This is a genomic window from Burkholderia sp. AU33423 (assembly GCF_002223135.1).
In the GTDB taxonomy this organism is placed as follows: Bacteria; Pseudomonadota; Gammaproteobacteria; order Burkholderiales; family Burkholderiaceae; genus Burkholderia; species Burkholderia lata_D.
In genome coordinates this window covers 1,760,491-2,681,196 of sequence record NZ_NKFH01000007.1, presented here as the reverse complement: position 1 = coordinate 2,681,196, position 920,706 = coordinate 1,760,491, and the positions used below count along the sequence as shown (strand labels likewise).

General features: G+C 67.0%; 805 protein-coding genes, 1 tRNA gene and 11 pseudogenes (2 of these 817 cut by a window edge). 469 read left to right on the top strand and 348 right to left on the bottom strand.

What is annotated here, in order from left to right; translation table 11 throughout:
* Positions 1-3,293, top strand: the 3' portion of a protein-coding gene (locus tag CFB50_RS30560; protein WP_089448255.1) for an MG2 domain-containing protein. The gene continues 2,710 nt to the left of window position 1, outside the view; 3,293 of the gene's 6,003 nt are visible here — the last part of the coding sequence; its start codon lies beyond the left edge, outside the window; its stop codon occupies positions 3,291-3,293.
* A gap of 54 nt (positions 3,294-3,347) precedes the next feature.
* Positions 3,348-5,762, top strand: a complete 2,415-nt coding sequence (gene pbpC / locus CFB50_RS30555) for a penicillin-binding protein 1C (RefSeq protein ID WP_089448254.1) — start codon at positions 3,348-3,350, stop codon at positions 5,760-5,762.
* A 34-nt stretch (positions 5,763-5,796) separates the two neighbouring features.
* Here pbpC (CFB50_RS30555) and CFB50_RS30550 read toward each other — a convergent pair whose 3' ends face one another.
* A complete protein-coding gene (locus CFB50_RS30550; RefSeq protein WP_089448253.1) occupies positions 5,797-7,011 on the bottom strand; it encodes an MFS transporter in 1,215 nt (404 codons plus the stop codon).
* A gap of 290 nt (positions 7,012-7,301) precedes the next feature.
* On the opposite strand from CFB50_RS30550, the gene CFB50_RS30545 reads away from it, so the two are divergent.
* Positions 7,302-8,015 (top strand): alpha/beta fold hydrolase, encoded by a 714-nt coding sequence (locus CFB50_RS30545; protein ID WP_089448252.1) that lies wholly within the window; start codon positions 7,302-7,304, stop codon positions 8,013-8,015.
* Positions 8,016-8,452: 437 nt separating this feature from the next.
* On the opposite strand, the gene CFB50_RS39105 is transcribed toward CFB50_RS30545, so the two are convergent.
* The gene (locus CFB50_RS39105; RefSeq protein ID WP_144020716.1) at positions 8,453-8,650 is read right to left on the bottom strand and encodes a hypothetical protein; all 198 of its coding nucleotides are present in this window, start codon (positions 8,648-8,650) and stop codon (positions 8,453-8,455) included.
* A gap of 264 nt (positions 8,651-8,914) precedes the next feature.
* On the opposite strand from CFB50_RS39105, the gene CFB50_RS30540 reads away from it, so the two are divergent.
* Entirely contained in the window at positions 8,915-10,891 is a 1,977-nt protein-coding gene (locus CFB50_RS30540; RefSeq protein ID WP_144020715.1) for a hypothetical protein, read from the top strand.
* 259 nt (positions 10,892-11,150) lie between these two features.
* On the opposite strand, the gene CFB50_RS30535 is transcribed toward CFB50_RS30540, so the two are convergent.
* Entirely contained in the window at positions 11,151-11,489 is a 339-nt protein-coding gene (locus tag CFB50_RS30535) for a helix-turn-helix domain-containing protein (protein WP_011354126.1), read from the bottom strand.
* A gap of 79 nt (positions 11,490-11,568) precedes the next feature.
* Here CFB50_RS30535 and CFB50_RS30530 point away from each other — a divergent pair, with 79 nt between their 5' ends.
* Together CFB50_RS30530 and CFB50_RS30525 are read left to right on the top strand one after the other, a co-directional pair.
* On the top strand, positions 11,569-12,468 hold the full coding sequence (locus CFB50_RS30530; RefSeq protein WP_089448250.1) for a hypothetical protein: 900 nt from the start codon (positions 11,569-11,571) through the stop codon (positions 12,466-12,468).
* 207 nt (positions 12,469-12,675) lie between these two features.
* Entirely contained in the window at positions 12,676-12,906 is a 231-nt protein-coding gene (locus CFB50_RS30525; RefSeq protein ID WP_089441800.1) for a hypothetical protein, read from the top strand.
* Between the two features lie 97 nt (positions 12,907-13,003).
* On the opposite strand, the gene CFB50_RS30520 is transcribed toward CFB50_RS30525, so the two are convergent.
* The 7 genes from CFB50_RS30520 to CFB50_RS30490 all read right to left on the bottom strand — a co-directional run bounded on the left by CFB50_RS30520 (position 13,004) and on the right by CFB50_RS30490 (position 18,638).
* On the bottom strand, positions 13,004-14,011 hold the full coding sequence (locus CFB50_RS30520) for an aldo/keto reductase (protein WP_089448249.1): 1,008 nt from the start codon (positions 14,009-14,011) through the stop codon (positions 13,004-13,006).
* Between the two features lie 51 nt (positions 14,012-14,062).
* Positions 14,063-14,389 (bottom strand): carboxymuconolactone decarboxylase family protein, encoded by a 327-nt coding sequence (locus CFB50_RS30515; protein WP_039369463.1) that lies wholly within the window; start codon positions 14,387-14,389, stop codon positions 14,063-14,065.
* 132 nt (positions 14,390-14,521) lie between these two features.
* Complete coding sequence (locus tag CFB50_RS30510) at positions 14,522-15,415, bottom strand: LysR family transcriptional regulator (RefSeq protein WP_089448248.1); 894 nt, start codon at positions 15,413-15,415, stop codon at positions 14,522-14,524.
* An 82-nt stretch (positions 15,416-15,497) separates the two neighbouring features.
* Positions 15,498-16,376 carry an alpha/beta hydrolase gene (locus CFB50_RS30505; protein ID WP_179254247.1) on the bottom strand — a complete coding sequence of 293 codons (879 nt, stop codon included), beginning with the start codon at positions 16,374-16,376 and terminating at the stop codon, positions 15,498-15,500.
* A gap of 110 nt (positions 16,377-16,486) precedes the next feature.
* Positions 16,487-17,227, bottom strand: coding sequence for an alpha/beta fold hydrolase (locus CFB50_RS30500; RefSeq protein WP_089448246.1), 741 nt, complete (start codon positions 17,225-17,227; stop codon positions 16,487-16,489).
* The gene (locus tag CFB50_RS30495; protein WP_089448245.1) at positions 17,224-18,030 is read right to left on the bottom strand and encodes a DinB family protein; all 807 of its coding nucleotides are present in this window, start codon (positions 18,028-18,030) and stop codon (positions 17,224-17,226) included. The genes CFB50_RS30500 and CFB50_RS30495 overlap by 4 nt, the downstream gene beginning before the upstream one ends.
* A gap of 176 nt (positions 18,031-18,206) precedes the next feature.
* Positions 18,207-18,638 carry a YciI family protein gene (locus CFB50_RS30490; RefSeq protein ID WP_069252395.1) on the bottom strand — a complete coding sequence of 144 codons (432 nt, stop codon included), beginning with the start codon at positions 18,636-18,638 and terminating at the stop codon, positions 18,207-18,209.
* Positions 18,639-18,847: 209 nt separating this feature from the next.
* Here CFB50_RS30490 and CFB50_RS30485 point away from each other — a divergent pair, with 209 nt between their 5' ends.
* Positions 18,848-19,078, top strand: a complete 231-nt coding sequence (locus tag CFB50_RS30485) for a hypothetical protein (RefSeq protein ID WP_046549636.1) — start codon at positions 18,848-18,850, stop codon at positions 19,076-19,078.
* 42 nt (positions 19,079-19,120) lie between these two features.
* Here the strand turns inward: CFB50_RS30485 and CFB50_RS30480 are convergent, their stop codons facing one another.
* From CFB50_RS30480 to CFB50_RS30465, 4 genes are all read right to left on the bottom strand, one after another.
* The gene (locus CFB50_RS30480; protein ID WP_089448244.1) at positions 19,121-19,822 is read right to left on the bottom strand and encodes an MBL fold metallo-hydrolase; all 702 of its coding nucleotides are present in this window, start codon (positions 19,820-19,822) and stop codon (positions 19,121-19,123) included.
* A 208-nt stretch (positions 19,823-20,030) separates the two neighbouring features.
* Positions 20,031-21,452, bottom strand: a complete 1,422-nt coding sequence (locus tag CFB50_RS30475) for an MFS transporter (protein WP_089448243.1) — start codon at positions 21,450-21,452, stop codon at positions 20,031-20,033.
* A gap of 160 nt (positions 21,453-21,612) precedes the next feature.
* Positions 21,613-22,374 carry an ABC transporter permease gene (locus CFB50_RS30470; protein ID WP_083266168.1) on the bottom strand — a complete coding sequence of 254 codons (762 nt, stop codon included), beginning with the start codon at positions 22,372-22,374 and terminating at the stop codon, positions 21,613-21,615.
* 3 nt (positions 22,375-22,377) lie between these two features.
* Positions 22,378-23,322 carry an ABC transporter ATP-binding protein gene (locus CFB50_RS30465; protein WP_069252391.1) on the bottom strand — a complete coding sequence of 315 codons (945 nt, stop codon included), beginning with the start codon at positions 23,320-23,322 and terminating at the stop codon, positions 22,378-22,380.
* Between the two features lie 438 nt (positions 23,323-23,760).
* Between CFB50_RS30465 and CFB50_RS30455 the strand changes: the two genes are divergently transcribed.
* The 10 genes from CFB50_RS30455 (at position 23,761) to CFB50_RS30410 (ending at position 33,854) form a co-directional block, all read left to right on the top strand.
* Entirely contained in the window at positions 23,761-24,057 is a 297-nt protein-coding gene (locus tag CFB50_RS30455) for a cupin domain-containing protein (protein WP_089448242.1), read from the top strand.
* A gap of 617 nt (positions 24,058-24,674) precedes the next feature.
* Positions 24,675-26,279 (top strand): DUF2957 domain-containing protein, encoded by a 1,605-nt coding sequence (locus tag CFB50_RS30450; RefSeq protein ID WP_069252389.1) that lies wholly within the window; start codon positions 24,675-24,677, stop codon positions 26,277-26,279.
* A 71-nt stretch (positions 26,280-26,350) separates the two neighbouring features.
* The gene (locus CFB50_RS30445) at positions 26,351-27,604 is read left to right on the top strand and encodes a DUF2957 domain-containing protein (RefSeq protein WP_089448241.1); all 1,254 of its coding nucleotides are present in this window, start codon (positions 26,351-26,353) and stop codon (positions 27,602-27,604) included.
* Between the two features lie 73 nt (positions 27,605-27,677).
* Positions 27,678-28,502, top strand: a complete 825-nt coding sequence (locus CFB50_RS30440; protein WP_089448240.1) for an OmpW/AlkL family protein — start codon at positions 27,678-27,680, stop codon at positions 28,500-28,502.
* Positions 28,503-28,623: 121 nt separating this feature from the next.
* Positions 28,624-29,127 (top strand): activator protein, encoded by a 504-nt coding sequence (locus tag CFB50_RS30435; RefSeq protein ID WP_069252386.1) that lies wholly within the window; start codon positions 28,624-28,626, stop codon positions 29,125-29,127.
* A gap of 184 nt (positions 29,128-29,311) precedes the next feature.
* Positions 29,312-29,815, top strand: coding sequence for an activator protein (locus CFB50_RS30430; protein WP_089448239.1), 504 nt, complete (start codon positions 29,312-29,314; stop codon positions 29,813-29,815).
* A gap of 235 nt (positions 29,816-30,050) precedes the next feature.
* Positions 30,051-31,142 carry a hypothetical protein gene (locus CFB50_RS30425; RefSeq protein WP_089448238.1) on the top strand — a complete coding sequence of 364 codons (1,092 nt, stop codon included), beginning with the start codon at positions 30,051-30,053 and terminating at the stop codon, positions 31,140-31,142.
* A gap of 480 nt (positions 31,143-31,622) precedes the next feature.
* The gene (locus CFB50_RS30420; RefSeq protein WP_089448237.1) at positions 31,623-32,765 is read left to right on the top strand and encodes an MGDG synthase family glycosyltransferase; all 1,143 of its coding nucleotides are present in this window, start codon (positions 31,623-31,625) and stop codon (positions 32,763-32,765) included.
* Positions 32,762-33,256: a hypothetical protein gene (locus tag CFB50_RS30415; protein ID WP_089448236.1), complete on the top strand. Its 495-nt coding sequence runs from the start codon at positions 32,762-32,764 to the stop codon at positions 33,254-33,256. The genes CFB50_RS30420 and CFB50_RS30415 overlap by 4 nt, the downstream gene beginning before the upstream one ends.
* A 13-nt stretch (positions 33,257-33,269) precedes the next feature.
* Positions 33,270-33,854, top strand: coding sequence for a dual specificity protein phosphatase family protein (locus CFB50_RS30410; RefSeq protein ID WP_089448235.1), 585 nt, complete (start codon positions 33,270-33,272; stop codon positions 33,852-33,854).
* 84 nt (positions 33,855-33,938) lie between these two features.
* On the opposite strand, the gene betA is transcribed toward CFB50_RS30410, so the two are convergent.
* Genes betA through betI form a run of 3 tightly spaced genes read right to left on the bottom strand, consistent with a single transcriptional unit; the run spans position 33,939 to position 37,751 of the window.
* On the bottom strand, positions 33,939-35,639 hold the full coding sequence (gene betA, locus CFB50_RS30405) for a choline dehydrogenase (protein WP_069252380.1): 1,701 nt from the start codon (positions 35,637-35,639) through the stop codon (positions 33,939-33,941).
* Between the two features lie 25 nt (positions 35,640-35,664).
* Positions 35,665-37,134 carry a betaine-aldehyde dehydrogenase gene (gene betB / locus CFB50_RS30400; protein ID WP_089448234.1) on the bottom strand — a complete coding sequence of 490 codons (1,470 nt, stop codon included), beginning with the start codon at positions 37,132-37,134 and terminating at the stop codon, positions 35,665-35,667.
* A 32-nt stretch (positions 37,135-37,166) separates the two neighbouring features.
* A complete protein-coding gene (betI, locus tag CFB50_RS30395; RefSeq protein ID WP_021160333.1) occupies positions 37,167-37,751 on the bottom strand; it encodes a transcriptional regulator BetI in 585 nt (194 codons plus the stop codon).
* 721 nt (positions 37,752-38,472) lie between these two features.
* Between betI and CFB50_RS30385 the strand changes: the two genes are divergently transcribed.
* The 8 genes from CFB50_RS30385 to fdhA all read left to right on the top strand — a co-directional run bounded on the left by CFB50_RS30385 (position 38,473) and on the right by fdhA (position 48,405).
* Positions 38,473-39,375, top strand: coding sequence for an alpha/beta fold hydrolase (locus tag CFB50_RS30385; protein WP_089448232.1), 903 nt, complete (start codon positions 38,473-38,475; stop codon positions 39,373-39,375).
* Positions 39,376-39,442: 67 nt separating this feature from the next.
* A complete protein-coding gene (locus tag CFB50_RS30380; RefSeq protein WP_089448231.1) occupies positions 39,443-40,012 on the top strand; it encodes a methyltransferase family protein in 570 nt (189 codons plus the stop codon).
* A gap of 17 nt (positions 40,013-40,029) precedes the next feature.
* Positions 40,030-41,313: a glycosyltransferase gene (locus CFB50_RS30375; RefSeq protein WP_089448230.1), complete on the top strand. Its 1,284-nt coding sequence runs from the start codon at positions 40,030-40,032 to the stop codon at positions 41,311-41,313.
* Positions 41,310-42,905, top strand: a complete 1,596-nt coding sequence (locus CFB50_RS30370) for a DHA2 family efflux MFS transporter permease subunit (protein ID WP_089448229.1) — start codon at positions 41,310-41,312, stop codon at positions 42,903-42,905. The genes CFB50_RS30375 and CFB50_RS30370 overlap by 4 nt, the downstream gene beginning before the upstream one ends.
* A gap of 10 nt (positions 42,906-42,915) precedes the next feature.
* Positions 42,916-43,854, top strand: coding sequence for a glycosyltransferase family 2 protein (locus tag CFB50_RS30365; RefSeq protein WP_089448228.1), 939 nt, complete (start codon positions 42,916-42,918; stop codon positions 43,852-43,854).
* Positions 43,855-43,862: 8 nt separating this feature from the next.
* On the top strand, positions 43,863-45,707 hold the full coding sequence (locus CFB50_RS30360; RefSeq protein ID WP_089448227.1) for an efflux transporter outer membrane subunit: 1,845 nt from the start codon (positions 43,863-43,865) through the stop codon (positions 45,705-45,707).
* A complete protein-coding gene (locus CFB50_RS30355; protein ID WP_089448226.1) occupies positions 45,707-46,897 on the top strand; it encodes an HlyD family secretion protein in 1,191 nt (396 codons plus the stop codon). The genes CFB50_RS30360 and CFB50_RS30355 overlap by 1 nt, the downstream gene beginning before the upstream one ends.
* A 311-nt stretch (positions 46,898-47,208) precedes the next feature.
* Entirely contained in the window at positions 47,209-48,405 is a 1,197-nt protein-coding gene (gene fdhA, locus CFB50_RS30345; RefSeq protein WP_039369545.1) for a formaldehyde dehydrogenase, glutathione-independent, read from the top strand.
* Between the two features lie 155 nt (positions 48,406-48,560).
* Here the strand turns inward: fdhA and CFB50_RS30340 are convergent, their stop codons facing one another.
* On the bottom strand, positions 48,561-49,583 hold the full coding sequence (locus tag CFB50_RS30340) for a class I fructose-bisphosphate aldolase (RefSeq protein ID WP_089448225.1): 1,023 nt from the start codon (positions 49,581-49,583) through the stop codon (positions 48,561-48,563).
* Positions 49,584-49,962: 379 nt separating this feature from the next.
* On the opposite strand from CFB50_RS30340, the gene CFB50_RS30335 reads away from it, so the two are divergent.
* Positions 49,963-50,877: a LysR substrate-binding domain-containing protein gene (locus tag CFB50_RS30335; RefSeq protein WP_089448224.1), complete on the top strand. Its 915-nt coding sequence runs from the start codon at positions 49,963-49,965 to the stop codon at positions 50,875-50,877.
* Here CFB50_RS30335 and CFB50_RS30330 read toward each other — a convergent pair.
* From CFB50_RS30330 to CFB50_RS30320, 3 genes are all read right to left on the bottom strand, one after another.
* Entirely contained in the window at positions 50,866-51,753 is an 888-nt protein-coding gene (locus tag CFB50_RS30330; RefSeq protein WP_089448458.1) for a DMT family transporter, read from the bottom strand. The genes CFB50_RS30335 and CFB50_RS30330 overlap by 12 nt on opposite strands.
* 180 nt (positions 51,754-51,933) lie before the next feature.
* Positions 51,934-52,704, bottom strand: a complete 771-nt coding sequence (locus CFB50_RS30325; protein ID WP_089448223.1) for a hypothetical protein — start codon at positions 52,702-52,704, stop codon at positions 51,934-51,936.
* 262 nt (positions 52,705-52,966) lie between these two features.
* Positions 52,967-54,388 (bottom strand): aminotransferase-like domain-containing protein, encoded by a 1,422-nt coding sequence (locus tag CFB50_RS30320; RefSeq protein ID WP_069252368.1) that lies wholly within the window; start codon positions 54,386-54,388, stop codon positions 52,967-52,969.
* A gap of 275 nt (positions 54,389-54,663) precedes the next feature.
* On the opposite strand from CFB50_RS30320, the gene CFB50_RS30315 reads away from it, so the two are divergent.
* The gene (locus CFB50_RS30315) at positions 54,664-56,076 is read left to right on the top strand and encodes a discoidin domain-containing protein (RefSeq protein WP_089448222.1); all 1,413 of its coding nucleotides are present in this window, start codon (positions 54,664-54,666) and stop codon (positions 56,074-56,076) included.
* A gap of 53 nt (positions 56,077-56,129) precedes the next feature.
* Here the strand turns inward: CFB50_RS30315 and CFB50_RS30310 are convergent, their stop codons facing one another.
* Positions 56,130-57,245 (bottom strand): GlxA family transcriptional regulator, encoded by a 1,116-nt coding sequence (locus CFB50_RS30310; RefSeq protein ID WP_089448221.1) that lies wholly within the window; start codon positions 57,243-57,245, stop codon positions 56,130-56,132.
* 356 nt (positions 57,246-57,601) lie between these two features.
* Between CFB50_RS30310 and CFB50_RS30300 the strand changes: the two genes are divergently transcribed.
* From CFB50_RS30300 to CFB50_RS30250, 11 genes are all read left to right on the top strand, one after another.
* Positions 57,602-58,876 (top strand): serine hydroxymethyltransferase, encoded by a 1,275-nt coding sequence (locus CFB50_RS30300; protein WP_059600252.1) that lies wholly within the window; start codon positions 57,602-57,604, stop codon positions 58,874-58,876.
* Positions 58,877-58,907: 31 nt separating this feature from the next.
* Positions 58,908-59,879, top strand: a complete 972-nt coding sequence (locus CFB50_RS30295; RefSeq protein ID WP_089448219.1) for a dipeptidase — start codon at positions 58,908-58,910, stop codon at positions 59,877-59,879.
* A 140-nt stretch (positions 59,880-60,019) separates the two neighbouring features.
* A complete protein-coding gene (locus tag CFB50_RS30290; RefSeq protein ID WP_006488993.1) occupies positions 60,020-60,553 on the top strand; it encodes a DUF5943 domain-containing protein in 534 nt (177 codons plus the stop codon).
* Positions 60,554-60,629: 76 nt separating this feature from the next.
* Positions 60,630-62,693, top strand: a complete 2,064-nt coding sequence (locus CFB50_RS30285; RefSeq protein ID WP_021160633.1) for an NADH:flavin oxidoreductase — start codon at positions 60,630-60,632, stop codon at positions 62,691-62,693.
* Between the two features lie 3 nt (positions 62,694-62,696).
* The gene (locus tag CFB50_RS30280; protein WP_089448218.1) at positions 62,697-64,622 is read left to right on the top strand and encodes a (Fe-S)-binding protein; all 1,926 of its coding nucleotides are present in this window, start codon (positions 62,697-62,699) and stop codon (positions 64,620-64,622) included.
* A 4-nt stretch (positions 64,623-64,626) separates the two neighbouring features.
* Positions 64,627-65,796: an electron transfer flavoprotein subunit alpha/FixB family protein gene (locus CFB50_RS30275; protein WP_089448217.1), complete on the top strand. Its 1,170-nt coding sequence runs from the start codon at positions 64,627-64,629 to the stop codon at positions 65,794-65,796.
* On the top strand, positions 65,793-66,578 hold the full coding sequence (locus tag CFB50_RS30270) for an electron transfer flavoprotein subunit beta/FixA family protein (protein WP_069252362.1): 786 nt from the start codon (positions 65,793-65,795) through the stop codon (positions 66,576-66,578). The genes CFB50_RS30275 and CFB50_RS30270 overlap by 4 nt, the downstream gene beginning before the upstream one ends.
* A 52-nt stretch (positions 66,579-66,630) precedes the next feature.
* The gene (locus tag CFB50_RS30265; protein ID WP_069252361.1) at positions 66,631-67,872 is read left to right on the top strand and encodes an aromatic ring-hydroxylating oxygenase subunit alpha; all 1,242 of its coding nucleotides are present in this window, start codon (positions 66,631-66,633) and stop codon (positions 67,870-67,872) included.
* A gap of 29 nt (positions 67,873-67,901) precedes the next feature.
* A complete protein-coding gene (locus CFB50_RS30260) occupies positions 67,902-69,050 on the top strand; it encodes a hybrid-cluster NAD(P)-dependent oxidoreductase (protein WP_089448216.1) in 1,149 nt (382 codons plus the stop codon).
* Positions 69,051-69,184: 134 nt separating this feature from the next.
* Positions 69,185-70,048, top strand: a complete 864-nt coding sequence (locus CFB50_RS30255; protein ID WP_069252359.1) for a glycine betaine ABC transporter substrate-binding protein — start codon at positions 69,185-69,187, stop codon at positions 70,046-70,048.
* Between the two features lie 179 nt (positions 70,049-70,227).
* Positions 70,228-71,883: an APC family permease gene (locus CFB50_RS30250; protein WP_089448215.1), complete on the top strand. Its 1,656-nt coding sequence runs from the start codon at positions 70,228-70,230 to the stop codon at positions 71,881-71,883.
* Between the two features lie 151 nt (positions 71,884-72,034).
* Here the strand turns inward: CFB50_RS30250 and purU are convergent, their stop codons facing one another.
* Positions 72,035-72,919, bottom strand: coding sequence for a formyltetrahydrofolate deformylase (gene purU, locus CFB50_RS30245; RefSeq protein ID WP_069252357.1), 885 nt, complete (start codon positions 72,917-72,919; stop codon positions 72,035-72,037).
* A 169-nt stretch (positions 72,920-73,088) separates the two neighbouring features.
* Positions 73,089-73,994 carry a choline sulfate utilization transcriptional regulator gene (locus tag CFB50_RS30240; protein WP_089448214.1) on the bottom strand — a complete coding sequence of 302 codons (906 nt, stop codon included), beginning with the start codon at positions 73,992-73,994 and terminating at the stop codon, positions 73,089-73,091.
* Between the two features lie 275 nt (positions 73,995-74,269).
* Here CFB50_RS30240 and betC point away from each other — a divergent pair, with 275 nt between their 5' ends.
* The 6 genes and pseudogenes from betC to CFB50_RS30210 all read left to right on the top strand — a co-directional run.
* On the top strand, positions 74,270-75,805 hold the full coding sequence (betC, locus tag CFB50_RS30235) for a choline-sulfatase (protein ID WP_089448213.1): 1,536 nt from the start codon (positions 74,270-74,272) through the stop codon (positions 75,803-75,805).
* Positions 75,806-75,850: 45 nt separating this feature from the next.
* Positions 75,851-76,819: a choline ABC transporter substrate-binding protein gene (choX, locus tag CFB50_RS30230; RefSeq protein ID WP_069252354.1), complete on the top strand. Its 969-nt coding sequence runs from the start codon at positions 75,851-75,853 to the stop codon at positions 76,817-76,819.
* A gap of 260 nt (positions 76,820-77,079) precedes the next feature.
* Complete coding sequence (locus CFB50_RS30225; RefSeq protein WP_069252353.1) at positions 77,080-78,219, top strand: porin; 1,140 nt, start codon at positions 77,080-77,082, stop codon at positions 78,217-78,219.
* 374 nt (positions 78,220-78,593) lie between these two features.
* Positions 78,594-80,004, top strand: a pseudogene (gene cysS / locus CFB50_RS30220) (cysteine--tRNA ligase).
* 227 nt (positions 80,005-80,231) lie between these two features.
* Positions 80,232-81,482: an MFS transporter gene (locus CFB50_RS30215; protein ID WP_089448212.1), complete on the top strand. Its 1,251-nt coding sequence runs from the start codon at positions 80,232-80,234 to the stop codon at positions 81,480-81,482.
* Between the two features lie 100 nt (positions 81,483-81,582).
* Positions 81,583-81,763: pseudogene (locus CFB50_RS30210) on the top strand (PepSY-associated TM helix domain-containing protein); the annotation flags it as partial.
* Positions 81,764-81,770: 7 nt separating this feature from the next.
* Here the strand turns inward: CFB50_RS30210 and CFB50_RS30205 are convergent.
* From CFB50_RS30205 to CFB50_RS30185, 5 genes are all read right to left on the bottom strand, one after another.
* Positions 81,771-82,139 (bottom strand): YbjQ family protein, encoded by a 369-nt coding sequence (locus tag CFB50_RS30205; RefSeq protein ID WP_089448211.1) that lies wholly within the window; start codon positions 82,137-82,139, stop codon positions 81,771-81,773.
* A 126-nt stretch (positions 82,140-82,265) separates the two neighbouring features.
* On the bottom strand, positions 82,266-83,519 hold the full coding sequence (locus tag CFB50_RS30200; protein ID WP_089448210.1) for a M20/M25/M40 family metallo-hydrolase: 1,254 nt from the start codon (positions 83,517-83,519) through the stop codon (positions 82,266-82,268).
* Between the two features lie 79 nt (positions 83,520-83,598).
* A complete protein-coding gene (locus CFB50_RS30195) occupies positions 83,599-85,311 on the bottom strand; it encodes a M36 family metallopeptidase (protein ID WP_089448209.1) in 1,713 nt (570 codons plus the stop codon).
* 490 nt (positions 85,312-85,801) lie between these two features.
* Complete coding sequence (locus CFB50_RS30190) at positions 85,802-86,746, bottom strand: GlxA family transcriptional regulator (protein ID WP_089448208.1); 945 nt, start codon at positions 86,744-86,746, stop codon at positions 85,802-85,804.
* A 127-nt stretch (positions 86,747-86,873) separates the two neighbouring features.
* Positions 86,874-87,836 (bottom strand): helix-turn-helix domain-containing protein, encoded by a 963-nt coding sequence (locus CFB50_RS30185; RefSeq protein ID WP_089448207.1) that lies wholly within the window; start codon positions 87,834-87,836, stop codon positions 86,874-86,876.
* A 244-nt stretch (positions 87,837-88,080) separates the two neighbouring features.
* On the opposite strand from CFB50_RS30185, the gene CFB50_RS30180 reads away from it, so the two are divergent.
* The 7 genes from CFB50_RS30180 (at position 88,081) to CFB50_RS30150 (ending at position 93,592) form a co-directional block, all read left to right on the top strand.
* The gene (locus CFB50_RS30180) at positions 88,081-89,238 is read left to right on the top strand and encodes an amine dehydrogenase large subunit (RefSeq protein WP_069252345.1); all 1,158 of its coding nucleotides are present in this window, start codon (positions 88,081-88,083) and stop codon (positions 89,236-89,238) included.
* Between the two features lie 7 nt (positions 89,239-89,245).
* On the top strand, positions 89,246-89,800 hold the full coding sequence (locus CFB50_RS30175; RefSeq protein ID WP_069252344.1) for a MauE/DoxX family redox-associated membrane protein: 555 nt from the start codon (positions 89,246-89,248) through the stop codon (positions 89,798-89,800).
* The gene (gene mauD, locus CFB50_RS30170; protein ID WP_089448206.1) at positions 89,797-90,429 is read left to right on the top strand and encodes a methylamine dehydrogenase accessory protein MauD; all 633 of its coding nucleotides are present in this window, start codon (positions 89,797-89,799) and stop codon (positions 90,427-90,429) included. The genes CFB50_RS30175 and mauD overlap by 4 nt, the downstream gene beginning before the upstream one ends.
* A gap of 39 nt (positions 90,430-90,468) precedes the next feature.
* A complete protein-coding gene (locus CFB50_RS30165) occupies positions 90,469-91,014 on the top strand; it encodes a methylamine dehydrogenase light chain (RefSeq protein ID WP_089448205.1) in 546 nt (181 codons plus the stop codon).
* The gene (locus CFB50_RS30160) at positions 91,011-91,511 is read left to right on the top strand and encodes a c-type cytochrome (RefSeq protein ID WP_089448204.1); all 501 of its coding nucleotides are present in this window, start codon (positions 91,011-91,013) and stop codon (positions 91,509-91,511) included. The genes CFB50_RS30165 and CFB50_RS30160 overlap by 4 nt, the downstream gene beginning before the upstream one ends.
* Positions 91,512-91,612: 101 nt before the next feature.
* Entirely contained in the window at positions 91,613-92,053 is a 441-nt protein-coding gene (locus CFB50_RS30155) for a c-type cytochrome (RefSeq protein WP_231937922.1), read from the top strand.
* Positions 92,054-92,086: 33 nt separating this feature from the next.
* Entirely contained in the window at positions 92,087-93,592 is a 1,506-nt protein-coding gene (locus tag CFB50_RS30150; protein ID WP_089448203.1) for an aldehyde dehydrogenase family protein, read from the top strand.
* A gap of 72 nt (positions 93,593-93,664) precedes the next feature.
* Here CFB50_RS30150 and CFB50_RS30145 read toward each other — a convergent pair whose 3' ends face one another.
* Entirely contained in the window at positions 93,665-94,114 is a 450-nt protein-coding gene (locus CFB50_RS30145) for a DMT family transporter (RefSeq protein ID WP_069252339.1), read from the bottom strand.
* A gap of 121 nt (positions 94,115-94,235) precedes the next feature.
* Between CFB50_RS30145 and CFB50_RS30140 the strand changes: the two genes are divergently transcribed.
* Positions 94,236-95,114: a LysR family transcriptional regulator gene (locus tag CFB50_RS30140; protein ID WP_089448202.1), complete on the top strand. Its 879-nt coding sequence runs from the start codon at positions 94,236-94,238 to the stop codon at positions 95,112-95,114.
* Positions 95,115-95,164: 50 nt separating this feature from the next.
* Here the strand turns inward: CFB50_RS30140 and CFB50_RS30135 are convergent, their stop codons facing one another.
* Positions 95,165-96,748, bottom strand: coding sequence for an isocitrate lyase (locus CFB50_RS30135; protein ID WP_039356605.1), 1,584 nt, complete (start codon positions 96,746-96,748; stop codon positions 95,165-95,167).
* Between the two features lie 610 nt (positions 96,749-97,358).
* On the opposite strand from CFB50_RS30135, the gene CFB50_RS30130 reads away from it, so the two are divergent.
* From CFB50_RS30130 to CFB50_RS30105, 6 genes are all read left to right on the top strand, one after another.
* Entirely contained in the window at positions 97,359-98,312 is a 954-nt protein-coding gene (locus CFB50_RS30130; protein ID WP_089448201.1) for a choline ABC transporter substrate-binding protein, read from the top strand.
* An 83-nt stretch (positions 98,313-98,395) separates the two neighbouring features.
* Entirely contained in the window at positions 98,396-99,325 is a 930-nt protein-coding gene (locus CFB50_RS30125; RefSeq protein ID WP_089448200.1) for a 3-keto-5-aminohexanoate cleavage protein, read from the top strand.
* 87 nt (positions 99,326-99,412) lie between these two features.
* Positions 99,413-100,378, top strand: a complete 966-nt coding sequence (locus tag CFB50_RS30120; protein WP_089448199.1) for an L-carnitine dehydrogenase — start codon at positions 99,413-99,415, stop codon at positions 100,376-100,378.
* Positions 100,379-100,390: 12 nt separating this feature from the next.
* Positions 100,391-100,879, top strand: coding sequence for a thioesterase family protein (locus tag CFB50_RS30115; protein ID WP_089448198.1), 489 nt, complete (start codon positions 100,391-100,393; stop codon positions 100,877-100,879).
* A gap of 33 nt (positions 100,880-100,912) precedes the next feature.
* Entirely contained in the window at positions 100,913-101,869 is a 957-nt protein-coding gene (locus CFB50_RS30110; protein ID WP_089448197.1) for an alpha/beta hydrolase, read from the top strand.
* Positions 101,870-101,891: 22 nt separating this feature from the next.
* The gene (locus CFB50_RS30105; RefSeq protein WP_089448196.1) at positions 101,892-103,088 is read left to right on the top strand and encodes a TauD/TfdA family dioxygenase; all 1,197 of its coding nucleotides are present in this window, start codon (positions 101,892-101,894) and stop codon (positions 103,086-103,088) included.
* 198 nt (positions 103,089-103,286) lie between these two features.
* On the opposite strand, the gene CFB50_RS30100 is transcribed toward CFB50_RS30105, so the two are convergent.
* The 3 genes from CFB50_RS30100 to CFB50_RS30090 form a co-directional block, all read right to left on the bottom strand.
* A complete protein-coding gene (locus CFB50_RS30100) occupies positions 103,287-103,583 on the bottom strand; it encodes a DUF4148 domain-containing protein (RefSeq protein WP_039366237.1) in 297 nt (98 codons plus the stop codon).
* 214 nt (positions 103,584-103,797) lie between these two features.
* Entirely contained in the window at positions 103,798-104,784 is a 987-nt protein-coding gene (locus CFB50_RS30095) for an oxidoreductase (protein ID WP_089448195.1), read from the bottom strand.
* Positions 104,785-104,951: 167 nt separating this feature from the next.
* Entirely contained in the window at positions 104,952-105,242 is a 291-nt protein-coding gene (locus tag CFB50_RS30090) for a DUF3331 domain-containing protein (RefSeq protein ID WP_039366241.1), read from the bottom strand.
* Positions 105,243-105,903: 661 nt separating this feature from the next.
* On the opposite strand from CFB50_RS30090, the gene CFB50_RS30085 reads away from it, so the two are divergent.
* The 9 genes from CFB50_RS30085 to CFB50_RS30045 all read left to right on the top strand — a co-directional run bounded on the left by CFB50_RS30085 (position 105,904) and on the right by CFB50_RS30045 (position 115,214).
* Positions 105,904-106,668, top strand: a complete 765-nt coding sequence (locus CFB50_RS30085; RefSeq protein ID WP_089448194.1) for an SDR family oxidoreductase — start codon at positions 105,904-105,906, stop codon at positions 106,666-106,668.
* A 41-nt stretch (positions 106,669-106,709) separates the two neighbouring features.
* A complete protein-coding gene (locus tag CFB50_RS30080) occupies positions 106,710-107,552 on the top strand; it encodes an ureidoglycolate lyase (RefSeq protein WP_069252330.1) in 843 nt (280 codons plus the stop codon).
* 23 nt (positions 107,553-107,575) lie between these two features.
* The gene (locus CFB50_RS30075; RefSeq protein WP_089448193.1) at positions 107,576-108,853 is read left to right on the top strand and encodes an L-fuconate dehydratase; all 1,278 of its coding nucleotides are present in this window, start codon (positions 107,576-107,578) and stop codon (positions 108,851-108,853) included.
* 43 nt (positions 108,854-108,896) lie between these two features.
* Positions 108,897-109,673: an SDR family oxidoreductase gene (locus tag CFB50_RS30070; protein ID WP_089448192.1), complete on the top strand. Its 777-nt coding sequence runs from the start codon at positions 108,897-108,899 to the stop codon at positions 109,671-109,673.
* 12 nt (positions 109,674-109,685) lie between these two features.
* A complete protein-coding gene (locus tag CFB50_RS30065) occupies positions 109,686-111,224 on the top strand; it encodes a sugar ABC transporter ATP-binding protein (RefSeq protein WP_089448191.1) in 1,539 nt (512 codons plus the stop codon).
* A gap of 27 nt (positions 111,225-111,251) precedes the next feature.
* Complete coding sequence (locus tag CFB50_RS30060) at positions 111,252-112,289, top strand: ABC transporter permease (protein WP_069252326.1); 1,038 nt, start codon at positions 111,252-111,254, stop codon at positions 112,287-112,289.
* Positions 112,290-112,386: 97 nt separating this feature from the next.
* Entirely contained in the window at positions 112,387-113,328 is a 942-nt protein-coding gene (locus CFB50_RS30055) for an ABC transporter substrate-binding protein (protein ID WP_069252325.1), read from the top strand.
* A gap of 60 nt (positions 113,329-113,388) precedes the next feature.
* A complete protein-coding gene (locus tag CFB50_RS30050) occupies positions 113,389-114,261 on the top strand; it encodes an amidohydrolase family protein (RefSeq protein ID WP_089448190.1) in 873 nt (290 codons plus the stop codon).
* A 188-nt stretch (positions 114,262-114,449) separates the two neighbouring features.
* On the top strand, positions 114,450-115,214 hold the full coding sequence (locus CFB50_RS30045) for a FadR/GntR family transcriptional regulator (RefSeq protein WP_069253028.1): 765 nt from the start codon (positions 114,450-114,452) through the stop codon (positions 115,212-115,214).
* A gap of 30 nt (positions 115,215-115,244) precedes the next feature.
* On the opposite strand, the gene CFB50_RS30040 is transcribed toward CFB50_RS30045, so the two are convergent.
* Positions 115,245-116,486, bottom strand: coding sequence for an NAD(P)/FAD-dependent oxidoreductase (locus CFB50_RS30040; protein ID WP_069252324.1), 1,242 nt, complete (start codon positions 116,484-116,486; stop codon positions 115,245-115,247).
* 218 nt (positions 116,487-116,704) lie between these two features.
* On the opposite strand from CFB50_RS30040, the gene CFB50_RS30035 reads away from it, so the two are divergent.
* The 10 genes from CFB50_RS30035 (at position 116,705) to CFB50_RS39085 (ending at position 129,979) form a co-directional block, all read left to right on the top strand.
* Positions 116,705-117,430, top strand: coding sequence for an SMI1/KNR4 family protein (locus CFB50_RS30035; RefSeq protein ID WP_089448189.1), 726 nt, complete (start codon positions 116,705-116,707; stop codon positions 117,428-117,430).
* Positions 117,431-117,807: 377 nt separating this feature from the next.
* A complete protein-coding gene (locus tag CFB50_RS30030; RefSeq protein WP_089448188.1) occupies positions 117,808-118,515 on the top strand; it encodes a YfiR family protein in 708 nt (235 codons plus the stop codon).
* On the top strand, positions 118,512-119,780 hold the full coding sequence (locus CFB50_RS30025) for a diguanylate cyclase domain-containing protein (protein WP_089448187.1): 1,269 nt from the start codon (positions 118,512-118,514) through the stop codon (positions 119,778-119,780). Before CFB50_RS30030 ends, CFB50_RS30025 begins: the two co-directional genes overlap by 4 nt.
* 85 nt (positions 119,781-119,865) lie before the next feature.
* Complete coding sequence (locus CFB50_RS30020) at positions 119,866-120,375, top strand: OmpA family protein (protein ID WP_089448457.1); 510 nt, start codon at positions 119,866-119,868, stop codon at positions 120,373-120,375.
* Between the two features lie 404 nt (positions 120,376-120,779).
* On the top strand, positions 120,780-122,918 hold the full coding sequence (locus tag CFB50_RS30015; RefSeq protein WP_069252320.1) for a type VI secretion system Vgr family protein: 2,139 nt from the start codon (positions 120,780-120,782) through the stop codon (positions 122,916-122,918).
* Between the two features lie 17 nt (positions 122,919-122,935).
* Positions 122,936-123,394 (top strand): DcrB-related protein, encoded by a 459-nt coding sequence (locus CFB50_RS30010; RefSeq protein ID WP_069252319.1) that lies wholly within the window; start codon positions 122,936-122,938, stop codon positions 123,392-123,394.
* The gene (locus tag CFB50_RS30005; protein WP_256979344.1) at positions 123,391-127,728 is read left to right on the top strand and encodes an RHS repeat-associated core domain-containing protein; all 4,338 of its coding nucleotides are present in this window, start codon (positions 123,391-123,393) and stop codon (positions 127,726-127,728) included. The genes CFB50_RS30010 and CFB50_RS30005 overlap by 4 nt, the downstream gene beginning before the upstream one ends.
* 9 nt (positions 127,729-127,737) lie before the next feature.
* The gene (locus CFB50_RS39090; protein WP_144020713.1) at positions 127,738-128,301 is read left to right on the top strand and encodes a hypothetical protein; all 564 of its coding nucleotides are present in this window, start codon (positions 127,738-127,740) and stop codon (positions 128,299-128,301) included.
* Between the two features lie 594 nt (positions 128,302-128,895).
* Positions 128,896-129,405 carry a hypothetical protein gene (locus CFB50_RS30000; protein ID WP_144020712.1) on the top strand — a complete coding sequence of 170 codons (510 nt, stop codon included), beginning with the start codon at positions 128,896-128,898 and terminating at the stop codon, positions 129,403-129,405.
* Positions 129,406-129,643: 238 nt separating this feature from the next.
* Complete coding sequence (locus CFB50_RS39085) at positions 129,644-129,979, top strand: hypothetical protein (protein WP_144020711.1); 336 nt, start codon at positions 129,644-129,646, stop codon at positions 129,977-129,979.
* A gap of 256 nt (positions 129,980-130,235) precedes the next feature.
* Here the strand turns inward: CFB50_RS39085 and CFB50_RS29995 are convergent, their stop codons facing one another.
* A complete protein-coding gene (locus CFB50_RS29995; protein ID WP_089448185.1) occupies positions 130,236-130,844 on the bottom strand; it encodes a hypothetical protein in 609 nt (202 codons plus the stop codon).
* An 812-nt stretch (positions 130,845-131,656) separates the two neighbouring features.
* On the opposite strand from CFB50_RS29995, the gene CFB50_RS29990 reads away from it, so the two are divergent.
* From CFB50_RS29990 to CFB50_RS29970, 5 genes are all read left to right on the top strand, one after another.
* Positions 131,657-132,772, top strand: a complete 1,116-nt coding sequence (locus CFB50_RS29990; protein ID WP_069252317.1) for a branched-chain amino acid ABC transporter substrate-binding protein — start codon at positions 131,657-131,659, stop codon at positions 132,770-132,772.
* Positions 132,773-132,954: 182 nt separating this feature from the next.
* A complete protein-coding gene (livH, locus tag CFB50_RS29985; RefSeq protein WP_041493199.1) occupies positions 132,955-133,881 on the top strand; it encodes a high-affinity branched-chain amino acid ABC transporter permease LivH in 927 nt (308 codons plus the stop codon).
* 11 nt (positions 133,882-133,892) lie between these two features.
* The gene (locus CFB50_RS29980) at positions 133,893-135,164 is read left to right on the top strand and encodes a high-affinity branched-chain amino acid ABC transporter permease LivM (protein WP_089448184.1); all 1,272 of its coding nucleotides are present in this window, start codon (positions 133,893-133,895) and stop codon (positions 135,162-135,164) included.
* Positions 135,161-135,934 (top strand): high-affinity branched-chain amino acid ABC transporter ATP-binding protein LivG, encoded by a 774-nt coding sequence (gene livG, locus CFB50_RS29975; RefSeq protein ID WP_089448183.1) that lies wholly within the window; start codon positions 135,161-135,163, stop codon positions 135,932-135,934. Before CFB50_RS29980 ends, livG begins: the two co-directional genes overlap by 4 nt.
* The gene (locus tag CFB50_RS29970; protein ID WP_039366289.1) at positions 135,934-136,635 is read left to right on the top strand and encodes an ABC transporter ATP-binding protein; all 702 of its coding nucleotides are present in this window, start codon (positions 135,934-135,936) and stop codon (positions 136,633-136,635) included. The genes livG and CFB50_RS29970 overlap by 1 nt, the downstream gene beginning before the upstream one ends.
* Before the next feature lie 82 nt (positions 136,636-136,717).
* Here the strand turns inward: CFB50_RS29970 and CFB50_RS29965 are convergent, their stop codons facing one another.
* Entirely contained in the window at positions 136,718-137,569 is an 852-nt protein-coding gene (locus CFB50_RS29965) for a LysR substrate-binding domain-containing protein (protein ID WP_069252314.1), read from the bottom strand.
* Between the two features lie 132 nt (positions 137,570-137,701).
* Here CFB50_RS29965 and CFB50_RS29960 point away from each other — a divergent pair, with 132 nt between their 5' ends.
* The 4 genes from CFB50_RS29960 (at position 137,702) to CFB50_RS29945 (ending at position 141,052) form a co-directional block, all read left to right on the top strand.
* Positions 137,702-138,682, top strand: coding sequence for a hypothetical protein (locus CFB50_RS29960; RefSeq protein WP_089448182.1), 981 nt, complete (start codon positions 137,702-137,704; stop codon positions 138,680-138,682).
* Between the two features lie 29 nt (positions 138,683-138,711).
* Positions 138,712-139,698 carry a 2OG-Fe(II) oxygenase family protein gene (locus CFB50_RS29955; protein WP_089448181.1) on the top strand — a complete coding sequence of 329 codons (987 nt, stop codon included), beginning with the start codon at positions 138,712-138,714 and terminating at the stop codon, positions 139,696-139,698.
* Between the two features lie 13 nt (positions 139,699-139,711).
* On the top strand, positions 139,712-140,635 hold the full coding sequence (locus CFB50_RS29950; RefSeq protein WP_089448180.1) for a DMT family transporter: 924 nt from the start codon (positions 139,712-139,714) through the stop codon (positions 140,633-140,635).
* 66 nt (positions 140,636-140,701) lie between these two features.
* Positions 140,702-141,052: a VOC family protein gene (locus tag CFB50_RS29945; RefSeq protein ID WP_089448179.1), complete on the top strand. Its 351-nt coding sequence runs from the start codon at positions 140,702-140,704 to the stop codon at positions 141,050-141,052.
* A gap of 29 nt (positions 141,053-141,081) precedes the next feature.
* Here the strand turns inward: CFB50_RS29945 and CFB50_RS29940 are convergent, their stop codons facing one another.
* The 3 genes from CFB50_RS29940 to CFB50_RS29930 all read right to left on the bottom strand — a co-directional run bounded on the left by CFB50_RS29940 (position 141,082) and on the right by CFB50_RS29930 (position 143,439).
* A complete protein-coding gene (locus CFB50_RS29940; RefSeq protein ID WP_069252309.1) occupies positions 141,082-141,489 on the bottom strand; it encodes a DUF2000 family protein in 408 nt (135 codons plus the stop codon).
* Between the two features lie 44 nt (positions 141,490-141,533).
* Positions 141,534-142,391: an AraC family transcriptional regulator gene (locus CFB50_RS29935; protein ID WP_089448178.1), complete on the bottom strand. Its 858-nt coding sequence runs from the start codon at positions 142,389-142,391 to the stop codon at positions 141,534-141,536.
* A 73-nt stretch (positions 142,392-142,464) separates the two neighbouring features.
* A complete protein-coding gene (locus CFB50_RS29930) occupies positions 142,465-143,439 on the bottom strand; it encodes an AraC family transcriptional regulator (protein ID WP_089448177.1) in 975 nt (324 codons plus the stop codon).
* Between the two features lie 45 nt (positions 143,440-143,484).
* Here CFB50_RS29930 and CFB50_RS29925 point away from each other — a divergent pair, with 45 nt between their 5' ends.
* Both CFB50_RS29925 and CFB50_RS39695 read left to right on the top strand, forming a co-directional pair.
* Positions 143,485-144,234, top strand: coding sequence for an SDR family oxidoreductase (locus tag CFB50_RS29925; RefSeq protein WP_089448176.1), 750 nt, complete (start codon positions 143,485-143,487; stop codon positions 144,232-144,234).
* A 17-nt stretch (positions 144,235-144,251) separates the two neighbouring features.
* A complete protein-coding gene (locus tag CFB50_RS39695) occupies positions 144,252-144,416 on the top strand; it encodes a hypothetical protein (RefSeq protein WP_179254246.1) in 165 nt (54 codons plus the stop codon).
* A gap of 109 nt (positions 144,417-144,525) precedes the next feature.
* Here CFB50_RS39695 and CFB50_RS29915 read toward each other — a convergent pair whose 3' ends face one another.
* Positions 144,526-144,798 carry a hypothetical protein gene (locus CFB50_RS29915; protein WP_089448174.1) on the bottom strand — a complete coding sequence of 91 codons (273 nt, stop codon included), beginning with the start codon at positions 144,796-144,798 and terminating at the stop codon, positions 144,526-144,528.
* 470 nt (positions 144,799-145,268) lie between these two features.
* On the opposite strand from CFB50_RS29915, the gene CFB50_RS29910 reads away from it, so the two are divergent.
* Positions 145,269-146,351 carry a helix-turn-helix transcriptional regulator gene (locus tag CFB50_RS29910; RefSeq protein ID WP_069252304.1) on the top strand — a complete coding sequence of 361 codons (1,083 nt, stop codon included), beginning with the start codon at positions 145,269-145,271 and terminating at the stop codon, positions 146,349-146,351.
* A 35-nt stretch (positions 146,352-146,386) separates the two neighbouring features.
* On the opposite strand, the gene CFB50_RS29905 is transcribed toward CFB50_RS29910, so the two are convergent.
* Positions 146,387-147,688, bottom strand: coding sequence for an aspartate aminotransferase family protein (locus CFB50_RS29905; RefSeq protein ID WP_089448173.1), 1,302 nt, complete (start codon positions 147,686-147,688; stop codon positions 146,387-146,389).
* Between the two features lie 77 nt (positions 147,689-147,765).
* Here CFB50_RS29905 and CFB50_RS29900 point away from each other — a divergent pair, with 77 nt between their 5' ends.
* Positions 147,766-148,650, top strand: coding sequence for a LysR family transcriptional regulator (locus tag CFB50_RS29900; RefSeq protein ID WP_069252302.1), 885 nt, complete (start codon positions 147,766-147,768; stop codon positions 148,648-148,650).
* A gap of 25 nt (positions 148,651-148,675) precedes the next feature.
* On the opposite strand, the gene CFB50_RS29895 is transcribed toward CFB50_RS29900, so the two are convergent.
* From CFB50_RS29895 to CFB50_RS29880, 4 genes are read right to left on the bottom strand one after another with little or no spacing between them, the layout of a single operon-like run.
* Positions 148,676-150,115, bottom strand: a complete 1,440-nt coding sequence (locus tag CFB50_RS29895) for an isochorismate synthase (RefSeq protein ID WP_089448171.1) — start codon at positions 150,113-150,115, stop codon at positions 148,676-148,678.
* Positions 150,112-150,417, bottom strand: coding sequence for an isochorismate lyase (locus CFB50_RS29890; protein WP_089448170.1), 306 nt, complete (start codon positions 150,415-150,417; stop codon positions 150,112-150,114). The genes CFB50_RS29895 and CFB50_RS29890 overlap by 4 nt, the downstream gene beginning before the upstream one ends.
* Positions 150,414-151,187: a thioesterase II family protein gene (locus CFB50_RS29885; protein WP_069252299.1), complete on the bottom strand. Its 774-nt coding sequence runs from the start codon at positions 151,185-151,187 to the stop codon at positions 150,414-150,416. Before CFB50_RS29885 ends, CFB50_RS29890 begins: the two co-directional genes overlap by 4 nt.
* Positions 151,184-152,836 carry a (2,3-dihydroxybenzoyl)adenylate synthase gene (locus CFB50_RS29880; protein ID WP_089448169.1) on the bottom strand — a complete coding sequence of 551 codons (1,653 nt, stop codon included), beginning with the start codon at positions 152,834-152,836 and terminating at the stop codon, positions 151,184-151,186. The genes CFB50_RS29885 and CFB50_RS29880 overlap by 4 nt, the downstream gene beginning before the upstream one ends.
* Before the next feature lie 217 nt (positions 152,837-153,053).
* On the opposite strand from CFB50_RS29880, the gene CFB50_RS29875 reads away from it, so the two are divergent.
* From CFB50_RS29875 to CFB50_RS29830, 10 genes are all read left to right on the top strand, one after another.
* Positions 153,054-153,995: a helix-turn-helix transcriptional regulator gene (locus CFB50_RS29875; protein WP_069252297.1), complete on the top strand. Its 942-nt coding sequence runs from the start codon at positions 153,054-153,056 to the stop codon at positions 153,993-153,995.
* A 123-nt stretch (positions 153,996-154,118) separates the two neighbouring features.
* Entirely contained in the window at positions 154,119-158,516 is a 4,398-nt protein-coding gene (locus CFB50_RS29870) for a non-ribosomal peptide synthetase (RefSeq protein WP_089448168.1), read from the top strand.
* A complete protein-coding gene (locus CFB50_RS29865) occupies positions 158,513-163,987 on the top strand; it encodes a non-ribosomal peptide synthetase (protein WP_089448167.1) in 5,475 nt (1,824 codons plus the stop codon). Before CFB50_RS29870 ends, CFB50_RS29865 begins: the two co-directional genes overlap by 4 nt.
* Positions 163,984-165,036, top strand: coding sequence for a Gfo/Idh/MocA family oxidoreductase (locus tag CFB50_RS29860; RefSeq protein ID WP_089448166.1), 1,053 nt, complete (start codon positions 163,984-163,986; stop codon positions 165,034-165,036). Before CFB50_RS29865 ends, CFB50_RS29860 begins: the two co-directional genes overlap by 4 nt.
* Positions 165,033-166,754, top strand: coding sequence for an ABC transporter ATP-binding protein (locus CFB50_RS29855; RefSeq protein ID WP_089448165.1), 1,722 nt, complete (start codon positions 165,033-165,035; stop codon positions 166,752-166,754). Before CFB50_RS29860 ends, CFB50_RS29855 begins: the two co-directional genes overlap by 4 nt.
* Positions 166,751-168,517, top strand: a complete 1,767-nt coding sequence (locus CFB50_RS29850; RefSeq protein WP_373452978.1) for an ABC transporter ATP-binding protein — start codon at positions 166,751-166,753, stop codon at positions 168,515-168,517. Before CFB50_RS29855 ends, CFB50_RS29850 begins: the two co-directional genes overlap by 4 nt.
* Before the next feature lie 113 nt (positions 168,518-168,630).
* Positions 168,631-170,874 (top strand): TonB-dependent siderophore receptor, encoded by a 2,244-nt coding sequence (locus CFB50_RS29845; protein ID WP_089448164.1) that lies wholly within the window; start codon positions 168,631-168,633, stop codon positions 170,872-170,874.
* Positions 170,874-171,137: a hypothetical protein gene (locus CFB50_RS29840; protein WP_069252291.1), complete on the top strand. Its 264-nt coding sequence runs from the start codon at positions 170,874-170,876 to the stop codon at positions 171,135-171,137. Before CFB50_RS29845 ends, CFB50_RS29840 begins: the two co-directional genes overlap by 1 nt.
* 1 nt (position 171,138) lies before the next feature.
* Positions 171,139-172,650, top strand: a complete 1,512-nt coding sequence (locus tag CFB50_RS29835; protein WP_089448163.1) for a PepSY-associated TM helix domain-containing protein — start codon at positions 171,139-171,141, stop codon at positions 172,648-172,650.
* A 22-nt stretch (positions 172,651-172,672) separates the two neighbouring features.
* Positions 172,673-173,920, top strand: coding sequence for a RhtX/FptX family siderophore transporter (locus CFB50_RS29830; protein WP_069252289.1), 1,248 nt, complete (start codon positions 172,673-172,675; stop codon positions 173,918-173,920).
* Between the two features lie 194 nt (positions 173,921-174,114).
* On the opposite strand, the gene CFB50_RS29825 is transcribed toward CFB50_RS29830, so the two are convergent.
* Positions 174,115-174,199, bottom strand: a tRNA-Leu gene (locus CFB50_RS29825).
* Positions 174,200-174,340: 141 nt separating this feature from the next.
* On the opposite strand from CFB50_RS29825, the gene CFB50_RS29820 reads away from it, so the two are divergent.
* A complete protein-coding gene (locus tag CFB50_RS29820) occupies positions 174,341-175,666 on the top strand; it encodes a leucine-rich repeat-containing protein kinase family protein (protein WP_089448455.1) in 1,326 nt (441 codons plus the stop codon).
* A 15-nt stretch (positions 175,667-175,681) separates the two neighbouring features.
* Here the strand turns inward: CFB50_RS29820 and CFB50_RS29815 are convergent, their stop codons facing one another.
* The 9 genes from CFB50_RS29815 to CFB50_RS29780 all read right to left on the bottom strand — a co-directional run bounded on the left by CFB50_RS29815 (position 175,682) and on the right by CFB50_RS29780 (position 181,126).
* The gene (locus CFB50_RS29815) at positions 175,682-176,311 is read right to left on the bottom strand and encodes a LysE family translocator (protein ID WP_089448162.1); all 630 of its coding nucleotides are present in this window, start codon (positions 176,309-176,311) and stop codon (positions 175,682-175,684) included.
* Between the two features lie 99 nt (positions 176,312-176,410).
* Positions 176,411-176,584 (bottom strand): hypothetical protein, encoded by a 174-nt coding sequence (locus tag CFB50_RS39690; protein ID WP_179254245.1) that lies wholly within the window; start codon positions 176,582-176,584, stop codon positions 176,411-176,413.
* Between the two features lie 31 nt (positions 176,585-176,615).
* On the bottom strand, positions 176,616-177,062 hold the full coding sequence (locus CFB50_RS29810) for a copper chaperone PCu(A)C (RefSeq protein ID WP_089448161.1): 447 nt from the start codon (positions 177,060-177,062) through the stop codon (positions 176,616-176,618).
* Between the two features lie 80 nt (positions 177,063-177,142).
* Positions 177,143-177,508: a copper homeostasis periplasmic binding protein CopC gene (gene copC / locus CFB50_RS29805; RefSeq protein ID WP_069252285.1), complete on the bottom strand. Its 366-nt coding sequence runs from the start codon at positions 177,506-177,508 to the stop codon at positions 177,143-177,145.
* Positions 177,505-177,720, bottom strand: coding sequence for a hypothetical protein (locus CFB50_RS39685; RefSeq protein WP_089448160.1), 216 nt, complete (start codon positions 177,718-177,720; stop codon positions 177,505-177,507). Before CFB50_RS39685 ends, copC begins: the two co-directional genes overlap by 4 nt.
* Positions 177,721-177,810: 90 nt before the next feature.
* Positions 177,811-178,188 (bottom strand): DUF2946 domain-containing protein, encoded by a 378-nt coding sequence (locus tag CFB50_RS29795; RefSeq protein WP_069252284.1) that lies wholly within the window; start codon positions 178,186-178,188, stop codon positions 177,811-177,813.
* Positions 178,189-178,280: 92 nt separating this feature from the next.
* Positions 178,281-178,775, bottom strand: coding sequence for an SRPBCC family protein (locus CFB50_RS29790; protein ID WP_089448159.1), 495 nt, complete (start codon positions 178,773-178,775; stop codon positions 178,281-178,283).
* Positions 178,776-178,833: 58 nt separating this feature from the next.
* Positions 178,834-179,136 (bottom strand): 2Fe-2S iron-sulfur cluster-binding protein, encoded by a 303-nt coding sequence (locus tag CFB50_RS29785; protein WP_046548459.1) that lies wholly within the window; start codon positions 179,134-179,136, stop codon positions 178,834-178,836.
* 88 nt (positions 179,137-179,224) lie between these two features.
* Positions 179,225-181,126 (bottom strand): sigma-54-dependent Fis family transcriptional regulator, encoded by a 1,902-nt coding sequence (locus tag CFB50_RS29780; protein WP_069252281.1) that lies wholly within the window; start codon positions 181,124-181,126, stop codon positions 179,225-179,227.
* A gap of 336 nt (positions 181,127-181,462) precedes the next feature.
* Here CFB50_RS29780 and CFB50_RS40270 point away from each other — a divergent pair, with 336 nt between their 5' ends.
* Entirely contained in the window at positions 181,463-181,738 is a 276-nt protein-coding gene (locus CFB50_RS40270) for a DUF2964 domain-containing protein (protein ID WP_264163869.1), read from the top strand.
* Between the two features lie 241 nt (positions 181,739-181,979).
* Complete coding sequence (locus CFB50_RS29770; protein ID WP_011354308.1) at positions 181,980-182,267, top strand: DUF1488 domain-containing protein; 288 nt, start codon at positions 181,980-181,982, stop codon at positions 182,265-182,267.
* A gap of 249 nt (positions 182,268-182,516) precedes the next feature.
* On the opposite strand, the gene CFB50_RS29765 is transcribed toward CFB50_RS29770, so the two are convergent.
* Positions 182,517-183,818 carry an NCS2 family permease gene (locus CFB50_RS29765; protein ID WP_069252280.1) on the bottom strand — a complete coding sequence of 434 codons (1,302 nt, stop codon included), beginning with the start codon at positions 183,816-183,818 and terminating at the stop codon, positions 182,517-182,519.
* Between the two features lie 140 nt (positions 183,819-183,958).
* On the opposite strand from CFB50_RS29765, the gene CFB50_RS40265 reads away from it, so the two are divergent.
* Together CFB50_RS40265 and CFB50_RS29750 are read left to right on the top strand one after the other, a co-directional pair.
* Complete coding sequence (locus CFB50_RS40265; protein WP_256979342.1) at positions 183,959-184,366, top strand: hypothetical protein; 408 nt, start codon at positions 183,959-183,961, stop codon at positions 184,364-184,366.
* 238 nt (positions 184,367-184,604) lie between these two features.
* Positions 184,605-184,883, top strand: coding sequence for a hypothetical protein (locus CFB50_RS29750; RefSeq protein ID WP_011354312.1), 279 nt, complete (start codon positions 184,605-184,607; stop codon positions 184,881-184,883).
* Between the two features lie 160 nt (positions 184,884-185,043).
* On the opposite strand, the gene CFB50_RS29745 is transcribed toward CFB50_RS29750, so the two are convergent.
* The 6 genes from CFB50_RS29745 to CFB50_RS29720 form a co-directional block, all read right to left on the bottom strand.
* Positions 185,044-185,418 (bottom strand): DUF2917 domain-containing protein, encoded by a 375-nt coding sequence (locus CFB50_RS29745; protein ID WP_069253023.1) that lies wholly within the window; start codon positions 185,416-185,418, stop codon positions 185,044-185,046.
* Positions 185,419-185,744: 326 nt separating this feature from the next.
* Complete coding sequence (locus CFB50_RS29740; protein ID WP_089448158.1) at positions 185,745-186,122, bottom strand: DUF2917 domain-containing protein; 378 nt, start codon at positions 186,120-186,122, stop codon at positions 185,745-185,747.
* A 251-nt stretch (positions 186,123-186,373) separates the two neighbouring features.
* Entirely contained in the window at positions 186,374-186,661 is a 288-nt protein-coding gene (locus CFB50_RS29735; protein ID WP_089448157.1) for a hypothetical protein, read from the bottom strand.
* A gap of 79 nt (positions 186,662-186,740) precedes the next feature.
* Positions 186,741-187,646, bottom strand: a complete 906-nt coding sequence (locus CFB50_RS29730; protein ID WP_069252278.1) for a metal-dependent hydrolase — start codon at positions 187,644-187,646, stop codon at positions 186,741-186,743.
* A gap of 30 nt (positions 187,647-187,676) precedes the next feature.
* Positions 187,677-189,464, bottom strand: a complete 1,788-nt coding sequence (locus tag CFB50_RS29725) for an SDR family oxidoreductase (RefSeq protein WP_089448156.1) — start codon at positions 189,462-189,464, stop codon at positions 187,677-187,679.
* 45 nt (positions 189,465-189,509) lie between these two features.
* The gene (locus CFB50_RS29720) at positions 189,510-190,409 is read right to left on the bottom strand and encodes a M24 family metallopeptidase (RefSeq protein WP_089448155.1); all 900 of its coding nucleotides are present in this window, start codon (positions 190,407-190,409) and stop codon (positions 189,510-189,512) included.
* Positions 190,410-190,916: 507 nt separating this feature from the next.
* Between CFB50_RS29720 and CFB50_RS29715 the strand changes: the two genes are divergently transcribed.
* Positions 190,917-192,194 carry a haloacid dehalogenase-like hydrolase gene (locus CFB50_RS29715; protein WP_089448154.1) on the top strand — a complete coding sequence of 426 codons (1,278 nt, stop codon included), beginning with the start codon at positions 190,917-190,919 and terminating at the stop codon, positions 192,192-192,194.
* A gap of 228 nt (positions 192,195-192,422) precedes the next feature.
* Here the strand turns inward: CFB50_RS29715 and CFB50_RS29710 are convergent, their stop codons facing one another.
* The 4 genes from CFB50_RS29710 to CFB50_RS29695 form a co-directional block, all read right to left on the bottom strand.
* A complete protein-coding gene (locus CFB50_RS29710; RefSeq protein ID WP_089448153.1) occupies positions 192,423-193,364 on the bottom strand; it encodes an Abi family protein in 942 nt (313 codons plus the stop codon).
* A 157-nt stretch (positions 193,365-193,521) separates the two neighbouring features.
* Complete coding sequence (locus tag CFB50_RS29705) at positions 193,522-194,295, bottom strand: slipin family protein (protein WP_069252273.1); 774 nt, start codon at positions 194,293-194,295, stop codon at positions 193,522-193,524.
* Entirely contained in the window at positions 194,292-195,860 is a 1,569-nt protein-coding gene (locus tag CFB50_RS29700; RefSeq protein ID WP_089448152.1) for an NfeD family protein, read from the bottom strand. The genes CFB50_RS29705 and CFB50_RS29700 overlap by 4 nt, the downstream gene beginning before the upstream one ends.
* A 121-nt stretch (positions 195,861-195,981) precedes the next feature.
* Complete coding sequence (locus CFB50_RS29695) at positions 195,982-197,016, bottom strand: AraC family transcriptional regulator (protein ID WP_011354321.1); 1,035 nt, start codon at positions 197,014-197,016, stop codon at positions 195,982-195,984.
* A 137-nt stretch (positions 197,017-197,153) separates the two neighbouring features.
* Here CFB50_RS29695 and CFB50_RS29690 point away from each other — a divergent pair, with 137 nt between their 5' ends.
* The 7 genes from CFB50_RS29690 (at position 197,154) to CFB50_RS29660 (ending at position 206,373) form a co-directional block, all read left to right on the top strand.
* Positions 197,154-198,287 carry an acyl-CoA dehydrogenase family protein gene (locus CFB50_RS29690; protein WP_023477775.1) on the top strand — a complete coding sequence of 378 codons (1,134 nt, stop codon included), beginning with the start codon at positions 197,154-197,156 and terminating at the stop codon, positions 198,285-198,287.
* 228 nt (positions 198,288-198,515) lie between these two features.
* Positions 198,516-200,222, top strand: a complete 1,707-nt coding sequence (locus CFB50_RS29685; RefSeq protein ID WP_089448151.1) for an AMP-binding protein — start codon at positions 198,516-198,518, stop codon at positions 200,220-200,222.
* Positions 200,223-200,332: 110 nt separating this feature from the next.
* The gene (locus tag CFB50_RS29680) at positions 200,333-201,847 is read left to right on the top strand and encodes a CoA-acylating methylmalonate-semialdehyde dehydrogenase (protein WP_089448150.1); all 1,515 of its coding nucleotides are present in this window, start codon (positions 200,333-200,335) and stop codon (positions 201,845-201,847) included.
* Positions 201,848-201,865: 18 nt separating this feature from the next.
* Entirely contained in the window at positions 201,866-202,765 is a 900-nt protein-coding gene (gene mmsB / locus CFB50_RS29675; RefSeq protein WP_069252269.1) for a 3-hydroxyisobutyrate dehydrogenase, read from the top strand.
* Positions 202,765-203,556, top strand: a complete 792-nt coding sequence (locus CFB50_RS29670; protein ID WP_069252268.1) for an enoyl-CoA hydratase — start codon at positions 202,765-202,767, stop codon at positions 203,554-203,556. The genes mmsB and CFB50_RS29670 overlap by 1 nt, the downstream gene beginning before the upstream one ends.
* A complete protein-coding gene (locus CFB50_RS29665) occupies positions 203,553-204,692 on the top strand; it encodes an enoyl-CoA hydratase/isomerase family protein (RefSeq protein WP_089448149.1) in 1,140 nt (379 codons plus the stop codon). Before CFB50_RS29670 ends, CFB50_RS29665 begins: the two co-directional genes overlap by 4 nt.
* A gap of 637 nt (positions 204,693-205,329) precedes the next feature.
* Positions 205,330-206,373, top strand: coding sequence for an AbrB family transcriptional regulator (locus tag CFB50_RS29660; protein WP_069252266.1), 1,044 nt, complete (start codon positions 205,330-205,332; stop codon positions 206,371-206,373).
* A 58-nt stretch (positions 206,374-206,431) separates the two neighbouring features.
* Here the strand turns inward: CFB50_RS29660 and CFB50_RS29655 are convergent, their stop codons facing one another.
* Positions 206,432-207,337, bottom strand: coding sequence for a LysR family transcriptional regulator (locus CFB50_RS29655; RefSeq protein ID WP_069252265.1), 906 nt, complete (start codon positions 207,335-207,337; stop codon positions 206,432-206,434).
* A 171-nt stretch (positions 207,338-207,508) separates the two neighbouring features.
* Here CFB50_RS29655 and CFB50_RS29650 point away from each other — a divergent pair, with 171 nt between their 5' ends.
* Complete coding sequence (locus tag CFB50_RS29650) at positions 207,509-209,047, top strand: MFS transporter (RefSeq protein ID WP_069252264.1); 1,539 nt, start codon at positions 207,509-207,511, stop codon at positions 209,045-209,047.
* A gap of 42 nt (positions 209,048-209,089) precedes the next feature.
* Here the strand turns inward: CFB50_RS29650 and CFB50_RS29645 are convergent, their stop codons facing one another.
* The 8 genes from CFB50_RS29645 to CFB50_RS29610 all read right to left on the bottom strand — a co-directional run bounded on the left by CFB50_RS29645 (position 209,090) and on the right by CFB50_RS29610 (position 217,137).
* Positions 209,090-210,463, bottom strand: coding sequence for an efflux transporter outer membrane subunit (locus CFB50_RS29645; protein WP_089448148.1), 1,374 nt, complete (start codon positions 210,461-210,463; stop codon positions 209,090-209,092).
* Between the two features lie 13 nt (positions 210,464-210,476).
* Positions 210,477-212,549: a MacB family efflux pump subunit gene (locus tag CFB50_RS29640; RefSeq protein ID WP_069252262.1), complete on the bottom strand. Its 2,073-nt coding sequence runs from the start codon at positions 212,547-212,549 to the stop codon at positions 210,477-210,479.
* A 2-nt stretch (positions 212,550-212,551) separates the two neighbouring features.
* Positions 212,552-213,745, bottom strand: coding sequence for an efflux RND transporter periplasmic adaptor subunit (locus tag CFB50_RS29635; protein ID WP_069252261.1), 1,194 nt, complete (start codon positions 213,743-213,745; stop codon positions 212,552-212,554).
* 296 nt (positions 213,746-214,041) lie between these two features.
* Positions 214,042-214,770: a class I SAM-dependent methyltransferase gene (locus CFB50_RS29630; RefSeq protein WP_069252260.1), complete on the bottom strand. Its 729-nt coding sequence runs from the start codon at positions 214,768-214,770 to the stop codon at positions 214,042-214,044.
* Positions 214,771-214,825: 55 nt separating this feature from the next.
* Positions 214,826-215,407, bottom strand: a complete 582-nt coding sequence (locus CFB50_RS29625) for an HD domain-containing protein (RefSeq protein WP_069252259.1) — start codon at positions 215,405-215,407, stop codon at positions 214,826-214,828.
* Positions 215,408-215,503: 96 nt separating this feature from the next.
* Positions 215,504-215,713 (bottom strand): hypothetical protein, encoded by a 210-nt coding sequence (locus CFB50_RS39075; protein ID WP_144020710.1) that lies wholly within the window; start codon positions 215,711-215,713, stop codon positions 215,504-215,506.
* Positions 215,714-215,830: 117 nt separating this feature from the next.
* Positions 215,831-216,397, bottom strand: a complete 567-nt coding sequence (locus CFB50_RS29615) for a helix-turn-helix domain-containing protein (RefSeq protein ID WP_089448147.1) — start codon at positions 216,395-216,397, stop codon at positions 215,831-215,833.
* A gap of 65 nt (positions 216,398-216,462) precedes the next feature.
* A complete protein-coding gene (locus CFB50_RS29610) occupies positions 216,463-217,137 on the bottom strand; it encodes a hypothetical protein (RefSeq protein WP_069252257.1) in 675 nt (224 codons plus the stop codon).
* 339 nt (positions 217,138-217,476) lie between these two features.
* Between CFB50_RS29610 and CFB50_RS29605 the strand changes: the two genes are divergently transcribed.
* The 3 genes from CFB50_RS29605 to CFB50_RS29595 all read left to right on the top strand — a co-directional run bounded on the left by CFB50_RS29605 (position 217,477) and on the right by CFB50_RS29595 (position 220,491).
* Positions 217,477-218,880, top strand: a complete 1,404-nt coding sequence (locus tag CFB50_RS29605) for an HdeD family acid-resistance protein (protein WP_069252256.1) — start codon at positions 217,477-217,479, stop codon at positions 218,878-218,880.
* Positions 218,881-218,976: 96 nt separating this feature from the next.
* A complete protein-coding gene (locus tag CFB50_RS29600; protein WP_069252255.1) occupies positions 218,977-219,555 on the top strand; it encodes a hypothetical protein in 579 nt (192 codons plus the stop codon).
* Between the two features lie 204 nt (positions 219,556-219,759).
* On the top strand, positions 219,760-220,491 hold the full coding sequence (locus CFB50_RS29595) for a ribonuclease T2 (RefSeq protein ID WP_069252254.1): 732 nt from the start codon (positions 219,760-219,762) through the stop codon (positions 220,489-220,491).
* A 52-nt stretch (positions 220,492-220,543) separates the two neighbouring features.
* Here CFB50_RS29595 and CFB50_RS29590 read toward each other — a convergent pair whose 3' ends face one another.
* Positions 220,544-222,004, bottom strand: coding sequence for a fatty acid desaturase family protein (locus tag CFB50_RS29590; protein ID WP_089448146.1), 1,461 nt, complete (start codon positions 222,002-222,004; stop codon positions 220,544-220,546).
* 61 nt (positions 222,005-222,065) lie between these two features.
* Here CFB50_RS29590 and CFB50_RS29585 point away from each other — a divergent pair, with 61 nt between their 5' ends.
* Positions 222,066-222,776, top strand: coding sequence for a hypothetical protein (locus CFB50_RS29585; RefSeq protein WP_089448145.1), 711 nt, complete (start codon positions 222,066-222,068; stop codon positions 222,774-222,776).
* Between the two features lie 9 nt (positions 222,777-222,785).
* Positions 222,786-223,901 carry a hypothetical protein gene (locus CFB50_RS29580; protein ID WP_089448144.1) on the top strand — a complete coding sequence of 372 codons (1,116 nt, stop codon included), beginning with the start codon at positions 222,786-222,788 and terminating at the stop codon, positions 223,899-223,901.
* Here the strand turns inward: CFB50_RS29580 and CFB50_RS29575 are convergent.
* Both CFB50_RS29575 and CFB50_RS29570 read right to left on the bottom strand, forming a co-directional pair.
* Complete coding sequence (locus CFB50_RS29575) at positions 223,889-224,788, bottom strand: hypothetical protein (RefSeq protein WP_089448143.1); 900 nt, start codon at positions 224,786-224,788, stop codon at positions 223,889-223,891. The two genes, CFB50_RS29580 and CFB50_RS29575, sit on opposite strands and share 13 nt — an antisense overlap.
* Positions 224,785-225,672, bottom strand: coding sequence for a metal-dependent hydrolase (locus tag CFB50_RS29570; protein WP_089448142.1), 888 nt, complete (start codon positions 225,670-225,672; stop codon positions 224,785-224,787). The genes CFB50_RS29575 and CFB50_RS29570 overlap by 4 nt, the downstream gene beginning before the upstream one ends.
* 95 nt (positions 225,673-225,767) lie before the next feature.
* On the opposite strand from CFB50_RS29570, the gene CFB50_RS29565 reads away from it, so the two are divergent.
* The 3 genes from CFB50_RS29565 to CFB50_RS29555 are packed head-to-tail and all read left to right on the top strand — an operon-like array spanning position 225,768 to position 229,445.
* Positions 225,768-226,706: a fatty acid desaturase gene (locus tag CFB50_RS29565; protein WP_089448141.1), complete on the top strand. Its 939-nt coding sequence runs from the start codon at positions 225,768-225,770 to the stop codon at positions 226,704-226,706.
* On the top strand, positions 226,706-228,304 hold the full coding sequence (locus tag CFB50_RS29560; protein WP_089448140.1) for a GH3 family domain-containing protein: 1,599 nt from the start codon (positions 226,706-226,708) through the stop codon (positions 228,302-228,304). The genes CFB50_RS29565 and CFB50_RS29560 overlap by 1 nt, the downstream gene beginning before the upstream one ends.
* Before the next feature lie 13 nt (positions 228,305-228,317).
* A complete protein-coding gene (locus CFB50_RS29555; protein WP_256979341.1) occupies positions 228,318-229,445 on the top strand; it encodes an aromatic ring-hydroxylating oxygenase subunit alpha in 1,128 nt (375 codons plus the stop codon).
* A 16-nt stretch (positions 229,446-229,461) separates the two neighbouring features.
* Here the strand turns inward: CFB50_RS29555 and CFB50_RS29550 are convergent, their stop codons facing one another.
* The 3 genes from CFB50_RS29550 to CFB50_RS29545 all read right to left on the bottom strand — a co-directional run bounded on the left by CFB50_RS29550 (position 229,462) and on the right by CFB50_RS29545 (position 231,304).
* Entirely contained in the window at positions 229,462-230,415 is a 954-nt protein-coding gene (locus CFB50_RS29550; protein ID WP_089448138.1) for a fatty acid desaturase family protein, read from the bottom strand.
* 91 nt (positions 230,416-230,506) lie between these two features.
* Positions 230,507-230,629, bottom strand: coding sequence for an aromatic-ring hydroxylase C-terminal domain-containing protein (locus CFB50_RS40550; RefSeq protein WP_373452977.1), 123 nt, complete (start codon positions 230,627-230,629; stop codon positions 230,507-230,509).
* 39 nt (positions 230,630-230,668) lie between these two features.
* A complete protein-coding gene (locus CFB50_RS29545; protein ID WP_089448137.1) occupies positions 230,669-231,304 on the bottom strand; it encodes an isochorismatase family cysteine hydrolase in 636 nt (211 codons plus the stop codon).
* A 208-nt stretch (positions 231,305-231,512) separates the two neighbouring features.
* Between CFB50_RS29545 and CFB50_RS29540 the strand changes: the two genes are divergently transcribed.
* Positions 231,513-231,899 carry a VOC family protein gene (locus tag CFB50_RS29540; RefSeq protein WP_089448136.1) on the top strand — a complete coding sequence of 129 codons (387 nt, stop codon included), beginning with the start codon at positions 231,513-231,515 and terminating at the stop codon, positions 231,897-231,899.
* 335 nt (positions 231,900-232,234) lie between these two features.
* On the opposite strand, the gene CFB50_RS29535 is transcribed toward CFB50_RS29540, so the two are convergent.
* From CFB50_RS29535 to CFB50_RS29525, 3 genes are read right to left on the bottom strand one after another with little or no spacing between them, the layout of a single operon-like run.
* Positions 232,235-232,831 carry an NADPH-dependent F420 reductase gene (locus tag CFB50_RS29535; RefSeq protein ID WP_089448135.1) on the bottom strand — a complete coding sequence of 199 codons (597 nt, stop codon included), beginning with the start codon at positions 232,829-232,831 and terminating at the stop codon, positions 232,235-232,237.
* 27 nt (positions 232,832-232,858) lie between these two features.
* Positions 232,859-233,626 carry an SDR family NAD(P)-dependent oxidoreductase gene (locus CFB50_RS29530; RefSeq protein WP_089448134.1) on the bottom strand — a complete coding sequence of 256 codons (768 nt, stop codon included), beginning with the start codon at positions 233,624-233,626 and terminating at the stop codon, positions 232,859-232,861.
* A 13-nt stretch (positions 233,627-233,639) separates the two neighbouring features.
* Positions 233,640-234,374: an SDR family NAD(P)-dependent oxidoreductase gene (locus tag CFB50_RS29525; protein WP_089448133.1), complete on the bottom strand. Its 735-nt coding sequence runs from the start codon at positions 234,372-234,374 to the stop codon at positions 233,640-233,642.
* A gap of 106 nt (positions 234,375-234,480) precedes the next feature.
* Between CFB50_RS29525 and CFB50_RS29520 the strand changes: the two genes are divergently transcribed.
* Positions 234,481-235,422, top strand: a complete 942-nt coding sequence (locus CFB50_RS29520; protein WP_089448132.1) for a LysR family transcriptional regulator — start codon at positions 234,481-234,483, stop codon at positions 235,420-235,422.
* Between the two features lie 336 nt (positions 235,423-235,758).
* Here the strand turns inward: CFB50_RS29520 and CFB50_RS39065 are convergent, their stop codons facing one another.
* Positions 235,759-236,802, bottom strand: a complete 1,044-nt coding sequence (locus CFB50_RS39065; protein ID WP_144020709.1) for a hypothetical protein — start codon at positions 236,800-236,802, stop codon at positions 235,759-235,761.
* 427 nt (positions 236,803-237,229) lie between these two features.
* Complete coding sequence (locus tag CFB50_RS39060; RefSeq protein WP_144020708.1) at positions 237,230-237,979, bottom strand: PGN_0703 family putative restriction endonuclease; 750 nt, start codon at positions 237,977-237,979, stop codon at positions 237,230-237,232.
* Positions 237,980-239,245: 1,266 nt separating this feature from the next.
* On the opposite strand from CFB50_RS39060, the gene CFB50_RS29510 reads away from it, so the two are divergent.
* The 4 genes from CFB50_RS29510 (at position 239,246) to CFB50_RS39055 (ending at position 241,858) form a co-directional block, all read left to right on the top strand.
* Positions 239,246-240,406, top strand: a complete 1,161-nt coding sequence (locus CFB50_RS29510; RefSeq protein ID WP_069252240.1) for an enterotoxin (HBL) — start codon at positions 239,246-239,248, stop codon at positions 240,404-240,406.
* Between the two features lie 309 nt (positions 240,407-240,715).
* Positions 240,716-241,126: a transposase gene (locus tag CFB50_RS40260; protein ID WP_256978861.1), complete on the top strand. Its 411-nt coding sequence runs from the start codon at positions 240,716-240,718 to the stop codon at positions 241,124-241,126.
* Positions 241,018-241,533 carry an IS5 family transposase gene (locus tag CFB50_RS40255; protein WP_256978984.1) on the top strand — a complete coding sequence of 172 codons (516 nt, stop codon included), beginning with the start codon at positions 241,018-241,020 and terminating at the stop codon, positions 241,531-241,533. Before CFB50_RS40260 ends, CFB50_RS40255 begins: the two co-directional genes overlap by 109 nt.
* Positions 241,478-241,858: a hypothetical protein gene (locus CFB50_RS39055; protein ID WP_144020707.1), complete on the top strand. Its 381-nt coding sequence runs from the start codon at positions 241,478-241,480 to the stop codon at positions 241,856-241,858. The genes CFB50_RS40255 and CFB50_RS39055 overlap by 56 nt, the downstream gene beginning before the upstream one ends.
* A 161-nt stretch (positions 241,859-242,019) precedes the next feature.
* On the opposite strand, the gene CFB50_RS29495 is transcribed toward CFB50_RS39055, so the two are convergent.
* The gene (locus tag CFB50_RS29495; protein WP_089448129.1) at positions 242,020-242,934 is read right to left on the bottom strand and encodes a glutaminase; all 915 of its coding nucleotides are present in this window, start codon (positions 242,932-242,934) and stop codon (positions 242,020-242,022) included.
* Between the two features lie 218 nt (positions 242,935-243,152).
* Between CFB50_RS29495 and CFB50_RS29490 the strand changes: the two genes are divergently transcribed.
* From CFB50_RS29490 to CFB50_RS29480, 3 genes are all read left to right on the top strand, one after another.
* On the top strand, positions 243,153-243,863 hold the full coding sequence (locus CFB50_RS29490; protein WP_039366515.1) for a response regulator: 711 nt from the start codon (positions 243,153-243,155) through the stop codon (positions 243,861-243,863).
* A gap of 64 nt (positions 243,864-243,927) precedes the next feature.
* Positions 243,928-245,058, top strand: coding sequence for an ATP-binding protein (locus CFB50_RS29485; RefSeq protein WP_046548399.1), 1,131 nt, complete (start codon positions 243,928-243,930; stop codon positions 245,056-245,058).
* A gap of 312 nt (positions 245,059-245,370) precedes the next feature.
* Positions 245,371-245,994, top strand: coding sequence for an FMN-dependent NADH-azoreductase (locus CFB50_RS29480; RefSeq protein ID WP_069252200.1), 624 nt, complete (start codon positions 245,371-245,373; stop codon positions 245,992-245,994).
* Positions 245,995-246,052: 58 nt separating this feature from the next.
* On the opposite strand, the gene CFB50_RS29475 is transcribed toward CFB50_RS29480, so the two are convergent.
* Positions 246,053-248,449 (bottom strand): patatin-like phospholipase family protein, encoded by a 2,397-nt coding sequence (locus CFB50_RS29475; RefSeq protein WP_069252199.1) that lies wholly within the window; start codon positions 248,447-248,449, stop codon positions 246,053-246,055.
* 269 nt (positions 248,450-248,718) lie between these two features.
* Here CFB50_RS29475 and CFB50_RS29470 point away from each other — a divergent pair, with 269 nt between their 5' ends.
* The 5 genes from CFB50_RS29470 to CFB50_RS29450 all read left to right on the top strand — a co-directional run bounded on the left by CFB50_RS29470 (position 248,719) and on the right by CFB50_RS29450 (position 262,573).
* On the top strand, positions 248,719-249,759 hold the full coding sequence (locus CFB50_RS29470) for a rod shape-determining protein (protein WP_069252198.1): 1,041 nt from the start codon (positions 248,719-248,721) through the stop codon (positions 249,757-249,759).
* A 227-nt stretch (positions 249,760-249,986) separates the two neighbouring features.
* Positions 249,987-250,646, top strand: coding sequence for a YdcF family protein (locus tag CFB50_RS29465; RefSeq protein ID WP_069252197.1), 660 nt, complete (start codon positions 249,987-249,989; stop codon positions 250,644-250,646).
* 594 nt (positions 250,647-251,240) lie between these two features.
* The gene (locus CFB50_RS29460; protein WP_089448128.1) at positions 251,241-259,847 is read left to right on the top strand and encodes an autotransporter-associated beta strand repeat-containing protein; all 8,607 of its coding nucleotides are present in this window, start codon (positions 251,241-251,243) and stop codon (positions 259,845-259,847) included.
* A 155-nt stretch (positions 259,848-260,002) separates the two neighbouring features.
* A complete protein-coding gene (locus CFB50_RS29455) occupies positions 260,003-262,225 on the top strand; it encodes an amylo-alpha-1,6-glucosidase (RefSeq protein WP_069252196.1) in 2,223 nt (740 codons plus the stop codon).
* Between the two features lie 96 nt (positions 262,226-262,321).
* Positions 262,322-262,573 (top strand): hypothetical protein, encoded by a 252-nt coding sequence (locus tag CFB50_RS29450; protein WP_069252195.1) that lies wholly within the window; start codon positions 262,322-262,324, stop codon positions 262,571-262,573.
* A 502-nt stretch (positions 262,574-263,075) separates the two neighbouring features.
* Here CFB50_RS29450 and penR read toward each other — a convergent pair.
* Positions 263,076-263,966: a beta-lactamase transcriptional regulator PenR gene (penR, locus tag CFB50_RS29445; RefSeq protein WP_069252194.1), complete on the bottom strand. Its 891-nt coding sequence runs from the start codon at positions 263,964-263,966 to the stop codon at positions 263,076-263,078.
* 128 nt (positions 263,967-264,094) lie between these two features.
* Between penR and blaPEN-bcc the strand changes: the two genes are divergently transcribed.
* Entirely contained in the window at positions 264,095-265,045 is a 951-nt protein-coding gene (gene blaPEN-bcc, locus CFB50_RS29440) for a PEN family class A beta-lactamase, Bcc-type (protein ID WP_069252193.1), read from the top strand.
* Positions 265,046-265,524: 479 nt separating this feature from the next.
* On the opposite strand, the gene CFB50_RS29435 is transcribed toward blaPEN-bcc, so the two are convergent.
* From CFB50_RS29435 to CFB50_RS29425, 3 genes are all read right to left on the bottom strand, one after another.
* Entirely contained in the window at positions 265,525-265,725 is a 201-nt protein-coding gene (locus CFB50_RS29435) for a membrane protein (RefSeq protein WP_046548390.1), read from the bottom strand.
* A 571-nt stretch (positions 265,726-266,296) separates the two neighbouring features.
* A complete protein-coding gene (locus tag CFB50_RS29430; RefSeq protein ID WP_069252192.1) occupies positions 266,297-266,665 on the bottom strand; it encodes an antibiotic biosynthesis monooxygenase family protein in 369 nt (122 codons plus the stop codon).
* Positions 266,666-266,700: 35 nt separating this feature from the next.
* The gene (locus CFB50_RS29425) at positions 266,701-267,147 is read right to left on the bottom strand and encodes a MarR family winged helix-turn-helix transcriptional regulator (RefSeq protein WP_069252191.1); all 447 of its coding nucleotides are present in this window, start codon (positions 267,145-267,147) and stop codon (positions 266,701-266,703) included.
* A 176-nt stretch (positions 267,148-267,323) separates the two neighbouring features.
* Here CFB50_RS29425 and CFB50_RS29420 point away from each other — a divergent pair, with 176 nt between their 5' ends.
* Positions 267,324-267,830, top strand: a complete 507-nt coding sequence (locus tag CFB50_RS29420; protein ID WP_144020706.1) for a hypothetical protein — start codon at positions 267,324-267,326, stop codon at positions 267,828-267,830.
* A gap of 144 nt (positions 267,831-267,974) precedes the next feature.
* Here CFB50_RS29420 and CFB50_RS29415 read toward each other — a convergent pair whose 3' ends face one another.
* Entirely contained in the window at positions 267,975-269,351 is a 1,377-nt protein-coding gene (locus tag CFB50_RS29415) for an ATP-binding protein (RefSeq protein WP_069252189.1), read from the bottom strand.
* Positions 269,348-270,010: a response regulator gene (locus tag CFB50_RS29410; RefSeq protein WP_069252188.1), complete on the bottom strand. Its 663-nt coding sequence runs from the start codon at positions 270,008-270,010 to the stop codon at positions 269,348-269,350. The genes CFB50_RS29415 and CFB50_RS29410 overlap by 4 nt, the downstream gene beginning before the upstream one ends.
* Before the next feature lie 231 nt (positions 270,011-270,241).
* Between CFB50_RS29410 and CFB50_RS29405 the strand changes: the two genes are divergently transcribed.
* The 7 genes from CFB50_RS29405 (at position 270,242) to CFB50_RS29375 (ending at position 276,767) form a co-directional block, all read left to right on the top strand.
* Entirely contained in the window at positions 270,242-270,595 is a 354-nt protein-coding gene (locus CFB50_RS29405; RefSeq protein ID WP_069252187.1) for a YgiW/YdeI family stress tolerance OB fold protein, read from the top strand.
* Between the two features lie 55 nt (positions 270,596-270,650).
* Complete coding sequence (locus CFB50_RS29400; protein WP_069252186.1) at positions 270,651-271,511, top strand: MurR/RpiR family transcriptional regulator; 861 nt, start codon at positions 270,651-270,653, stop codon at positions 271,509-271,511.
* A 52-nt stretch (positions 271,512-271,563) separates the two neighbouring features.
* Positions 271,564-271,989, top strand: coding sequence for a GNAT family N-acetyltransferase (locus CFB50_RS29395; RefSeq protein ID WP_069252185.1), 426 nt, complete (start codon positions 271,564-271,566; stop codon positions 271,987-271,989).
* A 193-nt stretch (positions 271,990-272,182) separates the two neighbouring features.
* Positions 272,183-273,850, top strand: coding sequence for an ankyrin repeat domain-containing protein (locus CFB50_RS29390; protein ID WP_069252184.1), 1,668 nt, complete (start codon positions 272,183-272,185; stop codon positions 273,848-273,850).
* 175 nt (positions 273,851-274,025) lie between these two features.
* Positions 274,026-274,886 carry an isocitrate lyase/PEP mutase family protein gene (locus tag CFB50_RS29385; RefSeq protein ID WP_069252183.1) on the top strand — a complete coding sequence of 287 codons (861 nt, stop codon included), beginning with the start codon at positions 274,026-274,028 and terminating at the stop codon, positions 274,884-274,886.
* A gap of 337 nt (positions 274,887-275,223) precedes the next feature.
* Entirely contained in the window at positions 275,224-275,490 is a 267-nt protein-coding gene (locus CFB50_RS29380; RefSeq protein WP_011354382.1) for a YodC family protein, read from the top strand.
* Positions 275,491-275,591: 101 nt separating this feature from the next.
* Complete coding sequence (locus CFB50_RS29375; protein ID WP_069252182.1) at positions 275,592-276,767, top strand: cytochrome P450; 1,176 nt, start codon at positions 275,592-275,594, stop codon at positions 276,765-276,767.
* Positions 276,768-276,782: 15 nt separating this feature from the next.
* Here CFB50_RS29375 and CFB50_RS29370 read toward each other — a convergent pair whose 3' ends face one another.
* Together CFB50_RS29370 and CFB50_RS29365 are read right to left on the bottom strand one after the other, a co-directional pair.
* On the bottom strand, positions 276,783-277,109 hold the full coding sequence (locus tag CFB50_RS29370) for a superinfection immunity protein (RefSeq protein ID WP_011354384.1): 327 nt from the start codon (positions 277,107-277,109) through the stop codon (positions 276,783-276,785).
* Positions 277,110-277,210: 101 nt separating this feature from the next.
* Positions 277,211-277,630, bottom strand: a complete 420-nt coding sequence (locus CFB50_RS29365; protein WP_069252181.1) for a rhodanese-like domain-containing protein — start codon at positions 277,628-277,630, stop codon at positions 277,211-277,213.
* A 110-nt stretch (positions 277,631-277,740) separates the two neighbouring features.
* Between CFB50_RS29365 and ftrA the strand changes: the two genes are divergently transcribed.
* Positions 277,741-278,715, top strand: a complete 975-nt coding sequence (ftrA, locus tag CFB50_RS29360) for a transcriptional regulator FtrA (protein WP_069252180.1) — start codon at positions 277,741-277,743, stop codon at positions 278,713-278,715.
* Between the two features lie 91 nt (positions 278,716-278,806).
* Positions 278,807-281,233, top strand: coding sequence for a DKNYY domain-containing protein (locus CFB50_RS29355; RefSeq protein ID WP_069252179.1), 2,427 nt, complete (start codon positions 278,807-278,809; stop codon positions 281,231-281,233).
* A gap of 201 nt (positions 281,234-281,434) precedes the next feature.
* Here CFB50_RS29355 and CFB50_RS29350 read toward each other — a convergent pair whose 3' ends face one another.
* On the bottom strand, positions 281,435-283,774 hold the full coding sequence (locus CFB50_RS29350; protein WP_089448127.1) for an Orn/Lys/Arg decarboxylase N-terminal domain-containing protein: 2,340 nt from the start codon (positions 283,772-283,774) through the stop codon (positions 281,435-281,437).
* A 3-nt stretch (positions 283,775-283,777) separates the two neighbouring features.
* The gene (adiC, locus tag CFB50_RS29345; RefSeq protein WP_069252177.1) at positions 283,778-285,310 is read right to left on the bottom strand and encodes an arginine/agmatine antiporter; all 1,533 of its coding nucleotides are present in this window, start codon (positions 285,308-285,310) and stop codon (positions 283,778-283,780) included.
* A gap of 431 nt (positions 285,311-285,741) precedes the next feature.
* Here adiC and CFB50_RS29340 point away from each other — a divergent pair, with 431 nt between their 5' ends.
* From CFB50_RS29340 to CFB50_RS29320, 5 genes are all read left to right on the top strand, one after another.
* Positions 285,742-286,812, top strand: coding sequence for an NAD(P)H-dependent flavin oxidoreductase (locus tag CFB50_RS29340; protein WP_069252176.1), 1,071 nt, complete (start codon positions 285,742-285,744; stop codon positions 286,810-286,812).
* An 80-nt stretch (positions 286,813-286,892) separates the two neighbouring features.
* Positions 286,893-288,347, top strand: coding sequence for a M20 family metallopeptidase (locus tag CFB50_RS29335; RefSeq protein WP_046548379.1), 1,455 nt, complete (start codon positions 286,893-286,895; stop codon positions 288,345-288,347).
* Positions 288,348-288,402: 55 nt separating this feature from the next.
* Entirely contained in the window at positions 288,403-289,512 is a 1,110-nt protein-coding gene (locus CFB50_RS29330) for a malate/lactate/ureidoglycolate dehydrogenase (RefSeq protein ID WP_069252175.1), read from the top strand.
* Positions 289,509-290,120, top strand: a complete 612-nt coding sequence (locus CFB50_RS29325; protein ID WP_069253012.1) for a TfoX/Sxy family protein — start codon at positions 289,509-289,511, stop codon at positions 290,118-290,120. The genes CFB50_RS29330 and CFB50_RS29325 overlap by 4 nt, the downstream gene beginning before the upstream one ends.
* A gap of 312 nt (positions 290,121-290,432) precedes the next feature.
* Positions 290,433-291,011 (top strand): NnrU family protein, encoded by a 579-nt coding sequence (locus CFB50_RS29320; protein ID WP_069252174.1) that lies wholly within the window; start codon positions 290,433-290,435, stop codon positions 291,009-291,011.
* A 99-nt stretch (positions 291,012-291,110) separates the two neighbouring features.
* Here the strand turns inward: CFB50_RS29320 and CFB50_RS29315 are convergent, their stop codons facing one another.
* Both CFB50_RS29315 and CFB50_RS29305 read right to left on the bottom strand, forming a co-directional pair.
* The gene (locus tag CFB50_RS29315) at positions 291,111-292,490 is read right to left on the bottom strand and encodes an amino acid permease (protein ID WP_069252173.1); all 1,380 of its coding nucleotides are present in this window, start codon (positions 292,488-292,490) and stop codon (positions 291,111-291,113) included.
* A 298-nt stretch (positions 292,491-292,788) separates the two neighbouring features.
* Positions 292,789-293,526, bottom strand: a complete 738-nt coding sequence (locus CFB50_RS29305; protein ID WP_069252172.1) for a sulfite exporter TauE/SafE family protein — start codon at positions 293,524-293,526, stop codon at positions 292,789-292,791.
* 628 nt (positions 293,527-294,154) lie between these two features.
* Between CFB50_RS29305 and CFB50_RS29300 the strand changes: the two genes are divergently transcribed.
* On the top strand, positions 294,155-295,450 hold the full coding sequence (locus tag CFB50_RS29300) for a right-handed parallel beta-helix repeat-containing protein (protein WP_069252171.1): 1,296 nt from the start codon (positions 294,155-294,157) through the stop codon (positions 295,448-295,450).
* Between the two features lie 47 nt (positions 295,451-295,497).
* On the opposite strand, the gene CFB50_RS29295 is transcribed toward CFB50_RS29300, so the two are convergent.
* Together CFB50_RS29295 and CFB50_RS39835 are read right to left on the bottom strand one after the other, a co-directional pair.
* Positions 295,498-296,076 carry a DUF488 domain-containing protein gene (locus CFB50_RS29295; RefSeq protein ID WP_069253011.1) on the bottom strand — a complete coding sequence of 193 codons (579 nt, stop codon included), beginning with the start codon at positions 296,074-296,076 and terminating at the stop codon, positions 295,498-295,500.
* Positions 296,077-296,091: 15 nt separating this feature from the next.
* Positions 296,092-296,277: pseudogene (locus tag CFB50_RS39835) on the bottom strand (DUF2945 domain-containing protein); the annotation flags it as partial.
* Positions 296,278-296,514: 237 nt separating this feature from the next.
* On the opposite strand from CFB50_RS39835, the gene CFB50_RS29290 reads away from it, so the two are divergent.
* Positions 296,515-296,937: a glycine zipper 2TM domain-containing protein gene (locus CFB50_RS29290; protein WP_069252170.1), complete on the top strand. Its 423-nt coding sequence runs from the start codon at positions 296,515-296,517 to the stop codon at positions 296,935-296,937.
* A gap of 72 nt (positions 296,938-297,009) precedes the next feature.
* Here the strand turns inward: CFB50_RS29290 and CFB50_RS29285 are convergent, their stop codons facing one another.
* Genes CFB50_RS29285 through codB form a run of 3 tightly spaced genes read right to left on the bottom strand, consistent with a single transcriptional unit; the run spans position 297,010 to position 300,321 of the window.
* Complete coding sequence (locus CFB50_RS29285; RefSeq protein ID WP_069253010.1) at positions 297,010-297,687, bottom strand: TetR/AcrR family transcriptional regulator; 678 nt, start codon at positions 297,685-297,687, stop codon at positions 297,010-297,012.
* A gap of 40 nt (positions 297,688-297,727) precedes the next feature.
* On the bottom strand, positions 297,728-298,981 hold the full coding sequence (gene codA, locus CFB50_RS29280; RefSeq protein ID WP_089448126.1) for a cytosine deaminase: 1,254 nt from the start codon (positions 298,979-298,981) through the stop codon (positions 297,728-297,730).
* A gap of 44 nt (positions 298,982-299,025) precedes the next feature.
* Entirely contained in the window at positions 299,026-300,321 is a 1,296-nt protein-coding gene (gene codB / locus CFB50_RS29275) for a cytosine permease (protein ID WP_373452976.1), read from the bottom strand.
* 284 nt (positions 300,322-300,605) lie between these two features.
* On the opposite strand from codB, the gene CFB50_RS29270 reads away from it, so the two are divergent.
* The 3 genes from CFB50_RS29270 to CFB50_RS29260 all read left to right on the top strand — a co-directional run bounded on the left by CFB50_RS29270 (position 300,606) and on the right by CFB50_RS29260 (position 303,969).
* Positions 300,606-301,895 (top strand): NAD(P)/FAD-dependent oxidoreductase, encoded by a 1,290-nt coding sequence (locus CFB50_RS29270; protein ID WP_069252167.1) that lies wholly within the window; start codon positions 300,606-300,608, stop codon positions 301,893-301,895.
* A 17-nt stretch (positions 301,896-301,912) separates the two neighbouring features.
* Entirely contained in the window at positions 301,913-302,470 is a 558-nt protein-coding gene (locus CFB50_RS29265) for a helix-turn-helix domain-containing protein (protein ID WP_069252166.1), read from the top strand.
* Positions 302,471-302,622: 152 nt separating this feature from the next.
* Positions 302,623-303,969 (top strand): glutamine synthetase family protein, encoded by a 1,347-nt coding sequence (locus CFB50_RS29260; RefSeq protein ID WP_069252165.1) that lies wholly within the window; start codon positions 302,623-302,625, stop codon positions 303,967-303,969.
* Between the two features lie 26 nt (positions 303,970-303,995).
* On the opposite strand, the gene CFB50_RS29255 is transcribed toward CFB50_RS29260, so the two are convergent.
* Entirely contained in the window at positions 303,996-305,171 is a 1,176-nt protein-coding gene (locus tag CFB50_RS29255; RefSeq protein ID WP_069252164.1) for an FAD-dependent oxidoreductase, read from the bottom strand.
* 153 nt (positions 305,172-305,324) lie between these two features.
* Between CFB50_RS29255 and CFB50_RS29250 the strand changes: the two genes are divergently transcribed.
* Complete coding sequence (locus tag CFB50_RS29250; protein WP_089448454.1) at positions 305,325-306,245, top strand: LysR family transcriptional regulator; 921 nt, start codon at positions 305,325-305,327, stop codon at positions 306,243-306,245.
* On the opposite strand, the gene CFB50_RS29245 is transcribed toward CFB50_RS29250, so the two are convergent.
* The 7 genes from CFB50_RS29245 to CFB50_RS29215 form a co-directional block, all read right to left on the bottom strand.
* Positions 306,240-306,779, bottom strand: coding sequence for a GNAT family N-acetyltransferase (locus CFB50_RS29245; RefSeq protein ID WP_069252163.1), 540 nt, complete (start codon positions 306,777-306,779; stop codon positions 306,240-306,242). The two genes, CFB50_RS29250 and CFB50_RS29245, sit on opposite strands and share 6 nt — an antisense overlap.
* A 50-nt stretch (positions 306,780-306,829) precedes the next feature.
* On the bottom strand, positions 306,830-307,408 hold the full coding sequence (locus CFB50_RS29240) for a hypothetical protein (RefSeq protein WP_069252162.1): 579 nt from the start codon (positions 307,406-307,408) through the stop codon (positions 306,830-306,832).
* A 93-nt stretch (positions 307,409-307,501) separates the two neighbouring features.
* The gene (locus CFB50_RS29235; protein WP_069252161.1) at positions 307,502-307,891 is read right to left on the bottom strand and encodes a lysozyme inhibitor LprI family protein; all 390 of its coding nucleotides are present in this window, start codon (positions 307,889-307,891) and stop codon (positions 307,502-307,504) included.
* Between the two features lie 54 nt (positions 307,892-307,945).
* On the bottom strand, positions 307,946-308,710 hold the full coding sequence (locus CFB50_RS29230; RefSeq protein ID WP_069252160.1) for an N-acetylmuramoyl-L-alanine amidase family protein: 765 nt from the start codon (positions 308,708-308,710) through the stop codon (positions 307,946-307,948).
* Between the two features lie 150 nt (positions 308,711-308,860).
* Positions 308,861-309,649 carry a lysozyme inhibitor LprI family protein gene (locus tag CFB50_RS29225; protein WP_069252159.1) on the bottom strand — a complete coding sequence of 263 codons (789 nt, stop codon included), beginning with the start codon at positions 309,647-309,649 and terminating at the stop codon, positions 308,861-308,863.
* Positions 309,650-309,770: 121 nt separating this feature from the next.
* Positions 309,771-310,658 carry a DUF4261 domain-containing protein gene (locus CFB50_RS29220; protein ID WP_069252158.1) on the bottom strand — a complete coding sequence of 296 codons (888 nt, stop codon included), beginning with the start codon at positions 310,656-310,658 and terminating at the stop codon, positions 309,771-309,773.
* Between the two features lie 215 nt (positions 310,659-310,873).
* Complete coding sequence (locus CFB50_RS29215; RefSeq protein ID WP_027789550.1) at positions 310,874-311,326, bottom strand: type II toxin-antitoxin system RatA family toxin; 453 nt, start codon at positions 311,324-311,326, stop codon at positions 310,874-310,876.
* A 191-nt stretch (positions 311,327-311,517) separates the two neighbouring features.
* Between CFB50_RS29215 and CFB50_RS29210 the strand changes: the two genes are divergently transcribed.
* Both CFB50_RS29210 and CFB50_RS29205 read left to right on the top strand, forming a co-directional pair.
* Positions 311,518-312,558 (top strand): bifunctional nicotinamide-nucleotide adenylyltransferase/Nudix hydroxylase, encoded by a 1,041-nt coding sequence (locus CFB50_RS29210; protein ID WP_069252157.1) that lies wholly within the window; start codon positions 311,518-311,520, stop codon positions 312,556-312,558.
* A 73-nt stretch (positions 312,559-312,631) separates the two neighbouring features.
* A complete protein-coding gene (locus CFB50_RS29205; protein ID WP_069252156.1) occupies positions 312,632-314,065 on the top strand; it encodes a nicotinate phosphoribosyltransferase in 1,434 nt (477 codons plus the stop codon).
* An 86-nt stretch (positions 314,066-314,151) separates the two neighbouring features.
* On the opposite strand, the gene CFB50_RS29200 is transcribed toward CFB50_RS29205, so the two are convergent.
* The 3 genes from CFB50_RS29200 to CFB50_RS29190 form a co-directional block, all read right to left on the bottom strand.
* Positions 314,152-314,628 carry a hypothetical protein gene (locus tag CFB50_RS29200; RefSeq protein WP_089448125.1) on the bottom strand — a complete coding sequence of 159 codons (477 nt, stop codon included), beginning with the start codon at positions 314,626-314,628 and terminating at the stop codon, positions 314,152-314,154.
* Positions 314,625-315,329: a M35 family metallo-endopeptidase gene (locus CFB50_RS29195; RefSeq protein WP_083266151.1), complete on the bottom strand. Its 705-nt coding sequence runs from the start codon at positions 315,327-315,329 to the stop codon at positions 314,625-314,627. The genes CFB50_RS29200 and CFB50_RS29195 overlap by 4 nt, the downstream gene beginning before the upstream one ends.
* Positions 315,330-315,520: 191 nt before the next feature.
* Positions 315,521-316,999, bottom strand: a complete 1,479-nt coding sequence (locus tag CFB50_RS29190; protein WP_069252154.1) for an aminotransferase-like domain-containing protein — start codon at positions 316,997-316,999, stop codon at positions 315,521-315,523.
* 126 nt (positions 317,000-317,125) lie between these two features.
* Here CFB50_RS29190 and CFB50_RS29185 point away from each other — a divergent pair, with 126 nt between their 5' ends.
* Entirely contained in the window at positions 317,126-318,013 is an 888-nt protein-coding gene (locus CFB50_RS29185) for a DMT family transporter (RefSeq protein WP_069252153.1), read from the top strand.
* 55 nt (positions 318,014-318,068) lie between these two features.
* On the opposite strand, the gene CFB50_RS29180 is transcribed toward CFB50_RS29185, so the two are convergent.
* Complete coding sequence (locus tag CFB50_RS29180) at positions 318,069-318,437, bottom strand: VOC family protein (protein WP_069252152.1); 369 nt, start codon at positions 318,435-318,437, stop codon at positions 318,069-318,071.
* Positions 318,438-318,514: 77 nt separating this feature from the next.
* Here CFB50_RS29180 and CFB50_RS29175 point away from each other — a divergent pair, with 77 nt between their 5' ends.
* A complete protein-coding gene (locus CFB50_RS29175; RefSeq protein ID WP_069253008.1) occupies positions 318,515-319,216 on the top strand; it encodes a helix-turn-helix transcriptional regulator in 702 nt (233 codons plus the stop codon).
* A 49-nt stretch (positions 319,217-319,265) separates the two neighbouring features.
* On the opposite strand, the gene lysA is transcribed toward CFB50_RS29175, so the two are convergent.
* Entirely contained in the window at positions 319,266-320,504 is a 1,239-nt protein-coding gene (gene lysA / locus CFB50_RS29170) for a diaminopimelate decarboxylase (protein ID WP_069252151.1), read from the bottom strand.
* A 109-nt stretch (positions 320,505-320,613) separates the two neighbouring features.
* Between lysA and CFB50_RS29165 the strand changes: the two genes are divergently transcribed.
* Positions 320,614-321,528 carry a LysR family transcriptional regulator gene (locus CFB50_RS29165; protein WP_069252150.1) on the top strand — a complete coding sequence of 305 codons (915 nt, stop codon included), beginning with the start codon at positions 320,614-320,616 and terminating at the stop codon, positions 321,526-321,528.
* Between the two features lie 55 nt (positions 321,529-321,583).
* Positions 321,584-322,183 carry a GNAT family N-acetyltransferase gene (locus CFB50_RS29160; RefSeq protein ID WP_089448124.1) on the top strand — a complete coding sequence of 200 codons (600 nt, stop codon included), beginning with the start codon at positions 321,584-321,586 and terminating at the stop codon, positions 322,181-322,183.
* A gap of 117 nt (positions 322,184-322,300) precedes the next feature.
* Here the strand turns inward: CFB50_RS29160 and CFB50_RS29155 are convergent, their stop codons facing one another.
* The 4 genes from CFB50_RS29155 to CFB50_RS29140 all read right to left on the bottom strand — a co-directional run bounded on the left by CFB50_RS29155 (position 322,301) and on the right by CFB50_RS29140 (position 324,604).
* The gene (locus CFB50_RS29155) at positions 322,301-322,879 is read right to left on the bottom strand and encodes a DUF4142 domain-containing protein (RefSeq protein ID WP_069252148.1); all 579 of its coding nucleotides are present in this window, start codon (positions 322,877-322,879) and stop codon (positions 322,301-322,303) included.
* Positions 322,880-323,281: 402 nt separating this feature from the next.
* Positions 323,282-323,905: an HAD hydrolase-like protein gene (locus CFB50_RS29150; protein WP_069253007.1), complete on the bottom strand. Its 624-nt coding sequence runs from the start codon at positions 323,903-323,905 to the stop codon at positions 323,282-323,284.
* A gap of 172 nt (positions 323,906-324,077) precedes the next feature.
* Complete coding sequence (locus CFB50_RS29145; RefSeq protein ID WP_069252147.1) at positions 324,078-324,347, bottom strand: Txe/YoeB family addiction module toxin; 270 nt, start codon at positions 324,345-324,347, stop codon at positions 324,078-324,080.
* Entirely contained in the window at positions 324,344-324,604 is a 261-nt protein-coding gene (locus tag CFB50_RS29140; RefSeq protein WP_011354452.1) for a type II toxin-antitoxin system Phd/YefM family antitoxin, read from the bottom strand. Before CFB50_RS29140 ends, CFB50_RS29145 begins: the two co-directional genes overlap by 4 nt.
* Positions 324,605-324,827: 223 nt before the next feature.
* Here CFB50_RS29140 and CFB50_RS40250 point away from each other — a divergent pair, with 223 nt between their 5' ends.
* Together CFB50_RS40250 and CFB50_RS40245 are read left to right on the top strand one after the other, a co-directional pair.
* Positions 324,828-325,271, top strand: coding sequence for a GNAT family N-acetyltransferase (locus CFB50_RS40250; RefSeq protein WP_069252146.1), 444 nt, complete (start codon positions 324,828-324,830; stop codon positions 325,269-325,271).
* A 57-nt stretch (positions 325,272-325,328) separates the two neighbouring features.
* A complete protein-coding gene (locus CFB50_RS40245; protein ID WP_006480837.1) occupies positions 325,329-325,547 on the top strand; it encodes a DUF1653 domain-containing protein in 219 nt (72 codons plus the stop codon).
* 51 nt (positions 325,548-325,598) lie between these two features.
* On the opposite strand, the gene CFB50_RS29130 is transcribed toward CFB50_RS40245, so the two are convergent.
* Both CFB50_RS29130 and CFB50_RS29125 read right to left on the bottom strand, forming a co-directional pair.
* Entirely contained in the window at positions 325,599-326,813 is a 1,215-nt protein-coding gene (locus CFB50_RS29130) for a winged helix-turn-helix domain-containing protein (RefSeq protein ID WP_069252145.1), read from the bottom strand.
* 382 nt (positions 326,814-327,195) lie between these two features.
* Positions 327,196-328,584, bottom strand: a complete 1,389-nt coding sequence (locus CFB50_RS29125; protein WP_069252144.1) for an MFS transporter — start codon at positions 328,582-328,584, stop codon at positions 327,196-327,198.
* 324 nt (positions 328,585-328,908) lie between these two features.
* On the opposite strand from CFB50_RS29125, the gene treA reads away from it, so the two are divergent.
* Positions 328,909-330,660 carry an alpha,alpha-trehalase TreA gene (gene treA / locus CFB50_RS29120; protein ID WP_069252143.1) on the top strand — a complete coding sequence of 584 codons (1,752 nt, stop codon included), beginning with the start codon at positions 328,909-328,911 and terminating at the stop codon, positions 330,658-330,660.
* Between the two features lie 100 nt (positions 330,661-330,760).
* Here the strand turns inward: treA and CFB50_RS29115 are convergent, their stop codons facing one another.
* Both CFB50_RS29115 and CFB50_RS29110 read right to left on the bottom strand, forming a co-directional pair.
* Positions 330,761-332,242 carry a carbohydrate porin gene (locus CFB50_RS29115; RefSeq protein ID WP_069252142.1) on the bottom strand — a complete coding sequence of 494 codons (1,482 nt, stop codon included), beginning with the start codon at positions 332,240-332,242 and terminating at the stop codon, positions 330,761-330,763.
* A 119-nt stretch (positions 332,243-332,361) separates the two neighbouring features.
* Positions 332,362-332,631 carry a hypothetical protein gene (locus CFB50_RS29110; RefSeq protein WP_069252141.1) on the bottom strand — a complete coding sequence of 90 codons (270 nt, stop codon included), beginning with the start codon at positions 332,629-332,631 and terminating at the stop codon, positions 332,362-332,364.
* Between the two features lie 1,070 nt (positions 332,632-333,701).
* Here CFB50_RS29110 and CFB50_RS39680 point away from each other — a divergent pair.
* Positions 333,702-333,839, top strand: coding sequence for a hypothetical protein (locus CFB50_RS39680; RefSeq protein ID WP_175022165.1), 138 nt, complete (start codon positions 333,702-333,704; stop codon positions 333,837-333,839).
* Between the two features lie 121 nt (positions 333,840-333,960).
* Entirely contained in the window at positions 333,961-335,604 is a 1,644-nt protein-coding gene (locus CFB50_RS29105) for an Nramp family divalent metal transporter (RefSeq protein ID WP_069252140.1), read from the top strand.
* Positions 335,605-335,722: 118 nt separating this feature from the next.
* Here the strand turns inward: CFB50_RS29105 and CFB50_RS29100 are convergent, their stop codons facing one another.
* The gene (locus CFB50_RS29100) at positions 335,723-336,628 is read right to left on the bottom strand and encodes a helix-turn-helix transcriptional regulator (protein WP_069253006.1); all 906 of its coding nucleotides are present in this window, start codon (positions 336,626-336,628) and stop codon (positions 335,723-335,725) included.
* Positions 336,629-336,911: 283 nt separating this feature from the next.
* On the opposite strand from CFB50_RS29100, the gene CFB50_RS29095 reads away from it, so the two are divergent.
* The 15 genes from CFB50_RS29095 to asnB all read left to right on the top strand — a co-directional run bounded on the left by CFB50_RS29095 (position 336,912) and on the right by asnB (position 353,250).
* A complete protein-coding gene (locus tag CFB50_RS29095; protein ID WP_069252139.1) occupies positions 336,912-337,760 on the top strand; it encodes a helix-turn-helix transcriptional regulator in 849 nt (282 codons plus the stop codon).
* 234 nt (positions 337,761-337,994) lie between these two features.
* Complete coding sequence (gene sctV / locus CFB50_RS29090) at positions 337,995-340,202, top strand: type III secretion system export apparatus subunit SctV (RefSeq protein ID WP_069252138.1); 2,208 nt, start codon at positions 337,995-337,997, stop codon at positions 340,200-340,202.
* Positions 340,199-340,477 (top strand): type III secretion system export apparatus subunit SctS, encoded by a 279-nt coding sequence (gene sctS, locus CFB50_RS29085; protein WP_006480854.1) that lies wholly within the window; start codon positions 340,199-340,201, stop codon positions 340,475-340,477. The genes sctV and sctS overlap by 4 nt, the downstream gene beginning before the upstream one ends.
* A complete protein-coding gene (gene sctC, locus CFB50_RS29080; protein WP_069252137.1) occupies positions 340,477-342,516 on the top strand; it encodes a type III secretion system outer membrane ring subunit SctC in 2,040 nt (679 codons plus the stop codon). The genes sctS and sctC overlap by 1 nt, the downstream gene beginning before the upstream one ends.
* The gene (gene sctD, locus CFB50_RS29075; RefSeq protein WP_069252136.1) at positions 342,497-343,864 is read left to right on the top strand and encodes a type III secretion system inner membrane ring subunit SctD; all 1,368 of its coding nucleotides are present in this window, start codon (positions 342,497-342,499) and stop codon (positions 343,862-343,864) included. The genes sctC and sctD overlap by 20 nt, the downstream gene beginning before the upstream one ends.
* Positions 343,865-344,005: 141 nt before the next feature.
* A complete protein-coding gene (locus CFB50_RS29070) occupies positions 344,006-344,218 on the top strand; it encodes a hypothetical protein (protein ID WP_034180511.1) in 213 nt (70 codons plus the stop codon).
* 148 nt (positions 344,219-344,366) lie between these two features.
* Positions 344,367-344,843: a hypothetical protein gene (locus tag CFB50_RS29065; protein ID WP_089448453.1), complete on the top strand. Its 477-nt coding sequence runs from the start codon at positions 344,367-344,369 to the stop codon at positions 344,841-344,843.
* 50 nt (positions 344,844-344,893) lie between these two features.
* Positions 344,894-345,763 (top strand): type III secretion system inner membrane ring lipoprotein SctJ, encoded by an 870-nt coding sequence (gene sctJ / locus CFB50_RS29060; RefSeq protein ID WP_089448123.1) that lies wholly within the window; start codon positions 344,894-344,896, stop codon positions 345,761-345,763.
* Positions 345,760-346,509, top strand: a complete 750-nt coding sequence (locus CFB50_RS29055; protein WP_089448122.1) for a SctK family type III secretion system sorting platform protein — start codon at positions 345,760-345,762, stop codon at positions 346,507-346,509. The genes sctJ and CFB50_RS29055 overlap by 4 nt, the downstream gene beginning before the upstream one ends.
* On the top strand, positions 346,491-347,120 hold the full coding sequence (gene sctL / locus CFB50_RS29050) for a type III secretion system stator protein SctL (protein WP_089448121.1): 630 nt from the start codon (positions 346,491-346,493) through the stop codon (positions 347,118-347,120). Before CFB50_RS29055 ends, sctL begins: the two co-directional genes overlap by 19 nt.
* Entirely contained in the window at positions 347,117-348,493 is a 1,377-nt protein-coding gene (sctN, locus tag CFB50_RS29045) for a type III secretion system ATPase SctN (RefSeq protein WP_069252132.1), read from the top strand. Before sctL ends, sctN begins: the two co-directional genes overlap by 4 nt.
* Positions 348,486-349,166 (top strand): hypothetical protein, encoded by a 681-nt coding sequence (locus tag CFB50_RS29040; RefSeq protein WP_069252131.1) that lies wholly within the window; start codon positions 348,486-348,488, stop codon positions 349,164-349,166. The genes sctN and CFB50_RS29040 overlap by 8 nt, the downstream gene beginning before the upstream one ends.
* Positions 349,160-349,969, top strand: a complete 810-nt coding sequence (gene sctT / locus CFB50_RS29035) for a type III secretion system export apparatus subunit SctT (RefSeq protein ID WP_069252130.1) — start codon at positions 349,160-349,162, stop codon at positions 349,967-349,969. Before CFB50_RS29040 ends, sctT begins: the two co-directional genes overlap by 7 nt.
* Positions 349,970-349,985: 16 nt before the next feature.
* Positions 349,986-351,017 carry an EscU/YscU/HrcU family type III secretion system export apparatus switch protein gene (locus CFB50_RS29030; protein ID WP_069252129.1) on the top strand — a complete coding sequence of 344 codons (1,032 nt, stop codon included), beginning with the start codon at positions 349,986-349,988 and terminating at the stop codon, positions 351,015-351,017.
* A 265-nt stretch (positions 351,018-351,282) separates the two neighbouring features.
* On the top strand, positions 351,283-353,250 hold the full coding sequence (asnB, locus tag CFB50_RS29025) for an asparagine synthase (glutamine-hydrolyzing) (protein ID WP_069252128.1): 1,968 nt from the start codon (positions 351,283-351,285) through the stop codon (positions 353,248-353,250).
* 39 nt (positions 353,251-353,289) lie between these two features.
* Here asnB and CFB50_RS29020 read toward each other — a convergent pair whose 3' ends face one another.
* From CFB50_RS29020 to CFB50_RS29000, 5 genes are all read right to left on the bottom strand, one after another.
* Positions 353,290-365,154 (bottom strand): LWXIA domain-containing protein, encoded by an 11,865-nt coding sequence (locus CFB50_RS29020; RefSeq protein ID WP_089448120.1) that lies wholly within the window; start codon positions 365,152-365,154, stop codon positions 353,290-353,292.
* A gap of 196 nt (positions 365,155-365,350) precedes the next feature.
* Complete coding sequence (locus tag CFB50_RS29015; RefSeq protein WP_089448119.1) at positions 365,351-366,139, bottom strand: lytic transglycosylase domain-containing protein; 789 nt, start codon at positions 366,137-366,139, stop codon at positions 365,351-365,353.
* Positions 366,136-366,810, bottom strand: coding sequence for a type III secretion system export apparatus subunit SctR (gene sctR, locus CFB50_RS29010; RefSeq protein ID WP_069252125.1), 675 nt, complete (start codon positions 366,808-366,810; stop codon positions 366,136-366,138). The genes CFB50_RS29015 and sctR overlap by 4 nt, the downstream gene beginning before the upstream one ends.
* 3 nt (positions 366,811-366,813) lie before the next feature.
* On the bottom strand, positions 366,814-367,974 hold the full coding sequence (gene sctQ, locus CFB50_RS29005; protein WP_089448118.1) for a type III secretion system cytoplasmic ring protein SctQ: 1,161 nt from the start codon (positions 367,972-367,974) through the stop codon (positions 366,814-366,816).
* Positions 367,975-368,339: 365 nt separating this feature from the next.
* The gene (locus CFB50_RS29000) at positions 368,340-368,738 is read right to left on the bottom strand and encodes a winged helix-turn-helix domain-containing protein (protein WP_089448117.1); all 399 of its coding nucleotides are present in this window, start codon (positions 368,736-368,738) and stop codon (positions 368,340-368,342) included.
* 427 nt (positions 368,739-369,165) lie between these two features.
* On the opposite strand from CFB50_RS29000, the gene CFB50_RS28995 reads away from it, so the two are divergent.
* Positions 369,166-370,368, top strand: coding sequence for a Fic family protein (locus CFB50_RS28995; protein ID WP_089448116.1), 1,203 nt, complete (start codon positions 369,166-369,168; stop codon positions 370,366-370,368).
* Between the two features lie 121 nt (positions 370,369-370,489).
* On the opposite strand, the gene CFB50_RS28990 is transcribed toward CFB50_RS28995, so the two are convergent.
* A complete protein-coding gene (locus CFB50_RS28990) occupies positions 370,490-372,700 on the bottom strand; it encodes a xanthine dehydrogenase family protein molybdopterin-binding subunit (protein ID WP_089448115.1) in 2,211 nt (736 codons plus the stop codon).
* A 2-nt stretch (positions 372,701-372,702) separates the two neighbouring features.
* A complete protein-coding gene (locus tag CFB50_RS28985; protein ID WP_089448114.1) occupies positions 372,703-373,164 on the bottom strand; it encodes a (2Fe-2S)-binding protein in 462 nt (153 codons plus the stop codon).
* 494 nt (positions 373,165-373,658) lie between these two features.
* Between CFB50_RS28985 and CFB50_RS28975 the strand changes: the two genes are divergently transcribed.
* Positions 373,659-374,582 carry an AraC family transcriptional regulator gene (locus tag CFB50_RS28975; RefSeq protein WP_046548314.1) on the top strand — a complete coding sequence of 308 codons (924 nt, stop codon included), beginning with the start codon at positions 373,659-373,661 and terminating at the stop codon, positions 374,580-374,582.
* Between the two features lie 44 nt (positions 374,583-374,626).
* Here the strand turns inward: CFB50_RS28975 and CFB50_RS28970 are convergent, their stop codons facing one another.
* Genes CFB50_RS28970 through CFB50_RS28950 form a run of 5 tightly spaced genes read right to left on the bottom strand, consistent with a single transcriptional unit; the run spans position 374,627 to position 381,203 of the window.
* Positions 374,627-377,278 carry a glycosyltransferase gene (locus CFB50_RS28970; protein ID WP_089448113.1) on the bottom strand — a complete coding sequence of 884 codons (2,652 nt, stop codon included), beginning with the start codon at positions 377,276-377,278 and terminating at the stop codon, positions 374,627-374,629.
* A 26-nt stretch (positions 377,279-377,304) separates the two neighbouring features.
* Entirely contained in the window at positions 377,305-378,708 is a 1,404-nt protein-coding gene (locus tag CFB50_RS28965; protein ID WP_089448112.1) for a UDP-glucose dehydrogenase family protein, read from the bottom strand.
* Positions 378,709-378,743: 35 nt separating this feature from the next.
* Positions 378,744-379,733, bottom strand: coding sequence for a UDP-glucose 4-epimerase GalE (gene galE / locus CFB50_RS28960; protein ID WP_089448111.1), 990 nt, complete (start codon positions 379,731-379,733; stop codon positions 378,744-378,746).
* A complete protein-coding gene (locus tag CFB50_RS28955) occupies positions 379,730-380,737 on the bottom strand; it encodes a UDP-glucuronic acid decarboxylase family protein (protein WP_089448110.1) in 1,008 nt (335 codons plus the stop codon). The genes galE and CFB50_RS28955 overlap by 4 nt, the downstream gene beginning before the upstream one ends.
* A complete protein-coding gene (locus CFB50_RS28950; RefSeq protein WP_256979340.1) occupies positions 380,730-381,203 on the bottom strand; it encodes a hypothetical protein in 474 nt (157 codons plus the stop codon). Before CFB50_RS28950 ends, CFB50_RS28955 begins: the two co-directional genes overlap by 8 nt.
* Positions 381,204-382,828: 1,625 nt before the next feature.
* Between CFB50_RS28950 and CFB50_RS28935 the strand changes: the two genes are divergently transcribed.
* The 7 genes from CFB50_RS28935 to CFB50_RS28905 all read left to right on the top strand — a co-directional run bounded on the left by CFB50_RS28935 (position 382,829) and on the right by CFB50_RS28905 (position 388,961).
* Positions 382,829-383,152 (top strand): hypothetical protein, encoded by a 324-nt coding sequence (locus tag CFB50_RS28935; RefSeq protein WP_089448107.1) that lies wholly within the window; start codon positions 382,829-382,831, stop codon positions 383,150-383,152.
* A gap of 111 nt (positions 383,153-383,263) precedes the next feature.
* The gene (locus CFB50_RS28930; protein ID WP_089448106.1) at positions 383,264-383,854 is read left to right on the top strand and encodes a hypothetical protein; all 591 of its coding nucleotides are present in this window, start codon (positions 383,264-383,266) and stop codon (positions 383,852-383,854) included.
* Positions 383,855-383,927: 73 nt separating this feature from the next.
* On the top strand, positions 383,928-384,209 hold the full coding sequence (locus CFB50_RS28925) for a hypothetical protein (protein WP_089448105.1): 282 nt from the start codon (positions 383,928-383,930) through the stop codon (positions 384,207-384,209).
* A 44-nt stretch (positions 384,210-384,253) separates the two neighbouring features.
* Positions 384,254-386,047, top strand: a complete 1,794-nt coding sequence (locus CFB50_RS28920; protein ID WP_089448104.1) for a chemotaxis protein CheA — start codon at positions 384,254-384,256, stop codon at positions 386,045-386,047.
* A 156-nt stretch (positions 386,048-386,203) separates the two neighbouring features.
* Complete coding sequence (locus CFB50_RS28915) at positions 386,204-386,788, top strand: hypothetical protein (RefSeq protein WP_089448103.1); 585 nt, start codon at positions 386,204-386,206, stop codon at positions 386,786-386,788.
* A gap of 111 nt (positions 386,789-386,899) precedes the next feature.
* On the top strand, positions 386,900-388,321 hold the full coding sequence (locus CFB50_RS28910; protein WP_089448102.1) for a sigma-54 dependent transcriptional regulator: 1,422 nt from the start codon (positions 386,900-386,902) through the stop codon (positions 388,319-388,321).
* A gap of 133 nt (positions 388,322-388,454) precedes the next feature.
* Entirely contained in the window at positions 388,455-388,961 is a 507-nt protein-coding gene (locus CFB50_RS28905; RefSeq protein WP_089448101.1) for a hypothetical protein, read from the top strand.
* 27 nt (positions 388,962-388,988) lie between these two features.
* Here the strand turns inward: CFB50_RS28905 and CFB50_RS28900 are convergent, their stop codons facing one another.
* Positions 388,989-389,483, bottom strand: a complete 495-nt coding sequence (locus CFB50_RS28900; RefSeq protein ID WP_069252109.1) for a hypothetical protein — start codon at positions 389,481-389,483, stop codon at positions 388,989-388,991.
* Positions 389,484-389,870: 387 nt separating this feature from the next.
* On the opposite strand from CFB50_RS28900, the gene CFB50_RS28895 reads away from it, so the two are divergent.
* Positions 389,871-390,548, top strand: coding sequence for a response regulator transcription factor (locus CFB50_RS28895; RefSeq protein ID WP_089448452.1), 678 nt, complete (start codon positions 389,871-389,873; stop codon positions 390,546-390,548).
* A gap of 25 nt (positions 390,549-390,573) precedes the next feature.
* Here CFB50_RS28895 and CFB50_RS28890 read toward each other — a convergent pair whose 3' ends face one another.
* The gene (locus CFB50_RS28890; protein WP_089448100.1) at positions 390,574-392,127 is read right to left on the bottom strand and encodes a methyl-accepting chemotaxis protein; all 1,554 of its coding nucleotides are present in this window, start codon (positions 392,125-392,127) and stop codon (positions 390,574-390,576) included.
* A gap of 250 nt (positions 392,128-392,377) precedes the next feature.
* Here CFB50_RS28890 and panE point away from each other — a divergent pair, with 250 nt between their 5' ends.
* The 8 genes from panE (at position 392,378) to CFB50_RS28850 (ending at position 401,634) form a co-directional block, all read left to right on the top strand.
* Entirely contained in the window at positions 392,378-393,325 is a 948-nt protein-coding gene (panE, locus tag CFB50_RS28885) for a 2-dehydropantoate 2-reductase (RefSeq protein WP_089448099.1), read from the top strand.
* A 233-nt stretch (positions 393,326-393,558) separates the two neighbouring features.
* Complete coding sequence (locus CFB50_RS28880; RefSeq protein WP_089448098.1) at positions 393,559-394,518, top strand: AraC family transcriptional regulator; 960 nt, start codon at positions 393,559-393,561, stop codon at positions 394,516-394,518.
* Positions 394,519-394,639: 121 nt separating this feature from the next.
* Positions 394,640-395,584, top strand: coding sequence for a substrate-binding domain-containing protein (locus CFB50_RS28875; RefSeq protein ID WP_089448097.1), 945 nt, complete (start codon positions 394,640-394,642; stop codon positions 395,582-395,584).
* A gap of 62 nt (positions 395,585-395,646) precedes the next feature.
* The gene (locus CFB50_RS28870) at positions 395,647-397,167 is read left to right on the top strand and encodes a sugar ABC transporter ATP-binding protein (protein WP_089448451.1); all 1,521 of its coding nucleotides are present in this window, start codon (positions 395,647-395,649) and stop codon (positions 397,165-397,167) included.
* Complete coding sequence (locus CFB50_RS28865) at positions 397,154-398,167, top strand: ABC transporter permease (protein WP_089448096.1); 1,014 nt, start codon at positions 397,154-397,156, stop codon at positions 398,165-398,167. Before CFB50_RS28870 ends, CFB50_RS28865 begins: the two co-directional genes overlap by 14 nt.
* Before the next feature lie 46 nt (positions 398,168-398,213).
* A complete protein-coding gene (locus CFB50_RS28860; protein WP_089448095.1) occupies positions 398,214-399,302 on the top strand; it encodes an alcohol dehydrogenase catalytic domain-containing protein in 1,089 nt (362 codons plus the stop codon).
* Positions 399,303-399,331: 29 nt separating this feature from the next.
* Entirely contained in the window at positions 399,332-400,879 is a 1,548-nt protein-coding gene (locus CFB50_RS28855) for an FGGY-family carbohydrate kinase (protein WP_089448094.1), read from the top strand.
* On the top strand, positions 400,876-401,634 hold the full coding sequence (locus CFB50_RS28850) for an SDR family oxidoreductase (RefSeq protein ID WP_089448093.1): 759 nt from the start codon (positions 400,876-400,878) through the stop codon (positions 401,632-401,634). Before CFB50_RS28855 ends, CFB50_RS28850 begins: the two co-directional genes overlap by 4 nt.
* A 68-nt stretch (positions 401,635-401,702) precedes the next feature.
* Here the strand turns inward: CFB50_RS28850 and CFB50_RS39675 are convergent, their stop codons facing one another.
* From CFB50_RS39675 to CFB50_RS28815, 8 genes are all read right to left on the bottom strand, one after another.
* Positions 401,703-401,849, bottom strand: a complete 147-nt coding sequence (locus CFB50_RS39675) for a hypothetical protein (RefSeq protein WP_166896045.1) — start codon at positions 401,847-401,849, stop codon at positions 401,703-401,705.
* Positions 401,850-402,057: 208 nt separating this feature from the next.
* Positions 402,058-402,642, bottom strand: coding sequence for a nucleotidyltransferase family protein (locus tag CFB50_RS28845; protein ID WP_089448092.1), 585 nt, complete (start codon positions 402,640-402,642; stop codon positions 402,058-402,060).
* Positions 402,643-402,745: 103 nt separating this feature from the next.
* Complete coding sequence (locus CFB50_RS28840; protein ID WP_256979339.1) at positions 402,746-403,426, bottom strand: M15 family metallopeptidase; 681 nt, start codon at positions 403,424-403,426, stop codon at positions 402,746-402,748.
* 168 nt (positions 403,427-403,594) lie between these two features.
* Positions 403,595-403,990: a type II toxin-antitoxin system VapC family toxin gene (locus tag CFB50_RS28835; RefSeq protein WP_089448450.1), complete on the bottom strand. Its 396-nt coding sequence runs from the start codon at positions 403,988-403,990 to the stop codon at positions 403,595-403,597.
* Positions 403,987-404,226 carry a type II toxin-antitoxin system Phd/YefM family antitoxin gene (locus CFB50_RS28830; RefSeq protein WP_011659184.1) on the bottom strand — a complete coding sequence of 80 codons (240 nt, stop codon included), beginning with the start codon at positions 404,224-404,226 and terminating at the stop codon, positions 403,987-403,989. Before CFB50_RS28830 ends, CFB50_RS28835 begins: the two co-directional genes overlap by 4 nt.
* 98 nt (positions 404,227-404,324) lie before the next feature.
* Complete coding sequence (locus CFB50_RS28825; protein ID WP_089448090.1) at positions 404,325-405,008, bottom strand: Fe2+-dependent dioxygenase; 684 nt, start codon at positions 405,006-405,008, stop codon at positions 404,325-404,327.
* Complete coding sequence (locus tag CFB50_RS28820; RefSeq protein WP_089448089.1) at positions 405,005-405,784, bottom strand: tetratricopeptide repeat protein; 780 nt, start codon at positions 405,782-405,784, stop codon at positions 405,005-405,007. Before CFB50_RS28820 ends, CFB50_RS28825 begins: the two co-directional genes overlap by 4 nt.
* Before the next feature lie 3 nt (positions 405,785-405,787).
* Complete coding sequence (locus CFB50_RS28815; protein WP_089448088.1) at positions 405,788-408,013, bottom strand: TonB-dependent receptor; 2,226 nt, start codon at positions 408,011-408,013, stop codon at positions 405,788-405,790.
* Between the two features lie 321 nt (positions 408,014-408,334).
* Here CFB50_RS28815 and CFB50_RS28810 point away from each other — a divergent pair, with 321 nt between their 5' ends.
* Positions 408,335-408,574 carry a FitA-like ribbon-helix-helix domain-containing protein gene (locus CFB50_RS28810; RefSeq protein ID WP_089448087.1) on the top strand — a complete coding sequence of 80 codons (240 nt, stop codon included), beginning with the start codon at positions 408,335-408,337 and terminating at the stop codon, positions 408,572-408,574.
* A complete protein-coding gene (locus CFB50_RS28805; protein ID WP_089448086.1) occupies positions 408,571-409,029 on the top strand; it encodes a type II toxin-antitoxin system VapC family toxin in 459 nt (152 codons plus the stop codon). The genes CFB50_RS28810 and CFB50_RS28805 overlap by 4 nt, the downstream gene beginning before the upstream one ends.
* A gap of 73 nt (positions 409,030-409,102) precedes the next feature.
* Here the strand turns inward: CFB50_RS28805 and CFB50_RS28800 are convergent, their stop codons facing one another.
* On the bottom strand, positions 409,103-410,398 hold the full coding sequence (locus tag CFB50_RS28800; protein ID WP_089448085.1) for an aspartate carbamoyltransferase: 1,296 nt from the start codon (positions 410,396-410,398) through the stop codon (positions 409,103-409,105).
* 233 nt (positions 410,399-410,631) lie between these two features.
* Between CFB50_RS28800 and CFB50_RS28795 the strand changes: the two genes are divergently transcribed.
* Positions 410,632-410,766, top strand: coding sequence for an entericidin A/B family lipoprotein (locus tag CFB50_RS28795; protein ID WP_006485835.1), 135 nt, complete (start codon positions 410,632-410,634; stop codon positions 410,764-410,766).
* A gap of 99 nt (positions 410,767-410,865) precedes the next feature.
* Here the strand turns inward: CFB50_RS28795 and CFB50_RS28790 are convergent, their stop codons facing one another.
* The 3 genes from CFB50_RS28790 to CFB50_RS28780 all read right to left on the bottom strand — a co-directional run bounded on the left by CFB50_RS28790 (position 410,866) and on the right by CFB50_RS28780 (position 413,571).
* Positions 410,866-411,414: a permease gene (locus CFB50_RS28790; RefSeq protein ID WP_089448084.1), complete on the bottom strand. Its 549-nt coding sequence runs from the start codon at positions 411,412-411,414 to the stop codon at positions 410,866-410,868.
* Between the two features lie 200 nt (positions 411,415-411,614).
* Positions 411,615-412,583, bottom strand: coding sequence for a DMT family transporter (locus CFB50_RS28785; RefSeq protein WP_089448083.1), 969 nt, complete (start codon positions 412,581-412,583; stop codon positions 411,615-411,617).
* A 193-nt stretch (positions 412,584-412,776) separates the two neighbouring features.
* Positions 412,777-413,571 carry an AraC family transcriptional regulator gene (locus CFB50_RS28780; RefSeq protein ID WP_089448082.1) on the bottom strand — a complete coding sequence of 265 codons (795 nt, stop codon included), beginning with the start codon at positions 413,569-413,571 and terminating at the stop codon, positions 412,777-412,779.
* 170 nt (positions 413,572-413,741) lie between these two features.
* Between CFB50_RS28780 and CFB50_RS28775 the strand changes: the two genes are divergently transcribed.
* Together CFB50_RS28775 and CFB50_RS28770 are read left to right on the top strand one after the other, a co-directional pair.
* The gene (locus tag CFB50_RS28775; protein ID WP_089448081.1) at positions 413,742-414,575 is read left to right on the top strand and encodes a molybdenum cofactor biosynthesis F family protein; all 834 of its coding nucleotides are present in this window, start codon (positions 413,742-413,744) and stop codon (positions 414,573-414,575) included.
* On the top strand, positions 414,572-415,381 hold the full coding sequence (locus CFB50_RS28770) for an SDR family oxidoreductase (RefSeq protein WP_089448080.1): 810 nt from the start codon (positions 414,572-414,574) through the stop codon (positions 415,379-415,381). Before CFB50_RS28775 ends, CFB50_RS28770 begins: the two co-directional genes overlap by 4 nt.
* 103 nt (positions 415,382-415,484) lie before the next feature.
* On the opposite strand, the gene CFB50_RS28765 is transcribed toward CFB50_RS28770, so the two are convergent.
* From CFB50_RS28765 to CFB50_RS40240, 3 genes and pseudogenes are all read right to left on the bottom strand, one after another.
* Positions 415,485-415,967, bottom strand: coding sequence for a cupin domain-containing protein (locus tag CFB50_RS28765; RefSeq protein ID WP_089448079.1), 483 nt, complete (start codon positions 415,965-415,967; stop codon positions 415,485-415,487).
* A gap of 355 nt (positions 415,968-416,322) precedes the next feature.
* Positions 416,323-417,015, bottom strand: a complete 693-nt coding sequence (locus CFB50_RS28760) for a dihydrodipicolinate reductase (protein WP_089448078.1) — start codon at positions 417,013-417,015, stop codon at positions 416,323-416,325.
* A 212-nt stretch (positions 417,016-417,227) separates the two neighbouring features.
* Positions 417,228-417,458 (bottom strand): annotated as a pseudogene (locus tag CFB50_RS40240) (hypothetical protein); the annotation flags it as partial.
* Positions 417,459-418,026: 568 nt separating this feature from the next.
* On the opposite strand from CFB50_RS40240, the gene CFB50_RS28750 reads away from it, so the two are divergent.
* The 7 genes and pseudogenes from CFB50_RS28750 (at position 418,027) to creD (ending at position 430,583) form a co-directional block, all read left to right on the top strand.
* Entirely contained in the window at positions 418,027-419,613 is a 1,587-nt protein-coding gene (locus CFB50_RS28750; RefSeq protein ID WP_179254242.1) for a tetratricopeptide repeat protein, read from the top strand.
* 18 nt (positions 419,614-419,631) lie between these two features.
* Complete coding sequence (locus tag CFB50_RS40645; RefSeq protein ID WP_089448449.1) at positions 419,632-425,367, top strand: YadA-like family protein; 5,736 nt, start codon at positions 419,632-419,634, stop codon at positions 425,365-425,367.
* Positions 425,368-425,646: 279 nt separating this feature from the next.
* Positions 425,647-426,009: pseudogene (locus CFB50_RS28740) on the top strand (sterol desaturase family protein); the annotation flags it as partial.
* Between the two features lie 106 nt (positions 426,010-426,115).
* The gene (locus CFB50_RS28735) at positions 426,116-426,829 is read left to right on the top strand and encodes an SDR family NAD(P)-dependent oxidoreductase (protein ID WP_089448076.1); all 714 of its coding nucleotides are present in this window, start codon (positions 426,116-426,118) and stop codon (positions 426,827-426,829) included.
* A gap of 86 nt (positions 426,830-426,915) precedes the next feature.
* Positions 426,916-427,620 carry a two-component system response regulator CreB gene (gene creB, locus CFB50_RS28730; RefSeq protein ID WP_089448075.1) on the top strand — a complete coding sequence of 235 codons (705 nt, stop codon included), beginning with the start codon at positions 426,916-426,918 and terminating at the stop codon, positions 427,618-427,620.
* 15 nt (positions 427,621-427,635) lie between these two features.
* Complete coding sequence (creC, locus tag CFB50_RS28725; protein WP_089448074.1) at positions 427,636-429,087, top strand: two-component system sensor histidine kinase CreC; 1,452 nt, start codon at positions 427,636-427,638, stop codon at positions 429,085-429,087.
* 104 nt (positions 429,088-429,191) lie between these two features.
* A complete protein-coding gene (gene creD, locus CFB50_RS28720) occupies positions 429,192-430,583 on the top strand; it encodes a cell envelope integrity protein CreD (protein WP_089448073.1) in 1,392 nt (463 codons plus the stop codon).
* A gap of 78 nt (positions 430,584-430,661) precedes the next feature.
* Here creD and CFB50_RS28715 read toward each other — a convergent pair whose 3' ends face one another.
* Entirely contained in the window at positions 430,662-431,084 is a 423-nt protein-coding gene (locus CFB50_RS28715; RefSeq protein WP_069252079.1) for a RidA family protein, read from the bottom strand.
* A gap of 202 nt (positions 431,085-431,286) precedes the next feature.
* On the opposite strand from CFB50_RS28715, the gene CFB50_RS28710 reads away from it, so the two are divergent.
* Both CFB50_RS28710 and CFB50_RS28705 read left to right on the top strand, forming a co-directional pair.
* Complete coding sequence (locus CFB50_RS28710; protein ID WP_089448072.1) at positions 431,287-431,724, top strand: hypothetical protein; 438 nt, start codon at positions 431,287-431,289, stop codon at positions 431,722-431,724.
* Between the two features lie 82 nt (positions 431,725-431,806).
* On the top strand, positions 431,807-432,004 hold the full coding sequence (locus CFB50_RS28705) for an oxidoreductase-like domain-containing protein (RefSeq protein ID WP_069252077.1): 198 nt from the start codon (positions 431,807-431,809) through the stop codon (positions 432,002-432,004).
* A gap of 82 nt (positions 432,005-432,086) precedes the next feature.
* On the opposite strand, the gene CFB50_RS28700 is transcribed toward CFB50_RS28705, so the two are convergent.
* Positions 432,087-433,547, bottom strand: a complete 1,461-nt coding sequence (locus tag CFB50_RS28700; protein ID WP_089448071.1) for an MFS transporter — start codon at positions 433,545-433,547, stop codon at positions 432,087-432,089.
* 169 nt (positions 433,548-433,716) lie between these two features.
* Here CFB50_RS28700 and CFB50_RS28695 point away from each other — a divergent pair, with 169 nt between their 5' ends.
* Both CFB50_RS28695 and CFB50_RS28690 read left to right on the top strand, forming a co-directional pair.
* The gene (locus CFB50_RS28695) at positions 433,717-434,589 is read left to right on the top strand and encodes a LysR family transcriptional regulator (RefSeq protein WP_089448448.1); all 873 of its coding nucleotides are present in this window, start codon (positions 433,717-433,719) and stop codon (positions 434,587-434,589) included.
* Between the two features lie 59 nt (positions 434,590-434,648).
* On the top strand, positions 434,649-434,969 hold the full coding sequence (locus CFB50_RS28690; protein ID WP_089448070.1) for a DUF7660 family protein: 321 nt from the start codon (positions 434,649-434,651) through the stop codon (positions 434,967-434,969).
* 51 nt (positions 434,970-435,020) lie between these two features.
* Here the strand turns inward: CFB50_RS28690 and CFB50_RS28685 are convergent, their stop codons facing one another.
* Entirely contained in the window at positions 435,021-435,923 is a 903-nt protein-coding gene (locus CFB50_RS28685) for a LysR family transcriptional regulator (protein WP_069252073.1), read from the bottom strand.
* Positions 435,924-436,024: 101 nt separating this feature from the next.
* Here CFB50_RS28685 and CFB50_RS28680 point away from each other — a divergent pair, with 101 nt between their 5' ends.
* Together CFB50_RS28680 and CFB50_RS28675 are read left to right on the top strand one after the other, a co-directional pair.
* Positions 436,025-437,008: an NAD-dependent epimerase/dehydratase family protein gene (locus CFB50_RS28680; protein ID WP_089448069.1), complete on the top strand. Its 984-nt coding sequence runs from the start codon at positions 436,025-436,027 to the stop codon at positions 437,006-437,008.
* Positions 437,009-437,139: 131 nt separating this feature from the next.
* The gene (locus CFB50_RS28675) at positions 437,140-438,531 is read left to right on the top strand and encodes an RtcB family protein (RefSeq protein ID WP_089448068.1); all 1,392 of its coding nucleotides are present in this window, start codon (positions 437,140-437,142) and stop codon (positions 438,529-438,531) included.
* A 413-nt stretch (positions 438,532-438,944) separates the two neighbouring features.
* Here the strand turns inward: CFB50_RS28675 and CFB50_RS28670 are convergent, their stop codons facing one another.
* The 5 genes from CFB50_RS28670 to CFB50_RS28650 all read right to left on the bottom strand — a co-directional run bounded on the left by CFB50_RS28670 (position 438,945) and on the right by CFB50_RS28650 (position 443,908).
* The gene (locus tag CFB50_RS28670; protein WP_089448067.1) at positions 438,945-439,646 is read right to left on the bottom strand and encodes a DUF2848 domain-containing protein; all 702 of its coding nucleotides are present in this window, start codon (positions 439,644-439,646) and stop codon (positions 438,945-438,947) included.
* A gap of 49 nt (positions 439,647-439,695) precedes the next feature.
* Positions 439,696-441,015 carry an MFS transporter gene (locus CFB50_RS28665; protein WP_089448066.1) on the bottom strand — a complete coding sequence of 440 codons (1,320 nt, stop codon included), beginning with the start codon at positions 441,013-441,015 and terminating at the stop codon, positions 439,696-439,698.
* 87 nt (positions 441,016-441,102) lie between these two features.
* Positions 441,103-441,792, bottom strand: coding sequence for a DUF4286 family protein (locus tag CFB50_RS28660; protein ID WP_089448065.1), 690 nt, complete (start codon positions 441,790-441,792; stop codon positions 441,103-441,105).
* Positions 441,793-441,893: 101 nt separating this feature from the next.
* Positions 441,894-442,931: a LysR family transcriptional regulator gene (locus CFB50_RS28655; RefSeq protein WP_089448064.1), complete on the bottom strand. Its 1,038-nt coding sequence runs from the start codon at positions 442,929-442,931 to the stop codon at positions 441,894-441,896.
* Between the two features lie 185 nt (positions 442,932-443,116).
* Positions 443,117-443,908 (bottom strand): SDR family NAD(P)-dependent oxidoreductase, encoded by a 792-nt coding sequence (locus CFB50_RS28650; protein ID WP_089448063.1) that lies wholly within the window; start codon positions 443,906-443,908, stop codon positions 443,117-443,119.
* A 398-nt stretch (positions 443,909-444,306) separates the two neighbouring features.
* Here CFB50_RS28650 and ypfJ point away from each other — a divergent pair, with 398 nt between their 5' ends.
* From ypfJ to CFB50_RS28585, 13 genes are all read left to right on the top strand, one after another.
* Positions 444,307-445,188 (top strand): KPN_02809 family neutral zinc metallopeptidase, encoded by an 882-nt coding sequence (gene ypfJ / locus CFB50_RS28645; RefSeq protein WP_089448062.1) that lies wholly within the window; start codon positions 444,307-444,309, stop codon positions 445,186-445,188.
* 161 nt (positions 445,189-445,349) lie between these two features.
* Entirely contained in the window at positions 445,350-446,090 is a 741-nt protein-coding gene (locus CFB50_RS28640) for a helix-turn-helix transcriptional regulator (protein WP_089448061.1), read from the top strand.
* Between the two features lie 50 nt (positions 446,091-446,140).
* On the top strand, positions 446,141-446,812 hold the full coding sequence (locus CFB50_RS28635; RefSeq protein ID WP_089448060.1) for a hypothetical protein: 672 nt from the start codon (positions 446,141-446,143) through the stop codon (positions 446,810-446,812).
* A 162-nt stretch (positions 446,813-446,974) separates the two neighbouring features.
* On the top strand, positions 446,975-447,172 hold the full coding sequence (locus tag CFB50_RS28630; protein ID WP_089448059.1) for a hypothetical protein: 198 nt from the start codon (positions 446,975-446,977) through the stop codon (positions 447,170-447,172).
* 264 nt (positions 447,173-447,436) lie between these two features.
* The gene (locus CFB50_RS28625; RefSeq protein ID WP_089448058.1) at positions 447,437-448,939 is read left to right on the top strand and encodes an aldehyde dehydrogenase family protein; all 1,503 of its coding nucleotides are present in this window, start codon (positions 447,437-447,439) and stop codon (positions 448,937-448,939) included.
* A gap of 72 nt (positions 448,940-449,011) precedes the next feature.
* Entirely contained in the window at positions 449,012-450,352 is a 1,341-nt protein-coding gene (locus tag CFB50_RS28620) for an aspartate aminotransferase family protein (protein ID WP_089448057.1), read from the top strand.
* A 236-nt stretch (positions 450,353-450,588) separates the two neighbouring features.
* The gene (locus CFB50_RS28615; protein ID WP_089448056.1) at positions 450,589-452,091 is read left to right on the top strand and encodes an APC family permease; all 1,503 of its coding nucleotides are present in this window, start codon (positions 450,589-450,591) and stop codon (positions 452,089-452,091) included.
* The gene (locus CFB50_RS28610) at positions 452,088-452,675 is read left to right on the top strand and encodes a DUF3156 family protein (protein ID WP_089448055.1); all 588 of its coding nucleotides are present in this window, start codon (positions 452,088-452,090) and stop codon (positions 452,673-452,675) included. The genes CFB50_RS28615 and CFB50_RS28610 overlap by 4 nt, the downstream gene beginning before the upstream one ends.
* Positions 452,676-452,738: 63 nt before the next feature.
* Positions 452,739-453,677 carry a helix-turn-helix domain-containing protein gene (locus CFB50_RS28605; RefSeq protein WP_089448447.1) on the top strand — a complete coding sequence of 313 codons (939 nt, stop codon included), beginning with the start codon at positions 452,739-452,741 and terminating at the stop codon, positions 453,675-453,677.
* Between the two features lie 167 nt (positions 453,678-453,844).
* Positions 453,845-455,053, top strand: a complete 1,209-nt coding sequence (locus CFB50_RS28600; protein ID WP_089448054.1) for a porin — start codon at positions 453,845-453,847, stop codon at positions 455,051-455,053.
* Positions 455,054-455,268: 215 nt separating this feature from the next.
* Positions 455,269-456,507, top strand: coding sequence for an ABC transporter substrate-binding protein (locus CFB50_RS28595; RefSeq protein WP_039343900.1), 1,239 nt, complete (start codon positions 455,269-455,271; stop codon positions 456,505-456,507).
* Between the two features lie 34 nt (positions 456,508-456,541).
* Positions 456,542-457,411, top strand: coding sequence for a carbohydrate ABC transporter permease (locus tag CFB50_RS28590; RefSeq protein ID WP_043179796.1), 870 nt, complete (start codon positions 456,542-456,544; stop codon positions 457,409-457,411).
* Complete coding sequence (locus CFB50_RS28585; protein ID WP_373452975.1) at positions 457,381-458,268, top strand: carbohydrate ABC transporter permease; 888 nt, start codon at positions 457,381-457,383, stop codon at positions 458,266-458,268. The genes CFB50_RS28590 and CFB50_RS28585 overlap by 31 nt, the downstream gene beginning before the upstream one ends.
* Positions 458,269-458,300: 32 nt before the next feature.
* Here the strand turns inward: CFB50_RS28585 and CFB50_RS28580 are convergent, their stop codons facing one another.
* The gene (locus CFB50_RS28580; protein WP_089448053.1) at positions 458,301-459,323 is read right to left on the bottom strand and encodes a LacI family DNA-binding transcriptional regulator; all 1,023 of its coding nucleotides are present in this window, start codon (positions 459,321-459,323) and stop codon (positions 458,301-458,303) included.
* A 6-nt stretch (positions 459,324-459,329) separates the two neighbouring features.
* Between CFB50_RS28580 and CFB50_RS28575 the strand changes: the two genes are divergently transcribed.
* Entirely contained in the window at positions 459,330-460,250 is a 921-nt protein-coding gene (locus CFB50_RS28575; protein ID WP_179254241.1) for a phosphatidylinositol-specific phospholipase C, read from the top strand.
* Here the strand turns inward: CFB50_RS28575 and CFB50_RS28570 are convergent.
* The gene (locus CFB50_RS28570) at positions 460,247-461,203 is read right to left on the bottom strand and encodes an alpha/beta hydrolase family protein (protein WP_089448051.1); all 957 of its coding nucleotides are present in this window, start codon (positions 461,201-461,203) and stop codon (positions 460,247-460,249) included. The two genes, CFB50_RS28575 and CFB50_RS28570, sit on opposite strands and share 4 nt — an antisense overlap.
* Before the next feature lie 56 nt (positions 461,204-461,259).
* A complete protein-coding gene (locus CFB50_RS28565) occupies positions 461,260-461,871 on the bottom strand; it encodes a LysE family translocator (protein ID WP_089448050.1) in 612 nt (203 codons plus the stop codon).
* A gap of 89 nt (positions 461,872-461,960) precedes the next feature.
* On the opposite strand from CFB50_RS28565, the gene CFB50_RS28560 reads away from it, so the two are divergent.
* Complete coding sequence (locus CFB50_RS28560; protein WP_089448049.1) at positions 461,961-462,488, top strand: GNAT family N-acetyltransferase; 528 nt, start codon at positions 461,961-461,963, stop codon at positions 462,486-462,488.
* 18 nt (positions 462,489-462,506) lie between these two features.
* Here CFB50_RS28560 and CFB50_RS28555 read toward each other — a convergent pair whose 3' ends face one another.
* The 4 genes from CFB50_RS28555 to CFB50_RS28540 all read right to left on the bottom strand — a co-directional run bounded on the left by CFB50_RS28555 (position 462,507) and on the right by CFB50_RS28540 (position 465,062).
* Positions 462,507-463,568: an alkene reductase gene (locus tag CFB50_RS28555; protein WP_089448048.1), complete on the bottom strand. Its 1,062-nt coding sequence runs from the start codon at positions 463,566-463,568 to the stop codon at positions 462,507-462,509.
* 82 nt (positions 463,569-463,650) lie between these two features.
* Positions 463,651-463,959 (bottom strand): ArsR/SmtB family transcription factor, encoded by a 309-nt coding sequence (locus CFB50_RS28550; RefSeq protein ID WP_069252050.1) that lies wholly within the window; start codon positions 463,957-463,959, stop codon positions 463,651-463,653.
* A 186-nt stretch (positions 463,960-464,145) separates the two neighbouring features.
* On the bottom strand, positions 464,146-464,469 hold the full coding sequence (locus tag CFB50_RS28545) for a YdhR family protein (protein ID WP_089448047.1): 324 nt from the start codon (positions 464,467-464,469) through the stop codon (positions 464,146-464,148).
* A complete protein-coding gene (locus tag CFB50_RS28540; protein WP_089448046.1) occupies positions 464,466-465,062 on the bottom strand; it encodes a carboxymuconolactone decarboxylase family protein in 597 nt (198 codons plus the stop codon). Before CFB50_RS28540 ends, CFB50_RS28545 begins: the two co-directional genes overlap by 4 nt.
* Before the next feature lie 182 nt (positions 465,063-465,244).
* Between CFB50_RS28540 and CFB50_RS28535 the strand changes: the two genes are divergently transcribed.
* From CFB50_RS28535 to CFB50_RS39665, 3 genes are all read left to right on the top strand, one after another.
* Positions 465,245-465,556 (top strand): winged helix-turn-helix transcriptional regulator, encoded by a 312-nt coding sequence (locus CFB50_RS28535; RefSeq protein ID WP_231937848.1) that lies wholly within the window; start codon positions 465,245-465,247, stop codon positions 465,554-465,556.
* 83 nt (positions 465,557-465,639) lie between these two features.
* Positions 465,640-466,320, top strand: coding sequence for an HAD family hydrolase (locus CFB50_RS28530; protein ID WP_089448045.1), 681 nt, complete (start codon positions 465,640-465,642; stop codon positions 466,318-466,320).
* A gap of 26 nt (positions 466,321-466,346) precedes the next feature.
* Positions 466,347-466,493 (top strand): hypothetical protein, encoded by a 147-nt coding sequence (locus CFB50_RS39665; protein ID WP_179254240.1) that lies wholly within the window; start codon positions 466,347-466,349, stop codon positions 466,491-466,493.
* 93 nt (positions 466,494-466,586) lie between these two features.
* Here CFB50_RS39665 and CFB50_RS28525 read toward each other — a convergent pair whose 3' ends face one another.
* The gene (locus CFB50_RS28525; RefSeq protein ID WP_256979337.1) at positions 466,587-466,886 is read right to left on the bottom strand and encodes a hypothetical protein; all 300 of its coding nucleotides are present in this window, start codon (positions 466,884-466,886) and stop codon (positions 466,587-466,589) included.
* A gap of 384 nt (positions 466,887-467,270) precedes the next feature.
* Between CFB50_RS28525 and CFB50_RS28520 the strand changes: the two genes are divergently transcribed.
* On the top strand, positions 467,271-468,431 hold the full coding sequence (locus CFB50_RS28520) for an alpha/beta fold hydrolase (RefSeq protein ID WP_089448044.1): 1,161 nt from the start codon (positions 467,271-467,273) through the stop codon (positions 468,429-468,431).
* Between the two features lie 128 nt (positions 468,432-468,559).
* Positions 468,560-469,525 (top strand): annotated as a pseudogene (locus CFB50_RS28515) (D-2-hydroxyacid dehydrogenase family protein); the annotation flags it as partial.
* A gap of 276 nt (positions 469,526-469,801) precedes the next feature.
* Here the strand turns inward: CFB50_RS28515 and CFB50_RS28510 are convergent.
* From CFB50_RS28510 to CFB50_RS28500, 3 genes are all read right to left on the bottom strand, one after another.
* A complete protein-coding gene (locus CFB50_RS28510) occupies positions 469,802-470,941 on the bottom strand; it encodes a patatin-like phospholipase family protein (protein WP_089448042.1) in 1,140 nt (379 codons plus the stop codon).
* A gap of 157 nt (positions 470,942-471,098) precedes the next feature.
* Positions 471,099-471,431, bottom strand: coding sequence for a cupredoxin domain-containing protein (locus CFB50_RS28505; protein ID WP_089448041.1), 333 nt, complete (start codon positions 471,429-471,431; stop codon positions 471,099-471,101).
* 25 nt (positions 471,432-471,456) lie between these two features.
* Complete coding sequence (locus CFB50_RS28500) at positions 471,457-472,401, bottom strand: metallophosphoesterase family protein (protein ID WP_089448040.1); 945 nt, start codon at positions 472,399-472,401, stop codon at positions 471,457-471,459.
* Between the two features lie 255 nt (positions 472,402-472,656).
* Here CFB50_RS28500 and CFB50_RS28495 point away from each other — a divergent pair, with 255 nt between their 5' ends.
* From CFB50_RS28495 to CFB50_RS28485, 3 genes are all read left to right on the top strand, one after another.
* Positions 472,657-474,246, top strand: coding sequence for an inorganic phosphate transporter (locus CFB50_RS28495; protein ID WP_089448039.1), 1,590 nt, complete (start codon positions 472,657-472,659; stop codon positions 474,244-474,246).
* Positions 474,247-474,328: 82 nt separating this feature from the next.
* The gene (locus CFB50_RS28490) at positions 474,329-476,083 is read left to right on the top strand and encodes an ABC transporter permease (RefSeq protein WP_089448038.1); all 1,755 of its coding nucleotides are present in this window, start codon (positions 474,329-474,331) and stop codon (positions 476,081-476,083) included.
* An 11-nt stretch (positions 476,084-476,094) separates the two neighbouring features.
* A complete protein-coding gene (locus tag CFB50_RS28485) occupies positions 476,095-477,441 on the top strand; it encodes an ABC transporter ATP-binding protein (RefSeq protein ID WP_089448037.1) in 1,347 nt (448 codons plus the stop codon).
* 15 nt (positions 477,442-477,456) lie between these two features.
* Here CFB50_RS28485 and CFB50_RS39660 read toward each other — a convergent pair whose 3' ends face one another.
* Complete coding sequence (locus CFB50_RS39660; RefSeq protein WP_179254239.1) at positions 477,457-477,609, bottom strand: hypothetical protein; 153 nt, start codon at positions 477,607-477,609, stop codon at positions 477,457-477,459.
* Positions 477,610-478,191: 582 nt separating this feature from the next.
* On the opposite strand from CFB50_RS39660, the gene CFB50_RS28480 reads away from it, so the two are divergent.
* The 3 genes from CFB50_RS28480 to CFB50_RS39040 all read left to right on the top strand — a co-directional run bounded on the left by CFB50_RS28480 (position 478,192) and on the right by CFB50_RS39040 (position 483,504).
* Complete coding sequence (locus tag CFB50_RS28480; RefSeq protein ID WP_089448036.1) at positions 478,192-480,543, top strand: type VI secretion system Vgr family protein; 2,352 nt, start codon at positions 478,192-478,194, stop codon at positions 480,541-480,543.
* Positions 480,544-480,548: 5 nt separating this feature from the next.
* On the top strand, positions 480,549-482,699 hold the full coding sequence (locus CFB50_RS28475) for a M23 family metallopeptidase (protein WP_089448035.1): 2,151 nt from the start codon (positions 480,549-480,551) through the stop codon (positions 482,697-482,699).
* A 181-nt stretch (positions 482,700-482,880) separates the two neighbouring features.
* Positions 482,881-483,504, top strand: coding sequence for a hypothetical protein (locus tag CFB50_RS39040; protein WP_144020704.1), 624 nt, complete (start codon positions 482,881-482,883; stop codon positions 483,502-483,504).
* A 220-nt stretch (positions 483,505-483,724) separates the two neighbouring features.
* Here CFB50_RS39040 and CFB50_RS39035 read toward each other — a convergent pair whose 3' ends face one another.
* The gene (locus tag CFB50_RS39035) at positions 483,725-483,967 is read right to left on the bottom strand and encodes a hypothetical protein (protein WP_144020703.1); all 243 of its coding nucleotides are present in this window, start codon (positions 483,965-483,967) and stop codon (positions 483,725-483,727) included.
* A gap of 305 nt (positions 483,968-484,272) precedes the next feature.
* Between CFB50_RS39035 and CFB50_RS39030 the strand changes: the two genes are divergently transcribed.
* The 6 genes from CFB50_RS39030 (at position 484,273) to tssJ (ending at position 492,088) form a co-directional block, all read left to right on the top strand.
* On the top strand, positions 484,273-484,521 hold the full coding sequence (locus CFB50_RS39030; protein WP_144020702.1) for a hypothetical protein: 249 nt from the start codon (positions 484,273-484,275) through the stop codon (positions 484,519-484,521).
* 96 nt (positions 484,522-484,617) lie between these two features.
* The gene (locus tag CFB50_RS28470) at positions 484,618-484,878 is read left to right on the top strand and encodes a PAAR domain-containing protein (RefSeq protein ID WP_089448034.1); all 261 of its coding nucleotides are present in this window, start codon (positions 484,618-484,620) and stop codon (positions 484,876-484,878) included.
* Positions 484,878-486,209 (top strand): hypothetical protein, encoded by a 1,332-nt coding sequence (locus CFB50_RS28465; protein ID WP_089448033.1) that lies wholly within the window; start codon positions 484,878-484,880, stop codon positions 486,207-486,209. The genes CFB50_RS28470 and CFB50_RS28465 overlap by 1 nt, the downstream gene beginning before the upstream one ends.
* Positions 486,175-489,714 (top strand): ImcF-related family protein, encoded by a 3,540-nt coding sequence (locus tag CFB50_RS28460; protein ID WP_089448032.1) that lies wholly within the window; start codon positions 486,175-486,177, stop codon positions 489,712-489,714. Before CFB50_RS28465 ends, CFB50_RS28460 begins: the two co-directional genes overlap by 35 nt.
* The gene (gene tssF / locus CFB50_RS28455; RefSeq protein ID WP_089448031.1) at positions 489,711-491,561 is read left to right on the top strand and encodes a type VI secretion system baseplate subunit TssF; all 1,851 of its coding nucleotides are present in this window, start codon (positions 489,711-489,713) and stop codon (positions 491,559-491,561) included. The genes CFB50_RS28460 and tssF (CFB50_RS28455) overlap by 4 nt, the downstream gene beginning before the upstream one ends.
* The gene (tssJ, locus tag CFB50_RS28450; RefSeq protein ID WP_256979336.1) at positions 491,531-492,088 is read left to right on the top strand and encodes a type VI secretion system lipoprotein TssJ; all 558 of its coding nucleotides are present in this window, start codon (positions 491,531-491,533) and stop codon (positions 492,086-492,088) included. Before tssF (CFB50_RS28455) ends, tssJ begins: the two co-directional genes overlap by 31 nt.
* Before the next feature lie 121 nt (positions 492,089-492,209).
* Here the strand turns inward: tssJ and CFB50_RS28445 are convergent, their stop codons facing one another.
* Positions 492,210-493,088: a MurR/RpiR family transcriptional regulator gene (locus CFB50_RS28445; protein ID WP_089448029.1), complete on the bottom strand. Its 879-nt coding sequence runs from the start codon at positions 493,086-493,088 to the stop codon at positions 492,210-492,212.
* Between the two features lie 363 nt (positions 493,089-493,451).
* On the opposite strand from CFB50_RS28445, the gene ggt reads away from it, so the two are divergent.
* Together ggt and CFB50_RS28435 are read left to right on the top strand one after the other, a co-directional pair.
* Positions 493,452-495,203 (top strand): gamma-glutamyltransferase, encoded by a 1,752-nt coding sequence (ggt, locus tag CFB50_RS28440; protein WP_089448028.1) that lies wholly within the window; start codon positions 493,452-493,454, stop codon positions 495,201-495,203.
* 232 nt (positions 495,204-495,435) lie between these two features.
* Positions 495,436-496,764, top strand: a complete 1,329-nt coding sequence (locus tag CFB50_RS28435; protein ID WP_089448027.1) for a dicarboxylate/amino acid:cation symporter — start codon at positions 495,436-495,438, stop codon at positions 496,762-496,764.
* A gap of 29 nt (positions 496,765-496,793) precedes the next feature.
* On the opposite strand, the gene CFB50_RS28430 is transcribed toward CFB50_RS28435, so the two are convergent.
* Together CFB50_RS28430 and CFB50_RS28425 are read right to left on the bottom strand one after the other, a co-directional pair.
* Positions 496,794-497,192, bottom strand: a complete 399-nt coding sequence (locus tag CFB50_RS28430; protein ID WP_089448026.1) for a DUF3331 domain-containing protein — start codon at positions 497,190-497,192, stop codon at positions 496,794-496,796.
* Between the two features lie 44 nt (positions 497,193-497,236).
* Entirely contained in the window at positions 497,237-498,529 is a 1,293-nt protein-coding gene (locus CFB50_RS28425; protein ID WP_089448025.1) for an NAD(P)/FAD-dependent oxidoreductase, read from the bottom strand.
* A gap of 150 nt (positions 498,530-498,679) precedes the next feature.
* Here CFB50_RS28425 and CFB50_RS28420 point away from each other — a divergent pair, with 150 nt between their 5' ends.
* Entirely contained in the window at positions 498,680-499,333 is a 654-nt protein-coding gene (locus CFB50_RS28420; protein WP_089448024.1) for a TetR/AcrR family transcriptional regulator, read from the top strand.
* A gap of 24 nt (positions 499,334-499,357) precedes the next feature.
* Here the strand turns inward: CFB50_RS28420 and CFB50_RS28415 are convergent, their stop codons facing one another.
* Positions 499,358-500,269: a LysR family transcriptional regulator gene (locus CFB50_RS28415; protein WP_089448023.1), complete on the bottom strand. Its 912-nt coding sequence runs from the start codon at positions 500,267-500,269 to the stop codon at positions 499,358-499,360.
* Positions 500,270-500,377: 108 nt separating this feature from the next.
* Here CFB50_RS28415 and CFB50_RS28410 point away from each other — a divergent pair, with 108 nt between their 5' ends.
* Complete coding sequence (locus CFB50_RS28410; protein WP_089448022.1) at positions 500,378-501,139, top strand: SDR family NAD(P)-dependent oxidoreductase; 762 nt, start codon at positions 500,378-500,380, stop codon at positions 501,137-501,139.
* A 58-nt stretch (positions 501,140-501,197) separates the two neighbouring features.
* Here CFB50_RS28410 and soxR read toward each other — a convergent pair whose 3' ends face one another.
* Positions 501,198-501,677 carry a redox-sensitive transcriptional activator SoxR gene (soxR, locus tag CFB50_RS28405; RefSeq protein WP_069252028.1) on the bottom strand — a complete coding sequence of 160 codons (480 nt, stop codon included), beginning with the start codon at positions 501,675-501,677 and terminating at the stop codon, positions 501,198-501,200.
* A gap of 80 nt (positions 501,678-501,757) precedes the next feature.
* On the opposite strand from soxR, the gene CFB50_RS28400 reads away from it, so the two are divergent.
* The 4 genes from CFB50_RS28400 to CFB50_RS28385 all read left to right on the top strand — a co-directional run bounded on the left by CFB50_RS28400 (position 501,758) and on the right by CFB50_RS28385 (position 508,011).
* The gene (locus CFB50_RS28400) at positions 501,758-502,984 is read left to right on the top strand and encodes an efflux RND transporter periplasmic adaptor subunit (RefSeq protein ID WP_089448021.1); all 1,227 of its coding nucleotides are present in this window, start codon (positions 501,758-501,760) and stop codon (positions 502,982-502,984) included.
* Positions 502,985-502,997: 13 nt separating this feature from the next.
* On the top strand, positions 502,998-506,171 hold the full coding sequence (locus CFB50_RS28395) for an efflux RND transporter permease subunit (protein WP_089448020.1): 3,174 nt from the start codon (positions 502,998-503,000) through the stop codon (positions 506,169-506,171).
* The gene (locus CFB50_RS28390) at positions 506,168-507,679 is read left to right on the top strand and encodes an efflux transporter outer membrane subunit (RefSeq protein ID WP_089448019.1); all 1,512 of its coding nucleotides are present in this window, start codon (positions 506,168-506,170) and stop codon (positions 507,677-507,679) included. The genes CFB50_RS28395 and CFB50_RS28390 overlap by 4 nt, the downstream gene beginning before the upstream one ends.
* A gap of 107 nt (positions 507,680-507,786) precedes the next feature.
* Complete coding sequence (locus tag CFB50_RS28385) at positions 507,787-508,011, top strand: hypothetical protein (RefSeq protein ID WP_144020701.1); 225 nt, start codon at positions 507,787-507,789, stop codon at positions 508,009-508,011.
* Here CFB50_RS28385 and aceE read toward each other — a convergent pair.
* Positions 507,990-508,337, bottom strand: a pseudogene (gene aceE / locus CFB50_RS28380) (pyruvate dehydrogenase (acetyl-transferring), homodimeric type); the annotation flags it as partial. The gene CFB50_RS28385 and the pseudogene aceE sit on opposite strands and share 22 nt — an antisense overlap.
* Before the next feature lie 173 nt (positions 508,338-508,510).
* On the opposite strand from aceE, the gene CFB50_RS28375 reads away from it, so the two are divergent.
* Positions 508,511-508,966 carry a MarR family winged helix-turn-helix transcriptional regulator gene (locus tag CFB50_RS28375; RefSeq protein WP_089448017.1) on the top strand — a complete coding sequence of 152 codons (456 nt, stop codon included), beginning with the start codon at positions 508,511-508,513 and terminating at the stop codon, positions 508,964-508,966.
* Between the two features lie 18 nt (positions 508,967-508,984).
* Here the strand turns inward: CFB50_RS28375 and CFB50_RS28370 are convergent, their stop codons facing one another.
* The gene (locus CFB50_RS28370) at positions 508,985-510,082 is read right to left on the bottom strand and encodes a transketolase-like TK C-terminal-containing protein (protein ID WP_089448016.1); all 1,098 of its coding nucleotides are present in this window, start codon (positions 510,080-510,082) and stop codon (positions 508,985-508,987) included.
* Positions 510,083-510,187: 105 nt separating this feature from the next.
* Here CFB50_RS28370 and CFB50_RS28365 point away from each other — a divergent pair, with 105 nt between their 5' ends.
* Together CFB50_RS28365 and CFB50_RS28360 are read left to right on the top strand one after the other, a co-directional pair.
* The gene (locus CFB50_RS28365) at positions 510,188-510,835 is read left to right on the top strand and encodes a glutathione S-transferase family protein (RefSeq protein WP_069252020.1); all 648 of its coding nucleotides are present in this window, start codon (positions 510,188-510,190) and stop codon (positions 510,833-510,835) included.
* Positions 510,836-511,037: 202 nt separating this feature from the next.
* Positions 511,038-512,552, top strand: coding sequence for a purine-cytosine permease family protein (locus CFB50_RS28360; RefSeq protein WP_089448015.1), 1,515 nt, complete (start codon positions 511,038-511,040; stop codon positions 512,550-512,552).
* Positions 512,553-512,734: 182 nt separating this feature from the next.
* Here the strand turns inward: CFB50_RS28360 and CFB50_RS28355 are convergent, their stop codons facing one another.
* From CFB50_RS28355 to CFB50_RS28345, 3 genes are all read right to left on the bottom strand, one after another.
* On the bottom strand, positions 512,735-513,490 hold the full coding sequence (locus CFB50_RS28355) for a glucose 1-dehydrogenase (RefSeq protein ID WP_089448014.1): 756 nt from the start codon (positions 513,488-513,490) through the stop codon (positions 512,735-512,737).
* Positions 513,491-513,530: 40 nt separating this feature from the next.
* Positions 513,531-514,067, bottom strand: a complete 537-nt coding sequence (locus CFB50_RS28350) for a VOC family protein (protein ID WP_089448013.1) — start codon at positions 514,065-514,067, stop codon at positions 513,531-513,533.
* Positions 514,068-514,273: 206 nt separating this feature from the next.
* Complete coding sequence (locus CFB50_RS28345; protein WP_089448012.1) at positions 514,274-515,191, bottom strand: LysR family transcriptional regulator; 918 nt, start codon at positions 515,189-515,191, stop codon at positions 514,274-514,276.
* 334 nt (positions 515,192-515,525) lie between these two features.
* Here CFB50_RS28345 and CFB50_RS28340 point away from each other — a divergent pair, with 334 nt between their 5' ends.
* The 3 genes from CFB50_RS28340 to CFB50_RS28330 all read left to right on the top strand — a co-directional run bounded on the left by CFB50_RS28340 (position 515,526) and on the right by CFB50_RS28330 (position 519,034).
* On the top strand, positions 515,526-516,842 hold the full coding sequence (locus CFB50_RS28340; RefSeq protein ID WP_089448011.1) for an MFS transporter: 1,317 nt from the start codon (positions 515,526-515,528) through the stop codon (positions 516,840-516,842).
* Positions 516,843-516,998: 156 nt separating this feature from the next.
* Positions 516,999-518,249 carry an MFS transporter gene (locus CFB50_RS28335; RefSeq protein WP_089448010.1) on the top strand — a complete coding sequence of 417 codons (1,251 nt, stop codon included), beginning with the start codon at positions 516,999-517,001 and terminating at the stop codon, positions 518,247-518,249.
* Between the two features lie 173 nt (positions 518,250-518,422).
* On the top strand, positions 518,423-519,034 hold the full coding sequence (locus CFB50_RS28330; protein ID WP_089448009.1) for a cysteine hydrolase family protein: 612 nt from the start codon (positions 518,423-518,425) through the stop codon (positions 519,032-519,034).
* A gap of 19 nt (positions 519,035-519,053) precedes the next feature.
* Here the strand turns inward: CFB50_RS28330 and CFB50_RS28325 are convergent, their stop codons facing one another.
* The 4 genes from CFB50_RS28325 to CFB50_RS28315 all read right to left on the bottom strand — a co-directional run bounded on the left by CFB50_RS28325 (position 519,054) and on the right by CFB50_RS28315 (position 522,625).
* Positions 519,054-520,679 carry an amidohydrolase gene (locus tag CFB50_RS28325; protein WP_089448008.1) on the bottom strand — a complete coding sequence of 542 codons (1,626 nt, stop codon included), beginning with the start codon at positions 520,677-520,679 and terminating at the stop codon, positions 519,054-519,056.
* Between the two features lie 111 nt (positions 520,680-520,790).
* The gene (locus CFB50_RS39655) at positions 520,791-520,949 is read right to left on the bottom strand and encodes a hypothetical protein (protein ID WP_166888381.1); all 159 of its coding nucleotides are present in this window, start codon (positions 520,947-520,949) and stop codon (positions 520,791-520,793) included.
* A gap of 149 nt (positions 520,950-521,098) precedes the next feature.
* Positions 521,099-521,914 (bottom strand): helix-turn-helix transcriptional regulator, encoded by an 816-nt coding sequence (locus CFB50_RS28320; protein ID WP_089448007.1) that lies wholly within the window; start codon positions 521,912-521,914, stop codon positions 521,099-521,101.
* A gap of 234 nt (positions 521,915-522,148) precedes the next feature.
* Complete coding sequence (locus tag CFB50_RS28315) at positions 522,149-522,625, bottom strand: nuclear transport factor 2 family protein (RefSeq protein ID WP_089448006.1); 477 nt, start codon at positions 522,623-522,625, stop codon at positions 522,149-522,151.
* A gap of 329 nt (positions 522,626-522,954) precedes the next feature.
* Here CFB50_RS28315 and CFB50_RS28310 point away from each other — a divergent pair, with 329 nt between their 5' ends.
* On the top strand, positions 522,955-523,341 hold the full coding sequence (locus tag CFB50_RS28310; RefSeq protein WP_089448005.1) for a winged helix-turn-helix transcriptional regulator: 387 nt from the start codon (positions 522,955-522,957) through the stop codon (positions 523,339-523,341).
* Positions 523,342-523,831: 490 nt separating this feature from the next.
* Here the strand turns inward: CFB50_RS28310 and CFB50_RS28305 are convergent, their stop codons facing one another.
* Positions 523,832-524,206 carry a YXWGXW repeat-containing protein gene (locus CFB50_RS28305; protein ID WP_089448004.1) on the bottom strand — a complete coding sequence of 125 codons (375 nt, stop codon included), beginning with the start codon at positions 524,204-524,206 and terminating at the stop codon, positions 523,832-523,834.
* Between the two features lie 608 nt (positions 524,207-524,814).
* Between CFB50_RS28305 and CFB50_RS28300 the strand changes: the two genes are divergently transcribed.
* On the top strand, positions 524,815-525,939 hold the full coding sequence (locus tag CFB50_RS28300; protein WP_069252009.1) for a porin: 1,125 nt from the start codon (positions 524,815-524,817) through the stop codon (positions 525,937-525,939).
* Between the two features lie 166 nt (positions 525,940-526,105).
* On the opposite strand, the gene CFB50_RS28295 is transcribed toward CFB50_RS28300, so the two are convergent.
* Positions 526,106-526,504, bottom strand: a complete 399-nt coding sequence (locus tag CFB50_RS28295) for a GreA/GreB family elongation factor (protein WP_059239999.1) — start codon at positions 526,502-526,504, stop codon at positions 526,106-526,108.
* 511 nt (positions 526,505-527,015) lie between these two features.
* On the opposite strand from CFB50_RS28295, the gene CFB50_RS28290 reads away from it, so the two are divergent.
* Positions 527,016-527,345 (top strand): DUF4148 domain-containing protein, encoded by a 330-nt coding sequence (locus CFB50_RS28290; RefSeq protein WP_089448003.1) that lies wholly within the window; start codon positions 527,016-527,018, stop codon positions 527,343-527,345.
* Between the two features lie 154 nt (positions 527,346-527,499).
* Here CFB50_RS28290 and CFB50_RS28285 read toward each other — a convergent pair whose 3' ends face one another.
* A complete protein-coding gene (locus CFB50_RS28285; protein ID WP_069252006.1) occupies positions 527,500-527,961 on the bottom strand; it encodes a CBS domain-containing protein in 462 nt (153 codons plus the stop codon).
* 177 nt (positions 527,962-528,138) lie between these two features.
* Here CFB50_RS28285 and ribA point away from each other — a divergent pair, with 177 nt between their 5' ends.
* On the top strand, positions 528,139-528,789 hold the full coding sequence (ribA, locus tag CFB50_RS28280; protein WP_069260282.1) for a GTP cyclohydrolase II: 651 nt from the start codon (positions 528,139-528,141) through the stop codon (positions 528,787-528,789).
* A gap of 150 nt (positions 528,790-528,939) precedes the next feature.
* Positions 528,940-529,506, top strand: a complete 567-nt coding sequence (locus CFB50_RS28275) for a GNAT family N-acetyltransferase (RefSeq protein ID WP_089448002.1) — start codon at positions 528,940-528,942, stop codon at positions 529,504-529,506.
* A gap of 21 nt (positions 529,507-529,527) precedes the next feature.
* Here the strand turns inward: CFB50_RS28275 and CFB50_RS28270 are convergent, their stop codons facing one another.
* Positions 529,528-529,914: a VOC family protein gene (locus tag CFB50_RS28270; RefSeq protein WP_089448001.1), complete on the bottom strand. Its 387-nt coding sequence runs from the start codon at positions 529,912-529,914 to the stop codon at positions 529,528-529,530.
* 297 nt (positions 529,915-530,211) lie between these two features.
* Here CFB50_RS28270 and CFB50_RS28265 point away from each other — a divergent pair, with 297 nt between their 5' ends.
* Positions 530,212-530,502, top strand: a complete 291-nt coding sequence (locus CFB50_RS28265) for a hypothetical protein (RefSeq protein WP_089448000.1) — start codon at positions 530,212-530,214, stop codon at positions 530,500-530,502.
* Positions 530,503-530,675: 173 nt separating this feature from the next.
* Here CFB50_RS28265 and CFB50_RS28260 read toward each other — a convergent pair whose 3' ends face one another.
* The 3 genes from CFB50_RS28260 to CFB50_RS28250 all read right to left on the bottom strand — a co-directional run bounded on the left by CFB50_RS28260 (position 530,676) and on the right by CFB50_RS28250 (position 532,758).
* Positions 530,676-531,440, bottom strand: coding sequence for a hypothetical protein (locus tag CFB50_RS28260; protein WP_179254238.1), 765 nt, complete (start codon positions 531,438-531,440; stop codon positions 530,676-530,678).
* Between the two features lie 51 nt (positions 531,441-531,491).
* The gene (locus CFB50_RS28255; protein WP_027789397.1) at positions 531,492-532,100 is read right to left on the bottom strand and encodes an acyl-homoserine-lactone synthase; all 609 of its coding nucleotides are present in this window, start codon (positions 532,098-532,100) and stop codon (positions 531,492-531,494) included.
* A 214-nt stretch (positions 532,101-532,314) separates the two neighbouring features.
* Positions 532,315-532,758: a DUF4902 domain-containing protein gene (locus tag CFB50_RS28250; RefSeq protein WP_089447998.1), complete on the bottom strand. Its 444-nt coding sequence runs from the start codon at positions 532,756-532,758 to the stop codon at positions 532,315-532,317.
* Between the two features lie 73 nt (positions 532,759-532,831).
* On the opposite strand from CFB50_RS28250, the gene CFB50_RS28245 reads away from it, so the two are divergent.
* Positions 532,832-533,551, top strand: coding sequence for an autoinducer binding domain-containing protein (locus CFB50_RS28245; RefSeq protein ID WP_069251936.1), 720 nt, complete (start codon positions 532,832-532,834; stop codon positions 533,549-533,551).
* Between the two features lie 46 nt (positions 533,552-533,597).
* Here CFB50_RS28245 and CFB50_RS28240 read toward each other — a convergent pair whose 3' ends face one another.
* From CFB50_RS28240 to CFB50_RS28215, 5 genes are all read right to left on the bottom strand, one after another.
* The gene (locus CFB50_RS28240; protein WP_089447997.1) at positions 533,598-534,305 is read right to left on the bottom strand and encodes an MgtC/SapB family protein; all 708 of its coding nucleotides are present in this window, start codon (positions 534,303-534,305) and stop codon (positions 533,598-533,600) included.
* Between the two features lie 305 nt (positions 534,306-534,610).
* On the bottom strand, positions 534,611-536,155 hold the full coding sequence (locus CFB50_RS28230) for a TolC family protein (protein WP_089447996.1): 1,545 nt from the start codon (positions 536,153-536,155) through the stop codon (positions 534,611-534,613).
* Positions 536,142-538,343 carry an FUSC family protein gene (locus CFB50_RS28225; RefSeq protein ID WP_089447995.1) on the bottom strand — a complete coding sequence of 734 codons (2,202 nt, stop codon included), beginning with the start codon at positions 538,341-538,343 and terminating at the stop codon, positions 536,142-536,144. The genes CFB50_RS28230 and CFB50_RS28225 overlap by 14 nt, the downstream gene beginning before the upstream one ends.
* Positions 538,324-539,373 (bottom strand): multidrug transporter subunit MdtN, encoded by a 1,050-nt coding sequence (gene mdtN / locus CFB50_RS28220; protein WP_089447994.1) that lies wholly within the window; start codon positions 539,371-539,373, stop codon positions 538,324-538,326. The genes CFB50_RS28225 and mdtN overlap by 20 nt, the downstream gene beginning before the upstream one ends.
* Positions 539,370-539,663 carry a hypothetical protein gene (locus CFB50_RS28215; protein WP_011547413.1) on the bottom strand — a complete coding sequence of 98 codons (294 nt, stop codon included), beginning with the start codon at positions 539,661-539,663 and terminating at the stop codon, positions 539,370-539,372. The genes mdtN and CFB50_RS28215 overlap by 4 nt, the downstream gene beginning before the upstream one ends.
* Before the next feature lie 857 nt (positions 539,664-540,520).
* On the opposite strand from CFB50_RS28215, the gene CFB50_RS28210 reads away from it, so the two are divergent.
* Entirely contained in the window at positions 540,521-541,669 is a 1,149-nt protein-coding gene (locus CFB50_RS28210) for a metallophosphoesterase (RefSeq protein ID WP_089447993.1), read from the top strand.
* Between the two features lie 83 nt (positions 541,670-541,752).
* On the opposite strand, the pseudogene CFB50_RS28205 reads toward CFB50_RS28210, so the two are convergent.
* A pseudogene (locus CFB50_RS28205) lies at positions 541,753-541,931 on the bottom strand (malonic semialdehyde reductase); the annotation flags it as partial.
* 98 nt (positions 541,932-542,029) lie between these two features.
* Between CFB50_RS28205 and CFB50_RS28200 the strand changes: the two are divergent.
* The 8 genes from CFB50_RS28200 to CFB50_RS28165 all read left to right on the top strand — a co-directional run bounded on the left by CFB50_RS28200 (position 542,030) and on the right by CFB50_RS28165 (position 564,429).
* Complete coding sequence (locus tag CFB50_RS28200) at positions 542,030-542,635, top strand: alpha-ketoglutarate-dependent dioxygenase AlkB family protein (protein ID WP_089447992.1); 606 nt, start codon at positions 542,030-542,032, stop codon at positions 542,633-542,635.
* 340 nt (positions 542,636-542,975) lie between these two features.
* Entirely contained in the window at positions 542,976-543,182 is a 207-nt protein-coding gene (locus CFB50_RS28195; protein ID WP_069252981.1) for a hypothetical protein, read from the top strand.
* 299 nt (positions 543,183-543,481) lie between these two features.
* Positions 543,482-543,913, top strand: coding sequence for a type II secretion system minor pseudopilin GspI (gene gspI, locus CFB50_RS28190; RefSeq protein WP_179254237.1), 432 nt, complete (start codon positions 543,482-543,484; stop codon positions 543,911-543,913).
* Entirely contained in the window at positions 543,897-544,565 is a 669-nt protein-coding gene (locus CFB50_RS28185) for a PulJ/GspJ family protein (protein ID WP_089447990.1), read from the top strand. The genes gspI and CFB50_RS28185 overlap by 17 nt, the downstream gene beginning before the upstream one ends.
* Positions 544,566-544,742: 177 nt before the next feature.
* Complete coding sequence (locus CFB50_RS28180; RefSeq protein ID WP_089447989.1) at positions 544,743-546,965, top strand: tetratricopeptide repeat protein; 2,223 nt, start codon at positions 544,743-544,745, stop codon at positions 546,963-546,965.
* A gap of 42 nt (positions 546,966-547,007) precedes the next feature.
* The gene (locus CFB50_RS28175) at positions 547,008-549,248 is read left to right on the top strand and encodes a tetratricopeptide repeat protein (protein ID WP_089447988.1); all 2,241 of its coding nucleotides are present in this window, start codon (positions 547,008-547,010) and stop codon (positions 549,246-549,248) included.
* Positions 549,245-551,506, top strand: coding sequence for a tetratricopeptide repeat protein (locus CFB50_RS28170; RefSeq protein ID WP_089447987.1), 2,262 nt, complete (start codon positions 549,245-549,247; stop codon positions 551,504-551,506). Before CFB50_RS28175 ends, CFB50_RS28170 begins: the two co-directional genes overlap by 4 nt.
* A gap of 185 nt (positions 551,507-551,691) precedes the next feature.
* Positions 551,692-564,429: a filamentous haemagglutinin family protein gene (locus CFB50_RS28165; protein ID WP_089447986.1), complete on the top strand. Its 12,738-nt coding sequence runs from the start codon at positions 551,692-551,694 to the stop codon at positions 564,427-564,429.
* A gap of 251 nt (positions 564,430-564,680) precedes the next feature.
* On the opposite strand, the gene CFB50_RS28160 is transcribed toward CFB50_RS28165, so the two are convergent.
* Positions 564,681-565,988, bottom strand: a complete 1,308-nt coding sequence (locus CFB50_RS28160) for a substrate-binding domain-containing protein (RefSeq protein ID WP_089447985.1) — start codon at positions 565,986-565,988, stop codon at positions 564,681-564,683.
* A 139-nt stretch (positions 565,989-566,127) separates the two neighbouring features.
* Positions 566,128-567,423, bottom strand: a complete 1,296-nt coding sequence (locus CFB50_RS28155) for a substrate-binding domain-containing protein (protein ID WP_089447984.1) — start codon at positions 567,421-567,423, stop codon at positions 566,128-566,130.
* Positions 567,424-568,086: 663 nt separating this feature from the next.
* Here CFB50_RS28155 and gspF point away from each other — a divergent pair.
* Positions 568,087-569,304, top strand: a complete 1,218-nt coding sequence (gene gspF / locus CFB50_RS28150; RefSeq protein ID WP_089447983.1) for a type II secretion system inner membrane protein GspF — start codon at positions 568,087-568,089, stop codon at positions 569,302-569,304.
* 8 nt (positions 569,305-569,312) lie between these two features.
* Here the strand turns inward: gspF and CFB50_RS28145 are convergent, their stop codons facing one another.
* On the bottom strand, positions 569,313-569,759 hold the full coding sequence (locus tag CFB50_RS28145; RefSeq protein WP_089447982.1) for a type II secretion system protein N: 447 nt from the start codon (positions 569,757-569,759) through the stop codon (positions 569,313-569,315).
* A gap of 63 nt (positions 569,760-569,822) precedes the next feature.
* Between CFB50_RS28145 and gspG the strand changes: the two genes are divergently transcribed.
* The 6 genes from gspG to CFB50_RS28115 all read left to right on the top strand — a co-directional run bounded on the left by gspG (position 569,823) and on the right by CFB50_RS28115 (position 573,801).
* Positions 569,823-570,290 carry a type II secretion system major pseudopilin GspG gene (gene gspG / locus CFB50_RS28140; RefSeq protein ID WP_089447981.1) on the top strand — a complete coding sequence of 156 codons (468 nt, stop codon included), beginning with the start codon at positions 569,823-569,825 and terminating at the stop codon, positions 570,288-570,290.
* Positions 570,205-570,801 carry a GspH/FimT family pseudopilin gene (locus CFB50_RS28135; RefSeq protein ID WP_373452974.1) on the top strand — a complete coding sequence of 199 codons (597 nt, stop codon included), beginning with the start codon at positions 570,205-570,207 and terminating at the stop codon, positions 570,799-570,801. The genes gspG and CFB50_RS28135 overlap by 86 nt, the downstream gene beginning before the upstream one ends.
* A 182-nt stretch (positions 570,802-570,983) precedes the next feature.
* Positions 570,984-571,730 (top strand): secretin and TonB N-terminal domain-containing protein, encoded by a 747-nt coding sequence (locus tag CFB50_RS28130; RefSeq protein WP_089447979.1) that lies wholly within the window; start codon positions 570,984-570,986, stop codon positions 571,728-571,730.
* 6 nt (positions 571,731-571,736) lie between these two features.
* Positions 571,737-572,285 (top strand): RNA polymerase sigma factor, encoded by a 549-nt coding sequence (locus CFB50_RS28125; protein WP_069251920.1) that lies wholly within the window; start codon positions 571,737-571,739, stop codon positions 572,283-572,285.
* A gap of 11 nt (positions 572,286-572,296) precedes the next feature.
* Positions 572,297-573,292, top strand: coding sequence for a FecR family protein (locus tag CFB50_RS28120; protein WP_069251919.1), 996 nt, complete (start codon positions 572,297-572,299; stop codon positions 573,290-573,292).
* 257 nt (positions 573,293-573,549) lie between these two features.
* The gene (locus CFB50_RS28115) at positions 573,550-573,801 is read left to right on the top strand and encodes a FecR/PupR family sigma factor regulator (RefSeq protein WP_240159113.1); all 252 of its coding nucleotides are present in this window, start codon (positions 573,550-573,552) and stop codon (positions 573,799-573,801) included.
* Positions 573,802-574,073: 272 nt separating this feature from the next.
* Here CFB50_RS28115 and CFB50_RS28110 read toward each other — a convergent pair whose 3' ends face one another.
* Entirely contained in the window at positions 574,074-574,898 is an 825-nt protein-coding gene (locus tag CFB50_RS28110; RefSeq protein ID WP_089447977.1) for a hypothetical protein, read from the bottom strand.
* A gap of 182 nt (positions 574,899-575,080) precedes the next feature.
* Here CFB50_RS28110 and CFB50_RS28105 point away from each other — a divergent pair, with 182 nt between their 5' ends.
* Together CFB50_RS28105 and CFB50_RS28100 are read left to right on the top strand one after the other, a co-directional pair.
* Positions 575,081-576,718 (top strand): transposase, encoded by a 1,638-nt coding sequence (locus tag CFB50_RS28105; protein WP_089447976.1) that lies wholly within the window; start codon positions 575,081-575,083, stop codon positions 576,716-576,718.
* Between the two features lie 267 nt (positions 576,719-576,985).
* Positions 576,986-578,326, top strand: coding sequence for a hypothetical protein (locus CFB50_RS28100; protein WP_144020700.1), 1,341 nt, complete (start codon positions 576,986-576,988; stop codon positions 578,324-578,326).
* A 16-nt stretch (positions 578,327-578,342) separates the two neighbouring features.
* Here the strand turns inward: CFB50_RS28100 and gspK are convergent, their stop codons facing one another.
* Both gspK and CFB50_RS28090 read right to left on the bottom strand, forming a co-directional pair.
* Positions 578,343-579,338, bottom strand: coding sequence for a type II secretion system minor pseudopilin GspK (gene gspK / locus CFB50_RS28095; protein WP_089447974.1), 996 nt, complete (start codon positions 579,336-579,338; stop codon positions 578,343-578,345).
* 36 nt (positions 579,339-579,374) lie between these two features.
* Positions 579,375-579,947 carry a hypothetical protein gene (locus CFB50_RS28090; protein WP_089447973.1) on the bottom strand — a complete coding sequence of 191 codons (573 nt, stop codon included), beginning with the start codon at positions 579,945-579,947 and terminating at the stop codon, positions 579,375-579,377.
* Positions 579,948-580,581: 634 nt separating this feature from the next.
* Here CFB50_RS28090 and CFB50_RS28085 point away from each other — a divergent pair.
* The 17 genes from CFB50_RS28085 (at position 580,582) to CFB50_RS28005 (ending at position 596,903) form a co-directional block, all read left to right on the top strand.
* Complete coding sequence (locus CFB50_RS28085) at positions 580,582-581,754, top strand: TIGR03032 family protein (protein WP_089447972.1); 1,173 nt, start codon at positions 580,582-580,584, stop codon at positions 581,752-581,754.
* The gene (gene cysC / locus CFB50_RS28080; RefSeq protein WP_089447971.1) at positions 581,751-582,401 is read left to right on the top strand and encodes an adenylyl-sulfate kinase; all 651 of its coding nucleotides are present in this window, start codon (positions 581,751-581,753) and stop codon (positions 582,399-582,401) included. The genes CFB50_RS28085 and cysC overlap by 4 nt, the downstream gene beginning before the upstream one ends.
* A 151-nt stretch (positions 582,402-582,552) precedes the next feature.
* Entirely contained in the window at positions 582,553-584,205 is a 1,653-nt protein-coding gene (locus CFB50_RS28075) for a ShlB/FhaC/HecB family hemolysin secretion/activation protein (RefSeq protein WP_069252975.1), read from the top strand.
* A 68-nt stretch (positions 584,206-584,273) separates the two neighbouring features.
* Entirely contained in the window at positions 584,274-586,070 is a 1,797-nt protein-coding gene (locus tag CFB50_RS28070; RefSeq protein WP_089448443.1) for a DUF2341 domain-containing protein, read from the top strand.
* 18 nt (positions 586,071-586,088) lie between these two features.
* Entirely contained in the window at positions 586,089-586,499 is a 411-nt protein-coding gene (locus CFB50_RS28065) for an ExbD/TolR family protein (RefSeq protein WP_089447970.1), read from the top strand.
* Between the two features lie 4 nt (positions 586,500-586,503).
* The gene (locus CFB50_RS28060) at positions 586,504-587,202 is read left to right on the top strand and encodes a TonB family protein (RefSeq protein ID WP_089447969.1); all 699 of its coding nucleotides are present in this window, start codon (positions 586,504-586,506) and stop codon (positions 587,200-587,202) included.
* A gap of 92 nt (positions 587,203-587,294) precedes the next feature.
* Positions 587,295-589,106, top strand: a complete 1,812-nt coding sequence (locus tag CFB50_RS28055) for a putative porin (RefSeq protein ID WP_089447968.1) — start codon at positions 587,295-587,297, stop codon at positions 589,104-589,106.
* A gap of 12 nt (positions 589,107-589,118) precedes the next feature.
* Positions 589,119-589,808 carry a hypothetical protein gene (locus tag CFB50_RS28050; protein WP_089447967.1) on the top strand — a complete coding sequence of 230 codons (690 nt, stop codon included), beginning with the start codon at positions 589,119-589,121 and terminating at the stop codon, positions 589,806-589,808.
* Positions 589,809-589,867: 59 nt separating this feature from the next.
* The gene (locus tag CFB50_RS28045; protein ID WP_089447966.1) at positions 589,868-590,455 is read left to right on the top strand and encodes a YbjN domain-containing protein; all 588 of its coding nucleotides are present in this window, start codon (positions 589,868-589,870) and stop codon (positions 590,453-590,455) included.
* Positions 590,452-590,865 carry a hypothetical protein gene (locus CFB50_RS28040; RefSeq protein ID WP_089447965.1) on the top strand — a complete coding sequence of 138 codons (414 nt, stop codon included), beginning with the start codon at positions 590,452-590,454 and terminating at the stop codon, positions 590,863-590,865. The genes CFB50_RS28045 and CFB50_RS28040 overlap by 4 nt, the downstream gene beginning before the upstream one ends.
* Before the next feature lie 44 nt (positions 590,866-590,909).
* Positions 590,910-591,800 (top strand): peptidylprolyl isomerase, encoded by an 891-nt coding sequence (locus CFB50_RS28035; protein ID WP_089447964.1) that lies wholly within the window; start codon positions 590,910-590,912, stop codon positions 591,798-591,800.
* An 8-nt stretch (positions 591,801-591,808) separates the two neighbouring features.
* On the top strand, positions 591,809-592,639 hold the full coding sequence (locus CFB50_RS28030; protein WP_089447963.1) for a hypothetical protein: 831 nt from the start codon (positions 591,809-591,811) through the stop codon (positions 592,637-592,639).
* Positions 592,640-592,685: 46 nt separating this feature from the next.
* Positions 592,686-593,069 carry a hypothetical protein gene (locus tag CFB50_RS28025; RefSeq protein ID WP_179254236.1) on the top strand — a complete coding sequence of 128 codons (384 nt, stop codon included), beginning with the start codon at positions 592,686-592,688 and terminating at the stop codon, positions 593,067-593,069.
* Positions 593,070-593,145: 76 nt separating this feature from the next.
* Positions 593,146-594,603: a Do family serine endopeptidase gene (locus tag CFB50_RS28020; RefSeq protein WP_089447961.1), complete on the top strand. Its 1,458-nt coding sequence runs from the start codon at positions 593,146-593,148 to the stop codon at positions 594,601-594,603.
* Positions 594,604-594,667: 64 nt separating this feature from the next.
* A complete protein-coding gene (locus CFB50_RS28015; RefSeq protein ID WP_089447960.1) occupies positions 594,668-595,153 on the top strand; it encodes a hypothetical protein in 486 nt (161 codons plus the stop codon).
* Positions 595,154-595,197: 44 nt separating this feature from the next.
* On the top strand, positions 595,198-595,734 hold the full coding sequence (gene tecA, locus CFB50_RS28010) for a type 6 secretion system effector deamidase TecA (protein WP_256979317.1): 537 nt from the start codon (positions 595,198-595,200) through the stop codon (positions 595,732-595,734).
* Positions 595,735-596,009: 275 nt separating this feature from the next.
* Complete coding sequence (locus tag CFB50_RS28005; protein WP_089447958.1) at positions 596,010-596,903, top strand: IclR family transcriptional regulator; 894 nt, start codon at positions 596,010-596,012, stop codon at positions 596,901-596,903.
* Between the two features lie 105 nt (positions 596,904-597,008).
* Here CFB50_RS28005 and CFB50_RS28000 read toward each other — a convergent pair whose 3' ends face one another.
* Positions 597,009-598,088: a porin gene (locus tag CFB50_RS28000; RefSeq protein WP_089447957.1), complete on the bottom strand. Its 1,080-nt coding sequence runs from the start codon at positions 598,086-598,088 to the stop codon at positions 597,009-597,011.
* Between the two features lie 444 nt (positions 598,089-598,532).
* On the opposite strand from CFB50_RS28000, the gene CFB50_RS27995 reads away from it, so the two are divergent.
* From CFB50_RS27995 to CFB50_RS27925, 15 genes are all read left to right on the top strand, one after another.
* Entirely contained in the window at positions 598,533-598,850 is a 318-nt protein-coding gene (locus CFB50_RS27995) for a non-heme iron oxygenase ferredoxin subunit (RefSeq protein ID WP_011354710.1), read from the top strand.
* Between the two features lies 1 nt (position 598,851).
* Entirely contained in the window at positions 598,852-599,163 is a 312-nt protein-coding gene (locus tag CFB50_RS27990; protein ID WP_089447956.1) for a recombinase-like helix-turn-helix domain-containing protein, read from the top strand.
* Between the two features lie 51 nt (positions 599,164-599,214).
* Complete coding sequence (locus tag CFB50_RS27985; protein WP_089447955.1) at positions 599,215-600,291, top strand: aromatic ring-hydroxylating dioxygenase subunit alpha; 1,077 nt, start codon at positions 599,215-599,217, stop codon at positions 600,289-600,291.
* Positions 600,284-601,054 carry an SDR family oxidoreductase gene (locus CFB50_RS27980; RefSeq protein WP_089447954.1) on the top strand — a complete coding sequence of 257 codons (771 nt, stop codon included), beginning with the start codon at positions 600,284-600,286 and terminating at the stop codon, positions 601,052-601,054. The genes CFB50_RS27985 and CFB50_RS27980 overlap by 8 nt, the downstream gene beginning before the upstream one ends.
* A 37-nt stretch (positions 601,055-601,091) precedes the next feature.
* Positions 601,092-601,619 (top strand): cupin domain-containing protein, encoded by a 528-nt coding sequence (locus tag CFB50_RS27975; RefSeq protein WP_039344094.1) that lies wholly within the window; start codon positions 601,092-601,094, stop codon positions 601,617-601,619.
* A gap of 18 nt (positions 601,620-601,637) precedes the next feature.
* A complete protein-coding gene (locus tag CFB50_RS27970; protein WP_089447953.1) occupies positions 601,638-602,534 on the top strand; it encodes an alpha/beta fold hydrolase in 897 nt (298 codons plus the stop codon).
* On the top strand, positions 602,531-603,388 hold the full coding sequence (locus tag CFB50_RS27965; RefSeq protein WP_046548147.1) for an IclR family transcriptional regulator: 858 nt from the start codon (positions 602,531-602,533) through the stop codon (positions 603,386-603,388). Before CFB50_RS27970 ends, CFB50_RS27965 begins: the two co-directional genes overlap by 4 nt.
* Positions 603,385-604,182: an SDR family oxidoreductase gene (locus CFB50_RS27960; protein WP_089447952.1), complete on the top strand. Its 798-nt coding sequence runs from the start codon at positions 603,385-603,387 to the stop codon at positions 604,180-604,182. The genes CFB50_RS27965 and CFB50_RS27960 overlap by 4 nt, the downstream gene beginning before the upstream one ends.
* A complete protein-coding gene (locus CFB50_RS27955) occupies positions 604,175-605,842 on the top strand; it encodes a thiamine pyrophosphate-binding protein (RefSeq protein WP_089447951.1) in 1,668 nt (555 codons plus the stop codon). Before CFB50_RS27960 ends, CFB50_RS27955 begins: the two co-directional genes overlap by 8 nt.
* Entirely contained in the window at positions 605,835-606,662 is an 828-nt protein-coding gene (locus CFB50_RS27950; protein WP_069251893.1) for an aspartate dehydrogenase, read from the top strand. The genes CFB50_RS27955 and CFB50_RS27950 overlap by 8 nt, the downstream gene beginning before the upstream one ends.
* 72 nt (positions 606,663-606,734) lie before the next feature.
* Entirely contained in the window at positions 606,735-608,225 is a 1,491-nt protein-coding gene (locus CFB50_RS27945; RefSeq protein WP_069251892.1) for an aldehyde dehydrogenase, read from the top strand.
* Between the two features lie 18 nt (positions 608,226-608,243).
* Complete coding sequence (locus CFB50_RS27940) at positions 608,244-609,206, top strand: VOC family protein (protein WP_089447950.1); 963 nt, start codon at positions 608,244-608,246, stop codon at positions 609,204-609,206.
* Positions 609,203-610,447, top strand: coding sequence for an NAD(P)/FAD-dependent oxidoreductase (locus CFB50_RS27935; protein WP_089447949.1), 1,245 nt, complete (start codon positions 609,203-609,205; stop codon positions 610,445-610,447). The genes CFB50_RS27940 and CFB50_RS27935 overlap by 4 nt, the downstream gene beginning before the upstream one ends.
* A gap of 30 nt (positions 610,448-610,477) precedes the next feature.
* Positions 610,478-611,878, top strand: a complete 1,401-nt coding sequence (locus tag CFB50_RS27930) for an MFS transporter (protein ID WP_069251889.1) — start codon at positions 610,478-610,480, stop codon at positions 611,876-611,878.
* A gap of 170 nt (positions 611,879-612,048) precedes the next feature.
* Complete coding sequence (locus CFB50_RS27925; protein ID WP_089447948.1) at positions 612,049-612,597, top strand: GNAT family N-acetyltransferase; 549 nt, start codon at positions 612,049-612,051, stop codon at positions 612,595-612,597.
* A 125-nt stretch (positions 612,598-612,722) separates the two neighbouring features.
* Here CFB50_RS27925 and CFB50_RS27920 read toward each other — a convergent pair whose 3' ends face one another.
* The 3 genes from CFB50_RS27920 to CFB50_RS40230 form a co-directional block, all read right to left on the bottom strand.
* Positions 612,723-613,649, bottom strand: coding sequence for an ADP-ribosylglycohydrolase family protein (locus tag CFB50_RS27920; RefSeq protein ID WP_089447947.1), 927 nt, complete (start codon positions 613,647-613,649; stop codon positions 612,723-612,725).
* Positions 613,650-613,818: 169 nt separating this feature from the next.
* Positions 613,819-614,217, bottom strand: coding sequence for a hypothetical protein (locus CFB50_RS40235; protein ID WP_256979316.1), 399 nt, complete (start codon positions 614,215-614,217; stop codon positions 613,819-613,821).
* Positions 614,218-614,250: 33 nt separating this feature from the next.
* Entirely contained in the window at positions 614,251-614,721 is a 471-nt protein-coding gene (locus CFB50_RS40230; RefSeq protein ID WP_256979315.1) for a hypothetical protein, read from the bottom strand.
* 336 nt (positions 614,722-615,057) lie between these two features.
* Here CFB50_RS40230 and CFB50_RS27910 point away from each other — a divergent pair, with 336 nt between their 5' ends.
* Entirely contained in the window at positions 615,058-615,471 is a 414-nt protein-coding gene (locus CFB50_RS27910; RefSeq protein WP_089447946.1) for a PPC domain-containing DNA-binding protein, read from the top strand.
* Between the two features lie 76 nt (positions 615,472-615,547).
* Positions 615,548-616,057, top strand: coding sequence for a DUF4274 domain-containing protein (locus CFB50_RS27905; RefSeq protein WP_089447945.1), 510 nt, complete (start codon positions 615,548-615,550; stop codon positions 616,055-616,057).
* 119 nt (positions 616,058-616,176) lie between these two features.
* Here the strand turns inward: CFB50_RS27905 and acnB are convergent, their stop codons facing one another.
* A complete protein-coding gene (acnB, locus tag CFB50_RS27900) occupies positions 616,177-618,762 on the bottom strand; it encodes a bifunctional aconitate hydratase 2/2-methylisocitrate dehydratase (protein ID WP_089447944.1) in 2,586 nt (861 codons plus the stop codon).
* 93 nt (positions 618,763-618,855) lie between these two features.
* On the opposite strand from acnB, the gene CFB50_RS27895 reads away from it, so the two are divergent.
* Positions 618,856-619,434: a BPL-N domain-containing protein gene (locus CFB50_RS27895; protein WP_306427283.1), complete on the top strand. Its 579-nt coding sequence runs from the start codon at positions 618,856-618,858 to the stop codon at positions 619,432-619,434.
* Between the two features lie 9 nt (positions 619,435-619,443).
* Here CFB50_RS27895 and CFB50_RS27890 read toward each other — a convergent pair whose 3' ends face one another.
* Complete coding sequence (locus tag CFB50_RS27890; RefSeq protein WP_089447943.1) at positions 619,444-619,917, bottom strand: nuclear transport factor 2 family protein; 474 nt, start codon at positions 619,915-619,917, stop codon at positions 619,444-619,446.
* A 223-nt stretch (positions 619,918-620,140) separates the two neighbouring features.
* Here CFB50_RS27890 and CFB50_RS27885 point away from each other — a divergent pair, with 223 nt between their 5' ends.
* Positions 620,141-621,523: a lysozyme inhibitor LprI family protein gene (locus CFB50_RS27885; protein ID WP_089447942.1), complete on the top strand. Its 1,383-nt coding sequence runs from the start codon at positions 620,141-620,143 to the stop codon at positions 621,521-621,523.
* 68 nt (positions 621,524-621,591) lie between these two features.
* Here CFB50_RS27885 and CFB50_RS27880 read toward each other — a convergent pair whose 3' ends face one another.
* Positions 621,592-621,840 (bottom strand): adhesin, encoded by a 249-nt coding sequence (locus tag CFB50_RS27880; RefSeq protein ID WP_089447941.1) that lies wholly within the window; start codon positions 621,838-621,840, stop codon positions 621,592-621,594.
* 618 nt (positions 621,841-622,458) lie between these two features.
* Positions 622,459-622,893 (bottom strand): universal stress protein, encoded by a 435-nt coding sequence (locus CFB50_RS27875; RefSeq protein ID WP_069251883.1) that lies wholly within the window; start codon positions 622,891-622,893, stop codon positions 622,459-622,461.
* A gap of 368 nt (positions 622,894-623,261) precedes the next feature.
* Here CFB50_RS27875 and CFB50_RS27870 point away from each other — a divergent pair, with 368 nt between their 5' ends.
* From CFB50_RS27870 to CFB50_RS27845, 6 genes are all read left to right on the top strand, one after another.
* The gene (locus CFB50_RS27870) at positions 623,262-624,746 is read left to right on the top strand and encodes an amidase (protein ID WP_089447940.1); all 1,485 of its coding nucleotides are present in this window, start codon (positions 623,262-623,264) and stop codon (positions 624,744-624,746) included.
* Positions 624,747-625,313: 567 nt separating this feature from the next.
* Positions 625,314-625,997 carry a hypothetical protein gene (locus CFB50_RS27865; RefSeq protein WP_089447939.1) on the top strand — a complete coding sequence of 228 codons (684 nt, stop codon included), beginning with the start codon at positions 625,314-625,316 and terminating at the stop codon, positions 625,995-625,997.
* A gap of 122 nt (positions 625,998-626,119) precedes the next feature.
* Complete coding sequence (locus tag CFB50_RS27860; RefSeq protein WP_089447938.1) at positions 626,120-626,950, top strand: arylamine N-acetyltransferase family protein; 831 nt, start codon at positions 626,120-626,122, stop codon at positions 626,948-626,950.
* A 90-nt stretch (positions 626,951-627,040) separates the two neighbouring features.
* Complete coding sequence (locus CFB50_RS27855) at positions 627,041-627,217, top strand: ribbon-helix-helix domain-containing protein (protein WP_069251879.1); 177 nt, start codon at positions 627,041-627,043, stop codon at positions 627,215-627,217.
* A gap of 1 nt (position 627,218) precedes the next feature.
* Complete coding sequence (locus CFB50_RS27850; protein WP_089447937.1) at positions 627,219-627,569, top strand: VOC family protein; 351 nt, start codon at positions 627,219-627,221, stop codon at positions 627,567-627,569.
* A 7-nt stretch (positions 627,570-627,576) separates the two neighbouring features.
* Positions 627,577-628,437, top strand: coding sequence for a class I SAM-dependent methyltransferase (locus tag CFB50_RS27845; protein WP_089447936.1), 861 nt, complete (start codon positions 627,577-627,579; stop codon positions 628,435-628,437).
* 31 nt (positions 628,438-628,468) lie between these two features.
* Here the strand turns inward: CFB50_RS27845 and CFB50_RS27840 are convergent, their stop codons facing one another.
* The 5 genes from CFB50_RS27840 to CFB50_RS27820 form a co-directional block, all read right to left on the bottom strand.
* Positions 628,469-633,310 carry an NAD-glutamate dehydrogenase gene (locus CFB50_RS27840; RefSeq protein WP_089447935.1) on the bottom strand — a complete coding sequence of 1,614 codons (4,842 nt, stop codon included), beginning with the start codon at positions 633,308-633,310 and terminating at the stop codon, positions 628,469-628,471.
* Between the two features lie 149 nt (positions 633,311-633,459).
* Positions 633,460-633,681 carry a hypothetical protein gene (locus tag CFB50_RS27835; protein ID WP_089447934.1) on the bottom strand — a complete coding sequence of 74 codons (222 nt, stop codon included), beginning with the start codon at positions 633,679-633,681 and terminating at the stop codon, positions 633,460-633,462.
* Positions 633,682-633,996: 315 nt separating this feature from the next.
* Positions 633,997-634,185, bottom strand: coding sequence for a 4-oxalocrotonate tautomerase (locus CFB50_RS27830; protein WP_039344138.1), 189 nt, complete (start codon positions 634,183-634,185; stop codon positions 633,997-633,999).
* A gap of 51 nt (positions 634,186-634,236) precedes the next feature.
* Positions 634,237-635,013: a class II aldolase/adducin family protein gene (locus tag CFB50_RS27825; protein ID WP_089447933.1), complete on the bottom strand. Its 777-nt coding sequence runs from the start codon at positions 635,011-635,013 to the stop codon at positions 634,237-634,239.
* Positions 634,988-635,881 carry an urea transporter gene (locus tag CFB50_RS27820; protein ID WP_089447932.1) on the bottom strand — a complete coding sequence of 298 codons (894 nt, stop codon included), beginning with the start codon at positions 635,879-635,881 and terminating at the stop codon, positions 634,988-634,990. The genes CFB50_RS27825 and CFB50_RS27820 overlap by 26 nt, the downstream gene beginning before the upstream one ends.
* A gap of 256 nt (positions 635,882-636,137) precedes the next feature.
* On the opposite strand from CFB50_RS27820, the gene CFB50_RS27815 reads away from it, so the two are divergent.
* The gene (locus CFB50_RS27815) at positions 636,138-636,698 is read left to right on the top strand and encodes a putative glycolipid-binding domain-containing protein (RefSeq protein WP_089447931.1); all 561 of its coding nucleotides are present in this window, start codon (positions 636,138-636,140) and stop codon (positions 636,696-636,698) included.
* Here CFB50_RS27815 and CFB50_RS27810 read toward each other — a convergent pair.
* The 5 genes from CFB50_RS27810 to CFB50_RS27790 form a co-directional block, all read right to left on the bottom strand.
* On the bottom strand, positions 636,653-637,570 hold the full coding sequence (locus tag CFB50_RS27810; RefSeq protein ID WP_089447930.1) for an alpha/beta fold hydrolase: 918 nt from the start codon (positions 637,568-637,570) through the stop codon (positions 636,653-636,655). The genes CFB50_RS27815 and CFB50_RS27810 overlap by 46 nt on opposite strands.
* Before the next feature lie 4 nt (positions 637,571-637,574).
* Positions 637,575-638,483: a metal-dependent hydrolase gene (locus CFB50_RS27805; protein ID WP_089447929.1), complete on the bottom strand. Its 909-nt coding sequence runs from the start codon at positions 638,481-638,483 to the stop codon at positions 637,575-637,577.
* Complete coding sequence (locus CFB50_RS27800) at positions 638,480-639,415, bottom strand: SDR family NAD(P)-dependent oxidoreductase (protein WP_089447928.1); 936 nt, start codon at positions 639,413-639,415, stop codon at positions 638,480-638,482. The genes CFB50_RS27805 and CFB50_RS27800 overlap by 4 nt, the downstream gene beginning before the upstream one ends.
* A gap of 21 nt (positions 639,416-639,436) precedes the next feature.
* On the bottom strand, positions 639,437-641,026 hold the full coding sequence (locus CFB50_RS27795; RefSeq protein WP_089447927.1) for a flavin-containing monooxygenase: 1,590 nt from the start codon (positions 641,024-641,026) through the stop codon (positions 639,437-639,439).
* A 246-nt stretch (positions 641,027-641,272) separates the two neighbouring features.
* Positions 641,273-641,944, bottom strand: a complete 672-nt coding sequence (locus CFB50_RS27790) for a lysoplasmalogenase (RefSeq protein ID WP_089448442.1) — start codon at positions 641,942-641,944, stop codon at positions 641,273-641,275.
* Between the two features lie 434 nt (positions 641,945-642,378).
* On the opposite strand from CFB50_RS27790, the gene speB reads away from it, so the two are divergent.
* Entirely contained in the window at positions 642,379-643,347 is a 969-nt protein-coding gene (speB, locus tag CFB50_RS27780; RefSeq protein WP_089447926.1) for an agmatinase, read from the top strand.
* Positions 643,348-643,586: 239 nt separating this feature from the next.
* Here speB and CFB50_RS27775 read toward each other — a convergent pair whose 3' ends face one another.
* Positions 643,587-644,882 (bottom strand): citrate synthase family protein, encoded by a 1,296-nt coding sequence (locus CFB50_RS27775; RefSeq protein WP_089447925.1) that lies wholly within the window; start codon positions 644,880-644,882, stop codon positions 643,587-643,589.
* A gap of 103 nt (positions 644,883-644,985) precedes the next feature.
* Between CFB50_RS27775 and CFB50_RS27770 the strand changes: the two genes are divergently transcribed.
* Positions 644,986-646,419 carry a CoA transferase gene (locus CFB50_RS27770; protein WP_089447924.1) on the top strand — a complete coding sequence of 478 codons (1,434 nt, stop codon included), beginning with the start codon at positions 644,986-644,988 and terminating at the stop codon, positions 646,417-646,419.
* Positions 646,420-646,734: 315 nt separating this feature from the next.
* Here the strand turns inward: CFB50_RS27770 and CFB50_RS27765 are convergent, their stop codons facing one another.
* The 6 genes from CFB50_RS27765 to CFB50_RS27740 all read right to left on the bottom strand — a co-directional run bounded on the left by CFB50_RS27765 (position 646,735) and on the right by CFB50_RS27740 (position 651,332).
* Complete coding sequence (locus tag CFB50_RS27765) at positions 646,735-646,959, bottom strand: hypothetical protein (protein WP_069251863.1); 225 nt, start codon at positions 646,957-646,959, stop codon at positions 646,735-646,737.
* 277 nt (positions 646,960-647,236) lie between these two features.
* Complete coding sequence (locus tag CFB50_RS27760; RefSeq protein WP_006485974.1) at positions 647,237-647,440, bottom strand: cold-shock protein; 204 nt, start codon at positions 647,438-647,440, stop codon at positions 647,237-647,239.
* Between the two features lie 415 nt (positions 647,441-647,855).
* Positions 647,856-648,839 carry a sulfonate ABC transporter substrate-binding protein gene (locus CFB50_RS27755; RefSeq protein ID WP_089447923.1) on the bottom strand — a complete coding sequence of 328 codons (984 nt, stop codon included), beginning with the start codon at positions 648,837-648,839 and terminating at the stop codon, positions 647,856-647,858.
* A gap of 123 nt (positions 648,840-648,962) precedes the next feature.
* Complete coding sequence (locus CFB50_RS27750) at positions 648,963-649,802, bottom strand: MerR family transcriptional regulator (RefSeq protein WP_089447922.1); 840 nt, start codon at positions 649,800-649,802, stop codon at positions 648,963-648,965.
* 9 nt (positions 649,803-649,811) lie between these two features.
* A complete protein-coding gene (locus CFB50_RS27745; RefSeq protein ID WP_089447921.1) occupies positions 649,812-650,372 on the bottom strand; it encodes a GNAT family N-acetyltransferase in 561 nt (186 codons plus the stop codon).
* An 87-nt stretch (positions 650,373-650,459) separates the two neighbouring features.
* A complete protein-coding gene (locus tag CFB50_RS27740; RefSeq protein WP_089448441.1) occupies positions 650,460-651,332 on the bottom strand; it encodes a LysR family transcriptional regulator in 873 nt (290 codons plus the stop codon).
* Between the two features lie 131 nt (positions 651,333-651,463).
* On the opposite strand from CFB50_RS27740, the gene CFB50_RS27735 reads away from it, so the two are divergent.
* Positions 651,464-652,462, top strand: coding sequence for a quinone oxidoreductase family protein (locus CFB50_RS27735; protein WP_089447920.1), 999 nt, complete (start codon positions 651,464-651,466; stop codon positions 652,460-652,462).
* A gap of 58 nt (positions 652,463-652,520) precedes the next feature.
* Here CFB50_RS27735 and CFB50_RS27730 read toward each other — a convergent pair whose 3' ends face one another.
* Positions 652,521-654,035: an MDR family MFS transporter gene (locus CFB50_RS27730; RefSeq protein ID WP_089447919.1), complete on the bottom strand. Its 1,515-nt coding sequence runs from the start codon at positions 654,033-654,035 to the stop codon at positions 652,521-652,523.
* Between the two features lie 229 nt (positions 654,036-654,264).
* Here CFB50_RS27730 and CFB50_RS27725 point away from each other — a divergent pair, with 229 nt between their 5' ends.
* On the top strand, positions 654,265-655,824 hold the full coding sequence (locus CFB50_RS27725) for a methyl-accepting chemotaxis protein (protein ID WP_089447918.1): 1,560 nt from the start codon (positions 654,265-654,267) through the stop codon (positions 655,822-655,824).
* A 56-nt stretch (positions 655,825-655,880) separates the two neighbouring features.
* On the opposite strand, the gene CFB50_RS27720 is transcribed toward CFB50_RS27725, so the two are convergent.
* Entirely contained in the window at positions 655,881-657,548 is a 1,668-nt protein-coding gene (locus CFB50_RS27720) for an ATP-binding domain-containing protein (RefSeq protein ID WP_089447917.1), read from the bottom strand.
* A 127-nt stretch (positions 657,549-657,675) separates the two neighbouring features.
* The gene (locus CFB50_RS27715) at positions 657,676-658,530 is read right to left on the bottom strand and encodes a helix-turn-helix domain-containing protein (RefSeq protein WP_089447916.1); all 855 of its coding nucleotides are present in this window, start codon (positions 658,528-658,530) and stop codon (positions 657,676-657,678) included.
* 224 nt (positions 658,531-658,754) lie between these two features.
* On the opposite strand from CFB50_RS27715, the gene CFB50_RS27710 reads away from it, so the two are divergent.
* The 4 genes from CFB50_RS27710 to CFB50_RS27695 all read left to right on the top strand — a co-directional run bounded on the left by CFB50_RS27710 (position 658,755) and on the right by CFB50_RS27695 (position 662,906).
* Complete coding sequence (locus CFB50_RS27710) at positions 658,755-660,089, top strand: NAD(P)/FAD-dependent oxidoreductase (RefSeq protein WP_089447915.1); 1,335 nt, start codon at positions 658,755-658,757, stop codon at positions 660,087-660,089.
* A gap of 82 nt (positions 660,090-660,171) precedes the next feature.
* Positions 660,172-661,266: a potassium channel family protein gene (locus CFB50_RS27705; RefSeq protein ID WP_069251854.1), complete on the top strand. Its 1,095-nt coding sequence runs from the start codon at positions 660,172-660,174 to the stop codon at positions 661,264-661,266.
* Between the two features lie 133 nt (positions 661,267-661,399).
* Positions 661,400-662,572: a retropepsin-like aspartic protease gene (locus CFB50_RS27700; RefSeq protein ID WP_089447914.1), complete on the top strand. Its 1,173-nt coding sequence runs from the start codon at positions 661,400-661,402 to the stop codon at positions 662,570-662,572.
* Positions 662,573-662,588: 16 nt separating this feature from the next.
* Positions 662,589-662,906, top strand: a complete 318-nt coding sequence (locus CFB50_RS27695; protein WP_256979314.1) for a hypothetical protein — start codon at positions 662,589-662,591, stop codon at positions 662,904-662,906.
* A gap of 184 nt (positions 662,907-663,090) precedes the next feature.
* On the opposite strand, the gene CFB50_RS27690 is transcribed toward CFB50_RS27695, so the two are convergent.
* Positions 663,091-663,717: a TetR/AcrR family transcriptional regulator gene (locus tag CFB50_RS27690; protein ID WP_089447913.1), complete on the bottom strand. Its 627-nt coding sequence runs from the start codon at positions 663,715-663,717 to the stop codon at positions 663,091-663,093.
* Between the two features lie 332 nt (positions 663,718-664,049).
* On the opposite strand from CFB50_RS27690, the gene CFB50_RS27685 reads away from it, so the two are divergent.
* A complete protein-coding gene (locus CFB50_RS27685) occupies positions 664,050-664,385 on the top strand; it encodes an H-NS histone family protein (protein ID WP_256979313.1) in 336 nt (111 codons plus the stop codon).
* 14 nt (positions 664,386-664,399) lie between these two features.
* Here the strand turns inward: CFB50_RS27685 and CFB50_RS27680 are convergent, their stop codons facing one another.
* From CFB50_RS27680 to CFB50_RS27670, 3 genes are all read right to left on the bottom strand, one after another.
* The gene (locus tag CFB50_RS27680; RefSeq protein ID WP_089447911.1) at positions 664,400-664,672 is read right to left on the bottom strand and encodes a cupin domain-containing protein; all 273 of its coding nucleotides are present in this window, start codon (positions 664,670-664,672) and stop codon (positions 664,400-664,402) included.
* 14 nt (positions 664,673-664,686) lie between these two features.
* Positions 664,687-665,445: an SDR family oxidoreductase gene (locus tag CFB50_RS27675; protein WP_089447910.1), complete on the bottom strand. Its 759-nt coding sequence runs from the start codon at positions 665,443-665,445 to the stop codon at positions 664,687-664,689.
* A 141-nt stretch (positions 665,446-665,586) separates the two neighbouring features.
* Positions 665,587-666,531 carry a LysR family transcriptional regulator gene (locus tag CFB50_RS27670; protein WP_089447909.1) on the bottom strand — a complete coding sequence of 315 codons (945 nt, stop codon included), beginning with the start codon at positions 666,529-666,531 and terminating at the stop codon, positions 665,587-665,589.
* A gap of 166 nt (positions 666,532-666,697) precedes the next feature.
* Between CFB50_RS27670 and CFB50_RS27665 the strand changes: the two genes are divergently transcribed.
* Positions 666,698-667,912 carry an FAD-dependent monooxygenase gene (locus CFB50_RS27665; RefSeq protein WP_089447908.1) on the top strand — a complete coding sequence of 405 codons (1,215 nt, stop codon included), beginning with the start codon at positions 666,698-666,700 and terminating at the stop codon, positions 667,910-667,912.
* Positions 667,913-668,052: 140 nt separating this feature from the next.
* On the opposite strand, the gene CFB50_RS27660 is transcribed toward CFB50_RS27665, so the two are convergent.
* Together CFB50_RS27660 and CFB50_RS27655 are read right to left on the bottom strand one after the other, a co-directional pair.
* Positions 668,053-668,988, bottom strand: a complete 936-nt coding sequence (locus CFB50_RS27660) for an alpha/beta hydrolase (RefSeq protein WP_089447907.1) — start codon at positions 668,986-668,988, stop codon at positions 668,053-668,055.
* 61 nt (positions 668,989-669,049) lie between these two features.
* On the bottom strand, positions 669,050-670,147 hold the full coding sequence (locus CFB50_RS27655; protein ID WP_089448440.1) for an OpgC domain-containing protein: 1,098 nt from the start codon (positions 670,145-670,147) through the stop codon (positions 669,050-669,052).
* A 382-nt stretch (positions 670,148-670,529) separates the two neighbouring features.
* On the opposite strand from CFB50_RS27655, the gene CFB50_RS27650 reads away from it, so the two are divergent.
* Complete coding sequence (locus tag CFB50_RS27650; RefSeq protein WP_069251848.1) at positions 670,530-671,684, top strand: porin; 1,155 nt, start codon at positions 670,530-670,532, stop codon at positions 671,682-671,684.
* A 45-nt stretch (positions 671,685-671,729) separates the two neighbouring features.
* On the opposite strand, the gene CFB50_RS27645 is transcribed toward CFB50_RS27650, so the two are convergent.
* Positions 671,730-672,641: a LysR family transcriptional regulator gene (locus CFB50_RS27645; protein WP_069251847.1), complete on the bottom strand. Its 912-nt coding sequence runs from the start codon at positions 672,639-672,641 to the stop codon at positions 671,730-671,732.
* Positions 672,642-672,781: 140 nt separating this feature from the next.
* On the opposite strand from CFB50_RS27645, the gene CFB50_RS27640 reads away from it, so the two are divergent.
* Both CFB50_RS27640 and CFB50_RS27635 read left to right on the top strand, forming a co-directional pair.
* Positions 672,782-673,798, top strand: a complete 1,017-nt coding sequence (locus CFB50_RS27640; protein WP_089447906.1) for an aldo/keto reductase — start codon at positions 672,782-672,784, stop codon at positions 673,796-673,798.
* Between the two features lie 301 nt (positions 673,799-674,099).
* On the top strand, positions 674,100-674,840 hold the full coding sequence (locus CFB50_RS27635) for a sulfite exporter TauE/SafE family protein (protein WP_089447905.1): 741 nt from the start codon (positions 674,100-674,102) through the stop codon (positions 674,838-674,840).
* A 110-nt stretch (positions 674,841-674,950) separates the two neighbouring features.
* Here the strand turns inward: CFB50_RS27635 and CFB50_RS27630 are convergent, their stop codons facing one another.
* From CFB50_RS27630 to CFB50_RS27620, 3 genes are all read right to left on the bottom strand, one after another.
* The gene (locus tag CFB50_RS27630) at positions 674,951-677,125 is read right to left on the bottom strand and encodes a hypothetical protein (protein ID WP_089447904.1); all 2,175 of its coding nucleotides are present in this window, start codon (positions 677,123-677,125) and stop codon (positions 674,951-674,953) included.
* 495 nt (positions 677,126-677,620) lie between these two features.
* A complete protein-coding gene (locus tag CFB50_RS27625; RefSeq protein WP_089447903.1) occupies positions 677,621-678,007 on the bottom strand; it encodes an ester cyclase in 387 nt (128 codons plus the stop codon).
* A 46-nt stretch (positions 678,008-678,053) separates the two neighbouring features.
* A complete protein-coding gene (locus CFB50_RS27620) occupies positions 678,054-678,950 on the bottom strand; it encodes a LysR family transcriptional regulator (RefSeq protein ID WP_089447902.1) in 897 nt (298 codons plus the stop codon).
* 511 nt (positions 678,951-679,461) lie between these two features.
* Between CFB50_RS27620 and CFB50_RS27615 the strand changes: the two genes are divergently transcribed.
* The 3 genes from CFB50_RS27615 (at position 679,462) to CFB50_RS27605 (ending at position 682,411) form a co-directional block, all read left to right on the top strand.
* On the top strand, positions 679,462-680,322 hold the full coding sequence (locus CFB50_RS27615) for a peptidoglycan DD-metalloendopeptidase family protein (protein ID WP_089447901.1): 861 nt from the start codon (positions 679,462-679,464) through the stop codon (positions 680,320-680,322).
* Between the two features lie 210 nt (positions 680,323-680,532).
* Positions 680,533-681,432, top strand: coding sequence for a class A beta-lactamase (gene bla, locus CFB50_RS27610; protein WP_089447900.1), 900 nt, complete (start codon positions 680,533-680,535; stop codon positions 681,430-681,432).
* A 106-nt stretch (positions 681,433-681,538) separates the two neighbouring features.
* Positions 681,539-682,411 (top strand): LysR substrate-binding domain-containing protein, encoded by an 873-nt coding sequence (locus tag CFB50_RS27605; RefSeq protein WP_089447899.1) that lies wholly within the window; start codon positions 681,539-681,541, stop codon positions 682,409-682,411.
* A gap of 34 nt (positions 682,412-682,445) precedes the next feature.
* Here the strand turns inward: CFB50_RS27605 and CFB50_RS27600 are convergent, their stop codons facing one another.
* The 9 genes from CFB50_RS27600 to sapR form a co-directional block, all read right to left on the bottom strand.
* Positions 682,446-682,781 (bottom strand): type 1 fimbrial protein, encoded by a 336-nt coding sequence (locus CFB50_RS27600; RefSeq protein WP_089447898.1) that lies wholly within the window; start codon positions 682,779-682,781, stop codon positions 682,446-682,448.
* 380 nt (positions 682,782-683,161) lie between these two features.
* On the bottom strand, positions 683,162-683,416 hold the full coding sequence (locus CFB50_RS27595; protein ID WP_069251838.1) for a GlsB/YeaQ/YmgE family stress response membrane protein: 255 nt from the start codon (positions 683,414-683,416) through the stop codon (positions 683,162-683,164).
* Positions 683,417-683,544: 128 nt separating this feature from the next.
* Positions 683,545-684,321, bottom strand: coding sequence for an ABC transporter ATP-binding protein (locus tag CFB50_RS27590; protein WP_089447897.1), 777 nt, complete (start codon positions 684,319-684,321; stop codon positions 683,545-683,547).
* Complete coding sequence (locus CFB50_RS27585; protein ID WP_089447896.1) at positions 684,318-685,232, bottom strand: ABC transporter ATP-binding protein; 915 nt, start codon at positions 685,230-685,232, stop codon at positions 684,318-684,320. Before CFB50_RS27585 ends, CFB50_RS27590 begins: the two co-directional genes overlap by 4 nt.
* 1 nt (position 685,233) lies before the next feature.
* Positions 685,234-686,148, bottom strand: coding sequence for a nickel transporter permease (gene nikC / locus CFB50_RS27580; RefSeq protein ID WP_089447895.1), 915 nt, complete (start codon positions 686,146-686,148; stop codon positions 685,234-685,236).
* Between the two features lie 66 nt (positions 686,149-686,214).
* On the bottom strand, positions 686,215-687,285 hold the full coding sequence (locus CFB50_RS27575; RefSeq protein WP_089447894.1) for an ABC transporter permease: 1,071 nt from the start codon (positions 687,283-687,285) through the stop codon (positions 686,215-686,217).
* A gap of 10 nt (positions 687,286-687,295) precedes the next feature.
* The gene (locus CFB50_RS27570; RefSeq protein WP_089447893.1) at positions 687,296-688,897 is read right to left on the bottom strand and encodes an ABC transporter substrate-binding protein; all 1,602 of its coding nucleotides are present in this window, start codon (positions 688,895-688,897) and stop codon (positions 687,296-687,298) included.
* A gap of 71 nt (positions 688,898-688,968) precedes the next feature.
* On the bottom strand, positions 688,969-689,532 hold the full coding sequence (gene ddpX, locus CFB50_RS27565; protein WP_089447892.1) for a D-alanyl-D-alanine dipeptidase: 564 nt from the start codon (positions 689,530-689,532) through the stop codon (positions 688,969-688,971).
* A 24-nt stretch (positions 689,533-689,556) separates the two neighbouring features.
* Positions 689,557-690,438: a sap1 transcriptional regulator SapR gene (gene sapR, locus CFB50_RS27560; protein WP_089447891.1), complete on the bottom strand. Its 882-nt coding sequence runs from the start codon at positions 690,436-690,438 to the stop codon at positions 689,557-689,559.
* Positions 690,439-690,894: 456 nt separating this feature from the next.
* Here sapR and CFB50_RS27555 point away from each other — a divergent pair, with 456 nt between their 5' ends.
* Together CFB50_RS27555 and CFB50_RS27550 are read left to right on the top strand one after the other, a co-directional pair.
* The gene (locus CFB50_RS27555; RefSeq protein ID WP_089447890.1) at positions 690,895-692,151 is read left to right on the top strand and encodes an oxalate decarboxylase family bicupin; all 1,257 of its coding nucleotides are present in this window, start codon (positions 690,895-690,897) and stop codon (positions 692,149-692,151) included.
* 84 nt (positions 692,152-692,235) lie between these two features.
* Positions 692,236-693,543, top strand: a complete 1,308-nt coding sequence (locus tag CFB50_RS27550) for an Nramp family divalent metal transporter (protein ID WP_089447889.1) — start codon at positions 692,236-692,238, stop codon at positions 693,541-693,543.
* Positions 693,544-693,562: 19 nt separating this feature from the next.
* Here the strand turns inward: CFB50_RS27550 and CFB50_RS27545 are convergent, their stop codons facing one another.
* The 6 genes from CFB50_RS27545 to CFB50_RS27510 all read right to left on the bottom strand — a co-directional run bounded on the left by CFB50_RS27545 (position 693,563) and on the right by CFB50_RS27510 (position 699,721).
* A complete protein-coding gene (locus CFB50_RS27545) occupies positions 693,563-693,877 on the bottom strand; it encodes a hypothetical protein (protein ID WP_089447888.1) in 315 nt (104 codons plus the stop codon).
* A 157-nt stretch (positions 693,878-694,034) separates the two neighbouring features.
* Positions 694,035-695,624 (bottom strand): ABC transporter substrate-binding protein, encoded by a 1,590-nt coding sequence (locus CFB50_RS27540; protein WP_089447887.1) that lies wholly within the window; start codon positions 695,622-695,624, stop codon positions 694,035-694,037.
* Between the two features lie 136 nt (positions 695,625-695,760).
* Positions 695,761-696,096: a sugar ABC transporter ATPase gene (locus CFB50_RS27535; protein WP_089447886.1), complete on the bottom strand. Its 336-nt coding sequence runs from the start codon at positions 696,094-696,096 to the stop codon at positions 695,761-695,763.
* 255 nt (positions 696,097-696,351) lie between these two features.
* Positions 696,352-696,681 carry a hypothetical protein gene (locus tag CFB50_RS27525; protein ID WP_089447885.1) on the bottom strand — a complete coding sequence of 110 codons (330 nt, stop codon included), beginning with the start codon at positions 696,679-696,681 and terminating at the stop codon, positions 696,352-696,354.
* 174 nt (positions 696,682-696,855) lie between these two features.
* Positions 696,856-698,415 (bottom strand): DHA2 family efflux MFS transporter permease subunit, encoded by a 1,560-nt coding sequence (locus CFB50_RS27520; RefSeq protein ID WP_089447884.1) that lies wholly within the window; start codon positions 698,413-698,415, stop codon positions 696,856-696,858.
* A 403-nt stretch (positions 698,416-698,818) separates the two neighbouring features.
* Positions 698,819-699,721, bottom strand: a complete 903-nt coding sequence (locus CFB50_RS27510) for a LysR family transcriptional regulator (RefSeq protein ID WP_089427243.1) — start codon at positions 699,719-699,721, stop codon at positions 698,819-698,821.
* A 145-nt stretch (positions 699,722-699,866) separates the two neighbouring features.
* On the opposite strand from CFB50_RS27510, the gene CFB50_RS27505 reads away from it, so the two are divergent.
* Positions 699,867-701,927 (top strand): FUSC family protein, encoded by a 2,061-nt coding sequence (locus CFB50_RS27505; RefSeq protein WP_089447882.1) that lies wholly within the window; start codon positions 699,867-699,869, stop codon positions 701,925-701,927.
* A 232-nt stretch (positions 701,928-702,159) separates the two neighbouring features.
* On the opposite strand, the gene CFB50_RS27500 is transcribed toward CFB50_RS27505, so the two are convergent.
* The gene (locus CFB50_RS27500) at positions 702,160-703,191 is read right to left on the bottom strand and encodes an AraC family transcriptional regulator (RefSeq protein WP_089448439.1); all 1,032 of its coding nucleotides are present in this window, start codon (positions 703,189-703,191) and stop codon (positions 702,160-702,162) included.
* A 179-nt stretch (positions 703,192-703,370) separates the two neighbouring features.
* Here CFB50_RS27500 and fabF point away from each other — a divergent pair, with 179 nt between their 5' ends.
* Entirely contained in the window at positions 703,371-704,639 is a 1,269-nt protein-coding gene (gene fabF, locus CFB50_RS27495) for a beta-ketoacyl-ACP synthase II (RefSeq protein WP_089448438.1), read from the top strand.
* A 199-nt stretch (positions 704,640-704,838) separates the two neighbouring features.
* Here the strand turns inward: fabF and CFB50_RS27490 are convergent, their stop codons facing one another.
* Both CFB50_RS27490 and CFB50_RS27485 read right to left on the bottom strand, forming a co-directional pair.
* Positions 704,839-705,759 (bottom strand): bestrophin family protein, encoded by a 921-nt coding sequence (locus CFB50_RS27490; protein ID WP_089447881.1) that lies wholly within the window; start codon positions 705,757-705,759, stop codon positions 704,839-704,841.
* 12 nt (positions 705,760-705,771) lie between these two features.
* Entirely contained in the window at positions 705,772-708,096 is a 2,325-nt protein-coding gene (locus CFB50_RS27485) for an FdhF/YdeP family oxidoreductase (protein ID WP_089448437.1), read from the bottom strand.
* Between the two features lie 155 nt (positions 708,097-708,251).
* Here CFB50_RS27485 and CFB50_RS27475 point away from each other — a divergent pair, with 155 nt between their 5' ends.
* Positions 708,252-709,673, top strand: a complete 1,422-nt coding sequence (locus tag CFB50_RS27475) for an aminotransferase-like domain-containing protein (RefSeq protein WP_069251814.1) — start codon at positions 708,252-708,254, stop codon at positions 709,671-709,673.
* A gap of 54 nt (positions 709,674-709,727) precedes the next feature.
* On the opposite strand, the gene CFB50_RS27470 is transcribed toward CFB50_RS27475, so the two are convergent.
* Complete coding sequence (locus tag CFB50_RS27470) at positions 709,728-710,978, bottom strand: mechanosensitive ion channel family protein (protein WP_089447880.1); 1,251 nt, start codon at positions 710,976-710,978, stop codon at positions 709,728-709,730.
* A 494-nt stretch (positions 710,979-711,472) separates the two neighbouring features.
* Between CFB50_RS27470 and CFB50_RS27465 the strand changes: the two genes are divergently transcribed.
* On the top strand, positions 711,473-713,191 hold the full coding sequence (locus tag CFB50_RS27465; protein ID WP_089447879.1) for a SulP family inorganic anion transporter: 1,719 nt from the start codon (positions 711,473-711,475) through the stop codon (positions 713,189-713,191).
* Between the two features lie 12 nt (positions 713,192-713,203).
* On the opposite strand, the gene CFB50_RS27460 is transcribed toward CFB50_RS27465, so the two are convergent.
* Positions 713,204-714,079 (bottom strand): LysR substrate-binding domain-containing protein, encoded by an 876-nt coding sequence (locus CFB50_RS27460; protein WP_089447878.1) that lies wholly within the window; start codon positions 714,077-714,079, stop codon positions 713,204-713,206.
* Positions 714,080-714,174: 95 nt separating this feature from the next.
* Here CFB50_RS27460 and CFB50_RS27455 point away from each other — a divergent pair, with 95 nt between their 5' ends.
* Positions 714,175-714,774 carry a LysE family translocator gene (locus CFB50_RS27455; protein WP_083266112.1) on the top strand — a complete coding sequence of 200 codons (600 nt, stop codon included), beginning with the start codon at positions 714,175-714,177 and terminating at the stop codon, positions 714,772-714,774.
* Positions 714,775-714,819: 45 nt separating this feature from the next.
* Here CFB50_RS27455 and CFB50_RS27450 read toward each other — a convergent pair whose 3' ends face one another.
* From CFB50_RS27450 to CFB50_RS27425, 6 genes are all read right to left on the bottom strand, one after another.
* Positions 714,820-716,274: a DHA2 family efflux MFS transporter permease subunit gene (locus CFB50_RS27450; RefSeq protein ID WP_089447877.1), complete on the bottom strand. Its 1,455-nt coding sequence runs from the start codon at positions 716,272-716,274 to the stop codon at positions 714,820-714,822.
* A complete protein-coding gene (locus CFB50_RS27445; protein ID WP_089447876.1) occupies positions 716,271-716,834 on the bottom strand; it encodes an isochorismatase family protein in 564 nt (187 codons plus the stop codon). Before CFB50_RS27445 ends, CFB50_RS27450 begins: the two co-directional genes overlap by 4 nt.
* A 67-nt stretch (positions 716,835-716,901) precedes the next feature.
* Positions 716,902-717,357, bottom strand: coding sequence for a MarR family winged helix-turn-helix transcriptional regulator (locus CFB50_RS27440; RefSeq protein WP_089447875.1), 456 nt, complete (start codon positions 717,355-717,357; stop codon positions 716,902-716,904).
* 73 nt (positions 717,358-717,430) lie between these two features.
* A complete protein-coding gene (locus CFB50_RS27435) occupies positions 717,431-717,664 on the bottom strand; it encodes a DUF7661 family protein (RefSeq protein WP_069251808.1) in 234 nt (77 codons plus the stop codon).
* Positions 717,665-717,708: 44 nt separating this feature from the next.
* Positions 717,709-718,803, bottom strand: coding sequence for a serine hydrolase (locus CFB50_RS27430; protein WP_089447874.1), 1,095 nt, complete (start codon positions 718,801-718,803; stop codon positions 717,709-717,711).
* Between the two features lie 241 nt (positions 718,804-719,044).
* Positions 719,045-719,362, bottom strand: coding sequence for a hypothetical protein (locus CFB50_RS27425; protein WP_089447873.1), 318 nt, complete (start codon positions 719,360-719,362; stop codon positions 719,045-719,047).
* Positions 719,363-719,413: 51 nt separating this feature from the next.
* Between CFB50_RS27425 and CFB50_RS27420 the strand changes: the two genes are divergently transcribed.
* Positions 719,414-720,289: a LysR family transcriptional regulator gene (locus CFB50_RS27420; protein ID WP_089447872.1), complete on the top strand. Its 876-nt coding sequence runs from the start codon at positions 719,414-719,416 to the stop codon at positions 720,287-720,289.
* Between the two features lie 98 nt (positions 720,290-720,387).
* On the top strand, positions 720,388-720,672 hold the full coding sequence (locus CFB50_RS27415; RefSeq protein WP_089447871.1) for a transcriptional regulator: 285 nt from the start codon (positions 720,388-720,390) through the stop codon (positions 720,670-720,672).
* Positions 720,673-720,730: 58 nt separating this feature from the next.
* On the opposite strand, the gene CFB50_RS27410 is transcribed toward CFB50_RS27415, so the two are convergent.
* From CFB50_RS27410 to CFB50_RS27390, 3 genes are all read right to left on the bottom strand, one after another.
* Entirely contained in the window at positions 720,731-721,474 is a 744-nt protein-coding gene (locus tag CFB50_RS27410; protein WP_089447870.1) for a transporter, read from the bottom strand.
* 80 nt (positions 721,475-721,554) lie between these two features.
* Positions 721,555-724,320 carry a magnesium-translocating P-type ATPase gene (gene mgtA / locus CFB50_RS27405; protein ID WP_089447869.1) on the bottom strand — a complete coding sequence of 922 codons (2,766 nt, stop codon included), beginning with the start codon at positions 724,318-724,320 and terminating at the stop codon, positions 721,555-721,557.
* Between the two features lie 713 nt (positions 724,321-725,033).
* Positions 725,034-726,686, bottom strand: coding sequence for a S8 family peptidase (locus tag CFB50_RS27390; RefSeq protein WP_089447866.1), 1,653 nt, complete (start codon positions 726,684-726,686; stop codon positions 725,034-725,036).
* A 417-nt stretch (positions 726,687-727,103) separates the two neighbouring features.
* On the opposite strand from CFB50_RS27390, the gene CFB50_RS27385 reads away from it, so the two are divergent.
* Positions 727,104-728,000 (top strand): glutamate/aspartate ABC transporter substrate-binding protein, encoded by an 897-nt coding sequence (locus CFB50_RS27385; protein WP_089447865.1) that lies wholly within the window; start codon positions 727,104-727,106, stop codon positions 727,998-728,000.
* A gap of 75 nt (positions 728,001-728,075) precedes the next feature.
* Here CFB50_RS27385 and CFB50_RS27380 read toward each other — a convergent pair whose 3' ends face one another.
* Positions 728,076-728,567, bottom strand: coding sequence for a hypothetical protein (locus tag CFB50_RS27380; RefSeq protein ID WP_089447864.1), 492 nt, complete (start codon positions 728,565-728,567; stop codon positions 728,076-728,078).
* 297 nt (positions 728,568-728,864) lie between these two features.
* Between CFB50_RS27380 and CFB50_RS27370 the strand changes: the two genes are divergently transcribed.
* Positions 728,865-730,118: a multidrug effflux MFS transporter gene (locus CFB50_RS27370; protein WP_069252961.1), complete on the top strand. Its 1,254-nt coding sequence runs from the start codon at positions 728,865-728,867 to the stop codon at positions 730,116-730,118.
* A 21-nt stretch (positions 730,119-730,139) separates the two neighbouring features.
* Positions 730,140-730,661, top strand: coding sequence for a GNAT family N-acetyltransferase (locus CFB50_RS27365; RefSeq protein WP_089447863.1), 522 nt, complete (start codon positions 730,140-730,142; stop codon positions 730,659-730,661).
* Positions 730,662-730,700: 39 nt separating this feature from the next.
* On the opposite strand, the gene CFB50_RS27360 is transcribed toward CFB50_RS27365, so the two are convergent.
* Complete coding sequence (locus CFB50_RS27360) at positions 730,701-731,390, bottom strand: hypothetical protein (RefSeq protein WP_089447862.1); 690 nt, start codon at positions 731,388-731,390, stop codon at positions 730,701-730,703.
* Between the two features lie 313 nt (positions 731,391-731,703).
* Between CFB50_RS27360 and CFB50_RS27355 the strand changes: the two genes are divergently transcribed.
* On the top strand, positions 731,704-733,137 hold the full coding sequence (locus tag CFB50_RS27355; protein WP_089447861.1) for a TPM domain-containing protein: 1,434 nt from the start codon (positions 731,704-731,706) through the stop codon (positions 733,135-733,137).
* A gap of 80 nt (positions 733,138-733,217) precedes the next feature.
* Positions 733,218-733,844, top strand: coding sequence for a LemA family protein (locus CFB50_RS27350; RefSeq protein ID WP_089447860.1), 627 nt, complete (start codon positions 733,218-733,220; stop codon positions 733,842-733,844).
* 23 nt (positions 733,845-733,867) lie between these two features.
* Here CFB50_RS27350 and pbpC (CFB50_RS27345) read toward each other — a convergent pair whose 3' ends face one another.
* Together pbpC (CFB50_RS27345) and CFB50_RS27340 are read right to left on the bottom strand one after the other, a co-directional pair.
* Positions 733,868-736,114, bottom strand: coding sequence for a penicillin-binding protein 1C (gene pbpC, locus CFB50_RS27345; RefSeq protein WP_089447859.1), 2,247 nt, complete (start codon positions 736,112-736,114; stop codon positions 733,868-733,870).
* 10 nt (positions 736,115-736,124) lie between these two features.
* Entirely contained in the window at positions 736,125-742,178 is a 6,054-nt protein-coding gene (locus CFB50_RS27340) for an alpha-2-macroglobulin family protein (RefSeq protein ID WP_089447858.1), read from the bottom strand.
* A 304-nt stretch (positions 742,179-742,482) separates the two neighbouring features.
* On the opposite strand from CFB50_RS27340, the gene CFB50_RS27335 reads away from it, so the two are divergent.
* From CFB50_RS27335 to CFB50_RS27290, 12 genes and pseudogenes are all read left to right on the top strand, one after another.
* Complete coding sequence (locus tag CFB50_RS27335; RefSeq protein WP_069251792.1) at positions 742,483-742,989, top strand: sugar dehydrogenase complex small subunit; 507 nt, start codon at positions 742,483-742,485, stop codon at positions 742,987-742,989.
* The gene (locus tag CFB50_RS27330) at positions 742,989-744,608 is read left to right on the top strand and encodes a GMC family oxidoreductase (protein WP_089447857.1); all 1,620 of its coding nucleotides are present in this window, start codon (positions 742,989-742,991) and stop codon (positions 744,606-744,608) included. The genes CFB50_RS27335 and CFB50_RS27330 overlap by 1 nt, the downstream gene beginning before the upstream one ends.
* A 2-nt stretch (positions 744,609-744,610) precedes the next feature.
* On the top strand, positions 744,611-745,888 hold the full coding sequence (locus CFB50_RS27325; protein WP_089447856.1) for a cytochrome c: 1,278 nt from the start codon (positions 744,611-744,613) through the stop codon (positions 745,886-745,888).
* A gap of 185 nt (positions 745,889-746,073) precedes the next feature.
* Positions 746,074-746,493, top strand: coding sequence for a DoxX family protein (locus tag CFB50_RS27320; protein ID WP_046548032.1), 420 nt, complete (start codon positions 746,074-746,076; stop codon positions 746,491-746,493).
* A 64-nt stretch (positions 746,494-746,557) separates the two neighbouring features.
* Positions 746,558-747,664, top strand: coding sequence for a porin (locus tag CFB50_RS27315; protein ID WP_089447855.1), 1,107 nt, complete (start codon positions 746,558-746,560; stop codon positions 747,662-747,664).
* 437 nt (positions 747,665-748,101) lie between these two features.
* A complete protein-coding gene (locus tag CFB50_RS27310) occupies positions 748,102-749,004 on the top strand; it encodes a phage late control D family protein (protein WP_256979305.1) in 903 nt (300 codons plus the stop codon).
* A gap of 31 nt (positions 749,005-749,035) precedes the next feature.
* Positions 749,036-749,446 carry a transposase gene (locus CFB50_RS40225; RefSeq protein ID WP_256978861.1) on the top strand — a complete coding sequence of 137 codons (411 nt, stop codon included), beginning with the start codon at positions 749,036-749,038 and terminating at the stop codon, positions 749,444-749,446.
* Positions 749,338-749,853, top strand: a complete 516-nt coding sequence (locus tag CFB50_RS40220; RefSeq protein WP_256978984.1) for an IS5 family transposase — start codon at positions 749,338-749,340, stop codon at positions 749,851-749,853. The genes CFB50_RS40225 and CFB50_RS40220 overlap by 109 nt, the downstream gene beginning before the upstream one ends.
* Positions 749,854-749,861: 8 nt before the next feature.
* A pseudogene (locus CFB50_RS27300) lies at positions 749,862-751,691 on the top strand (type VI secretion system Vgr family protein); the annotation flags it as partial.
* 62 nt (positions 751,692-751,753) lie between these two features.
* Entirely contained in the window at positions 751,754-754,639 is a 2,886-nt protein-coding gene (locus CFB50_RS27295) for a glycoside hydrolase family protein (RefSeq protein WP_089447854.1), read from the top strand.
* Positions 754,632-755,492 (top strand): lysozyme inhibitor LprI family protein, encoded by an 861-nt coding sequence (locus CFB50_RS39020; RefSeq protein ID WP_124577258.1) that lies wholly within the window; start codon positions 754,632-754,634, stop codon positions 755,490-755,492. The genes CFB50_RS27295 and CFB50_RS39020 overlap by 8 nt, the downstream gene beginning before the upstream one ends.
* Positions 755,493-755,514: 22 nt before the next feature.
* Positions 755,515-755,766, top strand: coding sequence for a PAAR domain-containing protein (locus tag CFB50_RS27290; RefSeq protein ID WP_047849812.1), 252 nt, complete (start codon positions 755,515-755,517; stop codon positions 755,764-755,766).
* A gap of 2 nt (positions 755,767-755,768) precedes the next feature.
* Here the strand turns inward: CFB50_RS27290 and tssF (CFB50_RS27285) are convergent, their stop codons facing one another.
* From tssF (CFB50_RS27285) to CFB50_RS27265, 5 genes are all read right to left on the bottom strand, one after another.
* Positions 755,769-757,562: a type VI secretion system baseplate subunit TssF gene (gene tssF, locus CFB50_RS27285; protein ID WP_089447853.1), complete on the bottom strand. Its 1,794-nt coding sequence runs from the start codon at positions 757,560-757,562 to the stop codon at positions 755,769-755,771.
* A 185-nt stretch (positions 757,563-757,747) separates the two neighbouring features.
* Positions 757,748-758,125, bottom strand: a complete 378-nt coding sequence (locus CFB50_RS39015; protein WP_144020698.1) for a hypothetical protein — start codon at positions 758,123-758,125, stop codon at positions 757,748-757,750.
* Between the two features lie 94 nt (positions 758,126-758,219).
* Entirely contained in the window at positions 758,220-758,762 is a 543-nt protein-coding gene (locus CFB50_RS27275; RefSeq protein ID WP_089447851.1) for a cysteine hydrolase family protein, read from the bottom strand.
* Between the two features lie 229 nt (positions 758,763-758,991).
* Positions 758,992-760,311: an MFS transporter gene (locus CFB50_RS27270; RefSeq protein ID WP_089447850.1), complete on the bottom strand. Its 1,320-nt coding sequence runs from the start codon at positions 760,309-760,311 to the stop codon at positions 758,992-758,994.
* Positions 760,312-760,355: 44 nt separating this feature from the next.
* Positions 760,356-761,540, bottom strand: a complete 1,185-nt coding sequence (locus CFB50_RS27265; protein ID WP_089447849.1) for a M20 aminoacylase family protein — start codon at positions 761,538-761,540, stop codon at positions 760,356-760,358.
* A gap of 182 nt (positions 761,541-761,722) precedes the next feature.
* Here CFB50_RS27265 and CFB50_RS27260 point away from each other — a divergent pair, with 182 nt between their 5' ends.
* The gene (locus CFB50_RS27260) at positions 761,723-762,625 is read left to right on the top strand and encodes a LysR substrate-binding domain-containing protein (RefSeq protein WP_069251781.1); all 903 of its coding nucleotides are present in this window, start codon (positions 761,723-761,725) and stop codon (positions 762,623-762,625) included.
* Between the two features lie 209 nt (positions 762,626-762,834).
* A complete protein-coding gene (gene ppnP / locus CFB50_RS27255; RefSeq protein ID WP_006478890.1) occupies positions 762,835-763,155 on the top strand; it encodes a pyrimidine/purine nucleoside phosphorylase in 321 nt (106 codons plus the stop codon).
* A 90-nt stretch (positions 763,156-763,245) separates the two neighbouring features.
* Here ppnP and CFB50_RS27250 read toward each other — a convergent pair whose 3' ends face one another.
* The 4 genes from CFB50_RS27250 to CFB50_RS27235 all read right to left on the bottom strand — a co-directional run bounded on the left by CFB50_RS27250 (position 763,246) and on the right by CFB50_RS27235 (position 767,566).
* A complete protein-coding gene (locus CFB50_RS27250) occupies positions 763,246-763,581 on the bottom strand; it encodes a hypothetical protein (RefSeq protein WP_021162025.1) in 336 nt (111 codons plus the stop codon).
* A 456-nt stretch (positions 763,582-764,037) separates the two neighbouring features.
* Positions 764,038-765,825 carry a chloride channel protein gene (locus CFB50_RS27245; protein ID WP_089447848.1) on the bottom strand — a complete coding sequence of 596 codons (1,788 nt, stop codon included), beginning with the start codon at positions 765,823-765,825 and terminating at the stop codon, positions 764,038-764,040.
* 20 nt (positions 765,826-765,845) lie between these two features.
* On the bottom strand, positions 765,846-766,259 hold the full coding sequence (locus CFB50_RS27240; protein WP_089447847.1) for a MarR family winged helix-turn-helix transcriptional regulator: 414 nt from the start codon (positions 766,257-766,259) through the stop codon (positions 765,846-765,848).
* A gap of 131 nt (positions 766,260-766,390) precedes the next feature.
* Positions 766,391-767,566: an HPP family protein gene (locus tag CFB50_RS27235; RefSeq protein WP_089447846.1), complete on the bottom strand. Its 1,176-nt coding sequence runs from the start codon at positions 767,564-767,566 to the stop codon at positions 766,391-766,393.
* A 363-nt stretch (positions 767,567-767,929) separates the two neighbouring features.
* Between CFB50_RS27235 and CFB50_RS27230 the strand changes: the two genes are divergently transcribed.
* Positions 767,930-768,898 carry a LysR family transcriptional regulator gene (locus tag CFB50_RS27230; protein WP_069251777.1) on the top strand — a complete coding sequence of 323 codons (969 nt, stop codon included), beginning with the start codon at positions 767,930-767,932 and terminating at the stop codon, positions 768,896-768,898.
* Between the two features lie 49 nt (positions 768,899-768,947).
* Here CFB50_RS27230 and CFB50_RS27225 read toward each other — a convergent pair whose 3' ends face one another.
* Entirely contained in the window at positions 768,948-770,312 is a 1,365-nt protein-coding gene (locus CFB50_RS27225) for an MFS transporter (RefSeq protein ID WP_089447845.1), read from the bottom strand.
* Between the two features lie 73 nt (positions 770,313-770,385).
* Entirely contained in the window at positions 770,386-771,324 is a 939-nt protein-coding gene (locus CFB50_RS27220; protein WP_089447844.1) for a 2-hydroxyacid dehydrogenase, read from the bottom strand.
* On the opposite strand from CFB50_RS27220, the gene CFB50_RS40215 reads away from it, so the two are divergent.
* From CFB50_RS40215 to CFB50_RS27205, 4 genes are all read left to right on the top strand, one after another.
* Positions 771,317-771,445 (top strand): hypothetical protein, encoded by a 129-nt coding sequence (locus CFB50_RS40215; RefSeq protein ID WP_256979300.1) that lies wholly within the window; start codon positions 771,317-771,319, stop codon positions 771,443-771,445. The genes CFB50_RS27220 and CFB50_RS40215 overlap by 8 nt on opposite strands.
* Complete coding sequence (locus tag CFB50_RS27215) at positions 771,438-772,340, top strand: LysR substrate-binding domain-containing protein (RefSeq protein ID WP_069251775.1); 903 nt, start codon at positions 771,438-771,440, stop codon at positions 772,338-772,340. The genes CFB50_RS40215 and CFB50_RS27215 overlap by 8 nt, the downstream gene beginning before the upstream one ends.
* A 672-nt stretch (positions 772,341-773,012) precedes the next feature.
* Positions 773,013-773,786 (top strand): hypothetical protein, encoded by a 774-nt coding sequence (locus CFB50_RS27210; RefSeq protein WP_046548017.1) that lies wholly within the window; start codon positions 773,013-773,015, stop codon positions 773,784-773,786.
* A gap of 20 nt (positions 773,787-773,806) precedes the next feature.
* A complete protein-coding gene (locus CFB50_RS27205) occupies positions 773,807-774,940 on the top strand; it encodes a transporter substrate-binding and LysM peptidoglycan-binding domain-containing protein (protein ID WP_089447843.1) in 1,134 nt (377 codons plus the stop codon).
* A gap of 94 nt (positions 774,941-775,034) precedes the next feature.
* On the opposite strand, the gene CFB50_RS27200 is transcribed toward CFB50_RS27205, so the two are convergent.
* On the bottom strand, positions 775,035-776,123 hold the full coding sequence (locus CFB50_RS27200; protein ID WP_069251773.1) for a calcium:proton antiporter: 1,089 nt from the start codon (positions 776,121-776,123) through the stop codon (positions 775,035-775,037).
* A 549-nt stretch (positions 776,124-776,672) separates the two neighbouring features.
* On the opposite strand from CFB50_RS27200, the gene CFB50_RS27185 reads away from it, so the two are divergent.
* The 5 genes from CFB50_RS27185 (at position 776,673) to CFB50_RS27165 (ending at position 782,399) form a co-directional block, all read left to right on the top strand.
* Positions 776,673-778,229 (top strand): 3-hydroxyacyl-CoA dehydrogenase, encoded by a 1,557-nt coding sequence (locus CFB50_RS27185; protein WP_089447841.1) that lies wholly within the window; start codon positions 776,673-776,675, stop codon positions 778,227-778,229.
* A gap of 59 nt (positions 778,230-778,288) precedes the next feature.
* Complete coding sequence (gene paaK, locus CFB50_RS27180) at positions 778,289-779,611, top strand: phenylacetate--CoA ligase PaaK (RefSeq protein WP_089447840.1); 1,323 nt, start codon at positions 778,289-778,291, stop codon at positions 779,609-779,611.
* Positions 779,612-779,649: 38 nt separating this feature from the next.
* Complete coding sequence (locus tag CFB50_RS27175; protein WP_089447839.1) at positions 779,650-780,450, top strand: enoyl-CoA hydratase-related protein; 801 nt, start codon at positions 779,650-779,652, stop codon at positions 780,448-780,450.
* Positions 780,451-780,588: 138 nt separating this feature from the next.
* Positions 780,589-781,260, top strand: a complete 672-nt coding sequence (locus CFB50_RS27170) for a MarC family protein (RefSeq protein ID WP_069251769.1) — start codon at positions 780,589-780,591, stop codon at positions 781,258-781,260.
* A gap of 158 nt (positions 781,261-781,418) precedes the next feature.
* Complete coding sequence (locus CFB50_RS27165; RefSeq protein ID WP_089427301.1) at positions 781,419-782,399, top strand: aldo/keto reductase; 981 nt, start codon at positions 781,419-781,421, stop codon at positions 782,397-782,399.
* Between the two features lie 20 nt (positions 782,400-782,419).
* Here the strand turns inward: CFB50_RS27165 and CFB50_RS27160 are convergent, their stop codons facing one another.
* The 4 genes from CFB50_RS27160 to CFB50_RS27140 all read right to left on the bottom strand — a co-directional run bounded on the left by CFB50_RS27160 (position 782,420) and on the right by CFB50_RS27140 (position 787,613).
* Positions 782,420-783,286, bottom strand: coding sequence for a CPBP family intramembrane glutamic endopeptidase (locus tag CFB50_RS27160; protein WP_089447838.1), 867 nt, complete (start codon positions 783,284-783,286; stop codon positions 782,420-782,422).
* 74 nt (positions 783,287-783,360) lie between these two features.
* On the bottom strand, positions 783,361-784,017 hold the full coding sequence (locus CFB50_RS27155; RefSeq protein ID WP_089448436.1) for a VC0807 family protein: 657 nt from the start codon (positions 784,015-784,017) through the stop codon (positions 783,361-783,363).
* 151 nt (positions 784,018-784,168) lie between these two features.
* A complete protein-coding gene (locus tag CFB50_RS27150; protein WP_089447837.1) occupies positions 784,169-786,106 on the bottom strand; it encodes a sensor histidine kinase in 1,938 nt (645 codons plus the stop codon).
* A gap of 442 nt (positions 786,107-786,548) precedes the next feature.
* Positions 786,549-787,613 (bottom strand): 2,3-butanediol dehydrogenase, encoded by a 1,065-nt coding sequence (locus tag CFB50_RS27140; RefSeq protein WP_069251765.1) that lies wholly within the window; start codon positions 787,611-787,613, stop codon positions 786,549-786,551.
* A 475-nt stretch (positions 787,614-788,088) separates the two neighbouring features.
* Between CFB50_RS27140 and CFB50_RS27130 the strand changes: the two genes are divergently transcribed.
* Both CFB50_RS27130 and CFB50_RS27125 read left to right on the top strand, forming a co-directional pair.
* On the top strand, positions 788,089-789,300 hold the full coding sequence (locus tag CFB50_RS27130) for an MFS transporter (RefSeq protein ID WP_089447835.1): 1,212 nt from the start codon (positions 788,089-788,091) through the stop codon (positions 789,298-789,300).
* A 38-nt stretch (positions 789,301-789,338) separates the two neighbouring features.
* A complete protein-coding gene (locus tag CFB50_RS27125) occupies positions 789,339-789,818 on the top strand; it encodes a DUF3331 domain-containing protein (protein WP_089447834.1) in 480 nt (159 codons plus the stop codon).
* Positions 789,819-789,842: 24 nt separating this feature from the next.
* Here the strand turns inward: CFB50_RS27125 and CFB50_RS27120 are convergent, their stop codons facing one another.
* Positions 789,843-791,045: a GNAT family N-acetyltransferase gene (locus tag CFB50_RS27120; protein WP_089447833.1), complete on the bottom strand. Its 1,203-nt coding sequence runs from the start codon at positions 791,043-791,045 to the stop codon at positions 789,843-789,845.
* Between the two features lie 202 nt (positions 791,046-791,247).
* Between CFB50_RS27120 and pdxR the strand changes: the two genes are divergently transcribed.
* From pdxR to CFB50_RS27100, 4 genes are all read left to right on the top strand, one after another.
* The gene (pdxR, locus tag CFB50_RS27115) at positions 791,248-792,720 is read left to right on the top strand and encodes a MocR-like pyridoxine biosynthesis transcription factor PdxR (protein ID WP_089447832.1); all 1,473 of its coding nucleotides are present in this window, start codon (positions 791,248-791,250) and stop codon (positions 792,718-792,720) included.
* A 401-nt stretch (positions 792,721-793,121) separates the two neighbouring features.
* Entirely contained in the window at positions 793,122-794,699 is a 1,578-nt protein-coding gene (locus tag CFB50_RS27110) for a trypsin-like peptidase domain-containing protein (RefSeq protein WP_089447831.1), read from the top strand.
* 227 nt (positions 794,700-794,926) lie between these two features.
* Positions 794,927-796,138 carry an MFS transporter gene (locus CFB50_RS27105; RefSeq protein WP_089447830.1) on the top strand — a complete coding sequence of 404 codons (1,212 nt, stop codon included), beginning with the start codon at positions 794,927-794,929 and terminating at the stop codon, positions 796,136-796,138.
* A gap of 148 nt (positions 796,139-796,286) precedes the next feature.
* On the top strand, positions 796,287-796,826 hold the full coding sequence (locus tag CFB50_RS27100) for a DUF4303 domain-containing protein (protein WP_089447829.1): 540 nt from the start codon (positions 796,287-796,289) through the stop codon (positions 796,824-796,826).
* 69 nt (positions 796,827-796,895) lie between these two features.
* Here CFB50_RS27100 and CFB50_RS27095 read toward each other — a convergent pair whose 3' ends face one another.
* The 7 genes from CFB50_RS27095 to cobA all read right to left on the bottom strand — a co-directional run bounded on the left by CFB50_RS27095 (position 796,896) and on the right by cobA (position 802,940).
* A complete protein-coding gene (locus tag CFB50_RS27095) occupies positions 796,896-797,594 on the bottom strand; it encodes a fumarylacetoacetate hydrolase family protein (RefSeq protein WP_089447828.1) in 699 nt (232 codons plus the stop codon).
* Positions 797,595-797,719: 125 nt separating this feature from the next.
* Positions 797,720-798,661, bottom strand: coding sequence for a helix-turn-helix transcriptional regulator (locus tag CFB50_RS27090; protein WP_089448435.1), 942 nt, complete (start codon positions 798,659-798,661; stop codon positions 797,720-797,722).
* A 119-nt stretch (positions 798,662-798,780) separates the two neighbouring features.
* Positions 798,781-799,575, bottom strand: a complete 795-nt coding sequence (locus CFB50_RS27085) for a YkgJ family cysteine cluster protein (protein ID WP_089447827.1) — start codon at positions 799,573-799,575, stop codon at positions 798,781-798,783.
* A 64-nt stretch (positions 799,576-799,639) separates the two neighbouring features.
* The gene (locus CFB50_RS27080; RefSeq protein WP_089447826.1) at positions 799,640-800,236 is read right to left on the bottom strand and encodes a uracil-DNA glycosylase family protein; all 597 of its coding nucleotides are present in this window, start codon (positions 800,234-800,236) and stop codon (positions 799,640-799,642) included.
* Positions 800,237-800,358: 122 nt separating this feature from the next.
* Positions 800,359-801,411, bottom strand: a complete 1,053-nt coding sequence (locus CFB50_RS27075; protein WP_089447825.1) for a CmpA/NrtA family ABC transporter substrate-binding protein — start codon at positions 801,409-801,411, stop codon at positions 800,359-800,361.
* Between the two features lie 5 nt (positions 801,412-801,416).
* The gene (locus tag CFB50_RS27070; RefSeq protein WP_089447824.1) at positions 801,417-802,013 is read right to left on the bottom strand and encodes an ANTAR domain-containing response regulator; all 597 of its coding nucleotides are present in this window, start codon (positions 802,011-802,013) and stop codon (positions 801,417-801,419) included.
* A 156-nt stretch (positions 802,014-802,169) separates the two neighbouring features.
* A complete protein-coding gene (gene cobA / locus CFB50_RS27065; protein ID WP_089448434.1) occupies positions 802,170-802,940 on the bottom strand; it encodes a uroporphyrinogen-III C-methyltransferase in 771 nt (256 codons plus the stop codon).
* Positions 802,941-803,604: 664 nt separating this feature from the next.
* Here cobA and CFB50_RS27055 point away from each other — a divergent pair.
* The 4 genes from CFB50_RS27055 to CFB50_RS27040 are packed head-to-tail and all read left to right on the top strand — an operon-like array spanning position 803,605 to position 812,139.
* Entirely contained in the window at positions 803,605-804,930 is a 1,326-nt protein-coding gene (locus tag CFB50_RS27055; RefSeq protein ID WP_089447823.1) for an MFS transporter, read from the top strand.
* 21 nt (positions 804,931-804,951) lie between these two features.
* Entirely contained in the window at positions 804,952-807,549 is a 2,598-nt protein-coding gene (nirB, locus tag CFB50_RS27050) for a nitrite reductase large subunit NirB (RefSeq protein WP_089447822.1), read from the top strand.
* Between the two features lie 38 nt (positions 807,550-807,587).
* Positions 807,588-807,935, top strand: coding sequence for a nitrite reductase small subunit NirD (nirD, locus tag CFB50_RS27045; protein WP_069251750.1), 348 nt, complete (start codon positions 807,588-807,590; stop codon positions 807,933-807,935).
* A gap of 16 nt (positions 807,936-807,951) precedes the next feature.
* Positions 807,952-812,139, top strand: coding sequence for a bifunctional nitrate reductase/sulfite reductase flavoprotein subunit alpha (locus CFB50_RS27040; RefSeq protein WP_089447821.1), 4,188 nt, complete (start codon positions 807,952-807,954; stop codon positions 812,137-812,139).
* Between the two features lie 43 nt (positions 812,140-812,182).
* On the opposite strand, the gene CFB50_RS27035 is transcribed toward CFB50_RS27040, so the two are convergent.
* Together CFB50_RS27035 and CFB50_RS27030 are read right to left on the bottom strand one after the other, a co-directional pair.
* Entirely contained in the window at positions 812,183-812,959 is a 777-nt protein-coding gene (locus CFB50_RS27035; RefSeq protein ID WP_089447820.1) for an SDR family oxidoreductase, read from the bottom strand.
* Between the two features lie 4 nt (positions 812,960-812,963).
* Positions 812,964-813,401 carry a GlcG/HbpS family heme-binding protein gene (locus CFB50_RS27030; RefSeq protein ID WP_089447819.1) on the bottom strand — a complete coding sequence of 146 codons (438 nt, stop codon included), beginning with the start codon at positions 813,399-813,401 and terminating at the stop codon, positions 812,964-812,966.
* A 95-nt stretch (positions 813,402-813,496) separates the two neighbouring features.
* Between CFB50_RS27030 and CFB50_RS27025 the strand changes: the two genes are divergently transcribed.
* The 4 genes from CFB50_RS27025 (at position 813,497) to CFB50_RS27005 (ending at position 819,224) form a co-directional block, all read left to right on the top strand.
* Positions 813,497-814,411 carry a LysR family transcriptional regulator gene (locus CFB50_RS27025; RefSeq protein ID WP_089448433.1) on the top strand — a complete coding sequence of 305 codons (915 nt, stop codon included), beginning with the start codon at positions 813,497-813,499 and terminating at the stop codon, positions 814,409-814,411.
* A gap of 80 nt (positions 814,412-814,491) precedes the next feature.
* Positions 814,492-814,926 (top strand): hypothetical protein, encoded by a 435-nt coding sequence (locus tag CFB50_RS27020; protein ID WP_089447818.1) that lies wholly within the window; start codon positions 814,492-814,494, stop codon positions 814,924-814,926.
* A 426-nt stretch (positions 814,927-815,352) separates the two neighbouring features.
* The gene (gene mprF, locus CFB50_RS27010) at positions 815,353-817,947 is read left to right on the top strand and encodes a bifunctional lysylphosphatidylglycerol flippase/synthetase MprF (protein WP_089447816.1); all 2,595 of its coding nucleotides are present in this window, start codon (positions 815,353-815,355) and stop codon (positions 817,945-817,947) included.
* Positions 817,944-819,224 carry a virulence factor family protein gene (locus CFB50_RS27005; protein WP_089447815.1) on the top strand — a complete coding sequence of 427 codons (1,281 nt, stop codon included), beginning with the start codon at positions 817,944-817,946 and terminating at the stop codon, positions 819,222-819,224. Before mprF ends, CFB50_RS27005 begins: the two co-directional genes overlap by 4 nt.
* A gap of 78 nt (positions 819,225-819,302) precedes the next feature.
* Here CFB50_RS27005 and CFB50_RS27000 read toward each other — a convergent pair whose 3' ends face one another.
* From CFB50_RS27000 to CFB50_RS40640, 4 genes are all read right to left on the bottom strand, one after another.
* On the bottom strand, positions 819,303-819,713 hold the full coding sequence (locus CFB50_RS27000) for a DUF934 domain-containing protein (RefSeq protein WP_089447814.1): 411 nt from the start codon (positions 819,711-819,713) through the stop codon (positions 819,303-819,305).
* A complete protein-coding gene (locus CFB50_RS26995; RefSeq protein WP_089447813.1) occupies positions 819,710-821,494 on the bottom strand; it encodes a nitrite/sulfite reductase in 1,785 nt (594 codons plus the stop codon). Before CFB50_RS26995 ends, CFB50_RS27000 begins: the two co-directional genes overlap by 4 nt.
* A gap of 396 nt (positions 821,495-821,890) precedes the next feature.
* On the bottom strand, positions 821,891-823,111 hold the full coding sequence (locus tag CFB50_RS26990; protein WP_205190903.1) for a M24 family metallopeptidase: 1,221 nt from the start codon (positions 823,109-823,111) through the stop codon (positions 821,891-821,893).
* A gap of 81 nt (positions 823,112-823,192) precedes the next feature.
* Complete coding sequence (locus CFB50_RS40640; protein ID WP_441299795.1) at positions 823,193-823,771, bottom strand: HalD/BesD family halogenase; 579 nt, start codon at positions 823,769-823,771, stop codon at positions 823,193-823,195.
* 429 nt (positions 823,772-824,200) lie between these two features.
* On the opposite strand from CFB50_RS40640, the pseudogene CFB50_RS40450 reads away from it, so the two are divergent.
* The 3 genes and pseudogenes from CFB50_RS40450 to CFB50_RS26975 all read left to right on the top strand — a co-directional run.
* Positions 824,201-824,368 (top strand): annotated as a pseudogene (locus CFB50_RS40450) (helix-turn-helix domain-containing protein); the annotation flags it as partial.
* 183 nt (positions 824,369-824,551) lie between these two features.
* Positions 824,552-825,118: a LysR substrate-binding domain-containing protein gene (locus CFB50_RS40205; protein WP_240159107.1), complete on the top strand. Its 567-nt coding sequence runs from the start codon at positions 824,552-824,554 to the stop codon at positions 825,116-825,118.
* Between the two features lie 74 nt (positions 825,119-825,192).
* On the top strand, positions 825,193-826,269 hold the full coding sequence (locus tag CFB50_RS26975) for a glycine betaine ABC transporter substrate-binding protein (RefSeq protein WP_256979293.1): 1,077 nt from the start codon (positions 825,193-825,195) through the stop codon (positions 826,267-826,269).
* A gap of 9 nt (positions 826,270-826,278) precedes the next feature.
* On the opposite strand, the pseudogene CFB50_RS39010 reads toward CFB50_RS26975, so the two are convergent.
* From CFB50_RS39010 to uxuA, 5 genes and pseudogenes are all read right to left on the bottom strand, one after another.
* Positions 826,279-826,411, bottom strand: a pseudogene (locus tag CFB50_RS39010) (IS5/IS1182 family transposase); the annotation flags it as partial.
* Positions 826,412-826,538: 127 nt separating this feature from the next.
* Positions 826,539-826,934 (bottom strand): hypothetical protein, encoded by a 396-nt coding sequence (locus tag CFB50_RS26970; RefSeq protein ID WP_089447809.1) that lies wholly within the window; start codon positions 826,932-826,934, stop codon positions 826,539-826,541.
* 121 nt (positions 826,935-827,055) lie between these two features.
* Positions 827,056-828,489 carry an aminotransferase-like domain-containing protein gene (locus CFB50_RS26965; RefSeq protein WP_089447808.1) on the bottom strand — a complete coding sequence of 478 codons (1,434 nt, stop codon included), beginning with the start codon at positions 828,487-828,489 and terminating at the stop codon, positions 827,056-827,058.
* Positions 828,490-828,619: 130 nt separating this feature from the next.
* Positions 828,620-829,930 (bottom strand): MFS transporter, encoded by a 1,311-nt coding sequence (locus CFB50_RS26960; protein ID WP_089447807.1) that lies wholly within the window; start codon positions 829,928-829,930, stop codon positions 828,620-828,622.
* A 71-nt stretch (positions 829,931-830,001) separates the two neighbouring features.
* Positions 830,002-831,066, bottom strand: a complete 1,065-nt coding sequence (gene uxuA, locus CFB50_RS26955; RefSeq protein WP_179254234.1) for a mannonate dehydratase — start codon at positions 831,064-831,066, stop codon at positions 830,002-830,004.
* Positions 831,067-831,336: 270 nt separating this feature from the next.
* Between uxuA and CFB50_RS26950 the strand changes: the two genes are divergently transcribed.
* The 3 genes from CFB50_RS26950 (at position 831,337) to CFB50_RS26940 (ending at position 835,139) form a co-directional block, all read left to right on the top strand.
* The gene (locus tag CFB50_RS26950) at positions 831,337-832,059 is read left to right on the top strand and encodes a FadR/GntR family transcriptional regulator (RefSeq protein ID WP_089448430.1); all 723 of its coding nucleotides are present in this window, start codon (positions 831,337-831,339) and stop codon (positions 832,057-832,059) included.
* Positions 832,060-832,221: 162 nt separating this feature from the next.
* Positions 832,222-833,352, top strand: coding sequence for an extracellular solute-binding protein (locus CFB50_RS26945; RefSeq protein ID WP_089447806.1), 1,131 nt, complete (start codon positions 832,222-832,224; stop codon positions 833,350-833,352).
* On the top strand, positions 833,349-835,139 hold the full coding sequence (locus tag CFB50_RS26940) for a sensor domain-containing diguanylate cyclase (protein ID WP_089447805.1): 1,791 nt from the start codon (positions 833,349-833,351) through the stop codon (positions 835,137-835,139). The genes CFB50_RS26945 and CFB50_RS26940 overlap by 4 nt, the downstream gene beginning before the upstream one ends.
* Positions 835,140-835,242: 103 nt before the next feature.
* Here the strand turns inward: CFB50_RS26940 and CFB50_RS26935 are convergent, their stop codons facing one another.
* The 3 genes from CFB50_RS26935 to CFB50_RS26925 form a co-directional block, all read right to left on the bottom strand.
* A complete protein-coding gene (locus CFB50_RS26935) occupies positions 835,243-835,542 on the bottom strand; it encodes a DUF4148 domain-containing protein (protein ID WP_089447804.1) in 300 nt (99 codons plus the stop codon).
* Between the two features lie 288 nt (positions 835,543-835,830).
* Positions 835,831-836,085, bottom strand: coding sequence for a hypothetical protein (locus CFB50_RS26930; protein ID WP_089447803.1), 255 nt, complete (start codon positions 836,083-836,085; stop codon positions 835,831-835,833).
* Positions 836,086-836,138: 53 nt separating this feature from the next.
* Positions 836,139-837,497, bottom strand: a complete 1,359-nt coding sequence (locus CFB50_RS26925) for a D-serine ammonia-lyase (RefSeq protein ID WP_373452973.1) — start codon at positions 837,495-837,497, stop codon at positions 836,139-836,141.
* A 76-nt stretch (positions 837,498-837,573) separates the two neighbouring features.
* Here CFB50_RS26925 and CFB50_RS26920 point away from each other — a divergent pair, with 76 nt between their 5' ends.
* Entirely contained in the window at positions 837,574-838,524 is a 951-nt protein-coding gene (locus CFB50_RS26920) for a LysR substrate-binding domain-containing protein (RefSeq protein WP_089447801.1), read from the top strand.
* A 121-nt stretch (positions 838,525-838,645) separates the two neighbouring features.
* Here CFB50_RS26920 and CFB50_RS39650 read toward each other — a convergent pair whose 3' ends face one another.
* The gene (locus tag CFB50_RS39650) at positions 838,646-838,783 is read right to left on the bottom strand and encodes a hypothetical protein (RefSeq protein WP_166893899.1); all 138 of its coding nucleotides are present in this window, start codon (positions 838,781-838,783) and stop codon (positions 838,646-838,648) included.
* Between the two features lie 98 nt (positions 838,784-838,881).
* Positions 838,882-839,742, bottom strand: coding sequence for a sulfite exporter TauE/SafE family protein (locus CFB50_RS26915; RefSeq protein WP_089447800.1), 861 nt, complete (start codon positions 839,740-839,742; stop codon positions 838,882-838,884).
* 320 nt (positions 839,743-840,062) lie between these two features.
* Here CFB50_RS26915 and CFB50_RS26905 point away from each other — a divergent pair, with 320 nt between their 5' ends.
* Positions 840,063-840,959 (top strand): LysR family transcriptional regulator, encoded by an 897-nt coding sequence (locus tag CFB50_RS26905; RefSeq protein WP_089448429.1) that lies wholly within the window; start codon positions 840,063-840,065, stop codon positions 840,957-840,959.
* Positions 840,960-841,082: 123 nt separating this feature from the next.
* On the top strand, positions 841,083-841,712 hold the full coding sequence (locus tag CFB50_RS26900; RefSeq protein WP_089448428.1) for a LysE family translocator: 630 nt from the start codon (positions 841,083-841,085) through the stop codon (positions 841,710-841,712).
* Between the two features lie 72 nt (positions 841,713-841,784).
* Here CFB50_RS26900 and yddG read toward each other — a convergent pair whose 3' ends face one another.
* Together yddG and CFB50_RS26890 are read right to left on the bottom strand one after the other, a co-directional pair.
* Positions 841,785-842,729 (bottom strand): aromatic amino acid DMT transporter YddG, encoded by a 945-nt coding sequence (gene yddG, locus CFB50_RS26895; protein ID WP_089447798.1) that lies wholly within the window; start codon positions 842,727-842,729, stop codon positions 841,785-841,787.
* A 214-nt stretch (positions 842,730-842,943) separates the two neighbouring features.
* Positions 842,944-843,231 carry a hypothetical protein gene (locus CFB50_RS26890; protein WP_089447797.1) on the bottom strand — a complete coding sequence of 96 codons (288 nt, stop codon included), beginning with the start codon at positions 843,229-843,231 and terminating at the stop codon, positions 842,944-842,946.
* Between the two features lie 276 nt (positions 843,232-843,507).
* Between CFB50_RS26890 and CFB50_RS26885 the strand changes: the two genes are divergently transcribed.
* Positions 843,508-843,735: an energy transducer TonB gene (locus CFB50_RS26885; RefSeq protein WP_256979289.1), complete on the top strand. Its 228-nt coding sequence runs from the start codon at positions 843,508-843,510 to the stop codon at positions 843,733-843,735.
* A gap of 36 nt (positions 843,736-843,771) precedes the next feature.
* Entirely contained in the window at positions 843,772-844,383 is a 612-nt protein-coding gene (locus tag CFB50_RS26880; RefSeq protein WP_089447795.1) for a C39 family peptidase, read from the top strand.
* A gap of 66 nt (positions 844,384-844,449) precedes the next feature.
* Here the strand turns inward: CFB50_RS26880 and CFB50_RS26875 are convergent, their stop codons facing one another.
* The gene (locus CFB50_RS26875) at positions 844,450-846,135 is read right to left on the bottom strand and encodes a purple acid phosphatase family protein (RefSeq protein WP_089447794.1); all 1,686 of its coding nucleotides are present in this window, start codon (positions 846,133-846,135) and stop codon (positions 844,450-844,452) included.
* 323 nt (positions 846,136-846,458) lie between these two features.
* On the opposite strand from CFB50_RS26875, the gene CFB50_RS26870 reads away from it, so the two are divergent.
* The 4 genes from CFB50_RS26870 (at position 846,459) to CFB50_RS26855 (ending at position 848,680) form a co-directional block, all read left to right on the top strand.
* Positions 846,459-846,758, top strand: a complete 300-nt coding sequence (locus CFB50_RS26870) for a YXWGXW repeat-containing protein (protein WP_089447793.1) — start codon at positions 846,459-846,461, stop codon at positions 846,756-846,758.
* Between the two features lie 241 nt (positions 846,759-846,999).
* Entirely contained in the window at positions 847,000-847,764 is a 765-nt protein-coding gene (locus tag CFB50_RS26865) for an RNA polymerase sigma factor (RefSeq protein WP_089447792.1), read from the top strand.
* The gene (locus CFB50_RS26860; RefSeq protein ID WP_069251724.1) at positions 847,761-848,180 is read left to right on the top strand and encodes a hypothetical protein; all 420 of its coding nucleotides are present in this window, start codon (positions 847,761-847,763) and stop codon (positions 848,178-848,180) included. Before CFB50_RS26865 ends, CFB50_RS26860 begins: the two co-directional genes overlap by 4 nt.
* Positions 848,177-848,680, top strand: coding sequence for a periplasmic heavy metal sensor (locus tag CFB50_RS26855; RefSeq protein WP_089447791.1), 504 nt, complete (start codon positions 848,177-848,179; stop codon positions 848,678-848,680). Before CFB50_RS26860 ends, CFB50_RS26855 begins: the two co-directional genes overlap by 4 nt.
* A 147-nt stretch (positions 848,681-848,827) precedes the next feature.
* Here the strand turns inward: CFB50_RS26855 and CFB50_RS26850 are convergent, their stop codons facing one another.
* The gene (locus CFB50_RS26850; protein ID WP_256979288.1) at positions 848,828-849,829 is read right to left on the bottom strand and encodes an alpha/beta hydrolase; all 1,002 of its coding nucleotides are present in this window, start codon (positions 849,827-849,829) and stop codon (positions 848,828-848,830) included.
* Here CFB50_RS26850 and CFB50_RS39000 point away from each other — a divergent pair.
* A complete protein-coding gene (locus CFB50_RS39000; RefSeq protein WP_144020697.1) occupies positions 849,829-850,137 on the top strand; it encodes a hypothetical protein in 309 nt (102 codons plus the stop codon). The two genes, CFB50_RS26850 and CFB50_RS39000, sit on opposite strands and share 1 nt — an antisense overlap.
* Positions 850,138-850,393: 256 nt before the next feature.
* Here the strand turns inward: CFB50_RS39000 and CFB50_RS26845 are convergent, their stop codons facing one another.
* The gene (locus CFB50_RS26845) at positions 850,394-850,783 is read right to left on the bottom strand and encodes a cupin domain-containing protein (RefSeq protein ID WP_235986475.1); all 390 of its coding nucleotides are present in this window, start codon (positions 850,781-850,783) and stop codon (positions 850,394-850,396) included.
* 644 nt (positions 850,784-851,427) lie between these two features.
* On the opposite strand from CFB50_RS26845, the gene CFB50_RS26840 reads away from it, so the two are divergent.
* The 4 genes from CFB50_RS26840 to CFB50_RS26825 all read left to right on the top strand — a co-directional run bounded on the left by CFB50_RS26840 (position 851,428) and on the right by CFB50_RS26825 (position 854,830).
* On the top strand, positions 851,428-852,822 hold the full coding sequence (locus CFB50_RS26840) for a DUF1800 domain-containing protein (protein ID WP_089447789.1): 1,395 nt from the start codon (positions 851,428-851,430) through the stop codon (positions 852,820-852,822).
* A gap of 2 nt (positions 852,823-852,824) precedes the next feature.
* Positions 852,825-853,982 (top strand): DUF1501 domain-containing protein, encoded by a 1,158-nt coding sequence (locus CFB50_RS26835; RefSeq protein ID WP_089447788.1) that lies wholly within the window; start codon positions 852,825-852,827, stop codon positions 853,980-853,982.
* 62 nt (positions 853,983-854,044) lie between these two features.
* Positions 854,045-854,263, top strand: coding sequence for a YXWGXW repeat-containing protein (locus CFB50_RS26830; RefSeq protein ID WP_089448426.1), 219 nt, complete (start codon positions 854,045-854,047; stop codon positions 854,261-854,263).
* Between the two features lie 168 nt (positions 854,264-854,431).
* Entirely contained in the window at positions 854,432-854,830 is a 399-nt protein-coding gene (locus CFB50_RS26825; protein ID WP_089447787.1) for a lysozyme inhibitor LprI family protein, read from the top strand.
* A 47-nt stretch (positions 854,831-854,877) separates the two neighbouring features.
* Here the strand turns inward: CFB50_RS26825 and CFB50_RS26820 are convergent, their stop codons facing one another.
* Complete coding sequence (locus CFB50_RS26820) at positions 854,878-856,071, bottom strand: tyrosine-type recombinase/integrase (RefSeq protein ID WP_089447786.1); 1,194 nt, start codon at positions 856,069-856,071, stop codon at positions 854,878-854,880.
* 83 nt (positions 856,072-856,154) lie between these two features.
* Between CFB50_RS26820 and CFB50_RS26815 the strand changes: the two genes are divergently transcribed.
* Entirely contained in the window at positions 856,155-856,424 is a 270-nt protein-coding gene (locus CFB50_RS26815; protein WP_089447785.1) for a hypothetical protein, read from the top strand.
* 32 nt (positions 856,425-856,456) lie between these two features.
* Positions 856,457-856,837: a DUF4377 domain-containing protein gene (locus CFB50_RS26810; RefSeq protein WP_089447784.1), complete on the top strand. Its 381-nt coding sequence runs from the start codon at positions 856,457-856,459 to the stop codon at positions 856,835-856,837.
* Positions 856,838-856,846: 9 nt separating this feature from the next.
* On the opposite strand, the gene CFB50_RS26805 is transcribed toward CFB50_RS26810, so the two are convergent.
* Entirely contained in the window at positions 856,847-858,235 is a 1,389-nt protein-coding gene (locus tag CFB50_RS26805) for a DHA2 family efflux MFS transporter permease subunit (RefSeq protein ID WP_089448425.1), read from the bottom strand.
* Positions 858,236-858,395: 160 nt separating this feature from the next.
* Here CFB50_RS26805 and CFB50_RS26800 point away from each other — a divergent pair, with 160 nt between their 5' ends.
* Positions 858,396-859,256, top strand: a complete 861-nt coding sequence (locus CFB50_RS26800; protein WP_089447783.1) for a LysR family transcriptional regulator — start codon at positions 858,396-858,398, stop codon at positions 859,254-859,256.
* Positions 859,257-859,307: 51 nt separating this feature from the next.
* Here CFB50_RS26800 and CFB50_RS26795 read toward each other — a convergent pair whose 3' ends face one another.
* Positions 859,308-859,658 carry a VOC family protein gene (locus CFB50_RS26795; protein ID WP_011355015.1) on the bottom strand — a complete coding sequence of 117 codons (351 nt, stop codon included), beginning with the start codon at positions 859,656-859,658 and terminating at the stop codon, positions 859,308-859,310.
* A 266-nt stretch (positions 859,659-859,924) separates the two neighbouring features.
* Here CFB50_RS26795 and CFB50_RS26790 point away from each other — a divergent pair, with 266 nt between their 5' ends.
* From CFB50_RS26790 to CFB50_RS26755, 7 genes are all read left to right on the top strand, one after another.
* Complete coding sequence (locus tag CFB50_RS26790) at positions 859,925-861,064, top strand: LLM class flavin-dependent oxidoreductase (protein ID WP_069252948.1); 1,140 nt, start codon at positions 859,925-859,927, stop codon at positions 861,062-861,064.
* A 163-nt stretch (positions 861,065-861,227) separates the two neighbouring features.
* Positions 861,228-862,421: an acyl-CoA dehydrogenase family protein gene (locus CFB50_RS26780; protein WP_089447782.1), complete on the top strand. Its 1,194-nt coding sequence runs from the start codon at positions 861,228-861,230 to the stop codon at positions 862,419-862,421.
* Between the two features lie 10 nt (positions 862,422-862,431).
* Positions 862,432-864,189, top strand: a complete 1,758-nt coding sequence (locus CFB50_RS26775) for an FAD-dependent oxidoreductase (RefSeq protein WP_089447781.1) — start codon at positions 862,432-862,434, stop codon at positions 864,187-864,189.
* A complete protein-coding gene (locus CFB50_RS26770) occupies positions 864,189-864,707 on the top strand; it encodes a flavin reductase family protein (protein ID WP_089447780.1) in 519 nt (172 codons plus the stop codon). Before CFB50_RS26775 ends, CFB50_RS26770 begins: the two co-directional genes overlap by 1 nt.
* A 15-nt stretch (positions 864,708-864,722) precedes the next feature.
* Positions 864,723-865,778 carry a ferredoxin--NADP reductase gene (locus CFB50_RS26765; protein ID WP_089447779.1) on the top strand — a complete coding sequence of 352 codons (1,056 nt, stop codon included), beginning with the start codon at positions 864,723-864,725 and terminating at the stop codon, positions 865,776-865,778.
* Positions 865,779-865,817: 39 nt separating this feature from the next.
* Entirely contained in the window at positions 865,818-867,404 is a 1,587-nt protein-coding gene (locus CFB50_RS26760; RefSeq protein ID WP_089447778.1) for a FadD3 family acyl-CoA ligase, read from the top strand.
* Positions 867,405-867,436: 32 nt separating this feature from the next.
* Entirely contained in the window at positions 867,437-868,210 is a 774-nt protein-coding gene (locus CFB50_RS26755) for an SDR family NAD(P)-dependent oxidoreductase (RefSeq protein WP_089447777.1), read from the top strand.
* Positions 868,211-868,286: 76 nt separating this feature from the next.
* Here CFB50_RS26755 and CFB50_RS26750 read toward each other — a convergent pair whose 3' ends face one another.
* Both CFB50_RS26750 and CFB50_RS26745 read right to left on the bottom strand, forming a co-directional pair.
* Positions 868,287-869,642 (bottom strand): acyltransferase family protein, encoded by a 1,356-nt coding sequence (locus CFB50_RS26750; protein WP_089447776.1) that lies wholly within the window; start codon positions 869,640-869,642, stop codon positions 868,287-868,289.
* A gap of 178 nt (positions 869,643-869,820) precedes the next feature.
* Positions 869,821-870,486 carry a class I SAM-dependent methyltransferase gene (locus tag CFB50_RS26745; RefSeq protein ID WP_179254230.1) on the bottom strand — a complete coding sequence of 222 codons (666 nt, stop codon included), beginning with the start codon at positions 870,484-870,486 and terminating at the stop codon, positions 869,821-869,823.
* A gap of 732 nt (positions 870,487-871,218) precedes the next feature.
* Here CFB50_RS26745 and CFB50_RS26740 point away from each other — a divergent pair.
* Positions 871,219-871,902, top strand: a complete 684-nt coding sequence (locus CFB50_RS26740; RefSeq protein WP_089447774.1) for a hypothetical protein — start codon at positions 871,219-871,221, stop codon at positions 871,900-871,902.
* A gap of 12 nt (positions 871,903-871,914) precedes the next feature.
* Here CFB50_RS26740 and CFB50_RS26735 read toward each other — a convergent pair whose 3' ends face one another.
* Complete coding sequence (locus CFB50_RS26735; protein ID WP_089447773.1) at positions 871,915-873,141, bottom strand: acyltransferase family protein; 1,227 nt, start codon at positions 873,139-873,141, stop codon at positions 871,915-871,917.
* 391 nt (positions 873,142-873,532) lie between these two features.
* On the opposite strand from CFB50_RS26735, the gene CFB50_RS26730 reads away from it, so the two are divergent.
* The 22 genes from CFB50_RS26730 to infA all read left to right on the top strand — a co-directional run bounded on the left by CFB50_RS26730 (position 873,533) and on the right by infA (position 895,116).
* The gene (locus CFB50_RS26730; protein ID WP_039351245.1) at positions 873,533-873,769 is read left to right on the top strand and encodes a FitA-like ribbon-helix-helix domain-containing protein; all 237 of its coding nucleotides are present in this window, start codon (positions 873,533-873,535) and stop codon (positions 873,767-873,769) included.
* Positions 873,756-874,172 (top strand): type II toxin-antitoxin system VapC family toxin, encoded by a 417-nt coding sequence (locus CFB50_RS26725; RefSeq protein WP_256979285.1) that lies wholly within the window; start codon positions 873,756-873,758, stop codon positions 874,170-874,172. Before CFB50_RS26730 ends, CFB50_RS26725 begins: the two co-directional genes overlap by 14 nt.
* A 198-nt stretch (positions 874,173-874,370) precedes the next feature.
* Positions 874,371-875,267, top strand: a complete 897-nt coding sequence (locus CFB50_RS26720; RefSeq protein WP_089447771.1) for a VOC family protein — start codon at positions 874,371-874,373, stop codon at positions 875,265-875,267.
* A 9-nt stretch (positions 875,268-875,276) separates the two neighbouring features.
* The gene (locus CFB50_RS26715; RefSeq protein WP_089447770.1) at positions 875,277-876,170 is read left to right on the top strand and encodes a CoA transferase subunit A; all 894 of its coding nucleotides are present in this window, start codon (positions 875,277-875,279) and stop codon (positions 876,168-876,170) included.
* 10 nt (positions 876,171-876,180) lie between these two features.
* Entirely contained in the window at positions 876,181-876,978 is a 798-nt protein-coding gene (locus CFB50_RS26710; protein ID WP_089447769.1) for a CoA-transferase subunit beta, read from the top strand.
* An 8-nt stretch (positions 876,979-876,986) separates the two neighbouring features.
* Positions 876,987-877,913 (top strand): enoyl-CoA hydratase, encoded by a 927-nt coding sequence (locus tag CFB50_RS26705; protein WP_089447768.1) that lies wholly within the window; start codon positions 876,987-876,989, stop codon positions 877,911-877,913.
* A complete protein-coding gene (locus tag CFB50_RS26700; protein WP_089447767.1) occupies positions 877,910-878,998 on the top strand; it encodes an NAD(P)H-dependent flavin oxidoreductase in 1,089 nt (362 codons plus the stop codon). Before CFB50_RS26705 ends, CFB50_RS26700 begins: the two co-directional genes overlap by 4 nt.
* 24 nt (positions 878,999-879,022) lie before the next feature.
* The gene (locus CFB50_RS26695; RefSeq protein WP_089447766.1) at positions 879,023-879,832 is read left to right on the top strand and encodes an enoyl-CoA hydratase family protein; all 810 of its coding nucleotides are present in this window, start codon (positions 879,023-879,025) and stop codon (positions 879,830-879,832) included.
* Positions 879,829-880,998, top strand: coding sequence for an acyl-CoA dehydrogenase family protein (locus tag CFB50_RS26690; protein WP_089447765.1), 1,170 nt, complete (start codon positions 879,829-879,831; stop codon positions 880,996-880,998). The genes CFB50_RS26695 and CFB50_RS26690 overlap by 4 nt, the downstream gene beginning before the upstream one ends.
* Before the next feature lie 35 nt (positions 880,999-881,033).
* Positions 881,034-882,101: an acyl-CoA dehydrogenase family protein gene (locus CFB50_RS26685; protein ID WP_089442358.1), complete on the top strand. Its 1,068-nt coding sequence runs from the start codon at positions 881,034-881,036 to the stop codon at positions 882,099-882,101.
* Complete coding sequence (locus tag CFB50_RS26680) at positions 882,101-883,252, top strand: acetyl-CoA C-acetyltransferase (protein ID WP_089447764.1); 1,152 nt, start codon at positions 882,101-882,103, stop codon at positions 883,250-883,252. The genes CFB50_RS26685 and CFB50_RS26680 overlap by 1 nt, the downstream gene beginning before the upstream one ends.
* Before the next feature lie 33 nt (positions 883,253-883,285).
* Complete coding sequence (locus tag CFB50_RS26675; protein ID WP_089447763.1) at positions 883,286-884,164, top strand: SDR family oxidoreductase; 879 nt, start codon at positions 883,286-883,288, stop codon at positions 884,162-884,164.
* A 3-nt stretch (positions 884,165-884,167) separates the two neighbouring features.
* Positions 884,168-885,406, top strand: coding sequence for an acyl-CoA dehydrogenase family protein (locus CFB50_RS26670; RefSeq protein ID WP_089447762.1), 1,239 nt, complete (start codon positions 884,168-884,170; stop codon positions 885,404-885,406).
* Positions 885,403-886,605, top strand: coding sequence for an acyl-CoA dehydrogenase family protein (locus tag CFB50_RS26665; protein WP_089447761.1), 1,203 nt, complete (start codon positions 885,403-885,405; stop codon positions 886,603-886,605). The genes CFB50_RS26670 and CFB50_RS26665 overlap by 4 nt, the downstream gene beginning before the upstream one ends.
* Positions 886,602-887,402, top strand: a complete 801-nt coding sequence (locus CFB50_RS26660; protein WP_089447760.1) for an SDR family oxidoreductase — start codon at positions 886,602-886,604, stop codon at positions 887,400-887,402. The genes CFB50_RS26665 and CFB50_RS26660 overlap by 4 nt, the downstream gene beginning before the upstream one ends.
* Positions 887,402-887,887 carry a MaoC family dehydratase gene (locus tag CFB50_RS26655; RefSeq protein WP_089448424.1) on the top strand — a complete coding sequence of 162 codons (486 nt, stop codon included), beginning with the start codon at positions 887,402-887,404 and terminating at the stop codon, positions 887,885-887,887. The genes CFB50_RS26660 and CFB50_RS26655 overlap by 1 nt, the downstream gene beginning before the upstream one ends.
* A gap of 11 nt (positions 887,888-887,898) precedes the next feature.
* Positions 887,899-889,104, top strand: coding sequence for an acetyl-CoA C-acyltransferase (locus tag CFB50_RS26650; protein ID WP_089447759.1), 1,206 nt, complete (start codon positions 887,899-887,901; stop codon positions 889,102-889,104).
* Between the two features lie 150 nt (positions 889,105-889,254).
* A complete protein-coding gene (locus CFB50_RS26645) occupies positions 889,255-890,226 on the top strand; it encodes a WD40/YVTN/BNR-like repeat-containing protein (RefSeq protein WP_089447758.1) in 972 nt (323 codons plus the stop codon).
* A 55-nt stretch (positions 890,227-890,281) separates the two neighbouring features.
* On the top strand, positions 890,282-892,744 hold the full coding sequence (locus tag CFB50_RS26640) for an efflux RND transporter permease subunit (protein ID WP_089447757.1): 2,463 nt from the start codon (positions 890,282-890,284) through the stop codon (positions 892,742-892,744).
* 67 nt (positions 892,745-892,811) lie between these two features.
* Positions 892,812-893,891, top strand: a complete 1,080-nt coding sequence (locus CFB50_RS26635) for a Rieske 2Fe-2S domain-containing protein (RefSeq protein WP_089447756.1) — start codon at positions 892,812-892,814, stop codon at positions 893,889-893,891.
* Between the two features lie 288 nt (positions 893,892-894,179).
* On the top strand, positions 894,180-894,383 hold the full coding sequence (locus CFB50_RS26630) for a cold-shock protein (RefSeq protein WP_006483056.1): 204 nt from the start codon (positions 894,180-894,182) through the stop codon (positions 894,381-894,383).
* A 469-nt stretch (positions 894,384-894,852) separates the two neighbouring features.
* Entirely contained in the window at positions 894,853-895,116 is a 264-nt protein-coding gene (gene infA, locus CFB50_RS26620) for a translation initiation factor IF-1 (RefSeq protein WP_006483034.1), read from the top strand.
* A 176-nt stretch (positions 895,117-895,292) separates the two neighbouring features.
* On the opposite strand, the gene CFB50_RS26615 is transcribed toward infA, so the two are convergent.
* Both CFB50_RS26615 and CFB50_RS26610 read right to left on the bottom strand, forming a co-directional pair.
* Positions 895,293-896,090: an alpha/beta fold hydrolase gene (locus CFB50_RS26615; RefSeq protein ID WP_089447755.1), complete on the bottom strand. Its 798-nt coding sequence runs from the start codon at positions 896,088-896,090 to the stop codon at positions 895,293-895,295.
* A 114-nt stretch (positions 896,091-896,204) separates the two neighbouring features.
* A complete protein-coding gene (locus CFB50_RS26610; protein ID WP_089447754.1) occupies positions 896,205-896,984 on the bottom strand; it encodes an SDR family NAD(P)-dependent oxidoreductase in 780 nt (259 codons plus the stop codon).
* Positions 896,985-897,150: 166 nt separating this feature from the next.
* Here CFB50_RS26610 and CFB50_RS26605 point away from each other — a divergent pair, with 166 nt between their 5' ends.
* The 3 genes from CFB50_RS26605 to CFB50_RS26595 all read left to right on the top strand — a co-directional run bounded on the left by CFB50_RS26605 (position 897,151) and on the right by CFB50_RS26595 (position 899,712).
* Positions 897,151-898,050, top strand: coding sequence for an AraC family transcriptional regulator (locus tag CFB50_RS26605; RefSeq protein WP_089447753.1), 900 nt, complete (start codon positions 897,151-897,153; stop codon positions 898,048-898,050).
* Between the two features lie 169 nt (positions 898,051-898,219).
* Complete coding sequence (locus CFB50_RS26600) at positions 898,220-899,467, top strand: alkaline phosphatase family protein (RefSeq protein ID WP_089447752.1); 1,248 nt, start codon at positions 898,220-898,222, stop codon at positions 899,465-899,467.
* Positions 899,464-899,712, top strand: a complete 249-nt coding sequence (locus CFB50_RS26595) for a hypothetical protein (RefSeq protein WP_089447751.1) — start codon at positions 899,464-899,466, stop codon at positions 899,710-899,712. The genes CFB50_RS26600 and CFB50_RS26595 overlap by 4 nt, the downstream gene beginning before the upstream one ends.
* A gap of 43 nt (positions 899,713-899,755) precedes the next feature.
* On the opposite strand, the gene CFB50_RS26590 is transcribed toward CFB50_RS26595, so the two are convergent.
* From CFB50_RS26590 to CFB50_RS26560, 7 genes are all read right to left on the bottom strand, one after another.
* On the bottom strand, positions 899,756-901,144 hold the full coding sequence (locus CFB50_RS26590; protein WP_089447750.1) for an MFS transporter: 1,389 nt from the start codon (positions 901,142-901,144) through the stop codon (positions 899,756-899,758).
* A gap of 189 nt (positions 901,145-901,333) precedes the next feature.
* Complete coding sequence (gene dmpG / locus CFB50_RS26585) at positions 901,334-902,365, bottom strand: 4-hydroxy-2-oxovalerate aldolase (protein ID WP_089447749.1); 1,032 nt, start codon at positions 902,363-902,365, stop codon at positions 901,334-901,336.
* A gap of 16 nt (positions 902,366-902,381) precedes the next feature.
* Positions 902,382-903,281, bottom strand: coding sequence for an acetaldehyde dehydrogenase (acetylating) (locus CFB50_RS26580; protein ID WP_089447748.1), 900 nt, complete (start codon positions 903,279-903,281; stop codon positions 902,382-902,384).
* Positions 903,282-903,294: 13 nt separating this feature from the next.
* Positions 903,295-904,077, bottom strand: a complete 783-nt coding sequence (dmpE, locus tag CFB50_RS26575; RefSeq protein WP_069251680.1) for a 2-oxopent-4-enoate hydratase — start codon at positions 904,075-904,077, stop codon at positions 903,295-903,297.
* A 109-nt stretch (positions 904,078-904,186) separates the two neighbouring features.
* The gene (locus CFB50_RS26570; protein WP_089447747.1) at positions 904,187-905,569 is read right to left on the bottom strand and encodes a DUF1329 domain-containing protein; all 1,383 of its coding nucleotides are present in this window, start codon (positions 905,567-905,569) and stop codon (positions 904,187-904,189) included.
* Positions 905,570-905,609: 40 nt separating this feature from the next.
* Positions 905,610-907,175, bottom strand: a complete 1,566-nt coding sequence (locus tag CFB50_RS26565) for a DUF1302 domain-containing protein (protein WP_089447746.1) — start codon at positions 907,173-907,175, stop codon at positions 905,610-905,612.
* A 157-nt stretch (positions 907,176-907,332) separates the two neighbouring features.
* Positions 907,333-908,112, bottom strand: a complete 780-nt coding sequence (locus CFB50_RS26560) for an SDR family oxidoreductase (RefSeq protein ID WP_089448423.1) — start codon at positions 908,110-908,112, stop codon at positions 907,333-907,335.
* 137 nt (positions 908,113-908,249) lie between these two features.
* Here CFB50_RS26560 and CFB50_RS26555 point away from each other — a divergent pair, with 137 nt between their 5' ends.
* The 9 genes from CFB50_RS26555 to CFB50_RS26510 all read left to right on the top strand — a co-directional run bounded on the left by CFB50_RS26555 (position 908,250) and on the right by CFB50_RS26510 (position 914,765).
* Positions 908,250-909,086, top strand: coding sequence for an alpha/beta fold hydrolase (locus CFB50_RS26555; RefSeq protein ID WP_089447745.1), 837 nt, complete (start codon positions 908,250-908,252; stop codon positions 909,084-909,086).
* Positions 909,087-909,152: 66 nt separating this feature from the next.
* The gene (locus tag CFB50_RS26550; protein ID WP_089447744.1) at positions 909,153-909,941 is read left to right on the top strand and encodes an SDR family NAD(P)-dependent oxidoreductase; all 789 of its coding nucleotides are present in this window, start codon (positions 909,153-909,155) and stop codon (positions 909,939-909,941) included.
* A gap of 38 nt (positions 909,942-909,979) precedes the next feature.
* Entirely contained in the window at positions 909,980-910,729 is a 750-nt protein-coding gene (locus CFB50_RS26545) for an electron transfer flavoprotein subunit beta/FixA family protein (RefSeq protein WP_089447743.1), read from the top strand.
* 16 nt (positions 910,730-910,745) lie between these two features.
* On the top strand, positions 910,746-911,690 hold the full coding sequence (locus CFB50_RS26540; protein ID WP_089447742.1) for an electron transfer flavoprotein subunit alpha/FixB family protein: 945 nt from the start codon (positions 910,746-910,748) through the stop codon (positions 911,688-911,690).
* 3 nt (positions 911,691-911,693) lie between these two features.
* Positions 911,694-912,221 carry an acyltransferase gene (locus tag CFB50_RS26535; RefSeq protein WP_089447741.1) on the top strand — a complete coding sequence of 176 codons (528 nt, stop codon included), beginning with the start codon at positions 911,694-911,696 and terminating at the stop codon, positions 912,219-912,221.
* 95 nt (positions 912,222-912,316) lie between these two features.
* Positions 912,317-912,565, top strand: a complete 249-nt coding sequence (locus CFB50_RS26530; protein ID WP_046547929.1) for a hypothetical protein — start codon at positions 912,317-912,319, stop codon at positions 912,563-912,565.
* A 277-nt stretch (positions 912,566-912,842) separates the two neighbouring features.
* Positions 912,843-913,142, top strand: coding sequence for a hypothetical protein (locus tag CFB50_RS26520; protein WP_089447739.1), 300 nt, complete (start codon positions 912,843-912,845; stop codon positions 913,140-913,142).
* Between the two features lie 190 nt (positions 913,143-913,332).
* On the top strand, positions 913,333-913,977 hold the full coding sequence (locus tag CFB50_RS26515; protein ID WP_089447738.1) for a DUF1326 domain-containing protein: 645 nt from the start codon (positions 913,333-913,335) through the stop codon (positions 913,975-913,977).
* Positions 913,974-914,765: a DUF2182 domain-containing protein gene (locus tag CFB50_RS26510; RefSeq protein ID WP_089447737.1), complete on the top strand. Its 792-nt coding sequence runs from the start codon at positions 913,974-913,976 to the stop codon at positions 914,763-914,765. The genes CFB50_RS26515 and CFB50_RS26510 overlap by 4 nt, the downstream gene beginning before the upstream one ends.
* A gap of 42 nt (positions 914,766-914,807) precedes the next feature.
* Here CFB50_RS26510 and CFB50_RS26505 read toward each other — a convergent pair whose 3' ends face one another.
* On the bottom strand, positions 914,808-915,206 hold the full coding sequence (locus CFB50_RS26505; RefSeq protein ID WP_256979279.1) for a cupin domain-containing protein: 399 nt from the start codon (positions 915,204-915,206) through the stop codon (positions 914,808-914,810).
* 306 nt (positions 915,207-915,512) lie between these two features.
* On the opposite strand from CFB50_RS26505, the gene CFB50_RS26500 reads away from it, so the two are divergent.
* Entirely contained in the window at positions 915,513-916,700 is a 1,188-nt protein-coding gene (locus tag CFB50_RS26500; protein ID WP_089447736.1) for a collagen-like triple helix repeat-containing protein, read from the top strand.
* 122 nt (positions 916,701-916,822) lie between these two features.
* On the opposite strand, the gene CFB50_RS26495 is transcribed toward CFB50_RS26500, so the two are convergent.
* Positions 916,823-917,284, bottom strand: coding sequence for an Lrp/AsnC family transcriptional regulator (locus CFB50_RS26495; protein WP_069251667.1), 462 nt, complete (start codon positions 917,282-917,284; stop codon positions 916,823-916,825).
* Positions 917,285-917,400: 116 nt separating this feature from the next.
* Here CFB50_RS26495 and CFB50_RS26490 point away from each other — a divergent pair, with 116 nt between their 5' ends.
* Entirely contained in the window at positions 917,401-918,033 is a 633-nt protein-coding gene (locus CFB50_RS26490) for a LysE family translocator (RefSeq protein WP_089447735.1), read from the top strand.
* Here the strand turns inward: CFB50_RS26490 and CFB50_RS26485 are convergent.
* The 4 genes from CFB50_RS26485 to CFB50_RS26470 form a co-directional block, all read right to left on the bottom strand.
* Positions 918,030-918,455, bottom strand: coding sequence for a DUF6331 family protein (locus CFB50_RS26485; RefSeq protein WP_089447734.1), 426 nt, complete (start codon positions 918,453-918,455; stop codon positions 918,030-918,032). The two genes, CFB50_RS26490 and CFB50_RS26485, sit on opposite strands and share 4 nt — an antisense overlap.
* Positions 918,456-918,490: 35 nt before the next feature.
* Entirely contained in the window at positions 918,491-919,336 is an 846-nt protein-coding gene (locus CFB50_RS26480) for a GNAT family N-acetyltransferase (protein ID WP_089447733.1), read from the bottom strand.
* Between the two features lie 114 nt (positions 919,337-919,450).
* The gene (locus CFB50_RS26475; RefSeq protein WP_089447732.1) at positions 919,451-920,020 is read right to left on the bottom strand and encodes a YdeI/OmpD-associated family protein; all 570 of its coding nucleotides are present in this window, start codon (positions 920,018-920,020) and stop codon (positions 919,451-919,453) included.
* A 236-nt stretch (positions 920,021-920,256) separates the two neighbouring features.
* Positions 920,257-920,706 carry the 3' end of a TonB-dependent receptor domain-containing protein gene (locus CFB50_RS26470; protein WP_089447731.1) on the bottom strand. Its footprint extends 1,479 nt past the window's final position, so only the last 450 of its 1,929 coding nucleotides appear in the window; the start codon falls outside the window, past its right edge — the gene reads right to left on this strand; its stop codon occupies positions 920,257-920,259.

The window sequence follows — 920,706 nt, the reverse complement described above, 5'->3', positions numbered from 1 at the left end:
ACGGCACGACCGACGACAAGGGCCATGCCGAGTTCGACCTCGATCTCGACAAGTACGCGGACGCGACCTACCAACTCTACTTCCAGGCGAGGGCCTATGAAGCGGAGGGCGGGCGCAACGTCGCCGCGAACGCGCAGGCGCTCGTGTCGAACAATGATTGGCTCGTCGGCTACAAGTCGGTCGACGATCTCGGCTACGTGAAGCGCGGCAGCCCGCGCACGGTGCGGCTCGTCGCGATCGATCCGAACGCGAAGGCGATCGACGTGAAGGACCTGCGTGCGCAGCTCGTCGAGGAACGTTACGTGTCGGTGCTGACCAAGCAGGATTCCGGTGCGTACAAATACGATTCGCGGCTGAAGGAAGTGCCGGTCGACGACAAGCCGCTGGCGATTCCGGCGGCCGGTCTCGACTTCACGCTGCGCACCGACAAGCCGGGCAGCTACGCGCTCGTGATCCGCAACGCGGCCGGCGCCGCGGTGAACCGGATCGAGTATTCGGTCACGGGCGACGCGAACGTCACGCGCTCGCTCGACCGCAACGCGGAGCTGCAGGTGACGCTCGCGAAGCACGACTACAAGCCGGGCGAGCAGGTCGAGATCGCGATCCGCGCGCCCTACGCGGGCAGCGGCCTGATCACGATCGAGCGCGACAAGGTGTATGCGCACGCGTGGTTCCATGCGGACACGACCAGCTCGATCCAGCACATCACGGTGCCGGCCGGCTTCGAAGGCAACGGCTACATCAACGTGCAGTACATCCGCGATCCGTCGTCCGATGAAATTTTCATGAGCCCGCTGAGCTACGGCGTCGTGCCGTTCTCGGTGAACCTCGATGCGCGCCGCAACGCGGTGTCGGTCGATGCGCCGGCGCTCGTGAAGCCTGGCGACACGGTGAATTTCACCGTGCATTCGGCGAAACCCGCGAAAGTCGTGGTGTTCGCGGTCGACGAGGGCATCCTGCAGGTCGCGCGCTACAAGCTCGGCGATCCGCTGAAGTTCTTCTTCCGCAAGCGGATGCTCGAAGTCGGCACGTCGCAGATCCTCGACCTGATCCTGCCGGACTTCGAGAAGCTGATGGCGATGGCCGCGCCGGGCGGTGATGCCGACGATGCAATCGGCCGCCAGCTGAACCCGTTCAAGCGCAAGCGCGACAAGCCGGTCGTCTACTGGTCGGGGATCGTCGACGTGAACGGCGACACGCGCCTGAGCTATACCGTGCCCGACTACTTCAACGGCAAGCTGCGCGTGATGGCCGTGTCGGTGTCGCCGGACCTGGTCGGTACGTTCGAAGGCGCGACGACGGTGCGCGGCGATTTCGTGCTGTCGCCGAATGTGCCGACGACGCTCGCGCCGGGTGACGAGGCCGACGTCAGCGTCGGTGTCGCGAACAACCTGACGGGTGTCGGCAACCAGCCGGTGCCGGTCGCGGTCACGCTGAAGACAGGGCCGCAGTTGCAGGTGATCGGGCCGGCCACGCAGAACGTCGCGCTCGCGCCGCAGCACGAGGGTGTCGCGATGTTCCGCGTGAAGGCGACCGACACGCTCGGCTCGGGTTCGCTGTCGTTCGGGGCGCGCTACGGCGCGAAGGGGGCGCAGCAGCGCGTCGACGTGTCAGTGCGGCCGGCTGCCGCGTTCCGCACGCAGCTCGACATCGCACGCCTCGATCCGGGCAAGAAGGCGAGCGTGCCGAACCTGCGGTCGATGTACGACGCGTATGCGTCGCGCGACGCGAGCATCTCGACCGCGCCGCTCGTGCTGTCCGAAGGGCTGTCGTCGTATCTCGTCAACTTCGAGCACACCTGCAGCGAGCAGATGGTGAGTGCGGCCGTGCCGCGCGTGTTCGCGGCGAAGTGGTTGTCGGTGCGGGCGCTGACGAGCGCGATGCACGCAACCGACGCCGGGTCCGACGCGACGAACGCGGCGGCGATCACGCAGTTCCTCGGCGTGCTGCGCAGCCGGCAGAACGCGCAGGGCGGCTTTGGCCTGTGGAGCGCGACACCCGACGCCGATCCGTTCGTATCCGCGTATGCGATGCACGTGCTGCTCGACGCACGCGAGCGCGGCATCGCGGTGCCGAAGGACATGCTCGACGCGGGTAATCAGTATCTGCAGAAGCTCGCGGCGAACGATTCGCTCGGCTCGCTCGACCTGCTGCGGCAACGCGCGTACGCGGTGTATCTGCTGACGCGCCAGGGCAACGTGACGACCAACAGCCTCGCGGCCGTGCAGAAGCGGCTGCAGGATGCGTATCCGAACGACTGGAAGAACGATCTCGCAGCCGCATGGCTCGCCGCGTCGTACCAGCTGCTGAAGCAGGACAAGGAGGCCGCGGCGCTGATCGCGGGCCCGCAGGCGCTGCTCGAGCGCAAGCGTGCGTCCGACGGCGGCTACGTGACCGGCTACTACCTCGATCCGCTGACGCGCGACGCGAGCGTGCTGTACCTGATCGCTAAGCACTTCCCCGAGCGCGTGCGCAAGCTGTCGCCGCGCGCGATGGACAACCTCGCCGCGCCGCTCGTCGACAATCTCTACAACACGCTGTCGTCGGCGATGACGATCCTCGCGCTCGATGCGTATGCGGCGTCGAGCGCGGGCCAGCTCGACCAGCTCGCGATCGACGAGGTGCGCGCAGGCGCCGCGCCGAAGGACGTGTCGTCGATCCAGGCGAACCTCGTGCGCTCGGGCACGTGGTCGGCCGGTGCGTCGCGTGTCGACTTCGTGAACGGCAGCTCGCTGCCCGCGTGGTGGATCACGAGCCAGTCGGGCTACGACCGCGGCACGTCGACGAAGGCGATCAAGAACGGGCTGGAAATCGTGCGCGACTACACCGGCACGGACGGCAAGCCGCTCGACAAGATCACGGTCGGCCAGGAGATCGACGTGCACCTGAAGATCCGTGCGACGGGCTCGGCGAGCGTCGGCAACATCGCGATCGTCGACTTGCTGCCGGGCGGCTTCGATCCGGTCATCGCGCCGCCGCCCGTCACCGACACGCAGGAGGGCGACAGCAACGGCGACGGTGGCGCGTCGGCACCGGTGGCCGATGCGCCGTGGCGTTCGCCGATCGGCGTGAAGGGTTCCACGTGGCAGCCGCAGTTCGCGGACGTGCGCGAGGATCGCGTGGTGATCTACGGCACCGCGACGACCGACGTGCGCGAGTTCGTCTACCGGATCAAGGCGAGCAACGCGGGCCGCTTCATCGCGCCGCCGGCATACGGCGAGTCGATGTACGACCGCCGCTTGCAGGCCCAGGCGCCCGGCGGGTCGACGTTGACGGTGGAGCGCGTGCGATGACGATGAGGCTGCAACGTCGTGACCGGCCGCGCCGGGTGCGAGGAGTGCCCGCGCGTGGCTGACGACGTTTCGGTGCGCCGGCGCGTGCTGCACGGCGCCGGCCGCTGGTTGCATCGCTGGCAGAACTGGATCGCCGGCGTGCTGCTCGTGGTCGGCGCGCTGGCCGCGTGCCGGCTGTGGCCGCATCCGCCGCTGCGCGACTGGAAGCCGTCGTCGGTCGCGGTGGTCGACGCACAAGGCCGCTTGCTGCGGCTCACGCTCGCGAAGGACGACCGCTACCGGCTGTGGGTGCCGCTGGACCGGATGTCGCCGCAGCTCGTCGAAGCCGTGATGCTGCACGAGGACCGCTGGTTCTGGTGGCATCCCGGCTTCAACCCGTACGGGCTCGCACGCGGCGCGTGGATCACGTACGTGCGCGGCGGCAATCCGCAGGGCGGCTCGACGTTGACGATGCAGCTCGCGCGCTCGCTGTGGCGGCTGAACACGCGCACGCCGGCCGGCAAGCTCGAGCAGGTTGCGCGTGCGGTGCAGCTCGAACTGTTCTATTCGAAACGGCAGATCCTCGAAGCGTATCTGAACGATGCGCCGTACGGCCGCAACGTCGAAGGCGCGGGCACCGCGAGCGTCGTCTATTTCGACCGGATGCCCGACGCGCTGACGCTGCCCGAGGCGCTCGCGCTCGCGGTGATTCCGCAGGACCCGGCGCGGCGCGTGCGTGGCGGGCAGGATGAAATCAACCGCGCGCTGGCCGCGTCGCGCAACCGGCTGTATGCGCGCTGGCTGACGAAGCATCCGGGCGATGCGTCGTTCAAGCCGCTGTTCGCGTTGCCGCTTGCGATGCGGCCGCTATCCGCGCTGCCGTTCGATGCGCCGCATGCGGTCGACCAGGCACTCGCCGCGCGCAGCGCGTGGCGTACGACCGCGAGCGCGGCGGCGAACGACAGCGACGCCGACGCGCGGCTCGTGACGACGCTCGATCTCGACCTGCAGCACACGCTCGAACGGCAGATCGCACGCTATGTCGCGCGCAACGATACGCGCGGCGTGCGCAACGCGGCGGCGATCCTCGTCGATACGCGCGACATGGGCATGAAGGCGCTCGTCGGTTCCGCGAACTTCTTCGACCGCTCAATCGATGGGCAGGTGAACGGCACGCTCGCGCGGCGCTCGCCGGGCTCGACGCTCAAGCCGTTCATCTATGCGCTCGGCTTCGACCAGGGCGTGCTGCATCCGCAGACCGTGCTGCGCGACGTGCCGACCGCGTTCGGCCCGTATGCGCCGGAGAATTTCGACGGCCATTTCCTCGGGCCGATCACCGCGACCGATGCACTGAACCGCAGCCGCAACGTACCGGCCGTGTGGGTCGCGTCGCAGCTCAAGTCGCCCGATCTGTACCGGTTCCTGCAGGAAGCCGGCGTGCGCCGGCTCGCGAGCGCGCAGCACTATGGGCTCGCGCTCGTGCTCGGCGGCGGCGAAGTGACGATGCAGGATCTCGCGGCGCTCTACGCGATGCTCGCGAATCGCGGCGAGTTCCGGCCGCTGCGGCTGCGCACGGACGAACCGGCGCTGCCCGGCCGGCGCCTGCTCAGCGCGGAGGCGAGCTATATGACGATGGACATGCTGCGCCAGCATCTGCGCCCCGACGAGACGAGCGGCGCGCAGCCGTCGAGCGTGCCGGTCTACTGGAAGACCGGCACGTCATGGTCGTTCCGCGATGCGTGGACGGCCGGTGTGTTCGGCCCGTATGTGCTGGTCGTGTGGGTCGGCAACTTCGACAACTCGACCAATACGGCGTTCGTCGGCGTCGACGCGGCCGCGCCGTTGTTCTTCCAGGTCGTCGACGCGCTGAATGCCGAGCGCACGCTCGTCGAGCCGCCGCGTGCAGTGCCGCCGAAGCTGAAGCGCGTGCGGATCTGCCTCGCGAGCGGCGATTTGCCGAACGAGTGGTGCCCGCAGCAGGGCTGGACGTGGTTCATTCCGGGTACGTCGCCGATCCGCGTGAGCACCGTGCACCGGCCGGTCGTGATCGACGATGCGACGGGGAAGGCCGCGTGTCCGCCATACGACGGCAAGCGCACGCATACGGAGATTTTCGAATTCTGGCCGTCGGATCTGCAGCAGGTGTTCACGCAGGCCGGCATACCGCGTCGGCGGCCGCCGCAGAACGCGGACTGCCGCGACGCGGGGCAGGTCGAGGGCGATCCGCCGCGCATCACATCGCCGCTGCGCGGCAGTACGTATGCGATGCGCGTGAAGCGTACGGAGGAGACGCGCATCGCATTCAATGCGACGGCCGATGCGAGTGCGCATGCGCTGTACTGGTTCGTCAACGATGCGTTCGTGGGGCGCAGTGCGCCGGGCGATGCGCTGTTCTGGCAGCCGCGGACGGCGGGCAGTTATACGGTGCGGGTGGTCGACGATCACGGGCGGAGCGATCAGCGGCCGCTGGGGGTGGGGTTGGAGCAGTAGGCGCTGTCTCTGTATCCGTATCGCGCGTTCGCGGTCAGCGCGCCGCGATCTGCGCATTTTCGCGGCGAAGACTCGTGTGAGTGAGCATCAGCAAGTTGACGACGACGACGGCGATCGTCGCGACGATCATCCCGTTCACCCCGACGTGGGACACCAATCCGCCGGCTACATACGGAAACCCGAACAGGCCCGTGAAGTAGGCGATCGTGAAGACCTGCGAGCTCGCCGATGCGGACAGGCCATTTTCGCTGGCGAGATTGACCGCCATGCCGTTCAAGGTGGAGTAGCTGAGTCCGTAGCCGATCGCGAAGACGAACGAGCCGATCGCGTACAGGATTTCGCTACCCGGATTCGACACGAAGAGAACCAGCGCCAGGAGCGTCAGCGCGAACAGCGTGAACGCGAGCTTTCGGACCGGCAACCGGCTGATCGTCTGCGCCAGCGTGAATCGGCAGAAGACGGTAGTCAACGTGAAGGTCACGAAGAAGAGATCGGGTGACAGGTGACGCGACTCCGCATAGATCGCCTGAAAATTCGACAACGCGGAAAAGACGCATGCGGCGAGTCCGATCATGATGATCGGCAGCCGGGTGACATGGCGCAGGATCTCGGCCACCCGCGCCACTGTCAGGCCGGTTGCATCGGCCTGCGGATTGGGTGTGCGTTCCGTCCGTTGTCGGACGATCGAGAATGCGATGGCGGCAATCACGCAGAGACACGCCAGGCCTGCGTAGACGATCGAATACGACCCGAAGCGGTTGGCGACGAAATGGCCGACCGGTGACGCGAGACCCAGCCCGACCATTTGACCGCCCGAGAGCAATGTCAGGTATTTGATCCGCGCGGAGGGCCGGAGGTGATGAATGATCTGAAGCGGCGCGAGTATGTAAAAGGCCGACCATCCCATTCCCAGAAGCAGGCCGCCGATGAACGCGATCCTCAAATCGTGCGCTGCCAGGCTGAACGCGAGCATGGAAAGCGCCATGACGGCAGCGGCCGCCACGATTGTCGACATCAAGCCGATTCGGTGTGCTATCCATCCCGCGACGAGGGAGCTGACGATCATGGTGAGGATGCCGGTCGAGATCACCGCGCCTGCCATTGACGAGTCCAGGCCGCTTTGACGCAGATGCTCGGAGAGGAGGAAGCTGGCTCCGTAGGCGGCGGCAAGTGCGATGCTCGCGAGGAGGAATGGAATGAATGTGGCGGCGGCGAGCGAAGACGGAAGCGGGTCAGCGGATGTATTCATGGCGTTGGCGTCCAGTTTTTATCGCCGCCACGATGCGTTGAGCGGGCCGGATTTCCTTGATCGTCTTTATGCCGGCGTATGGCGTGCAGAAGGCCCATCCGGAATTTATGATCCTGAGCCTGACGGGCATTGTGTTTTAGGTAGAAGCGGGATCAAATGTACAGTGAAGCCGATTTTCTTCTGCACAGTGCAGGTCTTTGCTGATGAGCCTGGACTTGGAAACTTGAAGTCGGCCGAGATTACGTTGGATGGTTTCGAAACGCGATCCACTACCCGTCTGAATCATTCTGATGTTGCTACCACTCATATTTCTACCGGCGATGCCGTGCGACGGCCGCATGTACGCCGATCAGATCGAAGCGCTGAAGGATCTTGCTTCACCGACCGTGAAGATACTCGCGCATGCAACATTCGCCGAGAGTGCCGAGCAGCTCCTGGCATCGACAAGCGGTGCGTTCATTCTTGCCGGCACGGCATACGGCGGGTGTCTCGCAATGGAAGTGCTCGCGCGAGCGCCGGATCGCGTTCGTGGACTCTGGCTGATGAATTGTCAGCCGGGCGCTCATCCGGATCCGGACGCCGTTCGTGCCACCAGCCGGCGAATTCGCGCCGGAGAGCACGAGCGGGTGATTGCGGAGTTCGCCGAGCGGGCGATTCCGGCGCACGACGGCGCGTCACGGGCCGCATTCGTGCAGATGGCCCGCGATGCCGGAGCGGATTTGTTTGCCAGGCAGTCCGACGCCACGCTGACACGCTCGGATCATTGGGCGACGCTTGCGTCGAGCAAGGTTCCTACGTTGCTCATCTGGGGCGCGGCGGACCGTTTCGTACCCGTCGACGTTGGCCGACGTATCGCCGACGTGATGCCACATGCCAGATTCGAAGCGATCGAAGGATGTGGTCATTTCCCGACCCTGGAGCGGCCTTCACGATGCACGGCGATCGCGCGCGAGTGGTTGAGGGAATCGGTGCTCGGTTGGACTGCGTCCACGTCTCCTGCTTGACAGGTTTCGGACAATGGAGAAGCACCGCCTCCACGAAATCCCGGGAGCGCCAGGCCGTTCATTTTTAAGCTTGAGATAAATTGAAAATCATGAGGCACCGGCCGCAATAAAAGTGTCGATTATTTTGAAATTATAAAAATTTAATAAAAGATCCATAAAATAATTAAATCTGAAGGGCCTGTTTTCGATGTCTGTTTCCGGTCCTGATTGTTTGTCGCGTTTTCATATTGTCATTCCGGATCATGCGTCAAGGTTACCCTGGGCGTATCGATCTTGGAAATTGTTGATAACATTGTGGCTCGAGCTCAGCATGGGTCAATGGCTGGATCCGAGGTGCCACGGTAAATTTTCTAATTCAGAATTTAAAATAAACGAAGATTCGTTAATTAAATGCGGCTTGCTCGATTATCATATTGACGCGCAATCGGAATCGCGTGCTAGTATCCGGGCAAAGTCGCATGTGATTTAAAAATTGGCGAGATTGAAAGTCGTTTCGAGACCGACGCCACTTCCAGTTCAATACGCGAAATTTTCAGCGGCATCGCCGAGAAAGTAATGCCGACCCTGCTGTTCCCCGCCATTATGCCGATTCCGTCGGCAGGGTCGGCGATGCGCTGCCCGGTAGCGGCAGGCACGAGCTACTCAGGATGGGGATCAGGTGACACGGGGAGTCAATACGGGGCGTTGCGCGCAAGTACTGCTTCAGTGGGTCCTTGTGAATGGTTTCGCTAGAGCGGCCCGGTTCGCGGCGGCGTGTCTGCGTTGAGCGGCGGAGCGAGTACGCGAACGTCTAAGCGATGAGAAAGATGATGGCGCCGTGCATGGTGGCAAGAAGTGTGATTTGCATTCCTGATTGATCGTTTGGCAATGACTTTCCCTTCATCCAAGGAGAATCGAACATGAACACGTCACGCAACACCGGACTTGGTCGCCCGCTATTGCGGCCAAGCCGCCGTTATCTGGGCGTCGGCATCCTCGCTCTCGTTGAACTGGGGCTTGCCGGCTGCGGTGATGGCGCGAATGGCGAGTCGTCTGCCGCCAGAATCGCCGCCAGTGTCAAAACTGCCGCGTCCGTCCCCCAGAATTTTCTCTATGCCACGTCAAACGAACCCGCTGCTACAGCAGCCGATCAAACGAACGTGGCAGACGGATTCAATGCTTCGGTTAACGAAGCGACCAAGCTCGTCTTTTCCGATGCAAATTACAGCTGGCTAAGCAATTGGGGTAACTGGAGCACCAATCCGGCATGCGGCCAGGCCGCGATGGATACCGCGCTTGCCAATGGCGGAAACGATGGCTACCTGGCTGGCATCTCGAACCGCTGCGCCTATTACTCACGCGATTTCGCGCACTATCTGGTCGGTGCTTACTACATGGGGTATCACTCGCAGAATCTCGACATGGCGCGGCATTTCGCCCAGATCCTGCACCTGAACAATGGACTCAACATGCCGTATTGGGCCTTTGGCACGAACGGTGGGGTCTACGAGCAGAAAGACGAGCAACCCGCCGTGTTCGAAATCGGCCAGAGTCTCATGACGCTCTACAAGCTGACCGGCGATCAGTCGTTCGTTGCCACACCGCTGAAGAACTATATCGACTATATCAATAACCAGTACTGGACCAAGACCTACTCGAACACCAACCTGACTTACCAGAACGCGGACGGATTCCGCCTGTCACGCAACGAAACGGGCGAAACCGCCACCTACAACGAGTTTGCGTACGATCCGACGGAGAGCCAGTTCATCCCGCCGGGCTATGACATTTTCCTGGGTGCCGATTCGGCGGCCACCCAGGTCGCCTACTATTGCCAGCTTGCTCAATCCCCCGACTTCCTGCTCGATCCAAGCACGGCGTCGACGTATGGCAATCGCTGCGCGAGCCTGAAAAGCAACTTCAATTTGCGCTGGCTGAACACCGGGGCGAACCACTTTTACGCAGCGCTCGCTGGCGTGAAAGGCACCGTCTTTACGTCCAGCAATGCGTCGCAGTTGACGTATATCGACGGTTATGTCGAAGAGCCGAACATCTACCCGCTCTACAAGAACGTCATGGCGGGCGAGCAGAGCGCCGTGAACCAGGCCAACTACGTCGATGCCAACGCGGAAGCCAAGTACAAGAAGAACAATAGCAACTACACGCCGGGCATCGAGAGCTTCACGTATCTGCCGACATCCCTCTTCAACGTTTCGGATGGATCGGCCAATCGCTACGACAACGCCTGGAAGTGGCTGCGCCGTCTCGCCAACACGATGTCGGCCGACGCGAAAGGCGCGTCCGACGGCTATGCCAAGGTCTATCCGGAAGTTCCATTCGTGATGATCTCGGATACGATCACGAAGGTCATCGGTCTCGATTTCGACGGCCTGCACAACAGCTTCACGACGCTCCCGAGGTTGCCGTCAAACTTCAACAATAGTCACTACGTGACGGTCCATCACGTGCCGCTGTACAGTAAAAGCGCGAGCGGTTCGTACGCGCTGCCCGTCGACATCACGGTCAAGAAGGTTGCGAACCTTTACCCCACGGACATTACCGCGTATGGGATACAGCTCAATTTCACGAGTACGAAGCCGTGGCAAGTGACCGGTTATTCGGGCGCGATCACGTGGACGCCTCGCTTCTCAGGCGCGAACAACGCCACGTCCTGCGCGATCAACATCACGTATGACGATGGCACGATGGATACCAAGACCTACTCGACCGTCCAATCGAACTTGCCGATCTATACGTGCGCCACGTCGACAGGGGCGCCAGTCACGGTTTCGATCCCCGTAGGGACGTCGGCCAGCAAACACGTGTCGAAGGTCGTTGCCGTCACCTACACCAGTTCGACGCCGCCGCCCGAACTGCTCAACGGCATGCCGGACTGAGGCGAAGCCTGACGGAGTCGGCGATGTCACGCCGGCTCCGTACAGCCCGCCAAACCCGATGTGGTGCCTGGTGAACCGTCGGTCGATACGGTTCGCTCCAGTCCCCCGTTCTGGTATGCGTGCACGTGGCAGGATGTTGCGCTGTCATCTGCGCACGGACGCTGGCTTTTGCACTTCCGGATCGGCGACTGGTGAGTAGTGGCTAGTTGCCGGTCGCCATCGCGGCAGCGCACATGCAACGATCCCCCCCGCGCTTCCATCACCCATCATCCGCCTTCGCCTGCAGCCCCTTCAGCCCCTGGATCACGACCAGCAGCGCGCGCCCGTGCTCATCCGACCCGTCCCACGCGTCGACGATCGCGTCGCGCAGCAGGTCGTTGTACTGGCGGCGCGACGGCCCGGTATCGACACCATAGAAACTGCATAGCTTATTGAATGGCGCGCTGCGGCGTAGCCGGTGCCCGTTCGACAGCCTCAGGCGCGATACGGTCGGCTGACTGACCCCGGAGAGTCGCGCAATTTCGCTGGACGAGCGTGTGTCTGCCATCAGACGGCGCAACAGGTCTTGAACGGGAAAATCTTGGTCCGGGGCTTCCATGCGATGCATTATACCTATACAGTTACGGCTGTTGAATGGGCTTGCTGTCAGCAGCGAGGCTGTATCCCCGAGAAAGTTGATGACACTGAAACACCTCCCACCCACGTTCTGCTGGACCAAGATCGGTACCGAGTCCGGCGAGGAACTGCCGACCGTCGTGCTCCGCAAGGAATGGGAGCGCCGGCTCGGGGGCGGCCGTTTTCTGTGGGGCATCAACCAGCCGCTCGGCAGCAGCGCGCAAGTCGCCGCGCATCGCACGGGCTCGCTGCTCGCGCTGTTTTCGCCGGTCGCGTCGCGCCCGCGCGCAGGCGAGCGGAAAGACATGCTGCTGTGGAATGCATGGATCGACGCAAGCGGGCAGGTGCGCCCGCTGCCGCCGCACACGTTCATCGCCAGCCGCTCGACCTTGCCGTCGGGCCGGCGTCGCGAACAGCACTACGCGCTCGTGTGCGCGTCATCCACCGCGCTGACGGTCGGCACGCAATTGCGCGTGTTTCCCGATCACCTGCGCAGCGTGAGCACCGGCCAGCCGCTTGGCGCCGCACAGGGCGCGGCCGTGGTCGATTGCGTCGGGCGTGCGAAGGAGCAGACGGGCAAGAGCTATCCGCTCGCGCTGTCGGTCGAGCTCGAAGCACCGTATTTCGTGCGGCTCGCACAACCGTGCGTGCTGAAGGCGCGCGATCTCGCGGAAGTGAACAAGGCCACGCGCGCGGGTGATTTCGATCGCTTCGTCGAGCTCGTCGCGCGCTTGCGCGGCCGTTCGCCGACGGACGCCGTGCGCGGCGTCACGCGTGATCTGTTCGATGTGCCGCCGATCGAAACGGCAGCCGCGTATGTTGCGCCCACGCACGCGGCGCGATTGCGCAGCCGGCCGGCGGCCGAGCATCCGCGCGATCTCACCGGCGACCTGTTCGACTTGTCGCCGGGTGAAGCGGCCGCGTTCGCGGGCCTTGCGCATCCCCGTATCGGGCGCGCGTGACGAAACGCGCGCAGCAGATCGCGCAAGAATTTGTTGCAATCTCGCCATAGCGGAGCGGCGAGCGCAGAGAGACAATCGGCACGAAGCGCGCTGCGCGGCGGCCGATGCGTCGATACTCGATGGGTCGTGGTTCACGCCGCCGACATGCGCACCACGCACACTGAGCGTCGGCGTGCTTCACACTGCAACCCTGAGGGAGAAGTGTCGATGTCGACCCACATCTGTTCGCGGGAAGCCCGGGCCGCGCAGCGCTTCGTCGAAGCCACGCGCAACGTCGATCAGGCCTTTCGCGCCGTGCGCGGCGAAAGCGACGACGACGTCTCGTCGGCCGAATACGCACGCGCGATGTCGCGCCTCGATCGCGCGCTCGACGAGCTGGCGCGTGCGCAGGAATTTTTCGATCGCGTAGTCAGCGCCGACACAGCGCACGACAACTGATCGAGCTGCATCAACGTGAAAGCGCGTCGGGCGACGCGCGTTCATCTTCATGCCGGGCATCGCGCCCGGCATGTCATTCAGTCATCCCGTTCCGACTTCAAACTTTGCGTCCTTCGACCGGATAGCCGGGATCGGTATAGCCGTGCGTCGATGCATGCCCGGGCGGCACGAGCGAATCGACGAACCGTTCGTCATCCGGGCCGAGTGCGAGCGTCAGCGCATCGATGTAGCTGTCCCAGTGCGCTTCGGTGCGCGGCCCCGCGATCGTCGAGCTGACGATGCGGTTCTTCAAGACCCAAGCAAGCGCGAACGCAACCGACGTCGTGCCGCGCGCGGCGGCATGCGCGGCCACCTGCTGCGCGATGTGCAACGATTCGGGGCGCCATTCCGTTTGCTGGATGCGACGGTCGCCGCGGCCCGCGCGCGAGTCGGCGGGCGGCTGCGCATCCAACGCGTATTTGCCGGTCAGTACGCCGCGCGCGAGCGGGCTGTACGGCACGACGCCGATCCCGTAGTGCGCGGCGGCCGGCAGTTGTTCGACCTCGGCCGTGCGATCGACGAGGTTGTACAGCGGTTCGCTCGCGACCGGGCGATCGATGCCGAGCTGGTCCGCAAGCCGCACGATCTCGGCGATGCGCCAGCCCTTGAAGTTCGACAGCCCGAAGTAGCGCACCTTGCCTTGCCGGATCAGGTCGGCGATCGCGCGCATGCCTTCGTCGAGCGGTGCATCGGTCAGCGCGCGATGGAAATAGAGGATGTCGATGTAATCGGTGCCGAGCCGCTTCAGGCTCGCATTGACCGATTCGACGATCCATTTGCGCGACTGGCCCTGCCGGTTCGGCCCTGCGTCCGGCCCGGCCGGATAGCCGAACTTCGTCGCGACGACCCAGCTGTCGCGACGCGGCGCAATCGCGCGGCCGACGACTTCTTCCGAGCGGCCGGCGTGATAGACGTCGGCCGTGTCGATGAAATTGATGCCCTGGTCGAACGCCTTGTCGATGATGCGCGCCGATGTCGCTTCGTCCGTCTCGCCGCCGAACATCATTGCACCGAGACACAGCGGCGACACCTTGAGCGCGCTGCGCCCGAGATAGCGGTAATCCATGAAGGCTCCATGCGGGCGCGTGCCCGCCGGTTGAATGTAGGGGCGCGGCGCTTACACGCCGGCTTCGTCGAACACGCGCTGCGCGATCGTCAGCGCCGAGCTTGCGGTCGGCCAGCCCGAGTAGAACGCGAGGTGCGTGATCGCTTCGACCAGTTCGTCGCGCGTGAGGCCGTTGTCGAGCGCTTTCTTCAGGTGGAACGGCAGTTCGTTGACGCGATACAGCGACACGAGGCTCGCGACCGTGACGAGGCTGCGATCGCGCGGCGACAGGCCGGGGCGCTGCCAGACGTCGCCGAACAGCACGTTGTCAGTGTAGTCGGCGAGGGCGGGGGCGATGGCGCCGAACGCTTTGCGTGCGGCGGAAGTCGGTTCGGACATCGAGGGCTCCGGGGATAGTGAGGAACACCGTCGATGGTAGCCACCGATGCGTCTATCGATAATCCCCGCCAATCCGCATGCACTTATCGACCCGATTCATGAATCGCGGCGCAGGTGCGGAGCAAAGCGGGCTCATGCGCGATAGCGCAGCGCCTCGACGATCACCGCGAGCGCGCGCGACGACTGCCGCCGGCTCGCGTAGTACAGGTGATGGCCGGGGAACGTCGGGCACCAGTCGTCGAGCACGCTGTCGAGGCGGCCGGCGGCGAGATGCGGCGCCGCGAGTTCGGCGGGCACGTAGGCGAGCCCGTAGCCCGCGAGCGCCGCGTCGAGTGTTTCGTAGGTGCCGTTGAAGGTGACCTGCCCGTCGACGCGCACCTGCAGCATGTCGTCCCCGCGCGCGAGCTCCCACGCGTACAGCGCGCCGTGCGTCGGCAGGCGCAGGTTGATGCAGTCGTGCGCGACCAGATCCTGCGGCGACGCAGGGCGCGCGCGTTCCGCGAAATACGCGGGCGCGCCGACGATCGCCATTTTCATGTCGGCCGAGATGCGTACGGCGATCATGTCCTTCGCCACCTGGTCGCCGAGCCGCACGCCGACGTCGAAGCGCTCCGCGACGATGTCGGACAGCCCGTAGTCGTTCACGAACTCGACTTTCAGGTCGCGATAGTCGCGCAGGACCGGCGCGAGCTTCGGCCACAGCAGCGTGCGGATCACGAAGTCGGTCGCGTTGATGCGCACGGTGCCCGCCGGTTGGTCGCGCAGTTCCGCGAGCGCAGTCAATTCGGCTTCGATTTCGTCGAAGCGCGGTGCGAGATTGCGCAGCAGACGCTCGCCGGCTTCGGTCGGCGCCACGCTGCGTGTCGTGCGCGTGAGCAGCCGCACGCCGAGGCGCGTTTCGAGCGAGCGGATCGTATGGCTGAGCGCGGATTGCGAGACGCCGAGCTGCGCGGCCGCACGCGTGAAACTGCGCTCGCGCGCGACGGCGATGAAGGCGAGGAGGTCCGCAAAGTTGTCGCGCGGCATGGAAGGTGTCGGGTGGTCGATGCCCGCGCATCGTACCACCGGGTTCGACGGGCCGCGTCGTGACGCGGCGATGCGGCGCGCGTCAGCCCGCGCGCGTCATGCCCGGCGCACGGGGCGCGGGATGGTACGCATAGCCGCCATGCTGGAACGACGTCGCGAAGAACCGCATCTGGTAGCGGATCGCATTCGCCCAGTAATCCCACGTGTGGCCGCCAGGCCGCTCCGCATAGTCGTGCGGCACGCCGAGCGCGACGAGCCGTTCGTGCAGCGTGCGGTTCGAGCCGACGAACGCGTCGTCGCGGCCGCAATCGATCGTCAGGTCGAGATGCGCACGCACGAATGCGCTGGCGCTGGCGACGATCACGTTGCGGTCCCAGAACGACGGATGGCGGCCGGGGTCGCCGAATACATGGTCGATACCCGGCTCGTCCGCGCAGCAGCGCGGATCGACCGCGCCGCTGATGCTGCCGACCGCGCCGAACGTGTCGGGCCGGTCGAGCGCGATGCGCAGCGCGCCGAAGCCGCCCATGCTGAGCCCGGTGATCGCGCGGGCACGTTGCGTGGCGATCGTGCGGAAGTGCAAATCGACGTAGGACACGACTTCGTCGCCGATGAAGGTTTCGTAGCGGCTGCCCGAGTCGAACGGGCTGTCGATGTACCAGCTCTCGTGCCCGCCGTCGGGCATCACGAGGATCACGTGGTAACGGTCGGCCAGCGCGGCGATGTGCGTGTTCGACGTCCAGTCGGTGTGATCGCCGCCCGAGCCGTGCAACAGATAGACGACCGGATAGCGGTCGCCGTCGCGGGTGCCGCGCGCATAGGCGTCGGGCAGCACGACGGTTGCCTTGAGCGTCTCGTTCATCGCGGCGCTGGGAATCACGACGACCCGCGCGTGGAAGGCGAGAGCAGGGCCCGAAATGGCGATCAGCAGAAGTAGCCAGAAGGCGCGTGCCAGGTACATCGATCCTCGCATGTGTCGACCCCATCCGGCACCGGGTGCCGGGAAAACCCTGTTCGGACGACTCTAGCAACCGCGCCTTTCAACCATATTTCGGCGAATCCTACGGGTTGTCAGGCGGGCGGTGCGGACACGATGCGCCCGAGCGCCGCGCGAAACGCATCGGGTTGCTCGGCCGGGATCAGGTGTCCGCAGCGCGCGATCGTGTCGAAGCCGGCGCAGCGCGCGAGCGCCCAGTCGGGCACGTGCCAGCCTGCGCGCGAGCGTTCGCCGGCCATCAGCCAGACGGGGTGACGCGCGAACACTTGCGCGAGTGCCTGCAGATAGCCCGGTTCGCCCGTCGTCGCGACCACCGAGCGGCCCATCGCGCGCAGCGTCGACGCGGGCTGATGCGCGAGCCAGCGGCGGGCGTCGTCGAGCAGGCCCGGCGACGGCGCGTCGATCGCGCCACGTAGCCAGCCTTGCGGATCGGCACGCAGGCCGTCCAGCATCGCGTCGGCTTCGGCAGGCGTCATGCGGCCGACCGACGCCGACCAGAACGCATCGTCGAGCGTGAAGTTGCCTTCGACGTTGACGATCCGCCGCACGCGTCCCGGGTGCGCATGCGCGAACAGCATCGCGATCGCGCCGCCGACCGAGTGGCCGACGACATCGACCGGCTGCGCGCCGAAGTGCGTATCGACGGTGTGGCGAAGGTGCTCGACCTGCGCGGCGAGTGTGATCGCGTCGAACGGTGCCGTGCGATGCGCGCCGTAGCCGAGCAGGTCGGGGGCGAGATGCGGGCCGTTCCACCCGTGCACGTCGAGCGTGCCGATGAAACCGTGGATGAAGACAACGGGCGTGGGCTGGGTCATGGGGCGGGCGTGGAAGGAAGAGGCGGCAACGCGAGTTCGGCGAGCAGTTCGTCGAGTTCGAGCACGTGCGTGCGGTCGTGGTCGAGCAGCTCGCGCACGAGTTCGTCGAGCGACATGCGGCGGATGCCGTCGCGCAAACCGCAGCGTGCGAGCTGCGCGGGCGCCAGCGCGGCCGCGGTGGCGCACAGCGCGGCGCGGCCCGCGCGGAATGCCGTGACGGCAGCGTCGAGCGGCTGCGCGAGATAGTCGCGTTGCGCGGCGAGCGCGGTGCCGTCGACGGATGCAATCACGGGCAGGTCGAGCGTGCGTACGGCGTCGATGCGCTCGGCGAACGCCGCGTCGAGATCGCGCAGGTGGCACGCGTGCTCGACGAGCGAGAAGCCCGTGCCGTCGGGGCGGCGTGTCCACAGCGCGGCCGGCACGTGCGCCGCATACGCGGCGAGCCGGTCGGGCAGGCGGGCCAGCGCGGCGACGACGTCGACGAACGGCAGCACCTGCGGATACGCGCTGAACACCGCGCCATAGCTGAACAGCGTGCCGCCGAGCCGCCCGCGCGCCTGCACGACATCGTGACCGTGACGGCGCATGATTTCCGCGACCATCGCGCCGCAGAACTGGCGGGCCGTGGTGTCGGTTTCGATTTCGGGGAATTTGTGCGCAATCTCGTGCTGGATCGCGCCGATCGCGGCGACGCCCACGCGCGACAGCGCCGCGAATTCGACGTAGCGCTCGGGTTGCGCGATCAGCGCTTCGAGCTGGGCGCCGAGCGGTGTGGCGCGGAAACGGTCGAAACGGGAATGCATGACGGAAGGAACTCGCCGAGTAACGTATCAAAACGATACGTTACTCGGCCGGGCCGCGTCAATCGATTTGCCGAGGAGGGGCGACGGAGCGAGGCGATGCACCTCAGTCATTGTCCGATGGTGGCCCGGCGCCACCGGGCGCCACGCTGCGCTCGATCTGGGCTTCCGCCCGCCGCTCAGGACTTCTGCCGCGCGTCGATCTCCGTCCGCATCCGCGCTTCCTGCTCCTGCAGCTCGGGGGTGAGCGCCGCGCCGAAATCCTCGGGAGAAAAGATTTGCCGGATCTCGATGTCCGATTCGACGGGCATCGGGTTCGGGCAGCGTTTCACCCACTCGACGGCTTCGTCCATCGATTTCACTTCCCACAGCCAGTAGCCGGCGATGAGTTCCTTGGTTTCGGCGAACGGGCCGTCGATGACCGTCCGATCCTTGCCGGAGAAGTGCACGCGCTTGCCGCGCGAACTCGGATGCAGCCCTTCGCCGGCAAGCATCACGCCGGCTTTCACGAGTGCTTCGTTGTACTGGCCCATTGCGGCCAGCAGTTCGGTGTCGGGCATCGCGCCCGATTCGGAAATGGCGGTTGCCTTGACGATGACCATGACGCGCATTGCTGTTTCTCCTTGAACAGGCGTTGACGGTTGCCGCCGGCGGTGCCGACGGCAAAACGATCGGTTACGACAACACGACGCATGAAGATGGCGCGAATCGACATCGTGCGTGAAGAATTTTTGCGTGCGGCCGCGCGGGCGGGCCTGGCTGCGGAACCCGTCGCCAAAACTGGTATGCTGATCCTCACCACGTTCACGCGGAGGACGCCATGGCTGCTAAGGAAGTCTCGAAGAAGAAGTACCTGAAAATCCTGAACAAACGCCTGCGCGCCGAGCCGGCGGCCCCGGCCGGCGCATCGTTTGTCTTTTTCCCGCTGGGTGCGAAGGCGAAGAACGCGACGGGCGTCGTGTCCGGCGACACGCGCAGCAAGCGCGAACTGGCGGTGATGGCCGCGGTGCAGCGCAAGGCGGCCGAAGAGTTCGTCGTCGCCGGCGCCTGACCGGAACCTGTTGCACCGCCGCTGGATTGCCGCCTCCGCCACTTACGCGGCGGCGGCCTCGCAATGCGCGATCGCGCCGGCGAGCACGCGCGGGATGTCGTGCGTGATGGCCGGGCCGTGCATCGGCAGGATGACGTCGAGATCGAGCGCCTGGATCCGGCGCAGCGCACTCGCCAGGTGGGCGAGCGACGGCAGGTAGTCCGAGCGCCGGATCGAGTCGACGATCGCCGGCAGCGGGTCGTCGACGGCTTCGTCGCCGAAGCGCATCAGGATGTCCGACGACAGCAGCGCCTTGTACGCCGGCAGATAGACGACCAGCGCATCCCATTGATGGACATGCTTCGTGAAGATCGGCACGAGCTCGACGCCGGAGATCGTCGTCGGCTCGCCGTCCTTCAGCGGCTGCGCGTGCACACCGAAGATGTCGGCCAGCCCGTGCGTGCAGATCGGATGCGCATACGCGACGAGCGCCGGATTCGCCGCGAGGAAGTCGGGCAGCGCGCCCATTTCGTCGACTTCGAAATGCGGAACGATCACGCTGCTCACCATCGACGGCGTGATGCCGACGGTCGCGAGGCTCTCGGTCAGTTGCGGAAAGTTGGAACGCGTGCCCGTTTCGATGCAGACGACCTCGCCGTTCGGCGACCGGACGAAGAACTGGCTGAAGCCGAGCTTCAGCTTGTCGATATAGGTCGTTGCGCGAAACAGGCCGCTGCGGATTTCTTCGATACGAGCGTTATCCATCGATGCGATCCTTGCGCGGGCAGTGGGGGCCGGACACCACTGTCGCGCGATCGCCGCGGTGTGCCGCCGGGCGTGCGCGCGACTCGGTGCCTCGATTCAGTCTAGCAGCGTCGATCCTGCCGCGAATCCTGGCAGTTGCGCAGCAGCCGGCCGGGCCCGGCACTGAGCACCTGCCCGGTCGTCAAGACCCCCCAGGCCGATCAGGCGCTCAGGAGAGCTTGTCCGCCGCCGCCGCGTACCTGCCACCGCTACCCGCTTCATCGCCCGCCGCGAGCTGTTCCAGCGCGAGGCCCTTCGTCTCGATCCCGAGCGTCCACACGGCAAGCGCGGCCGCGATGAACGACAGCGCGCCGAGCGTGAACACGCCGCCCTGGCCGAACACCGGCAGCACGACGCCGACCACGTAAGGCCCGATCAACGAGCCGACGCGCCCGATCGCCGACGCGAAGCCCGAGCCCGTCGCGCGCGCGCCGGTGCCGTACAGCTCGGGCGTATAGGTGTACAGCGCGGCCCACATCCCGAACAGGAAGTACTGCATCGCGAGGCCGGTGCCGATCAGCAGCGCCATGCTGCCGCCGTACAGCGCGCTCTGGCCGTACGCGTACGCCATCACGCCGCCGCCGATCAGCGACGCGATGCAGGTCGGCTTGCGCCCCCAGCGTTCGACGAGCCACGCGGCGCACAGGAAGCCCGGCACGCCGCCGAGCGAGATCAGCACCGTGTAGAACACCGATTTCGTGACCTCGAAGCCGGCCTGCTGCAGCAGCGCGCCCAGCCACGACGTGAGGCCGTAGAAGCCGAGCAGCGCGAAGAACCACAGCAGCCACACCATCACCGTGCGGCGGCGGTACGCGCCGCTCCAGATCTCGCGTAGCGCGCCGCGCCCGCGGGCGGCGACCGGCTCGGCCAGCCGCGACGGCGGCGGCAGCGTCGTGACGCCGGCCGAGCGCATCACCTTCGCCTCAATCGCGTGCATCACCGTGTCGGCTTCCGCATGTCGGCCCGCATGCTCGAGCCAGCGCGGCGATTCCGGCACGATCCGACGCACGACGAGCACGAACACGGCGGGAATCGCGAGCAGCGCGAACACGGTGCGCCAGCCGAACTGCGGCAGCACGAAGTACGCGACGATACCGGCCGTGATGAAGCCGAGCGGCCAGAAGCCATCCATCAGCGCGATCAGGCGGCCGCGCTTCTCCGTCGGCACGAATTCCGACAGCAAGGTCTGCGCGACCGGGAATTCCATCCCCATCCCGATCCCGAGCAGCACGCGGTAGACGATCAGCGCGTCGACGCTCTGCGCGGTCGAGCACAGATAAGAGGCCGCGCCCCACAGCACCATGCTCCACTGGAACACGGGCCGGCGGCCGAAGCGGTCGGCGAGCAGGCCGGCGACGGCCGCACCGAGCACCATCCCGAAGAAGCTCGCGCTCGCGACGAGGCCGGCGGCCGCGGTCGACAGCCCGAACTCCTTGCGGATCGAGCCGAGCACGAACGTCATCGTGCCGAGGTCGACCGAGTCGAAGAAGAACGCGATCGCGATGATGAAGAAGATCCGCTTGTGATAGCCGGAGAACGGCAGGCGTTCGAGCCGGGCGGCGGCGGAGGCGGGAGCGGTGGCGGCGGGCATGGCGTCCTCTGAAATGAAAAGGGGCCGCGAAGCGCGTGCTTCGCGGCCCCGATGCTTCATCTTCAGTAGACGCGACCACAAAATGCCGCATCAGAGGAAAAGCGCCGCCTGCTTGCCCAAATGCGTCATCGGCGGCGGCGCGGGATGCGGCCGTCTTGCGTCAATTCTTCAGCTTGTAGCCGGTGCGGAACATCCACGCGACGATCGCCAGCAGGATCACGAGGAACAGCGACGTCGCGCCGAGGCTGACGCCCACGTGCACGTCGGCGATCCCGTAGAACGACCAGCGGAAGCCGCTGACCAGATAGACGATCGGGTTGAACAGCGTGACGACGCGCCACGCGGGCGGCAGCATGTCGACCGAGTAGAAGCTGCCGCCGAGGAACGTGAGCGGCGTGATGATCAGCAGCGGCACGAGCTGCAGCTTCTCGAAGCTGTCGGCCCAGATGCCGATCACGAAGCCGAACAGGCTGAACGTGACCGCCGTCAGCACGAGGAACAGCACCATCCAGAACGGATGCAGGATGTGCAGCGGCACGAACAGGCCGGCCGTGGCGAGGATGATCACGCCGAGCAGGATCGACTTCGACGCGGCCGCGCCGACATACGCGATCACGATCTCCCAGTACGACACGGGCGCGGACAGGATCTCGTAGATCGTGCCCGTGAAGCGCGGGAAGTAGATGCCGAACGACGCGTTCGAGATGCTCTGCGACAGCAGCGACAGCATCACGAGGCCCGGCACGATGAACGAGCCATAGCCGATGCCGTTCACGTCGCTGATGCGCGAGCCGATCGCGGAGCCGAACACCACGAAGTACAGCGATGTGGAGATTACCGGCGCGATGATGCTCTGCATCAGCGTGCGGCGCGTGCGGGCCATTTCTGCGCGGTAGATCGCGCGGATTCCATGGAGGTTCATGGGTCAGGCTCCTTGCAAGCCGTTGCGGCGGTTGTCGATCAGGCTGACGAAAATGTCCTCGAGCGAGCTCTGCGTCGTGTGCAGGTCGCGGAAGCCGATGCCGGCCGAGCCGAGCGCGTTGATCAGCTTCGCGATGCTCGCGTCGTCGCGCTGCGAGTCGTACGTGTAGACGAGCGCGGCGCCGTCGGCCGCGCGTTCGAGCCCGAACGGCGCGAGCGCGGGCGGTACGTCGGCGAGCGGGTGCTCGAGCTGCACGGTGAGCTGCTTCTTGCCGAGCTTGCGCATCAACTCGTGCTTCTCCTCGACGAGCACGAGTTCGCCGCCGAGGATGATGCCGATGCGGTCGGCCATTTCCTCGGCTTCCTCGATGTAGTGCGTGGTCAGCAGGATCGTCACGCCGTTATCGCGCAGCGAATCGACGAGCTTCCACATGTCGCGGCGCAGCTCGACGTCGACGCCGGCCGTCGGTTCGTCGAGGAACAGGATGCGCGGCTCGTGCGACAGCGCCTTCGCGATCATCACGCGGCGCTTCATCCCGCCCGACAGCGTCATTAGCTTGTTGTCGCGCTTGTCCCACAGCGACAGCGCCTTCAGCGTCTTCTCGATGTACGCGGGATCGGGCGCCTTGCCGAACAGGCCGCGGCTGAACGACACGGTCGCCCAGACGGTCTCGAACGCGTCGGTGGTCAGTTCCTGCGGCACGAGGCCGATCATTTCGCGGGCCGCGCGGTAATGATCGCGGATGTCGTGGCCGCCGACCGTCACGCGGCCTTCGGTCGGCGTGACGATGCCGCAGATCGAGCCGATCAGCGTCGTCTTGCCGGCGCCGTTCGGCCCGAGCAACGCGAAGATCTCGCCGGGGCGGATGTCGAGGGTCACGTGCTTCAGCGCCTGGAAGCCGGACGCGTAAGTCTTGGAGAGGTCGGAGACGGAAAGGATCGGTTGCATGCTCACGGATGGCACGGCCGGCCGGCGCGACGGCGTGCGCCGTGCGTGCCCGGCGTCGCCGCCGCTGCGAAGCGGCCGGGACCGGGGACGGCATGGCGAACGGGCGTCATGTCGAACGGCGTTGTGGTGCGGGATCGCGGGACCGCGGGACCGCCATATTAGCAATCGGTAGATGGAAATGCATTCTCATGGAAAGGGCGTGCGTTGCCGGTGCCGGATTTGCGTGAATTGACCGCGCATCGCTGCATAACGCGGCGATTTATTTGTGGTGCGTGAACAATGGGTGCCGTTTTCGTCGAACCGGGCTGCGATCGCGTTTCGGCGCGACGGCAGCGCGGCCGGCCGACTGTGCCGCCCGAAGGCCGTCGCGCCGTACCGGGACGGCGTGCGCGGCGCTCGCGATAATGCGTTCCTTTCATCGTTCACGGAGCGGGGCGCATGTCTTTGGTCGATTTCAAATCCGTGGCGGCGGCGCAGCCCGTCGCATGGAAATCCACGATCGTCGGCGAGGTCGGGCCGGCCAGGATCAAGGTGCTGCGCATGGATGCGCAGGCTTACGAAGCGGAAGTGCACGACTACAACGAGGGGCTGCTGGTGCTCGATGGCCGGATGATGCTCGAGGTCGCAGGCGAGACGATCCTCGTGGAGGCCGGGCAGATGTACCTCGCGCTCGCCGGTGTGCCTCATGCGGTGCTGCCGGGCAGCCACGGCACGCTCGCGATCATCGACGTGTAAGGTTGCGCCGCAACATGCAGGCGGGCCGCTCAGGCCCGGCTGGCTTGGCCAGGCGCGGATTGGCGGTCGCCATTCAAACGCGTGTTATACAGCCCGGGTATTTGTCTGAGCAAATAAAAAGAAGGCTGTTTGAAAAACTGTTAAATACCGTGTAAACGCTAGGATTGCGTGGTTCCGGTCGTTTGGAACTCTGCATCCATTTACTTGTGGGTATCGTCCGATCATAGTCTCCACAAACGACGCATCACGATAACGAATCAAGCGTACGGATGGAGACCCATACATGAGACGCCTATCCGCGGGGCCAGTCGGACTGCCGTTTCCCGTTTTTTCGCTGAATGCCGGCGCGATCCCGATCGCGTGCCTGCGTTGTCCTGTCGCCGTGTAGCGGCGAACCATTTCCCGTTTCGATTGTTCTCACGGCGCCGTGCCGCATGACGGCGCCGCGGGAGCGCGCTTGCCTGCCGCCGCGGCGTGTGCCGCATTTGCCTGACCGGCATCGCGGCCGTCTTGCGCGCACCGTCATGCGCCGCGCGTTCGTGCCGCGGCGCGATACCAACCGGCGGGCCATGCAGCCTGTCCGGACGAGACTTGTCGTACCTGAAAAGGAGGGGTTGATGATTTGCATTCCTGAATGGCGGAAGGCGATTCTGTCGTGCGCGGTAGTCGCTTTGCCGTTCGTCGCCGGTTGCGGCGGCGGCGACGATCCGGGGCCGATCAACGTGCCGCAGTGCTCGGGCAGCGCGTGCGGGCCGAGCGGCTCTGAAACGACGCCGCCGGTCGTGACGAAGCTGTGTCCGGACGCGCTCGATTACACGACGACTTATACGGGCGGCGCAGGCAGTGGCGAGTATGTGAAGGTGAAGTTCGATACCACGAAGCTCACCTACCAGATGCAGTTCCTCGACTCGTCCGTGCCGACGTCTGCGGGGCAGATCAACAACACGCGCGCGGGCCTGACGATCAGCGGCGCGTTCCATCATCCGACCAATCTTCCGACCGCCGAGCAGAACCGCTGCGCGTTCGTGCTCGACAGCGGCGCGACGAGCGATGGCGCTTATGCGGTGACGATCAATCGCGCGGATCCGCCGATGCTGTTCGTCGGTAACGGCGTCGTGGGCGGCGGGATTCCGGGCGCGACGATCGCGTTCCAGGGGATCGAAGTCGTGCCGGGTTACTTCCTCGGTACCGTACCGTCGCGCACGTTCGACTTCTATCCGTTCATCGGCTTTACCGCCACGGAAACGGATTTCACGAAGGTGGCCGGCGCATACAACGAAGTCGGCATTCACCTGTCGCCGACCGGCACCGGCTATCAGACCACCACGCCGCAGGGCTGGCAGCCGGATGTCGTGAACTGGAACCAGACGCTCAATGCGGACGGCTCGTGCACGATCACGCAAGGCAGCGACTACTCGTGTCAGACGACCGGCACGCCGTGGACGTTGCGCAAGAACGCGGATGGCACGTCCGACAACGTATTCGTCAGCAATGCGCAGCCGGGGCAGGCGTATCCGTCGGCCGGCCAGGGGCAGCCGATCGTGCTTCTCGTGCCGAGCCAGGCCCATGGCGTGATGATCGTCGGCAAGCTGAACGGCGCACTGGTGCCGGTGGTGATCCGTGTCGGGTACGCGTATGCCCCGCCGGGCAATCCGTTCGGTTCGGTGGCCGATGCGGAAGTCGGCATCTCGATGCTCGCGCCTTCCACACCGGTTGCGGCCAACGTGCTAAAGGGCGGGTTCATCGGAGCGACGAGCGCGTCCGCGTGCGGTGTGGTGACGAACAACGGGCCGTCGAGCAATGCGGCTGCTGCGCGACCGAGTTTCGATCCGACGATCCCGCATCCGGAGCTGCCGGGCGTGTTCAACACCAGTTTCAATTACTTCGCGCCGTCTGCCGGCAACTGTACCGACGGCACCGCCGTATCGACCCTCGCGGCGAACTACACGTCGACGCTCTTCCAGGGTAATACCGCGGCATTCATCGATCCGCAGACGTCGTCGGAGACGGCTCAGTTCGGGCTGGACTATACGCAGGCATCGCCCGGCAAGATCGCGGTCACGGCCAACAGCGACTTCAACGCGAAGGGCGCCAGCGGCAACGTGGCGATCTTCAAGAAGGGCGATACGGGCTGGATCGTGACGGCCGGCAACGTCTACGCGATGGTCGTCAACAACAGCCAGGTCAACCCGTTCTTCACGGTCGGCGCGTTCGTCCAGTAACCCTGCATTGAACACGTAACACCGGCGGCGCATGCGTCGCCGCCGGCGAATCGAATTTCAAGAGGATTCCTATGAATTTGAAGCAATGGATGGCAGCGGCCTCGCTCGCACCCGTGCTGGCAGCATGCGGCGGAGACGGCGACCCGCCGCCCGCACCGGTGGTCCGGCTGTGCCCGCAGACGATCGACTACAACACGGTGTTCATCGGCGGGTCGGGGTCGGGCGAGCTCGTGAAGGTGCAGCTCGACACGACGAAGATGACGTACCGGATGACTTATCTCGCATCGCCGGTGCCGACCACCACGGGCACCGTGCAGCCGACGCGCGACACGGCGCCCGCCAACGTGGTCGACGGCACGCTGGCCGAGGAAACCGGGCTGCCGACGGTGAAACTGAACCAGTGCACGTTCCGGATGCAGAACGCGAGCCTCGACCCGAACCGGCCCGCGCGGCTGTTCCTCGGCGAAGGCGTGCTGGGCGGCGCGATTCCCGGCGCGACGATCCAGTTCGATGGCGTGATCGGCGTCGGCAAGATCCCGAAGACGACGTTCCCGTACTACCCGTTCATCAGCTTCTCGTCGCTGGAAACCGACCTGACGAAGATCGCCGGCAAGTACAACCAGCTCGGCTATCACCAGGTGCCGTCGCAGAGCTTCCAGCCGGTGGCGCTCGACCAGCAGGTGACGATCAACGCGGACGGCAGCTACGTCGAGACCGACAACTTCGGCAAGAAGAACGGCGGGCAGCCGCTTGCATCGAGCGCGACCGTGAACCAGCCGTTCACGCTGCGGCCCGATGCGCCGGCATTCCAGTCGCTCAACTACCTGCCGCAGATTCCGCCGACGCTCGCGGCGGTCGATCCGGCGAAGGCCGGCAAGGGGATCCTGATCGTCGGCAAGCTGCGCAACCAGCTCGTGCCGGTCTTCATCCGCACCGGCGCCGCGAACGCGGACCTCACGCAAGGCCCGCCGAGCGCGGACGACGAATCGGGCATTTCGTTCCTGAGCCCGCAGACGGCGATCGCGCTCGGCTCACAGAACGGCGAGTACACGGGGGTCGACAGCGCGTTCAACTACCGCGCGACCGCGCTCGTCGGCGCGCAGGCCACGCTGCTCGATCCGTTCAATGCGTCGCAGGCCGCGCTCACGCGTGCGCTGAACCTCGACTACACGCAGAAGGTGCCGGGCGTCGTGACGACCGTGCATGCGGACGCGGCGTCGGGGCCGACGACCGGCAAGTTCGTGTTCACCGGCGGCGTATTCGGGTTCCTCGACATGAACGATACGACCAACCCGTACTTCACGGTCGGCGCATTCGTGCAGTGACGCACGCCTGGATGGAGACACGGTGGCGCCGCGCGCAGATGCGCGGCGCCCGGACAGAATGAGGGGAGACTTCATGAAGAAGCTGATTGTCGCGGGTGTCGTCGCAGGCGTGTCGACGCTCGCATCGGCCCAGCAGGCGGGCGACAACGTCGCGACGCTGGGATGGCTGCACATCATGCCGCAGGATTCGACCAACGGGCTGACGACGAATCTCGCGAGCATGCCGATCAACGGGCCGCTGCGCCTGCCCGGGTCGTTCACGTCGCCGGGCACGAGCCTGACGGTCAACAACGCCGATACCGTCGGCCTCACGCTCACGCACTTCTTCACCGACCACATCGCGGTGACGTCGGTGCTCGGCGTGCCGCCCGAGTTCACGCTGACCGGCCACGGCGTGATCAAGCCGCCGGGCCCGGCCGGCGCGCTCGGCAACGTCGACATGGACAAGACGGCGAACCAGCCGGCGGTGAAGAACGCGCGGCAGTGGAGCCCGACGGTCATCCTGCAGTACTACTTCAATTCGCCGACGGCGCGGTTCCGGCCGTTCGTCGGGATCGGCGTGGCCTACAGCTGGTTCAGCAACATTGAGCTGAACGGCAACTTCGCGAAGGACATCAACGAGAACCTCGGCAGCGTGCTCGCGGCCGGCGCCGGCAAGCCGGGGGCGACTTCGGTGGAGGGCAAGGCGTCGTCGTCGTTCACGCCGGTCTACAACGTCGGCGCGAGCTATGCGATCGACAAGCACTGGGGCGTGACGGCGACGCTGACCTACATGCCGCTGAAGACCTACTCGTCGCTCGTGATCAAGGCGGCCGACGGCTCGACGCTCGCCACCACGCGCACGCGGCTGAAGGCTGACCCGCTGATCACGTTCGTCGGGATTTCCTACAAGTTCTGAGCCGTCCGGTGCGCATGACGCGCACCGGCGGCTTCCTGCGACCGGCTGGCCGGACCATTCCGGCCGGAAGGTCGCGTTCCTGGCGGCGTGCCGCCAATTGTGAAGAGAGGGGGCAGTTCAAATGAGCATTCGCAAAATCGTATCGCTTGTTGCTGCAGTGGCTTTCACCGCGGTTTCGGCCGCGCCTGCTTTCGCTGTCACCGTTTCACGTGCCGACGGCCAGCCGATGAACCCGAATGGCGAGCCGTTCTCGGCGTCGGGGATCACGAATCTCAGCAAGGGATCGATCAGCGCATCCTGTACCGCGACCTTCAACGGCACGATCACGTCGACCGGCATCGTCAACATCACGTCGACGCAGTTCACCGGCGGCGGGACGTGCGGCCTCATCGCTGGCAGCGCGAGCAGCGCGTCGCCGTGGACGGGGCAGGCTGACAGCACGACACAGCTGTCGATCAATAACGCGAAGGTGACCGTGACGCTGCTTGGTACTTGCGGGCCGAGCAAGGTCGTGACGGCGTGGAGCGATGCGAACTCGTCGCTGACGTTCAACAAGGCCGTGCTGACGCCGGATTGCACGGTGGGCGGCACGGTCCTGACGTCGCCGAAGTTCCACGTGCAGTAAGCGTCGCAGATCGAAGCAGGATGCCCGCCGCGCGCGAGGGCCGTGTGGTATGTGCGGCGGGTATTCGCGGTTTCGATGGGGCCGTGCCGTCGCGTGTATCGGCGCGGCGGCCGGATTCATTCTGCAGAGCGGTCGCGTTTCTCGTGCAAGGCCGCCATATATCAAGAGAGAGAGGGCCGTACAGATGAAAATTCGTCAGATTGCATCGCTTGTTGCTGCAGTGGTGTTCACCGCGGTTTCGGCTGCGCCCGCATTTGCGGTAACCGTTTCGCGCGTGGACCGCCAGCCGATGAATCCGAACGGTGAGCCGTTTTCGGCGACGGGGCTGACCGCGCTCACCATAAAGCAGATCATCGCGAACTGCTCCGTGACGTTCAACGGAACGATTACGCCGGCGGGTATCGTCAATATCGCGTCGGTGCAGTTCAGCGGAGGCAGCTTGTGTCAGCTGGTCAGCGGCAGCGCGAGCGGCTCTTCGCCATGGACAGGGCAGGTGGACAGCGCGACACAGCTTTCGGTCAACAACGCGCAGGTGGACTTCAAGGTGCTTGGAGCGTGCGGGCCGAGCAAGGTCGTGGCGAAATGGAACGATTCGAATTCGTCAATGACTTTCAGTAATGCTGAATTGACGCCGGATTGCAAGTTTTCCGGAACGCTCATGGCGTTGCCGCAGCTCCACGTGCAGTAAGCGCGTCGCGAATCGACGCGGGTTGCCGTTGCGCACGAGGGCCGTGCGAGATGTATGGCGGACTCCCCATTTCTAGATGCATTCGTGTCGTCGCGCGTATCGGCGCGACGGCCGGCTGGCCGCCCGTGTCGCGATCCGATTCGGGTGGACATGCAGGGCTGGCGTGGCGTGCCGCGCTGTCCGATTCGATTGAAACAACACAATTCCAATTGGCCAGAACTATCCCGGAAGACCCATGCTTACCGATCCAGCAAAGTATGGAGATGCCCGCGGCGCGACGCCTGACCGGCTGCGCACGGCCGCGTGGCTGCAGTACCTGATCCAACGACTCGACGCTTCCGCTTGCGCGGCGGAGGCGGGTGACGCCGGTGACACGACGGCCATCGCGTCGCACGCGATACGCATGCGGGCTGGCGCGAACCTGTCCCGAGAAGCGACGGCGATGCTTCACCGGCTCGCGCCGTGGATCGCGTCGGACGCCGGCGCCTGCGCATGCGACCTGACCGACCCGCTCGGCGCGTGCTCACATGTGCCGTCGATGCAGCAACTCGCCGAAGCCGAACGTAGCTGCCCCGGCTCGCGCGCCGTGTTCGACACCGCGTACGGCGTGATCGATGCATGCGCGTTCGACGATCCCGATGTCGGCTGGGCCGCACTCGGGCGGATTGCCGGCGGTGTCGAATGCAACGGGGGCGATGACGGTGAATGTACCGAACATGAAAAGGGCGCGCCGGACGACACGCCGCCTGCGAAGAACCTGAGAGACAGGCTGGCCGTTGCCGCGGCGGCGAGTGGGGAAACGTCGGCCACGCCTGGCGCCGTCATCGATGCGATCGTGCTGCGCTTGTGCGGGGCGCGCGACGATGCATCGCGCATCGACGAGATGGCTGCGCTCGTGACGTTCTCGGCCGTACTCGCCGCCGGCGACGGGACCTCCGTTGCCGCGTATGGCGGTCAGCACAACCTCGTTGCCCAGGCGATCCGCACGCATCGTGCCGATCTCGCGTCGGTGGACGGGCTGCTCGCGGCGTTATCCGTGTGCAGGCTCGATCGACTCGTCGGCGCGGGCAGTTTCTGGGCCTACTACCTGCTGGCGGGCATCGTGATCGCAGCACCGGACGCCGTGCGGGAAGTCGGTCGCCGCTTTCATGGTGACGAGTTGCAGGCGTGGCTCGATCACGTGCTCGCGTGGCCGGCGGTCAGCCGCTTCGGGCCGAAGGAGGACGCCGCGTTCGAACGCCTGCAAGGCGCGATGAGCCTGACGTCGCGATGGAACCCGATCGTCCGCGGGAAGCGGATGCGGAAGCGGGGTGTTGTAACGCCCTGATACGGGGAGCACGTGGGACAAGGCTGGCTGATGCATCGCCTGTGCCGAAGCGACACGCAAGGATTCCAAACGAATCGCGCACGATCACCCTGGCTCGCGCCGAAGTGCCGGCCTCGTTCGCAAGCGCGAGCGGGTGCCAGGCGGCGCGCTGAGCCTTCGTGCCGTCGGTGCCCACGCTGGCCGCGCGCCACGCCGTCTACGCCATCTATCCTTCCAGACCGCCAGACCGCCAGACCGCCAGACCGCCAGACCGCCAGACCGCCAGACCGCCAGACCGCCTCACGCATCCCCCAATCCAGGCACCCTCGACCGAACGCAGTATGATTCCGCAGACGGTGCCGGCGATCGCTCCGCTATAACGGCCCGCCCGCACCGCCAAAGATCTGCCAAGCTTGTTGTAAGCCGGACGCAAACAGCCGCCGCGTGAGAGCGCCGCCGCGAACCCACGTCCGGACCACCTTCATCGAAACGGTCAGTCAGATGTCAAAGCAAAACAAGAAGATTCTCCTCCTGAGCGTCAGCGCCGGCGCCGGCCATACCCGAGCGGCCGAAGCGATCCGCGCGTTCGCCGACCACCACCCCGCCGGCATCGAAGCCACCCACCTGGACGTGATGGATTTCGTGTCCACCGGCTTCCGCAAGCTGTACACCGATCTCTACATCAAGCTCGTCAGCAGCCAGCCGGCGCTGTGGGGCTACCTGTACCAGAAGACCGACGAAGTCGATCCCGCCGCGGCGTCGCAGAAGATCCGGCGCGCGATCGAGCGGCTCAATTGCCGGACGCTGCTCGCGGAGATCGAGCGGCAGCGCCCGGACGCGATCATCTGCACGCACTTCCTGCCCGCCGAACTGCTGTCGCGCGAGATCCGCAAGGGGCGCGTCGACACGCCGGTGTGGGTGCAGGTCACCGATTTCGACCTGCACAGCATGTGGGTCGTGCCGAACATGCGCGGCTATTTCGCGGCCAACGACGAGATCGCGTGGCGCATGCATGCGCGCGGCATGGCGCCCGACACGGTGCATGTCAGCGGCATCCCGATCATGCCGGCGTTCGGCCAGCCGCTCGACCGCGCGGCCTGCGCGGCCGAGTTCGGCCTTGATCCCGCGCGCCCGACGTTCCTGATGATGTCCGGCGGCGCGGGCCTCGGCGGGCTCGACGTGCTGGCCGCGCGCCTGCTCGAGATGGATGCCGACTTCCAGTTGATCGCACTGGCCGGCAAGAACAAGGCGATGCTGGCGTCGTTGCAGGAACTGGCCGCGCGGCATCCGGGCCGGCTGTTTCCGCAGGGCTTCACGCAGCAGGTCGAACGCCTGATGGCCTGCGCCGACCTCGTGATCACGAAGCCGGGCGGCTTGACGACGTCCGAATGCCTTGCGATGCAACTGCCGATGATCGTCAACTCGCCGATCCCGGGCCAGGAAGAGCGCAATGCGGATTTCCTGCTCGAACAGGGTGTCGCGCTGAAGGCGATCGACGACGATGCGCTGGTCTACCGGATCCGCGCGCTGCTGCAGACGCCGGAGCGTCTTGCCGACATGCGCCGCCGTCTCGCGCCGCTCGGGCGGCCGCTCGCCGGCCGCTTCGTGCTCGATCGCGTGCTGGGCCTGGAGCCCGCCGCATGAGCGTCGCGCGTTTTGTGCCGACACGCCATACGGTGTTCGTCGTCGCGTGGGTCGTGCTGCTCGCGTACTTCTTCGCGAACGTCGAGATCCAGATCGAAGGCAGCGCGGGCTGGGCGGCCAACCTGCCGACGTGGCGCATCGAGCATCACTGGCTGCTCGACATCTTCTGGGGCGGGCGGCCGATGACCGGCTACCACGCATGGGTGTTCCCGTTCGTCGCGCTGTTCTTTCACCTGCCCGCCGTGTTCAACGGACGGTGGTCGTGGCGCGTCGAGGCGCGCATCGTCGCCTGCATCATGGTGTTCTGGCTGACCGAGGATTTCCTGTGGTTCGTGCTGAATCCGGCGTATGGCCTGGCCCGCTTCAATCCGGCGAACGTGCCGTGGCATATCCACTGGCTGGGCGTGGCCCCGACCGACTACTGGACGATGAGCGCCGCCGCGATCGTGCTGTTCATGCTTTCCCGCGAGCGCAAGCGCGCCTTTTATTGATCCCTGACCCGACATGAAAACCGCCGTCATTACCGCGATCGCCGTCACGCTTGCCGGGCTCGTGCAGCCGGCCCACGCGGACCCGGCCTCCGAGGTGTCCGCCCGGCCGATCAAATGGGCGCAGAGTGTGGCCGATGCGCATGTGAACAACCTGCATCGCATCACGCCGACGCTGTACCGCAGCGCCCAGCTGTCGCGCTCGGACGTGCCGGAACTGCAGAAGCTCGGCATCCGCAAGGTCATCAGCTTCCGTTCGTTTCATGCGGACGACACCATCCTGGCCGGTACGCAGATCAGGATGCAGCGCATCCGGATCAACACGTGGGACATCCGCGACGAAGACATGGTTACCGCGCTGAAGGCGCTGCGCACGGCCGACCAGGACGGCCCGGTGCTGATCCACTGCCAGCACGGCGCCGATCGTACCGGCCTCGTGTCGGCGTTGTACCGGATGGTGTATCAGGGCTGGACGCGCGAGCAGGCGCTCGATGAACTGCAGCACGGCGGCTACGGTTTCCATCCGATCTGGCAGAACATCACGAACTACTTGAAAAACGTCGACGTCGAGCGTTTGAAGCGGGAAGTGAACAGCGGCTGACGACCCCATGCAAAACGCCGCCGACAATCACTGTCGGCGGCGTTTTTTCAGTACGCTGATGCGCGGGCAACACGCCCGCCGTCGTCAGACCGTCTCCGGCTGCCGCACCGCCTTTGCGATGTTGCGAGCCATTGCCCCGTTCGCGACAAAGTAAGGCACATCCACACGCGCAAGCGCCTTGCGCCCGCGAATCCTGTCCGCGATCTTCTCGGCGATCATGATCGTCGGCGCATTGAGGTTGCCGGTCGTGATGATCGGCATGATCGACGCATCGACGACGCGCAGCCCTTCGAGCCCGTGCACGCGGCCTTCTTCATCGACCACGGCCATGTCGTCGTAACCCATCTTGCACGAGCACGACGGATGGAACGCGGTTTCCGCACGGGCGCGCACGAACGCGTCGAGTTCCTTGTCGGACTTGCAGTCCGCACCCGGATTCAGCTCGCGGCCGCGATAGCGATCAAGTGCCGGCTGCCGCATGATTTCGCGCGTCGCACGGATCGCGTCGCGGAACTCGCGCCAGTCGAGCGCTTCGGCCATGTAGTTGAACAGGATGCTCGGATGATCGTTCGGATCGCGCGAGCGCAGCTTCACGCGGCCGCGGCTCGGCGAGCGCATCGAGCCGACGTGCGCCTGGAAGCCGTGCATCTCGATCGCGTTCGAGCCGTTGTAGTTGATCGCCACCGGCAGGAAGTGATACTGGATGTTCGGCCACAGGTCGTCGTCGCGCGTGCGGATGAAGCCGCCCGCCTCGAAGTGGTTGCTCGCGCCGAGGCCGGTGCCGTTCAGCATCCATTCGAGGCCGATCTTCGGCTGGTTCCACCACTTGAGCGCCGGGTACAGCGAGACCGGCTCCTTGCACTCGTACTGGATGTACATCTCCAGGTGATCCTGCAGGTTCTGGCCGACGCCGGGCAGGTCGAGCACGACGGGAATGTCGAGTGCCTTCAGCCACGCGCCGGGGCCGACGCCCGAGCGCTGCAGCAGTTGCGGCGACGCGATCGCGCCGCTGCACACGAGCACTTCGCGACGCGCGTGCGCGGTCGCGCGTTCGCTGCCGCGCAGGTACGTGACGCCCGACGCGCGCTTGCCGTCGAACAGGATGCGATCGGCGAGCGCGTGCGTGACGATCTCGAGGTTCGGTCGCACTTTCGCCTGGTCGAGGTAGCCGCGCGCGGTGCTGGCGCGGCGGCCCTTCGGCGTGACGGTGCGGTCCATCGGGCCGAAGCCTTCCTGCTGATAGCCGTTCAGGTCGTCGGTGCGCGGATAGCCGGCCTGCACGCCCGCATCGACCATCGCCTCGAACAGCGGGTTCACGCCCGGCTTGCTGGTCGTGACCGACACGGGGCCGCTGCCGCCGTGATAGTCGTTCGGGCCGACGTCGCGCGTTTCGGCTTTCTTGAAGTACGGCAGGCAGTCGAGATACGTCCAGTTCTCGAGGCCCTTGTGCGTCGACCAGTTGTCGTAGTCGAGCGCGTTGCCGCGGATGTAGCACATGCCGTTGATCAGCGACGAGCCGCCGAGCCCCTTGCCGCGGCCGCATTCCATCCGGCGGTTGTCCATGTGCGGCTCGGGGTCGGTTTCGTATGCCCAGTTGTAGCGGCGGCCCTGCAACGGGTAGGCGAGGGCGGCCGGCATCTGCGTGCGGAAGTCGAAGCGGTAGTCGGGGCCGCCCGCTTCGAGCAGCAGCACCGTCACGTCCGGATCTTCCGTCAGGCGCGTTGCGAGCACGTTGCCCGCGGAACCTGCGCCGCAGATGATGTAGTCGTATTCGCGTGTCGTCATGACGGTCAATCTCCTTTCGTGATCCTTAAAACACCGGGTTGTAGCGGCCGAGCTCGACCTGCACCGACTTGATTCGAGTGTAGTGCTCGAGCGTCGTGATGCCGTTCTCGCGTCCGACACCGGATTGCTTGTATCCGCCAACCGGCATCTCGGCCGGCGATTCGCCCCACGTGTTGATCCAGCAGATACCGGCTTCGAGACGATGGATCGTGCGGTGCGCGCGCGACAGGTTCTCGGTCACGACGCCGGCCGCGAGGCCGTAGTGCGTGTCGTTCGCGCGGGCGATCACTTCGTCTTCCGATTCGAAATCGAGGATGCTCATCACCGGCCCGAAGATTTCCTCGCGGACGATCTTCATGTCGTCGCGGCAATCGCCGAACACGGTCGGCGCGACGTACTGGCCGCTGCCGAAGTGGCCGTCGGTCAGGCGCGTGCCGCCCGCGAGCAGCTTCGCGCCTTCGGCCTTGCCGCTTTCGATGAAGCCGAGCACCTTGTCGAGCTGCGCGGCCGACACGAGCGGACCGAAGTTGGTATCGGCATCGGTCGGCTTGCCGACGCGGATGCGCTTCACGCGTTCGAGCACCTTCTGCGTGAACGCATCCTTGATCGAGCGGTGCACGAACACGCGCGTGCCGTTCGTGCAGACCTGGCCCGAGCTGAAGAAGTTGGCGGTCACCGCGATGTCGGCCGCGCGGTCGAGGTCCGCATCGTCGAACACGATCAGCGGCGATTTGCCGCCGAGCTCCATCGTCACTTCCTTCAGCGACGATGCGCCGGCCAGCGACATCACCTTCTTGCCGGTTTCGACGCCGCCGGTGAACGACACCTTCGCGATGTCCGGGTGGCCCGTCAGCAGCGCGCCGACCGAGCCGTCACCCTGCACGACGTTGAACACGCCGGCCGGCACGCCGGCTTCCGTATAGATTTCCGCAAGCTTCAGCGCGGTGAGCGGCGTGACTTCGCTCGGCTTGAACACCATCGCGTTGCCGGCCGCGAGCGCGGGGGCCGTCTTCCAGCACGCGATCTGGATCGGGTAGTTCCACGCGCCGATGCCCGCGCACACGCCGAGCGGTTCACGGCGCGTGTAGACGAACGATTCGGCGCGCAGCGGCACCTGCAGCCCTTCGATCGCGGTCGCGAGGCCCGCGTAGTACTCGATCACGTCCGCGCCGGTGACGATGTCGACCGCGAGCGTCTCGCCGATCGGCTTGCCCGTGTCGCGCGTTTCCAGCGCCGCGAGTTCGTCGTTGCGCTCGCGCAGCAGGTCGACCGCGCGGCGCAGGATGCGCGAGCGCTGCATCGCGGTCATCGCGGCCCATTCACGCTGGCCTTCCTGTGCGGACGCCACCGCGCGATCGACGTCGGCCGCGCTGGCCTGCTGCACCTGCGCGAGCAGTTCGCCGGTGGCGGGATCGAAGGTGTCGAAAGTCTTGCCGCTCGTGGCGTCGACGTAACCGCCGCCGATGTAGAGGCGCTGCAAACCGAATACGGACATGAGGATCTCCTTGAGGGCGACTGCGTCGCGCGTCAGTCGGACGCGAGCAGCAGGTCGATGTAATCGTGGGCGAGCTTCAATGCAGCCCGGGTGTCGATGGGGCCGCCGGCGAGTGCGCCGCGCAGCCACAGGCCGTCGATCAGCGCGGCGAGGCCGCTCGCGGCTTCGCGCGCTTGCGTGCGCGGCAACGCCTTCGCGAATTCGGCGCACAGGTTCGAGTGGAGGCGCCGCGTGTTGACGTGCTGCAGGCGCTTGAGCATCGGGTCGTGCATGCTCTGCGACCAGAACGCGAGCCACGTCTTCATCACGGGCGCGCTGACCTGCGTGTCGTCGAAGTTCGCGGCGACGATCGCGCGCAGCCGGGAGCGCGGGTCCTTGCGTGCCGCCACGCGGCGGCGCGTGGTGGCCGACCACAGGTCGCGCAGCACGTGCCGCATCGTCGCTTCGAGCAGGCCGTCCTTGTCGCCGAAGTAGTGGCTGACGATGCCCGTCGAGATGTTCGCGCGTTGCGCGACCGAGGCGAGCGTCGTGCCGGGCAGGCCCGCCTCGTCGATCGACCGCAGCGTGGCGTCGATCAACTGTGCGCGGCGAATCTCCCGCATTCCGACTTTCGGCATCGCGACTCCCTTCGCCCGGACGGGCCGTCCATGGAAGTCGAGAGCTTAGCGGTTTTTTATTGATCGTTCAATCAACAAAAAATCGGGGTCTGACGGTGAAGACGGTACCCGGCAGGTGAGCGGGGGCCTCCGATCGCGCGTTGTGCAGGTGCGGAAAAATAATTGAAAGATGATTAAAAAAGCTGGAGTTTGTTTAAAACGCTTTCTGAAGTGAGCGATCAATCCGGTTAATCGTTGCAGGTGCCGAATCGATTACGGAATGAAAGAATATTGAGTAGTGTGACATTCGGTTAAGCGCGGAAGTCGACGCGCGAAACGGCGTCACGATTTATTCATGAAAATCCGTTTGAAATAGGCGAATGAAACGGCATAACTCATTGATTTAAAACGAATATGTATCGATTCGGCGGAGGTCGGCTGCCGCTCCGCAAACGATTGCGATCGCCCTCGAATGCATTCCGCATACCATAAAAAATGCTGGAATAATTTGAATCGGCCGCATTTCCTAACAGAGTAGAGGGTATCGTTGGAATGACTTGAGTCAGTAATATTGTCCGTATTAGTATGGCGCCGCACTATGAGGAATGAATCGATGCCGCCGGTATTGCCGCGGTGCATGGGCCAATCGCGCGATTCGGATCGCGCGTGAAAAACCGGCGCAGTCATTGCGCACCTGCAGCATGCCGCGACGTCGAGACGCCGCATCCACCGGAGAACGACGATGCTGACCGAAAAACACGTGGTCCCGCTGCCCAATGGTCTGAAGGTCTACGTCGAACGGAACGTGTTCGACCCGGCGTTCGACACGGCGATGCTCGTGAACGGCGCCCTCGCGACGACCGCGTCGTTCGGGCAGACCGTCCAGTATCTCGGCGAGCGGATGAACACGATCTGCTTCGACCTGCCGTATGCGGGGCAGTCGCGCCAGCACAACCCGGGCTGCTTCATCCTGACGAAGGACGACGAAGCCGCGATCCTGCAGCACCTGGTCGAGCGCTTCGCGCCGGCGTACCTCGTGTCCGTGTCGTGGGGCGGTGTCGCGTCGCTGTTCGCGCTCGCACGCGGCTGCCCGAGCGTGCGGCGCGCGGCGATCTGCTCGTTCTCGCCGTTCCTGAACGACGCGATGGTCGACTACGTGACGCGTGCCCGCGACCACATCGCGGCCGGCGAGAACCTGAAGGCCGCGCAGCTGCTGAACGACACCGTCGGCCGCTACCTGCCGCGCATCATGAAGCTATACAACTACCGGTATCTCACGCGCCTGCCGCGCGACGAGCAGGATCAGGTCGCGTTCCACGTCGACCAGATCCTGTCGCTGCAGCCGGAGCGCTACCTCAGCGAGTTCTCGAACATCGGCTGCGAGCTGCTGTTCCTGAACGGCGAGCGCGACGAATACACGACGCCCGCCGACGTGCGCCAGCTCGGCGCGCATGTGCCGCGCGCGCGGTTCGCGACGGTGCCGGACGCCGGCCACTTCCTCGACATCGAAGGCCGCGCGCAGCGCGAATATACGCGCTCGGCGTTGCTCGACTTTTTCTGCGGCGGGTCGTCGCTCGCCGCCGGCATCGCGCTCGCCGCCTCGCAGGCGTGCGTGCCTGCTCCGATGCACGCGCTTTCGTCGTGACGCCGTACGCCGTGCGTCCGGACCGCGCGGCGCTCCCGAATTCCCATCCCAACGAGGCAGGCCAGCCGTGAATATCGTTCAGACCATCGCCATCGTCGTTCCGTGGGCCGTATGGCTCGCCTACTGGATCGCCACTTCGCAAGGCGTGAAGACGACCGTGCGCAAGGAAGCGTCGCGCTCGCGCACGTTGCAGTCGATTCCGCTGATCGTCGGCGGCGCACTGATCATCCTGCCCGATCCGTCGTGGCAGGCGCTCGTGCCGGACTGGCAGCGCTTCGGCCTGCAGGCGCAGTGCGGGCTCGGGGTACTGGTGGCCGGCCTGCTGTTCTCGGGGTGGGCGCGGCTGCACCTCGGCACGAACTGGAGCGTGTCGGTCACGCTGAAGGAAGACCATGAGCTCGTCCGCACGGGGCCGTATGGGCTCGTGCGTCACCCGATCTATACGGGCTGCCTGATCGCGCTCGCCGGCGCCGCGCTGATCGGCGGCGAATGGCGCGGCGCGATCGGCGTGCTGCTCGTGTTCGCGTCGCTCGCATACAAGGTGCGCGTCGAGGAAAGCTGGCTGACCGGGTATTTCGGGCCGGCGTACACGCAGTACCGTCGCGAAGTCGCGGCGCTGATTCCCGGCTTCTACTGAACCCCGCGAGGCGCGCGATGGCGAAGATGATCGTGACCGCGATCGGCTCGGCGGGCGACGTGCATCCGCTGCTCGGCGTCGCACGCACGCTCGCGGCGCGTGGTCACGACGTCGTGTTCTGCACGCATGCGCCGTTCGAGGCGGCCGTGCGCCGTTGCGGGTTCGCGTTCGTGCCGATCGGCACCGCGGCCGAATACGAGGTCGCGATGGCGAACCCCGCGCTATGGGATTCGCGCACGTCGTTTCGCACGCTGTGGGAGGTGATCGCGCCGACGCTGCGCCCGCATTACGACGCGCTGCGCGCGCTGACCGACGATGATACGGTGCTCGTCGGCACGCTGTGGGCGTTTTCCGCGCGCTTCATGCAGGAGCTGCACGGCACGCCGTATGTGTCGGTGCAGGTGTCGCCGTCGACGCTGCTGTCCGCGCATGCGCCGCCGACGCACCCGCGCCTGACGATTCCCGCGCGCTGGCCGCTGCCCGTGAAGGCGGCGCTGATGACGCTGATCGAGCGGCAGGTGCTCGATCGGACGTGCGGTCCCGCGCTCAACGCGGTGCGCCGCGCGCTCGGGCTCGCGCCGGCGCGGCGTGTGCTGGGCCGCTGGCTGCATTCGACCGATGGCGTGCTGTGCCTGTTTCCCGGCTGGTTCGCGCCGCCGCAGCCGGACTGGCCGTCGAATCATCTGCAAAGCGGTTTCCCGCTGTTCAACGATATTGCGACGCCTGAAGAAGATGTGGCACTCGATGCGTATCTCGCGGCCGGTGAACCCCCGGTCGTGTTCACGGCCGGTTCGACACGCGTCGATCACGCGGCATACGCGTGCGCGGTGGCGGACGCGCTGCGCGCGACCGGCGCGCGCGGGATCCTGCTGACGCCGCACGATGCGGCGCCAGACAGTGACCGTTTGCTCGTGCGCCGCTTCGTGCCGATGCGCACGCTGCTGCCGCGCTGCCGCGCGCTCGTGCATCACGGCGGGGTCGGCACCGCGGCGCTCGCGTTCGAAGCCGGGATCGCGCAGGTCGTCACGCCGTTTGCGCACGACCAGTTCGACAACGCGCAACGGGTCGCCGTGAGCGGCTGCGGCGTGCGGGTCGACGGCCCGATCGACGGTGCGCGTCTCGGCGCGGCGCTCGCGCGCGTGTTCGGTGAACCTTCGTTCGCGGTGCACGCGGCGCGCACGCGCGCGCTGCTTGCGGCCGAGCGGGACGGCTGCGACGCCGCCGCCGATTTCATCGAACGGTTCGCACCGGCGCACGGACAGGCCGCCGCGCGGCCCGAAGCTGCGGTGGCCGGCGCATGAGCACCGCGTCGCCGCTTCACGACGGGCCGGTCGCGCCGTCCGCGTTCGACGTGCCGGCGCCCGCGCCGGCCGCGCAGCCGGTGCGTGGCATCCGGCTCGCGCTGCTGACGTTCGCGCTGTCGCTCGCGACCTTCATCGAGGTGCTCGACTCGACCGTGACGAACGTCGCGGTGCCGGCGATCTCCGGCAGTCTCGGCGTATCGAACAGCCAGGGCACGTGGGTGATCAGCTCGTATTCGGTCGCGGCCGCGATCGCGGTGCCGCTGACGGGCTGGCTCGCGCGCCGCGTCGGCGAGTTGCGGTTGTTCGTCGGCGCGATCCTGCTGTTCACGCTGACGTCGCTGCTGTGCGGGCTCGCGCGCGACCTGCACGTGCTGGTGATCTGCCGCGCGCTGCAGGGGCTGTTTTCCGGGCCGATGGTGCCGCTGTCGCAGACGATCCTGCTGCGCACGTTCCCGCCGGACAAGCGCACGATCGCGCTCGCGCTGTGGGCGATGACGGTGCTGCTCGCGCCGATCTTCGGGCCGGTGGTTGGCGGCTGGATCGTCGACACCTTCTCGTGGCCGTGGATCTTCCTGATCAATTTGCCGATCGGGCTGTTCTCGTTCGCGGTCTGCACCGCGATGCTTCGCCCCGACGCGCAACGCGGCACGGCCGGCCCGATCGACGTGCCGGGCATCGTGCTGCTCGTGATCGGCGTCGGCTCGCTGCAGGCGATGCTCGATCTCGGCCACGATCGTGGCTGGTTCGACTCGCCGCTGATCGTCACGCTCGCGGTGATCGCAGCGCTCTCGATCGTGTCGCTGCTGATCTGGGAAGCGGGTGAGGCGCATCCCGTAGTCGATCTCGGCCTGTTCCGCGATCGCACGTTCTCGTTCTGCGTACTGATCATCTCGCTCGGGATGATGAGCTTCTCGGTGGTCGGCGTCGTGTTCCCGCTGTGGATGCAGGCCGTGATGGGCTACAACGCATTTCACGCGGGGCTTGCCACGGCGTCGCTCGGCGTGCTCGCGCTGGTGTTCTCGATCCTCGTCGGGCTGCATGCGCATCGCTTCGACGCGCGCGTGCTCGCGACCTTCGGCTTCCTCGTGTTCGCGGCCGTGCTCGCGTGGGATGCGCATTTCACGCTGAAGATGACGTTCGCGCAGATCGCCGCGCCCGGGCTGATCCAGGGGATCGGGCTGCCGTGCTTCTTCATTCCGCTGACCGCCGCGACGCTGTCGCGCATTCCGGACGACCGGCTCGCGGCCGCGTCGAGCCTGTCGAACTTCCTGCGCACGCTGTCCGCCGCGTTCGGCACCGCGATGAGCGTGACGCTGTGGGACAACCGCGCGACCTATCACTACGACGTCGTGTCGCAATCCGTCACGCACGCGTCGGCGAACACGCAGCGCTTCGTGCACACGCTGAACGCGATGGGCGTGGACGGCGTGCGCGAGCTGTCGACGCTGCACCAGGTCGTGATGCAGCAGGCCTACATGATGGCGACCAACGACATGTTCTGGATGGCGAGCATGACGTGTCTCGTCCTCGCGGCAATGATGTGGCTGACGCGGCCGAAGCGTGGCGCGGCGGCGTCGTTCGGGCATTGAGGAGAGGAACATGACGACACTCGGCGCACTCGTGATCCTGTATCACCCGAGCGATGCACAGCTCGACGCACTCGGCGCATGGCGGCATGCGTGCGACGCGCTGCTCGTCGTCGACAACACGCCGCAGCCCGATGCGCGGGCCCGCGAGCTGTGCGCGCGCGAGGGCATCGCGCTGCTGCATCACGGCAATCGCGGCGGGATCGCGGGCGCGTACAACGCGGGGCTCGCGGCGCTGTTTCGCGATCGGATCGACGCCGTCGCGCTGTTCGACCAGGATTCGTCGGTGCCGGCCGCGTATTTCCCCGCGATGCGCGATGTCTGCGCGGGGCTCACGGGGCGCGCGTTCCTGGCCGGCCCACGCATCTTCGACGAGAACGCGCGCAGCTTCCTGCCCGAACTGTCGACCAACGGGATCGGGCTGCGCCGCCTGCGTATCGAGCCGGGCGCGCCGTTGCAGCGCTGCGCGTTCCTGATTTCGTCGGGCTGCGTCGTGTCGCGCGACGCGTTCGATGTGCTCGGCCGCTTCGACGAGACGCTGTTCATCGATCACGTCGATACCGAATACAGCTTCCGCGCGCTGTCGCGCAACGTGCCGCTCTATGTCGTGCCGTCGCTGGTGCTGCCGCACCGGATCGGCGCGAAGCAGCGTCACGCGATCGGCCCTTTTGAAATTACGTCGATGAATCACTCGTGGCAACGGCGCTATTACAGCGCGCGCAATGCAGTGCAGCTCGGGATGCAGTACGGGTTGCGCTTTCCGGTGGCGATCGTGCCGAACCTGTTGACGATGTGGCAGATCGTGCAGATCGCGCTCGTCGAACGCGACAAGCGCGCGAAGCTCGCCGGCATCCTGTTCGGCATCGCGGACGGCCTGTTCGGCCGGCTCGGCCCGCTCGAACGCACGCGGCCGCGTCTGGCCGCGCGTGCGCAACGCGTGCAGCAGGGGTGAGGGGCGCGATGCGGCGTGTGAATAAAGCGGCGAGTGTGGCGCGTGGTGTGAAAGGCGGCTCGATGATCGTCGCCGCGGCCGTGTCGCTGGCGTTGAGCGGGTGCGTGCCGTCGGGCTTCCTGCCGTCGCTGTCGTTGCGCGCGCCGGCCGACGATGCGCTCGCGCACACGGCCGGAGCCGACGTGAACGGCGCGTGGCCCGCGCCCGACTGGGTGAAGCAGTTGCAGGATCCGCAACTCGACGCGCTGGTCGCCGAGGCTTCGCAAAACAACCCCGACCTGCAGGTCGCGCAGGCGCGGCTGCGGATCGCGCAGGCGCAGCTTCAGCAGTTCGATTCGTTGACGGGACTGACGGGCACGGCCGGCGCGACGGTCAGCCGCGCGCGGATGCCGAAGCCGGGCGACGACGTCGCCAACGTGTCGGTCAGCGGCTATCGCGTGCCGGTGGAGATCTTCGGCGATCCGAACACGTCGCCGTCGTCGGTGTTCGTCGGGCTGACCTATCAGCTCGACCTGTGGGGCAAGAACCGCGCCGCGACGAAGAGCCTGATGTCGCTGCGCGAAGCGGCGCGGGTCGAGGCCGAGCAGGTGCGGCTCACGCTGGCGGTCGCGATCGTCACCGTGTACTGCCAGCTCGACCAGGCGTATGCGACGCAGGACCTGCTGCAGCAGAAACTGAAGGTCAGCCAGCGCGTGACGACCGTGCTGCGCGAGCGCACCGCGCGCGGGCTCGACAACGCATACGACGCGAGCGACGCATCGATCAAGCGCAGCAAGCTGCTCGCGCAGATCGCGATGAACGACGAGCAGATCAAGCTCGCGCAGCTGCAGCTCGGCGTGCTGTCCGGCCGGGGCCCGGAGCGCGGGCTCGCGCTGCAGCGGCCGCGGGTCGGCGCATTGGCGGGCGGCGCGCTGCCCGCGCGGCTGCCGGCCGATCTCCTGGGGCGCCGGCCCGACATCGTCGCCGCGCGCTTGCGTGTCGAAGCCGCGTTCGCGAATGCCGACTCGACGCGCGCGCAGTTCTATCCGGACGTGAACCTCGTCGCGCTCGGCGGCGTGTTCGCGTTGACGCCCGCGTCGCTGTTCTCGCGCGATGCGCTCGCCGGTTCCATCGGCCCGGCGATCTCGCTGCCGATCTTCGATCGCGGCCGGCTGAAGGCGAAGCTCGGTGGGGATGTCGCGCAGGCCGACGTCGCGATCGGGCTGTACAACAAGACCGTCGACGACGCGCTCGGGCAGGTCGCGCAGTTCGTCACGTCGCTGCAGACGTCACAGACGCTCGTCGCGCAGCAGCAGGACGCGGTCGCGGCCGCGCAGAAGATCGTGGAGATCGCAACCGACCGGCACCGGCGCGGCGTGCTGATGCAGAAGGACGTGGATGTCGCGGATCTCACGCTGATCGACGAGCGCGCGCAATTGATCGCGTTGCTCGGCCGGCAGCGATCGTTGCGCGTCGGGCTCATCGGCGCGCTGGGCGGCGGGTTCGATGCGGGCGCGACGGTTGCGCAGGCGCCGGCCGCGCATCGGGCGCGTAGCGGGGCGGCCAAGCGAGGCGTTGCGACTGCCGCGCCCGCCGTGGCCGCTGCGACCGCACCGACCGCGAGCCGACCGGTGGCGACGCCGTCGGCCGATGTGCGTGCGGCAAGCGTAGCCGTGCCGCCGATCGTCGCTGCATCGAATGCGGGTTCCGCACGCCGAGATGACACGGCACACACGCCGGCCGTCGCCGCGACACCTCGCAGCACCTCCGTTCCCGCGCACACGGCCGCGGCGAATCCGGCGCCGAGCCTGTCGGTCACGCCACCGATTCCCCTGTTCCAGCACGATCGTCTGATCGTTACGCAAAGCGACTGATGCACCACGACAACCTCCATACCGCCGCGCCGCCGGCCGCACTGAACGACCCGGCACTCGACGTACGCCGCGCGACGCGCCGCAAGCGCTTCATCGCGTTCTTCGCGGTCGTGCTGGTGGCCGCGCTCGCATGGATCGCGTACTGGCTGCTGAGCGATCGCTATTACGAAGACACCGACGATGCATATGTCGCCGGCAGCATCGTCCAGGTCGCCGCGCAGATCCCCGGATCGGTGACCGACGTCGTGGTTGCCGATACGCAGGCCGTGCGCGCCGGCCAGACGCTCGTGAAGCTCGACGACACCGAGGCGTCCGTCGCGTTCGCGCAGGCGAAGGCGCAGCTCGCACAGGCGGTGCGACAGGTCGCGAACGCGAAGATCTCGAACACGATGTACGTCGAGGCCGTGAATGCGCGGCGCGCCGACCTGTCGCTCGCGCAGCGCGCGTTCGCTGCGCGCTCGGGCGCGTCGGTCGAGATCGTCGCGCCCGAGGAACTCGCGCGTGCGCGCGCGGCGGTCGCCGGTGCGCAGGCGAATCTCGCGGCCGCGCAGGCGCAGCTCGATGCGGCACGTGCGCTCGGCACCCGGTTGCCCGTCGACGAAAGCCCGGCCGTCGTGCAGGCGGCCGCGCAGTTCAAGCTCGCGTACCGGAACCTGAAGCGCACGACGATCGTCGCGCCGGTCGACGGCACGATCGGGCAGCGTTCGGTGCAGGTCGGCCAGCAGGTCGGGCCCGGCGTGCCGCTGATGTCGATCGTGCAGCTCAACCAGCTGTGGATCGAGGCGAATTTCAAGGAAGGGCAGATTCGCCACATGCGCATCGGGCAGCCGGTCGAGGTCGTGTCGGATCTGTACGGCTCGCGCGTGACCTATCGCGGCCGCGTGCAGGGCTTCTCGGCGGGCACGGGCAGCGCGTTCTCGATGCTGCCGTCGCAGAACGCGGCCGGCAACTGGATCAAGGTCGTGCAGCGCGTGCCGGTCGTGATCGCGCTCGATGCGCGCGATCTCGCCGCGCATCCGCTGCGCGTCGGGCTGTCGATGCGCGCGACGGTCGACACGCACGATCGCAACGGCCACGCGCTCGACAGCGAGCCGCCGACGCCGGCCGTCAGCACGCGCGTGCACGACGGCGTCGCGAGCGACGCGGAAAGCGCCGCCGCCGCGATCATCCGCGACAATCAGGGCGGGTAACGTTAATCCGAGAGAGGGGCGGCCGGTCGCCACGACCGGTGCGCCGCCCGGCGCGTCTCGGCGCACTTCCGCACCCCCAGCGCCTCCGGCACCCTCACCCTCCAGCGCGTCGCCCCGCACGCCAAACCTTCCCGTCGTTTCCCGCCCGACTTTCGCATTTCCGACATCGATGTCGGCGCCGTTCAAACGCGTGTCGCGTTTGAGACATCGGCGCCCCTGCCTCCGGGACTACTCTCGAACAGCACGTTGCGCGTGCGCCGCATGGCGCCGGCGCGCCGCGGCGCCATCCAACGAGACATGGAGACAATACGATGAGCAGCAATCGAGGTGTCGTCTATCTTGGGCCGGGCCAGGTCGAAGTCCAGAAAATCGATTATCCGAAGATGGTCGATCCGAGCGGCCGCGCGATCGGCCACGGCGTGATCCTGAAAGTGGTGAGCACGAACATCTGCGGTTCCGACCAGCACATGGTGCGCGGCCGCACGACCGCGCCGGTCGGCCTCGTGCTCGGTCACGAGATCACGGGCGAGGTGGTCGAGATCGGCCGCGACGTCGAGACGCTGAAGCTCGGCGATCTCGTGTCGGTGCCGTTCAACGTGGCCTGCGGGCGCTGTGCGATGTGCAAGGACACGCATACGGGCGTGTGCCTGAACGTGAACCCGTCGCGTGCGGGCGGCGCCTACGGCTACGTCGACATGGGCGGCTGGATCGGCGGCCAGGCCGAGTACGTGCTCGTGCCGTATGCCGATTTCAACCTGCTGAAATTCCCCGATCGCGATCAGGCCATGGCGAAGATCCGCGATCTGACCTGCCTGTCCGACATTCTGCCGACCGGTTATCACGGCGCGGTGAGTGCGGGCGTGAAGCCGGGCTCGACGGTCTACATCGCGGGCGCGGGCCCGGTCGGGATGGCGGCGGCTGCCTCGGCGCGCCTGCTCGGCGCGGCCGTGACGATCGTCGGCGACATGAACGCGGAACGCCTCGCACACGCGCGGGCGATGGGCTTCGAGACGGTCGACCTGTCGAAGGACGCATCGCTCGGCGAGCAGATCGAGCAGATCCTCGGCGTGCCCGAGATCGACTGCGCGGTCGACTGCGTCGGCTTCGAGGCGCACGGCCACGGTTCGTCGGGCCATTCGGAGGAAGCGCCTGCGACGGTGCTGAACTCGCTGATGGAAATCACGCGCCCGGCCGGCGCGATCGGCATCCCGGGCCTGTACGTGACGGACGATCCGGGCGCGAAGGACAAGGCCGCGCAGCACGGCAGCCTGAGCATCCGCTTCGGCCTCGGCTGGGCGAAGTCGCACTCGTTCTTCACGGGCCAGACGCCGGTGCTGAAGTACAACCGCAACCTGATGCAGGCGATCCTGTTCGACCGTCTGCCGATCGCGAAGATCGTCAACGTCGAAGTGATCTCGCTCGACCAGGCGCCGGAAGGCTACAAGAAGTTCGACGGCGGCGCGCCGCGCAAATTCGTCATCGACCCGCACGGGTTGCTGGCGGCGTAACGAGACCGACTGCCGCGCGGCAATCGAAAGGGGCCGGGGTGCTTGAGCGCCTCGGCCCTTTGTCGTTCCGCAAGCGCGCGCTCAATGCCCGCGATGGAACCGGGCGGGAAGCTCACGTGTGAACGATCGACCGGGCGACATTCGCCCGGCTCCGTTCATGCGGTGCGCTCCATCTCGGCGTCGTACTGACCGCAGCAGGCCGCACTGTTCAGGCGTGCGCGCAGCAGCAGCGCATCCTGCGCGGCGCGTACGTTGGCGGCCTGTCCCTTCCACGCGGCCAGCGGTGGCTCCTGCAGCGCGCGTCCATAGGAAAAGCTCAGCACCCACGGCCGCCCGTCGACGCGATTCATCGCATCGAGATGCGCCGTCGCTTCCTCGGGCGTCTGTCCGCCGGACAGGAAGAAGATGCCGGGCACTTCGGCCGGCACGGTGCTGCGCAACAGGCGCACCGTCGCCTCTGCAACTTCGGCTGGCGCCGGCTGTTCGGGGTGCGTGCTGCCCGCGACGACCATGCTCGGTTTGAGCAACATGTGCGCCAGCACGACCCGGTGCCGGTGCAGCGCGTTGAACACGGCGTGCAGCACGGCGTCGGTCACTTGTGCGCAGCGGCCGATCGAATGATCGCCGTCCATCAGCACTTCCGGCTCGACGATCGGCACGACGCCGGCCTCCTGGCAGATCGCCGCATAGCGCGCCAGCGCTTCGGCGTTGGCTTCGATCGCCGCAAGGCCCGGCAGCGTGTCGGACACGTTGTACACCGCGCGCCATTTCGCGAACCGCGCGCCTTGCCGCTGGTAGCCGTCGAGGCGCGCCGCAAGCCCGTCGAGCCCTTGCGTGATTTCGTCGCCGGGCGCGAGCGCGAGCGGAATCTTGCCCGCGTCGACCTTGATGCCGGGCACGATCTGCTGGCGAGCGGCGAGTTCGGGCAACGGCGTGCCATCGTCCGCACATTGCCCGAGTGTCTCTTCATACAGGATCACGCCGCTGACGAATTTACCGAGACCCGGTGTCGACAGCAACAGGGTGCGCCATGCGCGGCGGTTCTCTTCGGTCGATTCGACCGAGATCGTCTTGAAGCGCTTTGCGATGGTCGGCCCGCTTTCGTCGGCGGCCAGCAAGCCTTTGCCGTCCTGAACGAGTGCCTGGATCGTCGCCTGGAGTGTGCTCTCGGTGCTCATGGAATTCCTCCGCTGAAACCGCCACGCGGCCGGGTCGACCGCCCGCTGTTCACTTCGTCACGGTCGTCACGCCGCCTTCCGATTTCATTCTTTGTCGCGCACGGGCCAGAACGCAAGGCGCGTGCTCGGGTGGCATCGTCCGTGCCGGGGCGGGTGCGTGATGCGCGGGCGTTCGACGTACGCGACGCATCGCGCGAAACGGGCGGTGCCGGAAACGGGTCGCCCTTTTTTGCTGCGGATGCGCAGCGGAGAGCCGGCCACGCGCACGTTCGGCGCGGCCCGGAACACGGGCGCCCCGCAGTCCCGGGCACCCGCGATTGCTGCGATAATCATCGCCCGTTCCCGACCCCATCGCCGCCGTTCGGCGGCGCATCCACGGATGGCCAAGTCACTTCCCCTCGCAGCGTTGCACACGTTCGTCGAAGTGGCGCGCTGCGGCAGCATGAAACAGGCGGCCGACCAACTCTGCATTTCGCCGGGCGCCGTCAGCCAGCATGTCCGCAATCTCGAGGATCGCCTCGCCGTGCGGCTGTTCGAGCGCACCGGCCGCGAACTCGAGCTGACCGGCACGGGGCGCGCGCTGTTCGACCAGCTTGCCGGCGGTTTCAACGAGATCGAGGCCGCATGGGCGAACGTGCACGGGGCGAACCGGCGCATCGTCCGCCTCGCGGTGACGACCACCGCCTCCTTCGCGAACACGTGGCTCGTGCAGCGCCTCGGCGCATTCAATGCCGCGTACCCCGAAATCGAAATCACCGTCGAAACGCGCGCGCAGCTGGTCGACCTGCGGCGCGACTATGTCGACGTCGCGATCCGGCACGGGTTGGGCCACTATCCCGGTCATGCATCGTTCCGCATCTGGACACCCGAGCTGTGGCCCGTCTGCAGCCCGCAACTGCTCGATCCCGCCCGCCCGATCGCCGCGCCGGCCGACTGCCTGTCGTATCCGCTGCTGCAGGACGCGGATCGCGCCGATTGGGCACTGTGGTTGCGCGCGCAGGGAATCGAGGACCCTCGTGCGCCGCGCGGCGCGAGCTTCAGCGAGGATGCGTTGTTGATCAAGGCGGCGGTCGCCGGGCAGGGCGTGGCGCTGGTGCGCGACATCTATGCGCGGGACGAAGTCGCGGCCGGCCGGCTGGTTCGCGTGCTCGCACGGCCCTGGCCGACCGAGTTGTCCTATTACGTCGTGTGCAGCGAAGCGCGCCAGCACGAGTGGAAGATCGCGGCGTTCCGCGACTGGCTCGCGAGCGAGATCGGCGGCGGCGACGACGGCCCGCGCGATCTACTGGCGTGACCCGCGCGCGGTGGCGATCGTGAACCCCTTGAGCTTGCCGGTCGCGAGCGCGGTGCCGAGCAGGATGATCGCGCACCCGGCGACCGTCTGCACGGTGAGGGTCTCGTGCAGGAAGATCGCGCCCCATACGACGCCGAAGATCGGGATCAGGAACGTGACCGACGCCGCATACTGCGCGCCCGCGTTGCGGATCAGCCCGAAATACAGCAGGTAGGCGACGGCCGTGCAGATCGCGCCGAGCAGCACCACCGCGATCCACGCGGACGTTTGAACGGGCCCGTGCGGCCACATCGGCAGCGCGAGCGGCACGAGCGCGACCGCCGCGAACAACTGGCTGCCGAACGCCGACACGAACGGCCTGACGTTCGCCAGCTTGCGCTTCGAGTAATGCGCGGCGAACCCGTACGACAGCGTCGCGAGCATTGCGGCGGCGATCGCGCGCGATGCGCCGGGCGTGCCGGCGCCGACTGCCGAACCGGCGAGCACGACGACGCCGGCGAAACCCAGCGCGAGGCCGATCGCCTGCGGTTTCGTCAGCGGCGCACGCAGCCATACGTATGCGACGATCGCGGTCCACAACGGCGTCGTCGCATTCAGGATCGAATCGGTGCCGGCCGACACGAACAGCGCCGCGTAGGTCAGCAGGCAGAACGGCAGCGCCGAGTTCGTGATGCCGACGACGAACAGCGGCAACGCATGCGAGCGGAATTCCTGTCGCGCCTGCGCGTGGCGCAGCACCGGCGACAACAGCACGGCCGCGATCGCGACGCGCAGCGCGATCAGCGGGACGACGCCGAATTCCGGTGCGCCCATGCGCATGAAGAGGAAGGACGCGCCCCAGATGGCGGCAAGGGTCACGAGCTGGAATGCATTCATCGACGACTCCGTTCGGTGGATCGGGCGGCCGGCCGGAACGCGATACGCGAGATGCACCGGCGCGGGCGAATGACCCATTGAACGTCACGCGTGAGTCGCGACGCAAACGAGGTTTTGTGAGGGGTGGTTTAGAAAAATGAATCGACGGGCGCGCATGCACGGACCACGCCTGCGCGGCGCTCAGTGGCCGCGATAGAGCTGCGCGATTTGCTGCGTATTGCCGGCGGTGGAGCGTCGCGCACGCGCGGTGTGCGTGCTCACGCGGTGGAAGGTATGCGGGCGATGCGCGGCACCGTGACTGCCTTTCCAGCCCGTCAGGCGAACCGTGGCGGCGGGGTGCGACCGGTCGGGGGCGCGCATGGCCGGCGCCGCTCGCGCGACTGCCGTCCGTCCGGCGGATGCACGGGTGGCATCCGGGCTGGGGCTGCCTGGGCGGGCGGCCGCCACCTGCGTTCCGTCAGTCGAATGAAACGGATAGACGGGTGCGGGCAAGACCGGCAGCACGGGATCGTTCGATGCATACCGGGGGGCATCGCTCGCCATCGCGCGCGAACCATTCGAACCGCGACAGACCGGATCGGCCTTGCATGTCCGGTCGACCACCACGTAGCCGCCGACCAGCAGCACGAGTGTCAGGATGCTCAGGATCGGCGCGGTCGACGCGCGAGGCTGCTGGAACGCCGCGTTGCGAAGCGCGCGCGCGATGCGTGACGACCACGTGTGAAAGGCGTGCGGAGCGTGCGTGGCATGGGCGTCGTCTGATGCGTGGTGGATCGAATCGAACGGCCAGTTCCGCCGGCCGCAGACGGGGCAGTGCTCGAGCGCACGGAAGGCCACGAAGCCGCATTCCCTGCAGCGGAAGCTGGCCGTGCGCCGCGCTTCGGCTCGCGCGTTCAGGATCGCGCGCCAGTCGTCGCGCGCGCGAGTTGTGCGATTGAGGAGGACTCGCATCGCTGGAAACGGTCGGGCGCCGTCAACGAGGCGAACGTTCGCCGGTCGTCATGATCCGTTCCTGCCAGACAGCCGATCGGCCCGTGCCGGGATGCAGTTGTGCGTACATCGTCGACTGTCGTTCGCATGCGGTGTTCATGGGATTCTCCGTGACATCGGGTGCGCGGAACACGTTCGTCCGTGATGGCCTACGTTTCATTTTTGGTCGCTGGCGCGTGAAACGCAAGGTACAGAGTGGCCGCGGTGATTCGTCGGTTCCGCGCTAACCGTCCTGCCGCTGCCGGGCCGCGAGCGTCCCGATGGTCTCCATCGCGTGTTCGACCGCCGGCGTCCACGGCCGGCCGTAATTGAGCCGAAGATAGCGCCGGAATCCGCCGGTTGCCGAAAAGATCGGCCCTGGCGCGATGCTGACGCCGCTATCCATTGCATCGCCGAACAGGTGCAACGCATCCACGCGCGGCGGCAGTTCGATCCACAGGAAATACCCGCCGCGCGGCGCGAACACTTCGGTGCCGGCCGGAAAATACGCACGCACGGCCGCCAGCATCTGTGCCTGGTGTGCGGCGAGATTGCGGCGCAGCTTGCGCAGGAAACGGTCGTACGCACCGTCGCGCAGGTAGCTCGAAATCGCCATCTGTGCAGGCACGTCGGCGGCCGGCGCGCTTGCGCCCTTTGCCTGACGAATTTGCCGCACGTAGCGTCCGGCCGCGACCCAGCCGATCCGGAACCCGGGCGCGAGGCATTTCGAGAACGAGCCGCAATGCAGGACGAGACCGCTGTCGTCATACAGCTTGGCGGGGCGCGTGGGTGCCGTGCCGAAATGCAGCTCGCCGTAGACGTCGTCTTCGATCAGCGGCACATTGCGTGCCGCGAGCAGGTCGATCAGTGCGTGCTTGCGCTCGTCGGTCAGCGTCGCGCCGGTCGGGTTGTGGAACGACGTCATGAACCAGCACGCGCGCACCGGATGCGTGTCGAGCGCTTTCTCGAGCGCGTCGAGATCGAGGCCGGTACGCGGGTCGACCGGAATCTCGACGGCCTTCAGGTGCAGGCGCTGCACGGCCTCCAGGGCCGCATGAAACGCCGGTCGCTCGATCGCGACGATATCGCCGGGGCGCGTCAACGCCTGCAGGCTGAGCGTCAGCGCTTCGAGCGCGCCGGTCGTGATGATGATCTCGTCCATCGGCAACGCCGCGCCCGCATTCAGGTAGCGCAGCGCGATCTGGCGGCGCAGCCCGTCGTGGCCGGGCGGCGCGCCGGCCAGCAGGGCCGTGCGATCCATGTTGCGTGCCGCCGACGCCATCGCGCGCCACAGGCTGCTCATCGGGAACAGCGAATAGCTGGCGAAGGCCGAGCCGAGCGGGACGATGTCCTCGCATCTGAGCGAGTCGAGCAGCCGGAACAACGTATCGCCGTTGCCCGCTGGCGGGGCGGCCGGCTTGCGCGGCGGTTCATGGCCGAACCGCACGCGCCTGTCTTCGAGGTTCGCAACGAAATATCCGGACCGTGCACGCGCGACGATCAGACCCTCGCCTTCGAGCGCGTAGTACGCGCGAAACACTGTGGACGGGCTCACGCCATATGCGCGGCACGCGGCGCGCACGGTGGGAATGCGCGTACCGGGGGCCAGATCTCCACGCCGGATCGACTCGGAAATCGTCCGGGCGAGCTTCGCATAACGCTTCATGCCTGCCTCAAGTCGAGCGGCTTTGTGCCGAAAAAAGAGTAGCACGGCGGGCGCTGCGCAACAGGGTCGTTATCCCGTGATCCGCTCGTTTTTCACGGGCTCTGATCCTGTTTTTCGGCGCGACGCGCTGGCATGCTTTCGCCCCTCGAGCAATCTTTGTTCCCGACATTGACCGATACGGAATTCACGCTGTCCGCCGGCTGATCCGTGCCCCGTGCGCCTGTGCGTGCGAGGTCTAGTCAGCGGTGTCATGACCCTAACCGGAAACCTTCAGCGTGAAATTGAAAACTCTTGTCGCCGGCCTCGTGGCCGGCGTTGCCCTCAACCTCCTCGGCGGCGCTGCGCAGGCCGCCTGCATCAGCAATCCGCCGACGCAATCGAACGCGTCGTTCCCCGCCGCACTGACCGGCAAGCTCGTCTATCACAGCTACGTCAAGTACGGCGACGGCACGAGCCAGCTGTTCCTGTACGACTTCTCGGCCCATACGCTGACGCAACTGAGCAAGAGCGCGTGGGGCATCACCGATCCGATGAACGGCGTGTTCAGCCCCGACGGCAAGTGGCTCGCGTTCATGGGCATCAGCAACGGCGCATGGAACGTGTTCATGCTGCAGCTCGGCGCCGGCACGCCGCCGGTCAACCTGACCAACAGCACGGGCGCCACGCGCAACGAGGACCCGAAATTCAGCACGGACGGCAAGACGCTCGTGTTCAAGCAGAACGGCGACGTCAAGCAGGCAACGCTGTCGTACACGAGCGCGGGCCCGGTGTTCACGTCGGTCGTGAGCCTGACGAACGCACCCTCCGGCGCCGAATACTCGATGCCGTTCCTCGCGCCCGATGCGAGCGCCGTGTACTACGCGACCGGCACGGGCGCGAACATGGGGCTGATGAAGCGCACGCTCGCGACCGGCGTCACCGCCACGTTCGATCACCCGGCCGGGCTGCAGACGTACTACCCGATCGTGCGTGGGGACGGCATGGTGTTCTACGCGCGCTGGAAAGACAGCGGCCAGGCCGACCAGATCTATGCGAAGACCGCGGACCCGGCGTCGACGCCGAACGCGTTGCCGATCAACGATTGCGTGAGCAACAACTCGGATCCGGCGCCGGTGACCGGCACCAACTACGTGTTCTTCTCGTCGACGACGGCGGGCGGCTACCAGCTCTACGTCGGTGACGTGACGACCGGCCAGCGCTGGAGCCTGTCGCAGTTCGGCGTGAATGCCGACACGACGAAGGCCAAGCTCGGGTCCAGCTACTACGGCGGCCCGGCCGCCGCGCAGCCGACGCTGCTGTCGCAGGGTCGCCCGGCTACCGCATCGGCGAGCTACAACGCATCGCTCACGGCCGACAAGGCGTTCGACGGCAACACCACGAGCACGCGCTGGGATTCGCCGGAAGGCGCGGGCGTGGATCCGCAATGGATCTCCGTGGATCTCGGCGCGACGAAGACGATCAGCAGCATCGATCTCTACTGGGATGCGGGCGCGCTCGTGTACCAGATCCAGACGTCGAACGACAACGCGAACTGGACGACGATCTACTCGACGAACAACGGCGTGTCATACGGCCACGTGACGCTGCCGAACCTGAACGGGCATGGCCGCTACGTGCGGATGCTCGGCACGAAGCGCGCGACGCCATGGGGCTATTCGCTCGACGAAATGCAGGTGTGGGGATCGTAAGCGCAAAAAAAGCGACCTTCGAGGTCGCTTTTTTTTGTCAATCGCGGCGAGGATCACGCATGCAGCACATGCGCCGGAAAGGCGGGGCTGGCGCTCGTCGCACTCTGCGCGAGCGGCGCGACCTGCTTGCGGCGCTCGCGGGTCGGCGCGACGCCGAACGCGTCGCGATAGCTCTTGCTGAAATGGCACGCCGACTGGAAGCCGCACGCCATCGTGATGTGCATGATCGACATGTCGGTCTGCAGCAGCAGTTCGCGCGCGCGGCGCAGCCGCAGCGTCAGGTAGTAGTGCGTCGGCGTCATGCCGAGGTGTTCGCGGAACAGGCGCTGCAGCTGCCGCTGCGACATGTTCGCGAGCCGCGCGAGCTCCTCGCGTGACAGCGGCTCCTCGATGTTGTTCTCCATCAGCGAGATCACTTCGAACAGCGACTTGTTCGCGGAGCCGAGGCGCGCGACGAGCGGCATGCGTTGCTGCGCGCTCGTGTCGCGCACGTGTTCGACGATGAACTGCTCGGCGATCTGCGTGACGCGCGCGGTGCCCACGCGCGCGGCGATCAGGTTCAGCATCATGTCGAGCGGCGCGACGCCGCCCGTGCACGTGATGCGGTCGCGGTCGATCACGAACAGTTCCTTCAGGAAGCGCGTGTCCGGAAACTCTTCCTTCAGCGCCGACATGTTTTCCCAATGGATCGCGCACGCGTAGCCCGCGAGCAGCCCCGACTTCGCGAGTGCATAGGTGCCCGTGCACAGGCTGCCGAGCGGGATGCCCGAGCGCGCGAAGCGGCGCAGCGTCGACAGATGGGCGGACGTGGTCGCGCGCTGCACGTCGACGCCGCCGCACACGAACACGATGTCGGGCTGCCCCACGCATTCGGCCGGGCCGGTGTCCACCGTCAGGCCGTTGCTCGCGGTGACCGGGCCGCCGTCCGGGCTGATGACCGACCAGCGGTAGAGCGGCTGGCCGCTCAGGTAGTTCGCCATCCGAAGCACCTCGATCGCATTGGTGAACGCGATCATCGTGAAGTTCGGTAACGGCATGAACGCGAAGTGGGACAGCGACGCTGTGCGGTCGGGCGACATGGGGAGCGTTCCTAGAATCTCTAATAGCTTTACGCCCGGGGGCACGGACGGGCTGCGATATTGTGTGAGCCAGCGCAACAAGCGTGCCATACGGCTAAACCCTAGATCCATACGTTGTCTGGCCGCAAGCGGCATGCTGCACTGCACCGTATTCGTGATGCGTTGCACCCCGACCGGGCGGCAATCGCACCGCCGGCGTGCCTATTCATAGGTGAACTGCCTCGACCATTTCTGTTGGTCATCCGAAAAAGCACGACCGGTCACTTGTATAAAACGGACGCGGATGGCGGAAAAGGCAAAGAACGCGTCTAAATTCATCAATCCGCCGAAAATCCGAACGACAAGAATAGAGCCGTCGGCAGCCTTGAACTGGACGAGCGGGAAACCCAGGCAGGGCGGGCCTTGAGCTTCGGTTTCAGCCCCTTATTCTTCGTCACGGACGCACTATGTCGAACACCCAGCCTTTCTTCTCGCAGCCCCTCGCCGAGCGCGACGCGCCGGTGCGCAGCGCCATCCTGAAGGAACTCGAGCGTCAGCAGTCGCAGGTCGAGCTGATCGCGTCGGAAAACATCGTGTCGCGCGCCGTGCTCGAGGCGCAGGGCTCGGTGCTGACCAACAAGTACGCGGAAGGCTATCCCGGCAAGCGCTATTACGGCGGCTGCGAATTCGCGGATGAAGTCGAGGCGCTGGCAATCGAGCGCGTCAAGCAGATCTTCAATGCCGGCTATGCGAACGTGCAGCCGCACTCGGGCGCGCAGGCGAACGGCTCGGTGATGCTCGCGCTGGCCAAGCCGGGCGACACGGTGCTCGGCATGTCGCTCGACGCGGGTGGCCACCTGACGCACGGCGCGAAGCCGGCGCTGTCGGGCAAGTGGTTCAACGCGGTCCAGTACGGCGTGAACCGCGACACGATGCGCATCGACTACGACCAGGTCGAAGCGCTCGCGCACGAGCACAAGCCGAACCTGATCATCGCCGGCTTCTCGGCCTACCCGCGTGCGCTCGACTTCGCGCGCTTCCGTGCGATCGCCGACAGCGTCGGCGCGAAACTGATGGTCGACATGGCGCACATCGCCGGCGTGATCGCCGCGGGCCGCCACGCGAACCCGGTCGAGCATGCGCACGTCGTCACGTCGACCACCCACAAGACGCTGCGCGGCCCGCGCGGCGGCTTCGTGCTGACCAACGACGAGGAGATCGCGAAGAAGATCAACTCGGCTGTGTTCCCCGGCCTGCAGGGCGGCCCGCTGATGCACGTGATCGCCGGCAAGGCCGTCGCGTTCGGCGAAGTGCTGCACGCGGACTTCAAGACCTACATCGACAACGTGCTCGCGAACGCGCAGGCGCTCGGCGAAGTGCTGAAGGCGGGCGGCGTCGATCTGGTCACGGGCGGCACCGACAACCACCTGCTGCTGGTCGACCTGCGTCCGAAGGGCCTGAAGGGTGCGCCGGTCGAGCAGGCGCTGGAACGCGCGGGCATCACCTGCAACAAGAACGGCATTCCGTTCGACACCGAGAAGCCGACCGTCACGTCGGGCATCCGCCTCGGCACGCCGGCCGGCACGACGCGCGGCTTCGGCGTCGCGGAATTCCGCGAGGTGGGCCGCCTGATCCTGGAAGTGTTCGATGCGCTGCGCGCGAACCCGGAAGGCGACCACGCGACCGAACAGCGCGTGCGCCGCGAGATCTTCGCGTTGTGCGAACGCTTCCCGATCTATTGATCCCACCGACCCGACAATACTGGAGCAACACATGAGCACGCTGCATCAAGACAGCATCATCATCGACGGGCTGAACATCTCGAAGTTCGAGAAGCCGGTGTTCGAAGACATGCGCAAGGGTGGTATCACCGCCGCGAACTGCACGGTGTCGGTGTGGGAGAACTTCACCAAGACCGTCGACAACATCGGCGTGATGAAGAAGAAGATCCGCGACAACAGCGAACTGCTGACGCTGGTGCGCACGACGGAAGACATCTTCCGCGCGAAGAAGGAAGACAAGACCGGCGTGATCCTCGGCTTCCAGAACGCGCATGCGTTCGAGGACAACATCGGCTACATCGAAGCGTTCGCCGACATGGGCGTGCGCGTCGTGCAGCTTTGCTACAACACGCAGAACCTGGTCGGCACCGGTTGCTACGAACGTGACGGCGGCCTGTCGGACTTCGGCCGCGAAGTGATCACCGAGATGAACCGCGTCGGCATCATGGTCGACCTGTCGCACGTGGGCGGCAATACGTCGTCGGAAGCGATCGCGTTCTCGAAGAAGCCGGTGTGCTATTCGCACTGCCTGCCGTCGGGCCTGAAGGAGCATCCGCGCAACAAGAGCGACGAACAGCTGAAGGAGATCGCCGATGCGGGCGGCTTCGTCGGCGTGACGATGTTCGCGCCGTTCCTCAAGCGCGGGATCGAAGCGAACATCGACGACTACATCGAGGCGATCGACTACGTCGTGAACCTGATCGGCGAGGATGCGGTCGGCATCGGCACGGACTTCACGCAGGATTACGCGAAGGAATTCTTCGACATGCTGACGCATGACAAGGGCCGCTATCGCCAGCTGACGAACTTCGGCAAGGTGATCAACCCGGACGGCATCCGCACGATCGGCGAATTCCCGAACCTGACGGCGGCGATGGAACGTCACGGCTGGAGCGAATCGCGCATCCGCAAGATCATGGGCGAGAACTGGGTGCGTGTGTTCAAGGACGTGTGGGGCGCATAAGCGCCGCGAACGCCGAACCGCCGCCAGCGATTCAACATTAAAAGAAATCGGGACGCGCCCGTGCAAGCCGCACGGGCGCGCGGACGATGTCGCGCCTGCGCACTGAGCCGCGCGGCCACTTTCCTCACGGAGTCACCACGATGCAACCGCAACTGCCGATCAACGTCGATCCCGATACCGGCGTCTGGACCACCGACGCGCTGCCGATGCTGTACGTGCCGCGTCACTTCTTCACGAACAACCACGTCGCCGTCGAGGAAGCGCTCGGCGTCGAAGCGTATGCCGAGATCCTGTACAAGGCCGGCTACAAGTCCGCCTACCACTGGTGCGACAAGGAAGCGAAGCTGCACGGCCTGACCGGCATGGCCGTGTTCGAGCACTACCTGAAGCGCCTGTCGCAACGCGGTTGGGGCCTGTTCTCGATCATCGAAGCCGACCCGGCAAGCGCACGCGCGAAGATCGAGCTGCGCCACTCGTCGTTCGTGCTCCAGCAGCCGGGCAAGGAAGGCAAGCTCTGCTACATGTTCGCGGGCTGGTTCGCCGGCGCGATGGACTGGGTCAACGACACGACGCCGGAAGGCAAGGGCGCACCGCGTGCGCAGTCCAAGGAAGTGCAGTGCGCGGCCGAGCATCACGACCACTGCGTCTTCGAAGTGTCGCCGATCGCGCACTGATGCCCTGACGCACGGATTCACTGAAACACAACAACACCCGCAACACGAGACATTCGAACGCCAGAGGTCGCCAGCGATGCGTTATCCCCACCTGTTCAAACCCATGCAGCTGAACCAGCTGACGCTGCGCAACCGGATCGTCAGCACCGCGCATGCGGAGGTGTATGCCGAGCCGGGCGGCCTGCCGGGCGACCGCTATATCCGCTACTACGAAGAAAAAGCGAAGGGCGGCGTGGGCCTCGCGATCTGCGGCGGGTCGAGCCCGGTGTCGATCGACAGCCCGCAGGGCTGGTGGAAATCGGTGAACCTGTCGACCGACAAGATCATCGATCCGCTCACGCGCCTCGCCGACACGATGCACAAGCACGGCGCGAAGATCATGATCCAGGCGACGCACATGGGCCGTCGCTCGTCGTTCCACGGCGAACACTGGCCGCACCTGATGTCGCCGTCGGGCGTGCGCGAACCCGTGCACCGCGGCAACGCGAAGATCATCGAGATCGAGGAAATCCGCCGCATCATCGGTGACTTCGCGGCCGCCGCGAAGCGCGTGAAGGCGGCCGGCATGGACGGCATCGAAATCTCGGCCGCCCACCAGCACCTGATCGACCAGTTCTGGAGCAAGCGTTCGAACCACCGCACCGACGAATGGGGCGGCAGCCTGGAGAACCGCCTGCGCTTCGGCATCGAAGTGCTGACGGCCGTGCGCGAGGCGGTCGGCAAGGATTTCTGCGTCGGGCTGCGCATGTGCGGCGACGAATTCCACGAGGACGGCCTCGATCACGAAGCGCTGAAGGAAATCGCGCAGGCGATGTCGGAGACGGGCCTGATCGACTACCTGAGCGTGGTCGGCTCGGGCGGCGACACGCATAACACGATCGCCAACTGCATGCCGCCGATGGCGCTGCCGCCGGAGCCGTTCGTGCACCTCGCGGCCGGCATCAAGTCGGTCGTGAAGATTCCGGTGATGCACGCGCAGAGCATCCGCGATGCGGGCCAGGCCGAGCGCCTGCTCGCGACCGGCATGATCGACCTGGTCGGCATGACGCGCGCGCAGATCGCCGATCCGCACATGGTGATCAAGATCCGCGACGGCCGCGAAGACGAAATCAAGCAGTGCGTCGGCGCGAACTACTGCATCGACCGCCAGTACAACGGCCTCGACGTTCTGTGCATCCAGAACGCGGCGACGTCGCGCGAAGCGACGATGCCGCACATCATCGAGAAGTCGCGCGGCCCGAAGCGCAAGGTCGTGGTGGTCGGCGCGGGCCCCGCAGGGCTCGAAGCCGCGCGCGTCGCGAAGCTGCGCGGCCACGACGTCGTGCTGTTCGAGAAGAATGCCGAAGTGGGCGGGCAGGTGATGATCGCCGCGAAGGCGCCGCAGCGTGAACAGATGTCGGGGATCATCCGCTGGTTCGACATGGAAACGAAGCGCCTGGGCGTCGATCGCCGCCTGGGCGTGGCCGCCGACGAGAAGATGATCATGGCCGAGAAGCCGGACATCGTCGTGCTCGCGACGGGCGGGTCGAGCTTCACGTGGCAGGTGCCGGGCTGGGGCGTGGCCGAGGGGCTGGCCGTCAGTTCGTGGGACATCCTGACCGGCAAGGTCGAGCCGAAGCAGAACGTGCTGCTGTTCGACGGCGTGAGCACGCATGCGGGCGCCGGCGTGGCCGATTTCATGGCGAGCCGCGGCTCGAAGGTCGAGGTCGTCACGCCGGACGTGAAGGTCGCCGACGATTGCGGCGGCACGACGTTCCCGATCTTCTATCGCCGCCTGTACGCATTCGGCGTGATCCCGACGCCGAACACGATGCTCGATCGCGTCTACGAAGAGGACGGCAAGCTGATCGCCGTGCTGCGCAACGAGTACACGGAAGAACTGGAAGAGCGCGCGGTCGACCAGGTGGTGATCGAGAACGGTTCGTCGCCGAACGACGAGCTGTACTGGAAGCTCAAGCCTGAATCGGTGAACCGCGGCCAGATCGATCCGCACACGCTGTTCGCGGCCGAGCCGCAGCCGTGCCTGTCGGAAGAACTCGGCAACGGCCGTTTCCTGCTGTTCCGTGTCGGCGATTGCATCTCGATGCACAACGTCCACGGTGCGATCTACGACTCGCTGCGTCTCGTGAAGGATTTCTAAACGATGAACCCGTCCTTCCTCATTACCGCCCTGTTGTGGCTGTCGGTGGCGGGGCTCGCGTTCGCGGTCGCGAAGCGCTCGTCCTACTGGCGTCTCGGCCGGGCCACCGCGCCCGGCGCGTTCGGCGTCGCGAACCTGTTCGCGATCCCGAAGCGCTACTTCGTCGACCTGCACCACGTGGTCGCCCGTGATCCGTACATCGCGAAGACGCACGTCGCGACGGCCGGCGGCGCGATCGGCGCGCTCGCGCTGGTGTTCATCAACTACGGGCTCGCGATCTACTCGCCGTGGCTCGACAAGCTGATCTTCCTCGCGGCGCTCGCGATGCTGGTCGGCGCGGTGTTCGTGTGGCGCCGTCGCGCGGCGAAGGATGTGCCGGCCCGCCTGTCGCGCGGCCCGTGGAATACGCTGCCCTGGCTGCTCGGCTCGTTCGCGCTCGGCCTCGTGCTGTTCATGCTGGTGCCGACCGGCGCGATGTCGGGTGCGTTCGCGGTGCTCTGCGCGCTGCTGATCGGTGTCGGTGCCTTCACGATGACGGTCGGCGCCGCGAAGGGCGGCCCGATGAAGCATGCGATTGCAGGTCTCCTGCACCTGGCCTTCCACCCGCGCCAGGAGCGCTTCGCGGCCACCCGCGAATCGTTCACGGGCAACGGCACGGCCACGCCGCCGACCGCGCTGAAGCTGCCGGACATCGAGCATCAGGAGTACGGCGTCGCGAAGCCGGTCGAATTCCGCTGGAACCAGCTGCTGAGCTTCGACGCCTGCGTGCAGTGCGGCAAGTGCGAAGCCGCATGCCCCGCGTTCGCGTCGGGCCAGCCGCTGAACCCGAAGAAGCTGATCCAGGATCTCGTCGTCGGGATGGCGGGCGGCACCGATGCGGCGTACGCGGGCAGCCCGACGCCGGGCCTCGCGGTCGGCCAGCATCGCGGCGAGCCCAACGGCCCGATCGTGTCGGGCCTGATCGAAGAGCAGACGCTGTGGTCGTGCACCACCTGCCGCGCGTGCGTGCAGGAATGCCCGATGCTGATCGAACACGTCGACGCGATCGTCGACATGCGCCGCAACCGCACGCTCGTGCACGGCACGGTGCCGGGCAAGGGCCAGGAGGTGCTCGCGAACCTGCGCGAGACCGGCACGATGGGCGGCTACGACACGGCCGCGCGCTACGACTGGTCGGTCGACCTGAGCGCGCCGGTCGCGCAACCCGGCAAGCCGGTCGACGTGCTGTTCGTCGCGGGTGAAGGTGCGTTCGACATGCGCTACCAGCGCACGCTGCGCGCATTCGTCAAGGTGCTGAACAAGGCAGGCGTCGACTATGCGGTGCTCGGTTCGACCGAGACCGACACGGGCGACGTCGCCCGCCGGCTCGGCGACGAAGCGACGTTCCAGCAGATGGCGAAGCGCCTGATCGGCACGCTCGACACGCTGTCCTACAAGCAGATCGTGACGGCTGACCCGCACGTGATGCACAGCCTGCGCAACGAATACCGTGCGCTCGGGTTGCGCGTGACGGTCAAGCATCACACGACCTTCCTCGCCGAACTGGCCGACAGCGGCAAGATCGCGCCGAAGGCCGTCGAAGCGCTGCAGGACAAGCGCACCACGTATCACGACCCGTGCTACCTCGGCCGCTACAACGGCGAGACGGAAGCGCCGCGCAAGCTGCTGAAGACGATCGGCATCCAGGTCGTCGAGATGGAGCGCAACGGCATGCGCGGCCGCTGCTGCGGCGGTGGCGGCGGTGCGCCGCTGACCGACATCCCCGGCAAGCAGCGCATTCCGGACATCCGCATCGCCGACGCCCGCACGATCGGCGCGGACGTGGTCGCGGTTGCCTGCCCGAACTGCACGGCGATGCTCGAAGGCGTCGTGGGCCCGCGCCCCGACGTGCTCGACGTGGCCGAACTCGTTGCCGCCTCGCTGGAGTGAATCGATGAATACGATCAAACGAATCGATCCGCGCCGGCCGTTCATCATCACGGCCGCCGGCCTGAAGCGCATCACGCTCGGCGAGGAAGGCAGCGCCGATGCGAACGCCGTGCACGGGTTCGCGCACGGTCATGGCGCAGCCGCTGCGAAGCCGCGCCGCGCGGTGCAGGATCCGAAGCACGTGATGCTGGTGGTCGCGCACAGCGAACGCGGCGCGCTCGACGATCATTCGCGGCAGGCAATCGCCGCCGCCGCATTGCTCGCCGATGCGCAGACCGAAGTCGCGCTGCTCGCGTTCGGCGAACTGAAGGACGACGTGGCCGCACTGGGCGTCGACAAGCTGCTGGAACTCGCCGGCTTCGATCGGCGTGCGTTCGATCCTGAAAGCGAATTGCAAGCGCTGCAGGCCTGCGTAGCGGCGCTCGCGCCGAAACACGTGTTCGTGCCCGACAACGCGACGGGCGACGGCGATCTCGGCCGGCGTTACGCGGCGGCCGCCGGCGCGAGCGTCGCGGCGCACGTCGTCGAGATCGACGCGAAGCATGTCGGCGCGTATGCGCAGGCCGGGCGCGCGTTTGCCACCCGTGCGCTGCCCGACGTGATCCTGCTCGCGCAGAACGCGGTCGACGCGAAGCTGCCGTTCGTCGGTGCGGGCGAGCGGCTGGCCGCCGACTTCATCCGCCCGGCGCATGACGCCGCGCAGCCGTACCGCGATCTCGGCCTCGACGAAATCGATGCGGCCCAGGTCGCGCTCGAGGAAGCCGATTTCATCGTGTCGGCCGGCAACGGCGTGTCCGACATCGGCGCGTTCGAGCGGCTGGCCGATGCGTTCGGCGCGGCGATCGGCGCGAGCCGCGTCGCGGTCGACAACGGTCACTTCACGCGCGACAAGCAGGTCGGCGCAACCGGCAAGACGGTCGAGGCGAGCGTGTACATCGCGTTCGGCATCTCGGGCGCGGTGCAGCACCTGCAGGGGATCAAGGACTGCCGCCATGTGATCGCGGTGAACCTCGACGGCAGCGCGCCGATCGCGAAGCGCGCGAACCTGACGGTGGTGGGCGACGCGCAGGGCACGATCGCCGCGCTGATCGAACAGGTGCAGGCCGCGCGCGCCGCGCGTGGCGAATCGCCGGCCGCGGTCGGCACCCGTGAACCGGAAGGAGTCGCTGCATGAACGCCCCCCGCCAGTTGCAACGCATCGCGGTGCTCGTGTCCGTCGGCCGTCATCCGGTCAGCGGCGTCGCGCGCTATAGCCGCAACGACGCGGCCGCGCTCGAAACCGGCCGCCAGCTCGCGGAACGGCATCGCGCGAAGCTCGACGTGATCCATGCGGGCGACCCCGCGAATGCGGCGCTTGCCGAATATCTCGCGCTCGGCGCACGGGAGGTCGAGGTGCTGGCCTGCCGCGATGGCGACGACGCCGTGCATGCGCTCGCCGCGCGCGTCGAGGGCTACGACCTCGTGCTGACCGGCACGCGCGCCGAGGGCGCGTACGACACCGGCATGCTGCCGTATCGCCTCGCCGCGACGCTCGGCTATCCGCTCGTTGGTTCGGCTGTCGACGTGACGGTCGACGGCGGCCGCGTGGCCGTCCGGCAATTTTTGCCGAAAGGGCTGCGGCGGCGCGTCGACGCGGCGCTGCCGGCTGTCGTCGCCGTTCATCCGCTCGCCAATGCCGAGCCGCGCTATGCGTATGCGCGGCTGCGCGCCGGCGCGATCCGGCCGGCGCTTGCAGCGCCCGGCGCGGACGCCGACGCGGCCGCGTGGACGGTCGGTCCGATCGAGCGTAAACCCGTAAAACTGGTCGCCGCCGAGAAGCGCTCCGGGCATGCCCGGATGCTGTCCGCGACGACGACCGAAAGCCGTGGCGGCAACGTCGTAAATGAAGGGAGTTCGGTCGAAAAAGCACAAGTGATCCTCGCGTATTTGCGCGAGCATCAGCTCATCGACTACTGATTTTGATGCCTGTCGGCAAGAACCCAGGGATGCAAGGAATCCGGAGCAAACGATGAAAGTATCGGCAGACATTCGTGCATTGATCGAGCGGCGCAAGGAAGGGCACAGCCTCGAGGCGCCGTTCTACACGAGCGAGGATATCTTCGCGCTCGACATGGAGGCGATTTTCCGCCAGCACTGGATCCAGGTGGCGATCGAACCGGACATTCCCGAGCCGGGCGACTACGTGACCGTGGAACTGGGGAGCGATTCGATCCTGATCGTGCGCGACGACGACATGGCGATCCGCGCGTTCCACAACGTGTGCCGTCACCGCGGCGCGCGCCTGTGCAACGAAGATAAAGGCTCGGTCGGCAACATCGTGTGCCCGTACCACAGCTGGACCTACAACCTGACGGGCCAGCTGATGTTCGCCGAGCACATGGGCGAGAAGTTCGACCGCTGCAAGCACAGCCTGAAGTCGGTGCACGTCGAGAACCTCGCGGGCCTGATCTTCGTCTGCCTCGCCGACGAGCCGCCCGCCGACTTCGCGCAACTGCGCGCCGAGATGGAGCCGTACCTGCTGCCGCACGATCTGCCGAACACGAAGATCGCCGCGCAGATCGACATCATCGAGGAAGGCAACTGGAAGCTCACGATGGAGAACAACCGCGAGTGCTATCACTGCGTCGCGAACCATCCGGAGCTCACCATCTCGCTGTACGAATACGGCTTCGGCTACCAGCGCTCCGATGCCAACGCAGAAGGCATGGACGCGTTCGCCGAAACCTGCGTGCGGCGCGGCAAGGAATGGGCCGAAATGGGCCTGCCGTCCGCCGAAATCGAGAAGCTGCTCGACGTGACGGGCTTCCGCACGCAGCGCCTGCCGCTCGATCGCCATGGCGAATCGCAGACGCTCGATGCGAAGGTCGCGTCGAAGAAGCTGCTCGGCGGCTTCGACAAGGCGGATCTCGGCGGGCTGTCGTTCTGGACGCAGCCGAACTCGTGGCACCACTTCATGAGCGATCACATCGTGACGTTCTCGGTGATCCCGCTGTCGGCCGGCAAGACGCTCGTGCGCACGAAGTGGCTCGTGCACAAGGACGCGAAGGAAGGCATCGATTACGACGTGAAGAACCTCACGGCCGTGTGGAACGCGACCAACGACCAGGATCGCGCGCTCGTCGAATTCTCGCAGCGCGGCGCGACCAGCAGCGCGTACGAGCCGGGCCCGTATTCGCCGTTCACGGAAGGTCTCGTCGAAAAATTCTCGGCCTGGTACATCGGCCGGCTCGCCGAAAAAACCGGCGCGTAGTACCCAGAAGCGGACAAGCGGAGCAAGACATGATGCGAGATGCGGCCAACTTCGAGCCGACGGACAGCCGGGTGACGCGCCCGGCGTTCTGGAATGGCCTTCCCGAGCGCTGGACGAGCGACGTCGAGGAAACGCTGGTGTGCTGCCACGTGCGGCAGGAAACGCACGACGTGAAGAGTTTCTTCTTCCGTTCGCCGCAGGGCCGCTCGTTCTCGTTCGAGCCCGGGCAGTTCCTCACGCTCGAGCTCGACATCGACGGCGAAACGATCAACCGCTGCTACACGATCTCGTCGTCGCCCGCGCGGCCGCACACGGTGTCGATCACGGTGAAGCGCGTGCCGGGCGGCAAGGTGTCGAACTGGCTGCACGACAACCTGCAGCCGGGCGCCGCGGTGCGCGTGCTCGGCCCGGCCGGCGAATTCACGTGCGCACGGCATCCGGCGCGCAAGTACCTGTTCCTGTCGGCCGGCTCGGGCGTCACGCCGCTGATGTCGATGAGCCGCGCGCACCATGATCTCGCCGAGGATCGCGACATCCTGTTCGTGCACAGCGCGCGCACGCCGGACGACATCATCTTCGCGCGCGAGCTCGACCTGATCGCGTCGAACCACACGAACTTCCGCACGTCGTTCGTCGTCGAGCGCGTCGGTGCACGCACCAACTGGCCGGGCGTCACGGGCTTCCTGACGCTGCCGCTGCTGAAGCTGATCGCACCGGATTTCATGGAGCGCGAGATCTTCACGTGCGGCCCCGCGCCGTACATGAAGGCCGTGCGCGACCTGCTCGACGAAGCGGGCTTCGATCGCAAGCAGTATCACGAGGAGAGCTTCTCGTTCGAAACGCTCGCGCAGACCGCGAGCGACGAAGTGCTCGCCGAACTCGTGCCGCCGGTCGAAGGCGGTGACGCCGCGACGAAGCAGTACACGGTCAGCTTCGCCAAGAGCAATCGCGAGATTTCGTGCGGCTCGGAGCAGCACGTGCTGGATGCGGCGCGCCAGTCGGGCGTGCGGCTGCCGGCCTCGTGCACGCAGGGCATGTGCGGCACCTGCAAGGTGAAGCTCGTGTCGGGGCAGGTGGAAATGAAGCACAACGGCGGCATCCGCCAGCGCGAGATCGACCAGGGGATGGTGCTGCTGTGCTGCAGCAAGCCGCTGTCGGATCTCGTGATCGACAAGTAGTCGCAACACGCCATCGGCTGTCCGGGCGCGTCGCGTCCGGACAAGCATCCGTCGGAAAACAACGATACCGCGGATTTGTGGTTGAAGAACCTAGAGAGGCAACGCGCACGGTGCGCATATCAAGGAGATCGACCATGAAGCTGTTCGGAAAACTGTTGTGGACCGGCGCACTGTCGGCAATGGTGGCGCTGAGCGCATCGGCGCTCGCCGATACGAAGCCCACGCTGAAGATCGGTTACGTCGAAGGCTGGGATGACAGCGTGGCGACGTCGAACGTCGCGGCGCGCGTGATCGAGAAGAAGCTCGGCTATGAAGTGAAGCTCGTGCCGGTCGCTGCCGGGATCATGTGGCAGGGCGTCGCGCGCGGCGATCTCGATGCGACGCTGTCCGCGTGGCTGCCGGTCACGCACGGCTCGTACTGGGATGAATACAAGGCCAAGGTCGTCGACCTCGGCGCGAATTTCCCGGATGCAAAGATCGGCCTGATCGTGCCCGCGTACGTGAAGGCGAAGAGCATCGATGATCTCAATGCGGAGAAGGGCAGCTTCGGCGGCCGGATCGTCGGCATCGATGCCGGTGCCGGCGTGATGCGCAAGACCGACGATGCGATCAAGAGCTACGGGCTGAACTACACGCTGATGCCGAGCTCGGGCAGCGCGATGACGGCCGAGCTGTCGCGTTCGGTCAATGCGAACAAGCCGGTCATCGTGACGGGCTGGGCGCCGCACTGGATGTTCGCGAAGTGGAAGCTGCGCTTCCTCGAGGATCCGAAGAAGGTGTTCGGCGGCGCGGAGCACGTCGACAGCGTCGTGAATCCGGGGCTCGAAACGAAGGCGAAGCCGGTGGTCGCGTTCCTGAAGAAATTCCAGTGGAAACCGGGCGAAATCGACAGCGTGATGCTGGCGATCCAGAACGGCTCGAAGCCGGAAGCAGCCGCCGATGCGTGGATCGCCGCGCATACGGATCGCGTGAATGCGTGGACGGAAGGCGCGCAGTAAGCCAGCAGTGAATTGCCTCAATAAATAGATGAAGAGACAGTCCGGGAAAGGTCGGTAGTAATGCGAAATAATCGTACTGCGACACGGCCTTATCCCGGAATTATTTTTTTGATTCTGCAAAAAAGTGCGTAAGTTGTTACACTAGCGCCCTTGTGCGGAGTCATCACAGGAGGAATTGGATGAGTCAGGCAGGACTGCGTGCGAACCGCACCAGTGATGTTGAGGCAACCATCTCACATGATTCGACGGGCCACACACTGCATCGTGGCCTGACCTGGAAAGACGCTTTTTGGGTGACGAGCGGCGTGCCGGCAGGCGTGCTGTTCACGATCGGCGGCGTATGCGCGACGATCGGCCAGCCCGCGTGGGCGATCTGGATCGCCGCGATCACGATGGGGCTGGTTCAAAGCGCGACTTATGCGGAAATATCGGGGCTATTTCCCCATAAATCGGGCGGCGCGTCCGTGTATGGTGCGATCGGCTGGGTCCGTTACAGCAAGCTGATTGCCCCGGTGTCCGTGTGGTGCAACTGGCTCGCGTGGTCGCCGATGCTCGCGCTCGGTTGCGGCCTCGCGGCGAGCTATGCGCTCACGAGTCTCTTCCCCGCCGATGCGGCGGTGCTGCACTGGCAGCTCAAGGTCGCGGATCTCGGGTTCATCAAGCCCGGTCTGTCCCTGCGGATCAATGCGACGTTCATCATCGCGACGATCCTGCTTCTCATTACGTTCAAGCTTCAGCACAGCGGTGCATCGAAGGCTGCGCGTACGCAGCGCATTCTCGGCATCGCGTCGCTCACGCCGCTGTTGATCGTCGGCATCGTGCCGTTCATCACGGGCGACGTGCCGATGTCGAACCTGCTCCCGCTGCTGCCGCTCGGTCACGACGCGCACGGCAATCTCACGGCCGCGACGTTCGGCTCGTGGAACGGGCAGGGCGTCACGATGGCGCTCGGTGCGATGTTCATGGCCGGCTGGGCGTCGTACGGCTTCGAGACGGCCGTCTGCTACACGCGTGAATTCCGTGACCCACGTCGCGATACCGCCAAGGCGATCTTCTGGTCGGGCGCACTGTGTCTCGTCGTGATGACGCTCGTGCCGATGGCGTTCCAGGGCGCACTCGGTACGCAGGCGATGCTCGATCCGGCAATCGGCGACGGCACCGGCGTCGCGGCTGCGATGGCGAAGATCGTCGGCGGTGGCGCATGGGTCGCGAATGCGGTCGTCGTGATGCTGATGCTGTCGATCCTGCTGATCGTGATGACGTCGATGATGGGCTCGTCGCGCACGCTGTACCAGGCATCGGTCGACGGCTGGCTGCCGAAGTACCTGTCGCGCGTGAACGAGCACGGCTCGCCCACGCGCGCGATGTGGACCGATCTCGGCTTCAACCTCGTGTTGCTGATGATGTCGGACTACATGACGGTGCTGTCGATCTCGAACGTCTGCTACATGCTGTTCGTATTCCTGAATCTTCAGTCGGGCTGGATCCACCGGATGGATCGCGGCAACTGGGATCGGCCGTTCCGCTGCCCGACGTGGCTGCTCGTCGGCGGCGCGATCTGCGGGTATGCGAACCTCGTCTATGTCGGCGCCGGTGCGAACCTGCAGGGCGACGGCACGCTGCGCAACGGGCTGATCGCGATGCTGCTGATCGTGCCGGTGTTCCTGTTCCGCCACTACTGGCAGGACCGCGGCCGGTTCCCCGCGCAGATGCAGCGCGACATGGAACTCGAAGTGCCGAAGCGCGCGATGTGGCTGAACCTGATGCCTTACGTTGCGCTGGTTGGCGCGGGGCTGACGATCTGGTTGTCGTATTACTTCGCGTGGGTGAAGTGACGCGGTAGCGAACGCGCGACGGCTCCGGAAACCGCACATGGAGCGTCGCGTGGCGCATCGCGCGCAGCGCGACGACAAAAAAGGCTCGGCCGGGACATACCGGTCGAGCCTTTCTCGTTTCTGCCGCGTTTCGAACGCGACGCCTTTCCGCTTACGGAAACACCACCGTCCGGTCCCCGTTCAGGAACACGCGCCGCTCGATGAACGCCTTCACCGCGCGGGCGAGCGTGAGCGATTCGACATCACGGCCGACCGCGAGCAACTGCTCCGGCCGCAGCGCATGATCGACGCGCTCGACGACCTGCTCGATGATCGGGCCTTCGTCGAGATCGTCGGTGACGAAGTGCGCGGTCGCGCCGATCAGCTTCACGCCGCGCGCATGGGCCTGGTGATACGGCTTCGCGCCCTTGAAACCGGGCAGGAACGAATGATGGATGTTGATCGCGCGGTTCGCGAGCTTCGCGCTGGTTTCCTGCGACAGCACCTGCATGTAGCGCGCGAGGATCACGAGTTCGGCGCCGCTCGATTCGAAGAAGTCGAGCCACTGCGCTTCCTGCTGTGCCTTCGTATCGGCCGTGATCGGGAAGTGGCGGAACGGCAGCCCGTGCTGCACGGCGAGCGGCTCGAAGTCGGGATGGTTCGACACGATGCCGACGATGTCCATCTTCAGCTCGCCCATCCGCCAGCGGAACAGCAGGTCCGCGAGGCAGTGCTCGAGCTTCGACACCATGATCAGCACCTTCGGCCGTGCGTTCACGTCGTGGATGGCCCACTGCATGTCGCCCTGCTGGCCGCCGAGACTGGCCGCGATCGGCGCGAATTCGTGGCGCAGCGCATCGATCTGCAGCGTTTCATCCGTCGGATGAAAGACGCAGCGCACGAAGAAGCGGTTGCTGAGATCGTCGTCGAACACGTTCAGCGCATCGACATAGCAGCGATGGCGATCGAGAAAGCCGACGACGGCGGCGACCTGGCCGGCCGCGCTCGCGCACGACAGTGTCAGGACGAATTGATCGGGGCGGTGCTCGGCGGTCATGAGACTCCTCGGATGGCATGGGCGCACGGCCGTGCGGCGGCGCACGAAGGCGCCGCGCCGCGCGGGTAGCGGGAGGCTCAAGTAAATCAGGACGATTTCGGGGCGGATAGAACCAACGCGCCGTGTGGCTGGTATCGGCGCGCCAGCACGCGGGGGGCGGGGGCGCCCGTCACGCGCTCGCGCACGCGTCGAGCAGCCAGCGCCGGAACACGTGGGTCGCGTCCGGCTCGGGCCGCTGCGGCGGCCGCACCAGGAAGTAGCCGCGCGACGTGACGACCGGCGCGTCGACGAGCTTCACGAGCTGCCCCGACGCGACGAGTTCGTCGACGAGCGGCGACCAGCCCAGCGCGACGCCTTCGCCGAGCAGCGCCGCATGGATCACGAGCGCGTAGCTGTTGAAGGTCACGCCGCGCGCGGCGGCGGCCGTATCGAGGCCGTGCGCGTCGAACCAGCCGGACCACGACAGCCAGCGCTCGGGGCGCGTCGGCTGCACGTGCAGCAGCGGCAGGGCCAGCAGGTGCTCGGCTCGCACGACGTGCGGGTGCGCGTCGCGGAATGCGGGCGAGCAGACGGGCGTGACCGATTCCGGAAAGAGTCGTGCGGCGGTGCAAGACGGCCAGTGGCCGTCGCCGAACAGGATCGCGATGTCGCCATGGTCGCGCTGTGCGTCGTAATCCTGTGACGTGACGACGCGCACGTCGACATCGGGCATCACGCGCTTCAGCCCGGCCAGGCGCGGCATCAGCCAGTAGGTCGCGAAGCCGAAGTCGGTGACGATCGTGAGCGCACCGTGCTCGCGGCGCGCGCGCAGGGTCGCGGTCGCGCCGCGCAGCGTGTCGAGGCTCAGCCGCACGGCTTCGTACAGGCACTCGCCGTCGGCCGTCAGCGTGACGCCGCGCGGGCTGCGCTCGAACAGCGGCACGCCCAGTTCGGCTTCGAGCTGGAACACCTGCTGGCTCACGGCCGGCTGGGTGGAGCCGAGCTCGCGCGCGGCGGCCGTGAAGCTCGCGAGCCGGGCAGCCGATTCGAACGCGCGCAGCGCCTGCATCGACGGTAACGGTTCGGATTTCGACATAAGTCTCTCTAATGGCCCCATAAGGGCCGGACGCCTACCCGCGCGAATTCGGGCGGGTGATAGTGCTTCGGACGGTGCGGTACCTACGCTTCACGGCCCGCTTCAAAGCCTGCTTCAAAGCCGGCTTCACGGGCGCCGCGCAACGCATTCCGCGATTCTAGCCAGCGCGGCCCGCCCGTGCGGCACTTTCTTCGAGCCGTTTCCGTCATGCCGGACGTCTCGCTGCGCGAGCGGCGCGCCGTTCCATTCGAACACCGTTTTCCCCACGACTGCCGATGACGAACCCGACACCCAACATCCTGATCCTGATGGCCGACCAGCTCGCGCCGTTCGCGCTGCCGGCCTACGGTAATCGCGTCGCGCGCACGCCGACGCTGGACCGTCTCGCCGCGCAAGGCGTCGTATTCGACGCCGCGTACTGCGCGAGCCCGCTGTGCGCGCCGTCGCGTTTCTCGCTGCTGACGGGCAAATTGCCGTCGGGGATCGGCGCCTACGATAACGCCGCCGAATTGCCGGCGCAAACGCTGACCTTCGCGCACTACCTGCGCGCGGGCGGCTACCGGACGATGCTGTCCGGCAAGATGCACTTCTGCGGGCCCGACCAGTTGCACGGTTTCGAGGAGCGGCTCACGACCGACATCTACCCGGCCGATTTCGGCTGGGTGCCCGACTGGGACAGCCCGACCGAGCGGCCGAGCTGGTATCACAACATGAGTTCGGTGCTGGAGGCCGGCCCGTGCGTGCGCACGAACCAGCTCGATTTCGACGACGAAGTCACGTTCGCCGCGAAGCAGAAGCTGTACGACGTCGCGCGCGAGCGTGCGGCCGGGCACGATGCGCGGCCGTTCTGCATGGTCGTGTCGCTGACTCATCCGCACGACCCGTATGCGATCACGCGCGACTACTGGGATCTGTACAGCGACGACGAAATCGACATGCCGGCCGTGCACCTCGATGCGGCGGAAAGCGACCCGCATTCGCAGCGGCTGCGCTTCGTCTGCGAGAACGACCGCACGCCGCCCACCGACGCGCAGATCCGTGCCGCGCGCCGCGCCTACTACGGCGCGACGTCCTACGTCGACACGCAGTTCGGTAGCGTGCTGGCCGCACTCGAACAATGCGGATTCGCCGACGACACGATCGTGATCGTCACGTCCGACCATGGCGACATGCTCGGCGAACGCGGGCTCTGGTACAAGATGACGTTCTTCGAAGGCGGTTGCCGCGTGCCGCTGATCGTCCATGCGCCGGGCCGTTTCGACGCCGCGCGCGTGCGCGGGCCGGTGTCGCACGTCGATCTGCTGCCGACGCTCGTCGACCTGGCCGGCGCCGCGCCGGCCGGCGGCTGGCCCGATCCTGTCGATGGCGCGAGCCTCGTGCCGCACCTGCACGGCATGCCCGCCCACGATGTTGCGCTCGGCGAGTACCTGGCGGAAGGCGCGGTCGCGCCGGTCGTGATGATCCGCAGCGGCGATTGGAAGTACGTGCATTGCCCGCTCGATCCCGACCAGTTGTACAACCTGTCGGACGACCCGCGCGAGCTGACGAACCTGGCCGGTACGCCGGAGGCCGCCGACGTGCTCGCCGCGTTCCGCGCGCAAGCCGCGCAGCGCTGGAACCTGCCCGAGCTGGACCGGCAGGTGCGCGCGAGCCAGCGGCGCCGGCGCTTCCATTACGCGGCGACGACGCAGGGCCGCATCCAGGCGTGGGACTGGCAGCCGTTCACCGACGCGAGCCAGCGCTACATGCGCAATCACATCGAACTCGACACGCTCGAGGCGATGGCGCGCTTTCCGCGCGTCGGGCGCTGAGCGTACCGCATCGCGGTCAATGAAAAACGACGGAGGAAGTGAACCATGAAACGGCAACGCAATGCAGCAATCCGAAGGATCGGCGCGGCGCTCGCCGCCGCCGCGTGCGTGGTGGCGATACAGCCTGCGTATGCCGCCGACCCGCAGACGTGCAGCGACGTGAAGATGGCGGCGCCCGGCTGGACCGACATCGATGCGACGAACGCGATGGCGGGCGTCGTGCTGAAGGCGCTCGGCTACCGGCAGGACGTGGCGAACCTGTCGGTGCCGATCACGTACCAGGGGCTCAAGAAAGGGCAGGTCGACGTGTTTCTCGGCAACTGGATGCCCGCGCAGGCGCCGCTCGTGAAGCCGTTCGTCGACGAGAAATCGATCGACGTGCTGCACGCGAACCTGAGCGGCGCGAAATTCACGCTCGCGGTGCCCGATTACGTGGCGGCCGCCGGCGTGCATACGTTCGCCGATCTCGCGCGCTATGCGGATCGCTTCGGCGGCAAGATCTACGGGATCGAGCCCGGCGCGCCCGCGAACCAGAACATCAAGCGGCTGCTGTCCGACCACGTGCTCGGGTCCGCGAACTGGTCGCTCGTCGAATCGAGCGAGACGGGCATGCTCACGCAGGTCGAGCGCGCGGTGCGCGACAAGCGCTGGATCGTGTTTCTCGCGTGGGAGCCGCACCTGATGAACACGAAGTTTCATCTGACCTACCTGTCGGGCGGCGATGCGTACTTCGGCCCGAACTACGGCGGCGCGACGGTCAATACGGTCACGCGCGCCGGGTTCGCCGGCCAGTGCACGAACCTCGCGCGGCTGTTCCGGCAGATGACGTTCTCGGTCGACGTCGAGAACCGGATGATCGCCGACATGCTCGACCACAAGACGTCGCCCGCGCTCGCGGCGCAGCATGCGCTGAAGGCCGAGCCCGCGCTGGTCGCCGGCTGGCTCGACGGCGTGACGACGGCGGCCGGCGCACCGGGCCTGCCGGCCGTGCGCGCGGCCCTCGACGGTCGCTGATTCCCTCCCTCCGGGCGGCCGGTTTTTGCCGTGCCGCCTGTCTACGTGTTTTCCCGATCCGTCGCATCGTGACCATTTAGTGTCGCCTTCAGACGGGTGACCCGAAATATGGGTTTGTATTTTTCGCCAATGGCTGCGTTATTGCGGAAAACGAAATGCCGAAGCCAGCGGGGCGGTCTGAATTGGAATCCACCGGCGTATCGCGGCACGCGCCGGGACGAGATTCTATCCATCGAACGGTTCAGGGAGGGTGGTCGACAATGAAGCAAAAGAAAGTTGCCGTAGCCGCCGCGCTTGCATGCGCGGCCTGTATTCCCGCCATCGGGCATGCGCAAAGCAGCGTGACGCTGTACGGGATTCTCGACGCGGGCATCACGTACGTGAACAACACGGGCGGCTCGCACGTGGTCAAGTTCGACGACGGCGTCGCCTACGGAAACCGCTTCGGCCTCAAGGGCACCGAAGACCTGGGCGGCGGCCTGAAGGCCGTGTTCACGCTCGAGAGCGGCTTCCACCTCGGCAACGGGCAACTCGGCTTCGGCGGTGCGGAATTCGGCCGGCAGGCGTATGTCGGCCTGCAGAACGACTGGGGCACGCTGTCGTTCGGCAACCAGCTCGACATCACGAACGAACTCGTGTCGATCTACAACATCTCCGCGTGGGGCAGCGGCTATGCGATCCACCAGGGCGACTTCGACCGCTTCAACGGCGACCGCCTGCCGAACTCGGTGAAGTTCCTGTCGAACGATCTCAGCGGCTTCAAGTTCGGCGCGATGTACTCGTTCGGCAACGTCGCCGGCAACTTCCATCGCAACAGCGCATGGAGCGCGGGCGCGAGCTTCACGAAGGGCGACTTCTCGATCGGCGCCGCGTACACGCGCCTGAACAACCCGAACGGCATCTATGCGTTCGACCCGTACGCGATGATCGGCACGCACACGTTCCTCGGCCAGCAGACCGTCACCGTCGATCCGGCGACCGGCGCGCGCACCGACCTGTTCGCGAACACCGCGATGGACGTCGACAGCCAGGGCACGTTCGGCATCGGCACCAGCTACACGATCGGCAAGCTGACGCTCGACGCCAACTACTCGTATACGACGATCAAGGGCTTCGGCCAGTCGTCGCACATGCAGGTGTACGAAGGCGGCGGCCTGTACCAGTTCACGCCGGCGCTGAGCTTCATCGCGGGCTACCAGCACACGCGCTTCGAAGGCCACCACTGGAACCAGGGCACGGCCGGCCTGCATTACCTGCTGTCGAAGCGCACGGACATCTACATCTCCGGCGATTACCTGCGCGCGTCGCAAGGCGTCGATGCGGTGGTCGGCTACAGCTTCACGCCGTCGACGACGCAGACGCAGGCCGACGTGCGGATCGGGATGCGGCATTCGTTCTGAGCGGGGTGGTGTGGGGCAGCGACGTCTTCAGCGAAGGGTCTCTCTTTGGCGCGAACCACGGTTCGCGCTTTTTTTTGCCGGGCGTGAGCGGGCATGAAATGCGTCCGGCCCGTGCCGGCCGCCTGGCCACCGCCCGGGGAACCGCAGTCGGATGGTATTGACCATTGCCGTCTATAGGCGCTAGCATCGTCCGCATGCTTGATCTCGCCCTTTCCCCCTCGTCGCTGATCCGTGCATGTTGTCCGGACATGCCAGGGGGAAGTTGCGTCTAGCGAAGTCGCTGAACATTCAAGCAATCGCCTTCCGGCCGCCTGTGATGCAAGACAGGCGGCCTTTTTGTTTTTGGGCCCACACCTTCGGGACGGAGAAACTCGATGCCGCTTGCGCTGTATGACACCTGGTCGCGTACCGTGCGCCCCTTCACGCCGATCCGGGCCGGGCAGGTCGGCATGTATTGCTGCGGCCCGACGGTCTACGACGATGCCCACATCGGCAACCTGAGAACCTACGTGTTCGAGGATCTCCTGCGCCGCGTACTGGAACGCAACGGCTACGCGGTCCGGCACGTCGTCAATATCACCGACGTCGGCCACCTGACATCCGACGCGGACGAAGGCGAAGACAAGATGGAGAAGGGCAGCCGTCGGACCGGCGAATCGGCATGGGCCATTGCCCGGCGCTACACCGAGGCGTTCGTCCGGGACTGGCGCGCTCAACCTGCTCGAGCCGACGGTGTGGTGCCGCGCCACCGATCACATCGCCGAACAGATCGCGTTCATCGAGACGCTCGACCGGGCCGGCTACGTCTATCGGACGGACGACGGCCTCTACTTCGACACCAGTCGGCAGGACGACTACGGTTATCTCGCGCGGCTGGACCGCGCGGGGTTGCAGGCGGGCAAGCGGGTGGCGCTGGGCGGGAAGCGGAGCATCACGGATTTCGCGTTGTGGAAGTTCAGCCCGGCCGACGTCAAGCGGCAAATGGAATGGGACAGCCCGTGGGGGCGCGGCTTTCCGGGCTGGCATATCGAATGCTCGGCGATGTCGGCGAAGTATCTCGGGACGTTGTTCGATATCCATTGCGGCGGCGAGGATCATATCGCCGTGCATCACAGCAACGAGATCGCGCAGACGCGGGCCGCCCACGGCACGCACCTCGCGAACTACTGGATGCACGGGCACTTCCTGACGCTCGACGCCGATACGAAGATGTCGAAGTCGAGTGGCGATTTCGTCCGTCTGCAGACCTTGCAGAGCCGGGGTGTCGATCCGCTCGCGTACCGCTACCTGTGCCTGACGGCCCACTATCGAAGCAAGCTGCATTTCACGTGGGCGTCGCTCGACGCGGCGCACACCGCGCTGAATCGACTTCGGCACCTCCATGCCGGCTGGCCGGACGGCGGGCGCGTCGATGCGGATTTCGCCGCGCGATTCGATGCCGAAGTGAACGAGGACCTGAATCTGCCGAGGGCGCTCGCGGTGCTGTGGGATCTGGTCAGGAGCAACCTGCCGCCTGCCACGCTGAAGGCGACCGTCGACAGCTTCGATGCGGTGCTGGGCCTCGGGTTGAGCGAATGGCGGCCGATTGCGTTCGACGTTCCGGAACATGTTCGCGTGTTGCTCGGTGAGCGTGAGCGCGCGAGGGCGGACAAGGACTGGGCACAAGCCGACCGGATCCGCGAAGTGTTGAGCGCCGAGGGCTGGCGAGTCGAGGACACGCCGGAAGGGCAACGTCTGTTCGGCATGGCGATGGGGTCGAGCGATACAGGCGGCCCGCCGCGGTAAAGCGCGCGGGCCGCCTTCATCGGAAGATCCTGTCGCCGGGCATCCACCCGGCGGCCGCGATCAGCGTGGCCGCCGGAATCGTCGGCACCCGCGCCTGCGGCCCGTTTTCCTCGGTTGGCATATCATCGCGCTTTGGCCGCGTCGGCACCGTTGTCGCGCGCACGCGTCGGCGTGCGCAGTCGTTTCTCGAACGGTACCGGCGCGCAGCGCCGACCGCCGAGACCTCGATGACCGACTCCGTGCCCGACTCCAGTCCTTTATCCCCGTTACCCGCCAACCTGTTTCGTCATGTCCCGTTCCAGCGTTTCTGGGGCACGCGCGTCATGTCTTCCCTGGCTTTCCAGATCCTGTCGGTTGCCATCGGCTGGTACGTCTACGCGCTCACGCACAGCGCATTCGCGCTCGGTCTCGTCGGCCTCGCGCAGTTCGTGCCCATGTTCGCGCTGACGCTCGTCGTCGGGCAGGTGGCCGACCGCTACGATCGCCGGCGCATCGCGACGATCTGCCAGGGCGTCGAGGCGCTGGCTGCCGGCGTGTTCCTGCTCGGTGCCACGCAAGGGTGGCTGACCGCACCGGCCGTGTATGCGCTCGCGGCGATCGTCGGCACCGCCCGCGCGTTCGAATCGCCGTCGGTGTCGTCGCTGTTGCCGGCCGTCGTGCCGCGCGCCGACCTGCCGCGCGCGACCGCGCTGTCGACGTCCGCGAACCAGGCCGCGCAGATCCTCGGGCCCGCGTTCGGCGGGCTGTTGTACGGCGTCGGCGCGCCCGCCGCGTTCGGCACGAGCGTCGTTGCATTCGCGATCGCGGCGGCGCTGAGCGGCACGATTCCGCTGCGCAGTGCGCCGCCCGCCCGCGAGCCGGTCACGCTGCGCTCGGTGTTTTCGGGCATCGCGTTCATCCGGCGCGAGCCGGCGATTCTCGGCGCGCTGTCGCTCGACCTGTTCGCGGTGCTGTTCGGTGGCGCGACCGCGCTGCTGCCGATCTACGCGCGCGACATCCTGCAGGTCGGCCCGTGGGGGCTCGGTGCGCTGCGTGCGGCGCCCGCGGTCGGCGCGCTCGCGGGCACGCTGTGGCTCACGCGGTTCCCGCTGAAGGGGCGGCCGGGCCGCGCGATGTTCGGTGGTGTGATCGCGTTCGGCATCGCGACGATCGTGTTCGGGTTGTCGCGGCACTTCACGCTGTCGCTCGTCGCGCTGGCCGCGCTCGGCGCGTCGGACGTCGTCAGCGTCGTCGTGCGGCTGTCGCTCGTGCAACTGCGTACGCCCGACGACATGCTCGGGCGCGTGAGCGCGGTCAATTCGCTGTTCATCGGGACGTCGAACCAGCTCGGCGAATTCGAGTCGGGCGTGACGGCCGCATGGTGGGGCGCGCCGGCGGCGATCGTCGTGGGCGGCGCCGCGACGATTCTGGTCGCGCTCACGTGGATGCGGTTGTTCCCGCAACTGCGGAACATGACTTCGCTCGAACGAGAGCACTGAAGCAATACCGACGCCGTTTCATGTCCGAGTATTTCAAAAGACATTCAACAAGGCGATCCAGCGGCTCAATGTCGGCGGCGCCGATGCGCAGGGGTGGCAGACGAACCTGCACAAGGGCGTCGGGATGAGTATCGGCCGGGTGCTGCTCGTCGATACGCTCGCGGGTGCGCTGATCCTGCCGTCGCTGACGGGCGTGCCGATGTGGACGGAACTGAACAGTCGCAAGACCGTCGGCAGTGGTGCTCGTGATCGTCGCGATCGTGTGGGCGGCCGGCGCGTAACGGCTGGTCAGGCGCCGGAGTCGCGCGCGACCCGCACGGCCGTGCCGTAGCAGATGACTTCCGTGACGCCCGCCCCGATCTCGGTCGAGTCGTATCGCATCGCGACGATCGCATTCGCGCCGAGCTTGCGCGCGTCGCCGAGCATCTTGTCGAACGCTTGCTGGCGCGCCTTCTCGCACAGCGACGTATAAAGCGTGATGTTGCCGCCGAAGAGGGTTTGCAGCGACGCGCCGAACGAGCCGACGATCGAACGCGAGCGCACGATGATGCCCTGTGCGACCCCGAGCGAGCGGACGGTCGTGTGGCCGGGCAGGTCGAACGCGGTCGTGACGCGTTCGGGTGTGAGATCGTCGAACGAGCGGGAGATATCGGTCATGGCATTGCACCGTGTTGCTGAAGTGAGCGAACGACGATTCTATCCGGAACGGCATACGGGCTCGGCCGGGTTCGAACGGGCGCGCCCGCACCACGCGCCCGTTCCACCGCCCCGGCCGTCGCCGGGTCAACGCTTGACGGTCGCGCTGCCGTTCCCGCCGAGATCGACCGCGTAGGCCAGCGCCAGCTTGCCGAACTTCAGCGCATGATTCGCCTGCCGATCCGAATTCTCCAACGTGTCGTTCACTGTATGGATATACGGACTGTCGTTCTGGTCGGCCTCGAACGGGAACGACGCCGGATAGCCTTGCGCATTCCACGACGCGTGATCCGAGCACGCATACCCGCACTGCGACGTGCCGATCGCGAGTTCCGGCAGGTAGGTCTTCGCCAGATTCGTCAGGTAGGTGTTCTGCGACGCATTCGTGTAGTCGGTGATCAGATAGATATCCTTCGGATCGCCCTTGTAGTTCGTCATGTCGAGCTGCAGCACGCCGACCACGTTCGCATTCTGCGCGCGGAACTGCTTCGCGATCGCTTTCGAGCCGAGCAGCCCGGCTTCCTCGGCTGCGTACCCGACGAACTTGATCGTCCGCTTCGGCTTGTAGTTGTTCGCCAGCAGCACGCGCAGCGCTTCGGTGAGGCTGGCGATGCCCGACGCATCGTCGTCTGCGCCGGGCGAGCGCGTGTTCTCCGTCGTGCGGCCGACCGTCGAATCGAGGTGGCCGCCCAGCACGACGGTGCCCGCGGCCGGATCGCTGCCGCGAATCGTCAGGATCACGGATTTCTGCGGAAAGCCGGTGTGCGCGAACTGTTCGACGGTGATGTCGGCGCGCGCCCCCGCCAGCTGCTTCCACTGCAGTGCGAGCCAGTCCGATGCGGCGACGCCGTGCGACGTCGTGTAGTAGCGGTTCGTGAAGCCGGACAGCGACGTGATCGTGCCGACGATGTTGCTTGCCTGAAGCTGCTGGATCCACGTGCCGATCTGCGGCGCGTTCGATACCTTGTACACGGTGGCGGCGGCCTGTTTCGCGAGCGTCGGTGGCAACGGCTGCAGTGCCTGGCGCGCGTCGTCGAACGAGTCGTGCACGACATAGCCGGGCCCGTGGCCGCGCGCATGGTGGACGGCGAGGGCCAGCTCGCCGAGCCGCGAATCGTCGATTGAGACGACGTGAACGGTTTCGCGGCGCGCAGCGCCGTCGGCCGTCTTGCCGGCGTCGAGGGTCGTACTGTATTGCACGGTGGCGCCGGCGTCGATGCGTTGCAACTGGCGGAACGCCGCGTCGCCGAGTGTGATCCACACCGGCGTCGCATGCGCGGCGGCGGTCAGCAGCATGCCGCCCAGCGCGACGCTCAGGCGGGTCAGTTTCAGAGTAGGCATGTTCGATCTCGTGAGGATGGCGATGTCGAGGAAGAGGGCACTGCGCAGGTCGTGCGAGGCGCCCCCGCCTGCTGCGGAATTACGACTTCTTCGGTACGGTCACGCCGTACGTGCAACTCTGGTTGTACGCATTGCCGATCGCGGTCAGCTGCGCGCTGCTGTAGCCGAGCGCGGACGCAGCCGTCAGCACGGCCTGCGCGGCGGCCTTCTGGTTGGTCGAGCTGTTGGTCATCGACAACCCTTTCAGGAATGCCTTGTCCATTGCCTGCGCACCGATCGCGTCGCGTGCGACGAGGTTGCACGACGCCCAGTACTGGCCGGCCGTATGGATCTCCGCGCCGCGTGCCTGCGCGTAGGTGCGCCCGACGTTCCAGTTGGTCACGCGGCCGCCCCAGAACTCGTTGTGGCCGTCCCAGTTGTAGACCCAGTGGTATTGCGCATCCGACGGGCTCCACTGGTTGAAGTCGCGGCTGTACGCGGCGGCGAGATAGTCGCCGGTGCCTTCCGACAGCCCTTCCTGCTGCGACAGGCCGCCGTTCGTCACCCAGTCGTGGATGCCGTGGCCGAGCTCGTGGATCACGACGTCCGCATCCTCGGCATCGTCGACGCCGCCTTGCCCGAAGGTCAACCGGCCGCTGCTCGACGAATACGACGAATTGTCGTCGCCCGATTCGCCGTGCGGGTCATACTGCACGCCGCCGGTGTACTGGTACGGCAGCGCCTTGATGCCGAGCGTCTGGTTCACGTAACGCAGGAACGTATCGATGTGGTAGTACACGTTCACGGCCTCGAAATACAGGTTGCCGCGCGTGAATTCGAACGTGGGCGTCGACTGCACGGGGCACGCTTTGTCGAGCGGTGCATCGAAATCGACGCACGACGCGTACGGGCCCGTCAGCGAATACCGCCCGCCCGACTGCGCGAGCTCCTTCAACGTCACGCGCACGCGTGCGGCGGTGAGCTGCGACGAATCGGCGTCGCTGCTGTCCTTGTAGCCCGTGCTGCCGTAGCTGCTTTTGGTCGGCGACAGCGGGTCGGGCCGGAACACGAAGCCCGTGCCGTCGGTCGCGTAGAACGCCTTGTCCTCGGCGCGCAGCACGTCGCCGCTGCCCGAGTCGATCAGCAGTTCCCAGTCGCCTTTCGGGCCGTCGTTCGGGCGGCCGCGCACTTTCCACGCGGTATGCGTGCCGGTCTTGTCGACGAACGCGACGAGCTGCGCATCCAGGTTCGTGAAGCCGCTCACACCGAGATACGCGCGGGCGCGGTCGAGCGCCTGCTGCTGGTCGACGGCCTGCGACTTGCGCGACGTCGCGACCACGCCGTTGATCGTGTTGCTCGCGACGTACAGGATGCGGCCGTCCTTCGCGACCGTCACCGCGATATCGCTGCCGTACACGGGCAGGCCGGCTGCCTGCTGCTGCAGGCGCACGACGGTGAAATCGGCATCGTTGCGCTCCGACGTGACGACGAGGCTCGCGAGCGCGGTCGCATCGAGCCCGAGCTGCGCGGCTTGCGACGCGACGAAGTCGCGCGCGGTGGCGGCGGGTGTCGTGGCGGTTTTCTTCGCGCGATACGCGGGGTTGTACAGCGTGACGGCGACGCCGTCCGCGCGGAACTGCCCGGCGGCCGTATCGGCCTTGGCGGCCGGCGGCGCGACGCCGCGCGTCAGGCTTTCGCGCAGGCTCGTTGCTTGCGGGTTCGAGACTTTCGTATCGGCCGCGGTGCCGCCGACGATGCCGAAACCGAGCGCGAGACCCAGGGCGAGCGGCAGTGCTTTGCGTGATGTCTGCATACGTGATCCTCATCTCAACGGTTGGATACGCCCGCGCGTTCGTGGCGCGCAGGCACGACACGGCCCGCGCGCCGGCTCGATGGAGCCGGTGCGGCGAAGCGGTGTTGGGAGCGTCGACTGACTAAGGAACCCTAAATGTCAGGTCGAAAAGAAGCAGGCGGGAGAAGAGCGGGGAGCGCAGGCGAAGCAGCGAACGGCAGGCAGGTGCGGCGACGGCGAAGCGAGCATCGTCATGTCATACCCCTCGGATCGGATCGATATCGGTTGATGGCCCGCGTGGCGCGACGCACGCCGAGCGGCGGCATGCGTGTCGTTAGGCTGCCTATCTAACTTTTTTTGGTATGTTACAGAATATTTTCAACGACATTCCAATTTATTTTCGACGACCGCTTCGGTTCGTCGATCAATCGCCGGCATTGTGCAGCGAGCGGCGGGAAACGCTGCCGGAACGTGCAATACCGCGCTGGATTGTGCTTGAAGCCGGCGACGATCAGCGTGCCGCACGCCGGTCGTTGCGCGGGCTCAGCCCGAATCGCGCGCGATACGTGCGCGAGAAGTGCGACGGCGATTCGAACCCGCACGCGACGCAAACCGATGTGATGCTCATGTCCGTCTGCTGCAGCAGTTCACGCGCGCGATCGAGGCGCAGGTTCAGGTAGAAATGCGTCGGCGTGTCGTTCAGCGTGGCGCTGAACAGCCGTTCGAGCTGGCGGCGCGTGATCGACACCTCCTGCGCGAGCGCATCGGAGCCGAGCGGGGTTTCCATGTGCCGCTGCATCGTGCCGATCACCTGGATCAGCTTGCGGTTGTGCACGCCGTAGCGTGCGGCGATCTCGAGCCGCTGGCTGTCGGAGCGCTGCCGGATCCGGCTGACGACGAACTGCTCGGAGATCGCCGCCGCGAGATCGGCGCCGTGCCGCCGCCCGATCAGGTCGAGCATCATGTCGATCGATGCGGTGCCGCCTGCGCACGTGATGCGCCGGTCGTCGATCTCGAACAGCTCCTGCGTCGCGTTCAGGCCGGGGTAGCGTTCGCGAAACGCGGCCAGTGCTTCCCAGTGCAGCGTGAGCGGCTGCGACGCGTCGAACAGCCCCGCTTCCGCGAGCACGAAGCTGCCCGTGTCGATGCCGCCGAGCGTTGCACCATGACGGTGCTGGCGGCGCAGCCAGTCGCCGATCGCGCGCGTGTAGCACACGAGCGGATCGAAACCCGCGACGACGAACACCGTATCGACCTTGTCGACCTCCGCGCACGCGGCCTCGGCGGCGACCGGAATGCCGTTGCTCGCCGCGACGGGCGCGCCGTCGGCGCTGATCACGTGCCAGCGATAGAGCTCGGTGCGAAAGCGGTTCGCGACGCGCAACGGCTCGACCGCGGACATGAAGCCGAGTGCGGAGAAGCCGGGCAGCAGCAGGAAATGGAAATCCTCGGGCATCGGGGCAGGAGATGGAATCCGGAAGTCGTCGCGCATCGTGCGGGGCGGCGAGCGGACGGGCATGCGCCGTGGCCGGTTCGCGCGCGCCGAACGGTCAGCGGAAGATTATCGCGGGTTTTGCGCGGGCTCAGCGCGTTTTCGCGTCGCGCACGGCCCGGCGCGCGGTGGCCGACGGCAACTCGCCGAACTGCGCCTTGTACGCGTTCGCGAAATGCCCGAGATGAATGAAACCCCAGCGCGCGGCGGCGTCGCTGATCGGCAGGTCGGCCTGCCGCGTATCGAGCAGCATCCGCCGTACTTGCGACAGGCGCAGCGAGCGCACGTAGTTCAACGGGCTGGTCTGCACGACCGACTGGAAGCTGTTCTGCATCGTGCGCCGGCTCACGCGCAATTGCGTGCACAGGCTCAGCACGTCGACCGGTGCTTCGGGATGGCCGATCACGTAGTCATGCACGCGGCGCACGATGTCGGCGCGACAGGCGTGCGTGAGACGGTTCGAAGGCTCGGGAATCCGGTACGTGAGGAGATCGACGAGCACGTTGCCGATCTCGCCGCGCAGTTCGCGTTGCGCGCGTGCGTCACGGTAGGTATCGGGTGCCGACAGCACGCGCTCGAGTTGCGTGGCGACCTGCACGCTCGCGCGCATCAGCACGGCGGTGGGCATGTCGACGACACCGCGCCGCAACGCGGCTTCGTCGACGCGCACGTCGGCCGCATCCTCGACCTGCTGCATCAGCGCGCGATCGGCGACGACACCAATCAGCGACATGTCGTCGGGCGAATGCAGCTCGAACGGCGCACCGCCGCGCGCCATCACCATCGTGCCGCGCTCGATGCGCGCGCCGCCGAATGCGAATGTGCCGGAGCCGGTGAGCGGCATGCCGAACACCGTCTGGTCGTGCGGCAATCTTCCGCGCTGGATGATGCGAACGTTGGCGGTTTCCTGGAACAACTGCATGCCGTCCAGCACCGCATGCTTGACTGCGCTGCGATACGCGCCGGAGCCGATCTGATCGTAGCGCTGGTGCCAGCCGCGCAGCGCCTCGGCATGCCGGTCCGCGTTGTCGAACCTCTCGTGAAACACGAACACAGCGCCTCCGGGTGCGTCGATCAGGACCGCGCAAGATTAAACCGACCGCGCGGTCGGCGCAATAAGGGGGAGCGCTATTCCGCGCGCATTCGTCAGAGGGTCGGAAGCCTCCGGCCGGCGCGGCTTTCAGGCGGTTTTCCAATATCCCGAATCGGCACGCACGCGGTGCCGGTCCGGGTGCTGACCGGATTTATTGTCGAACTACAGTCGCCCCACATCACGTGATTCCCCAACTGGAGGCGACATGAGGACAAGGCGACGAACCGCGGTGCTCGCGGCGACGCTGGCGTTCGCGGCGGCATGGGTCGGCGGCGCGAACGCGACGGAAAAGCCGGAGGAACTGGTCGTGCAGAAGATGCCGCCATGGCATCCGCACGAGGTCTATATCGTCGACATCTCGATGCCGTCGATGACCGACGGACGCATCTACGTGTACGACGCCGATGCGAAGAAGCTGCTCGGCCAGATCGACGGCGGCTTCGGCCCCGGCTTCGCGATTTCGCCCGACCACAGGACGAGCTTCGTCGCGACGACCTACTTCTCGCGCGGCTCGCACGGCACGCGTACCGACGTCGTCGAGATGACCGACAACACGACGCTCGATCACGCGGGCGAGATCGTGATTCCGGCAAAGCATGCGCAGCATGTGCCGTCGCCGTACAACACCGCGTTCAGCGCGGACGGCAAGCGGTTGTACGTCGCGAACATCACGCCGGCCGCTTCGATGACGGTGATCGATGCGGTGTCGAAGCAGGTGCTGTCGGAGATCGACACGGCGGCCTGCGTGCTCGCCTATCCGTCGGGCAATGACCGCTTCACCGCGCTGTGCGAAAGCGGCAAGGCGTTGACCGTCACGCTCGATGCGAACGGCAAGGAAGCGAAGCGCACGATGTCGGATGTGTTCATCGACGTCGACAAGGATCCGGCGTTCGTGAACGCGTCGCGCTACAAGGGCGACTACCTGTTCACGACCTACGGCGGCAACGTGCGCAGCGCGGATTTCAGCGGCGACAAGCCCGCGTTCGGCAAGCCGTGGCCGCTCTTGACGGATGCCGAGCGCGCCGAAGGCTGGCGCCCGGGCGGCATGCAGCAGACGGCCGTGCAGGCCAGGCAGAACCGCTACTACGTGCTGATGCACCAGGGCGGCGACGGCTCGCACAAGGATCCCGGCACGCAGGTGTGGGTGTATGACCTGAAGTCGAAGCAGCGTATCGCGCGCTGGGATCTCGCGCAGCAGAAGGTCGATCCGCTCGTGTCGATCCAGGTCAGCGAGGACGACAAGCCGCTGTTCTACGGGCTGACGGCGACGTCCGACCTCGTCGTGATGGATGCGCGCACCGGCAAGCTGCAGAACGTCGAGAAGCAGATCGGCAATACGTCGTCGCTGCTCGTCAACCCGTGAGGCCGCGATGACGCTCGATCCCGTACTTGCCACCAGCGCGCAGGCCGGCGCCGCCGTCGTCGTGCTGCTCGGCGCGTTCGCGAAGATGCGCCGGCCCGCCGCGTTCAGCCAGGCGCTCGCCGGCTACCGGCTGTTGCCCGACGCGCTGACCGCGCCCGTCGCGTTCGCGATTCCGCTCGCGGAAGCCGTCGGCGCCGCGGCGCTGCTGTTTCCCGATACGCGCACGGCCGGCGCGATCGGCCTGATCGCGTTGCTCGTGGCCTTCGCCGCCGCGATTGCGATCAATCTTCTGCGCGGCCACACCGACATCGACTGCGGCTGTTCCGGCTTCGCGGCGGCGCGTGCGGACGCACCGCGCGGCATCGGCTGGCTGCACGTCGGGCGCGCACTGCTGCTCGCCGCGCTGGCCGCGACCGCGCTCGTCGAGCCGGGCGCACGCGCGGTCGTGTGGTTCGACTACCTGACGCTGTTCTTCTCCGTGCTGCTGATCGTCTGCGCGCTGCTCACCGTCGACGTGCTGCTCGCCAACGACCCGCGCCTTTCCCACCTGAGGAATTCATGATGCAAACCGCTCTCACCGTTTCCACCGCCCTGCTGTGGGCGGCCGTCCTCGCGCTCGGCGCGATCTGCCTCGCGCTCGTGCGCCAGATCGGCATCCTGTACGAACGCATCATGCCGGCCGGCGCATTGATGATCGACAAGGGGCCGGCGGTCGGCGCGATCGCGCCGACGTTCGAACTGACCGACATTCGCGGCGCGCAGGTGAAGGTCGGCGGCTTCGATGCGTCGGGCAAGGCGACGCTGCTGTTCTTCCTGTCGCCGACGTGCCCCGTCTGCAAGAAGTTGCTGCCGCTGCTGCCGTCGCTGCAGGCGAGCGAAGCGACGCCGGTGAACATCGTGCTCGCGAGCGACGGCGATGTCGACGAACACACGCGCTTCGCGCGCAAGCACGACCTCGGGCGCTTCCCGTACGTGGTGTCGCAGGAGCTCGGCCTCGCGTACCAGATCGGCAAGCTGCCGTACGCGGTGCTGCTCGACGAAACCGGCACGGTGCGCGCGAAGGGGCTCGTCAACACGCGCGAGCATCTCGAGAGCCTGTTCGAAGCGAAGGAGCGCGGCGTCGCATCGCTGCAGCAGTTCGTGCACGGCGATCACGGCCACGACCACGACGCACACGCGCAGCACGCATGACGCGCCGCACCTCTTTCAACGTCAAGGGAGAACAACGACATGGGCCTGTTTGATTCATGGTTCGAGCGGTCGGCGCGCGGCGTCGCGCAGCACAGTTCGCGGCGCGGCGCGATGGCGAAGCTCGGCAAGGTGCTGGTGGGATCGGCGATGCTGCCGCTGCTGCCCGTCGACCGCACCGCGTATGCGGCCGATGCGGCATCGGGCGCGTCGGGGGCGTCCGGCAGCGCCGCATCGGCGGCAAGCGACGATCCGATGAGTTGCGACTACTGGAAATACTGCGCGATCGACGGCTGGCTGTGCAGTTGCTGCGGCGGCACGTCGAGCAGTTGCCCGCCGGGCACGACGCCTTCGCCGATCACGTGGATCGGCACGTGCCGCAACCCGCACGACGGTTCGGACTACATCGTGTCGTACAACGACTGCTGCGGCAAGACGTCGTGCGGAAAGTGCTTCTGCAACCGCAACGAGCGCGAGAAGCCGCTGTACAAGCTGTCGTTGAACAACGACATCAACTGGTGCATGGCCAACGGCAATTCGAACTATCACTGTTCGGTTTCGGTTCTGCTGGGAGCGGCAAAACAATGAAAGGGAAACAAGCGGGAAAGTTCGTCATCGCATGCATGACGGCCGTGGCAGGCTTCGTGTTGGCGGGCGCCGCCGGCGCGCAGGAAACCGTGCATTACGCGGCCGGCAAGAGCGTGTTCGACGCGCAGTGCGCGGTGTGCCACCAGGCGGGCGGCAAGGGGCAGCACGGCCTCGCGCCGCCGCTGACCGAGTATCCGGGCAAGTACGCGACGGCCGAGCGGGGGCGTGCGCAACTGGTCGCGACGCTGCTGCACGGGATGTTCGGCGAGATCAAGGTGCGCGACAAGACCTACAACTTCAAGATGCCGTCGTTCGCGAGCGCGAGCGATGACGACATCGCGCACGTGCTCAACTACGTCGTGTTCGATCTCAACACGCAGCATGGTGACGCGAAGCCGTTCACGGCGGCCGATATCCGTGCGGCGCGTGCGAAGGCGATGGACGGCACGGCCGTTCATGCGCAACGCGAAATCGTCATCAAGGGGCTTGGCCTGTGACGCTCGCGTGCGCGCCCCGTTTCGGCGATGCCGCGGCCCGCGCACGGTGTGCGGTGTCATCGCGGCTCGGCAGCGTGTCGCGTCGGCTGTCGTCGTGGCTGATGCTGGCCGGAGTAGTCGCGGGTTCGATCGCGGCACCCGTGCATGCCGAAGGCGCGGCCGACGCGGCGCTCGCGCGGCAGCACTGGGTGCTCAACTGCATGGGCTGCCACACGGCGACGGGCGATGGTATCCCCGGCAAGGTACCGCCGCTTGCCAACTCGCTCGGCTATTTCACGCATCTGCCGGCCGGGCGCGAGTACGTGATGCGCGTGCCCGGCGCGTCGAACTCGGCGCTGTCTGACCAGGACCTCGCCGACGTGCTCAACTGGGTACTCACCACCATGAACCGCGACGCCCTGCCGCGAGACTTCAAGCCTTATACGGCAGCCGAAGTCGCCGCGCACCGCCGTCCCGCCTTATCCGACGTCGCGACCGTGCGCGCCGGCCTCGTTCGCGCGTTGCAGGCGCGCGGGATCGACGGTGTCACGGATCGCTATTGACCGACCCATTCAGGAAATCGAGGAATCAAGAAGATGGAGACGAACGAACATTTCCCGCTGCTCGATGCCACGCGCGCGTTTCTCGCGAAGCCGAAGAAGATGCTGATCGGTGCCGAGTGGCGCGATGCGGCGTCGGGTCGCCAGCTCGACGTCGTGAACCCGGCCGACGGCACCGTGCTCGCACGGGTGCCCGAAGCGAACGAGCACGACGTGCGGCAGGCCATCGCCGCCGCGCGGCGCGCATTCGACGCGGGGCCGTGGCGCACCGCGAAGACCACCGACCGCGAGCGTCTGCTGCTGGCGCTCGCCGACCTGATCGACGCGAACGCGCGCGAGCTGGCCGAAATCGAGTCGCTCGACAACGGCAAGCCCGTGATGGTGGCGCAGGGGCTCGATGTCGCGATGGCCGCGCAGTGCTTCCGCTACATGGCCGGCTGGGCGACGAAGATCGAAGGCAGCGTGATCGACGCGGGCATGCCTTACATGCCGGACAGCGAGATCTTCACCTATACGCGCAAGGAGCCCGTCGGCGTGGTCGGCGCGATCATTCCGTGGAATTTCCCGCTGCTGATGGCCGCGTGGAAGCTTGCGCCCGCACTGGCCACGGGCTGCACCGTGGTGTTGAAGCCCGCGGAAGATACGCCGCTCAGCGCGTTGCGACTCGGCGAGCTGATTCAGGCGGCCGGCTTTCCCGACGGCATCGTCAATATCGTCACCGGCTACGGTCACACGGCCGGCGCCGCGCTGTCGCGCGATCCGCGCATCGACAAGATCGCGTTCACGGGCTCGACGCAGACGGGCAAGACGATCGGCCACGCGGCGCTCGACAACATGACGCGGATGTCGCTCGAACTCGGCGGCAAGTCGCCGGTGATCGTGCTGCCCGACGTCGATCCCGACAAGGCCGCACTGGGCGTGGCGAACGCGATCTTCTTCAACCAGGGGCAGGTGTGCACGGCCGGGTCGCGCGCGTACATCCATGCGAAGGTGTTCGACGACGTGATCGAGCGCGTCGCGAAGATCGCCGCGAGCCTGAAGATCGGCCCAGGGATGGACCCGTCGACGCAGATCGGCCCGCTCGTCTCGGCGAAGCAGCGCCAGCGCGTGTGCGGCTATATCGACTCGGGCTTCGGCGAGGGTGCGCGCGCCGCCGCGGGCGGCCGCGCGATCGACGGCCCCGGCTTCTTCGTCGAACCCACCGTACTGGTCGATACGACGCAGGCGATGCGCGTCGTGCGCGAGGAGATCTTCGGGCCGGTGCTCGTCGCGATGCCGTTCGACGACGTCGAGACGGCCGTGCAGCGCGCCAACGACACACCGTACGGCCTCGGCGCGAGCATCTGGTCGAACGATCTTTCCGCGATCCACAAGCTGATCCCGCGCATCGCGGCCGGCACGGTGTGGGTCAACTGCCACTCGCTGCTCGACAACGCGATGCCGTTCGGCGGGATGAAGCAGTCGGGTTTCGGTCGCGAACTCGGCCGCGCGGTGATCGACCAGTACACGGAAAGCAAGTCGGTGATGATGAACTACGCGTGAGCGTCGCGGCGGGTGCGCGCGTTGCCGACGGTTCGGCAACGCACGCGCACGCGGCAGCGACGCGACACGTCGTCACGCGCGAACCAGCACCACCCCGAGAATGAGGCACGCCGCGCCGGCCAGGCGGATCGGGCTGGCCGCATGCTGCTGGATGCCGAGTACGCCGAAGTGGTCGAACACGAGCGCGCCGGTCATCTGCCCGACGACGATCAGCGCGAGCGTCGTCGCGGCGCCCAGTCGCGGCACCATCAGGATCGCGATGCCGACGAACGCCGCGCCGAAAATTCCGCCGGTCCAGCTGAACCACGACCCGGCACCGGTGATGGTGCCGGTGCCGCTCAAGCGCGGATGCGGGGACAGCAGCGCAACGACGAGCATCGCGGCGAGGCCGACGAGGTAGCTGACCGAGCCGGCCCACCACGGCGAGCCGAGCTGCGCACGGAGGTTGGCGTTGAGCACCTGTTGCAACGCCACGCTGACGCCGGCGGCAACGACCAGCAGATAGGACAGGAGAGTAGTCACGACGAGGCAGGCTCCGGCGAAGTGGCCGTGACGGCGGCTCCGGCACGGCAGGCTTCCATTCTGGAAAGCGCGACGGTATAACGCAAATATCAAATCGGGCGCTCATCCATCTCTTTTCGGCATGCCATCCCTGAGGCAAATCCAGTATTTCCTGACCGTGGCCGATCTCGGCGGCTTCACGCCGGCTGCGAGCGCGCTCCACGTCGCGCAGTCGGCGCTCAGCCGGCAGATCGGTCAACTGGAAGACGAGCTGGGGTTTCCGCTGTTCGACCGGGAGCCGCGGGGTGTGCGGCTCACGCCCGCCGGCGCGCTCTATCGCGATCGCGTGGCGTCGATTCCGGCGACCCTGACCGCCGCGGCCGACGAGGGCGCGCAGTTGTCGCGCGGCGAAGCGGGGGTCTTGCGGCTTCTGCATTCGAGCACCGTCCCCGTCGGCAGCCTGATGCCGGTGCTCGAGCGCTTCATGCGCGCGTGCCCGGGCGCGCGGATCGATCTCGATCGCGCGTCGTCCGAGGATCAGGTGCAGGAGATCGCGAACGGCAATGCCGATATCGGGATCGTTCGTTTGCCGGTGCTGCGCCGCGATCCGCGCGTGCGCTTCGTCGAGCTTGTGGCCGAGCGTCTGTGCACGGCGGTGCCGGCCGATCATCCGCTGGCGAGCCGCAAGCGTATTGCGATCTCGCGGCTGCGGCACGAGCCGTTCGTATCGGCCGTGTATCGGGAGCGGGGCGGGCTCGCGCGCGTCGTGATCGATCTTTGCCTGAAGCGCGGATTCGTGCCGGCGACCGCGCGGATCGTGTCGCCGAAGACGTCGATGCTGAATCTCGTCGCGGCCGGGCAGGGCGTGGCGATCGTGCCGGAGCGGATGGCGAGTCTCGGGATCGACGGGGTCGTCTTCGTGCCGATTTCCGATGACGACGCCAGGTCGGTGTGCGCGCTGGTGTTGCCGGTCGAGCCGACGGTGCTGGCGGACGCGTTCGTGCGGGTGATCGGGGCATAAAAAAACGCCAACCCGTATCGGGTTGGCGTTTCGCCTGGAGATGACCGGTATCAGAACTGGTTCATCGTGTTGTCCTTGCCTGCCGCCTTCAGCGCTGCTTCGCCGCTGAAGTATTCCTTGTGATCGTCACCGATGTCCGAGCCGGACATGTTCTGGTGCTTCACGCAGGCGATACCCTGGCGGATTTCCTTGCGCTGCACGCCGGCCACGTAGCCCAGCATGCCCTGGTCGCCGAAGTATTCCTTGGCCAGGTTGTCGGTCGACAGCGCGGCGGTGTGGTACGTCGGCAGCGTGATCAGGTGATGGAAGATGCCGGCTTCACGCGATGCGTCGGCCTGGAACGTACGGATCTTCTCGTCGGCCAGCTTGGCCAGTTCCGTCTCGTCGTATTCCACGCTCATCAGCTGCGCACGGTCGTAGGCCGACACGTCCTTGCCCTCGGCCTTCATCGCGTCGTACGCCTGCTGACGGAAGTTCAGCGTCCAGTTGAACGACGGGCTGTTGTTGTACACCAGCTTCGCGTTCGGGATGACCTTGCGGATCTCGCTGACCATGCCGCCGATCTGGGCGATGTGCGGTTTTTCCGTTTCGATCCACAGCAGGTCGGCGCCGTTCTGCAGCGACGTGATGCAGTCGAGCACGCAACGCGCTTCGCCCGTGCCGGCGCGGAACTGGAACAGGTTGCTCGGCAGGCGCTTCGGACGCAGCAGCTTGCCGTCGCGCTTGATGACGACGTCACCGTTGCCCAGTTGGTCGGCCGACAGTTCTTCGCAGTCGAGGAACGAGTTGTACTGGTCGCCCAGGTCGCCCGGCGTGTTGGTCACGGCGATCTGCTTGGTCAGGCCGGCGCCCAGCGAGTCGGTACGGGCGACGATGATGCCGTCGTCCACGCCCAGCTCCAGGAACGCGTAGCGGATCGCGCGGATCTTCGCGAGGAAATCCTCGTGCGGCACGGTGACCTTGCCGTCCTGGTGGCCGCACTGCTTCTCGTCGGACACCTGGTTTTCGATCTGGATGCAGCATGCGCCTGCTTCGATGAACTGCTTGGCCAGCAGGTACGTGGCTTCCGCGTTGCCGAAACCGGCGTCGATGTCGGCGATGATCGGCACGACGTGCGTGACGTGGTTGTCGATCTTGTCCTGGATCGCGGCCTTCGCGGTCGCGTCCTTGGCGGCGTCGAGTTCGCGGAACAGGCCGCCCAGTTCACGGGCGTCGGCCTGGCGCAGGAACGTGTACAGCTCGCGGATCAGCGCGCTGACCGAGGTCTTTTCGTGCATCGACTGGTCCGGCAGCGGGCCGAACTCGGAGCGCAGCGCAGCGACCATCCAGCCCGACAGGTACAGGTAGCGGCGTTCGGTGCTGTTGAAGTGCTTCTTGATGGAGATCATCTTCTGCTGGCCGATGAAGCCGTGCCAGCAACCCAGCGACTGCGTGTACTTGGCCGGATCGGCGTCATAGGCGGCCATGTCGGCGCGCATGATCTTCGCGGTGTACTTGGCGATGTCCAGACCCGTCTTGAACTTGTTCTGGGCACGCATGCGGGCGGCGTACTCGGGGCTGATCGCATTCCACGCGCTGCCGTGGTTTTCCTTCAAACCGGCAACTGCCTTGATGTCGTCTTGATACTGGGCCATGTCAATCTCCTGGGAGCAAAGCGCGTTTGAGTAACGGGTTGAGCGTGTCCGCTACGTCTGTCGAAGCGGACTGCATGGGATAAATAGTAACGCCGCCCATCGAGCTTTTGACGATGTCTTATATAAGACATAAGACATTATTTTTTCTTGTTTTTCAATGAGATACGTTGCGATTTTTGCAATGCAAAACAAGTTTTCAAGCGACGAAAAGGCGGGGGCGCAGGAATTCGGCGTAGATTCCGCAATACGAAACGCTCTTTCGGCTGCTGGAGGCCGGGCCAGCTTCACACGTGCCCGTGACACGCGTTCGTCGACGCGGCGCAAGCAGCGCTGAACCGAAGCCGCAGCGGCATGCCGTTTCGTCCGGGTCGAATCGAAAGCGCCGCGCCGCATGTGGACAAGCTGAATCCATCGGAAATGCGCGTGCAAACCCCGTCTATCAAGCCTCTCGGCAAACCTAGTGGTTTCCACTCATAGTCGCAAATAGTCAAGAACAGGTCGCCGCCGGTCTTCTCGCGGCCAATATGGCTCGTTACTTTTACTCCCACGATGCAGGCCGGGCACACCCCGCGCACCGGCTGCCGCGAGTCAAACCGGGAGGAAACGAACCATGAAGTCGACGAAGATCGCCGCGCTTGCCGCGGCCGTGCTGGCGACCGGCGCGTTCACGCACGCGGCGCAGGCCGAAACGGATGCCGCGACTTGCCGCACCGTGCGTTTCGCGGATATCGGCTGGACCGACATCACGTCGACCACGGCGCTCGCGTCGACCGTGTTCGAGGCGCTCGGCTACAAGCCGACCACGACGATCGCGTCGGTGCCGATCTCGTTCGCCGGCCTGAAGAGCAAGCAGCTCGACATATCGCTCGGCTACTGGTGGCCCGTGCAGCAGAAGCAGCTTCAGCCGTTCCTCGACAGCAAGTCGATCAACGTCGTCGAACCGCCGAACCTGTCGGGCGCGAAGGCGACGCTCGCGGTGCCGAGCTACGAATACCAGGCGGGCCTGAAGACCTTCGAGGACATCGCGAAACACCGCGCGGAACTCGACGGCAAGATCTACGGGATCGAGCCGGGCAGCAGCGCGAACGCGACGATCCAGAAGATGATCGACACGAACCAGTATGGGCTCGGCGGCTTCAAGCTCGTCGAATCGAGCGAGGCCGGGATGCTGGTGACCGTCGAGCGCGCGATCCGCGAGAAGAAGTGGGTCGTCTTCCTCGGCTGGGAACCGCATCCGATGAACATCCAGATCAGCATGAACTATCTGTCCGGCGGCGATGCGTCGTTCGGGCCGAACTACGGCGAAGCGCGCGTGTACACGCTCACCGCGCCCGACTTCATTTCACGCTGCCCGAACGCCGGCAAGCTCGTCACGAACCTGCGCTTCTCGACGCAGCTCGAGAACCAGCTGATGCAGTCGGTGATGAACAAGACGAAGCCGGCCGATGCCGCGAAGGCGTACCTGAAGAAGAACCCGCAGGTGCTCGATCCGTGGCTCGCGGGCGTCAAGACGTTCGACGGCAAGGATGGCCTGCCGGCCGTGAAGGCGTATCTCGGCCTGTGATGGATGGCCCGCGCGCCGCACGCGGCGCGCCCTGACGAAACATCCGCATTGCGACACAACCCGATTCAAACGAGGCAACCAGCATGAACCATGAAGTCATCATCACCTGCGCCGTCACCGGCGCGGGCGATACGGTCGGCAAGCATCCGGCGATTCCGGTCACGCCGAAGGAGATCGCGGCCGCCGCGATCGAGGCCGCGAAGGCCGGCGCGACGGTGGCGCACTGCCACGTGCGCGATCCGCAGACGGGGCGCGGCAGCCGCGACCCGAACCTGTACCGCGAAGTGGTCGACCGCATCCGCTCGGCCGACGTCGACGTGATCATCAACCTGACGGCCGGCATGGGCGGCGATCTCGAGATCGGCCCGGGCGAGGACCCGATGCGTTTCGGCAAGGGCACCGACCTGGTCGGCGGCCTCACGCGCCTCGCGCACGTCGAGGAACTGCTGCCCGAGATCTGCACGCTCGACTGCGGCACGCTGAATTTCGGCGATGGCGACTACATCTACGTATCGACGCCCGCGCAATTGCGCGCCGGCGCGAAGCGCATCCAGGAACTCGGCGTGAAGCCGGAACTGGAGATCTTCGACACGGGCCATCTGTGGTTCGCGAAGCAGCTGTTGAAGGAAGGGCTGCTCGACGATCCGCCGCTGTTCCAGCTGTGCCTCGGCATTCCCTGGGGCGCGCCGGCCGATACCGGCACGATGAAGGCGATGGTCGACAACCTGCCGCCGGGCGCGCACTGGGCCGGCTTCGGGATCGGCCGCATGCAGATGCCGATGGTCGCGCAGGCGATGCTGCTCGGCGGCCACGTGCGGGTCGGCCTCGAGGACAACATCTGGCTCGATCGCGGCGTGCATGCGACCAACGGCACGCTCGTCGAGCGCGCGCGAGAGGTCATCGAACGCCTTGGTGGCCGCGTGCTGACGCCGGCCGAAGGCCGCCGCAAGCTCGGCCTGCCGGCCCGCGGCGAGCGTCCGCTCGAACGCCGTGCGATCGCCGAGTTCGCGTGAGTTTTCAGCCGACTGATTGATACGACATGGCGGCGCGCACAGGCGCGGCCGCCCACCGATTTCCCCTGATTTGAAGGATGCGTTGACATGGCTGTGAAGACCGACATCAAGACGTTCGCCGCCATCGGCACCGGCGTGATCGGCAGCGGATGGATTTCCCGCGCGCTCGCGCACGGTCTCGACGTGGTCGTATGGGACCCGGCGCCGGGCGCGGAAGCGCGGCTGCGCGCGAACGTTGCGAATGCGTGGCCCGCGCTCGAACGCGTCGGCCTCGCGCCGGGCGCCGACCCTGCGCGGCTGCGTTTCGTCTCGACGATCGAGGCATGCGTCGCCGACGCGGATTTCATCCAGGAAAGCGCGCCCGAGCGCGAGGCGCTGAAGCTCGAACTGCACGAGCAGATCAGCCGCGCGGCGAAGCCCGACGCGATCATCGCGTCGTCGACGTCGGGGCTGCTGCCGACGGATTTCTACGCACGGGCGACGCATCCGGAGCGCTGCGTGGTCGGCCATCCGTTCAATCCCGTCTACCTGCTGCCGCTCGTCGAGGTGCTCGGCGGCGCGCGCACGTCGCCGGAGGCGGTCGAAGGCGCGATGGCGATCTATCGCAAGCTCGGCATGCGGCCGCTGCACGTTCGCAAGGAAGTGCCGGGCTTCATCGCCGATCGGCTGCTCGAAGCGTTGTGGCGTGAGGCGCTGCACCTCGTCAACGAAGGCGTCGCGACGACCGGCGAGATCGACGACGCGATCCGCTTCGGCGCGGGCATCCGCTGGTCGTTCATGGGCACGTTCCTGACCTACACGCTCGCGGGCGGCGATGCGGGCATGCGACACTTCATGCAGCAGTTCGGCCCCGCGCTCGAATTGCCGTGGACGAAGCTGGTCGCGCCCACGCTGACTGACGCGCTGATCGACAGCGTCGTCGAAGGCACGACCGAACAGCAGGGCACGCGCAGCATCAAGGAACTCGAGCGTTATCGCGACGAGTGCATCACCGAGGTGCTGAAGTCGATCGCCGCGGTGAAGGCGCGGCACGGGATGCGATTCGAAGACTGAGGACGAGAGACGATGACCGGCGATACCCCGCTGACGATTTACCGCGACGTGGTGCGGCCGGAATGGGTCGACTACAACGGCCACCTGCGCGATGCGTTCTACCTGCTGATCTTCAGCTTCGCGACCGATGCGTTGCTCGATCGCATCGGGCTCGACGACGCCGCACGTCGCGAGCGGGGGCGCTCGGTCTACACGCTCGAAGCGCACGTGAACTACCTGCGCGAGATCAAGGAGGGTACGCCGGTGCGCGTCGATGCGCGCGTGCTCGCACACGACGCGAAGCGGCTGCACCTGTATCTCGAGCTGTTCGCTGACGGGCACGACGATGCGGTATCGGCGAGCGAGCAGATGCTGCTGCACGTCGATACGCGCGACGGCGCGAAATCGGCGCCGTTCGACGACGACGTGTCCGCACGCGTAGCCGAGCTGCATGCGTTGCAGCGCGATTGCGCGGCGCCCGCGTATGCGGGCCGCGTGATCGGGCTGCCGCCGCGCCGATAACCTGCGCGAACCTTTGACCTCGGAGCGCACACGATGCTCGAACCGGAAATCGCGACGTTCGTTGCCGCCGTCGACGCGTGGTATCCGGCCGACGCGGCGGTGCGCTCACCCGCCGAGCAGCGTCGCCTCTACGACCGCTTCGCGGCCGAATGGACCCCGGCTGCGCTGCCGGCCGGGATCGTGCAGCAGGACGCCGTCTGGCATGCCGCCGACGGCCGCGCTATCGCGCTGCGGCGCTACACGTCCGCGCACCGGACGCCACGCGGCACGGTGCTGTTCTTTCATGGCGGCGGCTTCGTCGTCGGCTCGCTCGACAGTCATGCGCTGATCACCGCGCAACTGGCGGCCGATACGGGGCTCGACGTGATCGCGGTCGACTACCGGCTCGCGCCTGAGCATCGCGCGCCGGCCGCGCTTGAAGATTGCCTGGAGGTCACGCGTGCCGCGCGTGACGCACGCTGGCCGTTCGGTCCGTGCGTGCATCCGCTGACGCTCGCGGGCGACAGCGCGGGCGGCATGCTCGCGGCGGCCGTGGCCACCGCGCTGCGCGATGCGGGCGAAGGCGGTGTCGACGGCATCGCGCTCGTCTATCCGATGCTCGGGTTCGAACCGCAATCGCCCGCGCGCGAAACGGAAGCGCATGCGCCGATGCTGACGCTCGACGACGTCCATCGCTATCGCGCGCTGTACTGGGACGGCTGCTTGCTCGATGCGCTGGGAGACGGCAACCCGCTGCTGCGCGCGTCGGTACCGCTCGCGGCGGCGCGTTTCGACGGCCTGCCGCCCATGCTCGCGATCGGCGCGGAACACGATCCGCTGCGCGACGACGCGCGCGTGTACGTCGAACGGATTCGCACGGCCGGCGGGGCCGCGCATTACTGGATGGGAGAGGGGCTGGTGCACGGCTGCTGGCGCGCGCTCGGAACGAGCCCGCAGGCGGCGCGGCTGCACCGGACGGTCGGCGGGTTTCTGCTCGCACCACACGCGTAGCGGGCGTTTCCGGGAGGCAACGATGCAGGCAGCGCAACACCGTATCGAGGACTGGCGGACGTTTTCGGCCGACGCGGCCATCGCGGCGGCGACGATTGGCGACGGCGCGGTGGACATCGAATGGAGCGACACGCGACGATCGCCGTTTCATTTCGACTGGCTGCGCGACAACTGCGCGTGTTCCGCATGCGTGCATGCCGTCACGCGTGAACAGGTGTTCGAGATCGCCGATGCGCGCGAGGATCTCTCCGCACTGACGGTGCACGTCGAAGCCGACGGCGCGCTACATGTCGAGTGGAATGACGGACATCGCAGCGCGTGGTCGCCGGGCTGGTTGCGCGCGCATGCATACGACGACGCGTCGCGCGCGGAGCGCCAGGCCGCGCACGGGCGGCACGTATGGGCCGGTGACGATGCGACGGCCATCGGCGTATTCGCGTGGCGCGACGTGATGGAGGACGATGGCGCATTGCTCGCGTGGCTCGCCGCGTTGCAACGCACGGGGCTGACGCTCGTCGAAGGCGTGCCGGCCGAGCGTGGCCGTGTCGACGAGATTGCGCGCCGCATCGGCCTGATCCGCGAGAGCAATTTCGGCGTGCTGTTCGACGTCGAATCGAAGCCGCGCCCGGACAGCAATGCGTATACGTCGCTGAACCTGCCGCCGCATACCGACTTGCCGACCCGCGAGTTGCAGCCGGGCGTGCAGTTCCTGCATTGCCTCGCGAACGACGCGACCGGCGGCGACAGCGTATTCCTCGACGGCTTCGCGCTGGCCGATGCGCTGCGGCGCGAGCATCCGGCCGATTTCGAACAACTCGCTTCGACGCCGTTCGAGTTCTGGAACAAGAGTGCGAACAGCGACTACCGCTGCTCGGCGCCGGTGATCGGGCTCGACGCGCGCGGCAACGTGACGGAGGTGCGCGTCGCGAACTTCCTGCGCGGGCCGCTCGATGCGCCGGCCGGCTCGGTCGCGGCCGTCTATCGCGCGTACCGGCGGTTTCTCGCGCTGGCGCGCGAGCCGCGCTTTCGCGTGCAGCGCCGGCTGCGGGCGGGCGACATGTGGGCGTTCGACAACCGGCGCGTGCTGCATGCGCGCACCGAGTTCGATCCGTCTACCGGCCGCCGGCACCTGCAGGGCTGCTATGTCGATCGCGACGAGTTGCTGTCGCGGTGGCGGGTGCTGTCGCGATCGACGCCTGCCGTGGCCGCGCCGCGCTGACGGGCGCGCGCGGCTTCATCCTGCTCGCACGCATCCCTCGCAGATGAAAAAGCGCCCGGACGCCAGGCGCCCGGGCGAAGCCCCCCGTTGCCGGGCGGCGGAGGTATGCGTTCATAAAAAAGAACGAGCCCCGCAAGGGGGCTCGTCCGGATATTGCTTCATCGCGCGACGCGCGGCGCCCGCCGAGGGCGCATCGGCTTACTGGCCGAAGAAGATCGAGTCGCGAGCGTTCGACGATGCAGCCGGGGCGCCCGAGTGGACGGCCGGAGCCGGTTGTGCGCCGTAGCCGCTGGTGTCGGCACCATGAACACGCGCTTCGGCGCTCTGGATGTCGTTCGGGTAGTACGGGCTCGACACGCCCGGCTTGTAGCCGGCTTGTTCGAGTTGGACCAGTTCGTTGCGCACTTGAGCGCGGGTCACGGTGCTTTGAGCGAATGCGCCGAACGAAGCGGACAGGGCGGCAGCGGCAACGACTGCGGAAACGAGCGATTTCATGATGACCTCCGGTGTTTTAGTGAGTTCGCTCTCGACACCATGTCTTAAGCGATTGATCAAATCTTAGTCATCGGAGGGTTCAGGGTAAACGCTGGTTTTGACGATAGATTGTTTCCTGGGTGGTAACAGTAGTCCGTCGAATCAGTCTTTCAACCGGCTTTCTTTTCGGTTGATGCAACGAGTAGGGCGAATGTTGCGGCGCCCGACGCGCGATTCAGCGCACCTCGGCCGCCGTGTCGAACGGCCGGCCCGGTGTGCGTCCGGCCGGTGCGCCCGAACTGAGGAAACGCACGCCCGTCGCGGCTTCCGAGGCTTCCCACAACAGCGCCGCGGAGGCCACGTCGCGCGCCGCGCGTGGCACGCTCGCGGGTGCCGGCAGCCCGCGCGACTCGAACCAGCCGGACGGCCCGATGTACGCGCCGCCGGCGAGATCGGGCGAGGTTGCCGCATGAATCGCGGGCAGCGCGCCCTGGTCGGCCGGCTGCGCGAGATAACGGTTCGCGGCGCGCATCAGCGCGGCACGGGCGGGCGAGCTGTCCATCGCCGGGCCCGCGAACTGCAGGTTGGTCGCCGCGTAGCCCGGGTGCGCGGCCACGCTGATCCCGGCGAACGCCGCGCGCTCGAAACGGCGCTGCAGCTCGATCGCGAACACGAGATTGGCGAGCTTGCTGTCGCAATAGGCGAGATAACGGTTGTAGCGGTGCTCGGCGCGCAGGTCGTCGACGCGGATCCGGCCGCCGCGGTTGAGGCCGCTCGACATCGTCACGACCCGCGCGCGGCGCGCGGCGCGCAGCGCGGGCAGCAGATGGCCGGTGAGCGCGAAATGGCCGAGGTGGTTGGTGCCGAACTGCATCTCGAAGCCGTCGTGCGTATGACGCAGCGGCAGGAACATCACGCCGGCGTTGTTGCAGAGGATATCGACGCGCCCATGGCGTTCGGCCACCTCGGCCGCGAAGCGTGCGATCGACGCGAGATCGGCGAGGTCGAGCGCATCGACTTCGACGCGGGCATCGGGATGGAGCCGGCGGATCGCGTCGGCCGCCTGCGCGGCGCGGGCCGCGTCGCGGCAGCCCATCACGACCGTCGCGCCTTTCGCGGCCAGCGTTTCCGCCAACTGCCAGCCGAGCCCGCTGTTGGCGCCGGTCACGACCGCGACCTTGCCGCCTTGCGCCGGGACGTGGCGCGCGCTCCATGCATGCATGTCTGCCTCCATCGGCGCGGCCGGGCGGCCGCGGCGCGTAATCATTACATTGAGTGGTGTAACGATAGTGCGCGCGGGCGTGGCAGACAAGCGGGGGAACTAGACCGGCGCTTCTAGGGCCGGCGCATCGTGAGGCGCCGCGTGCCGTGATGCGCGGCCGGCAGGATTTACCTGCCGCCGGCCAGCGCGAGCACTTCGGCGGCGGAGATCATCGCGGCTGCATTCGCGGGTGCCGGGCGTTCGGCCGGGCGGAAGACTTCGTCGCCGCGGTGGATCACCTGGCGCGACAGCGCGCAGGTGCCGGTGCGTTGCGCGAAGCGGCGGCGCCAGCGCTGTTCACCGTAGTGACAGCGGCCGGGCTCGACCCAGCGGACGACGAGCAGCGTATCGGAACGTTCGAGGATTTCGACGTGAACGTCGGCGGGATCGAGCGCAGGCAGGGATTTGGAGGCCTTCATTTGCCGTTTCCTAAAGCTCGTGCGGTTCGGTCATGGCAGTGGATGTCACTACCCGATGGCGAATCCGTAGCGGTTTCCATGAGTGGTGCGCTAAATGTAAGCGTCTGTGACCGGAAAAAACATCCTGTCTGGCTCAAATTACCTTTTGCCGATTTAGAAACAATCCAAGCTTATTTTCTTGGAAACCACAGACAAAAACGCCCCGGACGTGAAGCCCGGGGCGGAAAATCGGCCTGCGCGCCGTGTCTGCTCGCCCAGTCACGGAGCCCATCGCCGGGGGACGGAGGTGCCCGCAGGGATCGAACGCGGGCGGGGTGGCGATGGACCGGATGCGCAGTCCGGTACGTCATGATGGCGCGCGCATCCCGTTGAGACCCTGACGTGAACATGACTTTTTCGTCAGTTTGGCGAGGGGCCGCGCCGGGCGTGCGCGAAAAAACTGACTGGAAGGCCCGCCGGTATTGGATTTGTCCGAATCCCGGGGCGTGCTCCCGAGCGCCGTCGAACGCCAAATCCTTGCTCGACGGCCCGATTTCCCCACCCGGGTAAATACTGAATCCCGATTCCGTGACAAACGCGGAATCACTTCCTATGATTGGCTGGACCTTTAGTCCTTTGTGCCAATCGGCCGACGGATGGCCGGCTTTTCCGGGAGGTGGTCATGAGATTGCAGGGCAAGCGCGCGCTGGTGACGGCGGCCGGGCAGGGCATCGGCCGCGCGACCGCGCTGCGGTTCGCGAGCGAGGGCGCCGACGTGCTGGCGACCGACATCAACGAAGCCGCGCTCGTGCGGATCGAGGCCGACGCCGAGCGCGCGGGCGGCCGGTTGGCCACCCGTCGGCTCGACGTGACCGATGCGCGGGACGTCGCGGCGCTTGGCGCGAGCGAACGCGCGTTCGACGTGCTGTTCAACTGCGCGGGCTTCGTGCACCACGGCTCGATCCTCGACTGCGACGACGAAGCATGGGCGTTCTCGCTGAACCTGAACGTCACGTCGATGTACCGGCTGATCCGCGCGCTGCTGCCCGCGATGCTCGAAGCCGGCGGCGCGTCGATCATCAACATGGCGTCGGCCGCGTCGAGCGTGAAGGGCGTGCCCAACCGCTTCGTGTACGGCACGACCAAGGCGGCCGTGATCGGCCTGACCAAGGCGGTGGCCGCCGATTTCGTCGAGCGGGGCATCCGCTGCAACGCGATCTGCCCGGGCACGATCGAATCGCCGTCGCTGGAACAGCGGATCGCGGACCAGGCGCGCACGCGCCACGTGTCGACCGACGAAGTGCGCCAGGCATTCGTCGCGCGCCAGCCGATCGGACGCATCGGCAGCGCGGAGGAAGTGGCCGCGCTCGCGCTGTACCTCGCGTCCGACGAAGCGTCGTTCACGACCGGCGCGATCCACCTGATCGACGGCGGCTGGTCAAACTGACCGCGCCCTCCCATTCACTTTCCGTATCGGCTCAACACGACATGAAACTGCTCAGATTCGGCGACAAACACCATGAGAAACCCGGCCTGCTCGATGCGCAGGGCCATATCCGCGACCTGTCCGGCGTGATCGACGACATCGCCGGCGACGTGCTGGCGCCGGCGTCGCTCGCGCGGCTGCGCGACATTCCGCCGTCGTCGCTGCCGCTGGTCGAAGGCACGCCGCGGCTCGGCGCGTGCGTGGGCCGCGTCGGCAAGTTCATCTGCATCGGGCTCAACTATTCCGACCACGCGGCCGAATCGGGGATGGAAGTACCGAAGGAGCCCGTCGTGTTCGGCAAGTGGACGAGCGCGATCTCGGGCCCGAACGACGACGTCGAGATTCCGCGCGGCTCGGAAAAAACCGACTGGGAAGTCGAGCTCGGCGTGGTCATTGGCCAGGGCGGCCGCTACATCGCGGAAGCCGACGCGCTGTCGCACGTCGCCGGCTATTGCGTCGTGAACGACGTGTCGGAGCGCGAATTCCAGCTCGAACGCGGCGGCACGTGGGACAAGGGCAAGGGCAACGACACGTTCGGGCCGCTCGGCCCGTGGCTCGTGACGGCCGACGAAGTGCCCGATCCGCACGCGCTGCGGCTGTGGCTCGACGTCGACGGCCATCGCTACCAGAACGGCACGACCGCGACGATGGTGTTCCGCGTGCCGCACCTGATCAGCTACCTGAGCCGCTTCATGAGCCTGCAGCCGGGCGACGTGATCTCGACCGGCACGCCGCCGGGTGTCGGCCTCGGGCAGAAGCCGCCCGTCTATCTGCGCGCCGGACAGGTGATCACGCTCGGCATCGACGGGCTCGGCGAGCAACGCCAGCGCACCGTGCAGGCCTGATTTCCTTTAACGGACGGTTCGTCATGCCTATCATTCGATCGATGCGCGTCCTCGACGTGCGCTTCCCGACCTCGCGCCAGCTCGACGGCTCCGACGCGATGAATCCGGACCCCGATTATTCGGCGGCCTACGTCGTGCTCGAAACCGACCATGACGGGCTCGAAGGTCACGGGCTCACGTTCACCATCGGGCGCGGCAACGAAATCTGCTGCGCGGCGATCGACGCGATGCGTCACCTCGTCGTCGGCCTCGACCTCGACTGGATCCGCGAAGACATGGGCCGCTTCTGGCGGCACGTGACGTCGGACAGCCAGTTGCGCTGGATCGGCCCCGACAAGGGCGCGATCCACCTGGCGACGGGCGCGGTCGTCAACGCGGTGTGGGATCTGTGGGCGAAAGCCGAACGCAAGCCGCTGTGGCGGCTCGTGGCCGACATGAGCCCCGAGGAACTGGTGCGCGCGATCGACTTCCGCTACCTGACCGACTGCCTGACGCCGGACGAAGCGCTCGACCTGCTGCGCCGCCAGGCGCCCGGCAAGGCCGACCGGATCGCGCTGCTCGAGCGCGACGGCTACCCGTGCTACACGACGTCGGCCGGCTGGCTCGGCTACAGCGACGACAAGCTGCGGCGGCTGTGCCGCGAAGCCGTCGAAGCCGGGTTCGAGTACGTGAAGCTGAAGGTCGGCGCGAATCTGGAGAACGACATTCGCCGCGTGACGATCGCACGCGAGGTGATCGGCCCGGACCGCAAGCTGATGATCGACGCGAACCAGGTGTGGGAAGTGGACGAGGCGATCGACTGGGTGCGCGAGCTGGCGTTCGCGCGGCCGTGGTTCATCGAGGAGCCGACCAGCCCCGACGACGTCGAAGGGCATCGCAAGATCCGCAAGGCGATCGCGCCCGTGCAGGTCGCGACCGGCGAGATGTGCCAGAACCGCGTGCTGTTCAAGCAGTTCATCGCGCGCGGTGCGATCGACGTCGTGCAGATCGATGCGTGCCGGCTCGGCGGCGTGAATGAGATTCTCGCGGTGATGCTGATGGCCGCGAAGTACGGGCTGCCCGTGTGCCCGCATGCGGGTGGCGTCGGGTTATGCGAGTACGTGCAGCATCTGTCGATGATCGATTACATCTGCATTGCCGGCACGAAGGAAGGGCGCGTGACCGAGTACGTCGATCACCTGCACGAGCATTTCGTCGAACCGTGCGTCGTGCGCGGCGCGGCGTACATGCCGCCGACGGCACCCGGGTTCTCGATCGAGATGAAGCCCGAATCGCTGGAGCAGTACCGGTTCCGCGGCTGACACGCGTCGAGCGTGCCGACAACATGAACGACGGAGACGCGAAGTGGATCTGAATCTGCAACACAAGGTTGTGATCGTGACCGGCGGCGCGTCGGGCATCGGTGCCGCGATCTCGATGCGGCTGGCCGAAGAAGGCGCGATTCCGGTGGTGTTCGCGCGCCACGCGCCCGACGACGCATTCTGGCGCGCACTCGTGCAGAAGCAGCCGCAGGCCGCGTGCATCTCGGTCGAATTGCAGGACGACGCGCAGTGCCGCGATGCCGTTGCGGAAACGGTCACGCGCTTCGGCCGACTCGACGGCCTGGTCAACAACGCGGGCGTCAACGACAGCATCGGGCTCGATGCGGGACGCGACGCATTCGTCGCGTCGCTCGAACGCAACCTGATCCACTACTACGTGATGGCGCACTACTGCGTGCCGCACCTGAAGGCGTCGCGCGGCGCGATCGTCAATATTTCGTCGAAGACGGCTGTCACCGGGCAGGGCAACACGAGCGGCTATTGCGCATCGAAGGGCGCACAGCTTGCGTTGACGCGCGAATGGGCCGTCGCGTTGCGTGACGACGGCGTGCGCGTGAACGCGGTGATTCCGGCCGAGGTGATGACGCCGCTCTATCAGAACTGGATCGCCGGCTTCGACGACCCGCAAGCGAAGGTCGCGGAAATTGCCGGCAAGGTGCCGCTCGGCAAACGCTTCACGACCGCCGACGAAATCGCCGATACGGCCGTGTTCCTGCTGTCGGCGCGCGCATCGCACACGACGGGCCAGTGGCTGTTCGTCGACGGCGGCTATACGCATCTCGACCGTGCGATCAGCTGAGGGCGGCGATCCATGCAACCGGACTTGAACCCGAACACCGCGCCGCCGTTGATCGCATTGACCGGCATCGGCAAGCGCTTCCCCGGCGTGCAGGCGCTCGACGATTGCCGTTTCGACCTGCGTGCCGGCGAAGTGCATGCGCTGATGGGCGAGAACGGCGCCGGCAAGTCGACGTTGATGAAGATCCTGGCGGGCGTCTACCAGCGCGACGACGGCGAGATCCGGATGGACGGCCGCGCGGTGGAGATCGCCGATCCGCGCGCCGCGCAGGCGCTCGGGATCGGCATCATCCATCAGGAACTGAACCTGATGAACCACCTGAGCGTCGCGCAGAACATCTTCATCGGCCGCGAGCCGCGCGGCCGCTTCGGCGTGTTCGTCGACGAAGCGGCACTCAACCGCGACGCGGCCGCGATCTTCGCGCGGATGCGGCTCGATCTCGACCCGCGTACGCCGGTCGGCCGGCTCACGGTGGCGAAGCAGCAGATGGTCGAGATCGCGAAGGCGCTGTCGTTCGACTCGCGCGTGCTGATCATGGATGAGCCGACCGCCGCGCTCAACAACGCGGAGATCGCCGAGCTGTTCCGCATCATCCGCGATTTGCGCGCGCACGGTGTCGGCATCGTCTACATCTCGCACAAGATGGACGAGCTGCGCCAGATCGCCGATCGCGTGACCGTGATGCGCGACGGCAAGTACGTGGCGACCGTGCCGATGGCCGACACGTCGATGGACACGATCATCGCGATGATGGTCGGCCGCCAGCTCGCGACCGAATTCCGCACGCCGCCCGACACGTCCGCGAACGACGTCGCGCTCGAAGTGCGCGGGCTGTCGCGCGGCCGCGCGATCCGCGATGTCGGCTTCACGCTGCGGCGCGGCGAGATTCTCGGCTTCGCAGGGTTGATGGGCGCAGGCCGCACCGAGGTCGCGCGCGCGGTGTTCGGCGCGGACCCGGTCGATGCGGGCGAGATCCGCGTGAACGGCAGGGTCGTGACGATCCGCACGCCGGCCGATGCGGTGAAGTACGGCATCGGCTACCTGTCCGAGGATCGCAAGCATTTCGGGCTCGCGGTCGGGATGGACGTGCAGAACAACATCGCGCTGTCGAGCATGCGCCGCTTCGTGCGCCGCGGCGTGTTCCTCGACGCGCGTGCGCTGCGCGACACCGCGCAGTCGTATGTGCGGCAGCTCGCGATTCGAACGCCGTCGGTTGCGCAGCCGGCGCGGCTGCTGTCGGGCGGCAACCAGCAGAAGATCGTGATCGCGAAGTGGCTGCTGCGCGACTGCGACATCCTGTTCTTCGACGAACCGACGCGCGGCATCGACGTCGGCGCGAAAAGCGAGATCTACAAGCTGCTCGACGCGCTCGCCGCCGACGGCAAGGCGATCGTGATGATCTCGTCGGAGTTGCCCGAGGTGCTGCGCATGAGCCACCGGATTCTCGTGATGTGCGAAGGACGCGTAACCGGCGAATTGCGCGCGGCCGAGGCCACGCAGGAAAAGATCATGCAGCTCGCGACGCAGCGCGAGTCGACCGTATTGTCCTGAATCAGACGCCGAGACGCTTACCCGATCATGTCCAACGATACGCATCCTGTACCGCCTCTCGCTTCCGGCGACACGCCGGCCGGCGCATCGAGCCTGAAGTCGCGCTTCTTCAATCCGGCCGCGCGGCAGAAGCTGCTCGCGTTCGCGAGCCTCGTGCTGCTGATCGTGTTCTTCAGCTTCGCGTCGCCGAACTTCCTCGAAGTCGATAACCTCGTCGCGATCCTGCAGGCCACCGCGGTGAACGGCGTGCTGGCCGTCGCCTGTACCTACGTGATCATCACGTCGGGCATCGACCTGTCGGTCGGCACGCTGATGACGTTCTGCGCGGTGATGGCCGGCGTCGTGCTGACGAAGTGGGGCATGCCGCTGCCGCTCGGGATCCTGGCCGCGCTGTGCTTCGGCGCGCTGTCGGGCAGCGTGTCGGGCTTCGTGATCGCGAAGATGAAAGTGCCGCCGTTCATCGCGACGCTCGGCATGATGATGCTGCTCAAGGGGCTGTCGCTCGTGATCTCGGGCACGCGGCCGATCTACTTCAACGACACGCCGGGCTTCACGTCGATCGCGCAGGATTCGCTGATCGGCAACCTGATTCCGGCGCTGCCGATTCCGAACGCGGTGCTGATCCTGTTCCTCGTCGCGGTCGGCGCGTCGATCGTGCTGAACCGCACGATCTTCGGCCGCTACACGTTCGCGCTCGGCAGCAACGAGGAAGCGCTGCGGCTGTCGGGCGTCAACGTCGATGCGTGGAAGATCGCGGTCTACACGTTCAGCGGCGCGGTGTGCGGGATCGCCGGGCTGCTGATCGCGTCGCGGCTGAATTCCGCGCAGCCCGCGCTCGGGCAAGGCTACGAGCTCGATGCGATCGCGGCCGTGGTGATCGGCGGCACGTCGCTGTCGGGCGGCGCGGGCAGCATCGTCGGCACCATCATCGGCGCGTTCATCATGAGCGTGCTGACGAACGGCCTGCGCATCATGTCGGTCGCGCAGGAATGGCAGACGGTCGTGACGGGCGTGATCATCATCCTCGCCGTCTACGTCGACATCCTGCGCCGGCGGCGCCGCTGACGGTTGCATTCACGCAGGCATGTGCTTCATCGCCGGTTCCGGCCGGCGTCCCAGTCGTTCCAGTCGGTTGAGTCGATACGAAAAAAGGAGACGCGAAGTGATCAGGAGCAAGGTGTTGAACGCGATCGTCGGGCTGACGTTCGCCGTCGGCGTCACGGCCGGCGCGCAGGCGCAGGAAACCTACATCCCGCTGATCTCGAAGGGCTTCCAGCATCAGTTCTGGCAGGCCGTGAAAGCGGGCGCGATGCAGGCCGCGAAGGACTACAAGGTGAGGGTGACGTTCGACGGGCCGGAGACCGAGGCGATGGTCGACAAGCAGATCGACATGCTGTCGGCAGCGATCGCGAAGAAGCCGGCCGCGCTCGGCTTCGCGGCGCTCGACAGCAAGGCCGCGCTGCCGCTCCTGAAGAAGGCGCAGGCCGAGAAGATCCCGGTGATCGCGTTCGACTCGGGCGTGGACAGCGATATCCCGGTAACGACGGCCGCGACCAACAACAAGGCCGCCGCGTCGCTCGCCGCCGACAAGCTTGCCGCGCTGATCGGCGATGAAGGCGAGGTGGCCGTGGTCGCGCACGACCAGACGAGCCGCACCGGCATCGATCGCCGCGACGGCTTCCTCGAACGGATGAAGTCGGCGCACCCGAAGGTGCAGGTCGTGACCGTGCAGTACGGCGAAGGCGACCAGCTGAAGTCGACCGAGGTGACGAAGTCGATCCTGCAGGCGTATCCGAAGCTCAAGGGGCTGTTCGGCACCAACGAAGGCTCGGCGATCGGCGTGGTCAACGGCGTGCGCGAGATGAAGCGCAAGGTCGTGATCGTCGGATACGATTCCGGCAAGCAGCAGAAGGACGCGATCCGGAGCGGGCTGATGGCCGGCGCGATCACGCAGAACCCGGTCGGGATCGGCTACAAGACGGTCGAGGCGGCCGTAAAGGCGATCAAGGGCGAGAAGCTGCCGAAGGTCATCGATACCGGCTTCTACTGGTACGACAAGACCAATATCGACGATCCGAAGATCACGGCGGTGTTGTACGACTGAACGTTGCGTCGAGCGGCGGCGGCGCGCGCCGCCGCCGCGGCGACCGGACACGAGGGCATCATGGGTGCAGCGCGTATCGATTCCCATCAGCACTTCTGGCGCTATCGCGCCGCCGATTATCCGTGGATCGGCGCCGGGATGGGGGTGCTCGCGCGCGACTACCTGCCCGACGCGCTGTGGCCGCTGATGCATGCGCAGGCGATCGGCGCGTCGATCGCGGTGCAGGCGCGCGCCGGGCGCGACGAGACGGCGTTCCTGCTCGATCTCGCGCGCGACGATGCGCGCATCGCGGCGGTGGTCGGCTGGGAGAATCTCGCCGCGCCGCAGCTCGCGGATCGAATTGCCGAATGGCGCAGCCCGAAGCTGCGCGGGTTCCGTCACCAGGTACAGGACGAAGCCGATGCCGGCGCGTTCGTCGCGGAGCCGGGCTTCAACCGCGGTATCGCGTGGCTGCAGGCGAACGGCTACGTGTACGACGTGCTCGTGTTCGAGCGCCAGTTGCGGGACGTGTGGGCGTTTTGTGCGCGGCACGACGCGCACTGGCTCGTGCTCGATCACGTCGGCAAGCCCGCACTCGCCGACTTCGAGCGCGACGACACGGCGCTCGCGCGCTGGCGTGCCGTGTTGCGCGAGCTGGGCGCGCTGCCGCATGTCGTGTGCAAGCTGTCGGGGCTCGTGACCGAGGCCGACTGGAAGCGCGGGCTGCGCGGGAAGGACGTCCGGCGCATCGAGCAGTGTCTCGACGCGGCACTCGACGCGTTCGGCCCGCAGCGGCTGATGTTCGGGTCGGACTGGCCCGTGTGCCTGCTGGCCGCGTCGTATGACGAAGTTGCGTCGATCATCGAGCGCTGGGCCGAATCGCGGCTGTCGGCGGCCGAGCGCAACGCGCTGTGGGGTGGCACCGCCGCGCGTTGCTACGCGGTGCCGACGTGAACGCGCGGGCGTATGCGTTGGAACGTGGCTTCGTCGGACGAATGGCGATGGGTGCCGCGGTGTGCCGATGGTTGCGGTCGCATCGATGCTTCACCCGATGCCCGGGGCCGAACCTTTAGAATATGCGCAAACGGTTGCGTGCGATGCGCGCGGCCGTCCGGAACGAAACCGATCACCAGTCCCGACGTATGTCCATCCAGCCGATTCAGAACCGCCGTCTCTACCAGCAGATCGCCGACAAGCTCAGTGCGATGATCGAGTCCGGCGATTTTCCGCCGGGCAGCTACCTGCCGCCCGAGCGCGAACTGGCCGAACAGTTCGGTGTGTCGCGCACCTCGGTGCGTGAGGCGCTGATCGCGCTCGAAGTGAGCGGGCTCGTGAGCGTGCGCGTCGGCGATGGCGTGAAGGTGCGCCACCCCGAAACGGCTGCCCCTGAGCCCACGCCTGTCCCTGCGGAAAAGGCCGCGCCGTTCACGATCGTCGAGATCGATCCCGAACTCGGCATTGCACTCGACCTCGATACCGAAATCCCGCCGTTCGCGTTGCTGCAGGCGCGCCGTCTGATCGAGCCTGAAGCGGCGTCGCTGGCCGCGAAGCACGGGTCGGACGAGCAGATCGAAGGGATCCACGAGGCGTTCCTGCGCAACCAGGCAGACAACCTCAGTGGCTCGCTCACGCATCCGGGCGACCGGCTGTTTCACATCCGCATCGCGGAAGCGAGCGACAACGCCGCGTATGCGCTGATGATCAAGCAGCTGCTCGCGCACAAGTACGACCCGATGTTCCAGCGGCTGCAGTCGCTGTACATGCCGAACGACATGCCGCACCGGTCGGAACTCGAACACCGCGCGATCCTCGATGCGATCCGCGCACGCGACCCGGACGCCGCGCGCCGCGCGATGGCCGAGCATCTGGACGAAGTGATCCGCATCTTCGGTCGCGCGCTCGATTGAGCGCGCGTCGAAGCGTGATCGGTTGCCCGTTCAGAAGCGATCCGCGCGATACGGCGCCGGATCGGTGAACGGCGCTTCGCCCGTCATCATTTCGGCCAGCAGGCGGCCGGTGACGGGGCCGAGCGTCAGCCCGTGATGGTTGTGGCCGAACGCGAACCACAGCCCGCGATGCGCGGGCGCGGGCCCGATCACCGGGCGCATGTCGGGCGTGCACGGCCGGAAGCCGAGCCAGGGTTGCGGGTCGAGGCGCTCGCCGAAACCGAACACGGGCCGCGCGACGCGTTCCGCGCGTTCGAGCTGCACGCCGGTGGGCGGCACGCCGCGCCGCGCGATCTCGACGCCGGTCGTCAGCCGCAACCCGCGCTTCATCGGTGCGATCACGTAACCGTATTCGCGATCGACGATCGGCGCCGACGGCACGCCGCGCGCGGACGGCGCGTAGTGCATGTGATAGCCGCGCTTCTCGCGCAGCGGGATCGTGTAGCCGAACTTGCCGAACACCGTGTCGGACCACGGGCCGAGCGCGACGACCACGGCCGGCGCGGCGGCCAGGCCGTCCTGCGTCCGGACCTGCCAGCCCGGCGACAGCGCGTCGAGGCTCGCGGCGTCACCCGTCAGCAGCGTGCCGCCGCCTTGCACGAAGAGTTGCGCGTACGCTTTGACGAGCGCGGACGGGTCGACGACGCTTTTCGGATCGAGCCAGTGCAATGCGCCGCAGAAGCCGGGCGCGAGGCTCGGTTCGTGCGCGCTCAGCGCGGCGGCATCGAGCGGCGTGATGCCGAGCCCGTGGCGGCGCGCAGTGAGTCCGGCTTCGGCCACGCTGCGTTCGAACGCGGCCGGCGTGCGGAACGCTTCCAGCCAGCCGTTCGCGCGGATGAGTTCGCCGGCGCCGGCCCGCGCGATCAGCGCGTCGTGCTCGACGATGCAGCGCTCGATCAGCGGCAGCATGTCGCGCGACGCCGCCGCGTGACGCAGCGGCGCCGATTCCCACCAGAAACGCGCGAGCCAGGGCGCGAATGCGGGCAGCGACGCGCTGTGCCAGTAAAGATCGGTCGAGCGGTTCAGCGCATAGCGCATCAGCGTGAACGGGCTGCGCGGGAACGGATACGGTTCGACCGACGAGCGCTCGATCAGCCCCGCGTTGCCGAAGCTCGTGCCTTCGCCGGGCGCGCCGCGATCGACGAGGGCGACCTTGCGTCCTCGATCCTGCAGGTGAAGTGCCGCGGAGACGCCGACGATGCCTGCGCCGAGAACGATGACGTCGAAATCCATCAGTGGTGAATGACGGTGAGCGGCGCGCGCCCGCGATGAGGCGTATGCGCCCGGGTTGGAGAGCAGTTCGAGCTGCAAGCATACTCGCGGCGGCGTGGGGCACCAAGAGGACGCGCGCGGCCTGCGCACGACAGGTGGCCCGCGCGCGACGATTCGCGATCGTCGTGCCGACGCGGGCAATAGAATGCGCGGGTTCCAGCCTTCGAGGGTGACACGCGATGATCGAGTTGACCGCATCGGTTTATGCGGCGGAGTTGAAGCGCTTCCGGGCGACCGGCAGCGTCTGGCTCGCGGCGGACGAGATGCCGGCCGATGTCGACGTGCCGCCGGCATGGCGCGCGCTGCTCGCCGCGCCGGACGACATGCTGACGGAGACGCTCGTGCGGATGTGGGCCGGCATCATCGATCGGCTGCCGGCCGTCGCGCAGTTCTTCCGCGACAAGCTCGCGCGTCCGGCCGTGTTCCGCAATGACGGCGGCGACGTCGTGCTGCTGTATCCGTACACGGTCGGGCACGACGACCTGAATTTCTTCATCGGCCGCGCGCCGTTGGGCGAGCGGCGGCCGGGTGATGCGTCACCGTGGCCTGCACTGCCCGACGATCTGCGACGGTTCCATCAATCCGTGCATGACGGCTGGACGTTCTTTCCCGCGCATTCGATGGGGCCGTTGCCGCTCGCCGATCACGCCACGCTCGCGGACAAGCTCGACCTGGCGCCCGCAGCGATACGCAAGCTCGGCGTGAACCCGGATCTCGTGTGGGCCGTGTTTCATAACGGCAGCGGTGACTGGCTGTGCGTCGATTCGAGCGAAGGGGCCGGCGGTGGCAACCCGGCCGGGCGGTTATGGTGGCACGAGCGTCCGACCGAGCTTGAGCGCGTGGATTTCTGGGCCGTGATGAACGCGTGGTTCGAGATCTTCGTCGAGGAAGCTGACGAACGGTAGTTGTTCACGGCGTTTTCAAGTCATCGCGAACAGCGTGCCCGAGTGCGTACGTATGGGTGCACGTCATTCCTCGCAGATGTATTCAATGCGATGTGTCGACGACGACGTCCCCCGACAGAACGTATGAAGTTTGGCATCCTCGAGCATCCAATCCGCTGATCAATTTCCCGACGTCGACACCGGATCGACATCGGCAATACGTTCGCGCGCAACTGCCGATTCCGCATACTTTCCCCGTTTCTCGCGGGTGTTTCCCACTGGTTGGCGATGCGAATTTTTACCTAAGATGAAGCCATCATGCGCGTAATTCGGTGCCTGCACGCGCATGGAGGGAGGCGGGAGGCAGCGCCGGAGCGACGCCAGCGGATGTTGCCATCATGGATGCGAAAGTGTGCGCGTCTGCTGTCAGTCTCGCGACTGCAGCGACGCCAGCGGACGTGGCGGCAATCGCCGCGCGAACGGCGCCCGGCCGTCCCGGCCGAACCGCTCCGCTGCACCACGCGCTGGTCGCAATCGTTTGCGTTCTGGGGGCCGCCCAGGCCATGCTTGCCGGAGCTTCCGCCGACGCGCTCGATCCGGCCGACACGGTGCGCATCGTTGCGCCCGCAAGCCCCGCGGATCCCGCCGATCCGGCTGTTGCGACACACGACACGGCCGTGCGTCAGGTCGTGCTGGGCATCATCAGTTTCACCCGCTGGCCGACGACACCCGTGCGCCTGCATCTATGCGTCACGGGCCGGCCCGACTATGCGGGCGGCCTGACCGATACGCTGCAGGCCGGCTCGACGCTGCTCGACGTGCAGCGTGTGCGCTTCGACGATCCCGCGCTCGGCATGGCCTGCGACATCGTCTATCTCGGCAACCTGGGCGCGGATGAACGCGCGCGCGTGAGAGCGGCGTTAGCCGGCCATCCGGTGCTGACGATTGCGGAACACGATCCATCCTGCACCGCGGGCGGCATGTTCTGTCTCAACGTCGACGGCGAACGCGTGTCGTTCGACATCAATCTCGACGCGGTCGCACGCAGCGGCGTGCGCGTGCATCCGAACGTGCTCAGTCTCGCACGGCGGCCGGGGGCACCATGACACGACCCGTCCGGCCCGTTTCGCTGTCGCGCGTGCCGCGCCCGACGCTGCAAAGCGTGCTGCGTCGCGCGCACCTGCGCCTGGCGTTCGTCGCCGTCGCGATGGCCGCCGTGTCGTTGATCGTGGTGGCCGTGATTGCATTGCGTGCGTATGCCGGCAACAACCTGAACCTGCTGGCCCGTTCGCTCGGCTATACGGTGGAGGCCGCGCTCGTGTTCGGCGACCGCGTCGCGGCGGCCGAGGCGATCGGGCTGATCGCCATCGATGAAGATGTCGCGCAGGTGGTGGTCACGGATAGCAAGGACCAGCCGTTCGCGACGTGGCAATTGCCCGCCGGTAGCGGGATCGCGCGGCTCGAACGCGTTGTCGCCGACCTCGCGCTGCCGGGGCCCGTGACCGCGCCGGTGGTACACGACGGCATCGTCGTCGGTCAGGTCGTCGTGCGCGGCCGTGGCCATCAGTTCTTCGGATTCCTGCTTGGCGGCGTGGGCGGCATTCTCAGCTGCCTGGCCGTCAGCGTGATCGGTGCGTACATCAGCTCGAAGCGCCTGCTGCGCAGCATCGTTTCGCCGTTGCGCGCGCTGGCCGGCGTCGCGCACGCGGTGCGGCGCGAACGTGCGTTCGCGCAGCGCGTCGAGCCCACATCGATTGCCGAACTCAACCAGCTCGGCGACGACTTCAATGCATTGCTCGACGAATTCGAAGAGTGGCAGAACACGCTGCGCGACGAGAACGCGTCGCTCGAACACAAGGCGACGCACGATGCGCTTACGGGGTTGCCCAACCGCGTGCAGTTCGAGTCGCGTCTCGCACTTGCCCTCGGCGAAGCCGCGGTGACGGGGCAGCGGGTCGCGATCCTGTATCTCGATTGCGACCGCTTCAAGGAAATCAACGACTGCCTCGGCCACGACGCCGGCGACGCGGTGCTGATCGGCATCGCGTCACGGCTGCGCACGCAGGTGCGCGAGACCGACCTGGTCGCGCGCCTGGGCGGCGACGAATTCGCGGTCATGCTGCCGGCCGTGCGCGAAGCGGGTAGCGTATGTCGTATTGCTGACGAGATCTTGTCCGGTATGGCGCCGTCGATCGAGCTGTCCGACGGCCGCGTGGTGGCCACCATGATGAGTGCCGGCGTTGCGCTGTATCCCGATCACGCGTCGGATGCGAGCGGCTTGCTGCGGGCGGCGGATGCCGCGATGTACCGCGCCAAGCGCGCCCGGCCAGGCTCGTGGCAACTGGCGGAAGGGGTCGCGGGGGCGGCCTGAGGTGCATCGTTTCACGCTGCGGGCGAGGCCGCGGCAGTGGGTGGAGAGCGCGCTCGCGATGCGCGTGCAATCGAAGAGGTCAATGATGAACAACACGTTTCCGGTGGGCATTGGGCGCATGTGCGTCGGCAGCGCGCTGCTTTTGTGCATGCTGCTGGGAGGCTGCAAGACGCCGCCGCTTCATCGTGGATTGACGCAGACGCAGGTCACGGCGCTCAAGTCGGCCGGTTTCCAGGAAACCCAGCAGGGTTTCGAGTTCGGCTCGGCCGGGCCGATCCTGTTCGATTTCGATCGCTACAACCTCAAGCCCGATGTGCGGCGGATCGTCGAAAGGATCGGTCGCACGCTCCACTCGGCGGGGATCAACGGGGTACGGGTCTATGGATATTCGGACCAGGAAGGCCTGGACGAGTATGACCTCGAGTTGTCCAGGCGGCGGGCGGAGGTCGTTGCCCTCGAACTGGTCGACGTGGGGCTCGATGCAAAGCGCATCGCGATCGTCGGGAAAGGGAAGAGCGATCCGGTCGGGGACAACAGGACGCCGGGAGGAAGGGCGCAGAACCGGCGGGCGGCGATCGTGGTGTCGCCGCGGTGACTGGTGCGGTTTCCTGGACGGTGTGAAAGTAATTTGAAAGCTATGGAAGACATCCGATCGAACGCGACGACCGGCAGCGTGTAGCGGCACCGCGGCGTTTGCAAGCGCGCGTTCCGTTCCGAGCGTTCGCACTATTTCATCGTGACCGGGGGCGATGCTTCGCCCCGTACGGATCTGTCACACGTTTCATGCAGATTGTGTCCTGTTCCGCGCGTGCCGGCGCGGCGATTCGGCATGGGCAGCCGCGTCCGGGCGGCCGGCCGCCGGCCTGTTTTCGGACTATCGGGGGCCCGAACGGAAACGTTTGCAGATGTCTTTCACGCGTCCGGATTTTGTCCTACATTATCGGGGCTTCGGGCCGGTCAGCCGGCACCAGGAACCTGAGAACACAAGAAGGAACAAGAATGAGTTTCGCACCGAACGGGGGTATTCCCACTGGAATGGGCGGTAGTGCGCTCGGCTCGTTGAGCGCGCTCGGCGGTCTCGCCGGCCCGGTTGCGTCGAGCGTCGCCGGCAGCCTCGGGCCGCTCGCGGGCCTGGCCGGGCACGTCGACACCGTCCAGCGCGCGATGCAGCTCGCGCAGACCGGCTTCTCGCTGATGGACAAGACGCCCGGCGCGATCGCCGAGGCGATCAACGGTGCCGCCAACCCCGCGCGCCTGACCCAGCTCAACCGCTACGTGACGCTCGATACGCCGCTCGGCCCGGACGTGCTGCTGGTCAGCGCCGCCGTCGTCGACGAGCACGTGAACCGGTTGCCGGAGATTCACCTCGACCTGCTGTCGCATCGCCACGACCTGCGCCCCGAGGATCTCATCGGCCAGCAGGTCAAGATCCGGTTCGACCAGCAGGCGCGCCTGTCGACGCTCGAGCGTGTCGTCGCATCGGGCGCCGCCGACAACGATCGTTACTTCGATGGCTACGTCGCGTCGTTCGACCGCGCCGGCAACCCCGGCAACGTCACGCAATATCACCTGACGGCGGTGCCGTGGTTCTGGTTCCTGACGCGCTCGACCGACTGCCGGATCTTCCAGAACAAGACCGCGCAGGACATCCTCACCGAGATCTTCCAGGAGCACGGCTTCTCCGATTTCGTGTTCGATATCCGGACGAGCCAGAAGCCGCTCGAGTACGTCGTGATGTACCAGGAGAGCTACTACAACTTCTGCGCACGGCTGATGGAGCAGGAGGGGCTGGTCTGGACGCACCGCTACGAGAAGGACAAGCACATCCTGGTGATCGGCGATTCGAACCTGCTGTTCCGCCCGATCGACGGGCTCGCGACGGTGCCGTTCGCGGCCACCGAGGCGAGCGAGGACAGCGGCATCGACCAGTTGCACGAGGGCCGGCGCTTCGGCGTGGGCAAGGTCACGTTCCGCGACTTCAACCACCAGAATCCGTCGTCGCCGCTGATGCTGGTGGAGGCCGGGCCGCAGAACCTCAAGCATGCGCGGCTCGACGCGACCGAGCGGTTCGAACACCAGTCGCTGTACGACCACGGCGACGACGGCAACCGCTACGCGCGTTTCGCGATGGAGGCCGAGGAGGCGCAGGCCCATCGCTATACCGGCGGCGGCTACGCGTGGCGCATGACCACGGCGGGCGCCGTCACCGTGGCGAATCACCCGGTGCTCGAGAACAACCAGGAATACGTGATCCTGCACGTGCGTCACGAGGCGGTGAACGACTACACGCAGCACAGCGCGAAGCTGCCGTATCGCAACAGCTTTGCGCTGCTGCCGAAGAAGATTCCGTACCGCGCGCCGCGCGGCACGCCGAAGCCGGTGATTCACGGCACGCAGTCGGCGATCGTCGTGGGGCCGAAGGGCGAGGAAATCTACACGAACGGCAGCGCCGTGAAGGTGCATTTCCCGTGGGACCGGCGCGGCAAGAAGGACGGCTCCGATTCGATGTGGGTGCGTGTATCGCAACCGTGGGCGGGCGACGGCTGGGGCGCGGCCGCGATTCCGCGGATCAAGCAGGAAGTGCTGGTCGCGTTCAACCAGGGCGACCCGGATAACCCGGTGATCGTCGGTCGCGTGTTCAACGGCGAGCAGGGCAACCCATACCATGGGGCGGCCGGCGAGACGATGGGGATCAAGAGCCAGACGCACAAGGGGCAGGGGTCGAACGAAATCCGCATGACCGACACGAACGGCATGCAGGAGTTCTTCATGCATGCGCAGAAGGACATGAACACCGTCGTCGAGAACAACGAGACGCACAAGGTGCTGGGGCCGATGCGTACCGTGCTGGTGGCAACGGGGAGTGAAGAGAAGCAGATCCCGCAGGGCAACCTGACCGAGACGATCGCCGAGAAGCGCAGCACGACCGCGACCACCGTCGAGGTGATGACGCCGGCCAAGGATGGCGGCGGCGGCACTCAGGTTTACATGGCCGAGCGCGGCATCCTGCTGAAGGTGATGGACAGCTCGATCTCGCTCGCGCCGGAAGGCATCCGCCTCGAGCACAAGGGCTCCGTGATCCTGATGACCGACGACGGCGTGATGATCAACGGCACGCGCATCGATCTCAACAAATAACTCGAACGAAACCAGCCATGCACTACGCAATCCACGAAGGCACCTTCGAACTGCCGGACGCGGCGCTCGACCGCACCGTCAACATCCTGATGATGAACGTCGGCCCCGGTGGCCTCAATCTCGTGATCGCCCGCGGACGGTTGCGCGACGGGGAGAATCTCGACGCGTTCGTCGCGCGCGAATGGGAAGTGGCGTCGCGCGATGCCAGGATGCTGACCGAGAAGGCGCGTCGGCCGGTGACGGTCGGTTCCCGTGCGGGCGTCCAGATCGATTCCACGCTCGAGCGGGACGGCAGGCTCTGGCATCAGGTACAGACGATGTTTCCGTCGGACGACGCCGGCCGCGTGCTGGTGATGACGTTGACCAGCGCGGCGCCGCTGACCGAAGAACAGCAGGCGATCGCCGAACGCATGCTCGCCAGTTTCCAGCCGCGCGCGGCGCGGCCGTCCTTGCTCGGGCCGGGTGACGCGTCGTGAGCGCGGAAAACTTCGCGGCCGCTCGCTTCGAAGATCCGATCCAGCACACGTCGCTCCTGGGTGAGCTTGTCGGCACGGTCGGGTCGGTGGTCGGCGGGGCCATCGTCGGTGCGTTGGTGGCAGAGGCGATGGAGGGGCTGATATTCGCCGGCCTCGCCGCGCTCGAAATCGGTACGGCAGGGTTGGCGACGCCGCTCGTGATTGCGATCGGTGTAGGCGTGGCGGTCGGCTCCGGCGCGCTGATGGAAGCGAGCGGCATGAACGATGCCATCGACGACGGCGCGAAGTCGGTGGCCAATTCGCTCGTGCCGCCTGAGATCAAAGGCAAGATCGCGAGTGGGTCGGGGAACGTCTACGTCAACAACAAGCCGGCGGCGCGGGCGGCGAAACCGGGCGATCTCGATACCGTTGCGTGTACCGATCATCCCGGGCCGCAGATGATTGCCGACGGGTCGGGCAGCGTTTATATCAACAATCAACCGGCCGCGCGGGTCGGTGACAAGACGACATGCGACGGGACGATTGCCGAAGGCTCGGACAACGTTTTCATCGGCGGTGGGACGCAGCGGGTGCGGGATGTGAAGTCGGCTACTCGGCTCGGGTGGCTGGGGGCTGCGCTCGGTATCGCGCTCGCGGTGTGCGGCCGCGGGAAGATGAGCTGGGGCGACTTTCTGAAGAGCAAGGCACCGTGTATCGCGATGAATTTCGCGGCGGGTGCGTTCGGAACCTGGCTGGGTAGTCTGGCGAGACCCTCGGCGGGGCATCCGGTCAACGTCATTACCGGCAGCAAGGTGCTCGATGGCACGGACGATACCGACTTCGTCCTGCCCGGGCCGCTGCCGATCGTCTGGCAGCGTTTCTATAGCAGCCTCGATGATCGCGCCGACAGCCTGTTCGGGACAGGGTGGAGCGTGCCGATCAGCGTCGAGCTGCGACTCGCGCGTGAACATGGCGAGGTGGTGTCGATCACGTACTGGGACGAGCAGGGGCGCGATATCGTGTTCCCGGCCGTGCCGCCGGGTGAGAGCCATTTCAGCGTGCCGGAAGGTATTTACCTGATCTGCACTGAGGGCGGCCACTATGTGGTCGAGACGGTCGACGGTGTGTATCGCGATTTCGGTCGTGCTCGTACCGATGCGGATGGCGAGACGCTCACGCTCTGGCGTCTCGAGGATCGCAACGGTAACTGGATCGAGGTCGAGCGAGAAGCGCACGATGAGGTTGTGCGGCCTGCGCGGTTGCACGATAGCGCCGGTCGCTTGCTGACACTGTCCTACGACAAGTTGCATCCGCAACGTATTGCCGCGATCGAACTGACCCGTGGTGTCGACGGTGAACAACCCGACACGCTGGTGCGGTACGCGTACAGCAACGCCGGCGAGCTGGCGGCCGTTACCGATCGGAGCGGCCATATCGGGCGACGCTTCGCATACGAGCATGGGCTGATGGTCCAGCACACGTTGCGTGGCGGCCTGCAGTGTTTTTATGCGTGGCAGGGTGTCGGCCGCAACGCGCGTGTGGTGCGCCACTGGACCAATGACGGCGAAGCGTACACGTTCGACGCGGATCTCGCGCAGCGGTCGGTGACGATTACCGACCAGATCGGTCGCGTGACGCGCTGGACGTGGAACGAGGATCAGCAGCCGACGAGCCATACGGATGCCGAAGGCCACGTGTGGCAGCTGGAGTGGAACGCGAAGCGGCAGTTGGTCAGCACGACCGATCCGGCCGGGAACACGACGCGCTTTGAATACGACGAGCGCGGACGTCAGACGCAGCGCATCGATGCGCTCGGGCAGGTCGAGCGGACCGAGTGGAACGGGTACTACGACCTGCCCGTAGCGGAAACCGATCCGGCGAATTCGCGCTGGATCTATCGCTACGACGATCGCGGCAACCTGACGATGACGCGCGATCCGGCGGGTTTTGCGACCGAGTATCACCGGGACGAGCGTGGGCTCGTGCATACGATTCGCGATGCGCGGGGTGGGTACAAGTTCCTTGAATGGAATGGCCGTGCACAGTTGACGTCGTATACCGATTGTTCCGGCAAGGTCACGCGGTTTGCGTATGACGCACGTGGTGCGCTTTCGCGCGTGACCGATGCGGCCGGGCAGTCGACCGTGTACGAAACGGATGCGATGGGGCGGGTCACGGGGATCGGGACGGCCGATGGTGCTCGTCAGGCGTTCCGGTATGACTTGGCCGGGCGTCTCGTCGAGGTTGTCGATGCGAATCAGCGCAGCACGCGGTATGAGATCAATCCGCGTGGACTACTGCTTTCTCGTACTGACGCGGCTAATCGTGTCGTGCGATTCGGGTACGACGATGCGTTCCGGCTCGCGAGCTTGACCAACGAAAATCGTGAGTCGTATCGCTTTCAGTATGACCGTCGCGACTTGGTGGCCGCGCAGATCGGGCTCGATGGTCACAAGCGCACATACGAATACGACGTGTGCGGCCAAGGCACGATCGTGCGGGATGGAAAGATCGAGACGCGATACGAGCGCGATGCGATCGGGCGACTGACGGCGAAGCAAGCTACGCATGAGCGATGTGAGTACCTGTACGACAAGGCGAGCCGAATCGCGTCGGCCGAGTTGTACACGTTGGGGGCTCGTGGTTCGTCGCTGAAGAATCGGGTCAGCCTGAAGTACGGGCCGCGCGGTGAGGTGCTCGAGGAATACACGCCGACGGGCTGGTTTGCGCATACCTATGACGAGCTTGGCAACCGCGTCAGCACCACGATCTCGGGCGAGCGCACGATCGACTGGCTGCATTACGGGTCGGGCCATGTGCACCAGATCCGCGTTGACGGTGCCGCAGTCGCCGACATCGAGCGCGATGATCTGCATCGGGAAGTTCTGCGGACGCAAGGCAAGCTGACGAGTCATTTCGGGTATGACGCGGTTGGCCGTCGTGCCCGGCAAGTTGCACAGCGAGGCAGGGCGGCGGACGAGTTGCTGGCAAAGCAATGGCAATACGACGCTGTGGGAGATGTGATCCAGAAGCGGGATCTGCGCTATGGCACGACGAGCTATCGGTATGACCCGACCGGTCGCATTGAACAGGCGGCCGGGCCGGGATTGCCGTCGGAAGTGTTTCGTTGGGATGCGGCAGCCAACCTGGTGTCGAGCGATCACCCGGGAGGTTTCGTAGAGCACAACCGGCTCAAGATGTTCGAGGACAAGCGGTTCGAGTATGACGTCTATGGGCGGCTGGTTCGCAAGTTGAGTGGGCACGGGCCGGCCAAAGAATTGGTACTTGAGTACGACGACTGGAATCAGTTGAAGACCGTCGTGACGAAGGACCGGCTTGGTGTCGGGACGACGCATTTCGAGTACGACGCGTTCGGTCGGCGGATTCGGAAGCTCAATGGGGGCTATGCGAGTACGGACTTCCTGTGGGACGGCATGCGGCTCGTGCAGGAGACGTACCACGATCGTCAGGGCGAGGAAGCGCTGACGTACTTGTATGAGTCCAACAGCTATGTGCCGCTGGCACGGATCGACCAGGGCAAGGCGGCGGCTAACGACGCCAATGCACGGGATGCGGTCTACTATTTCCACAACGATGTGTCGGGGTTGCCGGAGGAACTGACTAACGCCGATGGCGAGCTGGTCTGGCAGGCTCGGTACAAAGTGTGGGGCAACGCCGTACAGGAGGAGTGGATCGCGCGGGCTCCGCAGCAGTCGGTGCCGGAGTGGGGCGAGGTGCAATTGGCTTCTGCAACACCTGCCCACGTGCCGCGGCCGCAAAACTTGCGTTTCCAAGGACAGTACCTGGATCGGGAAACCGGGCTGCACTACAACACGTTCCGGTTCTACGATCCGGATATAGGACGCTTCATCAATCCGGACCCGATCGGCTTGCTGGGGGGGACGAACCTCTATCGGTACGCTGCCAATCCGTTAGCTTGGATCGATCCGTGGGGCTGGGCATGTGGTGAACTTAGCGGGAAGGCACAGGAAGTCCATAATTTGGCCGGTGGTGGGGATGCACGCTCAATTCGAAATTCAACAGTATCTATCGTCGAGGCCAATGTGAATGGCAAGCCGCAGCTGTTTGCAGCGGGAAGCGGAGGCCGACTAAGTCCGGCACAACGACAAGCGCTTATGAAGATGGGGGTGCCTGAAGAAAACATCTTCTACGGCAAAAGATCTATCGATGGTTTTGATAAGCTTGAGAACCATGCAGAGAGAATTATTTTGCGCAATCTTCCCGAAGGGGCTGAGGTTAGTCGCTGGGGTATCTCTTGGGGCGGATTGCAAAGAAATGCGTCGTGTCCTTCGTGCCAGCCCCACGTGGACCAAGCTGGTGGGATTTTTGATTAGGAGATGAGTATGTTCGATATCGAGGCACATAAAAAATATCTCGAATCAATTCTTGCTACAGGGAAGTTCGATAACCTTGCTCGCTTTGGTGTTTGGTGTTGCATTGGGCTTGCGCACGATGACTCAATATTCGAGTTCCTTGCCACGCATGCGGGGGGTACAAGCACGCAGATCAGACAGCGAGTTGGCGACTACTTGGATCAAGTGTGGAATGGAAACGAAAACTCCAATCCGCTAAGTGATCTGGAGCAAGTGGACTGGGATCCTGATGCAGTCGAAATGGAAGACGACGCTGCGGCCCAGGGGGCGACTGATTTGCTGGCGGGGCTATCCTTTTTGGCTCAATGGTGTACTGGGCACAATGTTGAACGATTGGTTGCATGCGCCGAGGTTCTGATAAATCGGATTGACTACTTGGAAAGTTTCGAGTTGATTGGTGGGCATGCGGCGAATCCGGTTGAAAATGAAATGAACGCACAGAAGAACTTTGCCAGGGATCTTGTTGCAGGAATCTTGTCCGATCAGGACAAGAGGAAATATCACGAGTGGCTATTCAATCTCGGAACACCTTGAACCACAAACCTGTGCAACGAGCGTGTAAATAGCGGCGGTGCGGTAGTTGGTGTCGATGTACGGCAGCGTCGTGAACATGCCTAGGGGGAACGTGCTGGTGTTCCGTACCGTGCGGGCGTTGAAGATCAACGGCACGCCGCCGCCGAGTTGTCCGCCGCCGACAAAGGGGCTGTCGCCGGGACTCTATCCAAGCGGCCAAATGACGGAGCAAAAATCGCGTTCGTATCGAACTGCGCTCTATAGTGAGTCTGATTTATTAAAATTGTTTCGAATCGTCGCGCGCTGAGGCCGATTGACGGTCGCGTCGATTCACTTTCCCCATCACTGCACGGATGACTTTGGGGCACAGATGAACTCGTGTGCCTATACCCAACGGCTAACGTGTACACAGTACGCCAAAAACCTTGGTTATAACTTCGATTTGCTTACAGATGAGACGGGACAGCTTCCGATAAATCAGGCGAGATCAGTTGAGCCGGCGATAATTGATGCCAAGCGCGGCGAATTTACGAATATCGACAACAGCATTGATCCGATTCGCCCCTTGTATAACGATGCCGTAGCATGGGGTCGAAACTGGTTGCAGGATAACGGATGGGGGCATCTACTCGAATGAAGCAAGTGAAAATGAAGGAAGTGATTGATCTCCTGGAGGGTGGGAAAAAAGCGACCCCGGAAAAAGGAGATTTATTTGTTATGCATATGAAGGGGGTTGGGTTCATCCCTGGTCTCGTGGTGAAGAATGATTTCAAGTATGGCTCGGAGGAGCTTTGTATAATTTATCTGTACAACGGGATTTCCGCTGAGAAAAATTCCAAATTTATTTTGGATAAAAATAATTTGATTGTGCCGCCCGCCCTTGTTACGGCGATGGACTGGAGGGAAGAGGGAGGTTTTGAGAATATCGGGCACCTGAATGAGTCGGATATGGATGTCTTTCCGAATCACTGCTTTTATGATCGGTTGAGGAGGCGCTATGTTGATAATGGAGGTCAGGTGTGTGAGAAATTCGAGCCGTGTGGGGTCCGTACGATTTCAAATGTCGGCTCAGAGGCTATAGGTATCTATCAGAAATTAAATCCGGACGTTGAGGTTGTCGAATAATTGCGGATCCGACGGAGAAAACTTCTAGCCGACAGGAACATGCCACAAACTCGCGCTGTTGCCGAATCCGGGAGCTGGAACGGCGGAAGCACAATCTGACGAGGCTACATGGTGCTGCGGGAGTATCGCCGGGACTCTATGCAAGTCCTGCAGGGGATGTGATGCACCCGCTGCCGTAGGCACCGGCACCGCGGGGGCAATGTGAGGACAAGGAGACGGGCCACATCTTGGAACCTCCTTGGTTGAAGAGAAGAGGTCACGTGATGTTTTGAAGCGCGTAAATAAAGCGGATCGGTTGCTTATGAGGAAAGAGTATTTCTGTTCCAGAACAGAGTTTCCATGTGGCCTCGGAGAGATTTTCACGGAATTTTTTGATGGTGTCGCGACGCGCCAGATTAGTCGACCTGACAATGGATCTGTCTACGCGTCGTCATCCCGGCACGATTGGAATCCTGATATTGGTTTTTTGCTATTTGACGGGATGAAGGACGAGCTTGAAATCTCACCACATGACGAAATCAAGGAGGAGGATTTCGAGCGCGCCTGGAATGCTGCCGTGGGAAACGTTTCTTAACGACATAGGAAATGTGGGATGCCCGTGAAAATCACGCTCCCTCAGGTCGCGCAAGTCTTATTCGTGTCTGAAGATCGGTGGAATGTGGCTAATCGATGATGCATGTTTTGTGTCGGGCGCGATGTGCAGATCCTGATTGGATGGGCAGGCTGATCATCACGCAACTGTAAGGGCCAACGTCGCACGATGCGGTCGCGCTGTGCGAAGTCGCGCACCGTGCCGAGTAGGGCAGCCACAGCCGACCACCCCCAGCGCCTCACCAACCGATATTGCAAGACGACCGCGACGTCCCCGCACCACCTGTGGCCATGCACTTCGTCCCCGCGCCGTTGTCATAAAACGTCCGCGTTTCCGGTTGCGGCACCGAAGGATCGAACGGATTCGGCGCCCCATGCGGACCGCGCGGCGCATCGTACGGCCGCTGCGGCGCATACGAACCGCCACTCCCAGCAGGCCGCGATCCGTTAGCCCGCAGATATTCATTCCAGTTCAACTCCCGCTGTTCATATCCAGGCACCGCGCGACCAAAACTATCGTTCCCACCCGCACCAAGTGCAACGCGATTCGAGGGCAATACCATATCGAGCTCGTGCTCAGCCGAAGGCGTCGGCACCACGAGCGCATCGCCCGTCACCCGTAACGGCCGCGTATCAGGCGTATCGAACGGACCACCGTACTCCAGGCGACTGTGGCTCATCCGCGCCGCATGCCCGTCATCCCGAGCCGCAGCCCGACGCTCCGACCGAAACACATTGGCACCCACCGACCGATCGGTCAGCGAGTCGCGCCCGGAAGCATCGGCGGTAGAAACAGAAAGCGCACACGCGATCGCGGCGGCGGAAGAGAGGCGGAAAGGGTGATTCATCAGCGTTCCGAAGCAGGTGATATGCGATGAGAAAAAACGGCAGATCACTGGCTGGCGGCTGGGCGACGGACGGCCGTCGAAGCGGCCCTGAAGCGACTGCGAGGCGCTGCGTACGCGACTCACAGGAAGGCTGGCTGGATTGCAGAAGCGAATTCGTATTATTTCATTAAAATAACAACGAGCTTCCAAATGTTTAGTTTTGTTTGTAAACAGTAGGATTGACCGCTTCGACCGACCGCCCCGAGTTGGTGCCCACCAAAGCAATCATCAGTTGATTGATTTTCGACGATCGGACCCTTAGCAGCCCGAAAACGCACCGAATGAAATCCGAGATCGCCGAAAGCCAAGCCCAGCAAGGTAGCAACCCAATCCGATCCACCCCATAGCAACCCAATTGCACCCCAGGCAAACGTTCTCGCCCCTCACTCGGTTGCGCCCCCATCGCCACCACCGCCACCCAAAACCTCCGTGTTTTCCCTCGGTCGACCGGCATTTTTGACAGACGATTTAAAAACGCCCATATAATTTCGACTGCCTTGCCAACGGCTGTCGGACCATCCCTCCGAACAAGCGATTTGGCAAGCGGGGCAGGCGAAACGCTTGCGCAATGCAAGACGCATCACGATGTCTTTCCGAACCAGACGTCCCCTTTCGGGGACTGCAAGAGCCGGGCCCCGCTACGCAACATTCCGCTGGAGTTCCGTCTTCTATGTGTCTCGGGCGTGTCCCATGTCCTCGCCCCGGGTGCTGTTCGATTGCGCAAGTCATGCCGCCTTTGCCCGTATGACTAAACAACATCGAGGAGCTCCCAGATGACGCTGTCCCGTCTTACGTCCATTTCCGCCGCCGTGCTGTTCGCCGCCGGCGCCGCCGCCGCGCACGCGGAAACCGTGAAGATCGCCATCGCTGGTCCGATGAGCGGTTCGGTCGCCCAATACGGCGACATGGTGAAGGCCGGCGCGCTGACCGCGATCGAGCAGGTCAACGCTGCAGGCGGTGCGGGCGGCAACAAGTTTGAAGTCGTGATGATGGACGACGCATGCGAACCGAAGCAGGCCGTCGCGGTCGCCAACAAGATCGTCAGCCAGAAGATCAAGTACGTGATCGGCCACGTGTGCTCGGGTTCGACGATTCCGGCCTCGGACATCTACGAGAACGAAGGCATCGTGATGGTCACGCCGTCGGCCACCGCGCCGCAGCTGACGGAAGGCAAGAAGCGCCACTTCATCTTCCGCACGATCGGCCGTGACGACCAGCAAGGCCCGGCCGCCGCGCACTACATCATCAACAACGTGAAGCCGAAGAAGGTCGCGGTCCTGCACGACAAGCAGTCGTACGGCCAGGGCATCGCGTCGTCGGTGAAGAAGGACCTCGAAGCCGCGAAGATTCCGGTCGTGCTGTTCGAAGGCGTCAATGCCGGCGATTCGGACTACTCGGCGATCGTCACGAAGCTGAAGTCGCAAGGCGTCGACTTCGTCTACTTCGGCGGCTACCACCCGGAAATGGGCCTGCTGATGCGCCAGGCGCGCGAGCAGGGCGTGAAGGCCACGTTCATGGGGCCTGAAGGCGTGGGCAACAAGGACGTGACGGCGATCGCCGGCCCGGCCTCGGAAGGCATGCTCGTCACGCTGCCGGCCGACTTCTCGGCCGATCCGGCCAACGCGGCGCTCGTGAAGGCGTTCGCGGACAAGAAGCGCGACCCGAACGGCCCGTTCCAGATGCCGTCGTACGCTGCGGTGAAGATCATCGCCGACTCGATCGCCGGAGCGAAGACGACCGATCCGACCAAGGTCGCCGCGTACATGCACAAGACGACGTTCGACACGCCGATCGGCAAGGTCGCGTATGACGCACAGGGCGACCTGAAGGCGTTCAAGTTCGTCGTGTACACGTGGCACAAGGACGCGACGAAGACCGCCGCCAAGTAATACGGAGTACCCGCCCGCGCATGCCGCCCTGTCCGCGACCCGGACGGGGCGGGTGCGTATTGTCCGCGCATCTGCCCATTGCGCGGCCATGGGGCGGCCCGAGACGACACCGTGCGTTGCGCGCGGCCACGCCGTGATCCGGCGACGGCATGCGACACAACGCCAACGGGAGCTTCCCGCACATGACTGACTTCTTTCCTCAATTCGCCCAGCAGCTGGTCAACGGCCTGACGCTGGGTGCGATCTATGCGCTGATCGCCATCGGCTATTCGATGGTCTACGGCATCATCGGCATGATCAACTTCGCCCACGGCGAGATCTACATGATCGGCGCCTACGTGGGCCTCGTGACCCTCACTGCAATCGGCATCTCCGCCGGCTATCCGCTGCCGCTCGTGCTCGGCGCCGCGCTGATCGTGTCGGTGATCGTCACCGGCCTGTACGGTTTCGCGGTCGAGCGCGTCGCATATCGGCCGCTGCGCGGCGGCCCGCGCCTCGTGCCGCTGATCTCCGCGATCGGCATGTCGATCTTCCTGCAGAACTACGTGCAGATCGGCCAGGGTGCGCGCGACGTGTCCGTGCCGGTGCTGATCTCCGGCGCGTTTGACATCCATCTCGGTGGCGACTTCGACGTGACCATCCCGTATTCGCGCCTGATGATCGTCTGCGTGACGCTCGTGCTGATGATCGCGCTCACGTTGTTCATCTCGCATTCGCGGATGGGCCGTGCGTGCCGCGCATGCGCCGAAGACATGAAGATGGCGAACCTGCTCGGCATCGACACGAACCGCGTGATTTCGTTCACGTTCGTGCTCGGCGCGATGCTGGCCGCCGTCGGCGGCGTGCTGATCGGGCTGACGATCGGCAAGCTGAACCCGTATATCGGCTTCGTCGCGGGCATCAAGGCGTTTACCGCCGCGGTGCTCGGCGGGATCGGCAGCATCCCGGGCGCGATGCTCGGCGGCGTGCTGCTCGGCCTCGCTGAAACCTTCGCCGCAGGCTACATGCCGGCCGAGTACAAGGACGTCGTCGCGTTCGGCCTGCTCGTGCTGATCTTGCTCTTCCGCCCGACCGGCCTGCTCGGCAAGTCGGACATCGAAAAGGTTTGAGGGAGACGCAGATGAGTCAAGTCATTTCCGTTCGCCGCCCGGCCGCCGACGCTTCGATCGGCCAGGCGCTGAAAAATGCCGTGGCCGCCGCGTTCCTGACGGCGATCCTCACGATTCCGGTGCTCGGGCTGCAACTGAAGCTCGAAGGCTACCAGGTGGTGCTCACGCCGCACTGGCGGCCGGTATGGATCGCGGTCGCGGGCGTGTTCCTGTTCCAGCTGTTCAAGCCGTGGCTCGTGCGCGCGAAATCGTCGGTGAAGCTGCCGGCCATGCCCGCGATGGGCGCGCAGCAGCAGCGCGTAATCGTCTGGGTGCTGCTCGCGGTCGGGCTCGTGTGGCCGTTCTTCGGTTCGCGCGGCGCGGTGGACGTCGCGACGCTCGCGCTGATCTACGTGATCCTCGGCCTCGGGCTGAACATCGTGGTCGGTTTCGCGGGGCTGCTGGATCTCGGCTATGTCGGCTTCTACGCGGTCGGCGGCTATACGTACGCGATGCTGAACCAGTACTTCGGGCTGTCGTTCTGGGAATGCCTGCCGCTCGCCGCGATCGCGGCCGCGACGTTCGGCTTCCTGCTCGGCTTCCCGGTGCTGCGGCTGCGCGGCGACTATCTCGCGATCGTCACGCTCGGCTTCGGCGAAATCATCCGCCTGCTCGCGAACAACCTGACGAGCCTCACGGGTGGCCCGGACGGCATCTCGGGCATTCCGAAACCGACCGTGTTCGGCTACGAGATGGCGCGCAGCGCGAGCGTCGAAGGCGCGAAGACCTTCCACGAACTGATCGGGCTGGAATACAGCGGCGACCACGTGGTGATCTTCCTGTACCTGCTCGCGCTCGTGCTGGTCGGCTTCACGCTGTTCGTGACGAGCCGCCTGATCCGCATGCCGATGGGCCGTGCGTGGGAAGCGCTGCGCGACGACGAGATCGCGTGCCGTTCGCTGGGCCTGAACCCGACGCGCATCAAGCTGTCGGCGTTCACGCTCGGCGCGGCGTTCGCCGGTATCGGCGGCGCGTTCTTCGCGGCGCGCCAGGGCCTCGTGAATCCTGAATCGTTCACCTTCATCGAATCGGCGCTGATCCTCGCGATCGTCGTGCTCGGCGGGATGGGCTCGCAGCTCGGCGTGATTCTCGCGGCGATCCTGCTGACCGTGCTGCCGGAAGTCGCGCGCGGCTTCGCCGAGTACCGGATGCTGATCTTCGGTCTCGTGATGGTGTTGATGATGATGTGGCGTCCGCAGGGCCTGCTGCCCGCGAGCCGTCCTCACGTGGAGCTGCCGCAATGAGCGCGAATACGGAACTGTTGAAGGTCGCCGGGCTGCAGATGCGCTTCGGCGGGTTGCTCGCGGTGGACGGGATCGATTTCGACGTGCGTCGCGATGAGGTGTTCGCGATCATCGGGCCGAACGGCGCGGGCAAGACCACGGTGTTCAACTGCGTCGGCGGCTTCTATAAGCCGACTGGCGGCGACGTCGTGCTGGACGGCCACGCGATCGCAGGGCTGCCGAGCCACAAGATCGCGTTGAAGGGCCTGGTGCGGACGTTCCAGAACATCCGCCTGTTCAAGTCGCTGACCGTCGTCGAGAACCTGCTCGTCGCGCAGCACCGCAAGGTGAAGGCGGGGCTGCTGCCCGGCCTGTTCTCGACGCCCGCGTATCGCCGTGCCGAGAAGGAAGCGCTCGAACGCGCGGCCGTGTGGCTCGACCGGATGGGGCTGACGTCGGTCGCCAACCGGCCGGCGGGCACGCTGTCGTACGGGCACCAGCGGCGTCTGGAGATCGCGCGCTGCATGATCACCGAGCCGCGCCTGCTGATGCTCGACGAGCCGGCGGCCGGCCTCAACCCGCAGGAGAAGATCGAGCTGCAGCACCTGATCGACAAGCTGCGCCGCGAGTTCGGCGTATCGGTGCTGCTGATCGAACACGACATGAGCCTCGTGATGGGCGTGTCCGACCGCATCCTGGTGATGGAGCACGGCCGGCCGATCGTGATCGGCACGCCGGAAGCGGTCCGCAACGACCCGCGCGTGATCAAGGCGTATCTGGGGGAAGAGTGATGCTGAAGCTGGAACAGGTCCATACGCACTACGGCGCGGTCGAGGCGCTCGCGGGCGTGTCGATCGAGGTGAACAAGGGCGAGATCGTCACGCTGATCGGCAGCAACGGCGCCGGCAAGACGACGCTGATGATGACCGTGTGCGGCACGCCGCGCGCGTCGTCGGGCCGCGTGCTGTTCGAGGGCAAGGACATCACCGCGATGTCGACGCACCAGATCATGCGGCAAGGGATGGCGATCTCGCCGGAAGGGCGGCGCGTGTTCCCGAGCCTGACGGTGCTCGAGAACCTGAAGATGGGCGGCTTCTTCGCGAGCCGTCACGAGATCGACGACGGCATCGAGCACGTGTTCAAGCTGTTTCCGCGCCTGAAGGAGCGCGCGACGCAGCGGGCCGGCACGATGTCGGGCGGCGAACAGCAGATGCTGGCGATCGGCCGCGCGCTGATGAGCAAGCCGCGTCTGCTGCTGCTCGACGAACCGACGCTCGGTCTCGCGCCGCTCGTGATCGCGCAGATCTTCGACATCATCCGCACGATCCGCGACGAAGGCGTCACGGTGTTCCTCGTCGAGCAGAACGCGAACAAGGCGCTGGGTGTGGCCGATCGCGGCTACGTGCTCGAAACGGGACGCGTGGTGCTCGCCGATACGGGCGCGAACCTGCTCGCGAACGATCGCATCAAGCAAGCCTACCTCGGCGGTTGATGCCGAAAGCCGCCGGCCTGCAACGGGCCGGCGGCGCTTCCTCTTTTGCTGTCTCATGCAAGGCCGGTTCCCGGCCTTGTCTTCATCCGATCCTGAACGTGCTTTTCAGTACGTCGCGCAGATGCAGCGCGGCGCGATTGCTGTCGTCCGTCAGGATGGTGATCAGGTGCGGCGGGAGATCGGGCAGCACGATCCCGGCGACGTGGCTCGTCAGGTTGCCGGACACGCGATCGTGCTCGATGAGGCCGACCGCGAGGCCGTTCGCGATACACGCTTCGACCGCCGGCGAACTGGCGCTTTCGAGCAGCATCCGGTGCGGGATCTTCGCCTTCTTCAGCGCATTCAGTGCGGTGTCGCGGTACGGGCAGCCCTGCAGTTGCACGGCGATCGGCAGCGGCGCGTCGGGATTGAACTTGAAGGTTCGCGCGGCGACCCACACCGGATGGGTCTTGCTGAGCAGCTCGCCGTGCGGCGTCGCTTTCGGCACCACGGCGATCGTGATGTCCAGCTGGCCGCGCGAGAACAGCGACTGCAGCTCTTCGCTGGAGCGCGCCTCGACCGTCAGTTCGAGCAGCGGCCGGTCGGCGGCGAAGCGCGGCAGGAATTCCGCCATGAAGTGCGCGGCGTACGAATCGGGGATGCCGAGCCGCAGCTTGCCGGTCAGCATCTGCGGCGACAGCGATTCGACGAGCCGGTCGTGGCTCAGCAGAAACTCGGTGGTGTCGCTCAGCAGCTTGTGGCCGTACTGCGTGAGTTCGACGGCCTGGTTGTTTCGCGTGAACAGGCGCTGCGCGACCATTTCCTCGAGCTTCTGAATCTGCGCGGTGACCGACGACGGGCTGCGATTCACGTGAGCGGCCGCATCCTTGAAGCGGCCGAGCTTCGCGACGGCGTGGAAGGTTCGCAGCAGGTCGACGTCCAGGGTGCGCGGCATGATTTGGTTTTTCAGAATCAGTGATTCAGGTAATGTCGATTGACGGAATTATTGGGCATCCCATATTCTCGGTCAACAGGCAGACAACGGCAGGCAGCCGGTCGCGCGTTGCACGTATCCGGGGAACGATTCATGTCGATCAATGATTTCGTTGTAGATGCATTGGTGCGGGACAGGAAGTTGAAGGCCGAGTCGGTATGGACGGTCGAGAATCACGAAAAGTATTCGACGCTCAAGCGCAGCGACGATGACGCGAGGAGGAAGGAAGCCGGGCGCGAGGTGTTTTCGCTGATGCGCAACCTGAACGAGCTGGGCGTGCGGAGCCCCGCGCTGTGCGCGGACCGCGACGGCAACGGTTCGTTGCGCGAAGCGATCGGCCAGTTGAGCGAGCGGCTCGCGACGTTGTCGCGCGGCCGCGATGTGCATTACATCGAGCTCGGGCCGGAGCCGGTCAAGACGACCGAACTCGTGAAGGCCGTCAGCGGCTGCGGCCCGGACCATCTGCGCTATACGGCCGTCGACATCAACGAGTCGTCCGAAGACGCGATGCGGCACGCGATCATGCCGTTCCTGAAAACGCCCGGCTGTTTCAACTACATCGCCGACGATTACCGGAACGTGCAATGGAACCACATCGACGTGGGCCAGGACGTGACGTTCATCACGATGCTCGGTTTCCAGGAAGGCAACGAATTGCCCGTGACGATCGGCCGGCTCATCCGCAATCTCGGCGGCAAGTCGACCTACGTCGTGTCGGAGATGCAGTTGCTGGTCGAGGGGAGAGAGGAGCCCATCTACAACTTCTACCGGAACGAGAACATGGTGCGGTTTTCCGAAGTCGTCAGCCGGCAGCAGGGCTTCGAGCCGCTCGGCGAGCACCATGTGTCGATCGTCCGGCTCAATCTGCTCGGCGACCAGTTCCACGTGGCGGTCACGTTGCAGCCGGTATCGAAAGCCGGGGCCGACGGGCATCTGATCACCAACGTCTGCCTGAAATACACGCCGGAGCAATTCCGTCACGTGCGCCACAGCCACGCCAATTGCCGCGTGATCGACGAACTGCACAGCGGCGACGGCAGCGTCGTGTACCAGATCGCCCAGTTCAAGGGCTGAATGCCGCAACCACGACAGCGAGGCACGCGATGAACAAGGGAAATGCATTGCCGGTGTTTGCGCGAGGGTTCGATCGGGTGAGGCTTGCGCTGCAGACGTCGCTGTCCGGCGGCGCGAATGTCGACGGCTCGCTGGACGCCGCGACGGAACCGATGCGCTGGAGCAGCGCCTGCCTGCGCGACGGCTATGAAGTGCGATACCGGCGCAATCTCGACGCCCTCGGCTATCGCGGCGTGCCGATGCGCGGCACGCGCTCGGACGCGCTCAACGCGGTGTGCCATCTTCGCGGCTTGTTTTCGGACGAAGCGGTTCATGCGTTGCGCGAGATCGGCCGCGCGCTGGAGCGCAGTGCGTCGAGCAGCAACTGGATCATCTCGAAGCGCGTGCGTGCGGTGACGGAGCGCTCGCGGTTCATCGACGACATGATGCACGACCGCGCATTCCTGCTGAGGGTGTCGCGTCTGGCCGGTGTGCCGCTGATTCCGTATCCGATGGTCAATGCGCGGTCGCAGTTCAACTACTACTACCCGACGAGCCAGCGCGACGGCAAGGAACAGCTGGGCATGTGGCACACCGACGGCACCAGCTTCGTGCTGAACATCGTGCTGTCGGATCGATCCGACTACGAGGGCGGAAACTTTCTGTTCTACGAATCGACCGCGGAGACGTTCGACCGCCACGATCGCGAACGCCGGCATGTGAAGACCGCGAACCTGGACAACGCGGGCGACGCGCTGCTCATCTACGGCAGCAAGCTGTTCCATGGCGTCGAACCGGTCGAGGCGGGACGGCGCATGTCGCTGGTGCTGTCGTTTCATTGCCCGACCACGCGGGAGGACGACAACGGGTTCTGGCATCTCGCGTCGGACGACGGCATCCCGCGCACGGTCGTCAACTGGCTGGCGCTGCAGCGCGCGCTCCGGGACGACGCCGAACTGCAGTACCACCGCCTCGGGATCGAACCGATTCGCCCCGGGGATCTGGCGGACCAGCGTCTGTCCCCGGCAACTTTCTGAGAGCCGTCGCGCCATGCAGTTATTCCTGCTCCAGCTCGTTTTCGTGTTGTCGTGGAGTTCCGGCTTCATCGGCGCCAAGCTCGGCGCGGAGACGGCCGGCGCGTTCAACCTGCTGTTCTGGCGGTTCCTGCTCGTCACGCTGTGCCTGGCGATCGTCCTCAACCGGCAGCTCGGGCGCCTGACGTGGGAGAAGCTTCGCTATCACGCGGTGATCGGCTTCCTGTCGCAGTTTCTTTACCTGGCCTGCGTGTATGTGGCGATTCAGCATGGCCTGCCGCCTGGCATCGCCGCAATCGTCGCCGCGATGCAGCCGCTCATCACGGCCGCGATGACGGCAATGGAAGGCAGCGAGCGCAGCGGGGCGCGCCAGTGGGCCGGGCTCGTCGTCGGGTTCGTCGGCGTGGGTATCGTGATCGGCGGGCAATATGCGCTGCCGGCCGGGTCGGTCGGGCTCGTGATGTACCTGCTGCCGCTGGTGTCCGCATTGGGGCTGTCGATCGCGACGATCTATCAGCGGCGCCGCGCGCTGACGGCCGCGCGCAGCAACGAGGACGGCCTGTTCCTGCCGCTGTTCGTGCAGGGCTGCGTGAGCCTCGTGCTGTTCGCGGTGTGCGGGATCGTCACGGGCGACCTGCACGTGCCGACCCAGCCGAACGTGTGGGTCTCCGTCGTGTGGCTGACGGTGTTCTCGACCTTCATCGCCTACCTGTCGCTGTGGGCGCTGCTCAAGCGCATGCCCGCGACGCGCGTGGCGACCCTCGTCTATCTCGAACCGCCCGTGACGCTGATGTGGGCCGCATGGATGTTCGGCGACCGGATCGAGGTGACGACCTATCTCGGCATCGTGGTCGTCGCGATCGGCGTGTGGCTGGCCGGCAAGCGCGTAGAGCGGCCCGCGCGGGCGCGGCGGGCGAACATGGAGGCGGCCGGCCGCTGACGCACTGGTTGCGCGCGCGGTTCCGGTGTAGCGTCGCGGTACTGTCACGACCCGCGCAGGCACCCGATGAAAGTCAAACGGATCGTCGCCAATATCGACACCCGATCAGTCGACGACGCAAAGCGCTTCTACCAACGGATCTTCGGCCTCGACCTGCTGATGGATCACGGCTGGATCGCGACCTACGGCAATGCCGAGCAGATGGACGTGCAGATCAGCTTCGCATCGGAGGGTGGATCGGGCACGCCGACGCCCGATCTGTCGATCGAGGTCGACGACGTCGATGAAGCACTCGCGCGTGTGCTTGCGGCCGGGATTCCGGTCGAGTACGGCCCGGCTGACGAGCCGTGGGGCGTGCGGCGGTTCTATGTGCGCGATCCGTTCGGCAAGCTGGTCAACGTGCTCGCGCATCGCTGAATTGGCCCGCCGGGCGGCTTCGCCGGCGTTTAAGCATGCAACGCCAGCCCCTTCACGGCTTTTTCCACCGCCTTCTTCGGCCCGCGCAGCGCCAGCCCGACGAAGTCGAGATTCTCCGCATCGCCGGCGCGAAACACTTCGCGGTTGGCCGCGTCGTGCCCGGTCGAAAACATCGCATGCACGTAGGGCACGATCGTGAGCTCGCGCGACAGCGCCTGCCGGTGTGCGGCCTGCAGGCCGTTCAGGTCGGCCGCGAACACCAGCATCGGCTGGCCCAGCATGCGGCCGTAGCGGCGTCCCGCCGCATCCTCGTACGGCTCGCCGAGTGCTTCGGGTGCTTCGGCCGCAATGCCGGTCGCGAGAAACGCGACGACATTGAGTTTTTGCCACGCGGCGAGATCGTCGCGCACGATCAGCGCGACCTTGGTATCGAACATGAGTGCTCCTTGTAGAGACGCTCATGATCGGATGCCGCGCACGATCAGTCTGGAACGTTTGTGCACAGTTGCCGGTAGGCGGCCGGCGTGATCCGGTACGCGCGGCGGAACCAGCGGCCCAGGTGGCTCTGGTCGGCGAAGCCGACGTCCGCGGCCGCCTGCGCGGGCGTGCGGCCCGCTGCCAGCAGCCGGCGCGCGGCACGCAGCCGCAAGCGCACCAGATACGCGTGCGGCGACGTGCCGAACGCACGCTGGAACAGCCGCGTCAGCCGGAACCGGTCGATCCCGGCGACGCTGGCCAACTCGTCGAGCCCGATGTTGCCGTCCATGTGTTCATGCAGCAGATCGCGCACGCGTGCGATCGCGGGTGGCACGACGGCGCTTTCCAGCACGAGCGGCCCGCGCAGTTCGCCACCGAGCCGGATCAGCAGGCGGTCGAGCGTCTGGTCGCGCGCGAGCTTGCCTTCGTTGCCGTGGATCGCGAGAAACGCCTGGCGGATCGCGTCGACAAGGCCGCGATCGTCGACGAGCGTATGGCCGAACGACGCCTCGACGCCGCCGAGGCCCGGCAGGTCGAGCCGGCGCGCCGCGCACTCGACCCACGCTTGCGGCAGGTACAGCATCCCGTAGGTGAAGCCGCCGGCTTCGGGCGCATGGCCGTCGTGCAGTGCGCCCGGCTCGATCAGGATCGCACGGCCCGGCACGCTCGTATGCACCGACCGGTGGCAGTGGAATTGCTGTACGCCCTGTTCGGTGAAGCCGACCAGCATGTCGTCGTGATCGTGCGCATCGTAAGCATGGCCGTTGAAATGCGCATGCAGGCTTTCGATGCCGGTTTCCGCATCGCGCCGCGCGACGAGCCAGTGGTCGGGGGCGCCGACGTCCTTTGCCGTTGTCGTCATCGAGTGCCTCGTACATCGTCGTCGCGTGACGGAGCGTGACCGCGGGTCGCGGGAGGGCGGTGGCGGACGCGGGTCATTCGTCGCTCGCTGCGCGTTCGTCGCGCGCATATTGAGCGGGCGGCCGGCCGACGTGCCGCGTGAACGCGACGCTGAAGGTGCTGGCGGAACTGTAGCCGACGCGCCCGGCGATCTCCGCGATGCGGCCTTCGTCGCGACGGAGCAGATTCTTCGCGAGCGCCATGCGCCACGTGAGCAGGTATTCCATCGGCGCGACGCCGACTGCGCGGCTGAAGCGCTCGAAGAAGGTCGAGCGCGACAGCGCCGCTTCCCTGGCGAGTTCGACGACCGTCCACGGGTGCGCGGGGCGTGCGTGCATGCCGCGGATCGCGGCGGCGAGACGGCTGTCGGCGAGCCCGCGCACGAGGCCGGGCGACGCATCCGTGCCGGCTGAGAACCGCAATGCCTCGATCAGCAACACTTCGACGAGGCGCGACAGCACGAGTTCGCGCGCGGGCCGCTGCGCACGCGATTCGTCCCGCACCAGTTGCACGAGCGTGGTCAGGCGCGGCTCGCCGCGCACGTGCACGTATTGCGGCAGCAGCGACACCAGCAGCGCAGCGTCGGGCGAACTGAAGCTGCAATTGCCGGCCATCAGGCGCGTGTCGACCGGGCGGTCCGCGTCGCCGATCCGGTATTCGCCGTTGTCGAGCACGACCGGGGCGGCCGTTTCGACACCCGGCGGCGGCAGTTCGAAGCTGGATATCGAGACGCCGTAGGCGGCCGGAATCAACACGAAATCGCCGGGCAGCAGATCGATCGGCGGATGTCCGTCGATCGCGATCCGGCACCCGCCATCCAGGACCGCGCAGTAGAACGGCTCGCCGGCGACCGTCCGGCTGATGCGCCAGGGGCTTGCGCCGTGAACCAGCTTGGAATACCGCGTGCTCGGCTGCAACAGTGTCACGACCTCGGCCAACGGATCGATCATCGCCGGACTCTCGCAAAAGAAAATCGGATTTTCGATTGTAGCGAATACGGATCCGGCCATCTATCGTACGAACACATGCTCAACACGTCACAGGAGTGAGTTCGCATGAAGACCGTATTGATCACCGGCTGTTCCTCCGGCTTCGGCCTCGAGATTGCCCGTTACTTCCGGGCCCGTGACTGGCAGGTCGTCGCGACGATGCGTACGCCGCGCGAGGACGTGCTGCCGCCGTCGCCGAACCTGCGCGTGCTGGCGCTCGATGTCACGAATCCCGACAGCATCCGCGCGGCGATCGACGCCGCCGGCCCGATCGACGTGCTCGTCAACAATGCGGGTTTCGGCGCGGCCGCACCGGCCGAACTGATGCCGATCGACACCGTGCGCGCGCTGTTCGAAACCAACACGATCGGCACGATCGCGGTGACGGAAGCCGTGCTGCCGCAGTTGCGCCGGCGCGGGGCCGGCGTGGTCGTGAACGTCACGTCGAGCGTCACGCTGAAGGTGCTGCCGCTGCTCGCCGCCTATCGCGCCAGCAAGGCGGCGGTCAATGCGTACACCGAATCGGTGGCGCTCGAACTCGCGCCGTTCGGCGTGCGTGCGCATCTCGTGTTGCCGGGCCGTGCGCCCGACACGCGTTTCGCCGACAACGCGCGCGCGCACATGCACGGCTTCGAGCACGAGGCTTATGCGGAATTTGCCGCGGCGGTCTTTGCGCGCATCGTCGACGAAGCCGCGCCGATCACCCACGCGCAGGACGTCGCCGAAGCCGTGTGGCGCGCGGCGACCGATCCGTCGAGCCCGATGCGCATTCCGGCCGGCGCCGATGCGGTCGCGTGGGCGGCCGAAGCGGGCTGACGCTCGCCGACACGAGCGTGAATCGGCTGGCCGTCGACAGGGTCGAGCAGGCTTGTGTGCGTGCGCAATTCGCGATGCCCGCCGGCCTGCAACAAGCCGGCGGCGCGCTGGCATGCACGTACGTGCATGCATCACGGACGGATACGGTCCGTGCTTTTTTCAACCTGTCGCGCTCGGCATGAAGGAACGCCGCGCGCGCTTCTGCTCGTCATCCATCCGCCGGCCATGCATGGTCGCGCCAGCCACCCCCACCCGATACACGAGCGACCACGCCGAGCCGGATATCTGCCGCTACTGGCCGCCTTCGTACAGCTGGTTGAGACGCTGGAGTTCCCCCGACTTCTGCATCCGCTGGTATTCCTCCTTGACCTGTGCGCGCGTGAGCCCGGTCGGCCCACCTGCCTGCGCCCCGGCGCTGGGCATGCTGCCCATCGACGTCGCGCTGATCGCCGAGTCGGACGGCTTGCTCGACGCTGACGCTGCGCCATCGTCCTGCGCCCGGGCGAGGCCTGACGCACCCACCACACAAACGACGGCCAGTGCCGTCTTGTACATGCTCTTCATCGTGGCACCTCACATGAACAAGCAATGCAACAACCACGACGCGGATGCTGCATCGTCCGCGTATGTCGACGTTCCGTACGCGCAACGTCGATCCTCCCCCGGCCATTCCCCAAAGTGTTCCGGCGACTGACGCATCGGCATGCGCGGCTTCGCGCCATGGTTCTGTCGCACGTGTCGAGTCGTCTTGTGCGCGTTTGACTCGCGCATCGTGAATCGGGTCATTCCGCCGCCATTGCATCGCGCCGGACAAATCCCCCATGCCGAACGCAGGAGTGGTTTCGTCACGCGAATGCAGCCGGAATGGCGGAATGATAGAACCCGCATGCCGGTTTAACGCCCTCTTGAAAGGGGGTATTTGCCGTCGTTGTCATGTGGAATGCCTACACTGCACAGACATCGCGAAACGTATGCAGTCGAGCGTCTCGCCATGACGCGCGAACGAATCTGGTGCATGTTCGAGGAGCGCATTCATGTCTGACAAACACGTCGCGCTTGCGAGTCATATTCGGCGGCTCTGTTCGCTTGCCGTCGAGCCGCGCCTCATCATTCCTCACGTGGTTGAGGCGGCCCGGCACATCGTCGGTGCCGATTGGGGCATGTTCTTCTATGCCGACGAGCACTACGCCGTGTCGGACGTGTACAGCGAAAACGAAGCGGTGTACGCGTTGTTGCCGGCGTATTTCTCGCACATCCACGACACCGAGCGGCAGAAGGTGCCGGGCGTCACGTTTTCCGATGCGATGCGCCGCGGACGCGGTTTCGACAACAGCGCGCACCACGACGATGCACTGCTGTCGAGCGAGATGTACGCGGATCTGTGGCGGCCGGTGTCGATGCGCCACTGTCTCGAGCTGACCGCGACGGACGGCACGCGCGGCTGGGGCAGCCTGCTGCTGTCGCGCGCATCGGGCTGTCGTCCATTCTCGGAAAAGAACCATCGCGACATCGAACCCGTGGCGCGGCATCTGGCCCATGCGCTGTCGCGGCCCGTGCAGCCCACGCTGCACGAATCGGAATGCAGCGAGTCCGCGACCCTGGTGGTCGACGACGACGGCCGGCTCCTGCTGCACAACGCGGACAGCATCCGGATGCTGGCGCTCGCGACCGGCGAGCCGCTCGCGTTCTATCGTCACGAACGCTTGCCGGACTGGCTTGCGCCGCTAGGGTCGAACCTCAAACGGACCTGGCTCGGCTACCCGGCCCCCCCTGCGACGCTCGAGCGTCGCAACCCGGCGGGGCGTTTCCGCTTCAAGGCCTATCGATGTACCGACGCGGTCGCGTCGCAACGCGATGCCGCGATCGTGATCCATATCGAACACTTTCCGCCGCTCAGGCTGATGGTCGAACGACTCGGTTTCGCGTTCGGCCTGACCGAGCGACAACGCGAACTCTGTGAGCAGCTCGTGCTGGGCCGCTCGCACAGCGAGATTGCGCGCGACTTCGCGCTGAGCGACAGCACCGTCGTCGATCATGTTCGCAAGATCTATCGCCGGCTCAACGTCCACAACCACGACGAATTGCGCAGCGTGTTCCGGACCGGGCGGCTCGACTAGGTTTCGAGGCGCGTGCCGTTGCATCGGGTGTTCCGTTACAGTGCGCGCCGGATCGCCTGTTCGAGCAACGACAACCCGAGATCGATTTCCGCTTCGCTGACGGTCAGCGGCGGCGCGATCCGGAATACACCGCCCATGCCCGGCAACTGCACGATGTTCATGCTGAGCCCGAGATTCATGCATTCGCGCGTGATCTTCGCGCCGAGCCCGTCCGCCGGTTCCTTCGTGCGGCGATCCTTGACGATCTCGACGCCGAGCAGCAGCCCGCGCCCACGCACGTCGCCGATGCAGTCGAAGCGCTCCATCAGGTCGAGCAGGCCGCGCCGGAGCCGGTCGCCCATCACGTTCGCCCGCTCGACGAGCCCGTCGCGCTGCACGACGTCCAGCACGCGCAGGCCGACGGCAGCCGGCAGCGGATCCGACACGTGCGTCGTGTAGAACAGGTAGCCGAGTTCGTGCGCGCGTTCCTCGATGGCCGCGGACGTCACCATCGCCGCGAGCGGCAGCCCGGCGCCGAGCGTCTTCGACAGCGTCAGGATGTCGGGCGTCACGCCGTCGCGCTGGCACGCGAACATCGTGCCGGTGCGGCCGACGCCCGTTTGCGCCTCGTCGAGGATCAGCAGCATCCCGCGTTCCTCGCACTTGCGCTTGAGCGCCGCCATATAGCCTGCCGGCAGTTCGATGATCCCGCCCGAGCTGAGGATCGGTTCCGCGATGAACGCCGCGAGGTTGCCGCTCGACTGGCGATCGATCAGGTCGAACGCGTAGTCGAGTTCGGCCAGGTAGTCGTAGGCACCGTTGCGCTCGAAGCGCGGCCGGTACGTGAACGGCGCCGGAATCGCGAACGAGCCGACGGCGGCCGGCCCGACGCCCTTGCGGCCGGCGCTGTACGTGGCCGATGCAGCCGCGCCGGTCATCCCGTGCCACGACTGCGCGAAGCCGACGATCTCGTACTTGCCGGTGACGAGCTTCGCCATCCGGATCGCCGCTTCGTTCGATTCCGCACCGGTGCTGAGCAACAGCGCGCGATCGAGCCCGGCGGGCGTGATGTCGGCGAGGCGCGTCGCAAGGTCGACGACCGGCCGCGACAGCATCCCGCTGAACAGGTGGTCGAGCTTGCCTGCGTACTCGCCGATCACGGACACGATCTCCGGATGGCTGTGGCCGAGCACCGCGCTCATCTGGCCCGACGTGAAATCGAGGATCGCGCGGCCGTCCGCGTCGTACACGAAGCTGCCTTGCGCGCGTTCGATGATCATCGGCTCGAACGTGCCGCCGTAGCGGACCAGGTGCTGCCTGGCGTGGCGCCAGAAGGTCGGGTCGTCGTTCAGGGACATCGGGCGTCTCCAGGGAGGGGGCAGGGGGCGCTTGCAGTCTAGGCGCGCGTCTGGTTTGATGGAAACGAATAGTTCTAATGCAAGGTAGAAAAGGAGCTAATACCTTGGCGCTTTCGCTCGAAATCGACCTGCTGCGCTCGTTCGTCGTGATCGCCGAGGTGCGCGCGCTCAGCCGCGCGGCCGCGCGCGTGGGCCGGACCCAGTCCGCGCTCAGCCAGCAGATGAAGCGGCTCGAGGAGGTCGTCGACCAGCCGCTGTTCCAGCGCACCGGGCGCGGCGTGGTGCTGACCCACCCGGGCGAGCGGCTGCTGGTGCACGCGCAACGCATCCTGCGGCTGCACGACGAGGCGATGGCCGACCTGTGCGGCACGGGGTTGTCGGGGACGATCCGCTTCGGCTGCCCGGACGATTACGCGGAAGTCTGGCTGCCGTCGCTGTTGCGGCAGTTCTCGAGCCAGCATCCGCAGGCGATCGTCGAAGTCGTATGCGGGCCGACGCCGCGGCTCATCGAGCAGCTGGAGAAACGCGCAGTCGATCTGGCGATGATTTCATTGCCGGACGACGGATCGAACGACGCCATCATTCGCCGCGAGCAACTGGTCTGGATCGGCTATCCGGGGCTCGAACCCGCATATTTCGATCCGTTGCCGCTGGCGCTGTCCGATCGCGACACGCTCGATCACATCGCCGCCTGCGAGGCGCTGGATCGCGCGGGCCGCGATTACCGCGTCGCGTATGCGAGCAGCAGTCTCGCGGGGCTGATTGCGCTGGTGCGTTCGGGGCAGGCGTTCGCGGTGATGACGCAGACGGCGGTACCGGCCGACCTGGCGATCGTCACCGGCGATCCGCGCCTGCCGCCGTTACCGGCCGTGGGCATTGCGCTGAAATTCGATCGCAAGCGGCCGTCGCATCTGACGGCGGCGTTCGCCGAGCATATCCGGCTCACGCTGCCGCTATTGTGATGCGCGCGGCCGCCACGCGGACGCATCAGTCGACCGTCGACGAGGCCGATACCTTCGCCGGGCCACGTGCATCGGCATCCGCCGTCGCATCGCGCACGCGGATCGCCGCCTGCATGCCCGACAACTTGAGTTCGGTCTCCTGATATTCGTTGACCGGATCGGAATCGGCGACGATGCCGCAGCCCGCGAACAACCGGCAGGCGCCGCCGTCGACCAGCGCGGAGCGCAGCGCGACGATGAAGTCGCCGTTGCCGTGCGCGTCGATCCAGCCGACGGGCGCCGCATACCAGCCGCGATCGAAGCCTTCATGCGCGCGGATATGGTCGAGCGCTTCGGCGCGCGGATGGCCGGCCACCGCCGGCGTCGGGTGCAGCGCCGCGACGACCTGCAGCAACGTCGCGTCCGCCTTCAGCGTCGCGCGGATCGGCGTGCTCAGGTGCTGCAGCCTCGGCAGCCGGTGCAGCGACGGTTGCTCGGGCACGTCGAGCGCGCGCGACAGCGGCGCGAGCGCCGCGCGGATCGCGTCGACGACGAGCGCGTGTTCGAAGCGTTCCTTCGCGGAATCCATCAGCGCGGCGCCGAGCGCGCGGTCGTCGTCGGGCGTGGCGCCGCGCCGGATCGTCCCGGCCAGCGCATGCGTGCGCACGTCGCCGGCCGCGACACGCGCGAGCCGTTCCGGCGTGGCGCCGACGAAGCAGGCGCCTTCACGGCGGATCGCGAACAGGTGCGCATGCGCGTCGCGCTTGCGCAGCCGGCGCAGCAGCGGCGCGACGGCAACGGGCCGCGCGTACTGGTCGAGCACGTCGCGCGCGAGCACGACCTTTCCGAACGCGCCGCCGTGGATCGCGTCCACCGCGCGCCGTACTTCGTGCTGCCATTCGCTGGCTTGCAGCGCCTGCGTGTGCAGCAAGTGTGGAGCATCGTCGTCCTGGGCGGCGGCGAGTGTGCCGAGCGACTCGATGCGCGCGAGGCACGCATGCGCGAGCGCGGCCGGATCGTCGTGCGCGGCGACGACGTGCTGGCAGACGGCCCAGTGCGCGTCGCCTTCGCGCACGATCAGCAGCTTCGCCACCGTCATGCTCGCGTCGGGAAACGGCGCCCAGTGTGCGCTGCGCGCGCCGTGCGAATCGAACCGGAAGCCGCCGACGAGGCGCGGCGGTTGCGGGCCGGTCGTCACCGCATCGCGAACGAGCGCGCGCCAGCGCGCATCGATCTGCGCGAAGCGCGTGTCGCCGGTGGCGGTCAGTTCGAGCGCGCCGTCCCAGCCGAACAGCGTGACGGACGCATCGCCGGCTTCGTGGAAGAACCACGGCGTGGCGCCGTCGTCCCACGCGGCGATCAGGTCGAAGAAGTCGAGCGGACGCAGCGGCACCGACACCGACGCGAGCGTCGGCGTGCCGGTGTCGGCGGCGCGGCGGGCCGCACGGGCGAACGTGTCGTGCAGCAGCGGGAGGCCGGCGTTCATGCGAGCCCCCGCTGTTGCCGCCAATACTGCGTCTGCTGCGCGATGTACCACGCGATCAGGCCCGAGAACAGCGTCTCGACGTAGTCACCGTCGAGGCCGGCCTGTTCGGCCCAGCGGCGCCGGTCGGGCAGCATCGCGGCCACCCGTTCCGGCGCGGGGATGCTCGCTTCGTCGGGCTTGAAGCGCGATGCAGCCTTCACGTATTGCATGCGCAGGCCGAGCGCCTCGATGATGTCGGCGTCCAGGCGATCGATGGCTTCGCGAATGTCGGGCAGCCCCGTGCAGGCGTCCGGTGTCTTCATGTGTACTCCTTTCCGTAACGAAGGGATTGGTCGATCCGTTCGACCAGATGCGCGATCACCGTCGGGTATTGGTGGCGCAGATAGAAGTGGTCGCCGCTGAACGTCTCGATGCGGATCGGGCGCGACGCGACGTCCTGCCACGCGTGCGCTTCGTCGTTGTCGAGCTCGGAATCGGCAAGCGGCAGCATCACGCCGAGCGGCGTATTGAGCCGCGGCGGCCGGTCGCGGCGATACGTCTCGATCGCGCGGTAGTCGCTGCGGATCATCGGCAGGTAGATCGCGCGCATTTCCGGATCGGCGAGCAGCGCGGCGTGCTCGCCGGACAGCCGCGCGACATCGCCCACGAGCGCATCGTCGGATTGCAGGTGCAGGTCCGACAGGCGCTGGCGATGCGGCGGCGGCAACGCGGACACGGCCAGGTAAAGCGGCGCCGCGCCACGCGCTTCGAGTCGCGCCGCCACCTCGTAGGCAAGCGCCGCGCCGAGGCTGTGCCCGAACAGCACGAGCGGCGCATGGGTATAGCGTTGCAGCGCGTCGGCGGCGGGGCCGGCGAGTGCGTCGATCGACGTCAGGCACGGCTCGCCGAAGCGTTCCTCGCGGCCCGGATACTGCAGCGCGAGCAGGTCGACGTCCCACGGCAGCGCGCGGCTCCAGCCGCGAAAGAAATTCGCGGTGCCGCCGGCGTGCGGAAAGCAGACGAGCTGCGCGCGCGGGCACGGTGACAGTCGCAGTTCGCGGATCCAGCTCGAATCGGTCGGTCGTGCGCTCATGCGGCCGCCGCCTGCAGCTGGCGGCGCAGCAGGTCGCGCAGCGATTTCTTGCTGGTCTTGCCGATGCCGGTTTCGGGAAAGCGCGGCATGAACTCGATGCGATCGGGAATCTTGAACGCCGCGAGCCCGCAGTCGCGCAGGTAGCGTTTCAGCACCAGCCTGGACGGCGCGGGTGCGCGGGCGACGACGAACGCGCACGTGCGCTCGCCGAGCAGCGGGTCGGGCATCGCGACCACGGCCGCGTCATGCACCTGCGGGTGGGCGAGCAACAGGTTCTCGACTTCCTCGGCGCAGACCTTCTCGCCCCCGCGATTGATCTGGTCCTTGTCGCGGCCTTCGACGACGAGGTCGCCGTCCGCGGTGCGCCGCACGCGGTCGCCGCTGCGATAGAAGCCGTCGGCCGTGAACGCGGTCGCGTTGTGCTCGGCGAGCCGGTAGTAGCCGCGTATCGTGTACGGGCCGCGCACCTGCAGTTCGCCGATTTCACCGGGTGCGACCGGTTCGCCGGCATCGTCGACGATGCGTACTTCGTCGGCGTCCGACACGGGGCGGCCCTGCGTGTGCGCAATCCGTTCGGGCGAATCGTCGAGCCGCGTGCAGCAGATGAGCCCTTCCGCCATCCCGAACACCTGTTGCAGCCGGCAGCCGAGCACGGGCGTCACGAGCGCGGCCGCGTGGTCCATCAGTCGTGCGCCGCCGACCTGCAGCACGCGCAGGCTCGACAGGTCGGCCTGCCGTTGCGGCTGTTCGTCGAGCCACAGCAGCGCGAGCGGCGGCACGAGCGCGGTATGGGTGACGCGCTCCTGCGCGATCAGCGCGAAGCTCTGTTCGGGCTCGGGCCGCCCGGTCGTGATGACGCGCCCGCCCGCGAGCAGCGCGCCGATCGTGCCGGGGCAGCACAGCGTGAAGTTGTGCGCCATCGGCAGCGCGGCGAGGTACACGGTATCGGCGTCGAAGCCGCTCGCGGCGCTGCACGCGCGCACGTTGTACAGGTATTCGCGATGACGGCGCGGAATCAGCTTCGGCGTGCCGGTCGTGCCGCCCGACAACTGGAAGCACGCGATGTCGTCGGCGCGTGCCGCGCATTCGCGCAGCGGCGGCGCATCGTACAGCGCGTCGAACGGCGTGAACGCGTGATCGTCGCCGGCCATCACGACGTGCTCGAGCGTCGGGCAATCGGCCTGCAACGCGGCTGCGAGCGGCCGGCAGTCGAATTCGCCGAGTTGCGCCGCGCCCAGATACGCACGCGCGCCGGCGAAGCGGCAGAACGCGCCGATCTCGAAGTGCCGGTGAGCGGGGAGGGCGAGCACCGGCCGCACGCCGAGCTGGAACAGCGCGAAACACGTCTCGATGAAGGGTGCGCCGTTCGGCAGGTGGACGACGACCGCGTCGCCGCGCGTCAGGCCGAGACGCGCGAAGCCGCCCGCCAGCGGGCGGATGCGCGCCAGCAGGTCGCGATAGCTGAGCCGGCTGGCGCCGTCGACGATCGCGAGCGCATCGGGATCGCGCTGCGCTTGCGCGTCGAGCGCCTCGAAGAAAGTCGTGTCTTGCCAATAGCCGGCGTCGCTGTAATGGCGTGCGAAGTCGTCGGGCCAGTCGGGCGCGTCGGCCGGGGAGGCCGGCGCCACGGAGGGAAGGGAGGATTGCATGTGCTGACCTTGGGTTCCGGCAAGTTGTCAGAAAATGTAAATGAGAGGTATTATCATTTGTCACAAGTGCCGCGATAGCGTCGTTTCTTTCGATATCGCGGCAATTTCATTCGATCGGGCGCCTGTCGCGCGGCGCCCGCCCGGCCCGGCCGGACAATCGGCCGGTTGTCGCCGGCGCGCGCCGGGCCGCGCGTGCCGCCTAACCAACGGACCACCGATGAGCTCGACCTCCTTCGCTTCGTCACGACGTCACCCGCCGGTGCTCGTGCCCGGCAATCATCCGGGCGTGGTGCACATCGACGCGGGCATGAAACTCTTGAGCGGCACGCTGTGCTCGGACAGCCGCGACTGGTACGAGGAGCCGCTCGAAAAAGGGCTGAAGCTCGTCCTCGTGCAGAGTGGGCAGCTGCGCTGCCGTGTGCCGGGCCAGCCCGAGCAATGCATCAAGGGGCCGGGCCTGTGCGTGATCGCCAACGACGGCGAATTCACGACGCACCAGATCTACGACCGCGACACGCCGCTGCGCTACACGATCGTGCAGCTCGGTCTCGATGCGCTCGACCGCAACCTGAGCCTGTTGCCGGAGAAGATGCTCGCGCCGACGGGCGGCGATCCGCGCATCGTCAGTTGCCCGGCGTCGAAGGCGCTGCAGGCGCTCGCGGTGCAGATCGCGACCTGCCCGTTCGAGGGCGCGGTGCGCGAGTACTACCTGAAGGCCAAGGCCTTCGAACTGACGGCGTTGAGCGCGCAGCTGCTGGCGACGCAGCGGCAGTTCGCGCCGGCCGACGTGCGCGTCACGTCGTCGGATGTGGAGCGCGTGTACGCGGCGAGCGACATCCTGACGCGCGAGCTTCAGCAGCCGCCCACACTTGATGCGCTCGCGGGCAGGGTGGGGATGAATTCGCGCAAGCTGACGGCCGGTTTCCGCAAGGTGTTCGGCACGAGCGTGTATGCGTACCTGCAGGAATACCGGCTGCGGACCGCGCACGCGATGCTGTGTGCAGAGGACGCGAACGTGTCGACCGTCGCGTACCGCGTCGGCTATAGCCCGGCACATTTTTCGATCGCGTTCCGCAAGCGCTACGGCATTTCGCCGAGCGATATTCGTGCGTCGTCGAACGCGATCGACGACGTCGAGATGGCGCGCGCGGCAATCTAAAACAACTGACCGGCAGCCTAAAGCAATCGACCGGGCTCATGGGCGTGAATGAGATAGATTCTCATTCACGGGTGGCCGCCGCCGCGCGGATCCGCCATCGAACGACCCCTATAAGGCGTGCCCATGAGCCAGACCGCTGTCGATTCCAGCATCGATCATTCCGATCCTTCCCGTTTTTCTCCCATCGCTTTTCGCTCGCAGCTCGTCGCGATGATCGCCGAACTGCTCGACGAGCCCGTCGACGAAATCGCGTCGCTCGACGATGACGAGGACCTGCTGAGCTGCGGCCTCGATTCGATCCGGCTGATGTATCTGCAGACGCGCGTGAACCGCCTCGGCTACGCGCTGACCTTCGATGCGCTCGCGCGTACGCCGACGCTCGGCGCGTGGGCCGAACTGCTCGCGAATGCGCCGCGCGCCGCCCCCGCGGCGCCGGACGTCGAGACGGCCGAGGTCGTCGAGGTCGACGTGCATGCGCCGTTCGACTTGTCCGCGGTGCAGCAGGCGTACTGGCTCGGCCGCGGCGACGGCGAAGTGCTCGGCAATGTGAGCTGTCACGCGTTCCTCGAGTTTCGCAGCCGCGCGATCGACCCCGTTCGCCTCGACGCGGCATGCCGGCTCGTGCGCGAGCGCCATCCGATGCTGCGTGCGCGCTTCATCGGGGGCCGCCAGCAGATCGTCGCGGCGCCGGACGCGCCGGTGTTCGCGCATGCGGACTGGCGTGACAGGACGGCCGCCGAGGCGGAAACCGAATGGGTGTCGCTGCGCGCGCTGCGATCGCACGAATGTCTCGACGTCGAGCACGCGCAGGTCTTCATGATGGGGCTCGTGCAGATGCCCGGTGGTGAAGATCGCGTGTGGCTGAGCGTCGATCTGCTCGCGGCCGACGTGGACAGCGTGCGGCTGCTGATGCAGGAGATCGGCGCCGCGTATGCCGAGCCGTCGGCGTTGCCTGACGCGCCGTCGACGTGGTTCCCGGCCTGGCTCGCGCGTCGCGCGGCCGATACGCACGATGCGCGGGCCGCGGCGCGTGATGCATGGCAGGCGCGGCTCGCCACGCTGCCGGAAGGGCCGGCGCTGCCGCTCGCCCGTGCACCGGAAACGATCCGTGCGCCGCGTTTCAGCCGCATCGCGCATACGCTGAGCACGGCCGAACTCGCGCGCCTGCAGGCGCGGGCCGCGCAGCATGGCGTCACGCTGTCGTCGGTGTTCGGCTCGGCATTCGCCGCGGTGCTCGCGCGCTGGAGCGGCCGTCACGCGTTCCTGCTCAACGTGCCGCTGTTCGACCGGCACGGCGATGCGCCCGATCTTGGCCGCGTGATCGCCGATTTCACGACGCTGCTGCTCGTCGAATGCGACCTGCGCGCCGACGCGAGCGCGGCCGATACGGTGCGCGCGTTCCAGCAGCGACTGCATGGTGCGATCGCTCAAGCCGCGTATCCGGCGCTCGACGTGCTGCGCGATGCGCGCCGGCAGGGCACGCCGCGCGCGGCGCCCGTCGTGTTCTCGTGCAATCTCGGCGATGCGCCGTTCGTGCCCGACGCATTCGCGCGCGTGTTCGGCGATCTGCACGACATGATTTCGCAGACGCCGCAGGTGTGGCTCGACCATCAGCTCTATCGCGTGCCGGACGGCGCGCTGCTCGCGTGGGACAGCGTCGACGGCCTGTTTCCCGACGGGATGATCGATGCGATGTTCGGCGCGTATGTCGCGCTCGTGCAGGCGCTGTGCGAGCGCGACTGGCGGCTGCCGATCGCGGTCGAGCTTCCGTCCGCGCAGCGTCGCGTGCGCGATGCGCTCAACGCGGTGCCCGCGCCCGGGCAGCCGCGCACGCTGCATGCCGACTTCTTCGCATTGGCCGCGCGCGAGCCGGCGGCCGTCGCGTTGCGATGTGGCGAACACGCGGTGACGCGCGGCGAACTGGCCGCACAGGCGCTCGCGATCGCGGGTGGCTTGCGTGCGGCCGGCATCGGTCACGGCGACGCCGTCGAGATCAGCCTGCCGCGCGGGCCCGCACAGGTGGCCGCGGTGTTCGGCGTACTGGCTGCCGGTGCGTGCTATGTGCCGCTCGACATCGCGCAGCCGGCCGCGCGCAAGGCGTTGATCGAACGCGCGGCCGGTGTCAAGGCTGCGATCGGCGACACGACGCTCGCCGATGCAGCGTTGCCGCATGTCGGCGTCGCGGCGCTGATGCGGCACGAACCGCTGGCCGCGCCGCTCGCCGTGGCGCCGCAGGCTACCGCGTACGTGATCTACACGTCCGGTTCGACGGGCGTGCCGAAGGGCGTCGAGATGACGCATGCGGCGGCGCTCAACACGATCGATGCGATCGATGCGCTGCTCGGCCTGAGTGCGCAAGACCGGTTGCTCGCGGTATCGGCGCTCGATTTCGACCTGTCGGTGTATGACCTGTTCGGCGTGCTCGGTGCCGGTGCCGAGCTTGTGCTGCCGACCCAGGACGACGCGCGCGACGCGGCGCGCTGGATCGAACTGATCGCGCAGCATCGCGTGACGCTGTGGAATTCGGCGCCCGCGCTGCTGGAGATGGCGCTGGCGGTGCCGGCCGCGGCCGACGCGTGCCGCAGCGTGCGCGCGGCGCTGCTGTCCGGCGACTGGATCGCACTCGATCTGCCGGCGCGCCTGCGCGAACGATGTGGCGACGCGTGTGCGTTCCATGCGCTCGGCGGCGCGACCGAGGCCGGCATCTGGTCGAACGTGCAGACGGTGCGCGACGTACCGCCGCACTGGCGTTCGATTCCGTATGGCCGGCCGTTGCCGGGGCAGGCGTATCGCGTTGTCGATGCCGACGGCCGCGATGTACCGGACTACGTGCCGGGCGAACTGCTGATCGGTGGCGACAGCCTTGCGCGCGGCTACCGGAACGATCCCGAACTGACCGCGCAGCGCTTCGTGCAGCAAGCGTCGGGCCGCTGGTATCGCACGGGCGACCGGGGCCGCTACTGGCCCGACGGCACGCTCGAATTCCTGGGGCGCGAGGATCGCCAGGTGAAGGTGCGTGGGCACCGGATCGAACTGGGCGAGATCGAGGCCGCGCTGGCCGCGCATCCGCTGATCGACGGTGCGTGTGCGAGCGTGGTCGGCGGCGAAGCCGCGCGCATTGCCGCGGCATTCGTGCCGGCCGATCGCGCATCGGATGCAACGCCGTCATCGCCTGCACTCGCGGAAGCGGACGTTGCCGATACGGCGCACGCGGAAGCGGCCGTCGCGCGCGCGGTCGCCGATCGGCTGCTCGACGGCGATGCGGGCTTGCCGCCGTCGCTGCGCGCCCATTGGCATGCAAAGGATGACGTATCGATTTCCATCGACGGCGCGCTCGATCTGCTCGACTGGTATGCCGCCGATCTCGACGACCTGACCGGAGCGCTGCGCGCGCTCGCTGCGGATCCGGAAGGCGCCGCGCGGCGTGTGCCGCTCGATCCGCGGATCGCGCCGCTGGCGTTCGCGGCGCGTCTGCCGGATGGCGCACGCGCGCTGCGCCAGTTTGGTGATGCGCTGCAAGCCCAGGCCGCTGCACGTACCGAACCGATGCGGGTCGCGGTGCTCGACGCGCGTGCCGGGCAATGGTTCGATGCGGGGCTGGGCGTGCTCGACGATCCGCGCTTCGACGTGACGCTGTTCGACGCGTCGCCGGGTCTGCTGCACAACGCGCAGGCGTACTTCACACGAACGATGCCGACGTTGCAGGCAATGCAGGACGGCCTGTTGCCCGCTCGCCATCTCGGCCGGTTCGATTGCGTGATCAGCTTCGCGGCGGCGCACCTGCGCGACGATCCGCGCGATGCGTTCCGGGTGGCGGCAGCGTTGCTGGCGCAGCATGGCCGCCTGCTGCTCGCCGATGTGCTGCGCGATTCGCCGCTGCGCGAACTCGTCTCGGGCGTAACGGGCGATGCGTCGCTGCCGCGGCCGTTTGCACACGATGCGCTGGCGTCGGCGGCACACGCATGCGGCTTTGCGCTGGAAGATTCCCGAAGCTGGCGCTCGACCGCCTTTGCCTGTATCGACGCGCGCCGTGTCGGCGAACCGGTCGCGCAAGCGGCGCTGGCCGACTGGCTGCGCGACCGGTTACCCGATGCGATGCGTCCCGGTGCGCTGTGGTGCGTCGCGCGCTGGCCGCTCAACGCGAACGGCAAGATCGATCGGCGAGCGGTGGGCGATGCGCTCGCGCGGGCGCTCGGCGACGCACCGGCCGCACACGATGCGTTCGTGCCGGCCGACGACCGGCAGGCGACGCTGCTCGCGTGCTGGGAGCACGCGCTCGGCCGCCCGGCGAATGCGCGTGACGCGACGTTCTTCGCGCTCGGCGGCGACAGCCTGCTCGCGACGCGCCTGCTCGCGCAGCTGCGCGAGCGGCTCGGCGTGCGGATCGGGATGGCGGCGTTCTACCGGCAGCCGACGCTCGCGGGGCTCGCCGCGCAGCTTGACGACGCCGCGCCAGCCGCACCGGCCTCGCCGGCCGAAGGCAACGCGCCGGTTGCAACGATCGAGGAGGGCGTGCTGTGAGCTTCGATGACGTGCTCGATCTTTGCCGCGAACGCCAGATCGAACTGTGGTGCGATGACGGCGGGCAATTGCGCTATCGCGCGCCGGCCGGCGCACTCGATGCGGACCTGGCCGCGCGCATCAAGGCCGAACGCGACGCGTTCGTCCGCTTCCTGCAGGACGGCGCGTGGCGCAGCGATCCGGCGCGCCGGCACGAGCGGTTCGCGTTGACACCGGTGCAGGCCGCGTATGTGCTCGGCCGGCACGAGTCGTTCGAGTTCGGCGGCAATGCGTGCCACCTGTACGTCGAATACGGCGAGCCCGCGAATCTCGACTGCGTGCGCTTCGAGGCGGCGTGGAATGCGTGCGTTGCGCGGCATCCGATGCTGCGCGCGATCGTCGAGGACAACGCATGGCAGCGCGTGCTGCCCGACGTGCCGTGGCAGCCGCTCGCGGTGCACGACTTGCGCGAGGCCGATGCGAACGCATTCGACGCGCATGTAAGCGGCGTACGCGAGCGCCTCGATCATGCGGTGCATGCGCTCGACCGCTGGCCGGTGCTGCAGCCGGAAGTGAGCCTCGGGCCGGATCGCGCGGTGCTGCATTTGTCGGTCGATTTCACGCTGATCGACTACGCGAGCCTGCAATTGCTGCTCGCCGAATGGCGGCGACGCTACGACGATCCGCAATGGCAGCCTGCGCCGCTCGACGCGACGTTTCGCGATTACGTCGTCAATGAAGCCCATGCCGGCACGCGCGCCGATCATGCGCGTGACAAGGCTTGGTGGCTGGCGCGCATCGACGATCTGCCCGCGCGGCCCGATCTGCCGGTGGTGCCCGCGATGCAGTCCGACGCGCGGCCGCGCTTCACGCACCGGCATGCGCGGCTCGATCGCGCGCAATGGGGTGCGCTGAGCAGCTACGCAAGCCGCTTCGGGCTGAGCGCTGCAAGCGTCGCGCTGGCCGCGTTCGCCGAAGTCGTCGGCCGCTGGAGCCAGTCGCCCGCGTTCTGCCTGAACCTGACGGTGCTGAACCGGCCGCCCGTGCATCCGCGCATCGACGCGGTGCTCGGCGATTTCACCGCATTGAGCCTGCTCGCGGTCGACGCGACGCAAGGGCGCGATTTCGTCGAGCGTGCGCGCACGATCGGCGCGCGGATGTTCGACGACCTCGACCATCGCGCGTTTACCGGCGTCGACGTGATGCGCGAACTCGCGCGGCGACGCGGCAAGGATGCGGCGTTGATGCCGGTGGTGTTCACGAGCGGCATCGGCAGTGTGGGCCGCCTGCTCGGTGAGCAAACGACCCGCGCCGAACCCCCTCTCTACATGATCAGCCAGACGCCGCAGGTCTGGCTCGACTGCCAGGTGACCGACCAGTTCGGCGGGCTGGAAATCGGCTGGGACGTGCGCGACGACCTGTTCCCGGACGGGATGCCCGCGGCGATGTTCGACGCGTACGTCGCGCTGCTGGGCCGGCTCGCGGCTGAAGCCGAGTGGTGGTCGCGCGAGGGCGACATCGTGCTGCCGTCCGCCGCGCCCGCCGCCGAGGTCCATCCGGATGCGGATACGCATATCGCGGCCGGCTTCGCCGCGCAGGCGTTGCGTACGCCCGATGCGCCGGTGGTGATCGACGCACAAGGGGCACGCACGTATCGCGACGTCGCGCAGCATGCGGCGGCGTTGCGGTCCGCGCTCGAGCAGGCCGGCGTCGGCGTGGGCGACACCGTCGCGGTGCTGATGCCGAAGTGCGCGCACCAGCTCGCGGCCGTGCTCGCGATCGTCCAGGCGGGCGCCGCATACGTGCCGGTCGACAGCCGCCAGCCGGCGCTGCGGCAACAGGCGATTCTGCGCAATGCGCGGGTGCGTGCGGTCGTCAGCGTGCAGGCGCTCGACTTCGAACATGATGGGTGCACGCGCATCGATATCGACACGTTGCCGATCGATCCGCAATGGCCGCCGCGTGCCGCGCGCGACATCGACGGCGACGCGCTCGCGTACGTGATCTATACGTCGGGTTCCACCGGCGAACCGAAGGGCGTGATGCTGAGCCACGCGGCCGTGTGCAACACGCTCGCCGACATCAGCGCGCGCCACGAAGTCGGCGATGGCGACGTCGTGCTAGGCCTGGCCGAACTCAGCTTCGACCTGTCCGTGTACGACTTCTTCGGCGCGACCGCGCGCGGCGCGTGCATCGTGCTGCCCGATCCGTCGCGCGGCAACGATCCGTCGCACTGGGCGGAGCTGATGGTGCGCCATCGCGTGACGCTGTGGAACTCGGTGCCCGCGCAAGGGCAGATGCTGATCGATTACCTCGAAGGCGAACCGGCGCTCGACGTGCCGGGCCCGCGCCGCGTGCTGTGGTCGGGCGACTGGATTCCGGTGACGCTGCCCGCGCGCTGGTGGCGGCGCTGGCCCGACAGCGCGCTGTTCAGCCTGGGCGGCGCGACCGAGGCGTCGATCTGGTCGATCGAGCATCCGATCCGTGCGGCGGACACGCAGCTTGCCAGCATTCCGTACGGCCGTGCGCTGACCGGGCAGACGATGGAAGTGCTCGACGCACTCGGCCGGCCGTGCCCGCCCGGCGTGCGCGGCGAGATCCATATCGGCGGGGTGGGGCTCGCAACGGGTTACGCGAACGATCCCGTGCGCACGGCCGAACGCTTCATCCGTCATCGCGACGGGCGCAGGCTGTATCGCACCGGTGATCTTGGCCGCGTGCGCGCCGACGGTTCGCTCGAATTCCTCGGGCGGCAGGACGATCAGGTGAAGATCCGCGGCTACCGGATCGAGCTGGCCGAGATCGATGCGGCGTTGACCGCGCATCCGCTCGTCGGCGCGGCCGCGACGATCGTGCTCGGCGAAGGTGCGGAGCGCCGGCTCGCGAGCTTCGCGTCGCTGCACGGCGTGGAATCGGCACCGAACGCACAGGACGACGCGCTGTACGAGATCGCGAAGCACGTGCGTAAAGCGTTCGACGCTGCGCGCTGGCCCGCGCATGCGGACGTGGCACGGTCGGTCGCCCAGCTCGAAGCGGCCTGCGTTGCGTCGCTGGCAGCCTGGATCGTGCCGGCAGGCGAGCTGACCGAGGAGGCCGCGACGGATTTCGCGACGTTGTGCGAGCGGTTGCGCGTGCCGGCGGCGCGACAGCATCTGCTGCGTCACTGGCTCGCGATGCTCGACAAGCACGGCGTGCTGCACGCGGATGCCGAAGCAGGGGGCTGGCGTCTGCGGCCCGATACCCGCCACGTCGATGCTCACGCATGCTGGGATGCGTTTGCGCAGGATGCGTCGCCCGAGCTGTGGCCGGCCGTCCTCGTCGACTACTTCCGCGACAGCGCGGGATGCATCGACGCGCAGGTGGACGGCAGCGTGTCGCCGGCCGGCCTGATGTTCCCGGAAGGCGCATCGCATATCGCCGACGCGATGTACAGCGAAGGCGAACATGCACACGCGCTGCACAACGGGATGGCGCAGGCCGTGCGCACGATCGTCGCGCGCGAGCCGCAGCGTCCGTGGCGCATCCTCGAGATCGGCGCGGGAACGGCCGCGGCGACGCGGTCGATCGTCGACGCCCTTGCGCCGCTGGTCGAAGCGGGCACGCGGATCGACTACCTGTTCAGCGACGTGTCGAGCTATTTCCTCGCAGCGGCGCGCGAGCGCTTCGCCGCGTACCCGTGGATGCGGTTCGTGCGGTTCGACATGAATGCACCGCTGGACGCGCAGGGCATCGCGCCGCATTCGATCGACGTCACGATCAGCTCCGGCGCGCTGAACAACGCGCGCGACACGGTCGCGCTGGTCGCCGGGCTGCGTGCGCTGTCGTCGGCGGATGCGTGGTGGGTGATCCAGGAACTGACGGCCGAGCATCCGGAGATCAGCATCAGCCAGGGGCTGATGATGGAAACGCCGAACGACGCGCGTGCCGAGTCGGCGCGGTTGTTCGTGCCGCGCGCGCAGTGGCTCGAATGGCTGCAGTCGGACGGCGGCGATCGCGCGCTCGGTTGCGTGGCGCCCGGCACGCCGCTCGACGCGCTCGGCTACGACATCCTGCTCGCGCATGTGAAGCGCGGCGCGGCGCGCATTGCGCCGGACGCGCTGCTGGCGTTCGTCGCGGAGCGCGTGCCGGGCTACATGGTGCCGTCGCAACTGCGCGTGCTCGACCGTCTGCCGGTGACCGCGAACGGCAAGATCGACCGCCGTACGTTGGCCGGCATCGCCGACATCCGCGAACCGGAGCCGGCGGTCGCGCGACCGGCCCACACGCAGACCGCCGCCGATCCGCTGCTGGCCCGGTTGATCGGCTTGTGGGAAGCCGTGCTCGATACGCGCAACGTCACGCCGGATCAGGACTTCTTTGCGGCGGGCGGCGATTCGCTGCTGATCGCGCAGCTCGTGTCGCGGCTGCGTGGCGAGGAACCCCTTGCGCAAGCGCATCCGTTCGACCGGCTGCTGCGCTGGGTGCTGGCGCAACCGACACCCGCTGCGTTCGCGCAATGCCTGCGCGATGCGGGTGAGCAGAAGATGGCCGGAACGCCGCCTGCCGCCCCGCGCGCGACTCGCGCGTCGGCGGTCATCCATGCGCCTGCGCCCCGCGTGCGTGCCGACGTACGGCCGATTCCGCTCGCACCGGGCGACGGCGTGCCGCGCGTGATCGTCCACGAAGGGCTCGGCACCGTGCATGCGTATCGTCCGGTCATGCCGGCGCTTGCGCGGCTCGGCCCGGTGCTTGGCTTCGCGGTGCGCGACGCGCAGGACTATCTCGACGTGCCGGCGCGCCACCTGAACGCGACGCTCGGCCGGCGCTATGCGGATGCACTGTGGCGCACCGGCGTGCGCGAGGTCGACGTGCTCGGCTACTGCTCGGGCGGGCTGGTCGCGCTCGAAATGGCGAAGTCGCTGGTGCAGCTCGGCGTCGAAGTGCGCACGCTCGACATCGTGTCGAGCTACCGGATTCCGTACCTGATCGAAGACGAACGGCTCGTGCTGTTCAACTTCGCGGCGACGCTCGGGCTGCCGCTCGACGCACTGGGTTTTCCGGAAACGTACGTGCTGGCCGACGCGCTCGCCGACGCATTGAAGGTCGACCCCGCGCGTCTCGCGCCCGGCAGCCTGCAGGCGCAGCTGGAGATTTTCGGCGATCGCTGCGAGCCGCTCGATGCATTGCGCCGCCGCGTACTGCGCGCGGCCGCCGGATTGTCGATGCAGGACGCGGTCGCGCATCCGCTGCTCGACGAACGCGAACGGCTGTACCGGCTCTTCATGCATTCGGTGCAGGCGAGCCACTGGGCCGGCGACGCGCCGTATGCGGGCGCGCTGCGGCTGTTCGTGCCGGAGCGCTGCAACCCGCTGATTCCGCAGCAGCGCGCGGCGCTCACCGACTACTGGACGGCGCAGGCGCTCGGCGGCATCACGGCCGTCGATATCCCCGGCGATCATTTCGACTGCCTGAATGCCGCGTTCGTCGACACCCGCCTGAAGGAGGCGCAATGAAGGTTCATCCGCTGCCGGTCGTCGTGGCCGGCTCCCGCTTCGGTCAGTTCTATGCGGCGGGCCTCGCGGCGTCCAGCGCCTATCGTGTCGCGGGCATCCTGGGGCAGGGCAGCGCGCGCACCACCGCGCTCGCCGCGCGGGTCGGCGCGCCCGTGTTCGACGCGCCTGAATCGCTGCCCGAGGACGTGCGCGTCGCGTGCGTCGCGGTCGGCGGCGCGGCGCGCGGCGCCGACGGGGCTGCGCTTGCGTGCCGGCTGCTCGAACGCGGGATCGATGTCGTGATCGAGCATCCGCTGCTGCCAGACGAATGGAGTCGCGTGCTGCGCACCGCGTCGCGTCACGGCCGCCGCTGCCTGCTCAACAGCTTCTATCCGAACCTGCCGGTCGTCTCGCGCTTCATCGCCGTCGCGCGACGGCTGCGCGAAACGAGCGCGCCGGTGCATGCGGATGTCGTGTGCTCGGTGCAGGCCAGTTTCGCGGCGCTCGATGTGCTCGCGGCCGCGCTGCAGGGCGTGGGCCCGTGGTCGGTCGAGCTGGTCGGGCCGGCGCTGTCGTCGATGCGCGAATGCGCGATGGTGCTCGCCGAAACGCCGGTGTCGCTGCGCGTGCACAACGAGATGGCGGCGGCCGACGATGGCCGGATGAGCCTGCTGTTCGGCATCACGCTGACGACGGACGCCGGCACGTGGACGCTCGCGTCGCCGCACGGCCCGCTGTGGTGGGCCCCGGCGTTGCGTGAACCCGAGATCGACGAACACGGGCTGTTCCCGATCTTCGGCGATACGGCGGGCAGCGACCTGCCGAGCATCCAGATCTGCGACGACGCGCGCGACACGTGGGGCGCGATTCATGCGCGCAGTTGGCCGCAAGCGGCCGTGCGCGCGGTCGATCGGCTCGTGTCGGGTGAAGGGCTGCACGCGTGCAACCAGCGCACGATCGACGTGACGCGCGTCTGGCAGCAACTGACGATGCAGCTCGGTTTTCCGGAGCAGCCGCCGGGCGACGCGCGCGCGGCCACGCTCGGCATGCTGCTGGAGCGTGCCGCATGAAAGGGCCGCTTCTTTCGATGTTGCGGCCGTTCGCGGTGCCGCTCGTCGCGGCGGTCGTGCTGCAGGCGCTGGCCGGCGTCGCCTCGCTCGTGCCGTGGCTCGCGCTCGGCCGGGTCGCCGACGCGTGGCGCGCGACGGCGCACCTCGACGCGACCGCACGCGGCTGGCTCGTCGCGGCCGTGGTGGCCGGCGTGTGCTGGCTGGGCGGCCAGACGGTCGCGTTGCACCTGACGCACCGGGTCGACGCCGATCTCGCCGATCGCTTGCGCAGGCGCCTCGCCGATCATCTGCAACGCTTGCCGCTCGGCTGGTTCGCCCGTGCGGGCAGCGATCGCGTCGCCCGTCACGTCGACCAGGATGTGCGTGCGCTGCACCAGCTCGTCGCGCACGCACCGGCCGATGTCACGCAACTCATCGTCGTGCCGTGCGCGGCACTCGCGTGCCTGCTTTACCTGAATCCCGCGCTGCTTGCGTTCGCGCTCGTGCCGCTCGTCGCGGGCGCCGCGCTGTTTCGCTGGATGCGTTCGGCGCGGTTCGCGCCGGCCGTCGCGTCACGCAACGCAGCGCTTGAACAGCTGATGGGTGACTACGCCCAGCTCGCGCAGAACCCGGCGCTCGTGCGGCAGTATCCGGGCGCCGGCATCGAGGCGGCCGCGCTGGCGTCCACCGGGCGCTTCGAACAGGCGTTTTCGGCGTGGGTCGGCCGCGTCGGCGGCCCCGGTGCGTGCACGCAGGTGCTGCTCGGCACGCCGTTCCTGCTCGCGTGGGTCGTGTTCGGCGCGATGTGGCTCACGGACGGCCGCTTGCCGGTGGGCGAACTGTGCGCGTTCGCGCTGCTGATCTGGGCGGTGGCCGCGCCGGTGCGCGCGCTCGGCCACGGTGCCGACGCATTGCGCGAGGCGCGCGCGGCCGCGGCACGCCTCGATGCGTTGCTCGCACTGCCGGTCTTGCCTGAACCTGCCGTTGGCGCCGCACAGGTGCCGCGCGATGCGTCGATCGAGCTGCGCGGCGTGCGTGTCGACATCGACGGCACGCCGATCCTGCGCGACATCGACGCGACGATCGCGGCCGGCACGACCACCGCGATCGTGGGGCCGTCGGGCGCGGGCAAGAGCACGCTGCTGATGCTGCTCGCGCGCTTCATGGATCCGGACCACGGCACGGTGCGGCTCGGCGGCGCCGATCTGCGGCGGCTCGCGTCGGATACGCGGCGGGAACAGGTGGCGATGGTGTTCCAGCAAGCCGCCGCACTCGACGTGTCGATGGCCGCGAACATCGCGCTTTACCGGCCCGATGCCGATCGCGACGCGATTCGCGGGGCCGCGCGCGCGGCCTGTCTCGACGAACGCATCGACGCGCTGCCGGGCGGCTACGACTGCGTGTGCGGGCGCGACGTGCGGCTGTCCGGCGGCGAACTGCAGCGGCTGGCGATCGCGCGTGCGTTGTTGTCGCCCGCGCCGCTGCTGCTGCTCGACGAACCGGCCTCGGCGCTCGATCCGCAAACCGGGCGCGCATTGCGCAATGCGCTGCGCGGTGACGCGCGCACGCGCGTGATCGTCAGCCACGATCTCGACGCGATCCGGCATGCGGACCAGATTCTCGTGATGGATCGCGGCCGCATCGTCGAGCGCGGCACGCACGCGGCGCTGCTGGCCACGCGCGGGCTGTATGCGCGGCTCTGGCGCGAACGCGGTGCCGCGGGCGGGGAGGCCGCATGATGATGAAATCGCTCAAACGTTTGCAGTGCCTGCCCGCCGAAACGCGCCGCGCGCTGTGGCGCGGGATCGGCTGGGCGGTGGTCGCCGCGTTGCTCGACGGCGCCTGCGGGTTGCTGCTCGTGCCGTTGATCCGCGCATGGTTTGCCGGCGCGCAGGCGGCGGTGCTGCACTGGACGATCGCGCTCGGCGCGCTGACGCTGTGCCACGCCATCGTGCTGTACGTCGCGCAACGCGGCGGCTATCGCGCGGGCGGCGCGCTCGCGGCCGGTCTCGTCGAACGCCTCGTGCGCCACCTGCCACGCATCGCGTCGTGGCAGGCCGTGCGCGACAGTCATCCGGCCGGCCTGCTGCGCGGGCCGGTGATGCAGGCGATGGGGATTCCCGCGCACCTGCTCGGGCCGCTGATCGGCGCGGTCGTGACCCCGCTCGCGGTCGTCGCGGGGCTCGCGTGGATCGACTGGCGCGTCGCACTGTGCCTCGCGGCCGCGGCCGTGCTGCTGTTCGCGCTGCTCCAACGCGGCGGCACGCGCACGCTCGCGTTCGAGCAATCGCGCGCGTCCGGCGATCGTGACATGGCCGTGCAACTTCAGACCTTCGCCGCGCATCAGGGGCTGTTGCGCTTCGCGGGCCAGGAAGGCGACGCGCGCGCGGCTTTGCAGCACGCGTTCGACGAGCAGCATCGCCGCACGCGTGCGCTGATGCGGCGCTCGCTGCCGATCGAACTCGGCTTCGCGGGCGCGGTGCAGGGCGTGTTCGTCGCGATGCTGGTCGGCGGCGCGTGGGCCGTCTCCGCCGGCCGGCTCGATGCCGCGACGGCCGTGGCGGTGCTCGTGCTGCTCGTGCGCTTCATCGAGCCGCTCGCGCAGCTCACGCAGCTCGACCAGGCGTTGCGCGGCGGCTGGCGCGCGCTCGACACGGTGCTCGCGGTGCTGCATGCGCCGCTTTTCGACAGCCCCGAGCGCGGCACGCCGGTGCACGATGCGAGCGTCGATGCGGTGCGCGTCAGCTACCGGTCGGCCAGCGGCGCGACGCTGCTCGACGGCGTCGACCTGCATTGCCCGGCGGGCGGCTTCGTCGCGATCGTCGGCCCCACGGGGGCCGGCAAGAGCACGCTGCTGGGCCTGCTCGCACGGCTCGACGATCCGGGCGCCGGGCGCGTGCTGCTCGGCCGCTCCGATGTGCGGCACCTGAGCGAGGCGACGCTCGCCGCGACGCGCAACCTCGTGTTCCAGGACAACGGGCTGTTTCGCGGCAGCCTCGCGTGGAACGTGCGGATGGGCCGCCCGGACGCGACCGATGCCGAGCTGCGCGACGCGCTGGACGCGGTCGGCCTGCTGCGCGACGCCGAGCGGTTGCCGGACGGGCTCGAGTCCGACGTGGGGCCGGGCGGCCAGTTGCTGTCGGGCGGGCAGCGCCAGCGGGCGTGCCTCGCGCGCGCGCTGCTGGCGCGTGCGCCGGTGCTGATGTTCGACGAGCCGACCGCGAGCCTCGACGAGCTGAGCGCGCGGCGCGTGCGCGACAGCCTCGTCGCGCTGCGCGGGCAGCGCACGCGCATCGTCGTCACGCATCAGCCGGCACTCGCGGCGGCCGCCGACACGATCGTCGTGCTCGACGCGGGCCGGGTGCGGGCGACCGGCACGCACGCGCAGCTGGTCGAGACCGACGCGTGGTACGCGACGTTCGCCCGCGCCGGACGGCCGTCCGACGCGTCGCCGACGGCCGATCTGGACGCGCAAGCGCGGCCGGCCGAATCCGAACACTGACGTGAACAATGCGATCCGGCATGCCCGGAATCGATAGGAAAAGCCCCTCGATCGAAAAATCGCCCGCCGGTTCTATTTGATAATGAGAATGATTATCAAATACGGGGGCGTGAATGCGGTACGAGGTGCTGGAACCTGGGAGATCAAGGTCGAAGGGCGCGCGCGTCGCCCGTTTGGGGCGAGGGCGCTGGCGTCCGTCGCTGTATCTGGGCCTGCTGATCGCCGCGCATCCGGCGGCGGCGTTCGCCGAGACGGCGCCGGCGTCGGCTTCCGCGTCGGCGGCCGGCGCGGAAGTCCGGAAGGAGGACGCGACCGCCGCGAAGCCCGCCGCGGGCGAGCTGAAGGCGATTTCGGTGACAGCGTCGCGCGGCGTGGCCGACGATCCGTCGGTGGCGACGGTCGGCAAGATGCCGCTGGCGTTGAGGGAGATTCCGCAGTCGGTCAGCGTGACGACGCGCGAGCGGATCGACCAGCAGAACCTGTTCTCGCTCGACGAGGTGATGCAGCAATCGGCCGGCGTGACCGTGCAGCCGTACGTACTGCTCACCACCGCGTATTTCGTGCGCGGCTTCAAGGTCGATTCGTTCGAATTCGACGGCGTGCCGGTGGTGATCGGCGACATGGCGAGCGCGCCGCAGGACATCTCCGTGTACGAACGCGTGGAAATCCTGCGCGGCGCGAACGGCCTGCTGCACGGCTCGGGCAACCCGGCCGCGACGGTCAACCTCGTGCGCAAGCGGCCGCAGTACCAGTTTTCCGCGAACGCGAGCGTGAGCGTCGGCAGCTGGGACCGCTATCGCGCGGAAGCCGACATCGGCGGCCCGCTCAATGCGGCCGGCACCGTGCGCAGCCGGCTCGTCGCCGCGTACGAGGATCGCCATTTCTTCTACGACCACGCCAAGCAGGACACGCGCTCGATCTACGGGATCACGGAAGTCGACGTGACGCGCGACACGCTGCTCACGTTCGGCGCGCAATACCAGACGACGCGTTCGATACCCGACATGTCCGGCGTGCCGATGGCCCGCGACGGCTCGAGCCTCGGCCTGTCGCGCTCGACGTTCCTCGACACCGCGTGGGGCCACTTCGACTGGGACACGACGCGCGCGTTCGCGTCGGTCGAGCAGAAGCTCGGCGCGGGCTGGAAGGCGAAGGTCAGCGGCGAATACCAGAGCGTGCGCTCGGACCTGAAGTACGCGGGCTCGTTCGGCGCGATCAACCCGGCGACCGGCGCGGGCGGTGCGCTGACGGGCGGCGCGTACCAGTTCAGCAGCTACAGCCGCAGCCTCGATGCAAACGTGCAGGGCCCGGTGCATGCGTTCGGGCTCACGCACGACCTGCTGTTCGGCGTGACCTACGCGAACAGCAGCAGCGGGCAGATGTCGGCGCAATTGCAGGGCAACGTGGTCGGCACGCCGGTGAACGTGTACCGCTGGAACCCGAGCAGCGTGCCCGAGCCGGATGTGGGCCCGTACCAGCAGTCGCAGCAGAACGACATTTCGCAGAAGGGCGTGTACGGGCTCGGCCGCATCAAGCTCGCGGAACCCGTCACGCTCGTGCTCGGCGGCCGCCTGAGCTGGTGGAACCAGGACAGCCTCGGCGCGCACTACAACACCGGCCACCAGTTCACGCCGTACGGCGGGCTGATCTGGGATTTCGCGCGCGACTGGTCGTGGTACGCGAGCTACGCGGAAGTGTTCCAGCCGCAAACCAAGTCGATGTGGGGCGGCGGCATCCTGACGCCGGTGAAGGGGCGCACCTACGAGACGGGCGTGAAGGGCGAACTGGCGGGCGGCAAGCTGAACGTGTCGCTCGCGGCGTTCCGCATCGACCTCGACAACAACCCGCAGGTCGATCTCGCGCATCCGTGCGCGGGGCCGAACTGCTACTACGTGAACGGCGGCAGCGTGCGCAGCCAGGGCTTCGAATTCGAGGCGAACGGCCACATCACGCCGTGGTGGAGCGTATGGGCGAGCTACACGTACGACACGATGAGCTACGCGGACAACCTCGCGAACGCGGGCTCGTCGTTCGCGCCGCTGCTGAACCCGCGCCACCTGTTCCGGCTGTGGACGAACTACGACCTGCCGTGGCAGGAGCGGCGCTGGAGCATCGGCGGCGGCGTGCAGGTGCAGAGCAGTTACTCGGCGCAGGCGAACGGCGTCACGCTGAGCCAGGGCGGCTACGCGCTCGCGAGCGTGCGGCTCGGCTACCGCTACGACAAGCACTGGAGCGCGGCGGTCAACGTCAACAACCTGTTCGACCGCAAGTACTACCTGAGCCTGAGCCAGCCCGGCTGGAACAACCGTTACGGAGAACCGCGCAACGTGATGCTGACCGTGCGCGGGCAGTTCTGATGGCGGGCGGCTGGGGGACACGGGCGGCGCTGGCGATCGGCGGCGTGCTGCCGGGCGCGGTCGCGCTGGCGGTCACGCTGGCCCGTCATTACCCGGCCGACGGCCTGAACCGGCTCTACGCGGCCGTGCTGCTGTCGCTTGCGGCGGGCGTTGCCGCGCTGCTGTGGGTGCTCGTCGCGCCCGGGCGGCGGCAGGCCGCGTGGCGTGCCTGCATATGGCTCGCGGTGCTCGTGCCATGCGCGTTGCTGTGGGGAGGGCGCTGACATGGACGCCTCATTGCGTTCGCGCTGGCGTGCGCTGCATCGCGGCGCCGGTGCGCTGTTCGGCGTGGTGCTGTTCGTCGTGCTGTTCAGCGGCACGTGGAGCCTCGCGACCGATTCGATGCAGGGCTGGTGGCGGCCATCGTCGGTCGCCGTCGCCCGGCCGTTGCTGCCGCTGAATGAACTCGTTGCGCGCGCGGCGGCGCTCGGCGTGCCGTTGCGCGAGGCGCGCATCGTGCTGCCGCAACCGGACGATCCGGCGATCCGTTTCTGCGACGCGCGCCAGGCGTGCACGCTGGCGCTCGACCCGGCGACGGGCGAGCGGCTGGCCGACAGCGGACGCGCGGCGGTGCTCGTCACGCTGCACAAGACGCTGTTCGCGGGCTTTCCCGGGCGCATCTTCGTGAGCCTGTGGGGGATCGTGCTGCTCGTGCTCATCGTTGCGGGCGTGGTCGTGCATCACCGGCGCTGGCCCGACGCGGCACGCATCCGGCGCGGCAAAGGATTGCGCGCCGCGCTGTTCGACCTGCACGCGTGGATCGGCCTGTGGGGCTCGCCGTGGCTCGTGCTGTTCGCGTTCACCGGCGCGTTGTCGGGGCTCGGCGCGCTCGGCACGGTGTCGCTCGCGGGCGTCGCGTATCCGGGGCAGCCGCAGCGCGCGTTCGCCGAACTGCTCGGCGGGCCGCCGCCTGCAACAGCCGGCGGCGCGTGGCAACGCGCGCCCGATCTCGATGTGCTGCTGTGGCGCGACGCGGCGCGCATGCCGGATTTCCGGCCCGAAGCGGTCGTGCTGCATGGCTGGGGCGATGCGAACGCACGCGTCGAGATTGCCGGCACGACAGTCGGTCTGCCGAGTACGGCGGTGTTCGAGCGTCACCTGTATCGCGCGGCGGACGGGCACTGGCTCGCGGACGCCACCTCGCGCGGCCGAGGCTTCTGGCTGCGCACGTTCATCGCGGTGCAGCCGCTGCACTTTGCGCAATACGGCTGGGTGGGGGCGATGGGCGGCGTGCTGCGCGTCGTGCATTTCCTGATGGGGCTTGCCGCATGCGCGCTGTGCGCGACGGGGCTGCATCTGTGGATCGAGCGGCGGCGCGCGCAGCAGGATCGTTCCGCGAACGTGCTGGCCGCGGTCGCCGTCGGCATCTGCGGCGGCCTCGTGCTCGCGGGTGGCGTGCTGCTGCTCGCCGGGCGTGCGTTGCCCGATGGCGTGCACGTCGATCACGTGCTCGCGATGCTGTTCTGGGCCGTGTGGGGTGGCGCGGTCGCGCTGGCGGCCTGCGTGGCCGATCGCGCGGCCTGGCTGCGCAGGCTGATGCGTGCGGCCGGCGCCGCGTACGGGCTGGCCGGTGTGACGCACTGCGCGATTGCGCTGCTTGGCGCGGGCGAACCCGTGTACTGGCCGATCGACGTGGCACTCGTCGCATTCGGCGCATTGCTGCTGCGTGCCGCGCGCCGTCCGCGCCGGGATGCGATGCGGACCGCGCGCATGCCGGCCGGCGCCGAACCTTTTTAATTTCATGCAACTGGAGACTTCGATGCGCGATCTGCTCGAACATCGCCGCCTGGTCATCACGATCACGCTGCTTTACCTGTCACAGGGAATCCCGATCGGCATTGCGATGGACGCGATGCCGACCCTGCTGCGCCATGACGGCGCGCCGCTTCACGCACTGGCGTTCCTGCCGCTCGTCGGTTTGCCGTGGGTCGTGAAATTCCTGTGGGCGCCCGTTGTCGACAACCGCTGGTCGCCGCGCATCGGCCGGCGGCGCAGCTGGATGCTGCCGATGCAGACGCTCGTCGTGGTGTGCCTCGGCAGCCTCGCGCAGATCGGCATGACGGTCGCGACGGCCGGGTGGGCGGTCGGCCTGCTGGCCGTCGCGTCGCTGGCGAGCGCGACGCAGGACATCGCGAACGACGGAATGGCCGCCGAGCACTTCAGCGGCGACACGCTCGCGAAGATCAACGCGATCCAGATCGCGGGCGTGATGATCGGCTTCTTCGGCGGCGGCGCCGGCACGTTGACGCTGATCGGCCTGTTCGGGCAGCGTACCGCGTTTCTCGCGCTGGCCGCCGTGCCGCTCGCGAGCCTCGCGTGCGTGCTGTGGGTGCTGCCGCGCGATGCGGACCGTGCACGCGTGCAAGCCGAACACAACGCGAGCCTCGTGCGCTTCGCGAAGCGGCCGCGCTCGTGGTCGCTGCTGTCGTTGGCACTTCTGTCGGCGATGACGGCCGTATCGGGCTTCGGCCTGTCGAAACTGTTTCTCAACGACGCGGGCTGGACGCTCGACGCGATCGGGAAGCTCGGGATGGCCGGTGGCATCGTGACGGTCGTGCTCGGTTGCGGCGGCGGTGCGTGGCTCGTCAGGCGGCTCGGGTTGTGGCCTGCGTTTACGGCCGGCGTGAGCTGTGCGGGCGCGGCCGCGCTGCTGTGGTTCGCGCAGGCGAGCGGATGGCTGCCGGTGTCGTCGTCGTGGGCATGGCTGTGCACGGTGCTCGGTTCGCTGGCGACCGGGATCACGTCGGTGTCGATCATGACGGCCGGCATGCGCTTCGCGGGCGGCAGCGACCAGGCCGGCACCGACGTGACGGCCGTGCAGAGCACGCGCGACCTCGGCGAGCTGATCGCGTCGTCGACGATTTTGTCGCTGACCGCGAAGGTGGGTTATACGGGCGGGTTTCTTGCCGGTGTGGCGCTGGCGGTGCTGGCCGCGTTGATCGCGATGCGGTTGCGGCGGCGGGAGGCGGCGAATTTAGTGAAGGGGGATGATGCGCTGGCGTCGTGAGTGACGTGGCGTACACGTACGCTTCCGGCTGTCCGGACGGCAGTCGGGAGCGCGCGCGAATTCGCAGCAGCGTGGTGCCTGGTTGAAGCCTGATGGGGGAATCGGAAACAGCGGTGCGCGATTGCGCGGGATGATCGTCGATCGTTGCCGGAATGCGTTTGTCGCATGTCGCGCAACGATGAGAGAAGAAATCCTGGTGCCGACGGCGAGACTCGAACTCGCACAGCTTTCGCCACTACCCCCTCAAGATAGCGTGTCTACCAATTTCACCACGTCGGCACTGCAAGGGGCGCAATTCTAACGCGACGGTGCGCGTTTGTGAAGGGGGCGTGACACATTGAGGGGATGCACGCAGGCGATCCCGGTAGAATTCGGGCGATCGACCCGACGATCGTCGCAACCGCCACCCGTTTTCTTCGCGTGACACACACCCTCGAACAACTGCAGGCCGGGCAACTTGCCGGCGCACGGCAACTCAAGCTCGCGTGCGGGTTGACGGAATTCCCGCGCGCGATCTTCGATCTTGCCGACACGCTCGAAGTGCTCGACCTGACCGGCAATGCGCTCTCCGCGCTGCCGGACGACCTGCCGCGGCTGCACCGCCTGCGCATCCTGTTCGCGTCCGGCAACCGCTTCACCGCGTTCCCCGATGTGCTCGGCGCGTGCGGGCAGCTCGACATGATCGGCTTCAAGGCGAACCGGATTCAGACGGTGCCGAGCGGGTCGCTGCCGCGCGCGCTGCGCTGGCTGATCCTCACCGACAACGCAATCGACGAACTGCCGGCCGATATCGGCGATTGCTCGCGGCTGCAGAAGCTGATGCTCGCAGGCAACCGGCTGCGCGCGCTGCCGGCGGAGATGGCCGCATGCCGCGCGCTCGAACTGGTGCGACTGTCCGCGAACCGGCTGGACGCACTGCCCGACTGGTTGCTGCGCCTGCCGCGCCTCGCGTGGCTCGCCACCGCAGGCAACCCGTTCGGCGCCGCGCCCGAAGCCGCTGCGTCGGCCGGGCCCGAGGTCGCGGACGTCGACTGGGCATCGCTGGCATGCGAGCAGAAGCTGGGCGAGGGTGCGTCGGGCGTCATTTACCGCGCGCAGTGGCGTGTCGACGGGCATCCGTCACGGGCGGTCGCGGTCAAGCTGTTCAAGGGCGCGGTGACGAGCGATGGCCTGCCCGATTGCGAAATGGCCGCGTGCCTGCATGCCGGCCGCCACCCGAACATGATTCCGGTGATCGGCAAGGTAAGCGGGCATCCGGAAGGCACGCATGGCCTCGTGATGGAACTGGTCGATCCCGCGCTCACGAATCTCGCCGGGCCGCCGAGCTTCTCGACCTGCACGCGCGACGTGTATGCGGCCGATGCGAGATTCACGCCGGTGGAGGCGGTGCGGATCGCGCATGGCATCGCGTCGGTGGCAGGCCATCTGCACGCACGCGGCATCATGCATGGCGACCTGTATGCGCACAACATCCTGCACGACGGCGCAGGCGGCGCGCTGCTCGGGGATTTCGGCGCGGCGTCGCTCTACGATGCGAACGATCGCACGCGCGCTGCCGGGTTCGAACGGCTCGAGGTGCGGGCGTTCGGCTATCTGCTCGGCGAGTTGCTCGAGCGATGCGAGCCGCGCACGTGGGCCGGCAGGGACGCGCTCGATGCGCTCGCGGTGGCCTGCCTGAACGAAGCAATCGATGCGCGGCCGTCGTTCGGCGAGATCGCGGCCGAGCTGGCCGCACATACGCGCTGACGGGCGCGCGTCAGCTTACGCCTGCCGCGCAGTCAGCAGTCTGATCCCGAGTCCGACGAACAGCAGCCCGCTCGCACGCTTGAGCGCACGCACCGCGCGGCTCATGCCGAAGCCGCGATGAAACCGGCGCACGCCGGCCGAATAGACGCTGTGAACGATCACCACCGTGCACGCGATCGTCGCGTACATCACGACGAATTGCAGCGCGAGCGGGTGGTCGTGCACGATGAACTGCGGCATGAACGCCGACAGGAAGATCATCGTCTTCGGGTTGCTGCCCGAGACGAACAGCGCTTCGCGGAACAGTTTCCCGCGGTCGGGCGCGGCGATTTCCGCTTCCCCGGTCGAAGCGGCGGCCTTGCGGTCGCCGCGCAACTGCCGGACACCCAGGAACATCAGGTACGCGGCACCGACCACCTTCATCGCGACGAACAGCGGCGGCATCGCGGCCAGCACCGCGCCGACGCCGAGCGCGACGAGTACCACGACCACCCCTTGCGCGACGAGGTTGCCCGCGATCGTCGCGGCCGTGCCGTGCGTGCCGTAGCGCACCGTATTGCGGATGACGAGCAGCACGTTCGGCCCCGGCGACAGCGTCGTGGCGAGATAGGCTGCGGCAAACAGCATCCAGGTCTGAATGGACATGCGGCGCTCCGAGAGGCGGTTCCGGCGGTCGGGATGAAGCGATGATGCCACGCCAATAATTGGCGCAGGCTTGCGCCGGAACCGTACCGTCGCGGTGCGTCAGCTTGCGTCGCGCATGTAGTACGCCGGGATCGACGGCGGCGTATCGATCGCGGCGGGCCGCGTCATCCACGCGATCCACCCGGCCCATATGCCGCAGACGATCATCACGGCGACGTTCAGCGGCGTCCGGTAGCGGACGATCAGGTCGGCCAGCGGCAGGCGATGTTTCATGTGCATCTCCTTCGATCGGGGGCGGTGGACTTTACTGGCCGGCGTAGGTCGGCGCCTTGGCGTCGCAGGTCACGGACACCGTCGAGCCGTCCGCGAAATGCAGCCGGAACGGCACCTTCGCGCCGGGCGCGACGGCCTGGCACGGTTGCTCCAGCATCACGTGATAGCTCTTCGGCTTGAAGGTCACCCTGCCGTGCGCGGGCACTTCGACGGCGTCGACATGGACCATCTTCGCAGTGCTGCCGCTCGTTTGGGTTTCATGCAGCATCGCCATCCCGTACGCCGGCGAGTCGAGGCCCGTCAGCGTGACGGGTGCGTCGCCGTCGTTCTTCAGCGTGAAGTAGCCGGATGACGGCACGGTTGCCGGCATCGCGCGAATCCAGCAGTTTTCTGCCTGCACGGCCGGCGCGGCGAACGTGGCGGGGGCTTGCAGCGCCAGCAGGGCGAACAGCAGGCCGGTCGGAATCGAGCGCTTCATGATTGGTTTTCCTGATGGGTAGATGTAGCGGGAAAGGGGGCGACGCGGCCGGTGCGGAACGCCGATGCGCGTCGCCAACATCATTTCAGCGTGAACGCGTAATGGCCTTGTGTGCGATGGCCGTCGCTGGCCACCGCGATCCACGCGACCGTATACGTACCGGCCGTCAGATTGGTCAGCGCGACCTGCATGCGTTTCCGGTTGCCTGCATCGACGGACGATTTCCCGTCGACGACCGATTGCCCTTGGCTGTCGGTGACGGCGATCGAGCTGAAAGCGGGCTCGAGCGCTTCGCTGAAACCGATCGTGACCGCGTGCGGCGCGACCGAAAGCGTGGCGTCGGCGGCGGGTGTCTGCGTCTTCGGGAGCGCGTGGGCCTGGGCGGCCTGGAAGACAACGAAGCCGAGCGCGGCGAGCGCGCCGCGAATGAAAGAGGTGGTATTCATGATCGAGTGTGCGAGTAGCGAATCGGATGGAGCGACACGGATTCGACGGACGGATGCACGAGCACGCTCGCGGCAGCACCGGTGGCGGCCGGCACCAGCGCGAACGTGTGCGGCCGGACGCTCGCCCGCGAGCGAATGTCGGCGCGACAGTACGAACCGGAAGCAGCCAGCCGCACGCACGGCACGACGCCGCGCGCAATACGGTGACACATGATCGTCCTTCGAAACGTGACAGGTCGCGCACGCCGGCGGCGTGCGCGGGCCACGCAATGCTTCATGGCATCACGGGCATTGACGACGAATCAGGACGCGATCGGAGGGGCGCGCGGTTGCGCGGCCGTGAGCGGCAGCGCGCGGCGCAGGCTGTCGAAGCGGGTCGCTTCGCGATGCTGAATGACGTGCACGTTGGCCGCGAACGTCAGTTCGGGCGCGGGCAGTGCAGGTGTGTGGGCAAGCAGGCTGCAATAGCCGCATGCCTGGAGGTGGGCCGTCAGGCTCTTCCGTGACGAATCGGCGGCGCGCTCGCCGGTGGCCGGCGTGGCCGTGCAGTAGCCGGCCAGCAGCGTATCGACGCGCTGCTGCGTCGTCAGTGCCTGCGAGATCGTCGGCGCGAGCGCCGTCATCAGGATGGCGAGCATCCCGATCAGACTGCCGATCTTCCGGAGGCGACGACTCAGCATGCGATGTGCGGCGACGTACAGGCGACGATGGAGCGGATTATGCCACGCACGTCGCTTCGCATGTCGGCCCGGACGTGCGGCGTGGCGGCGCGCTACGCGTGCTTCGCCAGGTATTTCGTGATCAGCATCATCTGCGCGGCCCAGCCGTGGTCGTTCATCTCGCGTGCCTTCGCGCGGCGGGCTTCGATCAACTGATCGAAGCCCGTTTCGGTGACCGTGAGCAGCGTGCCGCCAGCCTGTGCGGCGAGCGCGAACGTGACGACCGTCATCGGCTCGGACGAGTAGTCAAAATTCGGATCGATCGCGAACGGATGCCAGCGAAACGAGAACAGTTGCTTCGGCTCGATGCGATCGACGACGATTTCGAACACAGTGCCTGCATACGGTTCTTGCGCTTTGGCGACGTCGTCGTCGACGCGTGTCGGCGTGATGCGGCCGAACAGCGGCTGGCCGGCCGCGAACGGGCCGTCGAACGTGACGCCGAACCACTGGCCGAATTCGCCGGAATTGCTGACGGCTTCCCACACGCGGTCGGGCGATGCGTCGAGCTGAGCCTGTTTTTCGATGCGATCGGTTTGCTGGGTCATGACGTTCTCCACTCAGGATCAACCTTTGCCGGACGGCACGCGCGAGCGCGCGCCGCGTCTAGTCGAGCATGACCGCGTCGGGCACGTCGAGCACGAGGTCCGACGTCGCGACGGCCACGCACGGCAGCGTATAGCCGTCGGCCTTTTCCTCGCGGCTCAGCCCCGGCCATTCGATCGTGTAGCGTACGCTGCCGCTGACGATCCGGCAAAGGCAGCTTCGGCACGTGCCGTTGCGGCACGAGCGTGGCAGCGACACGTGCGCGAACGCGGCGGCTTCGAGCAGCGTCAGCGAATCGGGCGCATCGAAGGTCGCGCCGAGCGGTTCGATGCGCACGAGGGGAGGGTGTTCCGGATCGGTCATGGCGGAGGCAGGGACGGGCGGCGGTTCGGCGGCAACGCGCCAAGCATACCCGAACGTGCTGGCGGCCGGCGCCGGCCGGCCGCTGGCGTCAATGCCGGCGCAGGTGCCGGTACACGGTATTGCGGGCGAGACCGAGCTCGCGCGCGGCCGCCGACACGTTGCCGCCATGCCGCGCGAGCACGGCATCGATCACCGCGGCCTGATGGCTTTGCAGCGTCGTGCCTTCGCGCGTGCCGGCCGATGCGGCCGGCGTTGCGGCGGGCGCCGCCGGTGCGTCGTCGCAATCGAGCCAGAAATCGTCGGGCAAATGGGCGAGCGTGATTTCCGCTTCGTCTTCGGCGAGCATGCCGGCCGTGCGCAGCACGTTGGTCATCTGGCGCAGGTTGCCGGGCCAGCGGTGGCGCGTGAACGCGTCGAGCACCTCGGCCGCGATGCGGCGCGGCATTGGTTCGCTGCGCGCGAGCCGCGCGAGAATCCGCTCGACGAGCGCGGGCAGGTCGGTGCGGGCGGCAAGCGCCGGCAGCGTGACCGCGAGCCCGTTGATCCGGTAGAACAGGTCTTCGCGGAACGTGCCTTCCGCGATCATCGCGCGCAGGTCGCGGTGGGTCGCGCAGACCACGCGCACGTCGACCGGCACCGCGCGTGCGCCACCGAGCGGCATCACCGCGCGTTCCTGCAGCACACGCATCAGCCGGACCTGCTGCGCGAGCGGCATGTCGCCGATTTCGTCGAGAAACAGCGTGCCGCCGTCGGCCTGCACGATCTTGCCGGGGCTGCCGCGCTTGCGTGCGCCGGTGAATGCGCCGTCTTCGTAACCGAACAGCTCGGCCTCGATCAGCGAATCGGGCAGCGCCGCGCAGTTGACCGCGACGAACGGGCCGTCCGCGCGCGGCGATGCCTGGTGCAGGGCGCGCGCGAGCCATTCCTTGCCGGTGCCGGTCTGGCCGAGGATCAGCAGCGGCAGGTCGCGCCCGCGGATCTTCGCGACGCGTTCGAGCACGGCGGCCATGCGTGCGTCGCCCGTGTCGAGCGTCGCGAACGTGATCGTGTCGGGGTCCGGCGTGCGCACCCGTGCGGCTGGCGCGGGCGGCGTGACGGCGACGGTGGTCTTGTGCGCTTCCGCGAATTCGCAGCGCGCCAGTACGCGTACGCCGGTCGACAGCGTGAGGCGGAACATCGCACCGGGCGCGCGTGCCGCCTGTTGCGCGAGCTGGCCGAAGCGCATGCCGAACAGCGCGTCGCTGGCCTGATGCTGCAGTGCGTCGAACGATGCGCCGAGCTGGAATTGTGCGCTGCGGTTCGCGGCGATCAGCCCGCCGTCGGGGCCGAATGCAACGAGCCCGGCAAACAACGAATCGACGCATTCCTCGTGCGCATGAAAGCGCAGCCGCAACGCTTCCGCGCACTGGTTCGCGAACAGGTGGTTCTCGATCAGTTGCGCGGACATCCGCACGAGCGCGAGCGTATGCGGGCTCGAGCCGCGCGGGTCGCCGCTGACGTCGAGCGTGCCGAGCGTGCGGCCGAACGGGTCGAAGATCGGTGCGCACGAGCAGGTGAGGATGTGATTGGCGCGCAGGAAGTGTTCGGACCCATGCACGGCGACGGCCTGGCCCGATGCGAGCGCGGTGCCGATCGCGTTGGTGCCGCGTGCGCCTTCCGCCCACGACACGCCGGTACACAGCGCGACGCGGTTGGCTTTCTCGATGAAGTCCGCGTCGCCGATGCTGTGCAGGATCACGCCGTCGGCGTCGGTCAGCAGCACGAGGCTTTGCGTGTCGGCGATCTGCGCGTGGAGGTTCTCCATCACCGGGCGCGCGTGCGAGAACAGTGCGTGATTCGTGTCGAGCAGTTCGCGCAGCGCGACGCGCGACAGCGGCGAGAAATCCGGGCGTTCGTGCGCACGCAGGCCGACCGCGGTCGAACGCGCATGCGCCTGCGCGAGCAGGTCGGTGCGACCCGCGGTGGCGGGCAGCACGAAGGGTTGCGGCATGACTTGTCTCCTGTCGACCCGAGTTAGCGCTTTAGCGCTTACTCGGGTCCCATGCTTCGCGGTCGACCCGAGTTAGCGCTTTAGCGCTTACTCGGGTCCCATGCTTCGCGGTCGAGCCCGGTCAGCATTTCAACGCTCACTCAGGCCCCATGCTCCTCGAATTCGGCCGATCCGGCGCACGCCTACGCACTGAAATCCTCGACGGATTTCCGCCTTCGCGTGCGGCGCACCATCGGTGTGCGACCGGCAACCATCCGGGTACGCATCATCATACAAGCGCCGCGTACGAAGCGCGACCGCGAACAAAATCCCCTTGCTTTTAAATGCCCGCCTGCAATGATGGAAATGGAGCACGCACGCGCCGTGTTCCGCATCGCAACATGCATGCGACGCGACATGCATCCGTTCGGGAGACGCATCATGGTTCGGACGGAACTGAGAGTCGTGCTGGCGGCCATCGCCACCTTCATCATGCTGGGCGGCATCGCCGTGGCGATCCACGGGCTGCTGTTCGATCTGACCGATGCGGTGCGATACGGGGCGGCCGCGATCGCGGTGGGCGCCACGACTGCTGCCATCGCGCTCAACGTCTGGCCGAACGACCCTCACTGACGCCGTTTCCGAAACGGTGCCGGATGCCGCGCATGATCAGATGAAATGCGCGTCGGAACGACGCACGCCGGAAAATTTGTCTCCTGCGCGAAACCGTCTAAAGTGGAAATCAACCGGCATGCATTGTCCGCGCCTATCCCCGCGGGCCGTGCCTCCGCCGGCGAGCCCGCGTACACTTCGTCCGGCCGGTAGCGGACGACGGACGCGGTCATTCGTTTTCTACCGGTCGAGGCGGCTCCCAATGCAGATCCATTTCACGAACGAGAAGCCCGAGTATTCGGGGCGCGACCTGATGCTGGCGTTCACGGCGTTGGTCAATGGCGAGCGCGTCCAATGTCAGATCACCGCCGAGGCGCTGGAAGATCACTTCGGCGCGGCGTCGCCGCGCTTCGAGGACATGGTCGGCGCGTTCGACCAGCACCGCGACCGTATCGAGGCGGCTGCACGGCGCCTGCTGTCGGAGACGCGCGCGCAATGCGTGACGCTGCGCAGCGGCTACGTCCGCTTCTACGAGGCCAACTGGCGCTGACGACACGACGCTCGTCTTGCGGCGCACGTCGCTGAACGCTGCGCACGCGAAGACGTTGCGTTGCACGCAATGCCGTTCGGCGGGGCCGGGCGGCATTTTCGTATGCGGGCCGCACCGGATTGCCCGAGCGTCGGTATCGCCGTGCGTGTCGCTTCTTCAGGATCGCAGAAGAATCGTCCGAAAACGGAAACGCCACCCGAAGGTGGCGTTTTTTCATCGTGCATCATGCAGCGCGCCGAAGCGCCGCCGTCATTCGCTGCCGAGATAGAAGAAGCGGAACAGGAACACGGCGGCGATGAGCCACACGATCGGCTTGACCGAGCGGGCCTGGCCCGTCAGCAGCTTGAGGCCGCCGTACGCGATGAAGCCGAATGCCACGCCGTTCGCGATCGAGTACGTGAACGGCATCAGCAGCGCGGTCAGCGCGGCCGGCACGGCTTCCGTTGCATCGTCCCACGGCACCTCGACCATCTCGCGCAGCATCAGGCACGACACGTACAGCAGTGCCGGTGCGGTCGCGTATGCCGGCACGACGCCGGCGAGCGGCGCGATGAACAGGCACGCGAGGAACAGCACCGCGACGGTGATGGCCGTCACACCGGTGCGGCCGCCGGCCTGCACGCCCGATGCGCTTTCGATATACGCGGTGGTCGACGACGTGCCGAGCACCGAGCCCGCGACGATCGCCGTGCTGTCGGCGAGCAGCGCCTTGTTCAGGCGGTTCATCTTGCCTTCGACGAGCAGGCCCGCGCGGTTCGCGACGCCCATCAGCGTGCCCGTCGCGTCGAACAGCTCGACGAGGAAGAACACGAGGATCACGTTGATGATGCCGGTCGACAGCGCGGCGCCGATGTCGAGCTTGAACAGCGTCGCGTCGATCGACGGCGGCGCGGAGAACACGCCGTGGAACTGGTTGTCACCGAAGAAGAACGACAGGACCGTGACGCCGATGATGCCGATCAGGATCGCGCCGCGCACGCGCAGGTGGTCGAGCGTGACGATCGTGAAGAAGCCGACGATCGCGAGGATCGTGTCGTGCTTGTGCAGGTCGCCCAGCGTGACGAGCGTGGCCGGGCTGCCGACGATCACGCCCGACGTCTTCAGCGAAATGATGCCGAGGAACAGGCCGATACCGGCGGTGATCGAGATCCGCAGCGATTTCGGAATTCCGTTGACGATCGCCTCTCGTACGCGGAACAGCGTGACGAGCAGGAACAGGCAGCCGGAAATGAACACCGCGCCGAGCGCGGCTTGCCACGTGAAGCCCATCCCCTTGACGACCGTGTACGCGAAATACGCGTTCAGGCCCATGCCGGGCGCGCATGCGATCGGGTAGTTCGCGTACAGCCCCATGATGAGCGACGCCAGCGCCGCGACGAGGCAGGTCGCGACGAACACGGATTCCTTCGGCATGCCGGCGTCGCCGAGGATCGCGGGGTTGACGAAGATGATGTAGGCCATCGTCAGGAACGTGGTGACGCCCGCGAGTATTTCGGTGCGGAAGTCGGTGCCGGCTTCAGCGAAGCCGAAATACCGCTTGATGGATTCCATGAAGGCGTTTCTCCGGTCGGTTGTCGTGTTGCTTGTTGTGCCGAATTGTTGTAAAGGCAGCGCGGCCGGCGTACTGTAACCAGCCACTATTGCCCGGCTATCGGCGGATTGTAATAGCGCGGATAGCTCGGACGATATAGTTGGAGGGCACGATCGACAGATCGATCGGCTGCCTGCGCGCGAACGGTCTGGCAGCCCGGCCGCGCGACGAAGGCGCGCATTTTACCGGTTCGGGCGGAGCAGGCCGGAAGAAATGGCTGAAACGGGAGCGGGATGCGCGAACCACGCCGGCCGATGCGCGCGCAACGGCATGCAAGACGGCACGCGCGGTGTATCGCGCGTGGCCGGTGCGGGATGACATCCGACTGAAACGGAGCGCCCGCATGCTGCACGAACGCGGTGCAGGCAGCGCGGGTGCGCGAATGCACGTGCGCGGCCGGTACGGATGCCCGGCAGCGGCGTGCGGCGGCCATTCGTCAGTCCAGGCGGGTGCAGAGATCGGGCTATCGTGCGCCGAAGCCGTCCCGTCCGCAACTGTCATTTCGTGATGCCGGGGCGACTGTGGTTTCTGTGTAAAAGATTGCAAGACCCCATCGCATAAACCGGCAAGTCTTTCTAGGATAGATACACCGCGCATGCACACGCCGGCCGGTAATTGCCGACGCGGGGGAGTCGCAGTCCGTGCAGGCCGGGCGGTGAAGTGCGGTCAAGGCCGTTGCGTGTTCGGGCAGGCACGGCCGCTTGCGATTGCCCGATGCGGGTTCGTCCGTAATCACGGAGGTCAGCATGTTGAACTGGATCAGCCGTTGGGCGATGCGACACGCCCCCACGCCGGAAAAAACCGCTGCGTCGATGCTCGTGACGGCGCGCATGGAACTGTTCGCTGCCGAACAGCGCGTCATCGACGCGAAATTACAAGCGGATTACTGGCGCACACGTGTGTCATTCCTGGAAGAGGTGCAGAAGCAGGGCATCGATCCGTGGGTGACCTCGCAGGCAGCGCAACGTCCCGACCTCGAGTCCACTCCACGAAGCACGGGCCCGCGTCTCGCCGCCAGCACCTGATGCACCTGCTGCATCCCGTCGCTGCGCACGGCGCGCGATCGGTCGCGGCACGCACCGGCGTGCCGCGTCATTCGATGCGCACCTGCGGCGCGTTACGCCGCGGGTGCGTCCGTTTTCGGTCGCGGCCGTTCCGCGTCTCGCGTGCCTGACGGCGCGTCGCTCATCCACTCGTTCTCCCTGCCCCGAAGAGCAAACGTTGCACTTGCGCGAGCATGCGCCGGAAGCGCTCGCCGCGACGCACGTATGCCGTCGTGAGCGTGGCTTCGGCCGACCGGTCGGCGTCGGTGCCGAGCCAGATGCGCTCGCCGCGTGCGATGCGCAGCACGTCGCCGGGCCGCACCCAGTAGTCGTCGACGCACGGCGGGCGCGTGACCCACAGCGCCGCGCCATACGCGCGGAGTTCCGCGTCCCGCGGCGCGCGCCACGTCAGCGTCGTACGCGGCGCGACCGGGAAACGGATCACGACAGTCGGTAACGCGATCGTGCCGGCGCAGCGCCGATCGGGACGGTCAAACAGCGGGCTTGCCTGGTCCATCGTCTTCTCCATTCAGTGAGCCGGACGGATGACGCGCACCAGAACAAAAAGGCCTCATCCGTTTCCGGTGAGGCCTTGTGTGACATGCGGTACTGCTCGACTGCTAACGCACACGCGCCTCCCGTGAACCATTCTTTCGAATGTTCATCGAGAAATGAATCGCGGCGGCGATGAGCGTGTACGTAGGCATGCGAACGAGTTTGTCTGCGTGGAACGGCGTTGTCAACGATAATTTTCGGGATAGTCGAGCGCGATGCATCGACGAGCGTGCCCGGCATTTCGTGGTGCCGCTGCGTACCTGCATGGCGTGCGTAGCGGTGCGTTCGTCATGATCGACTTCGACTTCGTTCAAGTAGCAAGCTGCGCATTCGCGCGAGCGCATGCGCGAGCCACGCGCCGCGACTCATCGCGTACGCGGTCGTGATCGATGCTTCGACCGGACGGTCGTCGTCGGTGCTCATCCAGATGCGATCGCCGCGCCGCACGCGCAGCACGTCGCCGGTTCGTATCCAGTAATCGTCGACGCTGCCCAGCCGCGTGACCCACAGCGTCGCGTCGTGCACGCGAATCTCGGCGTCGTTTTGCGCGCACCATGTCAGCGTCTCGCGCGGCGCGACCGTGAATTGCATCACGACCCGCGGCAATGCGATCGCATCGGTGCGGCACCGATCGGGGCAGACAACCAGCCGGCTTGCTTGGTCCATCGTCATCTCCATCCGTTGAGCCGGGCGGGATGACGCGCACCAAAACAAAAAGGCCTCATCCGTTTCCGGCGAGGCCTTGTGACATGCGCAACTGAATCTCGATGCTAACGCACAAGCGCCTCCGGTGACCGCCACGCATGGGCGTTCACTCGGTTTTTATTCGCGATGGCGACTGGCTTGAGCATAGGCATGCGAATGAGTGTGTCGTTGCCGCGCAGCGATGTCAACGGCTATTTCGAGATACGTGGCGTTCACGCGTCGCGTTGCGCGAGCCCGTTCACGAGCAGTTCGGACAGCAGGCCCGTCATCCCTTCCGGGTGCGTGGCCGCACGTGCCTTGAGCTGTTCGACGAGTTCTGCGTTGAGCTTGCAGGCGAACGGCACGAGGCCCTGTTCCTGGTCGAGCTTGCGCTGCGCGCGGCGGTCGAGCTTGGCGGTGTCTTCGGCACCCTTGCCGAAACGCGCGGAGCTGGATTGCTTCAGCGCGTGCGTCAGCTTGAGCGCCTTGTTCTTTTCGAGATCGGTTTTCTTCATGGCCATCGCGGCACCTCCGGGAAATTGAAGCCGCGATTGTACGCATTTCGGCGGGCGCCGCCCGCCGAGCCGGCAGGAAACCCGGTCAGGCGCCCTTCGTCGTACCCCAGTTGCCGCCGTGCGCGGCCGCCTGCGCGGCCGGCGAGCGGGCGAGATAGGCGAGCGCCTGTTCGGTCGAGCCTTCGTGGTGCGGCGTATAGCTCGGCTTGAAATAGCGCAGCGCCGCGCCGATCACCTTCCAGAACGACGGCAGGTGCCCGCGCCGCGAGCCTTGCCACCACGCGAGCACGAACCCCGGGTAGCGGCCGGCGGCCGGGTCGCGCCGGTACATGAACTTCGCGCCCGTCGTGATGTAGTAGAGCAGCAGCAGGATCACGAACGCCATGTGCACGCAGCGCTCCGGATAGGTGCCGCCCAGGTGCCGGTAGATGTCGAACGCGACCGTGCGGTGCTCGACTTCCTCCGCGCCGTGCCAGCGCAGCAGGTCGACCATCGTCGGGTCGGCCTTTCCTTCGTCGAGCCCGTGTGCATTGAGCACCCAGTTGCCGAGATAGCCGAAGAAATGCTCGAGCGACGCGATCACCGCGAGCTGCTGGCGCAGCCAGAAGCGCGTGTGGCCGATCTTCAGCCCGAGCGGCTGTTCGCCGAGCACGCGCGTGAAGAGGCGATTGAGCTTCTGCGTGAACGGTTTCGTGTCGATCCCGTGCCGGTCGTAGTAGTGCTTGAGCACGCCGCCGTGCGAACGCGAATGCACGGCTTCCTGCCGCAGGAAACCTTCGGCCTCGTCGCGCAGGCGCGCATCGGTGATCAGCGGCAACGCCTTGTTGTACACGCGGCAGAACCACAGCTCGCCTTCCGGGAACAGCAGGTTCAGCGTGTTGATGATGTGCGTGCTGCCCGGGTCGTTCGGCACCCAGGTAATCGGCGTGTCGCTGAAGTCGAACTTCACGTGCCGGGCCTTGATCTTATGATAGTCGGCGGTATCGGTCATCTGTGTCTCCCTGTGCGGCGTCGTGCGCCGTCAATGCGATGCCATGCTGACGCGGGCGATCATCCGGCCGAGCCACGGCATGAAGCGGCCGACGAAGCGCATCGCGTGCGCCTCGCCGCCGACCGCGACGACGGGGCGGTTGCGCAGCACGCCGTCGACCATCGCCTGCGCGACGGCTTCGGGTTTCAGGCCGCGCATCTGGTACAGCTTCGTCGCGCGCTTGCGCAGCCGCGCTTCGTCCTGTGCGTTGGCGCCCGCGTATTGCGTCGACGCCATGATTCCGGTCTCCGCGAAGCCGGGGCACACGGCCGTCACGCCGATGCCTTTTTCCGCGAGCTCCGCGCGCATGCATTCGCTGAGCATCAGCACGGCGGCCTTCGTCGTCGCATACGCGGGCAGGTCGCGCGACGGCCCGAACGCGGCGGCCGATGCGGTGTTGACGATGTGCCCGCCGGTGCCGCGCGCGGCCATCTGCTGCGCGAACAGCCGCGAGCCGTGGATCACGCCCCACAGGTTCACGTGCAGGATGCGCTCCCAGTGCCGCGTGCTCGTGTCGAGGATGCCGCCGGCCATGCCGATGCCCGCGTTGTTGATCACGACGTCCGCGCCGCCGAGTTCGCTGCCGACCCACGTCGCCAGTGCTTCCATTTCATCGGCGGACCCGACGTCGACCCGCTTCGCGTGCGCTTGCGCACCGGTCAGCCCGATCAGCAGCGCGGTGCGTTCCGCGCTCGCGAGATCGATGTCGCACGCGACGATCGTCGCGCCTTCGCGGGCGAACGCGAGCGCCGCGCAGCGGCCGATCCCGCTGCCCGCGCCGGTCACCACCGCGACCTTGCCGCTGAAGCGGCCGCTCGTGGCGCGGCGGCGCGCGTTCGCGAGCGCGGGCGGTTCGTTGCCCGATTCGACCGCGTCGATCAGTTGCCCGGCGAGCGCCGCGAAGCGTGTCGGATCGGCGAGCGGCAGCCAGTGGCCGGCCGCGACTTCACGACGGTAGTACTGCGGCACCCAGCGCGACAGGTTCTCGGACAGTGCCGGGCTCACGTATTTGTCGCCGAGCGGCACGATCGTCTGCACCGGCGCATGCGCGTAGCGTTCGCGCGGCGCGAACAGGCAGCGGATGAAGTTCGCGCGATAGAGGCGCACGCCGCGCGCGCCGTCGTCGGCCTGCGTCGGGCGCGGCGCGGCGGGCGTTTTCTCGAGCCGGCGCAGCAGGCGGGGCCACGCGCGGCCGAGCCACAGCCGCCAGCCGAGCTCGGGGATGAACGGCAGGTGGAACAGGTACACGTACCACGACCGCACGAGCTGGCCGCCGAGCTTGCCGAGCGACGCGGGCGTCGGGCGCAGCACGCGTTCGCGCAGCCAGAAGCCGACATGGTCGAGGCACGGCCCCGAGCACGACGTGTACGACGCGATGCGGCCGGCGAGGCGCGGATCGGTGACGAATTCCCAACCCTGGATCGAGCCCCAGTCGTGCGCGACCAGGTGCACGGCGCGGCCGGGGCACAGCGCGTCGATCACCGCGACGAAGTCGTCGGTCAGCTTCGCGAGGTGGTAGTCGGCCGTGCGCTTCGGCACGCCGGACAGGCCCGCGCCGCGCACGTCGTATGCGATCACGTACTGCTTGCGCGCGAGCAGCGGCGCGACGTGCTGCCAGACGCTGCTGTCGTCGGGATAGCCGTGTACGAGCACGACCGGCGAGCGGGCCGGGTCGCCCCAGGTCTTGACCGCGAGCGTCAGGTCGCCGGAGGCGACCGCCGTTTCGCTATGAACTGATTCGAACAGGGCCAGCGGCGCTTCGTCGGAAAGAGGCTGCATCGTGAGTCCGTCGTTCAGGGAGTCGGGAAGAAGGGCGCGTTCGGGTCAGGCGGCGGCCGGCACGGTCGCGACGGCCTGCGTGCGCTCGGCCTGGCGGCGCTGCCAGCGGCGCACGTGCGGCAGGTCTTCGTCGAGCCAGTACGCGTCGTCTTCGGTGATGACGAGCAGCTCTTCGAATTTCGCGCCGACGCCGGCGAAGCCGAGATGCGGCTCGACGGCCCACAGGCCCGGCACCGGCGCATGCTCGGAGCGGCGGTCGATCGACCACAGCGGCGACCAGCCTTGCTGTTTCGCCGCGCGGCCCTGGTCGAGCAACAGGTTGCGCGTCGCGTTCAGCCCGAAGCGCGCGACGAAGCGCGGCTTCGACAGCTTGTGGATCTTCGCGACGCGATGCGCGAGCACCTTGAACGGATAGGCCTTGTGGCGCGGCTCGACGCCCTGGCGGCGGCACAGCGCGTCGACTTCCTGCGCGACCTCGGCCATCGGTCGGCGTGCCTTCACGAGCCGCACGATCATGTCGCGATGATCCATCAGGTCGTCCTGCAGCTGTTCGAGGATCGGGTTGCGGCCGAGGCAGTGCGCGTAGCCGACGTCGGCCACGATGCCGTCGAGCACCGGCGCGACGTCGAGGATCACCGGCATGTCGGTTTCGAGCTGCCGGTTGCTCGGGAAGAACGCGAGATTGAAGCCGCCCATGTGCTTGAGGCCCGAGAAACCCTCGAACGCGGTGCGGTCGCCGAACCACGCGAACGGTTTGTGCAGCCAGTCATGCACGCCGTTGTCCTGCAGCCATTCGGTCAGCAGGCGCGCGGCTTCCTTTTCGGTGATGCCGGGGTAGAGCATCGCGCCGACGGTTTCGACGCAGCGATATGCCAGCTGCTGGACCGCGCGGAATTGCGGCAGCTCGTCGAGGAGGACTTCCGGCAGCGGGTGGTGGTCGGACATGATGCGTCTCCGTTGGGGGGCGCTGATCCGGAATGCGCCCGCCGGCGTCACCGCCGCGGGTTATTCAGTCAGCATTTAATGTGTCATTGAACGATGTAATGATCATAGACGGTTCCGGGACGCGCGCCAGCCCCCCGGAGATGAGGACTTCTCCTAATGAAGGGCCGAAGTGGAGTGGAAACTCTAGATTTCCGGAGAGTGGGCCGGACGGCCCCCTGCGCACCCATCCGGGTCGGGGACACAGGCCGGGATCGTCACGAGCCGTCTGCCGCGCCGGCCCGGATGGCCGCGCGCGCGGCCGCCTTGTGACGGTGCGACATGTCGCGCCGGATCAACTCCCCGTCGTGTCGCGACGTGACACTGTCAAATTGCCGAAATAATTTCGTCACATCATTCGCCCCCGGTTCGGAGCCGTCCCGGCTTCGCCGCGCCGATCGGCGGCCGGTGCGCGGTGAGCCGCGCGGGATAGCGACTGAAACCGATTCGACATTTCCAGGGAGAGAGACCATGCAACGCCGCCAGTTCATGAATACCCTTGCCGCGGCGACCGCCGCGACATCGCTGATGCTCAAGGCCGGCACGGCCGGCGCGAAGAGCGCAGCCGTGCCGGATGCGCTGGACCCGGGCCGCTGGTCGCCGTTCAACGCCGCGCGCCTTCAGGCGGTGCTCGACCAGCATGGCGTCGCGAGCGCGCACTACGACGACAAGCGCCGCCCGTACGCGGTGTTCGACTGGGACAACACGTGCATCATGAACGACTGCGAAGAGGCGTTGCTGATGTACCAGATCAACCATCTGCAGTACAAGCTGACGCCGGCCGAATTCGTCGACGTGATGTGGAAGGACGTGCCGAAGGGCGCCTTCATGAAGGACTACGCGACGGTTGACGGCAAGCCGGTGACGATGGAAGACCTCGCGGCCGACATCGAATCCGACTATCGCTGGCTCTACGCGAACTACCAGGGATTCGGCGGCGACAAGAGCCTCGACGAGATTCGCGAGACCGATCAGTTCAAGGATTTCCGCGCGAAGCTGTACTTCATGTACGACGCGATCTGCGACACGCATCCGCTCGAGATCGGCTACAAGTGGATCATCTATTTCTACAAGAATATGACGACCGCCGAGCTGCAGGCGATGGCGGAAGCGTCGAACAACTACGGCATCGGCGACGCGTTGCGCAAGGTCCGCTACGAAAGCCCGAAGACGCTGCCGGGCAAGGCCGGCGTGGTGGCCGACACGCATTTCCACGGCATTCGCATTCATGAGGAAATCCGCGCGGTGATGCATACGCTGCGCGCGAACGGCATCGATGTGTACGTCAGCACGGCATCGCTCGACGATGTCGTGCGTGTGTTCGCCGGCAATCCGAACTATGGCTACGGCGTGCCGCCCGGGAACGTGATCGGCTTGCGTCTCGACATGCGGGACGGCAAGTACACGAGCACGTATCCGGCCGGCTGGCATTTCAACTGGGGGCCCGGCAAGACGGTGGGCATCCGCAACGTCCTCGCGTCGAAGAAGGGCTACGGCCCGCTGCTGGTGTTCGGCGACAGCGACGGCGACGCGTGGATGCTGCGCGACTTCAAGGACACCGCGGCCGGCGTGATCGTCAACCGGATGAAGAAGGGCGAGATCGGCGCAGACAGCAAACTCGCGGCCGAACAGATCGGCCAGTCGGACGCGCGCTTCCTGCTGCAGGGCCGCGACGAGCACACGGGCCTGATGATCCCGGACGAGAAGTCGATCAAGTACGGCAAGACCGAGCGCAAGCTGCTGGCTTGACGTGCGCTGGGCGCCGGGCCGCCGCGGCCTCGCGTCCGGGAATGGCGGGGAACAGGGAGCAGGCCTGGCAATAAAAAAGGACGCTTGCGCGTCCTTTTGCCGTCTGAAGTATTGCGCATCGTCGAGAGGCGTCCCCAGCATTTTCATCGACGATGCTAGCGAAGTATCGACGGGATGTCAAAAGGCCTCGCGCCGAAAACGGTGCGGCGCGTTGCATCCGCCCTGAACTCACTGCCACGCTGGCGTCGAATGCCAATCGGTCGTGAAGCCGAGATGTGTCGCCGGGTCCACGTGCTCACACCCCGTCAACGTTGCTCGCAAGGCTTCGCGCCATTCGCCGCCATGACCGAGCGGGTCGAGCAGGGCCCTCATCATCGTCGCGCGGGCGTAGAACGTCTCGGGGCGGGTCATTTCCGGGGCATATCGGACAAGACTTCGCCCGGCTGGCTTGGCGGGGGGCGATACCGTCAGCTTCATTCCCCAGAGCCGGGCGTGGTGAGCGCACGCGTTGCGCAAGTCGGTGAGCGATTGCAGCCAACTGGTGAGCACCGTATCCGGGATGTCCGGCCACACGTGGCGCCCGGCGATCTTGCGGTCGCGAGTCGAGAGTGCACTGAAGATACGGGACAACGCGCCCAGGCTCAACCGCTCGCAGACCAGCCAGATCGGAGGCAGGTCGGGACTGGCGTAGGTTCGATAATAGTGAGTCAGTGCCGAGCCTTTCCGCGTTTCGCATTCCCGGGCGATCTGATCCAGAATGCGCGCGTAGTGGCGCAGGTCGGCGAAACGGTCCCGCTCGACATACCAGTGGCTGCCGTAGTCGATTGCGAGGGGATTGCTCAGTGCGGCGCGCAACGCAACCTCGATGCGCTCGACCGCGTCCATCGTGACCGAGCGCAGGCGTCGATCGAATGCGTAGAGTTCAACGACGTCGGAGAAACGGGTTCGAGGCCAGAACCGCTTGGTGGCGGGGTTCTGAAACCGGCGCATGTAGACCAGCAGCCGGAAATGGCCGATCGACCGAAGCATTCGCAAATTCGCGGGGCGATCGTCGATGCGCAGGCCGCGTTGCCATAGTCGATGCAGTGTTTCCTCGGCACTGAGGGCCACCTTGGCATAGGCCCTGGTTGGCGTCGCCGATACCGTCTTCCTTGTCCGAGTCTTGCCCATCGTTGATCCGTACTGCCATGCATGCGGATCTCGTTGTATACGCCATCGGAGCGCGAACTGCCATCTTCCATACCATTTGGCAGATGAGGTTGCGCCGGTCGCTGTCGACGCGTGTCGTCCCTCGCCCTGCGGGTCCCGGCGTATCCGAATGTCTGCCTCACCCCTCCCGCTTCCCCCCCAACCGCTCCAGCAACGCCCCCAGCAGATCGATCGGCAGCGGAAACACGATCGTCGAGTTCTTGTCGGCCGCGATCGTCGTCAGCGTCTGCAGGTAGCGCAACTGCATTGCCTGCGGCTGCAGCGCAAGCCGCTGCGCGGCCTGCAACAGCTTCTCCGACGCCTGCAATTCGCCTTCCGCGTGAATCACCTTCGCGCGCCGCTCGCGCTCGGCCTCGGCCTGCCGCGCGATCGCACGGATCATCGTTTCGTTGAGGTCGACGTGCTTGATCTCGACCGTCGACACCTTGATCCCCCACGCGTCGGTCTGCGCGTCGAGCGTCTTCTGGATATCGGCGTTCAACTGTTCGCGCTCGGCGAGCAGCGCATCGAGGTCGTGCTTGCCCAGCACCGAACGCAGCGTCGTCTGCGAGAGCTGGCTCGTCGCGTCGAAGAAGCGCGCGACCTGGATCACGGCCTTCTCCGGATCGACGACGCGGAAATACACGACGGCATTCACCTTGACCGACACGTTGTCGCGCGTGATCACGTCCTGCGGCGGCACGTCGAACACGACGGTGCGCAGGTCGATCCGCACGACCTGCTGGACGATCGGGATGATCAGCACGAGCCCCGGCCCCTTTACCTTCCAGAACCGGCCGAGCATGAACACGACGCCGCGCTCGTATTCGCGGAAGATGCGGATCGACGATGCTACGAGCACCACGACGAAGACGATCAGGACGCTGCTGAAGCCGAACGTGTAACCCATCATGTTGGTTCTCCCTGGTGTTGTTGTTCCTGCGTCGGCACGTCGTAGAGCGGCGCGACGGTGAGCAGCAAGCCGTGGCGGCCGGTGACACGCACGCGGCAGCCCGCGGCGAGCGGTACGCTGCTCGCGACGCGCCAGCGCTCGCCATGCACGCGCACCCAGCCCGCGGCGGACGGCGCGGCGCCGGCTGCACCGTGCGGCTGGTCGGCCAGCAGGCCGTCGTCGAGCACCTCGCCGATGCTGCCGACCATCGCCTCGGCGCCCGTCACGACCGGGCGGCGGCGCGCGCGCAGGGCGACGCTCGATACGCCCGCGACGAGCAGCCCGCCGCCGAGCGCGAGGCTCGCGATCACGGGCCACGGAATCCCGTAGCCGGGCACGTCGGTGTCGATCAGCATCAGCGCGCCGATCGTGAACGACACGATCCCGCCGAAGCCGAGCACGCCGAAGGTCGGCAGGAACGCCTCGGCGACCAGGCAGCCGAGACCGAGCAGCACGAGGCCGAGGCCCGCATAGCTGATCGGCAGCAACTGCATCGCGAACAGCCCGACCAGCAGGCAGATCGTGCCGACGACGCCCGGCAGCACGAAGCCGGGGTTCGCGAACTCGAAGAACAGGCCGTAGATGCCGATCGTCAGCAGGATCAGCGCGACGTTCGGGTCGGCGATGATCGCCAGGAAGCGGCTGCGCCAGTCGGGCTCGACCACGACGAGCGGCGCATGCGCGGTCGCGAGCCGCACCGTGCCGGCGGTGGTGGTCACGGCGTGGCCGTCGAGCTGGCGAGCGAGGTCGGCGGGATCCTGAGCGATCAGGTCGACCACATGCTGCGCGCGCGCCTCGTTCGCCGACAGGCTCACGGCCTCGCGCACCGCGCGCTCGGCCCACTCGGCATTGCGCCCGCGCAACTGCGCGAGGCCGCGGATATACGCGGAGGCGTCCTGTAGCGCCTTGCGGATCTCGGTCGACTGCGTGTCGTTTGGCAGCGCGGCCTGCGTGGCGACCGCCTCGGACGCCCCTGACGCCCCCGGGGTGCCGGCCGGCGCCTTCGGGGTAGCGGGGTTCCCGCCCGGCGGCGCGGCGCCGCCGATGCCGAACTGCACGGGCGACGCCGCGCCGAGATTGGTGCCGGGCGCCATCGCCGCGAAGTGGCTCGCATAGACGATATAGGTGCCCGCGCTCGCGGCCCGCGCGCCGCCGGGCGCGACGAACGCGGCGACCGGCACCGGCGAGCCGAGGATGGCCTTGATGATCTGCCGCATCGACGTGTCGAGGCCGCCGGGCGTGTCGAGCTGCAGGATCGCGAGCGGCGCGTGCTGGCGGGCCGCGCGGTCGAGCGAGCGCACGATGAAATCGGCGCTGGCCGGGCCGATCGCGCCGTTGATCGGGATCACGACCACCGGGCGGGCGGCGGCGGGCGCTTCGGCAGGCGACGGTGCAGCGAGAGCGGCACACACGACGAGCAGCGCCGCGAACAGCGCAGCGCGTGCGACCCGCGCGGACAGCGGGTGACGAGGGTGGCCGCCGGGCGTGGCAGGCGCCGACGGTGGCCCGTGACGGTGAAAGTGCATCGCGGCGTCCGGGCGGCGCGCGGCCGCGTGCCGTCCGGCTGGCGGAAAGGGCGTGAGCCCGATGCTTAAAGATTAGGCGGTTTCGGCACAAAGCGCGAAGCGACGGCCGTGCCGGCCGGTTTCAGCTCGCGCCGCCGCCCCGCGCGAGCACTTCGTCGCGATAGTCGGCCGGGCTGCGCCCGCTCCATTTGCGGAACGCGCGGTAGAACGCGCTCGGTTCCGCGAAACCGGTGGCAGCCGCGACGTCGGCGATCGTGCGCGCGGGGTCGGCCAGCGCCTCGAACGCGAGATCGCGCCGCAGCGTGTCCTTGATCGACTGGTATGCGTGGCCTTCCTGGTGCAGCTTGCGGCGCAGCGTCGCCTCGGCCACGTGCAGCCGCGCGGCCATCCCGCCCGCGCCCGGCCACGCGGCGGGCGGCATTCCGCGCAGCACCGCGCGCACGCGCTGCGCGAGCGCGTTCGGGTTGCGGTACTTGACGATGAAGCTCGCCGGCGCGTTGCGCAGGAACGTCTTCAGCGTCTTTGCGTTCTGCACGACCGGCAGCGTCGCGAATTCGGGATCGAAATCGACATACGAATCGGGCTCGTTGAAGCGCATGTCGTCACAGAACATCGACGGGTATTCGTGGTCGGCGGGCGGCGTGTCGCAGCGGAAGCTCGCATGCAGCAGCGGGATGCGCCGCCCGATCAGCCAGCAGGTGAGCCCGTAGACGATGATGAAATAGGTCGCGTACGTGAACATCGCGGGCGTCGCGCCGTTGTTGCGGTGCACGAAGCGCAGCCGAACGCGCTGCGGATTCGCGTCGAGCTCCGCATGCAAGTCGTCGAGCACGCAGTGCATGAAATTCACCGCGCGCGCCATCGCGTGCAGGCCGTCGCGCGCGGACAGCGCCGCCTGGCTCATCGCGATGAAGCTGCCGCTGCGCATCGGGTGGCGATCCTGCCCGAAAAACTCGTCGTCGAGCGTGCGCGCGATCGCGTTCCACAGCGCGCCGTATTGTTGCGCGGACACGCGGGCGCGCGGCTGCCCGAGCAGCGCGGGCGCGATGCCGGCCTGCGCGAGCAGCGGCTCGGCCGCGACGCCGCGCCGCGTGGCCAGCGCGACGCTGTAAGCGACGAGGCTGATCGCGACGGTTCCCTTGTCTTCCTGCTTCATCCGTGCCGCCGGTGTGGCAAAAACGCTCAGTGTAAATGAGCGACGCGAGCATCGAACAGTCGCGCCTGCTTGCCTACACTTGTTGCATCGAAACGCAAGGACGGTCGCGCCCGGCGGCCGCGGGAGACAGCAGCACCATGGACGAGCTTTACACCGAAGACCAGCGGATGATCCGCGACGCCGCGCGCGCGTTTGCCACCGAGATGCTGGCGCCGAACGCCGCGCAGTGGGACCACGATGCGCACCTGCCCGACGCGATCGTCGCGCAGCTCGGCGAACTCGGCCTGCTCGGGATGATCGTGCCGCAGGAGCTGGGCGGCTCGTATACGGACTACGTGGCCTACGCGCTGGCGATGGAAGAGGTCGCCGCCGGCGACGCCGCGTGCGCGACGATGATGAGCGTGCACAACTCGGTCGGCTGCGGGCCGATCCTCGGCTTCGGCACGCCCGCGCAGAAGGATCGCTGGCTGGCCGACATGGCGGCCGGCCGCGTGATCGGCGCGTTCTGCCTGACCGAGCCGCATGCCGGCTCCGAGGCGAACAACCTGCGCACGCGTGCGGAACTGCGCGACGGCAAATGGGTGCTGAACGGCGCGAAGCAGTTCGTGACCAACGGCCAGCGCGCGGGCGTCGCGATCGTTTTTGCCATGACCGACCCGGAAGCCGGCAAGCGCGGCATTTCCGCGTTCCTGGTGCCGACCGACACGCCGGGCTTCATCGTCGGCAAACCCGAAAAGAAGATGGGCATCCGCGCGTCGGATACGTGCCCGATCACGTTCGAGAACTGCGCGATTCCGGAAGAGAACCTGCTCGGCAATCGCGGTGAAGGGTTGAAGATCGCGCTGTCGAACCTCGAGGGCGGGCGCATCGGCATCGCCGCGCAGGCGCTCGGCATCGCGCGCGCCGCATTCGACAAGGCGCGCCGCTATGCGGGCGAGCGCGTGCAGTTCGGCAAGCCGATCGCCGAGCACCAGGCGATCCAGCAGAAGCTCGCCGACATGGCCGTGCAGATCAACGCCGCGCGCCTGCTCGTGCATCACGCGGCGAAGCTGCGCACGGCGGGGCTGCCGTGCCTGTCGGAAGCATCGCAGGCGAAGCTGTTCGCATCGGAGATGGCCGAGCGCGTGTGCTCGGACGCGATCCAGATCCACGGCGGCTACGGCTACCTGGTCGATTACGAAGTCGAGCGTCACTATCGCGACGCGCGCATCACGCAGATTTACGAAGGCACCAGCGAAGTGCAGCGGATGGTGATCGCGCGGCAGCTTTGAGCCGCGGCGGTTATCCCGGCGACGACATCACGCAGCGCACGAGGGCAGCGCGGCGAACGCGGCACGCAACGACGTGACCGTGCGCCGCAACAGAGGCAACCGGGCATGGGCTGCAGCGCATGCCCGGTTGACCGTGAGGCATGGAGACTTGCCAAGGCATGGGATCCACGTAAGCGGTAAAGCGCTCACGCGGGTCGACCGCACGAGGCACGGAGACTGGAGGACACGATGACGGTACAGGCATTCCTGGACGCACGCGACTTTCTGCTGCGCCACCGCACCGACTACGACACCGCGTACCGCGAGTTCGAGTGGCCGGTGCTCGACGCATTCAACTGGGCGCTCGACTACTTCGACCCGATGGCGCGCGGCAACGACCAGCCCGCGCTGTGGATCGTCGACGCGGCGACCGGCACGGGCGATCCGTATTCGTTCGCGCAGATGTCCGAGCGCTCGTCGCGGATCGCGAACTGGCTGCGTTCGATCGGCGTCGTGCGCGGCGACCGGATCCTGCTGATGCTGCCGAACCGTGTCGAGCTGTGGGACGCGATGCTCGCCGCGATGAAGCTCGGCGCGATCGTCCTGCCTGCCACCACGCAACTGTCGCCCGACGACGTGCGCGACCGCGTGCAGATCGGCGGCGCGAAATACGCGATCGTCGACGAGAACGAAGCCGCCAAATTCGAACAGCCGGATCTCGGCCTCGCGCAGAAGATCGTCGCCGGCGCGCCGCGCGCGGGCTGGCTCTCGATGAACGAAGGCTATGCGGCGAGCGCGGCATTCAACCCCGACGCCGTCACGCAGTCGAACGAAGCGATGCTGCTGTACTTCACGTCGGGCACGACGTCGAAGCCGAAGCTCGTCGAGCATACGCACCGCACCTATCCGGTCGGCCATCTGTCGACGATGTACTGGGTCGGCCTGCAGCCGGGCGACATCCACTGGAACATCAGCTCGCCGGGCTGGGCGAAGCACGCATGGAGCTGCTTCTTCGCGCCGTGGAACGCGCAGGCGTGCGTGTTCGCTTTCAACTACGCGCGTTTCGAGCCGAAGGTCGTGCTCGATGCGCTCGTCAAATACCAGGTGACGACGCTGTGCGCGCCGCCGACCGTGTGGCGCATGCTCGTGCAGCAGCCGCTCGCGTCGTTCGACGTGAAGCTGCGCGAGATCGTCGGTGCGGGCGAGCCGCTGAATCCCGAGATCATCGAGCGTGTGAAGAAGGCGTGGGGGATCGCGATCCGCGACGGGTACGGCCAGACCGAAACGACCTGCCTGATCGGCAACTCGCCGGGCCAGCCGGTCGTCGCGGGCTCGATGGGCCGGCCGCTGCCCGGCTACCGGATCGAATTACTCGACCCGGACGGCGCGCCCGTGACCGAAGGCGAGGTTGCACTGCCGATCGGGGCGGACGTCGCGCGCCCGGTCGGGCTGATGAAAGGCTATGCAAACAACCCCGACGCGACTGCCTACGCGATGCGCGACGGCCACTACCGCACGTCGGACATCGCGATGCGCCGCGACGACGGTTACTACGTGTACATCGGCCGCGCGGACGACGTGTTCAAGTCGTCCGACTACCGGCTGAGCCCGTTCGAACTCGAAAGCGTGCTGATCGAGCATCCGGCGATCGCCGAGGCGGCCGTCGTGCCGAGCCCCGACCCCGTGCGGCTGTCGGTGCCGAAGACCTTCATCACGCTGCGGCAGGGCTACGAGGAAAGCCCCGAACTCGCGCTGGACATCTTCCGCTTCTCGCGCGAGAAGCTCGCGCCGTACAAGCGCATTCGGCGCCTGCAGTTCGCGGAGCTGCCGAAGACGATTTCGGGGAAGATCCGCCGCGTCGAATTGCGCCGCCGCGAGATCGAGCGCGGTGACGATGCAAGTGAACGGATGCCCGGCGAATACTGGGAAGAGGATTTCGCCGCCGAACTGAAGTGACGTGACCGCGGGCCGCGCGCGCCGCATGTCGCGGCCGCCGCCCGCAGCCGAATTGAACCGGCCGCGCGGCGCTGTCGCGCTTCGCGGCCCTCTGTCAGGAGAAAGGATCGATGAACGCGAATTCGAAAGACGTGCCGACGGTCAAGCTGCTGATCGACGGCGCCTTCGTCGAGTCCGCCACGAACGAGTGGCGCGACATCGTCAACCCGGCGACACAGCAGGTGCTCGCGCGCGTGCCGTTCGCGACCGTCGCGGAAGTCGACGCGGCCGTGCAGGCCGCGCACACCGCCTTCGCGACGTGGAAGAACACGCCGATCGCCGCGCGCATGCGCATCATGCTGAAGTTCCAGGATCTCGTGCGCACGAACCAGCAGCGCATCGCGAAGACGCTGACGGCCGAGCAGGGCAAGACGATTCCCGATGCCGAAGGCGACATCTTCCGCGGCCTCGAAGTGGTCGAGCACGCGTGCTCGATCGGTTCGCTGCAGCTCGGCGAGTTCGCGGAGAACGTCGCGGGCGGGGTGGATACCTACACGCTGCGCCAGCCGCTCGGCGTGTGCGCGGGCATCACGCCGTTCAACTTCCCCGCGATGATTCCGCTGTGGATGTTCCCGATGGCGATCGTCTGCGGCAACACGTTCGTGCTGAAGCCGTCGGAGCAGGACCCGCTGTCGACGATGGAACTCGTCGAGCTCGCGGTCGAGGCCGGCGTACCGAAAGGGGTACTGAACGTCGTGCACGGCGGCAAGGAAGTCGTCGACGCGATCTGCACGCATCCGCTCGTGAAGGCGATCTCGTTCGTCGGTTCGACGGCGGTCGGCACGCACGTGTACAACCTCGGCAGCGCGCACGGCAAGCGCGTGCAGTCGATGATGGGCGCGAAGAATCACGCCGTCGTGCTGCCCGATGCGAACCGCGAGCAGACGATCAACGCGCTCGTCGGTGCGGGCTTCGGCGCGGCCGGCCAGCGCTGCATGGCGACCTCGGTCGCGGTGCTCGTCGGCAACGCGCGCGACTGGCTGCCGGACATCGTCGAGAAGGCGAAGGCGCTGAAGGTCAATGCGGGCGCGGAAGCCGGCACGGACGTCGGGCCAGTCGTGTCGAAGGCCGCGAAGGAACGCATCCTGTCGCTGATCGACGCGGGCGTGAAGGAGGGCGCGAAGCTCGAACTCGACGGCCGCGACGTGAAGGTGAACGGCTACGAGCAGGGCAACTTCGTCGGCCCGACGATCTTCTCGGGCGTGACGACCGACATGTCGATCTACACGGAAGAAATCTTCGGGCCGGTGGTGGTCGTGCTCGAAGCCGACACGCTCGATGAAGCGATCGCGCTCGTCAACCGCAACCCGATGGGCAACGGCGTGGGCCTGTTCACGCAGAGCGGCGCGGCCGCACGCAAGTTCCAGAGCGAGATCGACATCGGCCAGGTCGGCATCAACATCCCGATCCCGGTGCCGGTGCCCTACTTCAGCTTCACCGGCTCGCGCGGCTCGAAGCTCGGCGATCTCGGCCCGTACGGCAAGCAGGTCGTGCAGTTCTACACGCAGACGAAGACGGTCACCGCGCGCTGGTTCGACGACGACGCGACGGCCGGCCCGGTGAACACGACGATCCGGCTGCATTGAGCGGCGGAGGACACGAACATGAAAATCGGATTTATCGGCCTCGGCCACATGGGCGCGCCGATGGCGCTGAACCTGCTGAAAGCAGGCCATGAAGTACATGCGTTCGACCTGAGCGCCGACGCCTTGCGCGCGCTGCAGGACGCTGGTGCACAGGTGGCCGCATCGCCGCGCGATGCGGCATCGGGCGCGACGTTCGTCATCACGATGCTGCCGGCCGCACCGCACGTGCGCTCGGTGCTGTCCGGCGAGAACGGCGTGCTCGCCGGCCTCGGCGCGGGCGCGACCGTGATCGATTCGAGCACGATCGACCCGGCGAGCGCGCAGGCGTTCGGCGCGCTCGTGCGCGAGCACGGCGGTGCGTTCGTCGATGCGCCCGTGTCGGGCGGCACCGGCGGCGCGGCGGCCGGCACGCTGACCTTCATGGTCGGCGGCAGCGACGCGGATTTCGAGCGCGTGAAGCCGGTGCTCGCAGGCATGGGCAAGAACATCGTCCACTGCGGCGCGACGGGGATGGGGCAGGTCGCGAAGGTCTGCAACAACCTCGTGCTCGGCATCTCGATGGCGGCCGTGTCGGAGGCGATGTCGCTCGGCGTCGCGCTCGGCATCGACCCGAAGGTGCTGGCCGGCATCGTCAACACGTCGACGGGCCGCTGCTGGAGTTCGGACACCTACAACCCGTATCCGGGCGTGATCGAGACCGCGCCGTCGTCGCGCGGCTACTCGGGCGGCTTCGGCACTGACCTGATGCTGAAGGATCTCGGCCTCGCGAACGACGCCGCGAAGCAGGCCCGCCAGCCCGTCTATCTGGGCGCGCTCGCGCAGCAGCTGTACCAGACGATGAGCAGCCGTGGCGACGGCCAGCTCGATTTCTCGGCGGTGATCCGCCTGTACCAACCGGCAACGAAGAAGGACGCGTGATGATCGAACTGGACTACGTCGACGACGGCGCGATCGCGTGCGCGACGCTCAAGCGTCCGCCCGCGAACGCCTTTACCGCCGACGGGCTGCGGCAACTGCAGGCAACCGTCGCCGAACTGAATGCGAACCCGCGCGTGCGCGCGCTGGTGATCACCGGCGACGGCCCGAAGTTCTTCAGCGCGGGCGCCGACCTCAACACGTTCGCCGAAGGCGACCGCGCGGTCGCGCGTGCGATGGCGTCGCGTTTCGGCGCGGCGTTCGAGGCGCTGCACGATGCGCGCGTCGTGACGATCGCGGCGATCAACGGCTACGCGATGGGCGGCGGGCTCGAATGCGCGCTCGCGTGCGACCTGCGGATTGCCGAGACGCATGCGCAGATGGCGCTGCCCGAGCCGTCGGTGGGCCTGCTGCCGTGCGGGCTCGGCACGCAGACGCTGCCCTGGCTCGTCGGCGAAGGCTGGGCGAAGAAGATCATCCTGACGGGCGCGCGTGTCGATGCGGCCACCGCGCTGCGGATCGGCCTCGTCGAGGACGTCGTGGCGTCGGGCGCATCGCGCGATGCGGCGCTGGCGCTCGCGCGCAACGTCGCGCGGCAGAGCCCGCACGCGGTTGCGTACAGCAAGGAGCTGATCGGCCTCGCGCGCCGCGGCGTGCCGCGCAGCGCGGCGCTCGCGGTCGAGCGCGAACGCTTCGTCGACCTGTTCGACACGAACGATCCGCGCGAAGGCGTGGCTGCGTTCCTCGGCAAGCGCGCGCCGCAGTGGCACAACGAGGGAGAGCCGCAACGATGAGCACGCCGGTGACGAATCACGACGCGTTCGCGGAGCACGCACCCGAGGTGCTGTTCCGCGTGGTGAACCGCGTGGCGCTGATCACGCTGAACCGGCCGGCGGCGCTCAATGCGCTGTCGTACGCGATGATCGGCGAACTGGCCGCGCTCCTCGAGCGCTGCCGTGACGACGACCAGATCGTCGCGGTCGTGCTGCGCGGCGCCGGCGAGAAGGGTTTCTGCGCGGGCGGCGACGTGCGTGCGCTGTACAGGATGGTCGCGCAGCGTGAAACCTGGCTGCCGTTCTTCGTCGACGAATACCGGCTCGACTACGCGATCCATACGTTCCCGAAGCCGGTGGTCGCGCTGATGGACGGCGTGACGATGGGCGGCGGCATGGGCCTCGCGCAGGGCGCGGCGCTGCGTGTCGCGACCGAGCGCAGCAAGATCGCGATGCCGGAGACGCGCATCGGCCTCGTGCCCGACGTCGGCGCGACGCATTTCCTGTCGCGCATGCCGGCCGAACTCGAGCTGTACGTCGGGCTGACCGGCGCGATGCTGTCGGGCGCCGACGCGCTCACGGCGAAGCTCGCGGATCTGTGCGTGCCGTCCGCATGGCTCGACACGTTCGAGACGCGCATCGAAAGCGTCAAGTGGGAAGGCGATGCGCTGCCGTTGCTGCGCAAGGTGTTCGAGCCGCCGTGCAACGTCGTGCCGCATGCGGCGCTCGACAGCCAGATGCCGTGGATCGTGCGCCACTTCGACAAGCGCTCGACCGTCGAGCGGATCGTCGCGACGCTGACGCAGGATCTCGCACGCGAGGAGCTGTCGCGCGAGCATCGTCAATGGCTGCAGGCGACGCTCGATGCGCTCGCCGGCCATTCGCCGACGATGCTGTGCGTGACGCGCGAGGCGCTGCTGCGCGGCCGCCAGATGACGCTGGCCGAATCGTTCCGGATGGAGCTCGGCATCGTCGCGCGCGCGATCGAGGAAGGCGACTTCTGCGAAGGCGTGCGTGCGCATCTCGTCGACAAGGATCGCAAGCCGCGCTGGGCGCCCGCGTCGCTCGTCGAGTTGCGCGCCGAACGCGTGCGGCATTTCCTTACGTCGCCGTGGAAGCTGTTTGCGCATCCGCTCGCGGCGCTGGGCGCGGATTGAACGGCCGGCGCGGGGCCGGCAACCTGCAAGGCGGCGCATGCTTCGGCATGCGCCGTTTTTCTTTTTTGAGGTCGGCGCGCATCCAGTGCCGTGCATGCGGTAACGCGCGCTACCATCCGCTGCGTGAAATCACAACTGCCCGGAATAGATGAAAATATCAATAATAATTTCCGGATTTTGAGGTGGTGGGGAGGGTTTCTGCTTGTCACGAAATCGATAGAGCCATTAATATCGTCAAGCAAAGTTTGATTGGTAGTTGGATGATTTAAAATCTCCGAGCCGAAAGCTCGCATGAAAACGCCGTTATTCGATAAAAAGCCCGAGGCAAGCATGAGAGGATCTGTTCCGGGTGGGGTTTGCAGACCGGGACGCCGGGCTGATCGGATTCGTGACTGCTGCTCGATTGGCGACATTCGCGCATCGACCGCTTTTTCTGGTGAATTCGTAGTGCACTCGGTGTTTCAACGTGAGTTGACCCGTGTGTCATCGCACCTTGATTGGATTCGTGAATTATGGATGATTGAATCCGGAATAATCGGGTGGTCTGTTTTCGAGTCTGGAATTTCATTTCAACTACTTCTGATTTCATTGCCATGTGGATAGGCCAGAGACAGGCCGACAGCCAGGCCGCTTCCCGATGAAGACACTCGCGTATCTCGCCTGCCTGACCGCGGTCGGGCTCGTGCTGCGGGTTGCAGGCGTCCCGCATGGCCTGCTGCTCGGCGCGATTCTCGCCGCGTCGATCGCGACCAGCCGGTTCGGTTTCGCGCCCAGGCTGCGCTTCGGCCTCGAGTTCGTGCAGATCGTGCTCGGCACGGCCACCGGCCTGCTGTTCCGGTCCTGGGACACGCAGATGGTCGTCTCGATCGTGCCGAGCCTGGGCGTCCTGCTCTTGTGCCTGGCCACGCAGATCGCAGTCGGCAGTCTTTGGTTGTCCCGCGTCTCGCGCTGGAACCGGGCCGATGCTTTGCTGGCTGTCTATCCCGGCGCACTTGCCGCCGTATTCGACCTGCTGGAATCCGAACGCGCGTCGGCCAAGGTGATCGTCGTGCATCTCGTGCGGCTCCTGTCGATCACGATCCTCGTCAGTTGCTTCATTCCGGCGCAGATGGGCGCGCCGCAGCAAGCGGCGGTCGCGGCGTTGCCGGTCGAGACGTGGCTGGCGCTGACCGGGCTGGTGGCGCTGTGCGTGCTGGCCGGGCGGGCGTTGCTCGGGCTCGGCGTGCCGGCGCCGTTCATGATCACGGCCATCGTGCTGACCGGCGTGTTCGTGCGAGCGGGATGGCTGCACGACTTCGAAGTGCCGGCGTGGTGCGTCGATGCGGCGTCGGTCATCCTGGGCGCGCTGATCGGCGCACAGTTCAGGCAGATCACACTCGCGGACGGGCTGCGATACGGCCGAACCGGCCTTGCATGCATCGCGTTGATGCTGATGGTGGCCGGTGCGTTCGCGTGGGGGATGGCGCGGCTGTCCGGCTACGGGGTGCTGCCGCTGTGGCTCTCGTATGCGCCCGGGGCCATCGAGACGATCACGATCGTCGCCTACGGCGGCGGGTTGAACGTCGTGTTCGTCCTGTCTCATCACCTGACGCGGCTGGTTGTGCTGCACTTCGCGCCGGCGGCACTCGCCCGCGCGCGCCGCCGGCGCATGCTGGCGGTCGACGGCGGCGACGCGAAATAGCGCGGACGTGTCGCTCGTACGGGAGCGGCACGAGCCGCGGCACCGTGCGCAGTCCTGCCTATCGTTCGATCATCGGCGGCACCGCCTGCGCGAGCGCGTCGATCACGCAGCGCGTCTTGCGCGGCAGGTAGCGCGTCTTCGGCCAGATCGCGTGGATGTCGCCTTCGCAGACGAAGCAGCGGTCGAGCACGACCGTCATCTCGCCGCGCTTCACGTATTGATCGAGCAGCCAGCTCGGCAGCCACGCGATCCCGAACCCCGATGCACCGGCCGCCGCGATTGCCTGCACGTCGTCGAAACTGAGCTGGTGCGGCATGTCGACCCGCACCGTCGAGCCGTCCAGCGCACGCAAGTCCCACGGTTGAATCACGCCCGAGCGTGAATACGCGATCGTCCGGTGGTCTTTCAGGTCGTCGAGCGTCTTCGGGATCCCGTAGCGGGCGAGATACGACGGCGCCGCGCCGAGGCTGCCGTATTGCGTGCCGAGCCGCCGCACCGCGAGGCTCGTGCTGTCTGCGAGCGTGCCGATTCGCACCGCGAGGTCGATGCCTTCCTCGACGAGATCGACGAAACGGTCGGTGATCGACACGTCGATCCGCAAATGCGGATAGGTGCGCGCGAGATCGAGCACGATGGGCGTCACGCAGTGATGCCCGAACGCGAGCGGCACGCTCAGGCGCAGCTTGCCGCGCGGCTCGTTGCGGCCGCAGTCGAGGTCGGCTTCCGCCGCTTCCAGTTCCGCGAGCGCGCGCACGCAGCGGTCGTAGTACGCCTGGCCGTCGTCGGTCAGGCTCTGGCTGCGCGTCGTGCGTTGCAGCAGCCGCGCGCCGAGCCGTTTCTCGAGTCGCGCGACCGCCTTGCCGACGGCCGAACGCGTCATGTCGAGCCGCTCCGCGGCAAGCGCGAAGCTGCCGGATTCCACTACCTGGACGAAGGTCGTCACGCCGTCGAGTCTGTCGGTCATGGGGGAGATTGAGTCCTGTAGTTCCCCAGTCTGGAGAAATGCATGCGTCAATGGGGATGGGAATTCTCACTATAGTACCGATTCCCGTCCAGCGTGCGTCGCCGGTCGCACGCGGCGAATCCTTCTCACCTGGAGGCGCGCGGCCCGTTGCCGGGCTGCGGCGCAATACGCATGACGCAATCCGACTCCCGCAGGAATGCGGTCGCACTCGCGGCCGTCTGTCTCACGTCGCTGATGTTCGGCCTCGAAATCTCGAGCGTGCCGGTGATCCTGCCGACGCTCGAACACGTGCTGCATGGCGATTTCAACGGCATGCAGTGGATCATGAATGCGTACACGATCGCGTGCACGACCGTGCTGATGGCGGCCGGCACGCTCGCCGACCGGTTCGGCCGCAAGCGCGTGTACGTGATCGGCACCGTGCTGTTCGGCGCGACGTCGCTGCTGTGCGGGCTCGCGCCGAACGTGCCGGTGCTCGTCGCGGGGCGGCTGCTGCAGGGCGCCAGCGGCGGCGCGATGCTGATCTGCCAGATCGCGGTGCTGTCGCACCAGTTCCGCGAGGGCCGCGAGCGCGGCCGCGCGTTCGGGATCTGGGGGATCGTGTTCGGCATCGGGCTCGGGTTCGGGCCGATCGTCGGCGGCGCGATCGTCGCGCTGGCAAGCTGGCCGTGGGTGTTCCTCGTCCATGCGCCGCTCGCGGCCATCGCGCTCGTGCTGATCGGCGGCGCGGTGCAGGAGTCGCGCGATCCGCACGCGGGCAGGCTCGACGTGGCGGGCATCGTCACGCTGTCGCTCGCGGTGCTCGGCCTGGCGTTCTACATCACGCAAAGCGCGGCGCTCGGGCTGACCAGCGCGGCCGGCCTCGGCGTGCTCGGCGCGACCGTGCTGGCGCTGGCCGGCTTCTTCGTCGCGGAACGCGCCAGCGCGCGGCCGATGTTCGACTTCTCGGTGTTCCGGATTCGCGCGTTCACCGGCGCGATCTTCGGTTCGATGGGGATGAACTTCAGCTTCTGGCCGTTCATGATCTACCTGCCGATCTGGTTCCAGGTCGCGCTTGGCTACGACAGCGTGACGGCCGGCCTCGCGTTGCTCGCGTACACGTTGCCGACGCTGGTCGCGCCGCCGTTCGGCGAACGGCTCGCGCTGCGCTACGGGCCGGGCGTCGTGATCCCGGGCGGCCTGTTCACGATCGCCGCGGGGTTCGCGTTGATGCGGATCGGCAGCGCGGCCGACCATGCGAGCTGGATTACGATGCTGCCCGGCTGCGTGATCGCCGGCATCGGGCTCGGGCTCACGAATACCCCCGTGACCAACACGACGACGGGCGCGGTGCCGAGCTCGCGGGCCGGGATGGCGTCGGGCATCGACATGAGCGCGCGGATGATCTCGCTCGCGCTGAACATCGCGGCGATGGGCTTCGTGCTGGTCGCGGGGATCGTCGCGAGCCTGAAGAGCGGTGTCGCGGGCACGATCGGCGACGCGGCGCTGCGCCGGCTTGCGCAGGAGATTGCGTCCGGCCGCACGGACGGGCTGCACGAGATCGCCCCTGCGCTCGCGCAGGCCGACCCGACCGGTGCGGCGCTGCACGCGGCGCTCGTGCACGGGTTCGGCTGGGTGATGGTGTACGGTGCGGCGGGCGTGGCCGTGCTCGCGACGGCGAGCGCGGTGGCGTTCGCGCCGGCGCGACGCGGGGCGCCCGTGTGCGAATGACGCCGCGCAGGGTCGGCGCGGCCGGCGCGGTGCGCGCGCCGGTCAGGACATCCCGCCGCCGAGCGCGCGGTACAGCGTCATCTGGTTGTTGAGCCGGTTCAGGCGCGTCAGTTCGTCGGCGCTTTGCGCATCGCGCAGCCGCTGCTGCTGGTCGAGCCACGGCTGCACGGCGGTCGCGCCGGCCGCGAAGCGCGCGGCGGCCAGCTGTTCGGCGCGCTGCGCCTGGGCCAGCGACAGCGCGCGCTGTTCGGCTTCGCGCTCGAGCTGCACACGCGCCGACAGCGCGTTCTCGACTTCCGCGAGCGCCGTGTAGAGCTTCTGGCGGAACCCGACGACGGCTTCCTCGTACTGCGACTTCGACACCCTGATCTGCAACTGCATCGTGTTCCACTGGATGAACGGCAGTGCCAGGCCGAGCCCAAGCGTGCCGACCGGATTCATCAGCACGCGCTCGAGGCTCGTGCTCGACGTGCCGGCCTGGCCGGTCAGCGTGAAGGTCGGATAGAAGCTCGTGCGCGTTGCGTCGACCTGCGCGAGCGACTCGCGTAGCCGGAATTCCGCCGCACGCAGGTCGGGACGCCGGCCGAGCAGGCTCGCGGGCAGGCCGGCCACGACTTCCGGCGGCGCCGCGACGGGCAGGGCGGCCGGCTCGGCCGCGCGCTGCTGCGGCGGCCGGTCGAACAGGATCGCGAGCGCGTGGCGGTTCTCGGCGCGTTGCTGGATCAGTTGCGTCTGGGCGGCGCGTTGCGCGGCGAGGCTCTCTTCGGCCTGCGCGAGATCGAGCCCCGACACGGCGCCGGCCGTGTGTCGCGATCGGACGACCGCAAGCGTGCGGACCGCATACGCGATGTTCGCTTCGCCGAGCGCGATCTGCCGGTTCAGATAGCCGATCTGCCAGTACAGCGACGCGGTCGTGCCGATCAGCGACAGCCGCGCGGCTTCGAGATCGGCGGCCGTCGCGTCCGCTTCCCAGCGCGCGGCGTCGCGCAGCGCGGCCAGCCGGCCCCACAGGTCGATTTCATAGCTGAGCGAGCCGGTCACGCCGCTCGTCCGGCTCATCCGGTGCGTATCGAGCGTGCGCGACACGGCGCCGTTCGCGCCGAGCGACACGTTCGGCGTCAGGTTCGTATCCGCGAGCCCGGCCTGCAGTTGCGCGCGGTACACGCGGATCGCCGCGATCGCGAGGTCGTTGTTGGCGCGCAGCGCGTCGTCGATCAGCGCGTCGAGCTGCGGATCGCCGAAGCTGCGCCACCAGTCGCGTGTGGTGGCCGGTGCGCCGGCCGCGACCGGCGCCTCCCAGTTCGCGGGCATCGCGACGGTGGGCAGCGGTTCGTGGCGCGCGCCGGCACAGCCGGCGAGTAGCGCGGCCGCGCACGCGACTGCGCCCAGGCGGTGGAGGGGAGAGGAATGCGTCATGACAGATCTTTCTTCAATCGCGCGCGAGCGCATCGATCGGATCGAGCCGCGATGCGTTGCGCGCGGGCATGAAGCCGAAAATCACACCAGTGAGCGTCGAGCAGACGAAAGCCGTCACGATCGCGCCGGCCGAGAACACCATCTTCCACTGCGCGACGAACATCGAGAACAGCGCGCCGAGCCCGAACGACAGCGCGATGCCGATCGTGCCGCCGAGCAGGCAGACGAGCACGGCCTCGACGAGAAACTGCTGCAGGATGTCGGACTGGCGCGCGCCGACCGCCATCCGGATGCCGATTTCGCGCGTGCGCTCGGTGACCGACACCAGCATGATGTTCATCACGCCGATCCCGCCGACGACGAGCGAGATCACCGCGATCAGCGACAGCAGCAACGTAAGCGACTGGCCGGTCTTCTCGACGGTCTTCACCACGCTGTCCATGTTGTACGTGAAGAAGTCCTTGCGGCCGTGGCGCTGCGTCATCAGCTTTTCGAGGCTTTTCTCGGCGGCGGCGCTCGGCTGCCCGTCGCGCACGCGCACGGTGATGCTGTCGAGATAGCGCTGCCCGAACAGGCGCCCGCTCGCGGTCGTGTACGGCACCCACACGTTCAGGCTCTTCACGCTGCCGAACGCGCTCTTCTTGTCGGCCGTCACGCCGATCACGACGCACGGCACGTTGTCGACCAGGATCACTTCGCCGATCGGGTTGCGCGTCGCGCCGAACAGCTTGCGGCGCGTGTTCTGGTCGATCACGGCCACCTGCACCTGGCGGCGCACCGCGTCCTCGTCGAACGCGACACCCAGCGCGAAGCGCATCCCGCGCGCCTGGAAGAAGCGATCGCCGACGCCGCTCACGAGCGCGTTCACGTCGACGTTGCGGTAGCGCAGCAGCAGCGTGCGCGACGTTTCGGGCGTCGCGCTGTCGACGTACGGCTGCTCGGCGAGCGCGGCGACGTCGGCGGGCACGAGCGTCTGGATCGCGTCGGCGCGGCTGTCACCCCAGTCGGTGCCCGGATAGAGGTTGATCGTGTTCGTGCCGATGCTGCCGATCTCGTCGAGCATGTAGCGCTTCGCGCCTTCACCGATCGCGACGATCGACACGACCGACGTGATGCCGATGATGATCCCGAGCATCGTCAACAGCGTGCGCAGCCGGTGCGATACGAGCGCGATCCATGCCATCCGGCACGCTTCGGCGAAGCGGCCGGAGCCGGCCGCGAAGCGTCGCGTGCGAGTGCCGGTGTCGGTGTCGGCATGCGCATCGGTGTCGACGGCGGCGGGCGGCGGTGGCGTGTCGTGGCGATCGTGCGCGTGCGGCGCGCGGGTGGCGGCTTCGCTCGCTTCCGCTGCGTCGACCCCCGCTTCCACGAGCGCTTCCTCGAGCGCTTCTGCGTAGTGACGATTCGGCCGGTCGGCGACGATCTCGCCGTCGCTGATCTCGATGATGCGCTTCGCATGGCGCGCGACGGCCTTGTCGTGCGTGACGATGACGATCGTATGGCCGAGCGCGTTCAGCTCGTGCAGGATGCGGATCACGTCCTGGCCGCTTTTCGTGTCGAGCGCGCCGGTCGGCTCGTCGGCGAGGATCACCTGGCCGCCGTTCATCAGCGCACGCGCGATGCTCACGCGCTGCTGCTGGCCGCCCGACAGTTGTCCGGGGCGATGGTGCGCACGATCCGCGAGCCCGAGGCGCGCGAGCAGTTCGCGTGCGCGCGCGTGCCGCTCGGCGCGCGGCGTGCCGGCATAGATCGCGGGCATCTCGAGGTTCGCGACGGCGTCGACGTGCGGCAGCAGGTGGTAGCGCTGGAACACGAAGCCGAAGTGCTCGCGGCGCAGTTGCGCGAGCTCGTCGCTGTCGAGCATGTGCGTGTCGCGGCCGCCGACCGTGTAGGTACCTTCGCTCGGGTGGTCGAGGCAGCCGAGGATGTTCATCAGCGTCGATTTCCCGGAGCCCGACGCGCCGACGATCGCGACGATCTCGCCCGCGTGGATCGACAGGTTGACGTTGTTCAGGACAACGACATCCTTGTCGCCGGCCGGAAAGCGTCGCGTGACGGCAGCGAGTTTCAGCAGGGGCTGGCTCATCGTCACACCACGTCCGCCAGCGGCGCGTGGTCGTCTCCGGCCGCTTCGCCGATCACGACGCGTTCGCCGTCCTTCAGGCCGGCCAGGACTTCGACGCGCACGTTGTTGTTGATGCCGATGCGCACGTTGCGCGTTTCCGTGCTGCCGTCGGCGCGCAGCACGCGCACCGCGTAGGTGCCGTCCTTGCGTTTTTCGCCGAGCGCGGCCGCCGGAATGCTGAGCGCGTTGCGGGCGTTGCCGAGCACGATGTTGACTTGCGCGGTCATCGAGATGCGCAGCCGATGCTCGGGATTCGGCACTTCGAACAGCGCGTTGTAGAACACGGCCGAATTCGGCTTCGAGCCGCCGCCCGCACCGCCGCCGAGCGGGCTCTGCGCTTCCGCGTAGTTCTGCGGCGCCGGCTCGATCGCGCGCAGCTTGCCGTAGTGACGCTTGTCCGGTTCGCCGAGGATCGTGAAATACGCGGTCTGGCCGGCACGCACGCGAATCACGTCGGCTTCCGACACCTGCGCCTTCACGGTCATCGTGTCGAGATCGGCGAGCTTCAGGATCACCGGCGCCTGCTGCTGGGCGATCACGGTCTGGCCTTCCTGCGTGACGACCGCGACGACTTCGCCGTCGATCGGCGCGACGATGCGCGTGTAGCCGAGGTTCGCCTGCGCGGTCTCGATCTGGATGCGGGCCGAGCGGATCTGCGCGGCGAGCGACGCGAGTGTCGCGCGCTGCACGTCGAGCGCCGCGCGTGCGGCCTCGAACGATTCGCGCGAGGTCGCATCGTCGGGCAGCATCGCCTGCTGGCGCTTGAACGCGAGTTCCGCCTGCGTGAGTTGCGCGGCGGTCGATTGTTGTTGCGCGCGCAGGCTTTCTTCGCTGGCGCGCGCCTGGCGCAGCGCGTTTTCCGAGATCACGGGATCGATCTCGGCGAGCCACTGACCCTTCGTGACCTTGTCGCCGAGCTTGACCTTCAGCGACTTCAACTGCCCCGACACCTGCGCGCCGACGTCGACCTGCCGGAAGGCCTGCAGCGCGCCGGTGGCCAGCACCGCATTCTCGAGATCGCCGCGCGAGACGGGCGCGGACAGGTATTGCGGATGCTTGTCGGGCGCGCACGCCTTCAGCGTGACGCCAGCGGCGATCGCCACGATGGCAAGGGTAGCCAGCACGATGCGCCGGCGGCGATGGGTCTTCTGAGTCATGAGCGTGCGGCGAGGATCAGGCAGTGCCGGCGATGCGTGCGGCCAGGCGGGACGATCCGGTCGGCGTCGCATGTCGGGCAGGTTGCCCGCGACGGCATCCGCGTACGCATCGCGCGGGCGTGCCGAGTCGAATCAGCCGCTCATGGTAAGCGAGGACATCACGCCAAATCGTGTGGAAATTGTGCTGAATTGTGCGAACGCCGCACGGGAACGGAGGTCGTGCGGCGTTATTGTTGCGGACCGTGACCACGGCACGCGAAGGCCCGTGCGGGTATCGCGGCGTGTGCTGACGTGCGTTACCGCTGCGCGGCGACGAGCGCCATCATCGGCCGGTCGCGCTCCTCGTCGAGCGCGGGCAGCGCATCGACCTGCGCCTGCGTCGGTCCCCATTCGTCCAGGTGCGTGAGCGTGAAGCCGCTGCCGATCAGCAGGTTCACGAGCGTGCCGAGCGTGCGGTGCTGCTTGACGACGCCCGGCGCGAGCCAGTCGGTCACGCGTTCGCCTTCGCGCTGGTAGCCGTCGAGCGGCCAGGACCGGTTGCCCTGCGCATCGACGACGAAGCCGGGCCGGCGCGGCGCCGTATAAATGGGATGTTCGATCGAGAACACGAGCCGCCCGCCGGGCACGAGCGCGCGATGAATCGTGCGCAGCAGCGTGTCGAGGTGCGCGATGTAGTGGAAGGCGAGCGAGCTGTATGCGAGATCGAACGCGGCGTTGGGCAACGCGAGCGTTTCGAGATCGGCGCGGCGGTACGTGATCGCCGGGTGCGCGGCGGTCCAGGCCGCGCGTTCGAGCATGCGCTCGGAGACATCGATGCCGAGCACGCTTGCCGCGCCCTGATCGGCCGCCCAGCGGCTGAACCAGCCGTAGCCGCAGCCGAGGTCGAGCACGCTGCGGCCGTGCAGGTCGGGCAGCAGCGCGCGCAGCGCGGGCCATTCGGGTGCGCCGTCGAGGCCGTGAATCGAGCGGTTCAGGCGGCTGTAGCCTTCGAAGAAGGCCGGGTCGTCGTAGATGTTCTGCGTCATGCGTAGCGCCTCGTACGGGTAGGGCGCGCGGTGCCGCGCGCCCGATCCCGCGAGCTTACGCGCGCTGCCCGCCCGCGTCGATCCGGCGTTGCGTGTCGGCGTCGACGATGTCGCGGATCGCGCTGAACAGCGGCGCGGCGTCGGTGTAGCGGCGGCCGTAGCCGAGATTGAACGCGTAGTCGAAATCGGGCGGGTTGCTGCCCTGGTTGTGCTGCAGGATCGTCTCGAGCTTGTCGAGCGCCTTCGCCGCACGTGCTTCCGGCGTAGCCGCCGCCTCGTATTCATCCCACAGCGCGACGATCTCGTCGCGCCGCGCGGGATCGAGCGGTGCGGTCAGCGTTAGCAGGTCGTCGCGTTCTTGCGCGCTTTTGTCGGGGTGCGCGGCTTGTTCGATCGCGGGAATGTCGCCGTGCAGCGCCTCGCCGAGATCGTGGACGACGCACAGCTTCAGCAGCTTCAGCGTGTCGATGCCGGGCAGCGCGTCGGCGAACACGAGCGCCATCAGGCACAGCCGCCAGCTGTGCTCGGCCGTGCTTTCCGCGCGCCCGGACGACGTGTGGCCGCTGCGCAGCACATCCTTCAGGCGTTCGGCTTCGCGCAGGAAAGCGAGCCGCGCGTGGATCGTATCGGGGGTCATGGTCGGCATCCTTGCGATGAGCCGCTTAGCGTAATGCGGGTGCGTGTGCGTCGTCCACGCATGAAATATGCGTGGCGGTGGCGCTGTGCCGCGCCGCTACTTCGCAAAAAGCCCGGCCCAGCAGAACAGCGCGAAGAAACCCGTTTGAACACCGACGATCAGGCTGAACAGCCAGGGGCTGCTGCGGCGCGCCACCCGCCTGCCGCCGGCGTTGGCCACACCCGAGCGAAGCGCAACGAGCACGGCCGCGCCCAGATAGAGAATGAACGCGACGATCACGAGTTCTCGCATGACAAGCGTCGACATGTGGCATCTCCCCTGGGCGTGCTGCCATTCACGTTCGCATCTTTTGCGTTGGATGCCGGGCACGTTGAAGGTCGCCGCACCGTTGCCGGCATGCGGTGCTTCGTCGCGACGCGGCAATCACGCTTCCTGGAGCGTCTCCACGAGCCGGGCGGCCGAGCCGTCCGACAGCGTCATCCGCGTCCACCGGCACATGCTGCCGCGGATCGGCACGACGCGCGACGCATTCGCACCGGTGTCGAATTCGACGCTCGGCGGCCCCGCGTGGTCGTGCCAGCCGAGCGTGTCGAGCGCGGTTTCCATGCGGACGATCTCCGGCGTCGCGTAGCGCCACAGCGACGTGCCGAGCAACATCGACAGCGGCCGCGAGAATTCGGCCGCGCGCGCCGGGGAAGAAGCGAGCAGGCGATGCGTGAGGTCGCACACGAGATGCATGCGGCCCGCGCTGCCCGCGACGAGCCGCGCGAGCGCGTGATCGCCGGCCGAATCGAGGCGTGCCGCGAGCAACCGCTCGGCGGTCGCGCGCTCGTCGGGCGACATCTGCTGGAGGCCGGCTTCCCAGCGCGAGATCGTCGATTGCGCGACGCCGAACAGCTCGGCCGCATGGTTTTGCTTGACGCGATGCAGCGTGCGCCAGCGCTTGAGTTGCGGGCCGAGCGGCGGGGCGTGAAGCGGTGAGGCGGTCATGGTGGTGCTCCGTTCGGGGTGTGCGTCGCGTTCACGCCGCGTTGCGGCAGCGATGGATGGCATCGTCATTCCCTTGGCGCCTGAATCGTGACGAGTTCGACCGGAACCAGTGCTGCGCCGCCGAAGACAAGATCGCCGTCGGCGGCGGCCGTGATCGGCGTGGGTTCGATCGCGAGATTCACGATTGCCACGGCCTCTGTCACCTGCCGGGCATCAATCGTGTAGGGTCGGTCAAGCAGCTGCGCAGTCACCTTGGGCGGTATCTCGAAGCCTTGGGTGGCGTAACGCATTCCGGCGATGTTGCCTTCTAGCGCGGAACCGTCGTGCGCGGCGATGAACCCGTGCGCGGCTGCCGTCACCCGATCGACTGCCGAAGCGCCATCCGGCAGCACGACGCGGTAATGGCCTTTGACATGGCCGCCCACCGCGCGGAATCCGGTGAACGACCAACGCAGTGATGACCGGTAGCCGGCCGACATGGCGGATCGTAGCGTGTCGGGCAGATCGAGGACGAAGTGGACGGGGCGGCCCAGCACGATCAGCTTCGCATGGTCTTTCGTGACCATGAAGCCGGATACCGCTTCATCGTACGGCTGTTCCCGAACCAGCCCCGACTTGAAAAACTGATCCTCGGACGGCGGCTGTTCCGTGTGTACTTGGGGTTCGTGGCAGCCCGGCAGCGCGATGCAGCCCGCGACAAAGGCGGCGTGCCAGCACCGGCGTGCGATCGATATGGTCATTGTCTTGTCCCGTCTTGTGCGGTTCGGTTCTTTTGATGCCCTCGTAGCGGGATTCTCGCGTATCCACTGCGCGTTGTCGAACGGGATATCTGTCACGGCAGCGGTCGATGGCCCTCGTCCGTGCCGTGCCGACAACGTTTTCGTCGCCGCTTTCAACTGTCTCCGCCATATCTTATTATTCGGCCAGTGCGGAGGTATACCGGCCGCCAACGGTCATGTCGAGGCATGACGCGCCGGTATGAATTACCGCCTTTCGGCTGATGCATCGCACGATGCGCGGTCGAAACGACAGGACACGCGTGACCCGCGCGTATCCCGAAAAAATGACGAGAGAGCGCGATGGTACGACTGGTCTTGCTGCTGCTGGGCATCGAATACTTGCGTACCCGCTGGCGCGGGCTGACCGTGCTCGGCTGGGTGTGGGTCGTCGCGGGCGTCGTGATCTTCGTCGATGCACTCGATGGCGCGCTGCACTTCCCGATCCAGATCTTTGCGTGGCTGTTCCTGATCGAGGGGTTCGCGACACTTGCCGTGGCCGGCAGCGGCGTCGGCGGCCAGCGCATCCTGCGCTATGTGAAGGGGATCGCGGTGGTGGTCGCTGCCGGGCTCGTGTTCGCGGGGCATCACCACGGCCATTTCCTGCTGTCGATGATCTTCGGCACGCTGTTCCTCGTCGACGGGCTGCTGCAGTGCACTGCAGCGTGGATGGTGCGCTATCGCCGCTGGAACGTCGCCTTCGCATGGGGTGTCGTCGAGATCCTGCTGGCCATCTTCTTCTATCAGCCGTACCCGACGCACTATGTGGGCACCGTGCCGTACTGCCTCGGCCTGCTGCTGATGTTCGGCGGGATGCACATGCTGAGCCTCGCCGCGCGTGTGCGGCGGCTGACGCGCAATCCGGCGTTCGCGACGTCGCCGGCGCCGGCGCTCGCGCCGGATCTCGACGATGCGCGCGACCGGCCGCATTTCGCGCAATCCGAATGGGACGGTCCGCCGGCCGACGGCGAGCATGCGCTCACCGTGCACGTGTGGACGCCGACCGGCACGTCGAAGGCCGAAGCGCAGCGCTATCCGGTGATCGACCGCTATATCGCGGCGGTGGACGTCAATGGCGTGATCTCGACCGGGCACGCGGCGCTGGAGTCGCCCGAGGGCATCTATATCAGCCTGTATCCGGGCGTCGAAATCGATCGTTCTCCGGACGAATTCACGCGCATCCTGCGCGCGACCCGCGAAAACGACGTGCCGGGCCTGTTCCAGCCCGACTACGCGACCGAGTCGAAGGCGTGGTGCCCGTCGACCGTGCGCGTGCGGATCCGCAACTACGATCCGTCGAAGCTGGATGCCTTCTGGACGTCGTACCGGCAGAACGTGACGTACAACCTCACGCACCGCAACTGCTCGAGCACGGTGTCGAACGCGCTCGAAGCCGCGCTCGACGGTGCGGTGTGGCGGCTGAAGGGCGCGCGTGCCGGGTGGGGCGCGTTCGTGCGGCTGCTGCTCACGCCCGAGCTGTGGGTCGCCGCGCAGATCCGCAAGCGCGCGGTGACGATGGCATGGACGCCCGGGCTCACGCTCGACTATGCGCGCGCGCTCAGCATGCTTGCCGATCCGCGGCCGTTCGCGTGGTGGAAGGTCGCGCGCTCGGCCGTGAAGGCGATCATGACGTCGCGCCGCACGTGGCGCGAGCAGGACAACGCGGCGCTGTCGCCCGGCGGATCGGAAGCCGCGTCGATGAAGTGATCGCGTGCCGCCGGACGCGGGCCCGGCGTCACTGCGGCCGCCGCCGCGCGGCCGCGCGAGGTTGCTCGCCACGAGAACCCCCCTACGCAAACAACAATGAACAAGACGAGAGCCTTCCGCATCCTGATTCCCGCCGCGCTGGCCCTGACGAGCGCCGGCTTCGCGCAGGCGAGCGCGGACGAGGTGCCGCGCATGAGCAACGACGTGTACCGCACGTCGGTGTCGTTCTGCTCGAACGTCGCGGCCGCCGAGAAGATCGAGTGCCAGGGCGACATGATCGCCGCGGGCAGCCGGATCGTCGCGGCGATCGGCGGCCTGCCGCCGGCATCCGCCACGTCGATCGACGAAGGCGCGCGCAGCAAGCTGCCGGCGGCGGAGCGCAAGGGGCTCGCGCCGGTCGAGCCGGGTGCGATCGACAAGGACGACGACCTCGCCGGTCTCGCCGGCATGGTGCGCCTGTGCGACGTGTACGAACCCGAGCCGGCGTCGCGCGCGCGGCATCACGCGGCGCTGAAGCAGCAGGCGCCAGGCGCCGCACCGCGCGTCGAGGCGTTGCTGGCCGATGCGTCGACGGCGGCGCGCCGGCGCGTCAGCATCGGCGCGTGGCAGATCCTCGCGCTCGAAGGCCCCGAATCGATCACACGCGCGTGCACGCAGCTGGGCGCCGGGTCGTGAGGGGCGGCGTGCCGCCAGTATGGCGGCACGTGTCGGCCGTGTGAGGCAGCGCGCGACGCGGCGATGGGTGCCTGCACCCGCGCCGCCGGACTTCATTCGTCCACCTTCACATTCGTGCCATGTTGCGTCGGCAACAATTGCGGACAGACATTCGACAATCTTGCGGCGCATCCCGCGACCGCAAGCCTTTTCCGAGGAAACGCCATGCTCAAGACGCTCGCCCGCGCCGCTGCCGCACTCGCCGTCGCTTCCGTTTCACTGCACGCCACCGCGCAGACCAGCTACGACTACTTGTTGCTCGCCGCGTCGTGGGAGCCCGGCTTCTGCGCGTCGCACGATACGCCCGAATGCACGAACCTCGCCGGCACGTACGCGGCGACGAGCCTGTCGCTGCATGGCCTGTGGCCGAACAACTACGACGGCAACCAGCCGTTCTACTGCGGCGTGCCGCAGAACGACATCGACCTCGACAATGCGCACCAGTGGTGCAGCATGGATGCGTACCCGATCAGCAGCGCGACCCGCAACACGCTGTCGACGTACATGCCGGGCGTCGCGTCCTGCCTCGACAAGCACGAGTGGTTCAAGCACGGCACCTGTTCGAACTCGGCTTCGCCCGATGCGTACTGGAACCAGGCATCCGGCATGATCAGCCGGCTCGGCAACACGTCGTTCAACGCATTCCTGCAGGCGAACGCGGGCAAGACGGTCACGCGTAACCAGCTGCTGTCGGCCTTCGAAGGCGCGTTCGGCAGCAATACGCGCAGCGCGGTATCGCTGAAGTGCACGAAGACGAATGGCGTCAGCTACTTCACCGAGGCATGGATCGCGGTGAAGACCAATGCGACCACGCAGTTCCCGAGCGCCGCATCGCTCGTGACGGACGGCAATACGCAGGGCACGTGCCCGACGTCGGGCGTGTATATCGCGAAGTAACGGGGAAGGGCGAAGGGGCGACGGCGTGCGACATCGTGTGCGCCGTCGCCGGTCACGGCTTCGGCGGGATGCCCGACCACAGCAGCCGGGCCAGTTCCGGTGCGTCGAGTTGCGGCTCGTGTTCGTCGATCGCGTCGGGCAGTGCATGCCACGGCACCGCCGGATTCCGGTGATGCTGCAGATGAAGGTTGATGTGATACGGCCACACGAACACGCGGCCGATCCAGCCCGTGCGCCATGAATACGTCCAGTCGGCCCAGCCGGGCGTCGCGTGCGGGCCGCCGCTGTGCTCGGCCATGCTGCGGATCTTCTGCAGCAGGACCGACAGCGTGAGCAGCGTCACGAACCACAGCGCGGCGACCAGCAGGATCGTCTGCACGGTACAGGCCCACACGAGCAGCGCGACGATGACTCCCCATACCGCCGCGGCTGCCTGGAACGGCCGGCCGAGCCGCGTATTCTGTCCGCCCGCGCGCCGGAATGCCGCCATGTTGCGCACCATGTTCAGCACGAGCAGGTCGCCGAGGAACTGCCGCGCAAGCGGCCATGCGTCGAGCGGCCGGAACCGCCACGGCTGGTCGTGATAGAGGAACTGCCGCTCCGGGTCCTGCGCGGTGCCGAGATGCCGGTGATGCGCGAGATGCAGCGGCCGGTAGAACTCGACGGGCACGAGCGCCGGCACGCCGATCGCCACGTTGATCAGGAAGTCGTTGAAACCGCGGCGGCGCGTCAGGTGATAGTGGGTCGCGTCGTGATACAGGATGAACAGCGCATGCTGCCGCGTCGCGACGACGAGTACGGCAAGCGCATACAGGTACCACGCGCCGAGCGCGGTGGCCACCCGGATCGCCACGACGATGCACGTCCATTCGAGCAGCACGGCCGCCATCGTGCGCAGGTCGACTTTGGCGCGCAGCAGCGCGAGCGTGAGCGCGCCGGCCGCGATGCCGATCGCGCCGCCCCATGCGACGTCGGCGGCACGATGCTGGCCGGTGGTCAGGACCGTCACCATCAGCAGCGCGCTCCACGCGATGAACAGCACGGCCGACCGCCGCCGGAGCGCCCGCAGCACGATGGCGATCGCGACCGGCAGCGCGACGTGCCCGCTCGGCGATGCGGCAAGCGGCGTGTCGATCCGCTGCAGCCACGCGATCCAGCCGTCATGAGCGGGCGGCCATGCGACGGCGGTCGGATGCAGCAGATGGCACACGAGGCAAATGCCGGCCGCGAGCGTGCCGGCGAAGAACGCCGGCAGCAGCCATGCACGGCCACGCCCGAGCCACACGAGCGCGGGCATCACGAACAGGTAGCTGAGGTAAAGCGGCACGGTGCCGGGCAGCAGCGGAACCGCGCGATCGAGTGTGCTCGCCGGAATGATCGTGACCGGCCCGAGCGGCAGGTGCGTGACGAAGGCGTAGAACACGCCCGTCACGACGAGATAGGCGACGAGCAGCGGCCATGGCCGGGCGATCGGCGTGTCGTTCGCATCCTGGCGGGAAACGGCGTTGGACATGGCGGGAGCAGGCGGGTAACGGGCTATCATAGCAAGCTGTTCAGTCTTGCAGGAGTACCCGATGGAGTTGCGTGCCACCGCCGTCGAACGTGCGGCCCTGGGCCCGGACGACATCGACCGGATGTTCTCGCTGTATGCGGCGTCCTATTGCGACACGGTTCGTGCGCAGTTCGACCGCGACCTCGGCGACAAGACGCACTGCATCGTGCTGCGCGACGGCGGCGGCGCGATCCAGGGCTTCTCGACGCTCAAGCAGTACGAGACACGCTGGCGCGACGCGTCGATCCGCGTGATCTTTTCCGGCGATACGATCATCGATCCCGCGCACTGGGGTACGCAGCATCTCGCGTTCGCGTGGATCCGTCACGCGGGCGACGTGTGGCGGCAGGCGCCCGCCGTGCCGCTGTACTGGTTCCTGATCTGCAAGGGGCATCGCACCTATCGCTACCTGCGCGCGTTCGCGCGCGACTACGCGCCGCGTGCCGACAACCTGACCGCCCCGGCCACGCAGGACCTGATGGATTACCTGGCCGCGAGCCGCTACGGGCACGCGTACGACTCCGCCACCGGCCTGCTGTCGTTCGACACGCCGCAGGGCCGGCTTGCGCCCGTGCTCGCGGAGGTCCCGGCCGCGCACCGGCGGCTGGCCGACGTCGACTACTTCCTCGCACGCAATCCCGGCTACGCGCAGGGCGACGAACTCGTGTGCCTGTGCGAGCTGTCGGCGTCGAACCTGCGGCCGCTTGCGCGCCGGCTGTTCGACGGGGTGTGAGCCAAGCGCATGCGGATCCGTCTCGCGCAATCGGCCGACAACGCGCGCATTCTCGATTTCCAGTCCCGTCATGCGATGCAGGGCAGCCTGCCGCTGCGCTTCGATCGTGCGCCTGACTACTTCGCGCTGCATCGCTGCCACGCGCCGCATCATGAGGTCTGGCTCGCGGAAGATGAGCGTGCGTCGTTGAAGGGGCTTGCGAGCCTCGTCGTGCGCGACGGCTATCTCGGCGAGCGCGCGCAGCCAGTCGCCTATCTCGGCGACCTGCGGCTGATGCACGACCGTCGGCTGTCGCGCGAGTGGACCGACTCGGTGCGCGCGCGCTTCGCGACGCTGCGCGCCGACGCCGGCGTGCAGCATGCGTATTGCTGCATGATCCGCGACAACCGGCTCGCGGTGCAGTCGCTGGCACGATCGCGGCGCGAGAACCGGCTGCGTTTCACGCACTGGCACGGCTACGAGAACGTGTCGATCTACGCGCAGCGCGGGCTGTCGTCGGTGCCGCGTTGCGTGCGGGGCGTGCGGATCGTCGATGCGCAGCCGCATCATGCGGACGCACTGCGCGCGTTTCTCGATGCCGAATCGCGCCGCCAGCCGTTCGGCGGCGTGTTCTCCGTGGACGAATTCGCGCGGCGGCTCGACACGTGGCCATCGTTCGGCATCGACGCGTTCCTGCTGGCGCTCGACGCTCACGACAACCTGGTCGGCTGCGTCGCGCCGTGGGATGCGGGCGAGATCAAACGGATCGTGCTCGAACGGCTGCCGTTGCCGCTGCGGGCGGTCCGTGTCGCATTCAATGCAGTCGCACCCGCATTGCGCCGCCCGCGTATCGCGGCGCCCGGCGAGCCGTTGCGCGACGTCTATCTGACGCACCTGCAGGTGCGCGACCGCGATCCGTCCGTGTTCGCGGCACTGCTCGATGCCGCGTGGCTGCGCGTGCGCAATAGCCATGCGCTGATGCAGTTGTGCCTGTACGACGGCGATCCGCTCGGGTCGGCGCTCGCGCGCTACCACGCGGCGCGTACGCCGATGGATCTCTATACGCTGTCGACCGGCGAGCCGGCCGTGTCGATTGACGGCCTGCTGGCCGGCCGCGTGCCGGGCTTCGAGATCTACCTGGTCTGAGCGCGCGTGACGTGCAGCAGGTCGGCGAGCGCGAGCCAGAAGCGGCCGGCGTCGAAGCCGAGACCGCCGAGCACGGGCTGGCCGTGGTCGAGTCGCGGCAGGCAGACCTGCGGGATGCCGGCCATCACCTGGTGTTCGAGATAGAACTGTCCGTCGTGCGCGCAGCCGGGACGATGCCCGTTCAGCCGCCCGTGATGCGAATCGAAGCGCGTGGACGCCTCGACGGACCAGCTCACGCCGTGCACGAGATGCAGATCGCGCGGCAGCGCGGCAAGCATTGCGCCGACGCGCGGATCGCGCCGGCTGCTGATGTCGCGCGTGCCGGCGTCGGCCCAGCGCGTGCGCAGCATGCGGCGTGCGATGCGGTCGGGCCACGGTGCGGCCACGTGCGGCGGCATGCCGTGGCGGAAGATCGTATCGACGATCGCGGACGGCCCGCACGGCGGCTGCATCAGCGCGAGGCCGGCACAACGCGCCGCCAGCGCCGGGTCGACGACGAGCGCGGCGAGCGTGTCGATGCCGCCCTTGCTGTGCGCAAGTGCGACGAATTCGCCGCCGGCCGGCAGGTGCGTGCGCAGGTACGCACCGATATGCGCGCCCTGATCGAACACGCCGCGCGCGGAACGCACGGGCACCGTCAGCACGCGATAGCCGGCCGCGCCGAGCGTTTGCCGCGCGCCGCGATTGCAGCCGGGCAGCCATTCCGAATACAGCCCGGCGACGAGCACCACCGTCGTCGTCAGCGGCAGGCGGGCGGTGCGCCGTGTCCAGCCGTCGATGAACGCGTCGGTCCGGTCGAGGTGCGCCGCGGCACGCGCGAACGGCGTCGCCGGATAGTGGCGGCGCCAGTCGTCGAACCCGTCGGGCGTCCACGGCGCGCGTGTCATGCGTGCGACTCCGGCTCGGGTTCGGGAGTGGCCAGATACGGTTCGAGCGCGGCGCGTGCCGCGCGCAATGCCGCATCGCAGTCGAGGCGGTCGGGATGGAAGCGCGGCGAGAACCAGACCAGCCACATCGGCATCACGCGCGTGAAGATGCCCGGCGCGACGAACAGCCAGCGCAGCAGTTGCAGCCAGCCGCGCAGGTTCCAGGTCTGCCCGTCGACGGAGACGAGGCGGTGCACGAAATAGATCAGGTCGATCACGAAGTAGACGGAGATCCCGAGCATGGCCGCGCAGCGCACGACATAGCGCCGCACCGCGTTCGGCATGGCCGCCGCGAACACGTCGAACGCGACGGTCTTGTGCTCGGTTTCCTCGATCGCATGCCAGCGCCACACGGCCGCCATCGTCGGATCGGCGCCGTCGAGGATCGCCGGGTCGCTCAGCAGGCGGTGCGCGAGGATCGTCGTGTAGTGCTCGAGGCACGCCGTCAGCGCGAGCCGCGTGACGGGCGCCACTTGCCGCGCGGCATTGCGCTGGCGTGTTTCGAGCAGCGCCTCGAGCGCGTCGACCGGCACGTGCTGCGACGCGAGGCGTGCGTTGTAGATCCGGTGCACGCGGATATGCGACGCTTCCTGCCGCACGAACGCGTCGACGTCGGCCGCGAGCGATGCATCGCCGCCAACCTGGTCGCGAAACGGCCGCACGCTTTCGATGAAGAAGCGCTCGCCGAGCGGAAACATCACGGAAAACGCGTCGAAGAAGCGCGTGACATGGCACGTGCCGCGATACCAGAAGCGCGGAATGCGTTCGTCGATCGCGAAGCGCACGTCGCGGGTCGGCATGCGCGACGCGGGGCTGTCGCCTCTCGGGCGGCGAAACGGTCGCATGCTAATTTCGTCCCGCCACGGACGGGGCGCGGGCCGTTACCGGCGGCTGACGCATCTGTTGTATCCTCCCGTGCAAACAACCGCCATTCCGAGCCATGAACCGACCGAGCGCGCAAGCCGCTGCCGCGCAGACCCGACGTTACGATCGGGCGAACCTGCTTGTGCTCGCGCTGCAGAGCGTGGTGTGGGCCGGCACGCTCACCTGGCTGTCGCGTACCGGCGCCGGCGCGATCAAGTGGCTCGTGCTCGTGCCGTTCTGCCTCGTGATGCAGGGCGTGTTCTCGATGATGCACGAAACCTTTCACGGGTTCGGGCATCGCCGGCCGATCGCGAATTATATGATGATGTGGTGGGCGTCCACGATGTTCGGCGCGGCCGCGACGCTCATTCACGTGAACCATCTCGGCCATCACGTGCGCAACCGCACGCGCGCCGAGCGCGCGGATTTCGCGACGGCAGACGAATCGCTGCTGCGCAAGCGCGTTGAATACTACGCGGCGATCCTCGGCGGCATCTGGCTCGGCAGTTTCGTCGGCAGCTTCGTGCTTGCGCTGGTGCCCGGCCGCACGATGCAGCGGCTCGCCGCGCGCGGCGACGACAACACCTACGCGGCCGCCTTCAAGGAATTCAAGGCGGCCGACTTCCGTCGCATCCGCTACGAAACGCTTGCTGCCGTGGGTGCCTGGCTGCTGGCCGGCTGGCTGCTCGACTGGTCGGCGTCGGCGGTGCTGGTTGCGTATGTCGCGTTCGCGTTCTCGTGGTCGTCGCTGCAATGGGTGTACCACATGCGCACGCCGCTCGACGTCGTCGAAGGCACGTACAACATGCGCGCGCCGACGCCGGTGCGCTGGCTGCTGCTGAACTTCAACTACAACCTCACGCATCATCGCCGCCCCGCGCTGCGCTGGCAGGACATGCACGCGGTGTCGGACCTGCGCGAGACGCGGCCGCTGTGGTACGGCTGGCTTACGATTTTCGCGCCGCCGCGCCGGCTGCCTGACGATCTCGCGCAACTCGACAAGACCTATTTCTGATGGACGCGTCCGCCCGCAGCCCGGCCGATGCATGGCGCACGTTCGCGCGCGCCGCGCAGCCGGACGTCGATCGATGGCAGGCCGGCCTTGCAGCGCCGGGTGACATGCAGGCGCGCCGGCTGACGGCGCTGCTCGCCGCGAACCGCGATACGGCATTCGGACGCCGGTTCGGCTTCGACCGGATCGACAGCCCCGCGCAGTTCCGTGAACGCGTGCCCGTGCATGCGGCCGCCGATTTCCTGCCGTGGCTCGATCGCGTGTCGCACGAAGCGGAACCGGTGCTGACCGCCGAGCGCCCGGTGTTCCTCGAACGGACGAGCGGCAGCACCGCGCGCCAGAAGCTGATTCCTTATACGCCCGCGTTCCTGCGCGAGCTGCAGGCTGCGATGATCGTATGGCTGGCCGACATGTATCGTGCCTGTCCAGCGCTCGGCGAAGGGCGCGCGTACTGGTCGATGTCGCCGCCGCTGCAAGCGCCCGGCGTCGCGCCCAACGGGATTCCGGTCGGCTCGGCGAGCGATCTCGACTACCTCGGCGACAGCAGCGCGGCCGCGCTTGCGTCGACGCTGCTCGTGCCGCCGCTGACCGGTAACGCAGCGACGTGGCGGCGCGAGACGCTGCGCGCGCTTGTCGCGGATGATGCGCTCGCATTCATCAGCGTATGGAGCCCGACGTTCCTGACGAGCGTGCTGCGCCCGCTGTTCGATCGCGACGATGCCGACGGCGCGCGCGATCTCGCATGGGTCGAGGCATCGCTGCCGGCCGACCGCCGCGCGGCGCTGCGCGGTGCGATCGCGGCTGGCGATTGCCGGGCGCTGTGGCCGCGCCTGGCCGCCGTGAGCTGCTGGCTGGATGGCCCGAGCAAGCATTACGCCGACGCGTTGCACGTGCGGTTTCCGCAGGCGCAATGGCTGCCGAAGGGGTTGTTCGCGACGGAAGGTGTCGCGAGCATTCCGTTCGGCACGGGCGACGGTTGCCCGCTCGCGATCGGCAGCCACTACCTTGAATTCGTGCGCGACGACGGCAGCGTGTGCGGTGTCGAAGGGTTGCGACCCGGCGACGATGCACAGGTGCTGCTGACCACGGGCGGAGGACTGTATCGCTATGCGCTCGGTGATCGCGTGCGCGTGGTCGGCATGGCCGCGCGCACGCCGCGCATTGCGTTCGTCGGGCGCGCGGCGGCGAGCGTCGATCTCGTCGGCGAGAAGCTCGACGAACAGATTGCGGCCGAAGCGCTGAACCGCGCGCGTGAGCAATACAGCGAAGCCGGTGCGTGCCTCGTGCCCTGCTTGGCGAAAGACGGGCTGCCGCACTACGTGCTGTGCGTCGCCGGCGACATCGGCACCGATGCAGCCGACGCAATGTGCGCGGCCGTCGAAGCCGGACTGGCGCAGGCGTTCCACTACGCGCACGCACGCCGCCTCGGCCAGCTCGGCCCGCTGCGCGCGCGCCGCCTGGGCCGATCGCCGGAACGGCTCGGCGACCTGCTGCAACACGCGGCCGAACGGGCCGGCATCCGCGCGGGCGACGTGAAGCCGTGCGCGCTCGTGACGCGGTTGCCGGTGGCCGCTGCGCTGCTTGCGATGACGAATGACTGACGCGATGAACGACATGATCGAACCACGCGGATGCGGGCGAGACTGCCCGTCGCGCGATGCGGCGGGGGCGAACGAGCATGCGCCGCCGGCCGACGGCCTGCACGAGCAATGGTTCGTCGCGTGCACCGAACGCGAACTCCCGCGCGACAAGCCGCTCGGCGTGCGGATCCTCGATACCGGGATCGTGCTGTTCCGGCAGCGCGACGGCCGGATCGCCGCGCTGATCGACCAGTGCGTGCATCGCGGCACGCGCCTGTCGGCCGGCAAGGTCGACCGCGACACGCTCGTGTGCCCGTACCACGGCTGGCGCTACGACAGCGAAGGGCAGGTCGTCCACGTGCCGAGCATCGACGGCTCGCAGCCGGCCGGCACGCCCGGCCGCTACCCGTTCCGGCAGCGCACGCTGCCCGTGCAACTGCTCGACGGGCTCGTGTGGGTGTACCTCGGCACGGGCGATCCGTCGGCGCGCGCGATCTTCCGGATGCCGTTTTGCGATGTCGCGCCGTGGCAGTCGTACTTCATGGTGAATACGTTCGACGGCGACATCGCGATGCTCGCGCAGAACTTCATGGACGTGCCGCATACGGTATTCGTGCACGACGGGATCTTCCGCAGCAGCCGCGGCGAGGCGATGGAAGCGACGGTCGCGACGACACAGGACAGCGTCGCCGTCACGTATCACGACGGCGACGACAAGATCGGCTTCTGTCTCGACTGGCTCACGAACCCCGATCGCGTGCCGCTCGCGCACGTCGACCGCTTCATCGCGCCGAACGTGACACGCTGCGACTACCTGTGGGGCGAACGTTCCGGTTTCCTGATCGTCAGCCAGATCACGCCGATCGATGCGCGCCGCTCGCGCGTCTATACGTACATCGCCTATCGCTTCCGGCTGCCGCGCTGGATGCTGCGCGCGCTGCGGCCGCTGCTGAACCTGTACACGCACCTCGTGATCCAGCAGGACGTGCGGATCATGCGCGCGCACCGGCAGGGCCTCGACAACGCGCCGGGCTTCCGTCCGCACAACGTGCGCGCCGACATCGTGCACGTCGCGATCGACCGGCTGCTCGATGCGGTGAAACGCGGCGAGCCGCTGCCGGCCGCGCAGTGCGGCGAGAAGGTGATGCGGTTCGAACTGTAGGCGCCGCGCGGCGCGTCTAGTGCGCGGGGCCGGCCTGGCCGGATGCGGGCGGCGCGAACGCGGTGCCGTCCGTCAGGTAGCGGTGCACGGCCGGCAGATGTTCGAGCGCGAGCGCCGGATACGCGTGATGCACCTGGTGATAGCCGATGTTGCGCGGATACAGCACGAGCTTGCCGATCCAGCCGAACGTCATCGTGCGCGTCATTTGCCAGATCGATTCCGGCGCGCGTTCGTCGATCTCGACGTGTTGATGTTCGAGCAGCACACGGTTCGCGTTCATGATGCCGCCGACGATCCACGGCAGTCCGTAATACGTGAAGAACGGCAGATCCCAGTGCACGACGGCCGCGATCGCGAGCAGATAGCCCGCGCAATGCGGCAGGTCGGCGCGCGCGCAGGCGATGACTTCAGGGTGACGGCGCAAATCCTGGTGCGAGCGGTCCTGCATGAAGCCGCGCGCATACCATGGCCGGAACGCGGGCCACGCGAGCGCGAGCGGCGCCATCAGCGCGCGCAGCGGCCACCAGACCGGCAGCAGCGCGCCGCGCAGCATCATCACGCGCTGCACCCAGCCGCCGCGCGCGGCCAGCCGGTGCAGGTACGGATCCTCGGCGGTGCCGACCGCGCGGTGATGGCGCAGGTGGTGATAGCGCATCGCGGCGATCGACGAACCGATCGTCCAGCCGGCGAGCGCTTCGACGAGCGCGAGCGGCAGCGTCATGCGCCGCATCGGGAGGTGGCAGGCGTCGTGCAGGATCACGCCGAATGCCTGCAGCCGGCCCGCGATCAGCAGCACGGCCGCGACATAGACGAACGGATTCGGCACGAAGCGGATCGCGGCCCAGCACAGCAGGATGCCGAGCCAGTCGATGCACGCAAAGCGGACGAGCCGCCATGGCCGCGCACCGGCCGCGAACGGCAGCGTGCGGTTCAGTTCGGCAGGCGTCGGCAGGGTGGATGGCGTGGGCATTCGATGAGGTCGGGCGCACCGTCGATGGTGCGCATGCAGGCGTATCGGTCGGCAATATACACCGGTTTCCTCAGACGTCGAGCGGCCGCATTCAACGCGCGGCGCATGGCTTGCCGAACCAGCGCATGACCGCGTTTGCTGCTTCGTCGACGTTCAATGCATCGTTACCGGCCCACGCGACGACACCATCGGGCCGCACGCGCACGGCGCGCAAGGCCAGCCGGTCTTTCGCATCGCCCGCGCGACCGCTTGTTTACTCGAGCAGCCGCAACGCGTCCGCGAGCGACAGCACCGTCGTGCGCGATTCGAAGGCGGTGGAGAACAGGTGCTCATGGACCACCGGGTCCGGGTCGTAGCAGCAGTCCTTGACCGTGTACAGGCGGAAGTCCGCATCGCTCGCGTGGGCGATCGACGACAGCATCACGCCCGTCGACGCGATGCCGACCATGATCAGTGAATCGACACCTTGCTCGGCCAGCCGCGCCTGCAGATCGGTGCCGAAGAACACGCTGGCGCGGTGCGCGACGATCAGCGGCTCGTCGGGCTGCCGGCCGAGCTCCGGGCACGGGCCGTCGTTGATGAAGCGGCCGAGCTGCTTGATGCCCTGGCCGTTCTTGTTGCGCGGGCTGACTTCCGGATAACCGGGGCTGAACCGGAGGTTCGCGAACCAGACGCCGATGCCACTGGCCCGCGCCGCATCGCAGAGCCGGCGCGTATTGGCGAGCAACCCGGGCGCGACGGACGGAAAGAGGCCGAGGATGTCGGTCTGGTAATGCATGACGAGCAGCGCGGTGCTCGACGGCACGATGGCGGGAATCGGCGCGGATGGGCTGTCGCCGGGGTGCGTGGGGGTGGTCGTTGCGATATCCGGTGCGTGTTGCCGAGTCATGAACGAGAGTCTCCGATAGCCCGCGGGGAATGTCAGCGTCCCCGATTTGTACCGGAAAATCGGGTCGGCCGCCGATGCGATTTTCGTAGGGGCGTTTTACCGTGCTGCGCGGCGGCCATATACTGGCATGCGCTTGGCCGAGTGTCGAAATGCAACGCCCGGCGCGATGCGATCTCAAGCCACGATGTACCTACGAGAGCGACACGCCATGCCAGTTACCGGATTCAGTCACTACAATCTGCGGGCAGATCGGCCGACACTCGAGTCGCTTCGCGATTTCTACGTCGACATCGTTGGCTTGCAGGAAGGGTTTCGCCCGCCGTTCAAGAGCTTCGGGTATTGGCTGTATGCGGGCACGCAGGCCGTGCTGCATCTGTCGGAAGCGCGGCCGGGCGAGTCGCGTCCGCCGAACGTTGCCAATACGTTCGATCACGTTGCGTTTTCCTGCGCGGATCCCCGCGCGATGGCGCTTCATCTGACCGAGGCCAACGTGGCATTCACGCGCGAGCACGTCCCGCTCACGGGGCAGGTGCAGATTTTCTTCCGCGATCCGGCGGGCAATGGCGTCGAGTTGAATTTCGCGCAAGGTGAATGAACGCGACAGGTTGGCGGAATCGACGCTCGATGCCACGAACCGCCTGCGGAGTGCGTTCAATTGACCGGGGGCCATTCGGACACTCGATCGCGAAAGCCACCGGCTCGGAGGATCGCGCTCGTGGTCGTCACGCTGGGCCAACCGCCGATTTCCGCTCATGCGCCGCATCGCAATGAATCCGCGGGCTTTTCGTGGCGTTGCCGTGACGCTGAAATCCGTGCGGTCGCAGCGCGGCCGGCGGTTGCCGGCGGCATCGGAAAGTCGAGTGCCACGCCGATGCCGACCGCCCTGGTTTGGCCACGAGACCCGGGGAAATATCCGGGAACGGCGGGTCGTCAGTCGAACGTGATCAAGTCCTTGAAGATCAGTTGTCCCCACTGATTTCCACGCGCGTGCACAAGCAGCCCGCCAGCCGAAAGCCCGCCCAGTTTGATTGGCGCGAAACCGAGTTTTTCAGCGAGCGTGCCGATCTCCGCTGCTGCGGCGTCGTCGTCGCTCGCCAGGAACACGACTCTCCTGCCACCCTGTACGGCCGGTTCCTGGCCGAGGATGGCGGCAACCAGATGGTTGAAGCCTTTCACCAGCCTGGCTCCGGTGAACGCGTTCGCGACGAAGGTCGAGGACGGGAGGCCGCCCAGTTCCTCGGGCGGGGCCTGCGTGTTCATCGCGTCGATGAGGGTCTTCCCCTTCCAGTCGGGCAGCGCTTTTGCGACCTCCGGGTGCGACTCGAAACGGACAGCCAGAAAGATGATGTCCGCCTTGACGGCTTCCGCCAGGGTTTGGGGAATGATCGTGGGGCCGATCGCGGCCGCATCGGCGGCAAAGCTTTCCGGATCGCGCGTGGTGGCAACGGCCACGTCGATGCCGCTGCGGGCGAACGCCCTCGCAAGTGCGTGGCCGATCTTGCCGAAGCCGATGATTGCGTAACGCATAGGTCTCTCCTTGGGTTCTCTGCGCGGTCAGAGCTTGTAACCGCCGCTCGCTTCAATGGTTTGGCCGGTCACCCAATGGCCTTCATCGGAGGCCAGGAACGCCACGACGGCGGCGATTTCAGAAGGCTCGCCGAAGCGGCCCAACGCGATCTGTGCCTCGGCCGCCTTGACGAGTTCGGGATTCTCCCGAACGGCGGCGTTTGCATCCGTTCGCGTGAAGCCCGGCGCGACGGCGTTTGCGGTGATGCCACGCGGCCCCAGCTCGATGGCGAGCGTATGGGTCAGGGTATTGATGGCTGCTTTCGCCATTGAGTAGACGGGCGCTGCCGTCACGGGCTTCGTGGCGGCGGCGGAAGAAATGTTGATGATGCGGGCACCATCGGCGAGACGATCCAGAGCGGCCTGAATGATGAAGAAGGGCGCACGGGCGTAGACCGCCATCAGGGTGTCCCAACTCTCCGGCGTCGCGTCCTTGAAGCCGACCCAGCCGGAATTGCCGGCGTTGTTGACCAGAATGTCGAGGGCTTGGGTGCCATTCCGCTTGGCGAGTTCGTCGTCGAGTCTCTCGAACAAAGCCGGGACGGCCGCCGGATCAACGAGATCCGCGTGGATCGCGAACGCAGTGCCTCCCGCTTTCTCGATGGCTGCGATCGCCGCGTCCGCGCCGGATTTACTGGCGTTGTAGGTGAGTGCGACTGTCGCACCGTCCTTTGCAAGACGTTCGGCGATGGCGCGGCCAATGCCCCGTGATGCGCCGGTAACGAGCGCTGTTTTGCCCTTTAACGATTGCGTCATTTGATCTTTCTCCTCAGAGTTGTGCCAGGCCACCGTCAACGGCAACCTCGCTGGCGGTCATGAAGCTGCTGTCCGACGACGCAAGAAAGGCGGCCACCGCCCCGATCTCCGCTGGATCGGCCATACGCTGGAGCGGCGTCATCGCCCCATAGGCCTTCTGGCCTTCTTCGCCCAGCGCTTCCTTGGCCAGTTCGGTCGCCGTCGCACCGGGCGACAGCACGTTTACGCGGATGCCGGTGCCCTTCAGGTCCTCCGCCCAGGTCCGGGCGAGGTTGCGCACCGCTGCCTTGCTCGCGCTGTATGCCGTGAATCCCGCAGCTCCTGTGGTGCCGGCGCTCGATCCGGTCAGGATGATCGAACCACCCTGGCCCATCAGCGGCAGCGCCGCCTGGACCGTGAAGATCGAACCCTTCACGTTGGTGTCGAAGATTTCGTCGAAGTGTTCGGCGGTGATCTTGCCGAGCGGAAGCGGGCTTCCTGCCCCGGCGTTGGCGAACACGATGTCGAGGGTTCCGCGCTCCGCCTTCACCGCAGCGTAGAGCCGCTCGAGATCGGCCAGATCGGAAACCGAACCCTGCACCGCGCGGGCATGGGGCCCGAGGTCGGCTACGGCGGCGTCGAGCGCTTCCTGCCGGCGGCCGAAGATGAAGACGAAGGCGCCTTCGTCGATGAAGCGTCTCGCGGCGGCGCGGCCGATTCCGGTAGCGCCGCCGGTGATCACCGCGGTCTTTCCATTCAGTCTGTTCATGCCCTGCATCCTCCGAAACGAAAGCGACGAACATGATTCTGGGCCTCTTGATTCATGAATCCAATTGACTGAATATCTATAGGTGCCATCTACTTTCTAGATAGATATGCTGGACAACGTCACCATCAATCAACTTCGGGCTTTTGTCGCGGTATGCGACCAGGGAAGCTTCTCCGGGGCTGCACGGCAGCTGAGGCGTGCACAGTCGGCGATCAGTCACGCGATCGGCGCGCTCGAGAGTGCCTTCGACGTGGTGCTGTTCGAGCGCAACACGCGCAAGGCGACGCTCACGGCCGCAGGCCGCAGCCTTCTGCCGGATGCGCGGGGGGTGATCTCACGCACCGAGGAAATGAAGATGCGTGCGGTTGCCATTGCCGAAGCCGGGGTGCCACAGGTTTCGATTGCCGTGGATACCTATTTTCCGCGTGCGCACCTGATTGAATGCCTGCGCATCCTGCAGGCGGACTTTCCAACCGTTGCAATCAATCTGCGCATGACGACCATGCAGGGCGGCGAGCGTCTGGTTCTCGACGGCACGTGCGCATTGGCGGTAACGATCATGGACGTGCCCGAGTTGAGCCAGGGCACCATCGAACGGCAGCATTTATGCGAAGCGCAAATGGTGACCGTCTGTGCGCCATCGCATCCGCTGGCCGCACTCGCGGGGCCGATCCCGCGGGAGGAATTTGGCCGGCACATCCAGCTCGTCGTAACGGACAATCAGCCCGATGCGGGAAAGAGCCAGCAAGGGGTCGCCAGCGAACGCCAGTGGTGGGTGAATGATCTCGGCGCGAAGCACGATCTGCTCAGGGGAGGCTTGTGCTGGGGGCACATGCCGCGCCATCTGGTCGAGGAAGACCTCGCGAAGGGGGCGCTGGTCGAACTCCGACGGCGCGCGTGGCACATGCGCTCGCTCACGTTCATGACCTCCCAGCGGCGCGGGTACGCATTGTCCGAATGCGAGACACGGCTGGTCGAACTCCTGGGCAATCGTCATCCCGTCTCGAAGGACGGGAAGGCCAGGGCCCGCGTGACGCGCGGTCGCTGACGGGTGTGCGGGGAGCGTCGTGCGAACCGTGACGTGAGCGCCGGCCGAATCCGCCTTTGGAGAGGCACGCTCGACTGCGCCGCCTCAAAAAATCGACCTTCCCGAATCAGTCGTCAACCACTCCAGCGCCAGTGTGCCGGCACTCCGGCAATATAAACCGACTATGTCGCCCCAGTGCCGATCAAGCGGGCGAGTGTCGCGCGACCTTCGACGACCGGGTTCGGCCACAACCCGTCGTTCAACTCGCAGGGAAACATGCCGTCGGAGCGGCCGCATTCCAACCGGAAGCTGACGGCCGGGCTACGTACAAAATTCGGCCCCAAGTGGCGTACGCTGCTACGGGGCGCGGTACGCAGGCTGAGGATCCATGTCGCTTGAGTCGCCATCGCCTAGCAACGCCCACCGATCAGTGACAGGATCATCATTGTTGAACGCTTCAGGAATGTAACCTTCATCCAGCACCTTCTCGAATCGTTGAAGCCAATCGAGTACCGCTTGGCTTGCCTCGCCCTCACACAATGCGACCGCATCACGAGGTGCTCGAGCAACAATTAGTTCAGCGAGTGCCTGGGGCGTCATGGTCGACGACATCACGATATCCGGGTCACCATGAAGAACCGTTCGTTCGCTGCCGGTTGTGTACCGATAGACATCGTCGTTAGATTTTTCTGGTGGATGAAACGCACACCGCCAGTGCAATCCAGATGGCGCCGAATACGGCAGGATCATCAATCGACCGTAGCCATGTCGAATCAACCAGATGCCAGCACGCAAAATGGTTTGTGCGACGGCCTTGGTATCTACGTGATCACTATTGATTTCTTGAACATATGCCAGGAATTCAGGCAGATAATTGGCGATGTCCTCATGAGAAACATATCGGTCAAATCCTTCAGCACCAACGCGGTTCATCTCGAAAAAAGCTTGAGGCGCAATTAGGACCGTCTCAAACTCGACATATGCCCCGTATTTCGGGTTGTTGAGCCAATGCATTGCTCGTGACTGGTAACGTTCTGGCTGCCCCGGCATAAAGGAGCGGTTTTTGAGTTTATTCTCGATATGCAAGGCAAACGGACCGCTATTCGGGCGCGAGAACACGACCAATACGTCTGTTTCGCTTTGCACGTTTTTGACAACTGGCTCGCCGGTCGCCGGGTCGATAATCACGTGCGGATGAGTACCCCAGGGATTGTCGCTGCGAGACCACTGATACACGCCAGCGTCATTGGCGAATTTAGTTCGAGAGAGAAACCAATTTGTGAATTCCAGGTTCGATTGGAATGCCTGCTCGATGCAACTATCCAGTTGCGCTTCTCTGCTTTTGACCATATATCCCCCGATTTGAGTCCTGTTCGATTCGCGCGCGAAATCGAATGCCATTGTGCGGCGACATCGTTTCTTCGGAATTTTATGTTACAAATTTGGCACGAATGCAAGCTAATTGTGCGACCCTTGGCGCGCCTGCCCACGCACTTGTACCGGGGCTGCACGCGAGTCGTTGATTTCGGCTCTGCGCAGTTGAGATTACATCCCTGACACGGTGGCCCGACGACTGTAACTGCCGTTGGGTCCTCGGTCGCAAGGCCACACTCGGCGCGAGCCCCGACATCTTCAGCAGCGAACCGGCTGATGACCGCGATGCTTCAGGAACAGACAGCGAGGCGGGTTGCCGTCGAACGGCAGAGAGGGGTCGACGGACCCCGTCATCCCGTGTTGCCGATGCGGTGTGACTGCATTGTCGGGCTGCCCTTGGCCGATCGCGCCATTTCAACGGCGGTGGTGATGCGATGCGTTCCGTGGGTTACTGTCATGGTTCGAACGCTTCGATGATTGCTTGTCCATGTGCCGCGATTCGGCTGTCTAGCACAGACCAGGTCCCAAGCCACTCCCTATAGCTCGCGGAATGGAAAGTCACTGCGTCACCTGCCACCGCAGCTGCAAAGCTGGCAATTTCGTCCCGGTGCCGGGCAAGGTTATCCGGAGCGATGGCAAGACCGCCTCGCGCCGCGGGTTCAGCGAAAAGATAAAACAGCGCGGGCGCCCGGTTGCGTCGGCCGCCTTCGGTCACCAAACCGAACGCGTGCTTGACCAGTTGCGCGGCATCGAGGTGAACATACCTCACATCTCCGGAGCGCAATCGGTCTCGCATCCTTTCATACCCCTTCATATTGGCGCCCCACACGGGGCGGTCATAGGCGTCTGAGAGGCTGACCGATTTCACGTCCCGGAAGGGCTCAAAACGCTTGCTCTCGATTCCGATGAGGCACCTGGGCGTCTGTACCACGGCGTCGAGCCAAGGATGGCGCCCGCCGGCCCAAGGAAATCGCGCACAGAATTCGATGTCTACGAGCTCCGGAATTCCTGCGTCCTCGAGGCCTTTCAGTGGCGGCAGTTGGCGAGGTCGCTCAATGAACCAGCCAAAACAATTGACCGCGAGTGCCGCGGAGCTTTCGGGACTCAAAAACTTGCCGGATTCAATCTCTTTGCCTCCGGCTTTCGCGAGGCGGTCAAGCACATGATTGACGGGAATTCCGGATAGAAATGGCAGGTCGTCCACGCATTCCCCCGCATCGGATTGACGAATATGCCAAACGGCGGAGCCAGCAAGGCACTCGCGAGTCGGTTCAGCCAAATGCACTGCTCGACACCCCACACTCGGTTTTCGAGCGGGACGGGCTGGCAACTGCTCTGCCCGAAAGCTGTCAACTTGGCTTGCGGTGCCGAAACCTGCTGCTTCCACGTCGTCGACATGTCGGTAGATGCTACATAGGGAGCGAGTTGACCGCAATGGCCACTACATCTTGGACGCGGTTGTCACAGCGGTGGAGGCACGAATGATGGCGGTGGGTCGGCATCCGTCGTCGACGCCCACGTCCCCAACGTTGGGCACGACCTTCGTCGTCGGACCGGGTTCGGCCATGAAGCGACGTTCAGTTGGCTCCCGTCGAGATGTTCAAGTGTCCCTTTTCATCTTGCGGATTCAACCCGTCGATGCAACACCCTTAAGGCTGCATAGCAGCGAGGAGTGTTGCATCGACGGGTTGAATCCGCAGTCGCAAATTGCAATCTTGGGCGCCTTTGCCGGGTGCTTACTGTATCTCTGAAAACGGAAGCGTTGATGGCCCGGTGCAATCTAAAAGCATCCTCGAAGGCGCAACTTGGGTTGGCTATGAATGGACAGTCGTTGGACGACGGGAAACTACTCCAGAAAGCTGACTTTCATCCTTTGCGCATTCATGGTTTGGGGTGAGTGAAGTCAGGATGAATTGGGCTTGTCGAGCGCGTACTGGGCGACGTCCGGGCTGTTCGTGCTCATCAGACAGACGATGGCGTGGGCGTGCTCAACCGCATGACGGCCCTCGCACGCCCGCGGTCCGTTCTCGTATCGTCTGAGGTCATGAGCTGTGGAGCCTCCTCGTCCTTAAATTCGATTTACGCAACAACGCCACTCTGCATTAAAAATAATGAAATATATGAAAATATTGATGCGCACGCACCAAAATCGAGATTCCCTTTCAAGGCGCCGAAATTGGACGGACGACAAGGTCTATCCAAACACGCAAAGCAGCCTTGATACAACACGTCGGACGTGTGATAAGCTGTAAAGAAGCAATAAAGTTCCGAAGCATTGCATGTAGCACAGATCATATTTATCTGTTTATGCCAGAACTTATCTTGACGATGCCCATAAATTTAATATTATACCGATAGCACCCAAATTTAACTTGGGCCACACGGATAATACCTTGATCTTGACAAAAAAATGTCATTCTTGCGTATATCAATTTAATCTTGTCGGCAATGCTAACAGGAGGAACAAACCGTGGCACTTCACCTCGCATTTTCTAAAAGGGTTCAAACGCTGAGTGATGTACAGGCTGCATACAAGCAGAGCGTCATTTTCGTTAACACCGAGGCAACTGGCGTCTACAGCTCTCAACTGGGAGTTCTGAATACCTTGCCGCCGGATTGGCAGGACTTCGTTACGGCCCACCAGAATGCTCAAGCCGACGCGCTCGATTGGATCAATAATGTGATGGCGCGCCTGCTGACGGTACCTGCCAGCGTGCAGAATTATAACGGCACCATCTCGGCGGCGTTGCAGGATGCAAAACTCCAGGCGCAGGCGCTGATCGCGAACCCGACGAACGCGGGAGCGAAATCCGCCTTGATCTCCGATTTGAACTTGGTGAAGTCCCAGGTTTCGCTCGTGCTTGCTTTCGTCTCAAGCACCCTTTCTTCACTACAGAGCTATCAGAACAAAGTGCCTGACATGGCGCAGCAGCTGCAAACGATCGCCAATAAATCGTCTGCGGACGCCGGCGCAGATCAGAAAAAAATTGACGACCTTAATGCCGCGATCGATCAGTTGAAGAGCGACATCAAGTCGTTGACGGCCGCGATTGTCGCGCTATCCATCGCCGATGGGATCGCGATCACTCTTGGTGTTGTCGCAACTATCGCGGCTTGGCCCGTCGGAGCGCTTGCATGGTTGGTCCTCGGTCCGGCTGTTGCCGTCGCGACCACATTCATCGCGCTCGATGCAGTGAAGATCAAAAACGACAAGGCACTGATCGAGTCGAAGCAAAGCGAGATCACCGGCATCACTCAGGATGTAGCAGTTCTGCAGGGCATGGCCAAGCAATACGGCGATTTCGCTGCGCAGACTGCCGAGGTGCAGTCGAACCTGGAGAATGTACTCGCAGAATGGCAGACCCTCGATAATGAGGTGACCAGCGCGGTTAACGACATCCAGGCCGCCATCGCCGACCAGCAGGCGCCGAATTATCAGGCTGTTGCCAACGACCTGGATCAGGCGATTACCGCATGGACGGCAGCCTATAATCAGGCCGGAAGTCTGATCATCGATATCAACGTGAACAATGCTCAGCTCTCGCCAGGAATGTCGGAACAGGAAGTGCAGACTGCGCTAGCTGCAGGGCGCACCACCGATCTGGTTACCTACTTCAACCAGGCAGCATGAGTAGTTGCGGTGGATGGCCCGGGATAATCTGCTATCCACCGCAATTTTGCAATGCAGCCAATCATACCGACGCCGCGATCCAAAGCGTGGCCGAACCCCGCAGAGCAAAATAATTCCGTCACTTCAGCATTCTTGTGGATCAAGGCTTCCGGCCCGCGAGTTGACGACTTTATTGACGGTCCTACCAAAACAATGTCTTCAACTCGCCTACGTCCGCATTAAGAGGTCAGTTCAAAAACCCCGTGAGGGGGCTGTTTACTTCCTCGGCGAGCTGTTAACCTTGGGCACCAGAACAACGGAAGCCCAAGGATGGAAGCGCCGATCATTGACGACGAACTGTGGATACTGATCGAACCATTGCTGCCGCCCGCGAAGCCTCGTGCGAAGAGCGATCCTGGTCGTCCGCGCGTTTGCGATCGTGCGGCGCTCAACGGCATCCTGTTCGTGTTCAAAACGGGAATCCGCTGGAACCACTTGCCGACTCGGCTGGGCTTCGGCTCGGGCGCAACTTGCTGGCGGCGATTGAACGACTGGCAAAAGGCTGGTGTATGGGACCAACTGCACGAGTTGCTGCTCGACAAGTTGCGTGCGGCCGGCCAGATCGATCTGTCATACGCTGCGGTCGATTCGTCGTCCGTGCGCGCCGTTGGGGCGGGCGAAAAACTGGCCCGAACCCCACGGATCGTGCGCGACCCGGTTCCAAGCACCACATCCTCGTAGACGCCAACGGCGTTCCCGTCGTCGCGATCCTGACCGGCGCGAACGCCAACGACGTCACGCAGTTGCTGCCGCTCGTTGATGCAATTCCGCCGATTCGCGGTGTCCGTGGCCGACCACTTCAGAAGCCCGGCGTCGTCTACGCCGATCGCGGCTACGATTCCACACGACACCGACGTGCGCTGCGTGAGCGCGGCATCAGGCCCGTGATCGCGAAGCGCCGGACCGAACACGGCAGCGGGCTCGGCAAGTATCGTTGGGTGGTCGAGCGTACGCACTCCTGGCTCCATAATTTCCGTCGTCTACGCACGCGCTTCGAGCGACGTGCCGACATTCACGAAGCATTCTTGAAACTTGGCTGCTCGCTCGTCTGCTGGAACGTCTTCAGGCGAGCTGAGCAAGGTTTTTGAACTGGCCTCTAAGAACGAATATTGGTTCTCCACTCCGCTTCCGAAGCGACATTCCCCTGAGATACTGACGCCGCAGTGGGACTTCGTCTCCATGCTTGATGAATTCTGGAATGGAGACTACGACCTCATCGCAATCCGACCGCAAGCAACACGGTATGCGTTGGAGTTCAACCCGCATGGTTACCCATTTGGTGGCATCGGTAGTCTTGTCGCGCTGGTTGAGTGTTTCGGCGATCGAGTCGTCGGCGTTGATGATGGAACGGGATATGAAAAATACGTGCCACGTACGAACATCTGGAAGCCGCGTGCCGGCCGTGTTGTCTGACCTCGCATTGCGGCCGCACCGAATGACTGCTTCGGAGCAAGACCGATGACCGCTCCGGGTCGATTGCCGCCGATGGCCGAATTCCCCATTAAGCGCTTTGGCGCGCGCCGATATGAATCTGCCGCCGTCGCGCCACATGAGGCACGCTTGACTTCGACGCTTCAAAAGATCGAGCGCCCCGAATAGGTCGTCAACCATTCCAAAGCCGTAGTCCCCGCCAGCGAGTTCCCGTTCGCATCGAGCCCCGGCGCCCACACGCACACGGCCATCTCGCCCGGCAGTACCGCGACGATCCCGCCGCCGACACCGCTTTTCGCGGGTAGCCCGACGCGATACACGAAATCCCCCGCCGCATCGTAGGTGCCGCAGGTCAGCATCAGCGCCGACAGCCGCTTCGCGGAACTCGAATCGACGATCCGCTCGCCGGTGACCGGCGCGACGCCGCCGTTCGCGAGGAACAGCGCGGCGGTGGCGAGCTCGACGCAGTTCATCGTGATCGCGCACTGGCGGCAATACGCATCGATCACGATGTCGGGCGGCATCTGCATGTTGCCGAAGCTCGCCATGAAGTGCGCCATCGCGCGGTTGCGCTCCGCGTGCTGCAGCTCCGATTGCGCGACGCGCGAATCGTAGTCGATGTCGTTCGCGCCGATCAGCCGCCGCACGAATTCGACGAGCGCCGTCTCGGCCTTCACGAAGCGGCGGCACAGCACGTCGGTGACGACCAGCGCGCCGGCGTTGATGAACGGATTGCGCGGCTTGCCGCGCTCGCTCTCGAGCTGGACCAGCGAGTTGAACGCGTTGCCGGACGGCTCGCGGCCGACCCGTTCCCACAGTTCGTCGCCCAGCAGCTGGAACGCAAGCGTGCACGCGAACAGCTTCGAGATGCTCTGGATCGAGAAGCGCTCGTACGCGTCGCCCACCGTGCAAACGTTTCCGTCGAGCGTCACGACGGCCATCCCGAACTTGTCGGCAGGCACTTTCGCGAGTTCGGGAATGTAGTCGGCAACCCGGCCCTGGCCAATCCAGGGGGCGAGTTCGGTGTGGATGCGTTCGAGGATCGTCTGGTAATTCATCAAGTCAGGCGGGTAGGTGAGTGGCCGGATTCTGGCGAGCCCGTATGGAACCGTCCCGGCGCCGATTCGTCAAGCACGGACGATATCGCGCCCTTATTTTCAAGACCTCTGAACAGGCAATCGGCCGGCGCAGTATCATGCGGTACGTTTCGGCCAATGGCCGGCGTCCGGCACCGGCCGGCGCCGCCGCGGCTTCCCCGATGACCCGACCGCTGCCCATGTCTTTTCGCATCCTGCTCGTCGAAGACGACACCCGCCTGTCCACGCTGATCGCCGGCTACCTGCGCAAGAACGACTATGAAGTCGACACTGTGCTGCATGGTGACGCCGCGGTGCCGGCGATCCTGTCCATTCGGCCCGATCTCGTCATTCTCGACGTGAACCTGCCGGGCAAGGACGGCTTCGAGATCTGCCGCGAGGCACGCAAGCAGTACGACGGCGTGATCATCATGGTGACGGCGCGCGACGAGCCGTTCGACGAACTGCTCGGCCTCGAGTTCGGCGCGGACGACTACGTGCACAAGCCGGTCGAGCCGCGCATCCTGCTCGCGCGGATCAAGGCCCAGCTGCGCCGCGCGCCCGCGCGCGTGACCGAGAGCACCGCGCCGCAGCCCGAGCGCTACGCGTTCGGCAAGTTCTCGATCGACCGCACCGACCGTTCCGTCGTGCTGCCCGACGGCAGCACGCCCGACCTGACGTCGGCCGAATTCGACCTGTTGTGGGCGCTCGTATGCCATGCGGGCGAAGTCGTCAGCCGCGACGACCTGATGCTGCAGTTGCGCGGCGTCGAATTCGACGGCCTCGACCGCACGATCGACGGGCGCATCTCGAAGCTGCGCCGCAAGCTGCGCGACGACGCGAGCAACCCGCAGCGGATCAAGACGATCCGCAGCAAGGGCTATCAATTCAGCAAGCACGCGTGGGAATGACGCGGCGTTCGCACGACGCCGTCACGTTCCGCGCGGGCCTTCCACCCGCCGGCCGGGAGCCGAGATGATCCGACGAACCCGTTCGCACCCCGATGCACCGCCGTTGCCGACGCTGCGCTACGTCAAATGGCGCTGGCTGCATTTCCGCCGCGCGTGGACCGACACGCGCGCCGACCGCATCCCGAGCTGGTCGCGCCTTTACGTGCGTACCTACCTGCATCTGCTCGGCCTCGTGCTGCTGACCGCGCTCGTGCCGGCGCTCGCGCTGTGCGTCGAATTGTCGCCGCAGGTCGTGTGGCATGCATTCGACTCGCTGCCCGGCGACATCTGGATCGTGCTCGTCTTCGTGTTCGCCGCACCGGCGCTCGCGGCGTACCGGTGGATGCGGCCCGTATGGTCGGATCTCGTGATGGTGCGCGAGCGCGCGATCGACTTCACGGGCGGACGCTTCAACACGCGTGCGCGCGAATCGCACAGCGTGATCATCGGCCCGCTCGCGCGGACGCTGAATGCGCTCGCGATGCGCATGGAACGGCTGATCGCCGCGCAGCGCGATCTGACGAATGGCATCTCGCACGAGCTGCGCACGCCGCTCGCGCGCGTGCGGTTCGCGCTCGAAATGCTGCGTGAACCGGGTTCCGCGGCCGAATACCAGGGCGCGCTCGAGAGCATCGCGCAGGACGTGACCGAGCTCGAAGAGCTGATCGACATGAGCCTCACGTATGCGCGGCTCGAATACAGCTCGCTGCAGTCGAACCTCGAGATGACGGCGCCCGTCGCGTGGTTCGAGCATCAGGTCAGCGATGCGCAGCTGCTGTATCCGGAGCGCGCGATCGAGTCGCGCATCGCGATCGCATCGGACCTGCGCGTGAAGATGGACCGGCGGCTGATGTCGTATGCGATGCGCAACCTGTTGCGCAACGCGAGCAAGTACGCGAAATCGCGGATCGTCGTCGGGATCTCGCTCGTGCACGGCAACATCGGGATCTTCGTCGAGGACGATGGTCCCGGCGTGCCGGAGAGCGAACGCGAGCGAATCTTCGACGCATTCGTGCGCCTCGACCGCCGCACCGGCGGCTATGGCCTCGGCCTGTCGATCACGCGGCAGGTGCTCCATGCGCACAACGGCCGGATCGCGGTCGTCGATCCCGTCGAACTCGGCGGCGCGCGCTTCGAGATCAGCTGGCCGGTCTAGCGATACGCCGCTCGGGCGCCGAGCCTCGTCAGTCACCACACCACGACCGCACACTGCCGCGCGCGCCGGATTCGAGCGCGTCGCCGGCCTGTCCCGCCGCAGCTTCCCCGTATCGATGCTTTCCCGCACCGCGATCGTCGCGTGACGATTCGTTTGCCGCACGTACGCGCTTTGCAGTACGATTGCAATTGCAACTATATGGGCGGGCCGATCCATGACCGCGCAGGCGGGCGGCCCGCGACGCAGCAGTGAAGCCGGGGCCGCCACGATGGCCGCCCCCTTGTTCATGCATGCCTGTCCGGGGCACACATCATGCGGCTTTTGAATATCGTGTCTTCTCCCCGCGGCGCCAGGTCGGCGTCGATCGCGGTCGCCAATGCCTTTGTCGATGCGTACCGGGAAACGGGCGCCACGATCGACGTCGATACGCTGAATGTCTGGGAAGAGGACTTGCCGGACTTCGACAGCGAGGCGATCGGCGCCAAGTACAAGGGCGTCGCCAACGCGCCGATGGATGAGGCGGAGCAGTCGATCTGGCGGCGCATCCAGTCGCTCGTGAAGCGCTTTCAGGAGGCGGACCGGATCGTCGTCGGCGTGCCGATGTGGAATTTCGGCTATCCGTACAAGCTCAAGCAACTGATCGATCTCGTCAGCCAGCGGAACATGCTGTTTACGTTCGACGGCACAGCGTACGCGCCGTTGCTGGAGATTCCACGCGCGCTGGTGATCCATGTTCGCGGGCAAAGCCGGGAAACCGGTGCGGGCGCGGACAATCCCGGGTTCCGGCATCAGGCCGACTACATCGAATTCTGGTTGAGGTTCATCGGCGTGAGCGAGGTCAGGAGCCTGACCGTCGAACACACGTGGAGTGTGCGGGCAAGCGACAGTATCGAGCGGGCGCGAGCCCGCGCGGTCGCGATGGCGGCGGCGTTCTGACCCGGCGGGGGCGGCGCGAGGCAGACGCGGAGGCCGCCGGAGCGGCATCCGCGCACGCTCAATAGGTACGGCCGAGCTGCAGGTAGAAGTTGCGGCGGCCACTGGGCGCGAGCGCGACGCCGATGTACACGGGCCCGAACGCGGTCGACAGGCTCGTGAAGAAGGTATAGCTCTGCTTGAGCGCACCGCCGCCGATCTGCTGGCCGCTCGACCAGACGTTGCCGACTTCCGCGCTGGCGCCCACCGACAGCGCCTTGATCGGCGATGCGTTGAACGTCATCAGCTGGTTCATGTAGGTCACCTGCGCATACGCGAGCTCGTTGCCGTTCAACTGGTCGGCCGCATACGCGGACAGATGCTGGAAGCCGCCGAGCGTGAAATTGAACGCGTTGATCAGGTTCGTGCCGCCGATGCTCTTGCCGCCTTCGATCGTCGCGCTGACGCTGTGCCGGCCGAACTGCTGCGCAACCATCGCCTTGCCGTAGATCTCGGTATAGGGCGCGCTGTTGATGCTGTCGTCGAAGTTCGACGCCGAGCCCCCGTTGCGCGAGACCAGCGAGCGTTCGATACGCAGTTCGGTGAAATAGCCCTTGCGCGGGAACAGCGGATCGTCGAGCTGGTCGATGACGAGCCGCGCGCGCGCGGTCAGCGCCTGCGACGTGAAGCTCGGCCACAGCAGCGACTGGCCGCTGCCGTCGTCGAACGGCAGGTTGTAGGTCGGCGAGCCGTGCCCGGTCACATAACCGAGGCCGATCCGGAAATCGCCGAGGCGCCCGATCGGCAGGCCGAGATCGAGCCCGGCGCGCGCGGTCTGCATCAGGTACTGCGTGATCTTCACGTCGCCGCTGTCGTCGTAGAGGTTCGCATAGCGGCGCTGGTATTCCGCATACGGCGACAGATAGACGCCGTACGCCATCGACAGCGGCTGGCGGAACTCGATGCGCGCCGATTGCAGGTCGCTGCCGATCGTCGTGTCCGCGCGGAATTCGAGCCCTGATTCGGTGAGCCATGGCCGCCGGTAGCCGACGTGCAGGCGGAAGCCGCCTTCGTCGGTCGAACTGCTCGACATGCCGAGCCCGAACAGCAGGAAATTCGGCCCCCAGTATTTCTCGCGCGCATCGATCTCGAGCACGTTTTCGTCGCCGTGGCTCACGATCTGCTGCGTGACGCTCTCGAAGTTGCCGCCCGTCGTGAGCCCGAGCAGATCCTTGCTGACTGTGTCCGGATCGTAGGTGTCGCCGGGTTTCACGTGCAGCGCGTTGCTGACGACCCGCTTCGGCACGCCGCCGGTGGTCTTGATGTCGATGCGCGTGATCCGGATCGGCGGCGGCAGCGGCTGCGCGTGCGCGGACCGGTAGGCCGCGTACTGTTCCGGCGTGAGCGCGAAGCGCTTCAGCTTCGGCAGCGCCGCGGTCGCGGCGGCAGCGCCTGCGGCGATCGCCTGCTTCGCATTCTGGAAATCGGTGAACGCGAGCGAGCCGAGGTCTGGCGTGAGCAGCACGTCCTGCGCGTCGAGCTGCTTGCGCTGCGCGGTCACGTTCTGGCGGATCAGGATGCCGACCATCTGCTGCATCACGTCGGCGGGCGACGCGAGTGCGTCGAGCGGGCGCAGTTGCGAGCCGATGTCGACCGCGATCACGACGTTCGCGCCCATCTGTCGCGCGGTGTCGACGGGCAGGTTGCTGACGAGCCCGCCGTCCACGAGCGCGCGCCCGTTGATCTCGGCCGGCGCGAACAGGCCCGGCATCGCCATGCTCGCGCGGATCGCGAGCGGCAGCGAGCCGTGGTCGAGCACCACCATCTGGCCCGTCTGCAGATCGGTCGCGACCGCGCGGTACGGGATCGGCAGGCGGTCGAACGGCTGGTTGGTCGGCACGGCGGCCGTCCAGTTCGCGAGCAGCGCCTGCAGCCGGTTGCCCTGCACGAGGCCGACCGGCACCTTCACGCCTTTCTTGCCGAAGCCGAGCGTCAGCCCGTTGATGTACAGGCGCTCGTCCTCCCGGCTGGTTTGCGGCAGGTCCGCGCGCTCCGTCACGTCGAACGCGATGTCCGCGAGGTTGACCTCCGACAGCCGCTTCTGCATCTCGCCGGCGGCCATGCCGCTCGCGTACAGGCCGCCGACCACGGCGCCCATGCTGGTGCCCGCGATGCAGTCGATCGGGATGCGGTTTTCCTCGAGCACCTTCAGCACACCGAGGTGCGCGTAGCCGCGCGCGCCGCCGCCGGACAGCACGAGGCCGATCGACGGGCGGCCGGCCGGGCCGCCGTCGGCTTCGCAGGTGTGCCCGGACGCGGCGGGCGTGGCAGCCGGCGCGCTGGCGGCAGCGACCGGGGCCGCGGCGGCGGCGTCGGCGGCCGGCAGCGGTTGCGCGGCGACCGTGCCGCACCAGAAGGCGACGAGCGTCGTGCAAAGCGGGCGCACCCGCGCCCAGCGGAAGAAAACGGTCGCTGTCATGGAGGAAATACCTGGCGTGATCGGGCGTCTGAGGCCTGCCGGGAGCAGGCAAGACCGAGAGATTACCGTGTTTTACAGACGCAATGCGAGAGGCTGTTGCGTCGCCGGACGCGTCATGGTCGGCACTTTTGACAATTGTTTCGCGAAAAAATCATCGGAATTGCCTAAAGTATCGGAACGATTTGCCGCTAAGTTCTTGATAGGGCGGCATGGACGCGCCGCGAAATGCGGCGCGGCTGCCCGGGTCCGCTCGATTACAAAGGTTTGATATGTCGACACCGCTGTTCGGAAAGTTGTTTGCGCAACCCGTTGCGATCGACCCTGGAACGGCGAGTACGCGGATTTATACGCAGGAACGCGGCGTGGTGCTGAACCAGCCGTCGGTCGTCTGCTTCCGCAAGGCCGGTGCCGGTGCGACCGACGCGCGGCCGACGCTCGAGGCCGTCGGCGAGCTCGCGAAGGCGCTGCTCGGCCGCGAACCGGGGCATCTCGAAGCCGTGCGGCCGATGCGGCACGGCGTGATCGCCGACGCGCACGCGGCCGAGCAGATGATCCGCAGTTTCATCGACATGTCGCGCACGCGTTCGCGCTTCGGCCGCCGCGTCGAAGTCACGCTGTGCGTACCGTCCGACGCGACGGCCGTCGAGCGCCGCGCGCTCCGCGAGGCCGCCTTCGCCGCGGGTGTGTCGGAGGTCGAACTGATCGAGGAATCGCTCGCGGCCGGGCTCGGCGCGGGCCTGCCGGTGACCGAGCCGGTCGGCTCGATGGTCGTCGATATCGGCGGCGGGACGACCGAAGTCGCGGTGATCGCGCTCGGCGGCATCGTCTACCGCGAGGCGATTCGCGTGGGCGGCAACCAGTTCGACGCGGCGATCGTCAACCATGTGCGCAACCTGTATGGCGTGCTGCTCGGCGAACAGACGGCCGAACACGTCAAGCAGACGATCGGCTCGGCCACCAGCGCGGTGCCGCGCCGGTCGACGCGCGCGGTCGGGCGGGGTGTCGGCGACGGGCTGCCGCGCTCGATCGAACTGTCCAACCACGACGTGGCGGACGCGCTGGCCGCGCCGCTCAAGCAGGTGATCGGCGCGGTGAAGTCGGTGCTGGAGAATGCGCCGGCCGAACTCGTGACCGACATCGCGAATCGCGGCGTGGTGCTGACGGGCGGCGGCGCGCTGCTCGCGGATTTCGAACGCCTGCTGTACGACGAGACGGGGCTCGTCGCCCGGATCGCCGACGAGCCGGCCACCTGCGCGGTGCGCGGCGCGGGCGAGGCGATGGGGCGGCTCACGATGTGTCAGGCCGACTGATTCGGGGCGTGCCGGCCAGGCGTCGCCGAGCGGCGCGGTCATTTGCATTCATTCGATCTCCCAATTGCGTACCCGCGTCGCCGGGTAGGTGTCTCCAGTCGACTTGCCGGAAGGCCGTCCCGCGTCGGTCCGATGCGTGGACACCCGAACGCGCACCGTGCTAGCGTGACGCGCCCGTCCGGGGCTGGGCAAACCGCTAAGCCCGACGACCTGAGAGACCGAAAACCTTGAAAAACCACACCAAACCGGGCGTGTTTGCCCGCCTGGGCCGCCTGCTGGCCGTCGTCGCCTGCGTCTGGATCGTCGCGGCCGTTGCGCTGGTCGCGTACGGGATGCGGATGCCGAGCGAGCCGGCCGACGTCGCCGTGATCTTCGGCAACGCGCTCGACGAGGCCGGCGCGCCGAAGCCCGTGCTCGCCGCCAGGCTCGACGTGGGCGTGCGCTGCTACCGCACCGGGCAGTGCCCGGCGTTCCTCGTCAGCGGCGCGATCGACGGCCCCGGGTTGAACGAGGCGACCGCGATGCGCGACTATCTCGTGGCGCGTGGCGTGCCCGCCGACCGGATCACGGTCGACGACCAGGGCGACAACACACTCGCGACCGCGCAGCACACGCTCGCGTACCTGCAGGCTCACCGTCTGTCGCGCGTGGTGATCGTCAGCCAGTATTACCACCTCGCGCGGGCGCGCCTCGCGTTCGAGCGCGTCGGCATCGCGCGGGCGGACATCTCCGCCGCCTATCCGCGCCGTTTCCAGTTGCGCGACGTCTACTCGAGCTGGCGCGAAGTGCCGGCGTACGCAGTGTATGCGGTGCGTCTGTGGGTGAACCCCGATGCGCGGCCGGTTTCGTTCCGGCCGATGGTTTATCTGATGAGCCTGTTTTCGTAAAGGGGTGGTGGTGTTCGATCGATGCGCAACGGAAATCGAAAGGATCGGCCAAGTGCCGGATTTGCTTTCTTTCGTCTGATGAATGGCGACGTGGGGGATTTCTCGTGTCGATATTTTCAGGGTGTGCCGATATTGCGTTGCAATAAATCGGCTTGATAATCACGCCGATATCGGTATTTTCACCGATGCGGTGAATCCCGTATTTTTTGAGAAATATCAAACCGGCTGACAGGCGGCATCCGAAATTACCTGTTTGAGGCGTTCCGATAAGTAAAAAATGCGCGCTCACTGCACCCCCGAAATGAAAGGGTAAAAGATCGACTGGAAAAGCCTGTTTTTTTGATATAGCCTTGTCTGACAAAAAGCAGGGCGGTAATCAAATCAACCAGAAAATCGCTGCAGACAAAACAGGGGCCACCGACATGTCATTCGACTAGTTTCACGCCTGCCTGTCAGGGCCAATAAAAGATTCGTCCATGAATTAGCCGACGTCGCATCGCGACAGCCGGGGGGCACGCTTTTGTCCGCAATTTTCTGCGGCCGGCTGTTCGATTTCACGGTAATGCCAATTCCAAAAACATAACGAGGGAAAGCATGAATCTTGCGCGTTCGAAAAAATCCGGCGAACCGTTTCCGAAATTGCTGTTGCCGACGGGTGTTTTCCTGGCGCTGTCCGGCGCCGGTATCGTGCCCGCCTATGCGACCTGTAGCACGGCGGGCACGACGGTGACCTGCTCCGGCGTCGCCAATCCGCTTGCGCCGAGCTATTCGAACAGCGCGAACAATATCCACGCGACCGTCAACCCTGGAGCGAGCGTCGGCGTGCTGCTCGGCGTCGGTGGCACCGCGATGTCGCTCACGGGCAACAATACCCAGCTGACCAACAACGGCACGATCGACCCGTCGGCGCTCGGCTCCGGCCTCGGCGTGCTGTCGAGCGGCACGGTGATCGGCAACGCGGCGGCGAGCGCCGGCACCACCGTCATCAACAACGGCACGATGAACGGCTCGACCGGCGTTGCGATCAGCGGCGTGACGGGCATGGCGCTGTCGGTCCAGAACGGCACGGGCGGCACGTCGACGATCAACAACACCGGCACGATCGGCTCGAACCCGCTGGTCGGCGCGACCCTCACCGGCGCGGATGCGCCCGTGGTCGCCGCATACGGCGGCGCCACGGTCAACATGATGAACAGCGGGACGATCACCGGCCGCGTGTCGCTCGGGTCGAACGGCACGCCCGGGGCGGGCAATACGTTCGTCAACTCGGGCACGATCAACGGCAGCGTGTCGATGGGCGCGAACAGCACGAACGCGTTCACCGCCGTGACGGGCTCGTCGGTCAACACGGCGGGCGGCACCGGGGGCGCACTGAACATCACGGTCGGCCCGATCACGCTCGGTGTCGCGGCGACGGGCACGGTCGACGGCGGCGCGGGCGGTGACAACACGCTCAAGCTGCAACAGGGGGCGGGCGCGAACGGCACGATCGCGGTCAACAACTACATCAACTTCAATCACGTCGATGTCCAGAGCGGCAACTGGACGATCAACGGCGCGTCGACCGCGCAGGACGCGACGCTCGCGGGCGGCGTGGCGATCATCAACAACAACGCGTCGCTCGGCACCGGCACCATCACGGCCACCGGCGGTGCGCTGCAGGCGGGTGCGGTCGGGCTCAACGTCAGCAACAATGTGAGCCTCGGCGCGGGCGGCCTGACGGTGCAAGGTTCGACCGGGCTCACGCTGTCGGGCACGGTATCGGGCGGCGGCGCGCTGACGAAGAACGACAGCGGCACGCTGGCGCTGTCCGGCGCGAACAACTACACGGGCGGCACGAACCTGAACGCGGGCGGTCTCGTGGTCGGCAATAATTCGGCGCTCGGCACCGGTGCACTGAACGTCAACGGCTCGGCCACACTCGACTCGAGTACGAACGCGACGCTCAACAACACCGTCAATCTCGCCACGGGCACGACGCTGACGGTCGGCGGCAGCAACAATCTCGGGCTGGCCGGCAGCATCAACGGCAACGGCGGCCTCGTGAAGAACGGTGCGGCGACCACGACGCTGACGGGCGCGAACACCTACACGGGCGGCACGACGATCAACAGCGGTACGCTCGCGCTGGGCGCGGGCGGCAGCCTCGCGGCGAGCGGTACGGTGAACCTGAGTGGCGCGGGCGCGACGTTCGACCTGAGCGGCGCATCGGGCACGCAGACGGTCGGCGCGCTGGCGGGCGCGGCGGGCACCAACGTGAACCTCGGCGGCAATTCGCTGACGTTGAACGGCAACGGCAATGCGACGTACGCGGGTACGATCGGCGGCTCGGGCGGTGTCACGCTCACGGGTACGGGCACGCAGGCGTTGACCGGCACCAACGTGTACACGGGCGGGACGAACCTGAACGGCGGCAACCTCGTCGTCGGCAGCAATACGGCGCTCGGCCTCGGCGCGGTGAACGTGAACGGCTCGTCGACGCTCGACGCGACCACCAACGTGTCGCTCGCGAACGGTGTCAACATCGCCACCGGCACGACGCTGACACTCGGCGGCAGCACGAATCTCGGCCTGAACGGCACGGTGTCGGGTGGCGGCGGTCTCGTGAAGAACGGCGCGGCGACGGTGACGCTGTCCGGTGCGAACAACTACGCCGGCGGCACGACCCTGAACGCAGGCGGCCTGGTGCTCGGCAACAATGCGGCGCTCGGCACGGGCGCGCTGACCGTCGGCGGCGCGGCGACGCTCGATACGAACACGAACCTGTCGGTCAACAACGCAGTCAACCTCAACACCGGTTCGACGCTGACACTGGGCGGCAGCAATGCCCTCACGCTGAACGGCGGCATCGCCGGCGCGGGCGGTCTCGTGAAGGACGGCGCGGCAACGACGACGTTGACGGCCGCGAACACCTACACGGGCGGCACGACGATCAACGCGGGCACGCTGGCGATCAGCGGGGGCGGCAGCCTCGCGGCGACCGGCGCGATGAACCTGGCCGGCGCGGGTGCGACGCTCGACGTGAGCGCCGCGACCGGTGCACAGTCGATCGGTGCGCTGTCCGGTGTCGCCGGGACGAACGTCGCGCTGGGCGGTAACGCGCTGACGCTGGGCGGAACCGCCAGCGGCACCTTCAGCGGCGCGATCGGCGGCACCGGCAGCCTGACGCTGGCGGGCAGCGGCACGCAGACGCTGAACGGCGCGAGCACCTACTCGGGCGGCACGAACCTGAGCGGCGGCAGCAGCGTGGTGCTCGGCAACAATGCGGCGCTCGGCACGGGGGCGCTCAACGTCGCAGGCACGGCGACGCTCGACACGAACGCGAGCCTGTCGGTCGCCAACGCGGTCAATCTTGGCAACGGTTCGTCGCTGACGCTCGGTGGCAGCAATGCGCTCGCACTGAGTGGCGGCATTTCCGGCGCGGGCGGTCTCGTGAAGAACGGCCCGGCGACCACGACACTCACGGGCGCGAACACCTACACGGGCGGCACGACGATCAACGCGGGCACGCTGGCGGTGGGCGCGGGCGGCAGCCTGGCGGCGACGGGCGCGGTGAACCTGGCAGGCGCGGGCGCGGCGCTCGACCTGGGCGCGGCGACCAGTGCCCAGACGATCGGCGCGCTGTCGGGTGTCGCGGGGACGACCGTCAACATGGGCGGCAACGGGCTGACGCTGGGCGGGACCGCCAGCGGCACCTTCGGCGGCGTGATCGGCGGGACGGGCAGCCTGACGCTGGCCGGTACCGGCACGCAGACGCTGAACGGCGCGAACGTCTATACGGGCGGCACGAACCTGAATAGCGGCGGCCTGGTGCTCGGCAACAACGGAGCGCTCGGCGGCGGCGCGCTGAACGTCGGCGGCGCGGCGACGCTCGACACGAGCGCGAGCCTGTCGGTCAACAACGCGGTCGATCTCGGCACCGGCGCGACGCTGACGCTCGGCGGCAGCAACGCGCTCACGTTGAACGGCGGCATCACCGGCGCGGGTGCCCTCGTGAAGAACGGCGCGGCGACGACGACGCTGACGAGCGCGGCCAACTACACGGGCGGCACGACGATCAACGCGGGCACGCTGGCGCTCGGTGCCGGCGGCAGCCTGGCGGCGACAGGCGCGGTGAACGTGGCCGGCGTGGGCGCGACACTCGACCTGAGCGGCGCGACGGGCGCACAGACGATCGGCGCACTGAGCGGCGTCGCCGGTTCGGCCGTGAGCCTCGGCGCGAACGGCCTGACGGTGAGCGGGACCGCCAGCGGCAATTTCGGCGGCACGATCGGCGGCACCGGCGGCCTGACCGTGGCCGGCACGGGCACGCAAACGCTGTCCGGCACGAACACGTATACGGGCGGCACGACGATCAACGGCGGCAGCACGCTGGCGCTCGGCGCGGGCGGCAGTCTCGCGTCGACCGGCACCGTGAACCTCGCCGGCACGGGCGCGACGTTCGACCTCGGTGGTGCTTCGGGTGCGCAGACGCTCGGCGCGCTGACCGGGGTGGCCGGCACGAACGTGAATCTCGGCGCGAATGCGCTGACGTTGAGCGGCAACGGCAACAACACGTTCGGCGGTGCAATCGGCGGCACCGGTGGCGTGACGTTCGCGGGCACGGGCACGCAAACGCTGACGGGGGCGAACACGTACACGGGCGGCACGACGGTCGGCGCCGGCGGCACGCTGGCGCTCGGGGCGGGCGGCAGCCTGGCTGCAACGGGTGCGGTGAATCTCGCCGGCGCGGGCGCGACGTTCAATCTGAGCGGCGCATCGGGCCCGCAGACGATCGGCGCGTTGAACGGCGCGGCCAATACGAATGTGGATCTGGGCGCGAACGGGCTGACGCTGAGCGGCACCGCCAGCGGTACGTTCGGCGGCGCGATCGGCGGTACGGGCGGCGTGACGTTCGCGGGCACCGGTACGCAGACGCTGACGGGTGCAAATACGTATACAGGCGGCACGACGATCGACGCCGGCAGCACGCTCGCGCTGGGCGCGGGCGGCAGCCTCGCGTCGGGTAGCGCAGTGAACCTGGCCGGCACGGGCGCGACGTTCAACCTGAGCGGCGCATCGGGCCCGCAGATACTCGGCACGCTGAGCGGTATCGACGGCACGAGCGTGAACCTGGGCGCGAATGCGCTGACGCTGAACGGCAGCACCAACGGCACGTTCGGCGGCGTGATCGGCGGTACGGGTGGCGTGACGTTCGCGGGTACCGGCACGCAGACGCTGACGGGCGCGAATACGTATACGGGCGGCACGACCATCAATGGCGGCAGCACGCTGGCGCTCGGTGCGGGTGGCAGTCTCGCGTCGGGCAGCGCGGTGAATCTCGCGGGCGCGGGTGCGACGTTCAACCTGAGCGGCGCATCGGGCTCGCAGACGATCGGCGCGTTGAACGGCGCGGCCAATACGAACGTGGACCTCGGCGCGAACGGGCTGACGTTGAGCGGGACCGCCAGCGGCACGTTCGGTGGTGCGATCGGCGGCACCGGGGGCGTGACGTTCGCGGGCACGGGCACGCAGACGCTGACGGGGGCGAACACGTACACGGGCGGCACGACGATCGACGCCGGCAGCACGTTGGCGCTGGGCGCGGGCGGCAGCCTCGCGTCGGGCAGCGCGGTGAATCTCGCCGGCACGGGCGCGACGTTCAACCTGAGCGGCGCATCGGGCCCGCAGATACTCGGCACGCTGAGCGGCATCGGCGGCACGAACGTGAACCTGGGTGCGAATGCGCTCACGTTGAACGGCAGCACCAACGGCACGTTCGGCGGCGTGATCGGCGGCACCGGTAGCGTGACGTTCGCGGGTACCGGCACGCAGACGCTGACGGGCGCCAATACGTACACGGGCGGCACGACGATCAACGGTGGCAGCACGTTGGCGCTGGGCGCGGGCGGCAGCCTCGCGTCGGGCAGTGCGGTGAATCTGGCCGGCACGGGTGCGACGTTCAACCTGAGCGGCGCATCGGGCTCGCAGACGCTCGGCACGCTGTCCGGCGGCGCAGGCACGAACGTGAATCTCGGCGCGAATGGGCTCACGCTGAACGGCAGCGGCAACAACACGTTCGGCGGCACGATCGGCGGCACCGGTAGCGTGACGTTCGCGGGCGCCGGCACGCAGACGCTGACGGGCGCGAATACCTACACGGGCGGTACGACGATCAACGGCGGCAGCACGTTGGCGTTGAGTGCGGGCGGCAGCCTCGCATCGGGCAGCACGGTGAATCTGGCCGGCTCGGGTGCGACGTTCGACGTGAGCGGCGCGACAGGCGCGCAGACACTCGGCGCGTTGAACGGCGCGGGCGGCACGAACGTGAACCTCGGCGGCAACGCACTGACGTTGAACGGAAGCGGCGGGACGTTCGGCGGCACGATCGGCGGCACGGGCGGCGTGACGTTCGCGGGCGCCGGCACGCAGACGCTGACGGGCGCGAACACCTACACGGGCGGCACGACCATCAACGGCGGCAGCACGCTGGCGCTTGGCGCGGGCGGCAGCCTCGCATCGGGCAGTGCGGTGAATCTGGCCGGCACGGGGGCGACGTTCAACCTGAGCGGCGCATCGGGACCGCAGACGCTCGGCACGCTGTCCGGCGGCACCGGCACGAACGTGAACCTCGGCACGAATGCGCTCACGCTGAACGGCGCCGGCAACAACACGTTCGGCGGCGTGATCGGCGGCACCGGCGGCGTGACGTTCGCGGGTACCGGCACGCAGACGCTGACGGGCGCCAATACGTACACGGGCGGCACGACCATCAACGGCGGCAGCACGCTGGCACTCGGCGCAGGCGGCAGTCTCGCGTCGGGCAGCGCGGTGAATCTCGCCGGCACGGGGGCGACGTTCAACGTGAGCGGCGCGACGGGCGCGCAGACGATCGGTGCGTTGAGCGGCGGCGCCGGCACGAACGTGAACCTCGGCACGAATGCGCTCACGCTGAACGGCACCGGCAACGGCACGTTCGGCGGCGTGATCGGCGGCACGGGCGGCGTGACGTTCGCCGGCACCGGCACGCAGACGCTGACGGGCGCGAACACCTACACGGGCGGCACGACGATCAACGGCGGCAGCACGCTGGCGCTCGGCGCGGGCGGCAGCCTCGCGTCGACCGGCGCGGTGAACCTCGCGGGCGCGGGTGCGACGTTCGATGCGAGCGGCGCGACAGGCGCGCAGACGATCGGCACGTTGAACGGCGCGGCCGGCGCGAGCGTCAATCTCGGCGCCAATGCGCTGACGTTGAACGGGAGCGGCAACGGCACGTTCGGCGGGACGATCGGCGGCACGGGCGGCGTGACGATCGCCGGCACCGGCATCCAGACGCTGACGGGCGCGAACACGTACACGGGCGACACCACGATCGCGGCCGGTGGCGCGCTGCAACTGGGCAACGGCGGCACGTCGGGCAGCATCGCCGGCAATGTCGTCGACAACGGCGCGCTGATCGTCAATCAATCCGGCGACGTGACGATCGCAAGCGTACTGTCCGGTGCGGGTTCGCTCACGCAGGCCGGCAGCGGGCAACTGACGTTGACGGGCACCAGCACGCTGAGCGGCCCGACCACGGTCAGCGCGGGCACGCTTGCCGTCAACGGGTCGCTCGGCCAGTCGACCGTGACCGTGCAGAACGGTGCGACGGTCACGGGCACCGGCACGATCGGCGGCCTCGTGGTGCAGGGTGGCGCGACGGCGGCCGCGTCGCAGCCGGGCGCGGCGCTGAACGTGGGCGGCAACGTCACGTTCCAGCCGGGCTCGACGTTCCAGGTCGCGGCCTCGCCGCAGCAAAGCGGCAGTCTCGCGGCAAGCGGCACGGCGACGCTGAACGGCGGCACCGTGCAGGTGCTCGCGAACCAGAGCGGCTACCAGCCGAGCACGACCTATACGATCCTCTCCGCAGGGTCGGGCGTGCAGGGCACGTTCAGCCAGGTGAATGCGAACTACGCGTTCCTCGCGCCGACGCTCAGCTACGATCCGGATCACGTGTACCTGCGGCTGGTCTCGAACGGTACCGCGTTTCCCGATGTCGCGACGACGCCGAACCAGCGCTCGGTCGCGGCCGCGCTCGGCGGGCTCGGCGCCGGCAATCCGCTGTACGACGCCGTGGTGACGACCGATGCGACGACCGCACGCCGCGCCTACGGGCTGCTCGACGGCGAACTGCAGGCGAGCCTGAAGAGCATGCTGCTGCTCGACAGCCGCTATGTGCGCGACGCGGTGACGGATCGTGTCCGCCAGGGCCTCGCGCCGGGATCGGGCCCGCTCGCGGCGCTGTCGTCGGGTGGCGCGGCCTTGTGCGGTGACAACACGGCCGGCGCGGTCGACCCGACGCTGCCGCCGGAACGCCGGATCGGCTCGCGCGACGGCTGCTACGGCGGCACGCCTTACCAGCCGGTCGTCTGGGGGCAGGCGTTCGGCGGCCGCAGCCGGCTCACCGGCGACGGCAACGCGTCGACGGTCAACCGCAGCATGACGGGCTTCATCGCCGGTGCCGACATGGCGCTCAACGACAAGTGGCGTGCGGGCCTGGCCGCAGGCGTCACGCACAGCTCGCTCGACAACGACCAGAGTTCGTCGGCGTCGGTGAACAGCTACTACCTGTCGCTGTACGGCGGCGCGCAGTACGGCGCGCTCGGCGTGCGCGGCGGCGCGTCGTACACGTGGTACCGCATCAACAGCGACCGTTCGCCGGGCTTCGCGGGCTTCTCCGATCACGATTCGGCCGGCTACGACGCGAATTCGGCGCAGGTATTCGGCGAAGTCGGCTACGCGCTGCCGGTCGGGCCCGTGGCGATCGAACCGTTCGCGGGCCTCGCGTATGTGAACCTGCATACCGACGGCTATACGGAAACCGGTGGCGCGGCCGCGCTGCGCGCCGGCGGCGAGACGACGCACGTCGGCTTCTCGACCCTCGGCGTGCGCGCGGCGTCGCAGCTCGGCTCGATCGCGAGCGGCACGTTCACCGCGCGCGGGACGGTCGGCTGGCGGCATGCGTTCGGCAACGTGACGCCGTCGTCGGCGTTCACGTTCGCGAACGGCGGCACGTCGTTCCAGGTATCGGGCGTGCCGATTGCTCGCGACAGCGCCGTGCTCGAGGCCGGCATCGACGCGAACATCACGAAGCGCCTGACACTCGGCCTCACGTACAGCGGCCAGTATGGCAGCGGCGTGCGCGACAACGCGATACTCGGCAACATCCTGTGGAAGTTCTGAACGACTACTGATGTGCCTGAACGCGACGCCCTGCGGCGACGGCAACGTCGCACGGCGTCGCGGCTTTTTCCTCGCTGCGCACGTTCCCCGTTCTGTCCTATCCTGTGCGAAACACGCGACGCGCCGCGCGTTGCGGACCCGACACAGGAGCATCGATGCCGAATCACGCTGAAGCCACGACGACCCAGGCGCCGCAAGTCGCGCCTGTTGCCCCGATCTCACCGACGGGCCCCGCTTTCATCGCGCCCGAAGCCGATCCGCAGGCACTGGCGCGCAACAACCAGTACGTGCTGAAATCCGGCGACGCGTTCGTGGTCAGCGACGCGCTCGGCGACATCGGCGGTCACGACGACGGCCTGTTCGTCGACGACATGCGCGTGCTGTCGACGTGGCGCCTGACCTTCGGCGGCCGCGCGCCGTCGCTGCTGTCGGGCGCGACGAGCGCCGACAACGCGTCGTTCACCGCCCACCTGACGAACCGTCCGCTGCCGCCGCTCGGGGGCCACGAGACGCCCGAGGGCGTGATCCACATCGAGCGGATGCGCGTGCTCGCGGGCGACGTGCTTTACGAAGCGCTGACGCTGACGAACTACGGCGCGATCGAAGCCGAGGTGCCGCTGTCGCTGTCGTTCGCAGCCGATTTCAAGGACATGTTCGAGGTGCGCGGCACGCAGCGCCCGAAGCGCGGCGCCGTGGCGGCGCCGCGCGTCGACGCGGGCGCGGTGCGGCTGCGCTATGACGGCCTCGACAGCGTCGAGCGCAACGTGACTGTGCATTTCTCGCCGGCGCCCGATGCGCTGTCGGTCGATCGTGCCGATTACACGCTGACGATCGCCGCGCAGGCCTGCGTGTCGATCTACCTGACCGTCGACGCGACGCTCGGCCCGGTGCATGCGGAAGGGCCGGGATGCGGCCGCGTCGCGCTGCGCACCGCGCTCGTCGGCGTGCACCGCGAGATGCGCGCGCGGCGCGAATCGATGGCGCGCGTGAACACCGGCAATCCGCTGTTCGATGCGTGGCTCGACCGCTCGCTCGCGGATCTCGGGCTGCTCACGACGCAGCTCGACACGGGGCCGTACCCGTACGCGGGCATTCCGTGGTTCTCGACGCCGTTCGGCCGCGACGCGGTGATCACGTCGCTGCAGATGCTGTGGCTGCAGCCGTCGCTCGCGCGCGGCGTGCTGCGGTTCCTGGCCGAGCACCAGGCGCGCGAAACTTCCGCATTCCGCGACGCGGAGCCCGGCAAGATCATGCACGAGTTCCGCCGCAGCGAGATGGCCGCGACGGGCGAGGTGCCGTTCGCGCTGTACTACGGCGGGGTCGATACGACGCCGCTGTTCATCGTGCTCGCGGGCGCCTATGTCGAACGCACCGGCGACGATGCGCTGATCGACGAGCTGTGGCCCGCGCTCGAGCGCGCCGCGCAATGGGTGATCGACAAGTGCGACCGCAATCCTTACGGACTGCTCGATTACCAGCGCACGTCGGAGCGCGGCCTCGCGAACCAGGGCTGGAAAGACAGCCACGATTCGGTGTTCCACGCGGACGGCCGTTTCCCGGACGGGCCGATCGCGCTCGTCGAGGTGCAGGCGTATGCGTGCGCGGCGCTCGATGCGATGTCGATGTGCTCGCACCGGCGCGGCCACGCGGCCGATGCCACGCGCTATGCGTTGCGCGCGAAGACGCTGCGCGAGCAGGTCGACGCGCTGTTCTGGATGCCGGAAGGCGATTTCTACGGTATCGCGCTCGATGGTCATGGCGACCTGTGTCGCGTGTTCGCGTCGAACGCGGGCCACCTGCTCGCATTCGGGCTGCCCGACGCCGAGCGCGGCGCGGCGGTCGCCGGCGTGCTCGGCTCGGCGCTGTTCCAGACGGGTTGGGGCATCCGCACGCTCGCGGCCGGCCAGCCGCGCTTCAACCCGATGGCGTATCACAACGGCTCGGTGTGGCCGCACGACAATGCACTGATCGCGCGCGGGCTGGCGCGCTACGGTGACAAGACCGCCGCGGTGAACCTGCTGCGCGCGCTGTTCGAGGCGGCGGTGAGCTTCGAGATGCGCCTGCCTGAACTGTTCTGCGGGTTCCCGCGCCGGCGTGGTGAACCGCCGACCGCGTATCCGGTGGCCTGCCTGCCGCAGGCGTGGGCGGCCGGTGCGCCGTTCATGATGCTGCAGGCCTGCCTCGGCGTGAGCATCGACGCATCGCGCCACGAGGTGCGCGTCGAGCGCCCGACGCTGCCGGAAGGCGTCGACTGGCTGCGGATCGATGCGTTACGCGTCGGTGACGAAACCGTGTCGCTCACGTTCCGCCGTGTCGACGGCCAGGTCGTCGCGTCGGCGGAACAGCCGGGCCGCGTGAAGGTGGTCGCGGTGTTGTAGCGCGGCGCTGCGCGAACGTTGCGCGATGTCGCGCCACGTTCGCGTGCAGCGGCATAGAATCGTGACATGACCCTTGAACGATGGCGGAGGTAGACGATGACGACCGACAACCGGCCCGACGACAACGAACACAAGCTCGAGAATCTGGAAGCGGCGGTCGACCACCTGCACAAGTCGATCGAATCGCAGAGCATCGCGGTCGGCGCGGCGAAGGGCATCCTGTTCAGCCTGATCGAAACGCTCGGTGCGCTGATCGGCGATCCCGACCTGCCCGAGCATGCGCGCTCGGGTTACGAGGCGCTGCGCGACAAGGCGAGCGAATTGCGCGGCGGGCTCGACCGGCATTGATGCCGGGATGGCCCCGGCCCCGGCGCTTGCCGCTCGGGCCGCGCCGGGGCTGCCCGATTCTGTAGACGAAGCACAAAACCCCGTGCGCTCAAGGAGTTAGGTGGCCGGTGCGCAGGATATCCACAAGCTTGCCAACACAATCTGTGGAGAACCGTCCGGCCCCGAGCCAGGGTGCGGCGCGGGCCGTGCGAAAGCGCCGGCGCTGCCACAGGGTTGACCTCGCAAGGTCCGCGTATTGAATCCCCTTTTGTATCAGGATGTTACGCGCCGCATTGGAAGGATATCCACAGGCTTGCCAACAAATTCTGTGGACAACTCGCAATCGATTGCGTCGTGACAGTTGAGGATCGGCCTGCCCGGGGCCGGCTCGCGACGCCCGTGAACAGAGGCTGCCCGATGTCTGCGTCGGCACGCTAATTCGTGCGCGATCAAGGGCTTAGGCCCCGGGTACCCAGGATATCCACATCCTTGCCAACACTTTCTGTGGACAAGCCGGGCCGCGTCATTCGGCCTGCGCCGTCGCGGCCGCCTCGCCCACGATCCAGTCGCGAAAGAGCGTCATTGCCGGCGTGAGCGGTTTCGACTTCAACGAAGTGAGCCAGTAGCCGCCGGCGCGCACGTCGATGTCGAGCGGCCGCACGAGCAGGCCGAGCTGCAGTTCGCGCGCGAACATGCACGCCGGTGCGAGCGCGACGCCCGCGCCCTGCATCGCGGCCTCGACCATCAGCCGCGACGAATCGAACACGGGCCCGTTGACCGCCCACGGCGCAAGCTGCGCGGCATCGAACCAGCCGTGCCATTCGTCGGTGCGGTACGAGCGCAGCAGCGTTTCGTTCGCGAGATCGGCCGGTTGCGCGAGGCGTCGCGCGATGTCCGGCGCGCACAGCGCGGTGAGCGGCGCGTCGAGCAGGCGCTCGTTGCGCGTGGTCGGCCAGTTGCCTTCCCCGAAGCGGATCGCGAAGTCGAGGCCCTCTGCGGCCAGGTCGACGACGTTGTTGTTGGTCCGCATCCGCAGCTCGACGAACGGATGCGTGTCGCCGAACTGCTTCAAGCGCGGCATTAGCCAGCCTAGGGCAAACGTGCCGACGACGCCGAGTGTCAGCACCTCGTGGAAGCGCCCGCCGTCGAACTGCTTGAGCACGGTCTCGATGCGGCTGAACGCGTCGCTGAGCACCGGCAGCAGCGCGCGCCCCTCGTCGGTGAGCCCGAGGCCGCGCGGCAGCCGTGTGAACAGCGTGCAGCCGAGCCGCTCCTCCAGCGAGCGCACCTGCTGGCTGACCGCGGCCTGGGTCACGCTCAGCTCCAGGCCGGCGCGGGTGAAGTTCAGGTGGCGCGCCGACGATTCGAACGCGCGCAGCGCATTGAGCGGAAGATGAGGGCGGAGCTTCGTCATAAGAATTTCTTTTGTCAGCGCTCAATTATCGTTGCTTGTCAGGCAACCGTAAAGTCCTGATAGTGCTGTCTCGCCGGCCGGCCGCGTTCAACACCCTTTCGCTCACATTCCACCACGAGACAACCGACATGACCTACTCATCGAAACGTCGAACCCTGTTGCTGGCTGCTGCGACGGCGCCGCTTGCATTGACCGTCGCCGCGTGCGCGTCGCGGCAGACTGCTGCACCGGACCCGTCGTCGAGCGACGCCGCCGCCGCGGTCGGGGCAGCCACGGCAGCCTCGCGCGATGCCGAGACGTTCGATGCGCTGGCCGAGCTCGAACGCAGCGCGGGCGGCCGCCTCGGCGTGTGCGCGATCGACATCGCGAGCGGCCGGCGCGTGGAGCATCGCCAGAACGAGCGCTTCCCGTTCTGCAGCACGTTCAAGGCGATGCTGAGCGCGGCAGTGCTGGCGCAGAGCGTCGATCGACCGGCGTTGCTGCAAAAGCGCGTGAGATACACCAAGGCCGACCTCGTCAACTATTCGCCGGTGTCGGGCAAGCATGTCGACGACGGCATGACGGTCGCCGCGCTGTGCGAGGCCACGATCCAGTACAGCGACAACTCGGCCGCGAACCTGCTGATGAAGCTGCTCGGCGGCCCGTCGGCGGTGACGGCCTATGCGCGCTCGATCGGCGACGACACGTTCAGGCTCGATCGATGGGAGACCGAACTGAATACCGCGCTGCCGGGCGACCCGCGCGACACGACGACGCCGGCCGCGATGGCCGCGAGCATGCGCGTGCTGATGGTCGGCGAGGCGCTGCCGGCCGCGCAGCGTGCGCAGCTCGTCGCGTGGATGCGCGGCAACAAGGTCGGCGACAAGCGGCTCCGTGCGGGCGTGCCGGCCGGGTGGACGGTCGGCGACAAGACGGGCACCGGCGACTACGGGACGACCAACGACGCGGGTGTCATGTGGTCGCCGTCGGGTGCGCCGGTCGCGCTGGCCGTGTACTACACGCAGGCGCGTGCCGATGCGCGCGCGAAGGACGACGTGATCGCGTCGGTCGCACGCATCGTGGTCCGGGCATTCGGTTGAGGCGGGCGGCACGACGTGCGTGACGCGATCCGCGTGCATGCCGTGCCGCAACCGTGACCCGCGTGATCAAACGTTGTGCGATCAACGACTTAGGTCACGCATGCTCAGGATATCCACATGCTTGCCAACAAAAATTGTGGACAAGCCCGCGCGCGGCCGCATCCGGCGTGGCGCGGGCCGCCGTGCCGCATTTGAGGCGGCACGGACAAAGTCTTATGGATCAAGCGCTTGGCGTTGGTATGCGCAGGCTATCTACACGCTTGCCAACACAATCTGTGGACAAGCCGGTCCGCACGCACGGATGGCGCTCGGTCATGCGGCGAATGGGCGTGCGGGCGGCACTTTCCCGGCCGCGTGCCGCATTTGAAGCGGCGCGGACAAAGTCTTTCGGATCAAGCGCTTGGTCGCGGTATGCGCAGGCTATCCACATGCTTGCCAACAAAATCTGTGGACAAGCCATGCGGCCGCGGTGGCGACAGTCAGGGCTGCCGATCGTCGACGGTGGGCCAGCGCGCGAACGCGAACACCCACAACATGATGAAGTTCAGGACCGGGACGAACATCGTCAGGATCCACCAGCCCGAATGCCCGGTGCGCCGAACGATGCGGACGTACGGATAGATGACGACGGCGACCAGCACGAGTGAGACGACCAGCTGCCACGCGGTGAAGTGTTCCATGGTCTTCCTCGGAGTGAGGTGTCGTGGTGCGGCGCCGGCGGAACGGCCGGCCCGTTGAGCCGTCGCGCGAAGCCGGCGATGCGCGGCCGCTTGCGGCTCGCGTGATCTTGACGCGTGGCGTGCGCGAGCGTCAAGGTGACGGTGAGGCGCTGCTGTCGCGCGGGATCGTGCGCTTGCGCGCAGGCCGGGGCCGTAGGGTGCCGCAACCGTGACGCCGTGCATGAAACGTCGTGCGATCAACGGGTTAGCGCAGGCTTGCGCAGGATATCCACAAGCTTGCCAACAAAATCTGTGGGTAAGTGGCGCCGCGCATGGCGGGCACGTGTGCGCCGACTGCGGCGCGCATCGTCGTGGCGTCGTGATGCGAAGTGCGGCGAAGCGGTGTAGGCGATGGCCGTCACCGGGCCTCGTCTGCATCACGCGTGCCAAAGTCCGTCGGATCAAGGGCTTAGCGTTGCGGTGCGCAGGATATCCACAAGCTTGCCAACATTTTCTGTGGAGAAGTCCGGGTGCGCGAGCGACGCGCGACACGCCCGCCAATGCCACGCGTTGCCCCGATTCCCGCGTGCACTCACGCGGTGCAGATACCGGCCACGCCGACTTTCTGGAACAGGTGCGGGCTCGCGACGGCGGACGACGGATAGGCCGACAGCTTGGCGACGAACTCGGGATGCGTGAAGGCCGCGCGAAATGCTTCGGTCGATTCCCAGATCGCGTAGTTCAGGTAAGTTGGACTGTCGCCGAGCGCGCGATGCAACTGGGTCGAGATGAATCCCGGCTGCCGCTTCATGAATTCGGCGTCGTCCTTCCACGCGGCGAGAAAGTCCGCTTCGTCGGCGGCGGCCAGCGTGAACACGTTGACGAGGACGACCGGCTCAGCGTCGATGGCGATCTGTTGCTGGATCGGAAAGGCCGGATCCATCGGTTTGAAATGAGGCATGCGAACTCCTTTGGGTGAGCGGGGTGATTGAACGTTCACGTCGATGTATCGGCGCCATGCGCACGGGACATCGCCGACAGCACGCGGATCGCCGCATCCAGGTCAGCCGAACTGAAATCGCCGGCGATGTCGCGGACATGCTGTTGCCACTGCCCGACCACGGCCTGATAGGCCGCCTCGCCGCGTGGCGTCAGCGCGTACAAAGGGGAACGCTTGTGTGCCGGATTGGGTAGCGACTCAACCAGCCCTTCGTCGGTCAGCACGTTGATCTGCTTCAGCACCGCCTGCCGCGTGATGCCCATCGCGTCGGCGATCTGCGGGATGTTCGGGGCTTCCGGCGCCAGCGAGATGGCGCCCAGCACCTGCCAGCGCGCACTGGTCAGGCCATGCGGCCCGGCAAAGGTGTTGCCCCATTCGATCAGCAGGCCGTTCAACCGGAATACGGACAGCGCGACGGTGGTCAACTTCGCGGATTTCGTCATGTTCGATACGCAGGATGAATTGACAACTACTTTACGTATTGGACAACTGGTTGTCAATTTGGCGATTGACCGTCACGGAGCGAGGCCGGGTAGGTAAACTGGCGATGCGATCCGGCACCGGTAACATTTGCCGCGCCGGATGGCAGGCCAACAATAAAGAACCTGGAGAGAAATCAGTGAGAACGAGCTGGAAATCGATCGCCGTGCCGTTGATGGCGGCGGTATGCGGCACGAGTGCGCATGCCTGTCAGCCGGCCTACCGTCACACCGAGTATTTCGGCGAGCGCGCCTACCTGAGCGAACAAATTCGCGACAAGGTGCTCGACGACATCCGTGCCAATCACTACACCGTCATCGAGCCGCAAATCGGCTTGCTGTTCTATCCGATCGTCAGAAAGGGCAACGCGATCTACCTCGGCAACCAGCCGATCGCGACGGAGAAGGACTCGTTCTGGTATCTCGGGCACGGCTATTACCAGTTGAACGGCCAGCTCTATTACATGGGCGAGCGAGTCGGTGCGAATCCGAACGGAGGCACCGTCGTCGTTCATGTCGAGGATCGCACGCGCCCCAGGCCGGACGACTATCCGAAGGGGCGACTGTATTGCCGTGTCGAGCATCACGCCAGCATCCTCGAAACCTCGACCGGCCTGCGGATCGAGCGAATCGTTGACGACAACTGAGGCGGGTGCGTAGCTGACCCGGCCGGGCGCATTTGCCGCGCACGACTGGCAAACCCTTTCGGATCAAGGGCTTGGTGTCGTTAATGGAAGGTTGTCCACAAGCTTGCCAACACAATCTGTGGAAAAGCCGTGCGTCGCGCGGCGTCAGGCCGGCAGCGGAAAGCGCACCGTGACGGTCAGCCCGCGTCCGCCGTGCGTCGTGCTGAGCGCGACCGTCGCGCGATGCTGCTCGGCGATCCGCTTGACGATCGACAACCCGAGCCCGCTGCCCGACGACGTGACGGCCTGTGCGCCTTCACCGCGATAGAAGCGTTCCCACACGTCGGTGCGCTCGGCTTCCGGGATCCCGGGGCCGTCGTCGGCGACTTCGAGCACGGGCGTCGTGCCGTCGATCCGCGCGGACACATCGACGCGCGCACCGTCGCCCGCGTAGCGGATCGCGTTGTCGACGAGGTTGTTCAGCAGTACGCGCAACGTGTCCGCGTTGCCCGACGTCATCACCGGTGTCGACACGATCGCGCCGAGATCGATCCGGTGCGCGTCGGCGACGCGCGTGCGATCCGATACCACCGACCGGCACAGCGCGGCGAGATCGACGGGGGCCGACGCGGAGGCGGCCGCCTGCGCATCGGGTTCGAGGCGCGCGAGCGTCAGCAACTGCTCGGCAAGGTGGCCGAGGCGTGTCGTGCCTGCATGGATCTGCGCGAGGATGTGCTCGCGCTCTTCGGCGGTCGCCGCGCGCCGCAGCAACTGCGACTGGATCGACAGCCCCATGATCGGGGTGCGCAACTCGTGCGCGGCATCGGCGATGAAGTGGCGCTGCAGCGTGAACGAGCGGTCGAGGCGTGCGAGCAGGTCGTTGATCGCTTCGGCGAGCGGTCGGACTTCGTTCGGCATCGCGCCGACGTCGACCGGTTCCAGATTGTTCGCATTCCTGCGTTTGAGGCCGGATGCGATCGTGCGCAGCGGCCGCAACCCCGCGCCGATGCCGAACCACAGGCCGATCGCGAGCAGCGGCAGCATCGAGAACACGGGCCACAGCAGGTGTACGGCGATGCCCGCGATCGCTTCCCATCGTGCATGACGTGCCTGCGCGAGCCGGATCGTCGTGCCGCCGCGCTCGGTGACATAGGTGCGCCACGGCTGGCCGCCGACGTCGACGCTCGCGATGCCTTTCTGCTCGGGCGGCGGCAGTTTCGAATCGCGGTCGGTCGAATACACGAGCGTGCCGTTGCGCCAGACCTGCAGCAGCACGGCGTCGGGGTCGCTCGCTTCGAAGCCGTGCTTGCCGTTGGCATGGTTGCTGAACGACAGCTCGCCGTTCGGGCCGACGACGATCTGCTTCGACATGCTGCGCATCTGGTCGTCGAGCAGGTCGTCGAGCTCGCGCAGTGCGCCCCAGTAGGTGCCCGCGCTCGCGACGAGGCCGATCACGCATGCGGCCGGCAGCAGCCACGTCAGCAGGCGCCGCCGCAGCGACGCGTTGCGCCAGCGCGCGATCGCCCGTTGCATGTGCGTCATGCGCCGTCACCGATCCGGTAGCCGACGCCGCGCACCGTGCGGATCGTGTCGTGGCCGAGCTTCTTGCGCAGGTTGTGGATATGCACCTGCACGGCGTTGCTCTCGATTTCCTCGCCCCAGCTGTACAGGCGCTCCTCGAACTGCTCGCGCGAAATCACCGCGCCCGGGTCGCGCATCAGCTCGTGCAGCAGCACGAACTCCTTCGGCGACAGCGGCACTTCGTCGTCGTTGAGCCAGACGAGGTGCTTGACGGGGTCGAGCCGCAGCGGGCCGATCACGAGGGTCGTCTGCGCGCGGCCCGCATGTCGGCGGTTCACGGCGCGGATCCGGGCGAGCAATTCGTCGAGCTCGAACGGCTTGACGAGATAGTCGTCGGCGCCGCTGTCGAGACCCGCGATGCGGTCGGGCACGCCGTCGCGCGCGGTGATGATGATCGCGGGGAGGGTTTCGTCGCGGCGGCGCAGCGCGGCGAGCACCGACAGGCCGTCGCGGTTCGGCAGCCCGAGATCGAGCAGCAGCAGGCCGTAGCCGGTCGCGCGCAGCGCGAGCGACGCGGCGTCGCCGTCCTTCACCCAGTCGACCGCGAAGCCTTCCTGTTTGAGGCCCTGTTCGAGCCCGCTGCCGATCAGCGGATCGTCCTCGACGAGCAATACGCGCATGAATTGGTGTCTCTTCAACGGGGCGCCGTGGCACCCGGGGTTCCCATGATAAGCGCCCCCGTCTTAGGCGGACCTTAAATGCGGGCGGCGCGCGGCGGGCTTTCGTACGTGTCTGGTGCGGCACCGTGTCACTTCGGCACGACCTTCAGGCTTGCTTAATCTTACGGTCCGTAATCTGGGCCGTCGCGTTCAACGGAGCGCGGCATCCCATCGAAGAAGAGGAACGAGATCATGAAACACCTGGCCAGAATCCTGACGGTCGCGCTCGCCACGCTGCCTGCCGCCGTCTACGCGCAATACACGGGGCCCTCCGCGCTGACCACGACCACCGTGAAGGAACTGCTCGCGAACGGCAAGGACGACCAGCACGTGCAGTTGCAGGGCCGCATCGTCAAGCATGTCGGCGGCGAGGATTACGAATTCGCCGATGCGACCGGCACGATCCGCGTCGAGATCGACCACAAGCTGTGGGCGGCCGGCCAGCCCGTCAGCGACAAGAACGAAGTGAAGGTGACCGGCGAATTCGAGCGCAAATGGTCGGGCCGCGTGAAGGTCGACGCCGATCACATCGAAGTGCTGCGCTGACCGGTGCGCGCGGGGCCGGTGATACCATGGACGACCGGTTCCCGTTCCCACCAAGATGGCCGCCAATTTCGACGAACTCGCGTCCCGGATCCGGGCGCAATTTTCCGAGCTGAGCCCGCAATTCCAGGCGGGCGCTGCCTTCCTGCTCGATCACCCCGACGAAGTCGCCACCTCGTCGATGCGCAAGGTCGCCCAGCGCGCGCAGGTGCAGCCCGCATCGCTCGTGCGGCTCGCGCAGCAATTCGGTTTCCCCGGCTGGAACGAGCTGCGCGATCTGTGCGTGGCACGCGTGCGCACGCGCCCCGAGCCGCTCACGCAGCGGGCGCGCTCGCTCGTGCGGCCCGACGCGAGAGCGTCGCTCGCGCACGACCTGCTCGCCGCGCAACAACACAACCTGTCGGCCACCGCCGCGCAGAACGAGCACGCGCTCGCCGATGCCGCGAAACTGATCCGCAAGGCGTCGCACGTGCACGTCGCAGGGTTTCGCTCGTGCTATCCGGTCGCGTTCGGCTTCGTGTACGGCTACCGGCTGTTCCGTCCGACCGTGTCGCTGCTCAATGGCGTCGCCGGTTCGCTCGAGATGGAGCTGCGCACGATCGCGAAGCAGAGCGTGACCATCGTCGTCAGCTTCGCGCCGTATTCGCAGGAAGCGACGCGCGTCGCGCAGGCCGCGAAGGCGCAGGGCAGCCGGATCGTCGCGATCACCGACAGCGCGGTGTCGCCGATCGCACTGCACGCGGATGCGCAACTGATCTTCACGCACGACAGCCCGTCGTTCTTCCCGTCGCTGGTCGCCGCGCATGCGATGGCCGAAGCGCTGGTCGCGCAGTTGCTGGCGCTCGAAGGCGGCGATGCGATCGCCGCGCTCGAGCGCACGGAAGCGGAACTGCACGCGAAGGGCGCTTACGTCGTTTGACGCGGTTCGCGCGGCGCCCCTTCCTCATTCAGGATTCAAGCGGATTCAACCGATGACGTTCACATACGAGGTGACGGACGCGGGCGACGCGAACGTTCGCAAGCAGATCGTCGCGCCGCTCATCCGGTTCAACGAAAGCCGGGCGGGCCCGATCGATGCCCGGCCGCTGGCCGTGGTCGTGACCGATGGCGAGGGTGCGGTGGTCGGTGGCCTGTGGGGCAGCACGGCGTACGGCTGGCTGCATGTCGACCTGCTCGTGGTGCCCGAGGCCGCGCGCGGCCAGGGCGCGGGTACGCGCATCATGGATCTGGCCGAGGCGGAGGCCGTTGCGCGCGGCTGCCACGGCGCATGGCTCGACACGTTCGACTTCCAGGCACGGCCGTTCTACGAGAAACGCGGCTATGTCCGCTTCGGCGAGCTGCCGGATTATCCGGTCGGACATTCGCGCATTTTCCTGACGAAGACGCTCGCGGGCTGAGTGCCGCCGCCGCAGGGCGCGGCGCGGTTGACGACGTCGCCGGCCGTCGCCTAGGATACCGGGCAGCGATGCAGGTCGCTTCCGGGTCCGCGGAAAGGGTTGAACCCACCTGTCGCAGCGAATTCAGCTTTCCCCCTGTCCTTTGTGCTGGCGGTATTGCGGACCTTCGGCCATTCACTGCACGAGGATTCGCATGAAAAAGCTGCCTCCCAAGGCCAATCCCGATCATCTGAAAAAGCAGGCCAAGGCATTGTTGCGCCTGTACCGGCAAGGTGACGCCGATGCCGTCGCGCGCTTTGTCCGGTTTCTTCCTGCCGCCGCGAACGACACGCACGACGAAGCGCTCGCGCTCGGGCTTCGGCTGCATGACGCGCAATCCTGCGTCGCGCGCGAGTACGGCTTTGCGTCATGGGCCGATCTCGGCGCGTTCGTCGAAACGCATGCGCTGGCGGGGCAACAGCGTTCGCAACTGATCCGGCGCTGGCTCGACCTGGCGTACGGCGGCGACGTGACCGGCGGCGACGGCGCGCCCCGGCCGCGCGTCGCCGCGCAATTGCTGCTCGACCATCCGGATCTCGTCGCGGTCGATTCGACCGTCGCGTGCGCGGCTGGCGATCTCGACGCCGTGCAGGCGGCGCTGGCCGCCGATCCGGGCTGGATCGCGCGTGCCGGCGGCGCGCTGAAGCTGCCGCCATTGGTCGCCGTCACGCATTCGCGGCTCGGGCAGCTTCCCGAGTTTGCCGCCAGGCTGCGCGCCTGCGCGCGTCTTCTGCTCGATGCCGGCGCCGATCCGAACCAGCGGCTCGGCAACCGGCTTGCGCCGGCCTCGCTCGCCGAACCCGACGAAGCGGGGCCGCTGTCGGCGCTGTACGGCGCGGCGGGCGTCAATCGCGATCCGGTTCTCACCGCGATGCTGCTCGAAGCCGGCGCCGACCCGAACGACGGCGAATCGCTGTATCACTCGGTGGAGAATCCGGCTTGCACGCGCGTGCTGCTCGAACACGGCGCGCGGGTGGGCGGGACGAATGCGTTGCGGCGCGCGTTCGACATGCGCGACGCGGATGCGCTCGAACTACTGCTCGCGCATGGCGGCGACCCGAACGAGCCGCCCGGCGCGGGGCTCGCGCAGACCTGGGGCGCGCCGTTGTTGCGGGCGATCGGCGTGCGCTGCTCGGCACGCCACGTCGCCGCGCTGCTGGCGGCCGGCGCCGATCCCGGCGCGCAAACGCCGACCGGTGTCAGCGCCTACCGGCTGGCGATGCAGACCGGGCTGTCCGACGTCGCGGCCTTGTTGCGTGCGGCCGGCGCGGAGGAGGCGCTCGACGCGGCGGACGCGTTCGTGGCGGCCTGTGCGCGCGCCGATGCCGACGAGGCGCGGCGCATCCAGGCGCGGCATCCCGAACTGCCCGACGCGCTGCCCGCTGAACGGCTGCGGTTGCTGCCGGACGCCGCCGCGTGGGGTTCGGGCGACGCGGTGAAGGTCATGGTCGAACTGGGCTGGCCGATCGCCGCGCGGGGCGGCGACTGGGACGCGAGCGCGCTGAATCACGCGGTGTTCCGCGGCGACGCGGACTTGCTGGCGTTCCTGCTCGCGCACGGCGCGAACTGGCGCGACCTGCACGGGTTCGGGAGCGACGCGCTCGGCACGTTGTCGTGGGCATCCGTCAACGAACCGGAGCAGATTGGCGCGGCCGACTGGGAGGCTTGCGCGCGGGTGCTGCTCGCGCACGGCGTGCCGCACGCCACGCGGGACCCGTCGAATCCGGACGACGTGCTGATCGACGGCCGCGCGATGCGCTTCTCCGACGCCGTCACCGACGTGTTGCTCGGCATCGACGGCGGGCCGACCGCCTCGATCTGAACGACCGTGGGCCGGCGACGGGCAGGCGGCGGCGCCGGCCCGCTCGTTGCCGGCGGCTGGCGTCCAGTCGGCGTGCCGGGTTTTCCCGGTCGCGCGACGACATTTCGGCGAACGCTGAAACGTCGCGTGCACGACCGGCGTAAGCTCGGTCGTCAACTTCCTTCCGGAGTCCGCGATGACCCGTTCCGACCTGCAAGCCCGCCAAGCCGAAGCCTTCCGCGCACTGCATGCGCGTCCCGGCGCCTTCATCATCCCGAACCCGTGGGATGCCGGCACCGCGCGCCTGCTCGCGATGGCCGGCTTCGAGGCGCTCGCGACCACGAGTGCCGGCTACGCGTTTTCGAAAGGGCAGCCCGACAACGCGATCGACCGCGACGCGATGCTCGATCACATCGCCGAAATCGTCGCCGCGGGCGGCCTGCCGGTCAGCGCGGACCTGGAGAACGGCTTCGGCGACGCGCCCGACACGGTGGCCGAGACGATCCGGCTCGCGGCCGAGGCCGGCGCGGTGGGCGGCTCGATCGAGGACGCGACGGGCCGCGCCGACGCGCCGATCTACGCACGCGAAGCGGCGATCGAGCGTATCGCGGCGGCCGTCGACGCGGCACGCGCGCTGCCGTTCCCGTTCACGCTGACGGCGCGCTGCGAAAACTACCTGCATGGCCGCCACGACCTCGCCGACACGATCGCGCGGCTCGTCGCCTATCGCGACGCGGGCGCCGACGTGCTGTACGCGCCGGGCATCACCGATGCGGACGACATCGCGGCGGTGACGCAGGCGGTCGGCGCGCCCGTGAACGTCGTGATGGGGCTGCAGGGCGGATTGCTGAGCCTCGACGCGCTGGCGGCGCTCGGCGTGAAGCGCGTAAGCGTCGGCGGCGCGCTGGCGCGGGCCGCGCTCGGCGCCTTTCTGCGCGCGGCGAAGGAGATGGCGCAGGACGGCACGTTTACGTTTACGCAAGCTGCCGTGCCCGGGCGCGATATCAACCGCTGGTTTGCGTCACCCGATAATTCGCCGGTTTTGTTCGGGGAATGAGCGCAGATAAATGGTGGGATCGTTTCCAGTTGAAAGCCGATTGACAATAATCAACCGATTTCGCGTCTCAATTAAACGTCGCTGACGACGCAAAATACATCGTCTATTCTCCGCATTCCCGGCCGTTCGACCGGCGCCGGCGTACAAACCACGCCGGACCGGGCGATCGGGCGATCGCCGTGCGCGTCGATGCCGCGCATTGTTGCATTTCCTCGGTCAGTATGTTTTTGAACGCGGGAGTTGCCGGCTGATTATTTGATTGATAATCTGCGGCACGTTCGAAAGAACAGTGGGTGGTCCGCCGGGAATATCGATATATATAAATGCTGAGAGAGCGATGACGAATCGAGAAAATCAACGCGTCAGGTTTCGCGTCGGCGATGTCGTGACGCTGAAGACGGGCGGGCCGCGCATGACCGTCACCTATGCCGGGCCGGTCGTATTCGACGACGGCGACTGGCTGATCTGCCAGTGGTTCGACGAAAACGGCGAATTCCGGCAGGAAATGTTCCCGCACGACACGGTGGTGCCCGAGCCGCGCGCGATTTCGGCCGGGCGCGTCCGCATGCGCATGCAGTCGCATCGCTACCGGTCGGCGGCCTGACGATCGTCTGTCGTCGTAATGTAGTCATACCCGGTACCCGCGCCGCGACATTTCACGTCAGCCCGAAACATGCGGCGATGCGTTGCACGGATACTGTCTGCATGAACCCGACCGATCCCATCGCAGCGGCCACGCACCGCGATCCCTATCCCTACTATGCGGCGCTCGTCGACGGGCCGCCGCTCGCGTTCGACGCCACGCTCGGCCTGTGGGTCGCGAGCCGCGCGGCCGCCGTGACGGCCGTGCTCGGCCATCCGGCCTGCCGGGTTCGCCCGCTGGACGCCCCGGTGCCGCCCGCGTTGCGCGGCACGACGGCCGGCGCGCTGTTCGGCGAGCTGGTGCGCATGAACGATGGCGCGTTGCGGCACGACGTGCCGAAGCAGGCGCTGCGCACGGCGTTCGCGCCGATCGACACGGCGGCGCTGCGCGACCGTGCCGCGCGGATTGCCGCGCGGCGCTTGCCGGAGCCGGGCGATGCCGGCGCGCTGAACGCGTGGTGCATGACGGTGCCCGTTTGCGCGGTTGCCGATCTGCTCGGCTTCGACGAGACGCAGCTCGACGGTATCGCGGCGCAGGTCGTCGATTTCGTCGCCGCGCTGTCGCCCTTGTCGGATGCCGTGGCACTGGCCCGCGCGAGCGACGCTGCGCGAGCGCTGCTCGACCGGATGACGGAGCGCGTCGCACAGACGCATGCGCACGACGGCACGCTCGTTGCCGCCGTGCAGCAGGCGGCCCGCGCGTCGGGCTGGCGGGCGAGCGGTGCGCTGGTCGCGAATCTCGTCGGGCTGCTGTCGCAGACCTGCGAGGCGACCGCCGCGTGGCTCGGCAATACGCTGGTGGCGTGGAACGGGGAAGCGGGGGCGAGCGCTGCGCGCGTCACGCCGGACGATGCCGCGCTCGACGCATTCGCTGCCGAAGTCGGGCGCTTCGATTCACCGGTGCAGAACACGCGCCGCTTCGTCGCATCGCGCACGACGATCGAAGGCGTGACCGTCGAAGCCGGCGATGCGATTCTCGTCGTGCTCGCCGCCGCGAACCGCGACCCGGCCGTGCATCGCGACCCGCAGCGGTTCATGCCCGAGCGCGCGGCCGGGCCGAATTTCGGCTTCGGCACGGGGCCGCACGGTTGCCCGGGCGAACGGATCGCGCGGGCGGTGACGGCGGGGGCGTTCGGGGCGTGGTTGCGTGCGGGCGGTGTACCGCCGCGCGACGGGCTGGTGTGGGACTACCGCGCGTCGACCAACGTCAGGATGCCGAAGTTCGACGCGTCACGCTGAAGGGGAAAGAGGGACTTAACGGCAGCCTTGTTTCTCCGCCCATTGCTCCTGGGCGGCAACGCGGCGCTGCACGCGTTCGACGAGGCCGGTCGAGAAGGTCCGCATGCTGATGCCGCGGCGCTTCGCGAGGATCGTCTGCGCGACATCGGTGCGCGGGTTCGGCTGGCACGCCCAGTACAGCGTCATCAGCCAGCCGATGCCGGTCCATCCGAACAGCGCGTTGAACATCGCGACCGTCAGCTTGTCGTGCCGGCCACGCCGGTCGGCAATGACCGCCGGCAGAAAATAGATCGCGATCGCGGCCACCGAACCGGCCACTTGAATCAGGACTGCGTTCTGCATGTTGCTGCTCCATCCGAACTGCAATGGGACTGATTGTCGCGCTTTTTCCGTTTGCGTGCAGGCCGTGGCCAAGCAATTGATTGTTGCGTTTTTAATGACGATCAGCCGGCTTCGGCGTCCGCCGGCTGCACTTCGTTGCTCAGCGCGAAACCTTCGTCGAGCCAGCCCGTCACGCCGCCGATCATCAGCTTGACCGGCCTGCCGAGGCGCGCGAGCTGGATCGCCGCGCGCGCGGCGCCGTTGCAGTGCGGGCCCGCGCAGTAGACGACGAACAGCGTGCCGGCCGGATAGCCGGCGAGCTTGCTCTCGATGATCTTGCGGCGCGGCAGGTTGCGCGCGCCGGGCACGTGGCCGGCGGCGAACTGGTCGGGGCCGCGCACGTCGAGCAGCACGAAATCGGGCGTGCCCGATGCGAGCGCGTCGTGCACGTCCCAGCAATCGGTCTCGAAGCGCAGCGATGCCTCGAAATGCGCGAGGGCGGCGGGGCTGTCGGCGGCGGGCACGTCGGTGACGTAGGACATGGCAGGTTCTCCTGAAGATTGCGCGGAACGCGGTGGAATGAGGGGCAGTATCGCGGTTCGGCGCGTTTCGCGGCAGTGGCGCGATCGACAAGTTCCGGTAACATCGCGCCATGCACAATCATCTCGTCGTCGCGCTCGCCTACGATCGACTCTGCACGTTCGAATTCGGCTGCGTGGTCGAACTGTTCGCCCTCGAACGCCCCGAGCTCGGGGTCGACTGGTATCGCTTCGCGGTCTGCGCGAGCGAGCCGGGGCCCGTGCGCGCGGCGGGCGGCATCACGGTCGCCGCGCCGTATCGGCTCGCGACGCTCGATCGCGCCGACACCATCGTGATCCCCGGCTGGCGCGATCCGGACGAACTGCCGCCGGAGCCGTTGCTGAAGAAGCTGCGGGCCGCGCATCGCCGTGGCGCACGGCTCTGCTCGATCTGTTCGGGCGTGTTCGTGCTGGCCGCGGCCGGCGTGCTCGACGGCCTCACGGTGACGACCCACTGGCGTTATGCGGAGAAACTGCAGGCGCGCTATCCGGCGCTGCGCGTGAATCCCGATGCGCTGTACGTCGACGAAGGGCAGGTGATCACATCGGCCGGATCGGCGGCGGGGCTCGACATGCTGCTGCATCTCGTGCGCCGCGATCATGGCGGCGCGATCGCGAACCGGGTCGCGCAGCGCCTCGTGCTGCCGCCGCATCGTGACGGCGGGCAGGCGCAGTTCGTGCCGCGCCCGGTCGCGCCGGGCGGCACCGACCGGCTCGCGAAGCTGATCGACTGGTTGCGCGCGCACGCGGCCGAGCCGCACACGCTTGCGTCGCTCGCCGCGCAGGCCGCGATGAGCACGCGCACGCTGCAGCGTCAGTTCGCGGACGCGACGGGGATGTCGCCGCTCGCGTGGCTGATCCGCGAACGCGTGAATGTCGCGAAGGACATGCTCGAAGCGCATCCCGCGCTGTCGCTCGCGCAGGTCGCGGCGCGTGCGGGGTTCGGTTCCGAGGAATCGCTGCGCCGGCATTTCCGGCGCGTCGCGGCGACGAGCCCGGCCGCGTACCGGCGCGGGATGGATCGTGGCGTAAGATCGCAGGACGCTTGAGCGCCGCGCATCCGCGCGGTGGCGGCTTTCGTACCCGGCGGCGCATCGCCTGCCCGGGGCATTCCGGACGAAAGCGGAATAGACCAACAACATGACACTCAGAGAGAACCTCGGATTCGGCTTCACGCGCGATGCCGCGCACGTGTACTGCCATGACGAGCCGTTGCGGGACCGTGCCGGCAACCTCATCGAGGGCATCGTGATCGACGGCTTCCGGCCGTTGTCCCAGTATCTGGCGACGGACGGCGTGCGTGCGTACGCGTGCACGTTCACGTGGTTGCGCTTTACCGTGCTCGACGTCGATGCCGCGACGTTTCGACGGCTGGACGAATCCCATGCCGTCGACGCGAACCATGTCTACTGCCAGAACCGCAAGCTTGCCGGCGCGTCGCCCGCGAGCTTCCGGCTGCTGAACGATGCATGGGGGCACGACGACCGCTACCTGTATCACTACGGCAAGCGCATGCGCGGCGCGGATCCCGCGACGCTGCGGTGGGTCGGCGCGTATCTGGTTGATGCGCAGCGGGTCTGGTATGGCGGACGGGCGCTCGAAGGCGCCGATGCGGCGAGCTTCGTCAGCGCGGCCGATGTCGCGCAGGATCTCGCGACCGACCGAGTGCGGCCTTACCAATACGGGCACGCGATCGATCCTGGCCCGCGCGAGAAGTGGGAACGCGACTGGTCGCCGTTTTTTGCCGCACATCCCGAACTGCAAGGCTACTGGTGGCACACGCTGGTCGGGCAGGCTGCGGCAGACACGCCGGAGAAAGAACTTGGCGGCGGGTACCGGATAGTCGGTGACCAGGTGTACCTGCACGACCTGCCGCTGCTCGAACCGGATGCGGCGACGGTCCGGTGGCTGGGCGATTCGTTCATCGCCGACCGGTCGCGACTCTATTCGTACTCGGATTACCACACCGGCTTTCTCCGCGGCGGCCCGCTGCCGGGCGATCCCGCCCAGTGGCGACATCTGGCCGGGCCGTGGTATCAGGCCGGCGACCATTGCTATCTGAAGCAGTGGCGCGGTCATGCGGAGGCCGCGAAAGTCGACGGCAACACATTCGAAGTCCTGAACGATACCTATGCGAAGGATCGCCATGGCGTGCTGTGCATGCTGGTACGCAAGCGCGGCATCGATCCCGCCCGGGTCGAAGCGATCGGCGACCATCATCTGCGCGACGGCGGCCGCCTGTTCTATTTCGGCAAGGAAGTGAAGGCGCGGTTCGACGGCGCGAGCGCCGAATTCGTCGGGCACGGCTTCCTGCGCGACGGGCAGGGGCGGTTGCTGCACGGCAACCAGCCGTATCGCCGCGGTGTCGATGGCGCGACGCTCACGTTTCTTTCCGAGTATTTCGCGCGTGATCGTGCGCGGGTCTACGTCTATTGCAACGGTAGCGAACTCGTGCCGCTGCCGGGTGTCGATCCGGCCGCCTTTCGTCTCGAACAGCCCGATGTCGGCACGGACGGCAGCCGTCGATATGTCTATCAGGCGTGGCTTGCTGCGTGGCGCGCCCGGCATCTGGCGCCGATGCCCGACTACGTGCCGCCGGATTACGTGGCGCCCGAAGCGGGCGCGCAGGCCGAAGCCGCGCCGGTGCCTGAATCGGTATCGGCGCATGAAGCGTCGCAGTCGCCGCTTGCCGGGGCGGTTGCGGCCCGTCGTGCGTGCGTGCTCGAATGGACGCGCGACGGCACGGGTGACGTGCGCCTGGTCGTCGCCGGCGAAGGATTCTGCGACATCTGGGATCTTGCGCGGCGACGGGTGGTCGCGTCGTTCGAACTGCCGCGTCCGTTCGTGCCGGACGAAGCGGAAGCGACTGCCACGGACGGACTGCGCAACGTGCCGGTGAGCGCATCGGCCGATGCGGCGCTGTCGACGCTGACCGTCGCGTACTGGGACAACACGGCGCTTTACCGGGTCGACGCCGCGAACGGTACCGCGGACGTGTGCTGGTGCGCCGAAAGCCGGTACGACTATCTGGAGCGGGTTCATCTGTCGCCCGACGCGCGCGAAGCGTGGGTGCGCATCCGCAACCGGCTCTACCGTGTGCCGCTCGCCGGCGGCGGCACGCTCGACGTGCTCGATTACGACATGGCCGACGTGCGCTTTCAGGATGCGCCGTTCGCGGTGAGCGCGGGCCGGCGTCGCCGTGCATTCGCCCGGGATGCCGCGCTGACGGTGCGAACGGATGGCGAAGCCGATTGCGAATTGCCGGGCGCGGACAATGGCTTCCCCTGCGCGTTTTCCGACGACGGTGCCCGCGTGCTGGCGCGCGACGCGAAATGCGTGTTGCGTGAGTTCGATGTCGGCAGCGGCAGGCGGCTCGCGTTGCATCGTGGCGGCTGGTGCGAGCGCAGGTGGTTCAAGAGCCAGGCCGGCTGGATCGGCGGTCGCCTCGTGTTTGCCGGCCTGCCGATGGGCGGGCGGGGCGAGGTCGACATCTGGGATGTGCTCGACAACCGGCTGCTGTTTCGCATCGAGGCCGCGGTACGCGTGCCCGAGCCGGACGCGGGCTGACACGGTCGCGGCGCTGCGGCAGGTCGTTCGCGGGAAGCGCGCCGGGCGATTCCGAAACCGGTGCGAGCAACCGACGCGATCGCGCCGTGGTACGACGCATGCATCGGCCAACCCGACGACGACGGCGCAGCGCAGGCGGCCGGTTACCGGCGCAACCGGCCGCCGAACTGAACGGCCGCATGCACCGCGGCCGGCGCATGCTCAGCGCGTGCGGGTATCGTGCGCCTTCTGCTTGATGCAAGCGATGCGATACACGCCATCCTCGACTTCGACACCGTGCGTGTCGTGCGTGAAGCCGGGGAAGCGCAGGTCGTACTGCTCGAGCGCCTTCAGGTAGCCGAGCAGCGGGCCGTCGGCCGGCCCTGCGTTCTCGCCGGGCATCAGCAGCGGAATGCCGGGCGGATAGGGCACGACGCCCGTCGCGACGGTGCGGCCTTCCATCTCCGCGAGCTCCAGCATCTCGATGTCGTTGTGCACCAGATGCTCGAACGCCTCGGCCGGGCTGTAGTCGGGCTTCGGCAGCGTCGAGAAGCCGCGCGACATCATCTCGGTCGTCTTCAGGTCGCTCATCGCGCTGAACATCAGGTCGCACAGATCGCGCAGGCCGAGCTTGCCGTAGCGTTCCGGATAGCGCGCGACGAGTTCGGGCAGCGCCTGTTCGAGCGGCGCGTTCGCATCGTAGTCGCGCTTGAAGTCGAGCAGCGTGTTGACCAGCGTGCCCCACTTGCCCTTCGTCACGCCGAGCGAGAACAGGAACAGGATCGTGAAGTCGGTCGTCTTCTCGACGACGATCCCGTGCCGGTCGAGATACGCGGTGACGACCGACGCCGGAATGCCGACCGGCATCAGCCCGCCGTGCGAGGCGACGCCCGGCGTGACGATCGACACCTTGATCGGATCGAGCATGCAGTAGTCGTCCTCGATATCGCCGAAGCCGTGCCACGTGTCGCCCGGATGCAGCACCCAGCACGTCGGATCGGTGGCGAGCAGCGTCTCGTCCGCTTCGTGGAAGCGCACGCGCCGGCCCGTCTTGCGATCGACGACGCTATCGGGCTGCCAGCCGTTGAAGAACCAGTCGTTGTTCTCCGCGCATTCCGTATGCAGGCGCGCCAGCATCTGGCGGAATGCGACGGCCTCGCGGATCGCGTCGGTGGTCAGCGCCTCGCCGCCGGGGCCGTCCATCATCGCGGCGCTCACGTCGTTCGACGCGATGATCGCGTAGTTCGGCGACGTCGACGCATGCATCATGTACGCCTCGTTGAAGCGGGCGTGCTCGATCGGGTTGCGGCCGTCGCGAACATGAATGAACGATGCCTGCGACAGCGCGGCGAGCAGCTTGTGCGTCGATTGCGTCGCGAACACGGTCGGCTTGCTCGCGTCGTGTTGCGACGGATCGCCGTGCATCGCGTGACGGTCGCGATAGATCGGGTTGAAGCGCGCGTAGCCGTACCATGCCTCGTCGAAATGCAGTCGATCGACGCTCTGGCCGAGCAGTGCCTCGACGCGCGCGACGTTGTAGCAGAGGCCGTCATACGTCGAGTTCGTGATCAGCGCATGCACGGGCGTCGGGTCGATGCCGTCGCGGCCGCGCACGAGCGGGTTCGCGTCGATCGCGAGGCGTACGGCGGCGGCCGTCAGCCGCTCGGGCATGATCGGCCCGATGATCCCGTAGTGGTTGCGCGACGGAATCAGGTAGGTCGGAATCGCGCCCGACATCGTCATCGCGTGCTCGGCCGACTTGTGGCAGTTGCGGTCGCACAGCGCGACCTGGTTGCGCGTGACGCTCGCCATCAGGATCACGCGGTTCGACATCGACGAGCCGTTCGTCACGTGATACGTGCGATGCGCGCCGAACACGCGCGCCGCATAGCGTTCGCTTTCACCGATCGGGCCCGAGTGATCGAGCAGCGAGCCGAGTTCGCCGACCGAGATCGACAGGTCGGAGCGGAACAGCGATTCGCCGAAGAATTCGAAATACGCGCGGCCGACCGGCGATTTCAGGAACGCGGTGCCGCCCGTGTGGCCGGGCGTGTGCCACGAGTATTCGTACACGCGCGAGAACTGCGCAAGCGCGCGGAACATCGGCGGCAGCACGGTTTCGCGGTAGCGCTCGATCGCGGCCACGATGCGGCCGCCGATGAATGCGGTGGTGTCCTCCAGCATCCAGATGAAGTCGTCGGCCTTGCGCATCGCGTCGACCGGAATCGCGGACGCGCTCGCGCGGCTCGCGAGCAGGAACACGGGCACGGTCGCATTGCGTGCGCGCATCGCGTCGAGCACGGCCTGCGCGGGTGCGTGGTCGGCGTCGTTGCCGAGTTCCCAGTTGAGCAGCAGGCACTGGATCGCCGGATCGGCGGCGACCACCGCGCACGCATCGTCGGCGGACGTCGCGATCACGACGTCGACGAGCCGCGTGCGCAGTTCCTCGGCAAGCGCCGTCGCGGCGCGCCCGGTGGCCGTGCGTTCGTCGATGTCGTGCTGCACGAGCAGCGCCTTCATGCCGAGGCGGCGGAAGGCCGGTTGGGTCAAGGAAGTCGTCATGTGTCATTCCCCCGTTTGCTGGGTTGCCTGGACGCTCGCGGCAACGGCCGGCGAGCGCGCGTGAAGGGTGTCGGCCTGGTGACGGCCCACGGAGATCCAGAAGGTGGCGGCGAGCGCGGCGATGGTCACGCCGAGTGCGAGATAGCGCACCCAGCGCGGCGAGCGGCCGCCCGGATGGATATGGGTTTCCTCGATCTCGCGCTGGCGGTTGATCGACAGCTCGTAGAAGACGATCGTCGCGACGACGAAGATCAGCGACCAGCGCGTTTGCTGGCCGTCGGAGCCGACCATCGCCCACAGCGCGTAGACGGCGCCGATCAGGCCGACGATCGTGTAGAACGTGAACTGGTGCGACGGCATCTTGCCGTAGCCGAGCACCTTGATCGCGATGCACGAGTAGATGTACGGCAGCAGCGTCATGATCACGGCGATCGACGCGATCTTGCCGAACTGTTCGCTCGCGCTCGGCGACATCGTCGCGAGCACCTGCACCGACATGATCAGCGCGACGATCGCGAGGCCGGCGGACGGCACGTTCTTCGAGTTCACGCGCGCGAACACGCCGGCGAACAGGCCGTCGTCGGCGGCCGCCTTCGCGGTCTGGCCGACCAGCAGCGTCCAGCCGGCGAGCGAGCCGAGGCAGCCGAGCGCCGCGCATATCGCGACCGCGTTCGCGGCCGACTCGCCGAGCGCGAGGCGCGCGGCATCCGCGAACGGCGCGCTCGATGCGAGCAGCGCCTTGTTCGGGATCATCCCCATGATCACGGTCGAGCTCAGCACGTAGCAGACGGCCGCGAGCACGACGCCGCCGACGGTCGCGATCGGCACGTTACGCGACGGGTTCTCGACGACACCGGCCGATACCGACGCACTCTCGACGCCGATGAACGCCCACAGCGTGAAGTTCAGCGTCGCGCCGATCGCGCTGAAGCTGTTGGTGCCCGACACGTTCCAGCCGGCGAAATACACGTCCTTGCTGAACCAGAACCAGCCGAACACGGCCATCCCGAGGATCGGCACGAGCGCGAAGATCGTCGTGACCGACTGCACGCGGCCGACGACGTTCGGCCCGAGGATGTTCGCGTACGTGAACAGCCAGATCACGAAGATCTGCGCGAGCGCGAACACGAGCGGGTCCTTCAGGACCGGGAAGAAATGCGTGAGGTAGCCGAGGCCGGCAACCGCGAGGCCGACGTTGCCGAGCACGTTCGCGAGCCAGTAGATCAGGTTGGTCTGGTAGCCCATGTACGGGCCGAACGACTTGCGCGCATACGCGTACGGGCCGCCGGCGGCCGGGTCGATCGCGGCGAGCTTCGCGAACACGAGCGCGAGCGACACGGCGCCGACGACGGTGATCAGCCAGCCGAAGATCGCGATGCCGCCGGTGGCGGCGAGGTTCGCGGGCAGCATGAAGACGCCGGAGCCCATCATGTTGCCCGCGACCATCAGCGTGGCGGGAATGACGCCGATTTTCGGCGCGGAAGCCGCGGCCGATGGGGCGGCGGCGCGGGAGGAGGACGAGCTGGCATCGGACATGCGACGCTCCTTGACGAGACGTGTTGCGGTTGAAGTGGCGCGGCGTGGCGCCGGTTGACGATTCCGGCATGAATCGTCGTTTTATTTAACGTTTTCATGTTATCGCCTTGGTGGTTTTTAATAAGGGTAAACGCCGGTATTTAATAACTTGAATATTGATGAATGTCATTGAAACCAGTGAATCGACGTTTGAATTTGGGTGTGGGCGGTCCGTGCAGTAAGGATCTGGGCGTTTTCGTTGGTCTCGGCCATGGATGGTGAGATCACACTGCTGAAGCTGTCGTGGAGAATCGTTTTTCCCGAACCGGTTAAATCAATTCGTGACGTAAATGCCGCCGCAATCGGGGGTTCAGGTTTATCGGTTAATATCGAGCGCATCAAACGCGCGCCGCCGGCGCGCGACCACCGCTTCTTCCCCGACGACGATTCCGATGACGACGCTGCCTTCCCGTTTGCCGCTGGTCCAGGCCCCGATGGTCGGTTCGCTGAGCCCGCTCGCGATCGCGGTGTGCGAAGCCGGCGGGCTCGGCTCGCTCGCGTGCGCGGCGCTCGGCCCGCAGCAACTGCGCGACGAGATCGCGGCGATTCGTGCACGCACGGGCGCGCCGTTCAACGTGAACTTCTTCTGCCATACGCCGCCGGCCCCCGACGCCGAGGTCGATGCACGCTGGCGTGCGGCGCTCGCCGGTTATTACGCGGAAGCCGGGCTCGATCCGGCCGACGTGAAGGGCGGCGCCGGCCGCGCGCCGTTCGACGATGCGATGTGCGCGGTCGTCGAGGAACTGCGCCCGGCCGTCGTCAGCTTCCATTTCGGGTTGCCGGATGATGCGTTGCTCGAGCGCGTGCGGCGTACGGGCGCGTGGGTCGTGTCGTCCGCGACGACCGTCGAGGAAGCGCGCTGGCTCGATGCGCGCGGCGTCGATGCGATCGTCGCGCAGGGCGCGGAGGCCGGCGGCCATCGCGGGATGTTCCTGACCGACGACATCCATGCGCAACCGGGCCTGTTCGCGCTGCTGCCGCAGATCGTCGACGCGGTGCGCGCCCCGGTGATCGCGGCCGGCGCGATCGCCGACGGGCGGGGCATCGCGGCTGCGTTCGCGCTCGGCGCGCGCGCGGTGCAGATCGGCACGGGCTACCTGCTGACGCCGCAGGCCGGCCGCTCGACGCAGCATCGCGCGGCGGTGCGCGCCGCGCGCGACGACGGCACGCGCATGACCAACCTGTACACGGGCCGCCCCGCGCGCGGGCTGCTGACGCGCTTCATGCGCGAGCAGGGGCCGATGAGCGCACTCGCGCCGGCGTTCCCGCTCGCGACGGCCGCGGTCGATCCGCTGCGCGGCGCGTTCGAGCGGCAGGGCCGCGACGACTTCTCGCTGCTGTGGTCGGGCGAGGCCGCGGCGCTCGCGCGTGAAGCGGATGCGGGCGAACTGACGCAACGCCTGTGGCGCGACGCGCTGGCGTGCGCGGCGGGGCTGCGCGACGCGTTCCCGCAGGCGGTCTGAGCGACCGGGAAGGGGGCGCCGGTACGGGAGCATCGGCGTATCATCTGGGTTTTCGTCAGCCCGATCCAGGCACCCCCACCATGACCTCCGTCGACACTACCCCCGTCCTCGACCATGACAAGCTCGTTACCTTCATCGAGCGCAAGTGGAACGATGAAATCCTCCACGCGCTGACCGACTACATCGCGATCCCCGCGAAGAGCCCCGCATTCGACCCCGACTGGGCGAAGCGCGGCTATCTCGAGCGCGTCGTCACCGATGCCGCGCAGTGGGCCGAGCGCCAGCCCGTGAAGGGCCTGAAGCTCGAAATCGTGCGCCTGCCCGGCCGCACGCCGGTGATCTTCTTCGAATCGCCCGCCACGCGTTCCGGCAGCACCGACACGATCCTGCTGTACGGCCACCTCGACAAGCAGCCCGAATTCGACGGCTGGCGCGCGGATCTCGGCCCGTGGACGCCGAAGTACGAGAACGGCAAGCTGTACGGCCGCGGTGGCGCGGACGACGGCTATGCGATCTACGCGAGCCTCGCGGCGCTCGGCGCGCTCGACGAGCAGGGCATCGAGCGGCCGCGCTGCGTCGGCCTGATCGAGACCTGCGAGGAATCGGGCAGCTACGACCTGCTGCCGTACGTCGATGCGCTACGCGACCGGCTCGGCCAGGTGTCGCTCGTCGTGTGCCTCGATTCGGGCGCCGGCAACTACGACCAGATGTGGCTTACCACGTCGCTGCGCGGGCTCGTGTCCGGCGACCTGCAGGTCGAGGTGCTCGAGGAGGGCGTGCACTCGGGCGTGTTCGGCGGCATCGCGCCGTCGAGCTTCCGCGTGATGCGCCAGCTGTTCGAGCGCCTCGAAGATGCGAAGAACGGCAACCTGCTGCCGGGCGTGTTTCATTGCGAGATTCCGGACAGCCGCGTGCGCGAAGCCGAAGCGGCCGCGTCGATTCTCGGCGACGCCGTGTGGAAGGGGCTGCCGTGGGCGTGCGGCGCGGACGGCAAGCCGGTGCTGCCGACTACGACCGATCCGCGCGAGGCGCTGCTGAATTCGACGTGGCGTCCGTCGCTGTCGGTTACCGGCGCGGCCGGCCTGCCGGCGCTCGCCGACGCGGGCAACGTGCTGCGTCCGCGCACCGCGTTCAAGCTGTCGCTGCGCCTGCCGCCGCTCGTCGACGCCGCGCAGGCCGTGCAGCAACTGAAGGAACTGCTCGAACTCGATCCGCCGTATAACGCGAAGGTCACGTTCAAGCCGGACGCGGGCGCCGCGACGGGCTGGAGCGCACCGGATCTCGCGCCGTGGCTCGCGTCGTCGCTCGATGCCGCGTCGCGTCGCCACTTCGGCGCCGATTGCGCGTACATGGGCCTTGGCGGCACGATCCCGCTGATGAACGTGCTGCAGGAAGGGTTCCCGTCCGCGCAGTTCATGGTGTGCGGCGTGCTCGGGCCGAAGTCGAACGCGCACGGCCCGAACGAATTCCTGCACGTGCCGTATGCGAAGAAGCTGACGGCGGCGGTCGCGGACGTGATCGCGACCGCGCGCTGATTGCTTCGCGCTCAGCAGTGACAACTGTCCGACCCAACCTCACGGAGCCTTGCCGATGACCGCACTGCCGACGCCCGATACCGAACCGCTGCGCATGCGCGCCGAACCGCTGCATGCATTCGTCGCGGCACTCTGGGAACGGGCCGGCAGCAGCGCGCGCGAGGCCAGGCTCGTCGCCGATCACCTGGTCGGCGCGAATCTCGCGGGCCACGATTCGCACGGGATCGGCATGATCCCGAACTACGTCGCGTCGTGGCGGGAAGGGCAGCTGCAGTTGAACGGGCACGCGTCGATCGTCCGCGATGGTGGTGCCGTGCTGACGATCGACGGAGGGCGCGGCTTCGGCCAGGTGATCGCGTTCGAGGCGATGGTCGAAGGGATCGACCGCGCCCGACGCATGGGCATCTGCGCGATCGGGCTGCGCGACGTGCATCATCTCGGCCGCATCGGGCACTGGGCCGAGCAGTGCGCGCGTTCGGGGCTCGTGTCGTTCCATTTCGTCAACGTGCCGGGCGACCTGCTGGTCGCGCCGCTGCACGGCACCGATCCGCGCTTCGGCACGAACCCGTTCTGCGCCGCCTATCCGCGTGCGGGCCGGCCGCCGCTGCTGCTCGATTTTGCGACGAGCGCGATCGCGTACGGCAAGACGCGCGTCGCGTACAACCAGGGCAAGCGTGTGCCGGCCGGCTCGCTGATCGATTCTCGCGGCCAGCCGACCGACGATCCGGCCGTGATGCACGAGCAGCCGTTCGGCGCGCTGCTGCCGTTCGGGCTGCACAAGGGGTACGCGCTGGCGGCGATGTGCGAGATTTTCGGCGGCGCGCTCGTCGGCGGGCATACGACCTACGGCGACACGCTGCAGAAGACGAGCGCGATCGTCAACGGGATGCTGTCGGTGCTGATCGATCCGAACGCGTTCGATGCGGCCGACGCGCAACGCGAAGCCGATGCGTTCGTCGCGTGGGCGAAGGCGTCGCCGCAGGCCGGCGATGCGCCGGTGCAGGTGCCGGGCGAGCCGGAGGAAGCGAGCCGTGCGGCGCGCGGTGCCGGCGGCATTCCGGTCGACCGCGCGACGTGGCGGCAGATTCGCGAGAGCGCGGCGGCGGTCGGCTTCGATGAAGCTGAGCTCGACGCGTGGACGCAGCGCTGCACGGCATCCGCATGAGCTGGCAATCGGAAAAGGCGCACGGCGAGGAGATCGCGTATCAGCTCGCGCCGCTCGGCAACGTCACGGTCGTGCGCTTCTTCAGCGGTGCGGCGATGCGGCTCGACGGCGTGATGTTCGGCTTCATGTCGCGCGGGTCGCTGTTCCTGCGTGTGGACGATGTGAACCGTCCGGCGTTCGTCGCGGCGGGGATGGGGCCGTTCTCGTACGAGCGGCCCACGCGCACGGTTTCGCTCGACGGCTATTACGAAACGCCGGCCGATGTGCTCGAGGATGCCGGCGCGCTGTTCGACTGGTGTCGCAGCGCGTATCGCGCGGCGCTGCTGGCGGGGCCGCCGAAGCGCAAGGCGAGGGCGGTGCCGAAAGCGAAGCCGATACAGGAAGCGAAACCGGCGTCGAAGCGAACCGCCAAGCCGGTATCGAAGGTACTGCCGAAAGCGGCGCCGGTTCAAGAAGCGAAGCCCACCTCGAAGCGAACTGCCAAACCGGCATCGAAAGCGTCGCCTAAGCCTGCTTCTGCGCAGGGATCCAAACCCGCATCGAAGCGAACCACCAAGCCGACGTCGACACCTGCGGCGAAATCCCCGGCGAAGCGCAAGCAAACATAGTGCCCGTCGCGCGAAGCGAAAGCCGCGCGATTTTTCCTTTTTTGTCGGCCCGGCCGTCGCCCGGCGATTCACGCGACATGCGCTGGCTGGCGCAAGGGCGGCCGGGGGAGGAGCACAGTCACGAAAGCGTCAAGCGCGTGCCGCACCGCACATCCCCCATGCTTCACAACGGCGGCCCCGGCGTTTATGATCGGCGCGGGTTGCACCCGTGCCTGGCGCGACCCGCGCCGGTCTCGCCGCCGGCGCCGCGAACGGCGCATCGCACGCCGCGCGGGACGCTTCCCCACTCATCATTCCAGACGGAGACAGCCGATGCTCGTCCTGATTCTCGGTTTAGCGATCTTCCTCGGTGTGCACTCGATCCGGATCGTCGCGGACGGCTGGCGGTCAGCGACGATCGAGCGGATCGGCGAGAAGCGCTGGAAGGGCCCCTATGCGATCGCGTCGATCATCGGCTTCGTGCTGATCATCTGGGGGTACGGCATCGCGCGCCAGGGCGCGACGCTGCTGTGGGTGTCGCCCGTCGGCGTGCGCCACCTCACCGGCATGCTGACCGCGATCGCCTTCGTGCTGATCGCCGCCTCCTACGTGCCCGGCAACCGCATCAAGACGCTCGTCGGCCATCCGATGGTGGCCGGCGTGGCGGTGTGGGCCATCGCGCACCTGCTCGCGAACGGCACGCTGCACGCAGTCGTACTGTTCGGCGCCTTCTTCGTGTGGGCGCTGGTCGATTTCGTCGTATGGCGCGCGCGTGACCGCCGCGAAGGCGTGCGCTATCCGGCGGGCAGGCTGTCGGGCGACGTCGTGGCGATCGTGGCCGGGCTCGTCGTGTGGGCCGTCTTCGCGTTCTTCCTGCACGGCTGGCTGATCGGCGTGCGGCCGTTCGGCTGAGCGGCCGAGAGGTTGAGCGACTGAGGTGTTGAGCGACTGAGACGTTGAGCGACTGAGCGGCGGCCGACCGGCGCGCCGCCCGCCCGCCCGGGGCAATGGTCAGCGCGCCTTCGCGCCGGCCGTATCGCCGAGTTGCGCCGGCTTGCGGCGCAGGAAATAGGCCGCGACGATCGCCAGCGCTGTCAATACCGTGAACCAGAACTGGAAGCGCGAATCCGGGTTGAACGCCTGCGAGCCGAGCACGGCCACCAGCGCCAGCAGCGCGATCCAGTTCGACACCGGATAAAACCACGCGCGGAATGCCTGCGGATCGCGTGGTGCGTGCTTTTCCTGCCGGCGCATCGCGAAGTGCGCGACGATGATGAAGATCCACACGATCATCACGAACGCGCCGCTGCTCTTCGCGAGCATCAGGAACAGGTCGCCGCCGCTCACGAAGTGAACGCCGAGGATCGACACGCAGATCGCGAGGCACAGCACGAGCGCGTTCATCGGCACGCCTTTCGCGTTGGTCCGGCCGAACAGCGCGGGCGCGTGGCCGCGCTGGCTGAGCGAGAACAACATGCGTGAGTTCGAGAACAGGAACGAGTTCATTACCGACATGAACGACACGAACAGCACGATCTTCATCGCGACGGCCGCGCCCGTGAAGCCCGCCATGCTGAACAGCGACACGTACGGCGATTTCAGGTTGGCCTTGTCGGTCCACGGCATGCACAGGATCAGGATCGACACCGAGCCGACGTAGAACACCATCACGCGCACGATCACGCTCTTGATCGCACGGATCACGTTCTTGCTCGGATTCTCGGATTCGCCCGCCGCAACGGCCGCGATTTCGCTGCCGCCGAGCGAGAAGATCACGACCATCACGCCGGCGAGCACGGGCGACATGCCGTTCGGCATGAAGCCGCCATGATCGGTCAGGTTCACAAGCCCCGGCGCGGGAATGCGCGGCTGGAAGCCGAGCAGGATCGATGCACCGAGCGCCATGAAGATGATGATCGTCGTCACCTTCGCGAACGACAGCCAGTATTCGGCTTCGCCGAACGAGCGTACCGAGTACGCGTTGCTCGCGATCAGCGTGACGAGCATGAACAGCGCGCCGCCCCACACGGGCAGCCACGGCAGGAAATCGTGGAGGATCGCACCGAGCAGGATCGCCTCGACGGTGATCGTCATCATCGACTTGAACCAGTACAGCCAGCCGACCGCGAAGCCGGCCCATTCGCCGAGATAGCTGCTGGCGTAGGTGGAGAACGACCCGCTGTCGGGGTTGCGGGACGCCATTTCGCCGAGCATGAACATGACCAGCGTGACGATCACGCCGCCGATCAGGTACGACAGGATCGCCGCGGGGCCGGCGGTCGCGATGATGGCGCCGGAGCCGACGAACAGGCCCGCGCCGATCACGCCGCCAAGCGCGATCATCGTGATGTGCCGTTGCTTGAGGCTTTGCCTCAACGAGTTGTCCTGCATCTCCTACCTCTAGTTATTGTTGGCCCGCTGGCCGGGAGCGCATCGGGCAGCGCGGCGGCGAGCGTTCTGCCGCCGCATGGGCGCCGATGTCGAGGGAGCGTGTTTGACGCGATGTGCCGGGCCGCCGGCGGCGAATCGGAATGGCGGCCGCGAAGTGCCGGTCGGTGCCCGCGAGAGGGCGATGACGACGACCTCCCGGATTGTGGGCGGACACCGCCGTCACGGCAAACGAGATATGCGAAAGACGTCTTGCGGTTTGCTCATCAATTGCCGCGACGGCGGCAGGCGTGTGCGCGCGTCAGATCGGCTTGACGAACAACCCGACGGTCAGCGCCGCGCCGATACAGACGATCCCGATCCGCAGCACGCGTTCGTTCACGCGATGCAGCGCCCACGTGCCGAGCAGCCCGCCGACGATCGCGCCGCCGCCGAGCGCGAGTGCCTTGCCCCAGTGCAGGTGCGGCGACGTCAGGAACAGCACGACGGCCGATGCGTTCATCACACCCGCGAGCGCGTTCTTCGTCGACATCGCGTGGCGCGGCGACAGGCCGGCCATCGTCAGCACGGCCATCATCAGGAAGCCGAGCCCGCCGCCGAAGTAGCCGCCGTAGATCGCGATCATGAACTGCGAGAGCGCGGCGGGGACGGTACCGAGGTGGGCCGTGCCTTCGCTCGGCTTGCGGAAAAAACTGCCCCACGCGAACACGATCGTCGCGAACAGCACGAGCCACGGCACGAGGCGCGAGAAGATCGACGACGGGGTTTTCAGCAACAGCAGCCCGCCAAGCGCACCGCCGACCACGCTGATGAAGAACATCGCGCGAAACGACAGCCTGCCGACGCCGCGCACCATCTTGCGGCTCGCCCAGCCGGTCGTGACCTGCGCGGGAAACAGCGCGACCGTCGACGTGATGTTCGCCGCGAGCGGCGACATGCCCGACACGATCAGCGCGGGCAGCGTGACGAACGAGCCGCCGCCGGCCAGGGTGTTCTGCAGTCCGGCCCACAGGCCGGCGAGGATGACGAGAGCGAGCATCGGAGAGGGAGCGGGAGTGGAAGGTGACGGGGCTCACCTGCCGGAAGCGGGCAGGCGCGGCGAACGCACGATGGTAATGCAGGACCGCGGGCGGCGTGAACTGGTGTGATCGCAGTGTCGTCGCGGGCCTTCCTGGCCGGCGCAAGCGACGATGCCGCACCGCCCGCGACCAAGGTCGAGGATGGCCAGGGCGGGCGGACGGGCGGTCTTACGACGTCGCGCGGCCAATGTCGGATTGTCGAACGGCGCGCGCGAAATAGACTGGTAGATGAGCGGCGGGAAAGAGCCGGCAGGGTCGGGGGCAGCCGGCGCCCGGTGCGCTCGGGAACGCAGTTCCTGTTGACGGGTTCGATTCCGGCCACGCGGCGCCGGCGCGCCGGAATCGGGCCGCCTTTTCTCGGGGGATACGCATGCGCGCCGGCGGGCGAACAGGCGACCGGGTGTCGATCGCGGCGACGCGACGGCGCTTCGTTGCCGGTGCTCCGCCGTATCGGCGGAGCACATGAATGTCGCAGTCGGGATGGTTCGGCGCGTGTGCTGCGCGCCGTGCGATCGCCGTTGCTCGAACGTCTCGCGACCGTCAGCCGTTGGCCGGTCGTCGCGGGCGAACGGGCGAGAGAGAACAACCATGAATAAGTCGTTTCGAGGGGTCGGTCCGAGTACGGCCGTCTGTCTGATCTGCACCGCATGTTTCGCCGCATCGCCGGCGGCCGCCTACATGCCGGGCGGCCCGCGGCACGCGTATCCGTCGCGCAGCGCGCAGGGTCTTCCAACCGTGACCGTCCAGCCGACGGCGAACGGCGGCGACCAGGCCGACGCGCTGCAGGCCGCGTTCGATGCATTGCAGCCGGGCCAGCGCCTCATGCTCGCGCCGGGACGCTACGCCGTCGGTCGGTCGCTGACGGTGTCCGGAACGAACGTCGTGATCTCGGGCTATGGCGCGACGCTGGTCGCGACGGATCCGGCCAATCAGACCATCGTGATGAGCGGCAGCGGTTCGACGCTCGTCGGCGTCACGCTGGTCGGCACGGGTACGACGCGGCTGACGACGCCCGCATCGACGAAGGTCGAGGTGACGGGCACCGGCGTCCAGGTGCTCGGCGTGACGATCCAGGGTGGCGCCAGCGCCGGGATCTTCATCTTCGGCGGCAGCAACGTGGCGATCGTGGGCAACACCGTGCAGGCGACGCTGGCCGACGGCATCCACACGACCTACGGCTCGACCAACGTGCTGGTGCGCGGCAACACGGTGAAGGACACCGGCGACGACCTGATCGCCGTCGTCAGCTATCAGGGCGACGGCCGTCTCAACGCCAACGTGCTGATCGACGGGAATACGGTGTCCGGCAACGACTGGGGACGCGGCATCGCCGTGGTCGGCGGGCGGTCCGTGACGATTTCGAACAACACCGTCAGCGGCGTTCAGAAGGCGGCCGGCATCCTGGTCGCGCAGGAGGATGCCTGGAAGACCTACGGCGTGTCGGACGTGGTGATCGAGAACAACGTCGTCGGCGCGATCCAGGACGGCACGAATGCGAACAACGGCCTGCCGCCTACCCAGCAGGGCGCGATCGAACTCGATACCTGGTCTGGGACGGTGTCGTACGTCGTCGTGAAGGGCAACCGCGTATCGGGCTCGGGCTATGCCGGCTTCCGGGCGTTGGGGAACGTCTGCCATTTCGCGGTGGCCGACACGACGCTCGCGTCGATCGCCGGCACGCCGGTGTCGCTGCTGACGAACAACTGCCCGGCCGCCGATATCGTCGCGTACGGCAATTCACTGGGCGGCGTGGCGTTGGCACCGCCGGTCGGTGCGTCCCCGTCCGGGACGATTCCGGCCGGCGGCGCGGTGACGTCGGGGATGCCGGTGGTGCGCACGAGCCTGATGCAGGCGAATGGCGCGCCCGCATCGGCGCGGAACTGACGATGTGCGTGACGCGTCGCCGGCCGTGCAGTCGAACGGGCGCCGCGCTATGCGTCCGGGGGCGCGGTTGCCCCCGGCGCCGTGGTGTCGTCCCCGGCGTCCGGATAGACGATGGTGCCGTCAGGCCGGATCACCGCGCCGGCCGTCAGGTGCGCAGGTTCCACGCGGTGGGGGCCCATGATGTGCAGCACCGTTTCACCGCGCGCGATCAGGTAGTCGGACACGATCCGCCGGTGGCAGCGCCACCACACCGCTTCCGAGCACATGATCGCGCAGCGCTGCGCATGCCCCTGCGCGATCAACCGGTCGAGGCCGTCGCGAAACGCGGGTGACAGTGCGTAATCGGCATAGCGGTGAAAGCTCGGGTTGGTCCAGAAGTCGTTGACGTCGCCGGGCACGTCGCGCGACTTGCCGCGCAGCCCGCCGAGTTCGGCGATGTGTTCGTACGCGATATCGGCGGCGGCCAGCGCGTCCGGCAGCGTCGCTTCGTTGAACTGGGGATTGGAGCGCGAGCGCGTCATCGTGCGGATATCCGCGAGCAGCGCGATATCGACTGCATCGAGCATCCCGACGAACGCGTCGAACGTGCGGTTCGAGTGGCCGATCGTGTAGAACGGGAGCGTCATGCGTCGTCCTTGTTCGCGATGCGCGGCGATGTGGTCGGTGCGGTCGCTCTTGATCTCGTACTGCGGATCGTCGGGCGACGCGCGATGGCGGTGGCCCTTGTAGTCGAAGTCCGCGGTGTGGATCGCGATGATCGTGCCGGTCACGTAACCGGCCTCCGAATTCCACCGGACGTGGTCGCCCAGCCTGAACGGCGTTGTCATGCGGGAGGCCCTCCTTGGACGGTTGCGGTGTGCCTCGATCCGCGCGGCGCGCGTCGTCATGCCGCGGGGGACGGTGTGTTCATTATCGGCCGCGACCGTTCGCGGAAAAAGACACAGTCCGCTTAAACGCGCACTCCGGCCAGGGCAATGCCCGATTTAACGCTTCATTACGATGGGCCTTTCGGAAAGGTGTTAGATTCGCCCATCGATATTTCGCAAGGCGGAGAGGGCAGACAGATGCTGAAGAAACTGGCAGGGATGGCCGTGGTGGCGGGTGCGGCGGCGGTGGCGTCGCTGCCAGCCGTGGCAGGCGACACGAACAACGCACTGGGCGGCGCGCTGGGTGGCGTTGCCGGCGCGGCGGTCGGCAACGCGATTGGCGGCAGCACGGGCACCGTGATCGGCGGGGCAGTGGGTGGTGGCGCGGGCGGTGCGGTGACGTCGAACAAACACGAACGCACGGGCGCGATCGTCGGCGGCGCACTGGGCGGCGGCGCAGGCGCCGCTGCGGGCAACGCGATGGGCGGCACGGCCGGCGGGCTCGTCGGAGCCGCTGTGGGCGGTGGCGCGGGCGCGGCGCTGGGCGGCCACGTGTCGCGCAACAACTCGCGTTCCAACGATCGTCACCACGGCAACAAGAAGCGCCACAAGCACGACTGACCGGTGGTTCCCCGGCGAGTGTCGACGGCGTCGGGGTGCCGTGCATGAAGGGCGACGGAGGCGGTCAAGCGGTCAATCCGTCTTTCCGCCCCCGGTGATCAGCGCGTTGAGCACCAGATCCGAGATCGTGCGGTAAGCCGCGTCGAAATCGTCGTTTCCCAGCGCACGCTTGCCGAGCACCAGCAGCATCTGGGGGGCGAAATCCGCATATGCCTGCGTGGCGGCCCAGATCAGGAAGAACAGGTGCTCGGCATCGACCTGCCTGACCTTGCCTTCCTCGATCCAGCGTTCGAGCACCCGGATGTCGTCGCGCAACACCGGAATCAGCTGTTTGCGAATTTCCTTTCCGTAGGTCTTGGCCCCGCCGATGATCTCCAGCGCAAACACCCGCGATCCATGCGGGCGATTTCTGGAGAATTCGAGTTTGGCCCGGATATAGGCCGACATGGCTTCCGCGGGCTCGCGATCGGGCGCCGCAAACTCCCGCATCCTGCCGAGCCAGTCCCGCAATACGTCGTCCAGCACGCGTTGGTAGAGCGCCAGCTTCGTGGGGAAGTAGTACATCAGGTTCTGCTTCGACAGGCCGGCGGCCGCTGCGATAGTCGCAACGGAACTGCCCTCGAATCCGTCAATGGCAAACGATTCCTCGGCAGCGGCGAGAATGGTCGCCTCGAGCGTGCCGCGCAGCGCTTCACGCCGGCCGTGAGGCCGGCCGGGCGTTCCCGCAGTCGGCTCGGACGGGTGCCTCACGATGCTTCCTCCCGCATGTCGGCCCCGCGGCATCGCCCGCTCAACGCGTGCCTGCTTCAGGATAGGTGATGCGTTCAGGCACGCGCTGCATGATGACCTTCCCGGCACGGAGCGACAAGCGCACCTTGGCCTGTGTGCGAACCACTTCATAGTCGCAATCCGCGTCGAGGATCAGCAGATTGGCCGGCCGCCCGACATCGATACCGTAGCGATCACCCAGGGACATCGCACGGGCGCTGTGCTCCGTCACGAAGTCGAGGCATCGCTGCAGGTCTTCGTAGCCGAGCATGTGGCACACGTGCAGGCCGACGTCGAGGATGCGCAGGATGTTGCCGTTGCCGATCGGATACCACGGATCCTTGATCGAATCCTGTCCGAAGCACACGTTGATACCGGCGCGATCGAGTTCCGCGACACGCGTAATGCCGCGTCGTTTCGGGAAGGTGTCGAAACGCCCCTGCAGGTGGATGCTTTCGGTCGGACACGAAACAAAATGGATTTCCGACCGCTTCAGCAACCGGAAAAGCTTCGAGCAGTACGCGTTGTCGTAGGAACCCATCGCGGTCGTGTGGCTGGCGGTGACGCGCGTGCCCATCCCGCGAACCCGCGCTTCCTCGGCAAGCACTTCCAGGAAGCGCGAGTGCGGATCGTCGGTTTCGTCGCAATGAACGTCGACCAGGCAGTTCTTGCGCTCCGCGAGCTCCATCAGGAACTTGATGGAGCTCACGCCCTGGTCGCGCGTGTTCTCGAAATGCGGAATGCCGCCCACGACGTCGGCCCCCATGTCGATCGCGCGTTCCATCAGCGCACGTCCGTTCTCGAACGACTCGATGCCTTCCTGCGGGAAGGCGACGATCTGCAGATCGATGAGATCACGTGCTTCGTCCCTGACCTCGAGCATCGCCTTCAACGCGGCAAGCGTGTGATCGGTGACGTCCACGTGCGTGCGCACGTGCTGGATGCCGTTGTCGCGCAACATCCCGATCGTGGTGTGGGCGCGGGCTTTCGTATCCTCATGGGTAATGGTGGCCTTGCGCTGGCCCCACCGCTCGATACCTTCGAACAGCGTGCCGCTCATGTTCCACTCGGGTTCGCCCGCGGTCAGCGTCGCATCCAGGTGGATATGCGGCTCGACCAGCGGCGGGATGACGAGATTGCTGCCCGCATCGATGACGTCGTCCCCTTGAGACGTCAGCGGCGACGGCTGGAGGTCGATGCCGCGAATCGTGCCCGCATCGATGTCGATCGTGAAGAGGCCGCTACGGCCGCGCAATCTGGCGTTGATGATTTTCATGAGGATTCCTGTGGTTCGGGGGGGCGGGAGGGTGCGCAGCGGAATCATTCACCCTGAACGGACGGCGCGCGCGTGAACGCGCGGGCAAGCTGCAGCAGCACGATGTAGGCGGCGGCGGACGCCGCGATGCCGACGATCGGCGCGATCCACGGCGAGGTATAGGCGAGTCCGGCACCGATGGCATACGCGGCCAGACCGACCAGGTTGAAGCGCGGAAGGCGGGCGGCGGCAAGCGACGGGTATTGCCCGCGATGGCGGTACCAGTAGTCCGCCATGATCACGCCGCCGACCGGCGGAATGATCGAGCCGAGCAGCACCAGGAACGGAATCAGCAACTCGTACATCCCGCCGACCGCGAGCACGATGCCGGTCGCCGCGCCCACGAGTACGAGCGTGCGGCGCCGTTCGGTGCGCAGCAGATGGCATCCGGCGGCCGCCACGTTGTACATCGTCGGCCCCTGGATGGTCCAGAGATTGAGGCACAGCATCACGACCGCCGCGATCGACAGGCCCTGCAGCATCATCACCTCGACGATGTCGGCTTGCTGATAGACGATCGCGCAGTATGCGCCCGCGATGATCATCAGGCCGTTGCCCGCGAAGAATCCGATCATGCTGGCCCAGACGGCGCTGCGCGCGCTGCGTGCGAGGCGGGTCCAGTTGGTTGCCTGGGTCGCGCCGCTGGCAAAGGTGCCGATGACCATCGTCACGGCGGCCGAGAACGGCATCGGATGAGACGGTGCGATATGCGTGAGGCCGGCCCACCCGCCGATATCGCGGGTGGCGATCCACATCGACGTCATCAGGAGCACGAACATCAACGGCACGGAGACGCGCGACAGCATATCCATGCCGCGATAGCCGATGATGGCCGTGATGGAAAATCCGAAGCCGAAGAGGATCATCAGCGGCGTGGTAACGGAGGCCGGCCAACCCAGCAGCTTGACCAATACGATCGCCACCGTCGCGGTTCCCCATGCGTACCAGCCGAGTTCGGCGAAGCCGAGCAGGAAATCGGACAGCTTGCTGCCGACTTCCCCGAAGCAGAATCGCCCCATCAGTACCGCGTTCAGGCCGCTGCGAGCGGCAATCAGCGCAAGCGACGCCGCATAGGCGGCGAGCAACAGGTTTCCGATGACGGCGATCTGGATCATGCTGACGACGTCGAAGGCGACACCGATCTTGCCGCCGGCAAACATCGTTCCCGTGAAGAACGTGAAACTCAACAACACCATCGTGATGGACAGAAATCCGGTGCGTTTCTCGCGCGGGACTTCGCTCAGCGAGAATTCGCCGTGATCCGATTCGTCCATCGGGCTTGCATCCCGGTTCGTGGGCATCTTGTCTCCCGTCAGCGCTTGGGTTGGGTCTGAATGGGGTTGCGGGGGCCGTGCTTGGATGGGTGACGCGCTGTTTCAGCGCATCATTCTCTCAGTCCAAAATTTTTACAACGGTAAAAATTTCGTCCGAATGGATGGCCGGAACATGCACCGGGCCGGTGTGGTTCACGCGCAAGGCGTTTCGTGTATCGGCCGATCCGGCGTTTTTTTGCTCGCTTGCCTCCGTGAAATTGCCGTGCTAATTTTTCATGAAATTTCTCGGCGTAAATTTCACGGGAGTCCGCATGTTCGTGCAGTCCGACCGTCACGTCGCAAGCTACTACGCCGGCACCTATCCGGCGCCGATCCCGCATCGTCCGGAACTGGACGAACGCATCGACGCCGACGTGCTCGTCGTCGGCGCGGGTTTCAGCGGGCTGCATACGGCGTTGCGCCTGGCGCTGGCCGGCAAGCGGGTCGTCGTGCTCGAAGCGAGCCGCGTCGCGTGGGCCGCGTCGGGCCGCAACGGCGGGCAGGCGCTGCTCGGCTGGTCGTGCGACATGCAGCCGCTCGACGATTCGCTCGGCCGCGACGGCGCGCGCCTGCTGTGGGACAGCATGCGCTGGGCCGCGGCCGAGGTGCGCGAACTGCCCGTTCGGCACGGTTTCGACATCGACTACCGGCCCGGCAGCCTGTGGGCGGCCGTGCGGCCGCGGCGTGTCGCGATGCTGGAGCAGGCGCGTGACGAGGCGGCCGAACGCTGGGGCTACGATCGGCTGCGGGTGATCGGCCGTGACGAGATGCCCGAATGGATCGGCGGCACGCGTTATCTTGCGGCGCTGCACGATCCCGAGGCCGGCCACCTGAATCCGCTGAAACTCGCGCTCGGCCTTGCGCAGACGATCGAGCGCACGGGCGGCCGCATCTTCGAGCAGAGCCGCGTGCTCGACTGCCGCGAGACGGCCGGCGGCCACATCGCCCGCACGGCACGCGGCGAAGTGCGCGCGGACGTGCTCGTGCTGGCCTGCAACGCGTATGTCGACCGGCTCGATCGCGATCTCGCGCGCCGCCTGCTGCCGGTCGGCACGTACCAGGTCGCCACCGCGCCGCTCGCGCCCGACGTCGCCCGTTCGCTGCTGCCGCAGAACAGTTGCGTGATCGACAACCAGTTCGTGCCCGACTATTTCCGCCTGAGCCCCGACAACCGGCTGCTGTTCGGCGGCGGCTGCACGTATCTCGGCGGCATTCCGGCCGATATCGCGGCGGCGACGCGCCCGCACCTCGAACGCGTGTTCCCGCAACTGGCCGGCGTGCCGCTCGATTACGCGTGGGGCGGCCATATCGACATCAGCATGCGCCGCACGCCGGACATCGGCCGCCACGGGCAGCGTTTCTGGCTGCAGGGGTTCTCGGGGCACGGCGTGCTGCCGACGCTCGCCGGTGCGCGCGCGGTGGCCGACGCGGTGCTCGGCGACGAACGCCTGCTCGCGCAGTACCAGCGCATCCGCAATCCGCGCTTCCCCGGCGGCGACCGGCTCGCCGCGCCGCTGGAAGCGATCGGCAAGGCCTGGTACCGTCTGCGCGATACCGTCTGACTGCACCGGAACCCACCATGAATGAACAGGAAGAGATAGAAAGCCTGGCGATCCTGATCCGCGACCTGCGCAAGCATCGCAAGGTCACGCTCAACGATCTCGCGGAACGGATCGGCCGCTCGGTCGGCTTTCTGTCGCAGGTCGAGCGCGGGCTGTCGCGCCCGACAGTGGCGGATCTCACCGCGATCGGCGAGGCGCTCGGCGTGCCGACCACGTATTTCTACAGCCTGAGCAAGCCGCGCAGCGTGCCGTGGGTCACGCGGCCCGACGAGCGGCGCACCGTGTATTACGCGGCCGGCATTACCGACATCCTCGTGTCGCCGAACATGCGCTCGCGCTTCTCGATCCTCGAAAGCCATCTCGCGCCGGGTGCGAGCAGCGGCGAGCGGCCCGTCGACGACAGCGACGAGCAGGGCGGTTTCGTGCTCGAAGGAGAACTGACGGTCTGGATCGATGGCGACGATACGCCCGTCACGCTCGGCCCGAACGACGCATTCCAGCTTCCCGCGCACAAGCGCTTTCGTTATGCCAATTTGACCGATGCGCCGACGCGCGTGATCTGGGTATTCACCTGAGTGGTCGGCGGGGCGCGCGGTGATGCAGGCCACCGCGCCACGCAGCATGTTTGCAGTACTGATTTAAATGCGGAATTCGTTGTCGAGCATGCCGCATGAATCCGGTTCGCCGCATCGCGGCACCGCCATACAAGACATGGAAAGGATGAGACATGGCTGACGTCGTTCCCGCGCTGGTCGCTGAGATCCGTGCATTCCGGCAGGCGCATCCCGAGATCCGTTATGTCGACCTGATCTGCCTCGACCTGCCCGGGCATTTCTACGGCAAGCGCTACCCGATCGATGCGCTCGAGAAGGTGGCGGCCGGCTCGCTGCTGAAGCTGCCGCAGAACTGCATCCTGCTCGGCACGCAGGGCGGGCTCTACAAGATCGGCGACTACTGTTTCAACGACGGCGATCCGGACGCCGTGCGCCGGCTGATCCCCGGCACGCTGAAGCCGGTGACCTGGGAGAAGCAGCCGCTCGGCCAGATGCTGATCACGACGGACGGCACCGATGCGCCGGTCGAGTTCGAGCCGCGCGAGGTGCTCGCGCGCGTGCTGAGGCGGCTCGCGCGGCGCGGCATCCGGCCGGTCGTCGCGTTCGAGCTCGAGTTCTACCTGTTTGCCGCGCAGCTCGAAGAGGGGATGCCGAAGTATCCGCGCGACCGCCTGTCCGATGATCGCGACGATCAGCCGAACATGCATATCGAGCGCCTGTCGCGCTTCTCCGACGTGCTGCACGAGATGGTCGACGTCGCGTGCGTGCAGGGAATCGACGCGACCGTGATCACCGCCGAGCTCGGGCCGGGCCAGTTCGAGATCAACTTCGGGCATTGCGACGACGGGTTGCGCGCGGCCGACTGGTCGGCGATGTTCTGCCGCAGCACGCGCGGCGTCGCGTTGCAGCACGGCTATCGCGCGAGCTTCATGGGCAAGCCGTACCTGCACGCGCCGGGCAGCGGGATGCACGTGCACGTGAGCCTCTACGACGATGCGGGGCGCAACCTGCTCGCGGTGGACGGGCAGCGGCCGCTGCGGCACGCGGTGGCCGGCTGCCTCGCGCTGCTGCCGCATTGCATGCCCGTGTTCGCACCGAATCACAATGCGTTCCGGCGTTACGGTTCGATGGTGAATGCGGCGAGCCGCGCGAGCTGGGGCTTCGAGGATCGCGATGCGTGCATCCGGATTCCCGAGTCGGATGCGCGCAACCTGCGGATCGAACACCGGCTCGCGAGCGCGGACGCGAACCCGTATCTGGTGCTCGCGGCGATTCTCACGGGGATGGAGCACGGGCTCGACGCGAAGCTCGAGCCGATCGCGCCGCTCAACGAGGATCGCGGTAGCGGGATCGACTTTCCGAAGGAGATGCTGTCGGCCGTCGCGTCGATGCAGGATCACGCGGCCGTGCGCGAGGGGCTCGGCCGCGAGTTCGTGATGGTGTATTGCGAGAACAAGCGGCAGGAGGAGCTGGACTTCCGCAATGAGATCGGGGCGCGGGAGTATCGGTGGTTTCTGTGATCGAATGCCGTCGCTTGCGCGTCTTGTCAGTCCCGCGCCGGCATCATCGGCAGGCCCGCTCCCCACGCGTTCGCGAGCGCTTCGATTTCTGCGACCGGATCGACCTGTCGCGCGGCTTCGTGCGTGTCATTGCCGAACAGCCGGCGAGCGAACTCGCGTGCACGTAGCGTGATCGCCGAGGTTTTCCGGGTGCGCCGCAGCGTGAACGCGGCGAGCGCTGCGTCGAGGTCGTTGCTTTGTCCATGCTCGTCGAGGCAACGGGCGAGATGCCATGCGTCCTCGAGCGCCTGGCATGCGCCTTGTCCGGAGGTGGGGAGCGGCGCGTGCGCGGCATCGCCGATCAGCAGCACATTGCCGCGGTGCCACACGTCGACGGGATCGAGATCGTACACGCGGATCTTTGCGATGGTGCCCGGCGGCGTCGCACGCATCACGTCTGCGATGGGCGCGGGCCACCCGTCGAAGAGCCGTTCCAGCAGCGGGCCGGGGTCGTCTGGCGCCCCATCGTCGCTATCGTCGATTTCAGCCTCGGCGCGGGCCGCTGCCCAGTACATGCGATGCCGGTCCAGTGCGACGATGCCGAATCGTTCGCGCTGGCCCCAGTAGTCGAATATCGATACTTCGTCGACCAGCGGTACGGCGCTGTGCGCCACGCCGATCCAGTTGACGAATCCCTGATAGACGGGCGTGGCGTTGCCGACCACGTAGTGTCGCGCGACGGAGTTCATGCGGCCGTCCGCGCCAATCACGAGCTCTGGAGTGATCGCCACGCCGTTGTCGAAGCGAACGACCGCGCGCCCATCGGCGCCGGTGTCGATCGCCGTCGCGCAGTGGCCGAAGCAGACTTCGATGCCGTGTGCAGCGACGTGCCGCGCCAGCACAACCTGCAGGTCCCGCCGCAGGATCGAGCGCGTCGGGTAACCCATGTGGCGGTCGAGTTCGCCGATGTCGACGCGCTTGAACGGGGTGCCGTGCCAGTCCATGCACCGCATCGCGCGCAAGTGGCCACTCACCGCTACGACGTCCGGCAGCAGGCCGAGTTGCTCGAGCACGAAGCCGGCATTCGGCCAGAGCACGACGCCGGCGCCCATTGTCGTCTCGGATGGCCTGCGTTCGTAGAGCCGTATCCGGTGTCCCTGCCGGCCAAGCGCAAGCGCGGTGCTCATGCCGGCCACGCCGGCGCCGAGAATGGCGATATCCATGTTGATGCTCCCGTGGGTTCGTGCGCGTGCCCGAGTCGGCGCGGGTTCGCGCGTCGGCGGCCACGCCTTGACTGGATCCGCATCGTAAATTACGGTCCCGAACGGGATAAGCCGCGAAAAGCGGCGAGCTTTGATACCTGAAACGGGATAATGATGCGCAGCAAGCTGGATCTGAACGCGGTGCGCGTGTTCGTGTCGGTCGTCGACGAAGGCAGCTTTGCCGGCGCCGCGCGCGTGCTGTCGATACCCGGTTCCAACGTGAGCCGCCAAGTGGCGCAACTGGAGTCGAGGCTCGGCGTGCGTCTGCTGGAGCGCAGCACGCGGCACCTGCGCATGACGGAGGCCGGGCGCCTGCTGCACGAGCGCGCGAAGCCGATGCTCGATGCGCTGACGCTTGCCGAATTCGAACTGACCTCGCAGCAAACGGAGCTGCGCGGCGTGCTGAAGCTTTGCGTACCCGGCGAAATCGGGCCGCGTATGCTCGGGCCCATCGTCGCGGAATTCGCGAGCCACCATCCGCGTGTCGAAATCGATTGCGATACGAGTCTCGCAGGCGTCTCGACGTTGCGCGACGATATCGACCTGTCGATCATCGTCAATCGCGGCAAGCTGGACGACAGCGCATTCGTCGTCAGGCCGCTCGTGAGCTTGCCGAGCGTCGTCGTGGCCGCGCCGTCGCTGATCGAGCGCACGGGCATGCCGACCCGGACGGAGCAGCTCAGGCAATTGCCGTGCATCACGACGCTGAGCACGCTGAAAGGGCAGCCGTGGCAGTTCGCCGACGGCGACGGGCGGATTCACAAGATTCCGGTCGCCAGCCGGTATCGCGTCAATAGCGGCGAGATGGCTGGGCTGGCGGCTGTGAACGGGATCGGCTTCGCGATTCTCGTCGAACGCGGATGCGCGGCCGAGCTGGCCGCCGGGCAGCTGGTGCGCGTGTCGCTGGAGATGACGCCTGCACCGCTCGAACTGCTGGCTGCCTATTCGAGCCGCAATTCCGTCAATGCGAAGATCCGCGAGTTGCTGCAGCTGATGCAGGCGCGTTTGGCGTCGTGGGTAGCGATGCCGTCATGAGGACTGCTTCGGCAGCGAGCGCCAGTAGCGCAGTTCCTCGATCGGCGTACCTTCGATCTCGAACGTCTTGATGTCGTCTTCGGCAACGAAACCCTCGCGTTCATAGAATGCCCGTGCACGATGGTTCTTCACCAGCACCCACAGCGACACCCATTCATGGCCCGAGTCATGCAGCGCATGGCATGCATGGTCGACCAGCGCCGCGCCGACGCCTTGCCCGCAATGCGCCGGATGCAGGTAAATCGCTTCGATTTCGCCCCAGGTGCGATCCTTGTCGGTGTCGCGGGTCGGGCCATACGCGATCCAGCCGGTGGGCTCGCCTTCCGCAAGCGCGAGCGCGACACGCGGCCGCCCTGCGTCGAGCGCATGGCGCCACGAAGCGGTGCGCTTTTCGACTGACAGGCCGGCGAGGAACGGGGCCGGCATGATGCCCGGGTAAGTGGCCTGCCACGATGCGACGTGGATGGCGGCGATGGCCGGGGCATCGGCGGGCGTGGCAGGGCGGATGTCGATGTTCATCGTGTTCGGTGTCATGTGTACTCCGCCTGTTCGGTTGCCGTGTGCCGCGCGGTCGCGCGCGGGATTCAATTCGCCGGATCCAGACTGCCTTCTATCGCGAAACGGTAGTTGATATCCAGCTGAGATGCATCGCCCGGCACGTCGGTTTTCTTCAGCACGAATTCGAACGCAGGCTCGAACCAGCCGTTGCGCGGCACTTCACCACCGAGGATCTCGACGTCGTACCAGCCGTTGTCGATTTCAATCACGGGCCTGCCCGGTTCGCGGTAACGCGCGAGCAGCGCATTGACCGTTGTGTCGTTGAAGCGTTCGAGAATTCGCCACGTGTAGAGCATGATCGAACCATGTTCGACGCGCAGCACGTACCCGCCGCGCCGATGCTGCAGGCGGCTTCCTGCTTTGAGCAATTCGGGTGTGTCGCCATCCAGCGTGAAGATGACCGTGTACGGATGGTTTTCGATGCCGGCCAGCGGAACGACGACGCCTTCCAGCACGGCGCGGTCGCCGCTGTCGCTCGTGGTGAACGCCGTCGCGACGTCGTCCGGCAGCCCGTGCCGTTCCTTGAAGCGCTTCAGCAGCAGGAGATCGCCGACGAGAAAGTAGTCGACCAGATTGTTAAGGACTTCGGAGAATTCATGTCGCATCGCTGCTCCTTTCGTGGTGCCGAAGCGCAGGGATCGCAAGCGCATGAAGCGCCGCGTCGCGAAACGTTTCGCGGCGCGGTACGCACGACGCCCTTAGTCGCCGAGCTTCGACGTCACGCAACCCGTGCTCGTGCATTCGCGCTCACGCTCGCGCAGGAACGACAGGCGCGACTGCGTCATGTCGGTCGCGCACTGGAGATCCACGAGGTAGCCGTTGTTGCGCGTCTCGCTGCACTGGGCGTCGCGCTGCTTCAGCCACGCGAGCTGGCCGGCCTTCAGCGTCGCCTGCTGGTCGCTGCTCAGTTGCTTGCGCAGGCGGCCGTACTCGTCGTTGAGGTCACGGTCGGTCTGCGAGAATTGCGTGCTGCTGCAGTACACCTGGTCGAACGCGCTGTGCGGCTTCGCGCAGCCGGCGGCGTGTGCGGTGAACGGAACGACAAGCGCGAGCAGCGCGCAGGATGCGAGCAGATGCTTCATTTTCATGGTGGTGCTCCTGACTGGGTGAAAACCGTTGGGCCCGACGGGCGTGATCGTTGTTTATTGCGGTGTCGTGCACGCGTCGATGCCGCCGGCGATCGCGGTGGACAGCTTCTGGATCGTCTCGCGGCGCGCCAGCCGCGCTTCCTCGTCCGGATTGACGATCACGCCAGCCTCGACGAGCACCGCCGGAATCGGCGCGGTGCGCAGCACGACGAGATCGTCGAAGCGGTGGATGCCGAGCTGCGGGTCGATCAGCGGGCGATTCTCGCCGCGGATCGGCTGCGCGTGATACAGCGACGGCCGCTCGCCGGACGCGACCAGCCGCTCGGCGATCGCCTTCGCGCAACGCAGGCTTTCCGCATAGTGCGGATTGCGTTCCGACACGAACACCGAGAAGCCGCGGAATTCGCGCTGCCGGCCTGCATCGATGAACTGCTGCTGCATCGAGTCGTGATGGATCGACACGAACAGGTTCGCGTCGGGCGCCTGCGTCGAACGCTGGTCGAGCGTGATCTCGCGGCCGTCGGCCGACGTGCGCAGCACGCGGTCGCCATGCGCGGAGAGTTTCTCGGCAACCGCCGCGGACAGGTCGAGGTTGTACAGGTATTCGACGCGGCCGCTCGCACCGGTGGAGCCCGGGTGCGCCGGCGTATGACCGGTGTCGACGACGATGTAGCGCCCGGAGGCGGGTGCGGTGCCGGTGGTGGCCGAGGTGTCGGCCGCATGCAGCGCCAGCGGCGCGCCGAGCAGCGGGGCGCAGGCGAGCACGCGCGCGGCGGCGCGCACGAGCGGGCGAAGGCGTCGGATGGTTCGGTTCGTCATTGTTGTTGTCGAGGAGGGCATACGGCGCGTCGGACGGCGCGGCACCGTCGGCCTGCTCAAGGCAGTCGGAATGTCGGGCGATTATAGCGGGTGGCGGCGGCGCCGGCCCGTCGATTCCTTCCCGGGCGGACGCGCGTCGCGCGATGCCTGTTAGCGCTCGAACCGGAACGACGACACGCTGTGCATCGTCGCGTCGTCGGTGCCGACGATACCCTGCGTATTCGCGACGGCCGCGCGCTTGCCGTTGCTCAGCACGGCCCAGTAGCAGTCGCCGCCGGCCGCGTGGAAGCCGGTTTCCGGATCGCTGATACCGCACGTGATCGTCGCGCGCATGCCGCGCCAGCCGACGCCGGAGAAGCGTTCGACCGCTTGCGGCGTGCCGCGACCGTACGTCGACATCCATTTGCCGTCGTCCTGCCGCTCGAAGCCGGCTTCCTTTTCCGCAACGGGTTCGAGCGCGCCATCGACGATCTCGAACGCGATGAAATAGGTGCTGTTCGTCATGTTGCGGCCGACGATCGCGACGCAGCGGTCGCCGCCGATTTCAGGGCACGGTTTCTTGATCTGGCGGTTCCCGAGGTACTCGAACGAGATGCCGAGCGCCGGATCGCGATAGGTTTTCCAGCCCGCGTGCTTCACTTGTTTCAGCGCTGCCGTACGGTCGCGGTAAGCGGTGGCGATACAGGCTGCATCGGCGCACGCATCGCGTTGCGCGAGCCATGCGCGTTGCGACCGGACGACGGCCTGCTGGTCGGCTGCAATGTCGATCGCGCCGTAGTAGGCGCTTGCCAATGCGCTGTCGGCGGACACGAGCGCCTTGTCGCTGCAGATCAGGCGCTCGGTGCGCGTCTTCGCGCGCGAGCAGTCGATGCTGTCGGCGTGGGCCGACAGCGAGAGGCCGATGGCGGCCAGCGTGAGACCCAGGCGAATACCGAACATGGATCGCTCCTCATCGGGTTGGAATGGCGGCTGTCACGCCGCCGTCACGTGACGCAGCGGCGCACGCGGTTCGTGAAGCCTTGAACCCGTGCGCCGTGCAGCGAGATACGGCGAGGTGAAATCAGCGATTGATTTCGTTCGCCGAGATCAGCTCGGCCACCAGCACCTGCGCGGGCCCTTGCAGGTAATACTCGTGCTCGAGCGGTTCACGCAGCTTCATGAACGTTTCCGCGCCGATCTGCATTGTCTCGCCCGCGTGCATGCTCGCACCGCTTTCCAGCAGGTAGTGCATCACGTTGTTGAAGATGCCCGAGTAGCGTTCGCCTTCGTGATGACCTTGCGCGAGCGCGGCGAAGTCGGGCAGGCCGAACACGTCGGCGCCATAGGTGCGCATCCACACGCCTTCGACGCCTTCGACTTCGTATTTCACGAAGCCGCAGAAGAACAGGTTCAACGGGATATCCCGCAGCACTTCGAGGCTTTCCTCGCCGAGTTCCTTCGCATTGAAGACGCCGGCCGGCAGCGACGTGTGCGCGTGCTCGTTCAGCACCGCGAGGCCGTTCTGTTCGGCGAGCGCGCCGGCCACGGCCGCCAGCGCGACATACTGGTCGAGCGGATTCGCTTCGTGCCCGGCGTAGTAGAGGATCACGTGGCTGCGGCTCGCGCGCACCTGCTGCTTCAGGTCCTGCCCGTAGTGGGCCGGCGCGACACACGCTTCCAGGGCCTCGGACGGATAGGGCGAGTCGAAGCCGACGAGCCGGACGACGTGGCTGCCCCAGCCGGCGAGCCCGAATACCTGCTCCAGTGTCGGCTCGGTCTCGACGCGCGCCTGCTTCATGCTCGGGTGGTACGTGCGCAGCGCGGCCGTCAGCGCGGCGATATCAACCTGCAGCGGGCCGTCGAAGACGACCGTCACGCTCAGCGGATGCTCGACGTCGGGCGCCGCGACCAGCGCAACCGGGTTTTCGGGTTCGTCTTTGCGGCCAAAGAATCGGGAAATCAGGCTCATCGGATTATGTTCGTGTCGAAGCCGTTTCAGGGAGGAGTGCCCCGTTCTCTCGGTCGGGGCGCGCCGTCGGGGTGACGGCCGCCCGTAGTTTCCCCGGGTTCGGCGAATCTGGCAAATGCGCGGTGCATGCCGGGACGGCGCGGCGATCGCGCGTTCGGACGCATTCGGGGGGAGGTGGCGCAGACGAGCCGGGCCGTGCGGCCCGTGGTCGCCGGTCAGTGCGGCAGCGCTTCGGCTTCGGCCCAGCGCTTGAACGAGTCGAGACGCCGGCGCGTCTGCACGAGGTAGAACGCGCCGATCAGCGGTTCGAGCAGCCAGCGCAGCCAGGCCGGCTGGGCGCGGAAGTGGTACGTGAATTTCACCTCGGTCGTGCCGGGCGTGTGCTCGGTGAAGTTCCAGCTGCCGCTGAAGCGTTCGAGCACTTTCGGCCCGTCGACCATTTCGACGGCGGCGACCTGCGGCGGACGGTACGAGATGTAGCGCGACACCATCGTCGCGCCCGACTGGCTGCGGCAGAACGCATCGACGCCGACGTCGGCCGTCATGCCGTCGAGCAGGTAGGCGTCGGTGAGGAAGCTGTCCCACACGAGCCGCCGCGCGTAATCCTGCGACCACGTGAAGAGGCGTCTGCGATCGACGCCGACGGTGCGGCTGACTGAGATCCTCATGATGGCGGGTGCCCTGGCGCTGAGTGGGATGAAATCGAGTGTACCGCGCCAATAACCGGTGTTTCGTCAGACTTCGTCAAGTCGAGGATGGGCTCGAACGCGCTCGATTGACGCACCCCGGGATTTCCCCTAGGATTCGTTTCAACCCTTCGGGAAAGACCCGAAGCGTTTCAATCTCTTGAGGGAGCCTCATGAGTACGCAACAGAACCGGCGCTTCGACGCGCTCGTTTTCATTGGTCGTTTCCAGCCTCCGCATCGTGGTCACCTGAACGTGCTGAAGTCGGCACTGAGCCGGGCCGAGCGCGTGTGCGTGCTGATCGGATCGACCGACAAGCCCCGCACCATCAAAGATCCGTTCTCGTTCGACGAGCGCCGCCAGATGCTGGCTTCGCTGCTCGACGCGTCCGAGCGCGACCGCGTCACCGTCGCGCCGTTGCAGGATTCGACCTACAACGACGGCGACTGGGTGCGCTGGGTGCAGGACGCCGTCGTGTCCGCGCTCGGCGATATCGCGCAGCGCAAGGTCGGGCTGATCGGCCACGAGAAGGACGCCACGTCGTATTACCTGCGGATGTTCCCGCAATGGGAGCTCGTCGACGTCGACGCGACGGAAGACATTTCCGCCACCGAGATTCGCGACCAGTATTTCGCCGAACGCACCAACAGCTTCGTGCAGTGGGCCGTGCCGGAACCCGTGTTCGGCTGGCTCGAACGTTTCCGCACGCAACCGGAATTCGCGCAGCTGAAGTCGGAAGCCGAATTCATCGCCGGGTATCGCAAGGCGTGGGCCGCGGCGCCGTATCCGGTCACGTTCGTGACGGTCGACGCGGTGGTCGTGCACTCGGGCCATATCCTGCTCGTGCGCCGCCGCAGCGAGCCGGGCCGCGGCCTGTGGGCGCTGCCGGGCGGGTTCGTGAACCAGGACGAGCGGCTCGACGCGGCCTGTATCCGCGAGCTGCGCGAGGAAACCGGCCTGAAGCTGCCGGAGCCCGTGCTGCGCGGCTCGATCAAGGATCGCCAGGTGTTCGATCACCCGACGCGCTCGCTGCGCGGCCGCACGATCACGCATGCGTGCCTGTTCAACTTCCCGACCGGCGAGCTGCCGCGCGTGAAGGGCAGCGACGATGCCGACAAGGCGCGCTGGGTGCCGCTCAACGAATTCGCGCAGATGCGCAGCGTGATGTTCGAGGATCACTTCGACATCGCGTATCACTTCCTGGGGAAGCTGTGATCCGCTGATTCCCCGCATTCCGTCCGCCGCGACAGACGCGGCGGCACTTCAACGGCCTAGAGGAGCTCTAGCCATGCAAAACGATCTCGGCGGCTTTGCCGCGGTTCTCGCCAATCCGATCCTCAACACGGATTCGTACAAGGCTTCCCACTTCCTGCAATATCCGCCCGACGCGTCGGCGATGTTCTCGTACGTCGAATCGCGCGGCGGCCGCTACGACCGCACGGTGTTCTTCGGCCTGCAGATGCTGCTGAAGGAATATCTGTGCAAGCCGATCACGCACGCGATGATCGACGAGGCGCGCGATTTCTTCACGGTGCACGGCGAGCCGTTCAACGAGGCAGGCTGGCGCTATATCGTCGAACGCTACGACGGCTACCTGCCGGTGAAGATCCGCGCGGTGCCCGAGGGTTCGGTCGTGCCGGTGCACAACGTGCTGATGACGGTGGAATGTGACGACCCGCAGGTGTTCTGGCTCGCGTCGTATCTCGAGACGATGCTGCTGCGCGTGTGGTATCCGGTGACGGTCGCGACGCGCAGCTGGCACCTGCGGCAGACGATCCGCCGCTTCCTGGAAAAAACCGACGACGATCTCGCGCAACTGCCGTTCAAGCTGCACGACTTCGGCGCGCGCGGCGTGTCGAGCGCGGAGTCGGCCGCGATCGGCGGTGCCGCGCACCTCGTGAACTTCATGGGTTCGGACACGGTACTTGGCGTGCTGGCCGCGAATCGCTTCTATCGGGAGCCGATGGCCGCGTACTCGGTGCCGGCGGCCGAGCACAGCACGATCACGTCGTGGGGCCGCGAACACGAAGCGGATGCGTACCGGAACATGATTCGCCGCTTCGGCCTGCCCGGTGCGATCGTGTCGGTCGTATCGGATTCCTATGATTTGTTCGCGGCGCTCGATCTGTGGGGCGGCGAGCTTCGGCAGGCCGTGCTCGATTCCGGCGCGACGCTGGTCGTGCGGCCCGATTCGGGCGACCCGGTGGCGATCGTGCTGCAGACCGTGCGCGCGCTCGACGCATCGTTCGGCTCGACCGTCAACGGCAAAGGGCGGCGCGTGCTGAATCGCGTGCGCGTGATCCAGGGCGACGGCGTCGACGAGTTGTCGATCGAAGCGATTCTGTCCGCGCTCGACGACGCAGGCTATGCGGCCGGCAACGTCGTGTTCGGCATGGGCGGCGGGCTGCTGCAACAGGTGAACCGCGATACGCAGCGCTTTGCGATGAAGTGCTCGGCGATCCGGCGCGGCGGCGCGTGGCACGACGTCTGCAAGGATCCGGTCACCGATCAGGGCAAGCGCTCGAAGAAGGGGCGGCTCACGCTGCTGCGCAGTTTCCGCACCGGCGAGTACCGGACGACGACGCTACCCGCCGCGTGGGACGACCGGATGCTGGAAGGCGAGTGGGAGGACGCGCTGGAAACGGTGTTCGATACGGGGCGCCTGCTCGTCGATACGTCGTTTGCGGAAGTGCGGGCGAGGGCGCACGCGGGGGAGGTGTGAAGCGGGCGGCGGTGGCGGCGTGAGAGGCTCGGCTCACTCCGTCGCCGACCCGACTTGATCGCGATGTCGTTTGGTTGCGGCCTACCTCAGCGAAGTGCTCTGGATGTTGGCATGATGCGCGGATCGCCGCACAGGTGCCGACATCCATCGTTGCAAAGCGGCACCAGTGTCAATCCGATCTGAAGATAGCCTTCGTAACCGGCGCTGTCTTTCGGATACGGTTTCGAGATGATGTGGGTATCCGACCAGATGTTCTCGTTCCTGACGCCGAGTTGTATCAGATATTCCTTCAGGTTCGCCGCTCGTCGCAACGCAAGCGCATGTGGATCGACTTCCCCGATGTAGGCGCCGGCGGTGACGATGCCTCGAATCTCCGCGCCCGGCCATTGACGCGCGCGAATGACCATTTCCGCGATCTTGACGCGATCCTCGTTAGGGATCGCGTCGGAGTTGAGCGGGAGGCTGTCGAGCATGTCTTCGGAAACGGTACAAGCCGTGGATGACATCGAAAACGAGAGGCAGAACCAGATCGCGATGCTTATCGCGCGTGCAAGAAATGTCACCACAGAATCCTGTCGTCGAAAAATGAAATGTAGCAGGCGAGGCTGTCTGCGTTGTCGATCGCTACATCATGGTGTGTCTGAGCCCAGTACTTCAGACCGGTGCCGAACCCGTAGATTTCGTCGTTTGAGTTGAATGTGTCGACGTAGTGCGTGCATTCATGAATCAGGACTTTCAGCTTGCAGTTGGTAGAAAGCCGAGCATCGGGAAGTGTGCAGAAGTGCGGATAGATCGCGATTATCCGCCGGTGGGAATCGGGTTTGCATACCGCGGCATCCGTGATTCCGTTGTCCGGAAACACGGTGCACGTTATGTTTCTCTGCGTTTGCTCGTCCCACCTGATGACGTTCTCAGGTTTCAGCTCCTGCATGACGCGCAGAAGTTTGGGTAATCCGGAGTTCAGTCTTTGTCGGACTATGTCGTCTGAGCGACCGAACCATGTCTGGACGCGGCGCTGTTCTTCCTGATCCCAAGCCGCGAGGCCGTGAATCCGTTCACGAATCAGGACAATTGCGGCATCGCGCAGCCGTGCAATCAGGTGCCTGAAAACTTTGTTCGACATGTTTTCGCAGATTTGCGACATGTCGAGTTCGATTGCGTGAATGGATCCCGGTGTGGTGTTTGTATAAGTGGTTCCGACGCATATCCATTCGTCGCAGTCTTCTTGGCGCGTGGTGTCGCGTGAATCGATGTTTTCGCTCATTGATTCGATAGTTTTCCGGAAGAGGGAGAAAACTATCGGCTGACGGAGGTAGGTTCGTCTATTGGACGTGTACGATTTGCGAAACGAGGTATCCCGAGCGACATGCTCTATCGGGTTTCGACCAGCTTGAGCGCAGACGATGAAGGCGGATTACCGATCGATTCCGTAATTGACTGCCCAATTGCGGGGTTTCAGTATTCCCGAGCGAGAGCACGGTCGCCCGCATCCGGCTGCATGCCACTGCGTTCTTCAACCCGCACCGCCTCCATCGCCCGCGCCAGCGCATCGAACACCACCGGCCCCTTGCAGCGCGACACGTTGAAACGCAGGTACGACGTCGCGCCGTGCGACGCGCTGAACACGTTGCCGGGCGCAAGCACCACATCGTGGTCCAGCGCATGGCGCGCGACACGCGCGGCGTCGAGCCCGTCGGGCAACTCCGCCCATACGAACAGGCCGCCGCGCGGCTCCGTCCAGATCTGCAGCCCGGCGCGCGTGACGCGCCGGAGCGTTTCGCCCATCGCGTCCGCGAGGCGCGTGCGCAGGCTGTCGACGTGGCGCCGGTACGTGCCGTCGACGAGTAGCCGGTGCACGACGTTCGCGCCGATCTGCGCATGGCCGAACGACGTCGCGAGCTTCAGGTCGACGAGCGCCTCGATCCACTCCGGGCGCGCGGCGACGTAGCCGCAGCGGATCGCGGCCGACAGCGTCTTCGAGAAGCTGCCGATCGACACGACGCGCGACAGCCCGTCGAAGGCCGCGAGGCGCGGCGCGGGCGTGCTTTCAAAATCCGCGAAGATGTCGTCCTCGACGATCAGCAGGCCATGCTCGGCGGCGAGCGTCAGCAGCCGGTGCGCGACGGGCGCCGAGAGTGTCGCGCCGGTCGGGTTGTGCAGCGCGGAGTTGGTGATGTAAAGGCGCGGCCGGTGCTCGGCGAGCACTTGCTCGAAACGCGCGAGATCGGGGCCGTTCGGCGTGTACGGGACGCTGACGATCCGCGCACGGTGCGCGCGCAGCAGCGCCTGGAAGTTGAAGTAGCACGGATCGTCGAGCACGACCGTGTCACCCGGCTCCAGCAGCAGCCGGCAGACGAGATCGAGCGCGTGCGAGCCGCCGTCGGTCAGCATGATCTGCGTGGGTTCGGCCTGGACGCCGTGCTGCGCGAGCCGCCAGGCAAGCTGCTGGCGCATCGCGGGCAGGCCGAGCGGTGTCGCATAGTCGGTCAGCGCGTCGGATTCGTCGCGCGACGCGGCGCGCAGCGCGCGGCGCAGGCTCTCGTCGGGCAGCCACGACGGCGGCAGCCATCCGCAACCGGGCTTCACGGACGTCGGCGCCGCTTCGAGCGACTGGCGCGACAGCCATAGCGGATCGAGCCCGCGATCGAGCTGCGGGCCGAGATCGGCGAGCGCGAGCGGCGGCGCATGCCCCGACACATAGAAACCCGAGCCGCGCCGCGCGACCAGCACGCCTTCGCTCGCGAGCCGCTCGTACGCGTCGACGACGGTCGATTTCGACACGCCCAGCGCATCCGCCATCATCCGGATCGACGGCACGCGCGCGCCGGGCACCAGCGCGCGGCTCGCGATGCGTGCGCGCAATGTATCCATCACGGTTTCCACGCGCGTGCGCGACGGGGCGGGCGGAACGGGAAGCGGGGCGGCCTGGCTCATGGCGAAGAATGAACTGTACGGTCGGTTGTCCAGTACAGTTTGTCCGAATTGTATTGGGCTGTAGCTTACGCGCTTTTCGCGGGCGGCGGATCATCGGTCATCCACTTTCCCCGTTCAGGATTTCCCGTGCAAAAGACGACCGACGGATGGCTCAGCGGCCTGCTGGGCGTGATCATCTTCAGTGGCTCGCTGCCCGCGACGCGTATCGCGGTGCAGGGGCTCGACCCGCTATTCCTCACCTTTGCGCGCGCGACGATCGCCGGCGCGCTCGGCCTGCTGCTGCTCGTCGTGCTGAAGCAGCGGCGCCCGACGCGTGCCGAGGCCGTGTCGCTCGCCATCGTCGCGCTCGGGGTCGTGATCGGCTTTCCGCTGCTGACGGCGCTCGCGCTGAAGCACGTGACGTCCGCGCACGCGATCGTGTTCGTCGGGCTGCTGCCGCTCGCGACCGCACTGTTCGGCGTGTGGCGCGGCGGCGAACGGCCGCGGCTGCCGTTCTGGATCTTCTCGATCATCGGCAGCGGCGCGGTGGCCGCATTTGCGCTGCGCAACGGCGGCCAGGCGTCGGTGGTGGGCGATGCGCTGATGCTGGCCGCGATCGTCGCGTGCGGGCTGGGCTATGCGGAAGGCGCACGCCTGTCGCGTCAGCTCGGCGGCTGGCAGGTGATTTCGTGGGCGCTCGTGCTGTCGCTGCCGCTGATGCTGCCGCTCACGTGGTTCACCTGGCCCGTGTCGTTCGACGGCGTCGATTCTGCCGCGCTGTGGGGCCTCGCGTACGTGTCGCTGTTCAGCATGCTGATCGGCTTCGTGTTCTGGTATCGCGGGCTCGCGCTCGGCGGGATCGCAGGCGTCGGTCAGTTGCAGCTGCTGCAGCCGTTCTTCGGTTTGCTGCTGGCGGCCGGTTTGCTGCACGAGACGGTGCCGCCGTCGATGGTCGCGGTGACGGTCGTCGTGGTCGGCTGCGTGGCGGGCGCGAAGTACTTCTCGAAGATGGCGCCCGTGCGGCGCGCGGGCTGACGTGCGGGGCTGAATGCGGGCGCGCGCGACCTGTCGAAGGTGCGCCCGCTCACGCTCAGTCGTCCGGCGTGCACACGCGCAAGCGGTGACCGTCCGGGTCGAGCGCGACGAACGTGAGCCCGAACACGGCCGTCATGGGCGCCTGCTCGAACGGCACGCCGAGTGCCGTCCACGCTTCGTACAGGCGCCGGACTGCGCGGTCGTCGTCGACCATGAACGCCAGCTCCGAACGGTGGCCGGCACCACCCGACACGAAATCGCGCGCGCTGGTCGACCACAGGCCCAGATGCAGCCCGTTGTCGAACGTGAATGCCGCATAGGTGGGAAACGCGGCGACGGGCGGGCGCCCGAACAGGCGCTCGTAGAACTGCGCGCTGCGCGCCGGGTCCTCGACATACAGAAGAACGAGATTCGGGGAAGTCATGCTGAGCCGTCCTGGGATCGATTAAGATGCGTTCCATTCTATGAACGGATGCTGTCAGAATGTGGCAGCATGGAACGATGACGCGTGCCGAACGATTGCTCTCGCTGCTGCAGGTGCTGCGGCGCCACCGCCGTCCAGTGAGCGGCCGCGTGCTGGCCGGGGAGCTTGGCATCAGCCTCCGTACGGTCTATCGCGATATCGCGTCGCTGCAGGCGCAGGGCGCGGACATCGAAGGCGAGCCCGGGATCGGCTATGTACTGCGGGAGGGGTTCATGCTGCCGCCGCTGATGTTTTCGCAGACGGAACTGGAAGCGCTGATGCTCGGCTTTCGCTGGGTCGGGAAGTTTGCCGATGCGCAGCTCACGGCGGCGGCTGCCGATGCACTCGCGAAGATTTCAGCCGTGCTGCCTGCCGAGCTGCGCCGCGAGATGGAATGCACGACGCTGCTCGTCGGCCCGCGCACGATCGTGGATCGGGAAACCGTCGACATGGGTGTCGTGCGCGCGGCGATTCGTACCGAAAGCAAGCTCGGGATCCGCTACGCGGGCGAGGGCCGGAAACCGAACGACGAACGGATCGTGTGGCCGTTCGCGCTCGGCTATTTCAATGACGTGCGGATCCTGGCGGCGTGGTGCGAAGGCCGGAACGATTTTCGGCATTTCCGGACGGATCGCATCGTCGCGCTCGAACCGCTGGACGTGCGCTATCCGCGCCGGCGCGCGGCGTTGCTGAAGGCGTGGCGCGCTACGGGTGCCGATGTGCGAGTGACGGTGAGGTAGGGGCGGCCGGGGCGCGCAGGCCGCGCACCCCCGTTCCGTCGTGCAAGCGTTACTCGAACGTTTCGAGCGCGAGCAATTCGTCGATCGTCTGCCGGCGGCGGATCAGCCGCGGCGCGCCGCGATCGACGAGCACTTCCGGCGCGAGCGGACGGCTGTTGTAGTTCGATGACATCGACGCGCCGTACGCGCCTGCATCATGCAGGAACAGCAGGTCGCCGATCTGCGGCTGCGCCAGCTTGCGGTGCGTGACCACGCCGCCCGCGTCCTGCGTGAACACGTCGCCCGATTCACACAGCGGCCCGGCGATCGCGAGCTCGACGAGCGGCCGTCCGGCCGGCAGCGCGCCATCGTGCGTGTGGACGGACACCGCATGGTAGCTGCCGTACATCGACGGGCGCATCAGGTCGTTGAAGCCCGCGTCGATCAGCACGAAATCGTGCTTCGGCCGGCGGTTGACGGCCTGCACTTCGGTGACGAGCGTACCGGCTTCGGCGACGAGGAAGCGGCCCGGCTCGATCTCGATGCGCACCGGGTGGCCGAGATGACGCTCGATCCGCTTGCGCGCGGCGTCCCACTGGCTGAAGTAGTGACCGACGTCGACGCGCGGCTCGCCGTCGCGGTACGGGATCGACAGGCCGCCGCCGGCCGAGATCGCGTCGATGTCATGGCCGAGCGACGTGACGAGATCGACCATCGCATCGCACACCTGCGACAGGTGGCCATAGTCGACGCCCGACCCGATATGCATGTGGATGCCGACGAGCTTCAGCCCGTACTGGCGCACGATCTCGATCGCGCGCGGCACGTCGTCGATCCAGATGCCGTGCTTGCTCTGCGGGCCGCCGGTGTTGGTCTTGTTGCTGTGGCCGTGGCCGAAACCTGGGTTGACACGCAGCCACACGCGGTGGCCGGGCGCGTGCTCGCCGATGCGCGCGAGCATGTCGAGCGAGCCGGCGTTCACGGTCACGCCGTGCTTCAGCACGGCCGCGAGCGTCGGGCGGTCGATCAGGTCGGCCGTGAACACGACGCCTTCCGGCTCGCCGGCGGGGCTGAACCCGGCCGCGAGGCTGCGCTCGATCTCGCCGAGCGACACCGCATCGACGCACGCGCCTTCCTCACGCATCAGCTTCAGGATATGGACGTTCGAGTTCGCCTTCTGCGCATAGCGGATCACGTCGAACTGGCGCAGTTGGGCGATGCGGTCGCGGATGACGTCGGCGTCGTACACCCACAGCGGGGTGCCGTATTGCTGCGCGAGCGTCGCGAGCTGGCGGGAATCGAGGGACATGGCAGATGAATCGGGTCGAATGAACGGATAACGGGAATGATGCACCTGATCGGCTATCCAGTAAAATGCCTGATTATCGACATTCGATTCATATCTGATATAGACGATCATGCTCACGCACCGCCATATCGAGGTCTTTCGCGCGCTGATGGTCACCGGCAGCACGACGCGCGCGGCCGAGATGCTCTATACGTCGCAACCGACGATCAGCCGCGAGCTTGCCCGCATGGAGCAGGTCGTGGGCTTCGCGCTGTTCGAGCGCGCACACGGCCGGCTGCGGCCGACGATGGCCGCGCTCACGCTGTTCGACGACGTGCGGCTTGCATATGTGGGGCTTGAACGTGTCGCGGCGACGGCCGCGCGCCTGCGCGAGTTTCGCGACGGTCAGTTGTCGGTGATCGCGTTGCCGGCGTTCTCGCACGCGATCCTGCCCGGTGCGTGCCGGCGTTTCAGCGAGAAGCACGCGGGCGTCAGCGTGTCGGTGGCGACGCAGGAATCGCCGGTGCTCGAAGAGTGGCTGACCGCGCAGCGTTACGACCTCGGGCTGACCGAGCGCGACGTCGCGCCGGCCGGCACCGTGCTCACGCCGCTGCTCGAATTCGACGAAGTGTGCGTGTTGCCCGACGGCCATCCGCTGCTCGCGCAGGATGCGATCGATCTGCCGGATCTCGCGGATCGCCCGTTCGTGAGCCTGTCGCTGAACGATCCGTACCGCATCCTGATCGACGAGGCGTTCGCGCAGCTCGGCGTGGCGCCGCGCTCGGTCGTCGAAACGCCTTCAGCCGTGTCGGTGTGCGCGTTCGTGCGGCAGGGGCTCGGTGCCGCGATCGTCAATCCGCTGACCGCGCTCGATTTCGTCGGGCGCGACCTGCATGTGCGGCCGCTCACGCGGTCGTTTCCGTACCGGGTCAGCGTGATCGTGCCCGAGCACCGGCCGAAGAGCCTGCTCGTCGATGCGTTTGCGGACGCGTTGCGCGGCGAGGCGAAGGCGATCCGCCGCCGGTTGGCCGCGCTCCTCGGCTGACGCGGCCGTATGATGGGCGTTTCGCCGTCATCGCCACCTCTTTCCGGAACCGTTCATGACCGACGCTTCTGCTTCCCTCGAACCACCGATCCTCACTGGCGAACGCGTCGAACTGAGGCCGCTCGACTCGTCCGACCGGCAGGCGCTGCTGGACGCCGCTGCCGACGGCCAGTTGTGGAACCTGAAGGTCACGGTCGTGCCGGGCCCCGAGACGATCGACGCGTATATCGACACCGCATTGCAGGGGCGTTCGGCCGGCACCGTGATGCCGTTTGCGATCGTCGATCGCGCATCGGGCCGCGTGATCGGCAGCACGCGTTTCTGGAAGATCGATCGCAGGAACCGCAAGCTCGAGATCGGCCATACGTGGCTGAGCGAATCGGCGCAGCGCACGCACGCGAATACCGAAGCGAAATGGTTGTTGCTGGGCTATGCGTTCGACGTGCTGCAATGCGTGCGCGTGCAGTTCACGACCGACGAGCTGAACGAGAAATCGCGCGCGGCGATCCTGCGGCTCGGCGCGAAGCAGGAAGGTATCGTGCGGCACGAGCGGATCATGCCGGATGGCCGCAAGCGCAATTCGTTGCGCTTCAGCATCATCGACGACGAATGGCCGGTGGTGCGTGCGCGGCTGCTGGCGAAGCTTGCGACGTAACGTGTCACGCGTGAAGCGTGACGTTTGACGTGCGTCGCGCCGCCGGAAGGGGAGCGGCGACGCGACGACGGGGGAAGCGGCAGTGCGCCGCGCACGACGGCGCGGCGCTGCGGCGCGTTACTGCGCCGATGCGAGGTGGTGGCGTTCCGCGAGCTTTTGCGCGTCGGCGTAGTGCTTCTGCAGGATCGGCAGCGACTGGCGTGCGACTTCCTTCAGCTTCGTGTCGCGGCCCGACGCGATTTCGGCCTGGAATGCCGAGATGGTCTTCTGCTGGCCGGCGAGCGCGACCTGCTCGATATACGCCTTGTCGAACTCGGCGCCGCGCAGGCTCTTGATGCTGCTCAGCACGGCCGTGTCGGGGTCGTTGGCCGGCACGTCGACGCCGCGCGGGCTCGCTGCACGCATCGCCTGGATGATCTTTTCATCGTCGGTCGACACGCGTTGCGCGAACGCCTTGACCTGGCTGTCCGACGTGCGCGAATCGGCGATGCGTGCCGCGTCGTGCTGCGTCGACACGGTCTTCGTGCCGTCGGTGATGAAGGCCTGGTCGGCTTCGTGGATACGCGTCGCGGCGGCGGCCGGTGCGTTCGGTGAGGCCGGTGCCGGTTGTGCGGTTTGCGCGGTCGCCGTCACGGCGACGAGAAGCAGGCCAGCGGCAGACAAAGCAAGGCGCGAGATGTGGGGAAAGCGGTTCATGGGACCTCCTTTCGATCGGGGCTCTGGTTGAAAAACGGATCACGTGATCCGTCGCTGTGCGAGAGACCGGGCGCGCCCGGGCCGGATTCGACTGCCGCTCTGCCGCGGCGCCGGTCGAAGTGTTTCCCGGCCCGACTGATTCTAGGAGAGCGATCCGGTAGCAGGTGCAACCGCGCTGTGGTTTGTGTAACGGTTGGTAAGACGAATCGGTGGGCAACGCCGCCGACAGGTAGTGCGTACCTGTTGCGTGTGCGGCGGCGGCAATTTTTGCGCGCATGAGGCGTGCGAAATGCACGGGGGTGTCATCTGCTTTTCATCGTCGTGCGGCTGCGTCGTGCGATGACGTGCGTATCGGGCGATGGGGCGATGGGGTGAACCGGATGCGCGAAGCGCGCGCACGCGTTACACGCGATCGAGCAAGGCGTCGAGACGCGGCAGCAACGGTGTCGCGCAATGCGCCTGCAACGCGTCCGGCGCGGTGTAGCCCCACGCGACGCCCTGGAATGCGATGCGTGCGCGTCGTGCCGCGTCGGCGTCGCGGATTTCATCGCCGACGTACAGCACTTCGTCGCCATGCACGCCGGCCTCGCGAACGAGTGCGCGCAGGCGACGCGCCTTGCCGAATAGCGGAATGCCGCACGCGAAATGCTCGACACGGCTGCTGGCGTGCGGGCCGAGCCGGTCGCGCACGATCGCCTCGGTATTCGACGTGGCGATCGCGATGCGGATGCCGCGCGCGGCGAGCGCGTCGAACGTTTCGGCGACGCCGGGGAACAGCGCCACTTGCGCGACGCGCGGCTGCATCAGGCGGCGCATGTCGATCGTCACGCGCGGCACTTTCCACATCGGCACGTCGAGCGCGCGAATGATGTCGCGCGCCGACATGCCGCGCAGCGCCGGGCGCAGCTCGGGCGTGGCGTCGCGAAAGCCGTGCATGCGCGACGCTTCCGACAGCGCCGCGAGAAAGCTGTCGAGCGAATCGGCGAGCGTGCCGTCGAAGTCGAATGCGATGAGGCGGTAGGTCATGTGGCGACGTGGCGAGTTCATTGGGCAGGCGACATTCTCACCGAATCGAGGCCCGTCGACCGCGCGGTCGGTTGCGCCTGCGGCGGCGCGAGAGGGTCGAGCAGTTTGTTCGCCTCGTGAAGCGTTGCAAGGCAGATCGGACGTTGCGAGCGCCGTGAGCCACGGGACGATGCTATTCGTAGTGGTAGCGGCAGGACACGATGCTGATCTGCAAGTCGTCGGCCTCGTAGACCAGACGGTTCGTGTCATCGATTCGGCGCGACCAGAAGCCGGAGAGGTTGGCCTTTAGCGGTTCGGGTTTGCCAATGCCTTCGAACGGCGTTCGCTGGGCTTCGCGAATGAGCTGGTTGATGCGCTGCTTGAGCGTCTTGCGATCCTGCCCCTGCCAGTAGACGTAGTCGTCCCACGCGTCGGAAGTAAAGAGCACGCGGCGTACGCTCATTCTTCATCCGCCGCGAGCTTGTGTTCCTTTGCCTTGCCCTTGCGTAGTTGCGCGATCGAACGTTCGAGATGGGCGACGTTGGCTGGCGAGCGCAGCAAGTGAACGGTCTCCATCAGGCTGTCGTAGTAGTCTTGCGACATGATGACGGCGTTCGGCGCATCGCGGCGCGTGATGAGCGTCACGTCCGCATCGTCGACGACCTGGTCGATAACGGTCTTCAAATTGCCACGGGCATCCGAAAAATGAATCGTGCGCATAATTGCCTCACTTGTACATATAACCGTACAAGTCTAGCACAGTCGACAAATGTGTACGGTTTGCTGTACAAGTCGACCAGCCCCGGCCTGGTTACACACCAGAATCGTCCGGAATGAGCATGTGCTCCGTCTAGCCGTGGCGATAAGTCGTGCCGCTTGTAGCCCCTCGCGCCGCGCGGTATCGTCAGCGTCTCGTCTTCCACCACCCCAACCGGAGACCGACGTGCCCGCTGCCACCCCCGCCACGCTGAGATTTTCCACCGACAAGCGCGAACTCGACGTCGACGCAATCTTCGACTTCCTGCATCGCGACGCGTACTGGTCGCAGGGCATTCCGCGCGACGTGGTCGAGCGGGCGATCGAGGGCTCGCTGTGTTTCGGCGCCTACGTGGGCGACCGGCTCGTCGGGTTCGCGCGGCTCGTGACCGATCACGCGACGTTCGCGTACCTGTGCGACGTGTTCGTGCTGCCGGCCGAGCGCGGCAACGGCTACGGCCGCGCGCTGATCGACCATGTGTTTGCACAGGAGATGGTGCAGGGCCTGCGCCGCATCATGCTCGTGACGTCCGATGCGCACGAGCTGTACCGGCCGGTCGGCTTCGAGCCGTGCGCGAATCCCGAACGGATGATGGAGATCCGCCGCCCGGACATCTACGCGAAACGCTGACGCGCGGCGCAGCGCATACAATACGCGCTTTCCGTTTTTGCCGAAGAGAAGCCCATCATGACCGAACAGGAAGCCGAACAGCTCGCGACGCATCGCCATTACAAGGGCGGGCTGTATCGCTACATCGGCGTTGCCCGCCATTCCGAGACCGAGGAATCGGTGGTCGTGTACGAACACCTGTGGCCGCATGCGCGCGGGCTGTGGGTACGGCCGGAAGCGATGTTCAACGGGAACCTCGAAGACGGCACGCCGCGTTTCCGCAAGCTGCGCGACTGATTGACGGCCGGCGGCGCGTGCCGCCGCCGTGCCGGCCGGCTGCGTGGACGTCTACGCGCCGGTCAGCGCCTTCACCAGCTCCGGCGGGGCCTGCTGCCCGACCGTGACCTCCGGCGTGCCGTGCCATGCCGCGAGCTTCTTCACCGCCTTCGCGACATCGGCTGCGAGCCCCGTGCCGACCCGCACGCCGGGCTCGACATGCACGGCCTTCAGTTCGAACGTGCCGAGCGTGCGATGCGCCTTCGCGTCGATGCGCCCGACCAGCCGCCCGCGATGCAGCACCGGCAGGCAGAAATAGCCGTAACGCCGCTTGTGCCCGGGCGTATAGCATTCGATCGTGTAGTCGAACCCGAACAGTGTCGATGCACGCCGCCGGTCCCATACCACCGGATCGAACGGCGACAGCAGCGTCGTGACCGTCGAGCGCAGCGTGTCAGCCTCCGCGGCCGGCAGCAACGCGTCGAGCGAGCGATGCACGTAGGCCGGCTCTTTCCAGTCGTCGATCGCCACCGGGATCAGGTCGCCCGCGTCCGCGAGCCGCTCGAGCTCCGCGCGGTAGGACCGGCGCGGCAGCCGATAGTAGTCGGCTACCCAGTCCGCGCGTACGACGCCGAGCGCCCGGCACGTGTAGTCGAGCAGCGCGGGCAGCACGGCGCTGCGCGGCGGCAGGTCGCGCGTGTCGTCCCAGTCGGGCAGCACGCGCTCGCGCACGTCGTACACGCGCTGGAAATTGCGGCGTTCCGACACCATCAGGTCGCCCGTCGTGAACAGCACTTCCAGGTGCCGCTTCTCGGGCTTGCGATCCCACCAGCCATTGCCTTTCACGCCATCCTCGCGGGCGAAATCGGCCGACCGTACCGGGCCCTCGGCGCGAATCCGCGCGAGCAGCCGCTCGATGTCGGGACGATTCTGCTCATGCCACTCGGCGGCGTACTTCCAGCCCATTCCCGACGGATCGAGCATCTTGTAGCGCATCAGGCCGAACTGCTCGACCGGCAGGAAGCACGCTTCGTGCGACCAGTATTCGAACAGGCGCGCCTCGGCGAGATGTTCGTCGAGCCACTGCGGCGCGAAATCGCCGAGACGGCTGAACAGCACGAGATACGGGCTGCGCGCGACGACGTGAATGGTATCGATCTGCAACTGCGCCATCCGGCGGATCGTGTCGAGCACGTCGGATTTGGTTGCCTTGCGGCGGGGCGGCGTCAGCAGGCCTTGCGCGGCAAGATGCAGCGCGCGGGCGGCGGCGGTCGAGAGCGTAAGCATCGGAAGGGCGGCCGGGAGTGATGGTCGGGAGCCACTTTAGCGCGAAAGCGGCGCGCGCGTGCGACGTGCCGATGCACCGTGTCTGACAATGGTTGACAGATGCGTTGCGCAAGTTTCCCTATAGTGCAGTTCATGGCGCAACGATAAACACGCGCAACGCTTTTGCTTCCGACGCACATATGTCCATGGCACGCAGGAAGCGAATCCGGGATTCTCAACCCCCATCGGGAGACCCGGAGCCCTGAGCGGACATCCATGCGGCTGTGCACCGGCCCCGTGTGGATGTCCGCTGATTTTTTTGTATTTCCGGTTTGCTTCGCGGGCGGTCTTTCCTGTTGCCCGTTCCGCCCCTCTCGTGATGTCCCGCTCGTCTGCCCGATTGTTATTGCCGCTTGCCGCGCGCGACTTCGTCGCCGGCGCCGGGCGGTAGCCGCCGCGTGATCGGAATCGACGCGAACGAGCACAGCCCGACCACGAGAAACGCGGGCCAGAAATCCGACCACATCATCTTCTGATGGCCCTGCAGCCAGTGCGAAATGTGCAGCACGAGGCCGGCGACCGTCACGCCGAGGCCGAGCGACATCTGCTGCACGACGCTGCCGAGGCTCGTCGCGCGGCCCGCGTCGCGCGGCGAGATGTCCGCGTAGATCATCGAGTTCAGGCTCGTGAACTGCAGCGCGGGGAAGATGCCGCCGACGAGCACGATCAGCCAGATCGCCCAGGTCGCCATGCCGGGATGGAACACGCCGTACGCGGCGATCGCGAGCCCCGCGAAGGCCGCGTTGTAGATCAGCACCGTGCGGAAGCCGAAGCGGCGCAGCGTATGGGTGGCCGTCGAGCGGCTCATTGCGCCGCCGAACGCGGACGCGCACGTGATGAGCCCCGAATGGAACGCGCTCATGCCGAGCCCTTCCTGCAGCGCGAGCGGCAGCAGGAACGGCACCGCGCCGAGGCCGATACGGAACAGCGACCCGCCGACGACGCTCGCGTGATACGTCGGGATCTTGAGGAAGCTGAGGTCGAGCACCGGGCGCTCCTTGCGGCGCGCGTACGGTACGTACAGCGCGAGCAGGACGGTGCCGGTCACGCACATGACGAGCGCGTTCGAGCGTGACGTGAGCGAGCCGTCGATCAGCGTGAGGCCCATCAGCAGCAGTGCGGCGCCGCTGGCCGACAGCAGGAAGCCGAACCAGTCGAGCGGCCCTGGATCGGGCTCGCGCGTGTTCGCGATGTGCTTGCTGGCGAGGTAGATCCCGTAGATGCCGATCGGCACGTTGATGAAGAAGATCATCCGCCAATGCAGGTAGGTCGTGATGAAGCCGCCGACGAGCGGCCCGACCGTGGGCCCGAACAGTGCGGGAATCGCAAGGTAGTTCATCGCGCGCACGAGATCCGAGCGCGGCACCGCGCGGAAGATGATGATGCGGCCGACGGGCACCATCATCGCGCCGCCCACGCCCTGGATGAAGCGCGCGAACGTGAGCACGCCGAGGGAATTGGAGGCCGCGCACATCAGCGAGCCGACGACGAAGATGCCGATCGCGGTGCGGAATACGGAGCGTGCGCTGAAGCGGTCGGCCAGCCAGCCGCAGATCGGAATGAACACGCCGAGCCCGACCACGTAGGCCGTGATCGCAATGTTCAACGTGACGGGGCTGTGCCCGAAGTCCCTCGCCATCGCGGGGAGGGCGGTGACGATGATGTTCGCGTCGACGCTTTCCATGAACAACGCACAGGCAACGATGAGCGGTGCTAGAAAGACGGGCGACATGGGCTGGGCGCGCGGTAAAGACGCCATTATGCCCACAATGTGACCGTTGAGTCACGTATGACAACAGTTGTTCCGCATGTTGCAACAGTCGTCCTGGTTGGCGGCGGCGTGGAAAGAACGACTGCGCGATGCGGCCGCACGCGCCCGCGCCGGGGCTGCACCACTCGCCCGAATCGAAACTTGCTTGATGTGCACGTTTCGTGCGAAAGTCGGGCCCACTCGCACCACAAAACGACGCGCATCGATCGAAGGCCATCGAGACGAGCGCGCGCGCGAACGAGACCTCGTGCCGACCCACTCACCATCGAAAGGAGGGGACACGTCATGACGTCACGTCGTGTCGCATCGATCGCATCGCGCATCTCGAGTCGCTTCTCAAGTCGTTCCGCAGCCCGACGCTCACCGCCACCCGCGCCGCCCACGCCGCGTCTTCGCTGGGCCGCCGCACTGGCCGTCGCGTATCTCGCCGTTGCCGGCTGCGCCGCGCAGGCCGACAACGCGAACCAGGCCGCCGCGCAGGCGGCTGCCCAGTCGGCGCCGCCGGCAACCGCTGCAATTGCCACCACCGCGTCGGGCACGCTGCTGCCGCCGCCGAGCCAGCTCTACGGCGACCTGTTCGTCGCGGTGCAGACCGCGCAGATCTACCCCGACCAGAAGACCTTCGTCGACGCGACGCCCAATGGCGATCCGGCGACGATCGTGCAGTTGTATCAGCAACAGAAATCGCAGCCGGGCTTCTCGCTGAAGGCGTTCGTCGCCCAGCATTTCACGCCGCCGCCGGAAGGCGGCGTGACACCGCCGCCGAACCAGACGCTGCGCCAGCACATCGACTGGCTGTGGCCGCAGCTCACGCGCACGAGCACGACCGTGCCGCCGTACAGCTCGCTGATCCCGCTGCCGAAGCCGTATGTCGTGCCCGGCGGCCGCTTCCGCGAAGGCTACTACTGGGATACCTATTTCACGATGCTCGGGTTGCAGGTGTCGGGCCGCGAGGATCTCGTCGACAACATGCTCGACAACTTCGCCCATCTGATCGACACGATCGGGCACATCCCGAACGGCAACCGCACGTACTACGCGAGCCGCTCGCAGCCGCCGTTCTTCGCGTACATGGTCACGCTCGCCGCGCAGGCCGAAGGCGACAAGGTCTACCAGAAATACCTGCCGGAGCTGCGCAAGGAGCATGCGTACTGGATGCAGGGCGAAGCCACGACGCCGCGCGGGCAGGCCACGCGCAATGTGGTCGCGATGCCCGACGGCGCGGTGCTGAACCGCTACTGGGACGCGAGCGATACGCCGCGCGACGAGTCGTATCTCGAGGACGTGACGACCGCGAAGTCGGCGCCGGGGCGTCCGGCGAACGAGGTCTATCGCGACCTGCGCGCGGGCGCCGAAAGCGGCTGGGACTACAGCTCGCGCTGGTTCGGCGACGGCAAGACGCTCGCGACGATCCGCACGACGTCGATCGTGCCGGTCGACCTGAACAGCCTGATGTTCCATCTCGAGACGACGATCGTGAAGGGCTGCGCGGTCACGCGCGACGTTGCGTGTGTGACCGATTTTTCAGCCCGCGCGGCGCGGCGCGCGGCCGCGATCAACCGCTATCTGTGGAACCGCAAAGGCTACTACGGCGACTACGACTGGCAACTGCGCAAGCCGCGCGACGCGGTGACGGCCGCTGCGCTGTATCCGTTGTTCGCGGGCGTGGCGTGGCCCGAGCGCGCGAAGGCGACCGCGCGCGAGGTGCGCAAGACGCTGCTGCAGCCGGGCGGCCTCGCGACGACCACCGAGAACACCGGGCAGCAGTGGGATGCGCCGAACGGATGGGCGCCGCTGCAGTGGATCGCGATCGACGGGCTGCGCCGCTATGGCGAACCGGCGCTTGCGAAGGACATCGGCACGCGCTTCCTGTCCGACGTGAAGCACGTGTATGCGACCGAAGGCAAGCTCGTCGAGAAGTACGTGGTCGAAGGCGCCGGCACGGGCGGCGGCGGGGGCGGTGAATATCCGCTGCAGGACGGTTTCGGCTGGACCAACGGCGTCACGCTGAAACTGCTCGGGCTGTACGGCGAGTGACGCGCGGCGCGGGCCGCGCGCGGCTATGGCAGGAGAACGCACGGGCCGGACTGTCGCGCAAGCGGCCGTCCGGCCCGGGTTTGCTTCAGGCCTGCCTGCGTTAGAACGTGATCGTCGTGCGCACGCCGACCACCGTTTCGTCGCCGATGCGCGCACCGGCCGCGTTCGGGTTCGGGATGCCGCCGCCCGGACGGAAGAAGTGCTGCAGGTCGGCCTGCAGCTGCCACCACGGCGTGACCTGGTACTGGTACGTCGCTTCGACGACCGTTTCCGCGCGGCGTACCGGGTAGCCGGGCGTCGTATAGACGCCGGTGTCGCCGTCGAGGCCGCGCGCATGCGAGCCGACCTTCGCATAGCCGACCGCGATGCCCGCGACGTCGTTGTCGCGTCCCTTGAACGGCGCCTTCAGCGTCACGCCCGCGTTGGCCGCGAAATCGACGATGTTGCGATCGCCCGGCGCGCCCATCACGCGTGCGAACACGCCGACCGAGCGCGGGCTGTCGGCCGACGGCCGCCACACCATCTGGTCCGCGACCGCATAGAACCCGTAGTTGCCGCGATGGGTGGCGGCGATGCCGTTGCTCTCCGGATTCGCCAGCGACAGGCCGTCTGTGCCGTAGCGCGGGTCGTTCGCATGCTGCGACTGATACCAGAAGCCGAGCTTGTACGTGCCCGGCAGGCCGGCCGGTTGCGGCGTCTTCGGATCGGCGGGCGGCGCGTTCAGCGCGTACTGCACTTCGCCGATCACGAATGCGCCGCTGCGCAGGTTGAAGTTGGTGCCGTGCGCGTTCAGCACCTGCGCATCGCCGTCGCTGCGGCCGGCCGGGTTGCCGTCGAATACGCCGACCATCGCGGTCCACGCATCGGACGGCTTCACGCGCAGCCGCACGCCGAGCGACGACAGCGGATACGCGGGGCCGCCGGCCGGCAGGTCGGTCGACGGCAGCACGGGCCAGCCGAACGTGGCGTTCATGAACGTCGCCGCGTTCTGGCTCACCATGAATTCCTGGTCGACGCTCTGCTGGCCGACCTTCACGTCGACCTTGCCGTCGAGCAGCGACTGCTGATACCAGAGCTCCCACAGGCGCGTGGTCGCATTCGCCTCGATGCCGGTCGCGGTCTGCAGCGTCTGCAGATAGCGCTGCGTGAGGTTGGTGCCGTGAATCTGCAGCGCCGACACGTTGAACGTGCCGCCCGGCAGACCGACCGCCTTGCCCGTGTCGACGTTGAACCCGAATTGCGTGAGCCCCTGGTACGCGCCGCCGCGATGCGTGCCGCCCGACGTGTTGTACAGGTACTCGCTGGTTTCCTGCAGGCTCAGCGTGATGCCGTGATCGCCGAGCACGTCGCGCAGGCCGCCCATGTTGCCGAGCAGGTTCGAGCGTTCCCAGAAGCCGGTGGGCGCGGCAGCATCGGCAGCCTGTTGTGCGGGCGCGGCGGCGTCGCTGGCGCCGGCCGCCGGTTCGGCCGCGGCCGGTGACGACGCTTGCGCGAACGCGGGCGTGGCGGCGAGCGACAGCAGCAGCGTGGCGAGCGCATTGACGCGGAGCTTGCGCGGGACGGGTTCCAGGTAGTTCTTCATGTGGGTTCCGTTGTCGGTTTGATTAGTCAAGCTGAAGAAACGAAAACGTGGTGCGGGATGCGTGGCGAGACGGTCGCGCGGCGGCGCCTGGCGCGTGGCGCAGCTGCGCGACGGGGGCGTTACGGCAGCCAGCCGCCGACGCGCCACACCTGCGCGAAGCCGAGGCGCGACGCGGCCGAGCACAGCAGCGCGACGAGCGCGACCGCGGCGGCCATCACGGCGAACAGCAGGCAGTCGAGCGGGCGCGGCGCCGCCGGCACGTGGGCGAGCGCCGTGCCGCGCCAGTTGCCGAGCGCGTGGGCGAGTGGCGAGAGACCGGAGACGAATGAGCGGTCGCATGCGAGATGCACGATGCGCTTGAGTCTGACCGCGAACGATTGAAGAAACATGACGCTGCCTCCGTCCGGTCCGGCTCGGGCCGGACGACGTGATCGAGCGCGGGCGCGTGACGCGGCCTGCGATCGGAGGGTGGAACGTAATGGAGCGTGCAACGGACGAACCGGCGATGGCCGGCCCGGAAGGAAGCGCGCTAACCCGACGAATGCGAGCTAGCGGCGTAAGACATGCGTCTGGCTGCTATCTCGCGATGGCTTGGCCGGCCTGGACCGGCATCGAACTGCAACTAGAGCATGTGTCCACGGAGGGACTCCCTTGATGAATTGCGGCGGATTGTATTCGCGTCGTTTGCTGCAGCGCAAGTAAAAAACGCATAAAAGCGGCGCACGTTGTACGGGCACCTCGGCGGCGCGTTGCGGCGCGGAATGGACAGTGAAGGCGCACGACCGGACGTGCTGCCCCGTTGTTCATACGCATCGTTCCCCCGACCGTCCCACATGCCCTGAAAGGTTGCGCCGCGTGTTTCCAGGGGCAAATCTTTCAGTGCCGCAAGGCGGGAAATTTATTTCGAGAAATGGGGTTGGGAGGGGTTGACTTCACTTTCGGGCGGTCCATAGAATCCGCCATCTTCACTCTTGGGGCCGCCGCCTTGGACGCCTGCAGTAGTCGATCTTCGAACGAAATTTCCGCCTGAGCGACCGACGTCCGCGCCTCATCGAAGCCGCCGTTTGTCTCCCGGGCAAACGGTGCGCGCAGCAGTATTCCGCAGCAACTCCCTACGTGCACCCTGATTCGCGCCGGTTAGCGTGATGCGTTTCCGCATGCGCCCGCCGGTTTCACCGCCGCCAGGCAGGCGGCCGCGTTCGCGCACGCCTTTTCAGGCATCGCGAATGCCGGCCCGCAGGCCCGATGGCGGTCAACCGTGTTCTCCGGAACACCGCACAGGAGCCGCCATGAACGACAGTGACAGTTGTCCCTTATGCCCGTTGCACGCACAGACCCTTTTGAACCCGGGTCGCAGGGACAATCCGGCCGACTAGCCTGACACGTCGTTCAGGCCCCGGACTGGCCCCGCACCCACGACGCGGCCGGCACGCCTGCCGTCGCCGCACGGAGCCAGATCATGAACTTCGGCCTTCTGCTGTCGAACCTCCCGCACGTCACGGAATCGCGCAACCACTACGACGCGATGCTGATGCTCGACGCCCGTCCGCGGGTGTTCTCCCGCCTGTTGAACCAGCTGAAATCGTTGATCCACTGAAAGGCGCACCGAGCGCGTCTCGGCATGCGCACGTGCAACCGCCTGCGGGTAGGCGCCGCGTGCGCATTCCAAGGCCACACGCTCATCGCATCGAATAACCATTAGCCGTACGGAACACATCATGTCCACGCCATCCAACGTTTCTCCACCAATCGCCGCCGAACGCAGCGCCGTGCTCGACGAAGCCCACCTGGGCGACATCCGCGGTGCGCTCGGTACGATCGCGCATCACGACACCGGCTCGCGCGGCACGTGGTGGGCGCGCCTGCGCACGCTGCTCGCGATCATCGGCCCGGGCCTCATCGTGATGGTCGGCGACAACGACGCCGGCGCATTCGGCACCTACACGCAGGCAGGGCAGAACTACGGCACGACGCTGCTGTGGACGCTGCTGCTGCTCGTGCCCGTGCTGTACGTGAACCAGGAAATGGTGCTGCGCCTCGGCGCGGTCACGGGCGTCGGCCACGCACGCCTGATCTTCGAGCGCTTCGGCAAGTTCTGGGGCGCGTTCAGCGTGATCGACCTGTTCCTGCTCAATGCGCTCACCATCGTCACCGAGTTCATCGGCATCACGTTCGTGCTGGATTTCTTCGGGCTGCCGAAGGTGGCCGGCGTGTGCGTGGCCGCCGCGTTGACCATGGCCGCGGTGAGTACCGGCGATTTCAGGCGCTTCGAGCGGTTCGCGATCGGGCTGTGCGTGCTGAGCCTGCTGCTCGTGCCGGTGCTCGTGTCGATCCATCCGCCCGTCGCGCAGATGTCGCGCGATTTCATCGTGCCGAACTGGCCCGCGCACGCGAAGCTGTCGGACGTGATGCTGCTCGTGATCGGAATCGTCGGCACGACCGTCGCGCCGTGGCAGCTGTTCTTCCAGCAGAGCTACGTGATCGACAAGCGCATCACGCCGCGCTTCATGAAGTATGAGAAGGCCGACCTGTGGATCGGCATCGTGTTCGTGCTGATCGGCGCGGTCGCGATGATCGGTTTCAGCGCCGCGCTGTTCAACGGGCATCCGGAAGCCGGCAACTTCACCGATGCGGGCGGCATCATCGCCGGCCTCGAGAAGTATGCGGGCCGCACGAGCGCGACGCTGTTCGCGGTGGCGCTGCTCGACGCGTGCATCATCGGCGCGGCGGCCGTATCGCTGTCGACGGCCTATGCGATCGGCGACGTGTTCAAGATCCGCCACTCGCTGCACCGCGGCGTGTCCGATGCGAAGGGCTTCTATCTCGTGTATTTCGGCATCGTCGCGGCGGCTGCCACGCTCGTGCTGATTCCGGGCAGCCCGCTCGGCCTGCTGACCGAAGCCGTGCAGACGCTCGCGGGCGTGCTGCTGCCGAGCGCGACGGTGTTCCTGCTGGTGCTGTGCAATGACCGCCAGGTGCTCGGCCCGTGGGTCAACTCGACGAAGCTCAACGTGTTCACCGGCGCGGTGATCTGGGTGCTCGTGCTGCTGTCGATCATCCTCACGGCATCGGTGATGTATCCGGATATCAGCGGCGAAGCGATCGTCGACGTGCTGGTCGGCGGCACCGTGCTCGCGATCACGGGCTATATCGCCACGGTATTGATCCGCCGCAACAAGCGCGTGGTCGAGCCGGCCGTCGATCGCTCGTTGCGCGACACGTGGCGCATGCCGCCGCTCGACACGCTCGAGCCGCAGAACATGACGGTCGCGACGCGAATCTGGATGGCCGTGCTGCGCGGCTATCTCGTGATCGCGGTCGGTCTCGTGATCGTCAAGGTGGTGCAGATGATGCTGAAGTAACGCAGGTCGTCTTCCAGGAAGCGGCGCCGGACCCGGCACCGCGCCGCAACCCGCACATGCCGGCCTTCGTGGCCGGCATGTGCGTTTACGCGTCCGCTTGCGGCGCGCCGCGCGGCCGTCAGATCAGCTCGAGCTTCGACGTCAGGTACGTGAGCTGGATCCGGTTCGCGACGCCGAAGCGCTTGCGCAGCTTGCGCAGGTGATAGTCGACGTTGTGCGCGCTGGTGTCGAGGCGCCGGCCGATCTCCTTGTCGGAGGCGCCTTCGGCGATGCCGAGCAGCAGTTCCTGCTCGAACGGCGTGAGCCCGTTCACCGCACGCTCGCGCGACGTCGAGATCAGCTGCGGCGACGCGAACTTGTGCACCGACAGCCCGATCGACAGCGCCTGCTCGATCGTCGCCGGCGTGATCCATTCGCGCGTGCGGCGCGGCGCGGTGAAGCTCATGAACGCGTGCAGCCGCGTGCCGGGCACGGCCATCGAATACATGATGCCGCTGCACATTCCGTCGTCCTGCATCGTCTGCAGGAAGCCGTCGAGCGCGGCCGGCGTCACGTGCGGGCCATCATCGCGCTCGCGGTGTTCGCGGCGCAATTGCTGCAGGTCCCACACGATCGGCATGTTGCAGACGCGCGCGCCGAGCGTGCGCGGATCGATGTCGTGATGGTTGTGCCGCACGTAGTCGCCGCGATAGGTGGCCGGCGTGAAGGCTTCGTGCAGGTACAGGCTTTCGACCCGCTCGCGCGCGAATTCGAGCGCGAAGTACGCGAACGTCGAGAAGCCCGTCAGATGCAGCAGGCTCGTGACGATCCGGTTGCGCTCGGCCGTGCTCTGCGCGTGCGCGAGCGTATCGGCGACGCCGAGCTTCGGCGCGTGCGGCTGCGTGAGCTCGCCGTGCTTGACGTCGTCGCACCAGACGACCTGTACCGGGCGCTCTCGCCGGGCGTCCGGGTGCGCGTCCAGCCCGCGCGACGGACGGGGAAAGGTTGGGGCGACCGCTTCTTCATGCAATGCAATGTCGGACATGAGCCATCCCTCGGAATCGACGCGCATCGCCTGGCGGTGGCCGTATCGTGTACGGCATTCGCGGCGGTGCGATCGAGCATCGTTTTGATAGGCGTCGATCGTCATCCCTGACGAAACGCGGGGGCATTGTACAAAAATGCGTGTATCCGCGTAATATGCCGTAATACTAATGGCGGCGAAAGGTTCATATTCGCACGCATATAACGACGACCAGAAAATCATAAAGAAAAGACCAGATCGTGACGGGGCGCAGTTTCACATATTGGGAAAGGGCGGGCTCCTCATGACACATGCTGACGGCGCACCACGCGTCGAATGGTTCTCACAAGCCGATATAACGGCTGCTGCCGCTTATTCGAGCGAATATCACGCAATCGAACGCGACTTTTTTACCGGCATTCAAATTGCGCCCGGTAAATCCGACTTCGCACCGGTCGATTTCGCGCAATGCCATGCGCGATTGCGGCAAATCGGATTCAGCACGCTCGGTTACGGCGCGTATGAAATGATCGGGCGGCGCATCCTGTGCGCGCACCTGCTGCGCGATCTCGCCCCGGCGACGTTCATGCAGCCGTTCATCGAAGGCATGCTCTACGAAAGCGATCCGCGGTTCGCGCAGGTGCGGCAAAGCGGCTTTCCGGTCGCGTGGCGGCTCGACGAGATCGAAGCGGCCGCGCAGGGCAGCGGCGACCGCAAGGTGCTGGCGCTGGCCGGCCATCTGCGCGCGCATGCGATGAACAGCGGCGTGATCTTCGGCCTGTCGGCGCCGCGCCTCGACCTGCGTGTCGCGGTGAACGTGACGTCGGAGACGCACGGCACCGACTGGATCGACGATCGCGTGATCGGCGGCGCGCTGTCGGTGAGCCTCGCCGTGCATCGCGTCGCGCTGCCGTTCCTCGAGGCGCGCATCGCGCGCATGCGCGGCTTCGCGCTCGGCGACGAGCAGCAGCAGGTGCTCGACCGGCTCGTGCACGGGCTGTCCGACCAGGAGATCGCGAGCGCGCTGCGCACGTCGCTGCACAAGGTCGGCCACCACATCCGCTCGCTCGAAAAGCTCTTCAACGTGCAGAACCGCGCGCAGCTCGCGTACCTCGCCGCACGGCGCCTGCCGTCCGACCTGACGTCCGCCTGACGCGCCCGCCGGCGGCCCGGCGCGCGATGGAAGCGGTTCCGGCGGCGCGTGCCGACATGCGCCGCCGGGTTTCGTAGTCCGATTCGATCGTCGCTGGAAAACGCGCTTTCACGCTACGAGGCGCCTCCCTTTTTCCGTCGTTCCCCGTCGCTACACTCGTCCCATTCAACGGTCCGTGCGACATGGGGCAGGGTTGCCCGTGCCGGCCGGCAATAACGACAGGACGACGGCACGATGGCAGAACCGAAGGCGCTTCCCCGCGACTGGCAGCGGTTGTTTTCCGCTGGCCGCGGCGTGTCCGGACGGCGCCTCGGGGGCGCGTCGCCACGCGCCGACCTGTTCCTCGCGACGTTCATCGTCGCCGTCGTCGCGCTGTTCATCCTGCCGCTGCCGCAGGCCGCGCTCGACGGGATGATCTCGCTGAATCTCGCCGCGAGCGTCGTGTTGCTGACGGTGTCGACCTACGTGCCGTCGGCGGTCAGCTTCTCGTCGTTTCCCGCGCTGCTGCTGTTCACGACGCTGTTCCGGCTCGCGCTGAACATCGCGTCGTGCAAGCTGATCCTGCTGCACGCGAACGCGGGTCACGTGATCGACGCGTTCGGGCGGCTCGTGGTCGGCAACAACGTCGTGGTGGGCGGCGTGGTGTTCCTCGTGATCGCCGTCGTGCAGTTCATCGTGATCGCGAAGGGCTCGGAGCGGGTGGCCGAGGTCGGCGCGCGTTTCTCGCTCGACGCGATGCCGGGCAAGCAGATGAGCATCGACGCTGACCTGCGCGCGGGCATCATCAGCGCCGACGAAGCGCGCGAACGCCGCGAGAAGCTCGAGCAGGAATCGCAGATGCACGGCGCGATGGACGGCGCGATGAAGTTCGTGAAGGGCGACGCGATCGCAGGCCTCGTGATCGCCTTCATCAACATCGTCGCGGGGATCGCGGTCGGCACGCTGATGCACGGGATGGATATCGGCGACGCGCTGCAACGTTACGCGATCCTGACGGTCGGCGACGGGATGGCGTCGCAGATCCCGTCGCTGCTCGTGTCCATCGCGGCCGGCATCGTCACGACGCGCGTCGCGACGCGCGATGCGCGGCAGCGCCAGCTCGGCGAACAGCTCGGCGAGCAACTGGGTGCGCATCCGCGCGCATTGCTGATCGCGGCGTTCGTGCTGAGCGGTTTCCTCGTCGTGCCCGGTTTTCCGAAATGGTCGTTCGCGCTGATCGCGCTCGGCCTCGGCGCGTTCGCGTTCTCGCAGCTCAGGCGCAAGACGGCCGCGCCGAGCTTCAACCTGATTCATGTCGCGGGGCGCGTCGGCGCGGCCGACGACGGCCAGCCCGCGAAGGTGTCGCATGCGGCCGGCGTCACGTCGCTGATCGCGGTGTCGCTGTCCGACGACCTGCGCACGAGCCTGAACCTCGCGCAGCTGCAGGCCGCGCTGTCGAGCGCGAAGGCGCGCGTCGACGCGGACATCGGCACGGTGTTCCCGCGCATCACGCTGAACGACGACGAAGGCGCGGCGGCCGGCACGTACCGGATCTACCTGCAGGACGTGCTCGCCGCGCAAGGCGCGCTGAAGCCGGGCTGGCTGCTGTGGGACGGTGTCGCGCCGCTGCCCGAGCGCGCGGAGCGCCAGCCGGCCGAAGCGTTCGGCCCGTTCGCGACCGCGCTGTGGATCAAGCCCGACGGCGCCGCGCCCGACGGCAAGTGGCTGTCGAGCGAAAGCGCGCTCGCCGCGCACGTCGAGCAGATCGTGCGCCAGCATGCGGACGAGCTGCTCGGCATCCAGGAGACGCAGGCGCTCGTGCACCTGGTGCGCCGCGAGCACCCGGAGCTCGTCGGCGAACTGACGCGGCTCGTGCCGCTGCAGCGCGTGACCGAGGTGTTGCGCCGGCTGCTGGCGGAACAGGTGCCGATCCGCAATTTGCGCGTGATCTTCGAGAGCCTGATCACGTGGGCGCCGAACGAGCCGGACGACGTGATCGCGCTGGTCGAACTCGTGCGTGTCGACCTGCGCCGGATGATCACCGACCGCCATGCGGGCACGACGCGCCAGCTGCGGGTCGTGCTGTTCGAGCAGAACCTGCAGGAGCGGATCGAGCGTGCGGTGATGCGCACGAAGCAGGGCAATTTTCTTGCGCTGTCGAGCGCGGTCAAACAGGACATCGGCGAGCAGGTGCGCGCGATCGTGCAGGCCGCGCAGGCGGCCGGCCCCGGGGGCCACGGCACGGCGCAGGGCGCCGCGCGGCTCGCGGTGATGGTCGCGCTCGGCGCGCGCCGCTACGTGAAGACGATCCTGCAGCCGGTGCTGCCCGACCTCGCGGTGTTGTCGTACCAGGAGGTCGAGGAGGACGTGCAGCTGCACACGATCGGCTGGGTCAAGAACCCGCCGGACGACGGGACGGTCGGCGCGGGCGCCGACGTGCGCGTGCCGGGAGCCGTGCAATGACGAGCTCGACGATCCTCGACCTGACGCGCCAGGCGCTGATGCTCGTGCTGCTGCTGTCGCTGCCGATCGTGCTGATCGCCACCGTGACCGGCCTCGTCGTCGCGATCCTGCAGGCTGTCACGCAGGTGCAGGACGCCAATATCGGCATCGCGGTGCGGCTGATCGCCGTGATGGTCGCCCTCGTGCTGCTGTCGGGCTGGCTCGGCGGCGAAGTGCTGCGCTTCGCGCAGCAGGCGCTGGAACGCATGTTCGTTTCTTCCACAGGAGTCCTTTGATGCGTCGACGCGTCGCCTCGATCCGGTTTCAACCGCGCAGCCTGCAACGGGCCGCGCTTGCCGTGTGCGCGACCGCGCTGCTCGCGGCATCGCTGTGCATGGCGCCCGCGCAGCCCGCGCGCGCCGCGGACCTGCGCTGGCGCAACAAGCCGTTCACGATCGTCGCGAACGGCAAGAAGATCGGCGACTTCATCCGCGAGCTCGCGTCGTCGCAGGGCGTGACGGCGGTGGTCGACCCGAAGGTCGACGGCGTGATCAGCGGCCGGTTCTCCGGTACGCCGCAGCAGACGCTCGATACCATCTGCTCGACCTACGGCCTGACGTGGTACTACGACGGTTCGTTCCTGTACGTCGATCCGGCCGACCAGTCGCAGACGCAGATGATCCCGATTCCGCCGAATGCGTCCGGTGAAATCGGCCGCGCGCTGCAGGCGATGCAGATCCCCGACAAGCGCTACACGCTGGTGATCAACGACCGCGCGAACAGCGTGTACGTGGCCGGCCCGCGCCGCTATGTCGAACTCGTGCGGCAGGCGGTGGGCTCGGTCGGCGATCCGTCGGCGAACGGCGCGCATGCGGATATCCGCGCGTTCCGGCTCAAGTACGGCTGGGCGTCGGATTTCACGATCAACCGCTCGGGCAAGGAAGTGACAGTGCCGGGCGTCGCGACGATCCTGCGTCGGCTGTTCGGCAAGGTGGGCGACACGACCGCGGCGCCGTCGAGCCCGTCACTCGGGCAGGCCGCGCGCCAGGTGAAGCTCGGCTCCGGGCTGACGATCGCGGTGCCGCGGCTCGACTTCCCCGATATCTCCGGCGGCCCGCGCCAGGGCGGCTATGGCGGTGCGGACGGCAGCACGGGCGGCGGGTTCTCGCCGTTCTCGAACAGCGGCGGCGACACGCTGCCGCAGATCGTCGCCGACCCGGCGATCAACGCGGTGATCGTGCGTGACTTGCCGGAGAACATGTATCGCTACCAGTCGCTGATCAACCAGCTCGACGAGCGGCCGCGCATCGTCGAGATCAACGTGACGATCATCGACATCAACGAGGATTCGCTCGATAGCCTCGGGATCGACTGGCGCCTGCACACGACGCACGGCGACGTGCAGATCGGCAATGGCCAGAACCCGCTGAACGGCAACACGCAGTACAACGGCGTCGGCAATCCGCCGCTGACGTTCGGGATCGGCACGTCGGAAACCGGGCAGACGGGCACCTTCATGCCGACCGGCATCGCGCTCACCGCGTCGATCGGCGGGTCGCTGCGCAACTACCTGCTCACGCGCGTGAACGCGCTCGCGCAGAAGGGCCAAGCGCAACTGCGATCGAAGCCGAAGGTGCTCGCGCTCGACAACACCGAGGCGATCCTCGAGAACCTCACGCAGTTCTACGTGCAGGTGCCGGGCTACCAGGATTCGTCGCTGTACAGCGTGACGACCGGCACGAGCATCAAGGTGACGCCGATGATCGTCGACGAGGCGATCCGCAACGCGGCCGCCGTCTCGGGCAATCCGCAGAGCGTGATGATGTCGATCGACATCCAGGACGGCAACATCGTGCCGGGGCAGGCCGTGTCGAACGTGCCGGTGATCCAGCAGCGCAACATCGTCACCAAGACGATGATCGACGAAGGCAAGAGCCTGCTGATCGCGGGTTTCAACGACGACGAGGTGAGGCTGAACAAGAGCGGCGTGCCCTGGTTGTCCGACATTCCGCTGATCGGCAACCTGTTCAAGTACACCGACAAGTCGGGCAACCACATGGAGCGGTTCTACCTGTTGACGCCGCGCGTGGTGACGACCGCGTCGATGTATGCGCCGGACGGCTCGCCCGTGAACCCGGGCGCCGACGGTCCGGCGAACCCGGAAGGGATGTCGATGTACCGCCCGCCGGACAACGACGTCGCGGTGCCGCTGACGCCGAAGCCGCTGCCCGGCACGAAGTTCGGGCCGCCCGCGTTGCCGCCGCCGTCTGATTCGGCGGCGCGGCCGGCGGCCACGACCGCAGGAGTCACCACGCATGTCGACGAGCATCATTGATCCGCACGGCGACGGCGCATTGCCCGGGGGCGCGGCAGGCGCAGGGGCCGGGTCGGCCGCCGCGCCCGCATCGCCGTGGAACCTGTGCTTCCTGAGCGGGCCGATGTACGGCCGCACGATGTCGCTTGCACGCGGTGCGAACTGGGTCGGCACCGCGGCCGACTGCGAGGTGATCCTGCCCGATCGCGAGATCGGCGCGAAACAGGTGTGCCTGCAGGTCGGTGCGCTCGCGGTGACCGTGCAGAACCACGGCGGTGACGCCGGCGCGCCGGTGCTGTTCAACGACGAACCGCTCGGCGCGGGCCGCCGCTCGCTGACGCCGCAGGACGTCGTGACGGTCGGCTCGATCCGGCTCGGCATCGCGCGGCATGCGCAGGCGAACGTCGCGCTGCCGGATGAAGCCGGCGCGCCGGACCCGGCGCGCGAGGCCGCGTGGCTCGGCTGGCTCGCGGGCGGGCTGCGCCGCCTCGGCAGCCGGCGGCTCGTGATCGCGCTGGTCGCGCTGTGGCTCGGCGTGCTGCTCGGCGCGCTCGGCTACGGCTTCGTCACCTGGTCGGGGCGCCTGCCATGGCAGCACGAATCGGTGCTCGCGCGCACGCACCGGCTGCAGCAACTGCTGCGCGCGTACCCGGAGCTGGCCGTCGCGCCGCGCGACGACGGCGTGATCGTGTCGGGCTACGTGAGCGATCCGGCCGCGCGCGAACGCGTCGCGCAGATCGTCGCGGGCGTCGACAACGCGGCGCTCGGCAACATCTACGTGGTCAGCGACCTGGTCGCGACCGCGCAGACCTATTTCAGCGACACGGCACTGACGGTCGCGTATCTCGGCCGGGGCCGGATCGAGGTGACCGGCACGGCCGCGCGCGCGCAGATCGAGCCGCGGATCCGCAACTACATGAAGGACGCGCGTCCCGCGCTCGAAGTGGTCGATCACGTGCGCGATGCCGATCCGGCCGCGCCGCGCACGGCGACGACGCTGGGCGGGATGGCCGGGATTCCGGAGATCACGACCGTGTTCGCCGGAGACGGCGACCAGCGCTACATCGAGACGGCCGACGGCAGCCGCTATTTCGAAGGTGCGCGACTGAAGGAGGGCGCGGCGGTCGTGTCGATCGGCCCGGATGAAGTCGTGTTCGAGCGCAACGGCCAGCGCATCACGATGCCGCTCGGCGGACCGTCGGCGACTGCGCCCGAGCCTGTGCCGGCGCCGCCCGTGGCGCCGCTCGCGAGCGGCGCGGCGGCGGGGATCGCGCAGCCGGTGCCGACGCAGTTGCCGGACCGGTCGGCGGCCGGTGCCGCGGCGGCCGATGCCTCGGCGGCACGCGCATCGAAGGAGGCGGCGCACTAGCGCCGCGACAGGTCATGCGCATCGCGCGGCGCGCGGTGCGCGCAGTACGCGGGGCGTCGCGAGCGTGCGGCGGCTCACGTCGACGGCGGAGCATGGGGCTCCCGTCGCCAGGTGGATGCAGTTCACGTAAAGGAGCGCAACATGGGTACGCAGGCAGCAGGTGGTGCAACCAACACGAACCAGGTCCAGCAGCAGGCGGACGACCTGACCAAGACGCAGCTCGAACTGACGAAGATCAACTTCCAGGTCCAGCAGTCGACCGCGACGTTCGAAACCAGCAACGCCGTGACCGCGCAGGAGGGGACGGCGAACGCCCAGGTCGCGCAACACCTGAGCTCGGCCGGCCGCGCATGACGCCGGCCGCCGGCCGCGCCGCGCGACGTCGCGCGCCGGGTCTGCCCGTGAAGGGCGCCCGGCGGCGGCCGTGCGCGTGCCGGCCGGCCCGTTCCGGGCGGGCCCGACCGATCCGGTCCGGCGTCCGCTTCTCGAGGAGGACATGGACATGTCAGTGACAGGCGTAGGCGCGGCGCCGCCGGGCGCGGCCGCGCTCGCGGGAGCCGCGCAGCAAACGGGCTCGGCGTCCGATCCGGCGCAGGTGCGCCAGTTCGATGCGCTGATGCAGCCGGGCGCATCGCCGGCCGCGCCGCCGTCTTCGTCGGGCGTCGCGATGTCGCGCGCACCGGCGGATGCGGCGCCGGCCGTGCAGATGACGCCCGCGCAGGCGAACCAGTCGTCGCTCGTCGAGCGGTTGCGCACCTACGGCAACGATCTCGACGCGCGGTACGCGAACATCGACAAGCATCGCAGCGAGATGCTGACGTCGATGGCCGACAGCCGCAGCGACCCGATGATGACGATGGTGAAGGCGATGGATTTTCAGTGGACGGCGACCACCACGATTTCGGAATACCAGTTGAGCCTGTCGGTCGCGCAGGCGGCGAACGGCTTCACGCACACGGTGCTGAAGACGCAGGAGTGAAAGCGCGCGTGGGCCGGACCCGGCCTCACGCGCCCTGAAGCGGACAAACGATGACGACGATCGATTCGACGCCGCGCGCGCATGCGTGGCGCAGCCGGGCGGCGCGCGCGCTGCTCGCGGGGCTGCTCGTGCTGCTGGCCGGGTGCCAGAAGGAGTTGTACTCGGGCCTGTCGGAGCGCGATGCGAACCAGATGGTCGCGGTGCTCGGCGACGCGGGCATCAGCGCGTCGAAGGACAACGACGCGCGCGACACGTCGGACCGCAACGCGTGGCTCGTCAGCGTCGCGGACGGCGATATGCAGTCGGCGCTCACGGTGCTCCAGGCGAACGGGCTGCCGAAGCCGAGCTACGCGAGCCTCGGCGAGCTGTTCCAGAAGCAGGGCCTCGTGTCGACGCCGGCCGAGGAACGCGTGCGCTACCTGTACGGCGTGTCGCAGGACCTGTCGCGCACGCTGCAGGACATCGAGGGCGTGGTCGTCGCGCGCGTGCAGGTCGTGATTCCGGAGAACGATCCGCTCGCGGACAAGATCAAGCCGTCGTCCGCGGCCGTGTATATCCGCTACCGGCCCGGTGTCGACCTGCGCGCGATGGCGCCGATGGTCAAGGATCTGGTCGCGCACAGCATCGAGGGGCTGCAGTACGACAACGTGTCGCTGTTCCTGCAGCCGGCCGCCGCGCGCGCGACGCGCGTGGACGGAATCGGCAGCGCGGTGACCGACATCGTGCGGCTGCGCTCGCCGCTCGGCTGGCTCGTGTTCGCGCTGATCCTGCTGACCTGCGCGGTGATCGCGCTGTCGGCGGCGCGGCGCGGGATGTTCGGCGCACGGCTCGCGGGCCTGCTCGGCGCATCGCGCGCGGGGCACGGGGCGACCGGTTCCGGCGGCCTGCGCACGCCGGACGGCGCGCGCGACGGCGCATGAGCGATCCGCACGCGCCGCCGCCGGGCGACGGGCCGGCCGCCTCCGATGCGGCGCCGCTGCCGTGGCTGCAGCCGCTCGGGCCGCCGCCCGTGGCACGCCGCGCCGCGTTTCATGCGCTCGTCTGCGACTTCAACCTGCGGCCCGACCGCTATCTGCACGTGACGCGCGTGCCGGCCGACTGGCCCGCGCGCTACCGTTCGCCGGATGCGTTCGGCGCGGCCGGCCGCAAGCTGCTCGCGCGGCATTTGCTCGACGCGAACGGCGTGGCCGGACGGCACGACTTCGACGTGGCGAACCCGTGCGCGCGGCTCGCGCTGCTGCCGGGCGCGGCGCTCGAGCAGCTGGCCGCGTATGCGGGGCTGCTGCTGCATCGCACGTGGTTGCGCGACGCGCTGGCCGTGCGGCGCATCCGCGCCGAAGTGGCGGCGAAGCTCGGCGCCGACGCACTCGAACTCGCGCTCGAACGCGCGCCGGAATTCGGTGCGCTCGCCGACACGCTGGAGCCGTGGCGCGCCGATCCCGCCGCGTTGCCTGCCGTGATTCGCGCGCGCGGCGGCCGGCTGCTGGCGGATTTCATCGGCGTGGCGGGCGACGCGGTCGCGCGGCGCACGCGCCTGAAATTCCACCGCGCGATCGACGACGAGGCGCCGTACTGGCTGAACCGCGCACAGCGCGACCAGTTCGGCGAACTGATGTTCCTGTTTCTGATTCCCGAGAGGCTTGCGTCATGGGACTGGCTTTTCTGATCACGAGCGACAACCTGCAGCTGCTGTCGGAGCGCAAGGTGCTCAAGGAGCGCGAATACGCGGCGCTGCTCGACGCGTCCGACGTGATCGCGACCGCGCATGAAGAGGCCGCGCGCATCGTCGCCGACGCGCAGCGCGAATTCGACAAGCGCCAGGCGGCCGGCTACGACGAAGGGATGCGCCGCGCGCAGCGCGAGCAGGCCGCGCAGGCGTACACGCAGGCGCTCGCCGCCGCGCGCACGATGGAGACGATGAAGGATGCGATGGCGGACATCGTCGTGAAGGCCGTGCGCGCGATCGTCGGCGAGATGAGCACGCGGACGCTGTACGAGGCCGCGCTCGCGCGGATCGCGCCGCTCGTGCGCGACGAGGCGTTCCTGATCGTGCGTATCGCGCCCGGCCGCAAGGACGAAATGCGCGACGCGCTCGACGGCGCATTCGCCGGACAGTCGAACCGGCAGAAGATCCGCATCGTCGAGGATGCGCAGCTCGAACGCCACGCGTGCACGGTCGAGACGCCGTCCGGGCGCATCGACGCGAGCCTCGACCTGCAGATCGACGCATTGCGCCAGGCAATCCGCCGCGATGCGCTGAAGGGGGCCGCGCGATGAACGCACCGCTCGACGATACGCAGCCGTTCGGCGACGACGACGGCGCGCCGTTCGATCGCGGTCGCCTCGTCGGCGAACTCGACGCGGGCCTCGCGTTCTTCTCGCCGGTGTCGGTGCAGGGCCGCGTCAATCACGCGGTCGGGCAGATCCTGAATGCGACCGGCATCCGCGCGCGGCTCGGCGAAATCTGCGAGCTGCGCACGCCGAACCAGCCGACGCTGCTCGCCGAGGTGGTCGGCTTCTCGCGGCAGACGACGCTGCTCACGCCGCTCGGCGACGTGGCGGGCCTGTCGCCCGAAACGACCGTCGTGCCGTCCGGGCGCGAGCATGTGTTTCCGGTGGGAGAAGGGCTGTTCGGCCGCGTGCTCGACGGGCTCGGCCGGCCGCTCGACGATCGCGGGCCGGTGACGGGCGCCGCGTGGGTGTCGACGCAGCAGGACCCGCCGAATCCGCTCGCGCGCAAGATGATCGACACGCCGTTTCCGACCGGCGTGCGCGTGATCGACGGCCTGATGACGCTCGGCATCGGGCAGCGCGTCGGCATCTTCGCGCCGTCCGGTGTCGGCAAGAGCACGCTGCTCGGCATGATCGCGCGCGGCGCGCAGGCCGACGTGAACGTGATCGCCCTGGTGGGCGAGCGCGGCCGCGAGGTGCGCGAATTCATCGAGCACAGCCTGTCGCCCGAGGTGCGCGCGCGTTCGATCGTCGTCGTGTCGACGTCCGATCGCCCGGCGATGGAGCGCGTGAAATCCGCGCTGGTCGCCACCGCGATCGCCGAACATTTCCGCGATGCGGGCAAGCGCGTGCTGCTGCTGGTCGATTCGCTGACGCGCTTCGCGCGCGCGCAGCGCGAGGTCGGCCTCGCGAGCGGCGAGCCGCCGACGCGGCGCAGCTTCCCGCCCTCGACGTTCGCGGTGCTGCCGCGCCTGCTCGAGCGCGCGGGGCAGGGCGCGCGCGGATCGATCACCGCGCTCTACACGGTGCTCGTCGAAGGCGACGAGGAATCGGACCCGATCGCCGAGGAAGTCCGCTCGATCCTCGACGGCCATATCGTGCTGTCGCGCAAGATCGCGCTCGCGAACCGCTATCCGGCGATCGACGTGCTCGCGAGCCTGTCGCGCGTGATGCCGCTCGTCGCGAGCCGCGCGCACCAGCATGCGGCCGCGCGCGTGCGCGAGCTGATCGCGAAGTACCAGGAGATCGAGCTGCTCGTGCAGATCGGCGAATATCGCGAAGGCAGCGACCGGCTCGGCGATCTCGCGCTGCGCGCGCGTGACGCGATCGGTGCGTTCTGCGCGCAGGCGTCGGACGAGGACGTGCGCTTCGACACGCTGCTCGCGAAGTTGACGAAGCTGGCGAACGATCATGTCTGAAGCCGACGACCGCCTCGTGCTCGCGACGCTCGCGCGCCTGAAGCGCGTGCGCGAGATGCGCAGCCAGATCGCACGCGTCGCGGCCGCGCGCCAGCAGGGCATTGCCGCGCAGAGCCGGCGCGCGCTGGCGGCCGCGCAGGCGCAGCTCGCGCAGCAGGTCGCCGCGAAGGCGGCGATCCAGACGCGCCTCGCCGACGACGTGCGCGAAGCGCGTGCATTGCAGAACGCGGCGGCCGATACGCGCACGTTCGACCGGCATATCGGCACCGCGAACGCGTCGGTGAGCGAGGCCGCGCACGTGCATCGCGGTCACGAAGCGACACTCGCCGACCTGCAGCGCGCCGCGCGCAAGGCGCAGGCCGCCGAGGACAAGCTGGAGAAAGCCGGCGAGAAGGCGCTGCACGCGCGCGCCGCGCGAGTCGAGCGCGATGCCGACGAAGTCGCGGACGGCTATGCGGTGCGACGCTTCGCGACGGCGGGCGCATGGGCGGCCGGCGCGGGCGACGCGACCGGTCATGCGTCCACGCCGCCGGAGGCCGCCGCCGCGTTCGATGCGGCCATGACCGAAGCGGAAACGGGCGCCGACATCGCTGCTGAAACCACCGGTGCAACCGACGCGTCCGCCGCGCCCGACGATCCCGCGCCGCCCGCCGCCGCGGAGCGCCGATGCTAGACCCGGCCTCGGGCTTCAACGACGTCGCGGGCATGCTGCGGCCGCTGCTCTACGTGATGCCGCGCCTGTTGCCGATCATGTTCGTCGTGCCGGTATTCAACGAGCAGATCGTCACGGGGCTCGTGCGCAACGGTGTCGCCGTCGTGATCGCCGCGTTCGTCGCGCCGGCGATCGACGCCGCACAGGTGGCCGCGTTGCCGTTCCTGATGTGGTGCCTGCTCGTCGCGAAGGAGGCGATGGTCGGCATGTTGCTCGCGGGCGCGTTCAGTGCGGTGCTGTTCGCGATCCAGGGCGTCGGCTACCTGATCGATTTCCAGACCGGCAGCGGCAGCGCCGCGTTCTTCGATCCGATGGGCGGGCATGAGGGCGGCCCGACGTCGGGATTCCTGAATTTCGTCGCGATCGCGCTGTTCGTCACCGCGGGCGGGCTGCAGGTGCTCGTGCAGCTGTTCGCGCAGTCGTATGCGTGGTGGCCGATCGGCTCGCTCGGCCCCGATTTCTCGTCGATGCTGCAGACCTTCATCGTGCGCCAGACCGACACGATCTTCGAATGGATGGTGAAGCTCGCCGCGCCGGTGACGATCGTGCTGGTGCTCGTCGAGCTCGGCATCGGCCTGGTCGGGCGCGCGGTGCCGCAGCTCAACATCTTCGTGTTCTCGCAGCCGCTGAAGAGCGCGCTCGCGCTGCTGATGATGGTGCTGTTCCTGCCGGTGGTGTACGCGTCGCTGCATGCGCTGCTGAGCCCCGACAGCGGATTGATGGCGCTGCTGCGCGCGCTGTTCGCCGCGCACGGCGGCGCGTGAGCGCGACGGAGCCGCGATGGCCGAAAAGAACCAGAAGCCGACCGCGAAGCGCCTGCGCGAGGCGCGCGAGAAAGGCGATGTGCCGAAGAGCGCGGAGACGATTTCGTCGGCGTTCTTCGTCGGCGTGTGCGTCGCGCTCGCGGTGGGCATCGGCGCGCTGTTCGCGCGGCTGCAGGCGCTGTTCCGGCTCGTGTTCGATGCGGTCGGCGCGGCCGACCCGTCCACGCGGATCGCGGTGCTGATCGACGGCGCCGCGCGCGACTGGGCGACGCTGTCCGCGCAGATCGTCGCGGCCGGGCTGCTCGCGGGCCTGCTGGCGGGCTTCGTGCAGGTCGGCGGCGTGATGGCGTGGAGCCGCCTCGTGCCGCAGCTGTCGCGGCTCAACCCGGCCGAGGGGATGAAGAACCTGTGGTCGCTGCGCAACCTCGTCAATCTCGCGAAGATGCTGCTGAAGACGGCGCTGCTCGTCGCGACGCTCGGCTGGCTGATCGTCGAGTCGCTCGACCCGTCCGTGCAATCCGGCTTCACGCGGCCGATCTCGATCCTCGCGTTGATCGTGAAGCTGCTGATGCTGCTGTTCGGCTGGGCCGCGCTGATCTACATCGTGATGGCATTGATCGACATCGTGCACCAGCGGCACGAATTCAACCAGAAGATGAAAATGTCGATCGACGAAGTGCGGCGCGAGCACAAGGAGGACGAAGGCGATCCGCACATCGCGGCGAAGCGCCGGCAGCTCGCGCGCGAAGTGCAGTTCGCGTCGCTGTCCGAGCGGATCGGCTATGCGTCGGTGGTCGTTTATTCGTCACGCGTCGCGGTCGCGCTGTATTACGGCGGGATCGGCACGCTGCCGTGGGTGCTCGCGCGCGGCGAGGGCGACGCGGCCGAGCGGATCGTGCGTGCCGCGCGCGACGAACTGCGCCCGACGCTCGCGAACGTCGGCCTCGCGCAGGCGCTGTACGAGACGACGCCCGAGAACGGCACGATCCAGCCGCAACATTTCCGCGAGGTTGCGCAGTTGCTGAAATGGGCGACCGGCGCGGGCTGACGCGTGCGACGGCGGCCGCTTCGGCATGCCACCCCTTTTTCCGTTGCGCGCACGCGCGTGGCCATGCGTTCCCGTTCGATATGACCCCTTGAATGATCATGCCCGCGCGGTGCTTGACGTTATTTTTTTCTGCCTGGTGCGGAAGTTCACCAGTGAATTATTGCTGATTTATTTCTTCGTAATATGGCTCGACCGTCACGCCGGACGGCGGGCCGCGAGGTTGCGCCACGTGTGACGAACATGGTCAACAGGGGCAGACAAATCAATGTGCGGAATCGACGGCTTTCTGAATAGCGTCGCCTTCGATGAGGAGACAGCGCGCGGCACGCTCGCGCGGATGACGGCAAGCCTCGCGCATCGCGGGCCGGACGGGCAGGGGATCTGGGTCGACCCGGAGGCCGGCATCGCGCTCGGCCACCGGCGGCTCGCGATCGTCGACCTGTCGGTGCACGGCCGACAGCCGATGGCATCCGCGTGCGGTCGCTTCGTCATGGTCTTCAACGGCGAAATCTACAACCATCGCGAACTGCGCGCGGAACTCGAGCGTGCAGGACGCGCACCGGCGTGGCGCGGCCACTCCGACAGCGAGGTGCTGATCGCGGCGATCGTCGCGTGGGGTGTCGAGGCGACGCTGCGGCGCGCGACCGGCATGTTCGCGTTCGCGCTGTGGAACCGCGCGTCGCGGGTGCTGACGCTCGCACGCGACCGGATCGGCGAGAAGCCGCTCTATTACGGCCGGATCGGCGACGCGCTCGTGTTCGCGTCCGAGCTCAAGGCGCTGCGCGGCTATCCGGGCTTCGACGGCACGATCGATCGCGACGCGCTGTGCCTGTACCTGCGCCAGTCGAGCGTGCCCGCGCCTTACACGATCTATCGCGGCATCCACAAGCTGCCGCCGGGCACCTTCATCCAGTTCGAACATGCGCGCGACACGCCACGCGTCCGCACGTACTGGACGCTCGAACAGGCCATCGCGGATGGCCGCGCGCAGCCGTTCGAGGGCAGCGCCGACGAAGCGGTCGGCCAGCTCGACACGATCCTGCGCCAGGCGGTTGCACGGCAGATGGAAGCGGACGTGCCGCTCGGCGCCTTCCTGTCGGGCGGCATCGATTCGTCGGCGATCGTCGCGCTGATGCAGGCGCAATCGGCGGCGCCGGTCGACACGTTTACGATCGGCTTCCACGAAGCCGGCTACGACGAAGCCGGTTACGCGAAGGCGGTCGCGCGCCATCTCGGCACGCGCCATACCGAACTCTACGTGACGGCCGACCATGCGCTCGGCGTCGTGCCGAAGCTGCCGTCGATCTACGACGAGCCGTTCTCCGATGCGTCGCAGATTCCGACTTTCCTCGTGTCGGAGCTGACGCGCCGGCACGTGAAGGTGAGCCTGTCCGGCGACGGCGGCGACGAGCTGTTCGGCGGCTATACGCGCTACTTCCTGACGCCGCGCCTGTGGCGCAAGCTGCATCGCGTGCCGGCGGCCGTGCGTGCGCGGATCGCCGCCGCGCTGCATGCGTTGCGGCCCGATCACGCCGACCAGCTCGCGGCCGTCGCGCAGGGTGCGTGGGGCAGCGTGGAGGCGCGCGAATCGGCGACGCGCATCGGCGACCGCCTGCACAAGCTCGGCCACGTGATGACCGCCGAGAGCCGCATCGGGCTGTACCGGCTGCTGATGTCGTCGGTGCATCATCCGGAACGCCTCGCGCTGTCGGGGCACGAACCGCCGACGCCGCTCGACACGGTGTCCGCGTGGCCCGAGCATTTGAGCTTCGCCGAGCAGGCGATGGCGATCGATACGCTCACCTACCTGCCGACCGACATCCTCGCGAAGGTCGATCGCGCGGCGATGGCGGTCAGCCTCGAAACGCGCATGCCGTTCCTCGATCATCACGTCGTCGAATTCGCGTGGCGCGTGCCGGCGGCGGTGCGCTTGCCGGAAGGGCAGTCGAAGGCGCTGCTGCGCCGGCTGCTCGACCGGTACGTGCCGTCCGCGCTGATCGACCGGCCGAAGCAGGGCTTCTGCGCGCCCGTCGACCACTGGCTGCGCGGCGCGCTGCGCGACTGGGCCGAGGCGCTGCTGCGGCCGTCGCGGCTGCGCGAGGAGGGCTTTTTCGACGCGGCGGCGGTCGACCGCCTGTGGCGGCAGCACCAGACCGGCCGGATGAACTGGCAGCACCAGCTGTGGACGGTGCTGATGTTCCAGGCATGGCTGGAGCATCAGCGCGCGGGGTGACGCGGCACGGCGGTCGGCCGATGCGCGGCCGGGCCGCGGTCAGCCGACGATCAGCGGCGTGCCGATCGCGAGGTGGGCCGGATCGGCGGCCACCGCCGGATTGAGCTGCAGGATTTCCCGGAGTGCCGCCGTGTCCTGCTCCGCGCGCGACATCGCCTGCCGATCCGCGGGCGGGACGTGCGCGGCGTCGAGCAGCGAATCGCGATGCTGGTCGGCGATCACCCACAGCGAATCCCCGTCGACGACGAAATAGCGCGGCGGCTGCGTTGACGGGCTGGCCGACGGCGTCGACGCGGGCGGCGTCGGCGTGGCCGACCCGGACGGCCCGGGTGCCGGCTGCGCGCTCGCGGACGGCGTGGCCGACGGCGACGGGGCGGACGACGACGCGCTCGGTGACGGCGACGCGCTGCCGCCCGGCGGCGCGACGTTCGACTTCGGCACCGGCTTGCCCTTGTCGTCGAAGAACGTGTAGATCCAGTTGCCGACGTAGATCGCGATCGGCACGAGCACGATCGCGGTCGGAATCCGGCCGGTGATCGCCTTGGTCGCGTTCGGGAAATGTGTGTCGATGCGCGCGAGCGCGAGCAGTGTCGCGGAGGTTGCGCCCGACAGCGCGAGCGGGACGTTCGAATGGATCGTCGCGTGCGCGCCGATGAACGCGCCCGTATAGCCGGCCGCGACCGACACGACATCCGACGTCGCATCGATCGCGCGCACCAGCCGGCTGCGGCGGTCGAGCGACAGGTTGCGCGTCGCGCCGAGATGGATGGCGGCCGTATAGCCGAGACCGAGCAGCGCGCCGACGCCGCCGAGCACCGGCACGATCGACGGATCCGTGAACAGGTTGTGGATCGCGGTCTCGCCGATCCCGACGTAGCCGGCCAGCGCCGCCGAGCGCCCGAGCTTGCCGAAGAAGCGGCGCGGGTTGCCGTGGTGCATCTGCTGGATCGACGTGCCGCCGAGCACGCCCTGCATCTGCGCGATCATGTCGTTCGCGATCATCTTCGTATAGGTGACCACGTCGTCCGCCGGCACTTTCTGCTTCTCGTGCAGCACGATCAGCTGGTTCACCTTGGCGCGCGCCTCGCTGGCCAGCAGCCTGAGCGACGCGCCGCGCGTGTCGCGGTCCATCTCGTGCGCGGCGAGCTGGCTGTCGAGCCCGCGCACGAAGCGATCGAGCACGCGCCGGAACAGCCGCGGATCGCCATCCTGCAGCGCCCGCACGGAATCCTGGTGCAGGGCCTGCACGAGACGGCCGGTGCGCGCGCCGACGAACATCGCGTTGCTCGTCTGCTTGAACTCGGGCGACGCGAGGCCGAACTGGTGCGCGCCGAAGCCGACCCCGAAGCCCACGCCGACGCCGGCCAGCATCGACAGCACGTTTTCCCGCGTGAACCACGACCGCAGCCGGCCCGCCTGCTGCAGCCGCAGCGCGTTCAGTTCCGCATGCGCGGCCTGCTCGGGCGTCAGCGGCGGTTCGGCTGGCGCGGCGGGGGCCGGCCGGTTCGACTGGCTGCTGACGAGGCGGCTGTCGCTGAGCGGCTTCGCGTCGTCGACCAGCAGCTCGGGCCGTTGCACGACCTCGCGCCAGTCGGGTTGCGACGAGAAGGGGCGCCTGCCGATGGTCCGGCTCTGCTGCGGCTTGTCGAGCTTGCTGCCGACGTCGCGCTGCCAGTCTTCGGTAAAGCGCCGCACCTTCGAGGTCGGCGCGGGCGCGTTGGCCGGGTCCGCTTGCCAGGCCTTCGTTGCGTAGTCGGCGACCGCGTAGCGCGCACGATTCAGCAGCTTCGTCGTGTTGCCTTCGTACAGGCGGCTGACGAGCGAGCCGATCTCGTCGGGCGTCATCCCGCTGTCGCGGCCGATCCGGTCGATCTCGGCGAGCAGCATCTGGTGCTGTTCGACCAGCGTGTCGGGATCGACGCGCTCGAAGACGCGGGTCAGCGCGTCGCCGCCATGGATCCGCTCGAACGCGGCGTGGTTGCGCTTGCCCGCGTGCGGGCCGGCACGCTCGACGAGCATCTTCGCGAGCGCGCTCGTCAGGTCCTGGTTGGCGATGAAGTCGGCGCCGTGCGTCGCGTACGACAGCCCGACGTGCACCCAGTTCAGCGCCGGCCGGTCGAGCAGCGCGTTCACGAGTTCGACGTGACCGGCGCCCGGCACCGGTTCCGGCACGGCATCCCAGCCGTGGAACGTCACCATCACGTGCGGCGCGTTTTCGCGCGGGTGCTGGTTCGCCCACTTCTCGAGCAGCGACGCGAGCCGCACGTAGTCGTGATACTGGTCGTTCGTGCCGGCCTGGTAGCGCTCGTCGGTACGCGACACCAGCGCACGGCCCGACGCGGTTTCGAGCCGCAGCAGGAAGCCGCCTTCGGCCGCGGCGTCGAGCCATGCGTGCAGGTTTTTCTCGGTCAGCTCGTCGAGATGCACGACGTGGCCGTTCTCGCCGGTGATCGTCGCGTCGGTGTAGTCCAGCTTCGCGCGCGTCTGGTCGCCGAGCCGCTTCACGTCGTCGACGAAGTCCTGGTCGTGCTTCTTGCCCTGGGCCGCCGCGAGCGTATGCGGATCGACGACGAGCGTGACGGCCGCGCCCGCCGCGCCGTTGCGGCGGAGCTGGGCCAGGAACGCCTGCGGATCATCGGACAGCCGGTACGCGCGGCTCATCGGCGCGACGCGATATTGCACGTCGCGGCTCGACCTGAAAAACGCACGCATGATCTGCCGGTCGATGGCGGCGGCCGCGCTCAGCTTGCGCTGCATGTCCTTCCAGCGCGGCACCGGTGCATAGCGCGCGCCGCCCGTCGCATAGTCGCGTGCGACGCCGAGCCATTTGCCGAGCCCGGTCCATCCCTTCGCGTCGGCCATCGTCACCGGCGGCGCGGTGTCGCCCGGCGTGTCCTCGAATTCGAGCGGGCCGGCGCGCGTGTTGCCTTCGCGCTCGATGAACGCCTTGAGCCGCGCGATATGCGCGAGCGGGTCGGGCATGCCGCCGTCGCCGTAGCGCCGCTTCCATTCAATCTGCGTCGAGCTGACGAGCGCCGGCTGGTATGGCTTGATTTCGAGCACCGGATGCTCGGGCAGGGGCGCGTTGCGCCTGCGTGCGGCTTCGATCTCGCGGTCGATGCCCCGCTGCGTGGCGTTGCGTTCGCGTACGGCCGCGGCTTTTTCCTGCCTGGCCCATTTGCGCAGCGTATCGACCAGGTTGCGGCTCGACGCGCCCTGCAGCTTCGTGAGCCGGTCGATCTGCCGGTTCAGCGCATCCACGCGCGTGCCGGCCGCATACGTGTCGACGCCGTCCGGCTTGAGCTCGGTGAGCAGCAGATGGACGTCGGCGCCGTAGGGCCCGCGGCCGATCGGCGACGCGTCGAGCGGCACGCCGGCCCCGCTCGTGTCGCGCCAGTCGTCGTACCAGAGCAGGTTGCCGGCGGCGTCGGGCACGAGCACGCCGTCGGGCGCGTCGAGCTGGTGCGCGATCGGCTCGCCGGTGCGGTACACGTAGATCCGGTGCGTGTCGGGGGCCAGCATGCCGTGCTCGGCGAGCGTCAGCAGATGCACGGCGTTCGGGCCGCTGAAGTCGAGCGCGTGGTTCGCGCCGGCGGGCAGCATGTGCGCTTCGACCAGCGCGTCGCGCAGCGTCGGGCGGGACGGGGCGGGGGCGCGGGCGCCGGCCCGCGTGGCCGGGACGGGCTGCGCATGGGGCGCCGCCGATCCCGACGGCAGGGCGCCCGGCGTCGCCTGCCGCTTCAGCAGCGCAGCGGCGCGGGCGCGCGTCAGCAGCGCGACGCGGTGGCTCGCGTCGAGGGTCCACGCGATCGTGGTCTGGCTGACATAGCGCGGGCGCAGGCGCGACGGCAGGCGGTCGGCCTTTTCCTTCGGCGCCTTGACCGGATCGAAGCGGCCGATGCGCGCCATCATGTCGGCGCCGATCTCCGTCGCGATGAACGAGACGCCGCGCTGGCGGGCGCGCGACAGCGGAATCCGGTGGCGCGGGCCGCCCGGACGCATCCGCGCATTCACGCGGCGCTGGAACGCGTCGTCGAGCGTGCGCGGGGTGACGCGGGTGCCGTCGAGCGGCGCTTTGGCCTCGTAGTACCACACCTGGCTGTTCGGGTCGCGCGTCGCATGGCCGAGGATCTCGCCGGTTTTCCGGTCGACCGCGTAGATCGTATCGGCGTTGCGCGCGTTCGCGATCGCCTTGTTGGCGTTCGAATAGTGCTTGACCGAGCCGAGCGCGTCGATCGCGTCCGCGAGCGCGTCGTCGACGCGGCCCGCGTGCGTGAATTCGATCGTGTCGCCGTCGTGCGCCGGCTCGATCTTCGACGGGCCGCCCAGGCTCTTCAATTCGGCGAGCGGCACCTTCGATACGTAGAAATCGAAGTCGAGTCGTGCTGCCGCGGCCTCGTTGCGATTCCGCGCATCGAGCGCGAGCGACAGCGCATCGTCGAGTGTCTTCCGGCCCGCGCGTTTGAGCGACCGGTCGGCATGGGTGATCTTGATCGCGCCGTTCGCATCGACCTGCGCCTCGGCGACGAACTTCGGCGGCGAGCCGGCGCTCGGCGTGCCGGCTCGGGAGATCAGCACGTAGGTACTGCGCCCGGTTTCCCGGACGAGGTTGCGCAGTTCCGGCAGGCTGTTGCCTTCGACGCGCGTCAACGTGCGTAACCCGCGTTCGTCGAGCCAGGCGCGTGCGCGCTTCATTTTTGCGCTTTCGCGTGCGCGCCCGCCGCCGGCGGCGCCCGATGCACCCGATGCGCGGTTACCGGCCCCCGGCGCGGCAAGCTTCGGCAGTCGCGCGTCGCCGGTCAGCGCGCGCGCCTGCTCGGCGTACAGCACGCGATAGGTCGGATTGCCGGGCAGCGACGTGCGCGTGTCGCCGAACTGGTCCGCGAGGGCCTGCAGCGCGGCCGGGTCGCCGCTCTCGTACGCGTGGCGCGCGGCGCGCGCGAGTGCGTCCGGCAGCTGCACGTGGGCCGCGATGTCGCCGCCGCCCGCCGCGAGGATCTCGTCGCGTACGCGGTACGCGTTGACCTGCGCGCGCGCTTCCGCGAGCAGCAGGCTGCGCACGTACGCTTCGGGGCTCGTGTGATCGAGGCCGAGCGCATTGGTCGAGATGTCGACGCTATGCTGCGCCTCGTGCGCGAGCGCGAATACCAGCGTGCCGGCACGCCGCGTGTTGCCGTCGAGGACGATCACGCGCCGTTCGGCGTCGACGGACTGGCCTGCGCCGCGCGCGCCGAGCTTCACTGTCCAGCCGTCCTGCTTCGCGAGCCGCATCTGCGCCATCAGCGTCGGCGAACGCGACGCGAGCGCGTGCGCGCGCATGCGCAGCACGACGCCGCGGAAGGTCGTGACGACGCGCTCGATGACGCCGCGCCGCGGCGCGTAGGCGCCGTGCTCGGTCATCTCCGGGTGCGCGAGACGGATGCGCCCGGTCTGGAGTCCATAATGAATCTTCGCGGCGACGTCGTCGATCCGTTCGAGTACGCTGCCGTCCGGGTCGGCCTCGTGCATGACCTCGCCGGGGTCGTGCAGCATCACCTCGCCGGTGCGGCCGAACAGCACCTGGAAGTCATACAGCAGATGGTGCTGCGCGGTGACGCGGCGAATCTTGCCGAGATCGGCCAGGCCGTCGTGCGACACCACGCTTGGCAGGCCGAGGTCGAATTCGACGTCGACGCTGCTGAGCTGGGCGGACGGCTTCAGCACGACGCCGATGCGATTGGCGACCGTGAACGGCCCGTCGGTCGTGCTGGTCGGCAGCTTGTAGGTCTCCTTGAGTTCGTGCAGCCCGGCCTGTTCGAGGCCGACCGCTTCGTACGCGTTGACGATGCCGCGGGGCGTGCCGTTGCGATAGATTCCGACGGCCTGTCCGGCACCGCCGTCGAACACGGTCTTGTCCGCGCCGGAACCGAGCACCGGGCCGAGGTAATCCGCCGGGTCGACGACGCGCGACGGGTCGCCGGTGACATGCAGGCGATCGCGTGCCGTGTCGACCGACAGCTCGCCGAGCGACGGCTGGCGATAGGCGGCCGGCGTGTAGCGGTTCAGGCCGGACAGGTCGGTCAGCGCGCCGGCTTCGCCGACGGCATCCGGATGCGCCGCGTAGATCGTGCGTTGCCACAGGTTCGCGAGTTGTGCGGCCGCGCCTTCGTTCGCGTGGCGGGCCGACAGGATCGTCGTATATCCCGGGTCGGGCGGCGGCGGGTTGAGCAGCGTGAACGTGTGCGGATCGACCGGCCGCCCGTCGGGGCCGAGCAGCGTGCCGCCACGCAGCGATTCGGCCGGCACGATGGCGATCTGGTTGCGCGGATCGAGCCGGATGGGCTCGTCGCTGCGCAGGAACGACAGCGTGTCGAGCGCGGGCGGGCCGCCCGCGCCGAACGGCGATGCATTGCGCTCCACATGGTCGTTCGTCCACGCGACGCGCTGCGCCTGGATCTCGCGCATCGAACGCGGCGCGTCGCCGGCCGCCTGCGCGTCCTGCGGTGCGGGCATCGTGCGAGCCGCCTGCGCCGCGCCGCGATCGAACGCGTCGCCGTAGAACGCTTCGTAGTGCTGCCCGTGCGCGCCCGACACCGGCAAACGCGCGAATGCGTCGGCCAGCGTCGCGACGGTGCCCGCGTAGTCGTGCGACGGCTGCCACGCATCGGCGACCGCCTGGATCGCGTCGGGCAGCTTGACGTGCGCGGCGATGTCGACGCCGCTCTTCATCTGGATTTCGTAGCGCGCCTCGAACGCATTGAGCTGCGCGCGCGCCTCCGCTTCGAGCGCCTTGCGCGTGAAGCGGCGCCGGCCGCTGTAGTCGAGCCCGAGCGAGCCGTCGATCGCCTCGACCGCATGCTTGGCTTCGTGCGCGAGCGTGTAGGTCATCGATTCGGGGTGCGTGAGCGCGCCGTCGATCGTGACGCGCTTCTTGCCGGCATCGATCCGGCTGCCGCCGCCGCGCTTGCCGACCCGCACGCGCCAGCCGTTGTCGTCGAGCATGCGCAGTTGCTGCGCGAGCGTGCCCGACTGTTGCGCGAGTGCACTGACCTCGTTCGGCAGCGGCGCGCCGCCGAACCGCATCTGCAGCCGGGCGACGAGCCCGGGCTTGTCGCCGGACGGCGCGACCTCGGTCGTTTCCGGGTGCGCGAGCGTCACGTCGCCGCGTTCGACACCGCGCTCGAGGAGTTGCAACTGGTCGTCGACACGGTCGTGCGTGCCGCGGTAGCCGTCGTTGCCGGTTTCGATCCGGCCCGGGTCCGTCATCAGCAGGCGGCCGTCGTGATAGATACCCTGGACGTCGAAGTACAGGCGATTCTCCGCGATGAGCGTCTTGAGCGCCCGCAGCTGGTCGAGCGTCCCGGCCTTCAGCGTCGACGGCAGCACGCCGCGCTCGACATCCTGCGTATGCAGCGCACCGCGCGGCTGGTACAGCACCGCGACGCGATTCGCGTGCGAGAACGGGCCGTCCATCGACACGGTCGGCAGGTCGAAGCGGCCGCGCAGCAGCGCAAGGCCGGCCTGCTCATTGAGCGCCGCGTTGCGCTGCTGGCTGCGCGTGCTGGTCAGGTCCTCGTACAGGCCGAGCACCGCGCCGCGGCCGAGCGCGAAGCCGCCTTTCTCGTTGCCGAACGCGATCAGCGCGCCGAGATGCTCGGCGAGATCGACCGGCTTGCCGGTATCGGCATGGAACACGGTCGTGCCGTCCGCGCGCAGCGGACCGAGATCGACTTCGGGGTGCGGCGCGGGGTCGTAGCGCAGGTAGCCGCTCGTCGCGCGCAACGTGCCGTCGGCCGCGAGCGCGTCGCGCGGCGCGACGAACACCGGCCGGTTCCACACGTTCGCGAGTTCGGGCGCAAGCTTCGCGTCCGCATGCTCGGCGATCAGCACGATCGGTTCCGCCATGTCGGCCGGCGCGCGAAACGCGTAGCGGGCATCGAGCGCGAGTTCGTGCCCGCCGACCGGTACGCCGTCGCGCGTCGCGAACGCGCCGCCCGCGCGGTCGTTGCGCACGACGTACAGCGTGCGGCCGCCGTACTCGTGCTGCTCGACGAGCGGCCGGCGCGACGCCAGCGTTACGTCGGCGTCGCGCGCGACGAAGCCGGGCGACAGCGGCGACGTCTCGAGCGCGTTGAGGATCGTCCACGCGACCCGCTCGCGGAACGTCAGCGGCTTGAGTGCGCCGCCCGCGCCGGACTCGGCCGGATCGGCGACGCGCCGGTAATTGATCGTGCGCGCGTCGCCGCTGCGGCGGTTCGTATTCGACGCGAGCCGGGCCTCGTGGTCGTTCTCGGCGGCGCGTTCACGCACGTCGGCCGACGTGCGGCGCGTTTGCGCGGTTGCTCGCGAGGTCGCGGCCGCCGGCTCGTCGGCGGTGGCCGCCGCGCCGGCCGCGTCGGTCGCGCGTGCGGCGACCGGAGTCGTGCGGCCCGTTTCGTCGGGCGGCTGCGCGTCGCCTTGCGACGGCGCAACCGGCGTCGTGGCAGGGCGGGGCTGTGCGATGTCGTGCGCGTACTTGAGCTCGATGCCGTCGGACAGGCTGAGTCCGCCGTGTTCGTCGGCCGAGATGCGCGCATCCGTCTCGTACCGGTTGAAGCGCGTCAGCGTCAGGCCCTTCACGCGCTCGCCGAGCGTGATCGTGCCGTCCTGGTCGAGAAACGCGGTCGATTCGGTCCTGCCGCGCGCGCCGGTGTTGACGTCGTTGCCGCGGTTGAGCACGCGGATCGGCACGCCGTCGTAGGTGAGGATCTTGTTGCCGACCATCAACGTGCCGTCTTTCGCGACGGTGATCGAGCGGCCGTCGAGCGTCGCCTGCTGGCGGCCGACACGCAGCGTATCGAGGGCCGCGTACTTGTCCTTGCCGACCGTCACGCGTTGGTCGCCGATCGAGACGGCCTGGTTGCCGAGGTCGCGCGCGCCGAAGCTGCCGGTGCGGCGCACGATACCGGTCGACAGTGCCTTGATCCGCTGCGGGCCCGCCGCGAGCCCCGCGTTGAGCAGGAACGACGTCGCATCGCCGGACAGCCGGTCGGTGTGGCCGGTCGCGAGGTCGTAGCCGAACTGGCCGGCCGCGTCGGCCGCGCCGCCGTAGGCGGAGGCTTTCGTCGCGAATTGCGTGCCGCTCTTCACGCGCGACGCGAATTGCTCCGCATCGCCGCCGAAGCGCTGCACGAGCTTTTCGGCCGTGGTGGTGCGGCTCGCGAACGACAGCGCTTCGCCGAACTTGCCGACGCCGAGCGGCACGAGATTCAGGTAGTCCGCGCGGGCGCCCGCATCGAGCGGGTTGATCGTGCGGTCGTGCTCCATCCGGTTGGCGAGGTCGTAGCCCGAGTTCACGACGGCCGCCGTCGCGGACGTATACATCAGCCCCGTGCCGACCGCGTTGAGCGCGATGCCGAGCGGGGCGCCGAACACCGTGGCGTCGAGCAGGCCGCCGCCCACTTCGAGCGCGAGGCCGCCGATCAGCATGCCGAGGTTCACGTCGCCGGCGCCGAGCGTATGCATCACGCTTTCCCACCAGCTGTCGTCGTGCGCGCTGTTGTGACGGTCGATCTGCGCGACGCCGTTCGCGTCGTAGCCGGTAGCGATGTCGAGCGTGCCGTTCGACGACAGCTCGTTGTCGTCGAGGAAATTGCCGATGTCCGAATACTTCGAGCCCTGGTCGTCGACGTAGTGCGTGTCGCCGTTCGCGTTCGTGACCTTGAAGATCGCGCTCGTCATCAGGCCGGCGTCCTTCGACGCGTAGACGATCGGCATCACGTTGACGCGCGTGCCCGCGCCGCCGCCCACCTTCAGCAGCTCGTTGCGTACCTTGTCGATCGACTCGAGTTTCTTGCCGTCGGTGAACTGCGCGGCATGCGGATCGCTGGACGTGCTGTCCGGCGACAGCCCGATCGCGACGCCCACGAGGTTGCGCTGCTGCGTGTCATCGAGCTTCCCGAAGTCGATCGTCGCACCGTGCTGCGTGGCTTCGCCGGCCTTGTCGAGCAGCGATTGCGACAGCTCGCTGCGGTGTGCGCCGAAGAAGTCGGACAGCGCTTTCGCGTAGTCCTTCTGGTCGGATTCCGTCTTCGGGTTGCGCAGCCGCTCGTCGAGATGCGCGTCGAATTCGTTGAACAGCACCTGCTGATGCAGCGTTTCGCCGAGCATCTGGTCCTGCTGGACGTCGCGGTTCGCCTGGTCGAGGGCCGCGCGCGCATCGGTCAGCTGTTGCGCGTACGGATTCACGACGAACGGAACGGGCGCGGTCAGCGGGATGTTCTTCGGCGTGCCGTCGGGTTTCGTCACCGCCAGCACGCTCGGCGTCGGGCCGATGCCGTGATCGCGGTTCCACTGGTCGTACTGGGCCTGCAACCCGTCGACCTTGATCTGCAGATCCGACTGCTTCGCCTGCGCGTCGGCGAGCGCCTGCTTCGTCGCGCGCTCGTTGACGGTCGCCGTCATCCGGTCGTCGGCCTGATGCAGTGCCGACGCGATCGTCTTCAGCCCCTTGATCTCGAGCGGCGTCGGATCGTTCACAAGACACATCGTGCGGTGGTCGTACTGGTCCTGCACGCCGGCGGCGACGTCGTCATAGTGGATCGCGAGCGCGTTGCCGTATGCGGCGACGTAGCCGTCGTGCGCGAGGCTCGCGGCATCCTTGGCCTTCGACAGTTGCGCGGCCGCGTCGTCGACGCCGAGGTCGGCGCGCGGATCCACGAGTTTCACGCCAGGATGGTCGTGGCGCCATTGCGTGGCGCTCTTCTGCGTGGCGTCGTAATTCGCCTGCTGCTCGGTGACCTGGCGATTCGCATACAGCATCTGCAGATAGCCGCCGCTCACGCGCGCGCTCGCCTGGGCGTGGTTCAGCAGGTTACGCTGCGCATCGACCGTCGTGCTCATCACGGTCGGGCCGTACTTGCCGGACACCGTGTTGTACGTGATCTGGACGTCGGCGAGATTCGCCGCGTCGGTCGCGGCGTTCAGGCAGGCGTTCGCATAGTTGGCGTCGTCGGCCGCGCCGGCCAGCGCCTTCTGCGCGTCGTCCGGATTCATCGCCGCCGGCGCGTCGATCATGCGGCCGAGCGGCGCGAGCTGGTCGTTGACGCGCGCGATGCCGGCATCCATCGCGTCCGAATAGTCGCCGTTCGACGCATACGACTGCAATTGCGCGAGGGCGAGGTTCGAGTTCGCGATGTCGGCGTTGTGGCGCGCCTTCGCTTCGGACAGCTTCGCATCCGCGCGCTGCCACGTGTCGTAGGCCTGTTTCTGCTGCGGCGTCCAGGTGTCCTGCGACGCCTTCGTCGGATCGTCGCCGATGCCGGGCACGGCGGCCTTCAGCTTGTCGAGCGCGTCATTCGCGTTCGCCTGCGCGGAGCCGGCCTGCTTCGGGTCGAGCGCGGCGTTGTCGTGATCGGCCTGTTGCGCATACGCGATCATGTAGCCGGCGTCGGTCGTGACGTCGAGCTCCTTCTCCGCCTTGGCGGTGGCCGTGTGCGCCTGGTCGTACGCGGTGCGGGCCTGGTCGATCGTGGCCTGCGACGATTGCGGATCGTTCTGCGCGGCGGTGAGCGCCGTCTGCTTGCCCTGTTCATCCTTCAGCGCGTCGTCGAACTTCGTCTGCGCCCCCTGGATCGCGGTCTGCGCGGCCTTCGTGAGCGGATCGTCGACCGTGATGTCCGGCGCGGTGGGCCGGTATTGCTCGGCGAGGCTCTGGATCAGCGACGTCGCGGACGAGATTTCGGCATTGGTCGGCTTCGACGGATCGCTGTCGGGCGTGACCTGCACGGTGAGCGGCGGGGCCGGCGGCGCGGTGGCCTGCTGTTTCGACGGGTCGCTCGACTGCTGGGCGGCCTGGCTCGCCGCCTTCGCGCGTTCGGCTTCGAGCGTACGCTCGAGGAACGCCATCCAGTTGACGCCCATCCCGACGCCGTCGATGTCCAGCATGAAAGTCTCCTGTCAGGCCGCCGTGGCGTGCGGATGCATGCGACCCGGCGCCCGGCACTTGCCGCCGATTCGAGTGTACGGACCGGGGCGCGCACCGCGCGGCGCCAGTTTCGTAGCAGTGCGATGCGTGCGGCGCGCACGGGGCCTGACGGCTACGAAATGCGCATCAGCGGGGCCGGCGTGTTGCGCCGCACCGTTACTCGTCGAGACACTTCACGCACAGCCGCTTCGCCTGGCTGGCCGCGAGCCCGCGGCACATCATCACGACCGGGCGGGCGTGGCACGACGGCGCGTCGGCGGACGCGGCGGGCGACGGCAGCCGGCGTGCCCGCTCGGGCGGCGTGGTCGCGGCCGCGTCCATGCGCCGCTGGCGCGCGGGCGGCGGCGTGTCGCTGACGACGGGAATCGGCCCGACGCCGCCTTCGCGCGCGTTGCGCTGCGCGCTGGCGACGACGCGGCTCACGTAGCCGCTCGAGAAGCCGGTCGTGAAGTTGCCGCTGTAGTAGCACGACAGCGCCGCGCGCAACGCGGCCTGCGTGGCGCGACCGGTGCCCGACGAGCGCGCGAAGCATTCGGTCAGGATCGCGCCGCCGGCCCGCAGGTTGCGGCACGGTTCGAACATCGTCGCTTCATCGAGCCCGTATTTCGTGAAATTGCGCTCGTTCACCTGCGCAAGGCCGACGCTGTAGCTGAAACCGCGCGCCGCGAGGTCGCGCGCGGTTGCCCGCGCTTCGTCGAGCGATGCGGGCTGGCGCGCCAGATGGCCGCCGACCACGCCGATCGCATACGGATTGAAGCCCGACTCGGTACGCACGAGCGCGGCGAGCGTGTCGGGATCGACGTTCGGCGCGCATGCGCGTGCGAGCGTTGCGAAGCCGGTACCGACGCCTGCGGCCTGCGCGCGGCGCACCGGCAGGCACGAGAGGGCGAGTGCGGCCAGCGCGCACAGGCAGGTGGCGGCGGTTCGCAGGCGGTGCGCGCTCATCCCGCGCCCGCCACCCGGTACGACATCACGAGGCCGTGCACGAGCAGCGACCAGCCGTCGAGCGCGACGAACAGCAGCAGCTTGAACGGCACCGAGATCGTGGTCGGCGAGATCATCTGCATGCCGAGCGCGAGCAGGATGTTCGCGACCAGCAGGTCGACGACGATGAACACGATATAGATCACGAAGCCGATCTGGAACGCCTTCGTCAGCTCGGCGAGCGTGAAGCTCGGCACCAGCACCAGCAGGTCGTCGTCCTTGATGCCGTCCGCGCGGTTCTTCGGCCACACCGAGGTCGCGGTGCGCACGAAGAATTCGCGATCGCGCTGCCGCGTGTGCGACACGAGGAACTCCTTGATCGGCGGCAGCGCGGCATCGGCGAGCGCGCCGACGTCGGCCGTCGACAACTGTCCCGACGCATCGAAGTGGCGCGCCTGCAGCGCGTCGCGGATCGACATCCCGACGGGCGCCATGATGAACAGCGACAGGATCAGCGCGATGCCGTTCAGCACGAGGTTCGGCGGCACCTGCTGGATCCCGAGCGCGGAGCGCAACAGGCCGAGCACGACCACGAGCTTCGTGTAGCTCGTGACCATCAGCGCCGCGAACGGCGCGATGCCGAGCGCGGCGATCACCGCGATCAGCGCGACCGGATTCGGCAGGTTGCCCATCGTTCAGCGCTCGCGCGGCGCGGGCTGGGTCAGCGTGACGACCCGCACGCCGAGCTTCTGGCCGACCGCGATCAGGTGCCCCGTGCCGATCAGCATCCCGTTCGCGACGAGATGGATCACGCTCTGGTTGATCCCTTGCTGCAGCTCGATCACGGCGCCGGGCTGCAGCGCGCTCAGTTCGCCGAGCGGCATCGACGTGGGCGGCAGCTCGAAGCGCAGGTCGACCGCGAGGCCGTCGAGCGGACGCGGCGCGTCGGCAGGCGGCGCGTCGTGCGTCGTCGCGGACGCGATGTCGGTGCGGGTCGGTTCCAAAGGCATCTCCCTGATTCGTTCGACGGTCAGCCGGTTGCCCGACGGCCGTCCGGTAATCTCCCACGCCGGCGCGGCAGGCAGCCGCGCGACGCACAGCAGGTTCTGCTCGTGCGCTTGCCAGCGTTCGATCGCGATGATGTCGCCGGCGACGACGTCGGCCAGCTCGGCCGTCGTCAGCTCGGTCCGGCCGATATCGAACACGAGCGGCACGGGCAGGTTCGCGTAGGCCGCGCGCGCGTCGGCGGGGGCGGCCGGCGCAGCCGCGAAGAACACGGCGAGCGCATCCGGCGTGTCGAACAGCAGCGCGCCATGGCAGCGCCAGGCGGCGTCGGCGCGCCGCAGCTCGAAGCGCAGCGCCGCCGGCGACGCGCGCCAGGCGGGCACGCTGTCGGGCGGCGGCAGCAGTTCCACGCGCTGCCGCGTCGTGGCCTGCAGCACGGTCGCGAGCGGCGCGCACAGATCGGCGAGCAGCGCCGCGCGAATCACGGCCGGCACGGCCGGATCGGCCGCGTCACCCAGCCATGCGGCTTCCGCGACCGGGTCGATCCACAGCGTGCCGGCGGCCGGGCCGACGACGAAGCGGTACGCGTGCGCATCGGCGGCCGGTTCGGCGTCGACGCGCCAGCGCACGTCGTACGCGTGCTCGCCGAGCGTGACCGGAACGGCGCCGGTCGCGCAGTAGGCGTGCGACAGCCCGCGCGCGGCGGCGGCGGACAGGCGCGGCAGGTAGGGCGACGCGTCGAGCGCGACCGCGGCGGTGGCCGGCCCTGCGGCGGGCGGCGCGCAAGCGTCGGGCATCGCCCGGTTCGCGGCATCGCCGGCGTCGGCATTCGTCAGGAACAGCGCAGGCACGGCGGGATCGGGGCGGATTCGGCGTTGGTTCGACGGGTTGTTCTGGGGCCGGTGGCGCTCGGGGACGCGCGGCTGCTGCGTCGATTGTAGGGACCGCCATGGCCGTGTGCCGCGCCGGAATCCGTAGTCGCGCGCATCGCGGCACGCGCGCCGAAGCGGGGCGCTACGAAGCGTGACGAAGCGGGCAGGCCGCGGTCGACGCTCAAAAGCGACCGCCGCCCGGAGGCGGCGGTCGGGTCGCGACTGGCTGGCGGGCCGGGCGGCGTGCAGGCCGCGCCCGACGGGCGGGGCCGCGAGGCGCTGCGGATCGCCGCAGCGCGGTGGGGTTAGCCGGCGCTCCGCGTGCGGGCGGCGCGCGGGAAGCGTCAGGCGTAGTCGGCGGCCATTACGGCCTGCGGCGCCACGCGCAGGATCGGCGCGGCTTCGTGGCGCTCGACGTGCGTCATCGCCGCACCGAACAGCACCAGGCGATAGCCGACCGCGTAGATCGGGATGATCCGCAGGTTCTTGTCGTGATCGAGCTGCAGCTTCGAACGGATACGCGAGATATGGGTGTCGAGCGTGCGCGACGACACGCCGAGTTCACGGCCCCACACGGCTTCCTGGATTGCCTGCCGCGGCACGATCTTGTTCATGTTGTCGAGCAGGAATTCGACGACGTCGAATTCACGCGGCGTGACATCAATGATCTTGTTGTCGATTTCGATCGTGCGGCGCACGAAGTTGATTTTTATGTTGTCGATGTACAGGTATTTGCAATCCATGGTGGCCCTCGCATGTCCTTAAAGGAGTGTTTGCGGGTCCTGTGCTGCAACTTCCGGGCCAGGGAAAGGATCGGCGGGGGTCGACAGGGTGCGGCACCGGCGCAGGCGGCGCGGCAGCCTTGAATTTAAAAGAATTTTTAACGGGAGGCGCGGGGCGGAGAGAAAAGGGGGCGGGACAACCGTGAAGGATTGTTACGTAGCATCGGCGGGCGACGTTACGGGCGTTACGTCCGACGTAACGTGTGGGGCGCGGCGGGGGAGTGGCATGAGGAACACGTCGCGGTGCAGGTACGAGGTCGGCAAATCGAACCCTACATGGAACCCTACATTCAACCCGACACGATAAGGTAAAAAGTTGATATAAATCAGTGACATAAGTGGTTATAATTGCCGACACGGAACCCTACATTGAACCCGACAGGGAAGCATGACCACAGTCGCTACCTTCGAACCGCCATTTCCCGAGGATCGCGTACTCGATCCGCTGCTAGAGCAGGCCGCCGAGCTCGTCGACTCATCACATCGGTTGCTTGCCGTACGTGATACTCCGCTGGCCGCCGCGCTCGTGCCGCAGTTGCGCGCCATGAACTCGTACTACACGAACAAGATCGAAGGGCAGCACACAACGCCCGCCAAGATCGAGGCTGCGCTGCATCGGGATTATTCGACCGATATTGTCGAGCGCAAGAAACAACGCTTCGCGGTCGCGCATATCGCGACGGAAGCGGCGCTCGAGGAGGAATGGCGAACGCTGCCGGTTGCCGCACTCTTTGAGCCGGCGCGAATTTCGGCCATTCACGCTCGCTTCTTCTCCGGTTTGCCAGTCGATGAACGACTGACCAGTGAAGGGAAAGCCATCGTTCCGGGCGAATTTCGCCGCGCGGATGTGACGGTGGGGCGTCATCTGGCACCGGAGCCCGAGATGGTCGAGCCGTTACTTCAGGCCTGGGCGACACGTTATGCCCGCATTCGCGCCAAAGAGTATCAACTGATCGGTATCGCCTGTTCGCATCATCGTTTGATCTGGGTGCACCCGTTCATGGATGGCAACGGCCGGGTGGCGCGTCTGCATTCGCATCTCGGACTACGCGCTGCGGATCTGACCCATGGTCTTTGGTCGCCACTCCGGGGGCTGGCGCGAGAGCACGAACAGTATTACGCCAGGCTGAGCGAGGCCGACCAAACGAGACGCAACGATCTGGACGGCCGGGGCAATCTGTCCCAGGAGGGGCTGGTCAAATTTGCGCGGTTCTTTCTCGAGTGCTGTCAGGACCAGGTTGGTTTCATGGTGCACATGACGGAGTTCGAGGGGGTGACCGGACGATTGCTGGATCTGCTGCGATACCTGGAGGCCAATCCGTGGACCATCAGTTCGGAAAAATCAGTCATCAAACCGGAAGCCGCGGCGCTGGCCATGGAGTTCGTTGCACTACGCCGAACGGTCACGCGAGCGGAATTTGCCCAGATGCTCGGTGTGAGCGATGTATTGGCGCGCCGAATCGTCCGTTCGCTGCTGGATTGTGGACTGCTGACTTCGCCATCACATCGCGGTGAACTGTCCTTTGGATTGCCGCTGAGCGGCCTCCGTTTTCTTTTTCCAAGGCTCTGGCCTGAAGTCGAGCTTGAGTGAGCGTTGCCGTTGGGGCGTGCAATCAGGCCTCGGTTCCAGTCAGCGTTACGTCTTCCGCGAGGTGCTTGAAAACGCCGGCCGCAAGGCGTTTCCACCCCGCGGCCGGCGTTCCGGCCCATCCTCAAGCCTTCGCGCTATCCGCCGAATCGAACGGCAGCACGTAATGCCGCTTGCCCGTTGCCGCGAAGATCGCGTTCGCGACCGCCGGCCCGATCGGCGCGACGCCCGGCTCGCCGACCCCGGTCGGGGCTTCGGCCGACGGCACGATATGCACTTCGACCTTCGGCATTTCGGCCATCCGCAGCACGTGATAGCCGTCGAAGTTGCGCTGCTCGACCTGACCGTCCTTCAGCGTGATCGCGCTGTGCATCGCCGCGCCGAGCCCGAAGCCGATGCCGCCCTCCATCTGCGCGGCGACGATGTCGGGATTGATCGCGATCCCGCAATCGACCGCGCACACCACGCGCTCGACCTTCACCTTGCCGTCCGCGTCGACCGACACCTCGGCGACCTGCGCGACATAGCTCTTGAACGCCTCGGCGACCGCGATCCCGCGCCCACGGCCCTTCGGCAGCGGCTTGGCCGGATCCCAGCCGGCCTTCTGCGCGGCCAGGTCCAGCACCGCGCGCATGCGCGGCTCCTTCGCGAGCAGGTCGCGGCGGAATGCGTACGGATCCTTGCCAGCCGTGTGCGCGGCTTCGTCGATGAACGCCTCGACCGCGTAGGCCGTGTGCGAGCTGCCGACCACGCGCCACCACAGCACGGGCAGGCCGACCTTGGTGGTGGTGAGCTCGACCGACACGTTCGGCACCGCGTACGGCAGGTTCGCCGCGCCCTCGACCGAGGTGGCGTCGACGCCGTTCTTCACCATGAACGCCTCGAACGGCGTGCCGGCGAGGATCGACTGGCCGACGATCCGGTGGCGCCAGCCGACCAGCTTGCCGTCCGCGGTCAGCCCCGCGTCGAGCTTGTGGAAGTACATCGGCCGGTAGAAGCCGCCCTGGATGTCGTCCTCGCGCGTCCACTGCAGCTTGACGGGCTTGCCGTCCGCGCCGAGCGCCTTGGCGATCGACACGGCCTCGACCACGTAGTCCGACCACGCGTTCGCGCGCCGGCCGAAGCTGCCGCCCGCGTACAGCGTGTGGATCTGCACCTGCTCGGGCTTCAGGCCGGCCGTCCGGGCCGCGTTGGCCTGGTCGACCGTCTGGAACTGGTCGCCGGCCCAGATTTCGCAGCTGTTCGCCGTCAGCTTGACGACCGCGTCGAGCGGCTCCATCGGTGCGTGCGCGAGATACGGGAATTCGTACGTCGCGCTGATCTTGCGCGCGGCGCCCGTGATCGCCGCATCGGCATCGCCGTCCTTGCGCGCCGACGTGCCCGGCTTGTCGGCGAGCTGCCGGTATTCGCGCATGATCTCGTCCGAGCCGCGCTTTTCGGCGTTCGTTTCGTCCCATTCGATCTTCAGCGCGTCGCGGCCCTGTTTCGCGGCCCAGAAGCCGGTGCCGACGACCGCGACGCCACCCGGCACCTGCACGACCGACACGACGCCCGGCACGGCCTTGGCCGCCGTCGCGTCGAACGACTTCACCTTCGCGCCGAAGCGGGGCGGGCGCTGCAGCAGCGCGACGCGCATGCCGGGGACGGTCGTGTCGAGCGTGAAATGCGCGGTGCCGTTCGATTTGGCCGACGCGTCGACGCGCGGAATGGGGTGACCGATCAGCTTGAAATCGGCCGGCTGCTTCAGCGTAACCTTGTCCGGCACCGGCAGCTTCGACGCATCGGCGACGAGCGTGCCGTACGTGGCCGTCTTGCCGCTCTTCGCATGCGTGACGACGCCATTGGCGGTCGTCAGTTCGCTCGCGGGCACCTTCCAGCGGGCCGCCGCGGCCGATACCAGCATCGCGCGGGCCTTGCCGCCGGCTTCGCGCAGTTGCTGCCACGAGTTCGCCATGGCCGAGCTGCCGCCCGTCCCCTGCATCGTGCCGAACGCGAGGTTCGCGTAGCGTTTCGCATCGGCGGGCGCGCTTTCGACGCGCACGTGCGACCAGTCGGCGTCGAGCTCCTCGGCGACGATCGTCGCGATGCCCGTATACGCGCCCTGGCCCATTTCGACGTGCTTCGCGATGACGGTGACGGTGCCGTCGGGCGTGATGCGCAGGAATGCATTCGGCGCGAAACCGGCGGCGGGCGCGGTCGCGGCGAGCGCGCGGCGGCCGAAGCCGCTGAAGTCGAAGCCGATCGTCAGGCTGACGGCGACCGCGGCGCCCGCGGCCTTCAGGAACGTGCGGCGCGACGGACGCACCGAACCGGTGTTGTCGAGTTCGATCGTCATGGTCAGGCTCCCAGCGTCGCGGCCGCGTCGTGGATCGCCGCCCGGATGCGGGCGTAGGTCGCACAGCGGCACAGGTTGCCGTTCATCGCGGCGTCGATGTCCGCGTCGGTCGGCTTCGGGTTCTGTTCGAGCAGCGCGGTGGCCGACATGATCTGGCCGGACTGGCAGTAGCCGCACTGCGGCACCTGCAGCTTGACCCAGGCGGCTTGCACGGCATGGGCCGGCTTGCTCTGCAGGCCTTCGATCGTCGTGACGTGCTTGCCCGCGATGCCGGCGAGCGGCAGCACGCACGAGCGGACGGCCTGGCCTTCGAGATGCACGGTGCACGCGCCGCACTGCGCCATGCCGCAGCCGAACTTCGGGCCGGTCAGTCCCGCGTGTTCGCGAATCGCCCAGAGGACGGGCATCGACGGATCGGCGTCGAGCGTGACGTTTTTGCCGTTCAGGACAAAGGAGGTAGGCATTGTGATTGTCTCCGTGGGGAAAACCCGGCATGCGCCCGGTTACAGGGTCTGCTCACGCTCATAGCGGGCTTGCGCTGGCCCCCAGAAGGGCCGAGCGCAAGGAATGCGACGCAGCGAATACTCGACGTATTCGCAAGGAGCATGACGCCGCGATCGGCCCTTCTGGGGGCCAGCCCCACGAATGAATTGATCCAAAACAGGGGAACGTGCGTTGCCGGCCGTATTGCGGCGTCGATCGTCGCTTGTCCCCCAAGGGGACTTCCTTCGGGGCGTTTGGCTCGGCCAAACGGCGCTCCTCACTCCTTGCACTACGGCCGGCAACGCACGTTCGCAAGCCCGCTATGAGCGTGAGCAGGCCCTGAGTGTGCGCGAGCGGCCGGTATTTGCGTCTACCCAATCCTGCAAATTTATTGAACAATCCTGCAAATCCCCGGCAGGCGGCGGGCGGTTTCGCTATGCTCCCGCGACATGAGGAAATTGATCGAGGAAGCGTCATGGACATGACCGATATCGTGGCGTCGCGCGAATCCGGGCAGCGCGAGCTGGCGACGCTGATCAGCCGTTTCGCGCCCGCGGACGGCTCGCATTCAACGGCTGTGCCGGGTTTGATGCTGCACCGGCACACGCGGCCGGTCGATCTCGGCTGCGGTGTGTCGCGGGCCGCGCTCGTGATCGCCGCGCAGGGCTCGAAGCGCGTGATCGTGGCCGGCCAGGCTTACGAGTACGACGCGCAGAATTGCCTGATTACCTCCATCGACTTGCCGATCCTGTCGCGCGTGACGTGCGCGTCGCCGGACGCGCCGTACCTGTGCCTGTCGCTGACGCTCGATCCGCAGCGCATCGTCGAGCTCGCGGCCGAGATGCGGCTGCCCGAACCGGACGCGGGCCCCGAAGGCGAGGGGATCGCGCTCGCCGAGCTGACGCCGCCGCTGCTCGATGCCGCGCTGCGGCTGATGCGGCTGCTCGATACGCCGGCCGACATCGCGGTCGTCGCGCCGCTGATCGAAAAGGAACTGCTGTACCGGCTGATGACGAGCGGGCAGGGCACGCGGCTGCGGCACATGGCGATCGCGGGGAGCCAGACGCACCGGATCGCCCGCGCGATCGAATGGATCCGCGATCACTTCGCCGAGCCGATGCGCGTCGAGTCGCTCGCGCAGGCGGTCAACATGAGCGTGTCGTCGCTGCACCATCATTTCAAGCACGTGACGACGCTGAGCCCGCTGCAGTACCAAAAGCAGTTGCGGCTGCACGAGGCGCGACGGCTGTTGCTGCGGCAGGGCGGCGACGTCGGGTCGGTGGCCGCCGTCGTCGGCTACGAAAGCGCGTCGCAGTTCAGCCGCGAATACAGCCGGCTGTTCGGCGCGCCGCCGATGCGCGACGTCGTGCAGTTGCGCAGGAAGGAACTGCTCGGCTGACGGCGGATCGCTGAAAGCCGGCGCGCCGTCGATCGCCGCGCCTGTCACCTGGCGACCACCGTCGTCTGCAGGAAGGCCGGCGCGATCCGCCAGTCCGGTACGTAATGCGCCGGCCACGCGCCGGGCGTATCGACCGCGTTGAAATACACCACGGCCGTCAGCAGCGGATAGCGCCACAGCGACCGCTGGAATTCGTCGAGTGCCTCGCGCTTGCGCGCATTCGACCCGTCGACGCCGAGCTCCGTGACCATCACCGGCAGCCCGTAGTCGGTCACCCGCTCGTACTTGGTCCGCAGGATGCTCGCGGCGGACGCGTGGCCGCCGGCCGGCCAGGTCGCGCAGCGCGGGCAGTCGAACACGGACAGGCCGATGTCGTCCACATAGCTGCGGCCCGGGAAATAGTCGTCGAGGTTCCGGTTGCCGGCCGGCGACCACACGAAGCGGATCTGGTCGGTCATCGCGCGGCAGGCGGTCACGACCCGCCGGTACGCCTCCACGTAGGCCGACGCATCGCCGATGGCCCACGGATAGCGTCCGGTATCGGCCTCCATCTCGTGGCCCCAACGCACGAACACGGGGTGCTTCAACGCGGCGAGCGCCGAGCAGGTGGCCGCGATCCGCGCGTCATAGCGGCCGTGCGCGATATCGTCGAGCAGCGCGCCTTGCCGCGTGTCGCCGGCCGCCCACGGCTCGACGGTCAGCATCAGCGTGCGGTTGCGCGCCTGCGCGCGCCGGTCGGCATCGTCGATTTCCGCGCGGATGTCGGGCGCGTTCCACGACACGAACACATGGTCGAACGCGAGATTCCGGTCGCCCGCGAGCGTGTTCTCGGGATCGTAGGCGCCGAGGTCGGGCTGCTTCACCGGTTCGCCCGGCACGGGCGCGACCACGGCCGGCAAACCCGAGCGCCACATCATCGCCTGCCAGCCTTTCGGCGCGCGCAGCCCGATGCCCGACAGCAGCATCGCGAGCGCGATCACGAACAGCGCGTTGCGCACGGGCAGGCGGCTGAAGAACATCTGCCTGAACGCCGACCACTCGAGCCCTTGCTCCCGGCCGTGATTCACCGCGACGACGGCCGCGATCACCAGATACAGGATGCTCGTCAGCGTCGAGAACAGATAGAAGCCGGCGGCGTTGCGCGGATTCTCGACCGTGACGACGGGCAGGCTGCAGAACAGCGAGATCAGCAGATACGGGGCGACCACGCGCAGCGGCGCGTCCTGTTCGATCGTGCCGCCTTTCGGCGTGACCTTGAACGGAAATTCCTTGCCGCGCACGCAGTCGAGCACTGCCGACACGCAGCCGAGCACGACCCACGGCCAGCGCGCGAACACGAACGACAGCCCTTCCCACGACAGCAGTTTCGTATTCAGCGGGCGGCACGACTGGGTCGACTGCGTGGCCCAGGTCACGACGCACAGGATCAGCACGGAGAGCGGCAGCGCGTAAGTGAGATACGTGAGGTAGTCGACGTGTGCCCACACGCGGCCGGTGAGCAGCGCGACGACCGGAATCACGACGCCGCCGGCCATCGCGAGCGCGCACAGCGGGTACCACAGCTGGCAGAACAGGAACTGCGCCTTCAGCTTCAGCGGCAGCCCCATGAAATAGTGGCGCGTGTAGCGCAGCATGATGATCATCACGCTCTTGGACCACTGGAATTCCTGCGTGGCCAGGTCGCCGAACGTGCGCGGCCCTTCGCCGTTCGCGATCGCGTTCAGCGCATGCATGCCGCGCCAGCCCTTCGAATTGAAGATCATCGTGGTCGAGTGATCCTCGGCGAGCTCGGGCCCGAGCCCGCCGATCTCGCGCAGCGCGCGGCAGCGTACCGCATAGTGCGAGCCGATGCACAGCGGCGCGAGGCCGCCCGCATAGCCGGCCTGCATCGTGCCGTGCAGCGGCCCCTCGACGTTCACGCGCCCGCGTGCGCTCCAGCTCACGGCCGCATTGCTGTCGCAGATGCTCGGCGCCGACACGTAGCCGACTGCCGGATCGACGAACGGTCGCAGCATCTCCTCGAGATAGGTGCGGGTCGGCACGTGATCGGCATCGAGCTGCGACACGAAATCGTAGTTGTCGTAGCCGACCCTATCGTAGAAGTACGCGAGATTGCCTTCCTTGCATCGGGTCCGGCGCGGCCAGCTTTCGCGGTGGTACGTGGCCACGCCGCGCCGCGTCGACACGAATACGCCGTGCTCGCGGCACCAGTCGAGCGTCTCGGGCGACGGGTCTTCATCGGCGAGCCACGTATCGTGCGGGTAGGTCTGGTCGAGCATCGCGAGCAGCGTCGTGCGGACGATGTCGAACGGCTCGGACGGCGCCTTGGTGACGACCATCGCGACGCGCCAGTCGCGCGGCACCGGCAGCGCGGGGTTCGGCATGACCGCCGAGCGGATGATGAAGATGAAATAGCCGGGAATGAAGGTGGTCCAGAACAGCACGAAGCAGTTGACGCCGAAGCGGAAGGCGTCGACGTAGTGCTCGTCGCGCAACCACCAGCGCCAGAAGATGCCCAGCGTGACGAACCAGCCCAGCGCGAGGATGTGGAAGACGACACGCGTCCCGCTGTCCATCAACGGGACGAGGAGCGGAACGTCCGCGTTCATCGATGCGGTGCGATCCGCTTCGGAGGAGGGGGTGTCGGCGGTATCCGGCGCGGGGCCGCCCGCAAGCGACGCAACCAGCTTCTTCATGGTGTTCTCCCGTCAAGGTCAGACCATCAGTCTTGAAGCAGGCCGCGTGGCGGCCGGGTACCCTCGCTGGCATGCTGTGGGTCCGGTACCGGGTTGGCCGATGTGCGTTCGCCGCACGAGCGGCCCACGCGTTCATAGCGGCGAAAGCCGCTGTCGACGGCGAGCCGCTCGCTGAACAGGTTGCGCATGTCGAGCATCACGGGATCGGCCATGTGATCCGCGAGGTCGGCGAGATCGAGTGCCTCGAACGCTTTCCATTCGGTCATCACGACGACCGCGTCCGCGCTGCGCACCGCGTCGATCGCGGAGCCCTCCATGAATACCTGCGGCAGCAGCCGCGACGCTTCGTGCGGACGCGCCGGGTCGTATGCGCGGATATGCGCGCCCGCGCCGACGAGCAGCTGGATCACGTCGATGCTCGGGCTTTCGCGCACGTCGTCGGTCTGGCCTTTGAACGTGAGGCCGAGCACCGCGATGCGCTTGTCCTTGATCGAGCCGCCGCAGGCTTTCTCGATGCGGCGCAGGATCTGCTCCTTGCGCAGCGCGTTCGATTCGATCGCCGCGCTGACGATGCGCAGCGGCACCGCATGTTCGGAAGCCGTCGCCTTCAGTGCGCGCGTGTCCTTCGGGAAGCACGAGCCGCCCCAGCCGGGGCCGGCCTTCAGGAACGACGCGCCGATGCGGCGGTCGAGGCCCATCCCGTTCGCGACCAGTTCGACGTCGGCGCCGACGGCTTCGCACAGGTCCGAGATCTCGTTGATGTAGCTGATCTTCACCGCGAGGAACGCATTCGCCGCGTACTTCACGAGTTCGGCCGTTTCGATCTCGGTCGCGAGCACGAGATGGCCCGCTGCTTCCAGCGGCGCATAGATGGCCTTCATGATCTCGATCGCACGCGGATGCTCGGCACCGAACACGACGCGGTCCGGGTGCATGAAATCGTCGATCGCCGAGCCTTCGCGCAGGAACTCCGGATTCGATGCGATCGCCGCGTCGATGCCGTCCGGCGCGCAGCGTTCGACGATCTGCTTGACGATCCGGTTGGTGCCGACCGGCACCGTCGACTTCGTGACGACGACCGCGAAACCGGTCAGGTTCGACGCGATCTCGCGCGCGGCCGCCTCGACGTACCGCAGGTCCGCCTGATCGGTGCCCGGCAGCGTCGGCGTGCCGACCGCGATGAATACCGCGTCGCGATCGCGCACGCTCGCCGCGAGGTCGCTGCTGAAGCGCAGCGTGCCGCGTTCGACGTTGCGGGCGACGACGGCGTCGAGGCCCGGTTCGTAGATCGGCATGCAGCCTTCATTCAGTGCGTCGATCTTGCCGCGATTGTTGTCGATGCAGACGACGTCATGCCCGAGATCCGCGAAGCATGCGCCGCTGACCAGCCCGACGTAGCCCGTACCGACGATGGCGATCCGTACCTTCATGGTGATTCCCCTGCGTGGCGTTCAAGGAAACTTGCTTACTTGCCGGATTCGAATTGCAGTGCTTTCTGACACCACGCCGCGGCGTGTTCGACCATCGGTTCGATCGTGGTGAAACGCGGCCGCCAGCCCAGCACGAGCGCGGCTTTCGTGGCGTCGGCGTACAGCTCGGGCGGGTCGCCCGGGCGGCGTGCGGCCGTTACCGTCGGCACGCGGCGGCCCGTCACGGCTGCGACGGTGCGCAGTGCGTCGAGCACCGACGTTCCTTTGCCGGTGCCGAGATTCAGGGCGACGCTGTGGCCGCCGCCGCAGAGATAGGCGGTCGCTTTCAGGTGCGCGTCGGCGAGGTCGCTGACATGCACGTAGTCGCGAATCGCCGAGCCGTCGGGCGTCGGGTAGTCGGTGCCCATCACCTGGAACGCATGGCCGGTGCCGAGCGCCGCGCGAATCGCGAGCGGCAGCGCGTGCGTTTCCGGTTCATGGCATTCGCCGATCTCGCCGTCAGGGTCCGCGCCGGCCGCATTGAAGTAGCGCAGCGCGACCCACTTCAGCCCGTACGCGCGCTCGAAATCGGCGGCCATCCGTTCCATCGCATACTTCGTGAAGCCGTACGGATTGATCGGCTGCTGCGGCGTGCGCTCCGAGATCGGCAGCACGTCCGGAATGCCGTACGTCGCGCACGACGACGACATCACGATCCGGCCGACGCCCGCCGCGTGCATCGCGCTCAGCAGCGTGCAGGTGCCGGTGACGTTGACCGTGTAATAGCGGTCGGGCGCGAGCACCGAATCGCCGACGTACGCGAGCGCGGCGAAATGGATCACGACGTCGGGCCGATGCGCGGCGAACGCCTTCGACAGCGCGTCGCGGTCGAGAATGTCGGCCGCGACGAGCGGCCCCCAGCGAACCGCGTCGCGATGGCCGGTCGACAGGTTGTCGTAGGCGACCGGTTCGTGTCCCGCTGCCGCGAGCGCCTTGCAGGTATGGCTGCCGATGTAGCCCGCTCCGCCTGTCACGAGCACTTTCATGCCGTGGCCCCGGTCAGGCGCAGCACCGGCTCGAGCCACAGTTCACGGCTGAAATAGTCGACGGTCCGGCGCAGGCCTTCGTCGAGATCGATGGCCGGCCGCCAGCCGAGTTCGGCCGAGGCCACCGAGATGTCGGGCTTGCGCTGGTGCGGATCGTCGATCGGCAGCGGCCGGAACACGATCTCCGATTTCGAGCCCGTCATCGCGAGCACTTTCTCCGCGAGCTCGATCATCGTGAATTCGCCGGGGTTGCCGATGTTGACCGGCGTGCCGACGTTGCGCTCGGCGCTCATCAGGCAGAAGAAGCCGTCGATCAGGTCGCTGGCGAAGCAGAACGAGCGCGTCTGCCGGCCGTCGCCGTAGATCTCGAGCGGCGCGCCGTTGAGCGCGCCGACGATGAAGTTCGACACGACGCGGCCGTCGCGCGGCGACATCCGCGGGCCGTAGGTATTGAAGATGCGCGCGACACGCACGTCGATGCCATGCGTGCGGTAGTAGTCGTAGCACAGCGCCTCGGCTGCGCGCTTGCCTTCGTCGTAGCACGCGCGCGGGCCGATCGTGTTCACGTTGCCGCGATAGGTTTCCGTTTGCGGATGCACGTCCGGGTCGCCGTAGATCTCGCTGGTCGACGCCTGGAACACGCGTGCGCCCGTCTTGCGCGCGAGCATGAGGCAGTGGTTCATGCCGAGCACGTTGGTCATCATCGTATGGACGGGATCGATCTGGTAGGTGGGCGGCGATGCCGCGCACGCGAGATTCCAGATCTCGTCCACCTGCAGCTGCGGCAGGCCAAGCGATACGTCGCCCTTCACGAACTCGAAGCGGCCGGACGCCTTCAGGTCGGCGACGTTGAGCTTGCGCCCCGTCAGCAGGCTGTCGATGCACGTGACGGACGCGCCTTCCATGACCAGGCGCTCGCATACGTAGCTGCCGAGAAAGCCGGCGCCGCCCGTCACCAGGACGCGCTGACCGGTGCGCGTCTCGAGCGAGACCCTGTCATTCATGGCTTTCTCCTTCGTCGAGCAGCTCGAGGAACCACACGTCGATTGGCTCGACGGCGGTGCGCACGCGTTCCATCCCGCCGCACGGGTAGCGCTTCGGCAAGCGCCGGTTCGCATGGACTGAAGTCGACGAAGCACCGCGACAGGCGCTCCGGTTTCGCTGACTACCCCGTTGATGCTTGAACGACGCGCACGTCGATCGATCGGTGGTGATCTTCATCGCCTTTTCCCCGATACGCTGATTGACGAGCAGGCCGCCGTTCGTGATCTTGTGCCTCGGCGTGCCGCTCGGTGAGAGCCGGAGATCAGGCAATCGGCGTGCCATGAACGATGCCGTCGCGATGCGCACGGGACCGGCGGCCCGATTGCCGCGCGATATGCGCGCTTCTGTTTCATGCATGTATCGTGGGGACAGAAAAGCGAGCGGGTCAATTGCCGGGTCGATGCAATTCGATACGACGAAACGCACGATAAATCAGGCTTTTGCGGGAATGGCGTCGTCAAACAGGGGTTGAATTTTAATGTTTCATCAATGAGAAATGCATCGATAACCGATTAAAAGCGTTTCCAGAATGCGCCGCGAATTGGGTGATTCAGTGCGCGAAAGGCGGGGCGAAAGAAAGTGAAAAAATGATGTGCGGCGTGACGGGGTGCGAGTTTTCATTTGTTTTAATTATTACGCCGACACGAAAGTTTTCTTTTTTACGGCCCATTTCGGCCCTCGAACGGCGTGTGATCCTGTCGGTATTTTCACGGATGAATCAAATTCGTTTCGATCATCAGGGGAAACGCACGTCGAAGCCTCGCCGGAGGCTGCTGTGTCGGACTCCCGGTGCCTGGTGTCGGGCGAATCGATTCTCGTTTGTGATGGCACGGGAAGGGGGCGCACATGCCGCGACCCCCGGTTTGCAGGCGGAAATGCCCGCGCCGCCTGCCTTGCGCGGCAGCCCGGTTCTCAAGTTTGAAACACTCGTTCATCGGGCCGCCCGGTGCGGGCCTGCGGGCCGGATTCGTCCGTCTAATCCGGCGATTGCGTCGCGACGCTCAATGATCGGAGCGGGTGTCAAGCTGTTATTGCGATACATTCCTGAAACAAAAAATGTCGTTTCCGGCGCTGCGGGCCGTCGTGGTGGGCGTGTGCCGAGCGCAATCTGCGGTGGAATATCGCGTGGCACGCTGCTTGCGATATTGGACGCACCGGCGGGCGGTCGACACGAAGTAACGAATAGGTGGGGCGGCCAACTCGTCAATAAGCAGTCGGGGAAACGGCGATGAAGACCATAAGCAATAGCTTGATCGGCACGTACTTTGCCCATCAGTGGGGTAGTCGGAAAGGCCGGGGAGACGCTCGCGACGCTGTGCCAGCTTCGCGGGTCGTGCTGTCCCGGTTTCTTGCCCGCCGCGCGCTCCGCGTGCTGGCGCGGTTGTCGCGCCGCACGGCAGTCGGGCGACAGCGGTACGCGCTCTCATTCAGTTCACCCGGATGGATCAGGCTGTTCGTGCCGGACAGCGTGATGCCGATTCGTCCTCGGCCATGCAGGGTCGCTTCGATCGCGCCTGGCCCATGCCGGCGCCGGCCGGATTAGATCGAACGCCTGTCGGCCGGATTATCCGGAAGACGCTTCTTCGATTGCTCAGGGAGAAGACACGCCACCTGGCTGTCATGCAGGCCCGTTGTCGCCCGCGTAAAAGGTGTATTTTCAGCGGCGCTGCATTTTGTGGTGGTTAATGTATTTGCGAATTTTCGATTCCGGAAATGGGATGTCGATTGACGGCATGCCGTCCGGCGGGGTATCGAATATCGCAAGCCGGAAAGATGCGCACATCTTTCCGGTCTATCAAGCAATGGTGTTTTCGGTGCGAGACCAATGTTCATAAAAATAATAGAAAACACCTACCAAAAAAATTTGGATAACAAAAAATCTCGAAGCTAAGCTTCGTCTGGCCAAAATCGCAAAAAAACGTGATTGAAATGGCAATAAGTTTTTATTGATTAGATAGTGATCCTTATTTTTTGAGGATTGCTCAAGTCAGGAAGATTGATGGCGTGCGATCTTCCTGATTCACTCCGTCCACGCCGTTTTGGAGTCGACCATGAAGAAGCTTCTGATTGCAGCAGCAGTTCTGGCGGTTTCGGGTGCAGCGTTCGCAGGTAGCGGCACGGTGTCGAGCAGCAGCTCGTCGAGCGGTGGCCAGACGATGGCAGGGGTCGCCGGGTTCGGCCACTTCACCGCAACCGATTCCGGCTCGGCACTCGGCGCAGCCGGCGCAACGGCTGGTGGCGGCAGCAGCGGTTCGGTCTCGTACACGAACCACTATCAATCGTCGTCGGTCGGCGGCTTCGGCTTCGGCGGCGCACAAGCGGGCGGCACCAGCGGCGCGAACGCCGGCTCGATCGGCTGGACGACTCACCACTAAGCCTCGGCGCGCAGCGTTCGTCATTGGCTGGCGGTGCGGATGCCGGGCCTTGCCCCGTGCGGGCAGGCCCGGCTCCGCCACCGTCGAACTTTCTCACAGCAAGGAATTGCTATGAAAGCCAAAGTCTTTTTAGCGACAGCGCTCACCGTCATTTCGTCCGTTGCGTTGGCAGCCGGTTCGTCCACGACCAACCAGACGCAATCCGTTGCGGCTGGTGTTTCAGGGTCGGTGCTGGTCGGTTCCGGCAGCTATACCAGCAATTCGACTTCGACGGCCGGTGCGAATGCAGGCAGTACCGTAACACCCGCCGGTTCCGCCGGCACGGCATCCGCTTTCCACAACTCGACTTCGACAGCCAGCGGTTCGGGCACGAACGGAGGTGCGTTCGCGGCAGGCGGCGGTATCGGTGCCGCCGGATCGTTTGCTGGAAACAGCAAAACGAACGAGAACGCGAATGCGCTTTCGGGAGGGGTGACCGCCACGATCGTACTCGGCGCGAACCACTACACGGCTACCGGCGCGAACGACAACGGCAATGCCAATGCGGGTGCCGTGGGGCTGACGGGCAGTGGCGGGTCGGGCGCGATCGCGGGCTCGAATCACTACAACTCGTCGACCGTGTGGAGTACCGGTCCGGCCGGTTCGCCGTCCGCATCGGGCGGAAGCCAGGGCGACTCGAGCGCAACCGGCAGCAGTCATTAGTCAGGGGTGGGGGGGACCAGTTTCCCTGCGACGCTGGTCTCTTTTCCACATTGTTGTCACGTAAGGAGTTGGCATGAAGCAGAACCTGATTGCCGCCGCTCTGATGCTCGCGTCTCTGACGGCGTATGGCGCTGACCGTATTGCCGACGACGTGCAATCGAATATGCAGACGTCAAACAACCCTGACCAGACAACCAAGCCGTCAGAACAACAAACGCTTTCGTCGGGCAGTGCCATCAGTGGACCGGACACCCAGCAGTGGCAGGGCATGTCGGCCGGCTCGTGGTCCCAGCTGGGCAGCGGCTGGAAGCAGTTCGGGGAAGCAGCGAAAACTGAAGGCATTCAGGGGAATTAGTACGGTTGCCTGGGTGGGAGGTCAAACCTCGTCCGGAGAGTGAAATGAACAGCAACAGGATCAAGGTGGCATGTGCGGCGATGTTCGCGATGACCACGATCGGGGCTCACGCGCAAACCGCGGACTCAAGTTCGAGCTCGCAGTCGTCGAGCGGCTCGACTGCGATCAGCCAGGGCGGCGGTTCGAGCATGAACACGAACACCACGAGTTCGCGCGGCGGCAACGCCACCAGCAGCAGCGGGGTGCGCGGCAGCGGCAATTCGAGCGTGAACGTCAACGTGACGATGCCGTCCGGCACGGCCGGCGGCAACGTGACGCCACAGAGCGTGAACTCGCTGCAGTCGTCCGGCGCGCCCGGCACCAATCCGTACAACACCCAGACGTCGGAAAACGTCAACTACTCCGGCACGCAGACGATCAAGACGAACCCCTCGATCCAGGCGCCGGGCCTCACGACCACGCTGTCCGATACCTGCATGGGATCGGTGAGCGTCGGCGTGTCGTTCCCGGGGTTCGGCGCGACGGGCGGCACGACGCTGGTCGACCAGGCCTGCGTGCGGCGTCTCGATGCGCGTGAATTCCGTGCGATGGGCCTGACCGACGTGGCGCTCGCGCTGCTCTGCCAGAGCGACGCGAACCGGCGTGCGGTGGAAGCGACCGGGCACCTGTGCCCGGGCACGACCGCGCCGCTCGCCCGTTCGAACGTGGCGCCGAGCGTGGAAGCGACGGTCGCCGACGACGTGAAGTATCGCGATCCGATCGTGCGCGACCGCATGGGCTTGCCGCCGCTCGGCGCTGCCGCGCCGGCACCGGCGCAGCCTCGTCCGGTGGCGACGACTTCGGTGCAGGCTGCACCCGTGTCGGTTCCGGTGCCCGTGCCCGTGCCGTCGATGGCGCCGGCCGTTGCAGCGCCTGCAGTTGCAGCCGCACCGGCAGTGGCAGCGCCTGCTGTTGCGGCCGCCGCACCGGCAGTGGCGACGCCTGCTGTTGCTGCCGCCGCCCCGGCCGTTGCAGCACCTGCCGTCGCAGCCGCGGCGCCCGCTGTCGCCGCCGCACCCGCAGCGTCGGTCGTCCCGGCGGCTGCGATTGCTGCCGTGCCGGCTGCCGCCGTGATCGCCGCAGCGGCAGTCGCGGACAAGGCATCGCAAGCGCCTGCCACACCGGTCGCCGACACGAAGGCTCCGGAGCCCGTGCAGCCGGTCGCCGACAAGGCACCGGAACCCGCACCGGTGGTCGCCGACAAGGTGCCCGAACCTGCACCGGCAGTCGCCGACAAGGCACCGGAACCCGCACCGGCGATCGCTGACAAGGCACCGGAACCCGCACCGGCGATCGCCGACAAGGCACCGGAACCCGCACCGGCGATCGCTGACAAGGCACCGGAACCCGCACCGGCGATCGCCGACAAGGCCCCCGAGCCCGTGCAGCCCGTCGCCGACAAGGTGCCGGAGTCGATGCCGGCCGCGACCGACAACGCAGCGCAGGCCGCTGCCGCGCCGGCTGCGGACACGACGCCGGCCGCTGCCGTCGTCGCGGCGCCCGCGGCCGAAGCCGCGATGCCCGCCCCGGCAGCCGATGCGAAGGCCGCCGAGCCGGCGCCGGTCGCCGCGGCAGCGCCCGCACCGGAAGCCGCGCAGCCTGCCGTAGCCGCGGCGCCTGCCGACCTGCCGACTGCCGACGCGAAGGTGCCGGAAGAAGCGGCTGCGCAGCCCGCCGACATGCCGGCGTTGTCCGATCCGGCGCAAGCATTGCCGCCGGCTTCGGTCGACCAGCAGGCCGCCCCGGCTGCACCGGTCGTGCCGGCTCCGGCGGCCATCTCGACGAGCACGTCGTCGTAAGCACGCGGGTCGGTTTCCCGTGTGACCGGAACACCGGCCGCACGGGAGACGTTCGAACCCGATGCCCGGCGGTCGTTTCCTGTTTGACTGGTGTTGGTCCCATCCCCGAGGTCAACACCTCTTTTTGCCTGACGAGGATGCAAGGAGGCCTCAATCATGAGGATCTTTTTGGTCGCTCTATTGTTGTACAGCGCACAAGCCGCGGCGCAGTCGGTATTTCAGAACCCGGCGGTCTTCGTGATCCTGGGCGAGCAGACCGCCGCGAACGCCGTGAGCGTCCAGCAGGCGCTGTCGACGCTCGGTCGCGCCGACAACACGGCATGCGCGCCGATGATGATGATCGGCGATCCGCAGATGATCTACATGATGCCGGAGGAAGGTCACGCCCCGTCGTGGCAATCACCGGTGTACGGCCGTGGCGCGCCGTTCGAAGCGCAGAAGGGGCCGACATCGACCGGCAAGACGGTCGGCGCGATGCAGCATGCCGAGGACATGCAGACGCAGCCATGGAGCGACGGCAGCGCGATCACGCAGAAGATCGCCGGCGAGTCGAACGTGACGGCGGCGGATCGGGTGAGCGGGTGGCAGCGCAACGGGCTCGGCTCGATCGAGACGGCCCCTGCGACGGAGGTGACGGTGAACGGGAAGACCTACCGCGCCTATCGTGACGACCTCAACCGCTCCGCGAAGCCGGTCGTCGAGCCGCAAATCTACACGCAGCGTGTCGTGTTCTGCCGATAACGAAACGTCAATTCGAGGACGGCCCGGCGCCGCGCCGCGGGACCATGATGTCCCGCTCCGCGCGATCCGGCAACGGCCGTTTCGACAAGCCATCCAAGCGATGAGGCCATCGTGAACTATTGCTGCCAGATCAGGGAGTCGGGCCCGCAGGATTTCGAACGCGATGCGGGTACGGCGCCGTTCGTTGCCGTCCGGCGCAACCATGTCGTACCGCCGCGGCCACTCGTCTACCTGTCGCGGCAGCACGATCCCGCGCTCGTCGACTGCCTCGCGTCACGCGGCTGGGACGTGTGGCGCGCGAAAACCGTTGCGGACGCACTGAATCTCGTCAGGGTGAACCGTCCGCATGCGGGCATCGTCGATTTCGGCAGCTTCGCGTCGCCCGACGTCACGTCGTTCGAGACGCTGCTGCGCGATCCGCGCGTCGGCTGGGTCGCGCTCGCCGACCCTGAACGGCTGCGGGATCTCACCATCGCGCGCCTGATTCGCCGCTGCTGCTTCGACTACGTGCGCAATGCGAACGCCTATACGACGATCGGCTATCTGGTCGGCCATGCATACGGGATGCTGAAGCTCGCGGACAGCAGCCCGGACGCCGATGCGGCGCCCCCCGGCGGCACGATGATCGGTTCGTGCGACGCAATGCGCCGGCTGTTCGCGACGATCCGCAAGGTCGCGAACACGGACGCCACCGTCTTCATCGCCGGCGAATCCGGCACCGGCAAGGAACTGACGGCGGCGGCGATCCACCAGCAGTCGTTGCGCGCCGACGCGCCCTTCGTCGCCGTGAACTGCGCGGCCATTCCGCCGACGCTGCTGCAGGCCGAACTGTTCGGCCACGAGCGCGGCGCGTTCACCGGCGCGCACCAGCGCAAGATCGGCCGGATCGAGGCCGCTCACGGCGGCACGCTGTTCCTCGACGAAATCGGCGACATGCCGTTCGAGAGCCAGGCAAGCCTGCTGCGTTTCCTTCAGGAGGGCACGATCGAGCGGCTCGGCGGGCACGCGTCGATTCCGGTGGACGTGCGGATCGTGTCGGCGACCCACGTCGATCTCGAGGCCGCGATGCCGGCGGGGCGGTTCCGTGCCGACCTGTACTACCGCCTGTGCGTGCTGCGCATCGACGAGCCGCCGCTGCGCGTGCGCGGCCGCGACATCATGCTGCTCGCCGATTACGTGCTGCAGCGCTATCGCGGCGACAGTTCGCACCGGATTCGCGGCTTCATGCCGTGCGCGATCGAAGCGATCCACAACTACGCATGGCCCGGCAACGTGCGCGAGCTGATCAACCGGATCCGGTTCGCGGTCGTGATGACGAACGGCCCGATGATCTCGGCGTCGGATCTCGAACTGCACCCGTACACGTCGCGGCGGCCGCCGACGCTCGCGCAAGCGCGCCGGCAGGCCGAGCGGCACGCGATCGAGGAAACGCTGATGCGCCACCGCCACCAGCATGCGGACGTGGCGGCCGAGCTGGGCATCTCGCGTGCGACGCTGTATCGGCTGATGACCGCGCACGGGTTGCACAGCTGACGCGCTGCGGCAAACCGCCGCTCAAGACCGCGCGATGTCGGCCGTTAAGACAGGAAACGGCCCGTCCCGACCGCCGCTGCAGCCATGCTGCGCGCGGCCGGCACGCGGCGCATCACGCTCATCCGAGGTTACCGTGGCAGAGTGCAGTCACTGCGGCAGGACGTTCCTGGTCGGCGGGCGGTCGATCGACGGCCGCCGCTATTGCCGTCCGGCGTGCGCGCAAGCGCATCCGATCGTCGTCGAGGCGGAGCGGGTACCCGACGCGAAAGTCTGGGAGTACGTGCACGACTGGCGTTACGGGCCGTGCCCGATCTGCGGTCGCGACGACCAGCCGGTCGATGTCCATGCGTCGCATCGCGTCGTGTCGCTGCTGTTCGTCACGCGCTGGGCGACGCGACACCATGTGTGCTGCCGGCGTTGCGGCCGCAGGAAGCAGGCGGTCGCGCTGCTGGCTTCGGCCGCGTTCGGCTGGTGGGGGTTGCCGTGGGGCCTCGTGCTGACGCCGATCCAGCTCGTGCGCAACGCGCTCGGGCTGATCGCGCGCGACCCGGCGGTCGCGACGCGGCAGTTCGAACAGCTCGTGCGGCGCAAGCTGGCGGCGCGCCGGCTGCGGCGCGCACGGCAGGGCGCCGGCGCCTGAGCGCGCGGCCCGGCGCGCCGCGCGCGATCAGGCGGCCGGCCGCTCGAAGCCCGATGCGACCCAGCGCTCGGCGCTGGCCTTGTTGAGCTTGAACCCGGCCGACACCTTCGCTTCGGCCAGCAGCTCGCCATACGGATCGAATGCCTTGAGCTGCGCGTACGGCTCGAACTCGTCCGGCACGATGTCGAGCGTCACCGACACATCCTGGTCGTCCTCGCCCTGAACCGTCACTTCCTTGTGCAGCATCGCGCGCCGCTGCTGCTCGTGCCGCATCAGCACCTCGGTCGCGGTCTTCACGAGCGTGCGGAACGCGTTCGCGTCCATCGGCTTCGGGTTCTTCTTGTCGCGGCCCATGGTCCACGGCCCGACGAGCGCGGGCTCGGACTCGCCGTCCTTGATCATCTCGACGGCCCAGCCGTCGTCGTCTTCGTTCTTGATGATGCGGGCCGTCCAGCCGTTGTCGCGCCAGAGGCCGTCTTCGTGGATGGAGGTGTCGTCGGGTTGCAGGTCGGATTCGGTCATGGGGAAAGCGGGGGTACGGGCAGCCGGCAAACGGGCGGCGGCGCGCGGCCGGCATCGGCGCGTCGCTCGCCGCCGGTGGCCCGGCGCGGGATGCAAAGGCGTCGATTTTACCTGCTGGCCGGTCGCTTGGCCCGCATCGGCCGCCACGCTGGCCATTTGGCCGGTGTCCGCGGAGGTTGGCTCCGATGTGTCGGGCGTTCGAACCGGCGCAAATTTCAAACTCGTATTACGTCCCCGACGGTTGATCCCGATGCCGTCCGATATCCCGCCTGAGCACGCCTGCCTAGAATCGATGATCAGGCTAAAAATAGCCTGAACGTTCTTTCAACGCCGAACCGGCCGTGCGCGTTCCGTGTCGCGCGGCCGATGAACCACCTGGAACTGCGCATGAGGAAATTCAATGTTCGCGTCGTTTTCGCGTACGACTGGCCGTTGACGCTGGCCGGCATCGAGCAGGTCGCGGGCAGCGGCTGTGCGATCGAGATCGTCGCGGTGTACCGGAGCGTGGCCGAACTGGTCGCGTCGCTCGGCGGTGTCGACTGCGATGTCGTGCTGGTCGACTATGCGATCCGCGGAGACGAGCAGATGGACGGCCTTGCGCTGTTCAACTGGCTGCGGCGCACGCGTCCGAACGTCGGGATCGTCGCACTGGTCGCGAACGAGAATCCGCTGATCTTCGGGTCGATGCTCGCGATCGGCGGCGTGAGCGTCGTCAGCAAGTTCGACGAGGTCGGCCATATCGTCACGGCCATTCATTCGAGCTACAGCGGCGGGCGCTACCTGTCGCCGCTCGTCAGGCGCGCGGTCGATGCAGCCGACGAGCGCGGCCAAGCGCCCGTGAAGCTGTCGGCGCGCGAGATCGAGGTCATTCGCCTGTACCTGTCGGGGGTGCCGATCAAGACGATCGCGCAGCGTCTGAGCAAGGGCAAGCAGACGGTCAGCGCGCAGAAGATCAGCGCGATGAAGAAGCTCGGCGTGAGCAACGACGTCGAGCTGATCCAGCGGGCGGCGGGGTTGGGGCTCGGCACCGGTCTGACCGAGTCGCGGCCCGGCCGCGCCGCGTGAGCGCACGTGCGCCGGGCGGCCGCCGTCAGGCCGGCAACGCAAACCGCGTCACCGCATCCCGCAGCGCCTCGGCCTGATCGCGCAGCGAATGCGCGGCGGCCGCGGCTTCTTCGACGAGCGCCGCGTTCTGCTGCGTCACCTGGTCCATCTCGCCCACCGCGCGATTGACCTGCTCGATCCCGGCGCTCTGTTCGCGCGACGCATGGCTGATCTCGTCGAGGATCTCGTTCACGCGCCGTACCGACTGCACGATCTCGGCCATCGTCTCGCCTGCGTGCGTGACGAGCGCCGCGCCTTGCTCGACGGTCTCGTTCGACGACACGATCAGCGACTTGATCTCCTTCGCGGCCGTCGCCGAGCGTTGCGCGAGCGAGCGAACCTCGGCCGCGACCACCGCGAAGCCGCGGCCCTGTTCGCCGGCACGCGCCGCTTCGACGGCCGCATTCAGCGCGAGGATATTGGTCTGGAACGCGATCCCGTCGATCACGCCGATGATGTCGCCGATCTTGTGCGAGCGGTCGGTGATCTCGTTCATCGTGCGCACGACGTCGTCGACCACCGCGCTGCCACGCGTCGCGACCTGCGCGGCCTGGTCGGCGAGCGACGCGGCCTGCGCGGCGCTGTCGGCATTCTGCTTCACGTTCGCGGTCATCTGGTCCATGCTCGACGCGGTCTGGACGAGCGCGGCCGCCTGTTCCTCGGTGCGCTGCGACAGGTCCGTGTTGCCGGACGCGATCTCGCTCGCGCCGACGTTGATGTTCTCGGTGCCCATCCGCACGCGCGACACCATGTCGATCAACCCGCTCTGCATCGTGTGCAGCGCATGCAGCAGGCTGCCGCGATCGTCCTGCTTCACGGTGACGCGCGCGGTCAGGTCGCCCTGCGCGATGCGCTGCGCTGCGTCGAGCGCAACTTCCAGTTCGCCGCCGAGGTTCGCACGCACGCTTTTCAGCACCAGCACCATCACGGCGGTCGCGATCCCGCCGAGCACGGCCGTCATCGCGAGCCAGCGGCCGACGCTTTCGAGCACCGCCGAGCGGACGTCGTTCATGTACATGCCGGTCACGAGATACCAGTCCCACGGCGCGAAGCGCTGCACCGCGCTGGTTTTGTCCTGCGGCTTGTCGGCGCCCGGCTTCGGCCACAGATACTCGACGAAGCCCTTGCCGCCTTCCAGGTTGCCGGCTTTCACGATCTCGACGAACAGGTGCTTGCCGTTCGGATCGGTGAAATTCGACACGTCCTTGCCGTTGAGCTCGGACTTGATCGGATGCATCACGATCACCGGCTTCGAGTCATTGATCGAGATGTAGCCGTCGGCGCCGGAGCGCATCGCGGCGATCGCCTCGATCGCCTTCTGCTTCGCTTCGGCTTCCGGCAGCGCGTTCTGCTGCGACAGCTTGTAGAAATGATCGGTCACGCTCGCGGCCTGCGCGACCAGCGACGCGAGCTGTTCGCGGCGGTCCGTGATCATCGAGGCGCGCGTCTGCCATGCGCCGAGCCCGGCGATCACGAGCAGGCCGAGCCAGAGGATGACGATCATCGAGGCGAGTTTCTGATTCAGTGAAAGGTTGCGCATGGTATGTGGTCGGTCAGTCGTGGAAGCGCCCCGGAACGGCGTGACGGGGTAAGTGTCTTGACGGCGCCCGGCGACCGTTACCATAGACGGGTTATCCCTATGAACCGGTACCGTGGACGCATGCCTCTCATGCCGACACGGGTATCTATGCATATGCATAACGGGTGTCGCTATACTCAGGGGCGATGGCGTGCGCGCCGCGAGCCCGGCTCGGCGGCGCGGCGGCGAATAAAACCGAAAGGAGGCAACGATGCGAATTCTGGTAGTAGGGGCCGGCGCGGTCGGCGGGTATTTCGGCGGCCGGCTGGCCGCGGCGGGGCGCGACGTGACGTTCCTGGTGCGCGACGGCCGCGCGGCCGCGCTGGCGCGCGACGGGCTGCTGATCCGCAGCCCGCGCGGCGACCTGACGCTCGCGAACGTGCAGACCGTGCGCGCGGGCGATGCGGGTGCCGGCGTCGCGCCGTTCGACCTCGTGCTGCTGAGCTGCAAGGCGTACAGCCTCGACAATGCGATTCAGTCGTTCGCGCCGTTCGTCGGCCCGCAGACGCTGATCCTGCCGATGCTCAACGGGATGCGTCATCTCGACGTGCTGCGCGACCGGTTCGGCGCTGCGCCGGTGCTCGGCGGGCTGTGCGTGATCGCGGCGACGCTCGATCGCGAGCAGCGCATCGTGCACCTCAACGACACGCACGGGGTCACCTTCGGCGAACTCGCGGGCGGCGAATCGCCGCGCGTGCGCGCGGTGGCCGACGTACTCGGCGGCGCGGGGTTCGATGCGACGCTCAGCGACAACGTGGCCGCGCGGATGTGGGAAAAATGGGTGTTCCTCGCGACGCTCGCCGCGAGCACGTCGCTGTTCCGCGGCTCGGTGGGCGACATTCTTGCCGCGCCGGACGGCCGTCGCCTGCTGGAGACGATGCTCGGCGAATGCAGCGCGATTGCCGAGCACAACGGCCACCGGCCCGATCCGGCCGCCATCGAGCGGATGCAACGGATGGTGCTGACGCCGTCCCCGCTGACCGCGTCGATGCTGCGCGACATCGAGAACCATGCGCGCGTCGAAGCCGATCACGTGATCGGCGACCTGCTCGCGCGCCGCGACCCGCAGGCGGCCGATACCCTGTCGCTGCTGCGGATCGCGTACAACCACCTGAAGGCATACGAAGTGCGGACGGCGCGCGAGCACGCGGCCGCGTAAGCACCGGAGCGGGCGGCCGCCCGGCCGTTCCGCGCTGCACAAATTTGTCGTCCGGCACCCTGTGCGGCCGGAATGCGCAAAAAAGTATCGGAAATCAGGCGTAAAGTTGGTGGAGCCGCGCGCTCGATCGACCTACATTGCTTCCCATGCGACCGGTCGCGTCGCCGTGTGAAAGACGCGGCGCACGCGCGCCACGAACCGGCCAGCGAGACATGGGAATGGAGACGCCAACAATGATGCACCCCGATCTGGAAGTGGTCGACGTGCGACGCGACGAGTCGTTCAAGGTCTGGTCGCACGGCTATCCGTATCGCACGATCCGCTGGCACTTCCATCCCGAATTCGAACTGCACCTGATCGTCGCGACGCGCGGCAAGTATTTCGTCGGCGACCACATCGGCTCGTTCGGCCCCGGCCATCTCGTGCTGCTCGGCCCGAACCTGCCGCACAACTGGGTCAGCGACATGGCCGAAGGCGAAACCGTCGAGCGCCGCAATCTCGTGATCCAGTTCGACCCGGCGTTCGTGCGCCGTTGCATGGACGCGTTTCCCGAATGCCGCGACGCGCAGGCGCTGCTCGACGATGCGCGGCGCGGCGTCGGCTTTGACGCGGCGACCAGCGCCGCGATCGCGCCGCTGTTCGACGAACTGCTGGCCGCGCGCGGCATGCGCCGCATCGCGCTGTTCATGACGATCCTCGAACGGCTTTGCGGGGCGGCCGAACGCACGCTGCTCGCGAGCCCCGCGTACGACCAGGCCGACGTCACGCCCACGCGGCTCAGCCATGCGCTGTCGTACATCGGCAAGAACCTCGCGTCCGAGCTGCGTGAAGCCGATCTCGCGCAACTGACCGGGCAGAGCGTCAGCGCGTTCTCGCGCGCGTTCCACCGCCAGACGGGCATGCCGTTCGTCCAGTACGTGAATCGTCTGCGGATCGAGGCCGCGTGCCAGATGCTGCTCGCCGACGACGCGAACATCACCGATATCTGCTTCCAGGCCGGCTTCAACAACGTGTCGAACTTCAACCGCCAGTTCCGCGCGGTGAAGGGGATGGCGCCGTCCGAATTCCGCGCGCTGCAGCGCCTGAACGCGCGCAGCCGCGAGCTCGCGCTGCATGCGGCGCCCACCGGCAATCCGCTGCCGCCGCGTGTCGTCACGGCCGGCTTCCCCGAGCGCGCACCGCAGCCCGGATGATCGCGGGGCCGCGGGCCGCCTCAACGTTCCACACCGTTTCACCCAGCGCAATCGCGTCGCCCACGTCGCGAGGGGCGCATTCACCCACGAAAAAGCTGCACACAATTCCGGAGACACCGTCATGACGCACGCATCGCCCGCTTCATCCCCCCGTCGCGCCGCCCGCCTGGCGGCCGTTGCCGCGCTCGCCGTCGCGGCCTGGCTGCCCGCCGCCGCTGCGCAGGCCGCACCGCTGCGCATCGGCATGACGTTCCAGGAGCTGAACAACCCGTATTTCGTGACGATGCAGAAGGCATTGAACGACGCGGCCACGTCGATCGGCGCGCAGGTCGTCGTCACCGACGCGCATCACGACGTCAGCAAGCAGGTGAGCGATGTCGAGGACATGCTGCAGAAGAAGATCGACATCCTGCTCGTGAACCCGACCGATTCGACCGGCATCCAGTCGGCGATCACGCAGGCGAAGAAGGCCGGCGCGGTGGTGGTGGCCGTCGATGCGAACGCGAACGGCCCGGTCGATTCGTTCGTCGGTTCGAAGAACTACGACGCGGGCGTGATGTCGTGCGATTACCTCGCGAAGGCGATCGGCGGCAGCGGCGAAGTCGCCATTCTCGACGGCATTCCGGTCGTGCCGATTCTCGAACGCGTGCGCGGCTGCAAGGCCGGGCTCGCGAAATACCCGAACGTGAAGCTGGTCGACACGCAGAACGGCAAGCAGGAGCGCGCGACCGCGCTGTCGGTCACGGAAAACATGATCTCCGCGCATCCGAACCTGAAGGGCATCTTCAGCGTGAACGATGGCGGCGCGATGGGCTCGCTCGCCGCGATCGAGAGCTCGGGCAAGGACATCAAGCTGACGAGCGTCGATGGCGCGCCCGAGGCGATCGCCGCGATCCAGAAGCCGAATTCGAAGTTCATCGAGACGACCGCGCAGTTCCCGGCCGACCAGGTGCGCATCGCGCTCGGCATCGCGATCGCGCGCAAGTGGGGCGCGACGGTGCCGAAGGCGATCCCGGTCGACGTGAAGGTGGTCGATCGCGGCAACGCGAAGGGCTTCAGCTGGTGAACGACGTGCGATGCGACGCGAAGGGCGGCGGCACGGCCGGCGCTCTTCGCACGGAGAAGCCGATGGACACGATACTCAGGCTCAGCCACATCACGAAAAGCTTTCCGGGTGTGAAGGCGCTGTCCGACATTGATCTGGAGATTGCGCGCGGCGAGATTCACGCGCTGCTCGGCGAGAACGGTGCGGGCAAGTCGACGCTGATGAAGATCCTGTGCGGCATTCATCAGCCGGATACCGGCACGATCGAGATCGACGGCACCGCACGCCATTTCGCGGACTATCACGACGCGGTCGCGGCGGGTGTCGGCATCGTGTTCCAGGAATTCAGCCTGATTCCGCACCTCGACGCCGTCGACAACCTGTTCCTCGGCCGCGAGCTGCGCAATCGCTGGGGCGCGCGCGACCGCAAGCGGATGCGTCACGCGGCGGCCGCGATCTTCGCGCGGCTCGGCGTGGCGATCGATCTCGATGCGCCGATCCGTGCGCTGTCGGTCGCGCAGCAACAGTTCGTCGAGATCGGCAAGGCGCTGTCGCTCGACGCGCGCATCCTGATCCTCGACGAACCGACCGCCACGCTCACGCCGGCCGAGGCCGAGCACCTGTTCGCGATCATGCGCGAGCTGAAGCGGCAGGGCGTCGCGATGATCTTCATCTCGCATCACCTCGACGAGATTTTCGCGGTGTGCGACCGCATCACGGTGCTGCGCGACGGCCAGTACGTGGCGACGACCGACGTCGCGCGCACGGACGTCGAACAGCTCGTGCGGATGATGGTCGGCCGCCGGATCGAAAGCAGCTTTCCGCCGAAGCCGGCGCGCGCGGCCGACGCGCCGCGGGTGCTGGAGGTCAACGAACTGCAGATCGAGCGCGGCGGCCCCGTGAACCGCTTCACGCTGCATGCCGGCGAGATCCTCGGCTTCGCCGGGCTGGTCGGCTCGGGCCGCACGGAAACCGCGCTCGCGGTGATCGGCGCGACGCGTGCGCATCGCAAGGACGTGCGCGTGCGTGGCACGGCGGCGAAGCTCGCCGATCCGGCCGACGCGCTGCGCGCGGGCATCGGCATCCTGCCGGAAAGCCGGAAGACGGAAGGGCTCGTCACGTCGTTCTCGATCCGCGACAACATCTCGCTGAACAACCTCGGCAAGTACCGGTCGATGCGCTGGCTGATCGACCGCCGCGGTGAAGCACGTACCACGCACGACGTGATGCGGCGCGTCGGCGTGAAGGCGCCGTCGATCCACACCGAGGTCGCGACGCTGTCCGGCGGCAACCAGCAGAAGGTCGTGATCGCGCGCTGGCTCAACCATCACACGTCGGTGCTGATCTTCGACGAGCCGACGCGCGGCATCGACGTCGGCGCGAAAGCCGAAATCTACGGGCTGATGCGCGAACTCACCGCGCGCGGCTACGCCATCATCATGATCTCGTCCGAGCTGCCGGAAATCGTCGGCATGTGCGATCGCGTCGCCGTGTTCCGGCAGGGCCGCATCGAGGCGACGCTCGATGGCGACGAGATTGATCCCGACACGGTCATGACCTATGCCACGGCCGGCACGCGAGGAGCGACCCATGAACCTGCCTGATTCTTCTTCCACGCCTTCCACGACGCTCGCGGCTACCGCCGGAAACGGCGACGCACCGCCGCCCCGCGCGATGTGGGCGCAGTTGCGGCGCTCGACGCTGTTCTATCCACTCGTCGGCCTGATCGTCGTGTGCATCGCGATGATGATCGCGAGCCCGAGCTTCCTGTCCGCCGCGAACCTCGAAAACGTGCTGCGCCAGGTGTCGATCAACGCGATCATCGCGGTCGGCATGACCTGCGTGATCCTGACCGGCGGGATCGACCTGTCGGTCGGTTCGGTGATGGCGCTGTCGGGCACGCTCGCGGCGGGGCTGATGGTCGCGGGTGTGAACGCGGTTGCGGCGCTCGCGATCGGCATCGCGGTCGGCCTCGGCTTCGGCTTCCTGAATGGCGTGTTCGTCGCGTTCGCGGGGATGCCGCCGATCATCGTCACGCTCGCGACGATGGGTATCGCGCGCGGCCTGGCATTGATCTACACGGGCGGCTATCCGATCGACGGCTTGCCCGACTGGGTCGCGTTCTTCGGCAGCGGCAAGGTGTTCGGCATCCAGGCCCCCGTGCTGATCATGCTGGTGGTCTATGCCGTCGCGTCGCTGCTGCTCGACCGGATGCCGTTCGGCCGCTACGTATACGCGATCGGCGGCAACGAACAGGCGGCGCGGCTCACCGGCGTGCGGGTCGCGCGCGTGAAGCTGATCGTCTACACGCTGGCCGGGCTTACGTCGGCGCTCGCCGCGATCGTGCTGACCGGGCGCCTGATGAGCGGCCAGCCGAACGCGGGCGTGGGCTTCGAGCTCGACGCGATCGCGGCCGTCGTGATGGGCGGCACGTCGATCTCCGGCGGGCGCGGCGCGATCCTCGGCACGCTGGTCGGCGCGCTGCTGCTCGGCGTGCTCAACAACGGGCTGAACATGATCGGCGTGAACCCGTATGTGCAGAACGTGATCAAGGGCGGAATCATCCTGCTCGCGATCTACATCAGCCGCGAACGGTCGCGGTAACGCTTGATTAATCCGGTATCCGAATCATTCAGGAAAGAGACAACTCATGACGACACCCGAAGCCCAGCCGCGCATGACCGCGGTCGTCTGCCACGGCCCCGAGGACTATCGCGTCGAACAGGTCGCGAAGCCGCGCCCCGGCGCGAACGAGCTCGTGATCCGCATCGCCGCATGCGGGATCTGCGCGAGCGACTGCAAGTGCTACACGGGCGCGAAGATGTTCTGGGGTGGCCCGAGCCCGTGGGTGAAGGCGCCCGTGATTCCCGGCCACGAATTCTTCGGCTACGTCGAAGCGCTCGGCGACGGCGCGGCCGAGCATTTCGGCGTGGCGGTGGGCGACCGCGTGATCGCCGAGCAGATCGTGCCGTGTGGCAAGTGCCGCTATTGCAAGTCGGGTCAGTACTGGATGTGCGAAGTGCACAACATCTTCGGCTTCCAGCGCGAGGTGGCCGACGGCGGGATGGCCGAGTACATGCGCATTCCGCCGACCGCGATCGTCCACAAGATTCCGCTCGGCGTGTCGCTGGAGGATGCCGCGATCATCGAGCCGCTGTCGTGCGCGATCCATACGGTGAACCGCGGCGATGTCCAGCTCGACGATGTGGTCGTGATCGCGGGCGCGGGCCCGCTCGGGCTGATGATGACGCAGGTCGCGCACCTGAAGACGCCGAAGAAGCTGGTCGTGATCGACCTGATCGACGAACGGCTCGAACTCGCGCGCGAGTACGGTGCGGACGTGACGATCAACCCGACGCGCGACGACGCACGCGAAATCGTCCGGTCGCTCACCGACGGCTATGGCTGCGACGTCTACATCGAGACGACCGGTGCGCCGGTCGGCGTGAGCCAGGGGCTCGACCTGATCCGCAAGCTCGGCCGCTTCGTCGAATTCAGCGTGTTCGGCGAGGATGCGACCGTCGACTGGTCGATCATCGGCGACCGCAAGGAGCTCGACGTACGCGGCGCGCACCTGGGGCCATACTGCTATCCGATCGCGATCGACCTGCTCGCGCGCGGGCTCGTCACGTCGAAAGGCATCGTCACGCACGATTTCGCGCTCGAGGACTGGGACGACGCGATCCGCGTCGCGAAATCGCCCGAATCGATCAAGGTGCTGCTGAAGCCGGCCCGCTGACGGCCGGCGTGCGCCTCACCGGAGACATCATGGAATACGTCATAGGCGTCGATATCGGCACGCAGAGCACCAAGGCGCTGCTCGTCGACCGGCACGGCGCGATCGTCGCGCGGCGCTCGGCCGGCTACCAGCCCGATACGCCGCGCCCGCTGTGGGCCGAGCAATGGCCACAGGTGTGGTTCGATGCGGTGCTCGCGTGCATCGCGGGCTGCGTGAGCGATGCGCGCGCGCAGGGCGTGCCGGCCGATGCGATTCGCGCGGTGTGCGTGGGTAGCCTGTACGGCGGCTCGGGCATTCCGGTCGACATCGACATGCGGCCGCTCCATCCATGCCTGATCTGGATGGACCGGCGTGCGACCGCGGAAGTCGACTGGGTCAACGCGAACGTGAACGTCGAGCGGCTGCGCGTGATCACGGGCAACGGCGTCGACAGCTACTACGGCTTCACGAAGATGCTGTGGCTGCGCGACCAGCGGCCGGACGTGTGGGCGAACGTGCGCTATTTCCTGCCGCCGAACGCGTACGTGATCTACCTGCTGACCGGCGAGGTCGCGGTCGATCACAGTTCGGCCGGCAATATCGGCGGCGTGTACGACGTCGCGCGCCGCGAGTGGTCCGACGACGCGCTCGACATGCTCGGCATTCCGGCGACGATGATGCCCGAGCGGCTCGTCGAATCGACCGACATCGTCGGCGGGCTGCTGTCGCAATGGACGGAGCAACTGGGGCTGCCGCCCGGCACGCCCGTCGTCGCGGGCGGCGTCGATGCGGCCGTCGCGACCTTCGCGGCCGGCGCGACGCGCGCGGGGCAGCATGTCGCGATGATCGGCACCAGCATGTGCTGGGGTTACGTGAGCCGGCACGTCGATGCGCGTCACGGGCTCGTCAGCATGCCGCACGTGTTCAACGGGCAGCGCGACCTGTACGTGTTCGGCGGCGCGATCACGGCCGGCGCGTCGGTCGCCTGGTTTCGCGACCAGTTCTGTCACGCGGAAATCGATGCGGCGCGCCTGCTGCCGCACGGCGATCCGCACGTGTTGCTCGAGGAGGCGGCCGAAAGCGTGCCGCCCGGCGCGGACGGCGTGCTGTTCCTGCCGTACCTGATGGGCGAACGCAGCCCGGTATGGGACGCGAAGGCAAGCGGCGCGTTCGTCGGGCTGAGTCTCGCGCATACACGCGCGCACCTGTATCGCGCGGTGCTCGAAGGTGTCGCGTTCGCGTTGCGGCACAACATCGAGGCCGGGCGTCGCGGCGCGGTGGCGCTCGACGACCGGCTGATCGTCGTGGGCGGGGCCGCGCATTCGGCGCTGTGGATGCAGATCATCGCGGACGTGACGGGCTTCCCGGTGTGGACGATCGAGCAGGACGTCGAAGCCGCGATGGGGGCCGCCTTGCTCGCGGGCGTCGGGGCAGGGCTCGTGTCGCACGACGATGCGCAAGGCGGATGGGTCACGCTCGTCGAGCGCGCGCGGCCCGATGCCGACCGCGCGAAAGCGTATGCGGCGCGCTTTGCGCTTTACACGGCGCTGTATCCGGCGCTCAAACCGATCATGCACGGGTTGCACACGCCATCATGAAGACACGATTCGATTTCCGCGGTTCGCGGGTGCTCGTCACGGGGGCGTCGAGCGGGATCGGGCGCGCGTGCGCGGTCGCGCTGGCGCAGGCGGGTGCGCAGGTCGTCGCGGCCGGGCGCGACGTGGCCGCGCTCGATGCGCTGGCCGGCGAGACCGCGTGCGAGACGATGCGACTCGATGTCGGTGGCGACGAGCATGCGATCGACGCGGCGCTCGCCGCGCACGATGCGTTCGACGGCCTCGTGAATTGTGCGGGGATTGCATCGCTCGAAGCGGCGCTCGAGGTGAGCGCCGCGCATTTCGATCGCGTGATGGCCGTCAATGCACGCGGCGCGGCGCTCGTGGCTCGGGCCGTCGCACGAAAGATGATCGCGCGCGACGCGCGTGGCGCGGTGCAGGCGCGGGGCAGCATCGTCAACGTATCGAGCCAGGCCGCGCTCGTCGGCTTGCCTGCCCATTTGAGCTATTGCGCGTCGAAGGCGGCGATGGACGCGATCACGCGCGTGCTGTGCATCGAACTCGGGCCGCACGGCATTCGTGTGAACAGTGTGAACCCGACCGTCACGCTCACGCCGATGGCGCAGTTCGCGTGGAGCGAACCGGAAAAGCGTGCGCCGATGCTGGCCGCGATTCCGCTCGGGCGATTCGCGGAGCCGGACGAGGTCGTCGAACCGATCCTGTTCCTGCTCAGCGATGCGGCGTCGATGGTCAGCGGTGTGTCGCTGCCGATCGACGGCGGGTATACGGCGCGCTAGGCAGCGTCATGCGGCGATGGCGCATGCAGGAACCCGCGTGGCGAATGGGTGGCACGGTCGCCGCGCGGCTAGACCGGATCCTTGCTCGGTGGGCCGTCGGGTTGCTGCGGATTGTCGTGATGGTGGCCCGGCGATGGTGGCGATAACGGATCGTCTTCCGGGTCGCGGTTCGGGTCGGCCGGTGGCTCGGGCGTCGGGGTCGTGTGATCGGTCATGGAGAACTCGCACAGTGCGTGACGGCGATGGCGCGGCAGGAGCGCCTCGTCTCCGTTATAGCCAATCGGGCGTGCGTTTGCAGCGGGATTGTGGCGGCGGGCGGTCTGTCATCGGTGCAACCCGGGCACGGGCGGTGTTCGTGCAGGCACCTGCGGCGCGCGGCGCGGGCCAGGCGTTGCATCGCGAGCACGCTGCGCGCGCTCTCGGTCAGCGCAAATCCGCCGGTGTATCGACGTCGCGCACGATGCCGGGATCGTCCACGTCGAGCAGCCTGACCGGCGCGCTGGCGAACAGCGCGCGGGCGCCCGTGTCGCCGTCGAGCGCGGCCAGCGCATCGTAATGGTGCGCGGCGAACCCGACCGGATGGCCGCGCACGCCCCGATGCGCGGGTGCGACGATCGATGCGTCATCGGCGTCGAGCGCGCGCGTGACGGTTTCGTAGGTGGACGCCGCGATCCACGGCATGTCGCCGAGCGCGACGAGCCAGCCGTTCGCGTCGGGCGTCGCACGCACGCCGGCCGCGAGGCTCGCACCCATGCCGCGCGCGGCGTCGGGCGCGTAGACGACGTGGCAGCCGGCTTCGTTCAGCAGCATCGCGAGTTTTTCGGCACCGGGACGCACGACGGCGATCACGTCGGCCGTGGCCGCCGCGAGATGGCGGGCGGCCGCGACCGCAACCGGCGTGCCGTCGGGAAGCAGCGCGAGCAGCTTGCTGTGCTGGCCGCTCGGGTCGAAGCGTTGACCGAGGCCGCCCGCGAGGAGGACGCCGGTGGCGAGTGACGCATAGGACATCGGCGCGGGGGAGAGTGATGCAGGTGCTGCGATTGTGCGGGAGCGGGCAGGGATCGACAAGTGAGGATGTTACCGAGACGGGCGCGTTTCGTCGGAAAGAATGTCAGCACGCGGCTTCGTCGAGCATGTTTTCCTCGACGGGGCCGTAGTTCGCGTGCGATTGATCGTGCATCACGGCCCAATAGCGGTCGCCGAACGACCAATGCCACCATTCCGACGGGTAATTGGTGAAGCCGGCGCTCGTCAGTGCGGCGATCAGCACCTGACGGTTGCGGGCGGCTGCGCGGCTGATGAACGGGTTGTGCGTGTAGCACGCGCCGGATGATTCCTGGTCGGTGGCGTTCATGATGCAGCCCATGTCGAGCTCGATGCCATCCGCCGAGATCAGCGTCAGGTCGACGGCAGCGCCCGTTGGGTGCGCGGCGACTTCCGGCGGCGCGACGTAGTGGCTCGTCAGTGCGATCAGCGCGTCTTCGTCCGGAAGCGGATTCAGCGTGCGACGCAGATGCGCGAGGTGTGCGGAGAAGTAGTCGCGCTGCAGGGCCAGCGGGCGATAGCCTTCCTTGACGTACAGGCGCAGGCCGGCGGGCAGTGCGTGCGCAGCGGCCATCAGCCGTTTGGCCACACCACGGCGCACTTTCAGGAAATGCGGGCTTCTGCTTTCGATGTCGCGGCGGCCGAGATCGACGGCAATGCGCGCATGGAAACCTGCGAGATCGACAAACGCTTCGGGCGACTCCAGTAGGGCGATCGACCGGACAACGGGATCGGAGAGCGAAATCACGATAGTCGACGAAGTGGCGCAATGACGGTTGCGGGCCACGTCCGGCTGGCAGCAGGACGCTCTGTTGCGCAAGGCCGGGCGGTCGTGGTTGATTTGGTCAGACGAATCGCCAATATGCCAGAGTCCGGCGGAGGATGTGTCGCGGGTTGACCCGCGGGCGGGCGACGCTTACCAGAGCGTCTTGACGTGCGCGTAAGCGCGGATTTTTTCGTCGCGCGTGACAAGCGGCGCGCCGAGCCGCCGTGCGGTTGCGACGATCATGCGGTCGGCCGGATCCTTGTGGAACGCGCCGGGCAGGTCGGTGGATTTCGCGGCGATGTCGGCATCGACGGGCACGAAGCGCATGCCGTCGATCTGCGCGACGGTGGCCAGCCACGCGTCGACATCCATCGTCAGCGCGAGGCGGTCGTTGCGCACCAGCATGGCAATCTCCCACGCGGAAATCGCTGATGCGGCGAGCGCGCCTTCACTCCGAGCGCGATCGATCGCGCTTCTCGCTTTCTTGCTGAGTGACGGATCGCCCGCCACCCACCACACCAACGCATGTGTATCCAGCACGATCACCGCGACGCCTCCCAATCATCTTCCGCAATCGGATCGAGAGGATTGTCGTAGCGCATGACCGAGCCGCGCAATATGTCCAACGGCTGAGCCTCGCGTGCGTGATACGGCCGGATTTCGAGTGTCGGCTTGCCGTGATCGGTGACGATCAGGCTTTCGCCCGACGCCTCGACGAGCCGGAAGTATTCGAGTGCGCGGGCCTTGAACTCGGATTTCGAAACGGGAGCGTGCGGCATCATGATATGAGCATAGTCATTTGACGATGGTCATTTTAGTCATGGATTCCGGCGTGACGCAAGCGCAGGGGGGCACGGCTTGGCGGTGCTACCGGTTCCCGCTACGCATCCGCCCACTTCCTCAACAGGTTGTGATAGATCCCCGTCAACGAAATGACCATCGGATCCTTCGCGCCTTTCTCGGCGGACAGCGCCTGAATCTGCGTATCGAGCTGGAACAGCAGCGTGCGGTCGCCGTCGTCGCGCACCATGCTCTGGATCCAGAAGAACGACGCGACGCGCTCGCCGCGCGTCACGGGCGTCACGTGATGCAGGCTCGACGCCGGATACAGCACGAGGTCGCCCGCCGGCAGCTTCGCGCGATGGGTGCCGTACGTATCCTCGACACACAGCTCGCCGCCGTCGTACGCATCGGGTTCTTCGAGAAACAGCGTGGCCGACAGATCGCTGCGCACGCGGAAATCCGTGCCGCGCAGCAGCCGGATCGCGTTGTCGACGTGCGTGCCGAACGTCTCGCCGTCTTCGTAGCGATTGAACAGCGGCGGGAACACCTTGAGCGGCAGCGCCGCCGAGAAGAACAGCGGATGGCGTGCGAGCGCGTCCTGGATCGCGTCGCCCACCGCGCGTGCGGCCGGCGCGCCTTCCGGCAATTGCCGGTTGCGTTTCGCGAGCGCCGACTGCGTGCCGGATGTCGCATTGCCGTCGACCCATTCGGCCGCATCGAGCCGTTCGCGACATTGCGCGACCTGCGCCTTCGTCAATACGCCGGGGATGTGAAGCATCATGATGCGGATTCCATGCAGTGCGGCTGCGGTTGCGGCTGTGGTGGCGTTTGCAATTCCAGCGCCGCCGCACGAAACGCGTCGATCGGCGACGACGCGAGATACGCGCACATCTTCGCGACGAACGCGGGGGTAGCGGTGGCCGGCACGCGCGCGAGCCACGCGAGCGCTTCGTCGATGCGCCCGCGCTCGGCGAGCAGCCGCGCAAGGTTGAACTGGCCGCGGAAGTCGCCGGCCACGGCGGCGCGTCGATAGTGGTCGAACGCGGCGTCGCGGTCGACCGGTACGACCCAGCCATCCTCGTAGAAGCCGCCGATCAGGTTGATCGATTTCGCATGGCCGAGTGCGGCCGCGCGCTGGAACCAGTCGAGCGCATCGGCGCGATTCTCGTCGACGCCGTTGCCGAGCGCGAGCGCCGTCGCGTAGTTGTACATGCCCCAGTCGAGCCCCGCCTGCGCGGCGAGCCGGTACCAGTACACGGCGACCGGCGCGCACGCCGCCGTGCCCCAGCCGAACTCGTAGCAGCGGCCGAGCATGTTCATCGCCATCGCGTGGCCGGCGCGCGCCGCGTGCCGGAACCAGTTGAACGCGGCCGCCGGATCGCGCGCGACGCCATGTCCGTCGAGCAGGTATTGCCCGTAGACGGCTTGCGCATCGACGATGCCGTTGTCGGCCGCCGCCGCGACCCACGCGGCGGCGCGCTCGGGCGGCCCGGCCAGGACGTCGGCGAACTCGCGCGGCGAAACCGACGCGAGCGCCTTCAGCGACACGGCCTCCATCGATCAGTAGCGCGCGTTCAGCGTGACGAACGCCGAGCGGCCCGGTGCGATCGACGCGTAGTGCGCCGGATACGCCTGGTCGAAGTAGGTGCGGTTGAACAGGTTGTTCACGTTCAGCTGCAGGTCGAGCTTCTTGTTGATGCGGTACTGCGCCATCGCATCGAAGCGCCAGTACGACGGCACCGCGTGCTGGTTCGCGGGATCGCCGAACACCTGCGACATGTAGAACGCGCCGCCGCCGACGGTGAACTTCGGCGTCACGTCGTAGTTCGACCACATCGTGAAGCTGTGCTTCGGCGTGTTCGGGAACCGGTTGCCGTTGTTCGCCGTGTCCTTGCCGTTGTCGCGCAGTTCGCTCTTCATGTACGTATAGCCGCCGAACAGCTGCCACTGCTTCGTGATCTGGCCCGCGACGCCGAGTTCGAGACCCTGCACGCGCTTGTTGCCGACCATTGCGTACTGGTTGTTCGGCAGCGTCACGCGCGCGTTGGTCGTATCGATCTGGAACAGCGCGGCGGTCAGCGCGAGCTTGTCGTTCAGTACGTTCCACTTCGTGCCGAGCTCGATGCTGCGGTTCTTTTCCGGGGAAAGCTGATCGGCGTTCGAGCCGACGCCGCCGCGGCCCGGCGTGAGCGACTGCGTTTCGCTGCCTTCGCCGAGCATCATGCCGGCCGGCGTCGACGACGTCGCGTACGACGCATAGATGCTGCCGTTCTGCGCGGGCTTGAACACGAGGCCGGCCTGCCAGTTCACGAGCGTATCGTCACGCGTGGTGGTCTTGCCGCCGTTGGCCTTGGTGTCGGTGAAGCGGGTCGAGTAGTCGTCGATGCGCACGCCGCCGTTGACATGCCAGCGCGGCGTGATCTCGATCGTGTCGAAGCCGTAGATCGACTTCGTCACGGTGCGCGCATGCGTGTAGTCGTTGTTGCGCGTGATCGAGCCGGCCCACGGGTCGTTCGGGTTCGGCGACCACAGGCTCGTGCAGTTGTAGCCCGACGCGGCACCGATGCCGTTCTGGCAGATCTTGCCGTTCGCGGCGGCGACGTTGTACGTGTCGCGCTTGCCCCATTCGCGCGACAGCTCGATACCGGTCGTGAAGCTGTGCTTGAACGGGCCGGTGCGGAATTCGCCGAACAGCTCGGTCTGGTTCGCGAGACTGTTGATCGCGCTGTTGCGGGTGTTCGCGCGCCGCCAGACCTTGCCGTTGACCACGTTGCCCTGGCTGTCGTCGGGCTGCGTCCAGATGTAGTCCTGCGTCGATTCCGTATAGCGCGTGGTGTTGCGGATCGTCAGCGACGACGTGATGTCGTGCTCGATCTTCAGCGTGCTGATGTCCGACGTCGTCTTGCGGAAATCGCGATTGGTCAGGCCGTAGAAGTTGTGGCGGTCGACGGGCGCCGGGCCGTCGGTGGCGACGCCTTTCGGGAGGTTGAAGCCGTAGAAGTACGGGATGCCGCCGTCGGGCATGTCGTCCGTCTGCAGGTGGTAGTAGCTCGCGACGACGCGCGTCGACGTGCCGAGGCCGAACGCGATCGACGGCGCGACGCCCCAGCGCTCGTTGTTCACCGCGTCGCGGCCGGCGACGTCGTTGTTGTGGCTCATCAGGTTCAGGCGGAACGCGGCGTGATCGGCGAACTGCCAGTTGCCGTCGGCCGTGAAGCGGCGATAGCGGTCGGTACCGAGGCCCGCGCTCGCGGCGGCTGTGGTGCCGAGGTGCGGGGCCTTCGTGATCAGGTTGATGCTGCCGCCCGCGCCGCCGCGGCCGCCGTACGCGCCGTCGGAACCCTTGGTGATCTCGATGCGCTCGGTGTTGAAGATCTCGCGCGTCGTCGCGCCGGTGTCGCGCATGCCGTCGACGAACATGCTGCCCTGCGTGTCGTAGCCGCGGATGAACGGACGATCGCCGAGCGGGTTGCCGCCTTCGCCGGCGCCGAACGTGATGCCGGGCACGGTGCGCAGCGCTTCGGTCAGCGTCGACGCGCCGCTGTTCTGGATCAGCTCCTGCGGGATCACGGTGACGGATTTCGGCGTGTCGACGAGCGGCGCGGTGAATTTCGCGGAAGCGGAGAAGTCGGCCTTGCCCTGGACCTCGATCGGCGCGAGATGGCCTTCGGTACCGGCCGGGGCGGGCGGCGGCGTGCCGTCCGCCGCGAATGCCGGGCTTGCGGCGAGCACGCTGCACAGGGTGGTGAATTTGCCGAGCTTCAGCTCGTCGGGACGTGACTTCATGGTGCGCTTCGACCTCGCGGTGTGGCCCCGGGGGCGGTGCGTTGCGGAAATGTGCATGCCGCCGGGAATTATTACGATTTGTTTTCAGGCGGCATTCTATGTAATTTTTTATTGAATGAGAAGCGTTCTTGTTATCACTTGTTAGGAAAGTGTTAACTAATGTGGCGGGTGGTGGTGGGGCGCGCGGGGCGGTATTGATGGCCGAAAGGCCAGCTGTGGCGGCCGTGTCGGGCTGGGTAGAGTGGATCTGTTGCGGATCGCCCGCCATGACATCAAGGTGATAATATGACTGCATTGAAAGCAAATGTGGTGAGGTGCATCATGCCTGTGATTACGGTTCGAAACCTGCCCGATGAAGTGCACCGTGCGCTGCGGATTCGTGCGGCCCAGCATGGGCGCAGCACCGAAGCAGAGGTGCGGGACATCCTCGAGCAGGCCGTTCTGCCGGGTGGTCGGCTCAAGCTGGGGACGCTGCTGGCGGAAATCGGACGGGAGGCGGGCGGCGTCGATTTCGACGCGCAGCGCGACAAGACGCTAACCGACCCGATGAGCTTCGAATGATCCTTGTTGATACGAACGTGATGTCCGAACCGTTGCGGCGCGAGCCGAGCGCGGCCGTGATCGAGTGGCTCGATGCCCAGAACGTCGAAACGCTGTTTCTTGCTGCGATCAGTCTCGCCGAAATGCGCTTCGGCGTGGCGGCATTGCCGGAAGGTCGCAGGCGCGACTGGCTTCACCAAAGCATCGAGCAGCGCGTCGTGCCGCTGTTTCGTGGCCGGATCCTGCCGTTCGACGATGCGGCGAGCAAAGCGTATGCGGACATTCGAGCGCGTGCGCGTGCCTCTGGCAGTGCGATCGCGCCTGCCGATGCTTTTATCGCCGCGACGGCCGAGGCGAACGGGTTGATCATTGCGACGCGCGACGTCGCGCCATTCGAGGCGGTCGGGCTGCGGGTGATCGATCCGTGGGCGTCCCAGGCGCCGATTGCTTGCCTGTCCACCGCGCGAAAAAAATAAAGCGCGCCGGGCTGACCGGCGCGCTTTTCGTCGAGCGTGGGGCGCGTGACTGGTGCGCCCCGGCTGTTCCTTCTCAATCGACCCCGTGAAACACCGCATCCTCCGGCCCGAGGTAGGCCGGCGGGCGCCACGTCGCGTCGCGCATTGAATGCTGGACGAGGTTCTCCACACCGAGCAACACCGCGAAGATCGCCATCCGCACCGGAATGCCATTGTCGGTCTGGCGGAAGATCGCGAGGCGCGGGTCGCGGTTCAGGTCGACCGACAGGTCGTTCGCGCCGGGCCGGCTGTCGCGCGGCAGCGGGTGCATGATCAGCGTGTCCGGTTTGCACACCGAATCGACGAGCGCCTGGTTGATCTGGAAATCCGGCGTGTAGCCTTCGAACGACTCGTCGGTGAAGCGCTCCTTCTGGATCCGCGTCGCATAGACGACGTCCGCGCCGCGCAGCCCGGCTGCGAGATCGGTCGTCTGCTCGATCACATGGCCGTTCGTCGCGATCTGGTCGACGATGTAGGCCGGCATCTCGAGCGTCGGCGGCGACACGAGCGTGAACTTGAGCCCGCGGTACAGCGCGAGCAGCTTGACGAGCGAGTGCACCGTGCGGCCGTACTTGAGGTCGCCCACCAGCGCGATGTGCGCGCCGTCGACGATCTTGCCGAGCCGGGAGAATTCGCGCTGGATCGTATAGAGATCCAGCAGCGCCTGGCTCGGGTGCTCGCCGGGGCCGTCGCCGCCGTTGATCACGGGCAGGTTGGTCGCGCGCGCGAACTCGGCCACCGAGCCTTTCTCCGGATGGCGGATCACGAGCGCGTCGACATAGCCGGCCATCACGCGGCTCGTGTCGTAGATCGATTCGCCCTTCGCCATCGACGAGAACGTGAAGCCCGTCGTGTCACACACGGAACCGCCGAGCCGGCAGAAGGCGGCGCCGAACGACACGCGTGTACGCGTGCTGGCCTCGAAGAACAGGTTGCCGAGCACCGCGCCTTCCAGCACGCGCGAAATCTTGTGGCGGCGCGCGATCGGCTGCATCACGTCGGCCACGCGAAACAGCGCCTCGACCGAATCCCGCGAGAACTGGTCGACCGACAGCAGTTGCGGCTTGCCCTCGAAAAAGAACTGCTTGGCGAGTCCTTGATTATCTACGCTTTGCGTATAGCTGCCACCTTCCGGTATCGAGCGCTCGACGATTTCCGACACGAAGCGTTCGACGATCTCGGGCATCCCGCGCGATTCCTGCGAATCGTCGGGCAAAAGCCACGTATCCAGCGCGCGCCGGCTCACGCCGATGCGGCTGGCGAACGCTTCGCGCGTCATGTTGAGGCGGCGCATGGCGTCGCGGAGGAAGGCTTGCTGGGGAACGGTCATCGGCGGCTCCTGACGAGAAATATACGCGATGCGTATATTAGTTCCTGGCGCGATGAAGTCAAGGAAAATCTGTGCGAACCGGCTGTATGGCCCGCGTGACAGACGGCGGGTTCGTACTGGCGCGCGGCGGCCGTCTCCGTATAATCAGGTCAGGCCCCGTGCCCGGCATCTTGCCGGGCGCCACGCCGCACATGATTCGCCCGTCGGGCTTGTTGATTCCGAGGAGAATGAGAATGACGCGTACGATTGCTGCAATGCTGCTGGTGGTGACCGCCGCGCTCGCCGGTTGCAACACGGTCGCCGGTGTGGGGCAGGACATTTCGAAGGGTGGCCAGGCGATCAGCGATTCGGCTGAAAAGGCCAAGTAAGCCGACCGGTTCCGGAATGCAGAAGGCGCCGGGCCGTCCCGCGATTGCGGGGCGGCCCGGCGCCTTTTTACTTGCGGCCGGCGCTCGATGCCCGTGGCGTCAGGCGTGCTCGACGAACGCGTAACGGCCTTCGACCTTGCGCGGCGTGAACCAGCCGTAGTCGGGGAACAGGCGATTGCGGACGAACCAGACGTAGCCCACCAGCAGGACCGTGATCGCGAGGCTCGGCAGCGCGGTCGACGGATCGCGTCCGAGTTCGGCGATGGTCTTCGGCAACTGCAGCAGCGACAGCAGGATGAACGCGTGGTACGCGCCGACACGATTGGTCGCAAAGCCCCAGATGAACAGCAGCGACAGCGGCACGGTCAGCGCGAGGAATACCAGCGCGAGGCCGTTGCCGGCGCCGGTGGCGAAGAAGTAGTACGTGAGCATGAGGCTGATCGCGAGCTGGGCGATGCCGAGCGCGACCAGGATCCGGATGTGCAGCTTGTTCTTGCGGCAGCGTTCGGGATCGGGGCGCGACGCGATCAGGTGCGCGAGCACGCGATCCTTGAGTCCCTGCCCGGACAGTTCGGCCAATGCGTCGGCCTTCCTCGTTCCCGCGGACAGCAGCACCGCGATTCTTGTTTTGGCTTCCTTCCTGTTCATTGCGTGGCGGATTGTTGTTCGATGGTTGTCAAAGGTCCCGGCCACGCGAATATTGCATCTTGCGGGGTGGGGCGCAACGGTTTTGCGGTGCGCGGACACATTCCTACAGTTGCCGGCTGCATGGCGGGAATGCCGGGAACGACAGCCAGGGCGGCGGGGCGGAGCCGCCGCCGTTTCCGCAACGACGCGATGGGCGCGAGTCAGTCGGTGGCTGTTTGCGCGGCGGGCGGGGGGCGGGACGGTCGATCCGGATTCGCCGGGTGCGTATCGCGAGCTTCGGCTGGCGGTTCGCGTCGCCGCGACGCGCCGACGACCATCCCGGCGACGACCAGCGCGATACCCGCGATACGCGTGCCGCTGAGCGTTTCGCCGAACAGCGCGACTGCGAACAGCACGGCCGAGACCGGCGCGACCGCCGTGAACAGCGCGGCCTCGGTGCCGCTCGTGCGTGCCGAGCCCGCATACCAGCACAGGTAGCCGAGCACGGTCGGCACCAGCGCGTAGTAGGCGATTGCCGAAACCGCGCCGACAGTCCAGCCGGTTGCCACCGCGTGCCATTCGAACGCGGCCGGCACGAGGGCGAGCACGAAGCCGAGGCCGGACATCGCGGTGGACAGCGCCAGCGGCGGCAACGGTGCGGCCAGCCGCCGGTTGAGCAGGATGAATACGGCTTCGCAGGCGACGGCGGCCAGCACCAGCGCATCGCCGGCCAGCGTGCGGAGCGACGGCAGCGCCTGGCCGGGCGCGAACGTGACGAACAGCACGCCGGCCGTTGCGAGCGCGGCGGCCACGCAGTCGCGCGGCGTCTGTCGCTCGCGCAGCACGACAGCCGCGATCAGCGTCGACATCGCGGGCAGCGTGCCGAGCATCACACCCGCATCGAGCGGCGACGACAGCTTCGTGCCGCAGATCAGCAGCACCGTATAACCGACACCGCCCGCCGCCGCCTGGATGACGAGCAGCACGGCGTCGCGTGTGGAGACGCGCGGCCAGCGCATTCGCTGCGCACGCATCAGCGCGAGCAGCAGAGGTGTCGCGATCAGGAAGCGCAGCGCCGTGGCCGCGAACGGCGGCAGGCCGCCGGCCGCGAGACGGCTCGCGATGACGGTGCTGCCGACGCCTGCCATTGCGGCGGCGAGATAGAGATAGCCAATCAGTCGTGTCTTCATGCGCCGCATCGTCGCGTACGGCGGCGGTGCGCGTCTTGAACGAAATTGCAGCGCGCGGGCGTGTCGAATACGGAGCGCGCGATTCGGCATGCCTGTGCGATAGGGGCGGGCGACAGTCACCGCAGTTGTCGATGTGGGCGCGGCCTTCGAGACCGGTGTGTTTGGCGACGGGCTCCTCGGGATGACGGCGGCGTCAAGCGGCCTGCGTGAAGCGCCCCGGTGTGATCCCGAACTGGCGCGCGAACGCACGCGTCAAATGGCTTTGATCCGCAAAGCCGGCTTCGGCCGCGGCATCGGCGATCGGCAAGCCGCTGGCCAGCAGCGCGCGCGCCAGCCGCGCACGCGACTGGATCAGGTACGCGTGCGGTGTGATGCCGAGTTCGCGGGCAAACCCGCGCAGCAACTGGAAGCGGCTGACGCCGCTCAGGTCGGCCAGCTCGGCGAGCGAGACCGGGGCGGCCGGCGCTGCGTCGAGCCGCTCCCGGGCGAGGCGGATCGCCGGTGCGACGCCCGCCGCCGGCAGCGTGCGGTTCGCATGCCGGGCGAGCAGCCCGGCGACGAGCATCACGAGCGCCTCGTCGCGGGCGAGCGGCTGGGATTCCCCCGCGACGATACGTGCATGCAACTGGCCGACGGCGGCCGCGAGCCGCGCGTCGCGCACCGCCGGATGGGCCAGTTCGACGCCGCCGAGGCCTTCTTCCGCCGCCACACCCGCGACCAGCGCGGGCGCGAGGTACAGCATCCGCCAGCGCCGGCCGGTGCCGGCCTCGATCGGCGAGCCGTCGTGCATCTCGCCCGGGTTGACCATGATCGCGTCGCCGGCCAGGGCGTCGACCTGCCCGCGACCGCTCCACGACCGGTGCGCGCCGCTGACGATCACACCGACCCCGAATTCGTCGTGCGCGTGGCGCGGAAATGCACGGTCGGATTCGAGGCTGATGGCCTCGATGCCTTCGTCGGTCCGTCGGTAATGGGTGACGCGGTGCATGTGCGCTCCTCGCGCCGGTTGCGGCGCGGATGTCGTGCACTTTAGCGCGTTCCGGCGGCGCGCGCCCTTCATCCTTTTGGCCGATACCGCGCGATGCGCGCAGCCCCCACCATGTGCACATGAGCAGCGTACATGGCCCGCCGGGCCTGAAGCTGCGCGGGAGACGGCAGGTGGAACGACAGGATCCGGTATTCATTCAGGTTGGCGCGCTCGCGGATGGCTTCGCGCCGGAAGCGAACATCCTCGCATCCGTCGACGCGCTCGCCGGGCGGACGCTTGCGCTCGGCGACACATCGGGTGCGTGGCGCGTCTATACGTTCGAGCCCGGCGCACTGCAGTGGCGTGATGCTGCGACCGATACGGGCGGCCGCGAGCTGTGCCGCGTGACGCGGCTGCGCGACGGGCTGTACTTCGTCGACTACATCGATTCGGCCGCTCGCGCGACGTCGGTCAGTCTCGTGATCGACCTCGACAACGGTGTATGGACGTCGGTCATCGGCACGCTGCCGACCGAAGCCGACACGCGCATTGACGCATTCACGCGGGTTGCGCGCGGGCTGCCGCTGACGGGCGTCGAGGCCGAGTTCCGGCACGGCACGCTCGGCGGCCACACGCAGCCGGGGCCGTTGCACGGGCCCACGCGCGAACTGATCGGCAAGCGGACGATGTATCGCTATAGCCCGACCGAATGCTACGAGCACATCTACCTGAACGAGAATTTCTACGCGTGGCAGTGCCTGCAGGGTGCCGAAGGCGGGCTGGCCGATGTCGACCGCTGCCATTACTTCAGGATTGCAGACGAGCTGTATCTGTTCGTGTGGCGCGAAAAGGTGGTGCCCACGCTCGGCGTCGTGCTGATCGACCTCGCGCAGCGCAAGACCGACGGCAAGATCTTCGGCTACCAGGGCGGCGATTTCGGCACGCTGTCGAACTTCCCGATCGGCGCGTACGCGCAGGTGCTGAACGAAACCGTGCATCCACTTGGCGGCGAGGCGCAACGATGAATGCCGTGCCGGGCAGCGGCCGCCTGCGGGCGGATTTCAGCGGGCGCGTCGTGCTCGTCACGGGCGCCGCGCAGGGAATCGGCGCGGCAATCGCACGCCGATTCGCGGAATCCGACGCGTTCGTCGCGCTTGCCGACCTGAACGCCGAGGCCGCCGCCGCGCAGGCCGATGCGCTCGCGAGCACGGGAGGCGAGGCGCGCGCCTATCGGGTGGATGCCGCCAGCCGCGACGAACTGGGCGCACTGGTCGAGGCGGTCGAGCGCGACGGTGGCCGGCTCGACGTCGTCGTCCACAATGCCGCGTATTTTCCGCTGACGCCGTTCACGCAGATCGACGAGCCGACACTCGACCGGACGCTGTCGGTCAACCTGTCGGCGCTGTTCTGGCTCGCGCAGGCCGCGTTGCCGGCATTCGAGCGCGCGGGGGCGGGGCGGCTGCTCGTCACGTCGTCGGTGACGGGGCCGCGTGTTGTGTATCCGGGGCTCGCGCATTATGCGGCGTCGAAGGCCGGCGTGAACGGCTTCATTCGCGCGGCGGCACTGGAACTCGCGCGCCGCAACGTGACGGTCAACGGCGTCGAGCCGGGCATGATCCGCACGCCGGCGGCCGGCAATCTCGGCGACGCGTCGGTCGCGGCGCAGATCGCGCGCGACATTCCGCTCGCGCGGATGGGCGAGCCGGAAGATATTGCGAACGCGATGCTGTTTCTCGCATCGGCGGATGCCGCGTACATCACGGGGCAGACGATCGTCGTCGACGGCGGTGCGACGTTGCCCGAGAGCGGGGCGGTGCTTGGGGGCGAGTAACGGTCGAGCGGGTAATGACCGGCGGAACAGGGCGGTTCCGGCGGCCCGCTGCGCGTTTGCGCAGCGGGCTTGGCGGGTTCCGCCCGGGGCCTCCGTGCAGGCGTCAGTCCGGCGTCCCGTCATGGTCCCCGAACGGCCTGTCGGGCCAGTCCACCCAGCGGTCCGCGCGGGTCAGCTCGTACGCCTGGTTCATCGGGTAGCGAATGCGGTTGTCGTCGCGCGGACGTTCACCGATCACCATCAGCCTGACTTCGTCCTTCGTGTTGTTGATGAAGGTGTGGCAGATGCCGGTGCCTGCCGGAAACGCGACGGAATCGCCTTCGGCAACGGGGTGAAGCACGCCGTCGATCCAGACGTCGGGCTTGCCCTCGAGCACGTACACAAATTCCTGCTCGGTGCTTTCGGCATGCGGATAGGACGTCCGTCGGCCCGGCAGAAGCCTTACGTGATGAATGCCGATACGCGTGATGCCGAGCTCGGCGGAAAGCGGTGCGTCCAGCGCCATCGGCTCGGTATCGCCGCGATAGCAATGCGCTTCCGGTTCTTCGAGTTCGGTCCAGTGCTTGATGAAATCGGGGCGGGTCATCGGTTGCGCTCCTGTCGGAGGGAGGTCGAGGGTCGCGGTTCAGGCGCCGACGTTGGCGGTGACTCGCGCCCCATCTCGGTGAATGAACCTCGGCCGATAACTTACCAGCGAATGCGGCAGGACGATTGCTCGTCGAATCGCCCGAGCGGCCGTGGCGGCGAAGCCGGCTGGCGTGCTCTCGAATGCCGGCCATGCGGGACGTCAGGCGCCGGTCGGCGCGATTCATGGTAGCCCGATGTCGCGGATCGGGCGATCGACGACGTCGTCGGAAATCAGCGCCGAATCACTTCCGGCGTTGCGCAAATGAATGTCTCCGACGCCATGCGCGCGTGCCGCCCGCCGCGTATCGCCGCGATTACAACCAGCCGTTGCGGATGAACTCGACGATCGAATAGCGGCGGTGCTCGAGATCGTGCTGCCGGACGGCGTCGACGATGCGCGACACGCCGTCTGCGTAAGGCGTCGCACCTACCACGCGCGATTCGAACTGCAGGCTGCACGCGCCGTCGTCGATGCGTATCCGGTGTATCGCGTGGCGGCCGAGCTGATCCTCGGCGACCGCGAATTCGCTGCGCTGCACGTCTGGGTCGCGCACGGAGCGGATGTCTTCCGGCCGCACGCCGAGCGACTGGCCGATCCCGACGGCCGTGCCGGGGACGGACGTCTTGCCGGCCTGGTGCGACTCCGTCAGGCTGATCCGGCAGTCGTGAAACAGGTGGCCGCTGGTTTCCAGCATGCTCATGAACTTGAGCATCAGGATGTTCGTGTTCGGGCACAGCACGACCGGGAAAGCGTGCGAGCCGGTTTCGAGCTCGGAGCCGGTCGACAGTTCGACGAGTGGCGATCCGGTGGCCTCGCAGAACGCGATCACGGCGGGGAGTTCGCGGCCGGAACCGGCATGCACGACGATCGTTCGGGCGTCGCTGCGCTGCGCATCGTCGCGCGCGCTGTCCGACCAGGGGATCACGCGGCAGGTTGCGGGGTCGAGCCGGTGCGCGTCAAGCAGTTCGCTGGCCAGCTTGCCGGTTCCTACGACGAGTACTTGCATGAAGTTGACGGATTGAAGTTCAGGATTCGGGACGGGAAGTGATGCGGGCCGTCAGGGGGCCGGCACGGGCGTGGCGCCGGACCGGCCTCGCGCATTATGCCCGGACGCCCGTCTGTGTGCCCGTCGGGCCTCGCAGGCGGCGGCCCGGTGCGTCAGCTCGCCGACGCCGTCGGCCGCCACGCATTTGCCGCCTTCTGCGTCGCGAGTTGTTTTGCCGTGTGGCTGGTCGTGTTGCCGTTCGAGCCCGTGATCGTGCCGCTCGACGAATACTCGCCGGGGCCGTTGCACGTCACGCTGCCCGACGTCGTTGCGCTGTGGCCGTCGGAGCCCGTCAGCGAACCCGTGTGCGAGCAGGTGCCGCCCGCGCAGCTCGTGTCGCCGCTGTGTTCGACCGAGCGCCCGTTCGGGCCGACCGCGATGCCGCTGTTCGAGAACTGGCCCGGCGGATACATGCATGCAGACCGTTTCGACATCACGTAAAAGGAAGCTTGCAAATGGCGACGGGGCCATGCATGCCCGAAAAGAACGCCTGGCCCCAAGCGATCGTGTGCCCGGCCACGGGTTGCACGATTGAAACAATTCTCGATAAATCACAGCAATGAGAGGCGCGGGAATCGAGCGTTTGCCATCGACGCAACTCCGCATCGTTCGTACGTTTCCTTGCCGCGCGCGGGACTTGGCGAATCGGCATGGCCTCCTGGCGTTTCAGAACTGAAACAACGCTGGGGTCCGAACGGTGCATCACATCGCCTATTGACCGCACAGCCCCTTGGTCATTGAGCTGCCGAGTGCTGGTCTGCTCCTTGCTCACGTGTTTCGCACACATCCAAGCCGCACGGCCGTATCGCCAGTGCAGGCGACGAACAGACAACACGAAAATCGGGGAAATCATGTCCAAGTACGCTACGGGCGCCCTATGGCTGCCTACACGTATCACCGTTCCGTCCATGTCGATTGAGCAGCGCACACGCGCGCGATGAGCGCTCGATAAACGACATGTTCGGGGCGAGCATGAAAAACAGAAAAGTCTTGTATTCGCCACCTGCACGGCCGGCATGCATCGCCGATGGTTTGCCGCTTCCAGCAGGTGCGACAGGGGACGTCGAACCCGGCTTGCGGGTGGCCGTCGGCGCGCTTTCGCAGCGGGCGTTGCAACTTCTGAATGTCGGGCACTTCGAGCAAAGTGCCGCGTGTGCGAGACAGGCCATCTCCATCGATCAGGGCAGCGGCTTCCTGCGTTTGCTCCTGGGCGTGGCATTGACCCAAGGTGGTCGAACACACGAGGCGCTTGAGGTGTTCACTCGGGCTGCCGCGCTCGCGCCGCATGATCCGCAGATTCGCTACAACCTGGCCGTTGCCTTGCACGAATCCGGGCAGCAAGAACGCGCGATGGTTGAGTATCGCGCCTGCCTGGAAAGAGATCCGGATTGTGCCAATGCGTTATGGAATTACGGCGAGCTTCTCCGGCTCCGGGAGCATTTCGACAAGGCGCTCGAATGCTTTGACCGGCTGGCTCACCTCGAGGGCAGATTGCGCGACAAAGCGGCACACCGAATGGCCGTGTGCTGCGCTTATCTGGGACTGGATGAGCGTGCCCGGGCCCTGTTCGAGACGCAAATTGCCGCAGACGACGATCCGGTCACGCATTGGGAATACGCGCATTTTCTGCTTGGCAGGGGGCGGTTCAGGGACGCCTGGCCGCATTATGCGAGGCGTTTCGATGCGGGCAACGAAATCAGCCTCAAGGGCATGAGCTTTCCGTATTCCACATGGAGTGGCCAGTTCGAATCGGGCTCGACATTGATTGTTTCCGGCGAACAGGGAGCCGGTGACGAGATTCTGTTTGCCGCGTTTCTGCCGCTGCTGCTGAAGCGGGCGCGGTCGGCCAACATGCGCGTGGTGGTGGTGTGCCGGCCCGCGCTGGTGCGGCTGTTCCGCGAGAGTTTCCCGTCGGCATCGGTATTGGGGGGAATGGTCACGCAAGAGTCAGATCTTCGCGCATTCGCTCAAGAGTCCTCAAGAATCTGGCGAATCCAGATCGGCGATTTACCTTTGTGGCTGGACAAACCTGAGCCGATCGCTTATCTGAAGCCCGCGCTGGAGGATCAGCGCACGGCGCGGCAGTTGGTCGCGCAGTCTCGCTCGGGCGATGGCTGCCGGCATATCGGCATCGTGTGGTCGGCCAATCCCGTCTCGACCGCGTCGAACCGGCTTGCGCGCAGTGTGCCGTCGGAGCTGCTGAACGCATATCTGAAAAACATTGGCGGTGTGCACTTCTATTCTCTGATGCCCACTGAGCATCGCGCGGTTCTCGCCGGTGTGCCCGATTTGCCTGTTACCGATCTTTCTCATTTTTTGACCGACTTCAGCCGGACTGCAGCGGCAATGCAGTGTCTGGATGAAATCGTGTCGGTGTGTACGTCGAGCGCCAACCTTGCAGGTGCGCTTGGACTGAAGACACATGTGCTTTTGCAAAAGCATGCCGATTGGCGGTGGTTTGGCGACACCGCCTGGTATCCCGATGTCGTGACATACAGGCAAGAAGCGCGCGCGGACTGGGGAACCTGTCTGCAAGCGCTCTCCGCGAACTGGCGCTGATGAGAACTGGGGGCGAACATGAACAAGATCTACAAGTGCATTTTCAGCAAGCGGCTGAATCAGATGATTGCTGTCGCGGAGTGCGTGGCCGGACAGGGGAAGTCAGGCGGGCGAACCCGGGCGGTGCGGCGGGTGCGTGCGGTGGCGGCTGCGGCGTTGGTGGCTGGTGCGTGCATGTCTTTGTCGCAGGTGGGGTGGGCGGACGGCACCTGCCAAAACGCCGGCACCGGCAACAGCAACATTTGTGGAAGTGGTGTGAGCAACAACGCTGGGGCAGGCGGGAGCGACAGCACGTTCTACGGATATCGCAGCGGACAAGGCAGTAGCGGAGTCAGCGCCGGTTACAACACGGCAGTCGGGGCCAATTCGGGGAGCGGTCTCGCGGGGGACTACAACACGGCCATTGGAGCGGGCGCCGGGCAGAACTTAACCGGAAACGGAAACGTGGCGTTGGGCGTGAATGCAGGTGCTGGAGTCAGTGCGTCCAACACCGTCGCGATCGGCTACGGTGCGACCGGCGCTGGGCAAAATTCGGTGGCAATCGGCGGCAGTGTGACGGCCACTGGGTCAAACAGCGTTGCTTTGGGTTACGGTAGCACCGACGGGGGGCAGAGTAACGTGGTGAGCGTGGGCGCTGGCAGCGGTACGCTGGCAACGCGCAAGATCATCAATGTTACGGCCGGGACCGTGACATCGACGTCAACGGATGCGGTTAACGGCTCGCAGCTTTTCAGCTTGTCGACGTCGGCTTCGACCGGCATCAGCACGGCGCAAAGCGGGGTGAACTCGCTGTCGACGGGGTTGAGCACCACCAACAGCAACGTGACGAGCCTGTCGACCTCGAGCTCGACGGGGATCAGCACGGCGCAGAGCGGAGTGAACTCGCTGTCGACGGGGCTGAGCACCACCAACAGCAACGTGACGAGCCTGTCGACTTCGACCTCGACGGGGATCAGTACGGCCCAGAGCGGCGTGAACTCGCTGTCGACGGGGCTGAGCACCACCAACAGCAACGTGACGAGCCTGTCGACTTCGACCTCGACGGGGATCAGTACGGCTCAGAGCGGGGTGAACTCGCTGTCGACGGGGCTGAGCACCACCAACAGCAACGTGACGAGCCTGTCGACTTCGACCTCGACGGGGATCAGTACGGCTCAGAGCGGCGTGAACTCGCTGTCGACGGGCTTGAGTACGACGAACAGCAACGTAACGAGTTTGTCGACTTCGAGCTCGACGGGGATCAGCACGGCGCAGAGCGGAGTGAACTCGCTGTCGACGGGTTTGAGTACGACGAACAGCAACGTGACGAGCCTGTCGACCTCGAGCTCGACGGGGATCAGCACGGCGCAGAGCGGAGTGAACTCGCTGTCGACGGGTTTGAGTACGGCAAATAGCAAAGTGACGAGTTTGTCGACTTCGAGCTCGACGGGGATCAGCACGGCACAAAGCGGTGTGGGCTCGCTGTCGACCGGCCTGAGCTCGACGAACAGCAGCGTGACGAGCCTGTCGACTTCGGCAGCGGCGGAGATCAGCACGGCACAAAGCGGTGTGGGCTCGCTGTCGACCGGCCTGAGCTCGACAAACAGCAACGTGACGAGCCTGTCGACTTCGAGTTCGACGGGGATCAGCACGGCACAAAGTGGCGTGGGCTCGCTGTCGACGGGATTGAGCACGACGAACAGCAGCGTGACGAGCCTGTCGACGTCGACCGCGGCGGGGATCAGCACGGCACAAAGCGGCGTGGGCTCACTTTCGACGGGCTTGAACGCGACAAATAGCAACGTGACAAGCCTGTCGACTTCGACCGCGGCAGGGATCAGCACGGCACAAAGCGGTGTGGGCTCGCTGTCGACGGGATTGAGCACGACAAACAGCAGCGTGACGAGCCTATCGACTTCTGCAGCGGCGGGGATCAGCACGGCACAAAGCGGTGTGGGCTCGCTGTCGACGGGATTGAGCACGACAAACAGCAGCGTGACGAGCCTATCGACTTCGGCAGCGGCAGGAATCAGCACGGCACAAAGCGGTGTGGGCTCACTGTCGACCGGCTTGAACGCGACAAACAGCAGCGTGACGAGCCTGTCCACTTCGGCAGCGGCAGGGATCAGCACGGCACAAAGCGGTGTGGGCTCGCTGTCGACCGGCCTGAGCTCGACGAATAGCAACGTGACAAGCCTGTCGACTTCGGCAGCGGCAGGGATCAGCACGGCACAAAGCGGTGTGGGCTCGCTGTCGACCGGCCTGAGCTCGACGAATAGCAACGTGACAAGCCTGTCGACTTCGGCAGCGACGGAGATCAGCACGGCACAAAGCGGCGTGGGCTCGCTGTCGACGGGCCTGAACGCGACGAACAGCAGCGTGACGAGCCTGTCGACTTCTGCAGCGGCGGGGATCAGCACGGCACAAAGCGGCGTGGGCTCGCTGTCGACCGGCCTGAGCTCGACGAACAGCAGCGTGACGAGCCTGTCGACCTCGACCGCGGCAGGGATTAGCACGGCACAAAGCGGTGTGAGTTCGCTATCGACGGGCCTGAACGCGACGAACAGCAGCGTGACAAGCCTGTCGACTTCGGCAGTGGTGGGGATCAGCACGGCACAGAGCGGTGTGGGCTCGCTGTCGACTGGCTTGAGCACGACCAACAGCAATGTCAGCTCGTTGTCGACGGGCCTGAACACAACGAACAGCAACGTGACGAGCCTATCGACTTCGGCAGCGGCGGGGATCAGCACGGCACAAAGCGGTGTGAGCTCGCTGTCGACGGGCCTGAACGCGACGAACAGCAACGTGACGAGCCTGTCGACCTCGACTGCAGTGGGCATCAGCACGGCGCAAAGCGGCGTGGGCTCGCTGTCGACCGGCTTGACCGCGACGAACAGCAGCGTAACGAGCCTGTCGACTTCGGCAGCGGCGGGGATCAGCACGGCGCAAAGCGGGGTGAGCTCGCTATCGACGGGCCTGAACACGACGAACAGCAGCGTAACGAGCCTGTCGACTTCGGCAGCGGCGGGGATCAGCACGGCACAAAGTGGTGTGGGCTCGCTGTCGACGGGATTGAGCACGACGAACAGCACGCTCGGTGCGCTGTCGACGCAGGAGTCGACCGACGTGGGTTCATTGTCGACCAGCCTGAACACGACGAACAGCAGCGTGACGAGCCTGTCGACTTCGGCAGCGGTTGGTATCAGCACGGCACAAAGTGGTGTGGGCTCGCTATCGACCGGCTTGAGCACGACGAACAGCACCGTCGGTGCGCTGTCAACGCAAGAATCGACCGACGTGGGTTCGTTGTCGACCAGCCTGAACACGACCAACAGCAATGTCAGCTCGCTGTCGACGGGCTTGAATACGACGAACAGCAGCGTGACGAGCCTTTCGACTTCGACCGCGGCAGGGATTAGCACGGCACAAAGCGGTGTGGGCTCGCTGTCGACGGGATTGAGCACGACGAACAATACCGTCAGTGCATTGTCGACGCAGGAGTTGACCGATGTGGGTTCATTGTCGACCAGCTTGAATACGACGAACAGCAACGTGACGAGCCTGTCGACTTCGACTGCGGCAGGGATCAGCACGGCACAAAGCGGTGTGGGCTCACTGTCGACGGGCCTGAGCACGACCAACAGCACGCTCGGTGCGTTGTCGACGCAGGAATCGACCGACGTAGGTTCATTGTCGACCAGCTTGAATACGACCAACAGCAGCGTGACGAGCCTGTCGACTTCGGCAGCGGCAGGGATTAGCACGGCACAAAGCGGTGTGGGCTCACTGTCGACGGGCCTGAGCACGACCAACAGCACGCTCGGTGCGTTGTCGACGCAGGAATCGACCGACGTGGGCTCGTTGTCGACCAGCCTGACCACGACCAACAGCAGCGTGACGAGCCTGTCGACTTCGGCTGCGGTTGGGATCAGCACGGCACAAAGTGGTGTGGGCTCACTGTCGACGGGGCTGAGCACGACGAACAGTACCGTCAGTGCATTGTCGACGCAGGAGTTGACCGATGTGGGTTCATTGTCGACCAGCTTGAATACGACCAACAGCAGCGTGACGAGCCTGTCGACTTCGGCAGCGGCAGGGATCAGCACGGCACAAAGCGGTGTGGGCTCGTTGTCGACCAGCCTGAACACGACCAACAGCAGCGTGACGAGCTTGTCGACCTCGACCGCGGCAGGGATCAGCACGGCAAAAAGCGGTGTGAGCTCACTGTCGACCGGCCTGAACACGACGAACAGCACCGTAGCCAGCCTGTCGACCTCGACTGCAGCGGGCATCAGCACGGCACAAAGCGGTGTGGGCTCACTGTCGACGGGCCTGAACACGACGAACAGCACCGTAGCCAGCCTGTCGACCTCGACTGCAGCAGGCATCAGCACGGCACAAAGCGGCGTGACCTCACTGTCGACCGGCCTGAACACCACGAACAGCACCCTTGGCGCGCTGTCGACCCGGGAAACGACCGACGTGGGCTCACTGTCGACCAGCCTGAATACGACAAACAGCAGCGTCGGCTCGCTGTCGACGAGCCTGACCACGACGAACAGCAATGTCAGTTTGCTCTCCACGGGTTTGAACACGACCAACAGCACGGTCGGCTCGCTGTCGACGAGCTTGAACACGACGAACAGCAGAGTCGGTTCACTGTCGACGGGCCTGATCATGACCAACAGTAGCGTCACCAGCCTGTCGACATCGGCATCAACGGGAATCAGCGCGGCGGCGACCGGCGTGACCTCGCTATCCACGAGCCTGAACACGACAAACAGCAATCTGGCCTCGTTGTCTACGTCGTATTCCGGCTCGATTTCCTCCTGGCTCAACAGCCTGAGCACGGTCAATAACAACCTTTCGACGTTGAGCGTTTCCACATCGACCAGCGTGGTTCAGCTCTTCACAGGCGTTGCGTCTCTTTCGACCGGCCTGAGCACGACAAACGGCAAGGTGACGACGCTGAATACCGCGGTGACATCGCTGTCGACGGGGCTGGCCTCCCTGTCCACGCAGATAAACTCACCGGGGTTCGGCAAAGGGGGATCGCAAGGCACGAGTACGCCTGCTTCCACCGCGCTCTCGACATCGACCTCGACATCGACCTCGACAAGTACCAGCACCAGTACCGCGCAAAGCACCACACCGTCCGCGACGGCTTCTCTGTCCACCAGTTCGGGATCGCTCTCGACCAGTACGAAAGCATCCTCCGCCGCGCAACTTGTTCAGGGTATGACGGCCGCGTCGGCCACGGCAGGCGCCGCAGCCCAGGCCGTCGACAGCTCCGCCACGGCAGCCGGTACCAACGCGCTCGCTGCGGGAAGCAACTCGGTAGCGCTGGGTGCGGGAGCGGCAGCGACAGCGGCGAATTCGGTTGCGCTAGGCGCGAACTCGGTCGCGAGCGAGGCGAACACGGTGTCGGTAGGCTCGGTAGGCAACGAACGCAGGATCACGAACGTTGCTCCCGGGATGAATCCGATGGACGCGGTCAACATGTCGCAACTGGGAGCCGTACAGTCGAACGTCAACCAGGTGGCAAGGATGGCCTATTCCGGCATTGCCGGTGCCGCCGCGCTGACGATGATTCCTGAAGTCGATCCCGGGAAGACGCTCTCGGTCGGCATAGGAACGGCCGGCTACCAGGGCTATCAGGCAATGGCAGTCGGTTTCACGGCCCGAATCACGAACAACCTGAAGGTCAAGGGAGGCGTGGCGATCAACGGAGCGGGCGGCAGTACGTACGGCGCTGGCGCATCCTACCAGTGGTAAGTAGCACATACGCGCTCGGGTGAACCATCATGTGAATCGGAATCCCAGTTCTCACGCACGCCGGCCGGAACGTCCGGGAAAACGGCTTGGGCCAGAACCTGTTCCATCTGGCCCGCTTGATGCGCGGCGTTGCCGTTCGTCGAGGAAGTGTTGCTGCTCAATCGTGGCGATCAGTCGTGCCTGTCCGACGACGTCGAGCCGGAAGGTACAGGCTTTCGACTGATTGCGCCGCGAGAGGCGGTCGACTTGATCGACGTGGCGATCGAAATGGCGGTCGGGCTCGAATACGTGTTCAACACGCCGTCCGCGCACCGCGTGCACCACGCGTCGAACCTCGACTATCTCGATGCGAACGACGGTGGCGTGCTGGTCGAGTTCGACCGGCTGTTCGGCACCTATGTCACCGAGCGTGCCGACGAGCCGTGCCGTTTCGGCCTCGTCACGCCGACCCGCTCGCGCAACCCGTTCGTCGTCGAGCCCGAGCACTGGGCGAGCCTTGCCCGCGACGTCGCAACGTCCCGCGACGTGTGGACCGCGATCCGCTTCGTGCTGCCGCCGCCGGGCTGGCGCCCGGACAACCAGGGCGAAACGACGGAAGAACTGCGCCGTTGCAGCCTCGTCACCGTGCGCACGGATGCGTGAACGGCGCTACCCTGTGGCACATTGCCGCCCGCGCACGCATGCCGCGGCCGGTATGGCTCATGCAACACGCATCATCAAGCAACCCTCGATCCAGGAGAAAACATCGATGGAACACGATCTCAAAGGCAAGGCAGTCGCGATCACCGGCGGATTCGGCCATCTGGGCGTCGCGACGGCCGCGTGGCTCGGCGAGCGCGGCGCACGCGTCGCGCTGATCGGCCGCGGCGCGGCCCCGGCGGCGCAGGCGTTGCCCGGCGTGCCGGCCGACGCGCTGCGCATCGGCGGCATCGATCTCGTCGATCCGCAGGCCGCCGCGCAGGCGCTCGATACCGTGCAGCGCGAATTCGGTCGGGTCGACGCGCTGCTGAACATCGCGGGCGCGTTCGTGTGGCAGACGATCGCCGACGGCGACGCCGCCACGTGGGACCGCATGTACGAGCTGAACGTGAAGACCGCACTGAACGCATCGAAGGCCGCGCTGCCGCACCTGCTGGCGAACCCGGCCGGGCGCATCGTCAACATCGGCGCGGGCGCGGCGTTCAAGGCCGGCACGGGGATGGGCGCGTACGCGGCCGCGAAGGCCGGCGTCGCGCGGCTCACCGAGGCGCTGGCGGCCGAACTGCTCGACCGCGGCGTGACGGTGAACGCGATCCTGCCGAGCATCATCGATACGCCGCCGAACCGCGCGGACATGCCGGACGCGGATTTCACGCGCTGGGTGAAGCCGGAGCAGATCGCGGCGACGATCGGCTTCCTGCTGTCGGCCGATGCGCAGGCGATCACCGGCGCGTCGATTCCGGTGACCGGCCGCGTGGCGTAGCGCGGCGGGGCAGGGGCAGGGGGCTCGCGCTGCGGCCGGCCGTGCGTACAATGTCGCACCGGATTGCGCGAGCCCAGCCTGAGACCATGCATCAGCCCAATATCCTGATCGTCGAAGATGAAATGGCGATCGCGGACACGATCATCTATGCCCTCGGCACCGAAGGCATGCAGACCGTCCACTGCACGCTCGGGCAGGCGGCGCTCGACCACCTGCGCGACACGCGCTTCGACCTCGTGGTGCTCGACGTCGGCCTGCCGGATCTCAGCGGCTTCGAGGTGTGCCGGCGGCTGCGCACGTTCTCCGACGTGCCGGTGATCTTCCTCACCGCGCGGCACGATGAAATCGACCGGATCGTCGGGCTCGAGATCGGCGCCGACGATTACGTGGTCAAGCCGTTTTCGCCGCGCGAGCTGGCGGCGCGGGTGCGCGTGATCCTGCGGCGCTTCTACCGGACGGCCGCGCCCGAAGCGGCACCCGCGCCCATGCCGGCTGCGACCATCGCACCGGGGTTCACACTCGACACCGACGGCGCCCGCGTATCGTGGCTCGGCCACGCACTGGACCTCACGCGCTACGAATTCGGGCTGCTGGCGCTGCTGGTCCGGCATCCGGGGCGCATCTATTCGCGCGAGCAGTTGATGGACCTCGTGTGGCACGAGGCATTCGATTCGGTCGACCGTACGGTCGACACGCACATCAAGACGTTGCGCGCGAAGCTGCGCGCGATCGACCCCGAGCGCGACCCGATCCGCACGCATCGCGGGATGGGTTATTCGCTGCAACCGTAACGACCGGCACCGCCCATGCATATCGGCCTGCGCATCTTCTTCGGCTTTTTCCTGATCGTCGGCCTGGCCGCGCTGATCACGCTGCGCGTGTTCGTGCAGGAGGTGAAGCCGGGCGTGCGCGAGGCGATGGAGGACACGCTCGTCGATACCGCGCAAGTGCTCGCGACGCTGGCCGCCGACGACATGGCGAACGGCCACATCGCCGACGGCGCGTTCGCGCGGCAGCTCTCGAAACTGCACGAAAGCCCGGTCAGCGCGAACGTATGGGGCGTGCAAAAGACCGCGATCGGCTACCGCCTCTACATCACCGACGCGCACGGGATCGTGCGCTACGACTCGTCCGGCCGCGCGGTCGGGCAGGACTATTCGCGCTGGAACGACGTGTACCGGACGCTGCGCGGCGAATACGGCGCGCGCAGCACGCGCAGCGATCCGAACGACGACAGCAGCACCGTGATGCACGTGGCGGCGCCGATCCGGCACGGCAACCAGATCATCGGCGTGCTGACGATCGCGAAGCCGAACCAGACGGTCGCGCCGTTCATCGCGCGCAGCCAGCGCAAGATCATGCTGTACGGCGCGCTGCTGATGGGCGGCGCGATCCTGATCGGTGTGGCCTGCACGTGGTGGCTGGTGGTCGGGCTGCGGCGCCTGCAGCGCTATGCGCGCGCGATCGCGGCAGGCGAGCGTGCCGACATGCCGCTGCAGGGCGCGAGCGAGCTGGCCGAGCTCGGGCGCGCGGTGGAAAGCATGCATCAGCGGCTGGAGGACCGGCAGTACGTCGAGACCTACATCCATACGCTCACGCACGAGATGAAGAGCCCGCTGGCGGCGATCAGCGGCGCGGCCGAACTGCTTCAGGAAGACATGCCGGTGGCGAACCGGCGGCGCTTCACCGAGAACATCCGCCGCCAGGCCGGTCGCCTCGAACAAATGATCCGCAAGCTGCTCGCACTCGCGGAAGTCGAGCAGAAGCAGCGCCTGTCGGTGCGCGAACCGGTCGCGCTGCGGCCGGTGCTCGAACAGCTCGTCGACGATATCGAGCCGCGCGCGCGGCAGCGCGGCGTGAGCCTCGCGATCGACGCGCATGACGCGGCCGATCCGGCGATCGTCGAAGGCGATCCGTTCCTGCTGCGCCAGGCGCTCGGCAACCTGCTCGACAACGCGCTGGATTTCGCGCCGCGGGGCAGCACGATCCGCATCGCGCTCGAACGGCAGCCGGCGGGCAGGGCGCAGGTCGCGGTCGTGCGCGTGGCCGACGACGGCCCCGGCGTGCCCGACTACGCACTGGCGCGCGTGTTCGAGCGCTTCTATTCGCTGCCGCGCCCCGACGGCCAGGATCGCAGCACGGGCCTCGGGCTGTGTTTCGTCCGCGAGGTCGCGATGCTGCACCGCGGCCAGGTCGCGCTCGCGAACCGCGACGAAGGCGGCGCGTGCGCGACGCTCACGCTGCCGTCGGCGGGCTGAACACACTTCACGTTCGCCCCACATTCGCTTCACGCCGGCTTCAATCGCCCTTCACCGGGGCGGCTCATGCTGACCGTACCCTTTTACTCCGGTACTTGTCGGCCATGAATCGAGTCCTGTTGTTCAAATTCGTGATCACCGCGTTTCTCGCGCTGTTGATCCTGATCCCGCTGCACATGGTGCAAAGCATCGTGCAGGAACGCTCCGCGTATCGGATGGACGCGCTGCAGAGCATCTGGTCGAGCTATGCGGGGCCGCAGACGGTGGCGGGCCCCGTGCTCGTCGTGCGCTACACGGAAGTCACGCGCGTGCGCGACGATTCGCCGGCCGGCGGCGCGGCGAAGACGAGCCTGCGCAGCGAAACGAAGCGCCTGCTCGTGTTTCCGAAGACGCTGAACGTCGACGGCACGCTGACGACCAGCGTCCGCTATCGCGGCATCCACAAGGCGCTGGTGTATGAGCTGGCGAGCCGGATGACAGGCACGCTGCCGTTGCCGGACCTGAAGAAGCTGCCGCAGGCGGACGGCCACGTGAGCTTCAAGATCGACGATGTCTATGTGTCGATCGGGATCGGCGACATTCGCGGGCTGACCGCGCAGCCCGACCTGCGCATCGGCGGCACGCGCTTCGATGTCGAGCAGGGCACGCGGCTGGACAGCCTGCGCCAGGGCGTGCACGCGAACGTCGATCTCGCCGCGCTGGCGGACGCGAACGCAGGGGCGGCCGTGCCGTTCAGCATCGACCTGCCGCTGCGCGGTGCGGATTCCGTGGCGTTCGCGCCGGTGGGCGACCAGAACGATTTCTCGCTGAAATCGACATGGCCGCATCCGAGCTTCGACGGCGCGTTCCTGCCGAACAACCGCACGGTCGATGCGCACGGCTTCACCGGCAACTGGCGCGTGACGTCATTCAACACGAAGGCGCGTGAGCAGATCATCTCGGGCAACGGGGAAGGTGCGATCGAAATGGCGTCGGTGTCGGTGATCGAGCCCGTGAACGTCTATCTGCAGGCCGAACGTGCGACGAAGTACGGCGCGCTGTTCGTGATGCTCACGTTCGCGAGTTTCTTCATGTACGAGCTCGTGAAGCGGCTGCGCATTCACCCGATCCAGTACACGCTGGTCGGCCTGTCGCTCGCGCTGTTCTTCCTGTTGCTGCTGAGCCTGTCCGAACACATCAAGTTCGCGTATGCGTATCTCGCGGCGAGCGGCGCATGCATCGGGTTGCTCGCCTTCTACCTGTCGTTCGTGCTGCACAGCGTGAAGCGCGGGGCGGTGTTCGCGGCGCTGCTCGCGGTGCTGTACGCGGCGCTCTACGGGTTGCTGCTGTCGGAAGACAACGCGCTGATGCTCGGTTCGCTGCTGCTGTTCGCGATCCTTGCCGGCATCATGACGCTCACGCGCCGCGTCGACTGGTATTCGCTCGGCGCCGCGTGGCAGCCGCTGGCCGACAAGGCCGGTGCGGGTGCCGCGAAGCCTGGCGCGCAGGTGAAGTAGGCACGCGGGTTGCGGGCAGGCGCGCCGGTCGGGAAGCTCCGGCCGGCGCGTCACACCGCGAATCGCCACATCGCCGCTTCACGCGCGCGATGCAGGCCGCCGAAAACGCGCCAGCGGAATCTCGGCAACAGCGGCGATCTCGATCAGCAGATCGGGATGATAGAGACGCTCGACCTGGACGGTCGTCGTCACGGGATAGGGCTCGGCGAAGTACGTCTTGCGGAGGTCGCCGGCCTGCATGAAGGCATCGATGTCGGTCGCGTAGTGAACGAGCGAGATCACGTCCTGCATCTGTCCGCCAAACGTAGCGAGCACGGCGCGGATGTTGTCGAGCGTCTGGCGCACCTGTGTGCGCATGTCGCCGTGGCCGACCACCTGGCCGTCGCGGTCGAGCGACACTTGCCCCTTCAGATGCACGATCCGGCCATCGCCCTGGATCACGGCCATCGAGAACGCGCCGAACGGCGCCCAGACTTCCGGCGGATTCACTGCTTCAGCCATGACGCAGCTCCAGTGGGGCGATGACGAGGATGCGGCGGAAGGGGCGGCGGCGAGCGTTGCAATGAGACCGGGCCCTGCGCCGGCCGGAAACGCAATACGAGCGAGGCATCGACAGCGTCGCCGGGTTCGCGGACAATCGCGCCATTATGGATCAACGCCCGGCGAAGGGCGACCGACGCCACGGCGGCAACGACGACACCCCATGGACGATATCCGGATCATCAGGGATCTCGCAGAAATCGAGGACACCGCCTATATCGAACTCATGGGCGGGCCGTATGCGCGCAAATGCTGGAACGAGGGATCGCTGTTTTTCAGGGAGGAAGTCTTCGGCCTGCTCGAAGCGGCGATCGCGCGACAGATCCCGGACTACGATCATTACGCGTTCAACGGCATCGCTATGCCGGACTGGCTGCGGATCGTGGACGAGCTGGACGACACGCGCAGAATGCTGGGCGACGCTGCGCAGCGCATGACGGCACTCGAGCGGCTCGACTTCGTGTTCCGCGATTCGCGGCAGGCTTTCGTCGACCGTCTGGACGCGAGCTGCGCCGAGCTTGCGGAGGTGATCGCCGAAATCGATGCATGGACACGCGAGGTCCGGATTCGCCACGATCAGGTGACGATCTTGGGGATATGACGCCGCGTGGCATGGCCCGCGCGGCACGCATATCGGGCGGCATCCGCTTATACTGAACGCGTCTTTTCATTCGATTTTCGCCGTGCCCAACACTGCCTCTCCGGATCCGTCCGTCGACGATCCCCGTCCGACCCCGCCCATCCAGCCCGAACTCGAAGACTGCTGCAACAGCGGTTGCTCGCCGTGCGTATTCGATCTCTATGACGAAGCACTCGCGCGCTATCGCGTCGAGCTGGCCGAATGGGAAGCGCGTCAGGCGCAACGCAAGCATCACGCGTGATACCCGAGGCCGGCGAACGGCTGCGCCTGCATCTGCACCGTTTCCGCGTCAGCCCCTGCCGTCGCTGCGATTCCCGCGGCGCTTACGTGCCTGCATGCAGCCGCCGATGCAGCGGCCCGAGCATGGCCGATAGCGCGATGCACACGAGCAGCACGGCCGTCAGCGCGAACATCGACGTCCTGAATCCCTGCACGTAATCGAGTGCGGCCGGATGCGCGCCGAGCCGGGCGAAGAACACGCCGCCGAGCGTGGCCGCGCCGACGGCCGCGCCGATCTGCAGCATCGCGGTGACCATGCCGGAGGCGACACCCGCGCGTGCCGTGTCGACTTCCGCGAGCACGATCCGCACGACCGACGGCAGCACGAGGCCCTGGCCGATCCCGATTGCTGCAATCCCGACGTAGAAGCCGGGGCCCGGCGCGGCAGCACCGGCCAGCGCGGCGGCTGTCGCGACGCCGGCCGCGAGCATCGCGAAACCGAGCGTGAGCACGCGATAGCCGCCGAACCGGCCCACGAGTCGCGGCATCAGCAGCGGGCTCGACAGGAAACCGAGCCCGAGCGGCAGGATCGCGAGCCCAGACGCGAGCGGCGACCAGTTCAGGCAGCCCTGCAGGTAGATCCCGTAGCTCAGGAAGAACGCGCTCAGCGTGTAGAACAGGAACGCCAGCACGAGCCCGAGCGCGACGACGGGGTTGCGGAACAGGCGCACGTCGAGCAGCGGATCATGGCCGCCCGCGAGACGGCGCGCCTCGACCGCCAGCAGCGCAACGAGCATCGGCAGCGCGCCGACGAGGCACGCGACCATCCACAGCGGCCAGCCCGCCTCGCGCCCGTGCGTGAGCGGGTAGACGAGCATCAGCAGGAACAGCGACAGCAGCGCCATGCCCGGCACGTCGATGCGCTGGCCTTTCGGGGGGCGGCTTTCCGGGATGAAGCGCCAGCTGCCGATCAGCGCCAGGATGCCGATCGGCAGGTTGACGAGGAAGATCGCGCGCCAGCCGAGCCCGAACGGATGCAGGCTGATCAACGCGCCGCCGCCGAGCTGGCCGATCACGGCCGCTAGGCCGAACACGAAACCGTAGAAGCCCATCACGCGCACCTGCTCCTGCGGGCTGAACACGCTGCGGATCGTCGCCAGCACCTGCGGGGCGAGGATCGCGGCGAACAGGCCCTGCAGCACGCGGCCGCCGACCAGCACCGCGCCGCTGCCGGCAAGCCCGCACAGCGTCGACGCGACGACGAAGCCGGCCATCCCGATCATGAACATCCGCTTGCGGCCGTACAGGTCGCCGAGCCGGCCGCCGGTGATCTGCACGACGGCGTTCGCGCACGCGTATGCGGACACGACCAGCTGCAACTCGGCCGGGCGCGCGCCGATGCCGTCGCGGATGGCCGGCAGCGCGAGATTCACAATGAAGTAGTCGAGCGGCGGCAAAATCGCGCCAACCAGCAGGACCACCAGCGCCCAGCCGTGGTGGCTGCGCGGCGTCGCCGCGGCGGCCGTACCGGCCGGCACGCAGGGGGCAAGGGTGTCGTTCGTCATGGAAGCAGGTCCGAAAGAATGAGTGCCCATTCACGCCGGTCGTGACGCCAGTAGCGCGGGTTCGGCCGTGGACGGGCGATTGACCCCCATTCTGGGCGGTGGCAATGAATCGGAAAAGCGGGAATTGGTGGTAGCATCCATCGGGTTACTCGATGGATGGAGAATGGCGATGCGCGGTTTCGACCTGGATCAGTTGCGTACTTTCACGGCGGTCGCGGATGCCGGCAGCCTGACGGCCGCCGCGCCGCTGCTGCACCTGTCGCAGTCGACGGTCAGCGAGCAGGTGCGCAAGCTCGAATCGCGTGCCGGCGTGCCGCTGTTCGTGCGCAGCAAGCTCGGGGTCGAGCCGACCCCGGCCGGCTCGCGGCTGCTGCAGCATGCGCGGCGCATCGTCGCGCTGAACGAGGCCGCGTTCGACGAAGTGCGCGGGCAGGCGATCAAGGGCGAGCTGCGCGTCGCGATCACCGATTACTACCGGACCAATGAAGTCGCGGGCCTGCTCGCGCGGCTGCGGGAGTGCTACCCGCAACTGAGCCTGCACGTCAGTGCGATGAAGAGCGCCGATATCGAGGCCGCGCACGCGCGCGGGCAGGTCGATCTCGGCGTGGTGATGAACCTGTCGAGCGGGCCGTTCCGGCCGGCGTCGGCCGATACGCGCTGGGTGCTGCGGCGCGAGCCGCTGTCGTGGGTCGCATCGCCCGCGCTCGCCGAGCAGTTGCCCGAGCCGCTGCCGCTCGTGCTCCTGCCGGACGACTGCATGATGCATCAGGTCGCGGTGCGCTCGCTCGACGAGCAGCATATGCCGTACCGGCTCGTGCACAGCGCGTCCGGGGTGGCGGGGCTGCAGTCGATGCTGGCGGCGGGGCTCGGGGTGGGCTGCCTGTGCGCGTCGGCGATCGGCGAGGGCATGATGCGGCTCGGCGCGAAATTCCGGCTGCCGCCGCTGCCGGACGCGGTGTTTTCGCTGACGCCGCCGATGCCCGGCGAACGCGAAGCCGTCACGCAGGCGCGCGAGGTGCTGTCGCGGCAATTGCTGATGTAAAACCGGGCCGCACGACCTGCGGCGGCGCGTACCTGAGAGGCGCGCGAAGGAACATAAAAATGAACGACGAACTGCAACGCCAGATGGCCGCGAAGCTGCAGGATGCGCTGGAGCGCGTGGTCGACGAACGCTCGCTGATCCACTTCCTGCGCGTGCTCGGCCACGACTGGAACAAGGAGCGCCAGCTCGAGGCCGACGTGCCGCCGTCGCCGTATTCCCGCGCCGCGCTCGGCTGGGAAAACCACTCGATCGGCGAGTACCTGGACGCGATGGTCGACTGGGCCGAGGCGTCGGAGGAAGGGCTGCGTTTCTACGACGTGCCCGACAATCCGTGGCGGCGCATGGCGGACATCCTGTTCGCCGGGAAAATCTACGAATAGCGCCAGGCGGGCGCTTCGTTCACTTCGTTCGTGACCGTCGCCGCGAACCGTCTATTCGACGATTTCGCCGCTCACATATGCACGCAGCCCGTCGGCCAGCGCATCGAACACCGCGCGGCAGCGCGGGCTCGACCGCAGGTCCTCGTGCATCACGACCCAGGTTTCCAGCGGCACCGCGAGCTTGTCCGGCAGCACGCGCACGAGCCGCGCGTCGCGTTTCGCGAGCCCACTCTGGCAGAAACCGATCCCATAGCCGGCGCGGATCATCGCGAGCTGTGCGAGGTTGCTGTCGGTGCGCAGCGAGAACGCATCGCGCTTCCACAGCGGCATGCTGCGGCCCATCGAGCGGATGAACGGCGTGACCGTATCGAAGCCGATCAGCGCGTGATGCGCGAGTTCGTCGGTCGTCTCGGGTACCCCGTTGTGCGCCAGGTAGTCGTCGCGTGCATACAGCCCGACATCGACCGCGCCGATGCGCCGTGCAACGAGCGCTTCCTGCGTGGGCGGCGCCATCCGGACCGCGATGTCGGCCTCGCGCTTGAGCACGTCCTGGAGGCGGTCGGTCGGCACCAGTTCGATGACGAGCCCCGGATGGTTGCGCCGCAATTGCGCGAGCATCGGCGGCAGCACTTCGACGGCGATCACGTCGCTGGCCGAGATCCGCACGATGCCGCGCACGCCGGCGCCGTGGCTTGCCGCCGCGCGCTCGAACGCGGCCGCCGCGCTGCGCAGCGCCTCCGCATGGCCGCGCAGCGCGAGCGCCGCCTCGGTCGGCAGCAGGCCGGACGGCGAGCGCGTGAACAGCGTCTGGCCGAACGCGGCCTCCAGCGCCGCGACGTGGCGGCCGGCCGTCGGCTGCGTGATGCCGAGGGCGCGCGCCGCGCCGGACAGCGAGCCTTCCGTCAGCACGGCGAGAAAGGTGCGGTAGCGTTCCCAGTTCAGATCGGTGGTCATACATAAATGTATAGCTGATCCATCAGGTTCGGCAATTCCTTGATAGCCGAAGCCGCGCCAGAATGCGTGTCATCACGGACATTCATTCAAGGAGAGCGGCAATGACGACCCACGCAGGCGGGACGCAACGACAGGCACTCGTGCTCGGCGCGAGCGGCGGGATTGGCGGGGAAGTCGCGCGGCAGTTGCGCGATGCGGGCTGGCAGGTACGCGCGCTCAAGCGCGGGCTCGACGCCGAGGTCGTGGAGCGCGACGGCATCGCGTGGATGCGCGGCGACGCGATGGACCGCGACGCGGTCGTCCGGGCCGCGCGCGGCTGCAGCGTGATCGTGCACGCAGTGAATCCGCCGGGCTACAGGAACTGGGCCGGGCAGGTGCTGCCGATGATCGACAACACGATCGCGGCAGCGAAGGCGGAGCGGGCGACCATCGTGCTGCCGGGCACCGTCTACAACTACGGCGCCGATGCGTTCCCGGTGCTGGTCGAAGATGCGCCGCAGCATCCGTCGACGCGCAAGGGCGCGATCCGCGTCGAGCTGGAGCGCCGGCTGCAGGATGCGGCGGGGCAGGGCGTCCGCACGATCATCGTGCGGGCCGGCGATTTCTTCGGGCCGAAGCTCACCGGCAACAGCTGGTTTGCGGCGGGGTTGGTCAAGGCCGGGCAGCCGGTTGCGTCCATCAGCGTGCCGGGGCGGGACGGCATCGGGCACCAATGGTCGTATGTGCCGGACGCCGCGCGCGCGATGGTCGAACTGATCGAGCGGCGCGACACGCTGGAACCGTTCGCGCGCTTTCACCTGGGCGGGCATTGGGATGCGGACGGCATACAGATGGCGGAGGCCGTGCGCCGCGTCGCGCAGCGGCACGGGCTGCGGCCGACGCTGCGCAAGTTCCCGTGGTGGTTCGTGTGGGTCGCGGCGCCGTTCGTCACGACGCTGCGGGAACTGCTCGAGATGCGCTACCTGTGGCGCGAGCCGATCCGGCTCGACAACACGCGGGTGACCGCGGTGCTCGGCCGGGAGCCGGTGACGCCGCTCGACACGGCGGTGGAAGCGACGCTGGCGGGGCTCGGGTGTCTCAAGTGAGCAACGGCGGTCGCGAACGCAAGCGCGTTCTGCTATGATCCGCGCTCCCTTCCTCGACGCTGCTGCAGGAAGGTACCCACGACCGCCGCAAGGCCGGAGGTCGCGTCGTACCTTTTTCATTTCCAGCAGCGATGTCTACTCTTCCTCGCTTAAAGAAGGCCTTGCAACGGCAAGGCATCCATGTCGACTATCACGCCGGCATCTATCACCTGCGCAATGAACTGACGCAGGCGTCCGTCCTGTTGCCCGATTCGCTCCCGCTCGAGGAGAAGGCCGTTCAGCAGTTGCTCGCGTTCGCGGCCGTCCGTTCGCCGGATGGCCATCAGGGCGTGTGCAAGGCGTGCGCGACGCCCGATTTTCATCCGGGCGGGGTCGCGCCGGTCGGCTCGATCGTCGCGACCGACGACGCGTTCGTGATTCCGGCCGCGATCGGCACCGATATCAATTGCGGGATGCGTCTCGTCACCACGGGCCTCAAGCGGTCGGCGCTCGCGCCGTTCGAGACGGCGCTCGTCGAGCGGCTGACGCGCGCGATTCTCGCGGATCGGCGCGACGTGCCGGTCGCCAGTGACGCATTCCGCGCGCTGTTCGATGCCGGCCCGGCGGCATTCGTCGATCGTGTCGCGCCGCAGGGGCTCTGGCAGCACGTCGACCGCGACCGGCTCTTCGACGAACTGTCGTCGTGCATCGGCCTCGACCGGTTCGGCGGCAGCGCGAAATATGCGCCGGATGCACACGTCGGGTCGCGCGAGGTATTCCGCGATCCCTGCCTCGGTACGCCCGGGGCGGGCAATCATTTCGTCGAACTGCAGGTGGTCGATGCCGTGTTCGATCGGCATGCGGCCTACCGTGCGGGACTCGCGAAGGACGATGTCGTCGTGATGATCCACAGCGGTTCGCGCGATGTCGGTTTCTACGTCGGGCGGCGCTGGATGGACCGGGCGCGCGCGGCGTGGCCGGCGGGCGTCAGGCATCCGGAAAGCGGCCTGTACGGCCTGTCCGGCGAACTGGCGCGCGAATACCTCGTCGCGATGGGCACGGCCGCGCGCTATGCGTGGCTCAACCGTGTCGTGCTGGCCGAGATGGTGCGCAAGGAGCTGGCGGAACTCACCGGCGAGACCCGTTCGGCCCTCGTGGTCGACGTGCCGCACAACGTCGTGCTGCGCGAAAACGGGATGAACATTCATCGCAAGGGGGCGACACCCGCCCGCGACGGCGATCTCGCGCTGATTCCCGGATCGATGGGCGATGCGTCGTTTCTCGCGACCGGGCTCGGTCATCCCGACTGGCTGTGGTCATGCAGCCACGGTGCCGGCCGCAGCGTGCGCCGGCAAGCGGTGCGGCGGATGCGCACGGAGCAGGCGCCGGGCACGTGGCGCTGCGTCACGCTGCGCGACGAGCGCCGCATCGAGGAGGCGCCGGAAGCCTACAAGCCGATCGGGCCCGTGATCGATGCGCAGGAGCAGGCCGGCCTCATTCGCAGCGCGGTCCGGCTGAAGCCGTGGATCACGTTCAAGGCGTGACGGGCGGCGGCGTGCTCCTTGGCCGCCGTCGTTGCTCGCGCCAGGGCCGGCGACACGTCGTCCGCCTTCCCGTGCCTCGGGCTATGCCCGGGCACGGGAAGGCGTCATCGCCAACCGAAGTACGCGCGGCACAACAATTTTCCACATACCCGGGCGCGTCCGATGCGCATCATGTCGGCTCAGGTCGATCAGGCGAAAACGGGGGCGCGATGTTGCATTTCGGGTGGAAAGTGTCGGTTGCGGGGGCAATCATGTTCGCATTGAGCGGGTGCACCGACCTGGCCGGGGTTCTGTATTGCAACAACTCGCAGTTCAACTTTCCGGACTATCACTGCTTTCAGCCGTAATAGCAGCGGCTGGCGCGGCGACGGAACGCTGTCGCGCCCGTGTGCCGCGCGATTTCCCGTTACCCGTCATGCGACGACCGGCAACACCTCCACCGCATAGCGGTGCCGAAGGCTGCGCCCGAGCACCGGATCGTGCAGCTCCATCTCGAACGCCTCGCCGTCGCCCATCGCCGCGATCGCGCCATGCACGGCGACCGTGCCGCCATACATCGCGCTGCGCGCGGGCATCGTGCGGCGGTCGTCGAAGCGTTGCCACAGTACGTCGGGTGCAAGCAGGCCGCTGACCGCGCCGTGCTGGTACGTAATCCGCTCACCATCGCGCGAGATCAGCCACGAACGCATTTCGATCGCATCCCAGTGATCCGCTACTTCCGCGTACAGCCACGCATCGCGGCCGAGCGGTTTCGCGCACACCTGCTTCGACACCGCGACGCCGTACGCTTCGACTTCGCGATCCGTGTGGTCGGAGCCGACGGTCACGAGCGTGCCGGCCGGACTGTCGACCAGCACGCATTCGATCTCGCCGCCCGAGCGTGCGCCGAGCACGCCGATCGCGGGCGCCTGCGTCAGTAGCGCGGCCGACACGCGATAGAAGCACGGCGTGGTCGACGGCGGCGCGACGCCGAGCGCCGCGAGTTCGTCGATATGCGCCTGGATCGCAGCCGGATCGCGGCCGGCCCAGCCGGCGATCACGACGCGCTCGATCTCGACGTCGACGGTGGTCGGCGCGCGTTGCCGGGAAATCACGTTGAACGACAGGGTTGGCATGCGGGTATCCGTTTGAAGGGCGAAGGAATGAATCGGCTGGCGGCGACGTTCAATCCGCGAGCGGCTTGTGCGCGGTTTCGCGTGCGACGAGGAGCGCGATCGACGTGACGACGAGCGCGGCGGTGACGTACAGCGACACGGCCGTCGTCGTGCCCGTCTGCCGGAACAGCGCGGCGATCACGAGCGGTGCGAAGCCGCCGCCGACGATGCCGGCGAGCGTGTAGGCGAGCGACGAGCCCGCATAGCGCACGCGGGTCGGGAACTGTTCGGTCACGAACGCGCCCTGCGGGCCATACATCACCGCGTGGATCACGAGGCCGATCGCCACGGCCGCGACGATCGCGCCGGGGCGCGCCGAATCGAGCAGCGTGAAGAACACGAACGCCCACACGATGCCGACGAGCGCGCCGGCGAGATACACGGGCCGGCGGCCGAAGCGGTCCGACAACGCGCCGAAGAACGGCACCGCGAGCGCGTTGCAGGCCGTGCCGATCATCACGGCCGTCAAAGCGACGGGGCGCGACAGGTGCAGCACGGTCGTCACGTAGGTGAGCGTGAACACGACGATCAGCGCATACAGCACGTCCGAGCCGATCCGCGATCCGCCCGCGATCAGCAGGCGCTTCCAGTGGTACTTCAGCACGTCGGCGACGGGTACCTCGGCGGTCGCATGCGATTCGGCGAGCTGCTCGAACTGCGGCGTTTCGTCGACGCCGCGCCGCAGCCAGAAGCCGAACACGACGAGCAGCGCGCTGGCCGCGAACGGCACGCGCCAGCCCCACGACAGGAAATCGCCGGACGTGGTCGACAGCGTCACGAGCGCGATGCAGCCGGTGCCGAGCAGCGTGCCGAACGACGGGCCGATCTGCGTCCACGATGCGGACAGCCCACGCCGCTTCTGGTCGCCGTGCTCGACCGACAGCAGCACCGCGCCGGCCCATTCGCCGCCGAGCGCGACGCCCTGCACGAAGCGCAGCGCGACGAGCAGGATCGGGCTCAGGATGCCGGCCTGCGCATAGGTCGGCAGCGCGCCCATCAACGCGGTCGTCACACCCATCAGCACCAGTGTGAGCATCAGCACCGCGCGGCGGCCGATGCGGTCGCCGAGATTGCCGAACACGAAGCCGCCGAGCGGGCGCGACACGTAGCCGACCGCATAGGTCGAGAACGCGAGGATCGTGCCGGCCAGCGGATCGACCGATGGAAAGAACAGATGGTTGAAGACGAGCGCGGCGAGCGTGTTGTAGATCGTGAAGTCGTACCACTCGAGCGACGTGCCGATCATGCTCGCGGTCGCGAGTCGGCTGTTGCGGACGCGGCGCGGCGCGTGGGCGGCGGGCTGGGCGAGAGTGCTCATGGTGTCGGGCATGTCGTGTCGGTGAACGGGATGAGGCGCCGGGCCGATGCGTGGGTGTGCATCGCGCATGCGGTGCGGCCGGTGTGGGCGATCAGGTGATCAGGACGGCATTGCGGCGGCAGCGGCGGGCTCGGTTTCGACGTCGCCGCGCGTGACATGCAGCGGCGCGGCGGCGCGCCACAGCATCGCGAAGGTGCGCACGTCGTCGTGCCCGGCGAGCGTGGCGGCCACGCGTCGCGTCGCGGCCGCATCGCTGCCTTCGATCAGCACGAGCGCATCGGCAGCCGGGCGGGCGGCCGCATCGGCGCCGATCGGCGCGGAAAGATCAGGCGCGGTGCAAAAAAGTCGCGCGGCGTGGATGCCCGGTTCGTGCAGCACGTCATCGAAGCGCTCGCGCAGGTGCTGCACGTCGATACGATTCGGCGGCAGCACGAACAGCGCGAGATGCGCACCTTCTCCGTCGCCGGCCTCAATCGTTAGTTTTCCGACGCGTCGCTGCGTGCCCGTCATGCGCTCGAAGTTCGCGAGCGACCATGCGGTCTGCTGCGTGAACGCGCGCCGGTACGCATCGCCATGGAACACGTCGAGCGTATCCGTCACGTACAGCGCGAGGTACTGGCGCGGGCCGCGATCGGTCGCACGAAAGCGCCGCGCATGCGTGAAGCCGGGAATCGCGACACGTTCCTGCATGTGCTCGCGGTCGTACCACGCGTTGAAATCGGCTTCGTGCGCGGGGTCGATATCCGTCCAGACGCAAAGCTGGCCGTGCGGAAGGGAAAGGCGGGTCATCGCGGGGTTCCTCGTGACGGGGGTGTGTCAGGAACCGCAGTTTCCCGAAGACGGGCCACGCCCGTCCAACAAGAAAACAAATTCGCGGTGAACAGGTTTTCTTATGAGCGGCGCGGGCGGCGTTTCGCGGGGGGCGTGGCGGGCGGGGCGGATGGCGTCGTGCGTTTCGCTTTTGCCGGTGCTTTCGCTTTGGCTTTTGTCGCGGGACGGGCGGGTGTTTTGTCCACGCTGTCGGGCGCGGCCGTCTTTGCGTGATGCGCGGCGGCCGACATCGCGCGCGCAACTTCGCTGGCCAGTTCTGCGATGCGCGCGGCCACCGGCAGGCCCTGGCTGCGGTATGTCGCGACAAGCGGCAGCGCGGGGAATTCGGGTTCGACGTCGAGCAGTTCGAGCGCGCCTTCGTGGAGTTCGCGCCCGATGATCGCGGGCGGCAGCGCGGCCACGCCGAAGCCATCGGCGACGAGGCGGATCATCGCGGCGACCGACGTGATGCAGTTGATGCTGGCCGGCCGCTCGACGGCCGCGAACAGGCGCTCGATCGTCGCGTGCGGCCCCGAGTGGCGCGAGAAGCTGATGATCGGGAATTCGGCCAGGCGCGCGACGTCGAGCGGCTGGCCGCCGAGCCCGAGGCGCGGGCTGGCCGCCCAGCGCACCGGGAATTCGCACAGCGGCAGGTTCGTGAAATCGGGGCCGGGCACCGGGTCGGTCTGCAGGATCAGGTCGACGCCGTCGGTGCTGAGCAGGCGGATCAGGTGCAACGTCGTGTCGCTGGTGATCTCGACGTCGAGGCGCGGATAGCGCTCGCGCAGTTGCGCCATCAGCGCGGGGAACCAGCTGTGCACGATCGATTCGATCACGCCGATCCGGATCAGGCCCGCGTCGCTCGCCGCATCGATGTCGCGGCGCATTTCGCCGTCGAGCCGCACGATCCGCTCCGCGTACGCGAGCATGCGGCGCCCGGCGGGCGTGAGCGTGGCCGAACGCGTATTTCGGTCGAACAGGCGTACGTCGAACGCTTCCTCGAGCGACGCGATGCGGCTCGATACGGCGGCCTGCGTCGTGTGCAGTTTTTCGGCGGTGAGCCGGAAGTTTTCCAGCTTCGCGAGCCAGACGAAGGTTTCAAGAAACCGGATGTTCATCGACGTTCGAACCGTGAGGCGGTGCCGGGCGGGGCGGCGGGATCGGTCGATGGTAGCGGATTTTCGGGGGGCGGAAGTAAGGGGGGACGCGGCGCGCGTGCGTGGGTAGGCAGTGGAGGACGGGACGACGTGCGCGAAACGCTGCCCGCGACGGGTGCGCCACACGAGCGGCGCACCCGCGCGCATCAGAGCTTGCCGAACGCGAGCGTCGGCACGTCGACGACCATCGCGCCGCCGTCGGCGACGAGCGTCGCGCCGGTCACGAACGACGCGTCCGGCGACGCGAGGAACGCGCACACGGCCGCGATCTCGTCCGGGTCGGCAGCGCGCCGCAGCGGCACGTCGGTGCTGACGCGTGCATACGCGCCGTCGAGCGTGTCACCGTGCGCCGACATCAGCGGTTCCATCTCCGCGTCGGCCATCGGCGTGTGGACCCAGCCGGGGCACACCGCATTCGCCCGCACGCCGTGCGGCCCGTAGTCACGTGCGAGCGACCGGGCGAGCCCGAGCAGTGCGTGCTTGCCGACCGTGTAGCCGCACACGCCGGGCCCGGCCGCGAGCGCGGCGATCGACGCGACCAGCACGATGCTGCCGCGCTGCGCGATCAGGTCGGGCAGGCACGCGCGCGCGCTGACGAACGCGGTATCGAGGTTCGCGTGCATCGCGTCGCTCCACTGCGCGTCGTCGGTTTCGTCCGCGCGGCCGAGCCCGTGGCCGCCCGCGCACGCGACGAGTGCGTCGACGCGGCCGAAGCGTTCGGCGATCTGCGGCAGGAAGCGGGCCCAGTCGGCAGTGCTCGCGGCATCGCCGGCCAGCGCGAGGCCGCCCGTTTCGGCGGCCAGCGCGTCGAGCGGCGCCTGGCGCCGCCCGATCAGCACGACGCGGTCGCCGCGGCGGGCGAAGCGGCGCGCGCATGCGGCGCCGATACCGGTGCCCGCGCCGGTAATCGCGATCGTGCGGGGTGGCGGGTGGGTCATGTCGTGCTCCGGAAAGGTGTCGATTCCGGTCACTTTAGGCGGCGCCGGCGAGCACCGGTATCAGCCGAAAGGATGAACGCGGGCGGCATCCGGGCGGCCGGCGCGGTAGCGGGCCATTTTGCAAAGGCTGACGATGTCCGGCGCCGAATCGCACTATCCTCCACATTTTTGCGATAAGTCACGAAAGCCCGGCAGAATAGCGCGGGCGGGCCGCGCATCGACGCGCGGCGCATCGGCCGGCCGATTCCGTCGTGCGAGCGGAGCGGCAGGCCGGCGATCCCGGCATGAGCGCGCACCCTACGTGCGCGCGGTATCGGCGCGAGGCGCGTGCCACGACAATTTATCGCCCGGTGCGCGCTCGCGTGCCGGACCATCGACAAGAACAGGGAGGGCCGGCTATGAGGCTGGACGACGAAAGGGAAAGCACGAACGTCGAGGATCGCCGCGGCGCCGGCGGGTTCGGCGGCGGGCGCGGCGCGACGATCGGCATCGGCACGATCGTGGTCGCGTTCGCCGCGTCGTATTTCTTCGGGATCGACCCGCGCGTGATACTCGAAGGCGCCTCGGCGCTGCAGGGCCGCCAGCAGCAGGCGCAGCCCGCGCCCGCGCAGCGGCAGGGCGCGGCGGCGAACGAACCGAGCGTTGTGTTCACGCGCAAGGTGCTCGGCAATATCGAGCGCACGTGGACGGGTGTGTTCAATACCCAACTGCACGCGCAGTACCAGCCGCCGACGCTCGTGATGTTCAAGAACTCGACGCCGACCGCATGCGGCACGGGACAGACCGCGATGGGGCCGTTCTACTGCCCGGGCGACCGCAAGGTGTACATCGATCTCGGTTTCTACGACGAATTGCGCAAGCGTTTCGGCGCGGGTGGCGATTTCGCGCAGGCTTACGTGATCGCGCACGAAGTCGGCCACCACGTGCAGAACCTGCTCGGCATCTCCGACAAGGTCGACGCCGCGCGCCGGCGGGCGAGCCAGGCGCACTCGAATGCGCTGTCGGTGCGGATGGAACTGCAGGCAGACTGCTTTGCCGGCGTGTGGGCGAACAACGCGCAGCGCGCGAACCAGCGGCTGATGGAACCCGGCGATTTCGAGCAGGGGCTGAAGGCGGCTGCCGCGATCGGCGACGACCGGCTGCAGCAGCAAGGGCAGGGCTACGTCGTGCCGGAAAGCTTCACGCACGGCACCAGCGACCAGCGCGTGTACTGGCTGCGGCGCGGGATGGAGTCGGGCGAACTGAGCGCCTGCGACACGTTCGCCGCGAACGCACGCTGAAAGCGGCGCGCACCGTCGCGCGAGCGCTTCGTCCCGGCCGGATCCGCGATGCCGACCGCGCCGGGACGATTTGCCGATTTGGGCTCACCGGCGCTTTTCGGCGCCGGTAGGCTGGCTCGAACTTCGATCTTCGTGATGTTCGCCAGCCAGCCGATTCCACCATGCCGACCTCATCCGTTCCCGCCGACCCGGCCGCCGCCGACTGGCCACGCGCGCTGCGCGCGTGCGTGGATGCGTTCGACGCGTTCGCGAGCCCGTCCGCGATCGTGTTCTACCGGCTCGACCAGAGCGGTGAACCGGCCGATTTCGAGCTGTTCGGGATGCCGGAATCGATGCATCGCATCTATGTCGCGCGCTACCGGATGCTCGATCCGCTGCATCCGTCGCGCTGCGCGGCGGGCGAGCGCGCGGTCGTCACGCTTGCGTCCCAATTGCCTGACGAAAGGCGCGACGCGTCCGCGTACTGGACCCGTTTCCTGCGGCGGCACGACGTGGCCGACGTCGTCGAGATCTGGCTGCGCGACGCGGGCCGCACGGTCGGCGCGTTCTCGCTGCTGCGCTTCGGGTCGGGCGACACGCGCGGCGGCGTGGCCGGCAACAGCACGGCCGGGCGGTTCGCGCCCGGCGAGATCGATGCGCTCGCGCGGCTGCAGCCCGTGGCCGAAGCCGCGCTGAGCCCGCTGCTGCGCGCGCGGCGCGGGATCCACCGGATCGGCTGCGAGGAGCGGCTGACCTACCGCGAGGAGCAGATCGCGCGCCTCGTGCGCGACGGCCGCTCGAACAAGGAGATCGCGCGCGATCTCGCGCTCGGCCAGCCGACCGTCAAGACGCACCTGATGCGGATGTATCGCAAGCTCGGGGTGTCGAACCGCACGGAACTGGTCGGGGCGCTGTTCCTGTAATTCATCGGATAATTGCGATCCGGACTTCGAACCTTCGCGATTGCCGATTCATGAAAACCAAAGCGCTGCTGGCCGTGCTGCTTGTCTTGCTGGGTGCCTCCATGGCTTCGACGGCGTTCGCGCAAGAGGACGAACCCGATTCGTGCCGCGTGCTGCAACCGACCCGGATGCTGGCCGACGACGTCGGCGAGGCCGGTGCCGATCTCGGCGACGGGTGGCTCGCACTGGCGTCCAACGGCGATCGCTGGAAGCTTGCGCCGGCACGCATCCGGCTCGAACCGGTGCAACCGGATGGCGCAGTCGTCGACGTCACGCCCGACGTGAAACATGCCGTCGCGCTGTTGCGTTGCAAATCGCTCAGGCGGGGCCCGGTCGACGCGGCGAACCTGGCGTTCCCGAACGGTGGAAGGGTGATCGAGCCAGGCGTCGAACCGCTGCGTTTCGGTTTTCACGGCCGCCGGTACGCGTTGCGCTACACCGCATCCGGTGCGGTGATTGCCGAAGGCGGGGGCAAGCGGTCGGTCCTGCATGATTTCGGCGGCGACATGCCGCCGTTTCGCGTGACGCTGATCTGGGCCGGCGACCTCGATCGCGACGGCCGACTGGACTTCCTGATGGAGTTCAGCAGTGAAATCGGCTCGAATTTTTGCCTGTTCACGTCGGGCAATGCCAAGGAAAACGAACTGGTTGGCCCCGCGGGCTGCCTGGATGTCAGCGGCTGACCGGCAAGACGCCTCTGCCAAGAACCCACCTCGCAAGCTTGATCGGTCGAACCGTGCCGAACCGGTGGCTCGCTGCCGCCGCAATCATCCTGCTCGCGGGTTACCACCGTCGTGCAGTACCATGCGCGATCGTCGTTTCAATAACAACCAGGGGTCGGGAACATGGACGTCACGATCATTGCAATTGCGCTTGTGGTTGCCGCCTTGAGCGTTGCCCTGCCGATTTTCATCGTCCGGACCGTGAGAAGCGGGATATACGATTCGCTGTACTTCCTGATTCCGCTGGCGCTCGGCATCTACTGGCTGGATTACCAGGCGTACGCCTTCCTTGCGTCGATGGGGCACGGCTTCAGAAACTAGCATCGCAATGACCGGGCATGGGCCCGGTACGGCGCGGGCATGCCCGCGCCGGTCGAGTAGGCCGGCCGGTCTGCCCGCGCGATACCGAGCCGGCTTCCGGTCTCGACACTCGACCCGTCACCGCGGGGTTCGAACGCGCCTCCCCCCCAGCGCCCACGCGCTGCCAATTTGCGCTCACCGGGCGCGAACCCTCGTCGATACAGTGGAACGACGCCCGCGTGCCCGTGCGCATGCGGTCCAGCCACGACAATCCTCGAGACGCCCATGAGCACCACGAATTTCGTCGCCGTCAGCGACACCGTGCGCACCTTCGTTGCGCGCGACTTCGGCCTCTTCATCGACGGTGAAATGCAGCCCGCCCACGCGGCCGCGCGGCTCGACGTGTACGACCCCGCGACGGGCGAGCGGCTTGCGACGGTCGCGGACGCCGACGCACACGACGTCGACCGTGCGGTCGCCAGCGCGAAGCATGCATTCGACACCCGTGTGTGGCGCGGCCTGCGCCCGGCCGACCGCGAACGCATCCTGCTGAAACTCGCCGACCTGATCGAAGCCGACGCCGAAACGCTCGCGCAGCTCGAAACGCTGAACCAGGGCAAGTCGATCCACGTGTCGCGCGCGGTCGAAGTCGGCGCGAGCGTCGAATACGTGCGCTACATGGCCGGCTGGGCGACCAAGATCACCGGCCAGACGCTCGACGTGTCGATTCCGTTCCCGCCCGGCGCGCGCTACACGGCCTATACGCGCAAGGAGCCGGTCGGCGTGGTCGCCGCGATCGTGCCGTGGAATTTCCCGTTGATGATCGCGGTATGGAAGCTGATTCCCGCGCTCGCGGCCGGCTGCACGATCGTGCTGAAGCCGTCGCCGGAAACGCCGCTCACCGCGCTGCGCCTGGCCGAGCTCGCACGCGAGGCCGGCGTGCCGCCCGGCGTGTTCAACGTCGTCACCGGCGGCCGCGTGTGCGGCGCCGCGCTCGCGGGCCACCCGTCGATCGCGAAGATCTCGTTCACGGGCTCGACCGCGACCGGCAAGCTGGTCGGCGCGGCAGCCGTGCAGAACATGACGCGCTTCTCGCTGGAGCTCGGCGGCAAGAACCCGATCGTGATGCTCGACGACATCGACGTCGCGCAGGCGCTCGACGGCGTCGCCGCCGGCGCGTTCTTCAACCAGGGGCAGGTGTGCGCGGCCGCATCGCGGATCTATGTGCATCGCAGCAAGTTCGCGCAGCTCGCGGACGGCCTCGCGGGCGTCGCGCAGTCGATGAAGCTCGGCGCGGGCCTCGACATGACCGCGCAGATCAACCCGCTGGTCTCCGCGCACCATCGCGACAAGGTCGTCGAGCACATCGAAGGCGCGCGCCGCGCGGGTCTCACGTTCCTCGCGGGCGGCACGCCGGCTGACGACCTGCCCGGCTACTACGTGAAGCCGGCCGTGATCGCCGATCCGCATCCGGACAGCGCGATCGTGCGCGACGAAGTGTTCGGCCCGGTGATCGTCGTCGTGCCGTTCGATGACGCGGCCGACGCGGTGCGCCTCGCGAACGCGTCGCCGTACGGCCTCGCCGCGAGCCTCTGGAGCAACGACCTGAAGCGCGTGATGAACCTCGTGCCGCAGATCGAGGCCGGCACCGTGTGGGTGAATTGCCATATCCCGCTTGACCCGTCGATGCCGTTCGGCGGCTACAAGCAATCGGGCATCGGCCGCGAATTCGGCCAGTACGCGATCGAAGGCTTCACCGAAACCAAATCCGTCTGCATCGCGCACTGACGCGCGGCGCCAACGACGAAAACCGTGAACCTCGGCGATCGAGGTTCAACCGATCCGACAGTGGAGACTGCAATGAGCTACAACGAAGCGAAATTCTGGCACCCGATGCTGCACCCGAACGAAATGAAGCAGCGCAAGCCGATCCGTATCGTGCGCGGCGACGGCTGCTACGTATTCGACGAACAGGGCCGCAAGCTCGTCGACGGCGTCGCGGGCCTGTGGAACGTGAACGTCGGCCACAACCGCCAGGAAGTGAAGGACGCGATCGTGCGCCAGCTCGACGAGCTCGAATACTTCCAGCTGTTCGACGGCATTTCGCATCCGCGCGCGGAGGAGCTGTCGAAGAAGGTGATCGACATGCTCGAACCGGAAGGGATGCGCCGCGTGCTGTACAGCTCGGGCGGTTCCGATTCGATCGAGACCGCGCTGAAGATCGCGCGCCAGTACTGGAAGGTGCGCGGCCAGGCCGATCGCACGAAGTTCATCTCGCTGAAGCAGGGCTATCATGGCACGCACTTCGGCGGCGCGTCGGTGAACGGCAACACGGTGTTCCGCCGCAACTACGAGCCGAACCTGCCGGGCTGCTTCCACGTCGAGACGCCGTGGCTGTACCGCAACCCGTTCACGCAGGATCCCGAAGAACTCGGCCGGATCTGCGCGGAAATGCTCGAGCGCGAGATCCAGTTCCAGAGCCCCGACACGGTGGCCGCGTTCATCGCGGAGCCGATCCAGGGCGCGGGCGGCGTGATCGTGCCGCCGGCCAACTACTGGCCGCTGGTGCGCGAGGTGTGCGACCGCTACGGCGTCCTGCTGATCGCCGACGAGGTCGTGACGGGCTTCGGCCGCAGCGGCAGTATGTTCGGCAGCCGCGGCTGGGGTGTGCGCCCGGACATCATGTGTCTCGCGAAGGGCATCTCGTCGGGCTACGTGCCGCTCGGCGCGACGGTCGTGAACGCGCGGATCGAGGACGCGTTCGCCGCGAATGCCGATTTCGGCGGCGCGATCATGCACGGCTACACGTATGCGGGCCACCCGGTCGCCTGCGCGGCCGCGATCGCGAGCCTCGACATCGTCGTGAAGGAAGACCTGCCGGCGAACGCGGCGAAGCAGGGCGCGTATCTGCTCGAAGCGTTGAAGCCGTTCGCGGAACGCTTCGCGGCGGTCGGCGAGGTGCGCGGCAAGGGGCTGATGCTCGCGCTCGACCTGGTCGCGAACAAGGACACGCGCGAGCCGATCGACCCGCTCTCAGGCTATGCGAACGCGGTCGCGGAAGTCGCGCGCGAGAACGGCGTGCTGGTGCGTCCGGTCGGCACGAAGATCATCCTGTCGCCGCCGCTCGTGATCCAGCGCGAGCAGCTCGACCGGATCGTCGACGCGCTCGCGGCGGGCTTCGAGGCCGTGCCGTTCGCGTGATGGCGTGACCCCGTGACGGCAAACCGGCGGCGGGCAGTGTGGCCGCCGCCGGTTTGCCAATTTGCGCTATGACCGGATTATTTTGCCTGCGTATTTTTTCGACATCGGATCAAGGTGTGATCGACAAGGGGCCCGGGTATCGAAGCGCTGAAGCGCCGCCCGGGCCGACCGCATAGCCATGGAACCCCGGCCGCCGACGAAGCGGCGGCCGGGGTCGACACAGGAAGGAGACAGGGATGTCGGGATGGTCTGGAGTTACCGGCGCAGCGGGCGACACGCCCGCCGGCACGCCGGCTGAAGCGGGTGGCGGCACGGCGCTGAAGGCGGGTGCGGTCGGCTTTCCGACCGCGCTGGCGAGCGCCGTCGGCCTCATCATGGCAAGCCCGGTGATTCTCACCGCGACGTCGGGCTTCGGGATGGGCGGCTGGGCGTTCGCGGTCGCGATGATCATCGCGTTCGTGATGATGCAGGCGCAGGCGACGACCTTCTCCGAAGCCGCCGCGATGCTGCCGACGGCCGGCTCGGTTTACGATTACCTGTCGTGCGGGCTCGGCCGCTTCTGGGCGATCACCGGCACGATCTCCGCGTATTTCCTCGTGCACGTGTTCGCCGGCACGGCGGAGACGATCCTGAGCGGCATCATGGCGCTCGTCAATTTCGAATCGCTGAATGCCGCGTTCGAGAAGCACAACAGTTCGTGGCTCGTCGGTGTCGGCCTCGTCGTCACGTTCGCGATCACCAACATCATCGGCATCAAGGTGTTCAGCAAGCTCGAGATCGTGCTGACGGCCGGCATGTGGCTGTCGCTGATGATCTTCGGGATCCTCGGGCTCGCGGCCGCGCCGGCCGTGCATCTCGACGGCTGGTTCGGCGGCTCGGAAGTCGGCACGTCGGTGCCGGCCGTGCTGTCGCTGGTCGGGATGGCGATGTTCATGTTCGTCGGCTGCGAGTTCGTCACGCCGCTCGCGCCGGAAATGAAGTCGCCGGGCAAGACGATTCCGCGCGCGATGGCGCTGGGCCTCGTCGGCGTCGCGATCTGCATGTTCCTGTACGGCGCGGCGATCCGCCGCCAGGTCGCGAACGTGCCGGTGAGCCCCGACGGCCTCACGCACCTGCTCGACACGCCGGGCGCGATTCCCGCGTTCGCGCTGCAGGTGCTCGGGCCGTTCGGCCGCATCTGGTTCGGCATCGCGTTCCTGTGCGCAGGCGCCGCGACGATCAACACGCTGATGGCCGGGCTGCCGCGCATCCTGTACGGGATGGCGATCGACGGCGCGCTGCCGCGCTGCTTCGCGTACCTGCATCCGCGCTTCAAGACGCCGGTGCTGGGTATCGTCGCCGCGGCGATCGTGCCGATCTTCCATGCGTGGCTGATCAACGGCAATCTCGACAGCATCCTGCACCTCGTGCTCGCCGCGACCTGCGCGTGGGGCACCGCGTACCTGCTCGTCACCGCGTCGGTCGTGATGCTGCGGATTCGCCGCCCGGACTTGCCGCGCCCGTACCGTTCGCCGCTGTTCCCGCTGCCGCAGATCGTATCGAGCGTCGGCATCATCCTGGCGATCTGGTACATCACGCCGCCGGGCATGAACGCGCGCGACATCTACGTGCCGTTCGGCGCGATGCTCGGGCTCACCGCGCTGTACGCGCTGTTCTGGACGCTCGTCGTGCAGCGCCGGCATCCGTTCAAGCCGGTGCCGGTCGAGGACGTGCTGCGCAACGAGCACGTCGCATCGTGAAGGTCGCGCTCGCCCGCTGGCGCGCGGCGCCCGATGCGCCGCCGCCCGGCCATCGGCCCGGCGCGATCGCCGCGCGCGTGCTGGCCGACCTGCGCGCCGAGCGCGATGCCGATGGCGCCGGCAGCCTGACGGCCCGGCTGCCGAACGGCGTGCGCGTGAGCATCGACGAGCGTGTCGACCGCCAGTTCCTGATGCATACGGTCAGCGTGAAGGTGGCGGTAACCGCAACCGGCCCGGCCGTGCAGGGCAGTGCCCGCGTGCGCCAGACCGGCTGGCTGCGCCGCACGGGAATCGACGCTGCAGCCGTGCCGGGATGCGACCCCGGTTTCGTCGATGCGGTGGCCGCGCTGGTCGCCGAGCCGTCGCTGTCCGATGCGCTGCGGCCGCTGCACCTGACCGACTGCACGATCGACGCGCGCGACGGCCGCTGGACGCTCGCGATCGTGCCGTTCGGCGGCAGCGAGGTCGTGAACCGGATGCCGTCGTTCCGCCGCTACGTCCGCCTGACGGGCGAGCAGGCCGCCGCGCTGTCGGCGGCCTGTCTTGCGTTCGAAACCGCACTACGCAGGATTTTGCACGGGTAAGCTGTGGCGTTGCGCGCCGGGGGAACCCGGCGGCCGCGTTTAGGGGTTTTACCGGAGATGCCGATGCTGTTCCAGTCACGCTCACACGAAGACGTGCACGATCACGGGCTCGCGATCGCGGGCTGGCATCAGGTCTACCGCCAGATGACGCCGGGCCGCTTCAAGGGCACCGTCACGCAGGTGCTGTACGACGATTTCCACTTCTTCCGCGAAACGACCAACCGGCGGGTCGCGCAAACCGGGCTCGCGCCGGGCGGGCGCACGTCGCTCGCGGTGCCGCTGTCCGTGCCGCTCGCGGGCACGTTCCAGGGCCAGCCCGTCGATGGCTATGCGCTGCTCGCGCTGCGCGCCGGCGAGGATTTCGAATTCCACACGCCGGAAGGGATGGGGCTCGTCGGGATCAGCGCGGCGTCCGACATGGTCGACGAGTTGTGCGAAGCCGAATTCGGCGCATCCGGCGCGCGCAAGCTGCGCCACGTGACGCGGCTGTCCGACGAGCAGGGCGTCGCGCTCGGCGTGCGGCTGTCGTCGCTGATCGACGATGCGCAGCGCAACCCGGGCCACCTCGAATATGCGGCTACCCGCAAGATGTTCCGCGACGCGATGCTCGGCATGTTCCTCGATGCGCTCGAGCAGGGCATCGGCGTCGAGCGTCGCGACATCACGCACGCCACCTACAGCGACATCGTGAGCCGTTGCGAGAAGCATCTGCGCGACCGGCCCGAAGAACCCGTCACCGTGCTCGAACTGTGCCGTGCGCTGCGCTGCAGCCGCCGCACGCTGCAAACGAGTTTTCAACGCGTGGCCGACGTCACGCCGGTCGGCTATCTGCGCACGATCCGGCTGAACGCGGTGCGCCGCATGCTGCGCACGACGTCCGTGCAGCAGCTCGGCGTCGGCGAGGCCGCCGCGAGCTGGGGGTTCACCCACCTCGGCTATTTCGCGCGCGAGTATCGCGACCTGTTCGGCGAGCTGCCGTCCCAGACGACGCGTCCCGAATGACGCACGCGCACCGCGACGGCGCCGCCGGGTATCGGCGCGGGCAACACGTGCCACTGTTTGCCGATTTTCGATAGAGGTCCTGAATTTTCGCTGGATAGAGTCCTGTCACCCATATCGATAACTCCATCGATCTGCACTGCGAATCGATGACAACAGAGGGGCGGGACATGAAGATCGGACGACGACTGGCCGCGGCTGCGGCTACGCTGGGTTGCATGCACGCACAGGCGCAGACCTCGGGCAGCGTGACGCTGTACGGCACCGTGGATACCGGCATCATCTATTCGACGAACCAGCAGTTCACGCGCGCCGACGGCAGCACGGGCGGCGGCCATGCGTGGCAGATGGGCGGCGGCAACCTCGTGCCGTCGCGGTTCGGCTTCCAGGGCGCCGAGCCGCTCGGCGGCGGGCTCAATGCGGTGTTTACGCTCGAGCAGCAGTTCCTGTCCGCGAACGGGCAGGCGCTGCAGGGCGGCACGGCCTTCAGCCGGCAGGCGTGGGTCGGGCTGCGCCAGGACGGGATCGGCACGCTCGGCCTCGGCCGCCAGTACGACTCGTACACCGACATGCTCGGCGCGTACGTGTCGAGCAACAACTGGGCGACGCCGTATGGCTCGCATCTCGGCGACGTCGACAACCTGAACGCCGCATTCAACTTCAACAACGCGGTGAAGTTCACCAGCGCCGATTTCAACGGCCTCACGTTCGGCGGCACGTTCAGCTTCGGCGGGCAGGCCGGCGATTTCTCCGCGAAGCGCGGCTATGCGGTGGCCGCGACCTACACGCGCGCGCCGGTCGCGTTCTCGGTCGGCTACCTCGACCTGCACCAGCCGCTCGACGCGGCGCTCGGCGGCGCGAGCGGCTATATCGGCGATTTCGCGTGCAGCAACCCGGGCGCGATGCATTGCCTGCTGCAGGACGCCGGCTCGATGCGCGCGTTCGGCGCGGGCGGGTCGGTCACGTTCGGCGACGCGACGATCGCGCTCACCTATACACATACGCGCCTCGGCGACAGCCGCTATTTCTCGACCACCGCGCAGCCGCGCACGCAGGCGTTCACGTTCGATATCGGCGAGGTGAACGCCACGTACATGTTCACGCCCGCGCTGCAGGGCGGTGTCGCCTACATCTTCAACGCCGCGCATACCGACGGGCGCGGCACGACGCGGTTCCACCAGGTGAACGTCGGCACGAACTACAGCCTGTCGAAGCGCACGGCGCTGTATGCGGTCGCGATCGGCCAGATCGCGAGCGGGAAGGGGCTCGGCACCGACGCGGACGGCAACGCGGTGAACTACGCGCAGATCCCGGTGCTCGCGAACAGCAACTCGAGCCGGCAACTGGCGGTGATGGCCGGGATTCGCGTGAACTTCTGATCTGGCCGGGGAGGTCCGGCCGGGGAGGTCTGGCCGGGGAGGCCCGACGGGCGGGGCGGCCGGGTGTGGCGTCCGCCTCTCCCGCCGCGTGCCATAAATTCTTAACGATCGGCGTGAACAATGGCGTTCGCCACAGGCGGCCGGAAGCATCTCCCGCGTTGCACACGTGTGCAATGCCCGGCCGTCCCGCCACCACGCCGAACGAGAGAGACCTCATGACCTTGCTGAGCCGCCTGCGCGCGCTGTCCGCCGCCCTTGCGCTGTCCTTCGCCGCCACGCACGCCGTTGCCGCGGATCTCGTCATCGCAGGCCGCGACGATATCTACGGCAAGGGGCTGGCCGACGCCGTCGCCGGCTTCAACAAGCTGCACCCGGGCACCGAGATCGAACTGCTCAAGCTGCCGAACGCGAATCTGTACCAGAAGCTCAAGCTGTCGATGCGCGAAGGCACCGGCGCATACGACCTCGTGATGATGGACGACACGTGGGCGCCTGAATTCATCGGCAACGGCTGGCTGAAGCCGCTGCCCGCGTCGCTCGCGGACGCCGATCTCGTGCCGTCTGCCGTCGCGCTCGGCCGCAACGCGGCCGGTGCGCTGTACGCGCTGCCGATCGTCGGCAACGTCGAGATGTTCGCGTACCGCAAGGATCTGCTCGCGAAGTACAAGCTGCAGCCGCCGCGCAACTGGGACGACGTGCTGAAGATCGCGCAGACCGTCGGCGGCGCGGACAAGAGCGTGTCGGGCGTCGTGTTCCGCGGCACGAAGGGCAATCCGGTCGTGACGGGCTTCCTGCCGATCCTGTGGGCCTACGGCGGCGACGTGTTCGACCGTGCCGGCAACGTGACGATCGATTCGCGCGAAGCGCAGGCCGCGCTGAAGACCTTCCTCGCGCTGAAGGCGTCCGCGCCGAAGGATGTCGACGTGTACGGCGCGGCGGAAGTGCGCGATGCGCTGCAGCGCGGCACGGCCGCGCAGTCGATCGAGGTGTGGCCGGCGTGGGTGCCGGCGCTCGACGATCCGAAGCAGTCGCGCGTGGTCGGCCAGATCGCGCTGCAGCCGCCGCCCGGGCAGACCGCCGGCCCGGCGCCGATGCTCGGCATCTGGCAGATGGGCATCCCGAAGGACGCGCCGCACGCGAAGCTCGCGCAGGATTTCCTCGCGTACCTGACCGCGCGCGACACGCAGACGCGCCTCGCCGGCATCGGCATTCCGCCGACCCGCCGCAGCGTGTTCAACGATCCGGCGCTGGTGCGCCAGTACCGCTGGTATCCGGATCAGCTGAAGGCGCTCGAAGCCGGCCGTGCGCGGCCGCGCGTGAACGACTGGCAGCAGGTCGAGAGCATTCTCGGCGACCAGCTTCAGCTCGCGCTGACCGGGCAGGCCGCGCCTGACGCCGCGCTGCGCCAGGCGCAGCAGAAGATCGCGCAGGCGACGGCCGCGGCCGGCAAGTGACGGCTCGCCTCGAACCCTCGCCGGGACACAGCGCATGAAAGCCTTCGGCCGCAGCCTGCCGTTCGTCGCGCTGCTCGGGCCCGCGCTGCTGGTGCTCGCCGCGCTCGCGCTGTATCCGGTCGCGCAGGTGCTGATCGATTCGTTCTGCCAGGTCGACTACTCGGCCGGCCGCCGCGCATTCGCCGGGCTCGCGAACTATCGCGCGGTGCTCGGCGACGACGCGTTCACGGCCGGCTTCGGCAACACGCTGCGCTTCACGATCGTGGCGTCGCTCGCCGAAGTCGCGCTGGGCTTCGGCCTTGCGCTGCTGTTCGTGCGCGCGTTTCCGGGGCGGCGCATCGCGCTGCCGCTCGCGATCCTGCCAATGATGCTGTCCACGCTCGTGTGTTCGGCGATCTGGCGCAACTGGCTCAACTTCGATGGCTTCCTGAACGCGCTGCTCGCGGCGTTCGGCATCGAAGGCGTGCGCTGGCTGTCCGATCCGCATCTCGCGCTGTGGTCGCTCGCGCTCGTCGACGTGTGGCAGTGGACGCCGATGGCGTTCCTGATCGTGCTCGCCGGGCTGCAGTCGATCCCGCAGGAACTGTACGAAGCCGCGCGCACCGACGGCGCGAGCGAGTGGCAGTGCCTGCGCGACATCACGCTGCCGCTCGCGGCGCCGCAGATCGGCCTCGCGCTGCTGCTGCGCTCGATCGACACGTTCAAGCTGTTCGACAAGGTCTATGCGCTGACGGGCGGCGGCCCCGGCAACGCGACGCAGACGCTGTCGACCTATATCTACGACACGGGCTTCCGCTTCTTCAACGTCGGGCCGGCGAGTGCCGCGTCGGTGCTGATGCTGGCGGCGTCCGCGCTGCTGGTCTCGGGGTACGTATGGCAGACGGTTCGCAAGCGGCGCGCATGACGGCGCAACCCGCCCGCATCACGGGCGCACGAACGGGCGCCGCTTTCGGTCGCGCGATGCCGTGGGCACTGCGCATCGTCGCGCTCGCGCTGTTGCTGCTGCCGTGCCTGTGGATGGCCGGCGCGGCGTTCATGCCGACACTCGAACGCCTCGATCATCCGTTGCGGATCTGGCCGGCCGCGCCGACCGTCGAGCATTTCGCGTCGGTCTGGTCCAACGGCATCGGCGCGCCGCTGTTCAATTCGCTGCTGGTCGGTTTCGGCACGACGCTGCTCGCGCTGGCGCTCGCGTTTCCGGCCGCGTACGCGCTCGTGCGGCTGCGGTTTCCGGCGCGGCTCGACCTGCTGTTCCTGGTGCTCGTGCTCGCGTTGAAGCTGATGCCGCCGATCACGATCGCGGTGCCGCTGTTCGCGCTCGCGAAGCGGCTGCACCTGCTCGATTCGACGCTCGGCCTGATGCTCGCGTACCAGATCTACGCGTTGCCGATGGCGATCTGGATGCTGCTCGCGTTCGTGCGCGACGTGCCCATCGAATACGAGGAGGCCGCCTGCATCGACGGCGCGGGGCTCGCACGGCGGCTCGTGCAGATCGTGCTGCCGCTGTGCGCGCCGGGGCTGATCGCGACCGCGATCTTCGTGTTCATCGCCGCGTGGAACGAATTCCTGATCGCGCTGCTGTTCGTGTCGACGCCGAGCCGCTTCACGCTGCCGCTCGCAATTGCCGGCTACGTGACGGAGAACGGCATCGACTGGGGCGACCTGATGAGCGCGGGGCTGATGGCGTCGCTGCCCACGCTGGCCGTGGCCGGCTATGTGCAGCGCTACCTGTTGCGCGGGTTCGCGGGCGGGTTGAAGTGACGCGCGGCGTCGCCGCGCCCGATCTCCCCTGGTTATGCGCAGCTGGCCCGCACCATCTGCGTGACCGGCACGATGCGCGTGCGCGACGGGCCGTCGAACGTCTGCATCCGGTCGGCGAGCAGGTCGACCGCCGCCTGCGCGAGGCCGCGCGTGTCCTGCCGCAGCGTCGTGAGCCGGTACGCATCGTATTCGGCGGCCGGGATGTCGTCGAAGCCGATCACGCGCACGTCGTCCGGTACGCGCAACCCGAATTCGCTGCGCGCGACGTCGATCACGCCGAGCGCGAGCAGGTCGGACGAGCAGAACACGCCGTCGGGCCGCTTGCCGTTCGCGAACAGTTGCCGAGCGGCTTCGACGCCGCTCGCATGGGTGTCAGTCGGCGTGTCGAGCACGTGCGAGAGCGTCGCATCGAATGCGTCGCAGCGCCCGATCGCGTGCTCGAATGCGGTGGCGCGCGACTGCGCGCTGTAGCTCGCGTCGCGCGGCCCGACGAACGCGAGCCGGCGCGCGCCGGCCCGCACGAGCCGCTGCGCTGCGTGGACGGCGCCCGCCGCGTTGTCGCTGACGACGATGTCCGCGCCCGGCAGGTTCGCCTCGCGATTGATCATCACGACCGGGATCCGGTGTTCGAGATACTGCTGCGCGACCGACAGCGGCGGCGACGCGGACGTCATCACGAGGCCCGCGATCCGGTAGCTGAGCAACTGCTCGAGCGATTGCCGGACCTGGCGCGGATCTTCCGCATTGGTCACGAGCGGCGTGAGCGCGCGCTGCCCGAGCGCGGCCATCAGGTCCGACAGCAGCCGTGCACGAAACGGATTCTCGAACCCGGCCGTCACGACGCCGATCATGCTGCTGCGCTGCGTGATCATGTCGCGCGCGATCAGGTTGACCTGGTAGCCGAGCGCGCGCGCGGCGACCATCACGCGCTCTCGCGTCTGCGGGGCGATGCTCGCCGTCGGCGAGAATGCACGCGACACCGCGGAGCGCGACACGCCCGCGCGCGCCGCGACATCCGAGGCCGTGACCCACGGCTTTCTTTCCTTGTCATTCATCGATTCATGATCCCTTCGAGCCACGATACGTGCATGCCGCTCGCCGACTGGATGTCGGCGCTCGACGATGCGCGGCTGCTGCATACGCTGACCCTACCGGGCAGCCATGACACCTGTGCGTATACCGTCGACGATCGGCTCGTGCGCACCCAGCGTGCGCCGCTCGATGCCCAGCTCGCGCATGGCGTGCGGCTGCTCGACGTCCGCTGCCGGCACGTGCGCGATGCATTCGACATCCATCACGGCGGCATCGCGCTCGGCATGACGCTCGACGACGTGCTGCAAACCTGTGCGCGCTTTCTCGAAGCGCATCCGGGCGAATGCATCGTGATGTCGGTGAAGGACGAATGGCCGGCGCACGCGTGCACGCGCAGTTTCGATGCGACGTTCGACGCGCATCGCGCGCGGCATCCGCGGCTGCGCTGGCATGCCGGCGGCACGCTGCCCGCGCTCGGCGACGTGCGCGGCGCGATCGTGCTGCTGCGCCGCTTTCGCAGCAGCCGGCCGCTCGGCATCGACCTGACCGCGTGGCCCGACAATGCGACGTTCACGATCGATCACCCCGATGGCGCATTCGTGATCCAGGACGAATATCGTGTGCCAGTCGCCGCGTCGATCGGCTGGAAGTGGCGTGCGATCGACGCACTGCTGACGGACCTGCCGTCGCCGGACAGCGGCCGCTGGGCGATCAACTTCTGCAGCGGGACGGGAATGGGCGCGAATCCGTCGGTGGTCGCACACGGTGACGGCAGGGTGCGGGGCATTCATGCGCGGCTGACTGAACGACTGCATGAGCAGCCCGGCCCGTATGGCGCGATGCTGCTCGACTTCTGCGATGACGACGACTGGGCGCTGGTGCGCGCGCTGATCGCGTGCAACGACCATGTGCCGGCGCCGGGGGTGTGGCGCAAGACGTTTCGCTGTTAGCGGAGATTCGCGCTGAAGAACGCGAGCGCCTTTGCATCGAGCGTTTCGTGGAAGGCCGCGCGATCGAATCCCTTCGCATCGGTACAGACCTCGGGCGAGACCTGCGCCAGTTGTTCGGGGCACGGCGCGAGAAACGCGAAATGTGCGGAATTCGGTACGACGTGGAATTCCGGCCGTTTCGGCAGCATGTCGGCCAGCGCGGGGACCGTTTCCGGCTCCACGCCGTCGCCGCCTGCTTCGGATCCCCAGAGCTGGATCGGCGCGTGCACGTCCTTCAGCGTATCGGCGCTCGGGAATTCGTTCATCGGGTCGGCGATCACGTAGGCCTTGATCCGCGGGTCGTGCGTCAGCGGCTGGCGCGGCAGGTCGTGGTCGCGGATCTGCTTGCAGATCAGCCAGGTCGGGTCCGGGCAGGCCACGTGCGCGTGGACGAAAGCCGGATTGGCGCCGGCCAGCACGAGGCCCGTGTAGCCGCCGCGCGAAAAACCGAAGAAGCCGATCCGGGCAGCGTCGATATGCCTGGCGTCGGGCCCGTCGGCCAGCATGTAGTCGACCAGGCGCTTGATGTCCTCCGGTCGCTCGACCAGTTCCCGCAGGTCGGCCGCGCGGCTCATGTCGGTATGCGTGTCGCCGGGATGGTTGATCGCCGCGACGACGTAGCCCGCATCCGCGAGCGTTTCGGCGAGGTCGTGATGCCCGAAGTACGTGCCGGCGTGGCCGTGCGAAATCACGACGAGCGGCAGCTTGTCGCCGACGGTCGGGCAGTTGCGTTGCCCTTTCAGCACGAACGGGCCGATCGTGAGCGGCTGCGCGGGGGTTGCGCACGGCGTCCAGATGACGGCGCGCAGCTCGGGGCCGGCTGCGTCGGCCGGGATGGAGACGAACTTGACGCCAGCTGCGTGCGCGACCGTGGCGGACAGGCAGAGCAGGACAACCGAGAGCCAGGTCTTCATGTCGATTCCCGGGGCAGTGGAGGGGGCGCGGCGTGGCGTGTGCCGGACAGATGCGCTCAGCGCGTCGCGATCGCCACCGCCGCACCGGCCATCGCGGTCGCGCTCGTGCGGTTGGCGAACCGCTTCGCGCGTGCCGACGTCAGGAACGCCCGTGCGCGTGACGCAAGCAGCGACCAGAAGCAGTCGGCCAGGATCAGGACCGCGAGCATCGTGCCGACCAGCTCGGCCCACGCGGTCACGCCGACGTGCGCGAGATCGACGATGGTCGGCAGCAACGCGAGATAGAAAACCGCGATCTTCGGGTTGCCGAGCGTGACGAGCATGCCCGCGACGAACATCCGCCACGGCGACTGGCCGCGCGGCAGGTCATCGGCGCCCGTCTCGGTCGGCGCGGTCCACATCTTCCACGCGAGGAACAGCAGGTACGCGACGCCGAGCAGCTTCAGCACGATCAGCCCGGCCGCGAACGTGCGTGCGAACGCGGACAGCCCCGCGACCGCGAGCGTGAGCCACAGCGCTTCGCCGAGCCACATGGCCGCGAGGAACGGCAGCACGTCCCGCACGCCGTTCGTCAGCACGCGCGCGACCAGCGCGGCGACGCTCGGCCCGGGCGTGCCGGCGGTGACGAGCAGGGTGACAGCGAAGACGGCGAGCGCGGACAACGTCATGACGAACCTCGTGGGCGGGGGGCGTTCGAAACGTATGAGGTTTCGATTATAGTGACGGCCGTTCCAGACTGCCTGCCTGAATTGCCGTGATGACTGCATCGATCCTGATCCGTCCCGCCACGCGGGAAGACGCGGCCGCGATGGCCGCCGTGGAAGTTGCCGCCGCGCAGCGGTTCCGCGCAATCGGCATGACCCACATCGCCGAAGCCGGGCCGACCGATGCGGCTGCCGTGCTCGTGCGCATCGACGACGGTCGCGCGTATGTCGCGGTCGATCCGGAGGGCACGTGCGTCGGATTTGCGTTCTACCGGCTGCTCGATGCGCGGCGGCTTTATCTGGAAGAGCTGGATGTCGCGCCGTCGCATGCAGGACAACGGATCGGTGCGCGCCTGATCGAACAGGTGATGGCGCGAGCGGCGCAGGAAGGAATCGCGGAGGTGGTGCTGTCGACGTTCCGCGACGCACCGTGGAATGCGCCGTACTACGCGCGCCTGGGTTTCAGCATCGTCGACGACGCCACGCTCGACGACACGCTGCGTGCGATCCGTGCGCACCACGTCGCGCTCGGGCTCGACGAAACGCAGCGCGTGTTCATGCGGGCGGACGTGCGCCGCTGAACACGCGCTGCCGGGCCGTCAGGCCGCGTCGCTCAGCGCCGGGTAATCGGTATAACCCGTTTCGCCTTCCGCATAGAACGTTTCCGGCACCGGCTTGTTGAGCGGCGCACCGAGTTCGAGGCGGCGCGGTAGGTCGGGGTTCGCGATGAACAGCTTGCCCCATGCGATCGCGTCGGCGCTGCCGCTTGCGAGCGCGGCCTGTGCGGTGTCGAGCGTGAACTGCTCGTTCGCGATCAGCGGGCCGCCGAACGCTTCCTTCAGGCGCGGGCTCAAGTGGTCGCCCGAATACGACTCACGCGTGAAGATGAACGCGATCTTGCGACGGCCGAGTTCGCGCGCGACATAGCCGAACGTTGCCGCCGGATCGGAATCGCCCATCGTGTGCGCGTCGCCGCGCGGGGCGAGGTGCACGCCGACGCGGCCGGCGCCCCACACGTCGATCGCCGCGTCGACCACTTCGAGCAGCAGGCGTGCGCGGTTCTCGATCGGGCCGCCGTACGCATCGGTGCGGTGGTTGGTGCTGTCCTGCAGGAACTGGTCGAGCAGGTAGCCGTTCGCGCCGTGGATCTCGACACCGTCGAAGCCGGCCGCTTTCGCGTTCTCCGCACCCTTGCGGTACGCGGCGACGATGCCCGGGATTTCGTCGAGTTCGAGTGCGCGCGGCGTCACGTACGGGCGCTGCGGACGCACGAGGCTCACGTGGCCGCCCGCGGCGATCGCGCTCGGCGCGACCGGCAGGTCGCCGTTCAGGAACACCGGGTCGGAGATCCGGCCGACGTGCCACAGTTGCAGCACGATGCGCCCACCGGCCGCATGCACGGCCTGCGTCACCTGTTTCCAGCCCTCGACCTGTTCATCGGACCAGATGCCGGGGGTATCCGCGTAGCCGACGCCCTGCGGCGTGACCGACGTTGCCTCGGTAATGATCAGGCCGGCCGTTGCACGCTCGGCGTAGTAGCGGGCCATCAGCGCGTTCGGCACGCGCGTCGCGCCCGCACGGGAGCGGGTGAGCGGCGCCATCACGATGCGGTTCGGCAGGGTCAGGTCGCCGAGGGTGACGGGATCGAACAGGGTGGGCATGGCAAATAACCTCTTCACGAAAGGCGGGAAACCGTCGCGTCATGGGCGACGGCGCTCCGCATGGCCGGTTCGGCCGTGTTGACTAGAGATCGCGGCGCAGGGCGTCGTGAAATGCGTCGATGACGGCCTCGTTGCGTTGAAAGAACGCCCACTGGCCGATCCGTGTCGACGTCACGAGCCCCGCGCGCTGGAGCGTCGCGAGGTGCGCGGAGACGGTCGACTGCGACAGCCCGCAGCGCGCGTCGATCTGGCCCGCGCAGACGCCGTGTTCATACGGCAGCGTCTGGTTCGGGAAGTGCTCGCCCGGCGTTTTCAGCCAGTTGAGGATTTCCCGGCGCACGGGGTTCGAGAGCGCTTTCAGGATCGCGTCGATGTCGAGTTCGGTCGGCATGGAGGGGTGTGGCGTTTCGGTCGGGCAACAAGGTATCGTCGATGGGCGAATCTTATATCGGAATTTGACGATATATTTGAAAGCATTGCTGGCAATGGGGTTGATAGGGAAACGCGATAACGGGGATGGATCGTGGCGAATCTGGGGGGGCGAGTCGGGTCGCACCGCAACGGCGCGATCCGGCCCTCAGTCGGACAGGTCGACGAACGTGTACTGGCCCTGTGTCGCATCGACATGCACGAGCGTATCGAGCACGCGTATCACGGGCGGGTGGCCATACACCCGCTCGACCATCGCCTTGTATTCGTCGCCGTGCCAGCGCGCCGCGGCTTCGCGCGTATGCCACACGTACACGCCGCCGCCTTCGTGTGTTGCCGCGTCGTAGAAGTACCACTTGTGCAGCAGATCCGGGTTTTGCGCCCACTTCGACGCGGTGCTTTCATAGCGTGCCTTCAGCGTGGCGACATCGACGTCGGGTTGCAGCTTGAAGAAGACGATTTCGGTAATCACGGTCGATCCTCGGTTGGCAAATCAGGGGAATGAAATGCACGTGCCGGCGTACGAGACGGAAACCGTGCCGCACGCGCTTCAAGCGGCAGGCGCAGTGCATTCGCGAGATAACTGACCGTCCGATAGAAGCCCGCGAGCATCAGCAGTTCGAGCCGTGCCTCGTCGCTGAAATGCCGGCACAGCGCGTGCCACAGGTCATCGTCGATATCGCAATGCCGATGCAGCGCATCGCACATCCGGATCAGCACCCGGTCATCATCGTTCCAGCATGCATCGTCGGCCGAGCCGAGCGCCAACGACCGGATGTGTTCGCTGGTCAGCTTCGCCGTCCGGGCGAACACGGCGACATGCACGCCCCATTCGTATTCGCACTCGCAAAGCGCAGTGGTGCGGTCGATGACGATCTCGCGTTGCCGGATGTCGAGATGGCCTTTGTCCAGCAGGCCGGCGGCAAAGAATTTTGTGAACAGGCGCGGATCGCGCGCGAGCGTGGTGAAGAGTCGCAACGGTGGACGGCCCTGCATGATCCGGTCGATCGACGCTGCGATGTCGGGTTCGAACGGCGGTGATGCGGATGCAATACGCTGAGTCATGTGAGCCCCGTGCCTGAGACGATGCATGCGTGGAAGCGTAGGCGTCATGCTTTAAAAAGTAAAGCAAACGCGAGGCGCGATTCAAGCGATTGACTCTGCGTGGCGATTGCTTTAAAAAGTACAGCATGACCACACCCAAAATCGGACAGCGCGTTCGCGGATCGAAGACGGGACGACCCATCATGGTCGTGCTGGATCTGCTCGGGCGGCGTACTACGCTGCGCATCCTGTGGGAACTGCGCGGCGAGCCGCTCACATTCCGGGCACTGCAGGAAGCCTGCGAAACGAATGCGCGCCTGCTCAATACGCGGCTGGCCGAGCTCAAGGCTTCGGGCCTCGTCGAGCACGGCGAGGGTGGCTACTGCATGACGGCCGAAGGCCGGCGGCTCGAGGCGGCGCTGCAGCCGTTGCTGGGGTGGGCAAAACAATGGGCGAAGCGCGACCCGGACGGGTTCGACGCGGCCGATCGCGAGCAATCCGGTCAGGAACGCTGATCGATCGACACGCGGGTGCGCATCGCAACGTCATGCCGGTTCGCGCATCGCGCGCCAGCCGATTTTTTGCGGAGAGTCCTTTCATGCCTGTTCGGGCCGTCATCTTCGATTTCGATCTGACGCTGGCGGATTCGTCCGCCGCGATCATCGAATGCACGGAATACGCGTTGCATCAGCTTGGCGCAGCCGGCGCGACACCTGCGCAGATCGGTGCCGTGATCGGGTTGACCCTACCGCAGATGTTCCACGCGTTGACGGGTGAAACCGAACCGGCGCGGGCCGACGCGTTTGCGCGGCATTTCGTGGCGCGTGCCGACGAGATCATGGTGCCCGGCACCCGTATCTATCCCGAGGTGCCGTCGCTGCTTGCCGGGTTGCGTGCGCAAGGACTCGCCGTCGCGATCGTGTCGTCGAAGTTCCGCTACCGGATCGAGGCGATTCTCGAACGTAACGGTTTGCAGTCGCTCGTCGACGTGCTGATCGGCGGGGAGGACGTGCAGCGTCACAAGCCCGATCCCGAAGGGCTCGTGCTGGCGCTGGCGCGACTGGGCTTGTCGGCCCGTTCGGCGATCTACGTGGGCGACCACGCGGTGGATGCGCAGGCGGCCGAGCGTGCCGGCGTGGCGTTCGTCGGCGCGGTGAGCGGGATGACGTCGTTCGATGGATGGGCGCGCGCGGGCAAGCTGGCGGTGGCCGCGCATATCGGTGAACTGGACGCGATCGTGCAACGGATGCGGCGCGGTCCGTCCGAAGCGTCGGGCTGACGCGTCCCAGTCCGTCGATCGTCGGGATGTCGACGATCCTGACGATCCGCTTCCAGGTCAGCGCGATCGACCCACTGGCGGCTGGCGGGTCCGGTGACGGATGCCGGGAATCGGTGTCCGCGAAATGGCGATTTCGCGGGATTCATCCCGGCATCCCGGGTTCGTCAAACTGACGAACCCATGGCGGCTGCATTTCGCTCGGGATTGACGAAATGGTATTTTCAGGAAATCCCGTATTTCGGCGTAAATGCAGATTCGATCGGATATCAGCTGATCGTGCCGATAATGACGAAGCTGAAATTCCGGTCGGTATATTTGCCATTCGCGTCGCCAGTCTGAATCGTGGCGCCACTGCCGGAAAGTGCCGGGAAGATCACGTTGTCCAGCGTGCTCTGCCCGCCGCCGTATCCCCATTGCGACGCGGTAGCCGCCGGCGTCTTGATGAATGCGGTGCTGAACGAGAGCTGATACGTCCCCGTGCTTTCACGTTTCACCGTGAATCCGCCCGAGCCATCCACGACCGTGCCGTTGCCCTGCACACTGCCCCAAAGCGTAACTTGAGCCATGATCGCTTCTCCTTATCTATTGTTGAAACAATATCGATAATTGAAACGGGATGCCGATTCGGCGTCGCATTAATCATCTGGATCGGCGGTTGTATTGTATGTGATGAATTTTTAAATTGTGATCCGGGGTAAATAATTTATTCTGATTTTCATTTTAAATATGCCGAATTTGCAATTTAAAGAGAGCACTGTTGCGTAACGTTGGCATTCGGTCGTTGGCCGGGTGTCCCGACGATCGACGCGCGGTGATGCCGGGGATGGGCGGGCGGCGCGAACGCGGCGCAGAACCGGCGGGCTGACGCGCTTCCCGTAACGGCCGGGCAGCGCGCGACGGATTCTGCGACTATCGCCGTTAAAGTCATATCCGCCACTCGATCCGTTGCCATGTCACTCATTTCCGTTGCCTTTGCAAGCATCCGGCACCCACGCGTGTTGCCGGCCGCCCGAACCCTGGCGTTCGCGATTTCGCTCGCGGCAGCCATCGGCGTCCTGGGCGGCGCGCATCCGGCCGAAGCCGCCACGCCCACGCAGCGCGCACGTCTCGAGGCACCGGTGAAGGCAGTCGCCGACCAGCGCTTGACCGTCGACACGCCGCAGGGCAGCGCGACGTTGCCCGTCTACGCCGACCATCCCGTCGACGAGGCGGCACCCGACGTCACGCGTGTGTTCATCGTGATTCACGGCACGCTGCGCAACGCCGACGCTTATTACGCATCGGGGCTCAAGGTCGTCGAGAAGGCCGGTGCAGCGGGCCAGGGCACGATGGTCGTCGCGCCGCAATTCCTGACACGCGCCGATACGCGAGCGTTCTCGCTGCCCGCGCCGACGCTGGCCTGGACCCAGGAAGGATGGAAGGGCGGCGAACCGGCCCGCCAGCCAGCGCCGATCAGCTCGTTCACCGCGCTCGATGCATTGCTCGCGCATTTCGCCGACCGCAGCCGGTATCCCGCGTTGTCGACGGTCGTCGTGATCGGCCACTCCGCCGGCGCGCAGTTGCTGCAGCGCTATGCGGTGGCCGGGCACGAAGGCGATGCGCTGGAGCGGGCCGGCATCGCGGTGCGCTATGTGGTCGCGAACCCGTCGAGCTACCTGTATTTCGACGACGAACGGCCGGATGGCCAGGCGATCACCGGCGGAACCTGCCCGCGCGCGACGGCGTGGAAATACGGGCTGAAGTCGGCGCCGCCTTATGTCGCGTCGCAGGACGTGCGCGATCTTGAAACACGCTATGTCGCGCGTCATGTCGTGTACCTGCTCGGCCAGGCCGACACGAACCCTTACACCCACTTCATCGACCGCTCATGCGCGGCCATGGCGCAAGGCCCGTACCGGCTCGCACGCGGGCTCGCGTATTTCGACTATCTGAAGAAACGGCATCCTGACGATCTCGCGCAGCAGGTCGTCGAAGTGCCGGGCGTCGGGCATGACGGCCTCGGGATGTTCACGTCCGCTTGCGGGCTGGCCGTGCTGTTCGGGCAGGCGTTGCCGCAATCGTGTCCGGTCGTCGCCGGTACGGCGCGGAACATGCGCGCGGCAGGGCAGTGAGCGTGCGTGCGAGGTCCACGCACGGCAAAAATCGATCGATCAGAAAAATGCAGAAATCGGCAAGATAAATTCATTTCCCTGCGAAGCGCTTGCGGTTCAGGATGACGGCGTTGCCAGGAGCGCTCCCCATGAACATCACGATCCTCGATGACTATTTCGACACGCTGCGCACGCTGCCGTGCTTTCGGAAGCTGGACGGGCACGCGGTCACGATCTGGAACGATCACGTGCAGGACGTCGACGCGCTGGCCGAGCGCCTGCGCGACACGGAAGTGCTGGTGCTGATCCGCGAACGCACGCAGATCCGCGCGCCGCTCATCGCGCGGCTGCCGAAGCTGCGGCTGATCAGCCAGCGCAGTGTCTATCCGCACATCGACATCGATGCGTGTACCGCGCACGGCGTGATCGTGTCGTCGAACCAGCATGCGGGCACGCCTTCTTATGCGGCCGCTGAACTCACGTGGGGCCTCGTGCTCGCCGCGATGCGCCAGATTCCGCAGCAGATGCGCGCGCTGCAGGCCGGTAACTGGCAGATCGGTGTCGGGCGGACGCTGCGCGGGCGCACGCTGGGGATATACGGCTATGGCCGGATCGGTGCGGAGGTCGCCCGGTACGGCGCGGCATTCGGGATGAACGTGCTGGTCTGGGCGCGCGAAGCGTCGCTGCGGCGTGCGCGCGACGACGGGTGGAACACGGCACCGGACAAGCCTACCTTCTTCGAAACCTGCGATGTGCTTTCGCTGCATATGCGACTCGTGCCGGCCACGCGCGGCATCGTGACGGCCGAGGATCTGGGCCGGATGAAACCGGGGGCGCTACTGGTGAACACGAGCCGTGCGGGCCTCGTCGCACCGGGCGCGCTCGAAGCGGCGTTGCAGGCCGGCCGGCCCGGGATGGCGGCGGTGGACGTTTACGAGACGGAGCCGTTGCGCGACCCGCGGCATCCGCTGCTGCGTTTGCCGAATGTCGTATGCACGCCGCACATCGGCTACGTGACGGAGGACGAATACGAGACGCAGTTCGCGGATGTGTTCGACCAGGTCGTGTCGTATGCGGCCGGGCAGCCGATCCACGTGGTCAACCCGGACGTGCTCGAGCGCGAAACGGCGTCGATCGAGCCGCTGATCCTCGACCTGCTCGAATGGATCGGGCCGGCCGGGCGGCCCTATGACGAGGTGATCGATGCGTGGCGCACGTCGTGCCCGCGCCTGCCGGTGTGGGAGGAAGCCTGCGCGCGCGGCTACGTGGTCCGGCACCCCGCGCATGACGGCGTGGCGATGGTTGAGGTGAACGCAGCCGGCCGGGCTCGCCTTCACGCCGGCCGCGTGTGATCGTGCCGGTGCCGTCGGCGCGCGATAGGGCGCCGCGTGTCATGCCGGATCTTCCGTGATCGGCGGCCCGCTGGCGTCGAATACCGTCAGGCCTTCCGTCGGGTCCGTCGGTGTCTCCCACGGACGTGCCGCGATGGCCCGTTGTGCGGCCTCGTAGCCGGCCTGCCGGCGGGCCTCGATGCCGGCCGGCGTGAAATCGATGTCCTTGAACTGATTGTCGTCGGCGAGTCGCGGCGCCGCGAGCTTGATCAGATGCATTGTGGTTTCGCATCCCCACGCGGCGAGCCGGCGCACGGCCGGCGACGCGCGTTCGGCTTCCGGCACGTGCCGGGCCAGCTCGCGGATCACGTGGCGCAGCCGGTGGATCTGCTGCTGGCGCGCGATGTGGCTGTCGGTGCGGCTCGCGTACTGGATGTCCTTCTGCCGCTCCGACACCTGCCAGATGCTCTCGGGCTCGGGGCCGGCCGGGTTCCACATCTGGACGGAGAAGATGATCGAGCTGCGGCGCGGATTATCGTCGAGCACGACCTCGACCGGCGTGTTCGAATACACGCCACCATCCCAGTACGGCTCGCCGTCGATCCTGATCGCCGGGAACGCGGGCGGCAGCGCGCCGGAGCTCATGATGTGCTCGAGCGCCAGTCGCGTATCGCGTGAATCGAAATAGCGCATCGCGCCCGAGCACGCATTGACCGCGCTGACGGTCAGGCGCGGGCGGCCCGCGTTCAGCAGGTCAGGATCGATCAGCGACGCAAGTGTGTCGCGCAGCGGCGCGATCCGGTAATACGACGCGCGATCGACGCCGAGGCGCACCATCGGTCCGAGCCACGAGGCCGGATTGGGCTGGAAGAATCCCGCGATGCCGCCGCCGATGATCATCAGCTCGGCCAGCGTCCGGTTCCAGCCGGGCAGCAGCGGCGCAGTGTCGAAACGGGTCCGCTCGGTCACGCGGCGCCAGAATGCCGACAGCTTCTCGTAACGTTGCGCTGGCGGGTTCCCGGCGATCAGCGCCGCGTTGATCGCGCCGATCGACGTCCCGACCACCCAGTCGGGCCGGATACCGGCTTCGTCCATCGCCTGAAAGACGCCGAGCTGGAAGGCGCCCAGGGCGCCGCCGCCCTGGAGCACGAGCACCACTTGCCCGGGGAGATCCATGCGTGCCGGCTGGCTCGCGGTCATGGCTGGCCTCGCTGCGTGTGATAGTGGGTCGGGTCTGAACGGTTCGATTCAGTTTAGGCGATCGGCGGCGCAGGGCCGCCCGCAGTGCAACGGGCGGCCGCGGTTGATTCGGCGGCAGTCGCTTCCGACCCTCGAGCGCGTGTCGTGATGCGCCGCGTCATTCGACCGTGATGGTCTCCTTCATGTACGGGTGAATCCCGCAGAACACCTTGTAGACGCCCGGCTTGTCGAAACGGAACGCGTACGTCTCGTCCTGGTCGAGCGCCTTCGAATGAAAGATGCCTGCGTCGTTGACGACGGTGTGCGGCTCCGCGTCGAGGTTCTTCCACGTGATCGTCGTGCCGGCCTTGATCGTCGTCGACATCGGCGAAAACATGAAGTTGTGGATCGTCACGAGCGTGCCGTCGGGGCCCTGGGCGAACGCGGTGAGCGGGGCGGTGGCGCACAGGAGCAGCGCCGCGACGAGGCTGGATGGCTTGAGGCGGGTCATGTCGGTCTCCCTTGGGTTCAGTGCGTCAGGCCAGCGTCGCATCGTGCAGCGACGACGCGACCGGATGGCCCGCGAATTCGACGGTCGTCACGCCGAGCATCGACGGCAGCCGGTCGCGCGGCACGGTGAGCGGCACGGGGCCCGGGCCATTGCCGGCCGTCGGTTGCGGGAACGCGGTGGAGCGCGCGGTGTGGAACGTCACGTTGCCCTCGACCTTCGACACGATCTGGTGGATGTGCCCGTTCAATACGGTGACCGAACCGAAGCGGCGCAGCAGCGCCATCGTCTGTGGCGCGTCGCCGGTGCCCCAGCCCCACGGCTCGTAGATGGTCCACATCGGCATGTGCGAGAACACGACGATCGGCGTGCTCGACGAGCGGCCCTTGAGATCCTGCGCGAGCCACGCGAGCTGGTCGTCGCCGAAGCTGCCGAGCCCGTTCGGCTTGAAGTGCATCACGTTGACGAGGCCGATGAAGTGCACGCCCGCGTGATCGAAGCTGTAATAGCCGCGGTTGTCCGACGCCTTGCCGAACCGGCCGAAATATTCGGCGCCCGAACCGTCGGTGACGTCGTGCTCGCCGGGCACCGTATGCAGTTCCGGCACCCGCAGCGCGGAGAGCAGTTGCGACGCGTGGTCGAATTCCTCGGGCTTGGACAGGTGCGTGATGTCGCCGGTATGGATGGCCAGCGCGGGCGTCGCCGGCATGCCGTTGACGAGATCGATCGTCTGCTTCAGCGTGGCCGATACGTCGGGGTTTGCCTCCTTGTTGAAGCCGATGTGCGTGTCGCTGATCTGCACGAACAGCGGGCGGCCCGCGTTGGCCGGGAGCGCGTCGCCGGTCTGCGCGAGCGCGAGGTCGAACGGCGTCAGGATGCCGCCCGACAGCGTAAACAACGTGCCGAGGCCGCCGAAGGCCATGCACTGCAGTGCCTTGCGGCGCGACGGGTTGGTGGGGATCGATGAAGACATGTGAGCCTCGCATTCGTGTGACGAAACCGGACGGCCGGATCGTCCTGGAATAAACCGGCGCCTTCGCGTGCCATACCGGCGCAGCGGCGAATTTATTCCCGCAAGTTACAAGGTCGAACGCCCGTGTTTACGACTTGCGCGGCGATCCGGGATTCCTGTCGGATGACCTGTCAATGTCTTGTAAGTGACACGTCACATTTGCGTCACGACCGATCGATAGCCTGCCACTCCGAGTCACCTCTCCGGAGCCCCTTCATGCCGAATCTCGCGGCAACGGAAACCAGTGGTGCGGTCAGCAACCGCACGCGGATCATCAGCCTCGCGCTGTTCTTTCTGATCATTGCCTGCGGCATCGTCTACGTCGGTATCCATCTGAGCGCCGACCTCAGTCCCGTCAAGGAAAGCTCGGTCCTCCCGTTTCTGCTGCTGATCGTCGCGCTGCTGATCGCGCTCGGCTTCGAGTTCGTGAACGGCTTCCACGACACCGCGAACGCGGTCGCCACCGTCATCTATACGCACTCGCTCGACCCGCACCTCGCCGTCGTGTGGTCGGGCCTCTGGAACCTGTTCGGCGTGCTCGTGTCGAGTGGCGCGGTTGCGTTCGGCATCCTGCAGTTGCTGCCGGTCGAGCTGATCCTGCAGGTGGGCAGTGGCTCGGGCTTCGCGATGGTGTTCTCGCTGTTGATCGCGGCCGTCACGTGGAACCTCGCGACCTGGTATTTCGGATTGCCGTCGTCGAGTTCGCACACGCTCGTCGGTTCGATCATCGGCGTCGGTTTGATGAACCAGATCGTCAGCGGCCCGTCGGGCACGAGCGGCGTCGACTGGAACCAGGCGCTCGGCGTCGGCAAGGCGCTGCTGTTCTCGCCGCTGATCGGCTTCGTGCTGTCCGCGCTCGTGCTGCTGCTGCTGAAGGCGCTCGTGCGCGTGCCGGCGCTGTACCAGGAGCCGAAGGGCAACAAGCCGCCGCCGTTCTGGATCCGCCTGCTGCTGATCCTCACCTGCACGGGCGTGTCGTTCGCGCACGGCTCGAACGACGGGCAGAAGGGCATGGGGCTGATCATGCTGATCCTGATCGGCGTGATGCCGACCGCGTATGCGCTGAACAAGGCCGTGACGCCCGATCAAACGAGCACGTTTGTCGCGGTGGCGCGCCACGCGTCGACGACGCTCGTCAAATACGTAGACCCGGCCGCACAGACGGCCGACCCGCGCGCCGATGTCGAGGCATATGTGCGCACGCACAAACTGACGCCGGCGACGATTGCCGCACTGGGCAAGCTCACCGACACCATTGCCGACCAGGTCGCGCAGGCCGGCGGCATCTCGAGCGTGCCGCAGAACCTCGTCGACAACGTGCGCAACAACATGTACGTCGCGTCCGAGGCGATCCGGTTGATGGAGAAGGCGAAGGCGCCGGCGTTCTCGGTCGAGGACGCGAGCGCGCTCGAAGCGTTCAAGAAGCAGATGGACCGCGCGACGAAATTCATCCCGACCTGGGTGAAGGTCGCGGTCGCGATCGCGCTCGGCCTCGGCACGATGGTCGGCTGGAAGCGGATCGTCGTGACGGTCGGCGAGAAGATCGGCAAGTCGCATCTCACCTACGGGCAAGGCGCATCGGCCGAGGCCGTCGCGATGCTGACGATCGGGATGGCCGACGCCTACGGGCTGCCGGTGTCGACGACGCACGTGCTCGCGTCGGGCGTGGCCGGCACGATGACGGCCAGCGGCGCGGGCCTGCGCTGGGATACGGTGCGCAACCTCGTGCTCGCGTGGGTGCTGACGCTGCCCGCCTCGATCGCGCTGTCCGCCGCCCTGTACTGGGTGCTGCACGGATTGTTCTGACCCGCGCCCGGGGGGCGCGACGTCCGGCCGCGTGTTGCGCGTCCGGTCCCATCGATTTTCAATTCCACACAAGACGCTACCGATGGATATCAGTTTCTTCGATCCGAATCGCACCGCCAACGCGTCCGCGTGGCGCGTGCTGCCCAACCGCTGGGACGTGGTCGCGTTTCCGCTGATCATCGGCATACTCGCGATGGCGATCGTCGGCTTCCACCAGACGATGGCGCCAATCGGCGTGCTGCAGACGCAAAAGATCTCGCTCGATCCGTCGAATTTGCCCGAGTACGCGTTGCGCACCACGCTGCGGATGCTTGCCGCGATGGTCGCATCGCTCGTGTTCACGCTCGTCTATGGCACGCTCGCCGCGAAAAGCCGCCGCGCCGGCATGGTGCTGATCCCGGTCCTCGACATCCTGCAGTCGGTGCCGGTGCTCGGCTACATCTCGTTTACCGTCACGTTCTTCCTCGCGCTGTTTCCGGGCCGCGTGCTCGGTGCGGAGCTGGCCGCGATCTTCGCGATCTTCACGAGCCAGGCGTGGAACATGACGTTCAGCTTCTATCAGTCGCTGCGCACGGTGCCGCGCGACCTGAGCGAAGTGTCGCGTGGCTTTCACCTGACGACGTGGCAGCGCTTCTGGAAGCTCGAAGTGCCGTTCTCGATGCCGGGGCTGATCTGGAACATGATGATGTCGATGTCGGGTGGCTGGTTCTTCGTCGTTGCGTCGGAGGCCATCACCGTCGGCAACCAGACCATCACGCTGCCGGGCATCGGCGCGTATCTGGCTCAGGCGATCTCTGACAAGAATCTCGGCGCGGTGGGCTGGGTGATCGTCGCGATGTCGGTCGTGATCCTCGCCTATGACCAGTTCCTGTTCCGCCCGCTCGTCGCGTGGGCCGACAAGTTCCGGATGGAGAACACCGCGTCGGGCGACGCGCCGCAATCCTGGCTGCTCGACATGATGCGCCGCACGCACCTGATTCATCAGCTGCTCGTGCCGGCCGGCTGGCTGCTGTCGCAGGCCGCGCGGATTCCGCTGCGCTTTCCGTCGCTGACAAGCACGCGTGCGCGCGGCGCAGCGTCGCGCGGCACGTCGCGCATCGGCGACATCGTGTGGGGCGCGTTCGTGATCCTGCTGACGGTGTACGTCGTGTGGCGTGTCGTCACGTTCGTCGCGACCGGCGTGACGATGGGCGAAGTCGGGCACGTGCTCGTGCTTGGTCTCATCACGCTGCTGCGCGTGCTGGTGCTGATCGCGATCGCGTCGGTGGTCTGGGTGCCGCTCGGCGTGCTGATCGGGCTGCGCCCGGCGCTGGCCGAGAAGATCCAGCCGCTCGCGCAGTTCCTCGCCGCGTTCCCGGCGAACCTGCTGTTCCCGGTGTTCGTGATCGTGATCGTCCACTTCCACCTGAACGCCGATATCTGGCTGTCGCCGCTGATCGTGCTCGGCACCCAGTGGTACATCCTGTTCAACGTGATCGCAGGCGCGATGTCCTATCCGAACGACTACAAGGAAGCGACGAAGAACTTCCGCATCCGTGGCTGGCAGTGGTGGCGGCAGGCGATCCTGCCCGGCATCTTCCCGTACTACGTGACGGGTGCCATCACCGCATCGGGCGGCGCGTGGAACGCGAGCATCGTGTCCGAGTTCGTGCAGTGGGGTGACACGAAGGTCGTCGCTCACGGTCTTGGCTCGTATATCGCGCAGACGACCGCCGCCGGCGATTTTCCGAAGATCATCCTGGGCATCGCCGTGATGTCCCTGTTCGTTACCCTGTTCAACCGTCTGCTGTGGCGTCCGATGTACGCCTATGCGGAATCCCGGCTCCGTCTCGATTGAGAGTAAGCGCGATGCAAAATTCGACCGTTATCAACGCCCCCGCCAAGACGTCCCAGCCGCTGCATCCGCCGCGCCTCGGCGACGAAATCCTGCGCGTCGATCACGTCTGTCGCGGCTTCAACAAGTCGCAGGGCGAACTGCTCGTGCTCGACGATGCGAACCTGTCGCTGCGCGAAGGCGAGATCGTCGGGCTGCTCGGCCGTTCCGGGTCGGGCAAGTCGACGCTGCTGCGCATCATCGCCGGGCTGATCGAACCGACCGGCGGCCAGGTGACCTATCTCGGCCAGCCGCTGCGCGGCCCGGCCGAAGGCGTCGCGATGGTGTTCCAGACCTTCGCGCTGTTCCCGTGGCTCACCGTGCTGCAGAACGTGGAAGCCGGCCTCGAGGCGCTCGGCGTCGGCGCACGCGAGCGGCGCGAGCGTGCGCTGGCCGCGATCGACCTGATCGGTCTCGACGGCTTCGAGAACGCGTACCCGCGCGAATTGTCGGGCGGCATGCGCCAGCGCGTGGGTTTTGCGCGCGCGCTCGTCGTCGATCCGACGATCCTGCTGATGGACGAACCGTTCTCCGCGCTCGACGTGCTGACGGCCGAGACGCTGCGTACCGACCTGCTCGATCTGTGGACGCAGGGCCGGATGCCGATCAAGTCGGTGCTGATCGTCACGCACAACATCGAGGAAGCGGTGTTCATGTGCGACCGGATCCTCGTGCTGTCGTCGAACCCGGGCCGCGTGATCGCCGAGATCAAGGTGCCGTTCAAGCATCCGCGTAACCGGCTGGATACCGATTTCCGCAAGCTCGTCGACGACATCTACGCGAAGATGACCGCGCGCCAGACCAACGAGGCGACGAAGAAGGGGCTGGAGCTCGGCAGCTGGATGCCGCGCGTGTCGACCAACCTGATGGCCGGCCTGATCGAAACGCTCGCGATGGCGCCGTATCACGGCCGCGCGGACATGCCGGAAATCGCGCGGACGCTGCATCTGGAAGTCGACGAACTGTTTCCGATCGCCGAAGTGCTGCAGTACCTCGGTTTCGCGGACGTGCGGGAAGGGGACGTGTTCCTTACGCCGCCGGCACGCGTGTTCGCGGAATTCGGCACGCAGGAGCGCAAGCTGATGTTCGCGGATCATTTGCTGAAGCACGTGCCGCTTGCTGCGCGTATTCGGAAGGTGTTGAACGAGCGGCCGGGCCATAGGGCGCCGCGCGTGCGGTTCGAGCAGGAGCTGGAGGATTTCCTGTCCGACGAAGCAGCCGAGGAAACGCTCGATGCGGTGATCGACTGGGGGCGTTACGGGGAGGTGTTCTCGTATAACGACAAGACCGAGGTGTTTAGTCTCGAGGATGTCGAGTCGTGAAGTCTGGAAGTTGATTCATGCGGTGCGACATCCATCCGTCATCGATGTCGCACCCACGTCGGAGCCTGCTGCATAGCCGGCAGGGTTGCCGACGGGCTTGACCGTGACGGTTCCGGCCTGCTGACGGAAGAGCGAGCCGACCAGTTCGGCGACGAATCCGAGCGTCATTCCGGCATGGGTGCAACACCCTGTCATGCCACTCTCTGACCGCACTGCCGGTCTGACGGCCTCGATTAGCCATATCAAAAATGGCAAGTTCGAATCAAAACTATCGCGTGACAATTCTCTACATTGTTCGATTCGATTATTTGCGGGGCTAATCGATCGATGTCGTATGGGGGTATGGATTGCGAGGATGCTTTATTGAATGATTGTCGAGTGCTCATTAAATCGATCTTTTTTGAAAGATTGATTTTTTCTTATAGGGAATGGCACTGGAGGGTGGCTGCCGCGTACCTCTGAGGCGGTGAGGCTTACGGGGCCATTGCTTCACCACGGACTCGGCTCTGTCGGAGCCATGAGCGGGAAGATGTCGAGATGTTCCAGGTCGATAAAAATAAAAATTAATTTAATAAAATGCGACGCTGTTCTTTTGGAATATCGTAAAAGATAACGGCTTATCAGGTCTGGGGCAGTGTGTGTTCATTTCCATGAGCCTATGCTTCACTGGCGAGAGCGTAGTGGCACTGCGTCCCCGAATGCATGAGTGGACGGACGTGCCGGTGTACAACCTCTCGTTCAACAGCAGCCATGCTAACCATTCAGGATGTACTGAAACACCCTGGTTCGGTCGTTACCCAACCATTGCATCTGGAGATCGCGACGCTGGATGCACCGATCTCCGTTGTGTCCTTCGTCCTGACCGAGGAGATGAATACGCGATTCCTCGCGGACATCACCGTGACGTCGAAGGACAAACGGATCGACGGTGCGGCGATCGTCGGTCGGCCGGCGATCTTCACGATCGAGGAACACGCGTCCGTGCCGTCGATGGCGGGGATGATCGCGCCGGTTCAGCATGCGGCGCGTACCGTGCACGGCGTTGTCACGCAATGGACTCGAGTCAAAGTGTCTCGCGACGAGGCGACCTATCAGTTGCACCTGAAGCCCCGCCTCTCGCTGCTTGAAGAGGTGCATGATTCGGCCGTATTTCTGGACAGGTCGTTGCATGAGCTGCTGGCCGACGTGATCGTCGATCGCAGTTTGTTCCAATCCTTCGATGTCGAGTTCGAGCTGGAGGGGCTCGACGGGAAGTTGGAACAAACCGTGATGTACGAGGAGACGGTCGCGAACTTTATCGACCGGCATTGCCGGCGCGCGGGCGTCTATTACTACTTCAAGCAGGCCAGGAAGGAGGACGGCCCGCAACGCGACACATTGGTGCTCAGCAATACGCCGCGCGGCTATATGCGGGCACTCGAGGTGCCGTTGCTGCCGCATTCCGGTCTGGTGAGCTGGCACGAGGCAATTCTGACGCTGGAAGCCACGCGCGTGCTGGTGCCGCAGAAGGTGTGCGAATGGGATCACAACTACCGCATACCCGACGATCCGCTACAGGTCGAGGCGGTCGTGGCCCAGGACGACCGCTCGGTGTATGGGAGCGTGAACCGCAGCATCGACCATTTCCATTCGGTCGAAGAAGGGCAGGCGCTGGCTGACGCGCGGCGTGACGAACTGCTCACGCGGCAGATGCGGCTCTCGGGCACGAGTAACGTCATTGGCATGACGCCCGGCATGGTGGTGAGGATTACCAATGACGTGGTGCCGGAGGCGCCGCACGGGATGGTGATCACGAAACTCGTCACGACCGGCAGCCGCAGCCAGTCGGTGATCAACACCTTCGAAGCGATCCCCGCGCACCAGACCTATCGGCCGGAATATGTTCCTGAAAAGCACTGGCGATGGGTCACCGGCATGCTGATCGGTGTGGTCGAATCCGGCGACGACGAGCCGTACGCGTGGATGGATGAGTACGGCCGCTATCGCGTCAGGCTCTTGTTCACTCGGCACAGCGGAAAGTGTGGCACGAACAGCATTCCGTTGCGCCTGTTACGTACGTCTGCATCATATCGCGGCGGCCTGCACGTCCCTTTGCTTCCACGGTCGGAGGTGCGCATTGTCGCGACTCAAGGAAATTGCGATCGGCTGCTTATCGCTGGGGCCTTGCATGACTATGCCCATAGGGACCTCGTGCATGGCAAGGAGGGCTGGTACAGCCGCGCTGTGTTCCGCTCCCCGCTGCTCGGCAACAAGCTGCGTTTCGAGGATCTGAAAGACCGCGAAGGCATCCGCCTGGCGACGGTGTTCGGGCAGTCGTCGCTCAACATGGGTTGTCTCGTCGACAGTGAAAAGAACAAGCGCGGCGAGGGCTTCGAGCTGACCACGCAGGACTGGGGCACGATGCGTGCGCCGAAGGGGTTGTTCGTCTCGGCAGACGCGGCAGGCGGGTCCGGGAAGCCGCACCTCGATATGCCCGCCGCTGTCGCGCAACTCAAGGCTGCATTGCAGCGTGTAACGGACCTTGCGGTTGCGGCGACGCAGGTCAAGGCCGATCCTGCGGACCGCGCGACGCAGGCGGCGCTGCTAGACGGCCTGAATCAGCTCCGCGACGCGGGGTTGCTTGCGAGTGCCCCCGGCGGCATGGCATTCGTGACACCGAAATCGGTGCAGCACTCGGCGGGCGAGAACGTGATCGTCACCGCAGGTCAGGACCTGGACGTGAGTGTCGTCAGGCGGCTGCGCATGGTGGCGGGTGACCTGATCTCCCTGTGTGCGCACAAGCTCGGTATCAAGATTTTTTCGAAAGGGAAAATCGAGCTGCAGGCACAACGTGCTTCGATGGATCTCTTCTCTGACGAGCAATTACATGTGTCGAGTGCCAGCGCGAATGTGCTCGTGAGCGCCAAGACCGGGGCGATGGTGGCCAGTGGCGGCGCGTCGATGGCCATCGAGAAAGGCAATGTCGTATTCAACTGTCCGGGCGAGTTTCGTATCAGAGCTGCCTCGTTCACGTTCGAAGGGCCACGCAATACGTCCATCAGCTTGCCGCAACTGCCGGTGAGCGACTACCAGCCCAGCGACAAATACAGCCACACACGGTAACGATCATGATCATCAGCCCGCCATTTCTGCCCGAAGCCGGTCTCGTGGCCCCGACCGGGACGAACCCCGATCCGATGATGGACGCGGTAGACAAGTTCGAAGGTGATCACGGCATCTATCCCATCGCCCACGATCGGCGCTGGCATTGTGGCGTGCATCTTCAGTCCGATACGAAAGGAGAGGTGTACGCGATTGCCGACGGGGAAGTCGTTGCCTATCGCGTCTGCCAGCATGCCGTTGATAGCGGCACGAGCCATACCGGATTTGTATTGCTCAAGCATACGACCGAGACGGGTGAAGGTCGTACGCTGACTTTCTATTCGCTTTATATGCATCTGTTGCCGCTGGTGGAATATGTGGAGCACGGTGCGGACAAAGAGGTGGTGCCGGAATTCCTGCGCATACCGACTGGCCGAGTGAGCAAGGGGCAGGTGACGCCGGCGGTCTCGGGGGAGGGCAAGAAGGTCCGGCGCAAGGATGTACTGGGGTGGCGTGGGCAATATGAGGGTATGCCGCATTTGCATTTAGAAATCTTCATGTTGCCGGCGGATTTCGACACTTATTTTGGGAGCACGCAACTGGGTAGGAGCGCGCCGACCCCGCCGAATGGAACGGACTGGTGGGGGCACGCGTATTTCGTCATTCCGGCGGGCGGCAACTTTCGTCGATTGCCTGAGAAGGCCGATGCTCGAAACAAGCTGCACGGGATCGAATTCAAGCCGGGTCAAGAGGGCTCGAACACATTGCCGTTGCTTGTCGAGACCTACTTCAACCTCGGCTCGAAATACACCAGAGTATGGAGCGTTGCGCAAGACGGCAGCCGCACGCTGCTCACGCCGCAACCCGTCGAGGAAAAGGACTACGAATACGACCTGTACAAGCGCGCGACGGCGCTTTATTCGTCATGTCCGAGCGACGGCTACGAGTTGCTGCGTTTCGGTCGCATCCTGTCTCCGTCTCAAACACTGGCGGCAGACGCGCGCGCGACGTGGATGCAGGTCAATTGGGCGGCAGACAAGGTGGGCTACATTGACATTAATGATTCAAGTATCCAAAAATTCTCCGACGCGGACTTCCTGTCATTGATGGGCTGGCAAAAAATAACTGAGGGTAATACGCCGTTCGATAGTGACGGAATGTGTGATGTGGATGCGCTGAGGGAAATATTGAACGATGCCGCTCCGCACAAGGTAGCAGCGGTGACGGTTGAAACGCCGGAAATTCACAAGGAGAGAGTGCTCTGGGCCTATGTAAAGGACAACACCCAGGTACGGCAACAGCTACGCGGGTTCGTCTGCAACGCGCCGAGTGAATGGGACAGTACAAACAACGAGGAGCGCTATGCGAGGCTGCTTGACGAGGGAGGTTTTTATCATGGTAATGACAAGGGCTACAACGATTTCATGAAGTATCTGAAGGAAGTTCAGTTTTGGGACAAAACGGGGCTTCCGGCGGGGCAGAGGTTGTGGTTTTTCCATCCGCTCGAGTTTATTCGGCATTTCCGAAAATCTGCATGGTTCAGTAAAGATGAGTTCGCGTTAATTTACTCAAACAGTCACATGTCTGGTAACGCGAGTGCTATCCGGGAAAAATACAGAAAACCTTTGAATTTATCGCTTAGAAAATATGGATTGACGAGCAGTCTGAAACAATCCCATTTCCTAGGCCAAGGCGCAGTGGAATCAAAATTTCTATGTGGCATGCAGGAGACGAGTATGGTTGGTAAAGTGACTGAGGTTGCGGTTTACGGAGAGCGCATAAATCCAATTTCGGAAAAATCTGAAAAAGATCTTGGGCACTGGTACGGTGAAATTTCCTCTGAAGACGATCCATATTTCAGATTGACCAAATACGGTTCAAAAGGCGGCTTCATAGCATCGTCGTATAGCTGGAGATTTGGGAACTGTGATAGCGAGGATGCTCAAAAATTCCGTGGTCGCGGGTTTAAGCAGCTTACATTCCGAAGCAATTATTCTGACTATTGGTTGTATCGTGGATGGATTGCACAAGCTAATTTTTCCGCCTCGTGGTGGAGTGATCCTCAATATGGGTTGAAAAACCGCGCGTTAATGAAAAAATTCCTGCTCACATTGAAAATCCTCAGATTGTTGCCACTGAGCCGGAAAATTGCTTGGATTCGGGGGCTTGGTATATAACCTGTCTCAGATCGAAGGTTCTGCGCGCTATTGACCGGGATGATTTTCGTCTCGCGAAGACGGCGGCAGAACTCGCGAGAGAGAAGAAAGTGATAATGGATATCACTATGGGAATTAATGGAGGGGACGGCGGGATTGGCGATCGAGTCAAGTATACTCGCATGATCAAGAAGGTTCTTCTTTGAAAGTAAATCAGTTCATATTAATTGGTCTGGTAGCCGCATCAACTCTGGGTTACTGTGGGCCTATTGGTGCCGCGGGTGCTTCCGGGTATTTTATTTTCTCCGGGCGGACGACTGCTGGCGAATTTTATTGCTTAATTGACAAAGAACCCGTTGGCGCGACACTGAGTTCGGATGGTGCGGTAGTTATCATGTCTGGCACCGATTACGTTCCTGTCGATGAGTTAAATCATTGTGCAGCTAATACGCCGATTCATGTGAGACGTGCTGCTCCACATGTGAGCTTCTTGTCAGACGTAAATCTTAAAGCGGGCATTTATGCGTCAATGATACCGGTTGCTGTCTCTCCTATGAGTTTTTTGGCGGTTGTTGGGAGGCTCGGGAGTGATAGGAATTTGGTGAAAATTCCGGGTTTCTATAGGACTACCGTAAGCAAATCTAAGCTGAAAGGGGAGGCATCTTCAAATATGTTTCCTGTTATATCGCTTGATGGGAGATATGTATCATTGGATTGGCGTCAGTGTGAGGTGGGATCAAAAATTAACGTTATTGAAATAAGGAGTGGGAGGTCAGTTGAAATCGATGACAAAAAGTGCGCTGAGTTGTTCAATTGGGAAAGGTAATTTTGTTGGGTGTTGGTGGTTTTTTATGGTTGATGAGTTTTTCGTGAAATTTTTTTAGCGTGCTTGTGTTTTTTATCGATCTCTCTTGGGTTGTGCTCACTTTGTATGCGCGGGAAGCATTTGATGGTGAGATTTGGGTCTACTTGCTGGATTATAAAAAGGCGGCTCAATTCGGATGACTCTGTGTGCGTGGACGTGGATGGACTAAGTGTAACTGCCTTCATATGATTTTATAAAAATCCTGCTGATAATGTTTTTGAGTATAGCGGCTATTTTTGATATAAGGGCCTTTCTGTGGAAGGTGTAAGACAAATCCCTTTGTTGTCTGGTGATGATTTTGTATATGTTGCAGGAGACAATGGCTTTCCATATCTGACGAATACGCTGCTGTACTATTTTCGGTGAAAAACCCCAGTGCTGGCGGTAGTATGGGGTTGGCGCCCATATCATCTGTTGGTCGCATACGGTCATCTCGTAATAGGGTGGTGCCGATTTTTGACTGAAAATCAGAATGGAATGATTTGTTTTAAGAAGGATCTGCCGATCCATGTGACATGAATGGTCGGTCAGTACGTTGGGCGAAAACACGAAGAGTGTATTGGATCTTGGGGGTAAGGTGTGAGGAGGTGTGTTGCGTTCATTTTTCCTTTGATAATTTTCATGTCGGATGCGCGTGCGAAGATGGTTATATCTTGTGACGGGAGGTATTCGGCGCAAATTTTCGGCCGGTCCGATTTGCTAGTTAAGCGGGGTGGTAGGGTGATTGGGGTGGTTAAAATCAATCATCATATTAATGGGGGTGTATTTTCGTTGGATGGGAGAAGTTTGGTTGTTTATGGAATGCCGAATAAGATAGATCTTCGTGATCCTCAGGCTCAACTTGTTTATGTTTATGATTTAAATCCAAATTTGCGTATGATTTTTAGGAGGACGTATGGTGGTGGGGTATATGAGGTGGCAATTGGTTCTGGTAAAAAACAATATTTGTTTCTAGTCGTTTTGGGTTTAGTGTCGTAGATATAAGGAATATAAAAATAAAATCGTATGACCCAATTTCGGAGCCGCGGTTTTCAAGGCAGAAATGTAAGCTTGGCAACTGACTTTGAGGTGGTTATGAAATCCCCCATCCGACAAGGCGACAAACTCGAACACGGCGGCGAAGTCACCGGTGGCTCACCATGGACGACATTCATGGGTATGCCGCTTGCCCGCAAGGGCGATGAGGCGACTTGCAATCTGCATGGCCAGACCGTCATCGACGAAGGTGCCAACAAGTTTCCCGATCGCGACAACAAGCCATTCGCGCTGGACGGCCATCGCTGCGCGTGCGGTTGTCGGTTGATCGCGTCGCTGCCGAACGTCCACTTCGAATAATGCCCGTCGACCTCTCACAGGCGGGGCTCCCGAGCACCTATCCGAGCCGCCCGCGCTTCTGGCCGTGGTGGTTCTGCGTCTGGTTGGCCTGCGCGGTGCTCGGAGCGGCGACCACTCTGCTGATTTGGCCAAAGGGTGAGCGGGCTGGCGGCCCGTGGTTCTGGTTCTGCGTCTTCGGTATCCCGAACGGCTTCTTCGGCTTTCTGTTCGCGATCGAGCGCGTTCGCTATGAGGCCATGTGGTACCAGGCATACCACCGCAACCTCCATCGTGACCGATGGCTGGCGGAGCGCATCCGTGTCGCGCAGCAGCCGCTTCGGGTGCTGGGCGTCGGCTATTGCTTGCCCTTGAACGACCAGACGCTTGCACAGGCGATCGATGCGGGGGTGCGTTTGCCGCGACAGCAGCAGCCCCGTTTGGGCGCGGGTGTCGTTGAGCATTGCCGCTTTGACGACCCGTTGGAACTATCCGACGAAGCCGACGAAGCGGACGTGGCCGACCCGACCGAGGAGAGCGACGCCGTAGCGGATACGCCTCCAAAGCGACCCGTTACCCAGCTCACACTCAGGATCGCCGAAGCGCTCGAACCGCTTGCTGCGAGCCTCCACGTGCTCACGCACTACGAAGCCGCCCACTGGCCAAAAGTGCGCGTACTGGCTGAACCCGGCGAAGAAGCCTTGCGTGAGGACGAGGTGCGCGATGCGCTGCAATTGGTTGGTCTGCCGCCTCTCACTGTGCTGCCCATACCCGCTTCGGACGGATTGCTGTTGGCGGACGCGTGGCTCGACGCCCGCGAGGCATGTCCGCTGCTCGTGATCGCAACGGCATGGCACGAGGAGCGGCCACCGACCGGCAGCACGGAGGGATGCGTCGCGATGCTGCTCGACGCCGGCTTTTACGCTCTACCCGAAGGTGTACACGCGATGGCGACCCTGCATCGCCCCGTCGAGGGCAACGCCGACGAAATCGAATACGGTTTCGCGAATGCCGTGATCTGGGGCAGGGCAGATGTCGCTGCTGTGACGCGTGCCTGGGTCACGCGTGCCGTCAAGCGTTGCAATCAGGGGCTGCGGATCGCAAACCTGGAGGCGCTTGCGAACAGCGAGGCCCAATGTGACCTCGCCTACATCGTGGGCGATTTTGGTAGTGCGAGCGGATGGCTGTCCGTCGTAGCCGCTACCGAATGTGGTGCTGCGGATGCGCCACAACTGATCATCGATGGCGTGCAGTCCGCCGTCATTCATGTGCTTCCCGGTCCACGCGGGAAGGATTCTTCATTGCCTGGACACGCTCAGCATGACCGATCCGAAACTGACCTTGCGATCACTTGACGCAGCACCTGCTGCAGCGTCTGCGCCCTCCGGACGCCTCGCACTCTGGGGCGTGGTTGTCGCCGCGCTGATTGTCGCGGCATGCGCAATTGGCCTCGTATGGAGCCGGGGCGACCTGTTCGATCTCGCACCCGGTGTAGCACGTATGCAAGTAGTGATCGTCATCGTCATCGCGCTGATCGTCTTCGTCGCCATACATCTCTGCCTGTTTTTTATCGGTGCGTACACCATTGCTGGACAGACGTTTCGCAGGGATATCGGCGACGCGACGAAGGCGCAGAAGCCGTTGAAATTCGACGCCCGTCTGCAACGCGTGGCCGAGGAACTACGCGCCTCGCGGGGCAGGCTCTGGCGATACCGATCACCGTGGCTGATGGTGAGCGGCGCTGATACATTGATCGACCAGGTCGCGCCGGGCCTGAAGCGAGCGGGCGCGATACCCGTCGGCAACGCGATTCTCGTGCACGTGGCACCGGACGGCATCGAGGCTGGCGCATGGCGCCGACAAATCCGTAAGCTGCGGCGCCGGCGGCCGGTCGACAGCATTGTGCAGGTTACGCATTCCGACGATCGCGATACCGAACTGCCGCGCGCACTTGCCGCGCTTGTGACCGATATCGGCTGCGCCGCGCCTGTCACGCTCCTGCACGCAGTGCCCACACAGGGCGATCGACCCGAAATGTTCGAGGCGATCGGTGCATTTCCCGGGCTGGCGTACAAGGGGGGGCAGCCGGCGCCGGCATTACGCGATCAGCTTGCGGAGATCGAGCGTGGAACGGCGGATGCAGGCGTTCGCCTGTGTACAGCGCCCATACGCATCACCTGCCTAGCCGAAATCTCACAATACATCGGGAAGCAGCACGAAGATATCGTCGCCGGCTGGCAAACGCTCCTTGGTTCACCCTGGCTGCGCACGCCGCTGGCGGGCGTGATGTTCGCCCCCGTATTTGCGATAACGGCGGCAATGCCGACGCCAGTGCCGGTCACCGTGGACGGGAGCGCGACAGTTCCGAACGTCCCGATCGAGCTCCCGCCGCAACCGGCCGCTCTGCTGCCAGCATGGCACGCAATCGCCAGTCGGAGGCGCATTGGCCGGCGCGTGGGATTCTACTGGCCGAACGCGCTGGCGATGTGCTTGATCGTTGCGGCCATCGCGTGGTGCGCATGGATGTCCGTGTCGTTCATCGCCAACCAGCGGCTCATGCGAGATGCGCGGGCAGCAGCGAGCGCGGCGGTCGATGCGCGGCCGCAGACGGCCGCCGCGTGGCGCGCGCAACTGGCGCTGCAACAGGTGATGGAAACGCTCGAATACCGGCAGCAGCATGGCGTACCGTGGTACCTGAGGGCGGGTTTGTCGCGTAATGACGATATCCTTGACGGTCTCTGGCAACCGTATCGGGTTGCTGCGACGCGCAACCTGCAGACGCCTGTCGTGCAAACGATCGGCAAGCTGTTGCAGGCTGCGGATCAGGCGCGGGCCGACAGCCTTCAATCGCAGGACACGCGGGGCAGTACCTACAACGCGCTCAAGACCTACCTGATGCTCGGCGATCCGTCGCGGGCAGATTCGGCGTTTCTGAAGCGCTTGCTCGTAGCCCTCTGGCCGCGCCCCGTGGAGATGCCGCTGGGTGAGCGTGACGATACCGGCCAACGGCTCGCAGGGTTTTACGCCGATCACCTGAAAGCGCATCCCGAGTGGCGAATTGCGACGGACGATCGCATCGTGACAGCGACTCGCAACATGCTGGTCACGCAGATTGGGCTCGCGTCGGCTGACGACACGGTGTACCAACGCATCCTCGACGACGTCAGAAACAAATACGCCGACGTGTCGCTCGAAACGCTCCTGAATGGCGCCGATGCGCGAGGGATGTTCCTGGCTTCGCAGACCGTGCCCGGGATTTACACGCGCGCGGCGTGGGACGGCATGATTGCTGCGGCGATCGACAAGGCTTCCGGCGAGCGCCAGCTCAGCAGCGATTGGGTGCTGACGGGCAAGCAGCCGCAGCATGCAATCGATATCCCGCTCGCGCACGGTACGATCCAGACCAGGACGGTCGTGGATGAGAAATGCGCAGCCGAGGAACTGAAGCACCGATTGACGGCACGCTATTTTGGTGAGTACACGGCTGCATGGCAGCGCATGCTCAACAGTATGCAGTGGCAACCGACGTCCAATCTTAGTGGCGCGATAGAACAGCTTTCTCGACTGGCGGATGCGCAGACTTCGCCGTTGATCGCATTGATGAAATCCGTGCAGTATCAGGCGCAGGCGGGGCGGCCGTCGCAGGCGCTGGCCGATACGCTGGTGAGAAAGGCACAAAATCTGATCGGGACGGACGAGGATGCGTCGACCGTCGTCTATCCGCTCGACAAGCCGTTTGGACCACTGCTGGTGCTGATGGGCGACACGAACGAGTCACCTGCCGCTGCAAACGGGAAGGGCAGCGCACCAGCCAACATCGCGCTGAACGGCGTGAGCCTGTCGCGTTACCTGACGGCGGTCACGATGATGCGGCTGAAGCTCCAACAGATCGCGAGCAGTCCTGACGCGCAGGCAATGGCGCGCACGCTCGCGCAGGCAGTGTTCCAAGGCAAGTTGTCGGAATTGTCCCAGGCACGCGATGACGCGGCACTCACTGCCGCAAGTCTAGGTACGGCATGGGCAGGGTTCGGCGATGCGATGTTTGCGCAGCCGCTCGAGGCCGCATGGCAGACGATCCTGCAACCGGCCGCAGCTAGTCTGAATGACGCGTGGCGAGCCAGTGTTGCCGCGCCGTTCAACGCGGCGATGAACGGCCGCTATCCATTCTTCGATACGCAGGCCGATGCGTCCTTCGCGGAGCTTGGCCGCTATGTGCGGCCCGATACCGGATTGATTTCGCGTTTCGTCACGACACAGCTGGCTGGCGTGATGAAACTCGAGGGCGACCATTGGGCGCCAAACGAGCTGGCACCGCAGGCATTGCAGTTCGACCCGAAATTCCTGAGCGCCGTCCGGCAATTGTCGACGGTTGGCGCGCAGCTCTACCTGCAGGGCGACGCGGGGGAGAAATTCGAAATGATGGCGCTGCCGACACCGAAAGTGACCCGCTCGGAACTGTCGGTCGACGGCAAGCAGATCGTCTATTTCAATCAGCAGGAGCGCTGGACGCCACTGGCGTGGCCCGGCAACGGCCTGAACGGGCACGCGGGGCTCACATGGCAGACGCTCGACGCTGGTCTGCGACAGGCATTCGATTCGACAGGAGATTGGGCATTCCTACGGCTGCTGAGCAAGGCTGACATCAAGCAGCTCGATAGCACGCGCTATCGGCTCACGTGGAATACCGGGAACGATGAGCCGCTGTCGTACGTATTGCGAACGCAGATCGGTGCAGGGCCGGTCGACCTGCTGAAACTACGTGGATTCCGCATACCTGATCGAATTTTCGTCGTCGGCAAGGCGAGCGCCGCTTCGAAGATGTCGCTCCTGCCACCGCTGCCACCGGATCTCCAACCATGAGTGAAGAAAAAAACGAACCGACGATGCCTGAAGGGGGCGGTTTCGGTGAGGACGACGAGCCGTACCTGCGCTACTTCGATGCGGAGATGCGTTACCTGCGCGAAGCGGGGAGGGAATTTGCGAAATCCCAGCCGCATGTCGCGCGCCGTGTGGGGATGTCGATGCTCGGCGCGCGCCGCGACAGCGTGGAGCAGACTTACGAGGGTTTCGCGTTCCTCACGAGCCGGCTGCGAATGAAGCTCGACGACGCGCTACCGGAAATCACCGATCCGCTGGTTGATCACCTGTGGCCACATGCCGGCCGCACGATTCCGTCGCTGGCAATCCTCGAGTGTATGCCGCGCACCGGCGAGGCGCGGATTCTCGATACATTGCCGCCGGGGTTGCAGGTACGTTCGACACCGGTTGGACGGGGCGGAACGATATGTGTCTATCGAACCACTCAGGCAATACGTCTGCTGGCGCTCAACGTGCGCGAGGCAGGCGTGCGCATGCGCGAGGACGGTCGTACGGTGATCCGACTCGCGTTTGACCTCCTGCACCGCGAGCAGCGGTTGCTGGACGACCTGTCGCGTATCCGTCTATACCTGCATGGGGACCGACCGACTGCATCGGCGCTGTACGGAGCGTTCACGCGCCAAGTCGAGTCGATCGGCGTGCGCATGCCGCGCATACTCGATGGTCAACTGCAACCACGGCCGGCAATGTCTATCGAGGCGGCTGGTTTTGGCACGCAGGCGCGACTATGGCCGATCGATCTCGATGTACGCGACGCCAATCTCGACCGTGAGCAGACGATGCTCGAATATTTCGCGTTCCCCGAGAAGTTTCACTTCGTCGACTTGTGCGGTTTCGACGCGGCCAGTGTGCCACCGGGCGAAACGCGTCTTGAATTCGATATCGTGATCCGGGATCGGATACCTGGTGACGTCACGTTCGGCGCGGACAACATCCGGCTATTCTGCACGCCGGTGATCAATCTGTTCGAACTGGATGCGCAGGCAATCCGACCCAACGTCCACGACCGCGACTATCCCGTGTGCGCCCCGGCGTCAGCGGGCGAGCACGTCGAGCCCTACGACGTACTGTCGGTAGTGGCAAACGATCCACGCACCGCCAGGCAATACACCTATCAGTCGATCAAGGAATTCCGGCACCGGGGCGGGATGGTCCGATACGAGTCGCCGGATCGGTATTACCACTCATCGGTTCGGCAGGGCGTGACGGGCCGGCGCGAGATGGTCGTGACGTTGGGCGGGCATCTCTGGGACGAACCCGGCAGCTTGCCCGATGCGTACGTAACGGTTCGGGTGTTGGCAAACAACGGGCGCTTGCCGCGGATGGCGCTGCGTGAATCGATGATCAACACGCCTGCTTCGAATTTCAATGGTGTCGAACGCGTGCGCAATCTGACGGCCCCGACGATGCCGCTGTATCCCCCGCGCGGCGGGGACTATCACTGGCAGGTGATTTCTCACTTCAATGGTGCCGGCGCGACCGAGCTGAACATGATGGACGCGAACGTGCTGCGTGGCGCACTGTCGTTGTACGACTGGACGCGACAGGACGATAACCGGCGACGTATCGAGGCGATTCATTACGTCTGGCTTGACGAGGAAACGGAACTGGCAGGCGCGCGTGTCGACCGCATCGTGAATGTGAACGTGGGAATCGAGCCGGCGGGTTTCGCCGGGCCGGGCGACGTTGCACTGTTCGGGGACGTACTCAGCCGCTTCGTAGGCCGCTACGCGAGTTTCCATTTTGCGGTGCGGCTCGTTCTGTATGAAGGCGTGGGTGGTCCGATCCGGCGCTATCCATGCTCGATCAAAACGGGAGATTGGTTGTGACACCACGAACATATCGGATGATGCGAAGCGTTCGTTTGGCGAGTGCCGTTGCGCTGACGGTGGCGTCGTTGGCCGGCTGTGGCACGTTGCAATCGGTGAAGGAGACGACTGCCGACGTGACGCGAGCGATTTTCGTCGCGAAGATCAAGCAGATGAATCTCGTGATCGAGAGCCGTTCCGCACTCAACCAGACCGACCAAGGAGAGTCGCTACCGGTTGTGATGCGCGTCTACCAGTTAAAGGATGCGAAGGGTTTCGAGAACGCAGCTTACGTCCAGTTGCTTGATGACGACAAAGCGCTACTGAGCGCCGATCTGCTCGGCAGTCAGGAGGTCACGCTTGCGCCTGGCGCCACCGTGAGGCTGTCTGCGCCATTGGCGGAGGATGCGCGAATCGTTGGCATTGCAGGGTTCTTTCGTGATCACGGCGGTGCCGAGTGGCAACTGACGATTCCGAAGTCGCAGTGGAAAAAGACGGATCCCGTCAGGCTGGTCGTGACGGGCAACCGGATGGAACTGGTGCCCTGAACGAGTTATCGAGAAGATTGTTGGAGTCACTCATTCAATGTTATGGATTGCAGTTGTTGATTCAGGTTGCAAACCCGACGGTGTCGAGCGCTGACGCCGATGCCTGAATGGCGATGAGTCGTCACTCCGGCAAATCCCGCTGGTTGGTGTCCTGTCCGCCACCGCCGGAATTGAGATGCTCGATCTTCTCCATCCGCTGCCTTGCCATCTCCGGCAGCTGGTTCGTCACACCGATCACGAGCGCTTCGGCGAGCGCGAGCGCGGGCACGTTGGTCTGCAGCATCGCGAACGGCTGCCCCCGGATCCGCAGCACGATCTCGGCAAATTCGCCGATCGGTGAGTGCCATTCGTCCGTGATCAGCAGCACGCGTGTGCCAAGTTGGTGAGCGGCCTGCGCGAACCGGATGCTGTCCCGCTGATAACGACGGAAATCGAAAATAACGAGCACGTCACCGGGCCCCATGTCCGCCAACGCGACCGACGCGAGATTCACATTCGGTTCGACATACTGAACATGGGGCCGCGCGTAGGTCAGCGTAAACGAAAACAGCGACGCGAGCGGCGCGGTGTAACGCCCGCCGCCGCAAAAGACACGCACATCCGGATTGGCCAGCAGCGCCACCGCGGCGTCGAACGCCGCCGCATCGAGCCCTTCGATCGTGGTCGCCAGCGACTCGGACAGCCGCTGGAAAATTGCCGAATGACTGTCGCGCATGCCCGCGGGTGAGTGGAACGCATCCATCCGCGCGAGCGGCGAATTCATCGCCGTGTCGATCTCGCCGTACAGCGCCTGCTGGAACGACGAGTAATTCGGAAACCCGATTCGGACGACGAAGCGAAACACGGTCGGATCGCTCACTTCCGCCTGTTTGGCGAAGCTCGCAATCGGCCCGAGCCCGAGGCTCGGGTAGCGGTCCAGCAACGCCTGCGCGACCTTCTGTTCCGACGGCGTGAAGCTATCCATCTGGGATAGCAGCAACGCCCTGATGCTCGTCCCCATCGGGCACTCCAACTCTCGTATCTGAATAACAAACGGCAGACGGGTGTCTGCCGGCGACTCCACGCATGTTAGCCGATCGACGTCAGGCAGGCCGTGCACGCTCCGAAATTAGAGGGACGCATCGCACGGTGGACCGGCTCACTCACCATTGTAATGAAACAAACATTGGCAAATGACCCATTCGATGGATATTCGTTCTTTATTCAGTGATAACCCTAGGTTTTGACGCAAAAAAGTGAGTGCTATGATCGCGGCCTCGCTGGAATGTATTGTTTATTACATGATCGATTGGCGCGTCGGCACACCCCGATGCGGCGTCGCGTTCCGGCATGCCACGGTTTTATTTGTCTGGAGGATCCCGTCATGAGGCGGCTCGTAGTACTCACCCTGTTGTCGGCCATGAGCGTGTGCGCGTTCGCCGCATCGGACCCCGCGGTCGAAGCGAAGAACGGCATGGTCGTGTCGTCGCAGCACTTCGCGTCGCAAATCGGCGTCGACATCCTGAAGGAAGGCGGCAACGCGGTGGACGCCGCAGTGGCGGTCGGCTACGCGCAGGCCGTGACCAATCCGTGCTGCGGCAACATCGGCGGCGGCGGTTTCATGACCGTCCACCTGGCCGACGGCCGCGACCGCTTCATCAATTTCCGCGAAACCGCGCCGGCTGCGGCTTCCGCGAACATGTATCTCGATGCGAAGGGCAACGTCATTCCGGACGACAGCCTGTACGGCTATCGCGCGGTCGGCGTGCCGGGCACGGTCGCGGGCCTCGATCTCGCACAGCGCAAGTACGGCAAGCTGACGCGCAAGCAGGTCATGGCGCCGGCGATCCGGCTCGCGCGCGACGGCTTCGTGCTGACGCGTGGCGATACGGACATCCTCGACACGACGATCGACCGCTTCAAGAAGGACCCGGATGCGGCCCGCATCTTCCTGCGGCCGGACGGCTCGCCGCTGCAGCCGGGCGATCGCCTGGTGCAGAAGGACCTGGCGCGCACGCTTGAACGTATCGCGGAGCAGGGCCCCGACGCGTTCTATCACGGCGAGATCCCGAAGATCGTCGAGGCGGCGGCCAAGAAGGGCGGCGGCCTGATCACGGCGGCCGATTTCGCGTCGTACCGTGCGCAGGACATAGCGCCGCTGACGTGCACGTATCGCGGCTACGAGTTCGTGTCGGCGCCGCCGCCGAGCTCGGGTGGCGTGACGATGTGCGAGACGCTGAACATCCTCGAAGGGTATGACATGCGCAAGCTTGGCTACCATTCGGCCGCGGCGGTGCACTACATGACCGAAGCGATGCGCCATGCATACGAAGATCGCAACACGCTGCTCGGCGACCCGAACTTCATCGACAACCCGGTCGCGAAGCTGACGAGCAAGGAATACGCGGCGCAGATCCGCAAGAGCATCCATTCGGATACGGCGACGCCGTCGGTCGACGTGCAGCCGGGCGTCGGCGTGCACGAGAAGCCGGAGACGACGCATTACTCGATCATCGACAAGGACGGCAACGCGGTGTCGACGACCTATACGGTCAACGGCCGCTTCGGCGCCGTGGTCATCGCGCCGGGCACGGGCTTCTTCCTGAACGACGAGATGGACGACTTCACCGTGAAGGTCGGCGCGCAGAACCTGTTCGGTCTCGTGCAGGGCACGCGCAACTCGATCGCGCCGGGCAAGCGTCCGCTGTCGTCGATGGCGCCGACCATCGTGAAGAAGGACGGCAAGGTGTTCATGGTGGTCGGCTCGCCGGGCGGCTCGCGCATCATCACGATCACGCTGCAGACGGTGCTGAACGTGATCGACTACGGGATGACGCCGCAGGACGCGGTCACCGCGCCGCGCATCCACCACCAGTGGCTGCCCGACGAGGTCTATTACGAAACCTACGGCCTGTCGCCCGACACGCTCGCGATCCTGCGCAACATGGGCTACAAGATGGTCGAGCAGACGCCGTGGGGCGCCGCCGAGCTGATCATGGTCGGCCTGCCAGGCACCGAAGCGGCGAGCCGCCAGAGTTCCGGGAACGATTCGTCCGTGTCGGGCAACGTGCGGGTCGGCTTCATCTACGGCTACAACGACCCGCGCCGTCCGGCCGGCTCGGCAATCGGTTACTGACCTGAACCGACCTGATCGCTTCAGCTGAATCGCTGCCCCGCAACGGCGTTCGCCTCCGCGCGAATGCCGTCGCGACGGCAGCACGTCGGTTCGCGGAGATCCGCGAGCCTGACCGGCGCAGGCACCCGTGCCCGATACACCGGGCACGACCGGCTCGCCACGCGCGCGCCCCGGCACGGCACGGGAGCGCGCCTTTTATCCGTCAACTTCTTCCCGTGCGTCCAATTCCGATATGAACAAACGAATGTCCGCGGCAGGCTGGATCCTGCTCGCGATGGCGGCCGGCATCCTGATCGGCTACATGATCTATACGCAGCTGCCGGACAAACAGTCGGCGGCGGAAATCGCCGGCTACATCTCGCTGGTGTCCGACGTGTTCCTGCGGCTGATCAAGATGGTGATCGGCCCGCTGGTGTTCTCGACGCTGGTCGTCGGCATCGCGCACATGGGCGACGCGTCGTCGGTGGGCCGCGTGTTCGTGAAGGCGCTCGGCTGGTTCTTCACCGCGTCGCTGATCTCGCTGCTGCTCGGCCTGCTGATGGCGAACCTGCTGCGCCCCGGTGAAAATCTCGGGCTGCCGCTGCCGGATATCGGCGCATCCGCGCATCTCGCGACGTCCAAGTTCACGCTGAAGGATTTCGTCGGCCACATGGTGCCGAAGTCGATCGCCGAGGCGATGGCGAACAACGAGATCCTGCAGATCGTCGTGTTCTCGATGTTCTTCGGCGTGGCGCTCGCGTCGCTCGGCGAACGCGGCAAGATCCTCGTCGCGGCGATCGACCAGCTCGCGCACGTGATGCTGAAGATCACCTGCTACGTGATGAAGCTTGCGCCGCTCGCGGTGCTGGCGGCGATGGCGTCGACCGTCGCGATCAACGGCCTGTCGATCCTGCTGAAGTTCGCGGTGTTCATGGGCGACTTCTACCTGAGCCTGTTCCTGCTATGGGGCACGCTGGTCGTGGCCGGCCTGTTGTTCCTCGGCCGCCGTGTGTTCAAGCTGCTGGCGCTGATCAAGGAAGCGTTCATGCTGTCGTTCGCGACCGCGAGTTCGGAAGCCGCGTATCCGAAGATTCTCGATGCGCTCGACCGTTTCGGCGTGCGCCGCAAGATCTCGAGCTTCGTGATGCCGATGGGGTATTCGTTCAACCTCGACGGCTCGATGATGTACTGCACGTTCGCGTCGCTGTTCATCGCGCAGGCCTATGGCATACACCTGTCGCTCGGCACGCAGGTCACGATGCTGCTGATCCTGATGCTGACGTCGAAAGGCATGGCCGGCGTGCCGCGCGCGTCGCTCGTCGTGATCGCCGCGACGCTGCACCAGTTCAACATCCCGGAAGCCGGGCTGCTGCTGATTCTCGGCGTCGATACGTTCCTCGACATGGGCCGTTCGGCCACGAACGCGGTGGGCAACTCGATCGCCAGCGCGGTGGTCGCGAAATGGGAAGGCGAGCTGATGCCGGAAGCAGAAGCCGAAGCGAATGCGGCGCGGCTGGATGCGGAAGCCGAAGCACGCATGAACGAGGCGGTTCGCGATACGGATCGCGTCACCTCTGGCTGAAGCGGAGCCTCGGGTCGAATCCCGGGCTTTCAGGCCGCCTCGGCGGGGCGAGCCGCGTCGATGCACGCGGCCAGCACCATCGCGGCGGCGTTGCCCGGCGTCGAGCCGAGCAATTGCGGCGCGTAGACGCTGTCGCCGATCTCGATCGGCTGCCCCGACAGCGCGCACACGCCGCGCTTGCGCGTGGTGAACAGCCGCCACTTCTGATAACCGTAGTGCCCGGTGCACGCGTCGCGCCATGAAATCATCACGGTGTCGGCCGTGGGCCGCTCGAGCACGCTGATGGACGGCTTGCTCGTTGCGTCCCACGACGGCAGCCGGTCGCGCGTGACGCTGCGTCGCCGCGGCACGCCCCACGAGACGGACGGCATGTCGAAGCTGCTGATCGCGGCGACGGTCATGAGCCAGGGCGCTAAACGGTTGTTCATGTCAGTTTTCCTCGAAACGTTATGCAACACCGCCACGCGCGGTATCACGAGAGCCGGATGCGCGGCTGCACGCAGCCGTTGATCCGTTCGGCGATCCACAGCAGGGTCGCCTTGGAGAAGCCGTGCAGCGCCTGCTGGTGCCGCCGGTAGAGCATCAGGTGGCTGAACTGCGCGAAACGCCCCTGGATGAAGCCGCCGCGAAAGAACCCGAACTGCCCGAGCGTGCCGAACGCGTCGTAGTCGCTGATCGACACGAGCGCGCCGAAATCGTGGAACGCGAACGGCGGAATCGGCGTGCCGTCGAGCCATGCGGGCAGGTGCTTCGCGAGATGCTCGGCCTGCTGCGTCGCGACTTGCGCGGTGGGCGGCAGCGGCCGTTCCTGGCCGTCGGGCAGCAGGCTCGCGCAGTCGCCGATCGCGAACACGTGCTCGTCGCCCGTGGCCTGCAGCGTCGGCCCGACGACGATCTGGTTCGCGCGATTCGTGTCGAGCCCGCCGAGTGCCTGCATGAAATCGGGCGCCTTCACACCGGCCGCCCACACCATCAGGTCCGCTTCCGCAAACGAACCGTCGCCGTAGTGAAAGCCGTTTGCGTCGGCCGACGTGACGCGGGTGGACGTCAGCACATGAAAGCCGATCTGTTCGAGCCGCCGCTGCGCCGATGCGGAAATCCGCGGCGGAAACGCGGCGAGGATGCGCGGGCCGCTCTCGAGCAGCGTGAGCTGCAGCCGCTCGCGCACCGTCGCGTCGCCGTACGCCTGTGCCACTTCCAGCAAGCGGCTCAGCTCCGCCGCGAGTTCCACGCCGGTCGCGCCCGCGCCGACGATCGCGACGCGGAACGGCTCGTCGCGCGCGATGCTGCGAAATACGCGCACCCGCAACGCCTCGTTGAAGGTCTCGGCCTGCTTCTGGCTGTCGATGAAATAGCAGTGCTCGCGCACGCCCGGCACGCCGAAATCGTTGGCCTGGCTGCCGAGCGCGAGGATCAGCACGTCGTATTCGAGTTCGCGCGCCTCGAGCACGAGTTCGCCGTCCTGCGAGCGGATCTCGCCGAGCTGCACGCGGCGGCGCGCGCGATCGAGCCCCGTCAGTTCGCCGGGCTGGTACGAATAGCCATGATCACGCGCATGGGCGAGGAAGATCACCTGCTGCTGCTGCACGTCGCGCGTACCGGCCGCGATCGTGTGCAGCATCGGCTTCCAGATGTGGGTCGGGCTGCGGTCGACGACGGTCACCTGGGCGCGCCCGGACCGGCCGAGGCGTTCGCCCAGGCGGGTGGCGAGCTGCAGTCCGGCGATCCCGCCGCCGACGATGACGATGCGTATAGGGGTTGTCATGAATAAATCATCACGTGATGAATAATGTATGATCCTAGCGCTTCCCGGCTTCGCGTGTCAACGGAGCGGGGCAGGTCACCCGGTGTTCGGCGTCGCTCGAGCGGGGCCGGAACAGGGGTATTCGAATCATTCAAGGAGAGCAGGGAAGACGTGGCTGAAGTCACTGAGCGCGCGCCGGCCAAGCGGCGTATGCGAGGGCGGCCGCTGGCCGGGGCGTCCGTGGGGCCGGACGTGATATTGCGGGCCGCGCGCCGCACGTTTGCGAAGCGCGGCTACGACGCCACGAGCGTGCGCGAAGTCGCGCGCGAGCTGGGCGTCGACGCGGCGCTGATCGCACACCATTTCGGTACCAAGGAAACGTTGTGGCTGGCGGTCGTCGAGCAGATCGCCGAACTGGCCGAGCCGATGTTCGACGCGCTGCGCGCGTTGCGCACGTCGTCGCTGCCGCAACGCGACCGTGTACGGCGCGCGATCGAGCTGTGTGTCGACCACGAGTTCGACGAGCCCGACCTGGGCATGTTCTTCTCGACGGCGGCGACCGAGGTGGGCGGGCGGCTCGACCGGCTGCAGGCGCGGCTCGTGCGTCCGTATTACGACGTGATGTTCCCGCTGCTGTCGGAGGCGGTAGAGGCCGGTGTGATTCGCCCGGTCGAGCCGACGGTGCTGTTCTTCATGATCGCGAGCGCGATCGGCACAACTGTGTCATACAGTCACATGATGCTGGAGTACACGTCGCTGCCCACGCGGCAGGACGCGTTCCGGCAGGCCGTGGTGGACATTGCGTTCAACGTCGTCGGCGGCTGAGCACGGCGCGCGTGACGCGCGCGGTCACGTCGCCAGCACCAGCCCCAGTTCGCGCACCGCGCTTCGTGCGGTCTCGCGCAACGCATCGACGAGCGGCGAGGGCGTCCGGTACGCGATCGCCAGCTCGTACGCGAGCGGGCTGCCCGCATCCTTCAGTTCGCAGAACGTAATGCCTTGCGGCTGCATCGGCACGAACAGGCGCGGCATCAGCGCGACGCCGATGCCGCCCGCGACGAGCCCGGCCGTCGTCTGCATCTGGCGCGGCTGCTGGACGATGCGCGGCGCGAAGCCGGCCTGCGCGCATGCGGTCACGATCAGCGCGTGCATGCCGGGCCCGTGGTGCGCGGCAAACATGACCCACGGTTCGTCCGCCAGTTCGGCAAGCGCGATGCGCCGGCGGCGTGCGAGCCGGTGACCGTCGGGCAGCGCGGCGACCATCCGGTCGCGCAGCAGCGGCTCGACGCGCACGTCGCCCGCATCGGCCACCGGCAGCACGACGAGGCCGACGTCCGTGCGGTCCTGGCGCAGCGCGAGTACCTGCTCGGCGGTTGTGCCTTCCTCGAGCTGGAAATCGACGTCCGGATGGCGTTCCTGGAACGCGCGGAGGATCAGCGGCAGCAGCGCGTTGACCGTGCTGTCGACGAAACGCAACCGTAGCGTGCCGCCGAGGCCGGCGCCCGCGCGGCGGGCCACGGCCACCGCGCGCTCGGCCTGTTCGAGCGCGCGCCGTGCTTCGAGCAGGAACGCGTCGCCGGCCGGCGTGAGCGCCGTGCCGCGGTTGTCGCGCTCGAACAGCACGACGCCCAGCTCGTCCTCGAGCTTGCGGATCGCCGCGCTGAGCGGCGGCTGCGCCATGTGCAGCCGCTCGGCCGCGCGCCGGAAGCTGAGCGTCTCGGCGATCGCGATGAATTGCCTGAACTGGCGTAGATCGATCATGCGATACCTTTCGCGTATCAGTGGATCATCGAATTCGTATTTTACCTATCACACTGTGCTGCCCAGAATGGCCTTGTCATCAACGGTCGACATTCGGGAGGGCAGGTCATGACAGGGATCGAACAGCAGCGAACGGCAATCGTCACGGGCGGGTCGAGCGGGATCGGCTTTGCGATCGCGCGCCGGCTGGTGGAAGACGGGTATCGCGTCGCGATCGTCGGGCGCGACGCGGCACGGCTGGAAGCGGCCGTCGCGCGGCTTGGCGGCGCGGCGATCGGGCAGACCGCCGACCTGAGCGTGAGACGGGAGGCGGGGGCGGCGGTGGCCGCGATCATCGAGCAGTGGTCTTGCATCGATGTGCTGGTCAACAACGCAGGGCTGACCGGCCGCGTCGGCGCGGATACCGAGGCGGGCGAGGCCGAGCGCGTGTGGGACGCCGTGCTCGACGCGAACCTGAAAAGCCTGTTCGTGACGACCATGGCTGTGCTGCCGCACCTGGCCGAGCGCGCCGCGAGGATCGTCAACATCGGTTCGATCGCGGCGCGCGCCGGCAGCCTGCTGCCGGGTGGCCTGGCGTATGCGGCGGCGAAGGCCGGCGTCGAAGGGTTCACCGTCGCGCTCGCGCGCGAACTCGGGCCGCGCGGCGCAACGGTCAATACGGTTGCGCCCGGCTATATCGCCGACACGCGCTTCTTCGGCGAAAGGGGCGTCGTGCCGGCCATTGCCGCGACGATCCGCGAGCAGACGCCGGCCGGCCGCGCCGGGCATCCGGACGATATCGCGGATGCGGTCGCGTGGCTCGCCGGGCCGCGTGCATCGTTCGTCACCGGTGCGACGATCGCGGTGAACGGCGGCTGGCGGGTCGGGTGACGCAATCTACCCAGGTGGCCGGATGCGGTGGCATCGCGCGCCACGCCCGGCCCGCCGGTCATTCGATATCCACGGGAGGCTTGTCGCCGAGCCAGCGCCGCGCGCCGGGCCCGTTGCGGCCCGCGCGGTCCTCCGGGTTCGTCAGCTTGCAGCGCTTCAGCGACAGGCAGCCGCAGCCGATGCATTCGTCGAGGTTGATGTACAGGCGCTGCAACTCCTCGATCCGGCTCGCGACGCGCTGCTTCCAGCCGCGTGACAGCCGCTGCCAGTCCTTGTTGCTCGGCGCTGTGTCCTCGGGAAGGCTGACGAGCTGCTCGGCGATCTCGTCGAGCGAATAGCCGATCTTCTGCGCGAATACGATGAACGCGATCAGCCGCAGCACCGCGCGCGAATAGTGGCGATGGCTCGAGCCGTTGCGGTGCGACTTGATGAGCCCGCGCGTCTCGTAGAACCGTAGTGTCGATGCCGGCACGCCGCTGCGTGCGGCCACTTCGCGGATCGACATCAGCGGCCATTTCGGTGTTTCCTGGATACCCATGTCGCCCCTCCGGGAAAACTTGACTTGAAGTTAACTTCAACTTTTATGCTACGCGGCAGTTTAACCCGTCGCGAGGCATCATGCTCTCCTTTTCCCTACGCAGGACGTCGCCTTTGGGCGCGGCCTGTGCACTGCTGCTGGCGTTGTCGGGCTGTCACGACGGCAAAGGCGCATCGTCGGCCCAATCCCTTCCGGAAGTCGGCGTCGCCACGATCGCGCCGCGCACGATCCGCCTCGCGGACGAATTCAACGGACGCGTCGAAGCGGTCGACGCGGTCGAACTGCGGCCGCGCGTGAGCGGCTACCTGCAGCGCGTCGCCTACAAGGAAGGCGACCTGGTCGCGCAGGGCGCGCTGCTGTTCGAGATCGACCCGCGCCCTTACCGGATCGCGCTCGATCGCGCGAACGCGCAGCTGCAACGGGCCCGTGCGGCCGCGAGCCTCGCGAACGTGCAGCTCAAGCGCGTGCAGACGCTGATCGATGCGCATGCGACGTCGCAGGAAGAACTCGACAACGCGCGCGCCACGGCCGAGCAGGCGCGTGCGGACCTGCAGGCGGCCGACGCGGCCGTCGCCGACGCGAAGCTCAATCTCGGCTTCACCGAAGTGCGCGCGCCGATTGCGGGGCGCGTCGGCCGCGCGGTCGCCACCGTCGGCAACCTCGCGCGCGCGGACGACACACTGCTGACGACGGTCGTGTCGCAGAACCCCGTCTACGTGTATTTCGACTGCGACGAACAGAGCTACCTGCGCTACAACGCGCGGCGCGCCGATCCGAAACATCGCGCGATCGGCGCCGATCCGGTGCGCGTGGGCCTCGCGAACGAGACGGGTTTCCCGCACGCGGGCACCGTCGACTTCCTCGACAACCGGCTCGATCCGCAGACCGGCACGATCCGCGCGCGCGTGCGGCTGCCGAATGCGGACCATACGTTTACGCCGGGCCTGTATGCGCGCGTGCAACTCGTCAGCGGCCGCGACCAGGATGCGCTGCTCGTCGACGACAAGGCCGTGCTCACCGACCAGGATCGCAAGTACGTGTATGTGATCGGGCCCGGCGACAAGGCGCTGCGCCGCGACGTGACGATCGGCCGCGGGGTGGAGGGCGAGCGGATCATCGAGAAGGGGATCCAGGCGGGCGACCGCGTGGTCGTCGACGGCATGCAGCGGATCTACTATCCGGGCGCGCAGGTGAAGCCGAAGACGCTGCCCGCACGCGCCGACGCCGGTGCCGGCAATGGCGCGGGCGACGGGCCGGGCAACGGCACGCAGGCCGTCGCCGATGCCGGCGCGCCGGCCGCGCAGTGACGGGAGACAGCCAATGGATTTCTCCCGATTCTTCATCGACCGGCCGATCTTCGCGGTCGTGCTGTCGATCGTCATCTTCGCGATCGGCCTGATCTCGATCCCGATGCTGCCCGCCGGCGAATACCCGGAAGTCGTGCCGCCGAGCGTCGTCGTGCGCGCGACGTATCCGGGCGCGAACCCGAAGGAAATCGCCGAATCGGTCGCCGAACCGCTGGAAGAGGCGATCAACGGCGTCGAAGGCATCATGTACATGAAGTCGGTTGCCGGGTCGGACGGCAGCCTGCAGGTGGTCGTCACGTTCCTGCAGGGCGTCGATCCCGACACGGCCGCCGTGCGCGTGCAGAACCGCGTGAGCCAGGCGCTGTCGCGCCTGCCCGACGAGGTGCGCCAGTACGGCGTGACCACGCAGAAGCAGTCGCCCACGCCGCTGATGTACGTGAGCCTCTATTCGCCGGACAACAGCCGCGATTCGCTGTACCTGCGCAACTACCTGACGCTGCACGTGAAGGACGAGCTGTCGCGGCTCACGGGCGTCGGCGACGTCGGCCTGTCAGGCTCCGGTGACTATGCGATGCGGCTGTGGCTCGACCCGAACCGGCTCGCGTCGCGCGGGCTGACCGCGAGCGACGTGATTGCCGCCGTGCGCGAGCAGAACGTGCAGGTGTCGGCCGGCCAGCTCGGCGCGGAGCCGTCGCCGAAGAAGAACGACTTCCTGCTGTCGATCAACGTGCGCGGCCGGTTGCGCACGGCGCAGGAGTTCGGCGACATCGTGCTGCGCACCGGCGACGACGGGCAGGTCGTGAAGCTGTCCGACGTCGCGCGCATCGAGCTCGGCGCAGGCGACTACACGCTGCGCTCGTATTTCAACGACAAGCCATCGGCGGTGGTCGGCATCTTCCTGTCGCCGGGCGCGAACGCGCTCGAGGTCGCGAAGGCCGTGTATGCGAAATTCGACGAACTGTCGAAGCGCTTCCCGCCCGGCGTCGCGTACCGGCCCGTGTGGGATCCGACGGTGTTCGTGCGCGAATCGATCCGCGCGGTGCAGCACACGCTGATCGAGGCCGTCGTGCTGGTCGTGCTCGTCGTGATCCTGTTCCTGCAGACGTGGCGCGCGTCGATCATCCCGCTCGTCGCCGTGCCCGTGTCGGTGGTCGGCACGTTCGCGTGGCTCTATCTGCTCGGCTATTCGATCAACACGCTGACGCTGTTCGGGCTCGTGCTCGCGATCGGGATCGTCGTCGACGATGCGATCGTGGTCGTCGAGAACGTCGAGCGCAACATCGCGCAGGGCCTGAGCCCGCGCGACGCCGCGCACCAGGCGATGCGCGAGGTGTCGGGGCCGATCGTCGCGATCGCGCTCGTGCTGTGCGCGGTATTCGTGCCGATGGCGTTCATGTCCGGTGTCACGGGCCAGTTCTACCGGCAGTTCGCGGTGACGATCGCGATCTCGACGGTGATCTCCGCGATCAACTCGCTGACGCTGTCGCCCGCGCTCGCCGCGAAGCTGCTGCGTCCGCACGATGCGCCGAAGGATGCGCTGACGCGCGGGCTCGATCGCGCGTTCGGCTGGCTGTTCCATCCGTTCAACCGCTTCTTCGACCGCAGTTCCGATCGCTATCACGGCTTCGTCGGCCGCACGCTGAAGCGGCGCGGCGTGGTGTTCGCGGTCTATGCGGCGCTGCTCGCGGCCACCGCGCTGCTGCTCAACGCGGTGCCGGGCGGCTTCATCCCCGTGCAGGACAAGCTGTACCTGTTCGCGGGCGCGAAGCTGCCGGAAGGCGCGTCGCTCGCGCGCACCAGCGAGGTGACCGAGCAGATGACGAAGATCGCGCTCGGCACCGACGGTGTCGAAATGATGCCGGCCTTTGCCGGGCTGAATGCGCTGCAGGGCGTGAATACGCCGAACATCACGAACTCGTACGTGATCCTGAAGCCGTTCGACCAGCGCCACCGCAGCGCCGCGCAGATCAATGCGGACCTGAACGCGCGCTTCGCGGCCATCGGCGGCGGCATCACCTATGCGCTGATGCCGCCGCCGATCCAGGGCCTCGGCAACGGCTCGGGCTACTCGCTGTACCTGGAGGACCGCGGCGGGCTCGGCTACGGGGCCTTGCAGAACGCGCTCACCGCGTTCCAGGGCGCGGTCGCGAAGACGCCGGGGATGAGCTACCCCGTCAGTTCGTACCAGGCGAACATCCCGCAGCTCGAGGTGAAGGTCGACCGGTTGAAGGCGAAGGCGCAGGGTGTCGCGCTGACCGACCTGTTCAGCACGCTGCAGGTCTATCTCGGCTCGATGTACGTGAACGACTTCAACCTGTTCGGCCGCGTGTACCGCGTGATGGCGCAGGCGGATGCCGGCCACCGGCAGACGGCCGCCGACATCGCGAACCTGCGCACGCGCAACGCGAAGGGCGAGATGGTGCCGATCGGCTCGATGGTGACGGTGGCGCCCGCATACGGGCCCGACCCGGTCGTTCGCTACAACGGCTATCCGGCCGCGAACCTGATCGGCGATGCCGATCCGAAGGTGATGTCGTCGTCGCAGGCGATCGAGAAACTGCAGCAGATCGCGAAGGACGTGCTGCCGCCGGGCATCACGCTCGAATGGACCGATCTCAGCTACCAGCAGGTCACGCAGAGCAACGCGGCGATCGTCGTGTTCCCGCTCGCGGTGATGCTCGTGTTCCTGGTGCTCGCGTCGCTGTACGAGAGCTGGACGCTGCCGCTCGCGGTGATCCTGATCGTGCCCGTGTGCATCTGCGCCGCGCTGTTCGGCGTGTGGCTGTCGGGCGGCGACAACAACGTGTTCGTGCAGGTCGGTCTCGTCGTGCTGATGGGGCTGGCGTGCAAGAACGCGATCCTGATCGTCGAGTTCGCTCGCGAGCTCGAAATCCAGGGCAAGGGCGTGATCGAAGCCGCGCTCGAAGCGTGCAAGCTGCGGCTGCGCCCGATCGTGATGACGTCGGTCGCGTTCATCGCGGGCTCGGTGCCGCTGCTGATCGGCGGCGGCGCGGGCAGCGAAGTGCGCGCGGCCACCGGCATCACCGTGTTCGCGGGGATGCTGGGCGTCACGCTGTTCGGGCTGTTCCTGACGCCCGTGTTCTATGTGGCGATCCGCAAGCTCGCGGGCGGCACGCCGGCCGTGTGGAGCGAACACCACGGCACCCTCGAAGGAGAAAACCGATGAGCGCCGCTTTTCGTCTTTCCGCGCTCGCGATGTCGGTGACGCTCGCCGCGTGCGCGGTCGGCCCCGATTTCAAGCGACCCGACACGGCTACGGCCGCGCGGTTCGCGCGCGATGCGCGTTCGGCGCCGCCGTCCGGTACGACGCCGGAGACGCCGCCCGACGCGTCGGCCGATGCCGATGCCGCGTTCTGGCGCGGTTTCGGCGATCCGGTGCTGACGCAGTTGATCGACACGGCGCTCGCGGCGAACCAGGATCTGCAGGTCGCCGTGTCGCGCTACGACGCATCGAATGCGCTGCTGTCGCAGGCCACGTTCGATCGTTACCCGACGATCACCGCGAGCGGGCAGATCGGCCATCAGCTGATGAGCAAGGACCAGGCGTTCGGCGCGCCGCGCAGCCAGCGCGATACGCCGATGTCCAGCGTCGGCATCAATGCGGCGTGGGAGCTCGACCTGTTCGGCCGCGTGCGTCGTTCGATCGAGTCGCAGCGTGCGGAAACGGCCGCCAGCGCGGCGGACGTGCGCGCGGTGCGCGTCGCGATCGCCGGCGAGGTGGCAAGCACGTACGTCGATCTGCGCGGCTCGCAGGAGCGGCTGCGGATTGCGCGCGAGAACGCCGACAACCAGAAGCAGACGCTCGCGCTGATCAATGCGCGCGTCGGCGCGGGGCGCGGCTCCGAACTCGATGCGGCGCGGGCGCGCGCGCAGTACGAATCGACGACGTCGCGGATCGCCGTGTACGAAGCGGCGATCGGCGTCGACGAGCACCGGCTCGCGGTGCTGACGGGGCAGACGCCGGACGCGCTGATCGGCCGCTTCGATCTCCCGAAGGCAGCCGTGTCGGCGGGCACACCGGTGCCGCTGCCGGCGCTGACCGCGGACATCGATCCCGGCACGCCGGGCGACCTGCTGCGGCGGCGGCCCGACGTCGCGGCCGCCGAGGCGCGGCTGCACGCGGCGACCGCACGCGTCGGCGTCGCGACGGCCGACCTGTTCCCTCGCTTCACGTTGTCGGGGCTGCTCGGCAGCGCGACGAGCAGCTACGGGTTCTTCCGCGCGGGCAGCGACACGAACCTGATCGCGCTCGGCATCGACTGGTCGTTCCTCGACGTCGGCCGCGTGCGTGCACGGATCGCCGCGAGCGATGCGGAAGCGGCCGGGCAGCTCGCGCAGTACCGGCAGACCGTGCTCGGGGCGCTGGAGGAAACGGAGAACACGCTGCTGCGCGTCGCCCGCACGCGTGACGAGACGGGCCATCTCGTGCAGGCCGCGACCGACAGCGCGCGTGCCGCGCAACTGGCGCAGGCGCGGTTTTCGGCGGGCGCGATCGACTACTACGAAGTGCTCGACGCGCAACGCACGCTGCTGCAGGCGCAGGATGCGGCGGCCGACGGGCAGATGCGCAGCGCGGCGTCGACAGTGGCGCTGTACAAGGCACTGGCGGGCGGCTGGCCGTCGGGAACGGGGCAGGGCCCGCAGCAAGGCCCGCTCGCGCAGGCGGGGCAGTAACGCGGGCGGGACGGTGGCGCGGCAGGCCGGGCCATCCCGCCTGCCGCGCACCGCGTGAATACACGCTGGCCGGATCGACCTTGTCGATGTCGATGCCGTAACGCCGGATGGCTTCGCCTACCTTGGTGCGCGGTATCACGCCGTCGTCGGCGAGCGCCTTCAGCGCCGCGATCACGATGAAGTGCCGATCGACCTCGAAGAACGTGCGCAGCGCGTCGCGCGTGTCCGAGCGGCCGAAGCCGTCGGTGCCGAGCGACACGAAGCGCCGGCCGTCGACGAACGCGCGGATCTGGTCGCCGACGATCTTCTACAGCACCGCGGCCGACTGGTAAGTCGCGATATGCCCGCCGACGTTCGAAAGCCGTCCGGCGCGCAGCACCATCACCATCGCGTTCCAGCGGATCATCGCATTCAGGCGCCGCGCGAGCGCAAGATCGCCCGGATAGGCCGGCTGCCGTTCGCGCGGCACCGTGTTCATGTACGCGGTCGTCACGCGGCCGTGCAGGTCGCCGTGGCGGGCCGCGTCGAGGTCGGACAGCTGGTCGAGCAGGTAGTGCGCGCGCGGGCGGCCTTCGAGCGCGATCACGGATTCGAGCGCATCGAGCCATTCGCGGGTTTCCTCCGGATCGATGTCGGGTAGCGTGAGAGGCGCGGTCATGCAATGTCTCCAGAAGCATAAGGCTGCGCGGGGCGACGGTCGTGGCGCCGCGTCGCGCGACGGAACGCCCGCCGGTCGATGGGCATATAGTTGCAATTGCAATCGTATGAAGGCAATTGTTATCGAGGTAAAATTTAATTGCAACTGCAATTCAACGAGAGGAACGACCTGACATGAGCGCACCCGAACCCGATCTGTGGTTCTCGTTCGTCCGCGCGCACCGGACGATGATTCGCGAGATCGAGCGCCGCCTCGCGGCGGCCGGCCTGCCGGCCTATGCGTGGTACGACGCGTTGTGGGGGCTCGAAAGCGGGCCCGACGGCACGCGCCGCATGCACGAGCTGGCCGACGTGCTCGCGATCGAGCGCTACAACCTCACGCGGCTCGTCGACCGGCTCGAACAGGAGGGGCTCGTCACGCGTGCCCGTTCGGCGGACGACGGCCGCGCCGCCTATGCGAGCATCACCGACAAGGGGCGGACGCTGCGCAAGAAGATGTGGAAGGTGTACCAGTCGACGGTCGCGGAACTCTTCCTCGATCAGTTCGGCGGCAAGGATCAGGCGGCGATAGCCGCCGCGCTCGATCGTGCGACCGCCGCGGCGCGCGAGGCGGGAGCCGACGCGAAGTAGCGGCGATCGGCCCGCGCGTCAGCCGCTCGCACAGCGGCGCATCGCCTGCGCGGCCCAGTCGGCCAGCAGGCGATGCGCGACCGCGGCAATCCAGCGCGCACTCGGCACGCGTGGGCCGGAGCCCGGGCCGGCCAGATCCGCGCCGAGCGCCGCGAAGCGGGCCGGTACGAACGCGCCGATCTGCGCGGCGACGTGCCTCGCATAGCCCGTCACCGCGAGCACTGGCGTGCGGCTGTCGCCGAAGCATCGGCGCACATGCGCGATCTGCGGTTCGTCGTGCGGATGCAGCAGGTTCCACCGGTCGGCTACATGACCGTCGCGGGCGAGCTGCGTGTAGCTCGGGCAGCTCCAGATCATCGAATCGATGCGCCATTCGTCGTGCAGCAGGTCGGCCGCCTCCATCACCTGCACGAGCGTGCTGCCCGCGCCGCACAGCCGGATCTGCGCAGCCGCGCCGGCTGCCGCGCGCCGGCCGGCCCGCACCATGCCGCTGAATGCATCGCGGGCCGCCGTGGCCGATAGCGGATTCGCGTCGGGTACGGGGTCGTCGTGGCTTGCGAGATAACAGAATCCCGGCTGACCGGCGACATAACGTGTGCGCAGCGCATGGCGCAGGATCGCGATCGCCTCATGGCCCGACGCCGGGTCGTATGGCGTGCACGCGGGGTTCGCGGCCAGCCAGTGCGGGACGTCGGGCGTCACGCCTTTCGGCCAGGACGACGCGATCGTTTCCGCATCGTTGACGAAGATCCCGCGATCGAAGGTTTCGACCGACGCCAGCCGCAGCCGGTCGGTCGCGCGCGCATGCAGCAGGTACAGCAGCGGCTTCTCGAACCGCTTGCGCGCATCGAGAAACCGTAGCGGCCATGCACTGATGCGGCGATGTGCGTCCGCGTCCGCAGACGGCTCCCGCGCATCGGCTCGCACGATCCAGACACGTTCCGATGTCGCCGCATCGCGTTCGAGGCAATCGGCGGCCGCGCGCATCGCGCCGAGCGGCGACACCGCACGGCCACGCGGCGCGAGCCGCTGCGTGATCAGCCTGTCGAGGCAGGCCGCCGCGGCGCGGCGGGTGTCGGGTGTCCGCACGGGCGGACCGGATCGCGCAGTCTGCATATCCCTCCTTCGAGTACTGGCATGTCGCCGGGGCTATCGGTTTCGACATAGGATTGCAATTGCAACGATTGTAGTTGCAACGATAACCGGAAGACAAGGACCGACATGATCTCGACGCATCCCCTCACGTTTTATACGGCCAACACGCCGAACGGGCACAAGATCGCCATTTACCTGGAAGAGGCCGGGCTCGCATACGACTGCGTGCACGTGAATCTTTCCGCCGGCGAGCAGCGCAGCGCGGCGTTTCTTGCGATCAACCCGAACGGCAAGATCCCGGCCATCGTCGACCACGACGCCGGGCTGACCGTGTTCGAATCCGGCGCGATCCTGAGCTATCTCGCCGCGAAGACGGGCGTTCTGCATCCCGACACGCTGGCCGAGCGCACGGCCGTCCAGCAATGGCTGCATTTCCAGATCGGCGGGATCGGGCCAATGCTCGGCCAGCTCTGGTGGTTCCTGCATGCATCGAAGACGGTCAATGCGCAAGCGCTTGAGCGCTACCGGAACGAGGCGCGGCGTCTCTATGGGGTCGTGAACGGCCGCTTGGCGGAATCGGCGTATCTCGCGTCGCCGCGCTACTCGATCGCCGACATCGCCGCGTTTCCGTGGCTGCGCGCGGCGCCCGAACTCGATCTCGATCTGGCCGACTATCCGCACGTCGAGCGCTGGCTCGCCGGCATCGAGGCGCGGCAAGCCGTTCAGCGGGGCCTGATCGCATGCCGCGCGCCGGCGGCGGAGGGCGCGCACTGACCTCGCATCGCCCGCGCCGTACGGATGGCGCGGGCGCCGGCCGCTGGCCTGCCGGGAAACATTGTTCTCCTTCGTCGTAAACGTCTCGAATGCGTGATATTTGCGCCGCGCGATCCGGTTTAGAGTGGCCGCGAATCGATGACGATGTGTCGTATCGCCGCAGCACCGGGCGGTACAGACGCACCAGAGGAGTGGGAGACAAATGAGTGAAGGCAGGATTACGCAGGTCGAGTCGTTCGGTTTCGAGCGCATTCCCGATGCATCGCGCTATGCGCGGCCGATCGATCTGTTCAGGTTGCTGTTCGGCGGCTGCAATACGTTTTCAACATCGGTGCTCGGCAGTTTTCCCGTGCTGGTCGGGCTGTCGTTCAAGGCGGGTGTCTGCGCGATCGTGATCGGCGTGCTCGCCGGCACCTGCATCCTCGCGCCGATGAGCCTGTTCGGCCCGCGCAACGGGACGAGCGACCCGGTGTCGTCCGGCGCGCATTTCGGCATCCACGGCCGGATCGTCGGCTCGTTCCTCGCGCTGCTCACGTCGATCGCGTTCTTCTCGCTCGCGGTGTGGAGCTCGGGCGACGCGCTCGTCGGCGGCGCGCACGACATGGTCGGCGTGCCGGTCAACGGCTTCACGCTCGGCGCGGCGTACATGGTGTTCGCGGTGCTCGTGCTGATCGTCTGCATCTACGGCTTCCGCTTCATGCTGTGGGTCAACAAGATCGCCGTGTGGGCCGCGAGCGTGCTGTTCGTCGCGGGCCTGTTCGCGTTCGCCGGCCTGTTCGACGTGAGCTATGCCGGCACGGTGCAGCAGGGCAGCGCGGGCTTCTGGGCCGCGTTCGTCGGCGCGGTGCTGGTGGCGCTGAGCAACCCGGTTTCGTTCGCGTCGACGCTCGGCGACTGGGCGCGCTACATCCCGCAGAGCACACCGAAGCATCGCGTGATGGGCGCCGTGTTCGCCGCGCAGATCGCGACCTTCGTACCGTTCTTCTTCGGCCTCGCGACCGCGACGATCATTGCGACGAAGGCGCCCGCGTTCATCGCGTCGAACGACTACGTCGGCGGGCTGCTCGCGATCTCGCCGCGCTGGTTCCTGCTGCCGATGTGCCTCATCGCGATCATCGGCGGGATGTCGACCGGCACGACCGCGCTGTACGGCACCGGCCTCGACGTGTCGAGCATGTTCCCGCGCCTGCTGAACCGCGTGCGTGCGACGCTGCTGATCGGCACGATCGCGATCGCGTTCATCTTCGTCGGCCGCTTCTGGTTCAACCTCGTCGAAAGCGTCGCGACGTTCTCGACACTGATCGATACGTTCAGCTGCCCGTGGATGGCGATCATGGTGATCGGCTACGTGACGCGGCGCGGCTACTATCTCGCGGACGACCTGCAGGTGTTCAACCGCGGGCTGCGCGGCGGCCACTACTGGTTCACGCATGGGTGGAACGTGCGCGCGATGGGCGCGTGGCTGCCGGCCGCGTTCGTCGGGCTGTCGTTCGTGAACCTGCCGGGGCAGTTTGTCGGGCCGCTCGGCAACCTCGCGGGCGGGCTCGATCTCAGCGTGCCGGTGTCGCTGGTGGTGGGCGGCGTGCTGTATTTCGTGCTGCTGACGTTGTATCCGGAACCGGATGGCGTGTACGGTCCGCACGGGCGACGCTTCGTGCGTGGCGGTGGGCAGGTGGCGCGCGGCAATGGCGTACCGGCGATCCAGCCGAAGGGATAAGAGCGGCGCGTGGTATGTCGCTTCGCAAATGACGATGCCGCCGCGCGGGAGAGCTGCCGGCGGCATCGTCGTTTTCGGGCGGGTGGTTGCCAGAGGGGCGGCTGTATGCTCCACGCAGCGCCTCGAAAGTGCAAACGAAGACGCCCACCAGGTTGGTGGGCGCGCGTCGACCAGGATACGGTTCAGTGGAACGAACTGCCGGCGAGCATCCCGCCGTCGACGATGTATTCCGACCCGGTGCAATACGCGGATTCGTCGGACGCGAGGAACAGCACGAGATTGGCCACCTCATCGGGCTTGCCGATGCGCGCGATCGGCAAGCCGCTGTAGATCGACGACGGATCGAAATCCGCGAACTCGGGCGGACGTGCCATCACCGTATCGATGCCGCCCGGATGCACCGAGTTCACGCGAATGCCGTAGCGGCCGAATTCGAGCGCGGCGGCCTTCGTCATTCCGCGCACCGCGAACTTGCTCGATACGTATGCGCTGCCGCCCGCGACGCCCTCCATCCCGGCCGTCGACGACACGTTGACGATCGAGCCGCCGCCCGCCGCCTTCAGCGCGCCCAGCGCCGACTTCATGCCGAGCCAGCAGCCGACCTGGTTCACGTCGATCACCTTGCGATAGTCGTCGGGCGAGCACGCTTCGATCGGCACGAGCTTCAGGATCGCCGCGTTGTTCACGAGGATGTCGAGGCGGCCGAACTGCGCGAGCGTCGCATCGACGGCAGCCTGCCAGTCGGCTTCGCGGGTCACGTCGAGATGCTGGAAACGTGCGGCGTCGCCGAGTTCGGCCGCGACGCGCTGGCCGGCTTCGTCCAGCACGTCGGCGATCACCACGCGTGCGCCTTCGGCGACGAATCTGCGCGCTTCCGCTTCGCCCTGGCCGCGGGCACCGCCCGTGATCAGCGCCACCTTGCCTTCGAGTCGTTTCATGCTGCTTTCTCCTGTGAGTGAGAGGGGCGCGCGGGGCCAATTACGCGGAGGCGGCCGCCGCGTCGATGATGCGAACCGGATCGGCACCGTCCCATGCACGGGCCTCGGCGATGCCGCGCGCGATCATGTCGCGCATGCCGGCGCCTTCGATCACTTCGACGCGCACGCCGGGATCGTCGGCGTCGTCGAGATAGGCGACACGCGTGGCCGCGTTGCGCGCGTCGAACACGACACGCAGGCCGCGGCCCGTGAGCTGCGCGAGCGCGGCATCGAGATCGTCGACGACCCACGCGACGTGATGCAGCCCGACGAGCGGCTGGCCGTGCGCATCGCGGTACGGCGAGCGCGCCTCGTTCGTCACGTGAATCAGTTCGATCTGCAGATCGGCGCGATACGCGAGGCCGACGTCCATCGTGACCGTCACGGGTTCGCCGAAGTGATGGCCGTCGAGGCGCACGTTGCGGAATACGGTCCACGGGCCGACGTCGTGGCGTTCGCGCCAGCGCGCGATGCTGCGGTCGAGATCCGCGACCACGTAGCCGATCTGGTCGATGGGGCCGAGCATGGGATCGTTCATGGCGTCTCCGTGGCCGGCACACGTGGGCGTGCCGCGCGATGATTGACGGTCATGATCGCAACAAAGCGCCTGCGGCGTGCCGTCCAAACGGATGAGCCCGCGCGTTTCGTCGTGGCGTGGTGGACGGGTGGGTGCGCCAGCGCGCGACGATGCAGGAATGCGAAGCGGATCGGAGAAGGCGCGCTTCCGGCCGGGCGATCAGCGCGTTACCGCGCGTTCGGCCCCTTGACCGTCAGCCGGCACACGGTTGCCAGCGCAAGCAGGTTCGGGTCGCGTTCGCGCCGGTGCAGGAAGCTCAAGCCGATCGTCTGGCGGATCGTCGGCCCGGCGAGCGGCACGAGCGCGATCTTGTGCGCGAACAGGTCGTGCACGCGGCCGGGCAGCAGCGAGCAGCCGACGCCGCCCGACACGAGATTGATCAGCGAGAAGATGTCGCCCACCCGCATCACGACGTTCGGCGTGACGCCGGCCGAACGAAACGCTTCCGTGAAGCCATGATGCGTCGCGAAGCCTTCGCCGAGCGACACGAACGGCGCGTCGCCGCACGAGCACAGATCGATGGCGTCGTGCCGCGCGTACGGCGAGTCGATCGGCGCGGCGAAGAACATCTCGTCCTCGAACAGCGCGATCGATTCGATCTCGGCATCCGGTTCGGGCAGCGCCATCAGCGTCGCGTCGATCGCGCCTTGCCGGAGCTTGTCGAGCAGGTCGGCGTTCGAGCCGAGCACGAGCTCGGCCTGCAGTTCGGGGCGGCGCTCCTTCAACGCGATCACGACTTCGGGCACGGTGCGGATCGTCAACGAGTAGAGCGAACCGATCTTCAACTGGCCGGCGCCGTAGCCGGCCGCCTCGCGCGTCGAGCGGATCCCGTCCGTCATCGTCTTGAGCACTTCGCCGGCGACGTCGGCGAGCACCTGCGCGGCGTCGGTCGGAATCAGGTTCCGCCCCTCGTGGCGAAACAGCGCGCAGTGCATCCCTTCCTCGAGCGTGTGCAGCGCGCGGTGCACGCTGACCGTGCTGACGCCCAGCGCCTCGGCGGCTTTCGCGAGGCTGCCCGCTTCCATGAAGGCGAGCAGCACCTCGAGCTTGCGGAACGTGATCTCTTCGTTGATGCGGTTGCGCATGGTGCGGGCGGCGGGAAGGGCGGCCGACGATTCTGCCGCAGAACCGAGGCTGCAACAATGCGCGGATTTCCGGGGTTTCCGCGTGGCGGCGCCCGGCGGGGCAACATTTAATCTCCGGCTAATCATCTGCCGCGGGTATTAATTGATGCGGGTTTTCGGCGTCCCTATGATCGTTTCACGCCGGTCGTACGGGCAGGCCGTGAGGTTCCGATGGTGCGGGCCCGTGCCTGCGCCCGCGCGTTGCCGCCGGCGATACGAACAGCCGGTTCGCCCATGCGTGTCACGCAACACGGCACGCATGCGGCGCGGCGCCATGAGACTGCAGGAGACTAGCATGCGCGACTCACGTCGGAACTCGCGGCATCGGCAGGTGATTGCCGCTGTCGTCGGCAACACCCTCGAGTGGTACGACTTCATCGTTTACGGTTTCTTCTCCGGCATCATCGCGCGGCTGTTCTTTCCCGCCGAGAGCCAGTACGCGTCGCTGCTGATGTCGCTTGCGACCTTCGGCGTCGGCTTCTTCATGCGCCCGGTGGGCGGCATCCTGCTCGGGCTCTATGCGGACCGCAAGGGCCGCAAGGCCGCGATGCAGCTCATCATCTTCCTGATGACGCTGTCGATCGCGCTGATCACGTTCGCGCCGTCGTACGCCGTGATCGGCCCGGCGGCGCCCATCCTGATCGTCGTCGCGCGGCTGCTGCAGGGGTTCGCGACGGGCGGCGAATACGCGAGCGCGACCGCGTTCCTCGTGGAAAGCGCGCCGGAAAACCGGCGCGGGCTGTACGGATCATGGCAACTGATCGGCCAGTGTCTCGCGGTGTTCTCCGGTGCAGCGATGGGCGCGTGGGCCACGCAGTCGCTGTCGGACGCGGCGCTGCATAGCTGGGGCTGGCGCGTGCCGTTCGCGCTCGGGCTGCTGATCGGGCCGGTCGGCCTGTGGATCCGCCGGCACATGGAGGAGACCGAGGCGTTCGTCGCCGCGAGCAAGTCGACCGTCGAGCCGCCGGCGAGCGTGTCCGGCGTGCTACGCGACAACCTGCGCGGCGTGCTGGTGTCGATGGGGCAGACGATCACCGGTACGGCCGTGTTCTACGTGATGCTCGTCAACATGCCCACGTTCGTGCACAAGACCTTCGGGCTGCCGCTCGACCAGGTGTTCAAGGTGCAGATGGCGGCGGTTGCGCTGCTGACGGTGACGATCCCGTTCGCGGCGCTCGTGTCCGACCGCATCGGCCGGCGGCCCGTGCTGATCGCCGGTTCGCTGGCGCTGCTGACGGTCACGTATCCGCTGTTCACGTGGCTGGCTGCTGCACCGGGCATCGGGCGCCTGCTCGTGATGCAGCTTGTGATCTGCACGATCATCGGCATCTGCTACGGGCCCGCGCCGACCACGCTCGCCGAGCAGTTCGCGACGCGTTCGCGCTCCACGGGCATCGCGCTCGCGTACAACGTCGCGGTGATGGTGTTCGGCGGCTTCGCGCCGTTCATCGTCACGTGGCTGACGCACGCGAGCGGGTCGCCCGTCGCGCCCGCGTGGTACGTGTTGTTCGCGGCGTCGTTCGGGCTGCTCGCGAGCGTGTTCATGCACGACGGCGCGCCACGCGTGCTCGCGCGCCGGCAGTTTCAGGGCCAGCCGTTGAGCGCGAAGTAACGGTCGTGTCCCGGCGCCCGCACCGGCGACCCATCGGCGCGGGCGGCAGGCAGGGTAGCGGTGCTGCCGATGCTTAGCATCGCGGGCGGCGGCCTACCGCGGCCGCCGCCCCATCGTTACGCTTGGGCGATCATCCACTCTGTCCGGAAGGTCGCCATGTCCCGGCTCGACTACACGTTGCTCGGCCCCTGCCTGCTCGCCATCGCGATCGACGCGATGGGCTTCGGGCTCGTCTATCCGATGATGTCCGCGATCTTCAGCGATCCGCACGCGGGCATCCTGCCGGCCGACGCCGGCGCGCATGCGCGCAATTTCTACCTCGGTCTCGGCTACGGGATCTACCCGTTGTGCATGTTCTTCGGCTCGTCGCTGATGGGCGACCTGTCCGATCGCTACGGCCGCCACCGGATCCTGCTGCTGTGCGTGCTCGGCCTCGCGGCCGGCTACGCGATGATGGCGGCCGGCGCGTGGCACGCGAGCGTCGCGCTGCTGCTGGCCGGCCGTGGGCTCACCGGGCTGATGGCGGGCTGCCAGGGCATCGCGCAAGCGGCGATCACCGACCTGAGCACGCCGGAGAACAAGGCGTACAACATGAGCATCATGTCGCTCGCGTTCAGCGCGGGCGTGATCGTCGGCCCCGTGCTTGGCGGCGTGACGTCCGACCGCACGATTTCGCCGCTGTTCGACTACGGCACGCCGTTCGTGCTGGTCGCCGCGCTGTCGCTGGCCTGCGCGTTCTGGACCTGGGCGTCGTATCGTGATTCGGCCGCGCCGCGCGGCGACACGCGCATCGATCCGCTGCTGCCGCTGCGAATCATCGGGGAGGCCGCGCGCCAGCGCAACGTCGCGTTCCTGTCGGTGGTGTTCTTCCTGATGCAGGTCGGCTACGGGCTCTACCTGCAGACCATCATGCTGCTGCTGCAGGCGAGATTCGGCTACACGAGCGCGCGGCTCGGGCTGTTCAGCGGCGTGATCGGGCTCTGCTTCGTGTTCGGCTTGCTGTTCGTCGTGCGGCGGATGCTGCGTGTGTGGCGTGTGGTCGACATCGCGAAGACGGGCCTGCTCGTCGCGGGCGTCGGCCAGGTCCTGTCCGCGCTGTTCCCGCACGAGCCGGTGCTGTGGGCGCTCGCGATGGTCGTCGGCTGCTTCGACATGGTCGCGTACACGACGATGTATACGGCGTTCTCCGACGCGGTCAGCGAGGACCGGCAAGGCTGGGCGCTCGGCGTCGCGGGCTCGGTGATGGCCGTTGCGTGGGTCGTGACGGGCGCGCTCACGAACCTGCTGCCCGTGTTCGGCGAGATCGGCCTGCTGCTGATCGGTGGCGCGGGCTTCCTGCTCAGCTTCGCGATGATGGTCGCGTATGGTCGCACGCAGCCGGGCGCGCGAACAGCCGCGCTGTCGTAGACGGTTTGCACGTTGGCCCGATCCTGTCGGACGTTGTCCCGCGCACCGCTGTCGCGCCTGGCCGCGTGGCCCGACACTGGCGCCTCGCGTCCCGGGCGTATCCGGGCCGCGTCCGGCGGCGCCGGCTGGTCCGGCGCGCCGTTCCTTCGACATGCCAACCGAGAGAGCGACCCATGCAACATCCGACCATCCGTACCCTGGCGGGCGCGACCGCGCCGACATCGATCGCTGCCGCCCGCACCGCGCTGCTGGTGATCGATTTCCAGAATGAATACTTCAGCGGCCGCCTGCCGATTCCGGAGGGGCCGCGCGCGCTGGCCAACGCGCAGCGCGTGATCGCGTTCGCCGACCGCGCGGGCATTCCGGTGTTTCACGTCCAGCACGTCGATGCGGCCGACGGCCCGATCCTCGCCGACGGCAGCGACGGCTTCCGCTTTCACGCGGACTTGCAGCCGGCGGCGCATCACACGGTGGTGAAAAAGACGTCGGTGAGCGTGTTCCCGACGACGGACATCGATGCGCGCCTGAAGGCGGCCGGTGTCGACACGCTGATCGTCACGGGCCTGATGACGCATGCATGCGTCGCTGGCGCGGCACGCGATGCGGTGCCGCTCGGCTACGCGGTGATCGTCGTCGACGACGCATGCGCGACGCGCGACCTCGACCTCGCGGACGGTGGCACGGTATCGCACCGCGACCTCCATCGCGCGACGCTGGCCGCGCTGTCGGACACGTTCGGCGACGTGCTGACGACCGGGCAGGTGCTGGCGCTGGCCGTCGCCTGACGGTCGCCGGATGCGTGCTTCAGTCGGCCCAGCCCGGTGCGGCGTATACGACTTCGCCGCGGAAGCACGTCTCGATCACACGGGTTTGCGCGAACGTCTCGACCGGGTGCGCGAACGGATTGCGGTCGAGGATCGCGAAGCTCGCGTCCTTGCCCGCTTCGAGCGAACCCGTGCAGTCGTCGAAGCGCAGCGCATACGTGGTGTTCACCGTATAGGCCTCGAGCATCGTGAGCAGATCGAGGCGTTCGTGCGGATTCCACGGCGGGCTGTCGGGCTGGTCGATCAGCAGGTGCGTGACGCCCGTCTGGATGATCTGCATCGGGTCCATCGTGCTGACCGACCAGTCGGAGCCGGCTGCGAGCATCGCGCCCGCGTTGCGCAGGCTGCGGAACGGATAGTTGCGCGCGGTGCGTTCCGCGCCGAGCAGGTCGCGATAGAGCTGCTGCTGCTCCTCGCGCGCGGCCGTCCACAGCGTCTGCACGCTGGCGATCGCGCCGAGCCGGTTGAAGCGGCTCATGTCGGCCGGATCGACGAGCTGCAGGTGCGCGAGCTGCGCGCGCCGGTCGCGCATGCCGTTGCGGATCTGGACGTATTCGAGCGCGTCGAGCGTCATGCGCACCGCGCGGTCGGCGAGCGTGTGGAAGTGCAGGTCGAAACCGGCCGTGTCGGCGAGCAGGCAGATCTCGTTCAGCGCGTCCTGGCTCCACAGCGCGAGGCCGCAGTCGTCGGTGCCGGCGTACGGCTCGAGCAGCGCGGCGGTCCTCGATTCGGGCACGCCGTCGACGAAGATCTTCACCGTATGCAGGCGCAGGTTGTCGCATTCGTATTCGCGACGCCATCTGGCGAAGCGCTCGATCTGCTCGCGCGGATCGCGGCGCGGGTTCGCATAGAGGCCCGCGCTCATATACACCTTCAGCGTGCCCGCGCGCTGCGCGTCGGCGTAAGCCTTGAGTTCGGCCTCCTCGACGCGCGCGTCGAACCAGCCGGTGATGCCGTAACCGTGCGCCATCGCGTGCGCTTTCGCGAGGGACTTCGGGTAGCCGGCCGGGCTCAGTTGCGGAATGATCGGGCACACGCGGTAGAACGCGGCTTCGTGCACGACGCCATTCGGCGCGCCGGACGCATCGCGCTCGTACACGCCGCCGGCCGGGTCGGGCGTATCGGCGTGGATGCCGGCCGCTTCGAGCCCTTTCGTGTTGAGGCAGCCGCTGTGCACGTCGAAGCCGACCACGAGCAGCGGCCGGTCGGGCACGATCCGGTCGAGCAGCTCGCGGGTCGGATACGCGCCGAATGCGGCCAGGTTGGCGCCGCCGAGATAGACCCACGGCGCGTTCGGCGTCGCATCGGCGCATGCGCGAATGCGCTGCAGGATCGTGTCGGGATCGTTGATGCCGGACAGATCGAAGTCACCGAGGATCTGGTGGCCTTCGAGCGGGTGCACGTGGCCGTCGATGAGGCCCGGCAGCATCAGCCTGCCGGCCAGGTCGACGATGCGCGTCGCGGGGCCGGCCAGCGGGCGGATGTCGTCGTCGCGGCCGACGGCGACGATCTTGCCGTCCTGGGTGGCGAGCGCCTGCGCGAAGCGGCGCTGCGCATCGCCCGTGTAAAGCAGGCCGTTCAGATAGACGGTATCGGCGTGTTGCATGTGTCTCCTCCGGATGGGGGAAGGTTCGACGGGCGCACGTGTCCGGCGGGCGGGCCGTGTGGCTCGTCCGGTCGCGTGAACCCGGTCGGGTTGGAATGAGAAGCGGGTCGGCTAGGTGCCGGTGCTGCGCGGCAGGCGCGGCGATACGTCGTGGTGAAGGCCGGCCGCCGCCGGAGCGTTACGCCGATCGCGCTGCCAGGTCTGGGTCGGCGAATCGATGGGCGACGCGCGCGCGGCCGTGCAGGCCGGCGTCCATCCGGTATTCGGCATGCCGTGTCTCCGTGATATCCGACGCGTTCCGGTCGTCGGGTGAGTCAGATACTAGGAGCGGGGCGGCCGGCTGTCTGTCATCGTTTTGAGGACAAGACGCGACAAAGAAGGCGGGGGCGAGTGGGCGTGCAGCGATGCAGAGGTGCCATCTATTGACCGCGGTCCGCCGGCGGTTCTTCTTCGGTCACGCACCACGCGAACAGTCCGGCGCGGTTCGCCACGCCGAGCTTCGCGAGCGCGCGCCCGAGATAGGTGCGCACGCTGCTGGGCTTGAGTGCGAGGGTATCGGCGATCTGCGGGACGGGCTGGCCTTGCAGCACCGCGCGGCATACGAGCCGTTCGCGCTGCGACAGCGCCGCGCCGCAGGCCGACAGGCGCTGTTCGAACCGCTGCAGCAGCGCGCCGTCGTCCGAGCGCGGCGTCAGGCGGGCGAGCCGTGCATGCTGGATCAGGAGCGGCAGCACGAAATCGCCGAGCTGCCGCAGCAGCGCCAGTTCGGCCAGCGTATAGGACGGCTGGCCGCGCCGGCGGAACAGCGAGAACGCATAGACATAGTCGCGCTCGCTGCCGAGCAGCGTGCAGTCTTCGCCCAGTTCGCCGAGCGCGAAATGGCGGCCGTATTCGGTTGCCGTATCGATGTCCTCGTTGCACGAGAACACGAGCTGCGAATCGGTGGCGCGCTCGATATGCGGGAGCAGCGTGTCGGTGCGCCAGTCGCCTTGCGTATACAGATCGAGCGCGTGGCGTGTGCCGTCGGGATCGTCGCCGCCCGCGAAGAACAGCACGTCGACACTGTCGACCGACTGCGACGGCGCATCGCGACGGTAGCGCGTCGCGACGCTGTAGTGGGACTGCGGATCGACGGTTTCGCGCAGCCACGCCCAGAGCCGGGCGGGAAACTGCGGACTGCCGAGGCTGGCGACCAGGTCGCCGGCATTGCTGAGGGAAATATGGGCGGGGCTCATCGTTGACACCGTCTTCGCGAACGGCCGCCCGTGTCGGCCGTGCTTCGCGTATGACGGCGCACCGGCGGCGCGTCGGCAGGCGGTGCGGTCATGCGGGACGGAGGCCGGCGCGGCGGCGAAGCTCGATTGTAGGGGACTTCGCCGCCGCCGGGCATGCGCGCTTGCCGGGCGCGCGGCCGATCGTCCTTGGACGGGCGGTGCGCATCGTGGCGCACCACGTGCCGGCTCCACGCGTCAGAACATCGTGTTCGCGTTCGCGGACTTCTCGGGTACCGACTGGATCACGTCCCAGTGCTCGACGATCTTGCCGTCCTTCACGCGGAAGATGTCGACGACCGCTTCGCCGCGGTCGCCCGGACGCTCGGTCGCATGCACGTGCAGGTAGACGAGGTCACCGTCGGTTGCGCTACGCACGATGCGTGCGCGCGATGCCGGGTTCTTCTGGAACGCGCCGACGAAGTACGACACGAACGGCTTCTTGCCGTCCGGTACGTGCGGGTTGTGCTGCTTGTAGTCGTCCGCGACCACGGCGGCGGCTTCGGCGGCTTCGTGCTTGTTGAAGAAGCGGTCGTAGAACGTCAGCACGAGCTGGCGGTTGGCTTCCTCGGCGGCCAGGTCGCGCGGGGCCGGACCGGCGGCCAGCGCGGCCGTCGACGCGGCCAGCAGGACGAGCGCGGCAACGGCGCGAACGGGGGAGCGGAGCGATGACATGTAGCGCGTTCCTTGTCTGACGAAGCGTGGGTGGGTGCGTGATGCGCGACGGCCGGTCGAGCCTGCCGCGGCGATCAGCGGGCGGCGGCGCATGGTTGCGGATGTACGCGCCTTGTCGCCGCGAGGGATTCGCCGCCCGGTCCGAAGCGTCACGATCCGGACTGGGCGAGGCGGCGCGCCGTCGTCATGCTTCGTTGAACTGGCGAATTCGCGCGGCTGTCGGGTCGATCGAATGGTACAGTTGCCGCGAACCCGTCACAAGAAGTCAGCGCGATGTGAACAGGTCACGCCGCGCTGACCATGCGTTGCCCTTGAAAGAGAATCCAGTCATGCCGTTCCCGCCCGCCGATGAACCCGTCGAACTCGATCAGCCGTGCCCGATTCGCGATGTGCTCGACCGCATCGGCGACCAGTGGAGCCTGCTCGTGCTCGAGACGCTGTCCGGCGGGACGATGCGTTTCAACGAACTCGGCCGTACGATCGGCGATGTGTCGAACCAGATGCTGTCGCGCACGCTCAAGCGGCTCGAGCAGGACGGCTTCGTCAGTCGCACGCTGTACGCAGAAGTGCCGCCGCGTGTCGAATATGCGCTGACCGACCTCGGGCGTTCGTTCCTGACGCCGATGCAGGCGATGATCCGGTGGGCCGACGAACATCATCGCGCGATCTGCGTCGCGCGACGCCGGGCACGGGAACTGGAGGGCGGCGGGCGCTGAGCGGGGCGCTTGCGCCGCCTTGTCGCTGGGCGTCGTGCTGCGGATCGGGTGTGATGCGACGACGCGTGGCATGGTTGCCGGTGCATCGCCATTGCATGATTTCGTTATCCGAATGATTTCGGCGGGTCGAGCGAGGGCGCCGATGCGGCGGTGTATTCCATTCGTCTCGTATGCGGCAATGCGCTGGCGGTGCTCCGTTTACAAGGGCAGTACGGGGCGACCGAGACGGCGGTCTTTCTCGGCATGGCGTACGAAGGGTGCGGCACGGTCCGGTCGAGGCGGGATGGTGGCGTGCCGTAGATCGGCGAGCACGTCGATTCGAGGTGGCGTGATCAGAAGCCTCGCCCCCGGTTTGCGCGCCGGCATCGGGGCGGGGTGGGGCAGGATTCGGGGGGCTGCCGGGCATCATGATTGTCGGGGCCGAACGGCACGGATTCGCCCGCGCCGTCCGGCCCCGGGGCCTGCCATCGGCCGGACGCCGGATGGCTGCCTATCGCCACGTACCGTCGACGTACATCCACACTTGCCCCTGGCGACGCCAGTAGCCGGGCACCCACCGACGCCCGGGGCGCCGTGCGACCCAGCGGCCGGGCACCCATATATAGCGGCCCCGCTGCCAGCGCCAGTAGCCGTCCGTCCATATATAGCCGTGCGGCCGAGGCGGCGGCGGTCGGCGGTCGTGCCGGGCGGCCGGCGGTGCGAAGCCCGGGCGGTCCGGATAGGGCGGGCCGCCGGGTACGCGATTCGGGCCGGAGGGCCGGTACACGGGCGGCGCGGGCTGGGCCGAGGCGCCGCGGAGCCAGCCGCCGGTGCTGACGAAGGCAGCGGTCAATCCGATGGCGCGCAACAACGAGCGTCGATTCATGGCGTGTCCTGTTCTGTATTCGAGGCCGCCTTACATTAGCCTGCCAGTCCGTCGGCCGGGTTACGCGAGCAGTTAAGGCTGTTACCGTGTGTCACGGTGGGCGGCCGAACCGTCGGCGAGGGGAAGCGGGCCTTTCTGTAAGGATGGCGGGCGGGCGGATGTGACCCGCTGACAAGCGTCGAGCGCTGTTTACTGGCTGACGGATGCGTTTTAGGTGCCCGGAGCCTGAAATTCGAGATCCGGATGGGTAAAATTTACCTATTTCGGGGTGTCGCGCCGAATCCGTTTGTTGTTTCTATGCAACCGTCAAGACGATGACATGTAAGAATGGTGCGATGAAAGCCTCCAAAAAGACCCCGTCAAGAAGTCAAAAACAAACGTCAAAACAAATACTTATAACTCGGCCCCACTTTCATTATTTCTAGTTCTGGAAAAGCTTATTTCTTTATTTGCGGATCGCTCCCCTAGGGTACACCCCTAAACTCACGGTTCCCAAACGGGCAACTATCCGGGCGCGGCCAGCAGGATCGATGGCGCTCCCGGGCGGTTGCAGACCGTTTATGAACAAGGTCGCGAGACCTGCCTCTTTTTAGAAGGGAGCTCCACGAATGAACAAGACTCTGATCGTTGCAGCAGCTGCAGCATCGTTTGCTACCGTCGCTCACGCACAAAGCAGCGTCACGCTGTACGGCGTGCTGGACGCAGGCATCACCTACACGAGCAACGTCCAGCCGGCACTCGGCCAAGCTGGCAAGTCGCGTTGGGCGATGGGTTCGGGCATTGACCAGAGCCGTTTCGGCCTGCGTGGCTCGGAAGACCTGGGTGGCGGCCTGAAGGCAATCTTCACGTTGGAAAGCGGCTTCAACATCGGTAACGGCAAGTTCGCGAACGGCAACGGCGGCATGTTCAACCGTCAAGCTTTCGTCGGCCTGTCGAGCCAGTACGGCACGGTCACGCTGGGTAAGCAGTATGACGCAACGCAAGACTACCTGGCACCGCTGACGGCAACGGGCTCGTGGGGCGGCACGTACTTCGCGCACCCGCTGAACCTCGACCGTCTGAGCACGAACGGTGATGTCGCTCAGAACAACACGATCAAGTTCACGAGCGCGAACTACGCTGGCCTGCAATTCGGCGGCACGTACTCGTTCTCGAACAACACGAACTTCGGCAACAACCGTGCGTACAGCGCAGGCGTTGCATACCAGTTCCAAGGCCTGAAGCTGGCTGGTGCATACTCGCAAGCGAACCTGGGTGACGGTACGAACGCAAACGGCGCAACGTCGTCGGCGATCGGTGGCATCGCTAGCCAAGGCCGCGTCCGCACGTACGGTGCTGCTGCTGGTTACGCATTCGGCCCGGCACAAGTCGGCGCTGCATGGACGCAAGCTCGCCTCGACAACAACGCAGTCGGCGCTCTGGGCTCGGTCCGCACCGATAACTACGAAGTCAACGCAAAGTACAACCTGACGCCGGCTCTCGGCCTGGGTGCTGCTTACACGTACACGAACGCGAAGATCAACAACGGCAGCACGCACTGGAACCAGTTCGGTCTGCAAGCTGACTACGCACTGTCGAAGCGCACGGACGTCTACGCACAAGCTGTGTACCAGCGTGCAGCGAAGAACGGCGTTGGCGCATCGATCTACAACGGCAACAGCTTCAACGACAACCTGCCGAGCTCGTCGATCAACCAAACCGCAGCAACGGTTGGTCTGCGTCACCGCTTCTAAGCGTGACGGCGGGGTAACCCGCTACGCAGCATCGAAAAAGGCGCCTTCGGGCGCCTTTTTTTCGTCTGCGGAATGCGATGTCGACGATTCGCGTCGTCCGGATGCAAAAAAGCGAGGCCTGTGCCTCGCTTTTTCCGTTGTGCGGCGCGGTGCCGGCGGCAGTGGCTCAGCGCGTGTATTCGCCGTTGGCTTCCGGCTGGAACACGATCGCGGCGACCTTCATCTGCTTTTCGGCGCCGCTCGGTTGCGTCACCTTGACCATCTGGCCGCGCTGGGTGCCCAGCAATGCCATGCCGACGGGCGAGAAGACGTTCAGGCGGCCGAGCTCGAGATTGGCGGCGTCCGGATAAACAATCGTCCAGGTGGCTTGTTCCTGGGTCGCTTCGTCGAGCAGCGTGATCTGCGAGTTCATCGTGACGACGTTCGCCTTGATGGCGTCGGGCTGGACGATGTCGGCGCGCTCGAGAAGCGTATCAAGCATCGTCTGGAAGCGCGGGTTGTGTTCGGCGTGCTTCTCTAGGCGAGCAACGTCGAGTTCGGTCAACTGGTAAAGGCGTTGTTTCATGGCAGTTCTCCAAATGATCGGCAGGGGCAGGCGTGGCGTGCCTATGGGATCGCCCGGAGCCTGTCTGACCTGGCTCCGGGAGGAGACCGAGCCGTCAGATCAGGCGCCGGGCAGGGGCGAGCGGCGCCTGGGCCGTGCGTCGAGCGAGGGGATGCGCCGGATGACCGGCGCGCGCGCGCGCGCCGGCCGGGCCGGACGGCGAAACCGAAAGGGGCGTGAGCGCGTACATGGTGGATGGAAGATCGACTGACGAATATAACCTTACGATTCTACAACACAACTTTCGACATATGCGATTTGGCTGTCGGCATTTTGTCAGCGATTGTTGTGCGGATGAAGCAAGTTACCACGATATCGTTCGAGATGTGCCGGCGATTTTTGTCAAAATCGCAACGCTGTATGTTCAAACTAAGGGTTTCCCCTTGGATGGGCGAGAACTACACTGGATTCAATCGCTTCAGACAGTCCTGCCGAGGCGACGCCAAAAGAGAACATATACCGGAGGTAAATCATGAAGTCGGTCATCTACGCAGCTATCGCCGCATCCGTCCTTGCCACCCCGATCGCGTCGTTTGCACAGTCCGAGCAGGGGCTGACCCGCGACCAGGTCAAGGCCGAGCTCGTGCAACTCGAACAGAACGGCTACAAGCCGCTGGCGAGCGATCCGCAGTATCCGGACAACATCCAGGCCGCGGAACAACGCATTCAACCGAACCAGCCGATGCTCGCGCAAGCCGATACGAGCGGCTACGGTGCCGTGGCGACGGGTGCCGGCCAGGCCGGCCGTCGCACGACGCGCGAAGCACCGAATCCCGTGAACTCGGTCTACTTCGGCAACTGAACGTCCCCGGGTCTGCCCGAGCGCACCGCTTAATCGACGAGACGCGCACCGGTTGTGCGCGTCATTCGCCCGCAGGAGCAGAACCTCCGTCGCCGCATTCCGGCGGCTTTCCGCCCAGACGCTCGCGCGTTTGGGCCTTTTTTGCTGGGGCGGGTCAGGCGGACGTGACCGCGGGCGTGCCGTGGATATAGTGTTCGAGCTGGCTGATCGTGAACTGCTGATCGGCAATCACGCTCTTGACGAGGTCGCCGATCGAGATGAGGCCGACCAGCTTGCCGCCGTCGAGGACGGGCAGGTGGCGCATCCGGTGCTCGGTCATCAGCGCCATGCACTCGTCGGTGGATTGCGACGGTTCGACGTAGCGCACCTTCGCCGTCATGATTTCCTCGACGCGAGTGGCTTTCGACGAGCGGTCCTGCAGGACGACCTTGCGCGCGTAGTCGCGCTCGGTGACGATGCCCGCGATGTCGTCGCCGTCCACGACCAGTAGCGCGCCGATGCCTTTTTCCGCCATCAACTTGATGGCGTCGTAGACGAGATCGCTCTTCGTGACGGTGTAGATGGTGCGGCCCGAATCCGGCTTGGCCTTGAGAAGCTGCGCGACAGTCGTGCTCATTCGCTCTCTCCGTTTGCAGGTCGATGCTGGGCAGGCAGGGTGTGATGCTTGTCACCCGATGAGCCCAGTATAGCCGCGCAGGTGGCGGCAGTCGCGTGACGATTCCAGATTAGCGGTAAACTCCCGTCACGCACTATCCACACAACTCCTACATTCCTGAACGTTTCGATTGAATTCATGATGTCTTCGCGTCCCCAATCGCCCACGCCGGGCAATGGCCAGGCCGACGAGTGCGTGACGCTCGTCGCTACCGCGTCGCTGCCCACGCGCTACGGTACGTTCACGTCGTATGCTTTCCGCGTATCGGGCAGCGATGCCGAACATCTCGCGCTCGTGATGGGCGATGTCGCCGGCGAGCAGTCCGTGCTGACGCGCCTTCATTCCGAATGCCTGACCGGTGATGTATTCGGCTCGTACCGCTGCGACTGCGGTGAGCAGCTCGATCTCGCATTGCGCTACATCGCGGCGGAAGACCGCGGCGTGCTGCTGTATCTGCGCGGCCATGAAGGGCGCGGGATCGGCCTGAGCAACAAGATCCGCGCGTACGCGCTGCAGGAGCAGGGGCGCGACACCGTCGAGGCGAACCTCGACCTCGGCCTGCCAGACGACGCCCGCGAATACGACTCGGCCGCGGCGATTCTCCGGATCCTCGGCGTGACGTCGGTGCGGCTGATGAGCAACAATCCGGCGAAGTTCGATACGCTCGCGAAGCACGGTATTCCCGTCTGCGAACGCGTTGCGCTTGCGGTGCCCGTGCGTGAGGAAAACGAGCGTTATATCCGCACGAAGCAGACGAAGTTTGGGCATTACTTCGAAGAAAACGAGTAATCTCCGCGGGCGCACCTGCGCCCGTTTCTCATCATCCGCTCCCTGGAGCGTCGCCGACAAAGGCGACGATTTCCATTTCCCCTCCATCCGTTCCGCTTTCAGGTTTGTGACGGCACTTGCGTTATGCGGCCTGAACGATCCGTCTTCCCTATGTTCACACCGTCGAAGATCGAAACCGAGCGCCTGACGCTGCGTCGCTGGCGGCCGGCGGATGCGGGCGCGTTGTCGGCGATGCATGAGGATCCCGACGTGACCGCATGGCTCGCGCGCGGCCCGATGTCCGTTGACGAGGCGAGCGACGTCATCGCGCGCTACGACGCGCATTTCGAGGCACACGGTTTCGGCCCATGGGCGGTCGAGCGTCGTTCCGACGCGATGCTGATCGCGGTGTGCGGCCTGTCGAACGAAGTGCGTGCAACGCATCCGATGGCGCCGTGCGTCGAGATCATGTGGCGGCAGGCGCGTCACGCCTGGGGGCACGGCTACGCTGTCGAGGCGGCCGCCGCCGCATTGGCCGACGGGTTCGACCGGATCGGACTCGGCGAGATCTTCGCTTGGACGGCCGACACCAACCTGCGATCACGGCACGTGATGCAGCGGCTCGGCATGCAGCATCAGCCCGCGCGCGATTTCGACCACCCTGCGTTGCCGGAAGGGCACGCGCTGCGTCGGCACGTCGTGTATGCCGCCCGTGCCGCCGCTCTGGCCGGCGCGTAACGGCTCACGCGTGATCGCTCGTCAGCGCCACGTGCCGTTCTGCAACACGATCCGGTAACCGTCGGCATCCTCGAAAGTCTGGCCGGATATTTCCCAGAACGGATTGAACGACGTCACCGGCATGAAGCCATGTTCCGTGGCGCGCGCGCAGGCGGCTTCCCATTCCGGCCGATCGGGCAGGTAGAACACGATCAGGTCTTCGGGCGTCGGTGACGGCGCGATCGGGTGGTCGGGGCAGTGCGTGAATTCGAAGTGATAGTTGAGGCCGTCGCGCCCGAGCATCACGCCGGAAAACCCGTCGTGATCTTCAAAGCGCGCGAGAACGGACAACTCGAGGGCGTCGCGATACATGCGCTCGGTACGGGCGAGGTTGCTGACCGGGCGGGCAATGCGCAGATGGGCGTGCAAGATGGCCTCGGAGGCGAGTGGCGGGCCGGTCAATGATAAGCCGGCCAATCCGGATTGCGTGTGACGAACGGAGCGTGTTTCGGCGCGGGCCCATCGTATCGAACGATATGGGCGCCTTCCGGCCAAACGAATCGAACCGTCAAACCTCGTCTCGTGAAAGAAAAAACATGACGCTCCCGATCAAATGCGCGCACCCCATTGCAGCCGGTGCTTGTCAGGACAACCTTCGACGTCCTGTTTTCGCCTCAGCCTGTCGAGTGATGAGCGTACGCGCCTATCCCGGACGAGAGGGCGCAAATGAGTAAGCCCGATCTCCGTCGGCCGGTTACCGGCCCTTATCGCCAGTCGCGATGGATGGTCGTGCTGGAGGTTGCCTTTGGATGGGTGGCCAAGGGGACGATGATACTGGTCGGATTCTGCATGGTCGCGTTGGCGGCCCTGACGGGCGACGTGAGTGCGCTGGCGGACTTGCCAACGACCAAGAAGGGCTGGTTGTACCTGCTGCTGGTAATGATCGGGGTGGTGGCGCTGATATTTGCGGTGCACCACTTCTGGCCGTGGCCGCCTGATGCGCGCCCGGCAGGCTAGGTGCGGCGGAAGGAGATGTGTCCCCGCAATTCGCGCAGGCAAGAAAAAGCCCGCTACATTGAGCGGGCTGAATCCATGTTTGGAGACATGGAGGAGACAGACGTAAATTTAAGGGAAAACCCGAGGCATGGCAAGCCCTAGTTGTATCGATACAACTTCCTGTTGCATCGCACTCACATGCCGCCTGCCCGGGCGTGCGCCGCAAACGCGCTGAAACGCTCCTGCGCGACCGGTAACGCATACTTGTCGCGCATCTCCGTCTCGATCCATGCACAGGCCTCGCGCGCGCAGTCGGTCAGCGCGTGCCGCGTCGCATGGCCATCGATGTCGTAGACGAAGCGCACGCCGACCTCGTCGTCGGCCACCTGCCGCTCGAGCTGGTTGAGCTGCAGTTGCGGCCCATGCTGTTGCGACAGCGCACGCAGTTCGTCGAAGTGATATTCGAGCCAGTCGGCAAAGAACAGCGCGTCGCTGTGGCACGGCAGCCGGAAGGCCGCGCTGCGCGACGGGCGCGGCCCGGCTTCGCCGGCCGACGCGTGCGGGTCGCCGCAGGTGGCGATGGACGCGTCGACGGGCGCGAGCGGCTGCTGGATCTGGCGGTAGGGCTCGCGATCACGCAACGCGTGCCACAGCAATTCGTCGCCGGCGGCGCCGGACGGCTGCATCGTCAGGTCATGCCGGCCTTCGCCGGCCGGCGCGATGTCGCGGATCACGAGGCGCAGCGAGCAGAGCGGCTCGTCCGCGACCAGCAGCGTCGCCGCGCGCGGCAGCCCGCAGACGAGCGGCGCGGCGCCGGCCGCACGGAACACGAGCCCGCGGCGGTCGAGCCGCACGAGCGGCAGCGGCCGGGGAAACGACGGGTAGGCGACCGCGATGCGGGCGCCGTTGGCGCTCGTCAACCCGGGCATCATCGCGCGAAAGACCTGAGACTGGTCCACGTTGATTCTCCTTCGTTACGAGGCCGCCCGGACAGAAACGCGCGTTCCGGTTCAGGCGGCGATGGCTTGCCGGGCGGCTTGCCCCGGCTCGATTCCTAGTGCGGCAAACGTTTGCGGATCGATGTCGATCCAACATGCGACCACCAGACGGCCGTCCACCTGCTTGGGCGGGCCTGCGCGGTGCGCGTGTATGCCGATCCGGCGGAACAGCCGCTCCATGCTCGCGAACGTCACGCCGATCAACTGCCGCGCGCCAAGCTGCGCCGCGCATTCGACGACGGCCGCGAGCATCGGGCGCACGGCCCATTCGGCATTGCCCGGCCCGCCTTCGTCATCGGTTGCCGCAAACCGGGACAACTCCCAGACGGCGGCCGATTGCGGCAGCGGCATGTCTTCGGCGATCAGGTCGGCGAACAGCGACTTCAGCAGATACGGGCGCGTCGTCGGCAGCAGGCGCGCACATCCGCACATGTCGCCGCCGGCGTTCCGCGCGAACACGTACACGGTATCGTCGCGATCGAACTGATCGCGCTCGAAGCTTTCGTTCGCCGACGGGAGTGCCCAGCCGAGCTGCTCGACGAACACACGGCGCCGATAGCGCCCAAGATCCGCCGCAAGTTCGTGTGGCAACCGCCCTTCCTCGTGAACGAAGGTCCGCATGGTGTCCTCGGATCTGTGCTTTTGTATGCATGCATTACATCGCGCAGCACGAGGGGGCTGTAACTGGTAACTCTTACAGGGTGACGCCGGAAAGATGCCGTTTAGGACGTGGTAACGGTTTCTTGATCAACGGGATTGAAAAGCGTGGCGCTTTTGCTTATAAAGAGCGCCAGCATCACGGAAATTGTCAGAGGAATAGACGCACAGCCAGTTGTCACTGGAGCGTCGGACCGGCATGATAGGCGTCGTTGTGCCCGAGCAGGGCCGACGCGACCGCGGCGGGCCAGTCGATGCACGCGAGCCGTGCGGCGAGCGCGGCGGCCGTGCGGAACATGCCGATGTCGGCGCCGGTGGCGTCGGTGACCATCACGTTGCTGCGGACGTCGCCGCCCGCGATCACGAACGTGCCGGTCGCGCGTTCGAGGTACCAGTCCCAGCCGATCGTCACGTAAGCGACGCCGGCACTGGCCGGGCGATGCCATTCGGTGTAGCCGGCGAGGCGTGCGTCGATGGCGCTGTCGCGCAATTCCTCGAGCAGCGATGCGTCGAGGCCGCTTGCGACATGGTCGAGCGCAAGCACGGCCAGTGCGCCTTCTTGCAGGCGTACGTAGCCGTCCGGGGACGGGCCGGGGACCGAGTGCAGCAAAGGTGAAGTCATGCGCGGAATGTATCAGCCTCGAACGGGTGCTGGCACCTGACAAGTATGACAGCGTGACGTTGTCGGAGAATGAATGGAACTGCGCTGGCAGGATGCCTATCAACAATTCAGCGCCGCGGAAGACGAGCAGCAGCTCTTCCAGCGGATCGCCGCCTATTCCAAACGGCTGGGATTCGAATACTGCTGTTACGGCATTCGCGTCCCGCTGCCTGTTTCGAAGCCGGCGGTCGCGATCTTCAATACCTATCCGGACGGCTGGATGGCGCACTACCAGGCGCAGAACTACATCGAGATCGACTCGACGGTTCGCGACGGCGCGCTCAGCACCAACATGATCGTCTGGCCGGACGTCGACCGGATCGAACCGTGCCCGCTTTGGCAGGACGCACGTGATTTCGGGTTGTCGGTGGGCGTCGCGCAGTCGAGCTGGGCGCCCCGCGGTGCGTTCGGCCTGCTGAGCATCGCCCGCCATGCCGACCCGCTGACGCCGGCCGAGATCAACATGCTGACGTTGCAGACCAACTGGCTCGCGAACCTGTCGCACTCGCTGATGAGCCGCTTCATGGTGCCGAAGCTGGCGCCGGCGGCGGGCGTCACGCTGACCGCGCGCGAGCGCGAGGTGCTGTGCTGGACGGCCGAGGGCAAGACCGCGTGCGAAATCGGCCAGATCCTCAGCATCTCGGAGCGGACGGTCAACTTCCACGTCAACAACATCCTCGAGAAGCTGGGCGCGACGAACAAGGTCCAGGCGGTCGTCAAGGCTATCTCGGCCGGCCTGATCGAGACGCCCTGACAGGGCGTGAAGGCGGCGGCGCGAGATGGTGCTGCCGCCAGGCCGCTCACTCCATCATCGGCTCCGCTTCCTTCGCGGTCCAGCTCACGCTGGAAATGCTCTTCTCCATGCTCATCCGGCTCGCGATCTGCTCGAGCTTCTGCTGATCCTTCGGATGCAGCTTCAGTGTCGCGGTCACCTTCAGCCGGTCCGGCTGGTCGGGCACGTCCTCGCTCGTGAGGCTCTGGAACGACAGCGGCTTCGCATACATCGAGTTCGACAGCAGCGTGCGGATATGCACTTCGTCGGAGGTCAGGCAGATCACGGTGATCTGGTATTCGCGCACGAGATCGGCATTCGATACCGGCGTCGCGTTGATCGCCTGGCTGACGCTGCGCAACAGCGTATTGGTGAGCAGCACGACGCCGGTGCCGGCGAGCGCCGGCACGTAATGACCGGAACCGGACAGCACGCCGACGGCGGCCGAGCACCACAGGGTCGCGGCGGTGTTGATGCCCTGGATCGAGCCCTTGTCGCGCATGATCACCCCGCCGCCGAGGAAGCCGACGCCCGACACGACGTAGGCGGCGATCTGCGTGACGCCCGCGACGCCGTTGCCGGTCAGCACGCCGAGCGTGACGAACAGGCACGCGCCGCTCGCGACGAGCGTGATCGTGCGCAGGCCGGCCGTGCGCTGGCGCATCTGGCGCTCGATGCCGATGGCGACGCCGCAGGCGAACGCGGTGAAAAGACGGAGTGCGAAATCGAAAGTCATGGTTGTCCTGCCGTGCAAGAAGCGCGTGCCGTTTCGCGTCGCGGCGGCGCAAGGCCGAAGGCGACACGAAGATAGCCGTCATCGCGCGGTACTGTATCGCGCGAATGCGTCATTCAGTGTGAAACGGGAGGCGTGCGGCTCGCGGAACGCGAGCCGGGCAGGAGAACTGCGTCGGACAGGCGTTCAGGCGGCAAGCGGCGCACGCAACGGAGTGCTGCAACTGTCCACGATGGTTCCTGAAGGAAGAATGGGCGGCATTCTAGTGGGCGGCGAGCGCATGCGTCAACCGCCTCGCGGCGGCCACGCTACTGCGCCGAGCCGATCGTCCCCGTCGCGAGCGCGAGCGCGGCGGCGGCCGACAGCGCCCCGGCATAGCTGTCGACCTCCGCGTTGCGGGCGGCGAGCAACTGGCTTTGCGCGATCGTCGCATCGGTGACCGAACCGACGCCGTTCCGGTACGCGGTCAGCGCCGCGTCGTAACTCGTCTGCGCGGCATCGACGAGCGCCTTCGCGGCATCGTGCGACGCAAGGCTCGTCTGTACCGCGTTCTGCGCGGCGACGACCTGGCGGACCGCTTCCTCCTTGGACCGCGTGAGGCGCGCGGAGGCGCTTTCCGCGTCGTTGCGTGCCTGCATCAGTACCGCCGAGCGCAGGCCGCCGTCGTACAGCGGAATCGTCACGCCGAGGAACACGCCGCCGCCGTAGCGGCTGCCGTTCAGGTTGACGGTCGGCGCCTGGTCGCCGATCGCGGGCAGCGCGGAGATGGACGTGCCGCCGCTCGCGTACGACGTCGACGCGGACAGGAAGATCTTCGGCATGAACGCGGCTTCCGCGGCCTTGATCTTCGCGCGATTGGCCTTTTCGAGCGCGAACGCACCCTGCAGGTCGGGGCGGCGCGCGATCGCATCCGACACGATCGCGTCGACCGACGAGCCGAGCGCGGGCGGCAGCGGCCGCTTCGGCAGCGCGGCGATCGTCGGCTTCGACAGCGGCGAGATGCCGAGCGCGGAGACGAGGGCAAGGTAGCCGTCGCTCTCCGTGCCATTCGCCTGAACGAGCGCGAGGTTGGCCTGTGCGCGGTTCTGCGTCGCCTGCGCGAGTTCGACGACCGTGCCGACGCCGTGCTTGAGTCGCGCCCGGGAGGCCGCGAGGATCGCGTCCGCGTTCGCGAGGCCCTGCTGGGCACTGAGCGAGCGCGCGCGTGCGGCTTCGTAGCGGTAGTACGCGACGGTCACGTCGTGGATCACCTGCTGGTGGACGGCCGTGAACGCGACATTCGACGCGATCGACGCCTGTTCGGCCGCTTCGACGCGCGCCGCGCGGCCACCGAAATCGAACAGCAGCCATTGCAGCGACAGCGCCGAGATGGTGCCGTGCACGGTGGAGTTGCTCGACGAGTCGCCGAGGAACGACGACGTCGAGCCGTGGTTTGCCTGGTACCCGCCCATGGCCGTCGCGGACAGCTTCGGCAGGTAGGCGGTCTTGGCGAGGCCGACCGCGAGCGCGGCGTTGCGCGCGTCGTTCCATGCGATACGGGTCAGCGGGTTCGCCGATTCGGCGAGATCGATCAGCTCGGGCAGCGTGTACGCGTGCGCGGCATCGAGCGCGGCCGGCGGCGAGACGGACGCGAGCGCCGGCGACGCGGGCAGCGTGTAGTCGTGCGAACCTTGCGCGGACGCGCGCGGCGGGCCCGGCACGATATCGCCTGCGGCCGACGTTTGCGGCTGCCACGGGCGGTCGGACGCCTCCGGCGCCAGATCGATCGACGACGTCGCGCAGCCGGCCAGCGCGACGGCGGTCGCGAGGGCGGCGGCGGCGATCGAGGCGGCCGGCGGTTCAGGTACGCGCATGGGGAACAGGCTCCTTCGGTGTGGCTTGACGGGCGGCATCGGCGATGTGTGCGAGCCGCGTGTCGATCAGGTTCAGCAGCGCGTCGCGTGCGGGATCGGTGGGGGCTGCGCGCGGCGGGGTGGCCGGCGGCGCGGAGGGTTCTCGATGGGGCGCGGTATCGTCGTCGCGCGGTTCGGTCACGCGGGCGAGCTGCGCGCCGATCGCCGCGTCACCGGGCTGGCGCTCGGCGAGCAGGAACAGCGGGCCTTCAAGCGCGCCGAGTTCCGCGAGCGCGCGGCGTCGGGTGGCGAGCCACGACGCGGCCGGCCGCACCCACGACGGTTCGTAGTGGACCAGCCCGAGCTCCTGCGTGATCGCGCCGTGACGGGCGAACGCCTCCGCTGCGAGCGCGCGCCGCTCGGCCGGCTGCGCGACCTGCACGAGGCGCCGCCACTGGTCGATCAGCGCGGCGAGCCCGGCGTCGATCTGCTTGCCGATGCTGACGGGCCAGATGCGCGTGAACACGAGATACACGACGACGTTGCCGAGCAGGATGCCGATCGTGCGATCGCGCGCGATCGTCAGGTCGAAGCCGGGGCCGGCGCCCTGGATCACGCACAGGAAAAACGCGAACGCGATCTGGAAGCCGGCATACGCGATGCGCGGCGAGCCGAATGCGACCCACGCGGCGAGCCACCCGCCGGCGAACACCAGCGCCATCAGATGTCCGACCGACGATAGCGACGGCACGACGAAGACCAGTGCCGCCGTGCCGAGCAGCGCGCCGACGATGCAGCCAAAGATCCGCAGCGTGAGCTTCTCGACCGTCTCGGCCGTCGAGCCGAGCGACACGATGTAGCAGGTGACGACGCAGGTATGGATGCCCGACCAGTCGAGTTGCGAATACAGCAGGTAGCAGAAGATCGCCGCGGCGGTCGTCTTCAGCGCGTAGCGGATGTGGTCGGGATTGGTGCGCGCGTCAGGCAGGAAGAAGCCGCCGCGCGGGGCGGCTGCGGGGGCGTCGGGGGCAGTTGCCGAAGCCGCCGAAGCCGCCGAAGCCGCCGAAGCCGCCGAAGCCGCCGAAGCCGCCGAAGCCGCCGAAGCCGCCGAAGCCGCCGAAGCCGCCGAAGCCGCCGAAGCCGTCGAAGCCGTCGAAGCCGTCGAAGCCGTCGAAGCCGTCGAAGCCGTCGAAGCCGTCGAAGCCGTCGAAGCCGTCGAAGCGACATCGGTCGTCGCGGCCGGTTCCGCGAAATGCGTGATCGCCGCGTGGAGATCCGTCGCAGCAACACGCGCGAGCGGCGGCAGCGTGTCGGTCGGCGGTAGCGCGAGCGTCACGTCGACCGGGTAGCCGCCCTGGTCGAGGATGTCGGCCATCTCGTCGAGCGTCGCGGCGATCGGGGTGGCGTATGCGTCGGGCAGCCGCGCGCCTGGTTCGCGATCGGCCAGCGCGACGCCGACGAGCAGCGCGGTGCTCGATGTCACGGCCTGCCGCAACGCCGCGAAGTCGGCGGCGGACGACGAGCCTTCGAGTTTCGACAGCTTGAGCCACGTGAGCAGCTGCTTGTCGCCTTCGTGCAGGCTGGCATTGAATGCGTCGCGCGCGGCATCGTCACCGCGCAGCCGCTGCGCGGCAAGCCGCAAGCGTTTCGCGAGTTGCGCGTGCGCGAGCTTGCGCGGCGACGGCGCGATCAGCAGGTTGACGACGATCGCGACACCGACCGGGATCGCGATCGTCAGCCAGATGTACAGCAGTGCGCGGGTCGCGGCTTCGCCGAACGGCGCGAGGCCGAGCTGGTCGAGCCCGAAGCCGACGATCATCGCGAGGATCGCGCCGACGGGGCGCAGCTTGCTGGCCGACGTCAGATAGAGGAGGCCGACCGACAGCACGGCCATGCACGCGACCCGCAGGATCGAATAGTCGATGCTGAAGATCGCGATGCCGAGCACGAGCCCGATCACGATCGTGACGATCACCAGCAGCGCGGCCGCGAGCACGACGCTCGTCACGCGGTCGGCCCGGATCATGAAGAACACGACGTACGCGGACAACGCGGCTTCGGGCGTGCCGTAGGCGGCCGTCACGAGCGCGGTCAGCGCGCAGATCAGCGCAACCCGGACGGCAATCGACGTGCGCCCCGGAAACGGCGCGAGCAGTCGCAGGACTTCGCGCGGGCCCGGCGAGCGAACCTCAGCGGCAGGCAGTGCCATGCCGGACCTCGACGATCGCGCTGGCGCCGACGCGCACGAGCTTGCCGTCGGGTTCGTCGAGCTTCACGCGTACGGGAAAGCGCTGCGCGACGTGCACCCAGTTCACCGAGTTCTGCACGATCGGCAGCGTGCGCGGCAGGTTGATGCGGGCGCTGTCGGCAATGCCTGCGCCGACGCCGACGACCTTGCCGGTCAGCGGGCGGCTGCGGTCGATCATCGAATAGACGGTCGCGCAGTCGCCGACCTCGATGCGGCTCAGCGACGTCTCGCGGAAGTTGCCGACGGCGAACCATTCGCTTGCGTCGATCAGCGTGAAGATCGACTGGTTCGGCGCAAGGGTTTCGCCGGCGAGCACGCTCAGGCCCGTGACGAGGCCGTCGTGCGGCGCGCGCACGACGGTGTCTTCGAGCGCATGCTGCGCGCGGGCCAGCGCGGCCTCGCGCGCATGCAGCGTCGCGATCGCGTCGGCCTCGTCGCCGATCGTTTGCGCGGACGCGCGCTGCTGTTCCTGTGCCTGCGCGAGCGACACGGCCGCGTCGCGCTGGCGGACCTTCGCCTGGTCGAACTGCTGCGCGCTGACGTAGCCCTGCGCGGCGAGCGGCGCGAGCCGGCTCACGTCGCGCGTGGCAAGGTCGCTGTTCTGGGTTGCGCGCTTGACCTGCTCGGCGGCCACGGCCGCGTTCGAGCGCTCGCCGATCAGCGAACGGCGGCGGGTGTCGAGCGATGCGCGCGCGAGTTCGAGGTCGGCCTGCGCCTGCGCAACCGTCAGCCGGTACGGCACGGGATCGATGACGTACAGCAGGTCGCCTTTCGCGACGCGCTGGTTTTCATGCACCGCGAGCTGCACGATGCGGCCGCCGACCGGCGACGCGACGTGCACGACGTCCGCGTCGATCGATGCGTCGTCGGTGGACGGGTAGGCCGTTGTGCGGTAGTACGCGTACACGAGTGCCGCGATGCCGAGCGCGACGATCGCCAGTGCGATCACGCGGCCTTTGACGGAGGGGCGGGCGATACCGGCGGCCTTCATGCGAACGGCCCCGTGCCGGTGAGCCACACGATCACCGCGACCACGAGCCCGATCGCGGTGCAGACGGCCAGCTGGTAGGGGACCGTGGCGGCCCAGCCGGTCGCGACGAATACGCGGTGCGCGACGATCGCGCCGACGACGCCGACGATCGCGCTGACGAGCCAAAGCGGGAAATACGCGCCGAACAGGACGTACGACGGAGCGCCGCGCGATGCGCAGCCCGCGAGCGGCAGGGCTGGCGCCAGGACGGCGGCGACGCGCAAGGGCGCGCGCGGCGTTGTTTTTCTCATGGTGTGACGAGCTCGACGGTGGGGGTGGATGCCGGGCGCGGCGCAATGTGGATCGTCGCGACCGGCCGGGCCGCGACGACGATTCCGGGATACGGAGCCGATAATAAATCAGCGCGATGCGGACCGCCAGCCACCCGCCCCGTGCACCGTGGGGGGGTATTACCGGTCGGGGGGGCGTGTCCGCACGTTCGGCACCGCGTTTCTGCAATGATGGTCGGACCGTCGCGATTCTGCCAGCGCAAGCTCACGTAGGGTTGCTAACGGACTGTAAAGGATCGTCAGACGAACGAAGGGCGGCCGATTTGTCCTGTCGACAGCGCGGAATCGGGGCGGAAACGGCCGATTGCCGTTCGAACGCAGAGGAATGTGGGTCGATCCGGCGGATCGGGAGCGATGTTGACGAGAGGGCCGACCGGATTGCGTATGAAGCGCGGCAGCGTGTCGCGATCGGTGACGCAGATCTGCGGCGGGCGTTCGGCCTGAGTTGTCTGCTCGTTTGCTCACCCGCGAGAGCGACGATGCGCAGTGCCGTCGGGCAAGACGCGGACGTTCGCATCGATCATCCGGCCGCCGTTCTCGAAGTGGCTGACCGGGATGGGCAAGCGCGGCGTGCGCGCTGCATGTCGGTAACGACGGGCTTCGGGAAAGCTTGAACGTCGCTCGCATCGGGCAGGCCGACGAAGCCATGGTCGAGCGGTGCGCCGAGCGGCGTCGAAGCCTGGCTGGCGACCGGTCGTCACAGCCGCGATCTGTGTACCATCGTACGTATGGCGCGACGCGCGGCACGGAGCCTCACGGCCTCGTGCGATGGCGGCGCGGAAGCGGTCAGGCGGTATCGCAACGAAGGTGAGTGTTCCATGCGAAGTTTCTTTGTCCGGTTCATTGCAATCGGCGTGCTGTTCCATCTGTACGTCGGGATTCGGATCATTCCCGATGCATTCACGTCGCCGGTCGCGCGCACGATCGCGGCGCTCGTGCTGGCGAGCTTCGTCGTGCTGATCCCGGTCGGCATGTTCTCGCGCCGCTTCGACGAGGGCTGGGCCGCGACGCTGGCCGGCTGGTCCGGCTCGCTCGTGATGGGCTTCTTCTCGTCGCTGCTCCTGCTGACGTTCCTCCGCGAATTCGTGCTGTTCGGCGTGCTCGGATGGCGGCATCTCGGGCACGACGGCGCGTGGCCCGGCGCGGCGACCGACACGGCGATCGGCGTGCTGGCCGGTGCGGTGTTCGTCACCGTGATCGGATTCGTCGGTGCGCGTCGTACGGCGGCGGTCAAGCGCGTGTCCATCCCGGTCGCGGGGCTGCCGGCCGGGCTCGACGGGCTGACGATCGTGCAACTGTCCGACATCCACGTCGGGCCGACGATCAAGCGGCCCTACGTCGAACGGATCGTGCGCGCGGTCAACGCGCTCGATGCCGACCTCGTCGTCGTGACGGGCGACGTGGTCGACGGCTCGGTCAAGCGCCTGCGTGACCACACGGCGCCGCTCGGCCGCATGCAGTCGCGGCATGGCAGCTTCCTGGTGACGGGCAACCACGAGTATTACGCGGGCGCGCATGCGTGGATCGACGAGTTCCGGCGCATCGGGCTGACGGTGCTGCTCAACGAGCACGTGCTCATTGAACATGACGGTGCGCACGCGGTGCTCGCGGGCGTCACCGATTTCACGGCGGGCGGGTTCGATCCCGCCCATCGCAGCGATCCCGTGCAGGCGCTGGCGGGTGCGCCGCGCGACGTCGGCACGAAGATCCTGCTCGCGCACCAGCCGCGCAGCGCGGAAGCGGCGAACCGGGCCGGCTTTACCGTGCAGTTGTCGGGACATACGCACGGCGGCCAGTTTCTGCCATGGCCGCCGTTCGTGCGGCTGCAGCAGCCGGTGATCGGCGGGCTGAGCCGCTTCGGCGATCTGTGGCTCTATACGAGCCGCGGCACCGGATACTGGGGGCCGCCGAACCGCTTCGGCGTGCCGTCCGAGATCACGCTGATCCGGCTGACGCGCGGCGGGTAGCGCGCGTTCCCTCGTCTGGAAAAGGCCGGCGCAAGCCCGACATCAACGGGCGCCGGCGCCGGCCATCGGCCGTCACTCGATGCGGCGATGTCGTCGAAATCGAAGCGCGGGCTGCGCGGGAACAGGCCGGCCGGATCGCCGTCGCTGAGATTCACGAGGACGTTGCTTTTGATCGCGATGCCCGCGAAGAACGCGGCATCGCCTTCGCGCCGTCGAAGCCGGACATCGGGCCCGTGTCGAGGCCGAGTGCGCGTGCGGCTACCTTTCATCCGCGAATGACAGCGCATGGCAGTGTGCGACGCCGTTGGCTAGTATGCAGGCATGCACCGTTCGCCCCGTTCTTCGCCCGTTTCTCCCGCCATGTCGACACCCGATCTCTTCGCTGACACGCCCGCACCCGACGTGGACTGGTACCCGGACTGGCTGGTGCCGTCCGATGCCGATCGCGCGCTGGCCGCGTTGATCGGCGAAGTCGCGTGGCAGCAGGACACGATCCGCACGCCGCGCGGACGCATTCCGTTGCCGCGGCTGACCGCATGGCAGGGCGAGCCGGATGCCGTTTACGTGTATTCGGGGATCCGCAACGTGCCGGCGCCGTGGACGCCGGCCGTGCTCGACCTGAAGCGCGCGGTCGAGGCGACGTGCGGTGCGCGCTTCAACAGCGTGCTGCTCAATCGCTACCGCAACGGGCAGGACAGCCTCGGCTGGCATGCGGACAACGAGCCTGAGCTTGGCGATGCGCCGGTGATCGCATCGGTGAGCCTCGGGGCGATGCGCGTGTTCGACCTTCGGCATCGCAAGACCGGTGTCACGCATGCGTATCGCCTCGGGCATGGCAGCCTGCTCGTGATGCGAGGCCGCACACAGGCTGAATGGCAGCATCGCGTGCCGAAGGCGCCGGGCGTGCAGGGCGAGCGCGTGAACCTGACGTTTCGGCGCGTGATGCCGGCGGGTATGGGCCGGTAACCACGCCCATCACCGACGTGCCTGGCTCGGCGGGCGATTCGCGCCCCGTTTTTGCGATTCATGGGTGATCGACGCAGGCAAGCCGTCGCATGTGCGGCACGTTGCCGCACGAGCGCTGAACCGTGCGCGCTGAAACGGCGCTGAGGCCCGTCCCATATGGGTTTCAGGAAAATTTGATCGACCACCCGGTTTCGATAGATGAGTGAAACCTCTGATGGTGCGTCGCAACAATCCTTGACTAGACTGTCGAATGGCAGAAACGCGTCGCATCCCGGCGCGATCCTTTCGACATGCCCCAAGCGTTGCCGATGCGGTGCGCAAGGGGGCAGGAGCAAAACGCGTGACCGTATTCGACCCTTCCTTCGAACCCTCGCTGCACGTCTTTGAACAAGACGGCGGATGGCAATGGGCGCTGACGGTGAAGCGGGCGACCGGCGTTGGCGTGAAAGTCGTTGCGTTCAGCCGTGAAGGCTTTCGCGGCGAAGCCGAGGCCTACGCCGCCGGCCAGCTTGCCCGCGCCGCGTATGACGCCGCCGTGACGGCCTGACGCCGTCGCGTCGATCCCGCCGCCCGAGGATCGTCTTCATCGCTTGCCGCCCGCCGCCGGGTGGCTTTCCCGATTGTTTTCCGTCGCCTGTCGCGCTTCGCGCGACCGTGCGTGCGGCGCGCTTGCGCGCCCGTTCGCCCATTCGCCCGAGCTCGCCGCGTCAAATGGTCCGTACCATTCGACACGTGTGTGCCATACGCCACGCTTAACGTCCCTGCACGGCGTCCGTCGCGCCGGCGATGCGGCTTCGCGCCGCGACTCGAACGCCGGACGCCGACCCATCGACAAGAATGCAGGTCATGTGCGACGACAGAACCGACTACAACCGCCATGCGCGCGGCGGATCGCGCACGGCACGGGCGCCGGAACGGGGATTCACGCTGATCGAGGTGCTGATCGCGCTGGCGATCGTCGCCGTGGCGCTGGGCGCCGTGATGCGCGCGATCGGCGCGCTCGCGTCGGATACCGACATGGCGCGCATGCGCCTGCTCGCGTTGTGGAGCGCCGACAACGCGCTCGGCGAGATCCGCATTGCATCGACCTGGCCGTCCGTCGGCAGCAACACGTTTGCCTGCCCGCAGGGGCGCTACCGGTTCGTGTGCCGCCAGTCGGTGGCCGCGCTGCCGAGCCCGCTCGTGCGTCGCGTGACGGTGAGCGTGTATTCGTCCGCGTCGAGCCGCACCGTGCTCGCCGAAGTCGTCACGGTGATCCAGAATGAAGCGCGCCACTGACCCGTGCGTGGCGGCGCGCGCCCGTGCCCGCGGCTTCACGCTGATCGAGATGCTGGTCGCGATCGCGCTGCTCGCCGTGATCGCGCTGCTGTCGTGGCGCGGCCTCGATGCGACGATCCGCGGCCGCGACGATATCGCGTCGAATCTGGCGCAAACGCGTCTGCTCGGCCGCTACTTCTCCCAACTGCAGTTCGACCTGACGAACCTCGTCACGCCCGACGAAGTGTTCGGGCCGCCGCTGCGCGTCCGTCCGGGCGAACTCGTGATGGTGCGCCATCTCGGCATCGGTGGCGGGCCGACGCAGATGCAGGTCGTGCGCTACCAGCTCAAGGGGCGCGAGCTCGTGCGCAGCGCGTCGCAGCCGCTCGCGTCGCTGGCCGAGGTCGACGACGCGCTGCATCACATGGATGCGTTCGCGCGCGTGGTGGTCAGCAATGATGCGCGCTCGATGCAGCTTTCCGTGTGGATCCCGCCCGGCGGATGGACGACGAGCCAGGCCGCCATCGAACAGTCCTATGCGCAGTTTCTCGCGCAGCATGGCATCAGCAACTTCACGTCGATCGGCGTGCCGGTGCCGCGCGGCGTGCGCTTCTCGGTCACGATGGGCGCACCGGCGGTCGAATACGTGCGGACGATTCCGATCGGCCAGTGACGGCGGTGTGCGCTGCCCCGGCACGGCGTGTGTTCCGTCCCCCGGACAAAATGGTCCGTAACTTTCGTCATACGTCTGTTATTGCCCGTCCGTTAGTCTCGTGACGAGCATGGCCGCCGCGACCGGTTCCATCGAACCGGATCAGCGGCGGCATCGGCAAACGGGAAGGGGGCGAACGTGACGGTCGAGCACCGGCATGATGCACACGCGGGCGCGTCGGGACTCGACGCGCGCGGACAACGGCAATCGGCGGCGATCCTGAGCCGCGCACAAAACTGGCACAGCGCCGGACGATTCGACGACGCAGCGCGCGAATATCTCGCGGTGCTCGAGAAGGAGCCGGACAATCCCCAGGCATTGCACCTGTACGGCATCCTGCAGTTCCAGCGCGGTGCGGTCGATGACGCCGAAGCGTTGCTGCGCCAGTCGATCGCGATCGCACCCGGCACGCGCGTGCTGTCGGATCTCGGCGCGATCGCCGGCGAGCGCGGCCGCATCGGCGAGGCGCTCGAGCATTTCGCGGCCGCGCTGCGAACCACGCCCGACGACGTGCAGACGCTCGTGCGCCGCGGCAACACGCTGCTCGGGCTGCGCCGCCATGACGACGCGCTGGCGTCGTTCGACCGCGCGCTCGCGGTGTCACCGCTGGTGCTCGATGCGCTGTGCAATCGCGGCAGCGCGCTGCGTGCGTTGCGTCGCTTCGACGAGGCGCTCGATACCTACGATCGCGCGCTGATGGTCGATCCGCGTTCGTTCGAATCGTGGTTCAACCGCGGCCTCGTGCTGCGCGAACTGCAGCGGCCGGCCGATGCGCTGCAGTGCTTCGAGCGCGCCAACGCGATCCGGCCCGGGATGGCCGCGATCATGGCCGAGCGCGGCCGCACGCTGATCGATCTCGATCGGCCGGGCGAGGCGCTCGACGCGTTCAACGAAGCGATCGCCGCCGATCCCGCGCGGATCGACGTGCTGTACAACAGCGCGGTCGCGCTCGAGCGGCTCGGCCGCGCGGACGAAGCGCTTGCCCGCTGCGAGCGCGTGCTGGGTTTCGATCCGGATCATGTCCGCGCCCATGCGAGCCGCGGCAACGCATTGCTGCAGCTCAAGCGCCACGATGACGCGCTGGCTGCCTATGCGCGTGCGCTGGCGCTCGATCCGCACTCGGCGGAGACGTTGTGCAATCGCGGCACCGCGTTGCGCTACCTGAAGCGTTACGAGGAAGCGCTGGCCAGCTACGACGCCGCGCTTGCGCGCGACGCGCGGTTCGCCGAAGCGTGGACCAACCGCAGCAGCGTGCTGCAGGACCTGCATCGCTACGACGAAGCGATGACGTCGCTCGACCGTGCGCTCGCGCTGCGTCCCGATCACGCGACGAACTGGCTCAACCGCGGCAACCTGCATTTCGAAACGGCGCGCACGGACGATGCGCTTGCCGCATACGATCGCGCGATCGCGCTGCAACCCGACTACGCCGAAGCGCATTTCGCACGTGCGTCGTTGTATCTGATCGAAGGCGATTTCGCGCGCGGCTGGCCCGAGTACGAATGGCGGCTGCGCGATGCGCAGCTTGCGCGGCACTACCGGCCGTTCATGCAGCCGGCGTGGCAGGGCGACACGCCGCTCGACGGCCGGACCGTGCTGATTCATGCGGAACAGGGGTTCGGCGACACGTTGCAGTTCTGCCGCTATGTGCCCCTGGTGGCTGAACGTGGCGCGCGGGTCGTGTTCGAGGTGCAGCCGCAGTTGCGCGCGCTGATGGCGTCGCTGTCCGGCGCGGCCCACGTGATCGCGCGCGGCGAACCGTTGCCGGCGTTCGACTGCCAGGCCCCGCTGTTGAGCCTGCCGCACGCGTTTCGCACGGAAGAAGCCACGATTCCGCAATCCGGCGCTTATCTGCATGCCGACCCGCAGCGCACGCGCCAGTGGGAAGCGCTGCTCGGCGAGCGGCGCCGGCCGCGGATCGGGATCGCATGGGCCGGCAATCCGGAGCATCGGAACGATCACAACCGGTCGATCGATTTCTCGCGGCTCGCGCCGCTGTTCGATCTCGATGTCGACTGGATCAGTCTGCAAAAGCCCGTGCGCGAACGCGACGCGGCGCTGCTCTCGGCTGCGCCGGTGCTGCGCGTCGACGACGAACTCGGCGACTTCGCGGACACGGCCGCGCTGATCGGCGCGCTGGATCTCGTGATTGCGGTCGATTCCGCCGTCGCGCATCTGGCGGGTGCGCTGGGCCACGCGGTCTGGGTGCTGCTGCCCGATCCGGCGGAGTGGCGCTGGATGCGCACGCGCGGCGACAGCCCGTGGTATCCGTCCGCGCGGCTGTTCCGGCAGGCGGCGCCGGGGGACTGGACGGGCGCGATCGACGCGGTGCGTGCCGCGATCGCGCCGATGACACGTTAGACACGACACGCGATACCAACAGCGACAAGTGGGGGCCACACGATGACACCGAACGGGGAAGGGACGACACTCGCGAGCGCGCCGGTCGCGCCGGATCGCCGTCCGCCCGATACCGCGCAACTCGAACGGCTGCTCTTGCGCGCGCGCAAGGCGCACCACGAGGGCGCGTTGCAGCATGCGGAACACGCGTATACCGAATTGCTGACACTCGATCCCGAGCATCCGGAGGCGCTGCACCTGCTCGGCGCGGTGCGCTTTCAGCAAGGGCGGCTCGGCGAGGCCGAGCCGCTGATGCGGCGCTCGATCGAGCGCCGGCCGGTGCCGCTCGCGCTCGCGAATTACGCGGCGGTGCTGACCGGGCTCGGGCGGGAGCACGACGCACTCGCGCGTCTCGACGAAGCACTCGCGATCAACCCGGTGCATCAGCGCGTGCTGTTTCAGCGCGCGGGCCTGCTCGGGCAGCTCGCCCGGTACGAAGACGCATGTACGGTCTACGATCGGCTGCTCGAGCTGACGCCCGGTTTTGCCGACGGCTATGTGAAGCGCAGCGACATGCTGCGCGCGCTCGGCCGTCATGACGAAGCGCTTGCCGATTGCGATCGGTCGATCGCGCTGGTCGGGCGTTCGTTCGATGCGATGCGCGGGCGCGGTCTCGCGCTGCGCGAACTCGGCCGTTTCCGCGAGGCAGTCGACAGCTATGGCTACGCGCTCGCGCAGACGCCCGGCAGCGCCGAAGTGCTGTTCCTGCGCGGTGTCGCGTATCTCGATCTGCACGATCCTGAGCGCGCGCTCGCGGATTTCAATGCGGCGATCGCGGCGAGCCCGACTTTCATCGATGCGATCTTCAACAGCTCGATCGCGCTCGAGCAGCTCGATCGGCACGACGAAGCGCTCATGCGCTGCGACCGCGTGCTCGCGATCGATCCGCGCCACGCGCGGGCACTGGCGAACCGCGGCAACGCGGCCAGCCACCTGGAACGCTATCGCGACGCGGCCGACAGTTATGCGCGTGCGCTCGACGTGGAACCGCGCAGCCCCGGCGTGCTGTGCAACTACGCGAGCGCACTGATGCGCATCGAACGCCACGACGATGCGCGCGACATGTGCGACCGTGCGCTCGCGCTCGATGCGGGCTACGTGCCCGCCTGGTTCACGCGCGGCCGGGTGCAGCTCGAGACGCACCGCTACGAGGCCGCGCTCGACGATTTCGCGCGCGTGATCGACGCGACGCCGCACGACAAGCTCGCGCATTTTCATAAAGCCAACGCCCTGCGTGCGCTGCGGCAGCACGACGCCGCGCGGCAGGCCTATGCGGACGCGATCGAGATCGATCCCGACTACGTGCTCGCACACTGCATGCGTGCGTTCCTGTGCCTGTCGATCGGTGATTTCGAAGCGGGGTGGGCGGAGTATGAATGGCGTTGGCGCGATACGCAGCTCGATGCGAGCCGGCGCACGTTCGCCCAGCCGCGCTGGACACACGGGATGCCGCTCGACGGCAAGACGATCCTGCTGTACCCGGAGCAGGGGCTCGGCGACACGCTGCAGTTCTGCCGCTATGTCCCGCTCGTGAAAGCGCTCGGCGCACGCGTCGTGCTCGAAGCGCCGGTCGAGCTGAAGGCGCTGTTCGCGACGCTCGACGGCGTCGATACGCTCGTCGCGCGTGGCGAGCCGCTGCCGCCGTTCGACCTGCATTGCCCGCTGCTGAGCCTGCCGCTCGAATTCCGCACGGACCTGGCGTCGATTCCCGCCGGCGTACCGTATCTCGCTGCCGACCCCGTGCGTGTCGCGCAGTGGCGCGAACGGCTCCGCGCGGCCACGCGGCCGCGGATCGGTCTCGTGTGGTCCGGCAATCCGCTGCACCTGAACGACCGCAACCGCTCGATGACGCTTGCGGATCTGCTGCCGCTGTTCGACGACCGTTACGAGTGGATCAGCCTGCAGAAGGTGGTCCGTGACGAGGATCGCCCGGTGCTGGACGCGAGCGCGATCCGCTTCGTCGGCGACGACCTCGCGGATTTCGCCGATACGGCGGCGCTGACTGCGCTGATGGACGGCATCGTCAGCGTCGATACGTCCGTCGCGCACCTCGCCGGCGCGCTCGGCCGACCGCTTGCGCTGATGATTCCGCATACGCCCGATTTCCGCTGGCTGCTCGAGCGGGACGACAGCCCGTGGTATCCATCCGCGCGGCTGTTCCGCCAGCCCGAGGGCGGGCAGTGGGCACCCGTCGTCGAGCGGATCGCGTCCGGGTTGCCGACGCTCGTCGGCGGCGCGCCATGAGTGCGCGCCGCGAGGGTGCACCGTTGACCGGCGGCGGACCCGGCGCAACGGCCGCGCCATTGCGCGCGGTGCTCGACGATGCGCTGCGCAATGCGCGCGCACGGCTCGAACTGCGCGATTTCGCCGGGGCGGGACGGCTCTACGAAGGCGTGCTGACGATGGCGCCCGACCATGTCGAGGCGCTGCATTTGCTCGGTCTCGTGTATCTGCAGCTGGGCGATCCTGCACGGGCGGAGCCGCTGATCGCGCGGTCGATGGGGTTCGGGCTGAGCCAGCCGTGGAATCTGGCGAACCATGCGGCCGCGCTGACGGGCGTCGGCCGCCATCGCGACGCGCTCGCGCTTGCCGATCGCGCACTCGCAGCCGATCCGGACCATGCGCCGTCGCATGCGGCGCGCGGCGATGCGCTGCTCGCGCTCGGGCAATACGACGCGGCGCTGACGGCCTACGATCGGGCACTCGTGCGGGAGCCGGCCCATGTCGCGGCGTGGCGCAAGCGTGGCGAGACGTTGCGCTGGCTTGAACGACCCGCGGACGCACTGATCAGCGTCGAGCGTGCGTTGCGGCTCGACCCGGGCGATGCGGCCGCGAACATCGAACGCGGGCATGCGTTGCGCGCACTCGGCCATCGCGAGCAGGCGTTGCACAGCTATCAACTCGCGATGGTCGTGCGTGGCAAGACGCCCGAACTCGTCTACGCGTGCGGCGTCGTGATGACCGAACTGGGCCGCCCGGCCGACGCGCTCGCGTGTCTCGACGAAGGGCTCGCACGACAGCCGAAAGACGAGCAGTTGCTGTACGCGAGTTGCGTCGCGCTGGATCTGCTGCACGCCCGCGACGAATTGCTGAAGCGCTGCGACCGGCTGCTCGCGCTGAATCGCGGCAATGTCGCGGCGTGGGTCGGGCGCGGCAATGCGCTGCTCGGGCTCGATCGTCATGCGGAAGCTGCCGAGGCCTACGCGCAAGCGCTGGCGCGCAATCCCGACGATATCGACGCGCGTCGCAACAGCGCGGCTGCGCTGCGTGCGCTCGGCCGGTTCGACGACGCGCTCGCCGATTACGACGCGGCGCTGGCACTGACGGGCCCGCATGCGGAACTGCATTACAACCGCGCGCTCGCGCTGCAGCAGCTCGGCCGCTACGACGACGCGCTCGCGAGCCATGCTGCCGCGGCGGCCGCGCCGGCGGACACCGCGCAGGCATTGTTCACGCGTGCGCTCGCGCGCCAGCATCTCGGCGACGACGACGCGGCGCTGGCCGATTACGCCGACGCACGCCGGCGCGACCCGAACCACGGCGCCGCGCGCCGTTCGGAGGCGTTCTGCCGGCTGTTAATGGGCGATTTCGACACGGGGTGGCGGCAGCACGAGGCGCGCTGGGATGCGGCCGACGTGATGCTGCACCGGCGTCATGCGGACCGGCCGCTGTGGACCGGTGACGAACCGCTCGCCGGGCGCACGCTGCTGCTGCATGCGGAGCAGGGTTACGGCGACACGCTGCAGTTCTGCCGTTACGCGAACCTCGTGCACGATGCCGGCGCGACCGTGATCGTCGAGGCGCCGACCGCGCTCGGTGAATTGCTCGGCACGCTGCGCGGCGTGAGTCGGGTCGTCACGGAGGGCCAACCGCTACCGGCGTTCGACCTGCAGTGCCCGCTGATGAGCCTGCCGTATGCATTCCGTACGACGCTCGATTCGGTGCCGGCCGACGTGCCGTACCTGCGCGCCGATGCGTCGCGGCGAGACGCGTGGGCACAACGTCTCGATGCGATTTCGCCGTCCGGCCGGTTGCGAGTCGGGCTCGTGTGGTCGGGCAACCCGCGCCACGCGAACGACGAAAACCGTTCAATACCGTTTGCCGCGCTCTTGCCGCTCATTTCAGTGCGCGACGCGACGTTCGTGAGCCTGCAACCGCAGATACGCGCACGCGACGCCGACGCGTTTGCCGCGAGCGGCGTGCTGTCGTTCGCGGACACGCTCACGGATTTCGCCGAAACCGCTGCGCTGGTCGACACGCTGGATCTCGTGATCAGCGTCGACACGTCGGTTGCGCACCTGGCCGGCGCGCTCGGGCGACCCGTCTGGATGCTGCTGCCGCGCGTACCGGATTGGCGCTGGTTGCTCGAGCGCGACGATTGTCCGTGGTATCCGTCCGCGCGGCTGTTCCGGCAAGCGCGACCCGGAGACTGGCCGGCCGTGATCGGCCGGGTGGCCGACGCACTTGGCACGGTGCGCCGCCCGCCCGCCGTGGCGGCGTGACCGGCCTTCCATGACAAAAGCTACGGACCTTTTCGCGGCGGCCGGAATGGTCCGTAACAGTCGCCATGTCGCTGCCATCCGCGCTTCGTATGGTCTTCGGATTCCAGCGGCCTGCTTCAGGCGCAACGACATGTACGGTGCCGGACCGGCGCCGCACGCAAATTCCTAGCATCGGGGTGGCAAGAATGGCAGCACGCGCACGTACGGAACGACAACTTCGCGCAACGGCCTCGCGGTCGGTCCTGAAATCGGAGCTGAGCCCGCTTTACCGGGCGGTCGTGCTGATGCTCGCGGCGGGCGTGTCCGCCCACGCGCATGCGGCGGGCATCATGAACCTCGGTCACGTGGCCGCGAGCCCGGCGGGCGGCGGCGCGGGCGGTGTCGGCGGCGTGCCGGGCATGCCGAATCTCGGCGTGTCGCCGCAGCAGGCGCTGCAGGCGAGCCAGCCGTCGATCCGCAACCTCGGCTATGCGGCGCACGCGATCGCCGCGCAGATCGCCGCGCAGCAGAATGCGGCGGCGGCCGCGGCAAAGCTGCCGTCGACCGTGCCGAACGGGCTGGCGCCGGGCGGGCTGCAGGTCGCGGCGGGCGCGTCGGGCGATACGAACAATCCGGTGCTGTGGGTCAACGCGAACGCGCCGACGCAGAACGTCGATTCGAGCGGCCACGTGAACGTCGATGTCAAGCAGACTGGGCAGAATGCGGTGCTGACGTGGGAGACGATGAACGTCGGCCGGCAGACGACGCTGAACTTCGACCAGTCGGGCGGCACGCAGACGAACGGCGCGAACAACTGGGCCGTGCTGAACCGGATCAACGATCCGAGCGGCAGGCCGAGCCAGATTCTGGGGAACATCACCGCGCAAGGGGCGGTGTATGTGATCAACCGGAACGGGGTGCTGTTTGGTGCCGGGTCGCAGGTGAATGTGCATTCGCTGGTGGCGTCGTCGCTCGACGTGCTGAACATGAACAACTACAACCAGACCCTGGTCAACAAGGTCCCGGTTGTGACGGACAACAGCCTCGCACAGGATGCGGCGGGGATCGTCGCGAGCAACAGGCAGTTCCTGAGCTTGCCGGCGGGGACGACGGGCGGGCTCGCGTATCCGGAGTCGGGCAGTTCGGGCGGGGTGAACGGCAACAGCACGGTGCCGAACGAAGTGCTCGGCCTCGGCAACCAGGTCAACCTCACGTCGGCCAGCCAGTACCAACCGTGGGGCGATGTCACCATCGAGCAGGGTGCATCGATCACCACGCACGCGAACGGCAACGTGAGCGACGGCGGCTTCGTGATGATCGCCGCGCCGAACGTGACGAACGCGGGGCACATCAAGGCGACGGACGGGCAGGTCGTGCTGGCGGCCGGCGTCGGGGTGAGCCTGCGGCCCGCTGGCGGCCTGCAGCTCAATCCTCAGGTGCTGCTGCCGGAACTCAGCGGAAAGATCGCGCTGCTCGGCCCGAACGGCCAGACGACCGACATCACGCCGGCGGGCACGCTGACCAATACCGGCATCGTCGAGGCCGCGCGCGGCAACGTGAACCTGCTCGGCAGTCGCGTCGCGCAGAACGGCGTGGTGGGTGTGACGACGAGCGTCAACTCACCCGGCACGATCACGATTTCCACGGTCGACGAATACCAGTCCAACAATCCGACCGGCGCCGGGTATCTCGGGCTGGGGATCGTGACGACGAGCTCGCAAAGCAGCGGCAGCACCACGAGTCGCGCAGGCCTGCTGAGCTTTGGCCCCGATTCGGTGACGACGGTGATGCCGGACGGCAACGGCCAGACGACGCCGTCGACGCCCGGTGCGACCTTCACGCCGGGCAGCATCGGCATGACGGCCGGCTCGGTGTGGTTCCAGGGCGGCTCGCTGATCGAGGCGCCCGGTTCGAAAGTATCTGTCGCAGCGTTGACGCCTTCGGCATCGGGCGCGCAAGCGCCGGCCGGCCAGACCGCCGTGCCAGGCCGGATCTACGTCGACAGCGGTGCGACGATCGACGTGTCGGGTCTCGCGAACGTCGAGGTGCCGATCGGGCAGACGCTCGTGACGGTCGATCGGATCGGCCAGAATGAACTCGCTGATTCGCCGCTACTGCGCAACGGGTTTCTGCTCGGATACAAGAATCTCGTGTTCGACAGCACGCTGACGGGCACGCGCAGCGACGGCGTGCAATGGGTCGGCAGCCCGATCCTGAATCTGTCGGGTTATGTGAACCTGATTCCGCGCACGGTCGACCAGTTGTTGACCAATGGCGGCTCGATCACGCTGTCGGGCAACGAGGTGATGACCGCGACCGATTCGTCGATGAACCTGAACGGCGGCTACGTGCATTACGACGGCGGGATCGTCAACACGACGCGGCTGGTCGACGCCAACGGCGCGCTCGTGCCGATCGGACAGGCAAGCCCGTACGACACCTACGTCGGCATCGCGGGGCAATTCGTCGAATCCCACCCGCGCTGGGGCGTGACGAAGACGTGGTACAACCCGCTGCTGACGATGGGCGGCTATCAGGGCGACTACATCGTCGGCGGGAATGCCGGCACGCTCGATATCTACGGGCTGCAGTCCACGGTGCTGGACGGTGACATCAGTGCGCAGGCGTTCGGCGGCGCGAAGCAGATGCAGGGCAACAGCCTGCCGAGCGGCGGGACGTTCAACCTCGGCGCCGATCCGAAGCTCGACGGCGCCGCGCTGGTGCACCTGACGTCGAACAACAGTGACGTCGCGTCGGGTACCGCGGGCCTGGTCGTGCTGCAGGACAATGCGCCGAAGCTCGCAGACATTGCGCCGGGTTTCTCGATCGATACGCCGCTCGACAAGACGGCGCTTCAGGCGCTCCCGGCGAACGATCCGCGCAACGTGCTGACGACCACCGTGGTGCCGGTCGCGACGCTGAACAACGGTGGCTTCGCGAACCTGAATGTGACCGAGGACAGGTCGGGCGGCAAGGGTGTCGTGGTGCCGCAAGGCACGCAACTGAACTTGCAGCCAGGCGGTTCCATCACCATCAACAGCCCAGTGGCCGGTACCGACGTCAACGTGGCCGGCCGCCTCTCCGTGCCGTCGGGGGTGATTTCGATCACGAGCGGCGGCAACGTGATCGTCGGCCCGCAGGGCGTGATCAATACTGCGGGGCAGTGGGTGAACAACGATGTGCAGGCGGCACCGGGTACGACGCCCGGAAACAGCCAGTTCATCAACGGCGGCAGCATTACGCTCACCGCATTGCTCGGATCGAACGTTATCGGCGGCGGGCTGGTGGGTGACACTTCGGGTTCGGTGCTGCTGCAGCCAGGTAGCGTACTGGACGTATCGAGCGGCGGCGAGATGCTGTCCAACGGCCAACTGCTGATGCAGAACGGCGTGCCTGCCGGACGCGGTGGAAATGTGACGTTGCAGGCGTATTCCGCGACACCATTGAAGGAGTTTGGCGCGTCGGCCGACGCATCGGCTCTGCCTACCGCACAGCCGACGGCCGGCACGATCGCGCTGGGCGGCACGATCCTGAGCGAAGGGTTTTCGGGTGGCGGCACGCTGACGCTGCAGGCGCTCGGATTCCGGATCGGCGGTGCCGAAGCCGCCGCGTTGCCATGGGACGTCTATCTCCCGGAAACCTTCTTTGCACGGCAGGGCTTCGGCAAGTATGTGCTGAATGCGTACTACGACACGACGGTCGCGCCCGGCGCGTCGGTTGCCGTCACGCAATTGAATCGCATTCCGGACATGGTCGCGCTTCAGCAGGCGGCCACGGGGGCGAACCTGGCGGCCGGCGGCCTGACCATGATCGGTCAGCTCGATGCGTATCATCGGCAGGCAACGGATCTCGTCCTGACGGCCGGCAACGATACGTCGTGGCGGCAGAGCCAGCCTGCCATCCCGCCGTCGTATCCGGGCGTCACCGGTGCGGTCACGCTGTCGGAAGGCGCATCGATCCACGCGGATGCCGGTGCGAGCATCGGCCTTGGCTCGCCGGCGCAGGTCACGGTACTCGGCTCGATCGTCGCGCCGGGCGGGTCGATCACGCTGAGCGCGGACGGGAACGGCACGTATGCGCAGGCCGGGCAGTTCAGCACCGGTTTCATGAGCGCGAGCCAGTCGGTCTGGCTCGGCGCGGATGCTTCGCTCGATGTGTCGGGCACGGTATTGGCCAATCCGCTTGCGGCGCCGGTCAAGATCGGCGCGACGGCGGTCGTGCCGAATACGGGCAAGGTGTTGTCCGGCGGTTCGGTCACGATGTCGAGTGACACGGGCTACGTGGTCGCGCAGACTGGCTCGAAAATCGACGTGTCCGGAGCGTCGGCGAACCTGGATCAGCTGCAGCCCAATGGCACGTACGCGGCGCAATCGGTATGGAGCGATGCCGGCTCGATCACGCTATCGGCGGCGAACGGGCTGTTCGCGGATGCGACGCTGGCCGGGCGTCCGGGTGCCGCGCAAGCACGGGGCGGTACGCTGACGATCCTGCCGAGCCAGGCGAACCCGCATAGCAACGGCTCGACCGCGACCGCGCTCGTCGTACGGCAAGACGCTACGTTCGTACCGGCGGGCCTGATGCCCGGGCAGAGTTTCGCGTCGGCAATCGATTCGACCACCGGCTTGCCGATCGGGCAGTCGAGCGGCGTCCTTCAGTTCGCGGCCGACCGGCTCGACGGATCCGGCATCGCGAATCTGGTATTGGGCAGCGGCACACCGCCCAACGGTGCGCAATCGACCCCGATCCTGTTTGCCGGCAACGTCATGCTGTCGTTGCCGGAATCCGTGACGTTGAACACGGGGCGCGTCGCCGCCATCGGCATGGGGCAACTGTCGTCGCTGCTGTCGACGCCCGCGCGCAAGGCCGACGGGACGCTCACGACCGCCGTCGACAGCTTGCTCGCGCAACCGCAGCCTTCATTGGGTACGACGGTCGAGATCGACGCGCCGTACGTTGCGTTGTCGGGGCCGCCCATCCAGTTGCAGTCGCCGCAGTTCAAGCCGGTCGCGGCACTGTCCGATGCGACGCTGAACGTGAATGCATCGTTCATCGATCTGAAGAACCAGGTCCAGCTCAACAATTTCGCTCATGCGAACTTCACGAGCAGCGGCGATATACGCCTGAGCTCGACGAACGCGGGTGGGTCCGCGGCCGGCACCGCGCCGGGGATGCTTTATACGCCGGGCAACCTGACGTTCAACGCGGCGGATCTGTATCCGTCGACCGGTAGCACGTTCGTTGTCGCCGCGGTGGGCCCGACCGATTCGGCAACGGGCAAACCGGCGCCGACGACGGTCACGTTCGCGTCGAACGGCGTGTCGGGCGTGCCGTTGTCGGCGGGCGGCACGCTACTCGTGGACGCGACGAACATCGTGCAGGGCGGCACGGTGCGCGCACCGTCCGGCACGATCGTATTGGGCGTAGGCGATCCGTCGAATGCGGCGACGCAGGCTCAGTTTGCCGGATTGCCGCTTGTCGCGACGGATTCGGCGAAGCTCGTGAACGGCAGCGTGACGTCGGTCTCGAACGGCGGCTTGGTCATTCCGTACGGCACGACGATCGACGGGGTCGAGTGGCAGTTCAATCCGCCTGCCGGCAACACGACGCCCGACCTGACCGCGCCGCCCACGAAATACGTGGGCGTGAACGGCAGCAATGTCGCGCTCGACAAGGGCGCGACGATCGACTTGTCCGGCGGCGGCGACCTGCAGGCCATCGAGTGGGTGCCGGGTACCGGCGGCACGCGCGACGTGCTGTCGCAATACAACGTGAGCTATGCGAGCGGCAAGGGGGGGACGGCCGTGCCGGTCAATGTCGGAGCCGGCAACGTCTATGCGATCGTGCCGGGCAAGCAGTCACCGGTCGCGGCGTATGACCCGACCCTTGCGCAGACGACACAGCCCTCCACCAACGCAAACGGCACGGCAACGACCGCGACGGCGACGATGGGCGTCGGACAGGCGAGCCTGACCGACCCGATCGGCAAGGCCGTGTATCTGTCGGGCGTGCCGGGGTTGGCACCCGGCTACTACACGCTGCTGCCGGGCAAGTACGCGACGTTGCCGGGCGCGTATCGCGTCACGGTGTCGAACACGGCCGGCAATCTCGTGCCGGGCGCGAGCCAGGTGTTGCAGGACGGCACGGTCGTGACGGCCGGCTATTTCGCCGACGCGTTGACGGGCAGCCGAAGCGCGACGCCGACGCTGTTCAACGTGCAGTCGAACAGTGTGTGGCAGCAGTACTCGCAATACGCACTGACGGGCGCGAACGCGTATTTCACGAAGCTCGCCGCGACGAAGGGCAACGTGACGCCGCCGCTGCCCGTGGACGGCGGTCAACTGGTGCTGGCGGCGACGAAGGCGCTGACGCTCGGCGCGACGCTGAATGCGGCCGCCGGCGCGGGCGGCGCGCCGGCCCAGGTCGACATCGCGTCGCAGGACATCCAGGTCACCGGCAACGGCAGCGCGGCGCTGCCCGGCTATCTGCAGATCGGCAGCGACGCGCTCGATTCGCTGAACGCGGGCAGCCTGCTGATCGGCGGCACGCGCGCGGCGACGACGAGCGGCGTCACGATCACGCCGATCGCGAACAGCGTCGTCGTGTCCAACGACGGAAACACGGCGCTGAAAGGCCCCGAGATCCTGCTCGTCACGAAGACCGACGGCAGCGGCACCGATCCGAACGCGGCGAACGGCCTGCGCGTCGATGCCGGTGCGTCGATCGCCGCGCAGGGCGATTACCCGGCAGCCAAGGATCAGCCGATCGCGATCGCCGGCGACGGCGCGTTGCTGCGCGTGTCGAACGGCGCGATGGCGCCGCTGTCGCGCACCGGTGGCACGGGCAAGGGCTTGCTGACGGTCGGCGCGGGCGCGACGCTCGCGGGCGGACAGGCGTTGCTGCTCGATTCGTCCGGCGACCTGAAGGTCGATCCATCCGCCGTGCTGTCGGCCAAGGCGATCACGGCGGACGGTTCCGCGATTACGTTCACCAACGCAGGCGGCGCGTCGGCGGCGAACCTGCCGGGCTTCGTCATCGATCCGGCCGGTCTCGCGCAGTTCGCGAACGCGCAGCAGGTCACGCTGCGCAGCTACGGCGCGATCGGTTTCGTCGGCGACGTGAACGCGACGTTCGGCAACAGCGTCGATCTGAGTGCCGGCACGTTCACGAGCGACGGCGGTCACGTCACGCTGAATGCGCAGCAGGTCGCGTTCACGAACGAGATGGGCGCTGCGCCCGGCACGACGATGGCCGGAAACGGCACGCTGACGGTCAACGCGAAAGAGATCGACTTCGGCACGGGCACGAAGGCGGCCAGCGGCTTCGGCTCGGCGGTGATGAACGCGACGGGCGGCATCGTCGGCCAGGGTACCGGTACGTTCGACTTCGGTGCATTGCCGGTGACGCTCAATGCACCGATCTACCTTGCCGACAAGAGCTCGGCCGCCACCGTGAAGACGACGGGCGCACTGACGCTGAACGGGGCGTCGGGCACCGCATTGAAGCGCGATGCGGTTGGCGGCGCATGGACCTTCATCGGCGGTACAGTGGCCGACAACGGTGCGACGATCAGCGCGCCGGCCGGCAACGTGACGCTCGAGGCGACGACCGGTAACCTGACGATCGGCGGCGGATCGACGGTCAGCGCGGCGGGCGTGTCGAAGCAGTTCTTCGACGTGACGCGCTACGCGCCGGCAGGCTCGATCACGCTGACGGCCGATGCGGGCACCGTCGACGTACAGGCCGGCTCGACGCTCGATTTCTCCGGCGCCAGCGGCGGTGGCGCGGCAGGCAGTCTTTCGCTGTCGGCGCCGCAACAGGTCGTGAACCTGAACGGCGCGATCAAGGGCGGCGCGGCGAGCGGTTATGCGGGCGGCTCGTTTTCGCTCAATACGGGCGGCGCGGCGGATCTCGATGCGCTGTCGAAGACGCTTGCATCGAGCGGCGTGAACCAGGCGATCACGGTTCACACGAAGACGGGCAACCTGACGCTGTCGCCGGGCAACACGCTGACCGCGCATTCCGTGCTGCTGACGGCCGACGGCGGGTCGGGAAGCTCGGCCGATACGGCGAACGGCAACGTGAACGTGCTTGGAACGATTGACGCGTCCGGCAAGGCGGGCGGCGAGATCGACCTGTACGGCCGCAACGGTGTGGACATCGAAGGATCGCTGCTGGCGCGCGGCTCCGACCCGAAGCAGCGCGGCGGCAAGGTCAACATCGGCACGACCGCATTGTTCGACCCGACGATCGTCGACGCGAACGGCAACTCGGTCGCATACAACGCAACCTATGGCTACGAGAACATCCTGCGTGCGAACGCGGGCGCGATCACGCTCGGCGCGAATGCGCTGATCGACGTGTCGGGCGGGACGGCCGGTGGTTTGTCGGGCGGCACGGTGAATTTCCGAGCACCGCTACTGGCCGACAACGGTGTGAAGGTCAACCTGCCGGATACGTTCAACGACGGCAAGGGCATCGTCGGCTCGCGCGCGACGACGCTCGAGGCGTATGCGGTATGGAGCACGACGGACGCGACGACGGGCGCGCAGCACTTCGACGGCGTCATCGACCCGGCGGGATGGTATGACAAGAGCGGGCATCTGCTGGCCGGCACGTTCACGGCACAAGGGACGTCCGGCACGCCGGCGACGTTCTCGTTCGCACCGGACGGTTCGGGCGGCGGTACGTTGACGAATCAGACGACGGGCCTATCGTCGACTGTCACGCAGGTGCAGCTTCAAGGCGGCGATAAAGATATTGGTTTCGGCGGGCTGAACAACATGTACTTCGCGCCCGCGAGCGGCGGCGCGAATGCGGATCACGAGACCTTCTACGGATATCAGAACGGCGATGCGTCGACTGCGGCGCCGGGCACGCTGATGGGGTTTGTACAGCACGGGCTCGATACGCTGGTCGATCCGTTCGTCGGCAAGAACATCGCGAATACGCGGATCGTGCCGGGGATAGAACTCGACAACCCGAGCCCGGCGATCAACGGCGGCGATATTCAGGTGCTGACGAACTGGAACCTCGGCGCGGGTGCATCGCCGACGAGTCTCGCGTTCCGGTTCGACGGGCAGGCGCCGATTGTGACGCTGCGTGCCGAGAACAACGTAAAGGTAAAGGCGAGCTTGTCGGACGGGTTCTTCCAGATCGCGAACCCGCTGGGTGGTGGCGGGACGATTCCGGTGCCGCCGTTGTCGACGTTGGCTGCGGTACAAGGGATCTACAACATGCCGTCGGGGTATTACGCGAGTATTGGCATTGGACTGTCGTATTTCGCGAGCAGTGGCCTGGCTTTTGGTCCGGGGCAAGTGGCCGGCGGTACGCCGGACGAGGTAGCCGAGTACTACGCGCTATATTCGGCGTATGCGAATTACCTGGTCCAGCCTGCGGGGGGGCTTGCGTCTTCGTTGTCGTCATTGGCGTCTAAGACGAATATCGACACTGTCGAGATCATCTACAACTTGCGGGGAACCAACTCGAGCACAATGCAGCCTGGGCAGCCCGTGGCACCGATTGTGCCGACGGCGGCCGAGCAGGCATCGAATCCTGGTTCCTATCTGATCTATCTGAATCAGTACCAGAAGTATCTGTCCGATTCTGTTCAGTATGTTGTCCAGCACGACCAGCAATGGCCGCTAGTGGCGATTCCCGCGGCTCCGGCCGTTCAGCCCGTTTCGGTGATCGCGACCCCGACAATCAGCATTCCTGCCCTGACGGACAATACTCCGTCGCCGACGTCCGTTGCGACCGTTCCAATTCCGCTTGTGTCCGCTTCGCTGACGGGCGGCTCGAGCAGTTCCTTCCGCGTGGTCGCAGGGGCGGATCTGAACAGCACGAATCCGCTGGCGCTTCAGGTGCGGACCGCAGGAGGCGGATCGAACGGCAAGAGCGTGACCTTCGATGGCCATACCACGTTCGTCGACAGCAACGGCCTGGCAATTCTGGCGCCGACGATGATACGCACCGGTACCGGTTCGATCGATATCGCGGCTGGCAATGACATCGCGCTATTCGACAGCAGTACGATCCAGCCGAACAGCCCTGACATAACCGTTCCCGGCGTGATTTACACCGGCGGCGCGCCTGCGGCGGGGGCGCCGGCCGGCACGGGTCTTTCTATCATTCATGGCCAGAACAACAATCCGGATATTCTGGTGACGCCCGCGGTCAATCCGGACTCGGCCGGCGATATCACGATTCATGCGCAGGGCGATATCAAAGGCGCGGAGTATCTGACCGACGTGAATGGGACGGTGACCGGGCGGCAAGGCGCCAACATCAGCCCGTTCTGGTGGCAGTGGATGCAGATCGGTAATCCGACCGGCATGGTCGGCGCGACCAATCCCGTGTCGCAGACCGTTCAGACGTCGATCAACTTCGGCGCATTCGATCAAGGCGTGTTGAGCGCGGGCGGCAACGTGTCCGTGTCGGCTGGCGGGAATATTTCCGACCTGTCGGTGTCGCTACCGACCACGTGGTATTTGACCGGTGCCAATACCGACAACCCCACGATCAATACGGTTGGCGGCGGCAACCTGTCCGTGCGAGCAGGAGGGGACATTCTGAGCGGTGGCTACTTCGTCGCGAAGGGATCAGGAACGATCACGGCAGGCGGGAAGATCGGGTCGGATATTGCGGTGCCTTCGTCAGTTGACGGCCAGCCTGCCGTAACGATGGATACGCTGCTGGCGACACAGGACGGCGCGCTCGACGTAAGCGCGCGACAAGGCGTCAGCATCGGGCGTGTGTTCGATCCGTCGTATGCGCAGAGCAATGCGCTGTTGACGGCGTACCAGCAACAGGCCGACATGAAGGGCTATTCGTCGACGTCCGCCGTCAATATCGTGTCGACGACCGGGGACGTCGCGATCGGCACACTCTCGGCAGTCAGCCTGATTGGCGGCGGAGCGATCAATGCAAATGCGCCGGGGGCGAACGATTTGTCGTCCGTCTTGCCAGCGTCAGTGAGCCTGACCGCGCTTTCCGGCGGCATCACGGTGGCGGCGAGCGGCTTGCTCTATCCGTCGGCGTCTGGCGACCTGAGCCTGATCGCCGATCAGTCCGTCAATCTGTCGAGCATCAACGGATTGATTGTCAGCGGGTTTCCTGCGTTCGGCATGCTCGATGTCGATCCGTCCTCGATGCCGTCACCGGCGAAGCCGAATGTTCTCGTCGCGAACCCGAGGATTGCATCGGCGGCGGCTCATGATCCGGTTGCCTTGCATGGCGACGATACCGTTCCGGCGCGGATTTACAGTCTGAACGGCGATATTGTCGATAGCGTACCGGGAAATACGTCAATCTCTAATTTCGTGGTTCCGGTGGTGATCGACAAACCGGCGTTGATCCGGGCCGGCCGGGATATCGTCAATTTGTCCTTCCTGGGACAAAATCTGCGCAGATCCGACGTAACGCGGATCGTGGCGGGGCGCGACATCTACGATACGCACGCGACGGGCTTGCCCGCGCTGAATATCGGCGGTCCCGGCACGTTCGACATCGAAGCCGGCCGCAATATCGGACCGTTGGCCAATCTGTCGGGCGTAACGAACGCGGCTGGCATAACCACCGGTATCAACGCGATAGGCAACGCAAACAATCCGTATTTGCCCCACGAGAGCGCGAACATCAATGTACTGTTCGGTGTCGGGCCGGGTATCGATACCGCTTCGTTCGTCTCGACGTATGTCGATCCGGCGAAGTCCGTGCCGGGTGTTTTCAGCGCGACGCCCGCGCTCGTTACGTTCATGGAGCAATACGAGGCGGGCCTTTCGGTCGACACGGGGTTGGTCAACGATCAGCCGGCGATCAAGCCGTTGAGCGCGGACGAGGCCTGGTCGAAATTCAAGGCGCTGCCGCAGTATGTTCAGCAGCTCTTTGCCGAGCAGGTGCTGTTCAAGGTGCTTACCAGCGTCGGCGAGGATTACAACAACCCGGCCAGTCCGTACTATCAGAAATATGCGCGCGGCTACGAGGCGCTCAATACGATGTTTCCGGCTTCGCTGGGCTACACGGCCAACAATCTCGGCGGCGGCAGCAACGGTGCAAACAAGCTGGCCGATACGGGCGACCTGGATATTCGCAGCACGACCATCCAGACACAACAGGGCGGCAACGTATCGATCCTTGGCCCGGGCGGGCAGGCGCTGATCGGGAGTACATCCGCACCGCCTCAGATCGTCGACAGTGCGACCGGCAAGACGATTGCCGGGCCCGGAACGATGGGTGTTCTCACGCTCGAGAAGGGGAACATCAACATCTTTACTGATCGCAGCGTCCTTTTGGCCCAGAGCCGGATCTTCACCGAGCAGGGCGGCGACATGACGATCTGGAGCTCGAACGGCGACATCAACGCGGGCAAGGGTGCGAAGTCGTCGGCCGACACACCGGCGCCGCAATACGTATGCGACGCGAACCACTATTGCACGGTCGACGCGCGCGGGCAGGTTACGGGCGCGGGCATTGCAACGTTGCAAAGCGTGCCAGGTGTGCCGATCGGCACGATCAACCTGATCGCACCGCGCGGTACGGTCGATGCGGGCGATGCAGGTATTCGTGCCGGCAACCTGAACGTCGCTGCGTTGCGGGTGGTGAATGCCGACAACATCCAGGTAACCGGCAAGGCGACCGGCATCCCGCTCGTGCAGGCGGTGAATACCGGTGCGTTGACGGCCGCAAGTGCTGCCGCATCGGCTGCCACGCAGGTGGCGCAGGATATCGCGAAGAACAACGCGTCCGGAGGGGCTGTGCGGCGCTGGACGATATCGGTGCAAGTGGAGGGATTCGGCGATGCGAGTGGCGACGGCGGGAAGAAGCACAAGCAGCAGGTCGGCTACGATTCGTCGAACGCGGTGTCGATTCTTGGCTTCGGTCAACCTGGAGCCACGCAACGTGCTACGTTGACATCGGAGGAGCGTAACAGGTTGGGCAAGATCTGATCGAGCGAAGTGTGCGCGACGCGGGCTGCCGGTAGTATCGGCGCTCGCGTTTGTTGTATGGCCGCATGGACCGTTCGATCAAAGATGGAATGAGTGTCCCCCGTAATCCGGATCCGTGCGCTCCGATTGCAATGATGTGGGTCTGGAAGTTACGCGTCGTCTGACGAATAGGTTGATGGCATCAAATAAAGCTGCGCCCCCGGTAACCCTGGGGCGCAGCCAGTTTGGATCTCGGTGGTCAGCGTGTCGACTTAGCGACCAACCACCGTACCTGTGCAGACGCTCGTGTTGCCGATGTCGAGGTTCCACGCACGTGCGTTGCTCAGGAATTCGTTCGAGATGGCCGTCTGGAAGTTCGCCGGTACTGTGTCGAAGCCGTTGCCATGAACGATGGATGCGAAGCTGGCGTTTGTGTAATGAGCGTTCAGGAAATCATGCATGGCTGTTCCGACTGCAGGATCCGCATAACATTGGCTCAGGATGATATAGCTCATGCCGGAAACCGGATAGCCTGAGATCGGATTGCTATTGCTCCGGGGCCAATTTGCTGGGTTAGCAGCGGCGACCCTTAACGCTGGCGGGACAATTGAACCGAGCGCCATGGTCGCGTTCGCATACGTCGGTGCGTAGTAGGCATTGTTTATCCTGTTCGCGAGGCTGGCCACCGGCAGTTGCAGCGCGCTGGCCGACATCACGACCGCGCTCGACGGGGCGAGGAACGTGTTCGTGTAATTCGGAGCCAGGTATGCAACAGCGGCCATACCGGCCGACGCATAGCTCGCCAACTGTCGACGCACGCCACCGTCACCCGAAGCAGCTATGAAGTTCGACGGCACGACGCCGCCCGGGAACGAAGCCGTGAACGTCAGCGAATCGGCGAACGTGACGCCCGTGGCCGTGTTGGTCGTCGTACACACGGCAGCCAGATGGCGCGTCAGCAGTTCGGTCGTGCCGCTGGCGTCCGCGCTATAGACGACTTTGATCGGTTCGTTCAGCACGTAGGGGGAGTTTGTTTCCGGATTGATGATCTGGTTCCAGTTCGTGAGCTTTCCCGAGAAGATGCCGCACAGATCGTCGTCGTTCAGCGCGATGCTGTGCGCTTGACCCGGTGTCGTTTGCGGCGTCATCGTGCTCGTGACGGCCGGACCGTTGACGACCGGCACCGTGATCGGCGTGACGATGTACGGGATCTGGATCAGCGGGCCATTGGTCGCGCCGAGGCCGGCCTTGTACGACGTGAGCTGGGCGGTCGACAGGGCCGCATCGCTGTTCGCGAAGTGGACCGTGCCCGTGACCGTCGAGCCGAAATACGTCGGCCGGTTGTTCAGGAATGCGTTCTGGCCGGCCCCCGAGCCAACCGAGTAATACGTGAACGAGCCTTCGGCGGTGCCGAACAAGCCGATTTCGGTCGCGGGATTGACGATCGTACCGATTGCAGGAGCAATGAGGGACGAGCCGCCGCCTTGCACGTTAGGCGAGGCCATCGCGGCAATACCGCCGAGGCTGGAGAAAACTAGAGCGATCGACTGGCAGAGCCTGCGGTGTTGATGAAGTCGCATGGGATGTTTCCGAAGAGAATGGATGGCACGCCGGACTGACGTCCATGGGGTGCTGGCCGAGGGCACAAATGAAAAACTGCGCCCGCGGATCTCCGGGGGCGCAGCCGTTCCGACGAGGTTAAGCGGATTTTCCGGTCGCTTATCGACCGACCACCGTACCCGTGCAGACGCTCGTATTGCCGATGTCGAGATTCAGGCCGCTCGTGTTGCTCAGGAAGTCAGCCGAAATCGCCGTCTGGAAGTTCGACGGTACGGTGTCAAAGCCGTTGCCATGAACGATCGACGCGAAGCTGGCGTTCGTGTAGTGGCTGTTCAGGAAGTCATGAACGGCGGTCTTGACCGTCGAATCCTTGTAACACTGGCTCAGGATGATCTGGCTCGTGCCGGAGACCGGGTAGCCCGAAACCGGGTTGCCGGCGGCGGGTACCCAGGCTGCCGGGTTGTTCGCCGTGAGCTTGCTCGGGGCCGCAACGGAACCGAGCGCGGTCGTCGCATTCGCATACGTCGGTGCGTAGTACGTGCTGTTCTTCGCGTTCACGAGGCTCGCCACCGGCAGTTGCAGCGCGCCGGCCGGCGTCACGACCGTGCTCGACGGGGCGAGGAACGTGTTCGTGTAATCCGGGCTCAGGTATGCAACGGCGGCACCGGTGGAGGACGACAGCGCATTACGCACGCCGCCGCTGCCCGAAACGCCGGTGAAGTTCGACGGCACGACGCCGCCCGGGAACGAAGCCGTGAACGTCAGCGAATCGACGAACGTCACGCCAGCAGCCGTGTTGGTGGTCGTGCAGACGGCTGCCAGATGGCGCGTCAGCAGTTCGGTCGTGCCGCTGCCGTCCGAGCGGTAGATGACCTTGATCGGCGAGCTGGTCGTCGTGTACGCCGAGCCCGTTTGCGGGTTGATGACCTGGTTCCAGTCGGTCAGCTTGCCCGAGAAGATGCCGCACAGATCGTCGTCGTTCAGCGCGATGCTGTGCGCTTGACCCGGCGTCGTTTGCGGCGTCGTCGTGCTCGTGACGGCCGGGCCGTTGACGACCGGCACCGTGATCGGCGTGACGATGTACGGGATCTGGATCAGCGGGCCGTTGGTCGCGCCGAGGCCAGCCTTGTACGACGTGAGCTGGGCGGTCGACAGGGCCGCATCGCTGTTCGCGAAGTGGACCGTGCCCGTGACCGTCGAGCCGAAATACGTCGGCTGGTTGTTCAGGAACGCGTTCTGACCGGCACCCGAACCTACCGAGAAATACGTGAACGAGCCTTCGGACGTGCCGAACAGGCCGATTTCGGTAGCGGCATTGCCGATCGCGCCGATGGTCGGGGCGACGAGCGACGAGCCGCCGCCTTGCACGTTCGGCGCAGCCATTGCGGCCGTGGCGCCCAGACCGGAAACAACGAGAGCGAGGACTTGACAGATCTTGCGCTTGCTGGATTTCATGAGAAATTTCCTTGAACGAAGATAAACGGGAACCCCTGCTACTGCGGTTGGAATGCTTGTGGACCGCCGGCTAAATGTAGGGGGAAATACGAGTGACGCGTGTGAATTTTTCATAACGAATGGTGCGTAACATTTTTATCGAATAAGCCATTGCGTTATTCGAATTGATAAAGCGCGGATTGGAGCGTTATTCGGTACAGGTCGGAGCTTCCAGATATTGGGATTCGGCCGGACGATGCTCCGACGAACCGCGCGCCAGAGCCCGCATCCGGCATGGTTCGGACCACCACGTCGCACGCGAACCTAAGCGGTGCTATCCCAATTTCACGACGGTTTTGTGGCGGATGTTACGGAACATTCAGTGCATCGACGAATATCCGCTCTTTTGATGAAACCCTTCCATTGGATGTGTTATTCCGTAAATGTAAGGCCGACAAAAGATCCTGTAGTTAATGTGTGATAGACCAATCGGAGAAATAAACATGAAATCGTTTTTGCGTTATAAGAATAACGACTCAATGTAATAAACCCCGCCCAAAAAGGTAGCCCAACATCCGTCACAAATCTGCGCTGGTTCGCTCCGTAGTCTTCCCCGGCGACTCCGTCCGGCACATTGCGCGCCGTCGCCGAAAAAAGTCGCACGCGTGACACGAGGGCACTGACATGTCGGCATTCCGCTACGAAGCGATCGATCCCACCGGCCGCACGCTGAAAGGCGTGCTCGAAGCCGACAGCGCGCGCGCAGGCCGCAGCCATCTGCGCACGCAAGGTCTCACGCCGCTGATCGTCGAGCTGGCCGCGCAACGCCTGCACGGCGAACGTCATCAGCGCCTGTCGCTCGGCCGCAAGCTGTCGCAGCGCGAGCAGGCGATTATCACGCGCCAGCTCGCGAGCCTGCTGGTCGCAGGGCTGCCGCTCGACGAATCGCTGTCGGTGTTGAGCGAGCAAGCCGAGCGCGACTACGTGCGCGAGTTGATGGCGTCGATCCGCGCGGAAGTCGTCGGCGGCCATTCGTTCGCGAACGCGCTGAGCCAGCATCCGCGCGATTTCCCCGAGATCTATCGCGCGCTCGTCGCGGCTGGCGAGCACACCGGCAAGCTCGGCATCGTGTTGTCGCGCCTGGCCGACTACATCGAACAAAGCAACGCACTGAAGCAAAAGATCCTGCTGGCGTTTACGTATCCGGGCATCGTCACGCTGATCGCGTTCGGCATTGTCACGTTCCTGCTGAGCTACGTGGTGCCGCAGGTCGCGAACGTGTTCACCAGCACGAAGCAGCAGCTGCCGACGCTGACGGTCGTGATGCTCGCGCTGTCGGACTTCGTGCGGCACTGGTGGTGGGCGTCGTTCGCGGCGGCGGCCGTGCTCGTCCATGCGATCCGCAAGGTGCTGTCGCGCGATGCGCCGCGGCTCAGGTTCGACATGTGGCTGCTGACGGCACCGCTCGCGGGCAAGCTCGTCCGCGGCTACAACACGGTGCGCTTCGCCAGCACGCTCGGCATTCTCACCGCGGCCGGCGTGCCGATCCTGCGCGCGCTGCAGGCGGCCGGCGAGACGCTGTCGAACCGTGCGATGCGCGCGAACGTCGACGATGCGATCGTCCGCGTGCGCGAGGGCTCGGCACTGTCACGCGCGCTGGCGCATACGAAGACGTTTCCGCCGGTCCTCGTGCACCTGATCCGTTCGGGCGAGGCGACGGGCGACGTGACGACGATGCTCGATCGCGCATCCGAAGGCGAATCGCGCGAGCTGGAGCGCCGCACGATGTTCCTGACGAGCCTGCTCGAACCGTTGCTGATTCTCGCGATGGGCGGGGTGGTGCTCGTGATCGTGCTGGCGGTGATGATGCCGATCATCGAGCTGAACAACATGGTGCAGTAATGCGCGGCTCAGCGCACGTATACGTTGGCCTTCTCCGCGGCGGGCAGCGCGATCTCGCGATGCAGCCCGTTACGGTCGACGACGATCGAGCGCGCACGAACCTCGGCCAGTTTCGCGGCTTCGCCGATCGACGCACCGAGCGACACGACGCGCGAGGCGTCGCCGCCGACGCTGACGATCGCGGCCGCACGGCGCGCATCGAACGCGAGCACGCCGAGCAGCTGGATGGCATCGCGGCCGTCGTCGGGTTTCGCACCGAACAGCCGCGCGCCGGCAGCAACGTCGATCGGCGCGGGCGGCGGTGCAGGTGTCGCGACCGGCGCATCAGCGACGCTCAATACACGCACGGCCCAAAGCGACACGGCAACGAGTGCCGCGGCGGCGGCGAGCGTCGCGGCGAGTGGAACGAGATCGGCGCGCGACGGCGCGATGCGAAGCAGGTCGAACGGTTTCATGGCGACAGGTCGGTGCGATGAACAGAAGATGTTTCCATTCTTTGTTGCGAGGGTGAATGCATGATGACGGGGCCCAATGAAACCCGAACGCGATATGCCGGTCACTCGGGAGGACACGCGCAACGCGGCTTCACGCTGATCGAGATCATGGTGGTGGTCGCGATCCTCGGGATTCTCGCGGCGCTGATCGTGCCGAAGATCATGAGCCGTCCGGACGAGGCACGCCGCATCGCCGCGAAGCAGGACATCGGCACGATGATGCAGTCGCTGAACCTGTATCGCCTCGACAACGGCCGCTATCCGGCGCAGGAGCAGGGACTGACCGCGCTGGTCCAGAAGCCGGCCACCGATCCGGTGCCGAACAACTGGAAGGACGGCGGCTATCTGGAGCGGTTGCCGAAGGATCCGTGGGGCAATCCGTATCAATACCTGAACCCGGGCGCGCATGGCGCGATCGACGTGTTCAGCTACGGCGCGGACGGCAAACCGGGCGGCGAGGGGAACGATGCGGATATCGGCTCGTGGCAGTGACGGCGTGCGCGTCGTGAACCGCCGCATACGACACACGCGCGTCGCGCGTCGTACGTCGGTGGGCTTCACGCTGCTGGAGATGCTCGTCGTGCTCGTGATCGTGGGGCTGCTGGTCGCGGTCGTGACGCTCGCGCCGTCGCGCAATCGCCGCACCGATCTGGCGGAGGAGGCACAGCGCCTGGCGAACCTGCTCGAATCGGCCGGCGACGAAGCGCAGGTGCGGTCGATCCCGATCGCGTGGCAGACGGTCGGCGGAGGCTATCGCTTCGTGCAGCGCACCGAAAGCGGCGGCTGGGCGCCAATGACCGACGACCTGTATCGCACACGCCGCTGGGGCGCCGAAGTGACGGGCGTGTCGGTGCGGTACACCGGCGGAGGCGAAGTGCCGTCGCGCGTCGTGCTCGGCAGTGAAGGCATCGACGTGCCCGTGACGATCACGCTGTGGTCCGGTGACGTGCGGATGGCCGTCGTCGGCACGGGCATCGGCAACTTCGTCGTGCGCCGGCCGTGAGCGACGTTCGGCGCCCGGCATGCCCGCCATGCGGAAACGCGCCGCGATTGAATCGCATCGCTGCACGCTTCACCGGACTGTCATAGTGCCCGCTCACAATCTGATGTTCGTTTGCTGCGGAACCGCTCACGGGGGGGCGCGTTTCGCCGGCAACGTGCAACTCCACTTCCGTCCAGGGATTCATGACTCGTTCACGGGCGCCGACCGGTGTCCTGGCGCTCGTCGCGTGGCTGGCGTTCGTCGTGCCGTGCATGCAGGGCATACACGCGCAGGAGACCGGTTCCATCGTCCGCCAGCCGGGCAGCGCGATGCGCTTCGATCTGCCCGCGCAGCCGCTCGCGAAGAGCTTGCAGGACTTCGCGCGGCTCACCGAGCTGATCGTACTGGCGCCCGCGCCGCTGCTTGACGGGCGCACGAGTGCGCCGGTCCAGGGCGAATTCGCGCCGCGCGACGCGCTCGAGCGGATGCTGGCCGGAACGGGGTTGCGTGCGGAATTCTCGCGCCCGGACGAAGCGATCATCGTCGCGCAGCCGGCCGCCGAGCAGGCGCCCGCGACGGCCGACACGCCGGCGGATGCGGCCTTGCCGATCGACGGGATCGGCGATTCCGGCGATCGGCGCGCGTTCGCGGGCCTGCTGCAGGCGCATCTGATCGATGCGCTCTGCGCGCAGCCGGGGGCCGTGCCGGGCAGCTATCGACTCGTCGCGCAGGTGCGCATCGACAACAGGGGGGCGGTGGTGGCGGTCAACATGGTGGCATCGAGCGGTTCGGCCGCCCGCGACGCGGCGGTGATGCGCGCGCTGCGCGCATTGAAGCTGGACGACGCGCCGCCGGCGGACCTGCCGCAGCCGGTCACGATCCTGCTGCGGCCGGCCGGCAACGGCGTGCATTTCCGCTGTCCGGCGCCGCAGCCGGCCGTCCGGGGCTAGGCCGTCATGTCCGACAGCAACCGCTCCGGGCTCAGGCATCTGCTGGCGACGCGCTACGCGTATCTGGTCAGGCGGCTCGAACGCGTGACCGGGTCGAAGGACGGCGCCGCCGACGCGCTGCACGAAACCTGGCTGCGTCTCGAGAATGCGAACGTCTCCACGCAGGTGACGAACGCGGACGCCTATATACTCGGGATGGCGAACAATGTCGCGATCGACCAGCATCGCCGCGAACGCCGGCATCTGCACGACGACGATGTCGAGACGCTGCTCGAGATGCCCGACGAACTGGCGGATCCCGAGCGCATCGTCACGGCGCGCCGCAAGGTCGAGACACTGAAGGACGTGCTGCGCGGCCTGCCGCCGCGGCGCCGCGCGATCCTGCTGGCCGCCCGCGTGGACGGCCTGCTGAACCGCGAGATCGCCGAGCATTTCGGCATTTCGCTGCGGCTCGTGGAAAGCGAGCTGAGTGCGGCAATGAAGTACTGCCTGCAGCGCATGCAGGAAGACGGCGATCCGTACACGGGCACGCGAGGCGGCCCGCGTAAATTTTGAGCATCAGGACGATGACGAAAGCCCAGGCCGAACCTGCCCACGACGAACTCGACGAAGCGAGTGCGTGGCTGCTGCGTCTGCGCTCGGGAGACGCGAGCCAGGCCGAAGCCGATGCGTTCGAGCGCTGGTGCGCCGATCGTCCGCAAGCCGCCGATCTGCTGCGCGATACCTGGAGCGCGCTGCGCACGGCGGCGACCGAACTCGCCCATGAGGAACGCGCGGCAGCTGCCTGGGCAAACGTGGCCAAGCGCGAGCGCACGATGCGCACCGGACGGCGTGCGTTCATCGGCTTTGCGGTCGCAGCCGGCGCGTCGTGGCTCGCCGTGCGCCCGCCGATGCAGTTGTGGCCGTCGCTCGGCGATATCGCGGCCGATTACCACACGGGCACCGGCGAGCAGCGCAGCGTCGCGCTGTCGTCGCGCGTGACGGTGGAACTGAATACGCAGACGCGTCTGGACGTGCTGGCCGCGAGCAACGCCGCGCACGGCGTCGAAGTCGTCGCCGGCGAGGCGGAGATCGATGCGGCGGCGCCGCCGGCCGGCCGCGCGACGCCGATCCAGCCCGTCACCGTGGTGGCCGGCGGCGGCCGCATGCAGGCGACCGTCGCGCGCTTCAACGTGCGGCGCACCGGCTCGCAGGTCTGCGTGACCTGCCTGTCCGGCACGGTCGCGCTCGAGCATCCGCGCGGTGCACGCACGCTGACGGCCGACGATCAGGTCGTCTACGACGATCGCGGCGTGCAGCCCGTGTCGCGCATCGATCCGGGCGCGGTCAGCGCATGGCGGCGCGGGATGCTGGTGTTCAACGGCGTGCCGCTCGCCGATGTCGTCGACGAGATCAACCGCTACCGGCGCGGCAAGGTCATCCTGCGCAGCGCGTCGCTCGGCGAGAACCGGATGCAGGCGCAGTTCCCGATCACGCGGCTCGACGACGTGATCGACATGGTCGGCCGCCTGTATGGCGCGCACATCACGCGCCTGCCCGGCAACATCGTGCTGCTGAGCTGACCGGCTTCCCTTGCTTTACTTTCCGTTCTTCCTCCCGCCGGCGATGCGTTCGCGGCGCTTGCGGCTGTCCGCGCACTGCGGGTTACGGCCGTCCGATACGACTTGATCAATGAGGGCCGGCAAACGCCGGGCTGTCCGTCATGGCGGCCCGGTGTGACGTCGTCGGACCCGAGGCGTGGGTGGCAAGCGCCCCGGCCGTGCAGCGATGCGCGGTGCGGGGGATGTGTGTCGATGGAGCTTCGGGCGGTGGCGTGATCATGAACGAATCGCAACGGGACAAGGATCCCGGCGACGCGAATACGCGCGCCGATGCGATCCGCGAGGGCGCCGTGCGCTGGTTGCTGTGGTTGCGCACCGGTGACACGACGGAACAGGAACTCGACGCGTTTGCGCGCTGGCGCGCGCAGAGCGACGAGCATGCGCGCACGGTCCGCGAGCTGATCTGGATGTGGGCCGTGCTGGAGACGGTCGGCCGCCAGGAGCCGGGCGGGCCGACGCGTACGCATTGAGGCGGCGGCTTTGCGCGCGCACACCGGAGTGGTGCGCAATCGCGCTCGTGCTCGCGTCGCGGTGCACGCGCTGAAAGAAAGTCTGCGGGTTATGCGGGCCCGCTTCGACCTTGTATATGAGAGAGCGAGGGGGCTGTGCAGAGGGACTGCAGCGCGGAGACCGGGGAACGGGGGCCTGAACGGGCCCCCGGATCACCGTTCACGCAGGGCGGCGGGCGTGTGGCGCTGAGGTGCCGGCCGCGTCACGCAAGCCCGGATTCACGACTCCGGATTCAGGATGGCGCCCCGGGCTGCAGGCCCGCGCGTGCGCCGTTCCAGGCGGCGTCGAGCGGATCGCCGGTATCGCGCAGCGGCTCGCGCAGAAAAGGAAAGCGTTCGACGAACGGTGCGGATTCTTGCAGGGCCACGATATGGTTGACCATCCATTGCAGCAGATCGCCGCCGTGCCGGACCTGTTCCGGCCGCCAGTCCGGCATCGACGAGAAGAGGGCCGAGAAGCCGCTCCAGCGCGACGGACGGTCGTTGTCGCCGGGCCGGAAATAGGTGTTCATCGCGACGTCGTGCGCGTCGGTCAGCGCGCCGACGAACAGCCCGTGCGGCGTCGGCACGCCGATCTGCTGCCAGCCTTCCGCGAGGGCCAGCGAGCGCATCACGCGCGCCGCGACGAACGCGATGCGCGTTTCATGCTCGATTTCCGCCAGCGACATCACGCCGTTGCGCTGCATGCAGCGTGCGACCGCGTGCGGCCGGATCACGTTCGACGCGAAGCTGCGCAGCACGAGGTCGGGCACCGTCAGTTGAAGCTGGAATTCGCGCAGGCCGTGCTCGGCGCTCATCGTCGAGAAGTTGACGAACAACCCTTCGGCATGACCGAGCGCGCCGACGTACGGCTCGAGCCCGAGGCGCGCGAGCTTCGGCGCGATCTGGCGTTCGAGCAGCCGCATCAGGTTGCGGCGGTTGCGTATGCCCGTGAAATCGTCGAGGCCGCGCGTGACGACGTCGCTGATTTCCCAGCGGCGCTCGTCGGCGACGAGCCGCGGGGAGCCGCTCAGGTCGAACCGGGCGCGGCCATGGGCCACGCGGGGATCTACGTACATGCCGGTGCCTCGTGCATCGATTGCGGGCGGACCGCCGCGGCGGCGCGCCGTCGCGCGGGTCCGGTCGCCCACGATGCTGCGGCGTCGCGGGCCACTCGTCAAGTGCGAACGTATCGCGACGCACGCGTGCGCATGCCGTTGCGGCGGCGCGTGCGATCAACCAGACAGTGTGGGGTCATCCGATGATGCGCACGATCGTGGAACGCTTTGTCGAGCAGAGCCCGATGACGATCATGGCGCGGCTCGTGCTGCAATGCGCGCTGCACGACGACTGGATCGGCGCCGCGGCGGACGCCGGCGACGAGCCCGACGGCGAGTCGATCCGCGAGGCGCTGTTTGCCCTCGCCGTCGACGCGATCGCATCGATTGCCGCGTGGCAGCGGACGCCGGATGCCGGCGTGGCCGCTGCGCCGGGGTGGGGTTCCGCCGTGACGGCACTGCACGATTGCATGAGCCGGTGGCGTGCCGGCTGGGGGCGTGCGCTGGCCAGGGACAGTGTCGAACTGCTGCTGCCGGTTGCGTCGGCGCACAACGTCGACGGCGTGCATGCAGTCGACGGGATGCGGCTGCGTGTGCTGGACGGTACCGGCGAGGCCTGCGCACCGCAGGCCGGCGGATGCGACTGCGGGCGCGCATGTGATGACCCCGCGCGCGATGCGGCGGCGGGCGGTGCGCGCGTCCTGCCGGTCTACGATCCGGAACTCGGGATGATCGTCGACCTGCTGCCGTGCGAGCGTGGCCGGACGCACGAGCGTGCCTTCGTCGGCGCGCTGCTTGAAACGGTGCGGCCCGGCGAGCTGTGGATCGTCGACGGGCGCTTCGATACGGACGCGCTCCTTTCCGGCTGGCCGCGCCGCGGCGGCGCGTTCGTGTTGCGTGAATACGGCCGCTCGGCCGCGTGCCGGCCGCTTGGCGACTGGCAGGAGGGCGGCGGGTTCGGCGACGGACGCGTGCGCGAACAATCCGTCGGGATGGTCGGCGAAGGCGGCGTGTCGGGCACGTTTCGGCGCATCGAATGGCACAGCGCGGAGACGCCCGGCGAAATCGTCACGCTGCTGACCGATCTGCCGGCCGAGCGGTTCGACGCACCGCAGGTCGTGGCGCTGTCGTGCCGGCGCTGGCGCGACGCGCTGCCGCTGGCGCTCGAGCCCGTCACGGGCGGCGCGCCGTTTGGCGCGGTGCCCGCCCGCGCGGCGCTGCTGGCGAGCGGGATCGCCGCGTTTGCCTACAACGCGTTCAGCGTGATGACGCGCGTTGTCGGGGCGGCGCTCGCGCTCGACGCGCGTGACGTCGACCGCTTGCCGTCGCTGATCGCCGACGGCGTGACGGCGACCTACGCGGGCATGATGATCGCGCTGCCGCCGGACTGGTGGCAGCGTTACGACCAGCTGCCCGCGACGACGCTCGGCCAGATCGTGCGGATGCTCGCCGTGCACGTCGACCCGCGCAGCGAGCGGCGTCGACGCCGCGACAACCGGCTGTCCGCGAAGTCGCAGGCGTTGCTGCGCGCGGCGACGCTCGAGCGCCTGATGCACGACGACGGCGACGATCCGGCCGCCAACGTGTTCAGCCTGCGCACGATCGCGATGGCGACGCGCGACTTCAGCAGCAATCCGTCGAAGGCGCTGCGGCATGCGGGCGAGGCGCTCGTGATGGTGACCAAGTACAACCGGCCGATCGCGCTGCTCGTGTCGATCGACGACTGGAACCGGCTGCTCGGCGAAGTGCGCGAGACGAGCTTCACGCGGCTGTCGTTCGATGCGGCGGTGACGCCGCAGGGCGTGCGTGCGGTCGGGTTGGGCGAGTTGTCGCGGGTCTAGCGTGCCGGTTTGATGACTCGCGGTTGCGGTCAGTGTCGTGTTTCGAGCGAGGCGCCGGCTTGGATCCCGTTGCGACGACATCGGGATCGGGATAGCAGCCCTACCACGACCATGAGAGAAAGGATGGGGCGCTCGCCCGTCGCGGCTCATTGGCGTGCCGGCTACTCGGAATCGTTTGTCGGATAGACTCATCCGTTACTGCATTTCCCTATGCGCATATCCCGGCGATCTGCCGGGGCGGATGCACTTCTATCTCACGCAGACGACATGACACGAGTGATGCTCTTCTTTCTGGCGATGTGCGCCAGTCTGGGTTTCGGCTCCCGGGTACACGCCTATACCACCTCGACATGCGAGGAGACGTGGTACGTGCCTGCAGCAGGCGAGGCGTTCACCGGGAAAAAGACGTCATGGAAGGAGGTCGAGACCAAGGCTTGCACCAAGCAGGACGTCAAGGTGATCGGCACCCAGCCGCAGACCTGGGATGATTACAACGACGCAGGTTCCGGAGCGCGGCAACGGGGAGCGTTCGCGATCGTGGGCGGGAAGGGATATTTCATTCTCGGCACGGACGTCTATCAAGGCCCGTATTGCGGCGGCGGAGATGTCGCGGGTTTCAGCGCAGCGTGTGCGCTTCCTCGGATAGCCCGCCGGAACGAGGTGCACCACTACCGCAACTACTATCAGGTCACATCCACGCCGAACCTGGATCTCGTCGCGGGGTGCCCCCCGACCTATGCTACCGATGGGCAAGCGATTTTCACCCTGACGAGCGATCACAGTCATGAAGCCGGCCGGGTCGAGGATCTGCCTTTCAAGATCGTCGATGCGGACGTCCGTTCATTCCAGTGCTTCGTACCCGACGGCGCGCAAGGCGATCAATGGGCACGCGATGCAAACCATGTATTTTTTGACGGCAGGCTGGCAAAGGGGATGACTCCGGACGCTCCCGTCAAAGTGTTTGACGGAGCAATCCTGAATGTCAGCGACCTGGCCATGAACGGCGGGAATGCTTTCAGTGTCGACTACGCCGACGGCGTGAAATGGCTGAACAAGATCGACGGAGTGCTCAGGATCCTGTCACCGGCTTTTTATGCGGATCGACGGAATGTCTTTGATCAGGGCTTCAGGAAGATAGAGGGATTGAGTCCCGATGCCTTTTCCGTCGTGACGCCGGCTTGCCCGGTTCCGGGGCAGCCGGACCTTCGATGCGTCGCGCCGAACAGCCGGAGTGACAAAGCGGGATACGGGATTCAGGGCAACCTGCTCGTCATTCCGCGCGGGACATTGGAGCCGGTAAAAAAAGTCGTGATCAAGGGACTGAATCGGAGCAACGCTGCCATTTTTCTTCTTCACGGCTTGTTTGGCCCGGTTTCCGGTGAGTCCGCGTTCATGTTGGTCAACGATCGTTTCTACAGTATGGATGCGCTCGCCAAAGACCGTTTCATGGATGGCATGCCGGTTCACGGTCGCCTGAGAAGTTTGCCGGCGTTCAGCGATTGCGTCTTCAATGGCGACCACGGATCCGGTCTGGGCAGATATATCCAGGATGATGCGGGCGGGATCGACTTGACCGACATGAAGCCCGTCGGCCCGTGTACGCATTGAGGTCAACCCGTAGGCTTCAACTCGTGAGCCGTCGCACCCAGATGACCGACGTCCACGCGAAATTGCCGCTGCCGTAGCGCGCGATCAGCGTGTCGATACGCGTGTTGATCCGCGCCGAATGCACGCGGCAATGCACGAGGAAATAGCCGCTGTTCACGCCGACGGCAGAGCCGACCGGCAGCGTCGGATTGCCGCCCTGCGCCGGCAGCAGGTATTCGGCGATGTCGCCGGTACTGACGAAATAGGCTGTCGCGCGCCGGTCGACGAGCCGCTTGGCCTGGCTCGGCGACAGTCTCGGAATCGCGGCGACGAGCACGGGTTCGGCCGCAGTGTTCGCGTTGACGACGGTCAGGTCGGGCAGGATCGTCACGAAGGGCGCGATTGCTTCGATCACGCGTGCGTCGTAGCCGGGAATGCGCGCGAGATCGTCGACGGACACGAGCTGCAGCGGCCAGCCGTCCGGGCCGTTCGCGTCGCGCAGCGAGCGCAGCATGTAGTCGGCCGTCGATTGCGCGAGCGCGGGATCGAGCGACAGCTGGCCGAGCAGGCGCCGGTACGCCAGCACGCCCTCGCCGCTGGACTGCCACGGCTTGCCGGGCGCGACGCGCGACACGAGGTTCGTCAGGTTGAAGCGCGCCTGCGCGTCCTCGACGCTGCCCGAGATCCACGCGCGCGACAGCTCGGCGTTGACCGCCAGCGCGTCGGACGGCAGCAGGTCCGAGAGCGGTACGTCGGCGACCGGTGCCGACCACGGCTGGCCGACGAACGTGACGTTCGACGTCGCACTTTGCGCGCGCAGCGTCGCGCGCGCCCATTCGACCGCGGCGCGCTCGATCCACATCGTCTGCGTGGCGAGCCGCTGGTTCTCGACGTCGCGCGTCGCGACCTGCTGGCGCCACAGCACGCTGGCGGCAAGCGTGGCCGCCAGCGCGACGACGAGCAGCACCGTCACGATCGCGATGCCGCGTTCGCGCCGTGCGCGCGCGGTCCTGCCTGTCCCGTATCGATGCATCCGCGTGCCTCCGCAGTGTCTGTCGGCGCGGTGCGCTCACACCTCGAACGCCAGCCACGCATGCGCGATGCTCGCATGCGCAGATGACGTGACGCCGAACAGCGCGGCGAGCCCCACGACCCAGCACGCGAGCGTCGCGGGACGCATGCCGTCGTTCGCCAACGGGCCGACCAGGCTGGCGATCGCGTGCGAACGCCACAGCAGCAGCACGAACAGCGCACAGCCGACGGCCATCGCGATGCCGAACATGTGTGCCGCGACCACCGGACGCCGCGTGAACGGCATGCGGTGATGCCGCTGGTTCGTCGCGACGATCGCGACCCCGTTTGCGACGGGCACGATCGCCATCGCGAGCCCCCAGAACAGCGGCTGGTCGCTCGCCGGATTGATCAGCAGCAGCGTGCCGATCATCCAGATCGGCGGCGCGAGCAAGGTGAGGACGGACCACGACAGCAGTTGCCACGCGAGCCACGGCGCGCGCCAGCGCAGCGGCGGAATCAGCGCGGCATGAGCGGCATGAGCGGCGGGCGCAAGCGGCCGGCCCGGCAATCCGGCGGTGCCGGACAATCGCCCGGCGAGCCACCGAACGAGCATCGTGGCAAATGACATGGAGGGTCCTGTCGTTGACGTGTTCTGGTCTCAATAGCTAGGACGAAGCGGGCAGCCGCAAGCCGCAGGATTTCGCGCGTGCCGGCAGTTTGCCGCGCGGCACATCGCGTGTGCGCGGCGCCGCGTAAACGGTCTCGACGATCGCTTGCCGTGTTTCGCGAGCGTTTCGTGAATATCTTCAGCGGAATGTCACAAAAACTTCCCGGTTGAAACCGGAGGATTGTCGGGCTGCGCGCCGGCACGTCGCGCTTTTTGCGCGTCGGCCGGCCAGACGGCGACACGTTTGCCGGCCGTCCGCGCGCAACGGCGGACCGCCGGGCGCCGCACGCCGGCCAGGCGACGACACGTACACGAAACGGGGGCCACGCAAGGTCATGCGCCGCCTCTCGCCAGTCTTGCGCGAGGGGCGGCTGCGCGCGCATTGCAGGCCGCTTGCGTCGATCGTTTGCCCGTGCCGGCGGATCGATCGACGTCACGCAAAAAAACATTGCGGCAATGCGCGCTTCGTTCCGTCTAGGTAGGTGGGAGCTGCGACTTGGTGCGCCGCAAGCGGCACCGATGCGCCGTGCCGGCGCGCGGGAGCACGCGGATACGCGCATTTTTTCTCATCAGGCGGCATGAAGCCAACAGGTGCATGACAGTGGAACAGTTCGAGGAAACCAGGCCCACCGGCGATAGCGGCGCGCCAACGGACGACGCATCGGCACGGCAGGCGGAAGCGCTGTCGCCGGTCATCAACCTGCGCGACACGGGGCGCTTCCTGCACGTGCTCGAGGCGCTCAAGTGCTCGCTGGCCGTGAGCCGCCGTCCGTCCGGCGTCGCCGTGATCGGCGTTGACGACGGCGTTCCCACGCTGTCCGCGTGCCTGTTGCCGCGCTCGATGGGGATGGCCGTGTCGGGCAACCGGCTCGCGGTCGCGACGATGCACGAACTGATGGTGTTCGCGAACGTGTCGACGCTCGCGCCGCGCTATCCGGCTCGCCCGGATCACTACGACGCGATGTTCGTGCCGCGCATGTCCTACTACACCGGCGATCTCGACCTGCACGACATGGCGTTCGACAAGCACGTCCTGCTCGCGGTCAACACACGCTATTCGTGCATCAGCGTGATCGACGGCTATTTCAACTTCACGCCGATCTGGCAGCCGCCGTTCGTGACGGAGACCGCGCCGGACGATCGCTGTCACCTGAACGGCATGGCGTTTGCCGATGGCAAGGTGCGCTTCGTGACCGCACTGGGCATGAGCAACGAGCCGTTCGGCTGGCGGAGCGGGATGGCCAGCAGCGGCATCGTGATGGAGGTGCCGTCCGGCCGGGTCGTCGCATCGGGGCTGTCGATGCCGCATTCGCCGCGCGTGATCGGCGGGCGGCTGCATGTGCTCGAAGGCGGCCGCGGCCACGTGCTGCAGATCGATCCACAGTCCGGTGCGCGGCGTGTGCTCGCGAAGCTGCCGGGCTTTACGCACGGCCTTGCCGAGTACGGCGGCGTGTTGTTCGTCGGGCTGTCGAAGCTGCGCGACAAACGCGGCCCGCAGGGGTTGCCGATCGAAAGCGAATCGGATGTGCTGGTCGCGGGGGTGGCCGCGCTCGACGCGAACACCGGTGACGTGCTCGGCATCCTTCAGTTCTTCAACGGCGTCGACGAGATCTTCGACGTGCAGGTGCTCCCGAACGTGCGGCGTGCCGACATCCTGAGCCCGCATCAATGGGCCGAGACACCGTCGATTGTGACGATGCAGGGCGGCTTCTGGCAGACGCGTCCGCGCGAGGACGACGAACCCGCGAATACGGGGGAGAGGGCGTGATGAAGATCGATCGTTGCGGGTTTCCCGGTGTCGTTTCGTCCTTATCGATAGACGGGGCTCGCGCAGGGTGGGGAGCCTCGCCGCAGCGGGCCGGCGGGGTGCTGTGGCTCACGGGGTTGTCGGGCGCGGGCAAGACGACGCTGGCCGACGCGGTGGCCGCGCGACTGGACGACCGATGCATGCATCCGGTGGTGCTCGATGGCGACCGGTTGCGGACGGGGCTGAATCGGGATCTCGGTTTTACGGTGCAGGATCGCTTCGAGAATGTGCGGCGCATTGCCGAAGTCGCGGCACTGTTGAGCGAATCCGGCGCGCTTGCGATCGTCGCGGTCATTTCACCGCTCGCGGCGATGCGCGACGAAGCGAGAGCGATCGTGGGGCCGGCATTCCGTGAAGTGTATGTGAGCACGGCGCTGGCCTGCTGCGAGGCGCGGGATCCGAAGGGGCTGTACGCGAAGGCGCGGTGTGGTGCGCTGCCGGAATTCACGGGTGTGTCGGCGCCGTACGAACCGCCGGTGGCAGCCGACCTCGAGATCGATACGGGTCGTGCTTCGCTTGCGACGTGCGTCGATACGCTGATGCAGTTCGCCTGTGCACAGTTCGGTGGTGCGGCCGATGCGGGGGCAGCGCGGATGCATCACGGCTAAGGCCGGTTCGGTGAGTGGAAATGGCATTGCGCAGATCATGCTAAGGATGACGAATAAATCGTCATCAAAGTGAAACAGGCATTTGATAGCGGGGCGAACGGCTGGCGCGGTGCGCTTGGCTTCGATCCGGAACAACAAAGGGGAATGGCGCATGCCGCCGAGAGTAGACCGCAAGTCACGCGAACGATGGCGGCTGAACTGCCGATGCCTGGCGGGTGTCGTGCTGGCCGGGGGGCTGGGTTTTGCGCCGGGGATTCATGCGCAGGAAGCCGCGCCCGCCGCGAAAGCGGCGCCGGCCGCCCCGCAGTCGTTCGACGTGAATGCCTTCGTGGTGCGCGGCAACACGACGTTGCCGACGCTCGAGATCGAAAAGGCCGTGTATCCGTTCGAAGGGCCGGGCCGCACGCTCGCCGACGTGAACGCGGCGCGTGACGCATTGCAGAAGGCGTACCAGGATCGCGGCTACCAGTCGGTCGTCGTCGAGCTGCCGCAGCAGCAGGTGAAGAACGGCGTGATCCTGCTGCAGGTGACGGAAGCGAAGGTCGGGCGCTTGCGTGTCGACGGCGCGAAATACAACTCGCCGCAGAACATCCGCGATGCGGTGCCCGCGCTGGCCGAGGGCCAGGTGCCCGATTTCAACCAGGCGCAGCAGCAACTCACCGACCTGAACCGCTCGGCGGACCGGCAGGTGATTCCGATCCTCAAGCCGGGTGCGTTGCCGCAGACGGTCGACGTCGACCTGAAGGTCGACGACCACAGCCCGCTGCACGGCTCGCTCGAACTGAACAACGACAACAGCCCCGGCACCTCGACGCTGCGCACGACCGCGAACCTCAGCTACTCGAATCTGTGGCAGCTCGGCCATGTGATCTCCGGCACCTACGTGCTCGCGCCGCAGCATCCGAACGATGCGCGCGTCTACGCGTTCTCGTATCTCGCGCCGATCAGGGATTCGCGCTGGAGCTTCCTCGCGACGGTCGTGCATTCGGACAGCAACGTCGCGTCGGTCGCGAACACCAACGTGCTCGGCAAGGGCACCACGTACGGCTTCACCGCGATCTATGCGCTGCCGGCAACGGAAACCTACGCGCATTCGGTCAGCGTCGAGATCGACCGCAAGCACTTCGACGAAAACGTGTCGATACCGGGCCAGACGGGCTCGACCGCGCCGCTGACGTACGTGCCGGTGACGCTGTCGTACAACGGCCAGCTGAGCCTGAAGAATTCGCAGACGTCGTTCTCCGCATCGGTGACGACGAACCTCCGCGGCCTGGGTAGCGACTGGGGTGCATGGGACAACAAGCGCTACAACGCGACGCCCGATTTCGTGTACGGCAAGTTCGACGTCAACCACACGCAGCGCTTCGCGAACGACATGCAGGCCAACGCGCACGTGAACGCGCAGATCTCGAACTCGCCGCTCGTGTCGAGCGAGCAGTTCGCCGCGGGCGGGATGAACAGCGTGCGCGGCTACATGCAGGCCGAGGACACGGCCGACAGCGGCGTGATCGCATCGGTCGAACTGCGCAGCCCGTCGCTCGCCAAGTGGCTCGGCGGCGCGGTCGGCAGCCGCGTGAACGAGTGGCGTTTCCACGCGTTCTTCGATGCGGCGCACCTGTGGCTCTTGAGCCCGCTGCCGGAGCAGACGTCGCGCTTCAACCTGATGAGTGTCGGCGTCGGCACACGGGTGCAGATCATGAAGTACGCGAGCGCGGATTTCGAGGCCGGGTGGCCGTTGAAGGCGGGCGTCTATACGCGGCAGTACAGCCCGCGGTTCGATTTCTACGTAAGGCTGGGGTTCTGACGGATTTTTTTTTGATCGTGCCAGGGCGATGCGACGAGCGCGGTGCCCGCACATTCGGGGAGTGGATCGTGAAGCGAGTCTTGATTTTCCTGTTGGCGGTGATGCTCGGCGTGCTGCCCGGCATCGCGAACGCATGGTGGCAGAACGACTGGTCGTACCGGAAGGCGATCACGATCGACGCGAGCGCGAAAGGCGCTAATCTCGCGGAGTCGGCCGGCCGCGTGCCGCTGCTGATCCGCCTGCACTCGGGCAACTTCCAGTTCGACGGGCTGGCCGACAACGGCGCGGACATCCGCTTCGTCGCCGCCGACGACAAGACGCCGCTGAACTACCACGTCGAGCAATACGATCCGGTGCTCGGCGTCGCGCTGATCTGGGTCGACATTCCGAAGATGCCGGCCGGCGCCGCGGAGTCGATCTGGATGTACTACGGCAACAAGAAGGCGCCGGACGGCAGCAAGCCGGCCGAGACGTTGGATGCCGACTACACGCTCGTCTACCACTTCAACGGCGCGGCGGGTGCGCCGCCGAAGGATCTGACCGCGTACGGCAACCACGCGCAGAACGCGTCGTTCAGGACGGTCGAGGATGGCATCGTCGGCAAGGGCGCGCGGTTCGACGGCAGCGGGTCGCTGACGCTGCCGGCCAGTGCGTCGCTGAACGTACCGGCCGGCGGCAGCTTCACGTTCAGCGCGTGGGTGAAGCCGTCGGCGCTCGCGGCGAACACGCTGCTGTACAGCCGTCGCGACGGCGCGAACGCGCTGCTGATCGGTCTGGACAACGGCGTGCCGTTCGCGGAAGTCGCGGGTGGCGCGGCACCGGTGCGCACGCCGGCCGCGTCGCCGGTCGCCGCGAACCAGTGGACATATCTCGCGGTCACGGCCGATGGCAAGAACCTCACCGTCTACGTGAACGGCAAGCAGGCCGCCCAGGTCGCGGCGACGCTGCCCGCGCTGAACGGCGCAGCGACGATCGGTGCGGACGCAACGGGTGCGCCGGCCGGGTTCGCCGCGTATTCGGGCGCGCTCGACGAACTGCGCCTGTCGAAGATCGCGCGCTCGCCGGCGGCAATCGCAGTCGACGCGCTCGCGCAAGGCTCGGAATCGAAGCTCGTCGCGTACGGCGCCGACGAGAAGCAGTCGGGTTTCGGCTTCGGTTACTTCGGCGTGATCGTGCAGTCGGTGACCGTCGACGCGTGGGTCGTGATCACGATCCTGCTCGGCATGGCGCTCGTGTCGTGGGTCGTGATGTGGACGAAGGCGCGCTACGTCGGCGCCGTCGACAAGGCGAACCAGTATTTCGTGCAGCGCTTCCGCGAAGTGGCCGGGCGTCACCTGGTCGGTCTCGCGCATGTCGACGAAGCAAGCGCCGACGGCCGCCGCCTGTACCAGTCGTCGCTGTACCGGCTGTACAAGGCCGGCGTGCATGAAATCCACAGCCGCGTGGATGACAACGGCCGCACGGTGATCACCTCGGAATCGATCGAGGCGATCCGCGCGTCGATGGACGCGACGCTCGTGCGCGAGAACCAGCGGCTGTCGAAGTCGATGGTGCTGCTGACGATCGCGATCTCGGGCGGCCCGTTCCTCGGGCTGCTGGGCACGGTGGTGGGCGTGATGATCACGTTCGCGGCGATCGCGGCGGCCGGCGACGTGAACGTGAACGCGATCGCACCGGGTATCGCGGCCGCGCTGCTCGCCACCGTCACGGGCCTGTTCGTCGCGATCCCCGCGCTGTTTGGCTACAACTACCTGCTGATCCGCAACAAGAACGTGACCGCGAACATGCAGGTGTTCGTCGACGAATTCGTCACGCGCCTCGCCGAAGCCCACCGCGCGCCCGATCACGCGGTGCTGGCCGACTGACGCACGCAGGAGACCACCATGCAGGTTCAGGACGACGACAAGCCGTACGACGACATCAACATCACGCCGATGCTCGACCTCGCGTACGTGCTGCTGATCATCTTCATCATCATGACGACCGCGTCGGTGCAGGGCATCAAGGTCGATCTGCCGAAGGCGAGCTCGTCCGCGAGCCTCGCGAAGCCGAAGACGAAGGCGATCACGGTGGCCGATTCGGGCCAGGTGTTCCTCGACGCGTACCCGGTGACGATGGAAGAGCTCGAGAGCCGGCTGCGCACCGAGAAGGCGACGAGTCCGGATTTTCCGATCGTGCTGAAGGGCGACGCGGGCGTGCAGTACCAGAAGGTGATGGACGTGCTCGACCTGCTGCGCCGCCTCGATCTGTCGCAGGTCGGTCTCGTGACCGGCAAGGCGAAGCAGGGCGGCTGACGCGATGGAAATGACCTACAACGGCGGCCCGCCGGACAAGGGCCCCGGCCGCTACGTGAAGCCCGTCGCGATCGCGCTGGTGCTCGCGGGCGTAGCCGCGCTGATCTGGCGTTTCGCGGGCGACACCGCGGGCGTGAAGCGCGTGAGCGCGCCGCAGGTGACGACGGTGATTCCGTTGCCGCCGCCCCCGCCGCCGCCGAAACAGAAGCCGCCGCCCGAGAAGGTGAAGGAAGAGGTCAAGACGCCGGTCGACCGGCCGACGATCGCGCCGAAGCCGTCGGAGGCGCCGAAGCCGTCGGACAACCAGCCGAAGCAGATGACGATGAATGCCGATGCGCAGGCGGGCACCGACAACTTCGGCATCGGCGCGGGCGACGGCTCGGGCATGCTGGGCAGCGGCGGGGGCGGCAAGTTCGGCAACGCGAGTTATGCGCAATACATGGTGTACGTGCTGCAGCGCGCGATCGAGCAGGACAAGGGCGTGCAGGAGGCCGGCGGCGCGCGGTTCGCGGGCAGCCTGAACCTGTGGATGGATACGTCGGGACGGATCACGAAGGTGACGATCGCGCAGTCCACCGGCGACGCGAAGATCGATGCGGCCGTCGTCGCGGCGGTCGAGGCGCTCGGCCGGGTCGACGAGGTGCCGCCGCCGGCGACCTCGTATCCGGTGCTCGTCAAGCTTCAGGGGCGCAAGCCGGCATGACGATGCGTGCGCGAAACGACGAAAGAATCATGGGGCGGCGCCGTTGTAAGGATGCCGCCGGAAAAGAAACGAAAATTGTTCGGAGTACTTCGATGATTGGGAAGATGAACGGACGGGGTGGGGTCCCCCGCAACGGCGCGCTGCCCGCGCGCCTGTCGTGCGTCGGCGCGGCTGTGCTGACGCTCGGGCTGACCTGCGCGTCCGCCGCGCACGGGCAGTCGCTCGAGGCGCAGGCGGCGTCGGGGAAAGCCGCGCCGACCGAGAGCGTGGTGATCAACCTGATCAACCTGCTCGTGAAGCGCGGCGTGCTCACGCAGCAGAACGCGAACGAGCTGATCAGCGAGGCCCGCACCGAGGCCGTGCAGGCGCGGTCGGCCCGCGCATCGGGCGCGCCGGTCGTGGCGGGCGGCGTGGTCAACCCACCGACGCAGCCGGGCGACGTCGCGGTGCCGTACGTGCCGCAACTCGTGCGCGACCAGATCCGCGACCAGGTGAAGCAGGAAGTGATCGCGCAGGCGAAGGCCGAGAACTGGGCGCAGCCGAACACGTTCCCCGACTGGGTGTCGCGCATCAAGCTCGACGGCGACCTGCGCGTGCGTGACGAGTATCACTTCTACGGCGGCAACAACACGAACGGCGTGACGAATTTCGCGGCGATCAACCAGGGCGGCGGGTTCGACGTCAACCCGAACACCAACAACACGCAGATCCCCACGCAGAACACGCGGGAGAACCGCAACAACCTGCTGCGCTACCGCGCGCGACTCGGCGTGACGGCGACGCTGTCCGACGAGATGATCGCCGGCATCCAGCTCGCGAGCGGCAACGACAACGGGCCCGTGTCGACCACGGCCACCGCGGGCGGCGGCTTCGCGAAGAAGAACATCTGGCTGAACAAGGCGTTCTTCGCGTACCGGCCGACGTCGTGGCTGAACCTGACGGCCGGCCGTTTCGACAATCCGTTCTTCAAGTCGGACCTGGTGTTCTCCGACGACCTGATGATGGACGGGCTCGCCGCGAACCTGCGCCACGCGCTGCCGTGGAATCCTGATGTCACGCTGTTCGGCACGCTCGGCGTGTTCCCGATCCAGTACACGAGCGAGAACTTTCCGTCGAACAGCACCGAGAAGGCCGGCAGCGACACGAAGTGGATGTTCGGCGCGCAGTTCGGCGCGGACTGGAAGATCGACGCGAAGAACCGGCTGCGCGGCGCGGTCGCGTACTACGACTTCCAGAACATGCGCGGCACGCTGTCGTCGCCGTGCGCGCTGTATGCCGGCGCGACGAGCTGCAGCACCGACAACGAGGCGCCGGCATTCATGCAGGGCGGCAACACGCTGATCGCGCTGCGCAACATCGTGCAGAACCCGAACCTCGCGCCGGGCATGACGCCGCAGCCGCAGCTGTTCGGCCTGGCCTACAACTACCGGCTGCTCGACCTGAAGGCGCAGTGGGACACGGTGGTGGCCGATCGCTTCAAGCTGCGTCTCGACGGCGAATTCGTGCGCAACCTCGCGTACAACGACAACAAGGCGTTCGCGGCATCGTCGCTGCCGGTCAACAACTACGATTCGACGTCGGTGAACGCGACGCGCGCCGACTACCGCAGCGGCCCGAACGGCTTCCTCGCGAAGGCGACGTTCGGCGAGCCGGAGCCGCGCGAGAAGGGCCAGTGGAACTTCTCGATCGCGTACAAGTACCTGCAGCCGGACGCCGTGCTCGATGCGTTCAACGATCCCGACTTCCATCTCGGCGGCACCAACGCGCGCGGCTATGTGCTCGGCGCCGCGTATGCGGTCGCACGCGATACGTGGGTGTCGGCCCGTTACCTGAGCTCGAAGGAAGTGTACGGGCCGCCGGTATCGATCGACGTGCTGCAGATCGAGCTCAATGCTCGCTTCTGACCGGAGCCGCGGATGAACACGATCACTCGCACGATGTTGGCGGCCGGCGTGGCCGGCGCGCTGCTGCTCGTGGCTGGCGGCGCGCATGCGCAGAGCATCGAGGACAAGCTGCGCAGCCAGTTGCGCTCGACCGTGCAGGAGCTGCGCCAGTTGCAGGACAACCAGGCGCAGTTGCAAAGCGACAAGGCGGCGGCCGAGAAGCAGCGCGACGACGCGCTCGCGCAACTGAAGGCGATGCAGGGGCAGCTGGCGGCCGCGCGCGGCGACTCGGGCGCCGAGGCGGCCGCGAAGCGTGCGCTCGCACAGGAGCGCGCGGGCCGCGAGCAGGACGCGAAGTCGCTGGCGAAATACAAGTCGTCCTATGAGGACTTGCTCGCCGTATCGCGTGCCCGCGATGCGCAGCATACGCAACTGCAGAAGGATGCCGCCGCGCGTGACACGCAACTGAAAACCTGCCAGGCACACAATGCCGAGCTGTATCGCGTCGGGCACGAGATTCTCGACGCGTACGAGCATGTCGGGCTCGGCACGCTGTTCTCGTCGCGCCAGCCGTTCGCGCAGTCGGCGCGCGTGAAGTACGACGACATCGCGCAACGCTACGGCGATGCGCTGTATGCGGGCAAGTACGACCCGGCCGCGCGGCCGGTTGCGGCAACGCCGGCGCCGGCATCGGCGTCGGCTGCCTCGGCGAATGCGCAGTGAGCGCGCGACCCGCGGCCGGGAATGAACCGATCGATTCGTTGAATACGGGGAAGACAGACATGCAAGACAAGCAACCGAACGCCGGCGACGCACGCGCGGCACACGACGCGCCGATCGAAGCGATCAGCGCCGACCACCTCGCCGACGTGCTGCGCCGCGCGGGCTACCGCGTGACGGCGGCCGAGCAGAACGGCGCGGTGCAGCTGATGAGCGCAAGCCAGGGCGTCGGCTTCGCGGTGCGCTTCGGCAACCCGGCCGCCGCGCTCGCGCCGCAGGGCGCCGATGCACAGCTCGCCGCGCCGCTGTACATCGACTACACGCTGTCGTGCGTGCTGCAGGTGCAGGGCGAATTGCCGGCCGAGCTCGTCGCGGACTGGAACCGGACCAAGCGCTTCGCGCGTCTTGCGAGCCACGGACCGTTTCTGGCGCTGGAGATGGACGTGGTCGTCGCGGGCGGCGTGTCCGAGCGCTACCTGCGCTCGACGATCGAGCTGTGGGATCGCCTGATCCAGGAATTCCTGCTGCACTTGCGCAACCGTCCCGCGATGGCCGAACAGGAAGCGGCGGCACGCGCGGCGGCCGGTGATCAGGCAGGCGCATCGTCGGTCGGCGCGACCACGATCGCGGTCGAGGCCACCGCGAAGTGAGGATCGGCGCCGCATTGCGTGCGCTGCTGCCGGGCCGCGCGCGGCGCGACGCGGACGCGATAGCCGCGGGCGACGCACCCGTCGCGTGGGGCGCGTATGCGCAGCGCATCGCGCTGTGGCTGCAGGCGACGCTCGACGACGGCGACGCAGCGGTGTGCCGCCTGCGCACCGACATCGAGCACTGGGCCGGCGAACGTGCCGATGCCGGCGACGACGGTCCCGTGCTGCCGGTGCGCGCGTGGCTCGACCGGTACGGGCGCGTGACGCGCGTCGACAGCGGTGCGGCCGGACCACCGGCGCTCGACGCCGCGCTGCACGCCGCACTCGTCGGCCGGTCGGTCGGCGCGGCGCCGCCACGCGGGATGGCGCAGCCGCTCGTCCTGCGCATGACGCTGACGGACGCGCGCTGATGCAGCGTCCGCATTTCAACAGCAATCGAGAGGGCAGTCGAACGATGATGACGAAGATGAAGGTGCTGGCGATCGTGGCGGGCAGTCTCGCGCTGGGCGCGCCGTTCGCCGTGCACGCACAGGACGACGTGATCGCGAACGCCGCACAGGCGTCGGTCACGCAGGACGATATCGCGGGGCTGCTGAAGGCGGTGAGCCCGGAAGGACGCGAACGTCTCGCGGCCGATCCCGCGGCGCTCGACCAGGTCGTGCGTTCGACGCTCGCGCAGAAAGCCGTGCTGGCCGAGGCGAAAGCGAAGGGCTGGGACAAGCAGGCGCAGGTGCAGGCTGCCGTCGAACAGGCGCGGCGCGAAATCGTCGTGCGCAGCTATCTGGCGTCGGTGAATGCACCGCCGGCCGACTATCCGTCGGACGCGGAGCTGCAGTCCGCGTATGACAAGAACCGCGCGGCGTTCACCGCGCCGCGCGCGCTGCACGTCGCGCAGATCTATATCGCGGTGCCGCCGAACGCGGATGCCGCGACGCTCGACAAGGCGCGCAAGCAGGCGGCCGATCTCGCGAGCCGCGCGCGCAGTGGCGATTTCGCGGCGCTTGCAAAAGCGAACTCGCAGGACAAGGCGAGTGCCGCGAACGGCGGCGATCTCGGCTTCGTGCCCGATCAATTGATGGTGCCGGCGGTCCGTCAGGCCGCTGACGCGCTGAAGCCGGGCCAGGTCTCCGCGCCGATCCAGACGCCGGCCGGCTTTCACGTCGTGAAGCTGATCCACGTCCGCGCGGCCGCGCCGCGTCCGCTGGCCGACGTGAAGGAGCAGCTGCGCGCGATGCTGCGTGCGCAGCGCACCCAGCAGAATGCGCAGGCGTATCTCGCGAAGCTCGCCGCGAACGCACCGATCAACGAAGACGCGCTGAAGAAAGCGCTCGCCTCCGCCCGGTAGGCGCGCTCATGGCAACCGTCCGTCCGACGCCGCGCGTCGGCGCGCCCGATGCACGCACGCCGGGGCGACGCCGCCCCGCTGCGGCCGCCGACCGCCCGCGCATGCCGAAAGCGAACCCGTGGCCGGGCCGGCCCGGCGAGTGGCCCACGCATTGCCCGCTGTGCTTCGGCGCGCTGGAGCCGTTGCCCGGCGCGGGCGGCTATGCGCGGCACCGGAGCGCACGCTGCTCCGCGCAGTGCGTGCTCACGACGCGCCAGTATCAGCCGGAGGAACTGACGATTCGCGGCTCGCGCGACGTGCAGGTCGCCGCCGGGCATCGCGAGCGCTTCGTGGCGCACTGGGCGCGCCATTACACGCTGATGCGGCGCGCGTGGCCCGCGCTCACGATCGCCCGTTTCATCGCGGTAATTGCCTGTGCCGACGTCGCGGATCTCTGGTCGTACCGGATGTTGCGCGACGACGATCTGGCGGCCGTGCTGCTCGTGCTGGCCGGCTTCCTGCGCGTGCCGGACGCATTGGGCACCGAGGCGCCTGGTACCGATGCGCGCGCGCCGACGGCGCGCTGGGTGCGATTCTGGTTCGACGCGAGCGTGCGCGACGTCGGCGATCTGTGGACGGCGGGCGGCAGCGCGCCGCCGCTGTTTCGCGTCGACTACCGCGAACCGATCGTCACGCCGTATCCGACCGGCGCGCAGGTGCAGGCGTGGCAGCCGGTCGACGGCATGCGCGACGCGTGGGCTCAGCGGGTCGATGCGCAGGAACCGGCCATCGACGAGTCTGACCGCGCGGCGTTCGCGCGTTTCCTGGCGCGCACGTCGGCGCCGGGGACGCACCTGTGACGGCAGCCGTGTGGATGCAATGGAGTCCTTTCCGAAGGAGGCGCGCATGAAGATGCGACGAAGCGGCATCGCGACGATCGTCTGCCTGCTGCTGGCAACCGGTGCGCACGCGCAGGGCGGCCGCGCGGCGGCGAGTGCGGCCGCGCCTGCGCCGGCCAGCCCGGGTTCGGCCACGAAGCCGGTGTGCGTCGATGCAGAAGTCGACGGCAAGCGTGCGCTGTCGTACGACTGTCTCAGTCAGCAACTGAAGCCGAAGGCCGACCCGCAGGCGAGTGCCTCGCAAACGGATTCGGAGCGGCTGTCGAAGCAGCCGTCGAACCGTCTCGGCACGTTCAACCTGTCGACCGAGCGGAACCGTTTCGGCTCGAACTGGGGCCGGTCGACGACGCCGCAGCGGCCCGATGTGCCGGTCGCGGTGCCGCCGAAGTAGTGCAGGCGGCCGAGCGTGGGGAGCAGGTATCGATGAGCCGGCTGCGTTCCGGCGCGAACCGACGAGGAACAGCGAAATGAAAGCGGGCGGGCACACGAACCTGGCAGTGGTACTGCGAGCGATGGCCGGCGGGCTGGCGTTGGCCTGCGCGTGCGGAAGCATATGCGGTTGTTCAACGGCTACGGCTGCCGAGCGGCCCGCGCAACCGGGTGCCGCATCGCCGACGCCTTCGCCCACCCTAACGCCGACCGTCGCGCTGCCGAACTTCGCCGCGCTGGTCCGGCGCGTCGGCCCGGCCGTCGTCAACATCAGCGTCACGCGCGAAGTCACGCAGATGGGCATCCAGTTGCCGCCCGGCATCGCGCCCGATCATCCGCTCGCGCCGTTTCTTGCGCGCCGCGTGATCGGCAACCGCGAGGAAGTGAGCCTCGGTTCCGGCTTCATCGTCAGCGAGGACGGCGTGATCCTGACCAACCGGCACGTGGTCGGCGATGCGGTCGCGATCGACGTGAAGCTGACCGACAAGCGGCAGTTCAAGGGGCGCGTGATCGGCAGCGATCCCGTCTCCGACGTGGCGGTGATCCGCATCGACGCGCACAACCTGCCGGTCGTCGCGACCGGCGACCCGGCGCGCACCGAAGTGGGCGACTGGGTGATGGCGATCGGTTCGCCGTACGGGTTCGCGAACACGGTCACGCAGGGCATCGTCAGCGCGAAATCGCGCTCGTTGCCCGGCGAGCGCGCGATTCCGTTCATCCAGACCGACGTGCCGATCAACCCCGGCAATTCGGGCGGCCCGCTGTTCGACCTGAGTGGCCGCGTGATCGCGATCAACTCGATGATCTTCTCGAAGACGGGCGGCTATCAGGGGCTTGCGTTCGCGATCCCGATCGACATCGCGCTCGACGTGAAGGACCAGTTGCTGCGGACCGGCAAGGTCACGCGCGGCCGGCTCGGCGTGGCCCTCCAGGAAGTGAGCCAGGCGCTCGCGCGTTCGTTCGGCCTCGCCAGCCCCGACGGCGCGCTGATCACCATGGTCGAGCCGGATGGCCCGGCCGCGCAGGCGGGCCTCCAGCCGGGAGACGTCGTGCTCGCGGTCGACGGCAAGCCGGTCGCCGAATCGGCGGACCTGCTCGGCACCGTCGCGGGCATGCGAGCCGGCCGGCAAGCCGACCTGCTCGTGTGGCGCGCGGGACGGGCGATGCACGTGAGCGCGACGGTAGGCGCGTTCGACAGCGGCACGGCGTCGGCGAGCGGCGAGCAAGGGCCCGCGCGGTTCGGGCTCGCGCTGCGCGCGGCGACGGAGCAGGAGCGCCAGCAGCTCGGCGTCAGCCAGGCGCTCGTCGTCGAGCAGGCGAGCGGCCAGGCCGCGCGCGCGGGGTTGCAGCCCGGCGATGTCGTGCTGTCGGTCAACGGCACGCCGGTCGCGAACATCGGTGCGCTGATGACCGAGATCGACGCCGCGCACGGCAACGTCGCACTGCTCGTCCAGCGCGGCGGCACGCGTCTGTATGTGCCGATCGAGATCGGTTGAGGGGCGAAGGGCGAACGGGCGACGCAACGCAGCACGACCGCGCATCGTCGAAACGGGAGGTGGAATGAAGCGAATGCAGCAGTGGGGCGTATCCGTAGGGTGGCGGGCGATCGTCGTCGCATGGGCGCTCGCCGTGGGCGTCGTGCCGGCGGCCGTCGCACAGACGGCCGACGTGCCGCAAACGTGGATCCGCTACGGACAGCTCGCCGGGCAGCAGTTCCAGACGTGGCTCGAAGCCGACGGCGACGCGGCCGATCGTCTGCACCGCTATCTCGAAGCGCGCGTGCTGAACGCGACCGCCGATGCGCCGCCGCCCGCGATCGTCGTGCGCGCGTGGATCGGCGCGAACGGTGCGGTCACGCGCGTCGAATTCGCGTCACTTGGCGACACCGACGCGGACGCGACGCTGCGGCAACTGCTCACGGCCGGCCCGCTGGCGGAGCCGCCGCCGCCCGACATGCTGCAGCCGTTGCGCGTGCGCCTGCGGCTCGCGCCGAATCCCGATGCGGCCGCCGCCGCCGCGCCGGCTTCGGCGGCGCGCATGCCGTGAGGTCCGAGCGCGTGCGCGGACGTGGTTCGATATCGTAATAACATATGACGTTATTGCGTTGGCGGGACGATGACGTCCTGCTTCTTCACCAGGAGCCACCCATGCAACTCTCCCAGCTAGGCGGGCATGTCGCCCAGTCCGGTTTCGCCGAACGGCAGAAGCACGCCCAGGCGCTGATGTTCGGCATGGCCGACATCAACGAGTATGTTTCCGGCGGCGTCTGCTACGACGCCGCGGCTTATGTCCGGTACCTGCTGCGCAGCGATGCGATGATCGCGCCCGGCGCGCTGCTCGACACGATCGGCCAGCACTGGCGAACCCGTTTCAACTTCGAGACCGGCGGTGAATGGGACGGGCGCGCGAGCATTCCGGCGGGAACCGCGGTCGGCTTTTCGCGCGACGGCACGGTCTTTCATGCGGCGATCGCCGTCGGCGGCAGCCGGATCCGGGCGATCAACGGCGGCCGCCTGGGCAGCGGATGGATGTATGCGGTCGACCTGGCGCGCGTGCTCGAGCCGGATGCGGCCGGCGGCTTCACGTACGATCGCGCGAACATCCGGGTTCACCTGTCGCGCCTGTAGGCGGCCCGGCCTTGCCTGCCACGCCGGCGCCATGCGTCGGCCGGGCGCCGCGCGCCGCGCACGCGACTGCCTTCCCGCGATGCCGGCATGGCGTGGCGCTGTCCATCGCTGCTATCCTCTCGACCGTGATTGATTCTCCACGGCGTCGCGATCCGCATGCTGCGGTGCGGCGATGCACGCGGGTGTGAACCCCGTGCGCGCTGAGGTAGCATGACTGAATATCCACGACGATCCGTGACCTGTTACGTGACTGATTTCCTACCGTCCATGTCCACATGGTCAAGACAACGATGAGCGACGCACCTGAAACCACGGCGCCCGGCGACGACGAACCGTCCGGCGGCGCGTCGTCCTATCTGGTGCCGGGGCTCGAACGCGGGCTGCGGATCCTCGCCGAATTTTCCGCGCGCGAGCCGGTGCTCGGCGCGCCCGAGTTGTCGAAGCGCATCGGCATTCCGCGCACGACCACGTTCCGCCTGCTGCAGACGCTCGAAGCGCTCGGCTTCCTCGAGCGCGTGAACGGCGACCGCTATTTCCGGCTCGGCGTCGGCGTGCTGCGGCTCGGCTTCGAATACCTGAATTCGCTCGAGTTGACCGATCTCGGCGCGCCCGTGCTCGAACGGCTGCGCGACGCGACCGGCCTGTCGACGCATCTGCTGATCCGCGACCAGCGCGACGTCGTGTTCGTCGCGAAGGCGCAGAGCAACACGTCGATGTTCGGTTCGGTGAAGGTGCACGTGGGCACGCGCCTGCCCGCGCATGCGACCGTGCATGGCCACGTGCTGATGGGCGACCTGACGCGCGACGCACTGCGCCAGCTGTATCCGGAAAAGCGGCTCGAGCAGTTCACCGAGCGCACGCCGGGCACCGTCGACGAACTTTACGAACGCGTGCGCCATTACGCGCGGCTCGGCTACGCGATGAGCGAGGCGGCGTTCGAGAGCGGCATTTCGGCCGTGACCGCACCCGTACGCGATCATTCGGGCTCGATCGTCGCGGCGATCACCGCGACCGTGCCGCGCTCGGAGATCGGCGAGGCCCGCGAGAAGGAACGGCTCGTCGAAGCCGTGTGCGGCGCGGCGGTCGACCTGTCACAGCGGCTGAACTATCGTCCGCTCGAAAGCGATCCGACATTCGCGCATGCGCGCCACAAGGTCGCGATGTTCTGAGTGTTCCGATGCGCGGCCGGCGGCCGCGCAAATGCCATGCGCGAAAGAAAGAGAGCGGCCCGCGGGCCGCTCTTGTCGTTTCAGGCGACGCACGCCCGACGTCGTTCAGAACGAATGGTGGATCCCGGTGAGCACGATTACCTGGTTCGCGGTGCTCGACACACCTGCCGTGAAGAACGCGGCCTTTGCACCGCCCGAGCCGTGCTCGTACAACACGTTCGCATAGAGCTGCGTGCGCTTCGACAGCGCATAGATGTCGCCGAGCTCGACCTGCGTCCAGCGGCGGCCGGCCAGCGTCGTGGTCGCCGCGCCGCCCGCGATCGTGTTGAACGCGCTGCTGCGGTAGTTCACCCCCGCGTCGTAGCTCTGGAACGTGTCCGAAAAGCCGTTCGACTGCATCTTCGTGCGCGTGTACAGGCCGTGAACGAGGAAGTCGCCGAACTGGTAGGACGCGCCCGCGCCGATGTTCTCGACCTTGCTCGCGGTATAGCCGTTCGCGGTGTTCTGCCCCTGGAACGACGTGATGCCGGTCGTGCTGATCAGGATCGAGCGGTCGTGCTCATTCGAGTACACGGCCGACGCCTTGAACGGCCCGTTCGCATAGTTCAGCGCGACGCCGACCGACTTGCCGGTCGAGAAATTCGTCGTGTTGCCGAGCGCCATCGTCGCCGCGGCCGAGAAGCCCGCGAAGGTCGGTGAGCGGTACTTGACCGAATTGTTGTACGGCACGTTGCCGGTCGCGGCCAGCCCGTCGATGTTACCGGGGTGGAACGCGTACCAGCTCATCGCGAGGTAGGCCGTGCTGAGCGGATCGAGATAGTCGAACGACAGCGGCGTCTGGCGGCCGAGCGTCAGCGTGCCGTAGCGTTCCGAGCCGAGGCCGACGAAGGCCGCGCGGTTCCAGATCGTGTTCGCGGTCGCGAACTGGCCGTTGTTCGTATAGAAGCCGTTTTCGAGCTGGAAGATCGCCGACAGGCCGTCGCCGAGGTCTTCCTTGCCCTTCAGGCCCCACCGGTCGGGCTGCGTATTGCCCTGGATCATCGCCCACTTCGCATGGCCGCCGACGTTGTTCACGTAAGCGACACCCGCATCCATGCTGCCGTACAGCACCACGCTGCTCTGCGCCCACGCGCCCGACGCGGCGCCCAATCCGATCACTGCTGCTGCTACCGCATGCTTGACCATTTGATCTCCTGAATCTCCAACCTGATGAAAACGTGCCGTGGCGGCACGCGCGGGAACGGCCGGCCGTCGCGCGCGTTCGCCATCAAGCGGGCATTCGTATGTTCCATATAGGGAACGATGTGCCTCTGATGGAATGGAGTATAGAGGCGTCCCGACGCGTATCAAAAATAATTTTTTCGGGACGGATGGGTTTCGGGCCGATGTCCGGCGTCGGTGCGCGAAGCCCGTGTAAACCCGATAAACCCCCGTCATATAACAAAAAATTTCATTTGATGAGATAGGCGAGCGTGATCGCCGACCCTGCGGTCAGTGTTTTCCCTAGGGCTTGCACCTTTTTGTTTTACTCGTGGAGAGTCACTCTTATAATCACCATCCATAAACTGCTGTTCCGAATATGGAACAAATCGGAACAAACCGAGAGTCGATCAGAAGGAAGGGTGTGAGATGTCTGAACAATGGGTTTGCGCCGGGCACGCCGGCGCGCTGTCGGAAGACACGCCGATCGAGTTCAAGCGGACCGACGGCGTCGAAATCGGGATCTACCGCGTCGGCGACGACGTGTATGCGCTCGAGAACGTGTGCCCGCATGCGTACGCGCTGCTGACGCAGGGGTTCGTCGACGAAGGCACGGTCGAGTGCCCGCTGCACGAGGCCGTGTTCGACATCAAGACGGGCGAATGCCTGAAGGGGCCGGGCGGACGCGCACTGAAGCAGTACGCGGTGCGGCTCGCCGGCGAGGAAATCCAGATCAAGGTGGAATGACATGAAAGAAGCGACCGTCAACTTCAATCCCTTCCTGAAGCCGTGGGTGGCGCCGCAGCCGAACAACGTCGCGGGCAAGGGGCAGATCGAGATCCCCGGCCAGGTCGAGAACCTGGTCTGGCAGAACCGCAAGGCCGCACCGACCCAGTACGAAAACGACCTCGGCGATGCGCTCGAACGCGTATTCGAAGCCGGCGCGGTCGAGCTGGACGAGGTCGTCGCGGGCCTGAACCGCATCGGCTTCCGCGCGCCGGACGGCACGGTATGGACACCTGAGCGCTTCCGCGCCGAAATGGCCTCGCTCGCGGAATGACCGCCTGAGCGCCGACCGCCGACCGACGACAACCGCATCCGGAGCACACTGATGACGTCCCCCGAACAACACGCAGCACAACACGACCCGGTCCGTGCCTATCTCGACCGCGGCATCAAGAACTACTGGTATCCCGTCGCGCCGAGCTGGCAGGTGTCGAACGCACCGGTCGGCCTCACGCGCCTGTCCGAGCAGATCGTGCTGTGGCGCGATCACGATGGCAAGGTCCACGCGCTCGAGGATCGCTGCCCGCACCGCGGCGCACGCCTGTCGCTCGGCTGGAACCTCGGCGGCAACATCGCCTGCTGGTATCACGGCATCGAAGTCGACGGCGGCGGCACGGTCAACCGCGTGCCGGCCGTATCGAACTGTCCGCTCGAAGGCACGAAGTGCGTGAAGTCGTATCCGGTCGAGGAGAAGGCCGGTGCGATCTTCCTGTGGTTCGGCGACGAAGCGCACGGCGAGCCGACGCCGCTGAACCTGCCCGAGGAACTCGTCGACGACGCATACGGCCACTTCCTGTGCGTGTCGAACTGGAAGTGCAATTACCAGTACGCGATCGACAACGTGATGGACCCGATGCACGGCGCGTACCTGCATGCCACGTCGCACTCGATGGCCGAAGGCGACAAGCAGGCCGACATGCGCGTGCGCAAGACGGAAACGGGCCTGATGTTCGAGAAGATCGGCCAGCGCGACGTGAACTTCGACTGGGTCGAGCTCGGTGAAACGGGCTGCCTGTGGATGCGCCTCGCGATCCCGTACAAGCAGAAGTTCGGCCCGGGCGGCAACTTCGGGATCATCGGCTTCGCGACGCCGGTCGACGGCGACAACTGCCAGGTCTACTTCTGGCGCACGCGCAAGGTCAGCGGCTGGCAGCGCGACGTGTGGCGCTTCATGTACCGCAATCGCCTTGAAGGCCTGCACTGGGACGTGCTCGAGCAGGACCGCTATGTCCTCGAAAGCCTCGCGCCGAATGCGCGCGATCACGAATACCTGTACCAGCACGACGTCGGCATGACGCGCGTGCGCCGGATGCTGCGCACGCGTGCGCAGGAGCATCTTGCCGCGCTCGACGCGTATCGCGCGGCGCAGGCGCAGGCCGCATCGGAGCCGGCAAATGGCTGAGCGCGCTCCGGTCGTGTCGCTCGCGGGGCGCCGCGTGCTCGTCACGGGCGGCGCGCGCGGGCTTGGCGCGGCGTTCGTGAAGGCGCTCGTCGAAGCGGGCGCGCAGGTCGCGTTCGGCGACGTGCTGGCCGATGAAGGCCGCGCGCTTGCCGCGCAACTCTCCGCAGCCGGCCATGTCGCGCATTGCTTCGCGCTCGATCTTGCCGATCCGGCGAGCGTCACCGCGTTCGTCGCACAGGGCGCGGCGGCGCTCGGCGGCATCGATGCGCTGATCAACAACGCGGCGATCACGAATTCGGGCGGCAAGCTGTCGACCGAGCTCGACGTGTCGACCTGGGACGCCGTAATGAACGTGAACGTGCGCGGCGTGTGGCTCGTCAGCAATGCGGCGCTGCCGTACCTCGCTCAGTCGGGCCGCGGCGCGATCGTGAATCTTGCATCGGACACCGCGCTGTGGGGCGCGCCGAAGCTGCTCGCGTACGTCGCGAGCAAGGGCGCGGTGATCGCAATGACGCATGCGCAGGCACGCGAGTTCGGCGCGCACGGCGTGACGGTCAACGCGATCGCGCCGGGGCTGACCGAAGTCGAGGCGACGGCCTACGTGCCGGCCGAGCGCCACGCGTTCTACATGCAGGGCCGCGCGCTGACGCGTGCGCAGGTGCCCGACGACGTGACGGGCCCCGTGCTGTTCCTGCTGTCGGACGGCGCGCGCTTCGTGACGGGTCAACTGCTGCCGGTGAACGGCGGCTTCGTGATGAATTGATTGATTTGAAGTTTTCACTCTGATGAAGGAGAGGACGATGGCGGACGCCGATCTCGAACGCAAGTCGTGGGACCAGCCGGAAGGCGCAAGCTTCAACGACTGGATGGAAGGGCGCGTGGCGCGTTATGCGACGCGTCGCTACGACTGGGACGCACTGAAGTTCCAGGCCGACTACGACCCGAAGTACCGCCGTGCGCAGATGCGCTACGTCGGCACGGGCGGCACGGGCGTCGCGAAGGACGTCAACACGGTGCCGGCCGGCGGCTTCACGTTCTCGACGATGGTCATCCCGGCCGGCAACATCGGCCCGAGCCACATCCACATGGATGTCGAGGAAATCTTCTTCGTGCTGCGCGGCAAGATGAAGGTGATCTGCGAGCGTGACGGCGAGACGTGGGAAGCGATCCTCGGCGAGCGCGACCTGATCTCGGTGCCGCCGGGCGTGTATCGCACGGAAATCAACATTGGCGAGGAAGATGCGCTGATGTGCGTGATGCTCGGTTCGCCGAAGCCGGTCACGCCGACCTATCCGCCCGATTCGCCACTCGCGAAGATCAAGCGCTGAGACGGAGCGGGTAAAGCAATGAGTGTCATCGACAAACGTGAACGCGACCGCACCGCGGCGTTCGCCGCGCTGCTCGGGCAGTTTCCCGAACAGCGTTGCGCGGCCGGCGCGGCGGGCACGATCGGTTATCGCGAAGCCGGTGCGCAGCATGCGGGCCGTGCATTGCCCGTCGTGCTGCTGCACGGCATCGGCTCGGGCGCCGCATCGTGGGTCCGCCAGCTCGACGCGCTCGGCGCATCGCGGCGCGTGCTCGCGTGGGATGCGCCCGGTTACGGCGTGTCGACGCCGGTGCAAGGCGCGTCGCCGGCCGCCGCCGATTACGCGGCATCGCTGAACGCGTGGCTCGAGGCACTCGGCATCGAACGCTGCGTGCTGGTCGGTCATTCGCTCGGCGCGATCATCGCGGGTGGTCTCGCCCGCGTGATGCCGGCGCGGATCGCCGGCCTGCTGCTGGTGTCGCCCGCGGGCGGCTACGGGAGCGCACCGGCTGAAACGCGCGAATCGCGCCGCGACGCGCGGCTCGCGATGCTCGCCGAACTCGGCCCGGCGGGGCTTGCCGAGCAGCGCAGCGGCAACATGCTGTCCGGTTTCGCGAACGAGGATGCGCGGGCGTGGGTGCGCTGGAACATGGCGCGCATCGTGCCGGCCGGCTACGCGCAGGCCACGCATCTGCTTGCGAATGCCGATCTCGCAACGGATCTCGCCGGCTTTCGCGGCCGCACGGCCGTGGCCGTCGGCGCGAACGACGCGATCACGCCGCCCGCGGCATGCGAGCGGATCGCCGCGGCCGCGCACGTCGGGCTGCAGGTGATTCCGCAAGCAGGCCATGCCGGCTACGTGGAAGCACCGGCCGTCTATTCCGCACTGATCGACACGTTCTGCCGTCAGTGCGACCAACAGCGGGGGCTGGCATGAACGAACCGCTACAACAACCCGAACTCGAAAACGGGAAGGCTGAAGCCAGCTACGTGGTCCCCGGCCTCGAACGCGGGTTGCGGATCCTCGCCGAATTCTCACCGCGCGAGCCCGTGCTCGGCGCGCCCGAATTGTCGAAGCGGCTCGGCATTCCGCGCACGACGGTGTTCCGTCTGCTGCAGACGCTCGAATCGCTCGGCTTCCTCGAGCGCGCGGACAAGGATCGCAACTACAAGCTCGGCATCGCCGTGCTGCGGCTCGGCTTCGAATACCTGAGCTCGCTGGAGTTGACCGATCTCGGCCTGCCGGTGATCGAAAGCCTGCGCGACGCGACCGGCTTCACGACGCATATCGTGATCCGCGACGGCCGCGACGTGGTGTTCGTCGCGAAGGCGCAGAGCCAGGCGCCGGTGTTCAGCTCGATCCGCGTGAACGTCGGCACGCGCTTGCCCGCGCATGCGACGACACACGGCCACGTGCTGATGGGCGACCTCTCGCTGAAGGAGCTGCATGCGCTGTATCCGGAAGGCGCGCTGAACCGGATGACGAACGCAACGCCGGAAACGGTCGACGCGCTGTACGAAGTGATCCGCGAGGATGCGCTGCGCGGCTACGGCGTCAGCAATTCGTCGTTCGAGCGCGGCATCTCGGTCGTGACGGCGCCGGTGCGCAACGAGACGCAGAAGATCGTCGCGTGCATCACGGTGACGGTGCCGAGGCCGGAAATCGACGCGGCGCTGATCGCGGACGGCCTGATCGACAAGGTGCAGCGCGCGGCGGCGGAACTGTCGCGGCGGCTCAATTACCGCTCGGATGACGAGCACACGTTTCTCAAGGCTTTAGGACTCCGATGATCCAGATCGATCTGACCGGGCAGGTGGCGGTGGTGACGGGCGGTTCGTCCGGCATCGGCCTCGCGACCGCCGAACGGTTCCTGCAGGCGGGCGCGTCGGTCGCGATTTGCGGCCGCGGCAGCGAGCGCCTCGCGCGCGCCGAAGCGATGCTCGTTGAAAAGTATCCGGGTGCGCAACTGCTCGCCGCGCGCTGCAACGTGCTCGACGAAGCCGACGTGGCTGCGTTCGCGCAAGCCGTATCGACGCGCTTCGGCCGTGCCGACATGCTGGTCAACAACGCCGGCCAGGGCCGCGTGTCGACCTTCGCCGACACGACCGACGACGCGTGGCGCGAAGAACTCGAACTGAAGTATTTCAGCATCATCCGCCCGACGCGAGCGTTCCTGCCGCTGCTGCGCGACGCGCAAGCGCCGACGATCACCTGCGTGAACTCGCTGCTCGCGCTGCAGCCGGAGCCGCACATGGTCGCGACGTCGTCGGCGCGCGCAGGCGTGCTGAGCCTCGTGAAGTCGCTCGCGACCGAACTCGCGCCGCAGCGCATCCGCGTGAACTCGATCCTGATCGGCATCGTCGAGTCGGGCCAGTGGCGCCGGCGTTACGAAATGCAGGCACAGTCCGGCGAAAGCTGGGAGGACTGGACGGGCGCGATCGCCCGCACGAAGAACATTCCGCTGAACCGCTTCGGCAAGCCTGACGAGGCCGCCTGGGCACTCTTTTATCTCGCAACGCATCTGTCGTCGTACACGACGGGCAGCCATATCGACGTTTCTGGAGGCTTTGCACGCCATGTCTAAAAAAACCACGGTTGGCGAGCTGATTGCCGCCTTTCTCGAGCAGTGCGGCGTGAAGACCGCATTCGGTGTCATCTCGATCCACAACATGCCGATCCTCGACGCGATCAACTCGCGCGGCAACATCCGGTATGTCGGTGCACGCGGCGAAGCCGGCGCCTTGAACATGGCCGACGGCCTGGCCCGCGTGTCGGGCGGCCTCGGCGTCGCGTTCACCAGCACGGGCACGGCGGCGGGCAACGCGGCCGGCGCGATGGTCGAGGCGCTGACGGCCGGGACCGCGCTGCTGCACGTCACGGGGCAGATCGAGACGCCGTACCTCGACCAGGATCTCGCGTACATCCACGAAGCGCCGGACCAGCTGTCGATGCTGCATTCGATCTCGAAGGCCGCGTTCCGCGTGCGCACCGTCGAAACCGTGCTGCCGACGATCCGCGAAGCCGTGCGCGTCGCGCAGACGGCGCCGACGGGCCCCGTGTCGGTCGAGATTCCGATCGACATCCAGGCCGCTGAAATCGAATGGCCGGAAGACCTCGCACCGGCACACGTCGCGGTGCGCGAGCACGACACCGCCCGCGTCGCGAAGCTCGCCGACGCACTGGCGGCCAAGCGCCGCCCGCTGCTGTGGCTCGGCGGCGGCGCGCGCCACGCACGCGAGGAAGTCGAACGCCTCGTGAAGCTCGGCTTCGGCGTCGTGACGAGCGTGCAGGGCCGCGGCGTGCTGCCCGAGGATCACCCGGCGACGCTCGGCGCGTTCAACGTGCATGCGTCCGTCGAAGCGTTCTACAAGACCTGCGATGCGCTCGTCGTCGTAGGCTCGCGCCTGCGTGGCAACGAAACGCTGAAGTACAAGCTCGCGCTGCCGCAGCCGCTGTTCCGCATCGACGCCGATGCGCTCGCCGACAACCGCGGCTATCGCAACGAGCTGTTCGTGCATGGCGATTCGAAGCGCGTGCTGGCCGAGCTAGCCGACCAGCTCGAAGGCCGCCTGTCGGTCGATCCGCAGTTCGCGGCCGATCTCGCGGCCGCCCGCGAGCAGGCGGTAGCCGACGTGTCGAAGGGCCTCGGGCCGTACAAGCAGCTCGTCGACACGCTGCAGGGCGCCGTGGGCCGCGACTACAACTGGGTGCGCGACGTGACGATCTCGAACAGCACGTGGGGCAACCGCCTGCTGAAGATCTTCGAGCCGCGCTCGGGCGTGCATGCGCTCGGCGGCGGCATCGGCCAGGGCATCCAAATGGGCATCGGCGCGGCGCTGGCGGATGCGGCGGCGAAGACGGTCTGCCTCGTCGGCGACGGCGGCCTGATGGTCAACGTGGGCGAGCTCGTCACGGCCGTGCAGGAAAACGCGAACGTGATGATCGTGCTGATGAACGACCAGTGCTACGGCGTGATCCGCAACATCCAGGACGCGCACTACGGTGGCCGCCGCTGCTTCGTGCAGCTGCACCAGCCCGATTTCGCGCAATTCTGCGCGAGCTTCGGCCTCACGCACTACCGGATCTCGTCGCTCGACCAGGCAGAAGCGATCGTGCGTGAAGGGATGGCGAAGGCAGGCCCGGTAATGGTCGAGGTCGACATGCTGTCGGTCGGCGCGTTCGCGTCGAACTTCGCAGGCCCGCCGGTCAAGAAGGAAGAGCCGTCGGAGCGCCAATATGCTTAACGGGCAAAAGCGGGCTCACGCACCCGTCGACGTCGCGATGATCGGCTTCGGTGCGATCGGCGCGGCCGTGTACCACGCGGTCGAGCACGACGCGTCGCTGCGCGTCGCGCACGTGATCGTGCCGGAACACCAGCGCGCGGCGGTGCAGGGCGTGCTGGGCGGCGCGGTGGAGGTCGTGTCGTCGGTCGACGCACTGGCCCGCCGCCCGGAGTTCGCGCTCGAATGCGCGGGCCACAGCGCGCTCGTCGATCACGTCGTGCCGTTGCTGAAGGCCGGCACCGATTGTGCGGTCGCGTCGATCGGCGCGCTGTCCGATCTCGCGCTGCTGGATGTGCTCGCACAGGCGGCCGACGAAGGCGACGCGACGGTCACGCTGCTGTCCGGCGCGATCGGCGGGATCGATGCGCTGGCGTCCGCGAAGCAGGGCGGCCTCGACGAAGTGCTGTACGTGGGCCGCAAGCCGCCGCTCGGCTGGCTCGGCACGCCCGCCGAGGCACTCTGCGACCTGCGTGCGATGACCGGGGAAAAGGTGATCTTCGAAGGCAGCGCGCGCGATGCCGCGCGCCTGTATCCGAAGAACGCGAACGTCGCGGCCACCGTCGCGCTCGCGGGCCTCGGCCTCGACGCGACGCATGTGCGCCTGATCGCCGATCCGGCGGTCGAGCGCAACGTGCACCGCATCACCGCGCGCGGCGCATTCGGCGAGATGTCGCTGGAAATGAGCGGCAAGCCGCTGCCCGACAACCCGAAGACGTCCGCGCTGACGGCATACAGCGCGATCCGCGCGCTGCGCAACCGCGCGGCCCGCTGCGTGATCTGACCGGGCCCTTGAAGGTCCGCCCGCGCCACAGCGAGGGCGGACGTGCAGAGACAGATTTGTGGGACTTGTGACATGACTCCTTTCGATACGAGCCTCGTACCCGACGGCAACATCCTGATCGGCGGCGAATGGCGGCGCGGCCGTGGCGCGCCGTACGCGAGCATCTATCCGGCCGACCAGTCGCTGAACATGGAAGTGTCGACCGCGGATGCGGAAGACGCGGCCGAAGCCGTCGTGGCGGCCGACGCCGCATGGCGCCGCGCCGACTGGGCCGGATTGAAGCCGCACCTGCGTGCGCAGGTGCTGTACCGCATCGCCGATCTGATCATGCAGCGCCACGAGGCGCTCGCGAACCTGCAGCGCCGCGACAACGGCAAGCCGATCGGCGAGACGCGCGTGCTGGTGGCGAGCGCCGCGAACACGTTCCGTTATTTCGCGGCGTGCCTCGAGACGCTCGACGAGGAACTGACGCCGTCGCGCGGCGATTACCTGACGATGAGCGTGTACGAGCCGATCGGCGTGATCGCGGCGATCACGCCGTGGAATTCGCCGATCGCGTCCGATGCGCAGAAGCTCGCACCGGCGCTGGCCGGCGGCAACGCGGTGGTGCTGAAGCCGGCCGAAGTCACGCCGCTCGTGTCGCTCGCGCTGGCGCGCATCTGCGAGGAAGCCGGCGTGCCGAAGGGCGTGCTGAGCGTGCTGCCGGGCAAGGGTTCGGTGATCGGCGACGTGCTCGTGCGCCATCCGCTGGTGAAGAAGGTGTCGTTTACGGGCGGCACCGAAGTGGGCCGCGGCATCGCGCGCATCGCGGCCGAGAAGCTGATGCCGGTGTCACTCGAACTCGGCGGCAAGTCGCCGACGATCGTATGCGACGACGCCGATCTCGACCACGCGGTCAACGGCGTGCTGTACGGCATCTTCAGCTCGTCGGGCGAAGCGTGCATCGCCGGCTCGCGGCTGTTCGTGCAGCGTGCGGTGTACGACGAATTCATGAAGCGTTTGGTGGCCGGCGCACGCAAGCTGCGCGTGGGCGACCCGACGCGGCCCGACACGCAGATGGGGCCGCTGATCACCGCGAAGCATCGCGAATCGGTGGAGCGCTACGTGGCGCTCGGTCTCGAGGAAGGTGGCCGCCTGCTGTGCGGCGGCGAACGGCCGTCGGGCGACGGGCGCGAGCACGGCTTCTTCTATCAGCCGACGATTCTCGAAGGCCTGCCGAACAGCGCGCGCATCTGCCAGGAAGAAATCTTCGGGCCCGTGCTCGTCGCAATGCCGTTCGACGACGAAGCGTCGCTGATCGCGCAGGCGAACGACAGCGTGTTCGGCCTGGCGGCCGGCATCTGGACGCGCGACTACAAGCGCGCCTGGCGCCTCGCGCGGGCGCTGGAAACGGGCACCGTCTGGATCAACACGTACAAGCTGTTTTCGATCTCCACGCCGTTCTCGGGCTGGAAGGAGAGCGGGATGGGGCGCGAGAAGGGGCGTCTCGGCATCCGCGAGTACATGCAGCAGAAGAGCCTCTACTGGGGCTTGAACGACGCGCCGCTGCCGTGGGCGAACTGAGCGAAGGGGAATGACGCAATGAGCATTTTGGGAATCGAGCAGATCACGTACGGCGTCGACGACCTCGCGACCTGCCGGCGCTTTTTCGCCGACTGGGGGATGAAGGAAGTCTCGCACGACGACGCGCGCGCACGCTTCGAGACGCTGAACGGCTGCACCGTGCTGGCCGTCAAGGCCGACGATCCGGCGCTGCCGCCTGCGTTCGAGGCGGGCCCGACGCTGCGTGAAGTCACGTGGGGCGTGGCGACGCAGCAGGAACTCGACGCGCTGCGCGCGAAGCTCGCCGGCCAGCCCGGTTACTACGCACACGACGATGCGGTCGGCTGCATCGACCCGAACGGGATGGCGATCCGCATCGAAGTCACGCGCAAGCGCGCACTCGACATCACGGGCTCGCCGTCGAACGTGTGGGGCCAGACGCTGCGCGTCGACCAGCCGAGCCCGATCTATGCGCGCGCGGAGCCGGTCGAGGTCGGGCATGTCGTGTTCTTCACGAACTGCCTCGACGCGCAGGAAAAGTTCTACCACGAGCTACTGGGCTTCGAGACGTCCGACCGTTACCCGGGCCGCGGTGCGTTCATGCGCTGCGCGCCGCACGGCGGCCACCACGACCTGTTCCTGCTCGCACTGCCGAATGGCAAACGCGGCTTGAACCACGTCGCGTTCACCGTGCGTGACATCCACGAGGTGTTCGGCGGTGGCATGCACATCGACCGCTGCGGCTGGGAAACGCAACTCGGCCCGGGCCGTCATCCGGTGTCGTCCGCGTACTTCTGGTACTTCCAGAACCCGGCCGGCGGCCTGATCGAGTACTACGCGGACGAAGACGTGCTGACGCCCGAGTGGCAGCCGCGCGAATTCGAGCCGGGCCCGACCGTGTTCGCCGAATGGGCGGTCGACGGCGGCCTCGACGGCAACACGCGCCGGCAGAAGAACGCGAAGGCGCCGGAAGGCAAGTTCATGACGGAGCGAAAATCATGAGCGAAGAGCACGCACAGGAGCCGGCCGCGCCCGGCACGGTCGTCGTGATCGGCGGCGGCCAGGCCGCCGGCTGGGTGTTGAAGACGCTGCGCGCGGAAGGCTTTGCAGGCCGCCTCGTGATGATCGCGGATGAACCGCATCTGCCGTACGAGCGCCCGCCGTTGTCGAAGGCCGTGCTGGCCGGCGACGCCGACATCGAAACCGTGCGCGTCGTGCGTCCTGACGAATTCGACGCGCTGAACGTGGAAGCATGGCAGCCGGAACGCGCCGCGTCGATCGACCGCGCGCGCCGCGTCGTGACAACCGAAAGCGGCCGCGAGATCGAATACGACCGTCTCGTGATCGCGACCGGTGGCACGTCGCGCCGCTTGCCGGACGCACTCGTGAGGACCCCGAACCTGCATTACCTGCGCACGCTTGACGAAGCGGCCGCGCTTGGCGAGAAGCTGCGTGCGAGCCGGCGCGTGCTCGTGATCGGCGGCGGCTGGATCGGCCTCGAGGTCGCGGCGACCGCGCGCAAGCTCGGCGTCGAGGCGGTGGTCGTCGAAGGCGCGCCGCGGCTGTGCGGCCGCTCGGTGCCGCAGATCGTGTCCGACTTCCTGCTCGACCTGCATCGTTCGAACGGCGTGGACGTCCGCCTGGGTGCGGCGCTTGCTTCGCTCGACGCGCAACCGGACGACGCGTCGAAGGTGCGTGCAACGCTCGCCGACGGCACGACGATCGACGCCGATTTCGCGGTGGCCGGCATCGGCCTCGCACTGAACGCGTCGCTCGCGAGCGATGCGGGGCTGGCGATCGACGACGGCATCGTCGTCGACGAATTCGGCGCGACGAGCGACCCGGCGATCTTCGCGTGCGGCGACGTCGCGAACCATCACAACGGCTGGCTGAAGCGGCGCGTGCGGCTCGAATCATGGGCCAACGCGCAGAACCAGGCGATCGCGGCCGCGAAAGCCGTGCTCGGCGTGCGTGCGCCGTACGCGGAGATTCCGTGGTTCTGGTCCGATCAGTACGACGTGAACCTGCAGATCCTCGGTGATCTGCCGGCCGATGCGCAGCTCGTCGTGCGCGGCGATCTTGCCGCGCGCCGCGCGACGCTGTTTTTCGTGGGCGAAGGACATGTGAGAGGTGTCATCGCCGTCAACAACGCACGTGAGCTGAAACTCGCGCGCAAGTGGATGAACCAGGGCCGGGCAGTGGATACGGAAGCCCTGGCAGACACGAGCAAGACACTGGCCTGACCGGGCGACGAGACACAGGAGACACCCCGCATGAGCACTTTCGACAACGTCGTGGCCGGTCGCGCCACGATGGAAGCTGCCGCCTCCACGCCCGGCGCGATCATCGCGCGGCTCGAGCGGCTTCCCGCCAACGCGATGCAGATCCGCGCGCGCGTGCTGATCGGCACCGCGACGTTCTTCGACGGCTTCGACGTGATCACGATCGCGGCGACGCTGCCGCTGCTGATTCACAAATGGGGGCTGTCGCCGACGCAGATCGGCATGCTGATCGCGTCCGGCGCGATCGGCCAGCTGATCGGCGCCTTCCTGTTTCCCGCGCTGGCGGAGAAGCACGGCCGCGTGAAGGCGATCGCGTGGAGCTCGGCCGTGATCGGCATCACGAGCATCGCGTGCGGCTTCGCGCCGACCTTCGAGATCTTCGTGCTGCTGCGGATCCTGCAGGGCCTGGGCCTGGGCGGCGAGCTGCCGGTTGCCGCGACGTACATCAACGAGATCACGCGTGCGCATGGCCGCGGCCGCTTCGTGCTGCTGTACGAGATCGTGTTCCCGATCGGCCTGCTCGTGTCGATGGCGCTCGGTGCGTGGCTCGTGCCGCGCTTCGGCTGGGAAATCATGTACTTCGTCGGCGGGCTGCCGCTGATCCTGTCGCTCGTGCTCACGCGCCTCGTGCCGGAATCGCCGCGCTGGCTCGCGTCGCGCGGGCGGCTCCCGGAAGCCGGGCGGGCGGTCAGCGTGTTCGAAGCATCGGTGCGCGGCGAGCTGCCGCCGGTCACGCAGGCAGCGGCGTTCGACGAGATGGTGCGCCAGCATCCGAAGCGCAAGATGAGCGACCTGTTCAGCGCCGCGTATCGCAAGCGCACGCTCGCGGTGGCGACGTTGTGGGCGACCTGCGGATTCATCCAGTACGGGCTGTCGACGTGGCTGCCGACGATCTACAAGAACTTCTATCACGCGCCGCTGCAGCTCGCGCTGAACCTCGCGGTGATCGGCTCGGTGATGGGGGTGCTCGGGTCGCTGGCGTCGGCGCTGCTCGTCGACAAGCTCGGCCGCAAGCCGGTGATCGTGTGGTCGTTCGTGCTGTGCGCGCTGTCGCTGGCGTTCGCCGGCTTCTATCACGCGTCGTCGGTGTACGTCGTGTCGATCTTCTGCTCGCTGTCGCTCGGGTTGATGGCGTCGGGGTTCATTACCGCGTACGTCTATACGCCGGAGCAGTATCCGACGAGCATCCGCGCGTCGGGCTGCGGGCTCGGCAGCGCATGGCTGAAGATCGCGTCGTTCGTCGCGCCGATGGTGGTGCCGCACGCGATCATCGGCGGCAACCTCGCGCCGGCGTTCTACCTGATCGGCATCGTGCCGCTGATCGCGGCGGTGACCGTGCACTTCGTCGGGATCGAGACGAAGGGCAAGGTGCTCGAAGCGCTTGAAGCGTAAGCGCTGGCGGCGGTAACGGATGAAGTGAAACGGCCCGGGCGATGCTCGGGCCTTTTTGTCTGGCGGCGATCGGGGTGCCGCGCCGGGGCGGGGCGTGCGAACGCGTGCAATGGCCGACTTGCGGCTCGCGTGTTCTAATTCACGATCCTGTTTTTCGACCGACCGTCGCCATGCCTTTGTTCGAACCCGTCACGCTGGATACGTCCCGCCTCGTCCTGCGGCCGCTTCGCGACGCCGACGCGCCGACTTTCTTCGAGATCTGGTCCGATGCGGAAGCGATGCGCTATTTCTCGTTCTCGCCGATGACGCAGGTCGAGCAGGCTGAGGCGCGCGTCGCGCGCAACGCGCAGACGTCCGCGAGCGGGGAGAGCCTGGCCTGCGTGCTCGAACTGCGGGAAACCGGCGAAGCGCTCGGCGAATGCGTGCTGTTCCATGCGAACGCGCAATGCCGGCGCGCCGAGATCGGCTTCAGCCTGCGGCGCGCGTTCTGGCGCGGCGGATACATGCGCGAAGCGGCGTCGGCCATGATCGATCATGCGTTCGGCACGCTGCGGCTGAACCGGCTCGAGGCCGATATCGATCCGCGCAACACCGCGTCCGCGAGGCTGCTCGAACGGCTGGGCTTCGTGCGGGAAGGACTGCTGCGCGAACGCTGGATCGTCGGCGACGAAGTGTCGGACAGCGCGCTGTACGGGTTGCTGGCGAGCGATCGCCGCTGATGCGGCGACGGCAGCAGCGGATCATTGCGCGGCAGGAACGATCGCGCACGCGTTGATGCAACGACGCGGGGCAATCGGGTTCGGCCCGCCAGGTTCGACCAGGCGGCCGGCCGATGAGGTTGTATTCACAACTTCGCGAGCCAGCCCTCGACCTTGTCTTTTCCGCGCAGCGTTGCAACCCATCGATCGGGCAACGCCTGTTCGCCGTACAGCGCGCCGGCGAGGCCGCCGGCGATGGCCGCGGTCGTATCCGTGTCGTTGCCGAGCGCGATCGCGCGCTTCACGCAGTCCTCATAGCTGCCCGTGGACAGCAGACAATGGATCGCGGACCAGAAACTGTCGACCACATAACCCGATCCTTGCGGCGCGTCGAAGCGGCCGTCGAGCACGATCTTCAGTTCGATTTCGTCGGCCGTGCCTTCGTAGCGCGCGAGCAGTTCGTCCTCTGCCGCGCGCACTGCATCGGGCGCGGGCTGACCATCGACGATCCTCAGCGCCGTCAGGCAATAGAGCGCGCAGCAAAGCTGCGAACGCACGTGGCCATGCGTGACGACGCTCTGCTTGTGCGCGAGCCGGATCGCGTCGTCATACGACGCGGCGACGATCACGACGGGCAAGCAGCGCATCAGCGAGCCGTTGCCGTTGTCGCGCTCGTCGCGGGGCCCGGCTGCTGCGGGCGCGGCGCCGGCCGCGAGCGCATGGAACGCGCGTTGCGTCTGCAGGCCGACGTCGAATACGCGGCCGTCCGGCGTGAATGCGCCGCGATGAAACCAGTCCAGCAGGTTGCCGGCGAACGTATCGAGATTCAGGTCGTGCTCGCGCAGCAGTGCGTCGAGCAGCGCGAGCGCCTGCGCACCGTCATCGCTCCAGGTGCCGGGCGGTACGCCGTCGTGCGCGCGAGCGAAGCCCGGCGGCGGGGTCATGTCGATCGCTGCAGGCGGCGGAATCGAAGCGGCGTCGTGGAATTCGTACGGCACGCCGAGCGCGTCGCCGATCAGCAGGCCAAGCAGGCCGCCGCGCAGGCGGGATCGTCGGTTCGGAGTCGGTGTCATCGAAAGGAGTTCGGGTTGGGATGGCTTGCGTCGCGGAAGACCGTGTACAAGACCTTGAGCTGAGCCCCGTCATTATGCAGTCGCCGCCAATTGGCGTACTTTTCCGACTATCCGCCCTGCGCCTTCGCGCTGTGGCGGCCGCAGTCATCGTTGAAACGCCCCACGATGATTACGTCAACGGCCGCCCGGCCACCACGTCGACAGGCATTTCACGCTCCAGCGCCCTGGCGGCGAGTTCCCCGACCCAGTCTGCATCGGAGGGATCGACGACGCCATATTGGGCCGGCGGAAAAAAAGCAAAGAGGTGAGCCGCCGCAGTCAGGCGTTCGCATTCGGCGTGAGACAGCAGACAGGACGTCACGGTCAACGGCGCGGCCGGTCCACTCCATCTCAATCCGATGCGGATATGGGTGCGTGGCGCAAATGCTATTGCCAATTCTCGCCTCGGGATCAACCATTTCGTCTCCAAGGGGAACGTTGGCGGCCCGTACCAATTGTCAGCCGCAATCAGATCAGCCAGCACCAGCCAATGACCGACGGACGTTCGGGCCAGGATCCACTGTCTCACTCGGGCCTTGCTGGATCTGAGCTTACCGTCGATTCATTCCTCGACGTAGTGGGGCTCCGGATCGTAGTCGTCCGACCACACGATGATGGCTGAACATAGCGTATGGCGCTCCAGTTCGACATGCCCGTTGGACGGCATTTCTCGCCAGTACCGCTGTCGGGTACCGTACGTCGCGACGCACCAGTTCAGGCCGATCCACGCTGCGATGAAGAGCGCCGTGACCCATATGATGGTGACGGCTGTTCCGTCAACCGCACGATCCAAATCAAAGGCCGGATCGACCATTCCTCGGTATGCAAGCAGACCCAGCAAATACGCGGGCAGCGGGATCACAGGCCCGACTACGACCGGCAACGCCAGAATGGCGAGCCAGTTTCGGACATGCACGGTCCCCGCTGACATGGCGCGCGCACGCTCCTCATCGCTCATCGCCGCGACTTCCCGCGCGGCAATGTCGTCGCTCGGGGTGTGGAACCGCTCGTAATCGTTCTCGTATTGGGACATTCGACGGGCGTTTGGTGAACGGGGGGGGCGAGAAAGCGGGGGTTGCCTCGAGAAACTGATTCTTGCATACGTCAGGGTCTGCTTACATGCGGAACGCATGTGCGGTCCGTAGGTAAGCAGACCCTGGCCGATGTGCTGCGGCCGGTGCGAAACCCTGCCGCAGCGGCCCGTGTGCGCGGGCGTGCCGGCTGCGCAGTTCGCGAGCGAGTGGTGGGCCGTGTGACGCGTGCGCCGCGCCGGCAGGCGCGCGGGATTCTCGAGAGTGGATGACTTGCCGGATTCACGGGCGGAACGTACGCTTTGTCGATATCACGGTCCGCCCACAGGTTCTCGACCATGCAAGCTCATCCTCTGCGTCTTTCCCCCGGCGACGATTTGCGCGGCGCGATCGAGCACGCGTTGCGCGGCCACGCATCGCACGCGGCTTTCGTGATCCAGGGCATCGGCAGCCTGAGCGTCGCGAAGTTGCGTTTCGCCGGCGCGGACCAGCCGACCGAACTGCGCGGCGACCTCGAAATCCTGACGCTGGCCGGCTCGGTCTCGCCGGACGGCGCGCATCTGCATATGTCGATCTCGGATGCGGCCGGCCGGGTGACGGGCGGCCACGTCGCGAGCGGTTGCGTGGTGCGCACGACGGCCGAGATTCTGCTCGTGCTGCTGCCCGCGCATCGTTTCTCGCGCGAAGCCGATGCGGGCAGCGGCTTCAACGAACTGGTGATCCGCCGCGAGCCGGGCGGCGAGGGCGCGTGAATGCTGCGAAGCGGCGCTAGAATCGCCGGTCATTCGACGCATTTCCACCATTCACATTTCCGCGAGGCCGCCATCCATGGATGATTCCGAAATCGAACACAAAGTGTGGGAAATCGTGTGCACCTGGCTCGAGGGCGCGACGCCCGAGCAATGGCACCGGTTCGCCGCGCGCTCCAATTACGACGGCAACGGCCGCGCGCTGCGCTGGCTGCTCGACAACCGCAACATCGATCGCGCCACGGCGTTGCTGATCTACTGGAATCTCGGCGCCGCGTGGTTCGTGCAGTACGCGAACGAAAGCGACCTGGGAGACGCGTCGTATCAACTGGACACGTTCCGGCTGGCACGTGAGGTCGAGCGGCGTTATGCCGACGGCTATTACGCCGATCACGGGATCTGGTTCGATCCACACGACTTCGAAGGCGCGGGTCCGAACGACTATCCGGACGTGCCGGTCGTGCGGCCGGTGCCGGCGCTGATGCTGCAGCCGACGAACGGCCGCGAGATTGTCGATCTCGACGAGGAAGGGTACGACGAAGGCTTGCCGTTCGACGTCGTCGATCGGATTTCCGCGCTTTACGACTGACGAGGCCGGCACGGCCACCCGGCGCCGCATAAAAAAATGGCGCCGCGGGCATTCAGCCTGCGACGCCATTGCGTGGTGTGCTGCGACGTCGACCACCCGCCGCAGCCCGCTCCGCGTGCTTACATCTGCACGGTGTCGGCCACTTCCTTGAAGTCTTCGATCTGGTCGAAGTTCATGTACTTGTAGATCTGGTCGCCGTTCGCGTTGAGCACGCCCATGTCGGCCATGTACTCTTCCTTGGTCGGGATCTTGCCCAGACGCGAGCAGATTGCCGCCAGCTCCGCCGAGCCGAGATACACGTTCGTGTTCTTGCCGAGACGGTTCGGGAAGTTACGGGTCGACGTCGACATGACCGTCGCGCCTTCGCGCACCTGTGCCTGGTTACCCATGCACAGCGAGCAGCCCGGCATTTCGGTACGCGCACCGGCCGTGCCGAACACGCCGTAGTGGCCTTCTTCGGTCAGCTGCTTCTGGTCCATCTTGGTCGGCGGCGCGACCCACAGCTTGACCGGGATGTCGCGCTTGCCTTCGAGCAGCTTCGACGCGGCACGGAAGTGACCGATGTTGGTCATGCACGAGCCGATGAACACTTCGTCGATCTTCGCGCCTGCGACGTCCGACAGCGTCTTCACGTCGTCCGGGTCGTTCGGGCATGCGACGATCGGCTCGTGGATGTCGGCGAGGTCGATCTCGATGACGGCCGCGTATTCGGCGTCCGCATCCGGCGCCAGCAGTTGCGGGTCGGCCAGCCACTGTTCCATTGCCTGGATGCGGCGCTGCAGGCTGCGCGGATCCTGGTAGCCCTGCGCGATCATCCACTTCAGCAGCGTGATGTTGCTGTTGAGGTACTCGATGATCGGTTCCTTGTTCAGGCGCACCGAGCAACCGGCTGCCGAACGCTCGGCCGACGCATCCGACAGTTCGAACGCTTGCTCGACCTTCAGGTCGGGCAGGCCTTCGATTTCGAGGATGCGGCCGGAGAAGATGTTCTTCTTGCCTTGCTTGGCGACCGTCAGCATGCCTTGCTTGATCGCGTACAGCGGGATCGCGTTGACGAGGTCACGCAGCGTGACGCCCGGCTGCATCTTGCCCTTGAAGCGGACCAGCACCGATTCCGGCATGTCCAGCGGCATCGTGCCGGTGGCGGCCGCGAACGCGACCAGGCCCGAACCTGCCGGGAAGCTGATGCCGATCGGGAAGCGCGTGTGCGAATCGCCGCCGGTGCCGACGGTGTCGGGCAGCAGCATGCGGTTCAGCCACGAGTGGATCACGCCGTCGCCCGGGCGCAGCGCGATGCCGCCGCGCGTGCTGATGAAGTTCGGCAGCGTCTGGTGCGTCTTCACGTCGACCGGCTTCGGATAAGCGGCGGTGTGGCAGAACGACTGCATCACGAGGTCGGCCGAGAAGCCGAGGCACGCGAGATCCTTCAGTTCGTCGCGGGTCATCGGGCCCGTGGTGTCCTGCGAGCCGACCGAGGTCATCTTCGGTTCGCAGTACGTGCCCGGGCGCACGCCTTGGCCTTCCGGCAGACCGCATGCACGGCCGACCATCTTCTGCGCGAGCGAGAAGCCCTTGCCGCTGTCGGCCGGCTGGTGCGGCAGGCGGAACAGCGTCGACGGCGCGAGGCCCAATGCTTCACGTGCCTTCGCGGTCAGGCCGCGGCCGATGATCAGCGGAATGCGGCCGCCGGCGCGCACTTCGTCGAACAGCACGTCGGACTTGACCTGGAATTCGGCGATGACCTTGCCGTCCTTCAGCGCCTTGCCTTCGTACGGACGCAGTTCGACCACGTCGCCCATTTCCATCTGCGACACGTCGAGCTCGATCGGCAGCGCGCCGGCGTCTTCCATCGTGTTGTAGAAGATCGGGGCGATCTTGCCGCCGAGGCACACGCCGCCGAAGCGCTTGTTCGGCACGAACGGGATGTCTTCGCCGGTGAACCACAGCACCGAGTTGGTGGCCGACTTGCGCGAGGAGCCGGTGCCGACCACGTCGCCCACGTAGGCGACCAGGTGACCCTTTTCCTTCAGCGATTCGATGAACTTGACCGGGCCGCGCTTGCCGTCTTCTTCCGGCGTGATGCCCGGGCGTGCGTTCTTCAGCATCGCCAGTGCGTGCATCGGGATGTCCGGGCGGGTGGTCGCGTCCGGGGCCGGCGACAGGTCGTCGGTGTTGGTTTCGCCCGTCACCTTGAACACGGTGATGGTCAGGCTTTGCGGCACTTCCGGACGGCTCGTGAACCATTCGGCGTCGGCCCAGCTTTGCAGCACGGCCTTCGCGTGCGCGTTGCCCTTGTCGGCGAGTTCCTTGACGTCATGGAACTGGTCGAACATCAGCAGGGTTTTCTTCAGTGCGTCGGCGGCCACGGCAGCGACGGCTTCATCGGACAGCAGCTCGATCAGCGGCTGGATGTTGTAGCCGCCCAGCATCGTGCCGAGCAGTTCGGTCGCGCGTTCGCGCGAGATCAGCGGGCAGGCGGTCTCGCCCTTGGCCACGGCGGCCAGGAAGCCGGCCTTCACGCGGGCGGCTTCGTCGACGCCGGCAGGCACGCGATGGGTGATCAGGTCGAGCAGCGTCTGCTCTTCGCCGGCGGGCGGGTTCGTCAGCAGTTCCACCAGTTCGGCGGTCTGCTGAGCCGTCAGCGGCAGGGGAGGAATACCGAGCGCGGCGCGGGCGGCCACGTGAGCACGAAAGTTTTCAAGCATGGGGAGACCTGCTGATATTGCGTTTGAGGGGAAGGCCTTGCCGGCACTCCGGGGCTGTTCCAGGCACTGCTTTGCAGCGGGATTCTAATCTCAATGCTCTTTAACGTCAAATGTCTTATGTCTTATATAAGAGTTGAAGTTGGCAAGCGGGAAAGCGAAGCGGCGCGGGTGGTTCCGGCTGCCGCCGGGAGACGTAGAGGGCGGTGGGGCATTCGTGGGCCCAGCATCGGGAAAAATTCGATCAGGGCCGTGCGGCATTACGTATCGAACGGCGGGCGCTATCTGGGCATCTGCATGGGCGCCTACCTCGCGGGGGACCCGGGTTTCGGGCTGGTCGCCGGCGAGTTCGACTCCGAGGTCGGCCGGCCGGACTCGACGCTGCACGGGATCGCGGACACGGTGACGCCGGTAGTCTGGCGCGGGAAAAAACGCTGGATCTACTTCCAGGACGGCGCGATGCTCCCGGCCGCCCCCGGCGCGGTCGTGCTGGCGACCTATCCGAACCGCGACATCGCGGCCGCGACCTATCGCTACGGCAAGGGGCGCGTCGGGCTCGTCGGCCCGCATCCCGAAGCCGACGAAAGCTGGTATCGCCAGAACGGCCTCAAGAATCCGGACGGCATTCGGCCGGACATGGCGCACGACCTGATCAACGCGACGATGAAGCCCTGACGGTGAGTGCTATTTCCGCCTGGCGCGATATGCATCGAGGTTCTTCCGTGCCTGCGCGCGGATCGCGCGTTGCACGAAAGGCGTCCAGCCGAGCAGGGCGCCTTTCAGCCCAAGCGCCTGACGCGCCCAGCGCCACAGGTCGAAGCTGTCGCGATGCTCGACGATGCGTCCGTCGCGAAACCGGAACCGCGCGTCGATTCGGTTGACCACCATCCGGCCGGTCGTGGTGAACCGGTAATGGGCGATCCACTCGGCGCGTCCGGCCTGTTGATCTGCGTCGACGTCGCCGAACGTCAATGAAAAGTCCTGCGCCCGCGCGACCAGCATGCGCCACATGTCGCGTGCGAGGTCGCCGCGCAGTTCGCCGAATGCGGGATCGCTGAACACGATGTCATCGGCATAGCAGGCGAGCATCCCGTCGATATCGCGTTGCTGGAACGCCGTATAGAAGCGCTGGATCAACTCGGTGTGTGGGTGGCTCATCGTTGGATGGGTTGTCGTTGGAGATGAAGCGGGGTCTCGACGCGGCGGCCGGATGCCGGGCAAGCCACTGTAGCGGAAATCAAACGGGCTGTCGCCGATGGCAGCAACGGTACGTACTGATTGCTCCCGGCTGTTCCGCGATCCAGTCATTTGATGGACAATCCGGCGCTGGAGGCCGATCGCGCCTCGATCCGAGTGCGCGTTGACTGCCGGGAACCCATTCATGACATTCCGTTTTGAAGCGCCGTTGCGGCGCACGTTGCTGCTCGTGCTGCTTGCTCACGCGCCTCAGGCCTTCGCGGCAGGGCTCGACTGCGCGCTGGCATCCAGCCCGACCGAAAAAGCCGTCTGCACATCGAATGACCTGCATCTGGACGACGGCCGGCTGTCGGCCTTCTACCGGAAACTGTCCGATGCATTGCCGCAGGGGCAGCGTGCTGCGTTGCGCACCGCGCAGCTCGGCTGGCTGAAGACTCGCGATCAATGCGGCAGCGATCACGGTTGCCTCGAGCAGCGCTATCTGACACGGATCGGCGACCTGCAAGCGCAGCTCGCCACGGTGCTTGCCTATCGCCCCGACGCCGCAGACAAGGCCGCGCTCGACGACTTGCGCGTGCTCGTTGACCAGGCGCGCCGCACGGATTCGAGTTCACCGGTCGAGAAAGTGATCGGCCGGTTGCGGATCACGAACGGCGTTACGCGCTTTTCGAGCGACTTCGGCGGCGGGCAGGGACAAGCCTTGCCGGCGGCGCGCCCCGGCGGCGTGACGGCTGACGAGTGGAAGGCGTTGAAGGCGTTGCCGAGTGGAGCGGACGACACCGCGATGGGGGCGTCCTGCGCGCTGATCGATCTCGACGGCGACGGGCAGCGCGACCTGGTCGTCGAATCGGCATCGAACGGAACCGGGCTGTGGTCGTCGGTCGACGTCTTGCGCCGCAAGGGCGGCAAGTTCGAGGTGTCCAGCGATTCGAACGAGGCGCTCGACCGCAGCCTGTACACGACGAACGGCCGCGGCGCGAATCAGGCGGGCGAATGGATCCGCTTGCGCGGGCGCGTCTATGCGTTGTACCGCGACAGTCACTACGGCATGGACGAGTTTTACCTGCTGCGGCCGTTTACCATCATCGGCGAGGTGCCGAAACTGACGGTGCATTATCGCTACCGGCTGTCGGTGCCGGTCGAGCAGCGCAGCGAAGGCACGACCGGTTCGACGGTGCTCGACGGCAAGCTGCATGCGGCGCTCGAAAAGGCGCTGCGCGACGTGAGCGACAGCACCGGGCGCGACGCAGGCGCCGACACGCCACTGTGTCCGATTCCGCCGGCGGTGCAGGGCGACGATCGCAGCGAATACTCGAGCTACGGGCCCGGCCACTACGCGTACGAGATCGTCGGCGACATGGCGGTGCGTGTCGGCGACACGTGCTACATCGGCCGGTTGATCGACTGGTTCGGCGATTACCGGAAGGATGGCCTGGTCGCGCTGTTGTCGATGCGTCTTCCCGGCGACGCGTCGGGCAGCGAGCAGACGTTCAGCGTGAACGGCATCCGGACCGTGACATCCATCGCGACATCGATCGAGAAAATGACCGTCAACAGCGGGAATTGATGCGGGCGTGTGCGGTTCCGGTTCAGCCGTCGTGACCCGAACGCGGCCTGTACGTCACCGGCCGCCCGTCAGCGGCTCGCCAGCGCGACGTCCTGGTTGCCGCGCCCCGTCACCAGGCAGCCCGACATGAAGGCTTCGCTCTGGCTGCTGGCGGCTGCTTCGCCGAAACCGCGGCCGAGCGCATCGACCTTCACCTGCGCGGCACCTTGTTCGCACGCCAGCGGGCTGGTGTCGCGGCCCTGCGCATGCAGGATCGCGCGATCGCCAATGAGATACGCCAGCAGTGCGAAAACAGCGATATGTACGGCTCGTCTCATGGTTCGTCTCCTCGTGGCTCAAGCGTAACGCGGACCCGTTTGACGAAGCACTTGGGGGTTCCCCCGGTAAACGTCTGCTGAAATGCGGGCGCGCCGGGTGATCCGGTCCCGTTTTTCGAGTCTGGCGTGCGGGGGAAAGGCGCGACTTTAGTGCGTCTGGCCGGCCAAATCGGACCGGCGGTGACGCATGCGCGCGACGGATTTCTGCACGACCGGCGCGCGATTCACGGGAGTTTGACGAATGTCAGGGTGCGGACGGGCGCGGGCGGTCGCGCAGCCGTTCAAAGCGATAGCATGAATACATGATTTGACGGAACGCGATCGCGGAGGCATGCATCGGTTCCGGCAAGCAGGTGCGTGTTGAACATCGCTATCGAATTAGTGAGGAATCCAAATGCTTAACGTCTCTTCCGTCCTGATCAGCCTCGCCCCGATGTGGGCCATCCTGCTCGTTGCATCGTCGGCAGCGGCCTATTTCGTGTTCTGGCGCAAGGTCATCGATTAAGCGCTGCGCCGCTGCGCGTGTGAGAGGCAACGCGCACACGTGTCGCGCCGCGCAGTGCCAACCTGGGACCCGCGGCGAACGCGCCCTCGACGCGCTGCCGCGCGTCATCCCCGTCATTGCACGGCCGTCACCGGCACATTCGAAATCCGCACCAGCCGGCTCATCACGCTGCGGCGGAACACCGACATCAGCGCATGAAACGGATCGTGCCGCGGCGCGACGACCACGATCTCGTCGCAACCCGTCTCGGCTGCCACGGACGCGATCGTATCGGCCACCGGGCCCACCTTCATCACGACGCTGTACTTGACGCCGGCTTCCCGCAGGATCCGCTCGGCCATGGCCAGATCGTCGGACGCGAACTTCTCCTCGATCGAACGCAGCCGCGACAGCGGGTAGTAGGCCTCGAGCCGCGTCGATTCGAGCGGCGCCTGGACGTTGATCAGCACGATTTCCGACGCGCACCGTTCGCGATACAGGAAGGTTGCGTGGCGAACCGCCTGAAGCGAGCGGGGAGAGTGGCCGACCGGAACCAGCAGCTTGAGCATGGACGTTGTCCAGAAAACGAGATGATTCCAGCGTAGCGTGCCGCCGGACAGAACGATCTAAAGAGAACGGGCGACCGCGTAAAAATGTCGTCAACACGTGCCGCCTCGTGCCGCGCCTAATAGAAATATAAGAAATTTAAGTTTATGCGCATAAACGATTTCATCGGCCCGTTGTGGTGCGCGCGAAGCGTGGGCCGCCGCCCCGATTCAGTCGGAACCGCAATGAATCGCGGCGGAAAATATCGGAGGTCGCCGATCCGGCGTCGCGTAGAGTAGTGCATCGGCCGCGGCGCGGCCGCTCCCGGCCGGTTCGGGCGCGACCGCCGCCATGCGGCCCGCCATTCCATTCCGATTCCAGGAGACTCCGCATGCCGCACGGCGCCCCGCAGCTTCTCGCTCCCGCTTCCATCCCCGTCGACCCGATCGTGCGCCTGTCGGCGGGCGAGCTCGCGTCGGCGATCCGCAGCAAGGCCGTGTCGTGCGTCGAGACGATGCGCGCGTACCTCGATCACGTCGAGCGCGTGAACGGCGCGGTCAACGCGATCGTCGCGCTGCGCGATCGCGACGCGCTGCTCGCCGAGGCCGCGGAAAAGGATGCTTCGCTGGCGCGCGGCGAGTACCACGGCTGGATGCACGGGATGCCGCAGGCGCCGAAGGATCTGGCGATGACGAAGGGGCTGCGGACGACCTACGGCTCGCCGATCTTCCGCGAGAACGTGCCGCAGGCCGATTCCGTGGGCGTCGCGCGGATGCGCGCGGCCGGCGCGATCTTCATCGGCAAGACCAACACGCCCGAATTCGGGCTCGGCTCGCACACGTTCAACGAGGTCTACGGCGCGACGCGCAATCCGTACGACCTGACCAAGAGTGCGGGCGGCAGCAGCGGCGGCACGGCGGCGGCGCTCGCGTCGCGGATGCTGCCGGTGGCGGACGGCAGCGATTTCGGCGGTTCGCTGCGCAATCCGGCCGCGTTCTGCAATATCTACGGCTTCCGCCCGTCGCAGGGCCGCGTGCCGCGCTGGCCGGGCGTCGACGTGTTCGTGCAGCAGCTCGGCATCGAAGGGCCGATGGGCCGTACGGTCGGCGACGTCGCGCAACTGCTCGCGATCCAGGCCGGCTACGACCGCAACGATCCGCTGTCGCTCGCGGACGATCCGGCCGTGTTCGCGCAGCCGCTCGACGCCGACCTGCGCGGCAAGCGCATCGCATGGGTCGGCGACTGGAACGGTTATCTCGCGACCGAGGCGGGCGTGCTCACGCTGTGCGAACAGGGGCTGGCGACGCTGCGCGAGATCGGCTGCGACGTCGATGCCGCGTTGCCGGCGTTCGCGCCCGACCGGATCTGGCGCCTGTGGCTCGCGCACCGGCACCTGCTGTCCGGCGGCGGGCTGCTTGCGCACTATCGCGACCCGGCGCGGCGCGCGCTGCTGAAGCCCGAGGCGATCTACGAGGTCGAAGGGCTGCTCGCGATGCAGGGCGCGGCCGTGTTCGACGCGAGCGTCGAGCGCACCGCGTGGCATCAGGCCGTGCTGAGCTTCTTCGACCGCTACGACTTCATCGCGGCGCCGACCGCGCAGGTGTTCCCGTTCGACGTCGACCAGCGCTGGCCGAAGGAGATCGCGGGCCGTGCGATGGATACCTACCACCGCTGGATGGAAACGGTCGTGCCGTGGACGCTGGCCGGCTGCCCGGTGATCAGCGTACCGGTCGGCTTCAACGACGCGGGGCTGCCGATGGGAATGCAGCTGATCGGGCGTCCGCGTGCCGATCTCGCCGTGTTGCAGTTGGCGCGCGGCTACGAGCAGGCGGCTGACTGGGTCGGCGGGCGGTTGCCGGCGTGGATGGCTGCGTAGCGCGGCGCTGGTCGATAGCCGGAAGCCGGAAGCCGAAGCCGAAGCGGAAGCCGAAGCCGAAGCCGAAGCCGAAGCCGAAGCCGAAGCCGAAGCCGGTTGCGGATCGCGCGTGACAGATGGAGAGGCGGGCGGCGGAAAGCCGCCCGTTTTGCGTTGATACGCAAGCGTATTGTTCGTCGGTACGTGTCGCGCCGCGTACAGGCGTGTTGTGCGACGGTCTGGCGTCATGTCACCGACGCTGGACGGCCCGTTCCGCGTCGCCGCCGTTCGTTTCGCTGAAGCGTTCGATGTGCAGTGCGACACACGGGGCGGCTGACAGCCCCTTTGGCATCGCCTGCGATAGCCGGCAATCGCCGTCATCGATTGATGCGGCGCGAGAACGAATGTCGGCACACGCCTGGAAATCGCCCGGCAAACGCGGACGAATCGCCTCAAGCACGTACGCCGGTCGCGGAATTGCAAGCGGCCGCGCGGCGTGATTTCGTTTCGATGTGTTTCAGTCGTTGCGGCGGCGCGCGGCGCGCTTCGACAATATCGGGCTCAACAATTCGGGCACGAGGACAACACATGAAGCAGATTCGCACGACGGGCCGGTACCTGGCCTCGGCAGGCATCGCGTTCGGCATCCTGGCAAGCGGTGCCGCGCACGCGCAGCTCGACCTGCAGTCGCTCGGCGCATCGCTGCTCGGCGGCGGGCAGCAGGCGGCGCCCACGCAGGGCGGCGTCGCGCAATTGCTGCAGGCCTATGTCGGCGCGAACCAGCAGGTGCTGACCGGCCAGTCGTCGCTCGCGTCGGCGATGGGGCTGACCGGTGCTGCCGGGCAGGCGCAGCAGGCCGCGAGCCAGCTCGCCGGCGGCAATGCGCTGACGCCGGCCGCGCTGTCGCAGATGGGCGGCGCGCAGCAATCGGTGTCGCAGGCGCTCGGCCAGGCATTCGCGAGCGGCGGGGCGACGCACGGCCCGATCGACAAGCAGGCGTTCAGCAACGGCCTCGCGTCGCTCGGGCAGGGGCTCACGCAGTATTCGCAACTGCAGTCGGGGCTCGGCAATCTCGGTTCGACGAGCGCGGCGTCGCTGTTGCAGTCGGGCCTGAATCCGCAGAACATGCAGGCTGCGTCGTACATCGCGCAAAGCGCGCCGGGCCAGTTGCAGTCGCTCGCGACGACGCTCAGCCAGGCCGTCCAGTTCGCGACGAGCCAGGGCATTTCGGTGCCGTCGGTCGCATCGTCCGCGCTGAAGCTGCTGCCGTAACGTTGCGCGGGGCAGCGCGCGATGCGGTGCCGGCATCGCGCGCGACGACGAAGATGACCCCGCCCAACATGGGGATTTCGCGCGATGCTATCGTGGCGTGTCCCTTTTTTCGGTGCAGGTTCATGACAGACTCGTTTGACCTCTCGCGCTATTTCTCCCGCATCGGCTACGACGGCCCGGTCCAGCCGACGCTCGACGTGCTGCGCCGGCTGCATCTGCTGCACCCGCAGGCGATTCCGTTCGAAAACCTCAATCCGCTGACCGGTGCGCGCGTCGCGCTCGACCTGCCCTCGATCGTCGACAAGGTGCTCGCGCATCGTCGCGGCGGCTACTGCTTCGAACTCAACAAGCTGTTCTACACCGCGCTCACGGCGATCGGCTTTCGCGTGACGCCGATGATCGCGCGCGTGCGCTGGATGCTGCCGCCGGAAGTCGCCACCGCGCATACGCACATGTTGCTGCGCATCGATCTCGACGGCGCGGCCTGGCTCGCGGACATCGGCTTCGGCAGCGCGACGCTCACAGCACCGCTGCGTTTCGTGCCGGACGAGCGGCAGTTGACGCCGCACGGCGCGTTCCGCGTCGTCGCCGCGCCGGTCGACGGTGAATTCGAGATGCAGATCGAGACGCCCGACGGCTGGCAGACCACCTATCGCTTCCAGCCGAAGCGGGTCGAGTGGATCGATTACGACGCCGCGAACTGGTTCACGTCGACGTATCCCGAATCGATCTTCCTGCATAACCTGATCGCCTGCCGCGTGCTGCCGGACGGCCGTGCGGCGCTGCGCAACACCACGCTGACGATCCGCGATGCGGCGGGCGTCGGGCGCACCGTCACGTTCGACGATGCGGCCGCCTGGGGCGCGTGCCTGCGCGACACGATCGGCATCGACACGACGGGATTCGATCTCGACGCGCTGTTCGCGCGGCTGGCGGCGCGCGCCGCGACGTAACCCGGACTCACGATCGATCGCCAACGGCGGCCCGCAACCACGGGCCGCGGCTGCGGTTGACATTTGCTAGATTGCTAGCATACTAGCTCCATGACCGACGAAGAAGTGAAGCAATTCAACGTGTACCTGCCGCTCAGCCTGATCCGGCAGGTCAAGCATCGCGCCATCGAAACGGAGCAATCGCTGTCCGCGCTGGTGGCCGACGCATTGCGCGCGTACCTGGCCGCGCCGCCGCCGGGCGAGGGGCCGTCCACCAAGGAGGAGTGACATGTCATCCGAGCGAATCGAAGCCGTGTACCTGACGACGCACAACTGGGGCAAGTCGGCGAAGTTCTTCCAGGCGCTGGGCTTCACGCTGGAGTTCGAAACCGATCACCACTCGGGCCAGCTGCGCAGCGGCGACGGCCCCTTTCTGTTCATCGCCGAAGTGCCGCCGAGTGAGACGCCGGGCATGCAGGTCGTGCTCAAGGTGGCGGATGAGCAGGCGGTGCAGCCGCAGCCGATCGTCGACGTCGTCACGCCGTTCGAGGACACTCACTGGGGCACGCGCGACATGACCGTGCGCGATCCGGACGGCCGCGTGTGGCGCCTGCAGGCGCCGGGCAAGCAGGGCGCGTGAGGCGGCCATGACCGAACCCCGAGAAAGCGCCCCCGACAGCACGGCCGCGCGCGTCGCGCTGTGGCGCGCGCTGCACGTCGAACTCGACGCACCACCGCACGTGCTCGCCGACGAAGTCGGGCTGCAACTGCTCGCGCCGGAACCCGGCTGGCAGCAGCGCGGCGACATGGATCCGCAGTTCACGCGGCCGTTCCGTGCGTCGATCGTCGCGCGGGCGCGCTTCATCGAGGATCTCGTGGTCGAACAGGCCACGCGCGGCGTGAACCAGTACGTGATCCTCGGCGCGGGCCTCGACAGCTTCGTGCAGCGCCGGCCCGACATGGCGTCGCGCGTGACCGTCTTCGAGGTCGACCCGCCCGCGCCGCAGGCATGGAAGCAGCGCCGCCTGGTCGAGCTGGGTTTCGGCGTGCCCGACTGGCTGCGTTTCCTGCCGGTCGATTTCGAGGCGAAACAGTCGTGGCGTGCTGCGCTGGTCGGCGCGGGCTTCGATGCCGGCAAGCCGGCGGTCGTGGTGTCGACCGGCGTCAGCATGTACCTGACGCACGAAGCGAATGCGGCCGCGTTGCGCGAAGTCGCCTCCCTCGCGCCGGGCTCGACGCTCGCGATGACGTTCCTGCTGCCGCTGGAGAATGCGGATCCGGACGTGCGCCCCGGGCTGGAAATGGCCGCAAAGGGCGCGCGCGCCAGCGGCACGCCGTTCATCAGCTTCTTCATGCCGGCGCAGATCCAGGCGCTCGCGCGTGAAGCCGGCTTTGCAGAGGCCGCGCACGTATCGGCCGCCGAACTGACGCGCCGTTACTTCGCCGATCGTACCGACGGCCTGCGGCCGCCGAACAACGCGGAAGAGTTGCTGGTCGCGACGGTCTGAGCCGTCGCGACCCAAGCGACCACGGCGACCCTCACGCCCGTTCGAGCACGGCCATTTCCCGCACGACCACGAGCAGCACCGCGAGGCTTGCGCCTCCCGATGCGCGCAGGTCCGCGAGCAGGTGCTCGTAGCGCGCGAGCGCGGCTTCGCGGCGCGCGCGCCACGCGCCGACGATCGTCTCCGGCGTGGTCGAATCCGGCGATTCCGCGAGTGCGCTCGTCGCCAGCGTGCGCTTGAGGCGCGCGACTTCCGCGAGCGCGGCCGCGCGCGCCAGCATGTCCCAGTGCGTCGGTGTCGGCAGCGTCGCCGCGCGCTCGCCGATCCAGCTGTAATTGAGCAGGGTGCCGAGCGAGAAGTAGACGCCCGCGACGAGCTCGAGGCTGCGGTTGCTGCTCGCGGCCACTTCGGCGATGTCGAGCAGCGCGGCCGAGATGTCGCCGCTCGCGACGCGCACCGCAAGCGCGCTGTCGACGCCGGCTTCGACCAGCACGCGCTGCCGTTCGGACAGCGCCTCGAGATCGTCGGCCGGCAGTAGCGACGGCAGTTGTGGCGCAAGCCGCTCCGCCGCGTCGCGGCAGCGCGCGATCAGCTCTGTGACGCCACCATCGGCCACCGCACCGGATTGCAGATGCCGCAGGAACCACAGCGCCGCGCGCTCCAGCAGCCGCGCGACGTCGACGAACATGCGCGCCTGCACGTCGTCGGCGACGCGGTTGTCGAGCGCGTCGATGTCGCGCCACACCGCATCGAGGTCGAACACGTCGCGCGCCATGATGCACGCCCGCACGATGTCGCCGGGTTTCGCGTCGGTTTCCTCCATCAGCCGGTGCACGAACGCGCAGCCGACGCGGTTCACGAGCGCGTTGGTCAGGTGCGTCGCGAGGATCTCGCGGCGCAGCGGATGGCGGCGCATCGGTTCGCTGAAGCGCTGCTGCAGCGGCTTCGGGAAGTAGTCGACGAGCATCGCGGCCACCAGCGGATCCTCGGGCACGTCGGATTCGAGCAGCGCGTCGTACAGCCACATCTTGCTGTACGCGAGCAGCACCGCGCGCTCCGGCGACGTGAGGCCGAGCTTCGCGGCCTGCCGTTCGGCGACTTCGTCGTCGGTCGGCAGGAATTCGATCACGCGGTTCAGGCGGCCCGCGCGTTCGAGCCAGCGCATCAGGCGCGCTTCGGCATCGAGCAGCTCGACCGCATAGCGGCCGGCGATCGACAGCGCCTGCGTCTGGTAGTAGTTGTCGCGCAGCACGAGCAGCCCGACTTCGTCGGTCATCTCCGCGAGCAGCGCATTGCGCTGCTTCTCGGTCATCTCGCCGTCGGACACGACGAGCCCGAGCAGGATCTTGATGTTGACTTCGTGATCCGAACAATCGACGCCGGCCGAGTTGTCGATCGCGTCGGTGTTGATGCGGCCGCCGCGCTGCGCGAACTCGATCCGGCCGAACTGCGTGCAGCCGAGGTTGCCGCCTTCGCCGACCACCTTGCAACGCAGGTCCGCGCCGTTCACGCGCACCGCGTCGTTCGCGCGGTCGCCGACCTGCAGGTGGGTCTCGCGCGCGGCCTTCACGTAAGTGCCGATGCCGCCGTTGTACAGCAGGTCGACCGGCGCCTGCAGGATCGCGCGGATCAGCTCGGCCGGCGGCAGCGCATGCGCGTCGATGCCGAGCGCGGCCTGCACGGCCGGCGACAGCGGGATCGTCTTCGCGGTGCGTGGGTAGACGCCGCCGCCCGACGAGATCGACGCCGGATCGTAGTCGGCCCAGCTCGAGCGTTCGAGCGCGAACATGCGCGCACGCTCGGCGAAGCTCGTCGCGGGATCGGGGTTCGGGTCGAGGAACACGTGCCGGTGATCGAACGCGGCGACCAGCCGGATATGCGGCGACAGCAGCATCCCGTTGCCGAACACGTCGCCGGACATGTCGCCGACGCCGACCACCGTGAAATCGGTCGTCTGCGTATCGATGCCCATCTCGCGGAAGTGCCGCTTCACCGATTCCCACGCGCCGCGCGCGGTGATTGCCATCTTCTTGTGGTCGTAGCCGACCGAGCCGCCGGACGCGAACGCGTCGTCGAGCCAGAAGCCGTATTCGTGCGAGATCGCGTTCGCGTAGTCGGAGAAGGTGGCCGTGCCCTTGTCGGCGGCGACGACCAGGTACGGGTCATCCGGATCGTGACGCACGACGTCGGGCGGCGGCACGATCGCGTTGCTCACCAGATTGTCGGTCAGGTCGAGCAGGCCGCGCAGGAAGGTCTGGTAGCACGCGATGCCTTCGCGCATCCACGCTTCGCGATCGCTCGGCGGCGGCGGGTTCTTCACGACGAAGCCGCCTTTCGAGCCGACCGGCACGATCACGACGTTCTTCACCATCTGCGCCTTCATCAGCCCGAGCACTTCGGTGCGGAAATCCTCGCGGCGATCCGACCAGCGCAGGCCGCCGCGCGCGACGCGTCCGCCGCGCAGGTGTACGCCCTCGACACGCGGCGAATACACCCAGATCTCGAACATCGGTTTCGGTTCGGGCAGGCCCGGCACTTTCGCCGGATTGAACTTGAACGACAGGTACGGTTTCGATCCGCCGTTCGCATCGAGCAGGAAGTAGTTCGTGCGCTCGGTCGCGTTGATCACGCCGAGGAACTGGCGCAGGATGCGGTCTTCGTCGAGGTTCGGCACCTGGTCGAGCGCGCCTTCGATCGCTTTCAACAGCCGCTCGGCCTGCACGTCGCGCGTGTCGCCGGTGGCCGGGTCGAAACGCAGCAGGAACAGCTCGACGAGCTGCCGCGCAATCGCCGGGTTGCCGGTCAGCGCGCGCTCGATATACGCGTCGCTGAAGGTCGAGCCGACTTGCCGCAGATACTTCGCATACGCGCGCAGGATCGTCACTTCGCGTGCGCTCAGATGGGCGCGCAGCACGAGGCGGTTGAAGTCGTCGTTCTCGATCCGGCCGCTCCAGATCTGGTCGAACGCGTCCTCGAACAGGCCCTTCACGCGCTCGATGTCGAATTCCGTATCGTCGGCGAGTTCGAGGCCGAAGTCGTGTACCCACGCATGCGCGGCGTCCTGCGTCTGGATCCGGTACGGCCGCTCCTCGTCGACGCGCACGCCGAGATGCTCGAGCATCGGCAGGCTGCGCGACAGGGCGATCGGGTCGCCCGCGCGATAGACCTTGAAGCGGAACGCACGCGCCTCGGCCTCGATCGGCCGGTACAGGTTCATCGCGAGCTGCCCCGAATCCTTCACGCGCTCGATCAGCTCGATGTCGCGCACGGCCGTGCGCGCCGGATAGTCGTCGCGATAGCCGGCCGGGAACGAGTCGGCATAGCGCTGCAGCAGGCGGTTGCCTTGCTCTTCGCCGAATGCGTCGAGCAGCGCGTCGGCGAGGTCGTCCTGCCAGCGGCGCGTGACCTGCACGAGCCGCGTTTCGAGTTCGCGCGTGTCGACGTCGGGCATCGTGCCCGGTTCCGCGTGCACGACGAAATGAATCCGCGCGATCGCCGATTCCGACAGCAGCGGCGTGAACTCGACGTTCACGCCGTTGTACGCATCGATGAGCAGCTTCGCGATGCGCCGGCGCAGGTCGGTGTTGTACTTGTCGCGCGGCACGAACACGAGGCACGACACGAAGCGGTCGAAGCGGTCGCGGCGCACGAACAGGCGCGTGCGCTGGTGTTCCTGCAGCCGCAGGATGCCGAGCGCGATGTCGTAGAGCTGGTCTTCGTCGGCCTGGAACAGCTCGTCGCGCGGATAGGTTTCGAGCACCGTCACGAGCGACTTGCCGAGGTGCCCCTTCGGCAGGAAGCCCGCACGCCGCACGATGTTCGCGCATTTGCGGCGCACGATCGGGATCTCGGCGCTCGACACCATGTAGGCGGTCGACGTGTAGAGCCCGATGAAGCGGCGCTCGCCCGCGACCTTGCCGTCGGGCCCGACGAGCTTCACGCCGACGTAGTCGAGATAGCCGGGCCGGTGCACGGTCGCGCGCGAGTTCGCCTTGGTCAGGAAGATCGGCCAGGAGCCGGTGATGATGTCGGCGGCGGCCTGCGGCAGTGGCGTGACGTCGGGCGCGCCAGACGTGCGCAGCGATTCGCGCAGGATGCCGAAGCCGGTGCCTTCGATGCCGCGCAGCCCGAAGCCCGTGCCGTGCGATACCAGCGCGTAGTCGCGCTGGCCGAGGAACGTGAAGTGATCGGCGACCATCCATTCGAGGAAGGCGCGCGCCTCGATGTCTTCCGCGGTCGATTCGCGCGCCTTCATTTCCTTGATCGTCGCGCGCGCGATCTCGACGATCTTCGGCCAGTCTTCCACCGACGCGCGCACGTCGCCGAGCACGTGCGCGATGTCGTTGCGCAACGTGTTGAGCAGCGCGGCATCGCCGCAGCGATCGACTTCGAAATGGATGAACGACGCGAGCTGCGACTGGCCGTCGCCGGGCGTCGCGCCGCCCGCGTCGACGCGCTCGATGCCGCCGTCGCGACCGCGCCAGATGCGGAACACCGGATGCAGCGCCGAATGCATCGCGAGCCCGAGGCGGTTGACGGCCATCGTCACCGAATCGACGAGGAATGGCATGTCGTCGTTGACGATCTCGATGACCGTGTGATCGGAATGCCAGCCGTGCTGTTCGAGGATCGGGTTGTACACGCGCAGCCGTTCGCTGCCGGGCACGAATTTCTGGGCGGTCTGCCAGTGCGCCATCGCGGCGCCGTAGAGATCGGCGATGCTGCGGCTCTGCAGATCGTCGGCATCGGCGAAATCGTAGTAATGACGCAGGAAGGGTTCGACGATCCGGAACGTGGCATCGGGCAGGCGCCCGCGCGCGAATTCGACGACGTCCGAGAGCAGGTGTGCGACGACTTCCTCGTTCTTCGCTTCCATGGCGGTCTCCTCGTCGGGTGGCCATCGGCTGCTGCGTCTGTCCGGCATTATGCGCCGAATGCGTGACAAAGCGATGTGCGGGCGCACAACGAGAGGCGGGCCGGAGGAGGCCGCGTGCTGCGCTCGTCGCGGGTGCTGCGGCGTGTGGGTCAGGTCAGTTCTGGCGGCTTCAGGTCGGGATGCCGTTTGTAGAGCGGGTTCATGAAATCAAGCAGCATCGTGTTCAACAGAGACGAAACGAATTCGCGATAGGCAACGAATTCGGCATCCGGGCAGGATGCCTTGACTGCCAGTAGAGAGCGATTGAGATCAGCCCCCATTTGTAAGACCATATCGTTGAGGGCGGTTGCGACTTGCTTGTCTGTAATCATGTGCTCACCTTGTTAACATCCTGCCAACGCGTTGCAACTGTTGACGCAATGACGCAATTCCAGAATTTGAAGTTTCAGGATTGGGGCGTCATGCCTGGATTCATTGCTGGCGGTAACACCGGTGAACGGTGATTGGCTGGCTAGCTTGTCGAATGTGACATCGTGATTTTTGTTTTTCTTGATGTCAACGTGAATATATCGGGATAACTAAGTGATTCGAGGGGCCGAGATGAGGATGAAGGCGAACATGCGGCAGAGAAACGAAGGCTGCGCGCTATCGTGGTCCGGCGGCGCGCAGTCTGAATGCGGAGACGCTCAGCGCTCGTCGCTCCACAGCTTGCCGGCGGTCGCCCAGTTCTCCTTCTTCACGTCGGTCAGGATGATGTCGACCGAGCCCGGCTCACAGCCGAGCGTCTCGCACGTGACGCGCGTGATGGCTTCGACGAATGCGCGCTTCTGGTCGACGGTGCGGCCTTCGAAGAGCTGGATATTGAAAGTCGGCATGACAGAGTGCTCCGATGGTTGAGGTGAATGATGCGTGGGGCGCCGGCGGCGTCAGTCGCGATACGTCGGATCGATCCGGTCGAGCCGGCGCAGCAGCGCCGGCCATTCCAGTTCGCCCTCGATCGCGCCGCCGTCGCGCAGCTGTTCCGCGGTTCGGTCGGCGATGGCCGGGTCGGGCAGCACGAGCGGCCCGCCGCCGGCCTGAGCGCGTACCTGGATGTCGCACGCCTTGATCAGCGTATCCATCAGCACATAGGCTTCGGCCACGGTGCGGCCGACCGTCAGCGTACCGTGGTTGCGCAGCAGCATCGCGGATTTCGCGCCGAGGCTCGCGGTCAGCCGCGCGCCTTCGGCCGGCGAGAACGCGAGCGCCTCGTAGTCGTGGTACGCGAGGTCCCCGTGAAACCGCAGCGCGTGCTGCGACGCGGGCAACAGCCCGTCGCGCTGGATCGACACGGCGATGCCGGCCGTATTGTGCAGATGCATCACGCACACGGCGTCGGCGCGCGCGGCGTGCACGGCCGCATGCAGCGCGAAGCCCGTCACGTTGACCGCGTGCTCGCTGTCGCCGATCCGGTTGCCGGCCAGGTCGATCTTCACGAGATTCGACGCGCGGACTTCGTCGAACGTGAGCCCGAACGGGTTGATCAGGAAGTGGCCGGGCTCGCCGGGCACGGTCGCGGACAGGTGCGTGTAGATCAGGTCGTCCCAGCCGTTCAGCGCGACGAGCCGGTACGCGGCGGCGAGGTCGACGCGCATCCGGCGTTCGGCGTCCGAGATCGGGCGGCCGGGTTTCACGGCATCAGGACGGTGTGCGAATGACGACATCGGGTTCTCCGAAAGTGAAGCGGCGCGCGACGATCACCGTGACCCACGACGCGAGCGCGAACGGGGCCGTGAACGCGGGAATGCCGGCGCGCGTCGCGAGCCACTGAATCAGCGCGGCGAGTGCGGCGGCCGTGAGCGCCGCGCGCGGGCCGCGCGGCATCAGCGCAAGCGCGGCGAGCGCGCCGTTGAAGCCGAGCAGGCCGTCGGCGAACGATGCGTCGCTGGCGCCGAGCGCGACCAGCAACACGGTCGACACCAGCGCGCCGCCGAGCGCGAACGCGGCCCCGCGGCGCGACGCGACGGCGAGGCCGACGACGATCAGCGCGCCTGCCCATGCGCCTTGCGCGAAAGTGGTTTGCGCGACGCCTGACAGAAGGGCGTCGGCGGCGGAAGTCAGCGTCAGCGCCGGGCCGGTCGTCGCGCCGCTAGCATGTTGCAGCGCGACAAACGGTAGCCACAGCGCGGTGACGGCGAGGCACGGGCTCGAATACGGACACTGGCGCCAGCGCGCGAGCGGCACGCGCATCGCACGCTGCACGAGCGCCGCGCCGATCGAAACCAGCGGCACCAATGCGACGGCAACGAGTTGATGGGGCGCGAACAGCACGGCGATTAGCGCGGCGAGTGTGCCATTGAAGCCGTGCAGCCCCTGTTCGACGTCGCGGCGCTCCGCGCCCGTCAGCACGGCCGTCATGCTGGCGGCGGCGGAGCCGACCAGTGCCGCGCTAGCGAGCCGCAGGTCGGTCAGCGCCAGCGCGGCGAGCAGCAGCGCACCCGTGAGCGCATTCGCCTGCAGCACGATCTGCCCGATGCCGCGCAGCAGGATACGCAAGTCGATCGACGGCGAAACGGGGCGGGCGGTAGGCATGATGGCGGCGGAACAGGACGAGCCGCGAGCATAGGACACAATCTCATGCACCGGAATAGGGAATTCTGGATAGTCAGGATTTGTGGTCGATGCCCCGAAACGGTGAATCCGGAGGTCGGTTCGTGCCCGAACGCCGCGTCGTCGGCACGTTCGGCGGGGTTGCCCGTTCGGGACTCGAGTCGTCGCGGTGGCCGGCACTTTCGTCGAGCGATTTGTGCGACGATGCCTCGCATCGGGCATACCGGGAGACGGAGAGATGCGCGAAGTGCGTTGGGCGTCGCTCGAAGGCGACGGGGTCGAACATCTGACGTTCGACCGGAGCGACGGCGGGATCGTCGTCGAAAGCGCGGTGGTCGGCCAGCGGTACGGCCGTGCATACGGGCTCGCGTATCGCGTCGAGTGCGACGCGCACTGGCGCGTGACCAATGCGGTGCTCAAGGTGATGGGCGGCGGCACGCTCGAATTGCGCGGCGACGGCGCCGGCCACTGGCACGACGGTTCAGGCCGCGCACTGCCTGAGCTCGACGGTTGCATCGACATCGACATCGCGGCGACGCCGTTCACGAATTCGCTGCCGATCGGCCGCCTCGGGCTCGCGCGGGGCGAGCGGCGGCCGATCGACGTCGCGTACATCTCGACACCGGACCTGAAGGTCACGCCGGTCAAGCAGGCCTACGCGTGCATCGAGCCGGGCCGGCGCTACCGCTACGAAGGCATCTTCCGGAATTTCACCGCGGAGATGGACATCGACGACGACGGGCTCGTCGTCGATTACGAGACGCTGTTCAGACGCCTGCCGGCGCCGGCGGTGCGCTGAACCCGGGCCGCGGCCGGGGCGAGCGCCAGCCGCTCCTGCGCGGACGCGAAGCGGTCGATTCGCGACGCGATCATGTCCGGGTGGCGCAACACGATCCAGTGCGTGCCGTCGATTTCCTCGCGCACGTGGTCGCCGAGCCAGCGGTCGAGGCCGACCGACATGCCGGGCGTAACGTAGCGGTCCCGCACCGGAACGAGGATCTGCACCGGCGCCTGCGCGTACCGTTCACGCGGCTTGCGCGCCCGCGCGAGAAAGTTGGCACGGTACATCTGCATCCCGTTCAGCGCGTTCTTCAGTTGCACCGGATCGCGCTCGGCGCGCACGCGTTCGGTGAGCTGCAGCCAGCGCGGCCACAGCGCGGCCCCGCCGAGCCGCCATACCAGCGACGGCACGAGCGGCAGATGGAAGAACGCGATGTACCACGACTTCAGGCTCTGCCTGAGTCGCATCTTCGCGCGGAACACGTGATCGAGGCATGGGCCCGAGATCGACGTGTAGGACGCGATGCGGCCGCGGAACGTGGGGTCGGTCACGGCCTCCCAGCACTGGATCGAGCCCCAGTCGTGGCCGACCAGGTGGAACGGCCGGCCGCCGCAGGTCGCGTCGGCCACCGCCTTCAGGTCGCCGGCGAGCCGCTCGAGCGTGTAGTCGGCGCGGCGGCGCGGCGCATCGGATGCGCCGGCGCCGCGCACGTCGTACGCGATCACGCGGTAGCGCTTTGCGAGCCGCGCGCGGATCGGTGCCCACACGGCCGCCGAGTCGGGATAGCCATGCACGAGAATCAGCGGCGGCGCGCGCCGCGATCCGCTTACGTAGACGGCGAGTTTCACGTCGCCGGACTGGACGGTCAGCATCTCGTCGGGGCGCGCCATCGCGTCATGCCTGCTGCGGGGCCGCATGCAGCGGCACGCGGCGCGGGGCGGCCTGCGCCGCATAGCGCGCGTTGGTCGCGTCGATGTTCGCGAGGAGCGTGTCGAGTCCCTGGAGGTACTGGTGGTTGTCGTGGTCCCACGGGTGGAAGCCCGGGCGGAAGTAGTCGAGCCATTCGCGCGCGATGCTCGGGAACACGCCGTGCTTCGGGCTGTACAGGTACTTCACGAGGCGCCACATGCCGCCGAACTTGCCGTGCTCGCGACGGTGCGCCCGCATCAGGCGCACGTGGAAGTCGAACACGATGGTCCAGAAGAACACGGTCGTCGTCAGCATCGTGCCCGTGCGCAACAGGTAGCTGCCGAGGCCCGGCTTCATCACGGTGGTCCATACGTCGTACGACACCGCCTTGTGCTCGGTTTCCTCCATCGCGTGCCACATCCACATCTGCTGGTAGCCTTCGACCGAACCGTCGATGCGGTGCTCGTGGCCCGACAGCAACTGGTTCGCGAGGATAGCCGTGTAGTGCTCGAGCGCGATCGTGATCGCGAGCTGCATCGAATGCGGCAGCACCTTCTTGAACCAGCCGAGGATCGTCCACAGGCGCTTGTCGAGCTTGTGTGCGGGCAGGCCGGACGCCTGCAGCAGGTCGTTGTATTCGATGTGCTCGCGCGTATGCATCGCTTCCTGCCCGATGAAGCCGAGCACCTGCTTCTTCAGCTCGGGATCCTCGATCTGGTCGCGATAGTTGCGCACCGAATCCATGAAGAAGCGTTCGCCGGCCGGGAACAGCAGCGACAGCGCGTTCATGAAGTGCGTGACCGGTACGCCCTGCACGTGCCAGTCGCGCGCGCGCTCGGGGGGCAGCGCGAAACGGATGTCGCGCCGCACGGGCATCATGTTCGGGGTCGTCATGACTGTTCACCTCCCTGGTTGCCTGCATTGTTGTAGGTGGCGTGCAGCGGCGCGGGCGCCGGTGTGCCGCGTGCGGCCTGGCGGCAGGCCTTCGCGGCCTCGCGGCGCGTCGCGAGCACGACGAGCGCCTGGTACGCACACGGCAGGACGCGCGCCATCCAGTCCCCGGCCTTTGCATCGCGGCCGATCAGCACCCGGCGCTTGTTCCGGCGAACGCCGGCGAGTATCGTGCGCGCGGCGTCGTCGGCGGTCGTGATGAAGAACTTCTCGAAGGTGTCCCGGCCTTGTTGCTCGCTCGCGACCATGAAGCCGACCATGTTCTTCGAGACGCGGCTGGCCTGCGCGATGTTCGTGCGGATGCCGCCCGGATGCACGCAGGTCGCCGACACGCCGCACTTCATCATGTCGAGTTCCTGGCGCAGCGATTCGGTGAAGCCGCGCACCGCGAATTTGGTCGCGTTGTAGCCGCTCATGCCCGGTTGCGCGAAGATCCCGAAAAGGCTCGACGTGTTGATCACGTGGCCGTCGCCCGATGCCTTCAGGTGCGGCAGGAACGCCTTCGTGCCGTGCACGACGCCCCAGAAGTTGATGTTCACGATCCACTCGAGATCGCTGTATTCCATGCCTTCGATCGTGCTCGACAGCGCGACGCCCGCGTTGTTGAAGATCAGGTTGACCTTGCCGTGTTCCTTCGCGGTGTCGTCGGCCCACGCGAACATTGCTTCGCGGTCGCCGACGTCCAGCACGCGCGTCGACACGCGCACGTTCGGCGCGATCGCGCGGACGATCCGTTCGGTTTCGGCGAGGCCGACGCCGTTCTTGTCGGCGAGCGATACGTGGCAGCCGGCCTGCGCGAGCTGGATCGCGAGCGAGCGGCCCATGCCCGAGCCTGCACCCGTGATCGCGGCGACCTTGTTGGCGAAATCTCTCATGTCGGTTGCTCCTTGTCTGGCTCAGGCCGCTTCGGCGGACGGGGAAGTCGAAGCGGAAGCGGCGGGCGCGGCGGCGGGCCGCGCGGCCGTGTCGTGTTGCGGCGCGCGGTACGCGTGGTAGTCGGCGATCGAGAAGTGCGCGGTCGCCTGGCGGAAGCGCCACGTGAAGCCCGGCCACAGCGTCGTGTTCTTGCCGGTGCGCGGGTCGAGGTACCAGCTCTTGCAGCCGCCCGTCGACCAGATCGCCTTCTTGAGCTTGCCCTGCAGGTCGCTGTTGAACTGCGCCTCGACGAGCGGGCGTACCTCGATCGCATCCGCTCGCTCGCGGTGCATCGCCTGCAGCGCGCCGAGGATGTATTCGATCTGCGACTCGATCATGAACACCATCGAGTTGTGGCCGAGGCCGGTGTTCGGGCCGACGATCATGAAGAAGTTCGGATAGCCGGGCAGCGTCGTGCCGAGATACGCGTGTGCGCCGTCGCGCCATGCATCGACGATGTCGAGGCCGCCGCGGCCGACGATCGCGCCGCGCGGAAATGGATCGGCGACCTGGAAGCCGGTGCCGTAGATCAGGCAGTCGACTTCATGGCGCTTGCCGTCGGTCGTCACGACCGCGTCGGCTTCGATGTGGTCGATGCCGGTCGTGATCACGTCGACGTTCTTGCGCGACAGCGCCGGGTAGTAGTCGTTCGAGATCAGCACGCGCTTGCAGCCGAGCGTGTAGTTCGGCGTGACGGTCTTGCGCAGCTCCGGATCGGGAATCTGCTTGCGGATGTGGCGCAGCGCGAGCTTCTGCACGTTCTTCATCAGCGACGGATGGATCGCGAAGCCGAGCACGCGCGATTCGAGCATCCAGTAGATGCCGCTGCGCACGACTTTCTGCGTGAACGGCAGCGTGCGGAACAGCCATTTCTCGAAACCGGTCAGGTTGCGGTCGGGCTTCGGCATGATCCACGGCGGCGTGCGCTGGAACAGCGCGAGCGCCTTCACGCGCGGCGCGATCTGCGGCACGAACTGAATCGCGCTCGCGCCGGTGCCGATCACCGCGACGCGCTTGCCTTCGAGCGCATAGTCGTGATCCCACTGCTGCGAGTGGAACGCGCGGCCCTTGAAGTGCTCGACGCCGGGAATCGACGGCAGCGCGGCGCGCGACAGCCCGCCCATTCCCGACACCAGCACGCGCGCGGACAGCCGCTTGCCGTTCGCGAACGTGAGGCGCCAGCGTTGCGCGGCCTCGTCGTATTCGGCGCGCTGCAGTTCGTGGTTCAGGCGCAGGTGCGGGCCGACGCCGAAGCGCTGCACGCAGTCTTCCAGATAGGCGCGGATCTCCGGCTGCGGCGCGAACATGCGCGTCCAGCGCGGGTTCGGTGCGAACGAGAACGAATAGACGTGCGATTGCACGTCGCATGCACACCCGGGGTAATGATTGTCGCGCCACGTGCCGCCGACCGACGCGGCCTTCTCGAGGACGACGAAATCGGTCACACCTGTTTGACGCAGGCGGATCGCCATCCCGAGGCCGGCGAAGCCGGTGCCGATGATGGCGATGTCGATGGTTTCGTCCAGGCCGTCGTGGCCGGGCGGACCGAAAGGCAACGTGCGAGCATTCATCCGGGTGTCTCCGATTTGGCTCATTTTCGAATGTTACATTGTTTGATGTAACGATAGTGGGTGAACCCGGAAACCGCAAGAGGCTAGAAGCGGCGCTCTAAGGGCCGGAAGCCAGACGGGAAAAGGCTGAGCGGGGTTTGGAACGCGCCCGTTTCCGCATTGCGGGATACGCGGAAAGGGCCGTCGACAGGAAGAGAGAAGACGCTGGCGAAACCGCCGGTGCGCGGCGGTCTGTTTGAAACGGTATCAGGGACGGATCGATCGACCGGCCGTCTCATGGAAAACCCCGGCCACGATCGTGACCTGCGCGAGCGCGTAGAGGCCCCAGATCAGGTAATCGATGCCCGGAAAGCCGCCGAGGAAGCGGCCGACGCCGATCAGCGTATCGGAGCCGACGAAGATCAGGCTGCCGATGGCCACCAGCGGGCCACGCGTGCGGGCGGCGAGCGCGAAGCTCGCCATCGCGCACAGCATGAGCATGTAGACGGCGACCGGCGCCATCAACTCGCCGAGGTGCGGGAAGAACGCCACGTAGAACGCCGGCGCGGCGATCCACAGCCCGACGAGCGCGACGATGCGCCAGCCGTGCGGCCGTGCGCGCCAGCGCATGAAGATCGCGCAGTAGCACAGGTGCGTGAGCAGGAACGCGCCGAGGCCGAGGACGAACGACAGCGGCCAGTCGGGCAGCGCGAGCAGTACGTCGCCGAGCACGGCCGTCACGAGCGCCGCACACAGCCACGTGCGTTCGCGCGATGCGGCGCAGGTGCTGCCCGCCGCGAGCAGCAGGATGCCCATCGCGGCTTTCGCGGCGGCCTGGCCGGGATAGGGCGCGGCGGCGAGCGACAGTCCATACAGCAGCGCGGCGACGACGGCGAGCGGCCAGAGCCGGCGGTAGGTGGCGGGAAGCGTGGCGATCAAGGCGGGTGTCTCCGGGTTGTTGTTGTCTGCGGTGGACGGCGCGCGGTCGAGGGCGCGGCTGCCGGCCATTATCCGGAAGAAAGGGCGTGCGAAAACCGGCGAATCCTTCTAGGAAGCGACCGGGATCGCCATGCACCAAGGATGGCCCGCCGGCGCAGCAATCCGGCGATGCCGGGCTCCGATGCCTGGGCGCGGCCGCCGGATTTCTCCGCGCGTTGCCCCGGTTGAACCGGGGCAACGACTTCAATTCGGCTTGCTATGATCGCCGCGGTATTGCCGTTGTCGATGTGGTTGTTGGTGTCGTTGTCGTTGTTCCGCCCGGCCGCGCGACTGGATGCGCAGCCGATGCGGGCCCGATGAATCCCAGCCGTGCCCGGCCCGTGCGCTCATGCGAAGCGGGGCGGGCGGGCCTCCCCACGAAAACAGGTCCGACCATGACCGAACTTCTCCACGGCGACGGCGCGATCCGTCGCACGACGCCGTATGGCTCGTCGATCGAAAACACCTATGCGGGCGTGCTGTCGTTCATGCGCCGCAACTATTCGCGCGCGCTCGACGGCGTCGACGTCGCGATCTCCGGCGTGCCGCTCGATCTCGCGACGACCTACCGCTCCGGCGCGCGGCTCGGCCCGGCCGCGATCCGCGCGGCCAGCGTGCAGCTCGCGGAGCTTCATCCGTATCCGTGGGGTTTCAACCCGTTCGACGATCTCGCGGCCGTCGACTACGGCGATTGCTGGTTCGACGCGCACAACCCGCTGTCGATCAAGCCCGCGATCATCGAGCATGCGCGCACGATCCTCGGTTCCGGCGCGAAGATGCTGACGCTCGGCGGCGACCACTACATCACGTATCCGCTGCTGGTCGCGCATGCGGAGCGCTACGGCAAGCCGCTGTCGCTGATCCATTTCGATGCGCACTGCGATACGTGGGCCGACGACGATCCGGACAGCCTCAATCACGGGACGATGTTCTACAAGGCCGTGAAGGAAGGGCTGATCGATCCGGCGACGTCGGTGCAGGTCGGGATTCGCACGTGGAACGACGACTTTCTCGGCATTGAGCGGCTCGATGCGGCGTGGGTGCATGACCATGGCGCGCGCGCGGCGGTCGAGCGGATCGTCGATATCGTGGGCACCCGGCCCGCGTACCTGACGTTCGATATCGATTGCCTCGATCCGGCGTTCGCGCCTGGCACCGGCACGCCGGTCGCGGGCGGGCTGTCGTCCGCACAGGCGCTCGCGATCGTGCGTGCGCTCGGCGCGGTGAACCTGGTCGGCGCGGATGTGGTCGAGGTCGCGCCCGCGTACGACCACGCGGACATCACGGCGATCGCGGCCGCGCATGTCGCGTGTGATCTGCTGTGTCTGTGGCGGCAGAAGAAGGTGGCGGGGGCGCTGAAGTAAGTCGGCATGCCGGGCATGCGCGTGCCGCTGGCGCGGTGCGTGCATCACCCGGGCGATGCGCCGGGTGCCGATTGCATCCGGTGAATCCGGTAGAGCGCCTTCCAGGATTTCCCCAGACCGAGCTTGCGGATCCGTTGGCGATATCGGTGGCAGGTCATCGGATGGCTACTCACGTACGCCGACGAGGCGTCGGCGTAGTCCTGATGATGTGCGCCGACATCATCACATCAAGCAAAAAACTATCTATTCCTGAAGAAAGCCGCAAGCATGTCGTCTTTCGGCGCTGCAGGTTGTGTTGTTTGCTGCTTTCCCGAGCGTCCGCGCGATCGAGCATGATCCGCCCCGGCGCCGGCGCCATCTGGCCACGCCCCCGTATAAACCGCACGCGGCCTGATGAGATCGGATTGCTCGCGCTGCTCCAGCCCATGCGCGATCCAGCCGATCGAGCGGCCAAGCGCGAACAGGCCGAATGCCGCGCCGACGGGAAGCCGCAAATGCCGGCGCAACGCTACCAGCGCGAGATCCAGCGAGGGCTTCTGGCCGACGAGCGCACTCCCGGTATCGATCATCCTTTTCCATTGAGGGTGGCGCGGCAGGATCCGCGACAACAGATACGTCGCGCGCACGTCGCCATCGGGATAGAGCGCATGCCCGAAGCCGGGCAAGCCGTCACCCCGGGCGAGACGCGCGCCCATTTTTTGCTCGACGTCCTTATTACCCAGTTCGTCCCACAGTGCTTCGCCACGCGCGGTGGTGGCGCCGTGCCGCTCGCCCGACAAGCCGGCCAGGCCGCCGACCACGACGGCCCGCAAGCTCGCGTTCGTCGACGCGATGCACCGCCCCGTGAAGCTCGACGCGTTCAGTTCGTGGTCCGCGCACAGCACGAGCGCCATCCTGATCAGTTCGGCGCCCGCCGGCCCGACGCCCCATGCCCGCGCGCATTGCTCGTGGATGGGTGCCGTATCGATCCGGGTGCGCAGCAGGCATGCCGCCAGAATCCGCACGAGATCGCCGCAGCCCTGCGTCTGACGCTCGGCCGACTGATGCCAGATCGCCGTCGGCGCGTCCTCGCTCGCGACGGCGAAGAGCGGCAGCAGCGCTTGCTCGGTGCGTTGACCGGCGTAGTGCCTGAAGAGCGTCCGCAGTACCGACGGCGTAGCGGGGACGTGACGGCCGAACGCGGTCTGCTCGTCGCATCGCCACAGCAGCGCCGCGACTTCCTCGAGACTCGCGCGGGCAGCGAGATCGAGTGCATCCACACCGCGATAGAAAAGCCGGCCGCCATCGATCAACGTGATGCTCGATTCGAGCACGGGCGACCCCCAGTTCAGCGCGGCCTTCGCCACTTCCTTCGGCTTGCGGCCGCGTGCGCGTTGATCCGCGAGCCGGTCGACGTCGGCCGCGAGGTAGCGGCTTTCACGGTGGCTGCCGCCTGGCTCCGCGCGAAGCAGGCCGCGGCTGACGTACGCATAGAGGGTTTGCCGCGAGACACCGAGCCTTGCCGCGGCTTCGGTCGAATTCAGGTAGTTCGACATCGTGCGCAGGGGGAATCGTTCGACAGGTTGATCAGGATAATCAACGTTGACAGCAAATGCGAGCGAGACGATCTTTGCCTCACCTGATTCATGCGAGGCGAACATGGGTGTCGATCAAATGTCGAGGGAACGGGCCGCGGCCGATGACGATCGGGTGTCGCGTCATCTACGGGCGTTCTGGTGCGCGGCGGGTGGGGCTCAGGCTCTTCTCGAGTCGTGCAGCTTCAGCGGGTCGGGCGAACTGGTTTCGGCATTTCGCGTAACCGACATCGCCACGGCGGCGATCGGCGCGGCAGCAACGGCCGTTGCCGAATTGCTGCATGCATCGACCGGGATGTTGCCGGCGGTGCGGGTCGACCGGCGCATGGCGTCGCTGTGGTTCGGCACGTCGCTGCGTCCGCAGGGCTGGACGATGCCGCCTCAATGGGATCCGGTGGCCGGCAACTATCGGGCGCGCGATCGCTGGATCCGGTTGCACACCAACGCGCCGCATCATCGGCTGGCCGCGTTGTCGGTGCTCGGCTGCGCGGCCGATGCGCAGTCGGTCGCGCAAGCGGTGAACCGCTGGGACGCCGGTGCGCTCGAAGATGCGATCGTCGAGCGCGGCGGGTGTGCCGCGGCGATGTACTCGGCGCAGGAGTGGGCCGGGCATCCGCAGGGCAAGGCGGTCGCAGCCGAACCGTTGCTGCATGTTCATGCCGCGACCGATGCCGTCGCACATGACTGGCGGCCTTCGAAAGGCCGGCCGTTGCGCGGCATTCGCGTGCTCGACCTGACGCGCATTCTCGCGGGCCCCGTGGCGACACGGTTTCTGGCGGGCCTGGGTGCCGACGTGCTGCGCATCGATCCGTACGGCTGGGAAGAGCCGGGCACGGTACCCGAAGTCGTCCTCGGCAAGCGGTGTGCGCGGCTGAACCTGAAGGATGCCGCGGATCTCGATACGCTCAAGCAGTTGCTCCGCAGCGCGGATATCGTCGTGCACGGTTACCGGTCGGACGCGCTCGCGCGACTCGGACTCGATGCTGCGCATCGGCGCGAGCTGAATCCTGCGCTCATCGACGTGTCGCTCGACGCTTATGGCTGGAGTGGTGAATGGCGTTGCCGGCGCGGCTTCGACAGCCTCATTCAAATGAGCACGGGAATCGCCGAGGCGGGTATGCGCGTGACGGGCAGTGATGAGCCGGTGAACCTGCCCGTTCAGGCGATCGACCATGCGACCGGCTACCTGATGGCGACGGCCGCCATCCGCGGGCTGACGATGCGAATGAAAGAGGGCGTCGGTACCGAGGTGCGCGCTTCGCTGGCGCGTACGGCGGCCGAGTTGCAGCTGCGGTCGGAGCCGATGAGCGAGGTGGTCGAACTGGTCGCCGACGACGAACGTGATCGTGCGGAACACGTCGAACCGACGTCGTGGGGGCCGGCATCCCGACTCCTTCCACCGGTGCAGATCGACGATGCATCGCTCCGATGGTTTTATCCGGCGCGCGCACTGGGTGCGTACGAACCCGAATGGTTGTCTTCGAACGACGATCTATGAGGCGGTGCGATGAATCGGCAAGTATCGGTGAGTGGCGGCAGGACGGGAATCGACTCGGCCACGGCGATGCATTTCGTTCAGCGCAATGCGCAGGTGGTCATCATCGGACAGCGCGCGAACGTGCTGGAACACGCGGCCGAAGCGATCGGCGGCGTGTTTCCCGATGTGCGCCCGCCGCGCCCTGATTGCCGGCCTGTGCATGCCTGATCGGACGGAGCGCGTTCGGCGGAGAGGGGGGCGGGCTAGTGAAGCAAGTCGGCCGGCGTAGACCGCCGGCGCGTTGCGTGTTGCTCGATCGAGGGTCGGGCGTTGTGTTTAACCGCGCGTGTCGACCCAGTTGCGTGCCCAGCGGGCCGAATGCTGCAACGCCTGCTCCTCGCTCGTGAAGTAGTCGAGCGAATAGAACTGGTAGCGGCCTTCGGTGCGAGGGCTACCGGCGCGTTCAAGCAGCAGGTTGGATGAAAAACTACCGTCGGGCAAACGATGCGCCGAGGGTTGGACGGCATAGCCGTTGTATTGATGAATTTGTTGGTTATGCATTTTAATTTTAATGATGTTCGAGTGCGCGCGTGCCGTGCGGAATGTGCACGGGTATGCCGATTCAAAGCCATTGCGAGCTGAATCTGACGCGGTCGTAAAGCGAAAAAGGGCTTGGCAGCCAGAGGGGGAATGAAGTGCAACGAGGCGTGTGGCGCTTGGCGAGCTGCTGAATGAACAGAGGCAGCTAAGAGCAATCGCGCCAACTTTGGGAGACCAGGCTCCGCGAGGATGTCGCTGCAACCCGGCGCCCGTTACAGGAGGCCGGGTTCTTCAAACTTTACAGCGGCTTGATGTTGGCCGCTTGCAGACCCTTCGGGCCTTGCTTCGTTTCGAAGCTCACTTTCTGATTTTCAGCCAGCGTCTTGAAGCCGTCGGCGCGAATTTCGGAGAAGTGTGCGAAGAGGTCGTCGCCGCCGTTGTCGGGCGTGATGAAGCCAAAGCCTTTGCTGTCGTTGAACCACTTGACGATACCGGTATCCATGAAGATTCCTTGAGAAAAAAATGTGAAGATTTGCTCTGAAAAGAGCGCATGAAGCGTCAAGGAGGGAGTGGACAACGAATACCGCTGAGGAGCGATCAATTGATGAACAGCAATCGGACTTCTTGAACTTCGACCGCAACATTAACCGCTAGGCAGCGGTGGCGTCAATCGTTAACTTGTAACTGTTTCACGACGCGGCCCGTTTTGCGGATGAAGCGATGTGGCCCTGCCTGGCTGCGCACGCTACCCGGCATGACGCGCAGGGGTGTCCACGATAAACGTAAAAGCGGGACTCGCGCGCTGGCGCGGACGCCGACAGTCCGTCCCGCGTTTCCCCAAAATTCGACAAGAACAAAAAAGGCTGACGAGTCGTATGCCCGTCGGCCTTCTCGACGCTATGCGCGCTGCGTTTCCGCTACTCCGCCGCGAGCGCACGCTGCGCGCTTTTGTCGACCCATGTGTTGTCGGCCACGTTCAGCTTCTGCGGAATCAGCTTCGCCGCATAAAACGCATCGGCGACACCTTGCTGGGCCGCGACGATCTTTTCGTCGAGCGGCACTGCGCCAAACGGGACACGCTTGATCCACGTCTCGACGAGCGGTTGCGGCAGGCCGACCTTCGGTGCGATCAACGCGGCCGTGTCGGCCGGATGCGTGTTGACCCACTGGCCCGTCTCGCGCGCCTGCTTCAGGATCGCGCCGACCACGTCCGGATGCTGCTGCGCGAAGTCCCGGGTCGCTTCGTAGAAGTTGTTGGTCGCCGCGAGGCCCGTGTAGTCGGACAGCGTACGCACCTTCAGCGCATTCTGCGCGGCTGCATAATACGGATCCCAAACGACCCATGCATCGACGTTGCCGCTTTCGAATGCGGCGCGCGCGTCTGCCGGTGCAAGGTACACGGGGCGGATTTCGTCGTAGCGCACGCCGGCCTTCTTCAGCGCTTCGAGCAGCAGATAGTTTGCGCTCGAGCCCTTCTGCAGCGCGATCTTCTTGCCGCGCAGGCCGGCGACCGAACGGATCGGCGAATCGGCCTTCACGACCACGGCTTCGTTGTGCGGCGCCGGCGGTTCCGCGCCGACATAGACGAAGTGCACGCCGGCCGCCTGTGCGAACACGGGCGGCGGCGCACCCGTATAGCCGAAGTCGATGCTGTTCGCGTTCAGCGCTTCGAGCAGCTGCGGGCCGGCCGGGAATTCGAACCACTGCACGCCATAGCCGAGCGGCTTGAGCCGCGCTTCGAGCGAACCTTGCGCCTTGATGACCGACAGCAGGCCGGCCTTCTGGTAGCCGATGCGCACGAATTTGTCGGCGCCGCCTTGCGCGAGGGCCGATGCGGCGGACAGCGCGACGAGCGTGGTGACGGCGGCGGTGCGGGCGATCCAGCGGGTGAAACGAATCATCGAACGGACTCCATGCAAAACGTCTTCGGGCGAGCGGCGGTGCCGCTCGGTTGGAAGAATCGTCGCATGGGCGATCGCGCCCGCAAACGAAGCATTGCCGATATCAATATGACGGCGGCGCACCTATGCTTCGTCGCTGCCGTTTTCCGGTGAAGGGGTACCGGACTGCCGCGCGGCCTCGTCGCTGAGCTTCTTGTCGAGGATCGTCGCGACGCGGCCGCCGAGATACGCGCTCGCCGCGGTTTCCAGTGCGCGGTTCGTCTCGCCTTCGACGAACACGGCCGCAAGCGGGCGCAGGCGCCAGATCGCGTCGACCAGTTCGGGCACGTCGGTGGCGGGTGGCAGCGTGCCTGCGTCGTAGCGGTCGAGCCGCTTCACGACGAGGTCGACGAGCAGCCGCGCGATCGCATCGAAATGCGGCCGCGCGAGGCTGATCACGTCGAGCAACTCGCGCGGCGGAATGCCTTCCTTCGTCATCGCGGCCGCCGCTTCGAGCAGCGCGGGGCTCTTGGCGACGAACGACAGGCCGCGCCGTTCGAGCAGGCCGAGTTCGGTCACGCGTGACAGCTGCGTGGTGGCCTGCGGGCCGAACATCTGCGCGAGCGCGGCAAGCGAATAGGTCTTCGGCAGTTCGTGCGACCAGCGCCCGCCGATCGCGTTTTCGAGGCCGAGGATCGAGCGCAGGTCGTGGCCTTCGTCGATTGCCTTGATCAGGTCCTGGATGTTCGACAGCGTGTAGCCGCGCGCGAGCAGGTGGTTGATCAGCTTCAGGCGCGCGACGTGCGTGTCGTCGTAGATGCCGACGCGGCCGCGCTTTTCCGGCGGCGCGAGCAAACCGCGATCCTGGTACGCACGGACGTTGCGCACGGTCGTGTCGGACACGCGCGCGAGTTCATCGACCGTGTACTCGTTGCGGGCGTCCGGCGCTGCCTCGTCGGGTGTGGAATGAGTCTGTTTTGACATGCGGCCATTCTAGCGCGACGTGACGGGCTCGGGCGAGACAGGGAGCGTGTCCGCACCGTCGCCCAGCGGGCGTTGCAGCAGCGCCGTATCGATCCAGCGGCCGTGCTTGAAACCGGCCGCCTTCAGCACGCCGGCCGGCTCGAAGCCGAACGCGCGATGCAGCGACGTCGAGCCGCCGGTGCCGCCGTCGGCGATCACCGCGATCATCTGCCGCCATGGGCCGGCCTCGCAACGTTCGATCAGCGCTGCGAGCAGCGCGCGGCCGATCCCGCGCCCGCGCTGTGCATCGTCGATGTAGATCGAATCCTCGATCGTGAAGCGGTACGCACTGCGCGTGCGGTACGGCGTCGCGTACGCGTAGCCGGCCACGCGGCCGTCGCATTCGGCGACGAGGTATGGCAGCCCGTGGCGCAGCACCGCGTCGCGGCGCGCGCGCAGTTCGGCGACGTCGGGCGGCGTTTCCTCGAACGACGCGACGCTGTGGTGAACGTGATGCGCATAGATCGCGTGGATCGCATCGAGGTCGGTGTCGGTCGCGTCTCGAACGACGCAGGCGGGGGCGGTGGGCATGGCGGCGGGTCCGGCGAATTTCGAATGCAAACCGCTACTATGCCGGCGGCCCGTGCGCATGGCAAAGCCGTGTGCGAAGGCGGTCGCCTACAGCCGTCCGTCCGCCGCGTGAACGGCCTCGGCGATCGCGTCGGCGACACGCTGCACGCGCGGCGACCGGCGCACGTCCGGGTGGACCACGAGCCAGATCTCGCGCTCGATGTCGCAACGCGGCGCGGCTGTCAGTTCGACGAGCGGCGCGCCGGCATGCGCGGCCGGATCGTCGACGAGAAACCGCGGCAGCAGCGCGACGCCGGCGCCGGCCGCGCACGCGCGATGCTGCGCGGCCAGGTCGTTGGTGACGAACGCGAAACGGCGCCCGGCCGCGAAGCGGGCGAGCCACTGGTGCTGCGGCGTTTGCGCGAGCGCGTCGTCGTAGCCGACGAACGGCCAGGTGTCGGGCGGTGCGTCCGCCCATTCCGGCGACGCGCACAGCGCGAAGCGCATCGTGCCGAGCCGGCGCGCGGCGAGACCCGGCTCGGTCGGCCGCGACAGGCGCACCGCGAGATCGGCTTCGCGCGCGTACAGGTTCGCCGCGTGCATCTCGCCCAGCAGGTCGATGCGCAGCGCCGGCCACGCGCGCTGCGCGCGGGCGAGCCGCGGCGCGAGGAAATGGCTGGCGAACACCGGCGACGCCGATACGCGCACCACGCCGTCGAGCGCCGCCGCACCCTGGGCGGCGCGCGCGAACGCGTGCGCGTCGGTTTCGATGCGTGCCGCGTGCTCGGCAAGGTGCAGCCCTTCGTCGGTCGGCGGCCAGCCGCGCGGCAGGCGGTCGAACAGCCGGATGCCGAGTGCGGACTCCAGCGCGTCGATGCGCCGCGCGACCGTCGAATGCTGAACCTGCAGCGCCCGCGCGGCGGCCGACAGGCTGCCGCCGCGCAGCACCGCGAGGAAATAACGGATGTCGTCCCAGCTCATCGGCAGCGCGGACGCGGGAACGGGATCCTGATCGGTCGAATCTTGCACAGTAGATGGGCGCTTGACGGGAATTCCGTTCGATTATGCACGATGGGATGATCGTGTCACTTCATTCGATTACGAGGAACGTCATGACCCAGACTGCCACCGCCATCCGGATCGGGATCGACCGTTACGGTGACGCCGGCGTACTGCGCCGCGTCGATGCGCCCGTCGCGCCGCCCGGCGCCGGCGAAGTGCGGATTCGCCAGACCGCGATCGGCGTGAATTTCGTCGACATCTACTTCAGAACAGGCGCGCATGCATTGCCCGCGCTGCCGGATGCGCTCGGTGTCGAAGCGGCCGGCGTGATCGATGCGGTCGGCCCGGGCGTGACGGATCTCGTCCCCGGCCAGCGCGTCGCGTATGCGGGCATGCCGACCGGCAGCTATGCGAGCCTGCGCACGATGCCGGCCGGGCGCGTGCTGCCGATCCCCGGCGGGTTGAGCGACGAAGCCGCCGCGGCCGGGCTGCTGAAAGGGATCACCGCTTACATGCTGCTGCATCGCGTCCGGCAGGTCGGCGCGGGCGACACGGTGCTCGTGCATGCGGCGGCCGGCGGCGTCGGGCTGCTGGCGACGCAATGGGCGCGGGCGCTCGGCGCGCGGGTGATCGGCACGGTCGGGTCGGCCGCGAAGGCCGCGCTCGCGCGCAAGCATGGCGCCGAGGCGGTCGTCGATTACCGCGAGGAGGATTTTGTCGCGGCGGCACGCGCGTTCGGCGGCGGCGCGGGGGTCGATTATGCGATCGACGGGATTGGCGGCGACGTGCTGACGCGCACGCTCGGCGCGGTCCGTCCGTTCGGGATGGTCGCGAGCATCGGGCAGGTGGCCGCGATCGGTGCGCGGCAGACGTTCGATCTCGACGAGCTGGGGCCGGCGCGGTCGATCGCGCTGGCGCGGCCGAGCGTGCTCGGCTTCATCGCGCGTGACGTTGACGGCTATCGGGAGGCTGCGCGCGCGACGCTCGAGCGGCTGGCGGGCGGGATGCACGTGGAGATCGGCGCGCGGGTGCCGCTCGAACAGGCGGCCGAGGCGCACCGGTTGCTGGAGTCGCGTGCGACGACGGGTGGGGTCGTGCTGGTGCCTTGATGGCGAAGGATGGGGATCGCGATGCGGCCCGACGCTCGTGTCGCGATCCGCGCGACGCTCAGTTGTGCTTGCGCAGCGGCGCATCCTCGACGAACCACGCGAGCACGAATGCGATCGCGATGACCGTCGCCGCCGCCAGATACACGACGTGCAGCGAACCGGCGAACGCATGCAGGTACGCATCGCGCACGGCATCCGGCAACTGGTGGACGGCGGTCGGCCCGAGCGCGGGCGGCAGCTCCGTGCCGGCCGGCAGCGCAGCCATCACCCGCGACTGCAGCCCGTGCGAGAAGAGCGCGCCGAACGCCGCGACACCGAGCGAGCCGCCGATCGAGCGGAACAGCGTCGCGCCCGACGTCGCGACGCCCATGTGCCGGAATTCGACCGTGTTCTGCACGGCGAGCGTGAGCACGGGCATCACCATGCCGAGGCCGATCCCGAGCAGCGCCATGTACGCGTACATCGTGTGCAGCGGCGTATCGAGCGTCAGCGTCGACAGCAGCGCCATCGCGATGCCGCCGGTCAGCGTGCCCAGGATCGGGAACATCCGGTACGAGCCGAGCCGCGAGATCAGCCGACCGCTGACGATCGACGTCACGAGCATCCCGCCCATCATCGGCAGCAACTGCATCCCGGCCTGCGACGGCGTCGAGCCCTTCACGACCTGCAGGTAGAGCGGGATGAACGTGACCGAGCCGAACAGGGCGATCCCGACGACGAAGCCGATCAGGCTGACCAGCACGAAGGTGCGATGGCGGAACAGCGCGAGCGGCATGATCGGCTCGGCCGCGAGCCGCTCTTCGTAAATGAAGCCGCCGATCGCGACGACGCCGAGCACGAGCGTCATCCACAGCTGCGGCGACGTCCACGGCAGCAGCGAGCCGCCTTCGCTGGTGAACAGGATCACGCAGGTGAGGGCGGTGGCGAGGAACGCGGCGCCCATGTAGTCGATCCGGTGCTTCACATGCGCGGTGTGCGGCCGGAACGCGACGCCGATCACCGCAAGCGCGAGAAAGCCGAGCGGCAGGTTGATCGTGAAGATCCAGCGCCACGACAGGTGCTCGACCAGGAAGCCGCCGAGCAGCGGGCCGATGATCGTCGCGAGGCCGTACACGCCGCCGAACATCCCCTGGTAGCGCGCGCGGCGATCGGGCGGCACCAGATCGCCGATCGCGGCCATCGTGACGACCATCAGGCCGCCGCCACCCAGCCCCTGCAGCGCGCGCAGCACGATCAGCTGCGTCATGTCCTGCGCGACGCCGCACAGCGCGGAGCCGGCCAGGAACAGCACGATCGCGGCCTGCAGCACGATCTTGCGGCCGTACAGGTCGCCGAGCTTGCCGTACAGCGGCAGCACGACGGTGGAGGAGAGCAGGTACGCGGTGACGACCCACGACAACTGGTCGAGCCCGCCGAGCTCGCCGACGATCGTCGGCAGCGCGGTCGACACGATCGTCTGGTCGAGTGCGGACAGCAGCATGACGAGCAGCAGCGCGGCGACGATCAGCCCGGTCGGCGCGTCGCGGCGGGCCGTTTCGGCGGCCGGCGGAGTGAGGAGGGTGTCGGTTGTCATCGAGTTATCTGCCATGGCAGGGAATTGTGTCGAATATAGCCATGGATAGTTGACGGGTCAATTTCTGCTCAGCCTCGATGTGTTGCAACCGTAACAGGAGATTGCCGGCCCGGAAAATTGACCGGGATCAGGGGAAAGCGGGGACGGACTCAAGTTTTTTGCAGGCAAACCGTAATCCAGAGTGCTGCGGACCGATTGCCGCGGCACTTTTCACCGCTCACGTCCCGTCATGAACCTGAACGCCCTGTTTTCCCGTTTCTCGATCCGTACGCGGATCTTCTCCACGCTCGGCCTCGTCGCCGTGCTGCTCATCGTGTCGGGGCTGATCGGCCTCGCCGGCATGCAGAGCTCGAACCGCGCGCTCGACGAGGCTTATACGCAGCAACTGGCTGCGAAGACCGCGCTGTCGGCGGCCAGCCTGAACCTGACGATCGTGCGCACGACGCTCGACCGCGCGATGCTGCATCCGGAAGCGCCGGAAGTGCCCGATCTCGTCAAGAAGGCCGAGAGCTATCTCGGGAAGGCCGACGCCGCCTGGCGCGGCTACGCGTCGATGCCGCACGACGGCGACGAAGGCCCGCTCGCGAGCCGCCTCGACGCCGCGCGCCAGGCGCTGATCGGGCAGGCGCTGAAGCCGATGATCGACGCGGTCCGCGACGGCCGTCGCGACGAGGCCGACCGGCTGCTGATGTCGGTTGCGCCGCCGCTGTCGGTCGCGCTCACGCAGGCGACCGATGCGCTCGACGCGTACCAGGTCGCACGCGGCAAGGACGTGTACGACACCGCGCAGACCTATTACGGCTGGATGCGCGCCGGCGCGATCGCCGGTATCGCGTTCGGCCTGGCCGCGTGCCTCGGCTGCGCGATCGGCCTGCATTACGCGATCACCCAGCCGGTGAACCGGCTGCTGTCGCATTTCCGCCGCCTGTCGGACGGCGATCTGACGTCGGAAGTGCACTGGTCGTCGCGTGACGAGATGGCCGAGCTGGTCAAGGGCGTGACCGGCATGCAGCGCAGCCTCGCGGATACGGTTCGCCAGGTCAGCCAGGGTTCCGAAGCGATCTCGACGGCGACGCACCAGATCGCGGCCGGCAATACCGACCTGTCGCAGCGCACCGAGGAACAGGCGTCCGCGCTGCAGGAGACGGCCGCGAGCATGGAACAACTCACCGCGACCGTGAAGCAGAACGCGGACAATGCGATGGAAGCGCAGGCCTGCGCGGATACCGCGAGCGAGATCGCCACGCGCGGTGCGACGGTGGTTGGCGAAGTGATCGGCACGATGAACGAGATCGACCAGAGCTCGCAGAAGGTCGCCGACATCATCGGCACGATCGAGGGCATCGCGTTCCAGACCAACATCCTCGCGCTGAATGCGGCAGTCGAAGCCGCGCGCGCGGGCGAGCAGGGACGCGGCTTCGCGGTGGTCGCGGGCGAGGTACGCACGCTCGCGCAACGCTCGGCGTCGGCGGCGAAGGAAATCCGCACGCTGATCGGCGAATCGGTGGAACGCGTCGCGACCGGCTCGCGGCTCGTCGGCACGGCGGGCGCGACGATGCAGGACATCCAGCAGGCGATCGGCCGCGTGACGGGCATCATGACCGAGATCGCGGCCGCGTCGAACGAGCAGCGCGACGGGATCGAGCAGGTGAACCGCGCGGTATCGCAGATGGACCAGGTGTCGCAGCAGAACGCGGCGCTCGTCGAGCAGGCCGCGGCGGCCGCAGCATCGCTGGAAGAGCAGGCCGACGGGCTGCGCCGCGCGGTCGGCGCGTTCCGCGTCGCCTGACCGGCCGAGGGCGGCGACGGGGCGGGCGCTTGCCTGCCTGCCGTCCGCTCGTTACATCAGACGGCCGCGAGTTGCGCGGCCGCGCGCGACGACGCGACGATCAGCAGCTTCATCGTCGCGCGCGTCGCGCCGACGAACAGCTTGCGCGCGGCACGCGCGTCGAGCGTGTCGAAGTCGACCTCGGTGAGGATCACGCACGGCGCCGACTGGCCCTTGAAGCGGTAGATCGAATCGAGCAGCACGTCGCCTTCGCGATACTCCGGGTTGCCGAACAGGTCGTACTTGCCGGTGAAGCTCTTGAGCCGGTGCGGGCCGAGCTGGTCGAGCGGCGCGAGCACCGAGCCCTCGCGGCCGCGATACGACAGCACCGCGATGTCCTGCTTGCGGAAGCCGAGCGACAGCGCATGCGTGATGGCCCGCTTGGTCGCGTCGATGCAGGCGTCGGCCAGCGCGTCTCCCGACGCGCCTTCTTCCCCGTACGACGACACCGACGGATCCGAACCGTCGAACGGGCTGCCCGAGCGCAGCTCGGCCGCCAGCGGCTCGACCCGGCCGACGATGTCGCGCACGAATTCGAGTAGGTCGCGCGGGCTGCGGTAGTTCGTGAGCGCCTTCAGCGTGACCCAGCCGGGCAGCGCGACGGGCTCGCGCATGTACAGGTTCTGCAGCGGATCCTCAAGCCACCACCATGCGCCATCCGATGCCAGCAAGCGCGCCAGGGCGGCCGCCCACGGCGCATGGAAATCCTGCCCTTCGTCGACGACCAGCACGTCGAAGCGCCAGTGCTCGGGAATCGGCGTTTCCGCGAAGCGCGCCTCGAGCCGCTCGAATTCGCCGGGCACCTGGAAGTCGGGCGTGTAGCCGCCGTCGCGCGCGACCCAGTCGCATAGCTGGTGGTAGTTCGCGATCTTCGCGCCGGGCGGCGCGATGCGTGCGATGTAGTCGGCGAGCGGCCGGTTGAAACACACGTAGAGCACGCGCTTGCCGGCCGCGACCGCATCGCGCATCGCCTGCACGGCGAGCTGCGTCTTGCCCGAGCCGGCCGTGCCGGTGACGCGCAGCCGGAACGGCGCGAATTCGAGCTGGCGCGCCCACGCGGCGAGGCCGCCCGACAGCCGAGTGACGAGCGTGCCGGCCTGCCCGACGAGCGCGCTCGTGTCGGGCGTGAGCGCGAGCTCGTCCGCGAGGAAATGGTGGAGCTTCGGCGCGTTCGGAAAGTGTTCGTCGTCCTCGGGCAGGATCTGCAGGATCACTTGCGCGAGCTGCGCCTTGCGCGACGCATCGACGATGCGGTCGGCCGCGACGCCGGCGATCGACGCGTCGCGGATCGAGTAGTCGGGGCAGTACAGCAGCGCCTCGACGCCGTAGACACCCGCGCCGAGCGCGGCCGTCAGGCGCCGATGCAGCGTTTCCTGCGTGCGCGCGAGCTGGATCGGGACATTGCGTTCCTTCTGCAGATAGACCTTCACGAGCCCCTTCGGCGTTTCGCGCAGGAAGCCGGCCTTCTGCTCGATCAGCAGCACGCGGCCGGCCGGGCTCACGACGACGAACGCGGCCTCGCCGAATACCGAGAACGCCTGGTCGGCGCGGGTCCAGTGCACGCCGTGATACACGGTGTAGCTGTCGGGCAGCGCGTGTTCGAGCGCGGCGAGCGTTTCGCGCTCGCGTTCGGCCGCGCCGGTCGCGGCGAGGCTTTTCCAGTCGTCGGGGATGAGGCGGGCCATGGCGTCGGGCGGCGGATGCCGGCGTGGGCGTGAACGGGTGCGGCTATTGTACTGAGCTATGCACCTGTTCACGACCGCCGTGCCGCGCGGACGCCGGCCGTCCGGAGGAAGAACGGCCCCGGGGACGTTACCCGCGGGCGAGCCGTTTCGCGAGATCGGCGCTGAGGATCGCCATGCGCGCGGGCTTTTCGTAGCAGACGACGTCGAACGCGCGGATCACTTCGCTGATGTCGGCTTCGCTCGCGCGGCCGGTGAGCAGGTCGCCGGTCAGCACGAAGATCGGTGCGCCCGGGTTGTCCGACGTGCGCACCGCCTTGATCGCGGTGGCCGCCGTGCTGTCGTCGAACAGCCACTCGGTCAGGACCGCGTCGAACGCCTGGCCCTGCAGCGCATCGACGAACGGCGCGAGGCCGTCGAATGCGGTGGTCGCGAAACCCTGGCGTTCGAGATAGCGGCACAGCTCGGTCGCGCTGACGCGATCGGGGTCGATCACCGCGACGACGAGCTTGTCGCTCTCCGCGCGGCGTGGATAGATCTCGATCTTGTGCACGTCGTACGCGTTCTGGTACAGCACGCCGGTGTGGCGCAGCACGCGCCACCGGCCGTTTTGTTCATACGCGACGAATTCGGGGCGCGCGCCGGCTTCGAGCGGCGCGCCGATCCAGGCGGTGCACGGAATCTCGGCGACGCCCGCGTAAAGGACGGCTTCCTGCGAATAGGCGCCGACCATGCCGGGGTCGAGCGTTTGTGCGCCGAACAGCTGCGCGGCGGGTTCGCCGTACGCTTCGGCGACTTTCTTGATCTGCGCGAGCGTCCAGGGGCTGCTGCCGCGCAGTTTGCGGTGGCCTTGCGAGAAACTCAGGTCGAGGATGCGGCACAGCTCGGTGGTCTGCTGGCGCTTGCCGATGCCGTTGCGGGTCATCAGCTCGCGCACGCGCTCGGCAACCGCGAGGGAATCCGTGGTGATTGCTTCAGTGGTCATGCTACGGGAACGGATCGTGACGTTCAGAACGACGCCTTGCGGCAGTCTCGACGGACAGTCTTCATGACGTCCAGGGGCGAGCCGACCGGCCACGCGCGGAAAAGATAACTTTACCGCAAAATGGTCGTTATTCAGCGTGGTGGAACGTGCGTTTGTGTGAAAGGTGTGTCACGACGTTACCGCCGCCGCCCACACTCGGATGCATTAACGCCTGACAGGAAATAATGACGACGACCTATCCGCTGCATGATGCCCTGACCCTCGCCGACACCCCATTCCCGTCCGAAGCCGACGTCGTGATCGCCGGCGCCGGCATCATGGGCTGCGCAGCCGCGTATTACCTGGGCCTGCGCGGCCTGAAGGCCGTCGTGCTCGACAAGTCGCGCATCGCCGGACAGCAGTCGACCCGCGCGTGGGGCTTCGTGCGGCAGCAGGGTCGCGAAGCGGCCGAGGTGCCGCTGATGATGGCCGGCATGAAGATCTGGGAAGCGTTAGAGGAAACCCTCGGTTTCGATCTCGAATGGCGGCAGGGCGGCTGTCTTTATATTGCGGACAACGAAACGGACTGGGCGTCGTTCAACGCGTGGCTCGCCGTCGCGCGCGAGCACGGGCTCGACACGCGCACGCTGACGCGCGCGCAGATCGACGAGCGCGTCAGCGGCCTTTCGCCGCAGGCACGCACGCTCGGCGGGCTGTACACCGCGACCGACGGGCAGGCCGAGCCGCGTCGCGTGGCCGCCGCGTTCGCCGCGCGTGCCGCCGAGGCGGGGGCGCGCTTCTTCGAAGGCTGCGGCGTGACCGCGATCGAGACGGCCGGCGGTGCAGTGGTCGGCGTCGTGACCGAGCGCGGCACGATCCGCACGCGGCGCGTGATCTGCGCGGCCGGTGCGACCAGCTTCCGGCTGCTCGATGGCGTCGGCATCCGGCTCCCGCAACAGGCCGTGCGCGGCACCTGCATGCGCACCAACGTGGTGCCGCCGGTGTCGGCGTCGACGGTGTGGGGCCACGGCCTCGGTATCCGGCAGCGCAAGAACGGTGCGATCAATCTCGCCGACGACATGCAGGTCGACGTCGACCTGACGCTCGGCCACCTGCGCGGATTGAGCCTGTTCTGGCCGGAGTTCTGGTCGCAGCGCGACAAATTCCGGCTGCACGTGAACGGGGCCGCGTGGCGCGATGCGCTGGCCCGCATCAACGGGGCGGCCGGGCCGATCGAGCCGCGCGATCCGCAGCCGCAGCCGAATCGCGCGCATGCGCCGCGCGCGCTCGCGAAGCTCAAGGCGATCTTTCCCGCGCTGAAGGACGCGCAGATCGTCGAGGCCTGGGCCGGCCTGATCGACGTGCTGCCCGACGGCATTCCGGTGATCGATGCGCCGGGCGCGCCGTCCGGGCTCGCGATTGCGACGGGGTTCTGCGGGCACGGTTTCGCGATGGGTCCGATCGTCGGGCGGCTGCTGGCCGAATGGATCGACACGGGTGCGCCGTCGCTCGACCTGTCCGCGTTTCGCGCGCAGCGCTTCGTCGACGGCACGATGGTGCGGCCGCGCAGCATGCTGTAGCCGACGCATCGATGCGATGACGTCGGCCGGCCGCGACCGACCCATCGTAGAATCGAGCCCGCATCCTTCAGGAGATTCCCCGTTGGCTTCGCCCTCCGCCCAGCGCCGCTCGTTGCGCTCACGCCTGCGTCGCGCCCGCAACCCGTGGCAGGCGCCGCGTGCGCGCACGCTGTTCACGCGTCCCGCGACGTCGCCGCGGCGCACGCTGCTGTTCCGGATCGGCGCGGTCGTGCTGCTGTGCACGCTCGCGTTCCTCGTGCTGTATCTCGATCGCGACGGGTTGCGCGATTCGACCAAGAGCACGCCGATGACCGTTGCCGATCTCGTGTACTTCACGATGGTCACGGTCGCGACGGTCGGCTATGGCGACATCGTGCCCGTCACTGCGCGGGCGCGCCTGATCGATGCGTTCTTCATCGTGCCGATCCGCATCGTCATCTGGTTCATTTTCCTGGGCACGGCGTATCAGTTCGTGATCCAGCGCGTCATCGAGGAATTCCGCATGAAACGCCTGCAGAAGCAATTGTCCGATCACATCGTCGTCTGCGGCTATGGCCTGTCCGGCTCGATCGCGGTGCGCGAACTGCTCGAGAGCGGCGTCGATCCGGCGACGCTCATCGTGATCGATTCGCAGCAGCAGGCGATCGAAGCCGCGACGTCGCTCGGCGTGGCGGGATTGCTCGGCGATCCCGCGCACGAGGATCTGCTGCAGCAGGCACAGGTGCGTGAAGCGAAGGCCGTGATCATTTCGGTGACGGACGATCCGACCGCGATCCTGCTCACGTTGTCGGTGCGCAGCATCGCGCCCGATACGAAGATCGTCGTGCGGATCCAGGAGAACCTGTATCAGCGGCAACTGCGGCAGGCGGGCGCCGACGTGATCGTGTCGTCGACGAAGATCGGCGCGCTGCTGCTCGCGGATGCCGTGCACAGCCGCTACATCGTGCCGTTCGTGAACGACATGCTGTCGACGCGCGGCCGCGCGACGCTGCTGGAGCGCGAGGCGATGCCGCAGGAGGTCGGCTGCATGACGAACGTCGTGCCGGGCGCGATCGTCGTCGGGCTCGATCGATGCGGGAAGATCTTTTCGTTCTATGAAGATCCGCCGTGCCGGATCGAGAAGGGGGACACGCTGGTCGTGATCCAGTCGGCGCGGATTCCGGATCCGGATGTTTGACGGCGGGGTGTGATGGTTCGTATGGCAACATGGCCGACCGGTTGCCGCTGATGCAATGCGGCGGCGCCGGTCCGGCGCACGCGAGGGATCGGCTCGTGTGAAGCGGGATGCAAAACCAGAATAAAACGGGGCAATGAAAAGAATGATCGAGAGAGAAAGCGGGGCGACTAGGAACCCGCGTGACGCAGATGGGCTGCACGCGTTTTCAAGGGGGCGCATGAGCCGGTCGGTTCGACGCGCCGTCAAGGTGGGCACAGGGTTCGCGGTGCTGGTCGCCATGACCGCCTGCGACCAGGTCGGCATCACGGTGCCCGACGACATCAAGCCTGCTGTCGACACGTACAAGCTGTCCGGCATGTCCGTTTCCGACCTGACGAAGCCCGACATCCGACGGACGCTGGTTCAACTGAGCCGGGAGGCTTGCAATCGGGACGCGATGGGCCGGATGGCCGCGCAGATCGACGCGCTCGGCTACCGTCGCGAGAGTGCGACCGCGCTGATCGGGTTCGTCGATCGATGCGGGCGCGCGGACGGTTTCCTGAGTGCTGCCGCGAACGACCTGATGGCCGTGAGCGATTTCAAGGGCGCCGTGGAGGTTTCCGACCGGCTGATCGCGAACAACGCGTCGGAACCGCAGTATTACTTCGATCGCGGGCGCGCAAACGAAGGCTGGCAGCGCGACGATGCGGCGTTGTCGGACTACATGCAGGCGCTGGCGTTGTCGACGAACCTGGCGACAGTCACCAGCAACCTGTTCATCCGGATCGCCGACCTGCATGCGAAGGCCGGCCGCTACTGCGATTCGGTCAGTGCGATCCGGATGTGGGTGTCGGCCGATCCGGAGCGTGCGGACAACACGCAGGCGAAGGGGATGATCGCGCAGTACGCGTCGCATGCGAGTTGCCCGTCGACGTATGCGGCCGGACAGGAGAGTTTTGCCCGGCAATCGGGCAATACGATTCGCGTGAAGGCGAAGGTCAATGGCGTCGAGGGCGTGTTCATTGTCGACACGGGCGCGAGCTATGTTTCGTTAAGCGAAGCGTTTGCCCGGCGCGCGCAGGTTGCGACCGAGCAAGCCAAGCGGATTCGTCTGCAGACAGCGAATGGTGCCCGTGACGGACTGCTGGCCCAGGCCCACGCGGTCAAGGTCGGTGCGGTCGAAGCGTCTGACGTGCCGGTATCGGTCGATGCGGGCGGCAAGTCGCCATACGGCGACGGCATCGACGGCTTGCTCGGCCAGTCTTTCCTGTCCCGTTTCGAGGTGTCGTTCACGCCGACGCGCTGGTCGATCAGCCAGCGTTCCTGACCGGACCGTGGCGTGAGTGGACCTCCTGCGTGAAGACTGGGCCGGCATCCGGAAGATCGATCTGGAAGGGGCGGTTGGGTGTGCACCCGCCGACATCGCGGCAATCTTTGCGCGCGCGCTGAATCGACCGGTGCGGCCGGTGGCGCTCGAGCCAGCGGAGTGGGCTGCGGTACTCGCGATGAATCCGTTCTCGAGCGTGGCGATCAACGGATTCATCGAACTTAATCACGGGCTAAACAGCGGCCACATCGACTTCGGGAGCGACGATACGGTCGAGCTTCGGCAAGGGCGCGTGCCGTTCGAAGAGGTCGCCGAGGCGATTCTGCGGGCGTGATGCCGCACGTCCGCAGGCGGCGAGCCGCCGTGACATCGCGGCGTTCGTGAGCGGTGCCGCGGCACTGCCCGGATACGGGCGCCATCGCGCATGTCGAACGGCCGCAACGGACCGAACGGCATCATGTGCGATCCGGCTCCATCGCGGAGCTGGTCATTTCCCTGTCGCCCGCGACCTTCCCCGGTCAACGCACGGGTTCGGCCGCGGCCAGCAGGCTGCGCAGGAACACCATGATCATGTGCCCGATCGGCACCTCGGACAGGATCGACTGCTGCAGCGACAGGCCCTGCGAGAGACCCATGAACGCAACGGCCAGGACGGCCGGCGGTTCGGGCGGCACCTTCTTCAGCCGCGCGAAAATCTGTTCGATGCAATAGGCGAGGCCATCGCGATGGGCGTCCAGCAACGCCTGCGACGCGACGGCAAAAGCGGGGTTGCGTCGCCCCTGAAGCTTGAACTCGACGCCCAGCACCGACCACTCGGGCTCGGCATCGACGGTCCGCGACCAGACCTCCAGCGCATTCAATATGTCCTCCCCGGACGCGGACGGATCGCCCAGCGCCCGGGCGATGTCGGCCACTTGCGTCTTTGAACGCTCCCGTATCAGCTCGATGAACAACGCCTCCTTGCTTGCGAAGTTCGAATAGAACGCGCCCTGCGTATAGCCGGCCTCGGCCGCGATATCCCTGAGCGACGTGGCGCCGAACCCGCGGTCGACGAACAGCCGCTTCGCCGCGGCGAGCAAATGGGCGCGGGTCTGCAAGCGGCTTTCTTCGCGGGTCAGCCGCGGGGGACGGGAGGCCATGTTCATGACCGCAAGGATATCAGTTGATATTTGAGATGGATACCATTACGATCGCGTTTCAAATATCACTCGATATTTGAAACGCAGGCCGTGATTGTGTCGCCGAATGTCTGCAACGGGGATCCCCGGGAGGACGTTCGTGTCGACGCGGGGCGCGCCCTGTGTGCCGGTGCGTGGCGGCGTGTCGTTGCTCTCGTGTCGCGTGCTTCGATGCGCCGACGCGAGCCGCTTGCCGATCGAGTGAATGTGGCCGTCACGGGGCGTCGTGACACAGTCAGTTAGTCATGCGAATCATGTCGGTTCGCATGCAGATACGGATTCGGGGCAGGAAGCAGAAGATGAGCGCGAGCAAGACCTATGCGCAGCTCGTAGTCGAGCTGGCCGAACTGGACGAGGAAATCGAGCGCGCACGCGCGCGCGAACGCGTCGATGCGATCGCGGAAGTTCACTCGCTGATGGATACCTACGCGATCAAGCATCGCGACCTGGTCGGCCGCAACGGCAGCCGGGGTTCGTACATCGTGAAAGCGCCGCCGGCGCGCTATCGCGATCCGGCGAGCGGGAAGGAGTGGAGCGGGCGCGGCAATGCGCCGCTGTGGATCAGGGGCAAGGATCGTCGTCAGTTCGTCATCGTCAAGCCGCCGTCCACCGGCAAGAAAACCCGAACCCGTTGACGGACGGCGCCGGGCTACGGCGCCAGCGGCTTCGCCGGTGCCTGACCCGGCGGCGTCAGCACCACCAGTAGCGTCGCGCCTTCAGGCAATGGCGCCACGTACGCATGCCGCCGATGTGACGAGAAGAGCGCGCGCTCACCGGCGCGCAGCCGCCTCGGCTCGCCGTGCGCAAAGTGCAGTTCCAGTTCGCCCGACGGCACATGGCAGAACTCGTCGCCCTCGTGACCGGCGAGCCCGTCGGCTTCATCCACCGTGCGCGCGTCGACCTGCATGCGCAGCGTGATCATCCGGCCGAACTGTCTTATCCCCGGCCGACGAACGGCATGGCCGTCGCCATGATCGTCATGTTCAGGATGTTCGTGTCCAGCGGCAGGTTCGCCATCTGGACGATCGCGTTCGCGACATGCGTGACGTCCATGCGCGCTTCGGGCGCGAGGCTGCCGTCGGCCTGCGGGACGCCTTGCGTCATCCGTTCCGTGAGCGACGTCGCTGCGTTGCCGATGTCGATCTGGCCGCACGCGATGTTGTACCGGCGGCCGTCGAGCGCCAGCGACTTGGTGATCCCGGTCACCGCATGCTTGGTGGCCGTGTACGCGATCGTGTCGGGGCGCGGCGCATGCGCCGAGATCGAGCCGTTGTTGATGATCCGGCCGCCCTGCGGCGTTTGCGCTTTCATCAGGCGCCACGCGGCCCGCGCACACAGGAAGACACCGGTCAGGTTCGTCGCGATGACGCTGTTCCACACGTCGAATTCGTATTCGTCGAGGGAAACCGGAGGCGCGTTGCGGCCGGCATTGTTGAACAGCACGTCGAGCCGGCCGAACTGCTGCGCGATCCGGGCGAACGCGTGGTCGACCGATGCTTCGTCGGTGACGTCCGCAGGAAACACGTGCGCGTCGCCGCCGGCGGTGCGGATCGCGTCCTGCGTGTCGCGCAACGATGCCTCGGTGCGTCCGAGCAGCGCGACGGTGAAACCGGCCTGGGCGAGCGCGACGGCCGCCGCGCGACCGATGCCGGAGCCGGCGCCGGTGACGGCCGCGAATTTCGTGGAGACAGACATGGCTTGATTTCCTGCGGGGTTGAATGACGGGTGAGGCGGTGGATGAACGATGACCTTGCCACTTCGGCAATGTAGTCGAAATGCGCGGTGCATGGATTCAATCGATAGCGTTAAGCACGCTCGATTGCGCGATCACGTCGACTACCTCTTCCGGCCAGGTATGGCCTTCCGCGCTCGCGTGCCTGACTCCGCAAACAGATCGACCACCACGTCGCGCAGCCACTTGTTCCCTTCGTCCTGATTGACCCGCGTATGCCAGAGCATGTGAATCGGCGCGCCCGGCACCGTGACGGGCAACGCGCGCCAGCCCAGCGAAAACGGTGCGGCGAGCTGCTGCGCGAGATGCTCGGGCACCGTCGCGATCAGGTCGGTGCGCTGCAGGATGTAGCCGACGCTCATGAAATGCGGCACCGTGAGCCGCACCTGGCGCGCCACGCGGCGGCGCTTCAGCCATTCGTCCACCTGCCCGTGACCGGTGCCGGCCGATACCACGACCAGATGCTCGGCATTGCGCCACACGTCGACCGTCAGCGGCGCGTCCTCGAGCGGATGCCCGCGCCGGAACAGGCACACATAGCGCTGATCGAACAGCCGGCGCTGATAGAAGCCGCCCTTGAGCTGCGGCAGCAGGCCGATCGCGAGATCGACGCGGCCATCGGCCATTTCGTCGCCGAGGTTGACGCTCGTGTCGCGCACGGTATTGAGCGCGAGGCCCGGCGCCGCTTGCGACAGGTGTTCGAGCAGTGCGGGCAGGAACACGACTTCGCCGATGTCGGTCATGCCGATCGTCAGCGTGCGCGCGGCGCGCTGCGGATCGAAACCGGTCTCGGGGTTGAGCGCGGCGTGCAGCGTCGCGAGCGCGTGCGATACGGGTTCCGCGAGGCGCAGCGCGAACGGCGTCGGCACCACGCCACCGGGCCCGCGCACGAACAGCGGATCGCCGAGCCGGCGGCGCAGCTTCGCGAGTGCATTGCTCACGCCCGGCTGGCTCATGTTCATCTGCTCGGCGACGCTCGATACGCGCCGTTCCTGCATCAGCCGCTGGAAAAGCAGCAGCAGATTGAGGTCGATATCGCTCAGTTCCATGGGTTGGGCCTCGCCGGGTTCATTGCATTCAGTGATGAAGCAGATTCCGGTCATTTTATTGCGGGATGAAAGTCGGCTCCCGAGAATGCCGATACGGCCCGTGCAATCGACATGACCGCAGCGCACGCCGCAGACCCCACATCGGAACATCGGAGACACCTTCATCATGCAGACGAACCTGAAGATTGCGATCGTCGGCGCCGGGATCGGCGGCCTGACGCTCGCGCTTGCCTTGCGCGAGCACGGCATCGACGCGCAGCTCTACGAACAGACGGGGGTGTTGCGCGAAGTCGGCGCGGCCGTCGCGCTGTCGGCCAATGCGACGCGCTTCTACGAACGCATGGGATTGCGGGCGGCCTTCGACGCGGTGTGCGCGGACATCCCGGGGCTCGTCTATCGCGACGGCCGCAGCGGCGCGGTGATCGGCCATCATCGCGGCGACCCCGACTATCGCCGGCAATTCGGCGGCGCGTACTGGGGCGTGCATCGTGCGGATCTTCAGGCGCTGCTGTCCAGGGCGGTCGGCCTCGACGCCATCCATCTCGGCCATCGGCTGACCGATCTCGCGCAGCATCCCGATCGCGTCACGCTGTCGTTCGACAACGGTGTGCGTGTCGACGCCGATCTCGTGATCGGTGCGGACGGCGCGCGCTCGATCACGCGGCGCTGGATGCTCGGCTACGACGATGCGCTGTATTCGGGGTGTTCGGGTTTTCGCGGCGTGGTGCCGGCCGCGCGGCTGAGCCTGCTGCCCGATCCCGAAACGCTGCAGTACTGGATCGGGCCGCATGGGCACCTGCTGCACTATCCGATCGGCGACGACGGCGACCAGAATTTCCTGCTGGTCGAGCGCCATCCGTCACCGTGGCCGTCGCGCGACTGGGTGATGCCGTCGGAAGAGGGCGAGCAACTGCGCGTGTTCAGGGACTGGCATCCGGCGGTGGTGCAGATGATCACCGCCGTGCCGATCAGCCAGCGCTGGGGGCTGTTCCACCGGCCGTCGCTCGGCCGCTGGAGCCGCGGGCGCGTGACGCTGATCGGCGACGCCGCGCATGCGCTGGTGCCGCACCACGGGCAAGGCGCGAATCAGTCGATCGAGGATGCGGTGGTACTGGCCGCGCAACTGGCGCAGGCCGGGCCGGGCAACTGGCGCGAAGCGCAGGAAGCGTACGAGCGGCTGCGTCGCGGCCGCACGCGCAAGGTGCAGTACGCATCGATCTCCGTGGCCGATGTGCTGCACCTGCCCGACGGGCCGGCCGCGCAGGCGCGCAATGCGCGTCTGGCCGAGCGCGACAGCGTGCTGCATCACCTGGACTGGATTCACGATTTCGACGCGCTGGCCGGGGAGCCGAGCGAACGGCAGGGCGGCACGTGGCTTTGACCTCGCAGTCTTGCGCACGCCGTCAGGCGCGACAGATGCCTCGAGGTGGTGTGCGCAGGATATGAGACTGATCGACCGCCTGCGGCCTGCCGGTCAACGGCCAGCCTGACGAAAACGGGCGGGGCCGTGCCCGCCCGCCGTCACTTCACACATTCGAGCGCGTACTTCAACCCTTGCCCGAGCAACCCGCGCCATACGTCCCACGTATGCCCGCCGTCGACGATGCGCAGCTCGGCCGGGTTTTGCGCGCGACGCAGGTGCGTGAACAGCACGCTCGATTCGGCCTGGATGGTCAGGTCGTCGTCGCCGGCCGCGATGAACATCGGGATCCGCCAGCTGCGTGCGAAATAGCCGCGCATCAGTGCCGGGTAGTTGAGCTCGTGCCACACGCGCGGATCGAACTGCCGGTCGCCGAACACGCCGACGTAGCGCGCGGCGGAATTGAGCGGCGGCTCGTTCGCGTAGATCGCGGGGCTCAGCAGCATCGCGCCGCAGAACAGCCCGGGTTCGAGCAGCGAGAAGCGCAGCGCGCCGAAGCCGCCCATCGACACGCCGCCGATCGCGCGGCCCGCGCGCTGGTTCGACACCGCGAAGTGCGCTTCGACCTCGGGCAGCAGGTCGTTGAGGAACGCGCTCTGCATCTTCTCCTTGCGGTCGACGTACCAGTCGGTGCCGCCCTGCGGCATCACGATCACGACCGGCGGGATCTCGCGGCGCTCGATCAGCGTGTCGGCGGTGGCCTGCAGCCGGCCCTGCGTGACCCAGTCGTTCGCGTTGCCGGCATTGCCGTGCAGCAGGTACATCACCGGGTAGCGCGCGCCTTCCGGGTTGTAGCCGGGCGGCAGGTAGACCGTGTACGACCAGTCGCGCTTCAGCGACGCCGACCGGAACGTGCGCAGCACGATGCTGCTGCCCGGATTGAGCGCGGGCTCCTGGGCGGCCGACGGGGTCGTCGCGGTCTGGACGGCCGGCGGCGGCGGCGCGGGCGCTGCCACCGGCGCGGGCGGCGTGGCGCGGGCGGTGGCGATGGAGCCGGCGATCAGGGCGAGGGCGAACGGAAGGGCGAGTCGGCGCATGTCGAATCGTTTCAGGAGAGGCGCCGGCTATCGTAGCAGCGGCGCGTGACGGCGCGGCGCGTCATCGCCGCGAACGGAACGGCAGCCGCGCGACGAGCGGCCCGTAGAGTTTGGCGACGAGATACAGCAGGCCCATCGCAACGACGTCGGCAATCAGGCCGAGCTTCACGTCGAGATAGCCTTCGGTCGCCTGGTAGAGCACCGAATCGACCGCGAGCGAGATGGCGGTGCCCGCGACGAAGCACAGCAGCCCCTGCCGGCCGATCGTGCCGATCCACGGCATCGCGTGCGCAACCTTCTTCATCCAGCCGAGGTGGACCAGCTTGGCCGCGAGCCATGCGATCGCGAGGAAGTTCGCGAGCCGCAGCGCGCCGAGGTTCTGCTTGATCGACGGATCGGTCGGGAACGGCTCGATGCGCAGCCGGTAGTACGCGCCGGCCGCGACGATCGCGAGCGCCGCGGCCGTCAGCAACCAGCCCTGCGGCTTCGGCGCGAGCGTCTGGTAGACGGGCTGGCAGCGCGCGATCACGCCGAGCACGAACAGGAACTGCCATGCGAACGGATTGAAGTCCCACGGCGCGCCTTCGACGGTCGGCAAAAAGCGCGCGACGTGCGGCGCGGCGACCCACAGCGACCCGCTGAATGCGAGCAGCAGCCACGGCTGCGTGCGCGCGAGCGGCAGCGCGAGCGGGACGAGCAGTGCGAAGAACGCATACATCGGCAGCACCGACGCGAGGTACGGCTGGCGGCGGAACAGCAGGATGTCGCGCAGTGCGGCGAGCGGCTTGTGGAGCAGGCCGTCGAGATCGTTGGTCGGCATGTTCGGGCCGTCGATCGCGAACGCGTTCAGCGCGGCCGTGATCAGCAGCATCAGGCCGGCCGTCACGAGGAACGCGCGGTAGATCTCGAACGCGCGCCGGATGAAGCGCTGGCGCGCGGCGGCTTCGTCGTGACGCTCGGCGAGCGAGTTGTACGCGATCGCGGTGGCGAAGCCGCCGAGGAACACGAAGACCTCGGCCGCGTCGCACAGCGCGTACGCGTGCAGCGTCACGCGCGACAGGATGCTGCCGCCGATGTGGTCGACGACGATGACGAGCAGCACGAGGCCGCGGAAGAAATCGAGCTCGGCGTAGCGGCCGGCCCGGGCCGGTGCGGTCATCGGACCGCCTCCCGGCGCGGGCCGCGGGCGCGGCCGGCACGCGCCGCGCATGAATCGGGGGGAAGCATGACTTCGTGAAGAAATGACGAACGGATGCGCATTGTGCCACCGATGCGGTGCGCATCGGGTTTACGCGAATGGTCGCCCGTCGTGCCGCTGCCGTTAAGCCGGGTCAGGCAGTCTGCGCAACGGGGCAGTTGGACGAGCGCAACGGTTTGCGCAGGGTTCAGCTACCCCGATGGACGGACGGTTTGCGACGTGACACCATTTTGACCTCACGCGGCCGCACACCGCGTCGTCCGCCCTGCGGGCCATACATACAACAGACCAAACATTCGCCGGGCGCTTGACCCTGCCCGGCCCCCGGCTCCGGAGATCCGTCATGAAGAAGCACGTCATTTTTACCGCCGCGCTAGCCGCTTTCGCCGCGCCGGTCTTCGCCCAGAACAGCGTGACGCTGTACGGTGTGATCGACGAAGGCTTCAATTACACGAACAACGTGAACGTCAATGGGGTCGGAAAAACGAACTACCAGCTGGCGAGCGGTTATGCGCAGGGCAGCCGCTGGGGCCTGAAGGGCAGCGAGGATCTCGGCGGCGGGCTGAAGGCGATCTTCACGCTGGAAAACGGTTTTGACGTGAACAACGGCCGGCTCGGCCAGGGCGGCCGCATGTTCGGCCGCCAGGCGTTCGTCGGGCTGAGCGCGCCGCGCTTCGGCACGCTGACCTTCGGCCGTCAGTACGACTCGGTCGTCGACTATCTCGCGCCGCTCACCGCCAACGGCAACTGGGGCGGCACGCTGTTCTCGCACCCGTTCGACAACGACAACACGGACAACTCGTTCCGCGTCAACAACACGGTCAAGTATGCGAGCGCCGACTGGAACGGCCTGACGTTCGGCGGCACGTACAGCTTCAGCAACAGCACCGGCTTCTCGAACAACCGTCAGTACAGCCTCGGCGCGCAGTACTCGCTGGCCGGGCTCCAGGTTGCGGCTGCATACCTGCAGGCGAACAACCCGGGCGTCGGCAGCGCGGGCGCGATCTCGGCCGACGATGCGAACTTCGTCGCCGACCGCCTGCGGATCTTCGGCGGCGGCGTCAACTACACGTTCGGCCCGGCGACGGTCGGCTTCGTCTATACGAAGACGGACGTGAAGAACCCGGTGTCGACCGTCTACCTGCCGGCGTCGACGTTCGCCGGCCTCGGGCTGACCGCGACGAAGTTCCAGAACTTCGAGGTCAACGGCAAGTACCAGCTCACGCCCGATTTCTATCTCGGCGCGCAGTACGTGTACACGGATGGCAAATACGATGCCGCGGCCGGGACGTTCAAGCCGAAATACCACACGGTCGGCCTGATGGCCGACTACAGCCTGTCGAAGCGCACCGACGTGTACCTGCAGGGCGCATGGCAGAAGGTGGGCGGCGACAAGACCGGCACGGCGGCCGACGGCGGCTACGTGGTCGGCACGGACGGCCCGTCGGCTTCGTCGAACCAGTTCGCCGTGCGCGCCGCGATCCGCCACAAGTTCTGATCGGGCGGGCGGTGCCGAGGCCGAGCGCCTCGGCGCCGGCTGCCGTCAGTCTGCCCGGGGGTTGCCCCCGAGCGTTTCCGCAAGCCAGTCGACGAAGATCCGCACGCGCGGTGCGAGATGCCGGCCGGTCGGAAACACCACCGACACGGGCAGCGGCTCGGCGTTCCATTCCGGCAGCACCTCGACCAGCGAGCCGTCGGCGAGCAGCGGCCCGAGCCCTTCGCGCGGCGCCTGGATCAGCCCGAGGCCCGCAAGACAGCACGCGAGATACGCCTGCGAGCTGTTGACCGACACGACGCTGCGCATCTTGACCGCGTGCAGCTGGCCCGAATCCATATCCGCATATTCCCAGTCCAGCTCGCGGCCCGTGCGGCTCGAGAAATAGCCGACCGCGACGTGGTCCGGCAGTTCGTCCGGCGAGCGCGGCGTGCCGTGCCGCTCGAGATACGCGGGCGCCGCGCAGTTGATCTGCGCCAGTTCGCCGATGCGCCGCGCGACGAGCGACGTATCGGACATCGCGCCGACCCGCACCGCGCAGTCGATGCCATCGGCGACGAGATCGACGAAGCGGTCGGTCGTGCCGATCACGACGCGCAGGTCGGGGTAGCGCGCGTGGAAACCCGGCAGCGCCGGGATGACCTGGTTCAGCGCGAAGCGCTCGGGCAGGTCGACGCGGATCGCGCCGCGCGGCGTCGTGCCGGCGTCCTCGAACAGCGTCTCCGCATCGTCCAGATCGGCCAGCAACCGCATGCAGCGTTCGTAATAGGTCGCGCCTTCGGCCGTCAGCGCGACGCGCCGCGTCGTGCGCTGCAGCAGGCGGACCTTCAGGTGCTTTTCCAGATACTGGACGGCGTTGCTGACCGTCGGGCGCGGCAGTTGCAACTGCTCGGCCGCTTTCGTGAAGCTGCCGAGATGGGCGACGCGCGCGAAGATGCGCATTGCTTGCAGATGATCCATGCGGGGCGGGTGCGTGGGTGGAGAGGAGCAGGCTCCATTGTTAATCAGCGTCGAATGGATTGGTTGAGTGTTTCGCGTTTATCGCGCGCTGCGATGCGCCCAGAATCCGGCCTGTTCATTCATCACTCGAGGAAACGGATATGGAAACGCGTGAACTGGGCCGTACCGGCCCGCGGGTGTCGGCACTCGCGCTCGGCTGCATGGGGATGTCGGACTTCTACGGGCCGGCCGACCGCGACGAAAGCATCGCGACGCTGCACGCGGCGCTCGACCACGGCATCACGATGCTCGACACCGGCGATTTCTACGGGATGGGCGACAACGAGATGCTGATCCGCGATGCGCTGCGCGGCCGGGCACGCGACCAGGTGCTGATCAGCGTGAAATTCGGCGCGCTGCGCGATCCGGCCGGCGGGTTTGCCGGCTACGACGCGCGGCCGGTGGCGATCCGCAACTTCGTCGCGTACTCGCTGAAACGGCTCGGCACCGACTACATCGACATCTACCGGCCGGCGCGCGTCGATCCGGCGGTGCCGATCGAGGAGACGATCGGCGCGATCGCCGATCTCGTGAAGGCCGGGTATGTGCGCCACATCGGGCTGTCGGAAGCCGGCGTGGACACGATCCGCCGCGCGGCCGCCGTCGCGCCGATCGCCGACCTGCAGATCGAGTATTCGCTGCTGTCGCGCGGTATCGAGGCCGGGATCCTGCCCGCGTGCCGCGAACTCGGGATCGGCGTGACGGCCTACGGGGTGCTGTCGCGCGGGCTGCTGGGCGGGCGCTGGAGCACGGCGCGGGAAGGCGAGCGCGATTTCCGCGCGGCGAGCCCGCGCTTCCAGGGCGAGAACCTCGCGCACAACCTCGCGCTCGTCGACGCGCTGCGTGCGATCGCCGACGAGAAGGGCAGCAATCCAGCGCAGGTCGCGATCGCGTGGGTGCTGTCGCGCGGCGGCGATATCGTGCCGCTGATCGGCGCGCGCAAGCGCACGCAGCTTCAGGACGCGCTGCAGGCGATTGATATGCAACTAACGGTCAATGACATCGCTCGCATCGAAGCGGCGGTTCCCGCCGGGGCGGCTGCCGGTGAGCGTTATCCGGCCGCACAGATGGCGCACCTCGACAGCGAGCAGGGGCGGGGGGCATCTCACGGGGACTGATCGGCGCGGATCGGTGCCTGTTTAGGAGCGGTCGCTGTATTCGGCCCGGATTCGGATGCCGGGGCCAAAGTCGCGTTCGGGTTCGACGACACCGAGGGTGATGCATGGTCCGGCCCTGTCTGCGTTGACGTCGGCGGCGCGTGTTTCGTGTTTCGCGGGCCCGCGGCGCGACAGCACATGGGCGCAGTCGCGCCGCGGCCCCATCCGGCAAGCCCTAGCCAGCCTCAGGCAAAACCAGATGGTGGGCGGCGCGATCGGGGTTCACCATCGGCGCCGTACTCAACCGGACGGAACGCCTTTCATGCACATTCATACGCTGACGATCATCGCGGTGGTCTTCCTGCTGGCCGGCGCGGTCAAGGGCATGATCGGCCTCGGGCTGCCGACGATCGCGATGGGGCTGCTGACGCTCGCGATGCCGCCGTCGGCCGCCGCGAGCCTGCTGCTCGTGCCGTCGTTCATCACCAATGTGTGGCAGTTGTGGCTCGGCCCGTCGTTCGGGCCGCTGCTGCGCCGGCTTTGGCCGCTGCTCGCCGGCCTGACGATCGGCACGCTGACGGGCGGGCTGCCCGCGCTCGCGGCCGGCAGCACCTGGACGCATGCGGCGCTCGGTGTGGTGCTGATCCTCTACGGGCTGTGGGGGCTGGCCGCCGCGCGGCTGCCGGCGCCGGGCCGCCATGAAAAATGGCTGTCGGCCGTGGTCGGCTACCTGACGGGTGTCGTGACGGCTGCGACCGGTGTGTTCGTCGTGCCGGCCGTCCCGTACCTGCAGGCGCTGCGGCTGTCGAAGGACGACCTGATCCAGGCGCTCGGGCTGTCGTTCACCGCATCGACGATCGTGCTCGGCCTGCAGTTGCGCGTGACAGGGGCGTTGGAGACGGTCGATCTCGGCGTGTCGGCGCTCGCGCTCGTGCCGGCGCTGGCGGGCATGGCCGGTGGGCAATATGCGCGGCGCGTGATGAGCGAGAAGGCGTTCAAGCGCTGCTTCTTCGTCGGACTTATCGCGCTCGGCGCGTATATGGCGGCTTCGGGGTGGCTGTAAGCGAGCATCGCTGAACGAGCGTGATGCGCGCCCGCTGTCCGTGACGCGCCCGAAGCCGGTTTCGACATCAGCCGGCTTCGGGCGCGTTCGCCGGACGTGGGTCACATCGCTCAGGCCGGATCGGCGTATTTCAGCGTCCACCCGAACGTGCGGGTCGCGCCCGCGCCGAGTGCAAACGGCTTCGTCGTGCAGGCGAAGTTCGAATGCAACTGGCCGATCGGCGTCGTCGACAGCGGATTCGTCGTGCCGTTCGCCGTATCGAAGGCCGACAGCGCGCAGGTGTCGAACCCGGACGCCGCATAGCCGGTCGCGGCGCTGTTCGCGTAGGTGACCGACACGCCGTCGCCGTTCGCCTGCGTCGACGCGAAATCCGCGAACGACGTGAAGTCGGTCTCGACCGACAGGTTGCCGGTGACCGTGCCCGTGCTCAGCGTATCGCTGCGGGCGACCGAGCCGTGCGCGAACGTCAGCACCGTATGCACCTGCAGGTCGAGATCCGTCGTGTACGCCGCGTTCTTCGACGCGAGCCGGAACTTCGCGGTATCGAACGACACGATCACCTGCCCATTGCCTTGCTGGACGTTCAGGTTCTTGTAGTACGTGACGGGAATGTAGGTCTTCCCGTTGTACGACACCTGCGGCACCAGCAGTGCGTAGCCGAGATCGGTCGTGCCGTAGATCAGCTTGTCGGAGAACGGCACCGGGTAGTACGGCGTGTACGAGTTGTAGTCGGGCGCCTGGCTGAGGTTCAGGTTGATCACGCGCCGGCCGTCGCGCACGGTGACGAGCGCCGCGCTGTACGGATGCGCGGTGTCGCCCGGCTGGTTGTACCAGGTGAGCGTGTAGTGCGGCAGCGCGTCGAGCCACGCGTTGTAGTCCGTATCGGCCATCGGCGCCTTGCCGCCGAAGCCGAGCTTGTTCCACCACGCGTTCACGTACAGGTACTGGTGCAGCAGGCTGAAGTTCTCGCCCATCACGCGCGGCTTGCCGCGATACGCGTCCGTGCCGCGGCCCTTGACCCACATGTTCACCGAAGGTGTGGGCAGCGACGGGTCGTACCAGTACGTGTCGAACCGATGCGCGGCCTGGTAGATGAACGCATACGCAACCTGCTTCTCCTGGTCGGTCAGCACGCCGGCATTGGCCGCGGCCGTCAGCACTTCCATGAACGCCGAATCGCCGTACGGGCCGATCGAGCGGCCGTAGTTGAAGCCCTGGCCGTTCGCGTTCAGCTGCGGCAGGATCAGGTCGACCGACTTGCGCAGATAGCCCTTCAGCTCGGGCGTGAGGTTCGCCTCGTTGCCCATCTCGAACGTGCGCTCGGTCACTTCACCGATCAGCAGCGTGCTGTAGCGGTCGAAGCGCGCCTGGTCGTAGTAGGTCGTGTGCGTGTTCGACGCCTCGTCCGAGAACCCACCCGACGAGTCGTTGCGGATATGGTTCGTGAGCGTGTACAGCAGCGCGTCGCGCGCGCCCATCGTCGCGACCGACGGATCGGTCTTCGATGCAAACGACGGGCTGCTCCAGCCGAGCTTCTGGCGCAGCCCGGCGATTCCGTAGGACACCGCATAGTAGTTCTGCGCGGTGTTGAGCGATGCGATGTCGATCGGCGTGCCGGCCGCGGGGCACGTATCGGTCTTGCCGCTCGCATCGGGGCCGAACATGTCGCAGAAGGTGAGCCGCCGCTGCAGCGTCGCGAGCATTGCGTCGCTGAAGACTTCGTTGAGCATCCCGTGCGCCTTCAGGTTGTTCAGCGCGACGAGGTAGTAGTACTCGCCCCAGGACGTATTCGCATACGTGTAGTTGCTGCCCGACTGCGCCATCATCGCGGTCGTGATCGTCTGGTACGTCGCGAGGTAGCTGGCGTATTGCGGATCGTTCTTCGACTTCATGTCGATCAGGATGTACGACAGGCCGAGCGCGAGCTTGCCCGGCAGGAATTTGTCGCCGGTGTTCGTGTCGAGCACGTGGACCGGCGTGCCGTCGCCGAGATCCATCACGACCTGCGTGAAGTCGGGTGATTTCCGGATCAGGTCGAACAGTGCGCGCATCTGGCCCATCATCGTGACCGGAACGTTCGTGCCGGCCGGCACGCTGGTGTCGGGCGCGCCGTAGACGAGCGCCTGCAGCGAGTTCGACGCGAGCGTCGGTGTCGTGGACGGGGGCGGCGAAGATGACGACGGTGGCGGCGTGTCGGTCACGTCGTTGCCGCCGCAGGCGCTGACGAACAGGACGGAAAGGGCGCTGAGCGCGGCGCCGAGCGCGAATCTGCTGCGCGGATGCATTGTGTCTCCAGTTTTGAATAGTGATGAAGCACGGGCGGGGGTGGCCGTTGCCGCGCTCGATGCCCGTACCCGGCCGCCGTCCTGCAACCCTGATCCCTGAAGACGGACGGCCTGAATTACCCATCGAGCGGGCAAGCGTTCTCCCTGCACGGGCCGTGACCGGCGTCGCGCGAAGACATTGGAAAACGTTTTCCAAATTTAGGCAGCGATCGGCATGATGTCAATGAACTTTCGCGTCGGACAGGGCGGGAAAAACCCGGATGGTGGGAAGGGAGTGTGAAGGGTTGGAGCGAAATGTTGAAGAATTTACCGGGATTTCTTCGTGATGAGATGAAGGGAAGCGCGGGATACCGACGCGGATACGACAAGCAGAATGACTATCCGGCGATGTGTGCTCGGCGGAGTTTGAGAGAAAACGTTATCCATAAGGATCGAGATGAGTTCGACGGACATCGGGGCATGGTGGCGACCGGCAGCCACGCCGTTCCGGCGAGACTAAAGCTGTGCCTCGATCGCGGCCTTGTCGATCACCGACCAGACCTGGCGGATCTTGTCGTCATGAAATTCGTAGAACACGTTCTCGCAGAACGTGACCTTCCGGCCGTCGACGGCGAGCCCCATGAACGTCCCGCTCGGCGAACAGGCGAAGCGCAGCCGGCATGCGATGCGCGGCGGCTCGCACACGAGCAGCCGGATGTCGAAACGGAGGTCGGGAATGTCTCGGAAGTCCTGTTCCAGCATCGCGCGGTAACCGGCGAGGCCGAGCGGCCGGTTGTTGTGAATCACGTTATCGGAGACGTATTCGCCGAGCGCCGGCCAGTCTTGCCGGTTCAGGCAGTCGATGTACGCGCGGTAGCGGGTTGCAAGATCGGTGTCGGTCATGGCCGTGCCTCCGTGTGTCGGCGGGATGAGTGGGATGCGGCACGCGTCACTGCGACGTGGTTTCGCCGGACAGGAACGCGACGAACTCGCGCGTGTACTTCGGCAGCGCATCGAATGACCGAGCGCACAGCTTCAGCCGGCGGTGGCTCCACGCATCGGACAGCTCGACGAGCCGCACGTCCATCGTCTGCATCGCGCGCTCGGCCGCATGTCGCGACACGATGCCGATGCCCACCCCGCTTGCGATCACGCGGCAGATCGCATCGAAGCTCTTCAGTTGCACGCGATAGCGGATCCGCTTGCCGAGCGCGCGCGCCTGGTCGGCGAGATGCACCTGCAGTGCGCTGCCGTCGGTGAGGCCGATGAAGTCGGCATCGGCGATCGAGTCGAACGCGACTTTCTCCTGCGACGCGAGCGGATGCGCGGCCGGCACGACGACGATCAGCCAGTCCTCGCGGAACGGCTTCTGTTCGAGCCCGCCGAGCCCGACCGAATCGGCGACGATGCCGACTTCGGCCGTCTTGTTGCGGATCGCATGCACGATCTCCTGGCTAGAGCGCTCCTCGACGCTGATCGACAGCTTCGGATGATGCGGCAGGTAATCGGCCAGCGCATCGGGCAGGTATTCGCTCAGCGACGCCGTGTTGCACAGCAGCCGGATATGCCCGCGCAGCCCCTGGCCGTATTGCTGCAGTTCGCCGCGCATGTGGTCGATCTGCTGCAGCACGGTGCGCGCGTGGTGTTCGAGCGCGCGGCCCGCGTCGGTGGCCTGCGCGCCCGACTTGGTCCGGTGCAGCAGCGGCACGCCGAGCTCGTCCTCCATGCCGCGGATGCGCTCGCTCGCGGCCTGCAGCGTGATGTGGGTCCGCTCGGCGCCGCTCGTGATCGTGCCGGCCTCGCAGATGTTCAGGAAGAGCCGCAGGTCGGTCAGGTCGAAACGCATGATGGGTGGGGCGATCGTATTGGAATGGCCGATAAGTTAGCAGGGAACCGCGGCCGGGGTCTCAGGCGCAGCTTGAGGCCCGATTCGCCGGTTCCGCATTTTCGGGGCGCGATCGATGGCGGATCATGGCCGCACATCAACCGGGGAGCCTGTCATGCAGATCGATCCGTCGTGGGGCGTGTCGTTCAAGATCGCGTTGCACATGCTGTTCCTGTGCATCGGCATCGCGTGGGCCTGTTCCGAACTCGCCGCGTGGTTGCGCTGAACGTCGCGGCGATCGCCGCCTCGCGCCTATTGAAACAAATTCGTCATAGTGTCCCGAGACGAAAATTCTTCCGCTTTCGTGCAAAAAGACCATCAAGTTTTCCTGAATCGGACCGTATTACCGGTAGCGAATGCCGGCCGGCATCCGGTTCGTGATCGTTTGTCATCATTGTTTGCATCCGGTTACACGTCGGCCGTTCCGTTTTTGAGATGCTTGAAAGATTGTCAAACCGGAGTCGGATCGTCCATGAAAACGCGCGAGATTCACCGCAACGCGGCGTGGCTGCCAGGCTTGGCCGCCGTGCTCGTCATGGCCGGTTGTGCAAGCACGCAGTCCGTTCCGCCGAGCGACACGCTGGCGGGACAGTCGTCGCCGTCGAGCCAGCTCGCCGCTGCGCCGTCGGCCGCCACCCCGCCGCCGGCGCCGATTCTCATCGCGCAGAAGTACGTCGTGAAGCGCGGCGACACGCTGACGGGCATCGCGTCCGCGAACGGCTGCAGCATTGCCGACCTGCGCACCTGGAACAAGCTGGGCGCGAACGGCAGGCTGCGCATGGGGCAAGCGCTGCGCATCGTCAAGCAGCAGCCGTTGCCTGCGCCGGGCGCGGCCGGCACGCAGGGGGCCGCATCGTCGGCGTCGGGCAATGGCGCAGCGGGCAACCCGGCTGCCACGCAGACCACCGCGTCGAGCGCGAGCGACCGTCAGGTCGTCAAGGAAACGAAGCGGCATGCGGGCGGCGTCGCGCTCAAGTGGCCCGCGAGCGGCAAGATCGTCGACGGGTTCCGGCCGGGGCAGAATCGCGGGATCCAGATCGCCGGACGGCCGGGCGACCCGGTCCGTGCCGCGGCCGACGGCCGCGTGATGTACGCGGGCACCGGCCTGAACGACTACGGCAGCCTGATCATCGTCCAGCACAACGCGGATTTCCTGACCGCCTATGCACACAATCGCAAGCTGCTCGTGAAGACGGGCGACATCGTGCGCCAGGGCGACGAGATCGCCGAGATGGGCGACCTCGACAATTCGCGTGTCGCGCTGCTGTTCGAAGTGCGACGCGACGGCAAGCCGGTCAATCCGATGCCGTACCTGCCTTCGTCGCAAGGGTGAAGCAGGGCCGTTTCGCTGGAACGTCGCGGCGGTCGCTGCTACGCTAGGGTCTGTTCATGCGAGTCCCGCGCTTCGCGGGGCCGACGGTCGTCTTTCGGGGATGCGCGGCGAATGCCGTCGCGGGCCGGCTGTCGGCGTGATCGGGTGCGCTGCTTCACTGCATGCCCGAGCTGCTTCGTGCCACCGATTCCGACAGAACTCACGACATTCATGGAACACTCTCCGACACGCCGCACGCTGTTGCTTGCCGCCGTTGCCGCGCCGTTCGTCGCCGCGTGCACGTCCGCGCCGGTCGCCGACCAGGGGCGCGCCCATACCGCCCAGGCTGAATTGGCCGCGCTCGAGAAGGCCTCGAATGGCCGGCTCGGCGTCGCGGCGCTCGATACGTCGAACGGCGTACGCATCGCTCACCATGCGCGCGAGCGCTTCCCGCTGTGCGGCACCTATGCAGTCGTCGCGGCCGCCGCGATGCTCGCACGTGGCTCGCTCGACGCGTCGCTGCTGCCGCGCCGCATCCTGTACCGCCGCTATGAAATCGTGTCGGGCTCGCCGATCACGGAAAGCCACGTCGACACGGGCATGACCATCGAGCAGCTTTGCGTGGCGATGCTGCAGTCGGGCGACAAGGGCGCCGGCAACCTGCTGATGGGCGTGCTCGGCGGCCCGCAGGCCGTCACGTCGTTTGCGCGCGAGAGCGGCGCCACGTCGTTCCGCCTCGATCACTGGGAACCCGAACTGAACAACGCGGCGCCCGACGACGAACGCGACACGTCGACACCGGTCGAGATGGTCGATACGCTGCAGCGGCTGCTGCTCGGCAACACGCTGCAGGAGCCGCAGCGCACGCAACTGACGGAATGGATGGTCGGCGGCGCGCGCGGCGCGACCGGCATCGCGGCGGGTGTACCGCCCGGCTGGCGCATCGCGGACAAGGCCGGCACGGGCGGTTACGGCACGACGACCGACGTCGCGGTGCTGTGGCCGCCGGCGCGTGCGCCGATCGTGATGGCCGTGTCGTTCACGCAGCCGCAGGCCGCCGCGGCGGCCCGCGCGGACGTCGTCGCGTCGGCGGCGCGCATCGTGGCGGGCGCGCTCACCGCGACGGCCTGAGCGTCCCGCGCCTCGCGCAAAGCCGGCGTTTGGCTTATCGTGTCGGACAGCGCGCGCCAGTATTGGCGCGCGGTCCTTCCGCGCCGTTTTTCCGTTTGCCTTCTCCATGCGCCGACTTCCGCCCCTGCACGCGCTGCAGATCTTCTCGACGGTGGCTCGCCACCGCAGTTTCACGCGCGCGGCCGAGCAGCTGTGCATCACGCAGGGTGCGGTAAGCCGGCAGATCCAGACGCTCGAGGCGCATTACGGTTTTCCGCTGTTCAAGCGGCATGCGAAGGGCCTCACGCTGACGGCGGAGGGCGAGCAGTTGCTGCCGGTGGTCAACGAGAGCTTTGCGAGGATCGAAGACATTTCGATGAGGCTCACGCGGCAGCGCACCGATCTTGCGCTGAAGGTGCCGACCTGCGTGATGCGCTGGATGCTGCCGCGCATCATGCGCTTCCAGGGCGAGCATCCTGATCTCCATGTGCAGATCACGACCGCGTGGCAGCACGTCGTCGATTTCTCGACCGAGCCGTTCGATGCGGCGGTCGTCTACGGCACGTCGCCGGGCGCCGGCGTGTTCGCGCTGCCGCTGTTCGACGAACGGCTGACGCCCGTCTGCGCGCCCGAATTGCGGCAGACGTCGCCGCTCGACACGATCGGCGATCTTGCCCGTCATACGCTGCTGCATCCGACCCGCGACCATCGCGACTGGCGCGCGTGGCTCGAACATGCGGGCGAGCGCAGTGTCGATCCCGCGCGCGGGCCGACGTTCGACACGCTCGACCTCGCGACGAATGCGGCGATGCAGGGCTTCGGTGTCGCGATCGGCGACGTGACGCTCGTCGACGACGACGTCAGCGCGCGCCGGCTCGAACGGCCGTTCGACGTCGTGCTCGAGACGGGCGCGCGCTACTTCTTCGTCTATCCGGAGAACCTCGGCAACCAGCAGAAGATCCGCGCGTTCAGCGACTGGATCGCGCGCCATCGCGATTGACCGGCGACGCGCGTGCGTGCGCCGGCGAACGGCTTTACTGGTACGTGACGACGGCGATCATCGGTGCCTGGTTGTTGCCCGGACGGTTCGGTAAAACGATTGCGCGCGAAGCCTGAGTAAAGGTCGTGGTCTTGATGGCCTGCTGGCTCGCGGCGTCGACGAACGCGATCTGGCCGGAGGCCGGGCGCGGGCAGTCGGGGCGCACACCCGCATGCGCTATGTCGGCCGCGTCGAGTGCGAACGAGCAAGGCGGTTCGACGATCATGCCGGTGAAGTGGATGATGCCGGACGCGCCGGCGGCGAAGGACGAGGACATGCCCAGAAGCGAGGCAGCCAGGACGAACGAGGCGGCGAACAGGCGATGCTTCATGACAGGCTCCAGAGAGGAAGCGCGTCGCAGCGGGGCCGCTCGGGTGGCAGTCCGTCAACGCTGCGATGCTAAGTGCGTAAACGGCAAATCCATCTGTTCCCTTGAATGAAAAAATCGCAATTTTTGGATAAAAGCAAATGACGCGGCAATGCTGAATTCAATGTATGCCGTATTTGCGAGATAACAAGTTCGGGTAAAGCCGGTGTAGTACGCTCAACGGAAGTGCGCTTGTCCAACGCGGGTCGTCATAGCAGGTCGTTGCGGGATCAACGAATTGATGCGTGGATGAAGCGATGCACGGGCGAATGGCCATGCGCCAAAAGAAAACGGCCGCTCGTGAATGAGCGGCCGTTTTTACACGGAGCGGCGTGACGGTGCGGTCAGCCTGCGCGCTTGCGCACCGCGCCCACGATCACGAGCAGCACGATCGCGCCGATGATCGATGCGATCCAGCCTGCACCCTGGCCCGGCGCATACCAGCCCGCGGCGCGGCCGACGTAACCTGCGACGAGCGAGCCGATGACGCCGAGCGCGATGGTCATCAGGATGCCCATCTTGTCGTCGCCGGGCTTGAGCGCGCGGGCGAGGAGGCCGACGATGAGCCCGACCACCAGGGTTTCGATGAGTTGCAGCATGAACGCCTCCCTATTGCTGTTGAGTTGTTGACGAAACGAAGTTGACCCGTGCGGCGCACAAGGGTTCCATGCGCGGCAGGGCGGCGCGTGGCGTGCCGAGTATCGCACGCCGGCACGGCGCGCAGATGTCAGGCCGCCGGCGCGCCCGCCACCGGGTCGAGACGGCGATAGCCTTCGGTCGCGTTCAGCAGCGTGCGCGTGTAGTCGCGCGCCACCTGCCCGGCGCGCACGTCCTCGATTCGGAGCTGCTCGACGATCTCGCCATGCTGCATCACAGCGACGCGCTGGCACAGGAAGCCGATCACCGCGAGGTTGTGGCTGACGAGGATCATCGTCAGGTTGCGTTCACGATGCAGGCGGCGCAGCAGGTTCAGGATTTCGGCCTGCACCGACACGTCGAGCGCGGACGTCGGCTCGTCGAGCAGCAGGACGCGCGGCTCGACGATCAGCGCGCGCGCGATCGCGACGCGCTGCCGCTGGCCGCCCGACAACTGGTGCGGATAGCGGAACCGGAACGCGGGGCCGAGGCCGACTTCGGACAGCGCGCGGGCGATGCGCGCATCGGTGTCGCCCATGCCATGGATCGACAGCGGCTCGCGCAGCGTCTGGTCGACCGTGAAGCGCGGATGCAGCGACGCATACGGATCCTGGAACACCATCTGCACGTGACGGCGAAAGGCGCGATCGGGTGTGCCGCCCACCAGCCGGCCGTCGATCGACAGGCTGCCGGACGCGAGCGGCACGAGCCCCGTCAGCGCGCGCAGCAGCGTCGACTTGCCGGAACCCGATTCACCGACGAGCCCGAACACTTCGCCGTCGCGCACCGCGAAGCTCGCGTCGCGCACGGCATCGACGTGACCCGTGCGGGTGGGAAAGCGAATCGAGACGTGGTCGACGTCGATCATCGTGCGGCCTCCTGTCGATCGGCGGGCGTGCCGGCGTGCGGTGCGGGCCCGAGCCACGCCGGATCGCGCCGCAGCACGGGCAGTTCGTCCGGCGGGTTCGCAAGCGGCGGGTTCGCCGCGAGCAGCCCGCGCGTATAGGGATGGGATGCGTCGCGCAGGTCGCGCGCGGCGCAGGTTTCGACCACGCGGCCCGCGTACATCACCGCGACGCGATCGCAGAACGACATCACGAGCGGCAGGTCGTGGCTGATGAACATCAGGCCCGTGTCATGCCGCGCGATCATTGCGTCGAGCACGGCGAGCACCTGCATCGACACGGCGACGTCGAGCGCGGAAGTCGGCTCGTCGGCGATCAGCAGGCGCGGGCCGGTCGACACCATCATCGCGATCATCACGCGCTGGCCCATGCCGCCCGACAGCTCGTGCGGATACGCATCGGCGACGCGTGCGGGGTCGCGGATCTGCACGGCCGCGAGCGCGTCGACGATCCGTTCGCGCAGCGCGCGGCCGCGCAGGCCCGGCTCGTGCAGCCGGAACGCTTCGCCCATCTGCTTCGCGACCGTCATCACCGGGTTCAGCGAATATTTCGGGTCCTGCAGGATCATGCCCATCTGGCTGCCGCACAACCGCCGGCGTTCGCCCGGCGGCATTGCGAGCAGGTCGTAGCCCGCGAAGCGCATCGTGCGTGCCGACCAGCGCGCGGCGTCGGGCAGCAGGCCGAGCAGCGCGCGGCCCGTCAGCGACTTGCCGGAGCCCGATTCGCCGACGATGCCGAGCCGCTCGCCAGGGGCGAGGGTCAACGACAGGTCGCGCACGGCATCGGTGACGGTGCCGTCGTGCCCGCGAAAGCCGATTTTCAGGCCGTCGATTTCACAGAGCGGCGCGGGCGAGGGGGCGGAGTTCAGTGGCATGTCACGCTCCATGACGCGGATCGAAGACGTCGCGCAGCCCGTCGCCGAGCAGGTTGAACGCGAGGCTCACGAGCAGGATCGCCGCGCCGGGCAGCGTGGCGACCCACCACGCGTCGAGCAGCACGTTGCGGCCCGACGCGACCATGAAGCCCCACTCGGGGCTCGGCGGCTGCGCGCCGAGGCCGAGGAAGCCGAGGCCCGCGACGGTCAGGATGATGCCGGCCATGTCGAGCGTCGCGCGCACGATCACCGACGACATGCACATCGGCATGATGTAGCGCAGCAGGATGCGCGGGCCCGACGCGCCCTGCAGCCGCGCGGCGTGGATGTAGTCGGCCTGGGCGATGCGGATCGTCTCCGCGCGCGCGAGCCGCGCATAGGCGGGCCACGCGGTGATCGAGATCGCGACGACCGCGTTGATTACGCCGGGCCCGAGCGCGGCCGCGAACGCGAGCGCAAGGACGATCTTCGGGAACGCGAGCGCGACGTCGGTGACGCGCATCAGCACGCTGTCGACGAAGCCGCCGCAATAGCCGGCCGTCGTGCCGATCAGGAGGCCGATCGGCACGACGATCACGACGACGAGCATCGCGATGCCGAGCGTGAGGCGCGAACCGGCGATCAACCGCGAAAGGATGTCGCGGCCGAGCTGGTCGGTGCCGAGCCAGTGCGACGGCGAGCCAGGCGGCAGCAGCCGGTCGGACAGCACCTGGCGCAGCGGATCGTGCGGCATGATCAGCGGACCGACGATCGCGACGACGATCAGCGCGACGAGAATCGCGAGCCCGAACAGGTTGAGCGGATTCGCGGCGAAACGACGCCAGCGTCGGTACGCGAGGCCGAGCGCGGCCTGCGAGCGCGACGCGGGCGCATCGGAGAGAAGCCACGCGCGCAGCGTGAGGCGCTCGGCGTTCATGAATGGACGACCTTCGGCATGGGCGATGAAAGAAGCGGAGTGGAAGCGGTCATGACGTGGCGGCCCTCAGCGCGCACGCGGATCGAACACGCGGTACAGCGCGTCGGTCAGCAGGTTGACGGTGATGAACATCGCGCCGATCACGAGCGTCGCGCCGAGCACCGCGTTCATGTCGGCGTTCAGCAGCGCGCCGGTCAGGTATGAGCCGAGCCCGGGCCACGCGAACACGATCTCGGTCAGCACCGAGCCTTCGAGCAGGTTGCTGTACGTGAGCGCGATCACGGTGAGCAGCGGCACCATGATGTTGCCGAACGCATGCCGCCAGATCACGCGCCGTTCCGACAAGCCCTTCGCGCGCGCCGTGACGATGTACTCCTGGCTCAGCTGGTCGAGCATGAACGAGCGCGTCATCCGGCTCAGGTACGCGACGGAGTAGTAGCCGAGGATCGCGGCCGGCAGCGCGATATGCGACACCGCGTTGCGGAACACATCCCACTCGCCCGCGAGCGCCGCGTCGATCAGCAGGCTGCCCGTGCGCGCGTCGACCATCCCGTCGTACACGGGATCGAGCCGGCCGGGCCCGCCGACCCAGTGCAGCCGCGCGTAGAAGAGCAGCAGCCCCATCAGCCCGAGCCAGAACACCGGCACGGAATTGCCGATCAGCCCGACGAAGCGCGCGATGTGGTCGATCGGCCGGTTGTGCTTCACGGCGGCCGCGACGCCGAGCGGCACGCCGATCGCGATGCCGACCAGCGTCGCGATCGTCGCGAGTTCGAGCGTGGCCGGGAACACGCGCCTGATGTCGTCGAGCACGGGGTTCGCGGTCAGCAGCGACATGCCGAGATTGCCGTGCAGCACGTCGCGCGCATAGATCAGGAATTGCGTGACGAGCGGCTTGTCGAGCCCGAGCGCGATGCGCTCGGCCGCGTACGCCTCGGCCGACGCGCGATCGCCGAGGATCGCGAGCACGGGATCGATCGGCACCTTGCGGCCGATCACGAACGTCAGCGCGAGCAGCCCCGCGAACGTGACGGCGAGCGTGAGCGCCCAGCGCAGCACGCGCAGGGCCCAGCGCACGGCCGGGCGCCGCGCGGGCAGCGTGCGCAGTGCTTCGAGGGAGGAGGCGGGAGTCGACATGCGGCGAATCTCATTGCTTCTTCAGGTTGCGGTACGACACGAGATCGTTGATCGGCCCGACTTCGAGCCCGCTCACGCCGGGCCGCGTCGCGACCTGCGCGACTTTCTCGAACATGATCACGAACGGCGAGCGCGCGAGCATTTCCTTCTGCATCGCCTGGTACCGTTGCGCGCGTTTCGCGGTGGTCGGTTCGGCGAGCGCGGTGTCGGTTTCCTTCGTCAGTTGCGGGATGTCCCAGCTGTTGCGCCAGGCCAGCATTTTATAGCTCGACTTGTCGGAATTGTCCGGGTTCCATGCAAAACCCTGCGCGTTGCTGTGCGGGTCGATGTAGTCGGCCGACCATTCGCCGATGTAGATGTCGTGCTGGCGCGCACGGTATTTCGCGAGCGTCTGCTTGTTGTCGCCGGGGATCAGCTGCACCTTGATGCCCGCCTGCGCGAAGTTCGCCTGCACGGCCTGCGCGATCTCCGTGTACGGATAGTCGTTGCGCACGTCCATCGTCACGGAAAAGCCGTTCGGCACGCCGGCCTTCGCGAGCAGTGCCTTCGCCTTCGCGACGTCGAGCTTGTACGGATTCGCGTTCAGCGTGCCGAGGAAGCCTTCGGGCAGGAAGGTCTGGTGCACCTTGTAGGTCGTCTTCACCACGTTGCCCTGGATGCCCGCATAGTCGACCAGCCATTTCAGCGCTTCCTGTACCTCCGGTTTCGCGAGCGTCGGGTTCTTCGTGTTCAGGCCGAGATACAGCAACGTCGCCTGCGGCGAGGCCGACACCTTCGCCTTGCCGGATTTCACGACCGACGCCAGATCGTCGGGGCTCAGGTCTCGCGCCGCGTCGACATCGCCGTTTTCCAGCAACAGGCGCTGGCTGGCGGCTTCGGGCACGTGGCGCAGCACGATGCGCTTCATCGCGAGCGGCAACCGGTAGCCGTCGAAGCGTTGCAGCACGACGCTGTCGCCGGCCGTCCATTTCACGAGCTTGTAGCCGCCGGAGCCGGCCTCGTTGGTCTTCAGCCATGCGTTGCCGAAGTCGTTGCCCTGCTGGTGCGACAGCAGCAGCTTCTTGTCGACCACCGATGCGGGCCACGAGCCGAGCACGTTCAGCACGAAGGTTGGTGCGTACTTCTGGTCGGTCGTGACCGATACCGTGAGGTCGTCGAGCTTCTTCACATTGGCGACGACGTTCGCCTTCGTGAGCCCGATGCCGGTGAGCACTGCGGCCGGGCCCTTGTCGAGCAGCACCGCGCGCTGGATCGACCAGGCGACGTCGTCGGCCGTCAGCGGGTTGCCCGAGTGGAACTTGAGGCCGGGGCGCAGCTTGAACGTATAGGTCAGCCCGTCGGTGCTCACCGTCCACGACTGCGCGACGTCGCCGTTGAATTTCGACGGATCGCGCAGATCGACGCGCACGAGCCGGTCGTACGTGTTCGCGACGTATTCCTCCGGCACCAGCTCGTAGATCTCGCCCGGGTCCAGCGTCGTGAATTCGTCGAGCAGCGTGGCCATCACGAACATGTCCTTCGGCGTTTCCGCACGCGCGGCGGAAAGCGGAACGGCGGCGAGAACGGACGCGGCGGCCAGCGCCGCGACGAGCCGGGATGTCAGCAATTTCATGTGCGCTCCATCTGTCGTTGAGATCGTTGAAGTCGTCGAACGTGAACGGTGAAGGGGAATGCGTCGGGCCATCACATCAGGTGCCACGGGCCGCTGTCGGCATTGTCGATCTGCGGCAGCGCGCGCGAGCCCGGTAATTCGTAGTGCCACCACTCGCTGTCGATGTGCACGAAGCCGGCCGCGTGCATCACGCCGAGCAGCAGCAGGCGGTTATGCTGCACGGCTGCCGGCAGCCCCGCATGGAAGTGGCCCGACTCGGCGACCATCTCGTCGAAGCCGGTACCCATGTCGAGCGGCTCGCCCGCCGCGCCGACGAGCGTCAGGTCGAGCGCGGTGCCGCGGCTGTGATTCGAGCCGCGGCCGAGATCGGCGATGAAGTTCGGATCGGGCAGGAAATCCCACAGCACCTGCTGCGCCTGCGGAGGCCGGTACGCGTCGTAGATGCGCAGCGTGAAGCCGGCTTGCGCCGCGATGTTCACCGCGCGGCGCAATGCGGCTTCGGCCGGCTCCAGCAGTAGACAGTGCGCGCGGCGGTAGATCGGCTTGCCGGTCAGGTTGCGGTCGGTCGCGTAGACGAGATCGATGTCGACGCGATGCGTGGCGGACGTGATTTCAACGAGGCGGTGAGCGTTCATCGGCGGTTTGGAGGGCACTCGCATTCAGGATTCGAATTGATCGAACGTGTGCTGCAGTTCGCGGTTGCGCGCGACGCGCCGGTCGATCGCCGGACCGAGGCGGTCGACCACGGCCGTGATCAGCAGGTTGAACAGGCAAGTGAGCGGCGCGAGCGAATCCCAGAACTGGCCGACGTCGGTCTTCACCTGCAGCAGGTCGGCCGGCCAGTCGCGCGCCCACGGGCACGAGAGATCGGTGACCAGCGCGAACGGTTGCCCGCGCTCGGCGGCCGCCTGGCAATAGCGGCGCGCGCTGCGCGAATACGCGCGTGTATCGGTGACGATGCAGTACGGCCGCTCGAATTCGGAGTTCAGCGAATCGACGTACGAGCCCGACTGGCCGTCCGAATAGAACACGCGCGGGCGCAGGTATTCGAGGTAGCTGCTGAACGCGTTGCTGATCCCGCGCGTCGACTGGATGCCGACGATGAACACGGCGTCCGCATGCGCGATCCGGTCGGCCACCTGCGCGAACACCGGGCCTTCGGCGAGCCGGTACACATGGCGGATCGCGTCGAGCTCGCGCTCGAGCGACGACGCGAGCGGACCCTCGCGGCGGTTGCCGTCGGGTTCGGCCGGTTGCGTGCCGGTGGCGCGTCGGTATTCGTCGAGCCGGTCGGTGATCATCCACGGGCGGTCGCCGCCGCCGCGCAGCTCGCGTTTCAGGTCGTCGAGGTTGCGATAGCCGACGCTGCGCAGGAAGCGCCCGACCGAGATGCCGCTGGTGCCGGCCTGCTGCGCGATCTGGTCGGCCGTCTCGAGCCCGAGCCGGTCGAGGTTCGCGAGCATGTAGCTCGCGATGCGCTTGGCCGTCGGCGTCAGCTCGGCATAGCGGGATTCGACGGTACGGGCAAACGCGCAGGTCATCGGCTGTTAGATCGTTGTCGTCTGGTGAGCGAATGTCATCCATCTAACAAAGCCAAAATCATCCGCGCCAGCGGATAAAAACTATGGTGTGAGGATAGGTGATAGGGGCGAAAGGGGACGGTGGCGGGGAGGGCAAATGTCCGTTTCCGCTCCATTCGATCAGTTATCCAAATCGAATGGATGGCATAACAACCGTGTCCGGTCGCATTTCCACCTTCACCTGACACGACCGATTCATCGGCGTCGGCCGCCTGCATCCCGCACCTCATCGCGCCTCAATCATTACAAAATTAAAGCGAATCAGATTAACTCATTAATTCAGGTTAATAATTCATTTAATTTTTGGATGGATGTGTATTTAACTTGCGTCACGGGATGTTCGATTTTCGATAATCCGAAAAACGGCATGTGTTCCGTAATGAAAATTCACTCAATCGCAGGCATGAAGAGGAAATCATGACGAATCTTTCTCGACGCAAGATGCTGGCTGGAACAGCCGGCGCCATTGCCGCGGCGGGTATCGCCGTATCGGCCAAGGCTGCCTCGTTCGGTAATCCGGACCGCCCGCCGGAAGGCGCGGTGAATGCGCGCAACCGCCAGAGCCTGACCGACCCGGGGCCCAAAAACCCGGCAATCGCAAATCAATTCCCGTCCTTTCAGGATCCGCCGGCTACCGATATCAACGGCATGCCGTTATTCTGGGCCTCGTTCAATAATGCCCATAAACGCATTCAAAATGGCGGATGGGCACGCGAAGTCACGCAGGACGATTTTGCGATTTCCGAGACCATTTCCGGCGTCAACATGCGCCTCACACGCGGCGGCATTCGCGAGATGCACTGGCACCAGCAGGCCGAGTGGGCCATCATGCTCGACGGCCGCTGCCGGATCACGGTGCTCGACGAACTCGGCCGGCCATCGGTGCAGGACGTGAAGACCGGCGATCTCTGGTATTTCCCGCCCGGCCTGCCGCATTCGCTGCAGGGCCTCGGCACCGACGGCGCCGAATTCCTGCTCGCGTTCGATAACGGCCGCGCGTCCGAATTCAACACGCTGCTGCTGACCGACTGGGTCGCGCACACGCCGCCCGACGTGCTTGCGCTCAACTTCGGCGTGCCGGCCGACGCGTTCAAGAACATTCCGCTCGACAACCTGTGGATCTTCCAGGGCGACGAACCGGGCCCGCTCGCGGAAGCGCAGCGCGCGTCGGCGTCGTCGGCCGGGGCGCCGCCGCATCCGTTCGTCTTCTCGCTCGGCGACATGAAGCCGGTCAGGAAGACCCGCGGCGGCGAGGTTCGGATCGCGGACAGCACGAACTTCAACGTGTCGACCACGGTCGCGGCGGCGCTCGTCACCGTGCATCCGGGCGGCATGCGCGAGCTGCACTGGCACCCGAACGCGGACGAATGGCAGTACTACCTGCAGGGCGAGGCACGGATGACCGTGTTCGACACGGGGCCGAAGGCGCAGACGGCCGACTTCCGCGCGGGCGACGTCGGCTACGTGAAGAAGAGCCTCGGGCACTACGTGCAGAACACCGGCAGCACCGATCTGGTGTTCCTCGAGATCTTCAAGACCGACCGCTATGCGGAAGTGTCGCTGTCCGACTGGCTCGCACATACGCCGCCGCAGCTCGTCGAAGCGCACCTGAACGTCGCGCCGGACGTGATCGCGCAGTTTCCGCGCAACCGTCCCGACGTCGTGCCGCTGTAACGCCGCCGCCTCGGCCGGCAGGCGGCATGCCGGCCAAGGCGCCCGAATTTCAGGAATCCTTCTTCATTCGAACGGAACCTCACCATGATTCCCGTCACGAGCAAACCCGCCGGCGGCTTCGCGCTGCCGGACTTGTCGACCGCGCACACCGACGGCGCGGCGCGCGCCGCGCTGGAAGGGCGCCGCACCGGCGTCGCCGCGCTGCTGCCGTTCGTCGGCCCCGCCGTGATCGCGTCGATCGGCTACATGGATCCTGGCAACTTCGCGACCAACATCCAGGCCGGCGCCGCGTACGGCTACCGGCTGCTGTGGGTCGTGCTGGCCGCGAACGCGATCGCGATGCTGTTCCAGGCGATGTCCGCGAAGCTGGGCATCGTGACCGGCCGCAATCTCGCGGAGCTGTGCCGCGACCGCTTTCCCGCGCCGGTCGTGTGGGGGATGTGGGTCGCGTCCGAGGTCGCCGCGATGGCGACCGACCTCGCCGAATTCCTCGGCGGCGCGCTCGCATTCGGGCTGTTGTGCCACCTGTCGCTGTTGGCGGGGATGATCGCGACGGCGCTCGCGACCTGCGCGATCCTCGCGCTTGAAAAGCGCGGCTTCCGGCCGCTGGAAGCCGCGATCGCGACGCTGGTCGGCGTGATCGGCGCGTGCTATCTCGGCGAGCTGCTGATCGCGCCGCAAGATTGGTATGCGGCCGCGTTTCACCTGGTCGTCCCGCAGATTCCGGACCACGCGGCGCTGACGATCGCGGTCGGGATCATCGGCGCGACGATCATGCCGCACACGCTGTATCTGCATTCGGGTCTCACGCAGGATCGCAATGCGCCGCGCGACGACGCGGAGCGGCGGCGGCTCGTGCGTTTCTCGAACCGCGAGGTCGTCGTCGCGCTCGGGCTGGCCGGGTTCGTGAATCTCGCGATGGTGATGATGGCGTCGTCGGCGTTTCACGCGAGCGCGCCGGGCATGACCGACATCGGCGACGCGTATCACACGCTGATCCCGGTGCTCGGGCCGGCGGCCGGCGCGCTGTTTCTCGTCGCGCTGCTGACGTCGGGCGTGTCGAGTTCGGTGGTCGGCACGATGGCCGGGCAGGTCGTGATGCAGGGCTTCATCCACCGCCGCATGCCGGTCTGGGTGCGGCGCGCGGTGACGGTCGTGCCCGCGTTCGCGGTGGTCGCGCTCGGCTGCGACGTCACGCGTGCAATGGTCGCGAGCCAGGTCGTGCTGAGTTTCGTGCTGCCGCTGCCGATGATCGCGCTGCTGTTGCTGTCGGCGCGCGCGGACGTGATGGGTGCCTACGCGATGCGGCTGCCGCTGCGGGTCGTCGCGGGGGCGGCGACGGTCGTGATCGTCGGGTTGAATGCGTACCTGGTGTGGGCGGCCTTCAATTGAACGGCAGCGGGCCGGCAGCCTACTGCTGCATGTCCGGCGCCTCGCGAAGCCGCCGGATGTTGTCCCACAGCCATTGGAACATGGTCTGGTACACGCCGGCCGTGGTCATGTCATGCAGCACGATCTTCTTGCGTGCCAGCGGGCCGAAGCGGTTCAGTTCGGCGAGCGTCTGCTCGTACGTATGCGTGGTGTCGATGAACAGCAGGTCGGATGCCAGCGGCTCCATCGCCAGATCGTCGGCGATCCTGAATTCGAAGTCGACCGACAGGTCTCGCGCGGCCTGCTCCAGTTCGTGCCGGATGCGGAAGTGCTCGTCGGAGATGTCGACCGACACGCGAAGCGACTTCGGTGGTGGGCGCCATCGCCAGGACCCGCCGGCCCCCACGGCGCCGGCCATTGTAGATCGCCGGCCGTCGCCCGGCACGGCGCGGGCGCGTCGGTCGCGGCGATTACCCGCGCGCCGGCAGGGCCGGCCGCGCGGGCAGCCCCGATTACTTCGCGAGCGTGCGGTATGACACGAGGTCGTTGATCGGCCCGATTTCCGGCCCGGTCACGCCGGGGCGCGTCGCGACCTGCACGACCTTCTCGAACATGATGATGAACGGCGAGTTCGCGAGCACGGCCTTCTGCAGCGCTTCGTAACGCTGCGCGCGCTTCGCGGGCGACGGCTCGACGAGCGCGGCCTCGGTGTCCTTCGTCAGTTGCGGAATGTCCCAGCTGTTGCGCCACGCGAGCATCTTCGTCGGCGACTGGTCGGAGTTGTCCGGATTCCACGCGAAGCCGCGCGCATTGCTGTTCGGGTCCATGTAGTCGGGCGACCACTCGCCGACGAAGATGTCGTGCTGGCGCGCGCGATACTTGCCGATCGCCTGCTTCGCATCGCCCGGAATCAGCTTCACGCGGATGCCGCCCTGCGCGAAGTTCGCCTGCAGCGCCTGCGCGATCTCGAGGTACGGATAGTCGTTCGGCATGTCCATCGTCACGTCGAAGCCGTTCGGCAAGCCGGCCTTGGCGAGCAGCGCCTTCGCCTTCGCGACGTCCTGCTTGTACGGCCGCGCGTTCGACGCGCCGAGGAAGCCTTCGGGCAGGAAGGTTTCATGCACTTTGTAGGTCGTGCTGACGATGTTGCGCTGGATGCCGTCGTAGTCGACGAGCCATTTCATCGCCTGCTGCACCTCGGGCTTCGCGAGGTTCGGGTTCTTCGTGTTCAGGCTCAGGTACAGCAGCGCGGACACCGGCCACGACGTGACCTTGATCTTGCCGGCCTTCGTCAGCGCGGCGAGGCTGTCGGGGCTCAGGTTGCGCGCGGCGTCGGCGTCGCCGTTCTCCAGCAACAGCCGTTGCGCGGATGCTTCGGGCACGTGACGCAGCACCACGCGCTTCATCGGGTACGGCGTGCGGTATTTCTCGAAGCGCTGCAGCACGATGGTCTCGTTGGGCGTCCACTTGACGAGCTGGTACGGGCCCGAGCCCGCGTCGTTGGTCCGCAGCCACGCGCTCCCGAAATCGTTGCCTTGCTGATGCGACAGCAGCAGCTTCTTGTCGAAGACCGATGCCGGGCACGCGCTCAGCACGTTGAGCACGAAGCTCGGTGCGTACTTGCGGTCGGTTTCGAGCACGACGGTCTGCGGATCGACCACGCGCACCTTCTGCATCACGTTCGCCTTCGTGAGGCCGAGATCGGCGAGCACGCCGGCCGGCCCCTTGTCGAGCAGGATGGTGCGCTGCAGCGACCACGCGACGTCGTCGGCGGTCACCGGGTTGCCGGAGTGGAACGTGAGGCCGGGGCGCAGTTTGAACGTGTAGGTCACGCCGTCGGCGCCGACCGTCCACGATTGCGCGATCTGCCCGTCGAAGCGCGTCGGGTCCTTCAGGTCGACGCGCACCAGGCGTTCGTAGGTGTTCGCGACGTATTCGGATGGCACCAGCTCGTAGATCCCGCTCGGGTCGAGGGTCGTGAATTCGCCGAGCTGCGTGGCGACGACGAAGATGCCGGGCGGCGTGGCTGCCTGCGCCGGCAATGCCGGAACAAGCGCGACGAGCGCGGCGCTGACGAACAGGCGGGACAGCAGGTGCTTCATGCGGGCTCCGTTGAAAGGGAATCGTGGGTGCGATTCTCTCATCGACGGCTGCCCGGATGAAAATATTCGGCGTGCGCGCCGCCGGGGTGGCGCGCAGGAACGAGCCGGGCGGGCGCCCGGCATCGGCAGGTTTAGATCAGATCGCGCAGCGCGCGACCGCGAAGCGCATTGCTTCCTCGGCCGGCTCGTTGCCCGAGCCGCGCACGACCTTGATGACCGAACCGTTGCCCGACGGCGTCAGCGTGACGAAGTACGAGTTCGAGCCGACGGAGATATCGGTCACGCCGTTGTGCTGCGATTGCTCGGTGCCCGACAGGCGGCTGTCGAGGCAGTTGGCGACCGCGTAGGCCGGACGCTGCGACGACACGTAGATCATCGGCGCTGCACCGGAGGCGGAGCCCGAGTCGGACGAGGGAGCGGAACCGCAGGCGGCGAGCAGGGCGGCGGGAAGGAGCAGCAGGAATCGTTTCATGGTGGGTCGTCGTGTGTCTCGTATCGAGGCTGGGGCGCGGGGTAGGCGAAACGCGAAGCTTCGCGACGAAACCGCCCGGAATCGGGCCGTTTTTGACGGACGACGATGCGACAGGCGGCTGACGACGGAGTATACCCGCAGCGTTTGACGGTGTTGGGACGTTGAAACGATTCGATACAACAAGCACCCGCTACCGCATCGCGGCAGCGGGCGTTTCAGGTGATGGCGAATGGGCACTTGCCGGTGTTGTCGATCTTATTGGCCGATCTGGTGGCTGACCGCATTTTCCTGCTGGTTCAGCACGTGCTTTTCGCTCTTCGTGATGTGGCTGTGATCCTGCGCAGCCATGTCCCGCTCTTCCCGGCGGATCTTGCGGTCGTCACGGTGCAGGCGCGCGGCCTGGGCGTGCGACATGTCGCCTTCCTTCACTTCGTGATGGATCCGGCGATTCTGGTTGGCGAGGCGCTGGTTGACCGCTTCGCGGCGCGGATGCGCCTGTTGCCACGGCGTGTCGGCGAACGCGGTGCCGGTCAGTACCGACATCAGGGTCGCGGCAATCGCGAGATGGCGGGTAAGGGCTCGCATGGTGCTTTCTCCTGTCGTTGCGCTCCGGATCGTGGGCGCTTGTCCAAAAAACGCGGAGCGGGCACCGGCTGTTGACGTTTCCGCCTGTATCGATTGCAAGTCTTTATTACGTCGACGCGTTGCGGTGCGGGCCCCGGCGCGTGCAGTACGGGGCCCGACCGTCGCGCATGCGGATCAATGCGCGCCGGCCGCCGCCGCATCGGCATCGCCGCCGCCCGAGCGCACCGGTTTCGTGATCCAGATGAGCGGAATGATCGCGATGAAGATGATCGCCGACACGTAGAAGATGTCGTTCAGCCCCATCACGGCCGACTGCGAATCGACCGACGCGTTGAAGAACGCGAGTGCCGAATCGGAGCTCAGGTGCAGCATCGAACGCGTCGTGTCGACCTGCTGCGTGAAGACCGGATTGGTGACGCTCGCCTGTTCGGTGAGCCGCACGTGATGCAGGATCGTGCGGTCGTTCCATGCGTTGCTGATCAGCGACGTGCCCACCGCGCCGCAGAACGTGCGGCCGAAATTCGACAGGCCGGCGGCGGCCGGGATCTTCTCCGGCGGCAGCCCGGACAGGATGATCGACGTCAGCGGCACGAAGAACATCGCCATCGGGATGCCCTGCAGCAGCGTCGGCAAAATGAGATCCCAGCGCGACACGTCGGTGTAGAAGGTCGTGCGCATCATGAACACGACCGCGAAGCCGACGAACGCGAGCGTTGCGATGTAGCGCGGATCGGTGCGCGGCAGCAGGCGCCCCATGACCGGCGTGAGCAGGATCGCGAACACGCCGAGCGGTGCGGTGGCGAGCCCGGAATCGACCGCGCGGTAGCCGAGATAGCCCTGCATCCACTGCGGCAGCAGCACCAGCGTGCCGAAGAACATCCCGTACGCGACCGAGATCGCGATCGTGCCGCCCGCGAAATTGCGCTGCGTGAACAGCCGCAGGTCGACGATCGGGTTCGCCTCGTGAAGCTCCCATACGAGGAAGAACGCGAAGCCGATCAGCGCGACGATGCCGAGCGCGACCACGACGGGCGAGTTGAACCAGTCGAGATCCTTGCCCTTGTCGAGCATGATCTGCAGCGAGGCGACCCACAGCACGAGCAGCAACAGGCCGATCGTATCGATCGGCATGCGTTTCGTGGCCGATTCGCGGTCGCGGAACACGATCCACGTGACGGCGGCCGCGAAGAAGCCGACCGGGATGTTGATGTAGAAGATCCACGACCAGTTGTAGTCGTAGGTGATCCAGCCGCCGAGCGACGGCCCCGCGATCGGGCCGACGAGCGCCGTCATCGACCACAGCGCCAGCGCGCTCGACGATTTCTGCCGCGGCCACGCGCCGAGCAGCAGCGCCTGCGACAGCGGCGCGAGCGGCCCGGCGACCGCGCCTTGCAGGATCCGTGCGGCGAGCAGCGTCGGCAGGTTCGGCGCGATCCCGCACAGCCACGACGCGAACACGAACAGCAGGATCGACGTGACGAACAGGCGCACCTGGCCGAAGCGCTGCGTGAGCCAGCCGGTCAACGGAATCGACACCGCGTTCGCGGCCGCGAAGATCGTGATCACCCACGTGCCTTCGTCGACCGACACGCCGAGGTCGCCCGAGATCGTCGGAATGGCGACGTTCGCGATCGATGAGTCGAGCACGTTCATGAACATCGCGAGCGATACCGCGATCGTGCCGATCGCGAGGCGGCCGCCCGATAGCGGGGCTGGAGTTGACGGAGAGGACATGGGTTTCCTGCGTAAGGAGCGTGAGGGGCGGACCGGATGCGGCCCGTTGCGGCGGGCACGCGCGGCCGCGCACGCGCGCGCGAAAGCGACGCACGGACGGTGCGGCTGCTGAACGGAAGGAAGCACGGCGCGCGCGACGCGGCCCGGTGGAGGGGGCCGACGCGTGCGACGGGCTGCTCGATCGAATGCACGAAGCCGTGGCGGGCTTCGGGAGGCGGAATGCTGCCGGTCAGGAAGGCGGGACGCGCGTGACGCGCCTGCGGGCAGCGGTCAGGCGGCTGCCGTCGCGTGTGGAATGGTTTTGCATCGCGACAGGCTAACGATGTGGCGAGCCGCCATCAACACGTGCGGGCTCATTAATCGATTTCGCTTGCTGCAATAATCGCCGGGCGAACCGTGCCGATTACGGTGCGGTGCGCCAGTCGTCGAACACTTCCGCGAGGAATTCGACGAACGCGCGCACCTTGCTGTCGAGCGTCGCGCGCCGCGGATACAGCACGTGCAGCTCGACGTCGTCGGTCCGGTGCCAGTCGGGCAGCACGATTTCGAGCTCGTTCCGCTCGAGCCGGCGGGCCGTGTAGTGCGTCGAGACCAGCGCGATGCCGCCGCCGCTCGCGGCCTGGCGCAGCACCGTCACCGATTCGTTGGTGATCAGCACCGGCCGCACCGGCACGTCGGCCACTTCGCCGGCCGCATTGGTGAGCCGCAGCGTCAGGCCGGGCGCGTCGCGGCCGACGAGCAGCAGGTCGTGCTGCGCGAGATCCTGCGGCGTGGCGGGCCGACCGACGCGGTCGAGATACGCGGGGCTCGCGGCGAGCTTCGCCTGCGACCAGCCGAGCGAGCGCGCGATGTAGCTGGAGTCGGTCAGCACGCCCGCCCGCAGCGCCACGTCGAAGCCATGCTCGACCAGATCGAGCGGGTTGTTGTCGTAGATCAGCACGAGCTGGACCAGTGGGTAGCGCCGCCGAAATTCGGCCAGCGCCGGCTCCAGCTCGAACAGGCCGATCGAGTAGGGCACCAGCACGCGCAGCATGCCCTCCGGCGCCGTGCGCAGCGCGCGGGCCTGACGGTCGGCGTCGAGCAGGATGTCCTCGGCGCGCAGGCAGCGCTCGTAGTAGTCGCGTCCGGCCTCGGTGACGGATACGCGGCGCGTGGTGCGGTACAGCAGCTGGACGCCGAGATCGTCCTCGAGCTGCTTGACCTTGCGGCTCACGCGGCTGAGCGGCATGTCGAGGTGCGTGGCGGCGGCGGTGAAGTTGCCGCGCTCGACCACGCGCAGGAATATCCGGATGCTTTCGAAGTCCATACGGGGTGCTTCAGTGTTCGACCTGCGCGCATCTTACCTTTGCTGGCCGGATCCTTTCATGAAGCAGCGATTATCCCGCCCGGTGCAATAACGCATCCCGTCCGCGCCTCTTAGTGGCGGCGGCGCGGGCCCGTATGCTCGCCGCATGAAAATCGCCTTGCCCCCTCTGCCGCCGCTCGCGGCCGTGCGCACCGCGCTGCGCGACGCCCGGCCCACGCTACCGCCCGGCGCCCTCGGCTTCGCATTGCGCAACACGGCCGCGTCGCTCCTCGCGCTCTACATCGCCTTCCGGATGAATCTCGACGACCCGAAATGGGCCGCATCGACGGTATGGATCGTCGCGCAGGGCAGCCGCGGGATGGGTTTGTCGAAGAGCCAGTACCGGATTCTCGGCACCGCGATCGGCGCGGCCGTCGCGCTCGTGATGACCGGGGCCTTTGCGCAGACCCCCGAACTGTTCCTGCCGGCGCTCGCCGCGTGGATCGGCCTGTGCGCGGGCGTCGCGACCTTCCTGCGCAATTTCCGCGCATATGCGGCGGTGCTCGCGGGCTATACGGCGGCGATCATCGCGATGGACGCCGTTTCCGCGCCGCTGCACGCATTCGACATCGCGATCGCGCGCTTCCTGTACGTCGTGGTCGGCATCCTGTGCGGCGCGGCGTTCGAGACGGTGTTCGCACCCGGTTCGCCGCTGCGCGACGTGCGCAAGCGGTTCGCGAGCTATCTGCAGCGCGCGGTCGCCGTCGGCGCGGGCGCGCTGCGTCGCGAGCCGAACGGCGCGGCCGTGCACCGGCTGTTCGCAGACGCGCTCGAACTCGACACGGCGGCCGAATACGCGGCCGCCGGCGCGTCGCCGGTGCGCAGTGCGATCGGCCATCTGCGTACCGCCGTGCTCGGTGTGCTGGCCGCGCAGGCCGCCGGGCAGGCGCTGCACGAGCATGCGGTGCGCAGCGGCGACGCACCGGACCCGCTGGTCGCCGACGCCGCGCGCGTGCTCGACGGCATGGCCGCCGCGCACGAGCCGGGCGCGGAACTCGCGGCGCTGCGCGCGCGGGTGGACGACGCGGTGCGCGCCGAGGCGGCCGAACCGTCCGGCTCGGACACGTCGCGGCTGTTGACGCTCGACCGGCTGGCCGCGGTGCTGGCCGGATTCGAGCGGGCGTTCGCGGGCAAGGCGCTGGTCGACCGGGAGCGTCCGCCGGCGTCGCGCGTGCGCTATGCGTTCCACCGCGACACGGTGCTGGCCTGGCACAACGGCATCCGCGCGTTCATCGCGGTGCTGGCCGCGTCGGCGATCTGGATCGTCAGCGCGTGGCCGTCGGGCGCCGGCTTCGTCACGATCACCGGCGTGGTCTGCGCGCTGTTCTCCACGCGCCCGAACTCGGTGGGCGCAGCCATGGGCTTTCTGAAAGGCACCGCGTGCGCGGCGGTTGCGGGCGCGCTGTGCAATTTTGTGCTGCTGCCGGCGGTGTCGGGTTTCGAGATGCTTGCGTACATCCTCGGCGTGTTCATGATCGGCACCGGCATCGTGATGCGCAACCCGCGCACGGCCGGCATCGGCAGCGGCTTCTCGATCTTCTTCTGGAATTTCACGTCGCCGGACAACACGGCGCGCATCGGCGATGCCGCGTTCCTCAACTCGGCGCTCGCGACGCTGCTTGGAATCGCGTTCGGCGCGCTCGTGTTCGCGCTCTTGTTTCCCGGCGACCCCGGCACGAGCCGGCGGCGCCTGCACGGCGCGGTGCGCCGCGATCTGGCGAGCCTCGCACGCGACCCGCGCGCGTGGCCGGCCAGCGCGTGGCTGAGCCGCACGGCCGATCGCCTCGGCCGCGAACTGGGCTTCGCAGGCAGCCTGCCGCAGAGTCTCATCGAGCGCGACCTGCGCGATCTGCTCGCGGCCTGGACGATCGGCGACAGCCTGCTGGCGCTGGCCGAACTGGCGACGCGCGAGCCAGCGGCGCGCCGGGCAGTCGCGGCCGTGCGCGGGCGGATCGGGCAGGGCGATTTCGTCGGGCTCGAACGGACCTGCGACGTGGCCGCCCGTGCATTGCGGCGGCGCGTGGCCGACCTCGACAGCGACGACGGACGCGCGCTGCTGCGCGGCGTCGTGCTGGTGCGGACGATCGCGGAGGCCGCTGCTGCGCACAGCCGTTTCCTGCGCGGGCGTCTGCATTGGGCCGCGAGCGGTATGGCGTGGCTCAACTGAGCCTGCCGGGCGTCACTTCTGCAGGCCGCGGCTCGAGGGTCGGTTCGGGCCGCGTGCGCTCGATCGGGCGCGTGAATACGTTGAATTTGGCTGGAGCCGCCTGCGTCACATAAGCGAGGTAGAGAAACGCGGCGAGTAGACCCGTAGTGTCTGGCGGTAGTCGATGACGCTACGCGTCGACGTTCGTCCTTGGATTCGCGACAATCATATACACAGGCTTAACGCCTTCTCGTCACTCACCCTGACGCGTGTCCTTGCGATAGTCGGAAGGACTACTGCCGGTCCAGTGCTTGAACGCGCGGCAAAAACCGGTGGCATCGGAAAAGCCAAGATCGAACGCCAGCACTGCCACGCTCGTGTTCGAGTTCGTCAGCCGATCGACCGCGATATCCCGTCGCAGCCCATCTTTCACCTGCTGGAAATGTGTTCCTTCTTCCGCAAATCGGCGATTGAGCGTGCGAACGGAAGTATGCAGCGCCTGCGCAAGGCCCTGAATCGTCAGCGGCTGCGCGATGTTCCGCTCAAGATACTCGCGCGTTTTGGCCACAATGGAGCCATGATGAAATGCGCTGAACGTCCAGTCCCCCGGCGCGCCTTTCAGGAACGCCCATAGCTCGTGTTTCTCGCGTTTGAACAGCTCGGCACAATCCTGGTACGAGAAATAAATGCTCGTCATCCCGGCATCGAAGTGCACCGCTCCGGGGAACAGGAATGCATAGTCTTCGACGTGCCTCGGCCTGGCGAAACTGAACTCGGCCCGGTGCAGGATGATCTCTCTGCCTAGCAGCCATGATGCGATGCCGTGCGCCAGCTTCATCATCAACTCATGCCCAAGCGGAGTGACCGGCGTATCAGGCGCCCTTTCCACCAGAGCCAGTCGCACCAGATCGTTCTTCGTCGAAATCTGCAACCGATAGTCATCCAGCAGCAAATTCCAGAAACGCACGAACCGGTTGAACGCGACCAGCACGGTAGGCGCATCCAGCAGGCTGAGCATCAGATACTTCAACGTGCCGCCCCGGATCGGCCTGGACCAGAGTCCCAGCATCTCGTCGTCGAGCGTCGCCGCGACCGTCTTGTACAGCACGACGTACTGCTGGCGCGTGATTCGCGCATCCGGCTGATTCAGAAGCGACTGCGGGATGGCGGCGCTTGCGAGTAACTGTGTCGCCACGTCTTCTCCGTGACGGGTGCGAACGGTGCGCAGCATCCCGTGCAGGAAGTGGGCCGAAACGGTGAGAGAACTTTGTCGGGACAGGTTCATGATTCGCCTATTATGGCGCATTTTGCATATCGAATGGCACGATGCGCCAGTTCTTCACCCGCCCTATGCCTATACTGGCAGGCAATTTCCGTGATTCTTGAAATTTACGAGCATTGCCAGATGGCGCATTGCGCCAATTTCTGGCGGCGTTTTTACGTCAGTCAAAAGGGGAGCATCGCTTGAATACGAAACGTATCGTCGTGACCGGGATGGGTATCGTTTCGCCGTTGGGATGCGGCGTCGAATCGGTTTGGACCCGTCTCTTGAAGGGGCATTCAGGGCTGGCCGGTTTGCCCGACGACATCACTGAAGGGATTGCATCGAAGGTCGGCGGCGTGGTGCCCATGTTGACGTCAGACTGTCCATGGGGATTCGATCCGGCGCGCGCGGTAGAGCCCAAGGACCAGAAGAAGATGGACCGGTTCAGCCTGTTTGCGCTCGCCGCGGCGCAAGAGGCCCTGACTCAAGCCGGATGGCAACCTGAATCCGAAAACGCACGCGAAAGGACGGCAACCATCGTGGCGTCTGGCGTGGGCGGGTTCGGCGCGATCGTGGACGCCGTCAGAATCACGGATAACCGCGGACCGAGGCGGCTTTCTCCTTTTACCGTTCCCAGTTTCCTTGCCAATATGGCAGCGGGCCATATCTCCATCCGTCACGGCTTTCGTGGCCCCCTGGGCGCACCGGTGACTGCCTGCGCTGCCAGCGCACAGGCCATCGGCGACGCAGCGCGCCTGATTCGGGCCGGCGAAGCCGATATTGCCGTGTGTGGTGGGGCCGAGGCCTGCATCGATCGAGTCAGTCTGGGGTCGTTCGCCGCGGCAAGAACCATGTCCACCGGCTTCAATGAGCATCCCGTGCAGGCATCCCGCCCGTTCGATACCGGACGAGACGGTTTTGTGATGGGAGAGGGCGCCGGCATGCTCGTCATCGAAGACCTGGAGCACGCACTGCAACGAGGCGCCACGCCGATCGCAGAAGTGCTCGGTTATGGAACGAGCGCCGACGCACACCACATGACGTCTCCGCCCGATGACGGCGCCGGCGGACGACGTGCGATGGAACTGGCAATCCGCCAGGCGAATCTTGAACCCGGGATGATCGGGCATTTGAACGCACACGCGACGTCCACGCCCGTAGGGGACATCAGCGAGCTCGCGGCCATCAAGGCGATATTCGGAACAGGTCGAGGCCCCGCCGTATCAGCCACCAAGTCGTCGACAGGACATTTGCTTGGGGCAGCCGGCGGCGTGGAAGCCATTTTCGCCGTGCTCGCGCTGCGCGATCAGCTCGCGCCGCCTACGCTCAATTTGACGCAGCCGGATTCGGCGGCGGAAGGCATCGACATCGTCGGCGGATCGCCCCGCAAGATATCGACGGAATATGCGATCTCCAATGGCTTTGGTTTTGGGGGTGTCAATGCCAGCCTGGTGTTCCGTCGACTTTGATCCTGGGCTCGAGGCGAATGAAGATCCCGAACGCAGGCCTTGGCGTAAGCGTCGGTCGCGGCTTAGGTTTGCACGCTGATTCCTGTCGGATAAGGCGCAGGTACTACTGCATCATCAGCGTGCGCTACGCGGGACTTGGCCGTGGGTCGGCCGGTGCGGAAGCCGTCACGGGCGCCACTGTCGGGTTGAGTCGGCCGGATCAGCTGAGCCGGTAGGCCTTGCCCGGCGTCACTTCCGCCGGCAGCGGCTCGCGGTTCAGTTCGAGCAGCGTGCGCTCGATCTGGCGCGTCATCGCATCGAGGGCAAGATGGTTCGGCCCGTTGCCGAACGGTTCGGCGATCGCATGCGCGATCGCGTCGAGCGCGATCAGCGTATAGGCGACGAACACGCTGACGAACGGCGTCGCCGCGCCGATCGAATCGACGAGCCCGAACGGCAGCAGCACGCAGTATGCGTAGATGGTCCGGTGCAGCAGCACGTCGTATGAAAACGGGATCGGCGTCGACGCAATCCGTTCGCAGCCGCTCACCATCGATACCAGATCGTCGAGACGCGCGTCGAGCATCCACAGCCGCGTGTCGGACAGGTGGCCCGCATCGGCGCGCGCGGCGAACGCTTCGCGCAGTGCGTGCACGATGACGACCGGGCGGAACCGCGCAGCGGCGACACGCGCGTAGGTGGCGCCGTCGAGCAGCCCGCGCAGGTCCGCGGCCGGATCGGTGCCGCGCAGTTGATGCTTGAGCGCATAGACGTACGCGACGACCGTCCGCACGAACGCGCGCCGCGATGCGTCGTCACGGTCGATCGCACCGTAGCAGAGCGCCTGCGACACCAGCGTGCGCGAGGCGGTCAGCACGCCGCCCCACAGTTGCCGGCCCTCGCGGTAGCGTTCGTAGCTCGCGTTGTTGCGAAACCCCGCGAAGATCGCGAGCGTGAGGCCGATCAGCGTGAACGGCGTCGGGTTCAGCGGCACCTTCTCGCCGAGCACGCGGCCGCCACCCCATACCGCGACGAGGCTGATCGCGAGCGTCAGCACGAGCTGCGGCAGGATGGTCGGCAGCACCGAGCCATTCCAGACGAGCAGCATCCGCAGCCAGTGCTCGCGCGGACGAACGATCATCGCCGCGCTCCGTCAGGCGGCGATCGACGCCGGCGCGGCCGCGCGATGCAGCAGCACCGGAATCGACTTCGACGTCGGCGTGTTGCACACGTCGCCGACGCTGTCGAGCGGCACGAGCGGGTTCGTTTCCGGGTAGTACGCGCCGATGCAGCCGCGCGGGATGTCGTACTCGACGAGCAGGAAGCCGTCCGCGCGCCGCTCGATGCCGTCGTGCCACACGGTCTCCATGTCGACCCAGTCGCCGGCCTTCAGGCCGAGCATCGCGAGATCGTCGCGGTTGGCGAACACCACGCGGCGCTGGCCGAACACGCCGCGATAGCGGTCGTCGAGCCCGTAGACGGTCGTGTTGTACTGGTCGTGCGAGCGCGTCGTCATCAGCGTCATCAGCCGTTCGCCGTGCAGCGCGCGGGCACGCTGGATCGGCGTGTCGGCCGGCAGCGCGTGCGCGATGAAGTTCGCCTTGCCGGTCGGCGTGAGCCATTCGCGGTCGCGCGACGCCACGCGCAGGTGGAAGCCGCCCGGCCTTGCGATGCGCGTGTTGTAGTCGTAGAAGCCGTCGAGCGTCGCCTCGATCGCGTCGCGGATCTTCGCGTAGTCGTCCTTGTACGCGAGCCAGTCGATCTTGCCGCTGCCGAATAGCGCATGGCCCATGTGCGCAACGATCGCGGGCTCCGACATCAGGTTCGCCGACGCCGGCTTGTTCATCCCGTACGACACGTGGACCATGCTCATCGAATCCTCGACCGTCACGCCTTGCGCGACGTTGTCCTGCAGGTCGATCTCGGTGCGGCCGAGCGTCGGCAGGATCAGTGCGTCGCGGCCGTGGATCAGGTGGCTGCGGTTCAGCTTCGTCGTGATGTGTACGGAGAGGTCGCAGCGGCGCATGCCTTCCCACGTGCGCGGCGTGTCCGGCGTCGCCATCGCGAAGTTGCCGCCGAGGCCGATCAGCACCTTCACGTGGCCTTCGAGCATCCCTTCGATCGTCTCGACGACGTCGTAGCCGTGGTGGCGCGGCGGTTCGAAATCGAACACGTGGCCGAGCCGGTCGAGGAACGCCTGCGACGGCTTTTCCTCGATGCCGACCGTGCGGTTGCCCTGCACGTTCGAGTGTCCGCGCACCGGGCACAGGCCGGCGCCGGGGCGGCCGATGTTGCCGCGCATCAGCATCAGGTTGGTCAGCATCTGCACGGTCGCGACCGAATGCTTGTGCTGCGTGATGCCCATCCCCCACGTCGCGATCACGCGCTCGCTGCGTGCATAGAGCTGCGCGAGGCTGTCGATCTGTTCGTACGGCACGCCGCTTTCGGCCGTCAGCGCGGACCAGCTTTCGTTGCGCAGGTCGTCGGCGAATGCGTCGAAACCGGCCGTGTGCTCGCCGATGAACGCGGTGTCGAGCACGCGCGGCGCACCGGCGGCGCGCGCGGCGTCGTCGAGTTCGAGCACGCGTTTCGCCATCCCCTTGATCAGCGCGAAATCGCCGCCGATCGTGGGCTGGATGAACGTCGATGCGATTTTGGTGCCCGACATCGTCAGCATTTCGATCGGGCTTTGCGGATCGGCGAAGCGTTCGAGGCCGCGTTCCTTCAGCGGGTTGATCGACACGATCGTCGCGCCGCGCTTCGCGCACTCGCGCAACTCGCCCATCATCCGCGGGTGGTTGGTGGCCGGGTTCTGGCCGAAGATCAGCAGCGTGTCCGCGTGTTCGAAATCGTCGAGCGTGACGGTGCCCTTGCCGACGCCGACCGACGCCGGCAGCCCGCGGCTCGTCGCCTCGTGGCACATGTTCGAGCAGTCGGGGAAGTTGTTCGTGCCGTACAGGCGCACGAGCAGCTGGTACAGGAACGCCGCTTCGTTGCTGGCGCGGCCGGACGTGTAGAACGCGGCCTGGTTCGGGTCGGGCAGCGCCCGCAGATGGCGTGCGATCAACTCGAACGCGTCGTCCCACGCGATCGGCACGTAGCGGTCGGTCTGCGCGTCGTACACCATCGGGTCGGTGAGCCGGCCGTGCTGCTCGAGTTCGAAATCCGACTGTTCGAGCAGCTCGGTGACCGTGTGCGCGGCGAAGAAGTCGGGCGTCACGCGCTTGCTCGTCGCTTCCGCCGCCACGGCCTTCACGCCGTTTTCGCAGAATTCGAACGTCGATGCGTGCTGGCGATCGGGCCACGCGCAACCCGGGCAGTCGAAGCCGTCCGGCTGGTTCTGGCGCAGCAGCGTACGGTAGTTGCCGCCCGCGACCTTTTCCTTGATCAGGTTGATCGTGACGGCTTTCAGCGCGCCCCAGCCGGCGGCCGGGTGGGTGTACGGTTCGATGCGCGCGGTGGCGGATTTCTTTTTCATCATGCAGCGGGTGTCGGGGTCGATGGGTGCAGAGTACGCGCGGCCCCCGTCCGGCTGTGTGTACACCTGTTCACTCCAAAAAAGAGTACAGTTTCGGCCATTCAGGCAGTGCGGATCGCAACTGTATTGTTGAAGGGAAGTTGAAAGGGAGGCGCGTGAAGCGTTACGAACAACTGGCCGACGATCTCCAGGCGCAGATCGAGCGTGGCGTGTACCGGCCCGGCGAGCGGATTCCGTCGGTCCGGCAGGCGAGCCGGCAGCAGCAGCTCAGCGTCACGACCGTGTTGCGTGCGTACCTCGTGCTGGAAAGCCGCGGCCTGATCGAAAGCCGGCCGCAATCGGGCTATTTCGTCCGCGCGCGCGCGTCGGCGCCGGCCGAGGCCGAGCTGCACATGTCGGCGCCGGCTGCCGAGCCGTCGGCCGTGGACGTGAGCCGGCTCGTGCTGTCGACGCTGCGCTCGATCTCGCGCGACGACGCGGTGCCGCTCGGCTCGCCGTATCCCGATGCGTCGCAGTTTCCGGTACAGCGTCTCGCGCGCTATGCGCAGACGATCGGCCGCCGCCGCACGCGCTGGGGCGTGATCGACGATCTGCCGCCCGGCAACCAGGAGCTGATCCGCCAGATCGCGCGGCGCTATGCGGAACGCGGGATCGTGGTCGAACCCGGCGAAATCGTGGTGACGATCGGCGCGACCGAGGCGATCAACCTGTGCCTGCAGGCCGTCGCGAAGCCGGGCGACACGATCGCCGTCGAGTCGCCGACGTTCTACGCGATGCTGCACGCGATCGAGCGGATGGGTATGCGCGCGCTGGAAGTCGCGACGCACCCGGTCGACGGCATCGATCTCGACGCGCTCGAACGGGTCCTCGAACGCGAGCGCATCGCCGCATGCATGGTGATGCCGAACTTCCAGAATCCGCTCGGCTTCCAGATGCCCGACACGCGCAAGCGCGCGCTCGTCGAGTTGCTCGCGAAGCATGGCGTGCCGGCGATCGAGAGCGACGTCTATCACGAGCTGCACTTCGGCGACACGACGCCGAGCGCGCTGAAGTCGTTCGACCGCGACGGGCTCGTGCTGCATTGCGCGTCGTTCACGAAGAGCCTGTCGCCGCGCTACCGGATCGGCTGGGCGATGCCGGGCCGCTACCGCGACCAGGTCGAGAAGCTGAAATTCCTGAACACGCTGGCCACGCCCGCGATCGAGCAGCTCGCGATTGCCGAGTACCTGAAATACGACGGCTACGATTTCCATCTGCGGCGCATGCGCAAGCAGTACGCGCAGCAGGCGAGCCTGATGAGCGCGATGGTGCGGCGCTTCTTCCCGGAAGGCACGCGGCTGTCGCAGCCGCAGGGCGGGTACGTGCTGTGGGTCGAGCTGCCGCGGCAGGTCGATGCGATGAAGCTGTATGCGGTTGCGCTCGCTCAAGGGATCACGGTCGGCCCCGGACACATGTTCTCGGCGAGCACCGATTACCGGCATTTCATCCGGCTCAACTACAGCTATCCGTGGTCGCGGCAGATCGAGGATGCGTTGAAGGTGCTCGGGCGGCTCGCGTCGGAGTGCGCGGCGCGCTGAGTGCAGGGGGCCGCGCGGCAAGCGGCGGCCGACGATCGGCCGCCACCGCATGCATTAACCCGCGTGCGGCGCCTGCAGCCCGGCTTGCGCGGCGCCGACCATCTGCCGCATGTCGAAGCCCGACGGGTGCTGGTACACGCGCAGCCCGAACTCCGGCAGCACCGCGATCAGGTGATCGAACAGGTCGGACTGGATGGCCTCGTAGTCGACCCACGTCGTCGTGTCGGTGAAGCAGTACAGTTCGAGCGGAATGCCTTCGGCCGTGAGCGGCAGTTGCCGCGCCATGCAGGTCATGTCGCGGCGGATGCGCGGATGGCCCTTCAGGTAGTTCGCGACATACGCGCGGAACGTGCCGAGGTTCGTCAGCTGGCGGCGGTTCGCCGGGCAGTCGCCGGCCGCGCCGAGCGTGCCGTTCCATTGCTCGATCGCGTCGACCTTGTCCTCGAGATAGTCCTTCAGCAGCGTCAGGCGTTCGAGCCGTTCGATCTCGTCGCTGGAGAGAAAGCGCACGCTCGTCGCGTCGACGAACAGCGCGCGCTTGATGCGGCGCCCGCCCGCTTCGGTCATGCCGCGCCAGTTCTGGTAGCTCTCGGTGATCAGTTTCCAGGTGGGCACGGTGATGATCGTGTGATCGAAGTTCGCGACCTTGACGGTGTTCAGCGTGATGTCGATCACGGTGCCGTCCGCGCCGGCCGACGGCATCGTGATCCAGTCGCCGATCCGCAGCATGTCGTTCGACGACAGCTGCACGCCCGCGACGAGGCCGAGCAGCGTGTCCTTGAAGATCAGCATCAGCACCGCGGACATCGCGCCGATGCCCGACAGCAGCAGGCCGATCTGCTTGCCGGTCGCGTCGCCGATCACGACGAGCGCGGCCGTGATGAACATCACGAGCTTGACGAGCTGCATCGCGCCTTTCAGCGACAGGTGCGGCTGGCCGCGATGATCGCGCTGGTACGTGCGATGCGTGTGTTCGAGCGCCGACAGCGTCGCGCTGACGGTCATCGTCACGAGGAACACGATCAGCGCGAACAGCACCTTGTCGGCGGCCTGTGCGGCCGTCTCGGGGATGCCGGGCACCGCGCCGAGCCCGAGCTTGATCACGACGAACGGGACGATGCGGTTCAGCCATTTGAATGCGCCGAACTCGAACAGCGCGTCGTCGACGCGCGTGGCGGAAAGCCGGGCGAGCCGCGCGACCACGCGGAACAGCAGGAAGTGGACGACGGCGGTGATCGCGCCGGCGGCGGCGAGCAGGATGAGGGTGCCGACGAGCGGCGCAAACCAGGATTCGTTCAGGGTCATAGGGGCAAACAGGGGCCTTCTCGTGCGTTGAATCGGCGCCGCGGCGCGGCGCGCGCCCGGTGAAGGGCACATGAAAGGGACCGTGATTGTGCCATCGGGTTCCGGGTGAGTTACTGCGAGTGCGTGGTGCGCGTCTCCCGAACCTCCTCACCATTGCGTAGGTTTCCTCTGTAATCGGGTGAGGGCGAGTGGTGAAAACGCATCACCGTGAGCCGCCGCACGCGCATGTTGCCGGGTGCGTTGCGCACTGGCCGGGGATCGGCTGGGGCCCGCTATGGCGGGCCTTCGCGCTTCGATGCGCGCGAACGGCGATCCATGCAATCATGCGGGCGTCGCCCGTGTCGGCGCATGTAACGCTCGCCTTCGCGTGCGGCTCATCGCCGACGGTGAGCGACACGTGCCACCTTCGCGCACTTGCCATGTGACGCCTGCCCGGGGCACGATGCGCGAACGACTTCGCGAACCCCGTCACCCCGTATTCACGCATTCCACGCATGCACGATTCCCACGAAAGCCGCCCGTCAGGCGTGCGGCTGCTGAAAGGCATCCTCCCGATCCGCCGCGGCGGGGCCATCCGCGACGTGTTCGCGGGCATTTCGCTCGCGTCGATGGACATCCCGCAGGTGCTCGGCTATGCGCGCATCGCCGGCATGCCGGCCGTCACGGGCCTCTACACGGTGTTCCTGCCGCTCGTCGCGTTCGCGTGCTTCGGCGCGTCGCGGCATCTGGTGGTGGCCGCCGATTCCGCGACCGCGACGATCTTCGCGAGCCGGCTGTCGTCGATGGCGCCGGCCGGCAGTACCGCGTACGTGGCGCTGGCCGGCATGGTCGCGCTGCTGACCGCCGCGATGCTGCTGCTCGCGCGCATCTTCAAGCTGGGCTTTCTCGCCGATTTCCTGTCGCGCACGGTGCTGGTCGGCTTTCTCGCCGGCGTCGGCGTGCAGGTGTCGATCGCGATGCTCGGCGACATGCTTGGGCTGGCCGTGCCGTACCCGGCGTCGCGCAGCCTGGCGCAGCTCGGCTACGTCGTCACGCATCTCGTCCACACGAACCGGCCGACGTTCACGCTCGCGGCGCTCGTCGTCGTTGCGATTCTCGCGTGCAAGCGGTTCCTGCCGCGCGTGCCGATGCCGATGATCGCGGTCGCCGGCAGCATCGCGGCCAGCTCCGCGTTCGGATTCGCCGCGCACGGCATCGCGGTGCTCGGGCCGGTCGCCGGTGGGTTGCCGCCGCTGCGCTGGCCGTCCGTCACGTGGCAGCAGTGCCTCGATCTCGTGCCGGTCGCAGCGTCCTGCTTCGTGATGATCATTGCGCAGAGTGCGGCCGCCGCACGCGTGTTCGCGCAGCAGTATGACGAGGAGGTCGACACCAACGCCGACATCCTCGGCCTCGCGGCCGCGAACGCGGCGGCGGCGGTGGGCGGCGCGTTCGTCGTCAACGGCAGCCCGACGCAGACGGCGATGGCCGACGGCGCGGGCGTGCGCAGCCAGATCGGGCACCTCGCGTTCGCGGCCGTGGTGGCGGTGGTCCTGCTGTTCTTCAGCACCTATCTGCAGTACCTGCCGCATGCGGTGCTGGCCGGTATCGTGTTCACGATCGCGCTCGGGCTGATCAACGTGCGCAGTCTCGCCGCGATCCGCAAGGAAAGCCCCGGCGAGTTCACGCTCGCGCTGGTGACGGCGCTGGCCGTCGTGACGGTCGGCGTCGAGCACGGCATCCTGCTGGCCGTCGCGCTGTCGCTGATGCGGCACGTGCGCCACAGCTACCAGCCGCACACGATGGTGCTCGAACCGGTCGAAGGCAACGGGCGGTGGCAGCCGGTGCCCGCGCGGCGCGGCGCGACGACGGCGCCGGGGCTGATCGTCTACCGGTTCGGCTCCGACCTGTTCTTCGCGAACGATCACCTGTTCACCGCCGAAGTGACCGAACTCGTCGATGCGGCGCCGGTGCCGACGCGCTGGTTCGTCGTCGACGCGGGCGCGATCACCGACATCGACTATTCGGCCGCGCGGACGCTGATCGACCTCGTCAGAATGCTGCAGGCGCGCGGGATCGGCGTGCTGTTCGGGCGTGTCAATCGCTACCTGCGCGCGGACATGGATCGTCACCAGATCACGGAGGTCATCGGCGCGTCGTGCATCTTCCCGACACTGCACCAGGCACTGGAAGCCGCCGGCACGACGCCGGCGCCGCAGGAACCGGGCATCGTGTAGCGGGAGCCGACGCTAGGCCGCCGCCCGCACGCGCGCGAAGCCATTGCGCAGGTGGCGGGCGAGTTCCGCCGCGGCCGGCGTGCGCTGGCCGCGCGGCAGATGCAGGTTGATCGCGAAGTTCGGCAGCGCGGGCAGGCCGCTGTCGGCCGGCAGGATGTCGAGGTCGGCCGGTACGGTCGACGCGAGCCAGGCGGTCACCGCGAGGTCGGAGCGCACGGTCGCGGCCGTCGCATCGATGCTGCCGTTCTCGAACACCGTGCGCCACGCGCGATCGCAGCCGCGCAGCGCGTCGAGCACCGTCGGGCGGAACGCGCAGGTCTGCGCGACCATCGACACGGGCAGCGGCGTATTCCGGTACGCGGTGCCGCCTTTCGCGCCGACCCAGACCAGGCGGTCGACGGCGATGCACTCGCCGCGTGACGGCCCGACCGGCGCCTCGATCAGCGCGACGTCGAGTTCGCCCTGCGTGAGCCCCCGGCGCAGCTCCGGCGACGCCGCGCACACGAGCGAGAGCGCGACCTGCGGATGCGCCTGCGCATAGCCTTTGAGGATCGGCGCGAGGCAGCTGCCGACGAGATCCTGCGGCGCACCGAGGCGAACTGTGCCCTCGACCGCGCCGGCCGTCATGTCGGTCAGCAGCGCATCGTGCACGGCGAGCAGCCGGCGCGCCTGCCCGAGCAGCCGCTCGCCGTCCGCCGTGAGCAGCAGGTTGCGATGCTCGCGGACGAACAGCGGGCCGGACAGCGTTTCGAGCCGTGCGACCTGCTGGCTGATCGCGCCTTGCGTCAGGTGCAGCGCACGGCTGGCCGCTGTCATGCTGCGATGCTCGGCGACCGTGACGAAGGCGCGCAGCAGCGCGATGTCGAGATTGCGTACCATGCGACGCATTATGAACGCTAATGGTAGGCATAAAAAGCTTTCGCTGTCGTAATGGGAAGATCGCGGGTAAAACGAGGCTTCGACGACGACAACCGGGAGCTTCCGTGCCGTTCCGCGACTACCTGCCGCTGATGCTGTTCGTGATCGTGTCCACCGTGACGCCGGGCGGCGCGACGACGCTCGCGACCGCCTCGGGCGCGCATTTCGGCTATCGGCGTTCGCTGCCGCTGATGGCGGGCATCGCGGCCGGCCTGGCGTCGATGGCCGCCGCTGCCGCCGCCGGGCTCGGCGGCGTGCTGCTTGCGTTGCCCGCGTTGCAGCTCGCGATGAAGGCGGTCGGGTCGGTGTATCTCGTGTGGCTGGCCGTCCGTATCGGGCGTGGTGGCAAGCCGCGGCTCGATGCCGCCGTGCATCGGCCGCAGGGGTTCGTCAGCGGTGTCTGGATGCTCTGGCACAACCCGAAAGGCTGGGCGATGACGCTCGGCGCGGCCGCGTCGTTCGCCGCGCTCGCATCCGGCCCGGCACGGCTCGGCATCTTGCTCGGGCTGGCGTTCGGCGTGGCCGCGATGGCGTCGCTGTCGCTCTGGTGTTTCGCCGGGCTGCTGTTCGCGCGCGTGCTGCGTACGGAGCGGCAGTGGCGCTGGCTGAATGCCGGGCTCGGCGCGCTGCTGGTGGCGTCGATCGTGCCGATGTGGCTGCCATAGCGACGCCGCGCGCGGGGCACGGCGCAGCGTGACGAGCGCTCGCGGTCAGCGCGAACCGGCGCGCGCGGCGCCGGCAGGTTTCCCGCCCGCACCGGCCGACCACAACGGCAGCCGCAGCGTCGTGACGAAGCTCGCGGCGTGCAGCACGCAGAGCAGTCCGAACGCCCACGCATAGGCGTTCCCCGGTGTACCGCCACCCGTCGCCGATTCGACCTGCAGCCGCCATGCGAGGAACAGCGTGCACACCGTCGTGAACGTCGGGCCACCGAGACGCTGCACGATATTGAGCGAGGTCGTCGCCATTGGCAGGTTGCGGCGCTCGACCGACGCATACGCGGCGGAAATCGACGGTGCGCCGATCGCGCTCTGGCCCATGCCGCGCAGAAACAGCGCCGGCACGAGCCAGTACGGATCGTAGCCGGTCAGCGCGAGAAACACGAACGGCAGCGTCGCGAACAGTGCGAGCAACGCGCCTGCGGCGGCCAGCCGGCGCACGCCGAACCGGCTCGTGAGCGCGCCCATCGACGGGTACGTGACCAGCATGCCGAGCCCCATCGGCGCGAGCAGCCAGCCCATTTCTCCGGGTGTGCGGCCGCAGGCCTGGATCAGAAACACCGGAATCAGCATCTGGCCCGCGAACAGTGCGCCGTTCGACAGGAATTGCGTCGACGCGGCCGCGCCGAACACCTTCCGGCGAAACAGCGCCAGGTCGATCAGCGCGCGGTCGCCCTTGCGCGTTTCGACCCGCAGGAACGCCGCGAGCAACAGCGCGGCCGCGACGATCGCCGCGATGCCCGGCGCTTCGTTGATTCGCTCGATCCCGTACAGGAACAGCACGAGCCCCGGCGACAGCAGCGCGAGGCCGACCCAGTCGAGTTCGCGCGGTTGCGTGTCGTCGCGGTCGCCGGGCAGGAACCGCACGGCCAGCACGAGTGCCAACGCGCCGACGGGGAGGTTCACTAGAAAGAGCCAGCGCCACGATGTGTGCTGCAGGATCGCGCCGGCAACGACCGGGCCGAGAATTGGCGCGAGCAATACGGGCACGGCCACGTAGCCGATCACGCGCGCCATCTGCTGGCCGGCGACACGCGCGATCATCATCTGCGCCATCGGCGCGAGCAGCCCGCCGCTCACGCCTTGCAGCACGCGGAAGGCGATCAGCGAGGGCGCGGACCACGCGAGCCCGCACAGCGCCGACGTGAGCGTGAACGCCGAGAAGCACCACAGATACAGCGCCTTCGCGCCGATCCGGTCGACGAGCCAGCCGTTCAGCGGCAGCACCAGCGTGAGCGCGAGCAGGTAGCCGCTCGTCACCCACTGGATCGTCGAGAGGTTCGCGTGCAGGTCGGTCGCGAGGCTCGACAGCGACACGTTGACGATCGTCGCGTCGAGCTGCGACAGCAGCGAGCCCAGCACCGCGACCGCGCTGACCTTCCAGATTGACGGATCGAGCCGGCCGGCCGCATGGTCCCGCGCCGGACGCGTGCGCGGGTCGCTCACGCGCCGCGCCGGTCGAGCAGCGCGACGATGTCCTGCGTCGTGCCCGTCTCGCCGAGGCGCGGGAACAGACGCTCGACGCTGTTCACATGCGCATCCGCGTTGAGGTCGGTCATGGCGTCGACGGCGAGCGTGACGTTGTAGCCGAGTTCGTGCGCCTGCCGTGCGGTCGATTCGACGCCGATGCTCGTCGCGACGCCGGTCAGTACGATCTGCGTGACGCCGGCGGCCTTCAGGTGCGCGTCGAGATCGGTGCCGGTGAAGGCGCCCCAGGTCTTTTTCGTCACGAGGTGGTCGCCCGGCTGCCGGTTCAGTTCGGGGACGAGGTCGGCCCAGTCGGCCGGGAGTTGTGCCGTGCGCGGCGGTTGCTCGGTGCGACCCGGTGCGCCGCCCGCGACGTTGACGAGCACGACCGGCAGGCCGCGGCTGCGGAACGCGTCGAGCAGCGTGCGGGTGTGTGCGATCACCGGTTCGACCGGGTGCGCGGTGGGGAGGGCGACGATGCCTTTCTGCAGGTCGATGACGACGAGTGCCGTGTTCGTGTCGAGACGGGTTGCGCTCATGATGGGACTCCGTGAAAGGGACGAAGGAAGCCGTGCGCGCGAATGCCGTGGGGCGCGCCGGCCGGATTCATTGCTCGCCGATGCGGCGGATCAGCGGGATCGCGGCGGCGAGCGTGGCGATGTCTTCGGGATCGAGCTGCGCGATCGCGGCGCCGAGCCATTGGTGTTTCGCGGCGTTGCGCTTGAGCCGTGCGTCGAGGCCGGCCGCGGTCAGCCGGAACAGGATCTGGCGGCCGTCGGTCGGATGCGGTTCGCGTTCGACGAGACCGTCTTCCTCGAGGCTTGCAAGCGTCGCCTTCATCGACTGCGGTTTCATCGCTTCAGCACGCGCGAGATCGGCGGTCGTCATCGGCCCGTGCCGTTCGAGTCGCGCGAGCGCGCTCGTCTGGGACATGCCGAGCCCTCCGGGTTCGATCTCGGAGCGGAGCCGGCGGATCAACTGGCCGACCGCGAGGGTCAGGTCGGCGGCGACGATATCAGCGGAAACGCCGGGTTTGCGTGGAGGGTTCATGCGGCGGATCATAAAACACGACAGTTAAACTTGCAAGTTTACCTGTCAAATTGATCGCCGGATCGCGGTGCGGCCGGGCGGGGGGTTATGCGCCGGGGAGCGGGACCGGTACGACTTCGCTATATCGCGGGGTCGCGTTCTCGTGCAGCAGGTCGCCGAGGTATTGCGCCAGTTCGTCGGCGGCAAGCGCGGACGGAATGTGCAGGTCTGCCGGGCGTCGCTTGCCTTCGGCGCCGAGAGCAAACACGATCCAGCGGTCGTTCTTGCGTACGACGGCGAGTAGCCGGCCAAATGCGTTGAAGCGGTATTCGTCCTGCATGGCATCGCTCCGTGAGGGTGAACGCACCGGCTGCCCGTGCGTGCTTACTGGATCGAACAGGACAGCCAGCGGTGGATCTTGATGGCGTCACTCGAGACGCCCGCGCGCGTCGGCGCACCGAGCAGCACGACCGTTTCGCGGCGGCCCTTCACACGCATGCGCATCACGACGCCGTGCCCCGACTCGTTGATGAAGCCGGTCTTCTGCAGCCGGATCGGCAGGCGGCGGTAGCGGACGAGCGGATCGGAATTCACGTACAGCAGCTCGCCGTCGCCCGGGCGCACGGTGGTTGACGTATCCGTCGAGAAATAGCGGATCAGCGGATCCTGCGCCGCCGCGCCGACGAGCTTCGCGAGATCCTCCGCCGTCGACACGTTGTGCGGCGACAGGCCGGTCGGCTCGCGGAAGTGCGTATGGCGCATGCCGAGCCGGCGCGCTTCGCGATTCATCGCGTTGACGAACGCGGCGCGTCCGCCCGGATAGTCGCGGCTCAGCGCGGCGGCCGCGCGGTTTTCCGACGACATCAGCGCGATATGGAACATCTCGCGGCGCGACAGTTCCGAGCCGACCTGCAGGCGCGACCCGGTGAACTTGATCGTGTCGCGGTCGTGCGCGGTGACGCGCAGCACGCCGTTCAGCGGGCGGTCCGCGTCGCGCGCGACGACGGCCGTCATCAGCTTCGAGATCGACGCGATCGGCCGCACGGTGCGTGCGTTGCGGGCCAGCAGCGGCGTGCCCGAGTCGACGTCGAGCACGTAGGCCGCACGTGAATGCAGGGAATTGACCGCGCGCGGGCTGTAGCCGCAGCTCGCCATCAGGCGCGGCCTGGCGGCCGGGCGCGGGCGTACGGCGGTCGTGCGCTTGGCGCGACGCTGCTGCGGGGCCGGCGCCGCGTGACGCTTGACCGCCTGGTGCTTCACGCGCGGGCGGCGATGCTTGACGGCTTTCCTGTTGCGCTGGGCCGGTTTCTTCTTGACGGTTTTCTTGACGGCTTTCGCCGGCGCATGAGCATGCGCGGCGCGCGGCGGCGGGTTGCGTGGCGTGGACGACGCGTTCGTCGCGAAGGCGAACATCAGCATCGACAGGGCGACGAGCAGGATGGTCCGGGCGAGAGGCAGGCGCGCGATGAGGCCGGTCAAGCGAAAGTCTCCTTTTCACGCGCGGTGAGGCTGCGTGGAATGCGTGGTGGTCGGCGGGATGCGGAAAATTATACGGTCGATCGCGGGGCGATGACGATTGAAGGCGGGAAAAGATGCGCGATTCGGTGAAATTGGGAGACGCTGATCGGTGATTCGAGGAGGGCGCAGCGGCCTGCGCGCTTGCGGTCGCGCGAGATATGACGCGATACGCGGCGCGATCTTAGATCGATAGCGCCGATGCTCAACGCGGCCAGTTGCGCCGCGACACCACCGCGAAGCTGATCGCGATCGAGCCGGTCACGGGGCGCGGCGGCGCGTCGTTCAGCGCACTCATCGCGTCCACCGCATCGCCGAAACGAAAACGGCGGCCGCGGCCGTCGGCGCGTTCGGTATGTTCGACTCGTTCGGCACGACGTTTCGGCGCGCGCCGATCGATCGTTGCGGCGCGTTCGTCGATGGCGGCCGGCGCGCACGAGGTGTCGTCGGGCGGACATTCACACACGGGATCAAGAGACATGACGATCGATTCCGGAAAGGGCATGTCCGTATTGAACGTCATCGCATTCGATCGGTAAAATGAATGTTTCTATCGTTACGATTCCTTTTAAGAATGGAATTGAAACTGCTGCGAACCTTCCTGACGGTCACCGAGCTGTGTCATTTCAGCCGCGCGGCCGATGCGCTGCACATGAGCCAGCCGGCACTGAGCAAGCAGATCGGCGCGCTCGAGGCGAGCCTCGGCGGCAAGCTGTTCGAGCGCGGCCGGCATGGCGCGGAGCTTACCTCGTTCGGCGAGCGCTTCCTGCCCGATGCGCAGGCGCTGGTGCGCGATGCGGACGAGATTCTCGCCCGCGCGCGCGAGCTGTCGAGCGGGCAGCGCGGTCATTTGCGGCTGGGCATCTGCCTGTCGGTGCTGACGCTCGTCCCGAAGCTCGTCGCCGAGTTTCGCAGCCGGAATCCCGGCATTGCCGTCACGCTGAGCGACCTGTCGTCCGCGGAGCAGACGCGCCGGTTGCGCGCGGGCAAGCTCGATGCTGGGTTCCTGCGCCTGCCGTCGGACGAAGGGCTGTCGTCGTTCAAGGTGATCGACGAGGCGCTCGCGCTGGCGGTGCCGCCGCATCTCGGCCTGAAGCGCGTGCCGGCCGATCTCGGCACGCTCAACGAGATCGGCTTCATCGCGTTGCAGCGCGCACGCGGCCAAGGGTTGGCCGCGCAGGTCGACCGGTGGTGCGTCGAGCGCCGCTTCGTGCCGCACGTGACGCAGCAGGCCGAGGACGTGCAGTCGGTGCTCGCGTCGGTCGCGGCAGGCGCGGGCGTTGCGTTCATTCCGTCGCGTGCGCAATATCTGCTGCGCGACGCGACGGTATTGCCGCTCGACGGCAAGGACGCGAAGTGGCGCGTCGGGCTCGCCTGGCTGTCGGATCGCGACGATCCCGTCACCACACGCTTCGTGTCGTTCATGCGTGCCGCGATCAGAAATGCATGACGGACGAAGCGGTATAGTGTCCTCAGCCGGCGGCGGTCGCCCGATCGCGCGCCGGGCGCCCGAATGCAAGCCCCAGTCTCGCTCACCGACCGCAACCCATGACTTCAGAATCCGATGACTCCCCGCTCGATCCCGCACTCGTCGCGACGCTCGCGACGCTGAACGATGCCGCGAGCGATCCGACCGGCAAGACCTGGTCGCTGCCGAAGATCGCGAAACGCGCGCAACTGCCGATGAGCACGCTGCGCCGCGTGCTGACGCAGCTCGACGCCGCTGGCCTGAGCGCGACGACGTTGAACGAGGACGGCACCGGCAGCGCCGCGCTGACCGACGAAGGGCGCGCGGTGTGCGAGCAACTGTTCGGCGCGAACGACGCGCAATGAAAAACGGGCCGCTGGAAGCGGCCCGTCGTCTTGCGGTTCGACACGCGGCGTCGATGCGTTACCACCGCACCGTCACGCCGCCCATCACCGAATGATCGTAGGTCTGGTCGTTCAGCCCGCGCCGGTAGCCGATGTCGAGATCGAGCCACGGCTTCGGCGAATAGATCGCGCCCGCGATCACGAATGCGGGATTCGCGCCTGCGCCGCTTTCCGTGTTGCGCGACGTGCCGATGTCGGCCACGATCTGCAGCTTGTCGGTTGCCTTGTAGATTGCCGCGCCGGACACGGCCCAGATCGACGTCAGGTCGCCCTGGCGATTCGGCTGGTATGTCATGCCCGCATTCGCGAGGAACGAAAACCGCGCGACATCGAGCTGCGCGAGCAGCGTTGCGCCGGCGCCCACGCGGCCGGTGCCGAGCCCGCGCCGGTCGTTGCCGGTCGGTGTCGTCAGTTTCGGCTTCAGCGCGATCGACAGCGGGCCGCGCTCGACGAACCGCCATTTCATGCCGATCTCGACATCGCCGACGCCGGCGCCGTTCTCGTCGGTGCGTGTCTGCAGGTGTGTGTACGGCGCGTTCACGTAGAGATCGACGTGTTCGCCGAACCCGCGCGTGAGCGTCGCGTTCCACAGCTGGTGGCGGCCGTTTTCTTCCTGTTTCGAGGTTTCCTCGGCGTTGAATTCGAACTGCCAGTTCGCGTTGCCCTGCGTGCCCGTGTCGTCGCTGACGAGCGGATGGGTGGCGAGGGCATCGAACGGCGCGAGGAGGGCGCTCGCGGCTGCGAGCGGAAGCATTCTTTTCATGGGATCACCTGTCGTGCGTGGCGAGCCTGCCGGCCCGGGCAGGTGGCACGGGCCGGCAGGACGCCTTCAAGCGAGGAAGCTCAGAACCACTGCTTGTAGCGGCGCACGTAGATCGTCTTGACGATCTGCGCGAGCAGGATGTAGCCGACCATCGTCGCGGCGAGCCACAGCCAGAAGGTGCCCGGCAGGTGCATGAAGCCGAGCGACTCCGCGAACGGCGAGAACGGCAGCCAGCAGCCGATCGCGATCGCGGTGAACGTCGACAGCAGCACCGGCAGCGCGGCCGTGCTCTGCAGGAACGGGATCTTCTGCGTGCGCAGCAGGTGCACGACGAGCGTCTGCGATACCAGGCTCTCGATGAACCAGCCCGAGTTCATCACGATCTGGCCGCCGGTGCCGCCGTTCAGGTGATACATCGCACCTGCGCCGAACACCGTCCACATCAGGATGTACGTCGTGATGTCGAACACCGACGACGTCGGCCCGACCCACAGCATGAAGCGGCTGATGTTGCCGGCTTCCCACTTGCGCGGCTTCTTCAGGAACTCGGGATCCATCTTGTCCCACGGCAGCAGCATCTGCGACGTGTCGTAGATCAGGTTCAGCACGAGCAGCTGCGTCGCGAGCATCGGCTCCCACGGCAGGAACGCGCTGGCGACGAGCACCGAGAACACGTTGCCGAAGTTCGAGCTCGCGGTCATGTTCAGGTACTTCAGGATGTTGCCGAACGTCTCGCGGCCCTTGATCACGCCTTCCTCGAGCACCATCAGGCTCTTTTCGAGCAGGATGATGTCCGCGGTTTCCTTCGCGATGTCGGCGCCGCTGTCGACCGAGATGCCGACGTCGGCGTCGCGCAGCGCGGGCGCATCGTTGATGCCGTCGCCTAGGAAGCCGACCGTGTGGCCGTTCGCCTGCAGCGCCTTGACGATGCGCGCTTTCTGCAGCGGCGTGAGCTTCGCGAACACGGTCGTGCGTTCGACGACTTCCGCGAGCGTCGCGTCGTCGAGCGCTTCGATTTCCGTGCCGAGGATCGGCTTGCCGGGTTCGAGGCCGACCTGGCGGCACACCTTCATCGTGACGATCGGGTTGTCGCCCGTCAGCACCTTCACCGCGACGCCGTTCTCGCGCAGTGCGGCGAGCGCCGGCGCGGCCGATTCCTTCGGCGGATCGAGGAAGGTCAGGAAGCCGCGCACGACGAGATCGTGTTCGTCGGCGGTGCGGTACTGCTGGCGCTCGTCGCCGCGCGGGATCGTGCGCGTGGCGAGCACGAGCACGCGGAAGCCGTCCTCGTTGTAGGCGCTGGCCTGTTCGAGCAGCCGCTTGCGTGCGACGAAGTCGAGCGGGCGCACGCCGTCCTCATCCTGCACGTGCGTGGAGACGGCCAGCATTTCCTCGACGGCGCCCTTGCAGATCAGCAGGTGCGTGCCGCGCGTGTCCTCGACGACGACCGACAGGCGGCGTCGCACGAAGTCGAACGGCAGTTCGTCGATCTTCTTGTAGCCCTGCGGCTTCACGCGCTCGCCGATCTCGTCGGCACGCGCGACGACCGCGATGTCGATCAGGTTCTTCTGGCCGCTCTGGTGGAAGCTGTTCAGCCAGCCGAGCCGCAGGATCTCCTCGTCCTTGTAGCCCGACAGGTCGAGGTGGTGTTCGAGGATGATCTTGTCCTGCGTGAGCGTGCCGGTCTTGTCGGTGCACAGCACGTCCATCGCGCCGAAGTTCTGCACCGAGTTCAGCCGCTTGACGACGACCTTGCGGCGCGCCATCGCAACCGCGCCGCGCGCGAGGTTCGCGCTAACGATCATCGGCAGCATCTCGGGCGTGAGGCCCACGGCCACCGCGAGGGCGAACGTGAGCGCGCTCAGCCAGTCGCCCTTGGTCAGCCCGTTGATCATGAACACGATCGGCACCATCACGAACATGAACTTGATCAGCAGCCAGCTCACGCTCGCGACGCCGCGGTCGAAGCTCGTCTCGATGCGCTTGTGGCTCACGACGTTGCGCGCGAGCGAGCCGAAATAGGTGTCCTCGCCGGTCGCGACGACGACGGCCGTGGCCGTGCCGCTCACGACGTTGGTGCCCATGAAGCAGACGTTCTCGAGATCGAGCAGCGAGGCCGACGTATCGGTTGCCCCGCCGGCCGGCCGCATGTCGGCGGATTTGCCGGCAACTGCGCCAAGCGTGTCGTACTTCTCGACGGGCAGCGCCTCGCCGGTCAGCACGGCCTGGCTGATGAACAGGTCGCGCGACGCGAGCAGGCGCACGTCCGCCGGGATCATGTCGCCGGCCGACAGGTGCACGATGTCGCCGGCCACGACTTCGCGCATCGGCACTTCGCGGCGTGTCGGCTCGGACGTGTCGGTCATTGCACGCTGCACGGTGGCCGTCGTGCGCACCATCGCCTTCAGCTTCTCGGCCGCGCGCAGCGAACGGAATTCCTGCACGAAGCGCAGCAGCGCGCTGATCGTGACCATCGTCAGCAAGATCGTCATGCCCACGTAGTCGCGATCGTCGGGCGCTGCGAAGTAGACGTCGGTGCAGAAGCTGATGGCGGCCAGCACCAGCAGCACGTAGACGAACGGGTTGTGGAACGAGAGCAGCAACTGGCGGGTCCAGTGCGGCGGCTTGTCGTGCGCGATTTCGTTCGGGCCGTAGTGCTGCAGGCGATCGGCGGCCTGGTCGTAGGTGAGGCCGCGCGTGCTGGTGTTCAGCGACTTCAGCGTCTCTTCGAGTGGACGGGCCGCTTCCTGCGCGGCGCGCATGATGCGCGGGTCGTTCTGCGGGCCGGCGCCGGCCTTGATGAAGCCGCGCTGTTTCTTTTGCGATGTGTTGTGTCGTGTTGTCATGAGTCGCTCCTTGCGCACGAGGCGGCGGGCGGGGAGCGACCGTGACGTTATCGACGCACGAGCGCTCCCCGCCGCGTCGCGTCAGGCGCGATCGGCTGTGGATCGGTGAAGGCGGGAACGCTCGCCGGCGCGTGCGGTGCGGCCGGAGGGGCGATGCGCAGCGTCGCACCGGCGAGCGGTAATCGACTACTGTCGTCTGAGTTCATCTGCACTCCTGTCGGTTGCGAATAATCGGCACGGGCGATCGACAGCGACGCACGCACGAAGGCGCGCGGCCGGACGGCACGCGAACGGAAAACGCACGCGGCTGACGCTGCGCGCAACACGAACGCACGCGCGCGACGGCGCATCGCGTGCATTCGACAACAATGAAAATTCGGCGGGAGATCTGGCCGGTCAGGCCGGAAGGACGCCGCATCCTGCTTCCCGGGATGCGGCAGAAGACGAGGCTCTGCGCGTTTTCCTCAGGCAGCAGTCAAGTTGGTCAAGGACCAACTACAACTCGCATCGGTGTTCACAGAACACTCCATGTAATTAGACGGGAGCGATGGTAATGGGTCGCTGTGCGAAGCGTCAACCCTTTTGTCAGGTGTTATTTCGAGATGCGTAATCCGGCCGGTGCGCGTGCGCAGGCGAGCGCGATAGCGCGTCATGAAACAGCCGCGCGCAGGCCATGTCGGCATGCGCGCGGCTCGCGTCGAGCGAAGTGCGGGTTACCGGTTCGCCGTCGCGACGGCGGCGCCTGCATCGAGGATGCCCGAGCCTGCCGGCATCGCGGTGCACGACGTGCCGGCCGCGAGCTTCGCCGCGCGCGTGCCGCCTTGCAGCTTCTGCAGGATCTGCGCGGGCGTGAGGTTGCCGTTGACCGACAGCATCAGCGCGGCGGCGCCCGTCACCTGCGGCGTCGCGAGGCTGGTGCCGTTCGCGAGGTCATAGGTGTCGGAGCCCGGCGTCGTCGTACCGGTGTTGGACGTCGACAGGATGTTGACGCCCGGTGCGCTCAGCGCGACATCGGCGCCGAAGTTGCTGAACGATGCGCGGCGGCCCGTTGCATCGGTCGCGCCGACGGTGATCACGCCACGGCAGTTCGCGGGCTGGTCGAGCCCGGTCGACAGGCCGTCGTTGCCGGCCGCGACGACCACGGTCACGCCCTTCGCGGTCACGTCGTCGATCGCCTGCTGGAACGTCGTGCTGCACGCGCCGACACCACCGAGGCTCAGATTGATGATCTTCGCGGGGTTCGGATTGTTCGGCACGCCATTGACGGGAATGCCGGCTGCCCAGCGCATGCCGTCGGCGATGTCGCTCGTCATGCCGCCGCACTTGCCGAGCACGCGCACCGGCAGGATTCGGCTGAGCCACGACACGCCGGCGACGCCGGTGCCGTTGTTGGCGGTCGCGCCGATCACACCCATCACGCGCGTGCCGTGCCAGCTGCTGTTGCTCGGCTGGCTTGCGCAGTGATAGTACGGGCCGTTGGCGTTGTCGAGTTCCTGCTGCGTGACCCAGTCGCCCGGATCGGTGGCGTCCGGGCCGCGCGTCAAGCCGTTGTTGCTGGTGTTGACGTTGCTGATGAAGCTGTAGCCTTGCTGTATCAGATTGCCGACGAGGTCGCCGTGCGGCCGGTAGCCGGTGTCGAGCACGGCCGTGACGACGGTCGGCGAGCCCTTGGTCACGTTCCACGCGGGCGGCATGTCGATCCCGGCGGTCGGGTCGGACAGGTACCACTGCTGGCTGTAGAGCGGGTCGCTCGGCGTGTCGCGGATCTGCATCGGGTGATCCGGTTCCGCGTAGTCGACGTCCGAATCGGCTGCGAATGCCTGCGCGAGCGCGGCTGCGTCGGTGGCGGCCATGCGCTGGCCGAGCGACAGCACGGTCGCGCCGTTCGAAATCGTTCGCTCGACCTGCACGTTCACCGGCGTTTGCGTGACCGTGCTCGCGTACGCGCGTGCGCTGCCGGTCACCGGTGCCATCCAGCGCGTCATCGCGCGCTGGATCACCGCGTCGAGTCGCGAGCCGTTGTCGATGGCTGCCATCGCACGCGTGGCCGTCAGCGTTTTCAGCTTGACGATGAGGTGGTCGACCGGCGGCTCGGTCGGCGCCGTCTGCGCGGCCATCTGCACGGCGGCCTGCTGCGACGTGCACGCATTGGCGCCGGACGACGAGGGCGGCGTGGTCGGTGCGGGGGCGGGCGCAGGAGCGGGCGCCGGTGCAGGTGCCGCGTTGGAAGAAGACGGGTTGCTGCCGTCGCCGCCGCCTCCGCCGCAACCGGCGAGGGGCAGGAGGGCGGCGGCGGACAGCATGCCGGCGAGCATGCGCGCGTGTGCGGAGCGCGCCAGCGCAAAATTGAAACGCTTGGTTCTCATGGTGAAACTCGATCCTCGTAGATAACCGTCGTGCCGGCGGTGGCGCTGGTCCGGCGTAAACCGGACCTTGTTTTTGTCGGGCGCCGCAGGGCTGCTGCGACGCGCCATGCATTGGGTAACGGCTAATGAGGCGGCTTCTTGAATATGTTTTGTGTGAAAAAGATGCGAGACGCAAACGATTGCGATGCTGTCTTGCAGCATGAACGCCCGTTTGGAACGGGCGATCTGTTCATGGGGTGCAAGATTGCGGGCGCTCGACCCGGCGAAACGTGCGGCGCAGGCGCTTTTGCGCACCGCGGAAACGATTTTTCCCGGTGGAGGCCCGCGGCGGATGGCGCTTGACGCTTGCCCTGATGCGGTGCGAATTTTGTCGGGCGTAGGATCGCGATTCGTTCAACGTTTCGTCAGGAGAAAAGCATGGATCACCGCTTCCGTTGGCTCGCTGTCGCGTTTTCCTGCGCGCTGGCGGGCTCCGCGCATGCGCAGGCGCTCACCGGCACGCTGAAGAAGATCAAGGACACGGGCATCGTGTCGCTCGGCATCCGCGAGTCGTCGGTGCCGTTCTCGTATTCGGACAACCAGCAGAAGAACATCGGCTACTCGAGGGACATCGCGTCGCGCGTCATCGACGCGCTCAAGGCCGAGTTGAAGGCTCCGAACCTGACGGTGAAGGAAATCCCGATCACGTCGCAGAACCGGATTCCGCTGCTGCAGAACGGCACGATCGACTTCGAATGCGGCTCGACGACGAATACGCTCGAACGGCAGAAGCAGGCTGCGTTCTCGAACAGCATCTTTTTGTATGGCATCCGCTTCAGCACGCGCAAGGATTCGGGCGTGAAGGACTTCCCGGATCTGGCCGGCAAGACGGTCGCGACGACGGCCGGCACGTCCGACGAGCGGCTGCTGCGCAAGCTCAACGAAGAAAAAGGGATGAACATGACGATCATCAGCGCGAAGGATCACGCCGAGGCGTTCATGAATGTCACGACCGGGCGCGCGGTCGCGTTCGTGATGGACGAGCCGCTGCTGTACGGCGAGATCGCGAAGGACCGCAACCCGGGCGCGTACACGGTGGCGGGCACGCCGCTCGTCCACGAGAACTATGCGTGCATGATGCGCAAGGACGATCCGGCGTTCAAGCACGTCGTCGACGGCGTGATCGCGAAGATGCAGACATCGGGGGCGGCCGAGAAGCTCTACGATCAGTGGTTCATGCAGCCGATTCCGCCGAAGGGCGTGAGCCTCAACTATCCGCTGTCGCCGGAGATGAAGCAGCTGTTCAGGAATCCGACGGACCAGGCTCAGTATTGATTCGGCCGTCGCAATGAAAAACCGCCGGCACGTGCCGGCGGTTCGAGCGCGCCGTGCCGGGCGGCGCGAAGCGTGTCAGGCCTTGATTTCCGGGCCGTGCGCGGCGGGTGCGGCCGGTGCGGCCCGCGTTGCCGGGGCCGCCGACGGCATCGGCGGCTGCGCCGGCACGATGACGAGCACCGGTTCGGGCATGGCCCACGGCGCCATCGCGAAGCCGATGGGCTGCGGCATCGGCATTGCGAACGCATTGGCGAGCGCGATGTGCTGGAGCGCCATCATCTGCTGCTGCATCGCGACCATCTGCGCCTGGGCCGCCTGCATCCGGTACTGCACGGCCTGCATTTGCCGCAACGCTGCCGCGGGCGGCAGGCCGCCCGACGACGACGTCTGCATCTCGAAGCTCGCGCCGTCTTGCGGGCTGTGCCAGCTCCACGTACTGACCTTCATCGGGCCGACGGCCGTCTGGACGACGCGCGTTTCGGCTTTCACGGGCACGGCCTGCCCGGCGAGGGCGAACACGGGCGCCAGCGCCAGCGCGCTCGCCGCCATATACGAACGGAATCGCATCTTCGTATCTCCATCAAACGAGACTGATCGAATCAACAATGACGTGCGGCTCACGGAGTGAGCCATCCGAGACAATGCGGCCGTCGGCTTAAATCAACATTAAAACCGCCGCCGGCCGGCCCGGTCAGCGCATGTCGGGACGCTCCGCAATCGGCATTCAACCTCGCCCATGCCAGGGGAATCCTGTCGCCCGATGCAACAACAGGCACAATACGGAATTCGCCGCGACACGCACGCGTGTTCGACATTCGAACATTGACGCTGCGGCACTGCTGCCCGATCTCCTTCCCCGTCGTCATGAACGCCACGCTCACTCCCGCGCGCGAGTCGAATTCGCCGCGTTTCCTGCTGTTCCTGATCTGCCTGTTCGCGTCCGCCGGCCAGCTCGCGATCGACATCTACGTGCCCGCGCTGCCCGACATGGCACGTTCGTTCGCCACCACGCCGCAGGCGATCCAGTCGAGCGTGTCCGGCTACATGGCGGCCTACGCACTCGGCCAGCTGATTTTCGGGCCGGTCGCCGACGCCTACGGGCGCAAGCGCGTGCTCGCGTTCGGGCTTGTGATCTACACGATCGGCTGCCTGCTGTCGCTCGGCGCGCAGAACCTGGAGACGTTCGTGCTGGCACGCTGCCTGCAGGGCTTCGGAATCGCGACCACCAACCTGCTCGCGAAGGCGATCATCACCGATTCGTTCGCCGGCCAGGCGCTGATGCACGCGTTTACGTACATGTCGATCGCGTGGGGGCTCGCGCCGATCGTCGCACCGGTGATCGGTGCGCACCTGCAGGAATGGTTCGGTTGGCGCGCATGCCTCGTGTTCCTGCTCGTGTACTCGCTGGTGATGTGGGCGCTGCTGTGGCGATACCGCGAAACCTTACCGAAACCCGTGCATCTCGAGCCGCGCACGCTGATGACGAACGCGGGCAAGGTGCTGGCGAGCCCGGTGTTCCAGAGCTGCTTCCTCGCACAGGGGCTGTGCTACAGCATCCTGCTCGTGTTCAACATCGTCGGGCCGTTCATGGTGCAGACCACGCTGCACAAGCCGCCAACCTTCTTCGGCTATCTCGCGCTCGGGATCGGGCTGATGTATTTCCTCGGCGGCCTGTCGAACCGGATTCACCGGCCCGGGCTGCCGAGCGCCGAGCAACGGCTGCGCATCGGCGCGCGCGTGATGGCAGGCGCGTCGGTCGCGATGCTGGTGCTGGCGCTGACCGTCGGGCTGCGCGTATGGACGCTTGCGACGCCGGTGCTCGTGATGGGCTTCTGCGCGGGCGCGATGTATCCGACGCTGATGGCCAAGGGCAATTCGCTGTTTCCGCATATCGCCGGCCTGACGAGCGCGATCCTCGGATGCGCGCTGCTGCTCGTGTCGTCCGCGATGATGGGGCTGGCCGGTTTCGTGTCGATTCACGTGCTGACGCCGCTCGCGGTGTTCTTCGTCGCGCTGTCGTGCATCGTCGTGTGGATGGTCACCAAGCTGCTGCGGTACCTGTCGCAGCAGCAGGCCCAGGCCGCGCCAGTCGCGTGTGGGCGCGGGGAGGCGGCATAAGTGCCGGCTGTCGACCGACCCATGAACCCGATTCTGCTGAATCGCGTCGCCCGAACCGATGCCGCCGACCTGATCGCCGCCAACCGCGCGAGCCGCAGCCACCATCTGCCGTGGGTCGACTCGTTCACCGACCAGGCGGGATTCGACCAGTGGTTCGGCCGCTGCCTGACGGGGCCGAACGTCGGCCTCGTCGCGCGCGAACGCACGTCCGGAGCGGTGGTCGGCGTGGTGAACCTCAACGAGATCGTCGGCGGCGTGTTCCAGAGCGCGTATCTCGGGTACTACGGCATGGCGGCGTTCAGCCGCACGGGGCTGATGACCGAAGCCACGCGCGCGGCGATCGGCGTCGCGTTCGGTGAACTCGGGCTGCATCGGCTCGAAGCGAACATCCAGCCTGGCAACCACGCGTCGATTGCGCTGGTTCGGCGGCTCGGTTTCACGAAAGAGGGGTTTTCGCCGCGCTATCTGCGCATCGGCGGCGAATGGCGCGACCACGAACGGTGGGCGCTGCTGGCCGACGGCGAGCCCCAAGCGCGCACCTGACGCCCGATATCGGGCGATCTTCTTCCCGCCACCGGCCCCTTATAGCGGATGCGCCGCGCCGGCCTGCGTCAGCAGCGAGACGGCCACCGGATCCGGCATCCCGTTCGAGTCGATTGCACCGGCTTTCGCGAGTGCGACGAGATCGCTGTCGACACCCGGTTGCCCGACGGTGAACGACGTGGTCAGGAACGCCGGCGTCGCGAACGCCACCGAATAGCGCTGCTGCAGGTTCGTCACCACGGCCGATTGCGCGGCCTGTACGGTGTTCGCGCTGTTCATCGCCTGCTGATAGCGCGAATTCCCCTGGAAATTGCCGATCAACGTGGCCGTGTTCGTGCCGAGCTGGGCGGCGAGATAGACCAGCATCAGCTCGGTCTCGGGCGTCGTATTGAACGTGCCGCCTGCATACGCGAGCGAATGCAGGGTCGTGCCGCCCGACGTCACGGTGATCACGCACGGCAGCGCGGCATTGACCGTCACGCGGTAGTTGCCGCCGCCATCCGTCAGCGTGGTCGCCGAACCCGTCACGCAGCTGACCGTCACCTGCGCACTGGCGAGCGCGTCGCCCGTCGCGGCCGTACCCGAGATTGCGACCGTCTGCGTGTTGTTGTTGAAGCAGGCATCCACGCCGAAGCAGGCATCGCCGTTGCACGCCTGAAGCGTCGCGAGGGTGGCGAGGCAGAGCGTGCCCAGCGCGGGGCGGATGAAACGGCCGGGGTGAATGTCCATGGTCGCGGGCCTTGAGGAGAGTGGGGCAACCGGTGGGCGCCGGAGAGACGGTGCCGTTCATATTCTATGTCTCGAATCGGGGGGCTGCTTGCCCGGTTGGCCCGGTTGTGGTCGGGGGCAGCCTGCCGCCGAGCGTGTCATGCGCGACACGGCTTTGTCGGCATCGCGGCGATACGACGGCATACTGAAATGACGAGGTCCGGGAGCCGACCGGAAACCTTTCAGTTCCCTTCGCAATTGGTTATGCTGCGGGACGATTAAAAACGACGAGAGAACGCGTCGCTTCCGATGGAGCCGGCGCGCCGTTTCCGACATGAACTTGAAACGACAGACGGGCCGGCCGGGCCTGCCGGGTGGCGAGGGCGATCCGGCAGCGTGGGCAGGCACGACCCGAAACGGCATTCCGCACACACGCAGCACGAAGGGTGGGGCTCGCAGGCCCGGCTTCCGGAAGGCCGCGGCCTTGCTGGCGGGCGCGGTCGTGTTGTTCGGTGGCGCGGCCATTGCAGCGCCAACCGAGGACGGCAGCACTGCCGTCGCTGTTTCGTCGGCCGCCACACCCTTCACCCCGGCCCAGTCGGCCTGCTCGCACGTGGCCGCCGCAGCGGCCTATCCGGTCGCCGCAAAACCCGAAGTCGCACCGCCGCTGAAAGGCCGCGTGACGGACACCACGGGCGTGCTGAGCGCCGCCTGCACATCCGAGTTGACCGACCGCCTCGCTGCGGTCGAACAACGGCTCGGCGTGCAGATCGCGATCCTGCTGGTCGGGTCGACCGGGCAATCGACGATCGAACAGTTTGCGACCACCGTATTCGACCAGTGGAAGCTCGGCAAGGCCGAGGTCAACAACGGCCTGCTGCTCGTCGCCGCGCTCAACGACCATACGGTGCGGATCGAAGTCGGCTACGGGCTCGAAGGCACGATTCCGGACATCGTCGCGGGCCGGATCATCCGTGAGCGGATCGTGCCGGCATTCCGCGAGAACCGCATTGAAAGCGGCATCAGCGATGCAGTGGACGCGCTGGCACGCGAAATGATGCCGGCGGACGTCGCCACGCCGGAGCAGGCGGCACCCGCGACGGCGCCTGGCGGGCGCGACGACGCATACGAAACGGTCACGGCGGCCACGACGGATGCCACGAACGCACCGTCCCGTGACGCACGGACCGGCGGCGAGCAGTACCAGCCGAACGGCCTGCCGGTGCGGAAACATGCGAATACGGGCGGCGTGCGGTTCTGGTTCCTGCTTGGGGTGGCCAACGTCGTGCTGGGCGTGGTCGCGCAGTGGCGGCAACTGCGCCGCCGGGTGGCGCTGCTGGCGGCGTGGCTCGTGGCGGCCGTCGTGCCGATCGTGATGCTGCCGGTCGGCGCGATCTTCAACGGCGATCTCGAAGCCATGCTGGTCGCCGCGTTGTTCGTCCCGGCGGCGGCCGGTGTCGCGCCGTGCCTGCTCGGCATCAACCTGTTCCTGTCGGCGCGCGTGCGCAAATACACGGCGATCGTGGGCGGGACGCTGTTCATGATCATCGCGATCGGGCGCGAGATGGACTATTCGGTCGGGGAAGTGTTGTCCGGCATCTTCAGTGTGCTGTGTGTGCTCGCCGTGATCTGGGCAAAGTTGATGGGCATCGGCTCGTCTTCGTCGTCTTCCTCGTCCGGCTCCCGGTCGAACTCGAGCTCGAGCGCCGATTCGTTCCGCGGCGATGGCGGTTCGAGCGGTGGCGGCGGTGCATCGGGCCGCTGGTAGCCACCGCGCGCAGGGTCTCTGCTCACTCGCTTCTTTTCACCTGCCGCTCCATCCGGAGCGCTCAACCGGAAACTTCCACCATGAAATGGTTTCGAATCCTGCTCGTGTGCTGCGTGCTGGCTCCGCTCGCGGGGTGCGGCTATAACGCGATCCAGTCGTCGGACGAGAACGTCAATGCCGCGTGGTCCGAAGTGCTGAACCAGTACCAGCGCCGCGCCGACCTCGTGCCGAACCTCGCCGCGTCGGTGAAGGGCTACGCGTCGCACGAGGAACGCGTGCTGACCGAGGTGGCGTCGGCCCGTGCGCGCGTGGGCAGTGTGCAGATGACGCCGGAGATGGCAAAGGATCCGGCCGCGCTCGCGGCGTTCGACCAGCGGCAGGGCGAGCTGTCGGGTGCGCTGAGCCGGCTGATGGTGGTGTCCGAGCGCTACCCGGAGTTGAAGGCGAACGAAGCGTTCCGCGACCTGCAGACCCAGCTCGAAGGCACCGAAAACCGCATCGCGGTTGCGCGCGGCCGCTATATCAAGACGGTGCAGCACTACAACGTTCAGATCCGCCAGTTCCCGGGCGTCGTGATCGCGAAGATCTTCGGCTACCAGCCGCGCCCGAACTTCGGCGTCGCGAACGAGGCGGCGATCTCGACCGCGCCGGCACTCGACTTCTCCGCGCAACCGCAGTCGCCGAAGGCGAACGCGGCCGGCGAGTAAAGCCGGCTCACCCACTCACGCGCTCAGGGCTTGCGCGCGGCCGCCTTCGCGAATGCGCCGCGTACCTCGAAGCTGATTGCATCGGCCACATTGCCGCGCGCATCGACGAGTTCGAGCCGGTGCCGGCCCGGCCACGGCATCCACGCGACGCGATCGGCATGCCCGATCACCTTGTCGTCGAGCCGCCACGCGAATTTCGTGGCGCGCCCGGCCGAACGCTCGAACCAGATCCGCTGGTTCTTCGGCGGAATGTCCGGGTCGATCGCGAAGATCGTGCCGTCGGTCGGCGTGCCGATCGTCAACGGCGCGCGCGCGCCGTCCTTGCCCGGCGTGACGGGGGCGGCGAGCCGGATCGTGTCGACCGCCGTTCCCGCGATGAACCACTCGTTGCGCGACGGTTCGATATCGCGTTCGAACGTGATGCGGCGCGTCTCGACGCCGGCCGGCGCGCGCGGCGCACGGCTCGGCTGGTCGCGGTGCAGGTAGCCGACGACCGCCGACCACACCGGCGACGCACCCGTGACGCCCGACACGTCCCACATCGGCGAACCGTCCGCATTGCCGACCCACACGCCGACCGTATAGCGCGACGTGAAGCCGACGGTCCAGTTGTCGCGCATGTCCTTGCTGGTGCCGGTCTTGACCGCCGAGAAGAAGCGCGTCGCGAGCGGATTGTCGAAGCCGAACGTGCGCACCCGTGCGTTGTTGTCGGACAGGATGTCGGTCACGACGAAGCTGGCCGCCTCGCTGAACACGCGCGTGCCGTCGGCTGCGCGGGCGGGTGACGCGGCCGATGCGCCGGCCGCACCGGACGCCGGCGCCGGCACGTCGATGACCTTGCGCGCGACACCGCCGTTCGCAAGCGCGCGGTACGCGTTGGTCAGCGACAGCAGCGTGACGTCCGCACTGCCGAGCGCGAGACTGAAGCCGTAGTAGTCGCCTTCCTGCGCGAGCGGCAGGCCGAGCGCGGTCAGCGTGCGCGCGAAGCGGTGCGGCGTGACGAGCACGAGCGTGCGCACGGCGGGCACGTTCAGCGAACCGCCGAGCGCGCTGCGCACGCTCACCCAGCCCTTGAAATCCTTGTCGTAGTTCTGCGGAATGTACAGGCCGCCGCCGGCGGCGAGGTTGATCGGCGCATCGTCGAGCAGCGACGCGGCCGTCAGCCGTTTCTCGTCGATCGCCTGCGCATACAGGAACGGCTTGAGCGTCGAGCCGGCCTGGCGCGGCGCGAGCACGGCATCGACGTCGCGCGCGCCCGACAGCGCGCCGGACGAGCCGACCCACGCGCGAATCTCGCCGGTCGCGTTGTCGATCACGACGACCGCGCCGTCCTGCACGTTGCGCCGGTGAGCAGGCGCGTTGAGTTCGGTCAGCGCGCGCACCAGCGTGTCGCGCGCGAAGCGCTGCAGCGGCGCATCGAGGGTCGTGCGTATCTGCGCGCCGGCCGTTGGTCGCACCTCGGCCGCGATGCGTCGCGCGAAGTGCGGGGCGAGGGCGGCGCCGTCGTCGCGCGCGGCGCTGGCCGGGCGCGCGATGACGAGCTGCACGTAGCCGTCGAGCGACGCGCAGGCCGGCTCGGCATGCATGTCGCGCAGGATCCGGCATGCGCGCTCGGCGACTTTCGCGGGCGTTGCATTGGGCGCGCGCACGAGCGCGGCGGCGATCGCGGCTTCGCGTGCATCGAGGCCCGACGGCGCCTTGCCGAACAGCACCTGCGACAACGCGGCGAGGCCGATCGTCTCGCCGCGGAACGGCACGAGGTTCAGGTAGGCCTCGAGCACCTGGTCCTTGCGCCAGCCGCGCTCGAGCAGCAGCGCGTTGACCGCCTGCGACGCCTTCTGCGGCAGCGAGCGCTGGCCCGACCGGCGCGGCGAATCGCTGAGCAGCCCGGCGAGCTGCATCGTGACGGTCGACGCGCCGCGCGTGCGCTCGTTCCACAGGTTGCCCCAGGCGGCGCCGGCGATGCCGCGCCAGTCGACGCCGCTGTGTTCATAAAAGCGCTTGTCTTCGGACACGACGATCGCCTCGCGAAACGCGGGCGACACGTCGGCGAGCGACACCCAGTCGCCGCGCCGTTCGGTGAGGTCGACGCGCGTGCGCTGCAGCGGCGTGCCGTCGCGCGCGAGCAGCACCCAGTCGGAGCTGCGCCAGTTGCGGCGCACTTCGTCGTAGCTCGGCAGCGCATGCGCGACGAGCGGCGCGGCCAGCACGATGGCAACGAATACGCGGCCGGCGAAACCCGCCGGCCGCGGCAATACCGGATCGATCATCAAGGCCTCGTTACTTGCCCGCTTCGGCCGGCTTCACCGTCATCGGCGGGTTCGGCCACAGGCCGTACACGGACGGCGCGTACAGCGCCTCGACACGCGTCGGCGGCAGCCCGAACGTGCCGACGTTGTTCAGCCGCACCGTGTACTCGACCGAGAATTTGCCCTTCGGCAGATAGTCGTAGTACGCCCGGTAGCCGTCGAAGTCGCGCTCGATGAACGCCGGCCACGCGCCGTCCGGCGTCTTCTCGCCCTGCGTCGCGGCTTCGGAGTCGCGGCCCAGGCCCGAGCCGAGGATCGTCGAACCGGCCGGAACCGGATCGTTGACGACGACCCACGTCATGTCGCTCTGCGCATCGATGTCGAGATGCACGCGTACGACGTCGCCGCGCGTCAGCACGCCCTTGACGGCGGGCGACACGGGCGTGACGGTCTTCGTGATCCGGTAGCCGGCCGCAAACGGCGAACGCAGCGGCACCGCCGCGAGGCTTTCGATCGTGGCCCACGGGCGGCCCGTGCCGTCCTGCGTGACGGACAGCGTGGCCGGCGCCTGCGACGCGCGCGGCCACGGCAGCATCACGCTGCGGGCCGCGGCGGCGCGGGTGGCCGGAGTGGCCGACGCCGGCGTGTCGGCGGGCGTGGACGCGGAGGCCGACGCCTGAGACCACGAGATCGTGCGCGCGTCGCCGCCGAGCGCGACCTTCGTCGCGCCGGCCACCGGCGTGCTCTCGTAGGTGCGCGAGAAGCGCTCGACCGCGAGCAGGCCGAGCGCGTTCGACGTCGTGGTCTGCCAGGCGCCCTGGCGCTGCAGTGCAAGCAGGCCGGCCGTCACGCGCGGCATCTCGTCCTTCCATGCCGGGTCGCCCGCGAATTCCAGCGCGAGACGTGCCGCGTTGGTCTCGTTGCTGGTCATCAGCCACCACAGATCGTCGTCGCGTGCGGTCGAGAACACGAGTTGCGTGCCCTGGTACGTGAGGCGTGCCCGCAGGATCTGTTCGACCTGCGCGCGTTTCTCGTCGCGTTGCGGGATGTCCTTCACGCGCGTCAGGATCGCGTGATAGTCGATCACCGCCGACGTCGGCCACTGGTTCGGCGCGATCTCGATCGAGCCGAGCATGCGGCCCTGCGCGGCGCCGTAGCGCGACAGCGCCTCGATCGCGGCGAGCTTGCGCAGGTCGCGATCCTGGCGCGGCGCCCACGTGTTGCGCTCGAGGCGGCCGTCGACGAAACGCGCGAGCCCGGCCTCGAGCTGCGTGCGCAGGTCTTCCGGCAGCGCGAAGCGCGGGTCGAGACGGCTCGCCTCGTCGGACACCACGAGCAGGTACGACGACAGCGTCGCGCTGCCGGCATGCGAGTCGTCGGACGACGGCGGGAAGTAGCTCGCGAGCCCGTCGCTGTCGAGATAGACGGGCATGCGTGCGATCAGCGCCTGCCATTGCGCGGGGTCGCGCAGGCCGATCGCGCGCGATGTCTGCTGTTCGAGGCAGCGGTACGGATAGCGCTCGAACCAGCGTTTCACGCCGGGCAGCCCGTCGGCGAGCTTCGACTGCAGCGACACGGCGATGCCGCCGCGCGGCAGGCCTTGCGCGTTGTTCGCCGCGCCGGCCGGGGAGGCGATCGGCACCGTCAGCGTGCCGTCGACTTGCGCGAGGGTCGCCTGCTGGACCGTGACCGGCAGCGCGGGCACGACCTTCTGCGCGACCGCCAGCGCGTCGGACGCGCGCTTGCCGCCTTGCTCGGCCGCTTCGATGTGCCAGTTCAGCGCACCGGCCGCGTCGAGCGCCTGCTCGGGCACGGTGATCGTCCACGCGACCTCGGTGGCCGTGTTGGCCGCGAGCGAGACGGTTTGCGGCGCGACGTCGAGGCCCGTCACGCGCGGCGTCACGACGACCTGCATCGCGCGGTCGGTCGTGTTGCGCAGCGTGACCTGCGCACGGAACGCGTCGCCTTCGCGCACGAGCGGCGGCAGGCCGGAGATCAGCTGCAGATCCTGCGTGCTGCGGATCGACGTGCTGCCGGTGCCGAAGCGGTCGGGGCCGACCGCCGCGATCGCGACGATCCGGAAGCGCGTGAGCGCATCGTTCAGCGGTACCTCGACGGTCGCGCTGCCATTGGCATCCAGCGTCACGCGCGGATTCCACAACAGCAGCGTGTCGAACAGCTCGCGCGTCGGCGCGCTGCCGCCGCCGCCGCCGGCCGGCACGGCCTTGCGGCCGAAGTGGCGGCGGCCCACGATTTCCATCTGTGCCGTGGATGTCTCGACGCCGTACGCGCGTCGCCGCAGCATCGCGTCGAGCAGGTCCCAGCTGTTGTTCGGCATCAGTTCGAGCAGCGCTTCATCGACGGCCGCGACCGCGATCTGCGTGCCGGCCGGCGCGGGCTGGCCGTTCGGCAGCGTGACCTTCACGTGCGCCTGCGCCTTGCTGCGCACCGTGTAGCGCGTCGCGTCCGTCGTCACGGTCACGCCGAGTCGATGCACGCCCGTGCCGACCTTGATTTCGCCGAGACCATAGCGGAACGCGGGCTTCGACAGGTCGACGAACGCGGTCGGCGCTTCATGGTGACGGCCTTCGCGCCAGAACGCGCGCGCCCATTCGACCGGTGCCTTCCAGCCCCACGTGAAGAACGAGTACCACGGCACTTCGCGAATCCGGCCGCGCAGCGCGAGCACCGACACGTAGACGTTCGGCCCCCACGATTCGCCGACCTTCAGGTCGACCGTCGGGTTCTTGCCGTTCAGCTCGACGATGTGCGTTTCCATCACGCCGCCGCGTTCGACCGCGACCAGCGCGGTCGCGTAGCGGAACGGCATGCGTACCTGGAAGCGGGCGGTTTCGCCCGGCTCGTACGCGGTTTTCTCGGGGATCACGTCGATCCGGTCGGTGTTGTCGCCGCCGAACCAGAGTTCGTCCTCGCGCGTGACCCACACCGACGTCGATGCGTTCGACGTGCGGCCGTCGCCGTCCTTGGCGACCGCGATCAGCTGCACATTGCCGGCCTGTTCGAGCGTCGCGTCGCAGGCCATGCGGCCCTTGTCGTCGGTCTTGCCCGAGCACAGCACGCCGAGGTCGCGCGTGTCGCTCTTGTTGTCGTACGCATAGAAGCCGCCGACCATCCGCTTGCGCGACGACGTCGTGATGCGCGCGACGCCCTTGATCTCGATCGGCACCGACGCGCGCGGCTTGCCTTGCAGGTCGACCGCCAGTGCCTGCACGGGCACGCGCTGGCCGACCGATACCCAGCGGCCCGCCTTGATGCCGGCCACCACCGCGGCCGGCCACAGGATCGTGTCGCCGCGAATCGTCTGCACTTCGCCGTTCGGATCGGCGAACGTTGCTTCGAGCGCAATGCGCTTCGGTGCGTCGACGTCGGGCAGGCCCTTGAGCGTGACCGAGCCCGCGCCGTTGCGGTCGAGCGTCAGCGGCAGCTTGTCGGCGATCAGCTTCGTCGCGTCGGGATCGTTGTTCGACGCCGACGCGTTGTCGCCGTCCTGCGAATCGTCGTCGGCATTGCCGTCGCTCCTGTCGGGGCGGTACGGCGTGAAGCTGAAATCCTCGAAGCGATCCGCGAACGGCGGCGAGGCCCACTTCATCAGCGCCGACACCTGCACCGGCAGGTTCGATGCGCCGCCGCCCGACACGTAGTCGATCTGCACCGCGAGCGGTGCTTCCTTCACGGCGACGAGCGGGCTCTTCTGCGCGTCGCGCGCGCCGATCGACCCCTTCAGCACCGGCAGGCGGAACGCCTCGACGCGGAAGCTGCCGCTGTAATAGGTGGCGGTCGGCGCGTCCTCCGGGCCGCCTTCGAGTTCGACGCTGTATTCGCCGAGCTTCGCGGCGGCCGGCAGCGTGAACTGCGTGTCCGCGCTGTGATCGGCTGCCCACGTGAGCGGCAGCTTGTAGGTCTGGCCCGTGCCGAGATGGCGGATCGTCACGCGCGTCGGGTATTGCGACGGGAACGCGAGGCTCTGCAGCGTCTCGGCGCGGATGAAATGCTTCATCGACACGGTTTCGCCGGCGCGCAGCAGCGTGCGGTCGAATACCGTATGCGCGCGCACGGTCCGTGCGCTGTCCGTGTCGGTCGGCACGTTGAAGCGCCACGATTCGATCCCGCGGTTCCAGCCCGAGCTGACGAACGCCATGTCGGGGCCCGTCTTCGGATCGTTCACGCGGGCCGACACGAAGTAGTCGTCGAAGCGTTGCTCCGAATCGGACGAACTGCATGCGCGCTTCGATTCGAATGCGCCGTCGATCTTCAGCAGGCCCTGCGCATCGGTCTTGCCGGACGCGATCTCGTCGCCGTTGCAGTCCGACACGCGGATCTGCGCGTTCGGCACGGGCTTGCCCTTGTCGAGCGTCGTGACCCACACGAGGTTGTTCTCGCGGCCCTGTTTCAGGTGCACGCCGAGGTTGGTGACGAGCACCGTGGTGCGCACGTACATGCTCGACGGCTTCGCGAGCAGCGAGCGGCCGAGCGCGGGCGACGCGAGTTCGAGCACGTAGAAGCCGGGCTTGTCGATCGGCACGCCGACGACCTCGAACGGGCGCAGCGCCTTCGGGTCTGCCTTCGGCAGCGTCAGCGCCTGCACGCCGGGCTGGCCCTTGAGCAGCGTCAGCGAGCGCACGTCGATGCGGCGATCCTTCGGCGCGGGCGCCTTTTCGCCGGCTTCACGCGGCACGTAAACAGGATGCTGGCCCTTGCGTTCGAGCAGGCCGGGAATCTGGCTGTCGATCGAGCCGGCCGTCATCGACCAGTTGTCGAAGCGGTCGACCCTGCGCATCCACTGGCGGATCGCGGTGTCGTCGTCGACCTTCAGGTTCGAGAACTGCGCGCCCTGGGTGTTGAGGCCGTCGATATGCAGGTCGGCCTCGACGTTGCGCAGCGTGACGGGCACGAGCGCGGGCGAATCGGGTTCGGCGAAGCGCTCGACGATCCCGAAGGTGCCCGACGAGAATTTCGCGAGCGGCGGCATCGGTGCGGTGCGCGTCGCGAGCGGGAACAGGTCGGCGTTGGACAGCGAACGGTCGGTCACGTCGCGCAGGCCCGACGGCAATTCGATCGTGAGGGCGGTCTGTTCGGGCAGCGGCGGGTTGAACGTGACGGTGGTGACTTCCTCGCTCTTGTCGTCGGCCGCGAAGGTCGGCGCGAGCGTTCCGTCAGGGCCGCGCAGCTTGATCGCCTCGGCGTTCTTGCGCGAGATCGGTGCGTTGAACGAAAGTGTGAGCGGGCGCAGCGGCGTGCAGGGCGCCTTTGCATTCTCGCGTTCGCACGAGAAGCTCGCGGCGAACGGCGCCCGCACGGTGAAGTCGAAGCGCCGTTCCGTTTCGTTCGGGATCCCGCTCGGGCTCGTGACGCCCTTGCCGTATACGAGCTGCATCTTCGCGCTCGCCGGCAGTGCCTGGGCGCACGACAGCGTCAGCACGCGCGCGGCATCCTTCTTCAGGCCGAAGTGATCGAGCAGTGCGTTGCGCGCATCGTCGTCGGCGGCCGTGACGGGAATGCGGTTGCCGATGCCGGCTGCTTCGCACCAGATGTTCGCGAGCGCCGAGCGCGGTTCGGCCGGGCCGTTCAGCTTCAGCACGAACACCTGCCGTTCCTCGATCTCGCGCGAGCCGGGGCGGACGTTCACCGGGAACGGGCCGCCCGTCTGGAACGTGAAGCGGCGCGGGCCGCTGGCCGCGTTGCCGGCGACCGAGCGCAACGTGTCGTTGAGCGCGACCGAGCAGCGCACGCCGGGCGGCAGGTCGTTTTCGAAATCGTAAACCCAGGTCTTGTCGTCGAGCCAGTGGCCCTGGCCGCGCGCGGCCGTGGAATCGTTGCAGGTGACGCGTGCGGGATTCGGCGCGGAGGCCGAGCCGAACGCGACCATCGGTTCGTCGAACTTGACGACGGTTTGCCGGACCTCGGTGACGGTGCCTTGCGGCGACACGCTCACCGTGCGCGCCGCGCCCGCATGCAGCGACAGCGCCGTGGCGCCGCCGAGCGCCGCGACGGCGCCGATGCGCCAGAGCAGCCGGGTGGTGTGGTTGGTTCGTTTTGCTTTGTTCTGTTTGTCGTGCTGCTTCATCGCTCGATTGCCCTCGGAGGGAAGCTTTCTGTTTGATTGCACCGGATTCTAACCGACCGACCTTCGCGCGCATCGCGCTGCACAGTGTGTCGTCGGCGTGCGACACTGGTGTGCGTGCCGCAGATTTGTCGCGTCAACGACACAAAAATGCAGCGAAATGTCGATTGTCTCGGATTGCGGAACATTTAATGGACTATAAAAAGATTGTTCGATCCGATTTGTGCGCGTACATTTCAGGTCCGCGCCAATGTTTGAGAAATATCAAGCGTGGTTTTCCCGAATCCGGTGTTCGAGAGAAGGAAACATGCACAACGACAACACTCCCCACTCGCGTCGCACGGGCGACGCAGCCGTAACAGGCATCACACGGCGTCAATGGCTGCAGGGCGCACTGGCGCTGACGGCAGCGGGCCTCACGGGCTCGCTGGCGTTGCGGGCCCTGGCCGACGATCCCGGCACCGCGCCGCTCGACACGTTCATGACGCTCTCCGAAGCAGTGACAGGCAAGAAGGGGCTGAGCCGCGTGCTCGGCCAGCGCTTCCTGCAGGCCTTGCAGAAGGGTTCGTTCAAGACGGCCGACAGCCTGCCGCAACTCGCCGGCGCACTCGCGTCCGGTTCGCTGAATCCTGACCAGGAAGCACTCGCGCTGAAGATTCTTGAAGCGTGGTATCTCGGCATCGTCGACAACGTCGTGATTACCTACGAAGAAGCATTAATGTTCAGCGCCGTATCCGATACGCTCGTGATCCCGTCGTATTGCCCCAACAAACCCGGCTTCTGGGCCGAAAAACCGATCGAGAGGCAAGCCTGATGGCCGATACCGATACGCAAAAGGCCGACGTCGTCGTCGTCGGGTCGGGTGTCGCCGGCGCGATCGTTGCACACCAGCTCGCGATGGCGGGTAAATCCGTGATCCTGCTGGAAGCCGGCCCGCGCATGCCGCGCTGGGAAATCGTCGAGCGCTTCCGCAACCAGGTCGACAAGACCGATTTCATGGCGCCGTACCCGTCGAGCGCGTGGGCGCCGCATCCGGAATACGGCCCGCCGAACGACTACCTGATCCTGAAGGGCGAGCACAAGTTCAACTCGCAGTACATCCGCGCGGTGGGCGGCACGACGTGGCACTGGGCCGCGTCGGCGTGGCGCTTCATCCCGAACGACTTCAAGATGAAGACCGTGTACGGCGTCGGCCGTGACTGGCCGATCCAGTACGACGACATCGAGCATTACTACCAGCGCGCCGAAGAGGAACTTGGCGTTTGGGGCCCGGGCCCCGAGGAAGACCTGTACTCGCCGCGCAAGCAGCCGTACCCGATGCCGCCGCTGCCGTTGTCGTTCAACGAGCAGACGATCAAGAGCGCGCTCAACGGCTATGACCCGAAGTTCCACGTGGTGACCGAGCCGGTCGCGCGCAACAGCCGCCCGTACGACGGGCGGCCGACTTGTTGCGGGAACAACAACTGCATGCCGATCTGCCCGATCGGCGCGATGTACAACGGCATCGTCCACGTCGAGAAAGCCGAGCAGGCAGGCGCGAAGCTGATCGACAGCGCGGTTGTCTACAAGCTCGAGACCGGGCCGGACAAGCGCATCACCGCCGCGGTCTACAAGGACAAGACGGGCGCCGATCATCGCGTCGAAGGCAAGTACTTCGTGATCGCCGCGAACGGCATCGAGACGCCGAAGATCCTGCTGATGTCCGCGAACCGCGATTTCCCGAACGGTGTCGCGAACAGCTCGGACATGGTCGGCCGCAACCTGATGGACCACCCGGGCACCGGCGTGTCGTTCTACGCGAACGAGAAGCTGTGGCCGGGCCGCGGCCCGCAGGAGATGACGTCGCTGATCGGTTTCCGCGACGGCCCGTTCCGCGCGACCGAAGCCGCGAAGAAGATCCACCTGTCGAACATGTCGCGCATCAACCAGGAAACGCAGAAGATCTTCAAGAGCGGCAAGCTGATAAAGCCCGACGAGCTCGACGCGCAGATCCGCGACCGTTCCGCCCGCTACGTGCAGTTCGACTGCTTCCACGAGATCCTGCCGCAACCCGAGAACCGCATCGTGCCGAGCAAGACGGCCACCGACGCGGTCGGCATCCCGCGCCCCGAGATCACGTATGCGATCGACGACTACGTGAAGCGCGGCGCCGTGCACACGCGCGAGGTCTACGCGACGGCCGCGAAGGTGCTGGGCGGTACCGAAGTCGTCTTCAACGACGAGTTCGCGCCGAACAACCACATCACGGGCGCGACGATCATGGGCGCGGATGCACGCGACTCGGTCGTCGACAAGGACTGCCGCACGTTCGACCATCCGAACCTGTTCATCTCGAGCAGCTCGACGATGCCGACCGTCGGTACGGTGAACGTGACGCTGACGATCGCGGCGCTTGCGCTGCGGATGTCGGACACGCTGAAGAAGGAAGTCTGACCGTGCGGAAATCTACTCTCACCTTCCTCCTCGCCGGCTGCCTCGCGCTGCCGGGTCTCGTACGCGCGGCCGATGCGGCCGATCCGGCGCTGGTCAAGCGCGGTGAATATCTCGCGGTCGCGGGCGACTGCATGGCGTGCCACACCGCGAAGGGCGGCAAGCCGTTCGCGGGCGGTCTCGGCATGCCGGTCCCGATGCTCGGCAAGATCTACACGAGCAACATCACGCCCGATCCCGAGACGGGCATCGGCAACTGGTCGGCCGAGGACTTCGAGCGCGCGGTGCGCCACGGGGTGTCGAAGAACGGCGACAACCTGTATCCGGCGATGCCGTACGTGTCGTACGCGAAGATCAACGACGACGACGTGAAGGCGCTGTACGCGTACTTCATGCACGGCGTCGAGCCGGTCAAGCAGGCGCCGCCGAAGAACGAGATCCCCGCGTTGCTGAGCATGCGCTGGCCGCTGAAGATCTGGAACTGGCTGTTCCTGAAGGACGGTGTATACCAGCCGAAGCCGGCGCAGAGCGCCGAGTGGAACCGCGGCGCGTATCTGGTCCAGGGTCTTGCTCACTGCAGCACGTGCCACACGCCGCGCGGCATCGCGATGCAGGAGAAGTCGCTCGACGAGACGGGCGGCAGCTTCCTGTCGGGCTCGGTGCTCGCGGGCTGGGACGGCTACAACATCACGTCCGACGCCAACGCGGGGATCGGCGGCTGGACGCAGCAGCAGCTCGTCCAGTACCTGCGCACCGGCAGCGTGCCGGGCCTCGCGCAGGCGGCCGGCCCGATGGCCGAGGCGATCGAGCACAGCTTCTCGAAGATGACGGAAGCCGACATCGGCGCGATCTCGACGTACATTCGCACGGTGCCGGCCGTCGCCAGCGGCGATGCGAAGCAGTCGCGCGCGTCGTGGGGCAAGCCGTCCGACGACGGCGAGAAGCTTCGCGGCGTGCCGCTGGCAACGTCGGGCATCGATCCGGCGCGGCTCTATCTCGGCAACTGCGCGACCTGCCACCAGATGCAGGGCAAGGGCACGCCGGACGGCTATTACCCGCCGCTGTTCCACAACTCGACGGTCGGCGCATCGAATCCGACCAACCTCGTGCAGGTGATCCTGAACGGCGTGCAGCGCAAGGCCGGCAGCGAGGACGTCGGGATGCCGGCATTCCGCCACGAGCTGTCGGATGCGCAGATCGCCGCGCTGTCGAACTACCTGACCGGGCAGTTCGGCAATCCGGCCGCGAAGGTGACCGAGCAGGACGTCGCGAAGCTGCGCTGATGCGGCACGTGACGAAGCAGGGCGATAACTGACAAGAGGAGGAGCACAGCACATCGGGTTGTTGCCCGATGCCGGTTGTTGCAGAGCGGGGCGGGCGGCGCAGGCGGCCGCCCGTCCTGGTTCATTCGCAATCCGGTGCGCCGGGGCGGTTCCCGCCACGCGCATCGTTTTCGTTGATCGATACCATGACACCGAATCAACCGTTTCTCGCGTCCCAGCGCGATGTGCTGCTGCTGCTTGCCCGGATCCTGCTCGTGATCCTGTTCATCATGTTCGGCTGGAAGAAGATCGTCGATTTCCCCGGGACCATCGCGTTCATGGGTTCCGAAGGCGCGCCCGCGCCGATCATCTCCGCCGCGATCTCCGTCGTGATGGAGCTGTTCGTCGGGATCGCGATCCTGGTCGGTTTCCAGACGCGGGCGCTCGCGCTTCTGCTGGCGCTCTATACGATCGGCACTGGCATCATCGGCCACCACTACTGGACGATGACGGGCGGCGAGCAGATCAACAACATGATTCATTTCTACAAGAACATCGCGATCGCCGGCGGCCTGCTCGCGCTTTGCGCGGCGGGCCCTGGTCGCTTTTCGATCGATCGCGGATAAACGGACCCGGGGCGCGCGCATGGGGCACGCGCTGGAAGGTCGAGACTCCGAGGGGGGCATCATTTTGCGACTCAAATATTTCGCATGGCTGATCGCGGCTGCCACACCGGCGGCCGCTTTTGCACAGACGAGCGTCACGCTGTACGGCCGCGTCGACGGCGGCATCGAATACCTGAACCACATCGCGAAGCCGAATGGCGGCAGCGGGACCCGCTGGAGCGCCGAAAGCGGCGACTGGGGCACCAGCATGTTCGGGCTGAAAGGCATCGAGGATCTCGGCGGCGGGCTGTCGACGGTCTTCAACCTGGAAACCGCGTTCCAGGTGATGAACGGCCAGACGGGCGGCGGCCGCATGTGGTCGCGTCGCGCGTACGTCGGACTGAAGAGCAACACGTGGGGCCAGCTGCAGGCCGGCCGCAACCTGTTCATCGACAGCGACGGCGTGTGGGAATTCGACCCGTTCGTGCAGCAGGCGTTTTCGTCCGCATCGCTCGTGCGCGGCCGTAACTGGCAGCAGACCAGCAACAACATCGAATATCACAGCCCGGTGATCGGCGGCTTCGACGTGCAGGCGCAATACGCGTTCGGCAACCAGTCGCGCGGCTTCAACTACGGCGCGGCCGACGATTTCGGCCGCTCGGACGGGATCATGATCTCGTACCACTCGCCGTTGCTCGACGTGCGTGGCATCTACGACGAACTGCGCGACAACAACGGCAAGTTCAGCAACATCTTCACCGCGTCGCGCGAGTATTTCGTCGGCGCGAACGTGAAGGTGTCGAAGTTCAAGATCCAGGGCGCATATACGCACTACCAGGCGCCGGACAGCCCGGCAGGTGTGGCCGATCGCGCCGATCACTACTGGCTCGGCGCGACTTACACCGCGACGCCGCAATGGGCCGTGACGGGCGGCGGGTACTACGTGAAGGTGGGTGACGGCGGCGGCGATGCGTCGCACGATCCGTCGGGGCACGCGATGATGTACGTGCTCGGCACGACGTACAACCTGTCGAAGCGCACGTTCCTTTATGGCACGGTCGCGTATGTGCGAAACGGCGGCAACTCGAATTTCTCGCTGCTCGCGACGCCGCGCGACGCGACGTCGGGGACGAGCCCGATGACGGGTGAGTCGCAGACGGGTGCGTATGTGGGGATGATGCATACCTTCTGAAGGTAGGCAACGCCAGATACGCAAAAGGCACGGGTGATTGAACCCGTGCCTTTTGCGTTTACAGCGCTTGCGAAGCGTTCTGGCAAGCATGCCGATGTCGGGCGGAGGAATCAGAGGCATCGTATCGGCCGCGGCAGTTCTCACGTACCCAACCGCACGTTGCTCGACTATCCATTGGCCCGCAGAGGGCGCATGGCTTGCGCGAGCATTGCGTTGCGGGGAGTTCGCGCTCGATGGATTCACGGTTTCTGACGTTTATGGACTAGAGGCTTCGAGGTAAACGGCGGTTATTCGATTTATCGCTATCTGGCTGGCCCGAGCTACGGTGGGCGCTGTCGTTAGCGAATGCCGTGGCCCACGGGCTGCGTGCCGGTACCGCCTGACGGCATCGATTTGCGCGAAAGCATGACGTAAGCCACATCCGAGTTCGTTTTGATATGATGAATTCCGGTTCGGCCAGATGTGGTTTGAATCGTGTCTATGCCGAAGGCCTCTGTAGGGGCCAGAAAAAATTCTGGGCCGTTTCCTATTGCGAAGAGATACCAATCTGCCGCCCGGCGATGCTCGGCGGCCGTTTTTGTTACTACACGGTACGGGGTAGTTTGATGGTTTCCGATCTCCTGAACAAGGCGCTGCGCACGCAATACGTGCAACACGGACGCATTGTCCGCCTCGATACGCCGCTTGGCGAAGACTGGCTGGTCCCGCTCTATGTCCGTGGGCGTGCTTGCCTCGGGCGAGACTTCGAATTCACGATCGACGCAACGTCGACGCGACTCGAAACGATTCAGGCGAAGGCACTGATCCGGCAATCCGTGACGCTGTGGATTCGGCAGACGGACGGCAGCGAAATGCCGATTCACGGTTATGTGACTGCGTTCAGTCGCTTGGGCGGGGACGGAGCCAACACCTATTACCAGCTCCGATTCAATTCGTTCCTCGCGCTGCTGCGGCTCGGCAGCGACCGGCGCGACTGGATCGAGACTCCTGCGCAACAAACCGTGTCCGATGTGCTTGGGAAGTATCCGCAGGCGGCCGGTAACTTTACGTGGCAACTGCGTCAGGCATTGCGCTCGTATTCGCAGCGGATGCAATGGGAATCCGACTGGAACTACGTCCACCGTACATTTGAAGAACTCGGCCTTTTTCCGCGTTTCGATATCGCGCAGGACGGCAAGTCGCACAAGGTCGTCATCATGGACGATCTTTTCTCGGTTCCCGAGTTGAAGCAAAAGACCATTTTGTTTAGCCGCTCAGTGCAGAACGAAGAATTCGATGGTCTTAGAGGTCAGTTCAAAAACCCCGTGAGGGGGCTGTTTACTTCCTCGGCGAGCTGTTAACCTTGGGCACCAGAACAACGGAAGCCCAAGGATGGAAGCGCCGATCATTGACGACGAACTGTGGATACTGATCGAACCATTGCTGCCGCCCGCGAAGCCTCGTGCGAAGAGCGATCCTGGTCGTCCGCGCGTTTGCGATCGTGCGGCGCTCAACGGCATCCTGTTCGTGTTCAAAACGGGAATCCGCTGGAACCACTTGCCGACTCGGCTGGGCTTCGGCTCGGGCGCAACTTGCTGGCGGCGATTGAACGACTGGCAAAAGGCTGGTGTATGGGACCAACTGCACGAGTTGCTGCTCGACAAGTTGCGTGCGGCCGGCCAGATCGATCTGTCATACGCTGCGGTCGATTCGTCGTCCGTGCGCGCCGTTGGGGCGGGCGAAAAACTGGCCCGAACCCCACGGATCGTGCGCGACCCGGTTCCAAGCACCACATCCTCGTAGACGCCAACGGCGTTCCCGTCGTCGCGATCCTGACCGGCGCGAACGCCAACGACGTCACGCAGTTGCTGCCGCTCGTTGATGCAATTCCGCCGATTCGCGGTGTCCGTGGCCGACCACTTCAGAAGCCCGGCGTCGTCTACGCCGATCGCGGCTACGATTCCACACGACACCGACGTGCGCTGCGTGAGCGCGGCATCAGGCCCGTGATCGCGAAGCGCCGGACCGAACACGGCAGCGGGCTCGGCAAGTATCGTTGGGTGGTCGAGCGTACGCACTCCTGGCTCCATAATTTCCGTCGTCTACGCACGCGCTTCGAGCGACGTGCCGACATTCACGAAGCATTCTTGAAACTTGGCTGCTCGCTCGTCTGCTGGAACGTCTTCAGGCGAGCTGAGCAAGGTTTTTGAACTGGCCTCTTAGCGAGTGGATCGATTCGCAGGAAATCCAGTCGGCCGAACTCGACACAGGTACGTTCGACTACAAGCGTCCGGATCTTTCGAAGCACGTCACGATGCCTGCGTTCGATCTTGACGATGTACCGGGGCTGGGTGAGCAGTACGAATACACCGGGTCGCATACGTGGTCCGATCGCGACATGGGCGAGGCTCAGGCAAACGTTGTCACCGAGGAATGGCGCTCACGCGCGCAACGCTTCTACGGCGTGGGCGCATTGCGTTGCGCATGGCCTGGCTGCTATGGGGTGCTGACCGGGCACCCGGTGCATGACGCACAACCGGATCAGGATCGCGAAATGGCGATTCTCTCGGTGAACTGGCTCATCCAGAATAACGTGCCGGGACTCGAGAACCTGATGCGTTTTCGCAGGAGCCTGCGCGCTGAAGTCGAGCAAGCGCGCGCGAGCGGTGCGGGTTCGTCCGTGCGCCATGACGACGGCGGCGTTGGATTCTTCCACGTCGAAATCGAAGCGCAACGGCGCCGCGTCGCGTTTCGTAGTCCGTTCGAACACAAGAAGCCGATCATGCAGCTTCAGACGGGCATCGTCGGCGGTCCCGAGGACGAAGAGATTTATACGGATGCGATGCTGCGTGCGAAGGTGCGGCTGACGTCCAATCGACTCAATGACGGCGACCAGAACGTGTCGGCGTGGATACGTGCGGCGATGCCCGATGCGGGCCGAAAGCGCGGCGGCATGTTTCCACTGCGCAAGAACGACGAAGTCTTGATCGGCTTCATCAACGGTGATTGCGATCGTCCCGTGATCCTGTCCAGAATGCACGGCGGCGAAAGCATGCCCGAATGGCACACGCACGGGCTGACCTCTGGCTTGTTGTCGCGCGAATACGGCGGCGAAGGCTACAACCAACTGATGATGGACGACGCCAGCGGGCAGAACCGTGTGCACTTGTACTCGACGAGCTATAGCTCCCATCTGCACCTGGGCTATCTGATCCAGCATTCGAGCAACACGCGCGGCGCGTTCATCGGGCAGGGCTTTGACCTCAAGTCATTGGGCTACGGTGCGGTGCGGGCCGAACAAGGGCTCTACGTTTCGACGCAACCCGCCGCGACGCAACCGATGAGCGCGACGGCGGCAACCGAACAACTGACCCGCGCCGAGGCGACGCTGGAAACAACATCAAAGGCGAGCCAGACGAATCGGGCGCAAAGCCAGCAAGACGGCCACAACGCGCTGAAGACCTTCACCGACGCGACGCAACACCCGGTGGCAGGCACAACCAAGGGCGGTCGCACGGCAGGCGGCGGCACGGGCAACGCGAACGGCTTCGCGAAGCCGATCATGCTGCTGTCGAGCCCCGAGGGCATTGCCGCATCGACGCAAGGATCGGCGCACATCACAGCAAACCAGCAGGCCAATGTGGTCGCCGGCGAGAACATCAACCTCGCAGCCGGCCGTGCGTTGCTTGCCAGCGTACTGGAACAAATCAGCCTGTTTGCGGAAAAACTCGGAGTGAAAATTTACGCGGCGAGTGGTCCGATCGACCTTCAGGCACAGAACGATTCGATGAGCTTGGCTGCATCGCAGGATGTGAAGATTACGGCGGGCAAGAAGATGTACCTGTCGGCCGACGAAATCTGGATTGGCGCGAACGGTTCGTATATCAAATTGACGGCGAACATGATCGAAAACGCAACGTCAGGCCAGATTGTGGAAAAGTGTGCGGATTGGGAAAAGGCCGGCGCGGCAAGCGGTACGCTGAAAAATCCGCTGCATTCGTCGCCGGTATCGGTCGATGGCGGGCGTTTCACCCTGTTCTCCGGTTGAATCGCGCAGCCGGTATCGTATCAACATAAAAAATTCTGAAAACCGAATCCGAGTCGGGAATCATGAGCAAAACAACGCCTAAAAAGAAGCACCATCCAGCGGCCGCTCCTCACTCGGCCCCCAAGCACGCCGAGCCGGTTGATAGGCCGCTGAGTTGGGCCTACCCGTTCACGCCCGCAGACAAGAGCGACGCGGCGGACCCGATGACGTATTTCAAGGCGCTCGCGAAGTGCGGGACCGGCTTTTTTCCGTTGGGCATCAGTGGCATGTGGCATGGGGGCGTGCACTTCGACGAAGGCAGTGCGCAAATGCTGACGCAGGATAGCGGCGTGCGTGCAATTGCGGACGGTAAGATCGTCGCGTACCGGCTGAACACGAAATACGAGGAAACGAAGTACCCGGACAATAGTCTGGCGCACTTCTCGACCGGTTTTGTACTGGTCCGGCATGAACTGAAACTGCCGCCGAAGCCAGCACCGAAAGAGCCTGCCAAACCAGCGTCGGCTCCTGCGTCGGCTCCCGCGCCCGCATCGACCACCGCCGCGCCTCCCACACCCGCGTCCGCTCCGGCCGATCACGCGCCAGCAAACAGCAAACCGGGGAACGACAAACCCCTCGTGTTCTTCAGCCTGTACATGCACACGATGGATTGGAACACCTATCAAAAATCGCTTGGACAAGCGAAAACCGACCGGCATCCGAATCAAGTACCTCTCTCGCCGATGTCCTATTGGGAAGGCGACCGCTATTATCGGGTGGGCGACAAGGCGAAGGACAAGCAAGCCGTTCCGAAGCCGAAAGCGCCTGCGCAGCCGCCTGCGAGGCGCACCGATGGGGCCGACGATCTGCCGATTAACAATACGAACGAGAACGCACCGCCGCCCGTCGATACCGATCAGGATGTCGCCCTGCCGCCGCCCGAGACGGGATTGCATATTCGAGAATTGCCGAACGGCAAGAGCAAGATTATCGGGATATTACCGACCGGGGCCGAAATCATTGCGGGCGAAGGCGATCCCGCCCACCCGGACTGGATCAAGATCAAGTCCATCAAATCGGGCACGGTTTTGTCTGCGGAAGTTGGTAAGCCGGTGTCTCCCCAAGCGCAGTGGAGCTACGTGTTCAAAGGGGAACTGGACGCCGTTGTCGATCCGCAGCCGCTTGATACGGTCGTGATCCTGAAGGAGCCGCAACGCGTCAAAGCGGGCGAAGTCGTCGCGCATGTCGGCCAGTATCAATGGCCCATGAAAGCCAGTCCGATACCGCCGAAGCCGAACTACCCGATGCTGCATCTCGAAGTATTCGCGGGGCCGGACCTGAAGGACTTCATCGATCGAAGCCGCGCGCGTGCGAAAGAATTGAACGAGAAAAACAAACCGCTTCTGGAAATCGAGCCGGGGGCCAAACTGGTCAGCGAAATTCCCACGCCCGATCAGAAACTGACTCAATCGGGGTTGAAGCTCGTGCCGATAGGCGATGTAAAAAAGGGTTCGCGCTGGATCAAGGTGCAGCCCAAGAGCGTGACTAACGTGCCCGCGAAAGGCAAACAGAAGGCCCAACAAAAGTTAGCGGACGTTGGCAATCCGCTGTGGGTCGAAAGCAGTCTGGCGAACACGATCAGCACGACGAACGTTGCGGGATGGCAGAACTTTCCGCTGGACGTTTCCAAGGCAAGCGGACCGGGCGCGGACTTCCGTGACGTGCTGCGTCGTACTGAACTCGACAAACTCGGTGAGGGCAATGTCGCGGTCGACGACAAGGGCCATCATTGGTGGAACATCACGGTTGGCTCGAAGGACGGCTCCGGCCTGACTGGCTGGGTGTGCGACACCGATCACCCTCACGTACAGCTTCGTAGCCCTTGGGAATGGCCGGGTTTCGAATTGGTGGACAACGGCAGCGTCAACCCCGCCGACATGTTCAAACGTCATATTCATACGACCGAGCAGTATATGGCGGACGAGGAAGGCACTGAGTTTTTGGGGGAAACTGCGAAGGTCAACGCTGGCGAACTCATCACAAAGATTGAAAAGGCGATCGATACGGACCACGACGGAAAGGTGACGGCGCAAGAACTGAAACACGCGCTGGAAACTCCGTGGATGGCCGAAGCGGTGTCGCATCTGGTCGTGCGTAACGAAACCGAATGGGGTGGCGGTCTGGGCAAGTGGGAAGAACTCACCCCGCTCATGCAGAAGCAGACCGAGATGTGGAAGACGGAACTTGAACGGCTCGCGAAGCTTCAGTGGTGGGAGCAAATCAAGGGCGTCGACGGCTTCCCCGCGGACCTTTCTCCTTGGCATCTTCATCCGATTGGGTTGATCGGGAATTTCACGGCGAAAGAGGTGACCATCGGTCACGCTCTTTCTGACGATGGGTTATGGTTTATATTTTCACACGAGGCGCAGGCTGGCACGACTAATCGATTGCATTGGCCCGGCGGAGCAAGCGGAGTTACGTTGGGAGCTGGATATGATATGAAGGGGCGCAGCGAGGCAGGGATTGCTGCGGATATGAAAGCCATTGGCCTGTCTGACGAAGCCGCCGCAGGTATCGCGAAGGCTGCGGGAAAACAGGATTCTGACGCCAATGATTTCGCAAAAAATAATCGAAACTTGGTCGATCTGACCCATGAGCAAGAGGTCGGTTTACTGCGCCATACCGTCAAGCCATATGAGGAAATGGTCCGGCGCTCAATAAAAATCGAACTCTCTCAGAATCAATTTGATGCACTTGTCAGCTTTGCCTACAACCCTGCGGCGCGATGGGACAGTGTGACGAATTTGATTAACGATGGAAAAGTTGACGCTGCAATGAGTAAGATTAAAGAGGGCATTAAATCAAAGGGAACGGTGCTTCCCGGTCTCGTGCACAGACGAGATGATGAAGTGAATTTGTATCAAGAAGGGCGATATGAAATGAACGGTGTGCCGATTAATCATGAATGATCGAACTTGTAAGTCCATAGGGGGTGGCATGTTGATAAGATTGCGAGAAATTTTTAAACTGATGTGGGTTGGGTTATTTATTTTTCTCCAGTCGTTGCAAGCTATTGCTGCCGAATGGAATCCAGTCATTGAAGGTCGGTGGGAAGTAGAGTCGGTGCACTTGAATGCTGATGCGGAGTGGACTCCAAGCTACGGATGGAATGATCCAAGGTTGGTAGGAAGGCTGTTCGTTTTTAAAAAAAATCAGATATGGACTGACGCCCCTGAAAATCAATCTTGTGCCGAAATAAATAGCAAAACCTCACAAACTAGCTTGCGCGAACTGATTTCATCAAGCATGTCTGGATTTGGAAATCCAGCAATAAATGCTACCGAAAAAAATTACAAAATTGATATTCCGGGATCAACGGCGGTTGATGTTATTCGGGTCTTTTGTGGTGCTCAGCCATGGCAAGGAAGTTTGGGGGCATCAAATAAAGAAAGTGGTGCGTGGATGTTTTCTCCTAGTTCCGGAAAACTTCTGCTGCGGTGGTATGGGGAAACGATTCTCACTCTAAAACGGGTTCGCGATAACGCGAAGCCTAATCCATCTTTCAACTGTAACAAGGCAAAGAGTGAAGTGGAGATGGAGATATGCGGCTCATATGAGCTTTCATCGTTTGATAAAAGCGTTGCTACATCGTTTTCACAATTGATCGAGCAAAGAAAATCGGCCGGGGAGTCGCTGGGCGACGCAATTGGCCAACAAAGAGAATGGCTTTCGAAGCGAAATTTATGCGGCAAAGATGCTACCTGTATTCTTGATGCAATGAAGGCGCAGCTTCTAAAGCTTGACGGCATGGGTCGAAATTAGCGAAAACTATCTAGGTCATTTCATGATGAACTTGATTCGCGTCGGTGACGACACTGACCACGGCGGCAAAGTCGAAACGGGCTCATCGACCATGAAATTCGATGGTCGCTATGTCGCTCGCAAGGGCGATCGCGTGTCGTGTCCGCAGCATCCCGACGTGTCACCGAACCTCATCGAGGAAGGCGATGAATCGATGAAGGACAACGGCATTCCGATTGCTCGACACGGCCATCGAGCAACATGCGGCTGTCACCTGATTTCGAGTCTTGTGTAACGCTACAACAGCGGCGCGAGGCCCGGCCGCGTCGGGCAACGAACGATCACGGAGCCGTCGTTCTTCGATAGCACGACGAGCTGCGTAAAGCTATTGGCTGGCGCGTACCGCGACAGGTATAGGTCGAGCTGAAGGATCAGCGTACCCATGCTGTTTTCAATGAACGCGCTCTCATCTGCCGCCATCACAATTTCGAAGCCTCTCACTAGGGCCGAATGCGGCTTGATTGCCAGTAGTCTCTCGACGACGTTTCGCTTGACGAACGAAATCGCCCCGACGTGTTCGGCGCGTCGGTCGCTCGGTGCAAGTTGGCGCATAAGTTTCACGAAGTCCGGCCACCCCCCGCGTGTCAACTGCGTCAGGTTGGCTGTCGTCAGTGCGAGCACGCGCCACTGCGCTTCCGACTCACGGGACGCGCTATAGGTCGGCGTCGGCTGTTTCAGCAGCGTAATCCAGCAAGGCACTTGATCGTTTTCGTTTTTCAGATCGCCCTTGAGGGAGCCGATCCGCATCCGCGATGGCCAGTCGCGATTCGTGCAGGTGAGGTCTGCACTCAATTGCAGCGGTGTTTTCGCCACCGCTGTCCCGTCCGCGCGTAGCAGTACGAGCGACGTTTCACGTCCGGGGTGATGGATTGCCGCGTAGGGATCGTGGCGCGTGATCCAGAACCGTTCGCCGGCCCCGACGCCCCACGCATTCAGCGGCGGAATAGCGGTCCCGTCTGACAGATCGCGAACCGCATCAACCGAATAGATGCCGCGTATGTCTGGTCGGCTCGGTTTCGGCACTACGGGATAATCCGCGACGATTTCGCCGCGCGACGACTTCACTCCCATATGCTTAAAAAGGTTCACGATTGGCGTACAGAACAATCCCATGTTGTCCGCCGATAGCGGGGTGAGCGCTTGCGCGACCCGCGAATCGGCGTGCATACCTTCGATCGCCAAATGCAGGGTTAATCGCAGCGCGCGATTCATTTGGTCGGGTTTAAGACATCGGCGTAAATGAATGTCGACAAAATCGAACTTGTCCGGAAATCCGACGTATTCCAGCAGCGGTTGAACCAGCGGCGAATTTTGCGACGGCAGCAGCATATCGTTCGGGCCGAACCCGACCGGCGTGACCGGTATCCCTGCAATTGGCAACCACCGTCCACTGTCGTCCGCTTCGATAAATGCGCCCCGGACGCGTAGCAGGACCGTATCCAGCAGCGCGACGACGGTCTGGCGTTCTCCAGCGAAATGGACGCGCAGCGTGTCGGGCGAAACGGCGCCGAGCGGCGAGGCGGCGACCGTCGGCTCAATCGTGATGGAGATGAAGCTGGTTGTGTTCGGCGGCAATGCGACTTGTGCCGGTGCGACGGTGCTGCGCGAGAATCGAGCGTTTGCGATGCGGATCGGCGCAAGCGTTACGTCATAAGCGGTTCGAAAGCGAACTTCCCCGCCGCGCGACGTGAGCTCCATGCCACGCGGCAAGACGACCGGCTTGCCTGGTAATTCCTTGATCGGATCGAAGCGAGCGATCGAACATGCGGGGAACGGTCGCAAGTAGTGCGGGTGCAAGACATGAAGCAGCGCTTCGGTGAACTTCGGTGCGCCGTCGTCCAGGTTGGCCCGGATTTCGGCTGCAATCAACGCGAATGCCTGCATCATCCGCTGGACGTGCGGGTCGTCCGTCTGTCCGCCTGTAAAGCTCAGGCGGGCGGCAATTCGTGGATATTCGTTGGAGAAGGTTGCGAACTGATTTTCCAGCTTCGCCAGTTCCTGTTCATAGTAGCCGCGCAGCTTGTCGTGCATATTCAACGTCGTCAGGCCCTGCAGGTCACGACGTGCGTCGTCTTATCCAACGGTCATCGTAGTCGAATCTTCATTCTCCGAGTTCTCGCAGCCCAATAGTCCGACGCCAAAATATGAGTCCGATGCGATTACGGTAACTGCACGACGGCGGGAAAAAGCCGCTTACGTTCGCATGCGATTGATATTCAGTAACCGATATTGATGGATTTTGGCGTCAGCCGTCGTTCCTTCAATCTCGGCGTGAATATGTTTCGCACTGTGAAATTCGAGAGGCGGCTCGTCGAGATAAAGTCGAGGCGGCAGCCGCCGACGCGGGACGGGATCGGCAGGGTGATGTTGGCGAGCACGCGTTTCTCTTCGTATGGACGTTCGAGGCCGTAAAGCATCCCCGCATGCGTGTCGCTGATGGACAGTGCGCGTTGAAGATAGCGGATCGGCCATCGCGTTCTCGAGAGTGATCGGTATGGACGGAGACGCGGAAAGACCCCGTCTGGAACCTGCGGGGCCAATGAGGCGTATTGCTGAGAGACGTCGAGTATCTCGGCGGCAGCGATGCGTCGCACGCTCCGTCGGGGCACGCGATGATGTGCATGCTCAGTGCTGACGTTATCGCAACGCGCTCTCTCGCGCGCCCCAGTCCGATCGGCGCGTCGTGCGTCAGAACACGCACGCCTCGGTCGTCGTCAGCGTCGCGAACGGCCCCCCAAGCGTCGCGTTGTGATGCGCGACGATCCGCTCGGCCGGCAGCTCCGGCGTGTCCATGCAGGTGTGCGCATCGGTTACGAGCACCGCGCGAAAGCCGTGATCGGCGGCGGCGCGGCAGGCCGTGTCGACGCAGTACTGGGTCTTCATTCCCGCGATGACGAGCTCGCCGATGCCGGCTTCGCGCAGCCATTCGGCGAGTCGCGTACCTGCGAAGCTGCTCGACTGCGCCTTGTCGAACACGATGTCGCGCGCCGTATCGATCGCGAGCTCCGGCACCAGCGCGGTCAGCGGCGTGCCGGGTGCGATCGGCGAACCGGCGGGCCCGGTGTGACGCACGGCGAACACCGGTGCACCGGCTTCATGCGCGCGATCGATCAACCGGTTGATGTTCGCGAGCACGCGTTCGCCGTCGTACGGACGCTCGGGGCCGTGAAACAGGCCGACCTGCATGTCGATGACGAGCAGTGCGCGTTTCGGGGAACAGACTTCTGGCATTGCGTTTCTCCTGAGTGGCCGATACGGACGGAGAAACGACAAGACCCCGTCCGGAACCGGCGGGGCCTGTGAGGGATGGCGCTACGACCTTGCGCGCACTCGCCGCACGAGCCCGCCGAAGGCGGTCGTGCGGGTCGTGGTCGAGGTGGTGGTCGTGATGTGGCGCATGGAGCGATCATGCACGATGCGCGCGCGCCACGTCAATCGCGCATCGCGCATCGGCCACCAGTCAGTCGAGCGCCTTCCCGGCCTTTTCATCCATGCAACGGACAGCAAGCAGCGTCATCGCGCCGCAGCCGATCGCATACCACGCAGGCGCATTCGGATTCCCGGTCGCCGCGATCAGCCACGTGACGAAGAATTGCGCGAAGCCGCCGAAGATCGCGACGCCGACGCTGTACACGAGCGCACCGCCGGTCGCGCGCACCGCGCGCGGGAACAGTTCGCCGAGCATCGCGCCCGTCGCGCCGATGTTGATCGCATGCACGATCGACAGCGCGGCGATGATCGACAGCAGCGATGCGGCGCCCGGCCAGCGGTTCAGCGCGATGAACGCCGGGTAGATCGCGGCCATCAGCACGATACGCGTCCACCAGACGATCCGGTTGCGTCCGTAGACGTCGGACAGGTGGCCGCCGATCGGCGTCACGAGCATCAGGATCGCGCCCGCGACGCAGCCGGCCGTCATCGACAACCACGTCGGCAGGTGCAGCACCTGCACGCCGTAGATCGCCATGTAGAACACGATGATGTAGTGGATCGATGTGCCGCCGATCGTCACGCCGAGGCCTGCGAATACCGCCTTGCCGTGATGGCGCAACACGTCGGCGAGCGGCAGCGAGGCGACCGGCTCGTCGTGCGCGGCGGCCGGCGCGGCGGCCGGCACTTCCTCGACGGTGCGGCGCAGCCAGTAGCCGAGCGGCACGAACAGCGTGCCGATGATGAACGGCACGCGCCAGCCCCAGCTTTCGAGTTGCGCGGCATTCAGCGTCGACGTCAGCGCGACGCCGGTCAGCGCGCCCGCGAGCGCGGCGAGCCCCTGGCTCGAGAACTGGAACGATGCGTAGAAGCCGCGACGATGCTGCGGCGCCTGTTCGAGCAGCAGCGTCGTCGACGCGCCGACTTCGCCGCCCGACGCGAACCCTTGCAGCAGGCGCGCGAGCACGAGCAGCAGCGGTGCGGCGAGCCCGATCTGCGCGAAGGTCGGCGCGACCGCGATCGTCGCGGTGCCGAGCGCCATCAGCAGCAGCGTGAGGATCATCGCCTTCTTGCGGCCGGCGCGGTCGGCATACATGCCGATCACGAGCCCGCCGAGCGGACGCGTGACGAAGCCGACGCCGAAGCTTGCGACCGCAAGCATCAGTTGTCCGAACGATGAATGTACGGGAAAGAACAGCTTGCCGATCAGGATCGCGAAGAAGCTGTAGACCGTGAAGTCGTAGAACTCGAGCGCGTTGCCGACGGCGGCGGCCGCGATCAGCCGGCGTTTCTTCGCGGCGGTGCGTGCATCGACCGGCGTGCCGGCGAACGAAAGGGCGGACGTTTCCATGTGGGGCTCCCCGGTTGGGCGCGAAACGATGGGATGAAGGGCCGTCAGGCCGCGAGCCAGGCTTCGGCGATGCGAACCCAGTAGCTCGCGCCGATCGCGAGGATGTCGTCGTTGAAGTCGTAGCCGGGGTTGTGCACCATGCAGCCGCCCTTGCTGCCGATCCCGTTGCCGATGAACGCATAGCAGCCGGGGCGCGCTTCGAGCATGAACGCGAAATCCTCGCTGCCCATCAACGGCGCGGCGTCGGTTTCGACACGTTCTGCGCCGAGCATCTGGCGCGCGATGTCGGCCGCGAACGCGGTCGGCTCCGCGTGATTGACGAGCACCGGGTAGCCGTAGTCGTAGTCGACTTCCGCCGTGACGCCGAAGCTTTCCGCCTGGCCTTTCGCGAGTGCTTCGATGCGGCGCGCGAGCAGCGCGCGCACGTCGGCGTTCAGCGCGCGCACTGACAGCTTCATCGTGACGGTTTCGGGAATGATGTTGAACGTCTCGCCGGCCTGCACGCTGCCGACCGTGATCACGGCCGCATGCTGCGCATCGACCTCGCGTGCGACGATCGTCTGCAGCGCGACCATGATGCTGCCCGCGGCCGACATCGGATCGCGTGCGAAATGCGGCATCGCGCCGTGGCCGCCGACACCGCGCAGCGTGATCGTCACGCGGTCGGCCGACGCCATCGCGGAGCCGGTGCGGAAGGCCATGTCGCCGGCCGCGCGGCCCGGCATGTTGTGGATGGCGAAGATCGCGTCGCACGGAAAGCGGTCGAACAGGCCGTCGTCCATCATCGCCTTCGCGCCGCCGAAGTTCTCCTCGGCCGGCTGGAAGATCAGGTTCAGCGTGCCGGAGAACTGACGCGTGGCCGCGAGGTGGCGCGCCGCGCACAGCAGCATCGCCGTGTGACCGTCGTGGCCGCATGCATGCATCTTGTTCGCATGGCGGCTCGCGTACGGCAGGCCCGTGGCTTCCGCGAGCGGCAGCGCATCCATGTCGGCGCGCAGCCCGACCGTGCGCGTGCTTTGCCCTTCGCGCAGCACGCCGACCACCCCCGTCTTGCCGATGCCGCGATGCACGTCATAACCCCAACCGGTGAGCAGCTCGGCGACGAGATCGCTCGTGAGCGTTTCCTCGAATGCGAGCTCGGGGTGAGCGTGGATGCGGCGACGCACTTCGACCAGCTCGGGTGCGATCGCGGCGATACCGGGGATGACGGGGTTCACGGCTTGCAGCATGGTCTCTCCTGTGGGGCAGGTGGGGCGTTTGACGCACCTATGACGAGCAAGCATATAAATTTCTTTTGTGTACCAGAAGCTGATAAATTGCTTTGGTGCTCACCACCGGTTGCCGCTCGGGAATACCCTGAGCTGGCTTGCGCCGCGCAGCACAGGGTTTCCACGGATCACGCGTCGCCGCCATGAAATACCATCAGCTGAAAGCGTTCGTCACCGTCGCGGAAGAGGGGAGCATTCGCGCGGCCGCGCGGCGCCTGAACGTGTCGCCGGCGGCGCTGACGAAGGCGGTCAAGGAGCTGGAGCTCGCGCTCGGCGTGTCGCTCGTCGTGCGCACCGCGCGCGGCGTGCAGCTCACCGCGTTCGGCCAGCAGTTGCAGGTGCGCGCGCGGCTGATCGTCGCCGAAATGCAGCGCGCCCGCGACGACATCGAGCAGGCGCAGGGCGCGATGACGGGCTCGGTCGCGGCGGCGATCACGCCGGCCGCCGCGGTGACGATCCTGCCCGACGCGTTTCGCGCATTCCGGCGCCGCTTCCCGGTCGCGCGCGTCAACCTGATCGAAGGGTTTCCGGGCGTCGCGCTGCCGCGCCTGCACGATGGCTCGCTCGATTTCGCGGTGGCCGTCGTCGTGCCCGAACTGCTGGCGGCCGAATTCGATCACGCGGAGCTCTATGCGAGCCGGTCGCTGATCGTCGCGCGCAAGGGGCATCCGCTCGCATCGGCCACGTCGCTCGCCGATCTCGTCGAAGCCGACTGGCTGATGAACCCGTCGCCGGAAAGCTCGACGCAGGTGCTGTTCAATTCGTTCGTCGCCTACGGGCTGCCGGTGCCGGCGCGTGTCGTCGAATGCCCGAGCTTCGGGCTCGCGCGCAGTTTGATGATGGAATGCGACCTGATCGCGTCGATGCCCGAGCAATTGTTGCAGGCCGAGTGGGCGCGCGACCAGCTCGCGGTGCTGCCGATCCGCGAGCGCCTGCCGGGCGTCTCGGTGCAGGTCATCACGCGCCGCGACAGCCCGCTGACACCGGCAGCGGCGATGCTGCTCGACTGCCTGCGCGATTCCGCGCGGCGCAAGGGGCTGCGGTGAGCCGGTGCCCGCGGTGGGCGATCTTCAATACATCGTCATCCTGACGATTATCCGTGCGGCATTGTCATCATCCGGCGGGCACGTGGCTTGCGCCGCGGGCACGCCATTCGGGCGCATGCCGCGCGAGCCGGTATCATAGCGGCCGGCCCGCCGCTTCGGCCGGCCTCCAACCACATCGCCATCCGGCATCCAGCAATCAGAGGCATTTCATGACCAGTGCAACCCAATTCGACAACGTATCGGTCGTCAAGCGCGCGAACGTCTATTTCGACGGCAAGTGCGTGTCGCATACCGTGCTCTTCCCGGACGGCACGCGCAAGACGCTCGGCGTGATCCTGCCGTGCGCGCTCAACTTCGGCACGGACGCCCCCGAATTGATGGAAGTGCAGGCAGGCAAGTGCCGCGTGAAGCTCGACGGCAGCAGCGAATGGCAGACCTACGGCGCCGGCGAATCGTTCTCGGTGCCGGGCAAGAGCCGCTTCGACATCGAAGTGCTCGAGACGCTTGATTACGTCTGCAGCTACCTGTAACACGCAACCGCGCTGCAAAAAGAAAAGCCCCGCCGAAGCGGGGCTTGTCGCAAGCGGATGGCGCAAGGCCATCCGAAGCGCCTGTTCTCGTTACAGGCAGGCGTTGATGTCGCCGGCCGACGATGCATCGCCACCGCGGAAACCCACCCAGGTCTTCGCATTGGCGGCGTTGGCCGGGCGCACGACGGCCGCGGCGCCATTCGGCGGCTGCTGGCCCGGCGCATACACGGCCATGGCGAGGCCGTTCGCGAGTTCATACTGCGACGTCACTTGTTGCTGTGACTTGTCGGCCCAGGTCTTGGCGATGCATTGCGCGACCTGGTCGGCGGGTTTCTGGCTTTGTCCCACGTTTTGCAGGGCAGAATCGGCTGCATGAGCAGAAAATGCCACGGTCAATGCGATGAGTGGTAAGTATTTCGCGTTCACGTTATCTCCCTCGAGTCGTGATTGATTGAGTGGGATGCGCAGCAGGACTGCGTAACAGTGAGATCGCATCGGGCGAGCACGGTTCCGGCTATTCCGAAACAAGTTGTTAACGCGCTTGCCAAACGGCGGCTCCGATGCTGTGCACTTTGCTGCGGCGCGGCATGCATCGTGTGCGGCACGACGTCATGCGCTGCGTGGTCGACGCGCTGCCCGGTCGTGTGGTGCCGGTCGCGGCGATCGGCATGCGTGTGCATGCCGTGCCGCTACTCTTTATTTGATCGCGAAGTGGAATGGCTGATTGATGGCCCCGTCGCATGAGCACCATGATGACAAACTTTCGTCAGTCGAATTGTTAACCAACTTTAAACACGAGAATGGGCAGGTGCGATGCGGCACGCGAGGGCGTGCCGCATCGAGCGGAAGCGGTGATGCGAGGGTGCCGCGCCGCGCGGTGGGTCAGCCGGCCTTGCGCGTGCCGATGTCGCGCAGGTTGGCCGCGACGATCGGGCGGAAGCGCTCGCGCTTCTGTTCGTCGTCGAAGTGCTGGAGGGCGGGCTTGATCAGGTCGCTGCGCGACACGATGCCGGTGATGCGCAGCGATTGCTCGTCGGCGACGACGGGCAGGCGTTCGAGGCCGAGCATCGCGAGTCGCGACGCGACGACGCGGCACGTTTCGTGCGCCTGCGCGACCGCAGGCGCGCGGTTGGCGAATGCGTCTGCGATCGGCGTGTCGGCCGCGGCCTGTGCGCGCTGCGCATCGAGCGTCGCGCGATCGACGAGGCCGAGCAGGCGGCCGTTCTGCACGACCGGGTACGCACGGTGCGTCTGCTTCGCGCCGAAGTACTGCGACTCGACGGCATCGAGCGTCGCTGCGCCGTCGATCGCGACGAGCAGGTCGGTCGACGTCATCACTTCGCCGATGTCGTGCCGCTCGAGCGGATCGACGCCGTATTCGCGATAGATGTGATAGCCGCGACGTGCGATTTTTTCCGTCATGATCGAGCGCTTCATCACGATGGTCGCGAAACCGTGCGCGACGAGCGTCGCCGCGAGCAGCGGCAGCAGTGCATTCACGTCGTGCGTGAGGCCGAACGCGAACACGATCGCGGTCAGCGGGGCGCCAAGCGTGGCGCCGAGCGTCGCGGCCATGCAGACGAGCGGCCACAGCGCCGGGTCGCCGCCCGGCAGCATCGGCGACAACACGGTGCCGAGGCCGGCGCCGAGCATCAGCAGCGGGGCGAGCACGCCGCCCGACGTGCCCGAGCCGAGCGCGATCACCCACATCACGGCCTTCACGATCAACAGCGCGAGCGCGATCTTCAGCGCGATGTGCTGATGCAGCAGGTCGCCGATCACGTCATAGCCGACGCCGAGCGCGCGCGGCTCGAGCCAGCCGCCGATGCCGATCACGATCGCGCCGAGCGCGGGCCACCACATCCAGTGCACCGGCAGCTTCGCGAAGGTGTCCTCCACACGATACAGCGCTGCCGACAGGCCGCACGCGAGCATGCCCGACAGCAGGCCCGCGACCATGCACGACAGCAGCGCGACGGGCGTCGGTGCGGCCGTAGTCAACGGAAACAGCGGATCGACGCCGAAGAACACGGCGCGGGCGAAACCGGCCACCGCGCAGGCGAGTGCGACCGGCAGGAAACTGCGCGGACGCCATTCGAACAGCAGCAGTTCGACCGCGAGCAGCACGGCGGCGACCGGCGTGCCGAACACGGCCGTCATGCCGGCGGCCGCACCGGCGACGAGCAGCGTCTTGCGCTCGGCGGCCGTGACGTGCACGCACTGCGCGATCAGCGAGCCGAGCGCGCCACCCGTCATGATGATCGGGCCTTCGGCACCGAACGGGCCGCCGCTGCCGATCACGACGCCGGACGACAGCGGCTTGAGGATCGCGACCTTCGGCGACATGCGGCTCTTGCCGAACAGGATCGCCTCGATCGCTTCGGGAATGCCGTGGCCGCGGATCTTTTCCGAACCGAAACGCGCCATCAACCCCACGATCAGCCCGCCGATCACCGGCACGACGATTACCCATGCGCCCAGCGCGTTGCTCGCCGGCGAGCGGTCGGCGAACGAGAACTGCTGGTAGAAGAACAGGTTCGTGAACAGGTGGATCAGGCTCAACAGCACGAATGCGGCCAGCGTGCTGAGCAGGCCGATCCCGGCGGCGAGCAACGCGATCCTGGGCAGGCGATCGTTGGTCGCGAAATCGCGTTTGTGTGGTGCGTTCATCGGAGTGGAAAGAGCAGGGGTCAGTAATCGATCTGGGGAACCTGGAACGTGTCCTTGAGCGACTTCAGCTCGGCGCGATGCATGGCCGCGAGACGCGCGAGCAGCGTTTCGCCGGCTTGCTCGAGGTGGACCTCGACCTGCCGGCGGTCCGCTTCGCTCGTCTTGCGCTTCACGAGGCCGAGCGCTTCGCAGCGCGTGACCAGCGCGACGACGCCGTGATGCTGCGCCTGCAGGCGTTCCGCGAGTTCGCCGATGGTCGCCCATTCGCGATGCGGATAGCCCTTGATGTGCAGCAGCAGCAGGTATTGCAGCGGCGTCACGCCTTCGCTTTGCGCGGCGCGTTCGGAGAAGCGCTCGAAGCGGCGCATCTGGTAGCGAAACTCGGAGAGTTGCTGGAAATCGCTTTTCGCCAGTGCGCGTGGTGTATCGTTCATCGGGGCGGTCGGACAGTCAGTTTCGGTGGCATAAAATATATCACAACATGATATAAATGGCCGAATTTTGGCGAGCAGAACGCACTCCGCGCTGCACTGGCCGTTACATGGCGTTACGTGCGCCGCATGCGTTACGCGGCCTCGCGCATTTGCGTCTGCCGATAAAGGCCCGTGACGAGATCCGTCTGGGTAATGATCCCGACGAGCCGGCGCGATGCATCGACGACCGGAATGTGGTGGTGGCCCGAATGCGTAAACAGCGGGACGAGCGCGGTGATTGGCATCGTTTCCGGCACGCACGCGACGTCGCGCGTCATCACAGTGGCGACGCTCGCCGGCTGGCCGCCGAACGATTGCGGCAGCCGTGCCGACAGGCGTTGCCACAGCGGGGTCGGGCGGCGCAGCTGGCGCGTGAGGTCGGCGCGCGTGACGATGCCGGTCAGGCGGCCTTCGCCGTCGACGACCGGCAGCGCTTTCACACGATGGCGGTCGAGTAGCGTGAGCGCGGCCGTCACGGACGTCGACGGCGCGACTTCAATGGCGTTCTTCGTCATCAGGTCGGCACACGAGAGTTGGCCGAACGTGCGCGTATAGGCTTGCATCTCGGTTTCGCGCAGCAGCGCTTCGAGATCGTCCGGATCGACGTCGAGCCATTCGCCGCGGCGCTTCAGCACCGCATCGAGGTCGCCGCGCGTGAAGCCGCCGCGCGCCGGTGCGGCGGCGCCTGCCTGCGGTTTCGCTTCGGGGCGCACGCCGCCATGCGGGTAGCGGTGCCCGGTCAGCGCGTGATACGCGAGCGCGGCCGAGAGCAGGATGACCGATTGCAGCGCGATCGGCTCCAGCACGAAGCTGAACCCGAGCGAATGGATCGCTGGGCCGCCGACCACGGCCGTGAGCGCGACGGCGCCCGACGGCGGGTGTACGCAGCGCAGCACGAACATGCCGCCGATCGCGCACGCGATCGCGACCGCGGCGGCCGTGATCGGATCGGCGATCCATTGCGCGCACGCGACCCCGACCGTCGCCGCGACGAGATTGCCGCCGATGATCGACCACGGTTGCGCGAGCGGGCTCGCCGGCACCGCGAACAGCAGCACGGCCGATGCGCCCATCGGCGCGACGAGCAGCGGCACGAGGCCCGGCACGCCAGGCAGCAGCCGCATCGTCGCGCCGACCGTCGCGATACCGACGAGCGCACCCATGCACGAGCGCAGGCGCTCGCGCCAGCCCAGCGACATCGGATGGGGAATGAAGCTGTGCAGCCATTGCCGCAACGTGCGACGCGACGAAGGGGAGCCTGACGACATGGACGGTAAGCGGTAAAGGTGACGGCGCGGATGCGCGCAGCGACGAGCCGCGAATTATATCGCGTTGTGATACAAATTGTCGCGCTGCATCAAGCCGTTGCACGCGCGCGACGCGCATTGCTTGCAAAAACCTTTCGTGGAATGAAAGTTTGCGGGCCGGGCAATCGCGCAAATTTGTCTGCAGCGGCGTACAATTCGGGCCACTGAATCCCCCGTCATGCCAGAACCCCGTACGCGATGCCCGCTCTCCCGCCTTTCTCCCGGCACGGTGATCGATTCGACGTGGTTCGCGGCTGCGTTCCGTTCCCCACCTGACGCGAGCGCTGCCGACGCCTCCCCACTGACTCTCCCCAAGCCAATTCAATGGACATGCTCGAAAACATGCGCCTGTTCGTGCGCGTTGTCGAAGCCGGCAGTTTTACTGCGGTCGCGAAGGAAATCGACGCGACCACCGCGCAGGTATCGCGCGCGGTATCGAATCTCGAAGCGCACGTACAGACGCGGCTGCTGCATCGCACGACGCGCCACCTCGGCCTCACCGAAAGCGGCGAACGCTATTTCGAGCGCGCGAAATCGATCCTCGCCGAAATCGACTACGCGAACGCGGAGGCGCGCAATGCATTGCTGCGGCCGAGCGGCAAGATGCGCATCCATGCGATGACGGGGCTCGGGCAGAGTCATGTCGTGTCGTCGATCGTCCGCTACCAGGAGGACAACCCCGACGTGTCGGTCGAGCTGACGCTCGCGCAGCGGATGCCGAATCTCGTCGAGGAGGGCTATGACGTATCGATCGTGACGGCGTCGCAACTGCCCGATTCGGGCTATGTCGCGCAGACCTGCGGCACGAGCTGCAGCGTACTCGTCGCATCGCGAGAATACCTGGCGCGCCACGGCACGCCGCAGTCGCCCGACGAATTGCCGAACCACGTGTGCCTGCGCCTCGATACGCCGGCATCGCCGGCCGGCGAATGGCGGCTCGAGCGCAGCGATGGCGAGGAGGCCGTCTATGAGCTGCAGCCCGCGCCGTTCCAGGTCAACGTGCCGGACGCGCTGTGCGTCGCGGTGCGCGCGGGGCGCGGGATCGCGTGCGTCGCGCTGTATACGGTGCTCGACGACATCCGCGAAGGGCGGCTGATCCGCGTGCTGCCCGAGTACCGGCTGCAGACGGTGAGCGTGTATGCCGTCTACGCGACGCGCCGCTATCTCGACGCGAAGATCCGCACGTTCCTCGACCACCTGCGCACGACGCTCACGCCCGCGCTGGAGAACGACCTGCGCGAACTCGACCGGCTGACGACCGAACTGGCGACGGGCGGCCGCAAGCGCGCGTGACGATCCGCGCGGGCGTGCGCCGCGCGAAGCGCACGGGCCGCGGCGCGGTTCATGCGCGCGGCGCGATGCGAATCCGCTCGAAGCGGCCCGCGAGCCATCCGTAGGCGGCAATGCCGATCAGCCCGTGCGCGGCGACGAACCACAATGCGCCGGCGAACGAGCCGGTGCGGGCGACGAAATAGCCAATCACCAGCGGCGTGACGATCCCGGCGATGTTGCCGAGGCCGTTGAACACGCCGCCGCTCAGTCCGACCATCCCTTCCGGCGCCGTGTCGGCGAGCACGGCCCAGCCGACCGCCGCGAGCCCCTTGCCGAAGAACGCGATCGTCATCAGCGCGATCACGACTGCATTCGACGATGCGCCGTTCGCAAGCACGAGCAGCGTCGCCATCGCCATCCCCACGACGAACGGCGTCTTGCGCGCCTTCGACGGATGCATGCCGCGCCGGATCAGCCAGTCCGACAGCACGCCGCCGAGCACGCCGCCCGTGAAGCCGCAGATCGCCGGCAGCGCGGCGACCCAGCCGGCCTCCATGATCGTCATCCCGCGCCCCTTGATCAGGTAGATCGGGAACCACGTGATGAAGAAGTAGGTGAGCGCCGTGATGCAGTACTGGCCGACGTAGATCGCCCACAGGTTCCGGTGGCGGAACAGTTGCGACACGTCATGCCACGACACGCGCGGCCGATGGCGCACGCGGTTCGCTTCGAGATCGACGAGCGCGCCGTGCGCGCGCAGGTAGTCGCGCTCCGCGTCGCTCACGCGCGGGTGGCCGTGCGGCTCGCGATACCACGCGAACCACAGCGCGGCGAGCGCGACGCCGAGCATCCCCATCCACAGGAACACGTGCTCCCAGCCGAGCGCATGCGTGAGCCACGCCATCGCGGGCGTGAACAGCACGACGGCCATGTACTGCGCCGAATTGAACAGGGCCGATGCCGTGCCGCGTTCGGCGGTCGGGAACCAGCACGCGACGATTCTCGAGTTGGCCGGAAACGCCGGCGATTCGACGAGGCCGAGCATGAAGCGCATGACGAACAGCGCGAGCGTGGCGGACGCGCCTTGCACGGCGAGCCAGCCGACCGTGCCCTGCAGCATCGTAAAGACCGACCACAGCAGCAGGCTCAGGCCGTACACGCGCCGTGCGCCGAAGCGGTCGAGCAACCAGCCGCCCGGGATCTGGCCGATCGCGTAGGCCCACGCGAACGCGGAAAAGACGATGCCGAGCTGCACGGGCGTCAGCCCGAGGTCGTGCGCGACGCCGGTGCCGGCGATCGACATCGTCGCGCGATCCGCATAATTGATGACGGTGACCGCGAAAATCAGCGCGAGGACCGCATAGCGGACGCGGCCGATCGTGCGTGAGGCGGCGGGTGACGCGGCAAGGGCGGCGCCGCTGGATCGGTTGGGCATGCGTGTCTCCTGGCCTCCGTCGAGCGGAGGCATCCGGTGTTGTAACGAGGGGCAGCCGTGCGGTGCGCGGTGATCAGCGCGTGACGCTGGTCGGCGGGCGCTGGCCCGCGAAGCACGCGGCGAGGTTGGCGAGCACGATCCGGCCCATCTCTTCGCGCGTTTCGCGGGTCGCGCTCGCACGGTGCGGCTGCACGACGACGCGGTCGAGCTCGAGCAACTCGGCCGGCACCTGCGGTTCGTTCGCGAATACGTCGAGGCCGGCGCCGGCGATCGTGCCGTCGGCGAGCGCGCGAATGAGCGCGGCTTCGTCGACCAGCTTGCCGCGCGCAACATTGATCAGGAATCCTTTGTGGCCGAGCGCGGCGAGCACGTCGGCGGTCACGAGTACGTTGCCGTGATCGGCCGATGCCGCGATCACGAGTACCTCGCAGTCGCGCGCGAGCGCGGCGAGGTCGGGCACGAAGCGATAGCCGCTGTTGCGATGCTCGCGCGGGCCGAAGTAGCTGACCGGCATCCGGAACGCCTGCGCGCGCTGCGCGATCGCGCGGCCGACGCGGCCCAGCCCGACGATGCCGAGCCGCTTGCCGGTCACCTGCGTCGCGAGCGGCTGGGCCGTCTTGCCCCAGCGGCCGGCACGCACGATGCGCTCGCCGGCACCGAGATCGCGCAGCGTCATCAGGATCAGCCCCATCGCCATGTCGGCGACGTCGTCGGTCAGCACGTCGGGCGTCGTCGTCACGTGGATGCCGCGTGCCCGCGCGCGGTCGAGATCGACGGCGTCGGTGCCGATGCCGCTGATCGCGACGATCTCGAGCGCGGGCAGCCGGTCCATCAGCGCGGCGGACAGGCCGTTCGCGCCGCCGGTCACGACACCGAGAATGCGTGCGGCCACGCGATCGAGCAGTGCGTCCGGCTGCTCGGCCGCATACAGCCGGTGTACCGCGTAACGGGCGGACAGTTCGGCGTCGATGGTGTCGGGGAGCGGCTGGGTGAGGAGGATGTCGATGGTCATGAAGGTCTCGGTCGTCGTGCGCGGCGCGGGCCGTGCATCAGGTGCAACCGAGTATAGAAATCGCATCGATATCGGTCTAACATCAAAAGACTATCGATTGATTCAAGAATTGGATGATTGAACTGCACCAGCTTCGCTGCTTCGTCGCGGTCGCCGAGGAACTGCATTTCGGTCGCGCGGCGCGGCGGCTCTTCATGACTCAGCCGCCGCTCAGCCGGCAGATCCAGCTGCTCGAGCATGCGCTCGGCATCGCGCTGCTCGAACGCAGCAGCCGGCAGGTCAGCCTGACCGCGGCCGGCGAGCGGTTTCTGCGCGACGCGCGGCACATCCTCGAATTCTCCGCACGGGCCGAGCAGGCCGCGCAGCGCGTGGCACATGGCGGCGCCGGCCGTATCACGCTCGGCTTCACGGCGGTCAGCGCATACCGGATGATCCCGATGCTGCTCGCGCATGCCGCGCACGCGCTGCCGGACGTCGACATCGAATTGCGCGAGATGGTGTCGACCGTGCAGATCGATGCGCTGGCGTCGCGGATGCTCGACGCGGGCTTCGTGCGCCAGCGTGCCGCGCGCCAGCCGCTCGAATACCGGCTCGTGCAGCGCGAGCCGATGCTGGTCGCGGTAGCGGAGGGCGCGCCGCTCGCCGCATGCGAGCGCATCGGCCCCGACGATCTCGACCGGCAACCGTTCATCGCGTATTCGCCGAACGAGGGGAAGTACTTCCACGACCTGATCTCGGGCCTGTTCGCGAACGCGGGACGGCTGCCGAACTACCTGCATTATGTCGGGCAGACGCATACGATCCTCGGCCTCGTGCGCGCGGGGCTCGGCGCCGCGCTCGTGCCGGCGTCGGCGCGCGAACTGCATGTCGACGGCGTGGTGTTCCGGCCGCTGGCGGGCGCCGACGTGGCGGCCGAACTGTATCTCGCGTGGCGCGCGGACAACGACAATCCGGCGCTGCCGGTGTTCAACGCGATGGTCGAGCGGTTTCTCGCGCAGGAGCACGGCGGTGCGTAACGGCATACGCCCGGGATACGGACGTGCGATGTGACAAGCTTTCAATCCGGAAGCTTGCGCAAGCGATGCCAAGCAATCCTGACCGAGCGCGACAGGTCGCAGTCCTGCGAATCCTTACCGTGCTGAAAGCTGGTTCGCTGCCGGTGTTCCAACGGAGGAACGCGGCAGCTTCGCTGCACTGCGACAACTGCTTGACGCTGCATGCCGGTCGGCGCAGGATACGTCCGTGCATTTGGAGCGGGACGCGCCGGCCGCGCGGTTCCTGCACCCGCGATACGCAGAAGAACAACGATGAGCCTTTACGCACTCGTACCGGAATACCGGCCCCGCGTTTGTCGGCCCGCCGGAACCACGCTTCCCCCGACGCCTGTCGCGTCACGTATCCGTCATCCCGTTTCGTACCGTGCATCGGTACACTTTCCCGTCCGCGCGCGAGCCGCGACGATGAACGGCGCCCGTCCGGCGCGCCGCATCGCAGCGCCGTCTGCCGCTCCTCATCACCGCATCCTGAACGGCGCCTACACCGGCGTCTCGTGACGTCCGTCGCGCCCATCCTTGTGTTGCGCCGCCGGCTTGCCTGACTGCCCGGCGGCACCGGAGTCCGAAGCATTTCGATTGAGCCTGAAAAGGCAAACGCAAGCAGTTCGGTTCGAGGTTCAAGGAGAAAAACTCATGTCGCAGCTTTCGAATGAAGAAGCAAACGGCAGTTCGGGGAGTGGCAAGGTCAAGCTGATCAAGTGGGCGATCATCATCGCCGGCGTCGCGATCGCGGCACCGGCGGCGTTGTTCATCCTGAAGGGGGTGATCGCGCTCGTCACGGCGGGCGTGATCGGCCTCGGCGCGATCTATTTCGCGCCGGTCGTCGCGATGAAGTTCGCGAACCAGAAGGTGAAGATGATCGTCCAGGAGGCGCAGGCCAATCCGATCGAGACGCTGATCAACCAGCTCGCGGAAAAGCGCCAGGCGGCCCAGAAATTCGCGGACAGCATCACGGCGTTCCGCACCGAGGTGAAGAACTTCGAGAACAAGACGGAGCTGTTCGAGAAGCAGTATCCGGACGATGCGCCGCGCTTCCGGCAGCAGCTCGACACGATGAAGCAGCTGCTCTCGTTTCGCGAGGGGCGTTACAAGCAGGTGCAGGCCGAACTGAAGAACTTCGCATCGGCGATCGATCGTGCGAAGGCGATGTGGGACATGTCGCAGGCCGCGCAGCAGATGAACAAGCTCGCGGGCCGGCAGGCGTCCGACACGTTCGAACAGATCAAGACCGACGTGGCCGTGGATTCGGTGATGCGCTCGGTCAACAAGGCGTTCTCCGAAATGGAGACGTCGCTGATGGATAACCCCGAGGTCAAGCAGGCACAGCAGCAGGCGGTGATGAACGCGCCGCACGCGCCCGGGCTCGATGCGACGACCCCCGCGCAACTGCCGTCGAAACAACAATAACTTCCTGCAGGTTCGCAACCATGAAAAAATTGCTTGGCGCCATCGCATTTCTGGTCGTGCTCGTCGGCGTATGGATCGTGCATCAGGGCGGCCTGTCGACGCTGATTCCCGCGCACGACGCGCCCCCGGCCTCGACGTCCGCGCAAGGTGGCGACAGCGGCCCGTCCACGCAGACGTCGCCGTCGTCCAACGTGCTGCCGGCCGGCTTCACGCCGCAGGCCAGCGCGCTGAAATCGATCGCCGAAAACGGCATCGTGCGGATCTCCGTGCAGAATCCGAGCGAACCGTTCTTCGGCGAGGACAAGGGCACGCCGCACGGCTTCAACGTCGAATTCGCACGGCTGCTGTTCGCGGATCCGTCGTTCTCGCACGGCGGCAAGCCGGTCGTCGTCGATACGCGTCACGAGGTCGACACGTACCCGGGCGTCCCGAAGCAACTCCTCGATACGGACGCGAAGGGGAACCACGTGGTCGACGTGGCGATGGACGGGCTGACGTTCCCGGACAACACACCGTCGGGCGTCGTCTATTCGGTGCCGTACGTCGACGATTTCGGCTACTCGCTGATCGTGCGGCAGGGCTCGGCGATCCGCTCGACCGACGATCTCGCGGGCAAGACGGTCGGCATCCTGAAGGGTGACCCGGACGTGCGTGCGTTCGTCACGCGCCAGTACCCGAACATGAAGTTCGTCGAGGTCGACGATTCCGATCCGGCCTTCATCGCGAAGAGCATCGACGGCCATACGGTCGACGCGTTCATCTACGACTATCCGTTCGCGGTCAGCTCGATCAAGAACACCGACCTGAAGTTCGCGGTGACCAAGCTCGACGGCTCGAACATCGCGTACAAGATAGGCGTGCGCGCCGACGACCAGGATCTGCTGATCTACCTGAACGCCGCGATCGCGAAGCTCAAGCAGTCGCCGCAGTATCTCGACTTGCTGCGCAAGTACTTCGTCAGCGACCAGGCGGTGACGACCGCGGCCGCGTCGGGCGAGCACACGTACGTGGTGAAGGCGGGCGACACGCTGAACCTGATCGCCGCGAGCAAGCTCGGCAGCGGCCAGCGCTATCGCGAGATTCAACGCCGCAACAACCTCGCCAACCCGAACCTGATCCTGGCGGGCCAGCATCTGGTGATTCCGGTGCGGTAACGGCGGCGCGACGTGAACGAAGGAAGCTGAAGGGACGTGAAGGACGGCGCGCGGCCCGGCGGAGAGGATCCGCCGGGCCGCGCGCTTTTCTGCGTCAGTGCGTGATCGACAGGAACAGGTAAGCAGCGAACAGCGACAGGTGCACGACGCCGTGCAGCACCGTCGTGCGCCCCTGGCTGAGCGTCAGCGTGCTGACCAGCAGGGTGAGCGCCAGCAGCACGGTTTCCATCGGGCCGATGCCGAGCGTGAGCGGCTGGCCGACCCAGATGAACACGGCCGCGACGGTCGGGATCGTGAGCCCGATACTCGCGAGCGCCGAACCGAGCGCGAGGTTCATGCTGGTCTGCAGGCGGTTCGCACGCGCGGCGGTGACGGCCGCGAGCCCTTCCGGCAGCAGCACGAGCGCGGCGATCACGATACCGACCGCGGCTTCGGGGGCGCCGAGCTGCATCACCGCGTGCTCGACGGCCGGCGACAGCAGCTTCGCGAGCAGCACGACCGCGACGAGGCTCGCGAACAGCAGCAGCATGCTGATCACGGCGGTGCGGTTGCTCGGCGCCGCCGCGTGAACGGCTTCGTTCGCGCTGTCGTGCGCGGCGAGGAAGTAGTCGCGGTGACGCACGGTCTGCACGAACACGAAGGCGCCGTACAGCACGAGCGACGACACGCCGGCGAACGCGAGCTGCGATTTCGAGAAGAACGGGCCCGGTGCGGCGTTCAGGTAGTTCGGCATCACGAGCGACAGCACCGACAGCGACGCCAGCACCGCGAGCGCCTTGCTGGCGCCACGGCCCTGGAAGTCCTGTTCGCCGTGCTTCCACGCGCCGACGAGCAGGCAGATACCGACGATGCCGTTGCAGATGATCATCACGGCGGCGAACACGGTGTCGCGGGCGAGGCCCGATTTCTCGGGGCCCGCGCCGAGCATCACCGACACGATCAGCGCGACTTCGATGACGGTCACGGCGACCGCGAGCACGAGCGTGCCGAACGGTTCGCCGACACGGTGCGCGACGACTTCGGCATGGTGGACGGCGGCGAACACGGCGCCGGCGAGGGCGGCGGCGAACACCGCGATGACGAGGCCTTCGGCCGGTACGACGCGCGACAGCGCGAGGACCAGCCAGGCGGCAAGCGGGGCCACGAGGGTCCAGCGCGGGAGCTGGTTGGACGAGAGCGGCATGGAGGGTTTCCTTATGCGAGTGGCGGCGCGCGACGCGCCGTCACGGGTTGACGAAGCCCGGCCGTACTATCCGCCGAACGAGGATGATGAAACCGAAGGGGGCGGCACGCAGCGGTGCTGCCCTGGGTTCGCCACCATGAGGCGGCGAGGGGCGCGGGCGGGCCGGAGCCCGTCGCGGGATGAAACGATTCGATGCGGCCGGCCGCGAACGACGAGGCGAGCACGTGTGACGATGCGCGGGCCGGCGGCTCGGTTCCGACCCCGGAAGGGCGGCCGGCGATGGACGGCGGTGGCGACGTGTCACGCGGTTTCCCCCTGAAATCCGGCGATTTGTCGAATTTTATCAGGCGTTCGGGGGTCACTATCTCATATTCGAACTCTTTCATTGACCTTTCGGTTTACAAAAAGTGCCCCGACCTTTCGATTTTTTGTCTTTGCCGTTTCCGTAACAGTCTCTTGCACGACAAATTCGGGCTCGCCCTGACATAAATCTACCGACCGGTCGGTTTATAATCGCTCGCACCTCCACTTCATGACGGATCGCAAGCGATGGCTGTTTCTTCTGCACATTCGGTGAACTCGGGCGCGCTGGCGCCGTCGGCCGTCGTCGGCGTGATCGGCGCCGGCGCGATGGGCGCGGGCATTGCGCAGGTCGCGGCGGCGGCCGGCCATACGGTGCTGCTGTACGACCTGAACGAAGCCGCTTGCGACAAGGCGCTGGCCGGCATCCGTGCACAGTTCGCGCGCCTCGCGGAGAAGGGCCGGCTCGAACCGGCTCAGGCCGACGCGGCCGGCGCCCGGATTCGCGCGGTGCGCGAACTGGCCGACTTCGCGGGCGCCGCGCTGATCGTCGAGGCGGCGGCCGAGCGGCTCGACGTGAAGCGCGAGATCTTCGCGACGCTCGAGCGCCATGTCGACGACGCGTGCCTGCTGGCGACCAACACGTCGTCGATCTCGATCACGTCGATCGCAGCCGGGCTGCGTGTGCCGCAGCGCGTCGCCGGCCTGCATTTCTTCAACCCGGCGCCGCTGATGGCGCTCGTCGAGGTGGTCAGCGGGCTCGCGACCGCGCCGGAAGTCGCGCAGGTGCTGGTTGCGACCGCCGCTGCGTGGGGCAAGCAGCCCGTGATGGCGAAATCGACGCCCGGCTTCATCGTGAACCGCGTCGCGCGGCCGTATTACGCGGAGGCGCTGCGCGTGCTGAACGAGCAGGGCGGCGCGCCGGCATCGATCGACGCGGTGATGCGCGAGGCCGGCGGCTTCCGGATGGGGCCGTTCGAGCTGATGGACCTGATCGGCCACGACGTGAACTTCGCGGTGACCGACTCGGTGTTCCGCGCGTATTTCAACGATCCGCGCTACACGCCGTCGCTGATCCAGCAGGAACTCGTGAACGCGGGCTTCCTCGGGCGCAAGTCGGGGCGTGGCTTCTATTCGTATGCGGACGGCGCGACGCCGCCTGCACCCGATCTCGAAGCACCGCGCGACGCGCCGGCCGACGTCGTGCTGTTTGCGCAGGACGGCCCGGCCGCCGCGCTGCATGCGCGCTTCGTCGAACGCATTCCGGGCGCCCGGCAGGCCGGCGCGCATGCCGACGACCTGCTCGCAAAGGCCGGCCGCGCATCGATCGCGCTGACCGACGGCCGTACCGCGACCGTGCGCGCCGCGCAGACGGGCGTGGCCGACCTCGTGCTGGTCGACCTTGCGCGCGATTATGCGCAGGCCGGGCTCGTTGCACTGACGCGCGCGCTCCAGTGCAGCGATGCGGCCTATGCGGATGCGGTGGGCCTGTTTCAGCAGGCGGGGTTTCGCGTCGTCGGCGTCGCGGACGTGCCGGGCATGGTCGCGATGCGCACCGTCGCGATGCTCGCGAACGAGGCGGCCGACACGGTGAACCAGGGCGTGTGCTCGCCCGCCGATCTCGATCTCGCGATGGAGAAGGGCGTGAACTACCCGTGCGGCCCGCTCGCGTGGGCCGATGCGATCGGCATCGGCCGCGTGCATCGCGTGCTGTCGAACCTGGCGGCGAGCTACGGCGAGGACCGCTATCGCGTGTCGCCGCGCATCGCCGCGCTGCATGCGGCCGGCCGCACGTTCCGGTCGTAGCCGTCGCCCCCGTTACCTCGAACACGATAACGACATCACTCCATTGGAGGAGCACCCCGATGACTCACCCGACGCATCCCGCCGCCGCCCTCGAGCCGATCGAGACCGCCAGCCGCGACGAACTGCAGGCGCTGCAGCTCGAGCGCCTCAAGTGGTCGCTGCGCCACGCATACGACAACGTCCCGCACTATCGCCGCACGTTCGATGCGGCGGGCGTGCATCCGGACGACCTGAAGTCGCTCGCCGATCTCGCGAAATTCCCGTTCTCGACCAAGAACGACTTGCGCGACAACTATCCGTTCGGGCTGTTCGCGGTGCCGCGCGAGCAGGTCGTGCGCGTGCATGCATCGAGCGGCACGACGGGCAAGCCGACGGTGGTCGGCTACACCGCGCGTGACATCGACACGTGGGCGAACGTGACCGCGCGCTCGATCCGCGCGGCCGGCGGCCGCCCGGGCGACACGCTGCACAACGCATTCGGCTACGGGCTCTTCACCGGCGGCCTCGGGATTCACTACGGTGCGGAACGGCTCGGCTGCATGGTCGTGCCGATGTCGGGCGGGCAGACCGAGAAGCAGGTGCAGCTGATCCGCGATTTCGAGCCGAAGATCATCCTCGTCACGCCGTCGTACATGCTGAACCTGATCGACGAGATGGTGCGGCAGGGGATGGACCCGGCCGAATCGTCGCTGAAGATCGGCATCTTCGGCGCCGAGCCGTGGACGCAGGCGCTGCGCGAGGAAGTCGAGACGCGCGTGGGCATCGACGCGCTCGATATCTACGGGCTGTCGGAGGTGATGGGGCCGGGCGTCGCGTGCGAATGCGTCGAGACGAAGGACGGCCCGGTGATCTGGGAGGACCATTTCTACCCGGAGATCATCGACCCGGTCACGGGCGAAGTGCTGCCCGACGGCAGCCAGGGCGAGCTGGTGTTCACGTCGCTGACGAAGGAGGCGATGCCGGTGATCCGCTACCGCACGCGCGACCTCACCGCGCTGCTGCCGCCGACCGCGCGCGCGATGCGCCGGCTCGCGAAGATCACGGGCCGCTCCGACGACATGCTGATCGTGCGCAGCGTGAACGTGTTCCCGAGCCAGATCGAGGAGATCGTCGTCGCGCTGCCGCAGCTGTCGGGCCAGTTCCAGATCACGCTGTCGCGCGACGGGCACATGGACCGCCTCGACCTCGCGGTCGAACTGCGCTCCGAAACGGCTGCGTCCGTCACTGAAAGCGATCGCGCGGCGCTCGCGCGCGAGCTGCAGCATCGGATCAAGACGATGGTCGGCGTGTCGTCCGGCGTGACGGTGCTGGCCGCGGGCGGCATTCCCTCGACCGCGACCGGCAAGGCCCGGCGCGTGATCGACCGCCGCCAGGCCGCCTGATTCCCCTGTTTGCCGTTCAACCCGAGGAAACCTGTTCGATGGATGGATTGAAGACCCTGGCCGTCACGGTCGATGCGCGCGGTGTCGCAACCGTCGCGCTGCAGCGCGGCGACGTGCTCAACGCGTTCGACGAGACGATGATCGCCGAACTGACCGACGCGTTTACCACGCTCGGCCGGCGTGACGACGTGCGCGCGATCGTGCTGCGCTCGGATGGCCGCGCGTTCTGCGCGGGCGCCGACCTGCAGTGGATGCAGCGCGCGAGCGCGAACGACGCGGCCGCGAACCTGCGCGATGCGGAGCGCTTCGCCGCGATGATGCGCGCGATCCGGCAATGCCCGAAGCCGACGGTGGCGCGCGTGCAGGGCCATGCGTTCGGTGGCGGCGTCGGCCTGTGCGCGGCGTGCGACATCGTGATCGCGAGCGATCACGCGCGCTTCTCGGTCAGCGAGGCACGCTTCGGGATCCTGCCGGCCGTGATCGGCCCGTATCTGGTCGAGGCGGTCGGCCAGCGCCAGGCGCGCCGCCTCGCGCTGACGGCGACCCAGCTCTCTGCCGGCGAAGCGGTCGCGATCGGCCTGATCCATCAGGCCGTGCCGCTCGATGCGCTCGACGAAGCACTCGACAAGACGCTCGCCGAACTCGGCCGCAACGGCCCGAACGCGCTGATGGAGATCAAGCGCTTCTTCGATGCGATCGGCGAGTATCCGCCGTCGGATGCGCGCGCGGCGTTCACCGCGCAGACGATCTCCCGCTTGCGGGCGACGCCGGAAGCGAAGGAGGGCTTCGCCGCGTTCTTCGCGAAGCGGCCGCCGGCCTGGGAGGCGGGCGCCGAATAAGGGGAAACCAGGGGGAAACGGCGACGATCGACGGCACGGCGGGCCCGGCCGAATTTTGCGGCTCGGGCGCGGGCGCTTGCTCTACAATGCGTGACCTCCGGCGCGCTGCCGGCCCAGCCCCGACCGATTCTTCATCCGATGATCGTCAACCGCCTTATCTCCGAGATCCTGTTCGGCTTCACCGGCCTGATCGGCATCATCAACCCGATCGGCATCGCGTTCCTGTTTCTCGAACGGACCGAGGCGCTCACCGAGCAAGAACGCGATCTGCTTGCGAGGAAGGTCGCGTTCAACGCGTTCGTCGTGCTGATGGTCGCGTTCTTCGCCGGCACGCCGGTGCTGCATTTCTTCGGTATCTCGATGGAAGCGTTGCGGATCGGCGGCGGCTTCGCGGTTGCGGTGGCCGGTTGGCAGATGCTGAACGAGCCCGACGGCCCGGGCGGCGGCGACACGCCGGTCAAGCCGATCGACGCGAACGCGATCATGACGCGCGCATTCTTCCCGCTGACCATGCCGCTGACGGTCGGCCCCGGCTCGATCGCGACCGCGATCGCGCTGAACGCGAACCGCACGCACAAGCTGTCGGAGTTCGCGCTGTCGAGCATCGTGTCGATCGCCGTCTCCGTGCTGGTTGCGATCGTGATCTGGCAGGTCTACAGCCGCTCCGCGCTGCTGTCGCGCTACCTCGGCAGCGAAGGCACCAAGGTCGCGAAGCGCGTGTCGGCGTTCCTGCTGCTGTGCATCGGCGTGCAGATCATGCTGACCGGCTTTTCCGCGTTCCTGCAGCCGATCGCCGACCAGGTCAAGTAAGCGGCCGGCGCCGCGCGCGCCCTCGCGCTCGCGGGCACTTCCTTCGCACCTTGCGGCGACGCCGCACGCATTTTTGCCGCCCGGGATACCATGCGACGGTCCGGCGGATGCGCGGCGCACATCCGGCCGTCAGCTCAACTTCAATGGCGAGGCGTGCAATGGAATACGTGAAATTCGGATCGACAGGGCTGGAAGTGTCGAAGCTGGTGCTGGGTTGCATGACGTTCGGTGAACCGTTACGCGGCACGCATCCGTGGACGCTGCCGGAAGCGCAGAGCCGTCCGATCATCCAGCGGGCGGTCGAAGCCGGCATCAATTTCTTCGATACCGCGAACATGTATTCCGACGGCACGTCGGAGGAGATCGTCGGTCGCGCGCTGCGCGATTTCGCAAAACGCGACGACATCGTGATCGCGACCAAGGTGTTCTACCGGATGCGGCCCGGGCCGAACGGCGCGGGGCTGTCGCGCAAGGCGATCATGACCGACATCGACCAGAGCCTGAAGCGGCTCGGCACCGACTATGTCGATCTCTACCAGATTCACCGCTGGGACGACGGCACGCCGCTCGAGGAGACGCTCGAGGCGCTGCACGACGTCGTGAAGGCCGGCAAGGCACGCTATATCGGCGCGTCGTCGATGTTCGCGTGGCAATTCGCGAAGGCGCTGCACACGTCGAAGCAGCACGGCTGGACCCGCTTCGTCAGCATGCAGAACCACCTGAACCTGCTGTATCGGGAAGAAGAACGGGAAATGCTGCCGCTGTGCGAAGACGAAGGGATCGCGGTGATTCCGTGGAGCCCGCTCGCGCGCGGCCGCCTCACGCGCAACTGGGACGAGTCGACCGAGCGGCAGCAGAGCGACGCGGTCGGCCAGCGGCTTTACGATGCGACGGCGGAGTCGGACAAGGCGGTCGTCGATGCCGTTGCGGCGATCGCGGCCGCCCGCAACGTGCCGCGTGCGCAGGTTGCACTCGCGTGGGTCGCGCAGAAGCGCGGGGTCACCGCGCCGATCGTCGGCATTTCGAAGCCGCAGCAGCTGGACGATGCACTGGCCGCGCTCGAACTGAAACTGACCGACGACGAGATCGCCACGCTCGAACGCCCGTACGTGCCGCACGCGGTCGCCGGGATCAACTGAGCGGCGGCGCCGCGCGGCCGTCAGCGCGCGGCGTCGAGCATCGGGTAGGTGAACAGGCCGAAGTGGACGACGTTCAACCCCGCATGCGCGAGCGCGGACGCGAGCAGCCCGCCGCGCCGCCAGGCGAGGCCGTAGCCCACGCCGGCCACCGTGCCGAGCACGATCCATTGCCAGCCGCCGGCCGCATGCGCGGCGCCGAACAGCACCGCGCCGATCGCAAGCGCGGCCCACGGCCCCCATGCGAACGCGCGCAGCGCGCGTGTCAGTCCGCCTTGCACGTAGCCGCGGAACAGCGCTTCCTCGGCGAGTGTCACGATCAGCAGGTTGTTCACGAGCCACAGCCAGCCGGACGGCGGCCATTTGGGTGCCCAGCCGACCATCCCTAGCGCGAGCGCGCCGGCCAGGCATACGGCCGCAGTTGCGACGGCCGCCACCGCGCCGGTGCGCAGCGCGCGCGACAGCGGGACGTCGGGGGCGACCCACGGCAGCACCCACACCAGCCACAAGCCGACGAGCGGTTTGTCGAGATTCAGGTACATCGTGAACGGCACGGCATCCGGCGTGAAGCGTGTCGGGCCGATCACGCGCGGATTGTGGAAACCGGGAATCAGATGCAGGCTGAGCGCGATCGCGACGGCGGCAAAGACGACGTGCGCGGCGATGCGCACCGCGCGCGGGCGCTCGGGCATCACGCCCCAGGCGGCCGCGGCCAGCAACGCGAGCGGGGCCAGCGCGAGCGGCCCGAGCTTGCCGAACGCCAGCGCGCACGCATAGCCGAGCGCGGCGAGGCCGGCGCTCAGGCCGTGCTGCGGGCGATGCCATGCGAACGCGGCCGCCGCGAACAGGGCGAGCCAGATCGTGGCGGACGGAAGGAGCGAAAGGGACATGACAGGAGCGGCATTCGTCGGACGAGACGCCGCGCATCATACAGCAGCCGTCTTGCGATGCCGGTGGAGAGCGGTCAGCGGCCGGCGGTTTCGGTGGCGCCGTCGCGGCCCGGGACGTAGACGCTGTTGCGCTCGCGCATCCGCCGCCGGTACCAGAACGTCCACAGCAGCAGACAGCCGAACACGGTGTAGCCCATGACCGGCGACACGACCAGCACGCGTTCGACCGGCCAGGTCACGACCATCCAGAGGCGCAGCAGCATTTCCAGCGTCATGAACGCGCCCCACACGAAGGTCATCCGCCGGAGCATCTGCCGCAGCCCCGGCTGGGCTTCCCAGACGGTTTCGAAATGCGCGGCGCCGCCATCCATCTCGCGGGCCACGGTGGCGCGGGCGAGGTAGAAGATCAGCGGGCGTTCACGGAACAACGACAGCAGGAACACGACGCCGATCGTGCCCGACGCGAGCGATTCGCGCATCAGCAGCGTGCGCGCGTTGCCGCCGAGCGCCATCCCGAGGATCGACAGCGCGATGCCCAGCAGCACGATGGCCGCCACCGCATCGACGCGGCGCGAGCGGATGAATTCGACGATCGACCAGATGATCGGCGGGACCGCCGACGCGTACAGCGCGCCGGTTTCGCCGAAATACGGCTGCGCGGCCCGGTAGGCAACCCAGGGCAGGACCAGGTTGACGAAGAGTTCGAGGATCAGTCCGGCTCGCGGTTTCACGGTGAGCAATTCCACGCAGGTTGGGGCGAACCTGCAAAGGGCGTGGTGGCCCGCGGTTGCCCCGAAAAGGGTTCGATTGAGTATATCGAAAAAGCGGGCGGGGTTGCGGTGCCGCGTCGGCTACTTGCCGCTGTCGTCGCCGGCGCCATCGTCACGGAAGCGCCGCGGCCGGCAGCGTGATCGTGACCGTGGTGCCCTGCAGCATGACGCTGTGCACGTGGATCGTGCCTTCGTGCCGCTCGACGACGGTCTTGACGAACGCCATGCCGAGCCCGACGCCGCTGGTTTCCGGCTGGCCGGCGGTGCGGAAGCGCCGGTAACGCTCGAACAGCCGCGTCTGGTCCGCGCTGCTGATCCCGCACCCGCTGTCGCGGATCGTGCAGCGCACGGTCTTGCCGTCGGCGCCCGGCTCGACCCTGCATTCGACGCTCGTCAGCGACGCGCTGTACTTGATGGCGTTGTCCAGCAGGTTGATCAGCGCGCGCGACAGCAGCGCGGGATCGCCGAGCACGATCGTGTCGTCGCGCCGCGGCACGTCGTCGATCGACATGGATTTCCGGTGCGCGAGCGGCCACACCGCGTCGCGTGCCTCGTTCATCAGGTCGGCGAGGTTGACCGGCACGCGTTCGTAGTCGCTGGCCTCCGCACGCGAGAGCTGCGCGAAGCCGTCGGCCATCGCCAGCGTGTGCCGCGCCAGCTTGCCGATTCTCGCGAACTGCTGCTTCATCTGCACGTCGCCCGCCCGTCGCGCCTGCGTGTCGATCAGGATGATCAGCGAGGTCAGCGGGGCGCGCATGTCGTGCGAGAACAGCGTCAGCATGTCGTTGCGCTGGCGTTCGAGCATGTCGCGGCGGACGGTCGCGTTGCGCAAGGTTTCCAGCGCGTCGTGGATCTGCGTGATTTCGGGCCCGATGCCGCGCGGCATCGCGACGTGCGACGTATCGCCATCGCTGAGCGCGACGATCCGGCGGCCGAGCGCATCGAGCGGCTTCGACAGCAGTCGCTGCACGCCGCGCGCGAGCGAGGCCAGGATCGCGATGCACAGTGTCGTGGCGCATGCCGACAACGCGACCTTGATCCGGGCGGTGTTCCGGTCGCCGATCGCGCGACGCCGGGCCAGGTCGATCACGCGGTCGCGCAATAGCTCGCTCGGCCGGAAATGCGGCACGATCGCGCGGGAAAAGTCGGCCGCAGTCATCGCATAGACGCCGTTCTTGCCGCCGGCGACGGCCGCGTCGACGAGCGGCAGGATGTGCGCGTCGAAGGCTCCGTTGAGCTGCGCGTATTCGCGTGCCACGTCAGGGTCGTCGAGCTGTGCGCCGATCGAGCTGTCGATCAGCGCGCGCAATTGCTCGATGCGGCCGCGCATCCGCATGATGTCCGCGAACTGCGTGCGGTCGAGCGCCTGCCGCGCGAACATCGGCGCGATGAGCAGCGAGCCCGTGCGGCCCGCGTATTCGCGGAGATCGCCGAGAAGCCGCGCGAGCAGGATCGCACCCGATGTGCGCGGGTCGCCCATCGCGGTGTCGGTCATTGCGCCGTCGATCAGCAGTGACAGCGTGTCGACGATCCGGAACAGGCGCGCCTGCGCGTGCTGGATATCGTGAACGCTGCGGGTCGCGAGCGGCCGCATGCCGAGCGCATCGACTTCCATACGCGCATCGGCGAGCGTGATCCGGACCGAGTCGAGTGCATGCAGCAGGTTGCTGCGTTCGCGATCGTCGAGCACGGTCGCCTGCGCGATGCCGCCGCGAAAATGGTCGAGCGCCTGGTCGGAACGCACGCGCGCGGCGAGCAGGTTGCGGACCTCGGTGGCGCCGTCGTCCTGCAGGCGCACCAGCAGGTCGTTCGTCGGGCCGCGCTCGGCCGAGATCACGTTGGCGGCGCTCATCGCGCCACGGACGAATTCGAAGCTCTGCAGGTCGGCGCTCTCCTGCCGGTATTGCCGGAAACTCCCCCAGATGATCGTGCCGCACAGCAAGGCCAGCAGCGTGGTGACGAGTGCGAAGCCGATATGGGTCTTCTGCTGGATCGTCAGCGATCCAATGTTATATGCGCGTTCCCGGCTAAACGAGAATGAACGATTCATGACACACCATGTTTGCAAGCTATCCCGGGTGGGCCCGTATTCTCGGCCTGTCGGCGCCGTGACACCGTAAGGTTTTGTGGGGGGCGGGGGCCGCCTTCAAAGGGGGCGGAAACAATCCCGGCAGGGAGGCCGGATCGTGCCCTGCACAGGATCACCTTGCGTCAGTGTCCTGTCGACATCGGACGAATCGCGCTCGATCCGGAGAAACCCTAGGCACGCACCGGACCGGTGGCGCATGACGACGGATGGTCTGGATTGCGAATGTTTCTGATCGTCGTGTTCGATCGGTGCGCGGCACGAAGTTCGCGACGGACGACGGCGGCAAGGCGGGGCGCTGGGAGGGAATGGCAGGCCGGCGCCGCCCGTGCACGGGCGACGCTTCAGGGTGACACTTGCGGCACGCGTGCCGCGGCGCGAATCGCTGCCGCGGCTGCGCGCGCGGTCAGGCGATGGCGGGTTGAACGATGATCTTCACGTTCCGGTCCTTGTGGTTGACCAGTTCCTCGAAGCCGTGCGAGACGATGTCGCCGAGCGCGATGCGCCCGGTGATGAGCGGCTGCACGTCGATGCGGCCGTCCGCGATGAAGCGGATCACGTCCGCGAATTCGCCGTTGTAAGCGAGCGAGCCGATCACTTCCTTCTCGGTCGACACGATGTCGAAGAAGTTGAACGGCGCCGGCTCCTCGAAGATGCCGACCATCACCGACTTGCCGGCCTTGCGGATCACGTCGATCGCGAGCTTCGCGGTGGTGGTGTGCCCGATGCACTCGAACGACACGTCGGCGCCGTAGCCGCCGGTCAGCGCCTTGACTTCCGCGATCGCGTCGGACGTCTTCGGATCGATGACGACGCTCGCGCCGACCTCCAGCGCCTTCTGCTTGCGCGCGGCCGACATTTCCAGCGCGATCACGCGCCCGGCGCCCGCGGCCTTCGCGCACATGATCGTGCACAGGCCGATCGTGCCCGCGCCGACCACGACGACGGTCTGCCCGACGATGTTGCCGGCCTTCTTCACCGCATGCAGCCCGACCGCGAGCGGTTCGATCAGCGCGCCGGCCTCGGTCGGGAAGTCGTCGGGCAGCTTGTACAGCAACTCGGCCGGCACGTTCACGTATTCGGCGAATGCGCCGTTGTTCATCAGACCGGTGAACGCGAGGTTCTCGCAGATGTTGTACAGCCCATGCTTGCAATACCAGCAGGTGCCGCAATGCTGGCAGGCGTCGGCCGTCACGCGATCGCCCACCGCGTAGCCCGTCACGCCCGCGCCGAGTTCGGCGATCTCGCCGCTGAACTCGTGGCCGAGGATGCACTGGCCCTTCAGGCCCGTCAGCGGATGCGGTGCGTCGACCGGGATGAAGACGGGGCCCGCGACGTATTCGTGCAGGTCGGAGCCGCAGATCCCGCACCAGTGCACGCGAATCGTGACCCAGCCTGCCGGCGGGCGCTCGGGAACGGGAACCTGTTCGACGCGGATGTCGTGGCGGCCGTGCCAGACGGCGGCTTTCATGCTGGGGACGGTGGTCGTTGCCGGTGTACTCACGTTGCTGTCTCCATCAGGTTGTCGTCGGGCGCGAGGCGTGGCTGCCGGTGCGCCCGTCGCGCGAGTGCGCGAACGACCGGTATGCAGGAACGGGGCCAGCTTGAGTGGGGGCACCAGGCGGCGATTGCACGGGATGGGCGCGATGCGATGCACCATTTGCCGTCGCTTTGACAGGAAATGATTTGACGGAAGCGTGGTGTGAAATTTGCTGCGGAAGCAAAAACTCAGACCGGGTGAGACGCTGGGACGTTCGTCTCAGCGCAATGAGACGAATGGCGAGACGCACGCTGCCACGCCGAACCATTGCCGCGATCGGCGGAACGGATCGTTGCGCACGTTACCCCTTTACTTGAAGTGAACTTCAATTTGTATCATGTGCGCCAGTCCGATCGCGGACGCGTGACGCATCCCGTTGCACGCAGCCGCTTCAACGGAGGTGGAGATGACCGAATCGCCTGTCGCGGCCGCTGCCGCCACGCTGCCATCGCGCAGCTACCGGGCCGCCGTCGCGAACGTCGTGCTGGCGAGCATCGTGTCGGCGTTGCACGTCGGCAAGGCGACGATAGCGTTGCCGTCGCTCCAGCACGAATTCGGCGGGTCGCTCGCGTCGCTGAGCGGGATCATGTCGGTGTTTCCGTTCGTCGGCGTGTTCGGCGGCATCGCGGCCGGCCTGCTGGTGCGACGCTGGGGCGACCGGCTGCTGCTGATCGCCGGCCTCGTCATCCTGGGCCTGTCGAGTGTCGCCGGCGCATGGGCCGGCAGCTTCGCGCTGCTGCTGGCCACGCGTTTCGTCGAGGGGCTCGGTTTCGTGATCGTGGTGGTCGCCGCGCCGGCCGTGCTGAATCGCGTCACGCCGCCCGAGCGACGCAATCTCGCATTCGGGCTGTGGAGCACGTTCATGCCGGCCGGCATGGCGCTGTCGATGCTGGTCGGGCCGCTGCTCGGCGGCTGGCGCAACGGCTGGCTCGCGGCCGCGGCGCTGACGCTCGTCGCGGCGGCCGCGGTGCCCGTCACGACGTCGGCCGATGTGCCGGCGCGGCAGGCCGGCGCGCCGCGCGTCGGGCCCGCGCTGCGCGAGGTGCTCGCGTCGCGCTCGACCACGCTGCTGGCGCTGGGGTTCGCCACCTACAACGTGCAGTTCTTCGCGGCGATGACGTTCCTGCCGGTGTTCCTGATGCAGCGCCTCGGCGTCGCGGTCGGCGCGGCAGGGTTGATCAGCGCGGCGATCGTCGCCGCGTGCGTGATCGGCAATCTGACGGCCGGCTGGCTGTTGTCGCGCGGCGCACGGCCCGGGATCGTGATGGCCGCGACATCGGTCGCGATCGGCGCGGCCGGCGCGGGGCTCTTCAGCGCGGCGACGCCGGCGCCGCTCGCGGTCGTGCTGGGTTTTGCGTTCTCGGCGATCGCGGGGATGCTGCCGGCGACGATCCTCGCGTGTGCGCCGGGCTCCGCGCCGACGCCGTCGCTGGCGCCGCTCAGCATCGGCTGGGTCGTGCAGGGCAACTATCTCGGGCAGGTGATCGGGCCGCTCGCGATCGGCTCGATCGTCGGCGCATTCGGCTGGTCGGGCGGCATCGGGCTGATGCTCGCGGCTGCCGTCACCGGCGCGGCGATCGGCCTGTCGCTGCTGCGCGAACCGATGGGCCGGCGCTGAGCGCGGCGCCGTTCAACCTGCACGGAAATCCGTCAAGCATGCTCAACACCATGGAAAGCCTGATTTGCGAAGAAGACATGCCGTGCGACGCGCCGGCATGGGTCGAAGACGATGCGATGCCGCCACGTGGCGGCGTCGCGCATCCGCTCGCGACGATCGGCCGGGCGCCGGTTCCCGACCATGCCGCGGCGGCCGTCTCGCCGTTGCGCCCGCAACTGTTCGTCACGGTGCTGGAGGCCGACGACCATGCGTTGCTGATCCGCTGGGTCGAGAGCGGCCGGTGCCATTACGGCGAGCAGCGCTGGCGCTTGCGCGTCGCGTTGCAGCCGGGCCGCTGCGCGATCTCGGGGCAGCCGATCGAGCCGGGCGAGCCGGTGTTCCGGCCGGTGCGAAGGCCCGTGCCGGCCAATGGCGACGAGATGATCTGTCCGGCGTCGGTGCCGACTGCGGCCGGCCTGGCATGTGACGCCGCCCCGGAGGGCGACGACGCACGCGAGCCGGCCGACGTTTCCGGCTGAACGCCGGCCGGCTGCGACGCCGCGTTACTTCTTCACGTCGTGCCGGTACTGGATGAACCCGGCGTTGTTCGCGAGCTTGTCGTACAGCGCGCGTGCCGTCGTGTTGGTTTCGTGCGTGAGCCAGTACACACGGCTCGCGCCCGCTTCACGGGCATGTTCGTACACGGCCTCGATCAGCGCGCCGCCTGCGCCTTGCCCGCGTGCGTCGGGCGCGGTGTACAGGTCCTGCAGGTAGCAGTACGGCCCTTCGGTCCAGCACGAGCGGTGGTAGATCGAATGCACGATCCCGACCAGCGTACCCGATGCGTCGAATGCGCCGAGCACGAACATCGGCTCCGCCGGATCCATCAGGCGGCCCCACGTCGTCGCGAACACCGCGTCGCTCAGCGCGGTGTCGTAGAACTTCTGATAGCCCTGCCACAGCGGGCGCCACGCGGCTTCGTCGGCGGCGACGAGCGGGCGCACCGTGACGCGCGTCGCGTCGTTCGCGCGGCTGGCCGCATCGCGCGCGCGTGCCTGCGCGTGGCGGATCGCGGTGAGCGACTGGCGTTGCCCGCCCTGCGCGTCGAAGTTTTCCGGTGCGAGCCACGCGTCGAACGCGGCGCGCACATCGGGCCATTCGCCGTCGATGATCGAGAACCACGCGGTGTCGCGATTGCGGCCGCGGTAGATGATCGCCTGCCGGAACGTGCCTTCGTAGCGGAAGCCGAGCCGTGCGGCGGCCTTGCGCGACGGGATGTTCAGGTCGTCGCACTTCCATTCGTAACGGCGGTAGCCGAGCGTGTCGAACGCGTACTTCATCAGCAGGAACTGCGCTTCCGTCGAAACGGGCGTGCGCTTGAGCAGCGGCGAGAACGTGACGGAGCCGACCTCGATCACGCCGTTGGCCGGATCGATGCGCATCAGCGCGAGCGTGCCGACCGCACGGCCGGTGGCGCGGTCGATCACCGTGTAGTGCAGCGGATCCGGGCTCGCCTGCGCGGTACGTGCGTAGTCGCGGTAGCTCGATTCGTCGGCGTACGGGCCGTGTGCGAGATAGGTCCAGTCGCTGCCGTCCGGCGCCTGCGAGTAGGCGGCGTGGAGGTCGGCCGCGTGGCGCTCGGCGTCGAGCGGTTCGAGCCGGCAGTAGCGGCCTTCGAGCACGATGCGCTCCGGGCGCGGACGTGCGGACCAGTCGGGAACGGGGTGGCCGATGGGTTGCTGGAAAGCGTTGGTGAGCGTGGACAAGGTCGATCTCGCTTCGGTTGGCGGCCGGCGACATGCCGGCATGCAGATGATCGTAGTCGCGACGAGGTACCATGAGAAGCGCCAGAGATTGGCAAATTTATGGTGCCACGAATTTCGGGGGCCGAACCGCGAGCCGTCGCTCACTCGCCGTGCGCCACTAGCCGTGCGCCACGTTCCGACATTTTCACGCTGCGATGTTCCGATGACGACTGTCCTTCCTTCCGGCGATGCGCCGTTGTTGCCGCTCGACGCGCCGCTGGCGCGCACGCCGGGCGCGCCTTCGCTGCAGCGCCAGTTGCTGCGCCGCGTGCGCGACGCGATTCTCGGCGGCGCGATGCCGGCCGGCACGCGGTTGCCCGGCACGCGCGCGCTGGCCGAAACGCTCGGCGTGTCGCGCAACACGACGGCCGCCGTCTACGAGCAGCTCGTCGCCGAAGGTTTCCTGCAGTCCGACCGCCGCGGTACGCGTGTGGTCGGGCTGTCGAGGCCGGCGCCGCCGCGCCGGCGTGCCGCGCCGCCGGCCGTCGCGCAGCGGCTCGGCCGGATTCGCCCGAGCCGCATCGGCACCGGCGAATCCGAGGGCTTCCGGCCGGGCGTGCCCGCGCTGACGCATTTCCCGGCGGACGCGTGGCGTCACGCGATCGACCGCGCGCTGCGCCGCGCCGGCCGCGACCTGCTCGGCTATGGCGACCCGCTCGGCGAGCCCGCGCTGCGCGAATCGATCGCGCGCCACCTGGCCGTGACGCGCGGCGTGCGCTGCGATCCCGAGCAGATCGTGATCACGGAAGGCGCACAGGGCGCGATTGCGCTGTGCGCGCAGTTGCTGACGAACCCGGGCGACACGGTGTGGGTCGAGGAGCCCGGCTATCGCGGCGCGCGCACCGCGATGCAGGCGGCCGACCTCGACGTCGTGCCGATGCCGGTCGACGCGGAAGGGCTGCGCACCGACGAGGACGACTGGCGCGAGCGGACGCCGCGCCTCGTCTATACGACGCCGTCGAACCAGTTCCCGACCGGCGCCGTGCTGTCAATCTCGCGCCGGCTCGCGCTGATCGATGCCGCGCGCCGGCATCGCGCGTGGATCATCGAGGACGACTACGACAGCGAATTCCGTCATACCGGCGAGCCGATCGGCGCGATGCACGGGCTCGCGCCCGATTCGCCCGTCGTCTATCTCGGCTCGTTCAGCAAGACGATGTTTCCGGCGCTGCGGATCGGTTTTCTCGTGCTGCCCGACGCGCTGCTGGCCGCGGTGCGGCCGGTGCTGCCAGAGATGCTGCGCGGCGGGACGCGCCACGTGCAGCTCGCGCTGGCCGATTTCATCGAGACGGGCGAGTACGGCCGCCATCTCGGCCGCATGCGCCGGCTGTATCGCGACCGGCGGCGGTTGCTGCTCGCCGCGCTGGACGGCAACCTGAGCGTGCCGCATCAGATCGAGGGCGGGCCGTGCGGGCTGCATCTCGCGCTGCGGCTGCCGGCGCGCTACCGCGATCGCGCGATCGTCGACGCCGCGCGTGCGCACGGCATCGGGCCGTTCCCGCTGTCGGGTTTTTCGATCGATGCGGCCTCGGCGGGTAACGGGCTCGTGCTCGGTTTCGGCAATACGTCGGCCGACGCGTTCGAGCCGATGTTGCGGATGCTGTCGGCGATCGCGGAGCGGGTGGGTGGGGCGTGATGTGGGGGCGTCCGAGCGCCCGGGATACATCACCCGTCGCCGGTGATTTCCGCGACCGTATCGATTTCGCTTTCGCCTCGGAATCCCGACAGGAGAATCGAGTCATGAATATTCGAACGGGATCGGTGATGACTGTTGTTGCGCCGGCTGCTTTCGCTACAGGAGCCGGACGCTCTCGTGCGACGGATGACAATCGGACTTGTGCGGATTGACGAAACGCGCACTTTGTTCGAAACGAACGCCGTCGCGGCTCCGCACTTGCCGCGCCGCCCGGCATTCGGGTTTCGATTCGTATGTTCGAACAGGCCGCGTGGACTATAAATGGATGGGTGTACCGGGCCTTGTCGAGCGCCTGCGCGTCTCGCGCATGTCGGCGCCGTGACTCCCGGGGGAGGTGCACTGTGGTTCGCCAGACGCTTGCTCGCGCCGTGCTTCGCACCGCGTTGATCGGGGGCGTGTTCGCCGGCTGTTTGCAGGCCCCGCCGGCCGCCCTTGCCGGAACGCTCTCGCCGCCTGTCACGCCGCACCCGATGAAGCAACGGCCGGCTGCCGCGCCTTACGCGATACCGGTCGATTTTCCGGCGATCGTCGACCGCTACGGCCCGGCGGTCGTGACCATCATGACCGCCGCTCCCGACCAGCAGGCGAGCGGCCCGTCGTTCGCGATCCTCGATACCGACGATCCACTCGCCGCGTTCTTCAGGCACGACGTACCGCCGTCGGCACAAGGCGCACCGGCACAGGTACAGGCACCCGAGATGTTGCCGCGCGCGGTATCGGGCAGCGGCTCGGGTTTCATCGTCAGCGCCGACGGCCTGATCCTCACGTCGGCGCATGTGGTCGACGAAGCGACCGACGTGACGGTACGGCTCACCGACCGCCGCGAATTCAAGGCGACGGTGCTGGCCGTCGACCCGCAAAGCGACGTCGCGGTGCTACGGATCGACGGGAAGAAGCTGCCGTTCGTGCGCATCGGCGATTCGTCGAAGGTACGCGCGGGCGAGCCGGTGATGACGATCGGCGCGCCGGACGGGTCGGGCAACACGGTCACGGCCGGCATCGTCAGCGCGACGTCGCACCGGCTGCCGGACGGCGGCGCGTTTCCGTTCTTCGAAACCGACATCGCGCCGAACCCCGACAACTCCGGTGGCCCCGTGTTCAATCGCGCGGGCGACGTGATCGGCATCGCGGTGCAGGTCTATACGGGCAGCGACCGCTATGCGAGCACGACGTTCGCGATCCCGATCGCGTTTGCCGCAAAGGTGCGTGCGCAACTGCAGAAGCAGATGCAGGCGCAGGCACAGGCGCAGCAGTCCCAGGCGCCGGGCGAGTCGTCGTCCGGCAATGCAATCGGCGTCGACGTGCAGGATGTCGGCATCGGGCTGGCCGCGGCGTTCGGGCTGCCGCGTCCGGCGGGTGCGCTCGTCAACGGCGTCGCGCCCGGCTCACCGGCCGCCGCGGCCGGTGTGAAGCCCGGCGACGTGATCGTGAAGCTGGGCGACAGGACGATCGGCCGCTCGGCCGAACTGAACGACCTGGCCGCCGCGCTGCCGCCGGGCCAGAAGGCGCCGCTGCGGCTGATCCGCAACCGCGCGCCGGTGATGCTGACGATCACGGCCGCCGACGAGGCCGCCGGCAACGCGGGTGCGACCGTCGGCATGGCCGCGCCGAAGGCGGCTGCACGACCGGGGGCGGGAGCAGCGGCGGCCGACGGCGGCGACCGCCTCGGGCTGACGATGCATGCGCTCAGCGACGACGAGCGCCGCTCGACCGGGCTCGCGGTCGGGATGATGGTGGACGCGGTGCACGGCCCGGCAGCCAAGGCCGGCATCCAGCCGGGCGATGTCGTGCTGGAGCTCAACGACACGCTGCTCGAGACGCCCGATGACATACCGGCGCTCGAAGCGAACGGCAGCGTGATCGCGGTGCTGATCCAGCGCAACAACGCCCGCAAATTCGTGTCGGTGCGTGCGCGTTAGGGCGTTGACGCGCTCGGCAGCGTCCGCCTACCATCGTCCGATATCGCACCCGGTCAGCCAGGTCATCAGGAGCCATCCGGCATGAAAGCAGCACGCTTCATCGTAGTCGTCCACAGGCGCAGGGTCCGGTAGCGGCACCGCGCCGGCACCCATGCGCCCCCGACTCGTTCGGGGGCTTTTTTTTGCATTGCGCACGGCCGTGCGGCACGTGCGCGGAGGGCATCCACTTGCAATCGAACCTGCCGATCGCTTCCGAACGGGCGTCGCCGAGACTCGCGACGCTGATCCTGCTGTGTGCGTGCTCGGTGCTGCCGCTGAGCCTGTTCCTGCCGTCGCTGCCCGCTATCGCGCGCGACCTGCGCGCCGACTATGCGCTCGTCGCGCTGTCGCTCGGCGGTTACGCGGCGGTGGCCGCGTCGCTGGAGTTCGTGATGGGGCCGCTGTCGGACCGGTTCGGGCGGCGGCCGGTCGTCATGGCGAGCGTCGGCGTGTTCGCGCTCGGATCGCTCGGCTGCGCGATGGCGACCGATATTCGCGCATTCCTGGCATGCCGGCTGATGCAGGCGGCGATCACGTCGGTCTATCCGGTATCGATGGCGACGATCCGGGATACCGGCGGCGGCACGCACGCGGCGAGCCGGATCGGCTATGCGGCGATGGCGGCCGCGTTCGCGCCGATGCTCGGCCCGACGCTCGGCGGCGCACTCGATCAGGCGTTGGGCTGGCGCGCGAGCTTCTGGCTGCTCGGCGCGGCGGGCATCGCGCTGTTCGTCTGGTGTGCGTTCGATCTCGTCGAAACCCATGCGAACCGGTCGTCGAGCCTCGGGCAGCAGCTTCGCGCGTATCCGGCGCTGCTCCGCGCGCGCCGGTTCTGGGCCTATGCGCTCTGCATGGCGTTTTCGACCGGCGCGTTCTACGCGTTCCTGGCCGGCGCGCCGCTCGCCGCGCAAACGGTGTTCGGCATCGCGCCGGCGGAGATCGGCTTCTACATGGGGACCATCACGGCCGGCTTCGTGTGCGGCAGCTTCCTGGCCGCGCGTTACGCGCGCCGCTACGCGCTGGCCACGACGATCCTGTTCGGACGGGTGGTCGCGTGCGCGGGGCCGTTGATCGGCCTCGCGCTGATGTGCGGTGGGGCGACGCAGGCGATCGCATGGTTTGGCCCATGCGTGCTGGTCGGCATCGGCAACGGACTGACCAATCCCGGGGCGCATGCCGGTGCGGTGTCGGTGCGCTCGGAACTGGCGGGCAGCGCGTCGGGGCTGGCGGGCGCGATGACGATTGCCGGCGGTGCCGCGCTTTCGTCGCTGACGGGGGCGGTGCTGACGGCCGGCAACGCGGGCTATGCGCCGCTCGCGATGATGCTGCTATCGGCCGCGATCGCACTGGCGGCGGCCGTCTGCGTGCGGGTGTTCGATGCGCGGGACGCGGGGCGGTGAACGCAGACGCGCGGCATCGGGCATGGGGGCTGGCACTGCTACCGTGCCGTGGACGATTGGCGGACAATCGATCGATTATCGGGAGACGACGAACCCGCCGCGCGCCGGGCATGCTCGGACGCGAGAAGGGCGACTGGACGAGGATGCGATGAGCGACTTTTCTGATTTCCAGCGAGACATTGCCGACGCCGCGAGAGCGACATTCAGGGCGTTGCGGGCGCAACATCCGGACGAGCATTTCTATGCGTTCGCGCTGTATACCGACAGCGGCGCGATGACGGTGGTGCCGGCGGCCAATTCGGTCGAGGGGCTGCGCCGGATCCGCGAGCAACAGGCCGTCCCGGACGACGACCCGTGGTATGCGTGGGGTTTTTCCGAATGGGCGTACGCGGCGGCGGAAGCATCGCCGTTCAATGCGATCTGCGGCAAGCTCGCCGATGACGTGCTGAGCCCGCAGTTCGTCCGCTCGAGATTCCCGGAACATGCGCGGCAACTGCACGCCGACATGATCGCGGCGTTGCGCCTGCTCGACCGCGAAGGCCTGTTCGGCACGGGCGACGAAAGGGCGGCGATCACGCTGTTCGTGTCGATCAGCGACGACGATGCGGCCGAGGCGCTGGAAAACGAATCGGCGAAGGCGCTGAATCCGCCGGCCGTCGCCGACGCATTCCTGCGCCGCTACGACTGACCGAAATCGGGACATCGCACGGCGGCCCCGGGCAGGCGCCGCCATGCGTGCTGCGTGTCGGTTTATGGCTTACGGCTTCGCGCCCACGACGAATTCGAACGTCGCGACGCCATCGACGCCGCCCGTGACGCGATCGCCAGGCTGCAGCGCGCCGACACCCGCCGGCGTGCCGGTGAAGATCAGGTCGCCGGCCTTCAGCTCGACCGAGCGCGACACATACGCGATGACGTCGGGCACGGCCCAGATCATGTCGGCCAGGTCGCCTTGCTGGCGCGTGTCGCCGTTGACCGCGAGCCAGATGCGGCCCGTCGCCGGGTGGCCGGTGGCCGCTGCCTCGCGCAGCGGGGTCACGGGGCCTGATGCATCGAAGCCTTTCGCCCAGTCCCACGGACGGCTCAGCTTCTTCGCTTCGGCCTGCAGGTCACGGCGCGTGAGGTCGACGCCGACGCCATAGCCCCACACGTGCGACAGCGCGTCGGCCGGGTCGATCGACCGGCCGTCCTTGCCGATCGCGACGACCAGCTCGATTTCATGATGAAGGTCGTTCGTCAGCGGCGGATAGGCGACGGTGCCGCTGGCCGGGACGATCGCGTCGGCCGGCTTCGTGAAGAAGAACGGCGGTTCGCGGTCGGGATCGGCGCCCATTTCGCGCGCGTGGTCGGCGTAGTTGCGGCCGACGCAGAAGACGCGGCGCACCGGAAAGCGCGCGGACGACTGGTCGACTTCGACGGAAGGACGCTCGGCAGCGTCGATGACATAAGCGGACATCGGATGGCCTCGTTCGGTGATAAGACGGATGCCGCGCCCGTGCTGTGCACGGGCCGGCATGCGTGCAACGATACCCGACGCCCGTGCGGCCGGATGCGACGCAACTGCGTTTTACCGGGACAAAACTACGCGTCGGCCGCCGCCGGTGTGTCGTCGCCGCCCGGCAGCGCGGCGTTCGCGTCGCGGTATGCCTTCGGCGACACGCCGACCCGCGCGCGGAAGCGCCGCGCGAAATAGCCTTCGTCGCGGAAGCCGACCGAGCGCGCGATATCCGCGATGCGCCGGCTGGTATGGGCCAGCAGCGACTGCGCGAGCGCGATCCGGCGCTCGGTCACGAGATCGGTGAAGGTGCTGCCGGTTTCCTTGCGGACCAGGTGCGCGAGGTAGTTGGGCGACAGGAACGCGGCCTCGGCGGTCGCGGCGAGCGTCAGGTCCTCGCGGGTCAGGTTGGCGCGCACGTGGCGCAGCACGCGCGCGAGCGCGTCGCGCCGGCCCGCGCGCTGGGCGCCGCGCTGCGCGAGCTTGTCCAGCGCGCCCGCGTACTGCGTGCAGACGAGCCCGATCAGTTGCAGCAGGTAGCCGCGCAGCAACGTGGTCGAGCCGAACGTGCGCACGCGATCGGTGTCGAGCATGCACAGCGCGAGGCGGCGCGCTTCTTCATAGGTGTCGCCGGTCAGGATGAAGTCGAGGTGTTCCTGGAAGCGGAATGGGGTCAGCTCGGGAAAGCGGTGCGCGGGCACGTCCTCGAGATCGAGCGGATCGACGTCCAGATCGGCGCGCAGGAACGCCTGGCTGAAGTTGATCACGATGAAGTGCGCGCCTTCGGGATGCGGGATCAGGTGCTCGCGGTGCGGCAGCACGAACGCGAGCGCGCCGCGCGGAAACGGCCGCGTGACGCCGCCGATCCGCTGCTCGGTGTCGCCGCCGAGATTGAACTGGATCTGGAAATACGCGTGCCGGTGCGGCTCGGTGATCGCCTGGCGCGACGCCTGGTCGCGGATGTAGAAGTCGAGCCGGTCGCTGCGTTCGGGCATCCCGTACAGGCGCGGCGGGGCGATGGAGGGCATGAAGGATTCTGCTGTTTGTGACGCGGTTGAGCCGCGATGGTACAGCGAACCGGGCGCGGCGGCGATCCGTGCGGCCGTGCGGCTTTGCCCGGTGTCGCTCGAGGCGTGCCGCGCGGCGATCATTCGTCCGGATGGAAGCCGAGATAACGGGCGTGCGGGCTGCCGCTACCGGCTCGCTGGCTTGCCGCGCCGACCGACACGAGCGCATCCAGCGTCGACGTACGGTTCGATACCAGTGTCCACGCGATGGCATCGTCGGCGCTGGCCGGGGCCGATTCCGACGCGCGCTGCGCCGTCAAAGCCGTCAGCGCGGCGAGCAGCGCGGCGGCCGGCGGCGCATGGACCGCGAACCCTTCGTTGGCGACCGCCGCCGTATCGATCCCCAATGCCGCGCACAACCGTGCCCGCAGCGGCGTCTCGGCTTCGCTCGCCGCACGCGAGCGCGCGATGTTCTCGCGGGTGGCCGCGTCGACGATCGTGCCGCCGCGGACGAACGGCGCCTGCTGCCACGCGTCGGGCGTGCATTGCTTGCCGTCCGGCACCAGCGGCACGAACGGATTCACTTCGGCCGGATAGATCCGGCACACGAGCGGGCGCGCGTCGTAGATCGCGCAGCGCAGGTCGTCGAGCAGGTTCGGGCATGGCCCGGCATGGGTCGCGATGAGCATGACCGTGATGCGGACCGGCAGCGAGCCGCTGAGCGCGGCAGTCGAGCGCACGCGCTTGTACGCGGCGAACGCGTTGTCGGGCTCGGGCTCGACGAGCCAGGGGATCGCATCACACAGCAGCTCCACGTGGCCGCCGCGCTGCAGCCACGCAATGGCCTCGTCGATCGTCAGCGGAATGCGCAGGTCGCGGCAGCATCCGCCGCAGCCGTTGCAGGCAAAGTCGAGGTCGGTGGGGGTGTCGTTCATGCTTGATTCGATACGGATAACGGGGATGTCGCGACGCGCCGCGACATGTCGGTGGTTGCGTTTATCAGGCGATCAGCGGCGCGACCCGGCGCCGCAGCTCGGGCACGACCTCGGTGTCGAACCACGGGTGGTGCTTGAACCACGCCTGGTTGCGCGGCGACGGATGCGGCAGCGGCAACACGTCGGGGCCATAGTCGCGCCACGCGTGCACGGTGTCGGTCAGCGTGGCCTTGCGCGACTCGCGCAGGAAATGCCGCTGCGCGTACTGGCCGATCAGCAGCGTGAGCCGGATCGACGGCAACTCGGCGAGCAGCCGGTCGATCCACAGTGGCGCGCATTCGGGGCGAGGCGGGTTGTCGCCGCTTGCGCCGCGGCCCGGGTAGCAGAAGCCCATCGGCACGATCGCGAAGCGTGTCTCGTCGTAGAACGTGTCGGCGTCGACGTCGAGCCAGCCGCGCAGCCGCTTGCCGCTCGCGTCGTCCCACGGGGTGCCGCTCGCATGGACGCGTGCCCCCGGCGCCTGCCCGACGATCAGGATGCGCGCGTCGCGATGGGCCCGCACGACAGGGCGCGGGCCGAGCGGCAGGTCGGCTTCGCAGACACGGCACGCGCGGATTTCGGTGAGCAGCACGTCGAGCGGCGCGCGCGTGGGTTTCGGCATCGAATCTGATCGGGGACGGAGTGGTCATGCGGCGTCACCCGGGGGCCGCGTGCCGGGCGCCGGCAGGCGGCCCGGACAGGCATGGCGCGGGAGCGCGCGCCGCCTGCATCACGCGGTGCGCATCAAGCCTGCGACAGGCCCGGTGCGCCGCTTTCGGCGACGGCAGCATCATACAACGCGGTTTGCGCGATCGCCCGGGCGATCCCCGCGTCGTCATGCGCACCGTCGAGCATGCCCCAGCGCCGGTATTGGGACAGGAACCACTCGCCTTCGCGCGGATCGGGGCGGTTCACGGCGCCGCCGTCGTGGAAGCGGATCGGCAGCGGCGGCACGGCGAACGGGCCCGAGCCGTAGTCGCCGAGCAGGCGCGGCGCGATCAGCCGGGCCGGTACGCCGAGCGCATCGGGCGACGCGAGCCAGTCGGCCGCCTCGCGACGGTGCGCGGCGCTGTCGAGCCAGGCGCAGGCATCGACGAGCGTGCGGATCAGCGCGCGGGCCGTGGCCGGATACAGCGAGACGAAATCGCGCCGGGCCGCCAGCACCTTCTCCGGATGATCGGGCCAGATCTCGCTCGTGACCGCAACGGTCCGCCCCGCGCCGCAAGCCTCGGCCACCGCATGCCACGGCTCGCCGGCGCAGAAGCCGTCGAGTTCGCCGCCGGCGAGCGCGGCCACCATCTCGGGCGGCGGGATCACGACGCTGCGCACGTCGCGCAGCGGATCGACGTCGTGCGACGCGAGCCAGTGGTTCAGCCACATCGCGTGCGTGCCGGTCGGGAACGTCTGGGCAAGGAGCGGCTTGCGGCCGAGCGTCGCGAACGCGTCGCGCACGCTGCCGCTGGCGCGATACGCGTCGGCGAGGCCGCGCGACAACGAGATCGCCTGGCCGTTGCGGTTCAGCACCATCAGCGCGGCCATGTCGGCCTGCGGGCCGCCGATGCCGAGCTGCAATCCGCAGACGAGCCCGTACAGCGCATGCGCGGCGTCGAGCTCGCCGCTCAGCAGCTTGTCGCGCACGGTGGCCCACGACGGCTGGCGGCTGAGTTCGAGCGTGAGGCCGTGCCGTTTGCCGAGGTTCAGGCGCTGCGCGACGATCAGCGGGGCCGCGTCGCTCAGCGCGACGAACCCGAGGCGAAGATGCGCGCGTTCCGGCGCGGCGGGAGAGGAGGTATCCATGGCAGTCATGACTGGGGTGACGCGTCGAGCAATTGCCGCGCGACGTCGACGATGCGCAGGCCCTGGTCCATCGCGCGCTTGCGCAGCGCCGCGTATGCGTCGTGTTCGGACAGCCTGCGCTCATCCATCAGCAGGCGCTTCGCGCGGTCGATCAGCTTGCGCTCCGCGAGCTCGCGCTCGACGTCGGCCAGCCGGCGGCGCAGCGCGTCGTCGTGCGAGAAGCGGGCGAGCGCGACTTCGAGAATCGGCGCGAGGCGCTCGGCCGACAGCCCTTCGACGAGATACGCGCTGACGCCCGCGCCGACCGCCGCGCGGATCAGCGACTGGTTGGCGTCATGGCTGAACATCAGCACGGGGCGCGGCGCGGTGGCGTGCATCACGGCAAGCTGCTCGAGCGTGTCGCGTGATGGCGAATCGGTATCGATGATCACGACGTCGGGATGCTGCTCCTCGACGGCGGCCGGCAGGCGTGCGGGCGTCGCGACGTCGTTCAGCATCTCGTAGCCGAGGTGCGCGAGCGCATCGCCGAGCTCGCCGATCGGCTTGTCGGTGTCGGTGACGAGCAGCACGCGCAGGCGGGAGGAAGAAGCAGACGTACTCATGACGCGAACGGCGGCGGCGAAAGCGTGGCGCGATGGGCGGATCGGGGGCGGCGGCCCCGTCCGGACATCGTGTCGGTGCCGCGTACGGCGGGCCGGCGGCCGGTGCCGCCGTCTTCATGATGGGTGGGCGGCCGGTGCCGCGTGGCGTCGCGCATGCTACGCGGCCCGGGACAAGGCCGGTTCGATCGCGGCGCCCGCGTCCGGCACGTGCTGCACGGCTGCTTCGCCGATCGCGCCGCCGACGAGGATCACGGCCGGGCTGCCGAGCCGCGCTGCGTCGATGCCGCGCGCGAGACCGCCGAGCGTGCCGGTCCAGCGGCGTTCGTCGGGCGTGCCGGCCCATTGCACGGCCGCGGCCGGCGTCGAGGGCGGCAGCACGGTGAGCAGGCCGGCGGCAATGCTGTCGACGCGGCTCATGCCCATGTAGATCGCGAGCGTGGTGCCGGTCGCCGCGAGACGCGCCCAGTCGGGCTCGCCGTGGTCCTGACGATGCGCGGTGACGAACGTGACGCCGTGGCAATGCGCGCGGTGCGTGAGCGAGATGCCGAGGCTCGCGGCGGCCGCGAAGCCCGCCGAGATGCCGTTGACGATCTCGACCGGAATCGCGGCGGCGTGCAGCGTCGTGAGTTCTTCGCCGGCGCGCCCGAACAGCAGCGCATCGCCGCCTTTCACGCGCACCACGTGCGCGCCGCGCAGCGCGTAGCGGCGCATCAGCTTCTCGATGAATGCCTGCGGCGTGGAGCGGCAGCCGCCGCGCTTGCCGACGCGGATCACGCGTGCCTGCGGCGCGAGTTCGACGATGCCGGGCGCGACGAGATCGTCGAGCAGCAGCACGTCGGCAGCGGCCAGTGCCTTCACGGCCTTCAGCGTGAGGAGATCGGGATCGCCGGGGCCGGCGCCCAGCAGCGTGACTTTGCCTGTCGTCATGTCGTGTTCCAGTGCCGCCTGCATGCAGCGGTCGAAAGCGCGTGTGTCTTGCGCGGCGGCGGCGGGCGGTCGAAACGCACCGGCATCCGGCCGTGCCGCGCACGGAAGGACGCCGTTGTCCTGATCGGCCCGCCTGAATGACGGGCATGGTTTGCGGGGACCGCCCACCGGCGCCGTTGCCGGTGTCATGCAGCGGATTCAGCAATATCCGGGCCAACCGGCATGACAGGTTGCGCCGGCGCGGCGGGAACGGCGCGCGCCGCGCCGCGCGCTGGCCCGTGCATGTGTGCAGCCGCCGCGCGCGGGCAGCCGCAATGCCGCGTCGGCGTGCATCGTGCGCCGTCAGCGCGCACCGCGATGTCGCACGGCGACAGTGCTGCAGCGCACCACATCTGTGCCTCGCTGCCTCACGGCGCATCGTGGGCCGCGTGGCGCCGCTCGTCGCACGACGCCCGATGCGCCTTGCGTGGCGGGGCTGGGGGCTCGATTCGCAGCAACATGGCACGGCGTTTGCGTGACGAGCTGCGGGCGGATCAATGGCGATTCGTCCGGCAGTACCGATTACCGACGCGCCCGGCAACGGGCTTCATGGGCAACGGCGTCCTACGCATCGGGTCTCGACGAGACCAGTGCGCAGGACGCCGTTTTTCGTTTGGCGGATGACATGACCGACAAAGCTACCCGTATCGATCTCTTCAGCTTCCGCACCGCGCCGATGCGCGCGTTCCACCTGACGTGGATGGCGTTCTTCGTGTGCTTCTTCGCGTGGTTCGCGTGCGCGCCGCTGATGCCGCTGATCGCACGCGAATTCCACCTGACCGCGGCGCAGGTCGCGAACATCAACATCGCGGCCGTGGCCGCGACGATCGCCGTGCGGCTGCTGGTCGGCCCGCTGTGCGACCGCTTCGGCCCGCGCCGCGTGTACGTCGGCCTGCTGCTGCTCGGCGCGATTCCCGTGTTCGCGGTGTCGTTCACGCACGACTACCTGTCGTTCCTGATCTGCCGGCTCGGCATCGGCGCGATCGGCGCGGGCTTCGTGATCACGCAGTACCACACGTCGGTGATGTTCGCGCCGAACGTGGTCGGCACCGCGAACGCGACGACGGCCGGCTGGGGTAACGCCGGCGCAGGCGCCACGCAGGCGCTGATGCCGCTGCTCGTCGCCGCCGGCCTGATGCTCGGCTTCGGCGAGGATTCGTCGTGGCGCATCGCGCTGGTCGTGCCGGGCGTCGCGATGCTCGTGATGGCCTGGGCGTACTGGCGCTTCACGCAGGATTGCCCGCAAGGCGACATCATCGCGCTGCGCAAGGCAGGCGTGACGGTCGACAGCGGCAAGAAGGGCGGCTGGGCGAGCTTCTTCGCGGCCTGCGGCAACTATCGCGTGTGGATGCTGTTCGTCACGTACGGCGCGTGCTTCGGCGTCGAGGTGTTCATCCACAACATCGCCGCGCTGTACTACGTCGATCACTTCAGCCTGTCGCTGAAGGACGCCGGGTTTGCGGTCGGCCTGTTCGGGCTGCTCGCGCTGTTCGCCCGCGCGCTCGGCGGCTGGCTGTCCGACAAGATCGCCGCGCGCCGCAGCCTCGACGTGCGCGCGACGCTGCTGTGCGCGCTGATCGTCGGCGAAGGGCTCGGGCTGATCTGGTTCTCGCATGCGCAAAGCGTCGGCATCGCACTCGTCGCGATGCTCGCCTTCGGCCTCTTCACGCACATGGCCTGCGGCGCGACCTACGCGCTGGTGCCGTTCATCGACCGCAAGGCACTCGGCGGCGTCGCGGGGATCGTCGGCGCGGGCGGCAACGTCGGCGCGGTGGCCGCGAGCTTTCTGCTGAAGGGTGTCGGCGACGTGCAGCACACGCTGAGCCTGCTCGGCCTGGCCGTCACCGCGACCGCGCTGTGCGCGATGGCCGTGCGCTTCAGCGAAGAACACAAGGCGCGCGAAGCCGAGCTGCGCGACCGTGCGCTGGCTGCCAGCGGCGTCGCGAACTGATCGACCGAAGGAAACGTCACCATGAAACTCATCGTCATCGGCCACGGCATGGTCGGCCACAAGCTCCTCGAGTGCGTCGCGGCGGAAGCGGGCGCCGCGGGCGCGCCGCAGGTCACGGTGCTCGGCGAGGAGCCGCGCCCGGCCTACGACCGCGTGCACCTGTCCGAATTCTTCGCGGGCAAGTCGGCGGACGACCTGTCGCTCGTCGAACCCGGCTTCTTCGAACGTCATCCGCAGTTCGACCTGCGGATGAACGCGCCAGTCGCGTCGATCGACCGCGCCGCGCACACGGTCACGCTCGTGTCCGGCGAAACGCTCGCGTACGACAAGCTGGTGCTCGCGACGGGTTCGCGCCCGTTCGTGCCGCCGATGCCGGGGCACGATCGTGACGGCTGCTTCGTGTACCGGACGATCGAGGATCTCGAAGCGATGCAGGCGTGCGGCATGCACGCGAAGCGCGGTGTCGTGATCGGCGGCGGGCTGCTCGGCCTCGAATGCGCGAAGGCGCTGCGCGACATGGGGCTCGACACGCACGTCGTCGAATTCGCGCCGCGGCTGATGGCCGTGCAGGTCGACGACGGCGGCGGCCGGATGCTGCGCGCGAAGATCGAGGCGCTCGGCGTGACCGTGCATACGGGCAAGAACACGCTCGAGATCGTCGATGGCGAGGAAGGCACGCACCGGATGGCGTTCGCCGACGGCTCGCACCTCGACGCCGACATGATCGTGTTCTCGGCCGGCATCCGCGCCCGCGACGAACTGGCCCGCGCATGCGGTCTGGACATCGGCCCGCGCGGCGGCGTCGCGATCGACGATGCGTGCCGCACGAGCGACGCCGACATCTACGCGATCGGCGAATGCGCGGCCTGGAACGGCATGGTGTACGGTCTCGTCGCGCCGGGCTACGACATGGCGCGCGTGGTCGCGAAGCAGCTTTGCGGCGATGCGAACAGCGCAGCCGAGGCTGCATTCGCCGGCGCCGACATGAGCACGAAGCTGAAGCTGATGGGCGTGGACGTCGCGAGCATCGGCGACGCGCACGGCACGACGGCCGGCAGCCGCACCTATCAGTACGCGGACGAGCGCCGCCAGGTCTACAAGAAGCTCGTGGTGTCCGACTGCGGCAAGTTCCTGTACGGCGCGGTGATGGTTGGCGATGCAGCCGAGTACGGCACGCTGCTGCAGATGATGCTGAACCGGATCGAGCTGCCGGAATCGCCGGAATTCCTGATCCTGCCGTCGTCGGACGGCGTCGCGAAGCCGGCGATCGGCGTCGAGGCGCTGCCTGCGTCCGCCCAGATCTGCTCATGCAACAACGTGTCGAAGTCGCAGATCTGCACGGCCGTTGCCGACGGTGCGACGAGCCTCGGCGCGCTGAAGACGTGCACGGGCGCCGGCACGTCGTGCGGCGGCTGCGTGCCGCTCGTCACGCAGATCATGAAGGCCGAGATGAAGAAGCAGGGCCTCGCGGTCAACAACCATCTGTGCGAACACTTCCCGCATTCGCGCCAGGAGTTGTTCCATCTGATCCGCGTCGAGCGCATCACGACCTTCGACGAACTGCTCGCGAAGCACGGCCACGGCCTCGGCTGCGACGTATGCAAGCCGGCGGTGGCGGGCATTCTCGCGTCGTGCTTCAACGAATTCGTGCTGAAGAAGGAGCACGCCGGGCTGCAGGATTCGAACGACTACTACCTCGCGAACATCCAGCGCGACGGCACGTATTCGGTGGTGCCGCGCATGCCGGGCGGCGAAGTCACGCCGGAAGGGCTGATCGCGGTGGGCCAGGTCGCGAAAAAGTATGGCTTGTACACGAAGATCACCGGCGGCCAGCGCGTCGACCTGTTCGGCGCACGCGTCGAGCAGCTGCCTTCGATCTGGGAAGAACTGATCGCGGCCGGCTTCGAATCGGGCCACGCCTACGGCAAGGCGCTGCGCACCGTGAAGTCGTGCGTCGGCTCGACGTGGTGCCGCTACGGCGTCGACGATTCGGTCGGCCTCGCGATCGACCTGGAGAACCGCTACAAGGGGCTGCGCGCGCCGCACAAGATCAAGTTCGGCGTGTCCGGCTGCACGCGCGAGTGTGCGGAAGCACAGGGCAAGGACGTCGGCATCATCGCGACCGAGAAGGGCTGGAACCTGTACGTGTGCGGCAACGGCGGGATGAAGCCGCGCCACGCGGAACTGCTCGCGTCCGATCTCGACCGCCCGACGCTGATTCGCTACATCGACCGTCTCCTGATGTTCTACGTGCGCACCGCCGACCGGCTGCAGCGCACCAGCGTGTGGCGCGACAACCTCGAAGGCGGCCTCGACTACCTGGTCGACGTCGTCGTGCACGACCGGCTCGGGATCGGCGCCGAACTCGAAGCCGACATGCAGCACGTGGTCGACACCTACGAGTGCGAATGGAAGAAGGCCGTGACCGACCCCGACACGCGCAAGCGCTTCCGCCACTTCGTGAACAGCGACGCGCCCGACACGACCATCGAATTCGTCGAGACGCGCGGCCAGATCCGACCCGCGACGCCCGGCGAACGCACGGGCGGCAAGCCCGTGCCGATTCCCGTCGTGGCCGAAGGCGTGACGCAAGCCGCAGCCGAACCCGCCACCGTTTGACCCTGACCGACACCCGCGTCTTTTCCAAGGAGCCCATCATGAACGATCGTCTTCCGCTGTCCTGGACCCGTGTGTGCCCGCTCGACGACATCGTGCCGAACACCGGCGTGTGTGCCCTCGTCAACGGCGAGCAGGTCGCGGTTTTTCACGTCGCGCATGCCGAAGTCGGCGGCGTGTTCGCGATCGACAACGTCGATCCGGTCTCGCAGGCGGCCGTGATGTCGCGCGGGCTGATCGGCAGCCTCGGCGAGCGCGTCGTCGTCGCGTCGCCGCTGTACAAGCAGCACTTCGACCTGCGCACCGGCGAATGCCTCGAGGCGCCCGAGCAGTCGGTGAGTGCGTATCCGTCGCGGGTCGAGGACGGCTTCGTGTGGATCGCAGCCTGACCGCCCCGGAGCGCGCATGACCGCCACCCCCGTCAAGAGTGTGTGCCCTTACTGCGGCGTCGGCTGCGGGATGGTGCTGCACGTCGAGGAAGGCGAAGTCGTCAAGGTGTCCGGCGACGCCGACCATCCGACCAACTTCGGGCGGCTGTGCACGAAGGGTTCGTCGGCGCACGTCGCGCTGCGCCGCTCGGGGCGGCTCGACCGCGCGTTCGTGCGCCGGGCGCGCGAGGACGACCTGGTGCCGCTGCCGGCCCGCGACGCGATCGCCGACACCGCGCGCCGCCTGCGCGCGGTGCTCGACGCGCACGGGCCCGATGCGCTGTCGTTCTACGTATCGGGGCAGATGTCGATCGAGGCGCAATACCTCGTCAACAAGCTCGCGAAGGGCTTCGTCGGCACCCAGAACATCGAGTCGAACTCGCGCCTGTGCATGGCGAGCGCGGGCACCGGCTACAAGCAGTCGCTCGGCGCGGACGGCCCGCCCGGGTCGTACCAGGATTTCGATCGCGCGAACCTGTTCTTCGTGATCGGCGCGAACATGGCCGACTGTCATCCGATCCTGTTCCTGCGGATGATGGATCGCGTGAAGGCCGGCGCGAAGCTGATCGTCGTCGATCCGCGCCGCACCGGCACGGCCGACAAGGCGGACCTGTTCCTGCAGATCCGGCCGGGCACCGATCTCGCGCTGACCAACGGGCTGTTGCATCTGCTGCATGCGAACGGCCGCACCGATGCCGCGTTCATCGATGCATACACCGAAGGCTGGGACGCGATGCCCGCGTTTCTCGCCGACTACACGCCCGAGCGTGTCGCCGACATCACCGGGCTCGCGGAAGCCGACCTGCGCACGGCCGCGCAATGGATCGGCGAAGCGCAGGAGTGGATGAGCTGCTGGACGATGGGGCTCAACCAGAGCACGCACGGCGTGTGGAACACCAATACGATCTGCAACCTGCATCTCGCGACGGGCAAGATCTGCCGCCCCGGCAGCGGGCCGTTCTCGCTGACCGGCCAGCCGAACGCGATGGGCGGGCGCGAGATGGGCTACATGGGCCCCGGGTTGCCGGGCCAGCGCTCGGTGGCCTCCGACGACGACCGCCGTTTCGTCGAGAACCTGTGGCGCGTGCCGGCCGGCACGCTGCGCAAGGAGGCCGGGCAAGGCACGGTGGACCTGTTCTCGCGAATGGCGGCCGGCGACATCAAGGCGTGCTGGATCATCTGCACGAACCCGGTCGCGACGGTGCCGAACCGGCAGAACGTGATCGCCGGGTTGCAGGCCGCCGAGCTCGTGATCGCGCAGGACGCGTTCCTCGACACCGAGACCAACCGCTATGCGGACATCCTGCTGCCCGGCGCGCTGTGGGCCGAGGGCGACGGCGTGATGATCAACTCCGAGCGCAACATGACGCTGATGCGCGCGGCGGTCGCGCCGCCCGGTGACGCGCTGCCCGACTGGCGCATCGTCGCGGAAGTCGCGCGTGCGATGGGTTTCGGCGATGCGTTCGACTATGCGTCCGCGGCCGACGTGTTCGACGAGATCGTGCGCTTCTCGAATCCGGCGACCGGCTATGACCTGCGCGGCGCGAGCCATGCGGCGCTGCGCGACGGGCCCGTGCAGTGGCCGGTCGCGCCGGGCACCGCGCGCGAGCGGCACCCGATCCGCTACCTGAACGACGGCGTGAGCCAGACGCTGCGTCCGGCCGCCGACGGCCACGACGCGCCGCGCCTCGCGTTCCCGACGCCGTCGGGCAAGGCGCGCTTCTTCGCGCGGCCGCACGTCGATCCGGCCGAGCTGCCCGACGACACGTTCCCGATCGTGCTGAACACCGGGCGGCTGCAGCATCAATGGCACACGATGACGAAGACGGGCAAGGTCGCGATGCTGAACAAGCTCAACCCGCGCCCGTTCGTCGAGCTGCATCCGGACGATGCGAGCGCGCTCGGCATCGCTGCGAAAGACAGCGTCGAGATCCGCTCGGCGCGCGGCCGCGCGGTGCTGCCGGCCGTCGTGACCGAGCGCGTGCGGCGCGGCAACTGCTTCGCGCCGATGCACTGGAACGACGTGTACGGCGACGACCTGTGCATCAACGCGGTGACGAACGACGAGATCGATCCCGAATCTCAGCAACCCGAACTGAAATACTGCGCGGTCGCGCTGCGGCGCGTCGAGACCGATGCGTTCGCGTCCGTCGATGAAGAGACCGCGCAACCCGATGCCCGCGCCGACGACGTGCAGCCCGCGCCGGCGCGGGTGCAGGCGACTGCTTCACAGGAATCCGACATGGCAGACATCGACACTTTCGCGGCCGCGCTCGGCGTGGCCGACCTCGCGCCGCCGCCGTTGACGGACACCGAACGGCTGTACGTGGCCGGCCTCGTCAGCGGGCTGAAGGCGAGCGCCGGCCGGCGCGCGGGCAGCGTGCCCGTGCTGCCCGCTGCCGCGCCGCTTACGCCGCCGGTGCGGTTCTGGCTCGACGGGATGCTGGCTGGGCTGTTCAGCCGCTCGCTGCCGGCGAGCGTGCCGGGTGCCGCGGCGCCCGCGCCGACGGCCGATGCCGGCGCGTCCGGCGGCGTGCGGATCGTGCGCACGCGGCCGAAGGTCGTGCTGCTGTGGGCGTCGCAGACCGGCAACATCGAATCGTTGACCGAGGATTACGCGACGCAGCTGATGAACGCGGGCTTCGAGATCCGCACCGCGTGCATGTCCGACTATCCGGCGGCGTCGCTCGCCGGCGCGCAATACGTGCTGCTGATGACGAGCACGTTCGGCGACGGCGATGCGCCCGACAACGGCAGCGAATTCTGGGAAGCACTGCAGGCCGGCAGCGCCGCGCGACTCGACGGCGTGCACTTCGCGGTGCTCGCGTTCGGCGATCGCAACTACGACCAGTTCTGCGGCCACGGCCGCCGTCTTGACGCGCGGCTCGCGGAACTCGGCGCGGCGCGTCTCTGCGCACGCGTCGATTGCGACGTCGAATTCCAGCGCGACGCCGACCAGTGGCTTGAACGCGTCGTCGCGCGGATCAAGGAGGCCGATGCCGCGCTGCACGCGGTGCCGACCGGCGGGATGAGCCCGTCTGGGCTGCTGCCGACGAAGGCGCATCCGGCGCCGTCGAAGCTCGTCGCGAACCTGCGGCTGAACCGTCCGGGCGCGGCGAAGGACACGCGCTACGTGTCGCTGTCGACCGAAGGCGCGAACCTCGAATACGAAACCGGCGACGCGCTCGGCGTGTGGCCGACCAACTGCCCGGAGCTGGTCGACGAACTGCTGTCCGTCACCGCGCTGAAGGCCGATGCGCCGGTGTCGGTGGCGGGCGTCGGCGACATGCGCCTCGGCGATGCGCTTGCACGCCACTTCGACATCACGCGCCCGCATCCGGACACACTCGCCTTCATCGCGTCGCGCAGCGCGAACGGCGCGCTGAAGTCGCTGCTGGGCGACGATCGCAAGGGCGACCTGAAGCAATGGCTGTGGGGGCAGCAGCTCGCGGACGTGCTGCACGAGTTTCCGATCGAGCTGTCGGGCACGGAGCTGGTCGGGATGCTCAAGCGCATGCAGCCGCGCCTCTATTCGATCGCGTCGAGCCCGAGCGCGCACCAGGGCGAGATCCACCTGACCGTCTCGGCCGTGCGCTATCACAACGGCCGGCGCGCGCGCAAAGGTGTCGCGTCGACGTTCCTCGCCGATCGCGCGGACGACGGCCGCGTGCCCGTGTTCGTGCAGAAGTCCGCGCATTTCCGGCCGCCGGTGAACGGCGACGTGCCGATCGTGATGGTCGGCCCCGGTACCGGCGTCGCGCCGTTCCGCGGCTTCCTGCACGAGCGGCAGGCGCGCGGCGCGCGCGGGCGCAACTGGCTGTTCTTCGGCGAGCAGCACGCGCAGACCGACTTCTACTACGGCGACGAGCTGAGCGCGATGCACGACAGCGGCTTCCTGACGCGGCTCGATCTCGCGTTCTCGCGCGACCAGGCCGACAAGATCTACGTGCAGGACCGGATGCGCGAGCAGGGCGCCGAGCTGTTCGCGTGGCTGGAGGAAGGCGCGCACTTCTACGTGTGCGGCGATGCCGCGCGGATGGCGAAGGACGTCGATACGGCGCTGAAGGCGGTGGTCGCCGAGCACGGCGGCATGTCGGATGAAGCTGCGAACGACTACGTCGCGCGGCTTTCGAAGGCACGGCGCTACATGCGGGACGTTTACTGAACACGCGGAGCGGCGGCGTGCGGCCCGCCGCTCCGCCGCGCGGTTACTGCTGCCGCTCCCACGCGCGTGCCTGTTCGGCGCGCACGAACGCTTCCGACGATGCCGGCAGCAGGTTGCGGAACGCGCCGCCATCGCTGTCGATCACGTCGACCATCTTCGCGATCATTTCCTCCGGGTCGTGCTGTTCGAGCGGGAACGTCAGCCGCTCGGGCGTCACGGTATGGACGGCCGGATCGTGCCAGCGTCGCGTCGTTTCCATCATCCGGTCGTTGAAGCCCGTGCTGTACGGGCCGGGGTTCACGACCGCGACCTTGATCCCGTGCGGCGCGAGTTCCGCGTGCATCGCCTCGGCCACCGATTCGACCGCGTGCTTCGACGCGCAATAGGCGCCCGTGAACGGCCCTGTGATCAGGCCCGCGATCGACGACACGAACACGATCTTGCCGTGCCGGCGCGCGAGCATGCCGCGCGCGATCTGCTGCGTGAGCTCGAGCGGCCCGAACACGTTCACGTCGAACAGCTCGCGGACGATCTCGACCGGCAGGTCCACCAGCGCGCCCGCTTCGCCGACGCCCGCGTTGTTGACGAGCACGTCGATGTCGAGCTCGGCCGCGCGGGTGCGATCGTGAGGCGACGTGACGTCGAGCTTGATCGCGCGCAGCGCGGTGCCGCGCTGCGTGGCGGCGGCCGTCAGTGCGTCGATTTCGGCGATGACGCGTACGCCGGCCGTCACGTCGTGACCGCGTTCGGCGAGGCGCAACGCGACTTCGCGGCCGAAGCCGGTGCCCGCGCCGGTGATGAGGATGCGTTTCTGTGCCATGTGCTTACCTTGTGGAGTGGAACGTTGCCGAAAAGCGGTCGCGGCAGTGCTGCGCGATCGCGGTGTCTTCGTCGACGCTGCCGCCCGAGATGCCGATCGCGCCGACGCAATGCCCGTCGCCGTCGACGAGCGGTTCGCCGCCGCCGAACGTGACGAGCCCGCCGTGGCTGTGCTCGATGCCGCGCAGCGGACCGTCGCCCGACATCGCACCGAGCGCGCCGGTCGACGTGCGGAAGCGGACCGCCGTCAGCGCCTTGCGTTGCGCGAGATCGATCGCACCGAGAAAGCAGTCGTCGGTGCGCGCGAACGCGAGCAGGTTCGCGCCGGCATCGACGATCGCGACGGCGATGCCGGCAACCTGCAGCGATGCGGCATGAGCCAGTGCCGCGTCGAGCGTGCGGCGGGCGGCCGCGAGCGGCAGGGCGGCGGTGAGCGGGTTCATGTTGGGCTCCGATGGGACGACAGTGCCAGTGTAGGCAGTTGCGGTATATGGGAGAATCCGCATTCCGCTCGAAAGAGTTTCAAGTTTTTTTAATGATGAGCAGACGCGATCCGATGGCCGGGCTGCACGTGTTCATGACCGTCGCGACGGCCGGCAACTTCACGCGCGCCGCCGCCGCGCTGGGCCTGACGCCGGCGGCCGTCAGCCTCGCGATCGGGCAGCTCGAGGGCGAGCTGAACGTGAAGCTGTTCAACCGCAGCACGCGCGGCGTGAGCCTGACGGAAGCCGGCCAGCACTACTGGCGGCAGACGGAACCTGCGTATCGGCAGGTCATGCAGGCCCGCGACGCGCTGAAGGATGCGCGCAGCGAGCCGAACGGGTTGTTACGCGTGACCGCGCTGCCGCTGGCGCGAGCGCTCGTGATCGCGCCGGTGCTCGCCACGTTCCGCGAACGCTATCCGAAAGTCCGGCTCGAGATCCGTTACGAGAATGAACTGGTCGATATCGCGAAGGACGGGTTCGATGCGGGGATTCGCCTGGCCGACCGGTTGCAGCCGGGCATGATCGGTGTGCGGATCGCGCCGGCGCTGACGTGTGCGCTGGTGGCATCGCCCGGTTATCTGGCGCGGTATGGCGCGCCGGCGTCGATTGCGGAGCTCGAGCGGCATGCGTGCATCCGTTTCCGGTTCTCGGAGAGCGGGCGGCTGCACAAATGGCTGTTGCGCGACGGGGAGCGCGACGTCGATCTTGATCCGGACGGTGTGTTCGTGACGAACGATGCCGACGCGGTGATCGATGCGGCGCGCGCGGGTGTGGGCATCGCGTTCGCGTTCATGCGAGAGCGGATCGAGCAGGACGTGCGCGACGGCACGCTCGTCGAGGTGCTGCCCGGCGCGTGCCGCACGCTGCCGCCGATGTGGCTGTACTACGTCAATCGCAAGCACGTGCCGGCCAAGTTGCGGGCGTTCATCGACGTGCTGCGCGAACGCAACGGCGGGGACGACGCGTAACCGCATCCGCCGGCCCGCTGCAACGGTTGGTTCGACGGCGCATGATGGCGGCTCCAGCCACGAATCCATGGAGTTGCGTCATGACCGCATGCCTGCCGTTCCCGATTCGAACCTTCGCCATTGCTGCAGCGCTGGCCGGTGCCGTGACGTGCAGCGCACCGGCCATCGGCCAGACGTCGACCGTGCCGGCTGGTTCTTCCGCTGCAACATCCGACAACGCGGTACTGCTCACGGTATTCCTGAAACACGACCAGTCGCGCCCGCTTGCCGAGCTGAATGCGCAGCTCGCGAAACAGGGGTTCTACAAGGCATTTCCGCCGCCGGGTGTCGAAGTGGTGAGCTGGACCGTGACGATGGGGATCGGGCAGATCGTCGTGCTGCGGTTGCCGGCGTCGCGGCTGCGCGAGGTGAATCGCGTGCTCGAGGATACGGCGTGGGGCGCGTATCGGACGGAGTTCTATCCGACTTACGACTACAAGGCGATCGGGTTGGGGGAGCATGAGCGGGCGAAGTAATGGGGCCCCTGTGGTCCCGGGTTGGGAGACGGAGTGCACCCGTCACTCGGATCAACCGGTCCCCATTTCCGAAGTGCCGCGCCGACCCGTGAATCCGTCCTCGTCCACGCAGCTCGACCGGGGAATTTCTCCCAATTCCGCTACCGGCCATTCATCCGATGAAAAAACCCCGCCGGTTCCCGGTATGATGCGCACCTTGCGTTTGTCGGACGCGTTATTTTTGATGCGATTTTTACGCACATGGCACGACAAATCCGCACAATCCGAACTTGAAAGATTCTGTAATATAAATTCCGTATACTCGTAAGTTCTGATCCAGGCGCCGCCTGCCATTTCGCCGGCCGACCGCCCACGCAGAACAACCAGATACGTCGCCGCCTGGCCTCCTCGCGCCGCGACACGCTATGCACCACCACTGAACAACCTATGTCTTCCCGCCACTCTGGTTCGCCCGGCCGCGCCGCGGCGGTGATCGCCCGTGTCCGGGCGCTGATCCGCAACGAGCGCGTGCTGTCGCCGCTGCTCGCGCTCGGCATCGGCCTGCTGCTGATCGTGGTTTTCCAGCACCTGTCGGAATCCGTCGACTACCGGTCGGTGATCCGCCAGCTGCGTCACATGTCCGCCGGCGAGTGGGGCGCGTCGCTGGCCGCGACGGCCCTCAGCTATCTCGCGCTCGTCGCCCGCGACGCGGTCGGCCTGCGCTATGTCGCCGCGAAGGTGCCGCGCGTCGCGCTGTGGATCGGCGCGATCGCCGGGTCCGCACTCGGTAACGCGACCGGCTTTGGCGCGCTGACGGGCGGCGCGGTGCGCGCACGCGTGTACGGCGTGTCGGGTGTCACGCCCGCGCAGATCGGGCGGATGACGGTATTCACGAGCGGCACGCTGGCGCTCGCGATGGTGTGGATGACGGCGATCGGCATGGTCTGCGTGCCGGAGGCGCTCGCCGCGATGCTGCACGTCGCGCCCGGCGTGCTGACCTGGACCGGCGCGGCGCTGCTCGTGGTGCTGGCCGCGATGGTCGTGATGTGCGGCAACACCGCGCGCCCGGTCGTCACGCGCTTCAAGTGGCTGTCGTTCGACGTGCCGGCGCGGCGCGATCTCGTCGCGCAGGTCGTCTATGCGGTATTCGACGTCGTCGCGGCGGGCCTGACGCTGTGGGTGCTGCTGCCGGCCGCGCCGGTCGGCTTCCCGACCTTCATTACGGTTTACGCCGCCGCGTTGCTGCTCGGGATGATTGGCCATACGCCGGGCGGGATCGGCGTGTTCGAAGCCGCGATGGTCTTCACGCTTGGCCGCGAAGTGCCGCCGCACGCGATGGTCGCCGCGCTGATCGCGTATCGCGCGATCTATTTCGGCGTGCCGCTCGTGCTGTCGGCCGGCCTGCTGGCCGGATTCGAGGGCCGCGCGCTGCGGCGCCGGCTCGTGACGCGGCAGGCCGTGCGTGTGTCGCAGCTCGCACCGGTGTTCCTGAGCCTCGTGACGTTCGCGGTCGGCGGGATGCTGGTGATCTCGAGCGCGACACCCGCGTTCTGGCACCGGATCGCGATCCTGCGCCACCTCGTGCCGCTGTGGGTGCTCGAAGGCTCGCAGGTGATCTGCAGCGTGCTCGGCGTGGCGCTGCTGTTCGTCGCGCGCGGGCTGCTGCGCCGCCTCGACGGCGCATGGTGGATGACTTTCGCGCTGACGCTCGCCAGCCTCGCGCTGTCGCTGGCGAAGGGCCTCGCGTTCGTCGAGGCCGGCGTGCTCGGCACGCTGCTGGTGCTGCTGCTCGTCAGTCGTCGCCGCTTCAACCGCCATTCGTCGTTGCTGGCGGAGCGCTTCACGGTGAGCTGGTTCGTGTCGGTGGCGATGGTGCTGATGCTGGCCGTGTGGGTGCTGTTCTTCGCGTTCCGCGACGTGCCGTACACGCGCGAGCTGTGGTCGCATTTCTCGTTCGACGCGCGCGCGCCGCGTGCGCTGCGCGCGACGCTCGCGGCTGGCGTGTTCGTCGCGCTGTTCGCGCTGTGGCAATTGCTGCGCCCGGCGCCCGGACGTTTCGTGAAGCCCGCGGAGCAGGACCTGATCGACGCGGAGCAGATCATCCGCGCACAGGAATGCAGCGACGCGGGCCTGGCGCTGATGGGCGACAAGTCGTTCCTGTTCTCGGAGTCGCGTCGCGCGTTCCTGATGTACGCGAAGAACGGCCGCACGTGGGCCGCACTGCACGACCCGGTCGGGCCGCGCGAAGAGTGGCCGGCGCTGATCAGCAAGTTCATTGCGCTCGCGCACGCGCACAGCGGTCGCGCGGCGTTCTATCAGGTGCGCGCGAACGCATTGCCGCTGTATCTCGACGCGGGGCTCACGCTGATGAAGCTGGGCGAGGAAGCGCATATCGCGCTCGACCAGTTCGATTTGAAAGGATCGAACCGTTCGCACCTGCGCTATGCGCTGCGTCGCGGCGACAAGGACGCGCTGACGGTCGAGGTCATCGCGCCGGACGACGTGCCGGCCGCGCTGCCGGCGCTGCGTGACATCTCGGACGGCTGGCTCGACAGCCGCGACGCGCGCGAGAAGAGCTTCTCGGTCGCCGCGTTCCACGACGGCTATCTGGCGACGCAGTCGGTGATGCTCGTGCGGCAGGCCGACAAGCCGATCGCGTTCGTCACGTTCATGACGACCGACCTCAACACCGAGGCGACGGTCGGCGTGATGCGCCATCTGCCGGACGCGTCACCGTACGCGATGGAATATCTGTTTACGCAGCTCGCGCTGCATCTGAAGGAAGCGGGTTTCCGCAAGCTGAGCCTGGGCATCGCGCCGTTCTCGGGGATGGGGGCGGCGAAGATGCCGTCGCCGTTGCACCGGATCGGCCTGATGGTCTGGCGCTTCGGCGGCCGCTTCTACAACTTCCGCGGCTTGCGCGCATTCAAGAGCAAGTTCGAACCGAACTGGGAGCCGCGTTACCTCGCGGCCTCGGGCACGGTCGGCGTGTTCGTCACGCTTGCGGACCTGTCATTGCTGGCTGGAGGTCGGCGTTCATGATGTTGAAGAAGGGAATCGCGCGGGCGGCAGCCGCCTGCGCGGGAATGATGCTGGCCGGCGCCGCGTGCGCCACGCAGCCGGCCGCGATGAAGGCCGAAACCGTATCGGGCGGCCGCTACGGGCCCGTGACCGTGACCAAACCCAGCGGGCCGCTGCGCGGCTTCGTCGTGCTGTTCTCGCGAGAGGCCGGCTGGAATGCGGCCGACCAGCAGGCCGCCGATGCGCTCGCGAAGGCCGGTGCGATGACCGTCGGCGTCGATTCGGAGCGGTATGCGATGAATCTCGCCGCGAAGCAGGAGACCTGCCACCACCTCGACGGCGACGCCGAAGCGGTCAGCCACCAGCTCGAACGCCTTGCACAGTCGTCGCGCTATTTCACGCCGATCGTCGCGGGCGTGGGCCAGGGTGGCGCGATCGCGAAGCAGATCCTGTCGATGGCGCCAGAGAATACGATCGCCGGTGTCGTATCGGTCGATCTGGCCGCCAAGCTCGATCCGCGCTTCAAGCCGTGCCCGCCCGATCCGACGATCGTGCGCCGCGCGATGCCGGGCTTCGTCGAAACGGCGGCCACGGGCGATTCCGCGAAGCTCGTGTCGCTCGTCACGTCGCATCTGCGGGACACCACCAGCGGCGACGAACTCGACGTGTCGGACCTGCCGCTCGTCGAGCTGCCGGCCAAGGGCGGCAACGGCCAGCTCGCAATCGTGATCTCGGGTGACGGCGGCTGGCGCGATCTCGACAAGACGATCGCCGAGGCGCTGCAGCGCGACGGCGTGTCGGTGGTCGGCATCGATAGCCTGCGCTATTTCTGGAGCGAGAAGCCGCCGGCACAGGTGAGCCGCGATCTCGCGCGCGTGATGCGCACCTACATGGCGCGCTGGCATGCGAACCGGGTGGCGCTGGTCGGCTACTCGTTCGGCGCCGACGTGATGCCGTTCGCGTACAACCGGCTGCCGGCAGACCTGCGCGACAAGGTCGCCGTGATGTCGCTGCTCGGCTTCGCGCCGGCCGCCGATTTCCAGATCCGCGTGACGGGCTGGCTCGGCATGCCCGCAAGCGACAACGCACTGAAGGTCGCGCCGGAAATCGCGAAGGTGCCGCCGCAGCTCGTGCAGTGCTTCTATGGCGCCGAAGAGAAGGACACGATGTGTCCGGCACTCGTGAACACGGGCGCCGACGTGATCAAGACGCAAGGCGATCACCACTTCGGCCGCAACTACATCGCGCTCGAGAAGAAGATCCTCGGCGCGTTCGGCAAGCCGGTCGCGGCGCGCTGAACGCCGGCGCCCGCTTCGCGGCGGGCGCCGGCCGGTAGCTTCCGGTTCATCGTACGGGCGGCCTGCGGGCCGCCCGTTTCATTTTCCGGCGGGCATCGCCGTTCGCGCATCGTGCTGATAGAAGCCGGTGAACCGGTCGAGCTGCCGCCGCGCGGCCGTGATGTCCGTGCCGTCGCCGAGCACCGCGCTCGAGAACCCCGTGCGTTCCATCAGCAGCAGCTGGTCGACCAGCACCTCGCCGGTCGCGCGTAAGTCGCCGGCAAAGCCATAGCGCTTGCGCAGCAGGTACGCCTGGCTGTACGCACGCCCATCGGTGAACGACGGAAACACCAGGTCGATGCGCGCGGCCCGCGCGATGTGTTCGGTGAGCGGCGGCAGTTCCTCGTCGTTGCCGATCGTCAGCGTCGCCGTGTCGTGCTGCTGCGCGTCGCCGGCGTGTTCGGCCGGTGTCAGCAGCCGGATGCGTGCGGTCGGGTGTTCGTGCTTCATGCGTGCTCCACCTGATGGCGCGCGTTGTTCGCGGCGGCCTTGAAGGGTTCCGTGCCGATGCGGCGGACGGTGTCGATGAATCGTTCGCTGCGGCCGTCGTCGTCGATGCGTGCGTCGAGATACGCGTTGACGATCGCATCGACGACATCGACGATCTCGTCCGCCGAGAACGACGGGCCGATCACCTTGCCCGGCCGCGCGGGGCCGCTCGCGGTCGAGCCGTCCGAGCCGCCGAGCGTGACCTGGTACCACTCGGCGCCGTCCTTGTCGACGCCGAGGATGCCGAGGTGCCCGCTGTGATGATGGCCGCACGAGTTGATGCAGCCGCTGATGTGCAGGTCGATATCGCCGACGTCGTGCAGCATGTCGAGATCCTGGAAGCGCTCGGCGATCGCATCGGCGATCGGGATCGAGCGTGCATTCGCGAGCGCGCAGAAGTCACCGCCCGGGCACGCGATCATGTCCGTCAGGAGTCCGACGTTCGCGCTGGCGAGCCCGATCGCACGCGCGTTTTCCCACAGCAGGAACAGGTCGTCGACATGCACCCATGGCAGCACGACGTTCTGCGTGTGCGTGACGCGCGCCTCGCCGGCCGAGAACTGGTCGGCGAGATCGGCGAGCGCGTCGAGCTGGTCCGGCGACGCGTCGCCCGGCGCCTGCAGGCGGCGCTTGAACGACAGGGTGACGATGCGCAGCGCCGGGTCGCGGTGGTCGGCCACATTGCGTGCGAGCCAGCGCGCGAAGGCCGGATGGCGTGCGGCCTGGGCCGACAGGCGCAGGTTCGCGTCGCGCAGGCTGACCGTGCGCGGCTTGAGCCGCGGCGGGACGAACGATGCGGCGACGCGATCGAACTCGATCTGCGGAATCGTGTGCAGCCCGCCGTCGTGATCGACGATCTGGCGGAACTCCTCCTCGACGTCGTCGATATAGCGCTGTCCCTCGGTCTTCACGAGGATCTTGATGCGCGCCTTGTACTTGTTGTCGCGCCGTCCGTAGCGGTTGTACACGCGGACGATCGCCTCGATGTAGTTCATCACGTGCTGCCACGGCAGGAACGCGCGCAGCAGCGTCGCGATCATCGGCGTGCGGCCCATCCCGCCGCCGACGCTCACACGAAAGCCGAGCGCGCCCGCGTCGTCGCGCACGAGCTTCAGCCCGACGTCGTGCCAGTCGGTGGCCGCGCGGTCTTCGGTCGCGCCCGTGATCGCGATCTTGAACTTGCGCGGCAGGAACGCGAATTCGGGGTGCAGCGTCGTCCACTGGCGCATCACCTCGGCGAACGGGCGCGGATCGGCGATCTCGTCCGGCGCGACGCCGGCGCGCTCGTCGCACGAGATATTGCGGATGCAGTTGCCGCTCGTCTGGATGCCGTGCATGTCGACGGTCGCGAGCAGGTCCATCACGTCGGCGGCCTTGTCGAGCGGAATCCAGTTGAACTGCACGTTGGTACGCGTCGTGAAGTGCGCGCTGCGGGTCGGCAGGCGCAGCGTGCCGAGCAACGCCTGCGCGTCGCATGCGGCGCGGTAGGTGGCGTCGTCGGGCACGTCGTAGTCGCGCGCGATCCGCGCGAGCACGCGCAGCTGCGCGCTCGACAGTTCGCCGTACGGGACGGCCACGCGCAGCATCGGCGCGTGGCGCTGCACGTACCAGCCGTTCTGCAGGCGCAGTGGCCGGAATGCGTCTTCGCTCAGCGTGCCGTGCTGCCAGCGTTCGAGCTGGTCGCGAAACTGGGCGGCGCGGCTGTGCACGAGCGCCCGGTCGAAAACGGTATATCGATACATGACGTGATACGCGAGAGGAGCCGTGGCGCGGAGCGCGCGGCTCGGGACAGACGTTGCGACGGGTGTCTGGCAACGGAAGACAGCGTAGGGAACGCGGTGCGGCGGGACAAGCAGCAGATCGGGACGAAAAGGGCGCAGCAGATGGCCGGCGTGCATTCCCGTGACACGGTTGGACGCCGGCGTGGACGACATCGTGCTCGAGAAGAGGATTTCTCTGCACGTTCGGCAAGCCGGTGGCGGTGCGCCGATCCTATACGTCGGGGCGAAAGCGACACCACCCCGACGCGCCATGTTCACGTAAGCGTCACCTGATTTTCGATTGCAGTGCCCGGCGTTGCATACCGTTGCGGCGACGGACTCAAACAATGGCCCCGCGGGATCGGTCTTGCGCGGCGTTCACGCGAGCAGACGTTGCTCGAACGGGTAGTCGGACAGCAGTTCGAGCTGGCCGTCGTCGCGCACGTATACCTGTTCCTCGAGCTTCACGCCCTCGCCACCCGCCTCGTGGCCGATGTAGCTCTCGATGCACAGCGTCATGCCGGGTTCGATCACGCCGTCATAGCCCTTTGCATCGTTGTCCTCACGATGGCAGATGTACGGGTATTCGCCTGTCATCCCGACGCCGTGGGCCAGCGCGAAATAGCGGCGTGCTCGGTACGGCTGCGGGATCTGCCACGCCTTCGCGATGAATTCCTGGAACGTGGTGCCGGCCTTCACGTTCTCCATGTTCGCGTGAATCTGGTCATAGGCGAGGCGGTATAGCGTCTTTTGCGCGGCGGATGCGGGGCCGTCGCCGCATAGGAACGTGCGCGAGAAATCCGCGTAGTAGCCGAAGCGGCCCACCACATCGGTATCGAGCCCGACCAATTCTCCCGCCTGGATCTTGCGCGGGCTGCTTTCCTGGAACCATGGATTCGTGCGCGGGCCCGAGCTTATCAGGCGGGTCTCGACGTAGTCGCCGTCGGTCTCGATCACATGCTGATGCAGGTGCGACCACAGTTCGTTCTCGCTGATGCCCGGCACGAGGGCAGCCTCGAGCTTGTGCACGCCCGCCTCCGCGGCGCGAAGCGACGCGCGGATCATCTTGATCTCGTTCTTCACCTTGATTGCACGGGCGCGTTCGAGCGGTTCCTGGGCGTCCGAAATCTCGTAGCCGCGCGCCTGCAACGCAAATGCGGCCGCCGATGTCGCGCTTTCGATCGCGATCCGCTTGCCGCCACCGCACGCGCGAACCAGATCGTCGATCTCGTCCGCCCAGCGCTCGGTGACCTGACGCAGCATGTCGTCACAAAAGTAGTACGAGATCGCGGTGGCCGGCCGGATTTCATCCACGGTGTCGAGTCCTTCGGCCAGGAATTCGCATCCCGCGTATTCGAACAGCACCACCTTTCCCTCGGCCGGCACGAATAGATAGCGTGCCGGATTGCGCATCGAATACACCTGCATGTTGCGCGAGCCGGTCGCGTATCGCATGTGGGTAGGGTCGAACAGGATCGCGGCGGTCAGGTCGCGTTTCTTCAGTTCGCGGCGAACCGCGGCAAGCCGGTCGCGCTGGATCTGCGCGATTTCGTCGGCGGTTGGTTCGCAATCTTCCGGGCGGTGAGTCGGTCGGAGCATCGTCATGATGGTAGGGTGAATGTTTTGTGTATCAGTAGAACGAAATATGGTGATGGGTTGACCCGTCGGGAACTCACATCGTCAGTCGACCAGATCGTCCGCGCGGACCAGTGTCTTTTCGGCTTCCAGGTGCATTTCGGATACGCGGCCGTACAGCTGGCGGGTTCGTTCGAGGCGGCCGATCACGCCGGGCTTTTTCGAATAGGCGAAGATCGTGGTGTGACGGTCGATGTCGCCGCGTACCTGGGTCACGCGGTGCAGCGAGAAACGGCCCTTGAACAGTTGCAGATCGCCCGGCTGCAGCGTAATCACGCTAATCGGTGCGCGCGTCTCGCCGCGCACCACGGCGCCGACCGCTCCGTAGTTTTCGCCCTCGGGCGACCGGATGTTCGGGCAGTACTCGAAATCGCCGCCTGCCGTGGGTTGCTGCGTCATCATCGATACGATGAATTCGTTGGTGTCGTAGTGCCACGGCTGTTCGGTGCCGGGCGGCATCACGTTCTGAACCAGCCCGGCGTACGGGTCCGCGTATTCCCAGATCTGCGCTTCGCCGAGACAGGCGGCGACGAATTGCTTCATCGCACGCGCCACGTAAATCCTGTGAACGATTGCGTCGGCCGGGATCACATCGCGTGTGACAAATCCGCTCGTGCGATCCATGAAGACACGGCGCGGGTCCGCTTCGGGCAACGACGGATCGTCGGCGGTGAAATATGCATTGACCTTGCGGCTCGAGAAATAGGTCTTTTTCGCGAAGTCGAGCCCCTCGACGCGCGCCTGTTCCAGTGCGGCGGGGCGCAGGAAGCCGCGCAGCACCGCGCTGCCGCTGCCGGCGAGCTGGGTCCGGCAGGTTGCGACCAGGTCGCGCATTCGGGGGTGCTCGGGTTCATGCAACGGATAGCGTTCGGCATCGACGATATCACTCAGATCGGTACATTCTGCGTCTGCGAGAGGCAGGCTTGCTTGCACGGTTGACTCCATTTGCGAGGGGTGAGGACGTTTGTGGCCTGAATTGTTTTCGACAACAATCGGCCTATCGATGCCCCCATGATTTGATCGACAAATTCCATTGCATAGCGAGTAATTTCGATGACTACCATCAGGGATCCCGATTGGTCTCAACTCAGCTCGCTCGACGGGGAACTGGTGCGCGCGTTCATCACGGTGGTCGACAGCGGCGGGGTGACCGCCGCCGCCAGGCAGATGCACCGGACGCAATCGACGATCAGCCTTCGCATTCGTACGCTCGAAGAGCGGCTGGGAACGCACCTGTTCCTGCGCGACAGCCGCCGTCTGGCGTTGTCGCGAGACGGCGAAAACTTCCTGATTCACGCGCGCCGCATCATTCAGGTGCAGAACGAAGCGATAGCCGCACTCAAACGCACGGGCAGTCATGGCGTAATCCGCTTCGGCTTGCCTGAGGATTACGCGGAGCTTTGGTTGCCCGATCTGCTCGAGAAGTTCTATCGCCTGCGGCCGGATGCGCGCCCGCATATCGATTGCAGGATGTCGCTGGAGCTGATCGAGCGCCTGCAGGCGGGCGAACTCGACCTGGCACTCGTCGTCAGGCACAACACGCAAAGCGGCGGTCGTCATCTCGGCCGCGAGGACGTGGTGTGGGCCGCGCATCGCGATTTCGTGTTACCGGGTGGCGCGTCCGTGCCGCTCGCGCTGTTTCCGGAAACCTGCTGCTACCGTCAGCGCGGACTCGCGGCCCTGGCGGCACTCGGGCGGCCGTATCACGTGGTCTACACGAGCCAGAGCCCGACCGGCATCAAGGTCGCCGTCAATCACGGTGCGGCGGTGACGATCATCGACCGCTGCACGCTGCCCGCGAACTGGCGCGTGCTGGACCTGGAAGACGGCTTGCCGGCGCTGCCGCCCGCGGATCTCGAACTGCTCCGCGCCCCCGGCAATCGCGATCCTGCCGCCGACGATCTGGCCCTGCTGATCGAGACGATGGTCGAGGAACGCCGCCGCGCGGCGAGCGCGCTGTCGCCCGACTGAATGATCGCGCATCGTATCCGGTAGCCTCGGGTGAACCGGGCCAAACGCAACGACGCGATCGTTCGGCCTCTCCGATGGTCCCTATCGGAATTCCTCGCTGTCAAAACGAAATTGGCGCAATAAACATATCGGTGAGCGAACGGATGACCGTCGCCACGGATGCCGGCGTCCGCGCGATCGCGCACGCCCGGTTCCATCGGCCACGTCATGCCGTGCCCAAGTTCCTTCGCCATCCAACAGGAGCCTTTCCCATGATCCCTTCGTTGCTTGCCCGCTTGTTCATTGCCGCCATGCGCCGCCCGGTACTCGGACGGTTCATGCTTCTCTTCGCGCTATCGGTTTCGGCGTTCGCACATGCCGCCGGCAATGGAACGGTCGTGATCGGAGTGAACAACTGGGCCGAGAATATCGCGGTCGCGAATCTGTGGAAGGCGCTGCTCGCGGAAAAGGGCTACGACGTCACGCTGCAGCCCGGCGACAAGGCCATCATCTACAACGGCGTCGCGCAGGGCAAGCTCGATCTGACGTTCGAAGTCTGGCTGCCGTCCGCGGACGGCCCGCCGTACGACGCGATCAAATCGCGCGTCGAGAAAATCGGCCCGTGGTTTCCCCGCGCACAGCTCGGCCTCGCGGTGCCCGATTACGTCGCGATCGACAGCATCGACCAGTTGAATGCAAATGCCGCACAGTTCAGCCACGACGGCAAGCCGACGATTTTCGGCATCGAACCTGGCAGTGGCTTGATGAAACTGACGGGCGAGGCGCGCGTCGCGTATGCGCTTGACGCAACCGTGCTGCCGTCATCGGAGGCTGCGATGCTGCTCGCGCTGGAACGCGCGGAAAAGCGTCGCCAGCCGATCATCGTCACGCTGTGGAATCCGCACTGGGTGTGGGCGAAGTATCCGATGCACTACCTGAAAGACCCGAAGCAGGTGTACGGTCAACCCGATGCGATCTATGCGATCGCGAAGTCGGGTTTCGGTCGTGCGCATCCGGATGTCGCGCGCTGGCTCGGTGCATGGAAGATGGACGACCAGGCACTCGGCTCGCTGATGAACGATATCCGTGCAAACGGTGAATCCGATCCGCAGAAGGGTGTCGCGCGATGGATTGCCTCCAATCGCGCCCGGGTAGGTGAATGGCTACGCTAAGAGTCGGTTTCATACAGACTGTTCTGTATGCCGAAGGGTATTCCGGTAGATCGGGGTAGCAACCGCGTTTGAGAAACGCGCCGTGAATGTCGGCGCGGCGCTCGAAACGAACGCGCCGGCGACGAAAAAGATGCAGCCAGGCGCGTACGTGCGTTCAACGCCCCGACGAGTGTCCACAGTTAGCCGATCGACGATCGGCATGCCCATCTCCTCGGCGTCGGTTATCCCGATGGCCGAGGTTTTGAAACGGTCCCTGGGTCTGTCAGGAATTACACCGGAGCGTCGACGACGAGCGCCGGATCGAGCGCGCGGATACGCTGGTCGATGAAGTAGCCGCCGCCTTCCTGGTAGCGCAGGAACAGGCGCCCGCACGAGCGGCAGCGATTGACGGTGGAGCGGTTGTACGGGAAATGGCGCAATGCGATCGGCGCGTCGTCCGATGCGTAGTGCGTGCCGGCCGGATGATGTTCCGCGTAGGTCGGCTCCGTCTCGTCCGGCGGCACGAGCGTGGCAACCTCGTTCAGTTGCGCGTCCTGCAGCGACAGCGGCAGGGTCGTCCAGCCGGCGAGCGGTGTTTTCGTGCAGACGCAGGGCTGCGTGATGCGCGCCGCTTCGGCCGCGAGTTTCAACAGTGCATCGTGATCGAGGTAGGGCAGTGGGTTCATTGGCAATCGTGAAGGGGCCGCAGGATCAGCACTGTAACCCGCGCACGGACGGCGTGCACGGACTCGACGCGGACGACGAGCGGCGGTTGTCGCACGCCGTATTCCGCATGCCGTGTGCGATTCAGCCGCTCTTGCGGACCGACGGCTGCGCGACGAGCTCGCCGAGCACACGGATCGCACGCTCGATGTCGCGGCTCCACGGATGGCCGAAGTTCACGCGCACGCAACGCTCGAAGCCGTGCGCGGCCGAAAACAGCGGCCCCGGCGCGAAGCTGATCCCGCGTGCGATTGCCTGGCGATGCAGCTCCATCGCGTCGATCGCGTCGGGAAACGCGAGCCACAGAAAATACCCGCCTTCGGGCCGCACCCACTCGACGCCGGCCGGCAGCGAGCGCCGCAGCGCGTCGTCCATCCGGTCGAGCTGCGTATGCAGCGCGCCGCGCAGCTTGCGCAGGTGCCGGTCGTAACCGCCGTGCTCGAGATAGTTCGCGATACCGACCTGCGCGGGAATGCTGGCCGACAGCGTCGTCATCAGCTTGAGCCGCTGCACCTTCTCCGCGAACCGGCCGGCGGCGGCCCAGCCGATCCGGTAGCCGGGCGCGAGCGTCTTCGAGAACGAGCTGCAATGCATCACGAGGCCGTGTCGATCGAACGCGCGCGCGGGCAGCGGATAGTCGGGGCCGAAGTGCAGCTCGCCGTACACGTCGTCCTCGATCAGCGGCACGTCGCGCGCGGCGAGCAACTCGACGAGCGCGCGCTTCTTCTCGGCGGACAGCGTGACGCCGGTCGGATTCTGGAAGTTGGTCATGAACCAGCACGCGCGGATGTCGTGCCGGTCGAGCGCGTTCGCGAGCGCGTCGAGATCGAGGCCCGTGCGCGGATCGACGGGAATCTCGACCGCGCGCAGGTCGAGCCGCTCGATCGCCTGCAGCGCCGCATAGAAACCGGGCGCCTCGACAGCCACGACGTCGCCGGGCCGCGTGACGGCCATCAGGCACAGGTTCAGCGCTTCGAGCGCGCCGTTCGTGACGACGATCTCGTCGATCGGCTGCGAGATGCCGGTCGCGAGATAGCGCCGCGCGATCTGCTGGCGCAGCGCCTCGTTGCCGGGCGGCAGGTCGACGACCGTGCTCCACGGGCTGACGAGCCGTGTGGCCTGGGCGAGCGATTTCGCGAGACGCGGCAGCGGAAACAGTTGCGGCGACGGGAAGGCGGAGCCGAGCGGCACGATGCCGGGTTGCGTGGCCGCGTCGAGGACGGAGAACACGAGGCTGCTGATGTCGACCTTGCGCGTGGCGCCGGCACGGTTTGCCTGGCGCTTGCCAGCCGGGCTGGCCGCCGGCGTGGCGCCCGGCGCGACGTAGTAGCCCGAGCGTTCGCGCGCGCGGATCAGCCCCCACTGTTCGAGCAGGTAGTACGCGCGAAACACCGTCGACTGGCTCACGCCGTGCTGCGCGATGATCTGCCGCAGCGACGGCAGGCGCGTGCCGACGGCGAGGTTGCCGTTGCGGATGTCGTCGGCGATCGTGTGGGCGAGGGTTTCGTAGCGTTTCATCGGCGAGGGCGGAGCGCGCCGTCGCCACGCGCGGGCCGGAGTGGCGCCGCGCCGGCGGGCGCGGCTCATTGTCCGATGCGCGGCCCGAAAAGGAAAGCGCAGGCGCGGCGGGCCGCGCTTTCCTGCCGCGTCAGGCCGCGTTCGGCTCGACGTTCTGCCGGTTCGCGACGCCGCGCAGCGGCGGCAACGGCTCGACCTTGCCTACGATGAACAGGTACGACAGTGCACCGACCACGCACAACGCGCCGGCCACCGCGAGCGGCACGACGAACGAGCCCTTCGTGATCGACAGCATCACGCCCGTGAACGTCGTGATGAAGATCCCCGCGAGGTTGCCCGCGAAGTTCTGGATGCCGCCGAGCGATGCGACATGCGCGGGCGTCGGTGCGACTTCGCCGACGAGCGTCCACACGTTGGCGCCTGCAAACGACAGGCTCGCATAAGCCAGCGCGAACAAACCGAGGCAGGCCCACACGTTCTCGACGAAGGCCGACAGCGCGATCGACGAAGACAGCAGCATGCCGAGCACGAGGCAGGTCTTGCGCGCGGCGGTTGCGCTCCAGCCGCGGCGGAACAGGCTGTCCGACACATAGCCGCCGAGCCAGCCGCCGGGAATCGCGAGCAGCGCGGGCAGCATGCCCCACGTGCCGAGCGATGCGAGCGAGAAGCCGCGCGACTGCAGCAGGTAGCTCGGGAACCACGTGATGAAGAAGTAGATCGCGAAGTTCAGGCAGAACAGGCCGATCATCATGCCCCACACGGTGCGGTAGCGGAACAAGTCGAGCCACGACACCTTCGGGCCGTCGGTTGCGGCCGCAACGGTCGGTGCGCCGCGCTGCGCGAGCAGTGCATCGACGGCGTCGGGCGCGATCGCGCGATAGCGTTCCGGGTCGCGATAGATGAACCACCACGCGAGTGCCCACACGAGGCCGATGCCGCCGGTGATCACGAACGACCCGCGCCAGCCGACGATCGAGATCAGCCATGCGACGAGCGGCAGCGACAGCGCGGAGCCGACGCGCGAGCCGCTGTCGAAGATGCTGCTCGCGAGCCCGCGTTCGCTGCGGGGGAACCAGTTGAACGCGACCTTCGCGAACGACGGGATCGCGGCCGCTTCGCCGACACCGAGCATCAGCCGCACGCCGACGAGCTGCGTGAGGCCGCGCGCAGCGCCGGTCGCGACGGTGAACACCGACCACCAGCCGACCGCGAGCGCGAGGCTCACGCGCACGCCGACCTTGTCGATGAACCAGCCGGCCGGCAGTTGCAGGAATGCGTAGGTCCAGAAGAATGCGCTCAGCACGAGCCCCATGCCGACCGCGTCGAGGCCGAGGTCGGCGCGGATGCTGGGCGCCGCGATCGCGAGGTTCGCGCGGTCGATGAAGTTAATGACGTTGGCCAGGAAGCACATGAGGATCATGGCCCATCGGATGCGTGGCATGCGGTGTCTCCGCGCGGAATGTCGTGACGGGCCGCCGGCGATCCGCAGCGCCGGCGGCCTCGATGGGCGGGTTATCGCGTGGCGTGCGACGGCGAGCGGTCGAACTTCGCGAGCGCTTCCCACAGGCCGTTCAGGTAGACCGCGCCGAGCGCGCGGTCGTAGAGGCCGTAGCCGGGCTTGCCCGTCTCGCCCCAGATCATGCGGCCGTGGTCGGGGCGCACATAGCCGGTGAAGCCGGTGTCGTGGTAGGCCTTCACGATCGCGGCGATGTCGAGCGAGCCGCAGCTCGACAGGTGGGCGGTTTCCTCGAAATCACCGTTCGCGTCGACCTTCACGTTGCGGATGTGCGCGAAGTGGATGCGGCCCATCGCGCCGAATTCGCGCACGAGCGCCTCGACATCGTTCTGCGGGCCCGCGCCGAGCGAGCCCGAGCACAGCGTCAGCCCGTTCGCGGGCGTGTCGACGATGCGCACGATCCGCGCGAGATCGTCGCGGTTCTTCACGATGCGCGGCAGCCCGAAGATCGGGCGCGGCGGATCGTCGGGGTGGATCGCCATCTTCACGCCGGCTTCCTCGGCGACAGGGATGATCGCCTTCAGGAAGTATTCGAGGTTCGCCCACAGCGCGGCTTCGTCGACGTCGCGATACTCGGCGAGCAGCGCCTTCAACTGTTCGGGCCGGTAGCTCGAATCCCAGCCCGGCAGCGCGATGCCGTCGTCCGGATCGATCCGGTCGACCGCGTCGGTGCTGAACGCGAGGCAGGTCGAGCCGTCGTCGAGCGTCTTCGACAGCTCGGTGCGCGTCCAGTCGAACACGGGCATGAAGTTGTAGCAGATCACGCGCACGCCGGCCGCGCCGAGATGGCGAATCGTCTGACGGTAGTGGTTGATCAGGCGGTCGCGGCCCGGCTTGCCGAGCTTGATGTCTTCGTGGACGGGCACCGACTCGACGACTTCGAACTGCAGGCCGGCGCGCTCGATCGTCGCCTTCAGCGCGTCGATCTTGTGCGCGGGCCAGACTTCGCCCACCGGTTCGTCGTAGATCGCGGACACGATATGCGTGACGCCGGGGATCTGGCGGATGTATTGCAGCGAGACCGGATCGGACTCGCCGTACCAACGGAAAGACATCTTCACTGGAGCGGCTCCTGGCTGGCGGTTGAGGCATCGGACGGACGGGCGGCAGCGTGCCGGCCCCGTCTCCGGTGTGCGGATTATGATTGGTATGCCAGTTCCGCGGGATAGTGGTTTACCAGTTATCGAGATGGAACCGGGGTATCAGCGCGTCACAGGAAAGGCATGCGTTGCATCGGCCACCACGCCGAATCGGAGGTTGCCCGGAATTGGTGTACCATTTTGGCGATCCGGTGCCGCGACGGCGCCGGCCAGCCTGTTGCGAGCCTTTCGATGACCGATCTTTCCAGCCTGCCCGCCAGCCGCGATACCGATGCCGCGGACCGCTCCTATATCGGCCTTGCGCGGCAGATTCACGCGATGGTGGCCGCCGGCGCGTTCGAGGCCGGTGCGCGGCTGCCGTCCGAGCGCAGCCTGGCCGACCAGTTTGGCGTGAGCCGCACGCAGGTGCGCGAGGCGATCATCGCGCTCGAGGTGCAGGGGATCGTCGAGGTGCGAATCGGTTCGGGCATCTACGTATCGGCGGCCGACGGCGCGCGGCCGGTGACGTTCGAGGTGCCGCGCGGCCCGGGGCCGATCGAGACGCTGCGCGCACGCGGGCTGATCGAGGCGGAAGTCGCGGCGCTCGCGGCGACCGAGCGCAAGGATGCGGATCTCGACCGGCTGTTTTTCTCGCTGACGACGATGCGCGAGCAGATGGACGACAAGGTCGCGTACGACGCGGCCGATCGCCAGTTCCACCTGCGTATCGCGGAATCGACCGGTAACACGGTGCTGCTGCACATGGTCACCGCGATGTGGGACTGCGCGCGCAGCGATCCGCTGTGGGACAAGATCGAAGAGCATTTTCACTCGACCGCGCTGCGCGAGGCGTCGCAGGAAGATCACCAGCGGATCTTCGCGGCGATCCTGGCGCGCGACGCAAATGCGGCACGCGACGCGATGCGTGCACACCTGTCGCGCGTGATCGCGGAATTCACGCAGGCGTGGCGCTGACGCTCGTTCCGTCAGAGGAAAGAGGCCGGCGTAACGTTACCGTCATACGACGGTGAGGACCGGTGCGCGCGCGCCCCCTTGTACGGCTTCTTCCGATTGCACGACCACAGGTTTTATGGTCTTGTTGCGGGATATCGCATCGACTCAAAAAAGGACAGTCGAATGCAGCCGGGCGATTCACACGGGGTCCTATTCATCAGGGGAATCGGCGCACGTACGCGCGTACGGTTCGCCGTGCGCAGGCTGCTCATCATTTTGACAGCGGGCTTGCTTGCCCCTGCGCTTGCGGCGTTCGCCGCCTCTCCCGAAACCGTCAACGACAACGTGTTGCGTGTGCTCGCATGGCCCGGTTATGCGGACAGCGATGTCGTCAGCGCGTTCGAGGCGCAATTTCACGCCCGCGTCGAAGTGACGTTCGTCGACTCCGACGAAGCTCTGTGGGCGCGGATGCACAGCGCGGCGCCACCGCCGTACGACGTACTGGCCGCGAATACGGCCGAGATCCAGCGCTATGCGCACGAACGCCTGCTCGCGCCGATCGATCTGCCTCGCATCCCGAACCGGCGGCGGCAGTTGCCGAACTTCCAGCAGCTCGCGGCGATCGACGGGCTCGTTGAAGCGGGCGCCACGTATGCGATCCCGTTCACGTATTCGTCGATGGGGCTGATCTACGACCGCAAGCAGGTGCCGGCCGCGCCGCGCTCGATGCGGGAGCTGTGGAATCCGCGCTACCGCGGCAAGGTGCTCGACTTCAACAGCGCGCAGCACAATTTTTCATTTACGGCGCTGGCGCTCGGCTATCCCGATCCGTTTCGCCTGTCGCCCGCGCAGACGCTCGCTGTCGCGCACAAGCTGATCGACCTGCGCCGCAACCTGCTGACGTACTACACGCTTCCTGAAGAGGCGACCGCGTTGTTCGTCCAGCATCGTGCGGCGCTGATGTTCGGCAACTACGGCACACAACAGGTCGAACTGCTGCGACGTGCCGGCGCGGACGTCGGCTACGTGATCCCGGATGAAGGCGCGCTCGCGTGGCTCGACTGCTGGGCCGTCACGCGCGGCGCGCAACATCCGGAGCTCGCGATCGCGTGGATCAACTACATGCTCGAACCGGCGATCGGCGCGCTGTTGACCGAACGCCAGGGCCTCGCGAACACGCTCGCGCCGCCGCCGGGACTCGACACCGGACACCAGCATCTCGTCTGGCTCCAGCCCGTCGAGGACATCGCGCGGCGCGAATCGCTGTGGAGCCGCATCGTGTCGGGCGACCGGCCGGAGCGGTTCGGAAAATGATCCGGCTCGGGCTCACGTCGAAACTGTCGGTGCTGTTCGCGTGCATCGGCGTGATCGCGTCCGGCGCGACCGGCTATTACGCGTATCGCGCGAACCGCACGATGCTTGTGCAGGAGGCGCAGCACAGCCTGCTGATGTCGACGCAACTGCTCGGGCAGCGCTTCACCGCGGTGCTGTCCGACGTCGCGGACGATGCGCTCGTGCTCGCGCAGTTACCGTCGACTGCACAGGTCTCGGGTGGCGACAACCGGGATGGCGCGCCACGCGCGCGGCTCGAGCAGGTGTTCTACAGCTTCATGAGAAATCATCCGGAGTACCTGCAGGTCCGCCTGATCGCGCGCGGGGATTTCGGACTCGAACGCATCCGCGTCGATCGCGATGCGAATGGCATCGTCGTGCTGCCGGACAGTGCGTTCCAGGAGAAAGGACAGTTTTCCTACGTATTCGATACGCTGGCAACGGCGCCCGGTCATATCTACCTGTCGCCGATCGTGATCAACCACGAGACGGGGTCGCACGCGGCCGAAGGGCTGCCGATCCTGCGCGTGGGCACGCCGGTCGTCGACGCGTCGGGCCAGACGGTTGGCGCGCTCGTCGTCGACGTCGAGCTGTCGCGCGTGTTCGACCGGCTCGAGCGCGATCTGCCGGAAGACTACACGGTGTACCTCGCGAACGAGTGGGGCGATTTCCTCGTGCATCCCGATCCGTCGCAGACGTTCGGCTTCGATCGCGGCCGGCGCGTGCTGATGCAGGACCGCTTCGCCGCCACGCGCGCGCTGTTCGACAGCGGGCGCGTCAGCGTTGCCTTCAACGGCCTGACCGACCCCGACGCGGCGCCGGGGCAGATGTTCGCGTTCGTGCGCACGCCGTTCGGGCACGACGAGGGCAACCGCTTCGTCGTGCTCGGGATGGGGCGCCCGCTGGAGGATGTGTTGTCGCCGGCCGGCATGCTCGGCGAACGGATCGTCCGGATGGTGCTCGTGTCGAGCTTGATGGCGGTGATCCTCGCGATCCTGTTCGCGCGTGCGATCACGCGGCCGCTGCAGACGCTCGCGCGCGCCGCGACGCACGTGTTCGACGATCCGGCCGCCGAGCAGTTGCCGGTCGGGCGTGCCGACGAGATCGGCGTGCTCGCGCGCTGTTTCGACAGCATGCGCGTCGAGATCCGCACGCAGGTCGCGATATTGCGGGCGAAGCAACTGGAGCTCACGCACCTCGCCGGACATGATGCGCTGACCGAGCTGCCGAATCGCCTGCTGTTCATGGAGCATCTCGATGCCGCGATCCGGCGTGCGGCCGCGATGCACGAAGGGCTGGCCGTGATGTTCGTCGACCTCGACCGCTTCAAGCAGATCAACGACCAGCACGGACACTCGGCCGGCGACCGCACGCTCGTCGCGGTCGCCAAGCGGCTGAGCCTCGTGCTGCGCGGCGGCGACATGGTCGCGCGGCTCGGTGGCGACGAATTCATCGTGCTGATTACGGACGTGCACTCACCGGCGGTGATCGGCGACGTCGCGTCGCGCATCCAGCTCGTGATGGACGAGGAACTGGAGTTCGGCGACCGGCGCGTGGCCGTCGGCGCGAGTATCGGCGTCAGCGAGTTTCCGGCCGACGGCGCGTCGGCCGAGGAACTGCTCGTCAAGGCCGATGCGGCGATGTACGCGGCGAAGGCGTCCGCGCAGCGCGCGTTCGTGCGCTATCAGGAACTGGTCGGCAACGGGAGTGGCGCCGGCACCGGGACGGACGAAGCGGCCGGCCGCGTCGCGTCGGGCGGCGGCCGGTGACGGCCGGTCGCTGACCTGCGCGTTGCAAACGCCACGAGCCCGTCGCAAGACGGGCTCGTGGCGGGTGCGGACTGCGCGCGAAGGCGCGCAGCGGCAGGCTTGCTTAGTGGCCGAAGTAGACCGAGTCGCGCGGGTTTTGCACCTTGGCGGCCGGTGCGCCACCCTGGACGGTCGCGGCCGGTTGCGCACCGTAGCCGCTGTTGTCTGCGGCGTGCACGCGGGCTTGCGCGGCCTGGATGTCGGCCGGGTAGTACGGGCTCGACTGGCTCGGCTTGTAGCCGGCGCTTTCGAGCTGGACCAGTTCGTTGCGCACCTGGGCGCGGGTCACGGTGCTTTGGGCGAAGGCGCCGAACGAGGCGGACAGGGCGACAGCGGCAACGACTGCGGAAACGAGCGATTTCATGATGACCTCCGATGTTTTTGGCTTTCCGCGTTCGACACCATGTCGTAAGCGGTTGATTACATCGTAGGCGCCGGTCGACCTAGGGTAAACGTGAGTTTTGGCGAAAGATCGTTGCAGCGGGGACAATAATTTCGAGACAAATGCCTTCCGTCCCTAATCGACGTTGCCGGATTTGCAACGGAGAGGAGGCGGACGCGCGCGGCGCGGATGGCACGCACGGGCACGCACGCACGGGCGCGCGACGGCGAAGGCGCGGACGGAGAGGGGGCGAACTGCGACGCTGCCGGATCAGGCGTCGTCGTCGATTTCCTTGCGTTCCCGGCGTTCCTCGTTGCCGCGGCGCGCGCGCAGGCGCTGGCGCGACAGCACGGCGATCACCTGCTGGGTCGGCGCGCCGGACGGCAGTTCGTTGCGGATGCGATCGGGCACCATGGGCAGGCCCGCGCGCTGCCGGCGCAGCGCCTTGGCGATTGCCCGGCGGCATTCGTCACCGTGGCAATCCCATTCATCGCGGATTCTCTGGCAATAACGGCATTGTTCCATCGGAACAGTCTAACGCGTCTTCGGGAACGGGGCTGAACGCTTGCCCCGACGCGTCACGGGTTGGCTGCGGCACCGGCGAGTGCTTTCGCATGCGACTGGAAGCGTCGGTGCTCTTCCGGCGGCACGAGCGAGCCGCCCGTCGCCCAGATCACGTGCGTCGACCGGCGCAGGTCGATCGCGTGGCGATGCACGTAGTCGCGGCCGGCCGGGGACGCCGTCAGCCAGCCGGGGCCGCCGACGGCAGCGGCGGCCGACGGTTCGAGTTCCACGCCCGTCGCGCGCTGCACCGCGAGCAACTGGGCGTAGAGCTGCGCGTCGCTGACGGTGAACACGCCCGACAGCAGCGACGCCATCAGCGGACTGACGAGGTGCGATGCCTGTGCGACGGCCAGGCCGTCGGCCTCGGTCCGGTTGTCGAGCCCCACGTCGTAGACGGACACGGGCTTCCCCGAGCCGGCGGCCAGCTGGACCAGCATGCACGGCGACGCGACGGGTTCGGCAAAGAAGCAATGCACGTGCTCGCCGAACAGCGCCTTGAGGCCATACGCGATGCCGCCCGGTGCGCCGCCGACCCCGCACGGGATATGGACGAAGAGCGGATGCGTCGCGTCCACGCGGCGGCCCGCGTTGGCGAGCTGCGCGGCGAGATGCCGGGCGCTGGCCGCGTAGCCGAGGAACAGCATCAGCGAGCCTTCGTCGTCGACGAAGTGGCTGCGTGGCTGATCGCGTGCCTGCGAGCGTCCGGCCGCGACGGCTTGCGCATAGTCGCCATCATGTTCGATCACGCGAACGCCGCGCTTTCTCAGGCGCGCCTTCTTCCACGGCTTCGCGTCGGTCGACATGTGCACGACCGATTCGAACCCGAGCGCGGCGGCCATCACGCCGATGCTCAGGCCGAGATTGCCGGTGCTGCCGACGATGACGGTGTGCGCGGCAAACAGGTCGCGTGCGGCGGCCGATGCGAGGTTCCGCCGGTCGCCCGCGGGGTTGAGCAACCCGTGTTCGATCGCGATCGACTCCGCGAGTGCGAGCACTTCATGAAAGCCGCCGCGCGCCTTGATCGAACCGGCGATCGGCAACGCGTCGTCGCGCTTGATGAACCAGGCGCCGTGTGCGTCTGCCGGGAGCGACAACATGCGCTGCAGGTTGTCCGCCGGCATCAGCGGCGATTCGATTTTTCCCGCGCTCGCCGCGAGTTCGGGAAACAGCTCGGCCATCAGCGGTTCGCCGCGCGCCAGCCGCGCTTCGGCCATCGCAATGGCGCTGAGCCCCGGCGCGTCGTGCGGCAACGGACTGCCGGCATGGGGATTCAGCCACAGCAGCGGGTGGCGGAATTGCAGTCTGGCTAATAGGTCGGCGGGCTGGAGCGCGATGGTCATGGGTCGATCTTGTGCTGGATAAACGTTAGGCATGGCCGGAATGCTACGATCCGGGACGCCTGCGCGAAAGCGCCGATTTCTAATGAATCCATTAGCCTGACTGATATCTATGCGACTCGACGGTTCGATCCTGGGTGCGTTGCTCTGCTTTGAAACGGCCGGCCGGTTGCTGAGCTTCACGAAGACGGCACAGGCGTTCAACCTGACGCAAAGCGCCGTGAGCCAGCAGATCCGGAATCTGGAGGACCGGCTCGGCTATCCGCTGTTCGTGCGCCAGGCGCGCGGACTGAAGCTGACCGAGAAGGGCGAAATCCTGCTCGAGACGATGTCGAGCGCGTTCGTCGACATCAATCGCACGCTTCAGGCGCTTGGCATGTCGGATGCCCCGCTACAGGTCAGCTGCCTGCCGTCGCTCGCGCTGCAGTGGCTGATGCCGCGCCTGTCCGAATTTCACCGGCAACAGCCGAACGTGCCGGTTCGCGTGAAGGCCGAGTTTCAGGTGCTGGATCGGCAGGCCATGGAGACCGACGACATCGATGTGGCGGTGCGCTACGACCCGGTGCAATACGATCGGCTGCATGCCGAGGCCATCCTCGACGAAATCCTGTTTCCGGTCGCCACGCCGGCGTATCTGGCGCAGCATCCGGCCTTTGCCAGCGGAGAGTCGCTGGACGGCGTCGTCCTGCTGCACGACGCCGCGCCGTGGGGCGGCGCGCCCGAGTTCGTGGAGTGGCGCACGTGGCTGGAGGAAGTCCGTCCGGCGTGGGCGGCCGATCTTGACGGCCCGCAGTTCAATTTCTCCAGCCTGGCAATCACGGCCGCGTTGAACCATCAGGGTGTCGCGATGGGGCGCGCCGCGCTCGTGCATGACGAGATTGCGAGCGGGCGGCTCGTGGATGTCTTCGGCAGGCACGTGCGTGCGCCGGCGCGCTACGTGCTGTTGTCACGCCATCCCGACGATCCGCGTACCGAGGCGTTTTCGGACTGGCTCAAGGCCGAGTGCGCGCGCTTCGATGCAGCGCGTTCACGTTTGCTTTCGAACGGAAGCAAATGCGGGTAGCTGACGCTGTCGGGTAGCTGAATCGGAGTGCGAAGGAGTCGGGTGACGAATGCGGATGCAAACTACAGTTTCCCGTTCGTCTCCATACGGATGGCTTGCGCGTGGACGGGGCCGGCAAGCGTTACTTGAGCTGCCAGATGCCCCAGACGGCGATCAACAGGCCGAGGCCCAATCCGCAGCCGAGCAATACGTAGGTTTCCATGTGATGCCTCTGAAAGCGTGGCAGCGCCGATGCGGGCATCAGCGAGCGAGCAGCCAAGTCGGTGACGTATCGTTCGGCCCGTCGGGCGGGGCGATACGCCGGGTCCGCGAATACTACGCTTCGCAGCTTTCAGAACGCATGCGCGATCGATGGCTTTACGCCATCTCCTGGTTCTTGCCGGTGTGCGCGTGGTTCATCTGGGTAACGTGCGATCCACCGTGCCGGAACACGCCCGATTTCCAGATCATCTGCGATGCCGCGACGAGCACGAACAGCAGCACGACCCTCCTGAAGAGGCGGGGCGACATCTTGTCCCGCAGCGGGCGAACGAGCCACATGCCGGCAATCGCGGGCAGGCTGGCTACCGCCGAGATCGCGAGGTCGGCGCCGCTCGCGTGCGCGGCGCCGCTGAACGTCGTGATCAGCGTGACGATCGACACCACGAGGATGATCGCGATCTGCTTCGTGAAGACGCGTCCGGTTGCACCGGACGAAATCAGGTAGGTGGCGAGCAGCGGGCCGGGAACCGACGCGATGCTTTCCATCAGCGCCGCACCGAAGCCGAGTGCGAAGCCGACGGGCTTCTGCCATGCGTCGGGCAGGTTGAGTTTCGGCGCGGCGAGCATCAGCGCCGCGGCCACGATCAGCAGCGCGCCGGACGCGGCCTGCGCGTGGCCCGGATTGAGCGACAGCAGGATCGCCACGCCGACGATATTGCCGATCACGGTGCCCGCGATCGGCGCGGCGATCTTGCGTGCCGTTGCCAGCAACTGGCCGCCTTCCAGCGCCTGCGGGATGTTGCCGAGGATGATCGGCATCGACAGCAGCAGCACCGCATGCCGGATCGGCAGGAACTGGCTGAGTATCGGCATCGCGATCAGCGGCACGCCGATGCCGGTGATCCCCTTGGCCATGCCGCCCAGCAGCAGCGCAACGGCGATACCGGCCAGATCGAACGCGCTGAGCCCCTGCAGGCTGGAGACCAGTACACCTTCAGTCAGATTGAAATGCATCATGGAGTGGCATGTCGCGGCATATCCGGCAGCGAGCGCTGTCGATGGCGCACGTGGCGGTCGCGTGTGTCTTGCACGCATTTGTTCTGGATCGGCTTGAACCGGAGTCGATCGCCTGGCGCCGCGCCGTTGTGCGGCCGGGGCCGCAGGCAATCGATCTGCGGGTCGAGGATGCATCTTACCCGAGCGTTGCGAAGGACATTCGGCGCTGGCCGTGACGCGTCATGGGTCGCATCGATGTGATCATTTCCGCGGTTCAATATAATTCATGATGGTTTGTCATCTCATGTACTCGATTCATATCGTTGAACAAGGAGGCGTCGATGACGCTCGCCCAGTTGCAGGCCCTGGCGGCCGTGGTCGAACTCGGCTCGCTCACGGCTGCGGCTGATCGGTTGAGCCGCAGTCAATCCGCGATCAGTCATGCATTGACCGAGCTGGAAGACCTGACGGAGGTCAAGCTGCTGTGGCGCGATCGGCAGCCGGTCGTTTTGACGGCGGCGGGCGAACGACTGTGGCCGTACGTCCAGAACGTGGTGCGGGAAGCACAGCTGTTGCGCCAGCAGTTCAGCCTGTCGCGCGGCAAGCTCGAAGGGAAGCTGGTGGTCGCGTCGTTGCCGAGCGTGTCGCTGGCGTTCGTCGTGCCTGCGCTCGAGGCGTTGAAGGAAATGCACCAGGGCGTGTCGGCGGTGCTGCTCGAAGGCACGGACAGCGAAGTCGAAGGGTGGATCGACGACGGTACGGCCGATGTCGGCGTGGTGGCCGGCACGAAGACGTTCGCACACAATCTGCCGCTGCTCGACGAGGACTTTGTCGCGGTGGCGGCCGACGGCATGTTCGCCGGCCGCAAGAGCGTGTCGGCAAAGCTGTTGTCCGCTGCGCCGTTCATCTTCTCGAAGGCAGGGTGCGGGCCGGTGATCGCGGATTACTTCGCGCGCAGCGGGGTGCCGCTGCGGGCCGCGTTCAACGTGGTCGAGATGCGGACCATTCTGTCGATGGCCGAGGCCGGGATGGGTGTGTCGATCGTGCCGCGCATCACGCTCACGTACACGCCGTTCGGCGGCCACGTACTGGCGCTGTCGCCCAGGCTGCATCGCTCGGTGCGGTTGTCGTGGAATACGGCCGGCAACGCGGTCGCAGAGGAGTTCGTGCGGCTCGTCGACGCGCAACGCGCGAAGGCGGCGAAGGCGGTCAACACGCGCGCGAGAAAGACCAGGTAACGAACGGCTTCGGCGATGAACAGCGCTCATGGGCGACTTGAAGTTTATTCAAGTCGATGACAGTCGAGATGCAATACATTGTTCGAACCCGCCCCTGACCGCTTCGTCCCGAAGGAGATTGCCGTGCCGACGGTGCCCACCTTGCTTACTTTCGGACTCGTGTCGCTCGGTATGGTGCTGACACCCGGGCCGAACATGATCTACCTGGTGTCACGCTCGATCTGCCAGGGCCGCCGTGCCGGGCTGGTGTCGCTCGGCGGCGTCGCGCTGGGGTTCGTGTTCTACATGGTGTGCGCGGCGCTGGGCATCACCGCGCTGGTGATGGCCGTGCCGTATGCGTACGACGCGCTGCGTTTCGCCGGTGCGCTTTATCTGGCGTTCCTGGCGTGGCAGGCGCTGAAACCGGGCGGTCGCTCGGCGTTCCAGGTCAGGCAGTTGCCGCACGACAGCCGTGCCAGGCTGTTCACGATGGGCTTCGTCACGAACCTCGCGAATCCGAAGATCGCGGTGATGTATCTGTCGCTTCTGCCGCAGTTCATTTCGCCGGGGCACGGCAGCGTGCTCGCGCAATCGCTGGCGCTCGGCTGCGTGCAGATCGCTGTGAGTGTCAGCGTGAATGCGCTGATTGCCTGCATGGCAGGCGGCATCGCGGGCTTTCTGGCGGGGCGGCCGGTCTGGGCGTCGGCCCAGCGCTGGTTGATGGGCACGGTGCTGGCCGGGCTGGCCGTGCGTATCGCATTCGAGTCGCGCTAGCGCGAGTGGTTGACGTTCCGCAGGACCGCCGGGGGCTTTCAAGCGGCATTGCGACGAAAGCGCCCGGCATCGTCAGCCCTGGCAGTTGCCCTGCGCTTCGTTGCCGACCCGGACGGGCGCGGCTTTTTCACGGCGCCGGCTGCGCGTCGCGAGCCAGCACAGAATCGACCCGCCGCAAACCATCGATGCGCCTTGCCAGAATTCGATCGACAGCGGCGCGTGCAGCAGCGTCGCGGCGAGCAGGGCGGCGAGCACTGGCGTGAAGTACGACGCGCCGACGATGACGGTCACGTTGCCGTGCATGATGCCGGTGTTCCAGGCCGCATAGCCGAAGCCCAGCGCCGACGCCGCCAGCACGATGTAGATGACCGCATGCAGGCTGAACGTCATGCCGCCGCCGCCTTCGATCGCGAACTTGATCCAGAGCGCCAGCGCCACCAGCATGAAGAACGGCGTGACGCCGTTCTTGCCGTTGGCGAGGCGTGCCGTCACCGTGCAATAGCCGGCCCAGATCAGCGCGCCGAAGAACGCGAGGCCGTAGCTCAGCGGATTGTCCGCGACGTTGTGCAGCATGCCGGCCGGGTCGAGCCCCTGGTCGCCGCCGAGCACCCGGCAGATCCCGAGCATCGACAGCAGGACGCCGGGCACGACCAGCAGGTTGGCGCGCTGCTTGTTGAACACGATCGCGGCGACCAGCGTGAAGCTCGGCCACAGATAGTTGACCATCGCGACTTCGATCGCCTGCTGGCCGTTGCTGGCATAGCCGATCGACAGCGACAGGCACAGCTCGTACGCGACGAACAGCAGCCCGCCCCAGAGCAGATACTTTTTCGGGAATTTGCTGAGATCGGGGAAGCCGATCGTAAGCAGCAGAAGCACGGATGCCACCGTATAGATCATCGCGGCGCCGCCGGTCGCGCCGAGGCTTTCGCTCACGCCACGAACCAGGGCGACCACGGAGGCCCACAACAACACCGCGCCGAGCCCGGCGAGCGTGGCCTTATTCTTGCGCTTCATGCTTCCTGCTTCCTGCCTGTTTCAACATTCAAATTCGAATTCGGATGAGTCGGTTCCACCTGCATGAGCCACGCGCGCATTCGGCATGCGGGACGGCCATTGCGGACGGAAGCGCGTAGTTTAACGGGGTGACGGAGATCGAGCAGCGGCGTCGGCGGTGATCAGCCCGGCGCTTGAGGCCGATTCGGGAGCCTGGACGTCACGCGGCAACCGGTCACGCGTCGTCGATGTGCCAGGCCGTGCCGATTGCCGACAACGCGCGGCCGATCGAGTCGAGCATCGCGTCCCGCGTCGGCCCGAGCGTCGTGACGAGGAAGAAGCCGTCTTCTTCAGTCGACAGGCCGATTAGCGGCCAGTTGCCAGAGGCGTCACGGACTTCAAGTTGTTGCCGGACGGGATCGATGTCAATGTCGTCATGCGCTTGCCGCAACGCATTCCCGATTGCATCGAATGCGTCGGCCGATGGGATCGTTTGGATGCGGTATTCGAAACTCATTTTCATGGGCCGGTTGGCGAGGCGGGCAGTCTAACGCGTGCCATGGGGCAACGCCCCGCCATGGGCGTGTGACAGGCGCTTACACGCCGTCGCGTTATAGTCATGCAGCCGTCGTCGCATGCGTCGAATCCCATGAGACGAACCAGAAGATCCATGTTGAATCGCTCAATGCTCGTCATTTCAGTCGCCGACTTCGCCGCGCTTTCTGGCGTCGCGCGTGCCGAAGCGCCATACGTCTAGACAAGCGAGGTCGCGCGCTGCCCTCGGATTGCTTCCCGCGACGTGCCGTATCAGGCGAGTGCTCGCCGGGCCGTGCGAAGCGGAGAGGTGACGGTCGGAGGCGTCGTGTTGCCGGACGGGACGGTGTCGGACGTGACGCTGCTGGAGGGCAGCGGGCACGCGGAACTCGACGCCATGGTGACTGCGGCGTTCACGCGCATTCACTGTACCGCCGACGAAGGCGCACGCCCGATTTGCATGAAGGAGAAGGTCACGTTCTCGCTGATGTAGCGAGCCGCCCGTATCGAGCTATCAGAGAGGGAAGCCATGAAAGAAGTGCCGTATTTCGCGCAATGGGAATCGTCGCATCTGGTTTCGCGGTTCGTGTCTCGCGAGCTGCGCTCGGAGGACGACCCGTTGTGGCATCGCTCCGGCGCGAGCACGCCGGAAGAATATGCGCAATGGAGCCCGAACATCTGCGGCATCGCGTGCCTGAAGATGCTGCTCGCGTACCGCTCGAACACGATCGTGCCGTTGCTCGAACTGATACGCGAAGCCGTCGGGTTCGGCGTCTATCGGCCCGAGCTCGGCGACACCGGCAAGCGCCTGCATTACCGGCCCTTCGTGCACTGGGTGCGCGAGCGGTACGGGATCGATGGCGATGTCGTGGAAGGGATCGATTCGGCCGCGCTCGAGCCGAAGCTGCGGGATGGCCACATGCTGATGGCATCGGTTCATCCCGGCATCCGGCACGACGGGTTCGAACCGCCGTCGCGCGGCGGGCATATGGTGCTCGTGTTCGGCGCGAACCGCGACACCGGCGACTGGCTGTTCCACAACCCGTCCGGGTTCGACGCGCGCACGCAGCAGAACGTGGCGATGCCGCGCGCGACGTTCGACCGCTATTTCGCGAACCGCGGCATCCTGATCGCCCCATAACGTTGCGTAGGCAACGAACCGTGCAGGCGAAGCATCAGGCGCCCGCCGCAACGGGCGCCCGCCCGATCACCGCTCGTTGCGCTTCTTGCTCAGTTCGATCGTCTCGAACAGCACGTAGTCGGTGGTCGGGTGCTGGTCGGCGCCCGGCGCGTGGTAGTAGCGCATCGTGATCGTCGTGTGGCCGCCCGGCTTGCCCGGGTCGTGGTCGAACACCGCGATCCCGTAACCCGTGCCCGTATCGCGGCGCGCGGACCAGATCGCATCCTCGAGCGCATCGGCCGGCGCGCGCACGAACGTATTCGGCGCCGTGCCCGGCACCGGCCGGTTCGGCTTCGTGAACACCTTCGCCCGCGCAAAGCCAGTCGCCGGGTTCTCGCCGTACACGTCGAGCGGCGCACTGGTACCGCCGCCGCCGAGGATCAGGTGGATCGTGCCGTGGCTCGTGTCGAACTTCGTGCGGTCCGGGTCGTTCGAGCCGACCGGACGCGGCTGCAGCGTCTCGACGACTTCGCCGGTCGTCGCATCGACACCCGCGCGGTGATTGCAGCCGCGCACCGGGTAGCTGCGCTCGTAGTCGTGATCGTGGCCGCACAGCACGAGGTCGACGCCGTAACGGTCGAACAGCGGCAGCCATGCTTCGCGAATGCCCTTGTCGGAACCGTTGCCCGTCTTCGACGAGCTGAGCGCGTCCTGGTGCATCTGCACGACGATCCAGTCGATGTCGTCGTCATGCGCGGCATGACGCAGCGTGTGTTCGAGCCAGCGCGTCTGCTCGCCGTTGCTGTAGCCGCGCACGTAGAACGACGTGCCGGGCTCGATCGGCGGGTGGCCCGTGCTCGCGGCCGGCACGAGCGGCGCGGGGCCGCCGACGAACGCGGCGGCGTCCTGGTACACGACATCGTCCGCATCGAGCGAGACGAACAGCACCGAGCTCACGCGGAAGCTGTACCAGCGGCCCTGGAAGCGCGTGCCGTTCTCCGGCAGCGTATAGCGCGCGAGATATGAGTCAAGCCCCTGCGGGCCGTTGTTGAACTCGATCTCGTGATTGCCCGGGCACGGCATCCACGGACGATTGGCGGCCGACGTCTGGTTGTTGTTGCCGAAATCGCGCCACACCTCGGGCTGATGCGCGGGGTTCAGATTCGCGTAGCAGAGGTCGCCGTTCAGCAGGTGGAACAGCGGCTGGAACTGCTCGACGGCCTGCACTGCGAAGCGGCTCTGCGGCGACGACAGCACCCATGCGCCGTTCGGCGTCGCGAGATCGCCGTAGCTCGTGAAGCGGAACGGTGCGCGGCCGCGCGGCGCGGTCGAGAAATTCGCGGAAAACGGCTGCGCGGCGTTGCTGTCGTTGTCGGCCGTGATCTCGTAGCGGTAGCGCGTGTTCGGCTTCAGCCCGTGCACGCGTGCGTGGTACGCGAATACCGTTTCGCCGTTCAGGCCGTCGGTGTACACGCGCTGGACGCCGTGCACGGTGCGCGCCGGCTCGCCGTCGGCGACGATGCGCGCGCGCGGATTGACGGCCGACGCGAGCGAGGCCCACGAGATCACGACTTCCGACGTCGGGTCGTTGCCCCACGTCAGGTGGACCTGTTCGGGCGTGCCGTCCGGGTTCGACGCGGCGGCCCTGGCTGCCGCGAGGCCACCGGCGGCGGTGGCGAGGCCGGATACGCCGGCGAATTTCAGGAAGCCGCGACGCGAGACGGACGCGGCCGGCTCGTTCGGCTGGATCGGGGAGTTGTCCTGGTTCGACATGGTCGGTGTTTTCGTGGGTGGAGACGCGAGATGTGGAACCGCCTGGCCGTGCGCGAGCATGGCCAGTGCGTGAGCCGGAAACGAGCGGGATCCCGGTGCGAGACATTGTCGAAGGGCAGTTTTGCCGGGTTGTGACAGCAGGGCAACCCCACGCGCGTGTCGGCACATGTCCGAGTGTGCGTATCACGGCATCCGGCCCGCGCAGGCGCGCATCCGGTTCGACCGAAATTTATTTGCAGACACCGCGACGGATTCCGTTCGCCCGCGCCGTTTAACGCATGAACGGCCGCTTCCGGTCGATACCCGCTACTTCGGAGTCTTACATGAAGCTTTCCATTCCATTGCGGTTCGCCGCGGCATGCGTGGCCGCGCTGGCGGCGTCGGCTGTCTTCGCGCAGGCCGTCATCGTCGCGCCTTACGCGCCGCCGGCGCCTCGCGTCGAAGTGGTGCCGGCGCCGCGCGCGGGCTATGTGTGGGACCAGGGCCACTGGCACTGGCGGCAGGGCCGCTACGTGTGGATTCCGGGCCACTGGCAAGTGGTGCGCGTCGGCTATCACTGGGTGCCGGGCCACTGGGCCGCGCGTGGTCCGGCGTGGCGCTGGGTGCCGGGTCACTGGGCCTGATGCGCATGCCGCCGCACGGCACGCGGTGCTGGCGCGGTGGCGCTTTCCCGCAACGTCATGAGGCGCAGCCATGCCTTTTCGAACCGTGGTGATACTCGCGGCCGCAGCTGTCGTGCTGGCCGGCTGTGTCGTGGTGCCGGCGCGTCCGGTCTATTACCGGCCCGCGCCGGTCGTCGTATATTGAGCACGCCGGCCGCCGCTCGCGCAAACGGGCGGCCGGCACCCGATCGACCCGGTCGCCATGCAGCCTGAAACGGATGCCGATGAAACGGACCTTGCCGAGGCCGTGCGCGATGCGCGCGGCGATCACGAACCGCCAGTGCGGCGGGGCCGGGTAATGGCGCGGCGCATGCAAGGAGAGCACGACGATGAGCTTCAGTCTGCCGGCGGGCGCATCGACGATCGCGCCGCGGCACAGACGCGCGATGCGCTGGAGCGCCCCGCGTTGAGCGACGGCGATCCGGACGCAGCCCTGGTCGCACGGGTCGGCGCGCGCGACGCGTCGGCCGTGCGCATGCTCGTCGCGCGCAAGCTGCCGCGACTGCTCGCACTCGCGACGCGCATGCTCGGCGACCGCACGGAAGCCGAGGACGTCGCACAGGAGACGTTCTTGCGGATCTGGAAACAGGCACCGGGCTGGCGCGAAGGCGAGGCACGGTTCGACACGTGGCTGCATCGCGTCGTGCTGAATCTGTGCTACGACCGCTTGCGCGGCCGCCGCGAGGAACCGGTCGACGTGTTGCCCGACGTGGCCGATCCGCAACCGGAGCCGGCCACGCGCGCGGAGGCCCGCTCGCGCGACGCGCGCGTGCGGCAGGCGCTCGCGGCGCTGCCGGCGCGGCAGCGCGAAGCGCTCGTGCTCCAGTACTATCAGGAAATGTCGAACGTGGAGGCGGCCAACCTGATGGGCATTACCGTCGACGCGCTGGAAAGCCTGCTTGCACGTGCGCGGCGAAACTTGCGCGCGCAACTGGCGGGCGACTCACCTAGCGAGGACATCCGATGACACCCGAACGATTTCGTACCATCGTCGCCGCGTACGGCTCGGATGCGCGGCGCTGGCCGGACGGCGAGCGCGCGGCCGCCGAGGCATGGGCGCGCGCGCATCCGGGCGACGCATTGGCCGCGCTGGACGAGGCCGCCGAACTCGATGCGTGGCTCGCCAACGATACGGTCGCACCGCCCGCGCCGGCGCTCGTCGAGCGCATCGTCGCGACGGCACCCGCGGCGCGGCGCGCGCGGCGGCGGCGGGGCACCGTGTGGTGGTCGGGCGCGGCATTCGCGGGCGTGGGCCTGGCCGGCGCGCTCGCGGGTGCGGTGGCCGTGTCGATGCTGATGCTCGGCAGCGTGCCGCCTGCGCATGAGCCGGGCTATCTGACTACGACGTTCGGTGGGCCGAGCGTGGACTGGAGTGATGAATGAGTGAGCGTGGCTGGAAATTCGTCCTCGTCGGTTCGGTCGTGCTGAACGTATTCATGCTCGGCGCGATCGGCGGCGGGGCGTATCAGTGGTTTTCGACGCATCGCGACCTGCGGGCGGCGGGAGCACCTGCGTCGCACACCGCATTGCGTTTCGCCGCGGACGAATTGCCGGACGCGCGCCAGCAGGAATTCGTTGCAGCGCTGAAGGCGGCGCGCAAGGACGGCCGCGATTTCGCGCGGGAGGGGCGCGACGATCGGATCACCGTGCTGGACCTGCTCGCCGCGCCGCAACTCGATCGCACGGCGATCGACGCGGCGCTCGACCGCACGCGTGCGGCCGATACCGCGCTGCGTGCGCAGGTCGAGCGCAGCGTCGTCGATTTCGCGGCGACGCTCACGCCGGACGAGCGCGCGAAGTTCGTCGACGGGTTGCGGCGTAGCGGGAACTGGCGGCTGCCGCCGAAGTGGCAGAAGAAGCAAGGGGACGCGGCGAGCAAGTAAGCCAACGCCGCGCGGGCAACCTGCGGCGGCGTGCCTTTTCAGTGGTGCGCAACGCGTACGCGGAAGGTGGGTCGGCAATGCCTGCAGGCTGAACTTCGGCAACGGATCGCAAGGGGCAACCGCGACTTCGCTGCGCGGCGCGCACGTTCAGCGTGCAAGCATCCACGCGGAGATCGCGTCGACCACGCCGCTCTCCAGACCATTGAAGCCGTGATAGGCAGACGCCTCGCACGGACCGCCCTGGGACCTGCCGCCCGACACGATCATCAGTTCGGCCTTCGGAGACTGCTCCAGCTTCTTCAGCAGCGTATCCGTTTCGGATACCGGACAATGTTTGCAGCCGTCATTCTGGTGGTGAACGACGAGCACCGGAATCGTGAGGCTGGCCAGGTTCATGTCCGTCACCGCGGTACCGCCTTGCTCTTCGCGGAGGATGGTGGACGTCAGCACGAGACCGTCGGGCCCGCCGCCGCCGGCCAGCGCAATCGCAATGGCGGCGGCGGACTGGGTGCCGCGGCTCGTCCCGACCAGCCAGACAGGTACATGGAGTTGCTCCTTCAACCACGCAATCACGGCGCGTGCGTCGTCGGCGTGTTCCTTCGAGAGTCGAAAGCCGTCGAGGTAGGGCGCGGATTGCCGGTCGCTCGGCGCATCGATGACCGCGACCGCGATGCCGTCATTCACGAATATCTGCCGGCTGCGGACGAGAAAATTGCCTGCGCCCCATCCGAACCGGCCGGACGATTCCAGTTGCAGCCCGCCATGTCCGCCGGCATAGAGAATGGCCGCGGCCTTCGGCGCGTCCGGCGCGATGAAGAGAAACCGCTGAGTCACGCCGGGGCGCGTCGGAATATCGACGACCTTGGGCGGGTTCTGCGCATGGGCCGCATAGCCGTGCAGTGTCAGCGCGATGGCAAGCAGCCACGCACGGGTCGAGCGCGGGGGCGGACGCATCGAACCGAAGCAAGGAAACCGCGCACGCAAGCTGAAGGGAAGAGGGGGCATCATAGTGGTGGCCGGTGCATTCCGCAGCGGCAGGCCGGAATGCGGCAGCTTCTCCTGGTCAATGAAGTGGCGCCACGTCGACGCGAGGTGTGCCGAGCCGTGGTTGCCCGAGCGCTCGTCTTCGTTCCGACGCGCGGCGTTCAATGCGATTCGACGAACTGAATGATTTCTCCGTTGTCGCGCTTGAGATAGCGGTCGTCGCCCTTCACGCGAACGTCGTTGCGCGAGTACGGGATCTTGCGGCCCTTGCTGCAGACCTTGCCAACCTCGGCGTTCCAGTCGCCGTGATCGGCGAACCTCCGGCTCGACGTGAAATCGTAGTCGCTGCCATTGCCGTACTGGACATGCCACTGGGTACCGTCCGCCAGTTCGATGTCGCATGCCTTGCCCGCGGACGTTGCTGGATATCCGATGCAGCAGGCGTGGTGGAACCGTCGGGAAAGGCCGATTGATCGGCGAAAGCGATAGCGGGAGCCGGCAGCGGGATGGCGAGCACCTTGGTCATGATGGGTCTCCGGTTGTACCGATTTTTACTCGCGGGCGAGACGACGAGACTGCCGTGACGCGGGGGCGATACGCTTTCTCGAGTCTGGCGTTGGTTCAGGGAAGCGCAAATGCCCAGCCGGCCCAATGCGGAGGCATGGTGCAGTTCCCGGGATTCCTGTGACGATTGCCCGGGTGTGATACGGGCCGGCCACGCTCATCCGTTCAGGATGCCGGTTCGATCCCGTGGCGTTTCATCACGGACTTCACCTTCTCCGGATCCGGTGGGCCGTCCGCGACCAACACCCCGGCCATCTCGCGGAAATAGTCGGGCCCGATGTTGGCGGGCGTAAACACCACGAGCGCACGAACGGGGACATTGCCCGGATTGGAGAAGTGATGAACGCTGCCGCGGGGCGAGAAGCAATGATCGCCCGCGTTCAGCACGCGTACGCTGTCGTCGACCCGGTAGGTCAGCGAACCCTCCACGATGCGGATCGTTTCGTCGACGTCGACATGGCGATGCGGCGGCGGGACTTTCGAGAACGGCTGGACGATCATTTCCGCCATTGCCATATGGCCGGCGGTGTCCGTGCCATCGACCAGGAACTGCATCGACAGCGAGCCAATGGTGATCAGTTCGTGACGTGTCAAATTCATCGCGAAACTCCGTCGGGTCAGGGCAAATCGTCATTCGGGCCTGCTGTATCGGCACCGGGATGCGGTGTGCACCGGATCATGCTCTATCTCGCCCATGACAAACGCAGGCACGGGTGTGGCGCGTGCCGCAGAAGCCGGGTCACGTTCGTCGACGAGCAACGGCTGGCTGCCGCGATGACGCCGCAGAGCGCAATCGTGGATCAGCGGCATAGCCCTCACGCGTCATTGCATGGCGCACGCAACCCGCGCCCGGGTGCTCTCGGAATTGTGGCAACGCCGAATGGCCATATCAATGCTCCATTTGCCTACCGGCCGTGTTTCCGGACGATCGACTGCCGGAACAACGCAAGCATCCGGTTCTCCTTCGGGCGTTAAGCACCTCATGAAAACCGGGTTGCTGAGCGTTGATAGGGCCCGACGGTCGAACGTGTCCTTCTCCGCAGTCAACAGTTCGACGCATCGCCAGTGAATGGCTGTCTTCTGAAAGCCAGTAGCAAGCCGCACGTTCCGGGACCATCACGGAGAAATATTCATGTTTCCGCCGACGGATTTTCCGCCGACCGACGTTAAACACGGGTACGCATCGCGAGAACCCCGTCATGGACCACCCGAACGACATCACACCGGCCGCCATCGCGCTGAACCGTTTCGGTCTCGGCGCGCGGGCCGACGAAGCGCCGCCGGCGGACCCGAAGGCAGCGCTCGTCGCGCAATTCGACCGCTACGACGCGCGGCCGGCCGCGTGGGCCGGCGAGCCCGACGCGGTCGCGCTCGCGACACGCTTCGCGAACGCACGCAATGCGATGACGGCCAACGATTCCGCGACTAAGCGCGCGACCGAGCAGTCGATCCGGCGTGACGGCAACGACACGTATCGCAGCGCCGTCGTCGCGCGGCTGAACAGCGCGCTGATCACGCCTGCGCCGTTCGTCGAGCGTCTCGTGCATTTCTGGGCGAACCATTTCGCGGTATCGGTCGACAAGGGGCCGGTGGCGGCCTATGCGGGCGCGTTCGAACGCGACGCGATCCGCCCGCACGTGCTCGGCCGTTTCGAGGACATGCTGGTTGCCGTCGAACAGCATCCCGCGATGCAGCTCTTTCTCGACCAGGCGCGCTCGGTCGGCCCCGACAGCCCGGCCGCGCTGCGTGCCGAAGCACGCAATCCGTCGGCCAGGCGCGGGCTCAACGAGAATCTCGCGCGCGAAATCATGGAACTGCACACGCTCGGCGTACGGACGGGATACACGCAGGCCGACGTGACGGAATTCGCGCGAGCGCTGACCGGCTGGAGCATCGCCGGCGGACGCGGCCCGCAGCCCGGCGATGCGGCGCCCGGTGCGTTCGTGTTTCGCCCGAAACTGCACGAGCCCGGTGTGCGGACCGTGATGGGGCGCAGCTACGACCAGCCCGGCGAAGCGCAGGCGCGCGCGATCCTGCACGACCTCGCGCATTCGGAGGCGACCGGCCGGCATATCGCGTTCCAGCTGGCCCGTCATTTCGTCGCCGACAATCCGCCGCCCGCGCTGACCGACCGGCTCGCCCGTGCGTTCGATGCGAGCGGCGGCGATTTGCCGACCGTCTATCGCGCGCTCGTCGATGCGCCCGATGCGTGGTCGCCGGTCAACCGCAAGTTCAAGACGCCGTGGGAGTGGGCCGTGTCGTCGCTGCGCGGGCTGGGCTGGCACGACACGGGCGACCTGAAGGCCGCGCCGCTGCTCGCGCAGCTCGGCCAGCCGGTGTGGCGGCCCGGCTCGCCGGCCGGTTACGACGACGTTGCCGCGAGCTGGGCCGCGCCCGACGCGCTCGTGCGCCGCGTCGAACTCGCGCAGCGGCTGGCCGCGCGCACGGGCGACCGGCTCGACCCGCGCACGCTCGGCAACACGCTGCTCGCCGGATCGTTGAGTGCGCCGACGGCGACCGCGCTGTCGCGCGCCGAAAGCGCGACCACGTCGCTCGCGCTGTTGCTCGTCTCACCCGATTTCCAACGGAGATGACCATGGCACTGTCCCGCCGAAAATTCCTGAGCGTGGCGGCCGCCGGCGCAGGCGCGATCCTCGTCGCGCCACGGATCGTGTTCGCGAACGTCGAGACCGATCGGCGCTTCGTGTTCGTGATCCAGCGCGGCGCGGCCGACGGCCTGAACATCGTCGTTCCGTATGCCGAGCCCGCGTATGCGTCGCTGCGCGGCCCGCTGGCGATCGACACGTCGGCCGCGACGCGGCTCGACGGCACGTTTGCGCTGCATCCGTCGCTCGTGCAGACCGCGCAGTTGTACCGCGACGGCCAGGCACTGTTCGTTCATGCGATTGCATCGCCGTATCGCGACCGCTCGCATTTCGACGGCCAGAACGTGCTCGAGACGGGGGGACGCGCGCCGTACCAGGTGAAGGACGGGTGGCTGAACCGGCTCGCCGCGCTGCTGCCGGCCACGCGCGAAAGCGCGATCGCGTTCGCGCCGACCGTGCCGCTCGCGTTGCGCGGCACCGTGCAGGCTGCGTCGTACGCGCCGTCCGGTTTGCCGGCCGCGCCGGACGACCTGCTCGCACGCGTGTCGGCGCTCTACGAGGCCGATGCACAGCTCGGCCCGTTGTGGCAGTCGGCGATGGACGCGCGCGGCCTCGCCGGCGATGCGCATGCGCGGCAGGATCCGGCGGGCGTCGGCAAGCTCGCCGCGACGTTCCTCGCGCGCGACGACGGCCCGCGCATCGCGATGATCGAGACGGGCGGCTGGGACACGCACAGCGCGCAGAACGCACGGCTCGCGAATCAGCTGAAAGCGCTCGACACGATGCTCGCCGCGTTGCGCGACGGCCTCGGGCCCGCGTGGCAGCAAACCACGGTGCTGGTCGCAACCGAGTTCGGTCGCACGGCGGCCGCGAACGGCACGGGCGGCACCGATCACGGGCAGGCATCCGTCGCGATGCTGGCGGGCGGCGCGGTCGCGGGCGGCCGCGTGATCGCCGACTGGCCGGGGTTGCGGCCGGGCTACCTGTACGAAGGGCGCGACCTGAAACCGACCGCGTCGCTCGACGCGTTGATCTCGGGCGCCGCCGCCGACAGCCTGCGGCTCGATCCGCGCCGTACCGCGTCCGCGCTGTTTGCGGAAAGCGGTACGACGCGGCCGATGAGCGGGCTGATTCGCGGAACCGCGTGACGCGCGACGTTGCCGCTTCCGCAATGAATCCATTCACTACACAAAAGGGAGAATCCAGGATGATCAAGATCCGATCCGTTTCGCTCGCCATGCTGGTGACGGCCAGTGCGGCGCTGATGTCCGCGTGCGTGGTCGAACCCGTGCGGCCGCCGCAGCCGGCGCCCGTCGTGGAGGTACCGACGCCGATGCCTGCACCGGGCTATCGCTGGGCGAAAGGGCATTACCGGTGGGCCGGCAATCACTGGGCGTGGGTGCCCGGGCATTGGGTGGGCGTGTACTGACCACGCGAGGCGTGACGTAGCGTGTGGCGAGGGCGCCGGGATGCGGAGCAGCGTATTGAAATGCGACGCGCGTTGACCTAATCTGCCGGGTTCCGGCGACGGGCGTGCCCGCTCGCCCGTCACGGCTGGCCGATCCCTGGCCGCCGTCTTCTTCGTTACGGCACCCACATGAAAGCATGGCTCGTTGCGTTGGCCGTCGCGGCCGGCATGACCGGCGCGCACGCCGCGTCGTTCAACTGCGCGAAAGCATCCACGTTCGTGGAGCGCGAAATCTGCGCCAATCCGACGTTGTCGCGTCTCGACGATGCGCTCAACGCGGATTACCAGCACATGCTCTACGACTTCGGCAACTATCCGGTCGAGGATCCGCCCGAGTACGAGCAGTTCATGGCGACGCAGAGGGCGTGGCTGAAGGCGCGTAACCGCTGCACGACGACGCAGTGCCTGGTCGACAGTTACCGCAAGCGCATCAATGTGCTGTGCGGCCAGATCGATGTGCCGGAGAAGAGCGACCGCGCGAAATGCCGCAGCAATGGCGGCCTGGGCGGGCTCGAACTCGATCACTGAGCGCGGACACGTCGCGCGAGCCGGAATCCGTCAGGCGCGGTGCGCGCCTACCACCCGATCCGGTGCTTCTCCTCCGTCTCGCGATGCCGCCAGTCGTCGTCCGCGTGCAGGTACTGGCTCGTCGTTGTGAGCGACACGTGGCCGAGGTTGTCGCGCACGAGCCGCAGGTCGACGCGGCCGTCGGCCATGTGCGAGCCCGCGCTGTGGCGCAGCCAGTGCGCGGACGCCTGTTCGAGCACGCGCGCCTGCTGCTCGCCGGCTTCGCCGTTCGCACGCAGCCGGTCGGCCGCGTGCCGGAATACCTGCTTCACGATCCGGTGCAGCGCCGCGCGCGTGAGCGGCTTGCGCGCCTGGCCGACCGGCAGCACGAGCGGCGTGGCCTCGCCGTCGGACGGCAACGCGGGCAGGCCGTGCGCGCGCCGGTAGCGCGACAGCTCGGCCATCATTTCGTCGGTGGCCGGCACGAGCCGCTGCCGGCCGCCTTTGCCCGTCACGTCGAGCCACCAGCGGTCGCGCCCGTCCGCGTCGCGACGGCAGAAGAACTGGCCCATCGTCGTATCGGCCGCTTCGGTGATGCGCAGCCCGCCGAGATACAGCAGCGTGAACAGCCAGCGCGCGCGATCCGCATGAAAGCCCGCCCGCGCGTCGTCGCGCGGCATCGCGGCGATCGCGTCCTTGACCGACTGCCACAACGGCTGCCCGAGATGGCGCGTGACGCGCGGCGCGGGCCGGCGCTGCCGCTGCCGCGACAACGCGAGCGGATTGCCGGCCAGGTAGCCGGCCTGCACGAGCCACGAGAACATCACGTTCAGGATCACCAGCGCCTGCCGCTGGCTGGCCGCCGACAGCGGCCCGTAGAACGGCCGCCAGCGCGGATCGTCGCGCGGATGCTTGCGCCCGCCGTTCGCGCACCACAGCTCGGCGGGCGCAGGTGCGAGCAGGAACTGGCGGTAGACGACCAGGTCTTCGTGCGTGAGCGACGACAGCGGCTTGCCGCACGCGATCACGGCCCACAGCAGCAGGCGTTCGGCTTCCTTGCGGTAGTTCTGGAACGTGGTCGGCGTATCGACGAAGCGGGCGAGCCACGCGCGCACCGCGTCCAGGTCGTTGGTCGCGGCAATCTGCGGATGAGTGCTGCTCGAGCGATTGGTGCCCGTGCGTCCGTCGAGCGCGGCCGGCACGGTCAGCGCATCGATCGGCAGCGGGCGCAACGCGGTGTCGGACGGAACGGGTGCGGTCATGCGGAGCGGGGGGCGCTGCGCGGATCGTACGCAGGGAGCCGGGCGGACGAACGCAGCGCGATCAGGCATATCGGGAAGCGCCGATGGTACACGATCGCCGCACGACGAACCTGCCGGCAACGATCGCTTCACTCAGCCGGCGGCACGCGGTTCGGCAACGTCCCGACGAACATCGCCTGTCGCGTGATGCCGATCAGCGAAAGAACCGCTGCATGGGCGACCCGCTGGCGGCGATGAACGCGGGCGAGCCCACTCACCGTAACGTGATGATTCGCAAGCGACATCCGGCGAACGATGGGCAGATCGATGGCTGTAAGCTGTTTGTGAACTTTCTCGTCGCACCGATCGTCTAATCGGCCCTCCAACGCTTCCAGAGGAACACCCGATGATTCGCCCATCCAGAATGCTGCTCGGCGCGGCCGTCATTGCCGGTAGCACGCTCCTCGCCGGATGCCAGACCGACGCGGTCGCCACGGCGCCGAACACGGTGCGCCCGGCCGACAGCAAGCCGGTGACCAAGACCGTGTATGTCGCGCCGCAATCCGCGCGCTGCACGGGCGTCGCGCCGATGGAGTGCCTGCAGGTGCGCAACGGCCCGAACGAGCCGTGGAGCCTGTGGTACGCCGGCATCGAAGGCTTCGCGTATCAGCCCGGCTACCTGTACACACTCGAAATCGATGAATACCACGTTGCGCTGCCGCCGGCCGACGGCTCGTCGATCCGCTGGGTGCTCAAGCGTGTCGTCGAGCGCCGCCAGGTGAACTGACGGCCGCGCTCACGCGGACGGGCGCGCGGCCGCGCTGGCCGGCGGCGCGGCCGTATCGATCCGCCGGAACACGATGGACGACAGCAGTGTCACCACGCCCATGCACGTGAACGACAGCATGAACCCGTGCGCCATCGAGCCCCAATAGTCGGCAAACAGGTTGACGAGGCCGCCGCCGATCGACACGCCGAGCCCCATCGCCAGCATCTGCATCATCGTGAACAGGCTGTTGCCGCTGCCGGCGTCGGCATGCGACAGTCCCTTCAACGTCACGCCGTTCATCGCCGCGAACTGCATCGAGTTCGCCGCGCCGAACACGATCAGCAGCGCGCCTTCCAGTAGCGGCGCGGGCCGCGCCGACACCAGCGCGAACCCCGCGATCGCGCACCCGACGATTCCCGTATTCACGACCAGGAACGCCGCGTAGCCGAAACGCTTCACGAGCGGCGCGATCCAGCGTTTCGCGATGACGCCTGAAATCGCGGCCGGCAGCATCATCAGCCCCGACTGCAGCGGCGTATAGCCGAGCTGCACCTGCATCAGCAGCGGCAGCATGAACGGCACGGAGCTGGTGCCGATCCGGCACAGCAGGTTGCCGAGCAGGCCCGAGCCGAAGTTCGGCTCGCGGAACAGCCCGAGCCGGAACAGCGGCTGCGCACGCCGTCGCGCGTGCGGCAGGTACGCAAGCGCGCTCGCCAGCCCGACCACGGCGAGCCCGGCCGCCCACGCGGCGCGATGCGCGGGCATCGGCGGGTCGATTGCGAGCGACAGCGCGATCATCGCGACCGACAGCAGCGCACAGCCGACGAAGTCGAACGGCGGCGGCTGTTGCGCCTGGTCGTGCGGCAGGTAGCGCTGCACGGCGACGAAGCCGACCACGCCGACCGGCACGTTGACGATGAACACCCAGTGCCACGAAATCGCCTGCGTGAGCCAGCCGCCGAGCGTCGGCCCGACGATCGGCCCCAGCTGGCCGGCGATCGACACGAACGCGATCGCCGCGACGTACTGTTCGCCCGGCACGCGGCGCAGCACGGCGAGCCGGCCGATCGGCAGCAGCATCGAGCCGCCGATGCCCTGCAGCGCGCGCGCGGCGACGAGCTGGCCGAGCGTATGCGACGCCGCGCAGCCGATCGATGCCAGCACGAACACGAGAATCGCGAGCGAGAACACGCGGCGCGTGCCGAACCGGTCGGCGAGCCAGCCGGACGCCGGCGTGAGCATCGCCATCGTCAGCGTATAGACGACCACGACGGGTTGCATCGCGAGCGGCGACGCATGCAGGCTTTGTGCGATCGAAGGCAGCGCGGTGTTGACGATCGTCGTGTCGAGCGACTGCATGAAGAATGCAGCGGCGACGATCCAGAGCAGCGCGGCGTGTGTGGGTTCCCGGGACATGGCGAAATCGGTGGCGCAAAGGCCGGCGCGGGTGGCGCCTTCACGCGGTTGCGCGCGGCGCCTGCCGGTCTCCAAGCGCACGATGGTACCGATTCCGATGGTCATCGGGAAGCCGCCTTAAGACGTTGACTGTCATCGGCAATGCCGATGACAATGCACCATGCTCAATCCCGTCTGGCTCAACACGTTCGCGACCGTCACGAACTGCCGCAGCTTCACCGAAGCAGGCCGGCAGCTCGGGCTCAACCAGTCGAGCGTCAGCGAACATATCCGTCGTCTCGAAGAGAGCGTCGGCCGGCGGCTGTTCGTGCGCGACACGCATTCGATCGCGATGACGGCCGACGGCGAGGCGCTGCTCGTGCATGCGAACGTGATCCTGCAGGCGCTGAACCGCGCGGAATCGCAATTCCGCAAGCCGAGGCTCAAAGGGCGGGTGCGCCTTGGCGCGCCGGACGACCTCGCGCTCGTCGCGTTGCCGGACGTGCTCGCCGGGTTTCGCGCCGCGCATCCGGACGTCGCGCTGGAGATCACCACCGGGATGACGAGCCGGCTCTACGAAGGGCTGGACGCGGGCGCGCTCGACCTGATGATCGGCAAGCGGCGGCTCGGCGAGCGGCGCGGCACGCCGCTCTTGCGCACGCGGCTCGAATGGGTCGCGCGGCCCGGCACCATCGTCGATCCGGAGCGGCCGCTGCCGCTCGTGCTGGTCGCCGAGCCGAGCGTGACGCGCGCGATCGTCCTGAACGCGCTCGCGGAGAAGGGGATCGGCTGGGAAGTCGTGTGTTCGAGCGGCAGCCAGCCGGGCTGCATCGCGGCCGCGCGCGCGGGGCTCGGCCTGACCGCGACGTCGCACTATCTGTCGACGCGCGGGCTCGCGCCGCTGGTCAACGGCGACGCGCTGCCCGTGCTGCCCGACATCGAATTCATCGCGCTGGCCGCGAAGCGGCTCAGCCAGCCGGCGCGCACGCTGCTCGAATTGCTCGAAGCGAGCGACCTGAGCACGCCGGGCGCGGACGCCTAGCGGGCTCGCCGCGCACGAGGCGCCCGTATCCGGCGCCCGCGCGGCGTGCCGTCATGCGGCCCGTTTCTGCGAAATCACGAGCAATGCGCCGTTCTTGTCCTCCAGCACCGCGCGGTATTCGTGCGGCCCGGCCTGCACGGGCACGCGCACCGACGCGCCGGCCTTTACCACGCGCGCCATCGCCGCATACAGGTCGTCGTCCTCGTCGACGCGCAGCGTGAGCGCCGCGCGCTCGACGATCTGCTCGTCGCCCGCGACCAGCGCGATCGTCAGCGGGCCGCCGTCGAGCGCGCAATAGCGGTCGCCGTCGCGAAACTTCACGTTCAGGCCCAGCCCGTCGACGAACAGCGGCAGCGCCGTGTCGATGTCGTCGACCGGATACAGCAGCATCGATACCTTCATTCCCGCTCTCCCTTGTTGTTGGTCGGCGCGCGCCACGCGCCACGCGCCCGCCGTTCGATGCTAGCGCGCCGGTCGCGCGCTCACGCAGTCCGATCGGATGACGGTGAAACCCCTCTGTCCCCGCCGGCGCGCCCGTACTCCGAACAGACGATGCCCGCGCCCGTCCGCGCGCCGACACTCCCATTCGTGGACCGTCGCGCTTCGTCCGTATCGTGCGGGCGGGCTGTACGACTCCGACTCGTCCAACAACCATGGAGACGCACGCAATGAAGTTTTCCCTCATCTACGAAGCCCAGACCACCGACGCATCGCGCGAGGGCGACCACCGGGTGTTCAAGGAGACGGTCGAACAGGCGCTGCTCGCCGAGCAGGTCGGCTTCGACACGATCTGGTGCGTGGAGCACACGTCGCTGACCAACTATGCGCACATGAGCGCGCCGGAAACCTTCCTTGCGTACCTGGCCGGCCGCACGACGCGCATCGGCCTGGGCCACGGCGTCGTGTGCCTGCCGCCGGCGATGAACCACCCGATCAAGGTCGCGGAGCGCGTCGCGCTGCTCGACATCCTGTCCGGCGGCCGCGTGCATTTCGGCGTCGGCAAGGGCGGCAGCCAGCAGGAAGCCGGCGCGTTCGGCTACGACCTCAACGAACTGCAGCCGATGATCGACGAATCCATGTACCTCGTGCCGAAGATGTTCGTGCAGGACGAAATCGAGCACGACGGCAAGTACATCAAGATTCCGAAGCGTCCGATCCACCCGAAGCCGTTCCAGGATCCGCATCCGCCGATGTACCTCGCGTGTACCAACACCGACGCGCTGCTGCGCGCCGGCCAGCGCGGGATGGGCGCGCTGGTGCTCGGCTTCGGCGGCCCCGACGAAGTCGCGAAGAAGAACGCCGTGTACCGCGAAGCGTGGGCGAACCGCAAGCCGGAAGACCAGGTCGGCTTCCGCCCGACCCAGCACCTCGCGGCGCTCTGCCCGACGGTCGTGATGGCCGACGGCCAGGCCGCCCGCAAGATCGGCATCCGCGGCCAGCGCTACTTCATGGAATCGCTCGCGTACTGGTACACGGGCGGCGAGCGTCCGGACCCGGCGAAGTGGGGCGACGACCTCGTGCAGGCCGATACCGGCGAGATGGTGATCCGCTCGCGCTTCGCATCGGAGGAAGTCGTCGTGAACTTCGCCGATCCGGCGCTCGCGATGATGAACCCGAACCACGCGTACGGCACGGTGGACGACTGCATCGGCTATGTCGGCCGCCTGCAGGAAGCCGGCGTCGACGAAGTGCTGTTCCTGTGCCAGATGGGCACCGTGCCGCACGACGCGCAGATGGAGACCATCCGCAACATCGGCGAACACGTGATCCCGTTCTTCAACCGCGAGAAGGAGCGCGCCTGCGCGTGATGCACCGGGCCGCGCCCGTCGTCCGGTCGGACGATGCGGTGCGGTCGCGCGAAGCCGACCATCGGTGGTGGCGAGCATCGCCCGCGGCCACGCCGCGCCGGACAACTTTGAACGAGAGCGGGGCCCGCGCCGCGGCGCATCACCCGCTTCACAGGAGACATTCGTGCATCGCGACAACGATTCGAACGCACTGGCCGCCACGCTGATCGCCCGGGCCGAGGCACTGGCGCCGACACTGGCCGGCCGCGCCGCGCAGGCGGACGCGCAGGGCCGCATCCCGGCCGAGACGATCGCCGACATGCAGGCCGCCGGCTTCTTCAAGGTGCTGCAGCCGAAGCGCTACGGTGGCTACGAGCTCGATCCGCAGGCGTTCTTCGATATCCAGATGGCGCTCGCGCGCGGCTGCATGTCGACCGCGTGGGTGTACGGCGTCGTCGGCGTGCACAACTGGCAGCTGGCGCTGTTCGACGCACGCGCGCAGCAGGACGTGTGGGGCGACGACCCGGCGACGCTGATCGCGTCGACCTACATGCCGGTGGGCCGCGTGACGCAGGTCGACGGCGGCTTCCGCCTGTCGGGCCACTGGAAGTTCTCGAGCGGCAGCGAACTGTGCGAATGGGTGTTCCTCGGCGCGCTGGTGCCGCCGGCCGACGCCGGCCAGCCGCCCGAATACCGCACCTTCCTGCTGCCGAAAGCCGACTACCGGATCCAGCAGGACTGGGACGTGCTCGGCCTGCGCGCGACGGGCAGCCACGACATCGTCGTCGTCGACGTGTTCGTGCCCGCGTACCGCACGCACAAGGCGATCGACGGGATGATGGGCACGAGCCCCGGCCTGGCCGTCAACGACGCGCCGCTGTTCAAGCTGCCGTTCGCGCAGATCTTCGTGCGCGCGGTGTGCACGTCGTGCATCGGTGCGCTGCAGGGCGCGCTCGACGATTTCACCGGGTATGCGGCGACGCGCGTGTCGGCCAACAGTGGTGCGAAGACGACCGACGATCCGGGCGCGCAGAACGCGTGTGCGAACGCAGCCGTCGCGATCGACGAGATGCAGGTGCTGCTCAAGCGCAATTTCGCGGAACTGATGGCGTCCGTCACCGGCGGCCCGGCCGTGTCGATCGAGCGCCGCGTGCATTTCCGCTACCAGTCCGCACAGGTCGCCGAGCGCTGCGCGCAGGCCGCGAACGCGCTGCTGCGCTACGCGGGCGGCAACGGCATCTATCACCGCAATCCGCTGGTGCGCCGCTTCCTCGACCTGCATGCAGCCCGCGCGCACTACGCGAACAACGTGGACCGCTTCGGCCAGAACCTCGGCGCCGTGATGCTCGGCCGCGAGAACACCGACTTCTTCATCTGACGAGGCCGCGATGAACGACCCGCAAGCACAGCAATACGAGTTCGACGTGGTGGTCGTCGGTTCGGGCGCGGGCGCGCTGCTCGCCGCGTGCCGCGCGGCCGACCGCGGCCTGTCCGTCGTCGTGATCGAGAAGTCGGCGCTGTACGGCGGCACGTCGGCCGTCTCCGGCGGCGGCATCTGGGTGCCGTGCAACCACCATATCGCCGAGCTCGGCGCGACCGATTCGCGCGAGGCCGCGCGCGGCTACATCGAAGCGTGCGTAGCCGGGGAATCGACGCCGGAGAAGATCGACACGTATCTCGACCGCGCGCCGGAGATGCTGCGCTACCTGGAATCGAAGACGCCGGTGCGTTACCAGTCGCTGCCGAAATACGCGGACTATTTCCAGAAGGTGCCGGGCGCGATGCCGGGCTACCGCGCGCTCGATCCGATGCCGTTCGACGGCGGGCTGCTCGGCGACGAACTCGACCGGCTGCGACCGGCGTCGCCCGGCACGCTGATCGGCGGGCGCGTGGCGGTGACGTCGAAGGAGGCGCACACGCTGTTCTCGCGCGGGCCCGGCTTCATGAAGCTCGCGATCGCGCAGTTCGGCCGCTACTGGCTCGATATCGGGATGCGCCGCCGCACGCGGCGCGACCGGCGCCTGACGCTCGGCAATGCGCTGATCGGCGGGCTGCGCCGTGCGCTGCTCGACCGCAACGTGCCCGTGTGGCTCGACACGCCGATGCGCGACCTGCTCGACGTGGACGGCCGCGTGACGGGCGTGCGCGCGCAGCGCTTCGGGCAGCCGGTGACGATTGTGGCGCGGCGTGGCGTGATCCTCGGCGCGGGCGGTTTCGAGCGTAACCAGCCGATGCGCGAGCGCTACCTGCCGCAGCCGACGCAGGCGCAGTGGAGCGCGACGCCGCCGGCCAACACCGGTGATGCGATCGCCGAAGGCCACCGGCTCGGCGGCGCGCTGGCGCTGATGGCGCACGTGTGGGGCGCGCCGACGGTCGCTGTCGCCGGCGAGGAGAAGCAGCGCGCGCTGTTCGTCGAACGCAACCTGCCGGGCTGCGTGATCGTGAACCGCCTCGGCAAGCGCTTCGTCAACGAAGCCGCACCGTATTCCGAATTCGTGCCGGCGATGTACCGCGACCATGCGCGCACTGGCGCAAGCGTGCCGGCCTGGATGGTGTTCGACGCGCGGTTTCGCCGCAAGTATCCGTGCGGGCCGATCATGCCGGCGTCGATGATGCCCGATTCACGGATTCCGGCCGCGTTCCGCGACGTGATCGTGAAGGCCGACACGATCGACGCGCTGGCCGCACGCATCGGCGTCGACGCGGCCGGCCTGCACGACACGCTGCGCGACATGGCGCGCTATGCGGCAACCGGGATCGACGAGGCGTTCGGCAAGGGCGACAACCTGTTCGACACGTACTACGGCGATCCGCGGAACAAGCCGAACCCGTGCCTCGGGGCGGTCGACCAGGCGCCGTTCTACGCGGTGCGGATCGACGCGGGCGACATCGGCACGAAGGGCGGGCTCGTCACCGACGTGCACGCCCGCGTGCTGCGCGCCGACGGCGAGCCGATCGACGGCCTGTACGCGATCGGCAACACCAGCGCATCGATGATGGGCGCGAGCTACCCCGGCGCGGGCTCGACGCTCGGTCCGGCGATGACCTTCGGGTATCTCGCCGCCGACCACCTGGCTGCTCGCGCAGCCGACGCCGGCGGCCGGCCCGCCCGGCCCTCCACGACTGAACTTGACGGAGTCCAATGATGAGCGATCTCACCCCCCATCCGCTGCGCACCGACATGCTGCTCGCGATGCGCCGCCTCGCGCGCTCCGTCACGGTCATCAGCAGTGCGCACGACGGCCGGCGCTACTCGATGTCCGCGACGGCGGTCGATTCGCTGTCGACCGATCCGCCTTCGCTGCTGATCTGCATCAATCGCAGCGCGTCGCTGTATCCGCCGCTCGACGCGGGCGCCGGGTTCTGCGTGAACGTGTTGTCGGCGGCCCACGAAGGCATCGCGATCGACTGCAGCGGCCGCCTGAAGGGCGAGGCGCGCTTCACGACCGGCGACTGGCACACGTCGGCGCTCGGCGTCCCGTATCTGCGCGACGCACAGGCGAGCCTCGTGTGCGAGCAGGACGGCCGCTTCGAGTACGGCACGCATACGGTGTTCATCGGGCGCATCCGCGAGGTGCTGATGAGCGGCGACGTCGATCCGCTCGTCTATCTCGACGGCGCCTACACGGCGCCCGGCGCGCCGGTGGCCCGTGCGGCCGCGTGACGTGAGGAGCCGGCCATGAGCGATTCGCGCTTCCATCGGCTGACCGTGGCCGACGTGATTGCCGAAAGCGACGACGCGTGCTCGTTCGTGTTCGACGTGCCGGCCGCGTTGCGCGACGCATTCGCGTACCGGCCCGGTCAGTTCCTGACGCTGAACGTGCCGTGCGCGGACGCGACCGTCGCGCGCTGCTATTCGCTGTCGAGCGCGCCCGGCATCGACGCCGCGCCGAAGATCACCGTCAAGCGCGTGCGCGACGGCCGCGCGTCGAACTGGCTGTGCGACCGCGCGAAGGTGGGCGATGCGCTCGACGTGCTGCCGCCGGCCGGCGTGTTCACGCCGCGCACGCTCGACGGCGACCTGCTGCTGTTTGCGGGCGGCAGCGGCATCACGCCGGTGCTGTCGATCCTGAAATCGGCGCTCGTGCACGGACGCGGGATGCTGACGCTGATCTACGCGAACCGCGACGAACGTGCGGTGATTTTCCGCGCCGAGCTGCAGCAGCTTGCGCAGCGCCATCCGGGCCGCGTGCGCGTGATCCACTGGCTCGACAGCGTGCAGGGCATCCCGCAGCAGCGCCATCTCGAGGAACTCGCGCGGCCGTTCAGCCAGCAGGAGACGTTCATCTGCGGGCCCGCGCTGTTCATGGAGAACGCGCTGGCCGCGATGCTCGGCCTCGGGTTGCCGCGTTCGCGGGTTCATGTCGAGCGTTTTGCATCGCTGCCTGATGTACCGGCATCGGCACCGGCGGATACGACGGCGTCGAGCGTCGCAGCGGCGGCCTCGGCATCCGGCGATGGCGCGGCGATCGAAACGGTGCTCGACGGCGACGCGTTCGCGTTCGACAGCGCCCCCGGCGAGACGCTGCTCGACGCGATGCTGCGCGCGGGCGTGCCGGCGCCGAATTCCTGCCGGATGGGGCAATGCGGCGCGTGCATGTGCCGGATCGAGCGCGGCGAGGTCGCGCTCGACAGCAACCACGTGCTCGACGACGACGAGATCGCGGCCGGCTGGACGCTCGCCTGTTGCGCACGGCCCGCGAGCGACGCGCTGCGCGTGGTGTTTCCCGACTGAGCCGTCGCGCGCCGGCGGCGCGCACGGCCATCCTGATCTATGACGATGGACAACGAAATCCTGACCACGCCCGCGCTGATCGCCCGGGCAGCCGCGCGCTACGGCGCGCATCCGGCGATCGAGTTGGAGCATGGCCGGCTGACCTACGCGGAACTCGACGCGGCGCGCGTCGACGCGGCCCGCGCGCTGCTCGCGAGTGGCATCGCGGCGGGCGACCGCATCGCGGTATGGGCGCCGAACCTGCCGGAATGGATCGTCGCGGCGCTGGCGATCCACACCGTCGGCGCGATTCTCGTGCCGGTCAATACGCGGATGAAGGGGATGGAGGTGGGCGGCATCCTGCACGACGGCGGCGCGCGGCTGCTGTTCTGCTGCGGCACCTTCCTCGGCGAATCCTATCCGGCGATGCTCGCGCCGCACCGGCCCGCGACGCTCGAGCGCGTCGTCGTGTTCGACGGCGAGCCGCCTTCAGGCGCGTGCGACGAGACCTGGAACGCGTTCCTCGCACGCGGTGCCGAGGTGCCGCTGGCCGCGGTGCGCGAACGCGAGGCACGGGTCACGCCCGACACCGTGATGGACCTGATGTTCACGTCCGGCACGACGGGCCGCCCGAAGGGCGTGATGACCGCGCACGGCCAGAACTTGCGCGCCGCGCAGGCGTGGGCGGCGATCGCCGGCGTACGCGCCGACGACCGCTACCTGATCGTCAATCCGTTCTTCCACACGTTCGGCTACAAGGCCGGCTGGCTCGCCGCGCTGTCGAGCGGCGCGACCGTGCTGCCGCATCTCGTGTTCCAGCCGGCCGACGTGCTGCGGCGCGTCGCCGACGACCGCGTATCGGTGCTGCCCGGCCCGCCGACGCTGTACTACGCGCTGCTCGACGCACCCGATCGAACGACGCGCGACCTGTCGTCGCTGCGGATCGCGGTGACGGGCGCGGCGGCGATCGCGCCGAGCCTGATCGAGCGGATGCGCGCGGAGCTCGGCTTCGAGACGGTGCTGACCGGCTATGGGCTGACCGAATCGTGCGGCTTCGCGACGCTGTGCCGCCAGGGCGACGATGCGCAAACCGTTGCCTGTACATCGGGGCGCCCGATGCCGGACGTCGAATTGCGTATCGCGGGCCAAGGCGGTGAGCCGCTCGGGCCGGACGAGACCGGCGAAATCTGGGTGCGCGGCTACAACGTGATGCGCGGCTACTTCAACCAGCCGGACGCGACGCGCGAGACGGTCGATGCGGACGGCTGGCTGCATACGGGCGATCTCGGCTGCGTCGATGCGGACGGCAACCTGAAGATCACCGATCGCATCAAGGACATGTTCATCGTCGGCGGCTTCAACTGCTATCCGGCCGAGATCGAGCGGCTGCTCGCCGCGCATCCGGCGATCGCCCAGGTGGCGCTGGTCGGCGTGCCCGATACGCGGCTCGGCGAAGTCGGCCATGCGTATGTCGTGCTGCGGCCGGGCGCGCATGCCGACGCCGATGAACTGAACGACTGGGCGCGTCGCAACATGGCGAACTACAAGGTGCCGCGGTATTTCACGTTCGTCGAGCAACTGCCGACGAGCGCGGCCGGCAAGGTGCTGAAGTACCGCCTGCGGGCGGGAACCGAGGCGGCGGCCTGAGCGCCGCCGCGACACACGAACGGGATGAACGCATGAACGACAACGGGTTTCCGCAGGGCGCGGTGCTGGTGTTCGGCGGCAGCGGCGGGATCGGGCAGGGGATCGCGCTCGAGTTTGCGCGTGCCGGCGTGCCGGTCGCGGTGGGCTATCGGAGCAAGGCCGACGTGGCCGAACGCGTCGCGCGCGAGATTCGCGGCGAAGGCGTCGCGGCGACCACGCACTGCGTGGACGTGACCGATCCTGCCCAGGTCGACGCCGCGCTCGCGGCCGCGATCGACGCGCATGGCCGTGTGCATACGGTCGTCTGGGCGGCCGGTCCGTTCGTGAACCAGCGTCATATCGGCGACATGACGCACGACGACTGGCGCCGCGCGATTGACGTCGAGACGGTCGGCTTCTTCGTGACGGCGAAGGCTGCGTTGCCGCACTTCCGTGCGTCGGGCGGCGGATCGTTCGTGACGCTCGGCTCGGCCGGGCACCTGCGCTGGCCGGATCGCGACGGGCTGTCGGTCGCGCCGAAGGCGGCGAACGAGGCGCTGGTCAAGGGGCTGGCGCGCGAGGAGGGGCGTTACGACATTCGCGCGAATTCGATCCTGGTCGGCGTGATCGAGGCCGGGATGTTTCCGGTGCTGCTCGAACAGGGGCAGTTCGATCAGGCGTGGATTGACGAGACGCAGAAGATGCTCGCGCTCAAGCGCTGGGGGAAGGCGCACGATGTCGGGCGGGCGGCGGTGTTTCTGGCGTCGGACCGGGCCAATTACATCACCGGGCAGCAGTTGAGTGTGTCAGGCGGGTATGGGTTGTAGCACGGCCGACCGAACGCGAAGGGCTGGCCGCTCGTCGCGAGCGGCCTTTGCATTTCCGATTCGCCTGGCGGCCCTGCTACGGATGCTCGATGTGTTGCACGTTCGCAAGCACTTCCGGAGAGCGCTTTGCCGGTGTTTCCGGCCGGACTGAGGGAACGCTCACGGCATTGCACCCGCTTCGCTCGTCGCTGTTCCCCATGACCTTGTCGCGAAGCCGGATGTAGGGCTGCTCGACGAACTTGTATGTCAGATGCGCGAATACGAAATAGAAGCCGGCGAGCGTGACATACAGGATGAGTGTCGTGCGATGACTTTCGATTGACCATCCGTATTTTGCAAACATGCCGAGCACCAGTGTCAGCATGCAGATGTGTCCCAGGTAGAGGGAATACGAAATCCGGCTGGTCCAGTCGATGAAGCGATCGAGCAGACGACTGCCCGACGTGCGAATGGTCATCGCTGCGGGAAGCAACGCGGCGATGACGACGGACAACATCGGGTATGCCATGGTGCGGACGGTGGCGTTGGTGACGAGATAAGGCGCACCGCACGCGAAGTAGAGCGTCAGGGCGACAAATATCGGCAACGCAAATTTCCAGAGCGACGCAAGACGCGCAAACTGTTTCGGTCGTTCGATGCGGATATACGCAACGATTACCCCGATGAACAGGGAATCCAGTCGGCACAATACGATGGATCGAACATGACGATCGACATCCGATAGCGACTGGGCGTTCCAACCAAAAACGATCCTTGCGACAAGCGGGCCAGCGATGAACACGGCGCACGTTGCGAGCATCGCACGTCCGTTCGACTTCAGCATGCCTGCGGCGGCGAGAAATACGCACGGGAGCAACAGGTAGAACCATTCTTCGACGGCCAGGCTCCACGAGTGCTCGAAGAATGGTCCTATCGGCCACGCCAGATTCTGGAGAAAGAGGAAGAATGGCCAGGCGACGTCGAGGGATGCCGGGCCGTGGTAGTCGAAGCGCAGATAGACGAGCAGGAAGAAGGCATAGAGCGGGAGGGTGCGTGCCCAGCGGCGCTTCCAGAAATCAAGAACATCGCCAGGGGCCTTGAGCTTGCCCGCTTTCCGCGACCGGATCAGTACGCTGCCGATCAGGAACCCGCTCAGAACGTAAAAGATCTCTACGCCGATCGTCCCCTGGGCCGAGAAGTACCATCTCATCCATGCAGGCGGCGCCCCGTGCGCCACGGTATGGCTGGCGAGAACGAGGAGAACCGCGAGCGCGCGCAGTATATCCAGCCCGAATACGCGCTGATTATTGGGGGGCGGAGCGGACTTCGTCATCGATAACGTGGGTGGGTTGGACGCCGAAGTGTAAATCAAACCTGGCGGGCTGAAGCGCTGGGTCCCCGGAAGGAACTGCGATCTCATGACGATGCGGGTTCGCACCCGGATCGAACGCATGGCCGCATCCGGAAAACGTTGCCGGATCTGCACGACAGGCGGTAGTAATGCCTGATTGTGGTCGCCATGCCGCGATTCCGGCCGACCGGTTCGGACTGTCGAATTCAGGGGGAATTCGCGAGCGGTGAATCGTTCCGATGGGTGCGACTGAATTGAACAGCCGCACCCGCGTCGCCGATCAGAGTTTACGCATCACGCAACCGATATAGTCAGCGCGATCAGGGGAGAGCGTTTCGATAGTCGCCAGGCCCTCGATTTCGCGGCAGATACTAAACGTTTCGTTTCGATTCGAGATCAGGAAATCGCGCCCGTCGACGTGGAAGTTCCATTGGTGGAAGCCTTCCCAGTTCTCGTTCAGCGCCTCATTCGCCGCATGCTCGGTCGCAATGAAGCCACCGGGTTTCGTCACGGCGACCATCTGCCGAAACGCTTCGACCGGATTGTAGCTGTGGTCGAGCGTGTTTTTCGCATAGGTCAGGTCGAACGTGTTTGCCGGAAACATCGTGGTCAGGCATTCACTTTCGCACTGCCGGGTTTTGATGAGGGGAAGCCCTGCAGGGAAATCCAGGCGGCTGTACAGATCGCCCAGCGCATCGACGGCGGTGATGTCCAGCGGCATGCCGTTCATCTTCTTGCCCAGCACCGTCATCGGGCCGGCCCCCACGTCGAGGATCTTCGGATTCGGGATGCCGTTCAGCAGCTCGGCCATCCACGGATGTACTTCGGCGTCGGGGTTGATGCGGAACTGAAAATCTTCCGGCCACGCACCGCCCTTCGTATCCAACCACTTCGACCAGAATTCGATTTCGTTATCGATTCCGCTAGACCACTGCAGTTTTTGCATTGTGCCCGTCCAGAGGGTATGGACGGACGATTCTATCATCCGCGGGCAGGCTGTCATCGGTCGACGAAACTTCGGGCGATGCGGGAATCGGTGCGGTGTACTGATCGGCTGCGGCTCACACGACGGCCCTTTCGCGCGGCACGCGTGAACCGGCATCCGTATTCCCCCTGACTTGCCGGGCGCGCTTGCGTATCGGCCTCGCACGCGCTCTGTGCGAGGTCACACCCTTGCAACGTTTCTTCGATGCATGCGGCCATGTTCGATCGACGGTAACGGAGACGGACGTGCGCTAATGGCCGTCCGGCCTTGTTCGGCGTGCATCGCGATATCGATGCGTGTGCACACAATCGCGCGCTGCGGCGTCGCGTGCCGAATATCGATGCGTTCCTGAAACATTTCTCCCGATTTCGCCCCGCACGACGGCGAGCGTTTGGCTGCGACGCTTGCTGCGCGTGGATTGGCGAGGCATGGCACGTGCCTTGCGGTGGACCCGGTGCCGTCAGTGCAGACGAATCTCGCCAGAACGATCAGGGCATCGGCGGCATGTAACGACATCGAAACAAACGGGGAATCGGATCGGGCCGCGGCGCCGCGCATGTCGTATCGGTCATGCGCACGGGGCAACGCGTTCCCGATCCGTCGAACAGCAAGCGTGCTTGCAAGGTGTCGTGCCGGGGTTCGCATCACGCAGGGCGGCGCAGGTCGCATGCGTTGGCGAGGCGCGCCCGGCACATGTCGGGGGAGGCGCCCGTGAAAACGACGGTGAAACAATGGGCAGCGGTCGCGGTGACGTGCGCCGCGAGCATGCATGTACTCGCGCAGGAGATCTACCTGCAGGGCGGCACGCAGGGCGTCGGCATCGGTGCGGCCGTGAGCTTCAATTCGATGCTGGGTGCGCATGCGGACTTCAATGCGATCGATCTTTCGCATGACTTCACGGTGGCCGGCAATCGCTATCAGGACGACCTGAAGCTGCGCCAGGGCGGCCTGTACGCGGACATCTTTCCATGGCGAGGCAGCGGCTTCCGGGCGACGCTCGGCCTGCGTTTCAACGACGACGATCTCCGTGGCGTATCGGTGCCGACCAATGGCTCTTATGTGTTCGGCGGCAAGCGCTATCCGGCGATGCCGGGGATGAACGCGGTGGCGGAAGCGCGCTATCCGACCGTGATGCCGTACTTCGGGATCGGCTACGGGCACCGGCCGGCGTCGAAGGGGCTGGGGTTCGTTGCCGATCTTGGCGTGGCGTACGGGATACCGAAATGTTCGTACACGCTGTCGCCGGAACTGGCGGCCGCGGCCGGGCCGGCGAAGAGCCAGATCCTGGCGTCGAGCGGGCTGGATTCGCTGCGGCAGGTGATGTCGCGCTATCGGTGGTACCCGGTTTTGCAGATCGGGATTTCGTATCGGTTCTGATCGGTGGGCAGGTCACAGCGTGGCCGTGTGACGCTCGCGCTCGGGTTGTACCGGTCGGTGTGCCGGACGCGCGTTGCTGCGTTTCGCGATGAATGGATGCTCGATGTAGCGATAGGTCAGCAACGCGCAAAGTACCGCGACCAGCGCGCATCCAAGCGAGAGCAGCCAGCGTTGCAGGTCGTCCGCGGAACCGATCTGGAAAACGAACCGGTTGATCGCGTGGATCATCATGTACACGATCACCATGTGGATCATGTAGATGCTGAAGCTGGCCGTGCCGAGCAAGGCGAGCGGACGGGTCTTGAGCACGCCGTAGAACGTGTTCCCGCACGCGACGCACACGAATACGGGCAGCAGCGGCAGCACGCCCTCGATCGAATAGCGTTCGCCCGGGCTCGGGGCGACGGCAAGGATCAGCAACGCGACGGTGGCCGCCGATTTCGTGTCGAGCCGCGCGCGGATCGCGGGGTGCCGCGACACCTCGAATGCCACGGCGCCGAACGCGAACAGCAGCGCCATGCTGCCAGGCTGCCCGAACAGCGTCGCGCAGATCGTGACGATCGCGAGCGCGAACAGCTTGCGCCACGCATGCGTCGCGACGAACCACGCGAGAAACGGAACGACGGCGTAGAACCGCCATTCATATCCGAGCGTCCACCAGACGCCGCTCAGATAGCTGGTGCGTTGGGCGCCGTTGATCGGGAACGCGCCGAACCAGCCGAGCGACACGGTCTTGAGCACGTCGGCCAGCAACTGCGTCGGCGCATCCACGACGTTGCGGGGAAACCAGACCAGCGTGCAGACGACGATGACGGTCGCGTAAGCGAGATAGAGCGGGGCGACGCGCCGCACGCGCCCGACGAAGAAGGTCCGCACGTCGAGCGTGCCCTTGCACGCGCGTTCCCAGAACAGAAACCCGGTGACCATGAAGAACATCGCGACGGGAATCGTCCCGAGATTGCGCAGGAAGCCGGGGCTCGTGCCCCAGCTTCCGGTCGTGAGCAAACCCTGGTTGCACGCGAAGTGATGAAAGACGACGGAAGTGGCGAGGATGCCGCGGAATCCGTCCAGGTTGTGATAGCGCATCGACAGCGACTGGTCGACGGCGAACCGGTAGAACGGCGTTTGCCGCGCGACGAGCCACGCGATGATCGCCACGGCTGCGAGGCATGCCGGGAAGTAGAGTTTGTCGGGTGTCGGGGAAAAGAGGGTATCGAGAGAAGGCGTAACGAAGTCCACTGAAAGGCGTCTCGTGTCTTGATCGGGATTTCAGGCACGGATGATCCGCGTCGATGCAAGGTCTTCTGCGCGCTTTGCTCGGCGTTATGTCGCCGGTCTCATGGTTTCGATGGTATCAAACGATGCCGATGGCCGCTGCGCGGATGCGTGAGGGCCGGCTGCCCGTCGGAGACTGGCCATTCGGCTGTCTTTCACATCGCTTCGCCCCGGTTTACCTTGGGCGACAGCAGTTCGACGCGTCGGGCCAGCGGAGGGAGGTAGGCGGATTCATGCCGTCCGTGACCGAGGGCCAGCGCAGACATCGTCGTCCGTCCGTCATCAAGATGATAGCAATGCTTGCACTTCATCCTGTTGGCGCTATCATTGATAGCAAATCAGGACGGAGGGATTCATGGCAAATCTACTGGTGCGTAACGTGGATGACAGTATCGTTCAGAGCCTGCGCGAGCAGGCTGCGGCAAATGGCAGGAGTGCCGAGGCCGAACATCGGGCCATCCTGGCCGATGCGCTCGGCCGGCCGAAGCGAAAGACATTCGCGCAAGTGCTGATGAGCATGCCCGATGTCGGCGACGACGCGGATTTTCAACGTGTTCAGGATTCCGGCGAGGCGAGGCGTGTATTTGATTGATACGAATGTCATCAGCGAAATCAGGAAGGGCAAGCGAACCAACCGTGGCGTGCGGGCGTTCTTCACGCAGGCCGCGGCTGACGCGAGCCCGCTTTACCTGTCCGTCGTGACGGTTGCTGAACTTCGCCGCGGCGTCGATCTGATTCGTCATCGCGGCGATCATCCTCAAGCGTCGGCGCTCGAGGCCTGGATGGCGACCATCCTGTCCGGCTATGCGCCGAACATCCTGCCGGTCGACATCGAGATCAGCCAGATGTGGGGGCATTTGCGCGTGCCCGATCCGACGCACGAACTCGACAAGCTGATCGCGGCTACCGCGCTGATCAACGATCTCACGGTGGTCACACGCAATGTCGCGGATTTCGCCCGCACCGGCGTCAGGCTGCTGAACCCGTTCGACTGACCCTCGTTGCCGCGCTGCGGCAACCGTACCGGCTCACCGTCTCCTTCCGCAAGCACGGCCCGTCCCGCCGGGCTTCCACGCGCGCCCGCGCCACGCCGATTCCCCGCCGCCTCTCGTCCCAACAGACGATGTAACACCACCCCCGACCGGCCAGAATCCTTTCACGAACAACGGATTCTGAACCAGGAGGAGGCCGACATGATCGATGTCCGTGCGCTTGGCTATGTCGTCGTCGAGGCGACGCGCGTCGATGCGTGGCGCCGCTACGCGGAAGACGTGCTGGGCATGCAGGCGCTCGACGCGCCCGACGGCGCGCTGTACCTGAAGATGGACGAGCGCGATTTCCGCTACGTGATCGTTCCCGGCTCGACCGACCGCTATTTCGCGTCGGGCTGGGAGTTGCCCGACGGCGCCGCGTTCGACGCCGCACTGGCGGCACTGCAGCGTGCGGGCGTCGAGCCGGTGCGCGCGACCCGCGACGAGGCCGCGCTGCGCCGCGTGCAGGCGATGGCATGGTGCACCGACCCGTCCGGCAACCGCCACGAGCTGTACTGGGGCGCACGCTGCGACTTCCGCCGCTTCGTGTCGCCGCTGGGCGTCTCGCACTTCGTCACCGGCGACATGGGGCTCGGCCACGCGGTGCTGCCCGCGCCGCAGTTCGACGCGACCGACGCATTCGTGCGCGGCGTGCTCGGCTTCGAGCTGTCCGACATCTATCGCGTGAAGTTCACGGCCGATCCGGCGGAACCCGAGAAACGCATCCACTTCATGCACTGCCGCAACGCGCGCCATCACAGCCTCGCGCTGTTCGAGATGGTCGTGCCGTCGGGCTGCGTGCACGTGATGGCGGAAGTCGACTCGATGGACGAAGTGGGCCGCGCGCTCGACCGCGTGGCCGCGCACGACGTGAAGCTGTCCGCGACGCTCGGCCGGCACTGCAACGACCAAATGATCTCTTTCTACATGAAGACCCCCGGCGGCTTCGATCTCGAATACGGCTTCGGCGGCCTCACGGTCGACTGGTCGAAGCATGCGGTGTTCGAGGCCACGAAGGTGAGCCAGTGGGGCCACGATTTCAGCATCGGATACCGGTAAGCCAGCACGATGACGATGAAACCTCTCGACAAGACGATGTCCGCGCGCGACGTGGTCGCGCAACTCGCCGACGGCATGACGATCGGCATTGGCGGATGGGGCCCGCGGCGCAAGCCGATGGCGCTGGTACGCGAAATCGCGCGCTCGAACCTGAAGGACCTGACGATCGTCGCGTACGGCGGCGCCGATGTCGGCCTGCTGTGCGCTGCGGACAAGGTGCACAAGGTGGTGTTCGGCTTCGTGTCGCTCGACGTGATTCCGCTCGAACCGCATTTCCGCCGAGCCCGCGAGCAGGGCCGCGTCGATGTGCTCGAACTCGACGAAGGGATGCTGCAGCTCGGCCTGCGCGCGGCCGCCGCGCGCCTGCCGTTCCTGCCGACCCGCGCCGGGCTCGGCACCGCGCTGCTCGATCACGCGCCGCAACTGCGCACGGTGCGATCGCCGTATGACGACGGCGAGACGCTGCTCGCGATGCCCGCGATCGAACTCGACGTCGCGCTGCTGCACGTGAACGCGGCCGACCGGATGGGCAACACGCGCATCGACGGCCCCGATCCGTTCTTCGATGCGTGGATGGCGCGCGCTGCACGGCGTTGCTACGTGTCGGCGGAAGCGGTCGACGCATCGCTCGCGAGCGAAGACCTCGACGCCGCCAAACGCAATCCGTTCGAGCGCTCGCTCGTCACCGGCGTCGTGCATGCGCCGGGCGGTGCGCACCCGACGTCGTGCGGGCCGGCCTACGGCTGGGACCTGCCGCACCTGCGCGCGTACTGCGCCAGTGCGGAAGACGACGTGAAAACGACGGCGTACCTGCGCGACGTGGTCGGCCAGGACGAACGCCAGTACCTCGAAGGCGTCGGCGGCCTGTCGCACGTGACGACGCTGCCGTTGCCGATTCTGTAAAGGAGCGCCTGTGAGCGAATCTCTCGACCATTCCCTCGCGGAACTGATGATCGTCGCGTCCGCGCGACTCTGGCGCGACGACGGCGAAGTGCTGGCGACCGGCATCGGCACGGGCCCGCGGCTCGCGGCCGGCCTCGCGCGGCTCGCGTATAACAACGGGCTGATGCTGACCGACGGCGAAGCGTATCTCGTCGAGGAGCCGGTGCCGCTTGGGCCCCGCCCCGACGGCTATCGCGTGAAGGCGAGCGGCTGGATGACCTACGAACGCGTGTTCGACTGCCTGTGGCACGGCCGCCGCCATGCGCTCGTGATGCCGACACAGATCGACCGTTTCGGCCAGGCGAACATCTCGTGGCTCGGCGACGACTACGCGCGCCCGAAAACCCAGTTGCTCGGCGCGCGCGGCTTCCCCGGCAACACGACGAACCATGCGAACTCGTTCTTCGTCAGCGGCCACGGCAAGCGCACGTTCGTCGAGAGCGAAGTCGACATGGTGTGCACGGTCGGCTACAACCCGGCGCGCCGGCTGCCGGGGATGAAAACCTTCGTCGACCTGCGCAGCATCGTCACCGACCTGTGCGTGATGGATTTCGGCGGGCCCGACCACGCGATCCGCGTGCGTTCGCTGCATCCGGGCGTGAGCTTCGACGAAGTGCAGGACGCGACGGGCTTCCCGCTGGTCGCCGCACCCGACCTCGGCACGACGGCCGCGCCGAATGCGGAAGACCTGCGCATCGTCCGTGCGCTCGACCCGCACAACCTGCGCGCGACGATCGTGCGCAACAATCCGGCGCCGCGCCGGGGATGAGGTCCGACATGGAAGCGACCCAGGTGACCTTCGGCGACGGTGTCGTCGACTACGCGGTCGAGGATGGCATCGCGACGATCACGATGAACCGCCCGGAGTATCACAACGCGCAGAACTCGAAGATGACGTATGCGCTCGACGCGGCGTTCCGACGCGCGGCGCACGACGACGCGGTGAAGGCGATCGTGCTCGCGGGCGCCGGCAAGCATTTCTCGGCGGGCCACGACATCGGCACGCCGGGCCGCGACATCCACGAGTCGTTCGACCGCGCATCGCTGTGGTACGACCACGTCGACAAGGAAGGCGGCGAATTCCTCTATGCGCGCGAGCAGGAGGTATACCTCGGGATGTGCCGGCGCTGGCGCGACCTGCCGAAGCCGACGATCGCGATGGTGCAGGGCGCGTGCATCGCGGGCGGGCTGATGCTCGCGTGGGTGTGCGACCTGATCGTCGCGTCCGAGGATGCGTTCTTCGCCGATCCGGTCGTGCGGATGGGGATTCCGGGCGTCGAATACTTCGCGCATGCATACGAGCTGAACCCGCGCATCGCGAAGGAATTCCTGTTCCTCGGCGAGCGGATGCCGGCCGAGCGCGCGTACCAGATGGGGATGGTCAACCGTGTGGTGCCGCGCGAGCGGCTGCGCGATGCGACCTATGCGATCGCCGCGAAGATCGCGACGATGCCGCGCCTCGGGCTCACGCTGACCAAGCAGGCGCTGAACCACGTCGAGGAGCTGCAGGGCAAGCGCGCGGCGATGGATGCGGCGTTCGCATGGCATCACTTCGCGCATGCGCACAACGAGCTGGTGAGCGGCGACCGCCTCGGCGGCTACGACGCGCGCAGCATGGCCAGCTCGCAGCGCCAGCCGAACGGCGTGGACCGCGGCGACGCGCAGGCACCGGCACCGGTTGCCGTCAACGGAGCCGCCGCATGAGCACGACGCTGCATACGCCCTTGTGCGACCTGCTCGGCTGCCGTTACCCGATCGTGCAGACCGCGATGGGCTGGGTGGCCGATGCACGGCTCGTCGCGGCTACCGGCAACGCAGGCGGCTTCGGCTTCCTGGCCGGTGCGACGCTCGAACCCGAGCAGGTCGAGGCCGAGATCCTGAAAGTGAAGTCGCTGACGGACCAGCCGTTCGGCGTCAACTTCCACATGTTCCAGAAGAACGCGCAGCAGGTCGTCGAACTGGCGATCGAGCACCGGCTGCGCGCGGTGAGCTACGGCCGGGGGCCCGATGCGAAGACGATCCGCCGCTTCAAGGATGCCGGCATCGTCTGCATGCCGACCGTCGGCGCGCCGAAGCATGCGGCGAAAGCCGTCGAACTCGGCGCGGACATCGTGACGGTGCAGGGCGCGGAAGGGGGCGGCCACACGGGCTCGGTGCCGACCACGCTGTTGTTGCCGAAGGTGCTCGACGCGGTGCGCGTGCCGGTGGTCGCGGCCGGCGGCTTCTTCGACGGGCGCGGGCTGGCTGCCGCGCTCGCGTATGGCGCGGCCGGCATCGCGATGGGCACGCGCTTCCTGATGAGCGCCGAATCGCCGGTGCCGCGCGAGACGCTCGAGCGCTACGTCGCGGTCGGCGACCCGGCGCGCATCCGCGTGTCGGACGCGCTCGACGGGCTGCCGCAACGGATGATCGACAACCCGTATCTGCTGAAGCTCGAGCGCTTCGGTCCGCTGCGCCGCACGTGGTTCGCACTGAAGACCGCCGAAGCGTGGCGGCGCCAGAACGGGCTGAGCACGGGCGACATGCTCGGCCTCGCGCTCAAGGCGCTGCGCTCGCAGGACTACACCGCGAGCCAGACGCTGATGGCCGCGAATGCGCCGTTCCTGATCCAGCGCGCGATCGTCGAGGGCCGGCCGGATGAAGGCGTGCTGCCGAGCGGCCAGGCGGCCGCGATGATCGGCGCGATCGAATCGTGCGACGCGTTGATCGCACGGATCGTCGCGGAAGCCGGCGAGCGGCTCGACGCACTGGCCGCGCTGCGCGGCGCGCCGGCCGCACAGGCTGCGTGAAAACATAACAGGGAGGCTTTGGAGATGACAGCATCCAACCAACCGGCCGGCGCGATGCCGTTCCGGATCGATCGCGCCGACGGCATTGCCGAACTGGTGATCGCCCATCCGCCCGTGAACGCGCTCGACGCGCAGGGCTGGCATGCGCTCTCGCGTGCGCTCGACGCGCTCGGCGAGGACGACGACGTGCGTGTGATCGTCGTGCGCGGCGAAGGGCGCGGCTTCTGCGCGGGCGTCGACATCAAGGAACTGGCCGCGCATCCGGAGCGGATCGTGGCGGTCAACGCGGGCAATTACGAGACGTTCCGTGCGGTGCACCGCAACCCGAAGCCGGTGATCGCGGCCGTGCATGGCTTCGTGCTCGGCGGCGGGATCGGCATCTGCGGCGCGGCGGACATCGTCGTCGCGGCCGATTGCGCGCGCTTCGGCGTGCCCGAGATCGACCGTGGCGCGATGGGCGGTGGCGCGCACTTGCAGCGTCTGTTCGGCGTGCAGAAGGTGCGCGCGATGTACTTCACCGGCGACATGATCGATGCGGCCGAAGCGTACCGGCTCGGCGCGGTCGAGCAGGTCGTGACGCGCGACACGCTGCGCAACGCGGCGCTCGCGATCGCCCGCAAGATCGCGGAGAAGAGCCCGGCGATGGTGCGGCTCGCGAAGGAGGCGCTGAACGGCGTCGAGGATGGCGATCTCGAGGGCAAGTACCGCTGGGAGCAGGGCTTCACGCTGCAGGCATACATGACGAACGACTCGACGGAAGCGCGCGCCGCGTTCGTCGAGAAGCGCGATGCGCGTTTCGACGCGCAGGCAACCGTCGAGGAGGCACGCGCATGAACCTGACCTATACGCCGCAGCAGCAGGTGTTCCGCGCGGAGATCCGCGAATGGCTCGCCGCGCACGTGCCGCGCGAGCGGCTGCCGAGCTTCGACACCGAGGAAGGCTTCGCCGCGCACCGCGAATGGGAGCGCACGCTGCACTCGGGCCGCTGGAGCATGGTCACGTGGCCGCGCGAACTCGGCGGGCGCGGCTGCGACCTGATCGAGTGGTTGATCTTCGAGGAAGAGTACTGGCGTGCCGACGCGCCGATGCGCGTGAACCAGAACGGCATCTTCCTGCTCGGCCCGACGCTGATGGATTTCGGCACGGCGGAGCAGAAGGCACGCTTCCTGCCCGCGATGGCGGCCGGCGAGCACGTGTGGGCGCAGGGCTGGTCGGAGCCGAACGCGGGCTCCGACATGGCCGCGATCCGCACGACGGCCGCCCGCATCGGCGACGAATACGTGCTGAACGGCCAGAAGATCTGGTCGACGCGCGCGGTATGGGCCGACTGGCTGTTTGGCCTCTTCCGCAGCGATCCCGAATCGTCGCGCCACCACGGGCTCACGTTCCTGATGGTGCCGTTGTCCGCGCCGGGCATCACGGTGCGGCCGATCCGCCAGCTGAACGGGCAGACGGGTTTCGCGGAAATTTTCTTCGACGACGTGCGCGTGCCGGTCGAGAACCGGCTCGCGGCCGAAGGCACGGGCTGGCAGGTCGCGATGGCGACGGCCGGGTTCGAGCGCGGGCTGATGCTGCGTTCGCCGGCACGGTTCCAGCGCACTGCACAGGCGCTGCGCGACCTGTATCTCGCGCACCGTGACAGCGCCGACCGCGATCCGACGCTGCGCGAGCGCGTGGTGCAGGCGTGGATGGATGCGCAGGCCTATGCGCTGTCGACCTACGCGACCGCGAGCCGGCTGCTGAAGGGCGGCCATATCGGTGCGGAGTCGAGCACCAACAAGGTGTTCTGGTCGGAACTCGATTTGCGCATGCACCAGACCGCGCTCGACATCCTCGGCGCGCACGGCGAGGTCGTCCCGCAGACGGCCGCGCAGCACGCGACGCTCGGCCACTGGCTCGACGGCTTCCTGTTCGCGCAGGCCGGCACGATCTACGCGGGCACCAACGAGATCCAGCGCAACATCGTCGCCGAACGGATGCTCGGCATGCCGCGCGCGTAAGCGCGCCGGCGCCACCCTTACAGAACGGACATCGTATGGATTTCGTATTCGATGAAGACCAGGAAGCGCTCGCGGACAGCGTGAAGCGCCTGCTGATGACCGAGATGACGCCCGAGCTGATCCGCGAGCTGTGGGCCACGCCGACCGGGCGTTCGGACGACCTGTGGGCGCTGTTCGCGTCGCAGGGGCTGACCGCCGTGTCGGTGCCCGAGGCGCACGGCGGCCTCGGCCTGACCGAAGCGGAATGGGCGCTGCTCGCGCAGGCCTACGGCTATTTCGGCAGCCCCGAACCGTTGCTCGACACGGCGCTCGTGTCGGCCGGCGTGCTCGCGCGGCTGCCGGCGAGCGACTGGCGCGACGCGCTGCTGCGCGACATCGCCGAAGGGCGCGCGCGCGTCGCGCTCGTGCATCCGGTGAACCCATACGCGGCCGACGTGCATGTCGCGCAGACGCTGCTGTGCGAGCACCGCGGCGAGCTGCACCGCGTCGACCCGGCGCAGTGCGCGTGGCGCGCGGTCGACAGCGTCGACCCGTCGCGGCGGCTGTTCACGCTCGACTGGGAACCGTCGGCGGCCACCCGCATTGCGAGCGCCGACGAGGCCGCGCCGCTGCTGAACCGCGCGCTCGACCACGGCGCGTTCGCGGTCGCCGCGCAACTGCTCGGCCTCACGCAGCGCGTGCTCGACGTCGCGATCGACTACAGCGCGCAGCGCAAGCAGTTCGGCAAGGCGATCGGCTCGTACCAGGCACTCAAGCACCTGCTCGCCGATGTCGCGATCCGCTACGAGTTCGCACGGCCGGTGGTCGCGCGCGCCGCACAGGCGATCGCCGACGATCACCCGCAGCGCGCGGTGTTCGTGTCGCACGCGAAGCTCGCGGCGACGTCGGCCGCGCAGCTCGCCGCACGCCACTCGATGCAGGTGCACGGTGCGATCGGCTACACGTGGGAGCTCGACCTGCAGATCTTCATGAAACGCATCTGGGCGCTCTCCGGCAGCTGGGGCGACAGCGCGTTCCACAAGGCCCGCGTGGCCGACGCGATCCTCGGCGACGCGTTGCCGATCGGCCCCGCGCAGACCTTCGACCTCGAGGAATTGAACTGATGAAACAAGCCTATATCGTCGACGCGCTGCGCACGCCGACCGGCCGCCGCAAGGGCGGGCTCGCGCACGTGCACGCGGCGGACCTCGGCGGCTTCGTGCTGAAGACGCTGGTCGAGCGCAACGCGATTCCCGCCGATGAATACGACGACGTGGTGTTCGGCTGCGTCGATACGATCGGCCCGCTCGCAGGCAACATCGCGCGCACCTGCTGGCTCGCGGCCGGGCTGCCGCTGCAGGTGCCGGGCGTGACGGTCGACCGCCAGTGCGGGTCGTCGCAGCAGGCCGTGCACTTCGCCGCGCAAGCCGTGATGAGCGGCGTGCAGGACGTGGTGGTGGCCGGCGGCGTGCAGACGATGACGCAGATCCCGATCTCGTCCGCGATGACCTGCGCCGCGCCGCTCGGCTTCAACGACCCGTTCTCGGGCAGCACCGGCTGGCGCGCGCGCTTCGGCGATGCGCCGGTGTCGCAGTTCGTCGCCGCACAGCGGATCGCCGATCACTGGAACCTGTCGCGCGACGCGATGGAGCGCTATGCGCTCGAAAGCCACCGCCGCGCGGTGGCGGCGATCGAGGCCGGGCATTTCAAGCGGGAAATCGTGCCGCTCGAAGGCGTGATGCACGACGAAACGCCGCGCCCCGACACGTCGCTGGAAAAGATGGCGACGCTCGAACCGCTGACGCCGGGCGGCTCGCTGACGGCTGCCGTCGCGAGCCAGACCTGCGATGCGGCCGCCGCGCTGCTGATCGTGTCGGAGGATACGTTGAAGCGCTACAACCTCACGCCGCGCGCACGCATCCATCACCTGAGCGTGCTCGGGGACGATCCGCTGTGGATGCTCACCGCGCCGATTCCGGCGACGAAGGCTGCGCTAAAGAAGAGCGGCCTCGACTGGTCGCAGATCGACGTCGTCGAGATGAACGAGGCGTTCGCATCGGTCGCGCAGGCATGGCTCGCCGACACGCGGTTCCCGCACGAAAAGACCAACCCGAACGGCGGCGGCATCGCGCTTGGCCATCCGCTCGGCGCGACCGGCGCACGGTTGATGACGACGCTGCTGCACGAACTGGAACGCACGGGCGGCCGCTACGGGCTGCAGACGATGTGCGAAGGCGGCGGTCTCGCGAACGTCACGATCATCGAGCGCCTGTGAGCGCGTCACCTTCACGATCCACGAGGCACAAGCATGGGAATCTGTAACGGACGCACCGTCATCATCACCGGCGCGGGCGGCGGGCTCGGGCGCGAATACGCGCTGGCGTTCGCGGCCGAAGGCGCGTCGGTCGTCGTCAACGACATCCGGCACGATGCCGCGCAAGCGGTCGTCGACGCGATCGCGCAACGCGGTGGCCGCGCGCTCGCGAACGCGGACGACATCACGCAGGTCGACACCGCGCAGCGGATCGTCGACGCGGCACGCGAAGCGTTCGGCGACGTGCACGTGCTCGTCAACAACGCGGGCATCTGCCGCGACAAGATGTTCACGAGCATGACCGAAACCGACTGGGACGACGTGATGCGTGTGCACCTGCGCGGCCACTTCTGCCTGTCGAGCGTGCTGGCGCGCGTGTGGCGCGACGCGGCGAAGGCCGGCAACCCGGTCGATGCGCGGATCGTCAACACGAGTTCGGGCGCCGGGCTGCAAGGCTCGATCGGCCAGTCGAACTACGGCGCGGCGAAGGCCGGGATCGCCGCGCTCACGCTGATGCAGGCGGCCGAGCTGCAGCGCTACGGCGTGCGCGTGAATGCGCTCGCGCCGGCCGCGCGCACGTCGATGACCGAAGGCGTGTTCGCTGACATGATGAAGAAGCCCGAGGACGGCGGCTTCGACTATTTCGATCCGGCCAACGTCGCGCCGCTGGTCGTGTGGCTCGGCAGCGCGCTGTCGGCCGACGTGACGGGCCAGGTGTTCGAGGTCGCGGGCGGGATGATCGCGGTCGCGGAAGGCTGGCGTACCGGCCCGAGCGTCGATCGCGGCGCGCGCTGGGAAGTGGCCGAGGTCGGCCCGGCGGTGGCACAGCTGCTCGCCGGTGCGCGTCCCGCGCAGCGCGTGTACGGGAGCTGACCGATGGATCTGGCGCTCACCGACGAACAGGCGATGATCCGCGACGCGGCGGCCGACGTGCTTGCGGCACGCAGCGCGTCCGCCGACGTGCGCCGCGCGCTCGAGCAGTCGGCCGGCCGCGACGATGCGCTGTGGGCCGCGCTATCCGGCGAACTCGGCTGGAATGCGCTCGCGCTCCCCGAGGCGGCCGGCGGGCTGGGCCTCGGTGCGATTGAGCAAACCGTACTGATGGAACAGCTCGGCCGGCGCGTGGCGTGCGTGCCGTATTTTTCGACGGCGTGCCTCGCGGCGACCGCGCTCGCGAGCTGTGCCGAGACGCCGCTGGCGAAAGACGGGCTTGCAAGGATCGCAAAAGGCGCGTGCAGCGCGACGCTGGCGCTGCCGTTCGACCTGCCGGCCGGTGCGTGGCAACTGCCGGTCGTCGCGGAAGAAACAGCGGGCGGCTACGCGCTGTCCGGCACGCTCGAACAGGTGCTCGACGGCGCGCGCGCCGACTTGCTGCTGGTGCCCGCCCGGATCGCGAACGAAGGGCAGTCGATCGGCCTGTTCGCGATCGACGTCGCAACGGCAACGGGGCTCAAAGTCACGCCGCTCGACACGCTCGACGCAACACGGCCGATTGCGCGCGTGGTATTCGACGAAGCCCGCATGAGCCGTGACCCGCTGCTCGCATGCGGCACGGCGGCAACGCAATTGCTGGAACGCACCGCCTGGTTCGCGGCCCTCGCGCTCGCCGCCGAACAGCTCGGCGGCGCCCAGCAATGCCTCGACCTGACGCTCGACTACACGAGCCAGCGCGTGCAGTTCGGCCGTGCGATTGCGTCGTTCCAGGCGGTCAAGCACCGCTGCGCGCAGATGATGGTGCTGATCGAGTCGGCGCGCTCGGCTGTGCTCGGGGCTGCACACGCGTGGGATGCCGAAACCGGCAGCACGCAACCGAGCGACGCATTGCGCGCCGACCTCGCCACCGCGAAATCCGCCGCGAACGAAGCGTATGCGTTCTGCGCACAGGAAGCGATCCAGCTGCACGGCGGCGTCGGCTTCACGTGGGAATACGACCCGCATCTCTATTTCAAGCGCGCGCAGGCGTCGGGTGCGCAGTTCGGCAGCACGCCGCAACTGCTCGAATGGATCGCGTCCCACGCGATCGACGGCGGCGCATCGCATCGCGATGAAGCGTTCGCACCCGCCGCCACGGTGGCATCCCGGCCGTCAGCCGCCCGCGCAGGAGCACTTCAATGAACAGCGAAACGCACGAACAGCAATTGCGGCATGAAGTGGCCGACTGGGTGCAGTCGCACCTGACCGGCGACTTCGCATGCCTGAAATACCGCGGCGGCCCCGGCGACGAGGAAGCGTGGCCCGAACTGCGCAAGGCGTGGGATCAGGAACTGGCGAAGGGCGGCTGGACCGGGCTCGGCTGGCCGACCGAGGCCGGCGGGCGCGGCTTCTCGGTCGCCGAGCAGGTGATCTTCCATGAGGAATATGCCCGCGCGGGCGGCCCCGGGCGGATGGGCCATATCGGCGAAGGGCTGCTCGGACCGACGCTCGTTGCATGCGGCACCGACGACCAGCGCGCGCGTTTCCTGCCGGGCATCCTCGCTGGCACACAGTTCTGGTGCCAGGGCTATTCGGAGCCTGGCGCGGGTTCCGATCTCGCCAACGTGCGCACGCGGGCCGAACACGACGCGGACGGCACGTGGCGCGTCCACGGCCAGAAGGTGTGGACGTCGCTCGCGCACGATTCCGACTGGATCTTCGTGCTGGCGCGCACCGATCCCGCGTCGAAGGGCAACAAGGGGTTGTCGTTCCTGCTGATGCCGCTCGACCAGCCGGGCATCGAGATCCGGCCGATCAAGCAGCTCAACGGCGGCGCGGAATTCAACGAAGTGTTCTTCGACGGCGCGCGCGCTCAAGCCCGCGACCTCGTCGGCGCACCCGGCGACGGCTGGCGGATCGCGATGACGCTGCTCGGCTTCGAGCGCGGGATGTCGACGCTCGGCCAGCAGATGCAGTTCGTCCGCGAACTCGAATGGGTGATCGACGCCGCGCGCGAATCGGGCGCGGACCGCGACCCGGTGCTGCGCCAGCGGATCGGCCGCGCGTGGGCCGGGCTGCGTGTGATGCGCTACAACGCGCTGCGGATGCTGTCCGGCGCGGACGACACCGATGCCGGCGCCGGCACGCCGCTGCGTCGCGAGGCGCTGATCTACAAGTATTTCTGGTCGAACTGGCACCGCGACCTCGGCCAGCTTGCGATGGATGCACTGGGCCCGCGCGCGAACGTGATCGATCCGGCCGACGAAAAGCTCACCCATCTGCAGCGCGTATTCCTGTTCTCCCGTGCGGACACGATCTACGCCGGCACCAACGAGATCCAGCTCAACATCATGGCCGAGCGCGGGCTCGGCATGCCCAGGGAAGCCAGAGGAACAGCATGACCGAACCCCAGATCCAGAAAGCGCCGGCCTACGTGCCGGGCCACCAGCTGCTCGCCGGCAAATCGGTGCTGATCACGGCGGCTGCCGGCGCCGGCATCGGCTTCGCGGCCGCGCGCCGCTGCGCGGAGGAGGGCTGCCGCGCGCTGTTCATCTCCGACATCCACGAAAAGCGCCTCGAACAAGCGGTCGAGACGCTGCGCGCGGAAACGGGGCTGCAACAGGTCTACGGCCGTCTGTGCAACGTCGCGGTGGAAGCCGACGTGCAGGCGCTGGTCGCCGAAGCACAGGACAAGCTCGACGGCGTCGACGTGCTGATCAACAACGCCGGGCTCGGCGGCTCGACCCGCATCGTCGATATGGATGATGCCGAATGGTCGCGCGTGATCGACATTAGCCTGACCGGGACGTTCCGGATGACGCGCGCGATGCTGCCGCACATGCAGGCCCGAGGCCGCGGCGCGATCGTCAACAACGCGTCGGTACTCGGCTGGCGCGCGCAGGCGGAACAGGCGCACTACGCGGCCGCGAAGGCGGGCGTGATGGCGCTCACGCGCTGCGCGGCGCTCGAGGCGTCGCCGTACGGCGTGCGCATCAACGCGGTCGCACCAAGCATCGCGATGCACGATTTTCTGAAGAAGTCGGCCCCGGCCGACCTGCTGAATCAACTGGCGTCGCGCGAAGCCTTCGGGCGCGCCGCCGAAGTCTGGGAGGTCGCGAACGTGATGGTGTTCCTTGCAAGCGATTACGCGTCGTACATGACCGGCGAAGTGCTGTCGGTCAGCAGCCAGCACGCATGATGAGCACGACCCTCGACCCCGTGCGCGCGACGCCCCGCGTGTTCGCGCATCCCGGCGAACTGGCAGCGGCCGTCGGCGACACGCTCGGCGCGAGCGCATGGCTCGCGATCGATCAGATCCGCATCGACGGCTTCGCCGATGCGACGGGCGACCACCAGTGGGTGCACGTCGACCCGGTGCGCGCGAAGGACGGCCCGTTCGGCGCGTGCATCGCGCACGGGTACCTGACGCTGTCGCTCGTCAATTGCTTCCTGCCGCAGATCGTGCGGATCGATGGCGCGCGGCTTGGCGTCAACTACGGCTGCGACAGGATCCGTTTCCCCGCGCCGGTGAAGGTCGGTGCGCGCGTGCGCGGCGTTGGCGATCTGCTGCGCGTCGAGCCGCTCGAAGGCGGCGTGCAGGCATGGATTCGCGTGACCGTCGAGATCGAGGGCGAAGCGAAGCCCGGTTGTGTGGCCGACACGATCAGCCGTTACTACTTCTAGAGAGCAGAGACATGGAAGACGCAGTCATCGTTTCCGTTGCACGCACGCCGATCGGCAAGGCGTTTCGCGGCATGTTCAACGACACCGAGGCGCCCGCGCTGGGCGGCCACGTCGTGCGCACCGCACTCGAGCGCGCGGGCGTCGCGCCGGCCGACGTCGACGACGTGCTGATCGGCTGCGCCGCGCAGCAGGGCACGCAGGGCTACAACATCGGCCGCCTGTCGGCCGCGGCGGCGGGGCTGCCGGCGTCGGTGCCCGGCATGGCGATCGACCGCATGTGCTCGTCGGGCCTGATGTCGATCGCGAGCGCCGCGCGCAGCATCGCTGCGGGCGATGCACGGATCGTCGTCGCGGGCGGTGTCGAGTCGATCTCGCTCACGCAGAACAAGCACAAGAACGCATATCGCGCGCGCTCGCAAGCCGTGCTTGACCACCAGCCGGCCGCGTACATGGCGATGATGGAAACGGCCGAGATCGTGTCGCGCCGCTACGGGATCTCGCGTGCCGCACAGGATGAATTTGCACTGCAGAGCCACCAGCGCACGGCCGACGCCCAGGCGGCCGGCCGCTTCGATGCGGAAATCGCGCCGCTCGACGTGCGGCGCGCGCTGTTCGACAAGGAAGGCAACCCCGCCGGTTACGAGGACGTGAACGCCGCGCGCGACGAAGGCGTGCGCGCCGATACGACGGCCGAGCGGCTTGCGGGGCTGAAGCCGTCGTGGAGCGGCGGCAAGGTCGTCGAGCAGGGCGCGTTCGTGACGGCCGGCAATGCGTCGCAGCTGTCGGACGGCGCGGCGGCTGTGGTCGTGATGTCGCGCAGCGAGGCGGTGCGCCGCGGGCTGACGCCGCTCGGCGTATTCCGCGGCCTCGCGGTGGCCGGCTGCGAGCCCGACGAGATGGGTATCGGCCCGGTGTTCGCGATTCCGAAGCTGCTGGCGCGCTTCGGGATGACCGTCGGCGACATCGGGCTGTGGGAGCTGAACGAGGCATTCGCGTGCCAGGCGCTGTACTGCCGCGACACGCTCGGCATTCCCGACGACCGTTTGAACGTCGACGGTGGCGCGATCGCGCTCGGCCATCCGTTCGGGATGTCGGGTACGCGGATGACGATGCACGCGGTGCTCGAGGGCGCGCGGCGCGGCGTGCGGCACGCGGTCGTGACGATGTGCATCGGCGGCGGGATGGGCGCCGCCGCGCTGTTCGAAGTCGGCGCGTAGCGGCACGCGGACGGGCCGCGCCGCTCGGGCGGCCCGTCATTCAGGACCATTCGAGGCCGCGGCAATGACCGACGGCCCGGAGACTTGCAGGCGACGGCGGTGGGCGCGATGGCGCGAACCGTCGTCGCACGCAGACACAGGAGACAAGCGATGAAACGAACTTTGCCCGGACTCGCGATGTCGGCGCTGGTGCTCGGCGCCGCGCTGTTCGCGTTTTCGCCGCGCCCGCTGCCGGCGTTCCCGGTCACCGCGATCCACGCGGACCGGCTGCAGATCAACGGGCTCGCCCGGGCCGGCGCGCGCATCGTCGCGGTCGGCGAACGCGGCGTGATCCTGCTGAGCGATGACGCGGGCACCCACTGGCGGCCGGCCTCGACCACACCCGACCAGGCATCGACGCTCACGCAGGTGCGCTTCATCACGCCGACGCTCGGCATCGCGGTCGGCCACGACGGCCTGATCGTACGCAGCGACGACGCCGGCCTGCACTGGCGCGACGTGCACATGGACCACGCGCATTCCGATCCGCTGCTGTCCGTGTGGGGCACGGCCGACGGCCCGCTGTTCGCGGCCGGCAGCTTCGGTCAGCTGCTGCGCTCGGACGACGCGGGCCTTAACTGGCAGGCCGTGAAGACCCCGGCCGGCGATCGTCACCTGAACGCGATCGTCGGCGACGGCCACGGCAACCTGCTGGTCGCGGGCGAGAGCGGCACGCTGCTGCGCTCGACCGACCACGGCACGACGTGGGACAAGCTGCCGTCGCCGTATGCCGGTTCGCTGTTCGGCGCGCTGATGCTCGCGAACGGCGACTGGGTCGCGTACGGGATGCGCGGCAACGTGGTGCGCAGCACCGATCGCGGCGCGACCTGGACGCATGTCGACAGCCACGTGCCGGTGTCGTACTTCGGCGCGACCCAACTGGCCGACGGCGAACTCGTGCTGGTGGGCCAGGGCGGCGCGATCGTCGCGTCGCGCGACGGCGGGCTGACCTTCGACGTGCGCAAGCTCGGCGGCGTGCAGAGCCTCGCGGCCGTGCTCGACATGGGCCACGGTGCGCTGCTGCTCGGCGGCGAGGCCGGCGTCGCGCCGCTCGCCGGCGCGGCTGCGTCAACCCCGTCCTGACGCGCGGCGGTCCCGCTGCCTGCTCCCGTTCGTTTCGCATCGACAAGAGAATTCCATGAACGACCTGTCACGCCCCCCTGAAGCCGTCCCCGTGTCGCGCCTCGCCGCGTTCGTCGAGCGCTGCGCCGACACGATCATCCGCCGGCGCAAGCTGCTGATGCTGCTGTGCGTCGCGGTGACGCTCGCGCTCGGGCTGTCCGCGACGCGCCTGAAGCTCGATCCGGGCTTCAACAAGATGATCCCGATGCAGCACCCGTACATGCAGGTGTTCGAGCGCTATGCGGGCGCGTTCCCCGGCGCGAACACGATCCTCGTGAGCCTGCGCTGGAAGGGCGACGGCGACATCTACAACCAGACGTTCATGGACGCATTGCGCCATGCGACCGACGACGTGTTCTTCATTCCCGGCGTGAACCGCTCGCGCGTGTTCTCACTGTTCACGCCGAACGTTCACTACACCGAGGTGACCGAGGCCGGTTTTCGAGGCGACGTGGTGGTGCCGGGCCAGTTCTCGAGCGCGAACCCGGACGATCTTGCAAAGGTGCGCCGCAACGTCGCGCGTTCCGGGCAGATCGGCCGCCTCGTCGGTAACGACCTGAAGTCGGCGCTGATCCGCGCGGAGCTGCGCGAGACCGACCCGGCCACCGGCAAACGGCTCGACTACAGCGCGGTCGCGCGCCAGTTGGAGGAGATCCGCGCGAAGTACGCGAAGCAGGGCATCGACGTGAACATCATCGGCTTCGCGAAGCTGGTGGGCGACGTCGAGAACGGCATCGCGGGCGTGATGGCGTTCTTCGCGCTCGCGTTCCTCGTGACGGCCGCGCTGCTGTTCGCGTACACACGCTCATTGAAGACCACCGTGCTCGCGCTCGTCGTCGCGCTGCTGCCGGTCGTGTGGCTGCTCGGCGCGCTGCCGCTGCTCGGCCTCGGCATCGACCCGATGTCGATCCTCGTGCCGTTCCTGATCTTCTCGATCGGCGTGTCGCACGCGGTGCAGATGACGAACGCGTGGAAGCAGGCGCTGGTGCGCGGCGCGTCGTCGGTCGATGCCGCGCGCGAAGCGTTCCGCAAGCTGTTCGTGCCGGGCACCGTCGCGCTGCTGACCAACGCGCTCGGCTTCATGGTGATCATGCGGATCAGGATCGACATCGTGCGCGAACTCGGCATCACCGCGTGCCTCGGCGTGCTGCTGATGATCGTGACGAACAAGGTGTTCCTGCCGATCCTGCTGTCGTACACGCGCCTCGAGCGCGGCACGCTGGCCCGTGCGCAGCGCACGGCGGCGGCCGGCGGCAGCCGGATGTGGTCGCGCTTCGCGGTGTTCGCACGGCCGGCGCCGGCGCTCGGCGTGTTCGCGGTGGCGCTCGCGCTGCTCGCGTACGGCACGCTCGAATCGCGCAAGCTGGAGATCGGCGACATCGGCACCGGCGCGCCGGAACTGCGCGCGAACTCGCGCTACAACCTCGACAACGCGGCGATCACGCACCAGTACAACATCGGCGTGGACGTGCTGTCGGTGATCGTCGAGACGACCGGCTTCGACGACGCGTGCCTGCATTACCCGGTGATGAGCGCGATCGAGAAGTTCGAGATGACCCTGCGCGGCGTGGCCGGCGTGCAGTCGGTGACGAGCGTGTCGTCGCAGGGGAAGGTGTTCATCGCCGCGTTCAACGAGGGCAACCCGCGCTGGGCCGCGCTGCCGCGTTCCAGCGACGGGCTCACGCAGGGTTCCAACGCGTTCGACCCCGACAACGGGATGAACACCGCGAACTGCAAGGCGATCCAGGTACTGATCTACACGAAGAACCACGAAGGCACGACCATCGCGCACATCGTCGACGAGATCAAGCGCTTCGCGGCCGAGAACCCGACGCCGAACGTCGCGTTCCGGCTCGCGGGCGGCAACGTCGGCGTGATGGCCGCGACCAACGAGGCCGTCGGCGACGCGGAGATCGCGATGCTGCTGTCGATCTTCGGCGCGATCGCGCTGCTCTGCGCGGTCACGTTCCGCTCGTGGCGCGCGGTGCTGTGCATCATCGTGCCGCTCACGCTCGTGTCGATCCTGTGCAACGCGGTGATGGCGCGGCTCGGCATCGGGCTGAAGGTCGCGACGCTGCCGGTGATCACGCTCGGCGTGGGCGTGGGCGTCGACTACGGCATCTACCTGTACGAGCGCCTGCAGCACGACATCCGCCACGGCGCGACGCTGCCGGACGCGTTCGCCGACGCGATGCGCCAGCGCGGCACGGCGGCGCTGTTCACGGCCGTCACGATGTTCATCGGCGTCGGCACGTGGGCGTTCTCCGCGCTGAAGTTCCAGGTCGACATGGGCGTGCTGCTCGCGTTCATGTTCCTCGTGAACCTGTTCGGCGCGGTGTTCCTGCTGCCCGCGCTCGCCGCATGGCTCGGCGTCGAGCGGGCCGAGCGTCGTGTGCTGCACAGGCAGCCGCCGCCGCCGGCGGTCCCGGCGCAGTTGAAGCCGTCGCCCGCGCTCGAACCCGGCAACCCGATGCGCTGACCGGCGCCCCCATTTCCCCCGCGCGCGGCCGGCCGCCGCGCGTTCTCCACAAGAGGAGTCAACCCACATGTCCGCACGCCCCTACAAGATCGAAGCCCAGCCGCTCGCGCAGCGCTATGCGCGCGGCTGGCACTGCCTCGGGCTCGCCCGCGATTTCAAGGACGGCAAGCCGCACACGCTGAACGCGTTCGGCCGCAAGCTCGCCGCGTTCGCCGATTCGACCGGCAAGGTCAACATCGTCGACGCGTACTGCCCGCACATGGGTGCCGACCTGAGCCTCGGCACGGTGCAGGGCGACAACCTCGTATGCCCGTTCCACGGCTGGGCGTGGAGCGGCGAAGGGCAGTGCGCATCGATCCCGTACTGCAAGCGGATCCCGCCGAAGGCGCGCATCGGCGCATGGCCGACCTGCGAGGAAAACAACCTGTTGTTCGTATGGAACGACCCGGAAGGCAACGCGCCGCCGCCGGAAGTCGCGATTCCGCGCCTCGACGTGTGCTTCTCCGACGAATGGTCGGACTGGGTCGTCGACAAGATGGTGATCCAGGCGAATTGCCGCGAGCTGGTCGACAACATCTCGGACGTCGCGCACTTCGCCACCGTGCACCGTGCGCCGATCGACTATTTCGCGAACCTGTTCGAGGATCACAAGGCGACCCAGCTGATGGTCGGCCGCAGCGAGAAGCTCGGCGGCGATGCCCTGACCGCGCTGTCGACGTATTTCGGGCCGGCCGTGCACATCACGCGGATGACGGGGCAGAGCGGCGGGCAGCCGATCCATTCGGTGCTGCTGAACTGCCACGTGCCGATCGACATGAACAGCTTCGAGCTGCGTTACGGCGTGATCGTGAAGAAAGTGGCCGGGCTGACCGACGCGCAGAACATGGAGATCGCGAACGCGTACGTGAAGGAAGCGCAGCGCGCGTTCTACGAGGACGTCGACATCTGGCACAGCAAGACGCGGATCGACAACCCGCTGCTGTGCGAAGGCGACGGGCCGCTGTACCAGATGCGCGACTGGTATTCACAGTTTTACCTGGACGTGGCGGACGTGCGGCCGACGAGCGTCGCGCGTAAGGCATTCGAAATGCGGATTCGCGAAGGCGACGCGCCGCCGGCGCTGCATCACGTGTTCGAGGCGCAGTAAAAACCGGCGGGCCGGCCGAAAAAGGGGGCGCATCGAAATGCGTGCCGTCGGCCGGCAAGCCCCGCTGCGTAAGGCGCACGCGGCGGGGGGCTTGTGCGCCGCATCAAAAACACTTGACGAAACGGCCACTAGCGCGTAGTGTCCATGACCGAAGTGTTCAAGAAGTTCGATTGCTCATCATTGGCCGCACTCCGTGCGGCGGTCGTTGGTCTCTCCCTCTTTTGATTCTTTATGTGCCCGTCGCGGGCGCATGTTCAATTATTCGTCATTTGTATTAAGGAAGTATTTGTGGATACCGGTACCGTCAAGTGGTTCAACGAAACCAAGGGCTTTGGTTTCATTTCCCCGGACAACGGCGGCGACGATCTGTTCGCCCATTTCTCGGAAATTCGCGGCACGGGCTTCAAGACCCTGGCCGAAGGCCAGAAGGTCAGCTTCGAAGTGAAGCGCGGCCCGAAGGGTCTGCAAGCGTCGAACATCACGCCGCAGTAAGCCGCATCGGCAACGGCCGCCACACGGTGGCCGGTGCCGGATGGATTTGCGCGCAGGGCGCCGCCTTGGCGGCAGCCGGCGCGATTCCGATGCGCACGACCGATGCATCGCGACATTCACGATGCATCGGTCGTGACGCCTCCCTCATCGCATGCGTGACCCGCGTGCGACGCAACGCCTTCGTGAAGCGCCGGTCGCTTCGCGAGCGCATCACCGCTTCAACGCATCAACCTGAGCAGACCGCCGCCATGCCGTAGCAGGCGCGGTCCCGACTTGCGCGGCGCTTCATGCGCCGCCGCCACCGACCGCCTGAACGCCGCAACGCGCCGGGCTCCGATCGCAAGACAGGCCCCTGGCCCGTCTGAACGAACCGATCCCCGGCAAGCCTGCCGGCCGCCGTCCCGTTGTGGGCACGGCGCCGGGCAGATCGCCGCGGCCGCGGTCAATTACCTTGTTTGGAGGAATTGGTTTGGCAAAAGAAGAACTGCTGGAACTGGACGGAATCGTCGACGAAGTGCTGCCGGACAGCAAATACCGTGTCACGCTGGAAAACGGCGTCGTGGTCGGCGCGTACGCGTCGGGCCGCATGCGCAAGAACCACATCCGCATTCTCGCGGGCGACCGCGTGACGCTGGAACTGTCGGTCTATGACCTCACCAAGGGCCGCATCAACTTCCGTCACAAGGACGCGAATTCGCCGCGTCCGCCGCGCAGCGGCCAACCGCGCCGTTAAGCGGCAACGATCGGCGCGGGCATGCCGCACCGCCTTGCCGATCGAATCCCGTCCGGCCGACGAGGCCGGACGAACCGGGTGGACGACACATCGCGTGCCGTTCACTGGTCGCCGGCGGCATCGTCATGCCGTGGCGGCCAATACCGCCTTCACCGGCCGCCGCGCGTGCGCAACGCTCAGGCGGCCGCGTCCCGCAGGAAATCCTCGACGATCATCGCGAAATACGGCGGACATTCCTGCATCGGGTAATGCCCGCAATTCGGTATCGTCACGAGCCGCGCGTTCGGATGCCACGCCAGGAACGTCGCCTGCATCGCCGCTGCGTCGAGCCCCGGATCCTTGTCGCCGACGATCACCAGGAAGCGGGTATCGAGCCCGCGGATGTCGTCGACGAAATCCGTGTCGGTCAGCATGTCGAGATACGCGAGCCGGCAATCCGGCGCCACCCGCGCGCGGTTCTGCCGCAGTTTCACGTCGGCCCAGCGCGCCGACAATCCCCCCGTCACGAATCGCACGAGCCGGAGAAACGCATCGTCGTTGACGGTCGTGCTCGCGAAGAACGCGCGCGCGTCGTCGTTCAGGCGATTGCCGGCCGCCGACACCGGGCACACGGCGATCGCGCTCCTGATGCGCGATGGTGCGTCGGCGGCGAGGCGCTGCGTCACCATGCCGGTCATCGAATGGCCGATCACGTGAAAGCGCGGCCAGCCGAGACGATCCGCGAGCGCCAGGCAATCGGCCGAAATCTCGTCGACGGTGCAGGCGCCGGTCAGGTGGATCGATTCGCCGTAGCCGCGCAGGTCGACGAGCACGTACGTGAACGCCGCTTCGTCGAGACACGGCAGCAGCGCCGCGTAATTCGTGTGGTCGCCGAGCCAGTCGTGCAGGACCATCACGCATTCGGGGCCGGTGCCGTGCCGCAGGTAGCCGAGGCCGCTGTTCGGGCTGGAGGCGAGGGTGTCGATACGGTTCATTTCAAGGGGTTTCCTTTTGGTTGGCGGAACCAAAACGAAACGCCCTCCCGGCGGACCGGGAGGGCGTCTTGAAAGTGCGCCGATCGTATCGGGCCGATCGGCGAAAGTCAACGCTCAGAGCGCCATCCCGCCCGACACCTCGATGCGCTGCGCATTGACCCAGCGATTGTCGTCCGACAGCAGTGACGCAATCATCGGCCCGATGTCGTCGGGCTGGCCGACGCGGCCGAGCGCCGTCCATTCCGCGACGCGCCGGTTGACCTCGGGGTTGTCGCGCACCATCCCGCCGCTGAAGTCGGTCGCCACCGCGCCCGGCGCGACGACGTTCACCGCGATGCGGCGCGGGCCGAGCTCCTGGGCCAGATAGCGCGTCAGCACCTCGACCGCCCCCTTCATCGACCCGTACGCCGCGCTGCCCGGCACGGCGACGCGCGTGAGGCCCGACGACACGTTCACGATGCGGCCGCCGTCGCGGATCAGCGGCAACAGCGCCTGCGTGAGGAAGAACACGCCCTTGAAGTGCACGCGATAGAGCGCGTCGAGATCGGCTTCGGTCGTCTCGGCGATCGGCGCGTGATGCGACGTGCCTGCATTGTTGACGAGGAAATCGAAACGGTCGGCGCCCCAGCTGGCCAGGGCTTCGCGGAGTTGGTCGGCAAAGCGGGCGAACGTCGCGCTGTCGCCCGTATCGAGCGGCAGCGCGATCGCCGCTTGTCCGGCGTCGGCGGCCAGCGCGACGACGTGATCGGCCTCGGTGCGATTCGAGTGATAGGTGAAGATCGCGCGCACGCCGCGCTGCGCGAGATGGAGCACCGTATTGCGGCCAAGCCCGCGGCTGCCGCCGGTGACGACGGCGATTTTCGGGGTGGAAGGCGTGGATTGTGCTGCGGTCATGCTGGGCTCCTGATCGAAGTCGGTGACGAACAGCGCCCAGCGTACGGTGGCGGCCGCCGCGGCTGAATGCCGGAACCGGCCGCGTTCTTGCCTGATCCTGCCCGACCGCCCCGGGGAGCGTGGCACCGCGTGTACCATCCGGACATCGGAATACGGAGGGGGCTGCATGTCGGACGAACTGGTCGAACGTGTCGCACGCCTGACGGATGCGCCGGGCGAAGAGAGCCCGTTCGCGACGGCGATCGACGGGCTGATCCTGCTGCGTTCCAACCGCGAGAAGCTGCCCGCGCCGCTGATCATGAAACCGGCGCTGTGCGTCGTCGTGCAGGGCGCGAAGTGGACGACGTTCGGCGGACGGCGCTACGACTACGGGCCTGGCCGCGCGCTGGTCGTCAGCGTCGAGATGCCGGCGACGAGCCGGATCGTCAAGGCGAGCGAGACCGAACCGTTCCTCGGCCTGGTGCTCGAATTCGATCTCGCGATGATGCGCGAAGTACTCGAACGACTCGACACGCCGCCACCGCACCCGCCTGGCGCGATCGGCCATGGCGTGTGCGTGAGCGATTTCGGCGGGCCGCTCGCCGATTGCGTGCTGCGGATGATGCGGCTGCTCGATACGCCGGCCGCGATTCCGGTCGTCGCGCCGCTCGTTAAGCGGGAGATCTGCTATTGGCTGCTCGCCGGTCCGCACGGCGGCGAAGTGTCGCGCGTCGTGTTCGCCAACGGCCATGCGCAACGCGTCGTCGCGGCGATCCATGCGCTGCGCGACCAGTTTGCCGAGGCGATCCGCGTCGAGGATCTCGCCGCCGTCGCGCAGATGAGCCCGTCGGCGTTTCACCGGCAATTCAAGGCGCTCACGTCGATGACGCCGCTGCAGTACCAGAAGCAGTTGCGTTTGCTGGAAGCGCGGCACCTGATGGTGACGGGCGCGGCGAACGCGGAAACGGCCGCGTATCGCGTCGGCTACGAAAGCGCGTCGCAGTTCAGCCGCGAATACGCGCGGATGTTCGGTGCGCCGCCGCGGCGCGATGTCGTCACGCTGAAAACCGCCTCCGCAGACAGTTGAACGCGCACGCCGCAACACGGTTCGCGTGCGGCTTTACGCGCGGGCCGGCGCGGTCGTACACTCGTCGACAATTCGCGGCCCGCGCCGTGGCTTTCAATCCCTTCAGCAGCTTTCAGCGGGCCAACGACCGTGCCAGCAGGACTTTCGTCGCGCGACGCCAGGAGGCGCCATGAGTGCAGACGCAGCCCCCGCATCCCCGTCGGTTCAGGACCGCATCCAGCACGTGTTCGTGCTGATGCTCGAGAACCGTTCCTTCGATCACCTGTTCGCGTTGTCGGGCTATCCCGACATCGTTGCCGCGTCGCCGGGCAACAGCAACGCGTACGGCGATGCGGTCTATCCGTTCGGCGGCGGCGCGCCCGACCGGATGCCGACCGATCCGTGCCACGAATTCAAGGACGTGCTCGAACAGCTGTGCGGCGCGGGCGTGCCGTTCGTCAAAGGGCAGCCGTATCCGCCGGTCGGCAATAGCGGGTTCGTGTCGAACTACGCGACCTCGCATTCCGAAGGCACACCGCCGCAGCCGGCCGACGCGGGCAAGATCATGCAGGGCGTCGATATCGCGACGCAGGCGCCGTCGCTGTCCGCGCTCGCGAACGCGTTCGTGCTGTGCGACGCGTGGCATGCGTCGATGCCGGGGCCGACCTGGCCGAACCGCTTTTTCCTGCACGGCGCGTCGTCGGCCGGGCTCGACCATTCGCCGACCAAGGAAGAAATGGCCGGATGGGATGCGTTCGACGGTTTTCCGTATCCGAAGGGGTCGATCTTCGCCGCGCTCGGCGACGGCAACTGGCGCATCTACCAGGACCAGACGGGCGACCCGCTCGGCCACGTGCCGCAGGTCGCGTCATTGAAGGGCATCAGCTTCTTCGACATCGACGACCTTGCGCATTTCGAGGCCGATCTCGCGGTCGGCTATACGGCGCGCTACACGTTCATCGAGCCCGGCTATGGCGACATCGTGCACGGCACCTATCAGAACGGCAGCTCGCAGCACCCGATGGATGGTCTGGCCGGCGGCGACCAGCTTGTCGCGCGGGTGTACAACGCGATCCGCAATTCGCCGGTGTGGAACAGCAGCCTGCTCGTGATCTGCTACGACGAGCACGGCGGCTTCTACGATTCGGTCAGGCCGGGCGCCGCGCCGCCGCCGAACGACGGCGCGGCGGCGACGTTGAACGCGAGCGGCTTCGGGTTCGACGTGTATGGCGTGCGGGTGCCGGCGATCGTGATTTCGCCGTGGGTCGCGGCCGGGCAGGTCGACCATACGCCGTACGATCATGCATCGGTCGCCGCGACGCTCGAGCGGCTGTTCGGCCTCGCGCCGCTCACGGACCGCGACCGCCTCGCGAACGACCTGCTGGCGCTCGTCTCCCCGACGTGCCGCACCGACTGCCCACAAAGGATCGGATCATGAGTACGACACCGGCCCCGGACCCGCGCGATGCGCTGCCCGTGCGCGACGGCACGAGCCTGATCGCGTTTCTGCACATCCTGAAGAAAGCGCATGCGGCGCTGGTCGGCCATGACAAGGCCCATCAGCGCTTCAGCGAGATCGTGACGCGCGGGCAGGCGCGGCAATACATCGAGGAACTGATGCCGTCGCTGTTGCGGGCGCGTGAAGTGCATCGGCGCAAGCGGCACGGCGGGAAGCATCGCTGACGAGCCGGGCCGTGCCCGGTACGGGGCCGTACAACGCGACGTGTCACGCTGCCTGCCGCGCGCGGTGCACGCTGATCGCCGACGCCGTCGCGCCCATCCCCTGAACCACCGCGCCGGCGAACATCGCCGCGCGCAAGCCGGCCGTGCCGCCATGCGCGGCCGCGAACAGCGTACCGAGCACGGCGATGCCGAGTGTCGCGCCGGTCATCCGCGCGACGTTGACGAGTGCGCTCGCGGTACCTGAACGCGCGGCGTCGACGGCGCCGACGGCGACGCTCATCAACGGGCCGGTTGCGATGCCCATGCCGAGCCCCGTCAACGCAAGCCCGATTTCGGCGCCGATCAGGCCCGGTGAACCGGCTGACGCGCCGATGACAGCGAGCCCGCTCGCGATCACGGCGACCCCGCCGGCCGTCGTCGTGCGCGTGCCGACGCGTTCCGACAGCGGCCCCGAGCACGGCGATACGACGACGAACACGAGCGCCATCGGCAGCAGCGCGAGGCCCGCGCCGGTCGAATCGAGCCGACCGAGGCTCTGCCACGTCAGCGGCAGCAGGAACAGCACGCCGTACATCCCGAACGTCATGCCGGTGGTCGCGGCGATCGCGCCGCGAAATGCGCTGATCCGGAAGAGGTCGAGCGGCACCAGTGCCGCTGCACCGTGGCGCCGCTCGATCGCGATGAAGGAGGCGAACGACAGGATCGCGACGCCCCCGGCGAGCGCGCACGCGGCCGGCGAATCGCGGAACACGATCGCCGCATAGGCGAGCGCGCCGAGCGAGAGGGCGCCGGTGAGTTGTGCCGCGCCATCGAAGTGCCGGCCGCGCGGATCGGACGACTCGGGCACCGCGGGAAACGCGAGCAGCATCGCGGCGACGCTCAACGGCACGACGACGAAGAAGATGCTGCGCCAGCCGAAGTGCCGGATCAGCACGCCGCCGAGCGTCGGGCCGATCGCCATCGCCACGCCGTTGCACGCGGCCCAGATGCCGAGCGCGCGGCCACGCTCGACCGGGTCGCGCCACACCACGCGCACGATCGCGAGCGACGCCGGCAGCAGCAGCGCGGCACCGACCCCGGCCAGCGCGCGGGCGGCGATCAGTACCGGTACCGAAGGCGCGAGCGCGCACAGCAGCGACGCGACGGTGAAGAGGGCCGTGCCCGCCATGAAGACGCGGCGCCGGCCGTGCAGGTCGGCGAGCAGCCCGCCGGTCAGCAGCAGCACCGCGTAAGTGAGGTTGTAACTGTCGACGACCCATTGCAATGCGCCGACGCCCGCGTGGAAATAGTCGCCGATCGCGCGCGTCGCAAGATTGACGACCGCCGTGTCGACCTGCGCGACGAGCACCGCGAGGCAGAGGGTCAGGAGGGTCAGGCCGCGTCGTTTGACGATGCGCTGGGCCAGTGCGGCGAGTTCTCCGGTATGGGCCACGGGCAGTGCTCCTCGTGTGTTGGTCGATCGAGTTTGGGCGCCGTCAACTGACAGCGTGTTGTCAGCAGTCGGCGTGCGATGCACGAAGAACGCTCGCAATCCCGATGCCCGCAGCCTGCTGGCGCAACTTGAATGCAAAACGGGGCTTGCGCCCCGTTTCGCCATGCGTCTTCCCGTGGTGTCGTTTGCTCAAGCCGCCACCGCTCGCGCCCGCACCATCGTCAGCGCCGCGTCCTCGATCATGTCCTCCTGCCCGCCGACGAGCCGCTGCCGGCCCAGCTCGACGAGGATGTCGCGCGCCGGAATCCCGTACTTCGCTTCCGCGCGCTTCGCGAACAGCAGGAACGACGAGTAGACGCCCGCATAGCCGAGCGTCAGCGCGTCGCGGTCGAGGCGGATCGGCGCGTCCATGATCGGCACGACGAGATCCTCGGCGACGTCCGAGATCGCGAACACGTCGACACCCGTCTCGATCCCCATCCGGTCGCACACCGCGACGAACACTTCCATCGGCGTGTTGCCCGCGCCGGCGCCGAGGCCGGCCGCGGCCGCATCGATCCGGTTCGCGCCGGCGGCAACCGCCGCGACCGAGTTCGCGACGCCCATCGCGAGGTTGTGGTGGCCGTGGAAGCCGAGTTCGGTCTCCGGCTTCAGCGCGTCGCGCACCTTGCTGATCCGCGCGGTCACGTCGTCGGGCAGCATGTGGCCGGCCGAATCGGTGATGTAGATGCAGTTCGCGCCATACGACTCCATCAGCTTCGCCTGCACGACGAGCTGCTCCGGCGACGACATGTGCGCCATCATCAAAAAGCCGACCGTATCGAGTCCGAGCGTGCGCGCGAGGCCGATGTGCTGCTCCGACACGTCCGCCTCGGTGCAGTGCGTCGCGACTCGGATCGTGCCGACGCCGAGTTCGTGCGCCATGCGCAGATGCTCGACGGTGCCGATACCCGGCAGCAGCAGCGCCGACACCTTCGCCTGCTTCAGCTCCGGAATCACGGCGCTCAGGTATGCCTCATCGGTATGCGCGGGAAAACCGTAGTTGACCGACGCGCCGCCGAGCCCGTCGCCGTGCGTGACCTCGATCAGCGGCACGCCGGCCGCGTCGAGTCCGCGCGCGATGGTGCGCATCTGGTCGAGCGTGATCTGGTGGCGCTTCGGGTGCATCCCGTCGCGCAGCGACATGTCGTGGACGGTGATCTTCTTGCCTGCAAGTGACATCGCGTGGCTCCTCAACTCAAGCGGTGGCGGCCGTCGCGGCCAGCATCTGTTCGGCGAAACGCTCGGCCGTGGCGGCCGCGGCGGCGGTCATGATGTCGAGGTTGCCCGCGTACTTCGGCAGGTAATCGCCGAGCCCTTCGACTTCCATGAAGACGGATACGCGATTGCCGTCGAACACGGGGCCGTTCTTCAGCGTGTAGCCCGGCACGTAGCGCTGCACTTCCTTGACCATCGCATGCACGGACGCGGTGATCGCGTCGACGTCGGGCGGGCCGTCGGTCAGGCAGTGGATCGTATCGCGCATGATCAGCGGCGGCTCGGCCGGGTTGATCACGATGATCGCCTTGCCCTTGCGTGCGCCGCCGACCTGTTCGATCGCACCGGACGTCGTGCGCGTGAATTCGTCGATGTTCTTGCGCGTGCCGGGGCCGACCGAGCGCGACGACACGGTCGCGACGATCTCGCCGTACGCGACCGGCTGCACGCGCGATACCGCGTATACCATCGGGATCGTCGCCTGGCCGCCGCACGTGACCATGTTCACGTTCGCCTGTGCGCTGTCGAGATGCGCGTCGAGGTTCACCGGCGGCACGCAGTACGGCCCGATCGCGGCGGGCGTCAGGTCGATCATCTTCACGCCGAGCGCGGTGAGCTTGTCGGAGTTGTCGCGGTGCACGTAGGCGGACGTCGCGTCGAACGCGATGCGGATATCGTCGGTGGCCACGTGCGGCAGCAACCAGTCGACACCCTTGTCGGTGGTCTTGAGGCCGAACTCGCGCGCCCGCGCGAGGCCGTCGGATGCCGGATCGACGCCGACCATCCACATGGGTTCGAGCACCGGCGAGCGGCGCAGCTTGTAGAGCAGGTCGGTGCCGATGTTGCCGGGCCCGATCAGTGCGCATTTGATTTTCTTCATCAGGATTCTTCCTTTAGATAAAGCGGACGTCGCAACTGCCGATGCCGGAGATGTGCATCGACAGCGCGTCGCCGGCCGTGACCGGAATCAGTTTGGCAAGCGAGCCGGACAGCACGATCTCGCCGGCGAGCAGCGGCACGTCGTACGCGGCGAGCGTGTTCGCGAGCCATGCGACCGCGTCGGCGGGGTGACCGAGCGCCGCGTCGCCGCGGCCCTGCGCGACGGGCTCGCCGTTTTTGTCGATCGTCATCTCGCACGCGGCGAGATCGAGCGTGCGCGGATCGACGCGCGCGTCGCCGAGCACGTACACGCCGCACGACGCGTTGTCGGCGACGGTGTCCTCGATGCGGATCGCCCAGTCGCGGATGCGCGAATCGACGATCTCGAAGCAGGGCGCGACGGCGGCCGTCGCGGCGATCACGTCGGTGCGGTCGATGCCGGGGCCGCGCAGGTCGCGCGCGAGGATGAACGCGATCTCGCCTTCGGCGCGCGGTGCGATCAGCGAATCGGCGGCGATCGCTTCGCCGGCCGCGTAGTGCATGCCGGACAGCAGGATGCCGAAATCGGGCTGGCGCACGTTCAGCATGTCCTGCACGGCCTGGCTCGTCACGCCGATCTTCTTGCCGACCACGGCCTCACCGTGTTCGATGCGGCGTTCGATGAAGCGCTGCTGGATGCGGTAGGCGTCGTCGAGCGACAGGCGGCGCGGGCGGCTCGACAGCGGCGCGACCGGCGCACGCGCGTGCCACGCGGCGTACAGCTCGTCGCCGAGCGTCGTATGCAGACGGGAAGACATGAAAGGGCCCTCGAATCTCGAATGGAACAGGCCGCCGTCACGGGCGGCGCCGGGCGCCGGAGCGAGGCTCCGGCGCGTGGGTCGCGGGCGTGCCGCGCCAGCAGGTTGCTTAGTTACCCGAACTGCGGATCGCGTCCGGCGAGAAGTACGCCTCGTTGAACTGCGGGCTGTTGTCGAGCTTCGGCATCGGGCCTTCGTTCGTCAGGCGGTCGGCCATGTACGCACCGGAGATCAGGTCGTGAAAGAACACGACGCCCGGATAGAACACCTTCGCGTCATACGCGTACAGCGTCGTCGCGACGTTGGTGCGCCACAGCTGGCCGCGCGCGTCGTAGTTGTCGGCGAGCAGCGTCATCCACGAATCCTCGTCGATGTACAGCACGCGCTTCGCATACTGGTGACGGTAGTTGCTCTTCAGCGTCGCCTGCAGCACCCACAGGCGATGCAGCTCATAGCGGATATACGACGGGTTCTCGTGGCCCTTGGTCAGCAGGTCCGCGTACTTCACCGAGCTGTCCATCGCCTTGTAGTTGTCGTACGGCACGTAGATCTCGCGCTTGCCGACGATCTTCCAGTCGTAGCGGTCGCCGGGGCCGTTGTACAGGCGGTCGTCGTCGACGGTGCGGAAGCCGCCCGGGCCTTGCGGCTGGTCATAGCCGTACTCGGGTGCCTGGCGCACGCGCCGCGTGCCGGGGTTGTACATCCACGTGCGCGACGAGTTGTCCGCGCCGGCCTTGTCCCAGTTCGTGAAGCCGACGATCAGCGAGCCGCGGTCGGACAGCGGCAGTTCCGTCGCGTTGCGGTAGTACGTGCGGTTGTTCAGGTCGCTCTTCACGTCGAACTTGCCGGAATTGCGCGGCGAGTAGATGTCGTAGCGCACCTTGCCCCACGCGATGTTGCCGTCGGAGTACACGACCGCCTGGTCGTAGGTCGCCTGCTCGGCGCCGATCGCCGACGAGAAGCGCTGGTTCCACAGCAGCTCGGCAGCCGTTTTCGGGATCGGATAGGGCACCGTCGGCGGCGCATTCGTGAGGCCGTTCGCGTCGGACGTCATCGTCGAATCCGGCGCGTATGCACGGATGTCCTTGTAGACGGAATCCGCATAGCGGAAGTCGCGATGGCTCGGGTAGACGTTGATCTTGAACGTGGCCGGGTAGCGCTTGAACATCGCCTTCTGGCCGTCGGTCAGGTGCTCGGCGTACTGCGCCATGTTTTCCGCGGTGATCGTCGCGACCGGCTTCTCGCTCGCGAACGGATCGGGGTAGCGGCTGCCGCGCTTGTACTGCACGTCCGGCGGCGTGCCGAGCCACTTGCCCGACCACTCGGGCACGCCGCTGTCCTTGCTGGCGGCGCGCACCGCGCCCATCGGCGTCAGCGGGCCGTCGAGCGCCTTCAGGTCGTCCGACGTGACCTTCGGGTACGACGCCGTCGCGACGACCGCGCATGCGGCCATCACCGACGCGCGCAGGAGGGGGAAATGAATGCGTTTCATGTCGATCCTCATAGTGCTGAATGACGAGCGGCCGGGCCGCTCAGAAGTGGTAGGTCGCCGTGGCCAGCACGTAGTCGCGATCCGCGAGCGGGCGCGTGACCGGGTTCGGCGAGCCGAGGAACTTCGCGTAGACGAGCGACAGCTGCAGGTTGCTCAGGCGCGTGAAGGTCACGCCGGCCGTCACGCGGTGGTCGCCCTGGCCCGTCAGCGAGCCGAGCGCGCCGGCGAGCGGCGACGTGCCCGTCAGGTCGTGCGTGTAGGTCAGCGGCACGTCGAGATCCCAGCCGTTGAACACGTTCTTGTAGCTGAGCGTCCACGCGATCTCCATCGCGAGCGCATTGCGCGAATTCGCGAGCGTGGTCGAGCCGTCGAGCTCGGAGATACTGCCGGCATGCACGTACGTGAGTTCGCCGATCAGCGACTGCGAATTCGCGAGGAAGCTCGGCCCGATCGAATAGATGCCGGACAGATTCGTCTGCAGCACGTTCGCGCGGGTCGACTGCGGGCCGGTCGGCGTGTTGACGAGCACGGCCGCGCCCTGGCGGTACGACACTTCGCCGGCGACGTTCACGGGGCCGACCTGCGTCGAGAAGCTGGCACCGGTCAGCTTGATGTTGCTGAAATACTTCTGCTGGTACTGAAGCGTCGGGAAGTACGTCGTGACGACACTCGGGTTCATGTCGTTGTAGTGCAGGTGGTACAGGCCAAGCTCGGTGTCGCCGAGGACGCGGAAGCGTGCGCCGATCCCCCACTGGTTGCGCGCGCTCGGCTTGTCGTCGGGGCCGCGCGGAATGATCATCCCGCCCGGGCCGATGATGAACTGCGCGCCGGGGCCCGTGACGTCCGAATAGCTCCAGTACGTGCCGGGCGCGGTCAGCCGGTTCTGCTGGTACGAGAACTGGTAGTAGCCGAGCAGGCTGAAGTTCGGCGTGATCTGCCACTGCGTGGAGATCTGCGGCACCGGCAGCAGGATGTCCTTCACTTCGGCACCGGCCATGTACGACTTGGTCGCGTCGGACGGCCCCTGTGCGCCGGCGATGTTCGGGAAGAACAGGCTTTCGCCCCACGCGACGACCTGGTCGCCGACCTTCACGTTCAGGCTCGTCGAGCCGATCTTGAACGTGTTGTACGCATACGCGGCGAGCAGCGTCGTGTGGCCGCCCGACCAGTAGCGCGCGTCGCTCGTGAAGTTGTTGTACTGGCCCGACTGGTTCACGGTGCCCGGGGCGTCGTTGTAGTTCGGGCGGTGATACGCCTGGTCGTAGAACGTATCGGCACGCACGAACACGCCCCAGTCGTCGTGCTTCAGGTTCACTTCGCCGAGCAGGCTGACCTGGTTCTCGATCAGCTTGTTCTTCGCGAAGTTGCGGTCGCCGTCGTCGCCGTTGATGTTCGCCGGCGTGAGGAGATTGCCGCTCGGTGCGCGGGTGCGCATGCCGAGGCCGTAACTGAGCGTGAACGTGTAGTCCAGCGTCGTGTCGGCGCCCAGCTCGATCGTGCTGCCTGCATGTGCGCCGGGAGCGGCACACGCCAGCAGCGCGGCGGCCAGCGTCGACAGCGTGGCGGTTGCCCGCTTGTCGGTACGGCGCGAAATCCGTTGATGCATGGTGTCTCCTCTTGGGGGTATCGACGACGGTCGACTGTGTGTGTTGTCGTGAGAGGCAGAGTAGGGAGATCGCGGTAGCAGGGAATCGTCAAAATGAACTAGATGACTTCCCTAGGACTGGCAACGATTCGTGCGGCACCGATTGGCCATGCGTGCATCAGCGCGCGGCGGCCTGCGCGGCGGACAGGAACGCGGGCCGTTCGCCGCCGCCGTCGAGCCGCAGGTTGGTGCCCGACGTGTACGACGCTTCGGGCGATGCGAGGAACAGGCACGCGGCGGCGACGTCGTCGGGGGTCGCGAGCCGTCCGGCGGGAATCGTCGCGCGAATGGCGTCGAGCGCATCGTCGTCGCCGTAGTGGCCTTCGGCGGCCGATTCCGTCTGCACGAGGCTCGGGCTGATCGCGCCCACGCGCACGCGCGGCGCCCACTCGACCGCGAGCGACGTGACCGCGTTGACGAGGCCCGCTTTCGCGGCGCCGTATGCGGCCGTGCCGGGCGACGGCCGCGACGCACTGACGCTCGCGATGAACAGCATCACGCCGCCTTCGGGCTGCGGCTGCATGATCGCGTTCACGCGCTGCGCGAGCTGCAGCGGCGCGATCAGGTTCAGCCGCACGATCGATTCGGTGAAGCGCGGCGACGCATCGGCCGCGAGCGCGAACGGCGAGCCGCCCGCGTTGTTGACGAGCACGTCGAGGCTGCCGGCCGCGGCGCGAATCGTCGCGAGCATCGCGTCGACCTGTTCGATGTCGCGCAGGTCGGCCGCGACGAACGTCGCCATGCGTCCGCCGGCCGAAGGCGGTGTGGCGGGCGCGCTGCGTCCGCAGACGAACACGCGCGCCCCCGCCGCGAGAAACCGTTCGGCGATGCGCCGCCCGATGCCCTTGGTGCCGCCCGTCACGAGCACCGTCTTGCCGCTGTAGTCGAATCCGTTCATCGTTGCCTCCGTTTCGGTGGGCCGATGATAGGAAGAAGCGCGCGCGGCTTCGTAGTCTGAAAGGATGATGCCGGCCGGCGCCGGCGGCGCAATCATCGTGGCAGACATCCATCGAACGACGAAGGAGACACCCCGCGATGACGATCCCCACGACGCCGCCGGCCGGCATCTTCACCGACGTGCCGGGCGGCCTGCGCCTGCACCACTACGAGGCGGGCGAAGGCCGGCCCGTGGTGTTCATCCACGGCAGCGGCCCGGGCGCCAGCGGTTTCAGCAACTTCAAGCACAACGTGCCCGCGTTCGCGGCGGCCGGCTATCGCGCGATCGTCGTCGACCTGCCCGGCTACGGGCAGTCGTCGAAGCCGTCCGACGTCGCCTATACGCTCGATTTCTTCGTCGGCGCACTGCATGCGCAGCTGAACGCGCTCGGCATCGGCCCGGCCGTGCTGCTCGGCAACTCGCTCGGCGGCGCGATCGCGCTCAAGTACGCGCTCGACTACCCGGACGAAGTCGACGGGCTGATCATGATGGCGCCGGGCGGCGTCGAGGATCGCGACACCTATTTCCGGATGGAAGGCATCCAGCGGATGGTGAAGCTGTTCACCAACCGCCAGATGAATGACGACACGATGCGCGAGCTGCTGACGCTGCTCGTGCACGACCCGGCGATCGTCACCGACGCGCTCGTCGCCGAGCGGATGAAGGTGTGCGTCGAACAGCCGACTGAAGTGCTGTCGACGATGAGCGTGCCGAACCTGACCGACGCGCTCGGCGACCTGCGTACGCCGGTGCTCGGTTTCTGGGGCACGGACGATCGCTTCAATCCGGTCGGCGGCGCGCTGAAGTTCCTCGAACGCTGCCGCGATGCGCGCTTCGTGCTGATGAACCGGTGCGGCCACTGGGTGATGGTGGAACACGCCGACTATTTCAATCGGGAATGCCTCGATTTTCTTGCGACGCGGAATCCGCGATAACGCCGGATGCCCTTGAAGGCCGGCCTCGATGCGGGCGGCCTGTCTGAACGAATACCTGGAGACGACATGAAGCTCATCGAAGACCTGTTCGACCTGCGCGGCAAGGTGGCCGCGATCACCGGCGGCGCGCGCGGCATCGGCGCGGAGACCGCGCGCACGCTGGCTGCCGCCGGCGCGAGCGTCGCGATTCTCGACGTGCTGTCGCAACCGGCGGAAGCGCTGGTCGAGGAAATCCGCGCGCAGGGCGGCCAGGCCGCGTTCTGGTCGCTCGACGTCACGCACGAGGACGATGTGGCGCGCGTGTTCGGCGAGATCGTCGCGCGCTTCGGGCGCCTCGACGTGCTCGTGAACAACGCAGGCATCGAAGGCCACAACGTGCCGACGCACGAGCTCACGCTCGCACAGTGGCAGCGCGTGCAGGACGTGAACGTGAACGGCGTGTTCCTGTGCACGCGTGCGGCGATTCCGCATATCGACGCGGCCGGTGGTGGCTCGATCGTGAACCTGTCGTCGATGTACGGGATCGTCGGCGGGCCCGACGTGCCTGCGTATCACGCGTCGAAGGCGGCGGTGCGGATGATGGCGAAGGTCGACGCGATGTTGTACGCGGCGAAGAACATCCGTGCGAACTCGGTGCATCCCGGCTACATCCGCACGCCGATGCTCGAGGAAGCGTTCCGCCAGATGGGGCAGGACCCCGATCGCGCCTTCGAGTACATGCAGACCAACGTGCCGATGGCGAAGATCGGCAGCCCGCGCGACATCGCGGCCGGCATCCTGTATCTCGTGTCGCCGGCAGGCCGCTACGTCACAGGCGCGGAGCTCGTGATCGACGGTGGCTTTACCGCGCGCTGACGCGGCGCGGCGCACGCAACGGAACAGGAGACAGGCAGTTGAAAGCGCTCGTGGCAGTGAAACGCGTGGTCGACGCGAACGTGAAGGTCGGCGTGAAATCCGACCGGACGGGCGTCGACATCGCGAACGTGAAGATGTCGATGAACCCGTTCGACGAGATCGCGGTGGAAGAGGCCGTGCGGTTGAAGGAAGCCGGCGTCGTGACCGAAGTGGTGGCGGTGTCGGTCGGTGTCGCGCAGGCGCAGGAAACGCTGCGCACGGCGCTCGCGATCGGCGCGGATCGCGCGATCCTCGTCGAATCGCATGACGGTGTCGAGCCGCTCGGCGTCGCTAAGGTGTTGAAGGCGCTGGTCGACAGGGAGCAGCCGCAACTGGTGATCCTCGGCAAGCAGGCGATCGACGACGATTCGAACCAGACGGGCCAGATGCTCGCTGCGCTGGCGGCGTTGCCGCAGGCGACGTTTGCATCGAAGGTCGTGGTCGACGACGGCCGTGCGATGGTCGCACGTGAAGTCGACGGCGGTGCGGAAACGCTGTCGCTTCAACTGCCCGCCGTCATCACCACGGATCTGCGCCTGAACGAGCCGCGCTACGTGACGCTGCCGAACATCATGAAGGCGAAGAAGAAGCCGCTCGAAACCGTGAAGCCCGACGACCTCGGTGTGGATGTGACGCCGCGCCTGAAGGTGCTCGAAGTGAACGAGGCGCCGAAGCGCGCGGCCGGCGTGAAGGTGCCGGACGTGCAGACGCTCGTCGCGAAGCTGAAGACCGAAGCCAAGGTGCTGTGACAGGGAACGCAAGAAAATGACGATTCTGGTGATTGCGGAACACGACAACGCGTCGATCAAGGCCGCGACGCTGAGCGCCGTGGCTGCCGCACGGGCGCTCGATGCGGCGGGCGGCGGCGACGTTCACGTGCTCGTCGCTGGACACGACGCACAGGCGGCGGCCGACGCAGCGGCGAAGATCGCCGGTGTGTCGAAGGTGCTGCTGGCCGATGCGCCGCAACTGGCCAACGGTCTGGCCGAGAACGTCGAAGCGACGGTGATGAACGTTGCGAACGGCTACTCGCACATCCTCGCGCCGGCTACCGCCTACGGCAAGAACATCGCGCCGCGTATCGCCGCGAAGCTGGATGTCGCACAGATCTCCGAGATCACGGCGGTGGTATCGGCCGACACGTTCGAGCGCCCGATCTACGCGGGCAACGCGATCGCGACGGTGCAGTCGAGCGATCCGATCAAGGTCATCACGGTGCGTGCAACGGGTTTCGATCCGGTGGCAGCGGAAGGCGGCAGCGCGTCGGTCGAGAAGATTGAAGCGGCAGCCGATGCCGGCAAGTCGCAGTTCGTGAGCCGTGAAGTGACGAAGCTGGACCGTCCGGAGCTCACGAGCGCAAGCATCATCGTGTCGGGCGGCCGCGGCTTGGGCAGCGGCGAGAACTATACGAAGGTGCTGGAGCCGCTGGCCGACAAGCTTCAAGCCGCGCTGGGCGCGTCGCGTGCCGCAGTCGACGCCGGCTACGTACCGAACGACTGCCAGGTCGGCCAGACCGGCAAGATCGTCGCGCCGCAGCTGTACATCGCGGTCGGCATCTCGGGCGCGATCCAGCACCTGGCCGGCATGAAGGATTCGAAGGTGATCGTCGCGATCAACAACGACCCGGAAGCGCCGATCTTCAGCGTGGCCGACTACGGTGTGGTCGGCGACCTGTTCACGCTCGTGCCGGAAGCGGCCGCGGCGCTCTGACCGATGCCGCTGTTCGAATTCAACGGGATGCGGCCACGCATCGACCCGTCCGCGTATGTCGATCCGAGCGCGGTCGTGATCGGCGACGTGACGATCGGCGCGCGCTGCTACATTGGCCCGCATGCGAGCCTGCGCGGCGACTTCGGTGCGATCGTCGTCGAAGACGGCAGCAACGTGCAGGACGGCTGCGTACTGCACGTTGGGATCGGCGAGACGTGCCGGCTCGGCGTCAACAGCCACATCGGCCACGGCGCGATCGTGCATGGCGCGACGCTCGAACCCGACACGATGATCGGGATGAACGCGGTCGTGATGGACGGCGCGACGATCGGCGCCACGACGATCGTCGCCGCGTGCGCGTTCGTGAAGGCCGGCTACGACGTACCGCGCGGCGTGTTGCTCGCGGGCGTGCCGGGGCGCGTCGTGCGGCGGCTCAGCGACGCGGAGATCGACGCGAAGGCGAACGGTACGCGGATCTATCAGCAGCTGGCGGCGGACTGCCTGAGGACGATCAGGCGGATCGACGGGTGAGCGGGCATTCGGGCGGCCCAGGATGCGACGGATTGCCGGGCAGGTTGCCGTTGCCGTAAGATCGGCACAGGCTTTCCCACCGGCATCCGCGTCACATGAAAAAGCACGTCCGTTTGCGGCTCACAGTCATTGCGTCGGCTTTTGCCGTCTACAGCGTTTATATGCACATCCAGCAGTTCATCAATGGTTGCGTGTGGGTCAGGGGCCATCAGCGCTGCAGTTTCGAAAACAGCACGAACTTCGAAGGCTGGATGGATCTCGACCTGATGATCGCGTGCTGCTGGGTCGCCGCGGCGGTGGTGGGCTGGATTTCCGTCATGCAGGCCGCGAAGAAGCCGGGTTGAAGCCTGGCGCTTCCGTCACGCGAAACCGGTCGCTGTCAATCCGTGACAACGATCATCGGTGCGGCATCGCCGCAATCGTCAGCGCCGCCCCCGGATCCCCGCGCCGCAGGTGCAACCGGCCGACAGGATCGGGTTCCGCTCTGTCGACCCGCGGGTCGGCCCCGACGCCGGTTCGAGCCTTGCCTTCCATCCGCCGCCATCGGCCGTCGTTGTGCTCTTTCCTGCCGTGCCCGGATAATGATCCGGCGTCGCGCACGCCGCGCGAGGGGAGGCTCCCATGCAATTTCCGACGGGATCGGTGGTCGCGCTCAGTTCGGCCGCCGCGACGATGTTTTCGATGGGCATGCTGTTTCTCGGCTACTGGGGCTGGCACGAGCCGCTGCCGTGGCGGTTCGGCGACTACGTCGTGATCCTGCCGGCGCTGGCCGGGTTCGCGTGCCTCGTCAGCGTGCCGTTTCTCGCCACGTCGCCGATGAAAGCCCCCGACGACGAATCGCGGATGTTCGTCGCGCGGCGCGTGTTTCTGTGCGGCGCGAGTGCGTTGTGGTGCGCGATCGTCGCGTCGGTGGTCGTGTGAGCGCCGTGCTGGATTCGCATGCGCCGACGTCTGCCGGTGCGGTCTTGCACCGGATTGTCGAAACCTCTTCCATACGCGCTTGACGGGCGGTTTTCATGCGTCGATTCGGGCCGCTGCGACGGCTTTGCTTTCCCCTGTGCCGTGCACTAGATTCGAAGCATTCCTGTGTAGCCGAGCGCGAGGTGGAGCCATGACGCCGTGGGAGATTCAGGGTACCGAATTGATCAATTGCAATTGCTCATACGGTTGCCCGTGCCAGTTCAATGCGCTGCCGACCCATGGCCATTGCGCGGCGATGGGGGCGATTTCGATCGACAGCGGCCACTACGGCGACGTGGTGCTCGACGGCGTCAAGGTCGCGGTCGTGTTCGAGTGGCCGGGGGCCGTCCACGAGGGGCGGGGCCGGTGCCAGCCGATCGTCGATGAGCGCGCCAGCCCGGCGCAGCGCGAGGCGGTGCTGAAGATCATGACTGGTCAGGATACCGATCCGTTTGCGACGATGTTCTCGGTCTACGCTTCGACGCTCGAGCAGGCGTTCGATCCGATCTTCGCGAAGATCGATTACGACGTCGATGTCGATGCGCGGCGTGGCCGGATTCACGTCGACGGCGTGTTCGACCTCGCGGGCGATCCCATCCTCAATCCGGTGACGGGCGCCGAACATCGCGCGCGGATCGACCTGCCGCACGGCTTCGAATACGAGCTGGCCGAGATCGGCTCGGGCACGTCGCGCTCGCAAGGCCACATTCCGCTGACTCTCGACGGCAGCTATGCGCAGTTCGCGCGGCTGCACCTGAACAACCACGGGGTGGTCAGGCATCGCGTCGCGGCATGACGCCCGTCGACCACTGGCTCGGGCGCGAGCGCGTCATCACGCTGCTCGGCATCGCGGCGCTCGTCGGACTGTGCTGGTTCTACCTTTGGACGGGCGCGGGAACCGGCATGTCGGCGCTGGACATGACCACCGTTGCGCTCTTTCCGCATCGCCTCAAGGGCGCCATGGGCAGCATGGATCCGTCGCTGCCCACCGTGATCGTGATGTGGTGGGTGATGATGATCGCGATGATGACGCCCAGCGCGGCGCCGCTCGTGATGCTGTACCGGCGGGTGCTGCGGCAGCGCGGCGTGGACGGGGCGGGCTCGGCGTTCACGTCGCTGTCGCTGCTGGCCGGCTACCTGGCCGCATGGCTCGCGTTCTCGATCGGCGCAGCGCTGCTTCAGCAGATGCTGCAGCCGGCCGGGCTGATCTCCGCGATGATGCTGTGGTCGAAGAGCGCCGTCCTTTCCGCGATCGTGCTGGCGCTCGCCGGGCTCTATCAATTCTCGCCGCTGAAACGCGCGTGCCTTCGGCAATGCCGGGCGCCGGCCGGGTTCCTGGTCGCGCACTGGCGTCCGGGCGTCACCGGCAGTTTCCTGCTTGGCGCGCGGCACGGCATGGTTTGCGTGGGCTGCTGCTGGTTGCTGATGGCGCTGCTGTTCGTCGGCGGCGTGATGAACGTCGTGTGGATCGCCGCGCTGTCGCTCTTCGTGTTCGCGGAAAAGATCCTGCCCGGCGGAGAACTTGTCGGGCGCGCACTGGGCGTCGTGCTGATTGCGTGGGCCGGTGTGACGTTGATCGTGTGACGGGCCGTCACGGGGGCAAGCCGGCGCGGACGTGCGGAATCGCTATGGACGGGGGACGGCCGGCCCCGGCCGGTCCCGGTCGCCCGCCACGAGATAGACCAGCGGCCGATCGCCGGTATTCAGCATCGTATGCGCGCTGCCGCCGCGCGGAAATCCCATGAAGTCGCCCGGGCCGATCGCATAGGTCCGGCCATCGACGATTGCCTCGCCGGTTCCCGACAGGGCGTAGACGCATTCCTCCGCGTAGAGATGCCGGTGGTATTCGGTGGATTCGTGCCCGGGCATCAAGGTCATCAGGTGGACGCCGAGTTGCGTCAGCCCGGTTGCATCGCCAAGCGACCGCTTCAGGCGGACGGCATTCTCGTTCAGTGGGTGCACGGAATGTTCGGGTTCCATCGCCGCGATGCTGGCGACTTTCAGCACTTCGCGCGGGGTGTTCATCGTCTGTCGTGAATGATGGGGGCGGGTGCCGGCAAGCGCATCGTTGCGCGCGCTTGAGTGCTGGCGACAGGGGCGCGGCCGCGTCTTTCACCGCGGGATGCTACGTAACGCGGGGCATGCGTTACCCGGAACGCAAGGCTCGATCCCGATGATGAAGGCGAGCCCGGCCGCCAGCCGTCGGGCCCCGGACGGCCGTCGGGACAGGGCAATCCAGCGTGGGTGTGAAGTCGTCGTTGATGCCGATCGCAATGGCACGATAGGTGCTTGTCGGGCTGATCGAGCTGAAAAAAAGCGAACGGGGCTTCCATGCAAAATCATTTCTTCAAGGCGAACGCTGCGCTCGCCGCCATTGCCGCGGCGTGCGCACTGGCGGCGTGTGGCGGCAGCGATGTCACGGCGCCGAAGCCGGGTGGTAATACCATCGGAACGAGTACGAGTGGCACGGGCGGGACGAGTGGAACCAGCGGCACGAGCGGAACCAGCGGCACGAGTGGAAGCAGCGGCACGAGTGGAAGCAGCGGCACGAGTGGAACCAGCGGCACGAGTGGAACCAGCGGCACAAATGGAACCAGTGGCACAAATGGAACCAGCGGCACGGGCGGAACCAGTGGCACGAGCGGTACCCCCGGCACGTACGGCATCATCAACTCCGTCGGCGCGGTCGTCATCGACGCTGGCACCACGATCGGCAGCATGAATCCGCCGGGAGTGGGCAAGGGCGCGGCGACCGGCCTCGGCGGCACGGTCACGGGCGCGGGCACGATCATCCGCGACACGACGAACGCCATAAGCAACGGCATCGGCCAGACCGGTTTTACGGCGAATCCCGTCGGCACGACGGTCGCCGGGCTGGGTTCCATCGTTGACTCGACCAGCAATCCGGTCACTGGCCTCGGCGAAACGGTGAAGGCGCTCGGCACCGGCCCGTTGTCGCCGCTGGCACCGCTCACGACGCCGGTCGGCGGCCTGTTCGATACCGTCGCCGGTGGCCTCAACACGGGCGGCACGATGCTCGGCTCGGCGCTTTCGTCGGGCCCGGTCCAGCAGACGACGCAGGCGATCAGCACGGCGATCACACCGCTCGTCACGACCGTCGGCCAGGTCACGCAACAGGTCGGCACGGCGACCGGCCTCGGACAGCCCGTCGCGGGCCTGCTTGGTCAGATCGGCGGCGCGATCACGTCGGCGGGATGGAAGGTGACGTCCACGTCGCCCCAGCCGCTGGTCAGCGGTGTCGGCGAACTCGTGCGCGCGGTCGGCGACACCGTGACCAATGCGGGCGGCCTCGTGAACCCGAGCGGGGCGAACGGCGCGGTGCCGGTCGCGGGCCTGGTGACGAGCGTGGTCGGCGGCATTCCGGCGACTGTCCACAACGGTTCGGCAACCGGCACGGGCAGCGGCTCACCGTTGGGTGGTCTCTCCAACCCGCTTGCGCCCGTTACAGGGCTGGTGGGCGGCCTGCTTGGCGGCTTGGGTGGCTTGGCCGGCAAGTAGTCGATCGACTCGGATCTTCACGGCGGTAACCGGCCGACCGAAAATCGGCCTCCGGCTACCGCCGAACAACGTTGCTTGATGATCCCCTGCGGGAAGCGGATCGGACGGGGCCTCTCGATGCGTCAATCGCGAACGACGTCGCGCTGCGACGGCGGCCGCGCCAGCCCGCGTGCGGGCAGCGGCGTCGACATCACGATCGACGTGCGTGTTTCGCCGTACAGGTTGATGCGTTCGATCAGTTGTTCGAGATGGGTCATGCTGATTGCGGCGAGCCGCATCATGTACGAGTCCGCGCCCGTCACGTGATGGCATTCGACGACTTCGGGAATCGTCTCCAGCAACCGGAGGAATTTGGCTTTTGCCGGTTGCGGCACCGTGATGCCGATCAGCGCGCTGACGGGATAGCCGGCCGCGGCAGGATTGATCCGGGCCGTGTAGCCCTCGATGACGCCGGCCGCTTCAAGCCGCTTCACGCGTTCCGTCACCGCCGGCACCGACAGGTGCACCTGGCGCGCCAGCTCCGTGTAGCTGATGCGGCCGTTGGCCTGCAACAGCGTCACTACCTTCCAGTCCAGATCGTCCATCGCGGCGGTATTTTTTTAGGCGGAGTGGCCATTTTTCCTTAAAAACCGCATTCAGCGATGACGGGACTTTCCCTACGATGCCTGTTCCACCCGTTGCATGTTGCAAGGAGCAGGCGATGCTGTTCATCAAGTCCGTCGTGATGGGGCTGTCGATTGCGGTGCCCGTCGGCCCGATCGGCATGCTGTGCATTCAGCGCAGCCTGAGCCGCGGCTTTCACGCGGGATTCGCGACGGGCGTCGGCGCCGCGTGCGCCGACGCGATCTATGGCCTGCTCGGTGCGCTCGGCATCGCGGGTGTCGTCACGGCATTCCCGATGCTGACCGTCGGGTTGAAAATCGGCGGCGGCGCGTTCCTCGTGTGGCTGGCGTGGACCATCGCGCGCCGGGCGCCGGCCGCGTCGACGGCGCAGCGCGACCTGCCGCGCACGACTGTCCTGCGCGATTTTGTGACGACGTTCGGACTGACGCTGTCGAACCCGATGACGATCCTGTCGTTCGTCGGGATTTTCGCGGCGCTGGGCCCGCTGTCGGGCGCGCGGGAAGGGGCGATGTGGCCGGCCGTGGCGCTGATGGTTACCGGTGTGTTCATCGGTTCCGCGACGTGGTGGCTGTGCCTGAGCGGTACGACCGCCGCATTGCGCACGAAGATGTCGTTCGCGTTCATGCATGGGCTGTCGCGCGTGTCGGCGGCGGTGATTGCGGTATTCGGCGTGATTCAGGTCGTCGCGGGCGTGCGCGGGGTCATCTAGGTCGAGGTGTCGTGCGCATCGCGTTGCGACCGGATGGCGTCGACCGTCGTCCGGATATGCGCGAGCAACTCGAGCATGGCCGCTTTCCGGAAATACTGGTTCATTCGCGTGCTGACGACGAGATCGGCCGGCAACGCGTCGATCGAACGCTGCACCATCAGCAGATCGTCGGCGAGTTGCGCCAGCGCTGCGCAATCGCGCGTGCCCACCGCGCTCGCGATCTCGTCCGGCCAGAAAACGAACGCGTCGATGCCGCAGCATTCGGCGACGCAATCCGTCTCCAGTGCATCGATCAACGGCATGACCCCCGCGAGACAGGGATCGATCGGAACCGCCTGCGCCTGCTTGCCCATCAGATCGCCGAATTCGATCCAGCGATCCGGGCCGATGCTGATGTCGCCCTTGTGTGGTTTGCCGTTCATGGGTTGATGCTCGAGAGGTTCAGTTTTTATGACGATCACCCCAGCTCGAACGACGTCACCCCGAACACGCGGTCGATCGCAATCGCCGGTGCTTCTTTCGTGTACATCCGTGCGGTTTCGAACACGCTCGTCATGCCGTGCCGTTCCGCCAGCGCGACGGCCGCGGGGTTCGTTTCCGGCACGTCGAGCACGATGACCTCGCCGGGCATGCGCGCCGCCAGCGCGCGAAACAGCCCGGTGGCAATGCCTGCGTCGTCGGCGAACAGCGGGCCGATCTTGCAGCCCGCCTTGCAGCGGCGCACGACACCGTATCCGGCGACACGGCCGCCGTCGACCGTCGCGAGCGCAACGGCATCCGGCTGCGCGATCCAGGTGGACAGGAACCGCTCGCGGGCCGACGGAAAGCACGCGCGATCGTAGGCAAGCAACTGCTCGAACGGCACGTCGGCCGCTGCCACTACGTGCGCGCATCCGATGCCGTCCACGCGCCCCTCATAGCGGATGTTGCGATACGCAAGCGCGAATCCGGACTTCCTGTAGTTCGCCTGCTGGGCCACGACACCATCGAGCCCGATGTTGCGGTCTCCGAGGTAACGCATGCCGTGCTGCCAGGTTCGGATGCCGAAGCCTTTGCCGCGAAACCCGGGTTTCACGATGTAGAGGCCGATGAAGCCGAAGCGTTCGTCATAGGCGACAGCGGAAATGCACGCGACCGGCTCGCCGCGCCAGACGCCGACGAAGAACCCGGCGGGGTCCGCTTCCCTGAAACAATGAGGATCAGGCAGGCCGGGGTTCCAGCCCTCTGCAGCCGCCCATTCGACCGACATCGCTACTTCGTCGGCCGACATGGTGCGCACGATAAAGTCACCGCCTTGGTCCATGGTTCACCCCCAGTCGCCGCGTTCGCGATTGCGCGTTGCAATACCGGCTGCCGAGCCGAAGCAGCCCTGACAGACGATATGTCCCGTTTGGCACCATTCCCGTCAGCGAAAAATCTATGGATGGATGGTTTCGCCGCGATTCAGCATGTCGATGAATTCCCCGATTTTGCGCGCCCGTGTTTCCGGCTTTTTGGCATTCTGTATCCGAAACAGGATGGCATATCGGTTACGGCTGTTCAGTGTTGCGAAAAACTCGCGGGCTTCCGGATTGGCGTCCAAAGCCGCCTGCAGGTCGTCCGGCACGATCGAGTTGCTGGCCGACGTATAGGCAGCCTGCCAGCGGCCGTCCTTTCTGGCTTTCTCGATTTCGCACAAGCCGGGCGGGCGCATTCTGCCTGCGGCGATCAGCGCTTCAGCCCTGTCTGTGTTGAGTTTGGACCAGATGCTTTTTGCGGAGCGCGGGGTGAAGCGTTGCAACCAGTATTGCTCGCTCTCGGCCCGCTTTTGACCATCGATCCAGCCATGGCAGAGGGCGCTTTCCAGCGCCTGTTCGTAGGTGACGGTGCGCTGGCCGGTGCCTTTTTTCGCCAGACGCAGCCATGCTCCGGCCGAAGTGGTGCCGTTTTGCTCTAACCAGTTTTCCCATTCGGCCTGACTGGTAAAGGTTAGCGCGCATTCGGTCATGTCACTGTCCTGAATGGTTGACTACATGTGCGGGGAGGGCGTCCGCAGTCTAACAGTGTTGATACGGACGGCAACGTGCGCGGTGCGACGAAAGACTGGCCGCTCGGTTGCCGTCAGTCCGTCGCCCGGTTTTGGGGTGGCATCACCCGTTTCAAGCATCGGTCGCGCAGGCATCGGATACGCCGTTTCAAATGGGAGGCCTCGCCACCTATCCGGCCAAAGCCTCCCCATCCCCGTCAGAACGTATAACTCACCTTCCCGAACGCCGTCCGCCCAAGCGTGTTGTACCCATACGCGGTCATGTACTGCCGGTCGAACAGATTCGACACCGTCGCCGACACCGTCAGGTGTGAATTGATCCGGTACGACGCGCGCAGGCCCACCGTCAGATACGAAGGCAGATAGGTCGAATTCGCCGGATCGTCGAACGTCGTGCCGCCATAAAGCAGCGACGCCCCCGTGCTCAACGCATGCAGGTGCAGTTCATCCCACGTGTGATCGATGTTGAGGCTGACCGTCTGGCGCGGCCGGCGGTTGAGCCACGAGTCGTTGGTTTCGTCCTGCGGATTCAGGATCCCGACCGCGAGGCTCACCGGCGTCGAGCGGCCGATCGTCCCCTTGTACGACAAGTCGATGCCACGAATATGCGCGCGGCCGATGTTCATCGGCGAGAACGTCGCCGGGTT

Bases quoted from the DNA above. Each gene is read 5' to 3' on its own strand.
- CFB50_RS30550 (WP_089448253.1), bottom strand. From the start codon at position 7,011: ATGAATACATCCGCTGACCCGCTTCCGTCTTCGCTCGCCGCCGCCACA.
- CFB50_RS30545 (WP_089448252.1), top strand. From the start codon at position 7,302: ATGTTGCTACCACTCATATTTCTACCGGCGATGCCGTGCGACGGCCGC.
- CFB50_RS30540 (WP_144020715.1), top strand. From the start codon at position 8,915: ATGAACACGTCACGCAACACCGGACTTGGTCGCCCGCTATTGCGGCCA.
- CFB50_RS30535 (WP_011354126.1), bottom strand. From the start codon at position 11,489: ATGGAAGCCCCGGACCAAGATTTTCCCGTTCAAGACCTGTTGCGCCGT.
- CFB50_RS30530 (WP_089448250.1), top strand. From the start codon at position 11,569: ATGACACTGAAACACCTCCCACCCACGTTCTGCTGGACCAAGATCGGT.
- CFB50_RS30525 (WP_089441800.1), top strand. From the start codon at position 12,676: ATGTCGACCCACATCTGTTCGCGGGAAGCCCGGGCCGCGCAGCGCTTC.
- CFB50_RS30520 (WP_089448249.1), bottom strand. From the start codon at position 14,011: ATGGATTACCGCTATCTCGGGCGCAGCGCGCTCAAGGTGTCGCCGCTG.
- CFB50_RS30515 (WP_039369463.1), bottom strand. From the start codon at position 14,389: ATGTCCGAACCGACTTCCGCCGCACGCAAAGCGTTCGGCGCCATCGCC.
- CFB50_RS30510 (WP_089448248.1), bottom strand. From the start codon at position 15,415: ATGCCGCGCGACAACTTTGCGGACCTCCTCGCCTTCATCGCCGTCGCG.
- CFB50_RS30505 (WP_179254247.1), bottom strand. From the start codon at position 16,376: ATGTACCTGGCACGCGCCTTCTGGCTACTTCTGCTGATCGCCATTTCG.
- CFB50_RS30500 (WP_089448246.1), bottom strand. From the start codon at position 17,227: ATGACCCAGCCCACGCCCGTTGTCTTCATCCACGGTTTCATCGGCACG.
- CFB50_RS30495 (WP_089448245.1), bottom strand. From the start codon at position 18,030: ATGCATTCCCGTTTCGACCGTTTCCGCGCCACACCGCTCGGCGCCCAG.
- CFB50_RS30490 (WP_069252395.1), bottom strand. From the start codon at position 18,638: ATGCGCGTCATGGTCATCGTCAAGGCAACCGCCATTTCCGAATCGGGC.
- CFB50_RS30485 (WP_046549636.1), top strand. From the start codon at position 18,848: ATGGCTGCTAAGGAAGTCTCGAAGAAGAAGTACCTGAAAATCCTGAAC.
- CFB50_RS30480 (WP_089448244.1), bottom strand. From the start codon at position 19,822: ATGGATAACGCTCGTATCGAAGAAATCCGCAGCGGCCTGTTTCGCGCA.
- CFB50_RS30475 (WP_089448243.1), bottom strand. From the start codon at position 21,452: ATGCCCGCCGCCACCGCTCCCGCCTCCGCCGCCGCCCGGCTCGAACGC.
- CFB50_RS30470 (WP_083266168.1), bottom strand. From the start codon at position 22,374: ATGAACCTCCATGGAATCCGCGCGATCTACCGCGCAGAAATGGCCCGC.
- CFB50_RS30465 (WP_069252391.1), bottom strand. From the start codon at position 23,322: ATGCAACCGATCCTTTCCGTCTCCGACCTCTCCAAGACTTACGCGTCC.
- CFB50_RS30455 (WP_089448242.1), top strand. From the start codon at position 23,761: ATGTCTTTGGTCGATTTCAAATCCGTGGCGGCGGCGCAGCCCGTCGCA.
- CFB50_RS30450 (WP_069252389.1), top strand. From the start codon at position 24,675: ATGATTTGCATTCCTGAATGGCGGAAGGCGATTCTGTCGTGCGCGGTA.
- CFB50_RS30445 (WP_089448241.1), top strand. From the start codon at position 26,351: ATGAATTTGAAGCAATGGATGGCAGCGGCCTCGCTCGCACCCGTGCTG.
- CFB50_RS30440 (WP_089448240.1), top strand. From the start codon at position 27,678: ATGAAGAAGCTGATTGTCGCGGGTGTCGTCGCAGGCGTGTCGACGCTC.
- CFB50_RS30435 (WP_069252386.1), top strand. From the start codon at position 28,624: ATGAGCATTCGCAAAATCGTATCGCTTGTTGCTGCAGTGGCTTTCACC.
- CFB50_RS30430 (WP_089448239.1), top strand. From the start codon at position 29,312: ATGAAAATTCGTCAGATTGCATCGCTTGTTGCTGCAGTGGTGTTCACC.
- CFB50_RS30425 (WP_089448238.1), top strand. From the start codon at position 30,051: ATGCTTACCGATCCAGCAAAGTATGGAGATGCCCGCGGCGCGACGCCT.
- CFB50_RS30420 (WP_089448237.1), top strand. From the start codon at position 31,623: ATGTCAAAGCAAAACAAGAAGATTCTCCTCCTGAGCGTCAGCGCCGGC.
- CFB50_RS30415 (WP_089448236.1), top strand. From the start codon at position 32,762: ATGAGCGTCGCGCGTTTTGTGCCGACACGCCATACGGTGTTCGTCGTC.
- CFB50_RS30410 (WP_089448235.1), top strand. From the start codon at position 33,270: ATGAAAACCGCCGTCATTACCGCGATCGCCGTCACGCTTGCCGGGCTC.
- betA (WP_069252380.1), bottom strand. From the start codon at position 35,639: ATGACGACACGCGAATACGACTACATCATCTGCGGCGCAGGTTCCGCG.
- betB (WP_089448234.1), bottom strand. From the start codon at position 37,134: ATGTCCGTATTCGGTTTGCAGCGCCTCTACATCGGCGGCGGTTACGTC.
- betI (WP_021160333.1), bottom strand. From the start codon at position 37,751: ATGCCGAAAGTCGGAATGCGGGAGATTCGCCGCGCACAGTTGATCGAC.
- CFB50_RS30385 (WP_089448232.1), top strand. From the start codon at position 38,473: ATGCTGACCGAAAAACACGTGGTCCCGCTGCCCAATGGTCTGAAGGTC.
- CFB50_RS30375 (WP_089448230.1), top strand. From the start codon at position 40,030: ATGGCGAAGATGATCGTGACCGCGATCGGCTCGGCGGGCGACGTGCAT.
- CFB50_RS30370 (WP_089448229.1), top strand. From the start codon at position 41,310: ATGAGCACCGCGTCGCCGCTTCACGACGGGCCGGTCGCGCCGTCCGCG.
- CFB50_RS30365 (WP_089448228.1), top strand. From the start codon at position 42,916: ATGACGACACTCGGCGCACTCGTGATCCTGTATCACCCGAGCGATGCA.
- CFB50_RS30360 (WP_089448227.1), top strand. From the start codon at position 43,863: ATGCGGCGTGTGAATAAAGCGGCGAGTGTGGCGCGTGGTGTGAAAGGC.
- CFB50_RS30355 (WP_089448226.1), top strand. From the start codon at position 45,707: ATGCACCACGACAACCTCCATACCGCCGCGCCGCCGGCCGCACTGAAC.
- fdhA (WP_039369545.1), top strand. From the start codon at position 47,209: ATGAGCAGCAATCGAGGTGTCGTCTATCTTGGGCCGGGCCAGGTCGAA.
- CFB50_RS30340 (WP_089448225.1), bottom strand. From the start codon at position 49,583: ATGAGCACCGAGAGCACACTCCAGGCGACGATCCAGGCACTCGTTCAG.
- CFB50_RS30335 (WP_089448224.1), top strand. From the start codon at position 49,963: ATGGCCAAGTCACTTCCCCTCGCAGCGTTGCACACGTTCGTCGAAGTG.
- CFB50_RS30330 (WP_089448458.1), bottom strand. From the start codon at position 51,753: ATGAATGCATTCCAGCTCGTGACCCTTGCCGCCATCTGGGGCGCGTCC.
- CFB50_RS30325 (WP_089448223.1), bottom strand. From the start codon at position 52,704: ATGCGAGTCCTCCTCAATCGCACAACTCGCGCGCGCGACGACTGGCGC.
- CFB50_RS30320 (WP_069252368.1), bottom strand. From the start codon at position 54,388: ATGAAGCGTTATGCGAAGCTCGCCCGGACGATTTCCGAGTCGATCCGG.
- CFB50_RS30310 (WP_089448221.1), bottom strand. From the start codon at position 57,245: ATGGCACGCTTGTTGCGCTGGCTCACACAATATCGCAGCCCGTCCGTG.
- CFB50_RS30300 (WP_059600252.1), top strand. From the start codon at position 57,602: ATGTCGAACACCCAGCCTTTCTTCTCGCAGCCCCTCGCCGAGCGCGAC.
- CFB50_RS30295 (WP_089448219.1), top strand. From the start codon at position 58,908: ATGAGCACGCTGCATCAAGACAGCATCATCATCGACGGGCTGAACATC.
- CFB50_RS30290 (WP_006488993.1), top strand. From the start codon at position 60,020: ATGCAACCGCAACTGCCGATCAACGTCGATCCCGATACCGGCGTCTGG.
- CFB50_RS30285 (WP_021160633.1), top strand. From the start codon at position 60,630: ATGCGTTATCCCCACCTGTTCAAACCCATGCAGCTGAACCAGCTGACG.
- CFB50_RS30280 (WP_089448218.1), top strand. From the start codon at position 62,697: ATGAACCCGTCCTTCCTCATTACCGCCCTGTTGTGGCTGTCGGTGGCG.
- CFB50_RS30275 (WP_089448217.1), top strand. From the start codon at position 64,627: ATGAATACGATCAAACGAATCGATCCGCGCCGGCCGTTCATCATCACG.
- CFB50_RS30270 (WP_069252362.1), top strand. From the start codon at position 65,793: ATGAACGCCCCCCGCCAGTTGCAACGCATCGCGGTGCTCGTGTCCGTC.
- CFB50_RS30265 (WP_069252361.1), top strand. From the start codon at position 66,631: ATGAAAGTATCGGCAGACATTCGTGCATTGATCGAGCGGCGCAAGGAA.
- CFB50_RS30260 (WP_089448216.1), top strand. From the start codon at position 67,902: ATGATGCGAGATGCGGCCAACTTCGAGCCGACGGACAGCCGGGTGACG.
- CFB50_RS30255 (WP_069252359.1), top strand. From the start codon at position 69,185: ATGAAGCTGTTCGGAAAACTGTTGTGGACCGGCGCACTGTCGGCAATG.
- CFB50_RS30250 (WP_089448215.1), top strand. From the start codon at position 70,228: ATGAGTCAGGCAGGACTGCGTGCGAACCGCACCAGTGATGTTGAGGCA.
- purU (WP_069252357.1), bottom strand. From the start codon at position 72,919: ATGACCGCCGAGCACCGCCCCGATCAATTCGTCCTGACACTGTCGTGC.
- CFB50_RS30240 (WP_089448214.1), bottom strand. From the start codon at position 73,994: ATGTCGAAATCCGAACCGTTACCGTCGATGCAGGCGCTGCGCGCGTTC.
- betC (WP_089448213.1), top strand. From the start codon at position 74,270: ATGACGAACCCGACACCCAACATCCTGATCCTGATGGCCGACCAGCTC.
- choX (WP_069252354.1), top strand. From the start codon at position 75,851: ATGAAACGGCAACGCAATGCAGCAATCCGAAGGATCGGCGCGGCGCTC.
- CFB50_RS30225 (WP_069252353.1), top strand. From the start codon at position 77,080: ATGAAGCAAAAGAAAGTTGCCGTAGCCGCCGCGCTTGCATGCGCGGCC.
- CFB50_RS30215 (WP_089448212.1), top strand. From the start codon at position 80,232: ATGACCGACTCCGTGCCCGACTCCAGTCCTTTATCCCCGTTACCCGCC.
- CFB50_RS30205 (WP_089448211.1), bottom strand. From the start codon at position 82,139: ATGACCGATATCTCCCGCTCGTTCGACGATCTCACACCCGAACGCGTC.
- CFB50_RS30200 (WP_089448210.1), bottom strand. From the start codon at position 83,519: ATGCCTACTCTGAAACTGACCCGCCTGAGCGTCGCGCTGGGCGGCATG.
- CFB50_RS30195 (WP_089448209.1), bottom strand. From the start codon at position 85,311: ATGCAGACATCACGCAAAGCACTGCCGCTCGCCCTGGGTCTCGCGCTC.
- CFB50_RS30190 (WP_089448208.1), bottom strand. From the start codon at position 86,746: ATGCCCGAGGATTTCCATTTCCTGCTGCTGCCCGGCTTCTCCGCACTC.
- CFB50_RS30180 (WP_069252345.1), top strand. From the start codon at position 88,081: ATGAGGACAAGGCGACGAACCGCGGTGCTCGCGGCGACGCTGGCGTTC.
- CFB50_RS30175 (WP_069252344.1), top strand. From the start codon at position 89,246: ATGACGCTCGATCCCGTACTTGCCACCAGCGCGCAGGCCGGCGCCGCC.
- mauD (WP_089448206.1), top strand. From the start codon at position 89,797: ATGATGCAAACCGCTCTCACCGTTTCCACCGCCCTGCTGTGGGCGGCC.
- CFB50_RS30165 (WP_089448205.1), top strand. From the start codon at position 90,469: ATGGGCCTGTTTGATTCATGGTTCGAGCGGTCGGCGCGCGGCGTCGCG.
- CFB50_RS30160 (WP_089448204.1), top strand. From the start codon at position 91,011: ATGAAAGGGAAACAAGCGGGAAAGTTCGTCATCGCATGCATGACGGCC.
- CFB50_RS30155 (WP_231937922.1), top strand. From the start codon at position 91,613: ATGCTGGCCGGAGTAGTCGCGGGTTCGATCGCGGCACCCGTGCATGCC.
- CFB50_RS30150 (WP_089448203.1), top strand. From the start codon at position 92,087: ATGGAGACGAACGAACATTTCCCGCTGCTCGATGCCACGCGCGCGTTT.
- CFB50_RS30140 (WP_089448202.1), top strand. From the start codon at position 94,236: ATGCCATCCCTGAGGCAAATCCAGTATTTCCTGACCGTGGCCGATCTC.
- CFB50_RS30135 (WP_039356605.1), bottom strand. From the start codon at position 96,748: ATGGCCCAGTATCAAGACGACATCAAGGCAGTTGCCGGTTTGAAGGAA.
- CFB50_RS30130 (WP_089448201.1), top strand. From the start codon at position 97,359: ATGAAGTCGACGAAGATCGCCGCGCTTGCCGCGGCCGTGCTGGCGACC.
- CFB50_RS30125 (WP_089448200.1), top strand. From the start codon at position 98,396: ATGAACCATGAAGTCATCATCACCTGCGCCGTCACCGGCGCGGGCGAT.
- CFB50_RS30120 (WP_089448199.1), top strand. From the start codon at position 99,413: ATGGCTGTGAAGACCGACATCAAGACGTTCGCCGCCATCGGCACCGGC.
- CFB50_RS30115 (WP_089448198.1), top strand. From the start codon at position 100,391: ATGACCGGCGATACCCCGCTGACGATTTACCGCGACGTGGTGCGGCCG.
- CFB50_RS30110 (WP_089448197.1), top strand. From the start codon at position 100,913: ATGCTCGAACCGGAAATCGCGACGTTCGTTGCCGCCGTCGACGCGTGG.
- CFB50_RS30105 (WP_089448196.1), top strand. From the start codon at position 101,892: ATGCAGGCAGCGCAACACCGTATCGAGGACTGGCGGACGTTTTCGGCC.
- CFB50_RS30100 (WP_039366237.1), bottom strand. From the start codon at position 103,583: ATGAAATCGCTCGTTTCCGCAGTCGTTGCCGCTGCCGCCCTGTCCGCT.
- CFB50_RS30095 (WP_089448195.1), bottom strand. From the start codon at position 104,784: ATGCATGCATGGAGCGCGCGCCACGTCCCGGCGCAAGGCGGCAAGGTC.
- CFB50_RS30090 (WP_039366241.1), bottom strand. From the start codon at position 105,242: ATGAAGGCCTCCAAATCCCTGCCTGCGCTCGATCCCGCCGACGTTCAC.
- CFB50_RS30085 (WP_089448194.1), top strand. From the start codon at position 105,904: ATGAGATTGCAGGGCAAGCGCGCGCTGGTGACGGCGGCCGGGCAGGGC.
- CFB50_RS30080 (WP_069252330.1), top strand. From the start codon at position 106,710: ATGAAACTGCTCAGATTCGGCGACAAACACCATGAGAAACCCGGCCTG.
- CFB50_RS30075 (WP_089448193.1), top strand. From the start codon at position 107,576: ATGCCTATCATTCGATCGATGCGCGTCCTCGACGTGCGCTTCCCGACC.
- CFB50_RS30065 (WP_089448191.1), top strand. From the start codon at position 109,686: ATGCAACCGGACTTGAACCCGAACACCGCGCCGCCGTTGATCGCATTG.
- CFB50_RS30060 (WP_069252326.1), top strand. From the start codon at position 111,252: ATGTCCAACGATACGCATCCTGTACCGCCTCTCGCTTCCGGCGACACG.
- CFB50_RS30050 (WP_089448190.1), top strand. From the start codon at position 113,389: ATGGGTGCAGCGCGTATCGATTCCCATCAGCACTTCTGGCGCTATCGC.
- CFB50_RS30045 (WP_069253028.1), top strand. From the start codon at position 114,450: ATGTCCATCCAGCCGATTCAGAACCGCCGTCTCTACCAGCAGATCGCC.
- CFB50_RS30040 (WP_069252324.1), bottom strand. From the start codon at position 116,486: ATGGATTTCGACGTCATCGTTCTCGGCGCAGGCATCGTCGGCGTCTCC.
- CFB50_RS30035 (WP_089448189.1), top strand. From the start codon at position 116,705: ATGATCGAGTTGACCGCATCGGTTTATGCGGCGGAGTTGAAGCGCTTC.
- CFB50_RS30030 (WP_089448188.1), top strand. From the start codon at position 117,808: ATGGATGCGAAAGTGTGCGCGTCTGCTGTCAGTCTCGCGACTGCAGCG.
- CFB50_RS30025 (WP_089448187.1), top strand. From the start codon at position 118,512: ATGACACGACCCGTCCGGCCCGTTTCGCTGTCGCGCGTGCCGCGCCCG.
- CFB50_RS30020 (WP_089448457.1), top strand. From the start codon at position 119,866: ATGAACAACACGTTTCCGGTGGGCATTGGGCGCATGTGCGTCGGCAGC.
- CFB50_RS30015 (WP_069252320.1), top strand. From the start codon at position 120,780: ATGAGTTTCGCACCGAACGGGGGTATTCCCACTGGAATGGGCGGTAGT.
- CFB50_RS30010 (WP_069252319.1), top strand. From the start codon at position 122,936: ATGCACTACGCAATCCACGAAGGCACCTTCGAACTGCCGGACGCGGCG.
- CFB50_RS39090 (WP_144020713.1), top strand. From the start codon at position 127,738: ATGTTCGATATCGAGGCACATAAAAAATATCTCGAATCAATTCTTGCT.
- CFB50_RS30000 (WP_144020712.1), top strand. From the start codon at position 128,896: ATGGGGGCATCTACTCGAATGAAGCAAGTGAAAATGAAGGAAGTGATT.
- CFB50_RS29995 (WP_089448185.1), bottom strand. From the start codon at position 130,844: ATGAATCACCCTTTCCGCCTCTCTTCCGCCGCCGCGATCGCGTGTGCG.
- CFB50_RS29990 (WP_069252317.1), top strand. From the start codon at position 131,657: ATGACGCTGTCCCGTCTTACGTCCATTTCCGCCGCCGTGCTGTTCGCC.
- livH (WP_041493199.1), top strand. From the start codon at position 132,955: ATGACTGACTTCTTTCCTCAATTCGCCCAGCAGCTGGTCAACGGCCTG.
- CFB50_RS29980 (WP_089448184.1), top strand. From the start codon at position 133,893: ATGAGTCAAGTCATTTCCGTTCGCCGCCCGGCCGCCGACGCTTCGATC.
- livG (WP_089448183.1), top strand. From the start codon at position 135,161: ATGAGCGCGAATACGGAACTGTTGAAGGTCGCCGGGCTGCAGATGCGC.
- CFB50_RS29970 (WP_039366289.1), top strand. From the start codon at position 135,934: ATGCTGAAGCTGGAACAGGTCCATACGCACTACGGCGCGGTCGAGGCG.
- CFB50_RS29965 (WP_069252314.1), bottom strand. From the start codon at position 137,569: ATGCCGCGCACCCTGGACGTCGACCTGCTGCGAACCTTCCACGCCGTC.
- CFB50_RS29960 (WP_089448182.1), top strand. From the start codon at position 137,702: ATGTCGATCAATGATTTCGTTGTAGATGCATTGGTGCGGGACAGGAAG.
- CFB50_RS29955 (WP_089448181.1), top strand. From the start codon at position 138,712: ATGAACAAGGGAAATGCATTGCCGGTGTTTGCGCGAGGGTTCGATCGG.
- CFB50_RS29950 (WP_089448180.1), top strand. From the start codon at position 139,712: ATGCAGTTATTCCTGCTCCAGCTCGTTTTCGTGTTGTCGTGGAGTTCC.
- CFB50_RS29945 (WP_089448179.1), top strand. From the start codon at position 140,702: ATGAAAGTCAAACGGATCGTCGCCAATATCGACACCCGATCAGTCGAC.
- CFB50_RS29940 (WP_069252309.1), bottom strand. From the start codon at position 141,489: ATGTTCGATACCAAGGTCGCGCTGATCGTGCGCGACGATCTCGCCGCG.
- CFB50_RS29935 (WP_089448178.1), bottom strand. From the start codon at position 142,391: ATGACGACAACGGCAAAGGACGTCGGCGCCCCCGACCACTGGCTCGTC.
- CFB50_RS29930 (WP_089448177.1), bottom strand. From the start codon at position 143,439: ATGGCCGGATCCGTATTCGCTACAATCGAAAATCCGATTTTCTTTTGC.
- CFB50_RS29925 (WP_089448176.1), top strand. From the start codon at position 143,485: ATGAAGACCGTATTGATCACCGGCTGTTCCTCCGGCTTCGGCCTCGAG.
- CFB50_RS29915 (WP_089448174.1), bottom strand. From the start codon at position 144,798: ATGAAGAGCATGTACAAGACGGCACTGGCCGTCGTTTGTGTGGTGGGT.
- CFB50_RS29910 (WP_069252304.1), top strand. From the start codon at position 145,269: ATGTCTGACAAACACGTCGCGCTTGCGAGTCATATTCGGCGGCTCTGT.
- CFB50_RS29905 (WP_089448173.1), bottom strand. From the start codon at position 147,688: ATGTCCCTGAACGACGACCCGACCTTCTGGCGCCACGCCAGGCAGCAC.
- CFB50_RS29900 (WP_069252302.1), top strand. From the start codon at position 147,766: ATGCAAGGTAGAAAAGGAGCTAATACCTTGGCGCTTTCGCTCGAAATC.
- CFB50_RS29895 (WP_089448171.1), bottom strand. From the start codon at position 150,115: ATGAACGCCGGCCTCCCGCTGCTGCACGACACGTTCGCCCGTGCGGCC.
- CFB50_RS29890 (WP_089448170.1), bottom strand. From the start codon at position 150,417: ATGAAGACACCGGACGCCTGCACGGGGCTGCCCGACATTCGCGAAGCC.
- CFB50_RS29885 (WP_069252299.1), bottom strand. From the start codon at position 151,187: ATGAGCGCACGACCGACCGATTCGAGCTGGATCCGCGAACTGCGACTG.
- CFB50_RS29880 (WP_089448169.1), bottom strand. From the start codon at position 152,836: ATGCAATCCTCCCTTCCCTCCGTGGCGCCGGCCTCCCCGGCCGACGCG.
- CFB50_RS29875 (WP_069252297.1), top strand. From the start codon at position 153,054: ATGAGCTCGACCTCCTTCGCTTCGTCACGACGTCACCCGCCGGTGCTC.
- CFB50_RS29870 (WP_089448168.1), top strand. From the start codon at position 154,119: ATGAGCCAGACCGCTGTCGATTCCAGCATCGATCATTCCGATCCTTCC.
- CFB50_RS29860 (WP_089448166.1), top strand. From the start codon at position 163,984: ATGAAGGTTCATCCGCTGCCGGTCGTCGTGGCCGGCTCCCGCTTCGGT.
- CFB50_RS29855 (WP_089448165.1), top strand. From the start codon at position 165,033: ATGAAAGGGCCGCTTCTTTCGATGTTGCGGCCGTTCGCGGTGCCGCTC.
- CFB50_RS29850 (WP_373452978.1), top strand. From the start codon at position 166,751: ATGATGATGAAATCGCTCAAACGTTTGCAGTGCCTGCCCGCCGAAACG.
- CFB50_RS29845 (WP_089448164.1), top strand. From the start codon at position 168,631: ATGCGGTACGAGGTGCTGGAACCTGGGAGATCAAGGTCGAAGGGCGCG.
- CFB50_RS29840 (WP_069252291.1), top strand. From the start codon at position 170,874: ATGGCGGGCGGCTGGGGGACACGGGCGGCGCTGGCGATCGGCGGCGTG.
- CFB50_RS29835 (WP_089448163.1), top strand. From the start codon at position 171,139: ATGGACGCCTCATTGCGTTCGCGCTGGCGTGCGCTGCATCGCGGCGCC.
- CFB50_RS29830 (WP_069252289.1), top strand. From the start codon at position 172,673: ATGCGCGATCTGCTCGAACATCGCCGCCTGGTCATCACGATCACGCTG.
- CFB50_RS29815 (WP_089448162.1), bottom strand. From the start codon at position 176,311: ATGTCCATTCAGACCTGGATGCTGTTTGCCGCAGCCTATCTCGCCACG.
- CFB50_RS39690 (WP_179254245.1), bottom strand. From the start codon at position 176,584: ATGAAACATCGCCTGCCGCTGGCCGACCTGATCGTCCGCTACCGGACG.
- CFB50_RS29810 (WP_089448161.1), bottom strand. From the start codon at position 177,062: ATGAAGCGCTCGATTCCGACCGGCCTGCTGTTCGCCCTGCTGGCGCTG.
- copC (WP_069252285.1), bottom strand. From the start codon at position 177,508: ATGAATACCACCTCTTTCATTCGCGGCGCGCTCGCCGCGCTCGGCTTC.
- CFB50_RS39685 (WP_089448160.1), bottom strand. From the start codon at position 177,720: ATGTGTCACCGTATTGCGCGCGGCGTCGTGCCGTGCGTGCGGCTGGCT.
- CFB50_RS29795 (WP_069252284.1), bottom strand. From the start codon at position 178,188: ATGCTGAGTCGTCGCCTCCGGAAGATCGGCAGTCTGATCGGGATGCTC.
- CFB50_RS29790 (WP_089448159.1), bottom strand. From the start codon at position 178,775: ATGACCCAGCAAACCGATCGCATCGAAAAACAGGCTCAGCTCGACGCA.
- CFB50_RS29785 (WP_046548459.1), bottom strand. From the start codon at position 179,136: ATGACCGATCCGGAACACCCTCCCCTCGTGCGCATCGAACCGCTCGGC.
- CFB50_RS29780 (WP_069252281.1), bottom strand. From the start codon at position 181,126: ATGCCGCAACCCTTCGTGCTGCCCGCCACCGCGGGTCGCACCGACCTG.
- CFB50_RS40270 (WP_264163869.1), top strand. From the start codon at position 181,463: ATGATGGAAATGGAGCACGCACGCGCCGTGTTCCGCATCGCAACATGC.
- CFB50_RS29770 (WP_011354308.1), top strand. From the start codon at position 181,980: ATGCAGATCCATTTCACGAACGAGAAGCCCGAGTATTCGGGGCGCGAC.
- CFB50_RS29765 (WP_069252280.1), bottom strand. From the start codon at position 183,818: ATGGAATCCATCAAGCGGTATTTCGGCTTCGCTGAAGCCGGCACCGAC.
- CFB50_RS29750 (WP_011354312.1), top strand. From the start codon at position 184,605: ATGTTGAACTGGATCAGCCGTTGGGCGATGCGACACGCCCCCACGCCG.
- CFB50_RS29745 (WP_069253023.1), bottom strand. From the start codon at position 185,418: ATGGACCAGGCAAGCCCGCTGTTTGACCGTCCCGATCGGCGCTGCGCC.
- CFB50_RS29740 (WP_089448158.1), bottom strand. From the start codon at position 186,122: ATGGACCAAGCAAGCCGGCTGGTTGTCTGCCCCGATCGGTGCCGCACC.
- CFB50_RS29735 (WP_089448157.1), bottom strand. From the start codon at position 186,661: ATGGCCATGAAGAAAACCGATCTCGAAAAGAACAAGGCGCTCAAGCTG.
- CFB50_RS29730 (WP_069252278.1), bottom strand. From the start codon at position 187,646: ATGACCGATACCGCCGACTATCATAAGATCAAGGCCCGGCACGTGAAG.
- CFB50_RS29725 (WP_089448156.1), bottom strand. From the start codon at position 189,464: ATGCAGCCTCTTTCCGACGAAGCGCCGCTGGCCCTGTTCGAATCAGTT.
- CFB50_RS29720 (WP_089448155.1), bottom strand. From the start codon at position 190,409: ATGTCCGACCACCACCCGCTGCCGGAAGTCCTCCTCGACGAGCTGCCG.
- CFB50_RS29715 (WP_089448154.1), top strand. From the start codon at position 190,917: ATGCAACGCCGCCAGTTCATGAATACCCTTGCCGCGGCGACCGCCGCG.
- CFB50_RS29710 (WP_089448153.1), bottom strand. From the start codon at position 193,364: ATGGGCAAGACTCGGACAAGGAAGACGGTATCGGCGACGCCAACCAGG.
- CFB50_RS29705 (WP_069252273.1), bottom strand. From the start codon at position 194,295: ATGATGGGTTACACGTTCGGCTTCAGCAGCGTCCTGATCGTCTTCGTC.
- CFB50_RS29700 (WP_089448152.1), bottom strand. From the start codon at position 195,860: ATGCACTTTCACCGTCACGGGCCACCGTCGGCGCCTGCCACGCCCGGC.
- CFB50_RS29695 (WP_011354321.1), bottom strand. From the start codon at position 197,016: ATGAAGCAGGAAGACAAGGGAACCGTCGCGATCAGCCTCGTCGCTTAC.
- CFB50_RS29690 (WP_023477775.1), top strand. From the start codon at position 197,154: ATGGACGAGCTTTACACCGAAGACCAGCGGATGATCCGCGACGCCGCG.
- CFB50_RS29685 (WP_089448151.1), top strand. From the start codon at position 198,516: ATGACGGTACAGGCATTCCTGGACGCACGCGACTTTCTGCTGCGCCAC.
- CFB50_RS29680 (WP_089448150.1), top strand. From the start codon at position 200,333: ATGAACGCGAATTCGAAAGACGTGCCGACGGTCAAGCTGCTGATCGAC.
- mmsB (WP_069252269.1), top strand. From the start codon at position 201,866: ATGAAAATCGGATTTATCGGCCTCGGCCACATGGGCGCGCCGATGGCG.
- CFB50_RS29670 (WP_069252268.1), top strand. From the start codon at position 202,765: ATGATCGAACTGGACTACGTCGACGACGGCGCGATCGCGTGCGCGACG.
- CFB50_RS29665 (WP_089448149.1), top strand. From the start codon at position 203,553: ATGAGCACGCCGGTGACGAATCACGACGCGTTCGCGGAGCACGCACCC.
- CFB50_RS29660 (WP_069252266.1), top strand. From the start codon at position 205,330: ATGAAGACACTCGCGTATCTCGCCTGCCTGACCGCGGTCGGGCTCGTG.
- CFB50_RS29655 (WP_069252265.1), bottom strand. From the start codon at position 207,337: ATGACCGACAGACTCGACGGCGTGACGACCTTCGTCCAGGTAGTGGAA.
- CFB50_RS29650 (WP_069252264.1), top strand. From the start codon at position 207,509: ATGACGCAATCCGACTCCCGCAGGAATGCGGTCGCACTCGCGGCCGTC.
- CFB50_RS29645 (WP_089448148.1), bottom strand. From the start codon at position 210,463: ATGACGCATTCCTCTCCCCTCCACCGCCTGGGCGCAGTCGCGTGCGCG.
- CFB50_RS29640 (WP_069252262.1), bottom strand. From the start codon at position 212,549: ATGAGCCAGCCCCTGCTGAAACTCGCTGCCGTCACGCGACGCTTTCCG.
- CFB50_RS29635 (WP_069252261.1), bottom strand. From the start codon at position 213,745: ATGACTCAGAAGACCCATCGCCGCCGGCGCATCGTGCTGGCTACCCTT.
- CFB50_RS29630 (WP_069252260.1), bottom strand. From the start codon at position 214,770: ATGACGCAGAACATCTACGACGACCCGGCCTTCTTCGAAGGCTACAGC.
- CFB50_RS29625 (WP_069252259.1), bottom strand. From the start codon at position 215,407: ATGACCCCCGATACGATCCACGCGCGGCTCGCTTTCCTGCGCGAAGCC.
- CFB50_RS39075 (WP_144020710.1), bottom strand. From the start codon at position 215,713: ATGTCGACGCTTGTCATGCGAGAACTCGTGATCGTCGCGTTCATTCTC.
- CFB50_RS29615 (WP_089448147.1), bottom strand. From the start codon at position 216,397: ATGACCGCCTCACCGCTTCACGCCCCGCCGCTCGGCCCGCAACTCAAG.
- CFB50_RS29610 (WP_069252257.1), bottom strand. From the start codon at position 217,137: ATGACCATATCGATCGCACGCCGGTGCTGGCACGCCGCCTTTGTCGCG.
- CFB50_RS29605 (WP_069252256.1), top strand. From the start codon at position 217,477: ATGGTACGACTGGTCTTGCTGCTGCTGGGCATCGAATACTTGCGTACC.
- CFB50_RS29600 (WP_069252255.1), top strand. From the start codon at position 218,977: ATGAACAAGACGAGAGCCTTCCGCATCCTGATTCCCGCCGCGCTGGCC.
- CFB50_RS29595 (WP_069252254.1), top strand. From the start codon at position 219,760: ATGCTCAAGACGCTCGCCCGCGCCGCTGCCGCACTCGCCGTCGCTTCC.
- CFB50_RS29590 (WP_089448146.1), bottom strand. From the start codon at position 222,004: ATGTCCAACGCCGTTTCCCGCCAGGATGCGAACGACACGCCGATCGCC.
- CFB50_RS29585 (WP_089448145.1), top strand. From the start codon at position 222,066: ATGGAGTTGCGTGCCACCGCCGTCGAACGTGCGGCCCTGGGCCCGGAC.
- CFB50_RS29580 (WP_089448144.1), top strand. From the start codon at position 222,786: ATGCGGATCCGTCTCGCGCAATCGGCCGACAACGCGCGCATTCTCGAT.
- CFB50_RS29575 (WP_089448143.1), bottom strand. From the start codon at position 224,788: ATGACACGCGCGCCGTGGACGCCCGACGGGTTCGACGACTGGCGCCGC.
- CFB50_RS29570 (WP_089448142.1), bottom strand. From the start codon at position 225,672: ATGCGACCGTTTCGCCGCCCGAGAGGCGACAGCCCCGCGTCGCGCATG.
- CFB50_RS29565 (WP_089448141.1), top strand. From the start codon at position 225,768: ATGAACCGACCGAGCGCGCAAGCCGCTGCCGCGCAGACCCGACGTTAC.
- CFB50_RS29560 (WP_089448140.1), top strand. From the start codon at position 226,706: ATGGACGCGTCCGCCCGCAGCCCGGCCGATGCATGGCGCACGTTCGCG.
- CFB50_RS29555 (WP_256979341.1), top strand. From the start codon at position 228,318: ATGATCGAACCACGCGGATGCGGGCGAGACTGCCCGTCGCGCGATGCG.
- CFB50_RS29550 (WP_089448138.1), bottom strand. From the start codon at position 230,415: ATGCCCACGCCATCCACCCTGCCGACGCCTGCCGAACTGAACCGCACG.
- CFB50_RS29545 (WP_089448137.1), bottom strand. From the start codon at position 231,304: ATGACTCGGCAACACGCACCGGATATCGCAACGACCACCCCCACGCAC.
- CFB50_RS29540 (WP_089448136.1), top strand. From the start codon at position 231,513: ATGCCAGTTACCGGATTCAGTCACTACAATCTGCGGGCAGATCGGCCG.
- CFB50_RS29535 (WP_089448135.1), bottom strand. From the start codon at position 232,831: ATGCGTTACGCAATCATCGGCTTCGGCAAGATCGGCCACGCACTTGCG.
- CFB50_RS29530 (WP_089448134.1), bottom strand. From the start codon at position 233,626: ATGACGCAATCGTTAAAGGGCAAAACAGCGCTCGTTACCGGCGCATCA.
- CFB50_RS29525 (WP_089448133.1), bottom strand. From the start codon at position 234,374: ATGAACAGACTGAATGGAAAGACCGCGGTGATCACCGGCGGCGCTACC.
- CFB50_RS29520 (WP_089448132.1), top strand. From the start codon at position 234,481: ATGCTGGACAACGTCACCATCAATCAACTTCGGGCTTTTGTCGCGGTA.
- CFB50_RS39065 (WP_144020709.1), bottom strand. From the start codon at position 236,802: ATGGCATTCGATTTCGCGCGCGAATCGAACAGGACTCAAATCGGGGGA.
- CFB50_RS40260 (WP_256978861.1), top strand. From the start codon at position 240,716: ATGGAAGCGCCGATCATTGACGACGAACTGTGGATACTGATCGAACCA.
- CFB50_RS29495 (WP_089448129.1), bottom strand. From the start codon at position 242,934: ATGAATTACCAGACGATCCTCGAACGCATCCACACCGAACTCGCCCCC.
- CFB50_RS29490 (WP_039366515.1), top strand. From the start codon at position 243,153: ATGTCTTTTCGCATCCTGCTCGTCGAAGACGACACCCGCCTGTCCACG.
- CFB50_RS29485 (WP_046548399.1), top strand. From the start codon at position 243,928: ATGATCCGACGAACCCGTTCGCACCCCGATGCACCGCCGTTGCCGACG.
- CFB50_RS29480 (WP_069252200.1), top strand. From the start codon at position 245,371: ATGCGGCTTTTGAATATCGTGTCTTCTCCCCGCGGCGCCAGGTCGGCG.
- CFB50_RS29475 (WP_069252199.1), bottom strand. From the start codon at position 248,449: ATGACAGCGACCGTTTTCTTCCGCTGGGCGCGGGTGCGCCCGCTTTGC.
- CFB50_RS29470 (WP_069252198.1), top strand. From the start codon at position 248,719: ATGTCGACACCGCTGTTCGGAAAGTTGTTTGCGCAACCCGTTGCGATC.
- CFB50_RS29460 (WP_089448128.1), top strand. From the start codon at position 251,241: ATGAATCTTGCGCGTTCGAAAAAATCCGGCGAACCGTTTCCGAAATTG.
- CFB50_RS29455 (WP_069252196.1), top strand. From the start codon at position 260,003: ATGCCGAATCACGCTGAAGCCACGACGACCCAGGCGCCGCAAGTCGCG.
- CFB50_RS29450 (WP_069252195.1), top strand. From the start codon at position 262,322: ATGACGACCGACAACCGGCCCGACGACAACGAACACAAGCTCGAGAAT.
- penR (WP_069252194.1), bottom strand. From the start codon at position 263,966: ATGACGAAGCTCCGCCCTCATCTTCCGCTCAATGCGCTGCGCGCGTTC.
- blaPEN-bcc (WP_069252193.1), top strand. From the start codon at position 264,095: ATGACCTACTCATCGAAACGTCGAACCCTGTTGCTGGCTGCTGCGACG.
- CFB50_RS29435 (WP_046548390.1), bottom strand. From the start codon at position 265,725: ATGGAACACTTCACCGCGTGGCAGCTGGTCGTCTCACTCGTGCTGGTC.
- CFB50_RS29430 (WP_069252192.1), bottom strand. From the start codon at position 266,665: ATGCCTCATTTCAAACCGATGGATCCGGCCTTTCCGATCCAGCAACAG.
- CFB50_RS29425 (WP_069252191.1), bottom strand. From the start codon at position 267,147: ATGACGAAATCCGCGAAGTTGACCACCGTCGCGCTGTCCGTATTCCGG.
- CFB50_RS29415 (WP_069252189.1), bottom strand. From the start codon at position 269,351: ATGACGCACATGCAACGGGCGATCGCGCGCTGGCGCAACGCGTCGCTG.
- CFB50_RS29410 (WP_069252188.1), bottom strand. From the start codon at position 270,010: ATGCGCGTATTGCTCGTCGAGGACGATCCGCTGATCGGCAGCGGGCTC.
- CFB50_RS29405 (WP_069252187.1), top strand. From the start codon at position 270,242: ATGAAACACCTGGCCAGAATCCTGACGGTCGCGCTCGCCACGCTGCCT.
- CFB50_RS29400 (WP_069252186.1), top strand. From the start codon at position 270,651: ATGGCCGCCAATTTCGACGAACTCGCGTCCCGGATCCGGGCGCAATTT.
- CFB50_RS29395 (WP_069252185.1), top strand. From the start codon at position 271,564: ATGACGTTCACATACGAGGTGACGGACGCGGGCGACGCGAACGTTCGC.
- CFB50_RS29390 (WP_069252184.1), top strand. From the start codon at position 272,183: ATGAAAAAGCTGCCTCCCAAGGCCAATCCCGATCATCTGAAAAAGCAG.
- CFB50_RS29385 (WP_069252183.1), top strand. From the start codon at position 274,026: ATGACCCGTTCCGACCTGCAAGCCCGCCAAGCCGAAGCCTTCCGCGCA.
- CFB50_RS29380 (WP_011354382.1), top strand. From the start codon at position 275,224: ATGACGAATCGAGAAAATCAACGCGTCAGGTTTCGCGTCGGCGATGTC.
- CFB50_RS29375 (WP_069252182.1), top strand. From the start codon at position 275,592: ATGAACCCGACCGATCCCATCGCAGCGGCCACGCACCGCGATCCCTAT.
- CFB50_RS29370 (WP_011354384.1), bottom strand. From the start codon at position 277,109: ATGCAGAACGCAGTCCTGATTCAAGTGGCCGGTTCGGTGGCCGCGATC.
- CFB50_RS29365 (WP_069252181.1), bottom strand. From the start codon at position 277,630: ATGTCCTACGTCACCGACGTGCCCGCCGCCGACAGCCCCGCCGCCCTC.
- ftrA (WP_069252180.1), top strand. From the start codon at position 277,741: ATGCACAATCATCTCGTCGTCGCGCTCGCCTACGATCGACTCTGCACG.
- CFB50_RS29355 (WP_069252179.1), top strand. From the start codon at position 278,807: ATGACACTCAGAGAGAACCTCGGATTCGGCTTCACGCGCGATGCCGCG.
- CFB50_RS29350 (WP_089448127.1), bottom strand. From the start codon at position 283,774: ATGACGACTTCCTTGACCCAACCGGCCTTCCGCCGCCTCGGCATGAAG.
- adiC (WP_069252177.1), bottom strand. From the start codon at position 285,310: ATGTCCGATGCCAGCTCGTCCTCCTCCCGCGCCGCCGCCCCATCGGCC.
- CFB50_RS29340 (WP_069252176.1), top strand. From the start codon at position 285,742: ATGACGACGCTGCCTTCCCGTTTGCCGCTGGTCCAGGCCCCGATGGTC.
- CFB50_RS29335 (WP_046548379.1), top strand. From the start codon at position 286,893: ATGACCTCCGTCGACACTACCCCCGTCCTCGACCATGACAAGCTCGTT.
- CFB50_RS29330 (WP_069252175.1), top strand. From the start codon at position 288,403: ATGACCGCACTGCCGACGCCCGATACCGAACCGCTGCGCATGCGCGCC.
- CFB50_RS29325 (WP_069253012.1), top strand. From the start codon at position 289,509: ATGAGCTGGCAATCGGAAAAGGCGCACGGCGAGGAGATCGCGTATCAG.
- CFB50_RS29320 (WP_069252174.1), top strand. From the start codon at position 290,433: ATGCTCGTCCTGATTCTCGGTTTAGCGATCTTCCTCGGTGTGCACTCG.
- CFB50_RS29315 (WP_069252173.1), bottom strand. From the start codon at position 292,490: ATGCAGGACAACTCGTTGAGGCAAAGCCTCAAGCAACGGCACATCACG.
- CFB50_RS29305 (WP_069252172.1), bottom strand. From the start codon at position 293,526: ATGCTCGCTCTCGTCATCCTCGCCGGCCTGTGGGCCGGACTGCAGAAC.
- CFB50_RS29300 (WP_069252171.1), top strand. From the start codon at position 294,155: ATGAATAAGTCGTTTCGAGGGGTCGGTCCGAGTACGGCCGTCTGTCTG.
- CFB50_RS29295 (WP_069253011.1), bottom strand. From the start codon at position 296,076: ATGACGCTCCCGTTCTACACGATCGGCCACTCGAACCGCACGTTCGAC.
- CFB50_RS29290 (WP_069252170.1), top strand. From the start codon at position 296,515: ATGCTGAAGAAACTGGCAGGGATGGCCGTGGTGGCGGGTGCGGCGGCG.
- codA (WP_089448126.1), bottom strand. From the start codon at position 298,981: ATGAAAATCATCAACGCCAGATTGCGCGGCCGTAGCGGCCTCTTCACG.
- codB (WP_373452976.1), bottom strand. From the start codon at position 300,321: ATGCCCACGAACCGGGATGCAAGCCCGATGGACGAATCGGATCACGGC.
- CFB50_RS29270 (WP_069252167.1), top strand. From the start codon at position 300,606: ATGTTCGTGCAGTCCGACCGTCACGTCGCAAGCTACTACGCCGGCACC.
- CFB50_RS29265 (WP_069252166.1), top strand. From the start codon at position 301,913: ATGAATGAACAGGAAGAGATAGAAAGCCTGGCGATCCTGATCCGCGAC.
- CFB50_RS29260 (WP_069252165.1), top strand. From the start codon at position 302,623: ATGGCTGACGTCGTTCCCGCGCTGGTCGCTGAGATCCGTGCATTCCGG.
- CFB50_RS29255 (WP_069252164.1), bottom strand. From the start codon at position 305,171: ATGGATATCGCCATTCTCGGCGCCGGCGTGGCCGGCATGAGCACCGCG.
- CFB50_RS29250 (WP_089448454.1), top strand. From the start codon at position 305,325: ATGCGCAGCAAGCTGGATCTGAACGCGGTGCGCGTGTTCGTGTCGGTC.
- CFB50_RS29245 (WP_069252163.1), bottom strand. From the start codon at position 306,779: ATGACACCGAACACGATGAACATCGACATCCGCCCTGCCACGCCCGCC.
- CFB50_RS29240 (WP_069252162.1), bottom strand. From the start codon at position 307,408: ATGCGACATGAATTCTCCGAAGTCCTTAACAATCTGGTCGACTACTTT.
- CFB50_RS29235 (WP_069252161.1), bottom strand. From the start codon at position 307,891: ATGAAAATGAAGCATCTGCTCGCATCCTGCGCGCTGCTCGCGCTTGTC.
- CFB50_RS29230 (WP_069252160.1), bottom strand. From the start codon at position 308,710: ATGACGAACCGAACCATCCGACGCCTTCGCCCGCTCGTGCGCGCCGCC.
- CFB50_RS29225 (WP_069252159.1), bottom strand. From the start codon at position 309,649: ATGTTCGGTATTCGCCTGGGTCTCACGCTGGCCGCCATCGGCCTCTCG.
- CFB50_RS29220 (WP_069252158.1), bottom strand. From the start codon at position 310,658: ATGAGCCTGATTTCCCGATTCTTTGGCCGCAAAGACGAACCCGAAAAC.
- CFB50_RS29215 (WP_027789550.1), bottom strand. From the start codon at position 311,326: ATGAGGATCTCAGTCAGCCGCACCGTCGGCGTCGATCGCAGACGCCTC.
- CFB50_RS29210 (WP_069252157.1), top strand. From the start codon at position 311,518: ATGAGTACGCAACAGAACCGGCGCTTCGACGCGCTCGTTTTCATTGGT.
- CFB50_RS29205 (WP_069252156.1), top strand. From the start codon at position 312,632: ATGCAAAACGATCTCGGCGGCTTTGCCGCGGTTCTCGCCAATCCGATC.
- CFB50_RS29195 (WP_083266151.1), bottom strand. From the start codon at position 315,329: ATGAGCGAAAACATCGATTCACGCGACACCACGCGCCAAGAAGACTGC.
- CFB50_RS29190 (WP_069252154.1), bottom strand. From the start codon at position 316,999: ATGAGCCAGGCCGCCCCGCTTCCCGTTCCGCCCGCCCCGTCGCGCACG.
- CFB50_RS29180 (WP_069252152.1), bottom strand. From the start codon at position 318,437: ATGACTTCCCCGAATCTCGTTCTTCTGTATGTCGAGGACCCGGCGCGC.
- CFB50_RS29175 (WP_069253008.1), top strand. From the start codon at position 318,515: ATGACGCGTGCCGAACGATTGCTCTCGCTGCTGCAGGTGCTGCGGCGC.
- lysA (WP_069252151.1), bottom strand. From the start codon at position 320,504: ATGTCCCTCGATTCCCGCCAGCTCGCGACGCTCGCGCAGCAATACGGC.
- CFB50_RS29165 (WP_069252150.1), top strand. From the start codon at position 320,614: ATGCTCACGCACCGCCATATCGAGGTCTTTCGCGCGCTGATGGTCACC.
- CFB50_RS29160 (WP_089448124.1), top strand. From the start codon at position 321,584: ATGACCGACGCTTCTGCTTCCCTCGAACCACCGATCCTCACTGGCGAA.
- CFB50_RS29155 (WP_069252148.1), bottom strand. From the start codon at position 322,879: ATGAACCGCTTTCCCCACATCTCGCGCCTTGCTTTGTCTGCCGCTGGC.
- CFB50_RS29150 (WP_069253007.1), bottom strand. From the start codon at position 323,905: ATGACCTACCGCCTCATCGCATTCGACTTCGACGGCACGCTCGCCGAT.
- CFB50_RS29145 (WP_069252147.1), bottom strand. From the start codon at position 324,347: ATGAGCGTACGCCGCGTGCTCTTTACTTCCGACGCGTGGGACGACTAC.
- CFB50_RS29140 (WP_011354452.1), bottom strand. From the start codon at position 324,604: ATGCGCACGATTCATTTTTCGGATGCCCGTGGCAATTTGAAGACCGTT.
- CFB50_RS40245 (WP_006480837.1), top strand. From the start codon at position 325,329: ATGACCGAACAGGAAGCCGAACAGCTCGCGACGCATCGCCATTACAAG.
- CFB50_RS29130 (WP_069252145.1), bottom strand. From the start codon at position 326,813: ATGCTTACGCTCTCGACCGCCGCCGCCCGCGCGCTGCATCTTGCCGCG.
- CFB50_RS29125 (WP_069252144.1), bottom strand. From the start codon at position 328,584: ATGTCGCCCGTCTTTCTAGCACCGCTCATCGTTGCCTGTGCGTTGTTC.
- treA (WP_069252143.1), top strand. From the start codon at position 328,909: ATGACGTCACGTCGTGTCGCATCGATCGCATCGCGCATCTCGAGTCGC.
- CFB50_RS29115 (WP_069252142.1), bottom strand. From the start codon at position 332,242: ATGAAGAACTACCTGGAACCCGTCCCGCGCAAGCTCCGCGTCAATGCG.
- CFB50_RS29110 (WP_069252141.1), bottom strand. From the start codon at position 332,631: ATGTTTCTTCAATCGTTCGCGGTCAGACTCAAGCGCATCGTGCATCTC.
- CFB50_RS39680 (WP_175022165.1), top strand. From the start codon at position 333,702: ATGAACTTCGGCCTTCTGCTGTCGAACCTCCCGCACGTCACGGAATCG.
- CFB50_RS29105 (WP_069252140.1), top strand. From the start codon at position 333,961: ATGTCCACGCCATCCAACGTTTCTCCACCAATCGCCGCCGAACGCAGC.
- CFB50_RS29100 (WP_069253006.1), bottom strand. From the start codon at position 336,628: ATGTCCGACATTGCATTGCATGAAGAAGCGGTCGCCCCAACCTTTCCC.
- CFB50_RS29095 (WP_069252139.1), top strand. From the start codon at position 336,912: ATGACACATGCTGACGGCGCACCACGCGTCGAATGGTTCTCACAAGCC.
- sctV (WP_069252138.1), top strand. From the start codon at position 337,995: ATGGCAGAACCGAAGGCGCTTCCCCGCGACTGGCAGCGGTTGTTTTCC.
- sctS (WP_006480854.1), top strand. From the start codon at position 340,199: ATGACGAGCTCGACGATCCTCGACCTGACGCGCCAGGCGCTGATGCTC.
- sctC (WP_069252137.1), top strand. From the start codon at position 340,477: ATGCGTCGACGCGTCGCCTCGATCCGGTTTCAACCGCGCAGCCTGCAA.
- sctD (WP_069252136.1), top strand. From the start codon at position 342,497: ATGTCGACGAGCATCATTGATCCGCACGGCGACGGCGCATTGCCCGGG.
- CFB50_RS29070 (WP_034180511.1), top strand. From the start codon at position 344,006: ATGGGTACGCAGGCAGCAGGTGGTGCAACCAACACGAACCAGGTCCAG.
- CFB50_RS29065 (WP_089448453.1), top strand. From the start codon at position 344,367: ATGTCAGTGACAGGCGTAGGCGCGGCGCCGCCGGGCGCGGCCGCGCTC.
- sctJ (WP_089448123.1), top strand. From the start codon at position 344,894: ATGACGACGATCGATTCGACGCCGCGCGCGCATGCGTGGCGCAGCCGG.
- CFB50_RS29055 (WP_089448122.1), top strand. From the start codon at position 345,760: ATGAGCGATCCGCACGCGCCGCCGCCGGGCGACGGGCCGGCCGCCTCC.
- sctL (WP_089448121.1), top strand. From the start codon at position 346,491: ATGGGACTGGCTTTTCTGATCACGAGCGACAACCTGCAGCTGCTGTCG.
- sctN (WP_069252132.1), top strand. From the start codon at position 347,117: ATGAACGCACCGCTCGACGATACGCAGCCGTTCGGCGACGACGACGGC.
- CFB50_RS29040 (WP_069252131.1), top strand. From the start codon at position 348,486: ATGTCTGAAGCCGACGACCGCCTCGTGCTCGCGACGCTCGCGCGCCTG.
- sctT (WP_069252130.1), top strand. From the start codon at position 349,160: ATGCTAGACCCGGCCTCGGGCTTCAACGACGTCGCGGGCATGCTGCGG.
- CFB50_RS29030 (WP_069252129.1), top strand. From the start codon at position 349,986: ATGGCCGAAAAGAACCAGAAGCCGACCGCGAAGCGCCTGCGCGAGGCG.
- asnB (WP_069252128.1), top strand. From the start codon at position 351,283: ATGTGCGGAATCGACGGCTTTCTGAATAGCGTCGCCTTCGATGAGGAG.
- CFB50_RS29020 (WP_089448120.1), bottom strand. From the start codon at position 365,154: ATGCTGGACATCGACGGCGTCGGGATGGGCGTCAACTGGATGGCGTTC.
- CFB50_RS29015 (WP_089448119.1), bottom strand. From the start codon at position 366,139: ATGAGCGCGCACCGCCTGCGAACCGCCGCCACCTGCCTGTGCGCGCTG.
- sctR (WP_069252125.1), bottom strand. From the start codon at position 366,810: ATGGGCAACCTGCCGAATCCGGTCGCGCTGATCGCGGTGATCGCCGCG.
- CFB50_RS29000 (WP_089448117.1), bottom strand. From the start codon at position 368,738: ATGGATTGCAAATACCTGTACATCGACAACATAAAAATCAACTTCGTG.
- CFB50_RS28995 (WP_089448116.1), top strand. From the start codon at position 369,166: ATGACCACAGTCGCTACCTTCGAACCGCCATTTCCCGAGGATCGCGTA.
- CFB50_RS28990 (WP_089448115.1), bottom strand. From the start codon at position 372,700: ATGACGATCGAACTCGACAACACCGGTTCGGTGCGTCCGTCGCGCCGC.
- CFB50_RS28985 (WP_089448114.1), bottom strand. From the start codon at position 373,164: ATGCCTACCTCCTTTGTCCTGAACGGCAAAAACGTCACGCTCGACGCC.
- CFB50_RS28975 (WP_046548314.1), top strand. From the start codon at position 373,659: ATGGACATGACCGATATCGTGGCGTCGCGCGAATCCGGGCAGCGCGAG.
- CFB50_RS28970 (WP_089448113.1), bottom strand. From the start codon at position 377,278: ATGAAGAAGCTGGTTGCGTCGCTTGCGGGCGGCCCCGCGCCGGATACC.
- CFB50_RS28965 (WP_089448112.1), bottom strand. From the start codon at position 378,708: ATGAAGGTACGGATCGCCATCGTCGGTACGGGCTACGTCGGGCTGGTC.
- galE (WP_089448111.1), bottom strand. From the start codon at position 379,733: ATGAAAGTGCTCGTGACAGGCGGAGCGGGCTACATCGGCAGCCATACC.
- CFB50_RS28955 (WP_089448110.1), bottom strand. From the start codon at position 380,737: ATGAATGACAGGGTCTCGCTCGAGACGCGCACCGGTCAGCGCGTCCTG.
- CFB50_RS28935 (WP_089448107.1), top strand. From the start codon at position 382,829: ATGAAGAAGCTTCTGATTGCAGCAGCAGTTCTGGCGGTTTCGGGTGCA.
- CFB50_RS28930 (WP_089448106.1), top strand. From the start codon at position 383,264: ATGAAAGCCAAAGTCTTTTTAGCGACAGCGCTCACCGTCATTTCGTCC.
- CFB50_RS28925 (WP_089448105.1), top strand. From the start codon at position 383,928: ATGAAGCAGAACCTGATTGCCGCCGCTCTGATGCTCGCGTCTCTGACG.
- CFB50_RS28920 (WP_089448104.1), top strand. From the start codon at position 384,254: ATGAACAGCAACAGGATCAAGGTGGCATGTGCGGCGATGTTCGCGATG.
- CFB50_RS28915 (WP_089448103.1), top strand. From the start codon at position 386,204: ATGAGGATCTTTTTGGTCGCTCTATTGTTGTACAGCGCACAAGCCGCG.
- CFB50_RS28900 (WP_069252109.1), bottom strand. From the start codon at position 389,483: ATGACCGAATCCGACCTGCAACCCGACGACACCTCCATCCACGAAGAC.
- CFB50_RS28895 (WP_089448452.1), top strand. From the start codon at position 389,871: ATGAGGAAATTCAATGTTCGCGTCGTTTTCGCGTACGACTGGCCGTTG.
- CFB50_RS28890 (WP_089448100.1), bottom strand. From the start codon at position 392,127: ATGCGCAACCTTTCACTGAATCAGAAACTCGCCTCGATGATCGTCATC.
- panE (WP_089448099.1), top strand. From the start codon at position 392,378: ATGCGAATTCTGGTAGTAGGGGCCGGCGCGGTCGGCGGGTATTTCGGC.
- CFB50_RS28880 (WP_089448098.1), top strand. From the start codon at position 393,559: ATGATGCACCCCGATCTGGAAGTGGTCGACGTGCGACGCGACGAGTCG.
- CFB50_RS28875 (WP_089448097.1), top strand. From the start codon at position 394,640: ATGACGCACGCATCGCCCGCTTCATCCCCCCGTCGCGCCGCCCGCCTG.
- CFB50_RS28870 (WP_089448451.1), top strand. From the start codon at position 395,647: ATGGACACGATACTCAGGCTCAGCCACATCACGAAAAGCTTTCCGGGT.
- CFB50_RS28865 (WP_089448096.1), top strand. From the start codon at position 397,154: ATGAACCTGCCTGATTCTTCTTCCACGCCTTCCACGACGCTCGCGGCT.
- CFB50_RS28860 (WP_089448095.1), top strand. From the start codon at position 398,214: ATGACGACACCCGAAGCCCAGCCGCGCATGACCGCGGTCGTCTGCCAC.
- CFB50_RS28855 (WP_089448094.1), top strand. From the start codon at position 399,332: ATGGAATACGTCATAGGCGTCGATATCGGCACGCAGAGCACCAAGGCG.
- CFB50_RS28850 (WP_089448093.1), top strand. From the start codon at position 400,876: ATGAAGACACGATTCGATTTCCGCGGTTCGCGGGTGCTCGTCACGGGG.
- CFB50_RS39675 (WP_166896045.1), bottom strand. From the start codon at position 401,849: ATGACCGATCACACGACCCCGACGCCCGAGCCACCGGCCGACCCGAAC.
- CFB50_RS28845 (WP_089448092.1), bottom strand. From the start codon at position 402,642: ATGTCCTATGCGTCACTCGCCACCGGCGTCCTCCTCGCGGGCGGCCTC.
- CFB50_RS28830 (WP_011659184.1), bottom strand. From the start codon at position 404,226: ATGATGCCGCACGCTCCCGTTTCGAAATCCGAGTTCAAGGCCCGCGCA.
- CFB50_RS28825 (WP_089448090.1), bottom strand. From the start codon at position 405,008: ATGATGCTTCACATCCCCGGCGTATTGACGAAGGCGCAGGTCGCGCAA.
- CFB50_RS28820 (WP_089448089.1), bottom strand. From the start codon at position 405,784: ATGGAGGCCGTGTCGCTGAAGGCGCTCGCGTCGGTTTCGCCGCGCGAG.
- CFB50_RS28815 (WP_089448088.1), bottom strand. From the start codon at position 408,013: ATGAAGTCACGTCCCGACGAGCTGAAGCTCGGCAAATTCACCACCCTG.
- CFB50_RS28810 (WP_089448087.1), top strand. From the start codon at position 408,335: ATGCCTGTGATTACGGTTCGAAACCTGCCCGATGAAGTGCACCGTGCG.
- CFB50_RS28805 (WP_089448086.1), top strand. From the start codon at position 408,571: ATGATCCTTGTTGATACGAACGTGATGTCCGAACCGTTGCGGCGCGAG.
- CFB50_RS28800 (WP_089448085.1), bottom strand. From the start codon at position 410,398: ATGACCGTTCCCCAGCAAGCCTTCCTCCGCGACGCCATGCGCCGCCTC.
- CFB50_RS28795 (WP_006485835.1), top strand. From the start codon at position 410,632: ATGACGCGTACGATTGCTGCAATGCTGCTGGTGGTGACCGCCGCGCTC.
- CFB50_RS28790 (WP_089448084.1), bottom strand. From the start codon at position 411,414: ATGAACAGGAAGGAAGCCAAAACAAGAATCGCGGTGCTGCTGTCCGCG.
- CFB50_RS28785 (WP_089448083.1), bottom strand. From the start codon at position 412,583: ATGAAGACACGACTGATTGGCTATCTCTATCTCGCCGCCGCAATGGCA.
- CFB50_RS28780 (WP_089448082.1), bottom strand. From the start codon at position 413,571: ATGCACCGCGTCACCCATTACCGACGGACCGACGAAGGCATCGAGGCC.
- CFB50_RS28770 (WP_089448080.1), top strand. From the start codon at position 414,572: ATGAATGCCGTGCCGGGCAGCGGCCGCCTGCGGGCGGATTTCAGCGGG.
- CFB50_RS28765 (WP_089448079.1), bottom strand. From the start codon at position 415,967: ATGACCCGCCCCGATTTCATCAAGCACTGGACCGAACTCGAAGAACCG.
- CFB50_RS28760 (WP_089448078.1), bottom strand. From the start codon at position 417,015: ATGCAAGTACTCGTCGTAGGAACCGGCAAGCTGGCCAGCGAACTGCTT.
- CFB50_RS28750 (WP_179254242.1), top strand. From the start codon at position 418,027: ATGAAAAACAGAAAAGTCTTGTATTCGCCACCTGCACGGCCGGCATGC.
- CFB50_RS40645 (WP_089448449.1), top strand. From the start codon at position 419,632: ATGAACAAGATCTACAAGTGCATTTTCAGCAAGCGGCTGAATCAGATG.
- CFB50_RS28735 (WP_089448076.1), top strand. From the start codon at position 426,116: ATGGAACACGATCTCAAAGGCAAGGCAGTCGCGATCACCGGCGGATTC.
- creB (WP_089448075.1), top strand. From the start codon at position 426,916: ATGCATCAGCCCAATATCCTGATCGTCGAAGATGAAATGGCGATCGCG.
- creC (WP_089448074.1), top strand. From the start codon at position 427,636: ATGCATATCGGCCTGCGCATCTTCTTCGGCTTTTTCCTGATCGTCGGC.
- creD (WP_089448073.1), top strand. From the start codon at position 429,192: ATGAATCGAGTCCTGTTGTTCAAATTCGTGATCACCGCGTTTCTCGCG.
- CFB50_RS28715 (WP_069252079.1), bottom strand. From the start codon at position 431,084: ATGGCTGAAGCAGTGAATCCGCCGGAAGTCTGGGCGCCGTTCGGCGCG.
- CFB50_RS28710 (WP_089448072.1), top strand. From the start codon at position 431,287: ATGGACGATATCCGGATCATCAGGGATCTCGCAGAAATCGAGGACACC.
- CFB50_RS28700 (WP_089448071.1), bottom strand. From the start codon at position 433,547: ATGACGAACGACACCCTTGCCCCCTGCGTGCCGGCCGGTACGGCCGCC.
- CFB50_RS28695 (WP_089448448.1), top strand. From the start codon at position 433,717: ATGCGCGGTTTCGACCTGGATCAGTTGCGTACTTTCACGGCGGTCGCG.
- CFB50_RS28690 (WP_089448070.1), top strand. From the start codon at position 434,649: ATGAACGACGAACTGCAACGCCAGATGGCCGCGAAGCTGCAGGATGCG.
- CFB50_RS28685 (WP_069252073.1), bottom strand. From the start codon at position 435,923: ATGACCACCGATCTGAACTGGGAACGCTACCGCACCTTTCTCGCCGTG.
- CFB50_RS28680 (WP_089448069.1), top strand. From the start codon at position 436,025: ATGACGACCCACGCAGGCGGGACGCAACGACAGGCACTCGTGCTCGGC.
- CFB50_RS28675 (WP_089448068.1), top strand. From the start codon at position 437,140: ATGTCTACTCTTCCTCGCTTAAAGAAGGCCTTGCAACGGCAAGGCATC.
- CFB50_RS28670 (WP_089448067.1), bottom strand. From the start codon at position 439,646: ATGCCAACCCTGTCGTTCAACGTGATTTCCCGGCAACGCGCGCCGACC.
- CFB50_RS28665 (WP_089448066.1), bottom strand. From the start codon at position 441,015: ATGCCCGACACCATGAGCACTCTCGCCCAGCCCGCCGCCCACGCGCCG.
- CFB50_RS28660 (WP_089448065.1), bottom strand. From the start codon at position 441,792: ATGACCCGCCTTTCCCTTCCGCACGGCCAGCTTTGCGTCTGGACGGAT.
- CFB50_RS28655 (WP_089448064.1), bottom strand. From the start codon at position 442,931: ATGAACATCCGGTTTCTTGAAACCTTCGTCTGGCTCGCGAAGCTGGAA.
- CFB50_RS28650 (WP_089448063.1), bottom strand. From the start codon at position 443,908: ATGACCCACCCGCCACCCCGCACGATCGCGATTACCGGCGCGGGCACC.
- ypfJ (WP_089448062.1), top strand. From the start codon at position 444,307: ATGAGGCTGGACGACGAAAGGGAAAGCACGAACGTCGAGGATCGCCGC.
- CFB50_RS28640 (WP_089448061.1), top strand. From the start codon at position 445,350: ATGCCGACCTCATCCGTTCCCGCCGACCCGGCCGCCGCCGACTGGCCA.
- CFB50_RS28635 (WP_089448060.1), top strand. From the start codon at position 446,141: ATGAAAACCAAAGCGCTGCTGGCCGTGCTGCTTGTCTTGCTGGGTGCC.
- CFB50_RS28630 (WP_089448059.1), top strand. From the start codon at position 446,975: ATGGACGTCACGATCATTGCAATTGCGCTTGTGGTTGCCGCCTTGAGC.
- CFB50_RS28625 (WP_089448058.1), top strand. From the start codon at position 447,437: ATGAGCACCACGAATTTCGTCGCCGTCAGCGACACCGTGCGCACCTTC.
- CFB50_RS28620 (WP_089448057.1), top strand. From the start codon at position 449,012: ATGAGCTACAACGAAGCGAAATTCTGGCACCCGATGCTGCACCCGAAC.
- CFB50_RS28615 (WP_089448056.1), top strand. From the start codon at position 450,589: ATGTCGGGATGGTCTGGAGTTACCGGCGCAGCGGGCGACACGCCCGCC.
- CFB50_RS28605 (WP_089448447.1), top strand. From the start codon at position 452,739: ATGCTGTTCCAGTCACGCTCACACGAAGACGTGCACGATCACGGGCTC.
- CFB50_RS28600 (WP_089448054.1), top strand. From the start codon at position 453,845: ATGAAGATCGGACGACGACTGGCCGCGGCTGCGGCTACGCTGGGTTGC.
- CFB50_RS28595 (WP_039343900.1), top strand. From the start codon at position 455,269: ATGACCTTGCTGAGCCGCCTGCGCGCGCTGTCCGCCGCCCTTGCGCTG.
- CFB50_RS28590 (WP_043179796.1), top strand. From the start codon at position 456,542: ATGAAAGCCTTCGGCCGCAGCCTGCCGTTCGTCGCGCTGCTCGGGCCC.
- CFB50_RS28585 (WP_373452975.1), top strand. From the start codon at position 457,381: ATGGCAGACGGTTCGCAAGCGGCGCGCATGACGGCGCAACCCGCCCGC.
- CFB50_RS28580 (WP_089448053.1), bottom strand. From the start codon at position 459,323: ATGAATGACAAGGAAAGAAAGCCGTGGGTCACGGCCTCGGATGTCGCG.
- CFB50_RS28575 (WP_179254241.1), top strand. From the start codon at position 459,330: ATGATCCCTTCGAGCCACGATACGTGCATGCCGCTCGCCGACTGGATG.
- CFB50_RS28570 (WP_089448051.1), bottom strand. From the start codon at position 461,203: ATGAAGACCTGGCTCTCGGTTGTCCTGCTCTGCCTGTCCGCCACGGTC.
- CFB50_RS28565 (WP_089448050.1), bottom strand. From the start codon at position 461,871: ATGACGTTGTCCGCGCTCGCCGTCTTCGCTGTCACCCTGCTCGTCACC.
- CFB50_RS28560 (WP_089448049.1), top strand. From the start codon at position 461,961: ATGACTGCATCGATCCTGATCCGTCCCGCCACGCGGGAAGACGCGGCC.
- CFB50_RS28555 (WP_089448048.1), bottom strand. From the start codon at position 463,568: ATGCCCACCCTGTTCGATCCCGTCACCCTCGGCGACCTGACCCTGCCG.
- CFB50_RS28550 (WP_069252050.1), bottom strand. From the start codon at position 463,959: ATGCCGACCGAACTCGACATCGACGCGATCCTGAAAGCGCTCTCGAAC.
- CFB50_RS28540 (WP_089448046.1), bottom strand. From the start codon at position 465,062: ATGACTCAGCGTATTGCATCCGCATCACCGCCGTTCGAACCCGACATC.
- CFB50_RS28535 (WP_231937848.1), top strand. From the start codon at position 465,245: ATGGTCGTGCTGGATCTGCTCGGGCGGCGTACTACGCTGCGCATCCTG.
- CFB50_RS28530 (WP_089448045.1), top strand. From the start codon at position 465,640: ATGCCTGTTCGGGCCGTCATCTTCGATTTCGATCTGACGCTGGCGGAT.
- CFB50_RS39665 (WP_179254240.1), top strand. From the start codon at position 466,347: ATGTCGACGATCCTGACGATCCGCTTCCAGGTCAGCGCGATCGACCCA.
- CFB50_RS28525 (WP_256979337.1), bottom strand. From the start codon at position 466,886: ATGGCTCAAGTTACGCTTTGGGGCAGTGTGCAGGGCAACGGCACGGTC.
- CFB50_RS28520 (WP_089448044.1), top strand. From the start codon at position 467,271: ATGTCACTCATTTCCGTTGCCTTTGCAAGCATCCGGCACCCACGCGTG.
- CFB50_RS28510 (WP_089448042.1), bottom strand. From the start codon at position 470,941: ATGACCGCGAGCCAGCCGGCACGCATGGATCTCCCCGGGCAAGTGGTG.
- CFB50_RS28505 (WP_089448041.1), bottom strand. From the start codon at position 471,431: ATGACCCGCCTCAAGCCATCCAGCCTCGTCGCGGCGCTGCTCCTGTGC.
- CFB50_RS28500 (WP_089448040.1), bottom strand. From the start codon at position 472,401: ATGTCTTCATCGATCCCCACCAACCCGTCGCGCCGCAAGGCACTGCAG.
- CFB50_RS28495 (WP_089448039.1), top strand. From the start codon at position 472,657: ATGCCGAATCTCGCGGCAACGGAAACCAGTGGTGCGGTCAGCAACCGC.
- CFB50_RS28490 (WP_089448038.1), top strand. From the start codon at position 474,329: ATGGATATCAGTTTCTTCGATCCGAATCGCACCGCCAACGCGTCCGCG.
- CFB50_RS28485 (WP_089448037.1), top strand. From the start codon at position 476,095: ATGCAAAATTCGACCGTTATCAACGCCCCCGCCAAGACGTCCCAGCCG.
- CFB50_RS39660 (WP_179254239.1), bottom strand. From the start codon at position 477,609: ATGACGCTCGGATTCGTCGCCGAACTGGTCGGCTCGCTCTTCCGTCAG.
- CFB50_RS28480 (WP_089448036.1), top strand. From the start codon at position 478,192: ATGCTAACCATTCAGGATGTACTGAAACACCCTGGTTCGGTCGTTACC.
- CFB50_RS28475 (WP_089448035.1), top strand. From the start codon at position 480,549: ATGATCATCAGCCCGCCATTTCTGCCCGAAGCCGGTCTCGTGGCCCCG.
- CFB50_RS39035 (WP_144020703.1), bottom strand. From the start codon at position 483,967: ATGCGACCAACAGATGATATGGGCGCCAACCCCATACTACCGCCAGCA.
- CFB50_RS28470 (WP_089448034.1), top strand. From the start codon at position 484,618: ATGAAATCCCCCATCCGACAAGGCGACAAACTCGAACACGGCGGCGAA.
- CFB50_RS28465 (WP_089448033.1), top strand. From the start codon at position 484,878: ATGCCCGTCGACCTCTCACAGGCGGGGCTCCCGAGCACCTATCCGAGC.
- CFB50_RS28460 (WP_089448032.1), top strand. From the start codon at position 486,175: ATGACCGATCCGAAACTGACCTTGCGATCACTTGACGCAGCACCTGCT.
- tssF (WP_089448031.1), top strand. From the start codon at position 489,711: ATGAGTGAAGAAAAAAACGAACCGACGATGCCTGAAGGGGGCGGTTTC.
- tssJ (WP_256979336.1), top strand. From the start codon at position 491,531: ATGCTCGATCAAAACGGGAGATTGGTTGTGACACCACGAACATATCGG.
- CFB50_RS28445 (WP_089448029.1), bottom strand. From the start codon at position 493,088: ATGGGGACGAGCATCAGGGCGTTGCTGCTATCCCAGATGGATAGCTTC.
- ggt (WP_089448028.1), top strand. From the start codon at position 493,452: ATGAGGCGGCTCGTAGTACTCACCCTGTTGTCGGCCATGAGCGTGTGC.
- CFB50_RS28435 (WP_089448027.1), top strand. From the start codon at position 495,436: ATGAACAAACGAATGTCCGCGGCAGGCTGGATCCTGCTCGCGATGGCG.
- CFB50_RS28430 (WP_089448026.1), bottom strand. From the start codon at position 497,192: ATGAACAACCGTTTAGCGCCCTGGCTCATGACCGTCGCCGCGATCAGC.
- CFB50_RS28425 (WP_089448025.1), bottom strand. From the start codon at position 498,529: ATGACAACCCCTATACGCATCGTCATCGTCGGCGGCGGGATCGCCGGA.
- CFB50_RS28415 (WP_089448023.1), bottom strand. From the start codon at position 500,269: ATGATCGATCTACGCCAGTTCAGGCAATTCATCGCGATCGCCGAGACG.
- CFB50_RS28410 (WP_089448022.1), top strand. From the start codon at position 500,378: ATGACAGGGATCGAACAGCAGCGAACGGCAATCGTCACGGGCGGGTCG.
- soxR (WP_069252028.1), bottom strand. From the start codon at position 501,677: ATGGGTATCCAGGAAACACCGAAATGGCCGCTGATGTCGATCCGCGAA.
- CFB50_RS28400 (WP_089448021.1), top strand. From the start codon at position 501,758: ATGCTCTCCTTTTCCCTACGCAGGACGTCGCCTTTGGGCGCGGCCTGT.
- CFB50_RS28395 (WP_089448020.1), top strand. From the start codon at position 502,998: ATGGATTTCTCCCGATTCTTCATCGACCGGCCGATCTTCGCGGTCGTG.
- CFB50_RS28390 (WP_089448019.1), top strand. From the start codon at position 506,168: ATGAGCGCCGCTTTTCGTCTTTCCGCGCTCGCGATGTCGGTGACGCTC.
- CFB50_RS28385 (WP_144020701.1), top strand. From the start codon at position 507,787: ATGGCTTCGCCTACCTTGGTGCGCGGTATCACGCCGTCGTCGGCGAGC.
- CFB50_RS28375 (WP_089448017.1), top strand. From the start codon at position 508,511: ATGAGCGCACCCGAACCCGATCTGTGGTTCTCGTTCGTCCGCGCGCAC.
- CFB50_RS28370 (WP_089448016.1), bottom strand. From the start codon at position 510,082: ATGCAGACTGCGCGATCCGGTCCGCCCGTGCGGACACCCGACACCCGC.
- CFB50_RS28365 (WP_069252020.1), top strand. From the start codon at position 510,188: ATGATCTCGACGCATCCCCTCACGTTTTATACGGCCAACACGCCGAAC.
- CFB50_RS28360 (WP_089448015.1), top strand. From the start codon at position 511,038: ATGAGTGAAGGCAGGATTACGCAGGTCGAGTCGTTCGGTTTCGAGCGC.
- CFB50_RS28355 (WP_089448014.1), bottom strand. From the start codon at position 513,490: ATGAAACGACTCGAAGGCAAGGTGGCGCTGATCACGGGCGGTGCCCGC.
- CFB50_RS28350 (WP_089448013.1), bottom strand. From the start codon at position 514,067: ATGAACGATCCCATGCTCGGCCCCATCGACCAGATCGGCTACGTGGTC.
- CFB50_RS28345 (WP_089448012.1), bottom strand. From the start codon at position 515,191: ATGCGCAACCGCATCAACGAAGAGATCACGTTCCGCAAGCTCGAGGTG.
- CFB50_RS28340 (WP_089448011.1), top strand. From the start codon at position 515,526: ATGCGCGACTCACGTCGGAACTCGCGGCATCGGCAGGTGATTGCCGCT.
- CFB50_RS28335 (WP_089448010.1), top strand. From the start codon at position 516,999: ATGTCCCGGCTCGACTACACGTTGCTCGGCCCCTGCCTGCTCGCCATC.
- CFB50_RS28330 (WP_089448009.1), top strand. From the start codon at position 518,423: ATGCAACATCCGACCATCCGTACCCTGGCGGGCGCGACCGCGCCGACA.
- CFB50_RS28325 (WP_089448008.1), bottom strand. From the start codon at position 520,679: ATGCAACACGCCGATACCGTCTATCTGAACGGCCTGCTTTACACGGGC.
- CFB50_RS39655 (WP_166888381.1), bottom strand. From the start codon at position 520,949: ATGCCGAATACCGGATGGACGCCGGCCTGCACGGCCGCGCGCGCGTCG.
- CFB50_RS28320 (WP_089448007.1), bottom strand. From the start codon at position 521,914: ATGAGCCCCGCCCATATTTCCCTCAGCAATGCCGGCGACCTGGTCGCC.
- CFB50_RS28315 (WP_089448006.1), bottom strand. From the start codon at position 522,625: ATGTCATCGCTCCGCTCCCCCGTTCGCGCCGTTGCCGCGCTCGTCCTG.
- CFB50_RS28310 (WP_089448005.1), top strand. From the start codon at position 522,955: ATGCCGTTCCCGCCCGCCGATGAACCCGTCGAACTCGATCAGCCGTGC.
- CFB50_RS28305 (WP_089448004.1), bottom strand. From the start codon at position 524,206: ATGAATCGACGCTCGTTGTTGCGCGCCATCGGATTGACCGCTGCCTTC.
- CFB50_RS28300 (WP_069252009.1), top strand. From the start codon at position 524,815: ATGAACAAGACTCTGATCGTTGCAGCAGCTGCAGCATCGTTTGCTACC.
- CFB50_RS28295 (WP_059239999.1), bottom strand. From the start codon at position 526,504: ATGAAACAACGCCTTTACCAGTTGACCGAACTCGACGTTGCTCGCCTA.
- CFB50_RS28290 (WP_089448003.1), top strand. From the start codon at position 527,016: ATGAAGTCGGTCATCTACGCAGCTATCGCCGCATCCGTCCTTGCCACC.
- CFB50_RS28285 (WP_069252006.1), bottom strand. From the start codon at position 527,961: ATGAGCACGACTGTCGCGCAGCTTCTCAAGGCCAAGCCGGATTCGGGC.
- ribA (WP_069260282.1), top strand. From the start codon at position 528,139: ATGATGTCTTCGCGTCCCCAATCGCCCACGCCGGGCAATGGCCAGGCC.
- CFB50_RS28275 (WP_089448002.1), top strand. From the start codon at position 528,940: ATGTTCACACCGTCGAAGATCGAAACCGAGCGCCTGACGCTGCGTCGC.
- CFB50_RS28265 (WP_089448000.1), top strand. From the start codon at position 530,212: ATGAGTAAGCCCGATCTCCGTCGGCCGGTTACCGGCCCTTATCGCCAG.
- CFB50_RS28255 (WP_027789397.1), bottom strand. From the start codon at position 532,100: ATGCGGACCTTCGTTCACGAGGAAGGGCGGTTGCCACACGAACTTGCG.
- CFB50_RS28250 (WP_089447998.1), bottom strand. From the start codon at position 532,758: ATGACTTCACCTTTGCTGCACTCGGTCCCCGGCCCGTCCCCGGACGGC.
- CFB50_RS28245 (WP_069251936.1), top strand. From the start codon at position 532,832: ATGGAACTGCGCTGGCAGGATGCCTATCAACAATTCAGCGCCGCGGAA.
- CFB50_RS28240 (WP_089447997.1), bottom strand. From the start codon at position 534,305: ATGACTTTCGATTTCGCACTCCGTCTTTTCACCGCGTTCGCCTGCGGC.
- CFB50_RS28230 (WP_089447996.1), bottom strand. From the start codon at position 536,155: ATGCGCGTACCTGAACCGCCGGCCGCCTCGATCGCCGCCGCCGCCCTC.
- CFB50_RS28225 (WP_089447995.1), bottom strand. From the start codon at position 538,343: ATGGCACTGCCTGCCGCTGAGGTTCGCTCGCCGGGCCCGCGCGAAGTC.
- mdtN (WP_089447994.1), bottom strand. From the start codon at position 539,373: ATGAAGGCCGCCGGTATCGCCCGCCCCTCCGTCAAAGGCCGCGTGATC.
- CFB50_RS28215 (WP_011547413.1), bottom strand. From the start codon at position 539,663: ATGAGAAAAACAACGCCGCGCGCGCCCTTGCGCGTCGCCGCCGTCCTG.
- CFB50_RS28210 (WP_089447993.1), top strand. From the start codon at position 540,521: ATGCGAAGTTTCTTTGTCCGGTTCATTGCAATCGGCGTGCTGTTCCAT.
- CFB50_RS28200 (WP_089447992.1), top strand. From the start codon at position 542,030: ATGTCGACACCCGATCTCTTCGCTGACACGCCCGCACCCGACGTGGAC.
- gspI (WP_179254237.1), top strand. From the start codon at position 543,482: ATGTGCGACGACAGAACCGACTACAACCGCCATGCGCGCGGCGGATCG.
- CFB50_RS28185 (WP_089447990.1), top strand. From the start codon at position 543,897: ATGAAGCGCGCCACTGACCCGTGCGTGGCGGCGCGCGCCCGTGCCCGC.
- CFB50_RS28175 (WP_089447988.1), top strand. From the start codon at position 547,008: ATGACACCGAACGGGGAAGGGACGACACTCGCGAGCGCGCCGGTCGCG.
- CFB50_RS28170 (WP_089447987.1), top strand. From the start codon at position 549,245: ATGAGTGCGCGCCGCGAGGGTGCACCGTTGACCGGCGGCGGACCCGGC.
- CFB50_RS28165 (WP_089447986.1), top strand. From the start codon at position 551,692: ATGGCAGCACGCGCACGTACGGAACGACAACTTCGCGCAACGGCCTCG.
- CFB50_RS28160 (WP_089447985.1), bottom strand. From the start codon at position 565,988: ATGCGACTTCATCAACACCGCAGGCTCTGCCAGTCGATCGCTCTAGTT.
- CFB50_RS28155 (WP_089447984.1), bottom strand. From the start codon at position 567,423: ATGAAATCCAGCAAGCGCAAGATCTGTCAAGTCCTCGCTCTCGTTGTT.
- gspF (WP_089447983.1), top strand. From the start codon at position 568,087: ATGTCGGCATTCCGCTACGAAGCGATCGATCCCACCGGCCGCACGCTG.
- CFB50_RS28145 (WP_089447982.1), bottom strand. From the start codon at position 569,759: ATGAAACCGTTCGACCTGCTTCGCATCGCGCCGTCGCGCGCCGATCTC.
- gspG (WP_089447981.1), top strand. From the start codon at position 569,823: ATGACGGGGCCCAATGAAACCCGAACGCGATATGCCGGTCACTCGGGA.
- CFB50_RS28135 (WP_373452974.1), top strand. From the start codon at position 570,205: ATGGCGCGATCGACGTGTTCAGCTACGGCGCGGACGGCAAACCGGGCG.
- CFB50_RS28130 (WP_089447979.1), top strand. From the start codon at position 570,984: ATGACTCGTTCACGGGCGCCGACCGGTGTCCTGGCGCTCGTCGCGTGG.
- CFB50_RS28125 (WP_069251920.1), top strand. From the start codon at position 571,737: ATGTCCGACAGCAACCGCTCCGGGCTCAGGCATCTGCTGGCGACGCGC.
- CFB50_RS28120 (WP_069251919.1), top strand. From the start codon at position 572,297: ATGACGAAAGCCCAGGCCGAACCTGCCCACGACGAACTCGACGAAGCG.
- CFB50_RS28115 (WP_240159113.1), top strand. From the start codon at position 573,550: ATGAACGAATCGCAACGGGACAAGGATCCCGGCGACGCGAATACGCGC.
- CFB50_RS28110 (WP_089447977.1), bottom strand. From the start codon at position 574,898: ATGTACGTAGATCCCCGCGTGGCCCATGGCCGCGCCCGGTTCGACCTG.
- CFB50_RS28105 (WP_089447976.1), top strand. From the start codon at position 575,081: ATGATGCGCACGATCGTGGAACGCTTTGTCGAGCAGAGCCCGATGACG.
- CFB50_RS28100 (WP_144020700.1), top strand. From the start codon at position 576,986: ATGACACGAGTGATGCTCTTCTTTCTGGCGATGTGCGCCAGTCTGGGT.
- gspK (WP_089447974.1), bottom strand. From the start codon at position 579,338: ATGCATCGATACGGGACAGGCAGGACCGCGCGCGCACGGCGCGAACGC.
- CFB50_RS28090 (WP_089447973.1), bottom strand. From the start codon at position 579,947: ATGTCATTTGCCACGATGCTCGTTCGGTGGCTCGCCGGGCGATTGTCC.
- CFB50_RS28085 (WP_089447972.1), top strand. From the start codon at position 580,582: ATGACAGTGGAACAGTTCGAGGAAACCAGGCCCACCGGCGATAGCGGC.
- CFB50_RS28075 (WP_069252975.1), top strand. From the start codon at position 582,553: ATGCCGCCGAGAGTAGACCGCAAGTCACGCGAACGATGGCGGCTGAAC.
- CFB50_RS28065 (WP_089447970.1), top strand. From the start codon at position 586,089: ATGCAGGTTCAGGACGACGACAAGCCGTACGACGACATCAACATCACG.
- CFB50_RS28060 (WP_089447969.1), top strand. From the start codon at position 586,504: ATGGAAATGACCTACAACGGCGGCCCGCCGGACAAGGGCCCCGGCCGC.
- CFB50_RS28055 (WP_089447968.1), top strand. From the start codon at position 587,295: ATGATTGGGAAGATGAACGGACGGGGTGGGGTCCCCCGCAACGGCGCG.
- CFB50_RS28050 (WP_089447967.1), top strand. From the start codon at position 589,119: ATGAACACGATCACTCGCACGATGTTGGCGGCCGGCGTGGCCGGCGCG.
- CFB50_RS28045 (WP_089447966.1), top strand. From the start codon at position 589,868: ATGCAAGACAAGCAACCGAACGCCGGCGACGCACGCGCGGCACACGAC.
- CFB50_RS28035 (WP_089447964.1), top strand. From the start codon at position 590,910: ATGATGACGAAGATGAAGGTGCTGGCGATCGTGGCGGGCAGTCTCGCG.
- CFB50_RS28030 (WP_089447963.1), top strand. From the start codon at position 591,809: ATGGCAACCGTCCGTCCGACGCCGCGCGTCGGCGCGCCCGATGCACGC.
- CFB50_RS28025 (WP_179254236.1), top strand. From the start codon at position 592,686: ATGAAGATGCGACGAAGCGGCATCGCGACGATCGTCTGCCTGCTGCTG.
- CFB50_RS28020 (WP_089447961.1), top strand. From the start codon at position 593,146: ATGAAAGCGGGCGGGCACACGAACCTGGCAGTGGTACTGCGAGCGATG.
- CFB50_RS28015 (WP_089447960.1), top strand. From the start codon at position 594,668: ATGAAGCGAATGCAGCAGTGGGGCGTATCCGTAGGGTGGCGGGCGATC.
- tecA (WP_256979317.1), top strand. From the start codon at position 595,198: ATGACGTTATTGCGTTGGCGGGACGATGACGTCCTGCTTCTTCACCAG.
- CFB50_RS28005 (WP_089447958.1), top strand. From the start codon at position 596,010: ATGGTCAAGACAACGATGAGCGACGCACCTGAAACCACGGCGCCCGGC.
- CFB50_RS28000 (WP_089447957.1), bottom strand. From the start codon at position 598,088: ATGGTCAAGCATGCGGTAGCAGCAGCAGTGATCGGATTGGGCGCCGCG.
- CFB50_RS27995 (WP_011354710.1), top strand. From the start codon at position 598,533: ATGTCTGAACAATGGGTTTGCGCCGGGCACGCCGGCGCGCTGTCGGAA.
- CFB50_RS27990 (WP_089447956.1), top strand. From the start codon at position 598,852: ATGAAAGAAGCGACCGTCAACTTCAATCCCTTCCTGAAGCCGTGGGTG.
- CFB50_RS27985 (WP_089447955.1), top strand. From the start codon at position 599,215: ATGACGTCCCCCGAACAACACGCAGCACAACACGACCCGGTCCGTGCC.
- CFB50_RS27980 (WP_089447954.1), top strand. From the start codon at position 600,284: ATGGCTGAGCGCGCTCCGGTCGTGTCGCTCGCGGGGCGCCGCGTGCTC.
- CFB50_RS27975 (WP_039344094.1), top strand. From the start codon at position 601,092: ATGGCGGACGCCGATCTCGAACGCAAGTCGTGGGACCAGCCGGAAGGC.
- CFB50_RS27970 (WP_089447953.1), top strand. From the start codon at position 601,638: ATGAGTGTCATCGACAAACGTGAACGCGACCGCACCGCGGCGTTCGCC.
- CFB50_RS27965 (WP_046548147.1), top strand. From the start codon at position 602,531: ATGAACGAACCGCTACAACAACCCGAACTCGAAAACGGGAAGGCTGAA.
- CFB50_RS27960 (WP_089447952.1), top strand. From the start codon at position 603,385: ATGATCCAGATCGATCTGACCGGGCAGGTGGCGGTGGTGACGGGCGGT.
- CFB50_RS27955 (WP_089447951.1), top strand. From the start codon at position 604,175: ATGTCTAAAAAAACCACGGTTGGCGAGCTGATTGCCGCCTTTCTCGAG.
- CFB50_RS27950 (WP_069251893.1), top strand. From the start codon at position 605,835: ATGCTTAACGGGCAAAAGCGGGCTCACGCACCCGTCGACGTCGCGATG.
- CFB50_RS27945 (WP_069251892.1), top strand. From the start codon at position 606,735: ATGACTCCTTTCGATACGAGCCTCGTACCCGACGGCAACATCCTGATC.
- CFB50_RS27940 (WP_089447950.1), top strand. From the start codon at position 608,244: ATGAGCATTTTGGGAATCGAGCAGATCACGTACGGCGTCGACGACCTC.
- CFB50_RS27935 (WP_089447949.1), top strand. From the start codon at position 609,203: ATGAGCGAAGAGCACGCACAGGAGCCGGCCGCGCCCGGCACGGTCGTC.
- CFB50_RS27930 (WP_069251889.1), top strand. From the start codon at position 610,478: ATGAGCACTTTCGACAACGTCGTGGCCGGTCGCGCCACGATGGAAGCT.
- CFB50_RS27925 (WP_089447948.1), top strand. From the start codon at position 612,049: ATGCCTTTGTTCGAACCCGTCACGCTGGATACGTCCCGCCTCGTCCTG.
- CFB50_RS27920 (WP_089447947.1), bottom strand. From the start codon at position 613,649: ATGACACCGACTCCGAACCGACGATCCCGCCTGCGCGGCGGCCTGCTT.
- CFB50_RS40230 (WP_256979315.1), bottom strand. From the start codon at position 614,721: ATGTCCCAATACGAGAACGATTACGAGCGGTTCCACACCCCGAGCGAC.
- CFB50_RS27910 (WP_089447946.1), top strand. From the start codon at position 615,058: ATGCAAGCTCATCCTCTGCGTCTTTCCCCCGGCGACGATTTGCGCGGC.
- CFB50_RS27905 (WP_089447945.1), top strand. From the start codon at position 615,548: ATGGATGATTCCGAAATCGAACACAAAGTGTGGGAAATCGTGTGCACC.
- acnB (WP_089447944.1), bottom strand. From the start codon at position 618,762: ATGCTTGAAAACTTTCGTGCTCACGTGGCCGCCCGCGCCGCGCTCGGT.
- CFB50_RS27895 (WP_306427283.1), top strand. From the start codon at position 618,856: ATGCTCTTTAACGTCAAATGTCTTATGTCTTATATAAGAGTTGAAGTT.
- CFB50_RS27890 (WP_089447943.1), bottom strand. From the start codon at position 619,917: ATGAGCCACCCACACACCGAGTTGATCCAGCGCTTCTATACGGCGTTC.
- CFB50_RS27885 (WP_089447942.1), top strand. From the start codon at position 620,141: ATGACATTCCGTTTTGAAGCGCCGTTGCGGCGCACGTTGCTGCTCGTG.
- CFB50_RS27880 (WP_089447941.1), bottom strand. From the start codon at position 621,840: ATGAGACGAGCCGTACATATCGCTGTTTTCGCACTGCTGGCGTATCTC.
- CFB50_RS27875 (WP_069251883.1), bottom strand. From the start codon at position 622,893: ATGCTCAAGCTGCTGGTTCCGGTCGGCCACTCTCCCCGCTCGCTTCAG.
- CFB50_RS27870 (WP_089447940.1), top strand. From the start codon at position 623,262: ATGCCGCACGGCGCCCCGCAGCTTCTCGCTCCCGCTTCCATCCCCGTC.
- CFB50_RS27865 (WP_089447939.1), top strand. From the start codon at position 625,314: ATGAAGCAGATTCGCACGACGGGCCGGTACCTGGCCTCGGCAGGCATC.
- CFB50_RS27860 (WP_089447938.1), top strand. From the start codon at position 626,120: ATGACAGACTCGTTTGACCTCTCGCGCTATTTCTCCCGCATCGGCTAC.
- CFB50_RS27855 (WP_069251879.1), top strand. From the start codon at position 627,041: ATGACCGACGAAGAAGTGAAGCAATTCAACGTGTACCTGCCGCTCAGC.
- CFB50_RS27850 (WP_089447937.1), top strand. From the start codon at position 627,219: ATGTCATCCGAGCGAATCGAAGCCGTGTACCTGACGACGCACAACTGG.
- CFB50_RS27845 (WP_089447936.1), top strand. From the start codon at position 627,577: ATGACCGAACCCCGAGAAAGCGCCCCCGACAGCACGGCCGCGCGCGTC.
- CFB50_RS27840 (WP_089447935.1), bottom strand. From the start codon at position 633,310: ATGGAAGCGAAGAACGAGGAAGTCGTCGCACACCTGCTCTCGGACGTC.
- CFB50_RS27835 (WP_089447934.1), bottom strand. From the start codon at position 633,681: ATGATTACAGACAAGCAAGTCGCAACCGCCCTCAACGATATGGTCTTA.
- CFB50_RS27830 (WP_039344138.1), bottom strand. From the start codon at position 634,185: ATGCCGACTTTCAATATCCAGCTCTTCGAAGGCCGCACCGTCGACCAG.
- CFB50_RS27825 (WP_089447933.1), bottom strand. From the start codon at position 635,013: ATGTCGTCATTCGCACACCGTCCTGATGCCGTGAAACCCGGCCGCCCG.
- CFB50_RS27820 (WP_089447932.1), bottom strand. From the start codon at position 635,881: ATGCCTACCGCCCGCCCCGTTTCGCCGTCGATCGACTTGCGTATCCTG.
- CFB50_RS27815 (WP_089447931.1), top strand. From the start codon at position 636,138: ATGCGCGAAGTGCGTTGGGCGTCGCTCGAAGGCGACGGGGTCGAACAT.
- CFB50_RS27810 (WP_089447930.1), bottom strand. From the start codon at position 637,570: ATGGCGCGCCCCGACGAGATGCTGACCGTCCAGTCCGGCGACGTGAAA.
- CFB50_RS27805 (WP_089447929.1), bottom strand. From the start codon at position 638,483: ATGACGACCCCGAACATGATGCCCGTGCGGCGCGACATCCGTTTCGCG.
- CFB50_RS27800 (WP_089447928.1), bottom strand. From the start codon at position 639,415: ATGAGAGATTTCGCCAACAAGGTCGCCGCGATCACGGGTGCAGGCTCG.
- CFB50_RS27795 (WP_089447927.1), bottom strand. From the start codon at position 641,026: ATGAATGCTCGCACGTTGCCTTTCGGTCCGCCCGGCCACGACGGCCTG.
- speB (WP_089447926.1), top strand. From the start codon at position 642,379: ATGACCGAACTTCTCCACGGCGACGGCGCGATCCGTCGCACGACGCCG.
- CFB50_RS27775 (WP_089447925.1), bottom strand. From the start codon at position 644,882: ATGTCGAACTACCTGAATTCGACCGAAGCCGCGGCAAGGCTCGGTGTC.
- CFB50_RS27770 (WP_089447924.1), top strand. From the start codon at position 644,986: ATGGGTGTCGATCAAATGTCGAGGGAACGGGCCGCGGCCGATGACGAT.
- CFB50_RS27765 (WP_069251863.1), bottom strand. From the start codon at position 646,959: ATGCATAACCAACAAATTCATCAATACAACGGCTATGCCGTCCAACCC.
- CFB50_RS27760 (WP_006485974.1), bottom strand. From the start codon at position 647,440: ATGGATACCGGTATCGTCAAGTGGTTCAACGACAGCAAAGGCTTTGGC.
- CFB50_RS27755 (WP_089447923.1), bottom strand. From the start codon at position 648,839: ATGATTCGTTTCACCCGCTGGATCGCCCGCACCGCCGCCGTCACCACG.
- CFB50_RS27750 (WP_089447922.1), bottom strand. From the start codon at position 649,802: ATGTCAAAACAGACTCATTCCACACCCGACGAGGCAGCGCCGGACGCC.
- CFB50_RS27745 (WP_089447921.1), bottom strand. From the start codon at position 650,372: ATGCCCACCGCCCCCGCCTGCGTCGTTCGAGACGCGACCGACACCGAC.
- CFB50_RS27740 (WP_089448441.1), bottom strand. From the start codon at position 651,332: ATGAGCTGGGACGACATCCGTTATTTCCTCGCGGTGCTGCGCGGCGGC.
- CFB50_RS27735 (WP_089447920.1), top strand. From the start codon at position 651,464: ATGACCCAGACTGCCACCGCCATCCGGATCGGGATCGACCGTTACGGT.
- CFB50_RS27730 (WP_089447919.1), bottom strand. From the start codon at position 654,035: ATGACAACCGACACCCTCCTCACTCCGCCGGCCGCCGAAACGGCCCGC.
- CFB50_RS27725 (WP_089447918.1), top strand. From the start codon at position 654,265: ATGAACCTGAACGCCCTGTTTTCCCGTTTCTCGATCCGTACGCGGATC.
- CFB50_RS27720 (WP_089447917.1), bottom strand. From the start codon at position 657,548: ATGGCCCGCCTCATCCCCGACGACTGGAAAAGCCTCGCCGCGACCGGC.
- CFB50_RS27715 (WP_089447916.1), bottom strand. From the start codon at position 658,530: ATGACCACTGAAGCAATCACCACGGATTCCCTCGCGGTTGCCGAGCGC.
- CFB50_RS27710 (WP_089447915.1), top strand. From the start codon at position 658,755: ATGACGACGACCTATCCGCTGCATGATGCCCTGACCCTCGCCGACACC.
- CFB50_RS27700 (WP_089447914.1), top strand. From the start codon at position 661,400: ATGAAAAGAATGATCGAGAGAGAAAGCGGGGCGACTAGGAACCCGCGT.
- CFB50_RS27690 (WP_089447913.1), bottom strand. From the start codon at position 663,717: ATGAACATGGCCTCCCGTCCCCCGCGGCTGACCCGCGAAGAAAGCCGC.
- CFB50_RS27685 (WP_256979313.1), top strand. From the start codon at position 664,050: ATGAGCGCGAGCAAGACCTATGCGCAGCTCGTAGTCGAGCTGGCCGAA.
- CFB50_RS27680 (WP_089447911.1), bottom strand. From the start codon at position 664,672: ATGATCACGCTGCGCATGCAGGTCGACGCGCGCACGGTGGATGAAGCC.
- CFB50_RS27675 (WP_089447910.1), bottom strand. From the start codon at position 665,445: ATGTCTGTCTCCACGAAATTCGCGGCCGTCACCGGCGCCGGCTCCGGC.
- CFB50_RS27670 (WP_089447909.1), bottom strand. From the start codon at position 666,531: ATGGAACTGAGCGATATCGACCTCAATCTGCTGCTGCTTTTCCAGCGG.
- CFB50_RS27665 (WP_089447908.1), top strand. From the start codon at position 666,698: ATGCAGACGAACCTGAAGATTGCGATCGTCGGCGCCGGGATCGGCGGC.
- CFB50_RS27660 (WP_089447907.1), bottom strand. From the start codon at position 668,988: ATGCGCCGACTCGCCCTTCCGTTCGCCCTCGCCCTGATCGCCGGCTCC.
- CFB50_RS27655 (WP_089448440.1), bottom strand. From the start codon at position 670,147: ATGACCGCACCGGCCCGGGCCGGCCGCTACGCCGAGCTCGATTTCTTC.
- CFB50_RS27650 (WP_069251848.1), top strand. From the start codon at position 670,530: ATGAAGAAGCACGTCATTTTTACCGCCGCGCTAGCCGCTTTCGCCGCG.
- CFB50_RS27645 (WP_069251847.1), bottom strand. From the start codon at position 672,641: ATGGATCATCTGCAAGCAATGCGCATCTTCGCGCGCGTCGCCCATCTC.
- CFB50_RS27640 (WP_089447906.1), top strand. From the start codon at position 672,782: ATGGAAACGCGTGAACTGGGCCGTACCGGCCCGCGGGTGTCGGCACTC.
- CFB50_RS27635 (WP_089447905.1), top strand. From the start codon at position 674,100: ATGCACATTCATACGCTGACGATCATCGCGGTGGTCTTCCTGCTGGCC.
- CFB50_RS27630 (WP_089447904.1), bottom strand. From the start codon at position 677,125: ATGCATCCGCGCAGCAGATTCGCGCTCGGCGCCGCGCTCAGCGCCCTT.
- CFB50_RS27625 (WP_089447903.1), bottom strand. From the start codon at position 678,007: ATGACCGACACCGATCTTGCAACCCGCTACCGCGCGTACATCGACTGC.
- CFB50_RS27620 (WP_089447902.1), bottom strand. From the start codon at position 678,950: ATGCGTTTCGACCTGACCGACCTGCGGCTCTTCCTGAACATCTGCGAG.
- CFB50_RS27615 (WP_089447901.1), top strand. From the start codon at position 679,462: ATGAAAACGCGCGAGATTCACCGCAACGCGGCGTGGCTGCCAGGCTTG.
- bla (WP_089447900.1), top strand. From the start codon at position 680,533: ATGGAACACTCTCCGACACGCCGCACGCTGTTGCTTGCCGCCGTTGCC.
- CFB50_RS27605 (WP_089447899.1), top strand. From the start codon at position 681,539: ATGCGCCGACTTCCGCCCCTGCACGCGCTGCAGATCTTCTCGACGGTG.
- CFB50_RS27600 (WP_089447898.1), bottom strand. From the start codon at position 682,781: ATGAAGCATCGCCTGTTCGCCGCCTCGTTCGTCCTGGCTGCCTCGCTT.
- CFB50_RS27595 (WP_069251838.1), bottom strand. From the start codon at position 683,416: ATGCTGCAACTCATCGAAACCCTGGTGGTCGGGCTCATCGTCGGCCTC.
- CFB50_RS27590 (WP_089447897.1), bottom strand. From the start codon at position 684,321: ATGATCGACGTCGACCACGTCTCGATTCGCTTTCCCACCCGCACGGGT.
- CFB50_RS27585 (WP_089447896.1), bottom strand. From the start codon at position 685,232: ATGCCACTGAACTCCGCCCCCTCGCCCGCGCCGCTCTGTGAAATCGAC.
- nikC (WP_089447895.1), bottom strand. From the start codon at position 686,148: ATGAACGCCGAGCGCCTCACGCTGCGCGCGTGGCTTCTCTCCGATGCG.
- CFB50_RS27575 (WP_089447894.1), bottom strand. From the start codon at position 687,285: ATGTCGACTCCCGCCTCCTCCCTCGAAGCACTGCGCACGCTGCCCGCG.
- CFB50_RS27570 (WP_089447893.1), bottom strand. From the start codon at position 688,897: ATGAAATTGCTGACATCCCGGCTCGTCGCGGCGCTGGCCGCCGCGTCC.
- ddpX (WP_089447892.1), bottom strand. From the start codon at position 689,532: ATGAACGCTCACCGCCTCGTTGAAATCACGTCCGCCACGCATCGCGTC.
- sapR (WP_089447891.1), bottom strand. From the start codon at position 690,438: ATGACCTGCGCGTTTGCCCGTACCGTCGAATCCCGCTATGCCGAGCTG.
- CFB50_RS27555 (WP_089447890.1), top strand. From the start codon at position 690,895: ATGACGAATCTTTCTCGACGCAAGATGCTGGCTGGAACAGCCGGCGCC.
- CFB50_RS27550 (WP_089447889.1), top strand. From the start codon at position 692,236: ATGATTCCCGTCACGAGCAAACCCGCCGGCGGCTTCGCGCTGCCGGAC.
- CFB50_RS27540 (WP_089447887.1), bottom strand. From the start codon at position 695,624: ATGAAGCACCTGCTGTCCCGCCTGTTCGTCAGCGCCGCGCTCGTCGCG.
- CFB50_RS27535 (WP_089447886.1), bottom strand. From the start codon at position 696,096: ATGAAACGATTCCTGCTGCTCCTTCCCGCCGCCCTGCTCGCCGCCTGC.
- CFB50_RS27525 (WP_089447885.1), bottom strand. From the start codon at position 696,681: ATGCGAGCCCTTACCCGCCATCTCGCGATTGCCGCGACCCTGATGTCG.
- CFB50_RS27520 (WP_089447884.1), bottom strand. From the start codon at position 698,415: ATGTCCTCTCCGTCAACTCCAGCCCCGCTATCGGGCGGCCGCCTCGCG.
- CFB50_RS27510 (WP_089427243.1), bottom strand. From the start codon at position 699,721: ATGGACTTCGAAAGCATCCGGATATTCCTGCGCGTGGTCGAGCGCGGC.
- CFB50_RS27505 (WP_089447882.1), top strand. From the start codon at position 699,867: ATGAAAATCGCCTTGCCCCCTCTGCCGCCGCTCGCGGCCGTGCGCACC.
- CFB50_RS27500 (WP_089448439.1), bottom strand. From the start codon at position 703,191: ATGAACCTGTCCCGACAAAGTTCTCTCACCGTTTCGGCCCACTTCCTG.
- CFB50_RS27490 (WP_089447881.1), bottom strand. From the start codon at position 705,759: ATGATCGTTCGTCCGCGCGAGCACTGGCTGCGGATGCTGCTCGTCTGG.
- CFB50_RS27485 (WP_089448437.1), bottom strand. From the start codon at position 708,096: ATGAAAAAGAAATCCGCCACCGCGCGCATCGAACCGTACACCCACCCG.
- CFB50_RS27470 (WP_089447880.1), bottom strand. From the start codon at position 710,978: ATGACCCTGAACGAATCCTGGTTTGCGCCGCTCGTCGGCACCCTCATC.
- CFB50_RS27465 (WP_089447879.1), top strand. From the start codon at position 711,473: ATGCACGATTCCCACGAAAGCCGCCCGTCAGGCGTGCGGCTGCTGAAA.
- CFB50_RS27460 (WP_089447878.1), bottom strand. From the start codon at position 714,079: ATGCGTCGCATGGTACGCAATCTCGACATCGCGCTGCTGCGCGCCTTC.
- CFB50_RS27445 (WP_089447876.1), bottom strand. From the start codon at position 716,834: ATGAGCGCAACCCGTCTCGACACGAACACGGCACTCGTCGTCATCGAC.
- CFB50_RS27440 (WP_089447875.1), bottom strand. From the start codon at position 717,357: ATGATCCGCCGCATGAACCCTCCACGCAAACCCGGCGTTTCCGCTGAT.
- CFB50_RS27435 (WP_069251808.1), bottom strand. From the start codon at position 717,664: ATGCAGGACGAATACCGCTTCAACGCATTTGGCCGGCTACTCGCCGTC.
- CFB50_RS27425 (WP_089447873.1), bottom strand. From the start codon at position 719,362: ATGACGTTCAATACGGACATGCCCTTTCCGGAATCGATCGTCATGTCT.
- CFB50_RS27420 (WP_089447872.1), top strand. From the start codon at position 719,414: ATGGAATTGAAACTGCTGCGAACCTTCCTGACGGTCACCGAGCTGTGT.
- CFB50_RS27415 (WP_089447871.1), top strand. From the start codon at position 720,388: ATGACTTCAGAATCCGATGACTCCCCGCTCGATCCCGCACTCGTCGCG.
- CFB50_RS27410 (WP_089447870.1), bottom strand. From the start codon at position 721,474: ATGAAAAGAATGCTTCCGCTCGCAGCCGCGAGCGCCCTCCTCGCGCCG.
- mgtA (WP_089447869.1), bottom strand. From the start codon at position 724,320: ATGACAACACGACACAACACATCGCAAAAGAAACAGCGCGGCTTCATC.
- CFB50_RS27390 (WP_089447866.1), bottom strand. From the start codon at position 726,686: ATGAGAACCAAGCGTTTCAATTTTGCGCTGGCGCGCTCCGCACACGCG.
- CFB50_RS27385 (WP_089447865.1), top strand. From the start codon at position 727,104: ATGGATCACCGCTTCCGTTGGCTCGCTGTCGCGTTTTCCTGCGCGCTG.
- CFB50_RS27380 (WP_089447864.1), bottom strand. From the start codon at position 728,567: ATGCGATTCCGTTCGTATATGGCGGCGAGCGCGCTGGCGCTGGCGCCC.
- CFB50_RS27370 (WP_069252961.1), top strand. From the start codon at position 728,865: ATGAACGCCACGCTCACTCCCGCGCGCGAGTCGAATTCGCCGCGTTTC.
- CFB50_RS27365 (WP_089447863.1), top strand. From the start codon at position 730,140: ATGAACCCGATTCTGCTGAATCGCGTCGCCCGAACCGATGCCGCCGAC.
- CFB50_RS27360 (WP_089447862.1), bottom strand. From the start codon at position 731,390: ATGGACATTCACCCCGGCCGTTTCATCCGCCCCGCGCTGGGCACGCTC.
- CFB50_RS27355 (WP_089447861.1), top strand. From the start codon at position 731,704: ATGAACTTGAAACGACAGACGGGCCGGCCGGGCCTGCCGGGTGGCGAG.
- CFB50_RS27350 (WP_089447860.1), top strand. From the start codon at position 733,218: ATGAAATGGTTTCGAATCCTGCTCGTGTGCTGCGTGCTGGCTCCGCTC.
- pbpC (WP_089447859.1), bottom strand. From the start codon at position 736,114: ATGATCGATCCGGTATTGCCGCGGCCGGCGGGTTTCGCCGGCCGCGTA.
- CFB50_RS27340 (WP_089447858.1), bottom strand. From the start codon at position 742,178: ATGAAGCAGCACGACAAACAGAACAAAGCAAAACGAACCAACCACACC.
- CFB50_RS27335 (WP_069251792.1), top strand. From the start codon at position 742,483: ATGCACAACGACAACACTCCCCACTCGCGTCGCACGGGCGACGCAGCC.
- CFB50_RS27330 (WP_089447857.1), top strand. From the start codon at position 742,989: ATGGCCGATACCGATACGCAAAAGGCCGACGTCGTCGTCGTCGGGTCG.
- CFB50_RS27320 (WP_046548032.1), top strand. From the start codon at position 746,074: ATGACACCGAATCAACCGTTTCTCGCGTCCCAGCGCGATGTGCTGCTG.
- CFB50_RS27310 (WP_256979305.1), top strand. From the start codon at position 748,102: ATGATGAATTCCGGTTCGGCCAGATGTGGTTTGAATCGTGTCTATGCC.
- CFB50_RS40225 (WP_256978861.1), top strand. From the start codon at position 749,036: ATGGAAGCGCCGATCATTGACGACGAACTGTGGATACTGATCGAACCA.
- CFB50_RS27295 (WP_089447854.1), top strand. From the start codon at position 751,754: ATGAGCAAAACAACGCCTAAAAAGAAGCACCATCCAGCGGCCGCTCCT.
- CFB50_RS39020 (WP_124577258.1), top strand. From the start codon at position 754,632: ATGAATGATCGAACTTGTAAGTCCATAGGGGGTGGCATGTTGATAAGA.
- CFB50_RS27290 (WP_047849812.1), top strand. From the start codon at position 755,515: ATGATGAACTTGATTCGCGTCGGTGACGACACTGACCACGGCGGCAAA.
- tssF (WP_089447853.1), bottom strand. From the start codon at position 757,562: ATGCACGACAAGCTGCGCGGCTACTATGAACAGGAACTGGCGAAGCTG.
- CFB50_RS27275 (WP_089447851.1), bottom strand. From the start codon at position 758,762: ATGCCAGAAGTCTGTTCCCCGAAACGCGCACTGCTCGTCATCGACATG.
- CFB50_RS27270 (WP_089447850.1), bottom strand. From the start codon at position 760,311: ATGGAAACGTCCGCCCTTTCGTTCGCCGGCACGCCGGTCGATGCACGC.
- CFB50_RS27265 (WP_089447849.1), bottom strand. From the start codon at position 761,540: ATGCTGCAAGCCGTGAACCCCGTCATCCCCGGTATCGCCGCGATCGCA.
- CFB50_RS27260 (WP_069251781.1), top strand. From the start codon at position 761,723: ATGAAATACCATCAGCTGAAAGCGTTCGTCACCGTCGCGGAAGAGGGG.
- ppnP (WP_006478890.1), top strand. From the start codon at position 762,835: ATGACCAGTGCAACCCAATTCGACAACGTATCGGTCGTCAAGCGCGCG.
- CFB50_RS27245 (WP_089447848.1), bottom strand. From the start codon at position 765,825: ATGAACGCACCACACAAACGCGATTTCGCGACCAACGATCGCCTGCCC.
- CFB50_RS27240 (WP_089447847.1), bottom strand. From the start codon at position 766,259: ATGAACGATACACCACGCGCACTGGCGAAAAGCGATTTCCAGCAACTC.
- CFB50_RS27235 (WP_089447846.1), bottom strand. From the start codon at position 767,566: ATGTCGTCAGGCTCCCCTTCGTCGCGTCGCACGTTGCGGCAATGGCTG.
- CFB50_RS27230 (WP_069251777.1), top strand. From the start codon at position 767,930: ATGGACATGCTCGAAAACATGCGCCTGTTCGTGCGCGTTGTCGAAGCC.
- CFB50_RS27225 (WP_089447845.1), bottom strand. From the start codon at position 770,312: ATGCCCAACCGATCCAGCGGCGCCGCCCTTGCCGCGTCACCCGCCGCC.
- CFB50_RS40215 (WP_256979300.1), top strand. From the start codon at position 771,317: ATGGTCATGAAGGTCTCGGTCGTCGTGCGCGGCGCGGGCCGTGCATCA.
- CFB50_RS27220 (WP_089447844.1), bottom strand. From the start codon at position 771,324: ATGACCATCGACATCCTCCTCACCCAGCCGCTCCCCGACACCATCGAC.
- CFB50_RS27215 (WP_069251775.1), top strand. From the start codon at position 771,438: ATGATTGAACTGCACCAGCTTCGCTGCTTCGTCGCGGTCGCCGAGGAA.
- CFB50_RS27210 (WP_046548017.1), top strand. From the start codon at position 773,013: ATGTCGCAGCTTTCGAATGAAGAAGCAAACGGCAGTTCGGGGAGTGGC.
- CFB50_RS27205 (WP_089447843.1), top strand. From the start codon at position 773,807: ATGAAAAAATTGCTTGGCGCCATCGCATTTCTGGTCGTGCTCGTCGGC.
- CFB50_RS27200 (WP_069251773.1), bottom strand. From the start codon at position 776,123: ATGCCGCTCTCGTCCAACCAGCTCCCGCGCTGGACCCTCGTGGCCCCG.
- CFB50_RS27185 (WP_089447841.1), top strand. From the start codon at position 776,673: ATGGCTGTTTCTTCTGCACATTCGGTGAACTCGGGCGCGCTGGCGCCG.
- paaK (WP_089447840.1), top strand. From the start codon at position 778,289: ATGACTCACCCGACGCATCCCGCCGCCGCCCTCGAGCCGATCGAGACC.
- CFB50_RS27175 (WP_089447839.1), top strand. From the start codon at position 779,650: ATGGATGGATTGAAGACCCTGGCCGTCACGGTCGATGCGCGCGGTGTC.
- CFB50_RS27170 (WP_069251769.1), top strand. From the start codon at position 780,589: ATGATCGTCAACCGCCTTATCTCCGAGATCCTGTTCGGCTTCACCGGC.
- CFB50_RS27165 (WP_089427301.1), top strand. From the start codon at position 781,419: ATGGAATACGTGAAATTCGGATCGACAGGGCTGGAAGTGTCGAAGCTG.
- CFB50_RS27160 (WP_089447838.1), bottom strand. From the start codon at position 783,286: ATGTCCCTTTCGCTCCTTCCGTCCGCCACGATCTGGCTCGCCCTGTTC.
- CFB50_RS27150 (WP_089447837.1), bottom strand. From the start codon at position 786,106: ATGAATCGTTCATTCTCGTTTAGCCGGGAACGCGCATATAACATTGGA.
- CFB50_RS27140 (WP_069251765.1), bottom strand. From the start codon at position 787,613: ATGAAAGCCGCCGTCTGGCACGGCCGCCACGACATCCGCGTCGAACAG.
- CFB50_RS27130 (WP_089447835.1), top strand. From the start codon at position 788,089: ATGACCGAATCGCCTGTCGCGGCCGCTGCCGCCACGCTGCCATCGCGC.
- CFB50_RS27125 (WP_089447834.1), top strand. From the start codon at position 789,339: ATGCTCAACACCATGGAAAGCCTGATTTGCGAAGAAGACATGCCGTGC.
- pdxR (WP_089447832.1), top strand. From the start codon at position 791,248: ATGACGACTGTCCTTCCTTCCGGCGATGCGCCGTTGTTGCCGCTCGAC.
- CFB50_RS27100 (WP_089447829.1), top strand. From the start codon at position 796,287: ATGAGCGACTTTTCTGATTTCCAGCGAGACATTGCCGACGCCGCGAGA.
- CFB50_RS27095 (WP_089447828.1), bottom strand. From the start codon at position 797,594: ATGTCCGCTTATGTCATCGACGCTGCCGAGCGTCCTTCCGTCGAAGTC.
- CFB50_RS27090 (WP_089448435.1), bottom strand. From the start codon at position 798,661: ATGCCCTCCATCGCCCCGCCGCGCCTGTACGGGATGCCCGAACGCAGC.
- CFB50_RS27085 (WP_089447827.1), bottom strand. From the start codon at position 799,575: ATGAACGACACCCCCACCGACCTCGACTTTGCCTGCAACGGCTGCGGC.
- CFB50_RS27080 (WP_089447826.1), bottom strand. From the start codon at position 800,236: ATGCCGAAACCCACGCGCGCGCCGCTCGACGTGCTGCTCACCGAAATC.
- CFB50_RS27075 (WP_089447825.1), bottom strand. From the start codon at position 801,411: ATGGATACCTCCTCTCCCGCCGCGCCGGAACGCGCGCATCTTCGCCTC.
- CFB50_RS27070 (WP_089447824.1), bottom strand. From the start codon at position 802,013: ATGAGTACGTCTGCTTCTTCCTCCCGCCTGCGCGTGCTGCTCGTCACC.
- cobA (WP_089448434.1), bottom strand. From the start codon at position 802,940: ATGACGACAGGCAAAGTCACGCTGCTGGGCGCCGGCCCCGGCGATCCC.
- CFB50_RS27055 (WP_089447823.1), top strand. From the start codon at position 803,605: ATGACCGACAAAGCTACCCGTATCGATCTCTTCAGCTTCCGCACCGCG.
- nirB (WP_089447822.1), top strand. From the start codon at position 804,952: ATGAAACTCATCGTCATCGGCCACGGCATGGTCGGCCACAAGCTCCTC.
- nirD (WP_069251750.1), top strand. From the start codon at position 807,588: ATGAACGATCGTCTTCCGCTGTCCTGGACCCGTGTGTGCCCGCTCGAC.
- CFB50_RS27040 (WP_089447821.1), top strand. From the start codon at position 807,952: ATGACCGCCACCCCCGTCAAGAGTGTGTGCCCTTACTGCGGCGTCGGC.
- CFB50_RS27035 (WP_089447820.1), bottom strand. From the start codon at position 812,959: ATGGCACAGAAACGCATCCTCATCACCGGCGCGGGCACCGGCTTCGGC.
- CFB50_RS27030 (WP_089447819.1), bottom strand. From the start codon at position 813,401: ATGAACCCGCTCACCGCCGCCCTGCCGCTCGCGGCCGCCCGCCGCACG.
- CFB50_RS27025 (WP_089448433.1), top strand. From the start codon at position 813,497: ATGAGCAGACGCGATCCGATGGCCGGGCTGCACGTGTTCATGACCGTC.
- CFB50_RS27020 (WP_089447818.1), top strand. From the start codon at position 814,492: ATGACCGCATGCCTGCCGTTCCCGATTCGAACCTTCGCCATTGCTGCA.
- mprF (WP_089447816.1), top strand. From the start codon at position 815,353: ATGTCTTCCCGCCACTCTGGTTCGCCCGGCCGCGCCGCGGCGGTGATC.
- CFB50_RS27005 (WP_089447815.1), top strand. From the start codon at position 817,944: ATGATGTTGAAGAAGGGAATCGCGCGGGCGGCAGCCGCCTGCGCGGGA.
- CFB50_RS27000 (WP_089447814.1), bottom strand. From the start codon at position 819,713: ATGAAGCACGAACACCCGACCGCACGCATCCGGCTGCTGACACCGGCC.
- CFB50_RS26995 (WP_089447813.1), bottom strand. From the start codon at position 821,494: ATGTATCGATATACCGTTTTCGACCGGGCGCTCGTGCACAGCCGCGCC.
- CFB50_RS26990 (WP_205190903.1), bottom strand. From the start codon at position 823,111: ATGCTCCGACCGACTCACCGCCCGGAAGATTGCGAACCAACCGCCGAC.
- CFB50_RS40640 (WP_441299795.1), bottom strand. From the start codon at position 823,771: ATGGATCGCACGAGCGGATTTGTCACACGCGATGTGATCCCGGCCGAC.
- CFB50_RS26975 (WP_256979293.1), top strand. From the start codon at position 825,193: ATGGTCCCTATCGGAATTCCTCGCTGTCAAAACGAAATTGGCGCAATA.
- CFB50_RS26970 (WP_089447809.1), bottom strand. From the start codon at position 826,934: ATGAACCCACTGCCCTACCTCGATCACGATGCACTGTTGAAACTCGCG.
- CFB50_RS26965 (WP_089447808.1), bottom strand. From the start codon at position 828,489: ATGAAACGCTACGAAACCCTCGCCCACACGATCGCCGACGACATCCGC.
- CFB50_RS26960 (WP_089447807.1), bottom strand. From the start codon at position 829,930: ATGCCACGCATCCGATGGGCCATGATCCTCATGTGCTTCCTGGCCAAC.
- CFB50_RS26950 (WP_089448430.1), top strand. From the start codon at position 831,337: ATGACCGATCTTTCCAGCCTGCCCGCCAGCCGCGATACCGATGCCGCG.
- CFB50_RS26945 (WP_089447806.1), top strand. From the start codon at position 832,222: ATGCAGCCGGGCGATTCACACGGGGTCCTATTCATCAGGGGAATCGGC.
- CFB50_RS26940 (WP_089447805.1), top strand. From the start codon at position 833,349: ATGATCCGGCTCGGGCTCACGTCGAAACTGTCGGTGCTGTTCGCGTGC.
- CFB50_RS26935 (WP_089447804.1), bottom strand. From the start codon at position 835,542: ATGAAATCGCTCGTTTCCGCAGTCGTTGCCGCTGTCGCCCTGTCCGCC.
- CFB50_RS26930 (WP_089447803.1), bottom strand. From the start codon at position 836,085: ATGGAACAATGCCGTTATTGCCAGAGAATCCGCGATGAATGGGATTGC.
- CFB50_RS26925 (WP_373452973.1), bottom strand. From the start codon at position 837,497: ATGCCTAACGTTTATCCAGCACAAGATCGACCCATGACCATCGCGCTC.
- CFB50_RS26920 (WP_089447801.1), top strand. From the start codon at position 837,574: ATGCGACTCGACGGTTCGATCCTGGGTGCGTTGCTCTGCTTTGAAACG.
- CFB50_RS26915 (WP_089447800.1), bottom strand. From the start codon at position 839,742: ATGATGCATTTCAATCTGACTGAAGGTGTACTGGTCTCCAGCCTGCAG.
- CFB50_RS26905 (WP_089448429.1), top strand. From the start codon at position 840,063: ATGACGCTCGCCCAGTTGCAGGCCCTGGCGGCCGTGGTCGAACTCGGC.
- yddG (WP_089447798.1), bottom strand. From the start codon at position 842,729: ATGAAGCGCAAGAATAAGGCCACGCTCGCCGGGCTCGGCGCGGTGTTG.
- CFB50_RS26890 (WP_089447797.1), bottom strand. From the start codon at position 843,231: ATGAAAATGAGTTTCGAATACCGCATCCAAACGATCCCATCGGCCGAC.
- CFB50_RS26880 (WP_089447795.1), top strand. From the start codon at position 843,772: ATGAAAGAAGTGCCGTATTTCGCGCAATGGGAATCGTCGCATCTGGTT.
- CFB50_RS26875 (WP_089447794.1), bottom strand. From the start codon at position 846,135: ATGTCGAACCAGGACAACTCCCCGATCCAGCCGAACGAGCCGGCCGCG.
- CFB50_RS26870 (WP_089447793.1), top strand. From the start codon at position 846,459: ATGAAGCTTTCCATTCCATTGCGGTTCGCCGCGGCATGCGTGGCCGCG.
- CFB50_RS26865 (WP_089447792.1), top strand. From the start codon at position 847,000: ATGCAGCCTGAAACGGATGCCGATGAAACGGACCTTGCCGAGGCCGTG.
- CFB50_RS26860 (WP_069251724.1), top strand. From the start codon at position 847,761: ATGACACCCGAACGATTTCGTACCATCGTCGCCGCGTACGGCTCGGAT.
- CFB50_RS26855 (WP_089447791.1), top strand. From the start codon at position 848,177: ATGAGTGAGCGTGGCTGGAAATTCGTCCTCGTCGGTTCGGTCGTGCTG.
- CFB50_RS39000 (WP_144020697.1), top strand. From the start codon at position 849,829: ATGCGATTCGACGAACTGAATGATTTCTCCGTTGTCGCGCTTGAGATA.
- CFB50_RS26845 (WP_235986475.1), bottom strand. From the start codon at position 850,783: ATGCAGTTCCTGGTCGATGGCACGGACACCGCCGGCCATATGGCAATG.
- CFB50_RS26840 (WP_089447789.1), top strand. From the start codon at position 851,428: ATGGACCACCCGAACGACATCACACCGGCCGCCATCGCGCTGAACCGT.
- CFB50_RS26835 (WP_089447788.1), top strand. From the start codon at position 852,825: ATGGCACTGTCCCGCCGAAAATTCCTGAGCGTGGCGGCCGCCGGCGCA.
- CFB50_RS26825 (WP_089447787.1), top strand. From the start codon at position 854,432: ATGAAAGCATGGCTCGTTGCGTTGGCCGTCGCGGCCGGCATGACCGGC.
- CFB50_RS26820 (WP_089447786.1), bottom strand. From the start codon at position 856,071: ATGACCGCACCCGTTCCGTCCGACACCGCGTTGCGCCCGCTGCCGATC.
- CFB50_RS26815 (WP_089447785.1), top strand. From the start codon at position 856,155: ATGGTACACGATCGCCGCACGACGAACCTGCCGGCAACGATCGCTTCA.
- CFB50_RS26810 (WP_089447784.1), top strand. From the start codon at position 856,457: ATGATTCGCCCATCCAGAATGCTGCTCGGCGCGGCCGTCATTGCCGGT.
- CFB50_RS26805 (WP_089448425.1), bottom strand. From the start codon at position 858,235: ATGTCCCGGGAACCCACACACGCCGCGCTGCTCTGGATCGTCGCCGCT.
- CFB50_RS26800 (WP_089447783.1), top strand. From the start codon at position 858,396: ATGCTCAATCCCGTCTGGCTCAACACGTTCGCGACCGTCACGAACTGC.
- CFB50_RS26795 (WP_011355015.1), bottom strand. From the start codon at position 859,658: ATGAAGGTATCGATGCTGCTGTATCCGGTCGACGACATCGACACGGCG.
- CFB50_RS26790 (WP_069252948.1), top strand. From the start codon at position 859,925: ATGAAGTTTTCCCTCATCTACGAAGCCCAGACCACCGACGCATCGCGC.
- CFB50_RS26775 (WP_089447781.1), top strand. From the start codon at position 862,432: ATGAACGACCCGCAAGCACAGCAATACGAGTTCGACGTGGTGGTCGTC.
- CFB50_RS26770 (WP_089447780.1), top strand. From the start codon at position 864,189: ATGAGCGATCTCACCCCCCATCCGCTGCGCACCGACATGCTGCTCGCG.
- CFB50_RS26765 (WP_089447779.1), top strand. From the start codon at position 864,723: ATGAGCGATTCGCGCTTCCATCGGCTGACCGTGGCCGACGTGATTGCC.
- CFB50_RS26760 (WP_089447778.1), top strand. From the start codon at position 865,818: ATGACGATGGACAACGAAATCCTGACCACGCCCGCGCTGATCGCCCGG.
- CFB50_RS26755 (WP_089447777.1), top strand. From the start codon at position 867,437: ATGAACGACAACGGGTTTCCGCAGGGCGCGGTGCTGGTGTTCGGCGGC.
- CFB50_RS26750 (WP_089447776.1), bottom strand. From the start codon at position 869,642: ATGCGTTCGATCCGGGTGCGAACCCGCATCGTCATGAGATCGCAGTTC.
- CFB50_RS26745 (WP_179254230.1), bottom strand. From the start codon at position 870,486: ATGCAAAAACTGCAGTGGTCTAGCGGAATCGATAACGAAATCGAATTC.
- CFB50_RS26740 (WP_089447774.1), top strand. From the start codon at position 871,219: ATGTCGGGGGAGGCGCCCGTGAAAACGACGGTGAAACAATGGGCAGCG.
- CFB50_RS26730 (WP_039351245.1), top strand. From the start codon at position 873,533: ATGGCAAATCTACTGGTGCGTAACGTGGATGACAGTATCGTTCAGAGC.
- CFB50_RS26720 (WP_089447771.1), top strand. From the start codon at position 874,371: ATGATCGATGTCCGTGCGCTTGGCTATGTCGTCGTCGAGGCGACGCGC.
- CFB50_RS26715 (WP_089447770.1), top strand. From the start codon at position 875,277: ATGACGATGAAACCTCTCGACAAGACGATGTCCGCGCGCGACGTGGTC.
- CFB50_RS26705 (WP_089447768.1), top strand. From the start codon at position 876,987: ATGGAAGCGACCCAGGTGACCTTCGGCGACGGTGTCGTCGACTACGCG.
- CFB50_RS26700 (WP_089447767.1), top strand. From the start codon at position 877,910: ATGAGCACGACGCTGCATACGCCCTTGTGCGACCTGCTCGGCTGCCGT.
- CFB50_RS26695 (WP_089447766.1), top strand. From the start codon at position 879,023: ATGACAGCATCCAACCAACCGGCCGGCGCGATGCCGTTCCGGATCGAT.
- CFB50_RS26690 (WP_089447765.1), top strand. From the start codon at position 879,829: ATGAACCTGACCTATACGCCGCAGCAGCAGGTGTTCCGCGCGGAGATC.
- CFB50_RS26685 (WP_089442358.1), top strand. From the start codon at position 881,034: ATGGATTTCGTATTCGATGAAGACCAGGAAGCGCTCGCGGACAGCGTG.
- CFB50_RS26680 (WP_089447764.1), top strand. From the start codon at position 882,101: ATGAAACAAGCCTATATCGTCGACGCGCTGCGCACGCCGACCGGCCGC.
- CFB50_RS26675 (WP_089447763.1), top strand. From the start codon at position 883,286: ATGGGAATCTGTAACGGACGCACCGTCATCATCACCGGCGCGGGCGGC.
- CFB50_RS26670 (WP_089447762.1), top strand. From the start codon at position 884,168: ATGGATCTGGCGCTCACCGACGAACAGGCGATGATCCGCGACGCGGCG.
- CFB50_RS26665 (WP_089447761.1), top strand. From the start codon at position 885,403: ATGAACAGCGAAACGCACGAACAGCAATTGCGGCATGAAGTGGCCGAC.
- CFB50_RS26660 (WP_089447760.1), top strand. From the start codon at position 886,602: ATGACCGAACCCCAGATCCAGAAAGCGCCGGCCTACGTGCCGGGCCAC.
- CFB50_RS26655 (WP_089448424.1), top strand. From the start codon at position 887,402: ATGAGCACGACCCTCGACCCCGTGCGCGCGACGCCCCGCGTGTTCGCG.
- CFB50_RS26650 (WP_089447759.1), top strand. From the start codon at position 887,899: ATGGAAGACGCAGTCATCGTTTCCGTTGCACGCACGCCGATCGGCAAG.
- CFB50_RS26645 (WP_089447758.1), top strand. From the start codon at position 889,255: ATGAAACGAACTTTGCCCGGACTCGCGATGTCGGCGCTGGTGCTCGGC.
- CFB50_RS26640 (WP_089447757.1), top strand. From the start codon at position 890,282: ATGAACGACCTGTCACGCCCCCCTGAAGCCGTCCCCGTGTCGCGCCTC.
- CFB50_RS26635 (WP_089447756.1), top strand. From the start codon at position 892,812: ATGTCCGCACGCCCCTACAAGATCGAAGCCCAGCCGCTCGCGCAGCGC.
- CFB50_RS26615 (WP_089447755.1), bottom strand. From the start codon at position 896,090: ATGAACCGTATCGACACCCTCGCCTCCAGCCCGAACAGCGGCCTCGGC.
- CFB50_RS26610 (WP_089447754.1), bottom strand. From the start codon at position 896,984: ATGACCGCAGCACAATCCACGCCTTCCACCCCGAAAATCGCCGTCGTC.
- CFB50_RS26605 (WP_089447753.1), top strand. From the start codon at position 897,151: ATGTCGGACGAACTGGTCGAACGTGTCGCACGCCTGACGGATGCGCCG.
- CFB50_RS26600 (WP_089447752.1), top strand. From the start codon at position 898,220: ATGAGTGCAGACGCAGCCCCCGCATCCCCGTCGGTTCAGGACCGCATC.
- CFB50_RS26595 (WP_089447751.1), top strand. From the start codon at position 899,464: ATGAGTACGACACCGGCCCCGGACCCGCGCGATGCGCTGCCCGTGCGC.
- dmpG (WP_089447749.1), bottom strand. From the start codon at position 902,365: ATGTCACTTGCAGGCAAGAAGATCACCGTCCACGACATGTCGCTGCGC.
- CFB50_RS26580 (WP_089447748.1), bottom strand. From the start codon at position 903,281: ATGAAGAAAATCAAATGCGCACTGATCGGGCCCGGCAACATCGGCACC.
- dmpE (WP_069251680.1), bottom strand. From the start codon at position 904,077: ATGTCTTCCCGTCTGCATACGACGCTCGGCGACGAGCTGTACGCCGCG.
- CFB50_RS26570 (WP_089447747.1), bottom strand. From the start codon at position 905,569: ATGAAACGCATTCATTTCCCCCTCCTGCGCGCGTCGGTGATGGCCGCA.
- CFB50_RS26565 (WP_089447746.1), bottom strand. From the start codon at position 907,175: ATGCATCAACGGATTTCGCGCCGTACCGACAAGCGGGCAACCGCCACG.
- CFB50_RS26560 (WP_089448423.1), bottom strand. From the start codon at position 908,112: ATGAACGGATTCGACTACAGCGGCAAGACGGTGCTCGTGACGGGCGGC.
- CFB50_RS26555 (WP_089447745.1), top strand. From the start codon at position 908,250: ATGACGATCCCCACGACGCCGCCGGCCGGCATCTTCACCGACGTGCCG.
- CFB50_RS26550 (WP_089447744.1), top strand. From the start codon at position 909,153: ATGAAGCTCATCGAAGACCTGTTCGACCTGCGCGGCAAGGTGGCCGCG.
- CFB50_RS26540 (WP_089447742.1), top strand. From the start codon at position 910,746: ATGACGATTCTGGTGATTGCGGAACACGACAACGCGTCGATCAAGGCC.
- CFB50_RS26535 (WP_089447741.1), top strand. From the start codon at position 911,694: ATGCCGCTGTTCGAATTCAACGGGATGCGGCCACGCATCGACCCGTCC.
- CFB50_RS26530 (WP_046547929.1), top strand. From the start codon at position 912,317: ATGAAAAAGCACGTCCGTTTGCGGCTCACAGTCATTGCGTCGGCTTTT.
- CFB50_RS26520 (WP_089447739.1), top strand. From the start codon at position 912,843: ATGCAATTTCCGACGGGATCGGTGGTCGCGCTCAGTTCGGCCGCCGCG.
- CFB50_RS26515 (WP_089447738.1), top strand. From the start codon at position 913,333: ATGACGCCGTGGGAGATTCAGGGTACCGAATTGATCAATTGCAATTGC.
- CFB50_RS26510 (WP_089447737.1), top strand. From the start codon at position 913,974: ATGACGCCCGTCGACCACTGGCTCGGGCGCGAGCGCGTCATCACGCTG.
- CFB50_RS26505 (WP_256979279.1), bottom strand. From the start codon at position 915,206: ATGAACACCCCGCGCGAAGTGCTGAAAGTCGCCAGCATCGCGGCGATG.
- CFB50_RS26500 (WP_089447736.1), top strand. From the start codon at position 915,513: ATGCAAAATCATTTCTTCAAGGCGAACGCTGCGCTCGCCGCCATTGCC.
- CFB50_RS26495 (WP_069251667.1), bottom strand. From the start codon at position 917,284: ATGGACGATCTGGACTGGAAGGTAGTGACGCTGTTGCAGGCCAACGGC.
- CFB50_RS26490 (WP_089447735.1), top strand. From the start codon at position 917,401: ATGCTGTTCATCAAGTCCGTCGTGATGGGGCTGTCGATTGCGGTGCCC.
- CFB50_RS26485 (WP_089447734.1), bottom strand. From the start codon at position 918,455: ATGAACGGCAAACCACACAAGGGCGACATCAGCATCGGCCCGGATCGC.
- CFB50_RS26480 (WP_089447733.1), bottom strand. From the start codon at position 919,336: ATGGACCAAGGCGGTGACTTTATCGTGCGCACCATGTCGGCCGACGAA.
- CFB50_RS26475 (WP_089447732.1), bottom strand. From the start codon at position 920,020: ATGACCGAATGCGCGCTAACCTTTACCAGTCAGGCCGAATGGGAAAAC.